Here is a 763735-nt window from a genome sequence, read left to right on the forward strand (position 1 = left end):
GTGCCGCGCCAGCCCTCGACGAGGCCCACGCCCGAGCGGGGGCCGGGGGCCGCCGGGCCGGGCTCCGGTGGCAGGGCCACGGCGCGGCCGGGAGCGAGGCCGTCCGCGAGGTGTTCGAGGAGGGCCAGCGAGGTGTCGGCCTCCTCCGCCCGGACCAGGAACCGGGCCAGCACGTCGCCGCCGGAGTGGACCGGGACGCGCAGCGCGGGGCCGTAGTCGCACAGCGGGTGGGCGAGGCGCGCGTCGGCCGCCAGGCCGCTGGCCCGTGCCACATAGCCCAGGCAGCCCAGGTCGCGGGCGGCCGCGGTGGTGAGCCGGGCCGTGCCCGTGAAGCGGTCGCGGACGGTGGTGTGGCCCAGGGCCAGCTCCACGATCGAGCTGATGTCCTCGCCGAGCGCCCGCAGCCGCCCCGGGCGGGGCACGGAGCGCAGCTCCGCCCCGCCGAGGACGACGCCGCCGCGCAGCAGCCGGTGCCCGGTGACCTCCCGGTTGAGCCGCAACAGCTCCTCCCGGACGCGCTGGGCCTGGGCGTTGAGCACGCCGTGACCGACGTCGTTGCACAGCGCGCCCAGGTCGGCGACGTGGTTGTGGAGCCGTTCGAGCTCCAGGAGCAGCGCCCGCGCGCGGCGGGCGGTGTCGGAGACGCGGACGTCGAGGGCCTCCTCGACGGCCAGGCAGTAGGCCAGCGCGTGCCCCACGGCGGTGTCGCCGCTGACGCGTTCGGCCAGCGGCAGCCCGCGCCCGGGGGTGCGGCCCTCGAAGAGCTTCTCGACGCCCTTGTGCGTGAACCACAGCCGGGCCTTCAGCTTGATGATGGTCTCCCCGACCACGGAGAACCGGAAGTGGCCGGGCTCGATCAGCCCGGCGTGCACCGGGCCGACCGGGATCTCGTAGACGCCGTCGCCCTCGACCTCCAGGAAGGGGTACGGCCCTTCGGGCTCGGCGAAGGGCGGGGGCGGTCCGGCGTCCGGGCTCATCGGGTACCAGCCGCGCGGCCAGTGGAAGTGCCGTACGAGCCGGTGGGGCAGCGGGTGGTCCCGGGGGACGATGCCGTACAGGTCGCGCATCTCCCGCTCGAAGCGTCCCCCGGGGAAGGACAGCCGGGCCAGCGTGGGCAGTTCCGGCGCGTCGGGGTCGAGGCGCACGTGCAGCTCGGTACGGGTGTCGGGCGGGCCGGAGACGAAGAGGTGGACGACCCGTACGGCGCGGTCGCGGTCGCCGTGGGCCGGGTCGTGGTGGGCGGCGACCAGGGCGAGGCGGTGGCCGGCGCGCAGCAGCGCGGCGAAGCGCCCGGGCAGTTCGGCGGCGTCGGTGTCGGTGACGGTCCGTGACCCGGTGGCCGTGTCGAGGGACTCCATGGCTCACCGTCCTCCGACGATCGCCGCGGCGGCGGTCAGCAGCCCCGTGAGCGGCCCGGTGGTCACACCGAGGGCCGCGCACAGCACCAGGCCGCCGGCCAGCGGAACCGCCTCCGCGGCGGGCAACCGCGCGGGCGGGCCCGGCAGCGGCGGCGGGCCCAGCAGTATCCGGGCCGCCCGGGCGCCCAGCGCGGCGAACGCGACCAGCAGCAGGAGCAGGACGACCCCCATGACCGCGCCCATGCCGGCCGCGAACCCGGCCCGTACGAGTCCCAGTTCGGCGGCGAACAGCCCGAACGGCGGCAGCCCCAGCAGGGCCAGCACGGCCAGCGCGAACAGGGCGCCCACCCCTGGCGCCTGGGCCAGCAGCCCGCGCACCCGGCCGATGCGGCTGGTGCCGCGCAGCCGCAGCACGTGCCCGGCCGTGCGGAAGGCGACGGCCTTGGCCAGGCCGTGCCCCGTGATGTGCAGCAGCATCGCGGAGGCGGCGAGCGGGCCGCCGACGGCGGCGCCGAGGGCGATCAGGCTCATGTGCTCCATGCTCGAGTAGGCCAGCATCCGCTGGTGGTCGCGCTGGGCCAGCAGCAGGGCGGCGGCCAGCGCGAGGGTGAGCAGGGCCGTCGCGGTGAGGAGGGTGCGCGTCCAGCCGGGGCCGAGGGCGGCGTCCGCGATCACCTTGTAGCGCAGCAGGGCGGTGAAGGCGACGGAGGACAGCACGCCGGACATCAGCGCGGAGACGGGTGCGGGCGCCTGGCCATAGGCGTCGGGGAGCCAGGCGTGCAGCGGGGCGAGCCCGGCCTTGGCGCCGAAGCCGAGGACGACCAGGCCGGTGCCCAGCCGGGTGACGGCCGGGTCGAGCTCCCCGGCCCGGGCGGCGAGGGCGGGCCAGTCCAGCGCCGACGCCTCGGGGATCCCGGCGCGGCGGGCCGCGTAGTAGAGGAGCACGGTGCCCAGGAAGGCCAGGGCGATGCCGGCCGAGCAGATCAGCACGTACTTCCAGGCGGCCTCGACGGAGGCGCGGGTGCGGCGGTGGCCGACCAGGAACGCGGTGAGGATCGTGGTCGCCTCGATGGCGATCCAGACGATCCCGAGGTTGGCGGCGAGCACGGCGGTGGCGAGCGTGCCGAGGAAGGCGTGGACCAGGGCGTGGTAGCGCCGGGCGGTCCGGGCCTCGGGCCCGGACGCCGCGCACGCCAGGACGGCCACGGCGCCGACCGTCAGCAGCATCCACACGCTGAGCGCGTCGGCGCGCAGCCCGTACGCGGCGACGGGCCCGTGCCGCGTGACGGTCCGGGCGAGCGCGACGGCACAGGCGAGGACGGTGAGGGGGGAGACGAGCGCGAGCCCCTGCGAGGCTGCCGTCCAGCCTGTCCGGCATTTGAGGACACGCGGCGAAGCCGCGTCCGGGGTCCGGCCCGGAGCCCCGGCGGGCTCCGGGGGGCCGGGGGCGGAGCCCCCGGTTTCGGGAAGGGGCGGGCCGGGGGAGGAAGCCACCGCACCCACGCCCACCCGTACGCGCCGGGGTGCCACCCCCCGCTGACGTGGCGGCCGCGCCGTGCCCGCCACGGCGGCCCGCCGTCTCCGCGCCCCCGCCAGGGCGAACGCGCCCGCCACCGCGAACGGCACCCCCACCGGCGCGGTCAGCAGCAGCACACAGGTCGTGGAGTGCGTCGTCATCGGTCGCAGAGCTCCCGCAGGTCGTCGATGCCGGTCCCGCCGAAGGCGGCCCGCATCCGGGTGGTGAGGATGCCCAGCACGAGCACCGCGAGGAGCACGTCGAAGGACACGCCGAGCTCGACGATGAGGGGGACCCCGGAGGCGGCCAGGAACGCGGTGGCGGTGATGCCGTTGTCGAGCAGCAGGAAGCCGACCACCTGGGCCAGCGCGCGCCGCCGGGTGACCAGGACGAAGAAGCCGATGAGGACGACGGCCAGGCCGACCGGCAGGGCGCGGGTGGCGGGCGTGGGGTGGAGAGCCACCAGGGGCCTGGCGACGGCGTAGGCGAGGAGGGTCAGCAGGGCCGCGCTCAACAGGGAGGCGGCGACGTTGACGAGCGGCTGCGTCTCGCGGGCCTCGCTGACGTCCTCCGCGTAGTGGTGGCCCGCTCCCCCGCCCGCTCCACCGGCCGGGCCACCGGCCGGGCCACCGGTGAGCGGCGCGGGGCCGGTCGCCACGGCGGTCAGGGCGCGCCGCATCAGCAGGGGCAGCAGCCCGGCGCGCAGCAGGCCGATGCCGACGGCGACCGCGAGCAGTTCCCAGCGGCTGCCGTGCCCGTCGAGGAGGGCGGCGATCCCGGCGAGGGCCACGCCCTGGAGGGCGAACACCCGGACGATCGAGGCGAGCTGGCGCAGCCAGAGCACCACCACGGCGGCCAGCAGGAACGCGCCGCAGACCAGGTCGAGGAGCTGGGCGTGGAGGGTGCCTGGCACGGCTCGTCACGCTCCCGTCAGGAAGTAGGAGGCGGTCACCGCGAGGAGGGCCAGCAGCAGGGAGCCCGCGAGGAGTTCGGGGACGCGGAACAGCCGGAGCTTGGCCCAGCACACCTCGGCGGCCGCGAGGGCGGCGCCCAGGGCCGCGACCTTGACGGCCAGGAGCGCGATCGCGAGGGCGACGGCGAGCGGGGCGGCGGTCGTGGCGATGCCCCAGGGCGCGGCGAGGGTGGCCAGCAGGCCGAGGAGGACGGCGAGCCGCATCTGGGCGCCGAGTTCGACGAGCGCGAGGTCCGGGCCCGCGTACTCCAGGACCATCGCCTCGTGGACCATGGTCAGTTCCAGGTGGGTGGTGGGGTTGTCCACGGGGAGCCGGCCCGTCTCGGCCAGGACGGCGAGGGCGAGGGCGGCGGTGGCCAGCAGCCCGGACGGGGAGGCGAGCCGGTCCGCGTCGCGCAGGCCGGCGGAGACGATGGCGGCCAGGTCGGTGGAGCCGGCGGGCAGCGACAGGGCGAACACGGCCAGCAGGATGGCGGGTTCGACGAGGGCGGCGACGGTCATCTCCCGGGAGGCGCCCATGCCGCCGAACGCGGTGCCGGTGTCCAGCCCGGCCAGGGCCAGAGCCACGGTGCCCAGGGCGAGCAGCGCGACGACGAGGATGAGGTCGGAGCGGCCGGTGGCGAGGGTGGCGGTGCTGGCCAGCGGCATCAGCGCGGCCACCACGGCGGTGGTGGCGACCAGTAGTGCCGGGGCGACGCGGAAGGCCGGTCCGGTGCCGGTGGGGGTGATGGGCTCCTTGCGCAGCAGTTTGCGCAGGTCCCGCCACGGCTGGCGGACGCCCGCCCCGGCCCGGCCCTCCATCCGGGCCCGTACCTGCCGCATCAGCCCGGTGAGCAGGGGCGCCCCGGCGACGACCGCCACGACCTGGGCGCACATGGCGGCCGCCCCGGCGGCGGTGTGGCCCGTCACGGGCGCGCCGCCAGGACGAGCAGGAGGGCGACGAGGCCGCAGAAGCCGTAGCCGAGGTAGAGGTGGACGCTGCCGGTGGCCAGTCGGCGGGAGGCGTGGCCGAGGGCGGTGACGGCCTCCAGCAGCGGCCGGTAGAGGCGGTGTTCGAAGCGGTCGGGGACCCGGCGGCGGAACCGTACCCGTTCGACGAGGTAGGCGGATTCGGGGGCGGCCGTCACGCGGACGTCCTGTTCGGGCGCCAGCACCCGGTCGAAGATCCGCTGGAGGGGCTCGGCGAACGAGGTGGCGGTGTAGGCCATGCGGGCGGTCGGCGCGCCTCCGCCGCAGTCCCACAGGCGGGCGTTGCGGCGCCGGCGGCGGCGCGCCAGGAGGCGGGCGAGCGCGCCCGCGGTGATCAGACAGGCCGTCAGCGCGCAGGCGGCCCACAGCGGGGAGAGGGTGGTGGCGAGGCGGTCCAGGCGGACGCCGAGGGGGCCGCCGGTCAGCGGCGGGCCGTCGGCGAGCCCGGTGGCGGCGACCGCCGCGGACAGTCCGTCGCCGAGGACGCCGGGGACGAGCGCGAGGGCGGCGCAGAGGGCGGCGAGGAGGCCCATCCCGGCGAGCACGGCCGGGGGGCTCTCGCGGGCCTCGGCGGCGCGGGTGCCGCGCGGGCGGGCGAAGAAGGCGACGCCGAGGGCCTTGACGAAGACGGCGGCGGCCAGTCCGGCGGACAGGGCGATCACGGCGACGGCCGGGGGCAGCACGAGGGCGGTGACCAGGCCGGGCACGGCCAGGCCGTGGATGAGGGACTGGAGCAGGAGCCACTCGCCGAGGAAGCCGTTGCCGGGCGGCAGGGCCGCCGCGCCGAGCGCGGCGAGCGCGAAGAAGCCCGCGGTGACGGGCATCCGGGAGCGCAGGCCCCCCATGCGGTCCAGGTCGCGCAGGCCCGTGGCCCGCAGCACCGAGCCCGCCGCGCAGAACAGCAGGCTCTTGAACGCGGCGTGGTTGACGAGGTGCAGCAGGGCGGCCGCCAGGGCCAGCGCGGCGGGGGCGCCGCCGCCCGCGTCGGCGAAGAGCCCGGCGGCGCCGACGCCGATGAGGGCGAGGCCGAGGTTCTCGGAGGTGGAGTAGGCGAGCAGCCGCTTGAGGTCGGAGGCCATCGCGGCCTGGAGGATGCCGTACGCGGCGGAGAGCGCGCCCGTGGCCAGGACGCCCAGCCACCACCAGCGCGGGCCGCCGTCCAGCAGGTCGAAGCCGGTGCGGACCAGTCCGTAGATCCCGAGGTTGACCATGGCGGTGCTCATCAGCGCCGAGACGTGGCTGGGGGCCTCGGGGTGGGCCCGGGGCAGCCAGGGGTGCAGCGGCACCGCGCCCGCCTTGGCCGCGAACGCGGCGGCGGTCAGGACGAAGACGGTGCCGCGGACGGCGGAGGGCAGGTGGTGGGCGCCGTCGCGCAGCGCGGTGAACGTCTCGCCGCCCGCGCGGGCGGCGAAGAGGGCGGTGCCGGCCAGGAGCAGGAGGAAGCCGAGCTGGGTCATGACGCCGTACCAGAGCCCGGCCGCGCGCACCGCCGCCCGCGCGGCGGGCGGACCGCTCCGGTGCCCGGCCAGGACCAGCAGCAGCGAGGTGAGGGCCATCAGCTCCCACAGCAGCAGGAAGGAGCAGACGGAGGCGGCGGCCGGGACGAGCAGCAGGGTGAGGGCGAAGAGCGGCAGCACGGCCTGGGCGGTGCGGGAGGCCGCGCCGTGGCCGGTGTGCCCGGCGGCGTACCCGATGCCGTAGACGGCCACGGGGAGGATCACTCCGCCGGCCACGGCCATGAACAGGCCGGACAGGGCGTCGACGGCCAGGTGCGCTCCGGTGGGCGGCAGGATGCCGGGCAGGGAGGCCGACCAGCGGGCGCCGCGCAGGGCGGCGGTGCCGGCGGCGAGCCCGGCGGCGCCCGTCGCGGCGGTGCAGACGCCCGACGCGACGACGCGGGGCCGGCCCGGCAGCGTCGCCCCGCACAGGGCACCGGCGGCGGCAGAGGCGACCGCCGCCTCGGTGGCGTGCCCGATGACGCTCATGTCGCCGCTTCCGACGTTCCGTAGGCGGGCCCGGCTACGGGCAGGTGGGGGCTGCGGACCAGGGTCGGATGCCGCCCGGTGGTCGGTTTGTGCCCACCCGTTCCGCCCTGCGGAACGATTGCCCACAAACCGTGGGCGAGCCCGGTATCCGGCGGGCGGCCCCCCGTCGTGCCGCTCATCGTCCGGTCACCCGGCGCAGCGCGGACACGATGTGTTCCGGCTCCGGGGGGCAGCCCGGGATCTCCAGGTCGGTGGGGACCACGTCGGCTACCGCGCCCTCGACCCCGTAGCCCCCGGCGAACTCCCCGCGGTTCAGGGCGCAGTCGCCGACGGCCACCACCAGGCGGGGCCGGGGCATGGCGGCGACCGTGCGGCGCAGCGGCTCGGCCATGTTGCGGGTCACCGGGCCGGTGACCAGCGCGACGTCGGCGTGCCGGGGCGAGGCCACCAGGCGGGCGCCGTACCGCTCGGCGTCGTACACGGGGCCGAAGGCGGCGGCGATCTCGATCTCGCAGCCGTTGCACGAACCCGCGTCCACGCAGCGGACCTGGACCGAGCCGCCCAGGTCTCGCGCGGCGCGGGGCGGGGCGGCGGTGGGTGGTGGCGGGGCGGGCTCCGCCACCCGTCCGGTGTCGCGGATCTTGCGCAGCAGGCCCATGCCGCCTCCCTCGAAAACTCCCCGGCGCCCGGTACCGCCGCGCCGTGGGACTGAGTAGTAAACGGCCGCACCCCCCTCGGGGGTTACGGGCCCTGGGCCGTTTCACCGCCGCCCGCTCCGCTGCCGGCCGGGCCCGCACTGTGAGTGGCGCCGGGGCCCGTACGCCGGGAGATACGGGGCGTTCACGAGGACAGGTGATAACGGAATGGCCAAGAGGTCGGTGATGCCTGTATCGGCGGTCGGCACCTTTGGATAGACCCGAGTCCTATGCCACCGCCGGGAAAGGCGCCCGGAGCTGCGGATCGTATGACCAGCCGATCGTCGCCAACGCCGAGCGGATGCCGTTCTCGCTGGTCAAGCCCGCAAGTCAGCACCGTGGGCCATTGCCCGGAACCGGGCTCGCCCGGAGTCCCCCGCTGCTACTGTCCCGCCTCATGGAGACCCTCTTCACTGCTGAGGAACTCGTCCGAATCGAGGCCGCCGCGCTGGAATGCGGCCTCTCCGTGCGGGATTGGGTGCGCGAGGTCGTGCTCCAGCGCCTCAAGGGCGAGTGGCGCCACGACCTCGAGGACGCGATCTGGCCGGTCACCGTCCACCGCCGCCCCGGCGGCACCCTCCAGGAGCTGCATCACGCGGGCTGCTGGGTGCCCAGGGGCGGCGAGGACACCCTGACCACGGCGGAGGCCCGCGAGCGCGCGGCCAAGTTCGACGTCCGGTTCTGCGACGCCTGCGAGCCCGAGAGGTTCCTCGTCCCCTTCGAGTGACCGGGTGACCGGGTGACCCGGTAGTGGGCGCGCGCCATTACGCTGTCCCCCTCAAGATCAATTAGGTGGGTGGGGGAAGTACGGCATGAGGGTGTGGACGCGCCTCACGGGGTGGGCGACGCTGCTCACCGGGTACGCGACCGTCCTGCTCGGAGCGGCACCGCTGAGGGAACTGCCGCCCAAGCGGCACCAGTTGGGGTTGTTGTGCGCGACGGCCGTGTGCGCCGGATGCTGGATCCTCGCTTCGCTCGTGGTCCGCGCGCACCGACGCGAGGCCCTGCGGAAGAAGACCTGGCGCAGGCGTTACGAGCCCTGGCCCGAGCCTCGGCCGTCCCGGCTGCTCTGCTGGGCGCTGGGCTTCGGCGTCGCGCTCACCAGCGCCGCCGCGCTGTGCCAGGGCGTGGGGCCCGACGGCGCGGAGGGCGAGTGGCTCGCCACGGCGGCCCGGGCCGGCGCGGTGACGGGCGAGGTGCGCGTGGAGCGGATCCTGGGCGAGCCGCGCCCCACGGACGTCGAGATCAACGACACCGACGAGTACGCCTCGACGATCGTCGCCACCGTCCGGTTCGACTCGGGCGCCCGTCAGGTGACCGTCGAGGAGGTGCACACCGCCGGCAGGCCCGAGGTGGGCCGGGCGGTGGAGCTGCTGTACGTTCCCGACCGGCCCGAGCTGGGGGCCCGTCAGGCGCCGGGCAACGACATCGGCACCTTCGCCGGCCGCATGATCATGCTGCCGGTCATCTGGACCTTCGCCCTCGCCGCGGGTTTCGTCACCGGCGTGGCCATGCACCGCAGGGAACCCGGCGTCCGCTACGCGCGTCGATTCGAGCCCTGGGTCCATCTGCCCGCCGCGCTCCTCCTGGTGTGCGGCGCGGGCCTGGTCCTGCCCCTGCTCATCGGCTTCCCCGAGACGGGGACCGGCTGGGCCCTGGCGGCCGCGAGCGCCACCACGCCGTGGCTGGCACTGGCCTGGGTGGCGAGAACGAGCTGAGAAAAAGGCCGGGAACGAGCCGAGCGGGGCCCACGACAGTGGGCCCCGCTCGGCGGGAGGACGAACCGGGAGGTCAGGAACGGCGGCGCTTGAACGCCCGGCGGATCATGAAGATCACCAGCACGATCACCGCCACCACGAACAGGACGGCCAGGATCAGGATGACGAGCAGGGCCACGCCCAGCTTCGCGAAGAAGCCCTTCTTCTTTTTCTTCTTCTTGCCCTTGGCCAGCGTCGTGTGACCGTGCTTCTTGTGCGAGGCGGCGACGGCCTGGTGGCCCTGCGACGCGTCCGCGCCGCCCGTGCCCACCGCCGCCGTACCGGCCTCGGCGGCCGCGACGGAGACGACCCGCGCGGTAGCGGCGGACGGGCTCGCCGCCGTCGCGGGCGTCGCCATCAGGACGGCGCCCAGCGCCACGGCCACCAGGGCCGACATCCTGCGGGCCACCCGGCCCCTGTACCGTCCGTCGTGCTTCCGCTCGTGCTTCATCCGCGCCCCCTGTGTCTGGTGCTCTGGCATTCGGTGCTCCGCAGGCCGCGGGGCGCATCCATTATCCGCACACCCGGAGACCGCCCAGCAGGGCGCGTCCACCGGCCCCGGAGGGGCACACACCGCGCGCGGGCCATAAGTACGGCCATGTCGTGATTGGCGGTGCCGGGGGCCGGACAGGGGTGGGGAATGCGGGCCGCGACGCGCGGACCGGAGCCTAGAGTTGCGTCACGGGCTCCCGAAACGGCCGGAAGGAAGAACGCGTTGGATCAGCCGACCCATGGTTGTGTTCTGCTGCTGGACGGCACTCCCGACCGGCGGCGGGGCGCCCTGCCGAACCCGACCGCCCACGCCATCGCCGGAGCGAACCCCCGTGGCTTCCTCGCCGCCGCCTCGGCCGACGTGGTGCAGCTCCCCGCCATGGCCGGCCCCCAGAGCGTCCTCGCCTACCTCCAAGACGCCGTCCGGGTGCCCGGGCCGCTGCTGATCTGGATCACCGGCCATCTGATGGTCCCGACCCGCCGCGGCACCGGACTGCACCTGGCGCTGCGCGAGAGCACCGCCGCGACCGTCCGCTACACCGGGCTGCCCTGGGAGTGGCTCACCCGGACCCTGCGCGAGCACGCGGGCCCCACGCTGCTCCTCGTCGACGCGGAGGCCGACGCCCACGCCTGGCCCCACGTGACCGCCGCCGCCCACGACGGCCGGCTCGCCGACGGCCTGGCCCTCCACGGGGTGATCACCCCCACCCCGCCCAAGCCCTCGCTGGAGGCCGGGCCCTACACCCGGGCCTTCCTCACCGCCCTGTCGGTGGGCCACCCCACGGCCGGGCCCGCGCTCGACCCGGCGCTGCCACATCAGCTGGCGCTGGCTCAGGCGACGCTCCCCGAGGGCTTCCTGCCCCTCCAGTACGGCGACGCCGGGCCCGTCCTCGCCAACCGGGCGGCCCCGCCGCGCGCCACGGCACCGCCCCGGGCCACGCCCGCCGCCGAACCCGCGCCGACCGCGTCCGCACCGGCCGTCCCCGCCCTCCCCGCGCCGGTGTCGGCGCCGGAGGCGGAGGATCCGCTGCCGGGCATCCTCGCCGCCGCCCACGCCGGGCGGCACAACGAGGCGGCGGCCATGGCCGCCGCCTGGGAGCAGCAGGCGCTGCGCCGCCACGGCCCCCACAGCCCCGAGGCCGCCCTCTGGATCGAGGTGAGGGCCGACCTCGCCCGCCTCGCCGGGGACCATCCGCGCGCCGCCGAGCTGTGGCTGTCGGCCGCCTCCCACCGGCTGGACCGGGGCGGCCCGGCCGACGCGGAGGCCCTCGCCGCGCTGAAACGGGCCCACTACTGCTGGCAGCACAGCGGCGACCGGGCGGCGCTCCTGGCGCCCGCGCTGCTCGCGCTGTGGGAGCGGGTGCCGGACAGTGACGAGGCCGCCGCCGACGTAAGGGCACGGCTGACGGGGGAGCTGCCGCCGGTGGGGTCGCGCTAGGTCCTCACCCGCGTCGGGTCGTCCACCAGCGGGCCTTGTACATGCCGCCGCGCAGCAGGGTCCGGGTGCCGTCCGGCCGGTAGAGGACCAGCGTGGTGGTGCACCACGAGCAGGAGTGGCCCGGCTCGGGGCGGGAGATCAGGATCCGGCCCGTGGCGGGGTCGTCCCCGACGCTCTTGACGTCCGGGCCGCTGATCCTCGACTGGAGCGGGTAGCCGACGAACGCCTGCTCCCCCGTCGCGTACTGGTACACCGCCGACGCCGTGGCCACCCACAGGTGCCCCGGTCTGCTCAGCACGGGCGCCAGGTCGTGCCCGCCCCGGGTGGGCAGGTCCACGCGCCGGACGACGGTCAGCTCGGGCTCCCCGGCGGAGCCGCCCACCCGCAGGGCGACGAGCTGTCGGCTGCCCAGCGCCCACAACAGCCGGGTGCCCGGGTCCCAGTGCACCCCGTGCGCCCCCGGGAGCGGCACCTGCGCGTGGTCCGTGGCGCGCGGGCCGGCGGAGGCCGCGTACACCCGGACATAGCCGCCGGTGCTCGCCGCCACGGCCACGTTCCCGTCGGGCAGCAGGTCGATGCTGTGGGCGTTGCCGGTACCGGTGTCGGCCGCCCAGTACACCTCCCGGTCCGGGTAGCCCACCACGGCGGCCAGTCCGCCGGAGGCCGTGGCCAGCAGATAGCGCCTGCCGTTCAGCGACCGGAACTTGACCTCGCTGGGGTTGGTCCACGTCGTGCCGGGGTCCAGGTCGGACAGTTCGGACCGGCCGTCCGCGCTCCACGACCAGAGCACCCCCGGGTCGTCCTCGTCCTGGGCGTCCCACCGCGTCCGCGCGGAGTCCAGGACGTACACGGACCGCGTCGCCTGGTCGGCCGCCACGATCGGCGCGGCCGCCGCGCGCTCCCCCGCCCGCCCCGCCCGGGCGCCCGCCACGCCCGGTGCCGCGAACGTCAGCACCCCCGCCAGCAGCAGGGCCACCGGCCCGCTCACCCCTGTGTTCACGTCGCACAGCGTCGGGCCGCACCCCCCGGACGGACGCGGCACCACGCCCGCGCGTCACGCGAACGGCCCCGCCGTGACGTGGGCCGGACGGGTGATTTCCCCGGCGCGGCCCGCCGCGCGTGCCCGTTCTGGGGGAGCGTGTCTGTCGGACGGACGTGCTCGCGGCCCGGGTGGGAGTACTTATCGATGACGACGACCGATTCAGCGCAGGAGCGGTTCCCCGTACGGTTCTGGGACGTGGGGGACCTCCGGGGGCTGGACTTCGACCCCTTCATGGCGGCGCAGCTGCGGGACGAGCCGATCTCGCGCGTGAAGCTGCCCAACGGCGAGGGGCACGCCTGGTTCGTGACCCGCTACGAGGACGTCAAGTTCGTCACCTCGGATCCCCGGTTCAGCCGGCAGGCGGTGCTGGGCCGCCCGATCACCCGGCTCGCCCCGCACTTCATCCCGCTGGACGAGGCCGTGGGCTTCGCCGACCCGCCCGAGCACACCCGGCTGCGCAAGGCCGTGGCCAGGTCCTTCACCACCCGTAGCCTCGAGCGGCTGCGGCCGGGCGCCCAGCGGGCGGCGGACGAACTGCTCGACGAGATGGAGCAGGAGGGGCCGCCCGCCGATCTGATGGAGCATCTCCACGGGCCGCTGCCCCTGGCCGTGATCAGCGATCTGATGGGCGTGCCCCAGGCCGACCGGCGGCAGATGGCGCTGTGGACGAACGTCATCCTCTCCGCCGGGTACGGCCGCGAGGCCAGCGAGCGGGCGAAGAACGGGATGGCGACGTACTTCACCGACCTGCTGGCCCAGCGGCTCGCCGAGCCCCAGGAGGACCTGGCGGGCGAGCTGGCCGACGCCACGGCCCAGGGCGGACTCAGCACGGAGGAGGCTGTGGCCATCGCCCTGCTGATCCAGGCGAGCGCCGCCCACGCCGTGCGCAACAACAGCGCCAACATGGTCTACGCCCTGCTGACGCACCCCGAACAGCTGGCCCGGCTGCGAGCTGAGCCGGAGCTGCTGCCGCAGGCCATCGAGGAGCTGCTGCGCTTCATCCCGCACCGCAACGCCGTGGGGCTGGCCCGGATCGCGACCGAGGACGTCGAGGTCGCCGGGGTGCCGATCAAGGCCGGTGAGGTGGTGCACTCCTCCTATCTCACGGCCAACCGCGACCCGCGCGTCTTCGACCGCCCCGACGAGCTGGACTTCGACCGGGAGCACATCCCGCACCTGTCCTTCGGGCACGGGCCGCACTTCTGCCTGGGGTCGATGCTGGCCCGGCTGGAGGAGGAGATCATCCTCTCCACCCTGCTGCGGCGCTTCCCGGAGCTGCGGCTGGCGGAGCCCGTGGAGAAGATCCGCTGGCAGCGCAGCGCGCTCATCCGGGGCCCGGAGAACCTTCCCGTCACCTGGTGAAAGGCTCCCCATGACGCTCATCGACGCCTCCGACGGTCTGGTCGTGCCCCCGGGCGAGGGCCGGACGCTGGTCACCGCTGCCCAGCGGGTCACCTTCAAGGTGACCGGGGAGCACTCGCGGGCCGCCTCCAGCTTCGAGGTGGTCGTCCCCCCGGGCTTCGACGTCGGCGCCCACCGGCACACGCGCAGCGAGGAGCTCTTCTACGTGCTCGAGGGCGAGCTGGACGTCCTCGCCTTCGAGCCGCGCGTGCGCACCCGGGACAACTGGCGGGAGTGGGAGTCCGCCAGTGGTCAGCGCTGTGTCAGGGCCACCGCCGGCACGGTGATCGTCGTGCCTCCGGGCTGTCCGCACGCGTTCGCCAATGTGACGGGCGATCCGGCCCGGATGTTCTTCCAGGCGTCGCCGCCGCCCGATCACGAGCGGTATTTCGAGGAGCTCTTCGAGATCCTCGACTCCGGGCCGGCGGTGGACCACGAGGCGATCGCCGAGCTCCGCCTCCGCTATGACATCGAGCAGCTCACGCCGCTGCGGATGACGCCTCCGGGGGCAGGTGGAGGCGCCGCTGCCGCTCGGTGATGGCGACGTCGTTGATGCTCGCGTAGCGGCGGCGCATCAGGCCGTTGGGCGCGAATTCCCAGTTCTCGTTGCCGTGGCTGCGCCACCACTGGCCGTCCGCGTCGTGCCACTCGTACTCGAAGCGCACGGCGATGCGGTCGTCGGTGTGGGCCCACAGCTCCTTGCGGAGGCGGTAGCAGAGCTCGCGCTCCCACTTCTCGCGGAGGAAGGCGACGATCCGCCGACGGCCGGTCAGGAACACGTCGCGATTGCGCCACTCGGAGTCCTCGGTGTAGGCGAGCGCGACCCGCTCGGGGTCCCTGGTGTTCCAGGCGTCCTCGGCGGCGCGCACCTTCGCGAGGGCGGTCTCGGTGGTGAACGGCGGGACCGGCGGTGTGATCTCGGGCATGGTTCTCCCCTTGTCCATGGGCCGTACAGAGTGGAGAACGATCGTTCTCCGTGGTGTGCGGTAGCGTAGGGAGAACGATGGTTCTCGCGCAAGCGGCACGAAGAGGGAGAGCGATGAAGGCCATGGCGGCGGAGGCCGAGGTGCGGGTCCTGGACGCGGCCGAGGAGCTCTTCTACGCCCGGGGGCTCCAGGCCGTGGGGATGGACGCGATCCGAGGGGCGTCAGGGGTCTCCCTCAAGCGCCTCTACCAGCTCTTCCCCTCCAAGGACGTGCTGGTGGAGGCGTATCTGCGGCGCCGTGACGAGCGCTGGCGCGCGGCGCTGGCGAGCCACGCGGAGGCGCTGCCCGCCGGGCGGGAGCGGGTGCTCACGGTGTTCGACTGGCTGGAGCGCTGGTTCGCGGAGGACGGCTTCCGCGGGTGCGCGTTCGTGAACTCCTTCGGCGAGCTGGGGGGCGTCTCCCCGGCCGTGGCGGAGGCGGCCCGGGCGCACAAGGACGCCTTCCGCCGCTACCTGTGCGGTCTTGTAGCGGAGGCGGGCGCGCCGGCTCCGGTGGGCGGCCAGATCGCCCTCCTCGCGGAGGGCGCGATCGTGACGGCGGCCGTGTCGGGCGACCCGGGGGCGGCCCGGACGGCCCGGGAGGCGGCGTCCGTCCTGCTGGGCGGCTACTTGGCGTGCGAGCCGAGGTAGAAGAGCAGCCAGATGAAGCCGGCCAGGACGTGGCCGAAGACGATGTAGATCAGCACGCGCCAGCCCACCGCCTTCTCGGCGTACTTCTCGGAATCGTGGGTCATGGCCGTATCTCTCCGGTCGTCGTGGTTCGTCCTGCTCGTGGGCGTATGGATGAGGTCATCGCTCCGCCGCGTTCTCCGCGCCCCGCAGCTCCGTGAGGAGCTGCTCCTGGCCGCTGAGCACCTGGGTCAGGATGCGCCGGGCGGCGCCGAGGAGCTCCGCCACGTCCCCGCCGGCCAGGGCGTAGACGACGGTGGAGCCCTCGCGGGTGGCGGTGACGATGCCCGAGCGGCGCAGCACCGCGAGCTGCTGCGAGAGGCTGGAGGGTTCGATCCCGATCTCGGCGAGCAGGTCGCGCACCGGCATGGGCCCGTTCTGGAGGAGCTCCAGCACCCTGATGCGCACCGGGTGGCCGAGCATCCTGAAGAATTCCGCCTTGGCCTGGTACAGCGGCACCTTCACGCCGTTCAACTCCCACCCCGCTCGTCGTCCTCGTCCGTGGTGATGCCGTGGGCGAGGGCAAGCCGCAGGGCGTCGTCCAGTTCGTCCTCCGCGACCGCGGCCGCGTAGACGTCCCCGGCCGCCCGCGCGGCCGCGAGGTCGGCGCGCGCGGCGCGCACCCGCTCCCGCATCGCTTCGGCGAACGCACTCACGACGGCCCCCTCGCTTACTCGTCCGGCTCTTCGCAGACCTGGTGAATTGAAGAATTACGCAATTCTAGGCCGCGCGGGCGAACAGACCGTAGCCCTCGGCTGTGCAGGTGATGTGATGCCGGTTTTCGGGGCGTTCATCACATGATCGTAGGTCCGTTTTGTTAGGTTTTCTCCCACTGTCCCTCCTGGTCCGACTGGGGGTCTGTGGTGGCGATCTCGACGAGCGAGTCCCGGCTGGCGGCGGCCCGCGGCCGCCCCGACGGCGCGGTGCCCGCCCCCGGCGGCGCGGTGGGCGACACCGGGAGCCTCGGCCCGGGCGCGCCGGGGGTCCCGGCACCCGCCGGGCCCGGCGGGACCGCGCCCTACGACTACGCGCGCTACAGCAGACTGGCCGGGCCGCTCACCGAAGCCCCCGACAGCGGCTACCGGGTGCGCTACCGGCGCCTCCTGGGGCCCGGCCGGGGCGGCGGCGTCAAGGTGATGCCGCTGGTCGCCGCGGGCCCGCTGGTCTGCCTCGCCCTCCTGCTCTGGCTCGTCTCCCCCGGGCACTGGCTGTACCGGCCCTACGTCAGCGGCTGGGAGCGCGCGCTCGACACCGTGATGCTGGTCTCGATCGGGCTGATCGAGCTGTTCCGGGTCGTCAACGTCGCCTCCAACGCCCACGCCACCTGGGCGGCCCGGGACCCCGTCCCCGTCCGCGCCCGGCCCGGCACCCGCGTCGCCTTCCTCACCAGCTTCGTCCCCGGCAAGGAACCGCTGTCCATGGTCCGGGCCACGCTGGAGGGGGCGGTGCGCATCGAGCACGACGGGCCGCTGGACGTCTGGCTGCTCGACGAGGGTGACGACCCGGAGGTGAAGCGGCTCTGCCGGCGGCTGGGCGTACGGCACTTCTCCCGCAAGGGCGTCGCCCGCTGGAACCAGCCCTCCGGCCGCTACCGGGCCCGCACCAAGCACGGCAACTACAACGCCTGGCTGGACGCGCACGGCGACGCCTACGAGTTCATGGCCTGCGTCGACACCGACCACGTGCCGCTGCCCAACTTCCTGGAGCGGATGCTCGGCTACTTCCGCGACCCCGACGTGGCGTTCGTCGTCGGCCCGCAGGTGTACGGCAACTACACCACGGCGGTCACCAAGGCCGCCGAGAGCCAGCAGTTCCTCTTCCACGCCCTGATCCAGCGGGCCGGCAACGCCTACGGCTCGCCCATGTTCGTCGGCACCAGCAACTGCGTCCGCGTCGACGTACTGCGGCAGATCGGCGGCCTCTACGACTCGATCACCGAGGACATGGCCACCGGGCTGGAGATCCACCGCCGCCGCAACCCCGCCACGGGCCGCCGCTGGAAGTCCGTCTACACCCCCGACGTCCTCGCCGTGGGAGAGGGCCCCTCGACCTGGACGGACTTCTTCAGTCAGCAGCTGCGCTGGTCGCGCGGGACGTACGAGACGCTGCTGCGGCAGTTCTGGCGGGCGGCCTGGTCCCTCTCCCCCGGTCGGCTGCTCAACTACGGATTCATGGTGGCCTACTACCCGATGGCCGCGCTCAACTGGGTGCTGGGCGCCCTGACCTGCGTGCTCTTCCTCGGCTTCGGAGCCTCGGGGATCTCCGTGGAGCCGTCGCTGTGGCTGATGCTCTACTGCGACGCGGCCGCCCTCCAGATCGGCCTGTACGTCTGGAACCGGCGCCACAACGTCAGCCCCCACGAACCGGCGGGCTCCTCCGGGGCCGCCGGCATGGTGATGTCCGCGCTCTCCGCCCCCCTGTACGCGCGCTCGCTCGCCCAGGCCGTGCTGCGGCGGAGCTCGCGCTTCGTGGTGACGCCCAAGGGCGACTCGGCCAGCCCCGACCGCCTCGCGACCTTCCGCACCCATCTGCTGTGGGCCGGGCTGTTCGCCCTGTCGCTGGCCGCCTCCTGGGCGCTCGGCCACGCCCACGCGGCGATGCGGTTCTGGGCGCTGCTGGCCCTGGTGACCGCCCTCGGCCCGGTCGCCGTCTGGCGGACCGGCCGCCGGCGGGAACGGCGCCGGGCCTGGTGAGGGGGGACGCGCGCACCGCGCGCGGGACTCGTACGAGCGATGGGACGTGGATGCGGTGAGGTTCCCGAGGAAGAGATTCCCGACGGCGAGGTCCTGGGCCCGGTTCCGGGCGAACAGGAAGGCGCGCAAGGCGGTGCTGGGCGCCGGTGCCACGCTGGCCCTGATCGCGGCCAACGGCCCGGCCGCCACCGGCTTCGCCGAGCGGGCCTGGCACGAGTACACGATCAACCAGGAGTCGTACAAGATCCGGTACGGGCACTGGGACGTGGTGGACGTCCCCTCCCGGTTCCGGATCAACGCCATTCACGCGGCCCTGCTGCACACCGGCAAGGTGCTGCTGATCGCCGGGTCCGGCAACGACGAGAAGAACTTCCGGGCGGGGACCTTCCAGAGCGTCCTGTGGGACCCGGCGCGCAACACCTTCCGGGAGATCGACACCCCCAAGGACATGTTCTGCTCGGGCCACGCCCAGCTCCCCGACGGCCGGCTGCTGGTCGCGGGCGGCACCGCCCGCTACGAGAAGCTCACCGGCGACGTGAAACGGGCCGGCGGCGCGATGCTGGTGAAGAACGAGAACCCCGACGCCCCCCGGACCTTCCCCGCCGGCACCGTGTTCGTGGGCTCCACCGGCAAGCGCTACCGCACGCTCCTGCCCGTCCTCGTGCCGCGCGCGAAGAAGAACGTCGTCGAGCAGACCGACCGCGCCCCGAAGAAGGTCACCGTCACCGCCGCCCAGGCCCGCGTCTACGTCGAGGCGGTCACCGACGGGGAGCGGGGCATCACCCAGACCGCCGACCAGTACCGCGTCCAGGGGCTGCGCGGCCGTGACGCCCAGGACCTCTACGGCCTCGCCGCCAAACTGGGGCTGGACAAGAAGGACTTCCAGGGCCTCAAGGACGCCTACGAGTTCGACCCCGTCGCCGAACGCTACGTCAAGGTCGACCCGATGTCCGAGGCCCGCTGGTACCCCACCCTGGTCACCCTCAAGGACGGCCGGGTCCTGGCGGTCTCCGGGCTGGACGACATGGGCGAGATCATCCCGGGCAAGAACGAGATCTACGACCCCAGGACCCACAAATGGTCCCCGGGCCCCAACCGCTACTTCCCCACCTACCCCGCGCTCTTCCTCACCGCCGGCGGCCGCCTCTTCTACTCCGGCTCCAACGCCGGCTACGGGCCCGCCCACGCGGGCCGCACCCCGGGCCTGTGGAACGTGGACACCAACGCCTTCGTGCCCGTACCCGGCCTGGAGGAGCAGGACATGACGGAGACCTCGGCCTCCGTGCTGCTGCCCCCGGCCCAGGACCGGAAGGTGATGATCATGGGCGGCGGTGGGGTCGGCGAGTCCCACGAGTCCACCGGGCGGACCGCCATCGCCGACCTCCGCGCCCCGGCCCCCCACTATGTCCCCGGCCCCGACCTCCCCCAGGGCACCCGCTACCTCAACGCCGTGCTCACCCCCGACGACCGGGTCTTCACCTCCGGCGGCTCCAGCGACTACCGGGGCAAGCGCGGCTCGGACATCCTGCGCGCCCAGTTCTACGACCCCAGGACCCGCGCCTTCGAGACGGCGGCCGCGCCGGCCGTCGGCCGCGATTACCACGCGGAGGCCCTGCTGCTGCCCGACGGGCGGATCGCGGTCTTCGGCTCCAACCCGCTCTTCGCGGACAAGGACGACACCCGCATGGGGGTCTTCGAGAAGCGCATCGAGGTGTACACGCCGCCGTACCTCTACCGCGCCCACCGGCCCGCCCCGCCCACGGGCCCCCTCCGCGCCGCCCACGGCGCCACGCTCGTCCTGCCGGGCACCGACGCGGGCGAGGTGGCGACCGCCCGGCTCATGCGGCCCAGCGCGGTGACCCACGCGACGGACGTCGAACAGCGGTCCGTCGCGCTGCCCCTGACCAACCGCGGTGGGGCGGTGGCCGTGACGATCCCGCAGGATCCCTCACTGGTGCCGGGCGGCTGGTACATGCTCTTCCTGACGGACCGCGCGGGCACGCCGTCCCGCGCGGCGTGGGTGTACGTGCGCTGACGTTCCTCCGGCCCCTCCGTCAGCCCGGTGTCGTCGCGGCCGCCAACGGCGGCCGCGCGGGCGTCGCTTCCCCCGGCGGCCTCGCCAGGCCCAGCGCGTACTCCGACCACCAGTGCCCGGCGGGCGGCGCCCCCCGGCAGCTGCCGTCCGACTCCCCCGGCCGCTTGACCCACACGAACGCGTCGACCCTCGCGTCACCGGTCGCCGTGGTCGGGGGCGTGCCCAGTGCCCGTCCCGGCGGATTGCACCAGCTCTCCGCCCCCGGATCGTCGGTCCTCAGCGGCCCGTTCCCGTTGCGGCTGGTGTCGATGATGTAGTGGGCCCCGCCCAGCCGCGCGGAGAGCCGGTCGCCGTACTGCCGCGTGACGGGCGTCGTATGGAAGTTGGAGACGTTCAGCGCGAAGCCGTCCGCCGCCCCGACCCCGGCCCTGCGCAGCGCGTCGGCGAGCAGCGCCTGGTCCGAGATCCAGCCCGCGTTGCCCGCGTCCACGTACACGGACACCCCCCGCCGGGCCTTGAGCGTCCGTACCGCCTCGGCCAGCAGCCCCAGCCGCTCGCGTGCGGCGGCCTTCGGCAGGCAGCCGGAGGCCCACTGGGCGACCGCGTCGGGCTCCAGCACCACCCAGGCCCGGTGCTCGCCGATGCCGGCGGCCGCGCGGGAGACCCAGGCGCGGTAGGCGGCGGCCGTGGGCGCGCCGCCCGAGGAGTACTGGCCGCAGTCGCGGTGCGGGACGTTGTACGCCACCAGCAAGGGGATCCGGGAGGCGCGCTCGGCCTCCTCGGTGACGTGGGCGGCCTGGGCCCTGGGGTCGTCGCTCGTCAGCCAGACGGCCGTCGGCTGCTCCGCGATGCGCCGCACCGCCTCGGCGTCCCCGTCCCGGCCCCGCTCCTCCCAGGTCCGGGCCTGTTTGCCGGCCCGGCCCGACGGTTCGACCCAGAACGGCGAGTCCGCGCCGTCCCCGGGATCCGTGGCCGCCGCGGGGCCGGGCCCCCAGGCGAGGCACACGGCCCCGGCGCACACCAGGACCGCCGCGCCGTACCGCGCGCCGGCGCGGAAGCGGACCGTACGGGCACCGGTCATGAGCGTCACCTCTTCAAGCCGGTATCAGGTGGTCGTACCAGCGTGAAATATGGCGACTCGTCAGGCGCGCATTGGGGCGGCCGTACGGGGCGTCGTTGCTCCGGAAGGTCTACCGGGCCTCCGGCTCACCGCCGAGGACCCGCGCGAGGTCGTACCGGACCGGCTCCTCCAGCTGGTCGTACGTGCAGCTCTCGGGGGTGCGGTCCGGGCGCCACCGGCGGAACTGGGCGGTGTGGCGGAAGCGGTCCCCCTGCATGTGGTCGTAGGCGACCTCGACGACCCGCTCGGGCCGCAGGGCGGTCCAGGACAGGTCCTTCTTGCCGGTCCAGCGGCTGGGGCCGCCGGGGAGCCGGCCGGCGGCCTGGGCCTCCGCGTCCGCCCAGTCCTGCCAGGGGTGGCCGGTGGCGTCCGGCATGCGCAGCGGCTCCAGTTCGGCCATCAGCTCCTGGCGGCGGCGCATGGGGAAGGAGGCGCACACGCCCACGTGCTGGAGCCGGCCCCCGGCGTCGTACAGGCCGAGCAGCAGCGAGCCGACGACCGGGCCGCTCTTGTGCGGGCGCAGCCCCGCGACGACGCAGTCGGCGGTGCGCTCGTGCTTGACCTTGACCATGACGCGTTCGCCCTGCCGGTAGGGCAGCCCGGGCGGCTTGGCGATCACCCCGTCGAGGCCGGCGCCCTCGAACTGCTCGAACCAGCCCCGGGCCACATCGAGGTCGTGGGTGACGGGCGCGGTGAAGAGGGGGGCGCGCGCGTCGCGGAGCGCGTCGGTGAGGGCCGCCCTGCGCTCGCTCTGCGGGGTGTCGAGGAGCGAGACGTCGCCGAGGGCGAGCAGGTCGAAGGCGATCAGGCTCGCCGGGGTGACCTCCGCCAGATGGCGCACCCGGGAGTCGGCGGGGTGGATGCGCTCCAGGAGGGCGTCGAAGTCCAGCCCGCCGCCGCGCGCGATGACGATCTCCCCGTCGAGGACGCAGCGGGCGGGCAGTTGTTCGAGGAGGGCGCCGGTGAGCTCGGGGAAGTAGCGGGTCAGCGGTTTGCCCGTGCGGCTGCCCAGTTCGATCTCGGCGCCGTCGCGGAAGACGATGGCCCGGAAGCCGTCCCACTTGGCCTCGTACTGCATCCCGGGCGGGATGGTGGCGGCGGACTTCGCCAGCATCGGCCGGACCGGGGGCATCACCGGAAGGTCCATGGTCGTGATTGTGCGGGCGGGCCCGGGCGCCCGCCCGCCGACAGGCGCCGTCCCGCCGCCCGGCCTAGCGTGAAACGCATGGCAGAGGCGCTCGAGCTCACCGTCGGCGAGCGGACCGTACGGCTGTCCAACCCGGACAAGGTGTACTTCCCCCAGCGCGGGTTCACCAAGTACGACCTCGCCCGCTACTACCTGAGCGTCGGCGACGGCATCGTACGGGCCCTCAAGGACCGGCCCACGACGCTGGAGCGCTATCCGGACGGGGTGGAGGGCGAGTCGTTCTTCCAGAAGAGGGCGCCCAAGAACCTGCCCGAGTGGATCCCGACCGGGCGCATCGCCTTCCCCAGCGGCCGGTACGCGGACGAGATCTGCCCGGGCGAGCCGGCCGCCGTGCTGTGGGCGGCGAACCTGGGCTGTCTGACCTTCCACCCCTGGCCGGTACGGCGGTCGGACACCGAGCACCCCGACGAGCTGCGCGTCGACCTCGACCCCCAGCCGGGCACGGACTACGCCGACGCGGTGCGGGCGGCGCTGGAGCTCAAGGACGTCCTGGAAGGGCTGGGTCTGGTCGGCTGGCCCAAGACCTCGGGCGGGCGGGGCCTCCACGTCTTCGTGCCGATCGCGCCCCGGTGGACCTTCACCCAGGTGCGGCGGGCGGCCATCGCGGTCGCCCGGGAGCTGGAACGGCGGGCGCCGGAGCGGATCACCACGGCCTGGTGGAAGGAGGAGCGCGGCGAAAAGATCTTTGTCGACTACAACCAGACCGCCCGGGACCGGACCATCGCCAGCGCCTACTCCGTGCGGCCCCGGCCGCACGCGCCCGTCTCGGCGCCGCTGCGCTGGGACGAGCTGCCCGATGCCGTGCCCGAGGACTTCGACCTGGCGACGATGCCGGCCCGGTTCGCGGAGGTCGGCGATCTCCACGCGGGCATGGACGAACAGGCCTGCGACCTGGAGGCGGCCCTGGAGCTGGCCGCGCGCGACGAGCGCGAGCACGGCCTCGGCGATCTGCCCTATCCGCCGGAGCACCCGAAGATGAAGGGCGAGCCCAAGCGGGTGCAGCCCAGCCGGGCCCGGAGGACCGATGACTGAACGGACGGCCGGCGCACGCCGAACGCGGCCGGAGGAGCACCCGGATCAGCCATCCGGGCCGTCCATGCGGGCCGTCAACTTGATTTGTGTTTATGGCGACATTTCATGTGGAACCCGGTCAATGCGTGATCCACTTCGCATCGAGGGAGTTCCCATGATCAGTACACTCGCGATCCGCAGCAGAAGGGTCTCGGCCGGTGTGATCGCGGCCGTCACCCTCGGCGGTTCCCTGCTGGCCGCCGCCCCCGCCGCCCACTCCGCCGATGCGCCGCCGGTCCCGCCCATCCGGCCGTATGGTGCGGTCGTCTCCAACACGGGCATCAACGAGCGCGGCTTCCCCACCACGGACTCCGCCGTCAAGGGCGTGCTGAAGTACCGCACCCAGGTGGCCCTTCGCTGCAAGGCCCACGCCCAGGACGTCGCGGGCAACCCCGTCTGGTACCTGCTGCGGGACCGCAACACCTGGGTCTCGGCGAAGTACGTGGAGAACACCGGCGCCGTGCCCGTCTGCAAGAACGTCAGCAAGGGCATGCTGGAGGACGCCCAGCAGACGCGCCCGCAGAACGTCCGCCCGCCGCAGCCGGCCAGGCCCTCGCAGCCGGCCCGGCCCCCGCAGTCCCGCAGCGCCGAGGCCGAGCAGCCCTCCGGCCCCATGGGGTGACGTCCCGCCCGGCGGCACCGACCAGTCCGGGCTCCCGGACTGGTCAGGCCATGGGCCGCGGCGCCGGGCCGCCGGGCGCGGTCAGCCGCTCAGCCGCTCAGCCGCTCTTGCGGCGGAACGAACGCTGCCCGCCCGCCTTGCCGTGAGTGCCATGGATCTTGGAGCCGTCACGGCCCCGGCCGCCGGAGGCGCCTTCCGGCGATTTCCCGCGTTTGCGGTCCAGCGCTTCCCGGAACTTGCGCCTCACGTCGTCCTCCTGCCCCTCCGGGGCCTGGGAGCTTCCGTCGTCCGCCATTGAAACCTCCTGGTCATAGGGGCCTTCGCCACAGCTTGACACACACCGGCCGGGCTCGGCCGCCCGTTTTCCGGGCCACCGGGCCACCGGCGGACGGCCGGTGTCAGCGGACCGTCTGATCGCCGTCGGGCACGTCCTCGACGCTCACCCGCGCCGACGCCGGCAGACCGAGCCCGGCCGCGACGGCGCGCGCCAGCCCCTCCGGGTCGGGCCGCGTCGGGAAGGGCACGGTCTCGCCGTCGCCGTAGGCCTCGATCGCCTTGGTGAAGTACGAGGGGGCCCAGGCGCCGACGGCGCCCCTGACCTCGACGGCGAGCACCCGGCGCCCCGCGACCCGGCGCCGGACGGCACCGAGGATCTCGTCCGAGCGCAGCTCACCGGGCACCCGGAACAGGCTGGCGTGCGCGCCGACTTTCGCTCCGCCGCTCAGCCGCACGGTGACGGTGAGACAGCTGGTGACGCTGGGGTAGAGGATCGTCCGGCCCCGGGCGGCCTCGGCGACCTGCCCCTCGGTGATGCGGACGGGCTGCCCCTCGGCGGTACGGGCCGGCTCTCGCGCGGCGGTGCCGGCCGGCTCGGCGGCCATGGCCGCCGTGGGCCACAGGGCGAGCGCGGCGGCTCCGGCGAGCAGGGCGCGGCGGGAGGGGGCGGACCCGGTGGGGACGCCCCTGGATGCTGATCGTGACATACCGTCAGCTTCCCAGCCCGCGCGGAGCGGCAGGGAACCGGGTCAGGGCCCGGAAGACCCGGGCCCCCCGCGGGGCCCGGCCGTCCCGGGGAGGGAACCCGATCCCGTTGCGGGGCCCGCCGCCCAGAGGCGGGGGCCGACGTCCGGAGGCGGGGGCCGACGTCCGGAGGCGGGGCCCGCCGCCCAGAGGCGGGGGCCGGCGTCCGGAGGCGGGGCCGGCGTCCGGAGGCGGGGCCGGCGTCCGTTGCCCGGTGCGGACCGGGGAGCCGGCTTCGGCGGTCAGACCGTCGGAGCCTCCGGCTCGAAGCGGCTGCGCACCGCCGTCTGCACCTCCGCCTCCTCGGCCGGATCGGAGGCGAGCCTGCGCAGCTGGTCGACGACGCGGGCGTCGGCCGTCGTCGCGTGGCGGGCGGCCAGTTCCCGGGTCGACTCCTCGCAGTCCCACAGGCACTCGACGGCGAAGCCCGCCGCGAAGGAGGGGTCGGTCGCGGCGAGGGCGCGCGCGGCCCGGCCCCGCAGATGGGACGAGGCCGTCTCGCGGTAGATGTGGCGCAGCACGGGCGCCGCGCAGGTGATCGCCAGCCGGCCGGCCCCGTCGACGAGGTCCCACAGGACGGGCGCGTCGCAGCCCTCGGTCCGCACGGTGCGGCGCAGGGCGGCGAGGACGAGCGCGGAGTCGTAGGCGGCGCCCCGGCAGGCGAGCATCCCGGCCGCGGCCGCGCCCAGCGCGTTGCCCCGGTGGATCCAGGCGCGGGCCCGTTCCAGGGCGGCCGTGCTGCGCATCCGTTCGAAGGCGGTCACGGCGGCCGAGGAGACGAGCTCGCCGGCGTCGGCGGCGGCCGTCTCGATGAGGTCGAGGGCCTGGGGGTCGTGGTGCTCGGCGAGGTAGCGCAGGGCGGTGGCGCGGGCGGCCTCGGGGCCGAAGGCGGCGGCCTCGATGATCTCCAGGCGGTCCTCGGGCCCGGCCACGGCGGTCAGGCAGCGGGTGGCCGGGACGTGGCGGTGCTGGGTGGGGTGGGCGTCGAGGCCCTGCTGGGCCCAGTCGAGGACCTCGCGCACGCTCCAGCCCGGGCGGGGGCCGGTGGGGCGCAGCTGGCGCTGCCAGCGGTCGAAGGAGCCCTGCTCCCGGGCGGCGCGCACCCGGGCCGCGGTGGCGGGGGCGCGGCGGTCGTCGGCCCACAGCCGCCAGGGCCGGGGCTCGAAGGCGTCGCGGACGGCGGCGGCCAGCGCGGCCTCGCCCTCGGGGGTGTGCGGGAAGCGGGCCAGGACGGGGGCGGCCAGGGCACGCAGCCCGGCGTCGTCGTCGCGCAGGGCCAGCTCGTCGAGGGCCCAGGCCCAGTTCCCGCCCGTGGCGGCGTAGCGGCGCAGCAGGACGAGGGCGTCGTCGCGGCCGTAGGAGGCGAGGTGGCCGAGGACGGCCAGGGCGAGGCCCGTGCGCTCCTCGGAGGTGTCGATCAGGTCGTCCGGGTGGAAGAGGTGCTGTTCGATCTCGCCGAGCCTGCCGCCGAGGTCCAGATAGAGGCGCGCGTAGTAGAGGGAGCGGTTCTCCACCTGCCAGTCCCGGCGGGGGTCGCGGAGCACGCAGTGGTTCAGCGCCGCGAGCGCCTCGGCCCGCGGCGCCGCGAGGGCATGCAGGGTCCCGTCGCCGCGGCCTCGCTGGAGGAGGCCGAGCAGGGTGCCGCTGGGCGCTATGTCTGGATCGAACATGGGGTCAGCATCCGGTGCGAGGAGTCGGCTGGCAACGGGATTTCCTTCCGGACGGCATTCTTGCCGGTGTCCACCTGTGCTATGCCTGGTGAACTGTGGAAACTCGGGTACTCCCAAGCGCCGCAGCCTACCCGGAGCGGTGGGTTCCGCGGAGTGCCGCCGGAAATGTCCCACCCATGCCATCGGCATATGCCTCAAGCACCACCGTATCGGGTATTGCCAAAGCCCTTACAGCCCGTCGCTCCCTGTGCCACAGTCGTGACAGCAGTCCTGCCGGCCGCTCCAGCGGATCCCCGGAGCCGGCCGCGCCCCGCCTGTATCGGAGTACGTGATGCCGTCCCCACAGTCCGCGGACCGTCCCGCCGCCGAGCCGCCCGAGCGCGGCCAGGTGGACGCGCTCATCTCGCAGACGCGGCGGCTCAGAGGCGGCATCGACGCCGTGCGCCGGGAGGCGGTGGCGAGCGCGGAGGCCTCGGACGACCCCCGGCTCCACTGGCAGCGCGCCCTGTGCGAGCTGGCCGCCCACCACGCGGACGATCTCGGCGAGCAGCTGGGCCAGCTCCGCGCGGGCCTGCCCACGTCCCGGCGCGCCGGGGCGGGGAGCGGCACGACCGCCTCCGCCGGGGCCGGGGGCGGCACGAGCGTTTCCGCCGGGGCGAGGGGCGGCACGGCGGCCCGGGGTGCCGGCACGGCCACGCGCGTCGCGGAGGACGACCGCGCGGGCGGGGACGGGGACGGCCTCACGGCCGGGAACGGCCCGACGACGCCCGGCAGGGTGGGCAGCGCCGAGTGGAACCTGCTGACCGACGAGGTGGCGTGGACCGACGAGCTCTTCGCGCTCTTCGGCCGCCGCCCCGAGGACGGCGCGCTGACCCTCGACGAGCTCCCCTCCACCCTCCTGGAGGAGGACACCGGGCTGCTGACCACGATGGTCACCGACTGCCTGGTGGACGGGAAGCCGATCGACGGGGAGTTCCGCATCGTGCGCGGCGACGACGGAGCCGTGCGCACGGTGCACATGATGGGCGAGCCGGTGCTCGACGCCGACGGCTGCACGAGCTCCATGTGGGCCGTGCTGCGGGACGTCAGCGATCTGCGGCGCTTCCGCCAGGAGGTGCACGAGACCCGTGACTCGGCGCACCGCCGGCGGGATGCCGCCCGGACCGAGCACCGGCTTGCGGTCGAGTTGCAGGAAGCCGTGCTGCCACCGTGGCGCGGCTCCCTGCGGCTCCCGCAGAGCTTTCCCGCCGGCCCCGAGGCCCCGGGCGGCGGCGTCCTCGACCTGGCCGGGCACTACCTCCCGTCCTCGACCAGCAGCCTCATCGGCGGCGACTGGTTCGACGCGATGGAGCTGCCCGGCGGCCGGACGCTGCTGACCGTCGGCGGCCTCACCGGCCGGGGAGTGGCCGCCACCTCGACCATGGCCATGCTGCTGGGAGCGGTGCGCGGCATGGCGGTCTCCGGGGCCGAGCCCGGCCCCCTGATGGGCTGGCTCAATCACCTCCTGGAATCCTCCGCCCAGCCCGCCCTGGGCAGCGCGGTCTGCTGCCGCTACGAGCCCGCCTCCGGCACCCTCCTGTGGTCCCAGGCCGGCCACCCCGCCCCGCTGCTCTTCCGCGACGGGGCGGGCCGGGCGCTGCGGCCCCCGGAGGGCGTCCTGCTCGGTGCCATGACGGATGCCGCCTATGCGCAGACCGAGGAGCGGCTGCTGCCCGGCGATGTGCTGCTGCTCCACACCGAGGGGCTGGCGGACCGGTCCGGGGCCCGGCGGCTGCTGGAGCTCGCGCCGCGATTCGCCATGGCGGACACCGCTCAGGACTGCCTGCGGGCCGTACTGGAGGAGTTCGGCGACAAGGAGCGCGAGGACGACGCGTGCGTGCTGATCGCCCGTATCGGCTCATAGCCTCACAGGCTCATAGTTGACTGCTCATAGTTGACTTCCGCTGAGCGGGCTCGGGTCATACGGCCGTCGGGCGGTTCTTTCCCGGAGCCTTGGACAGGGCCCGCTGGATGTCCTCCCGCAGAGGTGAGAGGGCGGGGAAGTCCGAGTACTTCCCGGTGAGCCGGTACATCTCCCGCAGCCGGTCCCAGGTGCGGTGGGAGGACGTCTCATTGATGGTGGTGAGCGCCATCCGGGCGAAGGTGTCGGCCTGCTCGGGGTCATTGCCGATGAAGCAGGCGGACGCCATGGAGATGTAGTCGAAGATCATCGACCGCTGGCGCTGCCCCCGCGGAGCTCCAGCGCCCGCTTGGCGTGCTGCTGGGCGACGGGGGCGGCCGTGGGATCGTGCTCGGCGAGGGTGCGGTAGGCCAGGGCCTGCATTCCGTGGAGATCCGCCTCGTCGAACATCTGCATCCAGCTCGGCGGGGTGACATCCCCCTTGTCGGCGACGAAGAGATCCTCGGCCTCGCCGAGCGTCCGCCGCATGGCCTGACCGCGCCCCATCGAGGCCTGGGCCCAGGCCTCGACCGTGTAGAGCATCGCCCGGGTGCGCGGCAGGGTCTCGGGGCCGGAGCCGGACTTGGCGAGCTTCATCAGATCCATCGCCTCGTCCGGCCGGCCCAGGTGGACCATCTGACGGGCGCAGCGGGAGAGGGCCTCGCCGGCCCTCGGGCGGTCCCCGCCCTCCCGGGCCGCGTGGGCGGCGATGATGAAGTACTTCTGGGCCGTGGGCTCCAGGCCCACGTCGTGGGACATCCAGCCGGCCAGCACCGCCAGATTGGCGGCGACCCCCCACAGCCTGCGCTGGAGGTGGTCGGGGTGGCGGTAGGAGAGCATGCCGCCCACCTCGTTGAGCTGGCCGACGACGGCCTTGCGCTGGAGCCCGCCGCCGCGCTGGGCGTCCCAGACCCGGAAGATCTCGACCGAGTGCTCCAGCGCGTCGATCTCGAGGGAGCCGACCGGGGCCGCCTCGTAGCGGTCGAAGGCGGCGGGGTCCGCCTGCGCGGCCTTGAGGCGCAGGGGATCGTCGAAGTGCGGGGCGTCGGAGGCCAGGACCGGGTCCGCGTGGAGCCAGTCGTGCATCGCGCCACTGATTGCTGAGCCTGCGGCGAGCGCGGCGCCCGCGCCCACCAAGCCGCGTCGGTTGAGCATGAGGTCCATTCCCGTGAATTCGGTGAGGACCGCGGCGGTCCGCTCGGGCGGCCAGGGCAGCCCGTCAGGGGTCTGCGCCTTGCCGGCGCGCCCGCGCCGGCCGAACCCGAGGTCCTCGATGGTCACGACACGGCCGAGTCGCTCGGTGAACAGGGCGGCCAGCACCTTGGGCACGGGATCGCGAGGGGACTCCCCCATGTCGATCCAACGCCGTACCCGCGAGGTGTCGGTCGCCAGCTGCGGATGGCCCATGGCCGCCGCCTGCCGGTTCACGAGTCTCGCGAGCTCGCCCTTGGACCAGCCGGCCAGGCCGAACAGGTCCGCGAGGCGGGTGTTGGGTTCCCTCGTCACGTCAAGCCCCCAGGTTCCTCGGCTGACTTGAAGGTACTCGGGCCGTCATGGGCCAAGCGAGTATTCGCCAGGGTTCGCCAGGGTGCGCCACATGGTGTGCCACCCGCGATCGGGTGTGATGTAGGAACGCGCAACCCCGGCCACCCGGCAACCCGGCCGCATTCCCCAGGGTGCCCACGGGACCGGGGACCGGGTAGCGCCGCAATTCGCCGACACGAAGGGACCTGTTCCGCTCATGTATGCAGCCTCGACCTCCGTGTCCGCTCCGCCCCGGCCGCTCCGCCCCCAGCAGAGCGGCGGCGGCCCGTACCTCGATCCCTCCCACGCCGTGGGGGCCTCGTTCGGGGGCGGGCGGGCGCGGAGGGCCCCGGGGCCGGGCACCCAACCGCTCAGCGGGAGAATCGACTTGTCCGGCCCCCAGGGCGCGCAGCTGCGCACGGTGATCTCATCGGTCCATCGCATCTGCCCCGAGTTCAACCCCGTCCAGGTGCTGCGCCGGGGCGGGCGCTCCGTACTCCTGGTCGGCACCACCGGTCGGAGTACGGCCGTGGCGAAGTGTTTACTGGACCATTCCTCCGCATGGGCCGAGCGATTCCGTCATGAAATAGCCACATATCGGGCGTTTGTCCGGCATCGCCCCCCGGTCCGGGTCCCGCGGCTCATCGCCGCCGATCCGGAGCACTGCACCCTGGTCATCGAGCGGATGCCCGGCCGGCCCGCCGCCACCCAGCGGCACCCGGTGGACACCCTGCCCCGCGCGGACGTCCGGGCGGCGCTCGGCGCGATCTGCCGGGTCAATCTCTGGCGGCCGCCCGCCGGGATGTTCGACATGCCGCTGGACTACGGCAAGCGCATCGCCCGCTACCACGAGCTCGGTCTGCTGACCGACCGTGACATGGGCGATCTCCAGAAGCTGCTCCACGGCCTGGCCCATGTCCAGGGGCAGTTCTGCCATGGCGACGCCCAGCTGTCCAATGTCCTGCTCTCCCCCGCCGGGCCGGTGCTCGTCGACTGGGACCACGCCGGCTGGTATCTGCCGGGGTACGACCTGGCGACGCTCTGGACCGTCCTCGGCGACGCCCCGCTGGCACGGCGTCAGATCAGCCAGCACGCCCAGCAGGCGGGGACGACCTCCCGGGACGCCTTCCTGGTCAACCTGATGCTGGTCCTCACCCGGGAGATCAGGACGTACGAGACGGCCGTCCAGCGCTCGATGCACGAGCCCGCACCGCCCGGCACCACCCCCGAGTCCGGCGAGGAGCAGCGACTCCTGCTCCGCCGGCTCCACGACGACTGCGCGATGGCCCGCCGGGCCGTCCGGGCCGCCGTCGGTACCCGCTGAGGGGCCGGACCGACACGCCGTTCCGCCGACTTACGGCGTGTCGGTGCTCGCCCGGACGGGCGAGCACGGCTCCGGTGCGTCACCTCGCCCGCGTCGGGAAACCCCCGGCGCGGGCGTTGACGTGGATTGCGCCCGCCACCCAGTCTGATGAGCACCACTCCAGTCATATTGACGGATCGTCTTCCCGGGCTTTGCTCTTGGTAAGTTCGGTCCATCAGCACTCCAAGCGCTCGGCACGGCCCGTCCCGAGGAGGCCGCATTGCGAGGATCCGTACCGGAGTCACGACGGAACGCCAGGACCGGCAGACGAAGAAACCATCGGACGCGGGTGTTCGGTGCGGTCGCCTCGGCGGCCCTGCTCCTGCCGATGGCCACGGCCGGCCCGGCCGCCACGGCGGACAAACCCGCCGCCGGCGCGCTCCAGCGGGAGTTCGCCCAGGCGGCCGCCCGCTACCACGTACCCGGCAGTGTGCTGCTCGCCGTCTCCTATCTGGAGTCCCGCTGGGACAGCCATGGCGGCGCCCCCAGCGTCACCGCCGGCTATGGCCCGATGCATCTCACCGACGCCGCCACCGCCCTGGCCGCCGCCCCGCACCACAGCGACCCCGGCGAGGACGCCCGGGGTGATCTCGCCCGGCCGCGTGCCGCGGGCCGCCGCGCGATGGACGTCCCCGCGCCCGCCGCCCTCCCGGCCCGGCTGCGCACCCTGGAACGGGCCGCCGAGCTGACCGGACGCTCCCCCGAGGAACTCCGCGCGAGCACCGCCGCCAACCTCCAGGGTGGCGCGGCCCTGCTGGCCGCCGAGCAGAAGCGCCTCGGCCTGCCGCCAAGCGGTGACGCCGCCGACTGGTACGCGGCGGTGGCCGGCTACTCCGGCGCCACCGACGCCGCCACGGCGACCACCTTCGCCAACGACGTCTTCGACGTCATCCGCAAGGGGCAACGGCGCACCACCGACAGCGGCCAGGCGGTCGTCCTGCCCGCCGCCCCCCGGGTCGCCCCCCACGCCGAGCAGCTGCGCCGGCTGGGGCTCGGCACCCTCCCGTCCAGGGGCACCGAGTGCCCGGAGTCGGTGGCCTGCGAGTCGATCCCGGCGCCGTACCAGCGGCTGGAGGGCAAGGACTACGGCAATCACGACCTCGCCGACCGGCCCGCCTCGCAGAGGGTCGACTTCATCGTCATCCATGACACCGAGGGGACATGGGAGACGACGATCAAGCTGATCAAGGATCCGGCGTATGTCTCCTGGAACTACACCGTGCGCTCCGGGGACGGCCACATCGCCCAGCACGTGCCCACCAAGGACGTCGCCTGGCACGCGGGGAACTGGTATGTGAACGCCAAGTCCGTCGGCATCGAGCACGAGGGCTTCCTCGCCCAGCCCGACGCCTGGTACACCGAGGAGATGTACCGCACGTCGGCCCGGCTGGTGGAGTATCTGGCGGACAAGCTGGACATCCCGCTGGACCGCCAGCACATCCTGGGCCACGACAACGTCCCGGGCACCGTCCCGTCGACCATCAGGGGCATGCACACCGACCCCGGGCCGTACTGGGACTGGGCGCACTACTTCGACCTGATGGGCCAGTCCTTCGAGGCGACGGGGAGCCCCCTCAGCGGGATGGTCACCATCGCGCCCGACTACGAGGACCACCAGCCCGTCTACACCGGCTGCGCCAAGCCGGGCGAGAAGTGCTCCCCCCACGGTTCGGGTGCCGTGCGGCTGCACACCGCCCCGCGTGAGGACGCCCCGCTGATCCAGGACATCGGTCTGCGCCCGGATGGCAGCCCGTCGACGATCGACGTCAACGACACGGGTGCCCGCGCCTCCACCGGTCAGCAGTTCGCCGTGGCCGAACGGCAGGGTGGCTGGACGGCGATCTGGTACCTGGGCCAGAAGGCGTGGTTCCGCAACCCCTGGTGGGATCCGACGGCGGTGGGCGCCCACGGCCGGCTGATCACTCCGAGGGAGGGCCTGGCCGAGATCCCCGTGTACGGGCGCGCCTACCCGGAGAAGGAGGCCTATCCGGCGGGCGTTCCGGTGCAGACCGTGACGCCGTTGCCGTACAAGCTGCTCGCCGGGCAGTCGTATGCGATGGGGGCGACCTCGCCGAGCGAATACCTGTGGGCGGCGACCTTCGAGCCGTCGGGCCACCGGATCGTCCGGGGCAAGGACGTCTACTACGAGATCCAGTTCGGGCACCGGGTGGCCTTTGTGAAGGCCACCGACGTGGAGGTCCGCTCCTCCAGGTGGTAGCGCCCCGGTACGGCGGGAGCCCGGCACGCGACGGCGTGCCGGGCTCCGCTGGTTCGTGGGGCCGGTCAAGGTCCTGGCCGGCTTGGAGTCCTAACCGGTCAGGAGTCCTAACCGGCCTGGAACATCTCGGCCGGGAGGGGCTTCAGCAGCTGGTAGAGGTCGTCCGTGATCGGCCGGTCCCAGCTGGCGATGGTGACGAGGACGCCGTCGCTGCGGTCGAACTGCGTGCAGGAGATCCGGCTCTCGGAGCACTTCAGGCGGCGCACGATGAGGAGGTTGTCCTCGTGCATGACGGGCACGTCCTCGGTCTCCACCACCTGGACCGGCTCGTCGTTGCCGAGAGCGGCCAGCAGCTGGGCCACCTCGAAGGGCACCTGGCCCTCGCCGAGCTCCCGGGCCGGGGACCCCTCGGGCAGATTGCCGATGATCATCGCGGGACCGCGGCCGCCGAACAGGTCGTAGCGGAGGAAGACCCCCTGGCAGCTGCCGTCGGGCGCGGGGAGCAGCCCGGCACCGAGATCACCCGGCCAGTCACCGGGGTCCATGGCGAGGACGTCGAAGTCCGGCCCGGTGGGGGTGGCGGCGCTGCGGCGGCGGAGGAAGGACATGCCCACATCGTACGTGCCCGCCGCGGCGCCGTGCCGCCGGGGAACCCGTCGGGCGGGTCCCTCCACCGGGAGCCGACAGCTCCGGCGGGCCCGGTCAGGTGAGGTCGAATTCCCCGGCCCGCGCGCTCAGCATGAACGCCCGCCACTCGCCCGGCGAGAAGATCACCGCCGGGACGTCGGGGTCCCTGCGGTCCCGCAGGGCGATGTAGCCCTCCACGAAGGCGATCTGCACGTTGCCCCGGCTCCCCCGGTCGCTCGACTGCCACGTGGCCGTGGCGAGGTCGAGGTCCGGCCTCATGTCGCCCGCCAGTCGTTCGGTCGTGCTGTCCGCCACGTCCGTACCCCTTCCGGCTCGTCGTCGCCGCCCACACTAGCGAGCGCGGCCGGTGCCCGACAGGCCCCCGGATCCGGCCTCATCCGGTGGGCGGGGCAGTGCCGACGAGCCACATGGCGAAGAACTGGGCGCCACCGCCGTAGGCGTGCCCGAGGGCCCTGCGCGCGCCGGGCACCTGGTGCTCCCCCGCCGCGCCCCGCACCTGGAGCGCGGCCTCGGCGAAGCGGAGCATGCCGGAGGCCCCGATGGGGTTGGTGGACAGGACCCCGCCCGAGGGGTTGACGGGGAGGTCGCCGTCGAGTTCGGTGACGCCGGCTTCGACGAGCTTCCAGCCCTCGCCCTCGGCGGCGAGGCCGAGGTTCTCCAGCCACATCGGCTCGTACCAGCTGAAGGGGACGTACAGCTCGGCGACGTCGATCTCGCGGCGGGGGTCGGTGATCCCGGCCTGGCGGTAGACGTCGGCGGCGCAGTCGCGGCCGGCGCGCGGGGAGACGAAGTCCTTGCCCGCGAAGAGCGTGGGTTCGCTGCGCATGGCCCCGCCGTGCACCCAGGCGGGCGGCCGCGGGGCGCGGGCGGCGCCGGCGCGGTCGGTGAGCACCATGGCGCAGGCCCCGTCGGAGGAGGGACAGGTCTCGGAGTAGCGGATGGGGTCCCAGAGCATGGGTGAGGAGCGCACCGCCTCCAGGGTGAGGCCGTGCTCGTGGAGGTGGGCGTAGGGGTTCTTCAGGGCGTTGCGGCGGTCCTTGTGGGCGACGAGCGTGCCGGTGCCGGCGGGGGCGCCGGTGCGGCGGATGTACGCGCGGACGTGTGGGGCGAAGAAGCCGCCGGCGCCGGCCAGGAGGGGCGGCTGGAAGGGGACGGGCAGGGAGAGGCCCCACATGGCGTTGGACTCGGACTGCTTTTCGAAGGCCAGGGCGAGGACGGTCCGGTGGACGCGGGCGGCGACGAGGTTCGCGGCGACGAGGGCGGTGGAGCCGCCGACGGAACCTGCGGTGTGGACGCGCAGGACGGGTTTGCCGGCCGCGCCGAGGGCGTCGGCGAGGTGGAGCTCGGGCATCATGACGCCCTCGAAGAAGTCGGGGGCCTTGCCGATGACGACGGCTTCGATGTCGGTCCAGGTGAGTTCGGCGTCGTCGAGGGCGCGCCGGGCGGCCTCGCGGACGAGTCCGGCGAGGGAGACGTCCCGGCGGGCGGCGGCGTGGTGGGTCTGTCCGATGCCGGCGACGGCCACGGGTTCCTTGCTCGTGCCGCTCACGCGGGGTCTCCTTCCAGCACGGCGACGAGGTTCTGCTGGAGGCAGGGGCCGGAGGTGGCGTGGGCGAGGGCCCGGTGGGACTCGCCCCGGTGGATACGGGCGGCGGCCTCGCCTATGCGGATGAGCCCGGCGGCCATGAGGGGGTGGGCGGCGAGGGCGCCGCCGGAGGGGTTGACGCGGACGTCGCCGGTGAGGCGGAGGGCCTTGCGCAGGATCACTTCCTGGGCGGTGAAGGGCGCGTGGAGTTCGGCGGTGTCGACGGGCGCGTCGAAGGCCCCGGCGCGTTCGGCTGCCAGGCGGGTGGAGGGCGAGTCGGTGAGGTCGCGCCGGCCCGGGTCGTGGGGTTCGATCCGGTGGTCGATGCCGCGGATCCAGGCGGGCCGGGGGCACATCCGCCGGGCGCGTTCGCCGGCGGCGAGAACGACGGCCGCCGCGCCGTCGCTGACGGGCGGGCAGTCGCCGGTGCGCAGGGGGCGTACGACGTAGTCGCCGTGGGGGACGGCGCCGCGCAGTTGGGCGTGGGGGTTGTCGGTGGCGGCCGCGCGGTTACGGGCGGCGATGGCGGCGAGGGCGTCCTCGTCGGTCTCGCCGGCGTCGATGAGGGCCTGGGCCTGGAGGGCGGCGAGAGAGACGGAATCCGGCCACAGGGGTGCCAGGTAGCAGGGGTCGAGCTGGCGGGTGAGGACGTCGCGGATGTCGCCCGCGGAGGACTTGCCGTGGGCGTAGACGAGGGCGGTGTCCGCCTCGCCGGTGAGGATCTTCACCCAGGCCTCGTACAGGGCCCAGGCCCCGTCCATCTCGACGTGGGACTCGGCGATCGGGGGCCAGGCGCCGACGCCGTCGAGGGTGAGGGTGAAGGAGAAGGGCCGGCCGGCGAGGTAGTCGCTGGAGCCGGAACAGGTGAAGTCGGCCTCGCCGGGGGCGAGTCCGGCCCGGTCGAGGACCTCGCGCAGGACGGGGAGGAGCAGTTCCGTCTCGGAGAGCCCGGGGGTGGCGCGGCGGTGGTCGCTCTGGGCGAAGGCGACGACGGCCACGTCGCGGGGGCGCGGCGTCACAGCGGCCTCCTGGTCACAACGGCCTCTTGGTCATAGCAGCCTCTTGGTCACAGCAGCCTCTTGGTCACAGCAGCCTCTTGGTCACAGCAGCCTCTTGTAGGTGTCGTAGTCGGCGTCGGGTTCGCCGGTGGGCCGGTAGTGGTCGGGGTGGCGGTCGCCGTCGCGCCAGACGGGCTCGACGCGCAGGCCCATGCGCACCTGGTCGTAGGGGATGCCGGCGATGCGCCCGTGGAGGGCGAGGTCGGCGCCGTCGAGGGCGATGTGGGCGTAGACGTAGGGCACGTCGATGGCCAGGTTCTTCGCCTTGATGCTGACGACGCAGAAGGTGGTGACGGTGCCGCGGGGGCCGACGGCGACCTGTTCGGTGGCGGCGACTCCGCAGGTGGGGCAGGCGCCGCGCGGTGGTACGTGGACCTTGCGGCAGGAGGGGCAGCGTTCGCCGGTGAGGAGACGGCGGGCGAGGTTCCCGAGGTGGCGGGTCTGGGCGCGGCCGGGTGTGTAGGTGTAGTCGAGGCGGGCGGGGGCGGTGAGGCTGGTGACGGGGTCGGTGAAGGTGCCGTCGTGCGGGGTGGCGTGGCCGGTTTCCGGTCCGTCGTAGGGCTCGTCGAGGGGTTCGAAGCAGGCGATGTCGGTGATGGCTCCGGTGCGCTGTTCCGCCCAGCGGACGCGGACGCGCGCGCCGGTGCGAACGGCTTCGGGGCCGGGGGCGTCGAGGGCGTGGAGGAGGGCGGTGTCGGCGCCGTCGAGGCGTACGAGCACCCAGGCGAAGGGTGTCGTGAGGGGCTGGTTCGGGCGGGGGGCGGGGTTCCAGGCCCAGGTGGTGACCGTGCCGGTGGTGCCCACTTCGACGAGTTCGCGGATCTCCTCGGCGGTGCCGGGGTCGTATTCGGCGGGCGGTACGAGCACACGGCCGTCGTGGGCGCGGACGCCGAGGACGACGCGTTCGCGCAGGCCGGTGAGGAAGGCGCTCTGGACGGGGCCGAGGGATCGGGTGAAGGGGAAGGAGACGACGAGGGGGGCGGTGAGGTGTTCCGGCATCGGTTCGCCTCCTCGTCAGGCGCGGCGGAAGACGGCGGGGCGTTTCTCGGCGAAGGCGCGGGCGCCTTCCTTGGCGTCGGCGGTGTCGAAGACCGGCCGGCCGCGTTCGAGTTCGAGGGCGAGCGCGTCGGGTTCGGGGAGGGCCGCGGCGTCGTGGACGCAGGCCTTGACGGCCTCGACGGCGAGCGGGGCGTTGGCGTTGACGAGTTCGGCGGTCGCGAGGGCCCGTTCGAGTGCGGTGCCGTCGGGGACGACGTGGCCGATGAGGCCGATGCGCTCGGCTTCGGCGGCGGTGTACGGGCGTCCGGTGAGCAGCATCTCCATGGCGTGGGTGTGGGGGATCTGCCGTGGCAGCCGGACCGTGGAGCCGCCGATGGGGAAGAGGCCGCGGCGGACCTCGAAGAGGCCGAAGACGGCGCCGCTGCCCGCGATGCGGATGTCGGTGCCCTGGAGGAGTTCGGTGCCGCCCGCGACGCAGGGGCCCTCGACGGCGGCGATCACGGGCTTGCGGGGCCGGTGGTGGCGGAGCATGGCCTTCCAGTGGAGGTCGGGGTCGGCCTTGAAGCGGGCGCGGACGGGGTCGTCCGGATTCCGTCGGTCCGCGAGCGCCTTGAGGTCCATGCCGGAGCAGAACGCGCCGCCCGCGCCGGTCAGGACGACGGAGCGGACGTCGTCGTCGGCGTCGGCGAGCAGCCAGGCGTCGTGGAGGCCGGCGAGCATCGGCAGGGACAGCGCGTTCCTCGCCTCCGGCCGGTCGAGGGTGAGGACGAGCGTGGCGCCGACGCGCTCCACGGTGAGGTGCTCGGTCCCGCCCATGGCGGACCTCCCGTCGTAGTCCTGGCCGTAGTCGTGAGGACCGGAACAGCGTGCAGGAGGCGGGGGCACGGTTCAATAGTTTTCTGACTGATCGTCAGATTTCTTGGGTCGGGGCCCTTCCGGTCGCCGCGCCCAGGTGCTCTGATGACCGCCGTGGACTACAACCTCGCGGATCTCCTCGAGTCGGTCGTGGACGTGGTCCCCGCCAGGGAGGCCCTCGTCCACCTCGACCTCCCCGGCGGCGGCGCCGAGCGCCGGCTGACGTACGAGGAGCTCGACACGGCGGCGGGCCGGCTCGCCGGCCACCTCTTCGGCAGCGGCGTCGGCCCGGGCGACCACGTGGGCCTGCACCTGTACAACGGCGTGGCGTACCTGGAGGCGCTCTGGGCCTGCCTGAAGGTCCGGGCGGTACCGGTCAACGTCAACTACCGCTACGTCGAGGACGAGCTGGCCTATCTCTACCGTGACGCGGACCTGGTCGCGCTGGTCTTCGACGGCTCCTTCACCGCCCGGGTGGCGGCGGCCCTCCCCCGTTCCGGGGCGCGGCTGCGGCACCTCGTCCGGGTGGGGCCGCCGCCCGCCGGCGCCCCCGAACCGGCCGTCGCCCCGGTGGACCTCGCCGACGCCGAGGCGTCCGGCTCGGCCGTGCGCGGCACCGTGGGCCCGCGATCGGGTGACGACCGGTTCATCGTCTACACCGGCGGCACCACCGGCATGCCCAAGGGCGTGGTGTGGCGGCAGGAGGACCTGTTCTTCTCCGGGCTCGGCGGGGGCGCGCCGACGGGCGCGCCGGTCAAGCGGCCGGAGGAGGTGGCCGAGCGCGTGGCGGCGGGCGGGGAGGGCCTGGTCTTCTTCCCCACCGCGCCGCTGATGCACGGCACGTCCACGCTCACCGCGCTCATCGCCCACCTCCTGGGGCAGAAGGTGGTCCTCCACCGCAAGTTCGTCCCGGAGGAGGTGCTGCGCACGATCGCCCGGGAGCGGGTCACCAATGTCTCCCTGGTGGGCGACGCGATGCTGCGGCCCCTGACGGAGACCCTGGCGGGGCCGCTGCGGGGAACCGACTGCTCGTCGCTGCTCAGCGTCAGCAGCTCGGGGGCCGTGCTGTCGGAGGCCGTGCGCGAGCGGTTCACGGCGCTGCTGCCCGGGGTGCGGCTGATCAACAACTTCGGCTCCTCGGAGTCGGGTTTCAACGGCACCGCCACCGAGGACTCCGGGCCCGAGCGGGGCTTCCGGCTGCACGTCAACGACCGTACGACCGTGGTGGACCCGGTGACCCACCAGCCGGTCGCCCCGGGCGTGCCGGGCCGCGTCGCCCAGCGCGGGCACGTGCCGCTCGGCTACCACAACGACCCGGCGAAGACGGCCGAGACCTTCTTCACCGCCGGCGGGGAACGCTGGGTGCTGCTCGGCGACATGGCGACCGTGGACGCCGACGGGGTGGTGACGGTCCTCGGGCGCGGCTCCCAGTGCATCAATACGGGCGGCGAGAAGGTCTTCCCGGAGGAGGTCGAGCAGGTCCTCAAGGCCCACCCGGCCGTCTACGACGTGCTGGTCACGGGCGTTCCGGACACCCGCTGGGGTCAGCGCGTCACGGCGGTCGTCCAGCCCAGGGAGGGGGCGGAGCCCCCGACCTTGGACGCCCTCCAGACGCACTGCCGGGCGCGGCTGGCGGGGTACAAGGTGCCGCGGGGGCTGGTGCTGACGGAGCGTGTCGAGCGCTCGCCGAGCGGCAAGGCGGACTACCGCTGGGCCCGGGCGGTGGCGGAGCGGGGATCCGGGGGCTGAGCGCCCACTTGTGGGGACAGGGGCTGGGGCTGAGGGCCTAGCCAGGGCTGGGGGCTGAGGGCCCAGGAGCCGGGGCTGGGGGCCGGGACCGGGTGGCCGGGGGCCGGGTGGCCGGGGGCCGGGAGGCCGGGGGCCGACCCATCCCACACCGTCTCTTGGGCCGCCGGACACCTCGGATGCGGCGGGTGGTCATCCCCGCGCCCTTCACTGAATCCGCCCGTCCCTTTTCCCCGGTCCCATTCCCCGGTCCCAGGAGATCCCATGACTCCCCTGACCCGTCGCGGTTTCCTCGGCGCGGCCGCGGCCACCGGCGCCGTCACGGCCCTGAGCTCGGCGCTGCCCTCGTCGATCCAGCAGGCGATGGCGGCGGCCTCTCCCGCCGGCACGCTCGACGATGTCGCGCATGTCGTCATCCTGATGCAGGAGAATCGTTCCTTCGATCACTACTTCGGCACCCTCAAGGGCGTGCGCGGCTTCGGCGACCGCTCCCTGCTCCGCTTCCCGGACGGCTCCGACGTCCTGAGACAGACGACGCTCGGCCCGCTGGGCGGGCGCGTGGTGCGGCCCTGGCACCTGGACACGGCCACCACCGACGCCCAGCGGGTCCGCGACCTCGACCACGGCTGGTCCGGGACCCACCGCGCCTGGAACAGCGGCCGCTACGACAACTGGATCCCCGCCAAGAGCGCCTGGACCATGGGCCACTACCGGCGCGAGGACATCCCGTTCCAGTTCGCGCTGGCCGAGGCCTTCACCCTCTGCGACCAGTACTTCTGCTCGGTCCAGGGCCCCACCAACCCCAACCGGCTCTACCAGTGGACGGGCACGGTCGACCCGGGCGGCAAGCAGGGCGGGCCCGTCACCGACAACTCCGAGAAGGGCTACTCCTGGACGACCTACCCCGAACGCCTGGAGGCGGCCGGGATCTCCTGGCGCGTCTACCAGCAGCAGGACAACTACGACGACAACCCCCTGGCCTGGTTCACCCGGTTCCGCGCCGCCGCGCCCGGCTCGTCCCTGTACGACAACGGCATGCTGCGCCGCCCCGCCGACGCCTTCGCCCAGGACGTCGCGGCGGGCCGGCTCCCGGCGGTCAGCTGGGTCGTCGCCCCCGAGAACCAGTCGGAGCATCCCGCCTATCCACCGGCCTACGGCGCCGACTTCACGGCGAAGTACGTCCTGGAGTCGCTGGCAGCCCACCCCGAGGTCTGGGCCAGGACGGTGGTGTTCCTCAACTTCGACGAGAACGACGGCTTCTTCGACCACGTGGCCCCGCCGGTCCCCCCGGCCGGCACGCCGGACGAGTTCGTGGGCGGCGCGCCGATCGGGCTGGGGCCACGGGTGCCGATGACGGTGATCTCGCCGTGGAGCCGTGGTGGGTACGTCCACTCCGAGGTCCTCGACCACACCTCGCCGCTGCGGTTCCTGGAGAACTGGACGGGCGTCAAGGAGCCCAACATCTCCGCCTGGCGGCGTACCGTGTGCGGCGATCTGATGAGCGCCTTCGACTTCGCCTCGAAGAACGTCTCCTTCCCCGCGCTGCCGGACACCACCGCGCTCGTCGCCGCCTGCGACCGGCAGCACTCCCTCCCCGAGGCCCGGCCCCCGGCCGACCCGCCGCAGCCCGCGCAGGAGTCCGGCACCCGGCCCGCCCGCCGCACGGGCTACGGCTTCGCCACCACGTCCTGGACCGACACCGCCACGGGCAGACTGTGGTTCAAGGTGGTCAATACCGGTACGCTCGGCGCCGGTTTCAGCGCCTACACGGTCAATTACCGTGCCTACGCGGCCTGGCATTACACCGTTCCGGTGGGCGGCGAGGCGAGCGACTACTTCAGCGCCCTGACCTACGGCGGCGGCAAGTACGACGTCGACCTGCACGGCCCCGACGGCTATCTGCGCGGCTTCAAGGGCGACGTCCGCACCTGGTCGGACGGGACCAAGGGGCACCCGGAGGCGGCCGTGACGCCCGATCCCGCCACGTCCGACCCCGCCACACCCCGGACGCTGCGTCTCACGCTCACCAACGGCGGTGGCGCACCCGTCGTCTTCACGATCTCCGACGGGCAGCGGGCCACGGTGGCGGCGGGCGGGAGCGCCCGGTTGACGCTCACGGCCGAGCGGGACGGCGGCTACGACCACACCGTCACGGCCGACGTGGGCGACGGCTTCGAGCGCCGCTTCGCGGGGCGCGTGGAAAGCCGGTGAAAGTTCACCCTTGACGCCCTGCCCTGACCCTGGATACTTGACCCTACCGGATCTACCGAACGATCGGTCGGGCACTCAGGGTCACGACAGGCAGGGGGAGACGATGACTGACGCGCGGGCGGACATGCGGGACGCGGTGGAGCGCATGTCCCGCGAGGAGCTGGAGGCGCTCCAGCGGGAGCGCCTGCGCGCCACGCTCCAGCATGTCTACGACAACGTCCCCTTCTACCGGCGGGCGTTCGACACCGCCGGGCTACACCCGGAGGACTGCCGGACGCCGGCCGATCTCGTCCGCTTCCCCTTCACCACCAAGGCGGATCTGCGCGCGCAGTACCCCTTCGGCATGTTCGCGGTCGACCGGCCGCGGCTCCGGCGGCTGCACGCCTCCAGCGGCACCACGGGCACCCCGACCGTCGTCGGCTACACCGAGCGCGATCTGGAGGTGTGGGCCGACGTGGTGGCCCGTTCCCTCCACGCGGCCGGCGTACGGCCGGGCGACACGGTCCATGTGGCCTACGGGTACGGCCTGTTCACGGGCGGTCTCGGCGCCCACTACGGGGCCGAGCGGCTCGGCTGCACGGTCGTCCCCGCCTCCGGCGGCATGACCGCCCGCCAGGTCCGGCTGATCCAGGACCTGCGGCCCGAGGTCATCATGGTGACCCCCTCGTACATGCTCACACTGCTCGACGAGTTCGAGCGCCAGGGCGTCGACCCCCGGAGCACCAGCCTGCGCGTCGGTGTCCTCGGTGCCGAGCCGTGGACCGAGGAGATGCGCCGCGAGATCGAGGAGCGTTTCGCGATCGACGCCGTCGACATCTACGGGCTCTCCGAGGTGATCGGGCCCGGCGTCGCGCAGGAGTGCGTGGAGACCAAGGACGGCCCGCACCTGTGGGAGGACCACTTCTATCCGGAGATCGTCGATCCGGTCACCGGCGAGATCCTGCCCGACGGGGCGTTCGGGGAGCTGGTCCTCACCTCGCTCACCAAGGAGGCCATGCCGCTCGTCCGCTACCGCACCGGTGACCTCACCCGGCTGCTGCCGGGCACCGCCCGGCCCGCCTTCCGGCGCATGGAGCGGATCACCGGCCGCTGCGACGACATGATCGTGCTGCGCGGGGTCAACCTCTTCCCCTCGCAGATCGAGGAGATCGTGCTGGACATCGCCGGTGTGGCGCCCCACTTCCAGCTGCGGCTCACACGAGAGGGCCGGCTGGACCGGCTCACGGTCCGCGCCGAGGCGCGGCCGGGCGCGACCTCGGAGCGGCGCGCGGCGGCTGCCGCAGAGATCGAGCGGCGGATCAGGGACGGCATCGGGGTGACGGCGGGCGTCGAGATCGTGGATCCCGAGACCCTGGAGCGGTCCCAGGGCAAGCTCAAACGGATCGTCGACGAACGCCCGAAGTGACGTCGCGGAGAAGGCCACGGAGAAGAAGGTCAACCGTGGGGACGTACGTGGCGTCCTTCTTCACGCACTCAACTGAGGTCAACTTCCGTCACTTCAGGGGGATTCTGTGACCGTTCGTCGTCGCTTACGATCATTCGCGGGCGTCTCGCTCGCCCTGCTGGCCGCCGCGTCCGCCTCCCTGCCGGGCGGGGCCGCTGCCGCCGCCCCAGAGCGTACGGGGCACCCGTCGGGCGGCGGCCTCTCCGCCGTCGTCCGCTACACCGAATACGGCATCCCGCACATCGTCGGCAAGGACTACGCGAACGTCGGCTTCGGCTCGGGCTGGGCCCAGGCCGCCGACCAGGTGTGCGAGCTCGCCACGGGATTCATCACCCTGCGCGGGGAGCGCTCGCGCTTCTTCGGCCCCGAGGGCAGAACCGACCGGTCCCTGTCCGACGCCGGCGACAACCTCTCCAGCGATCTGTTCTTCCAAGGGATCAACGACGCCCGGACCGTGGAGAAGCTCCTCGACCGGCCGGCGCCGGCCGGGCCCAGCCACCAGGCCAAGGAGCTGATGCGAGGCTGGGCCGCCGGCTACAACGCCTGGCTCCGCCAGAACCGCGTCGACGACCCCGCCTGCAAGGGCGCCCAGTGGGTCCGTCCCGTCACCGCGCTGGACGTGGCCCGGCGCGGCTACGCCATCACCATCCTCGGCGGCCAGGGCGCCGCGGCCGACGGCATCACCGGCGCCGAGCCCCCGTCCGGGCCCGGCACGCCCCACCCGAAGACTGCGGCGCCGGCGGATCCGGCGCGGGCGGCCCGCGAGTTGTTCTCCCGCCGCGACGCCGCCATGGGCTCCAACGCCGTGGCCTTCTCGGGCGCCACCACCGCCGGCGGGCGCGGGCTGCTCCTCGGCAATCCCCACTACCCCTGGGCGGGCAATCGCCGCTTCTGGCAGTCCCAGCTGACCATCCCCGGTGAGCTCGACGTCTCGGGCGGCTCGCTGCTCGGCCTCCCGATGATCTCCATCGGCCACAACGCGCACATGGCCTGGAGCCACACCGTGGCCACGGGCGTGCCCCTCAACCTGTACGAGCTGAAGACCGCGCCCTCCGACCCGTACGCGTATCTGGTGGACGGCAAACCCGAGAAGCTGACCAAGCGCGAGGTCACCGTCTCCGTGCGCGGCAAGGACGGCCGGCTGTCGCGGGTCAGCCGCACCCAGTGGTGGACGCGCTACGGCCCGGTCGTCAGCGGGCTCGGGCGCGAGCTGCCCACGCCCTGGACGAACACCTCGCTGTTCGCCCTGGCCGATCCCAACGCCGCCAACCTCCGGTTCACGGACACCTCGCTGGGCCTGAGCAAGGCGCGCGGCGTGCGCGGCGTCCAGGACGCGCTGCGCCGCACCCAGGGGCTGCCCTGGGTGAACACCGTCGCGGCCGACTCCGCCGGGCACAGCCTCTACACCCAGTCCCAGGTGCTGCCGCGCGTCACCGACGAGCTGGCGGGCCGGTGTTCCACGCCGATGGGCCGGCAGACGTTCCAGGCGTCCGGCCTGGCGATCCTGGACGGCTCGCGCGGCGACTGCGTCCCGGGCTCCGACGCCGACGCCCTGCAGCCCGGTGTCTTCGGCCCGTCCGCGATGCCGACCCTGGTCGACGCCCCGTACGCCGAGAACTCCAACGACAGCCCCTGGCTGGCCAACGCGGACCGGCCGCTCACCGGCTACCCGCGGATCTTCGGCGACACCGCCACGGAGCGGTCCTACCGGACGCGCGGCGCCGTCGAGGACGTCGCCGCCATGGCGCGGCGTGGCGAACTGACCGTGGACGACCTCCAGAAGCTCCAGTTCTCCGACCGCGCGCCCGCGGGCGGTCTGGCCGCCGCCGACGCGGCGAAGGCGTGCGCCGCGCTGCCGGGCGGCAGGGCGACGGGGAGCGACGGCAAGGCCGTCGACGTGTCGGCGGCGTGCGGTGTGCTGGCCCGCTGGGACCGCACGACGCGCACCGGCAGCAAGGGCGCCCTGCTCTTCGACCGCTTCTGGCGCAAGTTCACCGACGCCGTCCCGGACGAGCGGCGGTGGCGGGTGCCCTTCTCCCCCGCCTCCCCCGTGACCACCCCGAACACGCTCGACACCACGGCGGACGGATTCGCCCGCTCGCTCGCCGACGCCGTCGCGGAGCTCCGGACGGCGGGCATACCCCTCGACGCCCCGCTGGGCGAGCACCAGTTCGTCATACGCGGAGGCAAGCGCATACCCATCCCCGGCGGGTCCAACCGTCTGGGCGTCTGGAACGTCATCGAGGCCCGCTGGGACGGCGCGCACGGCGGCTACACCGACGTGGGCATGGGCTCCAGCTACATCCAGGCGGTGGGCTGGGACGGCAGCGGCTGCCCCGTGGCACGGACACTGCTGACGTACTCCCAGTCCTCGAACACCGCGTCGCCGCACTTCAGCGACCAGACCGAGCTGTTCTCGCTGGGCCGCATGGTCAAGGGCCGGTTCTGCGAGAAGGACATCCTCGCGTCGCCGGGGCTGAAGGTGGTGAGGGTGAGCGAGCGCTGAGGCACGATCCCGTCTGACAGGACGAGTCCTGTCAGACGGGACAGGTCCTGTCAGACGGGACGGTCCCGGCCGTGCCAGTACGGGTCGCGCAGCAGCCGTTTGTAGAGCTTGCCGTTGGGGTCGCGCGGCAAGGATTCGGTGAACTCCACGCTCCTGGGGCGCTTGTAGCCGGCGAGCCGGGCGGCGCAGTGGGCGAGGAGCTCGGTGGCGAGGGCGGCGTCCGGGGAACGGCCGGGCTCCGGTTCGACGACGGCCTTGACCTCCTCGCCCCAGTCGTCGTGAGGGACGCCGAAGACGGCGGCGTCGGCGACGGCGGGGTGGGCCAGGAGAACGGACTCGACCTCGGCGGGGTAGATGTTGACGCCGCCCGAGATGATCAGGTCGATCTTGCGGTCGTGGAGGAAGAGGTAGCCGTCCTCGTCGAGATGGCCGAGGTCGCCGACGGTGAAGAAGTCGCCGACGCGGCCGCGCCGGGTCTTGTCGGCGTCCTTGTGGTAGGCGAAGGAGCCGGTGGTCATCCGTAGATAGACCGTGCCGACCTGCCCGGTGGGCACGGGCTCGCCGTCGTCGTCGAGGACGGCGATCTCACTGATGGGCCAGGCCCGGCCGACCGTGCCGGGCTTGCGCAGCCACTCCTCGGACGTGGCGTACGCGCCACCGCCCTCGCTGGCCGCGTAGTACTCCTCGACGCACCCGCCCCACCACTCGATCATCGCCCGTTTCACATGCTCCGGGCAGGGCGCGGCACCGTGGATGGCGTGCCGCAGCGAGGAGACGTCGTAGGCGGCCCGTACGTCGGCGGGCAGGGAGAGCAGCCGGCGGAACTGGGTGGGGACCATGTGGGTATGGGTGCAGCGGTGGGCGTCGATCAGTCGCAGCATCTCCTCGGGGGTCCATTTGTCCATGACCACCAGCCGGTGCCCGAGGTGCAGGGACGCGGCCGCGAACTGCAGGACGGCGGTGTGGTAGAGCGGTGAGCACACCAGGTGGACGTTGCCGTCGTGGGGCTTGATGCCGAAGATGCCGAGGAACCCGCCGAGATGGGCCTCCTCGGGCGGGATGCCGGGCAGGGGGCGGCGGATGCCGCGTGGGCGGCCGGTGGTGCCGGAGGTGTAGTTCATGACCCAGCCGAGGGTCCGGTCGCCGGGCGGGGTGATGGGCCGGCCGTCGACGAGGGCGGCGTAGGGCCGGAAGCCGGCGATGTCGCCGACCGCGTACCGCCCGGAGGGCGGCAGCCCGGCCTCGTCGGCGGCGGCCCGCGCGGTGTCCGCCCAGCGCTCGTGGGCGATGAGCGCCTTGGCGCCGGAGTCCGCCAGGATCCAGGCGATCTCCGGGGCGACGAGGTGGTGGTTGACGGGGACGAGATAGAGACCGGCCTGGGTGGCGGCGAGATGGGCGGTGAGGAACTCGGCGCCGTTGGGGAGGACGGCGGCGAAGGCGTCGCCCTCGCGCAGTCCGGTCGCCCGGAGGGCGTGGACGAGGCGGTTGGCCTCCGCGTGGAGGTGGCCTGCGGTCCATTGCTCCCCGGACGGGGTGACCAGGACCTCCCGGTCGGGGTCGGCGGTGGCCTGGGCCCAGAAGCCGTTGCTCTGTTCTGTCATGAGGTCGTGTCCTCCTGGGGAGCGTCGCCACCTGCGGGCCGGTGGTCGCGTTGTGCCCACCCGTTCCGCCCTGCGGAACGATTGCCCACAACGGCGTTCAGCCGGTTCACCGCTCGTTCGAAGCCTCTCGTCAGGTCGTCGACCACCGCCTGGACGCTGCGGACCGTGTCCATCGACCCCACGATCTGGCCCACCGGCGTGCCCAGTAGCGGCACCACCTCGTGTTTCTGGATGCGGGAGAGGGCCTCGGCCACCAGGAGGCCCTGGAGGGGCATGGGCAGGGTGCCGGGGCCGTCGGGGGCGTCCCAGGCGTCGGTCCAGGGTGTGCGGAGCTGTCGGGCCGGCTTGCCGGTGAGGGCGCGGGAGCGGACGGTGTCGCCGGAGCCCGCGGCCAGGAGCTTGGCGGTCAGGGCGCGGGAGGTCAGGCCGGCCTCCGCGGTGGTGAGCCAGATCGAGCCCAGCCAGACGCCCTGCGCGCCGAGGGCGAGCCCGGCGGCGATCTGCTCGCCGCTGCCGATGCCGCCCGCCGCCAGGACGGGCAGCGGGTCGACGGCCCGGACGACCTCGGGAGTGAGCACCATGGTGGCGATCTCGCCGGTGTGGCCGCCCGCCTCGTAGCCCTGGGCGACGACGATGTCGACGCCCGCCGCCGCGTGCCGGACGGCGTGCCGGGCACTGCCGGCGAGCGCGGCGACGAGGATGCCCCGGCTGTGGGCGCGTTCGATGACGTCGGCCGGCGGCGGGCCGAGGGCGTTGGCGAGGAGCGCGAGGGGGTAGTCGAAGGCCACGTCGAGCTGGGTGCGGGCGACGTCCTCCAGCCAGCCCGTGATGCGCCAGCCGGAGCGTTCGCCCTCGGCCAGTTCGGGTACGCCGTGCTCGGCGAGCGTCCTGCGGACGAACTCCCGGTGCCCGTCGGGGATCATGGCCTCGACGTCGGCCTCCGTCAGGCCGGGGACGGTCCGGGCGGGCATGACGACGTCGAGGCCGTAGGGTCTGCCGTCGGTGTGCGCCTGCATCCAGTCGAGGTCGCGCTCGAGTTCGCCGGGCGCGGTGTAGCGCACCGCGCCGAGGACGCCGAGTCCTCCGGCGCGGCTGATCGCGGCGGCGACCGGGGGGAAGGGCGTGAAGCCGAAGAGGGCGTGCTCGATGCCCAGCCGGCGGCTCAGCTCGGTCCGCATGGGCGGCAGGATGCCGCACGGAGGTGACGGAAGGAAGCCAAAGGAAGCCATCGGAGCAAACTTTCTGACGCTCCGTCAGGTCAGCGCGGCTGCTGGTTCCCCCGGGTGACGCTGGTCCGGCGGACCGCCGCGACCTGGCGGTAGAGCTCGACGGCCTCGGCCGAGCGGCCGAGCTGCTCCAGGCAGTGGGCCTCGTCGTGCCGGCTGGCCAGGGCGTCGGGGTGGTCCGCGCCCAGCACGCGCTGCCGGGCCTGGGCCACGTCGCGGTAGACGGCGAGGGCGTCCGTCCAGCGGCCGAGCCAGCCGAGGCCGACCGCCACCTCGCGGCGGCTGACGAGGGTGTCGGGGTGGTCGGGGCCCAGCACCCGGGCGCGGATCGCGCAGACGTCGCGCGCCTCGGCGAGGGCCTCCTCCCAGCGGCCCAGGCGGCCGAGGTTGACGCCCAGTCCGTGCCGGGCGCGCAGGGTGTCCGGGTGGGCCGGGCCCTGGGCGCGGGTGCGGTCCTCGACCAGTTCGCGGTAGAGCTCCAGGGCCTCCTCGCTGCGGCCCAGCCGCCCCAGGCAGATCCCGGCCTCGTAGCGGGCGGCGAGGGTGTCGGGCTCGTCGGGCCCGAGCACCCGGGCGCGGGAGGCGGCGACCTCCTGGTAGGTGCGCAGCGCCTCGGTCCAGCGGCCGAGCTGGCCGAGCGCGTAGCCGACCTCGTAGCGGGTGACGAGGGTGTCGGGGTGCTCCCGGCCCACGACCCGGGAGCGGGCGGCCGCCACGTCGCTCGCCATCCGGTAGGACTCCTCCAGGCGGCCCAGTCTGCTGAGGTTGAAGGCCAGGTTGTGGCGGCAGCGCAGGGTGTCGGGGTGGTCGCCGCCCATGACGCGCTCGCGGGCGGCGAGCACGGACGTGTAGACCTGGTGGGCCTCGAAGTGGCGGCCGAGCCGGCCGAGCACGTACGCGGTCTCCTGGCGGGCCGCCAGGGTGTCGGGGTGGTCGGGGCCCGCGGCGCGCTCGCGGCCCGCCGCCGTCCGGGCGAACTCCCGCAGGGCGTCCTGGGGGCGGCCCAGCCGGCTCAGGGCGAAGCCGAGCTCGTAGCGGGCGGCGAGGGTGTCGGGGTGGTCGGGGCCCAGCAGCCGGTCGCGTTCGGTGGCGACGGCGCGCTGCACCTCGGCGGCCTCGGCCCAGCGGTCGAGCCGGGCCAGGCGCAGGCCCTCGCTGTAGCGCGCGGCGAGCTCGGCCGCGCGCTCGTCCGGGGACGGGCGTTCGGAGCCGGACGGCTGCGGCGGGATCCGGCGGGTGCCGGTGCCGGCGGGCCCGTCCTCCCGGGCGCCGGTCCACGCGCCGGTGAGCGCGGCGGAGGGGTCCGGCGGCGGCTGGAGCCGGCCGGTGCCGGCGGCCTTGGAGCCGGTGGTCATGTTCCGGGCCCAGCCGGGCAGCCGGGGCGGCTCGGGGAGCCGCGCGGCGGCCCGCACGGGCCGCGGCCGGGCCTCGGACAGGGTGCCGCCGGGGGGCGTGGCCATCCGGTACGGGGTGAGCTCGGCGAGGCCCTGGACGAAGGCGGCGGCGTCCGCCGGCCGGTCGTCGGGGTCCTTGGCGAGCAGGTCGAGGACGACCGTCTCGAAGGGGCAGGGCAGTTCGGGCCGGAGTTCGCGCGGCGGGCGGGGCGGGGTGTCGCGGTGGCCGACGAGCACGGCCCAGGCGTCGTCCATGTCGAAGGGCGGGGCGCCGGTGGCGATCTCGTAGAGCACGCAGCCCAGCGAGTACAGGTCGCTGCGGTGGTCGACGTTGCCGGAGCCGATCTGCTCGGGCGACATGTAGTGCGGGGTGCCCATGGCGATGCCGGTGCCGGTGAGCCGGGTGGAGAAGCCGATGTCGTGGGCGAGGCGCGCGATTCCGAAGTCGCATATCTTCACCGTGCCGTCGGCGAGGCGGACGATGTTGGCGGGCTTGAGGTCGCGGTGGACGATGCCCTGCCGGTGGGTGTAGTCGAGGGCGGCGCCCACCTGGGCGGCGATCTCGATGACCTCGGGCACGGGCAGGGGGTGGTGCCTGTTGTCCTCCAGGAGCTGGCTGAGGTTGCGGCCGTCGAGGAGCTCCATCACCAGATAGAGGACGCCGCCCTCCGACTCGCCGAAGTCATGGACGACGGTGATCCCCCGGTGCTGGAGGGAGGCGGCCACGCGCGCCTCCCTGCGGAACCGCTCGCGGAGCACCCGGAGGTAGGACGGCTCGTGCTGACGGCCCATGGGCTTGAGGCACTTGACGGCCACGTGCCGGCCGAGGGACTCGTCACGGGCGCGCCACACCTCGCCCATGCCGCCCCGCCCGATCAGGTCGAGCAGCTGGTACCGGCCCTGGATCAGCCTGGTGTCCGCCATGCTGCCGCCGCCCCCGTCGATTCGCTGTGCCTCCCCCGGCCCCTCAAGTATGGCGGCCGGGCCAGGCGGCTTGTAGGCCGACGACGAGGCCGGGGAACCGGTTCCGCGCCCGGCCGGCTCCTCCCGCCCGCCTCACGGGCCGGTCGGCGCCTCGTCACTCGATATGACCGGGAAGTCGCTTGTCCGTTTTCGTCATTTCGAGTGAGGGAACAGCGTCCGTCGCCCCGCCCGGCCATCAGCGGCGCACACTCCCCATGGGTGTCCCGCGGTGACCTCGAGCGACAACGTCAGGAGCGTTCATGACCGATCCGCGTCGCCGGGACGTACTGGGGCTCGCGGCCAAGGGGGCGCTGGCCGGCATCGCCGGTGCCGTCCTCGGCCCGCCCGGCGGCCCGGCCCTCGCCGCGGCGGCGTCCCGCACCCACTTCCGCGCCCTGGTGATCGGCTCGGGCTTCGGCGGCTCGGTCGCGGCGCTGCGCCTGGGGCGGGCGGGAGTCGACACGCTGGTCCTGGAGCGCGGCCGGGAGTGGCCCGTCCTCCCCTCCCGGCCCCTGTTCGGCTCGTCCACCCGGATCACGGACACGATGTTCTGGTTCCGCCGCACCACCCGGTGGCCCGGTATGCTCCCCGTCCCGGTCACCCCCGCCCCCGGCGTCATGGAGCTGTCCGAGGAACGCGACCTCGACATCGCCTGCGCGGCGGCCGTCGGCGGCGGCTCCGTCGTCTACACCGGGGTGACGATCGCCCCGCCGCGACGCTTCTTCGAGCGGCTGTACCCGTCCGGTCTCCGCTACGACGAGTTCGCCGGCAAGTGGTATCCCACCGTGCGGGCCATGCTGCGCGCCGCCCCGATGCCCAAGGACGTCTACGACTCCGCGCCCTTCACCCACTCCCGGCTGTGGGACCGGCAGCTGGCCAACGCGCGAATGACGACCCGCCCCGCCGACTCGACGTTCGACTGGCATGCGGTCCGGCAGGAGCTCGCCCACACCCTCCCGCCGTCCGCGACCATCGGCGAGTCGGACTTCGGCTGCGGAACCGGGGCCAAACGCGACCTCACCCGCACCTACCTCCCCGCGGCCCTGGCCACCGGGCACGTCCAGCTGCGCGCTCTGCACGAGGTGCGTTCCGTCGGACGGAGACGTGACGGCGGCTACTCCGTCGTCGTACGGCGCCTGGGCGAGGACGGTGCCGCCCTCGGCACCACCGAGTTCACCTGCGAGATGCTCTTCCTCGCCGCCGGCGCCCTGAACACCAACCGGCTCCTCGTGGCCGCCCGTGAGGAAGGCCGCCTGCCGGACCTGCCGGACACCGTCGGCACCGGCTTCGGGGACAACGGCGACCAGGTGAACCTGCGCTCCCAGCCCCTGGAACCCATCGGTCCCGCCCAGGGTTCGCCCTGCGCCTCCACCGCTTTCCTCCCCACGGGTTTCGGCCTCCCGCTGCGCGTGGAGAACTGGGTGCTGTCCGGCTTCACCTCCCTCCCGGCGACCGCCACCTTCGCCGTGACGGTGGACACCGACCACCGGGGCGGCTTCCGGTACGCCCCGTCGACCCGGCGCGTGGTGCTGGCGGACTGGACGAGGGAGAAGTCGGCGGCCGCGGCCCGGGCCGTACTCGCCTTCAGCGCCCAGGTCGCCGAGGCGAACCCGGGCACCCTCCCGGTGACGGTGAACAACCTCCACCCGTTCACCGGCCATCCCGTCGGCGGGTGCGTCATCGGCCGTTCCACGGACCTGGAGGGCCGGGTCAAGGGCTGCGAGGGCCTGTACGTGGTGGACGGATCGCTGCTGCCGGGGAACGTCGGGGGCGCCAACCCCTCCCTCACCATCGCGGCGATCGCCGAACGGGCCCTCGCGGGCATCGTCGCGGCGGGCGGATGACGAGGCCGCGAGCGGCCGGGCCGGGCTGGCCCCCGGTCCGTACGCCGCGTCAGCGGTAGAGCACGAAGTCCGCCACGCGCCAGGGCTGGTGACCTTCCTCGGTGAGCGTCGTCACTCCCGCGTACGCCCCCGGCCGCACCTCACGGATCCAGTCCGTGACGAGTCCGCCCATGTCGCGCGGATGAACGATCCGGATGGCCGCGCGGCCGTCGTCCGGGTAGCCGGCGTAGCCGACCTCGCCGCGGATCACGCGCAGTTCCGGGCCCACGACCTGGAACAGATGGCCTCCGCGCTCGTCGGTGTGGAAGACCTTGCCGTGCCACACCGCACCCGCCAGCAGGCCGAGGACCGGGTCGACGGCCGGCTGTCCGCACGCGGTGCACCTCAGCAGCCGCCCGCGCATGGGCCCATGGGGCATCCGGCCCGCGGGAGCCTGCCGGAAGAGCCCGTCGAACGCGACGCGGCCGCACCTGCCGAGTTCCTCTGCGGCCCGCTCGCCGTCACCGCGCACCACGCACGGCCGCGCGGCGACGGCCTCGCCCGGCCTCGCCCCGGCCTGGGCGGGAGCGGCGGACAGGGAGAGCGCGACGACGGACCCCAGGGCGAGAGCGACGACGGAACGGCGGCGGCGAGCCGAGCGGATGACACGTGTGATGTTCATACCGGGAACAACGGCTTCAGGCGTCTGCCGACACGAATGGGCCACGGCCCGGGGCGAACGACTTCAGCGTCGCACCCGGGGCATCCCCAGCCCGATCCAGGAGATGATCTCCCGCTGGATCTCGTTGTTGCCCCCGCCGAAGGTGAAGATGACCGCGCTGCGGTAGCCGCGTTCCAGTTCGCCGTGGAGGACGGCGCCGGCGGAGCCGTCCTTGAGGGGGCCCGCCGCGCCGAGGATCTCCATCAGCCAGGCGTAGGCGTCGCGGCGGGCCTCGGAGCCGTAGACCTTGACGGCCGAGGCGTCCTGGGGGGTGAGGGCGGCGCGCTGGAGGGCGTCGACCATGCGCCAGTTGAGGAGTTTCATGGCGTCGAGCCGGATGTGGGTGCGGGCGAGGCGGCCGCGGACCCAGCCGAGGTCGGTCACCCGGCGGCCGTCGGGGAGCTTGGTGGCGGCGGCCCAGTCGCGGACGTCGCGCAGGGCGCGGATCGCGGCGGAGCCGTGGGCGGCGAGGGTGACGCGCTCGTGGTTGAGCTGGTTGGTGATCAGCCGCCAGCCGTCGTTCTCGGCGCCCACCCGGCGGGTGAAGGGGACGCGGATGTTCTCGTAGTAGCTGGCGGTGGTGTCGTGGGAGGCGAGGGTGTTGATCAAGGTGCAGGAGTAGCCCGGGTCGCTGGTGGGGACCAGGAGGATACTGATGCCCTTGTGGAGCGGGACGCCCTCCTCGACGGGGGCGGTGCGGACGGCGAGCCAGACCCAGTCGGCGGTGTCGCCGTTGGTGGTCCAGATCTTCTGCCCGTTGACGACGTAGCCGTCGCCGTCGCGCACGGCCCGGGTGGTCAGGGCGGCGAGGTCGGTGCCGGCGCCGGGCTCGCTGTAGCCGATGGCGAAGTCCAGTTCCCCGGAGAGGATGCCGGGCAGGAAGGTGGCCTTCTGCTCCTCGGTCCCGTAGCGCATCAGGGTCGGGCCCACGGTGTTGAGCGCCATCAGCGGCAGCGGCACCCCGGCCTGGGCGGCCTCGTCGAAGAAGATGAACTGTTCCATGGGGGTCATTCCGCCGCCCCCGTACTCCTCGGGCCAGCCCACCCCGAGGCGGCCGTCGGCGCCGAGGCGGCGGATGGTCCGCCGGTAGAACCTCTTGCGTTCGGCGGGGTCGGCGTGCAGCCGCTGTCGCCGCGCGTCGGAGCGGTCGGGCACCACGTCGGCGAAGTACTCGCGCAGTTCGGCCCGTAACCGCCGCTGCTGCGGGGTGTACTGGAGATCCACGGCCCCTCCCGGTGTGCGCCGGCAGCCCCTGCGGATGCCGGCGCACACGGTAGAACGCGTTACAACAAGAGGGAAGTCACACGGGGCGGTACGTGCCCGGGGCGACGTACGCGGCGAACCTCGGGGCGGGCCCGCCCCGGTAGGAGAGGAAGTTCTGGGTCGCGGACTCGGTCAGCGGGCGGTCCGCGAGGGCGTCGAGGGCCGCGACGTAGGGCGCCGGGTCGACGCCCTCCTCGCGCATGAAGGCCGCCGCGCGGTCGCGGGCCGTCGCGTCGTCGGGATGGCCGGGGACCATGGGGACGTAGAGCGTCGCGCCCGGCAGGTCCTTGCCGCCGCTGAAGGAGAAGCAGGTCACCGGGGGCTTCCGCCAGCCGGACGCGTCGCGGTGGCCGGTGACGCGCTCCAGGGCGCGGGCGAAGGAGCCGGGCACGTGGTCGTACGCGACGGCCGACTTGGCGTCGATGTCCGCGGCGGAGACGCCCGAGTGCGCCATGTACAGCTTGACGCGGGCCTCGTCGCCGTCGGAGAGGTCCAGGGCCAGGGCGGCCGGCTCGTGGGCCACGTCGGCGGCCGTGCCCAGGTGCTCCACCAGGGCCCGCCAGGGGCGTTCCAGGCCCAGGCGGACCAGCGCCTCCTCGGTGCGGGCGAGGGAGTGTTCGCGGCCGGCGACCGCGGGGTTGAGGTAGACCTTGTACAGCGGCCGGCCGCCCGCGCGCCAGGCGACGCCGTGGGAGAGGGCGAAGAAGCCCTGGGGGTTCTCGTCCGTGAAGAGGTCCTCGATCAGCAGGTAGCGGTCGAGGGAGACGCCCGGCCGCCGGGCCAGCCGGCGGGTGAAGGCCCTGCCGTCCGCCATCCGGCCGCGCGGCGTGCCGGGGTGGCTCGGGGACTCCAGCGACAGCCGCAGCTCGGCGCCGCCGTCGGCCCAGGCGAACGAGATCTCGAAGGGCATCCCGTCGATGGACACCCAGCAGGCGCGCCGCGGCGGTGTGCCGGCGGGGAGTTCGCCCCAGGCGCCGCACAGCTCCCGGACGAGGGCGAGCATCGGCTCGCGGTCCGGGCCTGCCACGCCGAGGCTCGCGGCGGCCCGGTCCACCTTGTCGCAGGCGATGTCCGCGTAGCTGTCGGTGGGGGCGTAGCGACGTGAGTCGAACCGTACGGCGCGCCCGACCATCTCGGCCACGACCCCGGTGCCCGGGTCGGCGAAGGCGGGATCCGGACGGCCGGTCACGGGGCTGGCGGCTTCCATCGTCACTCCCTGAACAGATCACAGACAAAAACGATCGGGATCGTCTCACCAGGTCAGAGGTTGTGTCCGCCTTTCGCTCGACAACGCTCCCAAGTGTTCATCTCAGGGCGCATGTTCACGCCAATTCGCTGCTTCGCCGATATCGACGGGTGGCTGGCCGGGAAACCCCCGGACGGTCCCTCCGCCGGGTCCCGGGCCCGGTATCGCCGCTGATCAGCGGGGCCCACCAGGGCCTTACCCGGGGTCGCGGGGGCTCCCGGGGGACAGTGCGCCGAGAAAGGCCGGAAGGGTTCACCCCAGGGGTTTGCGATCCGACAGACCGAGACATGATCGCAAGGCGTCGCCCGGCGGCCCCTTCCGGCCCTCCCGGCGATCACATGTGGCTGTCCGACCGCGGCCGAACGGACCGCCGGCACACCGCCGCAGTCCTGCGAAGTCCGCGCAGAGGAGATGTTGACGCGTGTCCGCACAGCACCGCTCCCCCGCACTCCGGCCCCTCACCGGCGGCCGGCGCACCGCCTCCCCCGCACCCGACGAACTCGGTGAACCCGATGGACTCGGTGAACCCGATGGACTCGGTGAACCCGATCGGCTCGGCGAACTCGACACCCTCACCGGGGCGTTCGCCCGGCAGGTCCGCCGGACGCCCGACGCGACGGCGGTGGTGTCCGGGGAGACGTCCCTGACCTACCGGGAGCTGGACGCGCGGGCGGACCGGCTGGCCGGACGGCTGGCCGGGCGCGGGGTGGCGCCGCACGACACCGTCGCCGTCCTGATGGACCGCTCCCCCGGCCTGGTCGTCGCACTCCTCGCGATCGTGAAGGCCGGTGGCTGTTATGTGCCGCTGGACCCCCGGCACCCGGCCTCCCGGCTGGAGTGGATCCTCTCCCTCACCGGCGCCCGCGCCCTGCTCACCGACGCCGGGACGGCCCCGCCCGCCGGGCTCGGCGACGGCGTGCCCGTCCTGCGGGCCGACGACGCCGGGGAGCCGACGGCCGATCACCCCGCCCCCGAAACGATCGCCGAAGCCGTCGCCGATCCCGGCCGGCTCGCGTACGTGATGTTCACCTCCGGCTCCACCGGCACCCCCAAGGGCGTCGCCGTCACCCACGGGAACATCACCGGCCTCGTCCGGGACCCGGCGTGGCACGGCGGCGCCCACGAGCGCGTCCTGCTCCACTCGCCGCACGCCTTCGACGCCTCCACCTACGAGCTGTGGGTACCCCTCCTCACCGGCGGCACCGTCGTCGTCGCGCCCCCGGGCGAGCTGGACGCGCGCGGCGTCGCCGCCGTCACGGCCGCCACCGGGGTCACCGGGCTGTGGGTGACCGCCGGGCTGTTCGCGGTGCTGGCCGAGGAGGACCCCGCGTGCTTCCGGGGCGTGCGCGAGGTGTGGACCGGCGGCGACGCCGTCCCCGCCGCCGCCGTCCGCCGGGTGCTGGCGGCCTGCCCCGGCACGGCCGTCGTCAACGGCTACGGGCCCACCGAGACCACCACGTTCGCCACCTGCCACCGGGTCACCGCACCGGGCGACGTGGACACGGTCGTGCCCATCGGCTCCGCCATGGACGGCATGCGCGCCGAGATCCTCGACGCCTCCTTGCGGCCCGTGCCGCCGGGCGAGGTCGGAGAGCTCTACCTCGGCGGCACGGGCCTGGCCCGGGGCTACTGGACGCGCCCGGGCCTGACGGCCGAACGGTTCGTCGCCGATCCCCTCGGCGGGCCCGGCGAGCGGCTGTTCCGCACCGGCGACCTCGTCCGCCGCGGCCCGGACGGGCTGCTGGAGTTCGTCGGCCGCGGCGACGACCAGGTGAAGATCCGCGGCTTCCGCGTCGAGCCCGGCGAGACCGAGGCCGTCCTCGCCGGACACCCGGGCGTCGCCCAGGCGGCCGTCGTCGTCCGCGAGGACCGCCCCGGCGACAGGCGGCTCGTCGGCTACGTCGTCCCCGCCGACCTCCGGGCCGGCACCTCCCCTGCCGGCGACGACGCCGCGGACGAGGTGCCGCGGCAGATCGGCGAATGGCGGGAGATCTACGACACCCTCTACAGCGACGTCGCCGACGCCCGCTTCGGCGAGGACTTCTCCGGCTGGAACAGCAGCTACGACGGACTGCCCCTCCCCCTGGACCAGATGCGCCACTGGCGCGACGCCACCGTCGAGCGGATCCGCGAACTGCGGCCCCGCAGGGTGCTGGAAATAGGCGTCGGCACCGGCCTGCTGATGTCCAAACTGGCCCCCGACTGCGAGACCTACTGGGGCACGGACTTCTCCGGCCAAGTCATCAAGGGCTTGCGGACACTCGTGGGGCGGGACCCCGCCCTCGCCGGCCTCGTGGAGCTGCGCGCCCTGCCCGCCGACCGGATCGACGAACTGCCCGCCGGGTTCTTCGACACCGTCGTCGTCAACTCCGTCACCCAGTACTTCCCCGACGGCCGCTACCTGACGGACGTCCTCACCAAGGCCCTCGACCTGCTCACGCCAGGCGGCGCCGTCTTCGCCGGCGACATCCGCGACCTGCGGCGGCTGCGCCGCTTCCACACCGACGTCCGGCTGCGCCGCCCGGAGCCGCTCGCGGACCCCGCCGCGCTCCGCGCCGCCGTCGAGCACAGCGTGGTGCGCGAGAAGGAACTCCTCGTCGACCCGGCCTACTTCACCGAGCTCGCGGCCGCCGTCCCCGGCACCGACGGCGCCGAGGTGCGCGTCAAGCGCGGCCGGTACGCCAACGAGCTCACCCGCTACCGCTACGACGCCGTCCTCCGCAAGGCCGGTGTCCACGGCTCCTCGGAGCGCCCTCGGACCTCCCCAACCCTCCAGTGGGGGCGGGACGTGACCTCCACGGCCGCGCTGGCCCCCCTCCTGGGCAGCACCCACCCCGGCGGGCTGCGGGTCACGGGCGTGCCCGACGGGCGGCTCGCGCCCGTCGCGGCGGCGGCCCGGGCGCTGGAGGAGCGCGGCGAGGTCACCGCCCTCGGCACCGGCCGCGACGAGACGGGCGGCGAACTGCTGGAGGAATTCCACGACCTGGCGGAACGATTCGGCCTCCGGGTGATCGCCACCACGTCCCCTGCCTCCGATACCTCCGACGCCGCCCTCGACATCGAGCTGACCGGCCGCGCCCCCGGCGCCCCGGGCGGCGACGAACCCACCGGCGCCCCGCTCTCCTCGCTCGTCAACGCCCCCGCGACCGCCCGCGACACCGGCGCCCTGCTCGCCTCCGTCCGCTCCTATCTGCGCGAGCGGCTCCCCGAGTACCTGCTGCCCGCCGCGACCGTGGTCCTCGACGCCCTGCCGCTCACCCCCAACGGCAAGGTCGACCGGCGCCGCCTGCCCGAGCCGGACACCGGCTCGGCCGCGAACGGCCGGCCCCCGCGCGACCCCCTCGAAGAGCTGCTGTGCGGGCTGTTCTCCGACATCCTCGGCGTCTCCCGGGTCACCGCCGACGACAGCTTCTTCGCCCTCGGCGGCCACTCCCTGTCCGCCACCCGGCTCACCGCCCGCCTGCGGGCCACGCTGGGCCTGGAACTCGCCGTGCGCGCCGTCTTCGAGACGCCGACGGTCACCGGGCTCGCCGACGCCCTCCGGAAGGCGGCGGAGGGCGAACGGCCGCCGCTGCTCCCGGCGGAACGCCCCGGGCGCGTACCGCTGTCCTTCGCCCAGCGGCGACTGTGGTTCCTGCAGCGCCTGCAGGAGTCGGGAGACGAAACCTACGCAGCCCACGCCGCCTACAACGTGCCGCTGGTACTGGCCCTGGACGGCGAGCCGGACCGCGCGGCCCTGGAGGCGGCGCTCGGCGACCTCGTCGAGCGGCACGAGAGCCTGCGCACCGTCCTGCCCGAGGAGGGCGGGGTGCCCTACCAGCTCGTCCTGGACCCGGCCGCAGCCCAGCCGCCGCTGACAGTCGCCGAGGTCGCCCCGGAGGCCCTGGACGCCGCCGTCGACGTGGCCGTCCAGCGGCCCTTCGACCTCGCCGCCGAAATCCCCGTCCGCGCCGCGTTGCTGACCACCGGGCCCGGCCGGCACGTCCTGGTGCTGGTGGTCCATCACATCGCCTGCGACGGCTGGTCGCTCGCCCCTCTCTGGCGCGACCTGGCCGCCGCGTACACCGCGCGACGGGCGGGCCGCGCGCCCGGCCTGGCGCCGCTGCCGGTCCAGTACGCCGACTACACGCTGTGGCAGCGCGAGCTGCTGGGCGACGGGAACGACCCGGGCAGCGCCGCCGCGCGCCAGCTCGCCCACTGGAAGGGCGCCCTCGACGGACTGCCCGAACGCACCGAGCTCCCCCTGGACCGGCCGCGCCCGCAGGTGGCCGGACACAGCGGCGACACCCTGCGCTTCGCCCTGGACGCGGACCTCCACCGGCGGATCACCGAGCTGGCCCGCTCCTGCGGCGCGAGCCCCTTCATGGTCGTGCACGCGGCGCTGGCCGCCCTGCTGACCAAGCTGGGCGCGGGCACCGACATCGCGATCGGCAGCCCCGTCGCGGGCCGTACCGACCCGGCCCTCGACGGGCTCGTCGGGTTCTTCGTCAACACCCTGGTGCTGCGTGCCGACACCTCCGGCGACCCCTCCTTCCGGGACCTGCTGGCCCGGGTCCGGGAGACCGACCTGGCCGCCTACGCCCACCAGGACCTGCCCGTCGAGCGGCTGGTCGACGCCCTGGCTCCCGCGCGCGGCCTCGCCCACCACCCGCTGTTCCAGGTCATGCTGGCCCTGCAGAACGCCCCGCAGGGCGCGCCCGAACTGCCGGGCCTCGCGGTCACCGAACTGCCCTGGGCGACCGGGGCCTGCCGCTTCGACCTGTCCGTCTCCCTCACCGAGCGGCACGGCCCGGACCGGCGGCCGCTGGGCGTCGACGGGGTGGCCGAGTACAGCACCGACCTGTTCGACCGGGAGGGCGTCGAGCGGATCGTCCGGCGCTTCGTCCGCCTCCTGGAGGCCGTCACCGCCGAACCCGGCCGCCGGCTGGGCGCCCTCGACGTCCTGCTGCCCGGGGAACGCGCCGAGCTGCTGGCCCGCGCCGGGGACCCCGGCGAGGACGTGCCGCCCCGCACGCTTCCGGAGCTGTTCGAGGAGCAGGCCCGGCGGACGCCCGAGGCCACCGCCGTGCTCTTCGACGACGGCGAGGGCACCGTACGGACGCTGACGTACCGTGAGCTCAACGCCCGCGCCAACCGGCTGGCCCGGCAGTTGCTCGAGCGCGGCGCCGGCCCCGAGGGGACGGTGGCCATCGCCCTGCCGCGCGAGCCCGACGCGGTCGTGGCCACCCTGGCCGTGCTCAAGGCGGGCGCCGCCTATCTGCCGCTGGACCCCGGCTACCCGGAGGCCCGGCTGCGCCTGATGCTCGACGACGCCGCGCCCCGCCTGCTGCTGACGGACCTCGCGACGTCCCTGGCCCTGCCGGGCGCCCCGGAGCTGCCCCGGATCGTCCTCGACCGGGAGGAGACCCGGCGCGCGGTCGCCGCCCACTGGGACGGCGACGTCACCGACGCCGAGCGGCCGCGCCCCCTGGACAGCGCGAGCCCCGCCTACGTCATCCACACGTCCGGCTCGACCGGCCGCCCCAAGGGCGTGGTCGTCACCCACTCGGGTTTCACCGGCGTCGTGCGGGCGCAGATCCGGCGGTTCGGCGTGACCGCCGAGAGCCGGGTGCTGCAGTTCGCCTCGCACAGCTTCGACGGCGTCGTGTGGGAGCTGTGCGGCGCGCTGCTGACGGGGGCGACGCTGGTGATGGCCCCGGCCGGGGTCACCGCCCCCGGCCCCGGCCTGACCTCGCTGGTCCGACGGCACCGCGTCACCCACGCGACGCTGCCGCCCGCCGCCCTGTCGGTGCTCGATCCCGCCGACATGCCCTCACTCACCTCGATGATCGTCTCGGGTGAGGCGGCGAGCGGGGAGACGGTCCGCCGCTGGTCCGCCGGGCGCCGCTTCCTCAACGGCTACGGGCCCACCGAGACCACCGTGTGCGCCACTCTCAGCGCCCCGCTGTCCGGCGGGGGTGCGCCGCCCATCGGACGGCCCACCGTGGGCGCCCGCGCCTATGTCCTCGACCGCGCTCTGCGCCTGGTGCCGCCCGGGGTCCCCGGCGAGCTCCACATCGCCGGGGCCGGGCTGGCGCGGGGCTATCTGGGCCGGCCGGGGCTGACGGCCGAGCGGTTCGTGGCCGACCCGTTCGGGGAGCCGGGCAGCCGGATGTACCGCACGGGCGACCTGGCCCGCTGGAACCGGGACGGGCAGCTGGAGTTCATCGGCCGCGCCGACGGCCAGATCAAGCTGCGCGGCTTCCGGGTCGAGCCCGGCGAGATCGAGGCCGCGCTCGGCACCCACCCGCAGGTGGCCCAGGCGGTCGTCGTGGCCCGCCGGGACGACCGGGCCGGGACGTACCTCACCGCCTACGTCGTGCCCGCCGGGGACGCCCCGGCCCCGGACGGGGTCGCGCTGCGCGCCCACGCGGCCGCGCTGCTGCCGGGCCACATGGTGCCCTCGGCCGTCCTGGTGCTGGACGCGCTGCCGGTCACGGCCACGGGCAAGGTCGACCGGGCGGCGCTCCCGGCACCGGACTTCGGGGCGCTCTCGGCGGGCCGCGAGCCGCGCGCTCCGCGCGAGCGGATCGTCTGCGAGCTGTTCGCCGAGGTCCTGGGCGTCCCCCGGGTCACCCTGGACGACAACTTCTTCGTCCTGGGCGGGCATTCGCTGCTCGCCACCCGGGTGATCAGCGGGCTCCGCCGGCGGCTGGGCGTCGAGCTGCCCGTCCGCGCGCTCTTCGAGCACCAGACGGTCGCGGCCCTGCTGGCGGCCGTCGACGGCACGGCCGCACCGGGCCCGGCGGCGTCGCCGGACCCCGGCCCGGATCTGGCCGCCGAGGCCGTCCTGGACGCGGGGTTCACCGTCGGCCGGCGGGCGGAGCGGGCGCCCGGGCCCGAGCGGGTGCTGCTCACCGGCGCGACCGGGTTCGTCGGCTCGTTCCTGCTGCGCGAGCTCCTCGACCGCACGGACGCCGAAGTCCACTGCCTGGTGCGGGCGGCGGACGCCGGGCGGGCCGGGCGACGGATCCGGGCCGGCCTGGCCCGGTACGGGCCGGTGGCCGAGGGCGTCGCCGCCCGGATCGTCCCCGTCCCCGGCGACCTGGAGAAACCGCTGCTCGGCCTGGCCCCCGCCGCCTTCGCCGAGCTCGCCGGGCGGCTGGACGCGATCTACCACAACGGCGCCCGCGTCAGCGCGGTCGACCCCTACGACCGGCTGCGGGCGGCGAACGTCGGCGGGACGCGCGAGGTGCTGCGGCTCGCTGCCGGAAGCGGCGTTCCGGTCCACTACATCTCCACCGCGTCGGTCGCCGTGGGCAGGGGAGCGCTGCCGGACGTCGTTCCGGAGAGCCATCGCGTCCCGGCGCCGGACGTCGCGTCCGACGGCTACACGGCGAGCAAGTGGGTGGCCGAGGAGCTCGTCCGGGCGGCCGCCGGGCGCGGTCTGCCGGTGACCTTCCACCGCCTGGGCCGGATCGGCGGCCACTCCACCGGCGGTGCCGGGCCGGAGGACGACGTCCTGTGGCAGCTCGTCCGGGCCATGCTCGTCCTCGGCGCCGCGCCCCGGCTCACCGGGCCGGACGAGCCGCCGGCCGTGGTCGACCTCGTGCCCGCCGATCACGCGGCGGCCGCCGTGGTCCGCCTCGCGCGCCGGGCGGAGAGCCGCGGCCTCACCCACCACCTCGTCTGTCCCCGGCCGCTGCCCCTGGACACCCTGCTGGACCACCTCCGGGCCCACGGCTACCGGCTGGCGGTCGTCGAACGGGACGAGTGGGTACGGGCACTGCGCGAACGGGCCGAAGCGGACCCCGCCGCCGGGCTGGACGCGGCGGTGCTCCTGAGCGACGTCCTGCCCGCCCTCGTCCGGCTGGGCCGCGTCCGCCTGGACGACACCAACGCCCGCGCGGGACTGGCGGGTCCGGGCCCCGCCTTCCCCGCCCCCGACCGCCGGCTGATCCACGCCTACGCCCGGCACTTCGTCTCCACCGGGTTCTTCCCGCGCCCCGACGGGCCGCCCGCGGAACCCCGCACTCCCTGATCGCACGCAACGACAGAGAGGTACGAGCATCGTGAACAACCCCTGGGACGACGTCGAGGGGACCTTCCTGGTCCTCGTCAACGACGAGGGCCAGCACTCCCTGTGGCCGTCCTTCAGCGATGTCCCCGCCGGGTGGGCGACGGCCCGCGGCCCGGGCACCCGCGCGGAGGCCCTCGCGTACGTCGAGGAGAACTGGACCGACATGCGGCCCAAGAGCCTCGTGGCGCGGTACGAGCGGGTGGCGGAGGTGCGGACCGCGTGAGCGAGACCCGGAACACCGCGCAGAACCCGCCCGCCTACCCGTTCAACGAGGCCGTCGGGATCGAGGTCGACCCGATCTACGCGAAGCTGCGCAGGGACGAGCCCGTCGTCCGCGTCGGCTGCCCCTTCGGCGAGGACTCCTGGCTCGTCACCAACCACGCCGACATGAAGACGATCCTCGGCGACCCCCGCTTCAGCCGGGCCCTGGCCGCGCTGCACGACGAGTCACGGCTGACGCCGCTGCCCATCCACACCAGCATCCTGGGCATGGACTCCCCCGACCACACCCGGCTGCGCCGGCTGCTCTCGAGGGTGTTCACCATGCGCCGGGTCGAGCTGATGCGCCCCGGCGTCGAGCGGGTGGCGAACGAGCTCCTCGACGGGCTGGTGGCGCGCGGCGCCCCCGGCGACCTGATGGAGGAGTTCGCCGTGCCGATGGCGGGCGCCGTCATCTGCGACCTGCTCGGCGTGCCCTTCGAGGACCGCGACGACTTCCGGCAGTGGCTGGACGCCTTCTCCGCCACGACCGTGATGACGGCCGAGGAGACCCAGGACGGCACCGACGCCCTCCACGCCTACATCGCCAAGCTGACGCGCGAGCGCCGCGCCGATCCCCGCGAAGACCTGATCAGCGGCATGGTCAAGGCCAGCGACGAGGAGGAGCGGCTCTCCGAGAAGGAGATGGTCGAGCTGATCAGCGTGCTGCTGATCGCGGGCCACGAGACGGTCTCGTCCCAGCTCATCGACTCCCTCTACGTCCTGCTCACCCACCCCGACCAGCTGGCGGCCCTCGTCCGGCGGCCCGAGCTCGTACCGCAGGCCGTCGAGGAGCTGCTGCGCTACGTCCCGCTGATCTCGCACGTCACCTTCGCCCGCTACGCCACAGAGGACGTGGAGCTCAGCGGCACGCTGGTCCGCGCGGGCGAGTCGGTCCTGCCGGCGATCCCCTCGGCCAACCGTGACGAGGCGGTCTTCGAGAACGCCGACCGCTTCGACATCGGCCGCGAGCACAACCCCCACCTGGCCTTCGGCTACGGCATCCACCGCTGCCTGGGCGCGCCGCTGGCGCGGCTCCAGCTGCAAGTCGCGCTGCGGGTGCTGCTGGAGCGCTTCCCCGGGATGCGCTGCGCGGTCCCGTTCGAGGAGCTGGAGTGGAAGGACGGCATGCAGGTACGGAGCCTGCTGAAGCTGCCCGTCGCCTGGTAGCCGGCTGAACGGACGGGAGGTCCCGGACCCGCGCGAGCGGGTCCGGGACCTCCTTCACGCTGTCAGGCCAGGCGCCAGTCGGGCGAGCCCGGGCTGCTCTTGGCGGTCTCGGCCGGGTCCGTGGTGGCCACCGGGGCGAGCGCGGCGTCGATCCGGGCGACGGTCTCCTCGTCCAGGGTGACGTCGGCGGCCCGGGCGTTGTCGGTGATCTGCTCGGGCCGGGAGGCGCCGATGACGGCCGTGACGACTCCGGGGCGGGCCAGCACCCAGGCGAGGGCGAGCTGGGCGAGGGTCAGCCCGAGCCCGTCGGCGACGGGCCGCAGCCCGGCGACCCGGCGCAGGACGTCGTCCTTGAGCCAGCCGCCCAGCAGCTCGGAGCCGTCGTTCTCACTGGTGGCGCGGGAGCCGGCCGGCCACTGGCCGCCGGGCTCGTACTTGCCGGTGAGCACGCCCTGGGCCAGCGGCGACCAGACGATCTGGCCGATGCCCAGCTCCTGGCAGGCGGGGATCACCTCGGCCTCGGGGACCCGCCACAGGGCGGAGTACTGCGGCTGGCTGGAGATCAGGGGGATCCGCAGCTCCCGGGCGAGCGCGGCGCCCCGGCGGATCTGGTCGGCGGTCCACTCGGAGACGCCGATGTAGTGGGCCTTGCCCGCGTGGACGACGTCGGCGAACGCCTCCATGGTCTCCTCCAGCGGCGTGGAGGGGTCGAACCGATGGGCCTGGTAGAGGTCCACGTGGTCGGTGCCGAGGCGGCGCAGGGAGTTGTCGATCGACTCGCGGACGTGTTTGCGGGAGAGCCCGAGGTCGTTGCGGCCCGGCCCGGTGGGGGCGAAGACCTTGGTGAATATCTCCAGCCCCTCGCGGCGCACCCCTTTCAGGGCGCGGCCGAGGGATTCCTCGGCGCGGGTGTCCGCGTAGACGTCCGCGGTGTCGAAGGTGGTGATGCCGGCGTCGAGGGCGGCGCGCACGCAGGCGCGCTCGGTGTCCTCGCCGCGCGACGCGTCGTGGGTGAGCCAGTTGCCGTAGGCGATCCGGCTGACGATCAGTCCGCTGCGTCCCAGGTGACGGAAGTCCATGGCGGCACACTACCAACGGGCCTACGGGCGGCGGGGGTTAACAAGGATCATGGCGGACCTCCCGTGGGAAGTCCGCCATGACGTGGCGCTCTTCGGCCGTTCTCGGTGGGGCCGCCGCCTCAGCGGCGGTGCCGCCCGCCGGAGGAGGGGTTGCCGCCCGCCCCGCGCCGTCCGCCCCCGGACGGTCCGTCGGGCCGCTCGCCCGGGTGGCCGCCGTGGCCGCCGTCGTGACCGCCGTAGCCGCCGCCCTGCCCGGCGTGGCCGTCGTACTGGCCGCCGTAGCCGCCGCCCTGGCCGGCGTGGCCACCGCCGTCGTACTGGCCGCCCTGCCCGGCGTGGCCGTTGTACTGCCCGTACGCCCCGTACTGGTTGTTCTGCTCGGGCTGCTGCTGCCCGTATCCGTACGGGGCGTAGGCGCCCTGCTGCCCGTACTGCCCCTGAGCGGGGGGCTGACCGTACTGGCCCTGCCCGCCGTACGCGTCGTGCTGGACGTACGGGTTGTGCTGGGGCTGCTGGGTGTGGGGGGCCTGCTGGGCCTGCTGCGCGTACCCGCCGTAGTGGCCGTGCTCCGGGTGGCCGTCGTGGTCGTCGCCGCCATGGCCGTCGTCCTCGGCGGGAGCGAGCGCGGCCCGCTCCTCCGCCAGGCCGAAGCGCGCCAGCAGCGGCCCCACCAGCGGCAGCGTGTCGAGCCTCGGCAGCAGCCAGGCGTGCCACACGCCGGTGACGAAGAGGATGGCGGAGCCCGCGATCAGCACCGAGCCGAAGGTGTCGGTGGGGTAGTGGGCGCCGATGTACATCCGGGAGAAGGCGACGAGCAGGACCGCGAGGACGCCGCCGACCAGGACGGTACGGCGGTGCCGGGTCTCGCGGAGGAGGAAGTACGCGGCCACGACGGCGGCGACGGTGAAGGCGGTGTGGCCGCTGGGGAAGCTGTTGGAGCCGATCTCCGGGTCGAGCGAGAACTGCCGCGGCGGCCGCTCGCGGGCCACGATGGCCTTCGCGATCTGGGTGCTGTTCCAGCCGACGGCGACCACGAGGAAGGTGGACACCGCGGCGGTCGGCCGGCGCCGTACGAACAACAGCCACCCGCTCCACGCCGCGAGAATCAGCACGCCGGCGACCGGCGAGGCGCAGTAGCTGACCAGCTCCATCGCGTGGTTGAGCCAGGAGGTGCGCAGATTGGTCTGGATCGTCCGGTCCAGCGACAGGTCGTGCGGCTGGATCAGCGTGGTGTGCGCGGCGACCAGCCCGAGCACGATCGCGGCCGCGAACAGCAGGATGGAGTTGCGCAACCAGTGGCGCACGTAGGGCATGGGTGGGGCGTCCTTCGTATCGGTACGGCGGTACCGGGGCGGCAGCACGGTAGGCGTACGTTCGGGTGACGGGTACATGGTGACGGTTACATGCCGCGCAGATTGTCATCGGCACGGCCGCACAGCAAAAGCTACACGCGCGGCGCGACACCCTTCCGGCGCGGCCGTGGGCGCAGGGTCCTCCATGTGACGGGGGTCACCCGAAGGTCACGGCCACTCCACCAACAGTCGCTCGCCTCGTACGGTCACGGGCGTGCCGAAGGCGGCGCAGGCGCGGGAGAAGCGCTCGCGGACCCATTCCCAGTCCTCGCCGCGCGCCGGCTCGGTGCGGCAGTAGTCGAGGCGGAGCGGGACGGCCTCCAGGCGGACCGGCCGGTAGCGGGGCGGGCCCGGGTCGTCCGGCCGTGCGGAGTTGTCCAGGGTGACGAGGAAGAGCAGCCCGAGGTCGTTGCGGAGCACCGGGTCGACGGCGTAGTCGTCGACGAAGTCGCCCATGTCGTGGATCACGTACCCGGCCACGCCGTGGAAGACGTGCGCGGAGTGCCCGGCGACCAGGGTCGCCCCGGCCGCCAGCAGCTCCGCCGCGGCGACCCGTACATGGTGGGGCGGCACCGAGGTCATGTTGGGGCCCCAGTGGGGGGTGACCAGCACGGCGTCGGCCTCGGTCGAGGCCCGCCGGACCAGCTCGGTGAGCCAGTCCGGCACTCCCCTGTGGAGGTCCGCGAAGGCGACGCCGGGCCGGTCGGGGCCGGCGGCGAAGTCGTCCGGGTGGTCGGTGACGCCGATCACGGCCAGCCGTACCCCGCGTGCCTCCAGCACCGCGTACGCGCGGGCGGCGGCCGTGTCGGCCCCTGCGCCGACGACCCGGATCCCGGCCGCCGTGAGCAGCTCGCGGGTGTCGGCGAGGGCGTCGTGGCCGTAGTCGAGGGCGTGGTTGTTGGCGAGGGTCACGCAGTCGACGCCCAGCTCGGCGAGGACGGCGGCGGCCGGCGGGGGCGCCCGGAAGAAGAAGGGCTTGCCAGGGGCCGCCCAGGGCTCGCCCCGGCCCGAGACGCAGCACTCCAGGTTGAGGACGAACAGATCCGCCCCGGCGATGACGTCCCGGATCTCCTCGCCGAGGATCGTCGCGGGCTCGGGGGCCTCCCCGAGCAGCTCGCCGACCCCGCGTCCCAGCATGGTGTCGCCCGCCATCGCCACCGTGATCGGCGCCATCCGCTCGCCTCCGTCCGGGCGGTGCCCTCGCGCACCCGTCCTCATCGCAGTAGTACCAAGCCGGGGGCCGGAGGTGCCCGTCACGCTCCGCCGAGCGGGTCGGGACCCCGGCCCGCCCTGCCCGGCGTCGTGGGGCCCGTTCGTCCCGGCGGCCTCAGCCGCTCGGCAGGACGGCGCGGAGCGCGGTGTCGAGCCGCCGGGCGATGTCCTCGTCGGGCGCGGCCCGGGCCGTGGCGGAGGTGTGGAGTGCGGCGAGCTCCGTGGTGAACGCGTGGGTGAACGCGCCGTAGAGCGGGGTGCGGGGGCGCAGGGCGGCGGCCTCCAGGGCGGGCAGGAGGGTGTCGCGGGCGTAGCGGGGGCGGCGGGCGGCGTCGCGCGGCATGTCGCCGCCGCCGCCCTCGGACGGCCCGGCCGTGCCGGGCAGCGCGCGCCGGTCGTCGCAGGAGACGTTCGGGTCCGTGTAGGAGGAGGCGCGGGTGGCGGCGAAGCCGGCGTCCAGCAGGCAGCGCTCGCTGGTCCGGTCGGTGAGGAAGGCGACGAGTTCCCGGGCCTTGCGCACCCGCTCCCCGGGCATGGACGCGGCGGCGGACACCGCGAGGTTCTGGCCGCCCAGCACGGCGGCGCCGGGCAGGGGGGCGACGCCGAGCTTGTCGTCGCCCAGGGCCGCGTGGAGCGTGCGGTACGCGTAGGGCCAGTGGCGCAGGAAGGCGGTGCGGCCCTCGGCGAAGTCCTTGAGGGTGCCGGCCTCGTCCGACGCGAAGGCGTCCTCGTAGGTGCGGGGGCTCGCGACGCGCCGCCGGAACTCGGTCACGCCCTTCTCCAGCGTCGGGGGCGAGGCGGTGTACGTGCCGTCCTCGTCGGTCAGCCGTACGCCGGCGGCCGTGAAGGCCTCGACGCCGTTGACGGTGAGGCCTTCGTAGGGGCTGAGCTGGCTCGTCCAGGCGTTGCGGTAGTTCTTCGACCTGTCGGACTTGTCGGCGCGGGCCCAGGCGTCCACCGCGTCCATCAGCGAGGCCAGGTCGTCCCAGGTCGTCCGCCCCCGCGCGAGCGCGTCGAGTTTCTTCTCGTCGACGCCCGCGCCGCCGGCCAGGTAGTCGCGGCGGTAGTAGAGGAGGCCGACGTCGCTGTTGTAGGGGGCGGCGTAGACCTTGCCCTTCCAGCGGGCGGTGGCGGACGCCTTCGCGAGGATGTCGCCGTCGTCGGCGAAGGATTCGGGCAGCTCCCGAACGAGGCCGGCCGCGGCGAACTCGGGGACCCAGGTGACGTCGAGGTTGACGATGTCGTACGCGGCGCCGCCCGACTGCAGCGCCGCGAGGAGCTGGCTGCGCTGGAGGTCCGCGGAGCCGGGCAGGATGACGGCCCGGGCGCGCCAGGGCGAGTTCTGCTTCTCCTGGACGTCGTTCCACGCGTCGACCAGGCGTTTGCGGACGCCGTTCTTGCCGGTGACGTCCACGCCGGTGGCGATCACGAGCTGGGTGCCGGTGACCGGTCGCGCCGAGGCCGTCCCAGTGGGCGGGCCCGGCTCGCCGCCGCCGAAGCAGCCGGTCGCGCCCAGCAGCAGGGCGGCGCACCAGACGAGAAGCCGGACGGGATACCGCAGGGGGCACCGGACGATTCCCGCGCGTCTCCTGCCGCCGCCCATCTCCCCCGCCCCCTCCGTCGCGCTAGTCCCGGCCCTGCGCGACCTGGGCGATCTCGGCTCCGAGATCCCTGGCCAGGTCGCCCCGGGCGTCCAGGCACCTGCCGCCGCTCGCGTCCGCCACGCGCAGGTCGAACCGGTCCTTCAGACAGCCGCCGGAGTCGAACGAGACCATGACGACGGGCACCTTCCGGGCGGCGACGGCCGCCACGAGCTCGTCCTGTCGCGCGGCGTTCATCCGGTCGTTGTCCTCGTCGTCGGTGAGGAGCACGACGAGCTGGGGGTGGCCGTCGTCCTCGGTCCCTTGGGGCATCCCCTCCAGCGCGGCCTTCAGCGCGCCGCCGATGTCGGCCTCCTTGGACAGGTCGGGCTCGGCGTCGTCCACCTTCTTCGCCGCCTCGGCGGCCTTGTCCTGCTCGTTCCGGGCGGCGGCCCTGGACCACGAGCCGTGGGTGCCGAAGGCGAGCAGATCGCGGTAGGGGGGCTCGGAGCCGGCGGAGGCGACGCTCCACACGCCGAACATGTCCTCGGCGCCGAAGCGGCCCATGGCCTGCTTGAGGATTTCGCGCGCCCCGTTGGGCCCGTCCCACCAGCGGCTCATGGACCCGGAGCTGTCCAGCAGGAAGCGGACCCGGCCGGCCGCGTTGGCCTGCCGGTGCTTCTCCATGGTGTCGACGGCCTCGTCCGCGGTCAGGGCGCGGGGCAGCGGGCCGGGGTCGCTCAGCAGGCCGGGCGGCGGCGAGGGCAGGGGCTCCCGGGGCGAGCCGCGGAACGCCGCGTCCCGGAAGGCCTTCCGGCCGTCCTTCGTGGCCAGCCAGTCCCGGAACCGCTGGACGGCCCGGTCCCGCTCCGCCTCGTCCAGGCGGGCGTCGTTCCAGCGGACGTGGACGAAGACCGGGTCGAGGCCGGGGACGTCGGCCGGGTACTCGGCCACGCGCGTCACCCCGGTCGTCCCCGCGCAGTCGCGGTACTGGGCGAGGGTGGGTTCCGCCGCCAGGACGGCGGTGCGCCGGTCCACCGTCCGGTCCTCGGCCGAGCTGCCCCGGGCCAGGGAACAGGCGAGGTCCTTGCCGGTCGGCATGGACCGTCCCTGCCGCCGTTGGCCCAGCTCCACGGTGCGCGGGGCGTCCACCCGGTACTGCCCCCGGGCCGCCGCGAGCGCGGCGTCGGTGTACCGCGGGTCGGCGCGCCGGGCCTGGGCCTTCTCGTCCTTCGCCCGCATCGCCGTCATCAGCTCGGCGAGGGTACGGCCCATGCGCCCGTTCTCGGCCTCGGCGAGCCGGTCGGGGACCAGCAGCACGGCCGGCGCGTAGGCCAGGGGCTCGGCGTCGTCGAAGTCCAGGGAGAGCACCGACGGCTGGTTGCCGCTCTCGTCGCGCGCCCTGCGCGCGCTCGCCGAGGACGCCGGGATCCACACGTCCGGCTGCGGCCCGACCGTGCCCACCGGGTTGAACCCGGACCGGCCGACGTGCGCCCACTCGCCGTACTGCGTGCGGAACGCCTCCACCGTCTCGGCGGACCCGGCGCTGTAGACGGTGACGCCGGAACGCCGGCAGCCGTCGCCGTCCTCGTTGGCGGCGGAGGCGACGAAGCCGTTCGCCGCCTCGCGGACGGCCGGTCCCAGGTCCGGGTCGACGAGGACCCGTAGTTCGAGCGGCGGGTGCCGCGCGCAGGAGGCCGAGGGGCCGTCGCCGCGCGAGTCGCCGGAGGCGAGCCACCAGACGCCGGCGGTGAGCGCGACCACCGCCGCCAGGCTCGCGCCGATCAGCCGCACACGGCGGCGGGCGGGCGGCCTGGGGGGCGACTGGGGCTGCTCGGGCGGCGGGGGCGGTGCCGCCGGGGGCGGGGGACGCCGGGCCGGACGGCGGCGGGCGGCCGGGCCAGGACGACGTGCTCGCCCGCGCCCTTCCGGCAGACCTGCGGGCTCCACGCCCTGCCCCCGGCCGTCCGGGCCTGCTTGAGGCCCGCCGCCAGCCGCTCCTGGAGGCCGCCCACGGTCAGGGGCCCGGCCGGTTCCCCCGCGAGGTGCCGGACCAGCTCCGCCGTGTAGGGCGTCGGCGTCGCGGCGTCCCCCGCGTCGATGCGCTGGTTCTTCTGGACGGCCAGCAGCAGCGAGATCCGGTCCTGGTCCCGTTCGTCGAGCTCCTCCCAGGCGCCGGCCGCGTTGCCGGCGTAGCAGCAGTCGAGGACCACCACGGTGTGGCGGCGGGCGCTCGCGCCCGAGCACAGCCGGTGCAGCGTGTCGTCCCAGCGGATCCAGCCGGGAAAGCTGGGCCCGTGCTCCACCTTGGCGTCCCGCAGGCCGAGGAGCAGCCGGCCGTGGCCGCCGGTGCGCGTGTCGACGATGCCGTGCCCGGCGAAGTAGACCAGGAGCAGCCCGTCGGTGGCGTCGCGGACGTGCCCCAGGCGGTGCTCGAACTGCTCGACGCCGGGCGAGTGGAGCGACTCGATCCGGTCATCGGCGAAGACCCCGCCCGTGCTCAGCGCGGCCCGCAGCTCCGCCAGGTTGCGCTCGACCGCCGCGATGTCGCCGAGCCCCTCCGCTACTTCGAGCGGCCGGTCGCTGGCGTACTGGGACACGCCGATGAGCAGGGCTCGGTCGGCTCGCTCCCGCCGTCCGGATCCGGCCATCGCGCTAGTCCCGCTCGTCGTTCCGCTCGTCGTCCGGCCGGTCGCTCCGCTGGTCGTTCCGCTGGTCGTCCGGCTCCGCGCGGAATCCGGGCGGGCTGTCGTCGCCGAGGGCCTGCCGGCTGCGCACCCACTCCTTGATCGACGCCGTCACCAGGCGCACGATCTCGGTCGTGGTCGCCGCCCCGACCCACTCGATCACGATGTCCAACTGAGGGCCCATCAGGGCGCTGGCTTCAGCGGGCCGGGCACCCCGCTTGACCTGCGCCCGGTCCCTCAGTTCGGGTTCACCCCTGAGCCACGCCTCCAGGGAGCCGACGTCCCCTTCCGCGACGTCCCCGGGCGCGGAGACCCGCACGCTGTGCCGTAATTCGCCCTCTCCCCGCGTCATAACAGGACATGGTGACACGGAGCGCGGCGTTCGAGGAGAGGCCGGGGAGCGGCTTTTCGTCCGCCGGGAGCGGCATTTCGTCCTCCGGGGCGCTTGCCGGAAGCGAACCGTTGTACGACGCTATCCCGGCCACCCCGTGCCGACCACGCCCCGGACGGCCGGGGTGCGATCCCCCACCATCACCGCCATGCGCACTCGGCTCACCGCAAAGGGGCTCCGAATGGGCATCTACGGCCAGGACTGGGCCTCGTACCAGTCCTCGACCCCCGACACCAGCGGGCTCTCCTTCGCCTTCGTCAAGATCACCGAAGGGCTCGGCTACCTCAACCCGAAATGGGTCTCCCAGCGCGACCACGCCAAGGCGAACGGTCTCGTCTGGGGCGCCTACCACTACCCCCACATGGCCAACGACCCCCGGGCGGAGGCCGACTACTTCCTCCGCCAGGTCGCCTGGCGCCCCGGCGACATCATCGTCCTGGACTGGGAGGGCTACGACGACGCCAACGCGAACGTCCCGAGATCCCGCCAGCTCGTCTACCGCGACGCCTGGCTGGCCTACGTGAAGGCGGAGATGCCGGACTACCCGGTCGGCATGTACTGCAACCTCGACTACTGGCTGAACGTCGACCGGACGTCTACTTGCGGCGACTTCCTGTGGATCGCCACGGCCGGCCGGACGGCCGGCCGGCCCGGCATCCAGGACCCGTGGCTCTTCCACCAGTACAGCGAGGCCGGCGGCGTCGACCGCGACTACTGCCCGCTGGGCTCCACGGCGGAACTCCGCGACTGGAGCCTGTCGTTCCAGCGCACTCCCCCCACCCCTCCCGCCCGTTATACGGAGGAAGACATGTACTCCTACTTCGACGTCCCGGCGAACGCGGACTTCGACCTGCCGGTCGAGCCCGCCGGTACCCTCGCCGCGCCGGCGGGCGGCGCCCGCAACGGCCCCATCTGGCTGGTCCTCTCCGCGCAGGGCAGGGACGCGCAGGTCACCACCGCCTTCCACGTCGAGGGCGGCGCGTGGGGCCGCCCGGCCGGGCCCGTCCCGGTCACGCTCACCGGGGACAAGCTCGTCCTCCACCTGCCCACCGACCGGCTCGTGGACAAGGTCCGGATCCGCTCGACGGCTCCGCTGACGGGCTACCTCGTGGGGCGGCAGGTCGCCTAGCCGGGCTCGTCCGTGAAAGGCACGGTGCGCCACGGGCTCTCCGGGTCACCGGTGAGGGCGCGATGCGCGTCGAGGACCTCCGTGTACCAGGAGCCGAACCGCTCCTCGTCGAAGTGCAGGCACCGGCCCAGCACATAGCCGGCGGAGAACTCCTCCCACGAGCCGTACGCGTCCCGCGCGGCCTTGGAGGCGCGCTCGAGGGCCGCGAGCGTCTCGGCCTCCGTGGCGTACCGGGCGCCGCGGCCCCAGCGGGCCATGTTGGAGCCGCGGCCGATGTCCCAGGCGGCGATCGTGCGCACGAACCCGTCGGGAGGCAGGAGACCGTCGGCGCGGAACCGCGCCTCGTACCGCAGGACCTCGCCCACCAGGGTGCGGAGATCCGCGATCATGTCGGCGAACTCCGGGTCGTCGGCGGGGACTCCGTTCTCGCGGGCACGGGCCCGCAGCTCCGCCTCGACCAGGGCGCGCCACCGCTGCGGATCGACGTGGCCGCCCCGGCCGCCGGGCGCGAGCGCGAGGCGGGCGTCGAGGACGAAGTCCCAGTGCCAGGGGCTCACTTCGAGGCCGAGCAGCCGCTCCTGTGTCGAGCGCCAGTCGTCGCGCCCGTGGACGCCCCAGCCCGCGGCGATCCGCCCGACCTCGCCCCGGTAGCCCGAGCCGTGCCAGTGCGGGGTGTTCCACGCGTCGCCGTTCTGGAAGCACAGATGGGCACCGCAGGCCAGGCCGTGCAGCAACGGGCCGGGCGGCGGGGCGCCCGTACGGCGGGTCACCACGCGGTCGCCCAGGCCGTCCGGTTCGAACAGCTCGTGGTGGAGGTCGAGCCAGGTCTCCCGTTCGTCGTCGTCGGTGGAGAAGTACTCCTCGCAAGGGGTGGCGGCGTTGACCGCGAGGATGTCCACGTCGCCGGGGAGGATCCCCGCGAGCGCGCCGAGCGTCGCGTACTCGTAGACCAGGTGCGGGTGGGTGCGCGGCAGCAGGCCGGCCGTGTAGACCTGCGCCGCGACGCGCCCGTCGCCGAGCGGGACGGTCAGCATGGGGAACTCGTCCTCGCCGGCCGCCCGCGCCTCGTCGAGCCGGACAGGGTAGTAGACGCCCTCGATGGCGAGGGTACGGAGGTACGCGTAGGCGTTGCCGGTCCGGGTCAGCCGGTACAGCTGCTGTTCGACGTCGGTGGGCGCCGTCCAGCGGGTGCCGTCCTCGGGGGCGGGGACGAAGGGAAAGACCTCTTCGTGGTCCTCCTCATGGACACCCTGCTCCTGACAGTCGTCCCCGGACGCCGTCCGCATGCGGTTTCCTCCCGTTCGGTGACCGTCGCCGCGCTGACGACCGCAAGATCACGCGGGTACGTTACCGGCGGTCCGCGACCGGCCCGGGCGCGGGCCCCCGGGAGGCGCCGACGACCGCGCCGGCCGGGTCCAGGGCGTCGGCCCGGCGCCGGAGGTCGGCGGCGACGTCGTCCCAGACGGGGCCGTGCAGATAGAGGCTGTCAGCCGCCTCGCGCATCAGCACGGGATCGTTCGGGCGCTGAAGGATCGCCAGCCGGTAGGCCAGGTTCCGTACCCAGACGGGAAGGCGTCCCTCGACGACGCGGGGAGAGAGGGCGCGGAGCATGGCGACGATCGAGTCGGCGTCGGCGAAGGTGAGTTCCTCCACGAAGTACTGCTCGTGGTGGTCACCCCCGCACCCGGGCGCGTCCTGGTATTCGTCGCCGTAGAGGCATCGAGCGTGTTCTGTGAGGCTGGCGTGCATGATCAAGACTTTATGACCATGATCGTGAGTCCGGCGATCACGGTGGCGAGTCCGCCTCCCGGCCGTCCGCCCGGTGAAGCCCGGCGGGGCGGCGCCGGGTGGCGTGGGGCCAGAGGAAGGTGACGGCGTCCCGTTCCGCCGCCTGGGCGGCACATCGGGCGATCCTGCCGTCCGGGTGCATGACAGCCATGTGGCACAGCTACTTCTGGATCAGCGCCCGCGCCGCCTCCGCGATGTGGGTGCGGGAGATGCCCGCGTCGTCGAGGAGCTCGGCGGTGGTGCCGGAGCCCGGGAGACCCGTGACGGCGAGGTGGGCGAGGGCCGGGGCCAGGCGCCGGGCCATGAGCGCGGACTGGACGGCCTCGCCGATGCCGCCCTCGGGGTGGTGGTCCTCGGCGACGACGAGCGCGCCGGTCTCCCGCGCGGCGCGGGCGAGCGTCCCGGCGTCGACGGGTTTGACCGAATACAGGTCGACGACACGGGCGTGGATCCCGTCGGCGGCCAGCAGGTCGGCGGCGGCGAGGCACTCATGGAGGGTGACGCCGGCGCCGACGAGGGTGACCGTGTCCTGGTCACCGCGGCGTGGCGTCTTGGAGCCGCCCACGGGGAAGACCTCGTCGGGGGCGTACAGGACGGGGTACGCGCCACGCGTGGTGCGCAGGTAGGAGATGCCGGGCAGGTCGGCCATGGCCGCGGTCAGGGCCGTGGCGGAGGTGGCGTCGCCGGGGTAGAGCACCGTCGAGCCGTGGACGGCGCGCATCATGGCCAGGTCCTCCAGGCCCATCTGGGAGGGGCCGTCGGCGCCGATCTCCACACCGCAGTGGGAGCCGCACAGGGCCATCGTCGTCCGGGAGACGGCCGCCATGCGGATGAAGTCATGGGCCCGGGTGAGGAACGCCGCGAACGTGGCCGCGTACGGACGGTGACCGCGCGCGGCCATCCCGACGGCGGCGGCGATCATCTGCTGCTCGGCGATATAGGTCTGGAAGTAGCGCTCGGGGTACGCCTTCTCGAAGTCCTGGGTGTGAGTGGAGTTGCCGACCTCGGCGTCGAGGACGACGACCTCGGGCCGGGCGCCGACGGCGGCCAGCGCCTTGCCGAAGGCGGACCGGGTGGCCACGGCCTCACCGAGTTCGTAGCGGGGCAGCTCCACGGGGCCGGCGGCCGGGCGCGGCACCGGTGCGCCGTCGGGCGGCCGGGGACCGCGGACCGACAGGTGGCGCACCCCGCCGAGCCCGGCGACGGCCCGGTCGGCCAGGTCGGCGGGCAGTGGCTTGCCGTGCCAGCCCTCCTGGTCGGCCACTTCGCTCACACCGCGCCCCTTGACGGTCCGGGCGAGGACGGCCGTAGGGCCCTGCCCGTCGGCCGCGACGGTCAGCGCCCGGTCGACGGCCTCGAGGTCGTGCCCGTCCACCGTGATCGCCCGGCAGCCGAACGCCTCGACGCGGCGGGCGTAGGCCTCGGTGTCCCAGCCGAGCTCGGTGGGCCCGCACTGACCCAGGCGGTTGACGTCGACGATGGCGATGAAGTTGGCCAGCCGGTGCCGCCCGGCCTTGTCGAAGGCCTCCCAGACCGACCCCTCGGCCATCTCGCTGTCCCCGCACAGCACCCACACCCGGCAGGGACTCGCCTCCAGGTCGCGCCCGGCCAGGGCGATCCCGACGGCGTAGGCGATGCCCTGGCCCAGGGAGCCGGTGGCCACGTCCACCCAGGGCAGCACGGGTGTCGGGTGGCCCTCCAGACGGGCACCGAAGCGGCGATAGGTGGTCAGCAGCTCGTCCTCGCCGACGACGCCCGCCGCACGGAACATCGCGTACAGCAGCGGGGAGGCGTGCCCCTTGGAGAACACCAAGTGATCGTTGGCCGGGTTGCCGGGCTCGTCCCAGTCGTAGCGCAGATGCCGCGTCATCAGCACGGCCATCAGGTCGGCGGCCGACAGGCTGGAGGTGGGGTGCCCGGAGCCGGCCGAGGTACTGGCCCGCACGGAGTCCACCCGCAACTGCTGCGCCAGCTCGAAGACCTGGTCGAGGCCGGCGTCGGGGCCGAGGGGCCGGGTGGGGGCCTGTGCCGTCATGGTGGCTTCCTCCCGAGAGACTCGCCCGTCGGCGTCGTGGTCCCGCCCCCTTCCAGCCTGCCCGTCCGGTACTCCCCCGGCGGCAGGAGCTGGGCCGGACGGGTGAGGGACGGCAGCACGGCGGCGGGCGCGCGAGGGCTTCACCGACCCTCGCGGGTCTCGGTACTGTTCCCGGAATCAGGAACGTCACCGCATCGAAGTGAAAGGACTCGGCTCATGAGGCTGTCCCGCGGACCGAGGGGCGCAACGAGGGGTCCACTCCCCTGGTGCTTTGGGCCACGTACATGACCCCGAAGGGGAAGCCTCTGGCGGACACGGATCTGTCCCGGTGCGATCAACCGTATTGACACGACGGAGCGGCCGATCCGGTCAGCCTTTCAGGGCATAGAAGTGGATCGACGAGTTCGGCCTGAACTCCGTCACGGCCCTCGTCCAAGGCGAAGTCGTAGGCACGCGAGTTGAGGTCCGCGCAGGCGCGCACCTGTTCGTCGGTCGACACCCGCACGAACGTCAGGTCCGGGTGGACCGGCCCGCCAGACCACGGCGAGCTCCTCCACCGACTCGATGGAATCCGGGAGATCATTCACCGTACCTCCAGGAATCATTGAGGGTTCAGCAATACATCAACTAGGTAGTACGCGACGCCGGCACTACTCCCAGCCACTCCCCGCTCACCGAATCCGCCCTTCACCCGAGGAGCCCCCCGTGAAGATGCTCATCAACGTGCCCGAAACCGTGGTCGCCGACGCGCTGCGCGGGATGGCCGCCGTGCATCCCGAGCTGACGGTCGACGTCGAGCGGCGGGTCGTCGTGCGGCGGGACGCGCCCGTGGCCGGGAAGGTGGGGGTGGTGTCCGGTGGGGGGTCCGGGCACGAGCCGTTGCACGCGGGGTTCGTGGGGGTGGGGATGCTCGACGCCGCGTGCCCCGGGGAGGTGTTCACCTCGCCCGTGCCCGATCAGATGGTGCGGGCCGCCGCGGCCGTGGACAGCGGCGCGGGGGTGCTGTTCATCGTGAAGAACTACACCGGCGACGTCCTCAACTTCAACATGGCGGCCGAGCTCGCCGAGGACGAGGGCGTCCAGGTGGCCAGCGTGCTGGTGAACGACGACGTCGCCGTGACGGACAGCCTGTACACCGCCGGGCGGCGCGGCACCGGCGCCACGCTGTTCGTGGAGAAGATCGCGGGCGCGGCGGCGGAGCAGGGCGCCCCGCTGGAGCGGGTGGAGGCGATCGCGCGCCGGGTGAACGAGTCGTCGCGGAGCTTCGGGGTCGCCCTCACCGCCTGTGCCACCCCGGCCAAGGGCGGGCCGACCTTCGACCTGCCCGAGGGGGAGCTGGAGCTGGGCGTGGGCATCCACGGCGAGCCCGGGCGGGAGCGGCGGGCGATGATGACGTCCGGGGAGATCGCGGACTTCGCGGTGGACGCGGTGCTGGAGGACCTCCGGCCGGCCGGCCCCGTGCTGGTCCTGGTGAACGGCGCGGGCGGCACCCCGCTGCTGGAGCTCTACGGTTTCTGCGCCGAGGTGCACCGGGTGCTGCGCGAGCGCGGGGTGCCGGTCGCGCGGACGCTCGTCGGCAACTACGTGACGTCGCTGGACATGGCCGGCGCGTCGGTGACGCTCTGCCAGGTCGATGACGAGCTGCTGCGGCTGTACGACGCGCCCGTGCGGACGCCCGCGCTGCGCTGGGGCATGTGAGCGGCGCCGGACGCGGTCACGCGCCGGGCTCGGCCCCGTACCAGACGGTCGTGACGTTGCAGAACTCGCGGATCCCGTGCCCCGACAGCTCCCGCCCGTAGCCCGAGCGCTTCACGCCGCCGAAGGGCAGGGCGGGGTGGGAGGCCGTCATGCCGTTGAAGAAGACGCCGCCCGCCTCCATGTCGCGGACGAACCGCCGCTGTTCCTCCTCGTCGCGCGTCCAGACGTTGGAACTCAGCCCGAACGGCGAGTCGTTGGCCACGGCGATCGCCTCGTCGACGCCGTCCACGCGGTACAGCGTGGCCACCGGACCGAAGGCCTCCTCGCGGTGGATGCGCATCTCGGGGGTGACCCCGGCGAGGACGGTCGGCTCGTAGTACCAGCCGTGCTCCCGGCCGGCGGGCCTGCGCCCGCCGCACAGGGCCGTGGCGCCGCGCCGCAGCGCGTCGTCGACGAGCTCCTCGAGGTCGGCGCGGCCCCGCTCGGTGGCGAGGGGGCCGACGTCGGTCGACTCGGCCATGGGGTCGCCGACGGTCAGGCCCTCCATCAGGGCGGTGAAGCGCTCGGCGAAGGCGTCGTACACGTCGGTGTGGACGATGAAGCGCTTGGCGGCGATGCAGGACTGGCCGTTGTTCTGGACGCGGGCGGTCACGGCCGTGCGCACGGCGCGGGCCAGGTCGGCGGAGGGCAGGACGACGTACGGGTCGCTGCCGCCGAGCTCCAGGACGGTCTTCTTGACCTCGTCCCCGGCGACGGCGGCCACCGCGCGCCCGGCCGGTTCGCTGCCGGTGAGGGTCGCGGCGGCGACCCTCGGATCGCGCAGGACCGCCTCCACGGCGCCCGAGCCGATCAGCAGGGTCTGGAAGCACCCCTCGGGGAATCCGGCGCGCAGGAAGAGATCCTCCAGGTAGAGGGCGGTCTGCGGCACGTTCGAGGCGTGCTTGAGCAGCCCGACGTTGCCCGCCATCAGGGCGGGGGCGGCGAACCGGACGACCTGCCAGAGCGGGAAGTTCCACGGCATGACGGCGAGGACCACGCCGAGCGGGCGGTAGTGGACGCGGGCGACGGACGCCCCGGCGTCGCGCGCCTCGGCCTCGGGCGGCGTCTCGTCGGCCAGCAGGGCCTCGGCGTTCCCGGCGTACCAGCGCATCGCCTTCGCGCACTTCGCGGCCTCCGCGCGGGCGGCGGCCAGCGGCTTGCCCATCTCGGTCGTCATGGTGCGGGCGATGTCGTCGCGGTCGTCGTCCAGGAGCTCGGCCGCGTGCCGCAGTAGCCGGGACCGTTCGGCGAAACCGGTCGTGCGGTAGGCGCGGAAGGCCGCGTCGGCGGTGGCCAGGCGCCGTTCGACGTCCTCGGGGCCCAGCTCGGCGAAGGTCTTGAGGGTCTCGCCGGTCGCGGGGTTCACCGTTGCGATGGGCATGCCTCGACTCTGCGGCGCTCCGCCCGGCCGCGCAAGGCGTACACGCGCCAGGCGGGGCCCCGCGCCCCGTTCGGAGGCGGCCCGTTCGAAGACGGCCCGTTCGGAGGCGGGTGATACGGGTGACCGCGGGAGATAGGGAGGACGGCGGGTGATACGGGGGACGGCGGGCGGTACACGTGACGGCGGTGTGGCGGAACGTTCCGCCACACCGCCGTCGTCCTCCCCTCCCCGCTATCTCGGTGGCTGGTCGGTCGCCTCGTCCGTGGCTCTGGACGGGCCCGGCAGCCGGGCCGGGTCGTGCTGCCGGAGGGCGTCGAGGGTCTCGTTCGCCGGGCCCGTGGCCTCCCGGCCGGACGCCGGGGTACCGGCGGCCTGGGATCCGGGCGGGACCGCGGGCGCCACGGGGACCACGGGCGCCGCCGCCCGTTTGACGACGGTCTTGCCCACGACCGGCCCCTCCACCACCGGCGCGCCGGACGGCACCGGCAGCCCCGGCAGCATGCCGCCGCGCTGGAGCATGGCCACCGAGGCCGCCGAGGCGAGCCCGAAGGCGAGGCAGACCAGCCAGGGCAGCCACCACAGGCCGGTGCGCCCGCCGAAGTCCATGGCCCGGCCGACCACGGCGTTGCCCGCGGTGGCCGCGAGGCCCGAGAAGACGTAGAAGAGCCCGAAGTACGTACCGGTCAGGCTCTCCCGCCCGAACATCGGCACCATCTCCAGCACGGTCGGGTGGGCGACCATGATGCCGAAGAAGAGCATGACCGAGCCGACCACCATGACGGTCATCCGCGCCACCGCCTCGCTCGTGCCGGCCGGGCTCTCGCCGCCGCAGACGAGCAGCGGTGGCAGGAAGCTGAGGCCCATCACGACCAGGCCGGAGCTGACCCACCGGGTGCCGCCCCCGTTGCGCTGGAGCGCTCTGGTGATCCGCAGCTGGAACAGCATGTTGGCGAGGGCGCCGGCGGCCAGCAGCACCCCGGCCGAGCCCTTCCAGCCCGAGGCGCTGAGAGCCCCTTCGGGCAGGAGGAGGTAGAGCTGGTTCTCCATCGTGAACATGCCGATGGTGGAGAAGGAGAACAGCAGGAACCGGCGGTTGCAGAAGGCCTCGCGCCAGTCGCCGAGGACGGTGGCGGAGGGGCCGCGCGGCGGCTCCCCCTTTGTGGGCAGGACCAGCGCCTGGGCGACCGTCAGCGCCCCGAAGATGGCCGCCGCCACCACGGCGCACAGCCGGAAGTCGGTCAGGAACAGCACGCTCCCCAGCAGCAGTCCCATCAGTGAGCCGATGGTGGCGTAGACGTTGAGGAGCGCGAACGACTCGGCCTTGCGCTCGCCCGACTCGAAGGCGACGTAGGTGCGGACGGCCGGGTAGAACAGCGCGGCCGCCAGCCCGGTGAGCACGGAGGCGCCGAGCAGCAGCGGCAGCGAGTTGCCGAAGGCGAAGAGGGCGAAGCCCACGGTGCGCAGGGCACAGCCGGTGATGATCACCACGCGTGGCCCCAGCCGGTCGGTGGCGGAGCCACCGAGGATGAACAGGCCCTGCTGGCTGAGATTCCGCGCCCCGAGCACCAGCCCGATGAGCGCGGCCGACATTCCCAGGCCCTGCTCCAGATATGCCGCGAGAAACGGCATCAGGAGGTAGAAGCCAATGTCGATCCCAAACTGATTGAGCAATAGCAATCGCAATGCGAGTGGAAACTCGCGCGTCGCCCGAATGTTTCTCATGCGCGTTCCTGAATCCAGCCCGGGCAGGCCGAGACACCCTCAACCACAGGTGCGCCAAGCTCCGGGGGTTTGACCGTGCGTCAAGCGGCAGGGACGGCGGCCGAGGCTGCGTTTGGGACTTCTTCCTGATCAGAGGCCTGATCAGGGGTCAGCGCATCCCGGCGTCCAGATCGTTGGCTCGCTTTTCCGTTCACAGGAACGGCCGCACTCGCTGACGGTGAGAGGGTGGTCGATCATATGCTTTTGCGATGCATCCTCACTGACCCCCGACTGCTCTCGGAAGAATGAGCAGAGGACACTTTAGCAAAGCAACCTCTTTCCCAACAGTGCGCGCGTGCGAGCCAGGACGGCTCCGGAGCCAAAGGATCCGCAGGGAATTACTACCGGTTTTTTCTTCGAGCGCTGGAACGAGGGTGCTGGCGAACTGACCTACGATCACACCGGCCCGGAAAACCCGGGGAATGCCTTCGTCGCGACCGGACGCGCATCGGCAGGGCACCCCTGACGGGGCATCAACAAGCGGGTTGACGGGCTGTCAGCCCTCGCCCAACTCCTCGCCGCATCCCGCGAACCACGTCGGCGCTTCCTTCGCGGCCAGCCTGATCCGTGCCACCGCGAACGGCTCCATCGGCGGCAGCGCGTCCACCGCGAACCAGCCGACCTCCAGCGACTCGTCGTCGTTGACGCGCGCCTCCCCGCCCACCGCGCGGGCCAGGAAACAGATGTCCATGAACTGGCATTCGTCCCCGTTGGGGTAGACGACCCGCTCCAGGGCCTCGACCAGCAGCACCCGCTCCGGCACGCAGTGGACCGAGGTCTCCTCGAACACCTCGCGCACGATCGCGGCGGCCGGCTGCTCCCCCGGATCGCAGATCCCCCCGATGATCGACCACTCCCCGGTGTCGGAGCGCAGCCCGAGCAGCACACGGCCCTCGTCGTCGAGGACGACCGCGCTCGCTCCGGGCATCCACAACAGCCGGTCGCCGACCAGGGCCCGGAGCTCTCGGATGAAATCGGGGGTGGGCATGCGCCGAGCCTAGCCAATGGCCGCCCGGCCGCACCGCCCGGCCCCGGGGGCGCGCACCGCAGGCGTACACGCCGGGGTGCTCGAAATCGTCTGCGCGCCGGGTCAGGTACGTGCCTCGTCAAGTACGTGCCTCGTCAGCCGTGCACCCCGCCGGGCGTGCACCCCGCCGGGCGTGCACCTCGTCAGGCGTGCACCCCGTCAGGCGTGCGCGGAGCGGCCGCCGAGCATCCGGAGCCGGTCGCGGATCACGCGCACGGCGGCCTCGGCGTCGTCCACCGTGACCGTGTACATACGGCCGTCCCCGAGCCGGACCACGAAGCCCTCGCCGCGCCGGACGACCACGCCCGTGCCCTTCTCCGGGCGCCAGCGATAGCCCCAGCCGCCCCACTGGCGCGGGGTGACGCGGGGGTCGAAGTCCGCGCCGACCACATGGGTCAGCGGAATGCGGGTGCGCGGTACGCCGATGTGACCGCAGCGGATCTCCAGGGTGTCCTTGTCGACCCGCACGGCCACGTGCACGAAGGCGATGGTGCCGTACAGCATCAGCAGGCCGGCGGCCACGCAGCCGACGACGGCCATCACCAGCGGGGCGAGCCCGGACGTCCACGCGCTGTCGACGGCGAGCTCGACGCCGAGCGCCACGCATGCGGCACCGACGGCGGCCAGCAGCCACTGGACGCGGTTGGTCGCGCGTCCCGTCCAGACAGCGGGCGCCTCCGGCCGCTCGTCGTCACCGGGGCGCGAAGCGCTCCCCTGCTCCCGCGGGTCCTCGGAGTGGTCCCTCATACCGGGCAGCCTACTCACGTTCCGCCACCGCGGCAGGGGTGCGCGCGGACGCACGGCGAACGGGACGTAAAGCGGGACGTAAAGGACGGGTCAGGAGCGCGCGGCGCTCACGGCACCGAGCGAACGGCCCTCGGCGTAGCCGAGCGAAGCCGCCCCCAGCTCCCCCTCGCGACCGGTGAGCAGCACGGTCACACGGCCCGTGGGCGCGGCGCCGGGGTCGGGCTCGGTACCGGCGCGGCGCAGCGCCTGGGTGGCCACGGCCGTGGCGGAGCCGTACAGCTCCACCGGCGGGGCGCCGGGCGTCTGGATCTCGGCGACGGCGGCGCGGATGCGCTCGGCGACCAGCTCGTAGTGGGTGCAGCCCAGGACGAGGCCGCGCACATCGGCCGGCGTGTTGGCGGCGGCGGCGCGCACCGCGGCGGCGATGGCGTCCGCGTCGGCGTGCTCCACGGCGTCGGCGAGACCGGGGCAGGGCACCTCGGTGACCTCGACCCCGGCGGCGAAGTCGCGGATCAGCCCGCGCTGGTAGGGGCTGCCGGTGGTGGCGGGGGTGGCCCAGATGGCGACGGGTCCGCCGTCGGCCGCCGCCGGCTTGATCGCCGGGACGGTCCCGATGACGGGGAGGCCCGGCTCCAGCTCGGCGCGTATGGCCTCCAGCGCGTGGACCGAGGCCGTGTTGCAGGCCACGATCAGCGCGTCGGGCCGGTGCGCGGCGGCCGCGCGGGCGCAGGCCAGGGCGTGCCGGGTGAGGTCCTCGGGGGTGCGGGGGCCCCACGGCATGCTGGCCGGGTCGGAGGAGAGGACCAGATCGGCGTCGGGGCGCAGCCGGCGCACGGCGGCGGCCGCTGCCAGCAGGCCGTTTCCGGAGTCGATGAGCGCGATCTTCACCCGGTCACTTTAATCGATGTGCCCGTCGTGACCGCCCGGGCTGCGGCAGACTGCGACGGTGAGCGCGCTGACGTGGATCACGGCGGCCTCCCTGGCCGCATGGGCCTGGCTGCTGCTGGGGCAGGGTTTCTTCTGGCGTACGGACGTCCGGCTGCCGCCCCGGACCCCGCCCGAGGACTGGCCCGCGGTGGCGGTCGTCGTGCCCGCCCGGGACGAGGCGGAGGTGCTGCCCACGAGCCTGCCGTCGCTGCTCGCGCAGGACTATCCGGGGCCGCTGGAGATCTTCCTCGTCGACGACGGGAGCACCGACGGCACGGGCGAGCTGGCCCGGGCCCTGGCAGGGGAGCACGGCGGGCCGCCGCTGACCGTGTCCTCGCCCGGTGAGCCCGCCCCCGGCTGGACGGGGAAGCTGTGGGCCGTGCGGCACGGCATGGCGCTCGCCCTGGACCGTACCGGCGCCGAGTACCTGCTGCTCACGGACGCGGACATCGCCCACGGCCCCGACAGCCTGCGGGAGCTGGTGGCGGCGGCCCGGACCGGGGGGCTGGACCTGGTGTCGCAGATGGCCCGGCTGCGGGTCACCACGTTCTGGGAGCGGATGGTCGTCCCCGCCTTCGTGTACTTCTTCGCCCAGCTGTACCCCTTCCGGTGGGTCAACCGGCCCGGCGGGCGGACGGCCGCGGCGGCCGGCGGCTGTGTGCTGCTGCGCCGCGAGGCCGCGCTGCGGGCCGGGGTGCCGGAGAGCATCCGGCAGGCGGTGATCGACGACGTGGCGCTGGCGCGTGCGGTGCGCCGCTCGGGCGGCCGGATCTGGCTGGGGCTGGCGGACCGGGTGGAGAGCGTGCGGCCGTATCCGGGCCTGGGGCCGCTGTGGCGGATGGTCTCGCGCAGCGCCTACGCCCAGCTGCTCCACAGCCCGCTCCTGCTGGCGGCCACGGTCGCCGGGCTGGCGGTGGTGCACCTCGCGCCGCCGGTGGCCGTCGTGGCGGGCGCGCTGACCGGTGCCGTCGTACCGCTGACGTGCGGGGGTCTGGCGTGGGCGGTGATGGCGGGGACGTACGCGCCGATGCTGCGCTACTACCGGCAGCCCCTGTGGCTCGCCCCGCTGCTGCCGGTCACGGGGCTGCTGTACCTGCTGATGACGGTGGACTCGGCGGTGCGGCATCACCGGGGGCGGGGCGCGGCCTGGAAGGGACGGACGTACACCCGCCCGGAGGCCGCGCCCTGAAGACGGGCGGCGCGTTCGGTCATTTGCGGCCCGGGGTCCAGTTCAGGCCCCAGTCGTAGGCGCGGTCCAGGGTGCGCTGGGGGCTGACGCCCCGGTCGGGCACGAGGTAGCGGGCCTCACGCTGGACGACGAGCTCGCCGCCGCTGTTGGTGATCAAGGCGAGGGCGCAGACGTTGGAGGCGACGACGCACTCGTCGAGCGAGAAGTCGATCGGCGCCCCGTGCTGCGGCTGAAGGGTGACGGTGGCGTGGAGGCCGGCGAAGCTGGTGGCGCCCTCGTAGATCGTGACGAAGACGAGGACGCGCCGGAAGGCGGCCGTGTGGTCGAGGTTGACGGTCAGGTTCTCCCCGGATTCCACCGCCCCGGTCCGGTCGTCGCCGTCGAGGTGGATGTACGGGGGCCGGTGGAGCGAGCCGAAGGAGTTGCCTAGGGCCTGCACCACGCCCTTGGTGCCGTCGGTGAGCTCGAAGAGGGCGCCCAGGTCGAGGTCGATCCCGGGCTGGAGCGCCAGGCCCAGCCGCTGCCCCCAGGTCCTGGTCTGTTGCCGTATCGACCAGTTGAGGTTGACCCGCAAGGCGCCGGACGTGCCGCCCTGTTTGGCGAGGGAGACCCTGGGGGCGTCCTTGGTGAGCGTGACCTTGGTCAGCCGCACGGTCCGGTCGGGCACAGGGGCGGGAACCGGGGCGGACATCGGTGCGGGCGTGGAGGTGGGCACAGGGGCGGGGGCGGGGTCGACGGAACGGGCGGGCGCCGGAGTCGGGGCCGGGGGTACCGGGGCCGCCGACCGGTCGACGGTGATGCCGTAGTCGGTCGCCAGGCCCTCCAGGCCGCTGCTGTAGCCCTGCCCCACCGCGCGGAACTTCCACTCGCCCTGCCGCCGGTAGAGCTCGCCCAGCACGAAGGCGGTCTCGACGGTCGCGTCCCGGCTCTCGAAGCGCGCCAGCTCCGTGCCGGCCGCCGCGTCCAGGACGCGGATGCCCAGCCCCGGCACCCGCCCGAAGGCGCCGCCGTCGGCGGAGGCGGCGAGCACGACCGACTCGACGGCGGGTTCCAGGGCGGCGAGATCGACGGTGAGGGCGTCGGTCACCGTCCCGTCCGCCGCGCGCTTGCCGTCGTGGCGCACGGCGCCCGAGGGATGGACCGGCTGGTTGTAGAAGACGAGGTCCGCGTCCGAGCGGACCCGGCCCGCCGAGAGGAGCAGCGCGGAGGCGTCGGCGTCGGGCACCCCCGGCCCCGTACGCCAGCGCAGCTCGATCCGTACCACCTGCGAAGGTATCCGGACATTGGCGCCTTTGAGCATTTCCATCCTCAACCCCTCCGAAATGACCCGGCTCTTTACACGATCCCAACGTACCTTGACGACCGATTTCCCCAGGTTCGATGGGATTGGTAAAGCGGCCCTGTTCCGGGCCCCGCAAACAACCCCCGTACCCGTCTCCCCAACCGGCACAGCATGGGCTTAACTTATGGGCTATGACCTCCCCCCGCAGCACCTACGGCGGTGGCTACTACGCCTCGTCGTCCTTCCCGGACACCCCCATCTACGACAGCCTCGTCGCCGAGCGGGGCACCCCGCAGATCGCGCCGATCCGGGTGTCCTCCCCGTACGACTTCGGTGGCGGCCCCGCCCCCGCCCCGGCCCAGAGCAACCTGCCCGCGCTGCCGGCCCTGCCCTCCGGCCCCTCCTCCCACCAGGCCCCGCCGGCGGGTTACGCCGCGCCGGCCCCGCAGTACGGCGGCCAGCCCGCCGGCATGGGCCAGCCGATGCAGGCCCCGGGCCCCGGCCTCCAGCAGGCACCCGCCCCGTACATCCCGCAGCAGGCCGCCACGCCGCGCGCCAGCTACGCGGGGCCGGCGCCGCTGCAGACGCAGCAGCAGCGCCCGGGTGCCGCGTCCGCGAGCCCGGCCGGTTTCGACGCCATGCGCCCGGTCGCGCCCCGCCCGGCGCAGGCCCAGTACGAGGACCCGTACGGCGGCGGCCGCCCGTACCCGGAGCAGCGGGGCTACTGACCCGCGGCCCGGCGCGGGCCCACCGGGGGCGGCCAACTGTCATATCCGGCTGGCAAAATGAGCGCATGCCCAGTTCCGTGCTGTCCTCGGTCCATTTCTACCCGGTGAAGTCGATGGCGGGGTGTGCTCCCGGCGAGGCGGCCGTGGAGCCTTGGGGGCTCGCCGGGGACCGCAGATGGATGGTGGTGGATCCGGAGCACCGGATGATCACCCAACGGCAGGAGCCGCGCCTCGCGTTGGCCGCGGCGGAGCCGCTGCCGGGCGGCGGGGTGCGGCTGACCGCCCCCGGCGCCGAGCCCCTGGAGGTGGCCGTGCCCGCTCCGGCCGACGGGCCGGGCGGCACGGTCGTCGCGGAGATCTTCCGGGACAAGGTGGAGGCGGTGCCCGCGGGCGAGGCCGCCGAGGCCTGGCTGACGGCGTTCCTGGGCACCGGCGCCCGGCTCCTCCACATGGACGACCCGGCCCGCCGCCGCCCGATCGACCCGGACTACGCGCGGCCCGGCGAGACGGTCAGCTTCGCCGACGGCTATCCGCTGCTGGTCACCACGACCGCCTCGCTGCGGGAGCTCAACTCCCTGATCGCCCGGGGCGACCGCGCCGACGAGGGGCCGCTCCCCATGGACCGTTTCCGGCCCAACGTGGTCGTCGACGGCACGGCCCCCTGGGCGGAGGACGAGTGGCGGCGGGTGCGCGTCGGCGAGGTGACCTTCCGCGCGGTCAAGCCCTGTGCCCGCTGTGTCGTGACCACCACCGACCAGCGCACGGCCGAGCGCGGCAAGGAACCCCTGCGCACCCTGGCCCGGCACCACCGGATCGACGGCAAGGCCGTGTTCGGCAGGAACCTGATACCCGAGCACACGGGGACCGTCCGGGTCGGCGATCCGGTCGAGATCCTCGACTGAGCCCAGCTCCTCCCGGCCCGTCCGTCCTGTCCCGCTCGTCCGGCTCGTCCTTCGTCGTCCCGTCTTCCGTCAACGTGCCGCCGCGCACGGCAGCCGCGAGGGGTGATTTTCCGCCCTCCGTCGCCTTCCTCCGCATGCGGTGCCCGGTGTGAGGTATTTACGGACGCGTAAGGGGGTGAACACCATGCGCGCGACGCTTTCCTTCTGGCTGTCCCTGTGGCGCCGGCGGCGCAGTCCGCTGCGGCGCCGGAGCGATGTCGTCGAGGCCTGGGCGGGGGTGGCCGCCGTGGTGCTGACGCTGCTCCTGGGGCCGGCCCTGGGCTGGACGGCGGGCTCCCTGGCCCACGAGGCGCTCCGGGAGACCGTCCGGGACCAGCACCTGCACCGCCATCTGGTGACCGCCACCGCCCTGGCCCCGGCCTCCGGGAGCACTGACGGCGACGGCCACGAGGCCGGTGGCGGGCGAGAGGCCGGTGCCGGGCGCGACGGCTACCGGCGGGTCCTCGCCCGCTGGCGGGGCCCGGACGGCCTGGAGCGCACGGGTCTGGTGGCCGTCCGTCAGTACGCGCGGCCCGGCGAGCCGTTCCCGCTGTGGACCGACGACCGGGGCGCCGCCGTGAGCCGTCCCATGGACGGCGCGGCCGCCGCCGTCCACGCGGTGCTCGCCGGTCTGGGGGCGGCGGGCGCCGCCGCCGGCCTGGTCGAGGGGGCGCGCAGGCTGGTGGTCTGGCGGCTCGCGCGCCGCCGGTACGCCGAGTGGGACCAGGCATGGGAGCGCGCCGGGCACACCTGGGGACGGGCCGACGCGGGAAGCTGACGAGGGTCCCGGACAGCCAACTCCCGTGCTCCGCGCGCGCTACGGTGGTGCGGCCGGTACTCCTCCGTCCCGGATGCACACACACGCTTACGTGGGGGCACAGCAGCACCATGGCACAGGGTTCGAGCACGGGATCGGTCCAGGTGACGCACACGGGCACGTCGCGCTGGCGGCGGCGTACGGGCGAGTACGACTCCCTGGCCTCCGCCCTGGAGGCGGCGGCCGACGGCGACGTGCTGTCCGTCGCGCCCGGAACGTACCGGGAGAATCTCATCGTCTCCCGGCCCGTCACCCTGCGGGGCGGCGAGGGCGGGCGGGGCACGGTGCGGATCGCCCCGACCGAGGGCGTCGCGGTGACCGTGCGCGCCTCGGCGACGCTCCGCGATCTGCTGATCGAGGGGCACGACGCGTCCGCGCCGGCGCTGCTCGTCGAGGACGGCGCGCCGGAGCTCGCGGACCTGCGGGTGGTGACACGCTCGGCGGCCGGCATCGAGGTGCGCGACGGGGCCCGGCCCACGGTGCGCCGCTGCTCCGTCGACAATCCGGGGGGCGTCGGCATCAGCGTGCTGGACGGCGCCGCCGGGCTCTTCGAGGACTGCGAGGTGGTGGCGGCGGGCCAGTCGGGCGTCACGGTGCGCGGCGGCGCCGCGCCGCGCCTGGAGCGCTGCCGGGTGCACCACACCCGGGGGGCGGGCCTGTCGCTGACGGGCGAGGGCAGCACCCTGGAGGCCGTCGGCTGCGAGGTGTACGAGATCCAGGGGACGGGCGTCCAGCTGACCTCGCGCGCCACCGGGCTGCTGACGGACTGCCGGGTGCACCGCACGTCCGCCGACGGCGTGACCCTGGACACCGACGCCGTGCTGTCGCTCACCGACTGCGACATCCACGACGTCCCGGAGAACGCGATCGACCTGCGCTCCCGCTCGGTGCTGACGATGACGCGCTCGGCGGTGCGCCGCTTCGGCCGCAACGGCCTGTCGGTGTGGGATCCGGGCACGCGCGTGGAGGCCGGGCAGTGCGAGATCCACGACAGCACGGGCGACTACCCGGCGGTGTGGGTGAGCGACGGCGCGGGCGCCGAGCTGGTCTCCTGCCGGGTGCACGACGTGCCGGACGCGCTGTTCGTCCTGGACCGGGAGTCCAGCGCGGACGTCACCGACAGCGATCTGGCGCGAGTGCGCGGCACGGCGGTCTCGGTGAGCGGCGGGGCGACCGCGCGGCTTGCCGACTGCCGGATCCGGGAGGCGACCACGGGCGTCTGGTTCCGGGGCCACGGCAGCGGCGGCACCCTCAGCGGCTGCGCCGTCGACGCGACGTCGACCGGCGTCATCGTCACCAAGGGCGCGGACCCGCTCGTCGAGCGCTGCACGGTCACCTCCCCGAGGGAAGCCGGCTTCTACGTCTCCGCCGAGGGGCGCGGCACCTTCGACGGCTGCCGGGTGACGGGCAGCGCCGGCTACGGCTTCCACGTCATCGACGGCTGCCGGTCGACGCTGACGGCGTGCCGCACCGAGCGGTGCGCGCGCGGCGGCTACGAGTTCGCCGAGGACGGCCCGGTCAGCCAGGGCTGCACCAGCGACGAGGACACCGTGCGGCACCGGGCCGCGGTGCCCGCCGTGGAGCGGGCGGCGCGGCCGCCCGACCGGGGGGCGCCGGGGGTCCCGGCCCAGCGCTCCCCCGCCGTCGCCGACCCGGCGCCCGCCGGGGCCTCGCGCACGGCCGCGGCGGCGCTGGCCGAACTGGACGCGCTGGTGGGCCTGGAGAGCGTCAAGCGCGAGGTGCGGGCCCTGACGGACATGCTCGAGGTCGGGCGGCGGCGCCGGCTGGCCGGGCTGAAGGCGGCCTCCCCCCGCCGGCACTTGGTCTTCACCGGTTCGCCGGGCACCGGGAAGACCACCGTGGCCCGGCTCTACGGCGAGATCCTCGCCTCCCTCGGGGTGCTGGAGCGCGGCCATCTGGTGGAGGTGGCCCGGGTGGACCTGGTGGGCGAGCACATCGGCTCCACCGCGCTGCGCACCCAGGAGGCCTTCGACCGGGCGCGCGGCGGGGTGCTGTTCATCGACGAGGCGTACGCGCTCTGTCCCGAGGACTCCGGGCGGGACTTCGGCCGGGAGGCGATCGACACGCTGGTGAAGCTGATGGAGGACCACCGGGACGAGGTCGTGGTCATCGTCGCCGGCTACACCGCCGAGATGCAGCGCTTCCTGACCGTCAACCCGGGCGTGGCGTCCCGCTTCTCACGCACCATCACCTTCGGCGACTACGCGCCGGAGGAGCTGTTGCGCATCGTGCGGCAGCAGGCCGACGAGCACGAGTACCGGATCAGCGACGAGGCCGCCGAGGCGCTGCTGCGGTACTTCACCGACATCCCCAAGGGGCCGGCCTTCGGCAACGGCCGCACCGCCCGCCGCACCTTCGAGGCGATGGTCGAGCGGCACGCGGGCCGGGTGGCGCAGCTGGCCGCGCCCAGCACGGACGACCTCACCCTGCTGTACGCGGGGGATCTGCCCGACTCGCCGTGAGCCGGAGCCCGGAAGTGGCCTGAGCGAAACCGTTCGTTGTCGTTCGCGCGTGAAAGGATGTGTGCGCATCATGGGCGGCGGTCGGCCGGCAAGGAGGGACCGCGTGAGCGACCAGCAGAATCTCCTGGCGGAGCAGCGGCGAGCCCTGATCCTCGACGAGGTCAGGCGGCGCGGCGGGGTACGGGTCAACGAGCTGACGCGGCGCCTGAACGTCTCGGACATGACGGTCCGCCGCGACCTGGACGCGCTGGCCCGGCAGGGCGTCGTGGAGAAGGTCCACGGCGGCGCGGTGCCGGTCGCGGAGGCGACCACGCACGAGCCCGGTTTCGAGGCGAAGTCGGTGCTGGAGCTCAGCGCCAAGGAGGACATCGCGCGGGCGGCGGTCCGCATGGCCGCGCGCGGCGCGGCCATCGCGGTGGCGGGCGGGACGACGGCCTTCGCCCTGGCCCAGCGGCTGGTGGACATCCCCGATCTGACGGTCGTCACCAACTCGGTACGGGTGGCCGATGTGTTCCACACCAACCGGCACTCGATGTCGGCGAACGGGCCGCAGGCGCGCCCGGGCGCGGCCACGGTCGTCCTGACGGGCGGGGTGCGCACGCCGTCGGACACGCTGGTGGGGCCGGTCGCGGACGCGGCGATCCGGTCGCTCCACTTCGACGTGCTGTTCATCGGGGTGCACGGCATATCCGTGGAGGCGGGGCTGTCGACGCCCAACCTCGCGGAGGCCGAGACCAACCGCCACTTCGTCCGCTCCGCCCGGCGCGTCGTGGTGCTGGCCGACCACACCAAGTGGGGCACGGTGGGGCTCAGCTCGTTCGCCACGCTGGACGACGTCCATGTGCTGGTGACCGACGGGGGCCTGCCGCCGCGCGCCCGCGCGGAGATCGCCGAGCGCCTGCCGGAGCTGGTGGTGGCCGAGGCCCGGGGCGGCGACGGCGCGCGGGCCTGAGCCGAACCGCAGCGGCGGGCCCCGTGGTCAGCCGGACCCGTGGTCAGCCGGGCCAGCGGCCGGTCGACAGGAAGGCGTCGATGGCCATGGCGTAGGGCTGGATGTCCAGGCCCTCCGCGGCGAGCCAGGCGTCGGAGTAGTACTTGTCGAGGTAGCGGTCGCCGGGGTCGCAGATGAGGGTCACGACGCTGCCCGCGCGCCCCTCGGCGACCATCTCCGCGACGATCTTCAGCGCGCTCCACAGGCCGGTGCCGGTGGAGCCGCCGGCCTTGCGGCCGAGGACCGTCTCCAGGGCGCGCACCGCCGCGACGGTGGCGGCGTCCGGGACCTTCATCATCCGGTCGATCGCGGCGGCGAGGAAGCTGGGTTCCATGCGGGGCCGGCCGATGCCCTCGATGCGGGAGCCGCGCTCGCTGGTCGCGTCGGGGTCGTTGTCCCGCCAGCCCTCGAAGAAACAGGAGTTCTCCGGGTCCGCGACACACACCCGGGTGTCGTACTGCATGTAGCGCGTGTAGCGGGCGATGGTGGCGGAGGTGCCGCCGGTGCCCGCGGTGGCGACGATCCAGGCGGGCTCGGGGTGGCGTTCCAGCCGCAACTGGCTGTAGATCGCCTCGGCGATGTTGTTGTTGCCCCGCCAGTCCGTGGCCCGTTCGGCGTAGGTGAACTGGTCGATGTAGTGTCCGCCGGACCGCTCCGCGAGGGCCGCCGCCTCCGCGTACATCGTCCGGGGGTCGTCCACGAAATGGCACCGGCCGCCATGGAACTCGATCAGCCGGCACTTCTCCCGGCTCGTCGTGCGCGGCATGACGGCGACGAAGGGAACGCCGATCAGCTGGGCGAAATAGGCCTCGGAGATGGCGGTGGAGCCGCTGGACGCCTCGATCACCGAGACCTCGGGGCGGATCCAGCCGTTGCAGAGCCCGTAGAGGAAGAGCGAGCGGGCGAGGCGGTGCTTGAGGCTGCCGGTGGGGTGGGTGCTCTCGTCCTTCAGGTAGAGGTCGACGCCCCACTCGCCGGGCAGCGGGAATCGCAGCAGATGGGTGTCGGCGGAACGGTTGGCGTCCGCCTGGACCTTGCGGACCGCCTCCTTCAGCCAGGAGCGGTAGGCCGCGTCGCCGCGGTCGACGTCGATGGTGCGCACGGTGCCGGTCACACGCCGCTCCTCATGTTTCCGGATGGGGCTCAAACGGATCACTCGGGCGTTTCGATCATAAAGGGGCACTGGTGCGCGGGCCTGCTCACGGGCAGACTGCGCACGGGACAGCGATTTCGGCCGAGAGGCGGTGCACCGTGACGGAACCGGAGTTCAGCGCGACAGGGGTGCGGATAGAACGGGCGCACCGCAATCTGACCCGGGCCGGCCAGGTGAGGATCCAGGACGGTCGGCTACGGCTGCTGACCAGCTACGGCCGGGAGATCGACAGCGCGCCGGTGGACTCGGTGCGGGCCGGCAAGCCCTGGTTCGCCGCCCGGGACCGGGCCCGCGCGACCGTCAACGGCAATCGCTACGTCCTCACCCTGGGCGGGCCCGAGGGCCCCGGGGAGGCGGGCTCTACCACGGGCGAGGCGGAGGTCAACCGTTTCCTCGAGGTGGTGCGGTCGGCGCACGGAAGCACGGTGAAGCACTGACGGGTGCAGGAGTTGCGAACACGGCCGCGAGAGTCGACCCTTGACTCATATTGGCATCACCGAGGGTCCATCGGTGGTCACCGAAGTGGGCCGGGCCGCCGGGCGGGCCGCCCGAAGGCGCCGCGGGACCGTGTCGGGCGTGTGTCGCACCGTCCATCGGAATCAGGCTAGCCCTACTTCTTCAGGGAGTCGCAGCCGTGATCAGCCGAGTGAACAAGCACTGCACCGTTGAGCTCCAGGCCCTCCCACCGCGCATCGGGCAAGTGCGCAGAATCGTATCTGCGCAGTTGCGGTACTGGCATCTCGACGCCCTCATCGACCTTGCCGCGCTCGGCGTCACCGAGCTCCTGACCAATGTTCACCAGCATGCCGAACCGGACAAACGCTGCACGGTGGAGATCGACCTCGTGCCGTCCCGGCTGACCGTCTCGGTACGGGACCACGATCCCCGGTTGCCCGCGATCGGCGATGCCGACACCGGCAGCACCCACGGCAGGGGGCTGGCGCTCGTCGCGGCGCTCAGCTCCAGCTGGGGGGTGCAGCAGCGGCAGGACGGCGGGAAGGTCGTCTGGTTCACCCTTGCCGTGCCGGCCGCTACCCCGGCGGCGCCGCCGCGCTCCGCGCGGAGCGCGGGCACCGTCACCCCCTTCACCCGGCCCGTCCAGGTCCTCCGGGGCGGGCCCGCCCTGGACGAGCTGGAGGACCCGGCGTTCACGGGGACGGCGGCCAGGCCGCGCCGCGCGGTGCCGCGCGTCCACGCCCCCGTCCGGTCCGCCGTCCCGGGCTGAAGCGGAGGACGGCGGACCGGACGATCCGTCAGCCGAGCAGGGCCAGCGGGTCGTCGAGGACGGGCTGCCAGGCCGCTTCGGCCGCGCCGATGAGGCTGTTGAAGTCCAGGGTGCAGGGGAGGATGGGGACGCCACCGCTGCGGCCCCACAGGCTGCGGTCGGCGACGACCGCGCGCAGCCGCTCGGGGTCGGCCTCCAGCAGCTCGCGGTGGAGGCCGCCGAGGAGGATGCGGTCGGGGTTGAGGATGTTCACCAGCCCGGCCAGGCCCAGGCCCAGCCGGTCGACGATCAGCTCGGCGGCGGCCCGGACGGACGGGTCGTCGTACTCCGAGCGCAGCAGGTCACGGGCCTGCTGGAGCAGCGAGACGGCGGGGCCCGGAGCGCGCCCGGCGGCGGTGAGGAAGGCCAGCGGGTCGGTCTCGACGTCGAGGCAGCCGCGGCTGCCGCAGTGACAGGGCAGGCCCGCGGGGTTGACGGTGAGGTGCCCCACCTCCAGGGCCAGGCCGGAACTGCCGCTGTGCAGCCGCCCGTCGAGGACGAGCGCGCCGCCCACGCCCCGGTGGCCGGTGGCCACGCACAGCAGATGGCGGGCGCCCCGGCCCGCGCCGTGGCGGTGCTCGGCGAGGGCCGCGAGGTTGACGTCGTTGCCCGTGACGCCCAGGACGGGTGAGGCGTCCGGGCCCAGCACCCCGGACTTGGCGAGCGCCTCGCCGAACAGCTCGCGCACGGGGGCGCCGACGGGCCAGGACAGGTGCAGCGGGTTGAGGGCCGTGCCCTCGGGCTCGGCGACGGCCGACGGCACGGCGAGCCCGGCGCCCAGGCAGCGCCGCCCGGACTCCCGGAGCAGCGCCGCCCCGGCCTCGACGACGGCGTCGATGATGTGCGAGGGGTCGGCGGGCACGTCCATGCAGCCGGGGGCCGTGGCGACCATCCGGCCGCCCAGGCCGACCAGCGCGGCGCGATAGCCGTCGGCGTGGATCTGCGCGGCGAGCACGACGGGCCCGCGCGGTGCGATGGACAGCCGGTGGGAGGGCCTGCCCTGGGAACCGGCGGCCACCGGGCGCGGGTCGACCTGGATCAGGCCGAGCGCCTCCAGCTCCGCCGCCACGGCACCGGCGGTCGCCCGGGTCACCCCGAGCTCGGTGGTGAGGACGGCGCGCGTGGGGGCGCGACCGGTGTGTACGAGCTCCAGGGCGGGGCCGAGGGCGCCCCGTCCCCGCTCCAAACGTGTTGTCCGAGTCTGCGTCACGCCTCTATTCTGACTTTGTGCCGACGCTAAACAAAATACGGACGGCCATCCTCGGAGAACCACGAGTAACCTCCGGCGCCGACGCCCTCCGTCCTCTTCGCTCCGCCCTGACCCTTTTCTTCGCCCTCGACGGCTTCCTTTTCGCCGGCTGGGTGGTCCGCATCCCCGCGATCAAGCAGCAGACGGGCGCCTCCGACGGTGCTCTGGGGCTCGCTCTGCTCGGCGTGTCGGCCGGAGCGGTCGCCACGATGACACTGACCGGACGGCTGTGCCGGCGCTTCGGCAGCCATCCGGTGACCGTCGCCGCCGCCCTCCTGATGTCCCTCGGCATCGCGCTGCCCCCGCTGACCCACTCCCCGCTCGCCCTCGGCCTGGTGCTGCTCGTCTTCGGCGCCGCCTACGGCGGCCTGAACGTCGCGATGAACAGCGCGGCAGTCGACCTCGTCGCGGCGCTGCGCAGACCCGTGATGCCGAGCTTCCACGCCGCGTTCAGCGTCGGGGGCATGCTCGGCGCGGGGCTCGGCGCCCTGCTCGCCGGCCGGCTGTCCGTGACCGCGCACCTGCTGCTCCTCACCGCGACCGGCCTGGTCGCGGGCGCGGCGGCGGGCCGCGTCCTGCTCGCCCACCCGGCGCCGGGCCGCAAGGGGCCGGAAAGGGGCGCGGGGAACTGCGCGACCAGCCATCGACGGCCCGCACCTGTCGTCACACAGACCGACTCCGCGGGACGCGGGGCGCGCGAACGGCGCCTCGTGACCGTCTTCGGCCTGATCGCCCTGTGCACCGCCTACGGCGAAGGCGCGCTCGCGGACTGGGGCACGCTCCATCTGCGGCAGGACCTCGCCGCCCCGGCCGGGCTCGCCGCCCTCGGCTACTCAGTCTTCGCGCTCGCCATGACGCTCGGCCGGCTGAGCGGCACCGCCCTCCTGGAACGGCTGGGGCAGACGAGGCTGCTGGTGGCCGGGGGTACGACGGCCGCGCTGGGCATGCTGCTGGCCTCGCTGGCCCCGTCGGTGTGGGCGGCCCTCGCCGGGTTCGCGATCACCGGGCTGGGGCTGGCCAACATCTTCCCGGTCGCGGTCGGCAGGGCCGGTGAGCTGGCCGGTCCGGGCGGTGTGGCCGCCGCCTCCACCTTCGGCTACGGCGGCATGCTGCTGGGACCGCCGGCCATCGGCATCCTCGCCGACCGTTTCTCGCTGCCCCTGGCGCTCACCACGGTGGCCGCGCTGGCAGCGATGTCGGCGCTCGTCGCGTACGCCACCCGCCGGGCGGGCGCCGCTGTCAGTGCCGGCTGACACCATGGAGGAAACACGGCGACCGTGGGGGTGGGCACGATGAGCGACCAGCACGAGGAGTGGCTCTGCGCGGGCCCACGGTGGAGCGCCTCGGGCCCGGCGCTGGTCTGGCGCCACCCTCGGCACGGGGAGCGGCTCTCCCCCCTGCCGCCGGACCGGCCGCTGGCGTTCACCACGGGCGCCGCCCGGCGGTGCGTCGGGGTACGCAGGGCCGGGCGCCACACGCCGTGCCCGACCGCTGGGACGGTCCCGCCGTCAGCGGTCTCGGCGCAGTGCCCGGAGTGCGCCCGCCTGGACCGTTCGCACTCGGTCGCGGCGGACACGATCGCCGACGACCCGCGCCCGTACGACCTCTACCTCGCCTGGTTCGCCCCCGGCCTGATCAAGGTCGGCATCACGGCCGCCGAGCGGGAAGGCGCCCGCCTCCTGGAACAAGCAGCGCTGTCCTCGGCACTCCTGGCCCGAGGCCCGCTGATGGCGGCGCGCCGGGCGGAGGCGGTGCTGGGCGCGGCGCTCGCGGTCCCGGACCGCTTCCCGTACGCGGCGAAGCGGGCGGCGCGTCACCCCGTCCCCTCGCAGGAGCGGCGCACGGCGGACCTGGCCCGGCTGCACGGCCGGGCCTCGGCCCTGCTGCCGGAGTCGCTGACGAGGCGGCCCTTCTCCCCCGAGCACCACGATTCGACGTACCACCTGGACCGGATAGGCCCGGGCCAGGCCGTCGTCGAGCTCGCCCCCGACCGCACGGTCGCGGGCCGGGTGACGGCGGTGGCGGGCCCGGACGTCTACCTGGAGGCGACGGACGGACGCCCTCTGCTGCTGGACGCCCGAAAACTGGCGGGCTGGCCCCTCACCGCCGCGGATCCGTCCGCCCCGACGACGGCGACGGCCCGGCCGGGGACGGCGGGCCCGCAGGACGCCCTGTTCTGACGGCGGCCTCCGGGCCGGGGACGCCTCCGAAGAGGCAGCCCGGCACCCCTCGCCCGCCGGAAACGGCTCAGCCCCGGTCGACGGAGCTCAGCACGCGCCGGGCCACCGGATGCGTCCGCACGATCTCGGCGAGCGTGGTCGAGCCGCGCGTGATCCTGGCGAAGGCCCGCCAGGCCGGGCGGAAGCCGGTGACGGCGGCATGAACGAGACCGGGCCGACGCTCGAAGAGGGTGAGCATCCGGCGCCCCACGCCCATCTCCACGCCCAGCCCCGCCTTGATGGCGAAGGCGTAGTTGAGAGCCTGGCGACGGGCGTCCACAGCGTCCTGCGCCTCGGCGATCCGCACGGCCCACTCCCCCGCCAGGCGCCCGGAGCGCAGGGCGAAGGAGATGCCCTCGCGCGTCCACGGCTCCAGCAGCCCGGCCGCGTCACCGCAGACGAGCACCCGGCCCCGGGACAGCGGCGAGTCGTCGGCCCGGCAGCGCGTCAGGTGCCCGGACGAGATGCTGGGCTCGAAACCGGCCAGCCCCAGCCGGGCGATGAAGTCCTCCAGGTACCGCTTGGTGGCCGCGCCCTCGCCCCGCGCCGAGATCACCCCGACCGTGAGGGTGTCCCCCTTGGGGAAAACCCACCCATAACTGCCGGGAATCGGACCCCAGTCGATCAGGACGCGCCCGGCCCAGTCCTCGGCGACGGTCGCGGGCACCGGGATCTCGGCCTCCAGGCCGAGATCCACCTGCTCGAGCTTCACCCCCACGTGTGCCCCTATGCGCCCCGCGCTGCCGTCGGCACCCACCACGGCGCGGGCCAGGACGGTGCTCCCGTCGCCGAGCACGAGGGCGACGGTGCGCCGGTCGGGCACGGCCGGGCCGTGCTGCTCCACGCGGGAGACGGTCACGCCCGTACGCACCTCGGCACCGGCGGCCTTGGCGCTCTCGACCAGGGCGGCGTCGAACTCCGGCCGGTTGATCAACCCGAAGAGCATCCGCTTGGACCGCCGCGTCCGCGTCATCCTGCCGTTCAGCGAGAACGTCACGGCGTGCACGCGGTCGCGCAGCGGCAGCTCGAAGCCGGGCGGCAGCGCGTCGCGCGAGGGGCCGATGATGCCGCCCCCGCAGGTCTTGTAACGCGGCAGTTCGGCCTTCTCCAGGAGCAGCACCCGGCGTCCCTCGACAGCGGCGGCACGCGCGGCCGAGGCACCGGCGGGCCCGGCTCCGACCACCACGACGTCCCAGACGCTCTCCCCCGCGACTTCCCGGGCTGCGTTGTCGCTGCTCACCTGTGCTTCTGCTCCCCTCGAACACCGGCTAAGGCTGTCGCCCGCATCCTAAGGCCAGGCACCTGACGGGCCAGCGGCCGGAGCCGGTGAAGGCCATGGGAGGATCGGGGGCGATATCGCCCGTACGTACGGACTCAACGCCGCGCCCCCAAGGAGCGTTCCATGGACACGTCCCCGACCCGCCAGCAGCCGGACCCGGCAGCGCTCGCGGCGACCGTCGCCGGCCTTCAGGCCCGCGCCCGCACCGAGCTGGCCGAGCTGGTCGCCTTCAAGTCGGTCGCGGACGAGGCGCAGTTCCCCAAGAGCGAGTGCGAGGCCGCCGCCCGCTGGGTGGCCGACGCGCTGACCGCCGAGGGCTTCCAGGACGTCGCCACCCTCGACACCCCCGACGGCACCCAGTCCGTCTACGGCTACCTCCCCGGCCCGGCCGGCGCCCCGACGGTGCTCCTCTACGCGCACTACGACGTGCAGCCGCCGCTGGACGAGGCCGCCTGGATCTCCCCGCCCTTCGAGCTCACCGAGCGCGACGGCCGCTGGTACGGGCGCGGCGCCGCCGACTGCAAGGGCGGCCTGATCATGCACCTCACGGCCCTGCGCGCCCTGAAGGAGCACGGCGGCGTCCCGGTCAACGTCAAGGTCATCGTCGAGGGCTCGGAGGAGCAGGGCACCGGCGGCCTGGAGCGCTACGCCGAGGCCCACCCGGAGCTGCTGACCGCCGACACCATCGTCATCGGCGACGCGGGCAACTTCCGTCTCGGCCTGCCCACCGTCACGGCGACCCTGCGCGGCATGACGCTCGTCCAGGTCCAGGTGGACACCCTCGAGGGCAACCTCCACTCCGGAATGTTCGGCGGCGCCGCCCCGGACGCGCTCGCCGCGCTGATCCGCGTCCTGGACTCGCTGCGCGCGGAGGACGGCTCCACGACCGTCGCCGGCCTGGAGGCCCAGGGCACCTGGCAGGGCCTCCAGTACCCGGAGGCGGACTTCCGCCAGGACGCGAAGGTCCTCGACGGCGTCGGCCTCATCGGCGACGGCACGGTGGCCGACCGCCTCTGGGCCCGCCCGGCCGTCACCGTCCTCGGCATCGACTGCCCGCCGGTCGTCGGCGCCACCCCGTCCGTCCACGCGAGCGCCCGCGCGCTGATCAGCCTGCGCGTCCCGCCGGGCATGGACGCCGCCACGGCGACGAAGCTGCTGCGGGCGCACCTGGAGCAGACCACGCCGTGGAACGCCCGCGTGACCACGGAACAGGTCGGCCAGGGCCAGCCGTTCCAGGCCAACACGGACAGCCCGGCGTACGCGTCGATGGCCGAGGCCATGCGCGTCGCCTACCCGGGCGAGGAGATGCAGACGGCCGGCATGGGCGGCTCGATCCCCCTCTGCAACACGCTCGCCACGCTCTACCCGGACGCGGAGATCCTCCTCATCGGCCTGAGCGAGCCGGAGGCGCAGATCCACGCGGTGAACGAGAGCGTTTCCCCCGAGGAGCTCGAGCGCCTGTCCCTCGCGGAGGCGGTCTTCCTGACGAAATACGCGGAGAGCAAGGCCTGAGACCACAGGCGGTGTCCGGCGGATCGTCCACGACCTGCCGGACACCGCCGGGGCTCAGTGCAGGATCTTCTCCTTGGCCCGCTGGAACTCCGCCTCCGAGATGTCACCCCTGGCCTTGATCTCGGAGAGCTTGGCCAGTTCGTCGGCCGCGCTCCGGTTTCCCGGGCCGGCGGCGGTCTCACGGACGTACTCGTCGAACGCCCGGCGCTGGGCCTGGGCGTGCCGTATTTCGCGGCCCCCCATCTCCCGGCCCCGGGCGAGGACGTAGACGAAGACGCCGAGGAACGGCAGGAAGACCGTGAAGAGCAGCCATGCCGCCTTGGCCCATCCGCTGAGCTTGTCGTCGCGGAAGATGTCGGCGATGACGCGGAAGAGCAGCATGACCCACAGGACCCAGAGGAAGATCCACAAAACGGTCCAGAACGCGCCCAGGACGGGGTAGTCGTAGGCGAGGTTCACATGAGCGCTCATGTCGTTCTCCTGATCTGATCGTCCGTAGGCGGTGGCGCGGAGGCCGCCGCGAGAATGCCGAGCAGCGCGAGGACGACGACCACGATGCCGAGGACCAGGGCGACACACGCGGCGGTGGGGTAGTTCCACAGGACCAGGGCCACGGCTCCGCCGGCGATGACGACGCCGGTCGTCCAGGCACGGTGGGCCTCCAGCCAGCGGCCCGTGGCACCCGTGCGCACTCCGGACCGGGCGAGTGCCCTGCCGGTGGCTCCGGTGCCCCGGGCGGTCACCGACCGTACGAAGCGCGCCCCGCGCCCGGGACCGTAGAGGTAGCCGGCCACCGCGGTGATCACCGCCGTGACGAGCAGGGTGCGGGTGCTGGCCCGCAGGAACCGTACGAACGTGTCGTAGATGGTGCTCGCCGCGTCGGCGGGGAGCACGTCCGTGGGGACGGAGCCCAGGTAGACCCTCCGCATGACGGCGAGCCCGATGAGCAGCACGACCATCATGACGCCGATGCCGATGGCGGCGGCCATCAGGCCGACCCGGTGGGAGGGCGCGGTCCAGACGGCGATCGCCGCGAGGGCGAGGGTGGTGACGGGCAGCCAGGTGCCGACCACGTCGAGCAGGCGCATCAGGCCCTGTGCCTTGTCCAGCTTGTCCGTCGTGAACAGGGGAACCGTCTTGTCGACGTCCGGGATCGCGGCGGCCTTCTGATACCCCTCGTCGACCAGTCGCTTCTTGACGTTGTCGACGAGTGTGCCGATGTCCAGGACGATGGTGTCGCCCCGGGCCTGAACGGCGCTGTTGCCCTCGCCGGTGAGGGTCTTCACCACCGCCGCGTGGGCGCGCCGGTTGGCGATGTCCCACGCCTCGGTGAACTGGTCACTGGTGACGACCTTGTTCACGACATTGTGGACGGCCGTGGTCATGGCGTTCTTGAGCGGGCCCGTCAGGAGGGCGGTGTTGTCCACGACGGCGGACGGCGCCTCGGTCTTGGCCAGGGCCCGCCCCAGCGCGTCGGTGAGGGCGCGGAAGTCGACCTTGTCGACCACGCGGGCGGTCAGCCGGTCGGTCACCGCGTTCCGCACGGACGGCGAGGTAGCGATGGGGGCGACCGTCTGCACATACCGGTCGGCGTCGGAGATCTGGCTGTTCACCCACGCGGCCACGACGGCGAGCGGGGCGAGGAGAAAGGTGAGGACCAGCAGCACGGACGCCGTGACCGTGCGCGCCCGCCGGTGACGCATGGTCGCCAGCCGGCGCAGTCGCTCATACTCCTGGCGCTCCGCCGTACTCAGGGGTTCGGGGGCGGGTGGGTGTGCGCCGGACGGGTCCATGGCTGCCTCCCTCCGCGCGGGACGCGTCGCTCCCCACAAGGGCGGGAGCCGGTTCGGGGCGGGTGTGCCCCGGGGCGGCTCTCGTTCCATCGTGTTCCTCACCGGGCACCCCCGCCACGCGAGCGGAGGCGGTCCGGCCGGGTGACCCGCGGCGCCGGGAACGTCCACCACGCCTTCGGTCCGCCACCGCCGACCTATGGTGATCGTCGTGCCCGTGCGCGAGCGCGCCGGCCGTGGCAGCAGGGAGGAGGCTCATGCCGTGAAACGCTGGCGGGCCCTGGCCGTCCTCGGCACGGCCCAGTTCCTGATGGTGCTGGACACCTCGGTCATGAACGTGTCGATCAGCCGACTGGTCGAGGACTTCCACACCGAGGTCACCTCGATCCAGGCCGTGATCACCCTCTACACCCTCGTCATGGCCGCCTTCATGATCACAGGCGGGAAGCTCGGCGACATGACCGGGCGCCGGCGCGCCTTCGCCATCGGTCTCGCCGTGTACGGCGCCGGGTCCGCCCTCACCGCCCTGGCCCCCGCCCTGTGGGTGCTCACCGTGGGCTGGTCGGTGATCGAGGGACTGGGCGCCACGCTGGTCCTGCCGGCCCTGGCGGCGCTCGTCGCCGGCGCGTACCGGGGCCGGGAACGGGCGGTCGCCTACGGGGTGATCGGGGGCCTCGCCGGTGCGGGCATCGCGGTGGGGCCGCTGATCGGCGGGTGGGTGACGACATACCTGACGTGGCGTCTGGTGTTCGCGGCCGAGGCCGTGATGGTCGTCGCCATGCTGGCGTGCGTCCGCTGGATCCCCGACTCACCCCATCGCCGACCAGGCCCCGGCTGGACATGGTGGGCATGGCGCTGTCCGCCGCCGGGCTCGCCCTCGTGGTGCTGGGGGTCCTGCAGAGCGGTGCGTGGGGCTGGCTGCGGCCGCGCCGCGTGCCCTTCACCGTCCTGGGCTACTCCCCCACCTTCTTCGTCATCGCCGCGGGTGGCGTGCTCCTGTGGCTGTTCCGGGCCTGGGAGAGACGACGCGAGGCACACGGGCAGGATCCGCTGGTGCGGTTCTCCCTGTTCGGCATCCCACCACTGCGCGCCGGCCTGAGCATGCTGCTGGCCCAGAACCTCATCCTGCTCGGCCTGTTCTTCACCGTCCCCCTCTACCTGCAGATCGTCCAGGGGTTCAACGCCTTCCAGACCGGACTGCGCCTGCTGCCCACGTCGGTGACGATGCTGGTCTCCGCCCTGTCCGGTCCGGCACTGGGCAGGATCGCCGGACCGCGCACGATCGTCCGGTGCGGCCTGGCCGTCCTGCTGGTCGCGACACTGTGGCTGATCAGCGCCATCCGGCCCGACATCGACAACCTGTCCTTCGGGGCGGCCATGGCCGTCCTGGGACTCGGCATGGGGCTGCTCGCCTCCCAGCTCGGCAATGTCACCCAGTCCAGCGTGGGGGAGGCCGAGCGGGGCGAGGCGGGAGGACTGCAGTACACGGCGCAGAACCTCGGCTCGTCCCTGGGCACCGCGCTCATCGGCTCCCTGCTGATCGGCGCGCTCGTGAGCGTCTTCACGACGCGGATCGAGGGCGACCCGAGGATCTCGGACGCGGTCCGCCGGGAGACCGGCGTCGCCGTCGAGGCGGGCGTCAGCTTCGTCAGCACGACGCAGGTCAAGAACGCAGCCGAACGGTCCGGGCTGTCGCCACAGGAGACGGACGCCGTCGTGGACGCCTACACGAGCGCCCAGATCGAGAGCCTCAAGGCGGCCGTCCTGGCCACGTCGGGCATCACGCTCGTCGGTTTCGCCTTCACCCGCCGACTTCCGACGGCCCGGCTGACGGCCACCGCCCCCCAGGGGGCGGCCTCGTGACGGGCCGCTCGCGAGTGGGAGCGGTCCTGCGCCCTCTGGCCACCGCGACGGCCCTGGTGCTCGCCTACTACCTGCTGCCCATGGACGAGAGGTTCACGGGCGGGGCGGCGGTGACGCTCGTCCTGGGGCTGGCCGCGCTCCTGCTGCTCTTCCTGCGGCAGCTGCGTTCGATCTCCGCCTCGCCCCAGCCCCGCCTGCGCGCGGTCGAGACGCTCGCGACGACCGTCCCGCTGTTCCTGCTCCTCTTCGCTACGACGTACCACCTGCTGGAGCGGAACGTTCCGGGCAGCTTCAGCGAGCACCTCAACCGCACAGCGGCCCTGTATTTCACCCTCACCGTCTTCAGTACGGTCGGCTTCGGCGACATCGTCGCGACCTCGGAGCCGGCCCGGATCGTCACGACGGCCCAGATGGCCGCCGACGTCCTGCTGATCGGGGTCGCGGCCCGGGTGGTGGTCGGCGCGGTCGAGACGGGCCTGCGCCGCCGCGATGCTCCGCGGGAGGACGCGTGAGCCCGTCCTCCGCCCGGCCCGTCCAGCCGGTGGCGGTCGAAGCACAGGCACTGCTGCCGATGATCTGGGGCGACCCCGAGCACATGCCCGAACAGCTCGCCCTCTTCGCCGTCCGCCGCTTCGGACCCCGAGCGGCCGCGGCGGTCGAACGCCGACGGGAGCGTGCGCCCGGCGCGGGACCCGACGAGCTCAACGCCGGCATCATCAGCCACGGCACGCGCGTGACGATCGCCGAGGGCGCGGTGGTGGGCGGCCCGTTCGTCGTCCTCGTCCCGTTGAGCTTCGTGGCGGCACTGCTCGCGCGGGCCCAGATGGTGCTGGAGCTCGCAGCGGTGGCGGGCCACGCCCCGGAGAGCGAGCGACGGGTCGCCGAACTCCTGCTCCTGCAGGACGTCTACGCCTCGCTGGACGAGGCGAACAAGGCACTGGCGCACGCAGAGCGACACCCTCCAGGAGGGGCGGGGCGGGTACCGCGACGGACGCGCTGGCGGTTGATCCTGAAAATGGCGGCGCTGCTGGGACTCATCGGCGGCGAAAAACGGAGCAGGGCCCGCCAGGCCCTGTCCGTCGTGTCCTTCTCCGGCCTCTTCCTCATCGGGCTGGCCCTGCCGTGGATCTGGATGCCGGTACTGGCCGTGTTCTACCAACAAGCGACATCGCGGCTGGGGACGAAAGCGGCAACGTTCTACGCACAGGATCCGGCCGCCGCCCGCAGACGCCGGCGGTGGACCCACCGCGGTCTGAAGGCCCCGGGCATCGCCTCCGTGCTGCGGTTCGCAGCCCTGGCACTCCTGCCGGTGGCGACGGCGGGCGCGGCGATCCTGGCCGAGGCCCGCATCGCCGGCGGCCCGTGGGGCACCGCCCTGATCGTCCTGTGCGCGGTCTCACTGGTGACGGCCGCCATCTGGTACGGACACCGCTGGAAAAGAAACCACTGAGGAACGGGGGGACTCAGCCCCCCGATCCCCCGGAACCGCACCCACACCCGCACCCGCACCCGCACTCGCACCCACGAGGCAGTGACGAAAGGGGCGGGGTGGGGTGGACGGGCCCTGGTAGGGGCGTAAGGAGCTCTTCGCCGCTGGAGCCAAGTGCGGGGCACCCGATACCAAAGTGGCAGGCACCGCGAAGAGCTCAGCCCCGTAAGGGCCCGTCCACCCCACCCCGCCCCCGACCCACAACGCACGCACCCCACACATCAGCCCACCGGCACCCCCGCCTCCAAATTCATCACCCGCCCCCCTTCCCGCGCCCGCAACGCCCACCGCAACCGCCTCAACCGCACAGGCGGCAACATCGTCGACGCCTCCTCCTCCGTAACGAACCGCCACCCCCGCAACTCCGCCCCGGCAGCAACAACCGCCGCGCCTCATCCGAACTCAACCGCCCCCCGTCGAACAGAAACCGCAACCCCCCAAACCCAGGCGGCTTCGGCGGCTCCCAGTCAACAACCAACAACCGCGGCACAGCGGTGAGCGAGATCCCGATCTCCTCAGCGACCTCCCGCATCCCGGCCCGCGCAGGCGCCTCCCCCTGCTCGACGACACCGCCCGGAAACTCCCACCCCGGCTTGTACGTCGGGTCGACCAGCAGCACACGGTCGTCCTCGTCGAACAGCAGCACCCCGGCCGCGAGCGTCGCCGCCTTCGGCTCGGGCGTCTGGACGATCGGGCAGTACCCGGCGGTCCCGTTGCGCACGGCCTCGGCGATGCGCTCGGCCGCCTCAAAGGGGGTCAGCCCCCCGTTGTCGACGACGAGCGCATCCCCCCGCAACCAGGACAGCGCCTCCCGATAAGGCGCGACATGGTCGCGCGCCCACTGCCGCACGGCCTCGCTCCGAACGGCGTCGTCCGGAAACTCGACGCGCCCCTCGATCCGCCCCCGAAGGATCGTTTCCTCGGACGTCAGCACCACATGCCGCACCCGGATCGCCCGCGCGGCCAGCGCCCCGAAGATCTCGTCCCGGTACTCCTGCCGCAACAGCGTCATGGGCACGATGAGCACCCCGCCCACCTCGGCCAGCAGCGCGGAGGCGGTGTCCACGACCATCCGCCGCCAGATCGGCAGGTCCTGGTAGTCGCAGACCTCGCTCAGTCTCTTCGGCGGCAGCAGATACCGCAGCGCCCCGCCGGTCACCTCGGGGTCGTAAAGAGTGCTGCCCGGGATGAGCCGGGTCAGTTCCCTCGCCGTGCTGGTCTTGCCCCCACCGAACGCGCCGTTCAGCCAGACGATCACGGTTCCCCCTCCTCCGTAGCCCCCTGTGACGGGCTCGGGAACACAGTGCCCGCACCACCTTGCCACGGAAACGTGTACGAGCGGCATGGGGCGCGCTCCCGGCCACGGCCCGCCGACGCGGCGCCGGCGGGGCACCGGCGGACCGCCGGCCGCCCTGCCCGAAGCCACCGGCCAGAGGCCTGATCAGCCGTCACATGCCGCTGGCGGTTCCCCCGCCGGTTCCCTCCCCCGTCCCGCTTCCCAGCCCCCACAGCCCCGCCTCCGCGGCGGCCGCCGCGGCCGCGCCCACGACGCCCGCGTCGGAGCCGAGCCGGGCCGGGAGCACCTCGACGCCGGAGGCGAAGGACAACACCGCGTAGTCGCGCAGGTGTTCACGGAGCGGCCCGAAAAGGACGTCGCCGGCCTCCGCGACACCGCCGCCTATGACCGCCACCTCGATCTCCACGAGCGTCGCGGTGGCGGCGATGCCCGCCGCGAGGGCGCGCGCCGCGCGGTCGAAGGAGGCGAGCGCGACGGGGTCGCCCGCGCGGGCGGCCGCCGCGACGCCGGCGGCGCTCCGATCGCCGTCGGACCCCGGCCGCCAGCCCGCCTCCAGGGCGCGCCGGGCGATATTGGGCCCGCTGGCGATGCGCTCGACGCACCCCCGGGAGCCGCAGGCACAAGGTTCCCCATCCAAATCAACACTGATATGACCGATATGACCCGCATTACCCGTGGGCCCCGACCGCAGCCGACCGCCCAGCACCAGCCCCCCACCCACCCCCGTGGACACGACCATGCAGAGCGCGTCGGCCCGTCCCCGGGCGGCGCCCTGCCAGTGCTCGGCGGCGGTCATCGCGACCCCGTCGCCCACGAGTGTCACCGGCAGCCCGCCCACCCGCCGGGCGACCTCGGCGACCAGCGGAAACCCGCGCCACCCGGGCACGTTGACGGGGCTGACGGTTCCGGCGGACGCGTCGACCGGGCCCGCGCTGCCGATGCCCACCGCCCGGACCAGCGGCCACTCGCCGGTCCGGGCCAGCTCGTCGAGGACGGCGGCCACGGCGGCCATGACCGTCGCGCCGTCCTCCCGGGCCGGGGTGGGACGGCGGGCACGGACGCGCGGCCGTCCCGCACCGTCCACCAGCGCTCCGGCGATCTTGGTGCCGCCGATGTCGAGAGCGGCGACGAGGTCGCCGGAGTCGGTGTGCACGGTGCCGGTCTCTCTCCTGTTCCACGGGAAGTTCCACGGGAGGGTCGCGGGAAGGTCCACCGCAAGGCTGCCGCAATCGCGACCGGGCCGCCGCGACCGCCACAAGCTCACCGCAAGGCCGCCGCAGGGTTTTCGGGACGTCAGTCTCTCCGGGCTTGACAACGTTGTCCAGGCCCTATGCTCGACGTCACTCCGCACACCGGAACGGGTGCACGGGAACCGGGAGCACCGGAACCGAGTGCACCGGAACTCCGCATACCGGAACCCGTACATCGGACGCATGGCTCAGCCGCCCCTCCCCGCGCAAAGGACCAGCGATTGTGAACGACGCCGCCACCGGCCGGCTCCCCCGCTACGGCAACCGGCCCACCATGAAGGACGTCGCGGCCCGCGCCGGGGTGGGCCTCAAGACCGTCTCCCGCGTGGTGAACGGCGAGCCCGGCGTCACCCAGGACACCGAGCGGCGCGTCCAGGAGGCGATCACCGCGCTCGGCTTCCGGCGCAACGACAGCGCCCGCGTCCTGCGCAAGGGCCGCACCTCGTCGGTGGGCCTCGTCCTCGAGGACCTCGCCGACCCCTTCTACGCGCCGCTGAACCGCGCCGTCGAGGAGGTCGCCCGTGCCCACGGCGCCCTGCTCATCAACGGCTCCAGCGCCGAGGACCCCGAGCGGGAGCGGGAGCTCGCCCTGGCGTTCTGCGCCCGCCGCGTCGACGGACTGATCGTCATCCCGGCGGGCCACGACCACCGCTACCTCGAACCGGAGATCGCCGCCGGCGTCGCCACCGTCTTCGTCGACCGCCCGGCCGGGGGATAGCCGCCGACGCGGTGCTCTCCGACAGCCACGGCGGCGCCCGGGCCGGCGTCGCCCACCTGATCGCCCACGGCCACCGCCGCATCGGCTTCATCGGCGACCGGCCGCGCATCCACACCGCCGGGGAGCGGCTGCGGGGTTACCGCACCGCGATGGCGGACGCCGGACTGCCCGTCCCCGACGGCTGGGTCTCCCTCGGCCCGACCACGCCCGAGCGCGTACGGGCCGAGGCGGAGCGGATGCTCTCGGGCGAACATCCGGTGACAGCGTTCTTCACAGGGAACAACCGGGTGACGGTCACGATTCTGCGGGTCATCGCGCAGTTGCCCCACCCGGTGGCGCTCGTGGGCTTCGACGACCTCGAACTGGCCGACCTGCTCTCGCCCGGTGTCACGGTCGTCGCGCAGGACGCGGCCCGCCTCGGGCGCACGGCGGCGGAGCTGCTGTTCCACCGGCTGGACGGCGCGGAGGAGGCGCCGCGCCGCGTCGAGCTGCCGACCCGTCTGATCGTCCGGGGCTCGGGCGAACTCCCGCCGGGAGAAAGCTGAGCGACCAGGCGACCCGGCGCCGTCAGAAGCCCCGCCCCGCCGGCCTCCCCGCCAGCCGCTCCAGCGCGGCCCGGTCCAGCCCGGTGAGGCCGGTTACCTCCGCCGTGCCGACGGCCCCGCAGTCCAGCCCGCGCAGCAGGTGGCCGCTGAGCGCCCGGGCGGTGGCGGGCTCGTCGAGCACGTCGCCCCCGGCCCGCTCCGTGTACGCCACGAGGCGGGCGGCCGCCCGTTCGAGCCCCTCCCGGTAGTAGGCGTACACGGCGGCGTAACGGGTCGGCAGATGTCCCGGGTGCATGTCCCAGCCCTGGTAGTACGCGCGGGCCAGCGACCGGCGGACGAGCCCGTGGTGCAGCCGCCACGCCTCGTGGACGCGCGCGGTCGTGCCGACGGGCAGCACGTTCGTCGAGCCGTCCGAGAGGCGGACGCCCGTCCCGGCGGCCGCGACCTGCATGACGGCCTTGGCGTGGTCGGCCACCGGGTGGTCCGGTGCCTGGTGGGCGGCGCCGACCCCGCAGGCGGCGCTGTAGTCGAACGTGCCGTAGTGCAGCCCGGTGACGCGTCCGGCACCGGCGTCGATCAGCCGGGCGACGGTGGCCCGGCCGTCGGCCCCGAGGATCGCCTGGGTGGTCTCGATCTGTATCTCGAAGCGGATCCGGCCCTCCGCCAGCCCGTGCGCCGTCTCGAACTCCCCGGCAAGCCGCGCCATCGCGACGACCTGTTCGGGATAGCTGACCTTGGGCAGGGTGAGCACCAACCCGCCAGGCAGCCCGCCGGCCTCCATCAGGCCGGTGAGGAAGACGTCGAGGGTGCGGATGCCCCGGTCGCGGACGGCCGCCTCCATGCACTTGACGCGCACGCCCATGTAGGGGGCAGCCGTGCCGTCGGCGTACGCCTCCGCCACGAGCCGGGCGGCGCGGGCGGCGGCCGCGTCCTCCTCGGCGTCCGGGCGCGGCCCGTACCCGTCCTCGAAGTCGATCCGCAGATCCTCGACGGGCTCGCGCTCCAGCTTGGCCCGCACCCGCTCGTGCACGGGCCCGGCGAGTTCGCCGGGCAGCCCGAGGACGGCGGCGAACGCCTCCGCGTCGGGGGCGTGCTCGTCGAGGGCGGCGAGCGCCCGGTCGCCCCACTCGCGTACGGTGCCGGCGGTGAAGACGTCGGCCGGGACGTAGACGGTGTGCACGGGCTGGCGGGTGCCGGCGTCGCCCGGATAGCGCCGGGCGAGCTCGGCGTCGACCGCCGCGAGGGAGCTGCCGACGCTCTCCCGCACCGCGCTGCCGAAGGTCGTGGCCACCGTCGTCCGCTGCCCCATGGGTACCCCTCCACGTCCACGACTTCCACTGCACGGAATCGACCATCCACATCGGCCATCCGTGTCGCGAAGCTAGTCAGCGGAGCGGCGAGGGGTCAACACCCCCTCCATAGCGGCTCAGAAGTAGTCCCGGACCACGTGCTCGGCGGCCCGGTTCTCCGCCGTGGGCGGGTCCAGCTCGCTCAGTGACAGCAGATCGGTGTCGTCGCGCAGGTACCGCTCCCATTCCTCGGCCATCTTCTCCTGCTGCTCGCGCGGCAACTGGTCGACGTCTTCTCGGCTCGCGGGGCTCAGGGCATGGAGGAACCGCGTCACGGTGTCAGTCTGCATGCCGTATCTCTTCCAACGCCCGGACGCGACGGACACCCCGGCCCCCGCCCACATCACCCGAACGGCGGCGGCCCCGGCGGCCCCCCTTCAACGGCCCGGCCGGGAGCGGACTGGACCGTTCGGGTGGTCTTTCGACTGAACGGGTGACTCCAGGGGGATCGCGTCAGCAGGGGCCGCGCGCTGCGCGCCCGCACGGATCGGAACGGAGAGCCCGGTCATGTCCCCTCGTAACGAGCCGCACTTCCCCGACTTCTCCGCCTTCATCGACGGCGTGCGCGCCATGGACCACGCGCGATTCAGCGCCGCCCGCCCCGCCACGCCCGTGGCGGCGGAGGATTTCGACGCGATGAAGGCGCACATCCAGTCCCTCTACGCCGGCATCGAGGACGTCCCCCACAGCTTCGTGGACGACAACGGCCAGATCTTCGACTGCGTCCCCGTCGGGAGCCAGCCGGCCCTGCGCGGCGCCACCGAGCCCCCGGCCGCTCCGGTCGACGCCCCGGCCGCGCCCGGCCCCGACGTCGCCCCGCAAAGCCTGCCGCTGCTCCAGCAGCTGCGGTCGGACCGCATCGACAAGTTCGGGCACGCGATGGCCTGTCCGCCGGGGACGATCGCGCTGCGCCGGATCACCCTGGACGAGCTGGCCCGCAGGGGCACCCTCCGGGACTTCTTCCAGAAGAGCCCCCTGGGCACCGGCCGCCACCCCCGGCTCAGCCCGCCCGCCGTGCAGGCGGGCATCCACAAGTACGCCCACGCCTATCAGATCGCCGGCAACCTCGGCGGCCACAGCTTCATCAATGTCTGGGACCCGAACGTCGGCTCGCAGATCTTCTCGCTCTCCCAGCAGTGGTACGCCGCGGGCTCGCCGGTGCAGACGGTCGAGTGCGGCTGGCAGGTCTACCCGGGGAAGTACGGCACCACTCAGCCGTGCCTCTTCATCTACTGGACCGCCGACGGCTACCAGCGCACCGGCTGCTACAACCACGACTGCTCCGCCTTCGTCCAGACGAACTCCAACTGGGCCTTCGGCGGCACGCTGGGCCCGGTGAGCGTGCTGGGCGGCGCGCAGTACGAGCTGGAGGTCACCTGGTACTTCAACGGCGGCAACTGGTGGCTCTACCTCGGGGGCACCACCGTCGGCAACGCCGTGGGCTACTACCCGGGCTCACTCTTCGGCAGCGGCCCGCTCGCCTCCGGCGCGGCGTCGGACGTCGACTACGGCGGCGAGGTCGTGGACAACACCGCCTGGCCCCCGATGGGCAGCGGTCAGTTCGCCTCGGCGGGCTGGCAGTTCGCCGCCTACCACCGCGACGTCGTCTACTACCCCACGGCGGGCGGCGCGGTACAGGCCTCCCTGACGGCGTCCCAGCCCTCCGCGAACTGCTTCACGTGCGCCGTGCAGCACGCCGCTCCGCCCTGGAACGAGTACTTCTTCCACGGCGGCCCGGGCGGCACGGGCTGCACCTGACGGTGGGCGTAACTGACAGTGGACGTACCTGACGGCATAACGGCTCCCCCGGCCGGACCTGTGGGTTCCCCATTTGTCTATGCTCGCGCGGATCCATGACCGGGCAACGGGCCCGGTCCCACGCGAGAGGAAGCGCGCGATGCGTCGCACGTCATGGCTGGCCGCCGGGGCCGGAGCAGTGGTGCTGGTGGGAGGGGTGATCGCGGCCGTCCTGCTGAGCGGGGACGACGACGAGGCTCCCGCCCCGAGAGCCCGTCAGTACAGCGCCCACAGCGCCTGCCTGCTGACCGACGAGCACGGGGTGACGGGAAGCGAGGCGGCTTCGGTCTGGGCGGGCATGGAGGACGCCTCCCTCGCCACCAAGGCGAAGGTGATGAACCTGCCGGTGTTCGGCCCGGACACCACAGCGAACGCCGTGCCCTATGTGAACACTCTCGTCCAGCGGCACTGCGATGTCGTGATCGCGGTCGGCGGGACCCCGGTGGCGGCCACGCGTGACGTCGCCGGACGGACACCGAAGACGCGGTTCGCGGTCGTCGGGGAGGGTGACACCAAGGGCAATCTGACGGTGATTCCGCAGGCCGAGGGCGTCCGGGCCGCCGTCGCGCGGGTGGTGAAGGACGCGGTGGAGGACGACGGAGGGGTAACCGATTAATAGGGATCACATGTGGTTCACCCTATTTTCGCAGGTCACCGCGTATCCGTTGAAGTAAAGAACAGCTAAGATCATGATCATGACCCTGGCGTGAAACGACCCCTATGTCTGAAGATCAGCTGTTTTGTAGTTGATCTTCTTCAATGGAGTCGTTTTCGTGCGTCCCCGAACTCTCCACCGGCCAGGCCGGTGGAGACATAGACACCCAGGCCTCCTACGCGCCGCGGCGATGGCCCTCCTCGCGGTCCTCGCCATGGTTCTGACCTGTGAACAGGCCGTGGCCATGGGAGCGCGGCTCGAGCCGCTGCCCCAGCCCGGCCTGTCCGGTCCGACCTCCTGGTTCACCGGCCGTAAGGCCCCGCACTGGGGCCACACACCCCAGCAGACGTCGGGCAGCGCGGCCGGTCGCGGTCACAACGCGTCGGCCGCCTCGACCCGCGCCGGCCACGGCGCCGGCGCCGAGCCGCAGCGCGGCAAGGGCGAGCTGCCGGCCTACGAGCCCTACGCGCGCAAGGCCGCCAAGGGTCCGAGCGCGGGCGGACTGGGCTTCAACGCCAAGACCAGCAAGCGCGTCGCCTCGAAGTCCACCGCGACCTCGGACTACTACGAGAACGAGGACGGGTCCTTCACCCGGCAGCTCGCGCCGACGCCCGTCAATTACCGCGACTCCAAGGGCGACTGGCAGCGCATCGACACCACGGTGCGCAAGGGCTCCGACGGGCGTCTGCACCAGGGGGCGAACTCCATGGCGGTCGACTTCGCGCCGCGCGCCGCGGACGCGGCACTGGCCCGCGTCGCACCCGACGACAAGCACGCGCTGGCCTACGGCCTGCAGGGAGCCGCGGCCGTCGAGCCGGAGGTCTCCGGCTCCACCGCGCACTACCGCGACGTCCTGCCGGACACCGATCTGGAACTGCGCTCGGGCCGGATCGGCCTGAAGGAGGCGCTGGTCCTGCGTTCGGCCAAGGCCGGCAACGAGTGGACGTTCCCGCTGGACACCCAGGGCCTACGGCCCGACCTGGCCGAGGACGGCTCCGTCCGGCTGCTGGACGGCTCCGGCAAGGCCTCGGTGGTGATCCCGCCCGCCTACGCCTACGACTCTCGCGTCGACCGCGTCTCCGGCGACCACGCCACCACCCACGCCGTCACCTACCGTCTGGTGGAATCCGGCGGCAGGACGGCACTGCGCATGACCCTCGACGCGTCCTGGCTGCGCGCCAAGGAGCGCGTCTTCCCCGTCGTGGTCGACCCGTCGGTCAACAACGAGAACGCCATCACCACCTACGCGGAGTCCGGCGAGCCTGGCGACCACTCGATGGAGCTGACCATGAAGGTCGGCTCCTACGACTCGGGCCCGCACTCCGCGGTGTCCTACCTCCAGTTCCCCAACCTGGGCCTGGACAACTCCCGGGCGACGGTCTCGGCCGCCGAACTGAGCCTGTTCGCCATCTGGTCCTCCACATGCACCCCGCAGCGCTTCGACGTCGCGCCGGTCACCAAGGCGTGGGCACCCCAGCAGGTCACCAGCTGGCCGGGCCCGTCGTACGGTTCCTCGATCGGCAACCTGACGCCGAACGTCCCCAACAGCTGCGCCAACACCAAGGGCGACATGGCCAAGGGCGACAGGCTGACGGTGCCGCTGTCGACGGGCGTCTTCAACAACTGGGCCTCGGCCGCCGGGACCACCAACGACTACGGTCTGGCGGTGTACGCGTCCACCTCGGACACCCTGCACTGGAAGCAGTTCGGGTCGATGAACAACATCGACGCCTACCCTTCCCTGAAGCTCACCTACACCGGCGCCACACTGCCTCAGGTGGTCTCCACGTCACCGGCGAACAACGCCCCGGTGAACACCCTCACCCCCCAGCTGGCAGCCGCCGCCTCCTCGGACTCCAACCTCGGCACCGTGCCGAAGTTCGACTTCCAGGTCTACGACACCGACGGCAACAAGCTCGCCGACTCGGGCCTGATCGGCTCCAGCTCCTACAACGTGCCGGCGGGCAAGCTGAAGTGGGGTAAGCCGTACTACTGGGAGGTGCAGGCGTTCGACGGCACCAACTACTCGGCCGGCCCGAACTGGCAACTGATGACCACGCAGGTGCCACAGCCGACAGTGACCTCCAGCCTGTCCCAGAACACGGACGGCCACGGCTACAGCCCGGCGATCGGCAACTACACCACCTCGGCCACCGACGCGAACGTGTCGACGCCGGGCCCGTCCCTGACGGTCACCCGCGACTACAACTCCCGTGACCCCCGGGTCACCGGTGCCTTCGGCGCGGGCTGGTCGAGCGTGTTCGACGCCAAGGCCGCCGAGCAGTACGACGCCTCCGGCGCCGTCACCAGCGTCCAGGTGACCTACCCCGACGGCTCCGCCGTCGGCTACGGCAAGAACCCGGACGGCTCCTTCACTCCTCCGCAGGGACGTTTCGCCACCTTCGCGCCCGTCTCCGGCGGCGGCTACACGCTGACCGACAAGAGCGCCACGGTCTACTCCTTCACCCAGTCCCTCGGCTCGGGCGCGTACGGTCTGACGTCGATCACGGACGCCAACGGCCGCACCACGAAACTCACCTGGTCCTCGGGCCACGTCACAACGATGACCTCGGCCGTCTCCGGCCGGTCCCTCTACCTGACCTGGTCCACGCCGTCCGGTGCCACCGCGGCGCACGTGGCGACCGTGGCCACCGACCCGGCGACCGCAGGCCAGCCGTCGACCGCGTCCACCTGGACGTACTCCTACACCGGCGACCAGCTCAACCAGGTCTGCTCACCGGTGGACACCACCGGCTGCGCCCGCTACGGCTACACCTCCGGTTCCCAGTACCACAACCAGGTGCTCGACCAGGGCCCCACGTCGTACTGGCCGCTCGCCGAGGGCTCCGGGACCACGGCCGCCAGCGCCGTCCTCGCCCGCGCCGGTGGTGACAACGCCGCCTACAGCAACGTCACGCTCGGCCAGCCGGGCCCGCTGGCCGGCAGCGGCATGACCGCAGCCGACTTCAACGGCACGTCCTCGTCGGTGAAACTGCCGAACCTGGGCCTGTACGCGTCGTCGTCCCAGTCGATCTCGCTGTGGTTCAAGACCTCCTCGACCACGCCCGGGGTGCTCTTCTCGTACTCCGACATGCCGGTCAAGGACACGGCCACCAAGGGCAACTTCATGCCCGCGCTGTACGTCGGCAGCTCCGGCAGGCTCAACGGCCTGTTCTGGTACGACACGCAGACCAAGCCCATCAGCACCGCCGGTTCGGTCGCCGACGGCAAGTGGCACCACGTCGTGCTCGCCGGCTCCTGGACCGCGCAGACCATGTGGCTGGACGGCAGCAAGGTGGGCACCGCCCCCGGCTACCAGTCCACGAACCCCAACGGCAGCGCCATGCCCTGGCTGTACCGCAACGCCTACCTGGGCACCGGCTACCTGGGCTACACCTGGCCCGACCAGCCGCACCCCAACTCGACGACGTTCTACGGCAGCTATTTCAAGGGCTCCCTCTCCAACGTCTCCTACTACGGCAAGCCGCTGGGCCAGCCCGAGGTCAGCGACCTGTACCGGGCCGCCTCCAAGCCCGCCGGCCTGCTGAGCTCGGTCACGCGTCCCTCCGGCAAGACCTTCGCCTCGGTCTCCTACGACCCGGTCACCGCCGACGTCACGCGACTGACCGACTCCAACGGCGGCACCTGGGCCATGGGCACTCCCACGGTGCAGGGCTCCAGCGAGGTCTACCGCGCGTCGGTGCTCGGAACCGCCCCCGCCGCCTACTACCGGCTCGGCGACTCGGCCGGCGCGGGCCAGGCGGTCAACGAGGTGAACTCCGGCGCGGCGACGTACGCCAATGCCACGCTCGGCTCGGAGGGTCCCTTCGCCGACACGACCGGGGCGGCCTTCAACGGTTCGTCCTCGTTCGTCCAGCTCCCCGCGAGCCAGCAGGTGCAGACCGGGCCGAACTCCGTCGAGATGTGGTTCAAGACCCCGCCCGGCAGCACGTCCGGCGGTGTGCTCTTCAGCCAGTCGGGTGCGGCCGTGAACGGGCCCAACCCGACCGCCAACGACTGGACGCCCGCGCTGTACGTCGGCACCGACGGCAAGGTCCACGGCAAGTTCTGGGACACCAACGGCGTGGCCGGCGGCATGGTCTCGTCCGCGCTCGTGAACGACGGCAAGTGGCACCACACCCTGCTGACCGGCTCAGGCAAGGGCCAGCACCTGTACGTCGACGGCGTGCAGACCGGCTCGACCACCGCCGCGCTCAAGGGCTCGACCGCCGGATACAACTACATCGGTGCCGGTGAGTCCAACGGCTGGCCCGCCCGGCCCACCAACGCGCTCGGCTACTTCTCCGGCTCGATCGCGGAAGCGGCGTTCTACCGGACCGAGCTCAGCGGCGGCGACGCCGCCGCCCACTGGTCCGCCGGGCGCAGCTCCAACGGGCTGTCCCCGCTGAAGGTCGTCAAGGTCACCGACCCCGGTACCAGGACGGTCACCTACCAGTACGACCTGTGGAACGGCAACCGCGCCGTCGCGCAGATCGACGGCCGCGGGTACAAGACCACCTACGGCTATGACACGGCCGGCTTCCAGCACACGGTCACCGACCCCAACGGCAACGTCGTCACCACCGGTCATGACGTCCGGGGCAACGAGGTCGCCCGCACCACCTGCCAGAACCAGGCGGCGCAGGCGTGCTCGACCACGTACACGTCCTACCTGCCCGACGACACCAGCGCTCAGCTGACGCCGAACCCGCAGAACGACCTGCCGGCCACCGTGCGCGACGGGCGCTCGTCCTCCGCGACGGACAACACGTATCTGACGTCGTTCTCCTATGACGCGGCCGGAAACCAGACCGGTGTGACGACCCCGGTGGTGCCGGGTTCCCCGAACGGTCGCACGACCACGATCGCGTACACCGACGGCACGTCGATCGCGGCGGCCGACGGCGGATTCGCCCCCAAGGGCCTGCCGTACAAGACGGTCTCCCCGGGCGGTGCCACGACGACGATCACCTACTTCAAGAACGGTGACGTAGCCTCCACCACCGACCCGAACGGCCAGGCCACCGGCTTCACCTACGACAACCTCGGCCGGCCGGTCAGCAAGAAGGTCGTCTCCGACACCTTCCCCAACGGCCTCGTCACGCAGTACAAGTACGACGCCGAATCCCAGGTCGTCGAGCAGACCGACCCGGCGGTGACGAACCGGGTCACCGGTGCCGTCCACCAGGCGAGGAGCACCACGGTCTACGACGCGGACGGACTGGTCACCTCCCAGACCGTCGCCGACCTCTCCGGCGGTGACGCGTCGCGCACCGTCTCCTCCACCTACAACCAGTTCAACCAGCTGGAGACGAACACCGACGCGACGAAGTCGACGACGTCCTTCACCTACGACGCCTACGGCAACAAGGCCACCGAGCGCGACGCGCTCGGCAACACTCTCGCCTTCGCCTACGACGCCGAGGGGCACCTGCTCACCCAGACCCTCAAGGGTTACACGGGCGACCCGGCCAACCCCTCGCCGGCCAAGGACCTCGTCCAGTCCTCCCGGGCCTACGACCCGGCGGGGCGCCTCGCGTCCATCACCGACGCGATGGGCAACACCACGTCGTACACCTACACGGACAACGACCTCACGGCGAAGATCACCCGGTCCGACCCGTCGGGGAAGAACACCTTCGTCCAGCAGGCCAACACCTACGACGCGGCCGGCAACCTGATCGAGCAGGCGACCAACAACGGCGCCACGGTGACGAAGTCCACCGTCGACGCGGCCGACCGTGTGATCGCGACCACCGTCGACCCGACGGGTGTCAACCGCACGACCACCGTGTCGTACACGCCGGACGACAGGGTCGCCACCAGCACCCTCAGCGACGGCAACGGCACCACGCACACCACCAGCTCCACCTATGACGCCATGGGCAACATGACCAGCCGCTCCATACGGCAGGACGGCGTCGGCCGTCCGACCGGCTGGTGGCCGCTGAACCAGACGTCCGGCAGCACCGTCACCGACGCCTCCGGCACCGGCAACACCGCCGTGGCCACCGACGTCGCCTGGAACGACGGAGCGGCCTCGTTCAACGGCACCACCAGCGTGATCGGCACCAACGGTCCCGCGCTCAACACGGCGTCGTCGTACTCCCTCTCCACCTGGGTCAAGCTGAACAGCCAGACGGCCGACAGCCAGACCCTCATCGGCCAGGGCGGTACCGACCACCAGTCCTTCTACCTCAACTACAGGGCGAGCACAAAGGCCTGGGCCTTCGTCACCAGCACCAACGACGGCTCCACCGCCGACTACCCGGTCGCGTTCTCGCCGGCGGGCAGCGCGGCCGCCGGAACCTGGACGCACCTGGTCGCGACGTTCGACTCGGGCACGGGTGCGATGAAGCTCTACGTGAACGGCCAGCCGGCCGGCACGGCGACGAACCCCAGTCCGTGGAACGCCCCCGGTCAGACGACCTTCGGCGCGGTCCACACGACCAGCGGCGGCCTGTACAACCAGTTCGGCGGCGCCCTCGACAACGTCCAGATCTACCCGCGCGCCCTCTCCGACGACGAGGTTACCCGCCTCTACGGCGCCGACCGCTCCGGCGGCACCACGGCGTCCGGCGGCCAGGCGACCACCAGCTGGAAGCTGGACAAGCGGGGTCTGCCGGTCAGCATGACCGACGCCGACGGCAACGTCACCGGCTACGCCCACGACGAGGCCGGTCACCAGACCGTCACCGTCGCCCCCGCGGTCAACGCGGAGATCAACGGCGGGGCACCGGCCCTGGTGCACCCGACCACCACGGTCGGCTACAACACCTTCGGCGACCAGTCGGAGGCGCAGGACCCGAACGGCAACACGGTCACCACGGCCTATGACGCCGAGGGCCGCAGGACGGCCCAGACCCTGCCCGACTACACGCCACCCGGCGCCGGCACCCCCATCGCCGGTGCCACGACCAACTGGACGTACGACGCGCTCGGCAACGTCACGCTCGTCACCGACCCGCTGAAGCACACCACCGGCTACGGCTACGACCAGCTCGGCGACGTCGTCCAGGTGACGGACGCCAACAAGGGCGTCACCCGCACCGTGTACGACGCCAACGGCGACGCGCTGTCCGTGACGTCACCGTCCGGCGCGCAGGCCCAGGCGACGTACGACTTCATGGGCCGCAAGCTCACCACGACGGCCCTGGAGCGCTTCCCCAACCCGGTCACGTCGACCACGACCCACTCGTACGCGGCCTCGGCGGCGAACCCGGGCGGCGCCTTCCTGGCGTCGACCACGACCCAGAACGGCGTGACCACCAGCTACGGCTACAACCGCGTCGGCGAGATCACCCAGGTCACGGACGCGGCGGGCAACACCACCCAGAACACCTACGACCTGAAGGGCCAGAAGACGGCCGTCGGCCTGCCCGACGGCACATGGAACACCGTCACCTACGATCAGCTGGGCAACCCGGTCCGGACGCAGTCGCTGGACACCGACAAGCAGACGGTGCTCTCCACGCGGTCGGCGACCTACAGCGCCGCCGGTCAGCTGCTGTCGTCCACGGACGCCAACCAGCACACCACCACCTTCACGCGCGACGCGCTCGGCCAGGTCACCGGTGAGGTGCAGCCGGTCGACGCGACGCACTCGATCACGACCGGCTTCGGCTACGACGCGGCCGGACACCGCACCCGGTTCACCGACGGTCGCGGCAACGCCCGCTACTACACCTTCAACTCCTGGAACCTGCCCGAGTCGGTCATCGAGCCGCCGGTGTCGACGACCGCGTACTCGTATACGAGCGCGGCGGACTCGACGTTCACCACGTCCTACGACGCGGCGGGCCGCGCTGTGACGCACACCGCGCCCGGCGGGGTGAAGGTCACCTCCGACTACGACGCGCTGGGCAACCTGACCACGCAGTCCGGCAGCGGTGCGGAGATCGGCACGGCGACCCGTAGCTTCGGTTACGACGCCGAGGGCCGTATGACCTCCGCCGCGACCAGCGCGATAGCCGGGACACCCGTCCCCGCGACATCGAACACCTTCACCTACAACGACCGGGGTCTGCTGCTGACCGCTGCCGGAACGTCCGGCTCCAGCTCCTTCGCCTACAACGGCGACGGTCTCGTCACCAGCCGCACCGACGCCGCCGGCACCACCGGCTACGGCTACGACAACGCCGGCCGCCTGTCCACCCTGACCGACCCGGCCACCGGCACACAGCTCACCTACTCGTACAACGCCCTCTCCAAGCCGACCCGTATCCAGTACACGCAGGGCGGCAAGGACGGCAACGTCCGCAGCCTCGGCTACGACAAGCTGAACCGGCTGACCAGCGACACGCTCAAGACCGCCGCGGGCAACACCGTCGCCTCCATCGGCTACGGCTACGACACCAACGGCAACCTGACCAGCAAGGCCACCACCGGCCTGGCCGGCCCGTCGAACCACACCTACACCTATGACTGGGCCGACCGCCTCACCTCCTGGAACAACGGCACCACCACGACCGCGTACGGCTACGACGACTCCGGCAACCGCGTCCGGGTCGGTTCCAACGTCTACGCGTACGACGCCCGCGACCAGCTGACCAGCGACGGAGTCAACACCTACCGGTACAGCGCCCGAGGCACCCTCACCCAGCAGTCGACGGCCACCGGCACGCCGACCGCCTTCGCCTCCGACGCCTTCGACCAGCAGCTCACGCAGGGCACCCAGACGTACGTCACCGATGCCCTCGGCCGGGTCGTCACGAACACCGGCACCGGCGGGGCGAAGACGACCTTCGCCTACACCGGCACGGGCAACACCCTGGCCTCGGACGGCGGCAACACCTACACCTGGACCCCGGACAACGGCCTGATCGGCATCGGCACCCCCGGTGGCTCCGTCCCCGGCGTGCTCGCCCTGACCGACCAGCACGACGACGTCATCGGCAACTTCACGGCCGCGGGCACGGAGCTGTCCGGTTCCACCGCCTACGACCCACTGGGCAACCCCACCGGCACGACCGGCGCCCCGGTCGGCCACCTCGGCTACCAGTCGGGCTGGACGGACAATGCCACGGGCAAGGTCAACATGGCCGCCCGCTGGTACAACCCGGCCGCCGGTCAGTTCATGAACCGCGACACGATGGCCTTCGACCCGGTCCCGAACTCGGTCACGGCCAACCCGTTCGCCTACGTGGACGACAACCCGCTGAAGGGCACGGACCCGTCGGGTCACGGCTTCTGGGGCAACCTCAGGAAGTCCGTCTCCAGCGGCTGGCACAGCGCGACGTCCGCGGTGTCGAGCGGCTGGAACAGCGTCTCGTCCTGGACGAGCAGCGCCGTCAGCACCGTGTCGTCCTGGGCGACCAGCGCCTATGAGCACGCCTCCAGCTGGGCCTCCAGCTCCTACCACCGTGCGTCGTCGTACGTGAAGCACACGTACCATTCGGCCTCGCGCTATGTGCACCGGCAGGTCTCCCGGGTCAGCCGGGCGGTCCATGACGGCTACCGGTACGTCAGACGCACCGCGAGTCACGCCTATCACGTGACGAAACACGTGGTGAGTCACGCGTACCACCACACCGTCCAAGCGGTGAAGACCACGTACCACGCGGCAGCCAAGGCGGTGAATACGGCCGCGGTCTACGTCAAGAACCACGCCGCGACCATTGCCTCGTTCGTCGCCTCGGCCGCCGTCTTCGTCGGCTGTGAGGCCGCTCTCGGCGCCGCCACGGGCGGTGTCGGCGCGGTCGTCGGCGCGGCGGGCTGCGGCGCGCTGGCCGGCGCGGTCGGCGGTGCGATCAGCCAGGGCGCGAAGTGCATGTCCGGCCAGGCCGGCGGCTGCTCGGTCGGCGCGTTCGCCGGCGCGGTGGGCATCGGTGCCGTCGGTGGCGCGATCGGTGGTGCGCTGGGCGGCGCGCTCGGCGGCAAGCTCGCCGAGTCCGCGCTCGGCCACGTCCTGCCGAAGATCGTCTCCAGCACCCTCGAAGGTGCCGCCATCGGCGGCATATCGGGTGGGGCGGTCGGCGCGGCCGACTACGGCATCAGCTGCTCGCGCAGCGGCGCGGGTTGCTCGTGGTCCGGAGCGGGCAAGGCGGCGGCCGGCGGTGCGGCGATGGGCGCGCTCATCGGAGGCGCCGGCGCGGCGGGCTTCGGCGCGGCCGCCCGCGTCAAGGGCCGGATCAGCGCCGGTCGCGGCGAGGCGGAGCCGACGGAGCCGGCCTGCCCGGTGAATCAGCCGCACAGCTTCACCGGCGAGACCCGGGTGGCCATGGCCGACGGCTCGTCCAAGCGGATCGACGAGGTCAAGGCCGGCGACGAGGTCAGGAACGCAGTGCCGGGCAAGCCCGGCGCCACGGAGACCCACAAGGTCGACAAGGTCATCGTCACCACTACCGACCGCGACTTCGTGGACGTCACGGTCGCCCCGGCCGCCAAGGCCGGCGGCCTGGGATCCCGTGTCCTGAAGAAGGCCGCCGCCGGCGTCGCCGCCGTGGCCACCGCCGCGGCGGTGCTGGCCCCGACCGCTGCCACCGCGTCGACGCCCTCGGCGTCGACCATCACCACCACGTACCACCACCCGTTCTACGACCGGACGCAGTCGTCTTTCGTCGAGGCGAAGGATCTCCACGAGGGCGACCTTCTCCAGACGGAGACGGGCGACGTCGAGGTCACGGCGGTCCGGCTGTACCACGCGGACGCGGTGACGTACGACCTCACGGTCGACGGACTGCACACGTACTATGTGGTGGCCGGGGACGCGTCGGTCCTCGTGCACAACTGCGGGACCGCGACGGTGAGCAAGTACGAGATCAAGGGCAGCGCCCACTACACGGTGGAGATCCGGACGGCGTCCGGGGAGTCGTTCAACACCCATGCGATAGATGCCGACGGGATCCTCAAGCCGATGCCGCACTCCAGGGCGGACTTGGGGACATATCGGGGTTCGGTGGAATTCGATCTGCCGGAACCGGAGGCCGCGATCTCCTATGCCAAGAAGGCCCACCGGGGCAGCAAGGGGCAAGGCGCGTACGAGGCGTTGACCAACAACTGCGTCAACTACTGCAGCAGGGTCATCGACGCCGGCGGTGGAGAAGGGCCGCCCACAGGTAGGGCTGTGGTCCCCTGGATCAGGAATAATTTCCCGAAGAGCGATAGGCAGTGATGATCGAGCATCTCTCGTTCACCCAGATGATGGTCGAGCTCCTCACCCGGCCACGCCCCATGGACTACCGGTGCAGGGAGCTCGCCGGACGGATCATCACGTACGACGTCCGCATCACCTGGTGGTTCTCAGCGGTCGGCACCAAGTCGCCTTCCCACTCGGAAGGAGATCTGCTGGATCTCCTGGAGGTGCTGTTGGAACAGCACGAGCGGCTGGAGACGGCGTGGGAGTCCTTCAAGACGGACGCGCTCTCCCGTGACCAGCTCGTGACCGTGATGCAGGCTGTGCACGATGCGGTCCGGAAACATGTGGACGAACTCCCGGACCAGCCCTGGTCGTGACAGCGGTAGGGAATTGACCACAACCTCATAGGCACGGAAGCCTCGTCGAAGCGGTTGCTCGACGAGGCTTCCGTGCGTCCGCCGTACTCGCGCGCGAAAAAGCCCCCGCCCCGGCGAAAGCCGGGAGCGGGGGCTCGGTCGTTACCGGAACCGTTGGGGGACGGATCAACCCTTGCGGGTCTTGATCTCCTCCGTCAGCTGCGGGACGACCTCGAAGAGGTCGCCCACGACGCCGTAGTCGACGAGCTCGAAGATCGGGGCCTCGGCGTCCTTGTTGATGGCGACGATCGTCTTCGAGGTCTGCATGCCGGCGCGGTGCTGGATGGCGCCGGAGATGCCCGCCGCGATGTAGAGCTGCGGCGAGACGGACTTGCCGGTCTGGCCGACCTGGTTGGTGTGCGGGTACCAGCCGGCGTCGACCGCGGCGCGGGAGGCGCCGACCGCCGCGCCGAGGGAGTCGGCGAGGGCCTCGACGATGGTGAAGTTCTCGGCGCCGTTGACGCCGCGGCCGCCGGAGACCACGATCGCGGCCTCGGTCAGCTCGGGGCGGCCGGTGGACTCGCGCGGGGTGCGGGAGACGACCTTGGTGCCGGTGGCCTGCTCGCCGAAGGAGACGGCCAGCTGCTCGACCGTACCGGCGGCCGGGGCGGCCTCCGGGGCGGCGGAGTTGGGCTTGACGGTGATGACCGGGGTGCCCTTGGTGACGCGGGACTTGGTGGAGTACGAGGCCGCGAAGACGGACTGCGTGGCCACCGGGCCCTCGTCGCCGGCCTCCAGGTCGACGGCGTCGGTGATGATGCCGGAGCCGATGCGGACGGCCAGGCGGGCCGCGATCTCCTTGCCCTCGGCGGAGGACGGGACGAGCACGGCGGCCGGGGAGACGGCCTTGAACGCGGCCTCGAGCGCGTCCACCTTCGGTACGACGAGGTAGTCGGCGAACTCGGGGGCGTCGGCGGTGAGGACCTTGACCGCGCCGTACTCGGCGAGCGTCGCGGCGGCGGTGTCCGCGCCGGCGCCCAGGTGCACGGCGACGGGCTCGCCGATGCGGCGGGCCAGGGTCAGCAGTTCGAGGGTGGGCTTGCGGACGGCGCCGTCCACGTGGTCGACGTAGACGAGAACTTCAGCCATGGTGTTGCTCTCCTGCAAGTACGAAGGGAGGGGTGGGCGTTCGGGCTCAGACGAACTTCTGGCCCGCGAGGAACTCGGCGAGCTGCTTGCCGCCCTCGCCCTCGTCCTTGACGATCGTGCCGGCCGTGCGGGCCGGGCGCTCCGTGGCCTCGTCGACCTTGGTCCAGGCGCCCTCGAGGCCGACCTCGTCGGCCTCGAGGCCCAGGTCGGAGAGGTCCAGGGACTCCACCGGCTTCTTCTTGGCGGCCATGATGCCCTTGAAGGACGGGTAGCGGGCCTCGCCGGACTGGTCCGTGACGGACACGACGGCCGGGAGGGACGCCTCCAGTCGCTCGCTCGCGGCGTCGCCGTCGCGGCGGCCGGTCACCTTGCCGCCCTCGACGGCCACCTCGGAGAGCAGGGTCACCTGCGGCACGCCCAGGCGCTCGGCGAGCATCGCCGGGACGACGCCCATGCCGCCGTCGGTGGAGGCCATGCCGGAGACCACCAGGTCGTAGCCGACGTGCTCCAGGGCCTTGGCCAGCACCAGCGAGGTGCCCAGCGCGTCGGTGCCGTGGAGGTCGTCGTCCTCGACGTGGACGGCCTTGTCCGCGCCCATGGACAGCGCCTTGCGGAGGGCGTCCTTGGCGTCCTCCGGACCGACGGTCAGGACGGTGATCTCCGCGTCGCCGTCGGCCGCTTCCTTGATCTGCAGCGCCTGCTCGACCGCGTACTCGTCGAGCTCCGAGAGCAGACCGTCCACGTCGTCGCGGTCGACGGTCAGGTCTTCGGCGAAGTGCCGGTCGCCGGTGGCGTCGGGCACGTACTTCACAGTGACAACGATCCTCAAGCTCACGCCGGCTCTCCTACTGCATCGTCTCTATCAAAGCTGCCTTGGCAGGCAGCATAGGCGCCTGGTGGGGCGGACCCCGGTCGGTACGGCACCCGCCCTCGACCGGAATGTTACTCGTCAGTACATCGAGGCTGTTCACCGAACGCAAGGCCGGTCGACTGTGATCTGCCCAACGCGCGGAGAAGGGACTCCTCAGTCGCGCAAACCGTTGAAGCGTCCCTGGTGGTACAGCAGTGGCCGGCCCGTGCCCGTGGGGTCGCCGGCGACCGCCTCGGCGAGCACCAGACGGTGGTCCCCGGCGGGCACCCGGGCCACGACGCGGCAGACCATCCAGGCCAGGACGTCCTCCAGCAACGGCACCCCGTGCGGGCCGGCCCGCCAGCCCGTGGCCGCGCCGAACCGTTCGGCGCCGCTGCGCGCGAAGGTGGCGGCCAGCTCCCGCTGGTGCTCGCCGAGTATGTGGACGCCGACGTGCTCGGCCTCCGCCAGCACGGGCCAGCTGGAGGAGCCCGTACCCACGCCGAAGGAGACGAGCGGGGGCGTCGCCGCCACCGAGGTCAGGGAGGTGGCGGTGAAGCCGACCGGGCGGGCGCCCTGGGCGGTGATCACCGCCACGCCGGCCGCGTGCCGGCGGAACACCGAGCGCAGCAGCTCGGGACCGGCCGGATCGGCGGCGTCGAGTCCGGGGGAGGCCGTCATGAGGTTGCCCTTCTGCCGAGGTGGACGAAGCCGAGGTGGACGAAGCGGGGCACGACGAAACGGTGCACGACGAAACGGTGCACGGCGCGTCAGACCGCCGCGCCCAGCGCCGCGATGACATCGGCCCGTCTCGGCTGCCCGGTGGCGCGCCGCACGACGCGCCCCGCGCCGTCCAGGACGAGCGTGGTCGGGGTGGCGGTGACGCCCAGCGCGCGGACGAGCTCCAGCCGCGCCTCCGCGTCGACCTCGACGTAGGCGACGCCGTCGACCATGGCCGCGACGTCCGCGAGGACGCGCCGGGTCGCGCGACACGGCTGACAGAAGGCACTGGAGAACTGGACGAGCGTGGCCCGCTCCCCCAGCTCCGCCACCCCGATCCCGGCGGCGCTCAGCCGCTCCGGTACGCCTTCCCGCTCGTCCCCTACGGGCACGCTCACCCTCCCTCGTCCGTAACCGGTTCCGTAACCGGTGTCGACCTCCGGTCGCTGCTTGCAGCATCATCGCCCACGCGGAAATTTCCCGACGTGACGAGGATCTCGTGGGCCCTCGGGCCGCCCGGCTGGCCCCTTGGCGGGCATTCGGGCACGATCTGGCAGATAGTCGGCGACGGGCCACGTCCCTACGTTCGCGTAACTTAGGGGCTTCAGCACATCAGCGTTTCAGCCGGGAGCACCCTCCCCAGGCCGGAAGGATCTTCCCGATATGGCAGAGCTCGTCTACCCCCCGGTGATCGGTATCGCCCGCACCATGTTCAAGGCGCTCGACCTGCGCTTCGACATCCAGGGCAGCGAGCACGTCCCGGCACACGGCGGGGCGGTCCTGGTGAGCAACCACATCGGCTACCTCGACTTCGTCTTCGCCGGGCTGACCGCCCGGCCCGCCAAGCGGCTGGTGCGCTTCATGGCCAAGGAGTCCGTCTTCCGGCACAAGGTCTCCGGGCCGCTGATGCGGGCGATGAAGCACATACCCGTCGATCGTTCGGCGGGCATGGACGCCTACAAGCACGCGCTCTCCGCCCTGCGGTCGGGCGAGGTCATCGGCGTCTTCCCCGAGGCCACGATCTCCACCTCCTTCACGCTGAAGAACTTCAAGTCCGGCGCGGCCCGGCTGGCGCAGGAGGCCGGGGTGCCGCTGGTGCCGATGGCGCTGTGGGGCACCCAGCGGCTGTGGACCAAGGGCCACAAACGCGATCTGGGCCGCAACCACATCCCGGTGACCATCCGGGTGGGCGAGCCCGTGGCCGCTGATCCGGCGGAGCCCGCCGAGCAGGTCACCGAGCGCGTCCGCGCCCGGGTCCAGGACCTCCTGGAGGCCGCCCAGCGCGCCTACCCGGTCCGTGCGGAGGGCCCCGGCGACAGCTGGTGGATCCCCGCCCACCTCGGCGGCACGGCCCCCGCCCCGGCGATCGCCCGGGGCTGACCGGAAGAGCGCTGACCGGAAGAGCTACGTAACAAGAATGCGGGGTACGTACGTCACCGTACGTACCCCGCACCCTTGGGTACCGGTAGGGCCGACCGCTACCGCTTGGCCATCTCCTCCGCGATCGCGGCGGTGAAGGCGTCGACGTCGGCCTCGGTGGTGTCGAAGGAGCACATCCAGCGGACGTCCCCGGCGGCCTCGTTCCAGAAGTAGAAGCGGTAGCGCTTCTGGAGGCGCTCGCTCACGTCGTGCGGCAGCCGGGCGAAGACGGCGTTGGACTCCACCGGGTGGAGCACCTCGACGCCCTCGATGCCCCGGACGCCCTCGTACAGCCGCGCCGCCATGGCGTTGGCGTGCCCGGCGCTGCGCAGCCACAGGTCGCCGGAGAGCAGCGCCTCGAACTGCGCGGAGACGAAGCGCATCTTGGAGGCGAGCTGCATCGACATCTTGCGCAGGTGCTTCATCGCCCGCACCGCGTCCGGGTTGAGGACGACGACGCACTCGCCGAAGACCATGCCGTTCTTGGTGCCGCCGAAGGAGAGCAGGTCGACCCCGGCGTCCGTGGTGAAGGCGCGCAGGGGCACGCCCAGGGTGGCCGCCGCGTTGGCGATCCGCGAGCCGTCCAGGTGGACCTTCATGCCGCGCTCGTGGGCGTGGTCGCAGATCTCCCGGATCTCCTCGGGGGTGTAGCAGGTCCCGAGCTCGGTGGTCTGGGTGATCGAGACGATCTGCGGCTGGGCCCGGTGCTCGTCCTCCCAGCCGAACGCCTCACGGTCGATCAGCTCGGGGGTGAGCTTGCCGTGCTCGGTGGGCACGTGGAGCAGCTTCAGCCCGCCGACGCGCTCGGGCGCCCCGCACTCGTCGACGTTGATGTGCGCGGAGGAGGCGCAGACGACCGCGCCCCATCGCTCGGTCGCGGCCTGGAGGGCGACGACGTTGGCTCCCGTGCCGTTGAAGACGGGGAACGCCTGGGCGGTGGGCCCGAAGTGGGCCCGCATCACGTCCTGCAGGTGGGCGGTGTAGTCGTCCTCGCCGTAGGCCACCTGGTGGCCGCCGTTGGCGAGGGCGAGCGCCGCGAGGATCTCGGGGTGCGCGCCCGCGTAGTTGTCGCTGGCGAAGCCGCGCACCTCGGGGTCGTGCCGGCGTATCGCGTCGGTCGCGGGCGGGGTCACGATTGCGGGGTCAGCCACTGACGGGTTCCGTTCACTTCCTGGGCGGGCGTGTCCCAGACGCCGGCGATGGCCTGCGCCAGGTCCTTGACGTCGGTGAAGCCCGCGAATTTCGCGTTGGGTCGTTCGGCGCGCATCGCGTCGTGCACCAGCGCCTTGACCACCAGGACGGTGGCGGCGGCCGGCGGGGCGCCCTCGTCACCCGCCTTGCGGAAGGAGTCGGCGAGGGCCAGGGTCCAGGCCTCGGCGGCGGCCTTGGCGGCGGAGTAGGCCGCGTTCCCGGCGGTGGGTTTGCTGGCGCCGGCGGCGCTGATCAGCACGTACCGGCCGTTGCCGCTGCGGGCCAGGGGAGCCTCGAAGGCCAGCGAGGTGTGCTGGACGGTCTTGATGAGGAGCTTCTCCAGCAGCTCCCAGTCGGCGAGGTCGGTCTCGGCGAAGGTCGCCGAGCCGCGCCAGCCGCCGACCAGGTGGACCAGGCCGTCGACCCGCCCGAACTCCTTCTCGGTGCGGTCGGCCCAGGCCCGGGTGGCGTCGAGGTCGAGCAGGTCCACGGTGTCGCCGGTGACGGTGGCGCCGCCGTGGGCGTAGCGGGCGGCGTCCACGGCCTCGGCGAGGCGCGCGGCGTCCGCGTCGGCGGCGACGACGGTCGCTCCGGCCTCGGCGAGCCGCAGCAGGGTCGCCCGGCCCGCCGGGCCGGCCGCTCCGGCCACCGCCACGACGGCACCGTCCAGCGGACCGCCGTTCCCGTTCGTCGGAATGCTCATGCCCGTCACCTCCTTCTCGCGCTCGCTCACGCGGCCACCTGCTCGGCACCGGCCGCGGTGATCCCCTTGGTCGAGGCGATCACGCCGCGCAGCTTCTTGGCAAGCGCCTCGAAGAACATGCTGAGCGGGAATTCGTCCGCGAGCACCTCGTCCACCAGCTTGCGCGGGGGGAGGGTGAGGTCGAGGGCGTCGGGGCCCTTGGCCCACACGGAGCCGGGGTGCGGCGCGAGGTAGGCCGAGACGAGCTCGTAGGCGGCGAACCAGTGGACGAGCTTGGGCCGGTCGATGCCGTCGCGGTAGAGCTTCTCGATCTCGCCGCACAGCTGGTTGGTGACCTGCGGGGCACGGTCCCAGTCGATGTGCAGGGTGTTGTCCGTCCAGCGTACGACGTCGTGCTTGTGGAGGTACGCGAAGAGCAGCTGGCCGCCGAGGCCGTCGTAGTTGCGGACGCGGTCGCCGGTGAGCGGGAAGCGGAACATCCGGTCGAAGAGCACGGCGTACTGCACGTCACGGCCCTGGGTGTAGCCGTCGGCCTCCAGCTTCACGGCCTCCTTGAAGGCGGTGAGGTCGCAGCGCAGCTCCTCCAGGCCGTACATCCAGAAGGGCTGCCGCTGCTTGATCATGAAGGGGTCGAAGGGCAGGTCGCCGTGGCTGTGGGTGCGGTCGTGGACCATGTCCCACAGGACGAATGCCTCCTGGCAGCGCTGCTGGTCGTGGAGCATGGCGGCGATGTCGTCGGGGAGCTCCAGTTTGAGGGTCTCCACGGCGGCCTCGGTGACCCGGCGGAAGCGGGCGGCCTCGCGGTCGCAGAAGATGCCGCCCCAGGTGAAGCGCTCGGGGGCCTCGCGCACGGCGATGGTCTCCGGGAAGAGGACGGCGGAGTTGGTGTCGTAGCCCGAGGTGAAGCCCTCGAAGGTGATGCCGAGGAACAGCGGGTTGTCGTAGCGGGTGCGCTCGAGCTCGGCGAGCCACTCCGGCCAGACCACGCGCAGCACGACCGCCTCGAGGTTGCGGTCGGGGTTGCCGTTCTGCGTGTACATGGGGAAGACGACGAGGTGCTGGAGGCCGTCGGCGCGCTGGGCGGCGGGCTGGAAGGCCAGCAGCGCGGCCAGGAAGTCCGGCACGCCGAAGCCGCCGTCGGCCCAGCGGCGCAGGTCGGCGACGAGCGCGGCGTGGTACTCCGCGTCGTGCGGCAGGAGCGGCGAGAGCTGCTCCACCGCGGCTATGACCACCTCGACCTCGGCACGGACGGCCTCGCCCGGTGGCGCGCCCTCGGCGGTCAGATCGATGGATCCGTCGGCGGACTGCCAGGGCCGGATCGTCTCCACGGCGCTCTTGAGGGCAGCCCAAGCGGGATGCTCGACAACACGATCCACAGACAAAATGTCGGTTTGCGTGGCCGTCGACGCAAAGATTTCCGTCACGACTAACCCTCCTCTGGAGAACCTGGCGTTAAGACACCGTATCCATGTGAGGTTCTCCGGCTCAAGAGGTGCAGCCATAAATTATCCTGCCGACCCCCCGGTGACGCCGCTGTTTTTCCTGTCGGCCTCCCCCGTCCGGGGCATCAGCTCCGATCATCCGCCTCACCGGCCCCTGCCGCCACCGGGACCGTTCTAGGCGCGTTCCGGCCATCCTCGGGGGTGGTCGGCCTGGTAGGTCCTCGGGTGGTCAGCCCGCCAGCTCCTTGACCAGGAGCTCGAACTCCAGGTCGTCGCGCTGCGGCACACCGAAGCGGTCGTCGCCGTAGGGGAAGGGGCTCATCCGGCCGGTGCGCCGGTAGCCGCGGCGCTCGTACCAGGCGATCAGCTCGTCGCGCTGCTTGATCACGGTCATGTGCATGGCGCGGGCGCCCCACTCGGCGCGGGCGACGCGCTCGGCCTCCGCCATGACGAGCTTGCCCAGGCCACCGCCCTGGGCGGTGGGCCGGACGGCGAACATGCCGAAGTAGACGTGGTCGCCCCGGTGCTCGAGCTGGCAGCAGGCGAGCAGTTCGCCGTCGCGCTCCGCGATCATCAGCCGGCTGTTCTCGTCGGTGATGACGGCGAGCACGCCCTCGGGGTCGGTCCGCTGGCCGTCGAGCAGATCGGCCTCGGTCGTCCAGCCGGCCTTGCTCTCCTCGCCCCGGTAGGCCGACTCGACCAGCCGGACGAGCGCCGGCACGTCGTCGGCGGTCGCTATCCGGAAGTCCGGCGCGGTGATGGGGCGGCTGGCGGTCTCCATGGGCTCCCTGGTCCTCTCCTGCGGCTTTTCGGGCGTATGAACGACCCTAACGGAGGAGGTGTGCGTACAGTCGCGGGCATGGTGCATGTACTGAGCAGCAGGTTGTTACTGAGACCGACCGATCCCGAGCGCTCGCGGCGGTTCTACGGCGAGACCCTGGGGCTGGCGGTCTACCGGGAGTTCGGCACGGGCCCGGAGCGCGGTGTCGTCTACTTCCTGGGCGGCGGCTTCCTGGAGGTGTCGGGCAGGTCGGAGACCCCTCCGGCGCCCGGCCTCGAGCTCTGGTTCCAGGTGGCGGACGCGGCGGCGGCGTACGCGGAGTTCCTGGAGCGGGGCGTGGTGGTGCTGGAGCCGCCGGAGAAGAAGCCGTGGGGGCTGATCGAGATGTGGATCGCGGACCCGGACGGCGTGCGCATCGCGGTGGTGGAGGTACCGGAGGGGCACCCGATCCGCTACCGGCCGACGGTCTGAGCCTTTCCCCGCCTGCTCTCTCGGACACGCCCCGGCCCGGCGCACCGCCGTCGTGCACCGGCGCTGCGCGGGCGCGCGCGGGGGCCCACGCGTGCTACGGACGTGCGCCTGTGCGCTCCCGTGTGCGGCGTCCGGCCCGGGCATCCTCCGGAGGTAGGCCCGCGTCGGGAGGTGTGCCGTGCACGGACCGCCGCTTCTCGGCTGGTCGCTGGTCGCGCTGTGCGCCGCCGCGGGCCTGTACTGCCTTCTGCGGGCGCGGCCCGGCGCGGCGGGGGAGCGCCGGGCCGCGCCCGCGGGAGGCGACGCCGTCATGGCCCTCGGCATGGCAGCCATGGCCGTGCCCGCGGCCGTCCTGGACACCCCGCCGTGGGGCCATGTGCTCTTCGCGGCGCTGTTCGGGGTGCTGGGGCTGCACGCCCTGACGTCCGCCGGAGCGCCCCCCGGCTTCCGTCGTCTGCACCACGCGGTGGGCGCCTTCGCGATGGCCTATATGTCTCTCGCCATGGCGGCCGCCCCGGCCGGCGCCCACGCGGGCCACACCGGCGCGGACCGCGCGCCGGCCGGAGCGCCGCTGCTCACGGGGCTGTTGCTGGTGTACTTCGCGGTGTACGTCGTCCGTACGGTGGCGGGCGTCGTGCCTGTGCCGGCCGGGCCGTCGGTGGCGGGGAACGGCCCAGGGCGCCCGGGGCGCCCGGGGCCGGACGCGGGGGCCGGGCCGGATACGGGGGCCGAGCTGCTCACGGCGTGCCGGCTGTCCATGGCCATAGGAATGGTGGTCATGCTCCTGACGATGTGAACGATGTGACAGGCGGTCCGGCGGCCGTTCCCGGGCCACGTGTCCTGTGTCACTTCGGCACGGTGCCCGTATCCGGGCACGGCACGGCCCTCATAGGCTGGCACCCATGATGGTCCCGCTCGCGCTGCTGGTCCTCGGCGGCCTGGCCGCGGCGCTGGCGCCGCGTGTGCTGGCACGTGCCGACTGGCCCACTCGGGAACCCGTGCTCGCGCTGCTGGTGTGGCAATGCGTCGTGGCCGCCGTGCTGTTGTGCTGCGCGCTGGCCATGGCGCTGAGCGCAGCCGCCGCGTGGGAGGCGGTGCGCGGCCATGTGTTCGCGCCCGCGCCGCGCGGGGTGATGGAGGCGTACTCCCTGACCGGGTGCGGCGCCTGGGCCGCTCCCCTGGCCGTCGCCCTCGCCTCCGGGGCCGTCTGGACGGCCGCGATGCTCACCCGCGAGATCCGCACCGCCCGGGCCCGGCGCCGGCGCCGCCGCGCGGACCTGCTCGTCCGCGCGCCCCTGCTGCCCGGGGAGGAGCGCGGCGCCGAGCGGCTCGTCGTCCTGGAGGGCGAGCGCGCCGAGGCGTGGCTGCTGCGGGGCGGGGCCGCGCCCCGGCTGGTCATCACGACGGCGGCGCTGCGCCGGCTGAAGGGCTCCCAGCTGGACGCGGTCCTCGCCCACGAACAGGGGCACGCCCGGGCCCGCCACGACTGGCTGCTGCACGTCTCCTCGGCGCTGGCCAACGGCTTTCCGCAGGTGCCGGTGTTCGCGGCCTTCCGCGACCAGATGCACCACCTCGTCGAGCTGGCCGCCGACGACTCGGCATCCCGGCGCTTCGGCCGCCTGACGACCGCGCTCGCGCTGGTCGAACTCAACGAGGACCGGGGCGTGTTCGGCCCCTGCCCGGCCGGCGTCTCGGGGCTCCCCGACCGGGTCGACCGCCTCCTGGCCCCCGCGCCCCGGCTGACGGCCCTCCAGCGGCTCCGTCTGACGGCGATGGCGGCGCTGGTGCCGGTCGTCCCCGTACTGGTGACGTTCGTACCGGGGCTGAGCGCGCTGGGCGGGTGAGACTGAGCGGGTGAGATGGAGCCTTGCCCCCGGGGTGTCAGCTGTCCCGCGCGGCCGCGGTGAGATCGGCGGCGGAGCGGTATGCGGTCGGCGCGGTCGTCAGGGCCCGGGCCAGCGCGAGTGAGCGCCGCTCGGCCGCGGCGCGGCGGGCGGAGTCGGTGACGGTGGTGAAATCGGCGGGGCGGGCGAAGCCGACGACCCGGCGGATGATCTCGGCGCCACAGAATCCGAGCGTCTCGGTGAACAACTCGTCGAGGTAGCGCTGCCGTTCGGCCTCCAACGCGGCCGTGGCGGCCCCCGTGAAGAGCGCGGGCGGGTAGCCGTCGCCGTCGGCGTGGTGTCGCCACAGCTCGGTGAAGTGGGTCCGGAAGCCGTCCCAGACCTGTTCGACGGTGGACAGCAACCAGCCCTGCTGGGCGGCCCGGTCCGGTCCGCGCGCGCCGGCGGCGGCGGCGAAGTAGGCGATGAGCAGGTGGGCGAGGAGGGTTCCCAGGTCGAAGCCCATGGGGCCGTAGCAGGCGAACTCCTGGTCGATCACGCCGAGGGAATCCTCGGAGACCATGATCGAGCCGGTGTGGAGGTCCCCGTGCAGGAGCGCGTCGCGGGAGGTGAGATAGCGCTGCTTCAGCCGGGACACGGCGAGCTTCAGCTCGATGTCGCGTTGGAGACGCTCTACGTCCTCGTCGAGTTCCGGGCTGGTCCACCGATTGCGCGGGTGGGGCAGGAAGACCTCGGTGAAGACCATGTCCTCCATGATCTGGCACATGGCCGTGTTGGTCTCGAAGCGTGACACCAGTTCTCGTTTGCGCCCCGCGGGCAGGGCGAGGTCCGAGGTGAAGAAGAGGGTGCGCGCGAGATAGCGGGCGACCTGCCCGGCGAAGTGCGGGTAGCACGCGCCGGCCGTCAGGCCGCCGCGCATGACCGTGTGCCCTTCGAGGTACTCCACGGTGAGCAGATGTTCCTTCGGGTCCACGTGCAGGGGCTCCGGGACATACGGGCCCGCGTGACGCCGGTGCTCGACCAGGGCGCGGTGTTCGAACAGGACCCGCTGGGGTGTCAGGGGCCAGCTCGGGCCGGCCGCCCGCACGTACGGCGGGGCCTGCTTGACGCACACGGCTCCGGCCGGGCCGTGGACGGCGAAGACGAGGTTGACGTTGCCGTCGCCGATCTCCCGGGCGGACCACTGGTCCCGGGCCCCGCCCAGCCGGCGCGCGAGCGCGGGCTGCCGGGCGAGGTGGTCGAGCAGCTTCGTGATGTCGGGTTCGACGACGGAGACGGACGCGGTCACGCTTCCTCCTGAGGCGAGGATCCGAGTGGCGCTGTGGGCAGTGGGCGAAGGGCGGGGCTGAGCGCGGGGCTGAGGCGCGGGCTCACGTCGGCCAGGGCGGCCGGGGCAGGGCGAGGTGCTCCCGCAGGACCTGTTCGGCGCAGCCGAGGGTGCCGGGTATCGAACCGGGGTCCGGCGTCCAGCAGTCGCTGACGACGTACAGGGCCCCTCCGGACGCGGGGGCGCCCATGGACGCGGGGGCACGCATGCGGGCCGCGAGCTCCTCCGTGGCCCGGCCGGTCCGCCATATGTGCCAGGCCGCCGGGTACGGCGGGCGCCCCCAGTCCTGCCGGCAGGCCGCCACCGGTGGGCGCGCCCGAACCCCGTGCATGTGGCACAGCAGCCGGTGGGCGTGGGCCACCGCCGCGGCCGGGGCCGGCGGACCTCCGTCGAACGTGTCCGCGCCGCCGGGCACGTGATACGGCGGGCCCGCGCCGAAGCGGTCCCAGAACGCAGCGGACGGGCCGCTGGGATAGGCGGCCAGCAGAAGCCGGGGAGCCCCTCCGGGCGCGTACCACAGTTGCCGCAGGGGAAGGTCGGTGGTGCTGCGCCCGGTCTCCACGCCGCACGCGCGCCACCACGGCTCGTCGTAGGCCAGGAACAGCTTCGCGGCACGCACCGGCTCGACCGCTTCCAGGTCGTCGCGCCACGAGGGGCCGACGATTCCGGGTTCGGTCCGGATACGGCGCAGGGCGTCCTGGGGCAGCGCCAGAACCACTGTCCCGGCCCGTACGCGCTCCCGGCGCCCGGTGTCCCGGCCCGTGCGGTCCTCGAGGGCGAACGTCAGCTCGTACGGCCCGCCGGGCCTGTCGGCGAAGGCGACGCGGCACAGCCGACGGCCCCAGCGGGTTCGACCGCCGGCCGCCTCGAACGCGCTGTGCAAGGCCCTGGGCAGCGACTGCATCCCGCCGGAGAGCGTGACGTACTCGGCCTGTGGCGGGGTGTGGAAGAGGACGTCGATCCATGGGGCCGCGCCGCCCGTGTGGACGTCGTATCCACCGGTGTCCGCGACGAGCCGTAACGCCTCCCGGTCCAGCGCCGCCGCGAGGACCTGCGGCCAGGAGACCTTCTCCAGGGGTTCCCCCCGCACAACCGCCGTTCCGCGTGCCGTCCGGTACCGGGCCCGCGCCGACGCGGCGTCGGCGGGCCGCCGCTCCCGCACCGCCCGGTGGTACGTCTCCCGAAGCCGTCCGAATCCCAGCACGGCCGACTCCACCGCCTCAAGGGTCAACCCGTCCGCGTCCGTCCCGTGGCTTCGTTTTCCCACCGCGTAGGGAATGCGAACCGCGTCGGCGAAATCCCGTTGCCTGATCAGGTTTCCCCGGGCCTTTACGAAATTCTCCGGCCTGCCGAAAGGGAAGGGCGTCAGCGAGTCGGCCAGGCCCAGATGATCGAGCAGCGCCATCACCGGCGCGGCTTCCCTGTTCAGTCGCATGGCGCCCAGTTCCGCCCAGCCTCCGCCGCGCACCGGCACGGACCGGATCCTACCTCCGACCCGATATCCGCTCTCGTACAACGTCACGTCCCGCGAGCCCGTCACCAGCCGGAAGGCGGCATAACAGCCTCCCACCCCCGCGCCGATCACGACTACACCGCCCACGCGTCACCCCACCCGGTTCGAGCCAATCCGACTTGTCACTCTTTACCGCTCTGCACAGGAGATGGAACATCGGGTGAACCATCAAGCGGCCGTCGTGACAACGGGAGACCACGTGATCTTCAGGTCCGATGTACTCGCCCAAGCACCCTCCGCCTACGACGCGTTGTCCGAATACTTCCGGGACATCCGCGCCTTCTACGAAGTGATCAGCGTCCGCTTCGCCATCCCCGAATACGGTGTGCGCCTCACCCCCGTGGCCGGGAACGAACTGCACTCCAACGCCAACAGCTATCTGCTGTCCGACAACAGTTCCTACCCCTTCTACCTCTGGCTGCCCACCTGGCTCGGCCGCTTCTACATCGACCCCGAGAGCGTCCCCCCGGACTGTTCGGTGGACGACTGTCCCACCGACAAGGCCGGTCTCATCGCCTTCGTCTGGCCCTGGCTGGGCTTCAACGACGCCTACGTCAAGGACGCCGACGGGCCCGAGTGCTGGTTCGGTGTGGCGGACCCGCGCCCGGACGACCCGCACGAGACGGTCAGCACCACGGCCACCAGCCTGTTCAACTACTTCCGCGTCGAGCGCACCCTGGACGACGAGAAGGACGGCTGGGCCACCGGCACCTTCGCCGGCCGCGACATCGGCTGCAACCTCACCGGCCGCTGGCACCTGCGCCGCGCCCCCATGACCGCGCTGACCAGCTACTACGAGGTCGAGCGCAACATCATCAGGCCGCTCGGGGAGAAGTTCACCGCCCTGGCCACGGCCGCGAACGCCTGATGGCGGGACCCACCGTCCCAGGCCTTGACGACGCCGAGGTGCTCAGCAGGACGACCCGCGTCGCCGATGAACTGCTGTACCCCCGCGCCGACGAGACCGCGCGCGAGGGCGTGCCGCGCGGCCATCTGGACGCGCTCGCCGCGGCCGGTGCTCTCGGACTGGCGACCCGCGCCCCGGCCCTGCTCCGGCAGGCGACGGAGATCATCTCGGCGGCCGACGGCGCCACCTGGTTCGTCTACGCCCAGCACCATCAGCCCGTACGGGCGGTCGCCGGCAGCCCCAACCAGGCCCTGCGGGACCGGTGGCTCACTCCCCTGCTCACCGGCCGCGCCCTCAGCGGCCACGCCATCTCCCACCTCGCCCGCCCCGGGCCGCCCGCCGTCACCGCCACCCCCGGCGCCAGAGGCGGCTGGGCGCTGAACGGCCGCATCGCCTGGCTCACCGGCTGGGGGCTGGCCGACGTCGTCCTGGTCGGCGCGCTCGCGCCCGACGACCGCGTCCTGTTCGCCCTGCTCCCGGCCGAAGACCTCGACTCGCCCCGGGCCGCCGTACACCGGCACACCCTGTGGAGCATGCACGCCACCCACGCCGTGGCCGTCGACCTGAACGACGTACCCGTCGGACGCGACCAGGTCGTGAGCATGTCCCGGCACGCGGACTGGCTGCGCGCACACCTGAACCACAACGCCAACACCCACCCGGCCGTCTTCGGGTGCCTGCGGGCGACCAGCCGGTTCCTCGAGCGGTACGAGACGTTCAAAGCCTGGTCCGACAGCGCGAAGCTGCGGGCCGAGCAGCTGCGTTCCCGCGCGTACGGCTTGATCGACACCCGGCCGCCCGGCGAAGCGATCGACGACCGGCTCGCGACCCGCGCGGCCGCCGTCGACCTGGCACTGCGCACCGCCGCCGCCTGCGTCGCCGCGGCAGGTGCCGGCTCCATGTGCTCGGACACCACGGCGGCGCGTTTGATGGCGGAAGCGTCGTTCCACCTGGTCCACAGCCAGACGCCCCAGGCCAAGGACGCCTACGCGCGACTCACGGGCGCGCTGGGCGGGTCGCCCTGCTGACGCCGGCCGCCTCCCGCGCCACCCGGTCGTCGCGCGACGGCGTAACCGGCGGTGGCGATCAGGCAAACGACGCCGACGACGATCAGATCACGCGTGGACTGCTGGGTCAGCGCCACGGCCACGCCCGCGACCACGACCAGCGGCGGCACCGGCCACAGCGGCATGCGGAACGGCGGCCGATCACCCGGGGTGTCCCGGCGCGCCCGGACCCGGCACACCAGCGCCGCCACCGCGACCAGCAGGCACACGGTGACGGTCACGACACCGGTGAAGGTGATCAGGTCGTTGAGCGAACTGAACACGCACAGGACGCCGTTGCCCACGAAGAGGAACACGAAGCCGTGCACCGGGACCCGGGAGCGCGGCGAGGCGTACCCGAAGAACCGCCCCAGCGCCCCGGGCAGCATGCCGTCGCGCGCCGCCGCGTAGTAGACGCGGGCGTAGCCGAGGTTGGCCGACAGCCCGGTGTCGAACATCGCCACCACGACCCCGGCCAGCAGGACGGTCGCTCCCGTCGGCCCCATCACCTGATGGGCGATCAGCGACAAGGGCGAGCCGTCGGCCGCGGTCCGGCCGACGTCCCGTACGGCGAAGGTGGCCGCCGCCACCGCGAGCACTTCCACCACCACCGACACCCCCGCCGCCCACACCACCGCCCGTGGCAGCGCGCGCCGCGAACCGCGGGTCTCCTCGGCGAAGTACAGCGGCCAGTCATAGCCGTTGAACGCGAACAACGCCGGCACCACCGCGGCGATCAACCCCGACGCGCCGGGTACTACCGGGTGGGTGAACGGGTGGCTGTCCGGCGCGACGTGCGCCAGGGCGCAGCCGGTGAAGGCGAGGATCACCACGAGTTCGAGGAGCAGCATGGCGGTGGCGACCCAGCTCGCCGGTGCGATCCGGCCCATCGAGAGCGCGGTGATCGCGGCCAGCATCGCCAGTGCGGTCCAGCCGACGGGCAGCCCGCCGGGCACCAGACCGGACAGATAGGTCGCGGCGGCGGTGCACACCGAAGCCGTGGTCACCAGCCCGAGCAGCAGGAACAGCACGGTCGCCAGGCCGCCCCACACCGGTCCCAGCGCCCGGTGGACGATGGTGTACGCGCCGCCGGCGGACGGGAAGAGCGAACCGGTCTCGGCGTAGCACACCGCCATGGCCAGCACGATCACCGCGCCGATGAGGAAGGCGTAGACGACGCCGGTGCCGGCCGAGGCGAGCCCGGTGCCGTAGACGAGGAAGACCGCGGTCGTCGGGGAGACCGCCGAAACCGCGATCGCCAGCACGTTCAGCGGCCGCAGCGCCGAGGCCTCCAGCCCGGCCGATGCCTGTTCCCGCTGGGCCTGTTGCCGCAGGGCCTTTCCCCGCTGGTTCTTTTCCCCCGGCGTCTTCCCGGCGATCGCCGTCCCGTCCTCGGTCACGCCGTCTCCCCGGGCCGTGCGAGCCGTATTCCGGACCAACGCATTAAAGCCCCTCGGTGACCCGAAATCCATCGCCCGCGCCGTCCCCGCCCCGGCCGGACGCGGTCTGCTTCAAGCAGCGTTCGCCCGGCTCAGCGGGCCCTTCCTCGCGGTTTGAGCGCTACCGGAGGGAGTTCCGGGGCGGTCAGCCGGGCTCCGTCGTAGCCGTGCACCTCGCCGAAGCGGGAGCCGGTCATCCACTCCGAACGGGCTTGCGCGATGTCCTCGTGGGAACGACCGACGAAGTTCCACCACATGACGATCTTCTCCTCGAAGGGTTCGCCGCCCAGCAGCATCAGCCCGGCGTCCGACTCGGCCCGGACGGGCAGTTCGGTGCGCCCGCAACCGAGGTAGAGCATGGAACCGGGCAGGACGCGGACACCGTCCACCTCCGCCTCACCGGACATGGCGAGCACCGCGTACTCGAAGTCGGGCTCCACCGGCAGGCTCGTCCGCGTGCCGGCGGCGAGGGCGATGTCGGCACCGACGAGAGGGCTGTAGGTGGTGCCGGGTGAGGGAGTGCCGTCGAGCTCGCCCAGAATCACCGTCGCGGTCACCCCCGGCGCGCTGACGGTCGGCAGATCGGGATGATGCTCGAAGTGCGGTTCCACGTGCCGGTGGGCGTCGGGCAGGGCGACCCAGAGCTGCGCGCCGTGAAGGTAGCGGGGATGCGGCCGGGGGCTCTCCTCGGAGTGTGCGATGCCCCGGCCGGACGTCATCAGGCCCAGCTCCCGGGGACGGACGGTCTGAAGGCTGCCGACGCTGTCGCGATGGAGCACCTCTCCTTCATGCAGCCAACTGACCGTCTGCAGACCCATGTGCGGATGCGGCGGCACCTGCATCCCGGGCTCGTCGGCGATGTCGTCCGGTCCGTAATGGTCGACGAAGGCCCACCCGCCGATCATGCGTCGGCCCAGGTTCGGGAGCAGCCGGCGGACGTAGGTGGATTCGCCGAGCGGCACTCGTTTGGGTTCGAGCAGCTCGCGCACGGGTCCGCCGGGAGTATCGGCGCGTCCGCCGCAGAGGGACGGGGCGGGATGCAGATCCAGATTGCTCATGCGGACAACGTAGCCGCACAGCGTCCAGGGCGCGGCGGCCCTCCCTTCACCCGTTCGGCCCACAGCCCGGTGCGTCCGGCCGGCCGCCGTGGTCCCCTGGGGGCGTGGGGAACGACCGCCCCGGCAGGGGCGAGAAAGCGGCTTCGCACCTCGCGGCGGAGGAGCTCGGCGCGCGGTACGCGGTGGCCAAGGACGCCGTGGAGTGCCTCGATTTCGGCATGTCCGTCAAGGAGGCCGTCCAGCAGGCCCGTACCGCTGAGCCCGCAGGGCGGCAGGTCACGCCGCAGCAAGTGGTTCAAGGGGCGCACGACATCATCAGCGCCGGTCCCGACGAGGACATGGACATGGACGTGGACGAGGACGTGGAACCGGGCACGGGCGGCGACGACCATGGACCCACGACACAGTGACCTGCCCGCCGGCCCCGGACCCGCGCCCTGCGTCGTGGAGGCCGCCATCGGCCGGTTCCACGAGCTCCTCGGCAACGACAACGCGGCCCAGGTCACCCAGCACCGGCTGCTGAAGCACCAGCGCGACGCGCGCATGGCGCCCGACGGCCGGCCGCTGACACACATGCTGCGGCCGCGCTTCATGAGCGAGGCGGAACACGACCAGGGGTGCGCGGACGGCGCGCTGCTCGCGCGGGCGATCCACCGGCTGGCCGCGTACGCCCTGCGGCCGGGAGAGGCGGGCGACCTCGTGCGGCGCCAACTGGCGCTGTCCGACGAGGAGAGGGCCCTCGTCGCGATGGCCCCGCCGGCCGGCGACTGCGGCTCGCACTCCCGGCTCGACGGGTTCCGGGCCGCCGGGCGGACGCTCTTCGTCGAGTACAACGCCCACAGCCCCGGCGGCGTCATCTCGCAGGACCTGCTGGCCGACGCCTTCCTGGACACCCCGGTCATGGAGGCGTTCACCCGCGAGTACACCGCGCGTCCTGTGCCGGGGCTCCCGCGCATGGCCGACACCCTGGTGGGCGCCTGGGCCGCCGGCGGCTCCCCGGGCGGCGCGCCCCACGCGGCCATCGTCGACTGGGAGTCCAAACTCCCCTGGGAGTTCGGCGCGCTCCAGGCGCGGCTGCGGCGGCGCGGCGTGCCGACGGTGGTGTGCACACCGGACGATCTGCACTACGACACCGGGCGGGGTCTGTTCACGCGGGACGCCGACGGGCGGCCGCGGCCGGTCACCGTGGTCCACCGGCGGGCCGTGCTGGCCGATCTGCTCTCCCGCTACGGGCCCGCCTTCGCCGAGCATCCGATGACGCGCGCCTGGGCGAGCGGGGCGTGCGTCATGGTCAACCCGTACACCAGCAACCTGGCGAACAAGAAGTCGGCCCTGGCCCTGCTCACCGACCCGAGCACCCGTTGCCTCCTGCCGGCGCCGGAGGCGGCCGCCGCCGGGGCCCTCGTCCCGTGGACGAGGCTCGTGCGCCCGGGGGCCACGGCCTGTCCCGACGGGCGCACGGTGGACCTCCTGGACTTCGCCCGCTCCCGGCGCGAGCGTCTGGTGCTCAAACCCAACGACGACTACGGCGGCAACGGCGTCGTGTGCGGCTGGCGGACCACGGACGCGGACTGGCGGACCGCCCTCGGCCGGGCCCTCGCGACCCCGCACGTCGTTCAGGAACGCGTTCCCGTTCCGGTCGTCCCCTACCCCGTCCTCGAAGGCGACCGCCTGCGGGTCGAGCGGTCGGGCGAGAGCACCGACCCGTTCCTCTTCGGCGCCGACGCCCCGGGGTGCGTCTCACGGGTGTCCACCGGCTCCCTGATCAACGTCAGCACCGGCGGCTGCCCCGTCCCCGTCTTCCGCGTCGCGCCTCGGCGACGCGAAGCAGCCGCGTAACACCCGACGCTCTCCAGCGCTGTTGTGCGGCGTCTCGTGTTGTACGGGGGTCTCGCGCGGGCCCTACGCGCCCGCCCACTCCCGCAGTGCGGCGCGGGTGTCGAAGCGGGCGACGTTACGGTCCAGGCCGCCGGCCCAGCTGTGCTGGTGGAAGGTCCACGGGTGCTGGACCGCCGGGCGGCCGGCGGCGTGGTCGGGGTCGGCTATCCACAGGCCGTCGCCGGCGTTGTCGGTGGTGTCGCGGTTGAACCAGTACTCGCGGTTGCAGTAGAGGACGACGCGGTGGGCGGGGGCCGCGTCCTTGACGTCCTCCAGCCAGCGGTCCTTGTCCAGGCACCAGACGTCGGGGTGTTCCCAGTCGAGGGCGAGCACGTCGCCCGCGCGTAAGGCGATCTTGTCGAGGAAGTAACCGGCCTGGGCGGACATCGAGCCCGGTGTGACGTAGTGGTAGTAGCCGACGACGAGCCCGGCGTTCCGGGCCCGGTTGCGCTGGGTCACCCACTTGGGGTTGGTGTACGAGGTGCCCTCGGTCACCTTGACGAACACGAAGTCCAGGCCCTGGACCGCGTAGTTCGCGCTGTTGTGGCTGCTGACATCGATGCCGTGAAGCATGGCGCTCTCCTCCGGGTACCGCTGACGACGGAGCGTCCGCAGTATCGGCCCGGACCGTCACGACAGCGAGAGCCGTGGACCGGAAACTTCGAAGGAAGTTCCGCATACGCGCCGGTACGGGCCGTTATGGCCTACGGCACCGCGGGCACGCGCGGCCGGCGGCTGCCCGTGGCGGTGCGCAGCGCCAGCGCGGCCAGGGCCTCGGGGGCTCCGTGCTGTCCTCTGATGCCGGGGAAGGCATTGATGTCGACGATCACCGGTGCTCCCCCGGCGTCGAGCAGGTCGACGCCGTAGACGTCCAGGGCGAAGACCTCGCCCACCCGCCGGGCCAGCTCCGCCCATCCGGCGGGCAGCTCGCCGGGCGCGAGCGCGCGGGTGCGACTCCCGGGGACGGCCTCGGCCAGCTCGGAGCGGCGCAGCGCGGCGAAGACCTGGTCGGCGACGACCCAGAGCTTGTGGTCCCAGCCGTCGTTGGGGGTGAAGGGCTGGACGACCACGGGTTCGTCCGGCCAGCGGGCGGCGAGCTCCCGCAGCCCCGCGGCGTCGTCGACGCGGGCGACGAGGTCGTGGCGGCGGCTGTGGCGGCTCTTGACGACGACGGGCGCCGCCGGTTCCCCGGCCGCCACCAGGGGGGCGAGCGAGGGCTCGGTGCGGGTGGCCACGAACGGCAGTCCGGCGCGGCGGGCGACATCGGCCATGGCGGTGCGGTCCTGGCAGAGCTCGGTGGCCGCGGCGGAGTTCAGCACGGGCGCGCCGTGCTCCTCCAGGTGGCGGGCGAGGGCCAGGGCGCGGGGGGTGCGGGTCTTGAGGAGGTAGACGTCGGACAGGTCCGAAGGGCCGGGAAAGTCCCTAAGGCCGGTCGGGTCCAGCCATGTCACCTCGTGGTGGGGTGTCAGCAGGGCGGTGGTCGCGGCGAGCAGCGGGTGGTGGGGGTCGGGCGTGAGCAGGCAGATCCTCATGCGTTGCCACCGAACGCGTTGCCGCCGATCGCGCGCGCGGGCACGGTCAGCGCCGGGCGGGGCATCGGTACGACGTGCGCGGTGCCGCCCGCCTCGGCGAGCCGGAGGACGGCCCGGGCCACGCGGGCGACGGCGTCGGGCACCTGGCGGAAGCTGGGGAAGTCGTTGACGTCGACGACGACGGGGCCGTCGGGGCCGAAGACGATGTCCACGCCGTAGAGGTCGAGGCCGAAGACCGCGCCGACCTCGCCGGCGATGGCCGCGACCTCGGGGGTCAGGGGGACCTGGCGCTCCGTGGGCGGCCGGTCGGGGTGGAGGGGGCTGCGGCGTTCGGTGGCGTAGAGCTCGCCGTCGAGGCAGTACACCTTGAGGTCGACGCCCGAGTTGGGGACGTACGGCTGGGCGATGAGCAGGCCGTCGCCGGGCGGTTCGGCGCCGGGGTCGGTGAGCCGTCCGGCGTCCGGGACGAGCCGCACCGCCCGCCCGGAGCTGCCGTCGGCGGGCTTGACCACGAGCGGGAAGGCGTCGGCGGGCAGCTCCGCGAAGTCCTCCGCGCGGGCGGCGGCGTAGGTGACGGGGACCGGCAGTCCGTGGGCCTCGGCGAGCACGGCGGCGAGCGCCTTGTCCCGTACGCCCCGGATCGCCCGGGCGTCGTTGACCGTGGTGAGTCCCACGGCGGCGGCGCCCTCCAGCAGGGTGAGCCCGGGGCCGCCGGAGACGGTCTTGAGCACCCAGGCGTCGTGGCGCCCGGCGCGCACCGTCTCGGAGAGCCGGATCAGCGAGCCGCCCGGCCGCAGCACGTCCACCCGGTGTCCCCAGGCGGTCAGTTGGCGGATCACGTCCACCGGCATGCCGTCGTACCGGTACTGCTCCTCCACCAGGAAGCAGAGTCTCATGTGCTGCATCATCCTCGAAATCCCCGACGTCCGCCGTGCCCGCCCCGGCGGGGCGTGACGGCCCAGGATGTCATGGGCGCGAGGGCGCTCCGCACGGGGCGGCGCCCCGAAGGGGCGCGGGGAACTGCGCGACCGGCCACGGCGGCGCCGCGGCCGGCCGACGCCCCGTCGCGGCACTGTGGACTCCCGGCTCAGCCCGGCGGACGGAATGCTTCCAGTAGCCGCTCCGCGGCCAGGGCCGCCGTCAGGGTGCCCTCGCGCACCTGTCGTTCCAGGCCGGGGGCGAGCGCGCGGACGCCGGGGTGGTCGCGCAGCTCGGCGAGGAGGCGGTCGCGGACCATGGTCCAGACCCAGTCGACCTGCTGGTCGCGGCGGCGGGCGGCCAGGCCCCCGGTGGCCTCCAGGACTCCTCTGTGGGCCTCCACGCGCTCCCACAGGGTGTCCAGGCCGGTGCTCTCGCGGGCGCTGCAGGTGAGGACGGGCGGGTTCCAGGCGGCGTCGGGGGACCGCATCAGGCGCAGGGCCCCGGACAGTTCGCGGGCGGCGGCCTTGGCGTCGCGTTCGTGCGGTCCGTCCGCTTTGTTCACGGCGACGATGTCGGCGAGTTCCAGGACGCCCTTCTTGATGCCCTGGAGCTGATCGCCGGTGCGGGCCAGGGTGAGCAGCAGGAACGTGTCGACCATGTCGGCGACGGCGGTCTCCGACTGGCCGACGCCGACGGTCTCCACCAGGACGACGTCGTAGCCGGCGGCCTCCATCACCACCATGGTCTCGCGGGTGGCCTTGGCGACCCCGCCGAGCGTGCCGGCGGTCGGCGAGGGGCGGACGAAGGCCGCCGGGTCGACGGCGAGGCGCTCCATCCGGGTCTTGTCGCCGAGGATGCTGCCGCCGGTGCGGCTGGAGGAGGGGTCGACGGCGAGCACCGCGACCTTGTGGCCGAGCCCGGTGAGCATGGTGCCGAAGGCGTCGATGAAGGTGGACTTGCCGACGCCGGGCACCCCGGTGACGCCGATCCGGCGCGCCCCGCCCGCGTGCGGCAGCAACTCGGTCAGCATCCGCTGGGCGAGCTCCCGGTGGTCGGCGCGCCGGGATTCCACGAGCGTGATGGCGCGGGCGATGGCCGCCCGTTCGCCGTCCAGCACGCCCTTGACGTAGGCGTCCAGGTCTATCGCGCGGGCCATGGGCTCACAGCTCGTGGCCGAGGACCCCGGCGAGGGTCTTCAGCAGGTCGTGGGCGGCGTCCGGGATGACCGTGCCGGGCGGGAAGACCGCGGCGGCGCCCATCTCCAGGAGCGTGGGGACGTCCTGCGGCGGGATGACCCCGCCCACGACGACCATGATGTCCTCGCGGCCCTGTGCGGCGAGCTCCTCGCGGAGCGCCGGGACGAGCGTGAGGTGACCGGCCGCCAGCGAGGAGACGCCGACGATGTGGACGTCCGCCTCGACCGCCTGCCGGGCGACCTCGGCGGGCGTCTGGAAGAGCGGGCCGACGTCCACGTCGAAGCCGAGGTCGGCGAAGGCTGTGGCGATGACCTTCTGGCCGCGGTCGTGGCCGTCCTGGCCCATCTTGGCGACCAGGATGCGCGGGCGGCGCCCGTCCTCCCGCTCGAACGCCTCGACCAGCGCGCGGGTGCGCTCCACGCCGGACGACATGCCGGCCTCCTCCCGGTAGACACCGGAGATCGTACGGATCTGCCCGGCGTGCCGCCCGTAGACCTTCTCCAGGGCGTCGGAGATCTCGCCGACGGTGGCCTTGGCGCGGGCGGCGTTCACGGCGAGGGCCAGGAGGTTGCCGTCGAGGCCCGGGCCGGGGCCGGCCTCGGCGGCGCGGGTGAGGGCGTGGAGGGCGTCCTGGCAGGCCGTCTCGTCGCGTTCGGCGCGCAGCCGGCGGAGCTTGTCGATCTGGCGGCCGCGCACCGAGGAGTTGTCGACCTTGAGGACCTCGATCTGCTCGTCGCTGTCGACCCGGTACTTGTTGACGCCGATGACGGGCTGCCGGCCGGAGTCGATGCGGGCCTGGGTGCGGGCCGCGGCCTCCTCGACGCGGAGCTTGGGGATGCCGGCGTCGATGGCCTGCGCCATGCCGCCGGCGGCCTCGACCTCCTGGATGTGCTGCCAGGCGCGCCGGGCGAGGTCGTGGGTGAGCCGCTCGACGTAGGCGCTGCCGCCCCAGGGGTCGATGACCCGGCAGGTCCCGGACTCCTGCTGGATGAGCAGCTGGGTGTTGCGGGCGATGCGGGCGGAGAAGTCGGTGGGCAGGGCCAGCGCCTCGTCGAGGGCGTTGGTGTGGAGGGACTGGGTGTGGCCCTGGGTGGCGGCCATGGCCTCGACGCAGGTGCGGGCCACGTTGTTGAAGACGTCCTGGGCGGTGAGCGACCAGCCGGAGGTCTGCGAATGGGTGCGCAGCGAAAGGGACTTGCTGTTCTTGGGGTCGAACTGCTTGACGAGCCGGGCCCACAGCAGCCGGGCGGCCCGGAGCTTGGCGATCTCCATGAAGAAGTTCATGCCGATCGCCCAGAAGAAGGACAGGCGGGGCGCGAAGGCGTCCACGTCGAGGCCGGCGCCCTGGCCGGCGCGGAGGTACTCGACGCCGTCGGCGAGGGTGTAGGCGAGCTCCAGGTCGGCCGTGGCCCCGGCTTCCTGGATGTGGTAGCCGGAGATGGAGATGGAGTTGTAGCGCGGCATCTTCTGCGAGGTGTACGCGAAGATGTCGGAGATGATCCGCATCGAGGGCCGGGGCGGATAGATGTAGGTGTTGCGGACCATGAACTCCTTGAGGATGTCGTTCTGGATGGTCCCGGCCAGCTTCTCGGGCGGTACGCCCTGTTCCTCGGCGGCGACGATGTAGAGGGCGAGGACGGGCAGCACCGCGCCGTTCATGGTCATCGACACGGTCATCTTGTCGAGCGGGATGCCGTCGAAGAGCTGCCGCATGTCGTAGATGGAGTCGATGGCGACGCCCGCCATGCCGACGTCGCCGGTGACGCGCGGGTGGTCGCTGTCGTAGCCGCGGTGGGTCGGCAGGTCGAAGGCGACGGACAGGCCCTTCTGGCCGGCCGCCAGGTTGCGGCGGTAGAAGGCGTTGGACTCCTCGGCCGTGGAGAAGCCGGCGTACTGCCGGATGGTCCAGGGCTGGTTGACGTACATCGTCGGGTACGGGCCGCGCAGGTAGGGCGCGATGCCGGGGTAGGTGGCGAGGAAGTCCAGTCCTTCGAGGTCCTCGGCGGTGTAGAGGGGTTTGACGCCGATGCCCTCGGGGGTCTCCCAGAGGAGGTCCTCGGCGCTCTTGCCGGTGCTCTCCTTCAGGGCGGCGCGCCAGGCTCCGGGGTCGGCGGGGCCGGTGGCGGCGGGGCCGAGGTCGATGCCGGAGAAGTCGGGGATCCGCATCACGCCACTCCCATGCGGTCGAGGACGGAGGAGAGGACGGCGACGGCGTCGCCGCCGGCGAAGACGAACGCGTCGACTCCCGCCCGCAGACAGTCTTCCCGCAGCTCGCTCTTGGGCTTCCCGGCGAGGAAGACGGTGTCGGCGCCCGCTGCCTTGAGCGCCTCGGCCACGGCCTCGGCCTGCTCGGCGTAGAGGGTGTCGCTGGAGCACAGGCAGGCGATCGTGGCGCCCTCGGCGGTGAGGGCGTCGGCGGCGTCCTCGGCCGTGACCTGGCGGGTGACGGGCTCGATGCCGCCCGCCTGGAAGAGGTTGGCGGCGAAGGTGACCCGGCCGGTGTGGGCGGCGGCGGGGCCGAGGGCCGCGAGGAGGACGCGGGGCCGGGCGCCGGTGGCGGCGAGGTGGGCGTCCGAGCGGGCGCGCAGCGCCTCGTACGCCTCGTCGCGGCGGACCTTCGGCAGTCCGCCGGGGGGCGTGGGCGGGGCGGGTTCGCGGTGGACGGGCGCCTCGCCGAGGTGGGGGAACTCGCTGACGCCGGTGATGGGTTCGCGGCGGGTGGCCAGGTCGGCGGAGCGGGTGCGCCAGGTGTCGGCGAGGCGTTCGGCGAGGAATCCGGAGCGCAGGGCGGCGGCCTGGCCGCCGGCGCGTTCGAGGTCCTGGAAGAAGGCCCAGGCGGCGTGGGCGAGTTCGTCGGTGAGCCGCTCCACGTACCAGGAGCCGCCGGCCGGGTCGACGACCCGGGCCAGGTGGGACTCCTCCAGCAGGATCGAGGAGGTGTTGCGGGCGATCCGGCGGGCGAAGGCGTCGGGCAGGCCGAGGGCCGTATCGAAGGGCAGGACGGTCACGGCGTCCGCGCCGCCGACGCCGGCGCCGAGGCAGGCGATGGTGGTGCGCAGCATGTTCACCCAGGGGTCGCGCCGGGTCATCATCACCGAGGAGGTGACGGCGTGCTGGCGCTGGGCGCGGGCGGCGGGCGTGGCGCCGCTGACCTCGGCGACGCGGGCCCACAGCCGGCGGGCGGCGCGGAGTTTGGCGATGGTGAGGAACTGGTCGGCGGTGGCGGAGTAGCGGAACTCCAGCTGGGAGCACGCCTCGTCGACGGTGAGTCCGGCGGCGGTGAGGGTGCGGAGGTAGGCGACGCCGGTGGCCAGGGAGGCGCCCAGTTCCTGGGCGGGCGAGCCGCCGGCCTCGTGGTGGGGCAGCGCGTCGACGGTCAGGGCGCGCAGGCGCGGGTGGTCGCGGACGCACAGCGCGGCGAGGCGGGCGGCGGCGTCCAGGGCCTCGGCGGGGTCGGCGTCGGTGCCGGTGCGGGCGAGGGTGCCCAGGGGGTCGGCGCCGAGGTTTCCGGCGGCCGCGTCGCGCGGCAGGCCGCGCTCGGCGTACAGGTCGAGCAGCTTGCGCGCGGCGGCCTCGGACTCCTCGCCCGCGTCGAGGACGACGGGGGCGAGGTCGAGGTAGACGCCGTCGAGGGCGGCGGGGAGGGCCTCGACGGGCAGTCCGGCGCCGCCGACGGCGATCCACAGGGAGGTGACGCCGTTCTCGAGGTCGGCGAGGACGGCCTCGTTGACCCGCCGGGGGTCGGGGCCGCCGTGGTGCTGGCGTACGTCCCAGCCGGTGAGCGCGGTGCCCTCCGGCCGCCCGCCGCGGACGAACGGGGGGAAGCCGGGCGGGCCGGGCACCGCGCCGCCGTCGTCGGCGGTGTAGAGGGGACGGGTGGCGAGCCCGTCCTGGAGCGCGGTGGCCAGTGCGTCCTCGGCCGCCGGTCCCTCGGCCGCGGTGCCCGTTTTGCTCAGCACGCCTGTGACAAGGCGCTGCCACTGCTCACGGGACGCGTCCGGGAACTCGGCAGCCAGGTGGAAGCCGTCGTCGGGCAGGACCGTCATGGGGGGAAGGCTAGTGAGCGGCCGCGTCCCGCAGCAGGGGCAACCGTTGTGACCTTGGCCTCTTCCCGGTGGAACGGGGGATTCAGCTCTTGGGCGCGCAGTCGCGGGCCGGGGCGTCGTGGGTGAGGGCGCAACCGATGGTCTCCGCGCGGTCCTTGCCGTACGTGGCGGTCAGCGCGGCGCGGAAGTCGGCCCACTGGCGGCGGGTGTCGGCGACGGCCGCGTGGACGGCGCGGTCGAAGTTCCCGGCGACCTTGCCCCGGGGGGTGGTGGGGCCGCTGGTGGCTCCGGTGGCCGGGTCGATGACGCCGGTGTCCTTGTTGAGGCCCGCGTGCTGGACGTGGCGGGCGCAGCCGAGCGGGAGGAGGGAGAAGCAGCCGGTGGTCAGGTCGGCGGGGACGGCCGAGGCGGCGGGCGGGCGGCCGGTGCCGAGGGTGAGGAGGGGGGAGGGCGCGGGGCGGTCGAGGCCGGGCGGGTTGTCCTTGCCGAGGGGGCCGTCGGCGGCCTTGTCGGTCCAGTTGCTGTGGGAGTAGAAGTCCTGGACGCCGTGGAGGGCGCGGCCCAGGCCCTCGATGGCCTCGCACTTGTCGCGGCCCCCGATGCCGAGGGTGAAGGTGCAGTCCTTGGTGAGGTCATTCTCGCCCGGGACGACCTTGCCGTCCGCCGTGACGGTGCCGCCGGCGGCGGTGACCCCCTCGGTGAAGCGGGTCTGGAGCTTGGTTATGCAGGCCAGCAGCTGCCGGGTGGCGTCGGCGCGGTCGCGCGGGTAGCCCGGGGTGGCGAGGAAGTCGGCGTTGTCGCAGTGGGCGGCGGGGACGACGATCTCGTCGGTGTCGGGTGCGCCGACCGCGCCGAAGGTGCCCTTGTGGCCGGCGAGCTGGTCGAGGGAGCGGGGTTCGAAGCAGGTGCCGTCGGACCGGGTGCCGGGGGCGCAGGCCAGGGCGGCGCGGGTGATCGCCTCGTGTTCGGCGTGCTGCCCGAACGCGCTGACCGTGCCGAAGGCCCGGGCGGGCCCGGCCTGGGCGATGAGCAGCACGGCGGGGGCGAGGGCGGCGACGCCCAGGAGCTGGCCGGCTCTGCGGCGGAGGGGGTGGTGGTGGCGGGGGGTACCCATGGTTTTCGGCCTTGTCGACGGTCCGTCAGGGGGGATTGCGTCAACAGTTGACCCAAGAAGACCGGAATTTGCAATTCCTTTGCACCGAAGGGTGTATAGGGCATGAACTCCGGGACAACCGGTTCAGTCGTCTTCGTCCGGAACCGGGTGCCGGTCGGGCACCACGAACTCGCACCAGACGCACTTGCCGTTCCCGCGCGGCTCCACGCCCCAGACGTCCGCCAGCCGGTCCACGAGCAGCAGCCCGCGCCCGGACACCCCCGACTCGCCGGGCTCGCGGCGGCGCGGCAAGACGCTGGACTTGTCCTCCACCTCCACCCGCACCCGCCGTTCGCGCCCGGTCAGCATCCGGATCGTCACGACGGCCGCGCCGTCGGTGTGCAGGAGGGCGTTGGTCACCAACTCGTCGGCGACCAGCTCGATCTCGTCCGAGCGCTCCCGCGCGCCCCACGCCCGTACCGCGGCGCGGATCATGTGCCGGCCGGCCGAGAGGGCCTCGGGGTCCGCGGGGGCGATGTGCTGCTGGAGCCGGCCGCCACCGCGGGCGGCCGGGCCCTGGCGGCGCAGCAGCAGGACGGCCAGGTCGTCCTCGCCCATCCGCTCCCCGACCACGCCGCACAGCAGGTCGGCCAGCTTGTGGAGGTCGTAGGGGCCTTCGCGGACCAGGGCGCCGAGCCGCCGCATGCCCTCGTCGAGATCGGAGCCGGGCTGCTCAACGAGGCCGTCGGTGAACATCAGCAGGGTCTCCCCCGGGTCCAGTTCGACGGTCGTCACGGGGTAGTCCAGCCGCCCGAACTCGGCGGAGAGGCCGAGCGGCAGCCCGCCCGAGACGGGCAGCCGGCGGCAGGTGCCGTCGGCGTGCCGCAGCATGGGGTCCACATGGCCGGCGCGGACCAGCTGGACGACCCCGGTGGTGAGGTCGGCCTCCGCGTAGGTGCAGGTGGCGAAGCGGTCGGTGTCCAGCTCGTGGAGGAAGGACGAGGCGCGGGCCATGACCGTGGCGGGCGCGTGCCCCTCGGTGGCGTACGCCCGCAGGACGATCCGCAGCTGGCCCATCACGGCGGCGGCGTGGGTGTCATGGCCCTGGACGTCGCCGATGACCGCCCCGACCCGGCCGCCGGGCAGCGGGATGGCGTCGTACCAGTCGCCGCCGATGTCCCGGCCCATCCGGGCCGACCGGTAGCGCACCGCGATCTGCGCGCCGGGGACGTCGGGGATGCGACGCGGCAGCATGGACTGCTGGAGGCCCTCGGCGAGGTCGTGCTCCTGGTCGAAGAGCATCGCCCGGGCTATGGCCTGCGCCAGACTGCTGCTGAGCGCGATGAAGAGGTTGCGCTCCTGCCGGGTGAAGCCGCGCGCCTCCCGGTAGAGCAGGCCCAGCGCGCCGATGGGCCGGGCCTGGGCGACCAGCGGCAGATAGGCGGCGGAGCAGATGCCGATGTCCTTGATGCGCTCCCACAGCCAGGGATAGTGGGTGGAGAACTCCTCGGGCGACTCGATGAACCGGGGCGAGAGGGTGCGGATGACCTCGCTCATCGGGAAGTTGTCGTCGACGCGCGTGTAGCGGGTGCCGGGGATGAAGTGCTCCGAGGGCCCCTCCGCGACGAGGTGGATGCGGCCGGACTCCAGCAGGCCGAGGACGAGCAGGTCGGAGCCCAGGTGCTCGAGGGCGCGGGCGTCCCGGAAGAAGTCGATGACGTCCTGGACGGTCCGGGCGTGCGCGAGGGCGGCCGTCGTGGTCTCCACGACCGTGGTCTGGTGGCGGCGCTCCTCGTCGGTCTCCCGGGGCCCGGTCCGGCCCAGCTCCTCGGTGGCGTCACGGACGACGCCGATGATCCGGCAGGGCCGCCCGTCGGCGTCGCGCCGGATGCGCCCCTGGGTGTAGGTCCAGCGCTGGGAGCCGTCGGCGCAGCGGACCAGGTAGTAGCCGCCGTAGCTCTCGCTGCCGTCCTTCAGCGCCCGGGCCACCATGGTGTCGAGCCGGGCGGCGTCCGGGCGCGAGACGCGGTACGTCAGATCGGTGATCCGGCCGTGGAACCGCTCCGGCGGCACCTCCAGGAGCTCCAGCGCCTGCGGGTCCAGGTGCAGCCGCCCGCTGATCAGGTCCCAGTCGAAACCGCCCATGCGATTGAGGGCGAGCACCGTCTCCGGGCGGGCGGGCCAGTCGTCCGGCGGCGGGACGGCGGCAGGCGTCGCTCCCCGATCAACCATAGAGTCACTCTGCCATCTTTTGTCCGTTTCTTCGATGTGACCGGTGCGGAGGGTGCCATGGAGTGGTTCACGGCATCCGGCTACTGGCTGAGCCGGCTGCTCCTGACGCGGGCGCTCGCCGCGATCTACCTGGTCGGCTTCGTCTCGGCGGCCCTGCAGTTCCGCGCGCTCATCGGGGAGCGCGGCATGCTGCCGGTCCCCCAGTACGTCGCGTACGTGCCGCCGCGCCGGGCGCCCAGCGTCTTCCAGTTCCACTACTCCGACCGTTTCTTCGCCGCCTGGGCCTGGACGGGAGCGCTGCTGTCAGCCGCGATGGTGGCGGGCGCGGCCGACGCCGTGCCGCTGGGCGCGGCCATGGCGATGTGGGCCGCGCTGTGGGTGCTCTACCTGTCGATCGTCAACGTGGGCCAGACCTGGTACAGCTTCGGCTGGGAGTCCCTGCTGCTGGAGGCCGGCTTCCTGGCCGTCTTCCTGGGCAACGCCCGGACCGACCCGCCCGTGCTCACCCTGTGGCTGATGCGCTGGCTGCTCTTCCGCGTCGAATTCGGCGCCGGGCTGATCAAACTGCGCGGCGACCCCTGCTGGCGCGATCTGACCTGCCTGTACTACCACCACGAGACCCAGCCCATGCCGGGGCCGCTGAGCTGGTTCTTCCACCGGCTGCCGAAGCCCCTCCACCGGGTGGAGACGGCCGCCAACCACGTCGCCCAGTTGGTCGTACCGATCGGGCTGTTCGCCCCACAGCCGGTGGCGGGCGTCGCCGCCACGGTGATCATCTGTACCCAGCTCTGGCTCGTCGCCTCCGGCAACTTCTCCTGGCTCAACTGGCTGACGATCGTCCTCGCCCTCTCCGCCGTCGACGGCGCGGCCCTCGCGGAGCTGCTGGGCCTCCCCCGGCACGCCCCGGCCGGCGCCGCCCCGCTCTGGTTCGAGGTGCTGGTGCTCGCCGCCGGCGCGCTGGTGGTCACGCTGAGCTGGTGGCCGGTGCGCAATCTGCTGTCCGCGCGGCAGCGCATGAACATGTCCTTCAACGCCTTCCACCTCGTCAACACCTACGGCGCTTTCGGCAGCATCAATCGCAGCCGCTACGAGGTCGTCGTCGAGGGAACGTCCGATGAACGGCTCACCGAGGACACGGTGTGGAAGGAGTACGGCTTCCGGGGCAAGCCCGGCGACCCCCGCCGGCTCCCCCGCCAGTTCGCGCCGTACCACCTGCGGCTCGACTGGCTGATGTGGTTCGCCGGGATCTCCCCCGGCTATGCCCGGGAATGGTTCGGCCCCTTCGTCGAACGCCTGCTGACGGGCGACCCGGCGACCCTGCGCCTCCTGCGCCACAACCCCTTCCCCACCACCCCGCCCACCCACGTCCGCGCCCGCCTCTACCTCTACCGCTTCACGACCTGGCGCGAACTCCGCGAGACGGGCTGCTGGTGGCACCGGACGCTGGTGCGCGAGTACTTGCCACCGGCACGGCTGGCGCGGCCGTGAGGGGGGTCCGGGGGGCTTGCCCCCGGGAAACGGGAAGGGGCGGGTCAGGGGCCTGTCTCCCGCCGCGACGGCGACCGGCCACGACGGCGCGGCCCGGCGGTGCCGACCTGCCCGCTGAAACCGGGGCCGCCGACCGGCCGTCAGGCCGGCGCCAGGCCCGCCCGGGCCAGCTCGGCCGCCGTGATCGGCGGCTCCGGGGGCGGCAGCCGCCGGGGCCCGCGAGCCACCCGTGCCAGCACCGTGGGCGTGAACAGCGCCGACATGGGCGCCGCCAGCGTCATCACGTTCACCATGGCCCGGGTCAGGGCCGGGTCCACCGTCGCGGTCAGTATCATCCGCTGCACATAGCCCCGCAGCAGCCGCGCCGCCGCCGGCGGCCGCTCCCCGATCGCGCCCGGGTAGTGGATGTCCTCGCCCACGGCCATCGCCCAGGGCCCGTCCACCGTCCGGGCAACCGCGCGCTGCGCCCGCCGGGCCGACCGGGGGTCGCCGAGGACCTCCCCCGCCAGGACCTCCCGCAGGGCGACCGCGCCCGCCGCGGCGACCGACATCCCGTGCCCGTAGACGGGGTTGTACGCCGCCACCGCGTCCCCCGTGACGACGAAACCGCCCGGCCAGGAGGCCATCCGCTCGAAGTACCGGCGGCGGTTGACCGTGGAGCGGTTGAGCCGCACCCCGGTGAGCGGCTCCGCGCCGGCGATGAGATCGGCCACCAGCGGATGCCGCAGCCGGCGCGCGAACGGCTCGAACTCCGCGTCCTCCCGTGAGGGCTCGCCGCCCCTCGTACCGGACAGGGTCACCAGCCAGCGCCCGCCCTCCACCGGGTGCATCGTCACGCCCTGGCCCGGCAGCAACGAGTCGGGGCGCGGCGCGACGCTCACGACGGGGAAATCCTCCGCGCCCAGGGGCGCCCGGAACAGCCGCGTCGCGTAGACCAGGCCCGAGTCGACGGTCTCCTCCCGGACGGCGGGCAGCCCCAGCTCCATCAGCCACCGCGCGGCCTGCGAGCCCCGCCCGGTGGCGTCGACGACGAGCGCCGCCGGGAGCGGCCGCGCCTCGGGCGCGCCCGCCTCGCCGATCCGCACGCCCGTCACCCGCCGGGCGTCGCCCAGGAGCCCGTGGACCTCGACGCCGTCCCGGAGCGTGATCCGCGGGTGGGCCAGCACCCGTTCCCGCACCACCGCGTCCAGCAGGTCCCGGCTGCACGAGATCAGGAACTGCGCCTCCGGCGTCCGGGGGATCCAGCCCTGCGACGACAGCGACACCAGCGCCGTCGGCAGCGCCACCCGCCGGGCGCCCCCGGCGAGCCACCGGTCGGTGATCCCGGGCAGCAGCGACTCCACCGCCCGCGCCCCGCCCGCGAGCATCAGATGCGCGTGCCGGGCCTGGGGCAGCCCCTTGCGGGGCAGCGCCCCGGACGGCAGCCGGTCCCGCTCGACGACCACCACCTCGTCGGCGTGGTCCGCCAGGGCCGAGGCGGCCAGCATCCCCGCCATCCCGCCGCCCAGCACCACGGCCCGGCGCCCGGGAACGACACCGCCGTCACTGTGCGCATCGCTCATGCCCGCTCCTTCTCCGTCGCGGTGGAACTCCGCACGGTCCGCCCATACGGGATGGTCTGCCCATACCGCGCCGGCCCGGAATACATGCGCACCGCTCCGCCGTACCGCACGGTGGTGGTGTGGAGGTGGTGCCATGGGTGGCATGGAGCCCGTGGAGGCGCTGGAACGCGTCGCGTTCCTGCTGGAGCGCTCACAGGCGCCGACGTACCGCGTGAAGGCGTTCCGGACGGCCGCCGCCGTGATCCGCGACCTGCCGGACGAGGAGCTGCGGCGCCGCGCGGCCGACGGCTCCCTGACAACGCTCAAGGGCATCGGCCCCAGCACCGCGGGCGTGGTCACCGAGGCCCTCACCGGCCGGGCGCCCGGCTATCTGGCGAAGCTGGAGGAGGCGGCGGGCGCCCCGCTCGTCCAGGGCGGGCTGGCCCTGCGCGAGGCCCTGCGCGGCGACTGCCACCTCCACTCCGACTGGTCGGACGGCGGCAGCGGCATCGAGGAGATGGCCCGCGCCGCCCGCGCGATCGGCCACGAGTGGGCCGTGCTCACCGATCACTCCCCCCGGCTCACGATCGCCCGCGGACTGTCCCCGGACCGGCTGCGCCGGCAGCTCGACGTGGTCGCCGAGGTGAACGCGGAGCTGGGCGACGGCTTCCGGCTGCTGACGGGCATCGAGTGCGACATCCTCGCCGACGGCGCGCTCGACCAGGAGGAGGAGCTGCTGGAACGGCTGGACGTGGTGGTCGCCTCCGTCCACTCCAAGCTGCGGATGGACGCCCCGGCCATGACCCGGCGGCTGGTGGCCGCCGTCGCCAGTCCCCTCGTGGACGTCCTGGGCCACTGCACCGGACGGCTGTACGGCGGGCGGACCCGGCCGGAGTCGGAGTTCGACGCGGACATGGTCTTCGCCGCCTGCGCCCGCTTCGGCACCGCCGTGGAGATCAACTCCCGCCCCGAGCGGCTCGACCCGCCGCGCCGGCTGCTGCGCCGGGCACTGGACGCGGGCGCGCTGTTCGCCATCGACAGCGACGCCCACGCGCCCGGCCAGCTCGACTGGCAGATCTACGGCTGCGCCCGCGCCGAGGAGTGCGGCGTGCCCGCCGACCGGGTCGTCACCACCTGGCCGGCGGACCGCCTGCTGGACTGGGCCGGTTCGAAGTGAACGCCCCGCTGGACGCCCCACTGCCCGAGCGCACCTCGATCCGGCCGATGCTGGCCACCCCCGGGCCACTGCCCGCCGAGGGCGAGGACGCCCACTGGGCCTTCGAGGTCAAATGGGACGGCGTGCGCTGCGTCGCCGACACCCCCGGCGACGGCACCCTCCGCCTGGTCACCCGCACAGGCAACGACGCCACCCGGACCTACCCCGAGCTGCAGGCCCTCGGCGAGCAGTTGCACGGCAGGCCCGTGGTGCTCGACGGCGAGATCGTGGTCCTGGACGCGGAGGGACGCCCCGACTTCGGGCTGCTCCAGCGCCGGATGAACATCGCCAACCCGCGCCGCGCGGCGCACCTGGCCATGGAGTACCCGGTGCACCTGATGGTCTTCGACATCATGTACCTCGACGGCGTCGTCCTCACCGACCTCGGCTACCGCGAGCGCCGGGCCGTGCTCTCGGGCCTGGGCATCGGCGGCCCGAACTGGTCGGTGCCCGCCCACCTGGAGGGCCAGGGGAGACGGGCCTGGGACGCCACGCTCAGCAGCGGCTTCGAGGGCGTGATCGCGAAACGGCTGACCTCGCGGTACGCGCCGGGCCTCCGGTCACCCGACTGGCGCAAGATCAAGCATGTGATCACCCTCGACGTCCTCATCGGCGGCTGGACCGAGGGCCAGGGCCGGCTGACGGGCCTGCCCGGCGCGGTGCTGGCCGGGCTGCGCGAGCCCGAGGGCCTGCGCTACGTGGGCTCCGTGGGCTCGGGGCTCGCCGAACGGGAACGGGCCGACCTGGCCCGCTATCTGACGGTCGTCCAGCGCCCCGACTCCCCGTTCACGGGCCCGGTCGACGTACCGGCGGCGCACTGGGCCGAGCCCCGGCTCGTCGCGGAGGTCGTCTTCAGCGGCTGGACGGCGTCCGGCCGCCTCCGCCACCCCACGTGGCACCGGCTCCGGCCGGACCTGACGGACCTGGCGTGAGCGCCGTCCCCGCCTGACGGCCCGGGCGGTGAGCGCCGCCCTCGGTTCCGGCCCCGCTCACGGCAGTGGGGCCCTCGCCCGTCCTCCTCCCAGGCCCACCAGCGGGTCGCCGTGTTCGGCGACGCGGCCGAGGACCTCCTCCGGGCCGAAGGCCAGGTCGGCCGGGTCCTGGCAGCCCGCGACCTCGTCCCAGGTCACCGGGGCCGCGACGCCCGGACGGTCCGGTGTCAGGCGCACGGAGTACGGCGCCACCGTCGTCTTCGCGCTCGCGTTCTGCGACCAGTCGATGAGGACCTTGCCCCGGCGCTCGGCGCGCGCCATGGAGACCACCACCAGCCCGGGGTGCTCGCCCATCATCCGCCCGGCCAGCTCCTTGGCGTACCGGGAGGCGGCCCGGCCCGGGGCGGGCCGGATGGGCGCGTAGAGGTGGAGCCCCTTGGACCCGGAGACCACCGGGTACGCGGTGAGCCCGTCGGCGTCGAGGAGCTGGCGCAGCCGCTGGGCCACCCGGCAGCAGACGACGAGATCGGTGCCGGGGCCGGGGTCCAGGTCCAGGACGAGGCGGTCGTGCCCGTCCGGGCCCGCCTCGGCCGTCCACTGGGGCACGTGCACCTCGTACGCCCCCAGGTTCACCATGGCGACCAGCGCGGCCGTGGAGTCCAGCACGATCTGTTCGGTGAGCCCCTCCCGGTGTTCCACCGGGACCCGGGGCACCCAATGGGGGGAACCGGGAGGCGGATTCTTGGCGATCCAGCTCTGCCCGGCCGGTCCCTCGGGCGCGCGGACGAACGAGGTGGGACGGCCTCGGGCGTACGGCAGCAGCGCCGGGGCGATCCGGGCGTAGTACCGCAGCACCTGCGCCTTGGTGTGCCCCGACCCGGGGAAGAGCACCCGGTCCAGATGGGAGAGGGCCAGTCGGTGACCCTCGACCTCCACCACCTGCCGGTCCGACGAGGCGGGCATAAAGTAGGAATTCCCCCTGGAGGGACGGATCTATGCGGACGATGTGGAAGGGCGCCATCGGTTTCGGCCTGGTCTCCGTGCCGGTACGGCTCTACGCCGCCGTCCAGGAGCACGGGCTCAGGCTCCACCAGGTCCATGACGAGGACGGCGGCCGCATCCACCTCAAGCGCGTCTGCGACGCGTGCGGCAAGGAGATCGACTACGAGCACGTCGCCAAGGGCTTCGAGGACGACGAGGGCAACACGGCCGTCGTCACGAAGAACGAGCTGGCGGGCCTGCCGCTGCCGAGCAAGAAGCTCATCGACGTCCTGGCCTTCGTCGACGCCGACCGCATCGACGCCCTGCGGCTCTCCGGCGCCTACTACCTCGCCCCGGAGAGCGCGGCAGCCGACAAGCCCTACGTCCTGCTGCGGGAGACGCTGAAGCAGACCGAACGCGTCGCCGTCACCAAGATCGCGCTGCGGACCCGGGAGTCGCTGGCCCTGCTGAGGGTCCACGAGGACATGCTGGTCCTCCACACCATGTACTGGCCGGACGAGATCCGCGACAGCAAGGGCCTCGCCCCGTCCTCCTCGGTCACCGTGCGGCCGCAGGAGCTGAAGATGGCCACGAGCCTGATGGACACGCTGTCGGAGGACTTCGACCTCGACACCCTGGAGGACGAGTACGAGATCGCCCTCGGCGAGCTCATCAGCGCCCACCTGGACCACCGGCCGGCGCCCCGGAAGAAGACCACGGCCGCGCCCGACAATGTCATCGACCTGATGGCGGCCCTGCAGGCCTCCATCGATTCGGCGAGCGGGAAGGGCGCCCCCGCGAAGGCGGCGGCGAAATCCACGCCGTCCGGGCGTGCAAAAAAGACCGCGGAATCGAGCAGAGGGACGAACAAAAAGACTGCGGCCAAAAAGACCACCACAAAGAGCGGCTCTTCGAAGACTCGTACGACGAAGACCAGCGCTTCGGCGACGACGAAAAAGACCGCTGCCAAAAAGACGGGCCGCCGCGCCTCCTGAGCCTGTCACCCCGGGCCGGCGGCCCCTCTCCACTTGACGCCCCGTCGTCAACCCACGGCGTCAACACGGGAACTCAGCCCGTGGGCTCGGCCTCCTCCTCGATGGCCTCCTCCTCGACGCCCAGCTCCACGAGCTCCGCCCGGGCGGTACGGACCAGCCCGTCCGCGCCGCAGCGCTCCGAAAGCTCCAGGCCCTCCCGCAGCCGCTCCACCGCCTCGGCCTGCTGACCGCACTCGCGCAGCGCGACTCCATGGTCGACCAGTGCCGCCGCGAGTTCGTAGCGACAGGGCGACTTCCGCAGATGGGCGACGGCCTTGCTCAGCCTGTCCGGCCGCTCTCGCGGCGCGTCCACCTTCGCCGCCAGGCGCAGCGCCTCGCCGATGGCCGTGTCGGTGCCGAACCGCATGGCGTGCTGGATCGCCTGGCTGACCAGGGTCCGGGCGCGCTCCGGCTCCTCGTCCTTGATGGCGAAGGCCAGGTCGAGCGCCCAGGGAGCCCAGAGGGTGTTGTGCCGACCGCGCTCTTCGAGCCTGCGCCCGGCGGCCTCCAGCTCCTCGATGGCCTCCTTCGTCTTGCCCCTGGCGAGCAGCAGCCTGCCCGCCAGACAGGCGGCGTCCGGAAGAACGATCGCGGGTGAGTACGGCGGGAGGAAGGAATTGGCCTCCGCCACCTCCTGGGCCTCGTCGATCTTGCCCCGGGCGATGAGGGTGTCGATCAGCAAGCACGTGCCGTCCCACTGGATGGGCAGCCCGGGGCCGAGCCGGTGGGCCAGGCCCAGCCCCTTGCGCAGGGCCTGCTCGGCCTCCTCCAGATCGCCTCGACGCCGGAGGACCAGCCCCCGGAAGTCATGGGCGAACGCGAGATGGGCACCGCTCCAGCCGGCGATCTCGAAGGCGCGCACGGCCTGGTCGAAGAGCTCCCCGGCCTCGTCGAGCCTGTCGAGATAGGAACAGACGATCCCGATCTGGCTGGGGATCTCGAAGCCCCACTCCGCGTTGGTCCAGCCCAGACCGTCGGGGAGCTTGCCGTCCACCAGGACCCGGTCGATGAACTCGCCGACCTCCAGGGAGTTCTCGCTGCGGAGCGTCCCGTCGAAGGCACGCAGCACGAGCAGGGTGCGCTCGGCGTTGTCCCGGCCCTCCAGGTCACGGGCCAGCTCGGCGATGCGGTGGGAGCGGCCGATCGCGTCCTCTTCCTCCACCTGCACGCCCTGCCACATGTAGTGGGCCGCCTGGAGGCGCATCCGCCCCGGGCCGGCCGGGATGCGCTTCGCCTGGTCGGCGACCACCCTGGCGGCCTCGTCGAGCTGGCTGTTGTGCGCGTAGGCCTGGGAGAGCCGGAAGGTGGCGTCGATGCGCAGGTCCTCGCCGAGGTCCGGCAGGTCCAGGGCGGCGCGGAGGTGGTTGATCGTCGTCTTGGGTGACGTCAGCAGCGCGGCACAGCCCAGCTCGTAGAGCAGCATGGCCCGGTCCTCCTCCGGCGGAGGCTCCAGCAGCGCCCGCTCCAGACAGCGGCGGGCCGCGTCGGGGGCACCGACGGCGAGGTGCTCCCTGGCCGCCGCGCGCAGCTGGCCGACCACGTCCGCGTCGGCGTCCGGGTGCACTTCCAGCAGGTGCCGGGCTGAGACGGCGACGCCCTTGCCCGCGTCGGCGGAGAGCCAGGCGGCCTGCCCGTGCATGGCGGTGCGGGTGCCCGTCGGGATCGCCCGGTAGACGGCGGTGGCGATGAGCGGGTGGACGAACTCCAGCGTGGTGTCGCCCGTGAGGATCCGGGCCTCCCGGAGCTGGTCGGCGCGCTGCTTGGCCTCGGTGGGGCCCATGCCGGCCAGGTTGGCGGCGAGCGTGAGCTCGATCTCCGTACCCAGGACTGCCGCCGCGTAGGCGAACCGGGTCACGGCGGACCCCAGCTGCTCGAGCCGGGCGACCAGGCCCTTGCCCCGGGCGGCGGCACCGAGCTCGCGCAGCAGGGCGGCGGATTCCTCGACCGGATCCATGTCGCGGTCCCGTGCCTTGGCTATCAGCTCGACGGCCTCATAGGCGTTTCCGCCGGTGACCGCCCAGACCTCGCGGCAGAACGGATCGTCCGCCCCGGGGCCGAGGGCTTCGCGCACCAGCCCGGCCACCGCCTCGGGGGTCAGGGCGTGCAGCTCGACAGGCCGGGCCACCCGCCCGGCGACCAGCTCCTTGAAGCCCGGGGTGTGGTCGGGAAGTTCCTCCGGCCGGTAGGCCAGCACGATGAGGAGCGGCATCTCCGTCAGCCGTACGGCGAAGGAGGTGAGCCACGTCAGGGACTCGGGGTCGACCCAGTGGGCGTCGTCGACGATGACGACCAAGGGCTTTCCCTTGAAGGCGAGTTGAGTGATCACCCAGTCGAGTCCGTCGCGCACGCCCTGGGGGTCGGCCAGCGGGCCGACGGGCGGGGTGATGCCGAGCGCCGGGCCGGCGATGTCGTGCCAGTCGCCGAGCAGCTCCCGCCGGGCCTCCTGGGTCATCGCGGCGAGCTCGGGCTGGAGGAGCTGCCGGACGACGGTGAAGGGGACTCTCTCGGCGGACTTGCTGCCGCGCCCGAAGAGCACGGCGCAGTCGTCACGCTCCCCGGCGACGCGGCGCACATGGGTGAGCAACGCCGTTTTGCCCAGGCCCGCTTCACCGCTGATGAGCAGCAGGCCGCCTGCCTTCTCGGCTACACCCTCGGTCTCACGGTCCTCTTCGGCACGACCGGCCTCGAGGACCTCTTCGTTCTCAGTGCTCTCCTTCTGGACCTCGCACTGCATCTCACCCTGGATCTCACGGCCGCAGAGGCCGTACACCGCCCGCTCGACGACGGATAGCTCGCGCTCTCGCTCGAACAGGGCGGCAGATAGGACGCGTTCACGCTGTTGCCCCGACATGACGGTGTCTCCCCGGAGGATGTGGTGGAGCGAGCCTAGCCCCGTCCACCGGCCAAGGGGCAGGGTTCGGTGGACGGACCACCCGTGAGCGTGACCTTCGCCCTGGCCGCGCTTCGGGCCGAACGCGCCCCCTGCCATTCGGAAATGCATTCGCCCACTCGGGCGTGGGCCATTATGAAGCCTTTCGAATTCGCTCGTCAGCTCATTCCGCGAATATGACAAGTTCGCGCCGGGAGCGTCCGACGACCGGCTACGCTCCATGTCGCGCAGCGGGCCGACGTGTGTACGGCCCGCCGCGGTCAAGTGCTGTGCTGCCGCCGTCTTTCCCGCCCAAGAAGCGAGGAAAATGCCGCGCTCCGGCACCCACTCCCTTGTCTCAAGAGTTCCGAGGATCTCGATGGTTGGTACAGGCTCGTCGGCTCCCAGGCGGCCCGCCTCCGCGCTCATATGGCTGATCTCCCCACTGGTGCTGGCCGTGTGCGCGGTCACGGCGGTCCTCTCCGTGACCCCGGCGGCGCGCGCGCCTGTGGTCTGGTGCGGAGCGGCCGCGACCGTCGCGGTGGGGCTGGCCTCCGCCGAGGCGGCCCGGCGCGGCAGGGTGATCGCGGGGCTGCGCCGGCGCCTGGCCGAGCGGGAGGCGCTCCTCCAGCGCCGGCTGGACCAGCACGACGCCGAGACCTGGCGCTTCGCCCGGGACGTCCTCCCCGAGGCGCTCAAGCTGATGCGCCGCGGCGCCCCCACCGACCAGGTGGTCAGGGTCACCGTCCCGGCCCATGAGCTGGAGCCCGGCTTCTCCGCCGCGCACCGGGCCGTGGTGCGGTCCGTCATCGAGGCGGTGCAGCAGGAGGAGGCGCTGCGTGACGCGGCCCACCGGGCGTTCGTCAACATCGCTCGCCGCATGCAGGCGATCGTGCACCAGCAGGCGTACGACATCCGGGAGATGGAGCACAAGCACGGCAACAACCCCGATGTCTTCGGCGACCTGCTCCACCTCGACCACGGCAACGCCCTGACCGGCCGTCTCGCGGACAGCATCGCGGTTCTGGGCGGCTCGCGCCCCGGCCGTCAGTGGCGTTCCGAGATCCCGCTCTACAACGTGCTGCGCGGTGCGATGTCCCGCATCCTCGAGTACCGCCGTGTGGACCTCCACTCCGTGGCCGACGTCGCCGTGGTGGGTCCCGCCGTCGAGCCGGTCATCCACGCCCTGGCCGAGCTGCTGGACAACGCCACCCGCTACTCGCCGCCGCAGACCCGGGTCCATCTGACCGCCGTCGACATCCAGTCCGGGATCGCGGTCGAGATCGAGGACGCCGGCGTCGGTCTCACCGACGAGGCCCGCCGCCGCACGGACCGGGTGCTGTCCAAGGAGGGCGGCCTGGACCTGGACGACCTGGGCGAGTCCCCGCGGCTGGGGCTGGCGGTGGTCAGCCGGCTGGCCAACACCTATGACTTCATCGTGTCGCTGCGGCCCTCGGCCTACGGCGGCGTCCGCGCGGTGCTGGTCATCCCGCCGAACCTGATCACCGCGAGCAGGTTCCCCGGCGGCGACATCGCCCGCGCGCCCAAGCTCCCGCCCGCCAAGAAGAAGCGGCGCCCGGGCTCCATCCCCCTCCAGCCGTCCGAGACGCCGATGATGGACAGCCCCGTGCCGCCGCCGATGGGCGACGGCGGTCTGCCCCAGCGCCGTCGGCGGCGCGGGCCGGCCCCGCTCCCCTTCGGCCGCGGCGCGGCCGCCGAGCGTGCCCGGAACGCGGCCGAGGGGCGCACGCCCACCCCGTCCGTGCCCGAGGAGCCGCCCGTACAGCCCGGAATGTGGCTGGCCGCGTTCACCAGCGGCATCAACGGCGAGCTGCACGAGCAGAACGGGCGGCCCATCACTGATAACCCGTCAGACAAGGAAGAGTAGCCAAGTGACGCAGCAGCCGCGGTTCAACATGGACTGGATGCTCAAGGACCTGGCCACCAGCGTCCCCCAGACCCGCCACGTGATCGTGCTGTCCTCGGACGGCCTGCGCATGGCCCAGCACGGTACGGACACGGAGGTCGCCGACCGCCTCGCCGCCGCCTGCGCCGGACTGCAGAGCCTCTCGACGGCCATCGCGCAGGAGTTCCCGCACGGGGACGGGGAGATGCGCCTGGTGGTGATCGAGGTCGACGGCGGCTTCTTCTACCTCATGGCCGCCGGGGCCGGGGCGTATCTGGCCGTGCTGGCCGACGACGACGTGGACGCCGGGCTGATGGGCATGAAGATGCGGGATCTGGTGGCCCGCATCGGCTCCCATCTCACCAGCCCGCCCCGGGTCGGCGGGGCGGCCACATGAACGGTTCCCGACCCGACAACGAGCCCGGTGCGGAGCCACCCGGCAATCCGGACAGGCTGTACATCCTCAGTACGGCGGAGACACGGGCCAGGCCCAGGACCCACCTCGATCTGGTCACCCTGATCGTCTCCCGCACGGAGCCCGACCCCGGCCTCCAGCCCGAGCACGCCGCCGTCGTGCGGATGTGCGACTTCCCCCTCTCGGTCGCCGAGATATCCGCCTATCTGGAGCTGCCGGTGAGCACCCTCACCCCGATGCTCACCGAGCTGCTCTCCGACGGAAAGGTCGAGGCCCGCCCGCCCGTACCCGCGGCCGCGCTGCCCGACGTCCGAATCCTTGAGGCGGTGATGCATGGACTACAGAAGCTCTGAGAGCTACGCCGGGCCGCGCAGCGAGGACACCCTCCCCGCCACGGCCACCGCGGCCGTCAAGGTCGTCATCGTCGGGGGCTTCGGGGTCGGCAAGACGACCCTGGTGGGCTCGGTCAGCGAGATCCGTCCGCTGACCACCGAGGAGACGATGACGCAGGCCGGTGTCGGCGTGGACGACCTCGCCGGCATCGAGCAGAAGACCGAGACCACGGTGGCCATGGACTTCGGCCGCATCAGCATCAACGACCAGTTGGTGCTGTACCTGTTCGGCACGCCCGGCCAGGAGCGGTTCTGGTTCCTCTGGAACGGCCTCTTCGAGGGCGCCCTCGGCGCGGTCGTACTCCTCGACACCCGCCGGATGGAGGTCAGCTATGACGTGATCGGCCGCCTGGAGGAACGCGGCGTCCCCTTCGTCGTCGGGGTCAACGCCTTCCCCGGAGCCCCCAGATACCCCGTGTCGGAACTCCGCGCGGCCATGGACCTGGACGATTCCGTCCCCATGATCGACTGCGACGCCCGCGACCGCGCTTCCTGCCGCGACATCCTGATGGCGCTGATGCGCTACCTCTACACCCTCACGACCGTCTCCCCGGAGCCCCAGTGACCAACCCCCCCGAACACGCCCGCACCGACTCCCTCATGGCCCCGCCGCCGGGGTGCCCGGCACACATCGGCGCGTCCCACGCGGGCGCGTCCCGGCTCTACGGCCCGGAGGCCGAGTCGGACCCCTACGGGCTGTACGAGCGGCTGCGTGCCAAACACGGTCCGGTCGCGCCGGTGCTGCTCTCCGGCGATCTGCCGGCGTGGCTGGTGCTGGGGTACCGGGAGAATCTCGACGTGGCACGGACGCCATCACGGTTCTCGCGGGATTCCCGGCACTGGCGCGAGTTCCGCGAGGGCAGGGTGCCCCCCGATCACCCACTGGCGCCCGTCACCGCCTGGCAACCGATCTGTGTCTTCGCCGACGGCGAGCAGCACGAGCGGTGGCGCGGCGCCGTGAACGACAGCATCGCGCGCTTCGACAAGCGGGGCATCCGCCGCCATGTCACGCAGTGCGTCAACCAGCTGGTCGACCATTTCTGCGCCGATGGTCGCGCGGATCTCGTGAGTCAGTTCGCCGAGCATCTGCCGATGATGGCAATGACGCAGCTGCTCGGCATGCCCGAGGAGGCCAGCCCCCGGCTGGCCAATGCCGCTCTCGACATGCTCAGGGGAACCGAGACGGCGGTCGCGAGCAATGACTTCCTCCAGGAGACGCTGCGCGAACTCGTAGCGCGGAAGCGCGTCCAGCCCGGAGCCGACTTCACCTCCTGGTTGCTGGAACATCCCTCCGGCCTTTCGGACAACGAGGTGCAAGAGCACCTGCGGCTCGTTCTGATCGCCGCATACGAATCCACCGTCAACATCATCGCGAACACCCTCAAGATGGTGCTCACCGATGTCCGCTTCCGAGCCTCCCTGGCAGGCGGGCACATGACGCTTCCCGATGCTGTCGAGCAAGTGCTCTGGGATGAGCCACCGTTCATCGCCATCCTGGGCCGCTGGGCGACTCAAGACACGGAGCTCGGCGGGCAGCAGATCAAGGCCGGCGACGCGCTGGTGATGGGTCTGGCCGCCGCCAATATGGACAAGGTGGTCCGGCCGGACCTGGACGCGCCAATCCACGGCAACCGCGCCCATCTCGCCTTCAGTGGCGGAGCACACGAATGTCCCGGTCAGGACGTGGGACGAGCCATCGCCGGCACAGGACTCGACGCCCTGCTGTGGCGGCTGCCCGATCTCACGCTCGCCTGTGATGAGTCAGAACTCAATTACCTTTCGGCCATGATGAGCCGCCGCCTGACCGAACTGCCGGTGAAGTTCACGCCACACCAGCCCCGGCTCTCGGAGCTCGTCGACTACGAGTCGGCGTCAGCGCAGCCGGGCGCGCCGAGCGGACGGACGACCGCTCCGGCGACGACTCCCGGCGAGTCGTCCCCTGCGCGTTCCTCGTGGTGGAAGTCGCTCATGAAGCGGAAGTGGCTGCGCCGCCGTTGCTGATCTTATGAGGCCGGGTTCTCCATGACGCCGCCAAGAGCCCGCACCTGAGCCCGGCGCGGGATCACCACAGTGGTCCGTGTCCGGGGACGGCCTCACAGACGCATCTCCTTTCGGCCCTTGCCTGCTACCGGCCCGGTCACCGCAGTCGGCTGATCTACCTGGCCCGCTACGACAACGGTGACCGGCGTCGGGCCGATCGCCCTGGTTGGGGCAACTTCAACCGGCCGGGGTTACGCACCACCCAGGTGCGAAGCACTGGCAACAAACTTCTCGCCTCTAGTGCGGTCACCCGTTCGAGCGATTTCAGTGCCGTGCGCACTCGGCCGTGAGCAGGTCGGCGGCCCATTCGGGCATCTCGCGGTGCGATGCGTAGCGGGCCGTGGCCTGTTCCCATTCATAGTCGCCAACGATCCAGTTGTGCACGATCTCGGCGTATCCGAGGACAGCGTGCCGCTGTTCTGCATTCAGACGCTGCAGAAGCCTCGGCAGGTCCCGCTGTTCAAGGAAGACGAGCTCGTCAGCCTTGTTTTGGGCGAGCGTAGAGGCTCGTTCGATAGCTCGCTCACGCGTGCACGAGCAGGTTCGCTCGATAATGTGGATGGCGTTGTGCACACCGTCGACGTCCTCATGAGGCAGGGACAGAGAATCGTTACGGATGCCCACCAGGTCTGCTCCCAGCTTCCGCATTCGTGCTAGCAGGGGGTGGTGCCACAGCTGAGCCGGCACCTCTGTGCCACCCCAATGCTCCGCCAGATCATGCTCCCCGAAGCAGCACGCGGTAGCAGCCCGTAGATCGAAGTACGCCTCGAGATCTGCGTAGACGTAGCCGCTGGCGCGGTCCAGGGTCTCAGTAAGCTGCGACGAGAAGTACGCGGTCCAGTGATGCTGGATCCTGGAATACAGGGCTCGAGAGGTACCACGGGTCATCCGTGCCCATAGATCCGTGAACGCCAGAACCGTGGGTGAGCGCAGCTTCGCCGGGACTGGCTCACCGTGAACGATCCCGATGAGAGCGGACGTGATCTCTGAGACTTGCTGAGGGGTACGCCCCATACGACCGTCGAGCTGATCGTCGAAAGGCAGAAAGAACCATCCCATCATCTGTGCAGCCGTAGCGCACTGGTCCATGTCGGCGTGCGGATAGAACCAACCGGCGACCTCGGCGAGCTTCCACGTGGTGAACTCCTCCACCGACTTCTGGTCCTGAAGCAGGCCAAAGGCCTGCATCCAGTCGACGGCTGCCTTCCTCGCGTGATCTATATGGGGATTGTCCTGAAGCGGCCAAGGCGTGGAAAATTCGGCACCTTTACTGGAGCTCATATGCTCGTCCCCCTCTCTCAGCGGCAGCTGTCGTCGAGGCCGCCGGATCCCGGCAGCACACAGCGCCATCCAGCAGCAAGGCCGTCATCACAGCACTCGACCCGCGGGTAAGAGTCCGGCTTGCCGCTGGCGCACGCGCGCCGGAGGGTGCACGGACGTAAGAACATCGCAGTGACGAAGAGGCGTGTAACGTCGATATCAGCGGCGAGGGCGGCGACCATGGTCTGGACGGGGACTGGAGTGCCGCCGCCTACAAGGACATCGCATGTGCTCGCGCCTGCGTCCGTGTGCCCGCGAAGCCTGGTTGGGCGCACAGCACATGATCCACCTCCGACACCGCGCTGCTATCCGGCGGACCCGACCCCACCATCTATTAGCGTCCGCCCCCTGGCGCTCAAGTAAGCGTAGCAACCACGCGTACCGGCGCGATACGGCGCAACGTGGTCGGCTTCGCGCATACTGGGCACCATGCCTCAAACTCTTACCACTAGAGCGCTGCTCGTACCGCCACGCGACTCCTGAGTGCTCCGACACGACCGTTTACACCAGGGACTTACCTAGAAACGTGGCTGTCGCAGGGGGAGCTTCTCCCATACTCTCTGGTCGACGCCGTCTTGTTCGTCGCTTCAGGATGCAGGCGAACTGTCGTATCAGAAATCCGATAATCAAACTTAGAACGTCTGGCGCCTGGACAAGGACCGCTGGCTGGAGGACGTCAAGGACGCCACCCAAGCCGTCGGCCGCCCGGCCATCCAGCACCCGTGGACCTTCCACCAGCACAGCTGGGCCGGCGGCCGGGACCGCGACGTCCCCCGCTTCGACAGCCGCACGGCACTCCGGGAGCGGGCGGGCGCGCAGGGCCCACCCCCGGGCCTGTAGTCGCCGACGGCGGCGACCAGGCGCCTGGGTTCCATCCGGCGGACAACTCGTCGAACTCCACGTCAGCCAGCCCAACTTCAAGGTCCCCAGGACATCGATGGCATGAATTCACGCTACGGACTCAAGCTCGCGATTTCGGGCGCATCGCACCAGCAGGCAGGTCGGTTCGCCCCCGGCACGGTACCGATCTCACTCATGCGTGGTGGCACAGGTAAATGACCGGGCATGCCCCACACTGATGGTCAGCACGCGTGAGGGAGGCTCGTGATGACGATGAGGCCGTCGACGGAGCGGCATGGACGGCTCCTCGCCTCGCCGTGGTGGCGGGCTGGTCTGGCTGTGCTCGCCGGCGCTCTCCCCGCCCTCGCCTTCCCCGCCCCCTCCCTGTGGTGGCTGGCCTGGGTCGCGCTCGTGCCGTGGATGCTGCTCGTCCGGTCGGCGCTCACGGCTCGGCGGGCGGCGCTCGAGGGGTGGCTGGGCGGGGCCGGGTTCCTGCTGGCCGTGCATCATTGGCTGCTGCCGAGCCTGCATGTGTTCATCCTGGTACTGGCCGCGCTGCTGGGGTTGCTGTGGGCGCCCTGGGGGCTGCTCGTGCGGCGGTTGCTGGGGGGCGTGCCGGGGCCCGGGCGGGTGGCGGCGGCCCTCCTCGTCGTGCCCGCCGGGTGGATCGGTGTCGAACTGGTGCGGTCCTGGGAGTACTTGGGCGGGCCCTGGGGGCTGCTCGGGGCCAGTCAGTGGCAGGTCGCCCCGGCGCTTCGGGTGGCGTCCGTGGGGGGCGTCTGGCTGGTGGGGTTTCTGGTCGTGGGCGTCAACACCGCTCTCGTCGCGCTCGTTTCGGCGCCCCGTGCCCGCACGGTGGCCGTCGCGGGGGCGCTCGTCTGCGCGGCCGTGGTCGCCGTGGTGTGGGGGTGGGCGCCGGTGCCGGAGCTCGCGGGGACGGTGCGGGTGGCGGTCGTTCAGCCCGGCGTCGTCGACGGGGTGGGGAGCGTACAGCGGCGCTTCGACCGGGAGGAGGAGCTCACTCGCGAGCTCGCCGGGCAGCGGGTGGATCTCGTCGTGTGGGGCGAGAGCAGCGTGGGGCAGGATCTGGGGAACCGGCCCGATCTGCGCGATCGGCTGGCCGCGCTCTCCCGGTCCGTCGGCGCGGATCTGCTGGTCAATGTGGACGCGCGGCGTTCGGACCGGCCGGGGATCTTCAAGAGCTCCGTACTGGTGGGACCGGAGGGGCCGACCGGGGACCGTTACGACAAGATGCGGCTGGTGCCTTTCGGCGAGTACATTCCGGCCCGCTCGCTGCTCGGCTGGGCGACGTCCGTGGGCAAGGCGGCCGGGGAGGACCGGCGGCGCGGCAGCGCGCAGGTGGTGATGCGGTTGCCGGACACCCGGGGCCGGGGCCTGCTCGTCGGGCCGCTGGTGTGCTTCGAGTCGGCCTTCCCGGACATGAGCCGGCAGCTGGCCGGGGACGGGGCCCAGTTGCTCGTCGCGCAGTCGGCCACGTCCACTTTCCAGCACAGCTGGGCGCCCGCCCAGCACGCCTCGCTCGCGGCGCTGCGGGCTGCCGAGACCTGGCGGCCCATGGTGCACGCGACGCTGACGGGCGTGAGTACGGTGGCGGATCCGCGGGGGCGGATCGTGGGCGAGCGGCTGGGCACGGACCGGAGTGCCGCGGCCGTCTACGACGTGCCCCTGGCGCGCGGCACCAGCCCGTACGTCCGGACCGGCGACTGGGCCGTCTACGGCTCGTTGACGGTCCTGGCCCTCTACGGGGTCGTGGAGCTGCTCGTCTGGCTCGTCGGGAAGGCCGCCCGCGCGTCGCGGTGACGGTCCTCACCGGGCGGGCGCCAGTCGGCCACGCCGTCGAGGCCGCGCAGGGCGACGCGGGGGCCGAGGCGGTTGGCGGTGGTGAGGGCCGCGGTGCGCAGGGCGCGGGCGAGGGGTGAGGAGAGGCGGGTCAGGCGGGCGACGCGGGCCGAGCGGCGGACGACGGCCGTGGTGCGCGGCAGGCGCTGCCGGGTGTATTCGCCGAGGGCGTCGTGAGGGGCGGCGGTGGCCAGGGCGTGGGCGAGGACGACGGCGTCCTCGATGGCCTGGCAGCCGCCTTGGCCGAGGTTGGGAGCCATGGCGTGGGCGGCGTCGCCGAGGAGGGCGACCCGGCCGCGGTGGAAGGCGGGCAGGGGGCGGGCCGTGGTGTGGACGTCGTTGCGCAGGATCGCTGCGGGGTCGGCGGCGTCGAGGATGTCGGGCACGGGGTGGTGCCAGTCCCCGAAGAGGCGCCTGAGCTGGGCGAGTTCGCCGCCCGGCGAGACGGCCCGGGCGGGGGCCACGGCCTGGGCGTAGGCGTAGACGCGGCCGTCGCGCAGGGGGACGGTGCCCCACAGCCGGCCGGGTCCCCAGGTCTCGTGGGCCGGGAAGGGCGTGGTGGGGCGGGGGACGACCAGGCGCCAGACGGTGGCCCCGGTGTAGCGGGGGGCGGGGTGGCCAGGGAAGAGGGCGGCGCGGACGGCGGAGTGGATGCCGTCGGCCCCGACGACGAGCTCCGCCTCCAGGTCGCCGTCGGGGGTGGTGACGCGGGCGGGCCGGTCGGGCGCGCCGGGGTCGGTGAGGGCGGCGGGGCTGCCGGTGCGTATGGCGCCCTCGGGGAGGCGGGCGGCGAGCAGGCCGACGACGTCGGCGCGATGGGCGACGACGACCGGGCCGCCGAAGCGCCGGGCCGCTGCCTCGTTGCTGGTGCGGGAGAGCCAGCGGCCGTCGGGCAGTCGCAGTCCGCCGTCGGCCTGCCAGCCGGAGAGGGCGCGTACGGCGTCGCCGGCGCCGAAGGTGTCGAGGGCGCGCTGGGCGTTGGGGGCCAGGGCGATGCCGGCGCCTACGGGTTCGAGGGCGGGGGCGCGTTCGAGGACGGTGACGTTCCAGCCGGCGTGGTGCAGGGCGCAGGCCGCGGTGAGGCCGCCTATGCCGCCGCCGATGACGACGGCGCGGGGCTGTGCCATGGGTTCCTCCCGAGAGCGGAACTACAGGTGTAGTGAAGCCAAGCTACTACGCCTGTAGTGGTGGCGGTAGGTTGGGCGGTGTGCGCACCGAGAAGACCGTCCCCGCCCGCCCCCGCGCCCAGCTGATCGCCGACACCGCGCTGGCCCTGCTCGCCGAGCGCGGCATGCGGGGCCTGACCCACCGTGCCGTGGACGAGGCCGCCGGGCTGCCGCCCGGCTCCACGTCGAACCACGCCCGTACCCGTGCCGCGCTGCTGGAGGCGGCCGTACGGCGGCTGGCCGAGCGCGAGGAGGCGATGCTGACGCCCCGCGAGTTGCCGGATCCGGCGGAGGCGGACGGGCTCGACGCGCTGGCCGACGCCCTCGCGCTCGCGCTGCACCGCTCGCTGACCGGGCAGCGCGAACTGGTCCTCGCCCGCTACGAGCTGGCCTTGGAGGCGGCGCGCCGCCCGGAGCTGAGGGAGGTCTACGACGTGACGGGCCGGGACCGTTTCCGCGCTCCGGTGATCGCGCTGATGACGGCCGCGGGCTCCCCCGAACCGGAGCGGCACGCGATGTCGGTCATCGCGTGGTGCGACGGGCTGATGTTCTCGTGCGCGGCGGGGAGCTACCACGCCGAGGTGCCCAGCCGTGCGGAACTGCGACGGGGGTTCAGGGAGCTGCTGCGGGGAGCGCTGGGACGATAACCCCTGGCGTGGGCGCGAACCGCGCCGCGATGATGGCCCCATGACGATCAATGAGCGCCCCCTGCCCTCGACCACCGCGGGCGAACGCGAAATGCTGGAGGGCTGGCTGGACTTCCACCGGGCCACGCTGGCCGCCAAGTGTGCCGGCCTGGACGACGAGCAGCTGCGGACGGCGTCCGCGCCGCCGTCCATCATGTCCCTCATGGGGCTCATGCGGCACATGGCGGAGGTGGAGCGCCACTGGTTCCGCCGGGTGCTCTCCGGGGAGGACGCGCCGCCGATCTACTACGACGAGACCGACCGCGACAAGGATTTCAAGGTCACGAAGAAGGACACCGGCGAGGAGGCCCTCGCCACCTGGCAGGCCGAGATCGCCAAGGCCCGGGAGCTCGCCGCCGAGCGGTCGCTGGATTACACCGGCGCCGGCGTCAGGTGGCGCGAGGGCGAGCCCTTCAGCCTCCGCTGGATCCTCACCCACATGATCGAGGAGTACGCGCGGCACAACGGCCACGCCGACCTCATCCGCGAGCGCGTCGACGGCGCGACCGGGTTCTGAGCGGAGCGCGGCCGGGCCCGTGAATCCATGTCACCCCTGCGGGGAATTCCCCATGTCCCTTCGCGGGCAGCAGGGTTAGCCGAATGCATCGAGTGCCCTCAGCCGCCGTCCTGGTGGCGGTGGCCATGTCGGCCGCGGTCGGCTGTGTCTCCGTCTCCCCCCAGCCCCTCGCGCCCGGCGGGCCCCGGGCCGTCCACCAGGGCCCGGCCCGTGAGTCGCTGACCGTCACGGGCCCGGGCGCCGCCCGGCCGCCCTCGCCGGACGGGACCCCGCCGCCGGGGGCGAACGGGGCGCCCGAGGCGAACGGGGCACCGGGCCGGACGGCCGACCCCTTCCGGACCGGCCCGTACGACCCGAAGGGCCCGGCGGATCCCAAGGACCCGGCCGATCCGACCATGCCCTGGGACCCTCCGGCGCCCTCGCGGGCGGCCGGGAGCGACCAGGGGGCGCACCGCTCCCCGGACGCGCCGTCGCTCGTCGCTCCCCCGCCGCCCGCCACCGATCCGGGCGGCGCCCGGCAGGCCCCCTCCCCGGAGCGGCGCGCCGAGCGGCAGGAGCCCGCTCCGGCGCCGCCCGAGCCCCAGCGCCAGGCCCCCCGGCCGGCTCCCGAACCGGAGGAGCGCCACGCGGCCCCGGCCCCCGCGCCGGCCCCGGCGTCGCGGGGGCAGCAGGGCAAGGGCCTGTGCGCCCTCGGCGACACCTATGGGAAGTGGGAGAAGGGCGGCGACGCGTCGCGGATCTGCCACCAGGTGTACGGGCGTTGACCCCCGGCCGGGAGCCGCCTTGCGGCGCCCCCCACCGGCCGTCAGACCGCGATGGCCGGGATCCGCCAGTCGATCGGCTCGTGGCCCTGGGCCGCGACCGCCTCGTTGATCTGGGTGAAGGGACGGCTGCCGAAGAACTTCTTCGCCGACAGCGGCGAGGGGTGGGCGCCCTTGACGACGACGTGCCGCTCCTCGTCGATCAGGGGCAGCTTCTTCTGCGCGTAGTTGCCCCACAGCACGAAGACGGCCGGGTCGGGGCGGGAGGCGACGGCGCGGATGACCGCGTCGGTGAACTTCTCCCAGCCCTTTCCCTTGTGGGAGTTGGGCTCGCCGCCCCGGACGGTCAGCACGGCGTTGAGCAGCAGGACGCCCTGCTCGGCCCACGGCAGGAGATAGCCGTTGTCCGGGACGTCGTAGCCGAGCTCCTCGCGCATCTCCTTGTAGATGTTGCGCAGCGACGGCGGCGTCCGGACGCCCGGCCGCACCGAGAAGGACAGGCCGTGGCCCTGGCCCGGGCCGTGGTACGGGTCCTGGCCGAGGATGAGGACCTTCACCCGCTCGTACGGGGTGGCGTCCAGGGCGGCGAAGACCTCCCCGCGCGGCGGGTACACCGGGGCCTTCACCCGCTCCTCCTCCACGAACTCGGTCAGCTCCTTGAAGTAGGGCTTCTCCAGCTCTTCGCCGAGGACACCGTGCCAGGACTCGGGCAGCACGTCGGTGACGGTCACGTCGACAACCTCCGGGGTTCGTTCCGTTCTCGCCGGAGAACTTACCGCCGACCACTGACAACGCCCGCCCCGGAGTCCCCGGGGCCGGGGCCGCCGGCCCCCGGGCCCGGCTTCGTCCGCGTCCTCAGACCCCCGCGTTGAGGAAGAGGCCCCCGTCCACGACGAGCGTCTGGCCCGTGATCCAGGCCGCGGCGTCCGACAGCAGGAAGGCGGCCGCGCCGCCGATGTCCTCCGGTACGCCCAGCCGGCCGAGGGGGTAGGAGGCGACGGCCTCCTCCTCGCGCCCCTCGTAGAGGGCCGCTGCGAACTTGGTCTTCACGACGGCCGGGGCGATCGCGTTGACGCGTACGCCAGGGGCGAATTCGTGCGCGAGTTGCAGGGTGAGGTTGACCATGGCGGCCTTGCTCATGCCGTACGCGCCGACGAAGGGGGAGGCCGCGACTCCGGCGACGGAGGCGATGTTGACAATCGCGCCGCCGTTGTCCTTCTGCCAGGCGTGCCACGTCCGCTGGGCGAAGCCGAGCGCGGAGACGACGTTGGTCTCGAAGACCTTGCGGGCCACGGCGAGGTCGAGGTCGGCGATGGGGCCGAAGACGGGGTTGGTGCCCGCGTTGTTGACGAGGTAGTCCACGCGGCCGAAGGCCTCCATGGCGCGCTCGACGGCGAGGGCCTGGTGGGCCTCGTCGTGGGCCTTGCCCGGGACGCCGACGGCCCGGTCGGGGCCGAGGGACTCGACGGCCTGCTTGAGGGCGTCCTCGTTGCGGCCGGTGATGACAACGCGGTCGCCACGGGCCACCAGGGCCCGGGCGATGCCGTAGCCGATGCCGCGGCTGGCACCCGTGACGAGGGCGACCTTGCCGGAGGGTTCGCTTCCCTGAGCGGGCGTGGCGGGCTTGGCGGATGCGTCAGGCGTGGCGGACGTGTCCGGCATGACGGATGCGTCGGGCGTGGCGGGCATGCTGTCCGTTCTCCTCGGTTCTCTCCTCGGCGGCCGATGAGCACGTACGTGCCGTCCGCTCGCGGGGCCCCCGGCCTGCGTGGAGGGTGGGGGTGGGGTGGGTGCCTGGCCGTACGGGCCGGGTCAGTCGAGCGGGCCGCCGGCCACGTACAGCACCTGGCCGGAGACGAAACCGGCCTGCTCCCCGGCGAAGAAGGCGATCGCGTTGGCGATGTCCTCGGGCTCTCCGACGCGCTGCACGGGGATCTGCGTGGCCGCGGCGGCCTGGAGGTCCTCGAAGCTCATGCCGACGCGGGCGGCCGTGGCCGCCGTCATCTCGGTGGCGATGAAGCCGGGGGCGACGGCGTTGGCGGTGACGCCGAACTTGCCGAGCTCCTTGGCGAGGGTCTTGGTGAAGCCCTGGAGGCCCGCCTTGGCGGCCGCGTAGTTGGCCTGGCCGCGATTGCCGAGGGCCGAGCTGCTGGAGAGGTTGACGATCCGGCCGAAGCCCGCGTCCACCATGTGCTTCTGGCAGGCGCGTGCCATCAGGAACGCGCCCCGCAGGTGCACGTTCATGACGGTGTCCCAGTCGTTCTCGCTCATCTTGAACAGCAGGTTGTCCCGGAGGACGCCCGCGTTGTTGACGAGGACGACCGGCGCGCCCAGCTCGGCGGCGACGCGGGCCACCGCGGCGTCCACCTGGGCGGCGTCGGAGACGTCGCAGCCCACGGCGAGCGCCCTGCCGCCCGCCGCCGTGATCTTCTCGACGGTGCCCGCGCAGGCCGCCTCGTCGAGGTCGAGGACGGCGACCGCGCGTCCCTCGGCGGCCAGGCGCACCGCGGTGGCGGCGCCGATGCCACGGGCCGCGCCCGTGACGAGGGCCACGCGCTGCTCGGTGGTGGACATGCGGGTTCTCCTCACCTCGAAGGCGGCCCGCCCCGGCGGCGCGCTCCGACCAGGGGAGCGGCGGCGGGGTGAGCAACCGCTCAGTAGCTTGGTCGGTCAGACGCTAGAAGTCCCGCCACGCGCTGTCAACGCCCCACCACACGCCTCCTCCTGCGTCCCCGCCGTCGCGGTCCCGCCGTCGCGCGAGCGCTAGCGCACCAGCAGATCGAGCAGGCGTTCCGACTCGCGCTCCGCGTCGAGCGTCAGCCCGGTGTGCACCGGCCCCGGCTGCACCACCGTGCTGCGCGGCGCGATCAGCCAGCGGAACCGCCGCCCGGCGTCGTCGCAGGCCGCCTGCCCGGCCCGGTCGCCTCCGGCGCAGACCCCCTCGACGGCGTGCAACGCGGCCCGTACGCCGGCCACGTCCGCCGCCGGGTCGAGGGCCAGCAGCCGGTTCTCGTCCAGATGGACGCGGGCGGTCACATACGACTGCGCCTGGCAGTAGACGACCACTCCGGCGTTGATCTGCTCCCCGCGCTCGATCCGGGGCACGACGCGCAGCAGCGCGTACTCGAAGACGTCGCGCTTCGCGCCGTCGCGGCCCTTGTGGTCCTTCTCGCGGCCCGTCACTTCGCGGCGCCCTTTCCGTTCAGCCTGACTCGTACCCATTCCGGCGCCTGCGACGGTTTCTCCCCGGTGCGTTCGCCCATGGTGATCCTCTCGCCGATGGTCGCCGCGCGTTCGAGCAGCACCTCGACGTACGCCCGGCGCAGGGCGTCCGGGCTGTCGAAGCCGGGCTCGTCGGCGAGCCACTCGTCGGGGACGTCGGCGGCCGCCTCGGTCAACAGCTCCTCGGTGACCAGGGGGCCCAGTTCGGCCGCCGCTCCGGCGATATCCGGGGAGAAGGTGGCGAGGACGTGGTCCGAGGCGTCGTACGGCTTGCCGGCGGCGGTCGCGGCGCCGGGCCAGTTGTGGTGCCAGATCATGGTGGCGCCGTGGTCGATCAGCCAGAGGCAGCCGTGCCACACCAGCAGGTTGGGGTTGCGCCAGGAGCGGTCGACGTTGTTGATGAGCGCGTCGAACCAGATCACCCGGCCGGCCTCGGCGGCGTCGGTCTCGAAGGCGAGCGGGTCGAAGCCGAGCGCCCCGGGCAGGAAGTCCATGCCGAGGTTGAGCCCGCCGCTGGCCTTGAGCAGCGCCTGGACCTCCTGGTCCGGCTCGGCGCGGCCGATGACCGGGTCCAGCTGGATGCGGGCCAGCTCCGGGACGCGCAGCCCGAGGCGGCGGCCGAGCTGTCCACAGATGACCTCCGCGACGAGCGTCTTGCGGCCCTGGCCGGCGCCGGTGAACTTCATGACGTACGTGCCGAGATCGTCGGCCTCGACGATGCCGGGGAGCGAGCCGCCCTCACGCAAGGGCGTGACATAGCGAGTCGCGATGACTTCTGTAAGCATTTCCTCAGGCTATAAGGCCACTTTGCGTCCGGAACCGCGACGGGCCATCGAGGCCCTCTCCGTCCGGCAGCCTGTCATGATCATGCCCGGGGCCGACGCTCCTCACCATCTCGGCACCGCGCCGCCCGCCCCACTCGAGCCGTCCGCACGCACTCCTGACATGCGGCCATTTCGGATGAAAGAGGCCCAGTTACCGGCACTACCGAGTAAAAATCTCCTTGCCCCTACCATCAAGTTGCTGTTACGGTGGTTAAGGATAAATTTTTTTGCTTGATTCTCAAGCGGGGGAACGCTTTGACTGTACAGGCTCATGACCTCTACACCGACCTCATGAAGCGGGTTCTGGCGAACACCATTTACGAGGATCGCCCGACTTTTCCGGTCGGGATGAACATCCTGGACAAGGATCAAGCGGACAGCATGCGTCCGGGCACGGAAGACCCCGCGAAAGAGCGTGGCACGTTCGATGTGGACCACCGGGCGGGCGGTCTGGACGTGCCATCGGTCGCGCACACCATGATCGGAATGCGCCGCCTGGACAACATCCAGGAGTGCGTGGAGCAGGTGCTCCGGGACGGCGTTCCCGGCGACTTCATCGAGACCGGCGTATGGCGTGGCGGTGCCTGCATCCTGATGCGCTCACTGCTCAAGGCGCATGGCGTGGAAGACCGGAACGTATGGCTCGCCGACTCGTTCGCCGGCGTCCCCGTGACGTCCGAGGACAGCCATCCGCTCGACCAGGGCATGGAGTTCCACAATCTGAACTGGGTGCTGAGCTGCTCCGAGGAGCAGGTGCGGGAGAACTTCGCCCGCTACGACCTGCTCGACGACCAGGTCAAGTTCCTGCCCGGCATGTTCGCCGACACCCTGCCGACGGCGCCGATCGACCGGCTCGCGATCCTGCGGATGGACGGCGACCTGTACGAGTCGACCATGGACGCGCTGGTCAACCTGTACCCGAAGCTCTCCGTCGGCGGGTTCGCGATCGTCGACGACTACGTGATCCCGGCCTGCAAGCAGGCCGTCCACGACTACCGGCGGGAACACGGCATCGACGAGCCGATCGAGACCGTGGACGTGACCGGCGTCTACTGGCGCCGCACGCACTGACCGTTACCGCCCGGCGTGTAAATGAAATACCGCGTGTGCGTCTTCTCGCATACACGGGGGAGATATAAATATGAAACGCGATATTGGCGATCTCGCCATATTCGGCGGTTCTTCGGCATTCCTTCAACCGATTTATGTAGGGCGACCCAACGTCGGCGACCGAGCCCGTTTCTTCGATCGCGTGAACTGGGCACTGGATCATCAATGGCTGACCAACGGCGGACCGCTGGCGCGGGAGTTCGAGCAGCGGGTGGCGGAGCTGGCCGGGGCACGGTACTGCGTGTCGACCTGCAACGCGACCGTAGCCCTCCAGCTCCTCGCTCGCGCCGCGGACCTGTCCGGCGAGGTCATCATGCCGTCACTGACCTTCCCGGCGACTGCCCACGCGTTCCGCTGGCTGGGCCTGACGCCGGTCTTCTGCGACATCGACCCGAGCACCGGCTGCATGGATCCCGCACTGGTCGAAGCGGCGATCACTCCCCGCACCAGCGCGATCGTCCCGGTCCATCTGTGGGGTCGTCCGTGCGCGGTCGACGAGCTCGCGAAGGTCGCGGCCGACCACGGCCTGAAGTTGTTCTACGACGCCGCACACGGGCTCGGCTGCACCTCCGGAGGGCGGCCGATCGGCGGGTTCGGGCAGGCCGAGGTGTTCAGCTTCCACGCCACCAAGGTGGTCAACGCGTTCGAGGGCGGCGCGGTGGTGACCGATGACGAGGGACTGGCCGACCGGATCCGCGCGCTGCACAACTTCGGATTCACCCAGGGGCGCGTGTCCACGGAGGCGGGCATCAACGGGAAGATGACCGAAGCCGCCGCCGCGATGGGCCTGACCTCGCTCGACGCCTTCGAGGAAACGGTTCGCCAGAACAAGGCCAACTACGACGGCTACCGGTCGGAACTCGCCGGCCTCGCCGGGCTGAAGGTCGTCGACTTCGACCCCGGCGAGCGCAACAACTACCACTACCTGATCGTGGAAGTCGACGCCGCGGTGACCGGCGTCCACCGTGACCTGCTGGGCGACGTGCTCAAGTCGGAGAACGTGGTGTGCCAGCGGTACTTCTCCCCCGGATGCCACGAGATGGAGCCCTATCGCTCGGAGCGGCCGGTCACCCTGCCACACACCGAGCGGCTCGCGCGGAAGGTGCTCGCCCTGCCCACCGGGCCCACCGTCTCCCGCGAGGACATCCGCCGGATCTGCGACATCGTACGGCTCACCGTGGAACGGGGACACGAGGTGACCCGCAGGGCCGGCGAGCGGGTGGAATCCGCGGTGGCGCCCTAGCCCGGCGGTATCCCTGCCCACCCCGGGGGAAATGTCTCGGCACTTCCCCCGGGGCCCGCGGTCATCCGAGCGCGTCGAGCCGGGCCAGCTGGTCGTCGGATAACACGAGGTCCGACGCCGCGACATTCTCCTTGAGGTGCGTGGGCGAGCTGGTGCCGGGAATCGGGATGACCACCGGGGAGCGGTGCAGCAGCCACGCCAGTGCCACCTGACCAGGGGTCGCGCCCAGTTCGGCGGCGATCGCGGTCACCGGGCTGCCCTCGGCGGCGAGTTCACCGCGGGCGATCGGCAGCCACGCGATGAACGCGATCGAGTGCTTCTCGCAGTAGTCGACCATCTCGTCGTTGTGCCGGTCTGTCAGGTTGTACAGGTTCTGCACGCTGGCCACGGTGATCTGCTCACGGGCCTCCTCCAGTTCCTCGACGGTGACCTTGGACAGCCCGATGTGCCGGATCTTTCCCTCGTCCTGCAACTCCTTGAGCGCACCGAACTGTTCGGCCGCCGGCACCTTCGGATCGATCCGGTGCAGCTGGAAAAGGTCGATGCGGTCGAGCCCGAGCCGACGCAGGCTCAACTCGGCCTGCTGGCGAAGGTATTCGGGCCGCCCCAGCGGCACCCACCGATCGGGGCCCGGTCGGCACTGGCCGGCCTTTGTCGCGATCAACAGGTCGCCGGGGTAGGGGCGCAGTGCTTCGGCCAGCACTTCCTCACTGCTCCCCAGCCCATAGGAATCGGCGGTGTCAATGAAGGACACACCGAGATCCACGGCCAGCCGGGCGATTCCGATCGCCTTTTCACGGTCGTCCGGCGGGCCCCAGTATCCCGGGCCGGTCAGCCGCAGGGCGCCGAATCCCATCCGGTGAACCGCGAGTTCGCCACCCACTGAGAAGGTGGTCCTATCGTGCTGCGCCATTCGTTCCTCGTTCCCCCTGGCACTCCAGCGGCATTTCTTCATTCGGGCCGGTCAATGGCTCGGGCGTGGCAAGTGTAGCGATCCGGTGCGAAGTTGGAACGGCCCCCACAAACGTTTTATCAAGCTGCTTGCAGTGGTAACGTATCCGGCAGTGCGTCCGCCCGAACGATGCTCCAACGAACTCGCGGGGCTCAGATTCGGTGTTCTGAACCCACGAATTCCGAGCCGTTTCATGCCGTTTACTCCTGCGGACCGCAAGAACGTCTGACCTCTTGCCGAATACGCCGGCCATGCCCCGACGGGCCGCGGCATCCGCTCTCGCGAAGCCGCTGGAATGCCGCTGAAGCCCGTGCGGACCTGCACGCCTACGTTGCCGAATACCGCAGCTCGGACAACGGCGCGTGCTGATGACGATTGGACATGAAGGATGACATCCACAGCCCCCGCCCCGGCCGGTCCGGTCGCGACCTGCGCTCGCCCCGGTGCCGACCTCGCGGCAGCGGTCCACGCGGTGCGCCGCGACCTGACCGCCGACGGCCACGCCGGAGTCGACGAGGCCGCGACGGTCGCCCACCGGCTCGTACGGCTGGCCGAGCACTACGGGAACCACCCCTTCACTCCCCTCGAGGACGCCCGTCGCCTGCTGGACGTCGACCGGGCTTCCTTCAGCCGTCTCCTCGACCTCTTCGGCCGGCTCCCGGAGCTGCGTCACGCCGTGGAGAACGGGCCGGCCGGCAAGTACTGGCAGAACACCCTGCTGCCCCTGGAGCGGCGGGGAGTCCTCGACTCGGCCCTGGCGCACAAGCCGGCCTTCCCCTACAGCGTGGGCCTGTACCCGGGGCCGACCTGCATGTTCCGTTGCCACTTCTGCGTCCGTGTGACCGGTGCCCGCTACGATCCGTCGGCGCTGGACGCCGGTAACGCGATGTTCGCGTCCGTCATCGACGAGATACCGGCCGGCAACCCCTACGCCATGTACTTCTCCGGCGGCCTGGAGCCCCTGACCAACCCGGGGTTGGGCGTGCTCAGCAGCCGTGCGGCCGCCCGCGGCCTGCGGCCGACCGTGTACACGAACTCGTTCGCGCTCACGGAGCGGACGCTGGCCAGGCAGCCCGGGCTGTGGGACCTCCACGCCGTGCGCACCTCGCTGTACGGGCTCAACGACGAGGAGTACGAGGAGACCACGGGCAAGCGCGCCTCCTTCGAAAGGGTCCGCGCCAATCTGCGACGCTTCCAGCAGCTGCGTTCCGAGCGGGAGAACCCGATACGGGTCGGATTCAGCTACATCGTGCTGCCCGGGCGCATCCACCGCCTGCTCGACCTCGTCGACTTCATCGCCGAGCTCAACGAGGCGGCGCCGGACCGGCCGGTGGACTTCCTGAACGTGCGCGAGGACTACAGCGGCCGGGAGAACGGCAGGCTGACCGAGGCCGAACGCACCGAGCTCCAGGAAGGACTCCTCGCCTTCGAGGAGCGGGTGGCCCGGCGGACCCCCACGCTGAACATCGACTACGGCTACGCGCTGCACAGCCTCAAGACCGGCGCGGACGCCGAACTGCTGAGGATCAGGCCCGAGACGATGCGCCCGTCCGTGCATCCCCAGGTGTCGGTCCAGGTCGACCTCCTGGGTGATGTGTATCTGTACCGAGAGGCCGGGTTCCCGGACCTCGACGGAGCGGACCGCTACATCGCGGGCCGGGTGGGGCCGGGCACCTCCCTGGCGGAGATCGTCGAGCGGTTCGTGGATGACGGCCTCCGGATAGCGCCGCACGGCGGTGACGAGTACTTCATGGACGGGTTCGACCAGGTGGTCACGGCACGGCTCAACCAGCTCGAGGCGGATGTCGCCGCGGGCTGGGGGGACGCACGCGGATTCCTGCGGTGAAGTCGCCGTGGCGCCCTGTTCCGGCCCCGGGGTCCCAGCGGAACCGGCCGGTCTGACGCACCGATGGCAAGAAGGGCCCCGACCCGCGCGGGTATGAGTGCCTGGCTCATACCCGCGCAGGTCGGGGCACCCGGCTGGTGGACGCGCGCCACGAGCCTCGCCGCCGGCGCGGGCGGAGAACCCGAGCGTCGGCGGCGTGGTCAGCGGGACCGCTGGTGGCTCCGGGCGAGCCGCTCCAGCGCGGGGACGAGCTCCGCCGGGGTGGGGGCGGACCGGATCTCGTCCCGCAGCCGGTCCGCGCCCTGCTGGAGGGAGGGGTCGGTGAGCACTCGCTCGACCGCCGCGCGCAGGGTGGCCGCGTCCAGGTCCTCGGGCCGGATGGAGATCCCGGCGCCCTGGTCGTCGAGCAGCCGGGCCATGAGCGGCGCGTCCCAGTGCGCGCCGATGACGATCTGCGGAACGCCGTGCAGGAGGGCTGTCGCCGAGGTTCCGGCGCCGCCGTGGTGGATGATCGCGGCGCAGCTCGGCAGCAGCACGTCCATCGAAACGAAGTCGACGATCCGCACGTTGCCGGGAACCTCCGTCAGGTTCTCGCGCTGGGCGCTGTCGAGCGTGGCGACGATCTCGATGTCGAGGTCGCCCAGGGCCGTGAGCAGGTCCTGGAAACGGACGATGTCCTTCCCGTGCGTCTCGCGTCGTGACACCCCCTGGGTGAGGCAGACCCGCGGCCGCCTCGGCTCCTCGGACAGCCACCCGGGTACGACGGCGGGGCCGTTGTAGGGGACGAAGCGCATGGGAAGGGTCGGCCCGCGCAGGTCGAGCCGCAGGCTCTCCGCGCCCGGGTCGATGACCCACTGGCCGTTCAGCAGCTCCTCCAGCCCGTCTCCGGCGGCCGGGAGCCCCAGCCTCTCCAGGGTCCAGCCGAGCCACTCGGCCATCGGGTCCTCCCGGTGCTCGGGAGCCTGCTGTGCCTTGGCGTCCACGAACCGTTCCCGGGCCTGGCCGATGACATCGGGGCCCCACAGGAGACGGGCGTGCGCCGCGCCCACGGCATGGGCCGCGACCGCTCCCGCGTAGGTGAAGGTCTCCCAGATCACCAGGTCCGGCTGCCAGGAGCGGGCCAGCGCGACGATGTCGTCCATCGTGGACTCGCCGTTGAGCGGCGCGAAGCACAGCGAGGTCAGGACGGTCTGCTGGCCGAGCAGATGCTCCCAGGTCAGCGCCTCGGGCCGGTCCTCGGCGAAGTCCAGTCCCTCCTGGTACGGGGCGATGTCCCCGCCGATCTCGGTGAGCAGTTCCATCAGGTCGTTGTCGTCGCCGACCGGCACGGCCGTCTGTCCGGACCCGGTGATGATGTCGTTGATGCGGGGCTGGCCGGCCACTCGCACCTCGTGGCCCGCGGATTTCAGGGCCCAGGCCAGCGGTACCAGGTGGTAGTAGTGCGTGTTGTGGGCAATGGACGTGATCAGGACGCGCATCGGTTCGTTTCCTCGTTCGGCGGTCGGCGTTCGTCGCTGGTGCTCATGCCGTAGCGGGGCCGGTGAGTGCCCCGGAGCCCGTCCGGGTGACGGGGAAGCGAGCGTGGCCGAGCGTGACGGGTGCCCGCCTCAGGCGCACCACCGCACCGCTCGGCCGCAGGCCCGGTGCCTCCCGCGCGAGCACCCGCAGTGCGGCGCGGGAGATGGCGCCGGCCGTCCGGGCGGCGGAGGTGGAGTGCGCGTCGCCGAGGAGCCCCAGGGGAACGCCGGTGCCGTCGCCCCGCTCGGGGCCGCCGGTGGGGCCGTCCTGCGCACGGGCCGGGGCGATCGCCGGGTCACGCTGGGCGGCGGCGACCAGGATCGCCACATGTCCGTCCGCGGGGACCACTGCTCCGGCCAGTTCGACGTCCTCCTGCGCGATCCTGCTCTCCAGGCGCACCGGCGGCCGCCGCCACCAGGTCTCCTCCACTACGGCGCCGGCCTTCTCCGGGTTTCGGCACAGGGCATCCCATGGCCCGTGGGAGTCGCCCAGCATTTCGAACGCGTTGCAGATGAGCACGCCGGCGGGTTCGGCCGCGCCGACCGCCAGGGCGAGAGCCGCGCGGGCGGACCGTTCTCCGCCGTCATCGAGGTGGCGTCCGAGCAGTTCCCGGAGCCCGGCCGCCGCCTCCAGGCCGGTGCGGGTGATGTCGAGGGTCTGCGGGCACAGCCGGCTGTCGAGGCTGCGGGCACAGCCGGTCAGCAGCTCCTCGAAGCGGTCGCGGTCGGCCGCGGGCATCCCCAGGAATTCCGCCAGAACCTGTGCCGACAGGCGTCGCGCGAAGTCCGTGACCAGGTCGAAATCGGTGCCGAGCCCGCCCAGGAGGGTGTGCGACACCCGCTCGGCGAGGGCCTCCACGGCCGCCTCGTCCCGCGCGGACACCGCCGGGTCGGCACCGGCGGGCACGCCGCCGCGCTCGTCCCCCGCGGGGTCCGGTCCGAGTTCGGCTCCCGCCGGCGGGAGGAGTTCCGCGCGGTACCGTCCGCCAGCGCGGGTCAGCGCCCCGAAGCGGGCGTCGGTCAGGACGGACCGGGCGAGGGCGCCGTCCGTGACGACCCAGGTGTCCAGCGCCTCGCTGTGGAACACCGGTCCGCGCGCGCGGACCTCCTCCTCGTAGGGAGAGGGGTCGTCCCGCAGGGCGCGCAGGATCAGCGCGTACGGATCTCCCTGGTTTCCTGCGAACCAGTGGCCCACACGGGCCCGTTGGAGCCTGCGGCCGAGTGCGGACGGCGTGGTCCACTGCGTTGTCATGGGAACCCTCCAAGGTGTCATGGTGTGCGGAAAGCCGGCTGTGGACGGCCGCCGCCGTCCCCGGTGTTCACCAGGCCACGAACAGCCTGCGCGGCCCCCTCACCACCGGTTCCGTCTTCCATTCGGGGTCCTTGGCAATGCGCAGTCCGGGCATGCCGTCGAGCAGGGTCCGCAGCGCCTCCTGGAGTTCCAGTCGCGCGAGGGACGAGCCGAGGCAGTGGTGCGGGCCGTGTCCGTATCCGAGGTGGTGGCGGGCGTCCTCGCGGGTGATGTCGAGCACGCCGGGCGAGGCGAAGCGCTGGGCGTCCCGGCCGGCCGCGTTGGACTGGATCAGGACGGGCTCGCCCGCCCGCACCAGGGTTCCGCCCACCTCGATGTCCTCGGTGGCGTAGCGGGGGAACGCCGCCCCGATGCCCAGCGGAATGAAGCGCGTCAGCTCCTCCACGGCGTTCTCCAGCAGCTCCGGGCGGGAGCGGAGGAGGGCGAGCTGGCCCGGGTGGTCGAGCAGGACCAGGACGAAGCTGGAGATCTGGCTGGCTGTGGTCTCGTGGCCGGCGAAGAGGAGGAAGACGATCAGGTTGACCAGTTCCTCCTGCGAGAGCCGGCCGTTGACGTCGCGGGCCTCGATGAGCGCCGTGACGAGGTCGTCCCGCGGGGCGGCGCGGCGGTCCTCGATCAGGGCGGCCAGGTAGCTCGTCAGTTCACCCGCCAGCCGTACGTGGTCCTCGGGGGTGAGGGTGCTGGTGGACATGGCGATGTCGCACCAGCCGCGGAAGAGCGCGAGGTCCTCCTTGGGCACGCCCAGCATGCCGCAGATGACGGCCACGGGGATCGGGACGGCGTAGTGCTCCACGAGGTCGACGGGCGAGCCGGCCGCCTTCATGTCCTGGAGCAGGGTCCCGGTCAGCTCCCGGACGTGCGGCCGCATGGCCTCCACGCGGCGCGGGGTGAACGCCTTGGTCACCAGTCCGCGCAGCCTGGTGTGGTCGGGCGCGTCCATGCCGAGGATGCCGCTGGGCGTCTGGAGTTCCCGCATCCGCGGCGCGTCGTTCTCCGCCACCGCGGCGTGGCTGAACCGCCGGTCGCCGAGCACGAAGCGCGCGTCGTCGTAGCGGCTGACGAGCCAGGCCGGCTCCCCGTAGGCCATCCGGACCCGTTGGAGCCCTTCGCCCCGCTGCGCCCGCTCGTACGCCTCGTCCAGTTCCAGCCCTTCCGGCCGGTTGAAGGGGTAGGGGGCGGGTTCTGGTGTTGTGCTGCTCATGTCGGATCCCATGTCGAGTCGGTCGGTTTCTCTCTCGCTCGTTCTGCCGCGAGGGGTGTCACCAGGTGACGGGGACCGCCTCGGGGGTGCGCAGCTGGAGGCCGGTCCGCCAGCGGACCTCGGCGGCCGGCACGGCCAGGCGCAGCTCCGGGAGCCGCTGCGCCAGGGTGCCCAGCGCGACCTGTATTTCCAGGCGGGCCAGCGGGGCTCCCATGCAGTAGTGGATGCCGTGGCCGAAACCGAGGTGCGGGTTGTCGCTGCGGGCCAGGTCGACGGTGTCGGCGCCGGGCATGGCCATGGAGTCCTGGTTGGCGGAGGCGATGGACGTGACGACGCCCTCGCCGGCCCGGATGAGCGTCCCGTTGATCTCGACGTCCTCCAGAGCGATCCGGGCGAAGCCGTCCATGACGCTCAGGGGAGTGAAGCGGAGCAGTTCCTCGACGGCGCTGGGCACCAGTTCCGGGTCGGCGACCAGGGACGCGTACAGCTCGCGGTCCTTGAGGAGGAGGTAGACGAAGTTGCCGATCTGGGTCGCGGTGGTCTCGTATCCGCTGAGCAGCAGACCGGTGCCCAGCATCAGCAGCTCGTCCTCGGTGAGCCGGTCGCCCTCGTCGTGGGCCTGGACCATGCTGCTCAGGAGGTCGTCGCGGGGTTCGGCGCGCCGCTCGGCGACCAGCGCGGCCATGTAGGCGCTGAACTCCTCGACCGCCTTCTGCACCTCGGCGGGGGTGAGGGAGGAGGAGAGCATGGCTTCGGAGAAGCCCTGGAAGCGGTCCCGGTCCTCGTAGGGGACGCCGAGCAGCCGGCAGATGACGGAGATGGACAACGGCAGGGCGAGGTCCTCCATGATCTCCGCGCGGGGCTCTCCGGCGGTCATGTCGTCCATCAGCCGGTGGGCGAACTCCTGGACCCCGGGGCGCATCTCCTCCACCCGGCGGGCGGTGAACGCCTTGCCGGCGAGACGGCGCAGCCGGGTGTGGCCGGGCGGGTCCATGCCGATGAGGGCGCCCGCGGGCAAGGGGTGCTCGGTGGGGCGGGGGACGTCCTTGCCCGCGCCGGCCTCCATGCTGAACCGCTGGTCGCCGAGGACCGCTCGGACGTCGGCGTGCCGGGTGAGCAGCCAGGCCTCGCCGCCATAGGGCATGCGGACCCGCGACACCGGCTCCCGCGCGCGCAGGTGGGCGTAGATGGGGTCCATCTCCACGCCGGTGGGGGTGCTGAACGGGTGGGTCCGGGTGACCGGGCAACGGGATGTCATCGGGGCTCTCTCATTCTGTGACGGACGGCGGAGCGGGCCGCGGTGGCGCGGCGAGCGGCCGCAGGGCGTCCTCGATCACCCGGCACACGGCCGTGGTGTGCTCGTTGAGGTAGAAGTGACCGCCCGGCCAGGAGTGGTACGCCGTGGGGCCGGTGGTCCGGTGGTGCCAGGCGCGGGCTCCGTCGGCGGGCACGTGGGGGTCGTCCACGGCGGTCAGGACGGTGAGCGGGCAGGCGAGCCGCGGACCGGGGCGCCAGGTGTAGGAGGCGGCGACCCGGTAGTCGTTGCGGATGGTGGGCAGGGCCATGCGCAGCAGTTCCTCGTCGGCGAGCACCCGGGGGTCGGTGCCCCGCAGCTCGGCCACCTTGGCGATCAGCTGGTCGTCGTCGAGGAGGTGTGTGGTGATCTCGCGGGGAACGGTCGGGCCGACCCGTCCGGAGACCAGGAGGTGGGCGGGGGCGGCGGGGTCGCGCGCCACGAGGCGGCGGGCCGTCTCGTAGGCGAGCAGCGAGCCCAGGCTGTGGCCGAACAGTGCCAGCGGGCGGTCGAGCCAGGGCTCCAGTGCCGGCAGGACGTGGTCCACCAGGGCGTCGACGGACTCCAGGAAGGGCTCCTGACGGCGGTCCTGCCGGCCGGGGTACTGGACGGCCAGGACCTCCACGAAGTCCGGGAGCGTCCGGGCGAAGGGCAGGTAGGCGCTGGCGCTTCCGCCGGCGTGCGGGAAGCAGACCAGCCGGACGGCCGGGTCGGCGACCTGCCGGTAGCGGCGCAGCCAGAGGTCGTCCGTGGCGGTCGGGGCGGTCACGCCGTGTGGGGTCCTTCCGTGGGGTGGTGGTCCGGGGGGTGGGCCGGGGGGGCACTGGCTGCGCCGGGGTCCGGCGAGGGCGGCGTCAGGCCTTCGGGCGCCGCCACCAGTCGGTGTGGTCGCGGTACCAGGCGACGGTGTCGGCCAGTCCGCGGTCGAAGTCGGTGCGGGGTGCCCAGCCCAGCTCCTCGGTGATCTTCCGGGTGTCCACGCAGTACCGGCGGTCGTGTGCCGCGCGGTCGGGGATGTGGTCGACGACGGACCAGTCGGCGCCCACGATGGCCAGCAGGCGCTTGGTGAGGTCGATGTTGGACAGCTCGGTGCCGCCGCCTATGTTGTAGACCTCGCCGGCCCGGCCACGATCGGCGACCAGGGCGATGCCGTGGCAGTGGTCGTCCACGTGCAGCCAGTCGCGGCGGTTGAGTCCGTCCCCGTACAGGGGCAGCCGGCGTCCCTGGAGGAGGTGGGTGACGAACAGCGGAATGACCTTCTCGGGGTGCTGGAAGGGCCCGTAGTTGTTGGAGCAGCGGGTCACCCGGACGTCGAGGCCGTGGGTACGGTGGAAGGCCAGGGCGAGGAGGTCGGAGGAGGCCTTGGACGCGGCGTAGGGGGAGTTGGGGGCCAGGGGGTGGTCCTCGGGCCAGGCCCCCTCGTCGATCGAGCCGTACACCTCGTCCGTGGAGACGTGGACGAAGCGTTCGACGCCGGCGTCGGCGGCGGCCTGGAGGAGGCGGTGGGTGCCGAGCACGTTGGTGTTGACGAAGGCGGCGGCGTCGCTGATGGAGCGGTCGACATGGGACTCGGCGGCGAAGTGCACCACCAGGTCGGTGCCGCGCATCGCCTCGGCGACGGTGGCCGGGTCGCAGATGTCGCCGTGCCGGAACTCCATGCGCGGGTGGTCGGCGACCTGTGCGAGGTTGTCGCGGTTTCCGGCGTAGGTGAGCTTGTCGAGGACCCGGACGCGGGCGCCGAGCAGCGCCGGATACGCGTCCGACAAGAGGCTTCTGACGAAGTGTGAGCCGATGAACCCGGCTGCCCCGGTCGCCAGGACACGCATCCGTCGACCGCCTTTCTGTGTGTCGTGGAAGGTCTGACGTGGTGGGTCTGTCGTGGTGGGCCGCGGTGACCGAGGTGCGGTACCGGTGGGCGCGGGAGCGGTCAGCCGGCCCGGCCGGCGGTGAAGCGCGAGGCGACGTCCATGAGGTATCCGCCGTAGCTGGAGGCGGTCAGCTCCTGCCCGAGCCGGTAGCAGGTGTCGGCGTCGATGAACCCCATGCGCAGGGCGATCTCCTCGATGCAGGCGATGCGTTCGCCCTGGCGCTGCTCCAGGAGCTGGACGTACTGGCCGGCCTGGAGGAGGGAGTCGTGGGTACCCATGTCCAGCCAGGCGAAGCCGCGGCCCAGTTCGGTGAGCCGGGCCCGGCCCTGCTCCAGGTAGGCGCGGTTGATGTCGGTGATCTCCAGCTCGCCGCGGGGGGACGGCTCGAGGTCCCGGGCCAGCTCGACGACGTCGTTGTCGTAGAGGTACAGGCCGGTGACGGCGAGGTTGGAGGGCGGGCGCCGCGGCTTCTCCTCCAGCGACAGCAGGCGTCCCCGGGCGTCGATGGTCGCGACGCCGTACTGCTCGGGGGCGTTGACGGGGTAGCCGAACAGCTCGCAGCCGTCCAGGCGCTGGATGCTGTGATGGAGCACGGTGGAGAAGCCGGGGCCGTGGAAGACGTTGTCGCCCAGGACGAGGGCGACCCGGTCGTCCCCGATGTGCTTGTCGCCGATGTGGAACGCCTCGGCGATACCGCGCGGCTGGTCCTGGACCGCGTAGTCGAGGTTCAGGCCGATGCGGGAGCCGTCGCCCAGCATCGCCTTGAACATGTCCATGTGCTGGTGGGAGGAGATGACGAGGATGTCCCGGATGCCGCCCAGCATGAGGACCGACAGCGGGTAGTAGATCATGGGCTTGTCGTAGACCGGCAGCAGCTGCTTGGACAGCGCGCCGGTCAGCGGACGGAGCCGGGTGGCGCTGCCGCCGGCGAGGATGATGCCCTTCATGGGGCGACGGGCCGCCGAGCGGTCCGTCGGGGTGTCGTTCACGGTGAGTCCTCCGTGGCGTTCTGGGCAGGCCGGCGCCCTGGCTGTGGTGCTTTCCCCGCTCCGGCGCCCGCGACGGGTGGCGCCGCGAGCGGAGCTATGCGCCGCGCGGCGGCGCGTAGTGCTCCTGCCATGCCTGATAGGACGGGAGCAGGCCGAGCCGCCCCGCCTCGGCGAGACCGGGGGCGTCCGCGTCCTTGTCGGAGAGCAGCGGTTCGACGTCCGCAGGCCAGTCGATCGCCAGGTCCGGGTCCAGCGGGTTGATGGCGTGCTCGCGCCCGGGGTTGTAGCCGGAGGAGCACAGGTACATGAGGGTGGTGTGGTCGGTGAGGGCGAGGAAGGCCCGGCCGAGCCCGGCCGAGACGTAGACGGCGGTGTGCCGCCGGTCGTCCACCGGCACCGCCTCCCAGCGGCCGAAGGTCGGGGAGCCGGTACGGATGTCCACGATCACTTCGAGGCCCGCGCCGCGCACGCACGCGCTGTACTTGGCCTGGCCGGGCGGGATCTCGGAGAAGTGGACGCCGCGCAGCGCACCACGCCGCGACACCGCGATGTTCGCCTGTGCCAGCGGCAGTTGATGCCCGGTTGCCTGCTGGAACCGCTCGCCTTGGAACCACTCGTGGAACTGTCCCCGGTGGTCGGCGTGGATGACGGGATCCAGCACCCAGGCCCCCTCAATGCCGAGTGGGCGCATCGCGCTCCGTCCCTCCCTTGTCCGTGTGATGCCTTGCGGGCCGCCGGCCGGGGCCGGGTCAGGCGGAGCGCCTCCAGTACGCGCCCTGCCGGTCGACCTGGTGGATCTCGTCGGTGATGCCGTGCCGGTCCCGGAAGTCGTGGACCGCCTGCCGGCACGCCGGAATGCAGTAGTCGTCGACGATGAGGTAACCGCCGACCGACACCTTGGAGTACAGGTGGGTCAGGACATCGGTGGTGGCGGCGTACGAGTCGCCGTCGAGCCGCAGTACCGCGAGCCGCTCGATGGGGGCGGTGGGCATGGTGTCCTTGAACCAGCCGGGCAGGAAGCGGACCTGTCCGTCCAGGAGCCCGTAGCGCTCGAAGTTCTGTTGCACCGTGGCCATTTCGGTCGGGATGTCGAGCACCTGGTTGTACTGCTCCAGGTCGATGTCCCTGTCCAGCTCGTGGTCGTCGTCGAGAGTCCGGGGGAATCCCTGGAACGAGTCGCAGACCCACACCGTGCGGTCCTGCACGCCGTGCGCCCGGAACACGCCGCGGGCGAAGATGCAGGCGCCCCCGCGCCAGACACCGGTCTCCGCGAAGTCGCCGGGGACGGCGTCACGGATGACGGACTCCAGGCAGTGCTGGAGGTTGTCCAGCCGCTTGAGGCCGATCATGGTGTGTGCCACGACCGGGAAGTCCTCACCGGATTCACGCGCCTCCGCCACGTAGGCGGTGTCGGTGATAAAGCCGGCGACGTGGGAAGGGTCCTCGTAAATTGTGTTCGCGACGGCCTTCTTAAGAAGGTCCAGATAAAGGGTCGCGTCACGGGAAGTGGTGCTCATCAAAATCGCCCCCATAGGCAGCACTACCCGGTCCCGATGCATCCGGAAAACGGGTGGGTTACGGCCGGATTTCCGACGATCGCCGTCTGTGTCACAACGTCTGGATTACGGGAGCACGGACGAAAAAAGCATCTGACTGCTCACCGAATCTGCCGATCATCGATCATGATGGAACCTACACGGAGTTGACCGAGAAGCACAACCCGAAGGGGGCCGTGGAGGCCCATCCATGCTCCCCCACCAGCAACTTGTACCTCATCAGTGACCTTGCTCACGCGGCGGAGAATAGACGTTGCGTCCTGATCACCGCCGTGCTTGCCTGTTGTTCGCACGGCGGTCCGATAACCAAGGTCCGCCGCTGAACAGGGGGAGTCTTGAACGCTTCGGCCAGGTCCGGACTAACACCGAATCAGGCAGGAACCGCATGGCCGTTGGCCCGCACCTGCCCGTTCCAAATACCCGGCGAGTACGCCGATTTGAGGAAATACGAACCGATTGCCCGGGCACAGGTCTGGGACGGTTCGCGAACCTGGCTCATCACCAGGCACGAACATGTGCGGTCGCTTCTCGCGGATTCCCGCGTCACCATCAGGCCGGCCGCTCTGCCCCGGCTGTCCGCGGCCGACAGCGACGGCGAGGGCTTCCGCTCGCTGCTGACGATGGACCCGCCCGAGCACAACACGTTGCGCCGCATGTTCATCCCCGAGTTCAGTACGCGCCGGGTCAGGGCGATGCGACCGGGCATCGAACGACTCGTGGACGACCTGATCGACAAGCTCCTCGCCGGACCGGCGCCGGCGGACCTGGTGGCCGAACTGGCGCTGCCGATGTCCACGTTGGTGATCTGCGCGCTTCTCGGCGTCCCGTACGAGGACCGGGAGTTCTTCCAGGAACGCAGCGAGATCGCCACCCGCGTGGGCGGGGACAGCGAGTCGCTCACCGCGCTCCTCGAACTCCGCGACTACCTGGACAAGCTGGTCACCGCCAAGACGAAATCGCCGGGTGACGACCTGCTCAGCGGGATCATCGTCAACCGGCTGATCCCCGGCGAGATCCAGCACAACGAAGTGGTCGACAATGCCGTGCTGTTGCTGGCGGCGGGCCACGAGACCAGCGCCAGCATGGCCGCGCTGGGGATCCTAACGCTGCTTCAGCATCCGGAGACCCTGGCCGAGGTGCGCGCCGACGAGGGGCTGTTGCCCCAGACCATCGACGAGCTGCTGCGCTATCTGTCCATCGCGGACGGGATGCGCCGCGCGGCCACCGCCGACATCGAACTGGGCGGAATGACGATCCGGGCCGGGGACGGCCTGATCATCTCGCTCGGCTCGGGCAACCGTGACGAGGACGCGTTCCCCTCCCCCGACACCTTCGACATCCACCGCTCGGCCCGCCACCACGTCGCCTTCGGCTACGGCCCGCACCAGTGCCTGGGGCAGAACCTGGCCCGGACGGAGCTGGAGGTCACCCTCGGCGCCGTCATCCGCCGTATCCCGACCCTGCGGCTGGCCACCGACGTCGAGGCACTGCGGGTCAAGCCCGACGCGACGATATTCGGGCTGCACGAGCTGCCCGTCGAGTGGTGACCGGCGCGTGATGACCGGCTGTGCCGCGGGGCGGCCGGCCGAGTGGTGATCTACACAGAAAGTACGCACATGCGGGTGGCAGTAGACGAGGACCGGTGCATCGGAGCCGGCCAGTGCGAACTGGCGGCGCCCGAGGTGTTCGAGCAGGACGACGAAGGGGTGAGCCGGGCGAGCGACCCCGAGCCCGCCGAGGACCTGTGGCAGCGGGTCCACCAGGCCGCGGACCTGTGCCCGGTGCAGGCCGTACTCCTCACCGGGACGACCGGGAAGACCGGGACGACCGGCACGGCATCCCCCGAGCAGCACCGGGAGACCAGGTGACGGGCCGTCAGTGGGCGGGCCGTACGGCTCTCGTGACGGGCGCGCTGGGATTCATCGGCTCGCACTTCGTCGAGCAGCTCGCCGCGCGCGGCGCCAGGGTGCTGGCTCTCCACCGTGGCGAACGACCGGGCATAAAGGAGGAGTTGGCCGCCCTGCCCGGGTCGGAACGGATCCGTTTCGTCGCAGTCGACCTGCGCGACGCGAACGAGACCCGGGCCGCGTTCAAATACCTGGCTCCGTCCATCGACACCGTGGTGCACTGCGCGGGGCTGGACGGCAACGCCCGGTTCAAGCACGAGCACTCCGCGGAGATCCTCGACAGCAACCAGCGCATCACCTCCAACCTGCTCAACTGCGTACGGGACTTCGGGGCGGGCGAGGTCCTCGTCATGAGCTCGTCGGAGGTGTACTGCGCGCCGCTCACCTCGGCCACCAGCGAGGACGACGACCACCGCGCCCACATGCGGTACACCGACAACGGCTATGTCCTGTCCAAGACCTACGCGGAGATCCTGGCCGGCCTGCATCGCCGTCAGTTCGGGACCGATGTCTTCCTCGTGCGGCCGGCCAACGTCTACGGCCCCCGCGACAGCTTCGACACCTCCCGGGGACGGGTAATCCCGAGCATGCTGGCCAAGGCCGAGGCCGGCGAGGAGATCGAGATCTGGGGCGACGGCAGCCAGACCCGGTCCTTCGTACACGTCGCCGACCTGGTGCGGGCCTCGCTGCGCATGGTCGAAACGGCCGGGCACCGGGTGCTGAACGTCGGCACCACGGAGGAGACCACCATCCTGGACCTGGCCAGAATGGTGACCGACGTACTGGGCCGCCCCGAGCGCATCCGCACCGTCCCCAGCCGCCCGGTGGGCGTCACCGGCCGCCGCCTGGACCTCTCCAGGATGTTCGAGGTCATCGACTTTGAACCCCGCACCCTGCGGGCCGGCCTCGAAGAAACCATTCGCTGGTACCGCCGTCACCAGCATCAGCACCAGACAACCCGGTAACCCTGGAAGGCAACTCGTGGCTACATCAGTCGAGACAGCGCTGCTCCGCGACATCATCGGGGCGGCGGGCGGGCACGACGCCGCGCTGAAGGACCTGGTCGACCGGCACAGCCCGGCCGACATCACCCGGGTACTGCTGAACGAGATCACCTCGCGCTGCCCGGCCCCGGTCAACGACGCCCCGGTCCTCGTGGAGCTGGCCGTCCACACCGACGGCACCGCGCCGGCGCCGCACTACCTGTACGTCGCCAAGGGCGGACCGGTGCGCCCGGCCGGCCGGGACGAGGCGTTCATCGCCATGCGCGTCGAGTACGACCTCGCCGATCTCGTACGGGAGCTGTTCGGGCCGGTACGGGAGCGCGGGGCGGGCGTACGCGGCACCACGCTCTTCCCGTACGTCGCCGAAACCTCGGGCGAGTCCGGAGACGACGCCGCCTCCGGCGCCGAGCACATCGGCACCCACTTCCTGGCCGCCCAGCAGGGCACCGAGACCGTGCTGGCGGGGTGCCACTCCCGCAAGCCCGACCTCAGCGAGCTGGCCTCGCGCTACCTGACGCCCAAGTGGGGCTCGCTGCACTGGTTCACCCCGCACTACGACCGCCACTTCCGCGACTACCGCAACGAGCCGGTACGCGTCCTGGAGATCGGCATCGGCGGTTACAAGCACCCCGAGTGGGGCGGCGGCTCCCTGCGCATGTGGCGGCACTTCTTCCACCGCGGTGAGATCTACGGCCTGGACATCGTCGACAAGTCCCACTTCGACGGACAGCGCATCACCACCCTCCAGGGCGACCAGAACGACCCGGAGTACCTGGCGTCGATCGCCGAGGAATACGGTCCGTTCGACATCGTCATCGACGACGGCAGTCACATCAACGAACACGTCCGGACGTCGTTCCAGGCCCTGTTCCCGTATGTGCGCCCCGGCGGTCTCTACGTCGTCGAGGACCTGTGGACCGCCTACTGGCCCGGCTTCGGTGGCAACGAGGACCCCGGCCAGGACAGCGCCACCAGCCTCGGCCTGATCAAGTCGCTGATCGACTCCATCCAGCACGAGGAGCGGCCGGCCGCCTCCGGCCACCGGCCCGGCTACGCCGACCGCAATGTGACAGGCCTGCACGTCTACCACAACCTCGCCTTCATCGAGAAGGGCACCAACGCCGAGGGCGGCATCCCCGCGTGGATCCCCCGCGACTTCGACACGCTGGTGGCGGTGTCCTCGGGCGGAGCGGAATGAGCACGCGCAACACAACGGGGGACAGGAGGACAGTGCCGTGCGCGTAACGTTGCTGGCCATCGGCTCGCGCGGCGACGTGCAGCCCTTCATCGCCCTGGGCGTCGGACTGCGCGAGCGCGGCCACGAGGTCACCCTCGCCGCGCCCGCCTCCCTGCGGCAGCTGGTGGAGCGGGCCGGACTCGGCTACAAGGTCACCCCGGGCGACCCCGACGGTTTCTTCAGCATGCCCGAGGTCAGGGACTCGCTGCGGCGCAGCCCGCTGATGAAGGACCTGCTCAAGAACCTGCCCAAGGCACCCGACGGATACGACCAGGTCGTCGTCGACGCGGTCCACGAAGCGGCCCAGGGCGCCGACTTCATCGTCAACGCGCCGCTGACCCTGGCCGCCGCCTACGGGCACCCGCCCGCGCCGTGGGCGTCCGTGTGCTGGTGGCCCAACTCCCCCACCTGGTCCTTCCCGGCCGTGGAGTCCCACCAGCGCCGGATGGGCCCGCTGACGCCGCTCTACAATCGCTACTCCCACTGGCAGGCGGCCCGTGACGAGTGGGCCTGGCGCCGGCCCGAGATCGACGGCTACCGCACACGGATGGACCTGCCGCCGTTCGGCCGCACGTCGCCGTTCCCGCGCCTGGGCCACGAGCGCCCGTACCTGTACCCGTTCAGCCCCAGCGTGCTGCCCAAGCCCGCCGACTGGCCCGGGCGGGCCCATGTCACCGGCTTCTGGTACTGGGACCAGGAGTGGCAGGCCCCGGCGGACTTCCAGGCCTTCCTCGACGACGGCCCGGCACCGGTCGCGCTCACCTTCGGCAGCACCTGGTCGCTCCACGACCAGGAGCAGGCGCTGGAGTACGCCATCGACGCGGCACGCGGCGCCGGGCGGCGGCTGGTCATGGTCGACGGCCCGGACGGCGACCTGCCCGACGACGTCTTCCGCCTCCACGACGTGGACTACGCGGGGGTGTTCCCGAAGATGGCCGCGGTCATCCACCACGGCGGCGTGGGCACCACGGCACAGGTACTGCGCGCCGGGGTGCCGCAGGTGATCTGCCCGGTCTTCGCCGACCACCCGTTCTGGGCCGCCCGGCTCGCCGAGCTCGGGGTCGCCGCGCGGCCGGTGCCCTTCACCCGTTTCGCCCGCACCGGCCGCCAGGAGCTGGCGGCCAGTGTGCGCCAGGCGGTCGACGATCCGCGGATGGCCGCCCGCGCCCAGCGGCTGGGCCGGCTGGTCGCGCGGGAGCGCGGGGTGGACAACGCCTGTGACGTCCTGGAGGACTGGGCACGGGCGTCGGGGGTGACAGTCGGTTGAGCACCGTGTTGGCCGGGGCCCCGCGGCCGGGGCCCCGGCCGGCCGCCCACGGCCCAGTGGCGGCGCCGCGCCGACGGCGCGGCCGGTCAGCCCAGCGGCCGGTAGGCGGTCAGCGTGACGGAGAGCGTCACCCGGCACGGGTCCGGCAGCTGCCCGATCCGCTCCTGGACGTCCCGCGCGTCGCTGTGCCAGGCGTTGGGGCCCATGCCGACCAGCTGGGCCAGCGCCCGGTGGTCCAGCGTCATGGTGCGGGTCAGCCGCTCGGACTCGGCCACCGAGAAGTACGGGGCGAGCTGTTCGGTCAGCCTCGACTCCTTGCGCTCGTCCACCCGCAGCAGGCCGAGCGCGTCGATCAGCTCCTGGAGATGGCCGGGGCGGGGCGTGACGACCAGCAGGACGCCGCCGGGCGCGAGGACGCGCCCCAGCTCGGGACCGTTGCGCGGCGCGAAGGTGTTCAGAACCAGGGACGCGGCGCCGTCCTTGAGGGGCAGGTCCTGCCAGGCGTCGGCGACCGCGGCGCCGATGCGCGGATGGGCCTTCGCGGCGCGCCGGGCGGCGAACTTGGAAATGTCGAGCAGGATTCCCTCGGCATCGGGAAAGGCGTCCATCACACGGGCGTGGTAATAGCCGGTGCCGCCGCCGATGTCGACCACACACCCCGGAACCGACGGATCGACGGTACGGCGGGCCAGCTCGACCAACGCCTCCGAAATCGGGGCGTAGTGCCCGGCCGACAGGAATTCGTCCCGGGCGTCCACCATTTCCTTGGTGTCGGCACTGTGCTTCGTGGCACCCGAAAGCAGGTTCACATAACCCTGCTTCGCGATGTCGAAGTTGTGGCCGGCGGTGCAGAGCAGTGCCCGGTCGCGCTGGGTCAGGGCGGCACCGCAGTGGGGGCAGGCAAGGACGTGCACGACTCTGTTCAGCATGGGGCACCGTTCGTTCGTGTCGTTCGTGGGCGGGTGGCCCGCCGACCGTGGGCGGATGGCTCGCCGACGGACGAGTGACAAACGGATGGCTGACAAGCGTCCGGCAACGGGCCGGTCAACCCTATCGCGGGGCCTGCGGGGCGCCCCCGGACGGGCCGCGTAAAACAATTCTTCGACCCCGAACCATTCACCTCCCTGCCCCCGAACCATTCACCGAATCGCTGATTCTTCAGCACCTCAGCCGTGCCGTGTCGACCTGGAGATTTCATGGCCCCGAAGATGGCCCCCAAGATTGGTGTGGAGAAGCCGAGCGACATTGCCGTTGTCGGCATGTCCTGCCGCCTCCCGGGAGCACCTGGCGTCGATGAATTCTGGGAGCTGCTGACCGCCGGTCGCAGCGCGGTCGAGCGGCAGCCCGACGGCGGCGTGCGCGGCGCCCTGGAGAACGCCGCGGACTTCGACGCCGCCTTCTTCGGCATGTCTCCGCGCCAGGCCGCCGCCACCGACCCCCAGCAGCGGCTGATGCTGGAACTCGGCTGGACCGCGCTGGAAGACGCGGGCATCGTTCCGGACAGCCTGGCGGGCACCGACACCGGAGTCTTCGTCGGCGTGACCGCCGACGACTACGCGACGCTCCTGCACCGCACCGGCACACCCCTCAACGGCCACACCGCGACCGGCCTGAACCGCGGGATGACAGCCAACCGCCTCTCCTACTTCCTCGGCCTCCGCGGCCCGAGCCTGGCCGTGGACTCCGCCCAGTCCTCGTCGCTGGTCGCCGTCCACCTGGCCTGCGAGAGTCTGCGCCGCGGCGAGACGGAACTCGCCCTCGTCGGCGGGGTGAGCCTGATCCTCGCCGAGGACAGCACGGCCGGCATGGAGCTCATGGGCGCGCTGTCCCCCGACGGCCGCACCTACACCTTCGACGCCCGCGCCAACGGCTACGCGCGTGGTGAGGGCGGCGCCTGCGTCGTCCTCAAGCCGCTGGACCGCGCGCTGGCCGACGGCGACCGGGTGCACTGCGTCATCCGCGGTACCGCCGCCAACAACGACGGCGGCGGCGCCGGGCTCACGGCCCCGACCGCGAGGCCCAGGAGGCCGTACTGCGCACGGCGTACGACCGGGCCGGAATCGGCCCCGAGCAGCTGCACCATGTCGGCTACGTCGAACTGCACGGTACGGGCACGCCCGTCGGCGACCCCATCGAGGCGGCTGCCCTGGGCGCGGTGCTCGGCTCCGCACGCCCGCAGGGCAGCCCGCTGCCGGTGGGCTCGGTCAAGACCAACATCGGCCACCTGGAAGGCGCTGCGGGCATCGCCGGGCTGGTGAAGGCAGCCCTGTGCGTACGCGAGGGCGTACTCCCGCCGACCCTGAACCACGAGACGCCCAACCCCGCCATCCCCCTGGACGAGCTCAACCTGCGGGTGCAGACGACTCCGGCGCCGTGGCCGGGGCACCGCGTGGCGGGTGTGTCGTCGTTCGGGATGGGCGGGACGAATGCGCATGTGGTGCTGGAGCAGGCGCCGACCGTTCCAGACGAACGCATTGACGGTGCACGGGTGTTGTCCTCGGTGCCGGTCGTGTTGTCCGGGCGGGACAGTGGTGCGCTGCGGGAGCAGGCGCGGCGGCTGATCGAGCGCGTGGACGCGGCAAGTGTGCTGGACCTGGGCTACTCCACGGCTGTCACGCGGTCGGTCTTCGAACACCGGGCCGTCGTCCTGGCCAGGGACAGCGTCACGCTACGAGCAGGCCTGGAAGCCGTGGCGGCAGGCGAATCGCCGCTGACCGGGGTGGCCGCCGGGGAGGTACGAACCGTGTTCGTCTTCCCGGGGCAGGGCACCCAGTGGGCCGGCATGGCCGCCGACCTGCTCGACGAGTCCCCCGTGTTCGCCGCCGCCATGGCCCGCTGCGAGGCACTCCTCGCCGAACACCTCGACTGGAACCTCACCGACCTCATCCGACAGACCGACAACGCCCCCTCGCTCGAGCGCGAGGATGTGGTCCAGCCCGCCTGCTTCGCCGTCATGGTCTCACTGGCCGAACTGTGGAAAACCCTAGGCGTCGAGCCGGATGCCGTCATCGGCCACTCCCAGGGAGAAATCGCCGCAGCGGTGGTATGCGGTGCCCTGTCGCTGGAGGACGGTGCACGCGTCGTCGCCCTGCGCGCCCGTCTGATCGAGCGCGAGCTGGCTGGGCACAGCGGCATGGTCTCCCTCACCCTCCCCCTCGCCGAGACCGAGCAGCGCATGACCGGCTGGGGCGACCAGCTCAGCGTCGCCGTCATCGCCGGACCCACCTCCACCGTCATCGCCGGACCCCTCGACCAGATCGAAACAGTCCTCAGCGTCTGCGAGAGCGAGGGCATACGCGCCCGTCGCGTCCCCATCAGCTACGCCTCCCACACCGCCCACACCGAACCCATCCGCAACGAACTCATCCAGACCCTCCACAACATCCACCCCCAGGCTTCGACCATCCCGTTCTACTCGACCGTCGAAGCCGCTTCGATCGACACCACCACCCTCAACGCCGACTACTGGTACCGCAACCTCCGCCAGCCCGTCCGCTTCCACGAAACGGTCGAGCTGCTCCAGGCCGACGGCTACACGCTGTTCATCGAATCCAGCGCGCACCCGGTGCTGACCCCCGTCCTCCCGGACAGTGTCGTGGCCGTCGGATCGCTGCGACGCGACGACGGAACCCTCCACCGCTTCCTCACCAACACCGCCCACGCCTTCACCCACGGCACCCCCACCCACTGGCCCGCCGCCTACAACGGAACCGACGCCCGGCGCATCGACCTCCCCACCTACCCCTTCCAACGCCGGCGCTACTGGGCACCGGACGGCGACGGGCCCACGTCACCGCCCGTCGGCACGCGACGGGACGACGCCCCTTCCTCTCCCCTCCGGCACGCGATATCCGAGTTGGACGAGAACGCTCAGGTCGAGCGGCTGCTCCAGCGCGTACGGGAGAGCGTCGCGACGGTTCTCGGCTTGGAGTCCGCCGCAGCCGTTCAGGCCGAGGGCACGTTCAAGGCTCTGGGCGTCGACTCGATCACTGGTGTCGAGCTCAAGAACGAGCTGCGGGCCCGCACCGGCCTGCCCGTCCCGACGACCCTGATCTACGACTGCCCGACGCCTCTCGCCGCCGCCCACTACCTCCGTGACCTGCTCCTCGGCCCGTCCCACGAGCAGGATCGCGCACGCGCCGCGATCCCGGCCGACGAGCCGATCGCGATCGTGGGGATGGGCTGCCGTTTCCCGGGCGGGGTCACCTCGCCCGAGGGCCTGTGGGACCTAGTGGCCTCGGGCACGGACGCGATCTCGCCGTTCCCGGTGGACCGGGGCTGGGACGTCGAGGCGCTGTACGACCCGGACCCGGACGCGGCCGGGCGTACGTACACCCGCGAAGGCGGATTCCTGCACGACGCGGGAGAGTTCGACGCCGGTTTCTTCGGTATCTCGCCACGTGAGGCGATGGCGATGGACCCGCAGCAGCGGTTGCTGCTGGAGACGTCCTGGGAGGCGCTGGAGCGGGCGGGCATCGACCCGCACACCCTGCGCGGCAGCCAGACCGGTGTCTTCGTCGGCGCGATGACGCAGGAGTACGGCCCTCGGCTCCATGAGTCCGCACAGGGCTACGAGGGATATCTGCTGACAGGCAGCACCGCCAGTGTCGCCTCGGGACGGGTCTCCTACACGCTGGGCTTCGAAGGCCCGGCGGTAACGGTCGACACCGCCTGTTCGTCCTCTCTGGTAGCGCTCCACCTGGCGGTTCAGGCCCTGCGCAACGGCGAGTGCGACCTCGCGCTCGCCGGCGGCGTCACCGTCATGGCCGGACCGGGCATGTTCGTGGAGTTCTCGCGGCAGCGGGGGCTGGCGGCGGACGGACGCTGCAAGGCGTTCTCGGACACCGCCGACGGCACGGGCTGGAGCGAAGGCGCGGGCGTACTCGCCGTCGAGCGACTCTCGGACGCGATACGCAACGGCCACCGCGTACTGGCCGTGGTGCGCGGTTCCGCCGTCAACCAGGACGGCGCCAGCAACGGACTGACCGCACCCAACGGCCCCTCCCAGCAGCGCGTCATCCGGCGGGCACTGGAGAGCGCCGGGCTCGGCACGGGCGACGTGGACGCGGTCGAAGCCCACGGCACCGGCACCCGACTCGGTGACCCCATCGAAGCTCAGGCACTGCTGGCCACGTACGGGCAGAACCGTCCGGCCGAACGACCGCTGTGGCTCGGCTCGTTGAAGTCCAACATCGGGCACGCGCAGGCAGCCGCGGGTGTCGGCGGGGTCATCAAGATGGTGATGGCCATGCAGCACGGCGAGCTCCCCCGCACCCTGCACGTCGAGCAGCCCTCCACCGAGGTCGACTGGAGCGCGGGCGCCGTCTCGCTGCTCACCGAGCCGACGGCCTGGCCTCGGCACGACCGGCCACGCCGATCCGCCGTCTCCTCCTTCGGCGTCAGCGGCACCAACGCCCATGTGATCCTGGAGCAGGCACCCGAGCCGACCAAGGCGGACGAGCCGGATGAGACGCAGGATGTGCCGCTGGTCCCGCTGATCGTCTCGGGGCGTGACGACGACGCGTTGCGGCAGCAGGCACAGCAGTTGATCGACCGCGTGGACGCGGCACGGCTGCTGGACCTCGGGTACTCGACCGCCACCATGCGGTCGGTGTTCGAGCACCGCGCCGTGGTGCTGGCCGAGGATTCGGCCATGCTGAAGGCGGCACTTGAGGCCGTGGCGGCGGGCGAGTCGTCCGCCGATGTCGTGTCCGGTGTCGCGGCGAGCGCGGGCGGAAAGACAGTGTTCGTCTTCCCCGGGCAGGGGACACAGTGGGCAGGCATGGCCGTCCCACTACTGGACGAATCCCCCGTATTCGCCGAGGCCATGGCCCGGTGCGAGGCGGCGCTGGCCGGGCTGGTCGACTGGAAACTCACCGACATCCTGGACGACGAGAACGCCCTGCACCGCGTCGACATCGTCCAGCCCGCCTGCTTCGCCATCATGGTCTCGCTCGCCGAGCTATGGAAGTCCATGGGCCTCCAGCCCGACGCCGTCATCGGCCACTCACAAGGCGAAATCGCCGCCGCTGTCGTCTGTGGCGCCCTGTCACTGGAAGACGGCGCCCGGATCGTCACCCTCCGTGCCCAGATCATCGGCCGCGAACTCGCCGGACACGGCGGCATGGCCGCCATCGCCCAAACCCCCACCGAAGCGGAAACCCGCCTGGCCAAATGGGACGGCCGGCTGGAGATCGCGGTAATCAACGGCCCCAACTCCACCGTCATCGCCGGAGACCCCGACGCCCTCACAGAACTGGTCACCGCCTGCGAGGCGGAAGGCATCCGGGCCCGCACCATCGCCGTGGACTACGCCTCCCACTCCACCCACGTCGAAACCATCCAGAACGAGCTGATCCAGGCACTGAACGGCATCCGCCCTCAGCCCTCAACCATCCCGTTCTACTCGACAGTGGACGGCGCCACGATCGACACCACGGCCCTCAACGCGGACTACTGGTACCGCAACCTCCGCCAAACCGTCCGCTTCCACGACACCGTCGAACTACTCCAGGCCGACGGCTACACCCTCTTCATCGAATCCAGCGCACACCCCGTCCTCACCCCCACCCTCCCCGACGCTGTCGTAGCCGTCGGCACCCTCCGACGCAACGAAGGCAACCTCCGCCGCTTCCTCACCTCCACCGCCGAAGCCTTCACCCACGGCGCCCCCATCCAATGGCCGGCCACCTTCAACGCCACCAACGCCCACCACACCGACCTCCCCACCTACCCCTTCCAACGCCGGCACTACTGGCTGGAGGCGCCGGCTTCGCGGAGCCGTGCCGAGTCCCCGCAGGACGAGCTGTCGTACGGCATCGTCTGGAAGAGCCTGTCGTTCTCGGGATCGGCACGCCTCACTGGTCACTGGCTGCTCGTCTCCCCCACCGGCCACGACACCGACCTCGATCAGGCCCTCACCACCCACGGCGCCACCATCACCCGCCTCACCGTGGACCCGGCCGTCGCGGACCGCGCTGCCCTCACCACCCTCCTCACCGCCCACCACGACCAGCCGGTCACCGGCATCGTCTCCCTCCTGGGCCTCGCCGGCGGTACGCACCCCGAGCACCCCACGCTCCCCATCGCGCTCACCGCTACCCTCGCCCTCACCCAGGCCCTCGGCGACAGCGGTCTCGACGCGCCGCTCTGGACGATCACTCGGGGCGCCGTAGCCGTCACCCCCGGCGAGGCCCCCGACCCCGAAGCCGCCCAACTCTGGGCCTTCGGACGCGTCGCAGCCCTCGAACACCCCGACCGCTGGGGCGGACTCATCGACCTCCCCCACACCCCCACACCCCGCACCACCGACCACCTCACCCAAGCCCTCACCAACACCAACACCGAAGACCAGATCGCCCTCCGCCCCTCCGGCGCCTACGGCCGCCGGGTGATCCGGACCGGCGCCGGACGCCCGGCCGGTACAGAGGCGGACGGGACGTGGCGTCCGCGCGGCACCGTGCTCGTCACGGGCGGTACGGGCGCCATCGGCGGGCATGTCGCCCGCTGGCTGGCCCGTAACGGCGCCGAGCATCTCGTCCTGACCAGCCGGCGTGGCGAACAGGCGCCGGGCGCAACCGAGCTGGCGGACGAGCTGACCGGCCTCGGGGTCCGGGTGACGCTGGCGGCCTGCGATGTGTCGGACCGCGACGCGCTGGCCGCACTGCTCGACGAGCACCCGCCGACCTCCGTCTTCCACACCGCGGGCGTGCTCAACGACGGCACGGTCGACGCCCTCGCTCTCGACCGCCTGGCGGAGGTCCAGCGTCCCAAGGCGACGGCCGCCGTCCATCTGCACGAGCTGACCGAGGGCCGCGACCTCGACGCCTTCGTCCTCTTCTCGTCCGTCACCGGCGCCTGGGGCAACGGCGGCCAGGCCGCGTACGCCGCCGCCAACGCCGCCCTGGACGCGCTCGCCGAGCGCCGCCGGGCCTCCGGACTGCCGGCGACCTCCATCGGCTGGGGCCTGTGGGGCGGTGGCGGCATGGCCGAGGGCACCGGCGAGGTGAGCCTCAACCGCCGCGGTATCCGCGCCCTGGAGCCCGACACCGGCATCCGGGCGCTCCAGCGGGCGCTGGACCAGGGCGTGGCCTGCCGCACGGTCGCGGACGTGGACTGGGCGGAGTTCGCCCCGCGCACGGCGGCGCTGCGCGGCGGGCGGCTCTTCGACGAGCTGCCCGAGGTACGCCGCGCCCTGGAGCGGGCCGGTGCCGCGCGCACGGAGTCCGCGGCGAGCGGCTCGAACGGCGCGCTGGCCCAGCGCCTCGCCGGGCTGTCGGCCACCGAACAGCGGCGGATGCTGGTCGAGTTGGTCCGTTCGGAGGCGGCAGCGGTCCTGCGCCACGGTTCAACGGACAGCATCGCACCGGGCAGCGCCTTCAAGGCCGCGGGCTTCGACTCGCTGACCGCGCTGGAGCTGCGCAACCGCCTCAACGCCGCCACCGGGGTCACCCTCCCGGCCACGGCCGTCTTCGACCACCCCAACCCCGCCGCCCTGGCGGACTTCCTCCAGCGCGACGCCCTCGGCCTGTCCGCGCGGGACGAGGCCGCCACCCCGGCACGGACGCCCCTGTCCGCCGACGAGCCGATCGCCATCGTCGGTATGGCCTGCCGCTTCCCGGGCGGCGTGCAGTCCCCCGAGGACCTGTGGCAGCTGCTGCTGGAGGAGCGGGACGTCATCGGCCCGATGCCGTCCGACCGCGGCTGGGACGTGGCAGGGCTGTACGACCCGGAGCCCGGACGCCCGGGCCGTACGTACACCCGAGAGGGCGGATTCCTCTACGCCGCGGGCGACTTCGACGCCGGCTTCTTCGGCATCTCGCCCCGCGAGGCCCTGGCCATGGACCCGCAGCAGCGACTGCTCTTGGAGACGTCCTGGGAAGCGCTGGAGCGCGCGGGCATCGACCCGCACACCCTGCGCGGCAGCCAGACCGGCGTGTACGCGGGCATGGTCCACCAGGAGTACGCGGCCCGGCTGCACGAGGCACCGCAGGAGTACGAGGGCCATCTGCTCACCGGCACCTCCGGCAGCGTGGTCTCCGGTCGTATCTCCTACGTCCTGGGTCTGGAGGGCCCCGCGGTGACGGTCGACACGGCCTGCTCCTCCTCCCTCGTCGCCCTCCACCTGGCCGCGCAAGCCCTGCGCAACGGCGAGTGCGACCTCGCCCTCGCGGGCGGCGTCACCGTCATGGCCGCCCCCGGCCTCTTCGTGGAGTTCTCGCGGCAGCGCGGGCTGGCGGCGGACGGCCGCTGCAAGGCCTTCGCCGCCGCTGCCGACGGTACGAGCTGGGGCGAGGGCGCCGGCATGCTGGCCGTCGAGCGGCTGTCGGACGCGCTGCGCAACGGCCATCGCGTACTGGCCGTGGTGCGCGGGTCGGCCGTCAACCAGGACGGGGCCAGCAACGGTCTGACCGCACCGAACGGGCCCTCGCAGCAGCGGGTGATCCGACGGGCACTGGAGAGCGCCGGACTGGGCGCGGAAGAAGTGGACGCCGTCGAGGCCCACGGCACCGGCACCCGGCTGGGCGACCCCATCGAGGCCCAGGCACTGCTCGCCACATACGGGCAGAACCGCCCGGCCGAACGACCGCTGTGGCTCGGCTCGTTGAAATCCAACATCGGACACACCCAGGCAGCTGCGGGTGTCGGCGGCGTCATCAAGATGGTTCTGGCCATGCAGCACGGCGTCCTGCCCACGACCCTGCACGTGGACGAGCCGTCACCGCATGTGGACTGGACGGCGGGCTCGGTGTCGCTGCTGACGAAGCAGACGCCGTGGCCGCATTCGGATCGGGTACGCCGGGCCGGCGTATCGGCCTTCGGCGTCAGCGGGACGAATGCGCATGTGGTGCTGGAGCAGGCGCCGACTTCAGCGGATGAACGGGATGACAACGCGCGGGTGTTGTCCTCGGTGCCGGTCGTGTTGTCCGGGCGGGACAGTGGTGCGCTGCGGGAGCAGGCGCGGCGGCTGATCGACCGGGTGGACGCGGCAAGTGTGCTGGACCTGGGCTACTCCACGGCTGTCGCACGGTCGGTCTTCGAACACCGGGCCGTCGTCCTGGCCAAGGACAGCGCCACGCTACGAGCAGGCCTGGAAGCCGTGGCGGCAGGCGAATCGCCGCTGACCGGGGTGGCCGCCGGGGAAGTACGAACCGCGTTCGTCTTCCCGGGGCAGGGCACCCAGTGGGCCGGCATGGCCGCCGACCTCCTCGACGAATCCCCCGTGTTCGCCGCCGCCATGGCCCGGTGCGAGGCACTCCTCGCCGAACACCTCGACTGGAACCTCACCGACCTCATCCGACAGACCGACAACGCCCCCTCGCTCGAACGCGAGGATGTGGTCCAGCCCGCCTGCTTCGCCGTCATGGTCTCGCTCGCCGAACTGTGGAAGTCCATGGGCGTCGAGCCCGATGCCGTCATCGGCCACTCACAAGGCGAAATCGCCGCAGCAGTGGTGTGTGGCGCCCTGTCACTGGAAGACGGCGCGCGCGTCATCGCCCTGCGCGCCCGACTCATCGAACGCGAGCTGGCTGGGCACAGCGGCATGGTCTCCCTCACCCTCCCCCTCGACAAGGTTGAGCAGCGCATGGCCGACTGGGGCAACCAGCTCAGCGTCGCCGTCATCGCCGGACCCACCTCCACCGTCATCGCCGGACCGCTGGACCAGGTCGAGGCAGTCCTCACCAGCTGCGAGAGCAAGGGCATACGCGCACGCCGCGTCCCCATCGGCTACGCCTCCCACACCCCCCACACCGAACCCATCCGCGACGAACTCATCCAGACACTGGACGGCATCCGCCCGCAGGCCTCGACCGTCCCGTTCTACTCCACCGTCGAAGCAGCCTCGATCGACACCACCACCCTCAACGCCGACTACTGGTACCGCAACCTCCGCCAGCCCGTCCGCTTCCACGAAACCGTCGAACTACTCCAAGCCGACGGCTACACCCTCTTCATCGAATCCAGCGCACACCCCGTACTCACCCCCGTCCTCCCCGACAATGTCGCGGCCGTCGGATCACTCCGACGCGACGACGGAACCCTCCACCGCTTCCTCACCAACACCGCCCACGCCTTCACCCACGGCACCACCGTCCACTGGCCCGCCGCCTACAACGGAACCGACGCCCAGCACATCGACCTCCCCACCTACCCCTTCCAACGCCGGCGCTACTGGGCGGCGACCTCGCCCTCCGGCACCGGTGAGGCGGCGGCCGCCCAGTTCGGGATGACCTGGGAGGAGCACCCGCTGATCGGCGGTGCGCTGCCGCTCGCCGGGTCCGGCCGGGTGCTGCTGGCCGGGCGGCTGGCGCTGACCTCTCAGCCGTGGCTCGCCGGCCACAGCGTGTCCGGCACGGTCCTGCTCCCCGGTACCGCGTTCCTCGACATGGCGCTGCACGCCGCAGCCGCAGTGGGCTGCGACAGCATCGAGGAACTCGGGCTGGAGGCACCGTTGTTGCTGCCGCAGAGCGGTGGCGTACGGCTCCAGGTCGCCGTCGACGCGCCCGACGGGTCGGGGCGGCGTCGGCTGAGCGTCCACTCGCAGCCGGAGGAGACGTCGGACGACGACGCCTGGACCCGGCACGCCACCGGCGTACTGCTGCCCGCTCCGGACTCCCCGGCCTCGGTCCCCGCCCCCGCCTCGGACATGGAGTGGAGCCTGGAGAGCTGGCCGCCCAAGGGGGCCGAGCCGCTGGACGCGGCGGAGCTGTACGGCCGGTTCGCCGCGCTCGGCTATGAGTACGGTGAGGTGTTCGCCGGGGTCGAGGGCGTATGGCGGCGCGACGGCGAGGTGTTCGCCCAGGTGCGGCTGCCTGCGGGAGCCGCGGTGGACGCGGCCCGGTTCGGTGTGCATCCCGCCCTGTTCGATGCGGCGCTCCAGCCCTGGCTGGTGGGCGGGTTCGTCCCGCTGCCGGAGGACGGCTCCGTATTGCTGCCGTTCGCCTGGCAGGGCATCACGTTGCACGCGTCCGGTGCCGACGCGCTGCGGGTGCGGCTGGGCCGGGCCGGGGACACAGCGGTCTCCCTCCAGGCCGTGGACCTCGCCGGGGCGCCGGTGCTGTCGCTGGAGGCGATGGTGCTGCGGCCGCTGCCGCAGGAGCGGCTGGCGCAGGTGCTCGGGGGTGCGGCGGCCGGGCCGCTGTACCGCCTGTCCTGGCAGCGGGCCGGGAACACCGGGGCGTTGCCGCCGGAGTCCACCCGCTGGGCGGTGGTCGGCCGTGGCGTGGCGGGCGATGACCTGGACGCCTTCTCGGACCTGGGTGCGCTGCGCGCCGCTCTGGATGCCGGCGCCGCGCTGCCCGACGTGGTGGTCGCTTCCTTCGTGCCGGGCCCGGCGGGCACCGCCGCCCAGGTGCGGGAGACGGCTCGTCGTGGGCTCGCGCTCGTGCAGGAGTGGCTGGCGGAGGAGCGGTTCGCCGACGTGCGTCTGGTGGTACTCACCCGCCGCGCGGTGGCCGCCGCCCCGGACGAGGACGTGCCGGACCTGGCCGGCGCCGCGCTGTGGGGGCTGCTGCGCAGCGCCCAGACCGAACACCCGGGCCGGTTCACCATCATCGACGCCCCCGGCGAGGTGTCGCAGGCCGGTCTGGCCGCCGCAGTCGGCACCGGCGCTCCCCAACTGGCCCTGCGGGGCCGGGATGTGCTCACGCCCGTCCTCACCACCCTGGACGAGAAAGGGAACAAGGACGGGAACGAGGTCGGGAACGAGGACGAGGCGGACGCCGCGCCGTTCGGCCCCCGGGGCACGGTCCTGCTGACCGGCGCGACCGGCACCCTCGGCAGCCTGCTCGCCCGGCATCTGGTCCGCGTCCACGGCGTGCGGCGGCTGCTGCTGCTCAGTCGCAGCGGGCGGGACGCCGAGGGGGCGGCCGGGCTGGAGCGTGAACTGACGGACCTGGGCGCCCATGTCGAGCTGGTCGCCTGTGACGCGGCCGACCGTACGGCGCTGGCCGGCGTCCTCGCGGCCGTCCCCGCCGAGCACCCGCTCACCGCCGTGGTCCACACGGCGGGGGTGATCGACGACGGCACCGTCGAGGCGCTCTCCCCCGAGCGGCTGGATCACGTCCTGCGTCCCAAGGTGGACGCCGCGCTGAATCTGCACGAGCTGACGGCCGGGCTGCCGTTGACCGCGTTCGTGCTGTACTCCGGCGCGACGGGCCTGCTCGGCGGGGCCGGGCAGGCCAACTACGCCGCCGCCAACACCTTCCTGGACGCGCTGGCCCACCACCGGCGGGCCCGGGGCCTGCCGGGTGTGTCACTGGCGTGGGGGCTGTGGAGTGCGGTGAGCGCGTTCACCGGACACCTCGGCGAGGTGGATCTGCGGCGGATGGCACGGATGGGTATCGCACCGCTGTCGGAGGAACAGGGCCTGGAGCTGTTCGACCGGGCTGTCCGGTCCGGTGGTGGTGCGGAGGGCGGCCGGGAGCCACTGGTGTGCACGATGCGGCTGGACGCGGCGGCGCTGCGTGCGCAGCGGGCGGAGCACGGCGCCGCGGGGGTACCCGTGCTGCTGCGCGGGCTGGTGCCGGCCACCGGGGTGCGGCGCGCGGCGGCGCGTGCGGAGCGTGCCGACCGTACCGGGGAGACCGTGGGCGGGGCGGGTGCGCCGGAAGCGCTGCGGTCCCGGCTGGCCGGGATGGACGACGCGGGTCGGCAGGCGGAGCTGCTGGTCCTGGCCCGGGAACAGTTGGCGGAGGTGCTGGGCTTCCCCGACGTCGCGTCGGTGGACCCGGACCGTTCCTTCCGCGAGATCGGGCTCGACTCGCTGACGGCCGTCGAACTGCGCAACCGGCTGGGCGCGGCCACCGGTCTGCGGCTGCCTCCCGCACTGGTCTTCGACCACCCCAGCCTCCAGGCACTCGCCGGGCACCTGGCCCGGCTGCTGGCGGCGGAGGGCCGGGCGGACGCGGGCGCGGCGGCGCTGTCCGGGATCGAGGCGCTGGACCGGACGCTGCGGGAGCTGCCGCCGGACGACATCCGGCGCGATGTGGTCCGCCGTCGGCTGACGGAGCTGCTGGCCTCGGTCGGCGGTGCCGTCGGGGGCGGCCCCGAGAGGAGCGGTGCCGGCTCCGGCATCGGCGCCGGCGCCGGGCATGCGGACGAGGACGTGTTGGAGCGGCTGGACTCCGCGTCGGACGACGACCTGTTCGCGTTCATCGAGGACCAGCTGTGAGGGGCTGCGGGGCGGCTGCGAAGGGCCGGTGGACGCCATGGGACGGGCCGGCGCGGTGAGCACCGCCATCAACCAGTACGACAGGCAACAGCGAGAAGGCCAGGAAGGGTCCGGTCGATGACCGCCAACGAGGACAAGATCCGCGACTATCTCAAGCGGGTCACCGCCGAACTCCACGGCACACGGCAGCGCCTGCGCGCCCTTGAGAACGACGCCCGCGAGCCCATCGCCATCGTGGGGATGAGCTGCCGGCTGCCCGGCGGTGTCACCTCGCCCGAGGAGCTGTGGCAGCTGGTCGACTCCGGGACCGACGCGGTCTCGCCGTTCCCGGACGACCGCGGCTGGGACCTCGGCGCGCTCTACGACCCCGACCCGGCCAAGGCCGGCACCGTCTACTCCCGCGAGGGCGGCTTTCTGCACGACTGTGCCGACTTCGACGCGGAGTTCTTCGGGATCAGCCCGCGCGAGGCGCTGGCCATGGACCCGACGCAGCGGCTGCTGCTGGAGACGTCGTGGGAGGCCTTCGAGCGGGCCGGGATCGACCCGGCGTCGGCCCGGGGTTCGCGTACCGGGGTGTACGCGGGCGTGATGTATCACGACTACGGTGCCCGGCTGCGCGAGATCCCGCCGGGGATGGAGGGCTATCTGGTCAACGGCAGTGCGGGCAGCATCGCCTCGGGCCGGATCGCCTACACCCTGGGTCTGGAGGGCCCGGCGGTGACGGTGGACACCGCGTGCTCCTCGTCGCTGGTCGCCGTGCACCTGGCGGCCCAGGCGCTGCGGCAGCGGGAGTGCGACCTGGCGCTGGCGGGCGGCGCGACCGTGCTGTCCACGCCGGATCTGTTCATCGACTTCGCCCGGCTGCGCGGGCTGGCCGCCGACGGCCGCTGCAAGGCGTTCTCGGACACCGCCGACGGCACCAGCTTCGCCGAAGGGGCGGACATGCTGCTGCTGGAGCGGCTGTCGGACGCGGTGGCCAAGGGGCACCGGGTGCTGGCGGTCATCCGCGGCTCCGCCGTCAACCAGGACGGCGCGAGCAACGGACTGACCGCGCCGAACGGCCTCGCCCAGCAGCGGGTGATCCGCCAGGCCCTGGCCGGCGCTGGTCTGGGGGCGGACCAGATCGACGTGGTGGAGGCGCACGGCACCGGGACCCGCCTCGGCGACCCCATCGAGGCACAGGCGCTACTGGCCACGTACGGCAAGGGGCGGACCGCCGACCGGCCGCTGTGGCTGGGCTCGTTGAAGTCCAACATCGGGCACACCCAGGCCGCCGCGGGCGTGGCCGGGGTCATCAAGACGGTGCTGGCGATGCGGCACGGACGGCTGCCCCGCACCCTGCACGTGACCCGTCCCTCGAGCCGGGTGGACTGGTCGGAGGGCGCGGTCGAACTGCTGACGGAGGCCAGGGACTGGCCCGCGCGGGAGGACGCCCCGCGCCGGGCGGGCATCTCCTCCTTCGGCGCGAGTGGCACCAACGCGCATCTGATCCTGGAGAGCGCGCCGGACACCGCTCGGGAGCCGGACGCCGGTCGGGAGAACGCCCCCGTGACGTCGGGAGGCACCGCCGCCTGGGCGCTGTCCGGGCGCACCGAAGCGGCCCTGCGAGAGCAGGCGCGGCGGCTGCACGACCACCTCTCCGGCGGTCCGGAGGCCGCGGTGACCCCGGCCCCGGTCGGGCGAGCGCTGGCCCGTGCCCGTACGGCCTTCGAGCACCGGGCCGTGGTACTGGGCACCGGCTCCGGCGAACTGCTGGACGGGCTGGCGAAGTTGGCCCGTGGTGCCGCCACGGGGCCGCGGCTGATCACCGGCCGGGCCGCCCGTGGCCGCCGTACCGCCCTGCTCTTCACCGGGCAGGGCAGCCAGCGGCCGGGGGCCGGGCACGAGCTGTACGAGCGCTATGACACCTTCGCCACGGCCCTGGACGAGGTGACGGCGGAGCTGGACCTCCATCTGAAGGGCCACGCCGCACACCCGCTGCGCGAGGTGATGTTCGCCGCCGCGGGCAGCGAGGCGGCCCGGCTACTGGACCGCACCGAGTACACCCAGCCCGCGCTCTTCGCGCTCGAAGTGGCGCTGTTCCGGCTGGTGGAGGCGTGGGGCCTGCGCCCGGACGCACTGCTGGGCCACTCGGTCGGCGAGCTGGCCGCCGCGCACGTGGCCGGGGTGTTCTCGCTGTCCGACGCCGCCCGGCTGGTGGCCGCGCGCGGCCGGCTGATGGGTGCGCTGCCGTCCGGTGGTGCGATGGCCGCGCTCCAGGCGAGCGAGGCGGAGGTCGCGCCACTGCTGGCGGGGCGCGGTGCCGAAGTGGGCATAGCCGCCGTCAACGGCCCGTCGGCCACGGTGATCTCCGGCGGCGAGGCGGCCGTGGAGGAACTGGCCGCGCACTGGCGGGAGAAGGGCCGCCGGGTCAAGCGGCTGCCGGTCAGCCACGCGTTCCACTCGCCGCGCATGGACGCGATGACGGCGGACTTCGCACGTATCGCGCGGGAGGTCGGCTACGCCGAGCCGCGCATCCCGGTCGTCTCCAACCTCACCGGCGAGGTGGCGGACGGCACCACGCTGTGCACCCCGGAGTACTGGGTGCGGCACGCGCGCGAGGGCGTGCGCTTCCTCGACGGCATCCGGAGCCTGCGGGCCCGGGGCGTCGACACCTTCGTCGAGCTGGGGCCGGACGGGACGCTGACCGCGCTGGGGCGCGCGTGCCTGCCGGAGGACGATCACGACGACCACGCGGAGCCGGGGGAGCCGACGGAGCCCGCCGAGCGTGCCGTCGTGATGGTGCCGGTGCTGCGCCGCGACCGCGACGAGCCGGCGTCCTGCGTCGGGGCCCTGGCCACGGTGCACGCCCATGGCGTCCCCGTCGACCTGGCCGCGCCGCACGGCGACGGTCCCACGGCCGCCACCGATCTGCCCACCTACCCGTTCCAGCGCACCCGCTACTGGCTGGACGCCCCGCGGCCCGCCGCCGACCCGGCCACGGCCGGACTCGACACCGCCGGGCACCCGCTGCTCGCCGCCGCCCTCGACCTGCCCGACGGCGAGGGCACCGTACGTACCGGGTTGCTCTCGGTCCGGGCCCACCCGTGGCTCGCCGACCACACCGTCTGGGGCCGCACCGTGGTGCCCGGCGCGGCGCTCCTGGACCTCGCCGTCCGGGTGGGAGCGGACCTCGGCTGCGCCCGGGTGGCCGAGCTGGCCTTCGCGACTCCCCTCGTTCTTCCGGGAGACGCGGACAGGCGCACCGGGGGTGTCCGGCTGCGGGTCACAGTGGGCGGTCCGGACGCGTCCGGCGCCCGGACCGTACGGATCGACTCGTGTCCGGCCGAGGTCGAGACCGGGACCGAGGGACCGGCTGCCGGCTGGACGCGGCACGCCACGGGCGTGCTCGTCGCCGACGCGGACACCACCGACGACGGCGGCTCCGATGACAACGGCTCCGGCGGCGCCCTGGCCGGCCTGCGGGGTGCCTGGCCGCCCGCCGGCGCCGCCCCCGTAGCCGACGACGCGGACCGGATCGCGGCGGAGTACACGCGCTTCGCGGCCGCCGGAATCGGCTACGGCCCCGCCTTCCAGGGCCTGCGCGCGGTGTGGCGGCGCGACGAGGAGGTGTTCGCCGAGGTGCGGCTGCCGGACCGGCTGACCGACGACGCCGCCCGGTACGGCGTCCACCCGGCGCTGCTGGACGCGATGCTGCACGCCACCGGCTTCGGCGGGCAGTTCGCCGAGGGCCCCCACGGGCTGCTGCCGTTCGCCTGGAACGACGTACAGCTGCACACCCGTGGCGCCACCGGTCTGCGGGTGCGGATCGCCCCGGCCGGTCCCGACTCGGTGACCGTCGCGGCGGCCGACGCCGAGGGCCGTCCCGTGTTCGTCGCCCGCTCGCTCGCGCTGCGCCGGGTGGCGGCGGACCAGCTGCGGCAGGCGCGGAGCGAGGGCGCGCCGCCGTACCGGCTGGAGTGGACGCCCGCCGGGGAGCGGCCGGTGGAGAGTACGGGCGAGTGGGTCGTCGTCGGCGACCACGACCCCGCGCTCCTGCTGGGTCTGCGAGCCGCGCTGCCGCCCGGCTCCGTACACGCCGCCGCCGACCTGGCCGACCTGGCCGCGCCGGCGGCCGGCGCCCCGGCCGCGCCCGGCACCGTCGTGGTGGACCTCGTGAACCTCGTGGGCCTCGGCGGGGATGCCGGCCTCGCCTCGGACGTCCATGAGCTGACGGCTCGGGGGCTGGGCCTCGTACAGCACTGGCTGGCCGAGGAGCGCTTCGCCGCCGCACGGCTGGTGCTGGTCACGCGCGGCGCCATGGCCGCCGGTGCGACGGTCACCCACCCGGCCGCCGCCGCGGTCTGGGGTCTGCTGCGCAGCGCCCAGGCCGAGCACCCGGGCCGCTTCGTTCTGGTGGACCTGGCCGCGCCGGACCGGGAACAGGAGGCCGATTACCGCGCCCTGCCCCGGGCCCTCGCGACCGGTGCGGGCCAGATCGCCCTGCGCGACGGCACGCCCCTCCTCCCCCGGCTCGTCCGCGCCACCCGCGCCACCGCCACCGGTCCCGGTCCCGACTCCCCCTGGCGTACGGACGGCACCGTGCTCATCACCGGCGGGACCGGGACGCTCGGCCGGGCCGTCGCCCGCCACCTCGTGACCCGGCACGGTGTACGGCACCTGCTGCTGACCAGCCGACGCGGCACGGACGCACCGGGAGCCCGCGAACTCGCCGACGAGCTGGCCGATTTGGGAGCGAGCGCGGACATCGTCGGCTGCGACGCGGCGGACCGAGCGGCGCTGGCTGCCGTACTCGACGCCGTCCCGGCCGACCGCCCGCTCACCGGGGTCGTCCATACGGCCGGCGTCCTGGACGACGGCATCATCAGCGCCCAGACCGCCGAGCGGGTCTCGGCCGTGCTGCGGGCCAAGGCCGACGCGGCCCGGCACCTGCACGAGCTGACGCGCGGACTGGACCTGTCCGCCTTCGTGCTGTTCTCCTCGGCCGCCGGAACGCTCGGCAGCCCCGGCCAGTCCGGCTACGCCGCCGCCAACGCCTACCTCGACGCGTTCGCGTCCTGGCGCCGGGCGCAGGGGCTGCCCGCCATGTCCCTGGCCTGGGGCCTGTGGGGTGACGAGGAAGACGGCCAGGGCGACGGCATGGGCGCCGGGCTGGGCGCCGCCGACCTGGCCCGGCTGCGCCGCTCCGGCATCCTGCCGCTCGGCCGGGCCGAGGGGCTGTCGCTGCTCGACGCCTCCTGCGCCCCGGGCGGGGCCGGGGACGAGGCGGTGCTGCTGCCGCTGCGCCTGGACCTCGCGGGGCTGCGCGCCCGTGCGGCGAACGGGACGGGCGCGGTGCCCGAGGTGCTGTACGGCCTGGTCCCCCCGGCCGCCGAGGCCCCCTTCCCCGACACGGCGGCCGCCGCCGACGACGCCGCGCGGCCCGCCGCCGGACTCGCCGAGCGGCTGGCGGGCAAGGCACGCGGCGAGCGCGTCGCCGCGCTGCGCACACTGGTACGGACCGAGGTGGCGACGGTCCTCGGATACGGTGACCCGCACCGCGTCGAGCTGCGGACCCCCTTCAAGGAAGCCGGTTTCGACTCGCTGACCGCCGTGGAACTGCGCAACCGGCTCACTACCGCCACCGCACTGCGGCTGCCCGCCACCCTGGTCTTCGACCACCCCACCCCCGCCGCGCTCGCCGACCATCTGGAACGCGAACTCCCCCGGAGCGGCCGGGACACCGGCACTCCCGCGGATGTGGCGGCCGTACTGGAGACGCTCGACCGCATCCGGGACGGGCTCGCCGAGGCCGTCACCGACGACGCCGGCCGGTCCGATGTCGCGGCCCGGCTGCGTGACCTCCTCGGACTCCTCGACGCCTCTGCCGCACCGGCGGCTTCCCCGGGCGCGGGCGACCCTGGCGACTCCGGCGGCTCCGGTGCCGCGTCGGTGGCCGACCGCCTGGCGACCGGCAACGACGACGACCTGTTCGCTCTCCTCGACAGCGACTTCAAGTTGACGTAACCCCGCCCGTCTCCACCTCCGCTCACCCGCCTCGGCCGCTCAGCGACTTTTGTTCCAGATCCAGAAGGAAATGCACGTGTCTTCTACAGCGCCCGCCAGCAACGAAGAGAAGCTTCGCGAATACCTCCGCCGCGCCATGACGGACCTTCATGAGGCACGCGAGCGGATCCGCCAGGTCGAGTCGAGCCGTAGCGAACCCATCGCGATCGTGGGCATGGGCTGCCGTTTCCCGGGCGGGGTCACCTCGCCCGAGGGTCTGTGGGACCTGGTCGCCTCGGGCACCGACGCCATCTCGCCGTTCCCGGTGGACCGGGGCTGGGACGTCGAGGCGCTGTACGACCCGGTGCCCGGCCGCCCGGGCCGCACGTACAGCCGCGAGGGCGGTTTCCTGCACGACGCGGGCGACTTCGACGCCGCCTTCTTCGGGATCTCACCGCGTGAGGCCCTGGCCATGGACCCCCAGCAGCGGCTGTTGCTGGAGACGTCCTGGGAGGCGCTGGAGCGGGCGGGCATCGACCCGCACACCCTGCGCGGCAGCCGGACCGGCGTCTACGCCGGGGTGATGTACCACGACTACGGCACATCGGTGGCGGACACCGCCGAGGCCGAGGTGGGCGGCTTCCTCGGCACCGGCACCTCCGGCAGCGTCTTTACCGGCCGGGTCTCCTACACGCTGGGCTTCGAGGGCCCGGCGGTAACGGTCGACACCGCCTGTTCGTCCTCTCTGGTAGCGCTCCACCTGGCGGTTCAGGCCCTGCGCAACGGCGAGTGCGACCTCGCGCTCGCCGGCGGCGTCACCGTCATGGCCGGACCGGGGACGTTCGTGGAGTTCTCACGGCAGCGGGGGCTGGCGGCGGACGGACGCTGCAAGGCGTTCTCGAACGCAGCGGACGGCACGGGCTGGAGCGAAGGCGCGGGCGTGCTCGCCGTCGAACGGCTCTCGGACGCGCTGCGCAACGGCCGCCGCGTCCTGGCCGTGGTACGCGGTTCCGCCGTCAACCAGGACGGCGCCAGCAACGGACTGACCGCACCCAACGGCCCCTCCCAGCAGCGCGTCATCCACGAGGCGCTGCGAAACGCCGGCCTGGGAACAGGCGACGTGGACGCCGTCGAAGCCCACGGCACCGGCACCCGACTGGGCGACCCCATCGAAGCCCAGGCACTCATGGCCACCTACGGCAAGGGACGCGCAACCGAACAGCCACTATGGCTCGGCTCGTTGAAATCCAACATCGGACACACCCAAGCCGCCGCAGGCGTCGGCGGCATCATCAAGATGGTGCTGGCCATGCAACACGGCGAACTCCCCCGCACCCTCCACGCCGAACAGCCCTCCACCGAGATCGACTGGTCAGCGGGCACGGTCACGCTGCTGAACGAGCCGGTGCCCTGGCCTCGGCACGACCGGCCGCGCCGATCCGCCGTCTCCTCCTTCGGCGTCAGCGGCACCAACGCCCATGTGATCCTGGAGCAGGCACCCGAGCCGACCAAGGCGGACGAGCCGGAGAACGTACGGGCGTTGAGCACGGTGCCGGTCGTCGTCTCGGCACGGAGCCGCGAGGCGCTGCGCGCGCAGGCGCGCCGGCTGGTCGACCACGTGGCTGCGGCGAGCGTGCTGGATCTCGGTTACTCCACGGCCGTCGCGCGCTCAGCCTTCGAGCACCGGGCGGTCGTGCTGGCCGAGGACAGCGCTGCGCTGCGGGCCGGGCTGGAAGCGATCGCCGCAGACGAGCCGTCCGTCGACGTCGTGTCCGGTGCGCTGGTCGGGGACGGCGGCCAGACGGTGTTCGTGTTCCCGGGGCAGGGGACGCAGTGGGTGGGCATGGCCGTCCCACTACTGGACGAATCCCCCGTATTCGCCGAGGCCATGGCCCGGTGTGAGGCGGCGCTGGCCGGGCTGGTCGACTGGAAACTCACCGACATCCTGGACGACGAGGATGCCCTGCGCCGCGTCGACGTCGTCCAGCCCGCCTGCTTCGCCATCATGGTCTCGCTCGCCGAGCTATGGAAGTCCATGGGCCTCCAGCCGGACGCTGTCATCGGCCACTCACAAGGCGAAATCGCCGCAGCCGTAGTATCCGGCGCCCTCTCCCTGGAGGACGGGGCCCGGATCGTCACCCTCCGCGCCCAGATCATCGGCCGCGAACTCGCCGGACACGGCGGCATGGCCGCCATCGCCCAAACCCCCACCGATGTCGAACAACGCATGACCCCCTGGGCCGGACGCCTGCACATCGCCGCCGTCAACGGCCCCAACGCCACCGTCATCGCCGGTGACCCCGATGCCCTGGCCGAGATGGTGACCGCCTGCCAGGCGGAGGGAATCCGGGCCCGCACCATCGCCGTGGACTACGCCTCCCACTCCACCCACGTCGAAACCATCCGCGCCGAACTGCTGGACGCACTGGCAAACATCCGCCCGCAGGCTTCAGCCATCCCCTTCTACTCGACAGTCGAAGCATCCTCCCTCGACACCACGGCCCTCGACGCCGACTACTGGTACCGCAACCTCCGCCACACCGTCCGCTTCCACGACACCGTCGAACTACTCCAAGCCGACGGCTACACCCTCTTCATCGAATCCAGCGCACACCCCGTCCTCACCCCCACCCTCCCCGACGCTGTCGTAGCCACCGGCACCCTCCGACGCAACGAAGGCAACCTCCGCCGCTTCCTCACCTCCACCGCCGAAGCCTTCACCCACGGCGCCCCCATCCAATGGCCAGCCACCTTCGGGGAAACCGGCGCCCACCACACCGACCTCCCCACCTACCCCTTCCAACGCCGGCACTACTGGCTGGAGGCCTCCCAGGCCCAGCAGGAGTCCCTCTCCTACCAAGTCGCCTGGAAGCACCTGCCGTTCACCGGCTCGGCACGTCTCACCGGCCGCTGGCTCCTCATCTCCCCCACCGGCCGGGAAACCGATCTGGGCCAGGCCCTCACCACCCACGGCGCCACCGTCACTCACCTCACCATCGACCCCACCACCACGGACCGCGCTGCCCTCGCCACCCTCCTCACCGCCCACCACGACCAGCCGGTCACCGGCATCGTCTCCCTCCTGGGCCTCGCCGCCACCGTCGCCCTGACGCAAGCCCTCGGCGACAGCGGTCTCGACGCGCCGCTCTGGACGATCACTCGGGGCGCCGTAGCCGTCACCCCCGGCGAGGCCCCCGACCCCGAAGCCGCCCAACTCTGGGCCTTCGGACGCGTCGCAGCCCTCGAACACCCCGACCGCTGGGGCGGACTCATCGACCTCCCCCACACCCCCACACCCCGCACCACCGACCACCTCACCCAAGCCCTCACCAACACCAACACCGAAGACCAGATCGCCCTCCGCCCCTCCGGCGCCTACGGCCGCCGTCTCGTACGGGTCCCCGTCGCCCGTACCGCCGACGAGGGCCGGCAGCCCCGAGGCACGGTGCTGCTCGTCGGGGACACCACGCCCGTCGCCGAACAGCTCGTACGGCGGCTGCTCGCGCAGGGCGCCGAGCGGGTCCTCATCGCAGACCCCTCGCTCACCGACCTGCCCGGCACGCTGACGGACCTCGCCCCCCGAGCGGCCGTCGCCGCCGGTGCCGAGGTGACGGACCGAGCGTCCCTCGCCGCCCTGCTCGACGAGCACTCCCCCACCACCGTCGTGATCGCTCCGCCCCAGGCGGCGCCGACCCCGCTCGCGACCACCACCCCCGCCGAATTCGCGGCGGCCGTCGCCGCCAAGACGACCACCGCTGCCCTCCTCGACGCGCTGCTGACGCCGGGCGAGGGGACGGAAGCAGGGTCGGACGCAGCGCATGACGTACCGGAGTTCGTCGTCTTCTCCTCCGTGTCCGGAGTGTGGGGCGGCGCCCGCCAGGGTGCGTACGCGGCCGGCACCGGCTATCTCGATGCGCTGGCCGAGCGCCGCCGTGCCCGCGGACTGCCCGCCGTCTCGGTGGCCTGGACGCCCTGGTCCGGCGGTGTGACCGCCGAGGGCACCAGCGCCGAGGCGATGCGCCGTTACGGCATCGCCCCGCTGGAGCCGCAGGCGGCGCTGGCCGAACTGGAACGGGCGCTGGCGCGCGGTGCGGGGTCGGTCGCGGTCGTGGATGTCGACTGGGAACGGTTCCTCACGTCGTTCACCTCCGTACGCCCCACCGCCCTCTTCGACGAGCTGCCCGAGGCCCGCCGGATGCAGGCTGCAGGGACGACGACTGCGGACGGTCCGGGCGTCGCGGACACCTCGCCCGGCAGCGGTACGGAGCTGGCCCGCGTGCTGCGCGCCCTGCCCGTCACCGAGCGGGACAAGACCCTGATGGACCTGGTCGCCTCGCATGCGGCCGTGGTCCTCGGCGAGGGCTCGGCCACGGCTGTGGACCCGGACCGGGCGTTCAAGGACGTCGGCTTCACCTCCATGACCGCCGTCGAGCTGCGCAACCGCCTCAAGGAGGCCACCGGCCTCACCCTCCCCGCCTCCCTCGTCTTCGACCACCCCAACCCGCGCGCCCTGGCCGGCCATCTGCGCACCGAGCTGCTGGGCGAGGACGCGGACGTCACGGAGCCCACCCCCGCCCCCGCCGCGTTCCACTCCGACGAGCCGATCGCGATCATCGGGATGGCCTGCCGCTTCCCCGGCGGCGTCACCACCCCCGAAGACCTGTGGGACCTGCTGTCCACGGGCCGCGACGCCATCACGGACCTGCCGGACAACCGGGGCTGGGACCTGGCGGAGCTGTACGACCCGGATCCGGACGCGGCCGGACGCTCGTATGTCCGCGGGGGCGGATTCCTGCACGACGCGGGCGACTTCGACGCCGCCTTCTTCGGCATCTCGCCCCGCGAGGCCCTGGCCATGGACCCCCAGCAGCGGCTCGTCCTGGAACTCGCCTGGGAGTCCTTCGAACGGGCCGGGCTCCGGCCGACGGAACAGCGCGGCACCCGCACCGGCGTGTTCATGGGCACCAACGGCCAGCACTACATGCCGCTGCTACAGAGCGGTACGGAGAGCTTCGACGGCTATCTCGGCACCGGCAACTCCGCCAGCGTCATGTCCGGTCGCATCTCCTACGTCCTGGGTCTGGAGGGCCCCGCGGTGACGGTCGACACGGCCTGTTCCTCCTCCCTCGTCGCCCTCCACCTGGCCGCGCAGGCGCTGCGCCGGGGCGAGTGCGACCTGGCGTTCGCGGGCGGCGCCACGGTGATGTCGTCGCCGGATCCGCTCGTGGAGTTCTCGGGCCAGCGCGCGGCATCGCCGGACGGCCGCTGCAAGGCGTTCGCCGACTCCGCTGACGGCTTCGGGCCCGCGGAGGGCGCGGGCATGCTGCTGGTCGAACGGCTCTCGGACGCGCTGCGCAACGGCCGCCGAGTGCTGGCCGTGGTGCGCGGTTCCGCCGTCAACCAGGACGGCGCCAGCAACGGACTGACCGCACCCAACGGCCCCTCCCAGCAGCGCGTCATCCACGAGGCGCTGCGAAACGCCGGCCTGGGAACAGGCGACGTGGACGCCGTCGAAGCCCACGGCACCGGCACCCGACTGGGCGACCCCATCGAAGCCCAGGCACTCATGGCCACCTACGGCAAGGGACGCGCAACCGAACAGCCACTATGGCTCGGCTCGTTGAAATCCAACATCGGACACACCCAAGCCGCCGCAGGCGTCGGCGGCATCATCAAGATGGTGCTGGCCATGCAACACGGCGAACTCCCCCGCACCCTCCACGCCGAACAGCCCTCCACCGAGATCGACTGGTCAGCGGGCACGGTCACGCTGCTGAACGAGCCGGTGCCCTGGCCTCAGCTCGACCGGCCCAGGCGTTCTGCGGTGTCCTCGTTCGGGATGGGCGGGACGAATGCGCATGTGGTGCTGGAGCAGGCGCCGACTTCAGCGGATGAACGGGATGACAGCGCACGGGAGCTGTCCTCGGTGCCGGTCGTGCTGTCCGGGCGGGACAGTGGTGCGCTGCGGGAGCAGGCGCGGCGGCTGATCGACCGGGTGGACGCGGCAAGTGTGCTGGACCTGGGCTACTCCACGGCTGTCACGCGGTCGGTCTTCGAACACCGGGCCGTCGTCCTGGCCAAGGACAGCACCACGCTACGAGCAGGCCTGGAAGCCATCGCTTCGGGCACGCCGTCGAGCGATGTCGTGACAGGCGTCGTCACCGGGGGCGGCACTCCCCGGTCGGTGTTCGTCTTCCCGGGGCAGGGCACCCAGTGGGCCGGCATGGCCGCCGACCTGCTCGACGAGTCCCCCGTGTTCGCCGCCGCCATGGCCCGGTGCGAGGCACTCCTCGCCGAACACCTCGACTGGAACCTCACCGACCTCATCCGACAGACCGACAACGCGCCCTCGCTCGAGCGCGAGGATGTGGTCCAGCCCGCCTGCTTCGCCGTCATGGTCTCGCTCGCCGAGCTGTGGAAGTCCATGGGCGTCGAGCCGCATGCCGTCATCGGCCACTCACAAGGCGAAATCGCCGCAGCAGTGGTATGCGGTGCGCTCTCGCTGGAGGACGGTGTGCGCGTCGTCGCCCTGCGCGCCCGCCTCATCGAACGCGAGCTGGCCGGACACAGCGGCATGCTCTCCCTCACCCTCCCCCTCGCCGAGACCGAGCAGCGCATCACCGGCTGGGGCGACCAGCTGAGCGTCGCCGTCATCGCCGGACCCACCTCCACCGTCATCGCCGGACCCCTCGACCAGATCGAAACAGCCCTCACCGCCTGCGAAACCGAAGGCATCCGCGCACGCCGCGTCCCCATCAGCTACGCCTCCCACACCCCCCACACCGAACCCATCCGCAACGAACTCATCCACACCCTCCACAACATCCGCCCGCAGGCTTCGACCATCCCGTTCTACTCCACCGTCGAAGCCGCCCCCATCGACACCACCACCCTCAACGCCACCTACTGGTACCGCAACCTGCGCGAAACCGTCCGCTTCCACGACACCGTCGAACTACTCCAGGCCGACGGCTACACCCTCTTCATCGAAGCCAGCGCACACCCCGTCCTCACCCCCACCCTCCCCGACAACATCACCGCCACCGGCACCCTCCGACGCAACGAAGGCGACCTCCGCCGCTTCCTCACCTCCACCGCCGAAGCCTTCACCCACGGCGCCCCCATCCAATGGCCGGCCACCTTCAACGCCACCAACGCCCACCACACCGACCTCCCCACCTACCCCTTCCAACGCCAGCGCTACTGGTACGAGCCCCGGTCCCGCCGCGGTGATGTGACCTCCTTCGGTATGTCGGCGGTCGACCACCCCCTGCTCGACGGCGGAGTGGAACTGCCCGACGGCGGTGGGTACCTCTACACCGCGCGTCTCGGTGCCGAGACCCAGCCGTGGCTGCGGGAGCACACTCTGCTGGACACACCGTTGATGCCGGGTGCCGCCTTCGTCGATCTCACGCTGTGGGCCGGCGGCCGGGTCGGCTGCGAGCTGGTCGAGGAGCTGATGCTGGCCGCGCCGCTGCTGCTGCCGGAGAGCGGTGCGGTGCGGCTGCGGCTCGTCGTCGGCGCGGCGGACGGCGACGGGCGCCGTTCCGTCACCGTGCACTCCCGGCCGGAGACCGGCCGGGAGCAGTGGGAGAAGCCGGAGGAGTCGGAGTCCTGGACGCGGCATGTTCAGGCGACCGTCGCTCCCGCCGACGAGGCGCGGCACGCTTCCCTCCCCTGGGAGGAGAGTTCGTCAGCCGCCTCCACCGCCTTCCGCCCCGCCGACTTCTACGCGTCCTTCGCCGAGCGCGGCTACACCTACGGCCCCCTCTTCCAGGGCGTCAAGGCGGGGCACGACGACGGCACCGCGGCCTACTCCGAAGTGGCCCTCCCGGAGGGGGCCGCGACGGCCGGACCGGACCGGTTCGGTATCCATCCGGCGCTGCTGGACGCCGCGTTCCAGACGATGAACCTCGGCTCTTTCTTCCCGCACGACGGCCAGGTCCGGATGCCCTTCGCCCTGCGCGGTATCCGCCTGTACGCCACCGGTGCCGAGCGTCTGCGGGTGCGGGTCACGGCGGCCGGGGACGACGCGGTACGCATCGAGGGTGTGGACGAGGGCGGACGGCCGGTCTGTGTGATCGACTCGCTCGCCGTACGGGCCGTGCCCGCCGAGCAGTTCCAGCTGCCCGGGCGCCCGGCGCGGGGTCTGGGCGACGGCATGCTGCACCGCGTCGAGTGGCCCGCGCTCTCCCTGCCCTCCGCCGGTTCCCCGTCCGCGCCGCACTGGACCCTGATCGGCGGGGACGTCTTCGGGCTGGCGGAAGGGCTGAGCACGGCCGGCGTGCCGTTCACCGCGGTCACGACCCTCACCGAGGCCGTGGAGGGCGTGGAGAACCTGGAGGACGCGGACGACAGCCCAACCGGCGTGATCGCCGTGTCGGTCCCCCGCTCCCCCTCCACCGACCCCGGTGCCGTACGCGGCGCTGTGCACAACGCCCTCGAGCTCCTACAAGAGTTGCAGGCGGCCGATACAGGTCAGCGCCTGGTGTTCGTCACCAGCGGCGCGGTGGCCGCCGGGCGCGGCGACCGGCTGGGGGACCCGGTAGCCGCGGCCGTGTGGGGCCTGGTGCGGTCCGCCCAGTCGGAGCAGCCGGACCGTTTCGTCCTGGTCGACGTGGAGGAAGCGGGCTCGGTGGACGGCGCGGCCTTGGCGGCCGGGCTGGCCTCCGGCGAGCCGCAGATGGCGATCCGGGCGGGGAAGGTCCGGGTCCCACGGCTGGCGACGATTCCCGAGGAGGACGCCGAGGCGCTGCTGCCGCCGGCCGGCGCCCGCTCCTGGCAGCTGGTCGGCGGTTCCGGGACGATCTCGGAGCTGGCGCTCGTACCGACCGCGGCGGACACCGTGCCGCTCGGCCCGGGCCAGGTGCGGATCGCGGTGCGCGCGGCGGGCATCAACTTCCGTGACACGCTGATCGCCCTGGGCATGTACCCGGGCGAGGCGGTGATGGGGGCCGAGGGTGCCGGCGTGGTCACCGAGGTCGGCCCGGAGGTGAGCGGACTCGCCGTCGGCGACCGGGTCCTGGGCATGTGGACGGACGCCTTCGCGCCGTATGCGGTGGCCGATCACCGGATGGTGGCGCACATGCCGCGCGGCTGGTCGTACGCCGAGGCCGCCTCGGTACCGGCCGTCTTCCTCAGCGCCTACTACGCGCTCAAGCACCTCGCCGGACTGCGACCGGGCCAGTCGCTGCTGGTGCACGCGGCGGCGGGTGGCGTCGGCATGGCGGCGGTGCAGTTGGCCCGTCACTTCGGCGCGGAGGTCTACGGCACCGCCAGCCCGGGCAAGTGGGACGTGCTGCGGGCGCAGGGCCTGGACGACCGGCACATCGCCAACTCCCGGACCCTGGACTTCGCCGAGCAGTTCTTGGAGGCGACCGGCGGACGCGGCGTGGATGTCGTGCTCAACTCCCTGGCAGGCCCGTTCGTCGACGCCTCGCTGCGGCTGCTGCCGCGCGGCGGGCAGTTCGTGGAGCTGGGCAAGGCGGATGTGCGCGAGGCCGAGCGGATCGCCGCCGAGCAGCCGGGCACCGGCTACCGGGTGCTGGAGCTGATGGAGCACGGCCCCGGGCTGATCGGCGAGATGCTCGCCGAGTTGCTGGAGCTGTTCGAGCGGGGCGTGCTGCGGCTGCTGCCGGTGGCCCCGTACGACCTCCGCAACGCCCGGGAGGCCTTCCGTACGCTCAGCCAGGCCGGGCACATCGGCAAGCTGGTGCTGACCATGCCGGCCGCCTTCGACGCCCACGGCACGGTGCTGATCACCGGCGGTACCGGAAACCTGGGCGGCACCCTCGCCCGGCACCTGGTCACCGAGCACGGCGTGCGGCATCTGCTGCTGATGAGCCGGCGCGGCGCGCAGGCCGAAGGCGCCGGGGAACTGGCCGCGGAGCTGCGCGGCCTGGGCGCGTCGGTGACCGTGGCGGCCTGCGATGCCGCCGACCGGGCGGCGCTGCGCGAGCTGCTGGCCGCCGTGCCGCCGGAGCACCCGGTCACGGCCGTGCTGCACGCGGCGGGCGTCCTGGACGACGGCGTCGTCACCTCTCTCACCCCGGAGCGGATCGACGGGGTGCTACGGCCCAAGGCCGATGCCGCCCTGAATCTGCACGAGGCGTCCCTGGACCCCGACCTCGGCCTGGACCTCTCGGTATTCGTGCTGTTCTCGTCCGTCGCCGCCCTGCTCGGCGGCCCGGGCCAGGGCAGCTACGCCGCCGCCAACGGCTTCCTGGACGCGCTCGCCCGGTACCGGCGCGACCGGGCACTGCCCGGGCTGTCGCTGGGCTGGGGCCTGGCGGGCAGCGGGCAGCTGACCGCGCACCTGGACACCGAGGAGTTGCACCGGCGGATGGCGCGGGGCGGTCTGCTGCCGCTGTCGGGTGAGCAGAGCATGGCGCTGTTCGACACCGCGCAGCGCGTCGACGAGGCGTTCCAGGCACCGGTGCGCCTGAACATCGCGGCACTGGCGGCCGGGGGGAACGTCCCGCCGGTGCTGCGGGACCTGCTGCCGGACGCGGCGGGCGACCCCGGCCGGGGCAGCGACGGCGCGTCCCGCCCGGCGTCGGGCGCGGCACCGGCGGACGGTGCCGAGGCCCTCGTCGAGCGGCTGTCCTCGCTCGGCGCGGCCGAGCAGCGGGAGCTGCTGCTGGAGACCGTACGGACCCACGCCGCCGTGGTCCTCGGGCACACGGAGCCCGAGGGCATCCTCGGCGAGCGGGCGTTCAAGGACCTGGGCTTCGACTCGCTGACGGCCGTCGAGATGCGCAACCGGCTCGCCGCGGCGACCGGGCTGCACCTGGCGGCGACCTTGGTGTTCGACAACCCCACCCCGGCGGCGCTCGCCGAGCACCTGCGGGAGCGGCTGGCCCCGGAGACGGCACCGGCGGCACCGCTGCTCGCCGAACTGGAAAGCCTGGAGGCGGTGTTCAAGGGGCTGGCCGCGGACGATGTGGCCTCGCTCGCCCCCGACGGCATCACCCGCCGGGAGATCGCCGCCCGTCTCGCGGCACTCGGCTCCCGGTGGAGTGCCCTCCAGGGCGACGGGGCGCCGCAGGAGGAGGACCGTTCGATCGTCGAGGAGATCGACACCGCCGACGACGACGATCTCTTCGCCTTCCTCGACGAGAAGCTCGGCGGCTCCTGACCCGCCGCCCTTCCGCCTGTCCCCCTTTCCGCCCCTGCCGCCCTGACGGCCCCTGGGCCGCACCGAACGACTTCTGACCAACGGGTGATGTGAATCATGACGAACGCAACCGAACAGAAACTGCGCGACTACCTCAAGCGGACCACCACCGAACTCCACCGCACCACCGAGCGTCTGAAGGACATCGAGCGCCGGCAGCACGAGCCGATCGCCATCGTCGGCATGGGCTGTCGCTTCCCGGGCGGGGTCACCTCGCCCGAGGGCCTGTGGGACCTGGTGGCCTCGGGCACGGACGCGATCTCGCCGTTCCCGGTGGACCGGGGCTGGGACGTGGCCGGGCTCTACGACCCGGACCCGGACGCGGCCGGCCGTACGTACACCCGCGAAGGCGGATTCCTGCACGACGCGGGCGACTTCGACGCCGGCTTCTTCGGCATCTCGCCCCGCGAGGCCCTGGCCATGGACCCGCAGCAGCGACTGCTCTTGGAGACGTCCTGGGAGGCGCTGGAGCGGGCGGGCATCGACCCGCACACCCTGCGCGGCAGCCGAACCGGCGTCTATGTCGGCGCCTGGAACGGCGGCTACACCGATGAGGTCCGCCACCCCAGCGCCGAACTGGAGGCGCAGTTGCTCACCGGCGGCGTGGTCAGCTTCACCTCCGGGCGGATCTCCTACGTCCTGGGCCTGGAGGGCCCGGCCGCCACCGTCGACACGGCCTGCTCGTCCTCGCTGACAGCCCTCCACCTGGCCGTACGGGCGCTGCGGCAGGGCGAGTGCGATCTGGCGCTGGCCGGCGGCGCGACGGTCATGGCCACACCCGGCGTCTTCGTCCGCTTCGCACGCCAGCGCGGAGTGGCGGCGGACGGCCGTTGCAAGGCGTTCGCCGACTCCGCGGACGGCTTCGGACCCGGCGAGGGCGTGGGTGTGCTCGCGGTCGAGCGGCTCTCGGACGCGCTGCGCAACGGCCGTCGGGTGCTGGCCGTGGTGCGCGGTTCCGCCGTCAACCAGGACGGCGCCAGCAACGGACTGACCGCGCCCAGCGGCCGGGCCCAGGCCCGGCTGATCCGGCAGGCCCTGGACGATGCCCGGCTCACCGGCGACGCCGTGGACGCGGTGGAGGCGCACGGTACGGGGACGAGGCTGGGCGATCCCATCGAGGCGCAGGCGCTGCTGGCCACGTACGGCAAGGGGCGGACCGCCGACCGGCCGCTTTGGCTGGGCTCGTTGAAGTCGAACATCGGGCACGCGCAGGCCGCCGCCGGTGTGGGCGGGGTCATCAAGATGGTGATGGCCATGCAGCACGGCGAGCTCCCCCGCACCCTGCACGCCGAACAGCCCTCCACCGAGATCGACTGGTCGGCGGGCGCGGTCGCCCTGCTGAACGAGCCGGTGACCTGGCCGCGCGGCGAGCGCCCGCGCCGGGCGGGCATCTCGTCCTTCGGCGTCAGCGGGACCAACGCCCACGTGATCCTGGAGGAGGCACCCGAGCCGACTGCGGCGGACGAGCCGGAGAGCGTACGGGCGTTGAGCCCGGTGCCGGTCGTACTGTCCGGGCGCGACGGCGGTGCCCTGCGGGACCAGGCCCGACAGCTGACCGACCGGGTGGCTGCGGCGAGCGTGCTGGATCTCGGCTACTCCACGGCCGTCGCGCGCTCGGCCTTCGAGCACCGGGCGGTCGTGCTGGCCGAGGACAGCGCTGCGCTGCGGGCCGGGCTGGAGGCAGTCGTCGCGGGTGAGCCGTCCGCCGATGTCGTGTCCGGTGTCGCGGCGAGCGCGGGCGGAAAGACAGTGTTCGTCTTCCCCGGGCAGGGGACACAGTGGGCAGGCATGGCCGTCCCGCTACTGGACGAGTCACCGGTGTTCGCCGAGGCCATGGCCCGGTGTGAGGCGGCGCTGGCCGGGCTGGTCGACTGGAAACTCACCGACATCCTGGACGACGAGAACGCCCTGCGCCGCGTCGACATCGTCCAGCCCGCCTGCTTCGCCATCATGGTCTCGCTCGCCGAGCTATGGAAATCCATGGGCCTCCAGCCCGACGCCGTCATCGGCCACTCACAAGGCGAAATCGCCGCAGCCGTGGTCTCCGGCGCGCTGTCACTGGAAGACGGAGCCCGCATCGTCACCCTCCGCGCCCAGATCATCGGCCGCGAACTCGCCGGACACGGCGGCATGGCCGCCATCGCCCAAACCCCCACCGAAGCGGAAACCCGCCTGGCCAAATGGGACGGCCGACTGGAGATCGCGGTAATCAACGGCCCCAACTCCACCGTCATCGCCGGAGACCCCCACGCCCTCACAGAACTGGTCACCACCTGCGAGGCGGAAGGAATCCGGGCCCGCACCATCGCCGTCGACTACGCCTCCCACTCCACCCACGTCGAAACCATCCAGAACGAGCTGATCCAGGCACTGAACGGCATCCGCCCTCAGCCCTCAACCATCCCGTTCTACTCGACAGTGGACGGCGCCACGATCGACACCACGACCCTCAACGCCGACTACTGGTACCGCAACCTCCGCCAAACCGTCCGCTTCCACGACACCGTCGAACTACTCCAAGCCGACGGCTACACCCTCTTCATCGAATCCAGCGCACACCCCGTCCTCACCCCCACCCTCCCCGACGCTGTCGTAGCCACCGGCACCCTCCGACGCAACGAAGGCAACCTCCGCCGCTTCCTCACCTCCACCGCCGAAGCCTTCACCCACGGCGCCCCCATCCAATGGCCAGCCACCTTCGGGGAAACCGGCGCCCACCACACCGACCTCCCCACCTACCCCTTCCAACGCCGGCACTACTGGCTGATGCCGGACCGGGACGGCGAGGGCCGGCGTTATCACGTCGCCTGGAAGAAGCTGTCGTTCACCGGTTCGGCGCACCTCACCGGCCGCTGGCTCCTCATCTCCCCCACCGGCCACGACACCGACCTCACCCAGACCCTCACCACCCACGGCGCCACCGTCACCCACCTCACCATCGACCCCACCACCACAGACCGCACCACCCTCATCACCCTCCTCACCGAAGCGAACGCCACCACCTGCACCGGCATCGTCTCCCTCCTCGGCACCGACGAGCGGCCGCACCCCGTCCGTCCCGGCGTCGACTGCGCCACGGTCTCGACCATGCTGCTGGCCCAGGCGCTCGCCGACGTGACCCGGGGCGCGGAGCCGGATGCGGAACCGAAGCTGTGGACCGTGACGCGCGGGGCCGTGGCCGTTTCCCCGTCCGAGCGGCCGTCCACGGCCGGTGCGCAGGTGTGGGGCCTGGGCCGCTGCGCGGCCCTGGAACTGCCCACGCTGTGGGGCGGTCTGGTGGATCTGCCGGGCGGCGACGCGCAGGCCGGCGGCCGGGTCGAACAGCAGCTGATCCAGGCGCTGTCGGGGGCCGGCGGCGAGGACCAGGTGGCGCTGCGGCCCTCGGGTGCGTACGGCCGCCGCCTGCTGCCCGCCCCCGCCGGCAGCACGCCCTCCACGGGCTATGCGCCGCGCGGCACCGTGCTGGTGTCCGGCGGCACGGGTGCGCTCGGCGGCCATCTGGCGCGCTGGCTGGCCCGTAACGGCGCCGAGCACCTGGTGCTGGTCGGCCGCCGCGGCAGGGACACCCCCCTTGTCGCGGAACTGACGGCGGAGATCGAGGCGTTGGGCGCCGCGGTGACCGTGGCCGCCTGTGACGTGGCGGACCGGGAGGCGCTGCGGGAGCTGCTGGCGTCGCTGCCGGCCGACCGGCCGCTGACGGCGGTGTTCCACGCCGCCGGAATCCCGCACTCGGCCGCGCTCACCGACACCGCTCCGGAGACCCTGGCACGGGTCCTGTCGGCCAAGGTCACCGGTGCCCGCCATCTCCACGAGCTCACCCGGGACCGGGAGCTGGACGCGTTCGTCCTGTACGCGTCCGGGGCCGGGGTGTGGGGCAGCGGGGAGCAGAGCGCGTACGGCGCGGCCAACGCCGCGCTGGACGCGCTGGCCGAGCAGCGGCGCGCCGAGGGGCTTCCCGCCACCTCGGTCGCCTGGGGCCTGTGGGACGGCGGCGGCATGGGGCAGGAGGGCGCGGCGTTCCTCGGCTCGCTCGGGCTGCGGCCGATGGCGCCCGAGGTCGCCCTCGCCGCGCTCCAGGAGACGCTGGACCGGGACGAGACCTGTGCGACGGTCGTCGATGCCGACTGGTCCCGGTTCGCCCCCGCGTTCACCGCCTTCCGGCCCAGCCCGCTGATCACGGAGCTGCCCGGCGTACGGACCACCGGCGGCCCGGCCGTGCGACCGGAGCCCGCCGACACGCCCGCGGAGCAGGGCGTGGTGGCGCGGCTGCGGCAGGTTCCGGCCGCCGAGCGGCGGGAGGTGCTGCTGGATCTGGTGCGCCGGCACGCCGCGGCCGTGCTCGGCCACCCGGGGCCCGAGCACATCGATCCCGACGGCGGGTTCCGGGCGCTGGGCTTCAGCTCGGTGACCGCGGTCGAGCTGGCCGGCAAGCTCGGCGTGGCAGTGGGCCGCAAGCTCCCCGCCACCTTCGCTTTCGACCACCCCAATGCCCGGGCGGCGGCCGGCCGGCTCGCCGAGCTGCTGGACGTACGGGCGGACGGCCCCGGGGACGCGGACGGCACGGCGGACGGCGACCCCCGCGAGGCCGGGATCCGGCGGGCCCTGCGGACCGTGCCACTGGCCCGGCTGCGGGACGCCGGACTGTTGGACGGCCTGCTCGAACTCGCCGGACTGCGGCCCGAATCGGCGGCCCCGGACGCCATGGGCCCGGTGGGCACCACGGGCTCGGTGAGCGCGGCGGGCTCGATGGACGAGCTGAACGAGCTGAACGAGGTGGACGAGCTGGACGCCGAGGCCCTGGTGAACCTCGTGCTCGGCAACCCCGGCTCCTGACCCCGCCCCTTCCCTGGCCACCCCCTCCCCCACCCCCTCCCTCTTCTACCCAGCACGAATCCGGCCCGGTCCGAGACCGGCCCGGACCTCAGCGAGGAGACCACTCCATGTCCCTGTCTCAGGACAAGGTGCTCGACGCCCTGCGCACCTCCGTCAAGGACGCCGAGCGGCTGCGCCGGCAGAACCACGACCTCATGGCGGCCCGCCACGAGCCGATCGCCATCGTGGGCATGGCCTGCCGCTTCCCCGGCGGCGTGCGCTCGCCCGAGGACCTGTGGCAGCTGGTCTCGTCGGGGACGGACGCGGTCGGCCCGTTCCCCGACGACCGCGGCTGGGACGTGGCGGGAATCTACGACCCGGACCCGGCGGCACCCGGCAAGACGTACTGCCGCGAGGGCGGCTTCGTGTACGACGCGGGCGACTTCGACGCGTCGTTCTTCGGGATCGGCCCGCGCGAGGCCACGGTCATGGACCCGCAGCAGCGACTGCTGCTGGAGACGTCCTGGGAGGCCCTGGAGCGGGCCGAACTGGACCCGCGCGCGCTGCGCGGCAGCCGCACCGGCGTGTTCGTCGGCGCGGCGCACCAGGGTTATCTCCCCGGCGGCGCGGAGGGCTCCGCCCGGCTGCCGGAGGGGTCCGAGGGCTATTTGCTGACCGGGAACGCCGGTGCTGTGGTCTCCGGCCGGATCAGCTACGTCCTGGGCCTGGAGGGTCCGGCCCTGACGGTCGACACGGCCTGTTCGTCCTCACTGGTGGCACTCCACCTGGCGGTGCAGGCGCTGCGCCGGGGCGAGTGCGAGCGGGCGCTGGCGGGCGGGGTGGCGGTGCTCGCCAACCCGGACGCGTACGTGGAGTTCGCCCGGCAACGAGGGCTGGCGGCGGACGGCCGTTGCAAGGCGTTCGCGGACGCGGCGGACGGTACGGGATGGGCCGAGGGCGTCGGTGTGCTGGTGGTGGAGCGGCTCTCGGACGCGGTGCGCGACGGCCGCCGGGTGCTGGGCGTGGTCCGCGGCACGGCGGTGAACCAGGACGGAGCCAGCAGCGGGCTGTCGGTGCCCAACGGCCCGGCCCAGCAGCGGGTCATCCGCCAGGCACTGGCCGACGCCCGGCTGGGCGCGGACCAGGTCGACGTGGTGGAGGCGCACGGCACCGGCACCCGCCTCGGCGACCCCATCGAGGCGCAGGCGCTGCTGGCCACGTACGGCCAGGAGCGGGCGGCCGAACAGCCTTTGTGGCTGGGCTCGTTGAAGTCCAACATCGGACACGCCCAGGCCGCCGCGGGAGTCGGCGGCATCATCAAGATGGTGATGGCCATGCGGCACGGCCGGCTGCCGAAGACCCTGCACGTGGACACGCCCACGCGGCACGTGGACTGGTCGCAGGGGCAGGTGCGGCTGCTGACCGAGGCGGTGCCCTGGCCGGAGACGGGCGCGCCCCGGCGGGCCGCGGTGTCCGGCTTCGGGGTCAGCGGCACCAACGGCCATGTCGTCCTGGAGCAGGCGCCGGAGCCGGCCGTGGCGGACGAGCCGGGCGCCGAGCGGCCGTCGCTGGTGCCGTGGGTGCTCTCGGGCCGTACGGAGGCGGCGCTGCGCGACCAGGCCCGGCGGCTGGCCGACCACCTGACGCGCCACCCGCACCTGGACCCGCTGGACATCGCCTACTCCCTGGCCACCACCCGCAGCGCCTTCGGGCACCGCGCGGCGGTCCTCGTCGGATGCACGGGGACGGACGGGCAGCGGGTGAGCGCCGGTGCCGCGACGGCGGAACTGGCGGAGTTGGCGGAGTTGGCGGAGACGGAGGGCGGGCGCGTGGCCACGGGCGCCGTCCTCGGCGCCGAGCCGCGCGAGGGCGGCGATGGCGCCGTCGCCCGCGCCCTCGCCGAGGGCTTCGCGCGGGGCGCGGATGTGGACTGGTCCCGGCTGTTCGACGGCACGGGAGCACGCCGGATCCCGCTGCCCACCTACGCTTTCCAGCACCGCCGTTTCTGGCTGTCGGCCACCGGTGCGCGGACCTCGGGCCCGGCGTCGGCGGACGCCCAGGACTCCCCGGCCCGCACGGCGGTCGAAGTCCCTGCCGAAGCCCCTGCTGATGAGTCCGCTGCCGCCTTCGCGAGCCCCGCGGGCTCCACAGGCCCCGCCGGTCCCACGGCGACTGCCTCCCTGACCCCCGACGAGCTGCTGGCCCTGGTCCGTACGGAGGCCGCCACCGCGCTCGGCCATGGCACGCTCGAGGACGTCCCGGCCGACTCCGCCTTCGACGAGCTCGGCTTCGACTCACTCGCCGCCATCGAGCTGACCGCCGCCCTCTCCGGCGCCGTGGGCACCGAGGTCCCCACCTCCGCCGTCCTCGAGCACCCCACGCCGCAACAGCTGGCCGACCACCTGACCGCCCTCCTTGCCACGGCATCCGCGGCGGGCGCCGGCCAGGACGCCGACGGCCCGTCGCGGCCCGCCCAGGAGTCCGGCCTGGTGGCGATGTACCGGCGGGCGCTGCGGCTGCGCCAGGGCGAAGAGGTCGTCGCGGTGCTGGCCGCGCTCTCCGCGTTCCGGCCCGCCTTCCCCGCCGACCATGAACCGGCGGGGCCGGGCACGTCCGCCCAATGGCAGCAGGACCCGGTGCCCCTGACCGGCGGCGGCCCGGGCCCGGAGCTGATCTGCTGCTCGGGCACCGCGGCGGCATCGGGCCCGGAGGAGTTCACCGCCCTGGCCGCCGCCCTCGACGGCCGGCTGGGCGTATCGGCACTGCGCCAACCCGGCTTCGGCGCGGGAGAGTTGCTGCCCGGCTCACTGGACATCCTGCTCGACGCGCAGGCCGACGCCGTACTGCGGCACACCCAGGGCGCGCCCTACGCCCTGTTCGGCCACTCGATGGGCGGCTCTCTGGCACACGCGCTGGCGCTGCGCCTGGAGGAGCGCGGCGCCGGGCCCGTCGCGCTGGTGCTGGCGGACGTGTATCTGCCCAGCGCGCCCGGGGCGATGGCCGTGTGGCGCAACGCGATGCTCGACTGGGTCATGGAGCGGTCCGTGGTGACCATCGACGACACCCGGCTCACCGCCATGGGCGCGTACAACGAGATGCTCCTGCCGTGGGCCCCGAGCCCGACGAAGGCGCCGGTGCTGTTCGTGCGGGCGAGCGAGCCGATGGAGCGGTGGGCGGGCGAGCCGGACGGCTGGCGGGCCCGCTGGGACGGCGGCGAGCACACCGCCGTCGACGCCCCCGGCACCCACCTCACGATGATGACCGAGCACGCCCGCGCCACCGCCGACGCCGTGCACCGTTGGCTCGGCGACCTGTGAGCGCCCCGCCCCGACCGCGGTCCGGCCTCGATCCGGCCGCCATGTGCCCGTAGACCCCTTAGACCCCGTAGACCCCGCAAACCCCATGGCCCCCCATAGGCCCCGTAGCCCAAGGACAGGAACCGAACTGATCGTGCTGTTGCGCAGAAAACACCGGCAGGGCGCCGGGCCCCGGCCGTACGGCCGGGCCGGCCGTCTCCTGACGCACGCGCTCGCCGCCGTGTGCGCCGCCACCCTGCTCACCGCCCCCGCCGCGGATGCCACTCCCCAGGAGGGCTCGGCGCGGGTACGCGCCCTGGTGGCCAAGATGACGCTCGACGAGAAGATCTCGTTCGTGCACTGGACCACGGGCCCGAAGAACGGCCCGACGATGAAGGGCATCGGCTATCTGCCGGGAGTCCCGCGGCTGGGCATCCCCGAGCTGCGGACCGCCGACGGCCCGGCCGGCATCCGGCTGCTGGGCCGCACCGCGACCGCCATGCCCACACCCGTGGCGCTCGCCGCCACCTTCGACGACCGCCTCGCGGGCGAGTACGGCAAGGTGCTGGGTCGCGAGGGCCGCGCGATGGGTCATGACAATGTGCTGGCCCCGATGACGAACATCATCCGGGTCCCCTACGCGGGGCGGAACTTCGAGACCTTCAGCGAGGACCCGCTGCTGTCCTCCCGGATGGCCGCCGGCGAGATACGCGGCATCCAGGGACAGGGCCTGATGGCGACGGTCAAGCACTTCGCCGCCAACAACCAGGAGCGGGACCGCATGACGGTCGACGCCACCGTCGACGAGCAGACTCTCCAGGAAGTGGAGTTCCCGGCCTTCCGCAGTGCGGTGGAGGCCGGCGCCGCCTCCGTGATGTGCGCGTACAACAGCGTCAACGGCGCGCAGTCGTGCAGCAACGACGGCCTGCTGCGGGGGGTGCTGCGCGAGCAGTGGGACTTCCGCGGCTGGGTGATGTCCGACTGGCTGGCCACCCATGCCACCTCCGACATCACCAAGGGCCTGGACCAGGAGCTGGGCATCGACCTGAGACTCGGCGAGCCCGTACCGCCCTCGAAGTACTTCGACGCCGAGCTGAAGGCCGCGATCGCGAAGGGGGCCGTCCCCGAGGCCACGCTCGACCGGTCCGTGGTCCGCATCGTCGGCCAGATGGAACGCTTCGGACTGCTCGATCCGGGCTCCCCCCGGCCCGATCGCGATCCGCAGGCCGGCCGCGCGGCGGCCCGCACCGTCGCCGAGAAGGGCGGGGTGCTGCTGCGCAACGAGCGCGGCACCCTCCCGCTGTCGGACCGGGACACCGGCGACATCGCGGTCATCGGCCACAGCGCCAAGTACCCCAAGGTGACCGGCGACGGCAGCGCCCATGTCGTGCCCGACCGGGCCACCGCCCCGGTGGACGCGCTGCGGCAGCGGGCGGGCCGGGGCACATCGGTGACGTACGAGCCGGGCCAGGACCTGGTGGGCGTGCCGCTGCCCGGCTCCGCGCTCAGCCCGGCCTTCTCCAACGGCAAGCAGCTGGACCCGCTGGGGAAGGGCACGTTCTACGAAGGCGAGCTGACCGTGCCCGCCGAGGGCGACTACACCTTCGCCTTCAAAGTCATGGGCGGGGTGGCCAACCTCAGCATCGGCGACCACCCGATGATCCTGGGCACCGAGACCTACGGCACCGTCTCCACCGTCGTGCACCTGTCCAAGGGCACCCACCGCGTCGCCATGAACGGCTGGGCCTGGGAGGACACTCCGCTGACCGCCGATCTGAGCTGGGTCACCCCCCGGCAGGCCCGGGACGACTTCGACCGGGCGGTGGCGGCCGCCGCCAAGGCCCGCACCGCGATCGTCTTCGCCCATGACGACGGCACCGAGGGCGTGGACCGCGAGTCCCTGTCCCTGCCGGGCCGGCAGGACGAACTGATCGCCGCGGTGGCCAAGGTCAACCCCCGCACCGTGGTCGTCCTCAACACCGGTTCCGCCGTCCTGATGCCCTGGCTGCGCGACACCGCCGCCGTCCTGGAGATGTGGTACCCGGGGCAGGAAGGCGCCGAGGCCACCGCCTCGCTGCTGTACGGCGACAGCGCCCCCAGCGGCCGGCTCACCCAGACCTTCCCGGCGAGCGAGACCGCCCATCCCATGGCCGGCGACCCGCACCGCTACCCCGGGGTGAACGGCAAGCAGACCTACTCCGAAGGACTCAAGGTCGGCTACCGCTGGTACGACGACACGGGCGTGGCCCCGCTCTTCCCCTTCGGCCACGGCCTGTCGTACACCACATTCGACCAGCGCGACCTCGCCGTGCAGCGCACCGCCGCGGGCCTGACGGCCACGGTGACCGTGCGCAACACCGGGTCCCGCGCGGGCGAGGAGACCGTACAGCTCTACCTCGGCCCCAGCCCCGACACCACGGCACCGCAGGTCGAGAAGAAGCTCGCCGGCTACGCCAAGGTCGCCCTGGCACCCGGAGAGCAGCGCCGGGTCACCATCACCGTCGACGAACAGCAGCTGCGCCACTGGGACTCCACCACGCACCGCTGGCGGCTGGGCACCGGTGAGCGCACCGTCCAGGTGGGCTCCTCTGCGGCGGAGCTCAAGGCGTCGCGCACCGTCACCGTACAGCCGCGGTGAGCGCACCGGGCACCGCGCCTCTCGCCCCACTCGCCACTCCCACTCCCCGCGTCTCCCACTCCCCGCGTTCAGGAAGATCTATGGAACTCGCAGGTCAGGTAGCACTCGTCACCGGCGCCGCCCGTGGCATCGGCCGCGCCATCGCCCTCCGGCTGGCCGAGGCCGGCTGCGATATCGCCCTCAACTACCGCAGTTCGACGGCACAGGCCCAGGACGTGGCCGAGCGCATCGCCGCACTGGGCCGCCGGGTCGAGTTGTTCCCCGGCGACCTCGCCCGCCCCGAGGTACCCAAGCAGCTGGCCGGGGCGGTGATCGAGGCGTTCGGCCGGATCGACGTCCTGGTGAACAACGCGGGCATCGGCCGCGACAAACTGCTGCTGTCGATGGAAGCCGATGACATCAACGACGTCATCGCCACCAATCTCGTCGGCCCCATGCTCCTGACCCAGGCCACCGCGCTCACCATGGTGCGGCAACGCTCGGGCCGGATCGTCAACATCTCCTCCGCGGCGGCGGCCAAGCCCGGCAAGGGACAGTCCAACTACGCGGCCTCGAAGGGCGGCCTGGAGGCGTTCACCAAGGCCATGGCCGTCGAGCTGGGCTCCCGCGGCATCCTGGTGAACGCGGTGGCCCCCGGGATCACCAGGACGGACCTGACCGAGCGGCTGATCGACGGAGCGGCGTCCGAACTGCTGGGCCGGCAGGTGGTCGGCTCGTTCGCCGGGCCCGAGGCGGTGGCCGAGGCCGTGCTGTACCTGGCGAGTCCGCGCAACACCCACACCACCGGCACGGTCCTGGCCGTGGACGGCGGGCTGAAGATGCCCTGAGGCGTCTGAACGCCGGGCGCGGCGCGGCCGTATGTGTCCTCGCATCACTCAAACCACTCGATCCAGCTGATGCGAAGCGACAGCAAAGGAACGATCATGACGCATTCGTCACCCGAGCCATCCGTGCCGGCCGCCTCATCCGGTCCGGCCGGCGCCACCCGTCGTACCGTCGTCGCGGCGACCGGGGCCGCCGGTCTCGCCGCCGTCCTCGCGGCGTGCGGCGGCTCCGACGACACGGGCTCCGGCTCCGACTATTCAGGCTCGGACGCGTCGAAGGGGACGCCGGGGCAGGCGGACGGCGACAAGGGCACGCCCGGGACGGGGTCCACGTCCGGGGCGGGCGAGGGTGCGGGTGCGGCCCTGGCCCGGACGTCGGAGATCCCCGAGGGCGGCGGCAAGGTCTTCCCGGACCGGAAGGTCGTGGTCACCCAGCCGGCGAAGGGACAGTTCAAGGCGTTCTCGGCGGTCTGCACCCATCAGGGATGCGTGGTGAAGGACGTCGCGAACGGCACCATCAACTGCCCCTGCCACGGCAGCAGGTTCTCGGTGGCCGACGGGGCCGTACGGGGTGGCCCGGCGCAGAAGCCGCTGCCCGAGGAGCGGATCTCGGTGAACGGGGACTCCATCACGCTGGGCTGAGCCCTTCAGGGCCGGTCGTCCGCCGAGGCCGTCCGCGCCGGCGCCAGCCGCGCAGGACGGCCTCGGTCGTGGTCACGGTGGCGACCAGCGCGAGGGTGTGGCGCACCATCGCCGCCGTGTAGTCGGCGGGCACCCCGGCGATGGCGTCGGAGGGGACGAGGGCGGTGTAGCCGAGGTTGACGGCGTCGAAGACGGCGTTGGGGATGCCGACGTTGGCCGACACGCCGGTGACGATCAGGGTGCGGCAGCCGATGTTGCGCAGCAGGGCGTCCAGGCCCGTACCGGCCAGCGGCGAGAGCCCGTGCAGCCGGCGGACGACCAGGTCCCCGTCGCCGACGGGTATGGGCTCGGCCACCCGGACGGCGTGGGTGCCGGTCAGCTGTTGTACGGGCAGTCGTTCGGCGACGCGGAAGAGGTGGGCGTTGCGGCTGGCGCCGCGGCCGTCCGGGCGGCGTTCGGCGATGGCGTGCACGACCTGGACGCCCGCCTCGTGCGCCCCGGCGACGAGGCGGGCGACATTGACCAGGGCCCCGGAGGCGCGGGCGACGGCCGCGAGTTCGGGGAGGGCGCTGTCGGGGCCGACGACCCCGCGCTGGCACTCGACGGTCAGCAGCACGGTGCTCGCCGGGTCGGTCTCCTCGGCGAACGGGTCCTGAGTGGCCATGGCGCTCCCCCGCGGTGGTTCGTCCCTGGGCCCCGCCCGGGGCGCGCGTGAGGCTAGCGGGCATTGCGGTGCCGGGGAAGGGGCGCCATTCTTCTGACAGGTAGTCGGATCCGTGGGACCCCGGAAGGCGGGTGGCGCGGGATGACCGTCACACAGCGGCGGGGCCGTCGGGCCATGATGACGCGGGCCGAGCTCGACGCCTTCCTCGCCGGGCGGCGCACCTGCCGGGTGGCGACGGCCGGGCGGGACGGGCGGCCGCACGTCGGCCCGCTGTGGTTCGTCTGGGACGGGCGAGCGCTGTGGCTGTACTCGCTGGTCCGCAGCCGGCGCTGGGCCGATCTGCGGCACGACCCGCGCGTGGCGGTGGTGGTCGACGACGGCGAGGAGTACGAGGAGCTGCGCGGCGTGGAGCTGTCGGGCACGGTGACCGTGGTGGGCGAGACCCCACGCCGGGGCGCGGCATGCCCGGAACTCGCGACCCCCGAACGGCTGTTCGCGGCAAAGCACTTCGGATTGTCGGTGATGCCGCATGACGGCCGGCACGCCTGGCTCCGGCTGGCGCCGGACGCCGTCGTCTCCTGGGACTTCCGCAAGCTGCGGGAGCGTTGAGCCGGCCTGCCGGGAAATCGGGGGCCGGGCCGCGCTGCGGTCGTTACGATCCGAATCATGAGCACTCACCGAGCCGACCCGACGTTCGTGCTGGTTCACGGATCCTGCTCCAGTTCGTTCATGTGGGCGCCCGTCCAGCGGGAGCTGGCGTTGCTCGGCCGTCGCAGCCTCGCCGTCGACCTGCCGGGCCACGGTTTCGACGCGCAGTACCCGGTGGCCTATCAGGCCCCGCAGGACCTGGACGCCTGGGCGGCCGAGCCGTCGACGCTGGCCGAGGTCACCTTGCGGGACAACGTGGACTCGGTGGTGGACGTCGTCCGCCAAGTGGCCCGGCACGGTCCCGTGGTGCTGGTGGGATCGAGCCTTGGCGGCACCACCATCACCGGAGTCGGCAACACGGTGCCGGAGCTGGTGGACAGGCTCGTCTACATTTCCGCGTGGTCGTGCGTACAGCGGTCCAGCCCCATCGAGTACACGCAGGAGCCCGAGTTCGCCGCCAGCCTGCTGGGGCCGCTCGCCGCGCTGAACGTGGGCGACCCGGCCGGACTCGGCGTCGGGCGAGCGAACTACCGTACGGCCGATCCCGAGCTGCTGGCCGCTCTCAAGGCGGCGGTCATGGCCGACGGCACCGACGAGCAGTTCCGCGCCTTCCTCAACATCCTGCAACCCGACGAGTCCCTCGCCGTGATGACGGCCGACGCCCGCGTGCAGGCCGACACCTGGGGGACGATCGCCCGCTCGTACATCCGGCTCACCGGTGACCGTGCGATTCCGGTGGCGATGCAGGATCGTCTGATCGCCGAGGCCGACGCGCTGACCCCCGGCAACCCCTATGACGTGCACACCCTTGACACCAGTCACGTCGGCTTCCTCCTGCGCCCGGCGGAGGTGGCGGGAATCCTGGACCGGCTGACCGTCTAGCAACGGCCGGTCCCCGGCCTGGCGGCGGTCAGTCCCCGGCCACGCCCCGGGCAGCCTCCCGCAGCGCGTCGGCCACCGCGCGGATCGAGGGTCTGCGGTCCGCGTCCGCGCGCCAGATGGCGAAGACGTGGCGGCACATCGTGTGCCGTACGGGCACCGCCCGCACCCCGTCCGGCAGCGGGCCGCGGCCGAGCCGGGGGGCGACCGCGATGCCCAGGCCCGCGGCGACCAGGGCGAGCTGGGTGGCGTGCTCCTCGGCCATGTGCGAGATGCGGGGCTCGATGCCCTGGCCGCGCAGCGTGGACAGCAGCCAGTCGTGACAGAACTCGCCCTTGGGCCAGGCGATCCACTCGTCCTCCGCGAAGTCGGCGAAGTCCGCGAGGGAGACGTCCGTCCGGTCGGCGAGCGGATGCCCGGCGGGGACGGCGATGTCGACGGGGTCGTCCAGGACCGGGGCCCTGACCAGCTCGTCCGGCACCGGCAGCGGCTTGTTGTACCAGTCGAGGACCACGGCGAGGTCGATGTCGCCGCGCACCGTCCCCTCGACGGCCTCCTCCTGCTCCATCTCCACCAGCCGCGCGCGCAACTGCGGGTGCTGCGCGCGCAGGGCCATGAGCGCGGCCGGGAACAGGCCGCGGGCGGCCGTGGGGAAGGCGCCGAGCCGCAGTTCGCCGACGGCGTGGCCGCGCTGGGCCTCCAGGTCGGACTGGGCCAGCTCCACCTGGGAGAGGATGCGCCCGGCGTGCTCGGCGAGCAGCCGCCCGGCGTCGGTGAGGCGCACTCCGCGGCCGTTCTTGACCAGCAGCCGCTGACCGGCCTCGCGCTCCAGCTTGGACAGCTGCTGCGAGACCGCCGAGGTCGTCACATGCAGCCCCTCCGCCGCGCCGCTGACCGAGCCGTGGCGGGCGACGGCGTGAAGGGTGCGCAGGCGCTCCAGGTTCAACATGTAAGCGATGCTACGCGATAGCCCATAGAATTATTTGCTTGTTCTAAGACTTATGGCACTGCATGGTAGTCGTCATGAGCACCGTCGCGACGCCGAAGCAACCCCCCTCCCCCACCCTTCCCCCCACCGTCACGACGGCCACTCGCCCGGGACGCCGGGGCCTCGACTGGCGGATCAAATTCGCCGTGCTCTCGGTCGTCTGGGGATTCAGCTTCGTCTTCATCAAGCTCGGCACCGACGGCTTCGCTCCCCCCTATGTCTCCTTCGGCCGGATGTTCTTCGGCGCGGCCGTGCTCCTCGCGGCCCTGGTGATCAAGCGGCAGCGGCTGCCGCGCTCCCCGCGCACCTGGGCCCATCTGTTCGTCGCGGCCTTCCTCTGCAACGCCTTTCCGTTCACGCTCTTCGCCTACGCGGAGCTGACGATCCCCACCACCCTCGCCGGGGTCTGCAACGCCACGACCCCGCTGTGGGGCATGGTGCTCTCGCTCGTGGCGCTCTCCGAGGACCGGCCGACGCGCCGCCGCTTCGCGGGGCTCGGCCTCGGCTTCATCGGGGTGCTCGTGGTGCTCGGTGCCTGGCAGGGCTTCTCGGGGCAGGACCCGAAGGGCACCGCCATGGCCCTGGTCGCCTCGATGAGCTACGCCCTGGGCTGGATCTACGTCCGGCGCACGCTGTCGGGCACCGGCGACGGGCATCTGGCGCTGTCCGGCGGCCAGTTGCTCGTCGGCGCGGTCCAGCTCGGCGTCGCCGCGCCGCTGCTCAGCCCGCTGCCGTCCACCCTGCCCGCCGTACCGCTGCTCGCGATCTTCGCGCTGGGCGCGCTCGGCACGGGGCTCGCCTTCCTCCTCCAGTACGGGCTGGTCGCCGAGGTCGGGCCGACGACCGCGACCATGACGACGTATCTCATCCCGGTCGTGGCGACCGCGGCGGGCGTCACCCTGCTCGGTGAGGAGCTCACCTGGAACACCCCGGTCGGCGCGCTGATCGTGCTGGCCGGAGCGGCCCTCACCCAGAGCAAGGGCCGCTCGGGCAAGGGGCGTTCTTCCCAGACCAGCCGGACCGTGGCGGCGGGGGACGCCACGCGGGGGAACGGGGCCGCTCAGTCGTAGCGACGCCCCGCCGGCACAGGGCCGGTCGCGGACGCCAGCGCGTCCGCGACCGGCCCTATCTCGTGCATCCCCAGCGCGGACACGGTCAGCCGCACACCGGGCGGCGACGCGAGCCGGAACCGCGCCCCCGGGGCCACCGCCCAGCCCGCGTGGAGCAGCCGGGCCACGGCCCCGGTCTCGTCCGGCACGGGCAGCCACACGTTCATCCCGCTGCGCCCGTGCGCCTCGACGCCCCGCTCCCGCAGCGCCGCGACGAGCGCCTCCCGGCGCCGCCCGTACGAGGCGGCGACCCGCGCCGCGTCCACGGCGCCGCTGCGCCACAGATGCACCACCGCGTCCTGCAGGACATGGCTCACCCAGCCGGGCCCCAGCCGTTGCCGGCCGCGCACCCGGTCGACGGTGACGGCGTCGCCGGTGAGCACGGCGAGGCGCAGATCCGGCCCGTAGGCCTTGGCGACGGAACGCACCAGCGCCCAGTGGTCGGTGACCCCGGCGAGGGGGCACAGGGGCAGATCGACGATGCCGTGGCCGTGATCGTCCTCGATGAGCAGCACTTCGGGGTGGCGGGCGAGCACGGCCCGCAGCTCGCGGGCGCGCGCCTCGCCGATCGCGGCGCCCGTCGGATTCTGCGCCCGGTCGGTGACGACCATGGCCCGGGCGCCCCGGCGCAGCGCCCGGTCGGCCTCGTCGGGCAGCGGGCCGTCGTCGTCGACCGCGACGGGCTCGGCGCGCAGGCCGAGCGCGGGAATGAGATCGAGCAGGCTTCCCCAGCCCGGGTCCTCGACAGCGACCGTGTCGCCCGGCCGCAGATGCGCGCTGAGCACCCGCTCGATGGCGTCGAGCGAGCCCGAGGTGACGGCCACCGGGCCCTCCGGGACGCCCTCGTCCGTGAAGGCGGCGCGGGCCATGCGCTCCAGGTCGGTATCGACGGCCGGGTCGCCGTAGAGCACGGGTCTGCGGCGGGCGCGCTCGGCGGCCGCGGCGAGAGCCTCGCCGAGCGGGGGCAGCAGCGCCGGGTCGGGGTTGCCGGCGGCGGCGTCGCGCACCCCTTCCGGCGCCTCCACCCGGATGAGCTCGCGGGGCGTACTGGCCGGGCGCTCGCGCACCCGGCTGCCGCGCCGGCCCGCCGTCTCGATCACTCCGCGGTCGCGCAGCGTGCGGTAGGCGGCCGCGACGGTATTGGGGTTGACCCCCAGCTCCACCGCCAACTCCCGCATCGGCGGCAGCAGTTCACCGGGGGCGAGGCTGCCCGCACCCACCGCTCGTTCCACGCTCGCGGAGATGTCCGCTGCGCGACGGCCTTCGATCCGATACTCTCCTAGCACAAAACCAACTATGCACTAGTGCAATGGAGAACGCAATGCCTTCTTCCACGGCCGCCACCCCGACTCCGACGACCGCCGCGCCGATTCCCGGGGCCGGGCAGTACGAGCGGACCGAGCGCACGACCCCCACCCGCTACCGCGACCGCGCGTCCTACGACCGCGAACTGGTGCACTCGATACTCGACGCGGGCTACGTCTGCCATCTCGGCTTCGTCCGCGACGGCGCCCCCGTCGTCCTGCCCACCCTCTACGGGCGCGTCGGCGACCGTCTCTACGTGCACGGTTCCACCGGCTCCCGGCCCCTGCGCTCGGCGGGCGAGGCACAGGAGCCGGGCATGCCCGTCTGTGTGACGGTGACGCATGTCGACGGGCTCGTCCTGGCCCGTTCCGCCTTCCACCACTCGCTCAACTACCGCTCCGTCGTGGTGCACGGCACGGCCCGGCGGGTCACCGACCCCGCCGAGCTGCGCGATGCCCTCGACGCCCTGGTGGACCAGGTCGTACCCGGCCGGGCGGCGGACTCCCGGCCCGCGTCGGCCAAGGAGCTCGCCGCCACGGCCGTGCTGCGCGTCGACCTCACCGAGGTGTCGGCGAAGGTCCGCCACGCCGGCCCGGGTGATGACGAGGAGGACCTGGGCCTCCCCCACTGGAGCGGGGTCGTCCCCGTGACGACGACCTACGGCACCCCCGTCCCGGCGGACGACCTCGCCCCCGGCATCCCCGTGCCGGACTACCTCACCGGTCGCTGACCGGCCGCGGCCGCCGCCCGCTCCCGCCGGCCTCCGCGAGGGCGAGCGCCGCGACCGCGCCCAGCAGCACGCACGTGCCCAGCGCGGTCGCGGCGGTCAGGCGCTCACCGAGCAGGGTCACGGCGATCGCCGCCGCCGTGACCGGCTCCAGCAGGGTGATCACCGAGGCCGTCGTGGCCCGGACGGCCACGAGGCCCGCGAAGAACAGCCCGTACGCCAGCGCCGTCGGCACCGTCACCAGGTACCCCAGCAGCCACAGCGTGCGCCCCAGTTCCTGCGCTCGGGGCCACAGGCCCTCGGCGGCCGCGAGGGGCAGGAGGCAGACCGCGCCCACGGCGAAGGAGGTGAGCGTCGTGGTGAACGGATCCGTGGCCCGGCCGTCACGGCCGAGGCGCCGGGTGTACAGGGTGAGCAGCGCGTAGCCCCCTGCCGACACCAGCCCCCAGGCCGCTCCGGCCGGCCGCACCGTGCCCGCGCCGTCGCGGCCGAGCACCAGCACCACCAGCCCGGTCAGCGCCCCGGCCACCGCGACCCGGCCTCCCGCGCCGAGCCGCTCGCCCATGAAGAGCCTGCCCGCCACCGCCACCAGCACGGGCGCGGCGCCCTGGGTGACGACCGTGCCGACCGCCAGTCCCGTCCCGTCGACCGCCGCGAAGTAGGCGGCCTGGAAGACGGCGAGTCCGCCGCCGGTGATCAGTAGGCGGATCGCCCGGCGCCGCCGCGTCTCGGGCGCGCGCGGTGGACGAACGGGCCGGGGCCGCAGGGCCCGTACGGCCAGCAGCAGGACGAGGCCGCCGACCGTGCGCCAGAAAGTGAGGGCGACGGGGCCCAGGCCGCTGCTGGCGGAGGCGAGCGCGGCGGTGGCACCCGCCGTGCCCCAGGCGACACCCGCGACGACGACGCAGGCCAGCCCCCGGCCGACGGACAGCCCGGGACCGGCCTGCCCCGTTCCGGGCACGCCGTGGGACGGCCCGCCCGGAACGGGGCAGGCCGGAAGAGAGGAGTTGCGCATGACTGTTCTGTTCTCCCGCGGAAGACATCGATGATCGATTGCTCCGTCTGCGGGCAGCGACGATCGGCCCGTGGCCCGTCCGGGCCCGGGTCATCCGGGAAGCGGCCGCCCGCGCTAGGCGGCGGGAGGCGGAAGAACAGCGGTCGTCGGCATGATCGGCACCCTAGGCGGGCGGGTGGCCGCGGGGCAACCCCCTTCGGCGGGGCCCTCGCCGGGCCCTTCGCGGGAGCCTTTGCCGGAAAGGTCGCGGGAGCCCCCGGCAGAAAGGATTCAGCCGCACTCGCAGCGGGCGGCCGCGTCCAGTCGCTCGCCCAGCGCCACCGGGTCCACGCCCGCCCGGCGCAGCACCTCGACCGCCCGGCAGCGGGAGTCGCGCACCAGCGCGGCGAGCAGATCGGTCCCCTCCACCTGCGCGGCACCCCGGGAACGGGCCCGCGCATGAGCCTCCCGCATGGCCCCGGCGGCCGCGGGCGACCAGCCGGGCACGGGGCTCCCGCCGAGCGAGGGGAGGGCGCCGGAGTCCTCGATCGTGCCGCTCCAGCGCAGCCCGTAGCCGATGGTGCGCTGGACGAGATAGCCCAGCAGCCGGGCGACCTGGGCCGGGCCGCCCTCGAAGGCCTGGCGGGCGGCCGGGTCGGCCTCCAGCAGGGTGTGGAGGAGGTGGGCGGTGTCGGCCTGCCGGTCGCCGTCGCGCGCGGCCCGCCTGCGGGCGCCCACGACCGCCGTGGCCAGTTCCGCGCTGAGCGGATCCTCGCCCGGGGCCCCGGCCCGTCCGGTGTCAGGTGTACGGCTTCGCACCCTTCCCACCCCATCAGTCCCGAGTGATGAGAACATCCCCGGAAGGTTGCATTCGCGAGTCCGACGCGAGTTGGGCACGGCCCGCCGGGGCGTCATCCTTCAGGAGGAGGGCGGCCGGATCCGTCTCAGGGGCGCACGGACTTCCCTCGGGGGCGCGCCCCCTCACCCGCCCCCTGGGTGATCTCCAGCGCGGCCGTCCGCGCCCCGGCGCGGAAGACGTACGGCCCGGGCTCGACGCGCGGCGGACCGGCCCCGTCGATGTCGCCGGGGGTGACCGCGAGCACCTTCGACGGCACGGTCAGCCGCACGGATCGCGCCTCCCCCGCCTTCAGGCGCACCTTGGTGAAGGCCACGAGTCTGCGCGGCGGCGACAGTACGTCGCCGACCGGCCGTGAAACATAGACGGGGAGGATCATTTCGCCGTCGCGCGGCCCGGTGTCGTGTACCCGCACGGTCATCCCGACATCCGCGCCGGCCGGGACGGAGGGCGCGTCGAGCGCGAGCGACTCGACGCGGTAGGCGGTGTACGACAGGCCGTCCCCGAAGTCGTACGCCACGTCGTGCCCGGACTCGGCGCCCGCGTTGGTGCCCGGCAACTGCTGGTAGTACAGGGGCTCGTTGCCGGTTCGCCGGGGCCACGAGACGGGCAGCCGGCCGCTCGGGCCGGCCGCCCCGAACAGGACGTCCGCGACGGCGTGCCCGCCCTCGCCGCCCGGCAGCCAGGACATCAGCAGCCCTTCCGTGCCGTCGGCGTCGCCCAGCACCAGCGGACGGCCGGCGAGGACGACCACCACGACCGGGCGGCCGGTCTCCTTCAGCGACCGCACCAGCTCCCGCTGGTCCGCGGGGAGTTCGGGCCGGGGGCTGTCGGCCCCGCCCTCGGCGCCCGGCCGCTCCCCCACCACCACGACCGTCGCGTCGGCGTCGCGGCCCTGCGCCACGGCGTCGGCCGGGGCCGGGGCGTGGACGACGCGCGTGCCTTTGGGAGCCGCCTGCCGGATGCCCTCGAGCACGGTCGTGCCCGGGATCCGCACCCCGCCGGGGAGCCCCTGCCAGCCGACGGTCCAGCCGCCGGCCTGGGCGGCGAGATCGTCCGCGTGGGGGCCTGTGACGACGATCTTCTTCACGGACGGCCCGAACGGCAGGACGCCCTTGTCGTTGCGCAGCAGCACCTGTGAGGCCACTGCGGCGCGCCGGGCGAGCTCCCGCCCCGCGCCCAGGACTTCCGTGTTTGCGCGCTCGGCGTCGACATACGGTCGCTCGAAGAGGCCCAAGGTGAATTTGAGCCGCAGGACGCGCCCGGCGGCCTCGTCGATCCGGCGGCCGGGCACCAGCCCGGCCCGTACGGCCGTGCGCAGCGCGTCGGCGAACTCCCCCGCTTCGTAGGGCTCCATGGCCATGTCGACGCCCGCGTTGACGGCGAGGGCGGCGGCGTGCGGGTAGTCGGCGGCCACCTTGTAGGTCGTCCACAGGGCGCGGACGTCCTGCCAGTCGCTGACGGTGACACCGGTGAAGCCCCACTGTTCCCGCAGGACGGTGGTGAGCAGATGGCGGGAGGCGGTGACGGGGACGCCGTTGAGCGCGCCGGAGTTGACCATGACGGTCTTCGCCCCGGCCTCGACGGCCGCCCGGTAGGGGGCGAGGAGGGTGTCCTGGAGATAGCGGGGGGAGACGTCGGCGGGCACGCGGTCGTGGCCGTTGGACGGCTCGGAGTAGCCGGCGAAGTGCTTGACGGTGGCGGCAACGTTCTTGGCGCCGCCGGCGGTATCGGTGCTCCCGGCGTTCTCGGTGCCGCGCACGGCCGCGGCGGCCAGGGTGCCGGCGAGCAGCGGGTCCTCGCCGAAGGTCTCGTAGTAGCGGCCCCAGCGTCGGTCGCGGGCGAGGTCGGAGACGGGGGCGAAGGCCCAGTCGGCGCCGGTGGCCGCGACGGCCCGTGCGGTCGTCTCGGCGCAGGCCCGGACGAGCTCCGGGTCCCAGGTCGCGGCGAGGCCGATCTGGTGCGGGAGGACGGTGGCGCCGAGGACGTTGTTGTGGCCGTGGACGGCGTCGACGCCGTAGAGGACGGGGACGCCCAGCCGGCTGTGCTCGACGGCGTACCGCTGCACCGCGTCGACCATGCGCGCCCAGTCGCGCGGCGTGTTCACGGGCGGGCCGCTGCCGCCGCCGGAGAGGACCGACCCCACCGCGCGGTCACGGAGCACGGCCGCCATGCAGCGCTCGTTCAGCTCGCCGCCGCCGGTCTCGCCGCAGTCGCCCTGGAGCTTGACCAGGGCGATCTGGGTCATCTGCGCGATCTTCTCGTCGAGCGTCATCCGGCGCAGCAGATCGGCCACCCGCTCGTCCACGGGCGCGTGGGCGTCGCGGTAGCGCGGCCCGCCGGCGTTGGCCCGGACCCCGGCTCCGGCCTCGGCTCCGGCCGGGGCGCCGGAGAGGGCCGCCGCCAGGCACACGGCGACGGCCGCGAGGGCGAGGACGGGGCCGGGGACGAGGGCTGGGAGGAGGGCGGGGAAGGGGTGCCGGCGGCGCGGGAGCGGGGGCATGGCCGGAGTCTCCCACCCCCTGACGTGCCGTCAAGAAAGCGCGGCGGGGCGGCCCGGGTGATCCCCGGGCCGCCCCGCTCCAGGCCTCGACCGCCGGGCTCAGCCCTCGTCGGCCAGGATGAGGTAGAGCTTCTTGCGGGTCTCGTTGACGACCGCGAGCGCCTTCTCCTTCTGCTCGGCGTTGCCGGTCTTCCAGACCTGGCCGAAGGCCTCCATCAGCCCGAAGCCGGCCTGGCGGATCTCCTGCATCGCCGCCCAGTCGACGCCGCGCCCCGCGTCCTCCCAGGGGGTGCCCGGGCCGGACTCGGCCTCGGCGCGACCGTCCTCGGTGAGCGTGAACAGCTTCTTGCCGCCCTCGCTCGCGCTGCTGATCAGGCCCTCGTCCTCCAGCAACTGGAGGGTGGGGTAGACCGAGCCGGGGCTCGGCTTCCAGGCGCCGCCACTGCGCTCGGCGATCTCCTGGATCATCTCGTAGCCGTGCATCGGGCGGTCCTTGAGCAGCGCCAGGATCGAGGCGCGCACATCGCCGCGCCGCGCCCTGCCACCCGGGCCGCCCCGCCCGCGCCCACCGAAGGGCGGGGCGCCGAACGGAGGCCCGAAGGGCCCGAAGGCCCTGCGCCCGCCGAAACCGCCCGGGCCGGACTCACCGGCCCCCCGGCCGCGCCCGGGGCCGTAGCCGTGGTGCTCATGACCGTGTCCTTGGAAGCGCATGATGCCGCTCCTTTCTTCATCGATCGTTCGCGATGCCTCAACGATATATCGGAACCGATCGGATGACAATGCCTTTGCCGGGGCACCGATGACATCGACTTTCGACGGAGGCCGATCAGTCCTGACGGAAGGCGACCGAAGGGGCGGCCACGACCCTGGCGGCGTAGGCCGCCAGTTGGGCGCGCAGGCGTTCGCGCGGTACGCCTTCCTGGTCCGCCAGGCGTTCGACGAGGTCGGCCCGGGTGGCGGCCAGCAGGGCGTGGGCGGCGAAGTCGGCCTCGGTCAGCCCGGGGACCTGCTCCAGCACGGACCGGAGCAGGGCGTGCCAGCGCGCGTAGTGCTCCGCCTGGTACGGGCCACCACTTCCGCTCTCCTCCAGGGCCAGCGCGAGGCGGCGGTTGTCGAGCTTGAAGCACAGGACGGCGTCGAGCAGGGCGGGTACGCGCTCCTGCGGCGGGGCGGCGGGCCCCAGCGGCGGCGGGCCCGATTCCGCGGCCTCGCGGACCGGTTCGAGCCGGGCCTCGTACAACGCGCGGAGCAGGCCGGCGCGGTCGCCGAAGGCGCGGAAGAGCGTGCCCTTGCCGACGCCGGCCGCCGCCGCGATGTCGGCCATGGTCAGGTCTTCAGGGCTCTCGGAGCGGGCGAAAAGGGCGTCGGCGGCCTCCAGGACGGCCTGCCGGTTACGGGCGGCGTCCTTGCGGGTCCTGCGCTCGGGGTCGGGCACGCGGCTCCTCCAATTGAAAAACGGACCCCGGGTCCGTATTGTCGAACCGGACCCGAGGTCCGCATTTCCTGAGACGGAGGATACCCATGCCCGTACCCGTACCCGTACCCGTATCGACCGCTCCGGCGGAGTTGTACCGCCACAGCCTGCGGCTCCTGCTCGCCAAGGACATTCCCGGCTGGGTCGGCCTGTGGGCCGAGGACGGGATGATGGAGTTCCCGTTCGCACCCCCGGGCCGGCCCGCGCGGCTGGCGGGTCGGGAGGCGATCGCCGACTACATGCGCCCCTACCCCGACCACATCGACCTGCACGACTTCCCCGAGGCCGACCTGCGGATCCACCGGACAGCCGACCCCCGGACCATCGTGGCCGAGATGCGCGGCGTCGGTCGGCTGGTGGAGAACGATCGTCCCTTCGACATGACGTACATCGCCGTGGTCACCGTCGAGGACGGGCGCTTCACCTCCTACCGCGACTACTGGAACCCCCTCGCCGTCGTCGAACCCGGCGTCGACTTCGCCGGGACGGGGACCGCGACCGGGACTGGGATCGGGACTGGGACCGGGATCGGGACTGGGAGCAGCCGATGACCACCGCCGACGCCTCTGCGGCCACCCGTGTCGCTCCCGCCATCGGCTCCACGCTGGTCATCGGTGCCACCGGGACCACCGGCAGCCGTACCGTCGCGAGGCTGACGGCCGCCGGTCACGCGGTCAAGGCGGCCAGCCGCAAGGGCACACCGGTGGCCGGAGCCGAGCCGGTGCGCTTCGACTGGTACGACCCCGGCACCCACGCAGCCGCCCTCGACGGCGTCGACCGCGTCTACGTGATCCCGCCCGTGGGCGATCCCGACCCCGCGGCCGTCGTCCTGCCGTTCCTGCGCCGGGCCCGCGCCGCCGGCGTGCGGCGCGCGGTGCTCTTGAGCGCCTCCTCCATTCCGGAGGGTGGCCCGGCCGTGGGTAAGGTCCACCGGGCGCTGCCCGGCATCTTCGACGAGTGGGCGGTGCTGCGGCCGTCCTGGTTCATGCAGAACTTCACCGGCGGCCACCTCCACGCCCAGAGCATCCGGGACGACGGCATCATCCTCACCGCCGCCGGGACCGGCCGGGTCGGCTTCGTCGACGCCGACGACATCGCCGCCGTCGCCGCCCACGCCCTGACCGACGTCCACGCCCCCGACACCGACCTCGTCCTCACCGGGCCGGAGGCGCTCAGCCACGACGACATCGCCGCGATCGTCACAGAGGTCACCGGCCGGCCCGTGGTCCACCGGCCGCTGTCCCACGAGGAACTGCGCGACCGGCTCGCCGCGCTGATGCCCGAGGAGTTCGCCGCGATGCTGGCCGGCATGGACCGGGCCATCGCCGAGGGGGCGGAGGACCGCGTCACCGACTCCGTCCGGCACGTCACCGGGCGCCCCGCGCGCGACTTCCGCGCCGTCGCGGAGCGGGAGCTGCGCCACGGGGGCTGATGCTCGGGCGAGGCGCCGCGCCGGCCTACGCCGACGACGTCGCCTGGCCCACCGTGACGTCTCGGGCGACGGCGGGCGGGACAAGGCCTACGACGCCACCACGGGCGTCTCCGGCTGGATCTCGCACGACTGCTGGAGCTGGTAAGCACCACCCCGGGTGATCAAGGACGCGGGGACGGTCGGGAAAGGGCCGCGTGCCGACGGCCGGCCCGGTGCGCCCATGCGACGACCGGCCGGCTAGAGCCAGCGCCGTGCCGCCTCGACGCTGTCCCCGCCACTCGTGTTGAACGCGATCGCGGCCTGGGGCGCGTGGCGCCGGATCAGGTTGACGACCTGCTCGAAGAGCGGAAGCAACTGCTCTGTCTTGCGAATGCCGCCCCCGACGACCACCACATCCCACGGCCGCTCGGCCAAGGACGCGATCAGGGTGGACTCGGCCGACTCCCCGAACACGACCAGAGCCATGGCCGCGTCGATGCCGTGCTCGCCGAACCGCGCCAGCTCCCCGTCGAGAGCCGCGCGCAGGGCCTCCCCGTCGACGCCGGGTATCGCCTGCGGGTCGTAACCGACAACAAGTACCGAAGTCATGCGGCCAATCTATCGAGTTCGGTACATATCCGCGCTTCTGTGTCGGAGGAATCCGGTTGCATCCAGGCTGTGGCGACCGCTGATATTCCGGCATGAGCAGAATCGCAGAAGTCATCGTGCTGGCCCAGTACGCGGACGAGGTCATGGAGCCGCTGACGCGCCCGGACGACACACGCACCTGGCAGGGTGTCTTCCACGAGCTAAGGGCCGGTGGGAACTGGGGGTTCGGCTGGGGTGCGGAGTTCACGAGCATGCGGACCCGCTCCGGGCTGCTGAAGCACCTGGAGTCCTTGCCGTGGCCCCAACCGGAGACGGTGCAGGTGCTGATCCACGACGAGGAGGACGACTGCTTCGGCCTGTGGATGATCCACGACGGCGGACTGGTGGAGATTCCGCTCCCGCGAACCCGGCGGGCCTACTGGCAGGGTCCGCACAACGAGAAATACCCGCCCGATCCCGGAATCCTGAACCGGACGGACTGCGGCCCCGTCGACTGGCCGGAGGAGACCGAGGGCGGCGACCAGTCGCGACCGCCGGCCTGGTGACCTCCTGAATCGCCGCCGAATCAGAGGGTGACCGGGCGGGTTCTAAGCCCCATCCGCTACGACACAGGCGCCGACCTCGGAGCGCCAATACCCCAACCGCCCTGACAGGTGCGCCGTACACCGTGGCAGCGGCGCCCTTCGTGCCGAGTCGGCGCGTGCGCTTGGGAGCGCTGGCAGTACTGGCGGCCGCAGAGGCCTACGGCGGCTTCCTCGGCCCGGCGCAAGCACAGCAGCGCCGGCACGAGGCGGAGGTCACGTGGTACCCGCGACGACACGGTCCGCGACCTCCCCGGCGGCCCCCGCACCGTCACCCCTCGCCCCCACCCGGCCCGATCCCGGGCCACATTCCGGGAATTGGCCGTGGCCACCACCCCCACCGGGCCCCTAGGTTCACGGCCATGCGGATTCGAATCGTCGACGCCTTCACCGACCGCCCCTTCGCCGGCAATCCGGCGGGAGTGGTGCTCCTGGACTCCGACTCCAAGGGCTTCCCCGAGGACGCCTGGCTCCAGGGCGTCGCCACCGAGGTCAACCACCCCGAGACCGCCTTCGCCCACCCGCTGCCGCCCGGCTCCGACGCCGACTGGGCGCTGCGCTGGTTCACTCCCGCCACCGAGGTCGACATGTGCGGCCACGCCACGCTCGCCACGGCGCACGTCCTGCACACCAGGGGCACCGCCACCGGCACCGTGCGGTTCACGGCCCGCTGCGGCATCCTCGTCACCACCGCCCACGAGGACGGCACGATCACCCTGGACTTCCCGACCGCGCCGCTCACGCCCACCGCCGTCCCCGACGGACTGGAGCGGGCCCTCGGCGCCACGCCCCGCTCGGCCCACGACACCGGCCCGCACATCGGCGACCTGCTGCTGGAGCTCGCCGACGAGGCGACCGTACGGGGCCTCGCCCCGGACATCGCCGCGCTGGGCCGCCACTCCCGCCGGGGCGTCATCGCCACCGCGCCGGCCGAGGACCCGGCGCGCGGCTACGACTACGTCTCGCGCTGCTTCTTCCCCAACGTCGGCGTCGACGAGGACTCCGTCACCGGCAGCGCCCACACCGCGCTCGCCCCGTTCTGGTCCGCCCGGCTGGGCCGCGACGAGCTCACCGGGTTCCAGGCGTCCGCGCGCGGCGGCCTGGTGCGCACCACACCGCGCGGCGACCGCACCCTGCTGACCGGCTCCGCCGTGACGGTCATCGACGGCGAACTGCTCGCATAGGTCCTGAACGGACGGGGGCGGGTCAGGCCGTGGGCAGCCAGCCCACCCTGCCCGCGAGCAGCGCGTAGCCGACGAACGCCACGGTGTCGATCAGCGCGTGCGCCGCCACCAGCGGCCCGACGCGCCCCCACCGCCGGTAGAGGAGGACGAAGACCACGCCCATCACCGCGTTGCCGACCAGGCCGCCGATGCCCTGGTAGAGGTGGTACGAGCCGCGCAGCGCCGCGCTCGCCACCAGGGCGGCGGCCGGGGTCCAGCCCAGTTGTCCCAGCCTGCGCAGCAGGTAGCCGACGACCACGACCTCCTCCAGCACCGCGTTCTGCGCGGCGGAGGCGATCAGCACCGGGATCCGCCACCAGACGTCGGGCAGGTTCTCCGGTACGACGGTCAGGTTGAAGCCCGCCGCCCGGACGGCGAGGTAGAACAGCAGGCCGCTGCCGCCGATGACGGCCGCGACCGCCGCGCCCCGGGCCAGGTCGGTGCCGGGCCGCGTCCGGTCGAAGCCGATGCTCCGCAGCCCCGCGCCCTCGCGGGTGAGCAGGTGCGCCACCAGGAGGACGGGCACGAGCGCGGTCGCGATGCCGAAGAGCTGCCAGGCGAGGTCGAGCCAGGGGCGGCCGGGGGCGTGCGAGGCGTTGAGGGTGGCCGCCTGGTGCTTGAGGCCGCCCGGCCTGGTGGCCGCGCCGACGAAGCTGATCAGCGCCGAGACCGCGCTGGCGCCGAGCGAGAGCGCAAGGACGATCAGCGTCTCCGAGCGCAGCACGCGCCGGTCGGGCCCGGCGCCGGACGCCGGCCCGGAGGGCGCCTCCGGCCGGATGCCCGCGCCGCCGTCCCGAGCGTTCTGCCGCACCGTCGCCTCCCAGCTGCCCGTCCTCACGACGGTCACAGCTTGCCCGACGCCGCCACGTCGCCGCGCACAGGGGTGCCGCGACGCCCCGGAAGGCTAAAAAGAGACACGACGCCCCGGAAGGCCAAAAAGGAAAGGCCAAAAAGAGAGGGGTCACAGGGCGGGCGCGTCCGTGGGCCAGGTGTGGACGGGCTCGCCGGTGTGCATCAGCTCGCGGTAGCGGCGGGTCGTGACGGCGAGGGCGCGCTCCCGGTCCAGGCCGTGCTCCAGCGCGCGGTGGTAGGCGGCGGCCTGCCAGGAGGCCCCGTTGACGCGGCGCAGACAGCGTTCCTCGACGACCCCGAGGTAGTGGTCGCGGTCGGCGGGCTCCACTCCCCACGCGTCCAGCCCGGCCGAGGCCATCGGCAGGAGCTCCTCCAGGACGAGCCGGACGGCCGGGACCCGCGCGAGGACGCCCGTCCGGCCCGCCCGGGGCCAGCGCAGGACGGCGTCGATGCCGTCGCGGCAGGCGGTGTCGAAGTTGTCGGCGGCGACGCCGAACGGCATCCGGGACCACACCGGCCGGGGCTCCTCGGCGAGGGTGCGGACCAGCCCGTAGTAGAACGCCACATTGGCGATGACATCGGTGACGGTGGGCCCGGCCGGCAGGACGCGGTTCTCCACCCGGAGGTGGGGGACGCCGTCGGCGATGCCGTAGACGGGCCGGTTCCAGCGGTAGACCGTGCCGTTGTGCAGGGTCAGTTCGGCGAGCTCCGGGACACCGCCCGCGTCCAGGACGCGCAGCGGGTCCTCCTCCCCGGATATGGGCAGCAGCGGGGGGAAGAAGCGGAGGTTCTCCTCGAAGAGCTCGTACGCCGAGGAGACCCAGCGCTCCCCGAACCAGGTGCGCGGCCGGACCCCCTGGGCCCGTAGCTCGGGCGGGCGGGTGTCCGTGGACTGCACGAACAGCGGCGGCCGGGACTCGCGCCACAGCTCGCGGCCGAAGAGGAAGGGCGAGTTGGCGCCGACGGCGATCTGTACCGCCGCGACGGCCTGGGCGGCGTTCCACACGGCGGCGAACCGGCCCGGGGTGACCTGGAGATGGAGCTGGACGGAGGTGCAGGCGGCCTCCGGGGCGATGGAGCGCGCGGTGCAGGTCAGCCGCTCCACACCGGCGATGTCGATGGTGAACTCCTCGCCCCGGGCGGCCACGACCTGGTCGTTGAGCAGGAAGTACCGGTCGGCGGCGGAGAGGTTCGCATGGACCAGGTCCCGGTCGGTGAGCGTGGGCAGTATTCCGATCATGACGATGCCGGAGCCCACTTCCATGGCCCTGCGGTCCGCGTAGGACAGGCCCGTGCGCAGTTCCTCGGCGAGCTGGTCGAGAACCCTTCCCGAGAGCCGGTGCGGGACGATGTTCACTTCCAGGTTGAATCGCCCGAGTTCGGTCTGGAAATCCCGGCTGGCGATACGCTCCAGTACCTCGGCATTCACCATGCTCGGCATACCGTCGGGGCCCGCGAGATTCAGCTCGATCTCCAGCCCCATGAGATTGCGGGGGCGGTCGAAGCGCTTCTCCTCCAGCAGTCTCGCCAGCCCGTCCAGACACCGCCGGAGCTTCTCCCGGTGGCGCTGCCGGTCGGCGAGGTCGAACCCCAGGGCCGCGACCTTCTCCCCCATGCGAAGCCTCCCTCCCGGACGGGCCGCCCGCCGCACCGGCCTCTTGTCACGGTCGATGATGCCCAGGCGGGACGATCCATAACGCCCCGCGGCGCACGGGGAAGCGATAGGCTCTCACCCGGTGCGCTCCGGCACATTCCGTCGGCATGGAACAAGCGGCTGGCGGGGCGCAATGCGCTGGTGATAAACACCGATCGGATCCGGCCCACCGTATACGGTGACGAAGCCGAGGTCATGGGCGCGCGGCCTTCACAAAAACACCGAAATCCCCCCGGGATCGGGACCTGAATTGTTCTTGCCGGAAATACCCGCGACAGCTAGCCGAAACATCATGTGAACAAGTGTCGTATAAACTCCGGAATGAGGCAGAGAGTAGGCGCCCCGGAGTCGGTCCCGGCCCCCCTCTGACCCCGCACGCCGACAGCGTCGTCCGCACCCCGCCCCGCACCCCCGTGTCTTTCCTGAGCGAGAGGCGACCCACCATGCCGCTGCATGTTCCCCCTGCTCCCGCGCCTGCCCTCCGCACGGTCCTCACCGCCCTCGGTTCCCCCACCGCCGTCCGTGAGGCCCGCACCCCCTCGTTGCGGTCCGCCCGGACCCCGCTCAGCACCGAACTCCCGCTGCCCGTCCACCTGCTGGAGCGGGCGGGCAAGCCCGGTGGGGTGCCGCGCACCCGGCTGACCGGCTGGCGGTTCCAGATCAAGGAGGGGGAACGGGCCGTGGCGGCCGGCGAGGCCGTGCTCACCGCCGACGGCTGGGCGTTCTCCCACTTCTGCGAGGGACCGTACGTGGCCTCCACCGAGCTGGCCCTGCGCCAGGCCGAGGCGCTGACCACCGCGTACCAGCCACGACTGCTGTCGGTGCCCGAGCTCTACATGCTCACCCTCTGGCTGCACGCGGACATCACGGCCGACGCCGCCTCCGAGCTGTTCGCCCCAGGTGATCTGCTCGTCCCCCTCGCCCCGGCGCCGCCCGGCATCGCGGCCCACCGCCCGCACCGGGCCGCCGATCTGCTGCCCGCGCTGACGCCCCGGCTGGCGCCCCCGCACCGGCTGCGGGCGACGGCCTGACGACCGCAGGACCGTACTCCGACGGACTCCGGAGCCGTCGCGCCCCGCGCCTCCCCGCACCAGGGGAGTCGCGGGGCGCACCGCTGCCCCCACCCTTCACCCGTCCGGGCTAGTCCGTTGCGGCCATTCCGAACCCCCCGAAGGGACCGTCCAGTTGGGAGCAACCGCCCGCGCGGGTGACGCGTCATCACCCTGTGAGGAGCGTCCCTGGGAAATCCCTGCGGAACGAGGCCCGTAGGGCAAGACTGGGACCGACCGACGATGACAACGGGGGGCGGCATGAGCGACGCGTCGAGCCGCAGGACAGCCACCACATCAGAGCGAAAGATAACTTCCATGTGCCCGCACCAGCCCACGTGCCCGTCAGCCGACTCCGCCGACCGGGAGGCCGCCCACCTCGTGGCCGCCTACCCGGAGCAGGGATGGAGTCTTCTGTGCAATGGCGTCCTCTGCTTCGAGGACACCGGTGAGCTGCTGCCGGACGGACAGATCATCGCCCCGCACCGGGCGCTGGGCACCGACCAGGTGGTGACCGCCGCCTGACCCGGCGGCACCGCCCTCGCCCGGAACGCCGCACGGTGGCGTACGACACGAAGGGGCCGGTCCGGCGCCGTAGCGCCGGACCGGCCCCCACCCGTGCGGGTACCCGTCAGCCCTCGTACTCGTCCAGCGGCGGGCAGGAGCAGACCAGGTTGCGGTCACCGTAGGCGCCGTCCACACGGCGCACCGGCGGCCAGTACTTGTCGGCCTTGGACTGACCGCCCGGGAAGACGGCCTCGTCGCGGGTGTACGGGTGCTCCCACGCGCCCGTCACCGAGGCGGCGGTGTGCGGGGCGTTGCGCAGCGGGTTGTCCTCGGCGGGCCACTCCCCCGTGCCGACCTTCTCGATCTCGGCGCGGATGGCGATCATCGCCTCGCAGAACCGGTCGAGCTCGGCGAGGTCCTCGCTCTCCGTCGGCTCGATCATCAGCGTGCCGGCGACCGGGAAGGACATGGTCGGCGCGTGGAAGCCGTAGTCGATCAGGCGCTTGGCGACGTCGTCGACGCTCACGCCGGTCGCCTTGGTCAGCGGCCGGAGGTCCACGATGCACTCGTGCGCGACCAGGCCGCCCGGGCCGGTGTAGAGCACGGGGTAGTGGGGCTCCAGGCGCTTGGCGATGTAGTTGGCGCCGAGCACCGCGACCTGCGTGGCGCGCTTGAGGCCCGCGCCGCCCATCAGGCGGACGTACGACCAGGAGATCGGCAGGATGCCCGCGGAGCCCCAGGGCGCGGCCGAGATCGGGCCGACGCCCGTGGCCGGGCCCGCGGTGGGCTGGAGCGGGTGGTTGGGCAGGTACGGGGCGAGGTGGGCGCGGACGGCGACCGGGCCGACGCCGGGGCCGCCGCCGCCGTGCGGGATGCAGAAGGTCTTATGGAGGTTCAGGTGCGAGACGTCGCCGCCGAACCGGCCCGGCTTCGCCAGGCCCACCAGGGCGTTGAGGTTGGCGCCGTCGACGTACACCTGGCCGCCGGCGTCGTGGACGGCCGCGCAGATGTCGGCGACGTGCTCCTCGAAGACACCGTGGGTGGAGGGGTAGGTGATCATCAGCACGGCGAGCTCGTCGCGGTGCTGCTCGATCTTGGCGCGGAGGTCCTCGACGTCGACCTCGCCGTCGTCGGCGGTCTTGACGACGACGACCTTCATGCCGGCCATCACGGCGCTGGCGGCGTTGGTGCCGTGCGCGGAGGACGGGATGAGGCAGACGGTGCGCTGCGTGTCGCCGTTGGCGCGGTGGTAGGCGCGGACGGCCAGCAGGCCGGCGAGCTCGCCCTGGGAGCCGGCGTTGGGCTGGAGGGAGACCTTGTCGTAGCCGGTGACCTCGGCGAGCCGGTCCTCGAGCTCGGTGATGAGGGTGATGTAGCCCCCGGCCTGCTCGACCGGCGCAAAGGGGTGCAGCTGGCCGAACTCGGGCCAGGTGACCGGCTCCATCTCGGTGGTGGCGTTGAGCTTCATGGTGCACGAGCCGAGCGGGATCATGCCCCGGTCCAGGGCGTAGTCGCGGTCGGCGAGGCGGCGCAGGTAGCGCAGCATCGCGGTCTCGGAGCGGTGCTGGTGGAAGACCGGGTGGGTGAGGTACTCGTCGCCGCGCAGCAGGCTCTCGGGGAGCGCGTCGAAGGTCGTCGGGTCGAGCGCCTCGACGTCGGCCTCCACGCCGAACGCGGCCCAGACGGCGGCCAGGTGGGCGCGGGTGGTGGTCTCGTCGCAGGAGATACCGACGTGGTCGGCGTCGGTCGGGCGGAGGTTGACGCCGCGCTCGCGGGCGGCCTCGACGACCTCGGCGGCCCGGCCGGGCACGCGCACGGTGACGGTGTCGAAGTAGGTGTCGTGGACGACCTCGGCGCCCCCGGCGCGCAGGCCCTCGGCGAGGATCGCGGCGTAGCGGTGGGTGCGGCGGGCGATCGCGGCGAGGCCCTCGGGGCCGTGGTAGACGGCGTACATGCCGGCCATGACGGCGAGGAGCACCTGGGCGGTGCAGATGTTGCTGGTGGCCTTCTCGCGGCGGATGTGCTGCTCGCGGGTCTGGAGGGCCAGGCGGTAGGCCTTGTCGCCGTCGGCGTCGACGGAGACGCCGACGAGGCGGCCGGGCAGGCTGCGGGCGAACTTGTCGCGGACGGCCATGAATCCGGCGTGGGGGCCGCCGAAGCCCATGGGGACGCCGAAGCGCTGGGTGGTGCCCACGGCGATGTCGGCGCCGAGCTCGCCGGGCGGGGTGAGGAGGGTGAGGGCGAGGAGGTCGGCGGCGACGGTGACGATCGCGCCGAGCTCGTGGGCCCGCTCGATGACCGGGCGGAGGTCGCGCACGGCGCCGGAGGCCCCGGGGTACTGGAGCAGGACGCCGAAGACGCCGCGCTCGGCGAGCTCCTCGGGGATGCCCGCGGACAGGTCGGCGACGACGACCTCGACGCCGGTGGGCTCGGCGCGCGTCTCGATGACGGCGACGGTCTGCGGCAGGGTGTCGGCGTCAACGAGGAAGACGCCGTCCTTGACCTTGCCGACGCGCCGGGAGAGGGACATGGCCTCGGCGGCGGCGGTGCCCTCGTCGAGGAGGGAGGCGCCGGAGGTGGGCAGCCCGGTCAGGTCGGCGACGACCGTCTGGAAGTTGAGGAGGGCCTCCAGGCGTCCCTGGGAGATCTCCGGCTGGTAGGGCGTGTAGGCCGTGTACCAGGCGGGGTTCTCCATGACGTTGCGGAGGATCACCGGCGGGGTGAACGTGCCGTGGTAACCCAGGCCGATCATGGAGGTGAGCACGGTGTTGCGGTCGGCGAGGGAGCGGAGCTCGGCGAGGACCTCGGCCTCGGTGCGGGCCTCGGGCAGACCGAGCGCCCCGGCGCTCTTGATCGCGTCCGGCACCGCGGCGGCGGTGAGCTCGTCGAGCGAGCCGAAACCGACCTGGGCGAGCATCTTGGCCTGGGCGGCGGTGTCGGGACCTATGTGGCGCGCCTCGAAGGGCGTGCCGCGCTCCAGGTCGGTGAGGGCGATGCGGTGGACGGTCATCTGCGGAGGCCTCCTGGTCGTTTGCGACCTGCGAGGGGCACCACGGCGCGGGTGCCCGAACGGCCTCCCCCTCTGTCATCTCGACCTGAGAGCTTCACCGGGCCGCGGCGCACGACCCGGCTTTCACCGTCGGTGAGGAGGGGCTTCGGCGTTGCTGCCTGACCTGGGCCCGCCCTGCTTTCCAGAGTGACCTCGTCCATGCGGTACGGGTGCCTGAGAGATTCCGGGGAGGATTTGCTCCTTCGGCGCCTTCCACGAACGCCTTTGTGGGCTTCGAGAAGAGCTCTCCCGCACGGGGTCTGCGGCCACTGGCCAGCCTACCAGCGAGGGTTTCCGGGTGGATCTCCCGAGTGGCCGGTTTCACCTTCGTGGTTTTTCGTGGTGACGAGGACCGTCATGGGCGGGGAGCAGCGGAGGAGCCGTGCAGACCGACATCGACCCCCGGAACCTGATCGGGCGCAAGGCCTTCGACCGGGACGGCGTGAAGATCGGCACCGTGGACGAGGTGTATCTGGACGACGCGACCGGCGTGCCGGAGTGGGCCGCCGTGCGCACCGGCCTCTTCGGCCGGGACGCCTTCGTGCCGCTGGAGCCGAGCCGGGTGGAGGACGACGGGCTGCGGATCCCCTTTGAGCGCGCGCTGATCAGGGAGGCGCCCGGTTTCGGGGTGGGCCGGCACCTCTCCCCCGCGCAGGAGCTGCGGCTCTACCGGCACTACGGGCTGGAGCTGCCCTCGCCCGAGCCGCCCCCGGCACCCGACGATACGGCTTCCGGGGACCCGGAGGGGGCGGGCGGCCCGGGCGGCTGATCGTCGGCCGGGCGGACCAGCGGCAGGGGCTCGGCGGGGTGGAGCGCCGGGTCGTCGACGCGGAAGGTCCGCACCCGGCCGGGCGCCGACCAGGGCTCCTCGAAGCGGACGGTGACCCGTCCCACGCCGCTGCCCTGCACCCAGCCCGGCCCGTGCTCGTCGTGGCGGACGTCCAGGCCGGGAAGCCACTGCGGCGGCCCCTCGGGGGCCCTCTGGGGCTCTTGGGGCGTCTCGGGCTCGTGGGGTGCCCCCTCGGCGTCCCCGGCCGCCCTGGCCGCCGCGGCGGCCTCGGCGGCGCCGGCGGCGGCCTGGGCGAAGAGGTCCTCCTGGGTGTAGTCGGCGAGGCCGGAGACGCCGACGCCCAGCAGCCGCACCCCGGCCGTGGTGTCCACTCCCTCCAGCAGCCGGGCGGCCGCCTCGCGCACCACGGCGGGGTCGTCGGTCGGGCCGCGCAGGGTCTCCGAGCGGGTCAGGGTCGAGAAGTCGTACCGCCGGACCTTGATGACGACCGTGCGGCCCGAGCGCCCGGCGCCGCGCAGCCGGGTCACGCAGCGGTCGGCGAGGCGAGCGATCTCCATCTGTACCCGGGTCCGGTCGGTGAGGTCCTCGGCGAAGGTGTCCTCCACGGACACGGACTTGGCGTCCCGCTCGGCGACGACGGGGCGGTCGTCGTGCCCGGTGGCCAGGGCGTGGAGGCCGGCGCCGTGGGCCTTGCCGAGGAGGCGCACCAGCTCGTCCTCGCCGGCCTCGGCCGTCTCCGCCACGGTGGTGATACCGGCGCGCCGCAACGTTTCGGCGGTGGCGGGGCCGACGCCCGGAATCGTCCGGACGGACATCGGGCCGAGCACCTCCAGCTCCGTGCCGGGCTCGATGATCTTGAGGCCGTCCGGCTTGGCCTCCTCGGAGGCGATCTTCGCGAACATCTTGGAGCCGGCCAGCCCCACCGAGGCCGTGAGCCCCGTGGCCACCTCGATGTCGCGCCGCAGCCGCTCCGCCACCGCGCGGGCGGCCGCGCCGGTGGGCGGCACCCCGCCCGCTTCCAGGTCGACGAACGCCTCGTCGAGGCTGAGCGGCTCCACCAGCGGGGACAGCTCGCCCAGCAGCCCCATCACCACGTGGCTGACCCGCTGGTACAGGGCGAACCGCGGGGTGAGATAGGCGGCGTTGGGGCAGAGCCTGCGGGCCTGGGCCGTCGCCATGGCGGAGTGGACGCCGAAGACCCGCGCCTCGTACGAGGCCGTGGCCACCACGCCGCGGGGACCCAGCCCGCCCACCACCACGGGCTTTCCGCGCAGGCTCGGCTTGGACGCCTGCTCCACCGAAGCGTAGAACGCGTCCATGTCCAGATGGAGAATCGTCGGCGCACCCCTCACAGGACAGATGCTGCCGCATACCACTGACATTCGCACCGATGTACGAAGAGACGCCCCGCGCCGACCGCTGTCACGGCCTGCGCGGGGCGCCCTGTCACGCTGTCGTACGGCGGCCCCGGGGGGCCTCAGCCCGCCCGGTTGCGGCGGCGGGCGAGCTCATCGGCCGGGTTGTGGCCCACGAGCGTCTCACCGGTGTCCACCCGCTCCCCGTGGAGCTGGGCCAGAGCGCTCTCCACATCCCGCCAGACGACGCCCACGGCGATCCCGAAGACGCCCTGACCGCCCTGGAGGAGGTCGACGACCTCGTCGGGCGAGGTGCACTCGTAGACCGTGGCGCCGTCGCTCATCAGCGTCATCTGCGCCAGATCGGCCATGCCGCGCGAGCGCAGATGCTGCACGGCGGTGCGGATGTTCTGGAGCGAGACCCCGGTGTCCAGCAGCCGCTTCACGATCTTCAGGACGACCACGTCCCGGAAGCTGTAGAGCCGCTGGCTGCCCGACCCGTACGCGGGCCGCACACTGGGCTCCACGAGCCCTGTACGCGCCCAGTAGTCGAGCTGCCGATAGGTGATACCCGCGGCCGCGCACGCCGTCGGCCCCCGGTACCCGATGCCTTCGGAGCTCCGGGAGGCGACCGCCCCCTCGGACTCGCTTCCCCGTGGGGTGGTCACCGCCGCCGTCGCGGAATAGCGGGGCACTGGTTCGACCGTTCCCCCATGCAGCGGATACGGACCGCCGACCGCCGTACCGTCGCCCGTGCTTCTCACGCCGACCTCCGTCCTTGACCTGCCTTCTCGACGGTAGGCAGTCGCTCGGGGTGCGTCAACGATCGCCACACTCGGCACGCCGAGTGATAATCACCCTGAGAGTGGTTTTACGTGTCCAGGTAGCGGGAAAAGCTACTCGAATGCGGCCTACTGGCTGCTGCTGCCGAAGTCCTCGGGCGAGATCTGGTCGAGGAACTCGCGGAACTTCTCCACCTCGTCCTCCTGCTCGTCCGGGATGGCGATCCCCGCGTCGTCCAGCACCCCGTCACTGCCGTAGATCGGCGTACCGGTGCGCAGCGCGAGCGCTATGGCGTCGGACGGCCGCGCGCTGACCTCCACCCCGCTGGCGAAGACGAGCTCCGCGTAGAAGACGCCTTCGCGCAGATCCGTGATGCGAACCTCCGCGAGCTGCTGTCCGACCGCCTCCAGCACGTCCTTGAACAGGTCGTGGGTCAGCGGACGGGCAGGCGCCATGCCCTGCTGGGCGAAGGCGATCGCCGTCGCCTCTCCCGGTCCGATCCAAATCGGGAGGTAGCGATCGCCTCCCACTTCACGCAGGAGCACGATCGGCTGGTTTGAGGGCATTTCCACCCGGACACCCACGACATCGAGCTCGTTCACACAGCAACCCTAGGCCGTGCCCGGCGGGTTTGGGTAGTCGGGCACTCACTGTCACTGGCCGCGGGGCTGGAGCGCGGCCCTCACCAGGGCCGCGTGGAGCCGTACGGACAGGGCGGCCAGCTCCCTGGCCGTGGCCTCGGCATGGGCCCTGGTCTGCGGATTGCGGTGCCGGCGCAGGGGGGCGACCACCTGCTCGACGAGACCGGCCTCCCGCTCGGCGGCGGCCTTCACGGCCCGTAGATGGCGCGGCTCCAGACCGAAACGGCCCAGGTCGGCGACGAGCTTGGCGATCGTGAGGGCATCGGCGTCGAATCCGCCGTCCGGGTGGGCCGTGAGCAGCCCGTAGGACTCCCACTCGGCCAGCTCCTCCTCGGTGGCCCCGGCGCCGGCCAGCAGCTCCGTACGGCCGATACGGGCCGTCACGGGCCCCTCGGGCCCTCCGGGGGCCGCGGTGGGCGCCCCGGGCTCGTCCAGGACGTCCGCGAGGTCGAGGGCGTCCTTCGGCTGCGCGGGGGCGGGCAGCTGGACCCGCTCGCCCCGGGCCAGGGCGTCCAGCTGCTCCCGGATGACCTTGAGCGGGAGGTAGTGATCGCGCTGCACCCGCAGCACATAGGCGAGCCGGGCCACGTCCTCCGTACTGAACTTGCGGTAGCCGGACGGGGTGCGCCGGGGCTCCACCAGGCCCTCCGCCTCCAGGAAACGGATCTTGGAGATGGTGACCTCGGGGAACTCCTCGCGCAACAGGTTGAGCACCGTTCCGATGCTCACCAGCCGGCCCTCCGCGCCGGCGGCACCGGAGGATCCGGTACCGCCCGACGGTGTTCGAAGCATGGCCCTTCCCTGGAGGTGCCCCGGACCGCGTCCGGGAACCGGTCAGATGCCCCGCTGGCTGCCGAAGAAGACCAGCCGGTACTTGCCGATCTGCACCTCGTCGCCGTTGGACAGGACGACCGACTCGATCTGCTCACGGTTGACGTACGTGCCGTTGAGGCTGCCGACGTCGGTGACGGTGAAGCTGCCGTCGTGGCCCCGGCGGAACTCCACGTGCCGGCGCGAGACGGTGACGTCGTCGAGGAAGATGTCGCTCTGCGGGTGGCGGCCCGCGGTGGTCACCTCCGCGTCCAGCAGGAAACGGCTACCCGAGTTGGGGCCCCGGCGGACCACCAGCAGGGCCGAGCCCTGGGGCAGCGCCTCGACCGCGGCCTGCGCCTCGGGCGAGAGCGCAGGGATCGCCGTCTGCCCGGTGGTCTCCGAGTCGTACGCCTCGAGACCGGAGATGGAGATGGTCGAGGTCGTCTCCGACGCGCGCTCGGCGACCGCGCCCGGCCGCAGCGGAGCACCGCAGTTGGAACAGAACCGGCTGGCCTCGGCGTTCCGGTGGCCACACCTCGTACATACCGGCAAGGCAAACCCTCCACCCGCACTTGAGGTCGCTGGTGCCCCGAAACCTATGCGCCCCGCCTGGGCAGGGTCAACAGCGGACGCGCCCGGACCGCCCGGAATGTCGCCCCCGTAGCCCTGGGCGTCGACCTGGTCCCGGAACAGCGGGCGGCCTTCCTGGGCGTTCTCGCCGCCCTCCCCGGACCGCGACGCCCGGTGCCGGGCGGTACCGCCGTCCTGGCGTGCGCTCTTGCCGAACAACTTCGCAAACAACTTCACGGGCGATTCCCCTTGACCGAAACAGACCCGCCCGTGGGGCAGGACAAACCCTTGCTGCACACACCGTCCGACCTGGACATCTCTACAACGTCCGCAGTCAACAGACAGTTTCCATCACGCACCCTTGACTTGGTGCGCCGACCCCCCGCAACCTCCCGCCCTCCCCACGAGCCCCGCTCGCGCGCCCGTCTCACTGCGATGACGACCGAGCGTAGTCAGGCCGCTTCGCCGGGCGCAAGGCGTCCACAATGATCTTCTCAGACCGGGAGACACTCACCGACGCCTGCTCCTTCTCGAGAGTCTGCACCACACCACCCGGGATGTTCAGCGCGGGCTCCAGATCCTGGGGCTTGCCGATGACCTTGAACTTATAGGGCTGCGAGACCTTTTTCCCATCGATCTCCACCTTTCCCGCGGAGCCCGAGAAGTAGGTACCCGCGACGACCCGGACATCGTTGATCTGGATCGCCTCCGCGCCGGCGGCCCGCAGCTCCTGGATCGTGTCGAGCAGCTTGTCCGACTCCACGGCCCCCTTGCTGTCGCTCACCGTGAGCTCGATGCCGGGCCCCTCGGCCGCCACCGTACCCGCGAGCACCCCGAGCTGCTCCTCCTTTTGCGCGGTCTGCTTACGGGCCTCGGCGGCCTGGTTGGAGCTGCTCTCCAGCTCGGACCGCTGACCGTCCAGCCGGCGCTTCTCGTCCTCGAGCCGCTTGGTGCGGTTGTCCAGTTCGTCCAGGATCCTTACGAGATCCTCCTGCCGGGCGCCGCGCAGGGCGCTGTTGTCGCTCGTCGAACGGACCTGGATGGCCAGGCCCAGCCCGAGGACGCACAGCAGCACCGCCACGGTGAGCTGGGCACGCGTCAGCCTTGGGGGCCACAGCCCGCTCATCAGCCGTTGACGCCCCGTCAACGGCGCGGCCTCGGGAGCCGTTTTCTTTGGGGGGACGGGGCCGGGTACGGGCTGCTCCGGACCGGGCTCCCCGGGGCCGGGCGCCCCGGCCCCCGGCTCTGCGGCCTCCCCGGACACCGGCTCGGGACGCTCCTCCTCCGGGCGCTCCGTCTCCGGCTCGCCAGGTTCGCCGACGCGCTCGCCCGGTTCCCCGGCCGACGGCTCGGGCCGCTCCCGCTTCTCCTCTTTCCCCGGCTCTTCAGGCCGTCCCTGCTGTCCGGACTTGTCGGGAGTGTCGTCTGCGCTCATCGGTCTCACGCCCGGAAGATGTGCCGCCGGATGGCGGCCGCGTTGGAGAAGATACGAATGCCCAGGACGACCACCACACCGGTGGACAGCTGCGCGCCGACGCCGAGCTTGTCGCCCAGGAAGACGATGAGCGCGGCCACGACCACGTTGGACAGGAACGAGACCACGAAGACCTTGTCGTCGAAGATCCCGTCCAGCATCGCCCGGAGGCCGCCGAACACCGCGTCGAGCGCCGCCACGACGGCGATGGGAAGGTAGGGCTCGACCGCCGTCGGCACCACGGGACGGACGACCAGCCCGACCACGACTCCCACGATGAGGCCCAATACGGCGATCACGATGTGCCCTTCCCTGGTGTTGCGGTACGTACGATCAGACTCGGCGCGGCGGGCAGCCGGACCTCGTCCTGAGTGGAAATGCTCGCGCGGACCCCGTAGTTCTGCTGGAGCACATGCAGGTACTGGCCGTCGACGCTGTCCTGGAACGCGGTGCTGAGCCGCTGCCCGTCCCCGATCGCCAGCACCGTGTACGGCGGCACCAGCGGCCTGTTGTCGACCAGTATGGCGTCACCCGCGGCCCTGATCGCCGACAGCGCCGTCAGCCGCTGACCGTTGATGGCGATCGCCTCGGCGCCGGACTGCCACAGACCGTTGACGACACGCTGCATGTCGCGGTCGCGCACCCGCCCGGTGTCGGAGAAGCCACTGCTCTCCCGGGGCCCGCCCCCACTGGTCCGGGCCTGCTTGGCGTCGTCGACCACCACTTTGACCCCGGGCCCGCGCACCGGCGTGGCTCCGGCGAGCAGCGACACCAACTCGGCCTTGTCCCCGCCGTGTTTCCGCAGCGCGTCACGCTGCTTGGTGCCGACCGCGTCCCGCAGGGAGTCGACGTTCTTCTGGAGGCTGTCGGCGGCGGAGGTCTCCGCCTCGATCCGCTGGATGAGCTGCTCGCGCTCCTTGGCCAGCGTCGGTGCCGATATCCGCGCCTGCGCCGCCCCCAGCGTCACCACGACGGCCGACAGCAGCAGCGCCGCGGCCAGCCCCAACTTGGCCCGCAAGGTGCTCGGCAGGCCCTTGGCGCCCTCGGCCCGCCGGGCCGCCGCCTCCGCGTAGCCCTCGTCGAGGCTGTGATCCATCACATTGGTCAGCAGCGACATCGACGCGTCGGGGCGCGACGGTGGCGACGAGGTGCTCCGAACGGGGGGCTGCTGCGACATGCCGCACATCGTCGCACGTCGGGGGCGTCGTCTCCCAATGGCCCCACCGGCGTGCCGGATCCGGTACGGATTCACGACACTCCCGGAACACCGGGGGAACATCCCCCGGCCCAGGCAGGACGACGCCCCCCAGGAGCGTCAGCGCCCGGCGCCGTCCACGACCGCCGACCACTCGTCCAGCAGCGCCTGCGCGGAGGCGTCGTCAGGCCCCTCCGCCCACAGGTGCGTCACCGCCTCCGCCGGGTCCGGCAGCACCATCACCCAGCGCCCGTCGGCCTCGACCACCCGCACCCCGTCCGTCGTGTCCACCGACCGGTCCCCGGCGGCCTCCACCACATGCCGCATCACCAGACCCTTGACGGCCCACGGCGTGGCCAGATCCCGCCGCAGCACGTGCGCCCTGGGGATCCGCGCGTCTATCTGGCTGAGCGTGAGCTGCGTCCGGGCCACCAGCCCGATCAACCGGACGAAAGCGGCCGTACCGTCGAAGACGCTGTTGGACTCCGGGATGATGAAGCCGCCGCGCCCGTCGCCGCCGAAGATCGTCGACTCCTGCCGGCCCACCCTCGTCAGATCGTCCGGCGACGTCGTCGTCCACTCCACCTGCGTCCCGTGGTACGCGGCCACCTGCTCGGCGATCCGGGTCGTGGTCACCGGCAGCGCCACCCGCCCGCTGCGCCGCTCGGCGGCCACCAGGTCCAGCAGGACCAGCAGCGCGCGATCGTCCTCCACGATGCGACCACGCTCGTCCACCAGCGAGATCCGCTCCCCCACCGGGTCGAACCGCACCCCGAACGCGGCCCGCGCCGACGCCACGATCTCCCCCAGCCGCACCAGCCCGGAACGGCGGGTGTCGGCGGTCTCGGTGGGACGGGCCTCGTCCAGCCCGGGGTTGATGGTGAGCGCGTCCACGCCCAGCCGGCCCAGCAGGCTGGGCAGAACGAGCCCCGCGCTGCCGTTCGAGGCGTCGACGACCACCTTCAGCCCCGCCTCGGCGACCCCGGTGGTGTCCACGGACCTCAGCAGCGAACCGGTGTAGGAGTCGTAGACGCTGGAGGGGAAGGACAGATCGCCGATCTCGCCGGGGAACGCACGCCGGTACTCCTGGCGGGCGTAGACCCGGTCGAGCTTGCGCTGCCCCGCCTGGGAGAGGTCGGCGCCGCGCTCGTCCAGGAACATGATGTCCACCGAGTCCGGCACCCCGGGCGACGTACGGATCATGATGCCGCCGGCACTGCCCCGCGCGGTCTGCTGCCGGGCCACCGGCAAGGGGACGTTCTCCAGATCGCGGACGTCGATGGCGCTGGCCTGAAGCGCTGAGATCACCGCGCGCTTGAGGGCGCGGGCGCCACGGGAGTGGTCACGTGCCGTGGTGACGGTGGCTCCCTTCTTCAGCGTCGTCGCGTACGCGCCGGCGAGCCGGACCGCCAGCTCGGGCGTGATCTCCACATTGAGGATCCCGGACACACCGCGGGCGCCGAAGAGATGGGCCTGCCCCCGGGACTCCCAGATGACGGAGGTGTTGACGAATGCGCCGGCCTCGATGGTCTTGAAGGGATAGACCCGGACATTGCCCTGGATAATCGATTCCTCACCGACGAGGCACTCATCGCCGATGACGGCGCCGTCCTCGATCCGGGCCGCCCGCATGATGTCGGTGTTCTTCCCGATGACACAGCCGCGCAGATTGCTCTGCTGTCCGACGTAGACGTTGTCGTGGACGACGGCCTTGTGGAGAAAGGCGCCGCTCTTGACGACGACGTTGGAGCCCACGACCGTGTGCTCGCGGATCTCCGCGCCGGCTTCGACCTTCGCGTAGTCGCCGATGTAGAGCGGGCCGCGCAGGACCGCGTCGGGATGCACCTCGGCACCTTCGGCCACCCAGACGCCGGGCGAGATCTCGAAGCCGTCTATGTCGACGTCGACCTTGCCCTCCAGGACATCGGCCTGCGCCTTCACATAGCTCTCGTGCGTGCCGACGTCCTCCCAGTAGCCCTCGGCCACATAGCCGAAGATGGGCTTGCCTTCCTTCATCAGCTGCGGGAAGACATCCCCCGACCAGTCGACCGGGACATCGGGCCGCACATAGTCGAAGACCTCGGGCTCCATGACATAGATGCCCGTATTGACGGTGTCGGAGAAGACCTGACCCCACGTGGGCTTCTCCAGGAAGCGTTCGACCTTGCCCTGCTCGTCGACGATCGTGATGCCGAATTCCAGCGGATTGGGGACGCGCGTCAGACAGACCGTGACCAGGGCGCCCTTCTCCTTGTGGAAACGGATCAGGTCGGTGAGGTCGAAATCGGTGAGGGCGTCGCCCGAGATGACGAGGAACGCATCGTCCTTGAGCGCCTCCTCGGCGTTCTTGACGCTGCCCGCGGTGCCGAGTGGCTTCTCCTCGTTGGCATAGGTGAGCTCCATGCCGAGCTCTTCACCGTCACCGAAGTAGTTCCGCACCAGGGAGGCCAGGAACTGTACGGTCACCACGGTCTCGGTGAGCCCGTGCCGCTTCAGCAGGCGGAGCACATGCTCCATGATCGGGCGGTTGGCCACGGGCAGGAGCGGCTTGGGCATGCTCGAGGTCATGGGGCGAAGGCGGGTGCCTTCGCCTCCGGCCATCACGACGGCCTTCATGTCGGAAGCGTCCTCCTTGAGAGATGACGGTCATGCCGACGAAACCGCCCGACGAGCCCGGCCGAGGCCGCGCGTCCGCGCGCGCCCGCTGGGGCTCCTGCCCGGTGGGGCTGGGGACTACGGCGAGATCAGTCGGCCGTGGCATCCGCCCGGACGAGTCGGCGGACCTGGACCACGTAGAGGATCCCTGCCCACCAATAGAGGGTTGTACCCCATCCGGCGAACGCCCATCCGAAAATCGCGGCGAGTGACGAGAGCCAGCCGGATCCATCACTGAGAAGCAGCAACGGGAAGGCGTACATCAGGTTGAAGGTCGCGGCCTTGCCGAGGAAGTTCACCTGGGGCGGCGGATAGCCGTGACGCCTCAGGATCCCCACCATGACCAGCAGCATCGCCTCACGGGCCAGCAGGGCGACGGTCAGCCAGAGCGGAAGGATTTCACGCCAGGTCAGACCGAAGAGGGTGGAGAGGACATAGAGCCGGTCGGCGGCCGGGTCGAGCAGCCGGCCGAGGCTGCTGACCTGATTCCAGCGCCGGGCGAGCTTTCCGTCGAGGTAGTCGCTGACACCGCTGAGCGCCAGGACGAGGAGCGCCCAGCCGTCGTACTTCTGAAGAATCAGCCACAGGAAAAGGGGAACGCCGACGAGGCGCGCCATGCTGAGGATGTTCGGGATGGTGAGGACACGGTCGGTCTGGACGCGCGTCTCCTGGACCTCCACCCGGGGGCCTCCTGTGGGGATATGTACCGACTGGGGATATGTACCAACGATTCCCCCTGACCTTACCCCCAGCCGTCCGGGGGTCACGCAGAGGGGGCGGCGACGGCCGCACAACGCAAAAAAGCCCTGGTGGGGACAGTGTCCCCACCAGGGCTTTCTCTAAAAGGAGTTCGGCGGCGTCCTACTCTCCCACAGGGTCCCCCCTGCAGTACCATCGGCGCTGAAAGGCTTAGCTTCCGGGTTCGGAATGTAACCGGGCGTTTCCCTAACGCTATGACCACCGAAACACTATGAAATTAACGTCATCCGGCACTTTGGATGTTCGTTATTTCAGAACTAACACAGTGGACGCGAGCAACTGAGGACAAGCCCTCGGCCTATTAGTACCAGTCAGCTCCAACCGTTACCGGTCTTCCACACCTGGCCTATCAACCCAGTCGTCTACTGGGAGCCTTACCCCATCAAGTGGGTGGGAGTCCTCATCTCGAAGCAGGCTTCCCGCTTAGATGCTTTCAGCGGTTATCCCTCCCGAACGTAGCCAACCAGCCATGCCCTTGGCAGGACAACTGGCACACCAGAGGTTCGTCCGTCCCGGTCCTCTCGTACTAGGGACAGCCCTTCTCAAGACTCCTACGCGCACAGCGGATAGGGACCGAACTGTCTCACGACGTTCTAAACCCAGCTCGCGTACCGCTTTAATGGGCGAACAGCCCAACCCTTGGGACCGACTCCAGCCCCAGGATGCGACGAGCCGACATCGAGGTGCCAAACCATCCCGTCGATATGGACTCTTGGGGAAGATCAGCCTGTTATCCCCGGGGTACCTTTTATCCGTTGAGCGACGGCGCTTCCACAAGCCACCGCCGGATCACTAGTCCCGACTTTCGTCCCTGCTCGACCCGTCGGTCTCACAGTCAAGCTCCCTTGTGCACTTACACTCAACACCTGATTGCCAACCAGGCTGAGGGAACCTTTGGGCGCCTCCGTTACCCTTTAGGAGGCAACCGCCCCAGTTAAACTACCCACCAGACACTGTCCCTGATCCGGATCACGGACCCAGGTTAGACATCCAGCACGACCAGAGTGGTATTTCAACGACGACTCCACACACACTGGCGTGCATGCTTCACAGTCTCCCACCTATCCTACACAAGCCGAACCGAACACCAATATCAAGCTATAGTAAAGGTCCCGGGGTCTTTCCGTCCTGCTGCGCGAAACGAGCATCTTTACTCGTAGTGCAATTTCACCGGGCCTATGGTTGAGACAGTCGAGAAGTCGTTACGCCATTCGTGCAGGTCGGAACTTACCCGACAAGGAATTTCGCTACCTTAGGATGGTTATAGTTACCACCGCCGTTTACTGGCGCTTAAGTTCTCAGCTTCGCCCCACCGAAATGGAGCTAACCGGTCCCCTTAACGTTCCAGCACCGGGCAGGCGTCAGTCCGTATACATCGCCTTACGGCTTCGCACGGACCTGTGTTTTTAGTAAACAGTCGCTTCTCGCTGGTCTCTGCGGCCACCCCCAGCTCAGAGCGCGAAGCTCATCACCAGAAATGGCCCCCCTTCTCCCGAAGTTACGGGGGCATTTTGCCGAGTTCCTTAACCATAGTTCACCCGAACGCCTCGGTATTCTCTACCTGACCACCTGAGTCGGTTTAGGGTACGGGCCGCCATGAAACTCGCTAGAGGCTTTTCTCGACAGCATAGGATCATCCACTTCACCACAATCGGCTCGGCATCAGGTCTCAGGCTTCATGCTGTCCGGATTTACCTGGACAACGCCCTACACCCTTACCCCGGGACTACCACCGCCCGGGCTGGACTACCTTCCTGCGTCACCCCATCGCTTACCTACTACAAGTCTGGTTCGTCGGCTCCACCACTCCCCTTTGTCCGAAGACTCCAGGGCGGCTTCACGGACTTAGCATCGCCTGATTCGATATTGGGCGTTTCAAAGCGGGTACCGGAATATCAACCGGTTGTCCATCGACTACGCCTGTCGGCCTCGCCTTAGGTCCCGACTTACCCTGGGCAGATCAGCTTGACCCAGGAACCCTTAGTCAATCGGCGCACACGTTTCCCACGTGTGTATCGCTACTCATGCCTGCATTCTCACTCGTGAACCGTCCACAACTCGTTTCCACGGCTGCTTCACCCGGCACACGACGCTCCCCTACCCATCACAGTCCCCGTTGGGGGTATGTACTGCAATGACACGACTTCGGCGGTACGCTTGAGCCCCGCTACATTGTCGGCGCGGAATCACTTGACCAGTGAGCTATTACGCACTCTTTCAAGGGTGGCTGCTTCTAAGCCAACCTCCTGGTTGTCTCTGCGACTCCACATCCTTTCCCACTTAGCGTACGCTTAGGGGCCTTAGTCGATGCTCTGGGCTGTTTCCCTCTCGACCATGGAGCTTATCCCCCACAGTCTCACTGCCGCGCTCTCACTTACCGGCATTCGGAGTTTGGCTAAGGTCAGTAACCCGGTAGGGCCCATCGCCTATCCAGTGCTCTACCTCCGGCAAGAAACACACGACGCTGCACCTAAATGCATTTCGGGGAGAACCAGCTATCACGGAGTTTGATTGGCCTTTCACCCCTAACCACAGGTCATCCCCAGGTTTTCAACCCTGGTGGGTTCGGTCCTCCACGAAGTCTTACCTCCGCTTCAACCTGCCCATGGCTAGATCACTCCGCTTCGGGTCTTGGGCGCGCTACTCAATCGCCCTATTCGGACTCGCTTTCGCTACGGCTTCCCCACACGGGTTAACCTCGCAACACACCGCAAACTCGCAGGCTCATTCTTCAAAAGGCACGCAGTCACGACGCACCGAGCAAGCTCGATGCGCGACGCTCCCACGGCTTGTAGGCACACGGTTTCAGGTACTATTTCACTCCGCTCCCGCGGTACTTTTCACCATTCCCTCACGGTACTATCCGCTATCGGTCACCAGGGAATATTTAGGCTTAGCGGGTGGTCCCGCCAGATTCACACGGGATTTCTCGGGCCCCGTGCTACTTGGGTGTCTCTCAAACGAGCCGCTAATGTTTCAGCTACGGGGGTCTTACCCTCTACGCCGGACCTTTCGCATGTCCTTCGCCTACATCAACGGTTTCTGACTCGTCTCATGGCCGGCAGACCATGAAAGAGAGATCCCACAACCCCGCATGCGCAACCCCTGCCGGGTATCACACACATACGGTTTGGCCTCATCCGGTTTCGCTCGCCACTACTCCCGGAATCACGGTTGTTTTCTCTTCCTGCGGGTACTGAGATGTTTCACTTCCCCGCGTTCCCTCCACACTGCCTATGTGTTCAGCAGCGGGTGACAGCCCATGACGACTGCCGGGTTTCCCCATTCGGACACCCCCGGATCAAAGCTCGGTTGACAGCTCCCCGGGGCCTATCGCGGCCTCCCACGTCCTTCATCGGTTCCTGGTGCCAAGGCATCCACCGTGCGCCCTTAAAAACTTGGCCACAGATGCTCGCGTCCACTGTGCAGTTCTCAAACAACGACCAGCCACCCGTCACACCCTGCCGAAGCAGACCTTTACCGGGGCCGGCGTCGAAGGTGCCGGACCATAAGGCCCGTACCCTCAGACACCCAACAGCGTGCCCGACCCAATTCCCAGGTTTCACGTTCCACGCCGAAGCAGTACTAGTGAATCCTCAAGAACTGTGCCGAATAGTCAACGTTCCACCCATGAGCAACCGTGCGAGTCATTCGCTCGCAGTCGGCTATGTGCTCCTTAGAAAGGAGGTGATCCAGCCGCACCTTCCGGTACGGCTACCTTGTTACGACTTCGTCCCAATCGCCAGTCCCACCTTCGACGGCTCCCTCCACAAGGGTTGGGCCACCGGCTTCGGGTGTTACCGACTTTCGTGACGTGACGGGCGGTGTGTACAAGGCCCGGGAACGTATTCACCGCAGCAATGCTGATCTGCGATTACTAGCAACTCCAACTTCATGGGGTCGAGTTGCAGACCCCAATCCGAACTGAGACCGGCTTTTTGAGATTCGCTCCACCTCACGGCATCGCAGCTCATTGTACCGGCCATTGTAGCACGTGTGCAGCCCAAGACATAAGGGGCATGATGACTTGACGTCGTCCCCACCTTCCTCCGAGTTGACCCCGGCAGTCTCCTGTGAGTCCCCATCACCCCGAAGGGCATGCTGGCAACACAGGACAAGGGTTGCGCTCGTTGCGGGACTTAACCCAACATCTCACGACACGAGCTGACGACAGCCATGCACCACCTGTACACCGACCACAAGGGGGCGACCATCTCTGGCCGTTTCCGGTGTATGTCAAGCCTTGGTAAGGTTCTTCGCGTTGCGTCGAATTAAGCCACATGCTCCGCTGCTTGTGCGGGCCCCCGTCAATTCCTTTGAGTTTTAGCCTTGCGGCCGTACTCCCCAGGCGGGGAACTTAATGCGTTAGCTGCGGCACGGACGACGTGGAATGTCGCCCACACCTAGTTCCCAACGTTTACGGCGTGGACTACCAGGGTATCTAATCCTGTTCGCTCCCCACGCTTTCGCTCCTCAGCGTCAGTATCGGCCCAGAGATCCGCCTTCGCCACCGGTGTTCCTCCTGATATCTGCGCATTTCACCGCTACACCAGGAATTCCGATCTCCCCTACCGAACTCTAGCCTGCCCGTATCGAATGCAGACCCGGGGTTAAGCCCCGGGCTTTCACATCCGACGCGACAAGCCGCCTACGAGCTCTTTACGCCCAATAATTCCGGACAACGCTTGCGCCCTACGTATTACCGCGGCTGCTGGCACGTAGTTAGCCGGCGCTTCTTCTGCAGGTACCGTCACTTTCGCTTCTTCCCTGCTGAAAGAGGTTTACAACCCGAAGGCCGTCATCCCTCACGCGGCGTCGCTGCATCAGGCTTTCGCCCATTGTGCAATATTCCCCACTGCTGCCTCCCGTAGGAGTCTGGGCCGTGTCTCAGTCCCAGTGTGGCCGGTCGCCCTCTCAGGCCGGCTACCCGTCGTCGCCTTGGTAGGCCATCACCCCACCAACAAGCTGATAGGCCGCGGGCTCATCCTGCACCGCCGGAGCTTTCCACCACCAACCATGCGGTCAGTAGTCATATCCGGTATTAGACCCCGTTTCCAGGGCTTGTCCCAGAGTGCAGGGCAGATTGCCCACGTGTTACTCACCCGTTCGCCACTAATCCACCCCGAAGGGCTTCATCGTTCGACTTGCATGTGTTAAGCACGCCGCCAGCGTTCGTCCTGAGCCAGGATCAAACTCTCCGTGAATGTTTACCGGTAATCCGGTTCACACTCGCGTTGAGCGGAACAACCAGGCGGAATAGGCCCGGTCGTTCACAGCGTCCTCGCTGTGTGTTGCCCCCACTCAATCAAGAGCAGAGGACTTTTTAAAGGAACCTCATCCATCGAGATGGACGGGGTGTCAACATATCTGGCGTTGACTTTTGGCACGCTGTTGAGTTCTCAAGGAACGGACGCTTCCTTTGTACTCACCCACAGTGTTTACTGGGGCTTTCCTCCGGGCTTCCCTTCGGTGCTTCACACTCTATCAGGACTTTTCCGGCCCCGTTTCCGCCTCGTTCACCATGCATACACAAAGGCATGCGGGCACACGGCAGCGGATCCGGGAAGGATCTCATCCAGTGGAGTGCCGCCCCCACCTCGCCAGCAGCTCTCGCTGCGGGCCTCGGTCGTGGGCAGGAACCCGACAGTACAGCGCCTGCCGGGCACAGGCAAATCGATTACGCACCGCACACGGCTCTCGCGTGCGCGCAGCGCGCACGCTCGTGCGGAATCCTCAGTTCCTATGACTTAGGCTTCCGACCAGTGCGCCGTCCAGGACAGGTAGTGACGGCGCGTGATGATTCTCCACCTCTGGGAGGCTTCCCATGACCACCGTGTCGTCCCCGATCGCCGGACGCGCCATCGGACTCGCGGCAGTGCCCGATCCGGTCTTCTCCGGCGCGATGGTGGGACCCGGTACCGCTATCGACCCGGTCCGTGAGCCGCACGCCGCGGTTTCCCCGGTCGACGGCGTCATCGTCTCGCTCCACCCCCACGCCTTCGTCGTCGTCGACGGCGAAGGCCATGGAGTGCTGACGCACCTCGGCATCGACACCGTTCAGCTCAATGGCGAGGGCTTCGAGCTGCTCGTCAACAAGGGCGACACCGTCACGCGCGGCCAGGAGATCGTGCGCTGGAACCCGGTCGCCGTCGAGGAGTCCGGCAAGTCCCCGGTCTGCCCCGTCGTCGCGCTCGAGGCGACCGCCGACTCGCTGGGCGCCGTCGTCGAGGACGGCGACGTGAAGGCCGGCGACGCCCTCTTCTCCTGGCAGTGACCTTTCACCTTCGGTGATCTTGAGCCGTCCGGACGGACGGCGCGTACGACATCCACCGCGGCGGCCGTGTTCCATGGCCGCCGCAATCAACCGGAGACGTGAAATGGAGACAACGCTGCGAGGCGTCGGCGTGAGCCACGGTGTGGCGATCGGCGAGGTCCGGCACATGGGCACGGCGGTCCTGGAGCCGCCGGCCAAGCAGATCCCGGCGGACGAGGCGCCGCGTGAGCAGGGGCGCGCGCGGCAGGCCGTCGAGGCCGTCGCCGCCGATCTCATCGCGCGCGGCAACCTGGCGGGCGGCGAGGCCCAGCACGTGCTGGAGGCCCAGGCCATGATGGCCCAGGACCCCGAGCTGATGGCCGACGTCGACCGCCGCATCACCGTCGGCAGCACCGCCGAGCGCGCGGTGTACGACGCGTTCGCCGCCTACCGGGCGCTGCTCGCCAACGCCGGTGAGTACCTGGCCGGCCGGGTGGCCGACCTCGACGACGTGCGCAACCGCATCGTGGCGCGGCTGCTGGGCGTGCCGATGCCCGGTGTGCCGGACAGCGACGAGCCGTATGTGCTGATCGCGCGGGACCTGGCGCCGGCCGACACCGCGCTGCTGGACCCGACGCTGGTGCTGGGCTTCGTGACCGAGGAGGGCGGGCCGACCAGTCACTCCGCCATCCTGGCGCGGGCGCTCGGGGTGCCGGCCGTGGTGGCGCTGCCCGGCGCCGGTGAGCTCGCCGAGGGCACGGTGGTGGCCGTGGACGGCAGCACGGGTGACGTCTTCGTCGACCCGAGCGAGGAGAAGCGCACCGAGCTGACCGAGGCGGCCGAGGCGCGGAAGGCGGCGCTCGCCGCGTCGTCCGGTCCGGGTGCGACGTCCGACGGCCACAAGGTGCCGCTGCTGGCGAACATCGGCGGTCCGGCGGACGTGCCGGCCGCGGTCGAGGCGGGTGCGGAGGGCGTGGGCCTGTTCCGTACCGAGTTCCTCTTCCTGGACGACAGCGCGAAGGCGCCGTCCGAGGCCAAGCAGGTCGAGGCGTACCGCAAGGTGCTGGAGGCGTTCCCCGAGGGCCGTGTGGTCGTGCGCGTGCTGGACGCGGGCGCGGACAAGCCGCTGGACTTCCTGACCCCGGCCGACGAGCCCAACCCGGCGCTCGGCGTGCGCGGCCTGCGGACGCTGCTGGACCACCCGGAGGTGCTGCGCACGCAGCTCACCGCGCTGGCCAAGGCGGCCGAGGGTCTGCCGGTCTACCTCGAGGTCATGGCCCCCATGGTGGCGGACCGCACGGACGCCAAGGCGTTCGCGGACGCGTGCCGTGAGGCCGGGCTGCAGGCGAAGTTCGGTGCGATGGTGGAGATCCCCTCCGCCGCGCTGCGGGCGCGCTCGATCCTTCAGGAGGTCGAGTTCCTGTCGCTGGGTACGAACGACCTGGCGCAGTACACGTTCGCCGCCGACCGTCAGGTGGGCGCGGTCTCGCGTCTGCAGGACCCGTGGCAGCCGGCACTGCTCGACCTGGTGGCCCTTTCCGCGGAGGCCGCCAAGGCCGAGGGCAAGAGCTGTGGCGTCTGCGGTGAGGCGGCGTCCGACCCGCTGCTGGCCTGTGTGCTGACGGGTCTGGGCGTGACCAGCCTGTCCATGGGCGCGGCGTCGATCCCGTACGTGCGGGCGACGCTGGCCAAGCACACGCTGGCGCAGTGCGAGCGTGCCGCGGCGGCCGCTCGTGCGACGGACTCCGCCGAGGAGGCGCGTCTGGCCGCGCAGGCGGTGCTGTCGGGCGAGTGAGCCCGATGTTGTTCGGTGAGTGAGGGGTGCCCTGCCTTCGGTGGGGCACCCCTCCTCTTTTTCTGTTCGCTATTCGAGCGGCAGTCCCCCCAGGTACTCGACGCCGTGCTCCGGGGGTACGGGTTCGCCGGTGTCGGCGTCGGTGCAGTAGGCGGCGAAGACCTCGCCCGTCGTCAGGGGGCGTAGTCCGGCGCTGTCCAGGCACCAGCCGCGGACCGTCTCGGGTTCGCCGGGGCGGATGGTGCGCAGGACGACGCCGCCGGGGCTGCCCAGAGTGATGCCCGCCGCGAGGACCGTGCAGAAGAGCAGTGCCGCCGATTCCCCGAGGCGCAGCAGTCCCCCGTCGCACTCGGCTTCGACGACGGCGACCAGCGGGGTGTTCGCGGCGTCGAGCGTGGAGACGCTGCACACGAGGTGGTGTCTGCCGTCGCCCGCCGTTTCGATGAGGCGGCGCAGGAGCTTCGACGCGCGGGCGAAGGCCGCCCGGCCCGCGTCCTCCCCGGGTTCGAGGAGGGCGGAGGCGTATTCCCAGGTCGCCTGTTGTTCGGCTTCGCGGACGAGGTCGGGCAGCAGGCGGGTGAGGGGGCGGCCGTCGTAGGTGAGGCGGGCGCCGGTCGCCGCGATGTCGGCGGTGTAGCGGGTGCGGCTGGTGGGGGTGTCGGGGTCGAGGCGGATGTCGGCGCAGTACTCCTCGTAAGCGGTGGGGTCGAAGAGGGTGAGGCTGATGTGGGTGCCCTGGGAGGCGAGTGCTCTGAGCAGGCCGTCGACCTGGCGGAGGTAGCCGGCGTGGTCGTCGAAGCGGAAGCTGCGGTATCGCCGCATGGCGGCGAAGTCCGTCTCGTCGGCGAGGACGGCCACGGTGCTGGGTGTCTCGTGGCGCAGCCTGCGGCGTGCGGTCAGTCGCTTCCGGCCCTCGTCGGTCCTGCGGCCGTTGTCTGTGCGCGGCATGAGCTCCCCCTCTGCGCTGCGTGGATCAATCGCTACGCAGCGTAATCGAGGGTACTGACAACGGCCCGTCCCCCCTGGTCAGCCGCGTTCGCGGGCCAGGCGCTCGTAGAAGCCCAGCAGTTCGGCGTCGTCCACGGACCCGGGGTTGACCGCCTTCTCCAGGGGGGTGCCCTGGAGGAGCCGCTTGACCGGGACCTCGATGCGCTTGCCGGTCAGCGTGTGGGGGATGGCGGGGACTTCGATGACCTCGTCGGGGACGTGGCGCGGGGAGAGCTGCCGGCGGATGGTGCTCTTGATGCGGTCGAGCAGCTCGTCGTCCAGTCGGGCGCCCGGCGCGAGGTGGACGAAGAGGGGCATCCAGTAGCCGCCGTCGGGTCGTTCGACGCCGATGACGAGGGATTCGCGGATCTCGGGGAGGCGTTCCACGGCCTCGTAGATGTCGGCGGAGCCCATCCGTACGCCCTGGCGGTTGAGGGTGGAGTCGGAGCGGCCGTGGATGACGACGGTGCCGCGGGAGGTGAGGGTGATCCAGTCGCCGTGCCGCCAGACGCCCGGGAACATCTCGAAGTAGCTCTCGCGGTAGCGGTGGCCGTCGGGGTCGTTCCAGAAGTGGATGGGCATGGAGGGCATGGGGTTGGTGACGACGAGCTCGCCGACCTCGTCGACGACGGGCTTGCCGTGGGCGTCCCAGGCCTGGAGGTCCGTGCCCAGGCAGGGGGCCTGGAGTTCGCCGATGTACACGGGGAGGGTGGGGACGGCGCCGGCGAAGCAGCTGCAGACGTCCGTGCCGCCGCTGACCGAGGCGATCCACATGTCCCCTGCGCTCTCAACGAACTCGTCGTGGATCCAGCGGAAGCCGTCGGGCGGCAGCGGGGAGCCGGTGGTGGCGACGCAGCGGACGCGGGAGAGGTCGAGGTCGCGGCCGGGGTGGACGCCGGCCTTGCGGCAGGCCATGACGTAGGCGGCGGAGGTGCCGAAGAGCGTGGTGCCGGTGCGTTCGGCGACGCGCCACTGGGCGTCGGTGGTGGGGTGGCCGGGGCTGCCGTCGTAGAGGACGACGGTCGCGCCCACCAGGAGGCCGGAGACGAGGAAGTTCCACATCATCCAGCCGGTGGAGGTGTACCAGAAGAAGCGGTCGCCGGGGCCGAGGTCGCAGTGGAGGGAGAGCTGCTTGAGGTGTTCGACAAGGATGCCGCCCTGGGACTGGACGATGGCCTTGGGCAGCCCGGTGGTGCCGGAGGAGTACAGGACCCACAGCGGGTGATCGAAGGGGAGCTGCTCGAAGACCGGTTCGGTGTCGGCGGCGGTCAGCGCGTCCCACTCGAGGGTGCCCTCGGGGGCCGGGGTGCCGAGCAGCGGGATGTGGACGACGGCGCGCAGGGTCGGGAGCTCGGCGCGGAGGGCGGCGACGACGTCGGCGCGCTCGTGGCGCTTGCCGCCGTAGTGGTAGCCGTCGACGGTGAAGAGGACGACGGGCTCGACCTGCTGGAAGCGGTCGAGGACGCTTCGGGCGCCGAAGTCGGGGGCGCAGGAGGTCCAGACGGCGCCGACGGCGGCGGTGGCGAGGAGGGCGACGACGGCCTGCGGGACGTTGGGCAGGTAGCCGCTGACGCGGTCGCCGGGGCGGACACCGAGGCGGCGCAGCTCGTCGGCGAGCGAGCCGACCTGGCGGCGGAGTTCCGCCCAGGTGACGGGGCGGGGGTCGTGGGTCTCGTCGACGTGCAGCAGAGCGGGTTCACCGGCTCGCGCGGGGTCCTCGGCGGTGCGCAGGGCGTGCTCGGCGTAGTTGAGGGTGGCGCCGGGGAACCAGCGGGCGCCGGGCATGGCCGCATCGGCGAGGACGCGCTCGTAAGGGGTGCTGAAGCGGACGTCGCACCACTCGGTGACGGCCTGCCAGAAGGTCTCGGGTTCGGCCACGGACCAGCGGTGGAGGGCCGCGTAGCTCGCGACGGGGTCGCCGGGGACGGGGGCGGGCGCGCCGTGGTGTTCGGCGGCTTGGGCGTGGAAGCGGGTGACCTGTGCGCCTGCGACGCGGTCCGCGCCGGGCCGCCACAGGGGCTCGGGCTGTTCGACGGGCTGCGGTGCGGTGGTCATGTGGCTGCTCCCGGGCTTCTGCGCGTCGTGGGCGGAGCCGTGCGCACGAACGGGGGTGCGCGCGTGCGGTGGCTGTGAGGACGATGCCATGTGATCGACTCAATGCACCAGGGCCGGTGTCACACCGTCGCGGGAGGGCACACCTCCTTGCGGGGGTGAACGGGGGGCGAAGGGTGCGCGGGGGTGCCGGGGCGGGTGGCAGGGTGAGCGACATGAACGCGGGTGACCTTGTGCGATCGGTGAAGTGGATGACCTCGTTGCGCGCGGTGGGGAGCGCCCAGGGGCTGCGGTCCGTGCGGTCGGCCTGGCGGCGGCACCGGGTGGACGCGGTGGGGCTGCCCCGGCAGGGGGCGGCGCGGGCCCGGGTGCCGGGGGTGGCGCAGGGCGCGGACCCGGAGCCGGGGGGCGGGGTGGTGCGGTTCGCCCGGTCCTCGTTGCGGGTGCGGGTGGCGGCGGGCGGCGCGGTGTTCTGCGGCTGGGACGGGGCGGTGCCGGAGCCGTCGTACGCGCTGGCGGGCGCCTGTCCGGAGGCGGACGAGCGGGCGGTGCTGGAGCCGGACACGGACGGCGGCTGGCGGGTGGTCTCGGAGCGGGTGCTGGTGGCGGTGTCCCGGCACGGCACGGTGGAGGTGCGCACGCCGGGCGGGGTGGTGCTGCGGCGCGATCTGGCGCCGCGCTGGTGGGAGCCGGCGGGCGCGGCGGCGGGCGGGCGGTGGGTGCAGCGTTCGGAGGTGGCGGCGGACGCGCGGTTCTTCGGGCTGGGCGGGCGGGCGTCGGGGCCGCGGCTGCGGGACGGCGTGTACCGGCTGTGGAACACCGATCCGGGCGGGGCGTTCGGGCCGGGGGACGACCCGCTGTACATCACGATGCCGGTGCAGCTGGTGGTGGCGGACGCGGGGACGCATCTGGTGTTCCACGACAACACCTGGGACGGCCGGGTCACGCTGTGGGAGGGCGAGGAGGGGGCGGGTTCGGGGCACGACCGGCCGGGGCGCTGCGAGACGCGGATGGACGGCGGTCCGCTGCGCTACTGGGTGATGGTGGGCACCCCGGCGCGGGTGCTGCACGGCTGGGCGGCGCTGACGGGGGGTGCGGCGCTGCCGCCGGCGTGGGCGCTGGGGTATCAGCACGCCCGCTGGGGCTTCGGCAGCGAGCGGGAGGTGCGGCGGGTGGTGAGCGGCTACCGGGAGCGGGGGCTGCCGCTGTCGGCGGTGCACCTGGACATCGACCACTACCGGGGGCACCGGGTGTTCACGGTGGACCGGGAGCGTTTCCCGGATCTGCCGGGGCTGGCGGCGGAGCTGAAGGAGGAGGGGGTGCGGCTGGTGTCGATCGTCGACCCGGCGGTGAAGGCGGAGCCGGGGCTGGCGGAGTATGACACGGGGGTGGCGGCGGGGGTGTTCGTGACGGACGCGCGGGGGCGTGAGGTGCGTGGCGAGGTGTGGCCGGGCGAGTGCGTCTTCCCGGACTTCACGGACCCGAAGGCGCGCGCGTGGTGGGGCGGGCTGTACGCGGAGCGGCTGGCGCAGGGGTTCTCCGGGGTGTGGCACGACATGAACGAGCCGGTGTCGTTCGCGGCGTTCGGGGATCCGACGCTGCCGCGCTCGGCGCGGCACGCGCTGGAGGGCCGGGGCGGCGACCACCGGGAGGCCCACAACGTGTACGGGCTGGGGATGGCCCGGGCCGGTTACGAGGGGCTGCGGGAGCTGCGGCCGGAGGAGCGGCCGTTCGTCTTCTCGCGCTCGGGCTGGGCGGGGATGCAGCGCTACGGCGGGACGTGGTCGGGGGACGTGGCGACGGGCTGGCCGGGGTTGCGGGCGTCGCTGGCGCTGGTGCTGGGCCTGGGGTTGTGCGGGGTGCCGTATTCGGGGCCGGACGTCGGGGGGTTCACGGGGTTCCCGTCGCCGGAGCTGTATCTGCGGTGGTTCCAGCTGGGCGCGTATCTGCCGTTGTTCCGTACGCACGCGGCGATCTCGGCGGGGCGGCGGGAGCCGTGGGAGTTCGGGGCGGAGGTGCTGGAGCACGCGGGGGCGGCGCTGCGGGAGCGGGCGCGGCTGCTGCCGTATTTCGTGACGCTGGCGCATCTCGCGCAGCGCACGGGAGCGCCGTACGTGCGGCCGGTGTGGTGGCGTTCGCCGGAGGACCGGGCGCTGCGGGACTGCGAGGACGCGTTCCTGCTGGGGGATTCGCTGCTGGTGGCGCCGGTGCTGGAGCTGGGGGCGGATCAGCGGGCGGTGCGGCTGCCGCGCGGCCTCTGGTACGACACGGCGACGGGCCGGGCGCACGAGGGTCCGGGGCAGATCCTTCTGGACGCGCCGTTGTCGCGCGTTCCGGTGCTGGCGCGGGCGGGGTCGGTGATCCCGGTGGCGGGTGCGGACGGGGAGGTGGAGCTGGAGGTGTGGGCGCCGGCTCCGGGGCGTACGGGGGGCGGGGTGCTCATCCGTGATGCGGGGGCGGGTGCCGGTGCCGGCGCGGAGGTGGTGCGGTTTACGACGCGGTCGCGGGGTGGGGTGGTGACGGTGGAGCGGGAGGGGTCGCGGGAGGTGGGGTATCGGGTGCGGGTGCGGGGGTGACCCCCGCGGTGAGGATGCCCCAGCCCCGCCCTTTCACCGTTTCCCGGGGCAAGCCCCCGGCCCCCCCGGAGCGGCCGTCGGGGCTCCGCCCCTGGGCCCGCGTTCCTCTTCCGCCGCGCCCCGGTAGCTGATAACCGTGGGGCATGCCGAGATTCCCTCTCCTTGCGCGGATGCTGGTCCCGCTCCTTACGGTGCTGGGCACCAGGGTGTCCGGCTCAACCGCCCACGCGGCCCCGGCCGGGGCCCAGCCGCCGCCGGGGTTCGTCGCCCTCGCCGACGTCGATCCGACGATCGTTCAGGAGATGCGGTACTTCACCCCGCACAACTTCACCGGTCACCGGATCGACGGCTACGAACGCCCGAAGTGCCTGCTCACCCGCCCCGCCGCCGAGGCGCTGCGGCGGGCGCAGCGGGTGTTGCTGCGGCAGGGGCTCTCGCTCAAGGTGTACGACTGCTACCGGCCGCAGCGCGCGGTGAACGACTTCGTGGCGTGGGCGAAGGATCTGGGCGACGAGCGGATGAAGGCGGAGTTCTATCCGCGGGTGGCCAAGTCGCGGCTGTTCGAGGACGGCTACATCGCGGCGAAGTCCGGGCACAGCAGGGGCAGCACGATGGACCTGACGATCGTGCGGCGGCCGGCGTGGCCCACGCGCCCGTATGTGCCCGGTGAGCCGCTCGTGCCGTGCTTCGCTCCCCGGTGGCAGCGTTTTCCCGACAATTCCGTGGACATGGGCACGGGTTTCGACTGCTTCGACACCCTCGCCCACACCCTCGATCCCCGGATCGAGGGCCGGCAGCGCGCCAACCGGCTGCGGCTGAAGTCGGTGATGGAGGGCGCGGGGTTCGTCAACCTCCCGGAGGAGTGGTGGCACTACACGCTGCGCGGTGAGCCGTACCCGGGCACGTATTTCGACTTCCCCGTGCGCTGACCCGTCCGGGCGTCCTCAGACCGTCGCCGGGCGGCGGGCGGTGATGCCGGTGGCCAGGGCGTGTTCGACAACGGAGACGAGGACGCGCTTCACGGAGTCGCGTTCGCGGGCGTCGCACATCACCACGGGGACGTCGGGGTCGAGGTCGAGGGCGTCGCGGACGGCTTCGGCGGAGTGGCGGGGTGCGCCGTCGAAGCAGTTGACGGCGAGGGTGAAGGCGATGCCGCGGCGTTCGAAGTAGTCGACGGCGGCGAAGCAGTCGGCCAGCCGCCGGGTGTCGGCGAGGACGACGGCGCCGAGGGCGCCCTGGGCCAGTTCGTCCCACAGGAACCAGAAGCGGTCCTGGCCGGGGGTGCCGAAGAGGTAGAGGACGAGGTCCTCGCGGAGGGTGATGCGGCCGAAGTCCATGGCGACGGTGGTGGTGCGCTTGGCCTCGACGCCCGAGATGTCGTCGACCGGGCGGCCCGCCTCGGTCAGCAGCTCCTCGGTGCGCAGGGGCCTGATCTCGCTGACGGAGCCGACCAGCGTGGTCTTGCCGACGCCGAAGCCGCCGGCGACCAGGAGCTTGAGGGTCAGCGGCTCGGTCTGCGGCCGTATTCCGCGGTCAGGGCGCCCGAAAACCATGGGATTTCCTCCGAATGCAGGGTCGGTGCGGCATGGCGCTCCCCCGTGGTCGTGCCCCCCGTGCTCCCCCTCGGTAGAGATCGTTCCGTATGGACGGCGGTCTGTTCAACCCCCTTCCGGCCCCCGGCCATGGGCCGGCCGGCCTCACAGCGCGCGCAGGCCGTCGATCACCTCGCGGAGGATGCCCGCGTCGGGCAGCTCCGCCGGCGGGACCGGGCGGGAGATGCGGACGTACCCGGCGTCGATGAGATCGCCGACCAGGACCCGGACCACGCCCACCGGCAGGTCCAGCGTGGCCGCGAGCTCCGCGATGGAGTGGGGCTCGCGGCGGGCGAGGTCGGCGATGTCGAGGTGTTCCGGCGAGAGGGTCCGGTCGGCGATCGCGTAGGCGCCGCCGGGGTGGGCCAGCAGGAACTCCTCGGCGATGACGAGCGCGATCAGGTCGAGCCGCTCCTCGGCCGGGGGCTTGGTGCGGCCCCGGGTCATCGTGTACGGACGGACCACGGGGCCCGCCGCGTCGTCGTACCACTGGGCGGTGTGCTCGTCGGCCCGCCGGGCGGTGTGCTCGCCCGCGCGCGCCCCGCCCGGGCGGGTGGCCGGACCCCACCGGCCGGTGGTCCCGGCCGTGGGCCCGGAGGGTGTCTGCCGCGGGAACGCGGTGGGGTCCTCGGTCATACCGCCGGTCACTCGCCGGCGACGCCGGTGCGCGGAGCGGTCGCCAGGTGCGCGCCCACCCGCTTGACGAGCAGCGTCATCTCATAGGCGACCTGGCCGATGTCGGAGTCGGCGTCGGCGATGACGGCCAGACAGCTGCCGTCGCCGGCGGCGGTGACGAACAGGAACGCCCGGTCCAGCTCGACCATGGTCTGGCGGACCTCGCCCGCCGAGAAGTGGCGGCCCACGCCCTTGGCGAGGCTGTGGAAGCCGGAGGCGACGGCGGCCAGGTGCTCGCCGTCCTCCTGGCTCAGGCCCTTGGAGCTGCCCTTGGCCAGACCGTCGCTGGAGAGCACCAGCGCCTTGCCGACGCTGCCGACGCGCTCGACGAGGTCGTCGAGGAGCCAGTTGAGCTCGCCGGATCCGGCGCCCGGGCGGGCCTCGCCCGTCGCGGACGGAGTGTTGCGTATCGCGGCCTGGTGTGCGGTCATCGACCGTCCCCCTCAGTTGTCGTTCCTGGTGCTGTGGTGCTCGTCGTCATCTCATTGTCCTCCCGTGCCCGTTGCCAGCCGCGCTGGAGGGCGGCCATCCTGGCCCGCACCTCCTCGGCGTCGCGGTCGGGCTCCGGGACGGGAGGGGTGCGGGGGGCTTCCGCCGGGGCGGGCTCCCGCAGCTGTGGGGCGAGGCTGGCCTGCCGGACGCGCCGGGGCAGGCCGCCGGTGGGGGTGCGCTCGTCGTGGGGGCCGTCGGCGGCCTGCTGGTGGGTCTCCTCGGGGAACACCGCCCGGCGGGCCGGGGTCCGGACGACGTGCCGGCCGCCGGTGTCCTCCCGGTCGGCCCGCGTGCCGCCCGGGGCGCTCTCGCTGAGCAGCGCCGACGGGATGAGCACGACGGCCGTGGTGCCGCCGTACGGGGAGGGCTGGAGGGAGACGCGGACGCCCTGGCGGCGGGCGAGCCGGCCGACGACGAACAGGCCGAGGCGGTCGGTGTCGGACAGCTCGAACTCGACAGGATCGGCGAGGCGGAGGTTGGCCTCCAGCAGCGCGTCGGCGCCCATGCCCAGGCCCCGGTCGTGGATCTCCAGCGCGAAGCCGTTGGGGACGCGCTCGCCGAGGACGTGGACGGCGGTGTGGGGCGGTGCGAAGACGGTGGCGTTCTCGAGGAGCTCGGCGAGGAGGTGGGTGAGGTCGGCGACGGCGGGGCCGTCGAGGGCCAGCCGCGGCAGCCGGCGCACCTCGATCCGCTCGTACGCCTCGACCTCGCCGACGGCGGCCCGGACGACGTCCATCAGCGGGACGGGCTTACGCCACTGCCGGGAGGGGGCGGCGCCGGAGAGGATGACCAGGCCCTCGGCGTGGCGGCGCATCCGGGTGGTGAGGTGGTCGAGGCGGAAGAGGTCGGCGAGGTGGTCGGTGTCCTCGGTGCGGCGTTCCATGGCGTCGAGCAGGGTCAGCTGACGGTGCAGCAGGATCTGGTTGCGGCGGGCGAGGTTGACGAAGACGTCGGAGACGCCGCGCCGCAGGTCGGCCTGTTTGACGGCCGCCTCGACGGCGGCCCGCTGGAGGGTGTCGAGGGCCTGGCCGACCTGGCCGAGCTCGTCGGTCCCGCGGGCGATCCGGGGCACCTCGGCCTCGACGTCGACGCGCTCGCCCGCCGCGAGGCGGCGCATCACGGCCGGCAGCCGGACGCCCGACGCCTCGTGGGCCTCCTTGCGCAGTCGGTGGAGGTCCTTGACGAGGCCCCGTCCGACGCGGAAGGAGATGACGACGGTGCAGACGAAGGCGATCAGGCCGAGGATCCCGGCGACGACGGCCTTGGTGATGACGCCGAGGGCGACGGGCCGCACCCGGGCGCTGAAGCGGTCGATGGCCTCGGTGCTCATCCGGCCGAGGTCGTCGAGGACGGGCGTGACGGTGCTCTGCCAGCGCCGGGCGTCGATGGTGTGGGGGGCCCGGGCGGAGCCGGCGAGGACGACGGTGTCCTCGGTGGCGCGCAGCGCCTCGGCGTTGGTGCCGCGCCAGTAGTCCTCATAGGTCTTCTGCTCGGCGACGGGCAGCACGGCGAGGTGGGTGTTGTAGAGGGTCCGGCGTTCGGCGATGTGATCGGAGAACGCGCGTAGATCCTGACGGCTCATGCTGCCCGCCGCGAGGGCGGCGGCCAGCAGGGCGTCCTCGCGGGCGACGGCCTCGCGGGCGCGGCCCAGGCCCACCATGGCGCGGCTCTGCCGGTCCGTCTCGGCGTCCTGGAGGGCGGCGAGGCTGCCGAGGAAGTCGTAGTAGGGCTCGATGATGTCGTTGTAGGCCTGGAAGGCGGCGTAGCGGGTGAGGTCGGCGTCCTCGGCCTTGCGGCGCAGGCCGGGGAGCCCGTCGAGGGACTTCTCCAGGATGCCGAAGCGCCGGGCGGCGGTGGCGCTCATGTCCTCGCGCACGTCGCCGTGGATGCCGGCGCGGAAGGCGGCGACCGCCTTGTCGGTGGCGCGCTGCTCGGCGCGCAGTTCGTCGAGGACGTCGGCGCGGCCGGGGTCGGCGAGGTGGACCAGGGTCTGCCGGCGCTCCTTCTGGAGGGTGCGGATCATGTCCCCGGCGGGGTAGCCGACGGTCCGCATGACATCGGCGGCCTCCATCAACTGGACGGCCTCGTTGCCGGTGATGACGGTGGCGAAGACCCACAGGCCGGTCAGGGACACCAGGGGCACCAGGAGCAGCGCCACGATCTTCCGGCGGATCGACTTCCCGCGAAAGCGCATGGCCTCCCCTACGTCAACCCCGGCGCACGGGGATGGTGTTCCGACGGATCGTGGCGACAGATCGTGGCGACAGTGATGCGCCGTGAGCCTACTACTGCGAAGTACCCGGCTCGAAGGCCAGTACGTCCGGGGCACATCGGTCCGGCCGGATTTCTCCCCGTTCCGTGGGAACCTTCCGGGCGTCCCGTTCGCTCTTCCCTTACAGGGGAGGCGGGGCTGTTCCGGGCGCTTCGGGAGAACCCGTGCGGGGCAGCCACAGGGGGAGGTGAGCCGCCATGGACCTGGAACGTGACGTCTCGTCCCATGAATCGGGCGCGCGCAGGCCCTTGTGGGTCGAGGAGCCGGCGCGCAGGCCGCGTATGCCCGATCCGGTGCGTTCGTCCGCCGTGCGGGCGGTCCTCGTCATCGCGGGGACGCTGGAGGTGACCACGGTGACGGTGCTGTTCGGCCTCGCCGGCACGTGGCTGGTCCTGCCGGCCGTGCTGTGCGCGGTGGCGGGGACGGTGGCCGCGACGTGGGCGGTGCTCGATGTGTGGGTGACGCGGCAGGTGTGGCTCCAGCGGCACGGTGTGGTGTCCGTGCCGAGCAGTTCGGCGCGGGCCATGCGTAAGGCACGGCGGGCACGCTTTCCGGGGGCGGTCAGCCCGGAGGGGCCGTAGGCCGACGACCACAGGTCGTCGGCCCACGGGCCGGGTCAGGCGTGTGCCGCCTCCGCCGTGTCGTCCGCCGGGCGGACGTACATGCGCGTGGCCGTGATCTCGCCGTGCACCTTCTCCGCCTCCGGGTCCTGGGGCTGCGGAAGGCCCGGGCGCAGGTGCTCCTCGACGCTGATGTACTTCAGGCCCGCCCGCAGGTCCGCGTCGTTGCGCAGCCGGATGACCAGCGGGAACTCGGCGAGGGCCGTCGTGTCGAACAGGCCGGTGGTGTAGAGCAGCTGGACGCCCAGCGCGTCGGCGACGGCCCGCTGGAGCTCCAGCAGGTACGTGGCGTTGGCGCGGCCGATGGGGTTGTCGAGGAACAGCGTGCCCGCGTGCGCCTGCTTGTCGCGGCCCCGGTCGTTGCTGCGCAGCGCCGCCATGGTGCAGTACAGCGCGATGGCGGCGGTCAGCAGCTGGCCGCCGGAGAACACGTCGCCCATCTGCCGGACCGGCACGCGCTCGGCGCGCAGCACGGCGTCCGGCTTGAGGATCTCCACGGCCACGCCGCGCGGCAGCAGCGCCGCCTGCACACCGCGCAGCAGCAGCGACATGCCGTCGCGGCGCAGGTCGGAGTTCTTCTTGACGGCGGAGCGGGTCGCCTCGTCGATGACCTCGCCGAGCCGCTCGGTGAGCGTGGCCTGGTCGGGGTCCTCGAAGCGGATGCGCAGGAACTCCTGTCCGGACCACTCCCCCAGGCCCTCGGGCAGCCGGGAGAGACGCTGCGCGGAGCGCAGGGTGGTCAGCGAGGACTCCACCAGCCCGCGCAGCCGGTCGACGATGCTGTCGCGGTTGCGCTCCAGCTGCTCCAGCTCGTCGGTGAGGACGCGCAGGCGGGGCGCGAAGGCCTCGGCCCAGGCGGTGGCGTGCTCGGGCAGGGCGGCGGCGGGCAGTTCGCGGATCTGCTGGCGTGCGGGGGTGCGCACGTGCTCGTAGCGGGTGGAGTTGGCGTGCCGGACGAGCACGTCGCTCGCCTCGCGGACGGCGGCCTCGGCGGCCGACAGGTCGCCCGCGCAGCCGCGCAGGGAGCGCCGGCTCTCGGCGGCGGCCTGCCGGGCCTCCTCCAGCGTCCCGGTGTACGGCTCGGGCTGCTCGGCGTCGTCCTCGCCGGTGTTGTCGCGCAGCAGGTCGCGCAGGAGCGCGGCCGTGTCGTCGAAGCCGGTCGCGGCGTCCTCGGCGGCGCGGTGGGCGCGCAGCAGGTCGCCGTGGGCGGTGCGGGCGGCCTCCAGGGCCTCCGTGCGGGCGGTGAGCTCGCCGGTGGCGGTGCGCAGCAGCTCCTTGGCCCGCTCGGCGCCGTCGGGCACGAGCTCCTCGGGGAGCTCGGTGTGGGCCTCGCCGTCGGCGGGGGCGAGGCGCTCGGCCTCGCCGCGCAGCCGGCCGAGCTGCTCGCTGGCGGCGGACGCGCGGGACTCCAGCATCGTCACGAGCGATTCGGCGCGGGCGGCGGCGGCCTGGCGGGACGGGCCGTCGGCGCCGTCGGTGCCCTCCAGGAGCTGGGCGGCGCGGGTGCGCACCTTGTTGGTGAGGCGGTCGAGTTCGGCGCGGGCGGCGGTCTCGTCGCTCTCGGCGCGGGCCTGTTCGGCGCGCAGGTCGGCGCCGACGCCGACCTTCTCGTAGAGCTGGGAGGCGGCGCGGTAGGCCTCGCGGAGGGCGGGCAGGGAGGCGGTGGGGGCGTCGGCGGCCTCGGCGACGTCGTCGGGGGCGCCGGCGATCTCCGCGCGCTCGGCGCGCAGGGCGCGGGCGGTGCGGTGGGCGTCGTCGGCCGCGCGCTGGGCGGCGCGGCGGTCCTCGTCGGCGGCGCGGGCCCGGTCCACGCAGATCTCGGCGCGCTCCTCGGCCTCGGCGGCCTCCTCGGCCAGTTCGCGCAGCCTGCTCTGCCAGGTGGCGCGCTCGCGCAGCCGGTAGGCGAGGCCGGCGAGGGCGTCGGCGACGCGGCGGGCGCGCTGGGCGGTCTCCTGGCGCTCGTCGCGCTCCCGGGCCGCCTCGGTGGCGGCCTGGTCGGCCTCGGCGCGGGCGGTACGGGCCTCGGCCAGGGTGTCCTGGGCGGTGTCGGCGGCGGCGCGGCAGCGCCCGGCCTCGGCGGCGAGCTCGGCGAGCCGCCCGGCGGGGCAGCCGGCGCGCCAGGACGAGAGGCGGGCGGCGAGCGTGCGGTCGCCGGCGAGGCGGGCCGCGACGGTCCGGATCTCCTCGTCGCGGGCCAGGGCCCGCTCGCGCAGGGCGTGCCGCTCCTCGTCGGCGGCGCGCTCGTCGTGCATGGCCGGGTTCGGCGGGACGAGGAACACGCCGTCGCCGGCCTCGCCCTCGGGGGCGGGCGCGAGCAGCGCGGCGGCGGTGCCGACGGCCACGGCCGAGCGCGGCAGCAGGGAGGCCGCGCCGAGCACCTCGCGGGCCCGGGCGTGCGAGTCGGTGTCGGTGATGACGACGCCGTCGACGAGCTCGGGGCGGGCGGCCAGGACGGCCGCGTGCCGGGCCGGGTCGACGGACTGGGCGAGGTAGCGCCAGCCGGGCAGGGCGGGGATGCCGTGCTCGCCGAGGTACTCGACGGCGGCCAGCACGTCGGGGCCGGCCGGCAGCAGTCCGCCGTCGCCGAGGGCGCCGAGGATGCGGGAGTCGTCGGCGGCGGCGGTGCGCAGGTCGAACAGCTGCCGTTCGGCGGCGGCGACGTTCTCGTCGAGCAGCTCGCGCAGGGCGTCGGCGCTGCGGTCGAGCTCCTCGGCGGTGAGCGCCCCACCGGGCGCGCTGCCGGGTGCGCTGCCGCGCCGGGTGCCGCCGCTGTGCGCGGTGCCGGGTGCGCTGCCGTGCGCGGCGTCCGCCGGGAGCGGCCCGCCGGGCTCGCCCGGCACGAGGCCGTCGCCGGCGCTGCCGGGCGCGGCGCCCGTACCGGCGGGCGTGCCAGTATCCGTGCCCCGGGCGCCGGAGGCGCCGCGTTGCCCCGGGACCTGCCCGGAGGGCTGGGGCTCGGGCAGGCCGAGGAGTTCGGCGAGGCGCCGGTCGGCGCCGATGGACTCCGCCGCCCGGCGCTCGGCGTCGTGGGCGGACTCCGCCGCCGTCGCCGCGTCCGCGGCGCGTGCGGCGGCGAGCTCGGCGCGGCCCTCGGCCGCGGCGGCCTCCTTCGCGCGCTCGGCGGCCTGCCGGGCGCTCTCGCGGGCGGCCTCGTAGGCGGCGACGGCCGGCTTCTCGGCGTCGCTGGCGGCGAGCGCGGCACGGGCCGGGTCGGCGTCGGGGCCGCTGTCGTCGATCCAGCCGGCGCGGACCGCCTCGGCGGTCTCCTGCTCGACCTCGGCGAGACGCTGGCGCAGATGGCCCGCTTCGCTGCGGGCACGCTGGGCCTCGGTGGCGGCCGACGTGGCGTCCCGGTGGGCGGCCTCGCCGGCCTCCTGGAGGGTGGCGGACCGTTCCTCCATCTCGTCGGCGAGCCGCTCGCCCTGCTCGGCGGCGGTGTTCAGGGCCCGGACCAGCTCGGCGGCGGCCAGCGAGCGGGCGGCCAGCGCCGGGGCGGCGTCCCGCTCGGCCTCGTGGATGGCGGCGGCGACGCGCGCGGAGCGGTCGGCGGCGGCGCGGTGGCGCAGCACGGTCTCGGCGGCCTGCCAGGCGGAGTGCAGCGTACGGGCGTCGTTGAGCTCGCGGCGCTGGGCGGCGGCGGCCTTCTCGGCGGCGGCCAGCGCCAGGGAGGCGTGGCGGTAGGCGAGTTCGGCGGCGACCAGGGAGGCGCGGCCGCGCCCGGTCTCGGCGTCGGTGACGGCGTGCGCGGCGGCGGCGACCCGCTCGGCGAGCTCGACGGCGCGGCCGCGCTCCTCGGCGCCGCGCGCGGACAGCCGGCGGGCGAGGAGGCGGGTGCGGCGCTCGGCGCCGGTGTGGACGCCCCGGGCCCGGTCGCGCTGCTCGGCGGCCTCCGCGATCCGGGTGAGGAGGTCGAGGGAGCCGGCGGTGAAGTCCCGTTCGGCGGTCAGCTCGGCGCGGCGGCCCAGCTTGTGGGCGAAGCCGTGCACCAGGTCGGCGAGGCCGTCGGTGTCCCGGGTGTCGGTGACCGCGCGCAGCAGCAGATCGGTGAAGTCGGAGTCGTTCTTGACGGCGAAGAGGCCGGCGGCCTCGCCCTCGTCGGCGTTCATCTCGCGCTGGTAGCGGAACAGCTCGGGGTCCAGGCCCAGCTCGCCGAGGTGCTCGTTCCAGCGCTCGTGGATCTCCTCCCACACCACGTCCAGGTTGGGGTAGGCCTTGCCGGCCTCGGTGAGGGCGTCGCGGAAGCCCTTCATGGTGCGGCGGCGGCCCCGGGCGCCGGAGGCGCCGTCCGCCTTGGGGCGCATCGCGGTGGACTCGGCGACGGGCAGCGAGTCCAGGCTGAGGCCGGGGCCGGGCCGGAAGGAGTACCAGGCCTCGGCGAACTTGCGGGGGTCGTTGGAGACCTGGCGGCCGCGCCACTCGCTGACCTTGCCGACGACGACGCTCTCGCCGGTGAGGACGTGCTGCCACTCCAGGGCGACGTGGCCGCAGTCGTCGGCGAGGAGGAACTTGCGGAGCACGCCGGAGCTGGCGCCGCCCAGGGTGTTGCGGTGGCCCGGCAGCATCACCGAGAAGATCAGCTTGAGGAGGACGGACTTGCCGCCGCCGTTCTCCAGGAAGAGCACGCCGGCGGGCGCGGGGCGGCGCGGCGGGCCGACGGGCTCGTCCTGGAAGAACTCCGCCTGCGTGGGCGCGGGGTTCGGCACCGGAGCGCCGACCCCGCGCAGGTCCAGCACGGTGTCGGCGTAGCGCGCGCCGGCGGGCCCGATGGAGTAGAGGCGGACCCGGGACAGCTCGTACATGGCGGCGGACTCTCGTTTGCTTGTCTCTGGTTGACGGTTGGGGCGGTTCGGCGGCTACGCGTGGAAGGGCAGGCCCGCGTCGGCGACCAGTTCGAGGTCGTCGGTGTCGTCCGGCGGGAGCAGGGTGGGGGTGCCGTCCCCGACGGGGACGACGCCCAGCTCCAGCAGCTCGGCCATGGCGGCGGTGCCGGCCATGTCGCGGACCTGGAGCTGGTAGCGGGCGGTGGTGCGGAAGGCGCCGCCCGCGTCGTCGCCGGTGCGCTGGAGGAAGCCGGAGTCGACGAGGAAGGCGACGGCCTTGGCGATGATGCCGGTGGTGGACCCGGCGAGGCGGCGGGCGTCCTTGGTGGCGCCGGTGGCGCTGCGGCGCGCGTAGACCCGCCAGGCGGCCTCCAGGCCGGGGGCGTCGCTGGTGGGGTCGGTGTTCTCGCCCTGCTCGGCGGCCCGCTCCTCCAGCCGGCGGCACGCCTGGCGGACGAACGCGTCGATGCCGTTGACGGTGACGCGGCCGATGTAGCCGTCGTCGGCGAGGTCCTCGGGGCGGGGGAAGGCCATGGCCGCGACGGCGAGGTGGGCGAGGCCGTGGAGGAAGCGGTCGCCGGAGTCGACGGTGGCCCGGCGGGCGTAGTCGCCCATGCGGACGGCGAAGACGGAGTCCTCGGCGGCGGTGACGGCCATGCCGGCGCGGGTGGAGACCTCCAGCACGACGAGCCCGAGCCCGGCGGCCACGGCGTCGGCGAGGCGCGCGAACGCGGGGTCGTCGCGGTGCCGGCGCAGCAGGTCGGCGTACTCGGCGTCGCGGGCGGGCTGGAGCTTGGGCTGGAGGCCGAAGGCGATGAGGCGGGCGGCGTCGGCGGCGTCGGCGGGGGTCACCTGGGCGGTGCCGCTCGCCGCGGGGGGTTCGCCGGTGCCGGGCTCTTCGGCCGGGGCCTCGGCGTCGTACTCAGTCACGTTCGCTTGCTCCTGCTGGGGGTCCATGGGGGTGGGGTTCGCTCGCCGCCCGAGAGGCTCACGACGCCTCCGCGCGGTCCGCCGCCATGCTCGCCGCGTCCAGGAGGGCCTTGCCGACGATGAGGTCGGCGCCGCCGAACTCGGGGTCGTCGAGCGGCGTGCCGTCGTCGACGGCGAAGAGCAGGGACTGCTCCCCCTGGCGGTAGGCCGTGCCGACGGAGGGGCTGGCGGCGTGGACGGCCAGGAGGGCGACGAGGTAGGGCAGTTCGGGGTCGCGGCGGCGGGCCTCGGCGAGCAGGCCGGAGAGGCGGCGCGGCGCGTCGGCGGGCAGGTCGAGCAGCTCCAGGGCGCTCGCCAGCTGCTCCTCGCTGAAGCGGCTGTCGTCGGGCGTCTCGACCAGGTCCGGCTCGGGCATCTCCGCGCCCAGGTGCTCGCGCTCGACGGGCGGCGTCAGCAGCATCTCGACGAGGTCGCCGACCCGTACCGAGGCCGGGACGCGCAGGCCCGTGCCCCGGGCGAAGAAGGCGTCGGTGACCCGGCCCGCCCGCTCCAGGGGCAGCCGCAGCACGGGGGCCAGGAGCTGGCCGTAGAGGTCGAGGCCGGCGTGGGCGGCGGGGGTGGCGAAGGCCTGCCGGTCCTGCTCGGCGCGGAAGAGCGGCCCGGCCTCCAGGAGGCGGGACTGGAGCTGGGTGTGCCGGCGGATGCAGTCCTTGACGATGTCGACGAGCTCGGCGGCGCGCCGCTTGTGCTCGGCCGTCTTCGGGTCGACGGCGGCCTCGGCCTCGTCGCGCGCCTTGCGGATGTTGGTGAGGATCGCGTTCTCGTGGCGGTAGCGGTCGGCGACGTGGTCGAGCGCCTCGGCAATCATGTCGGGGACGGCCTGGAGCCAGTCGACGGCGCGGACGTTGCGCCGGGTGGCGTCGAGGGTCTTGCGGAGGGTCTCCGCGTACTGCACGGTGCGGTAGCGGGCCTGCTCGGCGGCGAGCTGGGCGTCGGCGAGCCGGCCCCGGCTGATGAGGACCTCCAGCTTGACCTCGGCGGCGATCTGCGCGCTGGTGACGTCCGTGTCGAGGGCGCCGACCAGGACGTTGACGGCCTCGTCGGTGGTGCGCAGGAAGACCGTGCCGCCGGGCCCGGGGACCTCCTCGACGAGCTTGAAGTCGTAGTCCCGCCTGACGTACGCGCCGTCGGCGCCGAACGTGCCGTAGACGGCGCGGAAGCCCCGGTCGACGCTGCCGACGTTGATGAGGTTCTCCAGGACCCAGCGGGCGACGCGCTCGTGCTCGGCGGCCGGCCGCTCGGGGGCCTGCGCGGCGACGCGGGGCTGGAGCCTGGCCACTATCTGCTCGTGGTCGGCCCCGGTGTCGAAGTCCATGTTGAGCGTGACGAGGTCGATGGCGGCCAGCGCCACCTCCGCCATGGCGTAGACGCCGAACTCCCCCGCGAGGTTGGCCTTGCGCACGTCGAGGTCGTGCAGCGGCGCGGTGCAGGCGAGCGCGCGCAGCCGGCGGGCCAGGCCCTCGTCGGCGGCCGGGCCCGGGGCCGGCCGGGAAGGCCCGTTGAGCTGGGGCGGAACGGCCGCCGGGGCTGCAGAAGTCACGTCGCACAGAGTAGGCGGTCGCACCGACAACGGACGAAACGGCACGGGGGTCGCCCGGCCGCGGGCCCACCAGTCTAGGGCGGGGCCCGACAGAGGCGGACGGCGGCCCTCCGGCTGCGTCCGTCAGACGGTGTACCGCCCGCCAGACCGTCTACCACCTACCGCCCACCGCCGGTCAGACCGCGAAAACGGACATGATGCCTATATTGCAGCCGAGCAGGACGAACGCCGTGGGCAGCTGGGCCTTGATGGGCCCGTACTGGTCCGTCAGCTCCAGGAGGGCGGCCGGGATCAGGTTGTAGTTCGCCGCCATGGGGGTGACCAGCGCGCCGCAGAAGCCCGCGAGCATGCCGACGGCGAGGACGGCGGCGGCGTTCCCGTGCGCCTGCTCCACGAGGACCGGCCAGCCGACGGCGGCGGTCATCACGGGGAAGGCCGCGAAGCCGTTGCCCATGACGGCGGTGAAGAGGAACATGCCGCAGCAGTAGACGACGACCGCGAGGAACACCGAGCCCTCCGGCAGGACGGCCGCGGTGAGGCGGCCCACCTGCTTGCCGACGCCCGCGTCGGCGAAGATGGCGCCGAGCGTGGCGAGCATCTGTGGCAGCAGCATGGCCCAGCCCGCGGACTCCAGCATCGAGCGCCCCGCGTGCAGCGGTACGGACAGCCGCCGCTCACGCAGCATCACCATGCCGAGGACGAGCGCGACGACGGCGCCGACGCCCAGCCCCAGGACCGTCTCGCTGCCCTTCTGGAGGACCGGCTGCCCGCCGACGGACAGTCGCTTCAGCCCGACCGCGCACACCAGGGCGACGGCGGGAATGGCGAGGGCGGGCACGAAGAGCGCGTTGCCGTGCCGCCGAGCGCCGGCCGCCCGCCGCTCGGGGCCGGCGGTGCGGGGCGTACCCCGGCCGGTGAGGCCGAAGCCGGCCAGGCAGGCCATGACGAGGACGGCGGCGCCCAGCGGTTCGGGTGGGGCGCTGCCGTCGGCCACCCAGGTGCCGTAGCAGAAGCCCGCGCCGAGCAGGCCCCAGAAGGCGGCGGTGCCCAGGCGCCGGGGGTTGGTGCGGTCGGCGAGCATCTGGGCGGACATCGCCAGGAGGACGCCGCCGACGAGCCAGTAGAACCACTCCGCCTTGATCACTTGGCCGCGCCCTCCGGTTCCCTGTGGGATATCGGCGGGTGCGCGAGGGCGCGGTCCAGGCGCAGCAGCCGCCAGCCGTGGACGGCGAGGGCGCACAGCGCGGTGGGCACGGCCCACAGCGCGAGGTCCAGCGGCTCCAGCCGGGTGTGGTAGGTGGTGTTGACGAATCCGGTGATCAGCAGGATCGAGCCGACGGCGAGGAAGACGTCCTCGCCGAAGAAGAGGCCGACGTTGTCGGCGCTGGCGGCGTACGAGCGCACCTTCTCCCGCGCGCCGGCGGACAGCGGCCCGTGGCGGCGCTCGGCCGCGCCCTCCGCCATGGGCGCGGCGAGCGGGCGGACGGTCTGGGCCTGCCCGAAGACGCCGTTGAGCCCGAGGGCCGCAGTCAGCTGCCGCAGCAGGAGGTAGAGGGCGAGGAAGCGGCCGGCGGTGAGCCCGGCGAAACGGCCTATCAGGTGCCGGGCCCGCTCCTGGAGGCCGTGGCGCTCCAGCAGGCCGATGACGGGGAGGGTGATGACGAAGACGGTCACCGCGCGGCTGGAGGCGAAGCCGGTGCCGAAGTCGGCGAGGATCCGCTGCGGCGACAACCCGCCCAGCAGTCCGGTGACGATGCCGGCCGCGCCGACCACCAGCAGGGGGTTGCGTCTCGTGGCGAAGCCCGCCACGACCACGAGGACGCCCAGGAGTACGAGCATGCGTGGGGGCCTTCCGCATTCTCGGACCTCACTCGATCAGGTGAGGCGACTGCGGAGGACGCTAAGATATTGTTCAACAATCCTCAATAGGTGACGCCGAATCAGCCGAATCGGTCGGTGAACAGGCGCCGCCGAACCGGATATCCGTCGAGCCCGTGGGGGAGTCCATGGCACGGAACACCGCTTCCGGCGCCCAGCGCGCCGCCGCGGCGCTGCGCGACCGGATCGAGGACGGGCAACTGCCGCCCGGCACCCAGCTGTCGGAGGAGGCGCTGGGGCGGGAGCTCGGGGTGTCCCGCAACACGCTGCGCGAGGCGTTCCGGCTGCTCGTCCACGAGAACCTCGTCGTCCACCTCCTCAACCGCGGGGTGTTCGTCCGGGTCCTGGAGCCCGTCGACGTCGCGGACATCTACCGGATGCGGGCGGCCCTGGAGACCGCCGGCGTACGGGCCGCCGCCGGCGCCCCGGCCGCCGCACGAAGGGCCGTCACGGCCGCCGTGGCCGAGGCCGAACGGGCCGCCGCCGACGGCGACTGGCGGCGGGTCGGCTCGGCGGACCTGCGCTTCCACCGGGCGCTCGCCGCGCTCGCCGGCAGCGTCCGCGTCGACACGGCGATGGACCGTCTGCTGGCCGAACTGCGGCTGGCCTTCCACGAGATGCCCTCGCCCCGGCGCTTCCACGAACCGTTCGTCGCCCGCAACCGCTCGATCGCCCGGCTGCTGGCGGAGGGCGCCCATGAGCGCGCCGAGGCGGAGCTGACCACCTATCTGGACGACGCGCTGGCGATCGTCCTCGACGCGATGAGGGAGACCGACCGATGACGCCGATGGACCTCAACGCCGACCTCGGCGAGGGCTTCGGACGCTGGCGACTGACCGACGACGACGCCCTGTTGTCGGTCGTCACCAGCGCCAACGTGGCCTGCGGCTTCCACGCGGGCGACCCCTCCACCATGCGGTGGGTGTGCGAGCGCGCCGCCGAGCGCGGGGTGCGCGTGGGGGCCCAGGTCTCCTACCGCGACCTCGCGGGCTTCGGCCGCCGTGCCATGGACGTGCCCCCGGACGAACTCGCCGACGAGATCACCTATCAGATCGGCGCGCTGCGCGTCTTCGCCCGGGCCGCCGGGACGGACGTGACGTATGTGAAGCCGCACGGCGCGCTCTACAACCGCGTGGTCACCGACGCCGAGCAGGCCGAGGCCGTCGTGAACGGGGTGCTGCGCGCGGGCGGGGCGCTGCCCGTCCTGGGCCTGCCCGGGTCACGGCTGCACGAGGCGGCCGGGCGCGCCGGACTGCCGGTCGTCGCCGAGGCGTTCGCCGACCGCGCCTACACCGCGCGCGGCACGCTCGTGCCGCGCCGGGACGCGGGGGCGGTGGTCCACGACGCGGACGCGGTCGTCGCCCGGTCCGTCCGTATCGCCCGGGATGCCGACGTCACCGCGCTCACCGGTGAGGACGTCGCCGTCCGGGCGCGTTCGCTGTGCGTCCACGGCGACACCCCGGGGGCGGCGCTGCTGGCCCGGCGGGTGCGCGAGGCGCTCGAGACGGCGGGCATAGCGGTGGAGGCGTTCGCGTGAGTTCCACCGATGGCATCCCGCTCGACGGCCGTGCGCGGCGCGTCCTGCCCGTCGGGCGGCACGCGCTGCTCGTGGAGGTCGCCACCGCCGAGGAGGCCCAGGCCCTCCACGCCGAACTGCTGCGGCGCCGCGACGCGGGCGCCCTGCCGCCCGTTCGCGAGATCGTGCCGGCGGCCCGGACCGTGCTGCTGGACGGGCTCGCCGACCCGCGCGGCCTCGCCGCCGCGCTGCCCCACTGGGACGTACCACCCGTCGCCGCCGCCGACGCGCCGCTCGTCGTGCTGCCCGTCCGCTACGACGGGGCCGACCTCGCGGAGGTCGCCGCGCTGTGGGGGATGAGCGAGGACGAGGTGGTGCGCGTTCATTCCGGCATCGAATTCCGCGTCGCCTTCTGTGGTTTCGCGCCGGGATTCGGCTACCTCACCGGCCTTCCGGAGCGGCTGCACGTGCCGCGCCGGGCCACGCCGCGCACCTCCGTGCCCGCCGGCGCGGTCGGGCTGGCCGGCCCGTACACCGGCGTCTACCCGCGCTCCTCCCCCGGCGGCTGGCAGATCATCGGGCGGACGGACGCGGCGCTGTGGGACCCGGAACGGGAGCCCGCGGCGCTGCTCGCGCCCGGGACGCGGGTCCGCTTCGAGGAACGGGGGCGACGGCCGTGAACGCTCTCACCGTCGTGCGGGCCGGGGCGCTCACCACCGTCCAGGACCTGGGCCGGCCCGGCCACGCCCACCTCGGCGTCCCGCGTTCCGGAGCCCTCGACGAGCCCGCCCACCGGCTCGCCAACCGCCTGGTCGGCAACCCCGTCGAGCACGCCACGCTGGAGACGACCCTCAGCGGCTGCGCCGTACGGGCCGACGCGGCCGTGACCGTCGCCGTGACGGGCGCGCCGTGCCCGGTACGGGTCGGCGGGCGGCCGGTGGCGTGGGGCGCGCCGGTGCGGGTGCCGGCGGGGGCGGTCCTGGAGGTGGGCGCCGCCACGGCGGGGCTGCGCTCGTACGTGGCCTTCGCGGGCGGGGTCGCGGTGCCGCCGGTGCTGGGCAGCCGGTCGCGGGACCTGCTGTCGGGGCTGGGCCCGGAGCCGCTCTCCGACGGCGCCCGGCTGCCGCTGGGGGCGCCGTCCGGGGCACCGGCGGGCGTGGACGCCGTGCCGTGCGGGGCGCTGCCGCTCGGCGAGCTCGTCCTGCCGGTCGTTCCGGGGCCACGGGCGGACTGGTTCGCGCCGGAGGCGGTGGGGGTGCTGGCGGGGGGCGGTTTCCGGGTGTCGTCCGCGAGCAACCGCATCGGGCTGCGGGTGGACGGGCCGGGGCTGCCGCGGGTCCGGGGCGGTGAGCTGCCGAGTGAGGGGCTGGTGCGGGGGGCTGTGCAGGTGCCCCCCGATGGGCGGCCGGTCGTCTTCCTGGCCGACCACCCGACGACGGGGGGCTACCCCGTCATCGGCGTCGTCCCCGGGCCGTCCCTCCCGGGCGCGGCCCAGTCCCCGCCGGGGACGCCGATCCGCTTCGTCCTGCGGAGGGGGTGACCTGGCAGCCGTGGGTGGTGGGAGGGTGCCCGCCCTCCCGACCGTTCCGCGAGGACCTCGCGGTAGTGGTCGAGGAGCTGGTCGCCGATCGCGGTCCAGGTGCGGGTCAGGACCGTGGCGCGCCCGGCGCGCCCGTAGGCGTCGCGGGTGCCGCGCGCGGCCTCGAGCGTGAGGACCGCGTCGAGGAGGGCCTCGGGGTCGCGGGGGCGGACCAGTAGTCCTGTCCGGGCGTGGTCGATGAGGTCGAGGGGGCCGCCCACCGCCGGTGCGATGACCGGGACGCCGCTGGCCTGGGCCTCCTGGATGGTCTGGCAGAACGTCTCCTGGGGGCCGGTGTGCACGAAGACGTCCAGCGAGGCGAAGACGCGGGCGAGTTCGTCGCCGGTGCGGGTGCCGAGGAAGCGCGCCCCGGGCAGCAGGGAGCGCAGCCGTGCCGCGTGCGGGCCGTCGCCCGCGATGACGACGCGGACGCCGGGCAGGGCGCAGACGGGGGCCAGTAACTCCACGCGCTTCTCGGGCGCGAGCCGCCCCACGTAGCCGACGATCAGCTCGCCGCCGGGCGCGAGCGCGCGCCGCAGTTCCAGGTCGCGCCGGGCGGGGTGGAAGCGCTCGGAGTCCACGCCGCGCCGCCACAGCCGGATCCGGGGCACCCCGTGCGCCACCAGGTCGCGGACGGCCGCGGCGGAGGGCGCGAGGGTGCGGTCGGCCGCGCCGTGGATGGCCCGCAGCCGGTGCCAGGCGTAGGTCTCGCCCGCGCCGACGTAGGTCCGGGCGTAGCCGGCGAGGTCGGTCTGGTAGACGGCGACGGCCGGGGTCCCCAGGCGCCCGGCGGCGCGCAGGGCGCGGGCGCCGAGGACGAAGGGGCTCGCGAGGTGGACGACGTCGGGCCGGTGGGCGCCGATCGCGGCGGCCAGCCGCCGGCCCGGGAGCGCGACGCGGACCTGCGCGTAGCCGGGCAGCGGGACGGACCGTACGCGGACGACCGGGCAGGGGGCGGACGCGCCGGCCCCGGGCTCCGTGCCCCGGGGCGCGGCGGGGGCCACGACCAGCGGTTCGTGGCCGCGCAGCACGAGGTGCCGGGCGGTCTGCCAGGCGCAGTGCGCGACGCCGTTGACGTCGGGCGGAAACGATTCGGTGACGATGACGACACGCATACGGCTGTTGTCGGCGTTCCGCACGCCCGACGGGCCACGTGGATCTTTCCGCCCGGGAAACGTCCCGTGAGCGTCAGGTCGGTCCCTCAGTCCATGCCGCGGATGATGTGGGACTCGGCGGCCTCGGCGCCCTCCGGATCGTCCTCGGCGGGCGGGGGTGCCGCCTTGTCGGGGGCGTCGGGGATCGTGCGGGCGCGCGTGCGCTCCTCGGTTCCTGCGGACTCTTCCACGGTGGGTCGCCTCCCCCTGCCGTTCGGTTCTGACCCGTAAGCCTTCCCCCTTCTCTCGCCCGATACACCGCCCATTTAGGTGAATTAAAGGGTAATTGGGGTAAAATGACACTAGTCCGAACCCTCAGGGAAAGAAGGTGGCTGACGTGACCGCCCCTACGTCGCCCCGGATCGAAACCCACCCCGACATCCTGGCGCTGCGCGCCCACTCCGAGGAGACGACGGCGGCTCCCGCCGCCCAGGCCGTCGAGGCCCTCGCGCTCCTCAGCGGCGTCTATCTGGCCGCCTCGCCATGGATTGTGGGCTTCAGCTTCGCCACCAACCTGGCCATCAACAATCTGATCGTGGGCATAGCCTTCGCATGCCTGGTCGGAGGTTTTGGCTCCGCCTACGAACGCACCCACGCGATGAGCTGGGCCGCCGTCGGCCTGGCCGTCTGGACGATCGTCTCCCCATGGGTCGTCGCGGGCCACACCCTGGTCACCGCCTTCATCACCCGCGCCATCGTCAGCAATGTCATCATCGGCGCCGTGTGCTGCGTGGTCGCCCTCGCCTGCGCCCGCATGGGCCTCGTCAAGGGCACCCTGGGCAAAGACGCTCTCGGCAGGGGCACCCCGGGAGGCCGCCGCTGACCCCCGCCCTTCCCCCTCGCCCTCGACGCCCCGCCGCCCGCTGCCCCGGACGGCGGGGCCGTCGTCATTCGCCCTGCTGGGCGGGCCCGGTGACGGCGGGGGCGGCGGCGGGCGCGGCCGCCTCCGCGCCGGGGCGCGCGCCCTCGACGGGCTCCCCCGCCTCGCCCGGGACGCCCCCACCCGTAACGGCCTCGCCGGAGACGGCCCACCCCGACGGCCCGTCGAGCGCCCGCCGCGCCCGCTTGCGCAGCTCGGTGTTCATGTCTCTGCGAATCCGTCGGATGATCTGATCCATATCTGGCATACGGGGGACGCTAGAACCCGCCCGATCACAACACCCCGCAGGCCAGGGCGTATTCACCCGCTCGGATGAATACTCAGGTGATCTTCCGGGGTCGTGGCTACGGCGGGCGGGAACTGGCAATGCTCCCCTCCCCCGATCGGCCCACGGATCCCAAGAGGTGCCAGGCGATGACGACCGTACGCGCAGCCACTCGTGAGCTGTTGCGGTCCCGCGGAGCGACGACGGTGTTCGGCAACCCGGGCTCCACCGAGCTCCCCTTCCTCCAGGACTTCCCCGAGGACTTCCGGTACGTCCTCGGTCTCCAGGAGGCCGTGGTCGTGGGGATGGCCGACGGCCACGCCCAGGCCACCGGGCGGACGGCCCTGGTCAATCTCCACAGCGCGCCCGGGGTGGGCAACGCCATGGGGGCGATCGTCACGGCGGCCGCCAACCGCACGCCGATGGTGGTGACGGCGGGGCAGCAGGTGCGCGCCATGATGACCTTGGAGGCGCCGCTGACCAGCGTCGACGCCACCCTCCTGCCGCGCCCCGCCGTGAAGTGGGCCTACGAGCCGCCGCGCCCCCAGGACGTGCCGGCCGCGCTCGCCCGGGCGTTCCACATCGCCGAGAGCGCGCCGCGCGGCCCGGTGTTCCTCTCCCTCCCGATGGACGACTTCGACGTCGAACTCGACGCCGCCGAGGCCCGGGCCGCCCGGCACGCCGCCGCCCGCCGGGTCGGCGGGGCCGCCCAGGCGGACCGCGCCGAGGTCGAGGCGCTCGCCCGCAAGCTGATGACGGCGGTCGATCCCGTGCTGGTGACGGGCGGCGCGGTGGACGCGGAGGGGGCGTGGGACGCCGTCGTGGCGCTCGCCGAGCGGCGCGGGCTGCCCGTGTGGGCCTCGTCGGCCGAGGGGCGCGTGGGCTTCCCGGAGACCCACCCGCTCTACCAGGGCGTCCTGCCCCCGGCCATCGGGCCGCTGGCGCAGACCCTCGCCGGGCACGATCTGGTCCTGGTGGCCGGCGCGCCCGTCTTCCGCTACCACCCCTGCGTCCCCGGCCCGTTGCTCCCCGAGGGCACCGAGCTGACGCTGCTCACCAGCGACCCCGGCGAGGCCGCCCGGGCACCCGTCGGCGACGCGCTCGTGGCGGGGCTGCGGCCCACCCTCGAGCTGCTGTGCGAGCTGGTGGACAAGCGCGTGGACGACGAGGCCGCGCACCGCGCCGGCGACGCCCCCGTCGAGATCCCGGAGGCCGACGGGGAACCGATGTCGGCGTCCATCGCGCTCGCCGCCATCGCCGGCGCGGCCCCCGCCGACACCGTGTGGGTCCACGAGTCGCCCTCCACCGTCCAGGCGTTCCGCGACCACGTCCGCGTCGACCGGCCCGGCTCCTTCCTGACCGCGACGGGCGGCGGCCGGGGCTTCGGCCCGGCGGCCGCCTACCGGGTGCCCGTCACGTTCGTGGTCCCCGCCAGCCGCGAGTACGCGGCCCTCAGGTCGTTCGGCCGCTTCGCGAACGCCCCGGACGTCCCCGGGCTCGACCTGTGCGCGCTGGCGCGCGGTTACGGGGTGCCCGCGCACCGGGCGACGGACCCCGCCCACCTCGCGGAGCTGGTCGGCGCCGCCACGGCCGGCCAGGACGGGCCCGTCCTCATCGAGGCCCCCGTGACCGGCGTGCCGCCCGTCCTCTGACACGTCCCGCTCCCGGTGCCGCGCGCGGCGGCGTCCGTCCGCGCGCGGCCGCTCCACCACGTCTTCCACCGGCCCCCCACCGCATGGAGCTGCATCATGCCCGTTTCCGTGACAAGTCCCCCGGAGAGCACCTCGCCGCCCGCCGCCCCCATCGAGCCGGGGGAGGTGCCGGCGTGACCTGGACGAGCGAGACCTCCGGCACCACGGCCGTCCAGGACGCGGCGGGCACCGCCCTGCCGGTCGCCTCCCGGGGCGAGAACCTGCGGCTGACGCTGGGCTACTTCCTGCCCGACTACCTCCGGGGCGTCTTCCGGCCCCGGCCGCGCGTCGCCCGGCTCGTGGCCCGGCTGGACCACGGCCGGCGCGGCGCGGAGCTGATGCGCGCCCTGCGCCGGCGGCACGGCAAGGGACCGGTCGTGGTGCGCGGCACCTCGGGCCCCACGCTGCTGGTGCTGGACGCCGAGGACGCCCGGCAGGTGCTGGCCGGGCCGGTGGAGATCTACGCGGTCGACACCTGGGAGAAGGTGAGCGGCTTCGCCGCCGTGCAGCCCGAGGCGCTGATCGCCTCGCACGGCCGGCAGCGCACGGCACGGCGCGCCTTCAACGACGCGGTGCTGGACGCGGGCTGCCCGGCGCACCGGCTCGCGGGGCACTTCCTGCGGGTGGTGGGCGAGGAGGCGCGGGCGCTGCTGGGCCCGGAGGCGGAGGCCGGGCTGCCGGCCGACCGGGTGCGCGAGGGCCTGGACCGGGTGGGGCGGCGCTGCTTCCTGGGCGACGCGGCCGCCGACGACCTGGAGTTCTCCCGGCTGCTGGACGAACTGCTCGCCGAGGCCAACTGGATGGGCGCCCGGCGCTGGCGCACGGCGCGCACCCGCCGGCTGCGGCGCCGGATGATGCAGCGGCAGGCCCGCTATCTGTGCGACGCCGATCCGCGCAGCCTCGGCGGGCTGTTCCGGACCGCGCCCCGGGGCCCGGAGACGGCTCCCGAGGGGCAGGTCGCGCACTGGTTCATGGCACTGGCCCCGTTGCGGGCGGCGGTGGTGCAGACGCTGGCCCTGCTCGCCACCCACCCCGCGCACTACCGGCGGGCTGCCGAGGAGGTGCGGAACGCGGACCGGGCGCACGGCGCCCACACGGTGCCCGGGTATCTGGCGATGCCGTATCTGCGGGCCTGTGTGCGGGAGGCGACGCGACTGTGGCCGCCGGTGGCGAACCTGACGCGGCGCACCACCGCCGAGACCCGCTGGCGGTCGGCGGTGGCCCCGGGCGGCGTCAACGTGCTGGTGCCCGCCGCGTTCCACGCGCGGGACGCGGAGCGCGTCGACCACGCGCACCGGTTCGCGCCCGAGAAGTGGCTGGACGGCACGGCCGAGCGGGACTGGGCGGTCAGCCCGTTCAGCCGGGGTGAGGCGCGGTGCAGCGGCATGGAACTGGCGCTGCTGCTGGCCACGGGGTTCGTCGCCGAGTTCCTGCGCGGCGGCGAGCTGGCCGTGGCCGGGGTGCGGCTGGGACCCAAGCGGCCGCTGCCGTACGCCTTCGACGCGGCGCGGCTGCGCGTCGGCTACCGCCCCTACCGGACGCCGGAGGGGGCGTGACGGTGCCGACGCGAGGGTGGGCGTGGACGCCGGATCCGGGCCGCGCGGCTTCGCGTTCGGGGACGCGACGATAGGCGGTGACGGTAGACGGTAGAGAGACCCCGGGCCGGGGGAGTGCGGGATCCCCCCGGCCCGGAGCGCGTCAGCGGCCGGCGGCCACGGGCTGCCGGCCGGTGCCGTAGTCGCCGCTCTCCAGGGCCTCGGCCGTGGCGTACCAGCGCTCCTCGCGCAGTTCCGCCAGGCCGTGGCCGGCGAGGCCGGTGACGTGTTTGAGGATGGTGCGCGCCTGATAGCCCACGGCGACGCACAGTTCGTCGACGGAGGCGCCCTCGGCGCCACGGGCGAGCAGCCCGTCCCAGGTGCGTGCCTCATGGCGGCCGAGCTCGGGGACCGCCCTCGGCCGCGCCTCCGCGCGCGGCTCGGCGCGGACTTCCGTGCGGGGCTCGGGGCGTGTCTCCGCCCGGTGCTCCGGCCTCGGGCCGGGCCGGGCGGCGGGGCGGGCGAGGCCCACCGGGCGCGGCGTGCGGTTGACCCTGCGGTGTCGGCGGCCCTTCTGGCGCTTGCTCATGGCTGAACCACTGCTCCGTCCTGCGTCGTCGATCCTGCGGTGCCGGTGCGTCAACCCGCCGCGACACCACCCGGTTACGTCCCTTCCACTAAGTGTGCGCGACATCACGCACCGTGACCCCGGATGGCGGTGCAGGAGTTGCGTCCCGTCGGTTATGTGAGGCTTGGGGCGTGCGCATCTTGATAGTCGAGGACGAGACGGGTCTCGCGGACACCCTGCGACGGGGGCTGGCCACCGAGGGGCATTGGGCGGACGTCGCCCACGACGGGCACCGGGGCCTGGAGGCCGCCCTGGCGGGCCCGTACGACGTGATCATCCTGGATGTGATGCTGCCGGGCCTCGACGGCTACGAGGTCTGCGGGCGGCTGCGCCGGCTGGGCGTGTGGACGCCCGTGCTGATGCTGACGGCGAGGGACGGCGAGTACGACGAGGCGGAGGGGCTCGACGCGGGCGCCGACGACTATCTGACCAAGCCGTTCTCCTTCGTGGTGCTGCTCGCCCGGCTGCGGGCGCTGGGCCGCCGCCGGGGCGCGGCCGGAAGCCCCGTGCTGCGGGCCGGGGACCTGGAGCTGGACGCGGCCGGGCGGCGCTGCCGCCGGGGCGGGCGGGAGATCGAGCTGACCGCGCGCGAGCTGGCCGTGCTGCGCTGCCTGATGGCCGCCGAGGGACAGGCGGTGGCCAAGCGGGACGTCCTCGACGAGGTGTGGGACTCCCCCGGCGGGACGGACCCCAACATCGTCGAGGTCTACGTCTCGTCGCTCCGCAGGAAGATCGACGCGCCGTTCGGCCGCCGGTCCATCCTGACCGTGCACGGCACCGGCTACCGCATGGCGCCCGACGGTGGCTGAGCCCCGCCCGCCGAGATCCCCCCGTACCGTTCGCGGCCGCTGCGCGGCGGCGGCCGCGCTGGCGATGGCGCTGGTGCTCACGGCGGGCGGGGCCTGGCTCTACACGGTTCTGCGCGCCAATCTGCTGGACAACGTGAGCGGCCGCACCGAGCTGGCCGCCCGCGAGGTGGCGGCCCGGGCGGACGCGGGGCCGCTGCCCGCGCTGCTGCCCGCGCCCCGGGACGGCGTCGACGTCGTGCTCGTCCTCGACCCGCGCGGCACGGCGATCGCCACGACCCGCCCGTCGGCCGAGCCCCTGGCCCACCGGTTCGCCGCGCTGCGCCCCGCGCCGGGTGCCGACACCGCCTCCACCGTGACCCGGGCCATGGGCGGCCAGCGCGGCGACCTGGTGGTCGTCCGCGCCACGCCGCCGGGCGCGGAGGAGCGCTACGTCTACGCGCTGACCGTCCTCAGCGACGTCGACGACGCCACCCACACCATCGCCATGGGGTTGCTCGCGGCCGCTCCCCTGCTGATCGCGCTGGCCGCCGGCCTCGGCTGGGCGGTCACCGGGCTGGCGCTGCGGCCGGTGACCCGGATCCGCACCGAGCTGGCGGCGGTGACCGCCAGCGAGCTGGACCGGCGGGTGCCGGAGCCGCCGGCGGACGACGAGGTGGCACGGCTGGCGCGGACCGTCAACGCCACCCTGGACCGGCTGGAGCAGGCGGTCGGCAGACAGCGGCAGTTCGTCGCCGACGCCTCCCACGAGCTGCGCAACCCCGTGGCCGCCGTGCGCTCCCAGCTGGAGGTCGCGCTGGGCGCGCCCGGCGGGCCGACACCGGAGTCGGTGCGCGCGGCCCTGGCCGACACCGTGCGGCTCCAGCGCGTCGCGGCGGACCTGTTGCTGCTCGCCCGGTTCGACGCGCGCGTGCCCCCGGGCGCGACGGAACCCGTCGACCTGGCGCTGCTGGCCGCCGAAGAGGCCGCCCGCCGCCCCGCGCCCCGGGTGCCGGTCGCGGTGGACGCCCCCGCGCCCGTACCGCTGCGCGGCCGGGCGGCCCAGCTGGAGCGGCTGCTGGCCAACCTGGTGGACAACGCCCTGCGGCACGCCGCCTCGGAGGTCACCGTGCGGGCGTACGTCATGGACGGGGAAGCGGGCCGGTGCGCGGTGCTGGAGGTGGCGGACGACGGGCCCGGGATCCCGTCCGGTCAGCGGGAGCGGGTCTTCGAGCGGTTCGTGCGGCTGGACGCGGCGCGCGACCGGGAGAGCGGCGGCAGCGGGCTGGGGCTGGCCATCGCCCGGGAGATCGCACGGGCGCACGGCGGGGACCTCCGGGCGGACTCACGGACGGACTCGCGGACGAACTCGCGGTCGGACGGCGGGGCGCTCCTGGTGGCGCGCTTCCCGCTGCCGGAGGAGGCGGGCGAGCCGGTCGGCAAGCGCCGCTTCCGGGACTTCTGAACGAGCCTTCAGGAATCTCAGGTTTCTTTCAGCACCCGCCGATCACCATGGCCGGTGTGACCGTGGAAACCGTACGAGCCACCGCGTACCGGCGCCGGCGCGCCGAGGCGCTGCTGTTGGGCCTCACCGTGCTCATCAGCTGTTTCGGCTATGTGTACACCGGCCTGGCGACCACGGGGAGCGTGCCCGGCGGGCTGCCGGGGTTCGCGGGGAGCATGGTCTGCCTGGCGCTCGTGCCGCATCTGGCGGTGCGCCGCTGGGCCCCGTACGCCGATCCCCTGATCCTGCCGCTGGCGGTGCTGCTCTCCGCGTTCGGGCTGGTGCTGCTGTACCGGCTGGACCCGGCCTACCGCGCGCGCTACCACGCCGAGTCCACCGCCTCGGGGCAGCTGATGTGGACGGTGATCGGGGTGGGGCTGTGCGTGCTGGTGGTGGCGGTGCTGCGCGACCACCGCCGGCTCCAGCGCTATATCTACCTGACGATGGCCGTGGCGCTGGTGCTGCTGATGGCGCCCGCGTTCTTCCCCGGGGACACCTACGGCGCCAAGCGGTGGATCTTCATCGGGCCGCTGTCCTTCCAGCCCGGCGAGTTCGTCAAGACCATGATCGCGGTGTTCTTCGCGGGCTATCTGGTCATCCACCGCGACGCCCTGGCCCTGACCGGCCGCCGGGTGCTGGGCGTCCGGCTGCCGCCGGGCCGGCAGCTGGGGCCGATTCTGACGGTGTGGGTGCTGAGCCTGCTGGTACTGGTCCTGGAGCGGGACCTGGGCACCTCGCTGATCTTCTTCGGGCTGTTCGTGGTGATGCTCTACGCGGCCACCGAGCGGACCAGCTGGGTGGTGTGCGGCGTGCTGATGGCCGTCGTGGGCGCGGGGGTGGTCGGTTCGCTGGAGCCGCACGTCAAGGGCCGGGTCGACGCCTGGCTCCACCCCTTCGGGGCGTTCGAGCCGGGCAGTACGTTCTCCCCGCAGGCCGCGCAGGCGCTGTTCGGCTTCGGCAGCGGCGGCGTCACGGGCGCGGGCCTGGGCCGGGGCCACCCGGAGCTGATCGGCTTCGCGGGCCGCAGCGACTTCATCCTCACGACGGTCGGGGAGGACCTGGGGATGGCCGGCACGATGTTCGTCCTCGTCCTCTACGCCCTGCTGGCGCAGCGGGGGCTGAGCACGGCGCTGCGCTCGGCCGACCCGTTCGGCAAGCTGCTGTCGATGGGCCTGGCGGCGGCGCTGGCGCTGCAGGTGTTCGTGGTGGCGGGCGGGGTGATGGGGCTGATCCCGCTGACGGGCAAGGCGCTGCCGTTCCTGGCGAAGAGCGGTTCGTCGCTGGTGGCGAACTGGCTGATGGTGGCGCTGCTGATCAGGATCAGCGACAACGCCGGAAAGGAGTCCGGGCCGGGTTCCTGACCTGCGCCGCGGACGGCCGCGGCGCACGATGAGGACATGCTGCTGATCGACGTGGCGCGGGCGTCGGAGGAGATCGCGGCGACCCGTTCCCGGTCGGCGAAGACCGCCGTGCTGGCCGGGGTGTTCCGGGCCGCCGGCCCGGACGAGGCGCCGGTGGTGATCCCTTATCTGGCGGGGCGGCTGCCGCAGCGCAGGACCGGGGTCGGCTGGAGCACGCTGCGCGACCTGCCCGCCCCGGCCGCCGTGCCCTCGCTGACCGTGGGGGACGTGGACCGGGCGCTGACGGCGATCGCCGCCGTCGCGGGCAAGGGCGCGCGGACCGAGCGCAAACGGCTGCTGGACGGGCTGCTGGGGGCGGCGACGGAACGGGAGCAGCACTTCCTGCTGCGGCTGATCGGCGGCGAGCTGCGGCAGGGCGCGCTGGACGCGCTGGCCGTGGAGGGCCTCGCGGCAGCGGCGGGGGCGGCGCCCGAGGAGGTGCGGCGGGCGGTGATGCTCGGCGGCTCGCTGGGCGCGGTGGCCCGGGCGCTGCTGGCCGGGGGCCCGGCGGCGCTGGCGGAGTTCCGGCTGGAGGTGGGGCGGCCGGTGCTGCCGATGCTGGCGCGGAGCGCGAAGGACGTCGACGAGGCGCTGGACCGGCTGGGGCCGTGCGCGGTGGAGGAGAAGCTCGACGGGGTCCGGGTGCAGGTGCACCGCGACGGCGAGGACGTCCGCGTCTTCACCCGCACGCTGGACGAGATCACCGGGCGGCTGCCGGAACTGGTGGGGGCCGCGCTGGAATTGCCGGTGTCGTCGGTGGTCCTGGACGGCGAGGCCGTCGCCCTGGACGCGACGGGCCGCCCCCACGCGTTCCAGGACGTCGCGAGCCGGATCGGGACGCGGACGGCCCGCGCGGGGTCGGCGCTTCCCTTGTCAGCGGTCTTCTTTGACGTGCTGGCCGTCGAGGGCAGGGAACTGCTGTCACTGCCGACGGCCGAACGCCACGCCGTGCTGGCGCAGGCGGTGCCCGAGCCCTTGCGGGTGCGGCGGCTGGTGGTGGCGGACCCCTCGGACGCGGCCGCCCGGGCGGCGGCCCGGGACTTCGCGGAGGAGACCCTGCGGCGCGGCCACGAGGGCGTGATGCTCAAGTCCCTGGACGCCGCGTACGTGGCGGGCCGCCGGGGCGCGGCATGGCTGAAGGTCAAACCGGTGCACACGCTGGACCTGGTCGTCCTCGCGGCCGAGTGGGGACACGGGCGGCGCCGGGGCTTCCTGTCCAACCTCCACCTCGGTGCCCGCCGCCCGGACGGCTCGTTCGCCATGCTCGGCAAGACGTTCAAGGGGCTGACGGACGAGATGCTGGCCTGGCAGACGGACCGGCTGAGGTCGCTGGCGGTGAGCGACGACGGGTTCGCGGTGTGGGTGCGGCCGGAGTTGGTGGTGGAGATCGCGTTCGACGGGTTGCAGCGGTCTCCGCGATACCCGGAGGGCGTGGCGTTGAGATTCGCGCGGGTTGTGCGCTACCGGGAGGACAAGGGGGCGGAGGAGGCGGACACGGTGGAGACGGTGCTGGGGTTCCTCCCCTGATCCCTTCCCAACAGCCGTGCCGGCCGAGGGTGCTGAGGGCCCGTCACCCTCCCCCCTCGGCCGGCACGTCCGGTCAGTTGCCCTGGAGGAGGTCCAGCATGTCCTGGCGGGCGAACATGGCCGCCGTGTCGACGGCCGAGGGCATGCCCGCCGCCGGGTCCGCGCCGTGGGCGACGAGGAGGCGGACGACCTCGCTCTCCCCCTTGAAGACCGCGCCCGCCAGCGGGGTCTGGCCCCGGTCGTTGGGGCGGTCCACGTCGGCGCCGCGCTCCAGGAGGGCGGTGACCGTCGCGGCGTGGCCGTGATAGGCGGCGAGCATCACCAGCGAGTCGCCCCGGTCATTGGTCAGATTCACCGGAACTCCGGCGTCCACATATGCGGCCAGGGTATCGGTGTCGCCGTGCCGCGCCAGGTCGAAGACCTTGGCCGCCAGCTGGAGCACCTCCGGGTCGTGCGCGGGCTCTTCGGATGCGGGTGTCGGCTCGGTCATTGTTTTGTCATCCTCCGTACGGGTGTATCCCCAGTTGCTTAAAAAATACTTTCTGTGAAGCTGGAGGAACTTGTGGTGACCGCCCCCAGTTCCCAGGAGATTCCCATGATCCTCTCCATCTCGGGCGTCGTACTGCTCGGTGTCGTCGTATTCCTGTTCTTCCGCAAGGACAACCTCAAGCCCTCGCACGGACTCGTGTGCGCGCTGTTCGGCTTCTACCTCGCGGGAACGGGCATCGCGCCGAGCATCAAGGCGGGCGGCGCGAGCCTCGCCAGCCTGCTGGGCGGCATCAAGTTCTAGGAGCCCTAGGAGAGCGACGTGGGCCGGCGTTCACTGCCCCGCATCCCGACCGGGCCCGCCGCGCCCTCCCCGGGCCGGGAGCTGGCGCGCGGCCTCGCCGACAACGCCCGGGACATGCTCTACCCGCTGCTCGTCGTCGCCCGAGGGCTGCGGTCGCTGGCCACCACGGGGCGCCACGGCTGGGGGCGCATGCCACGGGAGCGCCGCGGTCCCACCCTGCTGCTCGTGGCCTCGTGCCTGGCCATCGTGGCGCTCGTCCCCTACGGGCCGACCCTGGGCACGGCGGCCCTGCTGGCGGCGGGCGCCTGGGCGGGACGCGACCGGCGCGGGGCGCGGGGGGCGGCGGCGGAGCCGGGCGAGGCGGAGAGCGGCCGGCTCCAGGCGCTCTACGAGGCACTCGTGCCCTACTTCTCCGCCCCGCAGGACCCCCGGCCTCTGTACGCGCCCGGCGGCGACTGGCGGCAGGCGTTCGAGGAGTACACGTTCGACGGCCTGGGCCGGCTGACCGCCCTCCGGCTGCGCTATCCCGGCTACTTCACCGACGGCGAGGAGGGCGCGCGGGCCAGGATCGAGCAGTTGCTGCACGTCAAGGCGGGCCGGGGCCCGGAGTACCGCTTCGACTGGGACGAGGCCGCCAACCGCCTCGCCCTGGGCGTCCTGCCCGTGCTGCCCACCGACGTCTGGGCCCAGCGCTTCGTGACCGCGCCCGGCGAGACCGTGCTGGGCTTCACCGACCCGTCCGCCGTGCTGCGGACCGTGCCCGTGACGGCCGGCGAGGAGACGTACGACGCGCCGCCCGTCGTCTGGCGCACCGGCCCCCGCTCCACCGAGCCGCACCTGCTGACACTCGGCCAGCCGTCGTCGGGGGTCACGACGCTGCTGCGCTCGGTCGTCCTGCAGGCGCTGCTCCACGGCGACGTGGTGGTCGTCGACGGCGGGGGCGCGGGCGAGTACGCCTGTCTGGAGGGGCGGGAGGGGGTGCTGGCCGTCGAGTCCTCGCTGCCGGGCGCGCTCGCCGTCCTGGAGTGGGCCTCCCACGAGACGGAGCGGCGGCTGCTCGCCGCGGGGCGCGCCCGGCGGGAGGGGCGGGCCCTGCCCGCCGATGTGCGGCGCCCGCTGTGGATCGTCGTGGACCGGCCCGGGGCGCTGAGCCATCTCGCGGCGCGCGACGGGCGGCCCGATCCGCAGGATCTGCTCGCCGTTCCGCTGCGGCACGGGCGGACGGCGCAGGTCACCGTCGCGGTGGGGGAACAGCTGGAGGGCGTGGGGCGGCTCGCCGAGGCGGTGCTCGCCCACACCCGGGCGCGGGCGGTCCTGGGCGCGGTCGCCCCCGAGCAGGTGACGGCCGCCCTCGGCGCGCCCTCGCACACCACGCCGGCCGACCACGTGCCGCCGGGGCGCGGCTACGCGCGGGTGGGCACGGGCCCCGTGCACCGGCTCCAGGTGCCGGCGACGCCGGACCCCTACGACGAGGAGACGGGCGACGCGCAGCGGCAGGCGGTACTGGCGTTGCTGCCGCGACCGGTGGCGGCGTCGCCCACGGGGTGAGCTCTCCCGCCCGTCACGCCACGTACGTGCGTGGCATCTCCACCGCCGCCGTCGCGCCGCTCGCCACCAGGCGGGCGGCTTCGGCGAGGCGGGTGGCGGCTTCTTCGGCGACGGCACCGTTCACGGTGAAGGGCAGCCGGACGTAGCCCTCGAACGCTCCGTCGACGCCGAAGCGGGGGCCGGAGGGCACCCGGACGCCCAGGCGCTCGCCCGCCTCGGCGATGCGGGAGCCGGAGAGGCCGCCGGTGCGGACCCACAGGGTGAGGCCGCCGCGCGGGACGGTGAACTCCCAGTCGGGGAGGTGGCGTCGGACCGCCGCGACGAGCGCGTCGCGGTTCTCCCGCGTCTGGACGCGCTTGATGTCGATGGACTCGCCCCAGCCCCCGGTGTTGAGCAGCCAGGTGACGGCGAGCTGGTCGAGGACAGGCGTGCAGAGGTCGGCGTAGGCGCGGGCGGCGACCAGGCTGCGGATCACCTCGGGCGCGGCCCGCACCCAGCCGATGCGCAGGCCGCCCCAGAAGGACTTGCTGGCCGAGCCGACGGTGATGACGGCGTTGCCGGCGGGGTCGAAGGCGCAGACGGGACGCGGCAGTTCGAGGTCCGGGTCGAGCGCGAGCTCGGACATGGTCTCGTCGGCGACCAGCAGGGTGCCGGCGGCCCGGCACGCCTCGACCAGCTCCCGGCGCTGCTCCTCGGGGGCGAGGGCGCCGGTGGGGTTCTGGAAGTCGGCGATGACGTAGGCCATGCGGGGCGCGGCGTCGCGCAGCACCTGGCGCCAGGCGGCCAGGTCCCAGCCGGCGAGGCCGCCGGCCATCGCCACGGGGACGAGCCGGACGCCGGCCTCGCGCATGAGCTGGAGGACGTTGGCGTACGAGGGGGACTCGACGGCGACCCGCTCGCCGCGCCCCGCCATCAGCCGGCAGATCGCGGCGACGGCGCCCATCGCGCCGGTGGTGACCATGATCTGCTCGGGCATCGTGGGGATGCCGCGGGCCGTGTAGCGGTCGGCGAGGGCCTGGCGGAGGGCCGGCAGGCCGGCCGGGTAGTCGCCGTGGGTGTGGGCGTAGGGCGGCAGCTCCTCCAGGGCGCCCTGGACGGCACGGGTGAGCCAGGGCTCGGGGGCCGTGAGGGCGGCGCAGCCGAGGTCGATGACGGAGCCGGCGGCCTCGGGCGGCAGCGGGTCCAGCCCTCTGGTGGGCAGCGGGTTTCCGGCGGGCACGGCGGTCCAGCTGCCGGCGCCGCGCCGGGACTCCAGGAAGCCCTCGGCGCGCAGGGCCTCGTAGGCGGCGGCGACGGTGGTGCGGCTGACGGAGAGGGCGGTGGCCAGTTCGCGCTCGGCGGGCAGCCGCGCGGCCACGGGGACGTGGCCCTCCAGGACGAGGAGCCGGACGCGGTCGGCCAGGGACCGGTAGGCGGGGGTGCGCCGGCCGCCGAGCGGTGTCACGGTGTCGCGGGCGTGGGGTGAGCCGAGGAGGCGGGCCAGCTGCGGTGCCCCCACCGAAGAGGTCCACTGGGTCATCTCGTGCAGTCCACCTTTCCGGGATTGGCTATGGATCAATGTTCGATCCAGTCCACAGACTGTCACGTCAAGGCCACTCGCACCACCACAGGGGGGTACCTCTTGTCCGCGCCCGTTTCCGCGCCGTCCCGGAGTCCGGGGCTGGCCCGCCGTCTCGTCCAGCTGTACTGCGGGCTCGTGCTGTACGGGGTGAGCTGCGCGCTGCAGCTGCGCGCCGGGCTGGGACTGGCCCCCTGGGACGTGCTCAACCAGGGCGTGGCGCGGCACACGGGCCTGTCGATCGGCACGGTGGTGATCGGCATCGGCGCCCTGGTGCTGCTGCTGTGGATCCCGCTGCGGCAGCGCCCGGGGCTGGGCACGGTCTCGAACGTGCTGATGATCGGCCTGGTGATGGACGCCACACTGAGCGTGACGCCCACCCCCCATTCGCTGTGGATCCGGATTCCGCTGCTGCTGTTCTCGGTGGCGCTGTGCGCGGTGGCCACGGGCCTGTACATCACGCCGCGCTTCGGCCCGGGCCCGCGCGACGGGCTGATGACGGGGCTGCACCGCAGGACGGGCTGGTCGGTGCGGCTGGTGCGGACCCTGATCGAGGTGGCCGTGCTCGCGACCGGCTTCGCGCTGGGCGGTTCGGTGGGCGTCGGCACGGTGCTCTTCGCGGTGGGCATCGGGCCCCTGGCCCAGTTCTTCCTGCGCTTCTTCGCCCCCGCTGAGCGGCGGCCCACGGTACCGGTGGCGCGCTCCGCGGCGGTACCGGAAACCCCGGATCCGGCCAGGTCCACCCAGGACGCACCGGACCCGGTTTAGGCACGAATCCGGCGGGCCGGTAGTGTACGCCTTCGACCCGCCGGATGGACCGTTACTGCGCGCTCAAGTGGCAACAGCACAGGGTGACATCTATTGCCAGATGTGACAAAACGGGCGCTGGTGGGTACAACAAGGGGCGGCACGACGGGCGACGCATGTCCCTCAACGGGGAATCTTCACCGCCGACCGGACGTTGACCGGATGACGACGACAGCGACACCTGTCCTGTGGGCGACAAGCCCGGGAGGCACGAATTCATGAGTGAGCGAGCTCTTCGCGGCACGCGACTTGTGGTGACCAGCTACGAGACCGACCGCGGCATCGATCTGGCCCCGCGCCAGGCGGTGGAGTACGCATGCCCGAACGGCCATCGATTTGAGATGCCGTTCTCGGTAGAGGCGGAGATTCCGCCGGAGTGGGAGTGCAAGGCGTGCGGCGCCGTTGCACTCCTGGTGGACGGCGACGGTCCCGAGGAGAAGAAGGGCAAGCCCGCGCGTACGCACTGGGACATGCTCATGGAGCGGCGCACCCGCGAGGAGCTGGAGGAGGTGCTGGCCGAGAGGCTGGCCGTCCTGCGCTCCGGCGCCATGAACATTGCCGTGCATCCTCGGGACACGCGTAAGTCCGCCTGACGGCGGTCTCCGCGCGTTTCCATCGCACGACAAATTGCACGACCAAGGGCCCGGGCCACTGCGTGAGCAGTGGCCCGGGCCCTTTCATGCACGGGTACCTGCCCCGTAAGGGGCGCGGGGAACTGCGCGACCAGCCCCCACCGGCCCGCAGCGACCGGACCGCGTTCCCAGCGGAGCGCTAGCGCGGCAGCTGGGGGTCGTCCGGGCGGGGAGCCGGCGGCTGGTCCTCGCGGATGACCTCGCCCTGGACGACCTTGCCGTCGGGCTGCCGCATCCTGGCCCGCTGCGCCTGCTGGAAGGCGTCCCCGAGCGTCCCGGGCGCCGCCTGCGCCGCGTAGCCGGTGAGCTTCCGCTCGGCGGTCCTGCGGATCAGCGCCCTCGTCGGCGGGAAGAGACAGAGCAGCCCGGCCACGTCGGAGATCAGCCCCGGCACCATGAGCAGCAGCCCGCCCAGCATCGTCAGGCCGTTCCCGCCGCCCTCACCGTCCTGCGGCGGGGCCTTCGGGGACCGCGAGGCGGCGCCCTGCTGGAACGAGCCGCTCAGCCGCTGCCAGGCACGCCGCCCGGCCCGCTTGATCACATACGCGCCGGTGATCACTCCCCCGGCCAGCAGGGCGAACACGGTGAGCCCGCCCGCCGCGCCCGCCACCAGCACCAGCAGCCAGATCTCCAGCACCGCCCACACGGCCACCCCGAGGGGGACGAGCCTGCGGGCCCGGCCGCGCCCCGGCGGCCGGCCGTTCACCGTCTGCTGCTGCTCCTGCTGCGCTCCGAACGTCATGCCTCAAGTGTGCCCGGACGGCGGACGAACGGCCGGAGCGCGCTTATGGATCCCTTACCGGGCCCGGCGGGACGGACCGTCAGCGCTCCTTGCCGAGGGCCTTGGAGGTCGCCTTGGCGACCCGGGAGCCCACGCCCCAGGACGTGACCCGCCACAGCGCCTCCGCGACGATGTCGCGGCTCATCTTGCTGTCGCCCAGCTCGCGCTCGACGAAGGTGATGGGGACCTCGACCACGTGGAAGCCCGCCTTGACCGCGCGCCAGGCGAGGTCGACCTGGAAGCAGTAGCCCTGGGAGGCCACCTCCTCCATGCCCAGCCCCTCCAGGGTCTCCCGGCGGAAGGCCCGGTAGCCGCCGGTGACGTCGCGGATCGGCACGTCGAGCATGAGCCGGGAGTAGGTGGAGCCGCCCCGGGAGAGGAACTCGCGGGACTTCGGCCAGTTCACGACCCGGCCGCCGGGCACCCAGCGCGAGCCCAGCACCAGGTCGGCGCCCTTGAGCGCGGTGAGCAGCCGGGGGAGCTCCTCGGGCTGGTGGGAGCCGTCGGCGTCCATCTCCACGAGCACGCCGTAGCCGTTGTCCAGACCCCAGCGGAAGCCCGCCAGGTAGGCGGCGCCGAGCCCCTCCTTGCCCTGCCGGTGGAGCACCTTGACGTGCTCGTCCTCGGCGGCCAGCTCGTCGGCGAGCTTGCCGGTCCCGTCGGGGCTGTTGTCGTCCGCGACGAGGACGTGCGCCTCCGGCACGGCCTCCCGCACCCGGGCGACGATGGGCTTGATGTTCTCCGCCTCGTTGTAGGTCGGGATGATCACCAAGGTCGTGCCGAGCGGACCGAATCTCCGCTGACCACCGTCGTTCACTTCTGGCACTACTGGCCCTTCCGGTTCGAGGTCTCGTCCGCCCGTGCCCGACGGGAGGTCAGGACCGCCGCCGCGCAGGACAGAAGACCCACCATAGCGAGCGCCCATTCCGGGCCCGCACCGACGCGGTCCGCGACGGTCGTGCCGTCACGCAGGGGGATGCTCGCGGAGATCACGTCCCGGGTGAACTCCTCGCTCCGCTGGAGCACCCGCCCGTCGGGGGCGACGACCGCGCTGATGCCGCTCGTGGCGGCCGTCACCACGGCCCGGCCGTGCTCGACGGCCCGCAGCCGGCTCATGGCCAGCTGCTGCTCGGGCTGGCCCGTGCGGCCGTAGGTGGCGTTGTTGGTCTGGACGACCAGGGCGCGGGCGCCGGCGGCCACCGTGTCGTGGACGATCTCGTCGTAGGCGACCTCGAAGCAGATGACGTCGCCGAGCCGGGCCGGGCCGACCTGCAGCACACCGGTGTGGTCGCCCGGGTAGAAGTCGCGGGGGACGCGCTGGAGCCGGGTGATGACCTTGCTCAGCTGGTCCCGGAAGGGCACGTACTCGCCGAAGGGCACCGGGTGCTGCTTGGCGTAGGAGGCGCCGGGCCCGGTCACCGGGTCCCAGACGATGCCCTTGTTGTCGATGTAGCCGCTCTTGCCGGGGTGGTCGACGAGGGCGCCCACCAGGACGGGCACGCCCACGGCCCGCACGGCCTCCTGGATGCGGTCGTACGCCTCGGCGTACTGGAAGGGGTCGAGGTCGGAGGAGTTCTCCGGCCAGATCACCAGGTCGGGCCTGGGCGCCTTGCCCGCCTTGATGTCCCGGGCCAGCTGGAGCGTGGCGTCGACGTGGTTGTTGAGCACCATCAGCGGGCGGCCGAGGAAGTCCATGCCGGGCTTCTCGACGTTGCCCTGGACGATCGCGATCTTCACGGTGTCGTCCGCCTTCGTGGGCACGGGCACGGCGTACCCCGCGAGCGCGACCACCGCGGCCGTGACCAGCGCCCCGGCGGCGGGCAGCGCGGCCCGTACGCCCGGCAGGCCGCCCCGCGACCGCCACGCGGCGAGCAGCGCGTACGCCAGCAGCCCGCCGGCCAGGGCCACCGCGAAGCTCACCAGCGGCGCCCCGCCGAGCGCGGCGAGCGGGGTGAAGGAGGAGCCGGTGTTGGCGAAGGCCAGCCGGCCCCAGGGGAAGCCGCCGAACGGCACCCGGTCCCGCGCCCACTCCTCGGCGATCCACAGGCACGCCCCCCACAGCGGCCACGCGGGCAGCCGGGAGGTCAGCGCGAGCCCGGCGCCGAGCACGGCCAGAAAGACCGCCTGGAGGACCGACAGGCCCAGCACGGCGTCGTAGCCGACCACGTGCAGCCAGCGCAGCAGGAAGAAGAAGAACGGCAGCCCGAACGCGAAGCCCGTCCAGGCGCCCTGGCGGGCGGTGCGCCCCGGGTCAGCACGGCGAGCGCGGCCACCGCGACCACCGACAGCGGCCACAGGCCGTACGGGGGGAAGGCCAGGGCGAGGACGAGCCCGGCGACGGCCGCGAGGGCGGTGCGCGGCGCCTCGCGACGGGCGAGCCGGGCCAGGCGGACGGCCCGGCCGGGGCGCGGCACGGGGGCCGGGGACGGCGGGGCCAGGGTGGCTTCCGGTGTGGTTTCGGGACCCGAGGGCACGGTCGCTTCTTCCTGGAGCTGGCAGGGGTGTCAGCTGACGACCGTACCTCGGTCGGGGGCCCTCGCGGCCCCGAGGGGCGAGGGCGCCGCCCCCGCGCACGGGTCGGAATGGGGGCCCGGTGTCCTTCGGGCCGACTTTCGGAACCGCCGGCTGCGGTCGGCCGAGAGCCGTTGTCTACTGAACGTCCGGGCCCCACCCGGGTCGCACCTGCCGGCCCGGCCGAACCGTCCCTCGCCCCCGTGCGCTGAGCCTGGCTCCCAGTGGCGGGGCGCCTTCCCGGCGCACCGCCCCATGGCCCAGCGGCGTTCGACGACTGCGTGGAGGTTCCCCGGTCGGACGTCCTTGGTGGACAGCGAGAACCTACCGGCCGCCGCCCGCACTGTGTCAACACCCTCGCGACCTGCGTGTGTCGCTCAAATCAGCAGGTCAGTACGGTAGATGACACCATGCGGGGCGGCCCCGGGGACGTCGTTCGGCGGTACGTGGATCTTGGCGCGTCACCCGTTCGGGCGCGCGTGGACCGTCCGCCCGCCCACGACCGTCCGCAGGCACACCGGCAGCGGGGCGCCCGGGGTGAGGTCGGGCAGGCCGGGGGTGCCGGAGCGGGGGTCGGTGGACCAGTTCGCCACCCGGCTGTCGGGCACCTGGACCACCAGGTCGCCGGTCTCCCAGACCGCGTAGTCCGCGGGCGCGCCCGGCACCAGGACGCCCGCGTCGTCCCGGCCGACCGCCCGCCAGCCGCCGCGCGTGTGCGCGGTGAAGGCGGCCCGCGCCGAGACGCGGTGCTCCGGCGTGCGGTGGAAGGCGGCGGCCCGGACCGTGCCCCAGGGGTCGAGGGGGGTGACGGGGCTGTCGGAGCCCAGCGCGAGCGGGATCCCGGCGCGCAGCATGGCCGCGTACGGGTTGAGCGTCCGGGCCCGCTCGCGGCCCAGGCGCTCGGCGTACATGCCCTCCTCCCCGCCCCAGGCCGCGTCGAACGCGGGCTGGACGGAGGCGGTGAGGGCGAGCTCGGCGAAGCCCGCGATCAGCTCCGGGTTGAGCATCTCGGCGTGCTCGATCCGGTGCCGGGCGGCGCGGACGCGATCCAGGCCCACCTTCTCGGCGGCCGCGCGCACGCCCTCGACGACGGCGGTGAGCGCGGCGTCGCCGATGGCGTGGAAACCGGCCTGGATCCCGGCCTCGGTGCAGGCCGCCACGTGGGCGGCGACGGCGGCGGCGTCGAGGTTGGCGCTGCCCGTGCCGCCGGGGGCATCGGCGTAGGGCTCGTGGAGGCAGGCGGTGTGCGAGCCGAGCGAGCCGTCCACGAACAGGTCGCCGGCGGCGCCGAGCGCACCCAGCTCGCGGATCCGGCCGGCCTCCTCGGGGGTGGTGATCCGCTCGGCCCAGTAGCCGGTGACCCGGGGGCCGGGCTCCTCGGCGGCCAGCCGCAGCAGCCCGGTGAAGTCGTCCTCGGAGGAGATCAGCGGCCCGGCGCACTCGTGGACGGAGCCGATGCCCAGCGCGGCCGCGCGGGCGAGCGCGGCGCGCTGCGCCTCGGCGCGCTGGGCGGGACTGACGGTGGCGTGCGCGGCGGTGCGCACGGCGTGGTGGGCGTCGCCCGTCAGCGGGGCGTCGGGCGCGAAGCCGGACAGCTCGCGGACGCCGGGGACGAGGTCGAGGAGGGCGGTGGTGACGACGGCGGAGTGGACGTCGGCGCGCGTCAGGTAGAGCGGCCGGTCGCCGGTGGCCTCGTCGAGCTCGCGGCGGGACGGGGGCCGGCGCCCGGGCCAGGCGCTGGCGTCCCAGCCGTGCCCGAGCAGCACCCGGTCGGCGGGGCGCGCGGCGGCGTACGCCCGCACCCGGTCCAGGGCGGCGGCGAGCGTGGGCACGCCGGTGAGGTCCAGGCCGGTGAGCGCGAGGCCGGTGGCGGTGGTGTGGACGTGCGCGTCGGTGAACGCGGGGGTGACGAGCGCGCCGCGCAGGTCGACGACCTCGTCGACACCGTCGGCGAAGGAGTCGGCGGCGCCTTCGGAACCGACCCAGGCCACGCTGTCGCCTTCGACGACCATGGCGGTCGCGAACGGATCCGCCGGACTGTAAACAGTGCCGTTGCGCAACAGGACGGAATGCGGCTTGCCGGGGCGCTCACTCATGACGCCTAGTCTCTCCCCTGACCCGCCCCTTCCCGTAACCGGGGCTCCGCCCCGGTCACCCCACCCGCGGCGGCCTCGCCTCGTAGGGCGTCGAGAGCACGATCGTCGTCCGCGTCGAGACCCCCGCCAGCGAGCGGATCCGCGCCAGCAGATGCTCGAGCTCCAGCGGCGTGGCGACCCGCACCTTGAGGATGTAGTTCTCGTCGCCCGCCACGCTGTGGCACGCCTCGATCTCGGGGATCTCGGCGAGCCGGTCCGCGATGTCGTCGGGCGCGCTCGGATCGAAGGGCTTCACCGAGATGAAGGCGGTCAGGGGCAGCCCGACGGCCTCGGGGTCGACGACCGCCGCGTAACCGCGGATGACGCCCCGTTGTTCGAGCCGGCGCACGCGCTGGTGCACCGCCGAGGTGGACAGGCCGGTGGCCTTGCCCAGGTCGGTGTAGCTCATCCGCCCGTCCTTGACGAGCAGCTCCACGATCTCTTTGTCCAACTCCTCCACGCGGGTCAACCTACTGGTTCATGGCGCGCCGGGCACAGTCGACGGCGCCACAGGCGCACGGAGCGTGTGACCAATGCCACAGACACGCACCCGTGTCCTCCCGTGTGCGGCGATTACCCGCCTTGTCGTACGGGAAGTGCTTGCTGTGGCCGCGGCCGAGGTGCCCGGCCGGTCCATCCGAGGGGGAAAACACACCATGCCCAGCCTGGAACGCCTGGAAACCGACGGCGACGGTGGTCTGTACGAGGAGACCTACGAGATGTTCCGGGTGATGTGCCCGGACTGCGCGCGGCCCATCGCGCTCCTCGCCGACGAGGACGTGCTCCCGGAGCACGCGCTGTGCCCGTCCCCGTGGGATCCGTTCGGGCTGACGGTCTGCCCGGGCTCGGGGCGCGGCGCGGAGGAGGCCGATCCGGCCGACGAGTCGCAGGGCGCCCAGGACCTGGACGCGGCGCTGCTGTTGACCCTGCCGGAGAGCCTGGACTGGCGGACGCAGCCGTTCTCGCACATCGGGGGGCCGGGCTCGCGCCCGCTGCGGGTGCCGGAGCAGGGCGGCCGCCGCTCCTGACGGCGGATCGGCGCCGGGGCGGGCTGCTACGGTCGGAGCCTCGCGCGCCACGCGCGCGGGGCCCGACGAACCTTCAGGAGTCCGCGTGCCGCTGCCGATACCCCTCCACTGCCCGCGCTGCGGTGCCGCCGCCCAGGACTTCTCCGGGTGCGCGGCCTGCCGGGAGGAAGGGATCGGCGCCAACCCGGTGCCGCCGCTCGCGGATCTGTCCGGGCTGTCCCTGGAGACGTACCCGGGCGGGCCGTGGGGCTGGCCCTCGGCGCTGTCGGCGCCCGTCGGCGAGCCGGTCACGCTCGGCGAGGGCGGCACGCCGCTGGTGTCCCTGCCGGAGGGCGGGCCGGACGGGCTGTGGGTGAAGTACGAGGGCGCCAACCCGACCGGTTCGCACAAGGACCGGGCGATGGCCGTGGGCGTCGCGGCGGCCCTGGCCGCCGGCGCGGACACGGTCGCGGCGGCCTCCTCGGGCAACGCGGGCGCAGCCGTCGCCGCGTACGCCGCCCGGGCGGGCCTGCGCTGCGTGGTGTTCACCACGGGCGAGGTCCCCGGGCCGCTGCGGGCGCAGATCGACGCGCTGGGCGCGGTGCGGGTCGTCCGGGACGGCACGGCCGCGCGGAACGCCGCGATGCGCGAGGCCGTCGAGCGGTTCGGCTGGTATCCGCTGACCAGTTACGCCACTCCCGCCCCGGGCGGCAACGCCTACGCCAACGAGGGCTACAAGTCCGTCGCGTACGAACTCGCCCGGGACGTCCCCGGTTTCCGTGAGGGCGCGGGGGCCGTGGTGGTGCCCACCTGCCGGGCCGATCTGCTGTCCGGGATCGCCCGCGGATTCCGGGAGCTGCGGGCCGCCGGGCTGGTGGCCGGTGTGCCCCGCCTGGTCGCGGCCGAGCCGGCGGGCGCCGCCCCGTACACCGCGGCCCTGGCGCTCGCCGGACGGGCGGAGCAGGAGCGGGTGTCGGTGGAGCCGATGCCCTCCCCCGCGTTCTCGCTCGGCGAGAGCCGTCCGGTGTGGCAGGGCCTGGACGCGCTGTGGGGCGCGGACGGGTCGGCGATCGCCGTGCCCACGGAGGAGTTCATGGCCGAGCACCTGGCGCTGGGGGCGCGCGGGCTGTTCCTGGAGCCGTCGTCGGCGGTGGGCGTCGCGGCGGCCCGCCGCGTCGCGCGGGAACGCGTGGGCGGCGGACCGGTCGTGGCGATCGGCACGGCGACGGGGCTCAAGGACACCGCGAGTGTCGCCGGGGCGGCGGCGGCCGAGGAGCGGGTGCCGGAGCTTGCGAAGCTGCTCGGCTGAGCTTTGCCGGGCGGCTGCGGGCCGTCCGTGGCCGGTCGCGCAGTTCCCCGCGCCCCTTACGGGGCGCCCCCCGGTCCCGCGAGGTGCCGGGCCACCACCATCCGCTGGATCTGGTTCGTGCCCTCCACGATCTGCAGCGCCTTCGCCTCGCGCATGTACCGCTCCGCGGGGAAGTCCGCGGTGTAGCCGTAGCCGCCCATGAGCTGTACGGCGTCGGTGGTGACCCGCATCGCCGCGTCCGAGCAGAAGAGCTTGGCCATGGCGGCCTGCTTGGCGAAGGGCCTGCCCGTGTCGCGGAGGCGGGCGGCGGCGAGGTAGAGCGCGCGGCCCGCCTCGATCTGGGTGGCCATGTCGGCGAGCATGAACCGCAGTCCCTGGAAGTCGGCGACCGGGTGGCCGAACTGCCGTCGCTCCTGGGTGAAGGACAGCGCCTGGTCGAGGGCGGCCTGGGCGACGCCGACGGCGCAGGCGGCGATGCCGAGCCGCCCGGAGTCGAGGGCGGACAGGGCGATGGCGAAGCCCTGGCCCTCGTCGCCGAGGCGCCGGGCGTCGGCGACCTCGACCCCGTCGAAGTGCAGCTGGGCGGTGGGTGAGCCCTTCATGCCCATCTTGCGCTCGGGGGGCGCGGCCGTCAGGCCCGGGGCGTCGCCGGGCACCAGGAACGCGGTGATGCCGTGGGGGCCCTCGCCGCCCGTGCGGGCCAGGACGGTGTAGAAGTCGGCGATGCCGCCGTGGGTGGTCCAGGCCTTGGTGCCCTCGATGGTCCAGGTGTCGCCGACGCGGGTGGCGCGGGTGCGCAGGGCGGCGGCGTCGGAGCCGGCGGCCGGTTCGGAGAGGCAGTAGGCGCCCAGGAGTCCCCCGCCGAGCATGGCGGGCAGGTGCGTCTGCCGCTGTTCCTTGGTGCCGTAGCCGGCGAGGGCGTGGCAGGCGAGGGTGTGGACGCTGACGCCGAGGCCCACGGTGAGGCGGGCGGCGGCGAGCTCCTCGAGCACCTGGAGGTAGACCTCGTAGGGCTGGTCGCCGCCGCCGAACTCCTCGGCGTACGGCAGGGCGAGCAGGCCCGACGCGGAGAGCAGTCCGAAGACCTCGCGCGGGAAGTGCCCGGCGTCCTCCTCCTCGGCCGCGGTGGGGGTGATCTCCCGCTGCGTCAGGTCCCGCACGAGCGAGATCAGGTCGCGGGACTCCTCCGTGGGCAGCTGACGCTCCACCGGCTGCGGTCCGTGATCGGTCATGGCGGCGGCTCCTCCCTGTCGGGCGCTGCGGCGACGGCCGCCCGAGGGTGGGGGGCGACGCTGCCGTGGGTGCCCAGCCGATGGTCCCGCGCCGGGTCGCGACATCGCGTGACCTGCGGCTGTGGCGGTTGGAGTATGCCCGTTCGCGGGCGCCGCGTCACCGGTCGGCAGATCTTGAATCCCTACGGGCCGCGGGCGGACCATACGCAACGGCTTTGGTACGAACCATTGACCGTATTGGTCTAGTCCTCCTACGGTTTCCCCATTGTTCAACGCGTCCATGCCAAGAGCACGTTCCTCCCCCACCGAGGAGACCTCATGCCCAGACCGCACGGAATGCCCGGACCGCTCCGCAAGCGCGCCCGCACCTGGCTCACGGCGGTGGCCGCCGGGGCCGCCCTGCTCGCGGGCGGCCTCACCGCGAGCCCGGCCACGGCCGACGACACCACGGACACCTCGGCCGGCCGGCGCGTGGTCGGCTACTTCACCGACTGGGGCGTCTACGAGCGCAATTACCATGTGAAGAACATCGAGACCTCCGGCTCCGCCGCGAAGCTCACCCACATCAACTACGCCTTCGGCAATGTCACCGGCGGCAAGTGCGCGATCGGCGACGCCTACGCCGACTACGACAGGTTCTACGACGCCGTCGGCAGCGTCGACGGCAAGGCCGACACCTGGGACGACGGCGCCCTGCGCGGCAACTTCAACCAGCTGCGCAAGCTCAAGAAGCTCCACCCGAACCTCAAGGTGGTCTGGTCCTTCGGCGGCTGGACCTGGTCCGGCGGCTTCGGCGAGGCGGCGAAGAACCCCGCCGCGTTCGCCGAGTCCTGTTACGGGCTGGTCAAGGACCCGCGCTGGGCCGATGTCTTCGACGGCATCGACATCGACTGGGAGTACCCCAACGCCTGCGGGCTGACCTGTGACACCAGCGGCCGCACCGCCTTCCGCGACGTCATGGCGGCGCTGCGCGCCAGGTTCGGGAGCAAGAGCCTGGTGACGGCGGCCATCACTGCCGACGCCTCCGCCGGCGGCAAGATCGACGCCGTCGACTACGCGGGCGCCGCCCGCTACGTCGACTGGTACAACCCCATGACCTACGACTACTTCGGCGCCTGGGAGGCCAAGGGCCCCACCGCCCCCCACTCGCCCCTGACGTCCTACAACGGCATCCCGAAGGCCGGGTTCGACACGGACGCCACCATCACCAAGCTCCAGGCGCTCGGCATCCCGTCGTCCAAGCTGCTGCTGGGCATCGGCTTCTACGGGCGCGGCTGGACCGGCGTCACCCAGTCCGCCCCCGGCGGCACGGCCACCGGGCCCGCGAAGGGCACCTACGAGGCCGGCTTCGAGGACTACCGGGTGCTCAGGAACACCTGCCCGGCCACGGGCACGGTCGGGGGCACCGCCTACGCCAAGTGCGGCAACGACTGGTGGAGCTACGACACACCGTCGACCATCGCCGGGAAGATGGCGTACAAGAACCGGCAGAACCTGGGCGGCACGTTCTTCTGGGAGCTCAGCGGCGACACGGCCGACGGCGAGCTGATCAAGTCCATCAACTGATCCCCGACTGATCCCACCGAAAAAGCGCCTCCCGTCCGGCAGTCCCGGACGGGAGGCGCTCGTCGTCTCCCACTCGGATCTCACTCCGACGGGAAGAGCCCCGGCTCGATCTCCGGCTGCTCCAGCGGCCGGGTGGCCAGCGAGGTGTCGGCCTTGGCGCGCTCGGCTATCTCACGGCACGTCAGGAACTCCACGTCGCCGTGCGACATCCCGTACTCGATCAGGGAGCGCAGCGCCTCCGCCCGGCCCGGACGGCCGGTGAGGAAGGGGTGGTTGGTGAGCATGAACAGCGAGTTGTAGCGCCGCATCGCGTCCAGCTCGTACTTCCACATCGACAGCACCTTCTGCGGGTCCTCGATGATGGAGCCGATCTGCGGCGCCGGCAGGAACGCGTACTGCTCCCAGTCGTCCAGCGACCAGTGCGGGGGCAGTTCCACGACGTCGCCCCGCTCGGTGGGTACATGGTAGGGGCGGTCGTCGTTCATCATCGACGAGTCGTAGGCCAGCCCGTACTCCGCGACCAGCGAGGCCGTCTGCCAGCTCGCCTCCCACAGCCCGGCCCGGTGGCCGTACACGGGCACGTCCTGCTTCTGGAAGACCTCCAGGGCGCGCTCGAAGTCGTTCCGTTCCTCGGCGAACGTCATCGACGTCGCCGGTACATGGCTGTAGGAGTGGTGCGCCACCTCGTGGCCCGCCTCCACCACCCGCGCCACCAGATTCGGGCGGCGCTCGGCCACCCAGCCCGGGAAGAAGAACGTGGCGGGCACGCCGAGTTCGCGCAGAATTCCCAGGATGCGCGGCACGCCGACATCGGGGCCGAATGCCTGATGGGTCATCGTCATCGCGTGCCGTGCGTACTTCTCGCCCATGGAGAGCACACCGGTCTCAGCGTCCACATCGAATGTGAGCGCCACCGCCGAGGCCTTTCCGGGGCCAAGCCAGGATGCAGTCATGAAAGTGACCCTAAACAGGGCGGAGGCCCTTCACAATGGACACTCGCACATGATCACGACCCCTTCCGTGTAGATCTGTACAACCGCCCCCACCGGTAGCCTGGTTAGCGGCCGCGACCTGCGCCGATACGGTCCCGCCGGGACCCCTCACCACTCGGACGGGTAGCCGGGCGGCACTACCCGAAGAGGTAGTGGAAGCGGCTTCACCGCACCTCGTACAGTCATGGACGTCCCCGAGAAAAGCCCTCACGGAATGGCAGTGACAGTGATGGCATTACCCCCGACGTCCCGGGTGCGGGCGCAGCCCGAAGAATGCCCGGAGCGGGAATTCCGCGCGGCGGCCGGTAAATTCGCGTCCGGTGTCACGGTGGTCGCGACAAGAAATGGCGGCGAAGTGTTCGCCAAGACCGTCTCGGCATTCGGGTCGCTCTCCCTGGAGCCGCGGATGGTGTCCGTGTCCATCGGGCGGATGAGCCCGCTGGTGACGGCGGTCCTCGCCACCGAGGTCTTCGCGGTCAGCGTGCTCCGCGACGACCAGCAGCGCGTCTCCCGCCACTTCGCCACCCGAGGCAACGGCAGGGCCATCGGCTCCTTCCCGTCCGTGGCCACCGAATCATTCGTCACCGGCGCCCCGGTCGTCAGCGGATCCCTCAGCTATTTCGACTGCCGGCTGGAGAGCGTGGTGGGCGGCGGCGACCACGCCCTCCTGATCGGCCGGGTGGTCGCCACCGGCAGCGTCCCGGGCCGCCCGCTGGTCTACTTCGACGGCGGCTACCGGGAGATCGACGCGTCCGGCGCCACGACGGGCGTCTCCGCATGAGCCCGCTCACCGCCGCCTTCGACGACCATGCCCGGCACACCCCGGAGGCCCCCGCCCTGATCTGGCGCGGCACGTCCGTCCCGTACGGCGAACTGGGCGCGCTCGCGGGCGTCTTCCAGGAGCGGCTGCGCCACCTGGGCGGCCACCGCGCGGCCCCCGTGTGCGTACCCGCCCGCCGAACGCCCGAGACCCTGGCCCTGCTCGTCGCCGCTCTGCGCGACGGCCGTCCCGTGCTGCTGCCCTCCGCCGAGCTCGGCGCCGACACCCTGCGCGAGCTGACCGCCGGCGCGGGCATCGACCGGGTGCTGACCGCCGAACCCGCCTACGACGCGCCCGGCGGCCTCGGCGTCGAGACGATCGTTCCCCGGCCGGACGCCCCGGCCGTCCCCGAGGGGACGGGCCTGCTGCTCACCACGTCCGGCTCCACCGGGACGCCCAAGGTGGTGCCCCTGCCGCTGGACGCCGTCGGCCGCTTCATCTCCTGGGCGGCGGAGCACTTCGGCCTCGGGCCGGACACGGCGGTGCTCAACTACGCGCCCCTCAACTTCGACCTGTGCCTGCTGGAGGTGTGGACGACCCTGGCCGTCGGCGGCCGCGTGGTGCTCGTCGACCCGGACCGGGCCACCGACGGGGCGCATCTGCGCGAGCTGATCTCCGCCCATGACATCCACCTCGTGCAGGGCGTGCCGCTGCTCTACCGGCTGCTCACCGAGGGCGCGGACCCCGCGGAGCCGCTGAAGTCGGTGCGGCATGTCGTCCTCACCGGTGACGCGGTGCCGCCGCGGCTGCTCGCCCGGCTGCCGGGGCTCTTCCCGGACGCCTCCTTCGCCAATGTCTACGGCTGCACCGAGACCAACGACAGCCTGATCCTCGACGCCGGGCCGCTGCTGCCCGGCGACCCGGAGACGGCGGGCCCGCTGCCGCTCGGCAGACCGCTGCCGGGCGTCCGCGCCCTCGTCCTCGGGGAGGACGGGCAGCCGCTCGACGGGCCCGGCACCGGCGAACTGCTGGTGCACACCCCCTTCCAGGCGCACGGCTACCTGGATCCCGCGCGCGGCGCCGACCGGTTCGTCCGCCGCGCCGACGCGGACGGGCCCCGGGTCTGGTTCCGCAGCGGGGACCTCGTCCGGCGGACCGCCGACGGCACCCTCCACCTGGTCGGGCGCACCGACTTCCAGGTCAAGGTGCGCGGCGTGCGGATCTCGCTGGAGGAGGTCGAGCAGACCCTGCTGGCCCACCCCGAGGTGGCCGATGCCGTGGTCGTCACCGTCCCCGACGAGGCGGCCGGCAAACGGCTCCAGGCCCTCGTGCGCCGCACCCCCGGCTCCGCCCTCCATGTCCTCGCCCTGCGCGAGCACTGCGCCCGGCGGCTGGCCAGAACCGCGATACCCAGCGACATCCGCGTCGTCGACGCGGCCCTGCCGAAGGGCCCCACCGGAAAGAACGACCGCGCCGCCGTCGGCGACGTACGGCGGCTGAAGGGATAACAGGGCATGAACCGCCCCGCGGAAATCAAGCGCTTCCTGATCTCGGAGTTCCTGCCGGACCTGAGCGCCGATCAGCTCGATCCCGACTACGACCTGCTGGCGACGGGCGTGATCGACAGCCTTCAGGTGGTCCGGGTCGTCAACTGGGTCACCACCCGTTACGGCATCCCGCTCGACCAGGTCGAGATCACCCCCGGCGACTTCCGTTCCGTGAACGCCATCGACGCGTTCGTCACCGCTTTCGAAGAGACGAGGAACCACCATGTTCACGCGTGAGAAGGACAAGGTCCAGACGGTCGAGTGGGGCAACGGGCGCAGCAGCAGGCTGCTGACCGAGTCCGACGGCATGGGGTTCACCGTGGCCGACACGCTCGTCCGCGCCGGCACCAAGTCCCGGCTGCAGTACCGCCGGCACCTGGAGGCCTGCTACTGCATCAGCGGCCGGGGCGAGGTCATCAGCGCCGACGGCTCGAAGAGCCTCGCCATCGAGCCCGGTGTGCTCTACGCCCTCGACGAGCACGACGCCCACTTCCTCATCGCCGACCCCGACACCGATCTCCACCTGATCAGCGTCTTCAACCCGCCGTTGCGGGGCGACGAGGTGCACAGCCTCGACGAGAGCGGCTTCTCCCACTACTAGAGCGCCCGTGGACGGGAGGCCGGGCACTTCTCCCCTCCGGCCTCCCCGTCCGGACCACACCGAGAAGGTCGATAGCTGATGCACTGGTCGGAAGATCAGCGAGAACTGCGGGCCGCGATCGCGGCCCTGGGCGAACGGCTCGGCGAGGGGCACCTGGAGCGCGACCGCACGGGCGAGTTCTCGCACGACAACTGGAAGCTGCTGCGCGAGTCGGACCTGTTCCGGCTGCCCTTCGAGGAGCGCTGGGGCGGCCTCGGCCAGTCCCTCATCACCACCCTGTACGTCCTGGAGGGCCTCGGCCAGGCGTGCCGCGACGCGGGCCTGAGCTTCTCGGCGACCACGCACATGGTGAGCACCGGTGTGCCGATCCAGCGCTTCGGCTCGCCCGCGCTCAAGGAGCGGTTCCTGCCGGCGGTGTGCGCGGGCGAGGTGATCGGCGCCCACGCGATCTCCGAGCCGGAGGCCGGCTCGGACATGCTCTCCCTGCGCACCACGGGCCGGGTCGAGGACGGTCACCTCGTCCTCAACGGCGGCAAGGCGTTCGTCACCAACGGCCCCATAGCCGACGTGTTCGTCGTGTACGTCTCGACGGGCGAGCGCGGCAGCCCGTTCGGGATCACGGCCGTCGTCGTCGAGCGCGACCGGCCCGGCCTGACGGTGGGCGGTCCGATGGCGAAGATGGGCCTGCGCACCTCCCCGCTCTCCGAGCTGTTCTTCGACGACTGCCGGGTGCCCCTGGAGAACGTCATCGGCCGCGTCGGCACGGGCTTCGTCGTCTTCGACCACGTGATGAAGTGGGAGGTCCTGTGCTCCTTCGTCGTGAACGTCGGCGAGATGCGGGCCCGCCTGGAGCGCGTGGTCGACTACGCCCGCACCCGTGAGCAGTTCGGCAGGCCGATCGGCTCCCACCAGGCCGTGGCCCACCGGATCGCGCGGATGCGCGTCGCCACCGACACCGCCCGGACCGCCCTGTACGAGGCGGCGCGGAAGGTCGAGGCGGGCGAGGACGCCACGGTGGAGGTCGCCACCGCCAAGCTCCTGGCCAGCGAGGGCAACCTCGCCTCCGCCGTCGCGGCCGTGCAGACCTTCGGCGGCTACGGCTACATGGCCGAGTACGGCCTGGAGCAGGACCTGCGCAACGCCGTCGCCGGAACGATCTACTCGGGCACCACCGACATCCAGTACTCCCGCATCGCCACCACGATGGGTCTTTGAGGACGATGAGCACACCAGACTTCGCGGAACTTCTGCGTCCCACCGAATTCCTCGACCACGACTCCCCGGAGGTCCGCGACTTCGTCGCGCGGTCCGGGGCCCTGGAGGAGACCACCGCGGCCGGGAAGGCCGTCCGGCTCTACTACGCCGTGCGCGACGGCGTCGACTACGAGGTCTACGGCACCAGCCTGGAGCGCGCCGCGCTGCGGGCGAGCTCGGTGGCCCGCGCCGGAAAGGGCTTCTGCCTCCACAAGTCCGTGCTCTACGCGGCGGCGGTCCGCTCGGTCGGCGTCCCCAGCCGGCTGGTCTACGCCGATGTGCGCAACCACCTCGCCTCGGAGCGGCTGCGGCGCATGGTGGGCGGCGAGGTCTTCCACCACGGCCTGGTCTCCGTCCACCTCGACGGCCGCTGGACGCGCGTCACCCCGGTCTTCAACGGCCTGCTGTGCCGCCTGTACGGGATGACGCCGCTGGAGTTCGACGGCACCGCCGACAGCGTGTACCACCCCTACGACGCCCAGGGCGCGCGGCAGATGGAGTTCCTCACGGACTACGGCGACCACGCCGACGTGCCGTACGAGCGGCTGATGGCGCGCATGCGCGCCAAGCACCCCGGCATGTTCGCCGAGGGGGCCGCCGGGGCCGCGATCTCCGGCAGCGGCTCGCTCGCCGACGAAGCGCCCGTCCCCGCACCGTAGACCGCCCCGAAAACCACCCGGCAACACCCGGAAAACCACCCGGAAGTCACCACTCCATGGCCTGGATCTACCTTCTCATCGCCATCGCGTTCGAGATCGTCTTCGCTCTCGGCGCGAACGCCTCCAAGGGCTTCACCCGCCTGTGGATCTCGCTGATCACCCTGGTCGGCATCGTCGGCGGCATCTACTTCATCAGCCTCGCCCTGCGCACGCTGGACGTGAGCGTCGGCTACACGATCTGGACGAGCGTGGGCGCCCTGGGCACGGTCGTCCTCGGTGCCGTGATCTTCAAGGAGAAGATCACGCCCGCCAAGCTGCTGTGCTTCGCCGCCATCATCGGCGGCGTGGTCGGCCTCAAGTCGATGGGGGCGGCCTGATGGGCGAGCGACGCACCGAGAGCGCGAAGGCGTGGACGCTGCTGCTGATCGCGGCCGCCTTCGAGATCGTCTTCGCCCTGAGCTCCGCCGCCAACGAGGGCTTCACGCGCCTCGTGCCGTCCCTGATCACCGCGGTGGCGGGCGGCGGCGGCGTGTACCTGCTGAGCCTCGCGCTCAAAACGCTCGACGTCGGCATCGGCTACACCGTCTGGACCGGCATCGGCTCGGTGGGCGCGGTGGTCTTCGGGGCCCTGCTGTTCGGCGAGAGCATCACGGTCGGCAAGGTCGTGTGCCTCGTGGCGATCATCGGCGGCGTGCTGGGCCTCCATATGACGACGGAGAGCACCCCCGAGGCGGACCAGGCGGCGGACGACGCGGCCGGCCGTCCGGAATCCGTGGAACCGGAAAGGACAGCGAAGCAATGAAGCACAGCACGCGGTCGATCGCCGTCGTCGGGGCGGGCCAGGCGGGCCTGCAGCTCGCCCTCGGCCTGCGCCGCTCCGGCCATCACGTCACCCTCGTGTCGAACAGGACCGCGCGGCAGGTCCTCGACGGCCGGGTGATGTCCACCCAGATCATGTTCGCCGACGCCCTGGAGACCGAGCGCCGCCTGGGCCTGGACCACTGGCAAGGCGAGGCACCCGCCATCGAGGGCCTGACCTTCACCGTGGCCCCCGACGCCGTCAAGGCCATCGACTTCGAGGCCCGGCTGGCGGCCCCGGGCCAGTCGGTCGACCAGCGCGTCAAGATCGCCGCCTGGCTGGAGGAGTTCACGGCCGCCGGAGGCGAGCTGCGTATCGCCGAGGCGGGCGTGGCGGAGCTGGAGGAGCTGGCCGCGAGCCACGACCTCGTGCTCGTCACCGCCGGCAAGGGCGAGATCTCCCGGATCTTCGAACGCGACGCGGAACGCTCACCGTTCACCGCCCCGCAGCGCGTCGCGGCCGTCTCCTATGTCCACGGCCTGCGCCCCCGCGACTCCTTCGTCGCCTGCTCGGCCAGCCTCATGCCGGGCGTCGGCGAGTACTTCATCGTCCCGGCGCTGACGAAGAGCGGCCCCTGCGACTGCCTGTTCCTCAACGGCGTGCCCGGCGGCCCCCTGGACGCCTTCGCGGACGTCCGCTCCCCCGAGGAGCACCTGGACGTCACCAAGAAGCTGCTCGCCGAGTTCCTGCCGTGGGAGGCCGAGCGGGCCGCCGACGCGGTGCTCACCGACCCGGGCGGGGTGCTCGCCGGACGGCTGACGCCGACCGTGCGCGAGCCGGTCGCCACCCTGCCCTCGGGCCGGAAGGTCCTGGGCGTCGCCGACGTCCTCGTCGTCAACGACCCGCTGACCGGCCAGGGCTCCAACAGCGCCGCCAAGTGCGCCGACGTCTACCTGCGGGAGATCCTCGCGCGCGGGGACGAGCCCTTCGACGCCGACTGGATGACGGCCACGTTCGAGCGGTTCTGGGAGTACGCCCGGCACGTCACCCGCTGGACCAACGGTCTGCTGCCCCCGGCGCCCGCCCATGTGGTGGACCTGCTCGACGCCGCCCAGCGGCAGCCCGGGCTGGCGAGCCGGATCGCGGAGGGCTTCAACAACCCGACGGGCCTGGACCCCTGGTGGCACGAACCCGAGGCGGCCCGCCGGGAGATCCTCCCCGAACCGGCCGTCCGCTGAGGGGGCGGGGAGAGGCATCATGACGGACCTGCCCGGTCTGTCCTTCCGGGCCGCCCTCGCGGCGGCCCGGAAGGAGGACCCGCACACCCACCACACCTACGACCAGCCGCTCACCCGCCACGAGATCGCCGCACACTACGCCGCGCGGCACGCGGGCATCCCCGCCACGTCCTCCTCGCGCGCCGAGGACATCGCCCTGTACACCCGCGTCACCGACGCGTCCGCCGGAATGCCGGTGGTGCTCGGGGCGTTCGGCGACGCGGAGCGCCTGCGGCGCTGGCTGCCCGGCCTGCCCCGGCGGGTGAACGGGGACACCGTCTCCCGGCTGCTCGCCGCCTGCCAGGAGCCCAAGCACCTGGAGAGCTCGCCGTTCCCCCAGGTACAGCGCGGCGCGGACGTCGACCTCGGGGCGCTGCCCGCGCTGTGGGCCACCGAGCGCGACGCCGGCCCCTACCTGACCACCGGGCTGCTGTACGCCCACGACCCCCGCACCGGGCGTGCCGCCACCGCCGTGCACCGGATGCTCGTCCGGGACCGGAACCAGCTGGTGATCTGGATGCTGCCCAGCCGCCGGCTGCTGGCGATGTACCACGAGGCGGTGGAGCGGGGCGATCGCCTGCCGGTGTCGGTGAACCTCGGCGCGCCGCCCGCCGCGATGGTGGCGTCGGCGGTGGGCAGCGACTTCCTGCCCGCCGGCACGAGCAAGGCGGCCCTGGCGGGCGCGCTGGCCGGCGGGCCGGTGACGCTGGCCCCGGCGGTGAGCCGGCCGGTGCCGGTGTTCGCCGAGTCGGAGATCGTCCTGGAGGGGTACTTCGACGGGACGACCGCGCCGGAGGCGCTGCCGGGCCGGGAGGTGGGTCACTCGCTGCCGGAGGTGCTGGGCTACGACGGCAACGCGGCCGAGAGCCTTCCGGCGATCACGGTCACGGCGGTGACGTCGCGCGATGCGCCGGTGTTCCCGGCGGTGATCGGGCCGGGCCGGGAGCAGTCGCTGATCCTGGGGCTGGCGGGCGCGGTGGCGCTGGGGCTGTCGGGGGCGGGCGGCGAGCTGCTGCGCGACGCCCACTACTCCCCCGCGGGCGGCGGGATGTTCCTGCTGGTGCTCCAGGTGCGCAAGTCGGGCCCGGCGGACGACGAGCGGGTGCGGGCCATGGCGAAGGACGTCCTGGACCGGCACCGGTTCGCCAAGGTGGTCGTCCTGGTCGACGAGGACGTGGCGCCGGACTCGGCCGAGGACGTGCTGTGGGCCGTCACCACGCGCGCGGACCTGTCCGCCGACGCCCTGCACTTCACGGGCTTCCCCCGGGTCGGGCTCGACCCCTCGCAGGGGGAGGCGTGGGCCGCCGCGCGCGGCCGGGAGGCGACCGGGAGCCGTACGGTCGTCGACGCCACCGTGCCCTTCGCCCTGCGGGAGCGGCACGCCCGCAGCTTCCCCGGTGCCGCGCATGGCTGAGGCGAGAGCGCGCCGGCTGGTCGTGGGGATCACGGGGGCCACGGGTTCGGTGATCGGGATCCGGCTGCTGGAGGCCCTGCGGTCGCTGGACGTCGAGACCCATCTGGTGTTCACCAAGTGGGGGCGGGCGACGCTGGAGATGGAGACCGACTGGAAGGCGGCGGAGGTGGCGGCGCTGGCCGACCACGTCCACGGGCCGGGCGACCAGGCGGCGGTCATCTCCAGCGGTTCCTACCGCACGGACGGGATGATCATCGCGCCGTGCAGCATGAAGACCCTGGCCGCGGTGCGGGCGGGGTTCGGCGACGGGCTGGTGCACCGGGCCGCCGACGTCACGCTCAAGGAGCGGCGGCGGCTGGTGCTGGTACCGCGCGAACTGCCGCTGTCCGAGATCCACTTGGAGAACATGCTGGCGCTCACGCGCATGGGCGCGGTGATCGCCCCTCCGGTGCCGGCCTTCTACAACCGGCCGCGGAGCGTGTCCGACATCGTGACGCACATCGTGGCCCGGACGCTGGACCAGTTCGGTCTCGAACTGCCGGCGGCCCGGCGCTGGTACGGGCCCGGGCCCGCCCGCCGGGAGGGCGCCCGGGCCGGCGTGGTGACCGGCTGAGCGGCCGCACCGCCCCCTGGTGGGGGGGCGGTGCGGCCGTCCTCGTCCAGGCCGTCTTCGTCTAGGCCGGTGGGGCCAAGGCGGGGGCGGGGCCGGGTGCCTTCCCGGTGCCGCCGCGCACGACGCGGGTCAGGTCGACGCGGGAGGCGACGCCCAGTTTCCGGAAGACCTTGCGCAGGTGGTAGTTGACGGTGTGCGGGGACAGTCCGAGCCGGCGGGCGATCTGCCGGTTGGTGAGACCTTCGTGCACCAGGCCCGCGATGACGGCCTCCTGGTCGCTCAGGCGCTCCCCGTAGGGCGCGGCCTCCGGCCCATCCGCCTCCGGCTCCGCCGGAAGGGCGGGAGCGGTGGGTCGCGGTGCCCCGGAGGCCTGGCCGCGCAAGGCGTCGCGAACGGTTTCGGGCATCCAGCCGGTAATGAGCCGGTGCAACAACTCGTCGCGGAACGTGAGCCGTCCGGCACTGTTCTCCAGAACCCCGGCCGCGACCACTTCGTCCAGGGTCGGCAACAACGCCGTCGGCGCCTCGTTCAGAACTCGGGCTACTTTTTCGAAGGAGACCTCATTTCCCAGCGCGGCCGCGACCCTGACCATCTGGCGGAATTCCGGTGAATATCCCATGAGGGAACTCTCGACGCGTTCCACCAGGCGCCGCGGCAGCCGGTCGGTGACCAGCCGGGCCCGGTATCCGTCCACGGCGATGCTGCCTTCCTCCAGCATTCCCTGGGCGAGTTCCAGCAGCCGGCGCGGATGCCCGCCGGCCCGGCCCAGGACGCGGGCCAGCCCGGCGTCGGGCGGCGCGCCGAGGGCGTCGGCGGCCAGGGCCATCGCCGCGCCGGGGGGCAGGGTGCCCAGCTTGACCCGTTCGGTGCCGGCGGTGGGGCTGAGCAGCACTCCTTCCAGGGGCGGGGCCCCGGCGGACGCGCGCCGGGCGAGGATCCACACCCGCGCCGGGCCGTCCGGCCCGCCCTCGCGGGCGATGAGGGCCCGCACGTCCTCGTGGTCGAGGTGGTGGGCGTTGTCGACCGCCACGGCATAGGGAAGGTGGAGGTCTTCGGGGTCCCGCCGCGACGGTCCCCCGGCCGAGCACGCGCCGTCGGTGTATTTGGCGCAAACCGACAGCCCGAAACCTTCGGCAATGCGCATGGACTCGCGCAGCAGCCGGGATTTCCCGCAGCCCGGCGGTCCTTCGATGGTGATCAATGTGCAGCGCCCGGCCATGACATGCCCGATGAGCGAGGTCAGCCGATCGACTTCGGCTTCCCGTCCGCGCAGCGGAGCATCGGGCACGGCTCCCAGCATCTGATTCCCTCCTTCCGCCCGCGCCGGTCACGCACGCGTCAAGACGGCCGTCGCCGTTCCGATACGCCGATGCCGGCACCGCGACGATTCAGTGTGCAATCAGTCTGCTCGGAGGACGATCTCCCCGGCCGGGACGGGCTCGATATCAAGCCGATCGCTTTCCGGCAGGTTTCAGAAGCGGCGCCGTTACCCGGCGTCGGTGGCGGACGGCGGGAGTTCCCGGTCCCGGACGTCGGCGACGGCGACCGCCGCCAGCGCCGCGAGCACGACGGCGACCAGCACGAATCCGGTGTCGTAGCCCGCGTACTGGGCGACGAGGCCGACGCAGAAGCCGCCGAGGCCGAGGCCCGCGTCGAAGGCGAGGTTCCACTGCGCGCTGCCGACGCTGGAGTCGCCGGCGCGCTGGAGGGCCAGGACCAGCGTCGCGTTCTGCAGGGCGCCGAAACCGATGCCGAAGACCACCATGAGCACCAGCAGCGCGCCGGTGTGCCGGGTGGCGACGCCGCCGAGCACCCCGAGGGCGGCGAGCAGCGTCGCGGGCGGCAGCAGGACGCGATGGCCGTGGCGGTCGCCGAGGCGGCCCGACGCCCAGCGGCTGGCGGCGGCGGAGAGCTGGAGGCAGAGCAGCGCCAGCGGGGTGAGCCAGACGGGGTCGCGCGGCGCGGCGGGCGGCAGGAAGGTCACGACGGTGCCGGACGCCATGGTGCCCGCCGTCAGCAGGACGAGCGGGCGCAGGATCGCCGGGCGGGCGAGGCCCGCGACGACCCGGGCGCGGCCGGGCGGCGCCGGGCGGGGCGCGGCGACGGCCAGGGCGGCGGCCAGGCCGCAGGCGGGTGCCAGGGCCGCGACGGTGAACAGCGGCCTGTAGCCGTACTGGTGGGCCAGCAGCACCCCCAGCGGCGTGCCGACGGCCCCGCCGAGCCCGGTGGCCAGCCCGTACCAGCCGGTGGCCGTGCCGCGGCGGCCGGGCGGCGCCAGCTCGGCCACGGCGGCGCTGCCGGCCACGACGAACATCCCGAAGCCGGCGCCGCGCAGCACGGCGCAGATCAGGGTGACCGGGAGGCTGTCGGTGGCGAGCGGCACGGCGGCCGGGGCGCCGAGGAGGGCCATGGCGGCGAGCAGCACGGTCCGGTGGCCGACGGCCGCGATGACGCGGGGCATCGCGGGCTGCACGGCGACCGTCGCGCCCATCAGCAGTGCGGTGACCATTCCGCCGACGGCCTTCCGGCCGCCGGCGTCGACGGCGAACTCGGGCACGGTCGCCAGCAGCAGGTAGAAGCCCGTGAAGCCGCTGAAGGTGCACAGCAGCACCGCCGTCATGGACCGGCCGAACAGTTTTGACGGCGTGTCACGGGCGAGGAGCGCGGGGGGTTGTTTCACGACAAAGATCTCAGCCGCCCGAAGGCCCCGCGAATAGTGGAGGCATCTCCATGGATGCGGCATTCGACTGTGGGATCGTCCAGTTGGGGCGGCGGGGCGCGGCCGGGGCGGTGCGGGCCGGTGGCCTGATTCCGGCCGCCGCCGGCTTGGGGCGGTGGACAGGGCCCCGGCCTCCTGTGTTGTGTCCGGCGGGTGACCGCTCCCTCGAACCCCCCGCACCAACAGCCGCCCCCGGCGGGGCAGGACTCGCACGCGACGACGCTGCGCGTCCGTGACCTGCTCGGCGTCCCCGGGCTCGGCCTGGAGGCCGTGCCGGGCACCGGGGACACCGGCCGCGCGGTCCGCTGGGCCCATGTGACCGAGCTGCCCGACCCCGGCCCCTACGCCGGGCCGGACGAGCTGGTGCTCACCAACGGGCTCTGGCTGGGCCGGCAGGACTGCGCCGCGTATGTGCGCCGCCTGGCCGGATCGGGCGCCGCCGGGCTGGTCTTCGGGCTGCGGACGGACATGCCCGCCGTGCCGGACGAGCTCGTCGCGGCCTGCCGGGAGGCCGGGCTGCCGCTGCTGCGGCTGCCCGTCGAGGTGCCGTTCACCGCCGTCACCCGGGCCGTGGCGAGCGCCCAGGCCGAGCAGCGGCAGCGGCATCTGCTGGACGCCCTGCGGCACAGCAACGCGCTGACCCGCGCGGTCTCCGCGGGCGACGGCCTGCGGGGAGTGCTGGCGGTGCTCGCCGGGCCCGCCCGGACGCCGGTCGCGCTGGTGGACGGGCTCGGGACCGTTCTGGACTCCGTGGGCCGGCCGCCGGCGGAGGAGGACGTGCGGGCGGTCGCGGACCGGCTGGGGGCGGACGGCGAGGAGTACGCGGAGTACCCGCTGCGGCTGGCCTCGGGCGCCGACGCCACGGTGATCCCGGTGCGCGGCGTCGCCGGTTTCGACCTCGCTGTCGTCTACGGCCGTCCGGTGGCGGAGCTGGGCGCGGCCGAGCGCCTGGTGCTGGAGCAAGGGGTCCGTTTCCTGACGGTGGAGCTGGCGCACCGGCAGGCACTGCGCGCGATCGAGATGCGCTTCGCCGGGGAGATCCTCGACATGGTGCAGAGCGGTCCGCACCGCTCCGGTGAACTGGTGGCACGGCTGCGGTCGTTCGGCGTCAATCCGGACAGCGCGCTGGCCGTGTTCTCCGTCATCGTCCCCGACTCCCCCGGCCGCGCCGCGTGGCCGCTGCCCGACACGGCGGCCGTCACCGACCACTTCGTGGCCCGGGGGCTGGCGTCCGTGGCGGCGAGCAGCGGGCAGGACGTGGTGGCGATCGTCAGCCTGCCCGCCGCCGACACCGACCCGGCCCGGCTGGCGGAGGGTCTGGCGGCGGCCCTGGGGCCCGTGTCCACCGCGCCCGGGCCGCGCATCGGCGTGGGCCGGGTCGCCGCCGGGCACCAGGAGTTGCGGCGCGGGCTGCTCCAGGCGCGGGAGGCCTCCCGGGTGGCGCGGTCGCGGCGGCGGGGCCCGCGCGTGGTGTCGTTCGCGGACGTGGGCTCCTACCGGCTCGTCCTGGCCCTGGTGGACCCGCAGACCCGCCGGGACTTCGCGGACGCGGTGCTGGGGCCGGCCATCGCGTACGACGCCACGCACAACAGCGAACTGCTGCGCAGCCTGGACGCGTTCCTGGGCTCGGGCATGAAGTGGGGGCGGGCGGCGGACTCGCTGCACATCCACGTCAACACGCTGCGCAACCGGCTGGCGAAGCTGGAGTCCCTCACGGGCCGGGACGTGGGGTGCGCGGAGGACCTGGCGGATCTGTTCCTGGCGCTGCGGGTGCGCGACGAGGAGCGCTGAACCACCGGCGGCCGGGGCTACGCTGGGCCGCGTCGATCATCGTTCAGCCCGCCCCAGCGCCGAGGAGCCGCCGTCATGACCGTCCCGCTCGACCTGGACTTCTTCCGCCGCTTCCTCGACCGCGCCACCCGGGTCGTCGTCGCCGAGGCCCGGCACCTGACCGATCTCGACGCCGCGATCGGCGACGCCGACCACGGGGCGAACCTCAAGCGCGGCTTCACCTCGGCGGCCGAGGCCGTCGCCGCCGAGCCGCCCGCCACACCGGGCGCCCTGCTGACCGCCGTCGGCGCGCACCTGACGAACACCGTCGGCGGCGCGGCCGGGCCGCTGTACGGGACGGTGCTGCGCCGGATGGGCAAGGTGCTGGGCGAGGACGCGGTCGTCGCGCCCGAGACGCTGGGCCGGGCGCTGGCCGCGGCGGTGGCGAGCGTACGGCGGCTCGGCGACTCCGCGCCCGGCGACAAGACGATGGTCGACGCGCTCCAGCCCGCCGCCGACGCCTACGCCGAGGCCCTGGCGGGCGGCGACGCGACGGCCGCGCTGGAGGCGGCCGCGCGGGCCGCCCGCGAGGGGGCGGAGGCGACGGTGCCGATGCGCGCGCGGCGCGGGCGGGCCAGCTATCTGGGCGAGCGCAGCGTCGGCCACCAGGACCCGGGCGCCACGTCCTCCGCGCTGCTGGTCACCGCGCTGTTCGAGGCCACCGACCCGGAGCTGTGCGCCGTTCCCCCGGCGGCGGAGGCCGCGGCGGCCGGGCTGGAGGCGACGGCCGGGGAGCGGCGGCCCGGGCGGGTCGGCGTGGTGCTGGTCTCGCACAGCAAGGCCGTGGCCGAGTCGACGGCCGCGCTGGCCAAGGCCCTGTTCGGCGCGGGCGACCCGGCGCCGGTGGCCCCGGCGGGCGGGCTGCCGGACGGCGGGGTGGGCACCAGCGCGGAGCTGGTGCGCCGGGCGGTCGCACGGGTGGACGAGGGCGCGGGCGCGGTCGTGCTGTGCGACATGGGCAGCGCGGTCCTCACCGTCAAGGAGCTCCTGGACGCCGGGGAGCTCGGGGACACGCGCATCGCGGACGCCCCGTTCGTCGAGGGGGCGGTGGCCGCCGTGGTGACGGCCTCGGTGGGCGGCGACCTCGCGGCGGTCCTGGCCGCGACGGACGACGCGCGGACGTACCGCAAGCTCTGACGCGAGCTCTCCGAGGGCGGGGCGTCACGACACGGCGGCGGGCGACGGGCTTTCACGACGAAAGTCTGGAAATGTCTACGTGTCCCGCTCCCCCACCCGCGCGGAGGTACGAGCCGCGGTGTCGCGCCGACTGCTGCCGTTCGCACTGGTCCTGGCCTATCTCGTGGCCGTCGTGGTCATCGACCTCAGGACGCCGGCCTATCTGCGGCTCGACGTCTACGCGGCGCTGGCCCCGGTGACGGCCGCCGCCGTCTGCACCTACCGGCAGACGGTGTTCGTCGGGCTCGTCGACTTCTTCCTGATGGTGGCGCACCACGGGGTGCTGACCGCCGAGTCCTCGCCTGTCAACCGCGTCGGGTCGGTGCTGGGCAACATCCTCATCGTGGGCGCCGCCATCGCGGTCGCCCGGCTGCGGCGCGACGGCGACGCCCTGCTGGAGCGGGTCCGGGCCACCGGCGAGGCCGCCCAGCGGGCCCTGCTGCGACCGCTGCCGCTGCGTACCCACAGCGTGGTCGTCGACGGCTTCTACGTCTCCTCGCAGCGGGACGCCCTCGTCGGCGGCGACATCTACGAGGTCGTCGACACCCCGTACGGCACCCGGGTGCTCATCGGGGACGTGCGGGGCAAGGGGCTCGGCACGCTGGGGGCCGGGGCCGCGGTGCTGACGGCGTTCCGGGAGGCGGCCTACCACCGGCGGGACCTGGACAGCGGGGTCGCGGCGATGGAGCAGGGGCTGACCCGCTACCACCGCTCGGCCGAGTACCAGGCGCGCACGGCGGACGCCCACGCGGCGGAGGAGTTCGTCACGGCGCTGGTCATGGGCACCGAGGAGGACCCCGCCGCGCGGGACGGGTCGCCCGGCGAGGTGCCGGTGGTGTTCGTCGACTGCGGGCACCCGTCGCCCTTCCTGATCGGCGCCGACGGCGGGGTGCGCGAGCTGCGCGCGGCGGAGCCCGGGCTGCCGCTGGGCCTGGGCGAGCTGGTGGACGTGCCCAGGTCCCGGCAGCGGGTCACGCTGCCCCCGGACTGCCGGGTGCTGGCCTGCACCGACGGGGTGACCGAGGCCCGGAACCGGGACGGCGGCTTCTACCCGCTGGCCGAGCGGCTGGACGCGTGGGCCGCCCTGCCCACCCCCGAGTTGCTGGAGCGGCTGCGCGCGGACCTCGCCGCGCACACGGGCGGCAGGCTCCAGGACGACGTGGCGGTGCTGGTGGTGGAGCGGGCGCCGGCGTCCGAGGCGGGTCGGTGAGTGAGAACTCAGCGCCGGAGGAGCTCGAACGCGACGCCCGGCCGGCCGCCGAACCGCTCGGCCACCGCCGTCATGGTGCCCGTCAGGAACGTCCGGCAGTAGGTCTCCGGCTCCTCCTCGGTGAGCGCCGCGATATAGGTGCGGTGACAGAGCAGGGACCGCACGGCCCGTTCGAAGCCGGCGCCCGCGTCGACGGCGTGGGTGGGGTACGGGGAGCCGGCGACGGCCACGTACCGCACACCGTTCCAGGGCGGCAGGTCGTCCTCGACCAGGTCGGGGAAGATCCAGCGGTTGCCCGCGTCGGCGACGGCGTCCAGCGCGGCCCTGCCGACCGCCCGGTGGTCGGGGGTGTTCCAGTAGCCGCCGCCCGGCCAGGTGTCGTGGTGGTTGAGGGTCAGCACCAGCTCGGGGCGGTGGCGGCGGATCGCGGCGGCGAACTCGCGGCGCAGCGGAAGGCCGTATTCGATGACGCCGTCGATGTGGCCGAGGAACTCCACGCTCGTCACGCCGACGGCCGCCGCGCTCGCCCGCTGCTCCGCCTCGCGCAGGGGCGCGGCCTCGTTCGGCGAGAGCGCGTCGATGCCGGCCTCCCCGAAGGAGGCGAGCAGGTAGGCGCACGAGCGGCCGTCGTCGGTCCAGGCGGCGACCGCGGCCGAGGCGCCGTACTCCAGGTCGTCGGGGTGGGCGACGATCGCCAGGGCGCGGGTCCAGTCGGTGGGCATCTCGGCGAGGGGGGCGCTGGGGACGCTCATGACGGCAGCGTAGGCCGGTGGCGCCGTTCCTCTTCACTCTTCCTCGCGACACGCGGGAACCAGGTGGACGCGCGGTCCGACTATCTGGTCCGGGTCCGCTGCAATGGCCCCGGAACATCGAGCTTGTGGAGAGTTACTGATGCGCCCTCGTGCGTGGTGCGGTGTGCTGGCCGCTGTGGCCCTGTCGGCGACGGCCTGTGGTGGCGGTGGCGGTGAGGCGGAGAAGTCCGATGGCGCCGGGGCGGCCGCCTCGGCGCGGACCGGCTTCCCCGTGACCGTCACCGACTGCATGGGGGCGAGGACGACGTTCGACGCGGCGCCCAAGAAGATCGTCACCAGCAACGCCGCCGGCCTGGAGCTGCTGATGTGGCTGGGCGCGGGCGACAAGGTCGCCGGTACGGGCTTCCCGCCCGGCAAGGGCGCGCTGCCCCGGGAGTACACCGAGGCGGGGGCGAAGGTGCCGGTGCTCGGCAAGAGCGTGATCCCCAAAGAGAAGCTGCTCGGCTCGGGCGCCGACGTCTACGTGGACGCGTTCTCCTCCATGAAGAACATGGGCAAGATGGGCGACGCGCCCACGGCCGAGGAGTTCAAGGCGGCGGGCATCAAGCACGTCTTCCTGAAGTCCACGGCCTGCGCCTCCATGGCCAAGGCCCCCCGCACGGATCTCGCCGGCGTCGAGGCCGACATCGAGGAGCTCGGCAAGGTGACGGGCACCTCGGCCCGCGCGACCGAGCTGGTCGCGGGGATGCGCAAGAAGACGGACGAGGTCCGGGACGCGCTCAAGGACGTGCCGGCCGACAAGCGGCCCACCTACTTCCTCTTCGACTACGACGCGGGCACCAAGCAGCCGATGGCCGTGTGCAACCGCCAGGTGGCCAACGCCGTGATCGGCATGGCGGGCGGGCGGAACGTCTTCGCCGACTGCGACGGCGACTTCAAGCCCGTCGGCTGGGAGGACGTCGTGGCCAAGGACCCCGACTGGATCCAGCTGGCCGTCCGCAACCGGGGCAGCGAGGAGGCCAACAACAAGGCCTTCGACGAGGCCGCCGAGTTCCTCAGGACCTTCCCCGCGACCGCCGGCCTCAAGGCCGTCAAGGAGGGTCACTTCGTGCGGATCAACTCCGAGCGCACCACCATCGGCGGGGTGCGCAGCGCGGACACCGTGCGGGAGATCGCCCACACCCTCCACCCGGACCGGGTCAAGTAGATGACGGCGCTCGCCACCGCCGGGACGGCGGAGGAGGGGGAGCCGGGCGTCCGTACCGTGGGCGCCGGGTGGGCCTGCGCGGCCCTGGGCGTCCTGCTGGTGGCGGCGCTCGCCGCGTCCGTGTGCCTCGGCTCGACGCGGGTGCCGCTCGACGAGGTGTGGTCGGCGGTGGTGCGCGGGGTGAGCGGGCAGGAGCCCGCGCCCGGCACCCAGGACCTGATCGTCTGGCGGCTGCGGGTGCCGCGCGCGCTGCTGGCGGCCGTGGTGGGCGCGGGCCTGGGCCTGGTCGGCACGGCCGTCCAGGCCCTGGTCCGCAACCCGCTGGCGGACCCCTACCTGCTGGGCATCTCCAGCGGCGCGTCCCTGGGCGCGGTCTCGGCGATCGTGCTGGGGGCGGGCGCGGGCGGGGCGCTGGGGATCGGGCTGTCCTCGGCGGCGTTCGCCGGGGCGCTCGCCTCGTTCGCGCTGGTGTGGACGTTCGCCCGGCGCGGCGGCGGCTTCCGGCCGCTGCGCCTGGTGCTGGCGGGCGTGGGCATCGGGCAGTTCCTGTCCGGCTTCACCCACTACCTGGTGCTCCAGGCGGGCGACGAACAGCGCACCCACGGCGCGCTGTTCTGGCTGATGGGCTCCCTCGGCGGCGCCCAGTGGGCGACCCTCGCGCTGCCCGCCGCCGCCGTCGTGGCGGCCACGGCCGTGCTGCTGGCCCGGGCCCGTGCCCTCAACGCGATGCTGATGGGCGACGAGACGGCCGCGAGCCTGGGCGTCGACGTCACCCGGCTGCGGCGCGAGCTGTTCGTGGCCACGAGCCTGCTGACGGGCGTGCTGGTGTCGGTGTCCGGGGCGATCGGCTTCGTGGGCCTGATGGTCCCGCACGCCTGCCGGATGCTCGTGGGCGGCGACCACCGCCGGCTGCTGCCGGTGGCCGCGCTGTTCGGCGCCGTCCTGCTCACCGTCGTCGACCTGGTGGCCCGTACCGCCCTGCCCGACCAGGAGCTTCCGGTGGGCGTGGTCACCTCCCTGATCGGCGCGCCGACCCTGCTGTACCTGCTGGACCGACGTCTGGAGCGGCCATGAGGATCTCCGTCGAGGGCCTGGAGGTCCGGCTGTCCGGCCGGACGGTGGTCTCCGGGGTCGACCTGCTCGCCGACGAGGGCGAGATCGCGGGCCTCGTGGGCCCCAACGGCAGCGGCAAGTCGACCGTGCTGCGCACCGTCTACCGGCATCTGCGCCCGCACGCGGGCCGGGTGCTGGTCGGGGATGCGGACATCCGGGAGCTGTCGGCCGTCGAGAGCGCCAGGCGGGTGGCGGCGCTGCCGCAGGAGCGGGGCACGGACTTCGAACTGTCGGTGCGCGAGGTCGTCGCCATGGGCCGCACCCCCTACAAGCGGGCCTTCGCGGGCGAGGACGCCGCCGACCGCGACGTCGTGTCCGAGGCGCTGGCCCACGTGGGCATGGCCCACGCGGCGCGGCGCCGCTTCTCCGCGCTCTCCGGGGGCGAACGCCAGCGGGTCCTGCTGGCCCGCGCGCTGGCCCAGTCCCCCGAGGTGCTGGTGCTGGACGAGCCGACCAACCACCTGGACGTCCGCCACCAGGTGGAGCTGCTGACCCTGCTGCGCGCCCAGCGCCGCACCACCCTCCTCGCCCTCCACGACCTCAACGCGGCCGCCTCGGTCTGCGACCGCCTCCACGTCCTCCACGACGGCGCGGTGGTCGCCTCGGGCCCGCCCCGCGACGTCCTCACGGCCGAGCTGCTGGCGGAGGTGTTCGGGGTGCGGGCGGCGGTGGTGGAACACCCGCTGACGGGTGACCCGCTGATCGCGTTCGACCACCGGGCGCCGGCGGGGGCGGATCTGACGACGGCCGTATGACGGGGACCGTATGACGGGGACCGTATGACGGGGACCGGGCCCGGGCCGACGCGCGGTGGCCGACCCGGGCCCGGTCGGCCCGACGGGGCCGAGGAATCAGGTCACGGCACGACCGTCCAGCGCTGACGGGCGTCGTCGCCGCACTTCTCGATCGTCACATAGGCCGTTTCCCGCGCCGGCGGCACCAGGCACAGGTGCGCCCTGTCGTTGCGGAAGCGGAGGGTGCCGTCGCCGTACGTCTCCACCTGCCAGCGGTGGCCCGCGCCGTCCTCCCTGGCGCCGCGGTCGGCGCAGTTGTGCACCACGGTGCGCTCACCGGCCCCGGGCTGGTGGGGGTCCAGGAGGTCGACGCACTGTCCGCCGGCGCCGAGCCCCTTGAGCCGGACGAGGTTGTCGCCCCGGCCCGCGTACTGGATGTCCCAGCGCTGGGTGTTGGCCTTGTCTGCGCGGCTGGTGCTCAGCGCGGTGCCGTCGCGGTCGGACCGGCCGAAGGTGTCCAGGTAGAGGCCGTTCCACGCGCGCAGCCGGACCAGCTTGTCACCGGGCTCCCATGCCCGCGCGTCCACCGCGCGGGAGTTGTCCCACCACAGCTGGGCGGGGCTGTCGTTGCACGCGAGGGCGCCGACCGGCTCCCCGTTGCCCGCGCCGGTCAGACACAGATCCGGATGGACCGAGTTGTGCCAGCGCAGCGGACCGCCAGGGGCGCCCGGGTCGTCGGGGTGCCACTGGGCGAGGGGCGAGTCGCACGACAGCATGATGACGGACAGCGGGAGGAACGGGTTGAGACCGGGGCACAGCGGGGCGGCGGCACGGCCTGCGACGGCGCCCTGGGCGCCGGACGCGGCCGTGGGGCTGCCGCCGGCGGCGAAGCGGTACCAGTGCCCGCGCACGGTGCCCGCACGGAACCGCTGCCGGAGGTCGTACCGGTCCAGGCTGGTGGTCACCCGGTTCCCGGCGGTGTTCGGAGCGTCCAGGACCAATCCGGTCCGCTCGTTCTGGAGGGCCACGGAGAAGTTGTGCAACGGGTGGTCGGGCGCGGCCGGTACGGGGGCCGGAGCCGGTTCGAACTGGACGGGGTAGTGGTCCGCGCCGCGTGCCGCGGGAATGTCCGCGTTGTACCGGCGGGTGCCACGCGTGATCGCGTAGTCGAGTTCGCCGCCCCGCTGGTGGGTGGGGCGGTGCGGCCGGGCCAGCTGTTCGTCGGCCCGCAGGCGCAGGCTCCGCTCCCTGGCCTGCTGGTCGGTGCGGTTGCCGATGTTGAGGTTGAAGTCGCCGGCCATGACCCAGTTCTCGCCGGGCCGGGCGGCGTTGCGGATCGCCGTGAGCAGGTAGGGGACGTCCGTGCCGCGCGCGTGGATGTTGTAGTAGACGGTGTTGCCGATCCGGACGCCGAGGGCGCGGCGGTAGCGGTACTCGTTGCGGGGCTCGTTCCGGTTGTACAGGGGGTTCTCGATGACGCGGACCTCGGCCGCCGGGATGTGGGTGACCACCGCCAGGTTGACCCGGCCGCCCTGCCAGCGGTCCCGTCCCGTGGTGCTGTCGCGCTGCGGGTCGGTCTGGAGGAAGTACACGTGGCGGCGCTGGTGTTCGTAATCCCACTGCGTGTGGCTCACATGGTCCGGCAGGCCCGCCGGGAACGGGTGGCGGATGGGGATCGACTCACCGGTGTCCCGGGCGTGGCTCGGCTCGGGGGGCGGTCCGTTGCCGACCTCCTGGAGGACGACGACCGGGTGGTGCGTCGTCAGCGGCCCGACCTCGCCGTTCCAGCGGAGCCCGTGGTCGGAGCCCTGCATGTTGTAGGTGGTGAACGGCAGGCCGCCGTCGGACGGCGAGCTCGCCCGCCGGTCGTCCGCCCGCGCCGTGGAGCCACCCGGCCCGGGGGCGGCACCCGCGCCGACCAGCAGTCCTGCGGTCAGCAGCGCGGAGGTGAGGACGGCGGTGAACCGCCGCGGTGGTAACGGTAATCGCATCGTGGTCTCCCTCGTGGAGCGATCGGGGTACGGGCACGGACAATCGCAGGAACGATCCCTTCACCATCGGCGGGCCCGCGTCAAGGGCCCCTCGCGTGCCAGGCGTCCCCTCCTGTTCCCGCGTCCCGTTCCCGCGTTCCAGGCGGCTCGGGTCCACCCTGGTCACCGTCCGTTTCCGTGTTCCGGCGCCCCGAAGCGGCCGGAATGCGCTGGCGGACGTGCCCGGGACACCGGCAGGCTCGGAGCGTCCGTCAGGACATCGACATGACACCGTCATGACCGACATGAAGGGGTACGTTTCTTGACCACTCACCTTCGACACCGCGCCGCCCCAAGGAAGTTACTGGCGCTGCTGGCGGCGCTGTGCGGGATCGTCGTCGGCGCGACGGGGCTCGGCACGGCCCCGGCGGCGGCGGCCGATCAGCGGCACGCGATCTACGCCATCGCGCACCGGGTCGACACCCTGGACGGCGTGGACGCCGCGCTCAAGCACGGCGCCAACGCCATCGAGATCGACGTGTGCGCCTGGTGGAACCCGAACGAATGGCGCGCCTATCACGACTGTTCCTCGGCCGGTGACAACCGGCGGGGCCCCAGCTTCGACAGCATGATGGACCGCATCATCTCCCACGCCAACGCGGGACGCAGGCTGGCGCTGGTGTGGCTGGACATCAAGGACCCGAACTACTGCGGGGAAGCGCAGAACCGCGGGTGCAGTGTGGCCGGGCTGCGGGACAAGGCGCAGCGGCTGACGGCTGCCGGGATCCAGGTCCTCTACGGCTTCTACGAGTACCACGGCGGCAGCACCCCGGACGTCGGCGGCAGGGGCTGGAAAAGCCTGGAGGGCAGGCTCGGCCGCCTGGAGGGCATCACGACGACGGGGACCCGTGACCAGGCCCAGGGCGCCTTCAACCGCTCCGGTTCCGGGTTCCCGGCCGGTCACCGGGCGATGGACTACGGCGACACCGACATCACCAAGGGCTTCGGCAACTGCACGGAGGCCACGTACAACACGTGCGCCGAGCTGAAGAAGGGCGCCGGGGACCGCGCCGCCGGCCGGCTCGCGGCCACGCTGTCCTGGACGACCACCTACAACGACCCCTGGTACGTAGACAAGCTCCTGGGCGACGCGCGGGTGGACGGCATCATCGCGGGCTACGGCGCCTTCACCGGCGTGCGCGAGTACGACGACAACTGGAAGTGCGCCAACGCCGTCAACCTCATCCGCGACTGGGTCAACCGCCACAGCGGCACCCACCGCATGGCCACGGGCGCGGACCGCCTGTTCAGGTAACGGGTCGCCCCACGAGGCGACTTGAGGCCGTCGGCCGGGTATCCCGGCCGACGGCCTTTTCCTCGGGTCAGCAGTCCTACCGCGCGGTGGGAGCCAGGGCGCCGCAGTTCGTCTTGTAGCGGGCCACGACATAGCCGTCGATCTCGCCGCCCCAGTCGACGCACTTGCCCTTGGCGTCCAGGTGGACCGGCCCCGAGTACGAGGTGAAGAAGCCGTACTGTTCCTGCTTCGACTTCAGTTCCGCGTTGCGCTGGATCCAGGAGCCCACCCACAGCGGCGAGCCGGTCGAGGTGTTCCGCTTGGTGACCACACAGTTCTTGCCGGTGGCGGCGTTGTAGGCCAGGAAGACCGTCCCCCGGTCCGGGATCGGGAGCTGGTTGACCTGCTTGTATCCTGCGCCGCACTCCTGGTTGTACGCGGCGGCGGGGGCCGGGGCGGCGACGGCCGTCCCGGTGCCCGCCACCAGCGCGGTGACGCTCGTGGCGGCGGCGAGCAGCGCGGCCGCCGCGACGCGGGTACGTACAGCACGCTTCACTGTGTCCTCCGTGGGAGTCGCGAGTGGCATGGTGCCGGTTGAGACTCACCACACCCCGAAGGGGTTGCGCGCCCCTTCACCCACACGGCTAAGAACCGGCCACGTAGTGGCTGGGCCGCCCGTCCCGCAGGACGAGCCGTCCCACTCGCTCGGCCTCCTCCCGCCGCACCAGCCGCGCCGCGCCGTCGGGCATCCGCAGGACCGCCGTGTGCCAGGGCGTGGCCCACGCGTCGTCGGCGTCCAGCAGCCGGATCCCGAATTTGGCGGAGCCGGGCCGCTGCGGATGGATGGACAGTCGCACGGAGCGGGGGAAGTGGTCGGCGATGAGATCGCCCCACGCCCGGCTGCGGGCGATCACCCCGTACGCCCGCGCGCGGCACTCCCGCTGCAGCGCCGACCGGCTGCCCTCGAAGTCCGCGGTGTCCTCCACCAGGAACCGGGTGATGCCCCGGTAGAGCCTGGCCGTCTCCAGGTCGGCACGGGTCAGGGCACGCAGGGAGTCGAGGGAGGGTGCGTACGCCTCGACGACGAGGCGGCGCTTCTCGTCGTGCGGCAGATCGCCGTGGACCTGCCGCAGGTCGAAGGTGTCGAGGTGGGTGAGGCCCTCCCGCCCGATGAGGGCGCGCAGTTCGTCGCCGTAGGCGTCGATGTGCTCGTCGGGCACGTGGATGAGGTCGCCGAAGATGTGCCCGTCCGAGCAGATGACCAGGCGCGCGCCCGGCGCGTACACCTCGCCGATGCGGTCGCAGAGCCGGTCGAGGAAGGCCAGGGAGAGCCGCTCGCCCTCGTCGGGCAGATGACCGAGGACCTTGGCCGGATTCGGCGACTTGCAGGGGAAGCCGGGGAGCGTGAGGACGACCGGCTCGTTCGCGTCGGTGAACTCGCGTATCTGGGCGAGCTGTTCGGGGTGGTCGGCGGGGTCCGGGTCCGGGGAGGGCGTCCCGGTGGTGCGGTGGAAGGGCAGGAGCAGCCGGAGGATCCTGGCTTCGGGGGAGGTCGCGGCCGCGAGGGCCGGGGCGGTCATGGCGGGTATCACGTGCGGGGCCACTTCAGATCGCGGGGGCATGAGGGCGTGGTCGTGGGCGCGTCGACGGTGTCGGACGTATCCGACGTGCCAGACGTATCCGGCGTGCCGGACGTGTCGAAGGCGACGGGCAGCGCGGCCGTGCCCCGGCCGAGGACGGCGGGGATCCACTCGAGCTCGTCGTCGGGCACGGCGAGCCGCAGCCCGGGCAGCCGGGCGATCAGCGTGCCGAGGGCGACCTGGAGTTCGACGCGGGCCAGGGCGGCGCCCGGGCAGAAGTGGGTGCCGTGGCCGAAGGCCAAGTGCGGGCCCTGGGCCCGGTCGAGGTCGAGGACGTCGGGGTCGGGGAAGCGCTCGGGGTCGCGGTTGGCGGCGCAGAGGGAGACGATCACGGAGTCGCCGGCGGGGACGCGCGTGCCGTGCAGCTCGGCGTCCTCGGCGAGGAAGCGCCAGGTGGTGAGCTCGAAGGCGCCGTCGAGGCGGAGCAGTTCCTCGACGGCACGGGGCATGAGCGCGGGTTCGGCGCGCAGCCGCTCCAGGGCCTCGGGGTGGCGCGTCAGGGCCACGAGCGCGGTGGTGATCTGGTTGGTGACCGGTTCCTGACCGGCCACGAGCAGCTGGAAGATCATGGAGTCGAGCTCCTCCGGGCTGAGCTCGCCCTCGTCGCGGGCGGTGACGAGCCGGGAGAGCAGACCGTCCCCAGGGTGCTCGCGCCGGTCGGCGACGACCTCGGCGATGTAGTCCTGGAGGCCGCGCAGCAGCGCCTCGTAGGCCGGGCGGCCGGGGTCCGTGGGGCCGACGGGCGCGACGACCTTGCCCCACTCGCGGCGGAAGCGGGCGGCGAGGTGCGGGGGCAGGCCGATGACCTCGGCGAGGACCTGGAAGGGGAAGCGGGCGGCGAAGCACCGCACGAGGTCGATGCCATCCGGCCCTTCGGTGGGCATCGCGTCCACGAGGGCATCGGCCATCTCCTGAAAACGCGGCCGCAGCGCTTCCACGCGCCGTGGCGCGAAAGCATCGGTGATCAGGCGGCGCATGGCGGTGTGCTTCGGCGCGTCCTGGTGGAGGAGGTGGACCTGGAGCTGGGAGTGCTGGGGCTCGGGCATGATCGAGGCGCGGGCGCGCCAGCGGTCGTTGCCGAGCTCGTGGTTCTTGCCCAGCCGGGAGTCGGCGAGGGTCCGCTGCGCGGCGGCGTGCCCGGTGACCAGCCAGGCGGTGACCCCGCTGGGGAAGAGCACCCGGTGGATGGGGCCGGCCTCGCGCATCCGTGCGTACAGCGGGTACGGATCGCGCTTGTACTCGGGGCCGTAAAGGGGCACGGGGTCGGGCAGCGGCACGGTGGAAGTCTCCTCGCGAAGTGATGGACCCTTGAGGAGTCGTACGCTTCCGGGGGTGAGTTCCCAGCCATTTCGGCGAAGGGCGCGCCGGGTTCGGGGAGGGGCCCTCGATCTCCGGGTAGTCGGGCGCGGGGGCGCTCTGGTTCCCGGCCGGGAAAGGGACAATCCTCACGCGCCGGGAAGTGGCCGAAGCGCCGGGACACGGGCTCGCGCCGTGCCACGATGCGGCGATGACCGCACGTCTGGCACGTCCCCTCCCTTATGCCACTTTGGCAGGCTTCGTCCTGCTGCTGGCCGTTCTCTTCGGCGTCTCCTACGCGGCCGGTTCGGCCGCCGGTCCTGTCGCGCCGGGCCTGCACCGCGTCGGCGGCGCGACCACGGGTTCGGATGGCGGAAGCGGCGGAAACGACGGGAACATGGGCGGCATGCCCGGGATGGGCCACTGATGAGTACGTCAACGAGCACGGACGCCACCGACATCACTGCCGTCCCTGTCGTCACCGAGCTGATCATCGGCGGGATGACCTGCGCCGCGTGCGTGGCGCGCATCGAGAAGAAGCTCGGCCGGCTGGAGGGCGTGAGCGCCACCGTCAACCTGGCGACGTGCCGGGCGCGCGTCAGCCACCCCGCCACCGTGCCGGTGGCGGAGCTGATCGCGGTGGTGGAGGGCGCGGGATTCACGGCGGCGCTGCCGGAACCGGAGAAGCCCGCGACGGCGACGGACGCCGAGGCCACCGAGGAGAACGGCCGACCGGACGGCCCCGCCGTCACCCGCCTCCTCGTCACCGCCCTGCTGTCGGTGCCGGTCCTGGTGCTCTCCATGGTCCCCGCCCTCCAGTTCGACAACTGGCAGTGGCTGTGCTTCGTCCTGGCCTCGCCGGTAGCGGTGTGGGGCTCCTGGCCGTTCCACGAGCGGGCGCTGCGCGGGCTGCGGCACGCGGCCGCCACCATGGACACCCTGGTCTCGCTCGGCGTCCTGGCCTCCTACGGCTGGTCCGCGTACGCGCTCTTCCTCGGCGGCGCCGGGCGGCCCGGGATGCGGATGCCGTTCACGCTGGTGCCCTCGATGACGGGGGGTACGGCGGACGTCTACCTGGAAGCGGTGGTCGGCGTACCGCTGTTCGTGCTGACGGGCCGGCTGCTGGAGGCCCGGGCCCGGCGCGGCACGGGCTCGGCGCTGCGCGCGCTGGCGTCGCTCGCGGCGAAGGACGCGGTCGTCCGGGACGCGGACGGTACGGAACGGCGCGTTCCCATCGCCCGCTTGCGGGTGGGCGACGTGTTCGTCGTACGTCCCGGGGAGCGCGTCGCCACGGACGGTGTGGTGGTCGCGGGCAGCTCGGCGCTGGACCTGTCGCTGGTGACGGGCGAGAGCGCGCCCGTCGAGGCCGCTCCCGGCACGGCCGTCGTGGGCGGCGCGGTCAACTCCGGCGGGCTGCTGGAGGTACGGGCCGAGGCCGTCGGCGCGGACACCCAGCTGGCCCGGATCGCCCGGCTGGTGGAGGAGGCGCAGGCGGGCAAGGCCCGGGTGCAGCGCGTCGCGGACGCGGTCGCGGGCGTCTTCGTCCCGGCGGTGCTGGCCGTGGCCGTCACGGTCCTCGGCTTCTGGCTGGGCGCGGGCGCCGCACCCCAGGCGGCGGTCACGGCGGCGGTCGCGGTGCTCGTGGTGGCCTGCCCCTGCGCCCTGGGCCTCGCCACCCCCACCGCCCTGCTGGCCGCCACGGGCCGGGGCGCGGGCCTGGGCATCCTGGTCAGCGGCCCGCAGGCCCTGGAGGGCCTGCGCCGGGTGGACACGGTGGTCCTCGACAAGACGGGCACGCTGACGACCGGTTCGATGACGGTCACGGAGGTCACGGGCGACGCGGAGGCGCTGCGCCTGGCGGCGGCCGCGGAGTCGGGCTCGGAGCACCCGGTGGGCCGCGCGATCCACGCCCACGGGCGCGAGGCGACGCCGCAGGACGCGCCCTTGCCGCGGGCGACGGACTTCACGGCGACGGCGGGCGTGGGCGTACGGGCGGTGGTGGAAGGCCACGTGGTGGAGGTGGCACGACCCGAACGCCCGGAACAGCCCGACCGACCGGAACTCCCCGCCCCCCTGGCCGACGCCCTGTCCCACGCCGAACGAAACGGCCGGACCGCCGTCCTGGCCCTCATCGACGGCGAGCCCCGAGCCGTGATCGCCCTCGGCGACACCGTCCGCGCCGGCAGCTACCGCGCCGTCGATCACCTCAAGCGCCTCGGCCTGCGCCCCGTGCTGGCCACCGGCGACGGCGCGGCGGCGGCCCACGCCGTGGCCGATGAGCTGGGCATCACCGAGGTCCACGCCCGGGCCACCCCCGAGGACAAGGCGAAGCTCGTCCGCGCGCTCCGCGAGCGCGGCCACCGGGTCGCGGTCATCGGCGACGGGGTCAACGACACCGCCGCCCTGGCCGGCGCCGACCTCGGCATCGCCATGGGCGGCGGCACGGACGCCGCCATCGGGGCGGCCGACGTGACGCTCGTCCGCGAGGACATGGGCGCGCTGGCCGACGCCGTCCGGCTGGCCCGCCGCACCTCCGTGACCGTGCGGTCCAACCTCCTCTGGGCCTTCGGCTACAACATGGTCACCGTGCCGCTCGCCGCGGTCGGGCTGCTCAGCCCGATGGTCGCGGCGGCGGCGATGTCCGCCAGCTCGCTGCTGGTCGTGGGCAACAGCCTGCGGCTGCGCGGCTGGCAGCCGCGCACCGCGCGCACCACTGCGAACAAGCGGAGGACGCTCCGATGAAGACCCCCGAGACCCGCGAGACCCCCGACAACCCCGAGACCCGCGAGACCCGCGAGAACCTCTTCCCCAGGGACTCCCTCCTCCGCACCGCCCGAGCGGCCCTCGTCCCGGTCGCGGCCTGCGCCGTGGCCCTGGGCGGGCTGACCGCCTGGACGGCGTCCGGCGCGGCGGGCCGCCCCGCCTCCGTGACGGTGGACGACGGCCGGGTCTTCCAGCCCTTCGGCATCGAGAGCACGGCGGCGATGTTCCGCCTGCGCAACACCGGCGACGAGGACGACGAACTCATCGGCGTCGACGTTCCCACAGCGGGCGGCGCGATGCTGAGCCGTACGGTCGTGAAGAACGGCGCGGGCAAGATGAAGATGATCGCGTCCACGACCGTCCCCGCCCGCGGCACGGTGGAGATGTCCCCGCACGAGCTGGACGTCATGGTCTACCGGCCGCCCCTGGTGCGCGTCGGCGAGCGGCTCCCGTTCGTCTTCCGGTTCCGGAAGAGCGGCGTCGTACGGGTGGACGCGGTGGTGGTCCGTCCCGGCAACAGGCCGCTCACCCAGCACTGACCCGAACCGAGACGACTGAGGGGCTGCGATGCCGACCGGCACCACAGCCCCTCACGCATTCACTACTCCATCACTCGATCACCCGGCGAGCGCCGGCACCCGTACCGCCGTCGTCGCCCCCCGCTCGGCCGCGTCCAACTGCACGATCAGCGCCTCGCGCGCCCGCGCCACCCGCGAGCGGACCGTACCGACCGGGCAGCCCGCGACGACCGCGGCCTCCGCGTACGGCAGGCCGAGCAGCTGCGTCAGGACGAACGCCTCGCGGCGCTCGCACGGCAGCCGGTCGAGGAGCTGCGAGAGGGCGACGCCCTCGTCGAAGCCGGGCAGCGCCGGGGACTGGGTGCGCTCCGCCGCCGACTGCCAGTCGTCCGTGTCCGACAGCCGGGGCCGCGCCGCCTGGAAGCGGAGCCGGTCCACGACCGTGCGGCGGGCGATGGAGAGCAGCCAGGTGCGGGCCGACGAGCGGCCCTCGAAGCGCGGCAGCGAGCGCAGGGCGCGCAGGAACGTCTCCTGTACGAGGTCGTCGGCGCCCTGCGGGTCGTTGCTGAGCCGCGCCACGTACCGGCGGACGTCGGTCTGAGTGGCGCGGATGAATCGTTCCACCGCGTCGGCGTCGCCGCCGCGCGCCGCCAGCGCCCAGGCGGTCACGGACTCGTCGTCACGCACGGCGGCCCCCGGTGCTCGCGGCCGGCCCGGTGCCGGGGACGATGGCGGGGTGCACTGCGTTGACGTCCGTACCGCCATATCCGCCCGCGCCGACGGCGAGGAACCGCCGCCGGAGGTGTCCGGCGCGGCGCTCGACGCGCACCTTCGGAGCTGTGCCGAGTGCCGCGACTGGGAGGAACGGGTGCACCGGCTCAAGGTGCTCACGGCGCGTCTGGGGCTCGTGTGACGGGTACGTCCCGAACAGGTACGTCCCGGCCGGGTGCGTCCCGAACGGGAGCGCCCCGGCCGGGTGCGTCCCGGCCGGCAGCGTCCCGTACGAGCGGACCGCCGGTGTGAGGGCAGGGGTCATCGCCCTGGGTCCTTCCTGGAATCCGGGCGCCCGGCCGTACGGCGTGGCGTGGCCCGCGAACGGCGGCGGGGCCCGGTGAGGTGATTCGGCCCGGTAGGTCGCGGTCGCGGGCCCGGAAGGGCTCAGGCGACGGCGACGAGGGGTCCGGGCGGACCGCGCGTGGCGAGGACGTGGGCGTAGAGCAGTTGGCGCAGCCGCTGCGCGGCGCGTCCGAAACCGGCCCGCACGCGGGGCGGCCGGGGCCGCGCCGGTACGTCGTGGAAAAGGAGGACGAAGGGGCCGCGCAGCCGCGCGGCGATGGTCCGGCCGAGCCGGAAGGCGGCCTGCTCGCCGCCGGCGAGCCAGATGCCGCAGATGAGGGCGACGAGCACGTGGGCGGACCACATGCCGAGAGCACCGTGACCGGCGTGCATGCCACCCATGCCGTCCATGCCATGGCTCATGGAGGGCATGCCCCCATGAGCCATGGGCATCGGCATGGGCATGGACGCGGAGGCGGTGGAACCACCGCAGACGAGATCGGACGCGGACGACGACACAGCCGTTCCCGCAGCCGTTCCCGCGTCCACCGCGCGAGCGGCGACGCTCTGGGCGACGGTGAAGAAGGAGTGCAGCCCGGTCTGCGCGCCCACCGTGGCGAGCGTGATCAGCAGGGGGCCGCGTTCGCGGCCGGCCAGGAACCAGGCGCAGCCGCCCGTCGTCGTGAAGGCGACGGCTATCGCCCACCACGGGACGGTGGTGCCGGACATCACGGCGTGGCCCAGGGCCGCGAGCAGCACACAGACCGCTGCGAACACACCGGCTCGCAGCGCGCGCGGGACCTGTCCGGTCTGCTGCTGCCCTGCTCTCATGACGGAGACATCGTTGCACCCGCCCGGCGCGGGCCGATAGCGGGGGGCGCGCTGACGCCCGCACGACCCCTCGCCCGGGCGCATGGCTCCGCCCCGTACCGTCCGCCCGGCGGTACGGGGCGGCGGGCCGCCAGGCTCGGGGGGAATGACCGGCGGCACCGGTCCCGTCGCGCCAGTGGGACTCGCGTTCTCGAGTCAACCGCGCGGGCGGCTCGGGCGGGAGCGTGTGCGAGGGGGTGGGCGCGGGTGCGCCGCGCACACCCCGTGTGAAATGCCGGCTTCCGCGGGAGCGCGGCGAGGAGCGCTAGCGGCCGCCGGCAGGACCGGCGGCCGCTCCGCCGCCCGTCCCGCCGCCCGCCTTGTCACGCTCGGGCAGCCAGGCGGCGCTGCTCTTGTCCCCGAAACGGCTGCCGATCGCGCCCTTGATCACGGAGAGCGCGGCGGGGAGCGCGGCGACGGCCGCGGCCTTGAGCGCGGAGATGCTGGTGAGGTCGAACCCGTCGGCGATGATGATGCCGAGGAAGGTGGTCACGTAGGCGGCGAGGGTTCGCTCGGCTATGTCGAGAAGTACCTTACGGTTCACTGTGTTTCCGTTTCGGGAGTCTCTGATGTGCGTGCGGAGGTCGTGACTGGTGGCAGCAGCGTCACCGTTGTGACGTGTCCACCGCAACTCTCCGCTGTCCGTGTCCTACCCACCGACCGACGCGGGCAGCCCTCTCCCCGCTTGTATCGCCACCGCCCGGCGGTATGGTCACGGAGGCGGCCGACCTCCGGGAGGGTCCACGTGGTCAACCCCTGGCTGGCGATGGCGTCCGGCGCCGACCCCGCCGAGCGGAGCCGGACGATGGGCGGGGCACACTCGGCGTTCGTCTCGGACGGGGTGGTGAGCCCCCGGGTCCGCGCGGTCGTCGCGGAGTCGTGGCGGCGCTCGGCGGCCGTGCTGCCCGGGCCGGAGTTCATGGCTCCGGTGGAGCTGACCGACGACGAGCTGGACCGTTACCGGCGTACGCACCCGCTGGCGCGGGTGATGCCGCTCCTGCGCGAACTGCTCGGCACCATCGCGGACGACGGCGCCCACCTCCTCGCGGTCTGCGACGCGGCGGGCCGGATGCTGTGGGTGGAGGGACACGCGGGGGTGCGGAGGGGCGCCGAGCGGATGAACTTCGTCCCGGGGGCCCGCTGGGACGAGCGGCACGCCGGCACCAACGCCCCGGGCACGGCCCTCGCCCTGGACCACGCCGTGCAGATCTTCGCCACCGAGCACTACAACCGCCTGGTCCAGCCGTGGACGTGCGCGGCGGCCCCCATCCACGACCCGGTCACCGGACGGCTGCTGGGCGCGGTGGACATCACCGGCGGCGACCATCTGGCCGGCCCGCACAGCCTGGCCCTGGTCCAGGCGACGGCCCGCGCGGCCGAGGCACACCTGACGACCGACCCCGCCACGGGCCACCCCACGCTGTCCGCCCTGGGCCGGGACGAAGCACTACTGACAACGAACGGACACCGATTACGCCTGAGCAGACGCCACAGCGAGATCCTGACGTTGCTGGCGGCCAACCCGGCGGGCATGACGGGCGACCAGCTGTCCCTCGCCCTCTACGGGGAACGCCCGGTGCCACCGGTGACCCTCCGGGCGGAACTCTCCCGGCTGCGGCGGCTGGTGGGCGGGTTGCTGCACTCGCGCCCGTACCGGCTGAGCGTCCCCGTGCAGACGGACGCGGCGGACGTGGAACGCGAACTGGCGGCAGGCGACCTGTGCGGCGCGCTGCGAACCTACGCCGGCCCGCTGCTCCCCCAGTCGGAGGCACCAGGCATACGCCGGATGCGCCGGCTCCTGGAGGACCGGCTGCGCAGGGCGATCCTGGTGGGCGACGACGCGGGGGCGCTCCAACTGTGGGCGGACAGCCCGTGGGGCGAGGAGGACCTGGAGGTGTGGGAGCGCCTGCTCACCACGCTCCCCGAGGACGCGAGGCACCGCGGCCGGGTGGCGGCGCGGGCGGGACGACTGCGGGCAACGTTCGCGCAACGTGGCGGGGACTAGCGTCGCGTGACGCGCACGTCGGACCGCCATCGGACGCCCGCCCCGCACAGCCCCGAACCCCACCCACCCGAAGGGCCGCCATGACCCGCTACGCCACCCCCGGCTCCCCGGACGCGATCGTCACGTACCGCGCGCGGTACGACCACTGGATCGGCGGCGAGTACGTACCGCCCAAGCAGGGCGGGTACTTCGAGAACCCGTCCCCGGTCGACGGCCGCCCGTTCACGGAGATCGCGCGGGGCACGGCCGAGGACGTCGAACGCGCCCTGGACGCCGCCCACGCGGCGGCCCCGGCGTGGGGCCGCACCTCCCCCGCGGAACGCGCCCTCGTCCTGAACCGCATAGCGGACCGCATGGAGCGGAACCTCGAACTCCTGGCCGTCGCGGAGACCTGGGACAACGGCAAGCCGGTCCGGGAAGCCCTGGCCGCCGACATCCCCCTGGCGATCGACCACTTCCGCTACTTCGCGGGCGCGATACGGGCCCAGGAGGGCAGCCTCTCCGAACTCGACGAGGACTCCGTCGCCTACCACTTCCACGAGCCGCTGGGCGTGGTCGCCCAGATCATCCCGTGGAACTTCCCCCTCCTGATGGCCGCCTGGAAGCTGGCCCCGGCCCTGGCGGCGGGCAACGCGGTCGTCCTCAAGCCGGCGGAGCAGACCCCGGCCTCGATCCACGTCTGGCTGGACCTGGTGGCGGACCTGCTCCCGCCGGGGGTGGTCAACATAGTCAACGGCTTCGGCGTAGAGGCAGGCAAACCCCTGGCCTCCAGCCCCAGGGTCGCCAAGATCGCCTTCACCGGCGAAACGACAACAGGCCGCCTGATCATGCAGTACGCCTCGGAGAACCTGAAGCCGGTCACCCTCGAACTGGGCGGCAAGAGCCCGAACATCTTCTTCGACGACGTCTCCGCCGCGGACGACGACTTCCTCGACAAGGCCCTCGAAGGCTTCACGATGTTCGCCCTCAACCAGGGCGAGGTCTGTACCTGCCCCTCCCGCGCCCTCATCCAGCGCGGCCACTACGCCACGTTTCTGGAAGCGGCCAGGGCCCGCACCGAGGCCATCGTCCCGGGCCACCCCCTGGACACCGACACCATGATCGGCGCCCAGGCCTCCAACGACCAGCTCGAGAAGATCCTCTCCTACCTCGACATCGGCAAGCAGGAAGGCGCCCGCATCCTCACGGGCGGCACCCGAGCCGACCTGGGCGGCGAACTCGCGGGCGGCTACTACGTCCAGCCCACCATCCTCGAGGGCCACAACCGCATGCGCGTCTTCCAGGAAGAGATCTTCGGCCCGGTCGTCGCCGTCACGTCCTTCACCGACTTCGACGACGCCATGTCCCTGGCCAACGACACCCTCTACGGCCTCGGCGCCGGCGTCTGGACCCGCAACGGCACCACTGCCTACCGCGCCGGCCGCACCATCCAAGCCGGCCGCGTCTGGACCAACTGCTACCACACCTACCCAGCCCACGCCGCCTTCGGCGGCTACAAGCAGTCGGGCATAGGGAGGGAGGGGCACCGGATGATGCTGGACCACTACCAGCAGACCAAAAATCTGCTCGTCTCGTACTCGCCGAAGAAGCTCGGCTTCTTCTGAGCGGCTGCGGAAGCCACATCGGCTCCCTCTCCCGCCTCGGTGTGTGCGGGGGGCTCGCTCCGCTTGTTGGAGACCCGCCACGCTGTCGTCAACGGGGGAGGACAGCGCCCGATTCGCAAGCGGCACGGGCGCTCCGGCTCGTGAACGAAGCGCGCCCGGTCACGCCGCGCCGTGCTTCGTGGGGTTTGATGTACCCCAGTCGATCAGCGTTCTCGGTAGCGTGATCATCTATTGCGTGGAGCGACCTGCGCCCGGCTGGTCTGCGAGGGATTCCGGCGGAGAGTAATGAGGCTGCGATGAGTGAACTGACGAAGCCCGAGATCGAGCTTCCGGGGGGTGATGCTCCCCAGGAGCTGACAATCCGGGACCTCGTCGTCGGGGGCGGGCCTGAGGCGCAGCCGGGCAGGGTCGTCCGGATTCACTACGTCGGGGTCACCTTCGAGTCCGGAAAGGAGTTCGACGCCTCCTGGGACCGGGGCGAGCCATTCAAGTTCGCCGTGGGTGGCGGCAGGGCCATCAAGGGCCTGGACCGAGGACTCAGGGGGATGAAGGTCGGCGGTCGACGGGAGATCACCGTCCCTCCGCGCCTCGGCTACGGCAAGCAATCCCCCTCGCGGTTGATCCCGGCGGGTTCCACGCTCGTCTTCGTGGTGGACCTGCTCTCCGTAGCCTGAGGAAGTCCTGCCTGTGTCCGTCATCGCGCCAGGCCGGCCTCCCTCCATGGCTACGGATGCTTTTGTCCGTCGGGCGCCCTCCGCTCGACCCGCTCGGAGCAGGGCCCGGTCTACCTCGTAACTCCCGGCTCCTCCGGACCTGGTCACGGACCAGAACCCCCGTTTCACCCGGCGGGCGACGACCCCAGCGCGGACCACCCCATCGACCCCGACGAACAGCCACGGGGCGTGCGGCGCGCGGGACGAAGCACGCACCGGTCTGCGCAACCGCACCACCGGCCTGGGGGCACGGGCCGCGAACTGGCTGGTTTTCGCCTCTGGCGGCCGGGAATCGTCGGTGCGGTGGAGATGTCCGGGGCCGGAGGGATGCCATGCCTGCTGCGAAAGACGGGAAGCGTACCGCGACCCGCTCCCGTGCGCCGAGCACCGTCGGCCACGGCGGGGAATCACGCGCGGACGTCTTCGCCTGCTTCGCGCAGGACGCCTCGGGCCGGCTCTCTCCCGACCGGTTACTGGAGGTGCTGCACGAGGCGGGCATCCTGCGTGACGACCCCAGGATCGCCGAGACCGTCGCCCACCTGGACCGCGTCCGGCCCGCGCCTCCGGTGGCCGGGCCGCTCCTGCTGACCGCGGAGGAGTTCACCGCCGCGACCCGGCACAACCGGGGCATCATCGAACGGGCCGCCTGTGGAAGACTCGCGGTGCCCGACTTCCCGGCGCTGGTGGCCGACCTCCGGCGCATCCACGAGGAGGTCCGCGCCGACCGGAGCGGCGCCGTCGCCTCGTACATCCCCCAGCTCGCCCGCGTGGACCCGGACCAGTTCGCGATCTCGGTGTGCACGGTGGACGGACAGCGCTTCTCCATCGGCGACGCGGACGTGAACTTCTGCCTTCAATCGGTGTCCAAGACCGTCGGCTACTGCCTCACCCTGGAGGAGCACGGCCCCGACACCGTCCACCGTCACGTGGGCAGGGAACCCAGCGGCCAGGGCTTCAACGAGCTGACCTTCAACAAGGCGGGGCTGCCGCACAACCCGATGATAAACGCCGGTGCCATCATGAGCTGCGCGCTCATCCAGCGCGGCCTGGACGCCGCGGACCGTTTCGACTTCGTCGCCGAGACCTGGAAACGCCTCGCCGGCGGCCGGAGCGTCGGATTCAACAACTCCGTCTACCTGTCCGAACGCAACACCGCCGACCGCAACTTCGCCCTCGGCTACTCGATGCGCGAACGCGGCGCCTTCCCGCCCGGCACCGATCTGCTGGCCACGCTGGAGTTCTACATCCAGTGCTGCTCGATCGAGGTCGACGCGCGGCAACTCGCCGTCGCGGCGGCGTCCCTGGCCAACGCCGGAGTGTGCCCGCTGACGGAGGACCCGGTGTTCTCCTCCCAGACCGTGCGTCACTGCCTGTCGCTGATGTCCTCGTGCGGGATGTACGACTTCTCCGGCGAGTTCGCCTTCACCATCGGCCTGCCGGCCAAGAGCGGCGTATCGGGCGCGCTGATGCTGGTCGTCCCCCAGCTGATGGGCATCGCCATCTGGTCCCCCCGGCTGGACGGTCACGGCAACTCGGTGCGCGGGACCGAGGTCTGCCGCCGGCTCGTCGACTGCTACAACGTCCACACCTACGACCTGCTCACCGGTACCGGCGCCGAGACCGGCAAACGCGACCCCCGTCTCAAGCGCCACCAGAGCGCCACCGAAGGCATCGTGGGCCTGTGCTTCGCCGCCAGCCGGGGCGACGTCAACGAGATCCGCCGCCTGGCCGCCTGCAACGTCCCCCTCGACGCCGCCGACTACGACGGACGCACCGCCCTGCACCTGGCCGCGGCCGAAGGACACCGCGGCCTCGTGGAATACCTCCTCGCCAAAGGCGTCGACCCCCGGCCCGTGGACCGCTGGGGCGGCACTCCCCTGGACGACGCCAACCGGTCCGGGCACCGCGACCTGGCCCGGCTCCTGGCCGAAGTCGCCGGCACGCCCCGGAGACCGGCGCCTTGAGGGTACGGCCACGTCACGGATTTCTCACGCCACGAAGATCCGGTCCAGTTGCCGTTCCAGGACCGCCGCCGCCGACTCCGGGGTGCGGTGGCCGACGAGGACGCTCGTGCCCAGTCCCGCCGACAGGGCCAGGAGGGCGATCGCGTCCAGGCGGGGGTCCGCTCCCGGGTGGGTGAGGTCCGCTTCCCGGGCCTGGCGGAGGAGTTCCGTCAGTTGGTCCTCGGCCGCTTCCGGGCTGCGGATGAAGGGCTGGGCGGCCAGGGCCTCGTCGGTTACGGCCAGGACGGCGTACGAGGTGTAGACGAGGTGGAAGGTGCGGCCCGCCTCGTCGGTGGGGAGGGCGGCCAGCAGGATCGCCTCGATCACCGCGCGCGGGCCCGGGGTGTCGCCGGCCGCCCGGAGGCGGGCGGCCACCCGTTCGCCGAATCGTTCGGTCAGGTGCTCCAGCCCGTAGAGGAGCAGCTTCTCCTTCGTCTCGAAGTAGTACTGCACCAGCCTCAGCGACACACCCGCCTCCGCCGCCACGTCCCGCATCCGCACGGCGTGCAGCCCACGCCGGCCGGCCACGCGGAGGAGCGCCTCGGCGATCTCGGTGCGCCGTTCCGCGTGGTCCACGCGCTTCGGCATCGTTCGGCTCCGCTCTTCGGTTACAGGGTCCTCGGTGACCACGATCTCTTTATGGTACCGCCGTATCAATTTGGTGGTACGGTCGTATCACGAACCAGGTGATCGTTTCCGAGGAGGCCACCCGTGCCCCAGACCACCCGTACCCGCCCCGACGTCGGCCGCTACGTCAACGACGCCCTGCGCGAGCGCTACTTCGCCGCGTGCGACGCCGTCTTCGCCCTGGGGGCGAAGGCCGTCGCGGAGACGGACGTGGAGACCTCCTTCGGGACGACGCACGTCTACCGCTACGGGCCCGACGACCCGGCAGGCGCCTCCCGTACCCCGGTCGTCCTCGTGCACGGCGCCGGCAGCTGCTCCGCGATGTGGTACCCGAACACGCCCGCGCTCAGCGCCGAACGGCCCGTCTACGCCATCGACACGCCGGGCGACGCCGGACGCAGCCTGCATCGCGAGCCCCTCCACCGGCCCGAGGACGCCGCGCGCTGGCTGGACGAGACGCTCGCCGGGCTCGGCCTCGACCGCGTCCACCTCGTCGGCTCCTCATACGGCGGATGGCTCGCCCTCAACCAGGCGCACCGCGGGCCCGGCCGGCTCGCCTCCGTCACCCTGCTCGATCCCGGCGGGCTGGAGAAGGTGGGGCTGCGCTTCTTCGTCTGGATCTTCATCAGTCTCTTCGCGACCTTCGCGCCCAAGGCGCTGCGCCCCCGGCTGGCGCGCTGGCTGGAGCAGCCCGTGCTCATCGAGCCGGAGCTGCGCGCGATGGTCAGGGCGGGCGTCCGCGCCTACCGCATCCGCCGCCCGGCTCCGCTGCCCCTGTCCGAGAAGGAGTTGGGCACCATCCGCACCGCCCTCTATCTGGTGCTCGGTAAGCGGAGCCTCCTCGTGCACCCCAAGCGGCAGGTGGAGCGCGTTCCCCGCCTGATACCGGGGGCCCGCGCCGAGATCATCTCGGACACCGGCCACGGGCCCCAGATCGACCACGCCGACGAGATCAACCGCCGGATGCTGCGTTTCATGGATTCCGCCGAACAAGCGGTTGCCCACTGACGCCACAAGTGGTCCTGACGGAACGCGCCCGTCAGGACCACTCTCACCACCCGGCCGCCGTCAGTGAATGATCAGCGCGTTCTCCATCAGCCGCGGGCCCGTGCTGTCGGAGGGCCGGTTGATGAGCCGGCCGCCGACCACCATCGTGGTGGATCCGCCCCCGTCGAGGTTGAGGGCGTTCACCGCGCCGAGGGAGCGCATGACGGCCGCGCTCTCCCGGAAGGTCAGGCCCGAACTGTAGCCCGGGCGGCGGCCGTCGACGGCGACGAACAGCAGTGAGCCGTCGTCCGTGACGCCGGCGAGGCTGCGTGGGTGCCGATGGGTGGCGAAGTAGTCGAAGAAGCCCGGGTCGTCGGGGTAGTTGAAGCCCTCGGCGTCCGCGGGGATGTCGACGCGGCCGTTCCGGAGCAGTTGCGGGCCGCCCGAGGCGACGTCCATGGCGCGCCCGGCGGTGTCCGTCAGGAGCCGGCCGCCACGGTCGAGGACGGTGGCCGTCACGTTCACCACCTGGCCCTTGCGGGCGTGGGCGCGCAGCCAGTCGGCGCCGTCGCCCGTGCCGGCCAGCAGCGTCGTGCCGGACGGGAACGTGCCGCCGCGCCGGTCGCGCACCTCCAGCACCTTGCCGTTCTTGTCGATGACGACCGCGACGCCGTCACCGGCGTGCGTGGGCCCGTAGAAGAAGTCGGTGTACTGGATGACCTCGGAGTCGTCGGTGCACAGGACGTCGTGGCGGGGCCGCTCGGTGGGGAGGTCGCCCCCGGTGCCGCCGCAGTTGCGGATCTTGCCCGGGGAGCGGTTCAGCCCGTCGAGTTCGCGCTGGGCGCCGTCGGCGGAGCGCAGGCGCAGGTTGGTGCTCAGCTGCTGGACGGAGGGGCGTGCGCGCCGGTCGGAGGGCAGGACGAGGGCGCTGGTCCCCTGTACCGCCTCGCTCACGAGCTTGCCGCCGACGACCGACAGGCCGGCGACGTCGCCGAAGGTGCCGTCCTCCTCGTCCGAGCCGTAGCTGCCGTTGATGCCGGCGATGCCGCCCATGTGCTTGACCATGTCGGCCAGCGTCTCGCCGCCCGGCACCCGGTCCTGGGCCTGCCGGACCTGGACCCGCTGCCGCTGCGCGGCGGAGACCCGCAGCACGTCGACGACCCAGGGGCCGGTGCGGCCGGTGCCGTCCTCCCCCGTGAAGTAGGTGTGCGTGGGCTTGAAGCCCGCCGCGCGCAGGTCCTTCACCAGCCGGGCGGCGGCCTCCTGGTCGGCGAGCTCGCCGACCCGTACGCGCCAGCCCCACGGCTGGTTCGAGGGCAGGTCCTGGGGGCGCTCGTCCACGCGGCTGACGGCGGGGTCGAAGCCGGCGTCGTCCAGCCGGTCGGCCAGGGAGCGCGCCGCGCTCTCGTCCTTCAGCAGCGCGACCTCGACGGTCCAGTGGTCACGGGCGTCGGGGCGGCCGCGCTTGATCCTGGTCCAGGTCACGCCCGGGGCCACCTGGGTGGTGGTGCGGGTCTCGGGAAGGTTCGCGTCCCCCAACGGGAGTCGCTGTGCGGCGGGTTGAACGGCGGGTCGGGCGGCCGCCTGGGCCCTGGTCTGCAGGCCCGTGGCGGGCAGAACGAGTGTCAGTGCGGCCAGGCCGGCGGTGAGCACCGACCGGTGCGTGCGTCTGATCTTCACCACTTTCCTCCCTGCCCTCTCTGTGTCATGGCGCCGAGTTCATGGCGTGGGCTGTCGCCGCAGTGTGGCCGCGCAGCGTGTCGCCCACGAGAACGCTCAGCTCAGCATGGCGTAATGCAGCGGAAACAAGATGCTGCTGGGCAGGAGGAGTTGGGCCGGTTCACCCTACGGGGGACAGCACGTCGTCACGTGGACGAGGAGGCGTCGGGGGCGGCGTCCCGGTCCGGATCGTCCGGGTCCGCGGGACCGGGTGGCGCGCGGGGTGGCGATTCCCGGGCCGCGACGGCACACCTCGGCATACCTCCGCCCGCGCTTCCCGCGCCTCCGCCACGCCGCGCGGGCCCCGGATTCAGCCGCGGGACCCGGCGCTCTCCCCCGACCGGCCCATGTTACTTACCGAATGGAGCAATACGACTACCCTGCGGATGCTCCGTCCGGAGTGCGGGGTGAACCTCGGAAACGAAGGAGGTACACCCAATGAAGTCAATCCGTACCGCTCTCTGCGGCACCCTGACGGCAGTCGCCGTCTGCGCGGCGCCCGCCGCGTATGCCCTCGGCTCCTCCAACACCCCCGTCAAGCCGCCCCAAAGCAGCGTCGTGCAGCACACCGGTCATGACGAGGACTGCGACGACGACCACGGCCGTGGCGACCACGATCGCGGCCACGGCCGTCACGACCGCGATCGCGACCGTGACGACTGCGACGACGACCACGGTCGGGAAGACCACGGACGTGACCACGGGCGCGAGCACGAGGACCACGGCCGGGACCACGACCACGGACGTGACCGCGACTGGGACGACCACGGTCGGGAGGACCACGGGCGTGACCACGGCCGGGACCACGAGGACCACGGCCGCGAACACGGCCGGGACCACGACCACGGACGTGAGGACCACGGACGTGACCACGGCCGTGAGGACCACGGGCGTGAGGACCACGGCCGTGACCACGGACGCGAGGACCACGGGCGCGACCACGAGCACGGTCGCGACCACGGGCGTGAGGACCACGGCCGGGAGCACGAGCGTCCGCACGGCCGCAACCACACGGGCGGCGGCGCCACGGCGCCGGTGGCCGCGTCCGAGTCCACGTCCGTCGACGGCCCCGCACTCGCCCTCGCGGGCGCCACGGTGGGTATGGCCGGTGGGCTGATCTGGTACCGGCGCCGCGCCAACGCGGCCAAGCGGTGACAGGGAGCGAACCGGCGTCATGTCAGAAGCGCGCACAGGCGGTTCGAACCGCCGCCTGCTGACCGGGGTGGCCTGGGTGGCTCTGCTGCTGGCCCTGTGGCTCTGGGGTCACGACACCGTCGAGGAGCCGATAGCCTCGGCCCCCCGGCCCGGTGCCGTGGCCACCGAGGGCCGCCCCCCTGCGCGCGGCCTGCCCCCGGCACACGAACCGTTGCCGGGGGCGGGCCCCCTCGTGCTCGCCATCAAGGCGGTGGGGCTGAAGGCCCCGATCGAGGGGCACGGGCTCGACCCGCGCGGCGGCGTCGAACCGCCCCCGTACGAGCGGCCCAACGCCGTCTCCTGGTACCAGGGCGGCCCCACGCCCGGAAGCACGGGAACCGCCGTGCTCGTCGGGCACGTCGACACCCAGACCTCACCGGCGGTCTTCTACGAGCTGAGCTCCCTCAAGCGCGGCGCGAAGATCAACGTCATCCGGGTGGACGGCTCCACCGCCGAGTTCACGGTCGACGACATCACCGTCGTCGACAAGGACCACTGGGACGACGACAAGGTCTACGGCCCCCGCGACACCAACCGCGCCGAACTCCGCCTGATCACCTGCGGCGGCGAGTACGACCGCGCCCAGCACGAGTACACCGCCAACCTGGTGGTCTCCGCCTATCTCACCGGGACCGGCCGGACCCTCCCCGAGCCCCGCGTCACCCCCGACACCCAGGGCTCCTCCGACGGCCAGGCGCAAGGCCAGGGCCAGGGCACCTCCGACACATAGGCCACACCGCCCCACTCGCACCGTTCGCCGCGCGCCTCGGATTCCGGTCCGAAGCGCTTCGCTGCGTCCGCCACCGTTCGTCCCGGCACGCATACTGGCCCCGTACCGACACACGGCACGGGGGGTTCGATGCCGGAGCACGGCACGTCACTGCAGGAACTGATCGCCCGTCAACACCGTTCGGGGCTCGTCGGCCGTCAGGCGGAGCTCGCCTGCTTCCAGGAGAACTTACGGCAGCCCGCCGACGACCCGTCCCACCGTTTCGTCTTCCACCTCCACGGCGTCAGCGGCGTCGGCAAGACCTTCCTGCTCCAGCAGATGATCAGCGGCGCGCGGGCGCAGCAGGCCCTGACCGCCTACGTCACCGACGCGGCCCGCACCGTCGTCGACACCATGGCGGCCATCGGCGCGGAGCTCGCTCGACAGGGCTGTCCCCTGCGGAAGTTCGACGGTCTCCTCACCACCTACCACCGCAAGCTGCGCGAGGCGGACGCCCTCGCCCACGCGGAACGGCCGGCGCCCGGCCGGGAGCGGGAGGGCTCCCCCTCCGCCTCCAGCCGGGTGGCGGCGCGGATCGGGCTGGCGTCGCTGGGGCTGGTGCCCGGCCTCGGGTTCGTCGCCGAGGCGGCCGACGCGACCGAGGTCGCCCAGGCGGCGGACCGGCTGCGGGAGTGGCTCGGCGGCCATTTCCACAGCCGCGAGGACGTCGACCTGGTGATGTCCCCGGTGCGCACGCTCACGCCCGTCTTCACCAAGGACCTCCGCGACGTCGCGGACCGCCGGCCCTGGGTGGCGCTGTTCTTCGACGACTACGAGCGCACGGCGCCGGTGCTCGACGACTGGCTGCGCGAGCTGCTCCTGAGCGACGTCCACGGGGCGCTCCCCGGCAACGCCGTGCTCGCCCTCGCCGGTCAGCAGCCGCTCAACCACGCCGGCTGGGGCGATCAGCTCGGCGTCGTCCAGCACATGCCGCTCGACGTCTTCACCGAGGCGGAGGCCCGGCAGCTGCTGGCCGCGAAGGGCATCAGCGACGAGCACAGCGTCCGCCTGATGCTGCGCGAGTCCGGCCGGCTGCCCCGGCAACTGGTCCTGATGGCCCGCAACGGCCCCGACGACCCGCACATCGCCGACGTCAGCGACGCCACGGTCGAACGCGCCCTCAAGGACGAGGCGGACCCGGTCCGGCGGGCCGCCGCGGCGGCGTGCGCCCTGCCCCGCCGGTTCGACGAGGAGGTGTACCGGGCCGCCGTCGAGCCCGAGGCCGCCGGTCACTTCGACTGGCTCCGCGCCCGCCCCTTCGTCACCGACCAGGGCGGCACCTTCCAGTACACCGAGCCCATCCGGGCGGCCTTCCTCCGTCAGCAGCGCCATCACTCGCCCCGGCGCTGGTACGACCGGCACCGGGCGCTGGCCGGCACGTTCGAGGAGTGGCGGCTGCGGCTGGAGGAGGCCCTGGCCCCGGAGGACCGGTGGGCCGACGACCGCTGGGTGGAGTACGCCGTCGAGGAGCGGTACCACCACCTGTGCGCCTTCCCCCGGATCTCCCCGCGTACGGTCACGCGCTTCCTGGTCGACGCCTGCGCCGCCGAGCCGCCCCGGATCCGGCGGTGCGCCGACATGCTGGCCCAGGCCGGGGAGACGGCGGACCTGGAGGCCGCCCGGAGCCTCGGGCAGCGGCTCCTCGCGGTCCTGCCGGACGAGCACGCCGACGTCACCCCCGCCCTGGACGTCCTGCTGGGCGAGCCCGGCCTGGACACCGCCGAGCGGGTCACGGCGCTCGTGGCCCGGGCGGAGCGGCACCGCAGGGCCGGGCGCGCCGAGGACGCGCTCGCGGACTACCGGGACGCCCTCCAGCTGGATCCGTCCTGCCCGCGCGTCTTCACGGGCCGCGGCGTCCTCTACCGGGCCATGTCCCGGCTCGCCGCGTCGCGCGCGGACTTCACCCGCGCCCTGGAGCTCAACCCCGGCGACCCCGCCGCCCTGGCCGGCCGGGGCGCCACCCACCGGCTCATGGGGCGCTACGGCGACGCGCTGACCGACCTCCAGCGGGCCATCGAGATCAACCCCGAACTCCACTGGGCGCACGCCGAACGCGGCTGGTCCTATCTCGCCACCCGGCAGCCCGAGGCGGCGTTCACGGCCTTCACCCGCGCGCTCGGCCACCGGCCCGACGACTCCCGGCTGTTCATCGGGCGGGCCTGCGCCCACCGGTTCACCGGCCACTACGAGCTGGCGCTCACCGACTGCGGCCACGCCCTGCGCCTCAAGCCGGACTCGTGGTGGGCGCACGCCGTGCGCGGTGCGACGTACCGGCTGATGGAGCGCAACGACGAGGCGCTCGCCGACCTCACCCGGGCCATCGAGCTGCGCCCCGACTACGACTGGTGCCTGGCCGGGCGCGGGGAGGTGCTCCGGCGCGAGGGCCGGCTGGAGGAGGCGCTGCGCGATCTCGACCACGCCCTGCGCATCCAGCCGGACAACGACTGGGCGCTGGCCCGGCGCGGCGCGGTGTACTGCGCCCAGCGGCGCACCGAGGAGGCGCTGGCGGACTTCCAGCGGTCCCTGGACGTGATGCCCGACTACGACTGGGCGCTCATCCGGCCGGCGGGGCCCTACCGGCTCATGGGGCACGAGTTCGACTGGTACTCGGCCCCGGGGTGAGGCCGCCGGCGGGCGGCGGCGTGCGTTCCTCTGGCGATCAGCTCCCGGCTCGGGGCAGGCTGTCGTTCCTCAGCACGTGGGCGCACATGGAGGAGGGATATTCCATGAATCCGCACTTACGCCGGCAGCACGGGCGCCACCCATGAGCGGGTACGGGCACCGGAACGGGGAGGGCGTCTCGCGGATCGCCCTCACCCCCGCCGCCGCCGGGCTCGTCCGGCGGCTGAGCGAGCGGCACGGGCCGCTGATGTTCCACCAGTCGGGCGGCTGCTGCGACGGCAGTTCGCCGATGTGCTACCCGCGCGGTGAGTTCCGCACGGGCGGCTCGGACGTCCTGCTGGCCGAACTGGCCGTCGACGGGGTGGCGGAGCCGGTCCGCTTCTGGATGTCGGCCGAGCAGTTCGAGCGGTGGCGCCACACCCATCTGACGGTGGACGTGGTGCCGGGGCGGGGCAGCGGCTTCTCGCTGGAGGCTCCGGAGGGGGTGCGCTTCCTCATCCGCTCCCGGCTGCTGACGGACCGGGAGGCACGCGCCCTCGACGGCGCCGCCGCCACACCCCCGACCGGCTGAGCCACCGCCCGCCGGTCACCGTGTACCGGCCTCCGTCCGTCAGACGGAGGCCGCGTCCGCCAGGGAGAGCGTGTGGAGCCGGTCCGGCGGGCCGGGGCGGGCGTAGTACCAGCCCTGGGCCGTGTCGCAGCCCAGCAGCCGCAGGTGGTCCGCCTGGGTGCCGGTCTCCACGCCCTCGACCGTGACCGACAGGTCGAGGGTGTGGGCGAGCGAGACGATGCCTTCGACGATCTTCACGTCGACGGGGTCGGCGGGGGCGCACTGCATGCCGCGGGTGAAGGAGCGGTCGAGCTTGAGCGTGCTGACGGGCAGCCGGCGCAGGTAGGAGAGGTTGGAGTAGCCGGTGCCGAAGTCGTCGAGGGCGATATCGACGCCGAGGTCCGCGAGCTGGCGCAGCGGGCGCAGCTCCTCCTCGTCGGCGCCGATGAGGGCGTTCTCGGTGACCTCCAGGCACAGCGCGGAGGGGTCGAGGCCGGCGTCCTGAAGCACGGCGACGGTGTCGGCGACGAGGCCGGGGTAGCGGAGCTGGGAGGGCGAGAGGTTGACGTTGACGCGGAAGGGGGTGCCGTCGGGGCCGTCGGTGTGCCAGGAGCGGGCCTGGCGGGCGGCCTCGGCCAGGACCCAGCGGCCCAGCGGCACGATGAGGCCGGTGCTCTCGGCGAGGGGTATGAAGCGGTCGGGGCCGAGCACCCCGTGCACCGGGTGGAGCCAGCGGACGAGCGCTTCCGCGCCCCGTACGGTGCCGTCCTCGAGCCGTACCAGCGGCTGGTACTCGATGAAGAACTCGCCGTTGTCGAGGGCGGCGGGCAGCCGGTTGGTGAGGCCGTGGCGGGCGATGGCGCGGGCGTCGGAGTCGGCGTCGGCGAGCTCGTAGCGGTTCCCGCCGGCGGCCTTGGCGCGGTACATGGTGATGTCGGCGCTGCGCAGCACCTCGGCGGCGCCGAGCTCGCCGGCGGCGCCGTCGACGATGCCGATGCTGGCCCGTACGGACAGGTCGCGGCCGTCGAGGTGGACGGGCTCGGCGAGGGCGGCCAGCATCCGCCGGGCCAGCGCGGTCGCCTCGCCGGGGGCGGAGGGGCCGGTGATCAGGGCGACGAACTCGTCGCCGCCGAGGCGCGCGACGAGCTCCCGGGGCCCGGTGGCGCAGGCGCGCAGCCGTTCGGCGACGGCGACGAGCAGCCGGTCCCCCACCGCGTGGCCGAGGCTGTCGTTGACGGCCTTGAAGCCGTCGAGGTCGAGGTAGCAGAGCCCGAAGCGGCCGGCTCCCTCCTCGACGGAATCGGCGTCGGGCCCGGTTCCGGCCCCGGTCTCCAGCGCCTGGTCGAGGCGTTCGAAGAAGAGGGTGCGGTTGGGCAGGCCGGTGAGGGGGTCGTGGGTGGCCTCATAGCGCAGGCGGGCGTGGAGCTGGCGGCGCTCGGTGATGTCCTCCATCAGCGCCAGCTGGTACTGGGGTTCGCCGGCGGCGTCGCGCAGGAGGGTGACCGACATGTCGGTCCACACGACGCTGCCGTCGCTGCGGTAGTACGGCTTCTCGACGCGGTAGTGGTCGCGGTCGCCGCGCACGAGCTCGCGGTAGAGGCTCCAGAACTCGGGGGCGTCGTCGGGGTGGACGAGCTCGCCGACGTTGCGGCCGGTGACCTTGCGGCCGGGGCTGCCGAACATGCCCTGGAGCGCGCCGTTGACGTCGATGATGCGGCCGTCGACGTCGGCGATGCCCACCCCCACGGAGGTGTCCTCGAAGACGGCGCGGAACCGGGCCTCGCTGGTGTGGAGGGCCCGTTCGGCCTCGGCGAGGGCGGCGCGGGCCGCCTTGGTGGCGGCCTCCTCCTCGGCGCGGGCGTGTTCGGCGAGGGCCTGGGCGAAGCCCGCGGCCACGGCGTGCTGGAGGCGGGAGCAGCGGGCGCGGCTCTCCTCGGCGGGCATGGGGTGACCGGGCGGCAGATAGAGCACCAGGTAGGCGTCGATGACGCCGAGGATCTGGGGCAGCGCCTCGGGCTCGGTGCAGTGCGCGGCGACGAGCGCGGCACCGACGTCGTGGGCGGGGCGGGGGTCGAACGGCCGGGCGTGGAGGGCGTCGCGGAGCACGGCGGCCAGCGGCACGAGATGGCGCTCGAACTCGGCCCGGGAGACGGGGGCCGACAGCGTCGGGTGGACCGCCCGGCTCCATATGGCGGCGAACCGCCGCAGCCGGTCGTCACGCAGATCGCAGCGGGCGGTCCCGATGGCCGGTTCCCTCGCGGCGTACGAAACCGGGGAGGCGGTTTGCTTCACGGGCAGCATTCTGCCACTGAACCGTCCGGTCACGGCTGCCACCCCGCCCCGGCGTGCCGCGTCCGTATGGGATTCCGCTTCCGGATGCGGGCCGCAGTCACCGACATGGCGTCCTGTTGAGGGCGCGCCAGCGACGAAGAACAAACCGCACGGTCGATGCCGTACCGCTTCTTCTCCGACGTGACCCTCGGCAGACCCGACGCGTGGGACGAGAACGGGCCGCTGCCCCGGGGGGCCCTGGTGGGACGCTCCATCAGAGTGTGTCTCCAGCTCATCACAAGGGTGTCGGGGGGTGATGAGCAGAGGCTACTGATCGTTCGTTCGAATGGAAGCGTCAAGCGGAAATGGCTCATCCGCATTCGGCCACCGGCCACCTTCGCCTCCTGCGGGTTGTTCTCCACAGCGGTTCGAAACCACCCGATCGCGTGACATGCATCTCTTCCGCCCCAGGGGTCCACCGCGACTGCGGTGATGGCGGGACGTGTCGATGATCACGAAATCGATCGCTATCGGCCGCTTACCGGCCACCGCTGCAAATGATCACATGGAGGATGTATGTGCGGTACACGTGGGGGGTCCGTGATGAGAGGGATCGTCACCGGGGCCGGCCGGCGGCCCCGGTGGGACCGGCCGGTCAGCGCACCCCGACCGAGGCCAGCGCGCGGGCCTGGCGGGTCGTCGGGCGCACGGGGAAGTAGAGGTAGCAGACGCCGCCCGAGCCGCTCCTGACCTGGCCCTGGGCGTTGTGGCGCTTGGTCCGCAGCCAGATGTTCTCGAACTGCCGCCGCTTGTAGACGTGTTCGACCGCCGCGTCGGAGGGGCTGGCGGGGTCGTTGGCGACGACGTCGCCGCTCTCGGTGAAACCGGTCACGCACATCAGATGGCCCGCCGTGCCGTATCCGGCGCCGTCGAGCTCGGTGGCGAGGAAGGACTGCGAGGTGATGACCGGGATCCCGGCGCGGACCAGCCGCTCCGCGTCGTTCAGCGAGCGGAGCCGCGTGACCACGCCCTGGAGGTCGTGGTACGTGGCGGCGTAGGCGGCGTTGAAGGGCCAGTTGCCGCAGCCCTTGTACTGGTTGTCGTAGGTGTACCGGGCCGCGTGGCAGACCTGGGGGTCGGCGTAGGAGGGGTCGACCCAGGCCAGGTCACGGTCCGAGGGCCGCCGGCCCCAGTACTCGACCACCATCTGCGAGGACGTGGGGCTGCACCACGCCTCACCGCCGTTGTCGTACTCCGGGTACTGGCCCTTGTGGATCTCCTGCGAGTAGCGCGGGACCCGCAGCCGGTGGCCCGCCCCCTCCCCCGGCCGGGAGGCGGGCACCGTGAAGCGGTCGGGGATGTCGGAGGCCATGGCGCCCAGCCGCCAGACGGTGGGGCTCAGCCGGGTGCCGGGCCTGCGGTACAGGGTGAGCCGCAGCTCGTAGGCGGCCAGGCGGGTGCCGCTCGCGCGGTCGTCGACGGCGAGGGTGTCGGTGGAGACGCTGCTGCGCTTGTCGCCCTGGCCGTCGACCGAGGTCCGCCGGATGTCGCCGGGCGCGTCGCCGGAGGTCCAGCGGCCCATCACGTACCAGGGGGTGCGGGTGCCGTCGGTGTAGGAGGCGCGCAGCTCGGCCTGGAGCCAGGTGCCGGTGGGGGTGCGGGCGTTCCAGGAGACGACGATCTCCGTGGCGGGCGTGTCCAGCCGGCGGAGCGGGGAGAGCCAGGTGGCGTACTCCCAGCGGGCCGTGGTACCGGTGTGCGGGTCGGTGTAGTCGACGTCGCCGAGGGGACGGTCGATGACGAGCCCGGGGCGGTCGCCGCGGACGACCTCGGTGCCCGCGCCCTTTCCGCCGGACCACTGGGGGAAGGTGGACCAGGCCCGGTAGTCGACGGAGCCCTCCGGGCGGGCGGAGCCGCCGCCGGCCGGCGCGCTCGCGGCGGAGACCGAGGCGAGCGGCCCGGTCACGGCCGTGAGGGCGAGGGCGGCGGTGAGCACGGTGCGGCGCGGTGTGGGTCTGCTGGACATGTGGCCCCCAGTCGTGTGTGGTCGGTGCCGCGGGCTGCCGGACCGGCCCGGCGGGCCGGACCACTATCGCGCCACCGGACGGCCCAGGCCAGTGATTCCCGCGCGGCGCGTCCCCCATACCGCCGATGGCGGTCGCAGGGGGAGCGCGGTCCTGGGGTGGTGCGGTCCTAGGGTGGGGCGGTGAACGAACGAACCACGCTGAGCGGCCTCGCCCGCCGGCTGAGCGCGCTGCCCCCGTCCATCGGCCCCGTGCGGCTGGTGGCGGTGGACGGGCACGCGGGCTCGGGGAAGACCACCTTCAGCGAGCGGCTGGCGGCGGCCCTGGGCGGTGCCCCCGTCCTCCACCTCGACGACCTCGCGACGCACGAGGAGCTGTTCGAGTGGACCGGGCGGCTGAGGTCGTGGGTGCTGGACCCCTTCGCGCGCGGCGAGACGGCGCGGTACCGCGCCTACGACTGGGTGGCACGCCGATTTCCGCCGGAGGAGCGGGAGTTGCCCGCGGCCCCCGTGGTCCTGCTGGAGGGCGTGGGCGCGGGACGAGCGGAACTGAGGCCGTTTCTCGCGTGCCTGCTGTGGATGGAGTTGCCGCATGAGGGCTCCTGGGAAAGGGGTCAACTCCGCGACGGCCCCGAACTGACCGAATTCTGGGACGGCTGGAAGCGAGCGGAGCGCGCGCATTTCGCCGCCGACCCGTCCCGGCCCTACGCAGGACTACTGGTACTCCAGTGCAACGAGGGATACGAGGTGCTGGAGAGGCATCCGAAAACCGACTGACCCGCGCTTCCCCTCACTCTCCGTGCACACCCACGCCCGAACCGCGCCAAGGGTGCGTAGGTTCCCCGCCTACTGCCCCAACTCGGCTTGACCCAGGGGGCTTACAGGACTTACGTTCTCAATGTGCGGCCCCCCAAGGCCGCTTGCAGACGCGAAGCCCCCGGTTGTTCCCCCGTGATCGGGGGCTTCGTACTGCCCCCGCCCGGCGATTCGCGCCGTTTGTTCCCTCGCACCGCCGTACGGAGTCACCCTGGGTGATCGCTCTCCGGATCGCTTTCCCGGCCGCCCCCGGCTCACTCCCGTGCCGCGAACCGCTCCTCCACACCCTTCGGCCGACACCGATCGCGCAGGTACGATGCGAGACGGCGCACCCGACGGCGGGCGGCCCCGGGCCGGCCGCGCGGGACGCGTCGGTATTGATGGTCAACTCCCGTCCACAGCACAGCGGTTCGGAAAGGCGCGGCCAAGGCACTCGCCCGTCGGCACGGCACGCTACGGGGGCAGGTTTGTGGGGGACGTGATGGATCTCGGCATGCAGGGCCCGCCCGCCCCGGCCGATCTCGCCTGGCTGCGCGCCGTCGACGCCTACACCATGGGCGCGTACACCGAGGCCGAGAAGGAGTTCCGGGCGGCGGTCCGCGCCGATCCGGGGATGGCGGACGCCTGGCTCGGCCTCCACGCGCTGCGCGCGGAGACCACCACCGCGCTGCTGCGGATGTACCGGCACCGCGACCGCTTCGGCGAGCAGCGCGCCCGCCATCGACGGCCTCTTAACTCCTGGTACTGGCTGGGCTGGTGGGTACAGCCGGTGCTGGAGAGCCATCGCGATCTGCTGCTCGCCCATGCCTCGCACTGGCTCGACAGCCGGCACGTCCCCGAGCTCGACCGCGCCCTCGCCGGCTGCCCGCCCGCGGAGACCGACGCCCAGGTGCGCTTCCTCCACGCCTGCCGCGCCTATCTCGTCAAGGACTGGGAGCACCTCGTCCGCCACACCGAGCCCCTCCTCGACGACGCGCTGCTCGGCATCGAGGCGGGCCTGTTCGGCGGCATGGCCCGGGTGCGCCTGGAGATGTACGGGCAGGCCGAGCCGCTGCTGGCCGCCGCGCTGATGCGCTGCCGCAGCGAGCAGCCCCAGCGCAAGGAGCTGCGCTACTGGCTCGCCCGCGCCCACGAGGGCACGGGCCGCAGCGCCGCCGCCCTCCCCCTCTACCGGGCCGTCCACCGGGTGGACCCGACCTTCATGGACACCGCCGCCCGGCTGACCGCCATCGCCGACGGGGACGGCCTGGACGACGTCCCGGTGGACCTGGCGCCCGTACCGCTCGGCGGGCCCGTCGCCCCCGAGCCGCAGGAGCCCGGCGTGGAACCGGAGCCCCAGCCGTTCACCGACCCCCTCGACCTGCTGACCGGCACCGACCCGGACCCCGCGCCCATGCCCGGCGGCACGGCGGGCAACGCCCCCGTCGAGGCCGACGGCGTACGGGAGAAGTTCCGCGTCCCGGCCCAGGGCGGCCCGCCGCCCGCGCCCGGCCGCTCGGACCCGGTGCTGCTGGCCAAGGCCCTCGCCGAACTGGAGCGGATGGTCGGCCTCGAACCCGTCAAGCGCCAGGTGCGGGCGCTGTCCGCGCAGCTGCACATGGCCCGGCTGCGGGCCGGCCAGGGACTGCCCGTCCAGCCCCCCAAGCGCCACTTCGTCTTCTCCGGCCCCTCCGGCACCGGCAAGACCACCGTCGCCCGGATCCTCGGGCGGGTCTTCTACGCCCTGGGGCTGCTCGGCGGCGACCATCTCGTCGAGGCCCAGCGGGCCGATCTCGTCGGCGAGTTCCTGGGCCAGACGGCCGTCAAGGCCAACGACCTGATCGACTCCGCGCTCGGCGGGGTGCTCTTCGTCGACGAGGCGTACAGCCTCTCCAACTCCGGCTACAGCAAGGGCGACGCCTACGGCGACGAGGCCCTCCAGGTCCTGCTCAAGCGCGCCGAGGACAACCGCGACCGCCTCGTCGTCATCCTGGCCGGCTACCCCGAGGGCATGGACCGCCTGCTGGCCGCCAACCCCGGCCTCCACTCCCGCTTCACCACCCGCGTGGACTTCCCCAGCTACCGCCCCGCCGAACTCACCAGCATCGGCGAGGTCCTGGCCGCGGAGAACGGCGACGCGTGGGACGAGGAGGCACTGGAGGAACTCCGCAGCATCAGCGCCCACGTGGTGGAACAGGGCTGGATCGACGAGCTCGGCAACGGGCGCTTCCTGCGCACCCTGTACGAGAAGAGCTGCGCGTACCGGGACCTGCGGCTCTCGGGGTACGCGGGGACGCCCACGCGGGACGATCTGGCGACGCTGCGGTTGCCGGATCTGATGCAGGCGTACGGGGAGGTTCTTTCGGGGCCGGGATGGGGCTCGCCCCGGCGCCGCCAGGGGGACGCGCCGCAGGACCCTGCGCCGTGACGGCTCCCGCCGGGGGATGCCCCAATCCCGCCCTTTCTCCCCCAGCTACCGCTGGGAGGTGCCCCCAGTTTCCCGGGGCTGCGCCCCGGACCCCGGGGGTCTGGGGGCTTGCCCCAGGAAACGGGAAGGGGCGGGACCGGGGCCCCGCCCCCGCCGCGACGGCGGCCAACCCCCACCGGGGAGCCCGGCGGTGCCGGACCGCCGTCAGCCCACCATGACCTCCCGCGCCTCCGGCATCCGCGCGTCCGGAACCACCCGGTGGGCCGGATCCCGTACCTCGCCCACGAGCATCTCGAGAACGTCCTCCAGGGCGACAAGCCCCAGCACCCGCCCCGACGAGTCCGCGACAGCGGCCAGGTGCGCGGCGGCCCGCCGCATCACGGTCAGGGCGTCGTCGAGCGGCAGCTCGGCGCGGATCGTCTGGACGCGGCGCCAGACGTGCTGCGGCACCGCCCGCTCGCGGTCCTCCAGGTCGAGGACGTCCTTCACGTGCAGATAGCCCATGAAGGCCCCGCCCGGGGAGGCGCATATCGGGAAGCGGGAGTAGCCGGTCCGGACCGTCAGCTCCTCGATCTCCCGGGGGGTGACCGACGGGTCGACCGTCACCAGCGTCGCCGGGTCCAGCAGGACGTCCGTGACCGGGCGGCTGCCCAGGCCCAGCGCGTCCTCCAGCCGCTCCTGCTGCTCGGGCTCCAGCAGGCCGGCCTGCCGGGAGTCGTCGACCAGCCGGTTGAGCTGCTCGCTGGTGAAGACCGCCTCCACCTCGTCCTTGGGCTCGACGCGGAAGAGCCGCAGCACCCCGTGGGCGCAGGCGCCGAGCAGCCGGGTGACCGGCCGGCACAGCCGGGCGAAGGTCACCAGGCCCGGACCGAGCCACAGCGCCGCCCGGTCGGGGGCGGACATGGCCAGGTTCTTCGGCACCATCTCGCCGATGACCAGGTGGAGGAAGACCACCAGGGCCAGGGCGATCACATAGCCCAGCGGGTGGATCAGCCCCTCGGGGAGGCCCATCGCGTGGAAGGCGGGCTCCAGCAGCCGGGCCACGGTCGGCTCGGCGACCGCGCCCAGCGTCAGGGAGCAGATGGTGATGCCGAACTGGGCCGCCGCCATCATCTCGGGCAGGTTCTCCAGCCCGGTCAGGACGGTCCGGGCGCGGCCCGAGCCCTCGGCGGCCTTCGGCTCGATCTGGCTGCGCCGTACGGACACGAGCGCGAACTCGGCGCCCACGAAGAAGCCGTTCGCCAGCACCAGCAGGACGGCGAAGAGGAGTTGCAGCACGTTCATCGCCGCTCCCCCGCCGTGGTGTCCGTACGGACGAACCGCACCCGCTCGGCGCGGTGGTGGCCGACGCGGCGGACCTTCAGCCGCCAGCCGGGGAGCTCGGCGCCGTCACCGGGGGCGGGGATGCGCCCCAGCAGGCCGGCGACGAGACCGGCGACGGTCTCGTAGGGGCCGTCGGGCGCCTCCAGGCCGATGCGCCGCAGCGCGTCGACGCGGCAGTCGCCGTCGGCGTCCCAGACGACGTGCCCGTCGCCGCGCGGCACCTGTACCAGTGCCGGGCGGCCCGCGTCGAGCGCGTCGTGCTCGTCGCGCACCTCGCCGACGAGCTCCTCGACGATGTCCTCCAGGGTGACCACCCCGGCCGTGCCGCCGTACTCGTCGACGACCACGGCTATCGGCTGTTCGCTGCGCAGCCGCTCCAGCAGCGGCTGCACCGGCAGGGTGCCGGGGACGAGCATCGGGGCGACGGCGATGCGCGTCACGGGGGTGCGCAGCCGGTCGTGGCCGGGTACGGCCAGCGCGTCCTTGAGGTGGACCATGCCGACGACCTCGTCGAGGCGCTCCCGGTAGACGGGGAAGCGCGAGAGGCCGGTGGCGCGGGTGAGGTTGAGGACGTCCTCGGCGGTCGCTCCGGACTGGAGGGCGCTGACCTTCACCCGGGGGGTCATGACGTGCTGGGCGGTCAGCCCGCCGAGGGAGAGGGTCCGCACGAACAGGTCGGCGGTGTCCTGCTCCAGGGCGCCGGCCCGGGCGGAGTGCCGGGCGAGCGAGACGAGTTCGCCGGGGGTGCGGGCGGAGGCCAGCTCCTCGGCGGGCTCCACGCCCAGGGCCCTGACGAGCCGGTTGGCGACCGTGTTCAGCCCGGTGATCACGGGCCGGAAGAGATGGGCGAAGACGCTCTGGGGGCCGGCCACGAAGCGGGCGACCTGGAGCGGCCGGGAGACGGCCCAGTTCTTGGGCACCAGCTCGCCCACGACCATCTGCACGGCCGAGGCCAGCAGCATGCCGGTGACGACGGCGGCACCGGGCGCGGCGGAGGCCGGCAGCCCGGTGGCGGCGAGGGGGCCGGTGAGCAGCCTGCCGAGCGCGGGCTCGGCGAGCATGCCGACCACCAAGGAGGTGATGGTGATGCCCAGTTGGGTACCGGAGAGCTGGAAGGAGAGCTCGCGCAGCGACGCGACCACGGTCCGGGCCCGGGGGTCGCCGTCGGCGGCGGCCCGCTCGGCCTCCGGCCTCTCGACGGTCACGAGCCCGAACTCGGCGGCGACGAAGAAGCCGTTCGCCAGGATCAGCAGGAGCGCTGCCACGAGCAGCAGAAGAGACACGGTGATACTCATGACGCCGCCTCGCTGAGGGGGGCGGCGCAGGTACTACAGGACGATCCGTCCATTGCCGGAGTACGTCACTCCTCGGTTCGCGGGTGTCCCCGGTGCGGGGCGGGCACGTGTGTGCCCGTGGCACCAGAGTAATCAAGGAACCGGCGACGGCATCGTCAGGTCGTGAACCGGATCGCTCACGTCATGAACGGGAACGTTCAGGCGGGGAGACTGCGGGGAAACGGCGGGGGTCGCGCGTCAGTCCGCGGAGTGGACGGTTCCGTGGGCGTCGACGAGCGCGCGCAGGGCGCGGGCGTCGGCGATGGCCCGCTGCCTGTCGATGCCGGTCTGGATGCCCATGGCGGGCAGGCTCGTTCCGTCGGAGAGGTCGAGGTGGACCCAGGAGTCGCCGGAGCGCAGATTGACCCGCACGATCTGTGCCCAGGCGAGCCGGCGGACGGTCGTCAGATTGGTGACGGTGACGCCGTCCTCGGTGGCGACGACCTTGGGCCGGCTGAGCAGCGCCAGGACCCCGAGCCCGAGGAGCCCGGTGGTGATGAACGTGACCCGGTCCCCCGTGGTGAACGACTCCAGCAGCAGCGACATCACCGTGAGCACGACCACCAGGGCCACGCCGATGCCGATGAGCACGGCGCGGGTGCGGGTCGGGCGGAAGGTGACGGGCAGCCGGTGGGGGTCGGCGGGCGGCACGGGGGAGGTCACGTCGGTGTTCTTCCTCGGGTCGTGAGCGGGTCCTGGGCGCTCGGGGTCCTGCGGGACCGTCAGATGCGGCAGGCGTGGATGCCGGTGGTCAGGATGGCGCGGGCGCCCAGGTCGTAGAGCTCGTCCATGATGCGCTGGGCGTCCTGCGCGGGGACCATCGAGCGGACGGCGACCCAGCCCTCGTGGTGCAGCGGGGAGACGGTGGGCGACTCCAGGCCGGGGGTGAGGGAGACGGCGCGCTCGACGTGCTCGACGCGGATGTCGTAGTCCATCATCACGTAGCGGCGGGCGACGAGGACGCCCTGCATCCGGCGGAGGAACTGCCGGACCTTGGGGTCGTCTGCGGGGGCGCCGTGGCGGCGGATGACGACGGCCTCGGACTTGAGGATCGGCTCGCCGATGATCTCCAGTCCGGCGTTGCGCAGGGTGGTGCCGGTCTCGACGACATCCGCGATGATCTCGGCGACGCCGAGCTGGATGGCGGTCTCGACGGCGCCGTCGAGGTGGACGACGGAGGCGTCGACGCCGTTGTCGGCCAGGTGCTTGGTGACCAGGCCGGAGAAGGACGTGGCGATCGTCATGCCGCCGAAGTCGCCGACGCCCTGGGCCGTGCCCGGGCGGGTGGCGTAGCGGAAGGTCGAGCCGGCGAAGCCGAGCTGCATGATCTCCTCGGCCTTGGAGCCGGAGTCGAGCAGCAGGTCACGGCCGGTGATGCCGATGTCGAGACGGCCGGAGCCGACGTAGACCGCGATGTCGCGGGGCCGCAGGAAGAAGAACTCGACGTCGTTCTCGGCGTCGACGAGGACGAGCTCCCTGCGGTCCTTGCGCTGGCGGTAGCCGGCCTCATGGAGCATCGCCGACGCAGGCTCGGAGAGAGAACCCTTGTTGGGAACGGCGATGCGCAGCATGAGGTCGTTTTCCTTTTGTACGGAGAGAAGAACGGGTGGGTGTGGTCCGCGGATCCGGTGGTTCCGGTGGATCTACAGGTGAGCGTATACGTCGTCGAGGGAGATGCCCCGGGCCACCATCATCACCTGAAGGTGGTACAGCAGCTGGGAGATCTCCTCGGCCGTGGCCTCGGCGCCCTCGTACTCGGCGGCCATCCAGACCTCGGCGGCCTCCTCGACGACCTTCTTGCCGATGGCATGAACGCCCTTGCCCACCAGCTCGGCGGTGCGGGAGGTGGCGGGGTCGCCGGAGGCCTTCTGCTGGAGCTCGACGAAGAGCTCCTCGAACGTCTTCTTGGACATGGTCCCCCTACCCTACGCCGCTCCCGCCCCGGGTCAGTGCCAGGGCTCGGAGACCGAGCGCAGGGTGACGGCCGTGGCGACGGCCGCGGTGACCGCCTCGTGGCCCTTGTCCTCGGCGGAGCCGTCCAGCCCGGCGCGGTCCAGGGCCTGCGCCTCGTCGTCGCACGTCAGTACGCCGAAGCCGACCGGGACTCCGGTGTCGACGGAGACCTGGGTCAGGCCCTGGGTGACGCCCTGGCACACGAAGTCGAAGTGCGGGGTGCCGCCTCGGATGACGACGCCGAGGGCGACGATGGCGTCGTAGCCCCGGCCGGCCAGCACCTTGGCCACGACGGGCAGCTCCCAGCTGCCGGGGACGCGCAGCAGCGTCGGCTCGTCGATGCCGAGCTCGTGGAGGGCCCGCAGGGAGCCGTCGACGAGACCGTCCATCACCTTCTCGTGCCACTGTGCCGCGATGACCGCCACCCGGAGGTCCTGGCAGTTCTTCACACTCAGCTGGGGGGCGCCCTTGCCGCTCACGTACCGTCTCCTCTGTCGTTGTCTGTCGATCACTGGTTGCCGCAGGCGGACACGTGCTCGCCGTCCAGCCAGGGCAGGTCGTGCCCCATGCGGTCCCGCTTGGTGCGCAGGTAGCGCAGATTGTGCTCGCCGGCCTGTACGGGCATGGGCTCGCGGCCGTTGACCTTGAGGCCGTGCCGGACGAGGGCGGCGGTCTTGTCGGGGTTGTTGGTCATCAGCCGCAGCGAGCGCACCCCGAGGTCGGTGAGGATCCGGGCGCCTGAGGCGTAGTCCCGGGCGTCGGCCGGCAGGCCCAGCTCCAGGTTGGCGTCGAGCGTGTCGTGGCCGTCCTCCTGCAGCTGGTAGGCGCGCAGCTTGGGCAGCAGTCCGATGCCGCGGCCCTCGTGGCCGCGCAGGTAGAGGACGACGCCCCGGCCCTCGTCGGTGATGCGCTCCAGGGAGGCGTGGAGCTGCGGTCCGCAGTCGCAGCGCAGCGAGCCGAAGACGTCGCCGGTGAGGCACTCGGAGTGGACGCGCACCAGGACGTCCTCGCCGTCGCCGAGCTCGCCGGCGACCAGCGCGATGTGCTCGACGCCGTCGACGGTGGAGCGGTAGCCGTAGGCCTTGAAGTCGCCGAAGGCCGTGGGCAGCCGGGTCTCGGCCTCGCGCCGGACGGTGGGCTCGGAGGCGCGGCGGTAGGCGATCAGGTCCTCGATGGAGATGATCGACAGGCCGTGCTTGCGGGCGAAGGGGACCAGCTCGGGCAGGCGCAGCATGGCGCCGTCCTCGCCGGCGATCTCCACGATGGCCGCGGCGGGGCGGAGCCCGGCGAGGCGGGCGAGGTCGACGCCGGCCTCGGTGTGGCCGTTGCGGGCCAGGACGCCGCCGGGCTTGGCGCGCAGCGGGAAGACGTGGCCGGGGCGGACGAAGTCGCCGGGGATGGCGGCCGGGTCGGCCAGCAGCCGGATGGTGACGGCGCGGTCGGCGGCGGAGATGCCGGTGTCGGTGCCGTGGGCGCGGGTGGCGTCGACGGAGACGGTGAAGGCGGTGCGCATGGACTCGGTGTTGCGCGTGACCATCTGCGGCAGGTCGAGCCGGTCGATGTCCGGCTCCTCCATGGGCACGCAGATCAGGCCGCGGCACTCGCTCATCATGAAGGCCACGATCTCGGTGGTGACCTTCTCGGCGGCGACGATGAGGTCGCCCTCGTTCTCGCGGTCGGCGTCGTCCACGACGACGACGGGCCGGCCGGCGGCGACGTCGGCGATGGCGCGCTCGACGGGGTCCAGGACGATCTCGTCGCTCGCGTACCAGCTCTGCAGGGCGGTCATGCCGCCACTCCTTCCGTAACAGTTCCCGTGGCCGTGCCGCTCATCCGCGAGCGCAGCCACCAGTCGCGCATGCCCCACAGGACGAGGGCGAAGTAGACGACGTAGACGAGGCCGGAGAAGGCGAGCCCGCTGTCGAAGGCGAGCGGGACGCCGACGACGTCGACGAGCAGCCAGGCGAACCAGAACTCCACCAGCCCACGGGCCTGGGCGACCATCGCGGCGAGGGTGCCGACGAAGATGTACGCGTCCGGCCAGGGGTTCCAGGACAGTTCGGGGACGGCCGTGAAGAGGGCGCCGACGGCGACGGTGCCGACGGCTGTGCCGGCGAGGAGCACCGCGCGCTCGCGCCAGGTGGCGAAACGGATGGCGAGGGAGCCGTCCTGGGCCTGCCGCCTGCCACGGGTCCACTGCCGCCAGCCCCACGCGGCGACCCCGATGACCAGGAGCTGCTTGCCGACGCCACCGCTGAGGTGGGCGGAGGCGTAGGCGGTGACGAGGATGAGGCCGGAGAGCAGCTGGGCGGGCCAGGTCCATATGGAGCGGCGCCAGCCGAGGGCGAGGGCGGCGAGGCCGATGGTGTTGCCGATCATGTCGGACCAGATCACCTTCTGGCCGAAGGCCGAGAAGGCCTCCTGGCTCAGCCAGTCGAGGGCGCTCACGCGACGGCCCCCTCGGTGACGCTCTCTCCGGCGGAGGGCTTGCCGAGCAGCCGCTCGACGTATTTGGCGAGGACGTCCACCTCGAGGTTGACCGGCTCCCCAACCTGCTTGACGCCGAGGGTGGTCAGGGCGAGCGTGGTGGGGATGAGGCTGATGGTGAACCAGTCGTCACCGGCCTCGACCACCGTCAGGCTCACCCCGTCGACGGTGATGGAGCCCTTGTCCACCACGTAGCGGGCGAGCGGGGCCGGGAGGGCGATCCTCACGATCTCCCAGTGCTCGCCGGGCACACGCTCGACGATGGTGCCGGTGCCGTCGACGTGGCCCTGGACCAGGTGGCCGCCGAGCCGTCCGCCGAGCGCCATGGGGCGCTCGAGGTTGACGCGGGAGCCCGTGGAGAGGGCGCCGAGGCTGGAGCGCTTGAGGGTCTCGGCCATCACATCGGCCGTGAACTCGCCGTCCGCCGTGTCCACGACGGTGAGGCAGACGCCGTTGACGGCGATGGAGTCGCCGTGCTTGGCGCCTTCGGTGACCAGGGGGCCGCGCAGCCGGAAGCGGGAGCTGTCGCCGAGCTCCTCGACGGCGACGACCTCGCCCAGTTCTTCGACGATTCCGGTGAACACTGTCAGTTCTCCTCGGTGGCGGGAGCGGTGGCGGGAGCGAGGGGGGTGGCGGTGACGCGCAGGTCGGGGCCCAGACGGGAGACGTCGGTGACGTCGAGGCGCAGCGCCCGGGCGATGGTTCCGATCCCGGCGTCGCCGAGGGCGGCGGGTCCGGCGCCCAGCAGGGCGGGGGCCAGGTAGCCGATGACGCGGTCGACGGCGCCGGCGGCCAGGAAGGCGCCGGCGAGGGTGGGTCCGCCCTCCAGCAGGAGGGAGCGGATCTCGCGGCGGTGGAGGACGTCGAGCAGCGCGGGGATGTCGAGGCCGGTGCCGCCCTCGGCGCGCGGCAGCCGTACGGTCTCGACGCCGGTGAGGTGGCTGGTGTCGGCGTCCTGGGCCACGGCCACGAGCGTGGGCGCGGCGTCGTCCAGGACGCGGGCGCCGGGCTTGACGGTGGCGTGGGTGTCGACGACGACGCGCAGCGGCTGGGTGACGGCGCCCCGGCGGAGCGGTCCGCCGCGTACGGCCAGGTGGGGGTCGTCGGCGCGGAGGGTGCCGGAGCCGACGACGACGGCGTCGGCCTCGGCGCGCAGCCGGTGGACGTCCTCGCGGGACTCGGTGGAGGTGATCCAGCGGCTGGTGCCGTCGGCGGCGGCGCTGCGGCCGTCGAGGGTGGCGGCGTACTTCCACACCACGAAGGGGCGCGCCCGGCGCACGGAGGTGAGCCACGCGGCGTTGCCCTCGGCCGCCTGGCCGGCGAGGAGGCCGCCCTCGACGTCGACGCCGGCGGCGGTGAGGGTGGCCGCGCCGCCGGTGGCGGTGGGGTTCGGGTCGGCGACCGCGTAGACGACCCGGGTGACGCCGGCCTCGATGAGGGCCTGGGCGCAGGGTCCGGTGCGGCCGGTGTGGTTGCAGGGTTCGAGGGTGACGACGGCTGTGGCGCCCCGGAGGTCGTGGCCGGCGTCGGCGGCGGCGTGCAGGGCGTCGACCTCGGCGTGCGGGCCGCCGGCCCGGCGGTGCCAGCCCTCGCCGAGGACCCGGCCGCGGGCGTCGAGGAGGACACAGCCGACGACGGGGTTGGGGCTGGTCGAGCCGAGGGCGCGGGCGGCGAGCGCGATGGCGCGTCGCATCGCGTCTGCTTCGGTCGCGGTGGCCACCGGGGTCCTCCTGCCTCATCGGGCAACGGACTCCGGGGCGTCGTAAGGAACGACGATGAGCGGGACCACAGCGGCGGTATCCGTCCGCCGGGGGACGGGAGAGGGTACGGCGGTGCCAGTGGTGAAACCGGTGGAACCGCCACCCATCCGCGTCACCTGTGGCGGTGGTGCCGATGTGTGCCCGCCGCGCACTGCCTCCCATCCGGACTTTAACCGTCGGTCCAGGAATTTCACCTGGTCAACCGGCCGCCGGCTGCGGTCGGGTCGCGGACTGTAACCGCCGGTTCGGATTTTCACCGACCCCGGAGTGCGCTGCGTAAAAATTGTTCGCTCAATAGTACAAGGTGGCTGACCTGCGGTTTCTTGATCCTCAGGCCGGACGTTCCGAGCGTACGCCGGGCGGCGGCGCGATGTCCATGGGGACTTGACACAGTGCGCCGAGGCTCACACCGAGGGCGACGAAGGAATAAGCGGCGATGGTCCGGACCTATTGACGCACTGGTCTAGTCCTCTTAACCTCTGCCACACCTCCGCGCCACTTCTCCGGAGAAGCACGAAGGGCCCGCCGGTCTGCGCACGCCACGGGCCACAGCACGTCGCAAGCCCCCCACGCACCGCGCTCGCAAGAGCCCCCACTGTGAGGAACACGCTCGTGTTGTCCCTGAAGAGACCCCGAAGAACCGCCGCCCTCGCATCGGTCGGCACCGCGCTGGCCGGGCTGCTCGTCGGCACCCTCTCGGCCACCGCCTCGCACGCCCAGGACCAGTCCGCCTGTCGCCCCGACGGGCTCTACACCACCCCGGGCGTCGACGTCCCCTACTGTTCGGTCTACGACACCGCCGGCCGCGAGAAGATGGGCGCCGACCACCAGCGCCGCGTCATCGGCTACTTCACCGGCTGGCGCACCGGCAAGGACGGCACCCCCGCCTATCTGGCCCCCGACATCCCCTGGGACAAGGTCACCCACCTCAATTACGCCTTCGCGCACGTCGGGCAGGACGACAGGATATCCGTCGGCGCGGACGGCCCCGACAATCCCGCCACCGGAATGACCTGGCCCGGTACAGCGGGCGCGGAAATGGACCCGGCCCTCCCCTACAAGGGCCACTTCAACCTGCTCAACAAATTCAAGAAACAGCACCCGGACGTGAAGTCCCTCATCTCCGTGGGCGGCTGGGCGGAAACCGGCGGATACATCGACGAGAACGGCAGGCGCGTCGATTCCGGCGGCTTCTACAAGACGGCGACGAACGCCGACGGATCGGTCAACCAGGCGGGCATCGACACCTTCGCCGACTCCGCCGTCGCGTTCGTGAAGAAGTACGGGTTCAACGGCGTCGACATCGACTACGAGTACCCGACCTCCATGAAGGACGCCGGGAACCCCAAGGACTGGGCGCTCGCCAACGCCCGGCGCGGCGGGCTCAACAAGGGCTACGCGGCTCTGCTGAAGACCCTCCGCGAAAAGCTCGACCGGGCCGGCGCCGCCGACGGCAGGCACTATCTGCTCTCCGTCGCCGCGCCCTCCTCCGGATACCTCCTGCGCGGCATGGAGACGTACCAGGCCACGAAGTACCTGGACTACGTCAACGTCATGTCGTACGACCTCCACGGCGCCTGGAACGAATTCGTCGGCCCGAACGCCGCGCTCTACGACGACGGAAAGGACGCCGAACTCGCCAAGTGGGGCGTCTACACCACCGCCCAGTACGGCGGCATCGGTTACCTCAACGGCGACTGGGCCTACCACTACTTCCGCGGCGCCCTGCCGCCCGGCCGGGTCAATCTGGGCCTGCCGTACTACACCCGCGGCTGGAAGAACGTCACCGGCGGCACCGACGGCCTGTGGGGCCAGGCGAAGACCACCGCCTGCCCGGCCGGTTCGGGGCTGACGACCTGCGGTGACGGCGCCGTCGGCATCGACAACCTCTGGCACGACCTCGACGACCAGGGCAAGGAGTCCCCCGCCGGCTCCAACCCCATGTGGCACGCCAAGAACCTGGAGAAGGGCGTCGCGGGCGACTACCTCACCCGCTACGGCTTCCCCGCCGGCACCAAGCTCACCGGTAGCTACGCCCGCCGCTACGACGCCGGCCTCACCGCGCCCTGGCTGTGGAACGCCGAGAAGAAGGTCTTCCTGTCCACCGAGGACGAGCAGTCGGTCAAGGCCAAGGCCCAGTACGTCGTGGACAAGGGCCTCGGCGGCACCATGATCTGGGAACTCGCCGGCGACTACGGCTGGAACGCCGCCAAGGGCCAGTACGAGCCCGGCAGCACCCTCACCTCGGCGATGTACGACGCCTTCAAGTCCGCCCCCGCCTACGGCGCCCGGCGCGCGACCACCGACCTGCCCACTCAGGCGCTCGACATCGACGTCAGCCTCACCGACTTCCCCCTGGGCGACTCCAACTACCCCATCAGCCCCAAGCTGCGCATCACCAACAACAGCAAGACCACCATCCCCGGCGGCTCGGAGTTCCAGTTCGACTACGGCAACTCGGCACCCGGCAACGCCAAGGACCAGTCCGGCTGGGGCCTGAAGGTCGTCCGCAGCGACCACACGGCGGCGAACAACATCGGCGGCCTCAAGGGCGACTACAACAGGGTCTCCCTGAAGCTCCCCTCCTACCAGTCGCTCGCCCCCGGCGCCACGGCCGTCGTCGACTTCGTCTACTACCTCCCGGCCGCCACCCCGTCCAACTGGACGGTGAACGTCGGCGGGACGACGTACGCGCTGGCCGGCGACCTGGCCCGGGGCACGACCGTGGTCGACCCGGGCGGCGCCACCCCGACGGCGACCCCAACCGGCACGCCCACCGCCACCCCGACCGGCGGCACCTGCGCGGCCCCCGCCTGGGACACGGCGACCGCCTACAACGGCGGCGCCACCGTCTCCTGGAAGTCCCACAGCTGGAAGGCCAAGTGGTGGACCAAGGGCGAGGAGCCCGGCACCACCGGTGAATGGGGCGTATGGCAGGACCTCGGCACCTGCTGATGGACTGAGGCCCGGACGACGACGGGCCGATGCCGAGGAGGGGTCGCATGAACGGCAGCACGGGACGCGGAGAACGGGGCACTCCCCCGGCGGTCCGCCGGGCCAGGGTCGCGATGGCGGCGGTCTTCGCCGTCCACGGCGCGGTCACCGGCAGCTTCGCCACCCGCGTCCCCTGGTTCCAGGACCACCTCGGCATCGGCGCCGGCCGCCTCGGCCTGGCGCTCGCCCTCCCCGCGATCGGCGCGTCGCTCGCCATGCCGCTCGCGGGGCGGATAAGCCACCGCTACGGATCGCGGACCGCGCTGCGCGCCCTGCTCGCCCTGTGGTGCGCCTCGCTGGTCCCGGTCGCCCTCGCCCCCGGGATGATCGCCTTCCGTCTGGCGCTGGCGGTGTACGGGGCCACGTCCGGGCTGGCGGACGTGGCGATGAACGCGCTGGGGGTGCGCACCGAGGAGCGGCTGGGGCGGTCGATCATGTCCGGGCTGCACGGGATGTGGAGCGCCGGGGCGCTCGCCGGTTCGGCGGCGGGCACGGTGGCCGCGCACGCCGGTACGGACGCGCGGGTCCATCTGGGGGTGGCGGCCGGCGTGCTCGTCCTGCTGGGCGCGGTCGTCTGTCACTGGGTGCTGGATCTGCGGGCGGAGCCGGAGGAGCATCCCCCGCCGCGCTTCGCCTTGCCGCCGCGTTCGGCGCTGGCGATCGGGGCGGTGGGGTTCTGCGCCGTCTTCGCGGAGGGCGCGAGCCTGGACTGGTCGGCGGTCTACCTGCGGGACGTCGTGGGCTCCGGCGCCGGTGTCGCGGCGGGCTGCACCACGGCCTTCGCCTGCACGATGGCGGCGGCCCGGCTGGCGGGTGACGCGGCGGTGCGGCGTTTCGGGCCGGTGCGCGCCGTACGGGCCGGGGGCGTCCTGGCGACGGCCGGCGGGTTGCTGGTGGTCGCCGGTGGTTCGGCGGTGCCGGTCATCGCCGGGTTCGGCCTGATGGGGCTGGGCATCGCGGTCGTCGTGCCGCTGGCCTTCGCGGCGGCGGGGCGCAGCGGGCCCGAGCCCAGCCGGGCGATAGCGGGCGTGGCCACCATCACCTACACCTCGGGGCTGGTGGCGCCGGCCGTCATCGGGCAGATCGCGAACGCCGGCTCGCTCACGGTGTCCTTCGCCGTGGTGACGGCGGGGGCCGCGGGGCTGGTGGCGGGCGCGGGCGTGCTGCGCGCCCCGGTCCGCGCGGCGTCGGCGGACCGGGCCGCGACGGCCGTCGAACGCCGCTGAGGCGGCGGGCCGCCACGCGCGCCGCCGCGGGCCGTGCGCCGTACCCCGGAGGGTGCGGCGACGGCCCGCGGTGGAGGGGGACTGTTCAGGCGCGAGGGGTCAGATCACGATGCCGCCGAAGATGCCGCCGCCCCAGCGGCCTCCGCCGCGGTTGCAGTCGCCGCCGCCCCAGCGCTCGTGGTGGCCGCCCCACTTGCCGCCGCCGCAGTCGTCTTCCCAGCCGCCGCGGTGGCCGCCCCAGCCACTGTGGTGGCCTTCCCGGCGACCGCCGCCGCAGTCGTCGTCATCCCAGCCGCGGTTGTGGTGGCCACCCCAGCGGCCACCGCCGCCGCAGTCCTCCTCGCCCCAGCCACCGCCGCCCCAGCGGTTGTGGTGGCCGCCCCACTTGTTGTGGCCACCCCAGCCACCGAACCAGTTGCCGCCCCAGTTCCACCAGTTGTTGTGGTGGGTCCAGACGTGCCGGTAGATGTGGTGGGAGTGGTGGTCGCAGTCCTCGTGGTGGCGCCCGCGGTCGTGGTCGCAGTCGCGGTCACGGCCCCGGTCGCGGTCACGACCCCGGTCGCAGTCCCGGTCGCGGTCGCGGTCGCGGCCCTTGTCCCGGTCGCCACGGCCCTTGTCGCGGTCGCGACCCTTGTCGTGGTCACGGCCCTTGTCACGGTCGCGGTCGCGGCCGTGGTCCCGGCCGCGGTCGCAGTCATGGTCGTCGTCCCAGCCCTGGACCTGGTTGCCGGACGCGATCTGCGGCGCGGCCTGAGCGACCCCGGCGACCGGAACGACGGTTGCGGCGGCGATGATCGCGGCGGCCGCGGTGCGGCCGACGTGCTTGCGCATGTGTGTCTCCTGAATTGCAGGAAATCGGACACGGGACGCATACCTCGCATGAACCGATAAACATCTGGCAAGCGTGGCCATACAGCCCTACGAGGTGTTAATTGCGCCGATCGCAGCAACACCGCGAGCGGACCCGGCGCACCGCCCCCGGCCGGGCTCCGGGGGCGCGGGAGCACCCCTCGGCCGCGCTTAGCATGGTCCGGATCATCACAACGCGAACATTTTGGGAGCACTCATGGGCCTGGGCGTCCGCTGGACCCTGCACGGGGACGGGCGCACCCCCGCCCCCGGCGCCGTCGTCAGACCGGATGAACGGCTCTCGTGGCCGAGGACGGCGGGGCTGGGCGCCCAGCACGTGGTGGCGATGTTCGGGGCGTCCTTCGTGGCACCCGTCCTGATGGGCCTCGACCCGAACCTCGCGATCATGATGTCGGGCATCGCCACGATGCTGTTCCTGCTGGCGACCCGGGGGCGGGTGCCCAGCTATCTGGGGTGCAGCCTCTCCTTCGTCGGAGTCGCGGCGATCATCCGGGCCCAGGGCGGCGACAGCGCGGCGGTCACCGGGGCGATCCTGGTGGTCGGTGTGGTGCTGTTCCTCGCCGGCCTGCTGGTGCGGCGGTTCGGCGCGCGGATCATCCACGCGGCGATGCCGCCGGTGGTCACCGGTGCCGTGGTCATGCTGATCGGCTTCAACCTGGCGCCGGTCACGGCACGGACGTACTGGCCGCAGGACCAGTGGACGGCGTTGCTGACGATGCTGTTCACGGGGCTGGCGGTGGTGTGCCTGCGGGGCTTCTGGTCCCGGGTGGCGATCTTCCTCGGCCTGCTCTTCGGCTACGCGCTGTCCTGGGTGTCCGACCGGCTCTTCGGCAAGATCCACTCGGTGAACGGCGGCGCCGAGGCCGTCGACCACTGGCGACTGGACCTGTCGGGCGTGGCCAAGGCGGACTGGGTCGGCCTGCCCTCGCTGCACGGGCCGAGCTTCGGCTGGTCGGCGGCGCTGGTGGCGCTGCCGGTGGTCATCGCGCTGATCGCGGAGAACGCCGGGCACGTCAAGGCCGTCGGCGAGATGACCGGTGACCGGCTGGACGACCAGCTGGGCCCGGCGATCGCGGCGGACGGCGTGGCGACGGTGCTCTCCACGGCGGTCGGCGGACCGGCCAACACCACGTACTCCGAGAACATCGGCGTGATGGCCGCCACCCGCGTCTACTCCACGGCCGCCTACTGGGCCGCGGCCTGCTTCGCCCTGCTCTTCGGCGTCTGCCCGAAGTTCGGGGCCGTCGTCGCGGCGATCCCGGGCGGGGTGCTCGGCGGCATCACCGTCATCCTGTACGGCATGATCGGCCTGCTGGGCGCGCAGATCTGGGTCCACAACAAGGTCGACCTGCGCAATCCGCTGAACCTCGTGCCGGTGGCCGCGGGCGTGATCATCGGCATCGGCGGCGTCTCCCTGAAGATCGGGAAGAACTTCGAGCTGGGCGGCATCGCGCTCGGCACGATCGTGGTCCTGTCCGGCTACCACGTCCTGCGCGCCCTGGCCCCGGCGCACCTCAAGGCGCAGGAGCCGCTGCTGGACGAGGGCACGAGCAGCTACGACCCGGTCGAGGACGCCGCCGAGGGCGAGACCCCCGCGCGCGGCGAGGCTTGATCGCCCACTCGTTCACCCGTTCTGGTTAACCATCGGACCAGATCGCCTACTCTCCGTGTTCGTCTGTCACTCTGTGCGTATGACGATGACGCGGGTACAGCCGGCGGCGGCCGCCGGTATCGAGGGGGTCCTGGTGCGGATGCGGGCGCTGGAGGCCGCGCTGCCGCCGAAGGACGGGGTGGCCGTCTTCAACCGGGTGTATCTGGCGGTCACGGAGGAGGTCGGCCGACGGGCGGCGGCCGGAGGCTTCCGGGACCGTACCGCCACGGCCGAGCTGGACGTGCGCTTCGCCGAGCGCTATCTGCGCGCCGTGGACCAGGCCGCGCGGGGGCGGCGGCAGCCCGCCTGCTGGCGGCCGCTGTTCCAGCTGCGCGGCCATCCGGCCGTCCGGCCGCTGCAGTTCGCGCTGGCGGGGATCAACGCCCACATCGGCCATGACCTGGCGCTGGCGCTCGTCGACACCTGCCGGGCGCTGGAGGTCGAGCCGTCCGCCCTCCAGGGGGACTTCCACCGGATCGGCGAGACGCTCGTCGCCCTGGAGGAGCGGATCCGCGAGGAGCTGATGCCGGGGCCGGACGCGCTCGATGTCGCCGATCCCCTGACCCATCTGGTCGGTTCCTGGACGCTGGAGGCCGCGCGGAACGCGGCCTGGGCCTCGTTCCGCGCACTGTGGGCGATACGCGAACTGCCCGAGCTGGCCGAGGAGTTCACCGACCGCGTCGACGCCGGCGTCGGCATGGTCGGCCGCTGTCTCCTCACCCCGCTGGGCTGACGCGCGCCCGTCCGCCCCGTACGAACGGGCGGGCGCGCGTCAGCGGGCGCGGTGGTGGAACGGCTCAGTCCTCCGGCAGCTCGACGGGCGCGATCTCGTCGAAGACGTCGCCCGGGCCGGGGTTGGTGGCGTCCGTGCCGCCGCCGAACTGGTGCATGACGCCCCACACCGCGTTCAGCGCGGTCTGGACGGCGCCCTCGGCCCAGCCGGCCGTCCAGGAGATGTCGTCACCCGCGAGGAAGATGCCGCGCATGTCCTCGGGCAGGCGGTCCTGCATGAAGTGGGTGTACAGCCGTCGCTGGTAGCGGTAGTGGCCCGGCAGGTTGGCCTTGAACGCGCCCATGAAGTAGGGCTCGTTCTCCCAGGAGACCGTCACCGGGTTGCCGATGATGTGCTTCCGGATGTCGACCTTGGGGTAGATCTCGCCGAGCGACTTGAGCATGACCTCCAGGCGCTCGTTCGCCGACAGCGGCAGCCACTTGAGGCTGTCGTCGCACCAGGTGTACGACAGGCAGATCACGGCCGGCTTGTCCGGGCCGTTGTCCAGCAGATAGGTGCCGCGGGTCATCCGGTCGGTGAGCGTCATCGACATCACGTCCCGGCCCGTCTCCTCGTCCTTGTCCAGCCAGAACGGCCGGTCCACGGGCACGAAGAGCTTGGAGGACTCCATGTAGTGGGTGCGCTCGATCGCCGTCCAGTGGTCGATCGGGAAGAGCGAGTCATCGCACTCGATCTTGGACAGCAGCATCCAGGACTGCGCGGTGAAGATCGCCGCCCGGAAGGTGCGGATGTCACCGGTCGCGTCGGTCACCGTGATGCGGTTGCCCGCCGTGCGGTGCAGCCGGGTGACGGCCGGGCGGGGGGCGCCGCCGTGCAGGGAGGACAGCGAGGTGCCCGGCGCCCAGTGGACGGTCTTCGCCGGCTCGCGCTCCCACAGGCGCAGCGGAAGCTGCTGGCTGCCGCCGACGATGCCGCGGTGGTGGTCGTCCGCCTCGGTGTAGACGACGCGGAGGATCTCCAGGATGGAGTTGGGGAAGTCGGTGTCCCAGCCGCCGGTGCCGAAGCCGACCTGGCCGAAGATCTCGCGCTGCCGGAAGGACTTGAAGGCCTCCGACTCGCAGAGGAAGCCGTAGAAGGTCTGGTTGTCGAGCTTCTCGACGAGCTTCGCCCAGATCTCGCGGATGCGCGGCACGTCGCGCTCGCGCATGGCGCGGTTCATGTCGGAGAAGTCGGCGCCCTCCTCCAGGCAGGCGTTCCACGCGGTGGCGACGTCGCGGTAGACCTGCGGCAGGTCGTCGATCGTCTCGGCGTAGTGCGACTCGCCCTTGAGGTCGACGACGGTGGAGGGGGTGTCGGGCGCGAGCGGGTTGGGGAACGGCTTGGTCTCCAGGCCCACCAGGTCGATGTAGTGCTGGAAGGCGGTGGAGGACGGCGGGAAGCGCATCGCGCCCATTTCGGCGGTCAGCTCGTCGTCGCAACCCTCGAAGCCGACGGTGCGCAGCCGGCCGCCGATCTGGTCGGCCTCGTAGACGACGGGCTTGAGGCCCATCTTCATCAGCTCGTACGCGGCGATGATGCCCGACAGGCCGCCGCCGATGACGGCGACCTCGGTGCCGTGCTCGGTGGCCGGGATCTGGCCGATGCCCGCCGGGTGGGCGAGGAAGTCGTCGTACGCGAAGGGGAAGTCCGGGCCGAACATGGTGATCGGCGGCTCGACGGGCTGGGCCTGCTCGTGCTCGTCGTGGGCGGCGGGGGGCACCGTGGACGTCATCGGCTGGACTCTCCTACTGGCAGGGGTGTTGAGGGGGGTGCGCGGGGCGGGGGCCGCGGGTCAGGTGAGCGAGGTGTAGAGCGCCGGGCGGCGGTCGCCGAGATAGGTGTTCTCGGCGCGGGAGGCCCGGAGCAGCTCCGGGTCGACGTCGGCGACGACCAGGTCCTCGCCGGCGCCGGCCCGGGCCCGTACGGTCCCGTCCGGGGCGGCCAGGCAGGACAGCCCCGCGAAGGTGAGGTCGCCTTCCACGCCACAGCGGTTGGCGTAGGCGATGTAGAGCTGGCTCTCCCACGCGCGGGCCGGGACGATCGTCTGCGGGACGATCTCGTACGGCCGCATCAGCGCGGTGGGGACGAGCAGCAGCTCGGTGCCGGCCAGGGCGTGCGCCCGGACGGTCTCGGGGAACTCGACGTCGTAGCAGATCAGGAGCCCGATCCGGACGCCGTCGAGCTCGGCCTGGACGACGAGGTCCCGGCCGGGGGTGAAGCTGGTGGTCTCGTACTCGCCGAAGAGATGGGTCTTGCGGTAGTTCGCGAGCCGGGTCCCGTCGGGGCCGATCAGCTGGAGGGAGTTGAAGACCGTCCCGCCGTCGCGCTCGGGGTAGCCGTAGCCGATGGCCAGGCCGTGCTCGGCGGCGACGCGCGCGACGGCGTGGGCGCCGGGGCCGTCGGCGGGCTCGGCGAGATCGGCGACGGCCTCGCCGAGGGCGTACCCGGTCAGGAACAGCTCGTCGGTGAGCAGCAGCCGGGCGCCGGCGGCGGCGGCCCGGCGCGCGGCGCCGTCCAGGGCGGCGATGCTGTCGGCGGTCGAGGCGGGAACGCCGCTGGGGCCTTGGAACAGCGCGATACGCAGCGGCGTCATGCGTCCTCTTCAGCAGTCGAGCGGAGCCGTTCGGCAGGGCGGTTCAAACACTCATACGTTTAAACGACTCGACGGTAAGGTTTGCGCTCTTCGCCGGACAAGGCGCGGACGTTGCGCGAGGACGGTGGATTCGTTGCGCGTTTCGCCGCCGTGGCGGCGAAACGTTGCGTGGGCCTGCTGGGACCTACCCCTGGACCTCCCGCACCCAGGCGGTCAGCCCCGCCACGAAGCCCGCGCGCTCCTCGGGTGTCAGCCCGTCCAGGGCCCTCAGCAGCGGCTCGCCCCGGAGCGCGACGAAGGTCTCCAGGAGCGGCCGGTAGTCCTCCGCCAGCGAGACGAGCACCCGGCGGCGGTTCCCCGGGTCCTCCGCCCGTTCCACGATCCCCGCCCGGCTCAGCGCCCCCACCAGTTCGCTGGCGGTCGGCAGGGAGACATGCAGCCGCCCGGCGATCTGGCCGACAGTCAGCGGCACCCCCGCCAGCAGGTGCGGCAGCACGGCGCCGTGCCGGGCCGTCAGCCCGTGCTTCTCCATGGCCTCGCGCAGCGCCGGCGGCATCTGCTCACGGACCCTCACCTTGCGGAAGAAGGGCTCCAACAGGGGGACGAGGGCGATGACTTCGACCTCTTCGGCGGTCGGGGGGCGGGGCGGTGTCCCGGTTCTGATCGCGTGCGGCATACTTCGATTGTAGATGCTTTGGACTTCCGAACCATTTGGATTCCCGAAAGGTGTGGGTGGCCGGATCATGCCGTCGATCAGCTACAGCGATGCCCTCAATGACGCCCTGGAACGCATGAAGGATCTGGGGTACGAACGCGGCCAGGGAGTCGACCTGGCCAATCACGGCCCGATGGGAGCCGAGGCGCTGGCCCTCCTCGGGCACGGGGACGAGGTGTCCCGCTGGGTGGAGCGCTACCGGCGCGCCATGGAGCACCACGAGCCGCCCGCCCCGCGCTTCGCCCTGGACCCCACCGACGAGTCCTCCTGGCGCCCCGCGCTCGGGGCGTTCCACCGGGCCGGCGACTGGGAGGCCCTCTTCACCCGCGAACTCGCCGAGGCGCACTGGCGCGAGGTGGTCGTCCGCTGGTGGCCGCGGCTGCTCCCCGGTCTCTTCGCCGGGCTGACCCACGGCCTCATCCGCGTCGCGCACGCCGTGCGCGGCCTGTACGCCGCCGAGCGGCCCACCCAGCTCCAGCTGGACGAGCTCGCCCGGGGGCTGGCCTACTGGGCCGCCCGCTTCACCGAGCTCCCCGGCCACCCACGCCTGACCGGGACGTACGACCTGGCGGGCGCGATCGCCGCGCTCCCCCGCGTCCCGCACGACGGTCCCCTGCGCCCGGAGGTTCCCCGGCAGCGCCTGGCCCGGCTCGCCGAACTCCCCGGCTACGGCGAGGCGTTGACGTCACTGGCGCCGGACCGCGCGGACCGGCTGCTGAGCGAGATGACCCTCCGCTTCGCCGGCGTCTACCTCGCGCACCCCGAGGTCTTCCCCGTCCCGCTGATCCACGGGGTGACCGCGCCCGCGGCCGCCCGTCTCGTCCTCCCCCACCTGCCACCGGAGCTCCACGAGCCGACACTGGCCGCCCTCTGGCAGGTGCACATCACCTTCCTGCTGGCCTTCACCACCGACCGGTGGGACGAGGACGCCGACGCCCGGCGGGCGGAGGCACAGGCGGCGCCCCCGGCCCCGGAGCTGGCCGCGCGGGCGGCGGAGCACGGGGACGAGCACGTGATCAAGTTCACCGAGGCGTGCCTGCGCGAGCACGCCCTGCGGCCCGACCCGCGCTATCTCGCCGCGGCCTTCGCCGCCCAGGGACGGGTCGACCGGCTGGACGCCGGCGGCGCGATCGGCACCGCCGGGCGCCGGTGACCCACCGGGCCGGAGACAGCGGACATCAGCCGCTGCTTACGGCCAGGAGGGCGCGGTCCCACTGTCAGGACGGGGCGCCGGAGCTGAAACGGCGCAGCAGCGGGGAGAGGACCAGCACGGACTTGGTGCGCTCCACGAAGGGCTCGCCCGCGATGCGCTCCAGGACCCGCTCGAAGTGACGCATGTCCGAGGCGAAGATCTGCACGATGGCGTCGGCCTCACCGGTGACGGTGGAGGCCGACGCCACCTCCGGGTAGCGCGAGAGGCCCCGGTGGATCGCCTCGGGCGAGGTGTTGCGACGGCAGTAGAGCTCGATGAACCCCTCGGTCTCCCAGCCGAGCGCCGCCGGGTCCACCCGCACGGTGAAACCGGTGATGGCGCCCTCGGCGCGCAGCCGGTCCACCCGCCGTTTGACGGCGGGCGCGGACAGGCCGATCTCCGCTCCGATGTCGGCGTAGGAGCGCCTGGCGTCCTCGGCCAGGGCATGCACGATGCGTTCGTCGAGCTCGTTCAATCGCACGGCGGGTGGATCACTTTTCTCCGGGTCATGGCTACTGCTACCTGCAGTAGATCACGTGCCCGGCCCCGCTCCCGACTCGTGCGCGGTGGGGGCGGCTCATCTGCCGAGGGTGGTGACCATGGCGGAGGGGCCGGGGAAGTCCTCGATCAGGGCGTCCATCAGGACTTCGTCGACGCGCTGGCCCATCCAGTGGCCGGATTTGCGGAAGCGCCCGGTCGGCCGGAATCCGGCCTTCTCGAAGGCGGTGAGCCCGGCCCGATTGGGTTCCAGGACCCGTAGCCACACGGCGTGGAGGCCGCCCAGGTGGAAGGACCAGTCGAGGGTGAGCCGGGTGGCCTCCTCGGCGAAGCGCCGGCCCCGGTGGGCCGGGGCGAGGAGGATGGAGAACTCGGCCCGCTGCTCCCGGGCGTCGACCCGGAGCGCGGTGAGGCCGATGGGCTGCTTGTCCTTGAGCCGGACGATCTCGAAGCGCGGATGGTCGCGGTCGTCGAGGGCGCGGTCCCACTCGTCGGCCCGGGCCTCCCATGTCTGCGGGAAGCGGCTGCCGCGGCCCAGGACGCTGCCGGGGTCGGTCTCCCATCGGTGGTACTCGGTCAGCATCTCGTCGCGGGGCATGCCCAGGGCGAGGCGGTCGCCGGTCAGCAGGAGGTGGGGGCTGCTCATCGGATGTGATCCCTTCGGTGCCCCGGACGGCCGGGCCGGGGCCGTCGACATACCCGAAAACGGCTGCTGCCGGGCCCGCGTGGAGCGGACCCGGCAGCCAGGGATCATAGGGCGGCGCGGAAGAAGATCACTTCCTGTTGGAAGGCTTCCGGGACTTGGCGGAACGCTTCGCCGTCGGCTTCGCGGCCTTCGCGGGGGCCTGGGCGGTCTTCGCCGCAGCCTTCGGCGCCGCCTCGGACGCCTCCTGAGCCACCTCGGTCACAGCAGCCACCAGCTCACCACGGGCTTCCCGGGCGAGCCGCGAGCTGCGCATGCCGTAGGCGAAGTAGAGCACCAGGCCGATGACCATCCAGCCGCCGAAGACCTCCCAGGTCACGACGTCCAGGCTGGTCATCATGTAGACGCACAGGGCGCAGCCGATGGCGGGGAAGACCGGCGCCAGCGGCACCGTGGTGTCGCCGAAGGGCACCCGCACACCCGAAAGCGGTACCCGGAAGCTGCGCTTCATGGTGGGACGGGTGAACCGGAGCACGATGACGGCGATGTTGACCAGCGCGAAGGCGAAGAGCGTGCCGATGCTGGTGGCGTCCGCGAGCTGGCCGAGCGGCACGGCGGCGGCGAGGACGCCGCAGAAGAGCGAGACGATCACGGTGTTGGCGACCGGGACGCCCTTCTTGTTGACCTTGGCGAAGGACTTGGGGACCAGTCCGTCGCGGGACATCGCGAAGAGGATGCGGGTCTGGCCGTAGAGGACGGTCAGCACGACGCTGGCGATGGCGATGACGGCACCGGCGGCCAGCAGGACGGCCCAGAAGCTCTGGCCCGTGACGTCCTTCATGATCCCGGCCAGCGCGGCCTCGGAACCCTCGAACTTCTTCCACGGCAGGGCGCCGACGGCGACGGCCGCGACCAGGACGTAGAGGGCCGTGACGATCAGCAGGGAGAGCATGATCGCCTTGGGCAGGTCCTTCTTGGGGTCCTTCGCCTCCTCACCGGCCGTCGACGCGGCGTCGAAGCCGATGTAGGAGAAGAACAGGCTGGCGCCCGCGGCGCTGACGCCGCCGAGGCCGAGCGGCATGAAGGGCGCGTAGTTGCCGGCGCGGATGCCGGTGAAGGCGACGGCGCAGAAGAGCAGCAGGGCCACGATCTTCACGCCGACCATGATGGCGTTGGCGCGGGCGCTCTCCTTCGCGCCGCCCAGCAGGAACGCCATGCACAGCAGCACGACGAGCAGGGCCGGCAGGTTGAAGACGCCGCCGTCCACGCCGGGCGGGTTGGCCATCCACGTCGGGATGGTGACGCCGAGGGTGCCCTGGAGGAGCTCGTTGAGGTACTGGCCCCAGCCGACGGCGACGGCCGCGACGGAGACGCCGTACTCCAGGATCAGGCACCAGCCGCAGACCCAGGCGACGACCTCGCCCATGGTGGCGTAGGCGTACGAGTACGAGGAGCCGGAGACCGGGATGGTGCCGGCGAGCTCGGCGTAGGACAGGGCCGAGAAGAGCGCGGTGAGACCGGCGATCACAAAGGAGATCACCACGGCGGGGCCGGCCTTGGGCACGGCCTCGCCCAGCACCACGAAGATGCCGGTGCCCAGGGTGGCGCCGATGCTGATCATCGTCAGCTGCCACATGCCGAGCGAGCGGCGCAGCGAGCCGCCCTCGCCCTGGCCGCCCTCGGCGACCAGGCGCTCGACGGGCTTGCGGCGCATCAGGCGGCTGCCGAAGCCGGCGGTCGGCAGCGGGGCACGCCTGGCGTCGCCGGTCAGGGCCGGCGATGCGCCTTTGTCCAACACTGGGGTCGATCCCACAGGGGTCGCTCCGTTCATGATTCCCGGTCGGGGGTGGCCGGTCGGGAGCGACGGCGCGGCGGTCCCAGGGTGCGCCGGCATGGCAGAGCAAACCCGTAGCGAGGGGGTACCGCCGAGCAAGCGGTATCCGCCACTCCACGTTCTGCGCAGACCTTACGAGGTGAGGGCCCGCGCTCGTAATGCACCATTCTTGCGTATGCCCGTTCGATCATTGCGTCGGGGGGCCCTTATCAGTGAATCATTGCGCACGGTGTCATGAATCGGTACAGGGGCAGCAAAAAAGGGGCGCGACCCGGCGAACCGGATCGCGCCCCTCTTCACGGGCGGTGCGTGATTACTGCCAGCTGGCGTGCAGCGGCTTGCCCTCGGCGTAGCCGGCGGCGCTCTGGACGCCGACGACGGCACGCTCGGCGAACTCCTCCAGGGAGCCCGCGCCCGCGTAGGTGCAGGAGGAACGGACACCCGCGATGATCGAGTCGATCAGGTCCTCGACGCCCGGGCGGGCCGGGTCGAGGAACATGCGGGAGGTGGAGATGCCCTCCTCGAACAGACCCTTGCGGGCCCGGTCGTAGGCGGACTCCTCGGAGGTGCGGTTGCGCACGGCACGGGCCGAGGCCATGCCGAAGGACTCCTTGTAGAGGCGGCCGTCGGCCGTCTGCTGGAGGTCGCCCGGGGACTCGTACGTCCCGGCGAACCAGGAGCCGATCATGACGTTGGAGGCACCGGCGGCCAGCGCCATGGCCACGTCGCGCGGGTGACGGACGCCACCGTCGGCCCAGACGTGCTTGCCGTACTTCTTGGCCTCGGCGGCGCACTCCAGCACCGCGGAGAACTGCGGGCGGCCCACGCCGGTCATCATGCGGGTGGTGCACATGGCGCCCGGGCCCACACCGACCTTGATGATGTCCGCGCCGGCCTCGATGAGGTCGCGCACGCCCTCGGCGGCGACGATGTTGCCCGCGACGATCGGGACGTTCGGGTCGAGCGACCGGACGGCCTTGATCGCGGAGATCATCGACTCCTGGTGGCCGTGGGCGGTGTCCACGACGATGGTGTCGGCACCGGCGTCCAGCAGGGCCTTGGCCTTGCCGGCCACGTCGCCGTTGATGCCGACGGCGGCGGCGATGCGCAGCTTGCCGTCCTTGTCGACGGCCGGGGTGTACAGCGTCGCGCGCAGGGCACCCTTGCGGGTCAGGATGCCGGCCAGCTTGCCGTCCTTGTCCACGGCCGGGGCCAGCTTGCGGTGCGCGGCGTCGAGCTGGTTGAAGGCCTCGCGCGGGTCGATGTCGGCGTCGAGGAGCAGCAGCTCCTTGGACATGACCTCGGACAGCTGGGTGAAGCGGTCCACACCGGACAGGTCGTGCTCGGTGACGACACCGACGGGGCGCTGGTCCGCGTCGACGACGACGCCGGCGCCGTGGGCCCGCTTCGGCAGCAGGGAGAGCGCGTCGGCGACGGTCTGGGTGGGGGCCAGCACGATCGGGGTGTCGAGCACGTGGTGACGGCCCTTGACCCAGGAGATGACCTCGGTGACGACCTCGATCGGAATGTCCTGCGGGATGACGACGAGGCCACCGCGGCGGGCGACCGTCTCCGCCATGCGGCGGCCGGCGATCGCGGTCATGTTCGCGACCACGAGCGGAATGGTGGTGCCCGTCCCGTCCGGGGCGGAGAGGTCCACACCCTGGCGGGAGCCGACCGCGGAGCGGCTCGGCACCATGAACACATCGTCGTACGTCAGGTCGTACGGCGGCTTCTGGTCATTGAGGAAACGCACGTGCTGATACATCCCAGTCGTTCGAGGTGACCCCCGACAAGGCATGCCGAGGGAAAAGCACGTACTTCATTCTCACATGCCGACCGGGGCACCTGGCCAGTCCCGAACCTCCAGGGCTGTCCGGGAGGGCCTTGGCCGATCCTCCAAGGCCTGCCGCTGACCTGCTGGAATCCCCTCCCGAGGGCGGGAAGGGACGCCGCTACGCGCCGTCCGGATCGGTGCGGTCCAGGGCCGGGCGGGGGCCCGGGCCCGTCTCGTGGAGGAGGAAGTCGGCGGCGGCGGTGTCCGTGACCAGGCTGGTGACCAGGCCGGAGCGGAGCACCGCGCCGATCGCCGCCGCCTTGCGCAGCCCGCCGGCGATCGCGACGACCTCCGGTATGCGGCGCAGCCGGTCGGCCTCGACGGTGATGCAGCGCTCGCCCAGGTCCCGGCCGATGCGGCGGCCCTCGGCGTCGAAGAGGTGCGCGGACATCTCCGCGGTCGCGCCGAGCGAGGCGTAGTGCTCGCGCTCCTCCTCGGTGAGCATGTCGTAGACCGTGGAGACGCCCGACTCCCAGGAGCCGATGGACACGGCGGCGACGGTGACCCGGTCGAAGTACTCGAAGGCCCGGGCGATGCCCGTCTGGCCGCGCAGGGCGGCGGCGGTGGCCGTGTCCGGCAGCAGCATCGGGGCGTAGATCGGGTGGGCCTCGCCGCCGGAGACCTGGGCGGCCCGGCGGACGGCCTCCACCGAGCCGCGCTCGGCGGTGCCCGCGTCGTAGACGCCGGTGAGCTGGACCACCGTGCAGGGGGGCAGCCGGTGGAGGGCGGCGGCCATGTGGATGGTGGAGCGGCCCCAGGCGAGGCCGAGCACATCGCCCTCGTGGACCAGCTCGCCGAGCAGGCCGGCCGCGACCTCGCCGAGGTTCTCCGGGTCGGCGGCGTCGTCGGCGGCGTCGGCCGGGGACTCCACGACGACCGCGTGGCGCAGGCCGTAGCGGGCGCGCAGCGCGTCGGAGCGCTCCGCGTCCAGCTCGGCCGGCACCCGGATCTCGATCCGCACGAGGTCGCGCTCGAGCGCCGTCTCCAGTACTCGGGCCACCTTGAAGCGGCTCACGCCGAACTCCTCGGCGATCTGGATCTTCGACTTGCCCTCGAGGTAGAAACGGCGGGCCATCGCCGCCGCCTGCACCAGCTCGGCGGGCCCCATGGGCGTGGCTGAACGGCCGGCCGTCGACACCGCGGTCTCCTCACTACTGTGGTCAAGCTTCGCTGCTACCGCGTGGGTAGCCACTGGGATGGGTGTAGCTGTTTCTGCCGAAGGTGTCCCGCTGTGACGCGTGGACCCGATGTCATCCTGTCAGATTCGACGGTCCGCGATCAGACCTTGACCTCGGCCCTCAGCAATTCGGGCGAGCGGCACGGGCCGCTCAGTGGGCGCAGGCCCAGGGCGCGCCGAGGGTGGCCCGCTCCGCCTGCGTGCGCAGGGCGCGTACGGCCTCCGCCGGGTCGTCCATACCGTAGACGGCGGAGCCGGCCACGAACACGTCCGCGCCCGCCTCCGCGCACCGCTCGATGGTGGCGGCCGAGACGCCGCCGTCCACCTGGAGCCAGATGGGGAGGTTGTGGCGCGAGATCAGCTCACGGGTGCGGCGGATCTTGGGCAGCATGATGTCGAGGAACGACTGGCCGCCGAAGCCCGGCTCGACGGTCATGATCAGCAGCATGTCGAGCTCGGGGAGCAGGTCCTCGAAGGGCTCGATGGGCGTGGCGGGCTTGAGCGCCATCGACGCCCGGGCCCCCAGCCGCCGGATCTCCCGCGCCAGCCGCACGGGCGCGTGGGCCGCCTCCGCGTGGAAGGTCACCGACCCGGCGCCCACCTCCGCGTACTGGGGCGCCCAGCGGTCCGGGTCCTCGATCATCAGATGGCAGTCCAGCGGCGTGTCGGTCGCCTTGAGCAGCGACTCGACGATCGGCACGCCGAGCGTCAGATTGGGGACGAAGTGATTGTCCATCACATCGACGTGGAGCCAGTCGGCGCCCCGCACGGCCTGCGCCTCGTCGGCGAGCCGGGCGAAATCCGCGGAAAGGATGCTGGGGTTGATCTGTACTGCCATGCCCCAAGCCTGCCATGTCGCGAGCGTTGTCTTTGACACGGGGCCGCCCCGGCCCCCGCCCCTTCCCGCGGCCGGGAGGTCAGCCCGTGCGGCGCAGCAGCGCCAGATACATCGCGTCCGTGCCGTGGAGGTGCGGCCACAGCTGGACGTCCGGGCCGTCGCCGATCATCGGCACGCCCCGCATGAAGGGACGGGCGTCGATCCACTCGGCGGGCGGGGCCTCGCCGCCGCGGCCGCGCAGCACGTCCTCGACGACGGCCCGCGTCTCCGCCAGGTGCGGCGAGCAGGTGGCGTAGCCGACGACACCGCCGACGCGCACGGAACGCAGCGCCTCGCGCAGCAGCCCGCGCTGGAGCGGCGCGAAGCCTGCCAGGTCCTCGGGGCGGCGCCGCCAGCGGGCCTCGGGGCGGCGGCGCAGGGCGCCCAGGCCCGAGCAGGGCACGTCGACCAGGGCCCGGTCGAAGGACCCCTCGCGCCACGGCGGACGCGTGCCGTCCGCGGCGATGACCTCGTACGGGCCGGGGTTGCCGGCCAGGGCGCGGGCCACGAGGCGGGCCCGGTGCGGCTGCTTCTCGGACGCCAGCAGCGCAGCTCCGCGCTGTGCCGCGAGGGCGCCGAGCAGGGCGGCCTTGCCGCCGGGGCCGGCGCAGCCGTCCAGCCAGCGCTCGTCCGGCCCGTCGACGGGGACGTCGGCGAGGGCGAGGGCGATCAGCTGGCTGCCCTCGTCCTGGACGCCCGCGCGCCCCTCCCGGACGGCCTCCAGCGCGCCGGGCTCGCCGCCCTCGGCGAGCCGGACGGCACAGGGCGACCAGCGGCCGGGCAGCGCGGAGTCCTCACCGGCGGCCGCGATCAGCTCGTCGGTCGTGGCCCGGCCGGGGCGGGCGACGAGGGTGACCTCGGGGCGCTCGTTGTCCGCCTCCAGCAGGTCCTCGATGCCGGCCCGGGGGCCGCCGAGGGCGTCCCACAGCGCGGAGACGATCCAGCGCGGGTGGGAGTGGACGACGGCGAGGTGCTCCTCGGGGTCGTCCTCGTAGGGCGGGGCGACCTTCTCCAGCCAGCCGTCCAGCTCATGGGCGGAGATCTTGCGCAGGACGGCGTTGACGAACTTGGCCCGCCCGTCGCCGAGCACCACCCGGGCCAGCTCGACAGTTGCCGAGACCGCCGCGTGCGTGGGGATGCGGGTGCCGAGCAGCTGGTGGGCGCCGAGGCTCAGGACGTCCAGCACCGGCGGGTCGACCTCGCGCAGCGGGCGGTCCACGCAGGAGGCGATGATCGCGTCGTAGGTGCCCTGCCTGCGCAGCGTCCCGTAGACGAGCTCGGTGGCGAGGGCGGCGTCGCGCGCCTCGAAGCCCTCCTTCTCCCGGGCCTTGCGGAGCAGCGGCGGGAGCACCAGGTTCGCGTAGGCGTCCCGCTCGTCGACGGCCCGCAGCGCCTCGAAGGCGAGTATCCGCACCGGGTCCTTCTGGGGGCGGCGGTAGGGCTTCGCTGGGCGCTTGCGAGGGGCCTGGTCGTTCACGAAAGGTGCTCCGGAGCTGGGGTGATGAGGAGCTCCAGCCTACGCCGGATCACTCCTCGCCCACCTCCTCGCCCACGACTTCGCTCACTCGCCGCCGAGCTTCTCCCCCGGGGCGATGCGCACGCCGCGCGCCCAGTCGGCCGCCTGCATCGGCTTCTTGCCCTGCGGCTGGACCCACTGGAGCCGGACGGCGTGGGAGCCGGTCCCCACGTGGACGGAGTTCTTGGCGGCGGCGATCTCGCCGGGCGCGAGCTCCGTACGGGCGGGGTCGAGCGCCACGGACATGACCTTCAGGCGCTCGCCGCGGAAGGTCGTCCAGGCGCCGGGCGCCGGGGCGCAGCCGCGTACGACGCGGTCGGCGCGCAGGGCGGGCGCGGCCCAGTCGATCCGGGCGTCCTCGACGCTGATCTTCGGGGCGAGCGTGATGCCGTCCGCGGGCTGCGGCACGGCCTTGAGCGTGCCGTCCTCGATGCCGTCCATGGTCGCGGCGAGCAGCCCGGAGCCGGCGAAGGCGAGGCGCGTCAGCAGATCGCCGCTGGTGTCGGTGGGGCGGATGTGCTCGGTCAGCACGCCGTAGACGGGGCCGGAGTCCAGGCCCTCCTCGATCTGGAACGTGGAGGCGCCGGTCATGTCGTCACCGGCCAGGATCGAGTGCTGCACGGGGGCGGCGCCGCGCCACGCGGGCAGCAGCGAGAAGTGGAGATTCACCCACCCGTGGGTCGGGATCTCCAGGGCGGCCTTGGGCAGCAGGGCGCCGTAGGCGACGACGGGGCAGCAGTCGGGGGCGATCTCCCGCAGCCTGGCGAGGAAGTCCTCGTCGCGCGGCCGGGCGGGCTTGAGCACCTCGATGCCGGCCTCCTCGGCGCGCTCGGCGACGGGGCTGGCGACCAGCCGGCGGCCGCGCCCGGCGGGCGCGTCGGGCCGGGTGACGACGGCGACGACCTCGTGCCGGTCCGAGGCGATCAGGGCGTCGAGGGCGGGTACGGCGACCTCGGGGGTACCGGCGAAGACGAGCCTCATGGGTGGCGGACTACCTCTCTGGTGAGCGGCGTCTCAGTCTAGAGGCGGCCCGACCCCGGGGGGCGTGCGGGCTGATACGCGCCCCATTCCGGCGGATGTACGCCCCCATACCGTGACCCAGCGGCCCGTGGCGCGTTGGGTCAAGAGAGATTGACCGAAACGGGCCGCAACCGCGGCCCGCTTCCGTTCTCCTACCCCAACGTCCCGTTAACCGCCGGTCCGAGAGGCTTGTTCATGCCCGACCACGCAACCCACGACGCCCAGGCACGGGCCAGCCTGCATCTTCTGGTCCGGGACATCGAGAGGGTCCGCCGCCAGGTGGACGCCCTGCGCACCCTCACCGCCCAGCTGGGCAACGTCTACCGGCCGCGCCGCACCGGCCCGTCGGCCGGCTTCGTCGTCTACGGCCGCGCCCCCGCGCCCACCGTCCGGCTGGCGCAGGAGCTGCGGGACAGCGTCGAGACGCTGGTCACGGCGGCGGTGGACTTCGACCGTTCGCTGGGCTTCTCGTGGGACGCGGTGGGTTCGGCGCTCGGCGTCACCAAGCAGGCGGTCCACCGCCGTTACGGCGCGCGCCGCGCGGGCGCGCAGGCCACGGCCGAGCCGCCCGAGTCCTCCGTCCGCACCGCGGAGCCCGCGCCCGTACCCATCGTCCCGGCGGCCCGCACGGTCCCGGGCCAGCCGGGCGCCCACCGCGAGGAGCCACGCGCGTCAGCGTTCCCGGGGCCCCGGAACGGCTGACGGCCCCACCGGGCCGAAGCCACGGGGGTCCGGGGCACAGCCCCGGGAAACTGGGGGCACCTCCCAGCGGTAGCTGGGGGAGAAAGGGCGGGACTGGGGCTCTCTCCCCGCCGCGACGGCGGGATCCCCCACCGGCGAGCCCGGCGGTGCCGAACAAACCGCAACGGGGGGCGTCCACCGGGCCGAGGCCAGTCCGGCACCGCCGAACCTCACCGTCGTGGCTGATCACCGCCGCGGCGGGATATGGGCGCACCCGACACGGGACCGGCATGGGCCCGGAGCGGGCAAGCTCACCCGATGTCCGGCGGGTCCACCCGCAACCGCACCGGCTCCCCCTCCCGCCGAGCCAGCCGTATCGCCTGCGCCGTCTTGAGCGCGGCCGCCAGCGCCGCGCCCTGCCCGGGCCGCACCCGGAGCAGGGCGCGCTCCCAGTGCTCACCCGGCGGGGGATCGCCCGCCCGCCGGGGCCGCCCCGGAGGGGGCGGCGGCAGCGGGACGGGCCCGAGCACCTCCGCCCCCTCCGGCAGCTCCGCCATGGCGATCAGCTCCGCGACGGCGTCCGGCGGCCCCGAGACCGCCGCCATCCGCGACACCGGCGGAAAGCCCAGCTCCGCCCGGTCGGCCAGCTCGCGCACCGCGTGCCCGGCCGGGTCCCAGCGGACCAGGGCCTGCACGGGCCGCAGCGTGGGCTCGGCCACGACGACGACCGTGCCGCCGGCCTCCTGCCCCCGCACCAGCGCGGCCGCGCCCAGCCAGCGGCGCAGCGCCTCCTCCCCCGCCCGCAGGTCGGGGCGGCCGAGGAGGGCCCAGCCGTCGAGCAGCAGGGCCGCCGCGTAGCCGGCGCCCTCGGCGACGGGCTCGGCGCCCGGCGTGGAGACGACGAGCGCGGGCCGGTCCGGGACGGAGTCCAGGATGTGGTCGCGCCCGGACGTACGGACGGGCACGGCCGGAAACGCGCGGCCCAGCTCCTCGGCGGTCCGCCGCGCGCCCACGACCTGGGCGCGCAGCCGGAAGCCGCCGCACTCGCCGCAGTGCCAGTCGCGGGCCTCCTGCCCGCACCAGCCGCAATGGAGCAGGCCGTCGTCCCCGGCACGGGCCTCCAGCGGCCCGGCGCAGTGCGCGCAGCGGGCGGGCTCGCGGCAGCGCTCGCAGGCCAGCCGGGGCACATAGCCCCGGCGCGGCACCTGCACCAGCACGGGCCCGTGCTTGAGGCCCTCCCGGGCGACCTCCCAGGCCACCGTGGGCAGCCGGGCGGCCCGCGCGGCGGCGTCCCGCGCCTCGTCGGCCTCCCCGACCGTACGGATCCGGGGCGCGGTGACGCGGATCTGCTCGCGGGCGGCGGCCAGGGGCAGGGCCCAGCCGGTCTCCACCAGCTGTGCGGCCTCCACCGTGCAGCCGAAACCGCCCAGCAGGAACGCCGCCTTCTCGTGGGCGGCCCTCAGCAGCAGCACCTCACGGGTGTGCGGCTGAGGCGCGTGCGGCTCGCTGTGGCTGGAGTCGCCGTCGTCCCAGATGGCCACGAGGCCGAGGTCCCGTACGGGCGCGAACATGGCGGCGCGGGTGCCGACCACGGCCCGTACCGCGCCACGGCTGACGGCGAGCCAGCGGCGGTACCGCTCCTCGGGGCCCGTGTCGGCGGTGAGCAGCACATGGCGCCCGGTGCCCAGCAACTCGCCGAGCGCGGCGTCCACCCGGGCGGCCGTCCGGCCGTCGGGCACGACGATCAGCGCCCCGCGCCCCGCCGAGAGCGCGGCGGCGGCGGCCCGGGCCAGCTCTCCCGGCCAGTGCGGCCCGGGCAGCGCCGTCCACACCGCGCGAGGGGCGTCGCCCCGGGCGACGGCCTGGAGGTAGGCGGGGCCGGTCGGATACCGTGCCCAGCTGCCGGGCTCGGGCGCGGCGGGGCGCGGCGCCGGGCCGGGCGACGGCTCGGCCTCGATCCGGGCGTGCCGGGGCGGCACGGCCAGCTGCAGCACGTCGGCGAGCGAGCCCGCGTACCGGTCGGCGACGGACCGGCAGAGGCCCAGCAGCGCGGGGCTCAGCACCGGCTCGGGCGACAGCACCTGCGCGAGCGCGGCCAGCGGGCCCTGGTACTCGGACTCGGCGACCCGCTCCACGATGAACCCGTCGAGCAGCCCGCCCCCCTCCCGGCGCCCACCCCGCACGTTCCGCGTGCCCGCGCCGAAGCGCACCCGCACCCGCACCCCGGGCCGGGCCTCGGCGTCCAGCTCGGCGGGGACGGCGTAATCCCACAGCCGGTCGAGGTGGACCGGCCCCTTGTCGACCAGCACCCGGGCGACGGGCAGCTCCTTGGCCAGCACGGCCCCCCGCCACGTCCGCGGCTTGGCCCGCGGCACCTTGGCCTTGCGCACGCTCTCCCGGATCAGCGCGAGCTGCTCCACTTCGGGAGCCTCCCGCTCCGACCGCCCGTTCTCGCTGCTCACAGCCCCAGTCCTACCAGACACCACTGACAGCGGCGGCCGAGCCCGACGGACCGGCGCAGCGGGGCGTACGCGAAGAGGAAACAGGAAACTTTCCTGTTGACCTTGATCCCCGTGGCGCCGCCCCGCAATCTGACTCGCGGCGTCCGGAGGGGCTGTCGGCGAAAGGGAAGACGAGGGGGATTCGCGTGCTCGAGCAGTCACGTCACTTCGGACACGAGCTCCGCACACTGCGCCGCGCCGCGCGGATGACGCTGGACGACCTGGCCTCACGCGTCCACTTCAGCAAGGGCCACCTGAGCAAGGTGGAGCGCGGTGACAAGCCGGCCAGTCCGGACCTGGCACGCCTGTGCGATGCCGTATTCGAGGCGGGGGGCGCACTGATCGCTCTGGTCCCGGAGGAACGCCGGCGGCCGGAGGCGGAAGCCTCACAAGCGAGCACCGGTGACGAGGAGATGTGGTCGATGGAGTTGTCCCCGGACGGGCCGAGCCGGTTCGAGCCCTTGGGCCGTAGGCAGGTCGTGGCAAGAGCGGCCGCTTCGGCGGTCGGGCTCCGTATGGGCCTCCCCCGCCCACCGGCCGGCCCGGAGGGGGATTCGCTGCTGGAGATGTCCCGTTCCTTGTTCGGCCAGTACCGGCAGCTCGGCCAAGCGGCCGCTCCCGAGGCCGTGCTGCCCGCCTTGATCGCGCAGACGCACACCTTGCGGAGCCTCGCCCTGCGCGCCGGTCCGCGCACCCGCGCGGGTCTGCTCGGACTGGCGTCCCGCTACGCCGAGTACATCGGCTGGCTCGTGCAGGAGACGGGGAACGACCTGTCCGCTCTGTGGTGGACGGAACGCGCCGTGAGCATGGCGGCGGCCGGGGGCGACGACCACCTCGCGGCTTACGCCCTCGTCCGGAGGGCGCTGATCGCCATGTACCGGCAGGACGCCGCCGAAACCATCGGCCTGGCCCGTCAGGCGCAGGGTGGCCGGTTGCCGCCGCGCATCCGGGGTCTGGCCGCACAGCGCGAGGCACAGGGGCACGCGCTCGCGGGAGACTACGACTCCTGCATGCGCTGTCTGGACCGTGCCCGCGCCCTGCTCGCCGCCCCCGGGGCCGCCTCGGACGCCCCCGTCATCGGCCCCACCAGTCTCTCCGACCCGGTCGCCATGGTGACCGGCTGGTGCCTCCACGACCTGGGCCGGCCCCGGCAGGCCGCGGCGGTCATGGACGCGCAGGTACGGCGGTTACCGGGCCACGCCCTACGGTCCCAGGCCCGCTACGGCGTACGCCGTGCCCTCGCCCATGCCACCGCCGGTGACATCGACCACGCCTGCGACGTGGTGGCCCCCCTGCTCACCACCACCATCGCCGTGGGTTCCGCCACCATCGCCGCCGACCTGCGCCGCTTGGAGCGCACGCTGGCCCGCCATCCGCGCAACGCCGCTGTTCGCGCGCTGGCACCCGAGCTCACAGCCGCACTGCACTTCGTCTCCGTGCAACATCCGTCAAGCTGAGAGGAAAACGCCATGCCCGACGTCTTCATCAACTACCGGACCGGTGACGGCGAGAAGACCGCCACAGTTCTCGACACGGCGCTCTCCGCCCGCTTCGGGGACGAGAGGATCTTCCGTGCCTCGAAGTCCATTCGGCCCGGCACGTTATTCCCCGCGGCACTCCGAAAGGCGGTGCGGAGCAGCAGCGTCCTGATCGCGGTCATCGGGCGGGACTGGGCGCGGCACCCCGGGCTGCGCGACGCCGAGGACTGGGTGCGCCAGGAGATCCTCGAAGCCTTCGAATACGGGATCGAGGTTCTCCCCGTGCTCGACGGGCGCACGACCGACAGGCTCTCCAAGGCCACGCTTCCGAAGAAGCTCCAACGAATCGCCGACCTCAATTCGCTGCGATTCGACCACCAGAACGCCCAGGCCGATCTCACCCGTCTCGGCGACGCGCTGGCGGAGCTCGTCCCGCAGCTCGCCGCCGCCGACACCAGCACCGCCCGGACGGACCAGGCCGCCTCCGTGCGGAACTCCGTGAGCGGCGGCACCCAAGGCACGGTCGTCCAGACACGGGACTTCACCGGCACCGTGGGCACCTCCCTCCATGGGACGCGGGGGCCCGTCCATACGGGCAGAGGTGACCAGTACGTCGGGTCGCAGCACTTTTCCGGAACCGGATCGGGGACCGGCGCCACCTACGTGGCGGGCGACCTCCAGGGCGGCATCCGGCACCGTTTCGACCGGACGAACGGCACCGCGGACGACGAGCAGTGAGCGAACGGATCGGTTCCTTCCTCGCGGGGGGCCACGGGCCCGTCCACACGGGCGACGGCGACCAGATCATCATCAACGACCCCAGCGAACTGCTGAGGAACGCGCATGGGCAGACGCCCCGCACCATCGCCGAGGACCAGCTGCGCTGGCTCCGACAGCGCTTCGTCCCCCCTTCCGGCCTCGATGAGGCGCGGAAACTGCTGAGACAAAGCGGGACCGTGCTGCTGAACGGGGACCCGGGAAGCGGCAGGCACTCCGCGGCGCAAATGCTGCTGCACGAACTCGCCAAGGACGAGGGGACCTTTCACGAGCTGACGCCGGAAGGCGAGAGGAAAAAGCCGTACCTGATCGCGGACCACGTCGGCGAGAACGACCGGCTCCTGCTGAACATGTCCACGCGTGACGAAAGTCTGTGGAGCGACATCCAGGACGAGCTCTCCTCGTTCCGGCAGACGGTGGTGGAGCGCCGGGCGCATCTGGTGGTGGTCCTCCCGGACCGCCTCGCACACCGGCTGGATCCGCCGTTCCAGCGGTTTCGAGCCGATATCGACCGCCCCTCGGGAAGGGAAGTGCTGCGGCGCTATGCGCGCCTGTCGGGGATCGCGCCCGACGAGACCGCGGTATTACCCGCGGACCTGGTGTCCTACCTGGACAGGAATCCGCCCCTGCGGGACATCGCCGCCCTCGCCCACTACCTGGCACGCGCCCGTACCGCGTCGCCAGGGCCGGGCGGATTCCCCAAGTGGTGCGACGAGGCCCTCGGCGCGGTGACGGACCGGGCCAAGCAGGCCGCGGACGACGTCGCGTCCCTGCGGGGAGGGCCCCAGCGCGCCCTCCTGCTCTCCACAGCCATGCTGCACGGCGCACACGCCGACGCCGTACACCGCGCCACCCGCGACCTGCTGCGTACCGTGGGCCACCCGGACGACCCGGTGCCCCCACTGGAGCGGGCGGATCTCGCCGAGCGATTCAGGTCGATCAACGCCGAGCGGGACGCGAAAGGCGAGGTCCGGTTCACCGGTCTCGGCTACGCGCCGGCCGTCCGGACGCATTTCTGGGCGACGATGCCGGAGCTCCGCCGCCACTTCCGGGTGTGGGTGGGAAGCACCGTCGAACTGCGCACGCTCTCACAGGAGAACCGCGACCGTCTGATCGCCCGGTTCGCGGAACAGTGCTTGCGGACGGAGCGGCCGGGCGACCTGGTGACCCTCGTGGAGCAGTGGACCGGATCGGCACCCGCCGACGCCTCACTCCGGACGATCCGGCAGCGAGCGGCCGCGCACAGCCTTGAGCACGGTCTGACCCATGAGTCATGGGGGCACTACTTCCGGACGAAGACCTACGTCTGGTCCCGTGAACGCCGTTTGGCGCCGGGGCTCGCCGAAGTACTCGTCGGCGTCTGCGGTGAGGTCATGGCGGTGCGCTACCCGGACCAGGCCATGGTCCGGCTGCACCATCTGGCCAGACGGGAGCGCGGCACCACGACGGCGCGGGACGCCCTGCTCCGGCTCGTGAGCGACGATCGCCGTCTCCACCACAGGCTCCTCGACCGGCTCGACCGTGGCATCGCACTGGCGGAGTGGCCGGCCGACGTCGATCTTTTCCTGGCCCTGGCGGACTCCGTGCCGGCCCGCCCGTCCCTCGTCACCGGATCCGGCATGCGACGGCAGTGGGCCGCCTGCTGGAGGGCCGCCCTTCAGCTCCGCCCGCGCGGCGCCTGGAGCGCGCCCATGGAGCGCTGGCTGGCCGTGGCGTCGGAGGACAGCCGGTACCGCGAGGGGCTGCTGTCCGTGCTGGTCGATTCCGGCGGAGGCAGGAGCGATCTTCTGAGTCTGCTCTATGTGGCCACGCGTGACTGGGCCCGCTCGGCCGAGGGCCCGTCGGACCACAGCCCGCGCACCGACCTGGCGGACCGTTTCCTCCAGATGATCGATGCCGCTCAAGGCCTGTAGGGCGACGCACCCACCTGTCACACCCAACGGGAGACAACACACGATGACCTCCGGTCACAAGACCCTGACGGCCTTCCTCACCGTCATCGGCGCATTGCTCATCGTCATCATCGGGCTGTGCGTGGAATGGCCGCTGTGGGCATGGCCCGCGTCGGCTGCCGTCCTTGTCGCGATCGCGGTCGTGGCGGTGAAGGCGGCGGACCGCCGACGGAGCCCTTTTCCCCAAGAGCTGATGCTGGAGCCCGATCTGCCGATTCCGCCGTTGGAACGCCGGGAGCAGCGCATCACGGACGTGGCCCTGCCGAGCGACACCGACGACTACGACTTCATCTTTTCGGCGACAGTGCGCTGGTGTCCCATCGACGACGCCCCGGCGGACGCCCCCGTCGTCAATGCCGGCTCGCTCGCCATCGACGCCGTTCTCAACCGGGCCCGCGAGATCACGGCGCGGAAGTCACCCGGCCGGAGCACGCTGGCTCAGTACCAACTGAACGGCGAACTGGGCACCATGCTGGCCGACCCGACGGGCCGGGTGTACGCCATGGCGGAAAACGTCCTGCTCACCCTCTCCGACCAGGACCAGGAACGGCTGGCGAAGCTTTCCGCCGTGCGCAAGGACGAAGCGGTCTGGGAGCACGAGCGGAAATACGAGCAGAGCAGGCGCGCCTACCTGGGCGGGGACGTACTGAAGAACACCGGCAGCGCGGTGGTGTGGTGGCTCGCGAAGAACGACGACAAGGTCGACAAAGCGGTGGCGGATCTCGGTCTGCTGGCCCAGCTCTCGTCGGCCGCCAACAATCAGGACGTTCCCGAGCGGTTTCGGCATCTGGTACCTCAGCCGGTGCCCGAATGGGGTGAGCCAGTGGCGGAGCAAAGCGAGGAGGAATACGAGGCGGTCGAGGAGGACCCGTCGGCCGCGGACCGCTTCGACCAGATGCTGAACGCGATGGGATTCGACGAGGACGACCCTCGTCGGTCGCTCTTCGCCGAGCGGGTCGCGAGAGCCGCCGCCGCGGCAGACCAGCACGGGACGGCCGAGGAGATACGGCAGCGCTTCGACGCGCCGAAGACCCCGGACGACGGCGCCGGCCCGCCGTTCGGTCCACCGGACGAGGCGCCCACCCCCTAGCGCCGCACGCACCGATGGCCGGTGCCCTCCGGGGAGGGCACCGGCCATCGGCTCGGTCCATGCGACCTGCGCGGGACCTACAGCCCCGCCGCCTTGCGCAGCGCGTCCACGCGGTCGGTGCGCTCCCAGGTGAAGTCGGGGAGCTCACGGCCGAAGTGGCCGTACGCGGCGGTCTGGGCGTAGATCGGGCGGAGCAGGTCGAGGTCGCGGATGATCGCGGCCGGGCGGAGGTCGAAGACCTCGGCGATGGCGTTCTCGATCTTCTCGGTGTCGACCGTGTGGGTGCCGAAGGTCTCGACGAAGAGACCGACGGGCTCGGCCTTGCCGATCGCGTAGGCGACCTGGACCTCGCAGCGCGCGGCCAGGCCGGCGGCGACGACGTTCTTGGCGACCCAGCGCATCGCGTACGCGGCGGAGCGGTCGACCTTGGACGGGTCCTTGCCGGAGAAGGCGCCGCCACCGTGGCGGGCCATGCCGCCGTAGGTGTCGATGATGATCTTGCGGCCGGTGAGGCCGGCGTCGCCCATGGGGCCGCCGATCTCGAAGCGGCCGGTGGGGTTCACCAGGAGGCGGTAGCCGTCGGTGTCGAGCTTGATGCCGTCCTCGACGAGCTGCTTGAGCACGTGCTCGACGACGAACTCGCGGATGTCGGGCGCGAGCAGCGAGTCCAGGTCGATGTCGGAGGCGTGCTGCGAGGAGACGACAACGGTGTCCAGGCGCACGGCCTTGTTGCCGTCGTACTCGATGGTGACCTGGGTCTTGCCGTCCGGGCGCAGGTACGGGATGGTGCCGTTCTTGCGGACCTCGGACAGGCGGCGCGAGAGCCGGTGCGCGAGCTCGATCGGGAGCGGCATCAGGTTCGGCGTCTCGTCGCAGGCGAAGCCGAACATCAGGCCCTGGTCGCCGGCGCCCTGCTTGTCGAGCTCGTCCTCGTCGCCCTCGACGCGGGTCTCGTAGGCGGTGTCGACGCCCTGGGCGATGTCGGGGGACTGCGCGCCGATGGACACCGAGACGCCGCAGGAGGCGCCGTCGAAGCCCTTCTTGGACGAGTCGTAGCCGATCTCGAGGATCTTGTTGCGCACGAGCGTGGCGATCGGCGCGTAGGCCTTCGTAGTCACCTCGCCGGCGACGTGCACCAGGCCGGTGGTGATGAGCGTCTCGACGGCGACGCGGGACGTCGGGTCCTCCTTGAGGAGGGCGTCGAGAATGGAGTCGCTGATCTGATCAGCGATCTTGTCGGGGTGACCCTCGGTCACGGACTCCGAGGTGAACAGGCGGCGGGACACATCGCTCCCTGGGGTTGCAGCGGCTGCTGTCTGAGCATTGACAGACCCGGCCGAGAGCTGCGCTCGACTCGGATCCGTAGCCAGTTTATCCGGCATCGTCACCGGCCGGACATCCCACCCCGGATGACATTGGGCACGGTCTGTGACTCCCGTCACAAAAGCTGTATGGACCGTGCCCGTCGGGCGTCAGCCGAGACGGGGGACGACGAGGTCCCAGACCGTGTCCGCGAGGGCTTCCTTGGGGCCGTACGGGACCGGGGTCTCGGTACCGTCGGGGGCGAGCACAACGGCCTCGTTCCGCTCGGAGCCGAATGTCCTCCGCTCCCCCACCTCATTGACGACCAGCAGGTCACAGCCCTTGCGGGCGAGCTTGGCGCGGCCGTTCTCCAGCACGTGGTCGGTCTCGGCGGCGAAGCCGACGACGACCTGGCCGGGGCGGGGGCGGTCCGCCGAGAGCTCGGCGAGGACGTCCGGGTTGCGCACCAGCGCGACCGGCTCCGGCTCCTGCCCGTCCCGCTTCTTGATCTTGCCTTCGGCGTAGCTGGCGGGCCGGAAGTCGGCGACCGCCGCGGCCATCACCACGGCGTCGGCGTCTGCCGCGGCCTTGAGCACGGCCTCTCGCAGCTGCACCGCCGTCCCCACGCGCACCACGTCGGCGCCGGCGGGGTCGGGCAGCTCGCTGTTGGCGGCGACCAGAGTGACCCTGGCGCCCCGGGCGACGGCGGTGCGGGCGAGGGCGTAGCCCTGCTTGCCGGAGGAGCGGTTGCCCAGGTAGCGCACGGGGTCCAGGGGCTCCCGGGTGCCGCCCGCGCTCACCACGACGTGGCGGCCCGCGAGGTCGGCGGCCACGCCCTCCGCGCCGCGCGCCAGGACCCGGCGGCAGACCTCGAAGATCTCGCCGGGGTCGGGCAGCCGGCCCTTGCCGGTGTCGACGCCGGTCAGCCGGCCCACGGCGGGCTCGATGACGATCGCGCCCCGGCGGCGCAGCGTCGCCACGTTCTCCTGGGTGGCCGGGTTCTCCCACATCTCGGTGTGCATCGCCGGGGCGAAGACGACCGGGCAGCGGGCGGTGAGGAGCGTATTGGTCAGCAGGTCGTCGGCGAGGCCGTGGGCGGCCTTGGCCAGCATGTCGGCGGTCGCGGGGGCGACGACGACGAGGTCGGCCCGCTGGCCGATCCGCACGTGCGGCACCTCGTGGACGCTCTCCCATACCTCGGTGCCGGCGGGGTGGCCGGACAGCGCGGACCAGGTCGCCTCGCCCACGAAGTTCAGGGCGGACGCGGTGGGCACCACCCGGACGTCATGACCCGACTCGGTGAGGCGGCGCAGCAGCTCGCACGCCTTGTAGGCGGCGATCCCGCCGCTGACCCCCAGGACGACGTTGGGCTTGTCCATCGCTCTCGCTTCTCCCCACGATCCCCGTACGCACGTACACGTGTGCGCACTGTCCAATGACACACCAAGGGCCCGGCAGACGCGCTGCCGGGCCCTCGATGACGAATACGACGGTGCTTACGCCGCCGGGGCCTCGACGGCCTCGGAGGTCAGCAGGCCCGCGTTGATCTCGCGGAGCGCGATGGAGAGCGGCTTCTCGTGGACGTGGGTGTCCACCAGCGGGCCCACGTACTCCAGCAGGCCCTCGCCGAGCTGCGAGTAGTACGCGTTGATCTGACGCGCGCGCTTGGCGGCGTAGATCACCAGGCTGTACTTCGAGTCGGTAGCCTCGAGCAGCTCATCAATCGGCGGGTTGATGATGCCCTCGGGCGCGGTGATGGAAGAGGACACTCTCTGCCTTCCGAAGGGGGGTGAAGAAAGATGTTCAGCGCAGCAAGGCTAGCAGCTCGCGTGCGACGTCCTCGACGGAGGTGTTGACCAGCGTGGTGTCGAACTCCGACTCCGCCGCCAGCTCCACCTTCGCCGCCGCCAGCCGCCGCTCGATGACCTCGGGCGACTCGGTCCCCCGGCCGGTGAGCCGGCGGACCAGCTCGTCCCAGCTCGGCGGCGCGAGGAAGACCAGCCGGGCCTCCGGCATGGTCTCGCGGACCTGCCGGGCGCCCTGGAGGTCGATCTCCAGCAGCACGGGCTCGCCCGCCTCCAGGCGGTCCAGCACGGCCTGGCGGGGCGTGCCGTAGCGGTTGCCCGCGAACTCGGCCCACTCCAGCAGCTCGCCGTTGGCGATGAGCTTGTCGAACTGCTCGTCGTCGACGAAGAAGTACTGGACACCCTCCTGCTCGCCGGGGCGCGGCTTGCGGGTGGTGCAGGACACCGAGAGCCACACCTCGGGGTGGGCCTTGCGCATATGGGCGACGACCGTGCTCTTGCCGACCCCGGAGGGGCCGGAGAGCACGGTCAGCCGCGGTTGTCTGGCCGGGGCAACGGGGGACGCGCCCCGGGAGACTGAGGTACTCATGCAGCGATTATCCCGGTTCTCGGGAGTGCCCGGTAACGCCGGACCGCCCGGAGGGGGCGGTCACGGCCACCGGGCCGCCGCGACGGGGCCGCCGGTTCAGGCGGCCTTGCTGCCGAACTCGCGCTCCAGAGCGGCGATCTGGTTGGAGCCGAGGCCGCGCACACGACGGCTCTCGGAGATCCCGAGCCGCTCCATGATCTGCTTGGCACGGACCTTGCCCACCCCGGGGAGACTCTCCAGGAGGGCACTGACCTTCATCTTGCCGATGACTTCGTTCTTCTGGCCCTGCTCGATCACGTCGTGCAGAGAGGCGCCGGAGTGCTTGAGCCGATTCTTGACCTCGGCGCGCTCCCGGCGAGCCGCGGCGGCCTTTTCGAGCGCGGCTGCGCGCTGTTCAGGGGTAAGGGGCGGAAGAGCCACGCCTACGTCACCTCGGAAGTCGAACTGGATACGGACCGGTGAGGAACCTAGTCGGCCCACACCTGGGGGGCAACGAGCAACGCGCTTGCGCGTTCGCTCTCGTCGGAGACTAGCGGCCGATCCCGCTCCAGTCAGCGAGAACAAGCGAAAAGTCCTGGTCAGACTCTCTCGACCAGGACTTTTCCGGACATAATGACCGACAATTTTCTTTGCGGTTGGCGTTAACTCGCCGTTGTGGCCGACCTGGGACGTATCGCCCCGCCGGGACCGGCGTCGCTCAGCCCGCCACCGCGTCGCGGATCTCACTCGCGAAACGGTCCGCGCTCTCCCGCAGCGCGGCCACGTCGGGGCCGTGCCGGAGCACCCCGCGGCTCACGTTCGGGACGACGTCCCGCACGGCCGCGCCGAAGACCTTCGGCAGGTCGGCGGCGGTGGCGCCCTGCGCCCCGATGCCGGGAGCCAGGAGCGGACCGTTGATGGCCAGATCCGCACCCGCCGCGCCGAGCGAGTCGCCCAGCGTGGCACCGACGACGGCGCCGAACGAGCCCATGGGGGCCGCTCCGGCGTTCTCCGCCCGCAGGTGGTCCAGGACGGTCGCCGCGACGCTCCGGCCGTCGGCCCGCACCGCGTGCTGCACCTCGGCGCCCTCCGGGTTGGAGGTCAGGGCGAGGACGAACACGCCCGCGCCGCTCTCCCGGGCCAGGTCCAGGGCGGGGCGCAGCGAGCCGTAGCCGAGGTAGGGGCTGACGGTCACGGCGTCGGAGAACAGCGGCGAGGCCGGGTCGAGGTAGGTGGCGGCGTAGGCGGCCATGGTGGAGCCGATGTCGCCGCGCTTGGCGTCCATCAGCACCAGCGCCCCGGCGGCCCGGGCGTCGGCCACGGCCCGCTCCAGCACGGCGAGGCCGCGCGAGCCGAAGCGCTCGAAGAAGGCGGACTGCGGCTTGAGGACGGCGACGCGGTCGGCCAGCGCCTCCACGACGGTGTGGGTGAAGCGCTCCAGGCCGGCGATGTCGTCGGTCAGGCCCCAGTCGGCGAGGAGGGAGGCGTGGGGGTCGATGCCGACGCAGAGCGGACCCCTGGTGTCCATGGCACGGCGCAGCCGGGTGCCGAAGGATTCGGTCGTCATGGGTTTCCCTTTCCGGGTCGGGTGCGGGCCGGTGGTCGGGTTGTGCCCACCCGTTCCGCCATGCGGAACGATTGCCCACAACCAGCTAGCGGGTGGCCGCGCCTACTGCTTCGGCGAGGGTCTTGTACGGGCTGGCCTCCAGGCGCTCGGCCAGGCCCTTGTGGATCTTGCGGCACCAGAAGGGGCCCTCGTAGATGAAGGCGCTGTAGCCCTGGACCAGCGTGGCGCCCGCCAGGATGCGCTCCCAGACGTCGTCGGCGGTCTCGATGCCCCGACCCCCACCAGGGTGATCCGGTCGCCCACACGGGCGTACAGGCGGCTCAGGACGGCCAGCGAGCGGGCCTTCACGGGGGCGCCGGAGAGGCCGCCGGCGCCGATGGCCTCGACGGTGCGCTTCGGGGTGACGAGGCCCAGCCCGTCGCGGGCGATGGTGGTGTTGTTGGCGATGATGCCGTCCAGGCCCAGCTCGACGGCGAGGTCGGCGACGGCGTCGATGTCCTCGTCGGCGAGGTCGGGGGCGATCTTCACCAGCAGCGGCACGTGGCGCGAGGTGACCGTGCGGTCGGCGGCCTCGCGGACGGCCGTGAGCAGCGGGCGCAGCGACTCGGTGGCCTGGAGGTTGCGCAGGCCGGGCGTGTTGGGCGACGAGACGTTGACGACGAGGTAGTCGGCGTGGGCGGCCAGGCGCTCGGTGGAGGCGACGTAGTCGGCGACGGCCTCCTCCTCCGGCACGATCTTGGTCTTGCCGATGTTGACGCCCACGGTCGTCCTGAAAACGGCCTCGCGGGCCGCCAGGCGCTCCGCCACGGCCGCCGAGCCGTCGTTGTTGAAGCCCATGCGGTTGATCAGGGCGCGGTCGGCGACGAGGCGGAAGAGCCGCTTCTTGGGGTTGCCCGGCTGCGGCTGGGCGGTGACGGTGCCGATCTCGACGTGGTCGAAGCCGAGCATGGCCATGCCGTCGATCGCGGCGGCGTTCTTGTCGAAGCCGGCGGCGAGGCCGAAGGGGCCGTGCATCCGCAGGCCGAGGGCCTCGGTGCGCAGCGCCTTGTGGCGGGGGGCGAGGACGGCGGCGACGAAGGTGCGCAGCACCGGGACGCCGGCCACCCGGCGGATCCACGAGAACGCCAGGTGGTGGGCCTGCTCGGGGTCCATCCGCTTGAAGATCAGGTCGAAGAAGAGACGGTACATTTCCAGCCTTCGTGGTCATGGAGAGGGGGACACCTCGCGGTGTCCCCCTCGGTTCGCCGTTACGCCTCGCGGGCCGCGGTCAGGTGCTCCGCGTGCTCCTGGAGGGAGCGCACGCCCACGTCGCCGCGGCTGAGCGCCTCGATGCCCTGGACGGCGGCGGCGAGCGCCTGGACCGTCGTCAGGCACGGCACCGCGCGGGCGACGGCTGCGGTGCGGATCTCATAGCCGTCGAGGCGGCCGCCCGTGCCGTAGGGGGTGTTGACGATGAGGTCGACCTCCCCGTCGTGGATCAGCTGGACGATCGTCTTCTCGCCGTTCGGGCCCTCGCCCTCGCTCTGCTTGCGCACGACGGTGGCGTTGATGCCGTTGCGCTTGAGGACCTCGGCGGTGCCGGAGGTGGCCAGCAGCTCGAAGCCGTGGGCGACCAGCTCGCGGGCCGGGAAGATCATCGAGCGCTTGTCGCGGTTGGCGACGGAGACGAACGCGCGGCCCTTGGTGGGCAGCGCGCCGTAGGCGCCGGCCTGCGACTTGGCGTAGGCGGTACCGAAGAGGTTGTCGATGCCCATGACCTCGCCGGTGGAGCGCATCTCCGGGCCGAGGACGGTGTCGACGCCGCGGCCGTGGATGTCGCGGAAGCGCGACCACGGCATCACGGCCTCCTTGACGGAGATCGGCGCGTCCATCGGCAGGGTGCCGCCGTCGCCGGTCTTCGGCAGCATGCCCTCCGCGCGCAGCTCGGCGACGGTCGCGCCCAGGGAGATCCGGGCGGCGGCCTTGGCCAGCGGTACGGCGGTCGCCTTCGAGGTGAAGGGGACGGTGCGGGAGGCGCGCGGGTTGGCCTCCAGGACGTAGAGGATGTCCCCGGCCATGGCGAACTGGATGTTGATCAGGCCGCGGACGCCGACGCCCTTGGCGATGGCCTCGGTGGAGGCCCGCAGCCGCTTGATGTCGTAGCCGCCGAGGGTGATCGGGGGCAGCGCGCAGGCGGAGTCGCCGGAGTGGATGCCGGCCTCCTCGATGTGCTCCATGACGCCGCCGAGGTAGAGCTCCTCGCCGTCGTAGAGCGCGTCGACGTCGATCTCGATGGCGTCGTCGAGGAAGCGGTCGATGAGCACCGGGTGCTCGGAGATCAGGCCCGCGTGCCGCTCCAGGTAGCCGGCGAGGGAGGGCTCGTCGTAGACGATCTCCATGCCGCGGCCGCCGAGGACGTAGGACGGGCGGACCATGACCGGGTAGCCGATGCCGGCGGCGATGCCCTTGGCCTCGTCGAAGGAGTAGGCGGTGCCGTACTTGGGCGCGGGCAGCCCGGCCTCGGTCAGCACGCGGCCGAAGGCGCCGCGCTCCTCGGCGAGGTCGATGGCCTCAGGGGAGGTGCCGACGATCGGCACACCGTTGTCCTTGAGCGCCTGGGCGAGGCCCAGCGGGGTCTGGCCGCCGAGCTGGACGACGACGCCCGCGACGGGGCCGGCGAGGGTCTCCGCGTGGACGATCTCCAGGACGTCCTCCAGGGTGAGCGGCTCGAAGTAGAGCCGGTCGGAGGTGTCGTAGTCGGTGGAGACGGTCTCGGGGTTGCAGTTGACCATCACGGTCTCGTAGCCCGCGTCGCTGAGCGCGAAGGAGGCGTGGACGCAGGAGTAGTCGAACTCGATGCCCTGGCCGATGCGGTTCGGGCCGGAGCCCAGGATGATCACCGCGGGCTTCTCGCGCGGCGCGACCTCGGACTCCTCGTCGTAGGACGAGTAGAAGTACGGGGTGTTCGCGGCGAACTCGGCGGCGCAGGTGTCGACGGTCTTGTAGACCGGGCGGACGCCCAGCGCGTGACGGACCTCACGGACGACGTCCTCGCGCAGGCCCCGGATCGCGCCGATCTGGGCGTCGGAGAAGCCGTGGCGCTTGGCCTCGGCGAGGAGCTCCGGCTCCAGCTTCTCGGCGGCGGCCAGCTCGTCGGCGATCTCCTTGATCAGGAAGAGCTGGTCGACGAACCAGGGGTCGATCTTCGTCGCCTCGAAGACCTCCTCCGGCGTGGCACCGGCGCGGATGGCGGCCATGACGGTGTTGATCCGGCCGTCGGTCGGGCGGACCGCCTTCTCCAGCAGCTCGGCCTTGTCACCGGGCTCCGAGACGAAGTCGAACTGTGAGCCCTTCTTCTCCAGCGAGCGCAGGGCCTTCTGCAGCGCCTCGGTGAAGTTGCGGCCGATGGCCATGGCCTCGCCGACCGACTTCATGGTCGTGGTGAGGGTGGCGTCGGCGGCCGGGAACTTCTCGAACGCGAAGCGGGGGGCCTTGACCACGACATAGTCGAGCGTGGGCTCGAAGGACGCCGGGGTCTTCTCGGTGATGTCGTTGGGGATCTCGTCCAGCGTGTAGCCCACGGCGAGCCGGGCGGCGATCTTCGCGATCGGGAAGCCGGTGGCCTTGGAGGCGAGCGCGGAGGAGCGCGAGACGCGGGGGTTCATCTCGATGACGATGACCCGGCCGTCCTCGGGGTTGACCGCGAACTGGATGTTGCAGCCGCCGGTGTCGACGCCGACCTCGCGGATGATCGCGATGCCGATGTCCCGGAGGATCTGGTACTCACGGTCGGTGAGCGTCATCGCCGGGGCGACGGTGATGGAGTCACCGGTGTGGACGCCCATGGGGTCGAAGTTCTCGATGGAGCAGACGACCACGACGTTGTCGTGCTTGTCGCGCATCAGCTCCAGCTCGTACTCCTTCCAGCCGAGGATGGACTCCTCCAGGAGCACCTCGGTGGTCGGGGAGAGCGTGAGGCCCTGGCCGGCGATGCGGCGCAGCTCCTCCTCGTCGTGGGCGAAGCCGGAGCCGGCGCCGCCCATGGTGAAGGAGGGGCGGACGACGACCGGGTAACCGCCGAGCGTGTCGACGCCCGCGATGACCTCGTCCATGGTGTGGCAGATGACCGAGCGGGCGGACTCGCCGTAGCCGATCTTGGCGTTGACGGCCTCGACGACGCCCTTGAACAGGTCGCGGTCCTCGCCCTTGTGGATGGCCTCGACGTTGGCGCCGATCAGCTCGACGCCGTACTTCTCCAGCACGCCGTTCTCGTGCATGGAGATGGCGGTGTTCAGCGCGGTCTGGCCGCCGAGGGTGGGCAGGAGGGCGTCGGGGCGCTCCTTGGCGATGATCTTCTCGACGAACTCCGGGGTGATCGGCTCGACGTAGGTGGCGTCGGCGATCTCCGGGTCGGTCATGATCGTGGCCGGGTTGGAGTTCACGAGGATGACCCGCAGGCCCTCGGACTTCAGGACGCGGCAGGCCTGGGTGCCGGAGTAGTCGAACTCCGCGGCCTGGCCGATGACGATCGGGCCGGAGCCGATGACCAGAACGGACTGGATGTCGGTGCGCTTAGGCACGCTGGCCCTCCATCAGGGTCACGAAGCGGTCGAACAGGTACGCGGCGTCGTGCGGACCGGCTGCTGCCTCGGGGTGGTACTGGACGCTGAATGCCGGCTGGTCGAGGAGCTGGAGACCCTCGACCACGTTGTCGTTGAGACAGACGTGGGAGACCTCGACGCGGCCGTACGGCGTGTCGGTCGCGCCCTCGAGCGGGGCGTCGACGGCGAAGCCGTGGTTGTGGGCGGTGACCTCGACCTTGCCGGTCGTGCGGTCCTGGACGGGCTGGTTGATGCCCCGGTGGCCGTACTTCAGCTTGTAGGTGCCGAAGCCCAGCGCGCGGCCGAGGATCTGGTTGCCGAAGCAGATGCCGAACAGCGGGGTCTTCCGGGAGAGGACCTCGCGCATCACGGAGACGGGGTGGTCGGCGGTGGACGGGTCGCCCGGGCCGTTGGAGAAGAACACGCCGTCCGGGTTGACCGCGAAGACGTCCTCGGCGGTGGCGGTGGCGGGCAGGACGTGCACCTCGATGCCCCGCTCGGCCATCCGGTGCGGGGTCATGCCCTTGATGCCCAGGTCGATCGCGGCGACCGTGAACTTCTTCTCACCGATCGCGGGGACGACGTAGGTCTCCTTGGTGGCGACCTCGGCGGAGAGGTCGGCGCCCTTCATCTCGGGGGCCCGGCGCACCTCGGTGAGCATCGCGCCCTCGTCGGGCAGCGAGTCGCCAGAGAAGATCCCGACGCGCATCGCGCCGCGCTCGCGCAGGTGGCGGGTCAGCGCACGGGTGTCGATGCCGCTGATGCCGACGACGCCCTGCTCGGCCAGCTCCTCGTCCAGGGAGCGGCGGGAGCGCCAGTTGGAGGGGATCCGGGCGGGGTCGCGGACGACGTAGCCGGCGACCCAGATCCGGCGGGACTCGGGGTCCTCGTCGTTGACGCCGGTGTTGCCGACGTGCGGGGCCGTCATCACGACGACCTGGCGGTGGTACGAGGGGTCGGTCAGGGTCTCCTGGTAGCCGGTCATGCCGGTGGAGAACACGGCCTCGCCGAAGGTCGTCCCGACCGCCCCGTAGGCGCGGCCGCGGAACGTACGACCGTCCTCCAGGACGAGTACGGCGGGGACCTTGCTTCCCCTGCTGGAGGTCGTCATCGTGCGCCTTCCGTAGTGCTGTTCATGGTGCTGATCGCCTCGACCCAGGCGGTGTGCTCCGCCGCCCGGTCGGAGCGGAAGCCCGAGTCGATGGTCTTGTCGCCGTGCTGCCAGGTGATCACGAGCAGGCCCTCGGGGAGGACCTTGCCCGCGATGCCCGACTCCAGGCGGGCGCCGCGCAGGGCGGCGGCGGGGATGAAGAAGTCCCGGGCGCCGGGCCGTACGACGTCGACGCCCTGCTCCGTCAGGGTGAGCTCGGCCTTGCTGCGCGTGCCCAGGCCCTGCGCCACGATCCGGTCGAGCCACTGCCCGGAGGTGGTGGAGCCGTGGTAGCGGCCGGTCATCGTGAGCGTGGGCTCACCCGGCTCGTCCGGCCCGGCGGGGGCGGTGGGCAGCTCGGGCAGGTCGCCCTGGAGGGTGCCGCGCCACTTCCAGCCCTCGCGCATCAGCCAGTAGAGCAGGGCGACGAAGAGCAGCAGCCCCACGACCCAGCCCGCGCGCGCGGCCCAGTGAGTGACGTCGGCGGACTTCTGCTCCGCCGCCAGAGTGATGATTTGTGCAGGTGTCACGCGAGTTTCCCGTCCACGACCGTCGCCCGGCCCCGCAGGAAGGTGTGGGTGACGCGACCCGGCAGCTCACGGCCCTCGTAGGGGGTGTTTCGGCTGCGGGAGGCGAAGCCCGCGGGGTCCACGACACCACGGTAAGCGGAATCCACCAGCGTGAGGTTGGCGGGCTCACCCGGGGCGATGGGGCGGCCGTGACCGGCCAGGCTGCCGATCCGGGCGGGCTTGAAGGACATCCGCTCGGCGACCCCGGCCCAGTCCAGCAGCCCGGTCTCCACCATGGTGTGCTGGACGACCGACAGGGCGGTCTCCAGGCCCACCATGCCCATGGCGGCCGCGGCCCACTCGCAGTCCTTGTCCTCGTGCGGGTGCGGCGCGTGGTCGGTGGCGACGATGTCGATCGTCCCGTCGGCCAGGGCCTCGCGCAGCGCCATCACGTCGCGCTCGGTGCGCAGCGGCGGGTTGACCTTGTACACGGGGTTGTACGAGCGGACGAGCTCGTCGGTGAGGAGCAGGTGGTGGGGGGTGACCTCGGCGGTGACGTCGATGCCGCGCGACTTGGCCCAGCGGACGATCTCCACGGAGCCGGCGGTGGACAGGTGGCAGATGTGCACCCGGGAGCCGACGTGCTCGGCGAGGAGGACGTCGCGGGCGATGACCGACTCCTCGGCGACGGCCGGCCAGCCGCCCAGGCCCAGCTCGGCGGAGACGACGCCCTCGTTCATCTGGGCGCCCTCGGTGAGCCGGGGCTCCTGCGCGTGCTGGGCGATGACACCACCGAAGGCCTTCACGTACTCCAGCGCGCGGCGCATGATCACGGCGTCGTCGACGCACTTGCCGTCGTCGGAGAAGACGGTGACGCCGGCGGCGGAGTCGTGCATGGCGCCGAGCTCGGAGAGCTGCTTGCCCTCCAGCCCGACGGTGACGGCGCCGATGGGCTGGACGTCGCAGTAGCCGGACTCCTTGCCGAGGCGCCAGACCTGCTCGACGACACCGGCGGTGTCGGCGACCGGGAAGGTGTTCGCCATGGCGAAGACGGCGGTGTAGCCGCCGCTCGCGGCGGCGCGGGTGCCGGTCAGGACGGTCTCGGAGTCCTCGCGGCCGGGCTCGCGCAGGTGGGTGTGGAGGTCGACCAGGCCGGGCAGCAGGACCTTGCCGTCGGCCTCGATCACCGTCGCGCCTTCGGCGCTCAGCCCGGAACCGACCTCGGCGATGGTCTCGCCGTCGATCAGGACGTCCTGCGGCTCGCCGCCAAGGACCTTCGCACCGCGGATAAGGATCTTCGACATGATTACTTGTTCTCCTCGGCATCCAAGGTGCGGCGCGAAGCGCCTCCATCAAGGGTGGTGGTGGGCGACGGGCGGGAGTTGTTCGTGGTGACGGCGGGCTCGGAGCCGCCCAGGAGCAGGTAGAGGACGGCCATCCGGGTGCTGACGCCGTTGGCGACCTGCTCGACGGCGGTGCAGCGGTCGGAGTCGGCGACCTCGGCGGTGATCTCCATGCCGCGGTTCATCGGGCCGGGGTGCATCACGATGGCGTGCTCGGGCATCTTCGCCATGCGGTCGCCGTCCAGGCCGTAGCGGCGCGAGTACTCGCGCTCGGTCGGGAAGAACGCGGCGTTCATGCGCTCGCGCTGCACCCGCAGCATCATCACGGCGTCGGACTTCGGCAGCACCGCGTCCAGGTCGTAGGAGACCTCGCAGGGCCAGCTGCCGACGCCGACGGGCACCAGCGTGGGCGGGGCGACCAGGGTGACCTCGGCGCCGAGCGTGTGCAGCAGCTGGACGTTGGAGCGGGCCACCCGGCTGTGGAGCACGTCGCCGACGATCGTGATCCGGCGGCCGGACAGGTCCTTGCCGAGTCCGGCGTCCCGGCCGACCAGGCGGCGGCGCATGGTGAAGGCGTCCAGCAGGGCCTGGGTGGGGTGCTCGTGGGTGCCGTCGCCGGCGTTGACGACGGCCCCGTCGATCCAGCCGGAGTTGGCCAGCCGGTAGGGGGCGCCGGAGGCGTGGTGGCGGATGACGACGGCGTCGGCGCCCATGGCCTCCAGGGTCAGCGCGGTGTCCTTCAGGGACTCGCCCTTGGAGACCGAGGAGCCCTTGGCGGAGAAGTTGATGACGTCCGCGGAGAGCCGCTTGGCGGCGGCCTCGAAGGAGATGCGGGTCCGCGTCGAGTCCTCGAAGAAGAGGTTGACGACGGTGCGGCCGCGCAGGGTGGGCAGCTTCTTGATCGGCCGGTCCGCGACCCGGGCCATCTCCTCGGCGGTGTCGAGGATCAGGACGGCGTCGTCGCGGGTGAGGTCGGCGGCCGAGATGAGGTGGCGCTTCATCCGGTTTTCTCCGTGTTCGGGAGGTGTGGGAGGGCGGTGGCCGGGCATGCGGCGGCACACGGACCCGCCCCGCGGGTCCGTGGGGTCGCTACTGCGCGTCGGCCGGAGTGGTCGTGCCCGCGCCGAGGAGCACGCTGTCGCGGCCGTCCTCCTCGGTCAGGTGGACCTTGACCGTCTCCCGCAGCGACGTGGGGAGGTTCTTGCCGACGTAGTCGGCGCGGATCGGCAGCTCGCGGTGGCCGCGGTCGACGAGGACGGCGAGCTGGACGGCGCGGGGGCGGCCCAGATCGTTCATCGCGTCGAGGGCGGCGCGGATGGTGCGGCCGGAGAAGAGCACGTCGTCGACGAGGATGACGAGCCGGCCGTCGATGCCCTCACCGGGGATCTCGGTCCGGGCGAGCGCACGGGCCGGGCGGAGCCGCAGATCGTCGCGGTACATGGTGATGTCGAGGGAGCCGACCGGGGTCTTGCAGCCGGTGATGCTCTCGAGCTTGGCGGCCAGCCGGCGGGCGAGGAAGACACCGCGGGTGGGAATGCCGAGGAGTACGACGTCGTCGGCGCCCTTGGCGCGTTCGACGATCTCGTGCGCGATACGGGTGAGGACCCGTGCGATGTCCGGTGCTTCGAGCACGGGACGCGCGCTGGGAATTGCGTCCATACGAAACGGACCTCCTTCTCCGCCTCACGGGACGGACATTAAAGGACGTCGGATTTACAGGATTCACCGTACCAGGACCCACGACGAACTCCAGCCACAGCCACTGACGGCCCAGGGCGGGGCCCATTCGGCTTGACGAACCGAGATTACGCTGCGTAACCTCACAGTGAGTTACCAGTCGCGCGGTGCGGCCGCGCGATCGATACAGTGTCCGGGGAGCTTTATGTCCAGCGAATACGCCAAACAGCTCGGGGCCAAGCTCCGCGCCATCCGCACCCAGCAGGGCCTCTCCCTCCATGGTGTCGAGGAGAAGTCCCAGGGCCGCTGGAAGGCCGTTGTCGTGGGTTCTTACGAGCGCGGCGACCGTGCCGTGACCGTACAGCGCCTGGCCGAGCTGGCCGACTTCTACGGCGTGCCCGTGCAGGAGCTGCTGCCCGGCACGACGCCCGGCGGCGCGGCCGAGCCCCCGCCGAAGCTGGTCCTGGACCTGGAGCGCCTCGCCCACGTCCCGGCCGAGAAGGCGGGCCCGCTCCAGCGTTACGCGGCCACCATCCAGAGCCAGCGTGGTGACTACAACGGCAAGGTCCTCTCGATCCGCCAGGACGACCTGCGCACCCTTGCCGTGATCTACGACCAGTCGCCCTCGGTGCTCACCGAGCAGCTGATCAGCTGGGGCGTGCTCGACGCGGACGCCCGTCGCGCCGTTCAGCACGAGGACGCGTAACGTCCACCGTTCTTGACGACAAACCGCCGTGGGGCGGGAAACCATCCGGTTTCCCGCCCCACGGCGGTTTTCGTCTCAGTGGCCGTCTCGACGGAGACTCGGCTTGAGCTCCTTGAAACGACCGAGGAGACCATTGACGAACGCGGGCGAGTCGTCGGTGGAGAACTCCTTGGCGAGCTCCACCGCCTCGTCGATCGCCACGGCGTCCGGGGTCTCGTCCTCCCAGATCAGCTCGTACGCGCCGAGCCGCACGATGCCGCGGTCCGCGGCCGGCATGCGGTCCAGGTCCCAGTCGATCGCGTAGGTGGCGATCAGCTCGTCGATCCGGGCCGCGCGCTCGGCGTAGCCCTCGACCAGCTGGATCGTGTACGGGTTGACCGGCGGCTGCCTGTCGTCGGTCCGGGCATGCCGGATCCAGTCCGCGAGGACCGACTCCACCGACGAGCCGCGCTGGTCGGCCTCGAAGAGGATCTGGAAGGCGCGCTTACGGGCCTTGCTGCGGGCGGACACGGTTAGCTGTTCACCCGGCCGAGGTAATCGCCGGTGCGCGTGTCGACCTTGATCTTCTCGCCGGTGGTGACGAACAGCGGGACCTGGATCTCGTAGCCGGTCTCCAGCTTGGCGGGCTTGGAGCCACCGGTGGAGCGGTCGCCCTGGACACCCGGGTCGGTGTGCTCGATGGTCAGCTCGACGGCGGCCGGGAGCTCGACGTAGAGCACCTCGCCCTCGTGCGTGGCGACCGTGGCCTCGAAGCCCTCGATGAGGAAGTTCGCGGCGTCGCCGACGGCCTTCCGGTCGATCATCAGCTGGTCGTAGTCCTTCATGTCCATGAAGACGTAGTACTCGCCGTCCATGTACGAGAACTGCATGTCGCGGCGGTCGACGGTGGCCGTCTCGACCTTCACGCCCGCGTTGAAGGTCTTGTCGACGACCTTGCCGGAGAGCACGTTCTTCAGCTTCGTACGGACGAAGGCGGGGCCCTTGCCGGGCTTGACGTGCTGGAACTCGACGACGGACCAGAGCTGGCCGCCTTCGAGCTTGAGCACCATGCCGTTCTTGAGGTCGTTCGTGGATGCCACGGTTGCGGTATCTCCTGGGCTGGTGGAACCAAGAAAGTGCGATGCGCCGGCTAGAGCGCGAGCAGCTCTTTGGTCGTAATGGTGAGTAGCTCGGGTCCGCCGTCCGCCTCGGGGCGGACGACGAGCGTGTCATCGATCCGGACGCCGCCCCGCCCCGGGAGGTGGACTCCCGGATCTACGGTGACCGGCACGCAAGCGTCCAGTTTACCCATTGCCGACGGTGCCAGCCGAGGGTCCTCGTCGTTTTCGAGCCCCACGCCGTGACCGATGCGGGGTCCGACCCGCTCGCCATGGCCCGCGGCCTCCAGGACGACCCGTGCCGCGCGGTCCACGTCACGGTACGCCGCACCCGGCGCGAGGGCCTCCCGGCCCGCCCGCTGGGCGGCGAAGACCTGCTCGTACAGCTCGATCTGCCACTCCGCCGGAGAGGCCCCGATGACGAACGTACGGGCGATCTCGCTCCGGTACCCACGATAGTCCGCCCCCAGGCAGACGCTGAGGAAATCGCCCTCCTCCACCCGGCGGTCGGTGGGCACATGCCCGGCCCGGCCCGAGTGGGGACCCGCGCCCACCGAGGTGGGAAAGGCCGCGCCGTCCGCGCCGTGGTCGATCAGCCGGCGCTCCAGCTCCAGCGCCAGATGGCGCTCGGTGCGGCCGACGAGTATCGACTCCAGCAGCTCCCCCAGCGCCTGATCGGCGATCTCGGCGGCGATCCGCAGGGTCGAGATCTCCTCGTCGTCCTTGACCACCCGCTGCTGCTCCACGGCCGTCCCCAGATCGCCCAGCCGCAGCCGGGGGGCGACCGAGCGCACCGCGCGGTGCCGGGCCACGGTCAGATGGTGCTCCTCGACGGCCAGCGACCGCACCCCGCGCTCCGCGGCCCGCTCGGCCGCCGCCACGGCCGGATCGCCCTCGGGCGTCGGCAGCACCACGACGGCCAGCCCGTCCCCGGGACGGCTGGCGCCCGTGGCGTCCACGAAGGGATCGCTCACGCACACCAGCGCGTCGTCGCCGTCGGAACCGGGACCGAGGAGCAGCACCGCCCCGGGCGGCGCGCCGCCCGCCAGATACCGCACATTGGCGTCGCCGCAGACCAGGGCGGCCTCACCACCGGCCGCCGCGCACCGCTCGCGCAGCCGGGCCCGGCGCGCCGCGTACACCTCGGACATGCCTCCGAGCGTACGTTCGGCGGCCGGTTCCGGCCTTTCCAGCGCCTCCGACCGGGGCAGCCCTCCGCCCTACCAGCCGGCCAGGGTGCGGGCGACGGCCTCGTCGATCAGCCGGGCCGTCGTGGCGACGTCCTGCTGCGAGTTGTCGATGATGGGCAGGCCCGAGCCGTACCAGCCGGCCATCCGGCCGTGGATCCGGGCGACCTCCTCGTCGCTGAGCCTGCGATTGCCGGTGCGTTCGGCGTTGCGTTCGAGAACGACGTCGAGGCCCGGCAGCAGCACCACGGGCAGCAGCCCCGGCCCCACGTGCCGCTTCCAGCCGCCGAGGCCGACGACGGGCCGGTCGGGGAAGACGGCGTCGTCGAGGATGCAGGAGATGCCGTTGGCGAGGAAGTTCCGCGCGGCGAACCCGCAGGTGCGGCGGGCGAGCCGGTACTGCGCCTCGGAGTGGTCGTTCCACCCGGACTGCGGGTCCGCGAACCCGGAGCGCACCCACTCGCGCACGTCGTCGAGGCTGATGTGGGCGGTGGGCACGCGGCGGGTGTCCGCCCAGTGGCGGGCGACGGTGGTCTTGCCGGCACCGGCCGGGCCGATGAGGAGCACCGCGACGGCGGCGGTGGTGGCGTCGGCCATCACCCCTTGCGGGGGGCCCACCGGCATCGGCGGGTGAGCGGGCGGCGGTCCCCCTGGGGGCAGCATCCGGTGGCACTCCGTCTCGTTCGGGCGCGGGGCGGTGGTTTCGGCCCCGGTCCCCGGGGCCGAAACCCGACGGGAGCGTACCCGACGGTAGGCACCCACCCCTCCACCGGGAGAAACGCCCGCCTCAGTCCCCGAGTTCCTCCGCCAGCGCCCGCAGGGCGAGCCGGTAGGAGCCGATCCCGAACCCCGCCACCGTCCCGCTCGCCACCGCAGCGATCACCGACGTGTGACGGAACTCCTCCCGCGCGTACGGGTTGGAGATGTGCACCTCGATGAGCGGCGCCGTCCGCTGGGCCGCGGCGTCGCGCATCGCGTACGAGTAGTGGGTGAACGCGCCGGGGTTGATGACGACGGGCACCCGGCCGTCGGCCGCCTCGTGCAGCCAGCGCACCAGCTCGCCCTCGTCATTGGTCTCCCGGACCTCGACGGCGAAGCCGAGCTCCGCGCCGAGCGCCGTGCAGGCCTCGACGAGGCCCTTGTAGGACGTCGAGCCGTAGACGTCGGGTTCGCGCGAGCCGAGCCGGCCCAGGTTGGGCCCGTTGAGGACGAGGACCTTGCGGGCGCTCACGCCGCTCACGCCGCGATCTCGGCGTGTGCGGCCAGCAGCATCGCGGGATCCGGGCCCTCCAGGACCGTCGGCTTGGCCAGGCCGTCGAGGACGATGAAGCGCAGCCGGTCGCCGCGCGTCTTCTTGTCGACCTTCATGGTCTCCAGCAGCTTGGGCCACTGGTCGCCGCGGTAGGTGACGGGCAGGCCGACGGCCGTGAGGATCGCGCGGTGGCGGTCGGCGGTGGCGTCGTCCAGGCGGCCGGCGATCCGGCCGAGCTCGGCGGCGAAGACCATGCCGACGGCGACGGCCGCGCCGTGCCGCCAGTTGTAGCGCTCGTTCTTCTCGATGGCGTGGGCGAGCGTGTGACCGTAGTTCAGGATCTCGCGCAGGCCCGACTCCTTGAGGTCGGTGGAGACCACCTCCGCCTTGACCCGGATGGCCCGCTCGATCAGCTCGGAGGTGTGCGGGCCCCCGGGCGTGCGGGCGCCCTCGGGGTCGGCCTCGATGAGGTCGAGGATCGCCGGGTCGGCGATGAAGCCGGCCTTGATGATCTCGGCGAGGCCGCTGACGTAGTCGTGGACCGGCAGCGACTCCAGCGCGGCCAGGTCGCACAGCACACCGGCCGGGGGGTGGAAGGCGCCGACGAGGTTCTTGCCCTCGGCGGTGTTGATGCCGGTCTTCCCGCCGACGGCCGCGTCGACCATGCCCAGGACCGTGGTGGGCACCGCGATCCAGCGCACGCCGCGCAGCCAGGTGGCGGCGACGAAGCCCGCCAGGTCGGTGGTGGCCCCGCCGCCCACGCCGACGATGACGTCGGTGCGGGTGAAGTTGGTCTGCCCGAGGGCCTTCCAGCAGTACGCCGCGACCTCGACGGTCTTGGACTCCTCGGCGTTGGGCAGCTGGATCGCTATGGCCTCGTAGCCCTGGGCCGCCAGGTCCTCGCGGATCGCCTCGCCGGTCGAGGCGAGCGCCTCGGGGTGGAGCACGGCGACCCGCTTGGCCCGGGTGCCGATGAGGCCGGGCAGCTCGCCCAGCAGCTGACGGCCGACCAGGACCTCGTACGGCGCGGTGCCCGCGCTGCCGGCGACCTGGATACGGGTGGGGGCGTCGGTCATGCGTTCCTCACTGCGTGGTGTCCGGTGTGGGGGCCAGGGGCGGCCGCAGTGCCTCGAGCACGGCGTCGGCGACCTCGGCCGGGGTGCGGCCGCCGGTGGCGACCACGGCGCGGGCGACCTCGGTGTAGAGCGGGCGGCGCGCGTCCATCAGCTCGCGCCACCGCTTGCGGGGGTTGACGGCGAGCAGCGGGCGCGGCGCGTCGAGGCCCACGCGGCGCACGGCGTCGGCGAGTTCGACGTCGAGGAAGACCACGGGCAGGCCCTTGAGGAGGGCCCGGGTGCCCGGGTCCATGACGGCGCCGCCGCCGAGGGCGAGCACCCCGGGGTGCTCGGCCACGGCGGTGCGGACGGCCTGCCGCTCCAGCTCGCGGAAGTGCGGCTCGCCCTCGTCGACGAAGATCTCCGGGATGGGCTTCCCGGCGGCCTTCTCGATGTCGGCGTCCGTGTCCCGGTAGCCGGTGCCCAGCCGCTCGGCGAGCAGGGCACCGATGGTGGACTTGCCCGCGCCGGGCGGGCCCACCAGGACGATGACGGGGGTGGTCACTTGATGGCCAGGTTCTCGAGGTAGCCCTGGACGTTGCGACGGGTCTCGGCGACGCTGTCGCCGCCGAACTTCTCCACCACCGCGTCGGCGAGGACGAGCGCGACCATCGCCTCGGCGACGATGCCGGCCGCCGGGACGGCGCATACGTCCGAGCGCTGGTGGTGGGCCTGGGCGGCCTCGCCGGTGGCCACGTCGATCGTGCGCAGGGCGCGCGGGACGGTGGCGATGGGCTTCATGGCGGCGCGGACGCGCAGCAGCTCGCCCGTGGTCAGGCCGCCCTCGGTGCCGCCGGAGCGGCCGGTGACGCGGCGGACGCCGTCCTCGGTGGCGACGATCTCGTCGTGCGCCTTGGAACCGGGCACGCGGGCCAGCTCGAAGCCGTCGCCGACCTCGACGCCCTTGATCGCCTGAATGCCCATCAGGGCGGCCGCGAGGCGGGCGTCCAGCCGGCGGTCCCAGTGGACGTGCGAGCCGAGGCCGACCGGGACGCCGTAGGCCAGGACCTCGACGACGCCGCCGAGGGTGTCGCCGTCCTTGTGGGCCTGGTCGATCTCGGCGACCATCGCCTTGCTGGCCTCCTCGTCGAGGCAGCGCACCGGGTCGGCGTCGAGCTTCTCGACGTCGCCGGGGGTGGGGTAGACGCCGTACGGGGCCTTGGCCGCGGCCAGCTCCACGACGTGGGAGACGATCTCGATGCCGGCCGCCTCCTTGAGGAAGGAGCGGGCGACGGCGCCGAGGGCCACGCGGGCGGCGGTCTCACGGGCGGAGGCCCGCTCCAGGACCGGCCGGGCCTCGTCGAAGCCGTACTTCTGCATCCCGGCGAGGTCCGCGTGGCCGGGGCGGGGGCGGGTGAGCGGGGCGTTGCGGGCCAGCTCCGCCAGCTCGGCGGGGTCCACGGGGTCGGCCGACATGACCTGCTCCCACTTGGGCCACTCGGTGTTGCCCACCATGACCGCGACCGGGGAGCCCATGGACAGTCCGTGCCGGACGCCACCGAGGAAGGTGATCTCGTCGCGCTCGAACTTCATCCGCGCGCCGCGTCCATAGCCGAGCCGCCGTCGCGCCAGGTGGTCCGCCACCATCTCCGTGGTGACCGGCACGCCGGCGGGAAGTCCCTCCAGCGTCGCCACGAGTGCGGGGCCGTGCGACTCCCCCGCGGTCAGCCAGCGCAACCTGCTCAACGGTGCTCCTCTGCTCGCGCGCTCGAATCTCATGCCGCGCGGCGGCGCGGCGGCGGCCCGGGGAGCGCGACCCTGGCCCGCCACCCCCGATCCTCCCATGCCGGGCGGACATTCCCGGCCGCCGGTCCAGGGTGTGGACCGGCGGAGTCACGTGGTGGACGGCCGGACCGCCGCGCGCAAAGGCGGTCCGTCAGTGCGTACGGGCGGCCAGGGCCGCCTCGCCGGCGGCGCGCATGGCCGCCAGGGGGGCCGGGGCGTGGCCCGTCATCAGCTCGACCTGGAGGACGGCCTGGTGGACCAGCAGGTCCAGGCCGCCGAGGACGGTGCCGCCCCGCCGGGCCCAGGCGGCGGCCAGCGGGGTCGGCCAGGGCTCGTAGAGGACGTCGAAGAGCGTGCCGGGGCGCTCGGGCACGGCCCCGGCGAGGGCGTCGGTGGCCCCGGCGGGGGTGGTGGCGACGACCAGCGGCGCGGCGAGGGCCTCGGTCGCGCGCGACCAGTCGGCGGTGCGCACGGTCACGCCCAGCCGCTCGCCCCACTCGCGCATCTCCGCGGCGCGCCCGGCGCTGCGGACGTAGGCGGTGACCTCGCCCGTGCAGATCCGGGCGAGGGCGGCGAGCGCCGAGGAGGCGGTGGCGCCCGCGCCGAGGATCGCGGCGGAGCCGACCGTCTCCACGCCCCGCTCGCGCAGGGCGGCGGCGATGCCGGGGATGTCGGTGTTGTCGCCGAGGCGGCGGCCGTCGTCGGTGAGGACGACGGTGTTGACCGCCTCCACGGACCGGGCGGTGGCGCTGACGTCGTCCAGCAGCGGGATCACCGCCCGCTTGAGGGGCATGGTGAGGGAGAGCCCGGCCCAGCCGGGGCCCAGCTCCGCGAGGAAGGCGGGCAGCGCGGCCTCGTCCACCTCGAAGCGGTCGTACGTCCACTCCCCAGGCCCAGTTCCGCGTAGGCGGCCCGGTGGAGGACGGGCGAGAGCGAGTGGGCGATCGGCGAGCCGAGCACGGCGGCCCGCCGGCGCCCGGTCGTGGCGGGACCGGTCACTGCGCGGCCGCCTTCTTCGCCTTGGTCTCCTGCTCGTACTTCTGGCGGTTCTTGTTGTGCTCCGCGTTCGTCACCGCGAACAGGGTCTGGTTCTCGTTGATGGAGACGAAGTAGTACCAGGGGCCGTCCGCCGGCTGGAGCGCGGACTTCAGGGCCTCCAGGCCGGGGTTGCTGATCGGCCCGGGCGGCAGGCCCTTGATGTTGTACGTGTTGTACGGGTCCTTGAACTTCCGCAGATCGCTGACCGCGCCGACATCGAGGGTGCTCTGGCTCTTGGCGTAGTTCACCGTGGAGTCGAAGTCGAGGAGGCCGTAGGTCTCCTTGTTGTCCGGCTTGAGCCGGTTGTAGACGACCCTGGAGATCTTGTCGAAGTCGTGCTTGTACTTGCCCTCGACCTGGACGAGGCTCGCGAGGGTGACGACCTGCATCGGGGACTTCAGGCCCAGCGAGGCGGCCTTGCCCACCACGTCCTGCGCGTCGTAGTTCTGCTTGGCGCGGGCGACCATCTGGCGCAGCAGGTCATCGGGCTTGGTGCCCTTGCCCGCGCTGTACTGCGACGGGAAGAGGAAGCCCTCCAGCGGGTCCTTGACGTCGGGGTCGCTGTTCGCCCACTCGGGCAGGCCCAGGTTCTTGGCCTGGCTCTTGGCGACGCCCTTGGTGGTGCCCGCCGCGAGCCCGAGCTTCTTGTCGATCGAGGAGTAGATCTCGGCGGCCCGCATGCCCTCGGCGAAGGTGAGGAAGTTCGCGGAGTTGGTCATCATCGCCACGGCCGAGGCGCCGGACATCTCCTTGTGGAGGGTGTACGTGCCGGGCTGGATGGACTTCTTCGCGGCGGCCGAGGTGAAGGCGCCGACGCTCTTGACGACCCCGGCCTTCTCCAGGACCTGGCCCATCTCGGTGAGGCTGGCGCCCTTGGGGATCTCGACCTGCACCTGGCCGGTGCCCTCGCCCTCGTAGTCGGGCGCGGTGCCGTAGTGGGTCTCCCAGTAGTCGTAGGCGAAGTAGCCGGCGCCGCCCAGGCCGCCGACGAGCACCACGGCGACCAGCAGGCAGGCGGTGCCGCTGCGGCGCTTGGGCTTCTTCTCCCGGCCCTTGCCCTTGCCGGCCCTGCCCTTGCCGCGCCGGTCGCGGCCCCGGGCGGGCTCGTCGCCGTCGTCGGAGTCGTCGTCGAGGAGGGCGGGGGCGGAGGCCCGGTCGTCCACGTCGTCGAAGAGGGAGATCTTCTCCTCGACGGGATCGGCGGTGGCGGTCCGCGCCTGGGGCACCTGGTGCTGCCCGGTGTGCTGCTCCCCGGGGGCCTGCGGCATCTGGTGCTGTCCCGTGTGCTGGTTCACGGGCATCTGGTGGGCGCCGGTGTGCTGGTCCATGGGCATCTGATGCGTGCCCGTGTGCTGGTCCATGGGCACCTGGTGCTGACCGGTGTGCTGGTCCATGGGCATCTGGTGCGCGCCCGTGTGCTGGTCGGGGTAGCCGTGGGCGCCCGTGTCGTACTCGTAGTAGCCCTGCTGGCCACCGTTCGGGTACGTGCCGGTCTGCTGTCCGCCGTGCTGCCCGGTGTACTGCTCACCGTGGCCGTTGGTGTCGTACGGGCCGGGGCCCCCCGCGTTCTGCGAGGGGTCCCAGCCGTAGTCCTGCTGACCGGCGTAGGGGGGCTGCGACTGCTGGGCCTGGTGGGGCTGCGGGTACTGCTGCCCGGCGTAACCCCGGTCCCCGTACAGGGGGTCCTCGGGATGCCACGGTTGGGAGCCGGAACCCCGGCCGTACTCAGTCATCTATCCCCTAGAGCCGCACAGCGGCAGCCAGTGCGCTCGGTGAAGCGCGGAAGTCCGACGTCTGGTCCTGCCCGGAAGACATTCGAACAGCTGCCATGTCGCGCGGAACGTTACCGTATTGCGATCAGATGACCACGTCGACGGCCTCGCCCGGCGGCCGCCCCGAGATCTTCTCGATCTCCAGGGCGTTCTGCAGGATGACCACCGCGGCCGCCTGGTCCACCACGGAGCGGCCCTTCTTGGCGTTGACGCCGGAGGCGCGCAGGCCCTGGGCGGCCGTGACGGTCGTCATCCGCTCGTCGACCAGCCGCACCGGCACCGGGGCGACCCGCCGGGCCATCTCCTTGGCGAAGGTGCGCACCTTGGCCGCGGCCGGGCCCTCGCCCCCTTGAGGGAGCGGGGCAGGCCGACGACGACCTCGATGGGCTCGTACTCCGCGACGATCGCCACCAGCCGCTTGTGCGCCTGGGGGATGTCCCGGCCGGGGACGGTCTCCACCGGGGTGGCGAGGATCCCGTCGGGGTCGCACGAGGCGACCCCGATCCGGGCGTCCCCGACGTCCACGGCGATGCGCCTGCCGCGTCGCACGTCAGGCCGCCTCGGCCACGAGGCGCTCGACGGCGGCCATGGCCTCGTCGAGGGCCTCGGGGTTCTGGCCGCCGCCCTGGGCGACGTCCGGCTTGCCGCCGCCACCGCCGCCGAGGGTCTTCGCGGCCGTACGGACCAGGTCGCCGGCCTTCAGGCCGCGCTCACGGGCCGCCTCGTTGGTGGCGATCACGGTCAGCGGACGGCCGTTGGCCACGGTGAACAGGGCCACCACGGCGGCCCGGCCGCCCTGGATGCGGCCGCGGACGTCGAGGACCAGCTTGCGCAGGTCGTCGGCGCCGGTGCCGTCCGGCACCCGGCCGACGGCCAGGGCGATGCCGTGGATGTCCTTGGCGCCCTCGGCCAGGCCGGCGGCGGCCTGGAGGACCTTCTCGGCGCGGAAGCGCTCGATCTCCTTCTCGGCGTCCTTGAGCTTGGCGAGCATGCCGGAGATCTTCTCCGGGAGCTCCTCCGGACGGCCCTTGACCAGCTCGGTGAGCTGGGCGACGACCGTGTGCTCCTTGGCCAGGAAGTTGTAGGCGTCGGCGCCCACGAGGGCCTCGACACGGCGCACGCCGGAGCCGATCGAGGACTCGCCGAGGAGCTTCACCAGACCCAGCTGGGCGGTGTTGGCGACGTGCGTACCGCCGCAGAGCTCCTTGGAGAAGTCGCCGATGGTCACGACGCGGACGCGCTCGCCGTACTTCTCGCCGAACTCGGCGATGGCACCGGCCTTCTTGGCCTCCTCCAGGCTCATGACCTCCGCGTGGACGTCGAGCTCGGTGGAGAGGACCTCGTTGATGCGCTGCTCGACGTCGGTGAGGACCGAGCCGGGCACGGCGGTCGGCGAGCCGAAGTCGAAGCGGAAGCGGCCCGGGGAGTTCTCCGAGCCGGCCTGGGCGGCCGTCGGGCCCAGGGCGTCGCGCAGCGCCTGGTGGGTGAGGTGGGTGGCGCTGTGGGCGCGGGCGATGGCGCGGCGGCGCTTGACGTCGATGACGGCGTAGGCGGAGGCGCCCACGGTGACCTCGCCGACCTGGACGACGCCCTTGTGGACGTGGACGCCGGGGACCGGCTTCTGGACGTCGCGGACCTCGATCACGGCACCGGAGTGGAGCTTGATCCGGCCCTGGTCGGCGAGCTGGCCGCCGCCCTCGGCGTAGAAGGGGGTGCGGTCGAGGACGACCTCGACCTCGTCGCCCTCGGTGGCGGCGGGCGAGGAGACGCCGTCGACGAGCAGGCCGACGATGGTCGACTCGCCCTCGGTGGTGGTGTAGCCGGTGAAGTCGGTCTCGCCGGAGGTGTCGGCGACCTCACGGTAGGCGGACAGGTCGGCGTGACCGGTCTTCTTGGCCTTGGCGTCGGCCTTGGCGCGCTCCCGCTGCTCCTTCATCAGGCGGCGGAAGCCGTCCTCGTCCACGGAGAGGCCCTGTTCGGCGGCCATCTCCAGGGTGAGGTCGATGGGGAAGCCCCAGGTGTCGTGGAGCAGGAACGCCTTGTCGCCGGAGAGGACCGTGCCACCGGCGGCCTTGGTCTCGGTCACGGCGCTGTCGAGGATGTTGGTGCCGCCCTTGAGGGCCTTGAGGAAGGCGGCCTCCTCGGCGAGCGCGACGGTCTCGATGCGCGTGCGGTCGGCGAGCAGCTCGGGGTACTGCTGGCCCATCGTGCGGATGACGACGTCGAGGAGGTCGGCGACGACCGGGCCGGTGGCGCCCATCAGGCGCATGTTGCGGATGGCGCGGCGCATGATGCGGCGCAGGACGTAGCCGCGGCCCTCGTTGCCGGGGGTGACGCCGTCGCCGATGAGCATGGTGGACGTGCGCATGTGGTCGGCGACCACGCGCAGGGAGACGTCCGTGTCCTTCGCGGCGCCGTAGCGGACGCCGGTGAGCTCGGTGGCCTTGTCGATCACGACACGCAGGGTGTCGGTCTCGTACATGTTCTGCACGCCCTGGAGGATCATCGCCAGGCGCTCGAGGCCGAGGCCGGTGTCGATGTTCTTGCTGGGCAGCTCGCCGAGGATCGGGAAGTCCTCCTTGCCCTCGCCGGCACCGCGCTCGTACTGCATGAAGACCAGGTTCCAGATCTCCACGTAGCGCTCGTCGTTGACGGCCGGGCCGCCCTCGACGCCGAACTCGGGGCCCCGGTCGTAGTTGATCTCGGAGCACGGGCCGCAGGGGCCCGGGACGCCCATGGACCAGTAGTTCTCCTTCTTGCCCAGGCGCTGGATGCGCTGGGCCGGCACGCCGACGACGTCGCGCCAGATGCGCTCGGCCTCGTCGTCGTCGAGGTAGACGGTGATCCAGAGCTTCTCGGGCTCCAGGCCGTAGCCGCCGTCCGCCACGGGAGTCGTCAGCAACTCCCAGGCGTACTTGATGGCGCCTTCCTTGAAGTAGTCGCCGAAGGAGAAGTTGCCGCACATCTGGAAGAACGTGCCGTGGCGGGTGGTCTTGCCGACCTCTTCGATGTCCGGGGTGCGGACGCACTTCTGCACGCTCGTGGCGCGCGGGAAGGGCGGCTTGACCTCACCGAGGAAGTAGGGCTTGAAGGGGACCATGCCCGCGGGGACCAGCAGCAGCGTCGGGTCGTCCGCGATGAGCGACGCCGAGGGGACGACGGTGTGCCCGCGCTCCTCGAAGAAGCGCAGCCAGCGACGGCGGATTTCAGCCGACTCCATCAGTGGTCCTCTTTCCGGGTGAACGAGTTGTAGGGGTGGTGCTGCTCGAGAGCGACGAGGCGGCGCTGCTCGGGAAGGGCGCGGCGGTCGGGCTCCGGCGGGACGGCGTCGAGGCCCAGGGCGTCCTTGAGGGCCGCCTCCCGGTGGGCCATGCCGTCGCGCACGTCGAGGGCGAAGAGCTTGACCTTGCGGCCGGCGATCACGGCCCGGTCGGCCGCCTGGAGCGCCAGGCTCTCCGGGGTGAGCTTGGCGAGCTTGCGGTTGACCTTGGTGGTGGCCCAGACACCGGCTGCTACACCGGTGGTGAACCAGAACGTGCGGCGGAACATTTCCGGGTCTCAGCCCTTCCCACGGGGACGGCGGCCGCCGAACCGGGCGGACGGCAGTTTCTTGTCGACGGCCCGGCCGACGAAGACGGTGCTCCTCGGCTCGGGCTCCGCCTTGCGGCCCATCGCGCGGCGCACGCCGTAGCCGAACGCGGCGACCTTGACCAGGGGGCCGCCGAAGGCGGAGGAGACGGTCGAGGAGAGCGCCGAGGCGTTCGCCGTGACCTCCTGGACGTCCGCGGTGATCGAGTCGACGCGGGCGAGCTGGGTGTTGGCGGAGCGGACGGTCGCGGAGGCGTCGGCCAGCAGCGGGACGGCCTGCTCGGAGATGTCGGCGACCAGTCTGGTGGCCGCTCTCAGCGTCTGCGCGAGCCGCACCAGCACCAGGGCGATGAACGACACGAGGATCGCCCAGAAGACGGCCACGAGGATCCCGGCCACCTCTCCACCGGACACGCTGCACCGCTCCCTAGCTGTTGTCTTTCAACGCTTGTCGGATACCGACCTTATCGCGCCGGACCTCGGCGGCCGTACCGCATTACCGGTCCGTACGGCACGGATGTACGAGGGACGCGCGGGGCCTCCCGGCCCCGGAAACGCGCCAGCCCGCCGGCCCGCGGCCACGAGGGCCGGCGGAACGACGGGCTGGGCGAAAGGAGTGGTGCTACGTCCGACTTAGCGGGCGTAGTACTCGACGACGAGCTGCTCGTCGCAGATCACCGGGATCTCCTTGCGGTTCGGGTCGCGGTCCAGGCGGAACGCCAGCGCCTGCAGGTTGACCTGCAGGTAGCGCGGGGTCTCGCCCTCACCGGCGTAGCCACCGGCCATGGCGACCTGGAACGGGTGCTTGGCACGGCTGCGCTCGCGAACGGTCACGACGTCGTTCGGACGGACGCGGAAGGACGGCTTGTCGACCTTCTTGCCGTTGACCTCGATGTGGCCGTGAACGACCATCTGGCGCGACTGGTACACGGTGCGGGCGATGCCCGAACGCAGGACCAGGGCGTCGAGGCGACGCTCGAGCTCGACGACCAGCGCCTCGCCCGTCTTGCCCTCGGCCTTCTTGGCGCGGTCGTAGGCACGCGCCATCTGGCGCTCGCTGATGTCGTACTGGGCGCGCAGACGCTGCTTCTCGAGCAGACGGACCTTGTAGTCCGAGTTCTGCTTGCGGCCACGGCCGTGCTCGCCCGGCGGGTAGGGGCGGGCCTCGAAGTACTTGACGGCCTTCGGCGTCAGCGCGATGCCGAGCGCACGGGACTTCTTGACCTTGGGACGCGACTGGTTAGGCACGTTCTCCAGACCTCCGTTGATAAGTTAGGTTAGGCTTACCTTACTCAAGGAGATCGCATGTCTCGTCCGGGGAACACCAGTCACATCACGGACAGCACGAAGGGATCCCAAAAGGGATCCGACGCTCACGAGGGCGTCGACGTGACGGAGGTCCGATCAGATCGTGGTCAGCCGCGTCCTGGCGGACTTGAGATCGCACGGATGCCGTCAGCAGCCGAGCGCACACGAACTCTCGTACAGAGTACATGCTCCGCGATGCTGCTCATTCCCGGGGCCGCCGGCTCCTGCCCGGACCAGCTCCTGCCGGACGTGCGGACCGTGGGCCCGGACGGCGAGGTCTTCCTCGTCCTGCCCGCCGACTCCCCGGCCGTACGGGCCGCCACCCACGCCCAGGACGACGAGCTGGCCGTCGTCCTGGAGCTCACGGACGTGGCCCCCGTCTCCGTCCCCAACCGGATCCGCGGCCGCGCCTGGCTGTCCGGCTGGCTGACCTGCGTCCCCGGGGTGGCCGAGCCGGGGCGGATGCTGCTGCGGCTGGAGCTGGGCGAGGCGAGCGTGGACGACCTGTGGGGCGCGGAGACCGTCGAGCCCGACGCCTTCGCCCGCGCCTGCCCCGACCCGCTGGTCGAGCACGAGGCGGAGCTGCTCCAGCACCTCCACTCCGGCCACGGCGACCAGGTGCGCAGCCTGTGCGCGCTGCTCGGCGACCGCGAGAGCGACGCGTGGGCCGCGTACGCGTCGGCGGTGCCGGTGGCTCTGGACCGCTACGGCCTCCGCGTCCGCTTCACCCGCCGCCACGGCCCCGGCACCCCGGCCGACCGCTCCTTCGACGCCCGCTTCGAATTCCCGGAACCGGTCGACGACGTCGTCGCCTTGCGACGGGCGATGCACCAGCTCTTCGAGGCAGCGGGTTGCTGACCGGCCCCGCCGGTTTGTGGGCAGGCGTTCCGCAGGGCTGGGGGCACCTCCCAGCGGTAGCTGGGGGAGGGTGGGCACAACCGGCCCACCGGGCCGCACCCGAACCGCTACGCCTGCCCCCGCAAACGCGCGCGGACACGCTCCGCGACGTCCGCGTACCGGGCTTCGGCTCCATGCCGAGTCGGCTCGTAGTAAACCTTCCCGTGCACGGAATCCGGCGCATACTGCTGCGCAGCAATACCGCCCGGCAGGTCATGCGGGTACTGATACCCCTCCCCATGCCCCAGCTTCTCCGCCCCCTTGTAATGACTGTCCCGTAGGTGCGCCGGCACCGGCCCCGCCAGCCCCGCCCGTACGTCCGCCAGCGCGGCGTCGATCGCCAGATACGCCGCGTTGGACTTCGGGGCCAGTGCCAGCGCCACCGCCACATGCCCCAGCGTGATCCTCGCCTCGGGGAAACCGATCATGGCGACGGCCTGCGCTCCGGCCACCGCCGTCTGGAGGGCCGTGGGGTCGGCCAGGCCGATGTCCTCGCTCGCCGAGATCATCAGCCGGCGCGCGATGAAGCGCGGGTCCTCCCCCGCCTCGATCATCCGCGCCAGATAGTGCAGCGTCGCGTCCACGTCCGAGCCGCGGATGGACTTGATCAGGGCGCTGGCCACGTCGTAGTGCTGATCGCCGTCGCGGTCGTACTTCACGGCCGCCCGGTCGACCGCGCCCTCCAGCGTCTCCAGGGTGATCTCGTCCTCGCCCTTGGCGATGGCCGAGCCCGCGCCCGCCTCCAGCGCCGTGAGCGCGCGGCGGGCGTCGCCGCCCGCGATGCGCAGCAGGTGGGCCTCGGCGTTCTCCGCGAGGGCGACCGCCCCGCCCAGCCCGCGCTCGTCGGTGAGGGCACGGCGGATCAGGCCGCGCAGATCGTCGTCCGTCAGCGCCTGGAGGGTCAGCAGCAGAGAACGCGAGAGCAGCGGGGAGATGATCGAGAAGTACGGGTTCTCCGTCGTGGCGGCGATGAGGGTGACCCAGCGGTTCTCCACGGCGGGCAGCAGGGAGTCCTGCTGGGCCTTGCTGAAGCGGTGGATCTCGTCCAGGAAGAGGACGGTCTCCTTGCCGTAGCCCCCGGAGGCGCGGCGGGCGCCGTCGATGACGGCCCGTACCTCCTTGACCCCGGCGGTGATCGCTGAGAGCTCCACGAAGCGCTTGTTGGTGGCCTGGCTGACGACATAGGCGAGCGTGGTCTTGCCGATGCCGGGCGGGCCCCAGAGGATCACCGAGGAGGGCCCGGCGGGGCCGCCGCTCCCCTCCCCCACCAGCCGGCGCAGCGGGGAGCCGGGCTTGAGCAGGTGTCCTTGCCCCACCACCTCGTCGAGCGTGCGGGGGCGCATCCGGACGGCCAGCGGGCTGCCCGCCGGATCCTTCTCCTGGCGGTCCTCGGCGGCGGCGGTGAACAGGTCGGGCTCCACACTCGAAACCCTATGCCACCCCACTGACAACGCCGCCGGACCCCAAGGGTCCGGCGGCGTCGGTCAAGCCAGGTGTGCGGGCGGTGGCGTCAGGCCGTGCCGCCCGTCCAGAACCACCACCACTTGGTGAGGATGAGCATCCCGATGACGCCGATGTGCAGCACCGGCAGCACCCAGTGGAACTCCAGCAGCCCCCGCTTGAGCCCGTCCGGCGCGGGGATGAAGCCGTGCCGGACGTTCTGCACGGTGACGTACCAGAACATCAGGATCGTGGCGACCCAGGCCAGGCAGCACCACAGGCACAGCGAGCCGATGACGTACAGCGACTGGTACTGGAGCCAGGTGACGAAGCCGACGCCGAAGAGGCAGCCGGCCTCCATGCCCAGCCAGTACCAGCGCGGGAAGCGGGCGCCGGAGAGCAGCGCCAGCCCGATCGCGATGATCGCGCCGTAGCAGACCAGGCCCAGCATCGGGTTGGGGAACCCGAAGGCCTCGGCCTGCTTGCTGCTCATGATGTTGCCGCAGGAGACGATGGGGTTGAGGCTGCAACCGGGCTTGTAGTTCGGGTCCTTGAGGAGCTCGAACTTGTCCAGCGTGATGACCCAGGAGGCCAGCAGTCCCATCGCGCCGGTGATCACCAGCAGCAGCGCGAACGCACGGCTCGCGCCCACGGCGCCACGGCCGGGGCCGTCCCGCTCCGTGCCGTCGAGATCCGAACGGTCGAGTGCCGAAGTCGTCATAGCGCTGTCGATCCCATCAGTAGGCCGTTGCCGCCTCATTCTGCACCAGTAGCCTGTGAATCAGCCCTGGGCCGAAAGGACCTCACCCACAACGGTGTCGAGGGCCACGGCCTTCTGCTCACCGCTCTCCAGGTCCTTCAGCTGCACCACGCCCTCGGCGAGGTCCCGCTCGCCGGCGACGAGCGCGAAGCGCGCCCCGGAGCGGTTGGCCGACTTCATGGCGTTCTTCAGGCCCTTGCCGCCGAAGGCGAAGTCGGTGGCGACACCGGCCCGGCGCAGCTCGGTCACCACGCCGAAGAGCACCCGGCGGGCCTCCTCGCCCAGCGGCACCGCGAAGACCTGAGTGGCGGCGGGCAGTTCGAGCTCGATCCCCTCGGCCTTGAGGGCCAGCACCGTACGGTCGACGCCGAGCGCCCAGCCGACGGACGGCAGGGCGGGGCCGCCGATCATCTCGGACAGACCGTCGTAGCGGCCGCCGCCGCCGACGGCGGACTGCGAGCCGAGACCGTCGTGGACGAACTCGAAGGTGGTGCGGGTGTAGTAGTCCAGGCCCCGGACCAGCTTCTCGTCGTCCTCGAAGGCGACGCCGGCGGCGGTCAGCAGCGCGCGGACCTCCTCGTGGTACTCCTTGCACGCCTCGCACAGGTGGTCGCGGAGCATGGGGGCGCCGACGAGCTGCTTCTGGACGGCCTCGCGCTTGTCGTCGAGGACGCGCAGCGGGTTGATCTCGATGCGGCGGCGGGTGTCCTCGTCCAGCTCCAGGCCGCGCAGGAAGTCCTGCAGGGCGGCGCGGTAGGCGGGGCGGCACTCCTTGTCGCCGAGGGAGTTGAGGAGCAGGCGGAAGTTCGCCAGGCCCAGCGACTTGTACGCGTCGACGGCCAGGATGATCAGCTCGGCGTCCAGCGCCGGGTCCTCGGCGCCGATGGCCTCCGCGCCGACCTGCGAGAAGTGGCGGTAGCGGCCGGCCTGCGGGCGCTCGTAACGGTAGTACGAGCCCGAGTACCAGAGCTTGACGGGCAGGTTGCCGGCCTTGTGGAGGTTGCCCTCCAGGGCGGCGCGCAGCACGGAGGCGGTGCCCTCGGGGCGCAGGGCGAGGCGCTCGCTCTTCTCGCTGCGCTGGGTGAGGGTGTACATCTCCTTGGTCACGATGTCGGTGGACTCGCCGACGCCGCGGGAGAACAGCTCGACCTGCTCGAAGCCGGGGGTCTCCACATAGCCGTAGCCGGACCGCTTGAGCGGCGCGGAGATCGCCTCGCGCACGGCGAGGTAGGTGGCCGAGTCGGGCGGAAGGAGGTCGTAGGTGCCCCGGGGGGCCTTGAAAGTGCTCACGGAAACTCTCGTCACATTCCTCGTCGCGGAGCCGAGGGGGCTCCAAGGCCGGCGGCCACTTCCCGCAGGTACGGGTTGGTGGCGCGCTCCTGGCCGATGGTCGTCTGGGGGCCGTGGCCGGACAGCACCACGGTCGAGTCGTCCAGGGGCAGGCACACACGGGCCAGCGACTGGAGCATCTCGGCGTGGTCACCGCCGGGCAGGTCGGTGCGTCCGACGGAGCCGGCGAACAGCAGGTCGCCCGAGAAGAACACCGAGGGAATCTCAGTGGTCTCGGGCATCCTGAAGGTCACCGACCCCTTGGTATGGCCGGGCGCGTGCGCGACGGAGAACTCCAGCCCCGCGAGTTCCAGCCGGCTGCCGTCGGAGAGCTCCTTGACGTCGTCCGGCTCCCCCACCGTGAGCTCGCCCATGAGGTGCTGCCCGATGGAGCGGCCGAGGGCCTTCTCCGGGTCGCTCATCATGTAGCGGTCGGCGGGGTGGATCCAGGCGGGGACGTCATGGGCGCCGCACACCGGGACGACCGAGGCGACGTGGTCGAGGTGGCCGTGGGTGAGGACGACGGCGACGGGCTTGAGCCGATGCTTCTTGAGCGCTTCCTCGACGCCCTGGGCCGCCTGGTGGCCCGGGTCGATGATCACGCACTCCTCGCCGGCGGCGGGGGCGACCAGATAGCAGTTGGTCCCCCAGGCCCCGGCGGGGAACCCGGCAATGAGCACGTTCGTCCTTAATGATCGGCGAGTTCTTGCAGGCGGCCCTGCAGGTGGTCTTGCGGGTGGTCTTTCCGGCGGACGCCCCCGGGCGGGGACACCCGACCGCCTCAGAGCCTACCGGCGGCACTCCCACCACGGCGAACCCGTATACGGTACGGGCGACACTCGCGATCCGTGGGTCATGACATGCACAGCGACGGCACGAGGAGAGGACCCGGTGGTCAGTAACGAGCAGCGGCGGCGCCAGCTCGCCCGGGAGAAGTTCGAACGGCAGCAGCAGCGCCGCGAGGCGGCCCGCCGCAAGGCCCGCCGCCGGAACGCGGTGATCGCCGCCGGAGTGGCCGTGGTGCTGGCCGCGGGCGCGACCGCGTACGCCACCGGTGCCCTGGTCGACGACGGCGGGAAGAAGGACGTCGCCGCCGACGCCGCCCCCTCGCCCAAGAAGGACCCCTGCGCGAAGCCCGCGCCGGGCACGCCGTCCGCGAAGACGTGGAAGTCCGAGCCGGAGATGACGGTCGACAAGTCGGCGTCGTACGCGATGAACCTCACGACCACGTGCGGCGCCATCGACCTCAAGCTCGACGCCGCGAACGCCCCGCACACGGTCAACTCCTTCGACTTCCTGGCGAAGGAAGGCTTCTTCGACCACTCCAAGTGCCATCGGCTGACCACCGCGGGGATCTACGTCCTCCAGTGCGGCGATCCCAAGGGCACCGGCCAGGGCGGCCCCGGGTACACGATCGAGGACGAGAACCTCAAGGACCCGAAGCTCAAGGGGAACGTCTATCCCGCGGGCACGGTGGCGATGGCCAACACCGGCCAGCCGCACACCGGCGGCAGCCAGTTCTTCCTCGTCTACCAGGACAGCCAGCTGCCGCCGCAGTACACGCCGTTCGGCACCATCGGCGCCGAGGGCCTGAAGACGCTGAAGAAGATCGCCGACGCGGGCGAGAGCTCCGGGGCCGGCGACGGCGCGCCGAACGCCACCGTCGTCATCGACAAGGCGGCGGTGACCAGAAGCTGACGCCCGTACGGCGAAATTTCGGTCGCGCGGGATACGGACAGCCGGGCCGCCGTTCGCCTATGTTGGCGTTGTGTAGGGTGCCTGCTCCGACGGTTCCGCGCACCCGGATGATCAAGCCGTCGGACCCGGTCAGGGCGCGGCCCTGCCCGGCAACAACTGTGGACGATGCGCGCGGGCCGCGACGACGGCCCCGCCATCATGTGGAGGAGGCGCTGTGAGCAGCGACCCGTGGGGCCGCGTCGATGAGACGGGCACCGTGTACGTGCGTACTGCCGACGGCGAGCAGGTCGTCGGCTCGTGGCAGGCGGGGTCCCCTGAGGAGGCCCTGGCTTACTTCGAGCGCAAGTACGAGGGCCTGGTCGTCGAGATCGGCCTCCTCGAGCGACGGGTGAGGACCACCGATCTCTCGGCCAAGGACGCGACGGCCGCGATCGATCACATCCGCACCCAGGTCGACGAGCATCACGTGGTGGGCGACCTGGACGCGCTGCGGGAGCGGCTGGACAAGCTCGTCGCCACCGTCGACACGCGCCGCGAGGAGCGCAAGGCGGCCAAGGCCAAGCAGTCCGAGGAGGCCCGTACGGCCAAGGAGGCGCTGGTCGCCGAGGCCGAGGAGCTGGCGGCGAGCGAGCAGTGGCGCTCGGCCGGCGAGCGGCTGCGCGCCCTGGTGGACACCTGGAAGGGTCTGCCCCGGCTGGACCGCAAGACCGACGACGAGCTGTGGCACCGCTTCTCGCACGCCCGGTCGGCGTTCTCCAAGCGGCGCAAGGCGCACTTCGCCTCGCTGGACGCGCAGCGCGAGGAGGCCCGCAAGGTCAAGGAGAAGCTGGTCGCCGAGGCCGAGTCGCTCTCGGGCTCGACGGACTGGGGCCCGACGGCCGCGCGTTACCGCGACCTGATGGCCGACTGGAAGGCCGCCGGGCGCGCCCAGCGCGAGGCGGAGGACGAGCTGTGGGCCCGTTTCCGGGGCGCCCAGGACGTCTTCTTCCAGGCCCGCGGCCAGGTCTTCGCCGAGCGCGACGCCGAGCAGTCCGGCAACCTCACGCTGAAGGAGGAGCTGGTCGTCGAGGCCGAGAAGCTGCTCCCGGTGACCGATCTGAAGGCGGCCCGGGCCGCGTTCCGTTCGATCAACGAGCGCTGGGAGGCCATCGGCCACGTGCCGCGTGACGCCCGCCCGAAGATCGAGGGCCGGATGCACGCGGTCGAGCGGGCCATCCAGGAGGCCGAGGAGGCCGAGTGGCGGCGTACGAACCCGGAGGCGCGGGCGCGTGCGGCCGGGCTGACGGGGCAGCTCCAGGCCGCCGTCGACAAGCTCCAGGAGCAGGTCGACAAGGCGCGCGCCGCGGGCAACGACGCCAAGGCGAACAAGCTCTCGCAGGAGCTCGAGGGCCGCAAGGCGCTGCTCGACCAGGCCCTGAAGGGCCTTGAGGAGTTCGGCGGCTGATCGGGCCGCCACGAAGTAAGGGGCTCCGGCTATTGCCGGAGCCCCTTACTCATGTGCTCACGAGCCGGCTGCTCACGGCCTGCGGGCCGACGTCACGCGGTAGACGTCGTAGACGCCCTCCACGCCGCGCACCGCCTTCAGGACGTGCCCCAGGTGCTTGGGGTCGCCCATCTCGAAGGTGAAACGCGAGGTGGCCACCCGGTCGCGGGAGGTCTGCACGGCGGCCGACAGGATGTTGACGTGCTGGTCGGACAGCACGCGGGTGACGTCCGAGAGCAGCCGGGAGCGGTCCAGCGCCTCCACCTGGATGGCGACGAGGAAGACCGACGACTGCGTCGGCGCCCACTCCACGTCGAGGATCCGCTCGGGCTGCTGCGAGAGCGAGTCGACGTTGACGCAGTCCGCGCGGTGCACGGAGATGCCGTTGCCGCGGGTGACGAAGCCGATGATCGGGTCGCCGGGGACGGGCGTACAACAGCGGGCCAGCTTCACCCACACGTCGTCGACGCCCTTGACGACCACGCCCGGGTCGGCGCTCGAGCGGCGCTTGGAGCGGCCGCGGATGGGCGGTGCCGCCTCCTCGATGTCCTCCGTGGCCGCGTCCTCGCCGCCGAGGGCCTGGACCAGCTTCTGCACCACGCCCTGCGCCGCGACATGGCCCTCGCCGATGGCCGCGTAGAGGGAGGAGATGTCGGGGTAGCGCATCTCGTGGGCGAGGGTGACCAGCGAGTCGCCGGTGAGGATCCGCTGGATCGGCAGGTTCTGCTTGCGCATGGCGCGCGCGATGGCGTCCTTGCCCTGCTCGATGGCCTCGTCGCGGCGCTCCTTGGAGAACCAGGCGCGGATCTTGTTGCGGGCGCGCGGTGACTTCACGAAGCCCAGCCAGTCGCGGGAGGGGCCGGCGCCGGTCGCCTTGGAGGTGAAGACCTCCACCAGGTCGCCGTTGTCGAGGGTGGACTCCAGCGGGACGAGCCGGCCGTTGACCCGGGCGCCTATCGTGCGGTGGCCGACCTCGGTGTGGACGGCGTAGGCGAAGTCGACGGGCGTGGCGCCCGCCGGGAGCGCTATGACGTCGCCCTTGGGCGTGAAGACGAAGACCTCGTTGCGCGAGAGGTCGAAGCGCAGGGACTCCAGGAACTCGCCCGGGTCCTCGGTCTCCTTCTGCCAGTCGAGGAGCTGCCGCAGCCAGGCCATGTCATTGACGGTGTCCTGGTTCTTGCCGGCGTTCTTGGGCACATCCGTACGGATCTTGGAGGCGCCGGCGACGGCCTCCTGCTTGTACTTCCAGTGCGCGGCGATGCCGTACTCGGCGCGGCGGTGCATGTCGAACGTGCGGATCTGGAGTTCGACGGGCTTGCCGCTGGGCCCTATGACCGTCGTGTGCAGCGACTGGTACATGTTGAACTTGGGCATCGCGATGTAGTCCTTGAACCGTCCCGGCACCGGGTTCCACCGGGCGTGGACGGTGCCGAGCGCCGCGTAGCAGTCGCGGACGGTGTCGACGAGGACGCGGATGCCCACCAGGTCGTAGATCTCGGCGAAGTCCCGGCCCCGCACGATCATCTTCTGGTAGACGCTGTAGTAGTGCTTCGGGCGGCCGGTGACGGTCGCCTTGATGCGGGCGGCGCGCAGGTCGGCCTGGACCTCGTCGGTGACGACGGCCAGGTACTCGTCGCGCTTGGGGGCCCGCTCGGCGACGAGACGGACGATCTCGTCGTACATCTTGGGGTAGAGGATCGCGAAGGCGAGGTCCTCCAGCTCCCACTTGATGGTGTTCATGCCCAGCCGGTGGGCCAGCGGGGCGTAGATCTCCAGGGTCTCGCGGGCCTTCTTCTCCTGCTTCTCCCGCTTGAGGTAGCGCATGGTGCGCATGTTGTGGAGGCGGTCGGCGAGCTTGATGACCAGGACGCGCGGGTCCTTGGCCATGGCGACGACCATCTTGCGCACGGTCTCGGCCTGCGCGGCCTCGCCGAACTGCACCCGGTCGAGCTTGGTGACGCCGTCGACGAGCAGGGCGACCTGGTCGCCGAAGTCGCGGCGGAGGTCCTCCAGGCCGTACTCGGTGTCCTCGACGGTGTCGTGCAGCAGGCCGGCCATCAGGGTGGCCGGATCCATGCCCAGCTCGGCGAGGATCGTGGTGACGGCGAGGGGGTGGGTGATGTACGGGTCGCCGCTCTTGCGCTTCTGGCCCCGGTGCCAGCGCTCGGCGACCTGGTAGGCCCGCTCGATCTGGCGCAGCGTGGCGGCGTCGGCCTTCGGATCGTTTCCGCGCACGATGCGCAGCAGCGGCTCGAGCACCGGGTTGTACGGGCTGGAGCGCTGGACGCCGAGGCGGGCGAGGCGGGCGCGGACGCGGCTGGAGGAGCCGGGCCGGGGCGCGGGGCCCTGCGGGGGCGTGGGGCGGGCCGGGACGGGGGCGCCCGTCTGCTGGGGACGGGCCGTGGTGGGCTGCCGGTCGGCCTTGTGCTGCGGGGCGCCGGCGGTGGCCTGCGGCCGGTTCCGCTCCCCGTCCGTGGCCGGGCCCGGGCCGTCACCGGCACGCGGGCGGCCGGAGGGCGTGCCCGTGACCGCCGCGGCCTCGGGAGACGGCTTCTTGTCCTGTTGAGCGGCGGTGAGCGGCTGGACCTCGTCTGGCAAGAGCACTCCTCATGCGTACCGGCCCCCCGTTCAGGTCCGGACTCCCATGGTATCGATCCCGGCCACCGGACCGCCGCGCACGGGGCGCCAACAGGAACAACAGCGGCGGGCACCGGGGACTTCCCCGGTGCCCGCCGCGTGTGTGGGCCCACCCCTCGAAGGGGCGGCTCAGACGGTGATCAGCGCCTCCAGGGGCGCGCCGTCGAGGGCGGGCTCCAGCCGGGCGCGGCCCGGCAGGAAGCCCAGCTCCATCAGCACCGCGACACCGGCGACCTCGGCGCCGGCGCGGCGGATCAGCTTCAGGGAGGCCTCGGCCGTGCCGCCGGTGGCCAGCACGTCGTCGATGACGAGGACGCGGTCGCCCTCGACGAGCGCGTCGGCGTGCATCTCGATCTCGGCGGTGCCGTACTCCAGCTCGTAGGACTGGGCCAGCGTGGCGCCGGGGAGCTTGCCCGCCTTGCGGACGGGCACGAAGCCCAGCCCGGCGCGGACGGCGACCGGGGCGGCCAGGATGAAGCCCCGGGCCTCCAGGCCGACGACCTTGGTGGCGCCGTGGCGCTCGCAGAGCCCGGCGAGGGCGTCGGTGAGCGCGGCGAACGCCTTGGCGTCGGCCAGCAGCGGGGTGATGTCCTTGAACATCACGCCCGGCTTCGGGTAGTCCGGCACGTCGTGGATGCGGCTGAGCAGCAGCTCGCGCAGCTCCTGCGGGGCGCTCATCGGCGCTTCCCGGAGGGACGGCCGCCGCGACCGCGGCTCTGGCGGCGCTGGGAGACGACGCCGGCGGCGGCGTCCTCCGGCTCCTCGTCGTCCGCGTCGCCCATGTCGGACGGCTCGCGGTCCTGGGCGGCCCCGCCCGCCTCGCCCTTGGCGGCGTCGGCGGCACGGCGGGCGCGCACCCGCTTGGTGAGGGCCTTCATCTGCGGGTCGCGCTCCTTGAGGTCGGCGACCAGCGGGGTGGCGATGAAGATCGAGGAGTAGGCGCCGGCCGCGAGGCCGACGAACAGGGCGAGCGAGATGTCGTTGAGCATGCCCGCGCCGAGGAAGCCGCCGCCGATGAACAGCAGGCCGGCGACCGGCAGCAGCGCGACGACCGTGGTGTTGATGGAGCGCACCAGGGTGCCGTTGAGGCTGCGGTTGGCGATCTCGCTGTAGGTGAAGCGGGTCTGCTTGGTGAGGTCCTTCGCGCTCTCCTTCAGACCGTCGAAGACGACGACGGTGTCGTAGAGGGAGTAGCCGAGGATCGTCAGCAGACCGATCACGGTGCCCGGGGTGACCTCGAAGCCGACGAGCGCGTAGACGCCGACGGTGATGGTGAGGTCGTGGATCAGGGCGATCAGCGCGGCCAGCGCCATCCGCCATTCGAAGGCGATGGCCAGGTAGACGACCACGAGGATCATGAAGACGCCGAGGCCCGTCCAGGCCTTGCCGGCGATCTCATCACCCCAGCTGGGGCCGACGATGTCGGTGTTGACCTTGTTCAGGTCGACGTCCAGCTTCTTGGCCAGCGCTTCCTGGGTCTTGCGGGACTGCTCGGGGGTGAGGTCGCTGACCTGGACGCGCAGCGTCTTGTCACCGAGCTTCTGGACGATCGCGGGGTGACCCGAGACGTCCTGGGCCGTCTTGCGGGCGGCCTCGGCCGAGACCGAGGTCTTGGGGGTGGTGAAGACCGCGCCGCCGGAGAACTCGATGCCGAAGTTCAGACCACGCACCGCCAGGCCGACGATGGCCGTGATGGTGATCAGGATCGAGATGCCGTACCAGATCTTCCGCTTGGCCACGAAGTCATAGCCGACCTCGCCGCGGTAGAGCCGGGCGCCGAGATTACCGAGTCGCGACATCTCACGCCTCCTTCGGGTCGACGGTGGCGGAGGGACGGCGGCGGGAGGCCCGCAGCGGCGGCTTGGCGCCGAGCCGCTGGGGGTCCAGACCGGACCACGGGTGGCCGCTGGCGAAGAACTTGCGGCGGGCGAGGATCGTCATCAGGGGCTTGGTGAAGAGGAAGACCACGACGACGTCGAGGAGCGTGGTCAGGCCGAGGGTGAACGCGAAGCCCTGCACCTTGCCGACGGTGACGATGAAGAGCACCGCGGCGGCGAGGAAGGAGACGAAGTCCGAGACGAGGATCGTGCGGCGGGCGCGCGGCCAGCCGCGCTCCACGGCGGGACGCAGGGTGCGGCCCTCGCGGATCTCGTCGCGGATGCGCTCGAAGTAGACGATGAACGAGTCGGCGGTGATGCCGATGGCGACGATGGCGCCGCAGACGGCCGGCAGGTTCAGCGCGAAGCCGATGGCCGGGCCGAGCAGGACCATGATCGTGTAGGTGAGCACGGCGGAGCACGCGAGGCTCGCGAGGGCGACGAGCGCCAGACCGCGGTAGTAGATCACCAGGTAGAGCACGACGAGGGCGAGGCCGATGGCACCGGCGATCAGGCCGGCCCGCAGCTGCTCACCGCCGAGCGCGGCGGTCACCGTCTGCTCGGTGACGACGTCGAAGGACAGCGGCAGGGCGCCGTAGGACAGCACGTTGGCGAGGTCCTGAGCGCTCTGCTGGGTGAAGCCGCCGGAGATCTCCGCCTGGCCGCCGACGATGGACGTGCTCACGGACGGGTCGGAGACGACCTCGCCGTCGAGGACGATCGCGAACTGGTTCTGCGGCGACGGCTTGCCGGCCAGCTGGCCGGTGACGTCGGCGAACTTCTTGGCGCCGGAGGAGTTGAACTTCAGCTGGACGAGCCAGCCCTTGCCGCCCTGGGAGTCGAAGACGGCGTTGGCGTCCTTGATGGACGCGCCCTCCACGGCCACCGGGCCGAGGATCTCCTTGACGGAGCCGTCCTTGCGGCACGCGACGATGGGGTCGGTGGGCTTGGCGGCGGAGGCGGCCTCGTTGGCCTTGGAGCGGCTCTCCTTGGTGGAGCAGTCCAGGGCGTCGAGCTGCTTCTGGAGGGCGGCCACGTCACCGGCGCCCGGGGTGGGCGGCGGGGTGGGCGCCTTCTTGTCGTCCTTCTTCGCGTCGTCCTTCTTGGCGTCGTCCTTCTTGCCGTCGGACACGGACGCGGTGGCCTGCGGGGTCGGCGTGCCGTCGGCCTTGAGGGCGTCGGTCACGGGACGGCCCTGGGGGCCGGTGGAGGCGGAGGACGAGCCGGAGGGCTTGTTCTTGCCATCGGCGGACTTGTCGCCGGACTGGCTCCCCTTGCCCTTGTCGGCCGAGGAGGCGGGCGTCGGCTCGGGCGCCTTGACACCGGCGGTCGCGGTGAGGACGGGCCGGAAACCGAGCTGAGCGGTGGTGCCTACCTGCTGGCGAGCCTGCTTCGCGTTCGTCCCCCGGGGGATGTTCACGATGATGTGCTTGCTGCCCTGCGTCTGGACCTCGGCCTCGGTCACACCAAGACCGTTGACACGCCGCTCGATGATGCCGACGGCGGTGTCCATATTGGTCTTGTTGATCGCGTTGGGCTTGCCCGGCTGGTTCTTGGCCTCCAGCGTGAAGCTGGTGCCGCCCGCGAGATCGATGCCCAACCGCGGTGTGGTGTGCCCGGAGGCGAACATCCCCCCGGTGAGCGCCACCATGGCGATCAGGATCAGGGCCAGGACTCGTCCCGGCCTGCCCTGGCCGCCCGGGGACCTGCGGCCCTTCTTCGGTGCTGCCACCTTGTCGTTTCTCCCTGTCCAACCGCCGGGCGTCGGGTGTTCGCCGGGCGGCCACGAAATGATGTGGGGACCTGCCCCCGCCGGAGCCTAGACCGTAACGGAACCGCGGCGCACCGCTCAGTGGGTGCTCCGCGGTTCCGGAGAAGGACTACTTGGCGTCGGTGTCGCCGTCCCGCTTCGCGTCCTTGTCCTTCGGCTCGGTCGCCTCGCCGGACTTCTCGGCCCCCGCCTCGGTGTCCTTGGTCCCGCCCTCGGCCGGAGCGGCGTCCTTGCCCAGGTCGATCTTCTTGTCGACCGGGGGCTCGCCGGCCTCGACGGCCTCGGTGAGCGAGGAGGCGTCGTCGGGCACGACCGGCGTCTCCTCCGGCTCGAGGCCGTGGACGATGCGGTTGTACTCGGCGTCCTCGAGGACGGCGCCGATGGCGTTCTTCGCGTAGATGGCGTGGACGCCGGGGGCGACCTCCAGGAGAACCGTGTCGTCGTGGATCTCCTTGACGGTCGCGTACATGCCGCCGATCGTCCGGACACCGGTACCTGGCTGCATCTGGTCGCGCATCTTCACGGCCTGGCGCTGCTTGTTCTTCGCCGAGCGCGTCATCAGGAACATGGCCCCGATGAGCACGATGAACGGCAGGAGAGTCGCGATATTCACGGGACGGGGATTCCTTCACACGACCGCTGGGGAAACGGCCTGGTCTACGGGGGTGGTATGCCGTGCGATACGGACGGCATCGGCGGAGTCTAAGCGGTTCCGCACCGATGGAACAACGCCCAGCATGGCACCGTGGTTCCTGACCGGACCAGCCCCCGCGCCGTCACTCCCCGAAGAGACCCCGCTGACCGGGTGCCCCGCCCTGCTGCGGCGGCACCAGCCCGAGGTGCGACCAGGCCGCCGGCGTGGCGACCCGTCCCCGGGGCGTACGGGCCAGCAGTCCCTCGCGCACCAGGAACGGCTCGGCGACCTCCTCGACCGTCTCGCGCTCCTCCCCCACGGCCACGGCCAGCGTGGACAGCCCGACGGGACCGCCGCCGAAGAGCTTGAGCAGCGCCGTGAGCACGGCCCGGTCCAGCCGGTCCAGGCCGCGGCCGTCCACCTCGTACACCTGAAGGGCCTGGGCGGCGATCTCCTGGGTGATCACACCGTCGGCCTTGACCTGCGCGTAGTCGCGGACGCGGCGCAGCAGCCGGTTGGCGATGCGGGGCGTGCCACGGGAGCGGCCGGCGATCTCGGCGGCGCCCTGGTCCGCCACCTCCACGTCGAGGAGGCGGGCGGAGCGGTGGACGACGCGCTGGAGCTCGGCGGGTGAGTAGAACTCCATGTGGCCGGTGAAGCCGAAGCGGTCGCGCAGCGGGGGCGGCAGCAGCCCGGCGCGGGTGGTGGCGCCGACGAGGGTGAAGGGCGGCAGCTCCAAGGGGATGGCGGTGGCGCCGGGCCCCTTGCCGACGATGACGTCGACCCGGAAGTCCTCCATGGCCATGTAGAGCATCTCCTCGGCGGGCCGGGACATGCGGTGGATCTCGTCGAGGAAGAGCACCTCGCCCTCGGTGAGGGAGGAGAGGATCGCGGCCAGGTCACCGGCGTGCTGGATGGCGGGGCCGGAGGTGATGCGGATGGGGGCGCCCATCTCGGCCGCGATGATCATCGACAGGGTGGTCTTGCCGAGGCCGGGGGCGCCGGAGAGCAGGACGTGGTCGGCGGTGGCTCCGCGGGCGCGGGCGGCCTTCAGTACGAGGTCGAGCTGTTCGCGGACGCGCTCCTGCCCGATGAACTCGTCGAGATCCTTGGGCCGCAGGGCGGCCTCGACGGCCTGATCCTCCCCATCGGCGACGGTACCGACGAGGCGGTCGGCCGCGGGGGGTGCGTAAGTGGACTCGTCGTCCCAGTTCACGAGTAAAACCTCACGTGTGGATACGGTTTGTGGGCAGGCGTTCCGCAGGGCGGAACGGGTGGGCACAAACCGCCCACCGGCCCGCACCGCACCCCGCTCACCGAGCCCGGTTCAGCGTCTGCAACGCCGCCCGCAACAACTGCCCCACCTGCGGGGTGCCCCCATCGACGACAACGGCCTCCGCCTGCGGCGCGACGGCCGCCACGGCCTCGTCGGCCTCACGGCTCGCATACCCGAGCCCCACGAGCGCCGCGTGCAGCTGATCCCGCCACCCGGCGGCGGGAGCGGACACGGCGGCAGCCACCGCGGCGGACCCGACCGGCGCACCGAGCCGGTCCTTGAGCTCCAGCAGCAGCTTCTGCGCCCCCTTCTTCCCGATGCCCGGCACGGCCGTGAGCGCCTTCTCGTCCCCGGCGGCGAACGCCCGCCGCAGCGCGTCCGGCGAGTGGACGGCCAGCATGGCCTGGGCGAGGCGGGGGCCGACCCCGCTGGCGGTCTGGAGGAGCTCGAAGGTCTGCCGCTCGTCGTCGTCGGCGAAGCCGTAGAGCGTCAGGGAGTCCTCGCGGACGACGAGGGACGTCGCCAGCCTGGCGGGCTGTCCGACCTTCAGCCGGGCGAGCGTGCCGGGGGTGCACTGGACGGCCATGCCGACGCCGCCGACCTCGACGACGGCGGTGTCCGGGGCGAGGGCCGCGACCGGCCCGGAGACGAAGGCGATCATCGGGTGCCCTTCGGGATGCGTACGGGGGTGGGGGTGCGGCGGTGGGCGGCGGCGAGCTCCTGCAGCCGGTTGGTCGCGGGCGCCCGCCAGATGTGACAGATGGCCAGGGCCAGGGCGTCGGCGGCGTCGGCCGGCCTGGGCGGCGCGTCGAGCCTCAGCAGCCTGGTGACCATGGCGCCGACCTGGGCCTTGTCGGCCCGGCCGGAGCCGGTGACGGCGGCCTTGACCTCGCTGGGCGTGTGGAGGGCGACGGGGAGCCCGCGCCGGGCGGCGCACAGCATGGCGACCGCGCTGGCCTGGGCGGTGCCCATGACCGTACGGACGTTGTGCTGGCTGAAGACCCGCTCGACCGCCACGTACTCGGGGCGGTGTTCGTCGAGCCACTGCTCGATGCCGCGCTCTATGAGGACGAGCCGGTCGGCCACGTCGGCGTCGGCCGGGGTGCGGACGACGCCCACTCCGACCATGCGCAGCGGACGGCCAGCGACGCCCTCCACCACTCCGACGCCGCATCGCGTCAGCCCCGGGTCCACACCGAGCACCCGCATCGCGCCCCTCCCTCCGCTCACCTGCTCGGGCAGGCTATCGGCTGCCACTGACAACGGCCGTTCACGCCGACGGGCCAGTGGGACACGTGTCCCACTGGCCCGTCCGCCGGCCGCGGCCGGAACGCGACGCCTACGCGTCGACCTTGGCCATGACCTCGTCGGAGACGTCGAAGTTGGCGAAGACGTTCTGGACGTCGTCGCTGTCCTCGAGCGCGTCGATCAGCTTGAAGATCTTGCGGGCGGCCTCCTCCTCGAGCTCCACCTGCATGGTGGGCACGAAGTTGGCCTCGGCCGAGTCGTAGTCGATGCCGGCCTCCTGGAGGGCGGTGCGGACCGCGACCAGGTCGGTGGCCTCGCTGAGGACCTCGAAGCTCTCGCCGAGGTCGTTGACCTCCTCGGCGCCCGCGTCCAGGACCGCGCCGAGGACGTCGTCCTCGGTGAGCTCGCCCTTGGGGACGATGATGACGCCCTTGCGGTTGAACAGGTAGGACACCGAGCCCGGGTCGGCCATGGAGCCGCCGTTGCGGGTCATGGCGACGCGCACGTCGGAGGCGGCGCGGTTGCGGTTGTCGGTGAGGCACTCGATGAGCACCGCGACACCGTTGGGGCCGTAACCCTCGTACATGATCGTCTCGTAGTCGGCACCGCCGGCCTCGAGGCCGCCGCCGCGCTTGACCGCGGAGTCGATGTTCTTGTTCGGGACCGACTGCTTCTTCGCCTTCTGAATGGCGTCGTAGAGCGTCGGGTTGCCCTCGATGTCGACGCCGCCCATGCGGGCCGCGACCTCGATGTTCTTGATCAGCTTCGCGAAGAGCTTGCCGCGCTTGGCGTCGATCACGGCCTTCTTGTGCTTCGTCGTAGCCCATTTAGAGTGGCCGGACATCTCGCCTGTCTCCTTCGCGTAACCAAATTCAGAACGAACGACAGAGATCCTACCGGGATCTCAGGAGCGGGTGGAGCGGACCATCTCCACAAACAGTTCGTGAACCCGGTGGTCGCCCGTGAGCTCCGGATGGAAGGACGTGGCCAGCACGTTTCCCTGCCGGACGGCGACGGTGTGGCCGTCGTGGACGGCGAGGATCTCGGCCGCCGCGCCCACGGACTCGACCCAGGGGGCGCGGATGAAGACGCCCTCGACGGGGCCGCCCTCGACGCCGGCCACCTCGACCCTCGCCTCGAAGGACTCGTTCTGCCGGCCGAAGGCGTTGCGGCGCACGATCATGTCGATGCCGCCGAGGGTCTCCTGGTCCTCACGGCCGTCCAGGAGCTTGTCGGCGAGCATGATCATGCCGGCGCAGGTGCCGTAGACGGGCATCCCGGCCCGGACGCGCTCGCGCAGCGGCTCCAGAAGGCCGAAGATCACCGCGAGCTTGGACATGGTGGTGGACTCGCCGCCGGGTATGACCAGGCCGTCGACCTCCGCGAGCTCCTCGGGCCGGCGCACGGGCCGGGCGAGGGCGTCGGCCGAGGCCAGGGCCACGAGGTGTTCGCGGACGTCGCCCTGGAGGGCGAGGACGCCGATGGTGGGGGTGGACACGGTGGGCACTGCCTCTCGGGTCGGTTGCGGCGGGACGGTCGGGCCGGCCGGTGGACCGCACCCACCGGCCGCCGGTGGTACGCCGGGTGGGCGGCCCGCCGTGTAGCCGCGGACCGCCCACCCGGTATGAACGTGTGCTGTTACCAGCCGCGGTTGGCGTAGCGCTCGGCCTCGGGCAGGGTGTCGCAGTTGATGCCGACCATGGCCTCGCCCAGGTTGCGGGAGGCGTCCGCGATGATCTTCGGGTCGTCGTAGAAGGTGGTGGCCTTCACGATGGCGGCGGCGCGCTTGGCCGGGTCGCCGGACTTGAAGATGCCGGAGCCGACGAAGACGCCCTCGGCGCCGAGCTGGCGCATCAGCGCGGCGTCGGCCGGGGTGGCCACGCCACCGGCGGAGAACAGCACGACCGGCAGCTTGCCGAGCTCGGCGACCTCCTTGACCAGCTCGTAGGGGGCGCGCAGCTCCTTGGCGGCGGCGAAGAGCTCGTGGTTGTCGAAGCCGCGCAGCTTGGCGATCTCGTTCTTGATCTGGCGCAGGTGGCGCACGGCCTCCACGACGTTGCCGGTGCCGGCCTCGCCCTTGGAGCGGATCATGGCCGCGCCCTCGGCGATGCGGCGCAGGGCCTCGCCCAGGTTGGTGGCACCGCAGACGAAGGGGGTGGTGAAGGCCCACTTGTCGGAGTGGTTGACCTCGTCGGCCGGGGTGAGGACCTCGGACTCGTCGATGTAGTCGACGCCGAGGGACTGGAGGACCTGGGCCTCGACGAAGTGGCCGATGCGGGACTTGGCCATGACCGGGATGGAGACGGCGTTGATGATGCCCTCGATCATGTCCGGGTCGGACATCCGGGCCACGCCGCCGTCCTTGCGGATGTCGGCGGGCACCCGCTCCAGAGCCATGACCGCGACCGCGCCGGCGTCCTCGGCGATCTTCGCCTGCTCCGGGGTGACGACGTCCATGATCACGCCGCCCTTGAGCTGCTCGGCCATGCCGCGCTTGACGCGCGCGGTGCCGGTCTCCGGAGTCTGGGGCGTGCTGGGGGTGGACACGATGTGACCTCGCTATCAAGGGCCGGTATTGCTGCATCGTCATCAAACCGGCGTGCGAGGTTCGGGAAAAAGGGCCAATCCGGGGTCAGTGGCCTGCCCGGTCGGCCAGGGCGGCCGGAGGCTCGTCATCCATTTCGAAGGCCATCGGGAAGGGGGCGTGACCGGCCAGCCGGAACCAGCGCACCTTGCGGTGCCGGCGCAGCGCCCGGGCCGCCCGTACCGCGTCGTTGTGGAACCGGCGGGCCATGGGCACCCTGCGGACCGCCTGGGTCAGCTCGGCCAGCGACTCCTCGCCGCCGGGCGCCTGCCGGACGGCCTCCACCTGCGGGGCCTCGGCGAAGACGGCCCGCAGCGCCTGGCTGAGCTCGCTCTCGGCGACCTCGCGGTGCTCCTCCTCGGCCTGCCGGGCCGCGTGGGCGGCCTGGTACATCACCATCGAGGCGGCCGGATCGAGGATCCCGGCGGTGGCGAGCTCCTGGGCGACGGAGGCGCGCCGGAGCAGCTGGGCGTCCAGGGCCGCGCGGGCGGCGTCGATACGGCTGTGCAGCCGGTCCAGCCGGCCGGCGGTCCAGCTGAGGTAGACGCCGATGACGACCAGGGCGGCCGCGATCCAGATCAGTGTGGTCACGCCGGGTCACGTTACCGTCCGGCTCCCCGGCGGATGCCCGGCAGCCGCCGGAGGTCTCCACCCGGGGGTGGAGGGCGGGGTGGAGGCGGCGATCGGGAAACCGGCCCTGGCTCCGATCCGTCTCCACCCGCCCGGCTTCTAACGTCGAAGCAGATCGCCGGATCGCCGGGCCGAACCGCTGGAGGCACCTCATGGAACGGATGGAATCGCGTGGTGCGCGCCCCGCGCGGGCGCTGCTCGCGCCCCTCACCATCAGCGTCGCGCTGCCCCTCGCCGTGTACTACGCGCTGCGCGCGCAGGGCATCGCCCAGTGGCAGGCCCTGCTGCTGAGCAGCGCCATACCGGCGGCGCACGCGCTGGTGACGGCGCTGGTGCGGCGGCGGGCGGAGGTCTTCGACCTGCTGATCGTGGCCCTGCTCGCGGTCTCGGCGGTGACGTCGCTGATCAGCGGCAGCCCCCGGGTGCTCCTGCTGAAGGACGCGGGGCTCCCGGCGGTGCTGGGCGTGTGGATCCTGGGCACCTTGTTCGCGGCCCGCCCCTTCGCCTTCCAGTTCGGGCGACGGTTGAGGGATCCGGCGGCAGAGGAGGAGGCCGAGCGCGTCTGGGACGGCATGCCGGAGTTCCGCGCTGCACTGCGGGGGCTGACGATGCTGTGGGGCGGCGTCGAACTCCTCGACGCGGCATTGAGCACGGTGGAGGCGCTGTCCCTGCCGGTCGATGTGGTGCCGGTCCTCGGCAGGTTCCAGTCGATAGCCCTGATCGCCCTGCTCGTGGTCGTCACGATCCGACGCAGCCGCGGCTTCCAGACCCGCCACGGGGTGGGGCTCTTCGGGGTCCGGCCCGCCGGGGCGCCGGCCGCCGAGGAGATACCGGGCCGGGCCGGGGCCTGACGGGGGGAGACGGGCCCGGTCGGACCGCCTACGGGGGTGGTGGTCCGACCGGGCCCCGTAAGGGGCGCGGGGAACTGCGCGACCAGCCACGGACCGCCCGCAGGCGCCCGACAGGACCGCCCCGCATGGCGGGACCGCCCGGCCCACGGGGAGCCCGGCACGCCAGGGCCGCCCGGCACGCCGAGGCCGCGCGAGGGGCACTCAGTCCCGGGCGAGCCCGAAGCGGGCGCGAAGGCTGGTGCGTTCGTCCGCGGCGACCGAGGCCGCGCCGGCTGTGACCGTCTCGTAGACGGCCAAGATGTCCGCACCGACGGTCGACCAGTCGAACCGCCGGACGTGCCGGCTCCCCCGCTCGCTCAGCTCCGCCCGCCGCGCGGGGTCGGCAAGCAGCCGCAGGGCCGCGCCGGCGAGGGCGTCCGCGTCCTCGTTGGCGAAGAGCTCGCCGGCCGCTCCCTGGTCCAGGACCTGCGCGAACGCGTCCAGGTCGCTGGCGAGGACGGGCGCCCCGGCGGACAGCGCCTCGACGAGGATGATGCCGAAGGACTCGCCACCGGTGTTGGGGGCCACGTAGAGGTCGACGCTGCGCAGCAGACGCGCTTTTTCCTCGTCGCTGACCATGCCGAGGAATTCGACGTTGCGGCGCATCTCGGGGGGCAGGGTGGCGACGGCCTCCTGCTCGTCGCCGCGGCCTGCGACGAGGAGCCGGGTGTCCGGGCGCTCGGCGAGGATCCTCGGCAGGGCGCGCATCACGACGGGCAGGCCCTTGCGGGGCTCGTCGATGCGGCCGATGAAGCCGATGGTCCCGCCCTGCCACTCGGGCCGGGGCTCGGCGGAGGCGAAGAAGTCCACGTCGACGCCGTTGGGGATGACGACGGCGTCGCCCCCCAGGTGTTCGACCAGGGTGCGGCGGGCGTATTCGCTCACGGCGATCCGCGCGCTGATCTTCTCCAGGGCGGGCTGGAGGATCGGATAGGCCGCGATCATGGCGCGGGAGCGGGGGTTGGAGGTGTGGAAGGTCGCCACGATGGGGCCCTGTGCGGCCCAGCAGGACAGCAGTCCCAGCGAGGGGGAGGTGGGCTCGTGGATGTGGATGACGTCGAAGTCGCCGTCGTGGAGCCAGCGGCGCACCCGCGCGGCGGAGAGGAAGCCGAAGTTCAGCCGGGCCACGGAGCCGTTGTAGGGCACGGGGACGGCCCGGCCGGCGGAGACGACGAACGGGGGCAGGGGGGTGTCGTCGTCGGCGGGCGCCAGTACCGACACCTCGTGGCCCAGCCGGATGAGGTGCTCGGCCAGATCCCGGATGTGGAACTGGACGCCACCGGGGACGTCCCAGGAGTACGGGCAGACGATCCCGATCCTCACGGTTTCTCCATTCCGGAGCTCTCGGCGGGGGGCCGGGGTCGCCGGTCGAGATCGGCGAGCCACAGCCGCTGGAGCATGTGCCAGTCCTGGGGGTGCTCGGCGATGCCGGAGGCGAAGGCGTCGGCCAGTCGCTGGGTCATGGCGGCGGCCTTCTCGGCCCGGGTGCCCGTCGTGGGCACCTCGATGGGGTCGTGGATCCGGCCGCGCATCACCGGGGAGCGGTCGTACCAGAGGGTGGCGGGCAGCAGCACGGCGCCCGTCTGCACGGCCAGCACGGCGGGCCCGGCGGGCATCTTCGCCGGTTCGCCGAAGAAGTCGACCTCTATGCCGGAGGAGGACAGATCGCGGTCGGCCACCAGGCAGACCACTCCGCCGGCGCGCAGCCGCCGGGCGAGGGTGCCGAAGGCGCTGCCGCCCGCGTGGGGCAGCACCTCCATACCCAGCCCCTCGCGGTAGGCCACGAAGCGGTCGTAGAGGGTCTCGGGCTTGAGGCGCTCGGCCACGGTGGTGAAGGGCTGGTTCATCGCGGTGGTGAGCCAGGCCCCGGCGAGGTCGTAGTTGCCCATGTGGGGCAGGGCCAGGACGACGCCCCGGCCGGAGGCCAGGGCCTCCTCCAGGTTGTGGCGGTCCTGGGGGGCGAAGCCGGTGCGGACGCGCTCCGCGCTCCAGGAGGGCAGCCGGAAGGACTCCATCCAGTAGCGCATGTAGGAGCGCATACCCGCCCGGGAGAGTTCGGCGAGCCGGTGGGGGTCCGCGTCGGGGACGACCCGGGCGAGGTTGGCCTCCAGCCGCAGCACGCCCTTGCCGCGTCGCTTCCAGGCCAGGTCGGCGATCCGGCGCCCCAGCTCGGCGGCGACGGGTTCGGGCAGCTTGTTGACGGTGCCCCAGCCGAGCCCGTAGAGGGCGTCGGTCAGCCGTTCCCTCACGCGCCCTCGCCCCCGCCGGGGGCCACGGCGGCGTCCGCCTCGGCGGCCTCGCGGCGTACGGTCACCACGCGCTGGATCAGGGTGATCAGGCTGCCGACGGCCACGATCCACAGGGCGATGGGCAGCAGGATGTCGATGTGCGGCACGCCGAACTTGTGGAGGCCGGAGAAGCCGCAGGCCACCAGGGAGATCACCAGGCGTTCGGCGCGTTCGACGAGGCCGTTGACGTTGACGGGCAGGCCGATGCTCTCGCCGCGCGCCTTGGTGTAGGAGACCACCTGGCCGCTGGCGAGGCAGAAGATCGCCACCGCGCACAGCAGAGTGTCGTCGCCGCGCCCGGCGTACCAGAGGGCGAGGCCGCCGAAGATGGCCGAGTCGGCGACCCGGTCGAGGGTGGAGTCGAGGAAGGCGCCCCAGCGGCTGGACCGGCCGAGCTGACGGGCCATGTTGCCGTCGACGAGGTCGGAGAAGACGAACAGGGTGATGACGATCGTGCCCCAGAAGAACTCGCCCTGGGGGTAGAAGACCAGCGCTCCCGCCACCACGCCACCGGTACCGATGAGGGTCACCGCGTCGGGGCTGACGCCGAGGCGGATGAGCAGGGCGGCGAACGGCGTGAGAACACGCGTGAAGAACGCACGCGCGTACTTGTTCAGCATGGCCTTCCCGGAGGGTCGTGTGCGGGCCGGATGGTCGGAAGGACACCGGCTGGCCCATCGTAGCCAGGCGGCCGGGGGCCGCCGCGCACGCGTCGCGCACCTGGGCCATGGCGCAGGTCACGCCGGTCCCCGGCCGGGGCGGCGCCGGCCGGCGGGTTGCGTTCGCGTGTGCGACGTATGGACGCAGCGTGACCACGGTGGAAAGCTCGAAGGACCGCAGGTGTCGACCGGGAGGCGAGACACATGGGCGAGAAGACGAGTACGCATCCAGGGGCCGCCGGCAGGGCCGTGACGGCCGACCGGCCCGGCAACATCCGGAACGTGGTGCTGGTCGGCCACAGTGGCTCCGGCAAGACGACGCTGGTGGAGGCCCTGGCCCTGGCCACCGGCGCGCTCAATCGCGCGGGCCGGGTCGAGGACGGCGCCGCCGTCTCCGACTACGACGAGATCGAGCACCGCCAGCAGCGCTCGGTCCAGCTTTCGCTGGTGCCGGTCGAATGGGCCGGGATCAAGGTCAATCTGCTGGACACACCCGGTTACGCCGATTTCGTCGGCGAGCTGAGGGCCGGTCTGCGCGCGGCGGACGCGGCCCTCTTCGTCGTCTCGGCGGCGGAGGGCGTCGAGGGCATCACCGGGCCGACCCGGATGCTCTGGGAGGAGTGCGCGGCGGTGGGCATGCCGCGCGCGATCGTGGTGACGCACCTGGAGGCGGCGCGGGCGGACTTCGAGGTGATGACGGAGGCCTGCCGGGCCGCCTTCGGCGGCGACTCCTCCGATAGCGTCCTCCCCCTCTACCTGCCGCACTACGGCCGGGAGGGCGGGGACGGGCACCGCCCGGTGACGGGGCTGACCGGGCTGCTCACCCGGCGGGTGTTCGACTACTCCTCCGGTGCCCGGACCGAGTCCGATCCCGGCGCCGAGGCGCTGCCCGGCATCGAGGAGGCCCGCAACCGCCTCATCGAGGGGATCATCGCCGAGAGCGAGGACGAGACCCTCATGGACCGCTATCTCGGCGGTGAGGAGATCGACGTCAAGACGCTGATCGAGGACCTGGAGCGGGCCGTGGCGCGCGGCAGCTTCCATCCCGTGCTGGCCGCGGCCCCCGCCGCCGACGGCGCCCGGCAGGGCCTGGGCACCGTGGAGCTGCTGGAGCTGGTCACCGGCGGCTTCCCCACGCCCACCGAGCGCGCGGTCCCCGACGTCACCACGCCCGCCGGCGCGGCGCGCCCGGCGCTGGCCTGCGATCCCGACGGGCCGCTCGCCGCGGAAGTGATCAAAACCGCTTCGGACCCCTACGTCGGCAGGATCTCCCTGGTGCGGGTCTTCTCCGGCACCCTGCGCCCCGACGAGACCGTGCACGTCTCGGGCCACGGCCTGGAGGACCGGGGGCACGAGGCCCATGACGTGGACGAGCGGCTCGGCGCCCTCTCCTCGCCGTTCGGCAAGCAGCAGCGCCAGCTCGCCCAGGCCATCGCCGGGGACATCGCCTGCGTGGCCAAGCTCGCCAGCGCCGAGACCGGCGACACTCTCTCCGGCCGGGCCGATCCGCTGCTGATGGAGCCCTGGCTGATGCCCGACCCACTGCTGCCCGTCGCCATCCAGGCGCACAGCAAGGCGGACGAGGACAAGCTCTCCCAGGGCCTGGCCCGGCTGGTCGCCGAGGACCCCACGATGCGGCTGGAGCACAACCAGCACACCCGCCAGGTCGTCCTGTGGTGTCTGGGCGAGGCCCATCGCGACGTGGCCCTGGAGCGGCTGCGCACCCGGTACGGCGTCCAGGTCGACGTGGTGCCCCACAAGGTCTCGCTGCGGGAGACCTTCGGCACCCGGGCCGCCGGCCGCGGCCGGCACGTCAAGCAGTCCGGCGGCCACGGCCAGTACGCCATCTGCGAGATCGAGGTCGAGCCGCTGCCCGGCGGCTCCGGCATCGAGTTCGTCGACAAGGTCGTGGGCGGCGCGGTGCCGCGCCAGTTCATCCCCTCGGTGGAGAAGGGCGTCCGCGCCCAGGCCGCCAAGGGGGTCGCCGCCGGGTATCCGCTGGTCGACGTGCGGGTGACCCTCGTCGACGGCAAGGCCCACTCGGTGGACTCCTCGGACGCCGCCTTCCAGACCGCCGGCGCCCTGGCCCTGCGCGAGGCCGCCGCCGAGGCCCGCATCCACCTCCTGGAGCCCGTCGCGGACATCCAGGTCCTCGTCTCCGACGAGTACGTGGGTCCCGTGATGAGCGATCTGTCCGGGCGGCGCGGCCGCGTCGTCGGCACCGAGCAGTCCGGCTCGGGCCGCACCCTCGTCCGCGCCGAGGTCCCGGAGATCGAGATCGGCCGGTACGCGGTGGACCTGCGCTCGCTCTCCCACGGCACCGGGCGGTTCAGCCGCTCCTACGCCCGGCACGAGCCGATGCCCCCGCAGGCCGCCGAGCGGATCCGCGAACAGGCGGAGAACGGGGCATAGTTCGCGAGCCGCCCGTATCAACTCGCCGGGTACGGGCGGCTTTCCGACACCGGCGGCTTTCCGATCTCCCACGACAGCCGGCATCCCGTCCCGTTACGCTGAGCACGCGGCTCATGACACAGGCGGTGGGCGGCAGTCGGGAGCACACCGGCGCACCGGACGCGCACGGTATTGGGGGCGGCAGTGGCAGCAGGGGATCCGTACGACTTCAGCCCGGGAGCGCAGGTCCCGGTCTCCGGCGGCGCCGGGGCGACAGCGGCGACCCAGGCCCTGGCCTCGGCCGCCTACCGGGACGGCCCGGTCGACGAACTGCTCAAGGCCAATTCCGACTGGGCCACCTCGGAGGTGAAGAAGGCCCGGATCTCCCTGTTCGAGCCCAATCTCGGTGAGGCCTTCGCGCGCGCCGTGCAGGGCCGGATGCTCGGCGGCGGGCGCAAGCCCATCATCCAGTCCTTCGGCCTGGAACCGCAGGTGATCGTCGAGCACTGCCTGGCCGCGTCCCGCATCCGCAAGCAGCGCGACGCCCGGCTCACCTTCATCATGGTGGTCTTCGGGCTGCTGTTCCTGCCCGGTGTGCTGCTCTGGCTCGGCGCGTTCCAGCTGCGCCGCACCCTCGCCGGCTCCCAGGACAGGCGCGTCGGGGCACTCGGCACCGCGCTGCTGGTGGGCATCGCGGTGGTCGTCGCGATCCTCCTGGTCAAGCTGCCGTTCAGCGGCTTCCTCTATCTCTACGTGCGCGCGATGGTCATAGCCCCCCTCGTCGGCGGCTTCTGGGCGAAGATCGTCTGCGAGCGCACGGCCAAGGACCTCCGCGAGCGCTGGACCGGTCTCCTCGACGGCGGCACCGTCGCCGCCAAGATCCCCGAGGCCGTGCCCTCGACGCCCGGCGAGAGCGCCGCCGAGCAGCTCCGGCTGAACCTCGCGAAGCTCTCCGCCGAGCAGCGCAGCAACATCGCCTTCTACGCCGGCCCCAAGGGCATCCTCGGGATGGGCACCCGCTGGGGCAGCTGGCAGCTGGCCGAGGACCTCGTCCCCGCCGAGCCGGGGAAGGACATCAACCCCTTCCGCAGCTGGGACATCGTCCGCGCGGTGCACGACCAGCTCAAGCTGCTGGAGCGCACCCCCATCAACACCGGCGGCCTCACCCCGCCCCAGGTCGAGCACTGGGTGGTCTCCCCCATCGGCGAGGGCGCGGGCGCCGTGTCCCGCCCCGGCGGCACCGACGCGTCCTTCCAGATAAGGGGCTCCCAGCTCCAGGAGATCTGCGACAAGCAGCACTTCGGCAGCGGCGACCGCCACTACCTCGGCGTCCAGTTCGTCCTCTGGGACGGCCAGCTGGTCATCACCCTGCTCGTCAATGTCACCGTTCTCCACAAGACGCTGCGTATCGAGGTCACCGGCCACGCCCTCGGCCCTACCCACTCCCTCTTCAACGGCCGCCCCAAGAACCGCACCCAGACCTTCAAGAAGGGCCTGAAGTTCTGGGACACCTACACCCGCACCCTCCCCGTCGTCGAGCCCCGCGAGGTCGTCCGGCTCGCCGCCCGGGCGCCGCTGACCTGGTATCCGCCACTGCTGGAGTACTGGGGCGGCAAGCTGGTGCTGCCCGAGCCCTTCGGGCTGCGCCACGCCTGGGCCGACAAGCCCTGGCGGCACCGCTTCATGGCCGACGACGCCCTGCGCGCGGCCACCCCGGTGCTGCGCGTCGTCCATGAGGCGACGCTCCGCGTCCTCGCCGACAACGGCGTCGACACCACCCGCTTCGCCAGCCGCGCGGGCAACCTCAGCGGCGCGATCCAGGACCCGACGCCCCGTCAGGCCGACGTCTACAACGCCTGACGGGACGTCCCCGAGGAGCCTCGCCGGGGCGCACCGGCCCTGATCACGTGACTACACGTGACTAACGGAAGATTCCGGTGTGCCCCAGCGAGTAGCGGCCGGGCTGCGGATAGACGGCCAGGCCGTGCGGCCCGTCGCCCACCTTGATCCGGGCGATCTGGTGGCCGTCGGTGGTGTCGATCGCGTACACCTCGCTGTTGTAGCGCCCCGAGAGCCACAGCACCTTGCCGTCGGCCGACACCCCGCCCATGTCCGGGCTGCCGCCGTCGGGCAGCTCCCACTTCTTGACCAGTTTGCGGCTGGGCAGGTCCAGCACCGAGATCGATCCCTCGCCCCGGTTGGAGATGTACAGGGACTTGGAGTCCCGGCTCACATAGAGGCCGTGGGCCCCCTTGCCGGTGGGCATCAGCCAGGGCTCGGTGAACTTGTCCCCGTCCAGCACCCACACACCGTCGGCGATCATGTCGGCGATGTACCAGGTCTTCCCGTCCGAGGAGATCTTCACATCCTGGGGCATGGCCCCGTCGAAGGGCAGCTTCTGCTTGTCGATCACCTTCATCCTGGCCGTGTCGACCTTCAGCAGCTCGCCCGAGAACTCGCAGGAGACGATGAAGTAGCGGCCGTCCGGGGAGAAGTCGGCGTGGTTGACCCCGAGGCAGTCCACGTGTTCCGTCTTCATCCGCTTCATCGTGTGGGCGTCCCGGAAGACCAGCTCTCGGTCCATGGACGCCATCACCACGGCGTATTTCCCGTCGGGCGTGAAGTAGAGGTTGTACGGGTCGTGGACGTCGACCGTCTTGCCCGCCTTGCCGGTGGCCGGGTCGATGGGGGTGAGCGTGTGCCCCCGGTCATTGTTGACCCAGAGCGTCTTGAGGTCCCAGGAGGGCACGACGTGCTGCGGCTGGTTGCCCACCGGGATGGTCTCGATGACCTTGTACGTCTTGGGGTCGATGACACTGACCGTGTCGGACTCCGTGTTCGGTACGTACACCCGCGAAGGGAAGTCCTTGACCACCGGGGACAGGGCGTTCGGCCGGTCCGCGGCGTAGAGGTCGTCGGGGTCCAGCAGCGGGGGCATGCCCGGCAGCCCCTCGGGCACGCCCCGGGCCGCACCCTGGCGGTGCGCGCCCGGCGCGGGGCGCTCGGCGGGGGCGCCGTCGTCGCCTCCCCCGCAGCCGGCGGCCAGCAGGGCGCAGCAGGCGGTGAGCAGGACGGCTCCGCGCGGCCTTCCCGAGCGGGAACGCGCCGAGCGGGCGGAGCGGGCGGGCGGGCGGAGGCGCCGGAGGAGAGAGCCGGACCGGAGGCGTCGAGGACGGTGATGCGGGGTGCGATTCATCGTGTCAGCAGCTCCGTAGTCGTCACCGCGCGCAGACCGCGGCGGTGCAGGCCGTCGAGGATCGCGGGCAGCGCGGCCACCGTGCCGGCGTGCCCGAAGTGCAGACTGACGACCGACCCTGGCCGTACCGCGCCCAATACGGTACGCCGGACCGCCTCGGCGCCGGGGTCGGTGAAGTCGAGGGAGTCCACGTCGTACGACAGGATGTGGGGATATCCGGCCTGTCGTGCCAGCCTTACGACCTGGTCGGTGGCGCGCCGGGCGCGGGACGGCCGGAACCAGCGGCCGATGCCGCCGGTCAGTCTGCGCAGCCGGTCGGCGCACTCGGCGATCTCGGCGTAGGCGGCCTTGGCGGGCATCGAGCAGACGCTCAGGTGCCGCATGGTGTGGTTGCCCAGCTCGTGCCCGCCGTCGAGCACCCTGCGGGCCATCCGGGGCTCGGCGTCCAGCCAGTCGCCCACGGCGAGCACCGTCACCCGGGCGCCGGCCCGCTCGGCCTCCGCGAGCAGGGCGGTCGCCGATTTCGCGTCGCCCCGGCCGTGGAAGGTGAGCGCGACCGCCTGACCCCGCCGGGAGCCGTGCTCGATCTGCGCGGGCAGCCCGGCCGGCAGCGCGGGCAGCAGCAGCGGGGGCCCCGGCAGCGCGGGGACCCGGGCCGCCGCGCCCCGGCCCGTGCCCCGCGGTGTGGCCGAGGGCGGCCCGGCGGCCGTCCGGTCCCCGCCGCAGCCCGCGGCGGCGGTCCCGGCGGCCCCGGCCAGAGCGCTGCCCGCGGCCGCGCGCAGCACGGTACGACGGTGAAGGAAGGTCACCGTCCTATTAGAGCTTCTTCAATAAGAACTGGTGTGATTTGCCCGTTTTCGTCGCGGGGCGTGTCCCTGGCGACCGGTCAGACCGTCGGCCAGACGTCGGCGAGCATCTTGCGGGTGTCGGCCAGCAGTTGCGGCAGCACCTTGGTGTGGCCCACGACCGGCATGAAGTTGGTGTCCCCGCCCCAGCGCGGCACGAGGTGCTGGTGCAGATGGGCGGCGATACCGGCGCCGGCGGTCGAGCCCTGGTTCATGCCGATGTTGAAGCCGTGGGCGCCCGAGGCCGTGCGCAGCGCGCGCATCGCGCGCTTGGTGAACGCCGCGAGCTCGGCGGTCTCCGCCTCGTCCAGCTCCGTGTAGTCGGCGACGTGCCGGAAGGGGACGACCATGAGGTGCCCGCCGTTGTACGGGTAGAGGTTGAGCACGGCGTAGACGAGCTCGCCCCGGGCGACGATCAGTCCGTCCTCGTCGCTCTTGGCCGGGATCGAGCAGAACGGGCAGCCGTCGTCGGCCCCCGGGCCGGTCGGCTTGTTCTCCCCCTGGATGTACGCCATCCGGTGGGGTGTCCACAGGCGCTGAAAGGCGTCCGGCGCCCCCACTCCGAACTGCTGCTCCGGCTCACTCGTCATGCTCTGAAGCATATGGGCCCCGGAGCGTCGGTGACGCTCCGGGGCCCCTGCGATCCGGTCAGGCCGGGACTCAGACCTGGACGCGGTCCTCGACGGCCTTCACGATCTTCGCGATGGCCTCGTCGCGCGGGATGCCGTTCTCCTGCGAACCGTCCCGGTAGCGGAAGGAGACCGTGCCCGCGTTCATGTCGTCGTCACCGACGATGATCATGAACGGGACCTTCAGCTTCTGGTGGTTCCTGATCTTCTTCTGCATGCGGTCGGACGAGGCGTCGACCTCGACGCGCAGGCCCGCCTTCTTCGCGTCGGCGGCGAACTCCCGCAGGTACTCCACGTGCGTGTCGCCGACCGGGATGCCGACCGCCTGCACGGGGGCCAGCCACGCCGGGAAGGCGCCCGCGTAGTGCTCCAGCAGCACGCCGAAGAACCGCTCGATGGAGCCGAACAGCGCGCGGTGGAGCATGACGGGCTGCTGGCGGGAGCCGTCCGCCGCGGTGTACTCCAGGCCGAAGCGCTTGGGCTGGTTGAAGTCCACCTGGAGGGTCGACATCTGCCAGGAGCGGCCGATGGCGTCCTTCGCCTGGACGGAGATCTTCGGGCCGTAGTAGGCGGCGCCGCCCGGGTCGGGGACGAGCGGGAGGCCCTGCTTCTCGGCGGCCTGGCGGAGCGCCTCGGTGGCCTCCTCCCAGTCCTCGTCCGAGCCGATGAACTTGTCCGACTCGGGGTCGCGGGTGGACAGCTCCAGCTCGAACTCGTTCAGGCCGTAGTCGCGCAGCAGGTCCAGGACGAAGGTCAGGAGCGTGTCCAGCTCCTCCGGCATCTGCTCCTTGGTGCAGTAGATGTGGGAGTCGTCCTGGGTGAAGCCGCGGGAGCGGGTCAGGCCGTGGACCACGCCGGACTTCTCGTAGCGGTAGACCGTGCCGAACTCGAAGAGACGCAGCGGCAACTCACGGTAGGAACGCCCGCGCGACTTGAAGATCAAGTTGTGCATCGGGCAGTTCATGGCCTTCAGGCGGTAGTTCTGCCCGTCGAACTCGATGGGCGGGAACATGCCCTCCGCGTAGTGCGGGAGGTGCCCGGAGGTCTCGAAGAGCTGCTCCTTCGAGAGGTGCGGGGTGTTCACGAACTCGTAGCCCGCGTCCACGTGCCGCTGGCGGGAGTAGTCCTCCATCACCTTGCGGATCACGCCGCCCTTGGGGTGGAAGACCGCGAGGCCAGGGCCCAGCTCGTCCGGGAAGGAGAACAGGTCCAGCTCGGTGCCGAGCTTGCGGTGGTCGCGCTTCTCGGCCTCGGCGAGGAACTCCAGGTACGCCTTGAGCTCGTCCTTCGTCGGCCACGCGGTGCCGTAGATGCGCTGGAGCTGCGGGTTCTTCTCGCTGCCCCGCCAGTACGCGGCGGCCTGGCGCATCAGCTTGAAGGCCGGGACGAACCGGGTGGTGGGCAGGTGGGGACCCCGGCAGAGGTCCTTCCAGCACAGCTCGCCGGTCTTGGCGTCCAGGTTGTCGTAGATGGTCAGCTCGCCGGCGCCCACCTCGACGTCCGCGCCGTCGTCGTGCGAGGCGGAGCCCTTGAGGCCGATCAGCTCCAGCTTGTACGGCTCGTCGGCCAGCTCCTCGCGGGCGGCCTCGTCGGTGACCACGCGGCGGGAGAACTTCTGCCCCCGCTTGATGATCTCCTGCATCTTCTTCTCGATGAGCTTGAGGTCATCGGGGTGGAAGGGCTTCTCGACGTCGAAGTCGTAGTAGAAGCCGTCCTTGACCGGCGGGCCGATGCCCAGCTTGGCCTCGGGGAAGAGCTCCTGCACGGCCTGGGCCATGACGTGCGCGGTCGAGTGGCGCAGGATGTTCAGGCCGTCCTGGGAGGTGACCTCGACGGGCTCGATCTCCTCGCCGTCGGCGACGACGTACGCCAGGTCCTTCAGCTCGCCCGCGATCCGGGCGGCGACGACGGTGCGCTCACCGGAGAAGAGGTCGGCGGCCGTGGTGCCCGTCGTCACCACGCGCTCTTCCCGCTCGGAATCGCGTTGGATGATCACACGGACGTCTGACACCGGTCTCTCCTGACATCTGGGGCGCCGCAGCGGACGCTGCGCGCCTGAATCGTACCGAGCCCGGCCTGGTGGTCGCTAAACGGTTATCGCTCGCCAGGCGCGCTAATCGGCGTCGCGCCGCTCCCCGAAGAGGTCGAGGTTCTCCTGGAGGTGCTTCAGCAGCCGGTCCCGCTCCGCCTCGTCCACCTGGACGGGCAGGACGCCCCGGGCCTCGGCCAGCCGCCGGAAGCCGCCCCGGCTCTCCAGCCGCCCCTCGACGGTGACGGGCACCCCGGCCAGGTGGGCGTGGCCCGCGACCCGGTAGTCCTCCTCGTCGAGAGCGATCCGCACCTGGGCCACATCGGCCCCGGCCAGCACCCTCAGCCGCACCACACCCGCGCCGCCGGGCGTCTCGCGCCGCATCCGCACCACCGTCCCGGTGAGGCGGACGGGCACCGAGGGCTCGTCGCGGATGTAGCGGGCCCCTGCCTCCCTAAGGGCGGGCAGATCGCCGGGCGAGAACTCCACCGGCTCGGGCCGGGCGGCGAAGCCGTGCGGCGTCCCCGCGGCGGGCGCCCACTCCACGGCGATCCGGATCCCCTCGGAGCCGCCGACCAGGGTGGCCAGGGCCTGGGTGAGCTCCTGGCAGACCCCGGCCTCCACGGCGGCGTCGAAGGCGTCCGTCCGGCCGGTGGCGCGCCGGTAGTCGGTGGCGTCCCGGGCCGCCTGGAGCGCCCTGAGCAGCGCGCCGACCAGCGCGCGGCCGCCCTCGGGGGGCCCGTCGACGGGCACGAACGCGGCGAGCTCCCGGCCGCCGGCGGCGGGCCCGGCGAGCACCGCGGCCAGGGCCGCCTCGGCCTGCCGGCGGCGCCGGGCGCCGTGGAACCCGGCCCGGCCCCCGGCGGTCTGGGCGGCGGCCAGCAGCATGGCGCGCGCCCCGGTGCGCAGCCGTTCCTGGGCGCCCCACGCGGCGGCCGGGGCCCGGGGCTCGGCGACCTCCCGCGACCAGCGGATCTCGTCGCTGGGCAGCCGCAGCGCGACGAGGATGTCGCGGGCGGACGGCGCGGCGCAGCGCTCCAGGGCGGTGAGGGCCTCGGCGAGGAGATCGGCGCTGTCGGGATAGGCGCGGCTCTCGGGCACGAGGAGGCTGGTGCCGGGCCGGTCGGGGGGCGTCCAGCGGCCGTAGCGCCCGGGCTCTCCGCCGCGCCGCCGCCAGCCGTGGCGGGCGAGCAGGGCGCCGAGGACGGCGGGGTCGGGGTGGTGCGGCACATCTTCGGTCGGCCGGTGCATCAGGGTCTCCCTCCCGCCCCGACCCGGGTCATGATCTCGCAGAGCGCTCGGTCGTCGAAGACCCGCGAGGTCGGGATCCGCACGGTGGTCCGGCTCCTGCCGGTCACGGGGTGGCCGGCGAGGTTGGTCCAGTAGCAGCAGTGGCGCAGCGCGAGGTGGTCGTGGCCGGCCCGCAGCCAGTCCTCCGGGGCCCGGGGCACGATCATCACGACGAGGATCTTGTGGACCGAGACGGGGGTGCGGGCCAGCTTGACCAGGTGGGCGTTGTCGAGGGTGAAGCCGAACGTCCGGGGCGTCGCCCGGCCCGGCGGGCCGGGGAGCCGGGGGGCCAGCTGGTAGGTGCTCTTGAGCTGCACCTTGATGGTGACCTCGTCGTCGGCCTCGTGGCCGGGGGCGCTGTGGCTGACGTGCCAGTCGATGCCGTTGTCGGGGAAGGGCTGGGCGAGGGAGCAGCCCGCGGCGGCCGCGACGGCGTGGAGGTAGCCGATCTGGAGGGTCTCCATGCACGCGGTCGTGGCGAGGGTGCCGCGCCGGGCCGTGAGCGGCCCGGCGGGCGGGCGGGTCACGGGGGCGGCCGGGTCGGGCTGAGCGAGCGCCATGTCCGAAAAACCTTCCGGGCTCGCCGGTGCTGGGTGCGTAAAGGGTCGTACATCTGTGTTGTCTCCACACGAACTCCCCGGCAAACAGGGGCGGTTCGGGTACGGGGATGCCCGGGTATCACCTGGCGGGGAGGGGAAACACGCCATGTGTCGGACAAGGCTGAGGAGTTGTGCCATGCCGTGCTGGTTCGAGGGGCCGCTCGCGGCCTTCGACACCGAGACGACCGGGGTGGACGTGGAGCAGGACCGGATCGTCTCGGCGGCCTTCGTGACGCAGTCGCAGGCGGGGGCGGCGCCGGTCATCACCCGGTGGCTGGTGAATCCGGGGGTTCCCGTGCCGGAGGAGGCCGCCGCGATACACGGGCTGGACGAGGAACATCTGCAACGGCACGGCCGCTGGCCGGCGCCGGTGATGGAGGAGGTGGCCCGGGCCCTGGCGGGCCACGCGGCGCGCGGGATACCCCTGGCGGTGATGAACGCGCCGTTCGACCTGACGATGCTGGACCGGGAGTTGCGGCGGCACCGGGCGTCGTCGCTGGCCGGCTATCTGGGGGGCGCCGCGCTGTGCGTGCTGGACCCCTGGGTGCTGGACAAGCACCTGGACCGCTACCGCAAGGGCCGCCGCACCCTTTCGGACCTGTGCCGGCAGTACGGGGTGGAGCTGACGGGGGCGCATGACGCGGCGGCGGACGCGGCGGCCACGCTGGAGGTCGTCCGGGCGGTGGGGCGGCGGTTCGCCTCGCGTCTGGAGCGGCTGAGCCCGCCGGAGCTCCACACCCGGCAGGCGGTGTGGCACGCGGCGCAGGCGCGCGGTCTGCAGGCGTGGTTCGCGCGCAACGGCTCCGAGGAGCAGTGCGATCCCGCGTGGCCGCTCCGGCCGGAGCTGACGGCGGCGGCGTGAGACACGGGACCCCGGAACCGGGGCTCCCGGGGCTCGGGCTTCCGGTACGGCCGGGCGACAACGCGGAAGGCCGGTCCGTCACTTGACGGACCGGCCTTCCGGTGATGTGGGCGATACTGGGATCGAACCAGTGACCTCTTCGGTGTGAACGAAGCGCTCTCCCGCTGAGCTAATCGCCCGGGATTCGCACCGGGTTCCCCCGGCGACGCACTGAACAATACAGGTCGCGGCGGCCGTCCTTCAAATCCCCGGGTTCCGGCGCTCCAGCAGGGCCCGCAGGCCGCGATGGCCGGCGCGCATCATCCAGGCGTGGTTGGCGAGGAAGAGGGGCGGCCGGGGAGGGCGAGGCGGCGCATCAGGGGTTTGCGGACGTCGACGTCCTGCTCGAAGCGGGCGACGCTGCCGCCGGCGCCGTCGGAGCGGATCGTCCAGCGGGCCCAGCCCTCGAGATCACCGGTCATCACGATCTCCAGGACCCCGGCGACGGGGTCGCGCCGGCTCTCCCGGGCGGCGATCACGAGCTCGTAGGGCAGCAGGGAGCGGAAGCGCACGGTGCCGCTGATGTCGTCGGCACCCTCGACGCGGCGGACCTGCGGCCACCAGGCGGGGTAGCCCTCCGCGTCCGCCAGCACGGCGTAGACGGCGTCCGGCGGCGCGGGCAGGGCCCACGCGTCGCGGAAGCGGTAGTGGTGGACGGAGGGCGTGCGACGACGCGGCATGCCTGCCAGCGCATACGAAAAACCGAGGGTCCGCAAGGGGTGAACCTCGCGGACCCTCGGTCCGTTACGTGGGCGATACTGGGATCGAACCAGTGACCTCTTCGGTGTGAACGAAGCGCTCTCCCGCTGAGCTAATCGCCCGGGCGCACCGCAAACATTACCGCATGTCAGACGGTGCTCCGAACCGCGCGTGCCTGGTCAGCGGCGCGGCCGGGTCAGTCGCCGGCCCGCCACGGCACCTCGAGCCCGTACTGGGCGACGTACGCGGCCACGAGCCCGGCGACGATCACCAGCCCGGTGACGGTGAGGGCGATGTTGCGGCGGCGCACCCGGGGGTCGAGCGCGCGCCGGGCCGCCTCGGTGACCTTGCGCCTGGTCCAGCGGAGCACGAGCTGGGCCCAGACGAACTCGGTGGCCCAGATCGCCATGCCGGCGAAGATCACCAGCCAGCCGGGGCCGGGCAGGGGCAGCATCACGATTCCCGCGACGACCACCGCCAGCCCGACGACGAAGACGCCGGCCTGCCAGCTCAGATGCAGGGCCCTGGAGCGCCGGACGAAGTGCGGGGCCCGGGAGCCGAGCCGTTCCCGGTCGGTGCCGGAGCCCTCGGCCCCGGCGGCGGTCCGCTGGTCACTCTCCGCGTTCATACGAACCAACGTACCGGAAAGTCCGGAACTCACCGGTTCGGCGGTACCCGCGCCGGAACGACTCGGCCGTCCGAGGTATCCGAACAGTCTCAAAACGGTCAGAGGGGTTTACAACGGCACCGTAGGTGGCATGTCGATTTCGCCGACGTGCGAATCCCCGAGCGCACACTGAGCGAAAGGCCCTGGCGCTTATGAACACCACGGTCAGCTGCGAGCTGCACCTGCGCCTCGTTGTGTCGAGCGAATCCTCACTGCCTGTTCCCGCAGGCCTGCGGTACGACACGGCCGATCCGTATGCCGTGCACGCCACCTTCCACACCGGAGCCGAAGAGACCGTCGAGTGGGTCTTCGCCCGGGACCTGCTCGCGGAGGGCCTTCACCGGCCCACCGGCACCGGCGACGTCCGCGTGTGGCCATCCCGCAGCCACGGACAGGGCGTCGTCTGCATCGCGCTGAGTTCGCCGGAGGGCGAGGCCCTCCTGGAGGCCCCGGCGCGCGCTCTGGAGTCGTTCCTGAAGAGGACCGACGCCGCCGTCCCACCGGGCACCGAACACCGTCACTTCGATCTGGACACGGAGCTCTCGCACATCCTGGCCGAGAGCTGACGTCTACGGACCGGAGCTGACCTAAGCGCGCTCGGCCCACTCGGGGAGGCCGCGCGCCACTTGTCCCGTCCCAACCGGGGCACGACACCGCGCCGTCACCGTGGAACCACCACGGGCGACGGCGCTGTCGCGTTCCGGAGCCGCTAAAGTCCCTCCCCGCGGTCGAACACTTGCCGCCTTCGTCCGTCCGGCCAGGGGAGCGAACGATCCGTGCTGATCAATCACGACACCCGGCGCACGCTCGACAGCGTCGTCGATCTGCTGAACACCGACCTCGACGGTCTGCCCGCGCTGCGGGGATTCGCCGAGCGGCACGAGATCAACGGCATCGGGGCGCTCGGTGAGCAGGACCTGGCGGCCGTGCGCTCCATACGCGACCGGCTCACCCAGGTGTTCGACGCCCCGGCGGCGCCGACCGCGGCGGGGCTGCTCAACGCCCTGGTCGCCGAGGCGGGCACCACGCCCCGGCTGACCAACCACGACGGCCATCCCTGGCACGTCCACTACTTCGCGCCCGGCGCCTCGCTCGCCGAGCACCTCGCGGCGGACGGCGGCATGGCGCTGGCCTTCCTGCTGGTGGAGGGCGAGCTGGAGCGGCTGCGGCGCTGCGCGGCACCGGGCTGCGGACGCGCCTTCGTCGATCTCTCCCGCAATCGTTCACGGCGCTACTGCGACGGCCGCACCTGCGGCAACCGTCTGCACGTCGCCGCCTACCGGGCCCGCCGCCGGGAGGCCGGGGACTGACCGTCCGGCGGTCGTGGCGCGTCACCAGCGGTACAGGTCGTGCACGGCGGTCAGCAGGATCAGCGTCCCGACAAAGGCCAGGAAGAACATCAGCGGCGGTTGGGACAGCGCGAACAGACAGCCGCGCGGTTCATCGGTGATCTCGGCCGGTTCGTCGTTCATCTCCGGGAGATCATGGCGCAGCCCGGCTGCCCACACTCACCAACTGTTCACTCATGCGAGGGAGTTCGGCGGAAGTTCGTCAGATTCCGTGTTTCTTCAGTATCGCTTCGATATCGGAGAAGTCCTCGTCGCCCGACGCGCCGGAGGCACCCGAGGCGGGCTTCTTCCGGCGCGCGGGCCCGAGCGAGGGCGCGGAGGCGGCGGGCGCCACGACCTCGCGGCCCGGGGCGCCGGCGGCGGCCCGGCGCTCCTTGCGGCCGCCGCTCCGGCGGTCGGCCGCCCGGCCGGCCAGGAAGAGCAGGGCCGACAGCGCCAGCACACCGAAGCCCGCCCACACGGTCGGCTTGAGGACCAGCCCCGTGAGCCAGTCGACGACGCCCGTCATCACCAGCCCGACGGGGATGAGCGACCACGCCGCCAGGCGGATCGCGGCGCGGAAGCGCTTGCGGTACGCCGTCACCAGGGCGATGCCCAGGCCTGCGGCGGACACCGCGGCGCATACGGTCGAGGTCAGCATCCGGGTCCTCCCGCCGGTGACGTCCTTTCGTCTTCCATCGTGCACCGGACGTCCCCGGAACGGCCACGAACGGGCCCGGGATCCGGGAGATCTCCGGGTCACCCCGAGGCCGTCTCCTCCCCGGGGCCGAGACGGCACCTCGCGGCACGGGCTGAAAGACTGGCCCCATGAGCGATTCCGACATCTCCCCCGCCGTGCTCGACGTCTGGTGCGAGCTCCAGTGCCCCGACTGCCACCAGTCCCTCGACGACATCCGGGCGCTGCGCGCCCGTTACGGCGACCGGCTGGAGATCCGGCTGCGGCACTTCCCGCTGGAGAAGCACAAGCACTCCTACGCGGCGGCGCAGGCCGCCGAGGAGGCGGCCGAGCAGGGCAAGGGCTGGGAGTACGCGGAGGCCGTGCTGGCGCGGACCGAGGAGCTCGGCGCCCGGGGCGAGCAGGTGCTGGTCGCGGTCGCGAAGGAGCTGGGCCTGGACGCGGAGGAGGTCGACACCGCGCTCATCGACGGCCGGCACATGCTGATCGTGGACGCCGACCAGGCCGAGGGCAAGGCGATCGGCGTGACGGGCACGCCCACGTACGTCATCGGCGGCGAGCGGCTGGACGGCGGCAAGAGCCAGGAGGGTCTTCGCGAGCGGATCGCAGAGATCGCGGACCGTCTCCTGGCGGGCTGAGCCCCGTCAGGGGCGCGGGGAACCGCGCGACCGGCCGCGGACGGCCTGCAGCCGGCTCGGACCGGCTTCTCGCCGTTCAACGACGGCCGTCCGTCGGCCGCAGGTCGTTTCCGGCTGGTCGCGCGGTTCCCCGCGCCCCTGACGGGGCCCGCTGTCGGCTCACAGCAGCGGCTTGTACAGGTGGTACTCGGTCGGCCGGTACCCGAGCGACTCGTACAGCCGCAGTGCCGGGGCGTTGCCCGCGAACACCTTGAGTCCGATCGTGCGGGCCCCGGCCGCCAGGCCCTCGTGCTCGGCGACGTGCATCAGGGCGCGCCCGTGGCCCCGCCCCCGGAAGGGTTCGCCGACCTCGACGTCGAAGACGAACGCCCCCGTGTCGCGCAGCATCACCCAGAGCGTGCCGACGTCCGCCCCGTCGTGGGCGAGGACGCGGAAGACGGCACCGGGGCTGGCCTGCCCCCGTGGCAGCGCCGAGGCGTGGTCGCGGTCGGCCTCCGCCTCGGCCGTGTCCCGGGGCACGCCCCGGTCGACCAGGTCCTGGACGTAGCCGGCCTTGGCGCCGGCCTGCCACCGCTCGAAGTCGTCCTCGTCCATGGGCCGGGCCACGCTGCCCGCCGGAAGGCCGGGGGCGGTGCCCAGCCGCTTGGCCATGGTGCGGGAGCGTTCCGTGTAGCCGAGCGCGCCCACCAGGCCCAGGGCGGCCGTGGCGTCCGCCGGGACGGACACCGCCACCTGTCCGCAGCCCCAGCCGCGCAGCACCTCCTCGGCGGCCAGCAGGGCGACCGTGCCGCGCCCCCGGTGCCGGTCGCGCTCGTCGACGGCGAGCCGGGCGATCCTGCCGAAGGCCGGGCCGAAGCGGGCGTCGGTGGCGAGATCGATCCTGCCGACGGGCCTGCTGTTGACGCAGATGTCGTAGGAGCGGGACCTCCGGCCGTCCGGGTCTCGCCGTTCGGGTGCGGTGGGGCGCAGCGTGGTGGTCACGGTGGTGTTGTACCGGGCCCCGGCCGCTCCGTCACGCGCCTTTCGTCGATTGAGGTCGGTCGGGGGCTATGGATCGATGTCCGCTGCCGAGCGCTCCTCGAAGATCTGCGTCGTCTTGGCCGTCACCGGGCCGGGGGCGCCGGGCAGTTGACGGCCGTCGAGGGCGCGGACGGCCTGGACGTCGCGGAGGGAGGAGGTCAGGAAGACCTCCTCGGCGCGCTCCAGGACGTCGAAGGGCAGCTCGGTCTCCTCGGCGCCGGCCCACTCGACGACGAGGGCGCGGGTGATGCCGGGCAGGCAGCCGGAGGAGAGCGCCGGGGTGTGGAGCTCGCCGTCGAGGACGACGAAGACGTTGGAGCCGGTGCCCTCGCAGAGCGCGCCGACGGTGTTGGCGAACAGCGCCTCGGTGGCGCCGTGGGAGCGGGCGTGGGCGAGGGCGACGACGTTCTCCGCGTACGAGGTGGACTTGGCGCCGACGAGGGCGCCGCGCTCGTTGCGGGTCCAGGGGACGGTGACGGCGGCCGTGGCGGGGGCGGGGGCCGTGTGCTCGGCGAGGGCGACCACGAGGGTGGGCCGGGTGTCGCCGCGGTCGGAGCCGAGGGGGGCGATGCCGCCGGTGTAGGTGACGCGCAGCCTGCCGAGCGGCATGCGGTTGGCCGCCAGGACCGCCTCGCAGGCCCGGCGGACCTCGTCGAGGTCGGGCTCGGGCAGGCCCAGGAGACGGGCCGAGGAGGCGAGCCGGGCCAGATGGCGGGTCATGGCGAAGGCCCTGCCGTCGGCCGCCTTGAGGGTCTCGAAGACGCCGTCGCCGACCGTGAGTCCGTGGTCGAACACCGACACGCGCGCGCTGTCCGCGTCGCGGAGCGCGCCATCGCTCCAGATGATCACCGTTCCGTCCCTCCTGCCGGCTGGTGTGTGCCCGACGCTATCGCGAGGAGGCGGGCGGCCTTGAGTTCCGTCTCGGCCCACTCGCGCTCGGGGTCGGAGCCCCAGGTGATGCCCGCGCCGGTGCCGAAGCGCAGCACCGGGCCGCCGGTGGCGGTGCGGTCGATCCAGAAGGTGCGGATGCCCACCGCGAGCTCGCCGGTGCCCCGGTCGGCGTCCACCCAGCCGATGCCTCCGCAGTAGGGGCCGCGGGGCGCGGTCTCCAGGGCCTCGATGATCCGCAGGGCGCTGCTCTTGGGGGCGCCGGTGACCGAGCCGGGCGGGAAGGTGGCGGCGAGCAGTTCGGGCCAGCCCGCTCCCCCGTCGAGTTCCCCGCGCACGGTGGAGACGAGGTGGACCAGGCCGGGGTGGGGTTCGACGGCGCAGAGCTCGGGGACGGTCACCGATCCGGTGGCGCAGACGCGGCCGAGGTCGTTGCGGACCAGGTCCACGATCATCACGTTCTCGGCGTGGTCCTTCTCCAGCAGGTCGGCGGCGGTGCGGCCGGTGCCCTTGATGGGGCCCGAGGTGATCGTCGTGCCCTCGCGGCGGAGATAGAGCTCGGGGGAGGCGGTGGCCACCTCGATGCCGTGGGCGGGCAGCCGGACGGTGCCCGCGTAGGGGGCGGGGTTGCCGCGGGCCAGCAGCGCGGTGAGGGCGTCGACGTCGGCGCGGTCCGCGTCGGGCAGCGGCGCGCTCAGCACGCGGCAGAGGTTGGCCTGGTAGACCTCGCCGGCCGCGATGTGCTCGCGGACGCGCCGGACGCCCGCGATGTAGCCGTCGCGGTCCAGGGAACTGGTCCAGGTGTCGGGGGCGGGGCCGCGCCAGGAGGCGCCCGCCTCGGGGCCGGGCGCGGGGGCGGGGCGTACGTCGCCGAAGCGGGCGCAGTACAGCGCTCCCTCGAAGTCGGCGACGACGGCCCACCAGCCGGTGGATTCCAGGGCCGCCGGGTCGGTGGTGACGTCGCGCAGGTCGGTGGCGAGGAGGCCGCCGAAGCGAGCCATCGGGGAGGGCGTCGGGAGGAGGCTGTGCACGTCATCGAGTCTATGGCGGGGCCCTCCGGGGGCCTCCGGACGACGGCCGGACGACGTCCCCGGGAACGATCAGCGCAGCATGCTGGGCAAACGGAATTTGAGCTGGCGCCGGAATCCGCTAAAGTTCAACACGTCGCCGGGACGCGGAAGCGAAACGGCGGAGAGCAGCTCCCGGGTGAAACCCCTGGGAGAGGCCAAATGCGGACGTAGCTCAGTTGGTAGAGCACCACCTTGCCAAGGTGGATGTCGCGAGTTCGAGTCTCGTCGTCCGCTCGAGTTGGGGGATCTTCCCGAACCCCCGCACTCCTGGTGGAGTGGCCGAGAGGCGAGGCAACGGCCTGCAAAGCCGTCTACACGGGTTCAAATCCCGTCTCCACCTCCAAGGACGATTAGCTCAGCGGGAGAGCGCTTCCCTGACACGGAAGAGGTCACTGGTTCAATCCCAGTATCGTCCACCAGGTCCGCACGGACCTTCCCGCGCGATTAGCTCAGCGGGAGAGCGCTTCCCTGACACGGAAGAGGTCACTGGTTCAATCCCAGTATCGCGCACGCGGCACACAGCACCATCCCGGACGATTAGCTCAGCGGGAGAGCGCTTCCCTGACACGGAAGAGGTCACTGGTTCAATCCCAGTATCGTCCACCAGGTCCCCATGGACCTTCCCGCGCGATTAGCTCAGCGGGAGAGCGCTTCCCTGACACGGAAGAGGTCACTGGTTCAATCCCAGTATCGCGCACACGACCGGCCGGGGCCGGGGCTCGAAAGAGCTCCGGCCCTGGCTGTTTTCCTGTCTCTGACCTGCGGAAACGCGACGGCCGGGTACCTCCCCAGGTACCCGGCCGTCGTGCCGTCCGCCGCACCCCCGTCCCCACGGGGTTTATGACCGGTCCGCCCGGCCCGGGCCGCTCTCCCGGGCCCTGTGGGCCGCTTTTCAGCGCCCCAGCAGTCCGGCCACGGACGACGCCTGAGTGACGACGGCGTCCCAGCCGCCGAAGACGACGGCGAGGAGCACCGCCAGCGGCAGCACCATGGCCGCCGCGACCAGCGGGTGCCGGGTGGGCGAGGGACGGTCGCCCAGGACGTCCACGACCTGGTGGGCCGGCGCCCGGCCGGGCGTCCGGTGGGCCGTGCGCCCCGCGATGTCCGCCACCGCCCCGCTCCTTCTCATCTGCCGTCTTGGGAGCGGCGGGCACCTGACCTCGGGGGACGAGTATGCGTACCCGCCGCTTGCCCTCCAATCTAGGCGCGGCGCCCGGCCCGGTCGTCATGCCCTCGTACCCCTTGGGCGTTCTCCGGGAGGATGACGCCGGGCGGCCCGGGCTACTCCCAGGGGTGGAGAACGACGGCCCCGGCCCCAGGGTCTTCCCCCAGGGGGCACCCCCCGGGTGACTTCCCTCACTTCCCGCCCGTCCCGGTGGGTCGCCCGTGCGGCCCTCCCCCCGGCCCCCTCCCCCACCGCGTCATACGTTCGGGTCATGCCCCGGGCGGGCGGCCTCCGCCCCGCCGGGCCACCGCGGACCGCGTCAATCCCCTTCTCCGTACGGGATCTTGAGAGGCCGTCCCGGGGCCGTGGCCGGGCGCCCGGCGCCCCCGGGGCGGCCCGCGCCGCCCCGCCCCGGCGGCGGCAATCCACCGGCCGACGCATGCGCGGCCTCTGAGCGCGACCGTCCGTCAATCCGTAAGCTGTGGCTCGTCAGAGGCCGGGCAGCTACGTGGGGCAGCCCCACCGGAGGTAGGGGACGAAGATGACGATGATGCGGCTCCGGCGCGAGGACCCGCGAGTCGTCGGCTCCTTCCGGCTGCACCGGCGGCTCGGCGCGGGCGGCATGGGCGTGGTCTACCTGGGCTCGGACCGGCGCGGCCAGCGGGTGGCGCTGAAGGTGATCCGGCCGGATCTGGCGGAGGACCAGGAGTTCCGTTCCCGCTTCGCCCGGGAGGTCTCCGCCGCGCGGCGGATCCGCGGCGGCTGTACGGCGCGGCTGGTGGCCGCCGACCTGGAAGCGGACCGTCCGTGGTTCGCCACGCAGTACGTGCCCGGGCCCTCGCTCCACGACAAGGTGAACGAGGAAGGGCCCCTGTCGGCGGCTCAGACCGCTTCCATCGGGGCCGCGTTGGCCGAGGGGCTGCTCGCGGTGCACGACGCGGGGGTGGTCCACCGCGACCTCAAGCCCTCCAACATCCTGCTCTCCCCCAAGGGCCCCCGCATCATCGACTTCGGCATCGCCTGGGCGACCGGGGCCTCCACCCTCACCCATGTGGGCACGGCGGTGGGATCCCCCGGCTTCCTGGCACCCGAGCAGGTGCGCGGCGCGGCCGTGACGCCGGCGACGGACGTCTTCGCGCTGGGCGCCACCCTCGCCTACGCCTGCACGGCGGACTCTCCGTTCGGGCAGGGCAGTTCGGAGGTGATGCTCTATCGCGTGGTCCACGAGGAACCGCAGCTCATGGGCGTCCCCGACGCGCTGGCGCCGCTGATCCACGCCTGCCTGGCCAAGGACCCCGAGGAACGGCCCAGCACCCTTCAGCTGTCGCTGCGCCTGAAGGAGATCGCGGCCCGCGAGGCCCACGGCATCAGCGAGGGCCGGCCGCCGGCCCCCCGCCGTGAGCCGGACCGCCCGTCGGCGCGCAGCGCCGCGCAGTACGAGCGGCAGCGCACCGAGCGCCGTCCGGCCGGCGCGCCCACGCCCCGCCCGCAGCGGCCGCACACCCCCGAGCGCCCGGCCGAGGGCGTACGGGCGCCGGAGCGGCGGCCCGCCCCGCAGCGGCCCGCCGCCGCCGGCCGGCGTTCCCGCCCCGGGGCCCGGACGGGCGCGGGCGCCCGGCGGCCGGGCCCGGACCGCAAGCTGCTGCGGCAGCGGCTGATCGTGTTCGTGGTGGTGACGCTGCTGGTCGCCCTGGGCATCGCGGCGGCCCAGGGCTGCCAGGGCCCGGCCCGCTCCCTGGGCGGGGTGCCCTCGACGCCGGTGACCACCATGGGCGCGCCCGGGGCGGTCAGTCCTGGGGACGCCCGCTCGTGACCGCGTAGAAGGCCACGGCGGCGGCCGCTCCGACGTTGAGCGAGTCCACGCCGTGGGCCATGGGGATGCGCACCCACTCGTCCGAGGCGCGCAGGGCGCGATCGGACAGGCCGTCACCTTCCGCGCCGAGCATCAGCGCGACCCGCTCCAGGCGGTGCGGGGCCGCGTCGTCCATCGAGGTGGCCTTCTCGGCCGGGGTGAGGGCCAGGATCCGGAAGCCCGCCTCGCGGACGGTCTCCAGATCGCGGGGCCAGGACGCGAGGCGCGCGTAGGGCACGGAGAAGACGGCGCCCATGGACACCTTCACCGAACGCCGGTAGAGCGGGTCGGCGCAGTCCGGCGAGAGCAGCACCGCGTCCATGCCGAGGGCGGCCGCGCTGCGGAAAATGGCCCCGATGTTGGTGTGGTCGTTGATCCGTTCCATCACCACGACGCGGCGGGCGGTACGCAGCAGCTCCCCCGCCTCCGGCAGCGCCTTGCGCTCCATCGAGGCGAGCGCGCCCCGGTGGACGTGATAGCCCGTCACCCGTTCGGCCAGCTCCGGGGTGACGACGTAGACGGGGGCGGGGCTCTCGTCGATGACGTCGCGCATCACCTCGACCCACTTGGCCGTCAGCAGCATCGACCGCATCGCGTAGCCGGCCTGGCCCGCGCGCCGGATGACCTTCTCGCCCTCCGCGATGAAGAGCCCCTCGGCGGGCTCGCGGCGGCGGCGCAGCTCGACGTCGGTCAGGCCGGTGTAGTCGGTGAGGCGCGGGTCCTCGGGGTCGTCGATGGTGATGATGTCGGCCATGGGGCGCCGCCTTGTCGTGCTCGTGGTGCCGGTGGTGGTGTGCTCGCGGAAGGGGCCGGTCAGTCGCCGTCGCGCGGGCCGACCGTGACGACGTCGCCGATCACGATGACGGCCGGGGGGCGTATGCCCTCGGCCCGCACCCGCTCGGCGACGGTCTCCAGGGTGGCGTCCAGGCGGCGCTGGGCGGCCGTGGTGCCCTCCTGGACGACCGCGACGGGCGTGCCGGCCGGGCGTCCGTGGCGGACGAGCGTCTCGGCGATCGCGCCGATGTTCTCGACGGCCATCAGGAGGACGAGGGTGCCGCGCAGCCGCGCCAGCGCCGACCAGTCGGCCAGCGAGCGCGGGTCGTCAGGAGCGACGTGGCCGCTGGCCACGGTGAACTCATGGGCGACCGCGCGGTGGGTGACGGGGATTCCGGCGACGCCCGGCACGCTGATGGAGCTGGAGATGCCGGGGACGACGGTGCAGGGTATGCCGTGCTCCGCCAGGGCCTGGACCTCCTCCATGCCGCGCCCGAAGACGAAGGGGTCGCCGCCCTTGAGCCGGACGACGGCCTTGCCGGCCTTGGCGTGCTCGACGAGGGCGGCGTTGATGGCCTCCTGGGCCATGGCCCGCCCGTAGGGGATCTTCGCCGCGTCGATGACCTCGACGTGCGGGGGCAGTTCGGCGAGGAGGTCGCGGGGGCCGAGGCGGTCGGCGATGACGACGTCGGCCTCGGCGAGCAGCCGGCGGCCGCGCACGGTGATCAGGTCGGGGTCGCCGGGGCCGCCGCCGACGAGGGCGACACGGCCGTCGCTCGCGGCGCGGGCCCGGTAGTGCGGCGCGGCCAGCGAACCGTCGCGCAGGCCCTCCACGATGGCGTCCCGCACGGCGGCGGAGCGGCGCGGATCCTGCCCGGTGAGCACGGCGACGGTGACGCCCTCGCTCCGTCCGGTGGCGGGCGTCCAGGCGGTGGCGGCGCCCGCGTCGTCGCTGCGCACGGCCCAGACCCGGCGGGCCTCGGCCTCGGCGGAGGCCGCCTCGTTGGCGGCGGGGTCGTCGGTGGAGATCAGGGCGTACCAGGCACCGTCGAGGTCGCCGTCGCGGTAGCGGCGGCGCTCCCAGCGCAGTTCACCGGCGTCGACCATGGCCTCGACGGAGGCGGTGGCGGACGGGGAGACCAGCAGGACGTCGGCCCCCGCGGCTATCAGGGCGGGCAACCGCCGCTGGGCGACCTGCCCGCCGCCGAGGACGACCACACGACGACCGGCAAGACGCAGTCCAACGGGGTAAGCGGCTTGTTCGATCCGGGCCATGAGCAGGTCTCCTCCGTACGAATGCGCTGGTGGGGACACCTTACGGGGTGTTCGGTCGCGGGCGACCGTTCCGCCGGGGCGGAACGGTCGCCCGCGACCGGACAGGTCAGCCCTTCTCGCTGACCCCCGCCGTATCGAACGTGGCCACCTCATGCATCGCCCGCGCAGCGCTCTGCACCACAGGCAACGCCAGCAACGCCCCCGTGCCCTCGCCGAGCCGCAGGTCGAGGTCGACGAGCGGCCGCAGGCCGAGCTTGGTGAGCGCGGCGACATGGCCGGGCTCCGCACTGCGGTGACCGGCGATGCACGCGGCGAGCGCCTCCGGCGCGATGGCGCGCGCTACGAGGGCCGCGGCCCCCGCGCTCACACCGTCCAGGATCACCGGCGTCCGCAGCGAGGCGCCGCCCAGGATCAGGCCGACCATCGCGGCGTGCTCCAGGCCGCCGATGGCGGCGAGGACGCCGATCGGGTCCTTGGGGTCAGGCTGGTGGAGCTCCAGGGCCCGGCGCACCACGTCGACCTTGCGGGCGTGCATCTCGTCGTTGATGCCCGTGCCACGCCCGGTGATCTCGGCCGGGTCGGCGCCGGTGTAGACGGCGATCAGGGCGGCCGACACCGTGGTGTTGGCGATGCCCATCTCACCGGTGAGCAGCGCCTTGTTCCCGGCGGTGACCAGGTCGCGGGCGGTCTCGATGCCCACCTCGAGGGCGCGCATCGCCTCCTCGCGCGTCATCGCGGGGCCGGTGGTGAAGTCGTTCGTACCGGGCCGGATCTTGCGCGGCAGCAGGCCGGGCGTGCTGGGCAGCTCGCCCGCGACGCCCACGTCCACGACGCAGACCTCGGCGCCGACCTGGTTGGCGAAGGCGTTGCACACGGCGCCGCCGCCCAGGAAGTTGGCCACCATCTGGGAGGTGACCTCCTGGGGCCAGGCAGTGACGCCCTGGTTGTGCACCCCGTGGTCGCCGGCGAAGATCGCGACGGCCGCGGGCTCCGGGATCGGCGGCGGGCACTTGCGGGACAGCCCGCACAGCTGCGCGGAGATGATCTCCAGCATGCCGAGCGCGCCGGACGGCTTGGTCATCCGCTTCTGGCGCTCCCACGCCTCGCCGAGCGCCTTGGCGTCCAGCGGGCGGATGCCGCGCAGGGTCTCGGCGAGCAGGTCGTGCGGGTCCTCGCCGGGCAGCGCCCGGCGCCCGTACTCCTCCTCGTGGACGACCCACGACAGCGGCCGCCGCTTCGACCAGCCCGCCTGCATCAGCTCGGGCTCGTCCGGGAACTCGTCGACGTAGCCGACGCACAGGTAGGCGACGACCTCCAGGTGCTCGGGCAGCCCGAGGGCGCGGACCATCTCGCGCTCGTCGAAGAAGCTGACCCAGCCGACGCCGAGGCCCTCGGCGCGGGCGGCGAGCCAGAGGTTCTCGACGGCGAGCGCGGAGGAGTACGGCGCCATCTGGGGCTGGGTGTGCCGGCCCAGGGTGTGGCGGCCGCCCCGGGTGGGGTCGGCGGTGACGACGATGTTGACGGGCGTGTCGAGGATCGCCTCGATCTTCAGTTCCTTGAACTGCTTGGCCCGGGCCTTCGGCAGCGACTTCGCGTACGCCTCGCGCTGCCGGGCGACCAGGTCGTGCATGGTCTTGCGGGTCTCCGCGGAGCGGATGACGACGAAGTCCCAGGGCTGGGAGTGCCCCACGCTGGGCGCGGTGTGCGCGGCCTCGAGGACGCGCAGCAGCACCTCGGGCGGGACGGGGTCCCTCCGGAAGCCCTTGCGGATGTCGCGGCGCTCGCGCATCACACGATGCACGGCGGCGCGCTCGGCGGCGGCGTAGCCGTCGGCCGGGTCCCCTGCGGGGGGCTGGGGGTGCCGTCGGTGGGCTCACCGGCGGTGGCGGGGACGGCGGGAGCGTCGTCGGGCGCGGGCTGCTCGCCGTTGGCGGCGGGGGCGGCGGCCGCCTGGGGGGCGGCGGCGTCGACTGCGGCGCCGGTCTCGGCCTCGGCCTCGGCATCGGCCGATTGCGGGGTGCCGACGACGGCGGTCCCGGCCTGCGCGGGCACGGCGACGTCGGCGACCGGCTCGTCCTCGGCGACGGGGGCGGGAGCGGCGGCCTGCGGCGCGGCGGCGTCGGCCGTCTGCGGAGCGCCGGGCACGGACTGCGCGAGCGCGGCGACGTCGGGGGCAGCCTGCTCGCCCTCGGTAGCGGGAGCCGCCTGCGGCGCGGCGGCGACGGCCTCGGCGACGACCTCGGCCGATTGCGGGGCGCCGGCGACAGCGGTCCCGGCCTGCGCGGGCGTGGCCACGTCGGCGGCGGCCGGCTCGTCCTCGACAACGGGAGCGCCGGCCTGCGGCGCGGCGGCGTCGGTGGCGGCCTCGGCCGATTGCGGCACGTCGGCCACGGGGGTCCCGGCCTGTGCGGGCGCGGCGACGTCGGGCATGGGCTGCTCGTCCTCGGCGACGGGGGCGGCGGCCTGCGGCACGGCGGCGACAGCTGCGGCCTCGACGGTCTGGGTCTGCGCAGGCGCGGCGACCTCGGAGGCCGTCTGCGGCGGCGCGGCGGCGTCGGCGGCCACGGCCTGCTCGGACGCGGCGACGTCGGGCGCGGGCTGCTCGCCCTCGGCAACCGGTGCGGCCTGCGGCACGGCGGCGACGGTGGTCGCGGCCTGCGCGGGCGCGGCAACGTCGGCCCCGGGCTGCTCGTCCTCGGCGACGGGGGCGGCGGCCTCCGGCGCGGCGGCGTCGGCCGTCTGCGGAGCGCCGGACACGGACGGCGCGGGCGCGGCCACGGCGACGGCGACCCCGGTCTCGACCTCGCCCCCAGCCGCGTGCGGGGCGTCGGCGACGACAGTGCCGGTCTGCGCGGGCGCGGTCCCCTCAGGAGCGGCCTGCGGCGCGGCGGCGTCGGACTGCTCGCCGCCGGTGGCGGGAGCGGCCGTCGCGGCGGGCACCTGCGGAGCACCGGCGATGTCGGTGACGACAGCGGCGTCCGGCTGCTCACCGCCGGCGGCGGAGGCGGCCGGTGAAGCCGCGTCGCCGGTCGCGGGGGCGTCGCCGTCGACGCCGGTGTCGGACTGCCCGCCGTCGGCAGCGGATCCCTCCGTCGCCACGGCGGGCACGGCCGCCTGCGGGGCCGCGCCTTCCGTCGCGGAGGCGTCAGCCGTCGGCAGGGACGCGTTGTCGGCGGCGGCGTCGGACTGCGCCGGAACGGGCTGCCCGGCTCCGGCGGCAGACGCAGCCGGCGGCGCCGTGCCGTCGGTCAGGGAGACGTCGGCCGCCTGACCGGCCACGGGCACACCGCCGTCGATGGCGACGGCGGCCTGGGGCACCGCATCCTCGATCGCGGTGACAGCGGAAGCCTGTGCCGCCGCACCCTCAACCACGGGGGCGACCGCTGCCTGAACGGCCTCAACCGGTGCCGGGACGGACTGTCCGCCTCCGGCGACGGTCCCGTCCACGGCCGTCTGGTCCACGGCCGTCTGGGCGTCGGCGACGACAACGGCCGGGGAGGCGGTGACCGCCTCGGGGGCGGGCATGGCGTCGACCGCGGCCAGCGGGACGGGGGCGTCGAGGAACGCCATGACTCCCATGCCCCGCACCCCGGCGGGCACGCCCTGCGCGGGCGCCGGGACGGCGGGCTCGGCCACCGTGGGGGCCGTCACCTGCTGTGCGGGGCCCGGAACGGCCTCAACCGGCGCGGCCGGGGCGGTCTCCTGCGGCGGTACCGCAGCCGACGGCACGTCAGCGGGCGCGCCTCCGGCGACCGGCTCGGCGGCCTCGGCCGACTGTGCGCCATCTGCCACGGCCGCGGCCGCCTCCTCAACACTCTCGCCCACCTGCGTACCCGCGGGGATCGGTTCCGGCGCGGTGCCCGCCTCAGCGGACGGCACGTCACCCGGCACGGCGGCGTCAACCGGCACGTCCACGACCGACGGCACGTCGACGGGCGCGGGCGCCTGCTCGGGCGCGACGTCCTCAGCCGTCGGCTCGGCACTCGGCGCACCCGCGACGGCGTCAACCGGCACGGCCTCGGCCGACGCGGCCTCAGCCGGCGCCTCAGCCGCCACTCCCGCACCGTCCGACGGCGCGATTCCGCCCAGCGGCGTACCCGCCGGCGGTGTCGGTGCCACTCGGTCGACGAGGGCCTGGGCGGCGCCGGGGGCGACCGTCATGACGGGTGCGGGCTCCGGGACGCGCGGGCCCGGGACGCCGGACGCGGCGGCCGAGCCGTCGTCAGGAGCCGTCGCGGGGCCGCCGGCGGCAGCTATGTCGTGGGCGGCCAGGACCGCGTCGGCCGTGTGCTGCGGCGGCACGAAGGCCACGGGCGGAACGTCCACGGGCGGAACCTCCACCGGCGCGGCGTCCACCGGCGGTACCTCCGCGTGCGGAACGCCGTCCGCCGGCGGAACGTCGAGGTACTCGACGCCCCCGACCGGCGGCGCCGGCGGGCGGACCGGGGAGCCGACGGGCTGCTGCGGGGCCGCGGGGCCGCGGTCGGCGAGGGAGCGGACGACGCCGCTGTTGGGCTCCGGCACGGGCGGGCCCAGGTGGAGCGGGCGGCGCGGCGGCGCGGGCGCGGCGGCCTGCGCCGGGGCGCGCACGCTCGTGTAGTCGAGGGAGCCGGTGTCGCGGCCACCCGTCTCGTGGGTGCCGCCGGGCGCGGCGGGCTGCTCGCTCCAGGCGCCCTGGGCACCCGGCATCAGCAGCAGGTCGTCCTCGTCCGCGACGTCGTGGTCGAGGTAGGAGTAGGCGGAGGGATCCCCGGTGTCGGCAGGGGCCGCGCCATCCGCGGAAAGCGGATGGCCGGGCAGTGCGCCTGCGTTCTCCGGCTGTCCCTCGTCCGGGAACCGGCCGGTGTCGGTCATGCGTACCCCTCGCCCATCGGTAGTGCTCCTTCCAACCGCTCACGCCCGCCGCCCATGGAGAAGAACGAGCGCGTGTACGTCGCGGCACGTTGTGTACCGTCCGGTGCCACCCTGCCCCGCACGCGCCAAGCGGGGGGTGCGTTCGGAGCATTGACGGCTGTGGTGTCGGACACCGAGGCGACCGAGGCGGCTGAACAACGATCCGCCAGCCTACCCTCCGCCCGCTCCCCCGCGGTCAAGGGTGCGTACGACGGCCACTCAGAAGGAAGGCTACGGCGCGCTCCCGCTCCGTCCAGGCGCTTGTGTCCAACTCCACTGCTTGGAGCAGCGTGCACTCCACGGCGTACCCGCCCTCCGCGAGCGCCCTCCCGATGGCCTCGGCGTCGTCGCGCGTGGCGGCGTGGGCGACGATGCGCTCGGGGCGGCGGTCCGCGCAGGCGGCCACGACGGAGGCTCCGCCGCCGCCGACCCGGACGACGTCGGGCTCCGGCAGGTCCTCCAGGACCTGCGGGGCGAGACCCTGGACGACCTGGAGCTGGACGCCGTAGCGCCGGGCGACGGTGGTGGTGCGGCGGCAGGCGGCGGGGTCGTGGTCGACGGCGATGACGGCGGCGCCGAAGCGGGCGGCCTCGACGGCCGCCGCGCCGCTGCCGCAGCCGATGTCCCAGACGAGGTCGCCCACGCGCGGGCCGAGCCGCGCCAGTTGGGCGGCGCGGAGCTCGGTGGACTCCCCCTCGCCGAGCCCGGTGGCCTCGGGGGCCGGGGCGGCGGCACCGATGGCGTACGCGTCCGCCGGCAGCGCCCAGCCGCGCAGGGCGGGCGGGTAGCCGGGGTCGCGGCCGGCGATCCAGCCGCCGCGGCCGGTGGGCGCGCCGAAGCCGCCGATGACGATGACGACGTTGGGGTCGCGCCAGCTGTGGTCCGCGGCCCGGTCGGAGGTGACGACGGTGACCTGCTCGCGCTCGGTGCCCAGTTCCTCGCAGATGACGAAGGTGCGGTGGACGGGGCCGAGGAGCAGGGCGAGCTCGGCGGGGCCGGCGCCGGGCGAGGTGAGGACGGCGACCTTCGGGTGGGCGCGGCAGACGTTGACGGCGCGTCGCAGGTCGCGGCTGTGGGCGACGACGACCTGGGCGTCGTCCCAGGGCATGCCGGCCCGGGCGAAGGCGGTGGCGACGGAGGAGACGGCGGGCACCACCTCGACCTCCAGGCCGTGCTCGGGGGCGCGCAGGGTGCGGACGACGCCGAAGAAGCCGGGGTCGCCGTCGGCGAGGACGACGGCGGAGCCGCGGTGCCGGGCGATGCGGCGGGCGGCGAGGTCCACGCTGCCGAGGCGGACGCGCTCGGCGTCGGCGGGCACCTCGGGCAGGGCCAGGTGGTGCGCGGCGCCGGCGACCAGGGTGGCGGCCCCGAGGGCGGAGCGGGCGGCGACCGGCAGCGGTGAGCCGTCCCACCCGATCACCGTGACCCGGTCGGCCATCGTCGTCAGTCTCCTGGGGCTTGTCGGGGGCGGGTCGCGGGGGCGGTCGCGAGGGGGTGGGTGCCCGCGATCGGGCAGGGTGAGCGTACCCCGGCCGGGTACCGGTCCGGGCCTTCGAAGGCGGCGGGCTCAGCGCCAGTCGGGGAAGACGGAGGCGTAGCCCCCGGCGGAGGAGTAGTCGCCGGAGGAGCCGGAGGAGGTGTAGTCGCCGGGAGACGAGTAGGCGTCGTATCCGCCGAACGCCCGGGGCTCCTCGGCCTCGTCGAGGTCCTCGGGGAGCAGGCTCCAGATGATGAGGTCCGTCCGGGTCTCGGTCCAGCCGGCGCCGCCGCCCTCGGGGCGGCTGCGCGCTATCCAGGCGCTGCGCAGGACGCCTTCGCTGACGCAGCCGGCCTTCTGGGCGACCTGCTGGGCGGCGGTGTTGTCGGCGGCGGTGCGCATCTCCAGGCGTTCGAACTTCTGGTCGCGGAAGAGCCACTCGGCGGCGGCGAGGACGGCTTCGCAGGCGTAGCCCTCGCCCCGGGCCCAGGGCGCGGTGACATAGGCGACCTCGGCGGTGAGGGTGCGCCAGTCGGTGTTGCGGAGGTGGAGGGTGCCCACGAGGCGCTGGGTGAGGAACTCGGCGACCGCAAAGACGATTCCGCGCCCGGAGAGGCGTTCCGAGGGGGCCCGGCGCAGCGCCCAGTCGCGGGCGTCGGCGGTGGTGTAGGGGCAGGGGGCCGAGGTCCAGGCGGTGACGAGCTCGTCGTTCATCATCTCGGCGAGCGGGGGGATGTCCCCAGCCTCGAACGGGCGCAGCACCAGCCGGTCCGTACTGATGGAGATGTCCGGAAAGGTGGAAGTCATGCGCTGCTCCAACGCCGCGGCGGGTGGGCTCGGGTGGTACGGGGGCGTGCCCGGGTGCACCAGCATGCAGCATGTGCGGGCGGGTGCGCCAAGCGCCAGGCCCCGCGCACGGGCGATCGTGTGCGCGGGGCCTGTGTCCGTACGGACGGCCGAGGTTACAAGGTGTCAGCTCGTGACGGGACCGAAGGCGGGGATCACGGCGCCGTTGCTGAACTTCTCCGTGATGAACTTCTTCACCTCGTCGGAGTTGAGGAGCTTGGCGAGCTTCTCGATCCGGGGGTCCTTCTCGTTGCCCTTCTTGACGGCCAGGAAGTTGGCGTAGGGGTTGCCCTCCGCCTTCTCCAGCGCGATGGCGTCCTTGGCGGGGCTGAGCTTGGCGCTGATGGCGAAGTTGCCGTTGATCACCGCGGCGTCGACGTCGTCGAGGCGGGAGGGGATCTGGGCGGCCTCGAGCTCGGTGAACTTCACGCCCTTGTCGTCGGCGACGTCGGAGAGCTTGGCGGCGGCGCCGACGCCGTCCTTCAGCTTGATGACGCCGTTGTCGGCGAGCAGCTTCAGCGCCCGTCCCTCGTTGGTGGCGTCGTTGGGGACGGCGATGGTGGAGCCGGAGCCGAGGTCGGCGACCTTCTTGCCCTTCTTGGAGTAGAGGCCGAGCGGCTCGATCTCGACGTTGACGACGGGCACGATGTCCGTCTTGTTCTTCTTGTTGAAGTCGTCGAGGTAGGGCTTGTGCTGGAAGAAGTTGGCGTCGACCTCACCGTTCTGGGTGGCGGTGTTGGGGAGGACGTAGTCGTTGAACTCCTTCACCTCCAGCTTCAGGCCGGCCTTGGCCGCGAGGTTGTCGCGGACGAAGTTGAGGATGTCGCCGTGCGGGGTGGGGCTGGCGGCGACGACGAGCTTGGCGGCCGGGTCGGCGTCCTTGCCCTTCTTCGAGCTGCTGGAGGTGGAGGTGTCGGAGGGCGCGCTGCAGGCACTCAGGCCGAGGGTGAGGGCGGCGGCGGCCGCGACGGCGGCGGTGAGCTTGACGGTGGTACGCACGAAGAGTGCCTTCCTTGCTTGGTGTTTCTCGGTGCCCCGGTGCTGACGCCCGGCAAAGGGTCCGGGCTCCGGGGAGTCTGTGGGGGTGGTGCTGGTCAGACCGCCTTGTCGAGGGCGGGCTCGGGCTCGGCGGCCACCGTGGCCGCACCCGTGGCGGCGGGCTTGGGCCGCGCGGGCAGGAGGCGGCGGAGGCCGACGGGGGCCGCCTGGCGGCCGCCGCGCGAGGCGAGGCGGCGTACGGCGAGGTCGCCGGCGATCTGGACGACGGTCACGATGGCGATCAGCAGCAGGATGGTGACGTTCATCAGCGCGTCCTCGCGCCGCTGGTAGCCGTAGGTGATGGCGAGGTTGCCGAGACCGCCGCCGCCGACCGCGCCCGCCATGGCGGAGTAGCCGATGAGGGTGATGACGGTGGTGGTCAGGCCCGCGAGCAGGGAGGGCAGGGCCTGCGGCAGGAGCACCTTGAAGATGAGCGTCCAGGTGCCGCCGCCCATCGACTGGACGGCTTCGACCAGCCCGTGGTCGACCTCGCGGACGGCGGTCTCCACCAGCCGGGCGAAGAAGGGGACCGCCCCGATGGCGAGCGCCACGACGGCCGCGCTGGGGCCGATGGAGGTGCCGACGACCATCCGGCTGAAGGGGATCAGCCAGACGATGAGGATGATGAAGGGCAGCGAGCGGCCCAGGTTGAGGATCGCCCCGAGGACCTTGTTGACGGCGACGTTCTGGAGCAGGCCCCCGCGGTCGGTCAGGACGAGCAGCAGGCCCAGGGGCAGGCCGCCGAGGACGGCGTAGACGGTGGACCACCACACCATGAAGAGCGTGTCGAGACACGCGTCGCGCAGCAGGGGCTGCATCTCGGCCCAGGTCACTTGGCACCTTCCTTGAGGAGAGCGGCGGCAGGCGCCGGAGTCTGTACGTCCGCCACGTCGACCTGGAGGCCCTGCTCGCGCAGGAAGCCGATCGGGACGACGTTCTCCTCGAACCGGCCGGGCAGCTCGATGCGCATCCGGCCGACCTGCTTGCCGCAGACGGTGTCCATCGCGGCGCCCAGGATCGAGATGTCGATGTTGTACGTACGGGACAGCTGGGAGATCACGGGCTGGGTCGCGGCGTCGCCGTGGAAGGTGACGTCCACGACGGTGCGGTCCGGGCCGGAGGGCTCGCCGCCGACCGGGAACAGTTCGGCGGCCAGCTCGGAGCCGGGGGTGGCGAGCAGTTCGGAGACGGTGCCGGACTCCACTACGCGGCCGCCCTTCATCAGGGCCGCGGAGTCGCAGATGGTCTTGACGACGTCCATCTCGTGGGTGATCAGCAGGACGGTCAGGCCGAGCTGCTGGTTGAGGTCGCGCAGCAGCTGGAGGATGGAGCGGGTGGTCTCCGGGTCGAGCGCGGAGGTCGACTCGTCGGAGAGCAGCACCTTGGGGTCGCCGGCCAGGGCGCGGGCGATGCCCACGCGCTGCTTCTGGCCGCCGGAGAGCTGGCCGGGGTAGGCCTTGGCCTTGTCGGCGAGGCCGACGAGGTCCAGCAGCTCCAGGGCCTTGCGCTCGCGCTCCTTGCCGGAGACGCCGAGGATCTCCAGGGGCAGCTCGATGTTGGCCTGCACGGTCCGCGAGGAGAGCAGGTTGAAGTGCTGGAAGACCATGCCGATGCGGCTGCGCGCCCTGCGCAGCTCGGCGCCGGCCCGCTGGCCCCGCCCGGCGAGGGCGGTGAGGTCCTGGCCGGCCACGGTGACCGTGCCGGAGCTGGGGCGCTCCAGGAGGTTGACGCAGCGGATGAGGGTCGACTTGCCGGCGCCGCTCTGGCCGATGACGCCGTACACCTCGCCCTCACGGACGTGGAGGTCGACGCCGTCGAGGGCGGTGACCTCGCGGCCGCGTGAGCGGTAGACCTTTGTCAGGCCCTTAGTGGTGATCACAGGGGTTTCCGTCACTGTCGAGTGCGCGACGCGATGCGCCGGCACGGGAATTCATTGCGGAACGCGGCATCGGAGGGCCCTGGGGAGCGCGTGGGGCGCGGTCTGCCGGGGCTCTGGTGACGCGGGGGCGGCGCGGCTCCCGTCGGCGGGTGGCCGGACGGGGTGCGCTACGGGGTCTCGCTTCGGGGCGCGAGGCACGGGGGCCCTCAGCAGTCACACATTCGACACATGCGACGAGCAGCACCGGGCGTCGTCATCGCCTCGGTCGCAAGAATGCGGGTGCTCGTCGTGGTCATGCGGGCAAGTAAAACAGAAGCACGTGCGAATCGGCCAAGCCTGTCCGAATACCGGACTCGATCTCTCGCCCTCTGGACGCCGGGGGCGCGCGCGAGGGGCCCGTACCGGGCGTTTAAAGTCGTCCCATGCCTGTCTCGTCCCCTTCGCCCACCCGCGTCACCCGGGGGTCCCGGTGCTCGACGCGCTGACGCTCGCGGCCGGTCTGGCCGCTCTCGCGCTGGCCGCCTGGTGCGGTTTCGCCTTCGCCCGGGACGAGCCCACCAAGGACTGGCACTTCATCGGCATGGCCGTGGTCTCGGTGCTGGCGCTGGTGCAGCTGGTCGTCGGCGTGGTGCGGCTGTCCGGCGGCGAGAAGCCGGCGCAGGGCACGGCGATCTTCGTGGCCTATCTGCTGGGCGCGGCGGCCGCCGTGCCCGCGGCGGGCTTCATGTCCCTGGCCGAGCGGACCCGCTGGGGCTCGGCCACCGTGGCGGCGGGCGCCGTGATCCTGGCCGTGCTGGAAGTGCGGCTCTACGACATCTGGGGAGGCTGACATGTCCGAGCACACGACTGACATGTCCGAGCGCACCGACGCGGGCGAGCGGTCCGGTTTCGACCTCGGCCAGGGGCCGGGCCGGCTGCTGGTCTGGCTCTACGGCGTCTTCACCGTCGCGGCGGCCTCCCGCTCGATCGTCCAGATGATCATGGACTTCGGCCGGGCGCCGCTCGCGTACGTCCTGTCGGCGGCCGCCGCCGTGGTGTACGCCTTCATCACGTACTCGCTGGTGCGCGGCGGCGGGCGGGCCCGCCGGGCGGCGTTGGTGTGCTGTGCCGCCGAGCTGGTGGGTGTGGTGACCGTGGGCACCTGGACGCTGCTGGAGCCGTCCGCCTTCCCCGACGCCACGGTCTGGTCTGACTACGGCATGGGCTATCTCTTCATCCCGGTCGTCCTGCCGCTGACCGCGATGGTCTGGCTGCGCCGGGCCCCGCGCTGAGGCCCGGCACGGCCCGGCGTCAGGCGGTCGTCACCAGGGCGGGCGCCCCGGCGGGCCCGGCCTCCTTCTCCAGGGTGACCACGGTGAGGTTCCGCCCGGCAGCGTCGGCGCCGGTGCGCGCGTAGCCCCACTTGCGGTAGAGGCGCGCGTTCCCCTCGCCGCGCCGGCCGGTGGCCAGCCGGAACCGCTTGGCGTCCCACTCGGCCGCCAGCCGCTCCTCGATCCCGGCGAGCAGCCGCCCGCCCAGGCCGTGCCGCCGCAGCCGGGGGTGGACGATCAGCCCGGTGATGACGGCGGTCCCCTCGGCGTCGACGGTGGCGCGCACCGAGCCGACGACCTCCTCGCCGAGCCGGGCCACGAGCACACAGCCGCGGCCCAGTTCGGCGCGCAGGTCGTCGAGCGTCTGCGTCAGGGGTTCGATGGTGTAGTCGCCGTGGAGCTCCGCCTCGCTCTGGTAGCAGAGGTACTGGAGCTTGAGGATCTGCTCGGCATCGTTCTCGGCCGCGGCCGAGATGGTCACGCTCATGCCCATGTGCGCACGCCTCCCCTTGCTGGGTCGCTTGATGCTCCTTTCCCCCGGGTCAAGGAGCCGCAATCTCTGCCATGAGCATTCTGCGCAGGCATCCCAGGCAACGGGAACGTACGGGCCCCAAAGATCCTTGTGACATTCCCAACTTCCCTGCGATTTCACGGTAGGTCGGGTCGTGGCCCGAGAGAAGCGCGGAAATCAGCCGGGGACAGCGGCCGGGCAGCCGGCGGATCGCGGCCCGGAGCTCGCGGCGGGACTCGGCGGCCAGCACGGCCTGTTCGACCCCGTCCGCCCCGTACGACCCTTGCGCCCCGGGGGCCGTGCGCCGGCCGGGTGCCGGGGCGGCCTCGGCGGTGGGGTCGTAGAGCACCTCCCGCCGGGCCCGGCGCAGGGCGGCCTGGACCTCGGCCCGGACGGCCGCCGCTAAGCGCGCGACGGGCTCCCCGGCCCGGCGCTCGCTCAGCAGCCGCACCCAGACGGACTGTTCGAGGTCCGCGGCGTCCAGCCCGGCCGAGTGCGCCTCGGCGGCGCACTCGGCCTTGAGCAGGGGGGCGAGCCGGGTCAGGAGATCACTCTGTGTGGTCACGCGGGCGGGGACGGCGTCCGCTGACCCACCGGTTTCCGGCCCACCCGGAATTCACCCGTCCGGGTGTGGCCGGGTCGCCCCGGCGGCCGGCGCCCGGACGGCACCGGCCCGAGGGGTCAGCCCTTGAGGAAGTCCGCCCGCGCGAGCGCGGCGGTGTCGCAGTTGTCGGAGAAGATGCCGTCGATGCCCGTCGCGAAGTACGCCTTGAACGCCCCGAACGCGTCGCCGTAGGCGTTCGGGTCCGTGCCCCGGCGGAAGTCGGCGGGCAGGAAGCTGTTCTCGTTGCGCATGGTGTACGGGTGGAGGAACAGCCCGGCGGCGTGGGCGTCGCGCACCAGCGTGGTGGGCTTGGTGAGCCGGCCGTCCTTGTCCCGGGGGATGATCTGGTTCACCCAGGGGCCGATGCCCTGCGCGAAGCCGGAGATCCACTTGAGGCCCTTGGGGGTGATGAGGTCGGCGACGGTGCGCGGGTCGTTCGCCTCGACGAAGTCCCAGGGGCGGGTGGGCAGGTCGTCCAGCAGCAGCACCTTGGGGCAGTCCACGCCCAGCTTGCCGAGGCGCTGGAGGCTGCTCGGCTCGAACGACTGGAGGAAGGTGTAGCCGTTGCGCCCCGAGCGGTTGTAGCGGCGCAGCAGCTTGGCGAGGCGCTCCTCCAGGCCCAGGCCGATCTTGCGGAAGTACGTGGGGTGCTTGGTCTCCACGTGGAGCCAGATCCGCCGGCCGCGCTTGCGGCCCTGCTCCTCGGCCCACTTGAGGACCTCCTCGAACGTCGGCACGTCCCAGCGGCCGTCGTAGAGGGTGTTGTGCTGGCGGGTGCCCGGTATCCGCTCCTTGGCGCGCAGCGTCTTCAGCTCCGCGAGGGTGAAGTCCTCGGTGAACCAGCCGGTGTGCTGCTCACCGTCGACGGTCTTGGTGGTCTTGCGGGAGGCGAACTCCGGGTGCGAGGCGACATCGGTGGTGTTGGTGATGTCGTTCTCGTGGCGGCAGACGAGGTGGCCGTCCTTGGTCGGCACGACGTCCTGCTCGATGACGTCCGCGCCGTTGGCGAGGGCGTACTCGTAGGAGCCGAAGGTGTGCTCGGGCCGGTAGCCGCAGGCGCCGCGGTGGCCGATGACGGTGGGCACGGGCAGGTCCTTGTACGAACCGCCGTGGCCGTGCTGCCCGGAGGTGAGGTCCGTCTCCCGCCCGGTGGCCGCCACCGCCGGTACCGCTCCGCCGCCGAGGGCGACCGCCCCCGCGCCGAGGGCCGCCGCGGCCCCCAGCACCGTACGCCTGCCCGGCCGCTGCTCCTGCTGCATGTTTCTCCTTCTGTGGTGCTGTTGCCGTGTGGTGCTCTTGGCCGGGCGATCGTATGCACGTCCGGCCACCGGTCTGAAGAACGAAGGGGGAACGGAGTGGAAAGTCACGTCAACACTCTGTTTCGACTCGGTCAACCCCGCGTGCACAAGGGGCGTACCCGCGAGTATCGTCATCGACCGCGCCCCGCGCGCCCGTCCCGCACATCACGACCGGAGGGTCCGTTGTCCCGCATCCTGCTCAAGGCGTTCCTCGGATTGCTCATGCGCGTCCTGTACCGCCCGAAGGTCGAGGGAGCCGAGCACATCGCGGAGAGCGGGCCGGTGATCCTCGCGGGGAACCACACCACGTTCGTGGACTCGCTGTTCCTCGCCCTGATCGTCAAGCGCCAGGTGCTCTTCATCGGCAAGGACGAGTACGTCACCGGCAAGGGGCTCAAGGGCCGGCTGATGGCGTGGTTCTTCGGCGCCTCCGGGATGATCCCGGTCGACCGCGACGGCGGCAACGGCGGCGTGGCCGCGCTGATGACGGGCCGTCGGGTGCTGGAGGAGGGCCGGGTCTTCGGCATCTACCCGGAGGGCACCCGCTCCCCCGACGGCCGTCTCTACCGCGGCCGCACCGGCATCGCCCGGCTGACGCTGATGACGGGCGCCCCGGTGGTGCCGTTCGCGATGATCGGCACGGAGAAGGTCCAGCCCTCCGGCAAGGGCCTGCCGCGCATCGCGCCGGTGACGGTGCGCTTCGGCGAGCCGCTGGACTTCTCCCGCTACGAGGGGATGGACCGCGACCGCTATGTGCTGCGCGCCGTCACCGACGAGGTGATGAGCGAGGTCATGCGGCTGTCCGGCCAGGAGTACGTGGACATGTACGCCACCAAGGCCAAGGCGGCCTGACCGCCGGCCGGACCCACCGCGCGGGCTAGCCCAGGCAGCGCGGCTGGAACGCCGGGTCGGCCGGGCCCTTGCGCCCGAGGGCGTTGAGCACCCACTGCGCCACGACCGGGTCCTTGGTGGCCTGGTCGTGCATGAACGGGTCGAGCGGGCACTTGTCCTGCAGCACGACGTTGCTGAGGTGCTCGGCCGGGCCGGTCAGCAGGGCGCTGGTGTAGGGGATGACGACCTCGTCGTGCCGGGTGGTGATGACGGTGTAGTCCGGGCCGGCCGGGGTCTCGTCACCCTCGTTGAGCTTCTTCAGCAGGTCCGAGCCGACGCGCTGGTCCAGGCAGGACGGGCAGAAGGTGTAGCCGAACGGGATGGCCAGCGGGTTCAGCGTGCCGTGGTTGGACGGGACGATGCCCACGAGGTCGTCGACCTTGTCCGCGCCGCCGAGGAACTTCACGTAGTAGCGCGGCATCATGCCGCCCTGGCTGTGCCCGACGATGTCGACCTTGGTCGCGCCCGTCGCGCCGCGCACCGCCTCGACGAAGTCGCGCAGCTCGGCGGCGGCCTGCGGGATCGGGTCGGTCTCCATGTGCCCGTAGTTGAAGGCGAAGACGCAGTAGCCCGCCTCCTTGAGCGCCGGGGAGAGCTTGGCCCAGTTCTCCGCCATCAGCTTGAACGTGCCGTTGACGAGCACGACGGGCTGCGGGTGCGCCGAGTCCGGCTTGCAGGACCAGTCGTTGGCGCCCTTGGGCGGGACGTCCAGGACCGAGGCGGAGGCCGGGGACGCGGTGAGCCCCATGAGGCTCAGGGCGGCCGTGGCCGCGGCGGCGACCAGGAACCGTGCGGTGGTGCGCAGACGCATGTGGGGGATTCCTTTGAACATGGCGTCGCTGCTGCGGACGCCTTCGTCCGAACCTCGTTCGACAATGTCGACCGGTGGACGTGATGTTCTCGGGCGTGTCAGGACTGCGTCAAGAGTGTTACTCGCCGGTAAACGTCACATGGACCGGGGCTTGCCACCCCGGCCCATGTGGTGTTTGCTCATCCGAGCCCGTCTCGGCCCGTCCGAGCCCTTATGGGTTCGGCCTTGGTGATTCAGCCTTTGGGCTCAGCCGCCGTACCCTTCCTCCAGCCGCTGCCCGCGCAGCAGGAACCAGGCCACGACCGCCGTCACCAACAGCACCAGCGCACCGACGCCGGAGGCGATCCGCAGCCCCTCGACGAAGGAGTCCTGCGCCGAGCCGAGCAGCGCCGCGCCCGAGTCCGCGGGCAGGGTGGCGGCCGCCTCGACCGCGCCGCCCAGGGACTCCCGCGCGTCGCCCGCCGCGCCCGCCGGGACCCCGGCCGGCACGGCGAACCCGCGGTAGACCCCGGTGACGATCGAGCCGAGCACCGCGATGCCCAGCGCCGCGCCCAGCTCGTAGGCCGTCTCCGAGACCGCCGAGGCCGCGCCCGCGTGCTCCTTGGGCACGCTGGAGAGGATCACGTCGGCGGTGACGGTGAAGGAGAAGCCCGCCCCGATGCCGACGACGAGCAGCGCCGCGCCCAGCACCGGATAGGAGGTGTCCGCGCCGAGGGTGACCAGCGCCGCGAGCGCGAGCCCTATCGCCGCGAGCCCGCCGGCGACCACCGAGCGCACCGACCAGCGCCGGGCGGCCTGCCCGGCCAGCAGACCGGCCGTCACCGCGCCGATGGCGGCGGGCAGCTCGGCCAGCCCCGCCTCCAGCGGGCTGCGGTCCTGCACCAGCTGGAGGAACTGGGAGAGGAAGAAGACCATCCCGGACAGCCCCAGCACCGTCAGCAGATCGGCCAGGACCGCCGCCGAGAAGCCCCGGTGGTGGAAGAGCCGCATGTTCAGCAGCGGCGACGGCAGGGTGAGCTGCCGCCGGACGAACCACACCAGCGCCACCCCGCCGACGACGACCGCCAGCGCGACCGGCCAGGAGAGGCCGTTCGTCGCGCCCTCCTTGATCGCGTAGACCAGGCCCACGATGCCCGCCATCGACAGCAGCACGCTCGGCAGGTCCCACGGCCCCGGCGCGGGGTCCTTGGATTCCGGCAGCAGCTTCGCCCCGACGAGGACGAGCACGGCCATCACCGGCAGATTGATCAGGAAGACCGAGCCCCACCAGAAGTTCTCCAGCAGGAAGCCGCCCACCACCGGCCCGACGGCCGCGCCGGCGGAGGCCATGGCACCCCAGATGCCGATGGCCAGGCTGCGCTCCTTGGGGTCGTGGAAGATGTTGCGGATCAGCGCGAGCGTCGAGGGCATCAGCGTCGCGCCCGCCACACCCAGCAGCGCCCGCGCCGCGATCATCATCTCCGGGCTGGACGCGTAGGCGTTGAGCACCGACACCGCGCCGAACGCCACGGCACCCGTCAGCAGCAGCTTCTTGCGGCCCAGCCGGTCGCCCAGGCTGCCCATGGAGACCAGCAGTCCGGCGATGACGAAGGAATAGACGTCACCGATCCACAGCAACTGGGTGCCCGACGGCTTGAGATCCTCGCTGAGGAACGGCGTGGCCAGGCCCAGCACCGTCGCGTCGACGGCGACGAGCAGCACCGCGAGGACGAGCACGCCCAGCGCCAGCCAGCGCCCCGGACGCGGCGTCTCCACCGGCGTGGGCGCGCCGGGCGCCGGGCCGGCGGTCCGCGCGCTCACCGCTCGGCCCTCCGCTGCGCCCCGCCGAGGAGGAGCTCGGAGACCATGCGGGTGAGGTCCTTGGCCGCCACCCGCCCATCCTGCACGGCCCACGCCCCGGAGGCGATCAGCCCGTACAGCGCGTCGGTGAGCCAGGCGGGTGAGAGGTCGACCCGGATGGCGCCCTCCTCCTGGCCGCGCAGGAAGAGCGCGTGGACGCGCGCGTCGAGCCGGTTCCAGCCCTCGTTCACCTCGCCCTCGAAGAGCTGGTTCTCGGTGTAGAGGAACGACAGGATGCCGGCGACCGGCTCCGCCTTCTCGATCAGGCGGCGCACGGCCCCGGCCGCGTCGCCCTCGTCGAGCCGGGCCTCGTCCAGGGCCCGCTCGAACTGCTCGATGCCGAGCTTTTCCAGGGCCCGCACGAGCGCGTCGCGGCCGGCGAAGTGACGGTGGAGGGTGGCGCGGCTGATGCCGGCCGCCTTGGCGATCTCGTCCATGGAGGCGGTCGCCTTGCGTGGGAGCAAGGCTGCGGCTGCTCTGAGTACATGCTCGCGGCGGTCAAGGCTCATGAGACGACCATAACCCGGATGAGACGTGAATGTCTCATCCGGGCTAATGGCGTCTTGAAATGATCACCCGTGGCGCGCATCCGCCCAGGTGCGCTGGACCGCGAGATCGGCCTTGACCTCCTGGAGCTGGACCGCCACGGCCGAGGGGGCCGTGCCGCCCCGCCCGCTGCGGGAGGCGAGCGCGCCGGGCACGCTCAGGACCGTACGGACCTCGGGGGTCAGATGCGGGGAGATCGCGGCGAAGTCCTCGTCGCTCAGCCCGTCGAGCTCGATGCCGCGCGCCTCGCACTCCTTGACGCACTCCCCCGCGACCTCGTGCGCCACCCGGAACGGCACGCCCTGGCGGACCAGCCATTCGGCGATGTCGGTGGCCAGGGAGAAACCGGCCGGGGCCAGCTCCTCCATCCGCTCGCGGTGGACCGTGAGGGTCGCCATCATCCCGGTGAAGGCCGGGAGGAGGACCTCCAGCTGGTCGCAGGAGTCGAAGACCGGCTCCTTGTCCTCCTGGAGATCGCGGTTGTAGGCGAGCGGCAGGGCCTTGAGGGTGGCCATCAGCCCGGTGAGGTTGCCGATCAGCCGCCCGGACTTGCCGCGCGCGAGCTCGGCGATGTCGGGGTTCTTCTTCTGCGGCATGATCGAGGAGCCGGTGGAGAAGGCGTCGTGGAGGGTGACGAAGGAGAACTCCTTCGTGTTCCAGATGATGACCTCCTCGGCGATCCGCGAGAGGTCGACGCCGATCATCGCCGTGATGAAGGCGAACTCGGCGACGAAGTCCCGGGAGGCCGTGCCGTCGATGGAGTTCCCGGCGGAGCCGCGCTCGAAGCCCAGGTCGGCGGCGACCGCCTCCGGGTCCAGCCCGAGGGAGGACCCGGCCAGCGCGCCCGAGCCGTACGGCGAGACCGCCGTGCGCTCGTCCCACTGCCGCAGCCGCTCCGCGTCCCGGGACAGCGCCTGGACGTGGGCGAGCACGTGATGGGCGAAGAGCACCGGCTGGGCGTGCTGGAGGTGGGTGCGGCCCGGCATGGCGACGTCCGGGTGGGCCTCGGCGAGGCCGACGAGCGCCTCCTGGAGGTCGGCGATCAGCCCGCCGATGATCCGCGCGTGGTCGCGCAGGTACATCCGGAAGAGCGTGGCGACCTGGTCGTTCCGGGACCGCCCGGCCCGCAGCTTGCCGCCGAGGTCCGGGCCGAGCCGCTCCAGCAGCCCGCGCTCGAGCGCGGTATGGACGTCCTCGTCGGCGACGGTGCCCGTGAAGGTACCGGCGGCGACGTCGGCCTCCAGCAGCCCGAGGCCCTCGATCATGCGGCTGAGCTCGTCCTCGGTGAGCAGCCCGGCCTTGTGGAGCACCCGGGCGTGGGCGCGGGAGCCGGCGATGTCGTAGGGGGCGAGCCGCCAGTCGAAGTGGACGGAGGCGGACAGCTTGGCGAGGGCCTCGGCCGGCCCGTCCGCGAACCGGCCGCCCCACAGCCGCACGTCGCCGCCTCCGCCTCCGGCGGGGGGCTGCGATCCGGTGGTCATCGTCGATTGCTCCTCTGCGTGGCGCTGGTTCCCCGTCTCCCCGGCCTGGGCCGGGGAGACGGGGTGGGGGGTGGCGAGGGAACTAGTGGGCCAGGTCCCGCTTGGCCGCGATCTTCGAGGAGAGGCCGAAGATCTCGATGAAGCCCTTCGACATCGACTGGTCGAAGGTGTCGCCCGTGTCGTAGGTGGCGAGGTTGAAGTCGTAGAGCGACTTCTCGGACCGGCGGCCCGTGACGACGGCCCGGCCGCCGTGGAGGGTCATCCGGATGTCACCGGAGACGTGCTCGTTGGCCTCGGCGACGAAGCCGTCCAGGGCCCGCTTGAGCGGGGAGAACCACAGGCCGTCGTAGACCAGCTCGGCCCACCGCTGCTCGACCTGCCGCTTGTACCGGGCGAGCTCGCGCTCGACGGTGACGGCCTCCAGCTCCTGGTGCGCGGTGATCAGCGCGATCGCGCCGGGCGCCTCGTAGATCTCCCGGGACTTGATGCCGACCAGCCGGTCCTCGACCATGTCCAGCCGCCCGACGCCCTGGGCACCGGCCCGCTCGTTCATCTGCTGGATGGCCTGCAGCACGGTGACGGGCTTGCCGTCGATGGCCACGGGGACGCCCTTGTCGAAGGTGATGACCACCTCGTCGGCCTCCCGGGGGGTGGCCGGGTTGGCGGTGTAGTCGTAGACGTCCTCGATCGGGGCGTTCCAGATGTCCTCGAGGAAGCCGGTCTCGACGGCGCGGCCGAAGACGTTCTGGTCGATGGAGTACGGCGACTTCTTGGTCGTCGCGATCGGCAGGCCCTTGGCCTCGCAGAAGGCGATGGCCTTGTCCCGGGTCATCGCGTAGTCCCGGACGGGGGCGATGCACTTCAGCTCGGGGGCGAGGGAGGAGATGCCGGCCTCGAACCGCACCTGGTCGTTGCCCTTGCCGGTGCAGCCGTGGGCGACGGTGGTCGCGCCGTGCTTCTTCGCGGCGGCGACCAGGTGCTTGACGATCGTGGGCCGGGAGAGGGCGGAGACCAGCGGGTACCGGTCCATGTACAGGGCGTTGGCCTTGATCGCGGGGAGGCAGTACTCCTCCGCGAACTCGTCCTTGGCGTCGGCGACCTCCGCCTCCACCGCACCGCAGGCGAGCGCGCGCTTGCGGATGACGTCCAGGTCCTCGCCGCCCTGGCCGACATCCACGGCGACGGCGATGACCTCGGCGCCCGTCTCCTCGGCGATCCAGCCGATGGCGACGGAGGTGTCAAGGCCGCCGGAATAGGCGAGTACGACGCGCTCGGTCACGGGGGTTCTCCTTACGGTGCGGTGCGCTGTGCGCTGCGCGCTCATGCGCAGTTAGGCATAACTATGCGGTACTCCGTATGTTTCGTCAATAGCTCGGGCGAGTGAATGTCTCCTTCCGGCCCCCGCGCGGGCCGGTATGCCGGCGTCGACCGCAGGCGCTGACCCCCGGATTTGGATCACGGCGCGGAACAGGATATTTTCTTCCTGCACGCCCCACCGGGAAGAAAAGCCCGGAGGGACACGACACCGGGACGTGGCGCAGCTTGGTAGCGCACTTGACTGGGGGTCAAGGGGTCGCAGGTTCAAATCCTGTCGTCCCGACGGTGTGAAGAAGCCTCTGATCAGCGGGAAACCGCAGGTCAGAGGCTTCTTTCATGTCCAGCAGCGCGCGAGCCGTCGCATCCGCGTCCCCCAGCGTCACCGAGTCCACGCCCGGGCGGATGCCCGCCGCCGTGACCCAGTGGACGGACTCCGTGGGCACCCCCAGGGCGAAGCGGCGCGGGTGGGGGACGCCCGTCGCGTCGAGGAGGCGGTACGGGCGGCCGGTGACGGCGAGGCCGCCCGTGACGTAGTCGGTGCCGTCGCCGCAAGGAACGCGGTGGGCCCGGCACCGGCCCGTGGTGAGCAGGTGCCGCAGCAGGGGGTCGGCCGTGCGGGCCAGGTCGGGCTCGGGCAGCCGGGCCTCGATCAGGACGCGGCCGCGCGCCCCCGAGCCCGGCACGTCCGACTCCAGGACGAACGCCCCCGCTTCCGTCCGCACCCGCGCCCCCGGCCCCGCAACGCTCAGGATCCCCGCCTCGATCAGCGCCGCCATCTGCTCGATCCGGTGGGCGGGCGGGCCGATGGAGAGGAAGGCGTTGAGCGGGGTGTACCAGCCGTCGAGGTCGTCGCGGTGGGAGTCGCCGTGCAGTCCGGCGTGGTCGACCAGGTGCCGGATCTCGTTGCGCAGGTCGCGCAGGACGTCGAGGGCCGCCTTGAGAGGGCCGCTGACATTGCCCGCCCGGGCCTCGGCCACGTCACGGGCCAGCCGGTCCAGCAGCCAGGCCCGTAGTTCGTCGGGGCCCGCGAACCGTCGGCCCGCGCAGGGCCGGGTGACGCGGTCCCAGTCCCAGCGGTCGGCGGGCCCGATGCCATAACGGGCGAGGACGTCCCGTTCCGGCACCCCGCGCGGGGCGGTCAGGTAGCGGTCCGGGAATTCCGCGAGCTCGCCCTCCCCCGTCCCCCGGCGGCGCAGCAACGCCTCGTAGTAGACGCACTCGGCCTCCTTGGCGATCAGGGGCCAGAGGTCGGCGCGGAGGTCGAGGCCCCGGCCGGCGTCGGCGCGGGCGCGCAGCCGGGCGAGGGTGAGCGGGGTGAGCAGGCGGGGGCGGTGGCGGCCGTGCGCGCCCTTCTCGTTCTCGCCCCGCGCGTGGTACGGGACGCCGCGCCGGGAGCCCGCGTGGAGAAGGGGCTCCCGGCCGGAGGGGTGGTAGACGAGGGCGCCGCCGGTTCTCCGGAAGGTGCCGCCCCGGCCCTCGGTGAGCAGGGCCACGTGGTCGAAGAAGGTCAGGCCGAGGCCGCGTAACAGCACGTTCTCCCCCGGCCGGACGGCGGAGAGGTCGACGTCGGCAGGGTTGGCGGGCGGGATGTAGCGCAGGCCGTGGGCGTCCGCGTGGGCGGCGAGGGCCGCTTCGGCGTCCGTCGGGCGCGCGGGTAAGTGGCCCTGGCAGAGGACGACGGCGTCGAGGCGGGCGAGGACGGTGCCGTCGTCGAGGCGAACCGTCTGCCGGGCCGGGTCTCCGTCCTCCAGCGCTACGGCGCGGGCGCGGTGGACGTGGACGGTGACGCCCGTGGGGGCGCGCCGCACCACCCGCCGGAAGACCCACTCCAGGTAGTGGCCGTAGAAGGCCCGGGTCGGGTACGAGTCCGGGCCCAGCCGCCGGGCCTCGGCGCGGACCGCCGCGTCCGCGTGCGGGCGGGAGCGCGCCCACGCGTAGAGGCTGGGCCCCGGTTCGAGCGGCCCCGCTATGCGCACGCTGGCGTCGGTGAACATGGTGATCTGCGATGCCACGGTGTTCATCAGCAGGTGGCGCGACTGGCCGGTGCGCCAGACGGCGCCGGAGCCGGGGCGGCCGGGGTCGACGAGGTGGACCGCCACGGCCCGCGGCGCCCCACCGGCCGCGGCGGCCGCGCGGGCGTTGGCGCACAGCCGCTCCAGTACCGACAGGCCGCGCGGTCCGGCACCGATGATGCACAGGGTGAGGTCGTCGCCGGTCACTCGGCACGCTCCCTTCGTCGAGAGGACGTTCCTCCGGCGCAGGATGCCGTCACGGCGTCTACCGCCGTGCGGTTTCCCGGGAGTTCGGGTCCGTCTCTCGACTGGGGGAATTGAGCGTGGTATCACTCTGCGCGCCGGTGGGGGCTTGTCGCGCCCACGCGGCGGAGCCGCATATCGACACTGCCCCGCGCCCCTTCGGGGCGTCCCCTCAGCGGAGCGTCAGCGTTCCTTCTGCGCCAGCCTGAGCAAGTGGTCCGCCAGGGCCTGGCCGCCGCTCGGGTCGCGGCTGATCAGCAGGACGGTGTCGTCACCGGCGATGGTGCCGATGATCTCGTGGACGCCCGCCTGGTCGATCGCCGAGGCGAAGAACTGGGCCGCGCCCGGCGGCGTCCGCAGGACGACCAGGTTGGCGGATGCCTCGGCCGAGATCAGCAGCTCGCCGGCGAGCCGGCCCATCCGGGCCTCCGAGGCGGACTCCCCGAGGGGAGCGCGCGGGGTGCGGTCGCCGCCCTCGCCGGGCACCGCGTAGATCAGCTCGCCGCCGGTGTTGCGGATCTTGACGGCGCCGAGCTCGTCGAGGTCGCGGGAGAGCGTCGCCTGGGTGACGGAGAGCCCGTCGTCGGCGAGCAGCTTGGCGAGCTGGCTCTGGGAACGGACGGCCTGCCGGCCGAGGATGTCCACGATGCGGCGGTGGCGTGCGGTGCGGGTCTGCGGCACGGCCTGTCCGCCGTGGGCCGGCTCGGTCTCCTGCGCCTCGGTCATCTTCTTCGTCAGTCTCCGGATCGTCGTTCCCCGTGGGCCCCGTCGGCGACGGCGTCCAGGACGCCGGGCAGCGTCCGGAGGAACGTCTCCGCATCATCCTCGGTGATGATCAGCGGAGGGGCCAGCCGCACCACGTCGGGTGCGACCGCGTTCACCAGCAGGCCGGCTTCCTGGGCCGCCTGCCGCACCTTCGGTGCGAGGGGCTCGCCAAGGACAATACCCAGCAGCAGGCCGGTCCCACGGACGTGGTCGACGAGCGGGTGGCCGAGCGCGGCGATCCCGTCACTCAACAAGGCTCCCACGCGCTTGACCCGGGCGAGGATCCCCTCGGTCTCCAGGGTCTCCAGGACGGCGAGCGCGGCGGCGCAGGCGACGGGGTTGCCGCCGAAGGTGGAGCCGTGCTGACCAGGCGTCAGCAGCTCGGCGGCGGGTCCGAAGGCCAGGGTCGCCCCGATGGGCAGCCCGCCGCCGAGGCCCTTGGCGAGGGTGACGACGTCCGGCTCGACGCCCTGCGCCTGGTGCTCGAACCAGTGTCCGGTGCGGCCGATACCTGTCTGGATCTCGTCCAGGACCAGCAGGGCCCCGGCCGCGCGGGTGATCTCCCGGGCGGCGGCCAGATAGCCCGCCGGGGGCACGACGACGCCGTTCTCGCCCTGGACGGGCTCCAGGACGACCATCGCGGTGTCGGTGGTGACGGCCGCCCGCAGCGCCTCCACGTCCCCGTACGGAACGTGGGTGACGTCGCCCGGCAGCGGAAGGAACGGTTCCTGCTTGGCGGGCTGGCCGGTGAGGGCGAGGGCGCCCATGGTGCGGCCGTGGAAGCCGCCCCGGGCGGCCACCATGTGCGGCCGGCCCGTCCGCCGTCCGATCTTGAAGGCGGCCTCGACGGCCTCCGCGCCGGAGTTGGCGAAGTAGACCCGTCCGGGGCGGCCCGCGAGCTCCAGCAGCCGCTCGGCGAGCTGGACGGTCGGCTCGGCGGTGAACAGGTTGGAGACGTGGCCGAGGGTGGCGATCTGGTCCGACACAGCCCGGACGACGGCCGGATGGGCGTGGCCGAGGGCGTTGACGGCGATGCCGCCGACGAAGTCCAGGTAGCGCTTGCCGTCGGCGTCCCAGACGTACGGGCCCTCGCCGCGCACCAGCGGGATCGCGGGCGTGCCGTAGTTGTCCATCAGGGCGCCCTGCCAGCGCCGGGTGAGGTCCGCGTTGGTCGTCATGACTCCCCCTCCGGGTCCGGCACGACCATGGTGCCGATGCCCTCGTCCGTGAAGATCTCCAGCAGGATCGAGTGCTGGACGCGGCCGTCTATCACCCGCGCCGTGGTGACGCCGTTGCGCACGGCGTACAGGCAGCCCTCCATCTTGGGCACCATGCCGCTGGCCAGCTCGGGCAGCAGCAGCTCCAGCTCGCTCGCGGTGAGCCGGCTGATGACCTCGTCGCTGTGCGGCCAGTCCTCGTAGAGGCCCTCGACGTCGGTGAGGACCATCAGCGTCTCGGCGCCGAGCGCCACGGCGAGCGCGGCGGCGGCGGTGTCGGCGTTGACGTTGAAGACCCCGTTGGCGTCGGCGTCGTCGGCGCTGCGGGCGATCGAGGAGACGACGGGGATGCGGCCGTCGTCGAGCAGGGCCTGGACGGCGCCCGGGTCGATCGCGGTGATCTCGCCGACCCGCCCGAGGTCCACGCGCTCGCCGTCGATGTCGGCGTAGTGCTTGGTGGCGGTCATCAGGTGGGCGTCCTCGCCGGTGAGGCCGACGGCCAGCGGGCCGTGCTGGTTGAGCAGGCCGACGAGCTCGCGCTGCACCTGCCCGGCGAGGACCATCCGGACGACGTCCATGGCCTCGGGCGTGGTGACCCGCAGGCCGGCCTTGAACTCCGAGGTGATGCCCATCCGGTCGAGCTGCGCGCTGATCTGCGGTCCGCCGCCGTGGACGACGACGGGCTTGAGGCCGGCGTGCCGCAGGAAGACGACGTCCTGGGCGAAGGCGGCCTTGAGCTCGTCGTCGACCATGGCGTTGCCGCCGAACTTCACGACGACGGTCTTGCCGTGATGGCGCGTCAGCCAGGGCAGGGCCTCGACGAGGGTGCGGGCCTTGGGCAGGGCGGTGTGCCGGCGGGTGCCGCCCGCGTCGCCGGTGGCCGGGGCGACGATGGTCGGGGTGATGGTCGTCGCGGTGGCGGTGGTCGTGGTGGCGGTCGTGGCGCCGCTGTCCATGCTCATGAGGAGTACGCGCTGTTCTCGTGGACGTAGTCGGCGGTGAGGTCGTTGGCCCAGATGGTCGCGGTCTCGGAGCCCGCGGAGAGGTCGGCGGTGATGCGGACCTCCCGGTACCGCATGTCGACGAGGTCGCGGTCGTCGCCGACGGAGCCGTTGCGGCAGACCCAGACGTCGTTGATGGCGACGTTGAGCTTGTCGGGGTCGAAGGCGGCGGAGGTGGTGCCGATGGCGGAGAGCACCCGGCCCCAGTTGGGGTCCTCGCCGTGGAGGGCGCACTTGAGGAGGTTGTTGCGGGCGATGGACCGGCCGACCTCCACCGCGTCGTCCTCCGTGGCGGCGTTGATCACCTCGATGCGGATGTCCTTGCTGGCGCCCTCGGCGTCGCCGATGAGCTGCCGGGCGAGGTCGTCGCAGACGGCCCGCACGGCCTCGGCGAAGGCGTCCTGCTCGGGCGTGACGCCCGAGGCGCCGGAGGCCAGCAGCAGCACGGTGTCGTTGGTGGACATGCAGCCGTCGGAGTCGACGCGGTCGAAGGTGGTCCGGGTGGCGGAGCGCAGCGCGGTGTCGAGGCCGGCGGCGTCGACGTCGGCGTCGGTGGTGAGGACGACGAGCATGGTGGCGAGGCCGGGGGCGAGCATGCCCGCGCCCTTGGCCATGCCGCCGACGGTCCAGCCGTCGCCCTCGGCCACGGCCGTCTTGTGGACGGTGTCCGTGGTCTTGATGGCGATGGCGGCCTTCTCGCCGCCGTGCGCGGAGAGTTCGGCGGCGGCCTTGTCGATGCCGGAGAGCAGCTCGTCCATCGGGAGCCGGACGCCGATCAGGCCGGTGGAGGCGATGGCGATCTCGGCGGCGCTGTGCCCGAGCGCCTGGGCGGCCTTCTCGGCGGTGGCGTGGGTGTCCTGGAAGCCCTCCGGCCCGGTGCAGGCGTTGGCGCCCCCGGAGTTGAGGACGACGGCGGAGACCTGACCGCCCTTGAGGACCTGCTGGGACCACAGGACGGGGGCGGCCTTGACGCGGTTGGCGGTGAAGACGCCCGCTGCGGCCAGGCGGGGACCCTGGTTGACCACGAGGGCCAGGTCGGGCTGTCCGCTGTCCTTGATCCCGGCGGCGATGCCCGCCGCCGTGAATCCCTTCGCCGCTGTGACGCTCACTGCTTCTCCTTGATGGCCGTGATGGCTGCCGTCGTCGTCTTCGGGTCCTGGGTGCCGGTCCGGCGGTGGCCGGACCGGGGGCGCTCGCAGGGTGCGAGCCGGGCGAGCGCGGTGGCGACCGCGCGCCGGAGGGTCATGGCGCCACCCCGGTGGCGGGCAGTCCCAGCTCCTCGGGCAGCCCGAGGGCGATGTTCATGCTCTGCACGGCGCCGCCGGCCGTGCCCTTGGCGAGGTTGTCGATGGCGCTGATCGCGACGATCCGGCCCGCCGCCTCGTCGAGGGCGACCTGGACGAGGGCGGTGTTGGAGCCGAGGACGGACGCGGTCGAGGGCCACTGCCCCTCGGGCAGGAGCCGGGCGAACGGCTCGCCGGCGAAGGCCTTCTCGTAGGCGGCGCGCACGGCGTCCGCCGTGACGCCCGGACGGGCCTTGGCGCTGCACGTGGCGAGGATGCCGCGCGGCATGGGGGCGAGGGTCGGGGTGAAGGACACCGTGACGGGCTCGCCGGCGGCGGCGGAGAGGTTCTGGACCATCTCCGGGGTGTGCCGGTGGCCGCCGCCGACGCCGTACGGGCTCATGGCGCCCATGACCTCGCTGCCCAGCAGATGCGGTTTGGCGGCCTTGCCGGCGCCGGAGGTGCCGGACGCGGCGACGACCACGGCCTCGGGCCCGGCCAGCCCGGCGGCGTACGCGGGGAAGAGCGCGAGGGAGACGGCGGTGGGGTAGCAGCCCGGTACGGCGATCCGCTTGGCACCGCGCAGCGCGTCCCGCGCGCCGGGCAGTTCCGGCAGCCCGTAGGGCCAGGTGCCCGCGTGGGACGAGCCGTAGAAGCGCTCCCACGCGGCCGCGTCCTTCAGCCGGAAGTCGGCGCCGCAGTCGACGACGAGGACGTCCTCGCCGAGCTCGGCGGCGACGGCGGCGGACTGCCCGTGCGGCAGGGCCAGGAAGACGACGTCGTGCCCGGCGAGGGCGTCGGTCCCCGTCGGCAGCAGCACCCGGTCCGCGAGCTGCGGCAGGTGCGGCTGGAGGCCGCCGAGCCGCGCCCCGGCGTTGGAGTTCCCGGTCAGCGCGCCGATACGGACCTCGGGGTGGCCCAGCAGCAGGCGCAGCACTTCGCCGCCCGCGTATCCGCTCGCTCCGGCCACTGCCGCGTGTATCGCCGCCATCGACGCCTCCTTGGTGATGGCATGACTATACGGATAGCTGCAGTTTTATGCAACGGCCGGGCCGTGTTGTCAGCCCAGCGCCGCCAGGTAGTCGTCGAGGAGCTCGGTCTGCCGCTCGGGCGGGAAGGCCGTGGGGCTGAAGAGGGCCTGCACCACCAGGCCGAGCACGAAGGACTGGGCGCCTTCCGCGACGCGCTCGGGGTCCCCGGGCGGCAGCTCGCCGAGGCGCTGGGCCGTCGCGATCAGGTCGCGCAGCTTCTCGCGGCTGCGGGCGTACTTCCGGCCGTAGTCGTCGCTCAGGGCGGGGTCGGCGAGCGCGGTGTCCCAGGACGAGACCCAGATGCGGTTGCTCGCGGTGGCCTCGGCCGTCAGCGGAAGGATGTCGAGCAGGGCGGCCCGCACGGCGGCCAACCCCTCCCCCGCCGCACGCCGGGGGCGGGCGGCGGTGCGCTCCGCGAGCAGGTCGAGGGCGTGGGCGACCAGGTCGCGCTTGGCCGGGAAGTAATGGGTGAGCAGACCGGTGGTGGCGCCGAGCTCGGCGGCGACGGCGCGCAGGGTCAGCCCGCCGAAGCCGTGCGCGGCCAGCACCCGCCAGACCGCCTCCGAGACCTCGCGGCGCCGGGCTTCGTGATCTCCCTTGGTACGTGGCATGCTGCCACCGTACATATCCATAACGCTTGTTGTGCGAATGGGGTCACCATGTTCTCCCTTGCCCTGCGGGACGACGCTCTCCTCTCCCTCCGCCCGCTCGAGATATGGCACGCCGAGGAGTTCGCGGCCCACATGGACCGGGCCCGCGAGCACATCCGGCCGTGGGTCGGACCGGCGTTCGTCACCGACGACCTGGAGGGGGCGCGGGGCACGCTGCGCCGGTACGCCGAGCGGCAGGCCGCCGACGGCGCCCGCCTCTACGGCATCTGGCTCGACGGCACGCTGGTCGGCGGCGTGATGTTCGTGGACTTCAACGTGGCCCTGGGCTCCTGCGAGGTCGGCTGCTGGCTGGAGCCGGCCGCCGAGGGGCTGGGACTGATCACCGAGGCGTGCCACACCCTGCTGGACTGGGCCTTCACCACCCGGGGGATGCACCGCGCCGAGTGGCACTGCCGGGCCGACAACGACCGGAGCGCGGCGGTGGCCGTGCGGCTCGGCATGACGCTCGAAGGCGTGCGGCGCGAGTTCTGGCCCTTCGGCGACACCCGCCACGACAAGCAGATCTGGGCGGTCCTCGCCCCCGAGTGGCAGGCCCATCGCAAGCTCGCGGGCATGGAGTAAATCACCGGACCCTACAAATCCCCCGAACCCGACTCCGTGGCTCACGGCATCCGGACGACCGTAAACCCCCTGGAAGAGTGGCCGGTGAGTTGATCATTCCCCGCTCGCTTCCGGAGCGGGGAGTTGTGTCTCCACTACAAAGGGGGTTGCCATGAGCAGCGATGTCAGGGATGTGGTGGTCACGGGCTTGGGGGCGACGACGCCGCTCGGCGGGGACGTCGCCTCGACCTGGGCCGCGATGCTGGCCGGGGAGTCGGGGATCGGCCCGATCGAGGAGGAGTGGGCGGACGGGCTGCCCGTGCGGATCGCCGGTCGGCTGAAGTCCGAGCCGACCGAGGTCCTGGACCGGGTGCAGGCCCGCCGGATGGACCGCTGCGAGCAGATCGCGCTCGTCGCCGCCCGGGAGGCTTGGGCGGACGCGGGCCGGCCCGAGGTCGAGCCGGAACGGCTGGCCGTGGTGATCGGCACGGGCACGGGCGGCGCGCTCACGCTGCTCGGGCAGGACGATGTGCTGGAGGCGTCCGGTGTCCGGCGGGTCTCGCCGCACACCGTCCCCATGCTGATGGCCAACGGGCCCGCCGCCTGGGTCAGCATCGAGCTGGGCGCCAAGGGCGGGGCCCACACGCCGGTCAGCGCCTGCGCGTCCGGCGCCGAGGCCATCGCCATGGGCCTGGACCTGATCCGGCTCGGCCGGGCCGACGTGGTGGTCGCCGGTGGCACGGAGGCCTGTATCGCCCCGCTGCCCATCGCCGGGTTCGCCCAGGCCAGGGCCCACTCGACCCGCAACGAGGCGCCCGCCCGGGCGTCCCGTCCCTTCGACGCCGACCGCGACGGCTTCGTCATCGGCGAGGGCGCCGCCGTGGTCGTCCTGGAGCGCGCGGAGTTCGCCGCCGCCCGCGCGGCCCGCGCCCACGCGCGGCTCGCCGGGGCGGGGGTCACCTCGGACGCCCACCACATCACGGCCGCCCACCCCGAGGGCCAGATCCGCGCGATGCGGCTGGCACTGGCCTCGGCGGGCCTCTCCCCGCTGGACGTCGAGCACGTCCACGCCCACGCGACGTCCACTCCCCTGGGCGACCTGGTCGAGACACGGTCGGTCACCGAGGCCATCGGGCTCCACCCGTCCGTCACGGCGACCAAGTCGATGACGGGGCACCTCTTCGGCGCCGCCGGGGCGGTCGGCGCGCTCGCCGCGATCCTCGCGGTCCGCGACGGCGTCGTCCCCGCCACCGCGAACCTCGACACCCTCGACCCGGAGGTGCGGCTCGACGTCGTCTCGGGCGGCCCCCGCCGGGGCGCGCTGACGGCCGCGCTCACGAACTCGTTCGGCTTCGGTGGGCACAACGCGTCGCTGGTCTTCACCCGGCCTTGACATCCAGGTCACCATCAGCGGGTGATCTTTGATCCGCATGCAACCATGGGACGCGTGCAGCTCCCCGACATGAATCTGCTCCCCGCCCTCGACGCCCTGCTGCGGGAGGGGAGCGTGACGGGCGCCGCCGCCCGGATGAACGTCTCGGCCTCCGCGATGAGCCGCACCCTGGGCCGGCTGCGGCGGGTGCTGGGCGATCCGCTGCTCGTCCCGGCCGGGCGCGGGCTGACCCTCACGCCCCGGGCGCGGGAGCTGCGGCCGCCGGTCGAGGCCGCCCTCGCCGGGGCGCTGGCCGCGCTGCGGCCCTCGCCGGAGGTCGACATCGCGACCGTGGAGCGGCGGTTCACCCTGCGCACCAACGACGCCTCCGCCGTCGTCCTCGGCCCGCCGCTCACCGCCCGCGTGGCCCGGGAGGCGCCCGGCGTCCAGCTGCGGATCCTCCCCGAGGGCGACGAGGACCCCGCCGACCTGCGCGACCGCGTCGACCTGGACATCGGGCAGCTGCCCGAGCTCCCCCACGACGTGCGCAGCCGTCCGCTGCCGTCGCAGGACCACGTCGCGGTCTGCCGGGCCGACGCCCCCCACGCGGCCGAAGAGCTGACCGTCGAGCGGTTCGCGGCGCTCCCCCACATCACGGTCACCCGGCGGGGGCTCTTCCACAGCGTCGTCGACGAGCGGCTCGCCGAGCTCGGGCTGGCCCGCCGGATCCTCACGACGGTCCCGTCGCACGTCACGGCCTGCTTCCTGGCCCTGCGCTCCGACGCGCTGGCGCTGGTGGGCTCGGCGGTAGCCGCCCATGTCGCCGAGACCGTGCCGCTGGTGGTCCGGGAGATCCCGCTGCCCCTGCCGCCGGTCGCCTTGGGCATGGCCTGGCACGTGCGCGTGGACACCGATCCGGCCCACCGGTGGCTGCGGGACGCCGTGGCCGACGCGGCGAGCGGCACCGGCCGCTCCACCGGCCATTCTTGAGCGCGCCCTATACCGCCGGTCACCTTAGGCTGGGAGTATCCGAGTCACCTGTCCGTTCCACGGCGAAAGGGTCACGTCGATGCATGCGAGCAAGGGCGACCGGTTGGTGGTGCACGGTCGGACGGTCGGGCAGAAGGACCACGTGGTGGAGATCGTGGAGGTCCTGGGCCCCAAGGGCAACCCGCCGTACCGCGTCCGGACCGAGAACGGCCACGAGACGATCATGTCCCCCGGGCCCGACTCCGTCGTGGACCACCGCAAGGCCGGCGAGCAGTACTAGCCGCGAGCGTTTCTAGCGCGGCGGGCGCGCGCGGTGGGGGTAGTGGTCCTTCACCACGCGTGCCATCGCGCCGATGCGGTCGGCGACGACGTTCCGCGCCGAGAAGTAGACGTTGCCGCGCACCTCCGGGTACCGGCGGCCGAGGGCGACGTGCCGGGAGAGCTCGGCCGGGTCCTGCCAGGGCGCGGGCTGCGCGGGGTCGCCCGCCCGGTAGAGGGCCTCGCCGATGTAGAGCTGGACGTTCGTGCCGCGCACGGCCTCCGCCCACCAGGGCACCAGCGTGGCGTAGTCGGCGAACGTGAAGCCGATGTGCCAGTAGCACTGCGGGACGATGTAGTCGATCCACTGCCGCTGGACCCAGCCGAGGGTGTCGGCGTGGAGGTCGTCGTAGGTCTGCACCCCGGCCTTGGTGTCCGAGCCCCGGGGGTCCGTGGTGCGGTTGCGCCAGACGGCGAACGGGCTGATCCCGAAGCGCACGTGCGGCTTGCGGCGCTTGATCCGCTCGCCCGTCTCCCGCACCAGGCGGTCGATGTTGTCGCGCCGCCAGGCGGCCCGGTCGGGGAAGCCGGCGCCGTACCGCTCGTAGGCGGCCGTGTCGTCGAAGGCCTGGCCGGCCACGGGGTAGGGGTAGAAGTAGTCGTCGAAGTGGACGCCGTCGAGGTCGTAGCGCCAGACGGCGTCGAGCAGGGCGTCCTGGACGAACCGGCGGACCTCGGGCAGCCCGGGGTTGTAGTAGAGCTTCCCGCCGTAGGGCACCGCCCACTCGGGGTGGATCCGCGCGGGATGGGTGGGGACGAGCCGTCCCGGGTCGGTGTGGTTGGCGACGCGGTACGGATTGAACCAACCGTGCAGCTCCAGACGGCGCTTGTGGGCCTCGCGCACGGCGAAGGCCAGCGGATCCCAGCCGGGCGACCGGCCCTGAACGCCGGTCAGATATTCCGACCACGGCTCGAAGCGCGATGGCCAGAAGGCGTCGGCCGTCGGCCGGATCTGCAGGATCACGGTGTTCAGCCGCCGGGCCACCGCCGTGTCGAACAGGGCCAGCAGCTCGGCCCGTTGCCGCTCCGGGGGCAGCCCCGGACGCGAGGGCCAGTCGATGTTGACGACGGTCGCGACCCACATCCCCCGGAGCTCCCGCCCCTGGGCCCGGCCCGCCCGCTCGCCCACCCGGGCGGCGTCCACCGCTCCTGCCTCACCCGTCGTGGTCAGCAGCGCCGCCATGGCGCTCGCGGCGGTCACGGTGAACCCTCTTCGCGTCAAACGCCCCATATGCGGATGCTCCTTCTTCCGGTGCTGTCGCGTGAGTCACACCCTTCACGCAGAGCATGCCCGCCCCGGCCCGCTCGCCACCGCCCCGCGCGGAGTAACGTCTTTCCCAGGGCGGCAGCCGGATGACCTTCGGCCCTCCGCCGGTCGACCGAAGATCAGCGAAAGGCACGATGTGGTGACCGACATCGAACGCGTCGGAGTGGTGGGCTGCGGCCAGATGGGCGCGGGCATCGCGGAGGTGTGCGCCAGGGCCGGACTGGACGTCAAGGTCGCGGAGACCACCGGCGAGGCACTGGAGCTGGGCCGCACCCGGCTGACCAACTCCCTCGGCAAGGCCGCCGAACGCGGCAAGATCACCGAAGCGGAGCGCGACGCCACCCTGGCCCGGCTGAGCTTCACCACCGACCTCGGCGAATTCGCCGACCGCGATCTGGTGATCGAGGCCGTCGTGGAGAAGGAGCAGGTCAAGACGGAGATCTTCCAGGTCCTCGACCAGGTCGTGACCCGCCCGGACGCCATCCTGGCCTCCAACACCTCCTCCATCCCGCTGGTGAAGCTGGCCGTCGCCACCTCCCGCCCCGACCGGGTCATCGGCATCCACTTCTTCAACCCGGCCCCGGTGCAGCAGCTCGTCGAGCTGATCCCCGCGCTCACCACGAGCGACGAGACCATCCGGCGCGCCGAGGCCCTGGTGGGCAAGGTGCTCGGCAAGCACGCCATCCGCGCCCAGGACCGCTCCGGGTTCGTGGTCAACGCCCTCCTCATCCCGTATCTCCTCTCCGCCATCCGGATGTTCGAGTCCGGCATGGCCAGCCGCGAGGACATCGACAACGGCATGGAGCTGGGCTGCGCCCACCCCATGGGCCCCCTCAAGCTCTCCGACCTCATCGGCCTGGACACCGTCGCCTCCGTGGCCGACAGCATGTACACGGAGTACAAGGAGCCCCTGTACGCCGCTCCCCCGCTGCTCCAGCGGATGGTCGACGCGGGCCGGCTGGGCCGCAAGACGGGCTCCGGCTTCTACACCTACTGACCGTGACCACCGGCGCCCGCCCCGCCTTCACACGGGGTGTGCGCCGGTGACCCGCGAACACCCTCCGCACACGCTCCCGCCCCGCCTGTCCGCGCGATTGACTCGGATCGTCGCACCGACAGTGTCTTCTCGAAATGGGGTACGGACCGTGACCATCCATCCCGAGCGCACCGCCACCACTCCGGCGGAGCTCGCGGAGCTCCGCCGCAACCTCGACGTCGGCGTCGTCCGCATCGACGGCCGGCTCGCCCTGCTCGTCCAGCGCAGCGAACAGGCGGAGCGGGACCTCGCCGAAGTCGCCGAGCGGGTACGGGCCCTGGAGCACGGCCGCTGGCCGCTGCCGTCTCTCGCCGCGCTGACGGGGGTCGCTGCGCTGTGCCTCGCAGTGTGGCAGGCCCTGGCCGGGCGGTGACCTGTGCGTGTCCGTCTGCGGGTCGTTCGTGGCTTGTCGCGCAGTTCCCCGCGCCCCTTACGGGGCGCGGGGCGCCCCCTCAGCCCAGGCGAATGTGGTGCAGCAGAAGCAGCGCGGCGGCCATGTTGGCGGCCGGGACCTCGCCCCGTGCGATCAGGTCCGGCACCAGCTTGAGCGGCACCCACTCACGGCGGTCCGACTCGAAGCCGTCCTCGGGGTCGCCGATGTACTCGGCCTCGTCCGTCCAGTAGATGTGATGCCGGGCGTCGGTGAGCCCGTTGGACGGCTCGACGGACATCAGGTGCCTGAGCGGGCCCGGCCGCCAGCCGGTCTCCTCCTCCATCTCCCGGGCTGCGGCGGCGGCGATGTCCTCGCCGTCCTCGACGACCCCGGCCGCCAGCTCCCAGCCCCAGTTGTCGGTGATGAAACGGTGCCGCCACAGCAGCAGGACCTCATTGGCCGCGTTGACCACGGTGGCCACGGCGACGGGCCGCAACCGGATGAGGAAATGGTCGAGATGACGGCCGTCGGGGAGTTCGACGTCCGCGAGATTGACCTGGAACCAGCGGTTCTCGTAGACGGTCAGCTCCCTGAGATTCTTCCAACGCAACGTTCTGCCACCTTCCGCCGAGGTGGCCACCTCCCGGGCGCCGTCCTGGCGACCTCTCTCACAACGGCACGCGCAGCGCCCCGTCGATCATCTCGGCGGCCTCGGCCGTGGCCGCGCACCCACTTTCGATCAGGTGCTCGCGCACCGCACGGAGCCGGTCCCGTAAGCGCTGCGATTCCATGCCTCTCGCCTGCTCGGTCATCTCCCGCGCGGTGGCCACCGCCTTGTCCGCGTCTCCCTGACGCAGCTCGATGTGCGTGAGCATGGCGAGCCGGTGGACACGGCCCCGGTCGTGGGCGGGGGTGTCGACGGCCCGGTCCGCGTGCTCACGGGCGGGCCCGAGGTCGCCGAGGCTCAGCAGGGCCTCCGCCACCTGTACGTTCACCAGTCCGGGCTGGACATAGCCGGTCTCGGCGGGCTCCAGGCCCCGGTGGATCCGCTCGGCGGCCGCCTCGGCGCGCCGGATGCAGCCCAGCGCCCCCTGGCCGTCCCCGAGCCGCGCGTAGGCCTTGGCCTGCATGGCGTAGAGATCGGCGGCGAGCGCCGGGGTGAGGTCCCGGCCGGCCGCCCGCACCGCGGACTCCGCGAAGGCGACGGCCTGCCGGTACTCCCCCATGAAGAGCGACTGGTTGACGAGGAGGGCGATCACATAGGCGCCCAGGCCACGGTCGTTGCTGGCCTTCGCGAGCCGCAGGGCCTGGTGGAAGTAGCGCTGGGCCAGGCCGTGGGCGTCCGAGTCGTAGGCGCAGATCCCGGCGACGGCCACCAGCCCCCCGGTGGCCCGGTGGAGCTGACGGCCCATGGCGTCGGAGTAGCCGCCGCGCAGCAGGGGCGCGGCCTCCGCGTTGAGGAAGCCGACGACCCGGGCGCGGGTCGCCACTCCGCCCGCTTTGCGGTACATCTGCTCGTAGTGGGCGCGGGCCGCGCGGAGCATCTCGATGTCGGCCATCGAGACCCGGGTGAGCCCGCGCCGGGAGACGTCGGCGTCCTCGGGCGGGTTCTCCCACTCCCACACGGGGATGACGGCGGGGGTGCCGGTGACGGCGGGGGCCCGGACGACGTGCTCGCGCTGCTGCTCGTCGGAGCGCCACAGGGCGGTGGCGCGGTCGACGAAGCCGGACAGCGGGGTGCCGGGGGCCCGGGGGGCACCGGGGGTGGCCAGGCCGATGTCGTCGAGGGTCAGCGCGCGGCGCAGCCGCTCGCCGAGGACCTCGCAGATCAGGTCCGGCACCTGGCCGCGGGGCCGCTGGCCCTTCAGCCAGCGGGCGACGGCGGTGTGTTCGTAACGCAACGCCAGTCCCCGGGCCCGGCCCGCCGCGTTGATGTGCGCGGCGAGACTCGCATGGGAGATTCCCGCTTCGTCGAGGACGGCGTCGAGCAGTGTGTTGGGCTCCATCCTGCCCTCCGGTGCGCTCGGTGGGATCAGCGTAGTGGAGATCCCTTCGCACGGGGTGTGAACGGGCCACGGGCGCGGGCGCACGTCAGGGGCCCGCGACGAGCGCCCGGGGCGGGCGGGAGGCGGCCGGTGGACCGGGGCCGCGGTCGTTCCGCAGGGCGAGTAGGGCGAAGTCGTCCGTGACCGGTCCGCCGGTGTGGCGCAGCAGCGCCGCCTGTACCCGGGCGACGAGGGTCGCGAGGGCGGGCGGGGCGCCCCGGGCGGCCTCGGCGAGGGCGCCCGCGAGGGGGAAGAACGCGCCCGTCGCGTCGCGGGCGTCCTCGACACCGTCGGTGTGGAGCACCAGGACGTCGCCGGGGAGCAGCCGGGTGAGCGGGAGCGGCGACAGCTCGGCGGGCAGGGGGAACACCCCGAGCGGGGGCAGCGGGTCGCCGGGCGCGAGGACGGCCGGCCCGGGCCCGCGGGCCGGATCGCCGTCCGGGTCGCCGGACAGCCGGTGTGGCCAGGGGTGGCCGCAGTTGAGCGCCACGACCTCGCCCTCCGCGCGGACCTCCAGCAGGAGGACGGTCGCGAACTCCTCGGCGTCCGAGCGGTCCCCGCCGGCGCCGGCCGGCTGCCGCTGGTCCCGCTCGTACAGGTGCCGGTGGAGGGCACGCTCCAGGCGGCGCAGCACGTCCGGCAGCCGGGCCTCGTCGTGCGCGGCGTCGCGGAAGCTGCCGAGGAGGGCGGCGGCGGTGCCGAGCGCGGGCAGGCCGTGGCCGCGTACGTCGCCCATGAGGACGCGCACGCCGTAGCGGGTGCCGAGGGCGTCGTAGAGGTCGCCGCCGACGAGCGCGCCCTCGCCCGCGGACACATGGCGGCTGGCGAGCGCGATCCCGTCGAGCCGGGGCGGCAGGGGGCGCAGCAGCACGGTCTGCGCGGTGATCGCGACCTCGCGGGCGCGCTCCAGTTCACCGGTGAGCCGGCGGGTGCGGCCGGAGATCAGATAGCTGGCCGCGACGACGGCGAGGACGGCGCCGCACGTGCCGATCCTGCCGCTCACCGCCGCGCGCCCGGACGCCCCGGGCGGCACGAGCGCGAGCAGCGCGCAGGCACCGCCGAGCAGGACGCACTGACGGCGCCCGGTACCGGCGCAGGCGATCGCGGGTGTCGCGGCGAGGAGTTCGATGAACTGGGTGCCGAGAGGGCTGAGGAGTTCCCAGAGGACGACCGCGAGGACCCACAGCCCGGGCAGTACGAACACGATTCCCCGCCGGAAGCGAGCCGCTCGTGTACGGATCATTCCGTCGGCCCCCTAGCAGCAAAGACGCGCTGATTCTCGCGACAGCGCAAGCCGATGCGGAGGGTTGGCCCCTGTTTTCCACCCGAACGAGGGACGCCGGGCCCCCGTAAGGGGCGCGGGGCTGTGTCTATATGCGGCTCCGCCGCGTGGGCGCGACCAGCCCAGAACCGCCCGCAGCCGCGAGACTCCGGTTCCAACCCGACGCTCGCGCGCGGCGAGCACGCACGACGGGGCCCGGGTAACCCCGGACCCCGTCGTCGCACAGGCCGTCGTCGCTCAGGCCCGCCGCCAGGCGCTACGCGCCGCGCAGCACCGCCCCCGTGCGCTCGACGGCCGCCTGGACGGCCGTGTCGCGCGCGGCCGAGGCCTCGTCGGCCGTCAGCGTCCGGTCGTCGGCGCGGAAGCGCAGAGCGTAGGCCAGCGACTTCTTGCCCTCGCCGAGCTGCGCGCCGGTGAAGACGTCGAACAGGCGCAGCGACTCCAGCAGTTCGCCGGCGCCGTCCCGCAGGGCGGCCTCGACGTCGGCCGCCGGGACCGAGGAGTCGACGACGAGCGCGACGTCCTGGGTGGCGACCGGGAAGGTGGAGACGCGCGGGCCCTGCACGGCGCCGTCGCCGGCCCGCTCCAGCAGATCGAGGTCGATCTCCATGGCGGCGGTCCGCTCCGGCAGGCCGAACGCCTTGACGACGCGCGGGTGGAGCTCACCGGCGTTGCCGACGGCCACCTCCTGCCCGTCGATCAGGACGGACAGCGTCGCGCAGCGGCCCGGGTGGTAGGGCGCCTGCTGGTCCTGACGGATGATCAGCTCCGCGCCGGCCTCACGGGCGACGACGCGGCCCGCCTCGACGGCGTCGGCCCAGCCGGCCGGACGGCCCTGGCCCCACCAGCCGGCCCGCTCGCGGGAGCCGGCGAGGACGACGGCGGCACGGCGCGGCTGCCGGGGCAGCGCGGCGTTCAGGCCGGCGATCTCCTCGTCGGTGGGGCGGCGGTCGACGGGCAGCCGGGCCGGGACGCCCTCGTCGCCGGTCGGCTGGAAGACCAGGCCGGTCTCGAAGAGCGCCAGGTCGTGCTCGCCGCGGCTGTCGTTGCGGCGCAGGGCGGCGAAGAGCCCCGGCAGCATGGTGGTGCGCAGCGCCGGCTCGGCCTCGGAGAGCGGGTTGGCCAGGCGCACGGTGGTGCGGCGCTGGTCGTCGGCCGGCAGGCCCAGGTGGTCCAGGGCCCAGTCCCCGATGAAGGGGTAGTTGAGCACCTCGACGTAGCCGGCCCCGGCCAGGGCCCGGCCGACGCGGCGGTGGAGCCGCTGACGGTGGGTCAGGCCACGTCCGGCGGGCGGCGCGGGCAGCGCCGAGGGCACGTTGGCGTAGCCCTCCAGCCGGATGACCTCCTCGGCGAGGTCGTTGGGGTCGGTGAGGTCGGGCCGCCAGCTGGGGACGGTGACGATCAGCTCGTCCTGGCCGTAGACGTCGCAGCCGACCTCCTGGAGGCGGCGGACGACGGTCTCGCGGCCGTACTCGAGACCGGCGACGCGGTCCGGGTGGTCCGCGCTGATGGAGATGGTGCGCGGCCCGCTGGGGGCGACGATCTCGGTGACGCCGGCCTCGGCGGTGCCGCCCGCGAGCAGCACCAGCAGGTCGACCGTGCGCTGGGCGGCGGCGGAGGCGGCCTGCGGGTCGACACCGCGCTCGAAGCGCTTGGACGCCTCGGTGGTGAGCCGGTGGCGGCGGGCGGCGCGGGCGATGGCGACCGCGTCGAAGTGGGCGGCCTCGATGACCACGTCGGTCGAGCCCTGGCCCGCGGCGTGGTCGGCGATCTCCGTCTCGGCGCCGCCCATCACACCGGCGAGGCCGATGGGGCCCCGGTTGTCGGTGATGACCAGGTCCTCGGCGTCCAGGACGCGCTTGGTCCCGTCGAGGGTGGTGAGCTTCTCGCCGGGCTGGGCGCGGCGCACGCCGATCGTGCCGTCCAGGGTGGCGCGGTCGTAGGCGTGCAGCGGCTGGCCCAGCTCGAGCATCACGTAGTTGGTGACGTCGACGGTCAGCGAGATCGGGCGCATGCCGGCCTTCTGGAGGCGGCGGCGCAGCCAGATCGGCGACTGGGCCTCGGGGTCGATGCCGGTGACCGTGCGGGCGGTGAAGCGGTCGCAGCCGCTGGGGTCGGCGACGGCGACCGGGTAGCCGTAGCTGTTGGGCGCGGGCACGTCCAGCAGGGCCGGGTCGCGCAGCGGCAGGCCGTAGGCGGTGGCCGCCTCACGGGCGATGCCGCGCATCGACAGGCAGTAGCCGCGGTCGGGGGTGACGGCGATGTCGAGGACCTCGTCGACGAGCTGGAGCAGCTCGATCGCGTCGGTGCCGACCTCGTGCTCGTTGGAGAGCACGATGATGCCGTGGGTGCCGTCGTCGCCCATGCCCAGCTCGTCGCCGGAGCAGATCATGCCGCGCGAGACCTTGCCGTACGTCTTGCGCTCGGCGATGGCGAAGTCACCGGGGAGCACGGCGCCGGGCAGCGCGACGACGACCTTGTCGCCGACGGTGAAGTTACGGGCGCCGCAGACGATCTCCTGCGGCTCACCGGTGCCGTTGGCCGTGCCGACGTCGACGGTGCAGAAACGGATCGGCTTGCGGAAGCCCTCGAGCTCCTCGATGGTGAGGACCTTGCCGACGACGAGGGGGCCGGTCAGGTCGGCACCCAGCTGCTCGACGCGCTCGACCTCGAGGCCGGCGTCGATCAGCTTGGCCTGCACGTCGCGGCCGGTCTCGCCGGCCGGCAGGTCGACGTATTCCCGCAGCCAGGAAAGCGGGGCGCGCATCAGATCTCCATCCCGAACGGCCGGGTGAAGCGCACGTCACCCTCGACCATGTCTCGCATGTCCTCGACGTTGTGGCGGAACATCAGCATCCGCTCGATGCCGAACCCGAAGGCGAAGCCGCTGTACTTCTCCGGGTCGATGCCCGCGGCGGTCAGCACCCGGGGGTTGACCATGCCGCAGCCGCCCAGTTCGATCCAGCCCTCGCTGGAGCAGGTGCGGCACGCCTTGTCGGGGTTGCCCACCGACTCGCCGCGGCAGGCGAAGCACACCATGTCCATCTCGGCGGACGGCTCGGTGAACGGGAAGTACGACGGGCGCAGCCGGGTCCGCATGTCCTCGCCGAACAGCACCCGCACCATGTGGTCGAGGGTGCCCTTGAGGTCCGCCATGGTCAGGCCCTCGTCGATGGCGAGGAGCTCGACCTGGTGGAAGACGGGGGTGTGGGTGGCGTCCAGCTCGTCGGTGCGGTAGACGCGGCCCGGGCAGATCACGTAGACCGGGGGCTCGCGGTCGAGCATCGAGCGGATCTGCACCGGCGAGGTGTGGGTGCGCAGCACGACGCCGGAGTCGGCGACCTCCTTCTTGGCGCCCCGCACGAAGAAGGTGTCCTGCATGGTGCGGGCCGGGTGGTCCGGCGCCAGGTTGAGGGCGTCGAAGTTGAACCACTCGGCCTCGACCTCGGGGCCCTCGGCGACCTCGTAGCCCATGGCCACGAAGACGTCCTCGATGCGCTCGCCGATCGTGGTCAGCGGGTGGCGGGCGCCGGCCGGCACACGGTCGTACGGCAGGGTGACGTCCACCGCCTCCTCGACCAGGACACGGGCGTCGCGCTCGGCCTCCAGCTCCGCCTGACGGGCGGCGAGGGCCTTGTTCACGGCGCCGCGGGCCATGCCCACGCGCTTGCCCGCCTCGGCCTTGGCCTGCGGCGGCAGGGCGCCGATCTCGCGGTTGGCGAGGGCCAGCGGGGAGCGGTCGCCCATGTGGGCGGCCTTCGCCTCGCGGAGGGCTTCGAGGTCGGCGGCAGCGGCGAGGGCGGCGAGCGCCTCGTCCCGCATCCGCTCGATCTCTTCCGGTTTCAGTGCCTCGACCTCGACAGGGTCGTACGACTTATTGGGTGCCGACATCTCTTCCCGTGCTTCCGATTGGGGTGGCTTCGCTTCGCTGCGCGACTTCGCCCGACGACGTTGGCCAAAGGTGGTGCCAAAGGTGCCAAAGGTCGAGTCTAAGGGGCGCGTGTGGTGGGATGAGCCCGTGGGCCGCGCTCAGGCCTGGGTGAGAAAGGCCGGGGCACCCACGGGCAGGGTAAATCGGAACTGGGCACCGCCGCGGGCGGCCCGCCCCACCGTGATCGTCCCGCCGTGGGCGTCGACGATGCCCTTGACGATGTACAGCCCCAGGCCGGTGCCGCCGCGCTTGCTCCCGCGCCAGAAGCGGGTGAAGACGCGGGCCATCGACTCCTCCGGGATGCCGGGGCCCTCATCGCTCACGGTGACCGCCGTCCCCTCCGCGTGGGCCTTCGTCAGTGCTGGTGTCACTTCTATGGTGACGACTCCCTCGCCGTGGCGCACGGCGTTTTCCAGGAGGTTGCCCAGCACCTGGTCCACCTTGTCCGGATCCGCCCAGAGTGGGGGCAGCGCGTCGGCGACCTTGATCTCGAACCGCTCGGGCCGCATCCCGGCCCGGGTGTAGCTCGCCACGTGCCGGCGGACGGCGGCGGCCATGTCGACCGGCTGCCGGCGCACCTCCAGCCGGCCGGAGTCGATCCGGGAGATGTCCAGCAGCTCGGCGATCAGCCGGGTGACCCGGTCGGCGTCGGCGTCGACCGTCTCCAGCATCAGCCGCTTCTGGTCGTCGGTGAACCGCTCCCACTTGGCCAGCAGCGTGGCCGTGAAGCCCTTGACGGAGGTCAGCGGGGAGCGCAGCTCATGGGCGACGGTGGCGATCAGCTCGGCGTGGCTGCGCTCGGTGCGCCGACGCGCCTCGGTGCCGCGCAGCTGGACCACCACGCGCGTCACCGGCCCGCCGGGCCGCTCGCGGACGTAGCGGGCGGAGACCAGCACCTGGCGGCCGCCGGGCAGCAGCAGATTGCGCTCGGGCTGGCCGGTGCGGGTGGCGAGGCCGCCGTAGGGGTCGGTCACGGCCCACCAGCGGCGGCCGTCCAGATCCTCCAGCGGCAGGGCGCTCTCCAGCTGCCGGCCCAGCGCGTCGCCCGGCCGCACGGCGGTGATCCGGGCCGCGGCGGCGTTGAAGCAGGTGATCCGGCCGGTGGCGTCGGCGACGACCAGCCCGTCGGGCAGATCGTCGGCGTGGAGGCCGGCGGCCGGCCCCGGGGAGCCCTTGGAGGCGGCCGGGCACGTGCCGGCCACCGTACTCCCGGACGTTCTGATGTTCATCGACCCGCACCCCCTCCCGACCCCCGGAGCGCCAACCCTACTAGCTGGAGGTCACGGAGCGGCACCCTCCGGACGCGCGCTGCGCACGGGCGGAGGCGTAGAGGCACACCGCGGCGGCGGTGGCGAGGTTGAGGCTCTCGGCCTTTCCGTGGATCGGGACGCGCACCACGGCGTCGGCGAGCGCCCGGGTCTCCTCCGGCAGGCCCCAGGCCTCGTTGCCGAAGATCCAGGCGCTGGGCCCGCCCATGCTGCCCTGGTCCAGCTCCTCGTCCAGGTCCTTGTCGCCGGCGCCGTCGGCGGCCAGGATCCGCGCCCCGGCGGCCTTCAGGCCCGCGACGGCCTGCTCGACGGGGACGCCCACGGCCACCGGCAGGTGGAAGAGGGAGCCCACGGAGGCCCGTACCGACTTGGGGTTGTAGAGGTCCACGGAGGCGTCGGTCAGGACGACGGCGTCGGCGCCCGCGGCGTCCGCGCAGCGCAGGACCGTACCGGCGTTGCCGGGGTCGCGGACGTGCGCGAGGACGGCCACCAGCCGGGGGCGGCCGGCGAGGATCTCCTCGAAGGGCGAGTCCAGGAAGCGGCACAGGCCGACGATGCCCTGCGGGGTGACGGTGTCGGACATCTCCGCGATGACCTCGTCCGTCGCGGTGAGCACGGGTACCCCGGCGGCGTGGGCAGCGGCGACGATGTCCGCGTGGCGCTCGGCGGCGTCCGGCGTCACGTACACCTCGATGAGGTGGTCGACGGCCTCGCGCACGGACTGCGGGCCCTCCGCGATGAAGCGGCGTTCCTTGCTGCGGAAGCTCCGCTTGGCGAGACGGCGGGCCGCGATGACACGGGGCGATCGCAGGGAGGTCAGCTCGGGGGCCGCCATGGGCTCACTTTCGGTAGCGGAGGTGCGGTGGGCGTCCGGTCACACCACGTGCTGGGGCCCGGACGCGAGCGGACCCGCAGGCCGGGGGCCTGCGGGTCCGAGCGGTGCCTTGCGGCGCCTGGATCAGGCGGCGGCCTTCGGCGCGTTGACGTCGGCCGGCAGGGCCTTCTGAGCGGCCTCGACGAGCGCGGCGAACGCGTTCATGTCGTTGACGGCCAGCTCGGCCAGCATCTTGCGGTCCACCTCGATGTTGGCGGCCTTCAGACCCTGGATGAGGCGGTTGTACGTCATGCCGTTCTGGCGGGCAGCGGCGTTGATGCGCTGGATCCACAGCTGACGGAAGTCGCCCTTGCGCTTCTTGCGGTCGTTGTAGTTGTAGACCAGGGAGTGGGTGACCTGCTCCTTGGCCTTGCGGTACAGACGCGACCGCTGACCGCGGTAGCCGCTGGCCTGCTCGAGGATCGCCCGGCGCTTCTTGTGCGCATTGACTGCGCGCTTGACGCGTGCCACTTGTTAACTCCTTGTAGCGGGGCCGTGGTGGGTTGTCACACGACCCGAAAACGATTGGGTCCCGGTGTGGACATTCGGCGCGAAGCCGAATGTCACATGCCGAGAAGCTTCTTGATCTTCTTGGCGTCGGCCGGGGCCATCTCGGCGTTGCCGGTGAGGCGACGCGTCAGGCGGGACGACTTGTGCTCGAGCAGGTGGCGCTTGCCAGCGCGCTCACGCAGGACCTTGCCGGAGCCGGTGACCTTGAAGCGCTTCTTGGCACCGCTGTGCGACTTGTTCTTCGGCATAGCGCCGTTCTCTCCTCGTCGGTGGCACTCCACGGCCCTGTGGGGGGCGCGGTGAAGCGTCAACTGTTGATTGCTGTCCGGAGCGGGGGACGCCCCGGAGTGAGCACCAGGGCCGCGAGGCCCCGGGATCACGCCTCTGCGGGCTCCTCGGGGGCGTCCACGTCCGCGGTGGTTCCACCCTGGCGCTCCGCCTTGCGGGCGGCCTGGGCCTCGCGGGCTTCGGCCATCGCCTCGGTCTTCTTCTTGTGCGGACCGAGAACCATGATCATGTTCCGGCCGTCCTGCTTGGGGTTCGACTCGACGAAACCCAGGTCCTGGACGTCCTCCGCGAGGCGCTGCAGCAGTCGGTAGCCGAGCTCCGGCCGGGACTGCTCGCGACCACGGAACATGATCGTGATCTTGACCTTGTCGCCCTGCTTGAGGAACCGGACGACGTGACCCTTCTTGGTGTCATAGTCGTGCGGGTCGATCTTCGGCCGGAGCTTCATCTCCTTGATGACCGTGTGCGCCTGGTTCTTGCGCGCCTCACGGGCCTTCATGGCCGACTCGTACTTGAACTTCCCGTAGTCCATGAGCTTGCAGACCGGCGGGCGTGCGTTCGCCGCCACCTCGACCAGGTCGAGGTCGTACTCCTGCGCAAGCTCCAGGGCCTTGGCAAGCGGCACGATGCCTACCTGCTCGCCGCTGGGGCCGACAAGTCGCACCTCGGGAACACGGATCCGGTCGTTGATGCGGGGCTCGGCGCTGATGGGGCCTCCTCGGTAGCACCACGCGGCGCCCTCGTGGGGCCGCGCAACGTCTTTTCGTAAAGACCAACCGCGCCGGCACATGAAAAATGCCCCGACGGGCACAGGCGGGGCTCCATACCGGAACACCGCCACGGCAAGCCGCGGGGCGCTATCGGGCAGCTCCATCGTCCGTACGGAACGATGGCTACCGCCTGACCGGAGACCTGCCGACCGATGGTCGACCAGGTGGGAGAACGGAGCTCCACTTGTGGGCCGGGCACACGGATGCGCTCAGCCGGTCGTTTACCGACGATAGCAGGTGGGAGGCAGGCGTGCTAACCGGGCGTACCGGCCGGTGGAGAACCGATCCGGCACCGGGACGTATCGTGTGCGCCATGAGCGACGCGACCCCCACCAGCGGGGAGAACCCCACCCCCGACTTCGACACCATGACCCGCGACATCGCGGACGTCCCCGCCGTCGAGGTGATCACCACGGTCGCGGTGCACCTGATGAGCGCGGCGGCGGTCAACCTCGGCCTCGCCGAGGACGGCGAGCGGCACAAGGACCTCGACGAGGCCCGCAAGCTGATCACCGCGCTCGCCGGGCTGGTCACCGCGAGCGCCACCGAGGTCAGCAACTTCCACGCGGCCCCGCTGCGCGACGGCCTGAAGTCGCTCCAGCTGGCCTTCCGCGAGGCGTCCGTCGTCCCGGACGAGCCGGGCCAGGGGCCCGGTGAGAAGTTCACCGGACCCGTGTACGCCTAGCGGGTTCTCCTCGAGGGCCGGTCAGGCCGGGCCGCCGTAGTGCGGCCGGTCGGGCCGGCCCTCGCCCGTACCCGCCAGCGGCTCGGGCGCCGCGAGCTCGTCCGCGAGCATGGCAACCCCGTGCGGCGGGTGGGTGACCCGGTGGGCGTATGAGGCGAGGGCGCCGCCGACCAGCGGGGCGACGATGAACAGCCACAGCTGGGACAGGGCCGCGCCGCCCGCGAAGAGCGCCGGGCCGATGCTGCGCGCCGGGTTGACCGAGGTGCCGGTCAGCGGCACGCCGACCAGGTGGTCCACCGCCAGCGCCAGGCCGATGGCCAGCCCGCCGAAGCCCACGACGGCGACCCGGTGGGTCACCGCGAGCACCACGAACACCAGCAGGAAGGTCAGGACGACCTCGGCGAGGAACGCGCCGCCGGTGTTGATGTGCACGGCCGAGCGGTCCGCGTAGCCGTTGCTGCCGAACGTCCCGTCGGTCTTGATCCCGGGCACCTGTTTGGCGATCAGGAAGAGGATCGCCGCGCCGACGATGCCGCCCACCAGCTGCGCGATCCAGTACTCGATGGCTGTGTGGATCGTGATGCGGCGCTCCAGCAGCAGGCCGAGCGTCACCGCCGGGTTGAGGTGGCAGCCCGACACCGGCCCCAGGGCGTACACCAGGGCCAGAAGAGTGAAGCCGAATGTCAGGGCGATGCCGACCACGCCGATGTAGTCGGCCGCGAGGACGGCAGAGCCCACGGCGAACAGCACCAGCAGCAGGGTTCCGAGGAACTCGGAAGCGGCGGTCCTGGTCTTCACCGGGTCCAGATTGGCCAGGGCCGGCTTCACGTTCTTCAGGGCGTCCATGGCGACCTCCTGAGGATCTCGTGGACCGTCCTCGTGAAATTGTCGGACGGTCTCCCCCGGAGCGCCTGTCGGGACCGCCGCGACAAGGCCGCCGAGGCCGGTGGCCCGGCCGGCGGCCGCGGCCCGGCTAGCGGCTGAAGAGCGCCTCTCCCGGGACGTGCGCCGTCGCCGGCAGCAGGGCGAGGTCCAGGCCCCGCACCAGCCGCTCGCGCAGCACCTCGGCGGCGGCCAGCCCCTCGGCGACCCGGCGCACCACGTCACCGGGCGCCGCGTCCCCGGCCAGGACCAGCGCCAGCGTCCCGTCGGCCTCGCCGGACGGGGTGAGGTGGGCCCGCAGCACCCCGGGCTCGGCCGCGAGGACGTCCCGCAGGGCGCCGGTGACGGCGGGGTCGGCCAGCGGGTCCGCGCTGTCGCGGCCCTCGGCCAGCGCCAGCAGCGCGGGGCCGGTCAGCGGGTAGGTCACGGGACCGGCCAGGTCCAGCACGATGGTGTCCGCCTTCTCGTGCACGGCGGCCTGCAGGGCCTGGTGGAGCGGCACGGCCACGGGCCGGGCGTCGGCGCGCCACCGCTTCATCGTCTCCATCGAGGTGAACGCGGGCAGCGCGCGGCGCCCGTCCGGCGCCTGGAGCGTCGGTACGGCCATGTCGCTGGTCTTCTCGCGCTTGAGCCCGTCGGGCCCGGTCTCCACCTCGCCGAGGACGGCCACCACGGGCACGAGCAGCCGGACGCCCGGCAGGGCGGCCAGCACCCGCCCCTCCGCCTCGGCCGACCGGTCCGCCGCCCAGGCGGCGAGCGCCTCGGCGAGAGCGGGGTCGGCGGAGCCGTCGTCGTCGGAGAACTGGGAGTCCGGGATGTTCTTGAGCGCCACGGCCCGAGCGTATCCGGTGGGGTCCCCCCGCCGGGGGCCCGGGGGCTCCGCTGAATTCAGCCCGTCCGGCGTTTGAGGACACCGGGCGAAGCCCGGTCCGGGGGCCCGGGGGCTCGCCCCCGGTTACGGGAAGGGGCGGGATCGGGGAGCGGACACCCTCGGCCGACGCCGCAGCGCCGCCGACACCACGAGCAGCAACACCCCCACCCCGCCCGCGACGAGCGCGGAGACACCCGGCCCGCCCCTGGAGGCATCCCCGGGCGCGGACCCCGGCCCCCCGCCGAAGTACCGCGGCACCGCGGCCGCGCGGCGCGTCCGCACACCCTCCCGGCCCGCCTTCTCGATGGCGGCCGCCGGGTCCACCATCCCCGCGCCGACCTCGTCGTCGCGGCCGCCCGTCGGCCGGTCCCGCGCGGTGTCGGTCAGCAGCTCGCGAACCCGCTCCGGGCTCAGCCCCGGCCGGGCGGCGCGCAGGAGCGCCACGGCCCCGGAGACGAAGGCGGAGGCCGCGCTCGTCCCCCAGCCCTCGTAGTAGCGCCGGTCCGGGTCGGCGATGACGACGTCGACGCCGGGTGCGCTGACGGTGGCGTACCAGCGGCGGGTGGAGAAGGAGGCGCGGCCGCCGTAGCGGTCGACGGCCGTCACGGCGATCACGCCGGGGTAGGCAGCCGGGTAGGAGACGTGGTCGCCGTGCTCGCCGCCGTTGCCGGCGGAGGCGACGACGACGGCCCCCTTGGCGAGCGCGTACTGCACGGCCGCGTCCTCGCGCGGCTCGGGGTGGGCGGTGTCGCTGTCGTCGCCCAGGGACAGGTTGATCACGTCGGCGCCGTGGTCGGCGGCCCAGCGGATGCCGTCCGCCAGCGCGCTGCCGCGTGCTCCCCGGGCCTTGGCGCGGGCGGGGTCGCTGTCCTCGAGGATCACGCGCACCGGGAGGATCCTCGCCTCGGGGGCGACGCCGGTGATCCCGTCGGCGTCGTCGTCGCCGTGCCCGCGCCCGGCGATGATCCCGGCCATGGCGGTGCCGTGCCGGGCCCAGGACCGGTCGCCGGGCCCGGCGCCGAAGCCGATCAGGTCCTTGCCGGGGAGCACCCGTCCCCGCAGGTCGGGGTGGCCGTCATCGACACCGGTATCGAGCACGGCGACGGTGATCCCGGCCCCCTTGGTGGTCCGCCAGACGTCCTGGACGTGGAGGGCGTCGAGCGCCCACTCCTGCGCCCTTATGGCGTCCGCCCGGGCCGGGGCGGCGGCGAGCACGGCGAGGGCGGTCCCGGCGGCCAGCGCGGCCAGGGCCCGGCGCGAGCGCGTCATCGGCCGTCCTCCCGGCCCGCCGGCCGGTGCGCGGCGTCGCGGTAGGCGCGCTCCACTTCCTCCGCGAGGGCCGTCGCGTCATGGCCGAGGCCCGCCTGCGCCGGGGCCTCGGTGGCGCCGGGGACGACCGCCCGGGCGGCGGGCAGCGGCGGGGTGCCCGTGCGGCCGTCGGTGAAGCCGGTGACGGCGTAGACGACGGCGGGCACGTCCGTCATGACGGTGATGTACCAGCAGGCGCGCTGCGCGTCGCCGAAGCGCGCGGCGGGGGTGTCGCGGAGCGCGAGGGGGCGGGGCATCAGGTCGGCGCGCTCGTCGAGGTGTTCGTCGGCGAACCGGCGGCGCAGGGCGCGCATGCCGGCGGCGTCGGCGTCGGTGACGAGCAGGCCGACGGTGGTCACGTGCGACGACGTGGCGTCGGCGTAGGTGGCGCGCAGCAGCCGGGCGCAGCCGACGGGGGCCAGGGCGGTGGCGAGGAGGGGATCGAAGGCGTCGGCGCAGCCGCTGTCGGGGGCGACGCCCAGCCGGATCCAGTCGCGCGGGGCGCCGCCGGGTCCGGCCGCGTCCCGGTGGACGGTGGCCGGGAAGATCCGGTCGACGGGGAGGCCGCGCCAGAGCGTGGCGCCGCGCGTGTAGGCGGCCTCGGCGGCGGAGCCGTCGGCCGGGCCGGCGGCCAGGCAACTCCCGGTGACGGCCCCGGCTATGAGGCCGAGCCCGAGGACCAGGCTGACGGCGGCGGCGACGGCGCGCCCGGAGCCCCGCGAGGGCGGGCCGGGAGCGGGCACGGGGACGGGGAGCGGGGGCGGCAGGGGTGCCCAGTGGGGGGCGGGGGGCGGCGGCAGGGCTTCCGCTTCGGTGCTCAACCTGCGCTCCCCCTTGCGAGCCGGCCGGTCGTACCGCCGTATGTCGGACATCCGCCACATCCGCCACCGGCCCGAAGACCGTGGCGTGCGCGCCACTTTACGGTGCGCGACGCGACGGGTGCCATTCGCCCGGGCCCGACCCCTGGTCAGCGGATTCCGGCTCTGGCAGGCTGCCCGCCATGTCGTCCGACAGAGCGCGTTACGACCGGGCCACCGCCCATCTGGACGCTCCCCTCGCGGTGGTCGATACCGGGGCGTTCGATGCCAATGCCGCCGATCTGGTACGACGAGCGGGGGGCAAACCGGTGCGAGTGGCGAGCAAATCGGTGCGGTGCCGTGCACTGCTGGAGCGGGTGCTGGCGCGCGACGGCTTCGCGGGCGTGCTGGCCTACACCCTCGCCGAGGCGCTGTGGCTGGCGCGTTCGGGGATTCCGGACGTCCTGATCGCCTATCCGTCGACGGACCGCACGGGCCTGGCGGAACTGACCGCGGACCCGAAACTAGCCGCTGCCATAACAGTCATGGTGGACGACCCGACACAACTGACAATCGCAGAATCGGCCCGAACGGGCAGTGAGGAGATCCGGGTCTGCCTGGAGTTGGACGTCTCACTGCGCCTGCTTGGGGCAGGGTACGGATCGGGGCGTTGCGGTCGCCGGTGGCCGATCCGGGCGAACTGGCGGAGCTGGCGAGGGCCGTGGACCGCCGCCCAGGGTTCCGACTGGTGGGCCTGATGGCCTATGAGGCGCACGTGGCGGGTGTGGCTGACACAACGGCCGGGCGTCCCCTGCGCTCCCGGGCGATCCGGCTGATGCAGTCCGTCGCCCGCGAGCGGGTGGCGGCCGTGCGCGCGGAGGCGGTGCGGGCCGTACGGGAGGTGACGGAACTGGAGTTCGTCAACGGCGGCGGCACGGGCAGCGTGCAGCACACGGCGGCCGAGGACGCGGTGACGGAGATCGCCGCCGGGTCGGGGCTGTACGCGCCGCGCCTGTTCGACGACTACTCGTCCTTCACCGCCCGCCCCGCCGCGCTGTTCGCCCTGCCCGTGGTGCGCCGGCCCGGGGTGGGCGTGGTCACGGTCCTGGGCGGCGGCTACCCCGCGTCGGGCGCGGCCGGTCGGGACCGCCTGCCGGTCCCGTACCTCCCGGCGGGCCTGCGGCTGGCGAACCAGGAGGGCGCGGGCGAGGTGCAGACCCCGCTGCTCGGGCACCCTGCCGACGATCTGCTGATCGGCGACCGGGTGTGGTTCCGGCACGCCAAGGCGGGCGAACTGTGCGAGCGGTTCGCGGAGCTCCACCTTGTGGAGGGCGACCGGGTGGTGGGGACGGTCCCCACGTACCGGGGGGAGGGCCGCACGTTCCTGTAACGGGCCGCCTCCGGCGCGGGGTGCGGTTGGCTTTCCGGGTGCCCCGCCGCGGGGGTGCCCGCGCCTGGCGGCGCGGGATTTCGCCCACCCGCCCGCCCGATTACCCGGAAGCGCACCCACGAGGTACTGACGTGAGGGGGCGGGGTGGGGTGGATGGGCCCTGGTAGGGGCGTGAAGAGCTCTTCGCCGCTGGAGCCAAGGTCGGGGCACCCAGCACCAAAGTGGCAGGCACCGCGAAGAGGTCAGCCCCGTAAGGGCCCGTCCGCCCCACCCCGCCCCCGACCCACGACACCAACCACCTACGGCACAAGAATCAGCCGCACCGGATCCCCGTCCTTCTTCCGCAACCGCTCGACACCGACCGCCGCCTCCGCCAGCGGCAGCGTGCCGCTGACCGACCGCCCAAGATCCAGCCGCCCCAAGCGCGCGAGCGCCACGAGCTCGTCCACGTGCCCAGGCGCCGACCCGTAGTGCCCCAGAACCTGCTGCTCGCGAAAAATAAGAGCCGCACTGTCGGCCAAGGTCAGCGGCCCAGGAGCGATACCGACGAGCACCAGCCGCCCACCCCGCCCCAAACACCGCACGGCCTGGTCACGCACGGCCGACACACCCGCCGTGTCGAGGGCGAGGTCGAGCCCCGACCCCCCGGTCGCCTCCAGAATCCGCTCGCGAACATCCACCGCACCGGCGTCCAGAACAACATCCGCGCCGAACTCCAGGGCCCGCCGCCGGGCACCCTCCAGCGGGTCGACGGCAACAATGGGCGCAGCCCCGGCAAGCCGCAGCAACTGCACCGCGTGCGCACCGAGACCACCGACACCCCACACCCCGGCGGGACGGCCGGGCCGCACCCGCCCAGTCGTCGTGATGGCGGCCCAGGGCGTGGAGACGGCGTCGGGAATGATGGCCGCCTGCTCGAAGGGAAGCCCGTCGGGGACCGGGACGAGCGTGTGGTGGTTGGCGAGGGCGTACTCGGCCCACCCACCGTCGTAGTCGACGCCGCGCGTACGGACGGCCCGGCACGGCTCGTGGCGGACGCACCCGCCGCACTCCCCACACCGCTCCCCCGCCTGGAGCAGAACACGCTGCCCGGCGGCCCAGGGTGCGGGAACGTCCGGCCCAAGGACGTCAACGACCCCGGCGACCTCATGCCCCAGAGTGACCTTCCCGTCCCGGGCAAAGGCGGGCTTGAGCTCACCGTCCACAAGATGAACGTCGGACAGGCAGATACCCGCGGCCCGCACCCGAACCCGGACCTGCCCGGGTCCGGGCTCGGGAACGGGTACCTCCTCCACGGCGAAACGGCCCGACCGCAGGTCGAGCCGTCCGGCGAGCATCGTCTCGGGCATGTCCGGATACCTCCGTGATCGACAGGCTTCACCTGGCGACAGAACCTGCCCGAGGAAACGTTCTTTCAACCCACCTGAGCCCGGCGGAAGACCCGGTCAGAACGCCAAATCCACCTGATCCGGAATCACGCTGCCATCCGCACGCCGCACCGGCACCTTGGACCCGTCGGCGGCTGTGGCACCGGTCGTCGAGCACGGGTACGTGCCGGCCTTACGCGGCATCGGGTCGATGAACATCGGGTTGGCCACCCAGCGACCATCCGCGTCATCGAACGCGCGGCACATCAGCTCGGACTTGTTGCGGTTGATGGCGACGTGCGCGCCGGTCGCGTCGTTCACGAACGTCACGTCCGTGTCGGCGTCGCCCGCGCCGAGCGCGATGCGGTGGGCCGGGTCCTGCTGCTTCCAGGCGGCGGCGCCCTTGATCTTGAAGATCTCCTGGTTGATCATGCAGCGCTTGCCGTCCATGTACGGCAGGGCGTCACCGCGCCCGGTCTCGACGCCACCACAACCCTTGATGACGGGGGTCAGCCGCCCGTGCTTGGTGACGTTGCGAATGCCGATGGTGTGCTTCGCGTCGAGGCCCACGCCGTCCGACCAGGCCTCGGCGATCGGCTCGGAGGAGGCGGAGACGATGTAGACGTCGAATCCGGCCGCCTTGAGCGTACGGATCAGGTCCTTCTGCTGGTCGTAGTAGCGCACGTACCCGGCGAGGGTGTGGGTGCCGACCTTCTGCGTGGCGCCGACGGGCGCGGCGAGCTGCTCGGCGCGGGCCTGCCGGGCGAAGGAGGTGAGCGCGGCCGGGGTGTGGCCGGCGAAGAGCTGCGGTATCCAGGCGTAGCCGGGGACGGTGCGGCGGTGGTTCCAGTCGCCGGCGAAGGCGTCCTCGCCCGCCATGGTCTTCGACTTCTCGCGGATCTCGAAGATCTCGTCGGCGCAGGCGGTGTTCTTCGAGGTGGGCAGCGGGCGGCCGACGCGAACGGCCGTGCCGCAGGCCTTGGTGAGCGCCTTGTCCGCGGCAGGCGTCAGGAAGGCGTTGGTGTCCGTCCAGTGCGCGGGCCGCAGGATCTTGTCGTGCTTGAGGGCCCAGGCGAGGGTCGCGTCCGTGATGTCGTTCTTGACGACGGTGTTGTCCCAGTCGAAGGCGGCGACCGGGCGCGGGCCGCGCTTGCCGGAACAGGTGCCGCGCTCGTCGATCATCTTCTGGAGCTTGGCGCGGTTGTCGCCGTACCAGGGGAGCTTGGTGTCGAGCTGAGGACAGTTCGCGCGGGGCGTGCGGTCGTGGGCGGTGGCCGCGCCGGCGGGGAGCGGGGCGGCGGCGAGGGCGGCGACGGTGGCAAGACCGACGACAATGGCGGACGTGGTGCGCATGTGCTCTCTTTGGTGCGAGTGACGGACGAGGACAGAAACCAGGACCGGCCGACGAAGAAACGACCGACCGGTCCGGACTTTCGATCATGGACCCTACAGCGGGGTCACACCTACAGCGGCGTCACATAGGCCCCCGCGATGCCTCCGTCCACGAGGAACTCGGCGGCGTTCACGAAGGACGAGTCGTCGCTGGCCAGGAAGGCGACGGCGGCCGCGATCTCCTCCGGCTCGGCGAACCGCCCCACCGGCACGTGCACCAGCCGGCGCGCGGCCCGCTCCGGGTCCTTGGCGAACAGCTCCTTGAGCAGCGGGGTGTTCACCGGCCCCGGGCACAGCGCGTTGACCCGGATGCCCTCGCGGGCGAACTGCACCCCGAGCTCGCGGGACATCGCCAGCACGCCGCCCTTGGAGGCGGTGTAGCTGATCTGCGAGGTGGCGGCGCCCATCACGGCGACGAAGGAGGCGGTGTTGATGACGGAGCCCCGCCCCTGCCGCCGCATGTACGGCAGCGCGGCCTTGCAGCAGAGGTAGACGGAGGTGAGGTTGACCTCCTGGACCCGCTTCCAGGCCTCCAGGCCGGTGGTGAGGATGGAGTCGTCCTCGGGCGGGGAGATCCCGGCGTTGTTGAAGGCGATGTCGACGGAACCGTAGGTCTCGTGGGCGGCCTGGAACAGCGCCTCGACCTGGACGGGATCGGTCACATCGGTACGGACGAAGAGCCCGCCGACCGCGTCGGCCGCGGCCTTGCCGGCGTTCTCGTCGATGTCGGCGCAGACGACGTGGGCGCCTTCGGAGGCGAGCCGCCGGGCGCTGGCCAGGCCGATGCCGCTGCCGGCTCCGGTGACGACGGCGGTGCGCCCGACGAGGCGGCGGCAGACAACTCGCGGGTCGGTCACTGGTTCTCCTCCAGAGGGTCGATGGCGACGAACACGTTCTTGGTCTCGGTGAAGGCGGCGAGCGCGCCGGGCCCCAGCTCCCGGCCGAGGCCGGACCGCTTGAAGCCGCCGAAGGGCGTCCAGTAGCGGACGCTGCTGTGGGAGTTGACGGAGAGGTTGCCGGCGGCGACGGCCCGGGAGACCCGCAGGGCGCGGGAGACGTCCCGGGTCCACACCGAGCCGGACAGCCCGTAGTCGGTGGCGTTGGCGAGCCGTACCGCCTCCGCCTCGTCCTCGAAGGGGATGACGACGGCGACGGGCCCGAAGACCTCCTCCACGGCCACCCGGTCGCCGGGGGCCGCCGCCAGCACGGTCGCGGGGTACCAGTAGCCCTTGCCGGAGGGCACCTCGCCGCGGAAGAGGGCCGGGGCGCTCTCGGGGACGTAGGACCGTACGCGCTCGCGGTGGGCGGCGGAGATCAGCGGGCCCATCCGCGTCGCCGGGTCGGTGGGGTCGCCGACGGTGAAGGACTTCACGGCCGGTTCCAGCAGCTCCAGGAAGCGGTCGTGGACGGACCGCTGGACGAGGATGCGGCTCCGGGCGCAGCAGTCCTGGCCGGTGTTGTCGAGGAAGGAGTCCGGGGCGGCGGCCGCGGCGCGCTCGATGTCGGCGTCGGCGAAGACGATGTTGGGGCTCTTGCCGCCGAGTTCGAGCGTCACCCGCTTCACCTGCTCGGCGCAGGTGGCCATGACGCTCCGGCCGACGGCGGTGGAGCCGGTGAAGACGACCTTGGCGACGCCGGGGTGCCGGACGAGCGCGTCCCCGGCGACCGGGCCCGCGCCCGGGAGGACCTGGAACAGCCCTTCCGGAAGCCCCGCTTCCAGAGCGAGGGCGGCGAGGCGGAGCGCGGTGAGCGGGGTGGTCTCGGCGGGCTTGAGGAGGACGGCGTTCCCGGCGGCCAGCGCGGGGGCCAGGCCCCAGGCCGCGATGGGCATCGGGAAGTTCCACGGGGCGATGACGGCGACGACGCCGAGCGGTTCGTGGAAGGTGACGTCGAGCCCGCCGGGCACGGGGATCTGCGCGCCGTTGAGCCGTTCCACTCCCCCGGCGGCGTACTCCAGCAGGTCGCGGACGTTCCCGGCCTCCCAGCGGGCGCTCGCGATGGGGTGGCCCGCCTCGCTGACCTCCAGCTGGGCGAGCTCCTCCAGCTGCCCGTCGACCGCGTCGGCGAAGCGGCGCAGCTGGCGGGCCCGGTCGCCGGGGGCGAGGCCGGCCCAGCGGCGCTGGGCATCGGCGGCGCGTCGTACGGCGGCGTCGACATCCTGCGGCGTGGCCGCGGGGACGGTGGCGACGACTTCCTCCGTCGCCGGGTTGAGTACGCGAAGCTCGTGCACGTCTCTCACATCCGCTCGAAGGAGCGGTACCGCTCCCAGTCCGTGACGGCGGTGTCGTAGGCGTCCTGTTCGACACGCGCCATGTTCAGGTAGTGCGCCACGACCTCGTCGCCGAACGCGGCCTTGGCCAGGGGGCTCGTCTCCCACAGGGCGGCGGCCTCCCGCAGGGTCGCGGGAACGTGCGCGGCGTCGCCCCGGTAGGCGTTGCCCGTACAGACCTCCGGCGGCTCCAGCTCCTCCTCGATGCCGTGGAGACCGGCGGCGACCATGCCGGCGACGGCCAGATAGGGGTTGACGTCGCCGCCGGGCAGCCGGTTCTCGAAGCGGAGGGAGTGGCCGTGGCCGACGACGCGCAGGGCGCAGGTGCGGTTGTCGGGGCCCCAGGCAACGGCGGTGGGGGCGAAGGAGCCGGGCCGGAAGCGCTTGTAGGAGTTGATGTTCGGCGCGTAGAGAAGGGTGAACTCCCGCAGGGCGGCGAGCTGCCCGGCGAGGAAGTGCCGCATGACGCGCGACATGCCGTACGGGCCGTCGTCGCCATGGGCTCCCGGGGCTCCCGGGGCTCCCGCGAAGACGGGGCGCCCGGCCTCGTCGCGCAGCGAGAGGTGGATGTGGCAGGAGTTGCCCTCGCGTTCGTCGTACTTGGCCATGAAGGTGAGCGCCATGCCCTCCTGGGCGGCGATCTCCTTGGCGCCGGTCTTGTAGACGGCGTGCTGGTCGCAGGTGGTGAGTGCCTCGTCGTAGCGGAAGGCGATCTCGTGCTGGCCGAGGTTGCACTCCCCCTTGGCGGACTCCACGGTCATGCCGGCCGCGCCCATCTCGTTGCGGATCCGGCGCAGCAGGGGCTCGACGCGGCCGGTGCCGAGGACGGAGTAGTCGCCGTTGTACTGGTTGGCGGGGGTCATGTCGCGGTAGCCGCGGTTCCAGGCGCCCTCGTAGCTGTCCTTGAAGACGATGAACTCCAGCTCCGTGCCCACGTGCGCGCTCCAGCCGTGCTCGGCCAGCCGGTCCAGCTGGCGGCGCAGTATCTGGCGCGGGGAGGCGAGGACGGGTGAGCCGTCGTGCCAGGCGAGGTCGGCGGTGACGAGGGCGGTGCCCGGGTTCCAGGGCGTGCGGCGCAGGGTGGTGAGGTCCGGGCGCATCGCGAAGTCGCCGTAGCCGCGCTCCCAGGACGACATGGCGTAGCCGCCGACGGTGTTGAGGTCGACGTCCACGGCGAGGAGGTAGTTGCAGCCCTCCGTGCCGTGCTCGAGGACCTCGTCGAGGAAGAACCGGGCGGCGAACCGCTTTCCCTGGAGCCGTCCCTGCATGTCCGTGAAGGCGAGGACGACGGTGTCGACCTCCCCGGAATCCACGAGCCGGCGCAGCTCGTCGACCGTGAGCGGGGGCGTGCGATCAGCCACGGTGTGCCTCCTGTCGGTGCGTCCGGGGTCTTAAGGTAGGGCGGTAGACCATTGGTTGGGAAGGGGGACCATGACCGGAACCGTGAACGGAACCGCGGACAGCGGCCTGACGGACCGGCTGTCGCCGGTGCTGCGCCCGGTCCGGGCGGGCAGCGGTTTCGAGGAGACGCTGGAGCAGATACTCCAGGTCATCCGGCTGGGCCTGGTGGCCGAGGGCGAACGACTACCCGCCGAACGCGAGTTGGCCGAGCGGCTGCGGGTCAGCCGGGTGACGCTGCGCGAGGTGCTGAAGGTCCTGACGGACCAGGGCCTGGTGGAGAGCCGGCGCGGCCGCTACGGCGGCACGTTCGTACTGCCCCGCCCGGCGACGGCCGGTGAGGACGAGCTGCGCCGCCGCGTCGCCGACGTGGACCTGGAGGATGTGCTGCGCTTCCGGGAGGTACTGGAGGTGGGGGCGGCGGGGCTGTGCGCCGCGCACGGCACGGCCGACGAGGCGGCCGTCCGGCTGCGCGCGGCACTGACCGCGACGCACGACGCACCGCTGGCCGACTACCGCCGCCAGGACACCCTGTTCCACCTGACCGTGGCCGAACTGTCCGGGTCCCCCACGCTCGCCGCCCAGTACGCCGCCGTCCGCGCCACGGTCAACGACCTGCTGGACTGCATCCCGCTGCTGGTGCGCAACCTGGAGCACTCGCAGCGGCAGCACACCGCGCTCGTGGAGGCGGTGCTGGACGGGGACGCGGAGGGGGCGCGCGAGGTCATGCGGGAGCACTGCCACGGCACGGCGGCGCTGCTGCGCGGCTTCCTGGCGTGATGGATCAGGGGGTTCCGTAACCACGGTTTAACGCAAGAGGGTTGCGCGGGAGCGACCGACACCACAAAGGTATGGCGCGAAACCTTTGCCGGCATCCCCTCCAGGAGGGCTCATGGCCGAACGCACGGAATCCCCCGGCTATCTGGAGAAACGCTCCCTGCGCCGGGGCAGCGCGGGTCCGCTGCTCCTCACCGGCCTGGGCGTGGCCTATGTCGTCTCCGGCGACTACTCCGGCTGGAACTTCGGCCTCGCGCACGGCGGTTTCGGCGGACTCGCCGTCGCCGCCGCGCTGATGGGCCTGATGTACACGTGCATGGTCTTCGCCCTCGCCGAGCTCGCCGCGATCCTGCCCACGGCGGGCGGCGGCTACGGCTTCGCCCGTCGCGCCCTGGGCCCCTGGGGCGGGTTCCTCACGGGAACGGCCATCCTCATCGAGTACGTCCTGGCCCCCGCCGCCATCTCCATCTTCATCGGCGACTACGTGGAATCCCTGCACCTGTTCGGCCTCACGTCGTCCTGGCCGGTGTACCTGTTCTGCTTCGCCGTGTTCATCGGCGTCCACCTGTGGGGCGTGGGCGAGGCCCTGCGCTTCAGCTTCCTGGTGACGGGCGTGGCGGTGGCGGCGCTCCTCGTCTTCGCGGTGGGCGCCTTCACGGACTTCCACACCGGCCGCCTGAACGACATCCCGGCCGACCCGCACGCCTTCGGCTCGTCCTCCTGGCTGCCGTTCGGCCTGCTGGGCATCTGGGCGGCGTTCCCGTTCGGGATGTGGTTCTTCCTCGGCGTCGAGGGCGTGCCGCTGGCCGCCGAGGAGACCCGCGACCCGGCCCGTACGCTGCCCAGGGCCATGGCCACGTCCATGGGCATCCTGCTGCTCCTGGCCCTGCTGACCTTCCTGGCCGCCACGGGCGCGGGCGGCGCGAACGCCCTGACGGAGGCCGGCAACCCCCTGGTCACCGCCCTGGACCCCGACGGCGGGGGCCGCGTCCTGGCCAGGGTCGTCAACTACGCGGGCCTCGCGGGCCTGGTCGCCTCCTTCTTCTCGCTCATCTACGCGGGCTCCCGCCAGCTCTTCGCCCTCTCCCGCGCCGGTTACCTCCCCCGCGTCCTCTCCCTCACCAGCCGTCGCAAGGCGCCCTGGCTGGGGCTGCTCGTCCCGGGCACGATCGGCTTCACCCTGGCCGCGGCCACGGGCGACGGGGCGCGGATGCTGAATGTGGCGGTCTTCGGCGCCACCATCTCCTACGCGCTGATGTCCCTCTCCCACATCGTCCTGCGCCGCCGCGAGCCGTCCCTGCCCCGCCCCTACCGCACCCCGGGCGGCGTGGCCACCTCGACGACGGCGTTCGTCCTGGCCTGCGCGGCACTGGTGGCGACCTTCCTGGTCGACGTGACGGCCGCGCTCATCGCCCTGGCGGTCTACGCGGTCGCCGCCGGCTACTTCGCCCTCTACAGCCGCCACCGGCTGGTGGCGAACGCGCCCGAGGAGGAGTTCGCGGCCCTGGCGGCGGCGGAGGCGGAACTGAGCCGAGAATGACCGCACGAGGAGCATGAGGAAGAGAAGAGAACGGAATGCCACTCATCGGCGTCACCACATACCTCACCCGGGCCCGCTGGGGAGTGGCCTGGGACCTCCCGGCAGCCCTCCTCCCCGCCGCGTACCCGGCGCACGTCCAACGCGCGGGCGGTCTGGCGGTCATGCTCCCCCCGGACGCCCCCGCCACCGCCCCCGCCGTCGTCTCCCGCCTGGACGGCCTGGTCCTCGCGGGCGGCGAAGACCTCGACCCCGCCCTCTACGCCGCCCGCCCCCACCCCCGCTCCGGGACCCCCGTCCCCGAGCGCGACGCGTGGGAGCTGGCCCTCCTGGACGCCGCGCTGACGAGCGGCACCCCGGTCCTCGGCATCTGCCGGGGCATGCAGCTGATGAACGTCCACGCGGGCGGCACGCTCTGCCAGCACCTCCCGGACGAGGTGGGCCACGACGCCCACAACCCGGCCCCGGGCACCTTCGCCGACCACCCGGTCAAACCGGTACCGGGCACCCTGACGGCCACCCTCCTGGCCGGCCGACCACTGGACGTGGCCACCCACCACCACCAGTCGGTCGCCCGCCTCGGCACCGGCCTCACCGCCTCCGCCCTCGCGGAGGACGGCACGGTGGAGGCCCTGGAATACCAGGACCACCCCTCGTTCGCCCTGGGCGTCCAGTGGCACCCGGAGGTCCGGGACGACCTGCGGCTGACGGAGGCACTGGTCCGGGCGGCGGCGGAGGGCGTCAGGCCCTGACGGCTCCTGGGCCCGCGCCTCGGCCTTCGGCACGGCCACTCCCACCTATGACGGCGAGACAGCGTGAATCTCCCCGTTCCGGCCTGCCGGAGCGAGGAAATCGATGGTGGAACGGACAGGTCCCCGGGGACCTGTCCGTTACCCCCCGGACCGCGTCAGCCCCAGCAGCTCCCGGGCCGGGCCCGTCGGGCGGTGGCCGGTGGACCAGACGGCGCGGAGGGCGCGGGTCAGGGTGAGGTCCCGGACCGGGATCTCGACCAGGCGCCGGGCCGCCAGTTCCTCGCCGATCGCGAGCTCGCTCAGGACGGACGGGCCCGCGCCGCTGACCGCGGCCGCCTTCGCGGCGGTCGTGGAGGCGAGTTCGAGCAGCGGCTCGGCCAGGCCGCCGTGGGTGGCCAGGGCGGCGTCGAGGACCTGGCGGGTGCCCGAGCCGCGTTCGCGGAGGATCAGCGGGGTGGCCGCCAGCTCGGCCGGGTCCAGAGGGGCGCGGCGGCGGGCCCAGGGATGGCCGGGGGCGGTGACGACGACGAGGCGGTCGCGGCCGACGACCGCGCCGTCCAGGCCGGCCGGTACATCGAGGCCCTCGACGAAGCCGAGGTCCGCCTCCCCCGCGAACAGGCGTTCCGCCACGGCCGCCGAGTTCCCCGTGCTCAGCGACACCGCCGTGCCCGGCCGCTCCGTGCGCAGCGCGATCAGCCAGCCCGGCAGCAGGTACTCCGCGATGGTCATGCTGGCGGCGACCCGCAGCCGCGAGTCGCGCCGCCCGCGCAGCGCCTGCGCACCCGCGTCGAGGGCCTCGGCGGCCTCGACGACCTTGCGTGCCCAGTCGGTGACGAGCACCCCGGCGTCCGTGAGGCGCGAGCCGCGCGGGGAGCGCTCGACGAGGGCGACGCCGAGGAGGCGCTCCATGGCCCGGACGCGTCCGCTCGCGGCGGGCTGGGTGATGCCCAGCTCCCGGGCCGCCCGGCCGAGGCTGCCCAGCCGGGCCACGGCGAGCAGCAGCTCCAGGGCGCCGAGGTCGGGGACCCGGTGGGACAAGGGGGCCGGGAGGGGCCCGGAGGAATCGCCGCTCATAACTCCAGCTTATGCCCCCATAGTCATAAAGCCCCTGGTGGGAGAGGTGCGTCCGGGCGACCGTGGACTCATGAACACCCGTGATCCCCTCCGCCACCTGGGCCCCAACTGGTACGCCACCGTCATGGGCACCGCGATCGTCGCCTCCGCCGGAGCGGCCCTGCCGGTGGCCGTGCCGGGGCTGCGCGGGGCCTGCGAGGCGGTGTGGGCGCTGGCGGCGCTGATGCTGCTCACCCTCGTCACCGCCCGCGCCCTCCACTGGGCCCGCCACCCCGACCAGGCCCGGCGGCACCTGGGCGACCCCGCCGTCGCCCCCTTCTACGGCTGCCTGGCGATGGCGCTGCTGGCCGTCGGCGGCAGCACGCTCTCCGTGGGCACGGGCGTCATCGGCGAGAGCGCGGCCGTCGCGGTCGACGCCGTGCTGTGGACGACCGGAACGGTCGTCGGCCTGGGCGCGGCGGCCGCCATCCCGTACCTGATGGTGACCCGGCACCGGATCGCGCCGGGCGACGCCTCGCCCGTGTGGCTGCTGCCCATCGTGGCGCCCATGGTCTCCGCCGCGCTCGGCCCGGCGCTCGTGCCGCACCTGCCCGCCGGCCAGTGGCGGCAGGCGCTGCTGCTGGGCTGCTACGGGCTGTTCGGCATGAGCCTGCTGGCCACGCTGCTGATCCTGCCGGTGGTCTTCTCCCGGCTCGTCCACCACGGACCGCTGCCGCTCGTGCTCACGCCGACCCTGTTCCTGGTCCTCGGCCCGCTGGGCCAGTCCACGACCGCCGTCAACGCCGTCGCCGGCGTCGCGCCGGGCGTCGTCGCGGAGCCGTACGCGCGGGCCATGGCCGGCTTCGCCGTCCTCTACGGCATGCCCGTCATCGGCTTCGCCCTGCTCTGGCTGGTGCTCGCCACCGCCATGGTGATCCGCGCCGCTCGCCGGGGCATGGGCTTCGCGATGACGTGGTGGGCCTTCACCTTCCCCATCGGCACCTGCGTCACCGGCACCGCCGCGCTGGCCCACCGCACCGGCCTGACCGCCCTGACCTGGCTGGCGGTGGGACTGTACGCGCTGCTCGTGACCGCCTGGGCGGTCGCCGGGGCCCGTACCGCCGCCGGGCTGGTCAGCGGCCGGCTGCTCGCAGCGCCGCGCCCAGCACCCGTGGCGCCGCTGCGAGAGATGGCCCGTACCACGTGAGGTGACGGCCGCTGACGAGCGCCGACGGCAGCCCGGGGAAGCACTCCGGGCCGTCGTCGGCGCCGAAGCGGTACGGCTCGTCGGGCAGGACGACCAGCTCGGCGCCGCAGGCGTTGAGCCGGCCGAGGGGGACGCGCGGATAGCGCTCGGGGTGCCGGGCGTGGACGTTCGCGACGCCGAGCCGGGCGAGGACGTCCCCGGCGAAGGTGTCCCGGCCCAGCACCATCCAGGGGCGGCGCCACACGGGGACGACCGCCGGTATCGGCGGACCGGTGGGCCGTACGTCCCGCCAGGCGTCGCGCGCGTCGTCCAGCCAGCCGGGCCGGGGCAGCCCGCAGCCGCGTACCAGGACCCTTTCCAGCTCGGTGAACGCCTGCTCCAGCGTGCGCACTTCGGTGACGAGCACGTCCAGCCCGGCGGCGCGCAGCGCGCCCAGGTCCGGGGCGCGGTTCTCCTCCTCGTTGGCGAGGACGAGGTCGGGCGCGAGGGCGGCGATCCGCGCCACGTCGGGGTTCTTGGTGCCACCGACCCGGACGACGTCGAGCCCGGCCGGGTGGTCGCACCAGTCGGTGGCGCCCACCAGCAGGCCGGGCCCGGTCCCGGCCACGGCCTCGGTGAGCGAGGGGACCAGGGAGACGACCCGGCGTACGGCGCGGCGGCCGAGCGGTGAGCTGCTCACCGCCCCACCGTACGCCCGCCGCACACGGGTTCGTCAGGCGCTGAAGCGCGCCGGTTCGCCCACAGGCGCCGGTTCGTCAGGCGCCGACGGGCGCCAGCTTGTCGACGAGGCCCGGGTGGGCGTCGAGCCAACGCCGCGCGGACTCCTTCTCCTTGCCCTTGCCGCCGTTCTGGATCTCGGCCTCCAGGGAGGAGAGGTCCTTCTCGGACATCTTGAAGTTCTTCACCCACTCCGCGATCTTCGGGAAGTCCTTGGCGAAGTCCTTCTTGCCGACGGCGTGGATCTGCTCGCCCTGGCCCCAGGCGCCCTTGGGGTCCTTGAGCTTCTTCAGGTCGTACTTCCCGTACGCCCAGTGCGGCGACCAGAGCGTGGTGACGATGGGCTCCTTCTTCTTCAGGGCCCGGTCCAGCTCGGCGAGCATCGTGGAGGTGGAGGACGAGACGACCTTGTACTCGCCGTCCAGCCCGTACTCCTTGAGCACCTTGTCGTTGAGCTTGCCCATCATGCCGGCGCTGGACTCGATGCCGACGATCTTCCCGCCGAACATCGCGGACTTGCCCTTGAGGTCGGCGAGCGAGTCGACGCCCTTGACGTACGACGGAACGGTCAGCTCCAGGGACGTCGGGCCGTACCAGGAGCCGAGGTCGGTGAGCTTGTCGCGGTAGCGGTCCATGTACTGCTGGTGGGTGGTGGGCAGCCAGGAGTCGAACTGGACGTCCATCTGGCCCTGGGCCAGCGCCGTGTACAGCGGGCCGGGGTCGAGCTGCTTGACCTCGGGCTTGTAGCCGCGCTCCTCCAGGATGTTCTGCCAGAGGTAGGTGGAGGCGACGGCCTCGTCCCAGGGGAAGTAGCCGAGCTTCACCGCGCGGCCCTGGCCGACGCCCCCGCCCGCGGCGGCGGTCTGCCGCCCGTCGCCGTCGGCCAGCCGCATGCCGCCCGCGACGAGCGCGAGGACGACGACGCCCACGGCGGCGACGGCCGTGCCCGGCCGGTACCGCAGCACCTTGGCGGCGACGGCGCCGCGCGCCGAGGCGTCGGCCTTGGCGGCCGCGCGGCGGCCCAGCGGGGAGACCCGCTTGCCGAGCGCGCCGGTCATCCGGTCCAGGTACATGGCGAGGACGACGACCGCGAGGCCGCTCTCCACACCGCCACCGATGTTCACCTGGGTGACGGCCGCGTAGACCGACTCGCCCAGGCCGCCCGCGCCCGCCATGCCGGCGATGACGACCATGGACAGCGCCAGCATGATCACCTGGTTGACGCCCGCCATGATGGTGGGCAGCGCCAGCGGAAGCTGGACCCGGACGAGCGTGTCGCGCGGCGTCGTACCGAAGGCGCGGGCGGCCTCGACGAGTTCGCCGTCGACCTGACGGATGCCGAGCTCGGTCATGCGCACACCGGGCGGCATCGAGAAGACGATGGTGGCGATCAGGCCGGGGATGGGCCCGATCGAGAAGAACATCACGCCGGGGATCAGGTAGACGAAGGCGGGCATCGTCTGCATCAGGTCGAGGACCGGCCGCAGCGCCCCGCTCACCCGGCGGTCCCGGGCCGCCCAGATGCCCAGCGGCACGGCGAACAGCAGCGTGATGAGGCTGGCGACCAGGACGAGCGACAGCGTCGCCATCGCCCTGTCCCACAGCCCGAACGAATCGATCACCGCGAGCCCCGCGAAGGCGAGGACGGCGGCGGGCAGGCCACGCAGCCACCAGGCGACGACGGCCAGGATGCCGGCCATCAGCAGCGCCGCGGGCGCGCCGAGGGCGGCGTGGACGCCGTCGTACAAGCCGGTCAGGACGGTGCTGACGGCGTCGAAGAGCCAGGAGAGGTGGGACTGGAGCCAGCCGACGGCGGATTCCGCCCAGCCACCCAGATTGATCTCAGGCATGGGTGATCACCTCCGGCTCGGACGCCGGGACAAGCGGAGCGGATTCCTTGGGGGGCTGGTCGGCATCCGGCTGGTCCGCGTTCGGCTGGTCCGCCAGGGCCGCCAGCAGGCTGTCGCGGGTGACGACACCGGTCACCTCACCGCTGTCGTCGGTGACGGCGACGGGGGAGCCGCTGCGGGAGAACGGGGAGAAGAGCTCGGCCACGGGCGTCTCCGCGCTGACGGTCGTGGCACCGTCCTGCGCGGCGGCCGCCGTGGCGCCCGCCGCCGGAGCGGCCATGATCGAGCCGGCGGTGAGCACCCGGGAGCGGTCCACGTCCTGGATGAAGGAGGCCACGTAGTCGTTGGCGGGCCGGACGAGGATGTCCTCGGCGGTGCCGTTCTGCACGATCCGGCCGTCGCGCATGACGGCGATGCGGTCGCCCAGGCGCATGGCCTCGTTGAGGTCGTGGGTGATGAAGACGATCGTCTTCTTGAGCCGCTTCTGCAGGTCCAGCAGCTGGTCCTGCATGTCGCGGCGGATCAGCGGGTCCAGCGCGCTGAAGGACTCGTCCATCAGCAGCAGGTCGGCGTCGGTGGCGAGCGCGCGGGCGAGGCCGACGCGCTGCTGCATACCGCCGGACAGCTCGTCGGGCCAGGACGACTCCCAGCCCTTGAGCCCGGCCAGCTCCAGCGCCTCGGCGGCGTGCTCCAGCCGCTCGGCGCGCGGCACGCCGCGCACCTCCAGGCCGTAGGCGGCGTTCTCCAGCACGCTGCGGTGCGGGAAGAGCGCGAAGTGCTGGAAGACCATGCTGATGTTCCGCGAGCGCACCTCGCGCAGCTCGGCCGGGGAGAGCCCGGTCAGATCCCGTCCGTCGTAGAGGACGCGCCCGGACGTCGGCTCAAGGAGCCCGTTGAGCATGCGCAGCAAGGTGGACTTGCCGGACCCCGAGAGGCCCATCACCACGAAGATCTGGCCGGCCTCGACCTCGAACGACGCGTCGATGACCGCCGCGGTGGTGCCGTCCGCGCGCAGCTCGTCGCGGCCTGCGCCGTCCTCGAGTCGTCGGACGGCGGCTTCGGGTCGTCTGCCGAACACCTTGTACAGATGTTCGGCCTTCAGCCTGGACACATAAACCTCTCGGGTCGTACTGAGGCCACGCCCGTCCCCCACGTCGGGCGGAGCCACTCCGGCGTCGCGCCTGCCCTGGGTCATTCGGCGCAAACGGAACAGTGATCCGGTTCACATGGCCGCCGGGTGGGTGAGGGTGGCTGTCAGTGGGGTGCGGCATGATCGAGCCGTGACGCGACGCCTGATGCTCCTCGACACCGCCTCCCTCTACTTCCGCGCCTATTTCGGGGTGCCGGAGTCGGTGAAGGCCCCGGACGGCACGCCCGTGAACGCGGTGCGCGGCCTGCTGGACTTCATCGCCCGCCTGGTCCAGGACCACGAGCCCGACGATCTGGTCGCCTGCATGGACTTCGACTGGCGCCCGCAGTGGCGCGTCGATCTCATCCCGAGCTACAAGGCGCACCGGGTGGCGGAGGAGGTCGAGGGCGGCCCCGACGAGGAGGAGACGCCCGACACGCTCTCCCCGCAGGTCCCCGTGATCGAGAGCGTGCTGGACGCGATCGGCATCGCCCGCGTCGGCGCCGTCGGCTACGAGGCCGACGACGTGATCGGCACGCTGACGGGCCGCGCGGCGGGCCCGGTGGACATCGTCACCGGCGACCGCGACCTCTTCCAGCTCGTCGACGACGCGCGCGGCGTGCGCGTGCTGTACCCGGTCAAGGGCATGGGCTCGCTCCAGGCCGTGGACGAGGCCGTGCTGCGCGAGAAGTACGGGGTGGACGGTCCGGGGTACGCGGATCTGGCGCTGCTGCGCGGCGACCCCAGCGACGGGCTGCCGGGCGTGCCGGGCATCGGCGAGAAGACGGCGGCGAAGCTGCTGGCCTCCTTCGGCGACCTGGCCGGGATCCTGGCGGCGGTGGAGGACCCCGCGGCGAAGATCAGCCCGGCCCAGCGGAAGCGGCTGGCCGAGGCGGGGACGTATCTGGCGGTGGCGCCGAAGGTGGTCCGGGTGGCCACGGACGTGCCGCTGGCCCCCTTCGAGGCAGCGCTGCCCGGCGAGCCCCTGGACCCCGAGGTGCTGGAGGCGCTGGCGGAGCGCTGGGGGCTGGGCGGCTCGCTGCAGCGGCTGCTGAGCGCTCTGGCCCGATGAGCTGTTAGGTTAGGCAGACCTAACTTTACGATCCGGTGACAGGATCCGGTGATCAGGGGAGACAGCCATGGCAGACCGTCCCGTACGCAAAGCGCCCCGGCTCACCCGCGCGCACGTGCTGCGCACGGAGCGGCTGACGCCGCACATGGTGCGCGTGGTCCTGGGCGGCGAGGACCTCGCGGAGTTCGGCGCCGGGGAGGCCACGGACCACTATGTGAAGCTGCTCTTCCCCGTCGAGGGCGTGGCCTACCCCGAGCCCTTCGACATGGAGGTCATCCGCCGGGACCTCCCGCGCGACCAGTGGCCCCGGACCCGTACCTACACCGTGCGCTCCTTCGACCGGGCCGCCCGGGAGCTGGCGATCGACTTCGTGGTGCACGGGGACGAGGGCCTGGCCGGCCCCTGGGCCGCGACGGCGGAGCCGGGCGCGGAGATCCGGATGCTCGGCCCCGGCGGCGCCTACGCCCCGGACCCCGCCGCCGACTGGCACCTGCTGGCCGGCGACGAGAGCGCGCTGCCCGCCATCGCCGCCTCCCTGGAGCGGATGCCGGAGGGCGCCGTCGTCCACGCGTTCGTCGAGGTCCCGGGCGAGGACGACAAGCAGAAGCTGGAGCTGCCGGACGGCGTCGAGGTCACCTGGCTGACGCGCGACGGCGCCCCGGTCGGCGCGGCCCTGGTCGAGGCCGTGCGCTCGCTCGCGTTCCCGGCGGGGGACGTCCAGGTCTTCGTCCACGGCGAGGCGGGTTTCGTCAAGGAGCTGCGCCGTCACCTGCGCGTGGAGCGCGAGGTGCCGCGCGAGCGCCTGTCGATCTCCGGCTACTGGCGCCGGGGCCACGACGAGGACGGCTGGCAGGCCTCGAAGCGCGAGTGGAACCAGCAGGTAGAGGCCGAGCAGGAGAGCGGCCCGGCGACCGGGGCCGCGGCCTGAACCCTCCCCTGACGGGAGGTCACGGATATCCTCCCCGCATGAAACGTGCCCGGACAGCCCTGGCGTCGCTCACGCCCCTCGCCGCGGCGGCCCTCGTCCTGACGGCCGCCGCGCCGGGTTCCGCGCAACCCCTGGATTCCTCGACCTCCGCGAGTTCCTCGGCCTCCGCGGATTCTCCGGATTCCTCGAACTCCGGGAATTCCCCGGATTCCGAGTCGTCCATATCCAGCGCCGGGCCCACCCAGCGCGGTCGCGAGGTGGTCTTCACGGTCACCACCGGCCGGACGACGCTGGACGCCCACGACGGCCATCTCACCGTCGAGTCGCCCGCCTTCGTCAAGAAGCTGACCCTCAGGGAGAAACGCTTCCGGGAGGGCAAGAACGGTCAGATGTACACCAGGGTCGCGGGCATGGTCCCCTGCGACATCGCGCCCGGCACCTACCCCGTCGACCTCAAGGACGGCGGCGAGGAGGAACCGGCGGAGTCCGTCGAACTGACCGTCGTCCCCGAAATGGACCCGGGCAACCGCGAGTTCTGCGACGGCCCGAGGGGCTACGACGAGATCGTCGACAAAACGAGCGAGACGGCACCGGACGAGGACGACGAGGGTACTGACGACGTCTCCCTCGGCGAACTGGCCGCCGTCATCGCCGGCACGGCGACCCTGGCCGCGATCCTGGCGTCGACCGCGACCTACCTCCTGACCCGGAAGCGGAAGCCCAACCGCCGCGACGAGGGTGGGCAGGAGCAGGAGCCCGGGCCGGAGGACGCGGCGCGCTGAAGGGCTGGGGGATCGGGGGTTAACCCCACCCGGATCCGGGCGGTAGGGGGATCGTCCGGGCCGTCCGGTTCCGGAATCGTTGGGCCCAGCACATACCGCTGGTTTCCCAACGATTCACAGGAGTTGACTCGTGCGCGAGCAGGCATGGCGAGGTTTCCGTACTTCCGGGCGGCGGAGCGGCCGTCGCGGAGTGGTGTCGGCCGCGATCGCGGTGGCGGCAGCCGGTGTCATGACGATGGGCGTCGTGGCACCGGCCACGGCATCCGCCGCCGCCCCCAGAGCGGACACCGTCCAGCAGGGCCTGAACGCACTGGTGCGCGGCGACGGCCTGCCCGCCGCGCTGGCGAGCGTCAAGGGCCGCGACGGCCGCACCCGTACCTACACGGCGGGTGTCGGCGACCTGGCCACCGGCGCGAAGGTGCCGGCCGACGGTCAGGTGCGGATCGGCAGCAACACCAAGACGTTCACGGCGGTGGTCGTGCTGCAACTGGTCGCCGAGGGGAAGATCGGCCTCGACGCCAAGGTCGAAACCTATCTGCCCGGCCTCGTCCGAGGGGAGGGCATCGACGGCCGCGACATCACCGTCCGCCAGCTCCTCCAGCACACCAGTGGACTCCCGGACTACGAGGGGGACATCGACGACGACACCATCCGGCACCGGTACTTCGAGCCCCGCGAGCTCTTGGACGTCGCCTTCCGGCACAAGGCCGACTTCGCCCCCGGGAAGGGCTGGAACTACAGCAGTACGAACTATGTGGTGGCCGGCCTGATCGTCCAGAAGGTCACCGGCCGCGGCATCGCCGCGGAGATCGACCAGCGCGTCGTCAAGCGACTCGGACTACGCCACACGTACTTCCCCGCCCCCGGCGACAGGACCATCCGGGAACCCCACCCCAAGGGCTACCACCGGGCTTCGGCGGACGCGCCGCTGCGCGACTTCACGGAGATCGACCCCTCAGCGGGCTGGGCGGCGGGCGGCATGATCTCCACCAACTCCGACATCAACCGCTTCTTCACCGCGCTCCTGGCCGGCCGTCTCCTCCCGGCGGCCCAGCTCGCCGAGATGCGCACCACCGTCCCGATCGGGGACACCGGCGCCGGCTACGGACTGGGGCTCATGAGCAGGCCGCTGTCGTGCGGCGGCGTCTACTGGGGCCACGGCGGTGACATCAACGGCTACGAGACCCGGGGCGGAGCCACCGACGACGGACGCGCCGCCAACATCGCGGTGACCGCCATCCCGACCGACGAGGCGGTCACGAAGCGCTTGGAGGGCCTTGTGGACACGGCCCTGTGCCGCTGAGCCACGCGCCGTGACAGCTTCACCGCCGGGATCAGCTCTCGCCGATCCCGGCGGGTGGTCTCACCCCACCGACGAGTACGCCACGACTCCCCGCAGCAGCCCCTCGACCGCCTTGCGGGCGTTGCGGGTGACCGGGCTGCCGGCCGGGGCCGCTGCCGCGATCTGGCCGAGGACGTCGATGAGCTGCTTCGTCCAGCGGACGAAGTCGCCCGCGGGCATCTCGATCTCGCGCAGCACCTCGTCCAGGCCGTGGCCGGAGGCCCAGCGGTAGGCAGGCCAGGCGAAGCCGAGGTCGGGTTCGCGCTGGCCCACGCCCTCCGCCTGGTTGATCTTGTGCTGTTCCTCCAGGGCGTCCAGGCGGCCCCAGATGCGGATCATCTCGCCGAGGGCGTCCTTCGCCGGGCCGGCGGGCAGCTTCGGCGGGGCGGCGTCGTCCGCGACGCGGGCCTCGTAGACCAGGGCGGAGGCGCAGGCGGCCAGCTCGGCGGGCTGGAGGCCGTCCCAGACGCCTTCGCGGAGGCACTCGGAGGCGAGGAGGTCGAGCTCGCCGTAGAGGCGGGCGAGACGGCGGCCGTCCTCGGTGACCTCGTCGCCGTGGAGGTAGTCGAGGTCGGTCAGGAGGGCGCAGATGCGGTCGAAGGTGCGGGCGATGGTGTTCGTCCGGCCCTCGATGCGCCGTTCCAGCTGGCGGGTGTCGCGCAGCAGGCGGTGGTAGCGCTCGGCCCAGCGGGCGTGGTCCTCGCGGTCGGCGCAGCCGTGGCAGGGGTGGGAGCGGATGGCGGTGCGCAGGCGGGCGATCTCGCGGTCGTCGGCGGCGGGGGCGCGGTCCTTGCGGTGACGGTCGGGGACCATGTGCCCGGCCTTGGTGCGCAGCGCGGAGGCGAGGTCGCGGCGGGACTGGGGGCTGCGCGGGTTGAAGGAGCGGGGGATGCGCATCCGCTCCATCGGCTCGACCGGCACCGGGAAGTCGATCGCGGCGAGCCGCTTGACCTGTCGCTCGGCGGTGAGGACGAGCGGGCGCGGGCCGTCCTGGTGGTCGAAGCCGCGGTGGCGGTCGGAGCGGCCGGGCGGCAGGCCCGGGTCGAGGACCAGGGCCAGGCCGGCGAACTTGCCGGTGGGGACGTGGATGACGTCGCCGGGCTTGAGCCGCTCCAGGGCGGCCGCGGCGGCGGCCCGGCGCTGGTTCGCGCCCTGCTTGGCCAGCTCGGTCTCGCGGTCCTTGAGCTCGCGGCGCAGCCGCGCGTACTCCTCGAAGTCGCCGAGGTGGCAGTCGATGGCCTCGCGGTAGCCGGCGAGGCCCTCCTCGTTCTTCTGGACCTGGCGGGAGATGCCGACGACGGACTTGTCCGCCTGGAACTGGGCGAAGGAGGTCTCCAGCAGCTCGCGGGAGCGGTGCCGGCCGAACTGCGAGACCAGGTTGACCGCCATGTTGTACGACGGCTTGAAGCTGGAGCGCAGCGGGTACGTGCGGGTGCCGGCCAGGCCGGCGAGGGCGGCGGGGTCCATGCCGCGCTGCCACAGGACGACGGCGTGGCCCTCGACGTCGATGCCGCGGCGGCCGGCGCGGCCGGTGAGCTGGGTGTACTCGCCGGGGGTGATGTCGGCGTGCTGCTCGCCGTTCCACTTGACGAGCTTCTCGAGCACGACGGAGCGGGCGGGCATGTTGATGCCCAGCGCCAGGGTCTCGGTGGCGAAGACGGCCTTGACGAGGCCCTTGACGAAGAGCTCCTCGACGACCTCCTTGAAGGTCGGCAGCATGCCCGCGTGGTGGGCGGCGATGCCGCGTTCGAGGCCCTCGAGCCAGTCGAAGTAGCCGAGGACGTGGAGGTCCTCGTCGGGGATGGCGGCGGTGCGCTCCTCGACGATGGCGCGGACGCGGGCGCGTGCCTCGTCGTCGTTGAGCCGCAGGCCGGCGTAGAGGCACTGCTGGACGGCGGCCTCGCAGCCGGCGCGGCTGAAGATGAAGGTGATGGCGGGCAGCAGGCCCTCGGCGTCGAGCCGCTCGATGACCTCGGGGCGGCCGGGGGTCCAGATGCGGCTGCGCTGGCGGCGCTCGCGCTCGCGGTCGGCCTCGCGGATCATCTTGCCGCGGCGGCGCTCGCGCGGGTTGTAGACGCGGCTGTTCTCCATGCGGGCCATGCGCAGCAGGTCGGGGTTGACCTCGCGGCGGGCGGCGCCGCGGCCGCCGTGGTCGGTCTCCTCCTCGAAGAGGTCGTACATCCGGCGGCCGGCGAGCACGTGCTGCCAGAGCGGGACGGGGCGCTCCTCGGAGACGATCACCTGGGTGTCGCCGCGGACGGTGTCGAGCCAGTCGCCGAACTCCTCGGCGTTGGAGACGGTGGCCGACAGGGAGACCAGGGTCACCGATTCGGGGAGGTGGATGATCACCTCTTCCCAGACGGCGCCGCGGAAGCGGTCGGAGAGGTAGTGGACCTCGTCCATGACCACGTAGCCGAGGCCGATCAGTTCCTGCGAGCCGGCGTAGAGCATGTTGCGCAGGACCTCGGTGGTCATGACGACCACGGGTGCCTCGGCGTTGACGCTGTTGTCGCCGGTGAGCAGGCCCACCTTGTCGGCGCCGTAGCGCCTGACGAGGTCGGTGTACTTCTGGTTGGAGAGCGCCTTGATGGGCGTGGTGTAGAAGCACTTGCGGCCCTGGGTGAGGGCCAGGTGGACGGCGAATTCGCCCACGATCGTCTTGCCGGAGCCGGTCGGCGCCGCGACCAGTACCCCCTTGCCGGCCTCCAGTGCCTGGCAGGCGGCTATCTGGAAGGGGTCCAGCTCGAATTCGTACATCTCGCGGAAGGGGGCGAGCGCGGTGGCCTGCTCGGCGGCGCGCTGCCGTGCCAGGGCGTAGCGCTCAGCAGGGGACATGTCCTCGGTCATCTTGTCTACGAGCCTACCGGGGACCTCGGACAGTCACCTGATCTTTATCGAGCTCCCAGGCGCCGTACCGCCGTCGGCGGTCATGAACACGGCGGGGCGGCCGCTCGGTGAGCGGCCGCCCCTGGCCCGGTCATCCCTTACGGGATCACGTCACGTCGTCGTAGCCGCGCTGGTGCCGGTCCTGCTCGGGCAGGGTCGGCATGGGCTTCGAGTCGCCGACGGGCTGCGGTTCGAGGTCGAGCGGGGACGCCTCGTCGTCGTCGAGCTGCCGGTCGGGGTTGCGGCGGTCGCGGCGCTTGTCGTTGAGGATCGCGAAGCCGACGGCGGCGAAGTACAGAATGCTGATCGGCACGGCCAGGACGCACATGCCGAACGGGTCGGTGCTCGGGGTGGCCACCGCGCCGAAGACGAAGGTGCCCATGACGACGCCGCGCCACCATCCGGCCATGGTCCGGCCGGAGACGAGGCCGACCAGGTTCGCCATCACCAGGATCAGCGGCAGCTCGAAGGCGAGGCCGAAGACGAGGATCATCCGGACGGTGAAGTCGAGGATGTCGTTGAGGCCGAGGGTGTTGGCCGCGGTCTCCGGGGTGACGCTGAGCAGGACCCGCATGCTGGTGGGCATGATCAGGTAGGCCAGGTAGGCGCCCGCGAGGAAGAGCGGGGCGGCCGTCGCGACGAAGGCGACCGTGTACTTCTTCTCGTGCCGGTGGAGGCCGGGGGCGAGGAACGCCCACAGCTGGTAGAGCCAGACCGGCGAGGAGACGGTGACGCCCGCGAGGAGGCACACCTTGACGACGGTCGTGAACGGCGAGGACAGGGTGTTGAACGTCAGGACCGCGCAGTTGCCGCCGTGGCTCTGGGCCAGATCGCGTCCCTCGCACTTGGGGACGGGAGTGGAGAGGAACTCCATGATCTGCTTGTTGTAGAACGCGGCGATGATCGCGACCACGACGATGGCCAGTACGGCCTTCGCCAGCCGGTTGCGCAGCTCGCGCAGGTGCTCCGCGAGCGGCATCCGCCCCTCGGGGTCCTTCTCCTTCTTGCGGGCAGACTTGAGCAACCCACGTCCCTATCTCGTGTGGCAGACGGTCGCCGACGGCGGCCGTCTCAGTCTGTCCTGGGTCAGCGCTGCTGGGTGCCGCGGTCGCTCGGCTCGGCGACCGGGCGGGAGGTCACATCGCCGGGGGCGGCCTTGATGGTGCGGGGCGCCTGCTCGGCGGCGGGCGGGTCGGCGGGGGCGGCGGCGGTGTCGGTGCTCTCCGCCTTCATCGCCTTGGCCTCGCTCTTGAGGATGCGGGCGGACTTGCCGAGGGAACGGGCCATGTCCGGAAGCTTCTTCGCACCGAACAGCAGGACGATGACGACAAGCAGAAGAATGAGCTCAGGCGCTCCGAGCCGACCGAACATATGCGTTTACCTTCTCACCGAAGCGGGATATTGGTGGGACCGGCCGACCGATCGGACATATGTCCATCAGCCGTACGGCAGCGATCGTAACGCGCACGGGTAAACGCTCGGCAATCCCCGGGCATACGTCCGGTCCCTCGCGACCCTCCGCCTCGTCCGCGGGGCCGCCCGGACCAGACTACCGCCCGTCCCGTTTCCGGGAGGAGGGCCGCGTCTCAGTCCTTCCGCAGCGTCTGCGCGCTCTGCGCGGCGAGCGGCGCGGCGGCCCGCTCCAGGTCCTCGGCCGCCCGGGTGACGCGCCGCGATGCCTCCGCCACCTGCCGGGCCAGCCTCCTGGTCTCCACGAACACCCGCGCGGCGAGCACCGTGAGCACGGCGAGACCGCAGAAACCGAGGGCGATGGCGAGCATGGGCCAGAACATGGGGCGAAGCCTAACGAGGGAAGTGCGAAAGAACGGGAAATGGCCAGAAAGGACGCCTTGACGCCCTACGAGGTAGCGCCCTAAGCGGTGACGCCCTACGCGGTGATGTGCAGCCGCAGGGTGCGGACCCCGCCACCGGTGAGCAGCTCCACGATCCGCTCCCCCGCCGGCTTGCGGACCGCGGAACCGCAGTCGGGGCAGGTGAAGGAGTAGAAGGTGGTGCGGTCGCTGGCGCCGATCGCCAGCCGCAGCGCCCCGGCGGCCAGCTCGAAGCTGGCCCGGCAGTCGGGGCACGCGGCCTTGAAGACGGCGGCGACCGCGACCTCCGCCTCGGTCACCGCCCCGGCCACTCCGGTTCGTGGTTCTCCTGCCACCGTCGGCCCCTCCCTCACTCTCCGTACGCCGCGAGCGTGTCGCGGGCTGCCTCCCGGGCGCTGTCGGCCAGCGCCTCGGGCGAGACGATCCGCCCGTCCCGGCCCAGCCGCAAGGCCAGCCGCCGCAGCGAGGCCGGGTCGGGGGTGCGCAGGGTGATCCGCAGGCCGCCCTCGGGCAGCTCCTCGGCACTGTCGTGGGGGTAGTACTCGGCGACCCAGCGGCCGCCCGGGCCCACCTCGACGACGACCTCGGGGTCCTCGGCGGCGGGCTGGACCAGCCCCTCGGACAGGTCCCGCAGCTCCACCGGCGGCGGGTCGGAGGCCTCGTCCAGCAGCCGGATCTCGGCCACCCGGTCGAGCCGGAAGGTGCGCCGGGCCTCGGAGAGCCGGCACCACGCCTCCATATAGGTGTGGCCCACGGCGAACAGCCGGATGGGGTCGACCTCGCGCTCGGTCAGCTCGTCGCGCGCGGGCGAGTAGTAGCGCAGCCAGACGCGGCGGCGCTCGGAGATGGCCCGGTCGATCTCGGCGAAGACCCCGCCCTCGGACTCGAAGGTCACCGAAAGCCGGGAGCTGGCGCCCGCCGCCTCGCCGGCCGCGCCCTCGATCTTCGCGGTCGCGCGGACCAGCGCCTGCCGGTCGCTCTCGCGCAGCCCGGGCAGGGTCGCCACGGCGCGCGCGGCGACCAGCAGGGCGGTGGCCTCGTCGGCGGCCAGCCGCAGCGGCTCGCCGGCGGACGTGCCCGAGGCGTCGGGGTTGTGCCACCAGATGCGGTCGCCGTCGGTGTCGATGTCCAGCAGGTCACCGCCCCGGAAGCTGGTGCCGCACATGGGCAGCACGTCCAGGTCGCCGATCAGCTCGTCCTCGGTGATGCCGAAGGCGCGGGCCACATCGGCGACCCGGGCGCCCGGGCGCTCCCGCAGATAGGTGACCAGCGACAGCATCCGCCGGGTCTGGTCAATGGCGTTTCCGGCCATCAGAAGTCGGTCCCGTTCCTCTCAGCCCTTGGCCACGGCACGCAGCCGCTCGATCACATCGGCCCGCAGCTCGGCGGGCTCCAGCACCAGGACGTCGGCGCCGAACTCCACCAGCCACGCGTCCAGACCGTGACCGTAGGGGATCTCCAGCTCGTCCCAGCCGTCACCCAGGTCACGGGAGGCCACCGCCCGGGAGCGCAGCGGATAGCCGTGGCCGGCGCGCACCTTGATCCGGGCCGTACTGGTGGCCGTCTCGCCCGCCCAGCTCTCCACCGTCGTACGCACCGTGACGTGGTCGGGCACGGGCACGGTGAACGCCAGCGCCCGGGAGCGGACCTTCCCGGTGATCCGGGAGAGCCGGAAGACCCGCTCGGCGTCCCGCTCGCGGTCCCAGCCCGCCAGGTACCAGTGGCCGCGCCAGCACTCCAGCGCCCAGGGCTCGACCTTGCGCTGCTCGGGGTGGGCGGCGTTCGCCTTGCGGTAGTCGAAGACGACGACGCGGCGGTCGCGCGCGGCGAGCATCAGCGGCTCGAAGGCCGCCTCGTGCACGGGGATCCGCGTCTCCAGGGCGCTCTGCCCCTCGTACGGGTCCTCCGCCAGCGGCATCCCGGCGGCGCGCAGCTTCTGCAGCGCGCCGCTGGCGGCACCGGCGAGCCGGGCCTGCTGCCAGACCTTGGCCGCCAGCCCCAGGGCAGCGGCCTCCTCGACGTCGAGGGTGATCGGGGGGAGACGGTTGCTGTCGCGGCGGGCGAGATAGCCGGTCTCGCCGTCGACGCCCTCGACGGTCTCGATGATCAGGCCGAGCTCGCGGAGGTCTTCCTTGTCCCGCTCGAACATCCGGTTGAAGGCGTCGTCCTTCGGGGATTCACCGCCATCGGAGGCACCGCTCGAAGCCGAAGTGGCTTCGATGTATGCCTCGATCGAACCCCGCAACTCCCCCTTGGTCAGCGGCCGACGTGTGCCCAGCAGGCACAGCGCCAGACTCATCAGCCGCTCGGCCTTGGCAATCGCCATCGACGCCCTCTCTACTTGTGCTCTCAACCGTTGACCGTACCGCTCAGCGGTCGAACGACAAAAGCCGAGGGCCCGTGCCAGGCGGCACGGGCCCTCGGCCTTCGTTCGCTTGAGTCTCAGACGCCCATCAGGTCGCAAACGAAGATCAGCGTCTCACCCGGGGCGATCACACCGCCACCGGCGCCACGCTCGCCGTAGGCGAGGTGCGCCGGGATGGTCAGCCGGCGACGACCGCCGACCTTCATGCCCTGGATGCCCTTGTCCCAGCCCTGGATGACCTGGCCGGCACCGAGCTTGAACTCCAGCGCGCTGCCGCGGTTCCAGCTGGCGTCGAACTCCTCGCCGGTGGAGAACGCCACGCCCACGTAGTGGACCTTCACGAAGTCGCCGGCCTTGGCCACGGCGCCGTCGCCCTCCCAGAGGTCGACGATCTCCAGGTCGGCCGGCGGCTGACCCTCGGGGAAGTCGATCTCGGGCTTCTCGATGTTCACGAAAGTTCTCCTACGAAAGATGCTGTGGACAACCGTGCAATTCTGGCAGACCCCCGGCCGGGGTCAGACCTTGCCCACGATGTCGACGACGAAGACCAGCGTGTTCTTGTCCAGACCGCTCTGCGCCTGGCCCTCGTAGCCCAGCTTCGGCGGGATCACCAGCTCGACGCGGTCCCCCACGTGCTTGCCGACCAGGCCCTTGTCCCAGCCCTGGACGACCGACCCGGTACCGATCTGGAAGGCGGTGGCACCCGCGTGGTCCCAGGAGGAGTCGAACTTCTTGCCGTCCTCCCACTTCACACCCGTGTACTGGGCGATCAGGCCGTCGCCGGCCTTGATCTCCGGGCCGGTGCCCTTGATCAGCACCTGCTCCTTGAGATCGGTGGGCGCCTTGGTGTCCTTGGGAATGGTGATCTCGGCGGCCTTCTGGGAGACGTACTTGACCTCCGGCATGCCCTCCTCGGGCTTGGCCTGCTCGCCCTTGGCCTCGCTCTTGGCGTCGACCTTCTGGGCACCGACCACGTCGATCACCCACACCAGGCCGTCCTCCGGCTTGACACCCGCCTGCGGGTTCAGCTGGTCGCCGATGAGCGCCTTGGCCGTGCCCTCGACCTCGACCCGCGAACCGGCCTTCTGACCGATCACGGCGTCGAGGACCTTCGCGGGCATCTCCTGGCTGGGCTGCCCCAGCTGCTGCACCAGCTGCCGGCGCGGGGCGCCCGGCGTGGCACCCTCCTGCGGCGTCCAGGTGCCGCCGAGCGGCTTGTTGTCCTTCATCGTCTGCCCGGCGAAGTCCAGACGGACGAACGAACCCTTCTCCGCCTTGTCACCCGAGCCCTCGGTCAGGGTCTTGACGACCAGCTTGTCCGCCGGCTTGGCGTCCTTCGGCACGGAGATCTCGGGCTTCTCCCCGAACTTCCCCTTCACCGTCACCTTGGCGTCGGAAGACTTGCCGTCCTCGGACCCGCACGCCGCGGCGGTCAGCAGCAGGACGGGCACGGCCAACGCCGCGGCGAGGCGACGCGCGTTCTTCGTGTGGTTCATGAAGTCCAACTCGGGCTGTAGGGGTCGCTGGGCAGTGTGCGCCACTCTACGGCCTGTCTCCCGCCGATCAACCCCGTCCGACACGGATGTGCGCCGGGTCCGGCGGACCCGGCGCACATCCGTGCCCCTCACACCCCCGAATCGCGCTCACATTCCCGCGATCAGCTTCTCCACCCGGTCGTCCACCGACCTGAAGGGGTCCTTGCACAACACCGTTCGCTGCGCCTGGTCGTTGAGCTTCAGATGGACCCAGTCGACGGTGAAATCCCGGCGCTGTTCCTGGGCGCGACGGATGAAGTCACCGCGCAGCCGGGCCCGGGTCGTCTGCGGGGGCACCGACTTCCCCTCGAAAATCTTGATGTCATTGCACACCCGGGCCGCCTGACCGCGCTTCTCCAACAGGTAGTACAGCCCCCGGCGGCGGTGGATGTCGTGATAGGCGAGATCTATCTGCGCGATCCTCGGATGGGACATGGTGATGTTGTTCTTGGCCCGGTACCGCTCGATGAGCTGGTACTTCATCACCCAGTCGATCTCCGTGGAGATCAGGTCCAGATTCTCGTCCCGGATGGCCTCCAGCGAACGGCCCCACAGCTCCAGGACCCGCTCGACCGTGCCCGTCCGGATGCCGCGGCGCTCGCAGAAGTCCACGGCCTTCTCGTAGTACTCCTGCTGGACCTCCAGGGCGGAGGCCTCCCGGCCGCTGGCCAGGCGCACCTTGCGCCTGCCGGTGATGTCGTGACTGACCTCGCGGATGGCCCGGATGGGATTCTCCAGGGTGAGGTCGCGCATGACCGTACCGGCCTCGATCATGCGCAGGACGAGGTCGGTGGCGCCGACCTTCAGCAGCATGGTCGTCTCGGACATGTTGGAGTCGCCGACGATGACGTGGAGCCTGCGGTAGCGCTCGGCGTCGGCGTGCGGCTCGTCCCGCGTGTTGATGATCGGGCGCGAGCGCGTGGTGGCGGAGCTGACGCCCTCCCAGATGTGCTCGGCCCGCTGGCTGACGCAGTACACCGCGCCACGCGGGGTCTGGAGCACCTTTCCCGCGCCGCAGATCAGCTGCCGCGTCACGAGGAAGGGGATGAGGATGTCCGCGAGACGCGAGAACTCCCCGTGCCGCGCGACGAGATAGTTCTCGTGGCAGCCGTAGGAGTTCCCGGCGGAGTCGGTGTTGTTCTTGAAGAGATAGACGTCGCCCGCGATCCCCTCCTCGTGCAGGCGGCGCTCGGCGTCGACCAGCAGACCCTCGAGAATGCGCTCGCCCGCCTTGTCGTGGGTGACCAGCTCGGTCACGCTGTCGCACTCCGGAGTGGCGTACTCCGGGTGCGATCCCACATCCAGGTAGAGACGCGCGCCATTGCGCAGGAAGACATTGCTGCTGCGGCCCCAGGAAACGACACGGCGGAAGAGGTACCGCGCCACTTCGTCAGGGGACAGCCGGCGCTGTCCTCTGAAAGTGCACGTGACGCCGTACTCGTTCTCCAGCCCGAAAATGCGGCGGTCCATGCCTGAACATTACGCCTGATGCCCTGCGCTGAAACCGGGTTCGACCGCACCGTTCCGATCATTTTCCGACCGGGCCACGACGGTGGACGGCTTCTCGGGGGCCCGCAGGGACGCCCGGAAGGCGACGATCACCAGCAGGGCCGCGACACCGCTGCCCACCGCGACGAGGAATCCCGCACGGGCGCCGCCGGACTGGACCGCCGGCCCCACGAAGGCCGTACCGATCGCCGCGCCGACGCCGAAGGACGTCACCAGCCAGGAGAACGCCTCGGTCACCGTGCCCCGCGGCGCGTGCCGGTCCACGACCACGAAGGCGGTGGCCAGACAGGGCGCGAGGAAGAGGCCCGCCACGCCGGCGAGAACCGTCATCGCCACGGCGCCCGGCACCAGCAGCAGCGGCACGTAGAACAGCGCCAGCCCGCCGACGAGCACCCGCAGACGCTGCTCGGGGGTGCCGGGCCACTGCCGGGCACCGTGGATGGAACCGCCGATCAGGGCGCCGACGCCCAGGGCCGACAGCAGCCAGCCGGCCACGTTGCCGCCGCCGTTCGCGTCGCCGTAGGAGACCGCGGCGACGGCTATGGAGCCGAGCGCGGAACCTATGCAGAAGAAGGTGCCCAGCAGCACCAGCAGCCCCCGGGAGCGGAGCGCCCCCAGCCAGTGCGCCTCGCGGGGCTCGCTGCGCCAGGTGCGGGAGGGCGGCGAGGTGACGACCGCGAGGGCGCCGATGACGCCCATCAGGTGAAGGGCGTTCAGCGCGGCGGTCTCGGACCAGATCGCGACGATCCGGGTGACGATCAGCGGGCCGACCACGTAGATCAGCTCCTGGGCTATCGCGTCCAGGGAGTAGGCGGCGTGGAGATCGTCCTCGTTCTTCAGGACCGAGGGCCACAGGGCCCGCAGCCCGCCCTCGAGCGGCGGCGCGAAGAAGCCGGCCACGATCATGGCCGCGTAGGAGAGGGGCACCGGGTCCAGGCCGACGACGGTGAAGGCCGCCATGCCCAGCGCGGTCATCACGGCCGAGGGCAGGATGACACGGGGCTGGCCGTAGAGGTCGACGGCCCGGCCGAGCAGCGGCTGGCCGACGGCGTTGGCCACGCCGTAGACCGCGGAGAGCGCGCCGGCGAGGGTGTAGCTGCCACCCTCGGCGCGCACGAACAGGACGATCGCCAGCGCGGCCGTGGCGTTGGGCAGCCGGCCCACCAGGGTTCCGGTCAGCAGTCGCGCCGCGTGCCGTGTCTTGAGCATGTCGACGTAACCGCCGCCCGCCGCCGCCATTGTCCGCCTCTCGTCCTTGACCGATCGTTTTTGACCGAGCGATCCCGGTTTTACGTATAACTAGAAGAGTCATACGTACCATGATCGGAGCTCGCGGGTCCAACCCGCGTGGTGACAGCGGCAGCGGAGAGGGGCGCGGCAGCGGTGACGGAGGTCCAGAGCGGGGAGCGCGAGGGACGCGGGGGCGAACGGGGCGGCGGGGGCGAACGGTGGCCGACCGTCCGGGGACGGCACGCGGCGACCGCCCGGGCCACCAGCCGGGACGTGGCCCGGGCGGCGGGGGTCTCGCAGGCCACGGTCTCCCTGGTCATGGGCGAGAAATGGCGCGGAAGGGTCTCCGAGCGGACCGCCGAGGCGGTGCGCACCGCCGCCCGCGAGCTGGGCTACCGGCCCAACCTCACCGCCCGCAGCCTGCGGCTCGGCCGCGCGCGGACGGCCCTGCTGGTCGTCCCGGCCCTCACCAACGAATTCTTCGCCCGCGTCTACACGGGCGCGGCCCGCGCCGCCGCCGAGCACGACATGGGCGTGGTCCTCTACCCCTCCCCGGAGGGCACCGGGCCCGCCCGCGACCCCTTCGCCTCCGCGCGCGCGACGCTGGACGGCGTGATCGCCTCCTCGATCGCGGCCGAGGCCCTGGCCGACCTCCGCGAGGGCGGCCTCCCCCTGGTGATGCTCGACAGCGAACCCGGACGCACCGACGCCCCGGCCACCGTCAACCTCGACATCGCCGACGGCATGCGTCAGGTGACGGAGCATCTGCTGGCCCTCGGCCACCGGCGCTTCGCGCACATCGCGGCCGACATCGACTCCTGGACCTTCCGCGTCCGGGCCCGGGCCCTCGCCGAGGCCCTCCGGGGCACGGCCGGGACGGTGCTGCGGACCGAGCCCGCCGCCCTCGACGTGGCCTCCGGCCGCCTGGCCGCCGCACGCGCCCTGACCGCACCGGGCGGGCCGGACGCCCGGCCGACCGCCCTGATCTGCGACGGCGACGTCCTCGCGGCGGGCGCCTGCAAGGCGGCGCGACGACTGGGGCTCCGCGTGCCGGACGACGTCTCGGTGACCGGCTTCGACGACCTGCCGCTCGCGAGCGCCCTGGAGCCGGAGCTCACGACAGTGCGGCTGCCGGCGGAGGCGGTGGGGGAAGCGGGCATGCGGGCGCTCGTGGCCGTCCTGGACGGCCGGGCGCCGGCCGCGACGTCACTGCCGGTGGAACTGGTGACGCGGGCGTCGTCGGGGACGGCCGCCGCCCCGTGACCGGCCCTCTAACGCCGGACGGGCCGCGAATCGACGCGGCCCGTCCGGCGTTAGGGACACCGCGCGGACGCTACTCCTCCGAAGAGGACTCCGAAGAGGACTCCTCCGAGTCCGAGGTGGACTCCGCCGAGCCCGACCCCTCGTCCAGCAGCCTCTGGAGCTGCCGCCCCAGCAACCGCTTGAACTTCCGCTGCTGCGGCCGCTTCCGGTCCAGCACCGCGACCTCGAGCTGCTCGGCCGTCAGCGTCCGCTCGCTCCCGTTCGTGTCGCGCGCGAGCGACTCGACGGCGAGCTTGAGCGCCTCCGACAGCGTCATCCCGTCCCGGTGCCGCTGGTCGAGATAGCTGCTGATCTGGTCCGCGTTGCCGCCGACCGCGACCGAGCCGTGCTCGTCGACGATCGAGCCGTCGTGCGGGAGCCGGTAGATCTGGTCGTCCTCGGGGGCGGCCCCCACCTCGGCGACGATCAGCTCCACCTCATACGGCTTCTCGCCGGCGCTGGAGAAGATCGTGCCAAGCGTCTGCGCGTAGACGTTCGCCAGGCCGCGAGCGGTGACGTCGTCACGGTCGTACGTGTAGCCGCGCAGGTCGGCGTAGCGGACACCGCCGATGCGCAGGTTCTCGAACTCGTTGTACTTGCCGACCGCCGCGAACGCGATCCGGTCGTAGATCTCGCTGACCTTGTGCAGCGCGCGGGACGGGTTCTCGGCGACGAAGACAACGCCATCGTTGTACTGGAGGACCACGACGCTGCGGCCGCGCGCGATGCCCTTGCGGGCGTACTCGGCGCGGTCGGCCATGGCCTGCTGGGGTGAGACATAGAACGGCGTCGACACCGCTATCCGTCCCTTTCTGTGGGTGACGAGGACATCAGGAGCTCAGAGGATCGCTCGGAGCGTCACAGCAGAGCGGCGCGCGGGCCGTCCGGCTCCTCGAGCCGGCGCTCGTGGATGGCCCGGACGATCTCCGAGCTCTCCGCCTCGGTGAGCCTCCGGAAGCCCTCGTCGGTGATGACGATGACGATCGGGTAGATACGGCGCGCGAGGTCGGGACCGCCGGTCGCCGAGTCGTCGTCGGCGGCGTCGTAGAGCGCCTGGACGACGAGCGTGGCGGCCTGCCCCTCCGTGAGGTCGTCACGGAACAGCTTCTTCAGCGCACCGCGCGCGAACAGCGAGCCGGAGCCCGTGGCCGCGTAGCCGTGCTCCTCGGAGCGCCCGCCGGTGACGTCGTAGGAGAAGATGCGGCCCTTCTGCCGGTCCACGTCCCAGCCGGCGAAGAGCGGCACCACGGCCAGGCCCTGCATGGCCATGCCGAGGTTGCTGCGGATCATCGTCGACAGGCGGTTCGCCTTGCCCTCCAGGGAGAGCGAGACGCCTTCGACCTTCTCGAAGTGCTCCAGCTCCAGCTGGAACAGCTTGACCATCTCCACCGCCAGCCCGGCCGTGCCGGCGATGCCCACGGCCGAGTACTCGTCGGCCGGGAAGACCTTCTCGATGTCCCGCTGCGCGATGACATTGCCCATCGTGGCCCGCCGGTCACCGGCCAGCACCACTCCCCCGGGGAACGACGCGGCGACGATCGTCGTGCCGTGCGGCGCCTCGATGACGCCCTGCGTCGGCAGCTGCCGGTTGCGCGGCAGCATCTCGGGCTGGTGCTGCGCCAGGAAGTCCATGAAGGACGACGAGCCCGGCGTCAGGAAGGGAGCCGGCAGACGCCCTGTGCCAGAAAAGTTGGCTTCCACACGAATCCTTCGAAGAGATCTTGAAATACTGCACGGACCATACCCCCGGGCCTCCCAGCCCTCCGTCCCGTGCCCCGGCGGGCACGGGACGGATCACCGGCCCTACTGCCCGCCCTTTTGCACGAACGAACGCACGAAGTCCTCGGCGTTCTCCTCGAGCACATCATCGATTTCGTCCAGCACGGAGTCCACGTCGTCCGACAGCTTCTCCTGGCGCTCCTTGAGGTCCTCGGAGACCTGCGCGTCCTGCGCCTGCTCCTCGACCTCCTCCGTCGCACGCGTGGCCTTCTGCTGTCCGCCGCCGGTGTCCTTGGTCGCCATACCCCTCACCCCGCTCGGTTTCGACGTACACGTACACGAGACGTTCAAGATCCGACCCTACAAGCAGGGTCGGGGATCGGCCCTGCACTTGCTACAACGTCCCGGAGCCACCGGGATGATTCCCGTTTCCCCCGGTCCTCAGACCCCGGTCAGCCGCCCGACAGCACCCGGACCAGGTCCTCGGCCGTGCGACAGCGGTCCAGGAGCTCCTTGACGTGGTTGCGGGTGCCCCGCAGCGGCTCCAGGGTGGGGACGCGCTGGAGGGAGTCGCGGCCCGGCAGGTCGAAGATCACGGAGTCCCAGGAGGCGGCGGCGACGTCGTCGGCGTACTGCTCCAGGCAGCGGCCCCGGAAGTAGGCCCGGGTGTCCTCGGGCGGGGCGGTGCGGGCGCGGGCGACGTCGGTCTCGTCCAGGAGCCTGCGCATCTTGCCGCGGGCCACGAGGCGGTTGTACAGGCCCTTGTCGGCGCGGACGTCCGCGTACTGGAGGTCCACGAGCTGCAGCCGGGCCGCGGACCAGTCGAGGCCGTCGCGGCGGCGGTAGCCCTCCAGCAGCTCCAGCTTGGCCACCCAGTCCAGCTCCCCGGACAGGCTCATCGGATCCCGCTCCAGCCGGCCCAGGACGTCCTCCCAGCGGGAGAGGACGTCCTTGGTCTGCTCGTCGGCGTCCACGCCGAAGCGGTCCTCGACGTATTTGCGCGCCAGCTCGAAGTACTCCATCTGGAGCTGCACCGCTGTGAGTGTGCGGCCGCTGCGCAGGGTGATCAGCCGGCGCAGGGAGGGGTCGTGGCTCACCTGGTGGAGGGTGCGGACGGGCTGGTCGACGGCGAGATCGGCGGCGATGAAGCCGTCCTCGATCATGGAGAGCACCAGGGCGGTGGTGCCGAGCTTGAGGTAGGTGGAGATCTCGGAGAGATTGGCGTCGCCGATGATCACATGGAGCCGGCGGTACTTCTCGGCGTCGGCGTGGGGCTCGTCGCGGGTGTTGATGATGGGCCGCTTGAGGGTGGTCTCCAGCCCGACCTCGACCTCGAAATAGTCCGCGCGCTGGCTGATCTGGAAGCCGTGCTCGTGGCCGTCCTGGCCGATGCCGACGCGGCCGGCGCCGGTGACGACCTGGCGGGAGACGAAGAACGGGGTCAGGTGGCGGACGATGTCCGAGAAGGGGGTCTCCCGCTTCATCAGGTAGTTCTCATGGGTGCCGTAGGAGGCGCCCTTGTTGTCGGTGTTGTTCTTGTAGAGGTGGATGGGCTGGGCGCCGGGCAGCTGGGCGGCGCGTTCGGCCGCCTCCGCCATGATGCGCTCGCCCGCCTTGTCCCACAGGACGGCGTCCCGGGGATTGGTGATCTCCGGTGAGCTGTATTCCGGGTGGGCGTGGTCTACGTAGAGCCGAGCGCCATTGGTGAGGATGACATTGGCCAGGCCGATGTCCTCGTCCGTGAGCTGGCTGGCGTCCGCGGCCTCGCGGGCGAGGTCGAAGCCACGGGCGTCCCTCAGCGGGTTCTCCTCCTCGAAGTCCCAGCGGGCACGGCGTGCCCGGTGCATCGCGGCCGCGTAGGCGTTGACGATCTGGGACGAGGTGAGCATGGCATTGGCGTTCGGGTGACCGGGGACGGAGATCCCGTACTCCGTCTCGATGCCCATTACTCGCCGTACGGTCATGCGGCCCTCCTTGCCCGGCGGCGCCCCCGGGTGGGGTCGGCGCTCAAGTACCGCTGCGCTTCCGGTCCGTGTACGGTCCCCGATCCCCCACTGCGCTTCGCGGTGGTACCACCGAAGAGCCTAGAACGGCTTTGCGGCGCTGGGGAGATCATTACAGTCATTGCTGGGGTTGGTGCCCCGCGCGGACGGCGGCATGGTCCGCGTCCCACGAGTGGTGCAACGCATGGTGCAAAACGCGTCCGGCTGCGGACGCCCTGCTCCTTCCCCGCCCTTGAGTGGGCGGGGAAGGCACAGCAACAGGGACATCCGCAGCCGGACGGCGGTGTTACAGATACTGGCCGGTATTGGCCACGGTGTCGATGGAGCGGCCGGTGTCCGCGCCCTGCTTTCCGGTGACGAGGGTGCGGATGAAGACGATCCGCTCGCCCTTCTTTCCGGAGATCCGGGCCCAGTCGTCCGGGTTGGTGGTGTTGGGCAGGTCCTCGTTCTCCTTGAACTCGTCGACGCAGGCGGCGAGCAGGTGGGAGACGCGCAGGCCCTTCTGGTTGTGGTCCAGGAAGGCCTTGATGGCCATTTTCTTGGCCCGGTCCACGATGTTCTGGATCATCGCTCCGGAGTTGAAGTCCTTGAAGTAGAGGACTTCCTTGTCACCGTTGGCGTAGGTGACCTCCAGGAAGCGGTTCTCCTCGGATTCGGCGTACATCTGCTCGACGACCGACTGGATCATGCCCTCGACGGTGACCCTGGCGTCCCCGCCGTGCTCGGCGAGGTCGTCGGCGTGCAGCGGGAGGGTCTCGGTCAGGTACTTCGAGAAGATGTCCTTGGCGGCCTCCGCGTCCGGGCGCTCGATCTTGATCTTCACATCGAGGCGGCCGGGGCGCAGGATCGCGGGATCGATCATGTCCTCGCGGTTGGAGGCGCCGATGACGATGACGTTCTCCAGGCCCTCGACGCCGTCGATCTCGGAGAGCAGCTGGGGGACGATGGTGTTCTCGACGTCCGAGCTGACGCCGGAGCCGCGGGTGCGGAAGAGGGAGTCCATCTCGTCGAAGAAGACGATCACGGGGGTGCCCTCGCCGGCCTTCTCCCGGGCGCGCTGGAAGATCAGCCGGATGTGCCGCTCGGTCTCGCCGACGTACTTGTTGAGCAGCTCGGGGCCCTTGATGTTGAGGAAGAAGCTCTTCCCGGCGGGCTTTCCGGTGACCTCGGCGACCTTCTTCGCAAGGGAGTTGGCGACGGCCTTGGCGATGAGGGTCTTGCCGCAGCCGGGAGGGCCGTAGAGCAGGACGCCCTTGGGCGGGCGCAGTTCGTGCTCCTTGAAGAGGTCGGGGTAGAGGTAGGGGAGCTCGACGGCGTCGCGGATCAGCTCGATCTGGTTGCCCAGGCCGCCGATCTTCGTGTAGTCGATGTCCGGGACCTCTTCGAGGACGAGCTCCTCGACCTCGCTCTTGGGGATGACCTCGTAGACGTAGCCGGAGCGGGTCTCCAGCAGGAGGGCGTCGCCGGGGCGGATGGTGGTGTCCAGCAGGGGCTCGGCGAGCCGCACCACCCGCTCCTCGTCGGTGTGCCCGATGACCAGGGCGCGTTCGCCGTCCTCGAGGATCTCCTTGAGGGTGACGATGTCGCCGTGGCGCTCGAAGGCCATGGCGTCGACGATGTTGAGCGCCTCGTTGAGCATGACCTCCTGGCCGGGCCGGAGGTCCTCGACGTCGACGCTCGGGGACGCGTTCACCCGGAGTTTGCGGCCTCCGGTGAAGATGTCGGCCGTGCCGTCCTCGTTGGCCGAGAGGAAGACGCCGAAGCCGGCGGGGGGCTGGGCCAGGCGGTCGACCTCCTCCTTGAGGGCCACGATCTGGTCGCGGGCCTCACGGAGGGTGTTCGCGAGCCGTTCGTTCTGCGCGGAGACGCCGGCCAGGTTCGTCTGGAGCTCGACGATCCGCTCCTCGAGAATCCTCGTGTGACGCGGAGAGTCGGCGAGCTTGCGTCGCAGGACGGCGATCTCCTGCTCGAGATAGGCAACCTGGCCCGCGGGGTCGTCAGACCCTCGTCCCGGCCGGATGCCGCGGTTCATGTCGTCGTCGTGGGCTGCCACGGTCCTCACCTCCTCCAAGGGGAGCTGGACGCTTCCTGACCCTACCTGGGCCGGTGCAGGTTGAAACCCCTAGATCACAAACCCGGTCGGAGTGTGTCCGATCTTCACCCTTGCGCACGTCCTCACGTGAGGGGGATACCCACCCATCAACATCGGAAAGCGGGCGGTTGTATCGTCGACTCGGTCAACACCCGTCAGGGCTGGCTCCAATTGATTCACGAACGCAGGAAACGGCAGGCGAGATGACCGCGCAGGAAGAAGAGCTCGAAGTCTGGATCGACCAGGACCTCTGCACCGGCGACGGCATCTGCGCCCAGTACGCCCCCGAGGTCTTCGAGCTCGACATCGACGGTCTCGCCTATGTGAAGAGCGCCGACGACGAGCTTCTCCAGGACAAGGGTGCCACCACCCCCGTACCGCTGACGCTGCTCAACGACGTCCGGGACTCGGCGAACGAGTGCCCCGGCGACTGCATCCACGTACGCCGCGTCGCCGACAAGGTCGAGGTCTTCGGCCCGGACGCCGAATAACGCATCGTCACCTCATGTGACGGCTCAGACGCTCTCCGCGACCGGTGGTGCGGTCAGGACGAACTGGCCGTCCCGCCACCGCCACTTGACCGCCCTGCGCAGGTCCGGGCAGCAGCGGGGCACGCCGGTGCCGGAATAGCCGAGGAGAGTGGCCGAAACCGTCCGGCCGGTCGCGTCGAGGCCGGTGACGCTCATTCCCTCCTTGGGGTCCACCAGGGTCGCCACGACCCGGGGTGCCGCGCCCGGGGCGGCCGGGGCGGCGAGGACGTACACGCCGCTGGGCCGGGTGCCCCCGCCGGAGCCGCAGCGCACCTCGACGGCCGTCTCGGGCCGCCCGTCCCCGTCCAGGTCGGCGGTGGCGCTCCGGACCACCTCGGGGCGGGTGGGGCCGCAGTCGACGGGATAGCGCGCGGCGCCCGGGTCCGGGGCGGCGGCCGACGAGCTCGCCGGGGCCTTCGCGGGAGCGGTGGCGCCGGCCGTGGCGTCGCCGGGGCCGGTCAGGGCGGCGCCCAGGATCACCGCGGCCAGGGCGGCGGCGGTGGCCAGCCAGTGCGCCGGGCGGGACCGGGTGTGCGGGAGGGGAGCGGAGGCGTCGGGACGGTCGGGACCTGCCGGGGGCTGCACGCGCGCTGACTCCTGCCGAGGGCTGCGGGGACCGGGATCGTCCGCATCGTGCCACACGGCCGTGGGCCGGTGAACGGCGGGCGGGGCCCTGAGCGTCACCCAACGCACGTGCGCCGCCGCCGAGTTCCGCGGGGAGCGGAGCACGGCGGCGGCGCACTGGTGGTTCGTACGGGCGGGTCAGCCCTTGTTGGGGCCCTCGTAGTCCTCGCCGTAGGCGCCCTTGGCGGGGCGGCGGCGGCGCATCGGGGGCTCCACGCCGTCGGCGAGGCGGCGGGCGGTGACGAGGAAGCCGGTGTGGCCGATCATCCGGTGGTCGGGGCGGACCGCGAGGCCCTCCACGTGCCAGTTGCGGATCATCGACTCCCAGGGCTGGGGCTCGGCGAAGCAGCCGATCTCGCGGATGGACTCCACGGTCCGCGCCAGCTGGGTGGTGGTCGCCACGTAGCAGCAGAGGATGCCGCCGGGGACGAGCGCCTTGGAGACGGCCTCCAGGCACTCCCAGGGTGCGAGCATGTCGAGGATCACGCGGTCGACGTCCGTGTCGGACAGGTTGTCCTGGAGGTCGCCGACGGTCAGCTGCCACGCGGGGTGCGGGCCGCCGAAGTAGCGCTCGACGTTCGCCTTCGCGATGTCGGCGAAGTCCTCACGGCGCTCGTAGGAGTGCAGCATGCCCTGGTCGCCGATGGCGCGCAGCAGGAAGGCGCTGAGCGAGCCGGAGCCCACTCCCGCCTCGACGACGCGCGCGCCGGCGAAGATGTCGGCGAAGGCCAGGATCTGCCCCGCGTCCTTGGGGTAGACCACGGCGGCGCCGCGGGGCATGGACAGGACGTAGTCGGGGAGCAGGGGACGCAGCGCGAGGTACGCGACGTTCCCCGTGGTGCGGACAACACTGCCCTCGGGAGCGCCGATCAGCTCGTCGTGGGGGAAGGAACCCTTGTGGGTGTGGAAATTCTTCCCGGCTTCGAGCGTGAACGTGTAGTGGCGACCCTTGGGGTCGGTGAGCTGGACCTGGTCCCCGACCTGGAAGGGCCCGCGACGGCGGGCGGCACCGGTCGGTTCGGACATGTGACCAGCGTACCGGGCCCGGAAGGGGCCCGGCACCACGGGCTGTTTCCGGGAGCTCGCCCCCCGGGGCCCGCGCTGACGCGCGTCGTCCTCAAGCGCCGGACGGGCTCATAGTCCGTCCGGCAACGGTCAGGTCGACGGCCGGGCCATCGCCGCCACGAACGCCCGCTCCACGTCCGCGGCCGAGAGCACGCCGTAGACCTCGCCGGTCTCCTCGGTCACCAGGTACTCGGACGCCGGTGTGGCGCGCAGCACTTCCAGGAGCTCCTCGCCGGAGAGGTCGGCGGAGACCCGCATGCCGTCGGTGAGGTCCTGGGCGAGCGAGCCGGTGGCGACCCAGGGGCGGCGGTGTTCGGGGACGCCGCCGATGGCGGCCTCGCGGACGAGCGCCCTGGGGGTGCCCTGCCCGTCGACGACGACGAGGGCGCGGGCCCCCGCCTCGTTGGCGCGGCGCAGGGCCTCGGAGAGCGGGGTGGCGGCCTCGACGGGCACGGCGCGCCGGGTGAGGGTGCGGGCGCGCAGCTCGGGGAGGTGTTCGCGCAGGCGGGCCATGCGCAGGCTGTTGCCGGCGCCGGTCCAGATGATCGCGGCGAGGATGGCGGCGAGCAGGGCGTCGGTGAGGGTGTCGACGCCGCCGAGGTCCTCGGTGTCGCCGCCGTGGGTGAGCAGGGGCAGGCCGACGAGGACGGCGACGGCGAGGGCGCGGCCGACCCAGGCGGCGGCGACGGTGCCGGTCATGGGTTTGCCGCTGATCTTCCAGACGACGGCGCGGAGCATCCGGCCGCCGTCGAGGGGCAGGCCGGGCAGGAGGTTGAAGGCCGCGACCAGGAGGTTGGAGATCATCAGCCCGGCGAGCAGGACGCCGGGGACGGTGCCGGGTTCGACGGCGAGCATGGCGAGGTAGAAGACGCCGGCGAGGATCAGGGAGAGCAGGGGGCCGACGAAGGCGAGGACGAATTCCCGGCCGGGGGTCTCGCTCTCCTTCTCGATCTCGGAGACGCCGCCGAAGAACTGGAGCTGGATGCGGCGCACGGGGAGCTTGAAGCGCAGGGCGGCGACCGTGTGGGCCAGCTCGTGGACGAGCACGGAGGCGTAGAAGGCGACGGCGAAGAACAGGGCGACGAGGTAGCGGACGCCGCCGAGCTCGGGGAGGACCCGGTCGAGCTGGCCGCCGAAGACCCAGGTGATCAGGCCGGCGACGAGGAACCAGCTGGGGGCGACGTAGACGGGCACGCCGAAGGGCCGGCCCATGAGGATCCCGCCGCCCGTCTCCGGTGGGCGGCGCGGCCCGCGGTCACCGGGCCCGGCCTGGTGGTCGGCGCCCCCCGCGCCGGATCGGCCCTGCCCGCTGTCGTCCACGGTGTCCCCTCGTCCTGTCCGGCCCTGGTCCGGGGCCGGTGTGTTCTCCCGATCATGCAGTGTGACGGGCCCTACCGTCGATGGTATGCGGCCGACTGTCGGTTACGGGCCGTAGGGTCTGTGTCATGGATACCGCCTCCGAGAACTCCGCCGGGCGGGCCGGCGCCGCCCGGCCGGCCTCGCTGTCGCCGTCCCGTGCGGCCGATTTCATGCAGTGCCCGCTGCTCTACCGCTTCCGGGTGATCGACCGGCTGCCGGAGAAGCCCAGCGCCGCGGCCACCCGGGGCACGGTGGTGCACGCGGTGCTGGAGCGGCTCTTCGACGCCCCGGCGGCCGAGCGCACGGTTCCCCGGGCCCGGGGGCTGGTGCCGGGCGAGTGGGAGCGGCTGCTGGCGGCGAAGCCGGAGCTGGCGGAGCTGTTCACCCGGGAGGACGGCTCGCACGACGAGGACCGGCTGGGCACGTGGCTGGCGGACGCGGAGCGGCTGGTCGAGCGCTGGTTCACGCTGGAGGACCCGACGCGGCTGGAGCCGGCCGAGCGCGAGCTGTTCGTGGAGACTGTGCTGGCGGACGCGGGCCCGTCGGGCCTGACGCTGCGCGGCATCGTCGACCGGGTGGATGTGACGCCGTCCGGTGACGTGCGGATCGTGGACTACAAGACGGGCAAGGCCCCGGCGCCGCGGTTCCGGGAGACGCCGCTGTTCCAGATGATGTTCTACGCGCTGGTGATCTGGCGGCTGCGCGGGCGGATCCCGCGCCGGCTCCAGCTGGTCTACCTGGGCAGCGGGGACGTGCTGACGTACGACCCGGTCGAGGCGGAGCTGCTGGCGGTGGAGCGCAAGCTGCGCGCCCTGTGGGAGGCGATCTCGCTGGCCACGGAGACGGGCGACTGGCGGCCCCGGCCCACCAAGCTGTGCGGCTGGTGCGACCACCAGGCGGTGTGCCCGGAGTTCGGCGGCACTCCCCCGCCGTACCCGCTGCCGGTCGTCCCCGCCCCGCGCGCGGCGGGCGACGGTCCGGCTGCCTCCGGGGAGGGCTCGCAGGGCAGAATGGACGAGGTCTAACGAAGGAGAGTTCCTGTGGCGATCCGCGTCCTATTGGTCGACGACCAGCCGCTGCTGCGCACCGGCTTCCGCATGATCCTGGAGGCCGAGCAGGACCTGGCGGTCGTCGGGGAGGCCGGGGACGGTCTGCAGGCGCTCGAACAGGTGCGGGCGCTCCAGCCCGATGTGGTGCTGATGGACATCCGGATGCCCCGCATGGACGGTGTGGAGGCCACCCGGCAGATCACCGGCCCGGAGCGGAACGGCCCGGCGAAGGTGCTGGTGCTGACCACGTTCGATCTGGACGAGTACGTGGTGGAGGCGCTGCGCGCGGGGGCGAGCGGCTTCCTGCTGAAGGACGCGCCGGCCCATGAGCTGGTCCAGGCGATCCGGGTGGTGGCGGGCGGTGAGGCCATGCTGGCCCCGAGCATCACGCGCCGGCTGCTGGACAAGTACGCCGGGCATCTGCCGTCGGGCGAGGAGCCGCTGCCGGACACCCTCCACACGCTGACGGACCGTGAGGTCGAGGTGCTGAAACTGGTGGCCCGTGGGCTGTCCAACGCGGAGATCGCCGCGGATCTGTTCGTCAGCGAGACGACGGTCAAGACGCATGTGGGTCATGTGCTGACGAAGCTGGGCCTGCGTGACCGGGTGCAGGCCGCGGTCTACGCGTACGAGAGCGGTCTGGTGCGCCCCGGCGCCCAGTAAGCCTCGCGCCGGAACGAGGAGCGCCCCGGCGCACGATCGGATCGTGCGCCGGGGCGCTCCTCGTTCCGGCGCGAGGACGGGTCAGCCCTTGCCGCCCTTGCTGATCTCCCAGAACCGGAACACGGTCGAGGCGTCCAGGGTCCACTGGAGGCCCGAGATCCGCTCGTTGGCGACGGCGTACTGCTTGCCCTGCCACAGCGGGAGGACGGGCACGTCCTGGGCCACGGCGTTCTGGAGCTTGGCGAAGTCGCTGACGGTCGCCGCGCGGCTGCCCTGGGCGGCGGTGGCCGGGAGGATGCCGGAGATGTCCTTCGACTGGTAGTTGTTGGCGAGGACGTTCTGCTCGCCGAAGAACGGCGCGGTGAAGTTGTCGGGGTCCGGGTAGTCGGGGACCCAGCCCTTGACGTAGACGGCGTACTTGCCGGCCGCGATGTCCTTCTCGTACTGCTCGATCGGCACGCTCTGGACGTCGGCCTCGAACAGGCCGCTGGCGTTCAGCTGGTCGGCGATCGCCTTGAACTCGGCGACGGTGCCCGGGCCGTAACGGACGGGGGTGGCCCACAGGGTGAGCTTGACCTTGCCACTGACACCCGCGGAGCTGAGGGCCGCCTTGGCCTTGTCGGGCTGCGGGCGGTCGCCGTAGACGTCGAAGAACGGCGTCTTGTGGGCGGTGATGCCGCTGGGCACGACCGAGTACAGCGGTTCGGCGGTGCGCTTGTAGACGTCGCGGACGAGGGTGCTGCGGTCGATGAGGTAGGCGATGGCCTTGCGCACGCCGACCTTGCCGACCACCGGGTCCTTGGTGTTGAAGACCAGGTGCTGGACCTCGGCGCTGTTGCCCTCGACGACCTTGACCGCGCCCTTCTCGTTGGACGTGGCCTCGAGGTCGGCGATGTCCTTGATGGCGAGGCCTCGGTAGGCGAGGTCGACGTCGCCCTTCTGGACGGCGGCCTTCAGCGCTTCCTGGTCGCCGTGGAAGAGCTTGAGGGTCATGCCGCTGTTCTGCACGACGGCGGGGCCCTTGTAGGAGCCGTTGACCTTGAAGACGGCCTTGGACTTGTCGTAGGAGTCCAGCTTGTAGACGCCGGAGCCCATGGCCTTGCCGTCGGTGCGGAGCTTGTCCGCCGGGTACTCCTTGTGGTCGACGATCGACCCGGCGCCGGAGGCTATCTTCAGCGGGAAGGTGGCGTCCGGGCGCTTGAGCTGGAAGACGACGGTGGACTTGTCCGGCGTCTTGATGCCCCCGATGGTGGAGAGCATCGTGGACGCCGGACCGTCCTTGTCGTTGATCTTCAGGGTGCGGCGGAAGGAGAAGGCGACGTCCTCGGAGGTGAGTTCGTCACCGTTGCTGAACTTCAGGCCGTCCTGGAGCTCGCACTGGTAGACGGTGCTGTTCTCGTCCTTGAACTTGCAGCTCTTGGCGGCGTCCGGCACGGGCGTGGTGCCGCCCTTGGGGAAGCTCATCAGCGACTGGAAGACGTTGTTGAAGAGCAGCCAGGAACCGGGGTCGTAACCGGAGGCCGGGTCGGTGGCTTGCACCTCGTCCGACATCCCCATGACCACCGACTCACCGGTGCCGGCCGCCGTGCCGTCGTCCGAACCGCACCCGCTCAGCAGGGCGGCGGCAAGCCCCGCGCCAAGCGGGGCGGCGAGCCACTGGTCACGTTTCCTCACGTGCGCATTCCTCACAGTTCTTGGTTCGCTGACGGGATGTCTTGAGCTGTAACGCGTTCTGTGGAGCAGATGGAGCAGGTGGAACTGGTGATGCAGGTGGTGCGATGGAGCCGTCGGTGATCCGGGGTGGCCGGCCGGTGCGGGGCGTTACACGCCGCGCCCGAGCTCCCACGGCTGGAGTTCGGCGGCCGCGTTGAGGGCCCACTCCGCGCCGGTGATCTTGTTCCGGGCCGCGACGTACTGCTTGCCCTGCCACAGCGGGAGCACCGGGACGTCGTCGGCGACGATGTCCTGGGCCTGCTGGAAGAACCGGGCCGCGGCGTCGCGCTGCGAGGACAGCCGGGACTGCGGGATGAGCTCGTTGATGATCTTCGAGTTCTTGTAGGGCGACCCGAGGAAGTTGTCCTTGCCGACGAACGGGTCGACGAAGTTGTCCGGGTCCGGGAAGTCGGGGAACCAGCCGATGCCGTAGACGGCGTACTTGCCCTTGGCGGCCTCGGGGCGGAAGTCCGCCCACTTCACGCCCTGGAGCTTGACGTCGAACAGACCGCTGTCGTTGAGCTGCTTCTGGAGCGACTTGAAGGACTTCTCGGTGGCCTCGCCGTAGTGGTCCGTGGCGTAGGTGAGGACGAGCGGCACCGACGAGGTGACGTTGGCGGCGCGCAGGATGGCCTTGGCCTTCTCCACGCTGGGCTCGCCGTACTTGTTGGAGAAGGAGTTCTGGTGGCCGGCGACGCCGGTGGGCACGATGGAGTACAGCGGCTCGTTCGTGCGGTGGTAGTCGTCGCGGGTCAGCGCCTGGCGGTCGACGAGCTGGGCCATGGCCTGGCGGACGGCCTTGTTCTTGACCGTGGAGTCCTCGGTGTTGAAGGCCAGGAAGCTGGTCTCGGCGCCGGGCGACTCGTGCAGCTGGACGCCCTGGTCGGCGGCGGTGCGCAGGCGGTCGATCTGCTCGGGCAGCAGGGCGCGGTTCATCACGTCGATGTCGCCGGCCTTGAGGGCCTTCTCCATCGACGCGGAGTCGTCGAAGAAGCGCATCTCGACCTTGTCGTTCTGCAGCTTCAGCGGGCCCTGGTAGTCGTCGTTCCGGGTGAAGGTGATCTTGGTGACGCGATCGTCCTTGACCTCGGCGTCGATGGCGTACGGGCCGGAGCCGACCACCTTGAAGCCGTCGTCCAGCTTGTCCTTGGCGTAGGACTCGCTGTCGACGATGGCGGCGGCCGGGGTGGCTATCTTCTGCGGGAAGGTGGCGTCCGGCGTCTTGAGGTGGAAGACGACCTCGAGCTCGCTGGGGGTCTCGACCTTGTCGATGTTGCTCAGCAGGGAGACCGGGCCGTTCTCGAAGTTGATCCGCCGCGCGCGGTCGATGGAGAACTTGACGTCCTCGGCGGTGAGCGCGTGCCCGTTGGTGAACTTCAGGCCCTTGCGCAGCGTGCAGCGGAACTGCTCGCTGTTGCGGTCGCCGAAGGAGCACTTCTCGGCCGCGTCGGCGACCGGCCCGGTGCCCGAGCGCGGCAGGCGCAGCAGCGTCTGGAAACCGCTGTGGAGGACGTTCCACACGCCGACGTCGTACGCGGCGGCCGGGTCGAAGGGCGCGGGCGCGTCGGTGGTCTGCTCGAACCGGTCGGTGGTGCCGACGACGATGGCCTTGCCGCCGCCGGATCCCGCGCTTCCGCCACAGGCGACGAGCACGGGCGCCAGCAGGCCTGCCACGGTCGGCAGGACCAACGTCTTGCGGTTCATTGTCTGGGGTTCTCCCTGTGGTGCGTTCGGTTGCCCGGACCCTACCGATACCGGATGGGCGGTCATACGGGCAGCCGTGAAGTTCTCGCGAAGAGATTAGTGCGCATGGCCGGTGCCGCCGGAACAGGGTGAACTCGAGGCGATATCACACCGCGATAACGAAAGACGGATGTCCGATATCCGGACGCCGGAACGATTCCGGCACGGGATGATCTATCCGGACACAAGGGTGCGCTTCAGCCCGCCCGAAAGCGCTTCCGGGGGCGTGGGGAAGCCCCCGGAGGCTCTCGATCCGGTGACCAACGTCACTTCCGTGACGACTTCGGCGGCCGGGGGAATTCGGCCAGCGCATTCGTCACGGAAAACAATCGTTCAAGCGCCCAGAGTTTCAGAGCTTGATCAATCCGCGCAGAAAAGAGAGATCGACTTCTTCCAGGGAGCCCACGACCGTACGGCCCGCGGCGGCCGGGATCGGCGCCACCGAGGGCACCGCCACCACCCGGCAGCCCGCCGCCTCGGCGGCGGTCACGCCCGTCATGGTGTCCTCGACGACCGCGCAGCGCGCCGGGTCCGCGCCCAGCCGCGCGGCGGCCAGCAGATACGGGTCCGGGTGGGGCTTGGTGCGCGCCAGCTCGTCGCCGGCCACGGTCAGGGTGAAGTGCTGCGGGCCCAGGCTGTGGAGCACCCGGTCGATGATCTCCCGGTGGGAGGCCGAGACCAGGGCCGTCGGCACCCCGTGGGCGGCCAGCTCGGCGAGCAGCCGCCGGGCGCCCGGCATCAGCGGCACGCCCTGGCCGATCATCTGGGCGAAGCGCGTGTTCAGCAGCGCGCTGAGCTCGGCGACGGCGATTCTCGCGCCCGTCGCCTTGATCAGGAAGGCGGCGCTGCGCGCCATCGGGCCGCCGACGACCACCTCGCGCCACTCCTCGAGCAGCTGGTGGCCGAGCTCGGCGAAGACCGCCGTCTCCACCTCCCACCAGAAGCCCTCGGTGTCGACCAGCGTGCCGTCCATGTCGAGCAGGACCGCCTGCAGGGCCGATGCCGAGCGCGTGTCGACCGCGGGAAGACTGCTGGTCATCCGCACACCTCCTGGGGGGACGAGAAGGCCGGCCCCCCACCCTTCCTCGGGTGGCGAACCGGCCTTCACCGGGCAGACAAGTGTACGGCGGATCATTGCGGCGCGTCGCGTCGATAACCCGCGAATTCCTCCGTCGACCCGGCCCCACGGGCCCGGCGGCGGACGGCGCGCCCCGCCGGGGACGGGCGCCTCAGCCGTCGCCCTCCGTACCGTCGGCGCCCTCCTCGGGGGCCCCGGCGGTATCGCCCTCCTCGTCCTTGGCGGGCGGGCGCGGCGGCCGGGTCCGCCCGCTGGCCGTGTCCCGGAGGTAGGAGGCGTCCCGGCCGCCCTCGGTGAGGCCCGGCTCGGCCGCGACCCCGCCCGGCTGGCCGGGCCCCGGCTGGCCGTCGCGGCGGCGCAGATAGCGCTCGAACTCCCGGGCGATGGCCTCTCCGGAGGCCTCCGGCAGATCGGCGGTGTCCCGCGCCTCCTCCAGGGACTGGACGTACTCGGCGACCTCGCTGTCCTCGGCCGCCAGCTGGTCGACGCCCAGCTGCCAGGCACGGGCGTCCTCCGGCAGCTCGCCCTGCGGGACGCGCAGGTCGATCAGGTCCTCCAGGCGGTTGAGGAGCGCCAGGGTCGCCTTGGGGTTGGGCGGCTGGGAGACGTAGTGCGGCACGGCCGCCCAGAGGCTGACCGCCGGGACGCCCGCGTGGGTGCACGCCTCCTGGAGAACGCCGACGATCCCGGTCGGGCCCTCGTAGCGGGACTCCTCCAGATCCAGGGTGCGGGCCAGGTCCGGGTCGGAGGTGACCCCGCTGACCGGCACCGGCCGGGTGTGGGGGGTGTCGCCGAGCAGCGAGCCCAGGATCACCACCATCTCCACGCCCAGCTCGTGGGCGAAGCCCAGGATCTCGTTGCAGAAGGACCGCCAGCGCATGCTGGGTTCGATGCCGCGCACCAGCACGAGGTCGCGCGGGGCGCCACCGGAGGCGCGCACCACGGACAGCCGCGTGGTCGGCCAGGTGATCTTACGGATGCCCCCGTCCAGCCAGATCGTGGGCCGGTTGACCTGGAAGTCGTAGTAGTCCTCGGCGTCGAGCGCGGCGAAGACCTCGCCCTTCCACTCCCGGTCGAGGTGCGCCACGGCGCTGGAGGCGGCGTCCCCGGCGTCGTTCCAGCCCTCGAAGGCACAGATCATGACCGGGTCGATCAGCTCGGGAACCCCCTCAAGCTCGATCACCCAGCGCCTCCTTCCGACCGGGGTCCACGGGCACCGCCCGTGCCACCGCCGGTTGCCGTTCCGTGCAGTTGCGTTCGTCTTGCGTGTGCCCCAAGCCTACGACTTCGGCGGCCCCCCTTCGCAGCCCCCGAGGGGGAGGGACTTTCAGCCACGTGCTCCCCATCCGGCCCGGTAGGCGTGCCAGTCGGCGTCGGTCGCCGCGAAGTCCACGTACAGCGCCAGCCCGAAGTTCCGCCGGTGGCGGTCCTCGCGGCCGAGCCCCAGCCGGGCGCCGCGCACGGCGGCCGCGGCGGTCTCCGCCCGGCTCTGATGGCCCAGGTTGTCCGTGTGGTAGAAGGGCACGCCCATCAGCAGGTCCGTGCCGGCCGGGGTGGCCTGGAGGGCGAGCCTGGTCTGCTGGGCGACGTAGCCGCCGTAGAGGTTCTCCCAGGGCAGCGCGGTGTCGTAGGACATGACGGCGATCTGGTCGACGCGGCGGGCGACGTCGCCGAAATAGCTCTGGGTCCACCACTTGGGGCTGCCCAGCGCGCCCGACGCGGAGTGCATGGAGGGCAGCGGGTCGATCTGCTGGGCGGCGACGGACAGCGGTCCGCCTTCCGAACGCACCGCCGGGCGCAGGGAGTCCAGCAGGGTGAGGAAGTCGTGGTCGCCGGTGCGCACGGGTTCGACGTCCAGGTGGACGCCCTGGAATCCGGCCCGCATCACCTGCCGGGCGCTGGCGACGACGGCGTCGCGGGCGGCCGGCGAGCCCAGCCACAGGCCACCGCCCTCGCCCTGGCGGACGAGCTTGTCGCCCAGCCACGCCTGGACCCGGACGCCGGGCAGTTCCCGGTGGACGGCGGCGAGGAGCCAGCCGGCGTTGCGGTACGCCGGGGCGGGCAGGGTGCCGTCGTGCTCCAGCGGTCCGGCGTGGACGTAGAGGTCGTGGATGCCGGTGCCGGCGACCTTGCGGCGGAGCCGGGCGAGGTCGGCGTCGTTCTTGCGGCCGTCGAGCCAGGCGTGGCCGAGCCAGAGGGCGTCCTTGCCCCGGGTGACGGCGTCGTCGGCGGGCGCCCCGGCGTAGGAGGCGCGCAGCGCGCTGCCGGCCGCGACGACCGGTACGAGGACGAGCAGGACCAGCCCCAGCGCCACCCGCAGGGTGACGCGGCGCCAGCGTGGGCCGCGGCGCGCGGTGGTCTTCCTGGTGGCCGGCGCGGCCTGTTCCGGTGCTGTGGCGTTCATGGTGTTCGTCCCCCTCTTCCCTTCAGGGGACGTGCCGGAGCGGGCGGTGGTTGCCCGTTTCCGCGCATATGTGCGGACACACGGGAACGGGGAGCGGTGCCGGGCACCGCTCCCCGTTCCGGGGCGTTCGCGCGTCAGCGCTTGTCGCCCAGTATGTCCTTGACCTTGGCGCGGACGTCCTCGTTGTCGAGGCCGCGGATGGTCAGGGTGGTGCGGCGGCGCAGCACGTCGTCGACCGTCTCGGCCCACTCGTGGTCGCGGGCGTAGACGACCTGGGCCCAGATCTCCGGGCCGTCCTCGTGGATCCGCTCGCCGAGCTCGGGGTTCTCGTTGACCAGGCGGGCGATGTCGAAGGACAGCGAGCCGTAGTGGGTGGCGAGGTGACGGGCGGTCAGCGGGTCCATGCGGCTGCCGGGCTCGCGGTCCACGAGCAGGCGGTGGGCGACCGCGTTGGGGTTGGCGACACCGGGCAGCGGGGTGCGGCGGACCAGGCTGGAGATGGGCTCCATGTCCTCGGTCAGCGGGCTGCCGGGCACCTGGGCGAGCTTCTTCATGACCGTACGGCCGATGTGGCGGTAGGTCGTCCACTTGCCGCCGGCGACGGAGAGCATGCCGCCCTTGCCCTCGGAGACGACCGTCTCGCGCTTGGCCTGGGCGACGTCGCCCGGGCCGCCGGGCAGCACGCGCAGGCCGGCGAAGGCGTACGTCATCAGGTCGCGGTCGAGGTCGGCGTCCTGGATGGAGAACGCGGCCTCGTCGAGGATCTGCTGGATGTCCTCCTCGGTGGCGCGGACGTCCGCCGGGTCGCCCTCGTACTGGGTGTCGGTGGTGCCCAGGAGGAGCTGGTCCTCCCACGGGAGGGCGAAGGTGATGCGGTACTTGTCGATCGGGGTGGCCATGGCGGCCTTCCACGGCGACTTGCGCTTCATCACGATGTGCGCGCCCTTGGAGAGGCGGATCGACGGCGCGGCGCCCTTGTCTTCCAGCTTGCGCAGGTGGTCCACCCACGGGCCGGTGGCGTTGAGGACGACGCGCGCGTCGATGCCGAACTCCGTGCCGTCGACACGGTCCTTGAGCTCCGCGCCGGTCACCTTGCCGTGGGTGAAGCGCAGGCCGGTGACCTCGGCGTGGTTGAGGACGACCGCGCCGGACTCGACGGCCGCGCGGACCGTCATGACGGCGACGCGGGAGTCGTTCATCTGGTGGTCGTAGTAGACCGCCACGGCCTTGAGGTTGTCCGTGCGCAGGCCGGGGTTGTCGGCCTTGGCCTTGGCCGGGGTGATGACCTTGCCGACGCCGTCGCCGAAGGCGGACAGCGCCGAGTAGGCGAACACACCGGCGCCGAGCTTGGCCGCGCCCACCGGGCCGCCCTTGTAGACGGGCAGGTAGAAGGTGAGCGGGTTGACCAGGTGCGGGGCCACGTCCTTGGCCAGCACCCGGCGCTCGTGGTGGTTCTCCGCGACCAGCTTGACCGCGCCGGTCTGCAGGTAGCGCAGACCGCCGTGGACGAGCTTGGAGGACGCGGAGGAGGTGGCGCCGGCGAAGTCACCGGCGTCCACCATCGCGACCCGCAGTCCGGACTGCGCGGCGTGCCAGGCCACCGAGGTGCCCAGGATGCCGCCACCGATCACCAGGAGGTCGTACGTCGCCTTGGACAGTCTCTCCCGGGTCTCGGCTCGGCCCGGGTTGGCACCGGCAGCCGGGTGCGTTCCCAGGGTCGGAACGCTCTGCGGGGTTGTCATGATTACTCCTCGTCCTCGATCCAGCCCATGGTCCGCTCGACGGCCTTGAGCCAGCTCTTGTACTCGCGGTCACGCGTGTCCGCGTCCATGCGGGGGGTCCACTCGGCGGCCCGGCGCCAGTTGGCGCGCAGTGCGTCGGTGTCCGGCCAGAAGCCGACGGCCAGGCCGGCGGCGTAGGCCGCGCCGAGGCAGGTCGTCTCGGCGACCATCGGGCGCACCACGGGGGCGTCCAGGAAGTCCGAGAGGGTCTGCATCAGCAAGTTGTTGGAGGTCATGCCGCCGTCGACCTTGAGCGCGGTGAGCTCGACGCCGGAGTCCTTGGTCATGGCGTCGGTGATCTCGCGGGTCTGCCAGGCGGTGGCCTCGAGCACGGCGCGGGCGATGTGCGCCTTGGTGACGTAGCGGGTCAGGCCCGCGATCACACCGCGCGCGTCGGAGCGCCAGTAGGGGGCGAACAGGCCGGAGAAGGCCGGCACGAAGTAGGCGCCGCCGTTGTCCTCGACGGAGCTGGCGAGCGTCTCGATCTCGGCCGCGCTCTTGATGAGGCCCATCTGGTCGCGCATCCACTGCACGAGGGAGCCGGTGACGGCGATGGAGCCCTCGAGGGCGTAGACGGGCTTCTCGTTCCCGATGCGGTAGCCGACGGTGGTCAGCAGGCCGTTGTAGGACTGGACGGGCTCGTCACCGGTGTTCATCAGCATGAAGGTGCCGGTGCCGTAGGTGGACTTGGCCTCGCCCTGCTCGAAGCAGGTCTGGCCGAAGAGGGCCGCCTGCTGGTCGCCGAGCGCGGAGGCGACGGGGACGCCGGCGAGGGCGCCGCCCTTGGCGGTGCCGTAGACCTCGGCGGAGGAGCGGATCTCCGGCAGCACGGCGGCCGGGATCTCCATGGAGGAGAGGATGCGCTCGTCCCACTCCAGGGAGCGGAGGTTCATCAGCATGGTGCGGGAGGCGTTGGTGACGTCCGTGACGTGGGCGCCGCCCTCCGCACCGCCGGTGAGGTTCCAGATGACCCAGGAGTCCATGGTGCCGAAGAGGATGTCGCCGGCCTCGGCGCGCTCGCGCAGGCCCTCGACGTTGTCCAGCAGCCAGCGGACCTTGGGGCCGGAGAAGTAGGAGGCCAGCGGGAGGCCCGTCTCGCGGCGGAAGCGGTCCTGGCCGACGTTGCGGCCGAGCTCCTTGCAGAGGGCGTCGGTGCGGGTGTCCTGCCAGACGATGGCGTTGTAGACCGGCTCGCCGGTGTTCTTGTCCCACATCAGCGTGGTCTCACGCTGGTTGGTGATGCCGATGGCCTTGACGTCGGCGGCGGTGATGCCCGCCTTCTCGACGGCGCCGGCGACGACCTCCTGGACGTTGGTCCAGATCTCCTTGGCGTCGTGCTCGACCCAGCCCGGCTTGGGGAAGATCTGCTCGTGCTCCTTCTGGTCGACGGAGACGATGCGTCCGTCGCGGTCGAAGACGATGCAGCGGGACGAGGTGGTGCCCTGGTCGATCGCGGCGATGAACGGGCCCTGGGCGTGGGTGCCGGTGGTCTCGGTCATTGGGGGTGTGCTCCTGAAGTCGGAAGGGTCTCGGCGGGTGCTGCTCAGAACGCGATCTTGTGGATGCCTGCGGCGAGGGCGGCGCCGATGATCGGGCCGACCACCGGGACCCACGCGTAGCCCCAGTCTGAACCGCCCTTGTTGGGCAGCGGGAGCAGCGCGTGCACGATGCGCGGGCCGAGGTCGCGGGCGGGGTTGATGGCGTAGCCCGTCGGGCCGCCGAGCGAGAGACCGATGCCGACGACGAGCAGGGCGACCATCAGGGTGCCCGTGCCGCTGACGGCCAGGCCCTTGGTCAGGCCCATGGTGAGGATGAAGAGCACCAGCACCGTCGTGGCGATGATCTCGGTGACCAGGTTCTGCACCGCGTTGCGGACCTCGGGACCGGTGGAGAAGATGCCCAGGACCGGGCCGGCCTCCGGCTCGGCGGTCTGGTCGACCATGCCCTCACGGGGGTTGAGGGAGGTGACGATCTCCGGGTCGGTGAGGTGGGCCTGGAACTGACCGTAGTAGGCCAGCCACACCAGCGTCGCGCCCGTCATCGCGCCCAGCAGCTGGGAGCCGATGTAGAGCGGGACGTCACTCCACGAGACCGCGCCGTCGAAGGCGAGGCCGAGGGTGACGGCCGGGTTGAGGTGCGCGCCGGACTTCGAGCCGATGTACGCGCCGGCCAGGACGGCGAAGCCCCAGCCGAACGTGATGGCCAGCCAGCCGGCGTTCCGGGCCTTGGAACGCTTCAGGGTGACGGCGGCGCACACGCCACCGCCGAGCAGAATCAGAACTGCGGTACCGATGAACTCACCGGTGAAGATGTCGGAGCTGGACACCCGCGACTCCTTTGTCCTTCGTCCAGGGGAAGACGAACCGCGGGTTTCCGGCGGTCCGAGCCCTCCGTGAGGGCGGCGATCGGTCCCGTGGCACTGCACACCATAGCGAATATTGTCGGTAGGTGTTCGACAATGCCGACCGATGCACGGCAGTTTTCTGCACGGTTAAGGGCACGTCAAGGCCTCTGTGACCGGAAACTCTCGGCCAACTGGCCGTAAATTTACGTTCGGATACCGACCGGTAACGACCCGGTCTCGGTGGCCTCGAAGAAGCCCTTCCGAAACGTTTCAGCGAACCGGACGGACCGTTTTCCCGGGGCCGCGAACACGAGTGCGACCCCTTTTGGGAAAGCGATCTTCAGAAGCGGCCGGCGCCCAGATCGCGCGAGACGGCGCGGGCGCAGTCGCGCACCGCCGCGACCAGCCGGGCCTGGAGCTCGCCCGCCTCGCAGACGCGCTCGACGGCTCCCGTGATGCCCACCGCGCCGACCGGCATCCGGCGCCGGTCGTGGATGGGGGCGGCGAGCGAGGCCACGCCCGCCCAGGTCTCCTCGACGTCCGACGCCCAGCCGCGGGCCCGGGTCAGGTCCAGCACGCCCTCCAGGTCGGGCATGGCCGTCACCGTGCTCGGCGTGAACGCCTCGCGCTCGGCGTCGGCGACCTCGGCGTGCGCCACCGGGTCGTAGGCGCACAGCACCTTGCCCAGCGCCGTGCTGTGCAGCGGCTGCATCGCGCCGACCTCGAGCACCTGGCGGCTGTCGTCGGGCCGGAAGACGTGGTGGATGATCAGGACGCCCTGCTGGTGGAGGACGCCGAGATAGACGCTCTCGCCGCTGGAGCGGGCCAGGTCGTCCGCCCAGACCAGGGCGCGTGCCCGCAGTTCGTGGACGTCCAGGTAGCTGTTGCCCAGCCGCAGCAGCTCGGCGCCGAGCTGGTAGCGCCCCGAGGCGGGGTCCTGCTCGACGAAGCCCTCCTGCTGGAGCGTGCGCAGGATGCCGTGGGCGGTGCCCTTCGCCAGCCCCAGCGCGGAGGCGACGTCGGACAGGCCGAGCCGTCGCTCACCACCCGCGAGCAGCCGCAGCATCGCCGCCGCCCGTTCCAGTGACTGGATGGTCCGTGCCATCGAGCACCCTCCTCACACACCCGCGCCGCCCGGCTGTATCCGTTTGTATCCGTTCGGCAATGCTGAACACTATCGGCCGATGCCGACCAGGGGATACCCGACAGCAGGCCAGACCATGATCGCCGAGAGCGTACGTACGACCGAATCCGGCCGCGGGCCCGGATCGGGCCGACCAGCCGGCGAATGGTCCAGACCGTGGACGCCCCTCGGCCTACAGGCGTCCCGACGGCTACGCTTGCGGCGTGCGCCCCCTTCAGCGGGGGCGCAAAGCCGACAGCCGTCGCACACCCGGGAGCACATCCATGGCCTCGCTTACGCCATCGACCGTCCGTTCCGCCCGAATCGCGCAACTGCGCGAGGCCCTCGCCACCCGAGTGGTGGTGGCCGACGGGGCGATGGGCACGATGCTCCAGGCGCAGGACCCCACCCTCGAGGACTTCCAGCAGCTCGAAGGCTGCAACGAGATCCTGAACATCACCCGTCCGGACATCGTCCGCTCCGTCCACGAGGCGTATTTCTCCGTGGGCGTCGACTGCGTCGAGACGAACACGTTCGGCGCCAACCACACGGCCATGGCCGAGTACGACGTCGCGGACCGCGTGTACGAGCTGTCCGAGGCGGGCGCCCGCATCGCCCGCGAGGTGGCGGACGGGTTCGCGGCCGACGACGGCCGCCAGCGCTGGGTCCTCGGCTCCATCGGCCCCGGCACCAAGCTGCCCACCCTCGGCCACATCGGCTACACCACGCTCCGCGACGGCTTCCAGGCCAACGCGGAGGGCCTGCTCGCCGGGGGCGCCGACGCCCTGATCGTCGAGACCACCCAGGACCTCCTGCAGACCAAGTCGTCCATCCTGGGCGCCCGCCGGGCCATGGAGGCCACCGGCGTCGAGGTGCCGCTGCTGGTCTCGATGGCCTTCGAGACGACCGGCACCATGCTGCTCGGCTCCGAGATCGGCGCCGCGCTGACCGCCCTGGAGCCGCTCGGCATCGACATGATCGGCCTGAACTGCTCGACCGGGCCCGCCGAGATGAGCGAGCACCTCCGCTATCTCACCCGCCACTCCCGCATCCCGCTGCTGTGCATGCCGAACGCGGGCCTGCCGGTCCTCACCAAGGACGGCGCCCACTTCCCGCTCGGCCCCGAGGGCCTGGCGGACGCCCAGGAGAACTTCGTCCGCGACTACGGCCTGTCCCTGGTCGGCGGCTGCTGCGGGACGACCCCCGAGCACCTGCGGCAGGTCGTCGACCGGGTCCGCGGCATCGCCCCGCCCGAGCGGGCCCCGCGCCCCGAGCCCGGCGCCGCGTCCCTCTACCAGACGGTCCCGTTCCGCCAGGACACCTCGTACCTGGCCATCGGCGAGCGCACCAACGCCAACGGCTCGAAGAAGTTCCGCGAGGCCATGCTGGACGGCCGCTGGGACGACTGCGTGGAGATGGCCCGCGAGCAGATCCGCGAGGGCGCGCACATGCTCGACCTGTGCGTGGACTACGTCGGCCGCGACGGCGTCGCCGACATGGAGGAGCTGGCCGGCCGCTTCGCCACCGCCTCCACCCTGCCGGTCGTGCTGGACTCCACCGAGGTCGGCGTCATCCGGGCGGGCCTGGAGAAGCTCGGCGGCCGCGCGGTGATCAACTCCGTCAACTACGAGGACGGCGACGGCCCCGGGTCCCGCTTCGCCCAGGTCACCCGGCTCGCGCGGGAGCACGGAGCCGCGCTCATCGCGCTCACCATCGACGAGGAGGGCCAGGCCCGCACCCCGGAGAAGAAGGTGGAGATCGCCGAGCGGCTCATCGCCGACCTGACCGGCACCTGGGGCATCCTCGAGGACGACATCCTCATCGACTGCCTGACCTTCACCATCTGCACCGGCCAGGAGGAGTCCCGCAAGGACGGCATCGCCACCATCGAGGCGATCCGCGAGCTCAAGCGCCGCCACCCGGCCGTACAGACGACCCTGGGCCTGTCGAACATCTCCTTCGGCCTCAACCCGGCCGCCCGCATCCTGCTCAACTCCGTCTTCCTGGACGAGTGCGTGAAGGCGGGCCTGGACTCGGCGATCGTCCACGCGAGCAAGATCCTGCCGATCGCCCGCTTCGACGAGGAGCAGGTCACCACCGCCCTCGACCTGATCTACGACCGCCGCGCCGAGGGCTACGACCCGCTGCAGAAGCTGATGGCGCTGTTCGAGGGCGCCACCGCCAAGTCCCTCAAGGCCGGCAAGGCCGAGGAGCTGGCGGCCCTGCCGCTGGAGGAGCGGCTCCAGCGCCGCATCATCGACGGCGAGAAGAACGGCCTGGAGGCCGACCTCGACGAGGCCCTGGAGACCCGCCCCGCCCTCGACATCGTCAACGAGACGCTGCTGGCCGGCATGAAGGTCGTCGGCGAGCTCTTCGGCTCCGGCCAGATGCAGCTGCCGTTCGTGCTCCAGTCGGCCGAGGTGATGAAGAACGCCGTCGCCTTCCTCGAACCGCACATGGAGAAGTCCGACGCCGAGGGCAAGGGCACGATCGTCCTGGCCACGGTGCGCGGCGACGTCCACGACATCGGCAAGAACCTCGTCGACATCATCCTGTCCAACAACGGCTACAACGTCGTCAACCTCGGCATCAAGCAGCCGGTCTCCGCCATCGTCGAGGCCGCCGAGGAGCACCGCGCCGACGTCATCGGCATGTCCGGCCTGCTGGTGAAGTCCACCGTGATCATGAAGGAGAACCTGGAGGAGCTGAACCAGCGCAAGCTGGCGGCCACCTACCCGGTGATCCTCGGCGGGGCGGCCCTGACCCGCGCCTACGTCGAACAGGACCTCCACGAGATCTACGAGGGCGAGGTCCGCTACGCCCGGGACGCCTTCGAGGGCCTGCGCCTGATGGACGCGCTCATCGCCGTCAAGCGCGGAGTGCCGGGCGCGACGCTGCCGGAGCTCAAGCAGCGGCGCGTGGCGAGGAGGGACACCGCGGTACTGGAGGTGGACGAGCCCGAGGGCGCCGTCCGCTCGGACGTGGCGGTGGACAACCGCGTCCCCGAGCCGCCGTTCTGGGGCACGCGCGTCGTCAAGGGCATCCCGCTGAAGGACTACGCGTCCTGGCTGGACGAGGGCGCGCTCTTCAAGGGCCAGTGGGGCCTGAAGCAGTCCCGCACGGGCGGCCCGACGTACGAGGAGCTCGTCGAGACGGAGGGCCGCCCCCGGCTGCGCGGCTGGCTGGACAAGCTCCACACGGAGAACCTGCTGGAGGCGGCCGTCGTCCACGGCTACTTCCCGTGCGTGAGCAAGGGCGACGACCTCATCCTCCTCCACGACGACGGCACCGAGCGCACCCGCTTCACCTTCCCGCGCCAGCGGCGCGGCCGGCGGCTGTGCCTGGCGGACTTCTTCCGCCCGGAGGAGAGCGGCGAGCGGGACGTGGTCGGCCTCCAGGTCGTCACGGTCGGCTCGCGGATCGGCGAGGCGACGGCGAAGCTCTTCGCCTCGGACTCCTACCGCGACTACCTGGAGCTCCACGGCCTGTCGGTGCAACTGGCGGAGGCCCTGGCCGAGTACTGGCACGCGCGCGTCCGGGCGGAGCTGGGCTTCGGGGGCGAGGACCCGGACGACGTCGAGGACATGTTCGCCCTGAAGTACCGGGGCGCCCGCTTCTCCCTGGGCTACGGCGCCTGCCCCGACCTGGAGGACCGCGCGAAGATCGCGGCCCTGCTGGAGCCGGAGCGGATCGGGGTGCACCTGTCGGAGGAGTTCCAGCTGCACCCGGAGCAGTCGACGGACGCGATCGTGATCCACCACCCGGAGGCGAAGTACTTCAACGCGCGGTAGGGGTAGGGGCGGCCCCCTGAATGGGGGGCCGTCTCGCCCCTGAGGAGGACGCCGGGAGCGACCGCGCGGCCTAGCGTGACAATCATGTCGATGATCACTACACGCAGGTCGCTCCTGGCGGCCGCGCTGCTGACCGCCTTCGCCGCCCCGCAGATACCGTCCGCCGCCGTCGCGGCGCCCCGCCCCGCCACCGCCTCCCCCGCTGAGGTGCCCGCGCCGGCAACGCGGGCGCCGATCGGCACGAAGTCGCTGCACCTGGTCGACACCTCGCGCCCCGACCCGTGGAAGCCGAGCGCGGGCCACCGCGAGCTCATGGTGACGCTGTGGTACCCGGCGCTCCCCTCCGCCGGCCCCAAGGCGCCGTACGTGTCGAAGGAGTTGGCGAAGAAGTTCCTCGGGAGCGAGGACGCCGCCGGCGTGCGGACCCACGCGACCCTCAACGCGCCGGTCGCCCCGAAGGCGCGACCGCTCGTCGTCCTCTCCCCCGGCTTCGGGATGAGCCGCCTCACGCTCACCGCGCTGGGCGAGGACCTGGCCTCGCGCGGGTACGCCGTGGCCGCGGTCGACCACACCTATGAGGCCCCGGTGGAGTTCCCCGGCGGCCGCATGGAGGACTGCCTGCTGTGCGCGAAGCCCGACGCGGGCTCCATCGTCCCCAACCGCGCCAAGGACATCTCCTTCGTCCTCGACCGGCTGACGGCCCCCGGCAGCGGTCTGCGCGTCGACCGCGACCGCATCGGCGTGGCCGGGCACTCGATCGGCGGGGCGAGCGCCGTGGAGGCCGCGCGCACCGACCGGCGGGTGAAGGCGGCCGTGAACATGGACGGCAACTTCTTCGCCGAGCCGTCCAAGGACCTGAACCGCCCGGTCCTGCTCCTGGGCGCCCAGCGGGCCGGCGACAAGGAGAACCGGAAGGACTGGGAGCAGACCTGGCGCCACCTGACGGGCTGGAAGCGCTGGCTCGACGTGGGCCAGGGCGGCCATCTGACCTTCACCGACGGGCCGTGGCTGGTGGAGCGCTTCGGCCTGCCGTCGACCGTCGACCCGAAGGACGCGCCCGTGGCCTTCGGCACCCTGAAGGCCGACCGGGCGACGGCGCTCACGCGGGCGTACGTGAGCGCGTTCTTCGACCGGCACCTGCGCGGCGTGCCGAGGCCGCTGCTGGAGCGGCCGTCGGCGGCGTACCCGGAGGTGGCATTCCTGAAGTAGGGCTCGGTAAGCAGGGGTTCAATCCCCCGGCCCGAACCACCGCTCCAGCGCCGCGCGGAGCGACGCGCCGTCCCCGGCCGGCCCGGCCCAGCACACGTACCCGTCGGGCCGGACCAGCACCGTCCCGGCGACGCCCTCGGGCGCGGGCCCCATGTCGACGCGCCCGGCCCATGGCAGCGCCGCCCCGCCGTCGGGGCCGAGCAGGGCGCCTCGTCCCGCTGTGAGGCGGACGGGCAGCCGTGCGCCCAGCAGCGGGTGGCCGGGGGCGCCCGGCATGTCGTAGCGGATGTCGATGCCGGAGATCATGCCGGCGATCCGCCGGTTCGCCTCGGGCATCGCCAGGAGGCCGCCGAGGATGCCGCGCAGGGCGCGCACGTCGTCGTCCGGCCACATCATGACGCCCTGGGCGCGGGTGTTGGCCAGGACGTCCGCGCCGACGGGGTGCCGTTCGGAGTGGTAGGTGTCCAGGAGCCGTTCGGGCGTCCGTCCCTGTCCCCGTCCCCGGACGGCGGCGGCGAGTTTCCAGCCGAGGTTGAAGGCGTCCTGCACGCCCAGGTTCATGCCCTGGCCGCCCGCCGGGAGGTGGACGTGCGCGGCGTCGCCGGCGAGCGCGACCCGGCCGCTGACGTAGCGCTCGGCCTGCCGGGCGGCGTCGGTGAACCGCGACGCCCAGCGCACCTCCAGGAGTTGGGGCCGGAAGCGCTTGGCGGTCGCCAGCGCCGCCCGGACCTCGTCGTCGGTGACCGGGTCGTCCTTGTCGTGCTTCTGCTGTTCGGGGCCCGCGAAGAGGAAGCGGTGGACGCCGTCGCCGAGCGGGATCAGGAACACGTCGCCGTCGTCCTCGTCGGGGTTCGGCAGCCGCCAGTCCGTGGGCAGGGCGCTGTCGTCGGCGAGCACGATGTCGGCGACGACGAGGGAGTAGCGGCCGTCCCGGCCGGGGAAGCCCACGCCGAGCTCCTTGCGGACCCGGCTGCGGCCGCCGTCCGCGCCGACGAGGTACGCGGCGCGCAGCCGCCGCCCGGTCCCGTCCGGCCCGGTGACGGTCGCGGTGACGCCGTCGGCGTCCTGGGTGAGCCCGGCGAGCTCGTGGCCGCGCAGCACGGGGATGCCGTACGTGGCGAGGTGCGCCTCCAGGAACTCCTCGACCCGGGCCTGCGGAATGCCCACCTGGTACGGGTAGGCGGTGTCGAGCGCCGTGTAGTCGAGGGGAATCCCGGCGAAGTGGCCGCCGGGGAGGGTGGTGACGGCCCGGTCGAGGACGGGGTCCAGCCAGCCGCGCATGTCCAGCATCTCGGCGGTGCGGGGCTGGAGGTTGAGCGCCTTGGACTGGCCGGTGCGCTCGGGCAGCCGTTCCAGGACGACGGCGCGGACGCCGGCGAGGCCCAGTTCGTTGGCGACGGTCAGCCCGGTGGGCCCGGCGCCGACGACGATGACGTCTGTGTCCATGTGTTCCCCCTAGACCTTCAGCCCGTGGCGGGTGATGTACCGGTTGTGGAAGACGAGCAGCCCGGCGAGGACCACCAGCCACTGGACGGTGCTCAGGGTCGGCACCAGATCGACGGGCGCGGTGCAGGCGAGGACGACGCGGACGCCCGCGTCCAGGGTGAGCACGGTGCCCCACACGGCGGTGATCACCCGGATGGCCCGGCGGAACGGGGCCTCCGTCTCCCAGCGTGCCTCCCACTCGCGCCAGCCGGTCTCGCCGATCTTCGCCACGACGATCGCCTGGGCCATCGTCATCATGAACGGGCGCCGGGTCAGGAGCGTTCCGAGCACCCAGAACCCGGCGAGGGCGGCGAGCCAGCTGTCCCGGACGAGGAGCGTGCGCGGATCGCCGGTCACCATGGACATCAGCGCCCCGACGACCATCAGCGTCAGCGTGAAGACGGCCATGACCTCCACCCGGCGGCGCTTGACCATCCCGTGGACGAGCCACGGCAGAGCCAGGAGGCTGCCGATCGCCAGCGCCGCCCACTGGCTCACGCCGGCGGCGCGCAGCCCGTAGTAGCCGCCGAGCGGCAGGGCAAGCTCGAAGACGAGCTGGAGGACGAGGAGCTTGCGGAGGGCGGCGGTCTTCTGTGCCGGCGTCCGCGCCGGGGCCGTCTCCTGACTTACCTGTGCTGCTGCTTCGGTTCCCATCATTCCCCCCGTTTTCCTTACCTGTTGTCTTTCCTGGTGGCACGGTCGAACAGATCGGCGAGCTCCCGTCCGCAGGCGACGGCGTCGAAGTCCGGGTCCTTGGCGGCGCGGGTCACCACGCTGTCGATGGCCCCGCGGATGGCGAGGGCCATCACGCGCGGGTCGAACTCCCCGAATTCGCCGGCCTTCTGCGACTCGCGGATCAAGTGGGTGTGCATGTCCACGAGCGAGTCCATCGCGGCGCAGAACTCCCGCATCGAGTCGTCCTCGCCCCGGAGATTGGCCAGCACCTCGACCGCGGCGGGGAGGTGCTTCGGGAACTCGCCGATGAGCTCGATGTTCGACTCGATGTAGGCGCGGAGCCGCCCGGCGCCCGTCGGCTGCGCCTCGATCCTCGGGACCATGTACCCGTCCGCCACGCGGAAGACCTCGGCGACGACCTCCCGCATGAGGTCGTCCTTGCCGGCGAAGTGGTACGAGATCATCCCCGTGCTGCTCAGCCCCGCCTGCTTGGCGATCCGGGTGAACGTCGCCTTGGTGTACCCCACTTCGGCGATGACCTCGATGGCGGCCCCCACGATCTGGGCCCGCCGCGCCGCCTCGGTGAACGTCCGGGACGAGCCCTTCTGATCGTCCTGCTTGTCCGCACTACTTCTTGCTCGCATGAGCAAAACGTAGCGCGTGCTTGCTCGGCCGAGCAAGAGTTGGCTCGCGTATTCTTCAGCTGGCCGTCCCGACCAGCCCTCCATTGACGAAGAGGGTCTGCGCCGTCACCCATTTGGCCTCGGGCGAGACCAGGAACCGGACGACGGGCACGACGTCGTCGGGGTCGCCGATGTCGCCGTTGACACTCATGCTCTTGAGCCAGGCGATGTTCTCGTCGGTCTCGGCCGGATAGAAGAAGCTGGTCTTGAGCGGCCCGGGCGCCACGCAGTTGACGGTGATCCCGCGCCCGCCGATCTCCTTCGCGAGCGACTTGGTGTAGTGCTCGACGGGGCTCTTGCTGCCGGCGTAGCCGCCGTAGGTGGGGGCGGTGACGCCCACGATCGTCGTGATGAGGTTGAGAACCCGCCCGTGGTCGGCCATCTTCGTGGCCGCCTCCTTCATCAGGAAGAACGGGATCTTCGCGTTGATCGCGAACATCCGCTCCCACTCGTCCTCGGTGAACTCCGCGATGGGCTTGCGGACGATCATCCCGGCGGTGTTGACGAGGATGTCCCACTGCCCGAACGTGTCGATCGTCGCGTCGACGAGCCCCGTCACCTCCTCGACCCGGGTGAGATCACCCTGCCGGGTGGCGGCCTTCACCCCACGCCCGGCGAGCTGCCGGGCCACGTCCTCGGCCTGGTCCCGTTTGGAGTCGCTGTTGTAGTGCACCATCACATTGGCGCCGTCCTCGGCGAGCGCGGCGGCGAACCGCGCCCCGAGATTCGCGGACCCACCGGTCACGATGGCGGTCTTACCGTCCAGGACACGGGGCATGGGGTTCTCCTTGCGGGCACGTTCACGGCCCCCTGCCGCTCATTCTCGAACAGTTCCGCGTACGACGCGCGTTTTCACCCACCGGTGGTCAGGCCCTCCGAACGGAGGGCCCGGCCACCTGTCGCCTATCGGCCAGCGAATCCGCCTGAATCAGCGGAGTTCGTCAGCGCCAACGTAAAGGAACGATCCGTCGCCCGCGTCCCCGTCTTGACCCGCGCCACGCCGCCCCGGTCCCCGGCGTCGTACCACCAGCCGGTCTCGGCCGCCTCGAAGGCCGCCTTCGATTCCAGCCTCGGGAGTTCCCGGCCGTCCAGGGAGGCCGCACGCGGCGCCTTGCCCATGTGGACCGTGAAGTCGTACGGGCGGGACGTCTGTTTGCCGCGGAAATCGCCCCGCGACGCGTCCAGGGACAGGGTGATGTCACCCTCCTCCCGAACTCGGGCCGTCAGTTTCTGTTCCGCGTAGGCGCCCTCGCGGTGGGCTCGGGTCACGCCGTCGTCCTCGTAGAGAGTGAAGGAGGACGTGCCCTGCGGGTAGACGTCCCAGGCCATGGGGGAATCCGCCGTGCGGTCCTCGGCGGAGCGGATGCCGGGCCACATGGGGATGTTCGCGCCCGCCTTCACGAAGAGGGGGAGGGTGTCCAGGGGCGCGCGGTAGCCGTTCAGGGTCGTCGGGCCTTCGTAGACGCGGCCCGTCCAGTAGTCGGTCCACTTTCCCTTGGGGAGGTAGATGCCGTTCCTGACGTCCGCGTCCTCGTGGACGGGAGCCACCAGGAAGTACTCACCCGTCAGGAATTCGTATTTCGCCGCGTCCGACGCCGCCTTCGGGTCGTCCGGGTATTCCAGCGCCAGCGGGCGCACCGGGCCGACGCCCGTGCGGGTCGCCTCCGCCGCGTAGGAGTACATGTACGGCAGCAGGGATTCCTTCAGTTTCAGGTATTTGCGGTTGATGGAGGTGTACGGATCGCCGTACCGCCAGGGCTGTTTGTCGCTCGGCGCCCAGCCGTCCATCGTCATCACGGCGGGCAGGAACGCCTTCCACTGGAGGTCGCGGACGTATGTCTTGGGGCTGCCGCCGAAGATTCCGTCCACGTCGCCCGTCGTATAGGCGAGTCCCGACATCGTCGCGCCCGCGTAGGTCGGGATCTGCCAGCGGATGTAGTCCCAGGAGCCCTTCTGGTCGCCGGACCACTGCACTCCGCAGCGCTGGGCGCCGGACCAGCTCTCGGGGGCCCAGGTGAAGCCGCGGGCGTCGCTGTTGTCCTCGATACCCTTGTAGGCGTCCTTGCAGCCGTCGAGGGCGAATTTGTAGCCGTCGCCGACCCAGGCGACGTCGAGTTTGGCGACGCGCTGGCCGGCCTTCACCTGGTCGGCGAGTTTTCCGAGGCCGTCCTCGGTCCACAGGCCCATTTTCATCCGGCGGTCGCCGAGCCCCTTGTTGACCTCGGGCAGCTTCTCGTAGCCGCAGCCGTAGCCGTCGTTGACGAGCATCCAGCCGAGCGGCATGTCGTGGTCGACGTATCCGTCGGCGACTTTCAGGGCGTCCAGCGTGCGCCGCTCGCCCCGGTTCTTGTTGTGCAGGTAGCAGTCCGAGTCGCCGATCTCCAGGCCGTACAGCGGCGGCAGGAAGGGCCGGCCGGTGAGCCTGGTGTACCCGCCGATGACGGCCTTCGGTGAATTCCCCGCGAAGTAGTACGCGTCGAAGCGGCGTTCCTTCTCGCTCGTGGTCACCGGGTCGGTGAAGGAGTACGTGCCGGGGGCGTAGGTGTTGCGGTAGACGCCGTAGCCCGCCGAGGAGAGGTAGAACGGGACGGAGTTCGGGTGTCCCCCGTCGTTCCAGTTGTAGTCGACACCCACCTCGACGGTCTTTCCCCGGTGCGAGGTGCTGCCGCGCCCGTTCTGCATTCCGGCGCCGTAGAACTGCTCGTCGGCGCCGCGCGCGAGGCTCTGGGTGGTGGTGTCGTCCGTCCAGGAGATGCCCTTGGTCTCGGACCACAGGCGGCTTCCGTCGGCGCGGTGGAGGGCGAAGCGCAGGGGCTTCTTGTACGCGCGCAGGGTGACCGCCGACGTGCTCAGCTCGTAGCGGTCGCCCCGGTCCCGCCAGCGGGTCGCCGGGGGCGGACCCTGCCGCTGGACGATGTCCTTGCCCGCCGGGTCGGTGAAGGTGCCGTCGGGCGCCAGCTCGATGCGGAAGGTGTCGGCCGCCACGAAGCTCACCCGTGCCGCCGCCTCGCCCGCGCGGAAGTGGAAGACGGGTCCGGCGGTCGAGAAGGCCGTGATGTCGCCGACCGTCCGCCCGCTCACGGTGGCGTTCACGGGCTCCGCCGGGCCGGCCATCGCCGCCGCCAGGCCCAGGAGCGCGCCCGCCACCGCCGTTCTCAGACGTAATCGATGCCTCATGCCCGCGTGCTTAACGCACCCGTCACGGGCGTCACCATGGACTCGCGCATCGCGCACATGGACTTATGGACGACGAGACGACGAAGGGGCGCCCCGCGTCGCCGCGGAGCGCCCCTGAAGGACGGTCGGACTCAGCCGGTCAGAGCGCCACGCCCAGCAGCGCGTCGACCGCGCGGGACACCAGGCCCGGCGCCCCCTCGTCCGTACCGCCGTCGGCGGCCTGGGCGGCGGCCCAGCGGTCGACGGCGGCCAGGGCGGCCGGGGAGTCGAGGTCGTCCGCGAGGGCCTCGCGGATCTCCGCCACCAGCGCGTCGGCGGACGGGCCGTCCGGGCGCGAGACGGCGGCGCGCCAGCGGTCCAGGCGCTCCAGGGCCTCGGTCAGGACGTCGTCCGTCCACTCCCAGTCGGCGCGGTAGTGGTGGGCGAGCAGCGTGAGGCGGATGGCGGCCGGGTCGACGCCCTCGCGGCGGAGCGCGGAGACGAAGACCAGGTTGCCCTTGGACTTCGACATCTTCTCGCCGTCGAGGGCCACCATGCCGGCGTGGACGTACGCCTTGGCGAAGGGGTGCTCGCCGGTGAGGGCCTGGGCGTGCGAGGCGCCCATCTCGTGGTGCGGGAAGACCAGGTCGGAGCCGCCGCCCTGGACGTCGAAGCCCATGCCCAGGTGCTCCAGGGCGATGGCGACGCACTCGATGTGCCAGCCGGGCCGTCCGGGGCCGAGCGAGGCACCGTCCCAGCTGGGCTCGCCCGGGCGGGCGGCCATCCACAGCATCGGGTCGAGCGGGTTCTTCTTGCCCGGGCGGTCCGGGTCGCCGCCGCGCTCGGCGGACAGCAGGCGCATCGCCTCGGCGTCGAGGTGGGAGACGCCGCCGAAGGCGGGGTCGGAGGCGACGGAGAAGTAGATGTCGCCCTCGAGCTCGTAGGCGGCACCGGCGTCGCGCAGCCGCTCCACCAGCGGGACGATCTTGGGTATCGACTCGACGGCGCCCACGTAGTGGCGCGGCGGGAGCATCCGCAGGGCGGTCATGTCCTCGCGGAAGAGGGCGGTCTCGCGCTCGGCGAGCGCGGTCCAGTCCTCGCCGTCGCGCACGGCCCGCTCCAGCAGCGGGTCGTCCACGTCGGTGACGTTCTGGACGTAGTGCACCTGCCGCTTGGTGTCGAGCCACACGCGCTGCACGAGGTCGAACGCGTTGTAGGTCGCCGCGTGCCCCATGTGGGTGGCGTCGTACGGCGTGATGCCGCACACGTAGATACGGGCGACGGGACCGGGGGCGAGAGTCAGCCGCTCACCGGTCGCGGTGTCGTGGATCCGGAGGTCGCGGCCACTGCCGGGCAGGGCGGGAACCTCAGAAGCGGGCCAGGCATGCATGTCCTGAGCGTAACCGGATGAGGGTTCCGGATACGAACCCGGATCCCGCAGTTGGCCGAAGTCCCGTTCTTGCGCGCGGCTTCCCACATGTGTATTCCCATGCGCCGGCCCGTAAAGATCACACCGGGGAGCACACCGAGGAGCACACCGGAGATCACACAGGTGGCCAGGGAATCGCCGGCCACTGCCCGCTCGGTTCACGGTGGCGCCGCGTCCGCAGCAGGTCCGCCACCCGGCCCCGCAGCGCCTCGATCTCCGCCGGAGTGATCAGTTCCGCGAGACGGGAGGCCAGCGGCCGGCCCTCCTCCAGGTCGGCCGACAGCCGGCGCAGCGCCTCCAGCGCCTCCTCCGGCAGCGGTTCTCCCGCCCATCCCCACAGCAGCGTGCGGAGTTTGTCGTCCGCGTTGAACGTCACGCCGTGGTCGATGGCGTAGAGCCGGCCGCCGGGGGCGGGCAGCAGGTGGCCGCCCTTGCGGTCACCGTTGTTGATCACCGCGTCGAGGACGGCCAGCCGCCGCAGCCGTTCGTCGTCGGCGTGGACGAGCAGCGCGGTGCGGTCCTCGCCCACCTCCGCGAAGCCCACGGCCTTCCAGCCGGGGCCGGGTTCCTCGCCCTCCACGAGGGCGAGGAGGGCCTCCTCGTCGGCCGAGGCCTCTATCCACAGCTGGCACATGCCCTCGCCGTAGGGCCCGTCGCGCAGCACGGTGGGCGGGACCAGGCCCCAGCCCATGGCCTCGGAGAGCTCGTACGCGGCGACCTCGCGCTGGGCGAGGGTGCCGTCGGGGAAGTCCCACAGGGGCCGCTCCCCCGCGACGGGCTTGTAGACGCAGGCGGCGCTGACGCCCTCGTACTCGACCGTGCAGTACAGGACCGCGTTGGACGCCTCGCGGACCCGGCCCCGGACCGTCAGCTCGCCCTTGGCCAGGAGCTCGTGCGGGGTCACGCTCCCCGGCGGTATCCGTTCTGGCGCGGGCATACGTGTCCCTCCGGGTCGAGCGGCAGGCTGCACAGCGGGCAGGGCGGCCGGCCCGCGTTGACGACTTCGAGCGCGCGCTTGGCGAAGGCGCGGGCCATGGTGCCGGTCAGCCGGACGCGGAGCATGGGCGGGCCGTTCAGCTCGTCCTGCAGCAGCCGCTCCTCGGCCTCGGCGAGGTCCTCGTCGGTGCCGGCCTCCAGCTCGACGAGGGCCTGGGCCTCCACCACCATGCGTTCGCCGTCGCCGTCCCAGGCCAGGGCCATGGTGCCGACGCGGAACTCCTCCTCGACGGGGGTGTCCAGCGGGGCGGAGTCGGCGAGCTCGACGGGGGCCACGGCGGGCACCGGGGCGTTGCCGCCGGTGCGCCGGACGACCTCGTCCAGCAGCTCGTCGATGCGCTCGGCGAGGGCTTCCACCTGGGCCTTCTCCAGCGCCACGCTGGTGACGCGGCCGGCCGCGCTGGCCTGGAGGAAGAAGGTGCGGCGGCCCGGCAGCCCGACCGTACCGGCGACGAAGCGGTCCGGTGGGTCATAGAGGAACACCTGACGGGACAACGTCCTGCTCCATGGGGTTCGGAGGTCACTTGCGGGTTTGCGTTCCGGTCGCGGGCGCGGGGCGGTGGCCCCGGGGTTCCCGCGTCACCACCCTACTGCTCGCGACGATCACGGTGCTCCCGCACCACCCCCGACCGCCGCGTCCGCGCCCTCGCCGCCCGGGGCGGCCGGTCGGGGGGCGAGTGCCGCGAGGTCTCCGGTGTCGCCGAGGCGCAGCAGGTAGGGGCGCAGCCGGGTGTAGCGGATGGCGGTGACCGAGCAGGGGTCGGCGGTGATCCGCTGGAACTGGTCGAGGTGGAGGCCCAGGGCGTCGGCGACGATGGCCTTGATCACATCGCCGTGGGTGCACATCAGATAGGCCGCGTCGTCGCCGTGCTCGCGCTCGACGCGCTCGTTCCACCCCTGGACGGCGTCCACGGCGCGCGTCTGCATGGCGCGCAGGGACTCGCCGCCGGGGAAGGCGGCGGAGGAGGGGTGGCGCTGGACGACCTCCCACAGCGGTTCGCCGGTCAGCTCGGTGAGTTTGCGGCCGGACCAGTCGCCGTAGTGGCACTCGGTGATCCGCTCGTCGGTGTGGAGCGGCAGCCCGGGGCGGGTGGCGAGCAGGGGGGCGAGCGTCTCACGGCAGCGCAGCAGCGGGCTGGTGACGGCGGCGGCGAGCGGCACGTCCGCGAGGCGGGCCGGGAGGGCGGCGGCCTGGACCGTGCCGCGTTCGTCCAGGGCCACTCCGGGCATCCGCCCGGCGAGCACTCCCCCGGTGTTGGCGGTCGACCGGCCGTGCCGGACGAGGATCAGCGTGGGCATGACCGTCAGCCTACGACCACCGTCCGGGCCGCGACGGGTGTACGGCGGACGGATGAGCGGCAGAATGGCTTGCGTGATCGTGGATTGCGCCATCTACCGGCACGGGGAGCGCGCCGAGGGCCCGGCCGAGCTGTCGGACGCGCTGGAGGCGGCCCGGGCGGAGGGCGAGTCGTTCGTCTGGATCGGGCTGTACGAGCCCACCGAGAAGGAGTTCGACCTGGTCACGAGCGAGTTCGGGCTGCATCCGCTGGCCGTGGAGGACGCGCTCAACGCCCATCAGCGGCCGAAGCTGGAGGTCTACGACGACTCGCTGTTCCTGGTCCTCAAGCCCGTGGTCTACGACGACGCGCGGGACACGGTGACCACGGACGAGGTGATGGTCTTCATCGGGAACTGTTTCGTGGTGACCGTCCGGCACGGCGAGGGCAGCCCGCTGGGCGAGGTGCGGCGGCGGCTGGAGCGGGATCCGGGCATGCTGCGGCACGGGCCGACGGCGGTGCTGTACGCGGTGTGCGACGCGGTCGTGGACCACTACACGGACGTGGCGATCCTCCTCCACGCGGATCTGGACGAGCTGGAGGCCGAGGTGTTCGCGCCGCTGGGCGAGGACGTGCGGCACACGGCGTCGCGGATCTACTCCTTCAAGCGCCAGGTCGTGGAGTTCCGCCGGGCGATGCTGCCGCTCGTCGAGCCGATGGCGCGGCTGTCGGGGACGGAACTGCCGTTCGTGGACGAGAAGTCCTGGCCGTTCTTCCGTGACGTGAGCGACCATCTGGCGCGGGCGAACGAGTCGGTGGAGGGCCTGGACCGGCTGCTTTCGGACATTCTTTCCGCGCATCTCGCGCAGATGGGGGTCCAGCAGAACGACGACATGCGCAAGATCTCGGCGTGGGCGGCGATGGCGGCCGTACCGACGATGATCGCCGGGGTCTACGGGATGAACTTCACCCACATGCCGGAGCTGCGGCAGCCGTGGGGCTATCCGGTGGTGGTGGCCCTGATGGCGGGGCTGGTCGCTTGGCTGTACCGGCTGTTCAAACGGCGCGGGTGGCTGTGAGGGACGGGCCCCGGCCCCGGTGGCTATGAGGCTCCGGTGGCTATGAGGCTCCGGTGGTCCGGACGAACTCCGGGGCCGTCGTCACCGGGCCGCCCAGGGCGTCGCGGCGCTCCGGCACCCGCAGGGTGACCATCCGGCGCCAGCCGCCCAGGCGCTCGTAGGCGTACAGGGCGTGGATGCCCGCCGTGAGCGCCGCCGACTTGGCCGCAGGCCAGCGCAGGATGCGGCCCATGCGCGTCATGACGGCGAGGCCGACGTCGCGGTGGACGGCGATCTCGGCGAGGGCGCTGCGCCGGAGGAGGTCGTGGATGACGCGGACGGCGGCGCCGATCTCGGGGTGGCCGGCGAAGTGGCGGGCGAGCATGTCCATCTGGTCGGCCGCGCGCTGCTCGGTGACCCGGCTGTGGGCCAGGTACGTGATGATGTCCCGTTCGGTGAGCGGCTCGTCGGCGCGGAGCTTCGTGTGCGGGAGCCCGATGCCGCGGCGTTCGAGGAGCATCGTGTAGTCGGTGTCGGCCGGCACGGTGCAGGGTTCGAGGCCGCGGCGGCGCAGCAGGCCGTTCCTGGCCGTGAGCATCGGCCTCACCTCCGTAGGCACCCCAGTCAAGTGCGGTGCCCGGGAGGCGGCAATCAGGGGACCCCGACGGCTCGGCCGAACGAAGGACGGCGGTTAAAGATTCCGGATCGCCCCGGCGCGTAACCCCGTGGGCGCCCGGGCGTTGTGTTCGGTGTCGGCCGTGGCGGGGAAGACGACCCCCGAGCCCCCACCACGGCCGCGGACTTCTTTCGTCCGTACGGAGTGCTATGCGAGCCCGGCGCGCTCCAGGGCCTCGACGCCGGTGCGCAGGGCGGTGATCCGCTCGTCGAGGGTGAAGCCGGCCGGGGCGAGCGACAGGGTGGTGACCCCGGCGTCCGCGTAGGCCTGCATCCGGTCGGCGATGCGCTCCACGGGGCCCAGCAGGGTGGTGGAGTCGATCAGCTGCCGGGGGACGGCCGCGGCGGCGCCCGCCTTGTCGCCGGAGAGGTACTTCTCCTGGATCTCGGCGGCCTCCTTCTCGTAGCCCATGCGACGCGCCAGCTTGTTGTAGAAGTTCTGCTTGGCGCTGCCCATGCCGCCCACGTAGAGGGCGGTGTAGGGGCGGAAGACGTCGGCGAGGGCGTCGACGTCCTCGCCGACGGCCATGGGCACGGTCGGGACGAGGTCGAAGCCCTCGAGGGTCTTGCCCGCCTTCTCGCGGCCCGCGCGCAGGGCGCCGAGGGTGGTCTCCTCGGCGTGCTCGGGGGCGAAGAAGATCACCAGGGCGCCGTCGGCGATCTCGCCGGTCTGCTCCAGGTTCTTCGGGCCGATCGCGGCGATGTACAGCGGGATGTGCTCGCGCACGGGGTGGACGGTGAGCTTGATGGGCTTGCCCGGGCCGCCGGGCAGCGGCAGCGTCCAGTGCTCGCCCTCGTGGGAGACGCGCTCGCGGGCCATGGCCTTGCGGATGATCTCGACGTACTCGCGGGTGCGGGCGAGCGGCTTGTCGAACTTCACGCCGTACCAGCCCTCGGAGACCTGCGGGCCGGAGACGCCGAGGCCGAGGCGGAAGCGGCCGCCGGAGAGGGAGTCCAGGGTGGCGGCGGTCATCGCCGTCATCGTGGGCGTACGGGCCGGGATCTGGAAGATCGCCGAGCCGACGTCGATGCGCTCGGTCTGCGCCGCGACCCAGGACAGCACGGTGGGCGCGTCCGAGCCGTAGGCCTCGGCGGCCCAGCAGACCGCGTAGCCCAGCCGGTCGGCCTCGCGGGCGACCGCGAGGTTGTCGGCGTCCATCCCGGCCCCCCAGTAGCCGAGGTTGATCCCGAGCTTCATCCGGCCCATGTCCACGCCCCTTACTCATCAGTAACGTCGTCGTTGCCGGGACTCTAGCGCGCGGACCCGGGCCGCGTCACCGGTCGGCCGGGCGGGGGCCGTGGCGGGATGACGTCGGCGGGGTGCCCGGCCAGTACTCTCAGCGACCATGGAACAAAGGCATCTCGGCCGTACGGGCCTACGGGTGTCCCGCCTCGGGCTGGGCACCCTCACCTGGGGCCGGGACACGGGGGAGCGCGACGCGGCCGAGCAGCTCAAGACCTTCTGGGGCGCGGGCGGCACGCTCGTCGACACCGCCGACGTCTACGCGGACGGGGGCGCGGAGTATCTGCTCGGGCGGCTCATGGACGACCTCGTGCCGCGCCGCGACCTGGTCATCGCGACCAAGGCGGGCAGCGTCCTGGACCCGGCGCGGCGCGTCGACTGCTCGCGCGGCCACCTCCTCGCGGCGCTCGACGCCTCGCTGGACCGGCTCGGCACGGACTACGTCGACATCTGGCAGATCCACGCCTTCGACACGACGACCCCGATCGAGGAGACGCTCCAGGCCGTCGACCTCGCGGTCAGCAGCGGACGGGCCCGCTACGCGGGGGTCGTGGGCTTCAGCGGCTGGCAGCTCGCCCGGGCCGCGACCTGGCAGCTCGCCGCGCCGGGGGCGCGGACGCGGCTGGCGTGCGCGCAGATGGAGTACTCGCTGCTCCAGCGCGGCATCGAACGGGAGGTGCTGCCCGCCGCGCTCGACCTGGGCGTCGGCATCCTGCCCTCCTCCCCGCTCGGCCGGGGCGTGCTGACGGGCAAGTACCGCCACGCCACCCCCGCCGACTCGCGCGGCGCCTCCGAGTACCTCGCCGCCTTCGTCGCCCCGTACCTGGACGACCCGGCGCGGCGGATCGTCGACGCGGTGCGCACGGCGGCGGACGGCCTCGCCACGACGCCCCTCCACGTGGCCCTGGCGTGGGTCCGCGACCGCCCCGGCGTCGTCGCCCCGCTCCTCGGCGCGCGCACGGCGCAGCAGCTCGGAGCGGCGTTGTCAGTGGAGACCCTTACGCTTCCGGACGAGATCTGCCGTGCGCTCGACGACGTGTCGGCGCCCGTGCACCGCTACCCGGACCAGGACTGGAGCACGCTGTGAGTACCGATCGCCCCACCGGCGAGGCCGAGCCGAAGCCTTCTCGCGCGGAGCGCGGAGCGCCCACGGCGGGTACGCCTGATTCCGCCGGGGCGGGCCCGGAGGAAGGCCCGGCGGCCGTCGCGGGCGACAGCGCCCGGCCCGCAGGCGGGGAACCCGCCGGCGGCGGCGAGCCGCAGGGTTCGGCGGCGGGCGCGCCCGCGCGCGACGGCGCCGGGCAGCCCGGCGGGGAGCGGGCCGAGCCGGGCGCGTCCGACGACGCGTCGGGCGCGGAGCCGGTCAACGCCCCGCGTGGGGATGACGTCCCCGCCGGGAAGGCACGGTCCGCTGTCGCCGAGGCGTTGGCCGCGGCGGTGCGGGCCGTGGAGAGCGGGGAGCGGGACGCGGCGTCGTTCTTCAACGAGCCGAAGCCGAAGCCCGCCGCCCGGCGCCCCGCGCCCGCTGCGGCCGCCGCCGGGCCGGCCATGGCCGGGCCCGGCGCCGTGGCGCGGCCCGTGCGCGCGGCGGCCCCCGTCGCGCCCAGCGCCGGGCTCACCGAGGTGCTCGCCGCCGGAGGGGCGCCCGAGGCGCTCGCCGGTCAGGTCGCCGAGGCGCTCGGCGAGCACGCCGCCGAGGAGCTCCGCGAGGACCCGTGGCGGCTGCTGGCCGTACCGGCCGTGCAGCCCGAGCAGGCCGACGGGTTCGCGCGGGCGCTGCTCGGCGACGCGTGCGGGCCCGGCGACGAGCGCCGGGCGCGGGCCCTGGTGGCCCGGTTCCTGGAGCGCGCCGCCCTCGCCGGGCACACCGTGCTCGAGTCCTCGGCCGTGCTCGCCGAACTCTCCCGGCGCTCCGTCCCCGACGCGGAGGACGCGCTGCGCGACGTCCTCGCCGAGGGCACCGTGCTGGTGTTCCGGGAAGGCCCGGAGGACGAGCAGGAGGGCGAGGAGGAGGGCGAAGAGGACGCCGGGGAGCCGGTGCGGCTGCTGCTCGGGCTCGACCGGTACGCCATGGCCGAGGAGAGCCTCGCCGACGGCCTCGCGCGGCTCGTCAACGCCGCCCCCGGGCCCGGCCCCGAGCCCGCCCCCGACTGGGCCGCCGCGGCGGAGGCCGCCCCCTCCCCCTCGGCCGCCGAGCTGATCCGTGCGGTCGCGGCCGCCGGCCTCGTGACGCACAGCGGCGGCGAGGCCGCCCGCGCCGAGCCCGCCGCCCTGGTCACGGCCGCCGCCGGAATGGGCCTGCGGGCCTGGGCCGCCGCCCACACCGAGGACGGCAGGCGCCGGCTGACGGAGCTCGGCGTGGCCGACGCCGTCACCGTGGCCGGCCTGCTGTCGGGCCAGGAGGGCCCGGGGCGGGACGCGGACGGCGCCCTGGCGCTCGACGTGCTGGCCGTCCTGGACGCCCCCCAACTGGACGTGGAAACCGCCGCGCTGCTGGTCGAGTCGCTCGCGGACGGCACCCGGCTGGTGCTCAGCGGCGATCCGGGCGTGCTGTGGTCGGCCGGGCCGGGCCGCGTCTTCGCGGACGTGCTGGCGGCCCGCGCCTGCCCGGCAGTCGTCTCGCGCACCCCGGACCCGGGCCCGATCGGCGAGCTCGTCTCCGGCATCGGCGTCGGCGAGCTCAACCAGGTGGCCGCCCCCGGCAAGGAGGTCGTGATCGTCCCGGTGCGGGAGCCGGCCGAGGCCGTGCACCGCACGGTGCAGCTCGTCGCCGACTCCGTGCCCCGCGCGTTCGGCGTCGAGCCGGGCGCCGCCCAGGTGATCACCCCGGGCCATGGCGGCCCCGCCGGGACCCGCGCGCTCAACGCGGCCCTCAAGGAGCGGCTCAACCCGGGCCCCGGCCGCTTCGGCGGCTTCGACCCGGGCGATCGCGTCGCCTACGTGCCCGCGCCCGGCCGCATGGTCCCCGGCACGGTGGTGTCGGCGGACGCCGAGGGCCTGCGGCTGGACTGCGGCGGCACCCCCGTCGTCGTACCGCGCGAGCGCGTCGGCGACGAGGTGCGTCACGGCTGGGCCGTGACCGCCCATCAGGCGGCCGGTACGCGCTGGCCGACGGCCGTCGTCGTACTGCCCGGCGACGCCGCCCCGACGCTCACCCGGTCCTGGGTCTACACGGCGTTCAGCCGGGGCGAGCGGCATCTGTCGGTCGTGCAGGGCGTGGAGCAGGCCCTGCCCCGCGCGGTCGCCGAGGTGCCGGCGAAGGAGCGGACCACCCGGCTCAGGCCACTGCTGGAGGCGCAGACGCGGCCGGCCGACAGCTGACCGGATGACGACAGCGGGCCCCGGTTCTCCCGGGGCCCGCGGCGCGTCAGCGTCCCGGTGCCCGCCCGGCGCCCTCGTCCCTCTCCGGCGTCCCGGCGTCCGCGCCCTCCGCCTCCAGGTCGTCGTCGAGGTCGTCCTCGTCGAGGCCCCCGTCCTCGTCGCCGTCACCGTCATCGCCGTCGTCGCCGTCCTCATCGAAGACGGCACTCACGTCGAAGCGGCAGACGACCGCCTGCGGGTCGGGCTGGTCGAAGGGGGCCGACAGCCACTCCCCCGGGTCGGTAAGCTCCTCCGCCGCGGTCACCCACAGCGTGGAGTCGCCCTCGACCAGGCCGAACTCCTTGTGGCGGGAGGCGATCTCGTCGGCCTCGTACTCCTCGAAGATCACTCCGAGTGCCGTGTGCACGCCGGCCGTTCCCGCGCGCAGGTCCGCGTCCACGTCCGGGTCGAGGTCCGCGACGCGCCTCGCCTGGGCGAGCAGCCGCTGGGGCTCGGCCACCGCGTAGTCCCTGCGGATCAGCACGCTCAGCGCGCTGGGCTCCTCGGGCCCGGCGTAGGCGGGCAGCGCGTCGTCGCCGGGGATCTCGAAGGGAGTGACCTCGTCGTAGGCGTCGTAGAGGAGCTCGTCATAGGCCTCGGCTGTCGCGGCCAGCTCGTTGAACGCGGCGTAGACGGCCGGGTCGTCCTCCCCCGATCGGCGTTCGACGGCCTCGAGGTGGCGGTCCAGAGCGGCTTTGACCGCCTCGGCGGCGGCCCGTACCTCGGCAGCGGTTGGCTGCGCAGCATCAGACATAGTGCAGACGCTATCCGCACCGGGCCCGTTCCCGCACAATAGATGCGATGCCGGAATACGAATTCTGCGATGTGTATGTGCCCCGGGGGGTCTCCCGGAAGGCGGCCACACGCTTGCTGACCGACCATGCCGAGTACGGACACTGGGAGTTGGACCGACTACGTCTCTATCCGGACGGCAGCCGCAAGGTGCGGTTGCGGCGCAGGATCATCCGTCAGCTCCGCGCCACGTGGTGACGGCGAGGCCGTGAGCCGGACCGTGGCGGGGAGGGAAGGCGAAGGGAGCGGGTCCCGCGATCGCGGGGCCCGCTCCCTTCCGTTTCCGTCGGTGGGACGGGATCAGCCCTGGGCGCCGCGCGAGCGACGGTAGAGCATCGCGCCGCCGACCAGCAGACCCGCGCTGGCCGCGCCGGCCGCGCCGAGCTGGCCCGCGCCGGTGTGCGCGAGCTCGGCGGCCTTCTGGGCGACCGTGGCCGGACGGTGCTCGGCGAGGACGGCGGGAGCGCGGTGCGCGTCCTTCACCTCCATGGCCGGCTGGGTGTGGTGCGCCGGGGTCTGCGCGTGGGTGCCGGGACCGTTGTGGTGGTCACCGGCCGGCGGCTGGTGGCCCGGCTTGTGCTCGGTGGGCGGGTTGTGGTGCCCACCGGGGTTGTGCTCACCGGGGTGACCCGGCTTGCCCGGGTTCCCGGGGTGCCCGGGGTGACCCGGGTGGTCGCCGCGCGGCGGCGTCCAGTCGTGGCCGGAGTCGCCGTGGCCGTCGTTGACGCAGGTGTTACCCGTGGCCGGGTTGCCGATGCCCACGACGTCGACGCTGTTGCCGCAGGCGTTGACCGGGACGCTGACCGGTGCCTGCACGGTGTTGCCGGACGCCACGCCGGGCGAGTCCTCGCTCACGCCCTGCGCGAGCGCGCCGCCGTGGCCACTGCCGTGCCCGTTGCTGCCGTGACCGTTGCCCTTGTGGGCGTGCCCGCCGCCGCCGTTGAAACACCGGTTGCCCGTGGCCGGGTTGAGCAGCCCGATCACGTTCACGGTGTTACCGCAGGCGTTCACCGGCACGTGGACCGGAACCTGGACGGTGTTCCCGGACGCGACGCCCGGGGAGTGCGCCGAAGCGCCGTTGGCACCCGAGTCCGCCATCGCGTAGCCGCCGGTCACGGCGAGCACTCCGCTCGCCGCCGCTACGGAGAGCAGGCCCTTCTTGGTGACCTGTCGCATTTTTCGTCTTGCCCCTCTGCTTTTGCCATGCCGAATGCGCGGAACGTTCGTCTTCCCGCGCCCGGAATGACCCAGTCGAAAGCCCAACGGCTCCGGAGTACGTGCCACGTACCCCGGAGCCACCCTGGTTCAATCCCTTACGGGACCGGACAGAACGTCACTTGTTGACGCAGACGTTGCCCGTGGCAGGGTTGAGCAGCCCGACGACGTTGATCGTGTTACCGCACACGTTGACCGGCACCTCGACGGGCACCTGGACGACGTTGCCCGAGACGACGCCGGGGCTGTTCACAGCCGCACCCTGGGCTCCGCCGCTGGCGGCGGCCATACCGGCACCCGCGAGGACGAGACCACCAGTGGCAGCCGCGGCGGCGACGACCTTCTTGAGCATTGATTCCTCCTAGTTGGCAATGCGGTCCCAGCCGCGGACCGCACACCTGTAACGACGAGGAGGGAATGGGGCTACGTAACCGCCTCTGCGTTCACTCTTTCCGGTTACGGATGCGCCGAATATGCGCGGTCTGACAGGGATTCGGCAAGGGGCTCAGCACTGGTCCAGGAAGCGGTCGAGCACGCGCACACCGAATTTCAGGCCGTCGACGGGCACCCGCTCGTCCACGCCGTGGAACATCCCGGCGAAGTCCAGCTCCGGCGGCAGCTTGAGCGGCGCGAAGCCGAAGCAGCGGATGCCGAGGTCGTCGAAGGACTTGGCGTCGGTGCCGCCGGAGAGCATGTAGGGCACGGCGCGCGCGATGGGGTCCTCGGCCTTCAGCGCCGACTGCATCGCGTCGACGAGCCGGCCGTCGAAGCTGGTCTCCAGCGCCTTGTCCGCGTGGACGTCCTCCCGCTTCACCCGCGGCCCGAGGATCCGGTCGAGGTCCGCGAGGAACTCCTGCTCGTGGCCCGGCAGGAACCTTCCGTCCACGTGCGCGACGGCCTGACCGGGGATGACGTTGACCTTGTAGCCGGCGCCGAGCATCGTCGGGGCGGCGGTGTTGCGCAGGGTGGTGCCGATCATCTTGGCGATGCCGCCGAGCTTGGTGAGCGTCGCCTCCATGTCCTCCGGGTCCAGCGGGGTGCCCAGGGCGTCCGACAGCTCGTCGAGGAAGGACCGGACGGTCTTGGTGACCCGCACCGGGAACTCGTGCCGCCCCAGCCGGGCGACCGCCTCGCAGAGCTCGGTGATCGCGTTGTCCTTGTTGGTCATGGAACCGTGGCCCGCCGTGCCGTCCACGGTGAGCCGCATCCAGTGCATGCCCTTCTGGGCGGTCTCGACCAGGTAGAGCCGCAGGTTCTCGTTGACCGTGAAGGAGAAGCCGCCGACCTCGCCGATCGCCTCGGTCACGCCCTCGAAGAGCTCGGGGTGCTTGTCGACCAGGTAACGGGCGCCGTAGGTGCCGCCCGCCTCCTCGTCGGCGAGGAAGGCCAGCACGATGTCGCGGGGCGGCTTGCGGCCCGACCGCAGCCGGTCGCGGACGACCGCCAGCGTCATCGCGTCCATGTCCTTCATGTCGACCGCGCCGCGCCCCCACAGGCAGCCGTCCGCGATCTCGCCCGCGAAGGGGTCGTAGGTCCAGTCCGCCGCGTTGGCGGGCACGACGTCGGTGTGGCCGTGGATGAGAAGCGCCGGCCGGGACGGGTCCTCGCCCTCGATCCGCGCCACCGTCGAGGCCCGGCCCTTGTGCGACTCGATGATCCGCGGCTCCAGCCCCACCTCGGCCAGCTTCTCGGCCACGTACTCGGCGGCGAGCCGCTCACCGGGCCCGGAGTGGTCGCCGTAGTTGCTGGTGTCGATCCGGATCAGATCGCGGCAGAGGTCGACGACCTCCTCCTCGCCGCTCCTCGCGTTGCCGGCCCGGGCCGGCTTCGACTCGCTCACGCTGCCTCCTCGTGGTTCTGGGTCGACAGCCATCCTCCCCCTCCCGTTCCCCCAGCCCAAGGCCGCAATACCGCCGACATGCAGCCGCAACGATCACCGAGCGGGCGGGTGCGGACGGGTACGGACGGTGGGTGATCGGTGGTGATCGAGCACCTCGAATGTTTGGTATTGTTTTCCATGTCGCCGCGGGGAACACCCCGCAGAGACAAACACCCGGTCCGGGTGGCGGAATGGCAGACGCGCTAGCTTGAGGTGCTAGTGCCCTTTATCGGGCGTGGGGGTTCAAGTCCCCCCTCGGACACCAGCAGGAACACGGGAGACCCCGGCCGATGGCCGGGGTTTTTTCGCCGTCCGGGCACGTTCGCATCCGCGTGCGTATCATCGCCCGATGATCACCAAGAAGGCCGCTCGGCCCGCCTCCGCCGCCCCCTGCCGGATCACGGTCTGTCGCGGCTGCTGCTGCGGCGACCCCGCGAAGGTCCCCGGGGTCGATCACGCCGGGCAGATACCCCGGCTGCGGGAGGCCCTGGACGGGGCGGCGCAGGTGCGGGCGTCGGAGTGTCTGGATGTGTGCGATCAGGCGAATGTGATCGTGGTGCAGCCGTCGGCGGCGGGCCGGGCGGCCGGGGGGCGGCCCGTGTGGCTGGGGCTGGTCAACGACGACGAGGCGCTGGCGGACATCGCCGCGTGGGTCCGCGCCGGCGGGCCGGGGCTGGCGGAGCCGCCGGGGGTGCTCGACCTGTACGAGTTCACGGTCTCCCGGCGGGTGGGCAAGGCACTCGAGGGCTGACCGGCGCCCTACCGGTCAGCCCTACCGGTCATGAGGAACTCCTGGCCGACGCCGCCGCCTTCTCCAGCTGGAACGCCTCGTTGCCCAGCCCTATCCGGGCGTGGACGTCGGGCCGTACCGCCCGGAGCACCAGTCCGTGGATCACGCCGAGGACGACGGCCGCGCCGATGATGCCCGGCAGGATCCAGCCGAGGGCCGAGCCCGCCGTGGCGCCGACGAGGACGTGGAAGTCCTTGACCGCGTAGCCGACGATGCCGAGCAGGGCCGCGCAGGCCGCGGCGGAGGCGGCCAGCCGGGGGGCCTGGGCGCGGCCGGCGCCGCGCCGGACGAAGAAGACGATGACGGCGGCGCTGGCCGTGGCCATGAGGAGGATGACGCCGAGCGCCCCGACGTTGCCCATCCAGGTGAAGAGCCGGATGACGGGCGCGGTGGGGTCGCCCTGCGGGCGGTCGTCGGTGACGGCGAAGACGGCCACGGCCAGCAGCGAGACGACGCTCTGGAGCAGCGATCCGTAGGCGGGCGCGCCGCTGGCGCCCGAGGTGCGGCCGAGGGAGGCGGGGAGGAGTCCGTCGCGGCCCATGGCGAAGGCGTAGCGGGCGACGACGTTGTGGAAGCTCAGCATCGCGGCGAACATGCCGGTCACGTAGAAGAGGTGCGTCAGGTCGGTGAAGGTGGTGCCGAGGCGGTCCTCGGTGAGGGTGAAGAGGAGGTCGGTCCCCTTCTCGCGGGAGGCGGCGACGATGCGCGAGGGGCCGGTGGCGACGGTCAGGGCCCAGGAGCCGAGGGCGTAGAAGAGCGCGACGAAGGCGGCGGCGAGGAAGGTCACGCGGGCGACGACGATCTGGGGGCGGTTGGCCTCCTCGGCGTAGACGGCGGCCTGTTCGAAGCCGACGAAGGCGGCGATGGTGAAGCAGAGCGCGGTGCCGAGCCCGGCGCCGGCGAGGGTGGTGGGGTCGAAGGCGCGGAGGGAGACGCCTTCGGGGCCGGGGCGGCCGAGGCAGGTGATGTCGAAGGCGACGACCATGGCGCACTCGACGAGCAGCAGGGCGCCGAGGACCTTGACGTTGAGGTCCAGCTTGAGCCAGCCGAGGACGCCGACGACGGCCACGGCGGCGAGGGCGGGGACCCACCAGTCGAGGTCGACGCCGAGGTGCCGGCGGAGGAGGCCGGAGAACTCGTGGCCGAAGATGCCGTAGATGGCGAACTGCATGGCGCTGTAGGCGACGAGGGCGACGACGGAGGCGGCGGCGCCGACCGTGCCGCCGAGGCCGCGGGCGATGTAGGCGTAGAAGGCGCCGGCGTTGTGGACGTGGCGGCTCATCTCCGCGTAGCCGACGCTGAAGAGGGTCAGGACGATGCCGACGCCGACGAAGAGCAGGGGCTGTCCGACGATGCCCATCGTGCCGTAGGTGGTGGGCATGACGCCCGCGGTGACCACCAGGGGGGCGCTGGCGGCGACGACCGACAGCAGCAGGCCCGCGACTCCGATGCGGCCGGCGCGCAGGCGTCTCTCCGGGCCCTTGAAGGTGCTGATCTCGCGCGTGGTGCCGGTCGACATGCGGGAGGGTCCTTCCGGTGGGGAGCGCGGGGGGGGCGAAGGGTACGAGGGGTACGGGGGACGCGAGGGTGCCGGGGGTGCGGCACCGGGGGTCATGTCGCGCCGAGCGCGGTGCGGCGGGCGGCCCGGAAGGCCGCGGCGGGGTCCCGGTCCGGGTAGGTCCAGGGGACCCGGGTGACGTGCGGGCCGATGCGGGTGAGGAGGGCGGCGGCCTCGGCGAGGCGGCCCTCGTGGAGCTTGGCGTGGGCGAGGTAGTTCAGGTCGACCTTGCGCCGGGGGTGGGCGGTGGCGGCGGTCGTGGTGTCGGTGCCGTCCGCGGTGTCCTCGTCGATGTCCCATTCCAGCCACCAGTCGAAGGCGGCCTTCATCACCTGGCGGGCCCGGCGCGTGGTCCAGTGCGCGGACCGGGCGGGGTCGCCCGGCTCCAGCCCGGCGCGGGCGAGGGCGCGGTAGCGCTCGGCGTGGGCGACGACGGGCAGGACGGCCAGGGGCGAGTCGGCGGGTGCCTGCTCGGCGGCCCAGGCGGCGAAGTCGTACACCTCGTGGAGGGGGTCGTCGCGGTCGCCCTCCTGGCGCTCGGCCAGGCAGGCGGCCATGAGGTGGTGGGCGTGGTGGTGGTCGCGGTGGCGGGCGCGGACCTGGTCGAAGGCGCGGACGCGCTCGTCGGCGGTGCCGGTGCGCCGGGCCAGGATGAGGACGGCCAGCCAGGGGGTGGGGTCGCGGGGGGCCAGCCGGGCGGCGGCCAGGCACAGCGCGTGGGCGGTCTCGGGGGTCTCCTTGCCGGCGAGGCAGCGGAGGACGCCGGCGCAGGCGAGGAGGGTGGCGGCGTCGGGGCTGTCGGGCTCGGCGAGCAGCCAGTCGCGGGCCCAGGTGGCGCTGGTGGGGGCCTCGGCGAGGACGACGAGGCGGTGGCCCCGGCGGTCCCAGTCGTCGCCGGTGCGGGCGAGGAGCTGCCGGGCGTCGGCCCAGCGGCCGCGGGCCAGGGCGTCGCGGACGGTGGCGAGCTCGGTGTCGTCGAGGGCGGGGTCGAAGGTCAGCCCGTCCTTGTTCCGGTGGCGGCCCAAGGGGGGTGGGGGCGTCATCAGCGGGCTTCCTCCACGGCGTACGTCCCCTCTTCCTTCTTTCCGATCACGCACAGCAAACCGGTAGTCACTGCTCCGCGTCAAGGGCGGTCACCGATGCTGACATCACGTCAAATAAGGTGCGGTCGGCTCCAGTTGCCCGCAGCCCCCGCCCCGCCACCCCCTTGTCGCACATCAGTGCGAGGAACGGCAGTTCAATGTCGTCGGCCCCCGGCCCGGATGAACGGCCGAAAGGGGGGTACTCGACCTTCGGCCCGCCCATGAGGCGGCTATCGTTCTGCTGTCAAGTCTCCTACGACCGCGAGGTCTTGAGGTGCGCGACGTGATGGTCTTCGCAGTCGCCCTGGGTGCGGCGTGCTGTCTGGGCGTGGGGTTCGTCCTCCAGCAGAACGCCGCGCAGCGGGCGCCCATGAGCGACTTCCTCTCCCTCCGGCTGCTGCTGGACCTCGCCCGGATGCCGCGCTGGCTGGCGGGCATCGCGCTGATGGTCTGCGGGATGGCCCTGGGCGCCATCGCGCTGAGCCGGGGCGAGGTGTCGCTGGTCGACCCGCTGATGGCGACGAACCTGCTGTTCGCCATGGCTCTCTCCCGCTGGCAGACCAAGCAGCCGCTCGGCCGCAGCGGCTGGGGCGGGCTGTGGCTGCTGGCGGGCGGCGTGGCGGCCTTCGTGATCGCCGGGCGCCCGCACGGCGGGCGGACGGTCACCGATCCCCTGCGGCACTGGCTGATCGTCGGGATCATGGTGGGCACCGCGCTGCTGCTGGCGGCGGTCTCCAAGCGGGTGCGGATGAGCACGGAGGCGGCCCTGCTGGCGGTCGCGGCCGGGCTGCTGTACGGCGTGCAGGACGCGCTGACGCGGGTGAGCGGCACCCGGTTCACCCACGGCGGCTGGCGGGAGCTCGTCACCGGCTGGCAGCCCTACGCGGTGCTGGCGCTCGGGGTGACGGCGCTGGTGCTGGTGCAGAGCGCCTTCGAGACGGCTCCGCTGCGGATGTCGCTGCCCGCGCTGACGGCGGCGCAGCCGCTGGCGGGGATCGCGTGCGGGGTGGGGTTCATGGGCGACCAGTTGCGGACGACGCCGGCGGCGCTGGCCGTACAGGCGGCGGGGCTGGTGGCGATCGTGTGCGGCATCGTGCTGATCGGCCGGCATCCGGCGATGCCGTCGGGTATGGCGGAGGCGGGCCGGGTCCGGGACCTGCAGCCGCACTGACGGCGACCGCCCCACTTGATTGGATGGGGCCATGAGCGATCAGCGGCCGCCGCTCGGGGCGGATGAGGTGCTGGACATCGTCGACGAACACGACCGGGTCGTGGGGCAGGCGCCGCGCGGCGCGGTGTACGCCGAGGGGCTGCTCCACCGGTGCGTGTTCGTCCAGGCGCGCGACGCGCGGGGGCGGCTGTTCGTCCACCGCCGGACCGACCGGAAGCTGGTCTTCCCCTCGCGGTACGACATGTTCGTCGGCGGGGTGGTCGGGGCGGGCGAGTCGTACGACGAGGCCGCGCTGCGGGAGGCGGAGGAGGAGCTGGGGGTCAGCGGCCTCCCGGCGCCCACGCCGCTGTTCCGCTTCCTCTACCGGGGGGCGGGGGGCGGGTGGTGGTCGGCGGTGTACGAGGTCCGCTGCGAGCTTCCGGTCTCGCCGCAGGAGGAGGAAGTCGCCTGGTGGGACTTCCTCCCCGAGGAGCGGGTGGAAGCGCTGCTGGACGAGTGGGAGTGGGTGCCGGACGGGTTGGAGGCGTATGTGCGCCTGCGCGAGCACCGGGACTCCGCCGAGGACAAGAAACCCTAGATCGTCACCACGATCTTCCCCCTCGTGTGCCCCTCCGCGCTCAGCCGGTGCGCGTCCGCCGTCCGCTCCAGGGGGAAGACCTCGGCCACCTCGACCTTGAGGGCGCCCTCCCCCGCCAGCCGGCCCAGTTCCGTCAGGTCGGCCGGGTCGGGGCGGACCCACAGGATCCGGCCGCCGAGCTCGGTGACGGCCGGGTCGGCGATGGAGACCAGGCGGGCGCCGTGGGCGGTGACGGCGGGCGAGGTCGCGACGGCGCCGCCGCCGACGAGGTCGAGCACGGCGTCCACACCGCCGGGCGCCAGGGCCCGGACGCGCTCGGCGAGGCCGTCGCCGTAGGTGACGGGCTCGGCGCCCAGGCCGCGCAGGTAGTCGTGGTTGCGCTCGCTCGCCGTGCCGATGACGCGGGCGCCGAGCCGGCGCGCGAGCTGGACGGCCATGGAGCCCACACCCCCGGAGGCGCCATGGATCAGCACGGTGTCGCCCTCGCCCGCCCGTACCGCGCGCAGCGACTGGAGGGCGGTCAGCCCCGCCAGCGGCAGGGCGGCGCCCTCCTCGAAGGTGAGGCCGGCCGGCTTGAGGGCCAGGGTGCGCACGGGGGCGGCGACGTACTCGGCGAAGGTGCCCCGGGAGAGGAAGTCCTCGCGGACGTAGCCGATGACCTCGTCGCCCTCCTGGAACTCCGGGGTGTCCGCGCCGAGGCCGACGACGACACCCGAGACGTCCCAGCCGGGCACGACCGGGAAGACGGGCTGGAGCATGCCGTCGAGGTAGCCCTCGCGGGCCTTCCAGTCGACGGGGTTGACGGCCGCCGCCTTGACCTTGACCAGGACGGAGTCCGGGCCGACCTTCGGGCGGGGCAGGTCGTCGCGGTACTCGAGGACCTCGGGGCCGCCGTAGGCCCGGTAGCTGACAGCCTTCATGGCACTCGCTCCTTCTCGGGGTGTCGTAGGGGTCGTCGTAGGGGTCAGCGGGTGACGGGTGCGGTGGTCCCAGCCTCGGCCGCCGGGGCCGGGGCCGCCACCGCGGTGTCGCCCAGGGCGCGGATCTTTCGCAGGCCCAGCCCGGCCACGGCCGCGACCAGGAGGAACGCGGTGCCCGCGATCACGAAGGTGAGGGTGAACTGACTCTCGGCGGGCAGCTTGGGCGCGCCCGGCGGCAGGTGCTCGACGCTCTTGGAGGCGAGGACCGTGGTGATCATCGCGCTGCCGATGGCGCTGCCGGTGGAGCGGGAGATGGAGTTGATGCCGTTGGCGATGCCGGTCTGGTGGTGGGGGACGCTGGCGACGATCACGGCGGGCATGGCCGCGTAGCCGAAGCTGATGGCCGCGCCGACGCACATGCCAGCGGCGATCACGGCGTAGGCGTGCTCGTGGTCGAGCGCGATCCACACGAATCCGGCGGTGCCGATGATCGAGGCCAGCAGCAGGACCAGACGGGGGCCCTTGTGGCGGACGAGCTGGCCGCCGACGGGCGCGGCGAGCAGCGAGACGACGGTGCTGGGCAGCAGGAACTCGACGGAGGCGCGCAGGACGGTCGCGTCGAAGCCGTATCCGGCGATCTTCGAGGGCATCTGCACCAGGTAGGAGACGCCGATGAAGAGGGCGAAGGAGCCGAAGCCGACGAGCAGGCCGGCGAGGTTGGCGAAGAGCACCGGCGGGTGGGCGAACATCCGCATGTCGACGAGCGGCTCGCGCACCTTGCGCTCGACGAGCGTCCATATCGCGGCCATCGCCGCGGCGCCGGCGAAGCAGCCGATCGTCCGGGCGGAGGCCCAGCCCCACTCGTGGCCCTGGGTGATGGGCAGCAGGAGCAGGACGAGGGTCGCGGCCAGGGTCAGCGCGCCGACGACGTCGGTGCGGCCGCCGGTCGTCTGCCGGGTGGCGGGGACGAGGGTGGCCACGGCGATGAGGGCGAGCGCGGCGAGGCCGGTGGCCAGCCAGAAGGCGCTGCGGTAGTCGGGGTCGTCGCCGGAGGTCAGCAGGCCGGTGGCGACGAGCGCCAGGCCGCTGCCGAAGGCGAGGGTGCCGCTGACCATGGCCATCGCGCCGGGCAGCCGGGCCGGGCGGACCTCCTCGCGGAGCACGGAGAGCGCCAGCGGGAAGATCGCGGTGGCGGCGCCCTGGAGGACGCGGCCGACGATGAGCCAGAGCAGGGAGTGGGTGACGGCCGCGAGGACGGAGCCCGCGACCATGACGACCAGGACGGCCACCAGGGTCTTCTTCTTGCCGTGCTGGTCGCCGAAGCGGCCGAGCAGCGGGGTGAAGACGGCGGCGGAGAGCAGGGTCGCGGTGGTGACCCAGCTGACGTTCGCGGACGAGGTGTGGAGGTCCTTCTGGATGAGGCCGAGGATCGGCACCACCAGGGTCTGCATCATCGAGACGACCATGGCGGCCAGGCTCAGGGCGAAGACGATCACCGTCTCGTTCCGCTGCGTGGCGGGGGCGGTGGACGCTGGGGAGGTCATGGGCGGGAGGGGTTCCTTACGGGCGTGCTGCCTGTTACTTCACGATGTTGATGCTTGAGATCGTCAAGCAACCAGAGCACGCTAGACCCGATACTTCAGGTAGTCAAGTTAATGATTTAAGCCTTCAAGCTCTTTGAGTACACTTGAGTCATGACCGGCACGACCTCCCAGCCCCCGTCCAAGGCCCAGCTCCTGGAGCTGGTGGCGGCGCTCGGCACCGCGCAGTGGCAGGACTTCGCGGCGGCCGCCGCCCGCCACGGCCTCACCTCCGTCCAGGCCAAGCTGCTCGCCCAGCTCAAGGGCCCGGTCCCGATGCGCGGGCTGGCCACGCTGCTGGTCTGCGACGCCTCCAACGTCACCGGCATCGTCGACCGGCTGGAGGCGCGCGGCCTCGTCCGCCGCGAGCCCGACCCGTCCGACCGCCGGGTGAAGAACGTCGTGGCCACCGACGAGGGCCACGAGACGATCCGCCGGGTACGGGCCGAGATGCAGGCCACCCACAGCGCGCTCGACGCGCTGGACGAGGCGGAGCGCACCACGCTCTACGGGCTCCTGGACCGGCTGCGGCCCGGGCTCGAACACCGCGCCTGAACACCGCGCCCGACCGGACACCGCGCCTGACCGGCGTTCGCCGGACCGCCGGCCTCCGCCCGCCCGTATTCTGACGGGCGGTCCGATCCGCCCACCACCGCGGCGGACGGCGAGGGAGGCCAGCGCATGACCAGCGTGAACACGACACCGACCACCACCGATGCGGAAGGCACCGAGCCGTACACCGTCCCGCTCGCCCCGGGCGTGACCGCCTACATCCAGCCCGACGGCGGCTGGTGCCTGAACAACGCGGGGTTCGTGACCGACGGCGAGCGGACCCTGCTCATCGACACGGCCGCCACCGAGCGGCGGGCGAAGCTGCTGCGCGAGGCCGTCGTCGCGAGCGGAGCGCCGCTGCCGAACACCGTCGTGAACACCCACCACCACGGCGACCACACCTACGGCAACTGCGTGTTCACCCCGCAGGCGACGATCATCGGCCACGCCGACTGCCGCCGCGAGACCCTCGCGGCGGGCCTCCAGCTCCACCTCGCCTGGCCCGAGGTCGACTACGGGCACGTCGAGGTCACCCCGCCCACGCTCACCTACACCGACGAGCTGACCCTCCACGTCGGCGACACCGAGGTGCGTCTCCTCCACCCGGGCCCGGCCCACACTGTCGGCGACACCATCGTCCATCTCCCCGGCCGGGGCGTCGTGTTCACCGGCGACCTGATCTTCAACGGCGGGACGCCCTTCCTCATGATGGGCTCCCTCAGCGGTTCCCTGCGCGCCGTGGAGATCCTGCGCGGGCTGGACGCGAGCGTGGTCGTACCGGGCCACGGCCGGGTCACCGACCCTTCCGTCTACGACACCGTCGAGCGCTACCTCCGCTACGTCGAGGACCTCGCCCGCACCTCCCACGCCGCCGGCCGCACCCCCCTGGAGGCCGCCCGCGAGGCCGACCTCGGCGAGTTCGCGACCCTGCGCGAGAGCGAGCGCCTGGTCGCCAACCTCCACCGCGCCTACGCCGAACTGGACGGGCTCCCGCTGGGGACGCCGCTGGACCTCCTGCCGGTCCTGGGCGACATGACGACGATGAACGGCGGAGTGCCGATCGCCTGCCACGCGTAGCGCTTCGGGGCGCACCCTGGACGGCATACCGACCGGTCGGCATCATGATCGGCGTCAGCAGGGAACTCCCCCGAAGGAGCACGCGATGAGCAAGGCCAGTCCCCCGCCGGGGCTCGATCCACAGCGGTTGCGCGGTTATCTGGAGCGGGAACGGCCGGGACTGGCGGCCGGGCCGTTGGAGGCCGAGCTGATCGAAGGGGGCGGTCCAACCTCACGTACGCGGTGCGGGACGGCTCCGGCGGCGCCTGGGTGGTGCGCAGGCCGCCGCTGGGTCATGTGCTCGCCACCGCCCACGACATGGCCCGCGAGCACCGGGTGATCAGCGCGCTGCGCGACACGCCCGTGCCGGTGCCGGAGGCGCTGCTGCTGTGCGAGGACGAGGAGGTGCTCGGGGCGCCGTTCTACGTGATGGAGTTCGTCCCCGGCACGCCCTACCGCACGGTGGAGCAGCTCGCCGCGATCGGCCCGGCCCGGACGCGGCAGGTGGCGCTGGCGCTCGTCGACACGCTCGTGGAGCTCCACGCCGTGGACCCGGCGGCGGTGGGGCTGGGGGACTTCGGGCGCCCGGAGGGCTTCCTGGAGCGGCAGTTGCGCCGGTGGGGCACCCAGTTGGAGGCGTCCCGCAGCCGAGAGCTGCCGGGCATCGACGAGTTGCGCGCCACGCTGGCGAAGAACCTGCCGGGCTCCCCCGCGCCCACCGTGATCCACGGCGACTACCGGCTCGACAACGTCCTGGTCAGCGCCGACGACACCGTACAGGCCGTCCTGGACTGGGAGATGTCCACGCTCGGCGATCCGCTCACCGACCTCGGGCTGCTGGTCATGTACGGCGAGCAGCGGCCCGTGCCCGGCTCGCCCGTCGCCGCCACGGGCAGCGCCCCCGGGCACCCGGACCCGGCCGAGCTCGTGGAGCGCTACGCCGCCCGCTCCGGCCGCGACGTCTCCGCCCTGCCCTGGTACACGGCCTTCGCGTACTTCAAGCTCGCCGTGATCCTGGAGGGCATCCACTACCGCCACACCCTCGGGCGGACGGTCGGCGCGGGCTTCGACCGCATCGGCGAGCTCGTCCCGCTCTTCATCGACAACGGCCTCACCACCCTCCGGAAGGGCTGAGCGGCATGGACTTCGCATTCGACGCCCGCACCGAGGAACTGCGGGCCCGACTGCTCGCCTTCATGGACGAGCACGTGTACCCGGCGGAGGCCGTCGCCGAGGAGCAGCGGGCCGCGCTCGCCTCGCCGTGGGAGGTGCCGCCGGTCGTCGAGGAGCTGAAGGCGGAGGCGCGGCGGCGGGGGCTGTGGAACCTCTTCTTGCCCGATGAGCGGTACGGCGCCGGGCTCACCAATCTCCAGTACGCGCCGCTCGCCGAAATCACCGGCCGCAGTCCGCAGCTGGCCCCCACCGCCCTCAACTGCGCGGCGCCCGACACCGGGAACATGGAGGTGCTGGCCCAGTTCGGCACCGAGGAGCAGCGGAAGCGCTGGCTGGAGCCGCTGCTCGCGGGCGAGATCCGTTCGGCGTTCGCGATGACCGAGCCGGACGTGGCCTCGTCCGACGCCACCAACATCGAGACGCGTATCGAGCGGGACGGCGACGCTTACGTCATCACCGGCCGCAAGTGGTACATCTCCGGGGCGCTGCACCCCGATTGCCGGGTCTTCATCGTCATGGGCAAGACCGCCCCCGAGGGCGCCGACATCCGACGGCAGCAGTCGATGGTCCTGGTCCCCCGTGACACCCCGGGCGTCGAGGTCCGGCGCGCCATGCGGGTCTACGGCTACGAGGACCACTACCACGGCGGCCACGCGGAGGTCGTCTTCGACGGGGTGCGGGTCCCCGCGGACCATCTGGTCGGCGAGGAGGGCGGCGGTTTCGCCATCGCCCAGGCCCGGCTGGGCCCGGGGCGCATCCACCACTGCATGCGGCTGATCGGCATGGCGGAGCGGGCGATCGAGCTGATGTGCCGGCGGGCGGTGTCCCGTACGGCCTTCGGCAAGCCGCTCGCGACGCAGGGCGTGGTCCAGGAGTGGATCGCGGATTCGCGCGTCGCGGTGGAGCAGTTGCGGCTGCTGGTGCTCAAGACGGCCTGGCTGATGGACACGGTGGGCAACCGGGGCGCCCACACCGAGATCCAGGCCATCAAGATCGCGACACCGCGGACGGTGACGGAGATCATCGACAAGGCGGTCCAGCTCCACGGCGCGGGCGGGGTGAGCCAGGACTTCCCGCTGGCGGAGCTGTGGGCCGCGGCGCGGACCCTGCGGCTGGCCGACGGGCCGGACGAGGTGCACCGGCGGTCGCTGGCCCGGCGCGAGCTCAAGCGGTACGCGTAGCCCCCCCGGCAGGCTCGTTCCGCCCGGATACCCGGAGCCCGGTTGTCCTCCGGGCGGAACGAGCCGGTGCACGGTGCGCGGTACCGGGGCGGCTACGGGCGCAGCGCCCTCAGCAGCAGGTCCGCGAGGTGGTCGGCGACCGCCCGCGCGCTGAGCGCGCCGTCCGGCCGGTACCAGCTGCCCAGGTGGTGGACGGAGCCGAAGTGGTAGTCCACCACGAGGTCGGCGGGCGTGGCCCGGCTGAAGACGCCCGTGCGCTGTCCCTCCTCCACCAGGGCCCGGAACCGCTCGTGGTAGCGGCGCCGTTCGGCGCGCACCTGCTTGAGCTTGTCGGGCGAGAGGTGGTGCATCGAGCGGAAGAAGATCGTGGTGTCGTCGAGGTTCTCCAGGGTCGTCACCACCACGTCGGCCGCCGCGTCCCTCAGCCGGCGCTCGACGGGCGCGTCGGCGTCGGCGAGGGCGTCCAGCCGCTCCAGCTGGAGCCGCAGGACCCGTCCGTACACCTCGTGCAGCAGGTCGTCCTTCGAGCCGAAGTAGTGGTACAGGGCGCCCTTGGTGACGCCCGCGGCCACGACGATCTCCTGGACGGACGTGCGGTCGTAGCCCCGCTCGGCGAAGAGCCGGGTGGCGGCGGCCAGCAGGCGCTGCGGCACGGGTCTGATGCCGCTCTCCGTCGCTCCCGCCGTCGCCGTCCTGCTGTGCATCGGCCACCACCGCCTTCCGCCGCGTGCGGTACCGCGCCGCGTGCGCGGCCCCCTGTCGAGGATCTTGCCACCCGGGGCCGGGGGTGCGTGGGGAGTTGCCCGGGTTCGTTCACCTGCACGAGGGACAAGGGGTCGAAGTGCTGCTCACGAACGGGTGAAGAGGCCCGAGGAAGGCTGGACACACCTTCTTGACGGCAGGACGATGCGCGCGAACTGACCTGGCAGGGGGACGCCGTGGCCGTCATAAGTGTGCAGCCGTACTGGGAGCTGATGTTCGACGCCGAGGGGGACATGGCCCCCGGCGAACGGGAGGCCCTGGTGAGGGGGGTGGCGGAGAAGGGGATCACCGATCTGGTGGTCTTCGCCCACGGCTGGAACAACACCCGCTCCATGGCCACCGCCCTCTACGAGCGCTTCTTCGCCCCCTTCCCCGCCGTGCTCGCCGACTCCCCCGCCCCCTCCGCCACCGGTGGCCCCGTGCGTCTCGGCTACGGGGGCGTGATCTGGCCTTCCATGCGGTTCACGGACGAGCCCATACCCGACTTCCCCTCCGAGCGGCCCCCCGCAGCGGCGGCCGGCCCCCTGCTGGACCCGGGCACGCTGGCCGGGCTGGCCGCCGTCTTCCCGGGCAGCGAGGCCGTGCTCGACCGGCTGGCCGAGCTGCTGGAGCGGCGGCCGGCGGACCCGGCGCGGCTCGCGGAGTTCGCGACGCTCACGCGCGGCCTGGTCGCCCGGGGCCGGGGCGACCGGGGGACGGGCTCCGGCGCCGATCCGCACGTCCACGACCTGGACCCGGGCGCGGGCGAGCCCGACGAGCCCGCGATGTTCACCGGCAGCCCCGAGCGGGTGTGCGCGCGCTTCGCGGACGTCCTGGCCCTCGCCGGGCTCGCGCGCTCCGAGCTGTCGGGCGCGCTGGAGCGGTTGTGGGGCGGCGCGCTGGAGATGCTGCGCCAGGCGGCCTACTGGGAGATGAAGCGACGCGCGGGAACGGTGGGAGAGGCGGGGCTCGGGCGGCTCCTCGGCCAAGTTGCCGACACCTGCCACGGCCTGCGAATACATCTGGTGGGGCACAGCTTCGGGGGACGGCTCGTCGCGTTCGCGCTGCGCGGCCTGCCGGAGCGCGCGCGGTGCGTGTGCTCCGTCACCCTGCTCCAAGGCGCCTTCTCGCACTACGCCTTCGCGCCCGGGCTGCCCTTCGCGCCCGCCCACGGCGGGGCGCTCAAGGAGCTCCAGCACCGGGTCGACGGCCCGGTGGTCTGCTGCCATTCGAGCCACGACCAGGCGCTGGGCCTGCTCTATCCGCTGGCCTCCCGGGTCTCCGGGGACATGGACTCGCTCCTCGGCCTGGACCCCCTGGGCATCGGCGACCCCCGCTGGGGCGCCATGGGTCACGACGGCGTCCAGGCCGTGTCCGGCACCGCGGCACTCGTCCTCGACCGGGCCCTGACCGGCCCGTTGCCGACCGGCGGCTGTGTGAACGTCGACGTCTCGGCGGTCGTGCGGCGCGGCGGCCCGCCGACCGGCGCCCACAGCGACATCTGTCACCGGGAGCTGGCCCGGCTCGTCCTGCTGGCCGGGCGCCTGGTGCGCTGAGCAGGGCACCGGGATCCGCCACCTTCGTGATGGCCCACATCTGTCCGCCCGATGGGGGTAGCAGAGCGGAGTCGGCGCCGTGACGCGGGCCGGGATCCGAAAATCCGATGGATCCGATCGGCCGTGCGTTACGTCCCTTCCATGTCGATCCGAGTCCGCGCCGCCGGAGGTGGGATGCAGTGGCAGGTTTCAGAGCACTAGCCCGAGAAGTGCGAAATCCACGGAACACCATCGCGCTGCGCAGGACATCCCTGCGCAAATGCCTCGAACGCTTCGCCCCCTACGGGCACCGGGCGACCTGGCGCCATCTGTGCGCCCGCGCCGGCCTCGCCCCCGACGACCGGGCCCCCGACCCCGCACTGCTGATCGCCGCACTCGTCGAACTGGAGGAGGCCCGCGAGGTCTGGCTGGCGTACGAGGCCCGGTTCGCGGGCCGGCGCCGCCGGGAGAAGCACCACGGCATCCGCCAGCCCAGCGCCATCGACGACTGGTACCGCAACACCTGGGGCGGCTGTGACATCGTGCCCTGTGCCTCCCCCGACCTCACCCCGGACGCCCGGCTCGCGGACGTGCTGCGCCGCGTGATCGCGGCGATGGAGTCCGCGCCCGGCGAAGCCTGCCCGGTGTGCGCGCAGGAGCGCATCGAGTGGCAGACGGACCTGGAGCGCTACCCGCTGGAAGGCCCCGTCTGTGCCGACTGCGGCATCGTGGTGCCCGTCTCGGTGCTCACGCCGGCGGCGCTGGTCGCGGCGCGCCGACGGGCCTTCGCCGGGCGGTACGCGGGGTGTGAGCGCGCTCCCCGGACCGCTCCGGGGAGCGTGGACCGCCCTCGGGCGCGCGATCAGTGCCCTGTATCAGCCCGCGTCGCGCTGGCCGTAGAGCATCGAACCGGTGCCCACGCTGCCGAAACGGTCGTCCGGGTTGGACAGCGCGCACCGGTCGAGGGAGAGACAGCCGCAGCCGATGCAGTCCTCCAGGCTGTCGCGCAACTTGCCCAGCTGCGCTATCCGCGCGTCCAGTTCGACCCGCCACGCCTCGGACAGCCGGGCCCAGTCGGCCCGGTTGGGCGTGCGCCCGTCGGGCAGCCCGGCCAGCGCCTCGCGGATCGTGGCGAGCGGGATGCCGACGCGCTGGGCCGCGCGGATGAAGGCGACGCGGCGCAGCGCGTCCCGGTCGTAGCGGCGCTGGTTGCCCGAGGTGCGCCTGCTGCTGATCAGGCCCTTGGTCTCGTAGAAGTGGAGCGCGGAGACGGCGGCGCCACTGCGCGCCGAGAGCTGACCGACAGTCAGCTCGCAAATCTTCTTCGTAATCTGCGGCACGGCTCAGACTGTACGTGACACCACTGTCAGGCCGGTCGTGGCGAAGGCTCGGGGTGGCCGGGATGGCCGGGGTGGCCGGGGTGGCCGGCCATGCGCAGCACCAGGTCCGCGTAGAGGTCGCCGACCTCGGCGGGCGTGCGCCCGCCCGCCGCGTTGAACCAGCGGGCGACGTCGACGCACAGGGAGAGCACGGCGAGGGCGGTGCCGCGGACGTCGGGGACGTCGAAGTCGCCCGAGGCGACGCCGTCCTCGATGATCGAGCGGACGGCGGCGTCGGTCTCCCGGCGCAGCGCGACGATCTCGGCGCGGTGCTCCTCGCCGAGCGCGCCGAGCTCGTACTGGACGACGCGCGCGGTGGTGTGGTGCTCGGCGTGCCAGCGGACGAAGCGGCGAACGGCCTCGGCGAGGCGCTCGGCCGGGGTGCCCGCGCCGTCGCGGGCCCGGCACAGGATGTCGAGGGCGAGCCGGTGCCCGACCCCGCTGATGCGGTAGAGCAGCTCTTCCTTGGTCCGGTAGTGGATGTAGAGCGCGGCGGGGCTCATCCCGGCGCGGCCCGCGATGTCGCGGGTGGTGGTCGCGTGGTAGCCGCGCTCGGCGAAGGCCGCCACGCCGGCGGCCAGCAGCCGGCGCGCCGCGTCGGGCGTGACGTCGGCCCACTCCTCGGTCCGTGACGTCTCCGCGCCCATCTCGGTGCCCCGCTCTCCGGGCCCGCGCGGGACCCCTCGCCTCGACTCGCTCTGCCTTGCCGTGCCGTACCGTGCCTTGCCGTACCGTGCCGGAAGGACGAACACCATACCCCCGGGCCTGAGCGAGCGCTTAGGCCGGACGGCCCGGACAGCCGGCGCGTAGCGGCCCGGCCGGACGGGCATGCATGACCCCATGACCGCCGAGCGCACCCTGCCGGTGGCGGCCACGGCGCTGACCGCCACGATCGCGGTCTACATCACGCTCGTCGCCTTCGGCAATGTCACCGACTTCGGTACCAACCAGGAATTCGTCCGCCATGTCCTGGCCATGGACACGACGTTCCAGGACCGGGATCTGATGTGGCGGGCCGTCACCGACGCCACGCTCCAGAACATCGCCTATGTGACCATCATCGTCTGGGAGACGCTGGCGGCGCTCGTGCTGCTCGCGGCCACGGGCCTGTGGGTGCGGGGGCTGCGGCGCGGCGGGGTGGCCGCCCAGGGCTTCGCGCCCGCCCGGCGGGCCACCACGCTGGGGCTGCTGATGCTCATGCTGCTCTTCGGGCTGGGTTTCATCGCCATCGGCGGGGAGTGGTTCGCGATGTGGCAGTCCACGAAGTGGAACGGGCTGCAGGCGGCGACGCGGATCTTCTCGCTGGCCGGGATCGTCCTGCTGCTGATCCACCTGCCGTCGCCGCAGTGGCGGGCGGAGCGGGCCGGCTGATCATGGCACTCCCGCGTCCGGGCGCCCCCGCGGCGCCCGGTTCTTCCGCGTGCCCGCGACCGGTCCATTGACGCGCCCGGCCCGGGAATCCTACGGTCTCCCATAGGAATCCATCGGCAGTGGGAGCACGCGATGAGCGGTACGGGCAATGAGCGGGCGCGGAAGACCGCGGAGGCGCTGGTCTACTCCCCCGGCTTCGGCAACGAGCACAGCAGCGAGGCCCTCCCAGGCGCCCTGCCCCTGGGCCGCAACGCACCGCAGCGGGCCCCCCTCGGCCTCTACGCGGAGCAGCTGAGCGGCAGCGCCTTCACCGAGCCCCGCGCGCAGAACCGCCGGTCCTGGCTGTACCGGATCCGGCCCTCCGCCGCGCACCCGCGCTTCACCCGCACAAGCAACGGGGCCCTGCGCACGGCGCCCTTCACCGAGACGGTCCCCGACCCCAACCGGCTGCGCTGGAACCCGCTGCCCGAGCCGCCGGAGGGCACGGACTTCCTCGCCGGCCTGTGGACCCTGGGCGGCAACGGGGACGTCACCCAGCGTGCCGGCATGGCCGTCCACCTGTACGCGGCGAACGCCTCCATGACCGACCGCGTCTTCAGCGACTCCGACGGGGAGCTGCTGATCGTGCCCGAGCGGGGCGGGCTGCTGCTGCGCACCGAGCTGGGGCTGCTGCGTGCCGAGCCCGGCCACGTGGCCCTGATCCCGCGCGGCGTCCGCTTCCGGGTGGAGCTCCTGGACGCCGACGCACGCGGCTACGTCTGCGAGAACTACGGGCAGCCCTTCGTCCTCCCCGATCTCGGCCCGATCGGCGCCAACGGGCTGGCGAACGCCCGTGACTTCCTGGCCCCGGTCGCCGCCTACGAGGACGTCGAGGGCCCCGTGGAGGTGATCAACAAGTTCTGCGGCAACCTCTGGTCGGCGACGTACGGCCACTCCCCGCTGGACGTCGTCGCCTGGCACGGCAACCACGTGCCGTACGTCTACGACCTGCGCCGGTTCAATGTGCTGGGCTCCATAAGCTACGACCACCCGGACCCGTCCATCTTCACCGTGCTCACCTCGCCCTCCGACACCCCGGGGCTGGCCGGCGTGGACTTCGTCGTCTTCGCGCCGCGCTGGCTGGTCGGTGAGGACACCTTCCGGCCGCCCTACTTCCACCGGAACGTGATGAGCGAGTACATGGGCCTCATCGAGGGCGCCTACGACGCCAAGACCGCCGGAGAAGGGGGCTTCGTCCCCGGCGGCGGCTCGCTCCACAACATGATGTCCGCGCACGGACCGGACCGGGAGACCTTCGAGCGGGCCAGCGCGGCCGAGCTGGCACCCCAGAAGATCGACGACGGTCTGGCCTTCATGTTCGAGACCCGCTGGCCTATCACGCTCTCGCCGCAGGCCGCCGAGGCCGACCACCTGCAGACGGGATACGACCGGGTGTGGCAGGGTCTGGAGCGTCATTTCCGTCAGTGACACCCCCGTTGCCGGACCCGGAGCCCCCGTGACCTTCGCCCCCGACTCCCTCGCGCTCAACCGCAAGCTGCCGCTCTGGTACCAGGTGTCACAGTCGTTGCGCGCCTCGATACTGGGCCGGCGCCCGGACGACCCGCTGCGCCTGCCCACCGAAGACGCCCTCGCGGCCCACTACGGCGTCAGCGTGCTGACCATGCGGCAGGCGCTCAAGGAGCTGGAGACGGAGGGGCTCATCACCCGGCACCGCCGAAGGGGCACGTTCATCGAGCCGAGCGCCCGGCGCGCCTCGCCCGTACGGCTGCTGGGCTCGGTGGACACGATCGTCGCCCAGCAGTCCGGCGAGCACACGGCCGTTCTCGGCCACGGCCCGGCGCCGGTCCCGGCCGAGCTGGCCGAGTACTTCCCCGGCCTGGACGAGGCGGTCGCCTACCGGCGGCTGCGTCATGACGAGGCGTCGGGCGAGCCGACGAACTGGGCGGAGAACCTGGTCCGCCCGGAGGTGGCCGAGCACATCGACGTCGCGGACCTCGCCCGCTGGCCCATGACCAAGGTGCTGCGCGACGTGGTGGGGGTGCGGATCAGCCGGATCACGGACACCGTCGAGGCGCGGCTGGCCGACCCGGAGACGGCCCGGCTGCTCCAGGTGCCGCTGCTCAGCCCGATCCTCCACTACACGGGCGTCACCTACGACGAGGACGGGCGGGCCGTCGACATCGCCCGCATCCACTACCGGGGGGACCGTTTCTCCTTCACCGTCACCCTCGACGCGCACTGAGGAGATTGTGCGAACGTCCGGGGAGGGCGGCGGGCCGAAAGGCGTCGGGGGATGCCGAGGGTGCTGCCGCTGCCGACCGACCGGCCCCGGGGAAAGGGCGGGCCTTGCGGGACGGGCCGTGCGGGAACGGGCCGGGGCCGGGGGTCAGGCGTGAGAGGTGGTGCTACGGCTGCCGAAGAGCGAACGGCGCAGCCGCCGCAGCGGGGCGAACAGGGACACCCGGGCGGCACGGCTCCGGCTCTTGCTGCGACCGGCGCGGACGTGGTCACGCGAGGTGATCTCGCGCATCAGCACCGTCGCGCCCTCGACCTCACGCTGCGGCAGGGCGGGCCCGCCGAGCACCGCGAGATGACGATCCAGGCGCGCGCTCGACGCACCGCTTCCGTAGCTGATGGCAGGCACACGCGGCCTGCTCCGCATCGCTATCTGATCCATTCGACACTCCCCACCCGTACGAGGCACCCGGCCCAGGCAGGGTAACCCTATCGCCCCATCGCGTCACCCGCGCATCGGCGGGGCCGATTCACCACCCCGTCAAGGGCGTTGACAGACCTGTCGTGAACCTGCCGTTACCGACAGCGAGTTGAACAGGACAATACGGTACCGAACAGGGGGCAATCACGCTCCGTTGCGGTACATTCACCCCGAATTGCTCTCGGGGGAGGGACGGACGCATGGACACGGGTTCCGGCGCCGGACGGGTGCTGGCGGGCCGTTACCGGCTGCTGGGCGAGCTCGGGCAGGGCGGCATGGGCGTGGTATGGCGCGCCCGCGACGAGGTGCTGGGCCGGGAAGTGGCGGTCAAGGAGGTCCGGGCGCCCGCCGGACTGCCCGCCCCCGACGTGCGGCAGCTCTACGCCCGGCTGGAACGCGAGGGCCGCGCGGCGGCCCGGATCTCCCACCGCAACGTCGTCACCGTCCACGACGTGGTCACCGAGGAGGGCCGGCCCTGGATCGTCATGGAGCTGGTGCGCGGCCTCTCCTTCGCGGAGGTCCTCCTGGCCGAGGGGCCCATCGCCCCGGTACGGGCGGCGCAGATCGGAGTGCAGGTGCTCGCCGCGCTCCGGGGCGCGCACGCGGTGGGCGTACTCCACCGCGACGTGAAACCGGGAAACGTACTCATCGCCAACGACGGGCGTGTCGTCCTCTCCGACTTCGGCATCGCGATGATCGAGGGCAGCTCGGCGCTGACGGCGACGGGCCAGCTGGTCGGCTCCCCCGAGTACCTCGCCCCGGAACGCGCGCTGGGGCACCCGCCCGGGCCCGAGTCCGACCTCTGGTCGCTCGGGGTGATGCTCTACGCGGCCGTGGAGGGCTACTCGCCCTTCCGCCAGGACACCCCGCTCAGCACGCTGCGGGCCGTCGTCGACGCCGAGCTCCCGCCGCCGCGCCGGGCCGGGCCGCTCACGCCCGTCCTGGACGGGCTGCTGCGCAAGGACCCGGCGCAGCGGCTCGGGGCGGCGGAGGCGGAGCGGATGCTGCGGACGGTGGCGGCGGGGAGTGTGCCGCGGGTGGAGCCGGGTGGGGGTGCGTACGCGCCGACCGTGGCGGCGGGCGCGGCCGGTTCGTCCGGGGCGCCTACCCAGCCGGTGCCGGTGCCGCCGCCCGGGCCGTCCGGTGCGATGCCCGAGCGGCGGGCCGGGAAGCGGGTGGCGCTGGCCACGGGCGCGCTGGTCGCGCTGCTCGCCGTGGGCGGGCTGGTGTGGGCCCTCACCTCGAACAGTGGCGGCGGCGGGTCGGACGGCGGGGGCGGGAGCACGTCCTCGGGGAGCGACAAGAACGCGGGGGCGGCGCCCTCGCCGCGGGACAGCGGGCGTACGGCGTCGTCGGCCGCCGCTTCGCCGCCCGCCACGTCCGGCTCCTCGGGGTCGCCCGGCGGCTCGTCCGCCGTGACCATCACCGTCACCCTCGTCGCCCTGCGCGACCGCTACTCCGGGCCCTGCCCGCCTCCGGGCGACGCCGCCCCCGCCTTCCAGGCCGCCATCGCGGTGGACCGTTCCCCCACCGACGTCACCTACCGCTGGGTGACGGGCAGCGGGAACGTCACGGACGGCGGCTGGCGGACGGCGCGCATCGGCGCCGGGGAGCGGAGCAAGGTCCTCTCCCACACGGACACCGCGCACCGGGCGGGGGATCCGGAGAAGGACTGGATCGCGCTGGAGGTGAAGGGGGTGGGTGTCTCGCGGCACGTTCCGTTCACGGTTGCGTGTCAGAAGGCGTCGCCCTCGTCGTCGGGCAGCTCGTCCCCGTCGGCGTCGGCCAGTCCGTCCGGCTATCCCGGCGGTGGGTACGGCGGTACGAGCGGTTGAGGCCCCTGTCCCGCCCTTTCACCGTTTCCCGGGGCTCCGCCCCGGACCCCGCTCCTCAAACGCCGGAGGGGCTGACTTATCAGCCCCTCCGGCAAATCGTCACGCCCCCGCCGTGAACACCGGCAGGTAGCCGCGTGACTGGCCCGACGCCGTCGGGTGGTACGACTCGTTGATGGGGAACGTCACGCTGTTCAGCCACGCGCTGCCCGAGCACAGCTCGTGTCCGGTGAACGTGGCCGCGACGTCGCCGAAGGCGAAGCCGTGGTCGGCCGCGCGTTTGGCGGTGACGGAGTTGATGAGGTCCGCCGCCCCGTTGATGGCCTTGCGCTTGGTGTCGCTGAGGCCGAGGCACGTGCCGCCGAGGTGGTAGAAGCGCGGGTAGCCGAGGACGACGACCTGGGCGTGGGGCGCGCGGTCGCTGATGGCGGAGTAGACGTCGTCGAGCTTGTCGGGCAGCTCGTCGCGGATGTAGGCGCGGGCCTGGTCGATGCGGCTCAGGCAGGAGGAGTCGGAGCCCAGGACGCAGGTGGTCATGGTGTCCGAGAAGCCCGCGTCGTTGCCGCCGACGGTGATGCTGACGAGCCCGGTGGAGCTGTTCAGCGAGCCGAGCTGACCGCTGAGAACATCACCCGTACGGGCGCCGGAGCAGGCCTTGAAATCGAATCTGGACGGTTTGTGGGCGGCGGCCCAGAGGGCCGCGTAGGCCTTGGTGCTGCGCTTGCAGTCACCGCTGGCGGAGTCGTAGCTACCGGCGCCGAGACCGGACGAGTAGGAGTCACCGAGGGCTGTGTAGGCGGGGGTTGACGCGCGTTCGGCAGAATGCGCGGCGCCGGCCCCACTGAGGGCGAGGGCGGCGGTGAGGGCCAGCGCGGATAGGGCACCCGCGAACCGGGACAGTTTCATGGAACCTCCCTAGCAGGGGTTTCTGCCACCTCCGTGGTAGCAGCGACCCCATGTCGCTGGAAGTGTCCATGCCAAAAGTGGAATCGCGGTGAAACTGTCAACCCATGCTTGACGGCGATCAGTTGACGCCCTGTACGGCAGGCGGACCACGTCGCCCACAGTTCATCTGACGGACAGCCTCCGGTTGTGGCGGTCAGGACCGTCGGGGGCTGTTTCGCATGGCCTTCACATCTTGACGGGCCTTTGCCGATTGCGCGACATTGAAGCCCGGCATCCGGCGCTTCGGGGGGCAAAGTCGCCAATGCAGAGCTTCACTGATCTCACCGGACTGGACGACCCGGCGGAACGTGACGGCAGGGGAGGCGCGGGGGGAACGGACGGGGGAAGCGGCCGCGACGGGGGTCCGGCCGCCCGGGACTGGCTACCGGTAACGGCGGGCGTGGCGGCGGCCATCGCGGGGGTGGGCGGCGCGCTGGCGCTCGCCGATGTGACCTCGCCGCTGCGCGCCCCGTTCGCCCTGTTCTTCCTCATCGTGGCGCCCGCCTGCGCCGTGGCCGCCCCGCTGCGGGGGCTCGACCCCCTCAGCCGGGCTGTGGTGGCCGTCGGCGGGGCGGTCGCGGTCGATCTGCTGGTGGCCCAGACCATGCTCGCGCTGCACGCCTGGACGGTCCGGGGCGGCGTGGTCGCGGTGGCGGCCGTCAGCGGGGTCCTCCTGCTCCTCGCGTTCCTGCTGGCACACGCGCGGCGCCATCGGGGCCGCGCCACGAGAAGTCGGGCTTCGTGACGTGGACATCAGCGTGTACCGGCCCGGCGAGCTCACGGCGGCCGACCGGGCGGCGTGGTCGGCGATGCAGGCGCGGGCCGTCGAGGACGGCTCACCGCAGCTCGCGAATCCTTTCCTCGCTCCGGAGTTCGCCCTCGCGGTGGGGCGCTGCCGGCGGGGCATCCGGATCGCGGTGGTACGGGAGGAGGGCGAGCCGGTGGCGTTCTTCCCCTTCCAGCGCACCTCGATGGGGGTGGGACGGGCCATCGGGCTGGGGGTCTCGGACGCCCAGGGGCTGGTGCACCGCCCCGGCTTCCAGTGGGACACCCGGGAGCTGCTGCTCGCCTGCGGCCTGTCCATGTGGGAGTTCGACCACCTGATCGAGGGCCAGAAGCCCTTCGAGGTGGCGGCCTCGGGCTCCTTCGCCTCACCGGTCATCGACGTCGACCAGGGGTACGAGCGGTATCTCGCGGCGCTGCGCAAGCAGTCGCCCAAGTTCACCCGCACCACGCTCGCCAAGGAGCGCCGGCTCGGCCGGGACGTGGGCGAGGTGCGCTACGTCCACGACGAGCGCGACCCGGCGATGCTGCGCGTGCTGACCGGCTGGAAGTCGGCGCAGTACCGAAGAACAGGGCGTGCGGACCGGTTCGCGCGCCCGTGGATAGCCCACCTCGTCGAGCAGCTGTTCCACACTCGCACGGAGTCCTTCGCCGGGTTGCTGTCGGTGCTCTACGCGGCCGGGCGGCCGGTCGCGGCCCACTTCGGGCTGCGCTCGTCCACGGTGCTGGCGTGCTGGTTCCCGGCGTACGACCCGGAGTTCTCCCGCTACTCCCCCGGCCTGATACTCCACATGCGGATGGCCGAGGGGGCCGCGGCGCAGGGGCTGGCCTACCTGGACCTGGGGCGGGGCGGCAAGGCGTACAAGGACTCGCTCAAGACCCGCGAGCTCAGCGTCTCCGAGGGCTGGGTGACCCGCCGGCACCCGGTGGCGCTGGGCTACCGGGCCCGGCGGGCGCCACTGCGGGCGCTGCGCAACTCGGTGCTGGCGCGGCCGGAGCTCTTCGAGCAGGCCGACCGGCTGCTGCGGCGCATGGGACGGATCCGGGCGGCGGGCCAGGGAGCGGCGGGCCAGGGAACCGCCCGCCATGGACACGGCGTCAATAGTTAAGTCCCTGCGAATGGTTGCATAGGCGCAAATAACACCAAAGGAGGAGCCTCCGCCCCACCTCTTGCCATACGGACTCAAGCTTCAATACCGTCGTACATCTACCCGCATCGGCCCATCTTCTCTAAGCGGCTCCGGGGAGGGCTTCACAGCGTCGCGATGGTGACCGGCGCGGGGCGCGGCAGGGGGTGCCGCGCTCGGCCGTTCCGCTGTGCCGAGTCGCGTGCCGCGCGGCACGGCGTATTTGCCAACTCGCCCTCCCTGTTCGGTGTTTCCTGCCGTTCGGGGCCAGGTCGAGTACCCCCTTTTCGAACCGGACACACGATCGGACCGCTGGGGCAGGCGGTCCACCGGACGAGAGGGAAAGAAGACACATGAGTGCGTTCCTTCGGCCGGCGGCCAGTGAAGAGGATCCGGAGACATCCGGCCGCTACCGGCCGGTGACCTCGCACTTCGCGATAGCGCCACCGGTGAGCGTCGTCATTCCCGCCATGAACGAGGCGGAGAACCTTCCTTACGTCTTCAAGACGCTTCCCGACTGGATTCACGAAGTGGTCCTGGTCGACGGCAATTCCACCGATGACACCGTCCGCGTCGCCCGCGATCTCCATCCGGGCGTCAAGGTCGTCGAGCAACTGGGCAAGGGCAAGGGCGACGCCTTGATCACCGGCTTCGCCGCCTGCACGGGCGAGATCATCGTCATGGTCGACGCGGACGGCTCGGCCGACGGCGGGGAGATCGTCAGCTATGTCTCCGCGCTGGTCGGCGGGGCCGATTTCGCCAAGGGCTCCCGTTTCGCCAACGGCGGCGGCACCGACGACATGACGCTGATCCGCAAGCTGGGCAACCGGGTGCTGACGTCCATGGTCAACCACAAGTTCGGCGCCCGGTACACCGACCTGTGCTACGGGTACAACGCGTTCTGGAAGCGCTGCCTGGACGAGATCGCCCTGGACTGCGCCGGGTTCGAGGTGGAGACCCTGATGAACATCAGAGTGGTCAAGGCCGGCCTGCGGGTCCAGGAGATTCCCAGCCATGAGTTCGTCCGCATACACGGCACGAGCAATCTGCGCGCCGTGCGCGACGGCATCCGCGTGCTGAAGGTGATCCTCCATGAGCGCGGCACCGGCCGGCGGTCCCGGCGGCGCCGCCCGCTGGCGCTGGCGCCCGCGGCCAACCGCGGGGACGTGTCTTGAGCCCAGTGCCCGACGTACGGACCGGCGCGCCCGAGGTGTCGGTGGTCATCTGTGTCTACACCGAGGACCGCTGGGGCGACATCCTCGCCGCGGTGGCCTCGGTGCGCGACCAGTCCTATCCCGCGCTGGAGACCCTGCTCGTGGTCGACCACAACCCCGCGCTGCTGCGCCGGCTGGCCAAGACCTACGGCGACGACGGCGCGGGGGCGGAGGAGGGCGCCCAGCGGGTGCGCGTGCTCGCCAACGCCGGCCCGCGCGGGCTGTCGGCGGGCCGCAACACCGGGGTCGCGGCCGCCGCCGGCGAGGTGATCGCCTTCCTCGACGACGACGCGGTGGCCGAGCGGGACTGGCTGCTGCACTTCGCCGAGGGCTACGCCGATCCCCGGGTGATGGCGGTGGGCGGCCGGACCCAGCCCGTCTGGGCCTCCCGCCGCCGCCCCGCGTGGTTTCCGGAGGAGTTCGACTGGGTGGTCGGCTGCAGCTACCGGGGGCTGCCGCCGGGCCGGGTGGCCGTCCGCAACGTCCTCGGCGGGAACGCCTCGTTCCGGAGGTCCGGCCTGGAGGCCGTCGGCGGCTTCGCCAGCGGTATCGGGCGGGACGGGCAGCGGCTGCCGCTGGGCGGGGAGGAGACGGAGCTGTGCATCCGGCTCACCCGGGCGCTGCCGGACGCGGTGCTGCTCATCGACGACCGCTCGGTGATCCACCACCGGGTGCCGCCGGCCCGCGAGCGCTTCCGCTACTTCCGCACCCGGGCGTACGCCGAGGGCCTCTCCAAGGCCCTGGTGGCCCGCAGCGTGGGCACCCGCGAGGGCCTCGCCAGCGAGCGCCGCTACACCACGCGCGTCCTGCCGGCCGGCGTCGCGCGCGGCCTGCGCGACGCGCTGCTGGGCCGCCCGGGCGGCGCGGGCCGGGCCGGGGCCATCGTCGCCGGGGTCGCCGCGGCGGCGGGCGGCTACGCCCTGGGCACCCTGCGGGCGCGCCGGGGCGCCTCCAGCTTCGCCGTGGCGAAGCTGGAGGCGCCGACGGACGACGAGGTGGCGGACGGAAGGTGGGCGCCGGACGGCCCGTCGGGAGCGCCGGGTGGAAGGCGCGCGCCGGACGGCGCATCCGCGTGCGAGGGGGCCGGCGGATGAGTGGTGGGCCGGTGCCGATCCTGATGTATCACGCGGTGGCCCACGCGCCGGCCCGGGCCGCGTACGGGCTCTCCGTGGCGCCCGAGGCGTTCGCCGAGCAGATGCGGGTGCTGGCCGACCACGGCTTCACCCCGGTGACCACCGCGCGGCTGGCCGCCGCCTGGCGCGGCGGCGGCCCGCTGCCGCCCAGACCCCTGCTGATCACCTTCGACGACGGCTACGAGGGCGTCCACCGCTACGCCCTCCCCGCCCTGTCCGAACACGGCTTCCCCGCCACCCTGTTCGCCTCGACGGGCTGGCTGCGTGGCGGCGCCCACGAGACCGGGGGCGCCCTGGACCTGATGCTGAGCTGGGACCAGGTCCGCGAGCTGGCCGCGGCGGGCATGGAGATCGGCGGGCACAGCCACACCCACCCCCAGCTCGACCAGCTGCGCGACGAGCCTCTGTGGTACGAGATCCGGCACTGCCGGGACGTACTCACGGCCGAACTGGGTCACCCACCCGAGTCGTTCGCCTATCCCTACGGCTACTCCAGCCGCCGGGTGCGCGATACCGTGCGCGCGGCCGGGTTCGGGATCTCGCTCGCCGTGGGGAACGCCCTGGCCCGGCGCGCCCAGGGCCCGTACGCCCTGGAGCGGGTGACCGTGCGCCGCTCCACCGGCATCGAGGAGTTCGAACGGCTCGTCGAGGGGCAGGGGATCGGCCGGCTGTTCGCCCGGGACCGGGCACTGACCAAGGGCTACGCCGTGCTCCGCAGGGGCCGCGGCCTCGTCGGCGCGGGCCGCCACCACCTCACCGGAGAACGCGCCGTCAGGAACACCGTCAGGAACAGGAAAGCGACCGAAGCCCGTGTCTGACACGTCCGCCCGGATCGAGGATCGAACCGAGGAAAGAGCCGTGGAGCCGACAGCCCGGCGACTGCGGTTGCCCGGGCGGGGCGTCAGCAGTCCGCTGTTCCGCAACGCCTTCGCGCTGATGCTCAACACGGGCATCAGCGCCGTCCTCGGTGTGGGCTTCTGGCTGGTGGCCGCCCACTACTACACCGAGGAGTCGGTCGGCCAGGGCTCGGCGGCCATCGCCGCGATGAAGCTCATCGCCGGGCTGACGGCCGTCACCCTGACCGGGGCCCTGGCCCGTTTCATCCCGGTCGCCGGGCGGCGCACGGGACGGCTCGTCCTCGCCACCTACGCGGGCAGTTCCGTGTTCGTCGCGGTCGCGGCGGGCGTCTTCCTGCTCTCGCTCGGCCTGTGGGGGCCGTCCTACCAGTTCCTCCACGGCCCGCTGCGCGGCCTGGGGTTCGTCGCCGCGGTGGTGGCGTGGTCGCTCCTCACCCTCCAGGACGGGGTGCTGACCGGGCTGCGCAGCGCGTTCTGGGTGCCGGTGGGCAACACGGTCTTCTCGGCGGTGAAGCTGGCGCTGCTGGTGGCGCTGGCGGCGGCGCTGCCGGTCGCCGGGGTGTTCGTCTCCTGGGTGGTCTCCATCGCGGTGTCGGTGGTGCCGCTGGGCTGGCTGGTGTTCCGGAGGCTGGTGCCCGCGCACATCAGGGCGACCGCGGAGAGCGCCCGGCCGGTCTCCGCCCGGGAGATCGGCCGTTTCCTCGCCGGGGACTACACGGGCTCGCTGTTCTCGCTGGCCGTGGTCTATCTGGTGCCGGTGATCGTCGCCGCGCAGATCGACTCCGCCGACAACGCGTACTTCTACATCACCTCCACCATCGGCGGCACGGTCAATCTGCTGGCCATCAACATGGGCGCCTCGCTGACCGTGGAGGGCTCGCACGACCCGGCCCGGCTGGCGGAGAACTGCCGGGCGGCGCTGCGCCGGATGGCCAAGATCATGGTGCCGGTGTGCGTGCTGCTGTTCCTCTTCGCGCCGTACATCCTCCACGTCTTCGGCCGGGGGTACGCGGACGCGGCCACTCCGCTGTTGCGCTGGTTCGCGGTGGGGGCGGCGCTGCGCGTGGTGATGGAGGTGTACTTCGCGGTGCTGCGGGCCCAGAGCCGGACGGCCGGGCTCGCCTATCTCCAGGGCCTGTTGTGCGTGCTGGTCCTGGGGCTGACGTTGCTGCTGCTCCCCCGGATGGGGCTGACGGGCGCGGGTGTGGCGGAGATCTGCAGCCTCACGGTGATCGTCTCCATCGCGGCGGTGAAGCTGCGCGGCGTCCTCAAGGCCGCGCCGGCGGCGGAACGGACGCCGGTCGAGCCCCCGGCGCCCGACGGGGACCTGGCCGACCTGGCGCCGCGCGGCGAACGGCGCGACGACCGGCAGGGCGACGGGCCCGGCGACCGGCGCGGCGACCGGCACAGCGAGGAGGGCCCGCCGGCCAAGGGGCGGTTCGGCACGGGCTGGGCGCTGCGGTCCGCGCTCGACCCCGACACGCTGCCGCTGGGTGTCCGGCTCGACATAGATCATCTAGAGCGCCGGCCCGACGTCCGCCCGGCAGAAGGCCTTCCGGTCATGGAGAAGCCCGGGAGCGCCCCGCTGCCGCCCCTGGGCTTCGGCGCCGAGTGGCTGTACGCCCGCTTGCGTACGCCCGAGGCCGGGATCGCGCTGCTGCTCGTCGCCGCGCTGGCGCTGTACTGGGTGCCGCTGACGGCCGTGGGCCGGGTCGATCTGGACGACATGGGCGGCTTCGGGCTGGTGTCCGTGCTGCCGGTGGCCACGCTGCTGGGGGCCGGGCTGCTGGTGGCGGCCTTCGCGGCGGCGCTGTGGCTGCCTGAGCGCCGCCGGTGGCTGCTGCTGGCGGTGCTGGTGGCGACGGTGGTGTCCCTCCACGCGGTGCCCGCCGTGCTGGAGGGCCCCCCGCGCTTCGCCACGGCCTGGCAGCACCTGGGCTTCCTGGACTACATCGACCGCACCGGCACGGCCGCGCCCGACCTGGACGCCCGCTGGAGCTGGCCGGGCTTCTTCGCCCTGGCCGCGTTCGCCGCCCGCGCCTGCGGAGTGAGCGATCTGACCGAGGTGCTGCGCTGGTGGCCCCTGGCCGTGCAGCTGGTGAGCCTGGCGCCGATGCTGCTGCTGATGCGGGTGGTCCGGGCGGGCTGGCGGGCGAAGTGGGCGGCGCTGTGGCTGTTCGCCCTGAGCGGCTGGGTGGGGCAGGACTACTTCTCCCCCCAGTCCCTCAACTACCTCTTCTATCTGCTGTTCGTGGCCGTGCTGCTGCTGTGGTTCCGCTGGCCCGGTCAGCTGCGCGGCCGGCTGCTGCCGGGCGAGCGCGAGGTCCTGCCCCTCGGCCGGGGCCCGGCCGCCGTGCTGCTGGGCCTGGTCGTCGCCCTGTTCGCCGCGTCGGTCGCCAGCCACCAGCTCACCCCGTTCGTGATGCTCGGCGTCCTCACCGCGCTGGTACTGGCCCGTCGGCTCACCACCACCGGGCTGCCCCTGCTGTGCGGGGTGATGCTGGCGGTGTGGGTGGGGTTCCTGGCGGAGCCGTACTGGTCGGGCCACTTCGACGAGCTCTTCGGCGGGCTCGGCTCCCTGGGCGGCAACCTCTCCTCGTCCGTCTCCGGCCGGATCGAGGGCGGCAGCGCGACCCACAAGATGGTGCTCTACGTACGGGTCGCGATGGCGGCCACGGTACTGGGGCTCGCCGCGCTCGGCTGGTGGCGTCGGCGCCGCGCGGGCATCGGCGACCTGTCGCTGCTGCTCCTGACCTGTGTGCCGTTCCTCGCCTTCGGCATGCAGTCCTACGGCGGCGAAGTCGCCCTGCGCGTCTTCCTGTTCGCGCTCCCCGGCGCCTGCGCCCTGGCCGCGCTCGCGCTCTTCCCGCGCCCGGCCGCCGCCCCCCGCCGGGCGCACCGGGGAGCGCTGGCCGCGCTGCTCGCGGGGCTGGTGCTCGTCCTGGGGTTCCTGGTGGCTCGTTGGGGCAACGAGTCCTTCGAACGGGTGCGGCCCGGCGAGGTCGCCGCCATGGACTACGTCCACGCCCACGACCGGCCGACCGTACGGCTGCTGTGGACCAGCAGCGACCCGGTCAACAACGTCACCCCCGCCCTGCCGTGGGGGGCGCGTGACATGGAGCGCGTCCGGTACGAGCCCACGCTCGCCCCGCGCGACCCGGGCCGGGTCTCCGACCTGGTGGAGGCGTTGCGCAAGGCCGGGCCGGGCTCCCTGCTCGTGGTGAACAAGGGCCAGTCCGACTACCTCGAGCTCAGCGCGGGCTACGCCTCCGACTGGGACCCCCGGGTGCGCCGGGCCCTGGACGGGCGGCCGGAGCTGCGCCGGGTGTTCGGCAACGACGACGCGGTGCTCTACGAGCTCAAGGACCGCCCGGCGGGCGAGGTCCCCGAGCCCGCGCCCGGCCCGGTGGGGCCCCGGGTGACATGGACGCCCGTCACCGTGGCCGGGGCGCTCGCGGCGGCGGTGCTGCTGGTGCTCCTGACCGTGCGCGAGCTGGTGCGGGTGGCGGCGGGGCCGGGGGTGCGACAGCTGCGGTGGCTTCAGGGCTCCTTCTGGTTCGCGCTGCCGCTGTTGTTGGTGGTGCTGGGGTCCTTGGTGTGGCGGATGGCGACGTTGTCGTAGCAGGTCCCTCCTGGATCAGAACAGCGAGCGGTAGCAGAGTGCTGCCACCGCATGCAGTCCCGGGCGGGGGCGGCCCGGGCGGTGGTGGGGCAGGACGTGCCCGTTCAGCGCGGTCACGCCCGTGTCGGGGTAGCCGACGCTGATGCCGCCGGCGCGGTCCCAGGCGGGGTCGCTCTCCAGCTCGCCGAGCCGTTCCATGGTGCTGCCGATCAGGCCGGGGTGGACGTGGAGGGGGCCGACGTCCCCGAAGGCCGTGGTCAGCAGGGTCAGGTCGCACTGTTCGGTGTCGATGTGGAGGAAGACCTCGTCGTCGTCCTCGTAGTAGCCGTAGGCGGCGAAGGTCGGGACGAGGAGCCGGCCGGTGAGCGCCCGGGCCGTCCCCGTCAGCGCCAGGTGCGTCCGGGCCAGCAGCGGGCCGCTCGCGGCGGGGGTGCCCCGGCGGGTGATCCGGCGGGCGGTGACGGGGGTGCGGGGGCCGTGCCGGGGGATCTCGGCGTGCGGCCACCGCTCCCGGCCCTCCCGGGCGATCCCGTCGGCCAGCGCGCGGTCCCACAGTCCGGGGAGGTGGACGAAGCCGTGGTCGGCGTAGGACCGTCGCGCGGCGGGGGTGACGGGGGCGGGGTGCGGGAGGACGGGGACCGGGGCGTGCGTCACGAGTGCCTCTTCCGTGCGGGAGGGCCAGAACCGGTCGGGGCTAGAACGGTGAGCGGTAGTGGAGGGCGGCGACCGCTCCCGGCCGGGCCAGGGGCCGCCCGGGCCGGTGGTGCGGCACGGCCCGCCCCAGCTGGGCCAGTACCCCGCGCCGGGGGTAGCGGACGGCGGTACCGCTGTGGCGGTCCCAGTCCGGGTCGCGTTGGAGTGCGTCGAGCTGGTCCTGGGTGCGTCCGCGCAGCGCGGGGTGGAGGTGCAGCGGGCCGACTTCGCCCAGCACCGTGGTGAGCAGGGCGAGTTCGGAGGCGTCGATGTCGATGTGGAGCCAGATGCCGTCGTGCTGTTCGTAGTAGTTGTACCAGGCGCAGGTGGGCACGAGGAGGCGCCCGGCGAGGGCCCGCGCCAGGGGGACGAGGGCGCGGTGGAGCCGGGCCAGCAGCGGGGCGTCGGCGGCGACCGCCTGCCGGCTGGGCCGCTCCGGCCCGTCGGGGCCCGCACGGCGGCCGCGGGGCAGCAGCCGCCCTGCCTCGTGCGCCAGCGCGGCGGCGCACCGGTCGTCCCAGAGCCCTTCGACGGCCAGGCAGCCGCGCGCGGTGAAGGCCCGCCGGTCGGCGGGGCCCGGTAATCGGGCGGCGGCGATCCGGATGCCGTCGCTCCGGGTGTCGTCGCGGGTGTCGTCGCTCCGGGGGGTGGTGGCCATCACGAGGGGGTGGTGGCGACCGGCCAGGAGGCTTCGGGGGTGTAGTGGGCCATCTCGTGCTCGGGGTCAGACAAAGCACCCCGGCGAAGGAGTAGCCGTCGGCGAGGGGGACGTGGGCGGTGTCGCGCAGGTGCTCACGGATGGTCTCCGCGGCCTCGGGGGCGGCCCTGGCGGTCTCGACGACCTCCCGGGGCAGGACGTAGTAGTTGTTCTCCGCGTCGACGATGACCAGCGCCTGAGCCGGGTTTTCAGGCATGAGGTCTCCCTTTCGTTCGGTTGACGCCGCTTCAGTGTTGCCGTTGGGGGTGGTGCCGGGCAACGGGTCAGAGCCAGCGGACTTCGTAGGGGCCGAAGTCGACGTTCTGGCCGTCGACCCGGGCCGTGATCTTCCGGTCGAGGCTATTGACGGCGAGTACGGTCTTACCCGCGCCGATCACCTGCACCGCCGCCGCGTCCGCCCCGCCGACGTCTATGCGGCGCAGTCCCGTGCCGGGCGGGAACTCCTTCGCGAAGCGGGTCAGCAGGTCCAGCATGGGCATCGGCCCGCCGCCGTCCGCGAGTTGGGTGCTGCGCCAGAGGCAGCCGGGGCAGTCGGCACTCTCCTCCTCGGGGTTCCAGTAGAAGGCCGCGGCCGCGTTCGCCTCGGCGATCCGCATCATCGCGGTGGCCTGGACGGCGACGCGGTGGGGCTCGGTCCAGGTCTTGCGGGCGTCGCTCTCGTCGGCGGGCTCGACGTACCACTCGGCCCACCACACCGGCAGCCCGGTGATCTTGCGCACCCACTCCGTGACGTCGGTGAACTTCCGCGAGGCCCGGAACTCGTCGGGCACGGGCCTGCTGCCCGTGCGGGTGTAGCCGGCGCCGTCGACGACGGCGAAGTCCGCCCCCTCCTTGTGCTCGGTCCAGTACTCCAGCGCGTCGACCGCCCGCTGGTCCACCGACCCCCAGTCGCCGCTCACTCTCGAGTCGTAGGAACCGGTGCCGGGGGCCTCACTGTCCATCACCACGTACGGACCGCCCACGAGGGCCTTGCTGTTCTGTTTCTTCACCGCCTTGTAGACGAGGTTGTAGAGCTCGGTGTACCCCTCGTAGTCCCAGCGGTTCCTGGAATCGTCGTAGAAGCCCTTGAACTCGTTCCAGACGATGAAGTGCCGTACGTCCGGGTAGCGTTTGGCGATCCTCCCCGCGAGCGCGGCGAAGTCCTTGTAGTGGGCACGGTCGGGGGCCTTCTCCAGGGACTTCTGGGACCAGTCGGTGCGGTACCCGCCGCCCTTCATCCAGTCGGGGGCGCAGCACAGGGTGAGCACGGGCGTGGTGCCCGTCTTCCGCATGAGCTCCACCCGCCGGTCGAGGTCGCTGAAGTTGTATGTGCCCGGTCTGGGTTCGGGGTTGTCGACTCCCCAGCCCATGATGTGCTGGTTCTGCGGCAGGGGGACGCGGGCGATGGTCTTCTCGGCAGTGGCCTTCGCGTCGTCCTGGCCGAGGTCGGCGCTGTACTGGGTGTGGGTGAAGCCCCAGCCCACCCAGGCCGCCGAGCCGGCGGGCGCGGCCGGGGGCCCGTCCCCAGACCGCCAGGCCTCCACGCTCGCGGTGACCAGGGCGGCCAGGGCGAGGAGCGCGCCCGCGAGCAGCGCGGCGATCCGCCGCCGTCGCGACGGCCCGCCGGGCCGCCACCCCCTCGCCCGCTGCAACGCCCGACCTCCACCATGACGTCCCATCACGGAAAGGGTAACGGGGGCGGAATCGGTCTGCGGCGCGTTCGGCGCAGGCGGGCGCGGAACCGGCGAAAACCCGGGTGCGCCGGGGTGATCCGTGCCGGATCATGGGGCGCATGTGTGCCGACCGCAGTGCCGAGCGCCCCCTTTCCCCGGCCGTCGATTCACCGCCCATCGGTATCCAAGTGGACAGCGACTCCCCGGCCGACGTCATGGACGCCCTCTTCCTCGGCCCCTTCGGCCGGGGTGAACAGCCTTACGCGCGCGGCCACTCGGTGGAACGGGTCCGGTCCGGCGCGACGCTGCTGCCGCCCGCGGCCCGGGTGGTGCGCTCCGCGCGGGACGACGACCGCGGCGCGGTCCTCGCCGAGGGCGACGGCTGGTCGTTGCTGGTGTCGCGCTGGCAGCGCAGCGCCGACGTGACGGTGACGGCCGTCAGCGACGAGCTGGCCCAGGAAGTGCTGAAGCAGGCGGTCGCGGACGCCGAGGACGAACCCGAGCCCACGCCCGACCACGTCTCCATGGGCTTCTGGTACCTCTCCCCCCGGCGCGGCCCCACCGCACGACCCGCGCCATCTCGGCCGGCACGTGGGAGGAGGTCCGCGCCAACTACACCGCCCCGGTGGCCGACGCGATGGACCGCCTCATGAAGGTGACCCCCGACGACATCGCGGGCCGCCTCCTCCTGCTCCACGGCCCGCCCGGCACGGGCAAGACGTCCGCGCTGCGCACGCTGGCCCGTTCCTGGCGGGACTGGTGCCAGGTCGACTGCGTCCTGGACCCGAGCGCCTCCTCAACGACGTCGGCTACCTGATGGACATCGCCATCGGCGAGGACGACGGCACGGAGGGCGGCGGCCGCTGGCGGCTGCTGCTCCTGGAGGACTGCGACGAGCTGATCCGCGGCGAGGCCCGCCACGCGGCGGGCCAGGCGCTGTCACGGCTGCTGAACCTGACGGACGGTCTGCTGGGCCAGGGCCGCAACGTCCTCGTGGGCGTCACCACCAACGAGGACCTGGAGCGCCTCCACCCGGCGGTGGTACGACCAGGCCGCTGCCTGGCCCGGATCGAGGTGGGCCCGTTGACCCGGACGGAGTCCGTCCGCTGGCTCGGCCGCGAGGAGGGCGTGGGCCGGAACGGCGCCACGCTCGCGGAACTCTTCGCCCTGCGACGCGGGACCGTTCCGGCTTCGGTTCCGGGGCAGCCGGACGGGACAGCGGATTCGGGGCTGTACCTGTAGGGCGGGCTTACGGATGGGCCGCCCGTTGGTGCAGCCCCATCTCGGTGGTCCAGCGGGCGGCGGCCTCGCGGTCGCCGTCGTGGGAGGCGGCGTAGTAGGCGGACTTGATGCGCCGGCACTCCGGGCAGCGCGGCCCGTTCATGCGGGGCGAGACGAGGTTGAGCGGGTTGGCGTGCCATTCCCGGCCCCCGCCGAGCGGGCGGAGCTGATACCGGTTCCACCGGTTGTCCATGACCTCGCCCACGCGGCCGGTCGCGGTGTCCAGGACGAGGTCGCCCCTCTTGAGGCCGAGGGACGCTTCGCTGGTTTGTTCGGGGGTATGGGGCATGCGGGCGAACCTTTGTTAGGCGGTCGCTCACCCACGCGAGCGACGTTCACTGCTTGCGCCCCCAGGGTCGCGCTCCGTCCCTAGGCTCAACAGGGCTGGAGCGACGCCTATGCGTAGTGGGGTGGGGAACGATGGCCGACGACAAGCTGGAGACCGGGGCCGAGTACTTCGGCATGGAGGTGCGCGCGTGGCGCACCCTGAAGGGCATGAGCCAGCGGGAGCTGGGAAAGGCCGCGCAGTACGGTCAGCAGTACGTGGCCAAGGTGGAGGCGGGCGAGAGGCTCGCCAGCGCGGAGTTCGCCAGGTCGTGCGATGCGGTGTTCGGTACGCCGGAGACGTTCGCGCGGTTGCGGCGGCGGATCGTCCAGGGGGCGTTCGCCGACTGGTTCGAGCCGTTCAAGAAGCTGGAGCGGCGTGCCACGGCGATCCTCGACTTCGACTCAACCTTCATCATGGGTCTGCTGCAGACGAAGGACTACGCGCACGCGATCTTCCGCAAGGCGCACCCCTGCGACTCCCTGGAAGTATCCGCCGAGAAGGTCGCGCGACGGATCAACCGCCAGCAGGTCTTGCAGGCCGACAACCCTCCGCTGCTGTGGGTCGTCCTGGACGAGTCGTGCCTACGACGCCCGATCGGGAGCCCGCGCGTCATGGCGGATCAGCTGGCGCATCTTCTCGACCAGAGCAGTCCGGCATCCACCCTCACACTGCAGGTCCTCCCCTTCGCGTCGGGGACACCGGCATGGCACATGCCGTTCACGATCCTGGAGTTCGGCACGGACGAGTCCGACGTGCTGTACCAGGAAGACATGGACACCGGCCAGATCGTCGACGACGCCGAGGAGGTGGCCCACGCAAGGCTGTACTTCGACCGACTGCGTGCCGATGCGCTCTCCCCGGACGCATCCCAGGCACTGATCCGCAAGGTGATGGAGGAATGGACACATGAGCAAGGCACCTGACCTGTCGGGCGCGGACTGGACCACGTCCAGCCACAGCTCCGGCACCGGAGGCCAGTGCGTCGAGGTCGCCCAGAACCTCGCGGGCGGCAACACCGGCATCGTCCCGGTCCGTGACAGCAAGAATCCCAACTACCCGGCGCTGATATTCGAGACCCGCGCATGGTCAACGTTCACGGATTCGCTGCGCGGCTAGGAATAGGAGATTCCCCTTCCGGAACCATCTATCGAAATCCCCGAACTCCCGTAAACAAACCATAAAAGATCGCACACATGCGCAGGGCGCGCGGCCCGGAAAACAGGGCCGCGCGCCCTGCGCGTGACTGGTCAGACGCCCCCTGGGACACTCCGGCGGCCCCTCCCCGCAAGATCCGGAATCTGCATTCCGCCCCTACGATCACGCCGATGTGGCGGCATCTGTCGCTTCATGACGGGTTGTCAATCAAACCCGGCGGAATTTGAGGGGATATGACCAGCAAGAGACCGAAGAGACTTCTCGCCCTCACCTCCCTGACGCTGGCCGCAACGGTGTTCGGCACCACCGTGGCCCAGGCCGTCCCGGCGGATCCGGACGGCCCGCCGCTTCCGGTGGACGCGCGGGCGCAGGTGGTCGACGCGTATCGCCTGGGGGGCATCGCGACCAAGGACGCCGCGGCCAAGGCATTGGTCGGGTCGGATGACGACGTGCGGGCCTTCCTCCAGAAGGGGCTCGACCGGGCGACCGCCGAGGACGAGCGGTTCGCCGTCCTCAAGATGATGAGCGCCTCGGGGCAGGGCGTGCGCGACGCCGCTTCCAAGGCGCTGAGCGGGACCGACGCGGACATCCACGCGTTCGTCAAGAACGGCTACAAGAATCCGCTGGACGACGACCGCCGGGTCGCCGTGCTGACGGCGATGAACAACGGCGAGAAGGCCGTCCGCGACGCGGGCCAGAAGGCCCTGGACGACGGCTCCGCCACCGCTCTGGACGCCTTCCTCAGCAAGGGCCGCTTCACGGCCCAGGAGGAGGACGACCGGGTCCAGGTCCTGAAGATCATGCAGGCCGGCGGCACCGAGGTGAAGAAGCTCGGTGACCGCGCCATGAACGGCACCGCGCAGGACCGCCGGGAGTTCCTGGAGACCGGGCAGTACCTGGCCCGCAGCCGGGACCAGGAGAGCGCGACGGTCGCCTCGCTGGCCCAGGTGGCCGAGCAGGCGGGCAAGCGGGCCAAGGCCGAGACCGAGGCGGCCAAGGAGGCCGGTGCCCGCGCCGAGCAGGCCGCGGCGAAGGCCAAGGAGGCCGCGCTCAAGGCCGCCAAGGAGGCCGCCGCCGCCAAGGACAGCCTTGAGGACGCCGGGAACGCCGCCAACCGGGCCGCCAAGGCCGCCGAGGGCGCCGCCGACGCGGCCCGGACCGCCATCCAGGCGTCCAATACGGCCATCTCCGCCGCCCGTACCGCCGCCAACGCCGCCCAGGCCGCGGCCGCCGCCGCTGCCGCCGCCGGTCAGGCCGCCTCGCGCGCCTACAACGCCGCCGCCGCTGCCGCCGGGAACGCCGCCGAGGCCGGAAACGCGCGTCGGGCCGCCGAGGCCGCCCGCGACGCGGCCAAGGGCGCCCGTACCGCCGCGTCGGCCGCCGAGTACGCGGCCAACGCCAGCGCCCAGGCGGGGGCCTCCGGTGCCGCCGCCGCCCGTGCCGCGCAGAACGCCGCCGACGCGGCCGCCGCCTCGGCGGACGCCAGCGCCTCCGCCGGCGTGGCCCAGGAGCAGGCCGCCCGTGCCCGCCGGGCCGCCAACGTCGCCCGGAACGCGGCCGACACCGCGACCGCCGCGGCCGGCCGCGCCCAGTCGCTGGCAGGCCAGGCCGCCTCCGCCGCGCACGACGCGCACGACGCGGCCAACCGTGCCGCCGACCACGCGGAGAAGGCCGCCGCCGCGGCCGAGAAGGCCGCCGACGAGGCCGGCAAGGCGCAGGACTGGGCCAACAAGGCCACCGAGCACGCCAACAACGCCATCGACGCGGCCAAGACGGCCGCCGACGCGGTGGACCAGGCCAACAAGGTCGAGAAGCTCGCCCGCGACACGGAGGCCGCAAAGCTGGAGGCCGACAAGCAGCAGGGCATCATCGAGGCCCAGGCCATCAAGGCCGCCGACGACGAGGACCGTCAGCAGGCCGAGACCCTGCGCACGCAGGCCTCCGCCACCGACGCGGCCACCAAGGACCTGCTGGCCAAGGCCGCCGCGACGAAGGACACCAAGGCCGCCGCCCAGCTGGGGCGCAAGGCCGCCGTCACGCTGCTGAAGAGCACCGGCTCCTGGACCCGCTCCTCCGCCGAGGCCGCCCTGGGCGGCTCCGACGAGTCCGTGGTCGGCTGGGTGAAGTCGGACTACGAGCGGTCCGGCCAGCTCGACGACCGCGAGAAGGTCGTCTACCTGGCGAGGATGGGCGGCCCCGCCCTCGCGGGCGCGGCCCAGAAGACCCTGGAGGGCCGGGACCCGGCCCAGGTGCAGAAGTTCCTCACCGAGGACGCCTACAACGTCCAGGTCGAGGACTACCGCGTCCAGACCCTCAAGCTCATGAACGGCGCGGGCAAGGCCGTCAAGGCCGCCGGTGACAAGGCGCTGAGCGACGGCAGCGTGAAGGCGCTGAGCACGTTCATCGTCAGCGGCTACCGTGACGCGGTCATGGAGGACGACCGGGTCGAGACGTTCCGGATCATGAGCTCGGGCGGTCCCAACGTCAAGGCGACCGCCGAGGTCGCCCTGTCCGGCCCGTCCTGGATGCAGCGGGACTTCGTCTCCAAGGAGCAGTACAAGGCGGCGCAGCTCGACGCGGACACCGCCAGCCACGTCTCCTACGTCCGGTCGCTGATCGCCACCGCCGCGCGCAACTCGGCCGACGCCAGCCAGAACGCGGCGCTGGCGTCCGAGATCGCCAACAACGCCCAGCACAAGGCCAAGGAGGCCGCCGAGTGGGCCGACAAGGCCAAGAACTCGGCCAAGCAGGCCCAGGGCTACGCCGACGAGGCGCGGAACAAGGCCCAGGAGGCCGACAACTCGGCGGCCTCGGCCGCCGAGTCCGCGAAGAAGGCCGCCGCCGCCGCGGCGACCGCCCGCCAGGCCAGCCGTCAGGCCAACTACTCGGCCAACCAGGCCTCCGAATCCGCCATGCAGGCCGTGAACTCCGCGGCGAGCGCCCAGGCGTCGGCGGACCGCGCCAGCGCGTCGGCCACGGCGGCCGGCAAGGACGCTGCGGCGGCCCGTGCCGCGTCGGACGAGGCCAAGGCCATCTCGGTGGAGAAGGCCCGGCAGGAGCAGGCCGCGGCGGCCGCCCGGGCGGCGGAGCAGGCCCGGCAGAACGCGCAGAACAAGGTCAACCCGGCCGACAGCCCGGACAACGACACCATCAAGACCCCGGCCAAGGACTCCGGCTCGGGCGGCAAGGACGACAACCCTTGCAAGAACCAGATGGCGTGCGACTACTCCAAGTACCTGAGCTGGGCCAGCACGGGGGCGGCCGCCCTCGCGGTGGGTTCCCTGTGCTTCGGTGTCACCGCCCCGGCCGCGCCCATCCTGGGCCTGGCCTCGGTGGCGTTCGGCGTGGCCAGCTCCCTCTACGCGGGCGTGGGCTACGGCTGGACCAGTGACCAGTTCATGTCCAGCGTCGCCGGTACCGCCGTCGGCCTGATCTCCAGCGGTGTGGGATCGGCGGCCAAGGCGGGGATATCCCTGGCCACGAAGGGTGGCCGGGCGCTGTCGAAGGGCGTGGAGGTGGCCCACGAGGCCGTCTCGCCCATCATCGGTATCTTTACCAACGACTGGAGCTGGTGAGCTCCGCGGGAAAACCGGTGAGCGAGAGCTGACCGGTCGGTGACAAGTGACTGTGGGGCCCTCGGCGAGGGCCCCACAGGGCTAGGAAGTGACGTGCAAGCTCCCCATGTATCCCTGTCCGCCTGGTGGGGCATAGCCATCGGCGCGACGGTGCTCTTTCTGGTGATCTTCGTTCCGCTGATGCCGACCATGGGCACGCGGATCCGGATGGCCCTCACGCCCGTGGCGATGGCGGCGATCGGCGTGACGTCCGCCAAGGTGAAGGACATCCCGCTGGAAGTACTGCTTCCGATCTATACCGCCTTGGTCCTGGTGTTCGTGCTGGGCTTCGTCGGGCGCTGGTCGGAGCTGCGGACGAAGACCCTCGATCTGTCCCTCCACGGGCAGCGCCCGGAGAACGCGCTGTCCGGCGGCGCGTGGCTCCAGCTGGCGGCGTCCCTGGTCGTCCTGGTGTCGCTCGCGATCTGGTTCGCGGCGAGCGGGTGAACGCGCGAGGCGGCGCGCTTCTTCGGCTTGGCCCGCACCAGCGCTGCTGGTAGCAAGTGGGATTGATCAACCGCCGAGGGTCAGGACCACACAGTGAAGAGCATCAGTCCTCTGAGGATGGCGACCGCCGGTCTGACCGGCCTGTTTCTGGCCGGGGGCGTGGCCTCGCCCGCCATGGCCTGGGGCGACGGGCCGTTCAGCGCCGACGGCGACACGGTCGTCCGCTTCCACGCCGGATTCAGCTGCGAGGGCCGCGCCCGGGCCTGTGTCAACGGGCCCGTCAACAGTGGCAACAGCAGCAACTCGCAGAACGTCCACATCACCGGGAATCCCAGCGACAGCGGCAGCCCCGCGGACAACAGCGGCTCCGTGACCTCCGGCTCCTCCGGCACGGGCGCGGCGGCGGGCAGCTCCAACCACCAGCGGCAGCTCGTGGGGGCGCCGGCCACCATCGCTAGCGGAAGGCCTGCTGGGCGATGTCGTTGCCGCTGTTGCTCTGCGCGCCCTTGACGTCGTTGAGGCTGTTGGTGGAGCCGGCGGCGGTCTCGATGTTCCCGCTGTCCACGGGGTTGCCGTGGTTGATGAAGTTGTTGCTGTTCTCGCTGTTTCCGCTCTGGACGGGACCGTTGACGCAAGGGTGCGGCGACCGGGACACCGGCGAGTTGTAGTGGAAGTCGGCCAGCCTGTTGTTGCAGACCACGCCGGACACCGTCTCGGCGACAGTGCCGAGATCGGCGCCCACCACGGCGGACAGCAGCGAGCCCGGCGTGGTCTGCGTCTGCGCCTCCGCGCTTGTGGCCCCGGTGCCGGACAGCACCAGGCCGCACGCCCCGGCGACGGTCGCCGCCCGCACGATTCCTCTCACGACACTCCTTGCCCGGTCCGCCCGTTGGTCCCGGACGTATCGTGCTGCGGTTGGCCTCCGGCGTCCCGTCGAACCACAGAATGCCGGGGGCTGGCGGGCCATATTCATCCGGATGGCCCACAGCCCGCCGGGGCGGGCCCGCCCGGGCTCAGTCCCCGTACACCGCGCGGAGCGCTTCGGCCGCCGCCGCCAGCGCCGCGTCGTGGTCCAGCCCCAGCCGGTGGGCGCGCTGGGCGAAGGCGACCGCCGCCGCGGCGGCCTCGCGGGCGGCCGTGTCACCGGGGGCGGCGATGAACGTGCCGTTCCGCCCCCGGGTCTCGATGACCCCGTCCGCCTCCAGCGCCCGGTACGCCTTGGCGACCGTGTTCGCCGCCAGCCCCAGCTCCTCGGCGAAGCCGCGGACGGTCGGCAGCTTGTAGCCGACCGGGAGCTCCCCCGCGCGGGCGCGCTCGGCGATGCCGGCCCGGATCTGCTCGTACGGGGGCTCGGCGGCGTCCTGGTCGACGGTCATCTGCAAGGCCACGGTTGGGTCTCCTGGTGAGAACTACGGTGGGTCCATTGTGCGCCAGTCGCTCCGCGGGGAGTGCGGTACGTCATCTGCGGGTGCGTCGTGGCTGGTCGCGCCCGCGCGGCGGAGCCGCATGGTGTCGCAGCCCCGCGCCCCTTCGGGGCACTGCCGAACCTTAGAGGCGCAACTCCGTGCCGTACTCGGTCAGCCACGTGTTGAGGTTGAGGACCACTTCGGTGGCGGTCCGGAACGATTCACCGGCTCGCTCGTCCAGCGACTCGGCGACGGCCGGGGTGTCGAGCAACGGGCGTACGGGCGCGTCCTTGTCGGCCAGGAGACCGCCGAGCGCGGTGCGCAGGGCGTCGGCGTAGCGGGGGTCCTGGGTGCTGGGGTAGGGGCTCTTGACGCGGTCGGCGACGACGTCCGGGAGGAGGTCGCGGGTGGCGGCGCGCAGCAGGGACTTCTCGCGGCCGTCGAAGGTCTTCATGGCCCAGGGGGTGTTGAAGACGTACTCGACGAGCCGGTGGTCGCAGAAGGGGACGCGCACCTCGAGGCCGACGGCCATGCTGGCGCGGTCCTTGCGGTCGAGCAGGAGCTGGACGAAGCGCGTGAGGTGGAGGTAGCTGATCTCGCGCATCCGGCGCTCGAGGCCGCTCTCGCCGGGCAGCCGGGGCACTTCGGCGATGGCCTCCTGGTAGCGCTGCCGCTCGTGGCCGGGCAGGTCGAGCTTGCCGAGGAGGCTCTTGTCGAGGAGCGCGGTCCGGCCGCCGCTGGCGGGTCCGGAGAAGGTGTCGGCGACGCCCGCGGTGAGCCAGGGGAAGGTGTCGGCCTGGACGCACTCGGGGTCGTGGAACCAGCGGTAGCCGCCGAAGACCTCGTCCGCCGACTCTCCCGACAGCGCGACCGTGGACTGTTCGCGGATGGCCTTGAAGAGAAGGTAGAGCGAGACGTCCCCGTCGCCGAAGCCGGCCGTGGGCAGGTCGCGGGCCCGCACGATGGCGTCGCGGTTGGCGCGGTCCATCAGGGCGGCCGTGTCGAGGACGATGTCGCTGTGGTGGGAGCGGACGTGCTCGGCGAGGGCATGGGCGTAGGGGCCGTCGGGGGTGGGGCGGAGCAGGTCGGCCTTGAAGTTCTCGGTGTGGCCGGTGAAGTCCACGGAGAAGGAGCGCACCGGTCCGTGGCCGCCCTCCGTGAGGCCCTTGGCGGCGAGGGCGGTGATGGCGGAGGAGTCGAGCCCGCCGGAGAGCAGGGTGCACAGCGGCACGTCGGCGATGAGCTGGCGGGTGACGATGTCGTCGAGCAGCTCGCGGACGTGGCGGACGGTGATGTCCGTGTCGTCGGTGTGCTCCTTGGCCTCCAGCTGCCAGTAGGGGCGGACGATCAGGCCCTGGCGGCGGACGCGCGCGGTGTGGCCGGGGCGCAGTTCGTACATGCCGTGGTAGCCGGCGTGGCCGGGGGTCTTGGTGAAGGCCAGCATCTCGGCGAGGCCGTCGGCGTCGACGACGGGCCGGACGGCGGGGTGGGCGAGGATGGCCTTGGGCTCGGAACCGAAGAGCACCCCGTCGGGGGTGGGGTGGTAGTAGAGCGGCTTAATGCCCATGCGGTCGCGGACCAGGAGGAGTTCTTCGGTGCGCGGGTCCCATAAGGCGAAGGCGTACATGCCGTTGAGGCGTTCGGTGAAGGCCTCGCCCCATTCGAGGTAGGCGTGGAGGACGACCTCGGTGTCGCTGCTGGTGCGGAATATATGGCCGTGGCTTTCCAACTGAGCGCGCAGTTCGCGGTAGTTGTAGACCTCGCCGCTGTAGGTGAGGGCGAGCAGGGTGCGGCCATCACCCTCCTTGACGAGCATGGGCTGTTTGCCGCCCTCGATGTCGATGACGGCGAGGCGGCGGTGGCCCAGGGCGGCGTGGGTGTCCAGCCAGACGCCGCCGGCGTCGGGGCCGCGGCAGGCCATGGTCCGGGTCATGGCGTCGAGGGTGGCGGAGGCTTGGGGGGTGGTGAGGTCCTGGTCGTAGGAGATCCATCCGGTGATGCCGCACATGTACGGGTACCCCTTTCGCTGGATGCGGGGGTAGTTGTATCCATCAACTATGACGGCCAAACCCCCGCACACGCGCGGCGCGGCAGGGCGTCCTACGAGGCGGTGCCGCCCTGCGCGCCGAGGCGCCGGTAGCGCCCACGTCGCGCCGTACGCCGTTCCCCCTCGTCGCGCGCCGTGAGAGCGGCCATCTCCGCTCCGATCACCCGGCCGAGCGTCACCAGGAAGTCCCCTTCCTCCGCGCCGCCCTCGCCGTCTTCCTCCTCCACGATGCGGTCCACGATCCCGTTCGCCAAGAGGTCGGCGGAGCGCACGCCCTGCCGTCCGGCGATCTCGTACGCCCGGTCCGTGGTGCGGTAGAGGATCGCCGAGGCGCCCTCGGGCGGCAGCGGGGAGAGCCAGGCGTGCCGGGCCGCCACCACCCGGTCCGCCGGCAGCAGGGCGAGGGCCGCGCCGCCGGCCCCCTGGCCCAGCAGCAGGCACAGCGTCGGCGCGGGCAGGTTCACCAGGTCGGCCAGGCAGCGGGCGATCTCGCCGGCGAGCCCGCCCTCCTCCGCCTCGCGGGAGAGCGCGGCCCCGGCGGTGTCCACCACCGTGAGCAACGGAAGGTCCAGTTCCGCCGCGATCCGCATCCCGCGCCGGGCGGCCCGCAGCCCGGCGGGCCCGAGCGCCTGGCCGGCGTTGAGGTCGGGGTGGCTGCCCCGGTCGTGCCCGAGCACGACGCACGGGGTACCGCCGACGCGGGCCAGCGCCAGCAGCAGCCCGGGGTCGCGCTCCCCCGCGCCCGTGCCGCTGAGCAGGGTGACGTCGGTGGCGGCCGCTTTCAGGAACTCCCGTACGCCGGGGCGCCCGGGGCGGCGGGAGGCGCGGATGGACTCCTCGGCGGAGGGCGCGACGGCCGGGGCGGGCGGCTCCGGGACATCGGCTTCCGCTGTGGCGTCCGTGGTCCCGTCCGCGCACAGCACGGACAACGCCCGCGCGGCGACCTCCGCCAGGCTCCCGGCCGGGAGCACCGCGTCCACCAGCCCGTTCGCCAGCAGGTTCTCGGCGACCTGGACGCCCGGCGGGAACTCCTCGCCGTACAGCGCCTCGTGGACGCGCGGGCCCAGGAAGCCGATGAGGGCGCCCGGTTCGGCGGCGGTGAGATGGCCGAGCGAGCCCCAGGAGGCCAGCACGCCGCCGGTCGTGGGGTGCCGCAGATGGACGAGGTAGGGCAGCCCGGCGGCCTTGTGGTCGGTGATCGCGGCGGCGACCTTCACCATCTGGAGGAAGGCGATCGTGCCCTCCTGCATCCGGGTGCCGCCCGAGGCCGGCGCCGCCAGCAACGGCAGCCCCTCCTCCGTCGCCCGCTCCACGGCCCGGACCAGCCGCTCCCCCGCGTCCACGCCGATCGACCCGCCCAGGAAGCGGAACTCGCAGGCCACCAGCGCCACTCGGCGCCCCCGCACCAGCCCCTCGCCGGTGATGACGGACTCGTCGAGCCCGGTCCGCTCCCGCGCGGCCAGGAGGTCGGCGCGGTAGTCGGCGTCCCGCGTGGTCAGCGGGACGGGCCGGTCCCAACTGCGCCAGCTGCCGGGGTCGACGACGGCCAGGATGAGGTCGAGGGCGGGGACGGGGGCGGGTCTGCTGTGCTCGGTCATGGCCTCACCCTGCCACGACACCGCCCAGCAGGTCTGTGAGCGAGCCCGCGCGGGCCAGCTCCTCCAGCTCGTCGAGCGCCGCCCGCGCGGCGTCGGCGGCGGCCGGGTCACGGCCGTCGAGGCCGCTCGCGGCGAACTCGTCCTCGTCCAGCCTCAGAACGGCCGAGCCGTCCGCCGCGACCCACAGGTCGAGGTCCAGGTCCTCGACGACCGGGCCCTCCGGCCCGGTGACGGCGGGCCGGGTGACGTCGCAGTACCAGCCCTTGAGCGACCCGCCCGCGTCGCGCACCTCCTTGACGGCGTACCAGCGGTCGCGCCAGTAGTGCTCGGTGAACACATCGCCCGCCTCGAAGCGCACGAACCCGAAGTCCCGGTCCCCCGCCCCCGCCCAGGCCGCCCGGACGACGACGCGCGTGCCGTCCTCGTATACGACGGTGGCGGGGTAACGCACCTTCGTCCGGCCCGCCTTCACCAGGGCGACGGTCACCTCGCCGCCCACCGTGTACGTCTCGCTCACAGCATCCACCCGCTTCACGTCCGTCCAGCTTGCCCGTTCGGCCGCAGCCTCTCCCAGGACGGGACGTGAAGCGAGCGAATAATCCCGGTCGGCCGATCCCGGTCAGCTCACCATCGACGCGCAGGTGGCCGGGGTGGCGTGCTCGGGGTCGAGGGCGTTGGCGGCCTCGTGGAAGGCGACGCGGTCGATGGTGCCGAGCGTCAGGTGCATGGAGATGTCGACCGGGCAGAGGTCCTGCACCAGCACGTTGCGCACATTGGGACCGTCGAGGAACCCGGACCGGTAGGGGGTGACGACCTCGTCGTAGCGGGTCGCGATGACGGTGTAGCGGACGCCGGGGACGGTGTCGCCGCCCTCGTTGAGCTTCTTCATGAAGTCCGAGCCGGCGACCTGGTCGGTCAGGCCCGCGGCGGTGCCGCTGATGACCTTCCGGGCGCCGGGGACGACGTCCAGGAGCTTGGCGATCCCGGAGAGGGTGGTGCCGTGGTTGTTGGGCGCGATGCCGACGAGGGCGTTCACCTTGGGGGCGCCGCCCAGGAACTTCAGGTAGTAGCGGGGCAGCATGCCGCCCTGCGAGTGGCCGACGATGTCCACCTTGGCCGCACCGGTGACCGCCAGCACCTTGTCCACGTACTGCGCCAGCTCACCGGCGGACTTCTCGGCCGGGCCGAGGCCGTACATGCCGGGGACGCCGATCTTGCCGTAGTCGAAGGAGAAGACGCAGTAGCCGCGCGCGGTCAGGTAGGGCGCGAAGGACCACCAGTTGTTGGTGCCGTTCTCCAGGGTGCCGTGGACGAGGACGACGGGGCGGGGGTGGGCGGCGGAGGGCCTGCACGAGTCGTCGTTCCAGCCGCTGCTGACGGTGCCGGTGCTGCCGACGGCGGACGACGAGGCCGTGGCGGCGGACGCGGTGGTGGGCATCGCGACCGCCGCCACGGCCAGGCCGAGCGCGGGCAGCAGGGATCTGACGGCTCTCCAGACGCTGCGACGCTGCTTCATCTGAACTCCTCGCGGGTGGGGGGTGGGTGGGTACGCCGAACAGCGCCGGCAACAGCTGTTACGGGCGCGTGAAAAAGTCGTTAACTTACTTGCGGGTAGATTGCGGGGGATCTTTGCTTGCGTCAAGCAAAATCACAAAGATCGCCATGACTTGCCCAAGTCGCGCCATGTCGCCATGCCGCGCCATCACGCCACGTCGTCATGCCGGTCCAGGGCCGCGGCGGGGCCCACCACCCCCGGGCCGAAGCGCGCCCGCGCCCGGTCGATCACGGCCTCGACGCGCCGCGCCTTCTCGTCGGCGGGGTCGAACGACAGCTGGTGCGCGGCGGCGCCCCCGTCGCGCAGCCGCTCCGCGCGCAGCGTCACGGCCCGCACCCTGGCCCGCTGCAGGGCGAGCGCTGCGTGCAGCGCGTACGCCGCGGCGATCAGGTCGGGCGAGTGCGCGGTCGGTTCGGCGAAGGACTTGGCGCGGGTGCTCGACGAGCCGTCCGCGTAGCGGACGGTGAGCTTCAGCCCCTGGGCGACCTGGCCGCTCCCCCGCAGCCGGGCCCCCAGCCCGTCGGCGAGCGCGAGCAGCGCGCGGCGCCGGTGGTCGGGGTCCAGCTCGTCGGTGGCGAAGCGGTGCTCCGCCCCCATCGACCGCGCCCGGGCGTCCGGGGTGACGGGCGTCGGGTCGATGCCCCGCGCCCGCTCGTGGACCCGCCGCCCGGCGGCCGCGCCGAGGATCCGCTCCAGGGTGTGGAGCGGCGCCTCCGCGACCCGGCCGACGCTGTCGAGCCCGTACGCGCAGAGCGCACGGGCGGTGGCGGGCCCCACGCCGGGCAGCGCGGCGACCGGCTTGCGGGCCATGAAGCCTGCGACGGCGTCCGGGCCGTCGGGGAGGGTACGGACGGCGCCGGGCGGGCCGTCGCGGGCGACCATCCTCGCGAGGGTGGGGTTGTTCGCGATGCCGATGGTGCAGTCGGCGCCGTAGCGCGCGAGCGCGCGGACGCGCAGCAGGGTGGCGAGCTCGGCCGGGTCGTGCCCGAAGTAGCGCACGGCGCCGCGCACTTCCGCGAGCGCGGCGTCGGGAGGCAGGGCCTCCACGACGGGCGTCACCTCGGCGAGCAGCGCGAGCAGACCGTCGTACGCCTCCTCGCCGAGGGCGCCTTCGGGTGCGTGGAAGTGCACGTACAGGACGGTCGTCCGCACACCCGGTTGTGGGCAATCGTTCCGCAGGGCGGAACGGGTGGGCACAACCCTGCCACCGGCCCGCACCACCCCTCGCACACTCATCCCGCACTCCCCGAACTCGCGTGCCACAGCTTCCGCCCCGTCGGGGCGCCCTCACCCGCCGGTTGCAGATCCGCCCACGGATGCATCGCATAGCCGTTGGACAGCCGGATGCGCCGGCCAACAGGCCCTCCCGGCGCGGCCGGCGCTGCCAGAACGGTGGCCACCGCCCCCAGCCCGCCCTCCGCGCGGAGCGCCGCCAGCTCCCCCAGATCCCACGCCGCCGCCCCCACCACACTCAGGCTGCGCGGCCCCCGCCGCTGGACCACGCCGCGGACGAGCAGCAACCAGGAGTGGAAGACGACGTGCGCGCACGCGGCGTGGCTGTCGTCGAAGAAGGCGCAGTCCACCAGGCCCGTGCCGTCGTCGAGGGTGGTGAAGATGACCCGTCGCCCCGACCGCACCGGAGGTGTCTGCGTGGCGGCCTTGGCGCCCGCCACCAGAACGGTCTCGCCGTGGCGGGCGTCGCGCAGCCGCCGGGCCGGGATGGCGCCCAGCTCGGTCAGGAAGGCACGGTGATCGGTCATCAGGTGGCGGGAGGCGTCCATGCCGAGGACGGACAGCTCGGCGCCGAGCCGTTCGGCCGCGTCCAGGTCGGGCAGGCCGGCGGGCTCGGTGCGGGCGCTGTCGATCAGCGTGGGCTGGGCGGCGGACACCCGCCGCCCGCCGCGGTGGAGTTCGGCGATGTGCAGCAGCAGGTCCCGGCGGTTGGCGCCGAAGGCGTCCAGCGCCCCGACCCGGGCCAGCCGTTCGGTCACGGGCCGCCCCGGACGGGCGCGCTGCCAGAGGTCCTGGAGCGAGGTGTACGGGCGCCCGGCGACGATCCGGCGCGCCTCGGCCTCGCTGATGCCCTGCACTTCGGAGAGCGCGAGCCGCACCCCCAGCACGCCATCACCGGAGACGCCATCGGACACCAGTTCGATCGAATAGGCCGTTCCCGAGCGGTTCACATCCAGCGGCAGGATCGGCACCCCGCGCCGCCGCGCGTCGGCGAGCAGCAGCCGCTTGGGGTACATCCCCGGGTCGTGGGTGAGCAGCCCGGCGTAGAAGGCCGCCGGGTGGTGGGCCTTGAGCCAGGCCGACTGGTACGTCGGCACGGCGAACGCCACGGCGTGCGCCTTGCAGAAGCCGTAGCTGCCGAACGCCTCGACGATCTCCCAGGTGCGGCGGACGGCGTCCGGCGCGTACCCGCGCGCTTCCGCCGCCGAGGCGAACCAGTCCCGTACGCGGCCGACCCGCGCCGGATCGGAGAGCGCGCGGCGCGTCTCGTCGGCACAGCCCCGGTCGCAACCGGTCATGATCCGCAGGATTTCGATGATCTGCTCGTGGAAGACGACCACGCCATGGGTTTCGGCCAGCGCCTCCTTCAGGTCGGGGTGGGGGTAGCGCGCGGGGGCGCGGCCGTGGCGGGCCTCGATGAAGGGCCGGACCATGTCGGCGGCGACCGGGCCGGGCCGGAAGAGCGAGATGTCGACGACGAGGTCGTGGAAGGTCGAGGGCTGCAGCCGTCCGATCAGGTCCCGCTGTCCCGGCGACTCGATCTGGAAGCAGCCGAGGGTCTCGGTGGAGCGGATCAGCGCGTACGTCCGCCGGTCGCCGGGCGGCACCTGCGCGGGGTCGTCGAGGTCGATCCGGCGCCCGGTGGCCCGTTCGAGCTCCCCGACGGCGTGCGCCATGGCGGACTGCATCCGCACGCCCAGCACATCGAGCTTGAGCAGACCGAGGTCCTCCACGTCGTCCTTGTCGAACTGCGACATCGCGAACCCCTCGCCGCTGGTGGGCACGACGGGGGTGCGGGCGCGCAGCGTGGCGTCCGAGAGCAGCACCCCGCACGGGTGCATGGCGACCCCGCGCGGCAGCGCGTCCAGCGCCTCGACCAGCTCCCACAGCCGGGTGTTGCCGGGCCCGAGGGGCCCGGCGGCGATCTCGCGCAGCTCGGGCAACTCGGCGAGCGCGGCGCGAGCGTCGCGGGCGCGGATGTGGGGGAAGGACTTGGCGAGCCGGTCCACGACGTCCGGTGCCATGCCGAGGGCGGCGCCCACGTCCCGTACGGCGTGGCGGATCCGGTAGGTCTCGGGCATGGCGACGGTGGCGACGCGCTCCGCGCCGAAGCGGTCGAAGATCGCGCGGTAGACGTCCAGGCGTCGGGCGGACTCGACGTCGATGTCGATGTCGGGGAGCGCGGTCCGCCGCGTGGACAGGAAGCGCTCCATCAGCAGGCCGTGTTCGACGGGGTCGGCGTGGGCGATGCCGAGCAGGTGGTTGACGAGGGAGCCCGCGCCGGAGCCCCGTGCCGTGACCCGGATGCCGAGGGCGCGGGTGTCGTCGACGACCTGGGCGACGGTGAGGAAGTAGGAGGCGAGGCCGCGCTGTTCGACGATGCGCAGCTCGTCGTCCAGCCGGTCCCAGTAGCGGCGGTCGCGGTCGCGGTCGCGCCGCACCAGGGCGGCGGCGCAGCGGGAGCGCAGCACGCGGGCGGAGGTGCGGGGGCCGGTGCCGACGAGGTGGGGCTCGGGGAAGTGGACGGAGCCCAGGCCCAGGTGGTCCTGGGGGTCGACGAGGCACTCGGCCGCGGTGTCCTCGGTGGTGGCGAGCAGCCGGTGGGCGCCGGCCCGGCCGAGGCCGGCGGCCTCCGCGATCCGCGCGGCGGCGGCCGTCATGGCGGCCGGGTCCTTGAGCCAGCGTTCGCCGCTGTCGAGGGCCTCGGGACGGCGGCCTGTGGGCACCAGCCGGCGGGCGGCGTCGAGGACGTCGGCGACGGGCCCCTGGCCGGGGTCGGCGTAGCGGACGGCGTTGCTGAGGACGGCGCGCACGCCCTGGTCGGCGGCGAAGCCGACGGTACGGGCGGCGAGCCGCAGCGAGCCGGGTCCGGTGCCGGTGCGGCCGTGCCAGACGGCCTCCAGCCGCAGCCCGTCACCGAACATTTCGCGCCAGGGCCGCAGCAGTCGTGCGGCGCGGTCGGGGCGTCCGGCGGCGAGCGCGCGGCCGGTCTCCGAGTCCGGTCCGAGCAGGACGGTCAGCGGGGCGCGGATGCCGGTGGCGGCGCGGGCCAGCTCCTCCCGGGGCACCTCGGGCCGCTCGGCGCCGCTGACGTGGGCGGCGGAGACCAGCCCGCACAGCGCGGCCCAGGCGGGCGCGCCGTCGCGGGCGAGGAAGACCGCGCGGGGCGCGGACTCGTCGACGAAGGCGCCGCCGCGGGCGGGGGCGCGGTGCCGCACGGTGGGGCCGTCGGCGGGGAGCGGTCCGGAGACGGCCAGGTCCACGCCGAACAGCGGGCGTACGCCCGCCCCGGCCGCGGCCTTGGCGAACCGGACCGCGCCGGCGAGGCTGTCGCGGTCGGTGAGGGCGAGGGCGTCCATGCCGCGCTCGGCGGCCCGCTCGGCCAGCCGCTCGGGGTGTGCGGCCCCGTAGCGCGCCGAGAAGCCGGACGCGACGCGCAGGTGTGTGAACCCGGATCCAGGGGTCGCCCGGAATGCCGCCGCCATCGCACCTCCTGCCGCTCGCGTCACCCTCCCCTTGGCCGATTCTTTTCGCCCCTCCCGTCTCCACCATAAACCACTACTCGAACGTTCGTGCGAACACGAGTGCGAACGCGCACTCTCGTCACCCGCCCGGACCGCACCGACTGCGCCCGCCGCCCGGACCCCGCAGGCTCGGGGCATGGTCAGCACACCCGGCGGCGGCGCCCGCTTCGTCCAGGAGGTCCGGGACGCCGTGACGGGCCGGGCGGCAGTCCTGGTGATCGGCGTGCTGGTGCTCCAGCTCGCCTTCGTCGCCTCTTACGTCGGCGCCTTTCACAGCCCGAAGCCCAAGGACATCGTGATCGGCGTGGTCGCGCCCGGGCCGCTCGGCGACCAGCTGGTGAAGAAGCTCGACGCGCTGCCCGGTCACCCCCTGGACCCGCGCACGGTCCCCGACGAGGCGCGGGCCCGCGAGGAGATCGGCGCCCGGGACCTGGACGCGGCGCTGGTCGTCCACCCGCGCGGCACCACCGACACCCTGCTCGTCGCCGGTGGCGCGGGCGCCTCGCTCGCGCAGGCCGCCGAGGCGGTCATGACCCGCGCCGAACGGGCCGAGGGGCGCGCCCTGCGGGTCGTCGACACCGCGCCGGCCGCCGCCGGCGACGCCCGTGGCCTCAGCGCGTTCTACCTGGTGGTGGGCTGGTGCGTGGGCGGCTATCTGTGCGCCGCGATCCTCGCCATCAGCGCGGGCGCCCGCCCCGCGAACGTCCACCGGGCCGTCATCCGGCTGGCCGCGCTCGCCGTCTACGCGCTGACGGCGGGCCTGCTCGGCACGGTGATCGCGGGCCCGGTCCTGGGCGCGCTGCCGGGCGGGATCCTCGGCCTGTGGGGACTGGGCGCGCTGGTCGTCTTCGCCGTCGGTTCCCTGACGCTGGCCCTCCAGGGGCTGGCGGGCGTCGTCGGCATCGGGCTGGCGATCGCGATCGTCGTGGTCCTGGGCAACCCCAGCGCGGGCGGCGCCTACCCCTACCCCCTGCTGCCGCCCTTCTGGCGGGCCATCGGCCCGGCCCTCCCCCCGGGCGCGGGCACCTGGTCGGCCCGCTCCATCGCCTACTTCCGGGGCAACGCGCTCACCGGCCCACTGCTGGTGCTCTCCGCGTGGGCCGTGGCGGGCACGGCGGCCACGCTGCTCTCCGCGACGTTCCGGCGCGGGCATGAGATCCCCACCGACTGACGGCCGTCACGGCCCCCGCCGGACGACAGACCGAACGGTCGGTCTGAGTGGTCTTCGGCCATTGCTGCGACGCTCCGGACTCGGTGTGGCGGCCGCGCGGTCACGGGGCGAGCCCCTTTTCGGCCGGGCGGTGAGGGCCGCCCGAGGCGAGCCGGGGATCATTGGATTCTTCGGCTCAGTGGGTCACGGACAACAATTCCAAAGGTCGTCTTGGTGTTCCATCGATGAAAACAAGGCATCCTCGCTGGTCAATGTTGCTGAAACATTAAATCCCTCCATATCCCGCCGATCCGGACTCGCTTCTTCACCCGGCACTCCCGTGGCGCCGCCGAGGAGGGCCTCCCCGCATGAGATCCGGCCATCACACTCCACTACACAGCGCTTTCGGACGACGACCGAAAGTGCTCGCCCAGGGTGCGTTCATGCACGAGTTGGGCCAGACTGCCGTCCGTTATCTGCACCGACGAACAAGGGAGTGTTCGGAATGCGGTACATCACTGGGGGGATCGCGCTGGGAGCCGCGCTCGCGCTGGGCAGCCTGGCGGGAGCGGGAACGACGGCGACCGCCTCGCCCTCGCCGATACCCGCGGCGCAGACGCAGAGTCTGTACGCGCCCTCAGCGCTCGTACTCACCATCGGCCAGGGCGACTCGGCGGCGACCGCGGGCGTTCAGCGCGCGGTGACGCTCACCTGTACGCCGAAGGCCGCGGGCAGCCACCCGAACACGAGCGGCGCCTGCGCCCAGCTGCGCCTGAGCAACGGCGACTTCGACAAGCTCGTCAAGATCAAGGACGGCACCATGTGCACGCGGGAGTGGAACCCCTCCACCGTCACCGCCGAAGGCGTCTGGGAAGGCCGCAGGGTCAGCTTCGAGCACACGTTCGCCAACCCGTGCGAAATGAAGGCGGGCAAGGGCACGGTCTTCGAGTTCTGAGCCCGAGCCGGAAAATCCGGCCCCGGCTCCGACCGGAGCGCGCCCTCGCGCGAAAAGCGGCCCCCGGACACCGTGGAGGTGTGTCCGGGGGCCGCGGTCCGTGGCGGGGTCAGCCGATGGCCGCCCCGGTGGCCGCCAGCGCCCCCGGCACCGGCTGGTAGTACGTCTTCGCACCCGGGGCCTTGCAGTCCCCGCTGCCGCCCGAGGTCAGGCCGATCGCCGCGTCGCCGTCGAACAGGGGGCCGCCGCTGTCGCCGGGCTCGGCGCACACCGTCGTCTCGATCAGCCCGGTGACCTGGCCCTCCTGGTAGTTGACGGTCGCGTCGACGCCGGTGACCCGCCCGCCGCGCACCCCGGTGGTGGAGCCGCTGCGCCGCACGGACTCGCCGTTGTAGGCGGGTGCGGCATGGGTGATGGGCTGGGCCTGGCGGCCGTTGAGGGTCACCGCGCTGGGGTGCTCGACGCCGGGCATGTATTTCGCGAGGGAGTAGTCGTGGCCGGGGAAGACGGAGGTCTGGGTGGTGGCGACCACCGGCCCGCCCTTCTCCGCCGACCAGTTCGCCACGACGTTGCCGCAATGCCCGGCGGTCAGCAGATACGGCTGTCCGTCCTTGACGACGTTGAAGCCCAGCGAACAGCGGGCGGAGCCACCCCGGATCGCGTCGCCGCCGGCGATCATCCGGGTGAGCCGGGTGCCGATTCTCCGCACGGTCACGGTGTCGCCGAGTTTCGAGGTGACCTCGTTCAGCCGGGCCAGCCGCTCCCCCTTGACCGTGCTGTCGGCGGTCACGACGACCCGGTCGACTCTGGGATCCGTCACCCACGCGGTACCGGGGATCGCCGCCCGGTCGTCCAGCACCCGCCGGGTCGCGTCCAGCCGCGCCTGGGAGAACCGGGCCTGCCTGGGCAGCGCGCCCGCCGCCCGGACGATCTCCTCGGCGTCCCGCCCGAGCACGTTGACCACGAGCCGCCCGGTCTCCTCGTCGTAGTACGACCCCGCGGCCGTCAGCGCGGTGAGCCCCGCGAGGGCGGCGGTGGGGACGAGCGGCCCCGGCGAGGCCTGGGCCTGCTGCGGGACGAGCGTCATCACGGCGAGGGCGGCGGCCGCCGCGACGGCCGGCACGGCGCGCACGGACACCCGACGGATCTTCAACTCGGCACCTCCAGTGGGGGGTTGAGCCCAGGGTCGGGATGCGGCACCCGGGCCCGGAGGACGAACGACACAGCCGCACCCCCGAGAGAGGAGGTCGCGTCCATGCCAAGTTGGTCCGTCGAGTGTCCCGATCGGGCGAGGGAGTGCACAAGGGCGAATTTCAGAAGCGCGCATTTCCATGCGCGCGCCCCCCAGTAAGCCCGTCCGGCGTTTGAGGACCGGGGGTCCGGGGGCGGAGCCCCTGGGACTGGGGGCACCTCCCAGCGGTAGCTGGGGGAGAAAGGGCGGGACCGGGGCCAGCACCCCTACGCGTGTCCGATACCGGCCTCCCCGTCACCGGTATCCGGACCAGCATCCTCCTCCGGCGCATCCGAAGCTTCCGGAGCCTCCGGCTCCGCAGGCGCCCCCGCCCGTTCCAGGAACCGCAGCAGCTCCACCGGGAACGGCAGCACGAGCGTCGAGTTCTTCTCCGCCGCCACCGCCACGATCGTCTGGAGCAACCGGAGTTGCAGCGCGGCGGGCTGCGCGGCCATCGTCCCCGCCGCCTCCGCGAGCTTCTTCGACGCCAGCAGCTCCGCGTCCGCGTTGATCACCCGGGCCCGGCGCTCGCGCTCGGCCTCCGCCTGGCGCGACATCGAGCGCTTCATCGTCTCCGGCAGCGAGACGTCCTTGATCTCGACCCGGTCGATCTGCACGCCCCAGCCGATGGCCGGGCTGTCGAGCATCAGCTCCAGCCCCTGGTTGAGCTTCTCCCGGTTGGAGAGCAGATCGTCCAGGTCGCTCTTGCCGATGATCGAGCGCAGCGAGGTCTGGGCCATCTGCGAGACGGCGAAGCGGTAGTCCTCGACCGCGATCACGGCCTCGGCGGGGTTGACGACCTTGAAGTAGACGACCGCGTCCACCCGGACGGTGACGTTGTCGCGGGTGATGCCCTCCTGGGCCGGGACGGGCATCGTGACGATCTGCATGTTCACCTTGCGCAGCCGGTCGACGCCCGGAACGATCATGGTGTATCCCGGCTGCCGGACGTTCGGCAGCAGCCGGCCCAGCCGGAGCACCACACCGCGCTCGTACTGCTTGACCACCCGGGACGACGCGGCCAGGTACACCGCCCCGGCCGACCCGGCGGCCACCGCCGCCGCCACGAGGTCTTCGAGCATCATGACCCCCTGCCGTTACCGTCGGGTGATACATCTCCACGGTATGCCCGCGCCCGGGTGTGGTCGAGCCCCCGGCCCAGGGGCCGGGGGCTCGTGTGCTGCCGGCCGCAGGCGTGGGGAAGGGCGGAGCGCGCTCGCGGTCAGGCGTCTGGAGGAGTGCCGGGCGGGTGGGTCAGAAGACGCTCACCCCATAGGCGCCGAGCGCCTGGGTGACCGGCTGGAAGAAGGTCGTGCCGCCGGAGGAGCAGTTGCCGCTGCCGCCGGAGGTGAGGCCGAGGGCGGTGGAGCCGGCGAAGAGCGCGCCGCCGCTGTCGCCCGGCTCGGCGCAGACGTTGGTCTTGATCAGGCCGCGGACGACCTGGCCGTTGCCGTAGTTGACCGTGGCGTTCAGGCCGGTGACGGTGCCGCCGTGGACCCCGGTCGTGGAGCCGCTGCGCTGGACGCGCTGGCCGACGGTGGCGTTGCCGGCGGTGGTGATGCGCTGCGATCCGCCGTTGTAGAGGTCGACCGCGCTGGGGTGCGGGATCGAGCCGTTGGCGTACTGGACGATGCCGTAGTCGTTGCCCGGGAAGCTGGTGCCGGTGGTGGGGCCGATGCTCGTGGTGTGGCTGGAGTTGGCGTAGTACTGCGGCTTGCCCTGGGTGCAGTGGCCGGCGGTCAGGAAGTAGTAGGTGTTGCCCTTGCGCACGTTGAAGCCGACCGAGCAGCGCCAGGTGGGCGCGTAGATCGCGTCGCCGCCGGCGAGCAGCTTCCGGAAGGTGCCGGGGGTGCGCTCGACGCGTATCGCGTCGGCGTCGTCCCCGGCCGAGCGTCTGATGCTCGCGATGGCCTCGTCGGAGACGGTGGAGTCGGCGGTGACCACGACGGATCCGGCGGCCCGGTCGACGACCCAGGCGGTGCCGGGGACGTCGGCGGACTCCACGGCCGTGCTCAGCGAGGCCAGCCGGGCGGCGGACAAGGCGGACGAGGTGGCCGACGCGCCGGGCTCGGCCCGGGCGACGCCGGTGACGAGGGCGGAGGCGGCCAGAAGGCTGGTCGTCACGGCCAGGAGCCTGCGGGGGGTGGTGCGCTTGATCCTCACGTTCTTCCTCCCGAGGGGGGTCGGGGATCCACGTGGTGGGCGCGGACCCGTGAGGCGCAGCCAAAAAGGCACACCGGATTCCACTTTCGCCGTGCCCCTGACAAGCGCTGTTCGGGAGTATTCGGGCCATCGGCGGCATGGCGCAAGGGCTCCTTTCGGACGCGCCCCCGCGCACCACGAAGCGCCCCGGCGGCTCCCCGGCCGCCGGGGCCGTCGCCCGGTCTTGTCCGGAAGCTTCGACGCGTCAGTGGGCGAGGAGGTTCCGCTCCCCCGCCGGGACGTCGAAGGGCAGCCGGTTGCCCGGTGGCGGGAAGGGGCAGATGAAGTGCTCGGCGAAGGCGCACGGCGGCAGCAGCGCCCGGTTGAAGTCGACGGTCAGCCGCCCCTCGGCGTCCGGCACCCCGGGCTTGAGGAAGCGGAAGCGATAGCTGGACGCGCCGCTGGTGCCGTCCGCGATGACGGCCCACAGCGAGCCGTCGGCCTCCGCCGAGACCCGCAGCGCGTACTCCTCCCCGTCCTTGACGAAGGCCAGTTCACCGGCGACGCCCAGCCCGCGCGTCCGCCCGTCGGCGTTCTCCACCGCGACCGTCCGGTCACGGTCGTACGGGCGGAACACCCCGGGCAGCACCCAGCTCGCGTCGTACTCGAAGGCGTCGATCCCGGCGAACGCCCGGCGGCCCGGGGCGGCCGGGTCGAACACCCGGACCGCCCACTGCCCTTCGCGGCACAGCACGACCAGCTTCCGCTCCCCGTGCGCGACCCGGGCCGGGCCCGGCCCGGCGTCGGCGGTGAGCACCGTGGCGCCCTCGAACGGCCGCCCGTCCAGGGTGAGCCCGTCGCCGGCGGAGGCCGTCAGCAGGACTCCGGCGCCGTCCGGGGCCTCGGTCCAGCGCCCGGGAGTGGCCGGGATTCGCCCCTCCGGGAGCTCGGACAGCCAGTACGTCCCCGTCAGGGAGAGCGGGCCGTAGGGGGCCGAGGCCGCCTCGGCGCGCTCCTCGCGCCACTCTTTCCACCGCTGTCGCGCGTCACTCGTGCTCATGGCGGTCAACCCTTCCATACGGGCAGCGGAAGCCCGAGGTGGTCCCGGAGTGTCGACCCCGAGTACTCCGTGCGGAACGCGCCACGCTCCTGGAGCAGGGGGACGACCCGCTCGACGAAGTCGTCGAGCCCGCCGGGGGTGAGATGGGGAACGAGGATGAAGCCGTCCGCGGCCTCCTCGGTGACGAACTCCTCCATTCGCGCGGCCACTTGTCGCGGCGTGCCGATGAAGGACTGCCGCCCGGTCGCCTCGATCACGGTCTGCCGGATGGACAGGCCCTTGGCCTCCGACAGGGCGCGCCACTTGGCGGCGACGGCGAACGGATCGCCCAGCGGCACCCGGCCCTGGGTCAGCCGTCCTTGCGGGTCGGGGTCGACGTCGGGCAGCGGCCCGTCGGGGTCGTAGGCCGACAGGTCGCGGCCCCAGACCTGTTCCAGGGTGAGGATCGCGGTCTGCGGGGAGACCTGCTGTTCGCGGATGACGTCCGCTTTCTCCTGCGCCTCGGCGGCGGTGTCGCCCAGCACGAAGGTGACCCCGGGCATGATCTTCAGCTCCTCGGGCCGCCGCCCGTACGCCGCCAGCCGCCCCTTGACGTCGGCGTAGAAGGCGCGGCCCGCCTCCAGGGTGCCGTGCCGGGTGAAGATGACGTCGGCGGCGGACGCGGCGAACTCCCGGCCCTCCTCGGAGTCCCCCGCCTGGATCACCACGGGGTGACCCTGCGGGCTCCGGGGCACGTCGAAGGTACCGGAGACGGAGAAGTGCCGTCCGTGGTGGGAGAAGGGACGCGGAGTGCCGTCGGGGGTCCAGGAGTCCCAGATCTCCCTGGCCGTGGCGACGAACTCGGCGGCCCGGGTGTAGCGGTCGGCCCGGTCGAGGTAGCCGCCGCGCCGGAAGTTCTCGCCGGTGAAGGCGTCGGAGGAGGTGACGACGTTCCAGGCCGCGCGCCCGCCGCTGAGGTGGTCGAGGGAGGCGAGGCGCCGGGCGAGTTCGTAGGGCTCGTTGAAGGTGGCGTTGACGGTGGCGGCGAGGCCCAGCCGCTCGGTGACGGCGGCCAGCGCGTTCAGCACGGTGACCGACTCGGGCCGGCCGACGACGTCCAGGTCGTGCAGCCGCCCCTTGTGCTCGCGCAGCCGCAGGCCCTCGGCGAGGAAGAAGAAGTCGAAGAGCCCGCGCTCGGCGACGCGCGCGAGGTGCTCGAAGGAGGAGAAGTCGATCTGGCTGCCCGCCCTGGGGTCGGACCAGACGGTGGTGTTGTTGACGCCGGGGAAGTGCGCGGCGAGGTGCATCCGCTTGCGGATGGTCATGCGGTCTCCCTGACGGTGGTCTCCCCGACAGGGATCTCCCTGACGGTGGCGTAGCGATTGGCGGGGCGGGCCAGACACAGGTGCTCGCGGAGGGTGGAGCCGGGGTAGAAGCCGCGCAGCAGGCCCCGGTGCTGGAGGACGGGCACGGTGCCGTCGACGAGCAGCGCGAGGTCCCGGTCGGGGTCCCGGGGGCGGAAGTGGAAGCCGTCGGCGACGCCATCGGTGTACCAGCGGTCGACGAGGTCGGCGAGCGCGACCGCGTCGGCGGCCGCGTGGAGCGCGACCGGCAGCGAGGCGAGCACGACGAGCCGGCCGTCGTGGCCGCCGGGGTCGCGGCCGTGGGCCCGGGCGCGCTGCCGTAAGTCGCCGCGCGCGGCGCGGACGGCGTGGGCGGCCCGGGGGTCGTCCGGGTTCCCGACGCGGACGTAGGCGACGTCCGCGTGGCGGGCGGCGGTGGCCTGGGCGGCCGGCGCGGTGGCGTCGACGGCGACCACGGGGCGGCCCTGCGGCGGCCGGGGCACGATGGAGGGGCCGCGCACGCTGAAGCCGGGACCCTCGAAGTCGACGTGGTGGAGCTTGTCGCGGTCGATGAAACGCCCGGTGGGGACGTCCCGTATCTCGGCGTCGTCCTCCCAGCTGTCCCACAGCCGGGCGACGACGTCGGCGACGGCCTCGGCCTCGCGCCAGGCGGCCCAGGCGTCCGGCGCCTCGCGCCGCCCGAAGGCCGCCGCCTCGCGGTCGTCCGTGGACACCTCGACGGTCCAGCCGGCGCGGCCCCGGCTCGCCCAGTCGAGGGTGGCCAGGGCGGAGGAGACGTGGAACGGCTCGGTGTGGGTGGTGGTGACGGTGGGCACGAGCCCGATCCGCTCCGTGGCGGGCGCGACCCGGGCGAGCACGGCGAGCGCGTCGAGCCGCCCCCGCCCCCGCCCGGGCGGCCCGAACGAGTCGCCGAGCGTGACGAAGTCGAACCGCCCCCGCTCGGCGAGCCGGGCGGCGTCGACGTAGGGCTCGGCGGCGTAGGTACCGGCGCGGTCGAGAGCGACGGAGAGATGAAGCGGACGGGTGGGTTCAGGCATAGGGAAAAACCTCCAACAGGTTGTGGGCAGGCGTTCCGCAAGGCTGGGGGCACCCCCAGCGGTAGCTGGGGGAGGGTGGGCACAACCGACCCGCGGACGCGGACCGGCCTCAGCCCAGGAGCCGCAACAGCGCCCGCGCAGCGGCGTCGTTCTGCCGAAAGGCAGGCGCGTTCGTCCCCGGCCGCGCGAACGCACCCGAGGACCGCGCGTCCGTATGCGGCCCGAGCGCGAACCGCCGAGGATGCGGCACCCCGTCGGCCCCGAGGACCCGCCCGTCCTCGGGATGGACGGCGAGCAGCCCGGCGGGGGTGACCCGCACCTCTCCCCGCAGCCCCCGCAGCAGCGGGTCACGCGACCGGTCGACGGACGGCTCGGGCAACCGCGCCTCCACCAGCGCCCGCGCCTCGACGCCGAGGCCGGGCGCGCTGACGCTCCGCGCCCGGAACACCCCGCGTTCCGCGTCCGTCTCGTAGGCCGTGTCGGCGCCGAGGAACCGGACGGTCCCCGCGCGGGAGAGCGCGAGCAGTTGCCGCAGCCGGGGGCCGGGCGGCCCGGAGGCGAGGTAGCTGAAGAAGCCGTGCCACTCCGTGCCGATGTCGCCGAGCGGGGCGAGCTGCCCGTAGACGGAGAGCAGTCCGAGGAAGACGGCGAGGTCCGGGCTGTGGCAGGGGTTGTGGCGGCGGGCGAGGTCGGCCTCGATGTGGGCGCGCAGACCCTCCTGGAGGGCCTCCCCGTCGGGGAAGCGCAGCCCGGCGAGCGGGCGGTCGAGGCCCTCCAGGTCGAGCCGGTCGGCGGGGTCGGGCACGGACGCGGAGACCAGCGCGTCGAGTTCGGCGCTGCCGGGTGCGCAGACGGCGTACTTCTCCTCGAAGACCTGCCAGTCGACGGCCGTCCGCGCCGGGTGGGCGGTGAACAGCCGGTGGTAGTGGGCGAAGCCGAGTTCCTTCTCCACCAGCGGCCGGATGTCGCGGTGGTAGTCGAGCCGGCCGGGGCGGGCGCGCAGCTCCTCGATCTCGGCGGGGCCCAGGAAGCGCGGCAGCGGGGGCGGTTCGCCGTGCCAGCCGTAGCTCAGCTTGGCGCGGTAGGGGACGCCGCGCCGGGATCCGACGTGGAGGACGGGCTCGCGCCCGGAGGGGTGGTAGGTGAGCACGCCCTTGGTGTCGGTGGTGAACCGGCCCCCTCTGCCCTCGGTCAGCAAGGCCATGAGGTCGACGAAGGCGAGGCCGAAGCCGCGCACGAGGACGGGCTCGCCGGGGCGCAGCGCGTCCAGGTCGCTGTCGGCGGTGAACTCGGGCGGCAGGTAGGTCAGTCCGTGGTCGGTGGCGAAGGAGGCGAGGGCCTGTTCCCCGGGGCCGGGGTCGGCGTCGAGGTGGCCGAGGGCGAGGACGACGGCGTCGGCGAGGAGCGGCTGCCTCCGGCCCTCCAGCCATACCCGCTGCCGGCCGTCGCGGGGTCCGGAGAGCCGCACGGCCCGGCGGCGGTGCTCGTGGACGGTGATCCCGGCGGGCAGGGTGGCGACCGCGCGGTCGTACACCCAGGACAGGTAGGCGCTCTGGAGCCGTCGGCCGGCGAAGCTCCGGGGCGTCAGCTCCCGGGCCTCGGCGGCCGTTCCGGGATCGAGGCGGATCGTTTCGGCACCGTCGCGGACGCGGGCCGCCCACTCGGCGAGCGAGGGGCCGTGACGGACCGGGCCGGCGCATTCGACGGAGTCGTCGGTGTACATCGTGACGTCCTCGGCCATGGAGTTCATCCACAGCAGCGGGGACTGGTCGTGCCGCCAGACCCGGCCGCCGCCCGGTGGGTGGGGGTCGACGAGGTGGAGGTCGAGGCGGGCGCCCGCGAGGAGTTCGGGGGCGTTGGCGGCGATGCGCTCGACGAGGCCGGTGCCGCGCGGGCCCGCGCCGATGACGACGAGGGAGGGGACGGGGCGCGGGTGGGAAAGGGGGCGCGGGTGCGCGGGCATGCGAAGGCTCCGTGGATGCGGTGATCGAACACGGGATGGTGCCGCCTTCATCCGGACGCGCCCCTCAGCACGGCCGGATGTCGAGGCTAAGCCGGGGCCTCGGTGCGCTGTCAACCCTGTCCAGAACGGCGTCCACAGTGTGGGCAGCTCGTCTCAACTCGGTTGACGGAACAACCGGATGGCTGCTCCACTTACCTCATGCGTCCTGGGCAGCGGCTCGTCACCCGCGACCACATCGACTTCGGCCGGGTGTGGTCCGCCTCCTGTACGAGCTGACCGCGCGTCCTCGTACCGCCGAGACACGACGCGCGCCGTGGCGCCCGCGCGCCCCGGCGCCCGCTGCCTTCACCAGCGCGGCAGTTCTGCCGCACCCTCCCCTCGCACGTCCACGCACCGCACCTTCGGTCCGTGAGGTTCAGCAGTCACAGCCGCAGTCGCAACCGTCACAGCAGTCGCATCCATCGCAGCACTTGCTGCAACAGTCACAGCAATTGCAGCAGTCACCACAGTCGCCGCAATCGCCACCATCACAGTTGTCACAGCACTTGGCACACCAGCCCTCGCGCGGCTCCCCGGTCCAGGGGTCCTCGTAGGGGTCCTTGCAGCAGATCTGGCCGGTGCAGAACATGCCGGTCCAGACCGCGCAGCCCGCGATGAGCCCCCGCCGTCGCCGACGGCCGCCCCTCGGCGGCTCCGGCGGCGCGGTCGGCGGCATCACGGGCGGCGCCCCGAAGGCACCTTCGGGCGCGGCGTGCGCGTGCCCCGCCGTGTGCCCGTCGGCGGTGTGCCCGTGGGTCGCGCAGCCGCCGGTCGCGAACGCCCGGTCCACGGAACGTTCCAGCTCGTGCGCCAGCAGGAGGTGGGCCAGCCTGCCCTGGGACTTGCCGCCGAACTCCACGTCCCGCAGCGCCAGCCGCACCCCGCGCACCGCGTCGTCGCACAGCCGCCGCGCCTCGTCGAGGCCGGTGCCGGTGGCGGTGATGGGGTTCCAGGACCCGGTGCGGGCGTCCTCGTCCAGGTCCTCGACGGCGTCGAGGAGATGGGCGAGCCGACCGAAGAGCCGGCCCGCCTCCTCCAGGGCCGGCCGGTTGGCGGGCCTGCCCGCGAGCACGGCCGTGTACCCGAAGGCCATGGCGGTGGCCGTCTCGGTGGGCTCGGTGACCTCCAGCAGCGGGGTGCCCGGACCGGCCAGCGCCTCGACGCCCGCCTGCCGTTCGACGGCGTCGACCAGAACGGCCGTGTCGAAGCCGAGTTCCGCCCCCGTACGGGCACCCGCCCCCTCCCAGCGGGCGGCGATGCCGCGCGCGGCCGCCGCGACCGGGCGGCGCGCCAACAGCCCGTCGCCGTCGGCGACATGGTCGCGCATCTTCGCGGAGGCCAGGACGAGCGAGACCGTGGCGGCCAGCCGGGCGCCCTCGCCGTGGGCCACGGACGCGGAGCGCATCCCGCGCAACGGGCAGGGCCCGGCGGTGCGCCGCCAGGCTCCGGACTCCTTTGTCTCCGTGGACTGCGCCTCGACCAGCACCGATATGACGAGACCGTCATAATTGGTTGCTATTCGAGCGAATTGCCCGTGATCGCCCCTCAACGCCAGACAGAGCCCGCAGAGATGCGCCATCCACTCCGCTCGCATGCGCTCCGAGAGTCTGTGACGGCATGGCCTGATGATCCCGAACAAAACGTGTCCCCGTGTGTGGTGTCGATGTGCCCGGGCATCCTAGTCAGCGGGGACAATCGAGCTGGGCCGGAGGCCGTCCACTCCGGTCCATGCCGCATATGCCCAGGTCCGGCGCCTAAGGTCGGCTCATAGGAGTTTCTGACGCACCGCCACCCACTTTGCACCAGATGCGTCACGAAATCCCCGCATGGCCGCCATCCACTTGGCACATCATCCGCATCATGGACGACCATAGAGGAGCGGGCGGAACACACCGCGTGTGAGAGGAGGCGTCCATGGGATCGGTGCGCAAGGCGAGTGCGTGGCTTGGCCTCGTCGACGACAGCGATGACGAGCGCTACTACGGCGGCTACGAAGAGGACTCGGACGAGGGGACCGAGCCCGGCGACTCCTGGGTGACCAACCCCAAGGTCCGCGTGGCCGACGAGGTCGCGCAGGAACAGGGCACCCGTATCGCCACGGTCACCCCGGACGGCTTCCGGGACGCCCGGGGCATCGGCGAACTGTTCCGGGATGGCGTACCGGTCATCGTCAACCTCACGGGCATGGAGCCCAGCGACGCCAAGCGGGTGGTGGACTTCGCGGCCGGGTTGACCTTCGGCCTGCGCGGCTCGATCGAACGCGTGGCGAACAGGGTCTTCCTGCTCACCCCCGCCGACTACAAGGTCGTCAGCGGGGAGGGGGGCCGCGCGCAGGGCGGCTTCTTCAATCAGAGCTGATATGAGACGAGCCCGGGCAGGGGCTCACCGGAACGCGTCGAGGCCGGTGAGCGCCTTGCCCAGCACCAGCTGGTGCATCTCCACGGTGCCCTCGTAGGTCAGCACCGACTCCAGGTTCGTGGCGTGGCGCATCACGGGGTACTCGAGCGAGATCCCGTTGGCGCCCAGGACCGTCCGGGCGGTACGGCAGATCTCGATCGCCTCCCGCACGTTGTTGAGCTTTCCGAAGCTCACCTGCTCCGGCCGCAGCCGCCCCGCGTCCATCCGCTGTCCCAGATGGTGGGCCAGCAGTACGCCCTTGTGGAGCTCCAGCGCCATGTCGGCCAGCTTGGCCTGGGTGAGCTGGAAGCCGCCGATGGGCCGGCCGAACTGCTCGCGCGTGCGCGCGTAGTCCAGGGCCGTCTCGAAGCAGGTGCGCGCGGCACCCATCGCGCCCCAGACGATGCCGTACCGGGCGTGGTTGAGACAGCCGAGGGGGCCGCCCAGCCCCTTCGCCTCGGGCAGCACCGCGTCGGCGGGCAGCCGCACCTCGTCCAGGACCAGCTCGCTGGTGACGGAGGCGCGCAGCGACCACTTGTGCTTGATCTCGGGCGCGGAGAAGCCGGGGCTGTCGGTGGGGACGACGAATCCCCTGATGCCCTCGTCCGTCCGGGCCCAGACGACCGCGACGCCGGCCACCGAGCCGTTGGTGATCCACATCTTGCGGCCCGTCAGCAGCCAGTCGCCGCCGGCGTCGCGCTTGGCGTACGTGCGCATCCCGCCCGGGTCCGAGCCGTGGTCGGGCTCGGTCAGCCCGAAGCAGCCGATGATCTCGCCGGCCGCCATCCCGGGCAGCCAGCGCCGCTTCTGCTCCTCGGAGCCGAAGCGGTGGATGGCGTACATCGCGAGGGAACCCTGCACGGAGACGAGGGAACGGATGCCGGAGTCGGCCGCCTCCACCTCCAGACACGCCAGCCCGTACTGCACGGCGCTCGCGCCCGCGCAGCCGTAGCCGGTGAGCTGCATGCCGAGGGCGCCCATGGCGCCCAGCTCCCGGGCGAGCTCGCGCACGGGGACCTCGCCGCTCTCGTACCACTCCGCGATATGCGGCAGCACACGGTCGCGCGCCCAGCTCCTGACGGAGTCCCGGATGGCCCGGTCCTCGTCGGTGAGCAGGTCGTCGATGCCGAGCGGATCATGTGGATCGAACACGGTCAGCCTCCGGCTCGGTTCGGGGTGATCATCGCTTCCCCAGAACGCTACGGGTGGGTAACCCCCGGCGTCCAGACCTGGCCGGGGTGGGTTCGGCACCGCCGGGCCTCAGCCCTCCGTCGGCTCCAGACCCCTCGGCAGCCGCAGTGCCGCCACCGCTCCCAGCGCGAGCAGCCCCGCGCTCACCGCGAGCGTCACGTGCAGGCCGTGCACGAACGCGTCGCGGGCCGCCGCGCGCAGGGCCGTGCCGGCCGGGCCGTCGAGGCGGGCGGCGACTTCGTACGCCTCGCCCAGCGAGTGGCTCGCGGCCCGGCCCGCCGCGCTCGGGACGCCGGGGACGGCGTCGACGCCCGGCGCGTACGCCGCGTTCATGACGCTGCCGAGGAGCGCGATGCCGATGCCCGCGCCGAGCTGGTACGACGTCTCGCCGATCGCGGCCGCGCCGCCCGCCGCCCGCGCGGGGGCCTCGCTCAGCATCGACTCGTACGCTCCGAAGAGCGTGGTCTCCAGGCCGAAGCCGAGCAGGACGAAGCCGGCGATCAGCGCGTAGGGGCGGTCCTCCGGGCCCATGACGGTCAGTGAGAGCACCGCCATCGCGGTGAGCACGAAGCCCGCCGAGACCATCGCGCGCGGCCCGAACCGCTGGAGCACCCGCGAGCCGGCCAGGCCGGCGGCCATCGCGGCGAGGGTGAGGGGCAGCAGGCGCAGGCCCGTCTCGAGCGGGGTGAGGCCGAGGACGAGCTGGAGGTACTGCGCGGCGATGAGTTCCAGCCCGACCAGCGCCAGCATGGCCAGCACGATGCAGCCGACGGACGTGCCGAAGGCGGGCCGCGTGAACAGCGTCAGGTCGACGAGCGGGTGGGCACGGCGCCGCTGCCGCCGGACGAAGAGGACGAGCAGGGCGGCACCGACCGCCGCCGGGACGATCGTGCCGAGCGAGAGCGCCTCCGCGCCGCCCACCCGCTTGACCCCGTAGACGACGCCGAACAGGCCGAACGCCGCCATCAGCGCGCCGAGGACGTCCCACGGACCGTCGTGGTCGCCGGTCGACTCGGGCAGCAGCCAGCGGCCGACGGGGAGGCTGACGGCCATGAGCGGGATGTTGATGAGGAAGACGGAGCCCCACCAGAAGTGTTCCAGCAGGAATCCGCCGAGCAGCGGCCCGACGGCCGCGCCCACCGCTGCCACCGCGCTCCACACGCCGATGGCCAGGGCCCGCTCCCGGCGGTCGGGGAAGACCTGCCGGAGGATCGAGAGCGTCGCCGGCATGATCATCGCGCCGCCGGCGCCGAGCAGCGCCCGGGCGGCGATCAGGATCTCCGGTGTCGGTGCGACGGCGGCGAGCCCGGAGGCCACGCCGAAGAGGGTGTAGCCGAGGAGCAGCACCCGGCGGCGGCCGACCCGGTCGCCGAGGGTGCCGAAGAGGATGAGCAGCGAGGCGCAGACGAGGGGGTAGACGTCGACGATCCACAGCAGCTGTATCGCGCCCGGGCGCAGGTCCTCCGTGACGGCCGGGACCGCGACGTGCAGCACGGTGGCGTCGACGGCGACCAGGAGCAGGCTGACGCAGAGGACGACGAGCACGGTCCACCGGCTCGACGAGGCGGCACCCGGCCCTTCCGCGCGGCGCGGCCGGAGCCGCTGCCGGGGAACGCCGACCGGCCTTCTGGGGCCGGCGGTGGTCGTCCCGGACATCCACACACCTCCGTGTCATGCGCTCGCGGCCATGGGGCCGGGGAAACCAGTTGGGGACCAATGAGCCCCGGCGGTATCAGGGGGCGAGTGAGTCGACAGCGTACGCGAACCCCGACGGAACCCACGTGGCCCCTCTCACGTCCCCGGGCTGGGACAATCGATCGGTGACCGTTCGCGCCTCCTCCGTCTCCCGGGCCCCCGCCTCCGCCGGCATATCCGGCGACGGGCCCACCGGCATATCCGTCGGCGTCCCCGTCGGCGGCCGGCCCGCGCGACCCCTTGCCGTTCGGGTCCGTGCCGCGCTGCGCCGGGCTGCGCCCGCGCTGCTGCTCTACGCGGCGGTGCGCGTGCTGGGCGTGGTGGCGCTGGCGCTATGGGGGCCGGCGGACGGCAAGGAGGCGCGTCATCTGCTCTCGGCGCGCTGGGACTCGATCTGGTACGCGCGCATCGCCGAGCAGGGCTACGGCTACACGCTCCAGCTGGCGGGCGGCAAGGTCCACTCCGATCTGGCGTTCTTCCCGCTGCTGCCCTGGCTGGAGCGGTCGCTGTCGGCGATCTTCCCGCTGTCGGCGGGGGACGCGGGTCTGGTGGTCTCGGCGGTCGCCTCGCTCGCCGCCGCGTGGGGGATCTTCGCGGTCGGCGCGCTGCGATACGGGCGGCGGGCCGGGGTGGCGCTGGCGGTGCTGTGGGCGGCGCTGCCGGTGGGCGTCGTCGAATCGATGGCGTATTCGGAGTCGCTGTTCACGGCGCTGGCGGCATGGGGTCTGTACTGCGTGCTGACCGGCCGGTGGGCGTGGGCGGGCGCGCTGGCGGCGCTGGCCGGGCTGACCCGGCCGGTGGGCGCCGCCGTGGTGGCGGCGGTCTGGCTGACCGCGGCGGTGGTGCTGGTCCGGGCCCGCCGCCGGGGCGAGGCGCCGCCGTTCGGCCGGGTGCTGCCGGGGGTGGTGCTCGCGCCGCTGGGCTGGCTGGCGTATGTCGCCTGGGTGGGGGTGCGCACCGGTTCCGTCACCGGTTATCTCGATGTCCAGGGCGGCTGGGGCAATGGTTTCGACGGTGGACTGGCCTTCGGCTCGTTCATCTGGGAGCGGCTGACGGGCCCGGCCTGGCCGGCGGGGGTGGCGCTGCTGCTCGGGGTGGCCCTGGTGATCCGGCTGTATCTGGCCGGAGTGCGGCAGGGGCAGCCGCTGCCGCTGCTCGTCTATACGGGCACGGTGCTGCTGCTGGCGCTCACGGCCAAGGGGTACTTCGGGTCCAAGCCACGGCTGATGCTGCCCGCCTTTCCCCTGCTGCTGCCGCTGGCGGTGGCCCTGGCCCGGCTACGCACGGTACGCGCGGTGCCGGTGATGACGGCTGTCGCGCTTGCGTCGGCGGCCTATGGCGCGTTCTGGCTGCACGGTTCCGGCCCGCCATGATCGTAATTCCCGGGCGGCCCGGCGGCCCGCCGGGAAACGGCGCGGAACCCCTCGGCCACACACCGATAAACGGGGTCCCACGAAAAGGAATTAATGCCTCGCCAGGCTTTGACCAAAGCCGCTCGGGACTTCTTTAGCCGATTCTTATTCCGCCGTTTCAAACATGCGGCGCACCACGATTGAGACGCATTCCACATCACATCGTCATCACAAAGAGCCTCGATCGGCCGAACCCTCCTGTCACGCAATGTAACGTCGATTGAGTGCGTACCAACGACGAGCTCGTCCCTGCGGAGGAGCGCTCCCAACCCGTGCGGCCGCGGATGACCCGGACCCGTCTGGGCATCTTCGTGGCGACCTCCGTGGTCTACGTGGCGATCGTGGTCGGCGTGCTCACCACGTCCTGGCCGGTGCGCTTCGACTGGCAGGTCATGCTCTTCCGGCCCTACAAGCAGTGGCCGGAGATCCACGCCTTCCTCGACTACTTCGTGGTCCTGGGCCAGCGCGGCCCGACCGCCGTGGCCGTCGCGGCCTGGCTCGGCTGGTGTACGTACAAGCAGAAGACCCTGCGCCCGCTGCTGGTGCTGGGCACGTCGCTGCTGCTGCTCAACGCGACGGTGGGCGCCGCCAAGATCGGCATGGGCCGGCTCGGTCCGCACTACGCCACCGCCGTCGGCTCGAACGAGATGTTCGCCGGCGGCGACATATTCCCCTCGGGCCACACCGCGAACGCGGTGGTGACCTGGGGCGTCCTCGCCTATCTGGCCACCACGCCGCGCACCCGGCGGATCTCCTCGGTCTGCGCCGCGATGCTGGCGCTCGGCGTCGGGATGACCACGGTCTACCTGGGCACGCACTGGATGAGCGACGTCACCCTGGGCTGGACCGCCGGTCTGCTGGTGCTGCTGGCCCTGCCCTGGTTCGAGCCGCTGATGGCCCGTGCCGAGGGCTGGCTGCTGGGCGTCTGGCTGCGGCTGCGCAGCGGCCGGCTGCTCACCGCGCCCGTCCCCGCGCCGGTCGCGGCGTCCGTGCCGCTGGGCGCGCCGCGTGCCCCGGCCGACGACGAGCTGCCGGTCCGCGAGCCCGTGGGCGCCGGCAGCCGCTCGGGCGGCGGGTCGGCCGCCCGGGTCGCCGAGGGCAGAGCGCATCTGGCGCCCCGGCCGCACACGGTCCGCTCCGAGCGGAGCCCGGTCACCCCGGCCGGCAGCCGAAGGCCGCCGCACGCCGACCGGATGCCGCGCGGCACGTCGTTCGGCCCGTCGGCCGGGCGCGGCCGGGCCTGAGCCCGCGGGCGGAGACCGGTCACGCACACCGCGAAGGCGGCCCCGGAACTCTTCCGGGGCCGCCTTCGCGCACGTTCGGGGCCGCCTTTCGCGCGTCCGGCCGTCAGCCCTTCCAGCAGCGCCGTACGGTGCCGTGCTCGACCTCGAGGTTCAGCCGGCCGGCGCGGTACTCCATGGTGACGATCGCGCCGGGTGGCAGCGTCCGTACGTCCGTCCAGCCCTGGGCAAGCGCCCGGGCGGTGGCTTCGTCGGTGGGCAGGCCGACGTAGGCGTCGGGGTCGTCGTCGGGATCGGCGGGGAGTCCGGGGAGGGTTGCCATGGCAGTCACCGTAGGCGTCCGGGCGGGGCGTCGCCCAGCCTCCCGTCGCCGCCGGGTCCGCCACTGGTCACACTTCTGTCACAGTGACCCCGAGGGGGTTTGCGCCGAATTCCCTCACCCCCACGGGGTGTTCCTTTTCCCTCGCGATGCCTCCACAAAAACTCGCCGGTGAATTCACCACTTCTTCCCGGACGCCCCTCCGGCAACTCCCCCGGCGCCCCGGTGAATTCCCGTCCCGCGCCCCTGCCCGGCATTGATCCACGGGAATTACCCGGGGTACGTCCCTATCGGCGCGAGAGCCCTCGGAATTCCACGTTCCGGAACGTTCCGGTGAGGAGGCACCCTCGCGCGCGCGGCGCCGCCGGAGCATCATGGCGGGTGCCCGCGAGGACACTCGCGTATCCGAGAGCACCACAGGCGAGGGGGCACGGATGGGGACCGACACCGCGCAGGCCGCCGCGGCCGGACCGGCCGGGCCGGCCGGGGAGCGCAGCCCCGGCCGGATCATCGTGGACTGGCTGACGACCACCGACCACAAGAAGATCGGGAACCTGTACCTGATCACATCGTTCGGCTTCTTCCTCATCGGCGGGCTGCTCGCCATGCTGATGCGGGCCGAGCTGGCCCGCCCCGGGCTCCAGCTGATGACCAACGAGCAGTTCAACGAGGCGTTCACCGCGCACGGCACGATCATGCTGCTGCTGTTCGCCACCCCGGCCTTCGCCGGCTTCGCCAATGCGATCATGCCGCTGCAGATCGGCTCGCCGGACGTGGCCTTCCCCCGGCTGAACATGTTCGCCTACTGGCTCTATCTCTTCGGCGGGCTGATCGTGGTCTCCAGCCTGCTGATGCCCGAGGGCGGCGCCGCCTTCGGCTGGACCGCCTACGCCCCGCTGAACAGCGCGGTGCGCTCACCGGGCATGGGCGCCGACATGTGGATCATGGGGCTGGCCCTCTCCGGCTTCGGCACCATCCTCGGCGCGGTCAACTTCCTGACCACGATCATCGGGATGCGCGCCCCCGGGATGACGATGTTCCGGATGCCGGTCTTCACCTGGAATGTGCTCTTCACCTCGATCCTCATCCTCCTCGCCTTCCCCGTGCTGGCGGCGGCGCTGCTCAGCCTGGAGGCGGACCGGCGGTTCGGGGCCCTGGTCTTCGAGCCCCAGTGGGGCGGGGCGCTGCTGTGGCAGCACCTGTTCTGGTTCTTCGGCCACCCAGAGGTCTACATCATCGCGCTGCCGTTCTTCGGCATCATCACCGAGATCATCCCGGTGTTCTCCCGCAAGCCGATCTTCGGCTATCTGACGCTGGTGGGCGCCACCATGACCATCACGGCCCTGTCGGTGGTGGTCTGGGCGCACCACATGTTCGCCACCGGCGCGGTGCTGCTGCCCTTCTTCTCCTTCATGTCGTTCCTGATCGCGGTGCCGACCGGGGTGAAGTTCTTCAACTGGATCGGCACGATGTGGAAGGGCTCGCTGTCCTTCGAGACGCCCATGCTGTGGGCGGTGGGCTTCCTGGTGAGCTTCCTCTTCGGCGGTCTGACCGGGGTGATCCTCGCCTCGCCGCCGCTGGACTTCCACGTCACCGACACCTACTTCGTCGTCGCCCACTTCCACTACGTGGTCTTCGGCACGGTGGTCTTCGCGACGTTCGCCGGCTTCTACTTCTGGTGGCCGAAGCTCACCGGGAAGATGCTGGACGAACGGCTGGGGAAGATGCACTTCTGGACCCTGTTCACCGGCTTCCACCTCACCTTCCTCGTCCAGCACTGGCTGGGCGCCGAGGGGATGCCCCGCCGCTACGCCGACTACCTGGCGGCCGACGGCTTCACCGCGCTCAACACCGTCTCCTCCATCGGGGCGTTCCTGCTGGGCCTGTCCAACCTGCCGTTCTTCCACAACATCTGGAAGACCGCCAGGTACGGCAAGAAGATCGAGGTGGACGACCCCTGGGGCTACGGGCGCTCACTGGAGTGGGCGACCTCCTGCCCGCCGCCCCGGCACAACTTCCTCACGCTGCCGCGCATCCGCTCCGAGTCCCCGGCCTTCGACCTCCACCACCCGGAGACCGTCCGGCCGGAACAGCCGCACGCCGCGGCCGAGTCCACCGGCTGAGCCCGGCCGCTACCGGCCGGCCGCGGGCGGGCGCTCGACGACGCGCACCGAGAGGTCGTTGTCGGCGGTGTAGTACGGGCCCGCCTGGGCAGGGGCATGCGGGGCGGTCACGTCCCGCGCCGGGTAGACGAAGACGTGCTTCTTGTCGGCGACGTCGTCCAGGATGCGGGCCAGGCGGACCGGGGTGCCCTCCGGTCCGCGCAGCCACAGGTCCCACACCTGCGGGCCGCCCCGCCACTCCTCGCACAGCCCGGCGAAGGGCAGGGCGAAGGCGAAGTCCTGCCCCTCGGCGGCGGTGAGCGGGACCGTGACGGTCAGGCCCGCCCGCCGGCAGCGGGCCTCCACGACCGCGCCCGCCAGCCAGGCCCCGGGGTCCTCCACCCGGTGGAGGGTGCCCCGGACGGTTATGCCGTCGGGGTCGACGAGCACGTCCCCGGCCTCCGCGTGGGGGGCGCGCTGCCAGCTGCGCAGCGAGAGGTTGCCGTGCTTGGTGGCGTAGGGGATGCGCACGGCCAGCGGGGAGGTGCTGGGGCCGGGCCGGCGGTCGATCAGGGAGCGCAGATCGGCGAGGCCGGGGAGCAGCCGGCGCGGGGTCTCCTCGCCGCAGTCCAGATGGACGTCCCAGCGGCCCTCGGGCAGGGCGACGGTGCTGGGCAGCACGGCCCGCAGCCGGCCGGTCCCGTTGGGGGTGAGGGGCAGCCGGACCTCCTCGTCCTCCTCACCTCCGCGCAGCCGCAGCACGAGCGCGGCGGACCAGTGGGCGTCGGCGGCGCGGCCGGGGGCGTCGAGGTCGAAGGTGAGCCCGCCCGCGGAGTCCGCGATGCAGTCGGCGCTGGGGTTCCCCGCGCCGGCGGACAGGGGAGGGGCAGACACGATGACGCACTCCTCGGAAGTGGTGGTCGGGGCGGGGCGGTCATCGGCCCGCGCGGGCACGGTGGGATGGGTCGGCGTCGGCGTCATGCGGCGCGTACTTTCCGCAGGGCGGAGCGGCCGCGGTCCTTGGCCTGGAAGGCCGTGCTGAGCAGGGCGCCCCGGGTGCGGTGGAGCCCGCCCCGGAGGCCGCCGCGGGTGCGCAGCCCGGCGAAGAGGGTCTCGTAGCGGGCGGCGACGGCCGCGGGGTCGAAGCGTGCCGAGCTCGCCAGCGCCGCCGCGCCCATGCGCCGGCGCAGCTCGTCGTCGCCGATCAGCCGCAGCAGGGCGGCGGCGATGGCCTCGGTCCTCCCGACGGGCACCAGCAGGCCGTCGGCGCCGTCGGTGATGATCTCGCCGGGGCCGTGCGGGCAGTCGGTGGCAACCACCGGCAGCCCGCAGCGCATCGCCTCCACGATCGTCATGCCGAAGGACTCCAGGCTGGAGGTGACCGCGCCGATGGAGCCCTTGACCCACTCGGCCTCCAGGGGGTTGGCGGGGCCCATGAGGTAGACGTGGTTGTAGAGGCCGAGCTTCTCGATCAGTGCCCGCAGCCTGGGGCGCTCGGCTCCGGCGCCGTAGACCCGCAGCCGCCAGTCAGGGCGCTCGGCCACGACCAGGGCGAAGGCGCGGACGAGCACGTCGTAGCGCTTGGCGGGGGCCAGCCGCCCGGCCGCGATCACCCACTTCCCACTGCCGTCGGCGGGCGCGACCGCCGGGGCGGGCACCCCGTTGGGCACCGCCTCGACGCGCACGCCGGGCAGCCGCATCAGCCGCCGGTAGGTGCGCGCGTCCGCCTCGGTGACGGTGGTGACGGCGTCGAGGCGCGGATAGTGCGTCCGCAGCACGCGCTTGAGCCGCTCGGAGTGGGTGCCGAGCGTCAGGTGTTCCTGGCCCACGCGGACCGGGCCGCGCCGGGCCTGCTGGGCGATGTGGACGTTGAGGCCGGGCCGGGTGCCGACGACCACGTCGCAGTCCAGGCGGCGCAGGTGCTCGGCGATCCGGCGGTCCGTCAGGGCGCTGTACTGCCCGTGGCGTCCCTCGGCGGCGGGGAAGACGACGGCGGGGCGCCCGTGGTCCGGGTCGTCGCCCTCGTAGCCGGGGCCGCCTCTGCGCAGGTCCACCAGGTGCCTCAGCCGCACCTTGCCGCCGGGGGCGAGGGCGGGCTCCTCGCGGTGCCGGAAGACGGAGACGATCTCCACGTCGTGCTGCTCGGCGAGGGTGCCGGCGAGGGTGGAGGTGGTACGGACCGTGCCGCCGATCCCGTACGCGTTGTGGATCAGGAATGAGATGCGCATTCGTCCCCATGCCGCCGTATGCCGCGGATCCGCCCCGGGCCCGCCTCTACCGAGAGGTTAGACCGTGGGCGGGGGCCGGGGGTTGGCCTTGATCGCCAAGTCGTGCCGCAAGCGTTGCCCCATCGGTAGCCGCGCCCGGGAACTTTTCCGGAGCGTGACCCATGCCATGGATCCTCCGTTGTCTCCTTACGAGCCGGGAACCGCCCGGTTCGACCGCGCCCTGCGATGAGAACAACCGACCTACCTAGGTTTCGAGGAGCCCCCGTGCCGCGCATGCTCGATGTCAGCGACGAGGTACGTGCCGAGATCGGCGACGAAGAGGCGGAGCGACTGCTCGGCGGCGAGAACGCCCCGGATGTGTACGACTGCACCTCCTGCCGTACCCCCGGCCACACCGGCCAGGTGCCCACCAGCACCGTGCTGTTCGTCGGCGAGGAGACGGCCGTGCTGGCCTTCGCCCACGCCAGTTGCATTCCCTCCCAGGTCGTCCCGGTCGCCGAGGCGCAGCTCCAGGGCGCCGTCGCGTCCATCACGGCCGAGGGCGGCGAGGGGACGGCCGTCCGCCGCGAGATGCCGCTCCAGGCCGAGCTCGGGGTGACGAGCGGACTGGTGCTGGTCGGCGGCGAGGTGCAGCCGGCGCTGGTGGTCGAGCCGCTGGGGCCGATCGCCCGCCCGGGCACCTCCGGGCCGGTGGACGTCTTCCTGGAGCTGCTCCACGAGCAGGGCTTCGCCCCGGTCGCCGACGTCGAGCAGGCCCCGGCGGCGCTGCCGGGCTGGTCGGTGCTGCTCGCCATGGGCCGGCTGCACGCGGTCCTCCAGCCGCCGGCCGGCGGTACCGCGCCCCAGGCGTGGTGGCAGGCGCACCAGGCGATGCAGGTCGCCGACGGCTGGCGGGCGGCCGTCAACAAGACGCGCCGGGTGCTGGTCTACTGCGCCCCGGCGGGGACGATCGGCTCCCAGCCCCGGGAGGACCTGCTGCGGGAGGCACTGGACCGGGCCGCGGCGGCCGGGCGTCTGGTGGGGGCGGCCATGCCGCTCGCGGGCACATGAACGGGGGGCGCGTGAACGGGTCCGAGGCGGACGAGCCGGAGTCGCGCTCCCCGGTAAACCAGGACTTTTATCCTGTAGTCCACCCGGGCGGGACGCTCCCCGCCATCCATTCGCCGCGTGGACCGCATCCGACGGGCCTTGAGGTCGTTGGCAGGGATGTGTACTCATACGAACCCGCCCGGACCTCGTACAACCACATCCCCGGCATGCGGCCACCCCGCGACGCCTCCTCGGAGAGTCACCCCACCTCGGTCACCCCGATCTTCGACGCCCTCTGCTCCGAATACCGGCGGGCCTTCCGGGCCCTGCCCGGTGACCGCTCCGGCGAGGAGGAGCTGACCTTCAAGGCCTTCGGCCACCGCGGCACCTACGGCTACGCGGGTCAGCTCACCGGCCCGGCCGCGTACCCCGGATCCTCGGGGTACAACGCGGTCTGGGATTCGTACTACGGACGGCAGCGCGGTGGTCAGCTGCCCGCGCTGCCCCCGGGGCAGCGGGACGGCCGCGGCCGGGGCTTCTGACCCAGAAGCCCCGGGCGCCGAGCCGCCCCGGCGTGCTCCGCGTTACTTCTTCTTGCCGCGCTTCTCGCTGCTGTGCCCACCCGGGGGGTGACCCCCGGACCCCCAGCCGCTCCGGGGCACCCGGCGTTACTTCTTCTTGCCGCGCTTCTCGCGCACCCGCACCGAGATGTGGATCGGTGTGCCCTCGAAGCCGAACTCCTCACGCAGTCGGCGCTCGACGAAGCGGCGGTAGCCGGCCTCCAGGAAGCCGGAGGCGAAGAGCACGAAGCGCGGCGGCTTGGTGCCCGCCTGCGTACCGAAGAGGATGCGCGGCTGCTTGCCGCCCCGGATCGGGTGCGGGTGGGCCGCGACGAGCTCACCGAGGAAGGCGTTCAGGCGGCCGGTGGGGACCCGGGTCTCCCAGCCCGCCAGCGCCGTCTCGATCGCCGGGACGAGCTTCTCCATGTGCCGGCCGGTACGGGCCGAGACGTTCACCCGCGGCGCCCACGCGACCTGCTGGAGCTCGGTCTCGATCTCCCGCTCCAGGTAGTAGCGGCGCTCCTCGTCGAGGTTGTCCCACTTGTTGTAGGCGATGACCACGGCACGGCCGGCCTCGACGGCCATGGTGATGATGCGCTGGTCCTGGACCGAGATGTTCTCGCTCGCGTCGATCAGGATGACCGCGACCTCGGCCTTCTCGACGGCGGCCGCCGTCCGCAGGGAGGCGTAGTAGTCGGCGCCCTCCTGGAGGTGGACGCGCTTGCGGATGCCCGCCGTGTCCACGAACTTCCAGGTGGTGCCGCCCAGCTCGATCAGCTCGTCGACCGGGTCACGGGTGGTGCCGGCCAGCTCGTTGACGACGACCCGCTCCTCGCCCGCGACCTTGTTCAGCAGGGAGGACTTGCCGACGTTCGGACGGCCGATCAGCGCGATGCGGCGCGGCCCGCCGAGCACCCCGCCGAAGGTCTGGGCCGGGGCCTCGGGCAGCGCCTTGAGGACCTCGTCCAGCATGTCGCCGGTGCCACGGCCGTGCAGCGCGGAGACCGGCATCGGCTCGCCCAGGCCCAGCGACCACAGCATGGCGGCGTCGGCCTCGGAGGAGGGACCGTCGACCTTGTTGGCGCACAGCACGACGGGCTTGCCCGCGCGGCGCAGCAGCTTGACGACGGCCTCGTCGGTGTCGGTGGCGCCGACGGTGGCGTCCACGACGAAGACCACGGCGTCGGCGGCCTCGATCGCGTACTCCGCCTGGGCGGCGACGGACGCGTCGATGCCGAGGACGTCCTGCTCCCAGCCGCCGGTGTCGACGACCTTGAAGCGGCGGCCGGCCCACTCGGCCTCGTAGGTGACGCGGTCGCGGGTGACGCCGGGCTTGTCCTCGACGACGGCCTCGCGGCGGCCGATGATGCGGTTCACCAGCGTCGACTTGCCGACGTTGGGGCGACCGACGACGGCGAGCACGGGCAGCGGGCCGTGGCCGGCCTCGCCGAGCGCGCCCTCGATCTCGTCGGCGTCGAAGCCCTCCTGCGCCGCGAGCTCCATGAACTCCGCGTACTCGGCGTCGCCAAGCTCACCGTGCTCGTCGCCGGTGTGGATCTGGTCGTCCATGAAGTCCGTTCCTCGTTCTTCTGTATCGTCGGCGGACCCTTACGGCCCGCTACTTCAAGTCTCGGTCAGCGGCCGGTCAGCCGCTTGGCGTCCGCCAGGTGGGCGCCGAGGCGCTCCTGGATGCGCGTGGTCGCCTCGTCCAGCGCCTTGCGGGTGCGCCTGCCGCTGCCGTCGCCCGCCTCGAACGGGTCTCCGAAGACCACGTCGACGCGGCTGCGCAGGGGCGGCAGCCCCCGCACGGCCCGGCTCTTCCGCTCGCCACTGCCCAGCACCGCCACCGGGACGATCGGCGCGCCCGACCGTACGGCGAAGTAGGCCAGGCCCGCGCGGAGCGAGGCGAAGTCGCCCTCGCCCCGGGTGCCCTCGGGGAAGATGCCCAGGACCCCGCCGTCCTCCAGCACGCCCAGCGCGCCGGTGATGGCCGTCCGGTCGGTGCCCGAGCGGTCGACCTCCAGCTGGCCGATGCCACGCAGGAAGGGGCCGAGCGGGCCCACGAACGCTTCCTTCTTGATCAGGAAGTGCACGGGCCGGGGGGCCGTGCCCATGATCATCGGACCGTCGACGTTGTGGGTGTGGTTGACGGCCAGTATGCAGGGCCCGGCGGCGGGCACCCGCCAGGCGCCCAGCACCCGGGGCTTCCACAGCCCGTACATCAGGCCGATGCCGATCCGCCGCCCGACGGCGGCACCGGAGGAGGTCACGCCGACCGCTTCTCCTCCACCAGGGTCACCACGCACTCGATGACCTGCTCCAACGTCAGTTCGGTGGTGTCCACCTCGACGGCGTCGGCGGCCTTCGCCAGCGGGGACGTCTTCCGGCCGGAGTCGGCCGCGTCCCGCTTGACCAGGGCGGCCCGGGTGGCGGCCAGGTCGACGGCCTCCTTGCCCTTGAGCTCACCGCTGCGGCGGGCGGCACGCGCCTCCGGGGAGGCGGTGAGGAAGATCTTGACGTCGGCGTCCGGGAGCACGGTGGTGCCGATGTCCCGGCCCTCTACGACGATGCCGTAAGGCGCCTCGGCGGCGATGGCGCGCTGCAGCTCGGTCATCCGGGTGCGCACCTCGGGCACGGCGCTGACCGCGCTGACGGCCCCGGTGACCTCCTGGGTGCGGATGGGCGCCGAGGCGTCCGCGCCGTCGACCGTGATCGTGGGCGCGGAGGGGTCGGTACCGGAGACGATCTCCGGCTTGCCCGCGGCGTCGGCCACGGCGGCCGGGTCGTTCACATCGATGCCGTTGCTCAGCATCCACCAGGTGATCGCCCGGTACTGGGCGCCGGTGTCCAGGTAGCGCAGGCCCAGCTTGGCGGCCACGGCCTTGGACGTGCTGGACTTGCCCGTGCCGGAGGGGCCGTCGATGCCGACGACGACTGCTGCCGGAGCGGTCCGGGCGGCGGTTTCCACGGTGTTGGGCACCTTCCTCGTACACGGGGCGTTTCCTGGCGGATCGCCTTGATGGCTCACTCAAGGTTACTGGCTCGCCGGACCGCCCCGCGCCGCCCTACGGCCCCCGGGCCGCACGGGCCCTACTGGCGGACCGCCCAGCCCCGGTCGCGCAGCGTCGCGGCCAGGGCCGCCGCGGCGGAGGGCTCGACCATCAGCTGGATCAGACCCGACTGCTGGCCCGTGGCGTGCTCGATGCGGACGTCCTCGATGTTGACGCCCGCGCGGCCCGCGTCCGCGAAGATCCGGGCCAGCTCGCCGGGCTGGTCGCCGATGAGGACGATCACCGTCTCGTAGGTGGCCGGGGCCGCGCCGTGCTTGCCCGGCACCCGGGCCCGGCCGTCGTTGCCGCGCCGCAGCACGTCCTCGATGCCGGCCACGCCGCCCGCCCGCTTGTCCTCGTCGGCGGACTCCAGGGCGCGCAGCGCCCGTACGGTCTCGTCGAGGTCGGCGGCGACGCCCGCGAGGACGTCGGCCACCGGGCCGGGGTTCGCCGAGAGGATGTCGAGCCACATCCGGGGGTCGGAGGCGGCGATCCGGGTGACGTCGCGGATGCCCTGGCCGCACAGCCGCACGGCCGTGTCGTCGGCGCCGCGCAGCCGGGCGGCGACCATGCTGGAGATCAGCTGCGGGGTGTGGGAGACCAGCGCGACGGCCCGGTCGTGGGCGTCGGCGTCCATCACGACGGGCACCGCGCGGCACAGGGCGACCAGCTCGAGGGCGAGGTTGAGGACCTCGGTGTCGGTCTCGCGGGTCGGGGTGAGCACCCAGGGCCGGCCCTCGAACAGGTCGGCGATGGCCGCCATGGGCCCGGAGCGCTCCCGGCCGGCCATCGGGTGGGTGCCCAGATAGCCGCTGAGGTCGCAGCCGAGCGCCTCCAGCTCGCGGCGGGGGCCGCCCTTGACGCTGGCGACGTCGAGATAGGCCCGGGCGAGACCGCCCCGGATCGCCCCGTCGAGGGTCGCCGCGACGTGCGCGGGGGCACGGCCACGATGGCCAGGTCCACGGGCCCGTCGGGCGCCTGGTCCGTGCCGGCGCCGCGCGCCGCGGCCGTACGGGCCTGGGCGGGGTCGTGGTCCATCAGGTGCACCCGCACACCGCGGCCCGCGAGGGCGAGGGCGGCGGACGTGCCGATCAGTCCGGTTCCGATGACGAGGGCGGTTCTCACGCCCCCAGCCTAGTGGGGCGGCCGGGCCGGCATGATCGGGATCGTCGCGTCGGGTAGAACGATGTCCATGATCTATCACGTGGTGCCCCTGGACGACTGGCTCGCCGTGCCCGACCGCCCCTACTCCCCCGCCTCCCTCTCCGAGGAGGGCTTCGTCCACTGCTCGCCCGACGAGGAGACCACGCTGGCCGTGGCGACGGCGTTCTACCGCGAGGTGCCGGGGCCGCTGATGGTGCTGCTGATCGACGAGCACAAGCTGGACGTGATGGTCCGCTGGGAGGCCGCCGACCCCGCCCCGCCGCCCGGCGTGGCCCCCGGCACCCTTTTCCCGCACGTCTTCGGCCGGATCACGCGTGACGCGGTCGAGGGAATGATGGAGATCCAGCGCGACGAGGAGGGGCGGGCGACGGGCCTGACGGTGTGGTCCTGACCTCCCGGTGACGCCGAACGCCGGACGGGCTGACCTTGTCAGCCCGTCCGGCGTTCGAGGACCGGGGTCCGGGGCGGAGCCCCGGGAAAACGCGACCTACAGGTCGACCTCGCGCATCAGCATGCCGACCTCGGTGTTGGTCAGGCGGCGCAGCCAGCCCGACTTCTGGTCGCCCAGGGCGATGGGGCCGAAGGAGGTGCGGACGAGCTTCTCGACCGGGAAGCCCGCCTCGGCGAGCATGCGGCGGACGATGTGCTTGCGGCCCTCGTGGAGGGTGACCTCGACGAGGTAGTTCTTGCCGGTCTGCTGGATGACGCGGAAGTTGTCCGCGCGGGCCCAGCCGTCCTCCAGCTGGATGCCGCTCTTGAGCTGCTTGCCGATGTCGCGCGGCAGCGGGCCCGTGATGGCGGCCAGGTACGTCTTCTGCACGCCGTACTTGGGGTGCGTGAGGCGATGGGCCAGCTCACCGTGGTTGGTGAGCAGGATGATGCCCTCGGTCTCCGTGTCGAGCCGGCCCACGTGGAACAGGCGGGTCTCGCGGTTGGTGACGTAGTCGCCGAGGCACTGGCGGCCGTCCGGGTCCTCCATGGTGGAGACGACGCCGGCCGGCTTGTTCAGCGCGAAGAACAGGTACGACTGGGTGGCGACCGTCAGGCCGTCGACCTTGATCTCGTCCTTCTCCGGGTCGACGCGCAGGCCCTGCTCGGTGACGATCTGGCCGTTGACCTCGACGCGGGCCATCTCGATCAGCTCTTCGCAGGCGCGGCGCGAGCCCATGCCGGCACGGGCCAGCACCTTCTGCAGGCGCTCGCCCTCCTGCTCGGCGCCGGGGAAGGTCTTGGGCGTCTTCACCTGCGGCTTGTTGTGCCGCTCCCGGTTGCGCTCCTCGATCTTGGCGTCGAGCTCGCGCGGGCGGGCGGGGGCGTAGCCGTGGCCGCGGGCGGGCCCGCTGCTGCGGCCGCCGGAGCCGGCCGTGGAGCTCCGCTTGGGGCCGCCCTTGGCACCGCCGCGGGCCGCCGCGCCGCGGCCGCTCGTGGGGCCGCTCTGACGGCCGCTGGTGGCGCCGCCACGAGTGCGCTCGGCGTCGGGACCCACGTCGTAGCGGCGCTCCTCGGGGCGCGGACGGCGCGGACGCTCCTGCTGCCGGTCGTCACGACGGTCGTCGCGGCGGTCGTCACGACGGTCCCCGCCGCGACCGCCGTCGTAGCGCCCGCCCTCGGAGCGGCCGCCGTAGCCGCCACCGCCGTAGCCGCCGCCGGAGCGGCCGCCGCTCTCGGGGCGTCCGCCACCGGAGCGGCCGCCGCCCGGGCGCCCGCCACCGGACCCCGGACGGGGGGACCCTCCTCGGGCACCCCGGTTGTCCCGGTCGCCGCTTCCGCTGTTCCTGCCGCTGCTTCGCATCAAAGTTCCGTCTTGTCGTCCGCTTCGGTGTCCGGGGCATCCGGATCGAATGACGGCACCCCTTCCGGGGAGTCGCCCTCGACCGCTTCGGCCTCGGGGAGGAACGGGGCGAGCTCGGGGAGCTCGTCCAGGCCGCGCAGGCCCATCCGCTCCAGAAAGTAGTTCGTCGTCCTGTACAGGATCGCACCTGTTTCGGGTTCCGTCCCCGCCTCCTCCACCAGGCCCCGCTGGAGAAGGGTGCGCATGACGCCGTCGCAGTTCACTCCGCGTACGGCCGAGACCCGCGAACGGCTGACCGGCTGACGGTACGCGACCACGGCCAGAGTCTCCAGCGCGGCCTGGGTGAGCCGGGCCTGCTGGCCGTCGAGGACGAAGGCCTCGACGGCGTCGGCGTACTCGGGACGGGTGAAGAAGCGCCAGCCGCCCGCGACCTGGCGCAGCTCGAAGCCGCGCCCCTGGATCGTGTACTCGTCGGCCAGCTCGCGCAGCGCGTCGGCGATCTCGCGGCGGGGCCGGTCGAGGACCTTCGCGAGGTGCTCGTCGGTGGCCGGCTCGTCGACGACCATCAGGACGGCCTCCAGCGCGGGCTTCAGGGCGAGCCCCGCCAGGCCCTCGGGGTACGTCGTGCTCTCGGTCACCGTGCGCTCTCCTCCGGGTCGGTCTCCGGGTCGGTCTCCGGGCCGGTCTCGGAACCGGTCTCCGGATCGGTCTCCGGCTCGCGGTCGAACTCGTCGGTCACCAGCGGGGCGGCGTCGGCCGTGCCGCCCGTCCAGCGGACCGTCAGGGCCCCCAGAGCCTCGCCCTGGTCCAGGGCGACGGCCTTCTCGCGGTAGAGCTCCAGCAGGGCCAGGAAGCGCGCCACGACGGTGAGGGTGTCCGCGGCGTCGGCGGTGAGCTGGGCGAAGGTCGCCTCGCCGGACGTCCTGAGCCGGGCCACGACGACCTCGGCCTGCTCCCGGACGCTGACCAGGGGCGCGTGGATGTGGTCGACGTAGACCTGCGGCGGGGGCTTGGGCCGCATGGCCTTCGCGGCCAGCTCGGCCAGCCGCTCGGGGCCGATGCCGAGGACGACCTCGGGCAGCAGCTCCGCGTGGTGCGGCTCCAGGCCGACCGTACGGGGGTGGCGGCGGCCCTCATGGGCCAGCCGGCCGCTGAAGATCTCCGCGATGCGCTTGTACGCCCGGTACTGGAGCAGCCGGGCGAAGAGCAGGTCGCGGGCCTCCAGCAGGGCGAGGTCGGCCTCGTCCTCGACCTCGGCGGCGGGCAGCAGCCGCGCCGCCTTGAGGTCGAGGAGCGTCGCCGCGACGACCAGGAACTCCGTGGTCTGGTCGAGATCGAAGTCGGGGCCCATGGCACGGAGGTGCGCCATGAACTCGTCGGTGACCTTGGACAGGGCCACCTCGGTGACGTCGAGCTTGTGCTTGGCGATCAGCTGCAGCAGCAGATCGAAGGGCCCCTCGAAATTCGCCAGCCGAACGGTGAACCGCCCCTCGCCTCCGGCGGGGGTCTCCGACGCGGCGGGCTCTGCCGCGAGACGTTCGTCGGGGGTGGTGGCGCCGCCGGGGCGTGCCGGCTCGGGCCGGGGGCCCGGGCCGGGGCCCAGGGGTCGGCGGGCCGGAGAGGAGGCGGCTGCGGGCATCGGGTTTCCAGGGTGGGGCGGAGCGGGCCGTACAGGCCGTGATCAGCGAGGCTAGCGCAGCGGAACCGCTCAGCGGCCGCGCAGGCGCCGTACGAGGATGCTCGCGTCGCCGCGCTGCTCCAGGTCGGCCAGGACGACCGCGACGGCCTCCCGGACGATCCGGCCCCGGTCGACGGCGAGCCCGTGCTCGCCGCGCAGCACCAGCCGGGCGTGTTCGAGGTCCATGAGCTCCTCGGCGGAGACATAGACGGTGATCTTCTCGTCGTGCCGCTCCCGGCCGCTGGGGCGGCGTCCGGACGCGCGGCCGCGGCGCTTGGGCTGGGCGGCGGCGGGCTCGACCGTGTTGCGGGCGGCCGGGGGCTGGGGGGCGGCGGTGCGCCGCTCGGCCTCCGGCTCCTGGCCCGCCGCGGCCGGCGGCACGGCGGCGGTGCGGCCCTCGGGGACGGCGGCGGTCGTCTTCCCCGGCCGCTCGCCGTCGGGCGCGTCACCCGGGCCCGGCACCCTCGGCGGCGTCTCGCCGTTCGCCTTGCGGCGCGGGGAGGAGGCCTGGAGGCCCATCCCGCCGGTGGTGCGGAACAGTTCGTCGGCGCCGGGCAGGCTCACTCGGCGTGACAACGGGCGAGCACCTCCCTGGCCAGCTGGCGGTACGCGGCGGCACCCACGGAGTTGGACGCGTAGGTGGTGATGGGCTCGCCCGCGACCGTGGTCTCGGGGAAGCGGACCGTACGGCCGATGACCGTGTGGTACACGTGGTCGTCGAACGCCTCGACCACCCGGGCGAGGACCTCGCGGCTGTGCACGGTGCGTGAGTCGTACATCGTGGCGAGGATGCCGTCGAGCTCCAGGTCCGGGTTGAGCCGCTCCTGGACCTTCTCGATGGTCTCGGTGAGCAGGGCGACACCGCGCAGCGCGAAGAACTCGCACTCCAGGGGGACGATCACCTTGTGAGCCGCCGTCAGGGCGTTGACGGTGAGCAGACCGAGCGAGGGCTGACAGTCGATCACGATGTAGTCGTAGTCGGCCATCAGGGGCTTCAGGGCCCGCTGGAGGGTGGACTCGCGGGCCACCTCGCTGACCAGCTGGACCTCGGCCGCTGACAAATCGATATTGCTGGGCAGCAGGTCCATGTTGGGGACCGCCGTCTTCAGCAGGACCTCGTCGGCCTGCATGCCCCGCTCCATGAGCAGGTTGTAGACCGTCAGGTCCAGCTCCATCGGGTTGACTCCGAGGCCCACGGAGAGCGCGCCCTGCGGGTCGAAGTCGACGAGGAGCACCCGGCGGCCGTACTCCGCCAGCGCCGCGCCCAGGTTGATGGTCGAGGTGGTCTTGCCGACCCCGCCCTTCTGGTTGCACATGGCGATGATCTTGGCCGGGCCGTGGTCGGCCAGCGGTCCGGGGATCGGGAAGTACGGCAGGGGACGCCCGGTGGGGCCGATGCGCTCGCGGCGCTGGCGGGCGGCGTCCGGCGCGAGGGTGGCCGCGTACTCGGGGTCGGGCTCGTACTCCGCGTCGGGGTCGTAGAAGTGCCCCTCGGGAACGTTCTCGTAGTCGGCGAGACGGGTGGACTCCGCCCCGTCGCCGGCCATGGCGTTCATGTGGTGACCGTCCATGCTCTGGTGGGCTGTCGTCATGCTCTGGATGTCCTGGTGCGCTGCGAGTGCTGAGTAGGTGTGGACAGCGACGGAGCCGACAGCGTGGAGTCCCACGGGACTCTGGCCCAGCGCAGACATTCCTGGGTGACCACCCCCGGGAGCAAATGTCGACTCATTCACAAGTCGTCCTACCTCCTTGGTGACCAGGAAACATCTAGATACGTCAGCGTGGCACCATGCCGACGGTTGGCGACTCTATGGCGTGTCGGCGGTCCGCAGCAACACAATCCGCCGGAGACGGCACGATGTGTCGGCAATCGAACACCCTTCTGTCAAGGGTGTGCGGCGGATAACCCGGAAGAATCACGGGCGGGTCAAACCATGGCGAAACACCCCGGCCGGGCCTTGCTGCGCAAGGCCCGGCCGGGTATGTGCTCTTCGCCGATCGGCTGCTTTACGGTCAGCCGAGCAGGGTGCTCAGTTCGACGTGCGGCAGTCCGTGCGCCTCGGCGACCGGGCCGTAAACGACCTGACCCTCATGCGTGTTGAGACCCTTGGCGAGCGCGGCGTCGCGACGCAGCGCCTCCTGCCAGCCGCGGTTCGCCAGCTCCACGATGTAGGGCAGCGTGGCGTTGGTGAGCGCGTAGGTGGAGGTGTTCGGCACCGCGCCCGGCATGTTGGCGACGCAGTAGAAGACGGAGTCGTGGACCTGGAAGGTCGGCTCCGCGTGGGTGGTGGGACGCGAGTCCTCGAAGCAGCCGCCCTGGTCGATCGCAATGTCGACAAGTACACTTCCGGGCTTCATCTTGGCGACGAGCTCGTTGGTGACCAGCTTGGGGGCCTTGGCGCCCGGGATGAGGACGGCGCCGATGACGAGGTCGGCCTCGACGACGGCCTTCTCCAGCTCGTAGGCGTTGGAGACGACGGTCTGCACCTTGGTGCCGAAGACCTTGTCCGCCTCGCGGAGCTTGTTGATGTCGCGGTCGAGCAGGGTCACGTGGAAGCCCATGCCGACGGCGATCTGCGCGGCGTTCCAGCCGGAGACGCCGCCGCCGATGACGACGGCCTTGCCCGCGTGGGTGCCCGGGACGCCGCCCGGGAGCACGCCGCGGCCGCCGACCGAGCGCATCAGGTGGTAGGCGCCGACCTGCGGGGCCAGCCGGCCCGCGACCTCGGACATCGGGGCGAGCAGCGGCAGCGCGCGGTTGGCGAGCTCGACCGTCTCGTACGCGATGGCGGTGGTGCCGGACTCCAGCAGCGCGTCCGTGCACTCGCGGGAGGCGGCCAGGTGGAGGTAGGTGAAGAGCGTCTGGCCCTTGCGGAGGCGGTGGTACTCCTCGGCGATGGGCTCCTTGACCTTCAGCAGCAGGTCGGCCGTGGCCCAGACCTCGTCGGCCGAGTCCAGGATGGCCGCGCCGGCCGCGACGTACTCGGCGTCGGTGATGGAGGAGCCGGTACCGGCCCCCTTCTCGACGAAGACCTGGTGGCCGTTGCGCACCAGCTCGAGCACGCCCGCGGGGGTGATGGCCACGCGGAATTCGTTGTTCTTGACCTCGCGGGGGATGCCGACCTTCACGTCGATCACGGTCCTTGAATCAGAGAATGACAGGCTAATCCTGATATGCCGGGCACACCAGAGCAGACCGCGTCGAACGCGGCCCAGCCAGTCTATTGAAGGATTGCGCGTTGTCTAGCCTTGCAATGCACCAATCTTTGCGCGATGCGCCACTGATTTCTTAGGTAGAAGATCCGTTACCCTGCGGTACCCCCTACTGGACCCCGGGTGGCTCCACCCCCTCGTCCGAAGCCCCCGGACCACCGGCGGGGCCGGGCGCGCCCGGCCCGTCCAGCAGCCGCTCCGCACAGCCCCGGTGCCGCAGCGCCCCCGCCGCGTCGCCCAGCCGCTCCAGGGTCTCCGCCAGCAGCAGCCGCAGCGCCGCCTCCAGGCGGGCGTCCCCGGCGGCCTGCGCGGACTCCACCGCCTCCAGCGCGGTGCGCGCCGCCTCGCGCGGCCGGCCCGTGTGCTCCTGCGCCCGGGCGGCCTCGCCCAGCGCCCGGGCGTGCCCGGCGTGGTCGCGCAGCCTGCGGTGGGCGGCAGCCGCCGCGCGCCAGTCGCGCAGGGCCTCCGGCCACTGGCCCGCGTAGCCGTGGACCGTGCCCAGCCGCCCGTACAGCCGCGCCTCGTCCGCCAGTTCGCCCCGCGTCAGCCGCAGCTCCAGACCGCGCCGGTACCAGTCGGCGGCCCGCTGGAAATCGCCCAGCTCCTGGTGCGCGGCCCCGATGGACTCCAGCGCCCGGCTGGTGGCGTACGGGTCCCCGGCCTCGCGCGCCGACGCGAGGGCCTGGCGGTAGCGGTCCAGCGCCTCCGGCGTCCGGCCGGCCCGGGCGTCGAGGTCGCCGAGGTTCAGCAGCGCGGCGGCCTTCTCCAGCGGCATCTCGCAGCGCCGGGCCACGTCCAGGACGAGCTGGTGCAGCCCGTAGAGCTCGGGCGCCGCCGCCTCCGGCCCCAGATGCGCCGTCAGGGCGCGGGTCAGGGCGGAGACCAGCCGCCGGGCGAGGGTGTCCAGCCGGCCGTCCTCCACCGCCAGCCGGGCCGCCGCGAGCAGCGCGGGCAGCCGGGCCAGCAGCCACTCCTCGGCGGCGCGGCGGGAGGGGAAGCGCAGCGGCCGGGGCAGCTGCTCGATCCTGCGGCGGACCGCCGGATCGTTCCGCTCGGTGGTGGCGCGGCAGGAGTGGAGCTGGCGGACGGTCCGCTCCAGCATCCGCGCCCGGGCCAGCTCGATCTCGCCGGGCCGCTCCTGGGCGTGCAGCAGTGTGCCGAGCAGGGGCGCCAGGCAGGTCGGCACCCGGTACTGCGGAGGCAGCCCTTCCGGGCCCTCCCCGGGCGTCTCCAGGCGCAGCAGGCCCCGGGCGGTCAGGTCCTCCAGCACGGACTGGGCGGTGGTCAGGGAGGTGCCCGCGAGCGCGGAGGCGGTGTGGGCGTCGGCCAGCCCGGCGGGGGCCAGCGCGAGCAGGTGGAGCAGCCGGGCGGTGGGCGCGGGCAGGGCCTCGTAGGCGAGCCAGAAGGCCCGGGCCAGCAGCCGGCCGCCCTTGTCGTGGCCGTCGGCGGGCGGCAGCTCGCGCAGCCGCTTGGCCGCGTCGACGACCGTCGTCTTGGGCTGGGCGGCGAGCCATCCGCCGACCAGCACCAGCGCGGCGGGCTGGCCGCCGCACTCCTCGACGACCGTCTTCGCGGCCACCGGGTCGCAGGTGATCCGGGTGGGGCCGGCGAACCACTCCAGCAGTTCGACGGCCGCCGGGGTGTCCAGGCCGCCCAGGGCGCAGGGCCGGACGTCCGGCACGCCGGTCAGCGGGCCCCGGGAGACGGCCACGATGAGGCACTCGGGCTCGTCGGGCAGCAGCGGGTCCACCTGTTCGGCGCCCGCCGCGTCGTCCAGGACGAGCAGCACCCGCCGCCCGTGGAGGGCGTCGCGCAGGGCCTGGGTGAGCTGGTCCTCCTCGGCGCCGGCCGGTACGGGCGCGCCGAGCTCGGCCAGCAGGGCGCGCGCGGTCCGCTCGGTGGGCACGGGCGCCCCGTCGGCGCCCGTCAGCCGGGCGCGCAGTACTCCGTCCGGGTAGTCCACGGCGAGCTGCCGGGCGAGCTCCTCGGCGAGGGCGGTCCGGCCGGAGCCGGGCCGTCCGGCGATGAGCAGCACCCGGCCGCGCGGCTTCTTGCGGCCGGAGAGGGTGTCGAGGCCCGCGCGCACGATGTCGGCGCGCAGCTCCTTGAGCTCGCGCTGCCGGCCGACGAACAGCTCGGTGCGCTGGGTCGTGAAGGAGGGTGTGCGGGTGGGCCGCTGACGGGGGCTCACCACGGGGGCGGGGCCGACTGGCCGCCGCTCGGGCGGGACCACCGCCGGTCCGCCGGTCTCCACCGTCCGCTCCGCCACGGGTCCACTCCCTTCCCCTGCCCGCGGTGGGGGATTCCCCGACCCGCACGCACGGGAACCTGCTGCACGCTCAACCCCCGCCGCGGCCGCGGTGGGGGACGCGTCGAGCCTAGTTCACCACCCACCGCACTCCGGGTAACGCGGTACCGCGTTGTTGAAGATCACCTATTCGGGTTGCCTGATGGTCGGACCGCAGGGAGCTCCGTGAGGGGGGCTCAGGCCTCGAACGGGCGGGCCGGCCAGGGGGCGTCGGCCGGGCGCAGCGCCTCCAGCCCGTCGCCCGCGAGCGCGGCCATGGCCGACAGGACGCCGACGACCAGGCAGTTGTTGTGCAGCTCGCCCTTGAGGACGCCGCGCGCCAGCAGCGCCAGCGGAATCCGCGCGACCTCCATGTCGAGTTCCTCGTGCTCGACGGCGAAGCGCTCGCCCTCGACGTCGGACAGCCCGCGCGCCAGGAAGATCCGCACGGCCTCGTCGCAGCCGCCCGGCGTGGTGTAGACGTCGGTCAGCACCCGCCAGTCCTCGGCCTTGACGTGGGCCTCCTCGTAGAGCTCGCGCTGCGCGGCGCGCAGCGGGTTCTCCCCGGGGACGTCCAGCAGGCCGGCCGGGATCTCCCACAGCCGCTGCCGGACGGGGTGGCGGTACTGGTTGAGGACGAGCACCCGGTCCTGCTCGTCGAGGGCGAGGACGGCGACCGAGCCGGGGTGCGTCTGGTAGTCGCGCTTGGCCGTGGAGCCGTCGGGCATGACGACGGTGTCCGTGCGGACGCCGGTCTTGTTGCCGGTGAACGGGGTCTCGCTGGCGGTGACCCGCCACTCCTCGGCGGTGTCCTTGATGGGCTCGTCGACGGACTCGTGCGCCATGGTTACGTCCTCCAGGAATACGGAAACCGGGGCGGGCGCCTCTCGTGCGAGAGGCGCTCACCCCGGTCAACCGTATAGGCCGGGCGGATCAGCCCTGCTGCCGGCGCTCGACGGCCGCCTTCACCAGGCCCGCGAAGAGCGGGTGGGGGCGGGTCGGGCGGGAGCGCAGCTCCGGGTGGGCCTGGGTGGCCACCAGGTAGGGGTGGATCTCGCGCGGGTACTCGACGTACTCGACGAGCTTGTTGTCCGGGGAGGTGCCGGAGAAGACGATGCCGGCCTTCTTCTCGAGCTCCGCGCGGTAGGCGTTGTTCACCTCGTAGCGGTGGCGGTGGCGCTCCTCCACGTAGGCGGCGTCGCCGTAGACCTCGCGGACGATGGAGCCCTCGGCGAGCTTGGCCGGGTACATGCCCAGGCGCATCGTGCCGCCCATGTCGCCCTCACCGGCGACGATGTCCATCTGCTCGGCCATCGTGGAGATGACCGGGTGGGCGGTGGCGGGGTCGAACTCGGTGGAGTTGGCGCCCTCGATGCCGGCCAGGTTGCGGGCGGCCTCGACGACCACGCACTGCAGGCCCAGGCAGAGACCCAGCAGCGGGATCTTGTTCTCACGGGCGTAGGTGATCGCGCCGACCTTGCCGTTGACACCGCGGTCGCCGAAGCCGCCGGGGACGCAGATGGCGTCCACGTCGGAGAGCTGGCCGGCGGCGCCCTCGGGGGTCTTGCAGTCGTCCGAGGTCACCCACTTGATCTTGACCTTGGCGCGGTTGGCGAAACCGCCCGCGCGGATGGCCTCGGTCACCGACAGGTAGGCGTCGGGCAGGTCGATGTACTTGCCGACCAGCGCGACGGTCACCTCGTGGGAGGGGTTGTGGACGCGGTCCAGCAGGTCCTCCCACTGGGTCCAGTTCACATCGCGGAAGGGCAGGTCCAGCTTGCGCACGACGTACGCGTCCAGGCCCTCGGCGTGGAGCACCTTGGGGATGTCGTAGATCGACGGGGCGTCGATCGCGGCGACCACCGCGGCCTCGTCCACGTCGCACATCAGCGAGATCTTGCGCTTGATCGCGGTGGGCACCTCGCGGTCGGCGCGCAGCACGATCGCGTCGGGCTGGATGCCGATGTTGCGCAGCGCGGCCACCGAGTGCTGGGTGGGCTTGGTCTTCAGCTCGCCGGAGGGGCCGATGTAGGGCAGCAGCGAGATGTGGACGACGAAGACGTTGTCCCGGCCGACCTCGTGGCGCACCTGGCGGACGGTCTCCAGGAACGGCAGCGACTCGATGTCGCCGACCGTGCCGCCGACCTCGGTGATGACGACGTCGACGTCCTCGGTGGCCATGCGGCGGATGCGGTGCTTGATCTCGTTGGTGATGTGGGGGATCACCTGCACCGTGTCGCCCAGGTACTCGCCGCGGCGCTCCTTGGCGATCACCGTGGAGTACACCTGGCCGGTGGTCACGTTGGCCGAGCCGTCCAGGTCGACGTCGAGGAAGCGCTCGTAGTGGCCGATGTCCAGGTCGGTCTCGGCGCCGTCGTTGGTGACGAACACCTCACCGTGCTGGAACGGGTTCATCGTGCCCGGGTCGACGTTCAGGTACGGGTCGAGCTTCTGCATCGTCACCCGCAGGCCCCGCGCCTTGAGCAGCGCGCCCAGGCTGGAGGCCGTCAGGCCCTTGCCGAGCGAGGAGGCGACACCCCCGGTGACGAAGAGGTGCTTGGTCGTCGTGGGCTTTGCGGCAATGGCCAAAGGGGGGCTCCCGTGGTCGCGAGGTGAAGGTGCGTACCGGCGATCACCCGGTCGATTCCGGGGGTGCCGTCGCTGCGGTTGGGGGGTCTTGCACCCACCGGTCCACGGGGTACCAGGGTATCAGCGCCCGGGCCCGGACGCGTCCGGTGACGCGTCCGGCGACATCGCCCGAGGCCCGTCGTGACGGGGCGCGACGCCTCTGTGGGCGCTGTGTCACCGCGCGCCTCGGGAGCCCGCCACGGGCCGCGCGCCCGGCGCGCACCGGGCCACCCATTCGGCACATGTTCCCCCGCGAACCGTCGCGCGTGTCCCAACTCCGCGTCGTATCCTGCTCGGACACACGCAGCGAGCCGGCCGGCGCGGCACCACCCGGGCGCCCCTCCCAGCTACCGCTGGAAGGCACCCTCACCTCCGGAACAAGAGCTCGTCGAAGATCGCTTCACCGTCATACGGACCCCACCATGGGGATGGGGTCCTGGTTGCCGTTCGACCCCCAGGGGTCCTGGATGCCGTTCGACTGGAGATGACCGTGGCCGGGCGTATCGAGGATTACGCACTCATCGGCGATATGCAGACCGCCGCACTGATCTGCCGGGACGGTACGGCCGACTGGCTGTGCCTGCCCCGCTTCGATTCGCACGCGGCCTTCGCCGGGCTCCTCGGCACGGAGGAACACGGCTTCTGGCGGATCGGCCCGGCCCACCCCTCGGGGGCCGCGCCGCCGGTCGCCGACCGCCGCCGGTACCGGGGGGACTCCCTCGTGCTCGAATCCGAGTGGGACACCCCGCGCGGCACCGTCCGGATCATCGACTTCATGCCGCCGCGCGACGGCGCCCCCCAGCTGATCCGCATCGTCGAGGGCGTCAGCGGCCGGGTGCCGATGCGCTCCGCCCTGCGGATGCGGTTCTCCTACGGGCGCGTGGTGCCCTGGGTGCACAAGCGCGGCGAGCGCACGGTGGCCGTCGCGGGCCCCGACTCCGTGTGGCTGGACACCACCGCCGACACCTTCGGCAAGGACCTGACCACCTACTCCGACTTCACCGTCTCCCCCGGCGAGCGCATCGCCTTCACCATCAGCTGGCAGCCCTCCCACGGCGAGCCGCCCGCCCTCCCCGACCCGGAGGGCTCGCTCGCGGCCACCGAGGAGTTCTGGCGGGAGTGGGTCGGCCACTGTACGTACCACGGCCCCTACCGGGACGCCGTGGTCCGCTCGCTGATCACCCTCAAGGCGCTGACGTACGCCCCCACGGGCGGCATCGTCGCCGCCCCGACCACCTCGCTGCCCGAGGAGATCGGCGGCGTCCGCAACTGGGACTACCGCTACACCTGGCTGCGCGACGCCGCCATCACCCTCTCCTCGCTGCTGCGCACCGGCTACCGCGAGGAGGCCCGCGCCTGGCGCGAGTGGCTGCTGCGCGCGGTCGCCGGGGACCCCGAGAACCTCCAGATCATGTACGGCATCGCCGGGGAGCGCGAGCTCGGCGAGGCTGAGCTGCCCTGGCTGCCGGGCTACGAGAACTCCACCCCGGTGCGGGTGGGCAACGGCGCCGCCGGACAGCTCCAGCTGGACGTCTACGGCGAGGTCACCGAGGCCCTCCACCTGGCCCATATGACCGGGCTCGCCCGCAACGACTACGCCTCGGTGCTCCAGCTGCGCCTCATCGGCTATCTGGAGGACCACTGGAACGAGCCCGACGAGGGCATCTGGGAGGTCCGCGGCCCCCGCCGGCACTTCGTCCACTCCAAGGTCATGGCGTGGGTCGCCGTCGACCGGACCATCAAGCTCATCGAGTCCGGCGACGTCGACGGCCCCCTGGAGCGGTGGCGCGAGCTGCGCGACGACATCCACCGGGACGTCTGCGAGAAGGGCTACGACAAGGAGCGCAACACCTTCACCCAGTCCTACGGCTCCCGGGAGCTAGACGCCTCCCTGCTGCTCATCCCCCAGATGGGCTTCCTGCCACCCGACGACAAGCGCGTCATCGGCACCATCGAGGCGATCCAGCGGGAGCTGTCCACCCCGGACGGGTTCGTGCTGCGCTACCCGACGGCGGGGCACGAGGCGGGGGTGGACGGGCTGGAGGGCGACGAGGGCGCGTTCCTGGCCTGCTCGTTCTGGCTCGCGGACGACCTCGCGATGATCGGCCGGGTCGACGAGGCCCGCCAGCTCTTCGAGAAGCTGCTCGCCCTGCGGAACGACCTGGGGCTGCTGGCGGAGGAGTGGGACCCGCGCCTCCAGCGGCAGGTGGGCAACTTCCCGCAGGCCTTCAGCCACGTGCCGCTGATCGACACGGCGCTGAGGCTGACGGCATCGAGCGCGTTCGGCGGCTGACAGTGCGGTACCCGCGCCCCTAAGGGGCGCGGGGAACTGCGCGATCGGCCACAGCGGGCCCGCAGCCGAGCGCTCAGCGGCGCCGCCGGAGTGCCAGCACGAGCAACCCGCTCACCGGCAGCACGAGCGCCCCCGCAGCGACGTTGAGCCCGCCATACCCGTACCCCGCCAGCACCACCCCGGACAGCGCCGCCCCCGCCGCCCCCACCAGGTTCATCAGCATGTCCGACAGGCCCTGCACCTCGGAGCGGTGCTCCCCCGCCACCGACTCGCTGAGCAGCGCCGACCCGGCGACCGTCGCACACGACCACCCCACACCCAGCAGGAACAGCCCGGCCGTCACCGGCCACTGCCGGCCGCCCGACGTCCCCGCCAGCACCGTGGCCGCCGTGAAGACCACCTGCCCGGCAAGGATCACCGGTATCCGGCCCAGCCGGTCGGCCGCCCGGCCCACCAGCGGGGACAGCCCGTACATGCCCAGGATGTGGAGGCTGATCGTGAAGCCGACCACGCTCAGGGAGGCCCCGTGATGGGCCAGGTGGACCGGCGTCATCGTCATCACCGACACCATCACGGCATGCCCGACGACCAGCGCGCCGAGACCCGTCAGGGCCGCGGGCGACGCGAGGACGTGGCGGGTGGCCTCACGCATCCGGGTGCGGAAGCGGCGCGTCTCGCCACCTTCGGTCGTTCCGGGTGCGGGCGTCGCGCGCGTCAGCAGCAGCGGGTCCGGGCGCAGTCCCTTGTGGATCACCGCCCAGCCCGCGAGGAACGCCACCACCGAGAAGACGAACGTCCCCGCCGCGTCCGGCAGGCCCAGCGGGCGGGCCACCGCCTCCCCCGGCCCGCTCAGGTTCGGGCCCAGCACACTGCCCGCCGTCGTGGCCCACACGACCAGCGAGAGCGCCCCCGCCCGCGCGTCCGGCCCCGCGAGGTCGGTGGCCGCGTAGCGGGACTGGAGGTTCGCGGCCGAGGCCGCGCCGATGAGCAGCATCCCCAGCAGCGTCGGCCCCAGCAGCCCCAGCCCGGCCCCCACCGGCACGATCACCGCGCCGACCGCCGCCACCAGCCAGCCCGCGCCCAGCCCGGCCCGCCGGCCCCGGGCCCGGGAGAGGGCCGCCAGCGGTACGGACATCAGCGCGGCGCCCAGCGTGGTGAGCGTCGTGGCGAGGCCCGCCACCGAGCGGGAGCCCGTGAGGTGCTCCACCAGCAGGCCGCCCGAGGAGAGCATCGAGCCCATGCCGATCCCGGCGACGACCTGAGCCGTCATCAGGACACGGACGGTATGGCGCTGCACCGCCGCGAGGTCGGGTCTGCCGGGTATGCCCGGGGCGGCTGAGGAGCGGGATTCGGCGGCTGACGTCATGCGGGACAGGGTAGGGGCGCCGGGCCCTCGCAGTCGTGGCATAAATTCCCGCCATGGAACCGTACGCTCCGTCCTCCGCCGCCCCGGGAGACGTCCCGGGGAACACCCTGGGGAACGTCCTGGGGAACGCCCCCGCGAGCGTCCAGGGGGCCGTCACCGTGGCCCGTGCCCTGGAGCTGCCCGCCCTGCGCCGGGGCCTGCCCGAGGTGATGGCGGCCGGCGACCGGCTCCACCGGCCGGTGCGCTGGGTCCACGCGGGCGAGGTGCCCCACATCGCCGACCTGCTCAAGGGCGGCGAGCTGCTGCTGACCACCGGCCTCGGGCTCGGCGGCCGCCCCGCCGAGCAGCGGGCCTTCGTACGGCGGCTCGCCGAGCGGGACATCGCGGCGCTCGTCGTCGAGCTCGGTTCGCGCCTGCCGACCCTTCCCGCCGCCGTCGTGGACACCGCCCGCTCCTGCGGGCTGCCGCTGGTGCAGCTGCACCGGGAGGTGCCGTTCGTGGCGGTCACCGAGGAGATCCACACCGAGCTCGTCAACGAGCACTACGCGCTGCTGCGGCGGGCCGAGGACGTCCACCGGCGCTGCACGGAGGTGCTGCTCGGCGGGGGTGGCGTCCCCGAAGTGCTGCGGCTCTTCGCCGACTTCGCCGGCAACCCCGTCTTCCTCCAGACCCCGGAAGGGCGGCTGCTGTACGCCGCCGGGCCCTCCCCCGCGCCGCCGGGGGCCGCCGAGCCCCTCCAGGTCTGGGACGGGCTGGGGGCCGCCGGGCTGCCCGGCGGCGTCGTCGTGGACGTCCCCGGGCACGGTCCCGCCGTGCGGGCCCGGCTGTCCGTCCTGCCGGTGAACGCGCCGCTCGCCCCCGTCCACCGGATCGCCGCCGACCGGGCCGCCGGGTTGCTGGCGGTCGTCCTGCTCCAGGCCCGGCAGGAGGAGGAGCTGGCGGCGCGCGGGCGCGGCGACTTCCTCACCGACCTCGCCGAGGGGCGGCTGGAGGTCGCGGACGCCCCCGCCCAGGCGCGTGTCCTGGGGTTCCGGCCGGGGCCGGGGCCGCTGCTCCCGGTCGTGATGCGGGTGAGTGGCGAGCTCGTACCGGCCGACGGCTGGTCCGCGCTGGCCGGCGCGGTGCGGCAGGAGCTGGCGGGGGTGGGGGCGCCGGTGCTGGTGGGCGTCCGGTTGCCGGAGGGGCGGGTGCCGCTGCTCGTGGGGTTGCGCGGGGAGGGGGAGGACGAACGGGAGGCCGTGGCGGGGCGGGTGGCGGCGGCGCTGCGGGCGGGGGCGGCGCGGGCGGGGCTGCGGCCGCCGGTGGTGGTCGTGGGCGGGACGGCGACGTGGGCGACGGCGGGGGCGGAGCTGCGGCACGCGGCGGAGGCGGCGGAGGCGGCGCGTTCTGACCGTTCGGGCCGTCCGTGGCACGACGTGCGGCGGCTGGCGATCGACGTCCTGCTGTGGCGGCTGCGGTCGCACGGCGACGGGGAGCTGGCGGCGTTCGTGGACCGGGTCATCGGGCCGCTCCTGGGCCACGAGCTGCTGCCGACGTTGGAGGCGTATCTCGCCTGTGGCGGGCGAAAGGCGGAGACGGCACGGGAGCTGCATGTGAACCGGCAGACGCTGTACGACCGGCTGGGCCGGATCGGGCGGCTGCTGGGGGTGGACCTGGAGGATCCGGAGACGGCGCTGGCACTGGGGCTGGCGTTGCGGGCGCGGGGGCATGTGGGTGGTCGGGGGCGGGGTGGGGTGGACGGGCCCTTACGGGGCTGAGCTCTTCGCGGTGCCTGCTATTGCGGTGTCGGTGCCCTGCAATTGGCTCCAGCGGCGAAGAGCTCTTCACGCCCCTACCAGGGCCCGTCCACCCCACCCCGCCCCCTCACGTCACCACCCCGGGGGCGCCGCCGGTTTGTGCCCGCCCCACCCCACCCGCCCCTTACCCGGGGCAACCCGTGCCGGGCAATCGGGCGGGCGGGTGGGGTAGAACCGCGCCGAAGGCGCGGAAACCCCCACGGCGGGCAGCCGGAACGCTTCGGGCGCCCGGAACTACCGGGCGCTGAGCTCGTCGTAGACGGCGAGGACGTGCGCCACCGTGTCGTCCTCCGACGGCCACCCCGCCGCCCGCACCCTCCCCGCCGCGGCAAGCTTCGCGCATCGCAGTGGGTCCCCCAGGAGGCGGGAGACCGCCCCCGCCAGGGCATCCGCGTTCCCGTAAGGGACCAATTCGGCCGCGTCCCCGACGAAATCGGGGACACCCCCCACCGACGTGGCGACCAGCGGAACCCCCGCCAGCAGCGCCTCCTGCGCCAGCAGGGAGCTGCCCTCCCAGCGGCTGGGCAGGATCGCCACGTCCGCCGCCGCCAGCAGCTCGGGGACGTCGTCCCGCCGCCCCACGAGCAGCACCGGAAGCTCCTCCTCCGTGATGCGCCGCTGAAGAGCGGACCGTTCGGCGCCCTCGCCCGCCATGATGAGCAGGGGTTCGGGGTCGAGGTCCCGCCAGAGCCGGGCGGCGTCCAGGAGGGGGCCGTGGCCCTGGTCCGCCTCCAGGCGGCCGACGGTGACGAGCAGGGGTCGGGCCACCGCGCCCAGCTCGGCGCGGGCCTTGAAGCGCAGGTACTCGTCGTCCTCGGTCGGCGGCGGCGCCCGGCGCGGCGCCGGCAGGGCCACCGGCGCGAGGCGGGCGTCGCGCGCGCCGCGCCGCCGGGCCCGGTCGACGAGGTCGGGCGTGGCGCCGAGCAGCACCGCCGCGCCCCGCGCGGCCTGGCGCTCCATCAGCCGGAGCAGGAACCCCTCCGTGCGGGCCCGCGCGTGCCAGGTGACCACCAGCGGCGTGGGCCGCCCGCGCAGGGCCAGCGCCGCGAGCGTCCCGGAGCGCAGCCCGTGCGCGTGCACCACGTCGGCGCCCTCGCTCGCGGCGCGGATCCCCGCCACCGCCTGGGCGCTCGCCTCCGGGTCCAGCGGGGAGAAGGCCGCCCCCGACTCCGGGATTCCGTACCGCTCCCCCGTCGTCGACGGCCCGCACACCGTCACCCGCAGGCCCCGGGCCACCAGTCCGCCCGCCAGCGACCGCACGTGCGCCCCGCTGCCCGCGCTCCCGCTGCCCAGGACCTGAACGGCGTGCAGCGGCGGCCGCCCGTGCGAGGGAACGGGTGTACTGCTCACGCGGGGGAAGCTCCTGAGTCGACGTCGGGCGGGGCGTACGGCGAGGTGCTCAGGCCAGGATGCCAGCCCCCGCCGGTGTCGGGGCACCACTGGCACGAGGTCGGCCCGTCCTACCTCGCCCGTAGTTCCCCGGATTCACCCGCTTTGGGGATTCCGTACGTCGGCCGCGATGGTCGCGGCCACCAGTACGGCGGCGTGGAGGGCCAGCCCCGCACGGCCGTTGGCCCCCACGACGGCCAGGCCCAGCCCCGCGCCGAGCGCGTGCGCGCCGCTGTCGCCCAGCATCGTGCGCCCGGCCGCGTCGTCGGCCAGCAGGGCCGCCGCCGCGCCCACGGGCGCGGCGGCCAGGGCGGCGCCGGGGCCGCCGCGCAGCAGTCCGCCCACGCCGAGCGCCAGCGTCGCGCCGGCGGCCCGGGCGGGGCGGACGTCCAGCAGGTTGACCGCGTGGGCCGAACCGGCGATCACCACTCCGGCCAGCAGCCGGTCGAGGGGCCGCTCCTTGAGCGCCGCCCCGGCGGCGAGGCCCGCCGCGCCGATGCCGAGGAGTTTGACCGCGCCGCTGGTGACCTCGCCCCGGCGCAGCGCCGACAGGTGGGCGCGGAAGCCGCGCCGGTCGTCCCCGGCGACGTCGTCGTACGCCCCGCAGGCCCCGGCCGCCAGCACGGTCAGCGCGCCGGCCCACCGGTGCCGGGCCGGCAGGGCGCGGGCGGCGGCGGTGGCGGCCGCCGTGCCGAGCGCGGCCGCCGGTCCGGCGCAGAGGGTCACGGTGCGGCCGGCGTGGTTCACGCGGTCCCACACGGCGGGCCCGCCGGGGCGGGTGCGGCGCAGGGCCTCGTACGTTCCCCGGGCCGTCGTGGCGGCCGTGGCCAGTGCGCCGATCACGCGAGCAGGCCGTGGAGGGACTTGGCGAACCGGTCGACGAAGGCTTCCCGGGTCGGGGCGTCGAGGAGGTCCAGGGAGAGGTAGGGGTTGAGGTCCTCCAGCTCGACGAGGAGGAGGCCGCCTTCGGGCGTGCGGCAGGCGTCGACGCGCTGGATGCCGTGCTCGATGTCGTTCCAGTCGATGAAGCGCCGGGCGAAGTCCAGGTCCTCGGCCGTGGGCTCGTAGCGTTCGAGGGCCCAGCGGCGGTCGGGGTGGGGCGCGTACAGCGCGTACTGGAAGTCGTGGTCGACGAAGTAGAACGACACCTCGTAGGCGAAGTCGATGCGCGGCTGGGCGAGGACGTCGCCGGTCAGGTCGGCCGGCTCGACGCGGGGGACGAAGCGCAGCCCGATGGAGTCCGCGCCCGCCTTGGGCTTGAGCACGTACCCGGCGGCCTCGGGCAGGCGGTGGAGGTCCTCGGCGCGGTCGACGGTCGGGATGACGGGGTACCCGGCGGCGGTCAGGTCGAGCAGGTACCGCTTGCCGCGCATGTCGGCCTTGCCGGTCAGCTGGTTGTGGACGGGCTTGCCGGTCTCGAGGGCGCGGGCGCGGAAGGCGTCGTACTGCTCCTGGTGGGTGAGCACGGGTCCGCTGTTGCGGACGACGACGGCGTCGAAGGCGTCCATGAGGGCGGGCGCGTCCCCGGGGTGGCACAGGGCGATGTCGAAGTCCGCGCGGAGCCGGGAGGTGAGGAAGATGTCCTCGTCGCAGTACCGCCGCCCCTTGGCCTCGTAGGCGAGGTCGGTGACATAGAGGACGCGGGGCCGGGCAGTCATGGCGCTCCTGAAGATCGTTCTGGCGCGTCCCAACCTACCCGGCCCCGGTGCTCAGCTTCCCGCGCGGGCCGCCTGGAGCAGTTCCTCCGCGTGTGCCCGGGCCAGCTGGGAGTCCTCCTGGCCGGCCAGCATCCGGGAGAGCTCGCGGATGCGGTCCTCGCCCTCCATGGCCTTCACCCCGCTGCGGGTGACGGCGCCGTCGACGGTCTTCTCCACGACGAGGTGGCGGTCGGCGAACGCGGCCACCTGCGGGAGGTGGGTGACGACCACGACCTGGGCGGTGCGCGCCAGCTTGGCCAGCCGCCGGCCGACCTCGACGGCGGCCTTGCCGCCGACACCGGCGTCGACCTCGTCGAAAAGGTACGTCGGCACGGGGTCGGAGCCCGCGAAGACGACCTCGACGGCGAGCATCACCCGGGAGAGCTCACCACCGGAGGCGCCCTTGGCGATGGGCCGGGGCTGCGCCCCGGGATGGGGAGCCAGCAGGAGTTCGACGTCGTCGGCGCCGTGCGGGCCGTAGGCGACGGCGCGCCCGCCCACCTCGATGCCCGCCTCGGGGTCGGCCGTCTCGTTCTGCCGGATGGCGAAGGTCACCCGGGCGTGCGGCATGGCGAGCGAGGCGAGCTCGGCGGTGACCGCGTCGGCGAATCGCTTCGCCGCCTCGGTCCGGGCGTCGGTCAGCTCCTGGGCGAGCCCGCCGAGTTCGGCGCGGAGCGCGTCGCGCTCGGCGGTGAGCTCGCCGATGCGGTCGTCGTCGCCGTCGAGCTCGGCGAGCCGGTCGGCGCTGGTCCGGGCCCAGGCCAGGACCCCGGCGATGTCCTCGCCGTACTTGCGGGTGAGGTGGGCGAGCGAGGCGCGGCGCTCCTCGACGGTGGCGAGGCGGCGGGGGTCGGCGTCCAGGCCGGAGGCGTACGAGGCGAGCTCGCCCGCCACATCGGCGAGGAGGATGCCGAGCTCGCCGAGCCGGTCGGCCAGCGCGGCGAGGGCCGGGTCGTGGGCACGCACGGCGGCGAGGGCCCGGTGGGCGCCCGCGACGAGGGTGCCGGCGTCGACGCCCTCGGGGTCCTCGGGGTCGCCCGCGAGCGCGGCGTGCGCGGCGGTGGCGGCGGAGGCGAGAGACTCGGCGTGGCCGAGCCGCTCGGCCTCGGCGGCGAGCTCGGCGTCCTCGCCGGGCAGGGGCTCGGTCGCGGCGATCTCGTCGAGCCCGAAGCGCAGCAGATCGGCCTCCTGAGCACGCTCCCGCGCCCGCTCGGTGATCTCGCCCAGCTCGGCGGAGACGGCCCGCAGCCGCCGGTACGCATCGGCGTACTTGGCCAGCGGGGCGGCCACGGCATCACCGGCGTACCGGTCGAGGGCCTGCCGCTGCCGGGCGGGCCGCATGAGCCCCTGCTGGTCGGTCTGCCCGTGGACGGCCACCAGGTCGTCGGCCAGCTCGCCCAGCAGGCCCACGGGCACGCTCCGCCCGCCGAGGTGGGCACGCGAACGCCCCTCGGCGGAGAGGGTACGGCTGACGAGCAACGTCCCGTCGTCCAGCTCGGCGCCGGCTTCCTCGGCGCGCACGGCCACGGAGGAACCCCCGGCCACGGCGAGCCGCCCCTCGACCACGGCCGCCTTGGCGCCCACCCGCACCAGCGCGGGGTCGGCGCGCCCGCCGAGCAGCAGCCCGAGGCTGGTGACGACCATGGTCTTGCCGGCACCGGTCTCGCCGGTCACCGCCGTGAAACCGGGCGACAGCTCGACCACCGCGTCGTCAATGACGCCCAAGGACCGGATCCGCATCTCCTCCAACACGGATACGACCATACGAGGTTCCGGGGCCCCCTCGCGACGGCCTCCCCCACCAACCCTCCTGGGGATGTCCCCACCACCGGTCCGGGTGACGGCCCCATCGCGCCGGGAACCCTTGGGGCATCAGGCTGAAAGCATGATCACAACGGAACGCCGCCGTCGTGCCACGGCCTTCCTCCTGACTTCCGCCGCCGCCCTCACCACCGTCACCGTCTCCGTCACGCCCGCCTCCGCCACGGGGTCCCTCGACGGCGTGTGGCGGATGGACGGCTACGGCACGGTCGTCTCCGTCGAGGACGGGGGCCGGCGGATGCGCGAGTACGAGACGGCGGGGACGGGCTGTCTGCCCGGCGAGGTCACGGAGCTGACCGCCGGCACGGCCACGCTCGAACCGGCGGGCCCGGGCCGGGCCCGGCTCGGCTACGCCGGCAGCGCTGGCCACCGCACCCTGCGGCGCGTAGCCGCCCTGCCCGCCGCCTGCGCCGACCCGAGCCCCGCGAAGAACCCCAGGGCGGTCTTCGACACCTTCTGGCAGACATACAAGGAGAACTACCCCTTCTTCGCCATGAAAGGCATCGACTGGCAGGCAACGCGCAACCACTACCGCCCACAAATAACCAACCGAACCACAGACGACGAACTGTTCACGATCCTGACGAAGATGATCGAGCCGCTGCACGACGGCCACACATACGTGACCCGGGGCGACTGCGGCGCGAAGCCGGACAACTGCTTCGGCGGCCACCGCGCGGACACGCCGTTCCCCTCCGCAGAACTGATCAAAAAGATCGACGCGTCGATCACCGCCCAAGTGGGAGCTGTCCACCAGTGGGGACAGGGCCACGGCAAGGGCAAGATAGCCTTCGCCGACCTACCGGACGGCACCGGCTATCTGCGCCTGACCGGCTTCGTCAACTACACCGACGACCACACCTTCGAGGCGGACGCCGCCGAACTCGACCGCGCGCTGGACGCCGTCTTCACCGACCGGCGGGTGCGGTCCCTGCGCGGCCTGGTCCTCGACCTCCGCTTCAACGGCGGCGGTTCGGACCGCCTGGGCCTGCGCGTGGCCGAGCGCCTCACTGACCGCCCCTACACGGCCTACCTCAAGCAGGCGCGCGACGACGCCGAGGACCCGGCAAGGTTCACGCCGGCCGAACCGGTACGGGTGCTGCCGCACCACGGCCCGGTCTACACCGGGCCGGTCGCGCTCCTCACCGGGCGACTGACGATCAGCGCCGGCGAGACGACGACGCAGGCGCTGATGGGCCGCGCGCCGGGAGTGGTACGGATCGGGCAGAACACCAACGGGTCGTTCTCCGACGTCCTCGAGCGGCGGTTGCCCAACGACTGGCGGTTCGGGCTGCCGAACGAGGTGTTCCGCGACGCCGGCACGGGGCGGGCGTATGACGGGGAGGGGATCGCCCCGCACGTCCGTGTGCCGGTGTTCACCGACGCGGAGTTCGCGGCGGGCCGGGACTCGGCCCTCGCCGAGGCCCGGCGCCGGCTGGCACCGGCGGGGCGCCCGTAGCGTTCCGGCTGCCCGCCGTGGGGGTTTCCCGCGCCTTCGGCGCGGGTTTCGCCCACCCGCCCGCCCGATTGCCCGGCATGGATCGCTCGGCCAGGGGGCTGGGGTGACGTGAGGGGGCGGGGTGGGGTGGATGGGCCCTGGTAGGGGCGTAAGGAGCTCTTCGCCGCTGGAGCAAAATACGGGGCACCCCGTACCAAAGTGGCAGGCACCGCGAAGAGCTCAGCCCCGTAAGGGCCCGTCCACCCCACCCCGCCCCCGACCCACAACGCACCCACCCACCTAGTGCGGCGCCCCCCGCCACCCCGCGACCGGCAGCGCGAACTTCGCCACCAGCCGGTCCGTGAACGACGCGTGGTGCAAACGCGCCAACCGCACCGGCACCGCACCCCGCCGCACCTCGACACGCGCACCCGCCGGCAGCTCCACACTCCGCCGCCCGTCGCACCACAGCACACCCTTCGGCGTCTGCGGCTGCACCTCCACCGCCAGCACCGAGTCCGGAGCCGTCACCAGCGGCTTGGCAAAAAGGGCATGCGCGCTGATGGGCACCATCAGCAGCGCCTCCACCTCGGGCCACACCACGGGCCCACCGGCGGAGAAGGCATAAGCGGTCGACCCGGTAGGCGTGGCACACACCACCCCGTCCCCACCAAAACGGGAAACCGGCCGCCCATCCACCTCCGTCACAACCTCCAGCAGCCGCTCCCGCGCCGCCTTCTCCACCGACGCCTCGTTCAGCGCCCAGTCACGGTGCACGACGCGCCCGTCCGTACGGACCAGCACATCGAGGGTCATCCGCTCCTCGACCTCGTAGTCGCAAGTGACGACCCGGTCCACAACCTTGTCGAGGTCGTCCCGCTCGGCCTCCGCGAGGAAGCCGACCCGCCCGAGGTTGACGCCCAGCATGGGCACCCCGGAACGCCGTGCGAACTCCGCGCCACGCAGCAACGTGCCATCGCCGCCGAGCACGACCAGCAGCTCACAGCCCGCCAGAACGTCGCCGCACCCCGGCCCGGCCTCGACACGCTCCACCGCGGCCGGCAGCGGCAGATCCGCGGCCTCCTCGGCGAGCACCCGCACACCGATGCCGCACCGCAACAGCCCCTGAACCACAAGCTCCGCGCTGCGAATCGCCGCTGGCCGCCCGGTGTGGGCGAGCAGAAAAACGGTACGTCCGGATGGTGCTTCTGAAGTGGTCAACGGGGCCCCTCCGCCACTGCACGGTCAACGTCCGCCGGGTCCAGTTGAGGCGCACCGGCGCGCAGCCACAGAAAGTACTCGACGTTGCCGGACGGCCCGGGCAGCGGGCTCGCGGTAACCCCGAGTACGCCGAGTCCGAGCTCGGCCGCGCGCCCGGCGACCGCGCGCACCGCCTCGGCCCGCAGCTCGGCGCTGCGCACCACGCCGCCGGCGCCGAGGCGTTCCTTGCCGACCTCGAACTGCGGCTTGACCATGAGGACCAGGTCCGCGTCGGGCGCGGAGCACCGCACAAGCGCCGGCAGCACCAGCCCCAGCGGAATGAAGGACAGATCACCGACAACCAGATCAACCGGCTCGCCATCGATCTGCTCCAGCGTCAATTCACGTACGTTCGTACGGTCCTTCACGGTGACGCGCTCATCGCTCTGCAGGGACCAGGCGAGCTGCCCGTAACCGACGTCGACGGCGACGACGTGCGCGGCACCGGACCGCAGCAGCACATCGGTGAACCCGCCGGTGGAGGCGCCGGCGTCGAGCGCGCGGCGCCCCTCGACCTTCAGGCCGAGCGGCACGAAGGCGGCCAGCGCGCCGGCGAGCTTGTGGCCGCCGCGCGAGACGTAGTCCGGGTCGCTGTCGTCCTGGGTGACGACGATGGCGGCGGCGGTCTCCACCTGGGTGGCGGCCTTGGTCGCCGTCGTCCCTCCGACGGTCACCCGGCCGGCGGCGATCAGCTGGCTCGCGTGCTCGCGGGAACGGGCCAGCTTGCGGCGCACCAGCTCCGCGTCGAGTCGGCGGCGGGTCACTGCCACGGGCGGTTCAGCTCCTGTTGTCGTACGGACGTGCGGGGCCGGGCGGCGGCCCCGGGGGCCGGTCGAGCGCGCCGAGCGCGTCGCGCAGCCCCTGGTGTACATCCTCGTACACCGCGAGGTGACCGCTCGCGTCGAGGTGGTCGGCGTCCGCGAGCCGGGCCAGGTGGGCGTCGACGCCGGGGTCGCCGGTGGGGGCGCGCTCGACGCCGAGCGGCTGAGGCTCCCGGGTCTCCGGGGCCGCGGGGGGCTCCGGATCCCCCAGAGCTCCCGGAGTCTCCAGAGCCCCACGGGCCTCCAGGGCCTCCAGTGCCTCCAGAGGAAGCGGTGTCGAGTCGGTCATGAACCCGACGCTACCCGGTCGCGGGTGTTACTCCTGCGTTCCCGGCCGCCTGGGGTACCGTCCATGGCGATGGCGACGATCGATGAGTGCCTGGGCGCACTCGACCGGCTGGCGGAGAACCTCGCGGGAGCGGGCGGCGAGCTCCGGGCCGCCGCCGCGCCCGACCGCTCGCTCAGCTGCCATGTGACGGACCTCGGCGTCACCTTCGTGGGCCACCTCCGGGAGGGCCACCTCAGGGAGGTGTGGACCGTCGAGGGCGTCCCGGAGCGGCGGGCGGAGATCGCGCTGGAGATGACCGGGGACGATCTGGTGGCCCTGGTCGACGGAAAGCTGAACTTCGCGCGGGCGTGGGCCGGTGGCCGGGTCAGGCTGAAGGCGGGCCTGCGGGACGTGCTGCGGCTGCGCTCGATCCTGTAACCCCTGCCGTGACCGGGCGCCGCGCCGCCGGCACGACGAGCGGGGTACCGGTCTGCGGGTCGTCGATGACCTGGCAGCGCAGCCCGAAGACCCGTTCCACGAGCTCGGCCGTCACGATGTCGCCGGGCGCCCCCTCCGCGACGACGCGCCCGTCGCGCATGGCGATCAGGTGGGTGGCGTAGCGGGCGGCGTGGTTGAGGTCGTGCAGAACGGCCACAAGGGTCCGGCCCTGGTTCTCGTGGAGCTCGGCGCACAGGTCGAGGATCTCGATCTGGTGCTGGATGTCGAGGAACGTCGTCGGCTCGTCGAGGAGCAGCAGCGGGGTGCGCTGGGCGAGGGCCATGGCGATCCACACGCGCTGGCGCTGGCCGCCGGAGAGTTCGTCGACGTACCGGTCGGCGAGGGCGGCGACGCCGGTGGCGGCCATCGACTCCTGGACGATCCGTTCGTCCTCGGGCGACCACTGCCGCAGCAGCCCCTGGTGGGGGTGGCGGCCGCGGGCGACGAGGTCGGCGACGGTGATGCCGTCGGGCGCGACCGAGGACTGCGGCAGGAGGCCGAGCGTACGGGCGACCTTGCGGGCGGGGTACGAGCCGATGGCGGCGCCGTCGAGCAGGACGGAGCCGGCCCGCGGCTTGAGCATCCGGGACAGGGCGCGCAGCAGGGTGGACTTGCCGCAGGCGTTGGGGCCGACGATGACGGTGAAGGAGTTGTCGGGGACGGCGACGGAGAGGTCCTCCGCGATGACCCGCCCGTCGTAGGCGAGGGTGACGGATTCGGCGGACAGCCGGCTCATGGTGTTCTCTCCGTTGCGTTCGTACGTGCTCATACCCGTCCCGCCCGGCGCTCGGTGTGGAGCAGCCACAGCAGATAGCAGCCGCCGAGCATGCCGGTGAGCGCGCCGACGGGCAGTTGGTCGGCGCCGAAGAGGCGTTGCGCGGCCCAGTCGGCGCCGACCAGCAGGGCCGCACCGGTGCAGGCGGCGGCGGTGAGGTTGGGGCCCGGTGAGCGGGTGAGGCGCCGGGCCAGCTGGGGCGCGGCGAGGGCGACGAAGGAGATGGGTCCGGCGGCGGCCGTGGCGACGGCGGTGAGCAGGACGGCGGCGCCCATGGTGACCAGCCGGGTCCGTTCGACGGGCACGCCGAGCGCGTAGGCGGAGTCGTCGCCCATCTCCAGCATGCGCAGGCTCCGCCCGTGGCCGAGCACGGCGGGGACGAGCACGGCGCAGACGCCGAGCAGGGGCCAGACCTGGCTCCAGTCGCGGCCGTTGAGGGAGCCGACCATCCAGACGGTGGCGCGGGCGGCGTCGGTGAGGTTGGCCTTGGTGAGCAGGTAGCCGATGACGGCGACGAGGACGGCGGACATGGCGATGCCGACGAGGACGAACCGGTAGCCGTGGACGCCGCGCTGCCAGGCCAGGGCGTAGATCGCGGCGCCGGAGAGCAGTCCGCCGGCGACGGCTCCGGCGGCGACGGCCGTGGGGTCGCCGTGGAAGAGGACGATGACGGTGAGCGCGCCCACGGAGGAGCCCTGACCGAGGCCGATCACGTCGGGGCTGCCGAGCGGGTTGCGGGAGACGGACTGGAAGACGGCGCCGGCCAGCCCGAGGGCGGTGCCGACCAGGAGGCCGACGAGGACGCGCGGCAGCCGCAGGTCGTGGACGATGAACTCCTGCGCGGCGGTCCCGCCGCCCGTGAGGGTGCGGAGGACGTCGGCGAAGGACATGGGGTAGTCGCCGGTGCCGATGAGGGCGACGGAGGCGGCGAGCGCGGCGGCCAGCAGCAGGGCCACGACGAGCACGGCGCGCGGCGCGACGCGCACGGAGAGACCGCCACGGGTGCGCAGCGCCCGTACGGCACGGGACGTTTCGGTGGAGCTCACAGCTGGGCCATCCTCCGGCGGCGTACGAGGTGGATGAAGACGGGTCCGCCGATCAGCGCGGTGACGATGCCGACCTGGAGTTCGGAGGGGCGGGTGAGGATCCGGCCGACGATGTCCGAGCCGAGGAGCAGCACGGGCGCGAGGACGGCCGCGTAGGGCAGGACCCAGCGCAGGTCGGGGCCGGTGAACGAGCGGACGACGTGCGGCACCATCAGGCCGATGAAGACGACGGGCCCGCAGGCGGCGGTCGCCGCGCCGCACAGGAGGGTGACGGTGAGCAGGGCGAGGACGCGGGTCGCGGTCAGCCGGGTGCCCAGGGCGCGGGCCTGGTCGTCGCCGAGGGCCATGGCGTTGAGCGGCCGTGCCAGGAGCAGGGCGAGCACGATGCCGACGACGACGAAGGGGGCGACCTGCCGGACGACGGTGGCGTTGGCGGAGGCCAGGGAGCCGACGGTCCAGAAGCGCATCCGGTCCAGGGCGGCGGTGTCCATCAGCTGCACCGCGTAGACGTAGCCGTTGAGCGCGGCCGTCACGGCGGTGCCGGCGAGGGCGAGGCGTACGGGCGTGGCGCTCCGGCTGCCGCCCAGCGCGTACACCACGACGGAGACGGCGGCGGCGCCCAGGAAGGCGAACCACACATAGCCGGTGAGCGAGGTGACGCCGAGAAAGCTGACGCCGGAGACGACGGCGGCCGCGGCCCCGGCGTTGATGCCGAACAGCCCGGGGTCGGCGAGGGGGTTGCGGGTGAGGGCCTGCATCACCGTGCCGGCGAGGCCGAGTCCGGCGCCGACGAGCAGTCCGAGGGCGGTGCGGGGGACGCGGACGTCGCGGACGACCACGTCGGCGTCGGCGCCGGTGTAGTGGAACAGCCCGTGCCAGACCTGGTCGACGGGGATCTGCTTGGCGCCGACGGCCAGGGACGCGACGACGACCAGCAGGAGCACGCCCGTCGAGACGACCAGCCCGGCGAGGCGCCGGGCGCCTCTGCCACGGGGCACGGCCTCGGGGGCGGCGGCGGTTCGGGGGGCGTTACTGGTTTGAGGAGAAGTGTCAACCAACACCTGGTTAGGTTAGCCTACCCTCACATTCTTGATCCTCACGGAGAGAAACACCACCCATGAGCACCCCCCGCATCGCGAACCTCTCCCGCCGAGGCCTCCTGGCCGCCGGCGGCGCCCTGGGCCTCGGCGCCCTCCTCACCGCCTGCGGGGGCGGCGGATCGTCGGACTCCGGTGAGGAGAGCGGGCAGGCGGCCGGCAAGAAGGGGCCCTGGACCTTCAAGGACGACCGCGGACAGACCGTCAGGAAGGACCGGACGCCGCGCCGCATCGTCGCCTTCACCGGCACCGCGGCCGCCCTCCACGACTTCGGCGTCGAATGCGTCGGCGTCTTCGGCCCCACCAAGCTCAAGGACGGCAAGCCCGACCCCCAGGCCGGCGACCTCGCCGTCGACAAGCTCACTATCCTCGGCAACGCCTGGGGCGAGTTCAACGTCGAGAAGTACGCGGGCCTGAACCCCGACCTGCTCGTCACCAACATGTACGAGCCGGACGCCCTCTGGTACGTGCCCGACGACAGCAAGAAGAAGATCCTGGCCCTCGCCCCCAGCGTCGCCCTCACCGCCTCCCGCGTCCCCATGCTGGAGACCGTCAAGCGCTACGCGGCCCTCGCCGAATCCCTCGGCGCGGACCTGAAGGACCGCAAGGTCACCGACGCCAAGGCCCGCTTCGAGAAGGCCGCCGAGACCCTGCGCAAGGCCGCCAAGGGCAACCCCGTCAAGGTCATGGCCGCCTCCGGCAGCGCCGACCTGTTCTACGTCTCCAACCCGGCCGTCAACGCCGACCTCATGTACTTCCGCGAGCTCGGCGTCGACTTCGTCGTCCCCGAGAAGACCGACCAGGGCGGCTACTTCGAGAGCCTCAGCTGGGAGAACGCCGACAAGTACCGGCCCGACGTGATCCTGCTGGACAGCCGCACCTCCGCCCTCCAGCCCAAGGACCTCGCGGCCAAGCCCACCTGGGAACGGCTCCCCGCCGTCAAGGCCGGCCAGGTCACCCCCTGGCTCAGCGAGCCCCGCTTCTCCTACGCCGGCTGCGCGCCGCTCCTCGAAGGCCTCGCCGCGGCCATCGAGAAGGCCAAGAAGACCTCCTGACCCTGCCCACGGAAAAGGACCGCCTCCACCATGAGCGACGCCCCTCCCCCGCCGCCCTACCGCTGGTTCGACCTCCACGTCATACGGACCGAGCGGGTCAGCCCCTCCCTCGTCCGCGTCACCCTGGGCGGGGACCGCCTCGGCGACATGGTCACCGACGGCCGCGACCAGCGCTTCAAGCTCTTCCTGCCCCAGCCCGGCCAGGACGCCCCCGTCCTGCCGGACGACCTGGGCACCGGCTGGTACGCGGAGTGGCGCCGCCAGGACCCGGCGGTCCGGGCCGTCATGCGCTCGTACACCGTGCGCGAGCTGCGCCACGACCCGGATGAACTGGACATCGACTTCGTCCAGCACGGGGACGGCGACGGGCACCGCGGCGGGCCCGCGTCGCTCTGGTCCCGCACGGCCCGCCCCGGCGACCGCGTCGCCGTCCTGGGCCCGGTGGCCGAGGACAACGGCGGCGCCGACTTCCAGCCGCCGACGGGCACGGACTGGGTGCTGCTCACGGCCGACGAATCCGCGCTGCCCGCCGTCGCGGGCATCCTCGCCTGGCTCCCGGCGGGCACCCCGGCCCGCGTCTGGATCGAGGTCGGCCACCCGGACGACGTCCAGGACCTCAAGACGGAGGCCGACGCGGACATCACCTGGCTGATCCGCGGCAACAGCCACCGCGAGGCACCCACCCTGGACGCCGTCCGCGCCGCGGACCTGCCCCCGGGCACCCCCTACGCCTGGATCGCCGGCGAATCCGGCACCGTCCGCGCCCTCCGCCGCCACCTCGTGGGCGACCGCGGCATCGACCGCCGCGCGATCACCTTCACCGGCTACTGGCGCCGGGGCGCCACGGAGGAAGACCTCCTGGCGGAACTCACGGGCTGAGGGGATCCAGGGCCGGGATCGGGGGGCGAGGGGCTTCGCCCTCGCCCCCGACCGCGCTACCAGCCCAGCCGCGCCAGCGCCTTCCCCGCGTCGAGAGCGCAGGAGCCCTCGCCCGCCGCCGTCCACGCGGCGGCGCACAGCGCCCGCAACGCGTCGATCCGCTCACCCTCGCCCTCGAGCGCGAGCTCACCGTCCTGGACGGACGCCGTCCACCCGCCACAGCGGAACCCCTCACCGGCGGAGCCGGAAACCGAGGGCTGCGGCTCCAGCAAGCCCCGCAGATCCTCCGCCACGAACGTCGGCCGGTGCTCCGGCCGCGCCGCGAGCAGCGTCGCGGCCGTCGTGACCCCGGTCAGCACGAGCAGCGAGTCCACACCGCCGACGAACGCCCCCTCGATGTCCGTGTCGAGCCGGTCGCCGACCACCAGCGGCCGCTCCGCCCCGGTCCGCAGAATCGTCTCGCGGTGCATCGGCGGCTGCGGCTTCCCCGCCACCTGCGGCTCGGCCCCCGTGGCTATCTTCACGACCTCCACCGCGGAGCCGTTCCCCGGCGCGATACCCCGCGCGCTCGGAATGGTCAGGTCCGTGTTCGAGGCGAACCACGGCAGTCCCCGCGCCACCGCGTACGACGCCTCCATCAGCCGCGACCACGGCATGTCCGGCCCGCCGTACCCCTGCACGACAGCGGCCGGATCGTCGTCCAGCGACTCCACCGGCACCAGCCCGCGCTCCCGCAGCGCGACCCGCAGCCCCTCCGCGCCGATCACCAACACCCGGGAGCCGGACGGCAACTGATCGGACATCAGCCGCGCCACCGCCTGCGCCGAGGTGATCACGTCGCCCGGCTCCGCCGGAATGCCCAGCTCCGTCAGATGCCCGGCCACGGTCCCCGGCGTCCGCGCCGCGTTGTTCGTCACGTACGCCAGGTGCATTCCGCCGTCCCGCGCCGTGCCGAGCGACTCCACGGCGTGCGCGATCGCCTCACCACCGGCGTAGACCACGCCGTCGAGGTCCAGCAGGGCCGTGTCGTAGGCCGTGCTCAGCGGCCGCTCGCTGCCGTCGGGCCGGGTCCGGACGCTGTCGTTCATGCTGTGATCGCTCCTCTGTACCGCGTATGTACTGCGTGTCTGTGCTGCATGTCTCTTCCCGGATCATTGCCGATCCGGCCCTGGGACATAACATTTCACAATGAGCACTCCAGGCCACGGCACCGGCGAATCCGCAGAACGCGGGCTCCGGCTCGCGCCCTTCCGAGGACTGCGCTACGTTCCCGAACGAGTGGGCAGTCTCGCGGCGGTGACCTCCCCGCCGTACGACGTCGTCGTCCGCCCCGACGGCCTGCGCCTCCTGGAGACCGCGGACCCGTACAACATCGTCCGGCTCATCCTCCCCCAGGCCGCCACCGCCGCCGACCGGCACCGCCAGGCCGCGGACACCCTGCGCCGCTGGCAGGACGAACGGGTGCTCGCCCCCGACCCCGAACCCGCGCTCTACGTCTACGAGCAGCGCGGCGAGGGCATACTCCAGCGCGGCCTCATCGGGGCCCTTCGGCTCACCCCGCGCGAGGAGGGCGTCGTCCTGCCCCACGAGGACGTCATGCCGCACATCATCGAGGACCGCGCCGCGCTGATGCGCGACACCGCCGCCAACCTGGAGCCCCTGCTCTTCTCCTACCGGGGCGACGACTCCCACCGGGGCGACGACGACGGCACCGAGAGCACGGCGGCCGTCATCGAGCGGGTGATCCTCACGGACCCCCTGCTCTCCACCACGACGGACGACGGCTACGCCCACCGCCTGTGGTCGATCACCGACGCCCGGGACCTCGCCCTCATCGACGAGGACCTCTCCCACCGGCACGCCCTCATCGCCGACGGCCACCACCGCTGGGCCACCTACCTGCGCCTGCATGCCGAGCAACCCGCACCCGGCCCCTGGGACTTCGGCCTCGTCCTCCTCGTGGACACCGCCCGCTACCCCCTGCGCGTACGGGCCATCCACCGGCTGCTGCACAAGCTCCCCGTCCACACGGCCCTGGAGGCGCTGGGCGGCGCCTTCCGCGTCCGTACGATCGACGGCCCGCTGGAGGACGCCCTCGCCGCCCTCGCGGAGGCCGCCGCCGGACCGGGCAACGCCTTCGTCCTCGCCGGCGACGGCCGCTTCCACCTCCTGGACCACCCGGACCCGGCCCTGCTCGCGCGGACCGTCCCCGCCGACCGGCCCCGGGCCTGGCGCGAACTGGACGCGACGGTGCTCCACTCGCTGCTGCTGGAACACATCTGGAACGTGCCGGACGACCCGGAGCACATCGGCTACATCCACGACACGTCGGCGGCCGTCCGGCAGGCCGTGCGCCACGAGGGGACGGCCGTGCTGATGCACCCCGTCCACGAGGACGTCGTGCGCGAGCTCGCCGAGCAGGGCGTGACGATGCCGCGCAAGTCGACGTCGTTCGGCCCCAAGCCGGCGACGGGCCTGGTGCTGCGGAGCCTGGCCCTGAACTGAGCGGATACGCGAGGAGGGCGGTACCCCCGGGATCCCGGGGGTACCGCCCTCCTTGTCGATCACGTCAGTGATCAGCCCTGGCTGCCGGACTCCTCGTCCTTGACGTCCTTGGCGGGCTCGGCCTCGTCGACGTCCTTGGCCTCGGCCTGGACCTCGTCCTTGGCCTCGGCGGGCTCGGCCACCTCGTCCTTGACCTCGACCTCGGCCTCGGCCTCGGCCTGAACCTCGTTCTCGGCGTCCTCCTCGAGGGCGTCCGTGAACTCCACGCCGTCCAGCTCGGCGAGCCGGTCGGAGGCGTTGGTCGTGCCGCCCTGGTCCGCCTCGAGCGCCTTGGCGAACCACTCGCGGGCCTCGGTCTCACGACCGACCTCGAGCAGCGCGTCGGCGTAGGCGTACCGCAGGCGCGCGGTCCAGGGCTGGACGGCGTTCGACGCCAGCTCGGGGCTCTGGAGCGTGACCACGGCGGCCTCGGCCTGGCCCATGTCCTTGCGGGCGCCGGCGGCGACCAGGCGCATCTCGACCTGACCCGCCTTGTCCAGCTTCTGGACCTCGGGCTCACCGGCCATGGCCAGGGCACGCTCCGGGCGGCCCAGGCCGCGCTCGCAGTCGGCCATGATCGGCCACAGCTCGACGGAACCGGTCATCCGGCGCGCGGCGCGGAACTCGGCGAGGGCCTCGGAGTACTTGCCGGTCGCGTACGAGGCGAAGCCGGCGGCCTCGCGCACGGCGGCGACGCGGGAGGCGAGCCGCAGGGCGACGCGGGAGTAGGCGTACGCCTGCTCGGGCTCCTCGTCGAGCAGGTTGGCGACCATGACGAGGTTGCGGGCGACGTCCTCGGCGAGCGTCTTGGGCAGGCTCATCAGCTCCTGCCGCACGTCGGCGTCGATCTCGTCGCCGGTCACGTCCTCGGGGATCGGCAGCCGCTTCACCGGCTCGCGGTCACCACGGTCCCGGTCCCGGTCGTCACGGCGGCCGTAGCCACCGGAACGCTCGTCACGGCCGCGGTAGCCGCCGCCCTGGCGGTCGTCACGGAAGGAACGACGGGGGCCACGGTCGTCGTCGCGGCGGGGACCACGGTCGTCGCGACGGAAGCCACCGCGGTCATCGTCACGACGCGGGCCGCGGTCGTCGCGGCGGAAACCGCCGCCAGTGCCGCCGGCGCGGTCGTCGCGGCGGAAGCCGCCACGGTCGTCATCGCGGCGGGGGCCGCGGTCGTCACGGCGCTCGTCGCGACGGAAGGACGGGCGGTCGTCACGACGGTCGTCACGGCGGAAGCCGCCACGGTCGTCGTCACGACGAGGACCACGGTCATCGCGACGCTCGTCCCGGCGGAAGGACGGGCGGTCATCGCGACGCTCATCGCGACGCTCATCGCGACGGAAACCGCCACGGTCGTCATCACGGCGCGGGCCACGGTCGTCACGGCGCTCGTCGCGACGGAAGCCGCCGCGCTCGTCGTCACGACGGAAGGACGGGCGGTCATCGCGACGGTCGTCGCGACGGAAGCCGCCACGGTCGTCGTCACGACGAGGACCACGGTCATCGCGGCGGAAGCCGCCGCCGGTGCCGCCGGCGCGGTCGTCACGACGGAAACCGCCACGGTCGTCATCACGGCGCGGGCCACGGTCATCGCGGCGCTCGTCACGGCGGAAGCCACCGCGCTCGTCGTCACGACGGGGGCCGCGGTCGTCACGGCGGTCGTCGCGACGGAAGGACGGGCGGTCATCGCGACGGTCGTCGCGACGGAAGCCGCCACGGTCGTCGTCACGACGGGGACCACGGTCATCGCGGCGCTCATCGCGACGGAAACCGCCACGGTCGTCGTCGCGACGGCCGAAGCCGCCACCGCCACCGGGACGACCACCACGGTCATCGCGGCGGAAGCCGCCGCCGGTGCCGCCGGGGCGGTCATCGCGGCGCTCGTCGCGGCGGAAGCCGCCACGGTCGTCATCGCGGCGCGGGCCGCGGTCGTCACGGCGCTCGTCGCGACGGAAGGACGGACGGTCGTCACGACGGTCATCGCGGGGGCGGAAGCCACCACGGTCATCGTCACGACGGGGACCACGGTCGTCACGGCGGAAACCGCCGCCGGCGCGGTCGTCACGGCGACCGAAACCGCCGCCGCGCGGGCCGCGGGGCCCTCCACCGCGACGCGGCTCGCCGCCCGAGCGACCGTCGGGAGAGTTGGTGGACATCGACGTGACTCCTGTCTTCAGGTACCGCAGTCATTCTTACGCACCCTGATGGCAGGCGCGCTTCGGAGAAAAACAAAAAGGACCCTTGGTCCCAGCGTGAACGCTGGGACCAAGGGTCCTTGAAAGATTGTTCGGCGGCGTCCTACTCTCCCACAGGGTCCCCCCTGCAGTACCATCGGCGCTGAAAGGCTTAGCTTCCGGGTTCGGAATGTAACCGGGCGTTTCCCTAACGCTATGACCACCGAAACCCTATCGGGTTCTAGCGAACAAGCACACTCTTCAATTAAAGGTGTTACTGGTTCAACCGGTGCGAAGCTGTTCGCAACCCGGGAACCACACAGTGGACGCGAGCAACTGAGGACAAGCCCTCGGCCTATTAGTACCAGTCAGCTCCAACCGTTACCGGTCTTCCACACCTGGCCTATCAACCCAGTCGTCTACTGGGAGCCTTACCCCATCAAGTGGGTGGGAGTCCTCATCTCGAAGCAGGCTTCCCGCTTAGATGCTTTCAGCGGTTATCCCTCCCGAACGTAGCCAACCAGCCATGCCCTTGGCAGGACAACTGGCACACCAGAGGTTCGTCCGTCCCGGTCCTCTCGTACTAGGGACAGCCCTTCTCAAGACTCCTACGCGCACAGCGGATAGGGACCGAACTGTCTCACGACGTTCTAAACCCAGCTCGCGTACCGCTTTAATGGGCGAACAGCCCAACCCTTGGGACCGACTCCAGCCCCAGGATGCGACGAGCCGACATCGAGGTGCCAAACCATCCCGTCGATATGGACTCTTGGGGAAGATCAGCCTGTTATCCCCGGGGTACCTTTTATCCGTTGAGCGACGGCGCTTCCACAAGCCACCGCCGGATCACTAGTCCCGACTTTCGTCCCTGCTCGACCCGTCGGTCTCACAGTCAAGCTCCCTTGTGCACTTACACTCAACACCTGATTGCCAACCAGGCTGAGGGAACCTTTGGGCGCCTCCGTTACCCTTTAGGAGGCAACCGCCCCAGTTAAACTACCCACCAGACACTGTCCCTGATCCGGATCACGGACCCAGGTTAGACATCCAGCACGACCAGAGTGGTATTTCAACGACGACTCCACACACACTGGCGTGCATGCTTCACAGTCTCCCACCTATCCTACACAAGCCGAACCGAACACCAATATCAAGCTATAGTAAAGGTCCCGGGGTCTTTCCGTCCTGCTGCGCGAAACGAGCATCTTTACTCGTAGTGCAATTTCACCGGGCCTATGGTTGAGACAGTCGAGAAGTCGTTACGCCATTCGTGCAGGTCGGAACTTACCCGACAAGGAATTTCGCTACCTTAGGATGGTTATAGTTACCACCGCCGTTTACTGGCGCTTAAGTTCTCAGCTTCGCCCCACCGAAATGGAGCTAACCGGTCCCCTTAACGTTCCAGCACCGGGCAGGCGTCAGTCCGTATACATCGCCTTACGGCTTCGCACGGACCTGTGTTTTTAGTAAACAGTCGCTTCTCGCTGGTCTCTGCGGCCACCCCCAGCTCAGA

The 763735-nt window shown here is 72.7% G+C and carries 613 protein-coding genes, 10 tRNA genes, 5 rRNA genes, 22 pseudogenes and 2 riboswitches (2 of these 652 only partly in view); of the genes and pseudogenes, 247 read left to right on the top strand and 403 right to left on the bottom strand.

Features of this window, described 5'->3' with window-relative positions; genetic code table 11:
• From EKH77_RS03730 to EKH77_RS03755, 6 genes are all read right to left on the bottom strand, one after another.
• Positions 1–1358, bottom strand: partial view of an NADH-quinone oxidoreductase subunit C gene (locus EKH77_RS03730; protein WP_126913006.1) — the 5' portion only. 175 nt of this gene lie to the left of the window's left edge; only the first 1358 of its 1533 coding nucleotides appear in the window; it begins with the start codon at positions 1356–1358; its stop codon lies beyond the left edge, outside the window.
• Positions 1359–1361: 3 nt separating this feature from the next.
• Positions 1362–3035, bottom strand: coding sequence for a proton-conducting transporter membrane subunit (locus tag EKH77_RS03735; RefSeq protein ID WP_126913007.1), 1674 nt, complete (start codon positions 3033–3035; stop codon positions 1362–1364).
• A complete protein-coding gene (locus EKH77_RS03740; RefSeq protein ID WP_126913008.1) occupies positions 3032–3787 on the bottom strand; it encodes a hypothetical protein in 756 nt (251 codons plus the stop codon). Before EKH77_RS03740 ends, EKH77_RS03735 begins: the two co-directional genes overlap by 4 nt.
• A 6-nt stretch (positions 3788–3793) precedes the next feature.
• A complete protein-coding gene (locus EKH77_RS03745; RefSeq protein ID WP_240667206.1) occupies positions 3794–4756 on the bottom strand; it encodes a respiratory chain complex I subunit 1 family protein in 963 nt (320 codons plus the stop codon).
• Positions 4753–6801, bottom strand: coding sequence for a proton-conducting transporter membrane subunit (locus EKH77_RS03750; RefSeq protein WP_126913009.1), 2049 nt, complete (start codon positions 6799–6801; stop codon positions 4753–4755). The genes EKH77_RS03745 and EKH77_RS03750 overlap by 4 nt, the downstream gene beginning before the upstream one ends.
• A 175-nt stretch (positions 6802–6976) precedes the next feature.
• Positions 6977–7459, bottom strand: coding sequence for an NADH-quinone oxidoreductase subunit B family protein (locus tag EKH77_RS03755; protein ID WP_126913010.1), 483 nt, complete (start codon positions 7457–7459; stop codon positions 6977–6979).
• A 434-nt stretch (positions 7460–7893) separates the two neighbouring features.
• Between EKH77_RS03755 and EKH77_RS03760 the strand changes: the two genes are divergently transcribed.
• The gene (locus EKH77_RS03760; protein WP_126913011.1) at positions 7894–8223 is read left to right on the top strand and encodes a DUF6233 domain-containing protein; all 330 of its coding nucleotides are present in this window, start codon (positions 7894–7896) and stop codon (positions 8221–8223) included.
• Between the two features lie 85 nt (positions 8224–8308).
• Entirely contained in the window at positions 8309–9214 is a 906-nt protein-coding gene (locus EKH77_RS03765; protein WP_126913012.1) for a hypothetical protein, read from the top strand.
• Between the two features lie 73 nt (positions 9215–9287).
• On the opposite strand, the gene EKH77_RS03770 is transcribed toward EKH77_RS03765, so the two are convergent.
• Positions 9288–9704: a hypothetical protein gene (locus EKH77_RS03770; protein WP_164737734.1), complete on the bottom strand. Its 417-nt coding sequence runs from the start codon at positions 9702–9704 to the stop codon at positions 9288–9290.
• A 264-nt stretch (positions 9705–9968) separates the two neighbouring features.
• On the opposite strand from EKH77_RS03770, the gene EKH77_RS03775 reads away from it, so the two are divergent.
• On the top strand, positions 9969–11183 hold the full coding sequence (locus tag EKH77_RS03775) for a hypothetical protein (protein ID WP_126913014.1): 1215 nt from the start codon (positions 9969–9971) through the stop codon (positions 11181–11183).
• Between the two features lie 4 nt (positions 11184–11187).
• Here the strand turns inward: EKH77_RS03775 and EKH77_RS03780 are convergent, their stop codons facing one another.
• Positions 11188–12183: a DUF6528 family protein gene (locus tag EKH77_RS03780; protein WP_126913015.1), complete on the bottom strand. Its 996-nt coding sequence runs from the start codon at positions 12181–12183 to the stop codon at positions 11188–11190.
• Positions 12184–12369: 186 nt separating this feature from the next.
• On the opposite strand from EKH77_RS03780, the gene EKH77_RS03785 reads away from it, so the two are divergent.
• Positions 12370–13587, top strand: a complete 1218-nt coding sequence (locus tag EKH77_RS03785) for a cytochrome P450 (RefSeq protein WP_126913016.1) — start codon at positions 12370–12372, stop codon at positions 13585–13587.
• 10 nt (positions 13588–13597) lie between these two features.
• Positions 13598–14164, top strand: a complete 567-nt coding sequence (locus tag EKH77_RS03790; protein WP_126913017.1) for a cupin domain-containing protein — start codon at positions 13598–13600, stop codon at positions 14162–14164.
• On the opposite strand, the gene EKH77_RS03795 is transcribed toward EKH77_RS03790, so the two are convergent.
• A complete protein-coding gene (locus EKH77_RS03795; RefSeq protein WP_126913018.1) occupies positions 14106–14552 on the bottom strand; it encodes a nuclear transport factor 2 family protein in 447 nt (148 codons plus the stop codon). The genes EKH77_RS03790 and EKH77_RS03795 overlap by 59 nt on opposite strands.
• 113 nt (positions 14553–14665) lie before the next feature.
• Between EKH77_RS03795 and EKH77_RS03800 the strand changes: the two genes are divergently transcribed.
• Positions 14666–15241, top strand: coding sequence for a TetR/AcrR family transcriptional regulator (locus EKH77_RS03800; protein WP_430980971.1), 576 nt, complete (start codon positions 14666–14668; stop codon positions 15239–15241).
• Here EKH77_RS03800 and EKH77_RS33620 read toward each other — a convergent pair.
• From EKH77_RS33620 to EKH77_RS03810, 3 genes are read right to left on the bottom strand one after another with little or no spacing between them, the layout of a single operon-like run.
• Complete coding sequence (locus EKH77_RS33620) at positions 15217–15345, bottom strand: DUF6126 family protein (RefSeq protein WP_229357789.1); 129 nt, start codon at positions 15343–15345, stop codon at positions 15217–15219. The two genes, EKH77_RS03800 and EKH77_RS33620, sit on opposite strands and share 25 nt — an antisense overlap.
• A gap of 55 nt (positions 15346–15400) precedes the next feature.
• The gene (locus EKH77_RS03805; RefSeq protein WP_126913019.1) at positions 15401–15745 is read right to left on the bottom strand and encodes an ArsR/SmtB family transcription factor; all 345 of its coding nucleotides are present in this window, start codon (positions 15743–15745) and stop codon (positions 15401–15403) included.
• Positions 15746–15750: 5 nt separating this feature from the next.
• Entirely contained in the window at positions 15751–15936 is a 186-nt protein-coding gene (locus tag EKH77_RS03810) for a hypothetical protein (RefSeq protein ID WP_126913020.1), read from the bottom strand.
• Between the two features lie 207 nt (positions 15937–16143).
• Here EKH77_RS03810 and EKH77_RS03815 point away from each other — a divergent pair, with 207 nt between their 5' ends.
• Both EKH77_RS03815 and EKH77_RS03820 read left to right on the top strand, forming a co-directional pair.
• Positions 16144–17973, top strand: a complete 1830-nt coding sequence (locus EKH77_RS03815; protein WP_240667207.1) for a glycosyltransferase family 2 protein — start codon at positions 16144–16146, stop codon at positions 17971–17973.
• Positions 17974–18106: 133 nt separating this feature from the next.
• Positions 18107–20008: a galactose oxidase-like domain-containing protein gene (locus EKH77_RS03820; RefSeq protein WP_126913021.1), complete on the top strand. Its 1902-nt coding sequence runs from the start codon at positions 18107–18109 to the stop codon at positions 20006–20008.
• A gap of 19 nt (positions 20009–20027) precedes the next feature.
• Here EKH77_RS03820 and EKH77_RS03825 read toward each other — a convergent pair whose 3' ends face one another.
• Positions 20028–21089, bottom strand: coding sequence for a glycoside hydrolase family 6 protein (locus EKH77_RS03825; protein WP_126913022.1), 1062 nt, complete (start codon positions 21087–21089; stop codon positions 20028–20030).
• Positions 21090–21198: 109 nt separating this feature from the next.
• Positions 21199–22275 carry an ATP-dependent DNA ligase gene (locus tag EKH77_RS03830; RefSeq protein ID WP_126913023.1) on the bottom strand — a complete coding sequence of 359 codons (1077 nt, stop codon included), beginning with the start codon at positions 22273–22275 and terminating at the stop codon, positions 21199–21201.
• Between the two features lie 78 nt (positions 22276–22353).
• Here EKH77_RS03830 and ligD (EKH77_RS03835) point away from each other — a divergent pair, with 78 nt between their 5' ends.
• Positions 22354–23367 carry a non-homologous end-joining DNA ligase gene (ligD, locus tag EKH77_RS03835; RefSeq protein ID WP_126913024.1) on the top strand — a complete coding sequence of 338 codons (1014 nt, stop codon included), beginning with the start codon at positions 22354–22356 and terminating at the stop codon, positions 23365–23367.
• 154 nt (positions 23368–23521) lie between these two features.
• Entirely contained in the window at positions 23522–24028 is a 507-nt protein-coding gene (locus EKH77_RS33325; RefSeq protein ID WP_206279813.1) for a hypothetical protein, read from the top strand.
• A gap of 97 nt (positions 24029–24125) precedes the next feature.
• Here EKH77_RS33325 and EKH77_RS03845 read toward each other — a convergent pair whose 3' ends face one another.
• From EKH77_RS03845 to EKH77_RS03855, 3 genes are all read right to left on the bottom strand, one after another.
• Positions 24126–24323 carry a DUF5302 domain-containing protein gene (locus tag EKH77_RS03845; protein ID WP_126913025.1) on the bottom strand — a complete coding sequence of 66 codons (198 nt, stop codon included), beginning with the start codon at positions 24321–24323 and terminating at the stop codon, positions 24126–24128.
• Between the two features lie 103 nt (positions 24324–24426).
• Entirely contained in the window at positions 24427–25011 is a 585-nt protein-coding gene (locus EKH77_RS03850; RefSeq protein ID WP_240667208.1) for a hypothetical protein, read from the bottom strand.
• Between the two features lie 279 nt (positions 25012–25290).
• A complete protein-coding gene (locus EKH77_RS03855) occupies positions 25291–26718 on the bottom strand; it encodes a HEAT repeat domain-containing protein (RefSeq protein WP_126913026.1) in 1428 nt (475 codons plus the stop codon).
• Between the two features lie 331 nt (positions 26719–27049).
• On the opposite strand from EKH77_RS03855, the gene EKH77_RS03860 reads away from it, so the two are divergent.
• Positions 27050–28621 carry a PP2C family protein-serine/threonine phosphatase gene (locus EKH77_RS03860; protein WP_126913027.1) on the top strand — a complete coding sequence of 524 codons (1572 nt, stop codon included), beginning with the start codon at positions 27050–27052 and terminating at the stop codon, positions 28619–28621.
• Between the two features lie 55 nt (positions 28622–28676).
• Here the strand turns inward: EKH77_RS03860 and EKH77_RS03865 are convergent.
• Positions 28677–30163, bottom strand: a pseudogene (locus EKH77_RS03865) (DNA-binding protein NsdB).
• Between the two features lie 235 nt (positions 30164–30398).
• Between EKH77_RS03865 and EKH77_RS03870 the strand changes: the two are divergent.
• Positions 30399–31505: an aminoglycoside phosphotransferase family protein gene (locus tag EKH77_RS03870; protein ID WP_126913028.1), complete on the top strand. Its 1107-nt coding sequence runs from the start codon at positions 30399–30401 to the stop codon at positions 31503–31505.
• Positions 31506–31764: 259 nt separating this feature from the next.
• Positions 31765–33762: an N-acetylmuramoyl-L-alanine amidase gene (locus EKH77_RS03875; RefSeq protein ID WP_430980972.1), complete on the top strand. Its 1998-nt coding sequence runs from the start codon at positions 31765–31767 to the stop codon at positions 33760–33762.
• Positions 33763–33869: 107 nt separating this feature from the next.
• Here the strand turns inward: EKH77_RS03875 and EKH77_RS03880 are convergent, their stop codons facing one another.
• The 6 genes from EKH77_RS03880 to EKH77_RS03905 all read right to left on the bottom strand — a co-directional run bounded on the left by EKH77_RS03880 (position 33870) and on the right by EKH77_RS03905 (position 38868).
• Positions 33870–34370 (bottom strand): hypothetical protein, encoded by a 501-nt coding sequence (locus tag EKH77_RS03880; RefSeq protein WP_126913029.1) that lies wholly within the window; start codon positions 34368–34370, stop codon positions 33870–33872.
• A 94-nt stretch (positions 34371–34464) separates the two neighbouring features.
• A complete protein-coding gene (locus EKH77_RS03885) occupies positions 34465–34704 on the bottom strand; it encodes a DUF397 domain-containing protein (protein WP_126913030.1) in 240 nt (79 codons plus the stop codon).
• A gap of 79 nt (positions 34705–34783) precedes the next feature.
• Positions 34784–35959 carry a thiolase domain-containing protein gene (locus EKH77_RS03890; protein WP_126913031.1) on the bottom strand — a complete coding sequence of 392 codons (1176 nt, stop codon included), beginning with the start codon at positions 35957–35959 and terminating at the stop codon, positions 34784–34786.
• A complete protein-coding gene (locus EKH77_RS03895) occupies positions 35956–37014 on the bottom strand; it encodes a thiolase domain-containing protein (RefSeq protein WP_126913032.1) in 1059 nt (352 codons plus the stop codon). The genes EKH77_RS03890 and EKH77_RS03895 overlap by 4 nt, the downstream gene beginning before the upstream one ends.
• 81 nt (positions 37015–37095) lie before the next feature.
• Positions 37096–38052, bottom strand: coding sequence for an OB-fold nucleic acid binding domain-containing protein (locus EKH77_RS03900; protein WP_126913033.1), 957 nt, complete (start codon positions 38050–38052; stop codon positions 37096–37098).
• Between the two features lie 15 nt (positions 38053–38067).
• Entirely contained in the window at positions 38068–38868 is an 801-nt protein-coding gene (locus EKH77_RS03905; protein ID WP_126913034.1) for a crotonase/enoyl-CoA hydratase family protein, read from the bottom strand.
• A gap of 153 nt (positions 38869–39021) precedes the next feature.
• Here EKH77_RS03905 and EKH77_RS03910 point away from each other — a divergent pair, with 153 nt between their 5' ends.
• The 4 genes from EKH77_RS03910 to EKH77_RS03930 all read left to right on the top strand — a co-directional run bounded on the left by EKH77_RS03910 (position 39022) and on the right by EKH77_RS03930 (position 46814).
• Positions 39022–40656: an acyl-CoA synthetase gene (locus EKH77_RS03910; protein WP_126917869.1), complete on the top strand. Its 1635-nt coding sequence runs from the start codon at positions 39022–39024 to the stop codon at positions 40654–40656.
• A gap of 261 nt (positions 40657–40917) precedes the next feature.
• A complete protein-coding gene (locus EKH77_RS03920) occupies positions 40918–42864 on the top strand; it encodes a phosphocholine-specific phospholipase C (RefSeq protein ID WP_126913036.1) in 1947 nt (648 codons plus the stop codon).
• 103 nt (positions 42865–42967) lie between these two features.
• Positions 42968–44269 (top strand): phenylacetate--CoA ligase PaaK, encoded by a 1302-nt coding sequence (paaK, locus tag EKH77_RS03925; RefSeq protein WP_126913037.1) that lies wholly within the window; start codon positions 42968–42970, stop codon positions 44267–44269.
• A 106-nt stretch (positions 44270–44375) separates the two neighbouring features.
• On the top strand, positions 44376–46814 hold the full coding sequence (locus tag EKH77_RS03930) for a penicillin acylase family protein (protein WP_126913038.1): 2439 nt from the start codon (positions 44376–44378) through the stop codon (positions 46812–46814).
• Positions 46815–46864: 50 nt separating this feature from the next.
• Here EKH77_RS03930 and EKH77_RS03935 read toward each other — a convergent pair whose 3' ends face one another.
• From EKH77_RS03935 to EKH77_RS03945, 3 genes are all read right to left on the bottom strand, one after another.
• Positions 46865–48415, bottom strand: a complete 1551-nt coding sequence (locus tag EKH77_RS03935) for an acyl-CoA synthetase (RefSeq protein ID WP_126913039.1) — start codon at positions 48413–48415, stop codon at positions 46865–46867.
• The gene (locus EKH77_RS03940; protein WP_126913040.1) at positions 48412–49593 is read right to left on the bottom strand and encodes an NAD(P)H-dependent flavin oxidoreductase; all 1182 of its coding nucleotides are present in this window, start codon (positions 49591–49593) and stop codon (positions 48412–48414) included. The genes EKH77_RS03935 and EKH77_RS03940 overlap by 4 nt, the downstream gene beginning before the upstream one ends.
• Positions 49594–49673: 80 nt before the next feature.
• Positions 49674–51959: a tetratricopeptide repeat-containing serine/threonine-protein kinase gene (locus EKH77_RS03945; protein WP_126913041.1), complete on the bottom strand. Its 2286-nt coding sequence runs from the start codon at positions 51957–51959 to the stop codon at positions 49674–49676.
• A gap of 299 nt (positions 51960–52258) precedes the next feature.
• On the opposite strand from EKH77_RS03945, the gene EKH77_RS34280 reads away from it, so the two are divergent.
• Positions 52259–53842 carry a GMC oxidoreductase gene (locus EKH77_RS34280; protein WP_126913042.1) on the top strand — a complete coding sequence of 528 codons (1584 nt, stop codon included), beginning with the start codon at positions 52259–52261 and terminating at the stop codon, positions 53840–53842.
• 49 nt (positions 53843–53891) lie between these two features.
• On the opposite strand, the gene EKH77_RS03955 is transcribed toward EKH77_RS34280, so the two are convergent.
• From EKH77_RS03955 to EKH77_RS03965, 3 genes are all read right to left on the bottom strand, one after another.
• Positions 53892–54503, bottom strand: a complete 612-nt coding sequence (locus tag EKH77_RS03955; protein ID WP_126913043.1) for a hypothetical protein — start codon at positions 54501–54503, stop codon at positions 53892–53894.
• A 63-nt stretch (positions 54504–54566) separates the two neighbouring features.
• Positions 54567–55766: an acyl-CoA dehydrogenase family protein gene (locus tag EKH77_RS03960; RefSeq protein ID WP_126913044.1), complete on the bottom strand. Its 1200-nt coding sequence runs from the start codon at positions 55764–55766 to the stop codon at positions 54567–54569.
• Between the two features lie 76 nt (positions 55767–55842).
• Complete coding sequence (locus tag EKH77_RS03965) at positions 55843–57012, bottom strand: tryptophan dimethylallyltransferase family protein (RefSeq protein ID WP_126913045.1); 1170 nt, start codon at positions 57010–57012, stop codon at positions 55843–55845.
• A 460-nt stretch (positions 57013–57472) separates the two neighbouring features.
• Between EKH77_RS03965 and EKH77_RS34285 the strand changes: the two genes are divergently transcribed.
• Genes EKH77_RS34285 through EKH77_RS03985 form a run of 3 tightly spaced genes read left to right on the top strand, consistent with a single transcriptional unit; the run spans position 57473 to position 66538 of the window.
• Entirely contained in the window at positions 57473–65071 is a 7599-nt protein-coding gene (locus EKH77_RS34285) for a non-ribosomal peptide synthetase (RefSeq protein ID WP_164737735.1), read from the top strand.
• A gap of 31 nt (positions 65072–65102) precedes the next feature.
• A complete protein-coding gene (locus EKH77_RS03980) occupies positions 65103–65333 on the top strand; it encodes an MbtH family protein (RefSeq protein ID WP_126913048.1) in 231 nt (76 codons plus the stop codon).
• Complete coding sequence (locus tag EKH77_RS03985; RefSeq protein WP_126913049.1) at positions 65330–66538, top strand: cytochrome P450; 1209 nt, start codon at positions 65330–65332, stop codon at positions 66536–66538. The genes EKH77_RS03980 and EKH77_RS03985 overlap by 4 nt, the downstream gene beginning before the upstream one ends.
• A 62-nt stretch (positions 66539–66600) precedes the next feature.
• On the opposite strand, the gene EKH77_RS03990 is transcribed toward EKH77_RS03985, so the two are convergent.
• The 7 genes from EKH77_RS03990 to EKH77_RS04020 form a co-directional block, all read right to left on the bottom strand.
• Positions 66601–67617 (bottom strand): aldo/keto reductase family protein, encoded by a 1017-nt coding sequence (locus EKH77_RS03990; RefSeq protein WP_126913050.1) that lies wholly within the window; start codon positions 67615–67617, stop codon positions 66601–66603.
• 119 nt (positions 67618–67736) lie between these two features.
• Positions 67737–68930: a phosphatase PAP2 family protein gene (locus EKH77_RS33645; protein WP_240667209.1), complete on the bottom strand. Its 1194-nt coding sequence runs from the start codon at positions 68928–68930 to the stop codon at positions 67737–67739.
• A gap of 207 nt (positions 68931–69137) precedes the next feature.
• Positions 69138–70142 (bottom strand): CapA family protein, encoded by a 1005-nt coding sequence (locus EKH77_RS04000; protein WP_126913051.1) that lies wholly within the window; start codon positions 70140–70142, stop codon positions 69138–69140.
• Between the two features lie 154 nt (positions 70143–70296).
• Complete coding sequence (locus EKH77_RS04005; protein ID WP_126913052.1) at positions 70297–71784, bottom strand: extracellular solute-binding protein; 1488 nt, start codon at positions 71782–71784, stop codon at positions 70297–70299.
• A gap of 22 nt (positions 71785–71806) precedes the next feature.
• Positions 71807–73555 (bottom strand): vWA domain-containing protein, encoded by a 1749-nt coding sequence (locus EKH77_RS04010; protein ID WP_126913053.1) that lies wholly within the window; start codon positions 73553–73555, stop codon positions 71807–71809.
• Positions 73546–74412 (bottom strand): caspase family protein, encoded by an 867-nt coding sequence (locus EKH77_RS04015; protein WP_126913054.1) that lies wholly within the window; start codon positions 74410–74412, stop codon positions 73546–73548. Before EKH77_RS04015 ends, EKH77_RS04010 begins: the two co-directional genes overlap by 10 nt.
• Before the next feature lie 4 nt (positions 74413–74416).
• Positions 74417–74800: an effector-associated constant component EACC1 gene (locus EKH77_RS04020; protein WP_126913055.1), complete on the bottom strand. Its 384-nt coding sequence runs from the start codon at positions 74798–74800 to the stop codon at positions 74417–74419.
• A gap of 187 nt (positions 74801–74987) precedes the next feature.
• Here EKH77_RS04020 and EKH77_RS04025 point away from each other — a divergent pair, with 187 nt between their 5' ends.
• Entirely contained in the window at positions 74988–75968 is a 981-nt protein-coding gene (locus EKH77_RS04025) for a glycoside hydrolase family 25 protein (RefSeq protein WP_240667210.1), read from the top strand.
• Here the strand turns inward: EKH77_RS04025 and EKH77_RS04030 are convergent.
• The 5 genes and pseudogenes from EKH77_RS04030 to EKH77_RS33650 all read right to left on the bottom strand — a co-directional run.
• The gene (locus tag EKH77_RS04030; RefSeq protein ID WP_126913056.1) at positions 75965–77254 is read right to left on the bottom strand and encodes a DUF1266 domain-containing protein; all 1290 of its coding nucleotides are present in this window, start codon (positions 77252–77254) and stop codon (positions 75965–75967) included. The genes EKH77_RS04025 and EKH77_RS04030 overlap by 4 nt on opposite strands.
• Before the next feature lie 61 nt (positions 77255–77315).
• Positions 77316–77717 carry a hypothetical protein gene (locus EKH77_RS04035; protein WP_126913057.1) on the bottom strand — a complete coding sequence of 134 codons (402 nt, stop codon included), beginning with the start codon at positions 77715–77717 and terminating at the stop codon, positions 77316–77318.
• A gap of 37 nt (positions 77718–77754) precedes the next feature.
• Positions 77755–77907 (bottom strand): hypothetical protein, encoded by a 153-nt coding sequence (locus tag EKH77_RS32900; RefSeq protein WP_164737737.1) that lies wholly within the window; start codon positions 77905–77907, stop codon positions 77755–77757.
• Between the two features lie 9 nt (positions 77908–77916).
• Positions 77917–79791 (bottom strand): transketolase, encoded by a 1875-nt coding sequence (locus tag EKH77_RS04040; RefSeq protein WP_126913058.1) that lies wholly within the window; start codon positions 79789–79791, stop codon positions 77917–77919.
• 412 nt (positions 79792–80203) lie between these two features.
• A pseudogene (locus tag EKH77_RS33650) lies at positions 80204–80320 on the bottom strand (GNAT family N-acetyltransferase); the annotation flags it as partial.
• 176 nt (positions 80321–80496) lie between these two features.
• Here EKH77_RS33650 and dhaK point away from each other — a divergent pair.
• Complete coding sequence (gene dhaK / locus EKH77_RS04050; protein ID WP_126913059.1) at positions 80497–81489, top strand: dihydroxyacetone kinase subunit DhaK; 993 nt, start codon at positions 80497–80499, stop codon at positions 81487–81489.
• Between the two features lie 16 nt (positions 81490–81505).
• Here dhaK and EKH77_RS04055 read toward each other — a convergent pair whose 3' ends face one another.
• The 5 genes from EKH77_RS04055 to EKH77_RS04075 form a co-directional block, all read right to left on the bottom strand.
• Entirely contained in the window at positions 81506–82909 is a 1404-nt protein-coding gene (locus EKH77_RS04055; protein WP_126913060.1) for an NADP-dependent succinic semialdehyde dehydrogenase, read from the bottom strand.
• Between the two features lie 231 nt (positions 82910–83140).
• Positions 83141–84631: an MFS transporter gene (locus EKH77_RS04060; RefSeq protein WP_126913061.1), complete on the bottom strand. Its 1491-nt coding sequence runs from the start codon at positions 84629–84631 to the stop codon at positions 83141–83143.
• A gap of 535 nt (positions 84632–85166) precedes the next feature.
• Entirely contained in the window at positions 85167–85658 is a 492-nt protein-coding gene (locus EKH77_RS04065) for an NUDIX hydrolase (protein WP_126913062.1), read from the bottom strand.
• A 198-nt stretch (positions 85659–85856) separates the two neighbouring features.
• Positions 85857–86444 (bottom strand): hypothetical protein, encoded by a 588-nt coding sequence (locus EKH77_RS04070; protein WP_126913063.1) that lies wholly within the window; start codon positions 86442–86444, stop codon positions 85857–85859.
• A 90-nt stretch (positions 86445–86534) separates the two neighbouring features.
• Positions 86535–87332, bottom strand: coding sequence for a glutamate racemase (locus tag EKH77_RS04075; protein ID WP_126913064.1), 798 nt, complete (start codon positions 87330–87332; stop codon positions 86535–86537).
• Between the two features lie 67 nt (positions 87333–87399).
• Here EKH77_RS04075 and EKH77_RS04080 point away from each other — a divergent pair, with 67 nt between their 5' ends.
• Entirely contained in the window at positions 87400–88560 is a 1161-nt protein-coding gene (locus EKH77_RS04080) for a glycosyltransferase (RefSeq protein ID WP_430981023.1), read from the top strand.
• Between the two features lie 19 nt (positions 88561–88579).
• Here the strand turns inward: EKH77_RS04080 and EKH77_RS04085 are convergent, their stop codons facing one another.
• Positions 88580–89866: a TerD family protein gene (locus EKH77_RS04085; RefSeq protein ID WP_126913066.1), complete on the bottom strand. Its 1287-nt coding sequence runs from the start codon at positions 89864–89866 to the stop codon at positions 88580–88582.
• 167 nt (positions 89867–90033) lie between these two features.
• Here EKH77_RS04085 and EKH77_RS04090 point away from each other — a divergent pair, with 167 nt between their 5' ends.
• From EKH77_RS04090 to EKH77_RS04110, 5 genes are all read left to right on the top strand, one after another.
• Entirely contained in the window at positions 90034–90570 is a 537-nt protein-coding gene (locus tag EKH77_RS04090) for a DUF6643 family protein (protein ID WP_126913067.1), read from the top strand.
• 65 nt (positions 90571–90635) lie between these two features.
• Positions 90636–91472 (top strand): MOSC domain-containing protein, encoded by an 837-nt coding sequence (locus EKH77_RS04095; protein ID WP_126913068.1) that lies wholly within the window; start codon positions 90636–90638, stop codon positions 91470–91472.
• A gap of 184 nt (positions 91473–91656) precedes the next feature.
• Positions 91657–92289: an Rv1733c family protein gene (locus EKH77_RS04100; RefSeq protein WP_126913069.1), complete on the top strand. Its 633-nt coding sequence runs from the start codon at positions 91657–91659 to the stop codon at positions 92287–92289.
• Between the two features lie 110 nt (positions 92290–92399).
• Positions 92400–94811 (top strand): right-handed parallel beta-helix repeat-containing protein, encoded by a 2412-nt coding sequence (locus EKH77_RS04105; RefSeq protein ID WP_126913070.1) that lies wholly within the window; start codon positions 92400–92402, stop codon positions 94809–94811.
• Between the two features lie 103 nt (positions 94812–94914).
• The gene (locus EKH77_RS04110) at positions 94915–95763 is read left to right on the top strand and encodes a DeoR/GlpR family DNA-binding transcription regulator (protein ID WP_126913071.1); all 849 of its coding nucleotides are present in this window, start codon (positions 94915–94917) and stop codon (positions 95761–95763) included.
• A 43-nt stretch (positions 95764–95806) separates the two neighbouring features.
• Here EKH77_RS04110 and EKH77_RS04115 read toward each other — a convergent pair whose 3' ends face one another.
• On the bottom strand, positions 95807–96916 hold the full coding sequence (locus tag EKH77_RS04115; RefSeq protein WP_240667212.1) for a PLP-dependent cysteine synthase family protein: 1110 nt from the start codon (positions 96914–96916) through the stop codon (positions 95807–95809).
• 137 nt (positions 96917–97053) lie between these two features.
• Here EKH77_RS04115 and EKH77_RS04120 point away from each other — a divergent pair, with 137 nt between their 5' ends.
• Positions 97054–97392, top strand: a complete 339-nt coding sequence (locus EKH77_RS04120) for a hypothetical protein (RefSeq protein WP_126913072.1) — start codon at positions 97054–97056, stop codon at positions 97390–97392.
• Between the two features lie 197 nt (positions 97393–97589).
• Complete coding sequence (locus EKH77_RS04125) at positions 97590–98180, top strand: ATP-binding protein (RefSeq protein WP_126913073.1); 591 nt, start codon at positions 97590–97592, stop codon at positions 98178–98180.
• 28 nt (positions 98181–98208) lie between these two features.
• On the opposite strand, the gene EKH77_RS04130 is transcribed toward EKH77_RS04125, so the two are convergent.
• Positions 98209–99429, bottom strand: a complete 1221-nt coding sequence (locus EKH77_RS04130) for an ROK family protein (RefSeq protein WP_126913074.1) — start codon at positions 99427–99429, stop codon at positions 98209–98211.
• A gap of 17 nt (positions 99430–99446) precedes the next feature.
• Here EKH77_RS04130 and EKH77_RS04135 point away from each other — a divergent pair, with 17 nt between their 5' ends.
• Positions 99447–100721: an MFS transporter gene (locus EKH77_RS04135; RefSeq protein ID WP_126913075.1), complete on the top strand. Its 1275-nt coding sequence runs from the start codon at positions 99447–99449 to the stop codon at positions 100719–100721.
• Between the two features lie 39 nt (positions 100722–100760).
• The gene (locus EKH77_RS04140) at positions 100761–101648 is read left to right on the top strand and encodes a DUF2797 domain-containing protein (protein ID WP_126913076.1); all 888 of its coding nucleotides are present in this window, start codon (positions 100761–100763) and stop codon (positions 101646–101648) included.
• A 67-nt stretch (positions 101649–101715) separates the two neighbouring features.
• Here the strand turns inward: EKH77_RS04140 and EKH77_RS04145 are convergent, their stop codons facing one another.
• Positions 101716–102927 carry a geranylgeranyl reductase family protein gene (locus EKH77_RS04145; RefSeq protein ID WP_126913077.1) on the bottom strand — a complete coding sequence of 404 codons (1212 nt, stop codon included), beginning with the start codon at positions 102925–102927 and terminating at the stop codon, positions 101716–101718.
• Between the two features lie 162 nt (positions 102928–103089).
• Between EKH77_RS04145 and EKH77_RS04150 the strand changes: the two genes are divergently transcribed.
• Entirely contained in the window at positions 103090–104478 is a 1389-nt protein-coding gene (locus tag EKH77_RS04150) for a dipeptidase (RefSeq protein ID WP_126913078.1), read from the top strand.
• Between the two features lie 54 nt (positions 104479–104532).
• Here EKH77_RS04150 and EKH77_RS04155 read toward each other — a convergent pair whose 3' ends face one another.
• Together EKH77_RS04155 and EKH77_RS04160 are read right to left on the bottom strand one after the other, a co-directional pair.
• A complete protein-coding gene (locus tag EKH77_RS04155; protein ID WP_126913079.1) occupies positions 104533–104949 on the bottom strand; it encodes an SHOCT domain-containing protein in 417 nt (138 codons plus the stop codon).
• Positions 104946–106271, bottom strand: a complete 1326-nt coding sequence (locus tag EKH77_RS04160) for a hypothetical protein (protein ID WP_126913080.1) — start codon at positions 106269–106271, stop codon at positions 104946–104948. The genes EKH77_RS04155 and EKH77_RS04160 overlap by 4 nt, the downstream gene beginning before the upstream one ends.
• 259 nt (positions 106272–106530) lie before the next feature.
• Here EKH77_RS04160 and EKH77_RS04165 point away from each other — a divergent pair.
• The 3 genes and pseudogenes from EKH77_RS04165 (at position 106531) to EKH77_RS04175 (ending at position 109581) form a co-directional block, all read left to right on the top strand.
• A pseudogene (locus tag EKH77_RS04165) lies at positions 106531–108131 on the top strand (MFS transporter).
• A complete protein-coding gene (locus EKH77_RS04170) occupies positions 108128–108643 on the top strand; it encodes a potassium channel family protein (protein WP_240667213.1) in 516 nt (171 codons plus the stop codon). The pseudogene EKH77_RS04165 and the gene EKH77_RS04170 overlap by 4 nt, the downstream one beginning before the upstream one ends.
• Entirely contained in the window at positions 108640–109581 is a 942-nt protein-coding gene (locus EKH77_RS04175) for a hypothetical protein (protein ID WP_126913081.1), read from the top strand. Before EKH77_RS04170 ends, EKH77_RS04175 begins: the two co-directional genes overlap by 4 nt.
• A 260-nt stretch (positions 109582–109841) precedes the next feature.
• On the opposite strand, the pseudogene EKH77_RS04180 reads toward EKH77_RS04175, so the two are convergent.
• Both EKH77_RS04180 and EKH77_RS04185 read right to left on the bottom strand, forming a co-directional pair.
• A pseudogene (locus EKH77_RS04180) lies at positions 109842–110878 on the bottom strand (NUDIX hydrolase).
• Between the two features lie 190 nt (positions 110879–111068).
• Positions 111069–112070 (bottom strand): ROK family protein, encoded by a 1002-nt coding sequence (locus EKH77_RS04185; protein WP_126913082.1) that lies wholly within the window; start codon positions 112068–112070, stop codon positions 111069–111071.
• 371 nt (positions 112071–112441) lie between these two features.
• On the opposite strand from EKH77_RS04185, the pseudogene EKH77_RS04190 reads away from it, so the two are divergent.
• Positions 112442–113430 (top strand): annotated as a pseudogene (locus tag EKH77_RS04190) (LacI family DNA-binding transcriptional regulator).
• 22 nt (positions 113431–113452) lie between these two features.
• Here the strand turns inward: EKH77_RS04190 and EKH77_RS04195 are convergent.
• Both EKH77_RS04195 and EKH77_RS04200 read right to left on the bottom strand, forming a co-directional pair.
• Positions 113453–114739, bottom strand: a complete 1287-nt coding sequence (locus tag EKH77_RS04195; protein ID WP_126913083.1) for a DUF6986 family protein — start codon at positions 114737–114739, stop codon at positions 113453–113455.
• Positions 114740–114856: 117 nt separating this feature from the next.
• A complete protein-coding gene (locus EKH77_RS04200; RefSeq protein ID WP_126913084.1) occupies positions 114857–115069 on the bottom strand; it encodes a hypothetical protein in 213 nt (70 codons plus the stop codon).
• Between the two features lie 217 nt (positions 115070–115286).
• On the opposite strand from EKH77_RS04200, the gene EKH77_RS04205 reads away from it, so the two are divergent.
• From EKH77_RS04205 to EKH77_RS04220, 4 genes are all read left to right on the top strand, one after another.
• Positions 115287–116537, top strand: a complete 1251-nt coding sequence (locus tag EKH77_RS04205; protein WP_126913085.1) for a neprosin family prolyl endopeptidase — start codon at positions 115287–115289, stop codon at positions 116535–116537.
• Between the two features lie 139 nt (positions 116538–116676).
• Positions 116677–117192, top strand: a complete 516-nt coding sequence (locus EKH77_RS04210) for a BMP family ABC transporter substrate-binding protein (protein WP_126913086.1) — start codon at positions 116677–116679, stop codon at positions 117190–117192.
• A 229-nt stretch (positions 117193–117421) separates the two neighbouring features.
• Positions 117422–128344, top strand: coding sequence for a LamG-like jellyroll fold domain-containing protein (locus tag EKH77_RS04215; protein ID WP_126913087.1), 10923 nt, complete (start codon positions 117422–117424; stop codon positions 128342–128344).
• Entirely contained in the window at positions 128344–128685 is a 342-nt protein-coding gene (locus EKH77_RS04220; protein WP_126913088.1) for a hypothetical protein, read from the top strand. Before EKH77_RS04215 ends, EKH77_RS04220 begins: the two co-directional genes overlap by 1 nt.
• A gap of 165 nt (positions 128686–128850) precedes the next feature.
• On the opposite strand, the gene EKH77_RS04225 is transcribed toward EKH77_RS04220, so the two are convergent.
• The 4 genes from EKH77_RS04225 to EKH77_RS04240 form a co-directional block, all read right to left on the bottom strand.
• Complete coding sequence (locus EKH77_RS04225; protein WP_126913089.1) at positions 128851–129813, bottom strand: electron transfer flavoprotein subunit alpha/FixB family protein; 963 nt, start codon at positions 129811–129813, stop codon at positions 128851–128853.
• Positions 129814–129859: 46 nt separating this feature from the next.
• Complete coding sequence (locus EKH77_RS04230) at positions 129860–130648, bottom strand: electron transfer flavoprotein subunit beta/FixA family protein (protein WP_126913090.1); 789 nt, start codon at positions 130646–130648, stop codon at positions 129860–129862.
• A gap of 189 nt (positions 130649–130837) precedes the next feature.
• Positions 130838–131344 carry a flavin reductase family protein gene (locus EKH77_RS04235; protein ID WP_126913091.1) on the bottom strand — a complete coding sequence of 169 codons (507 nt, stop codon included), beginning with the start codon at positions 131342–131344 and terminating at the stop codon, positions 130838–130840.
• A gap of 89 nt (positions 131345–131433) precedes the next feature.
• On the bottom strand, positions 131434–131775 hold the full coding sequence (locus tag EKH77_RS04240; protein ID WP_229820083.1) for a TlpA family protein disulfide reductase: 342 nt from the start codon (positions 131773–131775) through the stop codon (positions 131434–131436).
• Positions 131776–132046: 271 nt separating this feature from the next.
• On the opposite strand from EKH77_RS04240, the gene EKH77_RS04245 reads away from it, so the two are divergent.
• Positions 132047–132763: a lysophospholipid acyltransferase family protein gene (locus EKH77_RS04245; RefSeq protein WP_126913093.1), complete on the top strand. Its 717-nt coding sequence runs from the start codon at positions 132047–132049 to the stop codon at positions 132761–132763.
• Positions 132764–132861: 98 nt separating this feature from the next.
• Here the strand turns inward: EKH77_RS04245 and EKH77_RS04250 are convergent, their stop codons facing one another.
• From EKH77_RS04250 to EKH77_RS04265, 4 genes are all read right to left on the bottom strand, one after another.
• Positions 132862–133953 carry a threonine aldolase family protein gene (locus EKH77_RS04250; RefSeq protein WP_126913094.1) on the bottom strand — a complete coding sequence of 364 codons (1092 nt, stop codon included), beginning with the start codon at positions 133951–133953 and terminating at the stop codon, positions 132862–132864.
• Positions 133932–134696: an SDR family NAD(P)-dependent oxidoreductase gene (locus tag EKH77_RS04255; RefSeq protein ID WP_126913095.1), complete on the bottom strand. Its 765-nt coding sequence runs from the start codon at positions 134694–134696 to the stop codon at positions 133932–133934. Before EKH77_RS04255 ends, EKH77_RS04250 begins: the two co-directional genes overlap by 22 nt.
• A gap of 26 nt (positions 134697–134722) precedes the next feature.
• Complete coding sequence (locus tag EKH77_RS04260; RefSeq protein ID WP_240667214.1) at positions 134723–136072, bottom strand: DUF6421 family protein; 1350 nt, start codon at positions 136070–136072, stop codon at positions 134723–134725.
• Positions 136073–136367: 295 nt separating this feature from the next.
• Positions 136368–136919 carry a GNAT family N-acetyltransferase gene (locus EKH77_RS04265; RefSeq protein WP_126913097.1) on the bottom strand — a complete coding sequence of 184 codons (552 nt, stop codon included), beginning with the start codon at positions 136917–136919 and terminating at the stop codon, positions 136368–136370.
• A 78-nt stretch (positions 136920–136997) separates the two neighbouring features.
• Between EKH77_RS04265 and EKH77_RS04270 the strand changes: the two genes are divergently transcribed.
• The 3 genes from EKH77_RS04270 (at position 136998) to EKH77_RS04280 (ending at position 139234) form a co-directional block, all read left to right on the top strand.
• Positions 136998–137390 (top strand): VOC family protein, encoded by a 393-nt coding sequence (locus EKH77_RS04270; protein WP_126913098.1) that lies wholly within the window; start codon positions 136998–137000, stop codon positions 137388–137390.
• Between the two features lie 178 nt (positions 137391–137568).
• Positions 137569–138186 carry a DUF5134 domain-containing protein gene (locus tag EKH77_RS04275; RefSeq protein WP_126913099.1) on the top strand — a complete coding sequence of 206 codons (618 nt, stop codon included), beginning with the start codon at positions 137569–137571 and terminating at the stop codon, positions 138184–138186.
• 106 nt (positions 138187–138292) lie between these two features.
• Complete coding sequence (locus EKH77_RS04280) at positions 138293–139234, top strand: M56 family metallopeptidase (protein ID WP_126913100.1); 942 nt, start codon at positions 138293–138295, stop codon at positions 139232–139234.
• A gap of 37 nt (positions 139235–139271) precedes the next feature.
• On the opposite strand, the gene mtnK is transcribed toward EKH77_RS04280, so the two are convergent.
• Both mtnK and EKH77_RS04290 read right to left on the bottom strand, forming a co-directional pair.
• Positions 139272–140522, bottom strand: coding sequence for an S-methyl-5-thioribose kinase (gene mtnK, locus EKH77_RS04285; RefSeq protein WP_126913101.1), 1251 nt, complete (start codon positions 140520–140522; stop codon positions 139272–139274).
• Between the two features lie 82 nt (positions 140523–140604).
• A complete protein-coding gene (locus tag EKH77_RS04290) occupies positions 140605–142161 on the bottom strand; it encodes a flavin monoamine oxidase family protein (protein WP_126913102.1) in 1557 nt (518 codons plus the stop codon).
• Positions 142162–142273: 112 nt separating this feature from the next.
• Between EKH77_RS04290 and EKH77_RS04295 the strand changes: the two genes are divergently transcribed.
• Together EKH77_RS04295 and EKH77_RS04300 are read left to right on the top strand one after the other, a co-directional pair.
• Complete coding sequence (locus EKH77_RS04295; RefSeq protein WP_126913103.1) at positions 142274–142942, top strand: hypothetical protein; 669 nt, start codon at positions 142274–142276, stop codon at positions 142940–142942.
• A 38-nt stretch (positions 142943–142980) separates the two neighbouring features.
• Positions 142981–144009, top strand: a complete 1029-nt coding sequence (locus tag EKH77_RS04300; RefSeq protein WP_126913104.1) for an acyl-CoA dehydrogenase family protein — start codon at positions 142981–142983, stop codon at positions 144007–144009.
• Here the strand turns inward: EKH77_RS04300 and EKH77_RS04305 are convergent.
• Positions 143967–145427, bottom strand: a complete 1461-nt coding sequence (locus EKH77_RS04305; protein WP_240667215.1) for an APC family permease — start codon at positions 145425–145427, stop codon at positions 143967–143969. The two genes, EKH77_RS04300 and EKH77_RS04305, sit on opposite strands and share 43 nt — an antisense overlap.
• A 131-nt stretch (positions 145428–145558) precedes the next feature.
• Positions 145559–146524, bottom strand: coding sequence for a pirin family protein (locus EKH77_RS04310; RefSeq protein ID WP_126913106.1), 966 nt, complete (start codon positions 146522–146524; stop codon positions 145559–145561).
• 104 nt (positions 146525–146628) lie between these two features.
• Between EKH77_RS04310 and EKH77_RS04315 the strand changes: the two genes are divergently transcribed.
• Both EKH77_RS04315 and EKH77_RS04320 read left to right on the top strand, forming a co-directional pair.
• A complete protein-coding gene (locus EKH77_RS04315; RefSeq protein ID WP_126913107.1) occupies positions 146629–146934 on the top strand; it encodes a hypothetical protein in 306 nt (101 codons plus the stop codon).
• Complete coding sequence (locus EKH77_RS04320; protein WP_126913108.1) at positions 146915–148363, top strand: hypothetical protein; 1449 nt, start codon at positions 146915–146917, stop codon at positions 148361–148363. Before EKH77_RS04315 ends, EKH77_RS04320 begins: the two co-directional genes overlap by 20 nt.
• A gap of 63 nt (positions 148364–148426) precedes the next feature.
• Here the strand turns inward: EKH77_RS04320 and EKH77_RS04325 are convergent, their stop codons facing one another.
• The 8 genes from EKH77_RS04325 to EKH77_RS04360 form a co-directional block, all read right to left on the bottom strand.
• Complete coding sequence (locus EKH77_RS04325; RefSeq protein ID WP_126913109.1) at positions 148427–148975, bottom strand: glycoside hydrolase family 25 protein; 549 nt, start codon at positions 148973–148975, stop codon at positions 148427–148429.
• A gap of 131 nt (positions 148976–149106) precedes the next feature.
• Positions 149107–149934 carry an ATP-grasp domain-containing protein gene (locus tag EKH77_RS04330; RefSeq protein ID WP_126913110.1) on the bottom strand — a complete coding sequence of 276 codons (828 nt, stop codon included), beginning with the start codon at positions 149932–149934 and terminating at the stop codon, positions 149107–149109.
• Positions 149931–150830 (bottom strand): ATP-grasp domain-containing protein, encoded by a 900-nt coding sequence (locus EKH77_RS04335; RefSeq protein ID WP_126913111.1) that lies wholly within the window; start codon positions 150828–150830, stop codon positions 149931–149933. Before EKH77_RS04335 ends, EKH77_RS04330 begins: the two co-directional genes overlap by 4 nt.
• 191 nt (positions 150831–151021) lie before the next feature.
• Complete coding sequence (meaB, locus tag EKH77_RS04340; RefSeq protein WP_126913112.1) at positions 151022–152011, bottom strand: methylmalonyl Co-A mutase-associated GTPase MeaB; 990 nt, start codon at positions 152009–152011, stop codon at positions 151022–151024.
• 4 nt (positions 152012–152015) lie between these two features.
• A complete protein-coding gene (scpA, locus tag EKH77_RS04345; RefSeq protein WP_126913113.1) occupies positions 152016–154217 on the bottom strand; it encodes a methylmalonyl-CoA mutase in 2202 nt (733 codons plus the stop codon).
• Positions 154217–156097, bottom strand: coding sequence for a methylmalonyl-CoA mutase family protein (locus EKH77_RS04350; protein ID WP_126913114.1), 1881 nt, complete (start codon positions 156095–156097; stop codon positions 154217–154219). Before EKH77_RS04350 ends, scpA begins: the two co-directional genes overlap by 1 nt.
• An 82-nt stretch (positions 156098–156179) precedes the next feature.
• Entirely contained in the window at positions 156180–157211 is a 1032-nt protein-coding gene (locus EKH77_RS04355; RefSeq protein ID WP_126913115.1) for a CinY protein, read from the bottom strand.
• Positions 157212–157334: 123 nt separating this feature from the next.
• Positions 157335–159422 carry a SpoIIE family protein phosphatase gene (locus tag EKH77_RS04360; RefSeq protein ID WP_126913116.1) on the bottom strand — a complete coding sequence of 696 codons (2088 nt, stop codon included), beginning with the start codon at positions 159420–159422 and terminating at the stop codon, positions 157335–157337.
• A 57-nt stretch (positions 159423–159479) separates the two neighbouring features.
• Here EKH77_RS04360 and EKH77_RS04365 point away from each other — a divergent pair, with 57 nt between their 5' ends.
• Positions 159480–160910 carry a lipase maturation factor family protein gene (locus EKH77_RS04365; protein ID WP_126913117.1) on the top strand — a complete coding sequence of 477 codons (1431 nt, stop codon included), beginning with the start codon at positions 159480–159482 and terminating at the stop codon, positions 160908–160910.
• Positions 160911–161050: 140 nt separating this feature from the next.
• Here the strand turns inward: EKH77_RS04365 and EKH77_RS04370 are convergent, their stop codons facing one another.
• On the bottom strand, positions 161051–162472 hold the full coding sequence (locus EKH77_RS04370; protein ID WP_126913118.1) for an NAD(P)/FAD-dependent oxidoreductase: 1422 nt from the start codon (positions 162470–162472) through the stop codon (positions 161051–161053).
• A gap of 142 nt (positions 162473–162614) precedes the next feature.
• On the opposite strand from EKH77_RS04370, the gene EKH77_RS04375 reads away from it, so the two are divergent.
• Both EKH77_RS04375 and ligD (EKH77_RS04380) read left to right on the top strand, forming a co-directional pair.
• Positions 162615–163628, top strand: a complete 1014-nt coding sequence (locus EKH77_RS04375) for a PHP domain-containing protein (RefSeq protein ID WP_126917873.1) — start codon at positions 162615–162617, stop codon at positions 163626–163628.
• Positions 163629–163675: 47 nt separating this feature from the next.
• Positions 163676–164599, top strand: a complete 924-nt coding sequence (ligD, locus tag EKH77_RS04380; RefSeq protein WP_126917874.1) for a non-homologous end-joining DNA ligase — start codon at positions 163676–163678, stop codon at positions 164597–164599.
• Positions 164600–164656: 57 nt separating this feature from the next.
• On the opposite strand, the gene ligD (EKH77_RS04385) is transcribed toward ligD (EKH77_RS04380), so the two are convergent.
• Positions 164657–165562, bottom strand: coding sequence for a non-homologous end-joining DNA ligase (ligD, locus tag EKH77_RS04385; RefSeq protein ID WP_126913119.1), 906 nt, complete (start codon positions 165560–165562; stop codon positions 164657–164659).
• A gap of 32 nt (positions 165563–165594) precedes the next feature.
• Here ligD (EKH77_RS04385) and EKH77_RS04390 point away from each other — a divergent pair, with 32 nt between their 5' ends.
• Positions 165595–166575: a Ku protein gene (locus EKH77_RS04390; protein WP_126913120.1), complete on the top strand. Its 981-nt coding sequence runs from the start codon at positions 165595–165597 to the stop codon at positions 166573–166575.
• 73 nt (positions 166576–166648) lie between these two features.
• Here EKH77_RS04390 and EKH77_RS04395 read toward each other — a convergent pair whose 3' ends face one another.
• On the bottom strand, positions 166649–169465 hold the full coding sequence (locus EKH77_RS04395) for an ATP-binding protein (RefSeq protein WP_240667216.1): 2817 nt from the start codon (positions 169463–169465) through the stop codon (positions 166649–166651).
• A gap of 397 nt (positions 169466–169862) precedes the next feature.
• Here EKH77_RS04395 and EKH77_RS04400 point away from each other — a divergent pair, with 397 nt between their 5' ends.
• The 5 genes from EKH77_RS04400 to EKH77_RS04420 are packed head-to-tail and all read left to right on the top strand — an operon-like array spanning position 169863 to position 174197.
• Positions 169863–171371 (top strand): ATP-binding protein, encoded by a 1509-nt coding sequence (locus EKH77_RS04400; protein WP_126913121.1) that lies wholly within the window; start codon positions 169863–169865, stop codon positions 171369–171371.
• 28 nt (positions 171372–171399) lie between these two features.
• A complete protein-coding gene (locus EKH77_RS04405) occupies positions 171400–171786 on the top strand; it encodes a roadblock/LC7 domain-containing protein (RefSeq protein ID WP_126917876.1) in 387 nt (128 codons plus the stop codon).
• Positions 171783–172157, top strand: a complete 375-nt coding sequence (locus EKH77_RS04410) for a DUF742 domain-containing protein (protein WP_126913122.1) — start codon at positions 171783–171785, stop codon at positions 172155–172157. Before EKH77_RS04405 ends, EKH77_RS04410 begins: the two co-directional genes overlap by 4 nt.
• Entirely contained in the window at positions 172138–172761 is a 624-nt protein-coding gene (locus EKH77_RS04415) for a GTP-binding protein (RefSeq protein ID WP_126913123.1), read from the top strand. Before EKH77_RS04410 ends, EKH77_RS04415 begins: the two co-directional genes overlap by 20 nt.
• Complete coding sequence (locus tag EKH77_RS04420; protein ID WP_126913124.1) at positions 172758–174197, top strand: cytochrome P450; 1440 nt, start codon at positions 172758–172760, stop codon at positions 174195–174197. Before EKH77_RS04415 ends, EKH77_RS04420 begins: the two co-directional genes overlap by 4 nt.
• Before the next feature lie 303 nt (positions 174198–174500).
• Here EKH77_RS04420 and EKH77_RS04425 read toward each other — a convergent pair whose 3' ends face one another.
• Positions 174501–175517, bottom strand: coding sequence for a terpene synthase family protein (locus EKH77_RS04425; RefSeq protein ID WP_126913125.1), 1017 nt, complete (start codon positions 175515–175517; stop codon positions 174501–174503).
• A gap of 1146 nt (positions 175518–176663) precedes the next feature.
• Between EKH77_RS04425 and lnt (EKH77_RS04430) the strand changes: the two genes are divergently transcribed.
• Positions 176664–178217 (top strand): apolipoprotein N-acyltransferase, encoded by a 1554-nt coding sequence (gene lnt, locus EKH77_RS04430; protein WP_126913126.1) that lies wholly within the window; start codon positions 176664–176666, stop codon positions 178215–178217.
• On the opposite strand, the gene EKH77_RS04435 is transcribed toward lnt (EKH77_RS04430), so the two are convergent.
• Complete coding sequence (locus EKH77_RS04435; protein WP_126913127.1) at positions 178157–179383, bottom strand: FAD-dependent monooxygenase; 1227 nt, start codon at positions 179381–179383, stop codon at positions 178157–178159. The two genes, lnt (EKH77_RS04430) and EKH77_RS04435, sit on opposite strands and share 61 nt — an antisense overlap.
• Before the next feature lie 80 nt (positions 179384–179463).
• Here EKH77_RS04435 and EKH77_RS04440 point away from each other — a divergent pair, with 80 nt between their 5' ends.
• From EKH77_RS04440 to EKH77_RS04450, 3 genes are all read left to right on the top strand, one after another.
• On the top strand, positions 179464–180069 hold the full coding sequence (locus EKH77_RS04440) for a TetR/AcrR family transcriptional regulator (RefSeq protein ID WP_240667217.1): 606 nt from the start codon (positions 179464–179466) through the stop codon (positions 180067–180069).
• Between the two features lie 40 nt (positions 180070–180109).
• Complete coding sequence (locus EKH77_RS04445; protein WP_126913128.1) at positions 180110–180625, top strand: DinB family protein; 516 nt, start codon at positions 180110–180112, stop codon at positions 180623–180625.
• An 83-nt stretch (positions 180626–180708) separates the two neighbouring features.
• Positions 180709–181389 carry a hypothetical protein gene (locus EKH77_RS04450; RefSeq protein ID WP_126913129.1) on the top strand — a complete coding sequence of 227 codons (681 nt, stop codon included), beginning with the start codon at positions 180709–180711 and terminating at the stop codon, positions 181387–181389.
• A gap of 41 nt (positions 181390–181430) precedes the next feature.
• Here EKH77_RS04450 and EKH77_RS04455 read toward each other — a convergent pair whose 3' ends face one another.
• The 5 genes from EKH77_RS04455 to EKH77_RS04475 all read right to left on the bottom strand — a co-directional run bounded on the left by EKH77_RS04455 (position 181431) and on the right by EKH77_RS04475 (position 185393).
• Positions 181431–182117 carry a uracil-DNA glycosylase gene (locus EKH77_RS04455; protein ID WP_126913130.1) on the bottom strand — a complete coding sequence of 229 codons (687 nt, stop codon included), beginning with the start codon at positions 182115–182117 and terminating at the stop codon, positions 181431–181433.
• 124 nt (positions 182118–182241) lie between these two features.
• Positions 182242–183075: an SDR family oxidoreductase gene (locus tag EKH77_RS04460; RefSeq protein WP_240667218.1), complete on the bottom strand. Its 834-nt coding sequence runs from the start codon at positions 183073–183075 to the stop codon at positions 182242–182244.
• A 123-nt stretch (positions 183076–183198) separates the two neighbouring features.
• The gene (fabG, locus tag EKH77_RS04465) at positions 183199–183960 is read right to left on the bottom strand and encodes a 3-oxoacyl-ACP reductase FabG (protein WP_126913131.1); all 762 of its coding nucleotides are present in this window, start codon (positions 183958–183960) and stop codon (positions 183199–183201) included.
• 189 nt (positions 183961–184149) lie between these two features.
• Positions 184150–184569 carry a DUF3037 domain-containing protein gene (locus EKH77_RS04470; RefSeq protein ID WP_126913132.1) on the bottom strand — a complete coding sequence of 140 codons (420 nt, stop codon included), beginning with the start codon at positions 184567–184569 and terminating at the stop codon, positions 184150–184152.
• Positions 184566–185393 carry a HipA family kinase gene (locus EKH77_RS04475; protein ID WP_126913133.1) on the bottom strand — a complete coding sequence of 276 codons (828 nt, stop codon included), beginning with the start codon at positions 185391–185393 and terminating at the stop codon, positions 184566–184568. The genes EKH77_RS04470 and EKH77_RS04475 overlap by 4 nt, the downstream gene beginning before the upstream one ends.
• Before the next feature lie 270 nt (positions 185394–185663).
• Between EKH77_RS04475 and EKH77_RS04480 the strand changes: the two genes are divergently transcribed.
• On the top strand, positions 185664–186503 hold the full coding sequence (locus tag EKH77_RS04480; RefSeq protein WP_240667219.1) for a TylF/MycF family methyltransferase: 840 nt from the start codon (positions 185664–185666) through the stop codon (positions 186501–186503).
• A gap of 70 nt (positions 186504–186573) precedes the next feature.
• Positions 186574–187785, top strand: coding sequence for a dTDP-4-dehydro-6-deoxyglucose aminotransferase (locus EKH77_RS04485; RefSeq protein WP_126913134.1), 1212 nt, complete (start codon positions 186574–186576; stop codon positions 187783–187785).
• 61 nt (positions 187786–187846) lie between these two features.
• Here the strand turns inward: EKH77_RS04485 and EKH77_RS04490 are convergent, their stop codons facing one another.
• The gene (locus EKH77_RS04490; RefSeq protein WP_126913135.1) at positions 187847–188698 is read right to left on the bottom strand and encodes an aldo/keto reductase; all 852 of its coding nucleotides are present in this window, start codon (positions 188696–188698) and stop codon (positions 187847–187849) included.
• 427 nt (positions 188699–189125) lie between these two features.
• Between EKH77_RS04490 and desII the strand changes: the two genes are divergently transcribed.
• The gene (desII, locus tag EKH77_RS04495) at positions 189126–190583 is read left to right on the top strand and encodes a dTDP-4-amino-4,6-dideoxy-D-glucose ammonia-lyase (RefSeq protein ID WP_126913136.1); all 1458 of its coding nucleotides are present in this window, start codon (positions 189126–189128) and stop codon (positions 190581–190583) included.
• A gap of 200 nt (positions 190584–190783) precedes the next feature.
• Here the strand turns inward: desII and EKH77_RS04500 are convergent, their stop codons facing one another.
• The 9 genes from EKH77_RS04500 to EKH77_RS04540 all read right to left on the bottom strand — a co-directional run bounded on the left by EKH77_RS04500 (position 190784) and on the right by EKH77_RS04540 (position 200281).
• Positions 190784–192061 (bottom strand): activator-dependent family glycosyltransferase, encoded by a 1278-nt coding sequence (locus tag EKH77_RS04500; protein ID WP_126913137.1) that lies wholly within the window; start codon positions 192059–192061, stop codon positions 190784–190786.
• 43 nt (positions 192062–192104) lie between these two features.
• Positions 192105–193352: a cytochrome P450 family protein gene (locus tag EKH77_RS04505; protein ID WP_164737738.1), complete on the bottom strand. Its 1248-nt coding sequence runs from the start codon at positions 193350–193352 to the stop codon at positions 192105–192107.
• 67 nt (positions 193353–193419) lie between these two features.
• Positions 193420–194613 carry a cytochrome P450 gene (locus tag EKH77_RS04510; protein ID WP_126913139.1) on the bottom strand — a complete coding sequence of 398 codons (1194 nt, stop codon included), beginning with the start codon at positions 194611–194613 and terminating at the stop codon, positions 193420–193422.
• Positions 194614–194671: 58 nt separating this feature from the next.
• Positions 194672–195871 carry a cytochrome P450 gene (locus EKH77_RS04515; protein ID WP_126913140.1) on the bottom strand — a complete coding sequence of 400 codons (1200 nt, stop codon included), beginning with the start codon at positions 195869–195871 and terminating at the stop codon, positions 194672–194674.
• Positions 195872–195881: 10 nt separating this feature from the next.
• On the bottom strand, positions 195882–196676 hold the full coding sequence (locus EKH77_RS04520; RefSeq protein ID WP_126913141.1) for a thioesterase II family protein: 795 nt from the start codon (positions 196674–196676) through the stop codon (positions 195882–195884).
• An 85-nt stretch (positions 196677–196761) separates the two neighbouring features.
• Entirely contained in the window at positions 196762–197733 is a 972-nt protein-coding gene (gene rfbB / locus EKH77_RS04525; RefSeq protein ID WP_126913142.1) for a dTDP-glucose 4,6-dehydratase, read from the bottom strand.
• 101 nt (positions 197734–197834) lie between these two features.
• Complete coding sequence (gene rfbA, locus EKH77_RS04530; protein WP_126917880.1) at positions 197835–198722, bottom strand: glucose-1-phosphate thymidylyltransferase RfbA; 888 nt, start codon at positions 198720–198722, stop codon at positions 197835–197837.
• A 136-nt stretch (positions 198723–198858) separates the two neighbouring features.
• Entirely contained in the window at positions 198859–199455 is a 597-nt protein-coding gene (locus tag EKH77_RS04535; RefSeq protein WP_126913143.1) for a dTDP-4-dehydrorhamnose 3,5-epimerase family protein, read from the bottom strand.
• Positions 199456–199513: 58 nt separating this feature from the next.
• The gene (locus EKH77_RS04540) at positions 199514–200281 is read right to left on the bottom strand and encodes a TylF/MycF/NovP-related O-methyltransferase (RefSeq protein ID WP_206279814.1); all 768 of its coding nucleotides are present in this window, start codon (positions 200279–200281) and stop codon (positions 199514–199516) included.
• Between the two features lie 554 nt (positions 200282–200835).
• Here EKH77_RS04540 and EKH77_RS04545 point away from each other — a divergent pair.
• From EKH77_RS04545 to EKH77_RS04565, 5 genes are all read left to right on the top strand, one after another.
• Positions 200836–201867 carry a cytochrome P450 gene (locus tag EKH77_RS04545; RefSeq protein WP_240667220.1) on the top strand — a complete coding sequence of 344 codons (1032 nt, stop codon included), beginning with the start codon at positions 200836–200838 and terminating at the stop codon, positions 201865–201867.
• Between the two features lie 69 nt (positions 201868–201936).
• Positions 201937–202188 carry a ferredoxin gene (locus EKH77_RS04550; protein ID WP_126913146.1) on the top strand — a complete coding sequence of 84 codons (252 nt, stop codon included), beginning with the start codon at positions 201937–201939 and terminating at the stop codon, positions 202186–202188.
• Positions 202185–203192, top strand: a complete 1008-nt coding sequence (locus tag EKH77_RS04555) for an NAD-dependent epimerase/dehydratase family protein (protein WP_126913147.1) — start codon at positions 202185–202187, stop codon at positions 203190–203192. Before EKH77_RS04550 ends, EKH77_RS04555 begins: the two co-directional genes overlap by 4 nt.
• 16 nt (positions 203193–203208) lie before the next feature.
• The gene (locus EKH77_RS04560) at positions 203209–204429 is read left to right on the top strand and encodes a class I SAM-dependent methyltransferase (protein ID WP_126913148.1); all 1221 of its coding nucleotides are present in this window, start codon (positions 203209–203211) and stop codon (positions 204427–204429) included.
• 37 nt (positions 204430–204466) lie between these two features.
• Entirely contained in the window at positions 204467–205735 is a 1269-nt protein-coding gene (locus EKH77_RS04565; RefSeq protein ID WP_126913149.1) for a glycosyltransferase, read from the top strand.
• 86 nt (positions 205736–205821) lie between these two features.
• Here the strand turns inward: EKH77_RS04565 and EKH77_RS04570 are convergent, their stop codons facing one another.
• The gene (locus EKH77_RS04570; protein ID WP_126913150.1) at positions 205822–206664 is read right to left on the bottom strand and encodes a putative RNA methyltransferase; all 843 of its coding nucleotides are present in this window, start codon (positions 206662–206664) and stop codon (positions 205822–205824) included.
• A 330-nt stretch (positions 206665–206994) separates the two neighbouring features.
• Between EKH77_RS04570 and EKH77_RS33655 the strand changes: the two are divergent.
• From EKH77_RS33655 to EKH77_RS04615, 9 genes and pseudogenes are all read left to right on the top strand, one after another.
• A pseudogene (locus tag EKH77_RS33655) lies at positions 206995–207600 on the top strand (polyketide synthase); the annotation flags it as partial.
• A 167-nt stretch (positions 207601–207767) separates the two neighbouring features.
• Positions 207768–219908, top strand: coding sequence for an SDR family NAD(P)-dependent oxidoreductase (locus EKH77_RS04580; RefSeq protein ID WP_240667692.1), 12141 nt, complete (start codon positions 207768–207770; stop codon positions 219906–219908).
• A gap of 138 nt (positions 219909–220046) precedes the next feature.
• Positions 220047–225914, top strand: coding sequence for a type I polyketide synthase (locus EKH77_RS04585; RefSeq protein WP_430981024.1), 5868 nt, complete (start codon positions 220047–220049; stop codon positions 225912–225914).
• Positions 225915–225990: 76 nt separating this feature from the next.
• A complete protein-coding gene (locus EKH77_RS04590) occupies positions 225991–237030 on the top strand; it encodes an SDR family NAD(P)-dependent oxidoreductase (protein ID WP_430980973.1) in 11040 nt (3679 codons plus the stop codon).
• A 96-nt stretch (positions 237031–237126) separates the two neighbouring features.
• On the top strand, positions 237127–241902 hold the full coding sequence (locus tag EKH77_RS04595; protein ID WP_126913155.1) for a type I polyketide synthase: 4776 nt from the start codon (positions 237127–237129) through the stop codon (positions 241900–241902).
• A 107-nt stretch (positions 241903–242009) separates the two neighbouring features.
• Positions 242010–245198 carry a beta-ketoacyl synthase N-terminal-like domain-containing protein gene (locus EKH77_RS04600; RefSeq protein ID WP_126913156.1) on the top strand — a complete coding sequence of 1063 codons (3189 nt, stop codon included), beginning with the start codon at positions 242010–242012 and terminating at the stop codon, positions 245196–245198.
• Between the two features lie 133 nt (positions 245199–245331).
• On the top strand, positions 245332–247815 hold the full coding sequence (locus tag EKH77_RS04605; RefSeq protein ID WP_240667221.1) for a beta-glucosidase family protein: 2484 nt from the start codon (positions 245332–245334) through the stop codon (positions 247813–247815).
• An 80-nt stretch (positions 247816–247895) separates the two neighbouring features.
• A complete protein-coding gene (locus EKH77_RS04610; protein WP_126913158.1) occupies positions 247896–248642 on the top strand; it encodes a 3-oxoacyl-ACP reductase family protein in 747 nt (248 codons plus the stop codon).
• Between the two features lie 96 nt (positions 248643–248738).
• Positions 248739–249281: a Rieske (2Fe-2S) protein gene (locus EKH77_RS04615; protein WP_126913159.1), complete on the top strand. Its 543-nt coding sequence runs from the start codon at positions 248739–248741 to the stop codon at positions 249279–249281.
• Here the strand turns inward: EKH77_RS04615 and EKH77_RS04620 are convergent.
• Positions 249268–249945 carry a cysteine hydrolase gene (locus EKH77_RS04620; protein ID WP_126913160.1) on the bottom strand — a complete coding sequence of 226 codons (678 nt, stop codon included), beginning with the start codon at positions 249943–249945 and terminating at the stop codon, positions 249268–249270. The two genes, EKH77_RS04615 and EKH77_RS04620, sit on opposite strands and share 14 nt — an antisense overlap.
• A gap of 141 nt (positions 249946–250086) precedes the next feature.
• Here EKH77_RS04620 and EKH77_RS04625 point away from each other — a divergent pair, with 141 nt between their 5' ends.
• On the top strand, positions 250087–250554 hold the full coding sequence (locus EKH77_RS04625; RefSeq protein ID WP_126913161.1) for a pyridoxamine 5'-phosphate oxidase family protein: 468 nt from the start codon (positions 250087–250089) through the stop codon (positions 250552–250554).
• Positions 250555–250611: 57 nt separating this feature from the next.
• Entirely contained in the window at positions 250612–251475 is an 864-nt protein-coding gene (locus tag EKH77_RS04630; RefSeq protein WP_126913162.1) for an alpha/beta fold hydrolase, read from the top strand.
• Between the two features lie 28 nt (positions 251476–251503).
• Here the strand turns inward: EKH77_RS04630 and EKH77_RS04635 are convergent, their stop codons facing one another.
• Entirely contained in the window at positions 251504–252421 is a 918-nt protein-coding gene (locus tag EKH77_RS04635; protein WP_126913163.1) for a LysR family transcriptional regulator, read from the bottom strand.
• Positions 252422–252495: 74 nt separating this feature from the next.
• On the opposite strand from EKH77_RS04635, the gene EKH77_RS04640 reads away from it, so the two are divergent.
• Complete coding sequence (locus EKH77_RS04640; RefSeq protein WP_126913164.1) at positions 252496–253530, top strand: DMT family transporter; 1035 nt, start codon at positions 252496–252498, stop codon at positions 253528–253530.
• Here EKH77_RS04640 and EKH77_RS04645 read toward each other — a convergent pair.
• Entirely contained in the window at positions 253521–254855 is a 1335-nt protein-coding gene (locus EKH77_RS04645; RefSeq protein ID WP_126913165.1) for an aminotransferase class I/II-fold pyridoxal phosphate-dependent enzyme, read from the bottom strand. The two genes, EKH77_RS04640 and EKH77_RS04645, sit on opposite strands and share 10 nt — an antisense overlap.
• Before the next feature lie 35 nt (positions 254856–254890).
• Between EKH77_RS04645 and EKH77_RS04650 the strand changes: the two genes are divergently transcribed.
• Entirely contained in the window at positions 254891–255604 is a 714-nt protein-coding gene (locus EKH77_RS04650) for a pyridoxamine 5'-phosphate oxidase family protein (protein WP_126913166.1), read from the top strand.
• On the opposite strand, the gene EKH77_RS04655 is transcribed toward EKH77_RS04650, so the two are convergent.
• From EKH77_RS04655 to EKH77_RS04675, 5 genes are all read right to left on the bottom strand, one after another.
• Positions 255591–256616 carry a DMT family transporter gene (locus EKH77_RS04655; RefSeq protein ID WP_126913167.1) on the bottom strand — a complete coding sequence of 342 codons (1026 nt, stop codon included), beginning with the start codon at positions 256614–256616 and terminating at the stop codon, positions 255591–255593. The genes EKH77_RS04650 and EKH77_RS04655 overlap by 14 nt on opposite strands.
• Before the next feature lie 270 nt (positions 256617–256886).
• Positions 256887–257414, bottom strand: coding sequence for a Clp protease N-terminal domain-containing protein (locus EKH77_RS04660; protein WP_240667222.1), 528 nt, complete (start codon positions 257412–257414; stop codon positions 256887–256889).
• A gap of 125 nt (positions 257415–257539) precedes the next feature.
• Positions 257540–259954 carry a glycoside hydrolase family 3 N-terminal domain-containing protein gene (locus EKH77_RS04665; protein WP_126913169.1) on the bottom strand — a complete coding sequence of 805 codons (2415 nt, stop codon included), beginning with the start codon at positions 259952–259954 and terminating at the stop codon, positions 257540–257542.
• 99 nt (positions 259955–260053) lie between these two features.
• On the bottom strand, positions 260054–260665 hold the full coding sequence (locus EKH77_RS04670; RefSeq protein WP_126913170.1) for a PadR family transcriptional regulator: 612 nt from the start codon (positions 260663–260665) through the stop codon (positions 260054–260056).
• A 115-nt stretch (positions 260666–260780) separates the two neighbouring features.
• A complete protein-coding gene (locus EKH77_RS04675; RefSeq protein ID WP_126913171.1) occupies positions 260781–261389 on the bottom strand; it encodes a TetR/AcrR family transcriptional regulator in 609 nt (202 codons plus the stop codon).
• 86 nt (positions 261390–261475) lie between these two features.
• Between EKH77_RS04675 and EKH77_RS04680 the strand changes: the two genes are divergently transcribed.
• Together EKH77_RS04680 and EKH77_RS04685 are read left to right on the top strand one after the other, a co-directional pair.
• Positions 261476–261979, top strand: coding sequence for a nuclear transport factor 2 family protein (locus tag EKH77_RS04680; protein ID WP_126913172.1), 504 nt, complete (start codon positions 261476–261478; stop codon positions 261977–261979).
• Positions 261976–262860: an NAD(P)H-binding protein gene (locus EKH77_RS04685; protein ID WP_126913173.1), complete on the top strand. Its 885-nt coding sequence runs from the start codon at positions 261976–261978 to the stop codon at positions 262858–262860. The genes EKH77_RS04680 and EKH77_RS04685 overlap by 4 nt, the downstream gene beginning before the upstream one ends.
• Positions 262861–263097: 237 nt before the next feature.
• Here EKH77_RS04685 and EKH77_RS04690 read toward each other — a convergent pair whose 3' ends face one another.
• Positions 263098–263448: a hypothetical protein gene (locus EKH77_RS04690; protein WP_126913174.1), complete on the bottom strand. Its 351-nt coding sequence runs from the start codon at positions 263446–263448 to the stop codon at positions 263098–263100.
• Positions 263449–263540: 92 nt separating this feature from the next.
• Between EKH77_RS04690 and EKH77_RS04695 the strand changes: the two genes are divergently transcribed.
• Positions 263541–263993, top strand: coding sequence for a hypothetical protein (locus tag EKH77_RS04695; RefSeq protein ID WP_126913175.1), 453 nt, complete (start codon positions 263541–263543; stop codon positions 263991–263993).
• A 398-nt stretch (positions 263994–264391) separates the two neighbouring features.
• Positions 264392–265213 carry a PhzF family phenazine biosynthesis protein gene (locus EKH77_RS04700; protein ID WP_126913176.1) on the top strand — a complete coding sequence of 274 codons (822 nt, stop codon included), beginning with the start codon at positions 264392–264394 and terminating at the stop codon, positions 265211–265213.
• Between the two features lie 22 nt (positions 265214–265235).
• Here the strand turns inward: EKH77_RS04700 and EKH77_RS04705 are convergent, their stop codons facing one another.
• Positions 265236–266030: a CPBP family intramembrane glutamic endopeptidase gene (locus EKH77_RS04705; RefSeq protein WP_126917881.1), complete on the bottom strand. Its 795-nt coding sequence runs from the start codon at positions 266028–266030 to the stop codon at positions 265236–265238.
• Positions 266031–266213: 183 nt separating this feature from the next.
• Positions 266214–267719: a glutamate-cysteine ligase family protein gene (locus EKH77_RS04710; protein ID WP_126913177.1), complete on the bottom strand. Its 1506-nt coding sequence runs from the start codon at positions 267717–267719 to the stop codon at positions 266214–266216.
• Between the two features lie 482 nt (positions 267720–268201).
• Here EKH77_RS04710 and EKH77_RS04715 point away from each other — a divergent pair, with 482 nt between their 5' ends.
• Positions 268202–268789, top strand: coding sequence for a hypothetical protein (locus EKH77_RS04715; RefSeq protein ID WP_126913178.1), 588 nt, complete (start codon positions 268202–268204; stop codon positions 268787–268789).
• A 336-nt stretch (positions 268790–269125) separates the two neighbouring features.
• Positions 269126–269332, top strand: a complete 207-nt coding sequence (locus tag EKH77_RS04720; RefSeq protein WP_189450841.1) for a DUF5999 family protein — start codon at positions 269126–269128, stop codon at positions 269330–269332.
• A gap of 106 nt (positions 269333–269438) precedes the next feature.
• Here EKH77_RS04720 and gcvP read toward each other — a convergent pair whose 3' ends face one another.
• Positions 269439–272324, bottom strand: a complete 2886-nt coding sequence (gcvP, locus tag EKH77_RS04725; protein ID WP_126913180.1) for an aminomethyl-transferring glycine dehydrogenase — start codon at positions 272322–272324, stop codon at positions 269439–269441.
• A gap of 191 nt (positions 272325–272515) precedes the next feature.
• Positions 272516–272625, bottom strand: a riboswitch (glycine riboswitch).
• 120 nt (positions 272626–272745) lie between these two features.
• Here gcvP and EKH77_RS04730 point away from each other — a divergent pair.
• Positions 272746–273132 carry a PRC-barrel domain-containing protein gene (locus EKH77_RS04730; protein WP_126913181.1) on the top strand — a complete coding sequence of 129 codons (387 nt, stop codon included), beginning with the start codon at positions 272746–272748 and terminating at the stop codon, positions 273130–273132.
• Here EKH77_RS04730 and EKH77_RS04735 read toward each other — a convergent pair.
• The 13 genes from EKH77_RS04735 to EKH77_RS04795 form a co-directional block, all read right to left on the bottom strand.
• Entirely contained in the window at positions 273039–274505 is a 1467-nt protein-coding gene (locus EKH77_RS04735) for a DNA polymerase IV (protein ID WP_164737739.1), read from the bottom strand. The genes EKH77_RS04730 and EKH77_RS04735 overlap by 94 nt on opposite strands.
• Positions 274506–274630: 125 nt before the next feature.
• Positions 274631–275272, bottom strand: a complete 642-nt coding sequence (locus EKH77_RS04740) for a MerR family transcriptional regulator (protein WP_126913183.1) — start codon at positions 275270–275272, stop codon at positions 274631–274633.
• 147 nt (positions 275273–275419) lie between these two features.
• Positions 275420–275893 (bottom strand): bifunctional nuclease family protein, encoded by a 474-nt coding sequence (locus EKH77_RS04745; RefSeq protein WP_126913184.1) that lies wholly within the window; start codon positions 275891–275893, stop codon positions 275420–275422.
• A gap of 51 nt (positions 275894–275944) precedes the next feature.
• Entirely contained in the window at positions 275945–276724 is a 780-nt protein-coding gene (ftsR, locus tag EKH77_RS04750) for a transcriptional regulator FtsR (protein ID WP_126913185.1), read from the bottom strand.
• 42 nt (positions 276725–276766) lie between these two features.
• Entirely contained in the window at positions 276767–277612 is an 846-nt protein-coding gene (locus tag EKH77_RS34715) for an FHA domain-containing protein (protein WP_397614537.1), read from the bottom strand.
• A gap of 130 nt (positions 277613–277742) precedes the next feature.
• Positions 277743–278750, bottom strand: coding sequence for a DUF881 domain-containing protein (locus EKH77_RS04760; protein ID WP_126913187.1), 1008 nt, complete (start codon positions 278748–278750; stop codon positions 277743–277745).
• A 5-nt stretch (positions 278751–278755) separates the two neighbouring features.
• Positions 278756–279088 carry a small basic family protein gene (locus EKH77_RS04765; RefSeq protein WP_071964751.1) on the bottom strand — a complete coding sequence of 111 codons (333 nt, stop codon included), beginning with the start codon at positions 279086–279088 and terminating at the stop codon, positions 278756–278758.
• Positions 279085–279966 (bottom strand): DUF881 domain-containing protein, encoded by an 882-nt coding sequence (locus tag EKH77_RS04770; RefSeq protein ID WP_126913188.1) that lies wholly within the window; start codon positions 279964–279966, stop codon positions 279085–279087. Before EKH77_RS04770 ends, EKH77_RS04765 begins: the two co-directional genes overlap by 4 nt.
• A 138-nt stretch (positions 279967–280104) precedes the next feature.
• Positions 280105–282600, bottom strand: a complete 2496-nt coding sequence (locus EKH77_RS04775) for a mannose-1-phosphate guanyltransferase (protein ID WP_126913189.1) — start codon at positions 282598–282600, stop codon at positions 280105–280107.
• 128 nt (positions 282601–282728) lie between these two features.
• Positions 282729–283319, bottom strand: coding sequence for a CDP-alcohol phosphatidyltransferase family protein (locus EKH77_RS04780; RefSeq protein WP_126913190.1), 591 nt, complete (start codon positions 283317–283319; stop codon positions 282729–282731).
• A 168-nt stretch (positions 283320–283487) separates the two neighbouring features.
• A 5S ribosomal RNA gene (rrf, locus tag EKH77_RS04785) occupies positions 283488–283604 on the bottom strand.
• A gap of 75 nt (positions 283605–283679) precedes the next feature.
• Positions 283680–286802, bottom strand: a 23S ribosomal RNA gene (locus EKH77_RS04790).
• Positions 286803–287078: 276 nt separating this feature from the next.
• Positions 287079–288602: ribosomal RNA gene (locus tag EKH77_RS04795) — 16S ribosomal RNA — on the bottom strand.
• The 16S, 23S and 5S rRNA genes sit together here, the layout of an rRNA operon.
• A gap of 620 nt (positions 288603–289222) precedes the next feature.
• Between EKH77_RS04795 and EKH77_RS04805 the strand changes: the two genes are divergently transcribed.
• Positions 289223–289672: a PTS sugar transporter subunit IIA gene (locus tag EKH77_RS04805; RefSeq protein ID WP_126913192.1), complete on the top strand. Its 450-nt coding sequence runs from the start codon at positions 289223–289225 to the stop codon at positions 289670–289672.
• Between the two features lie 103 nt (positions 289673–289775).
• Positions 289776–291446 (top strand): phosphoenolpyruvate--protein phosphotransferase, encoded by a 1671-nt coding sequence (gene ptsP, locus EKH77_RS04810; RefSeq protein ID WP_126913193.1) that lies wholly within the window; start codon positions 289776–289778, stop codon positions 291444–291446.
• Positions 291447–291515: 69 nt separating this feature from the next.
• Here ptsP and EKH77_RS04815 read toward each other — a convergent pair whose 3' ends face one another.
• Both EKH77_RS04815 and EKH77_RS04820 read right to left on the bottom strand, forming a co-directional pair.
• On the bottom strand, positions 291516–292394 hold the full coding sequence (locus EKH77_RS04815) for a hypothetical protein (RefSeq protein ID WP_126913194.1): 879 nt from the start codon (positions 292392–292394) through the stop codon (positions 291516–291518).
• A 78-nt stretch (positions 292395–292472) separates the two neighbouring features.
• On the bottom strand, positions 292473–294488 hold the full coding sequence (locus EKH77_RS04820) for an acetoacetate--CoA ligase (protein ID WP_126913195.1): 2016 nt from the start codon (positions 294486–294488) through the stop codon (positions 292473–292475).
• A 212-nt stretch (positions 294489–294700) separates the two neighbouring features.
• Between EKH77_RS04820 and EKH77_RS04825 the strand changes: the two genes are divergently transcribed.
• Positions 294701–297061 (top strand): glycoside hydrolase family 31 protein, encoded by a 2361-nt coding sequence (locus EKH77_RS04825; RefSeq protein WP_126913196.1) that lies wholly within the window; start codon positions 294701–294703, stop codon positions 297059–297061.
• 143 nt (positions 297062–297204) lie between these two features.
• Positions 297205–297990, top strand: coding sequence for a M15 family metallopeptidase (locus EKH77_RS04830; protein WP_126913197.1), 786 nt, complete (start codon positions 297205–297207; stop codon positions 297988–297990).
• 15 nt (positions 297991–298005) lie between these two features.
• Here EKH77_RS04830 and EKH77_RS04835 read toward each other — a convergent pair whose 3' ends face one another.
• From EKH77_RS04835 to EKH77_RS04850, 4 genes are all read right to left on the bottom strand, one after another.
• Positions 298006–298614, bottom strand: a complete 609-nt coding sequence (locus EKH77_RS04835; protein ID WP_126913198.1) for a GTP-binding protein — start codon at positions 298612–298614, stop codon at positions 298006–298008.
• A 144-nt stretch (positions 298615–298758) separates the two neighbouring features.
• The gene (locus EKH77_RS04840; RefSeq protein ID WP_240667694.1) at positions 298759–299118 is read right to left on the bottom strand and encodes a DUF742 domain-containing protein; all 360 of its coding nucleotides are present in this window, start codon (positions 299116–299118) and stop codon (positions 298759–298761) included.
• A gap of 179 nt (positions 299119–299297) precedes the next feature.
• A complete protein-coding gene (locus EKH77_RS04845) occupies positions 299298–299759 on the bottom strand; it encodes a roadblock/LC7 domain-containing protein (RefSeq protein ID WP_126913200.1) in 462 nt (153 codons plus the stop codon).
• Positions 299756–302014: a sensor histidine kinase gene (locus EKH77_RS04850; RefSeq protein WP_126913201.1), complete on the bottom strand. Its 2259-nt coding sequence runs from the start codon at positions 302012–302014 to the stop codon at positions 299756–299758. Before EKH77_RS04850 ends, EKH77_RS04845 begins: the two co-directional genes overlap by 4 nt.
• 275 nt (positions 302015–302289) lie before the next feature.
• Here EKH77_RS04850 and EKH77_RS04855 point away from each other — a divergent pair.
• Positions 302290–302634: pseudogene (locus tag EKH77_RS04855) on the top strand (hypothetical protein); the annotation flags it as partial.
• 74 nt (positions 302635–302708) lie between these two features.
• On the opposite strand, the gene EKH77_RS04860 reads toward EKH77_RS04855, so the two are convergent.
• From EKH77_RS04860 to EKH77_RS04880, 5 genes are all read right to left on the bottom strand, one after another.
• The gene (locus EKH77_RS04860) at positions 302709–307511 is read right to left on the bottom strand and encodes a hypothetical protein (protein WP_126913202.1); all 4803 of its coding nucleotides are present in this window, start codon (positions 307509–307511) and stop codon (positions 302709–302711) included.
• Positions 307512–307565: 54 nt separating this feature from the next.
• Positions 307566–308384, bottom strand: a complete 819-nt coding sequence (locus EKH77_RS04865; RefSeq protein ID WP_126917882.1) for a hypothetical protein — start codon at positions 308382–308384, stop codon at positions 307566–307568.
• Positions 308385–308520: 136 nt separating this feature from the next.
• Positions 308521–310062, bottom strand: coding sequence for a hypothetical protein (locus EKH77_RS04870; RefSeq protein WP_126913203.1), 1542 nt, complete (start codon positions 310060–310062; stop codon positions 308521–308523).
• Between the two features lie 175 nt (positions 310063–310237).
• Positions 310238–311206: a DUF979 domain-containing protein gene (locus EKH77_RS04875; protein ID WP_126913204.1), complete on the bottom strand. Its 969-nt coding sequence runs from the start codon at positions 311204–311206 to the stop codon at positions 310238–310240.
• Positions 311203–311901 (bottom strand): DUF969 domain-containing protein, encoded by a 699-nt coding sequence (locus EKH77_RS04880; protein ID WP_126913205.1) that lies wholly within the window; start codon positions 311899–311901, stop codon positions 311203–311205. The genes EKH77_RS04875 and EKH77_RS04880 overlap by 4 nt, the downstream gene beginning before the upstream one ends.
• A 167-nt stretch (positions 311902–312068) precedes the next feature.
• Here EKH77_RS04880 and EKH77_RS04885 point away from each other — a divergent pair, with 167 nt between their 5' ends.
• Genes EKH77_RS04885 through EKH77_RS04900 form a run of 4 tightly spaced genes read left to right on the top strand, consistent with a single transcriptional unit; the run spans position 312069 to position 314996 of the window.
• Positions 312069–312722, top strand: coding sequence for a GntR family transcriptional regulator (locus tag EKH77_RS04885; protein WP_126913206.1), 654 nt, complete (start codon positions 312069–312071; stop codon positions 312720–312722).
• The gene (locus tag EKH77_RS04890) at positions 312719–313477 is read left to right on the top strand and encodes a LamB/YcsF family protein (protein WP_126913207.1); all 759 of its coding nucleotides are present in this window, start codon (positions 312719–312721) and stop codon (positions 313475–313477) included. The genes EKH77_RS04885 and EKH77_RS04890 overlap by 4 nt, the downstream gene beginning before the upstream one ends.
• On the top strand, positions 313474–314136 hold the full coding sequence (gene pxpB / locus EKH77_RS04895) for a 5-oxoprolinase subunit PxpB (RefSeq protein ID WP_240667225.1): 663 nt from the start codon (positions 313474–313476) through the stop codon (positions 314134–314136). Before EKH77_RS04890 ends, pxpB begins: the two co-directional genes overlap by 4 nt.
• On the top strand, positions 314133–314996 hold the full coding sequence (locus EKH77_RS04900; protein WP_126913208.1) for a biotin-dependent carboxyltransferase family protein: 864 nt from the start codon (positions 314133–314135) through the stop codon (positions 314994–314996). The genes pxpB and EKH77_RS04900 overlap by 4 nt, the downstream gene beginning before the upstream one ends.
• Here the strand turns inward: EKH77_RS04900 and EKH77_RS04905 are convergent.
• Both EKH77_RS04905 and EKH77_RS32905 read right to left on the bottom strand, forming a co-directional pair.
• Positions 314900–316150: a glycosyltransferase family 4 protein gene (locus EKH77_RS04905; protein ID WP_126913209.1), complete on the bottom strand. Its 1251-nt coding sequence runs from the start codon at positions 316148–316150 to the stop codon at positions 314900–314902. The two genes, EKH77_RS04900 and EKH77_RS04905, sit on opposite strands and share 97 nt — an antisense overlap.
• Positions 316151–316236: 86 nt before the next feature.
• Entirely contained in the window at positions 316237–316380 is a 144-nt protein-coding gene (locus EKH77_RS32905; protein ID WP_164737740.1) for a hypothetical protein, read from the bottom strand.
• 146 nt (positions 316381–316526) lie between these two features.
• Here EKH77_RS32905 and EKH77_RS04910 point away from each other — a divergent pair, with 146 nt between their 5' ends.
• Positions 316527–317012, top strand: coding sequence for an SPW repeat protein (locus EKH77_RS04910; protein WP_126913210.1), 486 nt, complete (start codon positions 316527–316529; stop codon positions 317010–317012).
• Positions 317013–317076: 64 nt separating this feature from the next.
• On the opposite strand, the gene EKH77_RS04915 is transcribed toward EKH77_RS04910, so the two are convergent.
• Entirely contained in the window at positions 317077–317274 is a 198-nt protein-coding gene (locus tag EKH77_RS04915) for a hypothetical protein (protein WP_126913211.1), read from the bottom strand.
• 209 nt (positions 317275–317483) lie between these two features.
• Here EKH77_RS04915 and mdlC point away from each other — a divergent pair, with 209 nt between their 5' ends.
• Both mdlC and EKH77_RS34295 read left to right on the top strand, forming a co-directional pair.
• A complete protein-coding gene (gene mdlC, locus EKH77_RS04920; protein ID WP_126913212.1) occupies positions 317484–318986 on the top strand; it encodes a benzoylformate decarboxylase in 1503 nt (500 codons plus the stop codon).
• A gap of 173 nt (positions 318987–319159) precedes the next feature.
• Entirely contained in the window at positions 319160–320581 is a 1422-nt protein-coding gene (locus EKH77_RS34295) for a cytochrome P450 (RefSeq protein WP_126913213.1), read from the top strand.
• 142 nt (positions 320582–320723) lie between these two features.
• Here EKH77_RS34295 and EKH77_RS04930 read toward each other — a convergent pair whose 3' ends face one another.
• Complete coding sequence (locus EKH77_RS04930) at positions 320724–321149, bottom strand: hypothetical protein (protein WP_126913214.1); 426 nt, start codon at positions 321147–321149, stop codon at positions 320724–320726.
• Positions 321150–321319: 170 nt separating this feature from the next.
• Between EKH77_RS04930 and EKH77_RS04935 the strand changes: the two genes are divergently transcribed.
• Genes EKH77_RS04935 through EKH77_RS04950 form a run of 4 tightly spaced genes read left to right on the top strand, consistent with a single transcriptional unit; the run spans position 321320 to position 326404 of the window.
• Positions 321320–321997, top strand: coding sequence for a response regulator transcription factor (locus EKH77_RS04935; RefSeq protein WP_126913215.1), 678 nt, complete (start codon positions 321320–321322; stop codon positions 321995–321997).
• A complete protein-coding gene (locus EKH77_RS04940; RefSeq protein ID WP_240667226.1) occupies positions 321990–323438 on the top strand; it encodes a sensor histidine kinase in 1449 nt (482 codons plus the stop codon). Before EKH77_RS04935 ends, EKH77_RS04940 begins: the two co-directional genes overlap by 8 nt.
• 56 nt (positions 323439–323494) lie before the next feature.
• Positions 323495–324838 (top strand): FtsW/RodA/SpoVE family cell cycle protein, encoded by a 1344-nt coding sequence (locus EKH77_RS04945; protein WP_397613699.1) that lies wholly within the window; start codon positions 323495–323497, stop codon positions 324836–324838.
• A 36-nt stretch (positions 324839–324874) separates the two neighbouring features.
• Positions 324875–326404, top strand: coding sequence for an ATP-dependent DNA ligase (locus EKH77_RS04950; protein WP_126913217.1), 1530 nt, complete (start codon positions 324875–324877; stop codon positions 326402–326404).
• 73 nt (positions 326405–326477) lie between these two features.
• Here the strand turns inward: EKH77_RS04950 and EKH77_RS04955 are convergent, their stop codons facing one another.
• The gene (locus EKH77_RS04955) at positions 326478–326894 is read right to left on the bottom strand and encodes an ankyrin repeat domain-containing protein (RefSeq protein WP_126913218.1); all 417 of its coding nucleotides are present in this window, start codon (positions 326892–326894) and stop codon (positions 326478–326480) included.
• 105 nt (positions 326895–326999) lie between these two features.
• Between EKH77_RS04955 and EKH77_RS04960 the strand changes: the two genes are divergently transcribed.
• Both EKH77_RS04960 and EKH77_RS04965 read left to right on the top strand, forming a co-directional pair.
• Positions 327000–327194: a hypothetical protein gene (locus EKH77_RS04960; protein WP_126913219.1), complete on the top strand. Its 195-nt coding sequence runs from the start codon at positions 327000–327002 to the stop codon at positions 327192–327194.
• A gap of 18 nt (positions 327195–327212) precedes the next feature.
• Positions 327213–328742, top strand: a complete 1530-nt coding sequence (locus EKH77_RS04965; protein ID WP_126913220.1) for a hypothetical protein — start codon at positions 327213–327215, stop codon at positions 328740–328742.
• Positions 328743–328755: 13 nt separating this feature from the next.
• Here EKH77_RS04965 and EKH77_RS04970 read toward each other — a convergent pair whose 3' ends face one another.
• Positions 328756–330261: a PLP-dependent aminotransferase family protein gene (locus EKH77_RS04970; protein WP_126913221.1), complete on the bottom strand. Its 1506-nt coding sequence runs from the start codon at positions 330259–330261 to the stop codon at positions 328756–328758.
• Between the two features lie 30 nt (positions 330262–330291).
• Between EKH77_RS04970 and EKH77_RS04975 the strand changes: the two genes are divergently transcribed.
• Together EKH77_RS04975 and EKH77_RS04980 are read left to right on the top strand one after the other, a co-directional pair.
• Positions 330292–331068, top strand: a complete 777-nt coding sequence (locus EKH77_RS04975) for a YczE/YyaS/YitT family protein (protein WP_397613695.1) — start codon at positions 330292–330294, stop codon at positions 331066–331068.
• A gap of 257 nt (positions 331069–331325) precedes the next feature.
• Positions 331326–331700 (top strand): RNA polymerase-binding protein RbpA, encoded by a 375-nt coding sequence (locus tag EKH77_RS04980; protein ID WP_004948858.1) that lies wholly within the window; start codon positions 331326–331328, stop codon positions 331698–331700.
• Positions 331701–331878: 178 nt separating this feature from the next.
• Here EKH77_RS04980 and fxsA read toward each other — a convergent pair whose 3' ends face one another.
• From fxsA to EKH77_RS05005, 5 genes and pseudogenes are all read right to left on the bottom strand, one after another.
• Positions 331879–332481 (bottom strand): FxsA family membrane protein, encoded by a 603-nt coding sequence (gene fxsA / locus EKH77_RS04985; protein ID WP_126913222.1) that lies wholly within the window; start codon positions 332479–332481, stop codon positions 331879–331881.
• Positions 332482–332560: 79 nt separating this feature from the next.
• Entirely contained in the window at positions 332561–333337 is a 777-nt protein-coding gene (locus EKH77_RS04990) for a polyprenol monophosphomannose synthase (RefSeq protein ID WP_164737741.1), read from the bottom strand.
• An 8-nt stretch (positions 333338–333345) separates the two neighbouring features.
• A pseudogene (lnt, locus tag EKH77_RS04995) lies at positions 333346–334994 on the bottom strand (apolipoprotein N-acyltransferase).
• Between the two features lie 498 nt (positions 334995–335492).
• A complete protein-coding gene (locus tag EKH77_RS05000; RefSeq protein WP_126913224.1) occupies positions 335493–337127 on the bottom strand; it encodes an amidohydrolase in 1635 nt (544 codons plus the stop codon).
• Between the two features lie 55 nt (positions 337128–337182).
• Positions 337183–337626 (bottom strand): Lrp/AsnC family transcriptional regulator, encoded by a 444-nt coding sequence (locus EKH77_RS05005; protein ID WP_004948875.1) that lies wholly within the window; start codon positions 337624–337626, stop codon positions 337183–337185.
• A gap of 196 nt (positions 337627–337822) precedes the next feature.
• Here EKH77_RS05005 and EKH77_RS05010 point away from each other — a divergent pair, with 196 nt between their 5' ends.
• Together EKH77_RS05010 and EKH77_RS05015 are read left to right on the top strand one after the other, a co-directional pair.
• Positions 337823–338194 (top strand): hypothetical protein, encoded by a 372-nt coding sequence (locus EKH77_RS05010; RefSeq protein ID WP_126913225.1) that lies wholly within the window; start codon positions 337823–337825, stop codon positions 338192–338194.
• Between the two features lie 85 nt (positions 338195–338279).
• Positions 338280–339482, top strand: coding sequence for a pyridoxal-phosphate dependent enzyme (locus EKH77_RS05015; RefSeq protein ID WP_126913226.1), 1203 nt, complete (start codon positions 338280–338282; stop codon positions 339480–339482).
• 56 nt (positions 339483–339538) lie between these two features.
• On the opposite strand, the gene EKH77_RS05020 is transcribed toward EKH77_RS05015, so the two are convergent.
• Positions 339539–340714 (bottom strand): acyl-CoA dehydrogenase family protein, encoded by a 1176-nt coding sequence (locus EKH77_RS05020; protein ID WP_126913227.1) that lies wholly within the window; start codon positions 340712–340714, stop codon positions 339539–339541.
• Between the two features lie 318 nt (positions 340715–341032).
• Between EKH77_RS05020 and EKH77_RS05025 the strand changes: the two genes are divergently transcribed.
• The gene (locus EKH77_RS05025) at positions 341033–342280 is read left to right on the top strand and encodes a glycoside hydrolase family 18 protein (RefSeq protein WP_126913228.1); all 1248 of its coding nucleotides are present in this window, start codon (positions 341033–341035) and stop codon (positions 342278–342280) included.
• An 80-nt stretch (positions 342281–342360) separates the two neighbouring features.
• Here EKH77_RS05025 and EKH77_RS05030 read toward each other — a convergent pair whose 3' ends face one another.
• A complete protein-coding gene (locus EKH77_RS05030; protein WP_126913229.1) occupies positions 342361–343233 on the bottom strand; it encodes a polysaccharide deacetylase family protein in 873 nt (290 codons plus the stop codon).
• 268 nt (positions 343234–343501) lie between these two features.
• Here EKH77_RS05030 and EKH77_RS05035 point away from each other — a divergent pair, with 268 nt between their 5' ends.
• From EKH77_RS05035 to EKH77_RS05085, 11 genes are all read left to right on the top strand, one after another.
• Positions 343502–344053 carry a flavin reductase family protein gene (locus EKH77_RS05035; protein WP_164737742.1) on the top strand — a complete coding sequence of 184 codons (552 nt, stop codon included), beginning with the start codon at positions 343502–343504 and terminating at the stop codon, positions 344051–344053.
• Positions 344050–345540, top strand: coding sequence for an AMP-binding protein (locus tag EKH77_RS05040; RefSeq protein WP_126913231.1), 1491 nt, complete (start codon positions 344050–344052; stop codon positions 345538–345540). Before EKH77_RS05035 ends, EKH77_RS05040 begins: the two co-directional genes overlap by 4 nt.
• Before the next feature lie 6 nt (positions 345541–345546).
• Positions 345547–345816 (top strand): phosphopantetheine-binding protein, encoded by a 270-nt coding sequence (locus EKH77_RS05045; protein WP_126913232.1) that lies wholly within the window; start codon positions 345547–345549, stop codon positions 345814–345816.
• Positions 345803–346180 (top strand): ectoine synthase, encoded by a 378-nt coding sequence (locus EKH77_RS05050; protein ID WP_126913233.1) that lies wholly within the window; start codon positions 345803–345805, stop codon positions 346178–346180. Before EKH77_RS05045 ends, EKH77_RS05050 begins: the two co-directional genes overlap by 14 nt.
• 78 nt (positions 346181–346258) lie before the next feature.
• Positions 346259–347395 carry an acyl-CoA dehydrogenase family protein gene (locus EKH77_RS05055; protein WP_346429046.1) on the top strand — a complete coding sequence of 379 codons (1137 nt, stop codon included), beginning with the start codon at positions 346259–346261 and terminating at the stop codon, positions 347393–347395.
• 5 nt (positions 347396–347400) lie between these two features.
• Positions 347401–348093, top strand: coding sequence for a transglutaminase-like domain-containing protein (locus EKH77_RS05060; protein ID WP_126913235.1), 693 nt, complete (start codon positions 347401–347403; stop codon positions 348091–348093).
• A gap of 56 nt (positions 348094–348149) precedes the next feature.
• On the top strand, positions 348150–348470 hold the full coding sequence (locus EKH77_RS05065) for a DMT family transporter (protein ID WP_126913236.1): 321 nt from the start codon (positions 348150–348152) through the stop codon (positions 348468–348470).
• The gene (locus EKH77_RS05070; RefSeq protein WP_126913237.1) at positions 348470–348895 is read left to right on the top strand and encodes a DMT family transporter; all 426 of its coding nucleotides are present in this window, start codon (positions 348470–348472) and stop codon (positions 348893–348895) included. Before EKH77_RS05065 ends, EKH77_RS05070 begins: the two co-directional genes overlap by 1 nt.
• Complete coding sequence (locus EKH77_RS05075) at positions 348892–350130, top strand: styrene monooxygenase/indole monooxygenase family protein (protein ID WP_126913238.1); 1239 nt, start codon at positions 348892–348894, stop codon at positions 350128–350130. Before EKH77_RS05070 ends, EKH77_RS05075 begins: the two co-directional genes overlap by 4 nt.
• 19 nt (positions 350131–350149) lie before the next feature.
• Positions 350150–351583 carry a UbiD family decarboxylase gene (locus EKH77_RS05080; RefSeq protein WP_126913239.1) on the top strand — a complete coding sequence of 478 codons (1434 nt, stop codon included), beginning with the start codon at positions 350150–350152 and terminating at the stop codon, positions 351581–351583.
• Positions 351576–352196 carry a UbiX family flavin prenyltransferase gene (locus EKH77_RS05085; RefSeq protein WP_126913240.1) on the top strand — a complete coding sequence of 207 codons (621 nt, stop codon included), beginning with the start codon at positions 351576–351578 and terminating at the stop codon, positions 352194–352196. Before EKH77_RS05080 ends, EKH77_RS05085 begins: the two co-directional genes overlap by 8 nt.
• Before the next feature lie 61 nt (positions 352197–352257).
• On the opposite strand, the gene EKH77_RS05090 is transcribed toward EKH77_RS05085, so the two are convergent.
• Together EKH77_RS05090 and EKH77_RS05095 are read right to left on the bottom strand one after the other, a co-directional pair.
• Entirely contained in the window at positions 352258–353496 is a 1239-nt protein-coding gene (locus tag EKH77_RS05090) for a helix-turn-helix transcriptional regulator (RefSeq protein ID WP_126913241.1), read from the bottom strand.
• Positions 353497–353682: 186 nt separating this feature from the next.
• Positions 353683–354876 carry an MFS transporter gene (locus EKH77_RS05095; RefSeq protein ID WP_164737743.1) on the bottom strand — a complete coding sequence of 398 codons (1194 nt, stop codon included), beginning with the start codon at positions 354874–354876 and terminating at the stop codon, positions 353683–353685.
• A gap of 192 nt (positions 354877–355068) precedes the next feature.
• Between EKH77_RS05095 and EKH77_RS05100 the strand changes: the two genes are divergently transcribed.
• The 4 genes and pseudogenes from EKH77_RS05100 to EKH77_RS05110 all read left to right on the top strand — a co-directional run bounded on the left by EKH77_RS05100 (position 355069) and on the right by EKH77_RS05110 (position 359131).
• Complete coding sequence (locus EKH77_RS05100) at positions 355069–356706, top strand: PucR family transcriptional regulator (protein WP_164737744.1); 1638 nt, start codon at positions 355069–355071, stop codon at positions 356704–356706.
• A gap of 75 nt (positions 356707–356781) precedes the next feature.
• A pseudogene (gene dhaL / locus EKH77_RS33670) lies at positions 356782–357405 on the top strand (dihydroxyacetone kinase subunit DhaL); the annotation flags it as partial.
• 99 nt (positions 357406–357504) lie between these two features.
• Positions 357505–357882 carry a PTS-dependent dihydroxyacetone kinase phosphotransferase subunit DhaM gene (locus tag EKH77_RS33675; protein WP_276319255.1) on the top strand — a complete coding sequence of 126 codons (378 nt, stop codon included), beginning with the start codon at positions 357505–357507 and terminating at the stop codon, positions 357880–357882.
• Between the two features lie 79 nt (positions 357883–357961).
• The gene (locus EKH77_RS05110; RefSeq protein ID WP_126913244.1) at positions 357962–359131 is read left to right on the top strand and encodes a PP2C family protein-serine/threonine phosphatase; all 1170 of its coding nucleotides are present in this window, start codon (positions 357962–357964) and stop codon (positions 359129–359131) included.
• An 8-nt stretch (positions 359132–359139) separates the two neighbouring features.
• On the opposite strand, the gene EKH77_RS05115 is transcribed toward EKH77_RS05110, so the two are convergent.
• Positions 359140–359883: a PIG-L deacetylase family protein gene (locus EKH77_RS05115; protein ID WP_126913245.1), complete on the bottom strand. Its 744-nt coding sequence runs from the start codon at positions 359881–359883 to the stop codon at positions 359140–359142.
• Positions 359884–360022: 139 nt separating this feature from the next.
• Here EKH77_RS05115 and EKH77_RS05120 point away from each other — a divergent pair, with 139 nt between their 5' ends.
• From EKH77_RS05120 to EKH77_RS05130, 3 genes are read left to right on the top strand one after another with little or no spacing between them, the layout of a single operon-like run.
• Entirely contained in the window at positions 360023–361090 is a 1068-nt protein-coding gene (locus tag EKH77_RS05120) for an ABC transporter substrate-binding protein (RefSeq protein ID WP_126913246.1), read from the top strand.
• Positions 361091–362164, top strand: a complete 1074-nt coding sequence (locus EKH77_RS05125) for a FecCD family ABC transporter permease (protein ID WP_126913247.1) — start codon at positions 361091–361093, stop codon at positions 362162–362164.
• Positions 362161–362958 carry an ABC transporter ATP-binding protein gene (locus tag EKH77_RS05130; RefSeq protein WP_126913248.1) on the top strand — a complete coding sequence of 266 codons (798 nt, stop codon included), beginning with the start codon at positions 362161–362163 and terminating at the stop codon, positions 362956–362958. The genes EKH77_RS05125 and EKH77_RS05130 overlap by 4 nt, the downstream gene beginning before the upstream one ends.
• Before the next feature lie 101 nt (positions 362959–363059).
• On the opposite strand, the gene EKH77_RS05135 is transcribed toward EKH77_RS05130, so the two are convergent.
• Positions 363060–364928: an endonuclease/exonuclease/phosphatase family protein gene (locus EKH77_RS05135; RefSeq protein WP_126913249.1), complete on the bottom strand. Its 1869-nt coding sequence runs from the start codon at positions 364926–364928 to the stop codon at positions 363060–363062.
• A 301-nt stretch (positions 364929–365229) separates the two neighbouring features.
• Here EKH77_RS05135 and EKH77_RS05140 point away from each other — a divergent pair, with 301 nt between their 5' ends.
• Positions 365230–366222, top strand: a complete 993-nt coding sequence (locus tag EKH77_RS05140) for a phospholipase (RefSeq protein ID WP_126913250.1) — start codon at positions 365230–365232, stop codon at positions 366220–366222.
• A 76-nt stretch (positions 366223–366298) separates the two neighbouring features.
• On the opposite strand, the gene EKH77_RS05145 is transcribed toward EKH77_RS05140, so the two are convergent.
• The 3 genes from EKH77_RS05145 to EKH77_RS05155 form a co-directional block, all read right to left on the bottom strand.
• Positions 366299–366757 carry a spore-associated protein A gene (locus tag EKH77_RS05145; RefSeq protein ID WP_240667228.1) on the bottom strand — a complete coding sequence of 153 codons (459 nt, stop codon included), beginning with the start codon at positions 366755–366757 and terminating at the stop codon, positions 366299–366301.
• An 88-nt stretch (positions 366758–366845) separates the two neighbouring features.
• Positions 366846–367781 carry an L-tyrosine/L-tryptophan isonitrile synthase family protein gene (locus EKH77_RS05150; RefSeq protein WP_126913252.1) on the bottom strand — a complete coding sequence of 312 codons (936 nt, stop codon included), beginning with the start codon at positions 367779–367781 and terminating at the stop codon, positions 366846–366848.
• A gap of 8 nt (positions 367782–367789) precedes the next feature.
• The gene (locus EKH77_RS05155) at positions 367790–369118 is read right to left on the bottom strand and encodes a cytochrome P450 family protein (protein ID WP_126913253.1); all 1329 of its coding nucleotides are present in this window, start codon (positions 369116–369118) and stop codon (positions 367790–367792) included.
• A 230-nt stretch (positions 369119–369348) separates the two neighbouring features.
• Here EKH77_RS05155 and EKH77_RS05160 point away from each other — a divergent pair, with 230 nt between their 5' ends.
• From EKH77_RS05160 to EKH77_RS05170, 3 genes are read left to right on the top strand one after another with little or no spacing between them, the layout of a single operon-like run.
• Positions 369349–369564, top strand: a complete 216-nt coding sequence (locus EKH77_RS05160; RefSeq protein ID WP_126913254.1) for a hypothetical protein — start codon at positions 369349–369351, stop codon at positions 369562–369564.
• Positions 369564–371879: a heavy metal translocating P-type ATPase gene (locus tag EKH77_RS05165; RefSeq protein ID WP_126913255.1), complete on the top strand. Its 2316-nt coding sequence runs from the start codon at positions 369564–369566 to the stop codon at positions 371877–371879. Before EKH77_RS05160 ends, EKH77_RS05165 begins: the two co-directional genes overlap by 1 nt.
• Positions 371876–372439 carry a copper chaperone PCu(A)C gene (locus tag EKH77_RS05170; protein ID WP_126913256.1) on the top strand — a complete coding sequence of 188 codons (564 nt, stop codon included), beginning with the start codon at positions 371876–371878 and terminating at the stop codon, positions 372437–372439. The genes EKH77_RS05165 and EKH77_RS05170 overlap by 4 nt, the downstream gene beginning before the upstream one ends.
• 78 nt (positions 372440–372517) lie before the next feature.
• Here EKH77_RS05170 and EKH77_RS05175 read toward each other — a convergent pair whose 3' ends face one another.
• Positions 372518–373105: a sigma-70 family RNA polymerase sigma factor gene (locus tag EKH77_RS05175; RefSeq protein ID WP_126913257.1), complete on the bottom strand. Its 588-nt coding sequence runs from the start codon at positions 373103–373105 to the stop codon at positions 372518–372520.
• Positions 373106–373154: 49 nt separating this feature from the next.
• On the opposite strand from EKH77_RS05175, the gene EKH77_RS05180 reads away from it, so the two are divergent.
• On the top strand, positions 373155–373331 hold the full coding sequence (locus tag EKH77_RS05180) for a zf-HC2 domain-containing protein (RefSeq protein WP_126913258.1): 177 nt from the start codon (positions 373155–373157) through the stop codon (positions 373329–373331).
• Between the two features lie 245 nt (positions 373332–373576).
• Here EKH77_RS05180 and EKH77_RS05185 read toward each other — a convergent pair whose 3' ends face one another.
• Positions 373577–374305 (bottom strand): hypothetical protein, encoded by a 729-nt coding sequence (locus EKH77_RS05185; protein WP_126913259.1) that lies wholly within the window; start codon positions 374303–374305, stop codon positions 373577–373579.
• 304 nt (positions 374306–374609) lie between these two features.
• The gene (locus EKH77_RS05190; protein ID WP_164737746.1) at positions 374610–374888 is read right to left on the bottom strand and encodes a holin; all 279 of its coding nucleotides are present in this window, start codon (positions 374886–374888) and stop codon (positions 374610–374612) included.
• A gap of 201 nt (positions 374889–375089) precedes the next feature.
• On the opposite strand from EKH77_RS05190, the gene EKH77_RS05195 reads away from it, so the two are divergent.
• The 4 genes from EKH77_RS05195 to glsA all read left to right on the top strand — a co-directional run bounded on the left by EKH77_RS05195 (position 375090) and on the right by glsA (position 380630).
• The gene (locus EKH77_RS05195; protein WP_126913261.1) at positions 375090–376349 is read left to right on the top strand and encodes a GAF domain-containing protein; all 1260 of its coding nucleotides are present in this window, start codon (positions 375090–375092) and stop codon (positions 376347–376349) included.
• 80 nt (positions 376350–376429) lie between these two features.
• Positions 376430–377953: an aldehyde dehydrogenase gene (gene adh, locus EKH77_RS05200; protein WP_126913262.1), complete on the top strand. Its 1524-nt coding sequence runs from the start codon at positions 376430–376432 to the stop codon at positions 377951–377953.
• A 296-nt stretch (positions 377954–378249) separates the two neighbouring features.
• Positions 378250–378627 carry an FKBP-type peptidyl-prolyl cis-trans isomerase gene (locus tag EKH77_RS05205; RefSeq protein WP_126913263.1) on the top strand — a complete coding sequence of 126 codons (378 nt, stop codon included), beginning with the start codon at positions 378250–378252 and terminating at the stop codon, positions 378625–378627.
• Between the two features lie 371 nt (positions 378628–378998).
• Positions 378999–380630 carry a glutaminase A gene (gene glsA / locus EKH77_RS05210; RefSeq protein WP_126913264.1) on the top strand — a complete coding sequence of 544 codons (1632 nt, stop codon included), beginning with the start codon at positions 378999–379001 and terminating at the stop codon, positions 380628–380630.
• Between the two features lie 24 nt (positions 380631–380654).
• Here glsA and EKH77_RS05215 read toward each other — a convergent pair whose 3' ends face one another.
• Positions 380655–381257, bottom strand: coding sequence for a TetR/AcrR family transcriptional regulator (locus tag EKH77_RS05215; RefSeq protein WP_126913265.1), 603 nt, complete (start codon positions 381255–381257; stop codon positions 380655–380657).
• A gap of 123 nt (positions 381258–381380) precedes the next feature.
• Between EKH77_RS05215 and EKH77_RS05220 the strand changes: the two genes are divergently transcribed.
• Positions 381381–382304 (top strand): alpha/beta fold hydrolase, encoded by a 924-nt coding sequence (locus EKH77_RS05220; protein ID WP_126913266.1) that lies wholly within the window; start codon positions 381381–381383, stop codon positions 382302–382304.
• Between the two features lie 60 nt (positions 382305–382364).
• On the opposite strand, the gene EKH77_RS05225 is transcribed toward EKH77_RS05220, so the two are convergent.
• Positions 382365–383963 (bottom strand): phosphodiester glycosidase family protein, encoded by a 1599-nt coding sequence (locus EKH77_RS05225; RefSeq protein WP_164737747.1) that lies wholly within the window; start codon positions 383961–383963, stop codon positions 382365–382367.
• Between the two features lie 483 nt (positions 383964–384446).
• The gene (locus tag EKH77_RS32915; protein ID WP_164737748.1) at positions 384447–385001 is read right to left on the bottom strand and encodes a hypothetical protein; all 555 of its coding nucleotides are present in this window, start codon (positions 384999–385001) and stop codon (positions 384447–384449) included.
• Between the two features lie 36 nt (positions 385002–385037).
• Here EKH77_RS32915 and EKH77_RS32920 point away from each other — a divergent pair, with 36 nt between their 5' ends.
• From EKH77_RS32920 to EKH77_RS05245, 4 genes are all read left to right on the top strand, one after another.
• Positions 385038–385157 (top strand): LPXTG cell wall anchor domain-containing protein, encoded by a 120-nt coding sequence (locus EKH77_RS32920; protein ID WP_164737749.1) that lies wholly within the window; start codon positions 385038–385040, stop codon positions 385155–385157.
• A 19-nt stretch (positions 385158–385176) separates the two neighbouring features.
• Complete coding sequence (locus EKH77_RS05235) at positions 385177–385926, top strand: class F sortase (RefSeq protein WP_126913268.1); 750 nt, start codon at positions 385177–385179, stop codon at positions 385924–385926.
• A 129-nt stretch (positions 385927–386055) separates the two neighbouring features.
• Positions 386056–388587: a tetratricopeptide repeat protein gene (locus EKH77_RS05240; RefSeq protein ID WP_126913269.1), complete on the top strand. Its 2532-nt coding sequence runs from the start codon at positions 386056–386058 to the stop codon at positions 388585–388587.
• A gap of 142 nt (positions 388588–388729) precedes the next feature.
• Complete coding sequence (locus EKH77_RS05245; protein ID WP_126913270.1) at positions 388730–389158, top strand: DUF779 domain-containing protein; 429 nt, start codon at positions 388730–388732, stop codon at positions 389156–389158.
• A gap of 39 nt (positions 389159–389197) precedes the next feature.
• Here the strand turns inward: EKH77_RS05245 and EKH77_RS05250 are convergent, their stop codons facing one another.
• Together EKH77_RS05250 and EKH77_RS05255 are read right to left on the bottom strand one after the other, a co-directional pair.
• Entirely contained in the window at positions 389198–391438 is a 2241-nt protein-coding gene (locus EKH77_RS05250; RefSeq protein WP_126913271.1) for a putative bifunctional diguanylate cyclase/phosphodiesterase, read from the bottom strand.
• A 625-nt stretch (positions 391439–392063) separates the two neighbouring features.
• On the bottom strand, positions 392064–393434 hold the full coding sequence (locus tag EKH77_RS05255) for a peptidase C39 family protein (RefSeq protein WP_126913272.1): 1371 nt from the start codon (positions 393432–393434) through the stop codon (positions 392064–392066).
• Between the two features lie 180 nt (positions 393435–393614).
• Between EKH77_RS05255 and EKH77_RS05260 the strand changes: the two genes are divergently transcribed.
• Entirely contained in the window at positions 393615–394208 is a 594-nt protein-coding gene (locus EKH77_RS05260) for a uridine kinase family protein (protein WP_240667229.1), read from the top strand.
• 520 nt (positions 394209–394728) lie between these two features.
• Positions 394729–396654 carry an AAA family ATPase gene (locus EKH77_RS05265; RefSeq protein WP_126913273.1) on the top strand — a complete coding sequence of 642 codons (1926 nt, stop codon included), beginning with the start codon at positions 394729–394731 and terminating at the stop codon, positions 396652–396654.
• Between the two features lie 204 nt (positions 396655–396858).
• Here EKH77_RS05265 and EKH77_RS05270 read toward each other — a convergent pair whose 3' ends face one another.
• From EKH77_RS05270 to ribD, 10 genes are all read right to left on the bottom strand, one after another.
• Positions 396859–397938, bottom strand: a complete 1080-nt coding sequence (locus EKH77_RS05270) for a hemolysin family protein (protein WP_126913274.1) — start codon at positions 397936–397938, stop codon at positions 396859–396861.
• Entirely contained in the window at positions 397935–399266 is a 1332-nt protein-coding gene (locus EKH77_RS05275) for a hemolysin family protein (RefSeq protein ID WP_126917887.1), read from the bottom strand. The genes EKH77_RS05270 and EKH77_RS05275 overlap by 4 nt, the downstream gene beginning before the upstream one ends.
• A gap of 243 nt (positions 399267–399509) precedes the next feature.
• The gene (locus tag EKH77_RS05280) at positions 399510–399974 is read right to left on the bottom strand and encodes a PH domain-containing protein (protein WP_126913275.1); all 465 of its coding nucleotides are present in this window, start codon (positions 399972–399974) and stop codon (positions 399510–399512) included.
• 59 nt (positions 399975–400033) lie between these two features.
• On the bottom strand, positions 400034–400882 hold the full coding sequence (gene hisG, locus EKH77_RS05285) for an ATP phosphoribosyltransferase (RefSeq protein WP_126913276.1): 849 nt from the start codon (positions 400880–400882) through the stop codon (positions 400034–400036).
• Positions 400883–400954: 72 nt separating this feature from the next.
• On the bottom strand, positions 400955–401224 hold the full coding sequence (locus EKH77_RS05290; protein WP_045932822.1) for a phosphoribosyl-ATP diphosphatase: 270 nt from the start codon (positions 401222–401224) through the stop codon (positions 400955–400957).
• A 33-nt stretch (positions 401225–401257) separates the two neighbouring features.
• Positions 401258–401743: a 6,7-dimethyl-8-ribityllumazine synthase gene (gene ribH / locus EKH77_RS05295; RefSeq protein ID WP_126913277.1), complete on the bottom strand. Its 486-nt coding sequence runs from the start codon at positions 401741–401743 to the stop codon at positions 401258–401260.
• Between the two features lie 29 nt (positions 401744–401772).
• The gene (locus EKH77_RS05300; protein WP_126913278.1) at positions 401773–403053 is read right to left on the bottom strand and encodes a bifunctional 3,4-dihydroxy-2-butanone-4-phosphate synthase/GTP cyclohydrolase II; all 1281 of its coding nucleotides are present in this window, start codon (positions 403051–403053) and stop codon (positions 401773–401775) included.
• Positions 403050–403712, bottom strand: coding sequence for a nicotinamide mononucleotide transporter family protein (locus EKH77_RS05305; RefSeq protein ID WP_126913279.1), 663 nt, complete (start codon positions 403710–403712; stop codon positions 403050–403052). The genes EKH77_RS05300 and EKH77_RS05305 overlap by 4 nt, the downstream gene beginning before the upstream one ends.
• Positions 403709–404335 carry a riboflavin synthase gene (locus tag EKH77_RS05310; protein WP_126913280.1) on the bottom strand — a complete coding sequence of 209 codons (627 nt, stop codon included), beginning with the start codon at positions 404333–404335 and terminating at the stop codon, positions 403709–403711. Before EKH77_RS05310 ends, EKH77_RS05305 begins: the two co-directional genes overlap by 4 nt.
• Before the next feature lie 2 nt (positions 404336–404337).
• On the bottom strand, positions 404338–405471 hold the full coding sequence (gene ribD / locus EKH77_RS05315; protein ID WP_126913281.1) for a bifunctional diaminohydroxyphosphoribosylaminopyrimidine deaminase/5-amino-6-(5-phosphoribosylamino)uracil reductase RibD: 1134 nt from the start codon (positions 405469–405471) through the stop codon (positions 404338–404340).
• Between the two features lie 184 nt (positions 405472–405655).
• Positions 405656–405786: riboswitch (FMN riboswitch) on the bottom strand.
• A gap of 337 nt (positions 405787–406123) precedes the next feature.
• Between ribD and EKH77_RS05320 the strand changes: the two genes are divergently transcribed.
• Together EKH77_RS05320 and EKH77_RS05325 are read left to right on the top strand one after the other, a co-directional pair.
• Positions 406124–408466, top strand: a complete 2343-nt coding sequence (locus EKH77_RS05320) for a chitinase C-terminal domain-containing protein (RefSeq protein WP_126913282.1) — start codon at positions 406124–406126, stop codon at positions 408464–408466.
• Positions 408467–408513: 47 nt separating this feature from the next.
• On the top strand, positions 408514–409731 hold the full coding sequence (locus EKH77_RS05325) for an MFS transporter (protein WP_126913283.1): 1218 nt from the start codon (positions 408514–408516) through the stop codon (positions 409729–409731).
• Positions 409732–409830: 99 nt separating this feature from the next.
• Here EKH77_RS05325 and EKH77_RS05330 read toward each other — a convergent pair whose 3' ends face one another.
• A complete protein-coding gene (locus EKH77_RS05330) occupies positions 409831–410562 on the bottom strand; it encodes a hypothetical protein (RefSeq protein WP_126913284.1) in 732 nt (243 codons plus the stop codon).
• A gap of 235 nt (positions 410563–410797) precedes the next feature.
• Here EKH77_RS05330 and EKH77_RS05335 point away from each other — a divergent pair, with 235 nt between their 5' ends.
• Together EKH77_RS05335 and EKH77_RS05340 are read left to right on the top strand one after the other, a co-directional pair.
• A complete protein-coding gene (locus EKH77_RS05335; protein WP_126913285.1) occupies positions 410798–412213 on the top strand; it encodes a uracil-xanthine permease family protein in 1416 nt (471 codons plus the stop codon).
• A 79-nt stretch (positions 412214–412292) separates the two neighbouring features.
• The gene (locus tag EKH77_RS05340; protein WP_126913286.1) at positions 412293–412985 is read left to right on the top strand and encodes a DUF5995 family protein; all 693 of its coding nucleotides are present in this window, start codon (positions 412293–412295) and stop codon (positions 412983–412985) included.
• 64 nt (positions 412986–413049) lie between these two features.
• Here EKH77_RS05340 and EKH77_RS05345 read toward each other — a convergent pair whose 3' ends face one another.
• The 3 genes from EKH77_RS05345 to EKH77_RS05355 all read right to left on the bottom strand — a co-directional run bounded on the left by EKH77_RS05345 (position 413050) and on the right by EKH77_RS05355 (position 416293).
• Complete coding sequence (locus EKH77_RS05345) at positions 413050–414756, bottom strand: flavin monoamine oxidase family protein (protein WP_126913287.1); 1707 nt, start codon at positions 414754–414756, stop codon at positions 413050–413052.
• A gap of 60 nt (positions 414757–414816) precedes the next feature.
• Entirely contained in the window at positions 414817–415617 is an 801-nt protein-coding gene (locus tag EKH77_RS05350; protein WP_126913288.1) for a carbon-nitrogen hydrolase family protein, read from the bottom strand.
• Between the two features lie 184 nt (positions 415618–415801).
• Positions 415802–416293, bottom strand: a complete 492-nt coding sequence (locus EKH77_RS05355) for a MarR family winged helix-turn-helix transcriptional regulator (protein WP_126913289.1) — start codon at positions 416291–416293, stop codon at positions 415802–415804.
• A gap of 67 nt (positions 416294–416360) precedes the next feature.
• Between EKH77_RS05355 and EKH77_RS05360 the strand changes: the two genes are divergently transcribed.
• Positions 416361–417485: a questin oxidase family protein gene (locus tag EKH77_RS05360; RefSeq protein WP_126913290.1), complete on the top strand. Its 1125-nt coding sequence runs from the start codon at positions 416361–416363 to the stop codon at positions 417483–417485.
• 64 nt (positions 417486–417549) lie between these two features.
• Here the strand turns inward: EKH77_RS05360 and EKH77_RS05365 are convergent, their stop codons facing one another.
• The 8 genes from EKH77_RS05365 to fmt form a co-directional block, all read right to left on the bottom strand.
• Positions 417550–418005, bottom strand: coding sequence for an Lrp/AsnC family transcriptional regulator (locus EKH77_RS05365; RefSeq protein ID WP_126913291.1), 456 nt, complete (start codon positions 418003–418005; stop codon positions 417550–417552).
• A gap of 96 nt (positions 418006–418101) precedes the next feature.
• Positions 418102–418668 (bottom strand): GNAT family N-acetyltransferase, encoded by a 567-nt coding sequence (locus tag EKH77_RS05370; protein WP_126913292.1) that lies wholly within the window; start codon positions 418666–418668, stop codon positions 418102–418104.
• A gap of 127 nt (positions 418669–418795) precedes the next feature.
• Positions 418796–420463: an amino acid permease gene (locus EKH77_RS05375; RefSeq protein ID WP_397613667.1), complete on the bottom strand. Its 1668-nt coding sequence runs from the start codon at positions 420461–420463 to the stop codon at positions 418796–418798.
• 349 nt (positions 420464–420812) lie between these two features.
• A complete protein-coding gene (locus tag EKH77_RS05380; RefSeq protein ID WP_126913294.1) occupies positions 420813–422267 on the bottom strand; it encodes a GuaB1 family IMP dehydrogenase-related protein in 1455 nt (484 codons plus the stop codon).
• A gap of 187 nt (positions 422268–422454) precedes the next feature.
• On the bottom strand, positions 422455–423444 hold the full coding sequence (locus EKH77_RS05385) for a sugar-binding transcriptional regulator (protein WP_126917888.1): 990 nt from the start codon (positions 423442–423444) through the stop codon (positions 422455–422457).
• A 220-nt stretch (positions 423445–423664) separates the two neighbouring features.
• Positions 423665–424351 carry a ribulose-phosphate 3-epimerase gene (gene rpe / locus EKH77_RS05390; protein WP_126913295.1) on the bottom strand — a complete coding sequence of 229 codons (687 nt, stop codon included), beginning with the start codon at positions 424349–424351 and terminating at the stop codon, positions 423665–423667.
• Positions 424352–424430: 79 nt separating this feature from the next.
• Positions 424431–425867 carry an RsmB/NOP family class I SAM-dependent RNA methyltransferase gene (locus tag EKH77_RS05395; protein WP_126913296.1) on the bottom strand — a complete coding sequence of 479 codons (1437 nt, stop codon included), beginning with the start codon at positions 425865–425867 and terminating at the stop codon, positions 424431–424433.
• Positions 425868–425951: 84 nt separating this feature from the next.
• Positions 425952–426887 carry a methionyl-tRNA formyltransferase gene (fmt, locus tag EKH77_RS05400; RefSeq protein WP_126913297.1) on the bottom strand — a complete coding sequence of 312 codons (936 nt, stop codon included), beginning with the start codon at positions 426885–426887 and terminating at the stop codon, positions 425952–425954.
• 234 nt (positions 426888–427121) lie between these two features.
• Here fmt and EKH77_RS05405 point away from each other — a divergent pair, with 234 nt between their 5' ends.
• Positions 427122–427628 carry a hypothetical protein gene (locus EKH77_RS05405; protein ID WP_126913298.1) on the top strand — a complete coding sequence of 169 codons (507 nt, stop codon included), beginning with the start codon at positions 427122–427124 and terminating at the stop codon, positions 427626–427628.
• 290 nt (positions 427629–427918) lie between these two features.
• On the opposite strand, the gene EKH77_RS05410 is transcribed toward EKH77_RS05405, so the two are convergent.
• Positions 427919–430069, bottom strand: a complete 2151-nt coding sequence (locus EKH77_RS05410) for a primosomal protein N' (protein WP_126913299.1) — start codon at positions 430067–430069, stop codon at positions 427919–427921.
• Between the two features lie 185 nt (positions 430070–430254).
• Between EKH77_RS05410 and EKH77_RS05415 the strand changes: the two genes are divergently transcribed.
• From EKH77_RS05415 to EKH77_RS05430, 4 genes are read left to right on the top strand one after another with little or no spacing between them, the layout of a single operon-like run.
• Positions 430255–431565 (top strand): helix-turn-helix domain-containing protein, encoded by a 1311-nt coding sequence (locus EKH77_RS05415; protein ID WP_126913300.1) that lies wholly within the window; start codon positions 430255–430257, stop codon positions 431563–431565.
• A 12-nt stretch (positions 431566–431577) separates the two neighbouring features.
• Entirely contained in the window at positions 431578–432324 is a 747-nt protein-coding gene (locus tag EKH77_RS05420; RefSeq protein ID WP_126913301.1) for a toll/interleukin-1 receptor domain-containing protein, read from the top strand.
• Positions 432321–434276 carry a hypothetical protein gene (locus EKH77_RS05425; protein ID WP_126913302.1) on the top strand — a complete coding sequence of 652 codons (1956 nt, stop codon included), beginning with the start codon at positions 432321–432323 and terminating at the stop codon, positions 434274–434276. Before EKH77_RS05420 ends, EKH77_RS05425 begins: the two co-directional genes overlap by 4 nt.
• Before the next feature lie 43 nt (positions 434277–434319).
• Positions 434320–435405, top strand: a complete 1086-nt coding sequence (locus EKH77_RS05430; protein WP_126913303.1) for a hypothetical protein — start codon at positions 434320–434322, stop codon at positions 435403–435405.
• Positions 435406–435482: 77 nt separating this feature from the next.
• Here the strand turns inward: EKH77_RS05430 and metK are convergent, their stop codons facing one another.
• The 13 genes and pseudogenes from metK to pyrR form a co-directional block, all read right to left on the bottom strand.
• Complete coding sequence (metK, locus tag EKH77_RS05435; RefSeq protein ID WP_126913304.1) at positions 435483–436691, bottom strand: methionine adenosyltransferase; 1209 nt, start codon at positions 436689–436691, stop codon at positions 435483–435485.
• 186 nt (positions 436692–436877) lie between these two features.
• The gene (gene coaBC / locus EKH77_RS05440) at positions 436878–438086 is read right to left on the bottom strand and encodes a bifunctional phosphopantothenoylcysteine decarboxylase/phosphopantothenate--cysteine ligase CoaBC (RefSeq protein WP_126913305.1); all 1209 of its coding nucleotides are present in this window, start codon (positions 438084–438086) and stop codon (positions 436878–436880) included.
• 117 nt (positions 438087–438203) lie between these two features.
• Positions 438204–438476 (bottom strand): DNA-directed RNA polymerase subunit omega, encoded by a 273-nt coding sequence (gene rpoZ / locus EKH77_RS05445; RefSeq protein ID WP_126913306.1) that lies wholly within the window; start codon positions 438474–438476, stop codon positions 438204–438206.
• Positions 438477–438510: 34 nt separating this feature from the next.
• On the bottom strand, positions 438511–439101 hold the full coding sequence (gene gmk, locus EKH77_RS05450) for a guanylate kinase (protein WP_126913307.1): 591 nt from the start codon (positions 439099–439101) through the stop codon (positions 438511–438513).
• Positions 439102–439197: 96 nt separating this feature from the next.
• Positions 439198–439521: an integration host factor gene (locus EKH77_RS05455; RefSeq protein ID WP_126913308.1), complete on the bottom strand. Its 324-nt coding sequence runs from the start codon at positions 439519–439521 to the stop codon at positions 439198–439200.
• A 277-nt stretch (positions 439522–439798) separates the two neighbouring features.
• Positions 439799–440647, bottom strand: a complete 849-nt coding sequence (pyrF, locus tag EKH77_RS05460) for an orotidine-5'-phosphate decarboxylase (protein WP_126913309.1) — start codon at positions 440645–440647, stop codon at positions 439799–439801.
• Between the two features lie 85 nt (positions 440648–440732).
• Positions 440733–441835: pseudogene (locus EKH77_RS05465) on the bottom strand (quinone-dependent dihydroorotate dehydrogenase).
• A 59-nt stretch (positions 441836–441894) separates the two neighbouring features.
• Positions 441895–445206, bottom strand: coding sequence for a carbamoyl-phosphate synthase large subunit (gene carB / locus EKH77_RS05470; RefSeq protein WP_126913310.1), 3312 nt, complete (start codon positions 445204–445206; stop codon positions 441895–441897).
• Positions 445199–446338, bottom strand: a complete 1140-nt coding sequence (carA, locus tag EKH77_RS05475) for a glutamine-hydrolyzing carbamoyl-phosphate synthase small subunit (RefSeq protein WP_126913311.1) — start codon at positions 446336–446338, stop codon at positions 445199–445201. The genes carB and carA overlap by 8 nt, the downstream gene beginning before the upstream one ends.
• The gene (locus EKH77_RS05480) at positions 446335–446907 is read right to left on the bottom strand and encodes a hypothetical protein (RefSeq protein WP_126913312.1); all 573 of its coding nucleotides are present in this window, start codon (positions 446905–446907) and stop codon (positions 446335–446337) included. Before EKH77_RS05480 ends, carA begins: the two co-directional genes overlap by 4 nt.
• The gene (locus EKH77_RS05485; RefSeq protein ID WP_126913313.1) at positions 446904–448190 is read right to left on the bottom strand and encodes a dihydroorotase; all 1287 of its coding nucleotides are present in this window, start codon (positions 448188–448190) and stop codon (positions 446904–446906) included. The genes EKH77_RS05480 and EKH77_RS05485 overlap by 4 nt, the downstream gene beginning before the upstream one ends.
• 2 nt (positions 448191–448192) lie before the next feature.
• Entirely contained in the window at positions 448193–449230 is a 1038-nt protein-coding gene (locus EKH77_RS05490; protein WP_240667230.1) for an aspartate carbamoyltransferase catalytic subunit, read from the bottom strand.
• 88 nt (positions 449231–449318) lie between these two features.
• On the bottom strand, positions 449319–449888 hold the full coding sequence (gene pyrR / locus EKH77_RS05495) for a bifunctional pyr operon transcriptional regulator/uracil phosphoribosyltransferase PyrR (protein ID WP_126913314.1): 570 nt from the start codon (positions 449886–449888) through the stop codon (positions 449319–449321).
• 223 nt (positions 449889–450111) lie between these two features.
• On the opposite strand from pyrR, the gene bldD reads away from it, so the two are divergent.
• Positions 450112–450612 (top strand): transcriptional regulator BldD, encoded by a 501-nt coding sequence (gene bldD, locus EKH77_RS05500; protein WP_004948690.1) that lies wholly within the window; start codon positions 450112–450114, stop codon positions 450610–450612.
• Positions 450613–450687: 75 nt separating this feature from the next.
• Here bldD and nusB read toward each other — a convergent pair whose 3' ends face one another.
• The 15 genes and pseudogenes from nusB to rpsD all read right to left on the bottom strand — a co-directional run bounded on the left by nusB (position 450688) and on the right by rpsD (position 464634).
• Positions 450688–451122, bottom strand: coding sequence for a transcription antitermination factor NusB (gene nusB, locus EKH77_RS05505; RefSeq protein WP_126913315.1), 435 nt, complete (start codon positions 451120–451122; stop codon positions 450688–450690).
• A 2-nt stretch (positions 451123–451124) separates the two neighbouring features.
• Complete coding sequence (gene efp, locus EKH77_RS05510; RefSeq protein WP_126913316.1) at positions 451125–451691, bottom strand: elongation factor P; 567 nt, start codon at positions 451689–451691, stop codon at positions 451125–451127.
• A 50-nt stretch (positions 451692–451741) separates the two neighbouring features.
• Positions 451742–452860 carry a M24 family metallopeptidase gene (locus EKH77_RS05515; protein WP_126913317.1) on the bottom strand — a complete coding sequence of 373 codons (1119 nt, stop codon included), beginning with the start codon at positions 452858–452860 and terminating at the stop codon, positions 451742–451744.
• Positions 452861–452929: 69 nt separating this feature from the next.
• Positions 452930–453658, bottom strand: coding sequence for an AAA family ATPase (locus EKH77_RS05520; protein ID WP_417922983.1), 729 nt, complete (start codon positions 453656–453658; stop codon positions 452930–452932).
• A 25-nt stretch (positions 453659–453683) separates the two neighbouring features.
• Complete coding sequence (gene aroQ / locus EKH77_RS05525; protein ID WP_126917889.1) at positions 453684–454127, bottom strand: type II 3-dehydroquinate dehydratase; 444 nt, start codon at positions 454125–454127, stop codon at positions 453684–453686.
• Between the two features lie 5 nt (positions 454128–454132).
• Positions 454133–455224, bottom strand: coding sequence for a 3-dehydroquinate synthase (gene aroB / locus EKH77_RS05530; RefSeq protein ID WP_126913318.1), 1092 nt, complete (start codon positions 455222–455224; stop codon positions 454133–454135).
• Between the two features lie 7 nt (positions 455225–455231).
• Complete coding sequence (locus EKH77_RS05535; RefSeq protein WP_126913319.1) at positions 455232–455768, bottom strand: shikimate kinase; 537 nt, start codon at positions 455766–455768, stop codon at positions 455232–455234.
• Entirely contained in the window at positions 455765–456949 is a 1185-nt protein-coding gene (gene aroC / locus EKH77_RS05540; protein WP_126913320.1) for a chorismate synthase, read from the bottom strand. Before aroC ends, EKH77_RS05535 begins: the two co-directional genes overlap by 4 nt.
• Before the next feature lie 190 nt (positions 456950–457139).
• Positions 457140–457987: pseudogene (locus EKH77_RS05545) on the bottom strand (shikimate dehydrogenase).
• The gene (gene mltG, locus EKH77_RS05550; RefSeq protein ID WP_126913321.1) at positions 457984–459759 is read right to left on the bottom strand and encodes an endolytic transglycosylase MltG; all 1776 of its coding nucleotides are present in this window, start codon (positions 459757–459759) and stop codon (positions 457984–457986) included. Before mltG ends, EKH77_RS05545 begins: the two are co-directional and overlap by 4 nt.
• 124 nt (positions 459760–459883) lie before the next feature.
• Positions 459884–460347 (bottom strand): annotated as a pseudogene (ruvX, locus tag EKH77_RS05555) (Holliday junction resolvase RuvX).
• Position 460348: 1 nt separating this feature from the next.
• Positions 460349–463018, bottom strand: coding sequence for an alanine--tRNA ligase (gene alaS, locus EKH77_RS05560; protein ID WP_126913322.1), 2670 nt, complete (start codon positions 463016–463018; stop codon positions 460349–460351).
• Entirely contained in the window at positions 463018–463347 is a 330-nt protein-coding gene (locus EKH77_RS05565; RefSeq protein WP_126913323.1) for a hypothetical protein, read from the bottom strand. Before EKH77_RS05565 ends, alaS begins: the two co-directional genes overlap by 1 nt.
• Before the next feature lie 9 nt (positions 463348–463356).
• Entirely contained in the window at positions 463357–463800 is a 444-nt protein-coding gene (locus EKH77_RS05570) for a DUF948 domain-containing protein (RefSeq protein WP_126913324.1), read from the bottom strand.
• Positions 463801–464019: 219 nt separating this feature from the next.
• On the bottom strand, positions 464020–464634 hold the full coding sequence (rpsD, locus tag EKH77_RS05575) for a 30S ribosomal protein S4 (protein WP_126913325.1): 615 nt from the start codon (positions 464632–464634) through the stop codon (positions 464020–464022).
• A gap of 201 nt (positions 464635–464835) precedes the next feature.
• Between rpsD and EKH77_RS05580 the strand changes: the two genes are divergently transcribed.
• Complete coding sequence (locus EKH77_RS05580) at positions 464836–465552, top strand: DUF2470 domain-containing protein (protein WP_126913326.1); 717 nt, start codon at positions 464836–464838, stop codon at positions 465550–465552.
• A 107-nt stretch (positions 465553–465659) separates the two neighbouring features.
• Here the strand turns inward: EKH77_RS05580 and EKH77_RS05585 are convergent, their stop codons facing one another.
• The 4 genes from EKH77_RS05585 to EKH77_RS05600 form a co-directional block, all read right to left on the bottom strand.
• Positions 465660–467012 carry a replication-associated recombination protein A gene (locus EKH77_RS05585; RefSeq protein ID WP_126913327.1) on the bottom strand — a complete coding sequence of 451 codons (1353 nt, stop codon included), beginning with the start codon at positions 467010–467012 and terminating at the stop codon, positions 465660–465662.
• 89 nt (positions 467013–467101) lie between these two features.
• Entirely contained in the window at positions 467102–467752 is a 651-nt protein-coding gene (locus EKH77_RS05590) for a vitamin K epoxide reductase family protein (protein ID WP_126913328.1), read from the bottom strand.
• A gap of 60 nt (positions 467753–467812) precedes the next feature.
• Complete coding sequence (hisS, locus tag EKH77_RS05595; protein WP_126913329.1) at positions 467813–469081, bottom strand: histidine--tRNA ligase; 1269 nt, start codon at positions 469079–469081, stop codon at positions 467813–467815.
• Positions 469082–469092: 11 nt separating this feature from the next.
• Positions 469093–469800, bottom strand: coding sequence for an MBL fold metallo-hydrolase (locus tag EKH77_RS05600; protein WP_126913330.1), 708 nt, complete (start codon positions 469798–469800; stop codon positions 469093–469095).
• Positions 469801–470011: 211 nt separating this feature from the next.
• Between EKH77_RS05600 and EKH77_RS05605 the strand changes: the two genes are divergently transcribed.
• Positions 470012–470818 (top strand): peptidylprolyl isomerase, encoded by an 807-nt coding sequence (locus tag EKH77_RS05605; protein WP_126913331.1) that lies wholly within the window; start codon positions 470012–470014, stop codon positions 470816–470818.
• A gap of 214 nt (positions 470819–471032) precedes the next feature.
• Positions 471033–472262 (top strand): DUF349 domain-containing protein, encoded by a 1230-nt coding sequence (locus EKH77_RS05610; RefSeq protein WP_126913332.1) that lies wholly within the window; start codon positions 471033–471035, stop codon positions 472260–472262.
• A gap of 72 nt (positions 472263–472334) precedes the next feature.
• Here the strand turns inward: EKH77_RS05610 and EKH77_RS05615 are convergent, their stop codons facing one another.
• The 12 genes from EKH77_RS05615 to EKH77_RS05670 form a co-directional block, all read right to left on the bottom strand.
• Positions 472335–474899, bottom strand: a complete 2565-nt coding sequence (locus EKH77_RS05615) for a RelA/SpoT family protein (RefSeq protein ID WP_126913333.1) — start codon at positions 474897–474899, stop codon at positions 472335–472337.
• A 168-nt stretch (positions 474900–475067) separates the two neighbouring features.
• Positions 475068–475616 carry an adenine phosphoribosyltransferase gene (locus EKH77_RS05620; protein WP_126913334.1) on the bottom strand — a complete coding sequence of 183 codons (549 nt, stop codon included), beginning with the start codon at positions 475614–475616 and terminating at the stop codon, positions 475068–475070.
• Positions 475613–476737, bottom strand: coding sequence for a protein translocase subunit SecF (secF, locus tag EKH77_RS05625; RefSeq protein WP_126913335.1), 1125 nt, complete (start codon positions 476735–476737; stop codon positions 475613–475615). Before secF ends, EKH77_RS05620 begins: the two co-directional genes overlap by 4 nt.
• Position 476738: 1 nt before the next feature.
• Positions 476739–478547 (bottom strand): protein translocase subunit SecD, encoded by a 1809-nt coding sequence (gene secD / locus EKH77_RS05630; protein ID WP_126913336.1) that lies wholly within the window; start codon positions 478545–478547, stop codon positions 476739–476741.
• A 148-nt stretch (positions 478548–478695) separates the two neighbouring features.
• Positions 478696–479199, bottom strand: coding sequence for a preprotein translocase subunit YajC (gene yajC, locus EKH77_RS05635; RefSeq protein WP_126913337.1), 504 nt, complete (start codon positions 479197–479199; stop codon positions 478696–478698).
• Between the two features lie 163 nt (positions 479200–479362).
• Positions 479363–480436, bottom strand: a complete 1074-nt coding sequence (gene ruvB / locus EKH77_RS05640) for a Holliday junction branch migration DNA helicase RuvB (RefSeq protein ID WP_126913338.1) — start codon at positions 480434–480436, stop codon at positions 479363–479365.
• Positions 480437–480533: 97 nt separating this feature from the next.
• The gene (ruvA, locus tag EKH77_RS05645) at positions 480534–481157 is read right to left on the bottom strand and encodes a Holliday junction branch migration protein RuvA (protein ID WP_126913339.1); all 624 of its coding nucleotides are present in this window, start codon (positions 481155–481157) and stop codon (positions 480534–480536) included.
• A complete protein-coding gene (gene ruvC, locus EKH77_RS05650) occupies positions 481154–481705 on the bottom strand; it encodes a crossover junction endodeoxyribonuclease RuvC (RefSeq protein WP_126913340.1) in 552 nt (183 codons plus the stop codon). The genes ruvA and ruvC overlap by 4 nt, the downstream gene beginning before the upstream one ends.
• 130 nt (positions 481706–481835) lie before the next feature.
• On the bottom strand, positions 481836–482588 hold the full coding sequence (locus EKH77_RS05655; protein WP_126913341.1) for a YebC/PmpR family DNA-binding transcriptional regulator: 753 nt from the start codon (positions 482586–482588) through the stop codon (positions 481836–481838).
• Between the two features lie 60 nt (positions 482589–482648).
• A complete protein-coding gene (gene pdxT, locus EKH77_RS05660) occupies positions 482649–483242 on the bottom strand; it encodes a pyridoxal 5'-phosphate synthase glutaminase subunit PdxT (protein WP_126913342.1) in 594 nt (197 codons plus the stop codon).
• Positions 483243–483382: 140 nt separating this feature from the next.
• Complete coding sequence (pdxS, locus tag EKH77_RS05665; protein WP_126913343.1) at positions 483383–484294, bottom strand: pyridoxal 5'-phosphate synthase lyase subunit PdxS; 912 nt, start codon at positions 484292–484294, stop codon at positions 483383–483385.
• A gap of 82 nt (positions 484295–484376) precedes the next feature.
• Positions 484377–484919 carry a hypothetical protein gene (locus tag EKH77_RS05670; protein WP_126913344.1) on the bottom strand — a complete coding sequence of 181 codons (543 nt, stop codon included), beginning with the start codon at positions 484917–484919 and terminating at the stop codon, positions 484377–484379.
• Between the two features lie 191 nt (positions 484920–485110).
• Between EKH77_RS05670 and EKH77_RS05675 the strand changes: the two genes are divergently transcribed.
• Positions 485111–485809, top strand: coding sequence for a VC0807 family protein (locus tag EKH77_RS05675; RefSeq protein WP_240667232.1), 699 nt, complete (start codon positions 485111–485113; stop codon positions 485807–485809).
• Between the two features lie 201 nt (positions 485810–486010).
• On the opposite strand, the gene EKH77_RS05680 is transcribed toward EKH77_RS05675, so the two are convergent.
• Genes EKH77_RS05680 through pgsA form a run of 3 tightly spaced genes read right to left on the bottom strand, consistent with a single transcriptional unit; the run spans position 486011 to position 488756 of the window.
• Positions 486011–487171, bottom strand: a complete 1161-nt coding sequence (locus EKH77_RS05680; RefSeq protein ID WP_126913345.1) for a glycosyltransferase family 4 protein — start codon at positions 487169–487171, stop codon at positions 486011–486013.
• Positions 487168–488097 (bottom strand): phosphatidylinositol mannoside acyltransferase, encoded by a 930-nt coding sequence (locus EKH77_RS05685; RefSeq protein WP_126913346.1) that lies wholly within the window; start codon positions 488095–488097, stop codon positions 487168–487170. Before EKH77_RS05685 ends, EKH77_RS05680 begins: the two co-directional genes overlap by 4 nt.
• The gene (gene pgsA / locus EKH77_RS05690) at positions 488094–488756 is read right to left on the bottom strand and encodes a phosphatidylinositol phosphate synthase (RefSeq protein WP_126913347.1); all 663 of its coding nucleotides are present in this window, start codon (positions 488754–488756) and stop codon (positions 488094–488096) included. The genes EKH77_RS05685 and pgsA overlap by 4 nt, the downstream gene beginning before the upstream one ends.
• Before the next feature lie 243 nt (positions 488757–488999).
• Between pgsA and EKH77_RS05695 the strand changes: the two genes are divergently transcribed.
• On the top strand, positions 489000–491207 hold the full coding sequence (locus EKH77_RS05695; protein ID WP_126913348.1) for an elongation factor G-like protein EF-G2: 2208 nt from the start codon (positions 489000–489002) through the stop codon (positions 491205–491207).
• 183 nt (positions 491208–491390) lie between these two features.
• Positions 491391–493046: a hypothetical protein gene (locus tag EKH77_RS05700; protein WP_240667233.1), complete on the top strand. Its 1656-nt coding sequence runs from the start codon at positions 491391–491393 to the stop codon at positions 493044–493046.
• 61 nt (positions 493047–493107) lie between these two features.
• Here the strand turns inward: EKH77_RS05700 and EKH77_RS05705 are convergent, their stop codons facing one another.
• The 6 genes from EKH77_RS05705 to EKH77_RS05730 form a co-directional block, all read right to left on the bottom strand.
• A complete protein-coding gene (locus tag EKH77_RS05705) occupies positions 493108–494382 on the bottom strand; it encodes a YncE family protein (RefSeq protein WP_240667234.1) in 1275 nt (424 codons plus the stop codon).
• Positions 494379–495191: a polysaccharide deacetylase family protein gene (locus EKH77_RS05710; RefSeq protein WP_240667235.1), complete on the bottom strand. Its 813-nt coding sequence runs from the start codon at positions 495189–495191 to the stop codon at positions 494379–494381. The genes EKH77_RS05705 and EKH77_RS05710 overlap by 4 nt, the downstream gene beginning before the upstream one ends.
• A gap of 77 nt (positions 495192–495268) precedes the next feature.
• The gene (locus tag EKH77_RS05715) at positions 495269–495829 is read right to left on the bottom strand and encodes an HIT family protein (protein WP_126913350.1); all 561 of its coding nucleotides are present in this window, start codon (positions 495827–495829) and stop codon (positions 495269–495271) included.
• Positions 495830–495887: 58 nt separating this feature from the next.
• Positions 495888–497867: a threonine--tRNA ligase gene (gene thrS / locus EKH77_RS05720; RefSeq protein ID WP_126913351.1), complete on the bottom strand. Its 1980-nt coding sequence runs from the start codon at positions 497865–497867 to the stop codon at positions 495888–495890.
• A gap of 102 nt (positions 497868–497969) precedes the next feature.
• Positions 497970–499136: a hypothetical protein gene (locus EKH77_RS05725; RefSeq protein ID WP_126913352.1), complete on the bottom strand. Its 1167-nt coding sequence runs from the start codon at positions 499134–499136 to the stop codon at positions 497970–497972.
• Positions 499136–499735, bottom strand: a complete 600-nt coding sequence (locus EKH77_RS05730; RefSeq protein ID WP_126913353.1) for a DUF4365 domain-containing protein — start codon at positions 499733–499735, stop codon at positions 499136–499138. Before EKH77_RS05730 ends, EKH77_RS05725 begins: the two co-directional genes overlap by 1 nt.
• A gap of 175 nt (positions 499736–499910) precedes the next feature.
• Here EKH77_RS05730 and EKH77_RS05735 point away from each other — a divergent pair, with 175 nt between their 5' ends.
• Positions 499911–500636, top strand: a complete 726-nt coding sequence (locus EKH77_RS05735) for an exonuclease domain-containing protein (RefSeq protein ID WP_126913354.1) — start codon at positions 499911–499913, stop codon at positions 500634–500636.
• A 107-nt stretch (positions 500637–500743) separates the two neighbouring features.
• Here EKH77_RS05735 and EKH77_RS05740 read toward each other — a convergent pair.
• The 4 genes and pseudogenes from EKH77_RS05740 to EKH77_RS05755 all read right to left on the bottom strand — a co-directional run bounded on the left by EKH77_RS05740 (position 500744) and on the right by EKH77_RS05755 (position 502002).
• Positions 500744–500815, bottom strand: a tRNA-Val gene (locus EKH77_RS05740).
• A gap of 61 nt (positions 500816–500876) precedes the next feature.
• Positions 500877–501355, bottom strand: a pseudogene (locus EKH77_RS05745) (SRPBCC family protein).
• Positions 501356–501424: 69 nt separating this feature from the next.
• A tRNA-Val gene (locus tag EKH77_RS05750) sits at positions 501425–501496 on the bottom strand.
• 74 nt (positions 501497–501570) lie between these two features.
• Positions 501571–502002 carry a TIGR02611 family protein gene (locus tag EKH77_RS05755; protein ID WP_126913355.1) on the bottom strand — a complete coding sequence of 144 codons (432 nt, stop codon included), beginning with the start codon at positions 502000–502002 and terminating at the stop codon, positions 501571–501573.
• A 191-nt stretch (positions 502003–502193) separates the two neighbouring features.
• On the opposite strand from EKH77_RS05755, the gene EKH77_RS05760 reads away from it, so the two are divergent.
• Positions 502194–502607, top strand: coding sequence for an SsgA family sporulation/cell division regulator (locus EKH77_RS05760; RefSeq protein WP_003959770.1), 414 nt, complete (start codon positions 502194–502196; stop codon positions 502605–502607).
• A gap of 210 nt (positions 502608–502817) precedes the next feature.
• Complete coding sequence (locus EKH77_RS05765) at positions 502818–503351, top strand: CGNR zinc finger domain-containing protein (RefSeq protein WP_126913356.1); 534 nt, start codon at positions 502818–502820, stop codon at positions 503349–503351.
• Between the two features lie 21 nt (positions 503352–503372).
• Here EKH77_RS05765 and EKH77_RS32925 read toward each other — a convergent pair whose 3' ends face one another.
• Both EKH77_RS32925 and EKH77_RS05770 read right to left on the bottom strand, forming a co-directional pair.
• The gene (locus tag EKH77_RS32925) at positions 503373–503513 is read right to left on the bottom strand and encodes a hypothetical protein (protein WP_164737750.1); all 141 of its coding nucleotides are present in this window, start codon (positions 503511–503513) and stop codon (positions 503373–503375) included.
• Between the two features lie 79 nt (positions 503514–503592).
• Positions 503593–504030, bottom strand: coding sequence for a hypothetical protein (locus tag EKH77_RS05770; protein WP_126913357.1), 438 nt, complete (start codon positions 504028–504030; stop codon positions 503593–503595).
• Positions 504031–504197: 167 nt separating this feature from the next.
• Here EKH77_RS05770 and EKH77_RS05775 point away from each other — a divergent pair, with 167 nt between their 5' ends.
• Positions 504198–504704, top strand: a complete 507-nt coding sequence (locus EKH77_RS05775; protein ID WP_126913358.1) for a DsbA family protein — start codon at positions 504198–504200, stop codon at positions 504702–504704.
• 159 nt (positions 504705–504863) lie between these two features.
• Here the strand turns inward: EKH77_RS05775 and EKH77_RS05780 are convergent, their stop codons facing one another.
• From EKH77_RS05780 to EKH77_RS05790, 3 genes are all read right to left on the bottom strand, one after another.
• Positions 504864–505685, bottom strand: coding sequence for a GNAT family N-acetyltransferase (locus EKH77_RS05780; RefSeq protein ID WP_126913359.1), 822 nt, complete (start codon positions 505683–505685; stop codon positions 504864–504866).
• Between the two features lie 66 nt (positions 505686–505751).
• Positions 505752–506573, bottom strand: a complete 822-nt coding sequence (locus EKH77_RS05785) for an aminotransferase class IV (protein WP_126913360.1) — start codon at positions 506571–506573, stop codon at positions 505752–505754.
• The gene (locus EKH77_RS05790; RefSeq protein WP_126917893.1) at positions 506570–507613 is read right to left on the bottom strand and encodes a chorismate-binding protein; all 1044 of its coding nucleotides are present in this window, start codon (positions 507611–507613) and stop codon (positions 506570–506572) included. The genes EKH77_RS05785 and EKH77_RS05790 overlap by 4 nt, the downstream gene beginning before the upstream one ends.
• A 230-nt stretch (positions 507614–507843) precedes the next feature.
• Between EKH77_RS05790 and EKH77_RS05795 the strand changes: the two genes are divergently transcribed.
• The 6 genes from EKH77_RS05795 to EKH77_RS05820 all read left to right on the top strand — a co-directional run bounded on the left by EKH77_RS05795 (position 507844) and on the right by EKH77_RS05820 (position 508379).
• A tRNA-Gly gene (locus tag EKH77_RS05795) sits at positions 507844–507916 on the top strand.
• Between the two features lie 35 nt (positions 507917–507951).
• Positions 507952–508025: transfer RNA gene (locus EKH77_RS05800), tRNA-Cys, on the top strand.
• Position 508026: 1 nt separating this feature from the next.
• Positions 508027–508101: transfer RNA gene (locus EKH77_RS05805), tRNA-Val, on the top strand.
• 19 nt (positions 508102–508120) lie between these two features.
• Positions 508121–508192, top strand: a tRNA-Val gene (locus tag EKH77_RS05810).
• 21 nt (positions 508193–508213) lie between these two features.
• Positions 508214–508288, top strand: a tRNA-Val gene (locus tag EKH77_RS05815).
• A gap of 19 nt (positions 508289–508307) precedes the next feature.
• Positions 508308–508379, top strand: a tRNA-Val gene (locus tag EKH77_RS05820).
• Positions 508380–508574: 195 nt separating this feature from the next.
• Here EKH77_RS05820 and EKH77_RS05825 read toward each other — a convergent pair.
• A complete protein-coding gene (locus EKH77_RS05825; RefSeq protein WP_126913361.1) occupies positions 508575–508793 on the bottom strand; it encodes a hypothetical protein in 219 nt (72 codons plus the stop codon).
• Between the two features lie 595 nt (positions 508794–509388).
• Here EKH77_RS05825 and EKH77_RS05830 point away from each other — a divergent pair.
• The gene (locus tag EKH77_RS05830; protein WP_126913362.1) at positions 509389–510660 is read left to right on the top strand and encodes a serine/threonine-protein kinase; all 1272 of its coding nucleotides are present in this window, start codon (positions 509389–509391) and stop codon (positions 510658–510660) included.
• Here EKH77_RS05830 and EKH77_RS05835 read toward each other — a convergent pair.
• The 8 genes and pseudogenes from EKH77_RS05835 to EKH77_RS05870 form a co-directional block, all read right to left on the bottom strand.
• On the bottom strand, positions 510635–511453 hold the full coding sequence (locus EKH77_RS05835; RefSeq protein ID WP_126913363.1) for a TrmH family RNA methyltransferase: 819 nt from the start codon (positions 511451–511453) through the stop codon (positions 510635–510637). The genes EKH77_RS05830 and EKH77_RS05835 overlap by 26 nt on opposite strands.
• 59 nt (positions 511454–511512) lie before the next feature.
• Positions 511513–512748 carry a uroporphyrinogen-III C-methyltransferase gene (gene cobA / locus EKH77_RS05840; protein ID WP_126913364.1) on the bottom strand — a complete coding sequence of 412 codons (1236 nt, stop codon included), beginning with the start codon at positions 512746–512748 and terminating at the stop codon, positions 511513–511515.
• Positions 512749–512854: 106 nt separating this feature from the next.
• Positions 512855–516327 (bottom strand): annotated as a pseudogene (cobT, locus tag EKH77_RS34300) (nicotinate-nucleotide--dimethylbenzimidazole phosphoribosyltransferase).
• 1510 nt (positions 516328–517837) lie between these two features.
• Positions 517838–519079: a precorrin-6y C5,15-methyltransferase (decarboxylating) subunit CbiE gene (gene cbiE, locus EKH77_RS05850; protein ID WP_126913365.1), complete on the bottom strand. Its 1242-nt coding sequence runs from the start codon at positions 519077–519079 to the stop codon at positions 517838–517840.
• A gap of 129 nt (positions 519080–519208) precedes the next feature.
• Positions 519209–519925, bottom strand: a complete 717-nt coding sequence (locus tag EKH77_RS05855) for a GNAT family N-acetyltransferase (RefSeq protein WP_126913366.1) — start codon at positions 519923–519925, stop codon at positions 519209–519211.
• 165 nt (positions 519926–520090) lie between these two features.
• Positions 520091–520963 carry a MetQ/NlpA family ABC transporter substrate-binding protein gene (locus EKH77_RS05860; RefSeq protein ID WP_126913367.1) on the bottom strand — a complete coding sequence of 291 codons (873 nt, stop codon included), beginning with the start codon at positions 520961–520963 and terminating at the stop codon, positions 520091–520093.
• Positions 520964–521058: 95 nt separating this feature from the next.
• Positions 521059–521835: a methionine ABC transporter permease gene (locus EKH77_RS05865; protein WP_126913368.1), complete on the bottom strand. Its 777-nt coding sequence runs from the start codon at positions 521833–521835 to the stop codon at positions 521059–521061.
• Positions 521832–522881: a methionine ABC transporter ATP-binding protein gene (locus EKH77_RS05870; RefSeq protein WP_164737751.1), complete on the bottom strand. Its 1050-nt coding sequence runs from the start codon at positions 522879–522881 to the stop codon at positions 521832–521834. The genes EKH77_RS05865 and EKH77_RS05870 overlap by 4 nt, the downstream gene beginning before the upstream one ends.
• A 469-nt stretch (positions 522882–523350) precedes the next feature.
• Here EKH77_RS05870 and EKH77_RS05875 point away from each other — a divergent pair, with 469 nt between their 5' ends.
• Together EKH77_RS05875 and EKH77_RS05880 are read left to right on the top strand one after the other, a co-directional pair.
• Positions 523351–523710: a hypothetical protein gene (locus EKH77_RS05875; RefSeq protein WP_126913370.1), complete on the top strand. Its 360-nt coding sequence runs from the start codon at positions 523351–523353 to the stop codon at positions 523708–523710.
• Position 523711: 1 nt separating this feature from the next.
• Positions 523712–524152 carry a hypothetical protein gene (locus tag EKH77_RS05880; protein ID WP_126913371.1) on the top strand — a complete coding sequence of 147 codons (441 nt, stop codon included), beginning with the start codon at positions 523712–523714 and terminating at the stop codon, positions 524150–524152.
• A gap of 19 nt (positions 524153–524171) precedes the next feature.
• On the opposite strand, the gene EKH77_RS05885 is transcribed toward EKH77_RS05880, so the two are convergent.
• The 3 genes from EKH77_RS05885 to EKH77_RS05895 form a co-directional block, all read right to left on the bottom strand.
• On the bottom strand, positions 524172–524684 hold the full coding sequence (locus tag EKH77_RS05885; RefSeq protein WP_126913372.1) for a GNAT family N-acetyltransferase: 513 nt from the start codon (positions 524682–524684) through the stop codon (positions 524172–524174).
• 49 nt (positions 524685–524733) lie between these two features.
• The gene (locus EKH77_RS05890) at positions 524734–525267 is read right to left on the bottom strand and encodes a sigma-70 family RNA polymerase sigma factor (RefSeq protein ID WP_126913373.1); all 534 of its coding nucleotides are present in this window, start codon (positions 525265–525267) and stop codon (positions 524734–524736) included.
• 116 nt (positions 525268–525383) lie between these two features.
• On the bottom strand, positions 525384–526565 hold the full coding sequence (locus tag EKH77_RS05895; protein ID WP_126913374.1) for a glycerophosphodiester phosphodiesterase: 1182 nt from the start codon (positions 526563–526565) through the stop codon (positions 525384–525386).
• A gap of 222 nt (positions 526566–526787) precedes the next feature.
• Here EKH77_RS05895 and EKH77_RS05900 point away from each other — a divergent pair, with 222 nt between their 5' ends.
• Positions 526788–527456 (top strand): lysophospholipid acyltransferase family protein, encoded by a 669-nt coding sequence (locus EKH77_RS05900; protein ID WP_126913375.1) that lies wholly within the window; start codon positions 526788–526790, stop codon positions 527454–527456.
• Positions 527457–527481: 25 nt separating this feature from the next.
• On the opposite strand, the gene EKH77_RS05905 is transcribed toward EKH77_RS05900, so the two are convergent.
• The 5 genes from EKH77_RS05905 to EKH77_RS05925 all read right to left on the bottom strand — a co-directional run bounded on the left by EKH77_RS05905 (position 527482) and on the right by EKH77_RS05925 (position 533451).
• Entirely contained in the window at positions 527482–528306 is an 825-nt protein-coding gene (locus EKH77_RS05905) for an alpha/beta fold hydrolase (protein WP_126913376.1), read from the bottom strand.
• Positions 528307–528552: 246 nt separating this feature from the next.
• On the bottom strand, positions 528553–530106 hold the full coding sequence (locus EKH77_RS05910; protein WP_240667236.1) for an MFS transporter: 1554 nt from the start codon (positions 530104–530106) through the stop codon (positions 528553–528555).
• The gene (locus tag EKH77_RS05915; protein ID WP_126913377.1) at positions 530103–530654 is read right to left on the bottom strand and encodes a TetR/AcrR family transcriptional regulator; all 552 of its coding nucleotides are present in this window, start codon (positions 530652–530654) and stop codon (positions 530103–530105) included. Before EKH77_RS05915 ends, EKH77_RS05910 begins: the two co-directional genes overlap by 4 nt.
• 63 nt (positions 530655–530717) lie before the next feature.
• Positions 530718–532172, bottom strand: coding sequence for an argininosuccinate lyase (argH, locus tag EKH77_RS05920; RefSeq protein WP_126913378.1), 1455 nt, complete (start codon positions 532170–532172; stop codon positions 530718–530720).
• Between the two features lie 82 nt (positions 532173–532254).
• Positions 532255–533451: an argininosuccinate synthase gene (locus tag EKH77_RS05925; protein WP_126913379.1), complete on the bottom strand. Its 1197-nt coding sequence runs from the start codon at positions 533449–533451 to the stop codon at positions 532255–532257.
• Between the two features lie 247 nt (positions 533452–533698).
• Between EKH77_RS05925 and EKH77_RS05930 the strand changes: the two genes are divergently transcribed.
• Positions 533699–533772 (top strand) — tRNA-Pro (locus tag EKH77_RS05930).
• Here the strand turns inward: EKH77_RS05930 and EKH77_RS05935 are convergent.
• From EKH77_RS05935 to EKH77_RS05965, 8 genes are all read right to left on the bottom strand, one after another.
• Positions 533738–535708 carry an FAD/NAD(P)-binding protein gene (locus tag EKH77_RS05935; protein WP_126913380.1) on the bottom strand — a complete coding sequence of 657 codons (1971 nt, stop codon included), beginning with the start codon at positions 535706–535708 and terminating at the stop codon, positions 533738–533740. The two genes, EKH77_RS05930 and EKH77_RS05935, sit on opposite strands and share 35 nt — an antisense overlap.
• A 219-nt stretch (positions 535709–535927) precedes the next feature.
• Positions 535928–536470 carry an arginine repressor gene (locus tag EKH77_RS05940; protein ID WP_126913381.1) on the bottom strand — a complete coding sequence of 181 codons (543 nt, stop codon included), beginning with the start codon at positions 536468–536470 and terminating at the stop codon, positions 535928–535930.
• Positions 536471–536478: 8 nt separating this feature from the next.
• Positions 536479–537687 (bottom strand): acetylornithine transaminase, encoded by a 1209-nt coding sequence (locus EKH77_RS05945; protein ID WP_126913382.1) that lies wholly within the window; start codon positions 537685–537687, stop codon positions 536479–536481.
• Positions 537684–538688 carry an acetylglutamate kinase gene (argB, locus tag EKH77_RS05950; protein WP_240667237.1) on the bottom strand — a complete coding sequence of 335 codons (1005 nt, stop codon included), beginning with the start codon at positions 538686–538688 and terminating at the stop codon, positions 537684–537686. The genes EKH77_RS05945 and argB overlap by 4 nt, the downstream gene beginning before the upstream one ends.
• A complete protein-coding gene (gene argJ, locus EKH77_RS05955; protein WP_126913383.1) occupies positions 538685–539836 on the bottom strand; it encodes a bifunctional glutamate N-acetyltransferase/amino-acid acetyltransferase ArgJ in 1152 nt (383 codons plus the stop codon). The genes argB and argJ overlap by 4 nt, the downstream gene beginning before the upstream one ends.
• Positions 539833–539973, bottom strand: a complete 141-nt coding sequence (locus EKH77_RS32930; RefSeq protein WP_164737752.1) for a hypothetical protein — start codon at positions 539971–539973, stop codon at positions 539833–539835. Before EKH77_RS32930 ends, argJ begins: the two co-directional genes overlap by 4 nt.
• Entirely contained in the window at positions 539970–541001 is a 1032-nt protein-coding gene (gene argC, locus EKH77_RS05960; RefSeq protein WP_126913384.1) for an N-acetyl-gamma-glutamyl-phosphate reductase, read from the bottom strand. Before argC ends, EKH77_RS32930 begins: the two co-directional genes overlap by 4 nt.
• 69 nt (positions 541002–541070) lie before the next feature.
• On the bottom strand, positions 541071–541652 hold the full coding sequence (locus EKH77_RS05965) for a TetR/AcrR family transcriptional regulator (protein WP_126913385.1): 582 nt from the start codon (positions 541650–541652) through the stop codon (positions 541071–541073).
• A gap of 48 nt (positions 541653–541700) precedes the next feature.
• Here EKH77_RS05965 and EKH77_RS05970 point away from each other — a divergent pair, with 48 nt between their 5' ends.
• From EKH77_RS05970 to EKH77_RS05985, 4 genes are all read left to right on the top strand, one after another.
• Complete coding sequence (locus EKH77_RS05970; protein ID WP_126913386.1) at positions 541701–542273, top strand: GNAT family N-acetyltransferase; 573 nt, start codon at positions 541701–541703, stop codon at positions 542271–542273.
• A 151-nt stretch (positions 542274–542424) separates the two neighbouring features.
• Complete coding sequence (locus tag EKH77_RS05975) at positions 542425–543645, top strand: beta-ketoacyl-[acyl-carrier-protein] synthase family protein (protein ID WP_126913387.1); 1221 nt, start codon at positions 542425–542427, stop codon at positions 543643–543645.
• Between the two features lie 54 nt (positions 543646–543699).
• Entirely contained in the window at positions 543700–544614 is a 915-nt protein-coding gene (locus EKH77_RS05980; protein ID WP_164737754.1) for a LysR family transcriptional regulator, read from the top strand.
• Positions 544615–544693: 79 nt separating this feature from the next.
• Positions 544694–544894, top strand: coding sequence for a DUF1918 domain-containing protein (locus EKH77_RS05985; RefSeq protein ID WP_126913389.1), 201 nt, complete (start codon positions 544694–544696; stop codon positions 544892–544894).
• 12 nt (positions 544895–544906) lie between these two features.
• On the opposite strand, the gene EKH77_RS05990 is transcribed toward EKH77_RS05985, so the two are convergent.
• A complete protein-coding gene (locus tag EKH77_RS05990; protein ID WP_126913390.1) occupies positions 544907–546163 on the bottom strand; it encodes a glycoside hydrolase family 10 protein in 1257 nt (418 codons plus the stop codon).
• 175 nt (positions 546164–546338) lie between these two features.
• On the opposite strand from EKH77_RS05990, the gene EKH77_RS05995 reads away from it, so the two are divergent.
• Entirely contained in the window at positions 546339–547196 is an 858-nt protein-coding gene (locus EKH77_RS05995) for a 3-hydroxybutyryl-CoA dehydrogenase (RefSeq protein ID WP_126913391.1), read from the top strand.
• A gap of 148 nt (positions 547197–547344) precedes the next feature.
• A complete protein-coding gene (locus tag EKH77_RS06000) occupies positions 547345–547608 on the top strand; it encodes a hypothetical protein (RefSeq protein WP_126913392.1) in 264 nt (87 codons plus the stop codon).
• Positions 547609–547687: 79 nt separating this feature from the next.
• Here the strand turns inward: EKH77_RS06000 and EKH77_RS06005 are convergent, their stop codons facing one another.
• From EKH77_RS06005 to infC, 10 genes are all read right to left on the bottom strand, one after another.
• Complete coding sequence (locus EKH77_RS06005) at positions 547688–548218, bottom strand: NUDIX domain-containing protein (protein WP_126913393.1); 531 nt, start codon at positions 548216–548218, stop codon at positions 547688–547690.
• A 58-nt stretch (positions 548219–548276) separates the two neighbouring features.
• Entirely contained in the window at positions 548277–549614 is a 1338-nt protein-coding gene (locus EKH77_RS06010; RefSeq protein ID WP_126913394.1) for a tetratricopeptide repeat protein, read from the bottom strand.
• A gap of 85 nt (positions 549615–549699) precedes the next feature.
• Positions 549700–550857, bottom strand: a complete 1158-nt coding sequence (locus EKH77_RS06015) for a PP2C family protein-serine/threonine phosphatase (RefSeq protein WP_346429047.1) — start codon at positions 550855–550857, stop codon at positions 549700–549702.
• 334 nt (positions 550858–551191) lie between these two features.
• Positions 551192–553702, bottom strand: coding sequence for a phenylalanine--tRNA ligase subunit beta (gene pheT / locus EKH77_RS06020; protein WP_126913396.1), 2511 nt, complete (start codon positions 553700–553702; stop codon positions 551192–551194).
• On the bottom strand, positions 553702–554826 hold the full coding sequence (gene pheS, locus EKH77_RS06025) for a phenylalanine--tRNA ligase subunit alpha (RefSeq protein ID WP_126913397.1): 1125 nt from the start codon (positions 554824–554826) through the stop codon (positions 553702–553704). Before pheS ends, pheT begins: the two co-directional genes overlap by 1 nt.
• 138 nt (positions 554827–554964) lie before the next feature.
• Positions 554965–556095, bottom strand: a complete 1131-nt coding sequence (locus EKH77_RS06030; RefSeq protein ID WP_126913398.1) for a sensor histidine kinase — start codon at positions 556093–556095, stop codon at positions 554965–554967.
• 40 nt (positions 556096–556135) lie between these two features.
• Positions 556136–556969 (bottom strand): TrmH family RNA methyltransferase, encoded by an 834-nt coding sequence (locus EKH77_RS06035; protein ID WP_126913399.1) that lies wholly within the window; start codon positions 556967–556969, stop codon positions 556136–556138.
• Between the two features lie 123 nt (positions 556970–557092).
• Positions 557093–557479 carry a 50S ribosomal protein L20 gene (gene rplT, locus EKH77_RS06040; RefSeq protein ID WP_126913400.1) on the bottom strand — a complete coding sequence of 129 codons (387 nt, stop codon included), beginning with the start codon at positions 557477–557479 and terminating at the stop codon, positions 557093–557095.
• Positions 557480–557571: 92 nt separating this feature from the next.
• Positions 557572–557766, bottom strand: coding sequence for a 50S ribosomal protein L35 (rpmI, locus tag EKH77_RS06045; RefSeq protein WP_126913401.1), 195 nt, complete (start codon positions 557764–557766; stop codon positions 557572–557574).
• A 128-nt stretch (positions 557767–557894) separates the two neighbouring features.
• The gene (infC, locus tag EKH77_RS06050; protein ID WP_126913402.1) at positions 557895–558596 is read right to left on the bottom strand and encodes a translation initiation factor IF-3; all 702 of its coding nucleotides are present in this window, start codon (positions 558594–558596) and stop codon (positions 557895–557897) included.
• Positions 558597–558889: 293 nt separating this feature from the next.
• Between infC and EKH77_RS06060 the strand changes: the two genes are divergently transcribed.
• Positions 558890–559261 (top strand): DUF1844 domain-containing protein, encoded by a 372-nt coding sequence (locus EKH77_RS06060; RefSeq protein ID WP_126913404.1) that lies wholly within the window; start codon positions 558890–558892, stop codon positions 559259–559261.
• Between the two features lie 21 nt (positions 559262–559282).
• Here EKH77_RS06060 and EKH77_RS06065 read toward each other — a convergent pair whose 3' ends face one another.
• The 4 genes from EKH77_RS06065 to EKH77_RS06080 form a co-directional block, all read right to left on the bottom strand.
• Positions 559283–560107: an MIP family channel protein gene (locus EKH77_RS06065; RefSeq protein WP_126913405.1), complete on the bottom strand. Its 825-nt coding sequence runs from the start codon at positions 560105–560107 to the stop codon at positions 559283–559285.
• Positions 560108–560234: 127 nt separating this feature from the next.
• Positions 560235–560975 (bottom strand): SseB family protein, encoded by a 741-nt coding sequence (locus tag EKH77_RS06070; protein ID WP_126913406.1) that lies wholly within the window; start codon positions 560973–560975, stop codon positions 560235–560237.
• Between the two features lie 123 nt (positions 560976–561098).
• Positions 561099–562283, bottom strand: coding sequence for a type VII secretion-associated serine protease mycosin (mycP, locus tag EKH77_RS06075; protein ID WP_126913407.1), 1185 nt, complete (start codon positions 562281–562283; stop codon positions 561099–561101).
• Positions 562280–563143, bottom strand: a complete 864-nt coding sequence (locus tag EKH77_RS06080; protein ID WP_240667828.1) for a hypothetical protein — start codon at positions 563141–563143, stop codon at positions 562280–562282. The genes mycP and EKH77_RS06080 overlap by 4 nt, the downstream gene beginning before the upstream one ends.
• A gap of 179 nt (positions 563144–563322) precedes the next feature.
• On the opposite strand from EKH77_RS06080, the pseudogene EKH77_RS06085 reads away from it, so the two are divergent.
• A pseudogene (locus EKH77_RS06085) lies at positions 563323–564509 on the top strand (alanine racemase).
• 299 nt (positions 564510–564808) lie between these two features.
• Here EKH77_RS06085 and EKH77_RS06090 read toward each other — a convergent pair.
• The 5 genes from EKH77_RS06090 to EKH77_RS06110 form a co-directional block, all read right to left on the bottom strand.
• On the bottom strand, positions 564809–565858 hold the full coding sequence (locus tag EKH77_RS06090; protein ID WP_126913408.1) for a zinc-binding dehydrogenase: 1050 nt from the start codon (positions 565856–565858) through the stop codon (positions 564809–564811).
• Between the two features lie 96 nt (positions 565859–565954).
• The gene (locus EKH77_RS06095) at positions 565955–567229 is read right to left on the bottom strand and encodes a haloacid dehalogenase-like hydrolase (RefSeq protein ID WP_126913409.1); all 1275 of its coding nucleotides are present in this window, start codon (positions 567227–567229) and stop codon (positions 565955–565957) included.
• A 110-nt stretch (positions 567230–567339) separates the two neighbouring features.
• The gene (locus EKH77_RS06100) at positions 567340–568125 is read right to left on the bottom strand and encodes a 3-oxoacyl-ACP reductase (RefSeq protein ID WP_126913410.1); all 786 of its coding nucleotides are present in this window, start codon (positions 568123–568125) and stop codon (positions 567340–567342) included.
• On the bottom strand, positions 568122–569498 hold the full coding sequence (locus EKH77_RS06105) for an aldehyde dehydrogenase family protein (RefSeq protein ID WP_430980974.1): 1377 nt from the start codon (positions 569496–569498) through the stop codon (positions 568122–568124). The genes EKH77_RS06100 and EKH77_RS06105 overlap by 4 nt, the downstream gene beginning before the upstream one ends.
• Positions 569499–569503: 5 nt before the next feature.
• A complete protein-coding gene (locus tag EKH77_RS06110; protein WP_126913411.1) occupies positions 569504–570898 on the bottom strand; it encodes a glutamine synthetase family protein in 1395 nt (464 codons plus the stop codon).
• Between the two features lie 70 nt (positions 570899–570968).
• Between EKH77_RS06110 and EKH77_RS06115 the strand changes: the two genes are divergently transcribed.
• From EKH77_RS06115 to EKH77_RS06125, 3 genes are all read left to right on the top strand, one after another.
• Entirely contained in the window at positions 570969–571715 is a 747-nt protein-coding gene (locus tag EKH77_RS06115; RefSeq protein WP_126913412.1) for a FadR/GntR family transcriptional regulator, read from the top strand.
• A 112-nt stretch (positions 571716–571827) separates the two neighbouring features.
• Positions 571828–573252 carry an ethanolamine permease gene (gene eat, locus EKH77_RS06120; RefSeq protein WP_126913413.1) on the top strand — a complete coding sequence of 475 codons (1425 nt, stop codon included), beginning with the start codon at positions 571828–571830 and terminating at the stop codon, positions 573250–573252.
• Between the two features lie 35 nt (positions 573253–573287).
• Positions 573288–574001, top strand: a complete 714-nt coding sequence (locus EKH77_RS06125; RefSeq protein ID WP_126913414.1) for a gamma-glutamyl-gamma-aminobutyrate hydrolase family protein — start codon at positions 573288–573290, stop codon at positions 573999–574001.
• 138 nt (positions 574002–574139) lie between these two features.
• On the opposite strand, the gene EKH77_RS06130 is transcribed toward EKH77_RS06125, so the two are convergent.
• The gene (locus EKH77_RS06130) at positions 574140–575075 is read right to left on the bottom strand and encodes a LysR family transcriptional regulator (protein WP_206279816.1); all 936 of its coding nucleotides are present in this window, start codon (positions 575073–575075) and stop codon (positions 574140–574142) included.
• A gap of 70 nt (positions 575076–575145) precedes the next feature.
• On the opposite strand from EKH77_RS06130, the gene EKH77_RS06135 reads away from it, so the two are divergent.
• The gene (locus EKH77_RS06135) at positions 575146–576261 is read left to right on the top strand and encodes a TDT family transporter (protein ID WP_126913415.1); all 1116 of its coding nucleotides are present in this window, start codon (positions 575146–575148) and stop codon (positions 576259–576261) included.
• Here the strand turns inward: EKH77_RS06135 and EKH77_RS06140 are convergent.
• The 3 genes from EKH77_RS06140 to EKH77_RS06150 all read right to left on the bottom strand — a co-directional run bounded on the left by EKH77_RS06140 (position 576188) and on the right by EKH77_RS06150 (position 579939).
• A complete protein-coding gene (locus EKH77_RS06140) occupies positions 576188–576940 on the bottom strand; it encodes a helical backbone metal receptor (protein ID WP_126913416.1) in 753 nt (250 codons plus the stop codon). The two genes, EKH77_RS06135 and EKH77_RS06140, sit on opposite strands and share 74 nt — an antisense overlap.
• Positions 576941–577016: 76 nt before the next feature.
• A complete protein-coding gene (locus EKH77_RS06145; RefSeq protein WP_126913417.1) occupies positions 577017–578828 on the bottom strand; it encodes an ABC transporter permease/substrate binding protein in 1812 nt (603 codons plus the stop codon).
• On the bottom strand, positions 578821–579939 hold the full coding sequence (locus EKH77_RS06150) for a quaternary amine ABC transporter ATP-binding protein (RefSeq protein WP_126913418.1): 1119 nt from the start codon (positions 579937–579939) through the stop codon (positions 578821–578823). Before EKH77_RS06150 ends, EKH77_RS06145 begins: the two co-directional genes overlap by 8 nt.
• 184 nt (positions 579940–580123) lie before the next feature.
• On the opposite strand from EKH77_RS06150, the gene EKH77_RS06155 reads away from it, so the two are divergent.
• From EKH77_RS06155 to EKH77_RS06170, 4 genes are all read left to right on the top strand, one after another.
• Positions 580124–581029, top strand: a complete 906-nt coding sequence (locus tag EKH77_RS06155) for a 5'-3' exonuclease (protein ID WP_126917899.1) — start codon at positions 580124–580126, stop codon at positions 581027–581029.
• Positions 581030–581096: 67 nt separating this feature from the next.
• Positions 581097–581957 carry a siderophore-interacting protein gene (locus tag EKH77_RS06160; protein WP_126913419.1) on the top strand — a complete coding sequence of 287 codons (861 nt, stop codon included), beginning with the start codon at positions 581097–581099 and terminating at the stop codon, positions 581955–581957.
• A gap of 38 nt (positions 581958–581995) precedes the next feature.
• Positions 581996–582739, top strand: coding sequence for a hypothetical protein (locus tag EKH77_RS06165; protein ID WP_126913420.1), 744 nt, complete (start codon positions 581996–581998; stop codon positions 582737–582739).
• A 130-nt stretch (positions 582740–582869) separates the two neighbouring features.
• Positions 582870–584042 carry a serine hydrolase domain-containing protein gene (locus tag EKH77_RS06170; protein WP_240667238.1) on the top strand — a complete coding sequence of 391 codons (1173 nt, stop codon included), beginning with the start codon at positions 582870–582872 and terminating at the stop codon, positions 584040–584042.
• A gap of 60 nt (positions 584043–584102) precedes the next feature.
• Here EKH77_RS06170 and EKH77_RS06175 read toward each other — a convergent pair whose 3' ends face one another.
• The 11 genes from EKH77_RS06175 to EKH77_RS06225 all read right to left on the bottom strand — a co-directional run bounded on the left by EKH77_RS06175 (position 584103) and on the right by EKH77_RS06225 (position 595447).
• Positions 584103–586928: a DEAD/DEAH box helicase gene (locus EKH77_RS06175; RefSeq protein WP_126913421.1), complete on the bottom strand. Its 2826-nt coding sequence runs from the start codon at positions 586926–586928 to the stop codon at positions 584103–584105.
• A 145-nt stretch (positions 586929–587073) separates the two neighbouring features.
• Positions 587074–587946 carry a twin-arginine translocase subunit TatC gene (gene tatC, locus EKH77_RS06180; protein WP_126917901.1) on the bottom strand — a complete coding sequence of 291 codons (873 nt, stop codon included), beginning with the start codon at positions 587944–587946 and terminating at the stop codon, positions 587074–587076.
• Between the two features lie 107 nt (positions 587947–588053).
• A complete protein-coding gene (tatA, locus tag EKH77_RS06185) occupies positions 588054–588338 on the bottom strand; it encodes a Sec-independent protein translocase subunit TatA (protein WP_126913422.1) in 285 nt (94 codons plus the stop codon).
• 215 nt (positions 588339–588553) lie between these two features.
• Entirely contained in the window at positions 588554–588760 is a 207-nt protein-coding gene (locus EKH77_RS06190) for a hypothetical protein (protein ID WP_126913423.1), read from the bottom strand.
• Between the two features lie 95 nt (positions 588761–588855).
• Complete coding sequence (locus EKH77_RS06195; RefSeq protein WP_240667701.1) at positions 588856–589110, bottom strand: hypothetical protein; 255 nt, start codon at positions 589108–589110, stop codon at positions 588856–588858.
• Between the two features lie 38 nt (positions 589111–589148).
• Positions 589149–590111: a helix-turn-helix transcriptional regulator gene (locus tag EKH77_RS06200; protein WP_126913424.1), complete on the bottom strand. Its 963-nt coding sequence runs from the start codon at positions 590109–590111 to the stop codon at positions 589149–589151.
• Positions 590112–590132: 21 nt separating this feature from the next.
• Positions 590133–591125 (bottom strand): helix-turn-helix transcriptional regulator, encoded by a 993-nt coding sequence (locus EKH77_RS06205; protein WP_126913425.1) that lies wholly within the window; start codon positions 591123–591125, stop codon positions 590133–590135.
• Between the two features lie 116 nt (positions 591126–591241).
• Entirely contained in the window at positions 591242–591616 is a 375-nt protein-coding gene (locus EKH77_RS06210) for an FKBP-type peptidyl-prolyl cis-trans isomerase (protein WP_126913426.1), read from the bottom strand.
• 63 nt (positions 591617–591679) lie between these two features.
• Entirely contained in the window at positions 591680–592660 is a 981-nt protein-coding gene (locus tag EKH77_RS06215; protein WP_126913427.1) for an FKBP-type peptidyl-prolyl cis-trans isomerase, read from the bottom strand.
• Between the two features lie 147 nt (positions 592661–592807).
• Positions 592808–594169, bottom strand: coding sequence for a Pup--protein ligase (pafA, locus tag EKH77_RS06220; RefSeq protein WP_126913428.1), 1362 nt, complete (start codon positions 594167–594169; stop codon positions 592808–592810).
• A 9-nt stretch (positions 594170–594178) separates the two neighbouring features.
• Positions 594179–595447 (bottom strand): MFS transporter, encoded by a 1269-nt coding sequence (locus EKH77_RS06225; protein ID WP_126913429.1) that lies wholly within the window; start codon positions 595445–595447, stop codon positions 594179–594181.
• 144 nt (positions 595448–595591) lie between these two features.
• Between EKH77_RS06225 and EKH77_RS06230 the strand changes: the two genes are divergently transcribed.
• On the top strand, positions 595592–596701 hold the full coding sequence (locus EKH77_RS06230) for a LacI family DNA-binding transcriptional regulator (protein ID WP_430980975.1): 1110 nt from the start codon (positions 595592–595594) through the stop codon (positions 596699–596701).
• Positions 596702–596771: 70 nt separating this feature from the next.
• Here EKH77_RS06230 and prcA read toward each other — a convergent pair whose 3' ends face one another.
• The 5 genes from prcA to arc all read right to left on the bottom strand — a co-directional run bounded on the left by prcA (position 596772) and on the right by arc (position 602515).
• Positions 596772–597536, bottom strand: a complete 765-nt coding sequence (prcA, locus tag EKH77_RS06235; protein WP_126913430.1) for a proteasome subunit alpha — start codon at positions 597534–597536, stop codon at positions 596772–596774.
• A gap of 62 nt (positions 597537–597598) precedes the next feature.
• The gene (prcB, locus tag EKH77_RS06240; protein ID WP_126913431.1) at positions 597599–598441 is read right to left on the bottom strand and encodes a proteasome subunit beta; all 843 of its coding nucleotides are present in this window, start codon (positions 598439–598441) and stop codon (positions 597599–597601) included.
• 102 nt (positions 598442–598543) lie between these two features.
• On the bottom strand, positions 598544–598762 hold the full coding sequence (locus EKH77_RS06245; RefSeq protein WP_126913432.1) for a ubiquitin-like protein Pup: 219 nt from the start codon (positions 598760–598762) through the stop codon (positions 598544–598546).
• Between the two features lie 149 nt (positions 598763–598911).
• Positions 598912–600423: a depupylase/deamidase Dop gene (gene dop, locus EKH77_RS06250; RefSeq protein WP_346429048.1), complete on the bottom strand. Its 1512-nt coding sequence runs from the start codon at positions 600421–600423 to the stop codon at positions 598912–598914.
• Positions 600424–600748: 325 nt separating this feature from the next.
• Entirely contained in the window at positions 600749–602515 is a 1767-nt protein-coding gene (gene arc, locus EKH77_RS06255) for a proteasome ATPase (protein ID WP_126913433.1), read from the bottom strand.
• A 242-nt stretch (positions 602516–602757) separates the two neighbouring features.
• Here arc and EKH77_RS06265 point away from each other — a divergent pair, with 242 nt between their 5' ends.
• On the top strand, positions 602758–603045 hold the full coding sequence (locus EKH77_RS06265) for a ferredoxin (RefSeq protein ID WP_126913434.1): 288 nt from the start codon (positions 602758–602760) through the stop codon (positions 603043–603045).
• A 24-nt stretch (positions 603046–603069) separates the two neighbouring features.
• Here EKH77_RS06265 and EKH77_RS06270 read toward each other — a convergent pair whose 3' ends face one another.
• From EKH77_RS06270 to EKH77_RS06280, 3 genes are all read right to left on the bottom strand, one after another.
• Positions 603070–603669 carry a hypothetical protein gene (locus EKH77_RS06270; protein WP_126913435.1) on the bottom strand — a complete coding sequence of 200 codons (600 nt, stop codon included), beginning with the start codon at positions 603667–603669 and terminating at the stop codon, positions 603070–603072.
• A 177-nt stretch (positions 603670–603846) separates the two neighbouring features.
• The gene (locus tag EKH77_RS06275; RefSeq protein WP_126913436.1) at positions 603847–604734 is read right to left on the bottom strand and encodes a tRNA (adenine-N1)-methyltransferase; all 888 of its coding nucleotides are present in this window, start codon (positions 604732–604734) and stop codon (positions 603847–603849) included.
• A gap of 129 nt (positions 604735–604863) precedes the next feature.
• Positions 604864–606153 (bottom strand): site-2 protease family protein, encoded by a 1290-nt coding sequence (locus EKH77_RS06280; protein ID WP_397613716.1) that lies wholly within the window; start codon positions 606151–606153, stop codon positions 604864–604866.
• A gap of 65 nt (positions 606154–606218) precedes the next feature.
• Here EKH77_RS06280 and EKH77_RS06285 point away from each other — a divergent pair, with 65 nt between their 5' ends.
• Positions 606219–607157, top strand: coding sequence for a RecB family exonuclease (locus EKH77_RS06285; RefSeq protein ID WP_240667239.1), 939 nt, complete (start codon positions 606219–606221; stop codon positions 607155–607157).
• Between the two features lie 15 nt (positions 607158–607172).
• Positions 607173–607844, top strand: a complete 672-nt coding sequence (locus EKH77_RS06290) for a response regulator (protein ID WP_126913439.1) — start codon at positions 607173–607175, stop codon at positions 607842–607844.
• Between the two features lie 81 nt (positions 607845–607925).
• Here EKH77_RS06290 and EKH77_RS06295 read toward each other — a convergent pair whose 3' ends face one another.
• The 9 genes from EKH77_RS06295 to EKH77_RS06335 form a co-directional block, all read right to left on the bottom strand.
• Positions 607926–609518 (bottom strand): ABC transporter substrate-binding protein, encoded by a 1593-nt coding sequence (locus EKH77_RS06295; protein WP_126913440.1) that lies wholly within the window; start codon positions 609516–609518, stop codon positions 607926–607928.
• A 147-nt stretch (positions 609519–609665) separates the two neighbouring features.
• Positions 609666–611261, bottom strand: coding sequence for an ABC transporter substrate-binding protein (locus tag EKH77_RS06300; protein WP_126913441.1), 1596 nt, complete (start codon positions 611259–611261; stop codon positions 609666–609668).
• 388 nt (positions 611262–611649) lie between these two features.
• Entirely contained in the window at positions 611650–612339 is a 690-nt protein-coding gene (locus tag EKH77_RS06305) for an HAD family hydrolase (protein WP_126913442.1), read from the bottom strand.
• A gap of 190 nt (positions 612340–612529) precedes the next feature.
• Positions 612530–613561, bottom strand: coding sequence for a PAC2 family protein (locus EKH77_RS06310; protein WP_126913443.1), 1032 nt, complete (start codon positions 613559–613561; stop codon positions 612530–612532).
• Positions 613562–613705: 144 nt separating this feature from the next.
• On the bottom strand, positions 613706–614782 hold the full coding sequence (locus EKH77_RS06315) for a glycosyl hydrolase family 18 protein (RefSeq protein WP_126913444.1): 1077 nt from the start codon (positions 614780–614782) through the stop codon (positions 613706–613708).
• Between the two features lie 134 nt (positions 614783–614916).
• On the bottom strand, positions 614917–616524 hold the full coding sequence (locus EKH77_RS06320; RefSeq protein ID WP_126913445.1) for a glycerol-3-phosphate dehydrogenase/oxidase: 1608 nt from the start codon (positions 616522–616524) through the stop codon (positions 614917–614919).
• A 2-nt stretch (positions 616525–616526) separates the two neighbouring features.
• Positions 616527–618062: a glycerol kinase GlpK gene (gene glpK / locus EKH77_RS06325; protein ID WP_126913446.1), complete on the bottom strand. Its 1536-nt coding sequence runs from the start codon at positions 618060–618062 to the stop codon at positions 616527–616529.
• A gap of 44 nt (positions 618063–618106) precedes the next feature.
• Entirely contained in the window at positions 618107–618889 is a 783-nt protein-coding gene (locus EKH77_RS06330) for an MIP/aquaporin family protein (RefSeq protein ID WP_126913447.1), read from the bottom strand.
• 358 nt (positions 618890–619247) lie between these two features.
• Positions 619248–620012 carry an IclR family transcriptional regulator gene (locus tag EKH77_RS06335; protein ID WP_126913448.1) on the bottom strand — a complete coding sequence of 255 codons (765 nt, stop codon included), beginning with the start codon at positions 620010–620012 and terminating at the stop codon, positions 619248–619250.
• A 302-nt stretch (positions 620013–620314) separates the two neighbouring features.
• Here EKH77_RS06335 and metH point away from each other — a divergent pair, with 302 nt between their 5' ends.
• Positions 620315–623821, top strand: coding sequence for a methionine synthase (gene metH, locus EKH77_RS06340; protein ID WP_126913449.1), 3507 nt, complete (start codon positions 620315–620317; stop codon positions 623819–623821).
• Positions 623822–623911: 90 nt separating this feature from the next.
• Positions 623912–625030, top strand: a complete 1119-nt coding sequence (locus tag EKH77_RS06345) for an alpha/beta hydrolase family protein (RefSeq protein WP_206279817.1) — start codon at positions 623912–623914, stop codon at positions 625028–625030.
• Between the two features lie 18 nt (positions 625031–625048).
• Here the strand turns inward: EKH77_RS06345 and EKH77_RS06350 are convergent, their stop codons facing one another.
• The 9 genes and pseudogenes from EKH77_RS06350 to EKH77_RS06390 form a co-directional block, all read right to left on the bottom strand.
• Positions 625049–626476, bottom strand: a complete 1428-nt coding sequence (locus EKH77_RS06350; protein WP_126913451.1) for an FAD-dependent monooxygenase — start codon at positions 626474–626476, stop codon at positions 625049–625051.
• Between the two features lie 9 nt (positions 626477–626485).
• A complete protein-coding gene (locus EKH77_RS06355; protein ID WP_240667240.1) occupies positions 626486–627172 on the bottom strand; it encodes a VC0807 family protein in 687 nt (228 codons plus the stop codon).
• A 14-nt stretch (positions 627173–627186) separates the two neighbouring features.
• On the bottom strand, positions 627187–627834 hold the full coding sequence (locus EKH77_RS06360; RefSeq protein ID WP_126913452.1) for a TetR/AcrR family transcriptional regulator: 648 nt from the start codon (positions 627832–627834) through the stop codon (positions 627187–627189).
• Between the two features lie 55 nt (positions 627835–627889).
• Positions 627890–628651 (bottom strand): SDR family oxidoreductase, encoded by a 762-nt coding sequence (locus EKH77_RS06365; RefSeq protein WP_126913453.1) that lies wholly within the window; start codon positions 628649–628651, stop codon positions 627890–627892.
• Between the two features lie 140 nt (positions 628652–628791).
• Positions 628792–631050: pseudogene (locus tag EKH77_RS06370) on the bottom strand (TIM-barrel domain-containing protein); the annotation flags it as partial.
• A 139-nt stretch (positions 631051–631189) separates the two neighbouring features.
• Entirely contained in the window at positions 631190–632419 is a 1230-nt protein-coding gene (gene mshC / locus EKH77_RS06375; protein WP_126913454.1) for a cysteine--1-D-myo-inosityl 2-amino-2-deoxy-alpha-D-glucopyranoside ligase, read from the bottom strand.
• A gap of 154 nt (positions 632420–632573) precedes the next feature.
• Complete coding sequence (locus tag EKH77_RS06380) at positions 632574–633395, bottom strand: SCO1664 family protein (protein ID WP_126913455.1); 822 nt, start codon at positions 633393–633395, stop codon at positions 632574–632576.
• On the bottom strand, positions 633359–633949 hold the full coding sequence (locus tag EKH77_RS06385; protein WP_126913456.1) for a DUF3090 domain-containing protein: 591 nt from the start codon (positions 633947–633949) through the stop codon (positions 633359–633361). The genes EKH77_RS06380 and EKH77_RS06385 overlap by 37 nt, the downstream gene beginning before the upstream one ends.
• A gap of 108 nt (positions 633950–634057) precedes the next feature.
• Complete coding sequence (locus EKH77_RS06390; protein WP_126913457.1) at positions 634058–634753, bottom strand: histidine phosphatase family protein; 696 nt, start codon at positions 634751–634753, stop codon at positions 634058–634060.
• A 64-nt stretch (positions 634754–634817) separates the two neighbouring features.
• Between EKH77_RS06390 and corA the strand changes: the two genes are divergently transcribed.
• Positions 634818–635810 (top strand): magnesium/cobalt transporter CorA, encoded by a 993-nt coding sequence (corA, locus tag EKH77_RS06395; RefSeq protein ID WP_126917907.1) that lies wholly within the window; start codon positions 634818–634820, stop codon positions 635808–635810.
• A gap of 40 nt (positions 635811–635850) precedes the next feature.
• Here the strand turns inward: corA and EKH77_RS06400 are convergent.
• Both EKH77_RS06400 and EKH77_RS06405 read right to left on the bottom strand, forming a co-directional pair.
• Positions 635851–636372 (bottom strand): annotated as a pseudogene (locus EKH77_RS06400) (ferritin-like domain-containing protein); the annotation flags it as partial.
• Between the two features lie 240 nt (positions 636373–636612).
• Positions 636613–637662 (bottom strand): LLM class F420-dependent oxidoreductase, encoded by a 1050-nt coding sequence (locus EKH77_RS06405; RefSeq protein ID WP_126917908.1) that lies wholly within the window; start codon positions 637660–637662, stop codon positions 636613–636615.
• A 148-nt stretch (positions 637663–637810) separates the two neighbouring features.
• Here EKH77_RS06405 and EKH77_RS06410 point away from each other — a divergent pair, with 148 nt between their 5' ends.
• Both EKH77_RS06410 and EKH77_RS06415 read left to right on the top strand, forming a co-directional pair.
• Positions 637811–638794, top strand: coding sequence for an aldo/keto reductase (locus tag EKH77_RS06410; RefSeq protein ID WP_126913458.1), 984 nt, complete (start codon positions 637811–637813; stop codon positions 638792–638794).
• Positions 638791–641028, top strand: coding sequence for a helix-hairpin-helix domain-containing protein (locus EKH77_RS06415; protein ID WP_240667241.1), 2238 nt, complete (start codon positions 638791–638793; stop codon positions 641026–641028). Before EKH77_RS06410 ends, EKH77_RS06415 begins: the two co-directional genes overlap by 4 nt.
• A 46-nt stretch (positions 641029–641074) precedes the next feature.
• Here the strand turns inward: EKH77_RS06415 and EKH77_RS06420 are convergent, their stop codons facing one another.
• A complete protein-coding gene (locus EKH77_RS06420) occupies positions 641075–641821 on the bottom strand; it encodes a hypothetical protein (protein ID WP_126913459.1) in 747 nt (248 codons plus the stop codon).
• A 47-nt stretch (positions 641822–641868) separates the two neighbouring features.
• On the opposite strand from EKH77_RS06420, the gene EKH77_RS06425 reads away from it, so the two are divergent.
• Complete coding sequence (locus tag EKH77_RS06425) at positions 641869–642057, top strand: DUF5703 family protein (RefSeq protein ID WP_126913460.1); 189 nt, start codon at positions 641869–641871, stop codon at positions 642055–642057.
• Positions 642058–642159: 102 nt separating this feature from the next.
• Here the strand turns inward: EKH77_RS06425 and EKH77_RS06430 are convergent, their stop codons facing one another.
• The 3 genes from EKH77_RS06430 to EKH77_RS06440 all read right to left on the bottom strand — a co-directional run bounded on the left by EKH77_RS06430 (position 642160) and on the right by EKH77_RS06440 (position 644914).
• A complete protein-coding gene (locus EKH77_RS06430; RefSeq protein ID WP_126913461.1) occupies positions 642160–643035 on the bottom strand; it encodes a chaplin in 876 nt (291 codons plus the stop codon).
• 157 nt (positions 643036–643192) lie between these two features.
• Positions 643193–643426 carry a chaplin ChpH gene (gene chpH, locus EKH77_RS06435; protein WP_126913462.1) on the bottom strand — a complete coding sequence of 78 codons (234 nt, stop codon included), beginning with the start codon at positions 643424–643426 and terminating at the stop codon, positions 643193–643195.
• Between the two features lie 153 nt (positions 643427–643579).
• Complete coding sequence (locus tag EKH77_RS06440) at positions 643580–644914, bottom strand: M20/M25/M40 family metallo-hydrolase (RefSeq protein WP_126913463.1); 1335 nt, start codon at positions 644912–644914, stop codon at positions 643580–643582.
• 216 nt (positions 644915–645130) lie between these two features.
• Here EKH77_RS06440 and EKH77_RS06445 point away from each other — a divergent pair.
• Together EKH77_RS06445 and EKH77_RS06450 are read left to right on the top strand one after the other, a co-directional pair.
• A tRNA-Leu gene (locus tag EKH77_RS06445) sits at positions 645131–645218 on the top strand.
• A gap of 84 nt (positions 645219–645302) precedes the next feature.
• A complete protein-coding gene (locus EKH77_RS06450) occupies positions 645303–645704 on the top strand; it encodes a (2Fe-2S) ferredoxin domain-containing protein (RefSeq protein WP_206279818.1) in 402 nt (133 codons plus the stop codon).
• 28 nt (positions 645705–645732) lie between these two features.
• Here the strand turns inward: EKH77_RS06450 and EKH77_RS06455 are convergent, their stop codons facing one another.
• The gene (locus EKH77_RS06455) at positions 645733–647262 is read right to left on the bottom strand and encodes an APC family permease (RefSeq protein ID WP_126913464.1); all 1530 of its coding nucleotides are present in this window, start codon (positions 647260–647262) and stop codon (positions 645733–645735) included.
• A gap of 92 nt (positions 647263–647354) precedes the next feature.
• Complete coding sequence (locus tag EKH77_RS06460; protein WP_126913465.1) at positions 647355–648344, bottom strand: hypothetical protein; 990 nt, start codon at positions 648342–648344, stop codon at positions 647355–647357.
• 325 nt (positions 648345–648669) lie between these two features.
• Between EKH77_RS06460 and EKH77_RS06465 the strand changes: the two genes are divergently transcribed.
• The gene (locus EKH77_RS06465; RefSeq protein ID WP_126917911.1) at positions 648670–649554 is read left to right on the top strand and encodes a DMT family transporter; all 885 of its coding nucleotides are present in this window, start codon (positions 648670–648672) and stop codon (positions 649552–649554) included.
• A gap of 31 nt (positions 649555–649585) precedes the next feature.
• Complete coding sequence (locus EKH77_RS06470) at positions 649586–650131, top strand: NUDIX domain-containing protein (protein WP_126913466.1); 546 nt, start codon at positions 649586–649588, stop codon at positions 650129–650131.
• Here the strand turns inward: EKH77_RS06470 and EKH77_RS06475 are convergent.
• Positions 650128–651051: an NADP-dependent oxidoreductase gene (locus tag EKH77_RS06475; protein ID WP_126913467.1), complete on the bottom strand. Its 924-nt coding sequence runs from the start codon at positions 651049–651051 to the stop codon at positions 650128–650130. The genes EKH77_RS06470 and EKH77_RS06475 overlap by 4 nt on opposite strands.
• Positions 651052–651095: 44 nt before the next feature.
• Positions 651096–652595 carry an MFS transporter gene (locus EKH77_RS06480; RefSeq protein ID WP_126913468.1) on the bottom strand — a complete coding sequence of 500 codons (1500 nt, stop codon included), beginning with the start codon at positions 652593–652595 and terminating at the stop codon, positions 651096–651098.
• 150 nt (positions 652596–652745) lie between these two features.
• Between EKH77_RS06480 and EKH77_RS06485 the strand changes: the two genes are divergently transcribed.
• The 4 genes and pseudogenes from EKH77_RS06485 to EKH77_RS06500 all read left to right on the top strand — a co-directional run bounded on the left by EKH77_RS06485 (position 652746) and on the right by EKH77_RS06500 (position 656593).
• Positions 652746–653186 (top strand): MarR family winged helix-turn-helix transcriptional regulator, encoded by a 441-nt coding sequence (locus tag EKH77_RS06485; RefSeq protein WP_126913469.1) that lies wholly within the window; start codon positions 652746–652748, stop codon positions 653184–653186.
• A 126-nt stretch (positions 653187–653312) separates the two neighbouring features.
• Positions 653313–654260 carry an MBL fold metallo-hydrolase gene (locus EKH77_RS06490; RefSeq protein ID WP_126913470.1) on the top strand — a complete coding sequence of 316 codons (948 nt, stop codon included), beginning with the start codon at positions 653313–653315 and terminating at the stop codon, positions 654258–654260.
• Positions 654261–654345: 85 nt separating this feature from the next.
• Positions 654346–655373, top strand: a pseudogene (locus tag EKH77_RS06495) (phosphotransferase family protein).
• Between the two features lie 5 nt (positions 655374–655378).
• Entirely contained in the window at positions 655379–656593 is a 1215-nt protein-coding gene (locus EKH77_RS06500; protein WP_126913471.1) for an acyl-CoA dehydrogenase family protein, read from the top strand.
• 92 nt (positions 656594–656685) lie between these two features.
• Here the strand turns inward: EKH77_RS06500 and EKH77_RS06505 are convergent, their stop codons facing one another.
• The gene (locus EKH77_RS06505) at positions 656686–657297 is read right to left on the bottom strand and encodes a TetR/AcrR family transcriptional regulator (protein WP_126913472.1); all 612 of its coding nucleotides are present in this window, start codon (positions 657295–657297) and stop codon (positions 656686–656688) included.
• Between the two features lie 234 nt (positions 657298–657531).
• Between EKH77_RS06505 and EKH77_RS06510 the strand changes: the two genes are divergently transcribed.
• A complete protein-coding gene (locus tag EKH77_RS06510; protein WP_240667242.1) occupies positions 657532–658890 on the top strand; it encodes a serine-threonine protein kinase in 1359 nt (452 codons plus the stop codon).
• A 179-nt stretch (positions 658891–659069) separates the two neighbouring features.
• Positions 659070–659648 (top strand): annotated as a pseudogene (locus EKH77_RS33690) (hypothetical protein); the annotation flags it as partial.
• 96 nt (positions 659649–659744) lie between these two features.
• Here EKH77_RS33690 and soxR read toward each other — a convergent pair.
• Positions 659745–660209 carry a redox-sensitive transcriptional activator SoxR gene (soxR, locus tag EKH77_RS06520; RefSeq protein WP_126913473.1) on the bottom strand — a complete coding sequence of 155 codons (465 nt, stop codon included), beginning with the start codon at positions 660207–660209 and terminating at the stop codon, positions 659745–659747.
• A 26-nt stretch (positions 660210–660235) separates the two neighbouring features.
• On the bottom strand, positions 660236–660895 hold the full coding sequence (locus EKH77_RS06525; RefSeq protein WP_126913474.1) for a TetR/AcrR family transcriptional regulator: 660 nt from the start codon (positions 660893–660895) through the stop codon (positions 660236–660238).
• Between the two features lie 193 nt (positions 660896–661088).
• On the opposite strand from EKH77_RS06525, the gene EKH77_RS06530 reads away from it, so the two are divergent.
• The 3 genes from EKH77_RS06530 to EKH77_RS06540 all read left to right on the top strand — a co-directional run bounded on the left by EKH77_RS06530 (position 661089) and on the right by EKH77_RS06540 (position 663861).
• A complete protein-coding gene (locus EKH77_RS06530; RefSeq protein ID WP_240667243.1) occupies positions 661089–661619 on the top strand; it encodes a DUF2165 domain-containing protein in 531 nt (176 codons plus the stop codon).
• Between the two features lie 132 nt (positions 661620–661751).
• Entirely contained in the window at positions 661752–663086 is a 1335-nt protein-coding gene (hmgA, locus tag EKH77_RS06535; RefSeq protein ID WP_126913476.1) for a homogentisate 1,2-dioxygenase, read from the top strand.
• Between the two features lie 28 nt (positions 663087–663114).
• The gene (locus EKH77_RS06540; protein WP_126913477.1) at positions 663115–663861 is read left to right on the top strand and encodes a GntR family transcriptional regulator; all 747 of its coding nucleotides are present in this window, start codon (positions 663115–663117) and stop codon (positions 663859–663861) included.
• A 144-nt stretch (positions 663862–664005) separates the two neighbouring features.
• Here the strand turns inward: EKH77_RS06540 and EKH77_RS06545 are convergent, their stop codons facing one another.
• Positions 664006–664296, bottom strand: coding sequence for a hypothetical protein (locus EKH77_RS06545; protein ID WP_126913478.1), 291 nt, complete (start codon positions 664294–664296; stop codon positions 664006–664008).
• 239 nt (positions 664297–664535) lie between these two features.
• Between EKH77_RS06545 and EKH77_RS06550 the strand changes: the two genes are divergently transcribed.
• Complete coding sequence (locus tag EKH77_RS06550) at positions 664536–666170, top strand: serine/threonine-protein kinase (protein ID WP_126913479.1); 1635 nt, start codon at positions 664536–664538, stop codon at positions 666168–666170.
• Positions 666171–666269: 99 nt separating this feature from the next.
• On the opposite strand, the gene EKH77_RS06555 is transcribed toward EKH77_RS06550, so the two are convergent.
• Positions 666270–667073, bottom strand: a complete 804-nt coding sequence (locus EKH77_RS06555; RefSeq protein WP_126913480.1) for an SGNH/GDSL hydrolase family protein — start codon at positions 667071–667073, stop codon at positions 666270–666272.
• Positions 667074–667374: 301 nt separating this feature from the next.
• On the opposite strand from EKH77_RS06555, the gene EKH77_RS06560 reads away from it, so the two are divergent.
• The 6 genes from EKH77_RS06560 to EKH77_RS06585 all read left to right on the top strand — a co-directional run bounded on the left by EKH77_RS06560 (position 667375) and on the right by EKH77_RS06585 (position 675848).
• Positions 667375–667857, top strand: coding sequence for a hypothetical protein (locus EKH77_RS06560; RefSeq protein ID WP_126913481.1), 483 nt, complete (start codon positions 667375–667377; stop codon positions 667855–667857).
• Between the two features lies 1 nt (position 667858).
• A complete protein-coding gene (locus EKH77_RS06565; RefSeq protein ID WP_126913482.1) occupies positions 667859–669004 on the top strand; it encodes a GNAT family N-acetyltransferase in 1146 nt (381 codons plus the stop codon).
• A 371-nt stretch (positions 669005–669375) separates the two neighbouring features.
• The gene (locus tag EKH77_RS06570; RefSeq protein WP_126913483.1) at positions 669376–670197 is read left to right on the top strand and encodes a glycosyltransferase family 2 protein; all 822 of its coding nucleotides are present in this window, start codon (positions 669376–669378) and stop codon (positions 670195–670197) included.
• Complete coding sequence (locus EKH77_RS06575) at positions 670194–671330, top strand: glycosyltransferase (RefSeq protein ID WP_240667244.1); 1137 nt, start codon at positions 670194–670196, stop codon at positions 671328–671330. Before EKH77_RS06570 ends, EKH77_RS06575 begins: the two co-directional genes overlap by 4 nt.
• Complete coding sequence (locus EKH77_RS06580; protein WP_126913484.1) at positions 671327–672187, top strand: polysaccharide deacetylase family protein; 861 nt, start codon at positions 671327–671329, stop codon at positions 672185–672187. Before EKH77_RS06575 ends, EKH77_RS06580 begins: the two co-directional genes overlap by 4 nt.
• Entirely contained in the window at positions 672180–675848 is a 3669-nt protein-coding gene (locus EKH77_RS06585; protein ID WP_126913485.1) for a lipopolysaccharide biosynthesis protein, read from the top strand. The genes EKH77_RS06580 and EKH77_RS06585 overlap by 8 nt, the downstream gene beginning before the upstream one ends.
• 15 nt (positions 675849–675863) lie before the next feature.
• Here the strand turns inward: EKH77_RS06585 and EKH77_RS06590 are convergent, their stop codons facing one another.
• The 3 genes from EKH77_RS06590 to EKH77_RS06600 all read right to left on the bottom strand — a co-directional run bounded on the left by EKH77_RS06590 (position 675864) and on the right by EKH77_RS06600 (position 678917).
• Complete coding sequence (locus EKH77_RS06590) at positions 675864–676502, bottom strand: hypothetical protein (protein ID WP_126913486.1); 639 nt, start codon at positions 676500–676502, stop codon at positions 675864–675866.
• A 40-nt stretch (positions 676503–676542) separates the two neighbouring features.
• The gene (locus tag EKH77_RS32935; protein ID WP_164737756.1) at positions 676543–677199 is read right to left on the bottom strand and encodes a hypothetical protein; all 657 of its coding nucleotides are present in this window, start codon (positions 677197–677199) and stop codon (positions 676543–676545) included.
• A 323-nt stretch (positions 677200–677522) separates the two neighbouring features.
• On the bottom strand, positions 677523–678917 hold the full coding sequence (locus tag EKH77_RS06600) for a GH39 family glycosyl hydrolase (RefSeq protein WP_126913487.1): 1395 nt from the start codon (positions 678915–678917) through the stop codon (positions 677523–677525).
• 113 nt (positions 678918–679030) lie between these two features.
• On the opposite strand from EKH77_RS06600, the pseudogene EKH77_RS06605 reads away from it, so the two are divergent.
• A pseudogene (locus tag EKH77_RS06605) lies at positions 679031–680153 on the top strand (DUF5925 domain-containing protein).
• A gap of 7 nt (positions 680154–680160) precedes the next feature.
• Here EKH77_RS06605 and EKH77_RS06610 read toward each other — a convergent pair.
• Positions 680161–680481 (bottom strand): hypothetical protein, encoded by a 321-nt coding sequence (locus EKH77_RS06610; protein ID WP_126913488.1) that lies wholly within the window; start codon positions 680479–680481, stop codon positions 680161–680163.
• A gap of 131 nt (positions 680482–680612) precedes the next feature.
• Here EKH77_RS06610 and EKH77_RS06615 point away from each other — a divergent pair, with 131 nt between their 5' ends.
• From EKH77_RS06615 to EKH77_RS06630, 4 genes are all read left to right on the top strand, one after another.
• Positions 680613–681443 carry a helix-turn-helix domain-containing protein gene (locus EKH77_RS06615; RefSeq protein ID WP_126913489.1) on the top strand — a complete coding sequence of 277 codons (831 nt, stop codon included), beginning with the start codon at positions 680613–680615 and terminating at the stop codon, positions 681441–681443.
• A complete protein-coding gene (locus tag EKH77_RS06620) occupies positions 681427–681636 on the top strand; it encodes a DUF397 domain-containing protein (RefSeq protein ID WP_126913490.1) in 210 nt (69 codons plus the stop codon). Before EKH77_RS06615 ends, EKH77_RS06620 begins: the two co-directional genes overlap by 17 nt.
• 272 nt (positions 681637–681908) lie before the next feature.
• A complete protein-coding gene (locus EKH77_RS06625; protein WP_126913491.1) occupies positions 681909–685250 on the top strand; it encodes an ALF repeat-containing protein in 3342 nt (1113 codons plus the stop codon).
• Between the two features lie 93 nt (positions 685251–685343).
• Positions 685344–685736 carry a hypothetical protein gene (locus EKH77_RS06630; RefSeq protein WP_126913492.1) on the top strand — a complete coding sequence of 131 codons (393 nt, stop codon included), beginning with the start codon at positions 685344–685346 and terminating at the stop codon, positions 685734–685736.
• An 80-nt stretch (positions 685737–685816) separates the two neighbouring features.
• Here EKH77_RS06630 and EKH77_RS32940 read toward each other — a convergent pair whose 3' ends face one another.
• From EKH77_RS32940 to EKH77_RS06675, 9 genes are all read right to left on the bottom strand, one after another.
• Complete coding sequence (locus EKH77_RS32940; protein ID WP_164737757.1) at positions 685817–686188, bottom strand: hypothetical protein; 372 nt, start codon at positions 686186–686188, stop codon at positions 685817–685819.
• Between the two features lie 2 nt (positions 686189–686190).
• Positions 686191–686601: a hypothetical protein gene (locus tag EKH77_RS06640; RefSeq protein ID WP_240667247.1), complete on the bottom strand. Its 411-nt coding sequence runs from the start codon at positions 686599–686601 to the stop codon at positions 686191–686193.
• A 148-nt stretch (positions 686602–686749) separates the two neighbouring features.
• Positions 686750–687124: a GntR family transcriptional regulator gene (locus EKH77_RS06645; protein ID WP_126913493.1), complete on the bottom strand. Its 375-nt coding sequence runs from the start codon at positions 687122–687124 to the stop codon at positions 686750–686752.
• 160 nt (positions 687125–687284) lie between these two features.
• Positions 687285–689150, bottom strand: coding sequence for an asparagine synthase (glutamine-hydrolyzing) (gene asnB, locus EKH77_RS06650; RefSeq protein ID WP_126913494.1), 1866 nt, complete (start codon positions 689148–689150; stop codon positions 687285–687287).
• A gap of 92 nt (positions 689151–689242) precedes the next feature.
• Entirely contained in the window at positions 689243–690787 is a 1545-nt protein-coding gene (locus EKH77_RS06655; RefSeq protein WP_126913495.1) for a carboxyl transferase domain-containing protein, read from the bottom strand.
• Positions 690788–690791: 4 nt separating this feature from the next.
• Positions 690792–691313, bottom strand: coding sequence for a DUF402 domain-containing protein (locus tag EKH77_RS06660; RefSeq protein ID WP_126913496.1), 522 nt, complete (start codon positions 691311–691313; stop codon positions 690792–690794).
• 93 nt (positions 691314–691406) lie between these two features.
• Positions 691407–692303: an esterase/lipase family protein gene (locus tag EKH77_RS06665; protein ID WP_126913497.1), complete on the bottom strand. Its 897-nt coding sequence runs from the start codon at positions 692301–692303 to the stop codon at positions 691407–691409.
• A 186-nt stretch (positions 692304–692489) separates the two neighbouring features.
• Positions 692490–693473, bottom strand: a complete 984-nt coding sequence (locus EKH77_RS06670; protein ID WP_346429049.1) for a DNA polymerase Y family protein — start codon at positions 693471–693473, stop codon at positions 692490–692492.
• Between the two features lie 101 nt (positions 693474–693574).
• On the bottom strand, positions 693575–697060 hold the full coding sequence (locus EKH77_RS06675) for a DNA polymerase III subunit alpha (RefSeq protein WP_126913499.1): 3486 nt from the start codon (positions 697058–697060) through the stop codon (positions 693575–693577).
• 175 nt (positions 697061–697235) lie between these two features.
• Here EKH77_RS06675 and EKH77_RS06680 point away from each other — a divergent pair, with 175 nt between their 5' ends.
• Together EKH77_RS06680 and EKH77_RS06685 are read left to right on the top strand one after the other, a co-directional pair.
• Positions 697236–698270 carry a DUF3533 domain-containing protein gene (locus EKH77_RS06680; RefSeq protein ID WP_126913500.1) on the top strand — a complete coding sequence of 345 codons (1035 nt, stop codon included), beginning with the start codon at positions 697236–697238 and terminating at the stop codon, positions 698268–698270.
• 484 nt (positions 698271–698754) lie between these two features.
• Positions 698755–699204 carry a subtilase-type protease inhibitor gene (locus EKH77_RS06685; protein WP_126913501.1) on the top strand — a complete coding sequence of 150 codons (450 nt, stop codon included), beginning with the start codon at positions 698755–698757 and terminating at the stop codon, positions 699202–699204.
• A 109-nt stretch (positions 699205–699313) separates the two neighbouring features.
• On the opposite strand, the gene EKH77_RS06690 is transcribed toward EKH77_RS06685, so the two are convergent.
• From EKH77_RS06690 to EKH77_RS06725, 8 genes are all read right to left on the bottom strand, one after another.
• Positions 699314–700357, bottom strand: coding sequence for a S1 family peptidase (locus tag EKH77_RS06690; protein ID WP_126913502.1), 1044 nt, complete (start codon positions 700355–700357; stop codon positions 699314–699316).
• 305 nt (positions 700358–700662) lie between these two features.
• Positions 700663–701517: a slipin family protein gene (locus tag EKH77_RS06695; RefSeq protein ID WP_240667703.1), complete on the bottom strand. Its 855-nt coding sequence runs from the start codon at positions 701515–701517 to the stop codon at positions 700663–700665.
• A gap of 172 nt (positions 701518–701689) precedes the next feature.
• Positions 701690–702598, bottom strand: a complete 909-nt coding sequence (locus tag EKH77_RS06700) for a S1 family peptidase (protein ID WP_126913503.1) — start codon at positions 702596–702598, stop codon at positions 701690–701692.
• Positions 702599–702842: 244 nt separating this feature from the next.
• Positions 702843–703637: a DUF1684 domain-containing protein gene (locus tag EKH77_RS06705; protein WP_126913504.1), complete on the bottom strand. Its 795-nt coding sequence runs from the start codon at positions 703635–703637 to the stop codon at positions 702843–702845.
• 5 nt (positions 703638–703642) lie between these two features.
• Positions 703643–704941, bottom strand: coding sequence for an NtaA/DmoA family FMN-dependent monooxygenase (locus tag EKH77_RS06710; RefSeq protein WP_126913505.1), 1299 nt, complete (start codon positions 704939–704941; stop codon positions 703643–703645).
• Entirely contained in the window at positions 704938–706017 is a 1080-nt protein-coding gene (locus EKH77_RS06715) for an LLM class flavin-dependent oxidoreductase (protein ID WP_126913506.1), read from the bottom strand. Before EKH77_RS06715 ends, EKH77_RS06710 begins: the two co-directional genes overlap by 4 nt.
• Positions 706018–706126: 109 nt before the next feature.
• A complete protein-coding gene (locus EKH77_RS06720; protein WP_240667249.1) occupies positions 706127–707980 on the bottom strand; it encodes an FAD/NAD(P)-binding protein in 1854 nt (617 codons plus the stop codon).
• Between the two features lie 415 nt (positions 707981–708395).
• The gene (locus tag EKH77_RS06725; RefSeq protein ID WP_126913508.1) at positions 708396–709658 is read right to left on the bottom strand and encodes a DUF5685 family protein; all 1263 of its coding nucleotides are present in this window, start codon (positions 709656–709658) and stop codon (positions 708396–708398) included.
• 275 nt (positions 709659–709933) lie between these two features.
• Here EKH77_RS06725 and EKH77_RS06730 point away from each other — a divergent pair, with 275 nt between their 5' ends.
• Entirely contained in the window at positions 709934–710377 is a 444-nt protein-coding gene (locus EKH77_RS06730; RefSeq protein ID WP_126913509.1) for a cell division protein SepF, read from the top strand.
• Positions 710378–710401: 24 nt separating this feature from the next.
• On the opposite strand, the gene EKH77_RS06735 is transcribed toward EKH77_RS06730, so the two are convergent.
• The gene (locus tag EKH77_RS06735; protein WP_126917915.1) at positions 710402–711574 is read right to left on the bottom strand and encodes an acyl-CoA dehydrogenase family protein; all 1173 of its coding nucleotides are present in this window, start codon (positions 711572–711574) and stop codon (positions 710402–710404) included.
• Positions 711575–711676: 102 nt separating this feature from the next.
• Positions 711677–713263 (bottom strand): MFS transporter, encoded by a 1587-nt coding sequence (locus EKH77_RS06740; RefSeq protein ID WP_126913510.1) that lies wholly within the window; start codon positions 713261–713263, stop codon positions 711677–711679.
• A gap of 236 nt (positions 713264–713499) precedes the next feature.
• Between EKH77_RS06740 and EKH77_RS06745 the strand changes: the two genes are divergently transcribed.
• Positions 713500–714675 carry a hypothetical protein gene (locus tag EKH77_RS06745; protein ID WP_430981025.1) on the top strand — a complete coding sequence of 392 codons (1176 nt, stop codon included), beginning with the start codon at positions 713500–713502 and terminating at the stop codon, positions 714673–714675.
• A gap of 263 nt (positions 714676–714938) precedes the next feature.
• Complete coding sequence (locus tag EKH77_RS06750; protein ID WP_126913512.1) at positions 714939–715958, top strand: phosphatase PAP2 family protein; 1020 nt, start codon at positions 714939–714941, stop codon at positions 715956–715958.
• Between the two features lie 103 nt (positions 715959–716061).
• Here the strand turns inward: EKH77_RS06750 and EKH77_RS06755 are convergent, their stop codons facing one another.
• On the bottom strand, positions 716062–716277 hold the full coding sequence (locus tag EKH77_RS06755) for an I78 family peptidase inhibitor (RefSeq protein WP_126913513.1): 216 nt from the start codon (positions 716275–716277) through the stop codon (positions 716062–716064).
• A gap of 431 nt (positions 716278–716708) precedes the next feature.
• Between EKH77_RS06755 and ctaD the strand changes: the two genes are divergently transcribed.
• Positions 716709–718397 carry an aa3-type cytochrome oxidase subunit I gene (gene ctaD / locus EKH77_RS06760; protein WP_126913514.1) on the top strand — a complete coding sequence of 563 codons (1689 nt, stop codon included), beginning with the start codon at positions 716709–716711 and terminating at the stop codon, positions 718395–718397.
• Positions 718398–718406: 9 nt separating this feature from the next.
• Here the strand turns inward: ctaD and EKH77_RS06765 are convergent, their stop codons facing one another.
• Positions 718407–719270 carry a hypothetical protein gene (locus tag EKH77_RS06765; RefSeq protein ID WP_240667250.1) on the bottom strand — a complete coding sequence of 288 codons (864 nt, stop codon included), beginning with the start codon at positions 719268–719270 and terminating at the stop codon, positions 718407–718409.
• A gap of 83 nt (positions 719271–719353) precedes the next feature.
• On the bottom strand, positions 719354–720604 hold the full coding sequence (locus tag EKH77_RS06770) for a glycosyltransferase family 4 protein (protein ID WP_126913516.1): 1251 nt from the start codon (positions 720602–720604) through the stop codon (positions 719354–719356).
• A 264-nt stretch (positions 720605–720868) separates the two neighbouring features.
• Here EKH77_RS06770 and EKH77_RS06775 point away from each other — a divergent pair, with 264 nt between their 5' ends.
• Positions 720869–721654 carry a hypothetical protein gene (locus tag EKH77_RS06775; RefSeq protein ID WP_206279819.1) on the top strand — a complete coding sequence of 262 codons (786 nt, stop codon included), beginning with the start codon at positions 720869–720871 and terminating at the stop codon, positions 721652–721654.
• A gap of 158 nt (positions 721655–721812) precedes the next feature.
• Positions 721813–722175 carry a hypothetical protein gene (locus tag EKH77_RS06780; RefSeq protein ID WP_126913517.1) on the top strand — a complete coding sequence of 121 codons (363 nt, stop codon included), beginning with the start codon at positions 721813–721815 and terminating at the stop codon, positions 722173–722175.
• Positions 722176–722301: 126 nt separating this feature from the next.
• Here EKH77_RS06780 and der read toward each other — a convergent pair whose 3' ends face one another.
• The 4 genes and pseudogenes from der to EKH77_RS06800 all read right to left on the bottom strand — a co-directional run bounded on the left by der (position 722302) and on the right by EKH77_RS06800 (position 726368).
• Entirely contained in the window at positions 722302–723762 is a 1461-nt protein-coding gene (gene der / locus EKH77_RS06785) for a ribosome biogenesis GTPase Der (RefSeq protein WP_126913518.1), read from the bottom strand.
• A gap of 65 nt (positions 723763–723827) precedes the next feature.
• Positions 723828–724415 carry a lysophospholipid acyltransferase family protein gene (locus EKH77_RS06790; RefSeq protein WP_126917917.1) on the bottom strand — a complete coding sequence of 196 codons (588 nt, stop codon included), beginning with the start codon at positions 724413–724415 and terminating at the stop codon, positions 723828–723830.
• Positions 724416–724459: 44 nt separating this feature from the next.
• Positions 724460–725161, bottom strand: a complete 702-nt coding sequence (gene cmk / locus EKH77_RS06795; protein ID WP_126913519.1) for a (d)CMP kinase — start codon at positions 725159–725161, stop codon at positions 724460–724462.
• A 122-nt stretch (positions 725162–725283) separates the two neighbouring features.
• Positions 725284–726368, bottom strand: a pseudogene (locus tag EKH77_RS06800) (prephenate dehydrogenase).
• A 67-nt stretch (positions 726369–726435) separates the two neighbouring features.
• On the opposite strand from EKH77_RS06800, the gene EKH77_RS06805 reads away from it, so the two are divergent.
• Entirely contained in the window at positions 726436–726798 is a 363-nt protein-coding gene (locus tag EKH77_RS06805; protein WP_126913520.1) for a DUF952 domain-containing protein, read from the top strand.
• Between the two features lie 96 nt (positions 726799–726894).
• Here the strand turns inward: EKH77_RS06805 and EKH77_RS06810 are convergent, their stop codons facing one another.
• From EKH77_RS06810 to EKH77_RS06850, 9 genes are all read right to left on the bottom strand, one after another.
• The gene (locus EKH77_RS06810) at positions 726895–728199 is read right to left on the bottom strand and encodes a pseudouridine synthase (RefSeq protein WP_126913521.1); all 1305 of its coding nucleotides are present in this window, start codon (positions 728197–728199) and stop codon (positions 726895–726897) included.
• The gene (gene scpB, locus EKH77_RS06815; protein ID WP_126913522.1) at positions 728199–728837 is read right to left on the bottom strand and encodes an SMC-Scp complex subunit ScpB; all 639 of its coding nucleotides are present in this window, start codon (positions 728835–728837) and stop codon (positions 728199–728201) included. Before scpB ends, EKH77_RS06810 begins: the two co-directional genes overlap by 1 nt.
• The gene (locus tag EKH77_RS06820; protein WP_126913523.1) at positions 728834–729838 is read right to left on the bottom strand and encodes a segregation and condensation protein A; all 1005 of its coding nucleotides are present in this window, start codon (positions 729836–729838) and stop codon (positions 728834–728836) included. Before EKH77_RS06820 ends, scpB begins: the two co-directional genes overlap by 4 nt.
• Positions 729839–729907: 69 nt before the next feature.
• Positions 729908–730453: a hypothetical protein gene (locus EKH77_RS06825; protein ID WP_126913524.1), complete on the bottom strand. Its 546-nt coding sequence runs from the start codon at positions 730451–730453 to the stop codon at positions 729908–729910.
• On the bottom strand, positions 730438–731568 hold the full coding sequence (locus EKH77_RS06830) for a ParA family protein (RefSeq protein ID WP_126913525.1): 1131 nt from the start codon (positions 731566–731568) through the stop codon (positions 730438–730440). Before EKH77_RS06830 ends, EKH77_RS06825 begins: the two co-directional genes overlap by 16 nt.
• Positions 731569–731890: 322 nt before the next feature.
• Complete coding sequence (ald, locus tag EKH77_RS06835) at positions 731891–733006, bottom strand: alanine dehydrogenase (RefSeq protein ID WP_126917918.1); 1116 nt, start codon at positions 733004–733006, stop codon at positions 731891–731893.
• Positions 733007–733199: 193 nt separating this feature from the next.
• Positions 733200–735359 carry a tetratricopeptide repeat protein gene (locus EKH77_RS06840; RefSeq protein ID WP_397613576.1) on the bottom strand — a complete coding sequence of 720 codons (2160 nt, stop codon included), beginning with the start codon at positions 735357–735359 and terminating at the stop codon, positions 733200–733202.
• Between the two features lie 215 nt (positions 735360–735574).
• Positions 735575–736222 (bottom strand): NUDIX domain-containing protein, encoded by a 648-nt coding sequence (locus EKH77_RS06845; RefSeq protein WP_126913526.1) that lies wholly within the window; start codon positions 736220–736222, stop codon positions 735575–735577.
• An 88-nt stretch (positions 736223–736310) separates the two neighbouring features.
• Entirely contained in the window at positions 736311–737966 is a 1656-nt protein-coding gene (locus EKH77_RS06850; protein WP_397613575.1) for a CTP synthase, read from the bottom strand.
• A gap of 529 nt (positions 737967–738495) precedes the next feature.
• On the opposite strand from EKH77_RS06850, the gene EKH77_RS06855 reads away from it, so the two are divergent.
• Complete coding sequence (locus tag EKH77_RS06855) at positions 738496–740298, top strand: glycoside hydrolase family 15 protein (RefSeq protein WP_126913527.1); 1803 nt, start codon at positions 738496–738498, stop codon at positions 740296–740298.
• A gap of 73 nt (positions 740299–740371) precedes the next feature.
• On the opposite strand, the gene EKH77_RS06860 is transcribed toward EKH77_RS06855, so the two are convergent.
• Positions 740372–741664: an MFS transporter gene (locus EKH77_RS06860; RefSeq protein WP_126913528.1), complete on the bottom strand. Its 1293-nt coding sequence runs from the start codon at positions 741662–741664 to the stop codon at positions 740372–740374.
• A 53-nt stretch (positions 741665–741717) separates the two neighbouring features.
• Between EKH77_RS06860 and EKH77_RS06865 the strand changes: the two genes are divergently transcribed.
• Positions 741718–743421, top strand: coding sequence for a PucR family transcriptional regulator (locus EKH77_RS06865; RefSeq protein ID WP_126913529.1), 1704 nt, complete (start codon positions 741718–741720; stop codon positions 743419–743421).
• Between the two features lie 273 nt (positions 743422–743694).
• Here EKH77_RS06865 and EKH77_RS06870 read toward each other — a convergent pair whose 3' ends face one another.
• From EKH77_RS06870 to recN, 4 genes are all read right to left on the bottom strand, one after another.
• Positions 743695–744810, bottom strand: a complete 1116-nt coding sequence (locus EKH77_RS06870) for a glycosyltransferase family 4 protein (RefSeq protein ID WP_126913530.1) — start codon at positions 744808–744810, stop codon at positions 743695–743697.
• Between the two features lie 135 nt (positions 744811–744945).
• Positions 744946–745692, bottom strand: coding sequence for a hypothetical protein (locus tag EKH77_RS06875; protein ID WP_126913531.1), 747 nt, complete (start codon positions 745690–745692; stop codon positions 744946–744948).
• Positions 745689–746507: a hypothetical protein gene (locus tag EKH77_RS06880; RefSeq protein WP_126913532.1), complete on the bottom strand. Its 819-nt coding sequence runs from the start codon at positions 746505–746507 to the stop codon at positions 745689–745691. Before EKH77_RS06880 ends, EKH77_RS06875 begins: the two co-directional genes overlap by 4 nt.
• 51 nt (positions 746508–746558) lie before the next feature.
• Entirely contained in the window at positions 746559–748310 is a 1752-nt protein-coding gene (gene recN / locus EKH77_RS06885; RefSeq protein ID WP_126913533.1) for a DNA repair protein RecN, read from the bottom strand.
• Between the two features lie 121 nt (positions 748311–748431).
• Here recN and EKH77_RS06890 point away from each other — a divergent pair, with 121 nt between their 5' ends.
• Positions 748432–749826: a S41 family peptidase gene (locus EKH77_RS06890; RefSeq protein ID WP_126913534.1), complete on the top strand. Its 1395-nt coding sequence runs from the start codon at positions 748432–748434 to the stop codon at positions 749824–749826.
• A 279-nt stretch (positions 749827–750105) separates the two neighbouring features.
• Here EKH77_RS06890 and EKH77_RS06895 read toward each other — a convergent pair whose 3' ends face one another.
• Genes EKH77_RS06895 through EKH77_RS06905 form a run of 3 tightly spaced genes read right to left on the bottom strand, consistent with a single transcriptional unit; the run spans position 750106 to position 752175 of the window.
• On the bottom strand, positions 750106–751026 hold the full coding sequence (locus EKH77_RS06895) for an NAD kinase (RefSeq protein WP_126913535.1): 921 nt from the start codon (positions 751024–751026) through the stop codon (positions 750106–750108).
• The gene (locus tag EKH77_RS06900; RefSeq protein WP_126917921.1) at positions 751023–751829 is read right to left on the bottom strand and encodes a TlyA family RNA methyltransferase; all 807 of its coding nucleotides are present in this window, start codon (positions 751827–751829) and stop codon (positions 751023–751025) included. Before EKH77_RS06900 ends, EKH77_RS06895 begins: the two co-directional genes overlap by 4 nt.
• A gap of 13 nt (positions 751830–751842) precedes the next feature.
• Positions 751843–752175, bottom strand: a complete 333-nt coding sequence (locus EKH77_RS06905; RefSeq protein ID WP_240667251.1) for a hypothetical protein — start codon at positions 752173–752175, stop codon at positions 751843–751845.
• A gap of 69 nt (positions 752176–752244) precedes the next feature.
• On the opposite strand from EKH77_RS06905, the gene EKH77_RS06910 reads away from it, so the two are divergent.
• Positions 752245–752592 (top strand): sterol-binding protein, encoded by a 348-nt coding sequence (locus EKH77_RS06910; protein ID WP_126913536.1) that lies wholly within the window; start codon positions 752245–752247, stop codon positions 752590–752592.
• Here the strand turns inward: EKH77_RS06910 and EKH77_RS06915 are convergent.
• Genes EKH77_RS06915 through EKH77_RS06925 form a run of 3 tightly spaced genes read right to left on the bottom strand, consistent with a single transcriptional unit; the run spans position 752540 to position 755531 of the window.
• Complete coding sequence (locus EKH77_RS06915; RefSeq protein ID WP_126913537.1) at positions 752540–753388, bottom strand: ABC transporter ATP-binding protein; 849 nt, start codon at positions 753386–753388, stop codon at positions 752540–752542. The two genes, EKH77_RS06910 and EKH77_RS06915, sit on opposite strands and share 53 nt — an antisense overlap.
• 29 nt (positions 753389–753417) lie before the next feature.
• Positions 753418–754473: a FecCD family ABC transporter permease gene (locus EKH77_RS06920; RefSeq protein ID WP_126913538.1), complete on the bottom strand. Its 1056-nt coding sequence runs from the start codon at positions 754471–754473 to the stop codon at positions 753418–753420.
• Positions 754470–755531, bottom strand: a complete 1062-nt coding sequence (locus EKH77_RS06925) for a FecCD family ABC transporter permease (protein ID WP_126917923.1) — start codon at positions 755529–755531, stop codon at positions 754470–754472. Before EKH77_RS06925 ends, EKH77_RS06920 begins: the two co-directional genes overlap by 4 nt.
• Positions 755532–755590: 59 nt before the next feature.
• On the opposite strand from EKH77_RS06925, the gene EKH77_RS06930 reads away from it, so the two are divergent.
• Together EKH77_RS06930 and EKH77_RS06935 are read left to right on the top strand one after the other, a co-directional pair.
• Entirely contained in the window at positions 755591–756625 is a 1035-nt protein-coding gene (locus EKH77_RS06930) for an ABC transporter substrate-binding protein (protein WP_126913539.1), read from the top strand.
• Positions 756626–756655: 30 nt separating this feature from the next.
• Complete coding sequence (locus tag EKH77_RS06935; protein ID WP_126913540.1) at positions 756656–757504, top strand: siderophore-interacting protein; 849 nt, start codon at positions 756656–756658, stop codon at positions 757502–757504.
• A gap of 56 nt (positions 757505–757560) precedes the next feature.
• Here EKH77_RS06935 and EKH77_RS06940 read toward each other — a convergent pair whose 3' ends face one another.
• Entirely contained in the window at positions 757561–758592 is a 1032-nt protein-coding gene (locus tag EKH77_RS06940) for an HAD-IIA family hydrolase (protein WP_126913541.1), read from the bottom strand.
• A gap of 100 nt (positions 758593–758692) precedes the next feature.
• On the opposite strand from EKH77_RS06940, the gene EKH77_RS06945 reads away from it, so the two are divergent.
• A complete protein-coding gene (locus tag EKH77_RS06945) occupies positions 758693–760009 on the top strand; it encodes a DUF1015 family protein (protein WP_126913542.1) in 1317 nt (438 codons plus the stop codon).
• 71 nt (positions 760010–760080) lie between these two features.
• On the opposite strand, the gene EKH77_RS06950 is transcribed toward EKH77_RS06945, so the two are convergent.
• The 4 genes and pseudogenes from EKH77_RS06950 to EKH77_RS06965 all read right to left on the bottom strand — a co-directional run.
• Complete coding sequence (locus EKH77_RS06950) at positions 760081–760929, bottom strand: hypothetical protein (protein WP_206280002.1); 849 nt, start codon at positions 760927–760929, stop codon at positions 760081–760083.
• A 30-nt stretch (positions 760930–760959) separates the two neighbouring features.
• Positions 760960–762027 (bottom strand): annotated as a pseudogene (locus EKH77_RS34550) (hypothetical protein); the annotation flags it as partial.
• Positions 762028–762333: 306 nt separating this feature from the next.
• Positions 762334–762450, bottom strand: a 5S ribosomal RNA gene (gene rrf, locus EKH77_RS06960).
• A 110-nt stretch (positions 762451–762560) separates the two neighbouring features.
• Positions 762561–763735 (bottom strand): 23S ribosomal RNA (locus tag EKH77_RS06965) (it continues 1947 nt past the right edge of the window).

The organism is Streptomyces luteoverticillatus, assembly GCF_003970715.1.
GTDB classification, from domain to species: domain Bacteria; phylum Actinomycetota; class Actinomycetes; order Streptomycetales; family Streptomycetaceae; genus Streptomyces; species Streptomyces abikoensis.

What these genes read in the sequence shown, in the direction of transcription:
- EKH77_RS03735 (WP_126913007.1), bottom strand. Translation starts at nt 3,035, where the DNA reads ATGACGACGCACTCCACGACCTGTGTGCTGCTGCTGACCGCGCCGGTG.
- EKH77_RS03750 (WP_126913009.1), bottom strand. Translation starts at nt 6,801, where the DNA reads ATGAGCGTCATCGGGCACGCCACCGAGGCGGCGGTCGCCTCTGCCGCC.
- EKH77_RS03755 (WP_126913010.1), bottom strand. Translation starts at nt 7,459, where the DNA reads ATGGGCCTGCTGCGCAAGATCCGCGACACCGGACGGGTGGCGGAGCCC.
- EKH77_RS03760 (WP_126913011.1), top strand. Translation starts at nt 7,894, where the DNA reads ATGGAGACCCTCTTCACTGCTGAGGAACTCGTCCGAATCGAGGCCGCC.
- EKH77_RS03765 (WP_126913012.1), top strand. Translation starts at nt 8,309, where the DNA reads ATGAGGGTGTGGACGCGCCTCACGGGGTGGGCGACGCTGCTCACCGGG.
- EKH77_RS03770 (WP_164737734.1), bottom strand. Translation starts at nt 9,704, where the DNA reads ATGAAGCACGAGCGGAAGCACGACGGACGGTACAGGGGCCGGGTGGCC.
- EKH77_RS03785 (WP_126913016.1), top strand. Translation starts at nt 12,370, where the DNA reads ATGACGACGACCGATTCAGCGCAGGAGCGGTTCCCCGTACGGTTCTGG.
- EKH77_RS03790 (WP_126913017.1), top strand. Translation starts at nt 13,598, where the DNA reads ATGACGCTCATCGACGCCTCCGACGGTCTGGTCGTGCCCCCGGGCGAG.
- EKH77_RS03795 (WP_126913018.1), bottom strand. Translation starts at nt 14,552, where the DNA reads ATGCCCGAGATCACACCGCCGGTCCCGCCGTTCACCACCGAGACCGCC.
- EKH77_RS03800 (WP_430980971.1), top strand. Translation starts at nt 14,666, where the DNA reads ATGAAGGCCATGGCGGCGGAGGCCGAGGTGCGGGTCCTGGACGCGGCC.
- EKH77_RS33620 (WP_229357789.1), bottom strand. Translation starts at nt 15,345, where the DNA reads ATGACCCACGATTCCGAGAAGTACGCCGAGAAGGCGGTGGGCTGGCGC.
- EKH77_RS03825 (WP_126913022.1), bottom strand. Translation starts at nt 21,089, where the DNA reads ATGACCGGTGCCCGTACGGTCCGCTTCCGCGCCGGCGCGCGGTACGGC.
- EKH77_RS03830 (WP_126913023.1), bottom strand. Translation starts at nt 22,275, where the DNA reads ATGGACCTTCCGGTGATGCCCCCGGTCCGGCCGATGCTGGCGAAGTCC.
- ligD (WP_126913024.1), top strand. Translation starts at nt 22,354, where the DNA reads ATGGCAGAGGCGCTCGAGCTCACCGTCGGCGAGCGGACCGTACGGCTG.
- EKH77_RS33325 (WP_206279813.1), top strand. Translation starts at nt 23,522, where the DNA reads ATGATCAGTACACTCGCGATCCGCAGCAGAAGGGTCTCGGCCGGTGTG.
- EKH77_RS03845 (WP_126913025.1), bottom strand. Translation starts at nt 24,323, where the DNA reads ATGGCGGACGACGGAAGCTCCCAGGCCCCGGAGGGGCAGGAGGACGAC.
- EKH77_RS03850 (WP_240667208.1), bottom strand. Translation starts at nt 25,011, where the DNA reads ATGTCACGATCAGCATCCAGGGGCGTCCCCACCGGGTCCGCCCCCTCC.
- EKH77_RS03855 (WP_126913026.1), bottom strand. Translation starts at nt 26,718, where the DNA reads ATGTTCGATCCAGACATAGCGCCCAGCGGCACCCTGCTCGGCCTCCTC.
- EKH77_RS03860 (WP_126913027.1), top strand. Translation starts at nt 27,050, where the DNA reads ATGCCGTCCCCACAGTCCGCGGACCGTCCCGCCGCCGAGCCGCCCGAG.
- EKH77_RS03870 (WP_126913028.1), top strand. Translation starts at nt 30,399, where the DNA reads ATGTATGCAGCCTCGACCTCCGTGTCCGCTCCGCCCCGGCCGCTCCGC.
- EKH77_RS03880 (WP_126913029.1), bottom strand. Translation starts at nt 34,370, where the DNA reads ATGTCCTTCCTCCGCCGCCGCAGCGCCGCCACCCCCACCGGGCCGGAC.
- EKH77_RS03900 (WP_126913033.1), bottom strand. Translation starts at nt 38,052, where the DNA reads ATGCCGGAACACCTCACCGCCCCCCTCGTCGTCTCCTTCCCCTTCACC.
- EKH77_RS03905 (WP_126913034.1), bottom strand. Translation starts at nt 38,868, where the DNA reads ATGGGCGGGACCGAGCACCTCACCGTGGAGCGCGTCGGCGCCACGCTC.
- EKH77_RS03920 (WP_126913036.1), top strand. Translation starts at nt 40,918, where the DNA reads ATGACTCCCCTGACCCGTCGCGGTTTCCTCGGCGCGGCCGCGGCCACC.
- paaK (WP_126913037.1), top strand. Translation starts at nt 42,968, where the DNA reads ATGACTGACGCGCGGGCGGACATGCGGGACGCGGTGGAGCGCATGTCC.
- EKH77_RS03935 (WP_126913039.1), bottom strand. Translation starts at nt 48,415, where the DNA reads ATGACAGAACAGAGCAACGGCTTCTGGGCCCAGGCCACCGCCGACCCC.
- EKH77_RS03940 (WP_126913040.1), bottom strand. Translation starts at nt 49,593, where the DNA reads ATGCGGACCGAGCTGAGCCGCCGGCTGGGCATCGAGCACGCCCTCTTC.
- EKH77_RS03945 (WP_126913041.1), bottom strand. Translation starts at nt 51,959, where the DNA reads ATGGCGGACACCAGGCTGATCCAGGGCCGGTACCAGCTGCTCGACCTG.
- EKH77_RS34280 (WP_126913042.1), top strand. Translation starts at nt 52,259, where the DNA reads ATGACCGATCCGCGTCGCCGGGACGTACTGGGGCTCGCGGCCAAGGGG.
- EKH77_RS03955 (WP_126913043.1), bottom strand. Translation starts at nt 54,503, where the DNA reads ATGAACATCACACGTGTCATCCGCTCGGCTCGCCGCCGCCGTTCCGTC.
- EKH77_RS03965 (WP_126913045.1), bottom strand. Translation starts at nt 57,012, where the DNA reads ATGGAAGCCGCCAGCCCCGTGACCGGCCGTCCGGATCCCGCCTTCGCC.
- EKH77_RS03990 (WP_126913050.1), bottom strand. Translation starts at nt 67,617, where the DNA reads ATGGACTTCCGTCACCTGGGACGCAGCGGACTGATCGTCAGCCGGATC.
- EKH77_RS33645 (WP_240667209.1), bottom strand. Translation starts at nt 68,930, where the DNA reads ATGCCCTACGTGCGCCACTGGTTGCGCAACTCCATCCTGCTGTTCGCG.
- EKH77_RS04000 (WP_126913051.1), bottom strand. Translation starts at nt 70,142, where the DNA reads ATGGCGCCGATCACGGTGGCGATGGCGGGCGACACCATGCTGGGACGC.
- EKH77_RS04005 (WP_126913052.1), bottom strand. Translation starts at nt 71,784, where the DNA reads ATGGGCGGCGGCAGGAGACGCGCGGGAATCGTCCGGTGCCCCCTGCGG.
- EKH77_RS04015 (WP_126913054.1), bottom strand. Translation starts at nt 74,412, where the DNA reads ATGGCCGGATCCGGACGGCGGGAGCGAGCCGACCGAGCCCTGCTCATC.
- EKH77_RS04020 (WP_126913055.1), bottom strand. Translation starts at nt 74,800, where the DNA reads ATGACGCGGGGAGAGGGCGAATTACGGCACAGCGTGCGGGTCTCCGCG.
- EKH77_RS04025 (WP_240667210.1), top strand. Translation starts at nt 74,988, where the DNA reads ATGCGCACTCGGCTCACCGCAAAGGGGCTCCGAATGGGCATCTACGGC.
- EKH77_RS04030 (WP_126913056.1), bottom strand. Translation starts at nt 77,254, where the DNA reads ATGCGGACGGCGTCCGGGGACGACTGTCAGGAGCAGGGTGTCCATGAG.
- EKH77_RS04035 (WP_126913057.1), bottom strand. Translation starts at nt 77,717, where the DNA reads ATGCACGCCAGCCTCACAGAACACGCTCGATGCCTCTACGGCGACGAA.
- EKH77_RS32900 (WP_164737737.1), bottom strand. Translation starts at nt 77,907, where the DNA reads ATGGCTGTCATGCACCCGGACGGCAGGATCGCCCGATGTGCCGCCCAG.
- EKH77_RS04040 (WP_126913058.1), bottom strand. Translation starts at nt 79,791, where the DNA reads ATGACGGCACAGGCCCCCACCCGGCCCCTCGGCCCCGACGCCGGCCTC.
- EKH77_RS04055 (WP_126913060.1), bottom strand. Translation starts at nt 82,909, where the DNA reads ATGCCCATCGCAACGGTGAACCCCGCGACCGGCGAGACCCTCAAGACC.
- EKH77_RS04060 (WP_126913061.1), bottom strand. Translation starts at nt 84,631, where the DNA reads ATGAGAAACATTCGGGCGACGCGCGAGTTTCCACTCGCATTGCGATTG.
- EKH77_RS04065 (WP_126913062.1), bottom strand. Translation starts at nt 85,658, where the DNA reads ATGCCCACCCCCGATTTCATCCGAGAGCTCCGGGCCCTGGTCGGCGAC.
- EKH77_RS04070 (WP_126913063.1), bottom strand. Translation starts at nt 86,444, where the DNA reads ATGAGGGACCACTCCGAGGACCCGCGGGAGCAGGGGAGCGCTTCGCGC.
- EKH77_RS04085 (WP_126913066.1), bottom strand. Translation starts at nt 89,866, where the DNA reads ATGGAAATGCTCAAAGGCGCCAATGTCCGGATACCTTCGCAGGTGGTA.
- EKH77_RS04090 (WP_126913067.1), top strand. Translation starts at nt 90,034, where the DNA reads ATGACCTCCCCCCGCAGCACCTACGGCGGTGGCTACTACGCCTCGTCG.
- EKH77_RS04095 (WP_126913068.1), top strand. Translation starts at nt 90,636, where the DNA reads ATGCCCAGTTCCGTGCTGTCCTCGGTCCATTTCTACCCGGTGAAGTCG.
- EKH77_RS04100 (WP_126913069.1), top strand. Translation starts at nt 91,657, where the DNA reads ATGCGCGCGACGCTTTCCTTCTGGCTGTCCCTGTGGCGCCGGCGGCGC.
- EKH77_RS04105 (WP_126913070.1), top strand. Translation starts at nt 92,400, where the DNA reads ATGGCACAGGGTTCGAGCACGGGATCGGTCCAGGTGACGCACACGGGC.
- EKH77_RS04140 (WP_126913076.1), top strand. Translation starts at nt 100,761, where the DNA reads ATGAGCGACCAGCACGAGGAGTGGCTCTGCGCGGGCCCACGGTGGAGC.
- EKH77_RS04150 (WP_126913078.1), top strand. Translation starts at nt 103,090, where the DNA reads ATGGACACGTCCCCGACCCGCCAGCAGCCGGACCCGGCAGCGCTCGCG.
- EKH77_RS04155 (WP_126913079.1), bottom strand. Translation starts at nt 104,949, where the DNA reads ATGAGCGCTCATGTGAACCTCGCCTACGACTACCCCGTCCTGGGCGCG.
- EKH77_RS04160 (WP_126913080.1), bottom strand. Translation starts at nt 106,271, where the DNA reads ATGGACCCGTCCGGCGCACACCCACCCGCCCCCGAACCCCTGAGTACG.
- EKH77_RS04195 (WP_126913083.1), bottom strand. Translation starts at nt 114,739, where the DNA reads ATGGGGCAGCGGACGACGGTGGCCACGACCTTCGGCAGCGCGGTGCGG.
- EKH77_RS04200 (WP_126913084.1), bottom strand. Translation starts at nt 115,069, where the DNA reads ATGCAGACTGACACCGTGACGCGGTTCCTCCATGCCCTGAGCCCCGCG.
- EKH77_RS04205 (WP_126913085.1), top strand. Translation starts at nt 115,287, where the DNA reads ATGTCCCCTCGTAACGAGCCGCACTTCCCCGACTTCTCCGCCTTCATC.
- EKH77_RS04210 (WP_126913086.1), top strand. Translation starts at nt 116,677, where the DNA reads ATGCGTCGCACGTCATGGCTGGCCGCCGGGGCCGGAGCAGTGGTGCTG.
- EKH77_RS04215 (WP_126913087.1), top strand. Translation starts at nt 117,422, where the DNA reads ATGGCCCTCCTCGCGGTCCTCGCCATGGTTCTGACCTGTGAACAGGCC.
- EKH77_RS04220 (WP_126913088.1), top strand. Translation starts at nt 128,344, where the DNA reads ATGATCGAGCATCTCTCGTTCACCCAGATGATGGTCGAGCTCCTCACC.
- EKH77_RS04225 (WP_126913089.1), bottom strand. Translation starts at nt 129,813, where the DNA reads ATGGCTGAAGTTCTCGTCTACGTCGACCACGTGGACGGCGCCGTCCGC.
- EKH77_RS04235 (WP_126913091.1), bottom strand. Translation starts at nt 131,344, where the DNA reads ATGACGGCCTCCCCCGGACTCGACGCCGCCGATCCGGCCGGTCCCGAG.
- EKH77_RS04245 (WP_126913093.1), top strand. Translation starts at nt 132,047, where the DNA reads ATGGCAGAGCTCGTCTACCCCCCGGTGATCGGTATCGCCCGCACCATG.
- EKH77_RS04255 (WP_126913095.1), bottom strand. Translation starts at nt 134,696, where the DNA reads ATGAGCATTCCGACGAACGGGAACGGCGGTCCGCTGGACGGTGCCGTC.
- EKH77_RS04265 (WP_126913097.1), bottom strand. Translation starts at nt 136,919, where the DNA reads ATGGAGACCGCCAGCCGCCCCATCACCGCGCCGGACTTCCGGATAGCG.
- EKH77_RS04270 (WP_126913098.1), top strand. Translation starts at nt 136,998, where the DNA reads ATGGTGCATGTACTGAGCAGCAGGTTGTTACTGAGACCGACCGATCCC.
- EKH77_RS04280 (WP_126913100.1), top strand. Translation starts at nt 138,293, where the DNA reads ATGATGGTCCCGCTCGCGCTGCTGGTCCTCGGCGGCCTGGCCGCGGCG.
- EKH77_RS04310 (WP_126913106.1), bottom strand. Translation starts at nt 146,524, where the DNA reads ATGAGCAATCTGGATCTGCATCCCGCCCCGTCCCTCTGCGGCGGACGC.
- EKH77_RS04320 (WP_126913108.1), top strand. Translation starts at nt 146,915, where the DNA reads ATGGACCCACGACACAGTGACCTGCCCGCCGGCCCCGGACCCGCGCCC.
- EKH77_RS04325 (WP_126913109.1), bottom strand. Translation starts at nt 148,975, where the DNA reads ATGCTTCACGGCATCGATGTCAGCAGCCACAACAGCGCGAACTACGCG.
- EKH77_RS04330 (WP_126913110.1), bottom strand. Translation starts at nt 149,934, where the DNA reads ATGAGGATCTGCCTGCTCACGCCCGACCCCCACCACCCGCTGCTCGCC.
- EKH77_RS04335 (WP_126913111.1), bottom strand. Translation starts at nt 150,830, where the DNA reads ATGAGACTCTGCTTCCTGGTGGAGGAGCAGTACCGGTACGACGGCATG.
- meaB (WP_126913112.1), bottom strand. Translation starts at nt 152,011, where the DNA reads ATGGCCCGCGCGATAGACCTGGACGCCTACGTCAAGGGCGTGCTGGAC.
- scpA (WP_126913113.1), bottom strand. Translation starts at nt 154,217, where the DNA reads ATGCGGATCCCCGACTTCTCCGGCATCGACCTCGGCCCCGCCGCCACC.
- EKH77_RS04350 (WP_126913114.1), bottom strand. Translation starts at nt 156,097, where the DNA reads ATGACGGTCCTGCCCGACGACGGCTTCCACCTGGCTGCCGAGTTCCCG.
- EKH77_RS04355 (WP_126913115.1), bottom strand. Translation starts at nt 157,211, where the DNA reads ATGGGTACCCCCCGCCACCACCACCCCCTCCGCCGCAGAGCCGGCCAG.
- EKH77_RS04360 (WP_126913116.1), bottom strand. Translation starts at nt 159,422, where the DNA reads ATGGTTGATCGGGGAGCGACGCCTGCCGCCGTCCCGCCGCCGGACGAC.
- EKH77_RS04365 (WP_126913117.1), top strand. Translation starts at nt 159,480, where the DNA reads ATGGAGTGGTTCACGGCATCCGGCTACTGGCTGAGCCGGCTGCTCCTG.
- EKH77_RS04370 (WP_126913118.1), bottom strand. Translation starts at nt 162,472, where the DNA reads ATGAGCGATGCGCACAGTGACGGCGGTGTCGTTCCCGGGCGCCGGGCC.
- EKH77_RS04375 (WP_126917873.1), top strand. Translation starts at nt 162,615, where the DNA reads ATGGAGCCCGTGGAGGCGCTGGAACGCGTCGCGTTCCTGCTGGAGCGC.
- ligD (WP_126917874.1), top strand. Translation starts at nt 163,676, where the DNA reads ATGCTGGCCACCCCCGGGCCACTGCCCGCCGAGGGCGAGGACGCCCAC.
- ligD (WP_126913119.1), bottom strand. Translation starts at nt 165,562, where the DNA reads ATGCCCGCCTCGTCGGACCGGCAGGTGGTGGAGGTCGAGGGTCACCGA.
- EKH77_RS04390 (WP_126913120.1), top strand. Translation starts at nt 165,595, where the DNA reads ATGCGGACGATGTGGAAGGGCGCCATCGGTTTCGGCCTGGTCTCCGTG.
- EKH77_RS04395 (WP_240667216.1), bottom strand. Translation starts at nt 169,465, where the DNA reads ATGTCGGGGCAACAGCGTGAACGCGTCCTATCTGCCGCCCTGTTCGAG.
- EKH77_RS04400 (WP_126913121.1), top strand. Translation starts at nt 169,863, where the DNA reads ATGGTTGGTACAGGCTCGTCGGCTCCCAGGCGGCCCGCCTCCGCGCTC.
- EKH77_RS04405 (WP_126917876.1), top strand. Translation starts at nt 171,400, where the DNA reads ATGGACTGGATGCTCAAGGACCTGGCCACCAGCGTCCCCCAGACCCGC.
- EKH77_RS04410 (WP_126913122.1), top strand. Translation starts at nt 171,783, where the DNA reads ATGAACGGTTCCCGACCCGACAACGAGCCCGGTGCGGAGCCACCCGGC.
- EKH77_RS04415 (WP_126913123.1), top strand. Translation starts at nt 172,138, where the DNA reads ATGGACTACAGAAGCTCTGAGAGCTACGCCGGGCCGCGCAGCGAGGAC.
- EKH77_RS04425 (WP_126913125.1), bottom strand. Translation starts at nt 175,517, where the DNA reads ATGAGCTCCAGTAAAGGTGCCGAATTTTCCACGCCTTGGCCGCTTCAG.
- lnt (WP_126913126.1), top strand. Translation starts at nt 176,664, where the DNA reads ATGACGATGAGGCCGTCGACGGAGCGGCATGGACGGCTCCTCGCCTCG.
- EKH77_RS04435 (WP_126913127.1), bottom strand. Translation starts at nt 179,383, where the DNA reads ATGGCACAGCCCCGCGCCGTCGTCATCGGCGGCGGCATAGGCGGCCTC.
- EKH77_RS04445 (WP_126913128.1), top strand. Translation starts at nt 180,110, where the DNA reads ATGACGATCAATGAGCGCCCCCTGCCCTCGACCACCGCGGGCGAACGC.
- EKH77_RS04450 (WP_126913129.1), top strand. Translation starts at nt 180,709, where the DNA reads ATGCATCGAGTGCCCTCAGCCGCCGTCCTGGTGGCGGTGGCCATGTCG.
- EKH77_RS04460 (WP_240667218.1), bottom strand. Translation starts at nt 183,075, where the DNA reads ATGCCCGCCACGCCCGACGCATCCGTCATGCCGGACACGTCCGCCACG.
- fabG (WP_126913131.1), bottom strand. Translation starts at nt 183,960, where the DNA reads ATGTCCACCACCGAGCAGCGCGTGGCCCTCGTCACGGGCGCGGCCCGT.
- EKH77_RS04475 (WP_126913133.1), bottom strand. Translation starts at nt 185,393, where the DNA reads ATGCTTACAGAAGTCATCGCGACTCGCTATGTCACGCCCTTGCGTGAG.
- EKH77_RS04485 (WP_126913134.1), top strand. Translation starts at nt 186,574, where the DNA reads ATGAAACGCGATATTGGCGATCTCGCCATATTCGGCGGTTCTTCGGCA.
- EKH77_RS04490 (WP_126913135.1), bottom strand. Translation starts at nt 188,698, where the DNA reads ATGGCGCAGCACGATAGGACCACCTTCTCAGTGGGTGGCGAACTCGCG.
- desII (WP_126913136.1), top strand. Translation starts at nt 189,126, where the DNA reads ATGACATCCACAGCCCCCGCCCCGGCCGGTCCGGTCGCGACCTGCGCT.
- EKH77_RS04500 (WP_126913137.1), bottom strand. Translation starts at nt 192,061, where the DNA reads ATGCGCGTCCTGATCACGTCCATTGCCCACAACACGCACTACTACCAC.
- EKH77_RS04505 (WP_164737738.1), bottom strand. Translation starts at nt 193,352, where the DNA reads ATGACAACGCAGTGGACCACGCCGTCCGCACTCGGCCGCAGGCTCCAA.
- EKH77_RS04510 (WP_126913139.1), bottom strand. Translation starts at nt 194,613, where the DNA reads ATGAGCAGCACAACACCAGAACCCGCCCCCTACCCCTTCAACCGGCCG.
- EKH77_RS04515 (WP_126913140.1), bottom strand. Translation starts at nt 195,871, where the DNA reads ATGACATCCCGTTGCCCGGTCACCCGGACCCACCCGTTCAGCACCCCC.
- rfbB (WP_126913142.1), bottom strand. Translation starts at nt 197,733, where the DNA reads ATGCGTGTCCTGGCGACCGGGGCAGCCGGGTTCATCGGCTCACACTTC.
- rfbA (WP_126917880.1), bottom strand. Translation starts at nt 198,722, where the DNA reads ATGAAGGGCATCATCCTCGCCGGCGGCAGCGCCACCCGGCTCCGTCCG.
- EKH77_RS04535 (WP_126913143.1), bottom strand. Translation starts at nt 199,455, where the DNA reads ATGCGCCCACTCGGCATTGAGGGGGCCTGGGTGCTGGATCCCGTCATC.
- EKH77_RS04540 (WP_206279814.1), bottom strand. Translation starts at nt 200,281, where the DNA reads ATGAGCACCACTTCCCGTGACGCGACCCTTTATCTGGACCTTCTTAAG.
- EKH77_RS04550 (WP_126913146.1), top strand. Translation starts at nt 201,937, where the DNA reads ATGCGGGTGGCAGTAGACGAGGACCGGTGCATCGGAGCCGGCCAGTGC.
- EKH77_RS04570 (WP_126913150.1), bottom strand. Translation starts at nt 206,664, where the DNA reads ATGCTGAACAGAGTCGTGCACGTCCTTGCCTGCCCCCACTGCGGTGCC.
- EKH77_RS04595 (WP_126913155.1), top strand. Translation starts at nt 237,127, where the DNA reads ATGACGAACGCAACCGAACAGAAACTGCGCGACTACCTCAAGCGGACC.
- EKH77_RS04600 (WP_126913156.1), top strand. Translation starts at nt 242,010, where the DNA reads ATGTCCCTGTCTCAGGACAAGGTGCTCGACGCCCTGCGCACCTCCGTC.
- EKH77_RS04610 (WP_126913158.1), top strand. Translation starts at nt 247,896, where the DNA reads ATGGAACTCGCAGGTCAGGTAGCACTCGTCACCGGCGCCGCCCGTGGC.
- EKH77_RS04615 (WP_126913159.1), top strand. Translation starts at nt 248,739, where the DNA reads ATGACGCATTCGTCACCCGAGCCATCCGTGCCGGCCGCCTCATCCGGT.
- EKH77_RS04620 (WP_126913160.1), bottom strand. Translation starts at nt 249,945, where the DNA reads ATGGCCACTCAGGACCCGTTCGCCGAGGAGACCGACCCGGCGAGCACC.
- EKH77_RS04625 (WP_126913161.1), top strand. Translation starts at nt 250,087, where the DNA reads ATGACCGTCACACAGCGGCGGGGCCGTCGGGCCATGATGACGCGGGCC.
- EKH77_RS04630 (WP_126913162.1), top strand. Translation starts at nt 250,612, where the DNA reads ATGAGCACTCACCGAGCCGACCCGACGTTCGTGCTGGTTCACGGATCC.
- EKH77_RS04635 (WP_126913163.1), bottom strand. Translation starts at nt 252,421, where the DNA reads ATGTTGAACCTGGAGCGCCTGCGCACCCTTCACGCCGTCGCCCGCCAC.
- EKH77_RS04640 (WP_126913164.1), top strand. Translation starts at nt 252,496, where the DNA reads ATGAGCACCGTCGCGACGCCGAAGCAACCCCCCTCCCCCACCCTTCCC.
- EKH77_RS04650 (WP_126913166.1), top strand. Translation starts at nt 254,891, where the DNA reads ATGCCTTCTTCCACGGCCGCCACCCCGACTCCGACGACCGCCGCGCCG.
- EKH77_RS04655 (WP_126913167.1), bottom strand. Translation starts at nt 256,616, where the DNA reads ATGCGCAACTCCTCTCTTCCGGCCTGCCCCGTTCCGGGCGGGCCGTCC.
- EKH77_RS04665 (WP_126913169.1), bottom strand. Translation starts at nt 259,954, where the DNA reads ATGCCCCCGCTCCCGCGCCGCCGGCACCCCTTCCCCGCCCTCCTCCCA.
- EKH77_RS04670 (WP_126913170.1), bottom strand. Translation starts at nt 260,665, where the DNA reads ATGCGCTTCCAAGGACACGGTCATGAGCACCACGGCTACGGCCCCGGG.
- EKH77_RS04680 (WP_126913172.1), top strand. Translation starts at nt 261,476, where the DNA reads ATGCCCGTACCCGTACCCGTACCCGTATCGACCGCTCCGGCGGAGTTG.
- EKH77_RS04685 (WP_126913173.1), top strand. Translation starts at nt 261,976, where the DNA reads ATGACCACCGCCGACGCCTCTGCGGCCACCCGTGTCGCTCCCGCCATC.
- EKH77_RS04690 (WP_126913174.1), bottom strand. Translation starts at nt 263,448, where the DNA reads ATGACTTCGGTACTTGTTGTCGGTTACGACCCGCAGGCGATACCCGGC.
- EKH77_RS04695 (WP_126913175.1), top strand. Translation starts at nt 263,541, where the DNA reads ATGAGCAGAATCGCAGAAGTCATCGTGCTGGCCCAGTACGCGGACGAG.
- EKH77_RS04700 (WP_126913176.1), top strand. Translation starts at nt 264,392, where the DNA reads ATGCGGATTCGAATCGTCGACGCCTTCACCGACCGCCCCTTCGCCGGC.
- EKH77_RS04710 (WP_126913177.1), bottom strand. Translation starts at nt 267,719, where the DNA reads ATGGGGGAGAAGGTCGCGGCCCTGGGGTTCGACCTCGCCGACCGGCAG.
- EKH77_RS04715 (WP_126913178.1), top strand. Translation starts at nt 268,202, where the DNA reads ATGCCGCTGCATGTTCCCCCTGCTCCCGCGCCTGCCCTCCGCACGGTC.
- EKH77_RS04720 (WP_189450841.1), top strand. Translation starts at nt 269,126, where the DNA reads ATGTGCCCGCACCAGCCCACGTGCCCGTCAGCCGACTCCGCCGACCGG.
- gcvP (WP_126913180.1), bottom strand. Translation starts at nt 272,324, where the DNA reads ATGACCGTCCACCGCATCGCCCTCACCGACCTGGAGCGCGGCACGCCC.
- ftsR (WP_126913185.1), bottom strand. Translation starts at nt 276,724, where the DNA reads ATGCTTCGAACACCGTCGGGCGGTACCGGATCCTCCGGTGCCGCCGGC.
- EKH77_RS04760 (WP_126913187.1), bottom strand. Translation starts at nt 278,750, where the DNA reads ATGAGCGCAGACGACACTCCCGACAAGTCCGGACAGCAGGGACGGCCT.
- EKH77_RS04770 (WP_126913188.1), bottom strand. Translation starts at nt 279,966, where the DNA reads ATGTCGCAGCAGCCCCCCGTTCGGAGCACCTCGTCGCCACCGTCGCGC.
- EKH77_RS04775 (WP_126913189.1), bottom strand. Translation starts at nt 282,600, where the DNA reads ATGAAGGCCGTCGTGATGGCCGGAGGCGAAGGCACCCGCCTTCGCCCC.
- EKH77_RS04805 (WP_126913192.1), top strand. Translation starts at nt 289,223, where the DNA reads ATGACCACCGTGTCGTCCCCGATCGCCGGACGCGCCATCGGACTCGCG.
- ptsP (WP_126913193.1), top strand. Translation starts at nt 289,776, where the DNA reads ATGGAGACAACGCTGCGAGGCGTCGGCGTGAGCCACGGTGTGGCGATC.
- EKH77_RS04815 (WP_126913194.1), bottom strand. Translation starts at nt 292,394, where the DNA reads ATGCCGCGCACAGACAACGGCCGCAGGACCGACGAGGGCCGGAAGCGA.
- EKH77_RS04820 (WP_126913195.1), bottom strand. Translation starts at nt 294,488, where the DNA reads ATGACCACCGCACCGCAGCCCGTCGAACAGCCCGAGCCCCTGTGGCGG.
- EKH77_RS04825 (WP_126913196.1), top strand. Translation starts at nt 294,701, where the DNA reads ATGAACGCGGGTGACCTTGTGCGATCGGTGAAGTGGATGACCTCGTTG.
- EKH77_RS04830 (WP_126913197.1), top strand. Translation starts at nt 297,205, where the DNA reads ATGCCGAGATTCCCTCTCCTTGCGCGGATGCTGGTCCCGCTCCTTACG.
- EKH77_RS04835 (WP_126913198.1), bottom strand. Translation starts at nt 298,614, where the DNA reads ATGGTTTTCGGGCGCCCTGACCGCGGAATACGGCCGCAGACCGAGCCG.
- EKH77_RS04845 (WP_126913200.1), bottom strand. Translation starts at nt 299,759, where the DNA reads ATGACCGCACACCAGGCCGCGATACGCAACACTCCGTCCGCGACGGGC.
- EKH77_RS04850 (WP_126913201.1), bottom strand. Translation starts at nt 302,014, where the DNA reads ATGCGCTTTCGCGGGAAGTCGATCCGCCGGAAGATCGTGGCGCTGCTC.
- EKH77_RS04860 (WP_126913202.1), bottom strand. Translation starts at nt 307,511, where the DNA reads ATGTACGAGCTGTCCCGGGTCCGCCTCTACTCCATCGGGCCCGCCGGC.
- EKH77_RS04880 (WP_126913205.1), bottom strand. Translation starts at nt 311,901, where the DNA reads ATGCTCGTACTCCTGGGCGTCCTCGTGGTCGTGGCGGGCTTCGCCACG.
- EKH77_RS04885 (WP_126913206.1), top strand. Translation starts at nt 312,069, where the DNA reads ATGGCACGGAACACCGCTTCCGGCGCCCAGCGCGCCGCCGCGGCGCTG.
- EKH77_RS04890 (WP_126913207.1), top strand. Translation starts at nt 312,719, where the DNA reads ATGACGCCGATGGACCTCAACGCCGACCTCGGCGAGGGCTTCGGACGC.
- EKH77_RS04905 (WP_126913209.1), bottom strand. Translation starts at nt 316,150, where the DNA reads ATGCGTGTCGTCATCGTCACCGAATCGTTTCCGCCCGACGTCAACGGC.
- EKH77_RS04915 (WP_126913211.1), bottom strand. Translation starts at nt 317,274, where the DNA reads ATGAACACCGAGCTGCGCAAGCGGGCGCGGCGGGCGCTCGACGGGCCG.
- mdlC (WP_126913212.1), top strand. Translation starts at nt 317,484, where the DNA reads ATGACGACCGTACGCGCAGCCACTCGTGAGCTGTTGCGGTCCCGCGGA.
- EKH77_RS04930 (WP_126913214.1), bottom strand. Translation starts at nt 321,149, where the DNA reads ATGAGCAAGCGCCAGAAGGGCCGCCGACACCGCAGGGTCAACCGCACG.
- EKH77_RS04950 (WP_126913217.1), top strand. Translation starts at nt 324,875, where the DNA reads ATGCTGCTGATCGACGTGGCGCGGGCGTCGGAGGAGATCGCGGCGACC.
- EKH77_RS04955 (WP_126913218.1), bottom strand. Translation starts at nt 326,894, where the DNA reads ATGACCGAGCCGACACCCGCATCCGAAGAGCCCGCGCACGACCCGGAG.
- EKH77_RS04960 (WP_126913219.1), top strand. Translation starts at nt 327,000, where the DNA reads ATGATCCTCTCCATCTCGGGCGTCGTACTGCTCGGTGTCGTCGTATTC.
- EKH77_RS04970 (WP_126913221.1), bottom strand. Translation starts at nt 330,261, where the DNA reads ATGACCCAGTGGACCTCTTCGGTGGGGGCACCGCAGCTGGCCCGCCTC.
- EKH77_RS04975 (WP_397613695.1), top strand. Translation starts at nt 330,292, where the DNA reads ATGGATCAATGTTCGATCCAGTCCACAGACTGTCACGTCAAGGCCACT.
- EKH77_RS04980 (WP_004948858.1), top strand. Translation starts at nt 331,326, where the DNA reads ATGAGTGAGCGAGCTCTTCGCGGCACGCGACTTGTGGTGACCAGCTAC.
- fxsA (WP_126913222.1), bottom strand. Translation starts at nt 332,481, where the DNA reads ATGACGTTCGGAGCGCAGCAGGAGCAGCAGCAGACGGTGAACGGCCGG.
- EKH77_RS05000 (WP_126913224.1), bottom strand. Translation starts at nt 337,127, where the DNA reads ATGAGTGAGCGCCCCGGCAAGCCGCATTCCGTCCTGTTGCGCAACGGC.
- EKH77_RS05010 (WP_126913225.1), top strand. Translation starts at nt 337,823, where the DNA reads ATGCCCAGCCTGGAACGCCTGGAAACCGACGGCGACGGTGGTCTGTAC.
- EKH77_RS05020 (WP_126913227.1), bottom strand. Translation starts at nt 340,714, where the DNA reads ATGACCGATCACGGACCGCAGCCGGTGGAGCGTCAGCTGCCCACGGAG.
- EKH77_RS05025 (WP_126913228.1), top strand. Translation starts at nt 341,033, where the DNA reads ATGCCCAGACCGCACGGAATGCCCGGACCGCTCCGCAAGCGCGCCCGC.
- EKH77_RS05030 (WP_126913229.1), bottom strand. Translation starts at nt 343,233, where the DNA reads ATGACTGCATCCTGGCTTGGCCCCGGAAAGGCCTCGGCGGTGGCGCTC.
- EKH77_RS05035 (WP_164737742.1), top strand. Translation starts at nt 343,502, where the DNA reads ATGGCATTACCCCCGACGTCCCGGGTGCGGGCGCAGCCCGAAGAATGC.
- EKH77_RS05040 (WP_126913231.1), top strand. Translation starts at nt 344,050, where the DNA reads ATGAGCCCGCTCACCGCCGCCTTCGACGACCATGCCCGGCACACCCCG.
- EKH77_RS05045 (WP_126913232.1), top strand. Translation starts at nt 345,547, where the DNA reads ATGAACCGCCCCGCGGAAATCAAGCGCTTCCTGATCTCGGAGTTCCTG.
- EKH77_RS05050 (WP_126913233.1), top strand. Translation starts at nt 345,803, where the DNA reads ATGTTCACGCGTGAGAAGGACAAGGTCCAGACGGTCGAGTGGGGCAAC.
- EKH77_RS05055 (WP_346429046.1), top strand. Translation starts at nt 346,259, where the DNA reads ATGCACTGGTCGGAAGATCAGCGAGAACTGCGGGCCGCGATCGCGGCC.
- EKH77_RS05060 (WP_126913235.1), top strand. Translation starts at nt 347,401, where the DNA reads ATGAGCACACCAGACTTCGCGGAACTTCTGCGTCCCACCGAATTCCTC.
- EKH77_RS05065 (WP_126913236.1), top strand. Translation starts at nt 348,150, where the DNA reads ATGGCCTGGATCTACCTTCTCATCGCCATCGCGTTCGAGATCGTCTTC.
- EKH77_RS05070 (WP_126913237.1), top strand. Translation starts at nt 348,470, where the DNA reads ATGGGCGAGCGACGCACCGAGAGCGCGAAGGCGTGGACGCTGCTGCTG.
- EKH77_RS05075 (WP_126913238.1), top strand. Translation starts at nt 348,892, where the DNA reads ATGAAGCACAGCACGCGGTCGATCGCCGTCGTCGGGGCGGGCCAGGCG.
- EKH77_RS05080 (WP_126913239.1), top strand. Translation starts at nt 350,150, where the DNA reads ATGACGGACCTGCCCGGTCTGTCCTTCCGGGCCGCCCTCGCGGCGGCC.
- EKH77_RS05085 (WP_126913240.1), top strand. Translation starts at nt 351,576, where the DNA reads ATGGCTGAGGCGAGAGCGCGCCGGCTGGTCGTGGGGATCACGGGGGCC.
- EKH77_RS05090 (WP_126913241.1), bottom strand. Translation starts at nt 353,496, where the DNA reads ATGCTGGGAGCCGTGCCCGATGCTCCGCTGCGCGGACGGGAAGCCGAA.
- EKH77_RS05115 (WP_126913245.1), bottom strand. Translation starts at nt 359,883, where the DNA reads ATGAGCGTCCCCAGCGCCCCCCTCGCCGAGATGCCCACCGACTGGACC.
- EKH77_RS05120 (WP_126913246.1), top strand. Translation starts at nt 360,023, where the DNA reads ATGCGCCCTCGTGCGTGGTGCGGTGTGCTGGCCGCTGTGGCCCTGTCG.
- EKH77_RS05125 (WP_126913247.1), top strand. Translation starts at nt 361,091, where the DNA reads ATGACGGCGCTCGCCACCGCCGGGACGGCGGAGGAGGGGGAGCCGGGC.
- EKH77_RS05130 (WP_126913248.1), top strand. Translation starts at nt 362,161, where the DNA reads ATGAGGATCTCCGTCGAGGGCCTGGAGGTCCGGCTGTCCGGCCGGACG.
- EKH77_RS05135 (WP_126913249.1), bottom strand. Translation starts at nt 364,928, where the DNA reads ATGCGATTACCGTTACCACCGCGGCGGTTCACCGCCGTCCTCACCTCC.
- EKH77_RS05150 (WP_126913252.1), bottom strand. Translation starts at nt 367,781, where the DNA reads ATGACCGCCCCGGCCCTCGCGGCCGCGACCTCCCCCGAAGCCAGGATC.
- EKH77_RS05160 (WP_126913254.1), top strand. Translation starts at nt 369,349, where the DNA reads ATGACCGCACGTCTGGCACGTCCCCTCCCTTATGCCACTTTGGCAGGC.
- EKH77_RS05165 (WP_126913255.1), top strand. Translation starts at nt 369,564, where the DNA reads ATGAGTACGTCAACGAGCACGGACGCCACCGACATCACTGCCGTCCCT.
- EKH77_RS05170 (WP_126913256.1), top strand. Translation starts at nt 371,876, where the DNA reads ATGAAGACCCCCGAGACCCGCGAGACCCCCGACAACCCCGAGACCCGC.
- EKH77_RS05185 (WP_126913259.1), bottom strand. Translation starts at nt 374,305, where the DNA reads ATGAGAGCAGGGCAGCAGCAGACCGGACAGGTCCCGCGCGCGCTGCGA.
- adh (WP_126913262.1), top strand. Translation starts at nt 376,430, where the DNA reads ATGACCCGCTACGCCACCCCCGGCTCCCCGGACGCGATCGTCACGTAC.
- EKH77_RS05205 (WP_126913263.1), top strand. Translation starts at nt 378,250, where the DNA reads ATGAGTGAACTGACGAAGCCCGAGATCGAGCTTCCGGGGGGTGATGCT.
- glsA (WP_126913264.1), top strand. Translation starts at nt 378,999, where the DNA reads ATGCCTGCTGCGAAAGACGGGAAGCGTACCGCGACCCGCTCCCGTGCG.
- EKH77_RS05215 (WP_126913265.1), bottom strand. Translation starts at nt 381,257, where the DNA reads ATGCCGAAGCGCGTGGACCACGCGGAACGGCGCACCGAGATCGCCGAG.
- EKH77_RS05235 (WP_126913268.1), top strand. Translation starts at nt 385,177, where the DNA reads ATGTCAGAAGCGCGCACAGGCGGTTCGAACCGCCGCCTGCTGACCGGG.
- EKH77_RS05240 (WP_126913269.1), top strand. Translation starts at nt 386,056, where the DNA reads ATGCCGGAGCACGGCACGTCACTGCAGGAACTGATCGCCCGTCAACAC.
- EKH77_RS05245 (WP_126913270.1), top strand. Translation starts at nt 388,730, where the DNA reads ATGAGCGGGTACGGGCACCGGAACGGGGAGGGCGTCTCGCGGATCGCC.
- EKH77_RS05250 (WP_126913271.1), bottom strand. Translation starts at nt 391,438, where the DNA reads ATGCTGCCCGTGAAGCAAACCGCCTCCCCGGTTTCGTACGCCGCGAGG.
- EKH77_RS05255 (WP_126913272.1), bottom strand. Translation starts at nt 393,434, where the DNA reads ATGTCCAGCAGACCCACACCGCGCCGCACCGTGCTCACCGCCGCCCTC.
- EKH77_RS05265 (WP_126913273.1), top strand. Translation starts at nt 394,729, where the DNA reads ATGGATCTCGGCATGCAGGGCCCGCCCGCCCCGGCCGATCTCGCCTGG.
- EKH77_RS05270 (WP_126913274.1), bottom strand. Translation starts at nt 397,938, where the DNA reads ATGAACGTGCTGCAACTCCTCTTCGCCGTCCTGCTGGTGCTGGCGAAC.
- hisG (WP_126913276.1), bottom strand. Translation starts at nt 400,882, where the DNA reads ATGCTGCGCATCGCCGTTCCCAACAAGGGTTCTCTCTCCGAGCCTGCG.
- EKH77_RS05290 (WP_045932822.1), bottom strand. Translation starts at nt 401,224, where the DNA reads ATGTCCAAGAAGACGTTCGAGGAGCTCTTCGTCGAGCTCCAGCAGAAG.
- EKH77_RS05300 (WP_126913278.1), bottom strand. Translation starts at nt 403,053, where the DNA reads ATGACCGCCCTGCAGAGCTGGTACGCGAGCGACGAGATCGTCCTGGAC.
- EKH77_RS05325 (WP_126913283.1), top strand. Translation starts at nt 408,514, where the DNA reads ATGAACGGCAGCACGGGACGCGGAGAACGGGGCACTCCCCCGGCGGTC.
- EKH77_RS05330 (WP_126913284.1), bottom strand. Translation starts at nt 410,562, where the DNA reads ATGCGCAAGCACGTCGGCCGCACCGCGGCCGCCGCGATCATCGCCGCC.
- EKH77_RS05335 (WP_126913285.1), top strand. Translation starts at nt 410,798, where the DNA reads ATGGGCCTGGGCGTCCGCTGGACCCTGCACGGGGACGGGCGCACCCCC.
- EKH77_RS05340 (WP_126913286.1), top strand. Translation starts at nt 412,293, where the DNA reads ATGACGATGACGCGGGTACAGCCGGCGGCGGCCGCCGGTATCGAGGGG.
- EKH77_RS05345 (WP_126913287.1), bottom strand. Translation starts at nt 414,756, where the DNA reads ATGACGTCCACGGTGCCCCCCGCCGCCCACGACGAGCACGAGCAGGCC.
- EKH77_RS05350 (WP_126913288.1), bottom strand. Translation starts at nt 415,617, where the DNA reads ATGACGCCGCTGCGTATCGCGCTGTTCCAAGGCCCCAGCGGCGTTCCC.
- EKH77_RS05355 (WP_126913289.1), bottom strand. Translation starts at nt 416,293, where the DNA reads ATGCCGCACGCGATCAGAACCGGGACACCGCCCCGCCCCCCGACCGCC.
- EKH77_RS05360 (WP_126913290.1), top strand. Translation starts at nt 416,361, where the DNA reads ATGCCGTCGATCAGCTACAGCGATGCCCTCAATGACGCCCTGGAACGC.
- EKH77_RS05370 (WP_126913292.1), bottom strand. Translation starts at nt 418,668, where the DNA reads ATGAGCAGCCCCCACCTCCTGCTGACCGGCGACCGCCTCGCCCTGGGC.
- EKH77_RS05380 (WP_126913294.1), bottom strand. Translation starts at nt 422,267, where the DNA reads ATGTATCAGCACGTGCGTTTCCTCAATGACCAGAAGCCGCCGTACGAC.
- EKH77_RS05385 (WP_126917888.1), bottom strand. Translation starts at nt 423,444, where the DNA reads ATGGGGCCCGCCGAGCTGGTGCAGGCGGCGGCGATGGCCCGCCGTTTC.
- rpe (WP_126913295.1), bottom strand. Translation starts at nt 424,351, where the DNA reads ATGGCAGTACAGATCAACCCCAGCATCCTTTCCGCGGATTTCGCCCGG.
- fmt (WP_126913297.1), bottom strand. Translation starts at nt 426,887, where the DNA reads ATGAGGCTCGTCTTCGCCGGTACCCCCGAGGTCGCCGTACCCGCCCTC.
- EKH77_RS05405 (WP_126913298.1), top strand. Translation starts at nt 427,122, where the DNA reads ATGCCCGACCACGCAACCCACGACGCCCAGGCACGGGCCAGCCTGCAT.
- EKH77_RS05420 (WP_126913301.1), top strand. Translation starts at nt 431,578, where the DNA reads ATGCCCGACGTCTTCATCAACTACCGGACCGGTGACGGCGAGAAGACC.
- EKH77_RS05430 (WP_126913303.1), top strand. Translation starts at nt 434,320, where the DNA reads ATGACCTCCGGTCACAAGACCCTGACGGCCTTCCTCACCGTCATCGGC.
- coaBC (WP_126913305.1), bottom strand. Translation starts at nt 438,086, where the DNA reads ATGGACAAGCCCAACGTCGTCCTGGGGGTCAGCGGCGGGATCGCCGCC.
- gmk (WP_126913307.1), bottom strand. Translation starts at nt 439,101, where the DNA reads ATGAGTACCTCAGTCTCCCGGGGCGCGTCCCCCGTTGCCCCGGCCAGA.
- pyrF (WP_126913309.1), bottom strand. Translation starts at nt 440,647, where the DNA reads ATGACGACCGAATCCTTCGGCACCCGGCTGCGCCGTGCCATGGACACC.
- carA (WP_126913311.1), bottom strand. Translation starts at nt 446,338, where the DNA reads ATGACGACCTCCAGCAGGGGAAGCAAGGTCCCCGCCGTACTCGTCCTG.
- EKH77_RS05485 (WP_126913313.1), bottom strand. Translation starts at nt 448,190, where the DNA reads ATGTCGAAGATCCTTATCCGCGGTGCGAAGGTCCTTGGCGGCGAGCCG.
- EKH77_RS05490 (WP_240667230.1), bottom strand. Translation starts at nt 449,230, where the DNA reads ATGAAGCGCCACCTCATCTCGGCCGCCGACCTCACCCGCGACGACGCC.
- pyrR (WP_126913314.1), bottom strand. Translation starts at nt 449,888, where the DNA reads ATGGACGCAATTCCCAGCGCGCGTCCCGTGCTCGAAGCACCGGACATC.
- bldD (WP_004948690.1), top strand. Translation starts at nt 450,112, where the DNA reads ATGTCCAGCGAATACGCCAAACAGCTCGGGGCCAAGCTCCGCGCCATC.
- EKH77_RS05515 (WP_126913317.1), bottom strand. Translation starts at nt 452,860, where the DNA reads ATGTCCGAGGTGTACGCGGCGCGCCGGGCCCGGCTGCGCGAGCGGTGC.
- aroB (WP_126913318.1), bottom strand. Translation starts at nt 455,224, where the DNA reads ATGACCGACGCCCCCACCCGTATCCAGGTCGCCGGCAGCGCGGGCACC.
- mltG (WP_126913321.1), bottom strand. Translation starts at nt 459,759, where the DNA reads ATGACTGAGTACGGCCGGGGTTCCGGCTCCCAACCGTGGCATCCCGAG.
- alaS (WP_126913322.1), bottom strand. Translation starts at nt 463,018, where the DNA reads ATGGAGTCGGCTGAAATCCGCCGTCGCTGGCTGCGCTTCTTCGAGGAG.
- EKH77_RS05565 (WP_126913323.1), bottom strand. Translation starts at nt 463,347, where the DNA reads ATGTTCCGCCGCACGTTCTGGTTCACCACCGGTGTAGCAGCCGGTGTC.
- EKH77_RS05580 (WP_126913326.1), top strand. Translation starts at nt 464,836, where the DNA reads ATGCCGTCAGCAGCCGAGCGCACACGAACTCTCGTACAGAGTACATGC.
- EKH77_RS05590 (WP_126913328.1), bottom strand. Translation starts at nt 467,752, where the DNA reads ATGACGACTTCGGCACTCGACCGTTCGGATCTCGACGGCACGGAGCGG.
- EKH77_RS05620 (WP_126913334.1), bottom strand. Translation starts at nt 475,616, where the DNA reads ATGAGCGCCCCGCAGGAGCTGCGCGAGCTGCTGCTCAGCCGCATCCAC.
- secF (WP_126913335.1), bottom strand. Translation starts at nt 476,737, where the DNA reads ATGTCGCGACTCGGTAATCTCGGCGCCCGGCTCTACCGCGGCGAGGTC.
- ruvA (WP_126913339.1), bottom strand. Translation starts at nt 481,157, where the DNA reads ATGATCGCCTTCGTCTCCGGGCCGGTCGCGGCCCTCGCCCCGGACACC.
- ruvC (WP_126913340.1), bottom strand. Translation starts at nt 481,705, where the DNA reads ATGCGGGTGCTCGGTGTGGACCCGGGGCTGACGCGATGCGGCGTCGGA.
- EKH77_RS05655 (WP_126913341.1), bottom strand. Translation starts at nt 482,588, where the DNA reads ATGTCCGGCCACTCTAAATGGGCTACGACGAAGCACAAGAAGGCCGTG.
- EKH77_RS05675 (WP_240667232.1), top strand. Translation starts at nt 485,111, where the DNA reads ATGGAACGGATGGAATCGCGTGGTGCGCGCCCCGCGCGGGCGCTGCTC.
- pgsA (WP_126913347.1), bottom strand. Translation starts at nt 488,756, where the DNA reads ATGCTGAACAAGTACGCGCGTGCGTTCTTCACGCGTGTTCTCACGCCG.
- EKH77_RS05695 (WP_126913348.1), top strand. Translation starts at nt 489,000, where the DNA reads ATGGGCGAGAAGACGAGTACGCATCCAGGGGCCGCCGGCAGGGCCGTG.
- EKH77_RS05705 (WP_240667234.1), bottom strand. Translation starts at nt 494,382, where the DNA reads ATGAATCGCACCCCGCATCACCGTCCTCGACGCCTCCGGTCCGGCTCT.
- EKH77_RS05715 (WP_126913350.1), bottom strand. Translation starts at nt 495,829, where the DNA reads ATGCTTCAGAGCATGACGAGTGAGCCGGAGCAGCAGTTCGGAGTGGGG.
- EKH77_RS05725 (WP_126913352.1), bottom strand. Translation starts at nt 499,136, where the DNA reads ATGCACCGGCCGACCGAAGATGTGCCGCACCACCCCGACCCCGCCGTC.
- EKH77_RS05730 (WP_126913353.1), bottom strand. Translation starts at nt 499,735, where the DNA reads ATGGCGCTCGCTCAGCCCGACCCGGCCGCCCCCGTGACCCGCCCGCCC.
- EKH77_RS05735 (WP_126913354.1), top strand. Translation starts at nt 499,911, where the DNA reads ATGCCGTGCTGGTTCGAGGGGCCGCTCGCGGCCTTCGACACCGAGACG.
- EKH77_RS05755 (WP_126913355.1), bottom strand. Translation starts at nt 502,002, where the DNA reads ATGAACGCGGAGAGTGACCAGCGGACCGCCGCCGGGGCCGAGGGCTCC.
- EKH77_RS05760 (WP_003959770.1), top strand. Translation starts at nt 502,194, where the DNA reads ATGAACACCACGGTCAGCTGCGAGCTGCACCTGCGCCTCGTTGTGTCG.
- EKH77_RS32925 (WP_164737750.1), bottom strand. Translation starts at nt 503,513, where the DNA reads ATGAACGACGAACCGGCCGAGATCACCGATGAACCGCGCGGCTGTCTG.
- EKH77_RS05770 (WP_126913357.1), bottom strand. Translation starts at nt 504,030, where the DNA reads ATGCTGACCTCGACCGTATGCGCCGCGGTGTCCGCCGCAGGCCTGGGC.
- EKH77_RS05775 (WP_126913358.1), top strand. Translation starts at nt 504,198, where the DNA reads ATGAGCGATTCCGACATCTCCCCCGCCGTGCTCGACGTCTGGTGCGAG.
- EKH77_RS05790 (WP_126917893.1), bottom strand. Translation starts at nt 507,613, where the DNA reads ATGGCTCGCTTCGGCGGCCTCCTCGCCACCGACCTGCGCGACGTCACC.
- EKH77_RS05830 (WP_126913362.1), top strand. Translation starts at nt 509,389, where the DNA reads ATGACGATGATGCGGCTCCGGCGCGAGGACCCGCGAGTCGTCGGCTCC.
- EKH77_RS05835 (WP_126913363.1), bottom strand. Translation starts at nt 511,453, where the DNA reads ATGGCCGACATCATCACCATCGACGACCCCGAGGACCCGCGCCTCACC.
- cobA (WP_126913364.1), bottom strand. Translation starts at nt 512,748, where the DNA reads ATGGCCCGGATCGAACAAGCCGCTTACCCCGTTGGACTGCGTCTTGCC.
- cbiE (WP_126913365.1), bottom strand. Translation starts at nt 519,079, where the DNA reads ATGGCCGACCGGGTCACGGTGATCGGGTGGGACGGCTCACCGCTGCCG.
- EKH77_RS05855 (WP_126913366.1), bottom strand. Translation starts at nt 519,925, where the DNA reads ATGACTTCCACCTTTCCGGACATCTCCATCAGTACGGACCGGCTGGTG.
- EKH77_RS05880 (WP_126913371.1), top strand. Translation starts at nt 523,712, where the DNA reads ATGTCCGAGCACACGACTGACATGTCCGAGCGCACCGACGCGGGCGAG.
- EKH77_RS05885 (WP_126913372.1), bottom strand. Translation starts at nt 524,684, where the DNA reads ATGGGCATGAGCGTGACCATCTCGGCCGCGGCCGAGAACGATGCCGAG.
- EKH77_RS05895 (WP_126913374.1), bottom strand. Translation starts at nt 526,565, where the DNA reads ATGCAGCAGGAGCAGCGGCCGGGCAGGCGTACGGTGCTGGGGGCCGCG.
- EKH77_RS05905 (WP_126913376.1), bottom strand. Translation starts at nt 528,306, where the DNA reads ATGCGTCTGCGCACCACCGCACGGTTCCTGGTCGCCGCCGCGGCCACG.
- EKH77_RS05915 (WP_126913377.1), bottom strand. Translation starts at nt 530,654, where the DNA reads ATGAGCCTTGACCGCCGCGAGCATGTACTCAGAGCAGCCGCAGCCTTG.
- argH (WP_126913378.1), bottom strand. Translation starts at nt 532,172, where the DNA reads ATGACCACCGGATCGCAGCCCCCCGCCGGAGGCGGAGGCGGCGACGTG.
- EKH77_RS05940 (WP_126913381.1), bottom strand. Translation starts at nt 536,470, where the DNA reads ATGACCGAGGCGCAGGAGACCGAGCCGGCCCACGGCGGACAGGCCGTG.
- EKH77_RS05945 (WP_126913382.1), bottom strand. Translation starts at nt 537,687, where the DNA reads ATGACGACCAACGCGGACCTCACCCGGCGCTGGCAGGGCGCCCTGATG.
- argB (WP_240667237.1), bottom strand. Translation starts at nt 538,688, where the DNA reads ATGAGCATGGACAGCGGCGCCACGACCGCCACCACGACCACCGCCACC.
- EKH77_RS32930 (WP_164737752.1), bottom strand. Translation starts at nt 539,973, where the DNA reads ATGACCCTCCGGCGCGCGGTCGCCACCGCGCTCGCCCGGCTCGCACCC.
- argC (WP_126913384.1), bottom strand. Translation starts at nt 541,001, where the DNA reads ATGGCGGCGATACACGCGGCAGTGGCCGGAGCGAGCGGATACGCGGGC.
- EKH77_RS05965 (WP_126913385.1), bottom strand. Translation starts at nt 541,652, where the DNA reads ATGCCACGTACCAAGGGAGATCACGAAGCCCGGCGCCGCGAGGTCTCG.
- EKH77_RS05970 (WP_126913386.1), top strand. Translation starts at nt 541,701, where the DNA reads ATGTTCTCCCTTGCCCTGCGGGACGACGCTCTCCTCTCCCTCCGCCCG.
- EKH77_RS05975 (WP_126913387.1), top strand. Translation starts at nt 542,425, where the DNA reads ATGAGCAGCGATGTCAGGGATGTGGTGGTCACGGGCTTGGGGGCGACG.
- EKH77_RS05985 (WP_126913389.1), top strand. Translation starts at nt 544,694, where the DNA reads ATGCATGCGAGCAAGGGCGACCGGTTGGTGGTGCACGGTCGGACGGTC.
- EKH77_RS05990 (WP_126913390.1), bottom strand. Translation starts at nt 546,163, where the DNA reads ATGGGGCGTTTGACGCGAAGAGGGTTCACCGTGACCGCCGCGAGCGCC.
- EKH77_RS06010 (WP_126913394.1), bottom strand. Translation starts at nt 549,614, where the DNA reads ATGGAGCCCAACACACTGCTCGACGCCGTCCTCGACGAAGCGGGAATC.
- pheT (WP_126913396.1), bottom strand. Translation starts at nt 553,702, where the DNA reads ATGCGCGCCCCGCTTTCCTGGCTGCGGGAATACGTCGACCTGCCGGCC.
- pheS (WP_126913397.1), bottom strand. Translation starts at nt 554,826, where the DNA reads ATGTCGGCACCCAATAAGTCGTACGACCCTGTCGAGGTCGAGGCACTG.
- EKH77_RS06030 (WP_126913398.1), bottom strand. Translation starts at nt 556,095, where the DNA reads ATGAACATCAGAACGTCCGGGAGTACGGTGGCCGGCACGTGCCCGGCC.
- EKH77_RS06035 (WP_126913399.1), bottom strand. Translation starts at nt 556,969, where the DNA reads ATGGCGGCCCCCGAGCTGACCTCCCTGCGATCGCCCCGTGTCATCGCG.
- rpmI (WP_126913401.1), bottom strand. Translation starts at nt 557,766, where the DNA reads ATGCCGAAGAACAAGTCGCACAGCGGTGCCAAGAAGCGCTTCAAGGTC.
- infC (WP_126913402.1), bottom strand. Translation starts at nt 558,596, where the DNA reads ATGTGCCGGCGCGGTTGGTCTTTACGAAAAGACGTTGCGCGGCCCCAC.
- EKH77_RS06060 (WP_126913404.1), top strand. Translation starts at nt 558,890, where the DNA reads ATGAGCGACGCGACCCCCACCAGCGGGGAGAACCCCACCCCCGACTTC.
- EKH77_RS06065 (WP_126913405.1), bottom strand. Translation starts at nt 560,107, where the DNA reads ATGGACGCCCTGAAGAACGTGAAGCCGGCCCTGGCCAATCTGGACCCG.
- mycP (WP_126913407.1), bottom strand. Translation starts at nt 562,283, where the DNA reads ATGACGCGCTCGCGCCGGGCCCTGGCCGCGCTGGCCGCCGGGACCGCC.
- EKH77_RS06090 (WP_126913408.1), bottom strand. Translation starts at nt 565,858, where the DNA reads ATGCCCGAGACGATGCTCGCCGGACGGCTCGACCTGCGGTCGGGCCGT.
- EKH77_RS06095 (WP_126913409.1), bottom strand. Translation starts at nt 567,229, where the DNA reads ATGCGCACCACGTCCGCCATTGTCGTCGGTCTTGCCACCGTCGCCGCC.
- EKH77_RS06115 (WP_126913412.1), top strand. Translation starts at nt 570,969, where the DNA reads ATGACCGGAACCGTGAACGGAACCGCGGACAGCGGCCTGACGGACCGG.
- eat (WP_126913413.1), top strand. Translation starts at nt 571,828, where the DNA reads ATGGCCGAACGCACGGAATCCCCCGGCTATCTGGAGAAACGCTCCCTG.
- EKH77_RS06125 (WP_126913414.1), top strand. Translation starts at nt 573,288, where the DNA reads ATGCCACTCATCGGCGTCACCACATACCTCACCCGGGCCCGCTGGGGA.
- EKH77_RS06130 (WP_206279816.1), bottom strand. Translation starts at nt 575,075, where the DNA reads ATGAGCGGCGATTCCTCCGGGCCCCTCCCGGCCCCCTTGTCCCACCGG.
- EKH77_RS06135 (WP_126913415.1), top strand. Translation starts at nt 575,146, where the DNA reads ATGAACACCCGTGATCCCCTCCGCCACCTGGGCCCCAACTGGTACGCC.
- EKH77_RS06145 (WP_126913417.1), bottom strand. Translation starts at nt 578,828, where the DNA reads ATGCCTGAGATCAATCTGGGTGGCTGGGCGGAATCCGCCGTCGGCTGG.
- EKH77_RS06155 (WP_126917899.1), top strand. Translation starts at nt 580,124, where the DNA reads ATGCTCCTCGACACCGCCTCCCTCTACTTCCGCGCCTATTTCGGGGTG.
- EKH77_RS06160 (WP_126913419.1), top strand. Translation starts at nt 581,097, where the DNA reads ATGGCAGACCGTCCCGTACGCAAAGCGCCCCGGCTCACCCGCGCGCAC.
- EKH77_RS06165 (WP_126913420.1), top strand. Translation starts at nt 581,996, where the DNA reads ATGAAACGTGCCCGGACAGCCCTGGCGTCGCTCACGCCCCTCGCCGCG.
- EKH77_RS06175 (WP_126913421.1), bottom strand. Translation starts at nt 586,928, where the DNA reads ATGACCGAGGACATGTCCCCTGCTGAGCGCTACGCCCTGGCACGGCAG.
- tatC (WP_126917901.1), bottom strand. Translation starts at nt 587,946, where the DNA reads ATGCCGCTCGCGGAGCACCTGCGCGAGCTGCGCAACCGGCTGGCGAAG.
- tatA (WP_126913422.1), bottom strand. Translation starts at nt 588,338, where the DNA reads ATGTTCGGTCGGCTCGGAGCGCCTGAGCTCATTCTTCTGCTTGTCGTC.
- EKH77_RS06190 (WP_126913423.1), bottom strand. Translation starts at nt 588,760, where the DNA reads ATGTTCTGGCCCATGCTCGCCATCGCCCTCGGTTTCTGCGGTCTCGCC.
- EKH77_RS06200 (WP_126913424.1), bottom strand. Translation starts at nt 590,111, where the DNA reads ATGGCCGGAAACGCCATTGACCAGACCCGGCGGATGCTGTCGCTGGTC.
- EKH77_RS06205 (WP_126913425.1), bottom strand. Translation starts at nt 591,125, where the DNA reads ATGGCGATTGCCAAGGCCGAGCGGCTGATGAGTCTGGCGCTGTGCCTG.
- EKH77_RS06215 (WP_126913427.1), bottom strand. Translation starts at nt 592,660, where the DNA reads ATGAACCACACGAAGAACGCGCGTCGCCTCGCCGCGGCGTTGGCCGTG.
- pafA (WP_126913428.1), bottom strand. Translation starts at nt 594,169, where the DNA reads ATGGACCGCCGCATTTTCGGGCTGGAGAACGAGTACGGCGTCACGTGC.
- EKH77_RS06225 (WP_126913429.1), bottom strand. Translation starts at nt 595,447, where the DNA reads ATGGCGGCGGCGGGCGGCGGTTACGTCGACATGCTCAAGACACGGCAC.
- EKH77_RS06245 (WP_126913432.1), bottom strand. Translation starts at nt 598,762, where the DNA reads ATGGCGACCAAGGACACCGGCGGCGGACAGCAGAAGGCCACGCGTGCG.
- dop (WP_346429048.1), bottom strand. Translation starts at nt 600,423, where the DNA reads ATGACCGTACGGCGAGTAATGGGCATCGAGACGGAGTACGGGATCTCC.
- EKH77_RS06265 (WP_126913434.1), top strand. Translation starts at nt 602,758, where the DNA reads ATGACCGCGCAGGAAGAAGAGCTCGAAGTCTGGATCGACCAGGACCTC.
- EKH77_RS06275 (WP_126913436.1), bottom strand. Translation starts at nt 604,734, where the DNA reads ATGTCCGAACCGACCGGTGCCGCCCGCCGTCGCGGGCCCTTCCAGGTC.
- EKH77_RS06285 (WP_240667239.1), top strand. Translation starts at nt 606,219, where the DNA reads ATGGATACCGCCTCCGAGAACTCCGCCGGGCGGGCCGGCGCCGCCCGG.
- EKH77_RS06300 (WP_126913441.1), bottom strand. Translation starts at nt 611,261, where the DNA reads ATGAACCGCAAGACGTTGGTCCTGCCGACCGTGGCAGGCCTGCTGGCG.
- EKH77_RS06305 (WP_126913442.1), bottom strand. Translation starts at nt 612,339, where the DNA reads ATGACCAGCAGTCTTCCCGCGGTCGACACGCGCTCGGCATCGGCCCTG.
- EKH77_RS06315 (WP_126913444.1), bottom strand. Translation starts at nt 614,782, where the DNA reads ATGAACGCCACAGCACCGGAACAGGCCGCGCCGGCCACCAGGAAGACC.
- EKH77_RS06320 (WP_126913445.1), bottom strand. Translation starts at nt 616,524, where the DNA reads ATGACAACCCCGCAGAGCGTTCCGACCCTGGGAACGCACCCGGCTGCC.
- glpK (WP_126913446.1), bottom strand. Translation starts at nt 618,062, where the DNA reads ATGACCGAGACCACCGGCACCCACGCCCAGGGCCCGTTCATCGCCGCG.
- EKH77_RS06335 (WP_126913448.1), bottom strand. Translation starts at nt 620,012, where the DNA reads ATGGCACGGACCATCCAGTCACTGGAACGGGCGGCGGCGATGCTGCGG.
- metH (WP_126913449.1), top strand. Translation starts at nt 620,315, where the DNA reads ATGGCCTCGCTTACGCCATCGACCGTCCGTTCCGCCCGAATCGCGCAA.
- EKH77_RS06345 (WP_206279817.1), top strand. Translation starts at nt 623,912, where the DNA reads ATGATCACTACACGCAGGTCGCTCCTGGCGGCCGCGCTGCTGACCGCC.
- EKH77_RS06350 (WP_126913451.1), bottom strand. Translation starts at nt 626,476, where the DNA reads ATGGACACAGACGTCATCGTCGTCGGCGCCGGGCCCACCGGGCTGACC.
- EKH77_RS06355 (WP_240667240.1), bottom strand. Translation starts at nt 627,172, where the DNA reads ATGATGGGAACCGAAGCAGCAGCACAGGTAAGTCAGGAGACGGCCCCG.
- EKH77_RS06360 (WP_126913452.1), bottom strand. Translation starts at nt 627,834, where the DNA reads ATGCGAGCAAGAAGTAGTGCGGACAAGCAGGACGATCAGAAGGGCTCG.
- EKH77_RS06365 (WP_126913453.1), bottom strand. Translation starts at nt 628,651, where the DNA reads ATGCCCCGTGTCCTGGACGGTAAGACCGCCATCGTGACCGGTGGGTCC.
- mshC (WP_126913454.1), bottom strand. Translation starts at nt 632,419, where the DNA reads ATGCATGCCTGGCCCGCTTCTGAGGTTCCCGCCCTGCCCGGCAGTGGC.
- EKH77_RS06380 (WP_126913455.1), bottom strand. Translation starts at nt 633,395, where the DNA reads ATGCCCGCGCCAGAACGGATACCGCCGGGGAGCGTGACCCCGCACGAG.
- EKH77_RS06390 (WP_126913457.1), bottom strand. Translation starts at nt 634,753, where the DNA reads ATGCCCACGCTGATCCTCGTCCGGCACGGCCGGTCGACCGCCAACACC.
- corA (WP_126917907.1), top strand. Translation starts at nt 634,818, where the DNA reads ATGGCTTGCGTGATCGTGGATTGCGCCATCTACCGGCACGGGGAGCGC.
- EKH77_RS06405 (WP_126917908.1), bottom strand. Translation starts at nt 637,662, where the DNA reads ATGAAGCTCGGGATCAACCTCGGCTACTGGGGGGCCGGGATGGACGCC.
- EKH77_RS06410 (WP_126913458.1), top strand. Translation starts at nt 637,811, where the DNA reads ATGGAACAAAGGCATCTCGGCCGTACGGGCCTACGGGTGTCCCGCCTC.
- EKH77_RS06420 (WP_126913459.1), bottom strand. Translation starts at nt 641,821, where the DNA reads ATGTCTGATGCTGCGCAGCCAACCGCTGCCGAGGTACGGGCCGCCGCC.
- EKH77_RS06425 (WP_126913460.1), top strand. Translation starts at nt 641,869, where the DNA reads ATGCCGGAATACGAATTCTGCGATGTGTATGTGCCCCGGGGGGTCTCC.
- EKH77_RS06430 (WP_126913461.1), bottom strand. Translation starts at nt 643,035, where the DNA reads ATGCGACAGGTCACCAAGAAGGGCCTGCTCTCCGTAGCGGCGGCGAGC.
- chpH (WP_126913462.1), bottom strand. Translation starts at nt 643,426, where the DNA reads ATGCTCAAGAAGGTCGTCGCCGCCGCGGCTGCCACTGGTGGTCTCGTC.
- EKH77_RS06450 (WP_206279818.1), top strand. Translation starts at nt 645,303, where the DNA reads ATGATCACCAAGAAGGCCGCTCGGCCCGCCTCCGCCGCCCCCTGCCGG.
- EKH77_RS06455 (WP_126913464.1), bottom strand. Translation starts at nt 647,262, where the DNA reads ATGTCGACCGGCACCACGCGCGAGATCAGCACCTTCAAGGGCCCGGAG.
- EKH77_RS06460 (WP_126913465.1), bottom strand. Translation starts at nt 648,344, where the DNA reads ATGACGCCCCCACCCCCCTTGGGCCGCCACCGGAACAAGGACGGGCTG.
- EKH77_RS06465 (WP_126917911.1), top strand. Translation starts at nt 648,670, where the DNA reads ATGGTCTTCGCAGTCGCCCTGGGTGCGGCGTGCTGTCTGGGCGTGGGG.
- EKH77_RS06470 (WP_126913466.1), top strand. Translation starts at nt 649,586, where the DNA reads ATGAGCGATCAGCGGCCGCCGCTCGGGGCGGATGAGGTGCTGGACATC.
- EKH77_RS06475 (WP_126913467.1), bottom strand. Translation starts at nt 651,051, where the DNA reads ATGAAGGCTGTCAGCTACCGGGCCTACGGCGGCCCCGAGGTCCTCGAG.
- EKH77_RS06480 (WP_126913468.1), bottom strand. Translation starts at nt 652,595, where the DNA reads ATGACCTCCCCAGCGTCCACCGCCCCCGCCACGCAGCGGAACGAGACG.
- EKH77_RS06485 (WP_126913469.1), top strand. Translation starts at nt 652,746, where the DNA reads ATGACCGGCACGACCTCCCAGCCCCCGTCCAAGGCCCAGCTCCTGGAG.
- EKH77_RS06490 (WP_126913470.1), top strand. Translation starts at nt 653,313, where the DNA reads ATGACCAGCGTGAACACGACACCGACCACCACCGATGCGGAAGGCACC.
- EKH77_RS06500 (WP_126913471.1), top strand. Translation starts at nt 655,379, where the DNA reads ATGGACTTCGCATTCGACGCCCGCACCGAGGAACTGCGGGCCCGACTG.
- EKH77_RS06505 (WP_126913472.1), bottom strand. Translation starts at nt 657,297, where the DNA reads ATGCACAGCAGGACGGCGACGGCGGGAGCGACGGAGAGCGGCATCAGA.
- EKH77_RS06525 (WP_126913474.1), bottom strand. Translation starts at nt 660,895, where the DNA reads ATGGGCGCGGAGACGTCACGGACCGAGGAGTGGGCCGACGTCACGCCC.
- EKH77_RS06530 (WP_240667243.1), top strand. Translation starts at nt 661,089, where the DNA reads ATGACCGCCGAGCGCACCCTGCCGGTGGCGGCCACGGCGCTGACCGCC.
- hmgA (WP_126913476.1), top strand. Translation starts at nt 661,752, where the DNA reads ATGAGCGGTACGGGCAATGAGCGGGCGCGGAAGACCGCGGAGGCGCTG.
- EKH77_RS06545 (WP_126913478.1), bottom strand. Translation starts at nt 664,296, where the DNA reads ATGGATCAGATAGCGATGCGGAGCAGGCCGCGTGTGCCTGCCATCAGC.
- EKH77_RS06550 (WP_126913479.1), top strand. Translation starts at nt 664,536, where the DNA reads ATGGACACGGGTTCCGGCGCCGGACGGGTGCTGGCGGGCCGTTACCGG.
- EKH77_RS06555 (WP_126913480.1), bottom strand. Translation starts at nt 667,073, where the DNA reads ATGAAACTGTCCCGGTTCGCGGGTGCCCTATCCGCGCTGGCCCTCACC.
- EKH77_RS06560 (WP_126913481.1), top strand. Translation starts at nt 667,375, where the DNA reads ATGCAGAGCTTCACTGATCTCACCGGACTGGACGACCCGGCGGAACGT.
- EKH77_RS06570 (WP_126913483.1), top strand. Translation starts at nt 669,376, where the DNA reads ATGAGTGCGTTCCTTCGGCCGGCGGCCAGTGAAGAGGATCCGGAGACA.
- EKH77_RS06580 (WP_126913484.1), top strand. Translation starts at nt 671,327, where the DNA reads ATGAGTGGTGGGCCGGTGCCGATCCTGATGTATCACGCGGTGGCCCAC.
- EKH77_RS32935 (WP_164737756.1), bottom strand. Translation starts at nt 677,199, where the DNA reads ATGGCCACCACCCCCCGGAGCGACGACACCCGCGACGACACCCGGAGC.
- EKH77_RS06600 (WP_126913487.1), bottom strand. Translation starts at nt 678,917, where the DNA reads ATGGGACGTCATGGTGGAGGTCGGGCGTTGCAGCGGGCGAGGGGGTGG.
- EKH77_RS06610 (WP_126913488.1), bottom strand. Translation starts at nt 680,481, where the DNA reads ATGCCCCATACCCCCGAACAAACCAGCGAAGCGTCCCTCGGCCTCAAG.
- EKH77_RS06615 (WP_126913489.1), top strand. Translation starts at nt 680,613, where the DNA reads ATGGCCGACGACAAGCTGGAGACCGGGGCCGAGTACTTCGGCATGGAG.
- EKH77_RS06620 (WP_126913490.1), top strand. Translation starts at nt 681,427, where the DNA reads ATGAGCAAGGCACCTGACCTGTCGGGCGCGGACTGGACCACGTCCAGC.
- EKH77_RS06625 (WP_126913491.1), top strand. Translation starts at nt 681,909, where the DNA reads ATGACCAGCAAGAGACCGAAGAGACTTCTCGCCCTCACCTCCCTGACG.
- EKH77_RS32940 (WP_164737757.1), bottom strand. Translation starts at nt 686,188, where the DNA reads ATGGTGGCCGGCGCCCCCACGAGCTGCCGCTGGTGGTTGGAGCTGCCC.
- asnB (WP_126913494.1), bottom strand. Translation starts at nt 689,150, where the DNA reads ATGTGCGGCATCACCGGATGGATCTCCTACGACCAGGACCTCACCACC.
- EKH77_RS06655 (WP_126913495.1), bottom strand. Translation starts at nt 690,787, where the DNA reads ATGACCGAGCACAGCAGACCCGCCCCCGTCCCCGCCCTCGACCTCATC.
- EKH77_RS06665 (WP_126913497.1), bottom strand. Translation starts at nt 692,303, where the DNA reads ATGAAGCAGCGTCGCAGCGTCTGGAGAGCCGTCAGATCCCTGCTGCCC.
- EKH77_RS06675 (WP_126913499.1), bottom strand. Translation starts at nt 697,060, where the DNA reads ATGGCGGCGGCATTCCGGGCGACCCCTGGATCCGGGTTCACACACCTG.
- EKH77_RS06680 (WP_126913500.1), top strand. Translation starts at nt 697,236, where the DNA reads ATGGTCAGCACACCCGGCGGCGGCGCCCGCTTCGTCCAGGAGGTCCGG.
- EKH77_RS06685 (WP_126913501.1), top strand. Translation starts at nt 698,755, where the DNA reads ATGCGGTACATCACTGGGGGGATCGCGCTGGGAGCCGCGCTCGCGCTG.
- EKH77_RS06695 (WP_240667703.1), bottom strand. Translation starts at nt 701,517, where the DNA reads ATGCTCGAAGACCTCGTGGCGGCGGCGGTGGCCGCCGGGTCGGCCGGG.
- EKH77_RS06705 (WP_126913504.1), bottom strand. Translation starts at nt 703,637, where the DNA reads ATGAGCACGAGTGACGCGCGACAGCGGTGGAAAGAGTGGCGCGAGGAG.
- EKH77_RS06710 (WP_126913505.1), bottom strand. Translation starts at nt 704,941, where the DNA reads ATGACCATCCGCAAGCGGATGCACCTCGCCGCGCACTTCCCCGGCGTC.
- EKH77_RS06715 (WP_126913506.1), bottom strand. Translation starts at nt 706,017, where the DNA reads ATGCCTGAACCCACCCGTCCGCTTCATCTCTCCGTCGCTCTCGACCGC.
- EKH77_RS06720 (WP_240667249.1), bottom strand. Translation starts at nt 707,980, where the DNA reads ATGCCCGCGCACCCGCGCCCCCTTTCCCACCCGCGCCCCGTCCCCTCC.
- EKH77_RS06730 (WP_126913509.1), top strand. Translation starts at nt 709,934, where the DNA reads ATGGGATCGGTGCGCAAGGCGAGTGCGTGGCTTGGCCTCGTCGACGAC.
- EKH77_RS06740 (WP_126913510.1), bottom strand. Translation starts at nt 713,263, where the DNA reads ATGTCCGGGACGACCACCGCCGGCCCCAGAAGGCCGGTCGGCGTTCCC.
- EKH77_RS06755 (WP_126913513.1), bottom strand. Translation starts at nt 716,277, where the DNA reads ATGGCAACCCTCCCCGGACTCCCCGCCGATCCCGACGACGACCCCGAC.
- ctaD (WP_126913514.1), top strand. Translation starts at nt 716,709, where the DNA reads ATGGGGACCGACACCGCGCAGGCCGCCGCGGCCGGACCGGCCGGGCCG.
- EKH77_RS06770 (WP_126913516.1), bottom strand. Translation starts at nt 720,604, where the DNA reads ATGCGCATCTCATTCCTGATCCACAACGCGTACGGGATCGGCGGCACG.
- der (WP_126913518.1), bottom strand. Translation starts at nt 723,762, where the DNA reads ATGGACGACCAGATCCACACCGGCGACGAGCACGGTGAGCTTGGCGAC.
- EKH77_RS06790 (WP_126917917.1), bottom strand. Translation starts at nt 724,415, where the DNA reads ATGTACGGGCTGTGGAAGCCCCGGGTGCTGGGCGCCTGGCGGGTGCCC.
- EKH77_RS06805 (WP_126913520.1), top strand. Translation starts at nt 726,436, where the DNA reads ATGATCTATCACGTGGTGCCCCTGGACGACTGGCTCGCCGTGCCCGAC.
- EKH77_RS06810 (WP_126913521.1), bottom strand. Translation starts at nt 728,199, where the DNA reads ATGCGAAGCAGCGGCAGGAACAGCGGAAGCGGCGACCGGGACAACCGG.
- EKH77_RS06820 (WP_126913523.1), bottom strand. Translation starts at nt 729,838, where the DNA reads ATGCCCGCAGCCGCCTCCTCTCCGGCCCGCCGACCCCTGGGCCCCGGC.
- EKH77_RS06830 (WP_126913525.1), bottom strand. Translation starts at nt 731,568, where the DNA reads ATGTCTGCGCTGGGCCAGAGTCCCGTGGGACTCCACGCTGTCGGCTCC.
- EKH77_RS06845 (WP_126913526.1), bottom strand. Translation starts at nt 736,222, where the DNA reads ATGGCGCACGAGTCCGTCGACGAGCCCATCAAGGACACCGCCGAGGAG.
- EKH77_RS06860 (WP_126913528.1), bottom strand. Translation starts at nt 741,664, where the DNA reads ATGACGTCAGCCGCCGAATCCCGCTCCTCAGCCGCCCCGGGCATACCC.
- EKH77_RS06865 (WP_126913529.1), top strand. Translation starts at nt 741,718, where the DNA reads ATGGAACCGTACGCTCCGTCCTCCGCCGCCCCGGGAGACGTCCCGGGG.
- EKH77_RS06880 (WP_126913532.1), bottom strand. Translation starts at nt 746,507, where the DNA reads ATGACTGCCCGGCCCCGCGTCCTCTATGTCACCGACCTCGCCTACGAG.
- recN (WP_126913533.1), bottom strand. Translation starts at nt 748,310, where the DNA reads ATGGTCGTATCCGTGTTGGAGGAGATGCGGATCCGGTCCTTGGGCGTC.
- EKH77_RS06890 (WP_126913534.1), top strand. Translation starts at nt 748,432, where the DNA reads ATGATCACAACGGAACGCCGCCGTCGTGCCACGGCCTTCCTCCTGACT.
- EKH77_RS06905 (WP_240667251.1), bottom strand. Translation starts at nt 752,175, where the DNA reads ATGACCGACTCGACACCGCTTCCTCTGGAGGCACTGGAGGCCCTGGAG.
- EKH77_RS06910 (WP_126913536.1), top strand. Translation starts at nt 752,245, where the DNA reads ATGGCGACGATCGATGAGTGCCTGGGCGCACTCGACCGGCTGGCGGAG.
- EKH77_RS06915 (WP_126913537.1), bottom strand. Translation starts at nt 753,388, where the DNA reads ATGAGCCGGCTGTCCGCCGAATCCGTCACCCTCGCCTACGACGGGCGG.
- EKH77_RS06930 (WP_126913539.1), top strand. Translation starts at nt 755,591, where the DNA reads ATGAGCACCCCCCGCATCGCGAACCTCTCCCGCCGAGGCCTCCTGGCC.
- EKH77_RS06935 (WP_126913540.1), top strand. Translation starts at nt 756,656, where the DNA reads ATGAGCGACGCCCCTCCCCCGCCGCCCTACCGCTGGTTCGACCTCCAC.
- EKH77_RS06940 (WP_126913541.1), bottom strand. Translation starts at nt 758,592, where the DNA reads ATGAACGACAGCGTCCGGACCCGGCCCGACGGCAGCGAGCGGCCGCTG.
- EKH77_RS06945 (WP_126913542.1), top strand. Translation starts at nt 758,693, where the DNA reads ATGAGCACTCCAGGCCACGGCACCGGCGAATCCGCAGAACGCGGGCTC.